Annotated in this window: 755 protein-coding genes, 4 tRNA genes, 10 pseudogenes and 5 riboswitches (2 of these 774 only partly in view); of the genes and pseudogenes, 348 read left to right on the top strand and 421 right to left on the bottom strand. The window is 70.9% G+C overall.

The features are described from left to right. Positions 1-1,039 carry the end of an alpha-galactosidase D gene (locus tag ACTRO_RS41070; RefSeq protein WP_063628170.1) on the top strand. Its footprint begins 1,166 nt before the window's first position, so 1,039 of the gene's 2,205 nt are visible here — the last part of the coding sequence; its start codon lies off the left edge, out of view; the stop codon is at positions 1,037-1,039. A gap of 15 nt (positions 1,040-1,054) precedes the next feature. Here the strand turns inward: ACTRO_RS41070 and ACTRO_RS41065 are convergent, their stop codons facing one another. Then, on the bottom strand, positions 1,055-1,486 hold the full coding sequence (locus ACTRO_RS41065; protein ID WP_051452180.1) for a DUF1003 domain-containing protein: 432 nt from the start codon (positions 1,484-1,486) through the stop codon (positions 1,055-1,057). Position 1,487: 1 nt separating this feature from the next. After that, positions 1,488-2,165 (bottom strand): TetR/AcrR family transcriptional regulator, encoded by a 678-nt coding sequence (locus tag ACTRO_RS41060; RefSeq protein WP_051452179.1) that lies wholly within the window; start codon positions 2,163-2,165, stop codon positions 1,488-1,490. Positions 2,166-2,239: 74 nt separating this feature from the next. Here ACTRO_RS41060 and ACTRO_RS41055 point away from each other — a divergent pair, with 74 nt between their 5' ends. The 3 genes from ACTRO_RS41055 (at position 2,240) to ACTRO_RS41045 (ending at position 7,582) form a co-directional block, all read left to right on the top strand. Further along, entirely contained in the window at positions 2,240-3,337 is a 1,098-nt protein-coding gene (locus tag ACTRO_RS41055; protein WP_034271893.1) for an FAD-dependent monooxygenase, read from the top strand. 120 nt (positions 3,338-3,457) lie between these two features. Continuing rightward, positions 3,458-4,318, top strand: coding sequence for a G1 family glutamic endopeptidase (locus ACTRO_RS44645; protein WP_051452178.1), 861 nt, complete (start codon positions 3,458-3,460; stop codon positions 4,316-4,318). Positions 4,319-4,351: 33 nt separating this feature from the next. Continuing rightward, complete coding sequence (locus tag ACTRO_RS41045; protein ID WP_034271891.1) at positions 4,352-7,582, top strand: AfsR/SARP family transcriptional regulator; 3,231 nt, start codon at positions 4,352-4,354, stop codon at positions 7,580-7,582. On the opposite strand, the gene ACTRO_RS41040 is transcribed toward ACTRO_RS41045, so the two are convergent. The 5 genes from ACTRO_RS41040 to ACTRO_RS41020 form a co-directional block, all read right to left on the bottom strand. Continuing rightward, entirely contained in the window at positions 7,560-8,348 is a 789-nt protein-coding gene (locus tag ACTRO_RS41040; protein WP_034271889.1) for an ABC transporter permease, read from the bottom strand. The two genes, ACTRO_RS41045 and ACTRO_RS41040, sit on opposite strands and share 23 nt — an antisense overlap. Beyond that, positions 8,345-9,376: an ABC transporter ATP-binding protein gene (locus ACTRO_RS41035; RefSeq protein ID WP_051452177.1), complete on the bottom strand. Its 1,032-nt coding sequence runs from the start codon at positions 9,374-9,376 to the stop codon at positions 8,345-8,347. Before ACTRO_RS41035 ends, ACTRO_RS41040 begins: the two co-directional genes overlap by 4 nt. 196 nt (positions 9,377-9,572) lie before the next feature. Continuing rightward, entirely contained in the window at positions 9,573-10,007 is a 435-nt protein-coding gene (locus ACTRO_RS41030) for a VOC family protein (protein ID WP_034271887.1), read from the bottom strand. Positions 10,008-10,057: 50 nt separating this feature from the next. Continuing rightward, positions 10,058-10,489: a helix-turn-helix domain-containing protein gene (locus ACTRO_RS41025; RefSeq protein WP_034271885.1), complete on the bottom strand. Its 432-nt coding sequence runs from the start codon at positions 10,487-10,489 to the stop codon at positions 10,058-10,060. Positions 10,490-10,586: 97 nt separating this feature from the next. Further along, positions 10,587-11,963: an FAD-binding oxidoreductase gene (locus ACTRO_RS41020; protein ID WP_245594636.1), complete on the bottom strand. Its 1,377-nt coding sequence runs from the start codon at positions 11,961-11,963 to the stop codon at positions 10,587-10,589. Positions 11,964-12,424: 461 nt separating this feature from the next. Between ACTRO_RS41020 and ACTRO_RS41015 the strand changes: the two genes are divergently transcribed. The 3 genes from ACTRO_RS41015 (at position 12,425) to ACTRO_RS44640 (ending at position 16,086) form a co-directional block, all read left to right on the top strand. Next, positions 12,425-13,588 carry a hypothetical protein gene (locus tag ACTRO_RS41015; RefSeq protein WP_157436733.1) on the top strand — a complete coding sequence of 388 codons (1,164 nt, stop codon included), beginning with the start codon at positions 12,425-12,427 and terminating at the stop codon, positions 13,586-13,588. A gap of 75 nt (positions 13,589-13,663) precedes the next feature. After that, positions 13,664-14,329, top strand: coding sequence for an HAD family hydrolase (locus tag ACTRO_RS41010; protein ID WP_034271883.1), 666 nt, complete (start codon positions 13,664-13,666; stop codon positions 14,327-14,329). A gap of 71 nt (positions 14,330-14,400) precedes the next feature. Next, positions 14,401-16,086, top strand: a complete 1,686-nt coding sequence (locus ACTRO_RS44640) for a bifunctional DNA primase/polymerase (protein ID WP_169740028.1) — start codon at positions 14,401-14,403, stop codon at positions 16,084-16,086. A 24-nt stretch (positions 16,087-16,110) separates the two neighbouring features. Here ACTRO_RS44640 and ACTRO_RS41000 read toward each other — a convergent pair whose 3' ends face one another. After that, a complete protein-coding gene (locus tag ACTRO_RS41000; protein WP_034271881.1) occupies positions 16,111-16,725 on the bottom strand; it encodes a TetR/AcrR family transcriptional regulator in 615 nt (204 codons plus the stop codon). A 95-nt stretch (positions 16,726-16,820) separates the two neighbouring features. On the opposite strand from ACTRO_RS41000, the gene ACTRO_RS40995 reads away from it, so the two are divergent. Continuing rightward, positions 16,821-17,486, top strand: a complete 666-nt coding sequence (locus tag ACTRO_RS40995) for an O-methyltransferase (RefSeq protein ID WP_034271879.1) — start codon at positions 16,821-16,823, stop codon at positions 17,484-17,486. Position 17,487: 1 nt separating this feature from the next. On the opposite strand, the gene ACTRO_RS40990 is transcribed toward ACTRO_RS40995, so the two are convergent. Next, positions 17,488-19,188, bottom strand: a complete 1,701-nt coding sequence (locus ACTRO_RS40990; RefSeq protein WP_034271877.1) for a glycosyltransferase family 39 protein — start codon at positions 19,186-19,188, stop codon at positions 17,488-17,490. A 185-nt stretch (positions 19,189-19,373) separates the two neighbouring features. On the opposite strand from ACTRO_RS40990, the gene ACTRO_RS40985 reads away from it, so the two are divergent. Continuing rightward, the gene (locus ACTRO_RS40985; RefSeq protein ID WP_063628169.1) at positions 19,374-20,540 is read left to right on the top strand and encodes an AI-2E family transporter; all 1,167 of its coding nucleotides are present in this window, start codon (positions 19,374-19,376) and stop codon (positions 20,538-20,540) included. Between the two features lie 1,584 nt (positions 20,541-22,124). Here ACTRO_RS40985 and ACTRO_RS40980 read toward each other — a convergent pair. Continuing rightward, positions 22,125-22,412: a response regulator transcription factor gene (locus tag ACTRO_RS40980; RefSeq protein WP_063628168.1), complete on the bottom strand. Its 288-nt coding sequence runs from the start codon at positions 22,410-22,412 to the stop codon at positions 22,125-22,127. After that, a complete protein-coding gene (locus tag ACTRO_RS40975; RefSeq protein ID WP_034271875.1) occupies positions 22,393-23,208 on the bottom strand; it encodes an alpha/beta fold hydrolase in 816 nt (271 codons plus the stop codon). Before ACTRO_RS40975 ends, ACTRO_RS40980 begins: the two co-directional genes overlap by 20 nt. 171 nt (positions 23,209-23,379) lie before the next feature. On the opposite strand from ACTRO_RS40975, the gene ACTRO_RS40970 reads away from it, so the two are divergent. Then, positions 23,380-25,137 carry a hypothetical protein gene (locus tag ACTRO_RS40970; protein WP_034271873.1) on the top strand — a complete coding sequence of 586 codons (1,758 nt, stop codon included), beginning with the start codon at positions 23,380-23,382 and terminating at the stop codon, positions 25,135-25,137. Positions 25,138-25,208: 71 nt separating this feature from the next. Beyond that, the gene (locus tag ACTRO_RS40965) at positions 25,209-26,204 is read left to right on the top strand and encodes an RICIN domain-containing protein (protein ID WP_051452174.1); all 996 of its coding nucleotides are present in this window, start codon (positions 25,209-25,211) and stop codon (positions 26,202-26,204) included. A 96-nt stretch (positions 26,205-26,300) separates the two neighbouring features. Here the strand turns inward: ACTRO_RS40965 and ileS are convergent, their stop codons facing one another. Beyond that, the gene (gene ileS / locus ACTRO_RS40960; RefSeq protein WP_051452173.1) at positions 26,301-29,558 is read right to left on the bottom strand and encodes an isoleucine--tRNA ligase; all 3,258 of its coding nucleotides are present in this window, start codon (positions 29,556-29,558) and stop codon (positions 26,301-26,303) included. Between the two features lie 201 nt (positions 29,559-29,759). On the opposite strand from ileS, the gene ACTRO_RS40955 reads away from it, so the two are divergent. Further along, complete coding sequence (locus ACTRO_RS40955) at positions 29,760-30,539, top strand: aminotransferase class IV (protein ID WP_051452172.1); 780 nt, start codon at positions 29,760-29,762, stop codon at positions 30,537-30,539. A gap of 65 nt (positions 30,540-30,604) precedes the next feature. Then, complete coding sequence (locus ACTRO_RS40950) at positions 30,605-30,892, top strand: eL24 family ribosomal protein (protein WP_034271869.1); 288 nt, start codon at positions 30,605-30,607, stop codon at positions 30,890-30,892. A gap of 4 nt (positions 30,893-30,896) precedes the next feature. Here ACTRO_RS40950 and glpK read toward each other — a convergent pair whose 3' ends face one another. Beyond that, positions 30,897-32,420 (bottom strand): glycerol kinase GlpK, encoded by a 1,524-nt coding sequence (gene glpK / locus ACTRO_RS40945; protein ID WP_034271867.1) that lies wholly within the window; start codon positions 32,418-32,420, stop codon positions 30,897-30,899. A gap of 104 nt (positions 32,421-32,524) precedes the next feature. On the opposite strand from glpK, the gene ACTRO_RS40940 reads away from it, so the two are divergent. Together ACTRO_RS40940 and ACTRO_RS40935 are read left to right on the top strand one after the other, a co-directional pair. Beyond that, on the top strand, positions 32,525-32,896 hold the full coding sequence (locus tag ACTRO_RS40940; RefSeq protein WP_211244598.1) for an MmcQ/YjbR family DNA-binding protein: 372 nt from the start codon (positions 32,525-32,527) through the stop codon (positions 32,894-32,896). A gap of 27 nt (positions 32,897-32,923) precedes the next feature. After that, the gene (locus tag ACTRO_RS40935; protein ID WP_051452171.1) at positions 32,924-33,451 is read left to right on the top strand and encodes a GNAT family N-acetyltransferase; all 528 of its coding nucleotides are present in this window, start codon (positions 32,924-32,926) and stop codon (positions 33,449-33,451) included. A gap of 46 nt (positions 33,452-33,497) precedes the next feature. Here the strand turns inward: ACTRO_RS40935 and ACTRO_RS40930 are convergent, their stop codons facing one another. After that, complete coding sequence (locus tag ACTRO_RS40930; RefSeq protein ID WP_063628167.1) at positions 33,498-35,795, bottom strand: MMPL family transporter; 2,298 nt, start codon at positions 35,793-35,795, stop codon at positions 33,498-33,500. Positions 35,796-36,073: 278 nt separating this feature from the next. Between ACTRO_RS40930 and ACTRO_RS40925 the strand changes: the two genes are divergently transcribed. The 3 genes and pseudogenes from ACTRO_RS40925 to ACTRO_RS50610 form a co-directional block, all read left to right on the top strand. After that, a complete protein-coding gene (locus tag ACTRO_RS40925; protein WP_034271865.1) occupies positions 36,074-37,357 on the top strand; it encodes an AAA family ATPase in 1,284 nt (427 codons plus the stop codon). After that, a complete protein-coding gene (locus ACTRO_RS40920) occupies positions 37,354-38,406 on the top strand; it encodes a tetratricopeptide repeat protein (RefSeq protein ID WP_034271863.1) in 1,053 nt (350 codons plus the stop codon). The genes ACTRO_RS40925 and ACTRO_RS40920 overlap by 4 nt, the downstream gene beginning before the upstream one ends. Before the next feature lie 18 nt (positions 38,407-38,424). Then, a pseudogene (locus ACTRO_RS50610) lies at positions 38,425-38,628 on the top strand (hypothetical protein); the annotation flags it as partial. Positions 38,629-39,309: 681 nt separating this feature from the next. On the opposite strand, the gene ACTRO_RS40915 reads toward ACTRO_RS50610, so the two are convergent. Beyond that, entirely contained in the window at positions 39,310-40,683 is a 1,374-nt protein-coding gene (locus ACTRO_RS40915; protein WP_051452170.1) for an MFS transporter, read from the bottom strand. A 140-nt stretch (positions 40,684-40,823) separates the two neighbouring features. On the opposite strand from ACTRO_RS40915, the gene ACTRO_RS40910 reads away from it, so the two are divergent. From ACTRO_RS40910 to metG, 3 genes are all read left to right on the top strand, one after another. Further along, positions 40,824-41,681 (top strand): hypothetical protein, encoded by an 858-nt coding sequence (locus tag ACTRO_RS40910; protein WP_034271861.1) that lies wholly within the window; start codon positions 40,824-40,826, stop codon positions 41,679-41,681. Next, positions 41,660-42,007, top strand: coding sequence for a hypothetical protein (locus ACTRO_RS40905; protein WP_034271859.1), 348 nt, complete (start codon positions 41,660-41,662; stop codon positions 42,005-42,007). Before ACTRO_RS40910 ends, ACTRO_RS40905 begins: the two co-directional genes overlap by 22 nt. Positions 42,008-42,070: 63 nt before the next feature. Further along, the gene (gene metG, locus ACTRO_RS40900; protein ID WP_034271857.1) at positions 42,071-43,765 is read left to right on the top strand and encodes a methionine--tRNA ligase; all 1,695 of its coding nucleotides are present in this window, start codon (positions 42,071-42,073) and stop codon (positions 43,763-43,765) included. An 18-nt stretch (positions 43,766-43,783) separates the two neighbouring features. Here the strand turns inward: metG and ACTRO_RS40895 are convergent, their stop codons facing one another. From ACTRO_RS40895 to ACTRO_RS40885, 3 genes are all read right to left on the bottom strand, one after another. Then, positions 43,784-44,188, bottom strand: coding sequence for a VOC family protein (locus tag ACTRO_RS40895; RefSeq protein WP_034271854.1), 405 nt, complete (start codon positions 44,186-44,188; stop codon positions 43,784-43,786). Between the two features lie 9 nt (positions 44,189-44,197). Further along, positions 44,198-44,743, bottom strand: a complete 546-nt coding sequence (locus ACTRO_RS40890; protein WP_034271852.1) for a GNAT family N-acetyltransferase — start codon at positions 44,741-44,743, stop codon at positions 44,198-44,200. Positions 44,744-44,844: 101 nt separating this feature from the next. Further along, entirely contained in the window at positions 44,845-46,272 is a 1,428-nt protein-coding gene (locus ACTRO_RS40885; protein WP_034271850.1) for a family 2B encapsulin nanocompartment shell protein, read from the bottom strand. A gap of 261 nt (positions 46,273-46,533) precedes the next feature. Here ACTRO_RS40885 and ACTRO_RS40880 point away from each other — a divergent pair, with 261 nt between their 5' ends. Then, entirely contained in the window at positions 46,534-48,681 is a 2,148-nt protein-coding gene (locus tag ACTRO_RS40880) for a terpene synthase family protein (protein ID WP_063628166.1), read from the top strand. Between the two features lie 63 nt (positions 48,682-48,744). On the opposite strand, the gene ACTRO_RS40875 is transcribed toward ACTRO_RS40880, so the two are convergent. Continuing rightward, on the bottom strand, positions 48,745-50,718 hold the full coding sequence (locus tag ACTRO_RS40875) for a phosphocholine-specific phospholipase C (protein WP_034271848.1): 1,974 nt from the start codon (positions 50,716-50,718) through the stop codon (positions 48,745-48,747). Between the two features lie 216 nt (positions 50,719-50,934). Between ACTRO_RS40875 and ACTRO_RS44635 the strand changes: the two genes are divergently transcribed. Both ACTRO_RS44635 and ACTRO_RS40865 read left to right on the top strand, forming a co-directional pair. Next, positions 50,935-51,537: a GNAT family N-acetyltransferase gene (locus ACTRO_RS44635; RefSeq protein WP_084316920.1), complete on the top strand. Its 603-nt coding sequence runs from the start codon at positions 50,935-50,937 to the stop codon at positions 51,535-51,537. Positions 51,538-51,773: 236 nt separating this feature from the next. After that, on the top strand, positions 51,774-53,582 hold the full coding sequence (locus ACTRO_RS40865) for a carbohydrate binding domain-containing protein (protein ID WP_084316919.1): 1,809 nt from the start codon (positions 51,774-51,776) through the stop codon (positions 53,580-53,582). 42 nt (positions 53,583-53,624) lie between these two features. Here the strand turns inward: ACTRO_RS40865 and ACTRO_RS40860 are convergent, their stop codons facing one another. Then, positions 53,625-54,056 (bottom strand): MarR family transcriptional regulator, encoded by a 432-nt coding sequence (locus tag ACTRO_RS40860; RefSeq protein ID WP_034278969.1) that lies wholly within the window; start codon positions 54,054-54,056, stop codon positions 53,625-53,627. 219 nt (positions 54,057-54,275) lie between these two features. On the opposite strand from ACTRO_RS40860, the gene ACTRO_RS40855 reads away from it, so the two are divergent. From ACTRO_RS40855 to ACTRO_RS40845, 3 genes are all read left to right on the top strand, one after another. Next, on the top strand, positions 54,276-54,650 hold the full coding sequence (locus tag ACTRO_RS40855) for a cupin domain-containing protein (protein WP_034271846.1): 375 nt from the start codon (positions 54,276-54,278) through the stop codon (positions 54,648-54,650). Positions 54,651-54,807: 157 nt separating this feature from the next. After that, complete coding sequence (locus tag ACTRO_RS40850) at positions 54,808-55,455, top strand: GNAT family N-acetyltransferase (protein ID WP_084316918.1); 648 nt, start codon at positions 54,808-54,810, stop codon at positions 55,453-55,455. A gap of 337 nt (positions 55,456-55,792) precedes the next feature. Next, positions 55,793-57,559 (top strand): glycosyl hydrolase family 18 protein, encoded by a 1,767-nt coding sequence (locus ACTRO_RS40845; protein WP_034271844.1) that lies wholly within the window; start codon positions 55,793-55,795, stop codon positions 57,557-57,559. A gap of 105 nt (positions 57,560-57,664) precedes the next feature. Here the strand turns inward: ACTRO_RS40845 and ACTRO_RS40840 are convergent, their stop codons facing one another. Continuing rightward, positions 57,665-58,126, bottom strand: coding sequence for a DnaJ family domain-containing protein (locus ACTRO_RS40840; RefSeq protein ID WP_063628164.1), 462 nt, complete (start codon positions 58,124-58,126; stop codon positions 57,665-57,667). A gap of 121 nt (positions 58,127-58,247) precedes the next feature. Between ACTRO_RS40840 and ACTRO_RS40835 the strand changes: the two genes are divergently transcribed. Continuing rightward, positions 58,248-58,652: a PPOX class F420-dependent oxidoreductase gene (locus tag ACTRO_RS40835; protein WP_034271842.1), complete on the top strand. Its 405-nt coding sequence runs from the start codon at positions 58,248-58,250 to the stop codon at positions 58,650-58,652. Positions 58,653-58,744: 92 nt separating this feature from the next. After that, the gene (locus ACTRO_RS40830; protein ID WP_157436730.1) at positions 58,745-59,953 is read left to right on the top strand and encodes a serine hydrolase domain-containing protein; all 1,209 of its coding nucleotides are present in this window, start codon (positions 58,745-58,747) and stop codon (positions 59,951-59,953) included. Between the two features lie 61 nt (positions 59,954-60,014). Here ACTRO_RS40830 and ACTRO_RS40825 read toward each other — a convergent pair whose 3' ends face one another. Further along, complete coding sequence (locus ACTRO_RS40825) at positions 60,015-60,542, bottom strand: GNAT family N-acetyltransferase (RefSeq protein ID WP_034271840.1); 528 nt, start codon at positions 60,540-60,542, stop codon at positions 60,015-60,017. A 389-nt stretch (positions 60,543-60,931) separates the two neighbouring features. Here ACTRO_RS40825 and ACTRO_RS40820 point away from each other — a divergent pair, with 389 nt between their 5' ends. Then, positions 60,932-61,345, top strand: coding sequence for an SsgA family sporulation/cell division regulator (locus ACTRO_RS40820; RefSeq protein WP_034271838.1), 414 nt, complete (start codon positions 60,932-60,934; stop codon positions 61,343-61,345). Positions 61,346-61,424: 79 nt separating this feature from the next. Here the strand turns inward: ACTRO_RS40820 and ACTRO_RS40815 are convergent, their stop codons facing one another. Together ACTRO_RS40815 and ACTRO_RS40810 are read right to left on the bottom strand one after the other, a co-directional pair. Then, complete coding sequence (locus ACTRO_RS40815; RefSeq protein ID WP_034271836.1) at positions 61,425-62,420, bottom strand: chorismate-binding protein; 996 nt, start codon at positions 62,418-62,420, stop codon at positions 61,425-61,427. Between the two features lie 96 nt (positions 62,421-62,516). Further along, a complete protein-coding gene (locus ACTRO_RS40810) occupies positions 62,517-63,461 on the bottom strand; it encodes a S1 family serine peptidase (protein WP_084316917.1) in 945 nt (314 codons plus the stop codon). Positions 63,462-63,632: 171 nt separating this feature from the next. On the opposite strand from ACTRO_RS40810, the gene ACTRO_RS40805 reads away from it, so the two are divergent. The 5 genes from ACTRO_RS40805 to ACTRO_RS51610 all read left to right on the top strand — a co-directional run bounded on the left by ACTRO_RS40805 (position 63,633) and on the right by ACTRO_RS51610 (position 64,916). Continuing rightward, a tRNA-Gly gene (locus tag ACTRO_RS40805) sits at positions 63,633-63,704 on the top strand. Between the two features lie 41 nt (positions 63,705-63,745). Continuing rightward, positions 63,746-63,816: transfer RNA gene (locus ACTRO_RS40800), tRNA-Cys, on the top strand. Between the two features lie 28 nt (positions 63,817-63,844). Further along, positions 63,845-63,919, top strand: a tRNA-Val gene (locus tag ACTRO_RS40795). Between the two features lie 111 nt (positions 63,920-64,030). After that, positions 64,031-64,576, top strand: a complete 546-nt coding sequence (locus ACTRO_RS48460; RefSeq protein ID WP_169740027.1) for a site-specific integrase — start codon at positions 64,031-64,033, stop codon at positions 64,574-64,576. Further along, a complete protein-coding gene (locus ACTRO_RS51610; protein ID WP_425394867.1) occupies positions 64,518-64,916 on the top strand; it encodes a tyrosine-type recombinase/integrase in 399 nt (132 codons plus the stop codon). Before ACTRO_RS48460 ends, ACTRO_RS51610 begins: the two co-directional genes overlap by 59 nt. Here the strand turns inward: ACTRO_RS51610 and ACTRO_RS47840 are convergent. Both ACTRO_RS47840 and ACTRO_RS40780 read right to left on the bottom strand, forming a co-directional pair. Then, entirely contained in the window at positions 64,880-65,203 is a 324-nt protein-coding gene (locus ACTRO_RS47840; protein WP_157436727.1) for a hypothetical protein, read from the bottom strand. The two genes, ACTRO_RS51610 and ACTRO_RS47840, sit on opposite strands and share 37 nt — an antisense overlap. 10 nt (positions 65,204-65,213) lie before the next feature. Then, positions 65,214-78,713 (bottom strand): LamG-like jellyroll fold domain-containing protein, encoded by a 13,500-nt coding sequence (locus ACTRO_RS40780; RefSeq protein WP_157436726.1) that lies wholly within the window; start codon positions 78,711-78,713, stop codon positions 65,214-65,216. Positions 78,714-78,932: 219 nt separating this feature from the next. Between ACTRO_RS40780 and ACTRO_RS40775 the strand changes: the two genes are divergently transcribed. After that, a complete protein-coding gene (locus ACTRO_RS40775) occupies positions 78,933-79,544 on the top strand; it encodes a type 1 periplasmic-binding domain-containing protein (RefSeq protein WP_157436725.1) in 612 nt (203 codons plus the stop codon). Positions 79,545-79,608: 64 nt separating this feature from the next. Here the strand turns inward: ACTRO_RS40775 and ACTRO_RS40770 are convergent, their stop codons facing one another. Together ACTRO_RS40770 and ACTRO_RS40765 are read right to left on the bottom strand one after the other, a co-directional pair. Then, positions 79,609-81,042 carry an MFS transporter gene (locus ACTRO_RS40770; RefSeq protein ID WP_051452166.1) on the bottom strand — a complete coding sequence of 478 codons (1,434 nt, stop codon included), beginning with the start codon at positions 81,040-81,042 and terminating at the stop codon, positions 79,609-79,611. A gap of 310 nt (positions 81,043-81,352) precedes the next feature. Continuing rightward, positions 81,353-82,354 carry an Lrp/AsnC family transcriptional regulator gene (locus ACTRO_RS40765; protein WP_034278962.1) on the bottom strand — a complete coding sequence of 334 codons (1,002 nt, stop codon included), beginning with the start codon at positions 82,352-82,354 and terminating at the stop codon, positions 81,353-81,355. Between the two features lie 239 nt (positions 82,355-82,593). Between ACTRO_RS40765 and ACTRO_RS40760 the strand changes: the two genes are divergently transcribed. The 3 genes from ACTRO_RS40760 to ACTRO_RS40750 all read left to right on the top strand — a co-directional run bounded on the left by ACTRO_RS40760 (position 82,594) and on the right by ACTRO_RS40750 (position 84,562). After that, a complete protein-coding gene (locus tag ACTRO_RS40760; RefSeq protein ID WP_169740026.1) occupies positions 82,594-83,499 on the top strand; it encodes an alpha/beta fold hydrolase in 906 nt (301 codons plus the stop codon). A 152-nt stretch (positions 83,500-83,651) separates the two neighbouring features. Continuing rightward, positions 83,652-84,092 (top strand): RNA polymerase sigma factor, encoded by a 441-nt coding sequence (locus ACTRO_RS40755; protein WP_342673791.1) that lies wholly within the window; start codon positions 83,652-83,654, stop codon positions 84,090-84,092. Next, complete coding sequence (locus ACTRO_RS40750) at positions 84,089-84,562, top strand: hypothetical protein (RefSeq protein WP_051452164.1); 474 nt, start codon at positions 84,089-84,091, stop codon at positions 84,560-84,562. Before ACTRO_RS40755 ends, ACTRO_RS40750 begins: the two co-directional genes overlap by 4 nt. 603 nt (positions 84,563-85,165) lie before the next feature. Here ACTRO_RS40750 and ACTRO_RS40745 read toward each other — a convergent pair. The 5 genes from ACTRO_RS40745 to ACTRO_RS40725 all read right to left on the bottom strand — a co-directional run bounded on the left by ACTRO_RS40745 (position 85,166) and on the right by ACTRO_RS40725 (position 91,948). Beyond that, positions 85,166-85,708 (bottom strand): NUDIX domain-containing protein, encoded by a 543-nt coding sequence (locus ACTRO_RS40745; protein ID WP_034278958.1) that lies wholly within the window; start codon positions 85,706-85,708, stop codon positions 85,166-85,168. Between the two features lie 169 nt (positions 85,709-85,877). Then, the gene (locus ACTRO_RS40740) at positions 85,878-86,384 is read right to left on the bottom strand and encodes a pyridoxamine 5'-phosphate oxidase family protein (protein ID WP_034271826.1); all 507 of its coding nucleotides are present in this window, start codon (positions 86,382-86,384) and stop codon (positions 85,878-85,880) included. Beyond that, positions 86,378-87,190: an SDR family oxidoreductase gene (locus ACTRO_RS40735; RefSeq protein WP_034271824.1), complete on the bottom strand. Its 813-nt coding sequence runs from the start codon at positions 87,188-87,190 to the stop codon at positions 86,378-86,380. Before ACTRO_RS40735 ends, ACTRO_RS40740 begins: the two co-directional genes overlap by 7 nt. 3 nt (positions 87,191-87,193) lie before the next feature. Further along, a complete protein-coding gene (locus ACTRO_RS40730; protein WP_211244595.1) occupies positions 87,194-90,295 on the bottom strand; it encodes a sacsin N-terminal ATP-binding-like domain-containing protein in 3,102 nt (1,033 codons plus the stop codon). Between the two features lie 120 nt (positions 90,296-90,415). After that, entirely contained in the window at positions 90,416-91,948 is a 1,533-nt protein-coding gene (locus tag ACTRO_RS40725) for an alkaline phosphatase family protein (RefSeq protein WP_169740025.1), read from the bottom strand. Positions 91,949-92,077: 129 nt separating this feature from the next. Between ACTRO_RS40725 and ACTRO_RS40720 the strand changes: the two genes are divergently transcribed. After that, positions 92,078-93,181: an NAD(P)-binding domain-containing protein gene (locus ACTRO_RS40720; protein WP_034271818.1), complete on the top strand. Its 1,104-nt coding sequence runs from the start codon at positions 92,078-92,080 to the stop codon at positions 93,179-93,181. Between the two features lie 4 nt (positions 93,182-93,185). Here ACTRO_RS40720 and ACTRO_RS40715 read toward each other — a convergent pair whose 3' ends face one another. Then, positions 93,186-97,187, bottom strand: coding sequence for a ricin-type beta-trefoil lectin domain protein (locus ACTRO_RS40715; protein ID WP_169740024.1), 4,002 nt, complete (start codon positions 97,185-97,187; stop codon positions 93,186-93,188). A 228-nt stretch (positions 97,188-97,415) separates the two neighbouring features. After that, on the bottom strand, positions 97,416-97,985 hold the full coding sequence (locus tag ACTRO_RS40710) for a TIGR03086 family metal-binding protein (protein ID WP_084316913.1): 570 nt from the start codon (positions 97,983-97,985) through the stop codon (positions 97,416-97,418). A gap of 120 nt (positions 97,986-98,105) precedes the next feature. On the opposite strand from ACTRO_RS40710, the gene ACTRO_RS40705 reads away from it, so the two are divergent. Together ACTRO_RS40705 and ACTRO_RS40700 are read left to right on the top strand one after the other, a co-directional pair. After that, entirely contained in the window at positions 98,106-98,792 is a 687-nt protein-coding gene (locus tag ACTRO_RS40705) for an AraC family transcriptional regulator (protein WP_425394899.1), read from the top strand. Positions 98,793-98,959: 167 nt separating this feature from the next. Beyond that, a complete protein-coding gene (locus tag ACTRO_RS40700) occupies positions 98,960-99,730 on the top strand; it encodes a GNAT family N-acetyltransferase (protein ID WP_063628163.1) in 771 nt (256 codons plus the stop codon). 61 nt (positions 99,731-99,791) lie between these two features. On the opposite strand, the gene ACTRO_RS40695 is transcribed toward ACTRO_RS40700, so the two are convergent. The 4 genes from ACTRO_RS40695 to ACTRO_RS40685 form a co-directional block, all read right to left on the bottom strand. Then, the gene (locus tag ACTRO_RS40695) at positions 99,792-100,340 is read right to left on the bottom strand and encodes a Clp protease N-terminal domain-containing protein (RefSeq protein ID WP_034271812.1); all 549 of its coding nucleotides are present in this window, start codon (positions 100,338-100,340) and stop codon (positions 99,792-99,794) included. Further along, complete coding sequence (locus ACTRO_RS40690; protein WP_051452161.1) at positions 100,333-100,587, bottom strand: hypothetical protein; 255 nt, start codon at positions 100,585-100,587, stop codon at positions 100,333-100,335. The genes ACTRO_RS40695 and ACTRO_RS40690 overlap by 8 nt, the downstream gene beginning before the upstream one ends. A gap of 31 nt (positions 100,588-100,618) precedes the next feature. After that, complete coding sequence (locus ACTRO_RS47835) at positions 100,619-100,762, bottom strand: hypothetical protein (RefSeq protein WP_157436724.1); 144 nt, start codon at positions 100,760-100,762, stop codon at positions 100,619-100,621. 460 nt (positions 100,763-101,222) lie between these two features. Next, the gene (locus tag ACTRO_RS40685) at positions 101,223-102,476 is read right to left on the bottom strand and encodes an IS256 family transposase (protein WP_034276495.1); all 1,254 of its coding nucleotides are present in this window, start codon (positions 102,474-102,476) and stop codon (positions 101,223-101,225) included. 1,422 nt (positions 102,477-103,898) lie between these two features. Between ACTRO_RS40685 and ACTRO_RS40680 the strand changes: the two genes are divergently transcribed. Next, positions 103,899-105,077: an IS30 family transposase gene (locus ACTRO_RS40680; RefSeq protein ID WP_051450572.1), complete on the top strand. Its 1,179-nt coding sequence runs from the start codon at positions 103,899-103,901 to the stop codon at positions 105,075-105,077. A 339-nt stretch (positions 105,078-105,416) separates the two neighbouring features. Here ACTRO_RS40680 and ACTRO_RS40675 read toward each other — a convergent pair whose 3' ends face one another. The 10 genes from ACTRO_RS40675 to ACTRO_RS40630 all read right to left on the bottom strand — a co-directional run bounded on the left by ACTRO_RS40675 (position 105,417) and on the right by ACTRO_RS40630 (position 116,853). Continuing rightward, complete coding sequence (locus ACTRO_RS40675; protein WP_245594727.1) at positions 105,417-106,460, bottom strand: LacI family DNA-binding transcriptional regulator; 1,044 nt, start codon at positions 106,458-106,460, stop codon at positions 105,417-105,419. A gap of 80 nt (positions 106,461-106,540) precedes the next feature. Further along, positions 106,541-106,960 carry a sigma-70 family RNA polymerase sigma factor gene (locus tag ACTRO_RS40670; protein WP_051452160.1) on the bottom strand — a complete coding sequence of 140 codons (420 nt, stop codon included), beginning with the start codon at positions 106,958-106,960 and terminating at the stop codon, positions 106,541-106,543. Positions 106,961-107,146: 186 nt separating this feature from the next. Further along, entirely contained in the window at positions 107,147-107,530 is a 384-nt protein-coding gene (locus tag ACTRO_RS40665; RefSeq protein ID WP_157436723.1) for a hypothetical protein, read from the bottom strand. A gap of 101 nt (positions 107,531-107,631) precedes the next feature. Continuing rightward, positions 107,632-108,498: an NAD-dependent epimerase/dehydratase family protein gene (locus ACTRO_RS40660; RefSeq protein ID WP_034271808.1), complete on the bottom strand. Its 867-nt coding sequence runs from the start codon at positions 108,496-108,498 to the stop codon at positions 107,632-107,634. Positions 108,499-108,530: 32 nt separating this feature from the next. Beyond that, entirely contained in the window at positions 108,531-110,219 is a 1,689-nt protein-coding gene (gene atzF, locus ACTRO_RS40655; RefSeq protein WP_034271806.1) for an allophanate hydrolase, read from the bottom strand. Between the two features lies 1 nt (position 110,220). Continuing rightward, positions 110,221-112,353, bottom strand: coding sequence for a 5-oxoprolinase/urea amidolyase family protein (locus ACTRO_RS40650; protein ID WP_051452159.1), 2,133 nt, complete (start codon positions 112,351-112,353; stop codon positions 110,221-110,223). After that, complete coding sequence (locus ACTRO_RS40645) at positions 112,350-112,967, bottom strand: urea amidolyase associated protein UAAP2 (RefSeq protein ID WP_034271804.1); 618 nt, start codon at positions 112,965-112,967, stop codon at positions 112,350-112,352. Before ACTRO_RS40645 ends, ACTRO_RS40650 begins: the two co-directional genes overlap by 4 nt. Continuing rightward, positions 112,964-113,620, bottom strand: coding sequence for a DUF1989 domain-containing protein (locus ACTRO_RS40640; RefSeq protein WP_034271802.1), 657 nt, complete (start codon positions 113,618-113,620; stop codon positions 112,964-112,966). Before ACTRO_RS40640 ends, ACTRO_RS40645 begins: the two co-directional genes overlap by 4 nt. After that, positions 113,617-115,167 carry an amino acid permease gene (locus tag ACTRO_RS40635; protein ID WP_051452158.1) on the bottom strand — a complete coding sequence of 517 codons (1,551 nt, stop codon included), beginning with the start codon at positions 115,165-115,167 and terminating at the stop codon, positions 113,617-113,619. The genes ACTRO_RS40640 and ACTRO_RS40635 overlap by 4 nt, the downstream gene beginning before the upstream one ends. 230 nt (positions 115,168-115,397) lie before the next feature. Further along, positions 115,398-115,504, bottom strand: a riboswitch (guanidine-I (ykkC/yxkD leader). Positions 115,505-115,572: 68 nt separating this feature from the next. Next, positions 115,573-116,853, bottom strand: a complete 1,281-nt coding sequence (locus tag ACTRO_RS40630) for a copper resistance D family protein (RefSeq protein WP_051452157.1) — start codon at positions 116,851-116,853, stop codon at positions 115,573-115,575. Between the two features lie 151 nt (positions 116,854-117,004). Between ACTRO_RS40630 and ACTRO_RS40625 the strand changes: the two genes are divergently transcribed. Then, positions 117,005-117,520: an NUDIX hydrolase gene (locus ACTRO_RS40625; protein ID WP_034271800.1), complete on the top strand. Its 516-nt coding sequence runs from the start codon at positions 117,005-117,007 to the stop codon at positions 117,518-117,520. 1,623 nt (positions 117,521-119,143) lie between these two features. On the opposite strand, the gene ACTRO_RS40620 is transcribed toward ACTRO_RS40625, so the two are convergent. After that, the gene (locus ACTRO_RS40620) at positions 119,144-119,911 is read right to left on the bottom strand and encodes a carboxymuconolactone decarboxylase family protein (protein WP_245594634.1); all 768 of its coding nucleotides are present in this window, start codon (positions 119,909-119,911) and stop codon (positions 119,144-119,146) included. Positions 119,912-120,012: 101 nt separating this feature from the next. Here ACTRO_RS40620 and ACTRO_RS40615 point away from each other — a divergent pair, with 101 nt between their 5' ends. The 3 genes and pseudogenes from ACTRO_RS40615 to ACTRO_RS51605 all read left to right on the top strand — a co-directional run bounded on the left by ACTRO_RS40615 (position 120,013) and on the right by ACTRO_RS51605 (position 121,992). After that, positions 120,013-120,648, top strand: a complete 636-nt coding sequence (locus tag ACTRO_RS40615) for a TetR/AcrR family transcriptional regulator (RefSeq protein ID WP_034271796.1) — start codon at positions 120,013-120,015, stop codon at positions 120,646-120,648. 96 nt (positions 120,649-120,744) lie between these two features. Beyond that, on the top strand, positions 120,745-121,341 hold the full coding sequence (purN, locus tag ACTRO_RS40610; RefSeq protein WP_034271794.1) for a phosphoribosylglycinamide formyltransferase: 597 nt from the start codon (positions 120,745-120,747) through the stop codon (positions 121,339-121,341). Between the two features lie 83 nt (positions 121,342-121,424). Next, positions 121,425-121,992: pseudogene (locus ACTRO_RS51605) on the top strand (transposase). 92 nt (positions 121,993-122,084) lie between these two features. On the opposite strand, the gene ACTRO_RS40600 reads toward ACTRO_RS51605, so the two are convergent. After that, complete coding sequence (locus ACTRO_RS40600) at positions 122,085-126,356, bottom strand: GH92 family glycosyl hydrolase (protein ID WP_157436722.1); 4,272 nt, start codon at positions 126,354-126,356, stop codon at positions 122,085-122,087. A 271-nt stretch (positions 126,357-126,627) separates the two neighbouring features. On the opposite strand from ACTRO_RS40600, the gene ACTRO_RS40595 reads away from it, so the two are divergent. After that, the gene (locus ACTRO_RS40595) at positions 126,628-127,071 is read left to right on the top strand and encodes a cold shock domain-containing protein (RefSeq protein ID WP_211244591.1); all 444 of its coding nucleotides are present in this window, start codon (positions 126,628-126,630) and stop codon (positions 127,069-127,071) included. A 69-nt stretch (positions 127,072-127,140) separates the two neighbouring features. On the opposite strand, the gene ACTRO_RS40590 is transcribed toward ACTRO_RS40595, so the two are convergent. The 3 genes from ACTRO_RS40590 to ACTRO_RS40580 all read right to left on the bottom strand — a co-directional run bounded on the left by ACTRO_RS40590 (position 127,141) and on the right by ACTRO_RS40580 (position 129,524). Further along, positions 127,141-127,842 carry a hypothetical protein gene (locus ACTRO_RS40590; protein WP_034271787.1) on the bottom strand — a complete coding sequence of 234 codons (702 nt, stop codon included), beginning with the start codon at positions 127,840-127,842 and terminating at the stop codon, positions 127,141-127,143. 61 nt (positions 127,843-127,903) lie between these two features. Further along, on the bottom strand, positions 127,904-128,422 hold the full coding sequence (locus ACTRO_RS40585) for a SigE family RNA polymerase sigma factor (protein WP_034271785.1): 519 nt from the start codon (positions 128,420-128,422) through the stop codon (positions 127,904-127,906). 79 nt (positions 128,423-128,501) lie between these two features. Beyond that, on the bottom strand, positions 128,502-129,524 hold the full coding sequence (locus ACTRO_RS40580; RefSeq protein ID WP_169740023.1) for a Ppx/GppA phosphatase family protein: 1,023 nt from the start codon (positions 129,522-129,524) through the stop codon (positions 128,502-128,504). Positions 129,525-129,754: 230 nt separating this feature from the next. Between ACTRO_RS40580 and ACTRO_RS40575 the strand changes: the two genes are divergently transcribed. Further along, positions 129,755-130,711, top strand: coding sequence for a daunorubicin resistance protein DrrA family ABC transporter ATP-binding protein (locus tag ACTRO_RS40575; protein WP_034271783.1), 957 nt, complete (start codon positions 129,755-129,757; stop codon positions 130,709-130,711). Then, positions 130,708-131,571: an ABC transporter permease gene (locus tag ACTRO_RS40570; protein ID WP_034271781.1), complete on the top strand. Its 864-nt coding sequence runs from the start codon at positions 130,708-130,710 to the stop codon at positions 131,569-131,571. Before ACTRO_RS40575 ends, ACTRO_RS40570 begins: the two co-directional genes overlap by 4 nt. A gap of 15 nt (positions 131,572-131,586) precedes the next feature. Here ACTRO_RS40570 and ACTRO_RS40565 read toward each other — a convergent pair whose 3' ends face one another. The 4 genes from ACTRO_RS40565 to ACTRO_RS40550 all read right to left on the bottom strand — a co-directional run bounded on the left by ACTRO_RS40565 (position 131,587) and on the right by ACTRO_RS40550 (position 137,481). After that, positions 131,587-134,817: an AfsR/SARP family transcriptional regulator gene (locus ACTRO_RS40565; RefSeq protein ID WP_051452155.1), complete on the bottom strand. Its 3,231-nt coding sequence runs from the start codon at positions 134,815-134,817 to the stop codon at positions 131,587-131,589. Between the two features lie 241 nt (positions 134,818-135,058). Next, the gene (locus ACTRO_RS40560; RefSeq protein ID WP_034271779.1) at positions 135,059-135,688 is read right to left on the bottom strand and encodes a hypothetical protein; all 630 of its coding nucleotides are present in this window, start codon (positions 135,686-135,688) and stop codon (positions 135,059-135,061) included. Continuing rightward, positions 135,685-136,677 (bottom strand): hypothetical protein, encoded by a 993-nt coding sequence (locus tag ACTRO_RS40555; RefSeq protein WP_157436721.1) that lies wholly within the window; start codon positions 136,675-136,677, stop codon positions 135,685-135,687. The genes ACTRO_RS40560 and ACTRO_RS40555 overlap by 4 nt, the downstream gene beginning before the upstream one ends. 78 nt (positions 136,678-136,755) lie before the next feature. After that, a complete protein-coding gene (locus tag ACTRO_RS40550) occupies positions 136,756-137,481 on the bottom strand; it encodes an SCO2525 family SAM-dependent methyltransferase (RefSeq protein WP_034271775.1) in 726 nt (241 codons plus the stop codon). A gap of 170 nt (positions 137,482-137,651) precedes the next feature. On the opposite strand from ACTRO_RS40550, the gene ACTRO_RS40545 reads away from it, so the two are divergent. Both ACTRO_RS40545 and ACTRO_RS40540 read left to right on the top strand, forming a co-directional pair. Next, positions 137,652-138,458 (top strand): NRDE family protein, encoded by an 807-nt coding sequence (locus ACTRO_RS40545; protein WP_034271773.1) that lies wholly within the window; start codon positions 137,652-137,654, stop codon positions 138,456-138,458. A 129-nt stretch (positions 138,459-138,587) separates the two neighbouring features. Further along, positions 138,588-140,291: an FAD-binding oxidoreductase gene (locus ACTRO_RS40540; protein ID WP_084316908.1), complete on the top strand. Its 1,704-nt coding sequence runs from the start codon at positions 138,588-138,590 to the stop codon at positions 140,289-140,291. Here ACTRO_RS40540 and ACTRO_RS40535 read toward each other — a convergent pair. The 4 genes from ACTRO_RS40535 to ACTRO_RS40520 all read right to left on the bottom strand — a co-directional run bounded on the left by ACTRO_RS40535 (position 140,281) and on the right by ACTRO_RS40520 (position 143,518). Beyond that, entirely contained in the window at positions 140,281-140,748 is a 468-nt protein-coding gene (locus tag ACTRO_RS40535) for a hypothetical protein (RefSeq protein ID WP_157436720.1), read from the bottom strand. The genes ACTRO_RS40540 and ACTRO_RS40535 overlap by 11 nt on opposite strands. A 47-nt stretch (positions 140,749-140,795) precedes the next feature. Continuing rightward, positions 140,796-141,626: a class I SAM-dependent methyltransferase gene (locus ACTRO_RS40530; RefSeq protein WP_034271769.1), complete on the bottom strand. Its 831-nt coding sequence runs from the start codon at positions 141,624-141,626 to the stop codon at positions 140,796-140,798. A gap of 88 nt (positions 141,627-141,714) precedes the next feature. Beyond that, positions 141,715-142,830 carry an ABC transporter substrate-binding protein gene (locus ACTRO_RS40525; protein WP_051452154.1) on the bottom strand — a complete coding sequence of 372 codons (1,116 nt, stop codon included), beginning with the start codon at positions 142,828-142,830 and terminating at the stop codon, positions 141,715-141,717. 94 nt (positions 142,831-142,924) lie between these two features. After that, complete coding sequence (locus tag ACTRO_RS40520; RefSeq protein ID WP_034278942.1) at positions 142,925-143,518, bottom strand: NADPH-dependent FMN reductase; 594 nt, start codon at positions 143,516-143,518, stop codon at positions 142,925-142,927. 112 nt (positions 143,519-143,630) lie between these two features. Between ACTRO_RS40520 and ACTRO_RS50145 the strand changes: the two are divergent. Then, positions 143,631-144,440, top strand: a pseudogene (locus ACTRO_RS50145) (helix-turn-helix domain-containing protein); the annotation flags it as partial. 47 nt (positions 144,441-144,487) lie between these two features. Here ACTRO_RS50145 and tuf read toward each other — a convergent pair. Continuing rightward, positions 144,488-145,669 (bottom strand): elongation factor Tu, encoded by a 1,182-nt coding sequence (tuf, locus tag ACTRO_RS50140; protein WP_034271767.1) that lies wholly within the window; start codon positions 145,667-145,669, stop codon positions 144,488-144,490. A gap of 1,054 nt (positions 145,670-146,723) precedes the next feature. Here tuf and ACTRO_RS50605 point away from each other — a divergent pair. After that, a complete protein-coding gene (locus ACTRO_RS50605; protein ID WP_281177941.1) occupies positions 146,724-146,849 on the top strand; it encodes a hypothetical protein in 126 nt (41 codons plus the stop codon). 33 nt (positions 146,850-146,882) lie between these two features. On the opposite strand, the gene ACTRO_RS40510 is transcribed toward ACTRO_RS50605, so the two are convergent. The 8 genes from ACTRO_RS40510 to ACTRO_RS40475 all read right to left on the bottom strand — a co-directional run bounded on the left by ACTRO_RS40510 (position 146,883) and on the right by ACTRO_RS40475 (position 160,579). Continuing rightward, positions 146,883-148,544 (bottom strand): MFS transporter, encoded by a 1,662-nt coding sequence (locus ACTRO_RS40510; protein ID WP_051452153.1) that lies wholly within the window; start codon positions 148,542-148,544, stop codon positions 146,883-146,885. 28 nt (positions 148,545-148,572) lie between these two features. Then, positions 148,573-149,535: a DUF1702 family protein gene (locus ACTRO_RS40505; RefSeq protein ID WP_034271765.1), complete on the bottom strand. Its 963-nt coding sequence runs from the start codon at positions 149,533-149,535 to the stop codon at positions 148,573-148,575. Continuing rightward, positions 149,535-150,080, bottom strand: a complete 546-nt coding sequence (locus tag ACTRO_RS40500) for a flavin reductase family protein (protein ID WP_034271763.1) — start codon at positions 150,078-150,080, stop codon at positions 149,535-149,537. Before ACTRO_RS40500 ends, ACTRO_RS40505 begins: the two co-directional genes overlap by 1 nt. Continuing rightward, on the bottom strand, positions 150,077-150,556 hold the full coding sequence (locus ACTRO_RS40495) for an acyl-CoA thioesterase (RefSeq protein ID WP_034271761.1): 480 nt from the start codon (positions 150,554-150,556) through the stop codon (positions 150,077-150,079). Before ACTRO_RS40495 ends, ACTRO_RS40500 begins: the two co-directional genes overlap by 4 nt. Continuing rightward, entirely contained in the window at positions 150,553-156,384 is a 5,832-nt protein-coding gene (locus ACTRO_RS40490) for a type I polyketide synthase (RefSeq protein WP_034271758.1), read from the bottom strand. Before ACTRO_RS40490 ends, ACTRO_RS40495 begins: the two co-directional genes overlap by 4 nt. Then, on the bottom strand, positions 156,381-157,364 hold the full coding sequence (locus ACTRO_RS40485) for a hypothetical protein (RefSeq protein ID WP_034271757.1): 984 nt from the start codon (positions 157,362-157,364) through the stop codon (positions 156,381-156,383). The genes ACTRO_RS40490 and ACTRO_RS40485 overlap by 4 nt, the downstream gene beginning before the upstream one ends. Continuing rightward, positions 157,361-159,349, bottom strand: coding sequence for a CRTAC1 family protein (locus ACTRO_RS40480; protein WP_051452152.1), 1,989 nt, complete (start codon positions 159,347-159,349; stop codon positions 157,361-157,363). The genes ACTRO_RS40485 and ACTRO_RS40480 overlap by 4 nt, the downstream gene beginning before the upstream one ends. Before the next feature lie 114 nt (positions 159,350-159,463). Continuing rightward, on the bottom strand, positions 159,464-160,579 hold the full coding sequence (locus ACTRO_RS40475) for an MsnO8 family LLM class oxidoreductase (RefSeq protein WP_084316907.1): 1,116 nt from the start codon (positions 160,577-160,579) through the stop codon (positions 159,464-159,466). Between the two features lie 36 nt (positions 160,580-160,615). On the opposite strand from ACTRO_RS40475, the gene clpX reads away from it, so the two are divergent. The 5 genes from clpX (at position 160,616) to ACTRO_RS40450 (ending at position 164,745) form a co-directional block, all read left to right on the top strand. After that, positions 160,616-161,857, top strand: a complete 1,242-nt coding sequence (gene clpX / locus ACTRO_RS44630) for an ATP-dependent Clp protease ATP-binding subunit ClpX (protein WP_281177940.1) — start codon at positions 160,616-160,618, stop codon at positions 161,855-161,857. Between the two features lie 47 nt (positions 161,858-161,904). Further along, entirely contained in the window at positions 161,905-162,486 is a 582-nt protein-coding gene (locus tag ACTRO_RS40465; RefSeq protein ID WP_034271753.1) for a hypothetical protein, read from the top strand. Positions 162,487-162,594: 108 nt separating this feature from the next. Beyond that, positions 162,595-163,026 (top strand): hypothetical protein, encoded by a 432-nt coding sequence (locus ACTRO_RS40460; protein ID WP_034271750.1) that lies wholly within the window; start codon positions 162,595-162,597, stop codon positions 163,024-163,026. Between the two features lie 106 nt (positions 163,027-163,132). Continuing rightward, positions 163,133-164,341 carry an MFS transporter gene (locus ACTRO_RS40455; protein ID WP_034271748.1) on the top strand — a complete coding sequence of 403 codons (1,209 nt, stop codon included), beginning with the start codon at positions 163,133-163,135 and terminating at the stop codon, positions 164,339-164,341. A 38-nt stretch (positions 164,342-164,379) separates the two neighbouring features. Continuing rightward, positions 164,380-164,745 carry a VOC family protein gene (locus tag ACTRO_RS40450; RefSeq protein WP_034271746.1) on the top strand — a complete coding sequence of 122 codons (366 nt, stop codon included), beginning with the start codon at positions 164,380-164,382 and terminating at the stop codon, positions 164,743-164,745. On the opposite strand, the gene ACTRO_RS40445 is transcribed toward ACTRO_RS40450, so the two are convergent. The 4 genes from ACTRO_RS40445 to ACTRO_RS40435 all read right to left on the bottom strand — a co-directional run bounded on the left by ACTRO_RS40445 (position 164,742) and on the right by ACTRO_RS40435 (position 168,919). Beyond that, complete coding sequence (locus ACTRO_RS40445) at positions 164,742-165,908, bottom strand: ABC1 kinase family protein (protein WP_169740022.1); 1,167 nt, start codon at positions 165,906-165,908, stop codon at positions 164,742-164,744. The two genes, ACTRO_RS40450 and ACTRO_RS40445, sit on opposite strands and share 4 nt — an antisense overlap. A gap of 1,138 nt (positions 165,909-167,046) precedes the next feature. Then, positions 167,047-167,175 (bottom strand): hypothetical protein, encoded by a 129-nt coding sequence (locus ACTRO_RS50600; protein WP_281177939.1) that lies wholly within the window; start codon positions 167,173-167,175, stop codon positions 167,047-167,049. A gap of 416 nt (positions 167,176-167,591) precedes the next feature. Next, positions 167,592-168,035 carry a PQQ-binding-like beta-propeller repeat protein gene (locus ACTRO_RS40440; protein WP_034271744.1) on the bottom strand — a complete coding sequence of 148 codons (444 nt, stop codon included), beginning with the start codon at positions 168,033-168,035 and terminating at the stop codon, positions 167,592-167,594. 173 nt (positions 168,036-168,208) lie between these two features. Then, complete coding sequence (locus ACTRO_RS40435) at positions 168,209-168,919, bottom strand: response regulator transcription factor (protein WP_245594632.1); 711 nt, start codon at positions 168,917-168,919, stop codon at positions 168,209-168,211. A 429-nt stretch (positions 168,920-169,348) separates the two neighbouring features. Here ACTRO_RS40435 and ACTRO_RS40430 point away from each other — a divergent pair, with 429 nt between their 5' ends. After that, positions 169,349-169,981: a hypothetical protein gene (locus ACTRO_RS40430; RefSeq protein WP_034271742.1), complete on the top strand. Its 633-nt coding sequence runs from the start codon at positions 169,349-169,351 to the stop codon at positions 169,979-169,981. Between the two features lie 1,240 nt (positions 169,982-171,221). Beyond that, positions 171,222-171,686: a MarR family winged helix-turn-helix transcriptional regulator gene (locus ACTRO_RS40425; RefSeq protein ID WP_051452148.1), complete on the top strand. Its 465-nt coding sequence runs from the start codon at positions 171,222-171,224 to the stop codon at positions 171,684-171,686. A 25-nt stretch (positions 171,687-171,711) separates the two neighbouring features. Here the strand turns inward: ACTRO_RS40425 and ACTRO_RS40420 are convergent, their stop codons facing one another. From ACTRO_RS40420 to ACTRO_RS40400, 7 genes are all read right to left on the bottom strand, one after another. Continuing rightward, the gene (locus tag ACTRO_RS40420; RefSeq protein WP_034271740.1) at positions 171,712-172,890 is read right to left on the bottom strand and encodes a PP2C family protein-serine/threonine phosphatase; all 1,179 of its coding nucleotides are present in this window, start codon (positions 172,888-172,890) and stop codon (positions 171,712-171,714) included. Between the two features lie 130 nt (positions 172,891-173,020). Then, positions 173,021-175,468 (bottom strand): SpoIIE family protein phosphatase, encoded by a 2,448-nt coding sequence (locus tag ACTRO_RS40415; RefSeq protein WP_211244589.1) that lies wholly within the window; start codon positions 175,466-175,468, stop codon positions 173,021-173,023. Between the two features lie 5 nt (positions 175,469-175,473). Next, entirely contained in the window at positions 175,474-180,066 is a 4,593-nt protein-coding gene (locus ACTRO_RS40410; protein ID WP_157436719.1) for a HAMP domain-containing protein, read from the bottom strand. Positions 180,067-180,339: 273 nt separating this feature from the next. Continuing rightward, complete coding sequence (locus ACTRO_RS47830) at positions 180,340-180,504, bottom strand: hypothetical protein (protein WP_157436718.1); 165 nt, start codon at positions 180,502-180,504, stop codon at positions 180,340-180,342. Positions 180,505-180,987: 483 nt separating this feature from the next. Further along, entirely contained in the window at positions 180,988-181,095 is a 108-nt protein-coding gene (locus tag ACTRO_RS51235; RefSeq protein ID WP_157436936.1) for a hypothetical protein, read from the bottom strand. 109 nt (positions 181,096-181,204) lie between these two features. Further along, a complete protein-coding gene (locus ACTRO_RS40405; protein WP_034271738.1) occupies positions 181,205-181,882 on the bottom strand; it encodes a M15 family metallopeptidase in 678 nt (225 codons plus the stop codon). 55 nt (positions 181,883-181,937) lie between these two features. Next, positions 181,938-182,657 carry a GntR family transcriptional regulator gene (locus tag ACTRO_RS40400; protein WP_034271736.1) on the bottom strand — a complete coding sequence of 240 codons (720 nt, stop codon included), beginning with the start codon at positions 182,655-182,657 and terminating at the stop codon, positions 181,938-181,940. Between the two features lie 174 nt (positions 182,658-182,831). Here ACTRO_RS40400 and ACTRO_RS49300 point away from each other — a divergent pair, with 174 nt between their 5' ends. The 4 genes from ACTRO_RS49300 to ACTRO_RS40380 all read left to right on the top strand — a co-directional run bounded on the left by ACTRO_RS49300 (position 182,832) and on the right by ACTRO_RS40380 (position 185,203). After that, on the top strand, positions 182,832-183,035 hold the full coding sequence (locus ACTRO_RS49300) for a hypothetical protein (protein ID WP_034271734.1): 204 nt from the start codon (positions 182,832-182,834) through the stop codon (positions 183,033-183,035). Positions 183,036-183,068: 33 nt separating this feature from the next. Beyond that, a complete protein-coding gene (locus tag ACTRO_RS40390; protein WP_034271732.1) occupies positions 183,069-183,890 on the top strand; it encodes a hypothetical protein in 822 nt (273 codons plus the stop codon). 57 nt (positions 183,891-183,947) lie between these two features. Then, positions 183,948-184,496 (top strand): DUF6985 domain-containing protein, encoded by a 549-nt coding sequence (locus tag ACTRO_RS40385; RefSeq protein ID WP_051452146.1) that lies wholly within the window; start codon positions 183,948-183,950, stop codon positions 184,494-184,496. 245 nt (positions 184,497-184,741) lie between these two features. After that, a complete protein-coding gene (locus ACTRO_RS40380) occupies positions 184,742-185,203 on the top strand; it encodes an SgcJ/EcaC family oxidoreductase (protein WP_034271730.1) in 462 nt (153 codons plus the stop codon). Between the two features lie 26 nt (positions 185,204-185,229). Here the strand turns inward: ACTRO_RS40380 and ACTRO_RS40375 are convergent, their stop codons facing one another. Next, entirely contained in the window at positions 185,230-185,604 is a 375-nt protein-coding gene (locus ACTRO_RS40375; RefSeq protein ID WP_211244799.1) for a glyoxalase superfamily protein, read from the bottom strand. Positions 185,605-185,825: 221 nt separating this feature from the next. Between ACTRO_RS40375 and ACTRO_RS40370 the strand changes: the two genes are divergently transcribed. Continuing rightward, entirely contained in the window at positions 185,826-186,308 is a 483-nt protein-coding gene (locus ACTRO_RS40370; RefSeq protein WP_034271725.1) for a hypothetical protein, read from the top strand. 109 nt (positions 186,309-186,417) lie between these two features. Here ACTRO_RS40370 and ACTRO_RS40365 read toward each other — a convergent pair whose 3' ends face one another. Genes ACTRO_RS40365 through ACTRO_RS40355 form a run of 3 tightly spaced genes read right to left on the bottom strand, consistent with a single transcriptional unit; the run spans position 186,418 to position 190,048 of the window. Next, the gene (locus ACTRO_RS40365) at positions 186,418-188,781 is read right to left on the bottom strand and encodes an ABC transporter permease (protein WP_034271723.1); all 2,364 of its coding nucleotides are present in this window, start codon (positions 188,779-188,781) and stop codon (positions 186,418-186,420) included. Next, positions 188,781-189,524: an ABC transporter ATP-binding protein gene (locus ACTRO_RS40360; protein ID WP_084316904.1), complete on the bottom strand. Its 744-nt coding sequence runs from the start codon at positions 189,522-189,524 to the stop codon at positions 188,781-188,783. Before ACTRO_RS40360 ends, ACTRO_RS40365 begins: the two co-directional genes overlap by 1 nt. Further along, positions 189,521-190,048 (bottom strand): PadR family transcriptional regulator, encoded by a 528-nt coding sequence (locus tag ACTRO_RS40355; RefSeq protein ID WP_034271721.1) that lies wholly within the window; start codon positions 190,046-190,048, stop codon positions 189,521-189,523. The genes ACTRO_RS40360 and ACTRO_RS40355 overlap by 4 nt, the downstream gene beginning before the upstream one ends. Positions 190,049-190,099: 51 nt before the next feature. On the opposite strand from ACTRO_RS40355, the gene ACTRO_RS40350 reads away from it, so the two are divergent. Continuing rightward, positions 190,100-190,429: a hypothetical protein gene (locus tag ACTRO_RS40350; RefSeq protein WP_157436717.1), complete on the top strand. Its 330-nt coding sequence runs from the start codon at positions 190,100-190,102 to the stop codon at positions 190,427-190,429. A 23-nt stretch (positions 190,430-190,452) separates the two neighbouring features. On the opposite strand, the gene ACTRO_RS40345 is transcribed toward ACTRO_RS40350, so the two are convergent. Further along, a complete protein-coding gene (locus tag ACTRO_RS40345; RefSeq protein ID WP_034271717.1) occupies positions 190,453-191,748 on the bottom strand; it encodes an extracellular solute-binding protein in 1,296 nt (431 codons plus the stop codon). 444 nt (positions 191,749-192,192) lie between these two features. After that, positions 192,193-194,760 (bottom strand): IPT/TIG domain-containing protein, encoded by a 2,568-nt coding sequence (locus tag ACTRO_RS40340; protein ID WP_034271715.1) that lies wholly within the window; start codon positions 194,758-194,760, stop codon positions 192,193-192,195. 13 nt (positions 194,761-194,773) lie between these two features. On the opposite strand from ACTRO_RS40340, the gene ACTRO_RS40335 reads away from it, so the two are divergent. From ACTRO_RS40335 to ACTRO_RS40315, 5 genes are all read left to right on the top strand, one after another. Continuing rightward, positions 194,774-195,133, top strand: a complete 360-nt coding sequence (locus ACTRO_RS40335) for a hypothetical protein (RefSeq protein WP_157436716.1) — start codon at positions 194,774-194,776, stop codon at positions 195,131-195,133. Positions 195,134-195,489: 356 nt separating this feature from the next. Beyond that, positions 195,490-196,524 carry a chromosomal replication initiator protein DnaA gene (locus ACTRO_RS44625; protein WP_051452145.1) on the top strand — a complete coding sequence of 345 codons (1,035 nt, stop codon included), beginning with the start codon at positions 195,490-195,492 and terminating at the stop codon, positions 196,522-196,524. Between the two features lie 208 nt (positions 196,525-196,732). Beyond that, positions 196,733-198,322, top strand: coding sequence for a carbohydrate binding domain-containing protein (locus ACTRO_RS44620; protein WP_051452144.1), 1,590 nt, complete (start codon positions 196,733-196,735; stop codon positions 198,320-198,322). A 380-nt stretch (positions 198,323-198,702) separates the two neighbouring features. Continuing rightward, a riboswitch (cyclic di-AMP (ydaO/yuaA leader) is annotated at positions 198,703-198,922 on the top strand. Between the two features lie 9 nt (positions 198,923-198,931). After that, complete coding sequence (locus tag ACTRO_RS44615; RefSeq protein WP_051452143.1) at positions 198,932-199,660, top strand: hypothetical protein; 729 nt, start codon at positions 198,932-198,934, stop codon at positions 199,658-199,660. Between the two features lie 94 nt (positions 199,661-199,754). Beyond that, the gene (locus tag ACTRO_RS40315) at positions 199,755-200,738 is read left to right on the top strand and encodes an aldo/keto reductase (RefSeq protein ID WP_034271711.1); all 984 of its coding nucleotides are present in this window, start codon (positions 199,755-199,757) and stop codon (positions 200,736-200,738) included. A 69-nt stretch (positions 200,739-200,807) separates the two neighbouring features. Here ACTRO_RS40315 and ACTRO_RS40310 read toward each other — a convergent pair whose 3' ends face one another. From ACTRO_RS40310 to ACTRO_RS40290, 5 genes are all read right to left on the bottom strand, one after another. After that, positions 200,808-202,220 carry a glucose-6-phosphate dehydrogenase gene (locus ACTRO_RS40310; protein WP_034271710.1) on the bottom strand — a complete coding sequence of 471 codons (1,413 nt, stop codon included), beginning with the start codon at positions 202,218-202,220 and terminating at the stop codon, positions 200,808-200,810. A gap of 132 nt (positions 202,221-202,352) precedes the next feature. Then, positions 202,353-203,369 (bottom strand): hypothetical protein, encoded by a 1,017-nt coding sequence (locus ACTRO_RS40305; RefSeq protein WP_034271708.1) that lies wholly within the window; start codon positions 203,367-203,369, stop codon positions 202,353-202,355. A 91-nt stretch (positions 203,370-203,460) separates the two neighbouring features. Then, complete coding sequence (locus ACTRO_RS40300) at positions 203,461-204,240, bottom strand: hypothetical protein (RefSeq protein WP_034271706.1); 780 nt, start codon at positions 204,238-204,240, stop codon at positions 203,461-203,463. Next, a complete protein-coding gene (locus tag ACTRO_RS40295) occupies positions 204,237-205,142 on the bottom strand; it encodes a hypothetical protein (RefSeq protein ID WP_034271704.1) in 906 nt (301 codons plus the stop codon). The genes ACTRO_RS40300 and ACTRO_RS40295 overlap by 4 nt, the downstream gene beginning before the upstream one ends. A gap of 8 nt (positions 205,143-205,150) precedes the next feature. Further along, positions 205,151-206,104 (bottom strand): hypothetical protein, encoded by a 954-nt coding sequence (locus ACTRO_RS40290; protein ID WP_157436715.1) that lies wholly within the window; start codon positions 206,102-206,104, stop codon positions 205,151-205,153. A gap of 17 nt (positions 206,105-206,121) precedes the next feature. Between ACTRO_RS40290 and ACTRO_RS40285 the strand changes: the two genes are divergently transcribed. Continuing rightward, complete coding sequence (locus ACTRO_RS40285; protein ID WP_034271700.1) at positions 206,122-206,550, top strand: MmcQ/YjbR family DNA-binding protein; 429 nt, start codon at positions 206,122-206,124, stop codon at positions 206,548-206,550. Here ACTRO_RS40285 and ACTRO_RS40280 read toward each other — a convergent pair. Beyond that, positions 206,539-208,059 (bottom strand): MFS transporter, encoded by a 1,521-nt coding sequence (locus ACTRO_RS40280; RefSeq protein WP_051452628.1) that lies wholly within the window; start codon positions 208,057-208,059, stop codon positions 206,539-206,541. The two genes, ACTRO_RS40285 and ACTRO_RS40280, sit on opposite strands and share 12 nt — an antisense overlap. Before the next feature lie 118 nt (positions 208,060-208,177). Then, on the bottom strand, positions 208,178-209,896 hold the full coding sequence (locus ACTRO_RS40275) for a hydroxysqualene dehydroxylase (RefSeq protein ID WP_063628162.1): 1,719 nt from the start codon (positions 209,894-209,896) through the stop codon (positions 208,178-208,180). Between the two features lie 128 nt (positions 209,897-210,024). Here ACTRO_RS40275 and ACTRO_RS40270 point away from each other — a divergent pair, with 128 nt between their 5' ends. Next, positions 210,025-210,831 carry a uracil-DNA glycosylase gene (locus ACTRO_RS40270; RefSeq protein WP_084316902.1) on the top strand — a complete coding sequence of 269 codons (807 nt, stop codon included), beginning with the start codon at positions 210,025-210,027 and terminating at the stop codon, positions 210,829-210,831. 18 nt (positions 210,832-210,849) lie between these two features. On the opposite strand, the gene ACTRO_RS40265 is transcribed toward ACTRO_RS40270, so the two are convergent. Beyond that, positions 210,850-211,038, bottom strand: coding sequence for a CsbD family protein (locus ACTRO_RS40265; RefSeq protein WP_034271699.1), 189 nt, complete (start codon positions 211,036-211,038; stop codon positions 210,850-210,852). 128 nt (positions 211,039-211,166) lie between these two features. On the opposite strand from ACTRO_RS40265, the gene ACTRO_RS40260 reads away from it, so the two are divergent. Both ACTRO_RS40260 and ACTRO_RS40255 read left to right on the top strand, forming a co-directional pair. Next, positions 211,167-212,279 carry a pyridoxal phosphate-dependent aminotransferase gene (locus tag ACTRO_RS40260; protein ID WP_051452141.1) on the top strand — a complete coding sequence of 371 codons (1,113 nt, stop codon included), beginning with the start codon at positions 211,167-211,169 and terminating at the stop codon, positions 212,277-212,279. Positions 212,280-212,362: 83 nt separating this feature from the next. Continuing rightward, complete coding sequence (locus ACTRO_RS40255) at positions 212,363-214,660, top strand: FUSC family protein (RefSeq protein ID WP_211244587.1); 2,298 nt, start codon at positions 212,363-212,365, stop codon at positions 214,658-214,660. Here the strand turns inward: ACTRO_RS40255 and ACTRO_RS40250 are convergent. From ACTRO_RS40250 to ACTRO_RS40235, 4 genes are all read right to left on the bottom strand, one after another. Next, entirely contained in the window at positions 214,644-215,654 is a 1,011-nt protein-coding gene (locus ACTRO_RS40250; RefSeq protein WP_034271697.1) for a TIGR03842 family LLM class F420-dependent oxidoreductase, read from the bottom strand. The genes ACTRO_RS40255 and ACTRO_RS40250 overlap by 17 nt on opposite strands. 14 nt (positions 215,655-215,668) lie before the next feature. After that, positions 215,669-217,072 (bottom strand): dihydropyrimidinase, encoded by a 1,404-nt coding sequence (gene hydA / locus ACTRO_RS40245; protein ID WP_034271695.1) that lies wholly within the window; start codon positions 217,070-217,072, stop codon positions 215,669-215,671. A 3-nt stretch (positions 217,073-217,075) separates the two neighbouring features. Beyond that, complete coding sequence (locus ACTRO_RS40240; RefSeq protein WP_034271693.1) at positions 217,076-217,918, bottom strand: nitrilase-related carbon-nitrogen hydrolase; 843 nt, start codon at positions 217,916-217,918, stop codon at positions 217,076-217,078. 118 nt (positions 217,919-218,036) lie between these two features. Continuing rightward, positions 218,037-218,327: a DUF3303 family protein gene (locus tag ACTRO_RS40235; protein ID WP_211244586.1), complete on the bottom strand. Its 291-nt coding sequence runs from the start codon at positions 218,325-218,327 to the stop codon at positions 218,037-218,039. Positions 218,328-218,558: 231 nt separating this feature from the next. Here ACTRO_RS40235 and ACTRO_RS40230 point away from each other — a divergent pair, with 231 nt between their 5' ends. From ACTRO_RS40230 to ACTRO_RS40210, 5 genes are all read left to right on the top strand, one after another. Further along, positions 218,559-219,116 (top strand): GNAT family N-acetyltransferase, encoded by a 558-nt coding sequence (locus ACTRO_RS40230; RefSeq protein WP_051452140.1) that lies wholly within the window; start codon positions 218,559-218,561, stop codon positions 219,114-219,116. A gap of 86 nt (positions 219,117-219,202) precedes the next feature. Next, positions 219,203-220,255 carry an alpha/beta hydrolase fold domain-containing protein gene (locus ACTRO_RS40225; RefSeq protein WP_084316901.1) on the top strand — a complete coding sequence of 351 codons (1,053 nt, stop codon included), beginning with the start codon at positions 219,203-219,205 and terminating at the stop codon, positions 220,253-220,255. Beyond that, on the top strand, positions 220,252-220,542 hold the full coding sequence (locus ACTRO_RS40220; RefSeq protein WP_034271691.1) for a Rossmann-fold NAD(P)-binding domain-containing protein: 291 nt from the start codon (positions 220,252-220,254) through the stop codon (positions 220,540-220,542). The genes ACTRO_RS40225 and ACTRO_RS40220 overlap by 4 nt, the downstream gene beginning before the upstream one ends. Continuing rightward, complete coding sequence (locus ACTRO_RS40215) at positions 220,539-221,051, top strand: DUF1360 domain-containing protein (protein WP_051452138.1); 513 nt, start codon at positions 220,539-220,541, stop codon at positions 221,049-221,051. Before ACTRO_RS40220 ends, ACTRO_RS40215 begins: the two co-directional genes overlap by 4 nt. A 12-nt stretch (positions 221,052-221,063) precedes the next feature. Continuing rightward, positions 221,064-221,975 (top strand): MBL fold metallo-hydrolase, encoded by a 912-nt coding sequence (locus tag ACTRO_RS40210; protein WP_157436714.1) that lies wholly within the window; start codon positions 221,064-221,066, stop codon positions 221,973-221,975. On the opposite strand, the gene ACTRO_RS40205 is transcribed toward ACTRO_RS40210, so the two are convergent. Both ACTRO_RS40205 and ACTRO_RS40200 read right to left on the bottom strand, forming a co-directional pair. Then, the gene (locus ACTRO_RS40205) at positions 221,876-223,369 is read right to left on the bottom strand and encodes an SDR family oxidoreductase (protein WP_034271690.1); all 1,494 of its coding nucleotides are present in this window, start codon (positions 223,367-223,369) and stop codon (positions 221,876-221,878) included. The two genes, ACTRO_RS40210 and ACTRO_RS40205, sit on opposite strands and share 100 nt — an antisense overlap. Further along, positions 223,369-223,911 (bottom strand): DUF4383 domain-containing protein, encoded by a 543-nt coding sequence (locus ACTRO_RS40200; RefSeq protein WP_051452137.1) that lies wholly within the window; start codon positions 223,909-223,911, stop codon positions 223,369-223,371. The genes ACTRO_RS40205 and ACTRO_RS40200 overlap by 1 nt, the downstream gene beginning before the upstream one ends. 110 nt (positions 223,912-224,021) lie before the next feature. Here ACTRO_RS40200 and ACTRO_RS40195 point away from each other — a divergent pair, with 110 nt between their 5' ends. Then, positions 224,022-224,969 (top strand): MerR family transcriptional regulator, encoded by a 948-nt coding sequence (locus ACTRO_RS40195; RefSeq protein ID WP_051452136.1) that lies wholly within the window; start codon positions 224,022-224,024, stop codon positions 224,967-224,969. Here ACTRO_RS40195 and glgC read toward each other — a convergent pair whose 3' ends face one another. From glgC to ACTRO_RS40160, 7 genes are all read right to left on the bottom strand, one after another. Further along, positions 224,970-226,187 carry a glucose-1-phosphate adenylyltransferase gene (glgC, locus tag ACTRO_RS40190; protein WP_034271688.1) on the bottom strand — a complete coding sequence of 406 codons (1,218 nt, stop codon included), beginning with the start codon at positions 226,185-226,187 and terminating at the stop codon, positions 224,970-224,972. It abuts the gene before it with no gap. A 98-nt stretch (positions 226,188-226,285) separates the two neighbouring features. After that, positions 226,286-227,455: a glycogen synthase gene (gene glgA / locus ACTRO_RS40185; protein WP_034271686.1), complete on the bottom strand. Its 1,170-nt coding sequence runs from the start codon at positions 227,453-227,455 to the stop codon at positions 226,286-226,288. 90 nt (positions 227,456-227,545) lie between these two features. After that, positions 227,546-228,412: a nucleotidyl transferase AbiEii/AbiGii toxin family protein gene (locus ACTRO_RS40180; protein WP_211244585.1), complete on the bottom strand. Its 867-nt coding sequence runs from the start codon at positions 228,410-228,412 to the stop codon at positions 227,546-227,548. 44 nt (positions 228,413-228,456) lie between these two features. Beyond that, entirely contained in the window at positions 228,457-229,095 is a 639-nt protein-coding gene (locus tag ACTRO_RS40175; RefSeq protein ID WP_034271684.1) for a hypothetical protein, read from the bottom strand. 53 nt (positions 229,096-229,148) lie between these two features. Continuing rightward, positions 229,149-229,466, bottom strand: coding sequence for a DUF6510 family protein (locus ACTRO_RS40170; RefSeq protein ID WP_051452134.1), 318 nt, complete (start codon positions 229,464-229,466; stop codon positions 229,149-229,151). Between the two features lies 1 nt (position 229,467). Continuing rightward, positions 229,468-230,223: a ferredoxin reductase gene (locus tag ACTRO_RS40165; RefSeq protein ID WP_034271682.1), complete on the bottom strand. Its 756-nt coding sequence runs from the start codon at positions 230,221-230,223 to the stop codon at positions 229,468-229,470. Further along, positions 230,193-230,789 carry a sulfite oxidase-like oxidoreductase gene (locus ACTRO_RS40160; protein WP_034278914.1) on the bottom strand — a complete coding sequence of 199 codons (597 nt, stop codon included), beginning with the start codon at positions 230,787-230,789 and terminating at the stop codon, positions 230,193-230,195. Before ACTRO_RS40160 ends, ACTRO_RS40165 begins: the two co-directional genes overlap by 31 nt. A gap of 133 nt (positions 230,790-230,922) precedes the next feature. Between ACTRO_RS40160 and ACTRO_RS44610 the strand changes: the two genes are divergently transcribed. From ACTRO_RS44610 to ACTRO_RS40135, 5 genes are all read left to right on the top strand, one after another. Continuing rightward, positions 230,923-231,594: a helix-turn-helix domain-containing protein gene (locus tag ACTRO_RS44610; protein WP_051452133.1), complete on the top strand. Its 672-nt coding sequence runs from the start codon at positions 230,923-230,925 to the stop codon at positions 231,592-231,594. Beyond that, positions 231,591-234,188 (top strand): VIT domain-containing protein, encoded by a 2,598-nt coding sequence (locus ACTRO_RS40150; protein ID WP_063628160.1) that lies wholly within the window; start codon positions 231,591-231,593, stop codon positions 234,186-234,188. The genes ACTRO_RS44610 and ACTRO_RS40150 overlap by 4 nt, the downstream gene beginning before the upstream one ends. A 151-nt stretch (positions 234,189-234,339) precedes the next feature. Beyond that, positions 234,340-235,296 carry a polyphosphate kinase 2 gene (ppk2, locus tag ACTRO_RS40145; RefSeq protein WP_034271680.1) on the top strand — a complete coding sequence of 319 codons (957 nt, stop codon included), beginning with the start codon at positions 234,340-234,342 and terminating at the stop codon, positions 235,294-235,296. A gap of 141 nt (positions 235,297-235,437) precedes the next feature. Continuing rightward, positions 235,438-235,845 (top strand): ester cyclase, encoded by a 408-nt coding sequence (locus tag ACTRO_RS44605; RefSeq protein ID WP_051452132.1) that lies wholly within the window; start codon positions 235,438-235,440, stop codon positions 235,843-235,845. A 74-nt stretch (positions 235,846-235,919) separates the two neighbouring features. Beyond that, entirely contained in the window at positions 235,920-236,858 is a 939-nt protein-coding gene (locus ACTRO_RS40135; protein ID WP_034271678.1) for an alpha/beta hydrolase fold domain-containing protein, read from the top strand. Positions 236,859-236,888: 30 nt separating this feature from the next. Here the strand turns inward: ACTRO_RS40135 and ACTRO_RS51600 are convergent, their stop codons facing one another. After that, positions 236,889-236,963 (bottom strand): 50S ribosomal protein bL37, encoded by a 75-nt coding sequence (locus ACTRO_RS51600; RefSeq protein ID WP_425394898.1) that lies wholly within the window; start codon positions 236,961-236,963, stop codon positions 236,889-236,891. A gap of 108 nt (positions 236,964-237,071) precedes the next feature. On the opposite strand from ACTRO_RS51600, the gene ACTRO_RS40130 reads away from it, so the two are divergent. Further along, positions 237,072-238,172, top strand: coding sequence for a Gfo/Idh/MocA family protein (locus ACTRO_RS40130; RefSeq protein ID WP_034271676.1), 1,101 nt, complete (start codon positions 237,072-237,074; stop codon positions 238,170-238,172). A gap of 272 nt (positions 238,173-238,444) precedes the next feature. On the opposite strand, the gene ACTRO_RS40125 is transcribed toward ACTRO_RS40130, so the two are convergent. Then, the gene (locus ACTRO_RS40125) at positions 238,445-239,935 is read right to left on the bottom strand and encodes an NF041680 family putative transposase (RefSeq protein ID WP_157436713.1); all 1,491 of its coding nucleotides are present in this window, start codon (positions 239,933-239,935) and stop codon (positions 238,445-238,447) included. A gap of 461 nt (positions 239,936-240,396) precedes the next feature. Further along, a complete protein-coding gene (locus tag ACTRO_RS40120; RefSeq protein ID WP_051450234.1) occupies positions 240,397-241,764 on the bottom strand; it encodes an ISL3 family transposase in 1,368 nt (455 codons plus the stop codon). A gap of 1,046 nt (positions 241,765-242,810) precedes the next feature. On the opposite strand from ACTRO_RS40120, the gene ACTRO_RS40115 reads away from it, so the two are divergent. Next, positions 242,811-243,329, top strand: a complete 519-nt coding sequence (locus ACTRO_RS40115) for a hypothetical protein (RefSeq protein WP_063628159.1) — start codon at positions 242,811-242,813, stop codon at positions 243,327-243,329. On the opposite strand, the gene ACTRO_RS40110 is transcribed toward ACTRO_RS40115, so the two are convergent. Then, positions 243,302-244,831 carry an MFS transporter gene (locus tag ACTRO_RS40110; RefSeq protein ID WP_051452130.1) on the bottom strand — a complete coding sequence of 510 codons (1,530 nt, stop codon included), beginning with the start codon at positions 244,829-244,831 and terminating at the stop codon, positions 243,302-243,304. The two genes, ACTRO_RS40115 and ACTRO_RS40110, sit on opposite strands and share 28 nt — an antisense overlap. A 226-nt stretch (positions 244,832-245,057) precedes the next feature. Between ACTRO_RS40110 and ACTRO_RS45040 the strand changes: the two genes are divergently transcribed. Further along, entirely contained in the window at positions 245,058-245,453 is a 396-nt protein-coding gene (locus tag ACTRO_RS45040; RefSeq protein WP_063628158.1) for a LapA family protein, read from the top strand. 24 nt (positions 245,454-245,477) lie between these two features. Here the strand turns inward: ACTRO_RS45040 and ACTRO_RS40100 are convergent, their stop codons facing one another. The 3 genes from ACTRO_RS40100 to ACTRO_RS40090 are packed head-to-tail and all read right to left on the bottom strand — an operon-like array spanning position 245,478 to position 262,543. Next, entirely contained in the window at positions 245,478-245,747 is a 270-nt protein-coding gene (locus ACTRO_RS40100; RefSeq protein ID WP_211244584.1) for an acylphosphatase, read from the bottom strand. A gap of 30 nt (positions 245,748-245,777) precedes the next feature. Further along, complete coding sequence (locus ACTRO_RS40095; protein WP_084316899.1) at positions 245,778-255,059, bottom strand: Tc toxin subunit A-related protein; 9,282 nt, start codon at positions 255,057-255,059, stop codon at positions 245,778-245,780. A 53-nt stretch (positions 255,060-255,112) separates the two neighbouring features. After that, positions 255,113-262,543 carry a SpvB/TcaC N-terminal domain-containing protein gene (locus ACTRO_RS40090; RefSeq protein WP_051452129.1) on the bottom strand — a complete coding sequence of 2,477 codons (7,431 nt, stop codon included), beginning with the start codon at positions 262,541-262,543 and terminating at the stop codon, positions 255,113-255,115. A 519-nt stretch (positions 262,544-263,062) separates the two neighbouring features. On the opposite strand from ACTRO_RS40090, the gene ACTRO_RS40085 reads away from it, so the two are divergent. Continuing rightward, on the top strand, positions 263,063-264,562 hold the full coding sequence (locus ACTRO_RS40085) for an arabinofuranosidase catalytic domain-containing protein (RefSeq protein ID WP_034278905.1): 1,500 nt from the start codon (positions 263,063-263,065) through the stop codon (positions 264,560-264,562). Between the two features lie 96 nt (positions 264,563-264,658). On the opposite strand, the gene ACTRO_RS40080 is transcribed toward ACTRO_RS40085, so the two are convergent. Then, positions 264,659-266,077 carry a condensation domain-containing protein gene (locus ACTRO_RS40080; protein WP_034271672.1) on the bottom strand — a complete coding sequence of 473 codons (1,419 nt, stop codon included), beginning with the start codon at positions 266,075-266,077 and terminating at the stop codon, positions 264,659-264,661. 994 nt (positions 266,078-267,071) lie between these two features. Between ACTRO_RS40080 and ACTRO_RS40075 the strand changes: the two genes are divergently transcribed. The 3 genes from ACTRO_RS40075 (at position 267,072) to ACTRO_RS40065 (ending at position 270,016) form a co-directional block, all read left to right on the top strand. Then, positions 267,072-268,337: an IS4 family transposase gene (locus ACTRO_RS40075; protein WP_034261336.1), complete on the top strand. Its 1,266-nt coding sequence runs from the start codon at positions 267,072-267,074 to the stop codon at positions 268,335-268,337. Continuing rightward, on the top strand, positions 268,312-268,593 hold the full coding sequence (locus ACTRO_RS49295) for a hypothetical protein (RefSeq protein WP_051450305.1): 282 nt from the start codon (positions 268,312-268,314) through the stop codon (positions 268,591-268,593). Before ACTRO_RS40075 ends, ACTRO_RS49295 begins: the two co-directional genes overlap by 26 nt. 880 nt (positions 268,594-269,473) lie before the next feature. Continuing rightward, positions 269,474-270,016 (top strand): GNAT family N-acetyltransferase, encoded by a 543-nt coding sequence (locus tag ACTRO_RS40065; RefSeq protein WP_245594629.1) that lies wholly within the window; start codon positions 269,474-269,476, stop codon positions 270,014-270,016. Between the two features lie 34 nt (positions 270,017-270,050). Here ACTRO_RS40065 and ACTRO_RS40060 read toward each other — a convergent pair whose 3' ends face one another. Both ACTRO_RS40060 and ACTRO_RS50595 read right to left on the bottom strand, forming a co-directional pair. Further along, a complete protein-coding gene (locus ACTRO_RS40060; protein ID WP_084316898.1) occupies positions 270,051-272,954 on the bottom strand; it encodes a discoidin domain-containing protein in 2,904 nt (967 codons plus the stop codon). Positions 272,955-273,264: 310 nt separating this feature from the next. Then, a complete protein-coding gene (locus ACTRO_RS50595) occupies positions 273,265-273,396 on the bottom strand; it encodes a hypothetical protein (RefSeq protein ID WP_281177934.1) in 132 nt (43 codons plus the stop codon). A 159-nt stretch (positions 273,397-273,555) separates the two neighbouring features. Here ACTRO_RS50595 and ACTRO_RS40055 point away from each other — a divergent pair, with 159 nt between their 5' ends. From ACTRO_RS40055 to ACTRO_RS40020, 8 genes are all read left to right on the top strand, one after another. Continuing rightward, positions 273,556-276,183, top strand: a complete 2,628-nt coding sequence (locus ACTRO_RS40055) for an ATP-binding protein (RefSeq protein WP_157436712.1) — start codon at positions 273,556-273,558, stop codon at positions 276,181-276,183. Positions 276,184-276,481: 298 nt separating this feature from the next. Continuing rightward, complete coding sequence (locus ACTRO_RS40050) at positions 276,482-278,023, top strand: serine/threonine-protein kinase (protein WP_034271668.1); 1,542 nt, start codon at positions 276,482-276,484, stop codon at positions 278,021-278,023. Between the two features lie 404 nt (positions 278,024-278,427). Beyond that, positions 278,428-279,141, top strand: coding sequence for a hypothetical protein (locus ACTRO_RS40045; RefSeq protein ID WP_034271666.1), 714 nt, complete (start codon positions 278,428-278,430; stop codon positions 279,139-279,141). A 76-nt stretch (positions 279,142-279,217) separates the two neighbouring features. Beyond that, complete coding sequence (locus tag ACTRO_RS40040; protein ID WP_157436711.1) at positions 279,218-279,718, top strand: hypothetical protein; 501 nt, start codon at positions 279,218-279,220, stop codon at positions 279,716-279,718. Then, the gene (locus tag ACTRO_RS40035) at positions 279,709-281,040 is read left to right on the top strand and encodes a copper resistance CopC/CopD family protein (protein ID WP_051452127.1); all 1,332 of its coding nucleotides are present in this window, start codon (positions 279,709-279,711) and stop codon (positions 281,038-281,040) included. The genes ACTRO_RS40040 and ACTRO_RS40035 overlap by 10 nt, the downstream gene beginning before the upstream one ends. 188 nt (positions 281,041-281,228) lie before the next feature. Continuing rightward, positions 281,229-282,506 (top strand): magnesium transporter MgtE N-terminal domain-containing protein, encoded by a 1,278-nt coding sequence (locus ACTRO_RS40030; protein ID WP_034271662.1) that lies wholly within the window; start codon positions 281,229-281,231, stop codon positions 282,504-282,506. A gap of 2 nt (positions 282,507-282,508) precedes the next feature. After that, positions 282,509-283,087: a DUF1003 domain-containing protein gene (locus tag ACTRO_RS40025; RefSeq protein WP_084316897.1), complete on the top strand. Its 579-nt coding sequence runs from the start codon at positions 282,509-282,511 to the stop codon at positions 283,085-283,087. A gap of 137 nt (positions 283,088-283,224) precedes the next feature. Continuing rightward, complete coding sequence (locus tag ACTRO_RS40020; protein WP_034271660.1) at positions 283,225-284,694, top strand: FAD-binding protein; 1,470 nt, start codon at positions 283,225-283,227, stop codon at positions 284,692-284,694. On the opposite strand, the gene ACTRO_RS40015 is transcribed toward ACTRO_RS40020, so the two are convergent. Further along, a complete protein-coding gene (locus ACTRO_RS40015) occupies positions 284,673-285,332 on the bottom strand; it encodes a class I SAM-dependent methyltransferase (RefSeq protein ID WP_051452126.1) in 660 nt (219 codons plus the stop codon). The genes ACTRO_RS40020 and ACTRO_RS40015 overlap by 22 nt on opposite strands. A 141-nt stretch (positions 285,333-285,473) precedes the next feature. Here ACTRO_RS40015 and ACTRO_RS44595 point away from each other — a divergent pair, with 141 nt between their 5' ends. After that, positions 285,474-286,862 carry a sensor histidine kinase gene (locus ACTRO_RS44595; RefSeq protein ID WP_051452125.1) on the top strand — a complete coding sequence of 463 codons (1,389 nt, stop codon included), beginning with the start codon at positions 285,474-285,476 and terminating at the stop codon, positions 286,860-286,862. On the opposite strand, the gene ACTRO_RS40005 is transcribed toward ACTRO_RS44595, so the two are convergent. After that, a complete protein-coding gene (locus ACTRO_RS40005; protein WP_063628156.1) occupies positions 286,805-287,527 on the bottom strand; it encodes a TetR/AcrR family transcriptional regulator in 723 nt (240 codons plus the stop codon). The two genes, ACTRO_RS44595 and ACTRO_RS40005, sit on opposite strands and share 58 nt — an antisense overlap. 59 nt (positions 287,528-287,586) lie before the next feature. Here ACTRO_RS40005 and ACTRO_RS40000 point away from each other — a divergent pair, with 59 nt between their 5' ends. The 4 genes from ACTRO_RS40000 (at position 287,587) to ACTRO_RS39985 (ending at position 292,021) form a co-directional block, all read left to right on the top strand. After that, a complete protein-coding gene (locus ACTRO_RS40000) occupies positions 287,587-288,474 on the top strand; it encodes an SDR family NAD(P)-dependent oxidoreductase (RefSeq protein ID WP_034271658.1) in 888 nt (295 codons plus the stop codon). A gap of 87 nt (positions 288,475-288,561) precedes the next feature. Beyond that, positions 288,562-289,206, top strand: a complete 645-nt coding sequence (locus ACTRO_RS39995; RefSeq protein ID WP_034271656.1) for a TetR/AcrR family transcriptional regulator — start codon at positions 288,562-288,564, stop codon at positions 289,204-289,206. After that, positions 289,203-290,552: an MFS transporter gene (locus ACTRO_RS39990; RefSeq protein ID WP_034271655.1), complete on the top strand. Its 1,350-nt coding sequence runs from the start codon at positions 289,203-289,205 to the stop codon at positions 290,550-290,552. The genes ACTRO_RS39995 and ACTRO_RS39990 overlap by 4 nt, the downstream gene beginning before the upstream one ends. Next, the gene (locus ACTRO_RS39985) at positions 290,549-292,021 is read left to right on the top strand and encodes a pyridoxal phosphate-dependent decarboxylase family protein (RefSeq protein WP_034271653.1); all 1,473 of its coding nucleotides are present in this window, start codon (positions 290,549-290,551) and stop codon (positions 292,019-292,021) included. Before ACTRO_RS39990 ends, ACTRO_RS39985 begins: the two co-directional genes overlap by 4 nt. Here ACTRO_RS39985 and ACTRO_RS39980 read toward each other — a convergent pair. The 3 genes from ACTRO_RS39980 to ACTRO_RS39970 form a co-directional block, all read right to left on the bottom strand. Then, on the bottom strand, positions 291,990-293,840 hold the full coding sequence (locus ACTRO_RS39980; RefSeq protein ID WP_034271652.1) for an elongation factor G: 1,851 nt from the start codon (positions 293,838-293,840) through the stop codon (positions 291,990-291,992). The two genes, ACTRO_RS39985 and ACTRO_RS39980, sit on opposite strands and share 32 nt — an antisense overlap. A gap of 139 nt (positions 293,841-293,979) precedes the next feature. After that, positions 293,980-295,287, bottom strand: a complete 1,308-nt coding sequence (locus ACTRO_RS39975) for a radical SAM protein (RefSeq protein WP_034271649.1) — start codon at positions 295,285-295,287, stop codon at positions 293,980-293,982. An 87-nt stretch (positions 295,288-295,374) separates the two neighbouring features. Then, a complete protein-coding gene (locus tag ACTRO_RS39970; RefSeq protein ID WP_157436709.1) occupies positions 295,375-295,650 on the bottom strand; it encodes a hypothetical protein in 276 nt (91 codons plus the stop codon). A gap of 109 nt (positions 295,651-295,759) precedes the next feature. Between ACTRO_RS39970 and ACTRO_RS39965 the strand changes: the two genes are divergently transcribed. Beyond that, the gene (locus ACTRO_RS39965) at positions 295,760-297,001 is read left to right on the top strand and encodes an MFS transporter (RefSeq protein ID WP_084317258.1); all 1,242 of its coding nucleotides are present in this window, start codon (positions 295,760-295,762) and stop codon (positions 296,999-297,001) included. Here the strand turns inward: ACTRO_RS39965 and ACTRO_RS39960 are convergent. Continuing rightward, positions 296,949-297,218, bottom strand: coding sequence for a hypothetical protein (locus ACTRO_RS39960; RefSeq protein ID WP_157436708.1), 270 nt, complete (start codon positions 297,216-297,218; stop codon positions 296,949-296,951). The two genes, ACTRO_RS39965 and ACTRO_RS39960, sit on opposite strands and share 53 nt — an antisense overlap. On the opposite strand from ACTRO_RS39960, the gene ACTRO_RS39955 reads away from it, so the two are divergent. Both ACTRO_RS39955 and ACTRO_RS39950 read left to right on the top strand, forming a co-directional pair. Beyond that, positions 297,212-297,865, top strand: a complete 654-nt coding sequence (locus ACTRO_RS39955) for a nucleoside deaminase (RefSeq protein ID WP_281177933.1) — start codon at positions 297,212-297,214, stop codon at positions 297,863-297,865. The genes ACTRO_RS39960 and ACTRO_RS39955 overlap by 7 nt on opposite strands. A 65-nt stretch (positions 297,866-297,930) precedes the next feature. Beyond that, positions 297,931-298,941 (top strand): NAD-dependent epimerase/dehydratase family protein, encoded by a 1,011-nt coding sequence (locus tag ACTRO_RS39950; protein WP_051452123.1) that lies wholly within the window; start codon positions 297,931-297,933, stop codon positions 298,939-298,941. A 6-nt stretch (positions 298,942-298,947) separates the two neighbouring features. Here ACTRO_RS39950 and ACTRO_RS39945 read toward each other — a convergent pair whose 3' ends face one another. From ACTRO_RS39945 to ACTRO_RS39935, 3 genes are all read right to left on the bottom strand, one after another. Then, the gene (locus tag ACTRO_RS39945; RefSeq protein ID WP_051452624.1) at positions 298,948-299,709 is read right to left on the bottom strand and encodes an ABC transporter permease subunit; all 762 of its coding nucleotides are present in this window, start codon (positions 299,707-299,709) and stop codon (positions 298,948-298,950) included. A gap of 155 nt (positions 299,710-299,864) precedes the next feature. Beyond that, positions 299,865-300,764 (bottom strand): ABC transporter permease subunit, encoded by a 900-nt coding sequence (locus tag ACTRO_RS39940; RefSeq protein ID WP_034278894.1) that lies wholly within the window; start codon positions 300,762-300,764, stop codon positions 299,865-299,867. Positions 300,765-301,122: 358 nt separating this feature from the next. After that, positions 301,123-302,388 (bottom strand): sugar ABC transporter substrate-binding protein, encoded by a 1,266-nt coding sequence (locus ACTRO_RS39935; RefSeq protein ID WP_034271641.1) that lies wholly within the window; start codon positions 302,386-302,388, stop codon positions 301,123-301,125. A 731-nt stretch (positions 302,389-303,119) separates the two neighbouring features. Between ACTRO_RS39935 and ACTRO_RS39930 the strand changes: the two genes are divergently transcribed. Then, on the top strand, positions 303,120-304,121 hold the full coding sequence (locus ACTRO_RS39930) for a LacI family DNA-binding transcriptional regulator (protein WP_034271639.1): 1,002 nt from the start codon (positions 303,120-303,122) through the stop codon (positions 304,119-304,121). 156 nt (positions 304,122-304,277) lie between these two features. Here ACTRO_RS39930 and ACTRO_RS39925 read toward each other — a convergent pair whose 3' ends face one another. Next, entirely contained in the window at positions 304,278-306,164 is a 1,887-nt protein-coding gene (locus tag ACTRO_RS39925; protein WP_051452122.1) for a glycoside hydrolase family 127 protein, read from the bottom strand. A 310-nt stretch (positions 306,165-306,474) separates the two neighbouring features. On the opposite strand from ACTRO_RS39925, the gene ACTRO_RS39920 reads away from it, so the two are divergent. Together ACTRO_RS39920 and ACTRO_RS39915 are read left to right on the top strand one after the other, a co-directional pair. Next, positions 306,475-307,245 (top strand): ABC transporter ATP-binding protein, encoded by a 771-nt coding sequence (locus ACTRO_RS39920; RefSeq protein ID WP_157436706.1) that lies wholly within the window; start codon positions 306,475-306,477, stop codon positions 307,243-307,245. Between the two features lie 9 nt (positions 307,246-307,254). Continuing rightward, positions 307,255-309,792, top strand: a complete 2,538-nt coding sequence (locus tag ACTRO_RS39915) for an ABC transporter permease (RefSeq protein ID WP_034271634.1) — start codon at positions 307,255-307,257, stop codon at positions 309,790-309,792. An 18-nt stretch (positions 309,793-309,810) separates the two neighbouring features. Here ACTRO_RS39915 and ACTRO_RS39910 read toward each other — a convergent pair whose 3' ends face one another. Continuing rightward, on the bottom strand, positions 309,811-310,224 hold the full coding sequence (locus ACTRO_RS39910; protein ID WP_034271632.1) for a hypothetical protein: 414 nt from the start codon (positions 310,222-310,224) through the stop codon (positions 309,811-309,813). Positions 310,225-310,424: 200 nt separating this feature from the next. Between ACTRO_RS39910 and ACTRO_RS39905 the strand changes: the two genes are divergently transcribed. The 5 genes from ACTRO_RS39905 (at position 310,425) to ACTRO_RS39885 (ending at position 313,705) form a co-directional block, all read left to right on the top strand. After that, positions 310,425-310,880, top strand: coding sequence for a hypothetical protein (locus ACTRO_RS39905; RefSeq protein ID WP_034271631.1), 456 nt, complete (start codon positions 310,425-310,427; stop codon positions 310,878-310,880). 116 nt (positions 310,881-310,996) lie between these two features. Then, entirely contained in the window at positions 310,997-311,893 is an 897-nt protein-coding gene (ligD, locus tag ACTRO_RS39900; protein ID WP_034271629.1) for a non-homologous end-joining DNA ligase, read from the top strand. Positions 311,894-312,046: 153 nt separating this feature from the next. Further along, the gene (locus ACTRO_RS39895) at positions 312,047-312,373 is read left to right on the top strand and encodes a DUF3040 domain-containing protein (RefSeq protein ID WP_211244581.1); all 327 of its coding nucleotides are present in this window, start codon (positions 312,047-312,049) and stop codon (positions 312,371-312,373) included. Between the two features lie 71 nt (positions 312,374-312,444). After that, the gene (locus ACTRO_RS39890) at positions 312,445-313,074 is read left to right on the top strand and encodes an HAD family hydrolase (RefSeq protein WP_034271625.1); all 630 of its coding nucleotides are present in this window, start codon (positions 312,445-312,447) and stop codon (positions 313,072-313,074) included. A gap of 10 nt (positions 313,075-313,084) precedes the next feature. Further along, positions 313,085-313,705 (top strand): HAD family hydrolase, encoded by a 621-nt coding sequence (locus tag ACTRO_RS39885; RefSeq protein WP_211244580.1) that lies wholly within the window; start codon positions 313,085-313,087, stop codon positions 313,703-313,705. Between the two features lie 77 nt (positions 313,706-313,782). On the opposite strand, the gene ACTRO_RS39880 is transcribed toward ACTRO_RS39885, so the two are convergent. From ACTRO_RS39880 to ACTRO_RS48455, 3 genes are all read right to left on the bottom strand, one after another. Further along, positions 313,783-314,337: a hypothetical protein gene (locus ACTRO_RS39880; RefSeq protein WP_157436705.1), complete on the bottom strand. Its 555-nt coding sequence runs from the start codon at positions 314,335-314,337 to the stop codon at positions 313,783-313,785. Beyond that, complete coding sequence (locus ACTRO_RS39875) at positions 314,334-314,660, bottom strand: hypothetical protein (RefSeq protein ID WP_034271620.1); 327 nt, start codon at positions 314,658-314,660, stop codon at positions 314,334-314,336. The genes ACTRO_RS39880 and ACTRO_RS39875 overlap by 4 nt, the downstream gene beginning before the upstream one ends. A gap of 75 nt (positions 314,661-314,735) precedes the next feature. Further along, complete coding sequence (locus tag ACTRO_RS48455; protein ID WP_169740020.1) at positions 314,736-315,200, bottom strand: gluconate 2-dehydrogenase subunit 3 family protein; 465 nt, start codon at positions 315,198-315,200, stop codon at positions 314,736-314,738. A gap of 235 nt (positions 315,201-315,435) precedes the next feature. Here ACTRO_RS48455 and ACTRO_RS39865 point away from each other — a divergent pair, with 235 nt between their 5' ends. Next, positions 315,436-315,717, top strand: a complete 282-nt coding sequence (locus tag ACTRO_RS39865; RefSeq protein ID WP_211244579.1) for a DUF4235 domain-containing protein — start codon at positions 315,436-315,438, stop codon at positions 315,715-315,717. A 10-nt stretch (positions 315,718-315,727) separates the two neighbouring features. Here the strand turns inward: ACTRO_RS39865 and ACTRO_RS39860 are convergent, their stop codons facing one another. Further along, complete coding sequence (locus ACTRO_RS39860) at positions 315,728-316,489, bottom strand: mechanosensitive ion channel domain-containing protein (protein ID WP_051452120.1); 762 nt, start codon at positions 316,487-316,489, stop codon at positions 315,728-315,730. 112 nt (positions 316,490-316,601) lie between these two features. Here ACTRO_RS39860 and ACTRO_RS39855 point away from each other — a divergent pair, with 112 nt between their 5' ends. Further along, on the top strand, positions 316,602-317,900 hold the full coding sequence (locus ACTRO_RS39855) for a PP2C family protein-serine/threonine phosphatase (RefSeq protein ID WP_034271618.1): 1,299 nt from the start codon (positions 316,602-316,604) through the stop codon (positions 317,898-317,900). 168 nt (positions 317,901-318,068) lie between these two features. On the opposite strand, the gene ACTRO_RS39850 is transcribed toward ACTRO_RS39855, so the two are convergent. Then, a complete protein-coding gene (locus ACTRO_RS39850) occupies positions 318,069-318,974 on the bottom strand; it encodes a DMT family transporter (RefSeq protein ID WP_034271616.1) in 906 nt (301 codons plus the stop codon). A gap of 173 nt (positions 318,975-319,147) precedes the next feature. Between ACTRO_RS39850 and ACTRO_RS39845 the strand changes: the two genes are divergently transcribed. After that, positions 319,148-320,215, top strand: coding sequence for an MGDG synthase family glycosyltransferase (locus tag ACTRO_RS39845; RefSeq protein WP_063628352.1), 1,068 nt, complete (start codon positions 319,148-319,150; stop codon positions 320,213-320,215). 67 nt (positions 320,216-320,282) lie between these two features. Here ACTRO_RS39845 and ACTRO_RS39840 read toward each other — a convergent pair whose 3' ends face one another. Together ACTRO_RS39840 and ACTRO_RS39835 are read right to left on the bottom strand one after the other, a co-directional pair. After that, on the bottom strand, positions 320,283-321,362 hold the full coding sequence (locus ACTRO_RS39840; RefSeq protein ID WP_034271612.1) for a dipeptidase: 1,080 nt from the start codon (positions 321,360-321,362) through the stop codon (positions 320,283-320,285). After that, positions 321,359-322,639, bottom strand: a complete 1,281-nt coding sequence (locus ACTRO_RS39835; protein ID WP_084316892.1) for an amidohydrolase family protein — start codon at positions 322,637-322,639, stop codon at positions 321,359-321,361. The genes ACTRO_RS39840 and ACTRO_RS39835 overlap by 4 nt, the downstream gene beginning before the upstream one ends. Positions 322,640-322,741: 102 nt before the next feature. Between ACTRO_RS39835 and ACTRO_RS39830 the strand changes: the two genes are divergently transcribed. The 3 genes from ACTRO_RS39830 (at position 322,742) to ACTRO_RS44590 (ending at position 325,687) form a co-directional block, all read left to right on the top strand. Continuing rightward, the gene (locus tag ACTRO_RS39830; RefSeq protein WP_034271610.1) at positions 322,742-323,509 is read left to right on the top strand and encodes an IclR family transcriptional regulator; all 768 of its coding nucleotides are present in this window, start codon (positions 322,742-322,744) and stop codon (positions 323,507-323,509) included. Between the two features lie 72 nt (positions 323,510-323,581). Further along, positions 323,582-324,487 (top strand): ornithine cyclodeaminase family protein, encoded by a 906-nt coding sequence (locus ACTRO_RS39825; protein WP_051452622.1) that lies wholly within the window; start codon positions 323,582-323,584, stop codon positions 324,485-324,487. Positions 324,488-324,589: 102 nt separating this feature from the next. After that, entirely contained in the window at positions 324,590-325,687 is a 1,098-nt protein-coding gene (locus ACTRO_RS44590) for a polysaccharide deacetylase family protein (protein WP_157436703.1), read from the top strand. A 125-nt stretch (positions 325,688-325,812) separates the two neighbouring features. Here the strand turns inward: ACTRO_RS44590 and def are convergent, their stop codons facing one another. Then, a complete protein-coding gene (gene def, locus ACTRO_RS39815) occupies positions 325,813-326,466 on the bottom strand; it encodes a peptide deformylase (RefSeq protein WP_034271608.1) in 654 nt (217 codons plus the stop codon). A 119-nt stretch (positions 326,467-326,585) separates the two neighbouring features. On the opposite strand from def, the gene ACTRO_RS39810 reads away from it, so the two are divergent. Together ACTRO_RS39810 and ACTRO_RS39805 are read left to right on the top strand one after the other, a co-directional pair. Continuing rightward, on the top strand, positions 326,586-327,314 hold the full coding sequence (locus ACTRO_RS39810) for a TetR/AcrR family transcriptional regulator (protein WP_084317257.1): 729 nt from the start codon (positions 326,586-326,588) through the stop codon (positions 327,312-327,314). Positions 327,315-327,431: 117 nt separating this feature from the next. Further along, positions 327,432-327,785 carry a DUF6204 family protein gene (locus ACTRO_RS39805; RefSeq protein WP_034271606.1) on the top strand — a complete coding sequence of 118 codons (354 nt, stop codon included), beginning with the start codon at positions 327,432-327,434 and terminating at the stop codon, positions 327,783-327,785. A 39-nt stretch (positions 327,786-327,824) separates the two neighbouring features. Here the strand turns inward: ACTRO_RS39805 and ACTRO_RS39800 are convergent, their stop codons facing one another. Beyond that, on the bottom strand, positions 327,825-328,508 hold the full coding sequence (locus ACTRO_RS39800; RefSeq protein ID WP_034271604.1) for a hypothetical protein: 684 nt from the start codon (positions 328,506-328,508) through the stop codon (positions 327,825-327,827). A 185-nt stretch (positions 328,509-328,693) separates the two neighbouring features. Here ACTRO_RS39800 and ACTRO_RS39795 point away from each other — a divergent pair, with 185 nt between their 5' ends. Further along, entirely contained in the window at positions 328,694-329,188 is a 495-nt protein-coding gene (locus tag ACTRO_RS39795; RefSeq protein WP_034271602.1) for a hypothetical protein, read from the top strand. A gap of 6 nt (positions 329,189-329,194) precedes the next feature. Here ACTRO_RS39795 and ACTRO_RS39790 read toward each other — a convergent pair whose 3' ends face one another. The 3 genes from ACTRO_RS39790 to ACTRO_RS39780 are packed head-to-tail and all read right to left on the bottom strand — an operon-like array spanning position 329,195 to position 332,992. After that, positions 329,195-330,832 carry a xylulokinase gene (locus ACTRO_RS39790; RefSeq protein ID WP_051452116.1) on the bottom strand — a complete coding sequence of 546 codons (1,638 nt, stop codon included), beginning with the start codon at positions 330,830-330,832 and terminating at the stop codon, positions 329,195-329,197. After that, complete coding sequence (locus ACTRO_RS39785; RefSeq protein ID WP_034271600.1) at positions 330,832-332,274, bottom strand: aspartate aminotransferase family protein; 1,443 nt, start codon at positions 332,272-332,274, stop codon at positions 330,832-330,834. Before ACTRO_RS39785 ends, ACTRO_RS39790 begins: the two co-directional genes overlap by 1 nt. A 19-nt stretch (positions 332,275-332,293) precedes the next feature. Beyond that, entirely contained in the window at positions 332,294-332,992 is a 699-nt protein-coding gene (locus tag ACTRO_RS39780; RefSeq protein WP_034278884.1) for a class II aldolase/adducin family protein, read from the bottom strand. Between the two features lie 267 nt (positions 332,993-333,259). On the opposite strand from ACTRO_RS39780, the gene ACTRO_RS39775 reads away from it, so the two are divergent. Then, positions 333,260-334,324, top strand: coding sequence for a zinc-binding dehydrogenase (locus ACTRO_RS39775; protein ID WP_034278883.1), 1,065 nt, complete (start codon positions 333,260-333,262; stop codon positions 334,322-334,324). A gap of 210 nt (positions 334,325-334,534) precedes the next feature. Beyond that, on the top strand, positions 334,535-335,197 hold the full coding sequence (locus ACTRO_RS39770; protein ID WP_034271598.1) for a GNAT family N-acetyltransferase: 663 nt from the start codon (positions 334,535-334,537) through the stop codon (positions 335,195-335,197). 115 nt (positions 335,198-335,312) lie between these two features. On the opposite strand, the gene ACTRO_RS39765 is transcribed toward ACTRO_RS39770, so the two are convergent. Further along, a complete protein-coding gene (locus ACTRO_RS39765) occupies positions 335,313-336,161 on the bottom strand; it encodes a CPBP family intramembrane glutamic endopeptidase (protein WP_245594627.1) in 849 nt (282 codons plus the stop codon). Between the two features lie 64 nt (positions 336,162-336,225). Continuing rightward, positions 336,226-337,725, bottom strand: a complete 1,500-nt coding sequence (locus tag ACTRO_RS39760) for a glutamate-cysteine ligase family protein (protein WP_034271596.1) — start codon at positions 337,723-337,725, stop codon at positions 336,226-336,228. 416 nt (positions 337,726-338,141) lie between these two features. On the opposite strand from ACTRO_RS39760, the gene ACTRO_RS39755 reads away from it, so the two are divergent. After that, a complete protein-coding gene (locus ACTRO_RS39755; RefSeq protein WP_034271593.1) occupies positions 338,142-338,345 on the top strand; it encodes a DUF5999 family protein in 204 nt (67 codons plus the stop codon). A 94-nt stretch (positions 338,346-338,439) separates the two neighbouring features. Here the strand turns inward: ACTRO_RS39755 and gcvP are convergent, their stop codons facing one another. After that, the gene (gene gcvP / locus ACTRO_RS39750) at positions 338,440-341,346 is read right to left on the bottom strand and encodes an aminomethyl-transferring glycine dehydrogenase (protein ID WP_034278881.1); all 2,907 of its coding nucleotides are present in this window, start codon (positions 341,344-341,346) and stop codon (positions 338,440-338,442) included. Positions 341,347-341,418: 72 nt separating this feature from the next. After that, a riboswitch (glycine riboswitch) is annotated at positions 341,419-341,544 on the bottom strand. Then, positions 341,545-341,672: riboswitch (glycine riboswitch) on the bottom strand. A gap of 148 nt (positions 341,673-341,820) precedes the next feature. On the opposite strand from gcvP, the gene ACTRO_RS39745 reads away from it, so the two are divergent. The 3 genes from ACTRO_RS39745 to ACTRO_RS39735 all read left to right on the top strand — a co-directional run bounded on the left by ACTRO_RS39745 (position 341,821) and on the right by ACTRO_RS39735 (position 346,284). Beyond that, positions 341,821-342,675, top strand: a complete 855-nt coding sequence (locus tag ACTRO_RS39745) for a spermidine synthase (protein ID WP_051452114.1) — start codon at positions 341,821-341,823, stop codon at positions 342,673-342,675. Positions 342,676-344,180: 1,505 nt separating this feature from the next. After that, complete coding sequence (hmgA, locus tag ACTRO_RS39740; protein WP_051452113.1) at positions 344,181-345,527, top strand: homogentisate 1,2-dioxygenase; 1,347 nt, start codon at positions 344,181-344,183, stop codon at positions 345,525-345,527. A 28-nt stretch (positions 345,528-345,555) separates the two neighbouring features. After that, positions 345,556-346,284, top strand: a complete 729-nt coding sequence (locus ACTRO_RS39735; protein WP_034271591.1) for a GntR family transcriptional regulator — start codon at positions 345,556-345,558, stop codon at positions 346,282-346,284. On the opposite strand, the gene ACTRO_RS39730 is transcribed toward ACTRO_RS39735, so the two are convergent. The 3 genes from ACTRO_RS39730 to ACTRO_RS39720 all read right to left on the bottom strand — a co-directional run bounded on the left by ACTRO_RS39730 (position 346,265) and on the right by ACTRO_RS39720 (position 350,336). Further along, positions 346,265-347,299: a GNAT family N-acetyltransferase gene (locus tag ACTRO_RS39730; RefSeq protein ID WP_051452112.1), complete on the bottom strand. Its 1,035-nt coding sequence runs from the start codon at positions 347,297-347,299 to the stop codon at positions 346,265-346,267. The genes ACTRO_RS39735 and ACTRO_RS39730 overlap by 20 nt on opposite strands. Before the next feature lie 52 nt (positions 347,300-347,351). Continuing rightward, complete coding sequence (locus ACTRO_RS39725) at positions 347,352-349,217, bottom strand: glycoside hydrolase family 15 protein (protein WP_034271589.1); 1,866 nt, start codon at positions 349,215-349,217, stop codon at positions 347,352-347,354. Between the two features lie 231 nt (positions 349,218-349,448). Continuing rightward, positions 349,449-350,336 carry an alpha/beta fold hydrolase gene (locus ACTRO_RS39720; RefSeq protein ID WP_051452111.1) on the bottom strand — a complete coding sequence of 296 codons (888 nt, stop codon included), beginning with the start codon at positions 350,334-350,336 and terminating at the stop codon, positions 349,449-349,451. A 247-nt stretch (positions 350,337-350,583) separates the two neighbouring features. Between ACTRO_RS39720 and ACTRO_RS39715 the strand changes: the two genes are divergently transcribed. Then, entirely contained in the window at positions 350,584-351,510 is a 927-nt protein-coding gene (locus ACTRO_RS39715) for an SAM-dependent methyltransferase (RefSeq protein WP_169740019.1), read from the top strand. Between the two features lie 45 nt (positions 351,511-351,555). Here the strand turns inward: ACTRO_RS39715 and ACTRO_RS44585 are convergent, their stop codons facing one another. From ACTRO_RS44585 to recD2, 3 genes are all read right to left on the bottom strand, one after another. Beyond that, entirely contained in the window at positions 351,556-354,207 is a 2,652-nt protein-coding gene (locus tag ACTRO_RS44585; protein ID WP_051452110.1) for a hypothetical protein, read from the bottom strand. Between the two features lie 88 nt (positions 354,208-354,295). Continuing rightward, complete coding sequence (gene arfB, locus ACTRO_RS39705) at positions 354,296-354,763, bottom strand: alternative ribosome rescue aminoacyl-tRNA hydrolase ArfB (RefSeq protein ID WP_245594625.1); 468 nt, start codon at positions 354,761-354,763, stop codon at positions 354,296-354,298. A gap of 104 nt (positions 354,764-354,867) precedes the next feature. Further along, entirely contained in the window at positions 354,868-357,147 is a 2,280-nt protein-coding gene (gene recD2 / locus ACTRO_RS39700) for an SF1B family DNA helicase RecD2 (protein ID WP_063628153.1), read from the bottom strand. A gap of 166 nt (positions 357,148-357,313) precedes the next feature. Between recD2 and ACTRO_RS39695 the strand changes: the two genes are divergently transcribed. Continuing rightward, positions 357,314-357,835, top strand: coding sequence for a hypothetical protein (locus ACTRO_RS39695; RefSeq protein WP_157436702.1), 522 nt, complete (start codon positions 357,314-357,316; stop codon positions 357,833-357,835). Between the two features lie 104 nt (positions 357,836-357,939). Next, the gene (locus ACTRO_RS39690) at positions 357,940-359,301 is read left to right on the top strand and encodes a sigma-70 family RNA polymerase sigma factor (RefSeq protein WP_051452109.1); all 1,362 of its coding nucleotides are present in this window, start codon (positions 357,940-357,942) and stop codon (positions 359,299-359,301) included. Positions 359,302-359,304: 3 nt separating this feature from the next. On the opposite strand, the gene ACTRO_RS39685 is transcribed toward ACTRO_RS39690, so the two are convergent. After that, positions 359,305-359,964, bottom strand: coding sequence for a VOC family protein (locus ACTRO_RS39685; RefSeq protein WP_034271583.1), 660 nt, complete (start codon positions 359,962-359,964; stop codon positions 359,305-359,307). Between the two features lie 229 nt (positions 359,965-360,193). Between ACTRO_RS39685 and ACTRO_RS39680 the strand changes: the two genes are divergently transcribed. Together ACTRO_RS39680 and ACTRO_RS39675 are read left to right on the top strand one after the other, a co-directional pair. Then, entirely contained in the window at positions 360,194-361,195 is a 1,002-nt protein-coding gene (locus ACTRO_RS39680; RefSeq protein WP_034271581.1) for a TIGR03557 family F420-dependent LLM class oxidoreductase, read from the top strand. Positions 361,196-361,691: 496 nt separating this feature from the next. Next, positions 361,692-362,168: a hypothetical protein gene (locus ACTRO_RS39675; protein WP_157436701.1), complete on the top strand. Its 477-nt coding sequence runs from the start codon at positions 361,692-361,694 to the stop codon at positions 362,166-362,168. Positions 362,169-363,547: 1,379 nt separating this feature from the next. On the opposite strand, the gene ACTRO_RS39670 is transcribed toward ACTRO_RS39675, so the two are convergent. The 9 genes and pseudogenes from ACTRO_RS39670 to ACTRO_RS49290 all read right to left on the bottom strand — a co-directional run bounded on the left by ACTRO_RS39670 (position 363,548) and on the right by ACTRO_RS49290 (position 369,632). Then, positions 363,548-364,084 (bottom strand): PH domain-containing protein, encoded by a 537-nt coding sequence (locus ACTRO_RS39670; protein WP_211244576.1) that lies wholly within the window; start codon positions 364,082-364,084, stop codon positions 363,548-363,550. Between the two features lie 29 nt (positions 364,085-364,113). Continuing rightward, entirely contained in the window at positions 364,114-364,956 is an 843-nt protein-coding gene (hisG, locus tag ACTRO_RS39665) for an ATP phosphoribosyltransferase (RefSeq protein ID WP_034278871.1), read from the bottom strand. A 54-nt stretch (positions 364,957-365,010) separates the two neighbouring features. Next, complete coding sequence (locus ACTRO_RS39660) at positions 365,011-365,280, bottom strand: phosphoribosyl-ATP diphosphatase (RefSeq protein ID WP_034271577.1); 270 nt, start codon at positions 365,278-365,280, stop codon at positions 365,011-365,013. Then, positions 365,277-365,771 (bottom strand): 6,7-dimethyl-8-ribityllumazine synthase, encoded by a 495-nt coding sequence (ribH, locus tag ACTRO_RS39655; RefSeq protein ID WP_034271575.1) that lies wholly within the window; start codon positions 365,769-365,771, stop codon positions 365,277-365,279. Before ribH ends, ACTRO_RS39660 begins: the two co-directional genes overlap by 4 nt. A gap of 73 nt (positions 365,772-365,844) precedes the next feature. Beyond that, positions 365,845-366,471, bottom strand: a pseudogene (gene ribB, locus ACTRO_RS39650) (3,4-dihydroxy-2-butanone-4-phosphate synthase); the annotation flags it as partial. After that, on the bottom strand, positions 366,468-367,184 hold the full coding sequence (pnuC, locus tag ACTRO_RS39645; RefSeq protein WP_051452108.1) for a nicotinamide riboside transporter PnuC: 717 nt from the start codon (positions 367,182-367,184) through the stop codon (positions 366,468-366,470). The gene pnuC and the pseudogene ribB, both read right to left, overlap by 4 nt. Beyond that, positions 367,181-367,834, bottom strand: coding sequence for a riboflavin synthase (locus ACTRO_RS39640; RefSeq protein ID WP_034271573.1), 654 nt, complete (start codon positions 367,832-367,834; stop codon positions 367,181-367,183). The genes pnuC and ACTRO_RS39640 overlap by 4 nt, the downstream gene beginning before the upstream one ends. Before the next feature lie 461 nt (positions 367,835-368,295). Beyond that, on the bottom strand, positions 368,296-368,934 hold the full coding sequence (locus ACTRO_RS39635; protein WP_034271571.1) for an ACT domain-containing protein: 639 nt from the start codon (positions 368,932-368,934) through the stop codon (positions 368,296-368,298). Positions 368,935-369,176: 242 nt separating this feature from the next. Next, positions 369,177-369,632, bottom strand: a complete 456-nt coding sequence (locus ACTRO_RS49290; RefSeq protein ID WP_034271570.1) for a hypothetical protein — start codon at positions 369,630-369,632, stop codon at positions 369,177-369,179. Positions 369,633-369,828: 196 nt separating this feature from the next. Between ACTRO_RS49290 and ACTRO_RS39625 the strand changes: the two genes are divergently transcribed. Next, positions 369,829-370,434 (top strand): Uma2 family endonuclease, encoded by a 606-nt coding sequence (locus ACTRO_RS39625; protein WP_051452107.1) that lies wholly within the window; start codon positions 369,829-369,831, stop codon positions 370,432-370,434. Between the two features lie 19 nt (positions 370,435-370,453). Here ACTRO_RS39625 and ACTRO_RS39620 read toward each other — a convergent pair whose 3' ends face one another. Beyond that, positions 370,454-373,000: a DEAD/DEAH box helicase gene (locus tag ACTRO_RS39620; protein ID WP_034271568.1), complete on the bottom strand. Its 2,547-nt coding sequence runs from the start codon at positions 372,998-373,000 to the stop codon at positions 370,454-370,456. A gap of 63 nt (positions 373,001-373,063) precedes the next feature. Between ACTRO_RS39620 and ACTRO_RS39615 the strand changes: the two genes are divergently transcribed. From ACTRO_RS39615 to ACTRO_RS39605, 3 genes are all read left to right on the top strand, one after another. Continuing rightward, a complete protein-coding gene (locus tag ACTRO_RS39615) occupies positions 373,064-373,840 on the top strand; it encodes a hypothetical protein (protein ID WP_034271566.1) in 777 nt (258 codons plus the stop codon). A 133-nt stretch (positions 373,841-373,973) separates the two neighbouring features. Continuing rightward, on the top strand, positions 373,974-375,230 hold the full coding sequence (locus ACTRO_RS39610) for a Mur ligase family protein (protein WP_034271564.1): 1,257 nt from the start codon (positions 373,974-373,976) through the stop codon (positions 375,228-375,230). Between the two features lies 1 nt (position 375,231). Then, positions 375,232-375,957, top strand: coding sequence for a type 1 glutamine amidotransferase (locus ACTRO_RS39605; protein WP_034271562.1), 726 nt, complete (start codon positions 375,232-375,234; stop codon positions 375,955-375,957). A gap of 1,221 nt (positions 375,958-377,178) precedes the next feature. On the opposite strand, the gene ACTRO_RS39600 is transcribed toward ACTRO_RS39605, so the two are convergent. Next, positions 377,179-377,994, bottom strand: a complete 816-nt coding sequence (locus ACTRO_RS39600) for a TrmH family RNA methyltransferase (protein ID WP_245594624.1) — start codon at positions 377,992-377,994, stop codon at positions 377,179-377,181. Between the two features lie 88 nt (positions 377,995-378,082). Here ACTRO_RS39600 and ACTRO_RS39595 point away from each other — a divergent pair, with 88 nt between their 5' ends. Then, on the top strand, positions 378,083-378,937 hold the full coding sequence (locus ACTRO_RS39595; protein ID WP_034271560.1) for a fumarylacetoacetate hydrolase family protein: 855 nt from the start codon (positions 378,083-378,085) through the stop codon (positions 378,935-378,937). 56 nt (positions 378,938-378,993) lie between these two features. Here ACTRO_RS39595 and ACTRO_RS50590 read toward each other — a convergent pair whose 3' ends face one another. Beyond that, the gene (locus tag ACTRO_RS50590) at positions 378,994-381,453 is read right to left on the bottom strand and encodes a penicillin-binding transpeptidase domain-containing protein (RefSeq protein ID WP_034271558.1); all 2,460 of its coding nucleotides are present in this window, start codon (positions 381,451-381,453) and stop codon (positions 378,994-378,996) included. 357 nt (positions 381,454-381,810) lie between these two features. On the opposite strand from ACTRO_RS50590, the gene ACTRO_RS39585 reads away from it, so the two are divergent. The 4 genes from ACTRO_RS39585 to ACTRO_RS39570 all read left to right on the top strand — a co-directional run bounded on the left by ACTRO_RS39585 (position 381,811) and on the right by ACTRO_RS39570 (position 389,984). Continuing rightward, positions 381,811-383,799 (top strand): hypothetical protein, encoded by a 1,989-nt coding sequence (locus tag ACTRO_RS39585; protein ID WP_034271556.1) that lies wholly within the window; start codon positions 381,811-381,813, stop codon positions 383,797-383,799. A 5-nt stretch (positions 383,800-383,804) separates the two neighbouring features. Next, on the top strand, positions 383,805-386,966 hold the full coding sequence (locus tag ACTRO_RS39580; protein WP_034271554.1) for a hypothetical protein: 3,162 nt from the start codon (positions 383,805-383,807) through the stop codon (positions 386,964-386,966). Between the two features lie 213 nt (positions 386,967-387,179). Continuing rightward, positions 387,180-388,376, top strand: coding sequence for a PP2C family protein-serine/threonine phosphatase (locus ACTRO_RS39575; protein ID WP_157436700.1), 1,197 nt, complete (start codon positions 387,180-387,182; stop codon positions 388,374-388,376). A gap of 591 nt (positions 388,377-388,967) precedes the next feature. Beyond that, positions 388,968-389,984: a LacI family DNA-binding transcriptional regulator gene (locus ACTRO_RS39570; RefSeq protein WP_034278865.1), complete on the top strand. Its 1,017-nt coding sequence runs from the start codon at positions 388,968-388,970 to the stop codon at positions 389,982-389,984. Positions 389,985-390,379: 395 nt separating this feature from the next. Here ACTRO_RS39570 and ACTRO_RS39565 read toward each other — a convergent pair whose 3' ends face one another. After that, complete coding sequence (locus ACTRO_RS39565) at positions 390,380-391,987, bottom strand: cellulase family glycosylhydrolase (RefSeq protein WP_245594623.1); 1,608 nt, start codon at positions 391,985-391,987, stop codon at positions 390,380-390,382. A gap of 434 nt (positions 391,988-392,421) precedes the next feature. Here ACTRO_RS39565 and ACTRO_RS39560 point away from each other — a divergent pair, with 434 nt between their 5' ends. From ACTRO_RS39560 to ACTRO_RS39550, 3 genes are all read left to right on the top strand, one after another. Beyond that, complete coding sequence (locus ACTRO_RS39560; protein ID WP_051452105.1) at positions 392,422-394,506, top strand: cellulose binding domain-containing protein; 2,085 nt, start codon at positions 392,422-392,424, stop codon at positions 394,504-394,506. Positions 394,507-394,592: 86 nt separating this feature from the next. Continuing rightward, complete coding sequence (locus ACTRO_RS39555) at positions 394,593-396,485, top strand: glycoside hydrolase family 6 protein (RefSeq protein WP_063628152.1); 1,893 nt, start codon at positions 394,593-394,595, stop codon at positions 396,483-396,485. 147 nt (positions 396,486-396,632) lie between these two features. Then, a complete protein-coding gene (locus ACTRO_RS39550; RefSeq protein WP_034271550.1) occupies positions 396,633-397,109 on the top strand; it encodes an NUDIX hydrolase in 477 nt (158 codons plus the stop codon). A 17-nt stretch (positions 397,110-397,126) separates the two neighbouring features. Here ACTRO_RS39550 and ACTRO_RS39545 read toward each other — a convergent pair whose 3' ends face one another. After that, on the bottom strand, positions 397,127-398,005 hold the full coding sequence (locus ACTRO_RS39545; RefSeq protein ID WP_034271548.1) for a phosphotransferase enzyme family protein: 879 nt from the start codon (positions 398,003-398,005) through the stop codon (positions 397,127-397,129). 31 nt (positions 398,006-398,036) lie between these two features. On the opposite strand from ACTRO_RS39545, the gene ACTRO_RS39540 reads away from it, so the two are divergent. Continuing rightward, entirely contained in the window at positions 398,037-398,678 is a 642-nt protein-coding gene (locus ACTRO_RS39540; protein ID WP_051452104.1) for an alpha-ketoglutarate-dependent dioxygenase AlkB, read from the top strand. 4 nt (positions 398,679-398,682) lie between these two features. Here the strand turns inward: ACTRO_RS39540 and ACTRO_RS39535 are convergent, their stop codons facing one another. The 5 genes from ACTRO_RS39535 to ACTRO_RS39515 form a co-directional block, all read right to left on the bottom strand. Next, positions 398,683-398,940 (bottom strand): hypothetical protein, encoded by a 258-nt coding sequence (locus ACTRO_RS39535; RefSeq protein WP_034271546.1) that lies wholly within the window; start codon positions 398,938-398,940, stop codon positions 398,683-398,685. Next, a complete protein-coding gene (locus ACTRO_RS39530; protein ID WP_034271544.1) occupies positions 398,937-399,242 on the bottom strand; it encodes a hypothetical protein in 306 nt (101 codons plus the stop codon). Before ACTRO_RS39530 ends, ACTRO_RS39535 begins: the two co-directional genes overlap by 4 nt. A gap of 111 nt (positions 399,243-399,353) precedes the next feature. After that, a complete protein-coding gene (locus ACTRO_RS39525; RefSeq protein WP_051452103.1) occupies positions 399,354-399,950 on the bottom strand; it encodes a COG4315 family predicted lipoprotein in 597 nt (198 codons plus the stop codon). Positions 399,951-400,325: 375 nt separating this feature from the next. Then, positions 400,326-402,782, bottom strand: coding sequence for a Tex family protein (locus tag ACTRO_RS39520; RefSeq protein WP_034271542.1), 2,457 nt, complete (start codon positions 402,780-402,782; stop codon positions 400,326-400,328). A gap of 67 nt (positions 402,783-402,849) precedes the next feature. Then, on the bottom strand, positions 402,850-403,782 hold the full coding sequence (locus ACTRO_RS39515; RefSeq protein ID WP_051452102.1) for a TIGR01777 family oxidoreductase: 933 nt from the start codon (positions 403,780-403,782) through the stop codon (positions 402,850-402,852). Between the two features lie 128 nt (positions 403,783-403,910). Between ACTRO_RS39515 and ACTRO_RS39510 the strand changes: the two genes are divergently transcribed. Further along, on the top strand, positions 403,911-407,126 hold the full coding sequence (locus ACTRO_RS39510; RefSeq protein WP_034271540.1) for a S41 family peptidase: 3,216 nt from the start codon (positions 403,911-403,913) through the stop codon (positions 407,124-407,126). Between the two features lie 262 nt (positions 407,127-407,388). Here ACTRO_RS39510 and fabI read toward each other — a convergent pair whose 3' ends face one another. Further along, entirely contained in the window at positions 407,389-408,153 is a 765-nt protein-coding gene (gene fabI, locus ACTRO_RS39505; RefSeq protein ID WP_034271539.1) for an enoyl-ACP reductase FabI, read from the bottom strand. A gap of 7 nt (positions 408,154-408,160) precedes the next feature. Beyond that, positions 408,161-408,886, bottom strand: a complete 726-nt coding sequence (gene fabG, locus ACTRO_RS39500) for a 3-oxoacyl-[acyl-carrier-protein] reductase (RefSeq protein WP_034271537.1) — start codon at positions 408,884-408,886, stop codon at positions 408,161-408,163. 225 nt (positions 408,887-409,111) lie between these two features. Between fabG and ACTRO_RS44580 the strand changes: the two genes are divergently transcribed. Then, positions 409,112-409,645 (top strand): DUF3099 domain-containing protein, encoded by a 534-nt coding sequence (locus ACTRO_RS44580; protein WP_051452101.1) that lies wholly within the window; start codon positions 409,112-409,114, stop codon positions 409,643-409,645. Between the two features lie 251 nt (positions 409,646-409,896). On the opposite strand, the gene moaA is transcribed toward ACTRO_RS44580, so the two are convergent. From moaA to ACTRO_RS39480, 3 genes are all read right to left on the bottom strand, one after another. After that, on the bottom strand, positions 409,897-410,904 hold the full coding sequence (moaA, locus tag ACTRO_RS39490; protein ID WP_034271535.1) for a GTP 3',8-cyclase MoaA: 1,008 nt from the start codon (positions 410,902-410,904) through the stop codon (positions 409,897-409,899). A gap of 72 nt (positions 410,905-410,976) precedes the next feature. Beyond that, on the bottom strand, positions 410,977-412,209 hold the full coding sequence (locus ACTRO_RS39485; RefSeq protein WP_034271533.1) for a phosphodiester glycosidase family protein: 1,233 nt from the start codon (positions 412,207-412,209) through the stop codon (positions 410,977-410,979). Positions 412,210-412,338: 129 nt separating this feature from the next. Further along, the gene (locus ACTRO_RS39480; protein ID WP_157436699.1) at positions 412,339-413,925 is read right to left on the bottom strand and encodes a PrsW family glutamic-type intramembrane protease; all 1,587 of its coding nucleotides are present in this window, start codon (positions 413,923-413,925) and stop codon (positions 412,339-412,341) included. 254 nt (positions 413,926-414,179) lie between these two features. Between ACTRO_RS39480 and ACTRO_RS39475 the strand changes: the two genes are divergently transcribed. Next, on the top strand, positions 414,180-414,998 hold the full coding sequence (locus tag ACTRO_RS39475) for an exodeoxyribonuclease III (RefSeq protein ID WP_034278852.1): 819 nt from the start codon (positions 414,180-414,182) through the stop codon (positions 414,996-414,998). Positions 414,999-415,073: 75 nt separating this feature from the next. Continuing rightward, the gene (locus ACTRO_RS39470) at positions 415,074-415,454 is read left to right on the top strand and encodes a hypothetical protein (protein WP_157436698.1); all 381 of its coding nucleotides are present in this window, start codon (positions 415,074-415,076) and stop codon (positions 415,452-415,454) included. Between the two features lie 83 nt (positions 415,455-415,537). Here the strand turns inward: ACTRO_RS39470 and ACTRO_RS39465 are convergent, their stop codons facing one another. From ACTRO_RS39465 to ACTRO_RS39455, 3 genes are all read right to left on the bottom strand, one after another. Beyond that, complete coding sequence (locus ACTRO_RS39465) at positions 415,538-416,497, bottom strand: DUF1152 domain-containing protein (RefSeq protein WP_034271526.1); 960 nt, start codon at positions 416,495-416,497, stop codon at positions 415,538-415,540. Positions 416,498-416,643: 146 nt separating this feature from the next. Next, positions 416,644-417,129: a hypothetical protein gene (locus ACTRO_RS39460; protein ID WP_157436697.1), complete on the bottom strand. Its 486-nt coding sequence runs from the start codon at positions 417,127-417,129 to the stop codon at positions 416,644-416,646. Positions 417,130-417,466: 337 nt separating this feature from the next. After that, positions 417,467-417,796, bottom strand: a complete 330-nt coding sequence (locus tag ACTRO_RS39455) for a hypothetical protein (RefSeq protein WP_034271523.1) — start codon at positions 417,794-417,796, stop codon at positions 417,467-417,469. A 293-nt stretch (positions 417,797-418,089) separates the two neighbouring features. On the opposite strand from ACTRO_RS39455, the gene ACTRO_RS39450 reads away from it, so the two are divergent. The 3 genes from ACTRO_RS39450 to ACTRO_RS39440 all read left to right on the top strand — a co-directional run bounded on the left by ACTRO_RS39450 (position 418,090) and on the right by ACTRO_RS39440 (position 419,949). Beyond that, positions 418,090-418,455, top strand: coding sequence for a hypothetical protein (locus tag ACTRO_RS39450; protein WP_034278850.1), 366 nt, complete (start codon positions 418,090-418,092; stop codon positions 418,453-418,455). Between the two features lie 57 nt (positions 418,456-418,512). Beyond that, positions 418,513-419,346, top strand: coding sequence for an aldose 1-epimerase family protein (locus ACTRO_RS39445; protein ID WP_211244572.1), 834 nt, complete (start codon positions 418,513-418,515; stop codon positions 419,344-419,346). Positions 419,347-419,589: 243 nt separating this feature from the next. Further along, positions 419,590-419,949: a hypothetical protein gene (locus ACTRO_RS39440; protein ID WP_034271521.1), complete on the top strand. Its 360-nt coding sequence runs from the start codon at positions 419,590-419,592 to the stop codon at positions 419,947-419,949. 22 nt (positions 419,950-419,971) lie between these two features. Here the strand turns inward: ACTRO_RS39440 and ACTRO_RS39435 are convergent, their stop codons facing one another. From ACTRO_RS39435 to ACTRO_RS49285, 3 genes are all read right to left on the bottom strand, one after another. Next, positions 419,972-420,163: a hypothetical protein gene (locus ACTRO_RS39435; RefSeq protein ID WP_051452099.1), complete on the bottom strand. Its 192-nt coding sequence runs from the start codon at positions 420,161-420,163 to the stop codon at positions 419,972-419,974. A gap of 127 nt (positions 420,164-420,290) precedes the next feature. Continuing rightward, positions 420,291-420,446 (bottom strand): DUF6228 family protein, encoded by a 156-nt coding sequence (locus tag ACTRO_RS51230; RefSeq protein WP_342673740.1) that lies wholly within the window; start codon positions 420,444-420,446, stop codon positions 420,291-420,293. 85 nt (positions 420,447-420,531) lie between these two features. Then, entirely contained in the window at positions 420,532-421,020 is a 489-nt protein-coding gene (locus ACTRO_RS49285) for a hypothetical protein (RefSeq protein WP_211244571.1), read from the bottom strand. A gap of 19 nt (positions 421,021-421,039) precedes the next feature. On the opposite strand from ACTRO_RS49285, the gene ACTRO_RS48445 reads away from it, so the two are divergent. Then, on the top strand, positions 421,040-421,540 hold the full coding sequence (locus ACTRO_RS48445) for a transglycosylase SLT domain-containing protein (protein ID WP_169740017.1): 501 nt from the start codon (positions 421,040-421,042) through the stop codon (positions 421,538-421,540). Between the two features lie 618 nt (positions 421,541-422,158). Continuing rightward, on the top strand, positions 422,159-423,469 hold the full coding sequence (locus tag ACTRO_RS39420; protein ID WP_034271517.1) for a cytochrome P450 family protein: 1,311 nt from the start codon (positions 422,159-422,161) through the stop codon (positions 423,467-423,469). On the opposite strand, the gene ACTRO_RS39415 is transcribed toward ACTRO_RS39420, so the two are convergent. After that, positions 423,470-424,156, bottom strand: a complete 687-nt coding sequence (locus tag ACTRO_RS39415; RefSeq protein WP_034271516.1) for a TetR/AcrR family transcriptional regulator — start codon at positions 424,154-424,156, stop codon at positions 423,470-423,472. Positions 424,157-424,245: 89 nt separating this feature from the next. Between ACTRO_RS39415 and ACTRO_RS39410 the strand changes: the two genes are divergently transcribed. From ACTRO_RS39410 to ACTRO_RS39395, 4 genes are all read left to right on the top strand, one after another. Then, the gene (locus ACTRO_RS39410; protein WP_034271514.1) at positions 424,246-425,397 is read left to right on the top strand and encodes an FAD-dependent oxidoreductase; all 1,152 of its coding nucleotides are present in this window, start codon (positions 424,246-424,248) and stop codon (positions 425,395-425,397) included. Between the two features lie 44 nt (positions 425,398-425,441). Then, positions 425,442-426,428 (top strand): LacI family DNA-binding transcriptional regulator, encoded by a 987-nt coding sequence (locus tag ACTRO_RS39405; RefSeq protein WP_034271512.1) that lies wholly within the window; start codon positions 425,442-425,444, stop codon positions 426,426-426,428. A gap of 52 nt (positions 426,429-426,480) precedes the next feature. Further along, positions 426,481-428,517, top strand: a complete 2,037-nt coding sequence (locus tag ACTRO_RS39400) for a purple acid phosphatase family protein (protein WP_051452097.1) — start codon at positions 426,481-426,483, stop codon at positions 428,515-428,517. Between the two features lie 211 nt (positions 428,518-428,728). After that, a complete protein-coding gene (locus ACTRO_RS39395) occupies positions 428,729-430,330 on the top strand; it encodes a multicopper oxidase family protein (protein WP_034271510.1) in 1,602 nt (533 codons plus the stop codon). A 1,478-nt stretch (positions 430,331-431,808) separates the two neighbouring features. Here ACTRO_RS39395 and ACTRO_RS39390 read toward each other — a convergent pair. The 4 genes from ACTRO_RS39390 to ACTRO_RS39375 form a co-directional block, all read right to left on the bottom strand. Next, positions 431,809-433,023, bottom strand: coding sequence for an IS4 family transposase (locus ACTRO_RS39390; RefSeq protein WP_051452620.1), 1,215 nt, complete (start codon positions 433,021-433,023; stop codon positions 431,809-431,811). A 400-nt stretch (positions 433,024-433,423) separates the two neighbouring features. After that, positions 433,424-433,864, bottom strand: coding sequence for a pyridoxamine 5'-phosphate oxidase family protein (locus tag ACTRO_RS39385; RefSeq protein ID WP_051452096.1), 441 nt, complete (start codon positions 433,862-433,864; stop codon positions 433,424-433,426). A 128-nt stretch (positions 433,865-433,992) separates the two neighbouring features. After that, positions 433,993-434,928 carry a hypothetical protein gene (locus ACTRO_RS39380; protein WP_211244570.1) on the bottom strand — a complete coding sequence of 312 codons (936 nt, stop codon included), beginning with the start codon at positions 434,926-434,928 and terminating at the stop codon, positions 433,993-433,995. Positions 434,929-435,060: 132 nt separating this feature from the next. Continuing rightward, entirely contained in the window at positions 435,061-436,344 is a 1,284-nt protein-coding gene (locus ACTRO_RS39375; protein WP_084317252.1) for an acyl-CoA dehydrogenase family protein, read from the bottom strand. A 234-nt stretch (positions 436,345-436,578) separates the two neighbouring features. On the opposite strand from ACTRO_RS39375, the gene ACTRO_RS39370 reads away from it, so the two are divergent. Next, the gene (locus ACTRO_RS39370) at positions 436,579-437,061 is read left to right on the top strand and encodes a GNAT family N-acetyltransferase (protein ID WP_211244569.1); all 483 of its coding nucleotides are present in this window, start codon (positions 436,579-436,581) and stop codon (positions 437,059-437,061) included. A gap of 43 nt (positions 437,062-437,104) precedes the next feature. On the opposite strand, the gene ACTRO_RS39365 is transcribed toward ACTRO_RS39370, so the two are convergent. After that, positions 437,105-437,542, bottom strand: a complete 438-nt coding sequence (locus ACTRO_RS39365; RefSeq protein WP_034271506.1) for a nuclear transport factor 2 family protein — start codon at positions 437,540-437,542, stop codon at positions 437,105-437,107. Between the two features lie 56 nt (positions 437,543-437,598). Further along, positions 437,599-438,525: a zinc-binding dehydrogenase gene (locus ACTRO_RS39360; RefSeq protein ID WP_034271504.1), complete on the bottom strand. Its 927-nt coding sequence runs from the start codon at positions 438,523-438,525 to the stop codon at positions 437,599-437,601. A 144-nt stretch (positions 438,526-438,669) separates the two neighbouring features. Here ACTRO_RS39360 and ACTRO_RS39355 point away from each other — a divergent pair, with 144 nt between their 5' ends. Then, positions 438,670-439,674 carry a LysR family transcriptional regulator gene (locus tag ACTRO_RS39355; RefSeq protein ID WP_034278831.1) on the top strand — a complete coding sequence of 335 codons (1,005 nt, stop codon included), beginning with the start codon at positions 438,670-438,672 and terminating at the stop codon, positions 439,672-439,674. Positions 439,675-439,704: 30 nt separating this feature from the next. Then, the gene (locus tag ACTRO_RS39350; RefSeq protein WP_034271502.1) at positions 439,705-440,385 is read left to right on the top strand and encodes a hypothetical protein; all 681 of its coding nucleotides are present in this window, start codon (positions 439,705-439,707) and stop codon (positions 440,383-440,385) included. 74 nt (positions 440,386-440,459) lie between these two features. Here ACTRO_RS39350 and ACTRO_RS39345 read toward each other — a convergent pair whose 3' ends face one another. The 9 genes from ACTRO_RS39345 to ACTRO_RS39305 all read right to left on the bottom strand — a co-directional run bounded on the left by ACTRO_RS39345 (position 440,460) and on the right by ACTRO_RS39305 (position 455,649). Continuing rightward, positions 440,460-441,194, bottom strand: a complete 735-nt coding sequence (locus ACTRO_RS39345) for an ABC transporter ATP-binding protein (RefSeq protein WP_034271500.1) — start codon at positions 441,192-441,194, stop codon at positions 440,460-440,462. Then, complete coding sequence (locus ACTRO_RS39340; protein ID WP_034271498.1) at positions 441,191-442,138, bottom strand: ABC transporter ATP-binding protein; 948 nt, start codon at positions 442,136-442,138, stop codon at positions 441,191-441,193. The genes ACTRO_RS39345 and ACTRO_RS39340 overlap by 4 nt, the downstream gene beginning before the upstream one ends. Before the next feature lie 19 nt (positions 442,139-442,157). Next, positions 442,158-444,440 carry a hypothetical protein gene (locus ACTRO_RS39335; RefSeq protein WP_157436696.1) on the bottom strand — a complete coding sequence of 761 codons (2,283 nt, stop codon included), beginning with the start codon at positions 444,438-444,440 and terminating at the stop codon, positions 442,158-442,160. A 5-nt stretch (positions 444,441-444,445) separates the two neighbouring features. Then, complete coding sequence (locus tag ACTRO_RS39330; RefSeq protein WP_157436695.1) at positions 444,446-447,646, bottom strand: hypothetical protein; 3,201 nt, start codon at positions 447,644-447,646, stop codon at positions 444,446-444,448. Between the two features lie 105 nt (positions 447,647-447,751). After that, on the bottom strand, positions 447,752-448,831 hold the full coding sequence (locus tag ACTRO_RS39325; protein ID WP_211244568.1) for a tellurite resistance/C4-dicarboxylate transporter family protein: 1,080 nt from the start codon (positions 448,829-448,831) through the stop codon (positions 447,752-447,754). After that, a complete protein-coding gene (gene narI / locus ACTRO_RS39320; protein WP_034271492.1) occupies positions 448,818-449,567 on the bottom strand; it encodes a respiratory nitrate reductase subunit gamma in 750 nt (249 codons plus the stop codon). The genes ACTRO_RS39325 and narI overlap by 14 nt, the downstream gene beginning before the upstream one ends. Beyond that, positions 449,564-450,247 carry a nitrate reductase molybdenum cofactor assembly chaperone gene (gene narJ, locus ACTRO_RS39315; RefSeq protein ID WP_084316882.1) on the bottom strand — a complete coding sequence of 228 codons (684 nt, stop codon included), beginning with the start codon at positions 450,245-450,247 and terminating at the stop codon, positions 449,564-449,566. Before narJ ends, narI begins: the two co-directional genes overlap by 4 nt. Then, positions 450,244-451,893, bottom strand: coding sequence for a nitrate reductase subunit beta (gene narH, locus ACTRO_RS39310; RefSeq protein ID WP_034271490.1), 1,650 nt, complete (start codon positions 451,891-451,893; stop codon positions 450,244-450,246). The genes narJ and narH overlap by 4 nt, the downstream gene beginning before the upstream one ends. A gap of 6 nt (positions 451,894-451,899) precedes the next feature. Next, positions 451,900-455,649, bottom strand: a complete 3,750-nt coding sequence (locus ACTRO_RS39305; protein WP_084316881.1) for a nitrate reductase subunit alpha — start codon at positions 455,647-455,649, stop codon at positions 451,900-451,902. Between the two features lie 142 nt (positions 455,650-455,791). Here ACTRO_RS39305 and ACTRO_RS39300 point away from each other — a divergent pair, with 142 nt between their 5' ends. Further along, entirely contained in the window at positions 455,792-456,658 is an 867-nt protein-coding gene (locus tag ACTRO_RS39300; protein WP_169740015.1) for a phosphotransferase family protein, read from the top strand. A gap of 7 nt (positions 456,659-456,665) precedes the next feature. Here the strand turns inward: ACTRO_RS39300 and ACTRO_RS39295 are convergent, their stop codons facing one another. From ACTRO_RS39295 to ACTRO_RS39280, 4 genes are all read right to left on the bottom strand, one after another. After that, the gene (locus ACTRO_RS39295) at positions 456,666-457,034 is read right to left on the bottom strand and encodes a bleomycin resistance protein (protein WP_034271487.1); all 369 of its coding nucleotides are present in this window, start codon (positions 457,032-457,034) and stop codon (positions 456,666-456,668) included. A gap of 100 nt (positions 457,035-457,134) precedes the next feature. Next, the gene (locus ACTRO_RS39290) at positions 457,135-457,542 is read right to left on the bottom strand and encodes an OB-fold nucleic acid binding domain-containing protein (protein WP_034271485.1); all 408 of its coding nucleotides are present in this window, start codon (positions 457,540-457,542) and stop codon (positions 457,135-457,137) included. A 46-nt stretch (positions 457,543-457,588) separates the two neighbouring features. Next, on the bottom strand, positions 457,589-459,571 hold the full coding sequence (locus tag ACTRO_RS39285) for an APC family permease (protein WP_245594622.1): 1,983 nt from the start codon (positions 459,569-459,571) through the stop codon (positions 457,589-457,591). Positions 459,572-459,728: 157 nt separating this feature from the next. Next, entirely contained in the window at positions 459,729-460,439 is a 711-nt protein-coding gene (locus ACTRO_RS39280) for an SDR family NAD(P)-dependent oxidoreductase (protein ID WP_034271479.1), read from the bottom strand. Between the two features lie 25 nt (positions 460,440-460,464). On the opposite strand from ACTRO_RS39280, the gene ACTRO_RS39275 reads away from it, so the two are divergent. Then, entirely contained in the window at positions 460,465-460,917 is a 453-nt protein-coding gene (locus ACTRO_RS39275; RefSeq protein ID WP_051452094.1) for a MerR family transcriptional regulator, read from the top strand. 63 nt (positions 460,918-460,980) lie between these two features. Continuing rightward, positions 460,981-461,538 (top strand): SMI1/KNR4 family protein, encoded by a 558-nt coding sequence (locus tag ACTRO_RS39270; protein WP_169740014.1) that lies wholly within the window; start codon positions 460,981-460,983, stop codon positions 461,536-461,538. 81 nt (positions 461,539-461,619) lie between these two features. Here ACTRO_RS39270 and ACTRO_RS44575 read toward each other — a convergent pair whose 3' ends face one another. Next, positions 461,620-461,988 carry a hypothetical protein gene (locus ACTRO_RS44575; RefSeq protein WP_051452093.1) on the bottom strand — a complete coding sequence of 123 codons (369 nt, stop codon included), beginning with the start codon at positions 461,986-461,988 and terminating at the stop codon, positions 461,620-461,622. 68 nt (positions 461,989-462,056) lie between these two features. Continuing rightward, complete coding sequence (locus ACTRO_RS39260; RefSeq protein WP_034271474.1) at positions 462,057-463,082, bottom strand: hypothetical protein; 1,026 nt, start codon at positions 463,080-463,082, stop codon at positions 462,057-462,059. A 302-nt stretch (positions 463,083-463,384) separates the two neighbouring features. On the opposite strand from ACTRO_RS39260, the gene ACTRO_RS46520 reads away from it, so the two are divergent. After that, positions 463,385-464,557 carry a cellulose binding domain-containing protein gene (locus ACTRO_RS46520; RefSeq protein WP_169740013.1) on the top strand — a complete coding sequence of 391 codons (1,173 nt, stop codon included), beginning with the start codon at positions 463,385-463,387 and terminating at the stop codon, positions 464,555-464,557. A gap of 780 nt (positions 464,558-465,337) precedes the next feature. Then, positions 465,338-466,594, top strand: a complete 1,257-nt coding sequence (locus ACTRO_RS39250; RefSeq protein WP_034263443.1) for an IS110 family RNA-guided transposase — start codon at positions 465,338-465,340, stop codon at positions 466,592-466,594. Positions 466,595-467,657: 1,063 nt separating this feature from the next. On the opposite strand, the gene ACTRO_RS39245 is transcribed toward ACTRO_RS39250, so the two are convergent. The 8 genes from ACTRO_RS39245 to ACTRO_RS51225 all read right to left on the bottom strand — a co-directional run bounded on the left by ACTRO_RS39245 (position 467,658) and on the right by ACTRO_RS51225 (position 475,957). Further along, positions 467,658-469,007, bottom strand: a complete 1,350-nt coding sequence (locus ACTRO_RS39245; RefSeq protein WP_051452091.1) for a cytochrome P450 — start codon at positions 469,005-469,007, stop codon at positions 467,658-467,660. Positions 469,008-469,162: 155 nt separating this feature from the next. Next, on the bottom strand, positions 469,163-470,119 hold the full coding sequence (locus ACTRO_RS39240; RefSeq protein WP_051452090.1) for a TauD/TfdA dioxygenase family protein: 957 nt from the start codon (positions 470,117-470,119) through the stop codon (positions 469,163-469,165). After that, positions 470,116-471,480, bottom strand: a complete 1,365-nt coding sequence (locus tag ACTRO_RS39235; RefSeq protein ID WP_051452089.1) for an LLM class flavin-dependent oxidoreductase — start codon at positions 471,478-471,480, stop codon at positions 470,116-470,118. The genes ACTRO_RS39240 and ACTRO_RS39235 overlap by 4 nt, the downstream gene beginning before the upstream one ends. Continuing rightward, the gene (locus tag ACTRO_RS39230) at positions 471,477-472,283 is read right to left on the bottom strand and encodes an ABC transporter ATP-binding protein (protein WP_051452088.1); all 807 of its coding nucleotides are present in this window, start codon (positions 472,281-472,283) and stop codon (positions 471,477-471,479) included. Before ACTRO_RS39230 ends, ACTRO_RS39235 begins: the two co-directional genes overlap by 4 nt. Further along, the gene (locus ACTRO_RS39225) at positions 472,259-473,110 is read right to left on the bottom strand and encodes an ABC transporter permease (RefSeq protein WP_034271471.1); all 852 of its coding nucleotides are present in this window, start codon (positions 473,108-473,110) and stop codon (positions 472,259-472,261) included. The genes ACTRO_RS39230 and ACTRO_RS39225 overlap by 25 nt, the downstream gene beginning before the upstream one ends. Before the next feature lie 5 nt (positions 473,111-473,115). Further along, a complete protein-coding gene (locus ACTRO_RS39220) occupies positions 473,116-474,177 on the bottom strand; it encodes an ABC transporter substrate-binding protein (protein ID WP_342673787.1) in 1,062 nt (353 codons plus the stop codon). A gap of 280 nt (positions 474,178-474,457) precedes the next feature. Beyond that, positions 474,458-475,753 carry an ROK family transcriptional regulator gene (locus tag ACTRO_RS39215; RefSeq protein ID WP_084316877.1) on the bottom strand — a complete coding sequence of 432 codons (1,296 nt, stop codon included), beginning with the start codon at positions 475,751-475,753 and terminating at the stop codon, positions 474,458-474,460. 99 nt (positions 475,754-475,852) lie between these two features. Further along, complete coding sequence (locus tag ACTRO_RS51225) at positions 475,853-475,957, bottom strand: putative leader peptide (RefSeq protein ID WP_342673739.1); 105 nt, start codon at positions 475,955-475,957, stop codon at positions 475,853-475,855. A 497-nt stretch (positions 475,958-476,454) separates the two neighbouring features. Here ACTRO_RS51225 and ACTRO_RS39210 point away from each other — a divergent pair, with 497 nt between their 5' ends. Continuing rightward, a complete protein-coding gene (locus ACTRO_RS39210; RefSeq protein ID WP_034271465.1) occupies positions 476,455-476,973 on the top strand; it encodes an NAD(P)H-dependent oxidoreductase in 519 nt (172 codons plus the stop codon). Further along, the gene (locus tag ACTRO_RS39205) at positions 476,970-477,467 is read left to right on the top strand and encodes a flavin reductase family protein (RefSeq protein WP_034271461.1); all 498 of its coding nucleotides are present in this window, start codon (positions 476,970-476,972) and stop codon (positions 477,465-477,467) included. The genes ACTRO_RS39210 and ACTRO_RS39205 overlap by 4 nt, the downstream gene beginning before the upstream one ends. Here the strand turns inward: ACTRO_RS39205 and ACTRO_RS39200 are convergent, their stop codons facing one another. Next, on the bottom strand, positions 477,468-478,547 hold the full coding sequence (locus tag ACTRO_RS39200) for an aldose epimerase family protein (RefSeq protein ID WP_034271459.1): 1,080 nt from the start codon (positions 478,545-478,547) through the stop codon (positions 477,468-477,470). A 213-nt stretch (positions 478,548-478,760) separates the two neighbouring features. Here ACTRO_RS39200 and ACTRO_RS39195 point away from each other — a divergent pair, with 213 nt between their 5' ends. Further along, the gene (locus tag ACTRO_RS39195) at positions 478,761-479,234 is read left to right on the top strand and encodes an NUDIX hydrolase (protein WP_034271456.1); all 474 of its coding nucleotides are present in this window, start codon (positions 478,761-478,763) and stop codon (positions 479,232-479,234) included. Here the strand turns inward: ACTRO_RS39195 and ACTRO_RS39190 are convergent. Further along, entirely contained in the window at positions 479,231-480,127 is an 897-nt protein-coding gene (locus tag ACTRO_RS39190; RefSeq protein ID WP_034271453.1) for an NAD-dependent protein deacetylase, read from the bottom strand. The two genes, ACTRO_RS39195 and ACTRO_RS39190, sit on opposite strands and share 4 nt — an antisense overlap. A gap of 79 nt (positions 480,128-480,206) precedes the next feature. Continuing rightward, a complete protein-coding gene (locus ACTRO_RS39185; RefSeq protein WP_245594621.1) occupies positions 480,207-481,679 on the bottom strand; it encodes a carbohydrate binding domain-containing protein in 1,473 nt (490 codons plus the stop codon). Positions 481,680-482,096: 417 nt separating this feature from the next. Between ACTRO_RS39185 and ACTRO_RS39180 the strand changes: the two genes are divergently transcribed. Further along, positions 482,097-482,834 carry a VIT1/CCC1 transporter family protein gene (locus ACTRO_RS39180; RefSeq protein ID WP_051452087.1) on the top strand — a complete coding sequence of 246 codons (738 nt, stop codon included), beginning with the start codon at positions 482,097-482,099 and terminating at the stop codon, positions 482,832-482,834. 3 nt (positions 482,835-482,837) lie between these two features. Here ACTRO_RS39180 and ACTRO_RS46510 read toward each other — a convergent pair whose 3' ends face one another. The 10 genes from ACTRO_RS46510 to ACTRO_RS39130 form a co-directional block, all read right to left on the bottom strand. Next, a complete protein-coding gene (locus tag ACTRO_RS46510) occupies positions 482,838-483,563 on the bottom strand; it encodes a DUF4232 domain-containing protein (RefSeq protein WP_084316874.1) in 726 nt (241 codons plus the stop codon). Between the two features lie 121 nt (positions 483,564-483,684). Then, positions 483,685-484,389 (bottom strand): uracil-DNA glycosylase, encoded by a 705-nt coding sequence (locus ACTRO_RS39170; RefSeq protein WP_245594620.1) that lies wholly within the window; start codon positions 484,387-484,389, stop codon positions 483,685-483,687. Between the two features lie 67 nt (positions 484,390-484,456). Then, positions 484,457-485,131, bottom strand: coding sequence for an O-methyltransferase (locus ACTRO_RS39165; protein WP_034271447.1), 675 nt, complete (start codon positions 485,129-485,131; stop codon positions 484,457-484,459). Positions 485,132-485,153: 22 nt separating this feature from the next. Next, positions 485,154-486,005, bottom strand: a complete 852-nt coding sequence (locus ACTRO_RS39160) for a DMT family transporter (RefSeq protein WP_034271444.1) — start codon at positions 486,003-486,005, stop codon at positions 485,154-485,156. Between the two features lie 57 nt (positions 486,006-486,062). Further along, the gene (gene mnhG, locus ACTRO_RS39155; protein WP_051452084.1) at positions 486,063-486,362 is read right to left on the bottom strand and encodes a monovalent cation/H(+) antiporter subunit G; all 300 of its coding nucleotides are present in this window, start codon (positions 486,360-486,362) and stop codon (positions 486,063-486,065) included. A gap of 2 nt (positions 486,363-486,364) precedes the next feature. Then, positions 486,365-486,748 carry an MrpF/PhaF family protein gene (locus ACTRO_RS44555; protein ID WP_051452083.1) on the bottom strand — a complete coding sequence of 128 codons (384 nt, stop codon included), beginning with the start codon at positions 486,746-486,748 and terminating at the stop codon, positions 486,365-486,367. A 2-nt stretch (positions 486,749-486,750) separates the two neighbouring features. Then, a complete protein-coding gene (locus ACTRO_RS39145; RefSeq protein ID WP_169740012.1) occupies positions 486,751-487,281 on the bottom strand; it encodes a Na+/H+ antiporter subunit E in 531 nt (176 codons plus the stop codon). A 5-nt stretch (positions 487,282-487,286) separates the two neighbouring features. Beyond that, entirely contained in the window at positions 487,287-488,909 is a 1,623-nt protein-coding gene (locus ACTRO_RS39140; RefSeq protein ID WP_034271441.1) for a Na+/H+ antiporter subunit D, read from the bottom strand. After that, positions 488,906-489,496 (bottom strand): NADH-quinone oxidoreductase subunit K, encoded by a 591-nt coding sequence (locus ACTRO_RS39135; protein WP_051452081.1) that lies wholly within the window; start codon positions 489,494-489,496, stop codon positions 488,906-488,908. The genes ACTRO_RS39140 and ACTRO_RS39135 overlap by 4 nt, the downstream gene beginning before the upstream one ends. Then, positions 489,493-492,363, bottom strand: coding sequence for a Na+/H+ antiporter subunit A (locus ACTRO_RS39130; protein ID WP_051452080.1), 2,871 nt, complete (start codon positions 492,361-492,363; stop codon positions 489,493-489,495). The genes ACTRO_RS39135 and ACTRO_RS39130 overlap by 4 nt, the downstream gene beginning before the upstream one ends. A 142-nt stretch (positions 492,364-492,505) precedes the next feature. Between ACTRO_RS39130 and ACTRO_RS39125 the strand changes: the two genes are divergently transcribed. The 4 genes from ACTRO_RS39125 (at position 492,506) to ACTRO_RS39110 (ending at position 495,652) form a co-directional block, all read left to right on the top strand. Further along, entirely contained in the window at positions 492,506-492,709 is a 204-nt protein-coding gene (locus ACTRO_RS39125; protein WP_034271439.1) for an FmdB family zinc ribbon protein, read from the top strand. Positions 492,710-492,886: 177 nt separating this feature from the next. Next, positions 492,887-494,287, top strand: coding sequence for a ferredoxin reductase family protein (locus ACTRO_RS39120; protein ID WP_063628149.1), 1,401 nt, complete (start codon positions 492,887-492,889; stop codon positions 494,285-494,287). A gap of 18 nt (positions 494,288-494,305) precedes the next feature. Next, positions 494,306-494,827 (top strand): FMN-binding protein, encoded by a 522-nt coding sequence (locus ACTRO_RS39115; RefSeq protein ID WP_034271437.1) that lies wholly within the window; start codon positions 494,306-494,308, stop codon positions 494,825-494,827. Between the two features lie 3 nt (positions 494,828-494,830). Beyond that, positions 494,831-495,652 carry an FAD:protein FMN transferase gene (locus tag ACTRO_RS39110; protein ID WP_051452079.1) on the top strand — a complete coding sequence of 274 codons (822 nt, stop codon included), beginning with the start codon at positions 494,831-494,833 and terminating at the stop codon, positions 495,650-495,652. A gap of 210 nt (positions 495,653-495,862) precedes the next feature. Here the strand turns inward: ACTRO_RS39110 and ACTRO_RS39105 are convergent, their stop codons facing one another. The 3 genes from ACTRO_RS39105 to ACTRO_RS39095 all read right to left on the bottom strand — a co-directional run bounded on the left by ACTRO_RS39105 (position 495,863) and on the right by ACTRO_RS39095 (position 499,092). Beyond that, the gene (locus tag ACTRO_RS39105) at positions 495,863-497,032 is read right to left on the bottom strand and encodes a coiled-coil domain-containing protein (protein WP_157436694.1); all 1,170 of its coding nucleotides are present in this window, start codon (positions 497,030-497,032) and stop codon (positions 495,863-495,865) included. Positions 497,033-497,063: 31 nt separating this feature from the next. Further along, on the bottom strand, positions 497,064-497,510 hold the full coding sequence (locus ACTRO_RS39100) for an SRPBCC family protein (protein ID WP_034271434.1): 447 nt from the start codon (positions 497,508-497,510) through the stop codon (positions 497,064-497,066). 103 nt (positions 497,511-497,613) lie between these two features. Then, on the bottom strand, positions 497,614-499,092 hold the full coding sequence (locus ACTRO_RS39095; RefSeq protein ID WP_084317249.1) for an MFS transporter: 1,479 nt from the start codon (positions 499,090-499,092) through the stop codon (positions 497,614-497,616). Between the two features lie 318 nt (positions 499,093-499,410). Here ACTRO_RS39095 and ACTRO_RS39090 point away from each other — a divergent pair, with 318 nt between their 5' ends. Both ACTRO_RS39090 and ACTRO_RS39085 read left to right on the top strand, forming a co-directional pair. Continuing rightward, complete coding sequence (locus ACTRO_RS39090; protein ID WP_157436693.1) at positions 499,411-500,016, top strand: hypothetical protein; 606 nt, start codon at positions 499,411-499,413, stop codon at positions 500,014-500,016. An 881-nt stretch (positions 500,017-500,897) separates the two neighbouring features. Beyond that, a complete protein-coding gene (locus ACTRO_RS39085; RefSeq protein ID WP_034271429.1) occupies positions 500,898-501,917 on the top strand; it encodes a hypothetical protein in 1,020 nt (339 codons plus the stop codon). Between the two features lie 255 nt (positions 501,918-502,172). On the opposite strand, the gene ACTRO_RS39080 is transcribed toward ACTRO_RS39085, so the two are convergent. Continuing rightward, the gene (locus ACTRO_RS39080; RefSeq protein ID WP_084316872.1) at positions 502,173-503,633 is read right to left on the bottom strand and encodes a CaiB/BaiF CoA transferase family protein; all 1,461 of its coding nucleotides are present in this window, start codon (positions 503,631-503,633) and stop codon (positions 502,173-502,175) included. A gap of 58 nt (positions 503,634-503,691) precedes the next feature. Between ACTRO_RS39080 and ACTRO_RS39075 the strand changes: the two genes are divergently transcribed. Further along, complete coding sequence (locus tag ACTRO_RS39075; protein WP_211244564.1) at positions 503,692-504,897, top strand: AraC family transcriptional regulator; 1,206 nt, start codon at positions 503,692-503,694, stop codon at positions 504,895-504,897. Positions 504,898-504,979: 82 nt separating this feature from the next. Here the strand turns inward: ACTRO_RS39075 and ACTRO_RS39070 are convergent, their stop codons facing one another. Next, positions 504,980-505,423 (bottom strand): hypothetical protein, encoded by a 444-nt coding sequence (locus tag ACTRO_RS39070; RefSeq protein WP_034271426.1) that lies wholly within the window; start codon positions 505,421-505,423, stop codon positions 504,980-504,982. Positions 505,424-505,556: 133 nt separating this feature from the next. Here ACTRO_RS39070 and ACTRO_RS39065 point away from each other — a divergent pair, with 133 nt between their 5' ends. Together ACTRO_RS39065 and ACTRO_RS39060 are read left to right on the top strand one after the other, a co-directional pair. After that, positions 505,557-506,774 (top strand): acetyl-CoA C-acetyltransferase, encoded by a 1,218-nt coding sequence (locus ACTRO_RS39065; RefSeq protein WP_034271423.1) that lies wholly within the window; start codon positions 505,557-505,559, stop codon positions 506,772-506,774. Between the two features lie 168 nt (positions 506,775-506,942). Beyond that, positions 506,943-509,177, top strand: coding sequence for a 3-hydroxyacyl-CoA dehydrogenase NAD-binding domain-containing protein (locus ACTRO_RS39060; protein WP_084316871.1), 2,235 nt, complete (start codon positions 506,943-506,945; stop codon positions 509,175-509,177). Positions 509,178-509,268: 91 nt separating this feature from the next. On the opposite strand, the gene ACTRO_RS39055 is transcribed toward ACTRO_RS39060, so the two are convergent. Next, on the bottom strand, positions 509,269-509,511 hold the full coding sequence (locus tag ACTRO_RS39055) for a hypothetical protein (protein WP_051452076.1): 243 nt from the start codon (positions 509,509-509,511) through the stop codon (positions 509,269-509,271). Further along, complete coding sequence (locus ACTRO_RS47805; RefSeq protein WP_034271421.1) at positions 509,504-509,746, bottom strand: hypothetical protein; 243 nt, start codon at positions 509,744-509,746, stop codon at positions 509,504-509,506. Before ACTRO_RS47805 ends, ACTRO_RS39055 begins: the two co-directional genes overlap by 8 nt. A gap of 103 nt (positions 509,747-509,849) precedes the next feature. Here ACTRO_RS47805 and ACTRO_RS39045 point away from each other — a divergent pair, with 103 nt between their 5' ends. Next, positions 509,850-510,485 carry a TetR family transcriptional regulator gene (locus ACTRO_RS39045; protein ID WP_034271418.1) on the top strand — a complete coding sequence of 212 codons (636 nt, stop codon included), beginning with the start codon at positions 509,850-509,852 and terminating at the stop codon, positions 510,483-510,485. A 110-nt stretch (positions 510,486-510,595) separates the two neighbouring features. Here ACTRO_RS39045 and ACTRO_RS39040 read toward each other — a convergent pair whose 3' ends face one another. Then, entirely contained in the window at positions 510,596-511,228 is a 633-nt protein-coding gene (locus ACTRO_RS39040; protein WP_034271415.1) for a vWA domain-containing protein, read from the bottom strand. A 179-nt stretch (positions 511,229-511,407) separates the two neighbouring features. On the opposite strand from ACTRO_RS39040, the gene ACTRO_RS39035 reads away from it, so the two are divergent. From ACTRO_RS39035 to ACTRO_RS39025, 3 genes are all read left to right on the top strand, one after another. Beyond that, the gene (locus ACTRO_RS39035; protein WP_245594618.1) at positions 511,408-511,908 is read left to right on the top strand and encodes a BlaI/MecI/CopY family transcriptional regulator; all 501 of its coding nucleotides are present in this window, start codon (positions 511,408-511,410) and stop codon (positions 511,906-511,908) included. A gap of 9 nt (positions 511,909-511,917) precedes the next feature. Next, entirely contained in the window at positions 511,918-512,892 is a 975-nt protein-coding gene (locus ACTRO_RS39030; protein WP_034271414.1) for a M56 family metallopeptidase, read from the top strand. A gap of 92 nt (positions 512,893-512,984) precedes the next feature. Beyond that, complete coding sequence (locus ACTRO_RS39025; RefSeq protein ID WP_051452075.1) at positions 512,985-513,641, top strand: DedA family protein; 657 nt, start codon at positions 512,985-512,987, stop codon at positions 513,639-513,641. A gap of 25 nt (positions 513,642-513,666) precedes the next feature. On the opposite strand, the gene ACTRO_RS39020 is transcribed toward ACTRO_RS39025, so the two are convergent. The 4 genes from ACTRO_RS39020 to ACTRO_RS39005 form a co-directional block, all read right to left on the bottom strand. Next, a complete protein-coding gene (locus ACTRO_RS39020) occupies positions 513,667-514,707 on the bottom strand; it encodes a glycosyl hydrolase family 18 protein (protein ID WP_034271412.1) in 1,041 nt (346 codons plus the stop codon). A 122-nt stretch (positions 514,708-514,829) separates the two neighbouring features. After that, the gene (locus tag ACTRO_RS39015; protein WP_034271410.1) at positions 514,830-515,972 is read right to left on the bottom strand and encodes a glycosyltransferase; all 1,143 of its coding nucleotides are present in this window, start codon (positions 515,970-515,972) and stop codon (positions 514,830-514,832) included. Further along, positions 515,969-516,760 (bottom strand): DUF2334 domain-containing protein, encoded by a 792-nt coding sequence (locus ACTRO_RS39010; RefSeq protein ID WP_034271407.1) that lies wholly within the window; start codon positions 516,758-516,760, stop codon positions 515,969-515,971. Before ACTRO_RS39010 ends, ACTRO_RS39015 begins: the two co-directional genes overlap by 4 nt. Further along, positions 516,757-517,935 carry a glycosyltransferase family 4 protein gene (locus ACTRO_RS39005; protein ID WP_063628148.1) on the bottom strand — a complete coding sequence of 393 codons (1,179 nt, stop codon included), beginning with the start codon at positions 517,933-517,935 and terminating at the stop codon, positions 516,757-516,759. The genes ACTRO_RS39010 and ACTRO_RS39005 overlap by 4 nt, the downstream gene beginning before the upstream one ends. 429 nt (positions 517,936-518,364) lie before the next feature. Between ACTRO_RS39005 and aspS the strand changes: the two genes are divergently transcribed. Beyond that, positions 518,365-519,687 carry an aspartate--tRNA(Asn) ligase gene (gene aspS, locus ACTRO_RS39000; protein WP_034278748.1) on the top strand — a complete coding sequence of 441 codons (1,323 nt, stop codon included), beginning with the start codon at positions 518,365-518,367 and terminating at the stop codon, positions 519,685-519,687. Positions 519,688-519,725: 38 nt separating this feature from the next. Here the strand turns inward: aspS and ACTRO_RS38995 are convergent, their stop codons facing one another. Continuing rightward, entirely contained in the window at positions 519,726-521,327 is a 1,602-nt protein-coding gene (locus ACTRO_RS38995; protein ID WP_034271404.1) for an FMN-binding glutamate synthase family protein, read from the bottom strand. An 87-nt stretch (positions 521,328-521,414) separates the two neighbouring features. Beyond that, the gene (locus ACTRO_RS48440; RefSeq protein WP_034271401.1) at positions 521,415-521,927 is read right to left on the bottom strand and encodes a hypothetical protein; all 513 of its coding nucleotides are present in this window, start codon (positions 521,925-521,927) and stop codon (positions 521,415-521,417) included. Positions 521,928-522,177: 250 nt separating this feature from the next. On the opposite strand from ACTRO_RS48440, the gene ACTRO_RS38985 reads away from it, so the two are divergent. The 4 genes from ACTRO_RS38985 to ACTRO_RS38970 all read left to right on the top strand — a co-directional run bounded on the left by ACTRO_RS38985 (position 522,178) and on the right by ACTRO_RS38970 (position 525,712). After that, on the top strand, positions 522,178-523,386 hold the full coding sequence (locus ACTRO_RS38985) for a sensor histidine kinase (RefSeq protein ID WP_169740011.1): 1,209 nt from the start codon (positions 522,178-522,180) through the stop codon (positions 523,384-523,386). Beyond that, the gene (locus ACTRO_RS38980; RefSeq protein ID WP_245594617.1) at positions 523,383-524,093 is read left to right on the top strand and encodes a response regulator transcription factor; all 711 of its coding nucleotides are present in this window, start codon (positions 523,383-523,385) and stop codon (positions 524,091-524,093) included. The genes ACTRO_RS38985 and ACTRO_RS38980 overlap by 4 nt, the downstream gene beginning before the upstream one ends. 37 nt (positions 524,094-524,130) lie before the next feature. Beyond that, complete coding sequence (locus ACTRO_RS38975) at positions 524,131-524,634, top strand: GNAT family N-acetyltransferase (RefSeq protein WP_034271398.1); 504 nt, start codon at positions 524,131-524,133, stop codon at positions 524,632-524,634. A gap of 385 nt (positions 524,635-525,019) precedes the next feature. Next, a complete protein-coding gene (locus tag ACTRO_RS38970) occupies positions 525,020-525,712 on the top strand; it encodes a DUF4241 domain-containing protein (RefSeq protein ID WP_084316867.1) in 693 nt (230 codons plus the stop codon). A 991-nt stretch (positions 525,713-526,703) separates the two neighbouring features. Here the strand turns inward: ACTRO_RS38970 and ACTRO_RS38965 are convergent. From ACTRO_RS38965 to ACTRO_RS38955, 3 genes are all read right to left on the bottom strand, one after another. Further along, positions 526,704-527,903, bottom strand: coding sequence for an IS110 family RNA-guided transposase (locus ACTRO_RS38965; RefSeq protein WP_034263005.1), 1,200 nt, complete (start codon positions 527,901-527,903; stop codon positions 526,704-526,706). 387 nt (positions 527,904-528,290) lie between these two features. Beyond that, positions 528,291-529,061, bottom strand: coding sequence for a thioesterase II family protein (locus ACTRO_RS38960; RefSeq protein ID WP_051452071.1), 771 nt, complete (start codon positions 529,059-529,061; stop codon positions 528,291-528,293). 284 nt (positions 529,062-529,345) lie between these two features. Then, the gene (locus ACTRO_RS38955; RefSeq protein WP_034278739.1) at positions 529,346-529,786 is read right to left on the bottom strand and encodes an SHOCT domain-containing protein; all 441 of its coding nucleotides are present in this window, start codon (positions 529,784-529,786) and stop codon (positions 529,346-529,348) included. A gap of 233 nt (positions 529,787-530,019) precedes the next feature. On the opposite strand from ACTRO_RS38955, the gene wrbA reads away from it, so the two are divergent. Both wrbA and ACTRO_RS38945 read left to right on the top strand, forming a co-directional pair. Then, a complete protein-coding gene (wrbA, locus tag ACTRO_RS38950) occupies positions 530,020-530,625 on the top strand; it encodes an NAD(P)H:quinone oxidoreductase (RefSeq protein WP_034271393.1) in 606 nt (201 codons plus the stop codon). Positions 530,626-530,682: 57 nt separating this feature from the next. Then, positions 530,683-530,931 (top strand): DUF2630 family protein, encoded by a 249-nt coding sequence (locus ACTRO_RS38945; RefSeq protein ID WP_051452070.1) that lies wholly within the window; start codon positions 530,683-530,685, stop codon positions 530,929-530,931. A gap of 167 nt (positions 530,932-531,098) precedes the next feature. Here ACTRO_RS38945 and ACTRO_RS38940 read toward each other — a convergent pair whose 3' ends face one another. Together ACTRO_RS38940 and ACTRO_RS38935 are read right to left on the bottom strand one after the other, a co-directional pair. Further along, positions 531,099-531,659, bottom strand: a complete 561-nt coding sequence (locus ACTRO_RS38940) for a potassium channel family protein (RefSeq protein WP_051452069.1) — start codon at positions 531,657-531,659, stop codon at positions 531,099-531,101. Beyond that, positions 531,656-533,212: an MFS transporter gene (locus ACTRO_RS38935; RefSeq protein WP_034271389.1), complete on the bottom strand. Its 1,557-nt coding sequence runs from the start codon at positions 533,210-533,212 to the stop codon at positions 531,656-531,658. The genes ACTRO_RS38940 and ACTRO_RS38935 overlap by 4 nt, the downstream gene beginning before the upstream one ends. A 418-nt stretch (positions 533,213-533,630) precedes the next feature. Between ACTRO_RS38935 and ACTRO_RS38930 the strand changes: the two genes are divergently transcribed. The 4 genes from ACTRO_RS38930 (at position 533,631) to ACTRO_RS38915 (ending at position 537,209) form a co-directional block, all read left to right on the top strand. Further along, positions 533,631-533,909, top strand: coding sequence for a StsA-related sactipeptide RiPP (locus tag ACTRO_RS38930; protein ID WP_034271387.1), 279 nt, complete (start codon positions 533,631-533,633; stop codon positions 533,907-533,909). 138 nt (positions 533,910-534,047) lie between these two features. Next, on the top strand, positions 534,048-535,559 hold the full coding sequence (gene stsB / locus ACTRO_RS38925) for a StsB family radical SAM/SPASM domain sactipeptide maturase (RefSeq protein ID WP_051452068.1): 1,512 nt from the start codon (positions 534,048-534,050) through the stop codon (positions 535,557-535,559). Further along, entirely contained in the window at positions 535,540-535,815 is a 276-nt protein-coding gene (locus ACTRO_RS48435; RefSeq protein ID WP_034271384.1) for a PqqD family protein, read from the top strand. The genes stsB and ACTRO_RS48435 overlap by 20 nt, the downstream gene beginning before the upstream one ends. Next, the gene (locus tag ACTRO_RS38915) at positions 535,812-537,209 is read left to right on the top strand and encodes an NAD(P)/FAD-dependent oxidoreductase (protein ID WP_051452067.1); all 1,398 of its coding nucleotides are present in this window, start codon (positions 535,812-535,814) and stop codon (positions 537,207-537,209) included. The genes ACTRO_RS48435 and ACTRO_RS38915 overlap by 4 nt, the downstream gene beginning before the upstream one ends. On the opposite strand, the gene ACTRO_RS38910 is transcribed toward ACTRO_RS38915, so the two are convergent. Genes ACTRO_RS38910 through ACTRO_RS44550 form a run of 6 tightly spaced genes read right to left on the bottom strand, consistent with a single transcriptional unit; the run spans position 537,198 to position 543,025 of the window. After that, complete coding sequence (locus ACTRO_RS38910) at positions 537,198-537,830, bottom strand: GAF domain-containing protein (RefSeq protein ID WP_034271381.1); 633 nt, start codon at positions 537,828-537,830, stop codon at positions 537,198-537,200. The genes ACTRO_RS38915 and ACTRO_RS38910 overlap by 12 nt on opposite strands. Then, on the bottom strand, positions 537,799-538,746 hold the full coding sequence (locus ACTRO_RS38905; protein ID WP_211244563.1) for a S8 family serine peptidase: 948 nt from the start codon (positions 538,744-538,746) through the stop codon (positions 537,799-537,801). Before ACTRO_RS38905 ends, ACTRO_RS38910 begins: the two co-directional genes overlap by 32 nt. Continuing rightward, complete coding sequence (locus tag ACTRO_RS38900) at positions 538,737-541,679, bottom strand: adenylate/guanylate cyclase domain-containing protein (protein ID WP_034271378.1); 2,943 nt, start codon at positions 541,677-541,679, stop codon at positions 538,737-538,739. The genes ACTRO_RS38905 and ACTRO_RS38900 overlap by 10 nt, the downstream gene beginning before the upstream one ends. Continuing rightward, complete coding sequence (locus ACTRO_RS38895; RefSeq protein WP_034271376.1) at positions 541,676-541,855, bottom strand: aroma-sacti cluster domain-containing protein; 180 nt, start codon at positions 541,853-541,855, stop codon at positions 541,676-541,678. Before ACTRO_RS38895 ends, ACTRO_RS38900 begins: the two co-directional genes overlap by 4 nt. A 5-nt stretch (positions 541,856-541,860) precedes the next feature. Beyond that, the gene (locus tag ACTRO_RS38890) at positions 541,861-542,121 is read right to left on the bottom strand and encodes a LuxR C-terminal-related transcriptional regulator (RefSeq protein ID WP_034271373.1); all 261 of its coding nucleotides are present in this window, start codon (positions 542,119-542,121) and stop codon (positions 541,861-541,863) included. 13 nt (positions 542,122-542,134) lie between these two features. After that, on the bottom strand, positions 542,135-543,025 hold the full coding sequence (locus ACTRO_RS44550; protein WP_157436690.1) for an MvdC/MvdD family ATP grasp protein: 891 nt from the start codon (positions 543,023-543,025) through the stop codon (positions 542,135-542,137). A gap of 206 nt (positions 543,026-543,231) precedes the next feature. On the opposite strand from ACTRO_RS44550, the gene ACTRO_RS38880 reads away from it, so the two are divergent. The 5 genes from ACTRO_RS38880 to ACTRO_RS38860 all read left to right on the top strand — a co-directional run bounded on the left by ACTRO_RS38880 (position 543,232) and on the right by ACTRO_RS38860 (position 549,234). Further along, entirely contained in the window at positions 543,232-544,176 is a 945-nt protein-coding gene (locus tag ACTRO_RS38880; protein ID WP_051452065.1) for an ABC transporter ATP-binding protein, read from the top strand. 4 nt (positions 544,177-544,180) lie between these two features. Continuing rightward, entirely contained in the window at positions 544,181-544,990 is an 810-nt protein-coding gene (locus ACTRO_RS38875; protein ID WP_034271371.1) for an ABC transporter permease, read from the top strand. Next, positions 544,990-546,168, top strand: coding sequence for a YcaO-like family protein (locus ACTRO_RS38870; protein ID WP_084316863.1), 1,179 nt, complete (start codon positions 544,990-544,992; stop codon positions 546,166-546,168). The genes ACTRO_RS38875 and ACTRO_RS38870 overlap by 1 nt, the downstream gene beginning before the upstream one ends. Next, on the top strand, positions 546,169-547,512 hold the full coding sequence (locus ACTRO_RS44545; protein WP_051452064.1) for a TfuA-like protein: 1,344 nt from the start codon (positions 546,169-546,171) through the stop codon (positions 547,510-547,512). A gap of 330 nt (positions 547,513-547,842) precedes the next feature. After that, positions 547,843-549,234, top strand: coding sequence for a helix-turn-helix domain-containing protein (locus ACTRO_RS38860; protein WP_034271368.1), 1,392 nt, complete (start codon positions 547,843-547,845; stop codon positions 549,232-549,234). Between the two features lie 32 nt (positions 549,235-549,266). Here ACTRO_RS38860 and ACTRO_RS38855 read toward each other — a convergent pair whose 3' ends face one another. Continuing rightward, entirely contained in the window at positions 549,267-550,766 is a 1,500-nt protein-coding gene (locus ACTRO_RS38855; RefSeq protein ID WP_051452063.1) for a carboxylesterase/lipase family protein, read from the bottom strand. Positions 550,767-550,884: 118 nt separating this feature from the next. Here ACTRO_RS38855 and ACTRO_RS38850 point away from each other — a divergent pair, with 118 nt between their 5' ends. Next, the gene (locus ACTRO_RS38850) at positions 550,885-551,673 is read left to right on the top strand and encodes an Fpg/Nei family DNA glycosylase (protein ID WP_034271365.1); all 789 of its coding nucleotides are present in this window, start codon (positions 550,885-550,887) and stop codon (positions 551,671-551,673) included. Between the two features lie 22 nt (positions 551,674-551,695). Here ACTRO_RS38850 and ACTRO_RS38845 read toward each other — a convergent pair whose 3' ends face one another. From ACTRO_RS38845 to ACTRO_RS38830, 4 genes are all read right to left on the bottom strand, one after another. Continuing rightward, the gene (locus ACTRO_RS38845) at positions 551,696-551,968 is read right to left on the bottom strand and encodes a metal-sensitive transcriptional regulator (RefSeq protein ID WP_034271362.1); all 273 of its coding nucleotides are present in this window, start codon (positions 551,966-551,968) and stop codon (positions 551,696-551,698) included. 91 nt (positions 551,969-552,059) lie between these two features. Continuing rightward, positions 552,060-552,443 carry a thioredoxin gene (gene trxA, locus ACTRO_RS38840; RefSeq protein ID WP_034271359.1) on the bottom strand — a complete coding sequence of 128 codons (384 nt, stop codon included), beginning with the start codon at positions 552,441-552,443 and terminating at the stop codon, positions 552,060-552,062. Between the two features lie 73 nt (positions 552,444-552,516). Further along, the gene (locus ACTRO_RS38835) at positions 552,517-552,915 is read right to left on the bottom strand and encodes a DUF302 domain-containing protein (protein ID WP_034271356.1); all 399 of its coding nucleotides are present in this window, start codon (positions 552,913-552,915) and stop codon (positions 552,517-552,519) included. Positions 552,916-553,047: 132 nt separating this feature from the next. Next, positions 553,048-554,094 carry an Lrp/AsnC family transcriptional regulator gene (locus tag ACTRO_RS38830; RefSeq protein ID WP_034271354.1) on the bottom strand — a complete coding sequence of 349 codons (1,047 nt, stop codon included), beginning with the start codon at positions 554,092-554,094 and terminating at the stop codon, positions 553,048-553,050. Between the two features lie 121 nt (positions 554,095-554,215). Here ACTRO_RS38830 and ACTRO_RS38825 point away from each other — a divergent pair, with 121 nt between their 5' ends. Together ACTRO_RS38825 and ACTRO_RS38820 are read left to right on the top strand one after the other, a co-directional pair. Beyond that, positions 554,216-555,682, top strand: coding sequence for a type III PLP-dependent enzyme domain-containing protein (locus tag ACTRO_RS38825; protein WP_245594615.1), 1,467 nt, complete (start codon positions 554,216-554,218; stop codon positions 555,680-555,682). After that, positions 555,675-557,240, top strand: a complete 1,566-nt coding sequence (locus ACTRO_RS38820; protein ID WP_034271352.1) for an N-acyl-D-amino-acid deacylase family protein — start codon at positions 555,675-555,677, stop codon at positions 557,238-557,240. The genes ACTRO_RS38825 and ACTRO_RS38820 overlap by 8 nt, the downstream gene beginning before the upstream one ends. 40 nt (positions 557,241-557,280) lie before the next feature. On the opposite strand, the gene ACTRO_RS38815 is transcribed toward ACTRO_RS38820, so the two are convergent. Further along, entirely contained in the window at positions 557,281-558,246 is a 966-nt protein-coding gene (locus ACTRO_RS38815) for a class I SAM-dependent methyltransferase (RefSeq protein ID WP_084316861.1), read from the bottom strand. Between the two features lie 194 nt (positions 558,247-558,440). Between ACTRO_RS38815 and ACTRO_RS38810 the strand changes: the two genes are divergently transcribed. Further along, positions 558,441-559,055 (top strand): TetR/AcrR family transcriptional regulator, encoded by a 615-nt coding sequence (locus ACTRO_RS38810; RefSeq protein ID WP_034278713.1) that lies wholly within the window; start codon positions 558,441-558,443, stop codon positions 559,053-559,055. Here ACTRO_RS38810 and ACTRO_RS44540 read toward each other — a convergent pair. From ACTRO_RS44540 to ACTRO_RS38785, 5 genes are all read right to left on the bottom strand, one after another. Continuing rightward, positions 559,027-559,986, bottom strand: a complete 960-nt coding sequence (locus ACTRO_RS44540; RefSeq protein ID WP_051452062.1) for a GntR family transcriptional regulator — start codon at positions 559,984-559,986, stop codon at positions 559,027-559,029. The genes ACTRO_RS38810 and ACTRO_RS44540 overlap by 29 nt on opposite strands. 157 nt (positions 559,987-560,143) lie before the next feature. Next, a complete protein-coding gene (locus ACTRO_RS38800; protein WP_034271349.1) occupies positions 560,144-561,079 on the bottom strand; it encodes a metal ABC transporter solute-binding protein, Zn/Mn family in 936 nt (311 codons plus the stop codon). 20 nt (positions 561,080-561,099) lie between these two features. After that, a complete protein-coding gene (locus ACTRO_RS38795) occupies positions 561,100-562,137 on the bottom strand; it encodes an FKBP-type peptidyl-prolyl cis-trans isomerase (protein ID WP_084316860.1) in 1,038 nt (345 codons plus the stop codon). Between the two features lie 166 nt (positions 562,138-562,303). Beyond that, positions 562,304-565,567 (bottom strand): glycoside hydrolase family 48 protein, encoded by a 3,264-nt coding sequence (locus ACTRO_RS38790; protein ID WP_034271347.1) that lies wholly within the window; start codon positions 565,565-565,567, stop codon positions 562,304-562,306. 448 nt (positions 565,568-566,015) lie between these two features. Next, the gene (locus ACTRO_RS38785; RefSeq protein WP_034271345.1) at positions 566,016-566,711 is read right to left on the bottom strand and encodes a TetR/AcrR family transcriptional regulator; all 696 of its coding nucleotides are present in this window, start codon (positions 566,709-566,711) and stop codon (positions 566,016-566,018) included. Between the two features lie 178 nt (positions 566,712-566,889). Here ACTRO_RS38785 and ACTRO_RS38780 point away from each other — a divergent pair, with 178 nt between their 5' ends. Then, the gene (locus tag ACTRO_RS38780; protein WP_051452060.1) at positions 566,890-567,972 is read left to right on the top strand and encodes an acyl-CoA dehydrogenase family protein; all 1,083 of its coding nucleotides are present in this window, start codon (positions 566,890-566,892) and stop codon (positions 567,970-567,972) included. Between the two features lie 28 nt (positions 567,973-568,000). Here the strand turns inward: ACTRO_RS38780 and ACTRO_RS38775 are convergent, their stop codons facing one another. Further along, complete coding sequence (locus ACTRO_RS38775; protein WP_211244561.1) at positions 568,001-568,990, bottom strand: Gfo/Idh/MocA family protein; 990 nt, start codon at positions 568,988-568,990, stop codon at positions 568,001-568,003. 163 nt (positions 568,991-569,153) lie between these two features. Between ACTRO_RS38775 and ACTRO_RS38770 the strand changes: the two genes are divergently transcribed. After that, positions 569,154-570,080, top strand: a complete 927-nt coding sequence (locus tag ACTRO_RS38770) for a glutaminase (RefSeq protein WP_034271341.1) — start codon at positions 569,154-569,156, stop codon at positions 570,078-570,080. Positions 570,081-570,134: 54 nt separating this feature from the next. Here the strand turns inward: ACTRO_RS38770 and ACTRO_RS38765 are convergent, their stop codons facing one another. Beyond that, positions 570,135-573,215 (bottom strand): glycoside hydrolase family 9 protein, encoded by a 3,081-nt coding sequence (locus ACTRO_RS38765; RefSeq protein ID WP_157436689.1) that lies wholly within the window; start codon positions 573,213-573,215, stop codon positions 570,135-570,137. A gap of 368 nt (positions 573,216-573,583) precedes the next feature. Here ACTRO_RS38765 and ACTRO_RS38760 point away from each other — a divergent pair, with 368 nt between their 5' ends. Then, the gene (locus ACTRO_RS38760; protein WP_245594614.1) at positions 573,584-575,677 is read left to right on the top strand and encodes a cellulose binding domain-containing protein; all 2,094 of its coding nucleotides are present in this window, start codon (positions 573,584-573,586) and stop codon (positions 575,675-575,677) included. A 78-nt stretch (positions 575,678-575,755) separates the two neighbouring features. Here ACTRO_RS38760 and ACTRO_RS38755 read toward each other — a convergent pair whose 3' ends face one another. Both ACTRO_RS38755 and ACTRO_RS38750 read right to left on the bottom strand, forming a co-directional pair. Continuing rightward, positions 575,756-576,520 (bottom strand): SDR family oxidoreductase, encoded by a 765-nt coding sequence (locus tag ACTRO_RS38755; RefSeq protein ID WP_034271335.1) that lies wholly within the window; start codon positions 576,518-576,520, stop codon positions 575,756-575,758. Then, positions 576,517-577,065 (bottom strand): GNAT family N-acetyltransferase, encoded by a 549-nt coding sequence (locus ACTRO_RS38750; RefSeq protein ID WP_034271332.1) that lies wholly within the window; start codon positions 577,063-577,065, stop codon positions 576,517-576,519. Before ACTRO_RS38750 ends, ACTRO_RS38755 begins: the two co-directional genes overlap by 4 nt. A 159-nt stretch (positions 577,066-577,224) precedes the next feature. Between ACTRO_RS38750 and ACTRO_RS38745 the strand changes: the two genes are divergently transcribed. From ACTRO_RS38745 to ACTRO_RS38715, 7 genes are all read left to right on the top strand, one after another. Then, positions 577,225-578,211: an LLM class F420-dependent oxidoreductase gene (locus ACTRO_RS38745; protein WP_034271329.1), complete on the top strand. Its 987-nt coding sequence runs from the start codon at positions 577,225-577,227 to the stop codon at positions 578,209-578,211. 93 nt (positions 578,212-578,304) lie between these two features. Beyond that, the gene (locus ACTRO_RS38740) at positions 578,305-578,673 is read left to right on the top strand and encodes a hypothetical protein (protein ID WP_034271326.1); all 369 of its coding nucleotides are present in this window, start codon (positions 578,305-578,307) and stop codon (positions 578,671-578,673) included. A 94-nt stretch (positions 578,674-578,767) separates the two neighbouring features. Then, positions 578,768-579,691 (top strand): SAM-dependent methyltransferase, encoded by a 924-nt coding sequence (locus tag ACTRO_RS38735; protein ID WP_034271324.1) that lies wholly within the window; start codon positions 578,768-578,770, stop codon positions 579,689-579,691. Beyond that, the gene (locus tag ACTRO_RS38730; protein ID WP_034271321.1) at positions 579,691-581,415 is read left to right on the top strand and encodes an ABC transporter transmembrane domain-containing protein; all 1,725 of its coding nucleotides are present in this window, start codon (positions 579,691-579,693) and stop codon (positions 581,413-581,415) included. Before ACTRO_RS38735 ends, ACTRO_RS38730 begins: the two co-directional genes overlap by 1 nt. Beyond that, on the top strand, positions 581,412-583,154 hold the full coding sequence (locus ACTRO_RS38725; RefSeq protein WP_034271319.1) for an ABC transporter ATP-binding protein: 1,743 nt from the start codon (positions 581,412-581,414) through the stop codon (positions 583,152-583,154). The genes ACTRO_RS38730 and ACTRO_RS38725 overlap by 4 nt, the downstream gene beginning before the upstream one ends. A gap of 318 nt (positions 583,155-583,472) precedes the next feature. Further along, a complete protein-coding gene (locus tag ACTRO_RS38720) occupies positions 583,473-584,351 on the top strand; it encodes an IS4 family transposase (RefSeq protein WP_169740010.1) in 879 nt (292 codons plus the stop codon). A gap of 58 nt (positions 584,352-584,409) precedes the next feature. After that, positions 584,410-585,738: an IS256 family transposase gene (locus tag ACTRO_RS38715; RefSeq protein ID WP_051452058.1), complete on the top strand. Its 1,329-nt coding sequence runs from the start codon at positions 584,410-584,412 to the stop codon at positions 585,736-585,738. A gap of 125 nt (positions 585,739-585,863) precedes the next feature. On the opposite strand, the gene ACTRO_RS38710 is transcribed toward ACTRO_RS38715, so the two are convergent. The 10 genes and pseudogenes from ACTRO_RS38710 to ACTRO_RS38670 all read right to left on the bottom strand — a co-directional run bounded on the left by ACTRO_RS38710 (position 585,864) and on the right by ACTRO_RS38670 (position 598,436). Beyond that, a complete protein-coding gene (locus tag ACTRO_RS38710; RefSeq protein ID WP_157436688.1) occupies positions 585,864-586,115 on the bottom strand; it encodes a hypothetical protein in 252 nt (83 codons plus the stop codon). Positions 586,116-587,495: 1,380 nt separating this feature from the next. Then, a pseudogene (locus ACTRO_RS38705) lies at positions 587,496-588,623 on the bottom strand (IS110 family RNA-guided transposase); the annotation flags it as partial. Between the two features lie 79 nt (positions 588,624-588,702). Continuing rightward, a complete protein-coding gene (locus ACTRO_RS38700; RefSeq protein WP_051452057.1) occupies positions 588,703-590,031 on the bottom strand; it encodes an IS256 family transposase in 1,329 nt (442 codons plus the stop codon). 66 nt (positions 590,032-590,097) lie between these two features. Beyond that, positions 590,098-590,220 carry an IS110 family transposase gene (locus ACTRO_RS50125; RefSeq protein WP_245594262.1) on the bottom strand — a complete coding sequence of 41 codons (123 nt, stop codon included), beginning with the start codon at positions 590,218-590,220 and terminating at the stop codon, positions 590,098-590,100. A gap of 361 nt (positions 590,221-590,581) precedes the next feature. Then, positions 590,582-591,196, bottom strand: coding sequence for a TetR/AcrR family transcriptional regulator (locus ACTRO_RS38695; protein ID WP_034271315.1), 615 nt, complete (start codon positions 591,194-591,196; stop codon positions 590,582-590,584). Then, a complete protein-coding gene (locus tag ACTRO_RS38690; RefSeq protein ID WP_034271313.1) occupies positions 591,196-591,948 on the bottom strand; it encodes an enoyl-CoA hydratase family protein in 753 nt (250 codons plus the stop codon). Before ACTRO_RS38690 ends, ACTRO_RS38695 begins: the two co-directional genes overlap by 1 nt. 34 nt (positions 591,949-591,982) lie before the next feature. Beyond that, the gene (locus tag ACTRO_RS38685) at positions 591,983-593,149 is read right to left on the bottom strand and encodes an acyl-CoA dehydrogenase family protein (protein WP_034271311.1); all 1,167 of its coding nucleotides are present in this window, start codon (positions 593,147-593,149) and stop codon (positions 591,983-591,985) included. Then, complete coding sequence (locus ACTRO_RS38680) at positions 593,146-595,104, bottom strand: ATP-binding protein (protein ID WP_034271309.1); 1,959 nt, start codon at positions 595,102-595,104, stop codon at positions 593,146-593,148. The genes ACTRO_RS38685 and ACTRO_RS38680 overlap by 4 nt, the downstream gene beginning before the upstream one ends. A gap of 15 nt (positions 595,105-595,119) precedes the next feature. Next, positions 595,120-596,718, bottom strand: coding sequence for an acyl-CoA carboxylase subunit beta (locus tag ACTRO_RS38675; protein ID WP_034271306.1), 1,599 nt, complete (start codon positions 596,716-596,718; stop codon positions 595,120-595,122). Further along, on the bottom strand, positions 596,715-598,436 hold the full coding sequence (locus tag ACTRO_RS38670) for an acyclic terpene utilization AtuA family protein (protein WP_084316858.1): 1,722 nt from the start codon (positions 598,434-598,436) through the stop codon (positions 596,715-596,717). Before ACTRO_RS38670 ends, ACTRO_RS38675 begins: the two co-directional genes overlap by 4 nt. Before the next feature lie 279 nt (positions 598,437-598,715). Here ACTRO_RS38670 and ACTRO_RS38665 point away from each other — a divergent pair, with 279 nt between their 5' ends. Continuing rightward, positions 598,716-601,523, top strand: coding sequence for a cellulose binding domain-containing protein (locus ACTRO_RS38665; RefSeq protein WP_034271302.1), 2,808 nt, complete (start codon positions 598,716-598,718; stop codon positions 601,521-601,523). Positions 601,524-601,590: 67 nt separating this feature from the next. Here the strand turns inward: ACTRO_RS38665 and ACTRO_RS38660 are convergent, their stop codons facing one another. Then, complete coding sequence (locus ACTRO_RS38660; protein ID WP_034271298.1) at positions 601,591-602,910, bottom strand: ricin-type beta-trefoil lectin domain protein; 1,320 nt, start codon at positions 602,908-602,910, stop codon at positions 601,591-601,593. A 200-nt stretch (positions 602,911-603,110) separates the two neighbouring features. On the opposite strand from ACTRO_RS38660, the gene ACTRO_RS38655 reads away from it, so the two are divergent. The 4 genes from ACTRO_RS38655 to ACTRO_RS44535 all read left to right on the top strand — a co-directional run bounded on the left by ACTRO_RS38655 (position 603,111) and on the right by ACTRO_RS44535 (position 606,815). Then, a complete protein-coding gene (locus ACTRO_RS38655) occupies positions 603,111-603,932 on the top strand; it encodes an SAM-dependent methyltransferase (protein WP_034271296.1) in 822 nt (273 codons plus the stop codon). Beyond that, positions 603,929-605,425: a beta-N-acetylhexosaminidase gene (locus tag ACTRO_RS38650; protein ID WP_051452056.1), complete on the top strand. Its 1,497-nt coding sequence runs from the start codon at positions 603,929-603,931 to the stop codon at positions 605,423-605,425. The genes ACTRO_RS38655 and ACTRO_RS38650 overlap by 4 nt, the downstream gene beginning before the upstream one ends. 99 nt (positions 605,426-605,524) lie before the next feature. Next, positions 605,525-605,728, top strand: a complete 204-nt coding sequence (locus tag ACTRO_RS38645) for a hypothetical protein (protein ID WP_157436687.1) — start codon at positions 605,525-605,527, stop codon at positions 605,726-605,728. Positions 605,729-605,747: 19 nt separating this feature from the next. Then, positions 605,748-606,815 carry a GGDEF domain-containing protein gene (locus tag ACTRO_RS44535; RefSeq protein WP_051452055.1) on the top strand — a complete coding sequence of 356 codons (1,068 nt, stop codon included), beginning with the start codon at positions 605,748-605,750 and terminating at the stop codon, positions 606,813-606,815. Positions 606,816-606,822: 7 nt separating this feature from the next. Here ACTRO_RS44535 and wecB (ACTRO_RS38635) read toward each other — a convergent pair whose 3' ends face one another. The 3 genes from wecB (ACTRO_RS38635) to soxR form a co-directional block, all read right to left on the bottom strand. Further along, entirely contained in the window at positions 606,823-607,956 is a 1,134-nt protein-coding gene (gene wecB, locus ACTRO_RS38635; RefSeq protein ID WP_211244560.1) for a non-hydrolyzing UDP-N-acetylglucosamine 2-epimerase, read from the bottom strand. A gap of 352 nt (positions 607,957-608,308) precedes the next feature. Then, positions 608,309-609,217: a LysM peptidoglycan-binding domain-containing protein gene (locus ACTRO_RS38630; RefSeq protein ID WP_051452054.1), complete on the bottom strand. Its 909-nt coding sequence runs from the start codon at positions 609,215-609,217 to the stop codon at positions 608,309-608,311. An 8-nt stretch (positions 609,218-609,225) separates the two neighbouring features. Beyond that, positions 609,226-609,377: riboswitch (cyclic di-AMP (ydaO/yuaA leader) on the bottom strand. A gap of 336 nt (positions 609,378-609,713) precedes the next feature. Beyond that, on the bottom strand, positions 609,714-610,193 hold the full coding sequence (gene soxR, locus ACTRO_RS38625) for a redox-sensitive transcriptional activator SoxR (protein WP_034271292.1): 480 nt from the start codon (positions 610,191-610,193) through the stop codon (positions 609,714-609,716). A gap of 134 nt (positions 610,194-610,327) precedes the next feature. On the opposite strand from soxR, the gene ACTRO_RS38620 reads away from it, so the two are divergent. Together ACTRO_RS38620 and ACTRO_RS38615 are read left to right on the top strand one after the other, a co-directional pair. Then, positions 610,328-610,981 (top strand): transketolase, encoded by a 654-nt coding sequence (locus tag ACTRO_RS38620; protein WP_051452609.1) that lies wholly within the window; start codon positions 610,328-610,330, stop codon positions 610,979-610,981. 56 nt (positions 610,982-611,037) lie between these two features. Continuing rightward, a complete protein-coding gene (locus ACTRO_RS38615; protein ID WP_034271289.1) occupies positions 611,038-611,943 on the top strand; it encodes a transketolase family protein in 906 nt (301 codons plus the stop codon). 113 nt (positions 611,944-612,056) lie between these two features. Here ACTRO_RS38615 and ACTRO_RS38610 read toward each other — a convergent pair whose 3' ends face one another. The 6 genes from ACTRO_RS38610 to ACTRO_RS38585 form a co-directional block, all read right to left on the bottom strand. Beyond that, the gene (locus ACTRO_RS38610; protein WP_034271286.1) at positions 612,057-613,019 is read right to left on the bottom strand and encodes a catechol 2,3-dioxygenase; all 963 of its coding nucleotides are present in this window, start codon (positions 613,017-613,019) and stop codon (positions 612,057-612,059) included. A gap of 14 nt (positions 613,020-613,033) precedes the next feature. Beyond that, the gene (locus tag ACTRO_RS38605) at positions 613,034-614,080 is read right to left on the bottom strand and encodes a PrpF domain-containing protein (RefSeq protein WP_034271283.1); all 1,047 of its coding nucleotides are present in this window, start codon (positions 614,078-614,080) and stop codon (positions 613,034-613,036) included. Beyond that, positions 614,073-614,807 (bottom strand): 4-carboxy-4-hydroxy-2-oxoadipate aldolase/oxaloacetate decarboxylase, encoded by a 735-nt coding sequence (locus ACTRO_RS38600; protein WP_034271280.1) that lies wholly within the window; start codon positions 614,805-614,807, stop codon positions 614,073-614,075. The genes ACTRO_RS38605 and ACTRO_RS38600 overlap by 8 nt, the downstream gene beginning before the upstream one ends. Next, a complete protein-coding gene (locus ACTRO_RS38595; RefSeq protein WP_034271276.1) occupies positions 614,804-615,538 on the bottom strand; it encodes a PIG-L deacetylase family protein in 735 nt (244 codons plus the stop codon). Before ACTRO_RS38595 ends, ACTRO_RS38600 begins: the two co-directional genes overlap by 4 nt. A gap of 108 nt (positions 615,539-615,646) precedes the next feature. Then, entirely contained in the window at positions 615,647-617,434 is a 1,788-nt protein-coding gene (locus ACTRO_RS38590; protein WP_211244558.1) for a tannase/feruloyl esterase family alpha/beta hydrolase, read from the bottom strand. Positions 617,435-617,563: 129 nt separating this feature from the next. Next, entirely contained in the window at positions 617,564-619,126 is a 1,563-nt protein-coding gene (locus tag ACTRO_RS38585; RefSeq protein ID WP_034278682.1) for an MFS transporter, read from the bottom strand. Between the two features lie 272 nt (positions 619,127-619,398). Here ACTRO_RS38585 and ACTRO_RS38580 point away from each other — a divergent pair, with 272 nt between their 5' ends. From ACTRO_RS38580 to ACTRO_RS38555, 6 genes are all read left to right on the top strand, one after another. Next, positions 619,399-620,652 (top strand): ROK family protein, encoded by a 1,254-nt coding sequence (locus ACTRO_RS38580; protein WP_034271273.1) that lies wholly within the window; start codon positions 619,399-619,401, stop codon positions 620,650-620,652. Between the two features lie 158 nt (positions 620,653-620,810). Continuing rightward, the gene (locus ACTRO_RS38575; RefSeq protein ID WP_211244557.1) at positions 620,811-622,271 is read left to right on the top strand and encodes an aldehyde dehydrogenase family protein; all 1,461 of its coding nucleotides are present in this window, start codon (positions 620,811-620,813) and stop codon (positions 622,269-622,271) included. Between the two features lie 2 nt (positions 622,272-622,273). Continuing rightward, positions 622,274-623,485 carry an L-2-hydroxyglutarate oxidase gene (gene lhgO, locus ACTRO_RS38570; protein ID WP_034271267.1) on the top strand — a complete coding sequence of 404 codons (1,212 nt, stop codon included), beginning with the start codon at positions 622,274-622,276 and terminating at the stop codon, positions 623,483-623,485. A gap of 72 nt (positions 623,486-623,557) precedes the next feature. Next, positions 623,558-624,427 (top strand): amidohydrolase family protein, encoded by an 870-nt coding sequence (locus tag ACTRO_RS38565; RefSeq protein ID WP_034271264.1) that lies wholly within the window; start codon positions 623,558-623,560, stop codon positions 624,425-624,427. A gap of 19 nt (positions 624,428-624,446) precedes the next feature. Further along, complete coding sequence (locus ACTRO_RS38560; protein WP_034271261.1) at positions 624,447-626,144, top strand: thiamine pyrophosphate-dependent enzyme; 1,698 nt, start codon at positions 624,447-624,449, stop codon at positions 626,142-626,144. 60 nt (positions 626,145-626,204) lie between these two features. After that, positions 626,205-627,260: an Ldh family oxidoreductase gene (locus ACTRO_RS38555; RefSeq protein ID WP_034271258.1), complete on the top strand. Its 1,056-nt coding sequence runs from the start codon at positions 626,205-626,207 to the stop codon at positions 627,258-627,260. A gap of 355 nt (positions 627,261-627,615) precedes the next feature. Here ACTRO_RS38555 and ACTRO_RS38550 read toward each other — a convergent pair whose 3' ends face one another. After that, on the bottom strand, positions 627,616-628,113 hold the full coding sequence (locus ACTRO_RS38550) for a hypothetical protein (protein ID WP_157436686.1): 498 nt from the start codon (positions 628,111-628,113) through the stop codon (positions 627,616-627,618). Between the two features lie 147 nt (positions 628,114-628,260). On the opposite strand from ACTRO_RS38550, the gene ACTRO_RS38545 reads away from it, so the two are divergent. The 4 genes from ACTRO_RS38545 to ACTRO_RS38530 all read left to right on the top strand — a co-directional run bounded on the left by ACTRO_RS38545 (position 628,261) and on the right by ACTRO_RS38530 (position 631,785). Beyond that, a complete protein-coding gene (locus tag ACTRO_RS38545) occupies positions 628,261-628,605 on the top strand; it encodes a DUF952 domain-containing protein (protein ID WP_034271252.1) in 345 nt (114 codons plus the stop codon). Next, positions 628,602-629,363, top strand: a complete 762-nt coding sequence (locus ACTRO_RS38540) for an aminoglycoside phosphotransferase family protein (protein ID WP_034271250.1) — start codon at positions 628,602-628,604, stop codon at positions 629,361-629,363. The genes ACTRO_RS38545 and ACTRO_RS38540 overlap by 4 nt, the downstream gene beginning before the upstream one ends. Positions 629,364-630,577: 1,214 nt before the next feature. Continuing rightward, positions 630,578-630,868, top strand: coding sequence for a transposase (locus ACTRO_RS49280; RefSeq protein ID WP_034261878.1), 291 nt, complete (start codon positions 630,578-630,580; stop codon positions 630,866-630,868). Continuing rightward, entirely contained in the window at positions 630,865-631,785 is a 921-nt protein-coding gene (locus tag ACTRO_RS38530; RefSeq protein WP_211244118.1) for an IS3 family transposase, read from the top strand. The genes ACTRO_RS49280 and ACTRO_RS38530 overlap by 4 nt, the downstream gene beginning before the upstream one ends. A 131-nt stretch (positions 631,786-631,916) precedes the next feature. Here ACTRO_RS38530 and ACTRO_RS38525 read toward each other — a convergent pair whose 3' ends face one another. Next, positions 631,917-633,116: an IS110 family RNA-guided transposase gene (locus ACTRO_RS38525; RefSeq protein WP_034263005.1), complete on the bottom strand. Its 1,200-nt coding sequence runs from the start codon at positions 633,114-633,116 to the stop codon at positions 631,917-631,919. 404 nt (positions 633,117-633,520) lie between these two features. On the opposite strand from ACTRO_RS38525, the gene ACTRO_RS38520 reads away from it, so the two are divergent. After that, positions 633,521-634,546 (top strand): hypothetical protein, encoded by a 1,026-nt coding sequence (locus ACTRO_RS38520; RefSeq protein WP_157436685.1) that lies wholly within the window; start codon positions 633,521-633,523, stop codon positions 634,544-634,546. A gap of 64 nt (positions 634,547-634,610) precedes the next feature. On the opposite strand, the gene ACTRO_RS38515 is transcribed toward ACTRO_RS38520, so the two are convergent. The 9 genes and pseudogenes from ACTRO_RS38515 to ACTRO_RS38475 all read right to left on the bottom strand — a co-directional run bounded on the left by ACTRO_RS38515 (position 634,611) and on the right by ACTRO_RS38475 (position 642,279). After that, the gene (locus ACTRO_RS38515; protein ID WP_034271243.1) at positions 634,611-635,717 is read right to left on the bottom strand and encodes a uroporphyrinogen decarboxylase/cobalamine-independent methonine synthase family protein; all 1,107 of its coding nucleotides are present in this window, start codon (positions 635,715-635,717) and stop codon (positions 634,611-634,613) included. Then, positions 635,710-636,171 (bottom strand): GlcG/HbpS family heme-binding protein, encoded by a 462-nt coding sequence (locus tag ACTRO_RS38510; protein WP_034271240.1) that lies wholly within the window; start codon positions 636,169-636,171, stop codon positions 635,710-635,712. The genes ACTRO_RS38515 and ACTRO_RS38510 overlap by 8 nt, the downstream gene beginning before the upstream one ends. Next, a complete protein-coding gene (locus ACTRO_RS38505) occupies positions 636,168-636,956 on the bottom strand; it encodes an alpha/beta fold hydrolase (protein ID WP_034271238.1) in 789 nt (262 codons plus the stop codon). The genes ACTRO_RS38510 and ACTRO_RS38505 overlap by 4 nt, the downstream gene beginning before the upstream one ends. A 109-nt stretch (positions 636,957-637,065) precedes the next feature. After that, positions 637,066-637,434: pseudogene (locus ACTRO_RS38500) on the bottom strand (VOC family protein); the annotation flags it as partial. Then, positions 637,424-638,227: a fumarylacetoacetate hydrolase family protein gene (locus tag ACTRO_RS38495; protein ID WP_034271235.1), complete on the bottom strand. Its 804-nt coding sequence runs from the start codon at positions 638,225-638,227 to the stop codon at positions 637,424-637,426. The gene ACTRO_RS38495 and the pseudogene ACTRO_RS38500, both read right to left, overlap by 11 nt. Further along, entirely contained in the window at positions 638,227-639,702 is a 1,476-nt protein-coding gene (locus ACTRO_RS38490) for an NAD-dependent succinate-semialdehyde dehydrogenase (RefSeq protein ID WP_051452052.1), read from the bottom strand. The genes ACTRO_RS38495 and ACTRO_RS38490 overlap by 1 nt, the downstream gene beginning before the upstream one ends. Continuing rightward, entirely contained in the window at positions 639,686-640,609 is a 924-nt protein-coding gene (locus tag ACTRO_RS38485) for a VOC family protein (RefSeq protein WP_034271233.1), read from the bottom strand. Before ACTRO_RS38485 ends, ACTRO_RS38490 begins: the two co-directional genes overlap by 17 nt. 11 nt (positions 640,610-640,620) lie before the next feature. Beyond that, entirely contained in the window at positions 640,621-641,571 is a 951-nt protein-coding gene (locus ACTRO_RS38480; protein WP_034271231.1) for a LysR family transcriptional regulator, read from the bottom strand. Positions 641,572-641,718: 147 nt separating this feature from the next. Then, positions 641,719-642,279, bottom strand: a complete 561-nt coding sequence (locus ACTRO_RS38475; RefSeq protein ID WP_034271229.1) for a carboxymuconolactone decarboxylase family protein — start codon at positions 642,277-642,279, stop codon at positions 641,719-641,721. 200 nt (positions 642,280-642,479) lie between these two features. Between ACTRO_RS38475 and ACTRO_RS38470 the strand changes: the two genes are divergently transcribed. Then, a complete protein-coding gene (locus ACTRO_RS38470) occupies positions 642,480-642,887 on the top strand; it encodes a cupin domain-containing protein (protein ID WP_034271226.1) in 408 nt (135 codons plus the stop codon). Positions 642,888-642,902: 15 nt separating this feature from the next. Here ACTRO_RS38470 and ACTRO_RS38465 read toward each other — a convergent pair whose 3' ends face one another. From ACTRO_RS38465 to xylB, 4 genes are all read right to left on the bottom strand, one after another. After that, positions 642,903-643,643 (bottom strand): hypothetical protein, encoded by a 741-nt coding sequence (locus tag ACTRO_RS38465; protein ID WP_034271223.1) that lies wholly within the window; start codon positions 643,641-643,643, stop codon positions 642,903-642,905. A gap of 163 nt (positions 643,644-643,806) precedes the next feature. Continuing rightward, the gene (locus ACTRO_RS38460; protein WP_034271220.1) at positions 643,807-644,322 is read right to left on the bottom strand and encodes a hypothetical protein; all 516 of its coding nucleotides are present in this window, start codon (positions 644,320-644,322) and stop codon (positions 643,807-643,809) included. Between the two features lie 204 nt (positions 644,323-644,526). After that, positions 644,527-645,735, bottom strand: coding sequence for an ROK family transcriptional regulator (locus tag ACTRO_RS38455; protein ID WP_034271217.1), 1,209 nt, complete (start codon positions 645,733-645,735; stop codon positions 644,527-644,529). Between the two features lie 68 nt (positions 645,736-645,803). Continuing rightward, complete coding sequence (gene xylB / locus ACTRO_RS38450; protein WP_034271214.1) at positions 645,804-647,222, bottom strand: xylulokinase; 1,419 nt, start codon at positions 647,220-647,222, stop codon at positions 645,804-645,806. A gap of 164 nt (positions 647,223-647,386) precedes the next feature. On the opposite strand from xylB, the gene xylA reads away from it, so the two are divergent. Beyond that, positions 647,387-648,547 (top strand): xylose isomerase, encoded by a 1,161-nt coding sequence (gene xylA / locus ACTRO_RS38445; RefSeq protein ID WP_034271211.1) that lies wholly within the window; start codon positions 647,387-647,389, stop codon positions 648,545-648,547. A 351-nt stretch (positions 648,548-648,898) separates the two neighbouring features. On the opposite strand, the gene ACTRO_RS38440 is transcribed toward xylA, so the two are convergent. Continuing rightward, positions 648,899-649,663, bottom strand: a complete 765-nt coding sequence (locus ACTRO_RS38440) for a FadR/GntR family transcriptional regulator (protein ID WP_211244555.1) — start codon at positions 649,661-649,663, stop codon at positions 648,899-648,901. A gap of 105 nt (positions 649,664-649,768) precedes the next feature. Between ACTRO_RS38440 and ACTRO_RS38435 the strand changes: the two genes are divergently transcribed. Then, positions 649,769-650,647, top strand: a complete 879-nt coding sequence (locus ACTRO_RS38435; protein WP_051452051.1) for a sterol desaturase family protein — start codon at positions 649,769-649,771, stop codon at positions 650,645-650,647. A gap of 12 nt (positions 650,648-650,659) precedes the next feature. Here ACTRO_RS38435 and ACTRO_RS38430 read toward each other — a convergent pair whose 3' ends face one another. Further along, positions 650,660-650,920 (bottom strand): C1orf53 family protein, encoded by a 261-nt coding sequence (locus tag ACTRO_RS38430; protein ID WP_051452050.1) that lies wholly within the window; start codon positions 650,918-650,920, stop codon positions 650,660-650,662. Positions 650,921-650,925: 5 nt separating this feature from the next. Next, positions 650,926-652,071, bottom strand: a complete 1,146-nt coding sequence (locus ACTRO_RS44530) for an SIS domain-containing protein (RefSeq protein ID WP_169740009.1) — start codon at positions 652,069-652,071, stop codon at positions 650,926-650,928. A gap of 720 nt (positions 652,072-652,791) precedes the next feature. Between ACTRO_RS44530 and ACTRO_RS38420 the strand changes: the two genes are divergently transcribed. Together ACTRO_RS38420 and ACTRO_RS38415 are read left to right on the top strand one after the other, a co-directional pair. Further along, positions 652,792-654,087, top strand: a complete 1,296-nt coding sequence (locus ACTRO_RS38420; protein ID WP_051452048.1) for a polysaccharide deacetylase family protein — start codon at positions 652,792-652,794, stop codon at positions 654,085-654,087. 235 nt (positions 654,088-654,322) lie between these two features. Beyond that, positions 654,323-655,555: a mannosyltransferase family protein gene (locus ACTRO_RS38415; protein WP_169740008.1), complete on the top strand. Its 1,233-nt coding sequence runs from the start codon at positions 654,323-654,325 to the stop codon at positions 655,553-655,555. Positions 655,556-655,621: 66 nt separating this feature from the next. Here ACTRO_RS38415 and ACTRO_RS38410 read toward each other — a convergent pair whose 3' ends face one another. The 10 genes and pseudogenes from ACTRO_RS38410 to ACTRO_RS38370 form a co-directional block, all read right to left on the bottom strand. Beyond that, the gene (locus ACTRO_RS38410; protein ID WP_034271208.1) at positions 655,622-656,914 is read right to left on the bottom strand and encodes a nucleotide sugar dehydrogenase; all 1,293 of its coding nucleotides are present in this window, start codon (positions 656,912-656,914) and stop codon (positions 655,622-655,624) included. A gap of 50 nt (positions 656,915-656,964) precedes the next feature. Then, positions 656,965-657,969, bottom strand: a complete 1,005-nt coding sequence (locus ACTRO_RS38405) for a Gfo/Idh/MocA family protein (protein WP_034271205.1) — start codon at positions 657,967-657,969, stop codon at positions 656,965-656,967. Beyond that, positions 657,966-659,090, bottom strand: coding sequence for an aminotransferase class I/II-fold pyridoxal phosphate-dependent enzyme (locus ACTRO_RS51220; protein ID WP_034278663.1), 1,125 nt, complete (start codon positions 659,088-659,090; stop codon positions 657,966-657,968). Before ACTRO_RS51220 ends, ACTRO_RS38405 begins: the two co-directional genes overlap by 4 nt. Positions 659,091-659,336: 246 nt before the next feature. Then, a pseudogene (locus tag ACTRO_RS51215) lies at positions 659,337-659,654 on the bottom strand (acyltransferase); the annotation flags it as partial. 101 nt (positions 659,655-659,755) lie between these two features. Further along, positions 659,756-660,889: a glycosyltransferase gene (locus tag ACTRO_RS38395; protein WP_051452046.1), complete on the bottom strand. Its 1,134-nt coding sequence runs from the start codon at positions 660,887-660,889 to the stop codon at positions 659,756-659,758. A gap of 1 nt (position 660,890) precedes the next feature. Further along, positions 660,891-661,820 (bottom strand): ABC transporter ATP-binding protein, encoded by a 930-nt coding sequence (locus ACTRO_RS38390; protein WP_211244554.1) that lies wholly within the window; start codon positions 661,818-661,820, stop codon positions 660,891-660,893. Further along, positions 661,798-662,676, bottom strand: coding sequence for an ABC transporter permease (locus ACTRO_RS38385; protein ID WP_051452045.1), 879 nt, complete (start codon positions 662,674-662,676; stop codon positions 661,798-661,800). Before ACTRO_RS38385 ends, ACTRO_RS38390 begins: the two co-directional genes overlap by 23 nt. Next, a complete protein-coding gene (locus ACTRO_RS38380) occupies positions 662,669-663,241 on the bottom strand; it encodes a hypothetical protein (RefSeq protein ID WP_157436683.1) in 573 nt (190 codons plus the stop codon). Before ACTRO_RS38380 ends, ACTRO_RS38385 begins: the two co-directional genes overlap by 8 nt. Further along, the gene (locus tag ACTRO_RS38375) at positions 663,238-664,497 is read right to left on the bottom strand and encodes a glycosyltransferase (protein ID WP_051452044.1); all 1,260 of its coding nucleotides are present in this window, start codon (positions 664,495-664,497) and stop codon (positions 663,238-663,240) included. Before ACTRO_RS38375 ends, ACTRO_RS38380 begins: the two co-directional genes overlap by 4 nt. Next, complete coding sequence (locus ACTRO_RS38370; protein ID WP_034271199.1) at positions 664,494-665,831, bottom strand: glycosyltransferase; 1,338 nt, start codon at positions 665,829-665,831, stop codon at positions 664,494-664,496. The genes ACTRO_RS38375 and ACTRO_RS38370 overlap by 4 nt, the downstream gene beginning before the upstream one ends. Positions 665,832-666,045: 214 nt before the next feature. On the opposite strand from ACTRO_RS38370, the gene wecB (ACTRO_RS38365) reads away from it, so the two are divergent. Continuing rightward, positions 666,046-667,116, top strand: a complete 1,071-nt coding sequence (gene wecB / locus ACTRO_RS38365) for a non-hydrolyzing UDP-N-acetylglucosamine 2-epimerase (protein WP_034271197.1) — start codon at positions 666,046-666,048, stop codon at positions 667,114-667,116. Between the two features lie 76 nt (positions 667,117-667,192). Continuing rightward, positions 667,193-668,233, top strand: coding sequence for an NAD(P)-dependent alcohol dehydrogenase (locus ACTRO_RS38360; protein ID WP_034271194.1), 1,041 nt, complete (start codon positions 667,193-667,195; stop codon positions 668,231-668,233). Between the two features lie 8 nt (positions 668,234-668,241). Here ACTRO_RS38360 and ACTRO_RS38355 read toward each other — a convergent pair whose 3' ends face one another. The 3 genes from ACTRO_RS38355 to ACTRO_RS38345 are packed head-to-tail and all read right to left on the bottom strand — an operon-like array spanning position 668,242 to position 672,289. Next, positions 668,242-669,885 (bottom strand): glycosyltransferase, encoded by a 1,644-nt coding sequence (locus tag ACTRO_RS38355; RefSeq protein WP_051452043.1) that lies wholly within the window; start codon positions 669,883-669,885, stop codon positions 668,242-668,244. Further along, on the bottom strand, positions 669,882-671,054 hold the full coding sequence (locus tag ACTRO_RS38350) for a glycosyltransferase (RefSeq protein WP_034271192.1): 1,173 nt from the start codon (positions 671,052-671,054) through the stop codon (positions 669,882-669,884). The genes ACTRO_RS38355 and ACTRO_RS38350 overlap by 4 nt, the downstream gene beginning before the upstream one ends. Further along, positions 671,054-672,289, bottom strand: a complete 1,236-nt coding sequence (locus ACTRO_RS38345; RefSeq protein ID WP_157436682.1) for a hypothetical protein — start codon at positions 672,287-672,289, stop codon at positions 671,054-671,056. Before ACTRO_RS38345 ends, ACTRO_RS38350 begins: the two co-directional genes overlap by 1 nt. Positions 672,290-672,543: 254 nt before the next feature. On the opposite strand from ACTRO_RS38345, the gene ACTRO_RS38340 reads away from it, so the two are divergent. The 3 genes from ACTRO_RS38340 to ACTRO_RS38330 all read left to right on the top strand — a co-directional run bounded on the left by ACTRO_RS38340 (position 672,544) and on the right by ACTRO_RS38330 (position 676,013). Next, positions 672,544-673,689: a glycosyltransferase family protein gene (locus ACTRO_RS38340; protein ID WP_051452042.1), complete on the top strand. Its 1,146-nt coding sequence runs from the start codon at positions 672,544-672,546 to the stop codon at positions 673,687-673,689. A gap of 77 nt (positions 673,690-673,766) precedes the next feature. Beyond that, positions 673,767-675,098 carry an alpha-amylase family protein gene (locus ACTRO_RS38335; protein ID WP_034271187.1) on the top strand — a complete coding sequence of 444 codons (1,332 nt, stop codon included), beginning with the start codon at positions 673,767-673,769 and terminating at the stop codon, positions 675,096-675,098. A 36-nt stretch (positions 675,099-675,134) separates the two neighbouring features. Continuing rightward, on the top strand, positions 675,135-676,013 hold the full coding sequence (locus ACTRO_RS38330; RefSeq protein ID WP_034271185.1) for an LLM class F420-dependent oxidoreductase: 879 nt from the start codon (positions 675,135-675,137) through the stop codon (positions 676,011-676,013). Positions 676,014-676,039: 26 nt separating this feature from the next. Here the strand turns inward: ACTRO_RS38330 and ACTRO_RS44525 are convergent, their stop codons facing one another. Next, positions 676,040-677,236, bottom strand: a complete 1,197-nt coding sequence (locus ACTRO_RS44525) for a hypothetical protein (RefSeq protein ID WP_051452041.1) — start codon at positions 677,234-677,236, stop codon at positions 676,040-676,042. 130 nt (positions 677,237-677,366) lie between these two features. On the opposite strand from ACTRO_RS44525, the gene ACTRO_RS38320 reads away from it, so the two are divergent. Further along, a complete protein-coding gene (locus ACTRO_RS38320; RefSeq protein ID WP_034271183.1) occupies positions 677,367-678,119 on the top strand; it encodes an RNA ligase family protein in 753 nt (250 codons plus the stop codon). Here ACTRO_RS38320 and ACTRO_RS38315 read toward each other — a convergent pair. Further along, complete coding sequence (locus ACTRO_RS38315) at positions 678,103-679,044, bottom strand: alpha/beta hydrolase (RefSeq protein ID WP_051452040.1); 942 nt, start codon at positions 679,042-679,044, stop codon at positions 678,103-678,105. The genes ACTRO_RS38320 and ACTRO_RS38315 overlap by 17 nt on opposite strands. A gap of 204 nt (positions 679,045-679,248) precedes the next feature. Here ACTRO_RS38315 and ACTRO_RS38310 point away from each other — a divergent pair, with 204 nt between their 5' ends. Next, positions 679,249-681,168 (top strand): alkyl/aryl-sulfatase, encoded by a 1,920-nt coding sequence (locus ACTRO_RS38310; RefSeq protein ID WP_034271181.1) that lies wholly within the window; start codon positions 679,249-679,251, stop codon positions 681,166-681,168. Here ACTRO_RS38310 and ACTRO_RS38305 read toward each other — a convergent pair. Genes ACTRO_RS38305 through ACTRO_RS38290 form a run of 4 tightly spaced genes read right to left on the bottom strand, consistent with a single transcriptional unit; the run spans position 681,158 to position 686,008 of the window. Beyond that, positions 681,158-682,411, bottom strand: a complete 1,254-nt coding sequence (locus ACTRO_RS38305; protein ID WP_034271178.1) for a cytochrome P450 — start codon at positions 682,409-682,411, stop codon at positions 681,158-681,160. The genes ACTRO_RS38310 and ACTRO_RS38305 overlap by 11 nt on opposite strands. A gap of 59 nt (positions 682,412-682,470) precedes the next feature. After that, the gene (locus ACTRO_RS38300) at positions 682,471-683,112 is read right to left on the bottom strand and encodes a bifunctional 4-hydroxy-2-oxoglutarate aldolase/2-dehydro-3-deoxy-phosphogluconate aldolase (protein WP_034271175.1); all 642 of its coding nucleotides are present in this window, start codon (positions 683,110-683,112) and stop codon (positions 682,471-682,473) included. Continuing rightward, positions 683,109-684,731, bottom strand: coding sequence for an N-acyl-D-amino-acid deacylase family protein (locus tag ACTRO_RS38295; RefSeq protein ID WP_034271172.1), 1,623 nt, complete (start codon positions 684,729-684,731; stop codon positions 683,109-683,111). Before ACTRO_RS38295 ends, ACTRO_RS38300 begins: the two co-directional genes overlap by 4 nt. Further along, a complete protein-coding gene (locus tag ACTRO_RS38290; protein WP_034271170.1) occupies positions 684,731-686,008 on the bottom strand; it encodes an amino acid deaminase in 1,278 nt (425 codons plus the stop codon). The genes ACTRO_RS38295 and ACTRO_RS38290 overlap by 1 nt, the downstream gene beginning before the upstream one ends. A gap of 117 nt (positions 686,009-686,125) precedes the next feature. On the opposite strand from ACTRO_RS38290, the gene ACTRO_RS38285 reads away from it, so the two are divergent. The 4 genes from ACTRO_RS38285 to ACTRO_RS38270 are packed head-to-tail and all read left to right on the top strand — an operon-like array spanning position 686,126 to position 689,466. After that, positions 686,126-687,169, top strand: a complete 1,044-nt coding sequence (locus ACTRO_RS38285) for a sugar kinase (RefSeq protein WP_034271167.1) — start codon at positions 686,126-686,128, stop codon at positions 687,167-687,169. After that, positions 687,166-687,912, top strand: a complete 747-nt coding sequence (locus tag ACTRO_RS38280) for an IclR family transcriptional regulator (RefSeq protein ID WP_034271165.1) — start codon at positions 687,166-687,168, stop codon at positions 687,910-687,912. The genes ACTRO_RS38285 and ACTRO_RS38280 overlap by 4 nt, the downstream gene beginning before the upstream one ends. 22 nt (positions 687,913-687,934) lie before the next feature. Beyond that, positions 687,935-688,342, top strand: a complete 408-nt coding sequence (locus ACTRO_RS38275; RefSeq protein ID WP_034271163.1) for a RidA family protein — start codon at positions 687,935-687,937, stop codon at positions 688,340-688,342. Between the two features lie 38 nt (positions 688,343-688,380). Continuing rightward, positions 688,381-689,466: a lactonase family protein gene (locus ACTRO_RS38270; protein ID WP_034271160.1), complete on the top strand. Its 1,086-nt coding sequence runs from the start codon at positions 688,381-688,383 to the stop codon at positions 689,464-689,466. Between the two features lie 62 nt (positions 689,467-689,528). Here the strand turns inward: ACTRO_RS38270 and ACTRO_RS38265 are convergent, their stop codons facing one another. Both ACTRO_RS38265 and ACTRO_RS38260 read right to left on the bottom strand, forming a co-directional pair. Then, positions 689,529-689,852, bottom strand: coding sequence for an SHOCT domain-containing protein (locus tag ACTRO_RS38265; protein WP_034271157.1), 324 nt, complete (start codon positions 689,850-689,852; stop codon positions 689,529-689,531). 62 nt (positions 689,853-689,914) lie between these two features. Continuing rightward, positions 689,915-690,352: a DUF6325 family protein gene (locus ACTRO_RS38260; protein ID WP_034271155.1), complete on the bottom strand. Its 438-nt coding sequence runs from the start codon at positions 690,350-690,352 to the stop codon at positions 689,915-689,917. Positions 690,353-690,556: 204 nt separating this feature from the next. Here ACTRO_RS38260 and ACTRO_RS38255 point away from each other — a divergent pair, with 204 nt between their 5' ends. The 6 genes from ACTRO_RS38255 to ACTRO_RS38230 all read left to right on the top strand — a co-directional run bounded on the left by ACTRO_RS38255 (position 690,557) and on the right by ACTRO_RS38230 (position 699,029). Beyond that, positions 690,557-690,994 (top strand): DUF7144 family membrane protein, encoded by a 438-nt coding sequence (locus ACTRO_RS38255; RefSeq protein ID WP_034271153.1) that lies wholly within the window; start codon positions 690,557-690,559, stop codon positions 690,992-690,994. 40 nt (positions 690,995-691,034) lie between these two features. Then, positions 691,035-691,217, top strand: coding sequence for an HIT family protein (locus ACTRO_RS38250; protein ID WP_211244553.1), 183 nt, complete (start codon positions 691,035-691,037; stop codon positions 691,215-691,217). 82 nt (positions 691,218-691,299) lie between these two features. Next, positions 691,300-692,253, top strand: a complete 954-nt coding sequence (locus ACTRO_RS38245) for a carbohydrate kinase family protein (protein WP_051452038.1) — start codon at positions 691,300-691,302, stop codon at positions 692,251-692,253. An 873-nt stretch (positions 692,254-693,126) separates the two neighbouring features. Next, positions 693,127-694,719 carry an IS1182 family transposase gene (locus ACTRO_RS38240; RefSeq protein WP_034271150.1) on the top strand — a complete coding sequence of 531 codons (1,593 nt, stop codon included), beginning with the start codon at positions 693,127-693,129 and terminating at the stop codon, positions 694,717-694,719. Between the two features lie 916 nt (positions 694,720-695,635). Then, complete coding sequence (locus tag ACTRO_RS44520) at positions 695,636-698,026, top strand: PKD domain-containing protein (protein WP_051452037.1); 2,391 nt, start codon at positions 695,636-695,638, stop codon at positions 698,024-698,026. Between the two features lie 70 nt (positions 698,027-698,096). Then, on the top strand, positions 698,097-699,029 hold the full coding sequence (locus ACTRO_RS38230; protein WP_034271147.1) for a lysozyme: 933 nt from the start codon (positions 698,097-698,099) through the stop codon (positions 699,027-699,029). Positions 699,030-699,080: 51 nt separating this feature from the next. Here ACTRO_RS38230 and ACTRO_RS38225 read toward each other — a convergent pair whose 3' ends face one another. Continuing rightward, complete coding sequence (locus ACTRO_RS38225) at positions 699,081-699,455, bottom strand: hypothetical protein (protein ID WP_211244552.1); 375 nt, start codon at positions 699,453-699,455, stop codon at positions 699,081-699,083. A gap of 501 nt (positions 699,456-699,956) precedes the next feature. Here ACTRO_RS38225 and ACTRO_RS38220 point away from each other — a divergent pair. The 4 genes from ACTRO_RS38220 to ACTRO_RS38205 are packed head-to-tail and all read left to right on the top strand — an operon-like array spanning position 699,957 to position 702,628. Continuing rightward, positions 699,957-701,240, top strand: a complete 1,284-nt coding sequence (locus tag ACTRO_RS38220) for a sensor histidine kinase (protein ID WP_051452036.1) — start codon at positions 699,957-699,959, stop codon at positions 701,238-701,240. Between the two features lie 26 nt (positions 701,241-701,266). Further along, positions 701,267-701,647 carry a roadblock/LC7 domain-containing protein gene (locus ACTRO_RS38215; RefSeq protein WP_051452605.1) on the top strand — a complete coding sequence of 127 codons (381 nt, stop codon included), beginning with the start codon at positions 701,267-701,269 and terminating at the stop codon, positions 701,645-701,647. Continuing rightward, a complete protein-coding gene (locus ACTRO_RS38210) occupies positions 701,644-702,015 on the top strand; it encodes a DUF742 domain-containing protein (RefSeq protein ID WP_051452035.1) in 372 nt (123 codons plus the stop codon). Before ACTRO_RS38215 ends, ACTRO_RS38210 begins: the two co-directional genes overlap by 4 nt. Further along, complete coding sequence (locus ACTRO_RS38205) at positions 701,996-702,628, top strand: GTP-binding protein (protein WP_051452034.1); 633 nt, start codon at positions 701,996-701,998, stop codon at positions 702,626-702,628. The genes ACTRO_RS38210 and ACTRO_RS38205 overlap by 20 nt, the downstream gene beginning before the upstream one ends. Before the next feature lie 7 nt (positions 702,629-702,635). Here ACTRO_RS38205 and ACTRO_RS38200 read toward each other — a convergent pair whose 3' ends face one another. Then, complete coding sequence (locus ACTRO_RS38200) at positions 702,636-703,424, bottom strand: MHYT domain-containing protein (RefSeq protein ID WP_051452033.1); 789 nt, start codon at positions 703,422-703,424, stop codon at positions 702,636-702,638. A 734-nt stretch (positions 703,425-704,158) separates the two neighbouring features. Here ACTRO_RS38200 and ACTRO_RS38195 point away from each other — a divergent pair. Together ACTRO_RS38195 and ACTRO_RS38190 are read left to right on the top strand one after the other, a co-directional pair. Beyond that, positions 704,159-705,700 carry an alpha-L-arabinofuranosidase B gene (locus ACTRO_RS38195; protein WP_034271145.1) on the top strand — a complete coding sequence of 514 codons (1,542 nt, stop codon included), beginning with the start codon at positions 704,159-704,161 and terminating at the stop codon, positions 705,698-705,700. Positions 705,701-705,867: 167 nt separating this feature from the next. Further along, positions 705,868-706,659 carry a hypothetical protein gene (locus tag ACTRO_RS38190; RefSeq protein WP_034271143.1) on the top strand — a complete coding sequence of 264 codons (792 nt, stop codon included), beginning with the start codon at positions 705,868-705,870 and terminating at the stop codon, positions 706,657-706,659. A gap of 31 nt (positions 706,660-706,690) precedes the next feature. Here ACTRO_RS38190 and ACTRO_RS38185 read toward each other — a convergent pair whose 3' ends face one another. Then, positions 706,691-707,158, bottom strand: a complete 468-nt coding sequence (locus ACTRO_RS38185; RefSeq protein ID WP_034271140.1) for a PPOX class F420-dependent oxidoreductase — start codon at positions 707,156-707,158, stop codon at positions 706,691-706,693. A 46-nt stretch (positions 707,159-707,204) separates the two neighbouring features. On the opposite strand from ACTRO_RS38185, the gene ACTRO_RS38180 reads away from it, so the two are divergent. The 7 genes from ACTRO_RS38180 (at position 707,205) to ACTRO_RS38150 (ending at position 714,549) form a co-directional block, all read left to right on the top strand. Then, entirely contained in the window at positions 707,205-708,599 is a 1,395-nt protein-coding gene (locus ACTRO_RS38180) for an aspartate ammonia-lyase (RefSeq protein ID WP_034278628.1), read from the top strand. A 50-nt stretch (positions 708,600-708,649) separates the two neighbouring features. Continuing rightward, positions 708,650-709,582 carry an oxygenase MpaB family protein gene (locus ACTRO_RS38175; RefSeq protein ID WP_051452032.1) on the top strand — a complete coding sequence of 311 codons (933 nt, stop codon included), beginning with the start codon at positions 708,650-708,652 and terminating at the stop codon, positions 709,580-709,582. Continuing rightward, positions 709,579-710,334: a class I SAM-dependent methyltransferase gene (locus ACTRO_RS38170; protein WP_211244550.1), complete on the top strand. Its 756-nt coding sequence runs from the start codon at positions 709,579-709,581 to the stop codon at positions 710,332-710,334. The genes ACTRO_RS38175 and ACTRO_RS38170 overlap by 4 nt, the downstream gene beginning before the upstream one ends. A gap of 49 nt (positions 710,335-710,383) precedes the next feature. Next, the gene (locus ACTRO_RS38165; RefSeq protein WP_034271137.1) at positions 710,384-711,571 is read left to right on the top strand and encodes a carbohydrate kinase; all 1,188 of its coding nucleotides are present in this window, start codon (positions 710,384-710,386) and stop codon (positions 711,569-711,571) included. After that, on the top strand, positions 711,568-712,518 hold the full coding sequence (locus ACTRO_RS38160; protein WP_034271134.1) for a pseudouridine-5'-phosphate glycosidase: 951 nt from the start codon (positions 711,568-711,570) through the stop codon (positions 712,516-712,518). The genes ACTRO_RS38165 and ACTRO_RS38160 overlap by 4 nt, the downstream gene beginning before the upstream one ends. A 176-nt stretch (positions 712,519-712,694) precedes the next feature. Next, positions 712,695-713,960 carry an FAD-binding protein gene (locus tag ACTRO_RS38155; RefSeq protein ID WP_034271131.1) on the top strand — a complete coding sequence of 422 codons (1,266 nt, stop codon included), beginning with the start codon at positions 712,695-712,697 and terminating at the stop codon, positions 713,958-713,960. Positions 713,961-713,982: 22 nt separating this feature from the next. Next, entirely contained in the window at positions 713,983-714,549 is a 567-nt protein-coding gene (locus tag ACTRO_RS38150) for a YciI family protein (RefSeq protein WP_034271128.1), read from the top strand. A gap of 124 nt (positions 714,550-714,673) precedes the next feature. Here the strand turns inward: ACTRO_RS38150 and ACTRO_RS51595 are convergent. After that, positions 714,674-715,045 (bottom strand): annotated as a pseudogene (locus ACTRO_RS51595) (alpha/beta fold hydrolase); the annotation flags it as partial. On the opposite strand from ACTRO_RS51595, the gene ACTRO_RS50115 reads away from it, so the two are divergent. Continuing rightward, positions 715,014-715,256, top strand: coding sequence for a hypothetical protein (locus ACTRO_RS50115; protein ID WP_245594611.1), 243 nt, complete (start codon positions 715,014-715,016; stop codon positions 715,254-715,256). The pseudogene ACTRO_RS51595 and the gene ACTRO_RS50115 sit on opposite strands and share 32 nt — an antisense overlap. On the opposite strand, the gene ACTRO_RS38140 is transcribed toward ACTRO_RS50115, so the two are convergent. Continuing rightward, the gene (locus ACTRO_RS38140) at positions 715,240-716,595 is read right to left on the bottom strand and encodes an extracellular catalytic domain type 1 short-chain-length polyhydroxyalkanoate depolymerase (protein ID WP_034271124.1); all 1,356 of its coding nucleotides are present in this window, start codon (positions 716,593-716,595) and stop codon (positions 715,240-715,242) included. The two genes, ACTRO_RS50115 and ACTRO_RS38140, sit on opposite strands and share 17 nt — an antisense overlap. A gap of 196 nt (positions 716,596-716,791) precedes the next feature. Here ACTRO_RS38140 and ACTRO_RS38135 point away from each other — a divergent pair, with 196 nt between their 5' ends. The 3 genes from ACTRO_RS38135 to ACTRO_RS38125 all read left to right on the top strand — a co-directional run bounded on the left by ACTRO_RS38135 (position 716,792) and on the right by ACTRO_RS38125 (position 722,681). Beyond that, on the top strand, positions 716,792-718,021 hold the full coding sequence (locus tag ACTRO_RS38135; RefSeq protein WP_063628147.1) for a tetratricopeptide repeat protein: 1,230 nt from the start codon (positions 716,792-716,794) through the stop codon (positions 718,019-718,021). A gap of 191 nt (positions 718,022-718,212) precedes the next feature. After that, positions 718,213-720,111 carry a pectate lyase family protein gene (locus ACTRO_RS38130; protein WP_084316851.1) on the top strand — a complete coding sequence of 633 codons (1,899 nt, stop codon included), beginning with the start codon at positions 718,213-718,215 and terminating at the stop codon, positions 720,109-720,111. A 206-nt stretch (positions 720,112-720,317) separates the two neighbouring features. Next, positions 720,318-722,681 (top strand): HelD family protein, encoded by a 2,364-nt coding sequence (locus tag ACTRO_RS38125; RefSeq protein ID WP_034271121.1) that lies wholly within the window; start codon positions 720,318-720,320, stop codon positions 722,679-722,681. A 9-nt stretch (positions 722,682-722,690) separates the two neighbouring features. On the opposite strand, the gene ACTRO_RS38120 is transcribed toward ACTRO_RS38125, so the two are convergent. The 7 genes from ACTRO_RS38120 to ACTRO_RS38090 form a co-directional block, all read right to left on the bottom strand. Then, positions 722,691-723,170 (bottom strand): GNAT family N-acetyltransferase, encoded by a 480-nt coding sequence (locus ACTRO_RS38120; protein ID WP_034271118.1) that lies wholly within the window; start codon positions 723,168-723,170, stop codon positions 722,691-722,693. Positions 723,171-723,217: 47 nt separating this feature from the next. After that, complete coding sequence (locus ACTRO_RS38115; protein WP_034271115.1) at positions 723,218-724,165, bottom strand: S66 peptidase family protein; 948 nt, start codon at positions 724,163-724,165, stop codon at positions 723,218-723,220. Positions 724,166-724,191: 26 nt separating this feature from the next. Next, positions 724,192-725,511 carry a M20/M25/M40 family metallo-hydrolase gene (locus tag ACTRO_RS38110; protein ID WP_051452031.1) on the bottom strand — a complete coding sequence of 440 codons (1,320 nt, stop codon included), beginning with the start codon at positions 725,509-725,511 and terminating at the stop codon, positions 724,192-724,194. Next, positions 725,511-727,592: a S9 family peptidase gene (locus ACTRO_RS38105; protein WP_063628345.1), complete on the bottom strand. Its 2,082-nt coding sequence runs from the start codon at positions 727,590-727,592 to the stop codon at positions 725,511-725,513. Before ACTRO_RS38105 ends, ACTRO_RS38110 begins: the two co-directional genes overlap by 1 nt. Positions 727,593-727,761: 169 nt before the next feature. Further along, positions 727,762-728,535 (bottom strand): SDR family NAD(P)-dependent oxidoreductase, encoded by a 774-nt coding sequence (locus tag ACTRO_RS38100; protein ID WP_034271112.1) that lies wholly within the window; start codon positions 728,533-728,535, stop codon positions 727,762-727,764. 136 nt (positions 728,536-728,671) lie between these two features. Further along, positions 728,672-729,283 carry a G/U mismatch-specific DNA glycosylase gene (gene mug, locus ACTRO_RS38095; RefSeq protein WP_034271109.1) on the bottom strand — a complete coding sequence of 204 codons (612 nt, stop codon included), beginning with the start codon at positions 729,281-729,283 and terminating at the stop codon, positions 728,672-728,674. A 29-nt stretch (positions 729,284-729,312) separates the two neighbouring features. Next, entirely contained in the window at positions 729,313-732,084 is a 2,772-nt protein-coding gene (locus ACTRO_RS38090) for a penicillin acylase family protein (RefSeq protein ID WP_245594610.1), read from the bottom strand. A 158-nt stretch (positions 732,085-732,242) separates the two neighbouring features. Between ACTRO_RS38090 and vapB the strand changes: the two genes are divergently transcribed. The 3 genes from vapB to ACTRO_RS38075 all read left to right on the top strand — a co-directional run bounded on the left by vapB (position 732,243) and on the right by ACTRO_RS38075 (position 734,392). Continuing rightward, entirely contained in the window at positions 732,243-732,464 is a 222-nt protein-coding gene (gene vapB / locus ACTRO_RS50585; protein ID WP_034271106.1) for a type II toxin-antitoxin system VapB family antitoxin, read from the top strand. Next, complete coding sequence (locus ACTRO_RS38080) at positions 732,455-732,868, top strand: PIN domain nuclease (RefSeq protein ID WP_034271103.1); 414 nt, start codon at positions 732,455-732,457, stop codon at positions 732,866-732,868. The genes vapB and ACTRO_RS38080 overlap by 10 nt, the downstream gene beginning before the upstream one ends. 291 nt (positions 732,869-733,159) lie before the next feature. Next, positions 733,160-734,392 carry an alanine--tRNA ligase-related protein gene (locus ACTRO_RS38075; protein WP_051452029.1) on the top strand — a complete coding sequence of 411 codons (1,233 nt, stop codon included), beginning with the start codon at positions 733,160-733,162 and terminating at the stop codon, positions 734,390-734,392. On the opposite strand, the gene ACTRO_RS38070 is transcribed toward ACTRO_RS38075, so the two are convergent. After that, positions 734,347-734,985: an alpha/beta hydrolase family protein gene (locus ACTRO_RS38070; protein ID WP_034271100.1), complete on the bottom strand. Its 639-nt coding sequence runs from the start codon at positions 734,983-734,985 to the stop codon at positions 734,347-734,349. The two genes, ACTRO_RS38075 and ACTRO_RS38070, sit on opposite strands and share 46 nt — an antisense overlap. Before the next feature lie 25 nt (positions 734,986-735,010). After that, a complete protein-coding gene (locus tag ACTRO_RS38065; protein WP_034271097.1) occupies positions 735,011-735,244 on the bottom strand; it encodes a hypothetical protein in 234 nt (77 codons plus the stop codon). Positions 735,245-737,016: 1,772 nt separating this feature from the next. Here ACTRO_RS38065 and ACTRO_RS38060 point away from each other — a divergent pair. Next, positions 737,017-738,039 carry a S66 family peptidase gene (locus tag ACTRO_RS38060; protein ID WP_034271095.1) on the top strand — a complete coding sequence of 341 codons (1,023 nt, stop codon included), beginning with the start codon at positions 737,017-737,019 and terminating at the stop codon, positions 738,037-738,039. 18 nt (positions 738,040-738,057) lie between these two features. Here ACTRO_RS38060 and ACTRO_RS38055 read toward each other — a convergent pair whose 3' ends face one another. The 5 genes from ACTRO_RS38055 to ACTRO_RS38035 all read right to left on the bottom strand — a co-directional run bounded on the left by ACTRO_RS38055 (position 738,058) and on the right by ACTRO_RS38035 (position 745,518). Then, on the bottom strand, positions 738,058-739,734 hold the full coding sequence (locus ACTRO_RS38055) for an FAD-binding dehydrogenase (protein ID WP_034271093.1): 1,677 nt from the start codon (positions 739,732-739,734) through the stop codon (positions 738,058-738,060). Next, the gene (locus tag ACTRO_RS38050; RefSeq protein ID WP_034271091.1) at positions 739,724-740,383 is read right to left on the bottom strand and encodes a TetR/AcrR family transcriptional regulator; all 660 of its coding nucleotides are present in this window, start codon (positions 740,381-740,383) and stop codon (positions 739,724-739,726) included. Before ACTRO_RS38050 ends, ACTRO_RS38055 begins: the two co-directional genes overlap by 11 nt. Before the next feature lie 127 nt (positions 740,384-740,510). Continuing rightward, on the bottom strand, positions 740,511-741,776 hold the full coding sequence (locus tag ACTRO_RS38045) for a DUF445 domain-containing protein (RefSeq protein WP_245594609.1): 1,266 nt from the start codon (positions 741,774-741,776) through the stop codon (positions 740,511-740,513). A 57-nt stretch (positions 741,777-741,833) separates the two neighbouring features. Beyond that, complete coding sequence (locus ACTRO_RS38040; RefSeq protein WP_034271085.1) at positions 741,834-743,084, bottom strand: chitinase; 1,251 nt, start codon at positions 743,082-743,084, stop codon at positions 741,834-741,836. Positions 743,085-743,298: 214 nt separating this feature from the next. After that, complete coding sequence (locus ACTRO_RS38035) at positions 743,299-745,518, bottom strand: ATP-binding protein (protein ID WP_157436681.1); 2,220 nt, start codon at positions 745,516-745,518, stop codon at positions 743,299-743,301. 271 nt (positions 745,519-745,789) lie between these two features. On the opposite strand from ACTRO_RS38035, the gene ACTRO_RS38030 reads away from it, so the two are divergent. Beyond that, on the top strand, positions 745,790-746,533 hold the full coding sequence (locus ACTRO_RS38030) for a hypothetical protein (protein WP_034271083.1): 744 nt from the start codon (positions 745,790-745,792) through the stop codon (positions 746,531-746,533). A gap of 70 nt (positions 746,534-746,603) precedes the next feature. Continuing rightward, the gene (gene cpt / locus ACTRO_RS38025; protein WP_034278608.1) at positions 746,604-747,119 is read left to right on the top strand and encodes a chloramphenicol phosphotransferase CPT; all 516 of its coding nucleotides are present in this window, start codon (positions 746,604-746,606) and stop codon (positions 747,117-747,119) included. Between the two features lie 10 nt (positions 747,120-747,129). Here the strand turns inward: cpt and ACTRO_RS38020 are convergent, their stop codons facing one another. The 4 genes from ACTRO_RS38020 to ACTRO_RS38005 form a co-directional block, all read right to left on the bottom strand. Next, positions 747,130-748,569, bottom strand: a complete 1,440-nt coding sequence (locus tag ACTRO_RS38020) for an MFS transporter (RefSeq protein WP_063628146.1) — start codon at positions 748,567-748,569, stop codon at positions 747,130-747,132. Further along, positions 748,566-749,138 carry an isochorismatase family protein gene (locus ACTRO_RS38015; RefSeq protein WP_034271081.1) on the bottom strand — a complete coding sequence of 191 codons (573 nt, stop codon included), beginning with the start codon at positions 749,136-749,138 and terminating at the stop codon, positions 748,566-748,568. The genes ACTRO_RS38020 and ACTRO_RS38015 overlap by 4 nt, the downstream gene beginning before the upstream one ends. 122 nt (positions 749,139-749,260) lie before the next feature. Beyond that, a complete protein-coding gene (locus ACTRO_RS38010; protein ID WP_084316849.1) occupies positions 749,261-749,740 on the bottom strand; it encodes a MarR family winged helix-turn-helix transcriptional regulator in 480 nt (159 codons plus the stop codon). A 119-nt stretch (positions 749,741-749,859) separates the two neighbouring features. Beyond that, a complete protein-coding gene (locus ACTRO_RS38005; protein WP_034271079.1) occupies positions 749,860-751,818 on the bottom strand; it encodes a S53 family peptidase in 1,959 nt (652 codons plus the stop codon). Positions 751,819-752,017: 199 nt separating this feature from the next. Between ACTRO_RS38005 and ACTRO_RS38000 the strand changes: the two genes are divergently transcribed. From ACTRO_RS38000 to ACTRO_RS37975, 6 genes and pseudogenes are all read left to right on the top strand, one after another. Beyond that, on the top strand, positions 752,018-752,821 hold the full coding sequence (locus ACTRO_RS38000) for an IclR family transcriptional regulator (RefSeq protein ID WP_034271076.1): 804 nt from the start codon (positions 752,018-752,020) through the stop codon (positions 752,819-752,821). Positions 752,822-752,886: 65 nt separating this feature from the next. Next, positions 752,887-753,932: pseudogene (locus ACTRO_RS37995) on the top strand (Rieske 2Fe-2S domain-containing protein); the annotation flags it as partial. Beyond that, complete coding sequence (locus ACTRO_RS37990; protein ID WP_034271074.1) at positions 753,929-754,891, top strand: PDR/VanB family oxidoreductase; 963 nt, start codon at positions 753,929-753,931, stop codon at positions 754,889-754,891. The pseudogene ACTRO_RS37995 and the gene ACTRO_RS37990, both read left to right, overlap by 4 nt. A 71-nt stretch (positions 754,892-754,962) precedes the next feature. After that, the gene (locus ACTRO_RS37985; protein ID WP_051452027.1) at positions 754,963-756,996 is read left to right on the top strand and encodes a DUF2264 domain-containing protein; all 2,034 of its coding nucleotides are present in this window, start codon (positions 754,963-754,965) and stop codon (positions 756,994-756,996) included. Positions 756,997-757,024: 28 nt separating this feature from the next. Beyond that, positions 757,025-757,405 (top strand): hypothetical protein, encoded by a 381-nt coding sequence (locus ACTRO_RS37980; protein ID WP_034271071.1) that lies wholly within the window; start codon positions 757,025-757,027, stop codon positions 757,403-757,405. An 8-nt stretch (positions 757,406-757,413) separates the two neighbouring features. Continuing rightward, complete coding sequence (locus ACTRO_RS37975; protein ID WP_034271068.1) at positions 757,414-758,088, top strand: HAD family hydrolase; 675 nt, start codon at positions 757,414-757,416, stop codon at positions 758,086-758,088. 18 nt (positions 758,089-758,106) lie between these two features. Here ACTRO_RS37975 and ACTRO_RS37970 read toward each other — a convergent pair whose 3' ends face one another. Beyond that, positions 758,107-759,054: an NADP-dependent oxidoreductase gene (locus ACTRO_RS37970; RefSeq protein ID WP_034278598.1), complete on the bottom strand. Its 948-nt coding sequence runs from the start codon at positions 759,052-759,054 to the stop codon at positions 758,107-758,109. Positions 759,055-759,158: 104 nt separating this feature from the next. On the opposite strand from ACTRO_RS37970, the gene ACTRO_RS37965 reads away from it, so the two are divergent. Together ACTRO_RS37965 and ACTRO_RS37960 are read left to right on the top strand one after the other, a co-directional pair. Beyond that, positions 759,159-759,572, top strand: coding sequence for a winged helix-turn-helix transcriptional regulator (locus ACTRO_RS37965; RefSeq protein WP_051452026.1), 414 nt, complete (start codon positions 759,159-759,161; stop codon positions 759,570-759,572). 61 nt (positions 759,573-759,633) lie between these two features. Next, the gene (locus ACTRO_RS37960) at positions 759,634-760,143 is read left to right on the top strand and encodes a GNAT family N-acetyltransferase (RefSeq protein ID WP_051452025.1); all 510 of its coding nucleotides are present in this window, start codon (positions 759,634-759,636) and stop codon (positions 760,141-760,143) included. A 33-nt stretch (positions 760,144-760,176) separates the two neighbouring features. Here ACTRO_RS37960 and ACTRO_RS37955 read toward each other — a convergent pair whose 3' ends face one another. Further along, positions 760,177-761,280, bottom strand: coding sequence for a LacI family DNA-binding transcriptional regulator (locus ACTRO_RS37955; protein ID WP_034271065.1), 1,104 nt, complete (start codon positions 761,278-761,280; stop codon positions 760,177-760,179). A 133-nt stretch (positions 761,281-761,413) separates the two neighbouring features. Continuing rightward, positions 761,414-762,499 carry a hydroxyacid dehydrogenase gene (locus tag ACTRO_RS37950; RefSeq protein WP_084316848.1) on the bottom strand — a complete coding sequence of 362 codons (1,086 nt, stop codon included), beginning with the start codon at positions 762,497-762,499 and terminating at the stop codon, positions 761,414-761,416. Positions 762,500-762,592: 93 nt separating this feature from the next. Between ACTRO_RS37950 and ACTRO_RS37945 the strand changes: the two genes are divergently transcribed. From ACTRO_RS37945 to ACTRO_RS37930, 4 genes are all read left to right on the top strand, one after another. Beyond that, a complete protein-coding gene (locus ACTRO_RS37945; protein WP_034271062.1) occupies positions 762,593-763,771 on the top strand; it encodes a Gfo/Idh/MocA family protein in 1,179 nt (392 codons plus the stop codon). Between the two features lie 10 nt (positions 763,772-763,781). Beyond that, a complete protein-coding gene (locus ACTRO_RS37940; RefSeq protein WP_157436679.1) occupies positions 763,782-764,693 on the top strand; it encodes an ABC transporter permease in 912 nt (303 codons plus the stop codon). Beyond that, a complete protein-coding gene (locus ACTRO_RS37935; protein ID WP_245594606.1) occupies positions 764,683-765,660 on the top strand; it encodes a carbohydrate ABC transporter permease in 978 nt (325 codons plus the stop codon). The genes ACTRO_RS37940 and ACTRO_RS37935 overlap by 11 nt, the downstream gene beginning before the upstream one ends. 86 nt (positions 765,661-765,746) lie before the next feature. Then, positions 765,747-767,465, top strand: coding sequence for an extracellular solute-binding protein (locus ACTRO_RS37930; protein WP_051452024.1), 1,719 nt, complete (start codon positions 765,747-765,749; stop codon positions 767,463-767,465). A 62-nt stretch (positions 767,466-767,527) separates the two neighbouring features. Here the strand turns inward: ACTRO_RS37930 and ACTRO_RS37925 are convergent, their stop codons facing one another. The 3 genes from ACTRO_RS37925 to ACTRO_RS37915 form a co-directional block, all read right to left on the bottom strand. Beyond that, positions 767,528-768,142 carry a hypothetical protein gene (locus ACTRO_RS37925; RefSeq protein WP_034271059.1) on the bottom strand — a complete coding sequence of 205 codons (615 nt, stop codon included), beginning with the start codon at positions 768,140-768,142 and terminating at the stop codon, positions 767,528-767,530. A 45-nt stretch (positions 768,143-768,187) separates the two neighbouring features. Then, positions 768,188-770,560 carry an alpha-L-fucosidase gene (locus ACTRO_RS37920; protein WP_051452023.1) on the bottom strand — a complete coding sequence of 791 codons (2,373 nt, stop codon included), beginning with the start codon at positions 770,558-770,560 and terminating at the stop codon, positions 768,188-768,190. Positions 770,561-770,677: 117 nt separating this feature from the next. Continuing rightward, positions 770,678-770,896: a DUF5999 family protein gene (locus ACTRO_RS37915; protein ID WP_034271056.1), complete on the bottom strand. Its 219-nt coding sequence runs from the start codon at positions 770,894-770,896 to the stop codon at positions 770,678-770,680. Positions 770,897-771,107: 211 nt separating this feature from the next. On the opposite strand from ACTRO_RS37915, the gene galE reads away from it, so the two are divergent. Then, positions 771,108-772,127, top strand: coding sequence for a UDP-glucose 4-epimerase GalE (gene galE / locus ACTRO_RS37910; RefSeq protein WP_034271053.1), 1,020 nt, complete (start codon positions 771,108-771,110; stop codon positions 772,125-772,127). 52 nt (positions 772,128-772,179) lie between these two features. Here the strand turns inward: galE and aroA are convergent, their stop codons facing one another. Continuing rightward, entirely contained in the window at positions 772,180-773,421 is a 1,242-nt protein-coding gene (gene aroA, locus ACTRO_RS37905; RefSeq protein WP_034271050.1) for a 3-phosphoshikimate 1-carboxyvinyltransferase, read from the bottom strand. 170 nt (positions 773,422-773,591) lie between these two features. Between aroA and ACTRO_RS37900 the strand changes: the two genes are divergently transcribed. After that, entirely contained in the window at positions 773,592-774,485 is an 894-nt protein-coding gene (locus ACTRO_RS37900; RefSeq protein WP_051452022.1) for an acyl-CoA thioesterase, read from the top strand. Between the two features lie 4 nt (positions 774,486-774,489). Here the strand turns inward: ACTRO_RS37900 and ACTRO_RS37895 are convergent, their stop codons facing one another. Together ACTRO_RS37895 and ACTRO_RS37890 are read right to left on the bottom strand one after the other, a co-directional pair. After that, positions 774,490-774,978: a peroxiredoxin gene (locus ACTRO_RS37895; protein ID WP_034271047.1), complete on the bottom strand. Its 489-nt coding sequence runs from the start codon at positions 774,976-774,978 to the stop codon at positions 774,490-774,492. Positions 774,979-775,049: 71 nt separating this feature from the next. After that, positions 775,050-776,693, bottom strand: coding sequence for a family 43 glycosylhydrolase (locus ACTRO_RS37890; protein WP_034278579.1), 1,644 nt, complete (start codon positions 776,691-776,693; stop codon positions 775,050-775,052). Between the two features lie 164 nt (positions 776,694-776,857). Between ACTRO_RS37890 and ACTRO_RS37885 the strand changes: the two genes are divergently transcribed. From ACTRO_RS37885 to ACTRO_RS51205, 4 genes and pseudogenes are all read left to right on the top strand, one after another. Beyond that, the gene (locus tag ACTRO_RS37885; RefSeq protein ID WP_034271044.1) at positions 776,858-777,301 is read left to right on the top strand and encodes a universal stress protein; all 444 of its coding nucleotides are present in this window, start codon (positions 776,858-776,860) and stop codon (positions 777,299-777,301) included. 172 nt (positions 777,302-777,473) lie between these two features. Beyond that, positions 777,474-777,815: a YidH family protein gene (locus ACTRO_RS37880; RefSeq protein WP_034271041.1), complete on the top strand. Its 342-nt coding sequence runs from the start codon at positions 777,474-777,476 to the stop codon at positions 777,813-777,815. A 39-nt stretch (positions 777,816-777,854) separates the two neighbouring features. Further along, positions 777,855-778,607: pseudogene (locus tag ACTRO_RS51210) on the top strand (transglycosylase SLT domain-containing protein); the annotation flags it as partial. Positions 778,608-778,892: 285 nt separating this feature from the next. Continuing rightward, positions 778,893-779,687 (top strand): methyltransferase, encoded by a 795-nt coding sequence (locus ACTRO_RS51205; RefSeq protein WP_034278577.1) that lies wholly within the window; start codon positions 778,893-778,895, stop codon positions 779,685-779,687. 613 nt (positions 779,688-780,300) lie between these two features. Here the strand turns inward: ACTRO_RS51205 and ACTRO_RS37870 are convergent. From ACTRO_RS37870 to ACTRO_RS37855, 4 genes are all read right to left on the bottom strand, one after another. Continuing rightward, positions 780,301-781,503 (bottom strand): HNH endonuclease signature motif containing protein, encoded by a 1,203-nt coding sequence (locus tag ACTRO_RS37870; RefSeq protein WP_034271038.1) that lies wholly within the window; start codon positions 781,501-781,503, stop codon positions 780,301-780,303. A gap of 796 nt (positions 781,504-782,299) precedes the next feature. Continuing rightward, positions 782,300-782,851, bottom strand: coding sequence for a methyltransferase family protein (locus tag ACTRO_RS37865; protein ID WP_034271035.1), 552 nt, complete (start codon positions 782,849-782,851; stop codon positions 782,300-782,302). A 65-nt stretch (positions 782,852-782,916) separates the two neighbouring features. Then, positions 782,917-785,406 carry a SpoIIE family protein phosphatase gene (locus tag ACTRO_RS37860; protein ID WP_034271032.1) on the bottom strand — a complete coding sequence of 830 codons (2,490 nt, stop codon included), beginning with the start codon at positions 785,404-785,406 and terminating at the stop codon, positions 782,917-782,919. Then, the gene (locus ACTRO_RS37855) at positions 785,403-788,582 is read right to left on the bottom strand and encodes a putative bifunctional diguanylate cyclase/phosphodiesterase (protein WP_051452021.1); all 3,180 of its coding nucleotides are present in this window, start codon (positions 788,580-788,582) and stop codon (positions 785,403-785,405) included. Before ACTRO_RS37855 ends, ACTRO_RS37860 begins: the two co-directional genes overlap by 4 nt. 204 nt (positions 788,583-788,786) lie before the next feature. On the opposite strand from ACTRO_RS37855, the gene ACTRO_RS37850 reads away from it, so the two are divergent. The 4 genes from ACTRO_RS37850 to ACTRO_RS37835 all read left to right on the top strand — a co-directional run bounded on the left by ACTRO_RS37850 (position 788,787) and on the right by ACTRO_RS37835 (position 793,576). Further along, entirely contained in the window at positions 788,787-789,323 is a 537-nt protein-coding gene (locus tag ACTRO_RS37850) for an EF-hand domain-containing protein (RefSeq protein WP_034271030.1), read from the top strand. 158 nt (positions 789,324-789,481) lie between these two features. Continuing rightward, positions 789,482-790,792: a carboxylate--amine ligase gene (locus tag ACTRO_RS37845; protein WP_063628145.1), complete on the top strand. Its 1,311-nt coding sequence runs from the start codon at positions 789,482-789,484 to the stop codon at positions 790,790-790,792. Positions 790,793-790,877: 85 nt separating this feature from the next. After that, on the top strand, positions 790,878-792,305 hold the full coding sequence (locus tag ACTRO_RS37840; protein WP_034271028.1) for a lipopolysaccharide biosynthesis protein: 1,428 nt from the start codon (positions 790,878-790,880) through the stop codon (positions 792,303-792,305). After that, positions 792,305-793,576: a glycosyltransferase family 4 protein gene (locus tag ACTRO_RS37835; protein ID WP_034271025.1), complete on the top strand. Its 1,272-nt coding sequence runs from the start codon at positions 792,305-792,307 to the stop codon at positions 793,574-793,576. Before ACTRO_RS37840 ends, ACTRO_RS37835 begins: the two co-directional genes overlap by 1 nt. Before the next feature lie 29 nt (positions 793,577-793,605). On the opposite strand, the gene ACTRO_RS37830 is transcribed toward ACTRO_RS37835, so the two are convergent. The 5 genes from ACTRO_RS37830 to ACTRO_RS37810 all read right to left on the bottom strand — a co-directional run bounded on the left by ACTRO_RS37830 (position 793,606) and on the right by ACTRO_RS37810 (position 800,264). Then, on the bottom strand, positions 793,606-794,475 hold the full coding sequence (locus tag ACTRO_RS37830) for a DUF1616 domain-containing protein (protein ID WP_034271022.1): 870 nt from the start codon (positions 794,473-794,475) through the stop codon (positions 793,606-793,608). Next, on the bottom strand, positions 794,472-796,445 hold the full coding sequence (locus ACTRO_RS37825; RefSeq protein ID WP_034271019.1) for a hypothetical protein: 1,974 nt from the start codon (positions 796,443-796,445) through the stop codon (positions 794,472-794,474). Before ACTRO_RS37825 ends, ACTRO_RS37830 begins: the two co-directional genes overlap by 4 nt. A 143-nt stretch (positions 796,446-796,588) precedes the next feature. After that, the gene (locus ACTRO_RS37820) at positions 796,589-797,782 is read right to left on the bottom strand and encodes a glycosyltransferase (protein WP_051452020.1); all 1,194 of its coding nucleotides are present in this window, start codon (positions 797,780-797,782) and stop codon (positions 796,589-796,591) included. Beyond that, complete coding sequence (locus ACTRO_RS37815; protein ID WP_063628144.1) at positions 797,779-798,975, bottom strand: glycosyltransferase; 1,197 nt, start codon at positions 798,973-798,975, stop codon at positions 797,779-797,781. Before ACTRO_RS37815 ends, ACTRO_RS37820 begins: the two co-directional genes overlap by 4 nt. Then, entirely contained in the window at positions 798,972-800,264 is a 1,293-nt protein-coding gene (locus ACTRO_RS37810) for a GNAT family N-acetyltransferase (protein WP_034271017.1), read from the bottom strand. The genes ACTRO_RS37815 and ACTRO_RS37810 overlap by 4 nt, the downstream gene beginning before the upstream one ends. Before the next feature lie 358 nt (positions 800,265-800,622). On the opposite strand from ACTRO_RS37810, the gene ACTRO_RS37805 reads away from it, so the two are divergent. Continuing rightward, on the top strand, positions 800,623-801,069 hold the full coding sequence (locus tag ACTRO_RS37805; protein ID WP_034271015.1) for an NAD(P)/FAD-dependent oxidoreductase: 447 nt from the start codon (positions 800,623-800,625) through the stop codon (positions 801,067-801,069). Here the strand turns inward: ACTRO_RS37805 and ACTRO_RS37800 are convergent. Continuing rightward, on the bottom strand, positions 801,027-801,938 hold the full coding sequence (locus tag ACTRO_RS37800) for a glycosyltransferase family 2 protein (protein WP_034271013.1): 912 nt from the start codon (positions 801,936-801,938) through the stop codon (positions 801,027-801,029). The genes ACTRO_RS37805 and ACTRO_RS37800 overlap by 43 nt on opposite strands. A 2-nt stretch (positions 801,939-801,940) precedes the next feature. Beyond that, on the bottom strand, positions 801,941-802,756 hold the full coding sequence (locus ACTRO_RS37795; RefSeq protein ID WP_051452019.1) for a glycosyltransferase family 2 protein: 816 nt from the start codon (positions 802,754-802,756) through the stop codon (positions 801,941-801,943). A 155-nt stretch (positions 802,757-802,911) separates the two neighbouring features. Here ACTRO_RS37795 and ACTRO_RS37790 point away from each other — a divergent pair, with 155 nt between their 5' ends. Together ACTRO_RS37790 and ACTRO_RS37785 are read left to right on the top strand one after the other, a co-directional pair. After that, positions 802,912-803,187, top strand: a complete 276-nt coding sequence (locus ACTRO_RS37790) for a histidine kinase dimerization/phospho-acceptor domain-containing protein (RefSeq protein WP_211244549.1) — start codon at positions 802,912-802,914, stop codon at positions 803,185-803,187. A 2-nt stretch (positions 803,188-803,189) separates the two neighbouring features. Next, positions 803,190-803,909 carry a response regulator transcription factor gene (locus tag ACTRO_RS37785; protein WP_245594605.1) on the top strand — a complete coding sequence of 240 codons (720 nt, stop codon included), beginning with the start codon at positions 803,190-803,192 and terminating at the stop codon, positions 803,907-803,909. Between the two features lie 9 nt (positions 803,910-803,918). Here ACTRO_RS37785 and ACTRO_RS37780 read toward each other — a convergent pair whose 3' ends face one another. Then, positions 803,919-804,293: a hypothetical protein gene (locus ACTRO_RS37780; protein WP_034271008.1), complete on the bottom strand. Its 375-nt coding sequence runs from the start codon at positions 804,291-804,293 to the stop codon at positions 803,919-803,921. 216 nt (positions 804,294-804,509) lie between these two features. Between ACTRO_RS37780 and ACTRO_RS37775 the strand changes: the two genes are divergently transcribed. Beyond that, positions 804,510-804,947: a response regulator gene (locus ACTRO_RS37775; protein ID WP_034271006.1), complete on the top strand. Its 438-nt coding sequence runs from the start codon at positions 804,510-804,512 to the stop codon at positions 804,945-804,947. Continuing rightward, on the top strand, positions 804,948-806,894 hold the full coding sequence (locus ACTRO_RS37770; RefSeq protein WP_034271004.1) for a response regulator: 1,947 nt from the start codon (positions 804,948-804,950) through the stop codon (positions 806,892-806,894). It begins immediately after the preceding gene. On the opposite strand, the gene ACTRO_RS37765 is transcribed toward ACTRO_RS37770, so the two are convergent. After that, positions 806,833-808,257, bottom strand: a complete 1,425-nt coding sequence (locus ACTRO_RS37765) for an MFS transporter (RefSeq protein ID WP_051452018.1) — start codon at positions 808,255-808,257, stop codon at positions 806,833-806,835. The genes ACTRO_RS37770 and ACTRO_RS37765 overlap by 62 nt on opposite strands. 37 nt (positions 808,258-808,294) lie before the next feature. Then, a complete protein-coding gene (locus ACTRO_RS37760) occupies positions 808,295-809,296 on the bottom strand; it encodes a GlxA family transcriptional regulator (RefSeq protein WP_051452017.1) in 1,002 nt (333 codons plus the stop codon). 138 nt (positions 809,297-809,434) lie between these two features. On the opposite strand from ACTRO_RS37760, the gene ACTRO_RS37755 reads away from it, so the two are divergent. The 4 genes from ACTRO_RS37755 to katG all read left to right on the top strand — a co-directional run bounded on the left by ACTRO_RS37755 (position 809,435) and on the right by katG (position 814,804). Continuing rightward, a complete protein-coding gene (locus ACTRO_RS37755; protein ID WP_051452016.1) occupies positions 809,435-809,980 on the top strand; it encodes a universal stress protein in 546 nt (181 codons plus the stop codon). Between the two features lie 129 nt (positions 809,981-810,109). Continuing rightward, positions 810,110-811,960: a glycoside hydrolase family 15 protein gene (locus ACTRO_RS37750; RefSeq protein WP_034271003.1), complete on the top strand. Its 1,851-nt coding sequence runs from the start codon at positions 810,110-810,112 to the stop codon at positions 811,958-811,960. A gap of 143 nt (positions 811,961-812,103) precedes the next feature. After that, complete coding sequence (locus tag ACTRO_RS37745) at positions 812,104-812,544, top strand: Fur family transcriptional regulator (RefSeq protein WP_034278557.1); 441 nt, start codon at positions 812,104-812,106, stop codon at positions 812,542-812,544. Positions 812,545-812,578: 34 nt separating this feature from the next. Continuing rightward, positions 812,579-814,804, top strand: a complete 2,226-nt coding sequence (katG, locus tag ACTRO_RS37740; RefSeq protein ID WP_034270999.1) for a catalase/peroxidase HPI — start codon at positions 812,579-812,581, stop codon at positions 814,802-814,804. A gap of 60 nt (positions 814,805-814,864) precedes the next feature. Here the strand turns inward: katG and ACTRO_RS37735 are convergent, their stop codons facing one another. Continuing rightward, positions 814,865-815,665 carry a hypothetical protein gene (locus ACTRO_RS37735; RefSeq protein WP_051452015.1) on the bottom strand — a complete coding sequence of 267 codons (801 nt, stop codon included), beginning with the start codon at positions 815,663-815,665 and terminating at the stop codon, positions 814,865-814,867. Positions 815,666-815,762: 97 nt separating this feature from the next. Between ACTRO_RS37735 and ACTRO_RS37730 the strand changes: the two genes are divergently transcribed. Further along, a complete protein-coding gene (locus ACTRO_RS37730) occupies positions 815,763-816,374 on the top strand; it encodes an RraA family protein (protein ID WP_034270996.1) in 612 nt (203 codons plus the stop codon). A gap of 42 nt (positions 816,375-816,416) precedes the next feature. Beyond that, positions 816,417-817,412: a hypothetical protein gene (locus tag ACTRO_RS37725; protein ID WP_051452014.1), complete on the top strand. Its 996-nt coding sequence runs from the start codon at positions 816,417-816,419 to the stop codon at positions 817,410-817,412. 13 nt (positions 817,413-817,425) lie between these two features. On the opposite strand, the gene ACTRO_RS37720 is transcribed toward ACTRO_RS37725, so the two are convergent. Further along, positions 817,426-819,027 (bottom strand): beta-N-acetylhexosaminidase, encoded by a 1,602-nt coding sequence (locus tag ACTRO_RS37720; protein WP_034270994.1) that lies wholly within the window; start codon positions 819,025-819,027, stop codon positions 817,426-817,428. A 121-nt stretch (positions 819,028-819,148) separates the two neighbouring features. Between ACTRO_RS37720 and ACTRO_RS37715 the strand changes: the two genes are divergently transcribed. After that, on the top strand, positions 819,149-819,694 hold the full coding sequence (locus tag ACTRO_RS37715) for an ATP/GTP-binding protein (RefSeq protein ID WP_034270991.1): 546 nt from the start codon (positions 819,149-819,151) through the stop codon (positions 819,692-819,694). Between the two features lie 1,613 nt (positions 819,695-821,307). Here ACTRO_RS37715 and treZ read toward each other — a convergent pair. The 4 genes from treZ to ACTRO_RS37695 form a co-directional block, all read right to left on the bottom strand. Then, positions 821,308-823,047 (bottom strand): malto-oligosyltrehalose trehalohydrolase, encoded by a 1,740-nt coding sequence (treZ, locus tag ACTRO_RS37710; protein WP_034270989.1) that lies wholly within the window; start codon positions 823,045-823,047, stop codon positions 821,308-821,310. Then, a complete protein-coding gene (gene treY / locus ACTRO_RS37705; RefSeq protein WP_051452013.1) occupies positions 823,044-825,572 on the bottom strand; it encodes a malto-oligosyltrehalose synthase in 2,529 nt (842 codons plus the stop codon). The genes treZ and treY overlap by 4 nt, the downstream gene beginning before the upstream one ends. Before the next feature lie 136 nt (positions 825,573-825,708). Continuing rightward, a complete protein-coding gene (locus ACTRO_RS37700) occupies positions 825,709-826,941 on the bottom strand; it encodes a hypothetical protein (RefSeq protein ID WP_051452012.1) in 1,233 nt (410 codons plus the stop codon). A gap of 69 nt (positions 826,942-827,010) precedes the next feature. Next, positions 827,011-828,081 carry an NADH:flavin oxidoreductase/NADH oxidase gene (locus ACTRO_RS37695; RefSeq protein ID WP_034270984.1) on the bottom strand — a complete coding sequence of 357 codons (1,071 nt, stop codon included), beginning with the start codon at positions 828,079-828,081 and terminating at the stop codon, positions 827,011-827,013. Positions 828,082-828,162: 81 nt separating this feature from the next. Here ACTRO_RS37695 and ACTRO_RS37690 point away from each other — a divergent pair, with 81 nt between their 5' ends. Then, entirely contained in the window at positions 828,163-829,041 is an 879-nt protein-coding gene (locus ACTRO_RS37690) for an Fpg/Nei family DNA glycosylase (RefSeq protein ID WP_034270981.1), read from the top strand. Positions 829,042-829,146: 105 nt separating this feature from the next. Here the strand turns inward: ACTRO_RS37690 and ACTRO_RS37685 are convergent, their stop codons facing one another. Further along, on the bottom strand, positions 829,147-829,350 hold the full coding sequence (locus tag ACTRO_RS37685; RefSeq protein ID WP_034270979.1) for a cold-shock protein: 204 nt from the start codon (positions 829,348-829,350) through the stop codon (positions 829,147-829,149). Between the two features lie 225 nt (positions 829,351-829,575). Continuing rightward, positions 829,576-830,115 (bottom strand): hypothetical protein, encoded by a 540-nt coding sequence (locus ACTRO_RS37680; protein WP_034270977.1) that lies wholly within the window; start codon positions 830,113-830,115, stop codon positions 829,576-829,578. Positions 830,116-830,739: 624 nt separating this feature from the next. Here ACTRO_RS37680 and ACTRO_RS37675 point away from each other — a divergent pair. Beyond that, positions 830,740-832,416, top strand: a complete 1,677-nt coding sequence (locus tag ACTRO_RS37675) for a glucuronyl esterase domain-containing protein (protein WP_034270975.1) — start codon at positions 830,740-830,742, stop codon at positions 832,414-832,416. 99 nt (positions 832,417-832,515) lie between these two features. Here ACTRO_RS37675 and ACTRO_RS37670 read toward each other — a convergent pair whose 3' ends face one another. Together ACTRO_RS37670 and ACTRO_RS37665 are read right to left on the bottom strand one after the other, a co-directional pair. Next, entirely contained in the window at positions 832,516-832,827 is a 312-nt protein-coding gene (locus ACTRO_RS37670) for a GlsB/YeaQ/YmgE family stress response membrane protein (RefSeq protein WP_051452011.1), read from the bottom strand. Positions 832,828-832,991: 164 nt separating this feature from the next. Further along, positions 832,992-833,297, bottom strand: coding sequence for a hypothetical protein (locus tag ACTRO_RS37665; protein ID WP_034270972.1), 306 nt, complete (start codon positions 833,295-833,297; stop codon positions 832,992-832,994). A gap of 108 nt (positions 833,298-833,405) precedes the next feature. Between ACTRO_RS37665 and ACTRO_RS37660 the strand changes: the two genes are divergently transcribed. Next, entirely contained in the window at positions 833,406-834,560 is a 1,155-nt protein-coding gene (locus ACTRO_RS37660) for an epoxide hydrolase family protein (RefSeq protein WP_034270969.1), read from the top strand. On the opposite strand, the gene ACTRO_RS37655 is transcribed toward ACTRO_RS37660, so the two are convergent. Further along, positions 834,454-835,164, bottom strand: a complete 711-nt coding sequence (locus ACTRO_RS37655; RefSeq protein WP_034270967.1) for a CGNR zinc finger domain-containing protein — start codon at positions 835,162-835,164, stop codon at positions 834,454-834,456. The genes ACTRO_RS37660 and ACTRO_RS37655 overlap by 107 nt on opposite strands. Positions 835,165-835,198: 34 nt before the next feature. Continuing rightward, positions 835,199-836,071: an LLM class flavin-dependent oxidoreductase gene (locus tag ACTRO_RS37650; RefSeq protein ID WP_034270965.1), complete on the bottom strand. Its 873-nt coding sequence runs from the start codon at positions 836,069-836,071 to the stop codon at positions 835,199-835,201. Positions 836,072-836,261: 190 nt separating this feature from the next. On the opposite strand from ACTRO_RS37650, the gene gndA reads away from it, so the two are divergent. Next, positions 836,262-837,716: an NADP-dependent phosphogluconate dehydrogenase gene (gene gndA / locus ACTRO_RS37645; RefSeq protein ID WP_034270962.1), complete on the top strand. Its 1,455-nt coding sequence runs from the start codon at positions 836,262-836,264 to the stop codon at positions 837,714-837,716. On the opposite strand, the gene ACTRO_RS37640 is transcribed toward gndA, so the two are convergent. Continuing rightward, on the bottom strand, positions 837,717-838,451 hold the full coding sequence (locus ACTRO_RS37640; protein WP_063628143.1) for a DedA family protein: 735 nt from the start codon (positions 838,449-838,451) through the stop codon (positions 837,717-837,719). A gap of 253 nt (positions 838,452-838,704) precedes the next feature. Between ACTRO_RS37640 and ACTRO_RS37635 the strand changes: the two genes are divergently transcribed. The 4 genes from ACTRO_RS37635 to ACTRO_RS37620 all read left to right on the top strand — a co-directional run bounded on the left by ACTRO_RS37635 (position 838,705) and on the right by ACTRO_RS37620 (position 841,545). Then, positions 838,705-839,448: a phosphatase PAP2 family protein gene (locus ACTRO_RS37635; protein WP_051452010.1), complete on the top strand. Its 744-nt coding sequence runs from the start codon at positions 838,705-838,707 to the stop codon at positions 839,446-839,448. A 13-nt stretch (positions 839,449-839,461) separates the two neighbouring features. After that, complete coding sequence (locus tag ACTRO_RS37630; RefSeq protein WP_034270959.1) at positions 839,462-839,824, top strand: BlaI/MecI/CopY family transcriptional regulator; 363 nt, start codon at positions 839,462-839,464, stop codon at positions 839,822-839,824. Between the two features lie 51 nt (positions 839,825-839,875). Next, a complete protein-coding gene (locus tag ACTRO_RS37625) occupies positions 839,876-840,529 on the top strand; it encodes a GNAT family N-acetyltransferase (RefSeq protein ID WP_051452009.1) in 654 nt (217 codons plus the stop codon). Between the two features lie 62 nt (positions 840,530-840,591). Then, complete coding sequence (locus ACTRO_RS37620; protein ID WP_034270956.1) at positions 840,592-841,545, top strand: aldo/keto reductase; 954 nt, start codon at positions 840,592-840,594, stop codon at positions 841,543-841,545. 76 nt (positions 841,546-841,621) lie between these two features. Here the strand turns inward: ACTRO_RS37620 and ACTRO_RS37615 are convergent, their stop codons facing one another. Then, on the bottom strand, positions 841,622-841,849 hold the full coding sequence (locus tag ACTRO_RS37615; RefSeq protein ID WP_034270955.1) for a hypothetical protein: 228 nt from the start codon (positions 841,847-841,849) through the stop codon (positions 841,622-841,624). A 145-nt stretch (positions 841,850-841,994) separates the two neighbouring features. Beyond that, a complete protein-coding gene (locus ACTRO_RS37610; protein WP_034270953.1) occupies positions 841,995-842,771 on the bottom strand; it encodes an enoyl-CoA hydratase in 777 nt (258 codons plus the stop codon). 138 nt (positions 842,772-842,909) lie between these two features. On the opposite strand from ACTRO_RS37610, the gene ACTRO_RS37605 reads away from it, so the two are divergent. Together ACTRO_RS37605 and ACTRO_RS37600 are read left to right on the top strand one after the other, a co-directional pair. Further along, positions 842,910-844,751, top strand: a complete 1,842-nt coding sequence (locus tag ACTRO_RS37605) for an HSP90 family protein (protein WP_034278541.1) — start codon at positions 842,910-842,912, stop codon at positions 844,749-844,751. After that, positions 844,748-846,706, top strand: coding sequence for a tetratricopeptide repeat protein (locus ACTRO_RS37600; RefSeq protein ID WP_034270951.1), 1,959 nt, complete (start codon positions 844,748-844,750; stop codon positions 846,704-846,706). Before ACTRO_RS37605 ends, ACTRO_RS37600 begins: the two co-directional genes overlap by 4 nt. On the opposite strand, the gene ACTRO_RS37595 is transcribed toward ACTRO_RS37600, so the two are convergent. After that, positions 846,672-847,286 carry a TetR/AcrR family transcriptional regulator gene (locus ACTRO_RS37595; RefSeq protein WP_034270948.1) on the bottom strand — a complete coding sequence of 205 codons (615 nt, stop codon included), beginning with the start codon at positions 847,284-847,286 and terminating at the stop codon, positions 846,672-846,674. The genes ACTRO_RS37600 and ACTRO_RS37595 overlap by 35 nt on opposite strands. 103 nt (positions 847,287-847,389) lie before the next feature. On the opposite strand from ACTRO_RS37595, the gene ACTRO_RS37590 reads away from it, so the two are divergent. After that, positions 847,390-848,880 carry an MDR family MFS transporter gene (locus ACTRO_RS37590; RefSeq protein ID WP_034270945.1) on the top strand — a complete coding sequence of 497 codons (1,491 nt, stop codon included), beginning with the start codon at positions 847,390-847,392 and terminating at the stop codon, positions 848,878-848,880. Here the strand turns inward: ACTRO_RS37590 and ACTRO_RS37585 are convergent. Beyond that, positions 848,802-849,386: a hypothetical protein gene (locus tag ACTRO_RS37585; RefSeq protein ID WP_051452008.1), complete on the bottom strand. Its 585-nt coding sequence runs from the start codon at positions 849,384-849,386 to the stop codon at positions 848,802-848,804. The two genes, ACTRO_RS37590 and ACTRO_RS37585, sit on opposite strands and share 79 nt — an antisense overlap. Positions 849,387-849,447: 61 nt before the next feature. Here ACTRO_RS37585 and ACTRO_RS37580 point away from each other — a divergent pair, with 61 nt between their 5' ends. Continuing rightward, positions 849,448-851,412, top strand: a complete 1,965-nt coding sequence (locus ACTRO_RS37580) for an ABC transporter ATP-binding protein (protein WP_051452007.1) — start codon at positions 849,448-849,450, stop codon at positions 851,410-851,412. Positions 851,413-851,427: 15 nt separating this feature from the next. Here the strand turns inward: ACTRO_RS37580 and valS are convergent, their stop codons facing one another. Together valS and ACTRO_RS37570 are read right to left on the bottom strand one after the other, a co-directional pair. Next, the gene (gene valS / locus ACTRO_RS37575) at positions 851,428-853,950 is read right to left on the bottom strand and encodes a valine--tRNA ligase (RefSeq protein ID WP_084317232.1); all 2,523 of its coding nucleotides are present in this window, start codon (positions 853,948-853,950) and stop codon (positions 851,428-851,430) included. A 293-nt stretch (positions 853,951-854,243) separates the two neighbouring features. Continuing rightward, entirely contained in the window at positions 854,244-854,684 is a 441-nt protein-coding gene (locus tag ACTRO_RS37570; protein WP_034270939.1) for a DUF5997 family protein, read from the bottom strand. A 58-nt stretch (positions 854,685-854,742) separates the two neighbouring features. Between ACTRO_RS37570 and ACTRO_RS37565 the strand changes: the two genes are divergently transcribed. Next, positions 854,743-855,531 carry a LysR family substrate-binding domain-containing protein gene (locus ACTRO_RS37565; RefSeq protein WP_084316842.1) on the top strand — a complete coding sequence of 263 codons (789 nt, stop codon included), beginning with the start codon at positions 854,743-854,745 and terminating at the stop codon, positions 855,529-855,531. A gap of 14 nt (positions 855,532-855,545) precedes the next feature. Here the strand turns inward: ACTRO_RS37565 and ACTRO_RS37560 are convergent, their stop codons facing one another. The 7 genes from ACTRO_RS37560 to ACTRO_RS37530 form a co-directional block, all read right to left on the bottom strand. Beyond that, positions 855,546-856,184, bottom strand: a complete 639-nt coding sequence (locus tag ACTRO_RS37560; RefSeq protein WP_034270933.1) for a nucleoside/nucleotide kinase family protein — start codon at positions 856,182-856,184, stop codon at positions 855,546-855,548. Between the two features lie 585 nt (positions 856,185-856,769). Continuing rightward, a complete protein-coding gene (locus tag ACTRO_RS37555; protein ID WP_084316841.1) occupies positions 856,770-858,038 on the bottom strand; it encodes an HNH endonuclease signature motif containing protein in 1,269 nt (422 codons plus the stop codon). A gap of 435 nt (positions 858,039-858,473) precedes the next feature. Continuing rightward, positions 858,474-859,157 (bottom strand): adenosylcobinamide amidohydrolase, encoded by a 684-nt coding sequence (locus ACTRO_RS37550; protein WP_063628142.1) that lies wholly within the window; start codon positions 859,155-859,157, stop codon positions 858,474-858,476. Positions 859,158-859,276: 119 nt separating this feature from the next. Next, positions 859,277-860,194, bottom strand: a complete 918-nt coding sequence (locus tag ACTRO_RS37545) for an aminoglycoside phosphotransferase family protein (protein WP_051452006.1) — start codon at positions 860,192-860,194, stop codon at positions 859,277-859,279. A gap of 12 nt (positions 860,195-860,206) precedes the next feature. Further along, positions 860,207-861,994: an ABC transporter ATP-binding protein gene (locus ACTRO_RS37540; RefSeq protein WP_051452005.1), complete on the bottom strand. Its 1,788-nt coding sequence runs from the start codon at positions 861,992-861,994 to the stop codon at positions 860,207-860,209. Beyond that, positions 861,991-863,832 (bottom strand): ABC transporter ATP-binding protein, encoded by a 1,842-nt coding sequence (locus ACTRO_RS37535; RefSeq protein WP_157436676.1) that lies wholly within the window; start codon positions 863,830-863,832, stop codon positions 861,991-861,993. Before ACTRO_RS37535 ends, ACTRO_RS37540 begins: the two co-directional genes overlap by 4 nt. A gap of 165 nt (positions 863,833-863,997) precedes the next feature. Continuing rightward, on the bottom strand, positions 863,998-864,654 hold the full coding sequence (locus ACTRO_RS37530; protein ID WP_034270924.1) for a LysE family transporter: 657 nt from the start codon (positions 864,652-864,654) through the stop codon (positions 863,998-864,000). Between the two features lie 187 nt (positions 864,655-864,841). Here ACTRO_RS37530 and ACTRO_RS37525 point away from each other — a divergent pair, with 187 nt between their 5' ends. Then, positions 864,842-865,624 (top strand): metallophosphoesterase, encoded by a 783-nt coding sequence (locus ACTRO_RS37525; RefSeq protein WP_034278529.1) that lies wholly within the window; start codon positions 864,842-864,844, stop codon positions 865,622-865,624. Between the two features lie 10 nt (positions 865,625-865,634). Here the strand turns inward: ACTRO_RS37525 and ACTRO_RS37520 are convergent, their stop codons facing one another. Continuing rightward, a complete protein-coding gene (locus ACTRO_RS37520; RefSeq protein WP_051452003.1) occupies positions 865,635-866,102 on the bottom strand; it encodes an STAS domain-containing protein in 468 nt (155 codons plus the stop codon). A 205-nt stretch (positions 866,103-866,307) separates the two neighbouring features. Here ACTRO_RS37520 and ACTRO_RS37515 point away from each other — a divergent pair, with 205 nt between their 5' ends. Then, positions 866,308-867,099, top strand: a complete 792-nt coding sequence (locus ACTRO_RS37515; protein WP_157436675.1) for a hypothetical protein — start codon at positions 866,308-866,310, stop codon at positions 867,097-867,099. 50 nt (positions 867,100-867,149) lie between these two features. On the opposite strand, the gene ACTRO_RS44515 is transcribed toward ACTRO_RS37515, so the two are convergent. Both ACTRO_RS44515 and ACTRO_RS46485 read right to left on the bottom strand, forming a co-directional pair. Then, positions 867,150-870,251, bottom strand: a complete 3,102-nt coding sequence (locus tag ACTRO_RS44515) for a discoidin domain-containing protein (protein WP_051452001.1) — start codon at positions 870,249-870,251, stop codon at positions 867,150-867,152. 456 nt (positions 870,252-870,707) lie between these two features. Continuing rightward, the gene (locus ACTRO_RS46485; protein ID WP_051452000.1) at positions 870,708-872,732 is read right to left on the bottom strand and encodes a glycosyl hydrolase family 28 protein; all 2,025 of its coding nucleotides are present in this window, start codon (positions 872,730-872,732) and stop codon (positions 870,708-870,710) included. Positions 872,733-873,140: 408 nt separating this feature from the next. Here ACTRO_RS46485 and ACTRO_RS46480 point away from each other — a divergent pair, with 408 nt between their 5' ends. Continuing rightward, a complete protein-coding gene (locus tag ACTRO_RS46480; protein ID WP_169740007.1) occupies positions 873,141-875,156 on the top strand; it encodes an RICIN domain-containing protein in 2,016 nt (671 codons plus the stop codon). Between the two features lie 70 nt (positions 875,157-875,226). Here the strand turns inward: ACTRO_RS46480 and ACTRO_RS37495 are convergent, their stop codons facing one another. The 5 genes from ACTRO_RS37495 to ACTRO_RS37475 are packed head-to-tail and all read right to left on the bottom strand — an operon-like array spanning position 875,227 to position 880,038. Continuing rightward, positions 875,227-875,478 (bottom strand): type II toxin-antitoxin system RelE family toxin, encoded by a 252-nt coding sequence (locus tag ACTRO_RS37495; protein ID WP_034270921.1) that lies wholly within the window; start codon positions 875,476-875,478, stop codon positions 875,227-875,229. Further along, on the bottom strand, positions 875,475-875,711 hold the full coding sequence (locus ACTRO_RS37490; protein ID WP_211244545.1) for a type II toxin-antitoxin system Phd/YefM family antitoxin: 237 nt from the start codon (positions 875,709-875,711) through the stop codon (positions 875,475-875,477). The genes ACTRO_RS37495 and ACTRO_RS37490 overlap by 4 nt, the downstream gene beginning before the upstream one ends. Positions 875,712-875,754: 43 nt before the next feature. Next, positions 875,755-877,191: a wax ester/triacylglycerol synthase domain-containing protein gene (locus tag ACTRO_RS37485; RefSeq protein WP_034270918.1), complete on the bottom strand. Its 1,437-nt coding sequence runs from the start codon at positions 877,189-877,191 to the stop codon at positions 875,755-875,757. Further along, positions 877,188-878,609 carry a haloacid dehalogenase-like hydrolase gene (locus tag ACTRO_RS37480; protein WP_169740006.1) on the bottom strand — a complete coding sequence of 474 codons (1,422 nt, stop codon included), beginning with the start codon at positions 878,607-878,609 and terminating at the stop codon, positions 877,188-877,190. The genes ACTRO_RS37485 and ACTRO_RS37480 overlap by 4 nt, the downstream gene beginning before the upstream one ends. Next, positions 878,596-880,038, bottom strand: coding sequence for a 1-acyl-sn-glycerol-3-phosphate acyltransferase (locus tag ACTRO_RS37475; RefSeq protein ID WP_034270916.1), 1,443 nt, complete (start codon positions 880,036-880,038; stop codon positions 878,596-878,598). Before ACTRO_RS37475 ends, ACTRO_RS37480 begins: the two co-directional genes overlap by 14 nt. An 86-nt stretch (positions 880,039-880,124) precedes the next feature. On the opposite strand from ACTRO_RS37475, the gene ACTRO_RS44510 reads away from it, so the two are divergent. Further along, on the top strand, positions 880,125-880,379 hold the full coding sequence (locus tag ACTRO_RS44510) for an acyl carrier protein (protein ID WP_051451996.1): 255 nt from the start codon (positions 880,125-880,127) through the stop codon (positions 880,377-880,379). On the opposite strand, the gene ACTRO_RS37470 is transcribed toward ACTRO_RS44510, so the two are convergent. From ACTRO_RS37470 to ACTRO_RS37460, 3 genes are read right to left on the bottom strand one after another with little or no spacing between them, the layout of a single operon-like run. Continuing rightward, the gene (locus ACTRO_RS37470; RefSeq protein ID WP_051451995.1) at positions 880,351-882,114 is read right to left on the bottom strand and encodes a fatty acyl-AMP ligase; all 1,764 of its coding nucleotides are present in this window, start codon (positions 882,112-882,114) and stop codon (positions 880,351-880,353) included. The two genes, ACTRO_RS44510 and ACTRO_RS37470, sit on opposite strands and share 29 nt — an antisense overlap. Before the next feature lie 25 nt (positions 882,115-882,139). Further along, entirely contained in the window at positions 882,140-884,326 is a 2,187-nt protein-coding gene (locus tag ACTRO_RS37465) for a hypothetical protein (RefSeq protein WP_051451994.1), read from the bottom strand. Continuing rightward, positions 884,326-885,861, bottom strand: a complete 1,536-nt coding sequence (locus tag ACTRO_RS37460; RefSeq protein WP_084316836.1) for a PfaD family polyunsaturated fatty acid/polyketide biosynthesis protein — start codon at positions 885,859-885,861, stop codon at positions 884,326-884,328. Before ACTRO_RS37460 ends, ACTRO_RS37465 begins: the two co-directional genes overlap by 1 nt. Before the next feature lie 196 nt (positions 885,862-886,057). Between ACTRO_RS37460 and ACTRO_RS37455 the strand changes: the two genes are divergently transcribed. Together ACTRO_RS37455 and ACTRO_RS37450 are read left to right on the top strand one after the other, a co-directional pair. Further along, complete coding sequence (locus ACTRO_RS37455) at positions 886,058-887,350, top strand: cytochrome P450 (protein ID WP_211244543.1); 1,293 nt, start codon at positions 886,058-886,060, stop codon at positions 887,348-887,350. A gap of 7 nt (positions 887,351-887,357) precedes the next feature. After that, positions 887,358-888,926 (top strand): peroxidase family protein, encoded by a 1,569-nt coding sequence (locus ACTRO_RS37450; RefSeq protein ID WP_034270913.1) that lies wholly within the window; start codon positions 887,358-887,360, stop codon positions 888,924-888,926. Here ACTRO_RS37450 and ACTRO_RS44505 read toward each other — a convergent pair. Both ACTRO_RS44505 and ACTRO_RS47800 read right to left on the bottom strand, forming a co-directional pair. Further along, positions 888,901-895,251: a type I polyketide synthase gene (locus tag ACTRO_RS44505; protein ID WP_051451993.1), complete on the bottom strand. Its 6,351-nt coding sequence runs from the start codon at positions 895,249-895,251 to the stop codon at positions 888,901-888,903. The genes ACTRO_RS37450 and ACTRO_RS44505 overlap by 26 nt on opposite strands. A gap of 24 nt (positions 895,252-895,275) precedes the next feature. Further along, positions 895,276-897,048, bottom strand: a complete 1,773-nt coding sequence (locus ACTRO_RS47800; protein WP_157436674.1) for an SDR family NAD(P)-dependent oxidoreductase — start codon at positions 897,046-897,048, stop codon at positions 895,276-895,278. Between the two features lie 111 nt (positions 897,049-897,159). On the opposite strand from ACTRO_RS47800, the gene ACTRO_RS47795 reads away from it, so the two are divergent. Beyond that, positions 897,160-897,429 carry a hypothetical protein gene (locus ACTRO_RS47795; RefSeq protein ID WP_157436673.1) on the top strand — a complete coding sequence of 90 codons (270 nt, stop codon included), beginning with the start codon at positions 897,160-897,162 and terminating at the stop codon, positions 897,427-897,429. Here ACTRO_RS47795 and ACTRO_RS47790 read toward each other — a convergent pair. Further along, on the bottom strand, positions 897,423-900,770 hold the full coding sequence (locus ACTRO_RS47790; RefSeq protein WP_051451991.1) for a type I polyketide synthase: 3,348 nt from the start codon (positions 900,768-900,770) through the stop codon (positions 897,423-897,425). The genes ACTRO_RS47795 and ACTRO_RS47790 overlap by 7 nt on opposite strands. Before the next feature lie 150 nt (positions 900,771-900,920). Here ACTRO_RS47790 and ACTRO_RS37435 point away from each other — a divergent pair, with 150 nt between their 5' ends. From ACTRO_RS37435 to ACTRO_RS37420, 4 genes are all read left to right on the top strand, one after another. After that, positions 900,921-901,199: a hypothetical protein gene (locus tag ACTRO_RS37435; protein ID WP_034270910.1), complete on the top strand. Its 279-nt coding sequence runs from the start codon at positions 900,921-900,923 to the stop codon at positions 901,197-901,199. A gap of 142 nt (positions 901,200-901,341) precedes the next feature. Next, the gene (locus ACTRO_RS44490) at positions 901,342-901,851 is read left to right on the top strand and encodes a helix-turn-helix transcriptional regulator (protein WP_051451990.1); all 510 of its coding nucleotides are present in this window, start codon (positions 901,342-901,344) and stop codon (positions 901,849-901,851) included. A 281-nt stretch (positions 901,852-902,132) separates the two neighbouring features. Continuing rightward, positions 902,133-903,371, top strand: coding sequence for a transcription termination factor Rho (rho, locus tag ACTRO_RS37425; protein WP_034270908.1), 1,239 nt, complete (start codon positions 902,133-902,135; stop codon positions 903,369-903,371). A gap of 133 nt (positions 903,372-903,504) precedes the next feature. Beyond that, positions 903,505-904,071: a hypothetical protein gene (locus ACTRO_RS37420; RefSeq protein WP_034270906.1), complete on the top strand. Its 567-nt coding sequence runs from the start codon at positions 903,505-903,507 to the stop codon at positions 904,069-904,071. 15 nt (positions 904,072-904,086) lie between these two features. On the opposite strand, the gene ACTRO_RS49275 is transcribed toward ACTRO_RS37420, so the two are convergent. Both ACTRO_RS49275 and ACTRO_RS49270 read right to left on the bottom strand, forming a co-directional pair. After that, positions 904,087-904,704: a cytochrome P450 gene (locus tag ACTRO_RS49275; protein WP_034270903.1), complete on the bottom strand. Its 618-nt coding sequence runs from the start codon at positions 904,702-904,704 to the stop codon at positions 904,087-904,089. After that, a complete protein-coding gene (locus ACTRO_RS49270) occupies positions 904,680-905,081 on the bottom strand; it encodes a hypothetical protein (protein ID WP_211244542.1) in 402 nt (133 codons plus the stop codon). Before ACTRO_RS49270 ends, ACTRO_RS49275 begins: the two co-directional genes overlap by 25 nt. A gap of 140 nt (positions 905,082-905,221) precedes the next feature. Here ACTRO_RS49270 and ACTRO_RS37405 point away from each other — a divergent pair, with 140 nt between their 5' ends. Then, complete coding sequence (locus ACTRO_RS37405; protein WP_034270898.1) at positions 905,222-905,683, top strand: SRPBCC family protein; 462 nt, start codon at positions 905,222-905,224, stop codon at positions 905,681-905,683. Positions 905,684-905,731: 48 nt separating this feature from the next. On the opposite strand, the gene ACTRO_RS37400 is transcribed toward ACTRO_RS37405, so the two are convergent. Together ACTRO_RS37400 and ACTRO_RS37395 are read right to left on the bottom strand one after the other, a co-directional pair. Then, positions 905,732-908,104, bottom strand: a complete 2,373-nt coding sequence (locus ACTRO_RS37400; protein ID WP_034270896.1) for an ABC transporter permease — start codon at positions 908,102-908,104, stop codon at positions 905,732-905,734. Positions 908,105-908,177: 73 nt separating this feature from the next. Continuing rightward, complete coding sequence (locus ACTRO_RS37395) at positions 908,178-908,864, bottom strand: ABC transporter ATP-binding protein (RefSeq protein ID WP_245594604.1); 687 nt, start codon at positions 908,862-908,864, stop codon at positions 908,178-908,180. A gap of 264 nt (positions 908,865-909,128) precedes the next feature. Here ACTRO_RS37395 and ACTRO_RS37390 point away from each other — a divergent pair, with 264 nt between their 5' ends. The 3 genes from ACTRO_RS37390 to ACTRO_RS37380 are packed head-to-tail and all read left to right on the top strand — an operon-like array spanning position 909,129 to position 911,932. Beyond that, positions 909,129-910,391 carry a sensor histidine kinase gene (locus ACTRO_RS37390; protein ID WP_034270890.1) on the top strand — a complete coding sequence of 421 codons (1,263 nt, stop codon included), beginning with the start codon at positions 909,129-909,131 and terminating at the stop codon, positions 910,389-910,391. Continuing rightward, on the top strand, positions 910,388-911,116 hold the full coding sequence (locus ACTRO_RS37385) for a response regulator transcription factor (RefSeq protein WP_034270888.1): 729 nt from the start codon (positions 910,388-910,390) through the stop codon (positions 911,114-911,116). The genes ACTRO_RS37390 and ACTRO_RS37385 overlap by 4 nt, the downstream gene beginning before the upstream one ends. A 54-nt stretch (positions 911,117-911,170) precedes the next feature. Then, positions 911,171-911,932 carry a DUF4097 family beta strand repeat-containing protein gene (locus tag ACTRO_RS37380; RefSeq protein ID WP_034270886.1) on the top strand — a complete coding sequence of 254 codons (762 nt, stop codon included), beginning with the start codon at positions 911,171-911,173 and terminating at the stop codon, positions 911,930-911,932. Positions 911,933-912,021: 89 nt separating this feature from the next. On the opposite strand, the gene ACTRO_RS37375 is transcribed toward ACTRO_RS37380, so the two are convergent. Beyond that, the gene (locus ACTRO_RS37375; protein ID WP_034270884.1) at positions 912,022-912,558 is read right to left on the bottom strand and encodes a GrpB family protein; all 537 of its coding nucleotides are present in this window, start codon (positions 912,556-912,558) and stop codon (positions 912,022-912,024) included. A gap of 322 nt (positions 912,559-912,880) precedes the next feature. Between ACTRO_RS37375 and ACTRO_RS37370 the strand changes: the two genes are divergently transcribed. Then, positions 912,881-912,964 (top strand) — tRNA-Leu (locus ACTRO_RS37370). Here ACTRO_RS37370 and ACTRO_RS46470 read toward each other — a convergent pair. From ACTRO_RS46470 to ACTRO_RS37355, 4 genes are all read right to left on the bottom strand, one after another. Then, entirely contained in the window at positions 912,946-914,724 is a 1,779-nt protein-coding gene (locus ACTRO_RS46470; RefSeq protein ID WP_245594603.1) for a recombinase family protein, read from the bottom strand. The two genes, ACTRO_RS37370 and ACTRO_RS46470, sit on opposite strands and share 19 nt — an antisense overlap. Positions 914,725-915,154: 430 nt before the next feature. Then, the gene (locus ACTRO_RS47785; RefSeq protein ID WP_157436672.1) at positions 915,155-915,682 is read right to left on the bottom strand and encodes a recombinase family protein; all 528 of its coding nucleotides are present in this window, start codon (positions 915,680-915,682) and stop codon (positions 915,155-915,157) included. A 338-nt stretch (positions 915,683-916,020) separates the two neighbouring features. After that, complete coding sequence (locus tag ACTRO_RS51200) at positions 916,021-916,587, bottom strand: XF1762 family protein (RefSeq protein WP_342673738.1); 567 nt, start codon at positions 916,585-916,587, stop codon at positions 916,021-916,023. A 1,027-nt stretch (positions 916,588-917,614) separates the two neighbouring features. Next, complete coding sequence (locus ACTRO_RS37355; RefSeq protein ID WP_034270877.1) at positions 917,615-917,950, bottom strand: hypothetical protein; 336 nt, start codon at positions 917,948-917,950, stop codon at positions 917,615-917,617. A 731-nt stretch (positions 917,951-918,681) separates the two neighbouring features. On the opposite strand from ACTRO_RS37355, the gene ACTRO_RS37350 reads away from it, so the two are divergent. The 3 genes from ACTRO_RS37350 to ACTRO_RS37340 are packed head-to-tail and all read left to right on the top strand — an operon-like array spanning position 918,682 to position 921,782. Continuing rightward, positions 918,682-919,755, top strand: a complete 1,074-nt coding sequence (locus tag ACTRO_RS37350; protein ID WP_034261866.1) for a tyrosine-type recombinase/integrase — start codon at positions 918,682-918,684, stop codon at positions 919,753-919,755. After that, a complete protein-coding gene (locus tag ACTRO_RS37345; RefSeq protein ID WP_034261863.1) occupies positions 919,756-920,100 on the top strand; it encodes a helix-turn-helix domain-containing protein in 345 nt (114 codons plus the stop codon). Positions 920,101-920,105: 5 nt separating this feature from the next. Further along, positions 920,106-921,782 carry a site-specific integrase gene (locus ACTRO_RS37340; RefSeq protein ID WP_051450382.1) on the top strand — a complete coding sequence of 559 codons (1,677 nt, stop codon included), beginning with the start codon at positions 920,106-920,108 and terminating at the stop codon, positions 921,780-921,782. On the opposite strand, the gene ACTRO_RS37335 is transcribed toward ACTRO_RS37340, so the two are convergent. Together ACTRO_RS37335 and ACTRO_RS37330 are read right to left on the bottom strand one after the other, a co-directional pair. Then, positions 921,710-922,711: a TRM11 family SAM-dependent methyltransferase gene (locus ACTRO_RS37335; protein ID WP_051451987.1), complete on the bottom strand. Its 1,002-nt coding sequence runs from the start codon at positions 922,709-922,711 to the stop codon at positions 921,710-921,712. The two genes, ACTRO_RS37340 and ACTRO_RS37335, sit on opposite strands and share 73 nt — an antisense overlap. Beyond that, positions 922,704-922,746 carry the 3' portion of a hypothetical protein gene (locus ACTRO_RS37330; protein ID WP_034270873.1) on the bottom strand. The gene runs 689 nt beyond the window's last position, so 43 of the gene's 732 nt are visible here — the last part of the coding sequence; its start codon lies off the right edge, out of view; it ends in the stop codon at positions 922,704-922,706. Before ACTRO_RS37330 ends, ACTRO_RS37335 begins: the two co-directional genes overlap by 8 nt.

Raw genomic sequence — 922,746 nt, 5'->3', positions numbered from 1 at the left:
GCAGGCGTTCGCGAAGACCGAGCAGAACGGCGACGTCATCCTCGGGCTGTTCAACTACAGCGGCAGCGCCAGCCAGACCGTCACCGTCTCGCTCGCAGCCGCCGGGATCACCGGCAGCGCCACCGCCACGAACCTGTGGACCGGCGCGTCGGCCGGCACGCTCAGCGGGACCTACAGCGTCACGCTCGGCGCGGGCGCCTCGCAGTTGCTCAAGCTCGTGCCGGTCGCCGGAACCTCGGGCTCGACCACGTACCAGGCCGCGGCTTCGGCGAACACGCTGGCCGGCGGCGCCGCGACAGCCACCTGCAACTCCTGCCTCGGCGGCAAGAAGGTCGGCTTCGTCGGTGACGGCGGCACGCTGACGTTCAACAACGTGCAGGCGGCCTCAGCCGGCAACTACCAAGTGCAGTTCACCTACCTCGACGGGACGTCGGGGACGACCGTCGGCCGCTCGGCCACGATCTCCGTGAACGGCACGTCGGTGCAGACCCTCGCCTTCACTCCGACCGGCAGCTTCGCCAACCCGGGCACGGTCAATGTCTCGCTGCCGCTCAAGGCGGGGGCGAACACCGTGGAGTTGTCGAACGCCTCGGCCTACGCACCGGACTTCGCCGCGATCACCGTGCCCACCACGGCGACGAGCGCGTCCACGACCTACCTGGCCGCTTCGTCCTCGAACACCTTGGCGGGCGGTGCGGTGGTGCAGAGCTGCAGCACGTGCAGCGGCGGCCAGAAGGTCGGGTTCGTCGGCAACGGCAGCGGCACGCTCACCTTCAACAGCGTCAACGCGACCAAGGCCGGGGTCTACCCGGTGCAGATCGTGTACTGCGACGGCACGACCGGCACCAGCGGCCGCTCGGCGACCTTCACAGTCAACGGCGTGGTGGTGCAGACGAACGTCTTCACCCCGACCGGTGGCTTCTCGACGCAGGGGACGGTGACCGACTACCTGCCGCTCAAGGCCGGGGCCAACACGATCGAGATCTCGAACGGGTCCGCCTACGCTCCGGACTTCAACGCGATCGTCGTCAACCAGTAACGCGCCTGTCTTCCGTCAGCTCGCCGGGTTCTCGCGCCGCGCACCGAGCAGCGTGAGAACCTCGGCGAGCTGCCGGCTCTGCTCGGCGTGCTGCCGGGTGAGCCGCTCGAAATCGGCCTGCAGGATCGTCAGCAGTTCCTGGGACCGGCAGTCGGTCTCGTAGTCGTGCTGGGCCAGCTCGCTCGATATCTGGTCCGAGCGCTTGGCCGCTATCAGCAGGATCGCGCCCTGGAGCGCGGCCACGCAGGAGAGCACCAGGTTGAGCAGGATGAACGGGTAGGGGTCGAAGCCGGTGTTGCGGTTGACCAGCATCCAGACGGCCAGGAAGACGAGGCTGGTGAAGACGAACGCCCACGAGCCCATACTGTTGCGCATCCGGTCGGCGGCGCGCTCCCCCGCGGAGAGCTGGTCCCCGGTGCGGACTCCGTGGTTCCGATGCCAGGCCATCTTATCCAGCCCTTTCCGTTTCGATGCGCTCGACGAGTTTCCCGGGAGCATAGCCGAGGGCGAAATCGGTGGCCTGGCGCAGGGCCCGGTGGAACTCGGCCGGGTCGTCGGGGCGGTCGGAGCGTTCCAGCAGGACCTGCAGCGCGGCGCTGACGGCGCCGATGAAGGAGCCGGTCACCGCGGCGGCGGTCACCTCGTCGAGCGTGTCGGGGAAGGCCTCGGCGAGATGCCCGGCGATCTCGCGCTGGGCCTCGAGCTGGATCTGCAGCGCGCGGCTGCGCACGGCCGGGACGGTGCGCAACAGACGCAGCCGGAGTGCAGCGAGGCCGCCTGACATGTCGTCACTGTGCTCGCTGACGTTGCGCAGCGCGCGCAGCAGTACGTCGGCCGGCCCGTCTTGCGGGCCCCGGGCGGCGATGGCCTCGACGGTGGCGCGGACCCGCGCGTCGCTCTCCGGGAAGAGCAGCTCTTCCTTGCTGGCGAAGTAGTTGAAGAACGTCCGGCTGCCCACCTCGGCGGCGGCCGCGATGCCGGCGACGGTGGTGCGCTCATAGCCGTCGCGGTCGAAGAGCTCCATCGCCGCGTCGATCAGCGCCTGGCGGGTGCGGGCCCGCTTCCGGTCGCGCAGGGAGGGCGCGGGCTGCGTCGGCTGCGTCGGCGAAGAATCCTGGTCGCTCACGGCCGCAGTCTACGATAACGGCGGCAATTTTGCAGTGATTGCATTTTTGCAGCGGCTGCACGTATGCTGGAGCCATGACGGATGTACTGATCTCCGGGGCGGGCATAGCCGGCTCGACCCTCGCTTACTGGCTCGCCCGCAACGGGCTGCGTCCGACGGTGGTCGAGCGCGCGCAGGGGATGCGGTCGAGCGGCAACCCGGTGGACGTGCGCGGGCCCGCCGTGCCCGTAGTCGAGGCGATGGGGCTGGCTGATCGCCTGCGCGAAGCGGCCACCGCGACCACCTCGATCGGCCTGGTCGACGCGGACGGACGGCCGATCGCGCGGATGCGCACGCCGGCGGCGCGCGGGCGCCGATCCGAGGTCGAGGTACCGCGCAGCGACCTCGCGGCGATCCTCTACAAGGCCGCAAGCTCCGACGCGGAATTCCTGTTCGACGACACGATCACATCGCTGCGACCGGATGGCGACGGCGTCGAGGTCGAGTTCGACCGCGCCGCGCCACGGCGCTTCGACCTGGTCGTCGGCGCCGACGGCCTGCACTCGACGGTACGTCGGCTCGCCTTCGGGGCCGAAGCCGCGTACCTGCACCACCTCGGGCTCTACGTCGCGACGCTCGCGCTCGGCCGTCCCGCCGAGCGGGGCGACGAGGTCGTACTCTTCAACGCTCCAGGCCGGCTCGCCTCCATCCATCCCGCGCGCGGCTCGGCGCTGGCCGCGTTCATCTTCCGCGGGCCGCCGATAGCCGACTTCGACTATCGGGACACCGCCCGGCACCGGCAGATCGCTCTCGAGGCCTATGCCGGACTCGGCTGGCAGGTGCCCGCGCTGCTCGACGCGCTCCGAACGACCGACGACTTCTACTTCGACGCCGTGAGCGCGGTCCGGGTCCCGTCGTGGTCCCGCGGACGCATCACTCTCGTGGGTGACGCCGCGTCATGCGTGTCCCTGCTCGGCGACGGCTCGAGTCTCGCCATCGCCGGCGCGCGCACGCTCGCCGACGCGCTCGCCGGCCACCACGACGTCGCCGACGCGCTGCGCGACTACGAGCGCAGACACCGCAAGCTGGTCGCGCCGAAGCAGCGCAACGTGCGCATGGCCGCCGGGTTCCTGGTCCCGAAGACGCGGCTCGGCGTCGGCACGCGCAATCTCGCCGCCAGGGTGCTGCCCTGACCCTCTGATGCACGGGGCCGTGTCGGAAGAACGGGTGGCGTACCGGGCCGGGACGACTGTGTCGATCTTGGGTGGGTAGGCACGCTGATACCAACTGACGGATCATCAGAAAGCCTCCCCATGGCCCTTTCGCAAGTCACCCTGGTCGCGTCCAGCGCGGCGCTGGCGGTCGCCCTCGCCACCACGACCGGGATCGCCCCCGCCCACGCCGCCGCCGAGCGCTCCCACGGCGCGCCGATGCGCCTGGCCCCCGTCTTCCCGGTCAGTCCCCCGTTCGTACCAGGCGCCGTCGCCCCGCAGGCCTCGGGCAACACGACGAGTTCGAACTGGGCCGCCTACGCGGAGACCGGCGGCACCTACACGTCGGTGAGCTCGAGCTGGGTGGAGCCGACGGTGACGTGCACGTCGAGCGGCATCGTCGCCTTCTGGGTCGGCCTCGACGGCTACGGCAGCTCCTCGGTCGAGCAGACCGGCACCGGCGCGGACTGCTCGACCGGAATGCCCGTCTACTTCGCGTGGTGGGAGACGTACCCGCAGAACGCCATGCAGGAGTACAAGGACGCGGTCGCGCCGGGCGACGTGTTCGACTCCACCGTGACCAGCCTCGGCAGCGGGCAGTACGAGCTCGACCTCAGCGACACCACCAAGGGTTGGACCGAGCACAACAAGGTCGCCGCCCCGGACGCGCTCAACGCCAGCGCCGAGATCGTGGCCGAGGCGGTGACCGAGGGCGACAGCATCTCCGCGCTGCCCGACTTCGGCTCGGTCCACTTCACCGGCTCGCAGATCAACAAGGCCGCGCCGCAGGGCGCGGAGCCGATCGACCTGGCCGGTTCGAACGGGACTGTGCTGGCCCACACCGGTGCGATCGACGCGTCGGGCAACTTCACCATCACCTATCAGGGCTCGACCGGCGCGCCCGACACCGCGCTGAGCGGGGCGAAGTCCGTTCCGCTCAAGCTGGCTCCCGCGCACGCGTAGTGGCCATGGCGGCCGACGGGCTAGCCTGCTCTCGTGGGTGTTGACCTGGTCTTGTTGCCACGGGTGGCCTATCGGGGGCGCGAGATCGCCGGAGCCCGACTGGGCAACCTGCTCGCCATGCTGGCCGAGGACCTGCGGGCGGGCTGCAGCACGGCCCGGCTGGTCGAAGGGCTCTGGCCGGACGACCAGCCGGAGCACCCGACCCGGGCCCTGCAGGTGCTGGTCTCGCGGGCCCGGGCGCAGCTCGGTCCCGACGCCATCGCCAGCACACCCGTCGGCTATCGGCTCCTCCTGAGCGAAGACCAGGTCGACGCAGCCGCACTGCCGGCATACGCATCGGCCGCAGCACGAAGCGCGCACGCGGGCGACCACGCTGACGCGCTCGCGCAGGCCGAAGCCGGCCTGGCCTTGTGGGATGCCGCGCCGAGCGGGTCGGCCGAGTCGAACGACCCGCTCGCCGAACTGCGCGCGGCCAGGGCAGTGGCATACCGGGCGCTGGCGCGCAGCCGCGCGCTGGCGCTGTGCCAGCTCGGCCGACGAGCCGAGGCCGCCGAGACGCTAGCGGAGCTGATCCGCGAGCAGCCCGGCGACGAGGAGGTGCTGGCTCAGCTGCTGCTCGCGGAGGCCGACACGCTCGGCCCCTCCGCAGCACTGACCAGATACGACGCGTACCGGCGCAGATTGCGCGAGCAACTCGGCAGCGACCCGGGCGTCGAACTGCGGCAGGTACACCGCCGACTGCTCGAGGAGGGGACCCCAGCCGTCCGGCGGGGCATCGTGCACGAGCCGAACGCACTGCTCGGCCGGGACACCGACATCGCAGCAGTGCACGAACTGCTGCGCACCTCGCGCGTCGTCTCCGTCATCGGCCCGGGTGGCCTGGGCAAGACCCGCCTTGCGCACGCGGTCGCGGAGGGCGCCGAGCAGCGCACCGTTCATCTGATCGCACTGGCCGGAGTCACCGCGGACGACGACGTGACCGGGGAGGTGGCGTCCGCGCTGGGCGTCGGCGAAGGGCTCGGCCCGGTCGGCCACCGCGCCGTGCCGACCGATGCGGTCGCGGGCATCGCGAGCGCGCTCGGATCCGGGCCGGCGCTGCTCATCCTCGACAACTGCGAGCACGTCCTGCGCGGTGCGATGGAGCTGGTGCGCGGCCTCGTCGCGACCAGCCGGGATCTTCGAGTACTGACGACAAGCCGCGCACCGCTCGGTCTCTCGTCGGAGTCCGTGTACATGTTGCCGGAACTGAGCCTGACCACCAGCATCGAGCTGTTCCGGCAGCGGGCCAACGCGGCGCGCCCTGGCATCGACGTACCCGAAGACACCGTCCGGCAGCTGTGCGCCCGCCTCGACGGGCTGCCGCTCGCGGTCGAGCTGGCGGCGGCGCGGGTGCGGGTGATGTCGGTCACCGAGTTAGCCCGGCGTCTGGACGACCGCTTCGCCCTGCTGCGCGGCGCGGCGAACGACGCGCCGGAACGGCACCGCACCCTGCACGCGGTCATCGACTGGAGCTGGAACCTGCTGGCCGCGCCGGGGCAGGAAGCCATGCGCAGCCTGTCGATCTTCCCCGGCGGGTTCACCGCCGACTCCGCGCGCCATCTGCTCGGCCAAGGCGAGGACGAGGACGCCGTCTGGGATGTGCTGGAGCTCCTGGTCGACCAGTCACTTCTGCAGGCGGCGGACGCCGGCTCGGGCACGCGCTTCCGGATGCTCGAGACCGTGCGCGAGTTCAGCGCGGCGCGGCGCCGGGAGGCGGGCGAGGAAGAGCTGATAGTGGGCCGATTCCTCGGCTGGGTAAGCGAATTCGGCATCGCTCACCACGAAGCGATGTTCGGACCGGACCTGGTCACCTCGGCGGCGCGAACCCGCGACGAACAGGAGAACCTGCTGCTGGCACTGCGGATCGGGCTCGAACGCGAGCACGGAGGATCCGTCGCGGCCGCGTGCGCCGTGCTGGGCGCGCTGTGGATGTTCGAGGCCGACTTCACCCGGATCTCCGGGATGGCCGGGCAGAGCGCGCCGTTCCTGGCCCGCCTGCGGCCCGAACCGGAGCTCGTCGAGGTCACCCGGACGGCGAGCGCGCTGACCGCGATCAGCGCCCTGATCCTCGGTCATCCCGCCGCCGCGCGCGCCCTGGTCGCCCTGCGGCGGCTTCCGGCGGCTTCGCCGGACACCCCGGCCCGGGCGACCGCGCTCGTCCTCGCCACACTGGCCGAATCCCGCGCGGATCAGCTCTCGACGCTGAAGTCGCTGTGCGACGGGGATGAGCCGCTGCTGGCCGCGATGGCGAACATCATGGCCGGCTTCGTGTGGCAGAGCATGAACGATCCGGGCGGCGCGTTGCAGGCGGCCCGGCGCTCGCTCGCGGCGTTGGACGGGCTCGACGAGCAGCAGTTCCCGTGGTTCCAGGTCCTCACGCACAGCCGGATCGGCGAGCTGTGCCTCGATCTGGGCCGGGGCGACGAGGCGCACGAGCACTTCGCCGCGACGCTCTCGATCCTGGACGGGCTGCCGGGGCTCAACGCCTTCGAGGCCGGATCGAGCGCGTCCCGGGTGCGTTCCGCGATGGTGCTGGCCAACCTGCAGCGCGGCGCCGTCGACGAGGCGGAGCACTGGCTCGAGCTGGCGCTGCGTCAGGACGGGCCGGACGGCGCCGGACTGCCCGGCTTCGACATCGTGGCGCGGGCCGAGATCCAACTGGCCCGAGCGGAGGTCGAGGACGGGCTGAGGTTGTGGCGCCAGGCCGCTGAGACCCTGCCGGATCCGGGCGAGTCGGCGGCGCGGACCGAGCCGTTGCAGGAGAGCTGGCGGCTGGAGGTCGAGGCGATGACCGTGATCGCCCACGCCCAGCACGGTCGGCTCGCCCTCGTCGGAGGGCTGGCCGGCCGGCTGCCGCGCGTGGCCGCCCGGATGATCGTGAACGGGGCCGAGGGCGCGACGTCCTATGCGCACTTCCCCTACTTCGGCATGCTGCTCCTCATGCTGGCCCTGCTGGATCTCGACCGCGGCCGGCGCACCGGGGACGCGCGCGCCCTCGAGTCCGGTGCGCGGATGGTCGCTCTGGCCGAGCGTTTCCGCTTCAAAGGCGGGTTCCACCCGACGATGTCGGGGGCCGAGGCCCGCCGCCTCGCCGAGGAAGCGGACAAGCCGGCGTACACCGAGGCAGGCTCGGCATACACCGGCTTGGACGCCGACTCGCTGCGGGCCGCCGCGGCGGCTGCCGTGCTGGCCCGCGAGGAGTTCACCGCGTCGGCTCCTTCTTGAACAGCCTCACCGCCCAGAGATAGCCGACCACGGACAGGCCCACGCACCAGGCGAGCGCCACCCAGCCGCCATGGCCGATCGACGCGCCGGTCAGCAGGCCGCGCAGAGCGTCGATGACCGGCGTGAACGGCTGGTTGTGCGCGAACCAGCGCACCCCGGTGCTCATTGACGCGGTGGTGACGAAGGCGCTGGAGACGAACGGGAGCAGCTGCACCAGCAGGGTGAAGCCGCTGGTGCCCTCGGCGTTGGGCGCGGCCAGGCCGATCGCCACCGCCAGCCAGCTCAGGGCGAGGGTGAGCAGCGCGACCAGCCCGGCCGCGGCGAGCCACTGGAGCGCGTCGGCGTTCGAGCGGAAGCCCATCAGCAGCGCGACGCCGACGAGCAGTACGGCGCTGATCAGGGTACGGATCAGGGCCGCGACGACGTGCCCGGTGAGCACCGAGGCACGGGAGATCGCCATGGTGCGCATACGGGTGATGATGCCCTCGGTCATGTCCCGGTTCACCGCCAGCGCAGTGGACGAGGCCCCGTAGCCCACGGTCATCAGCAGAATGCCGGGCACGACGTAGTCGATGTACTTGCCGCCGGCCGGCGCGCCGCCCATCCCGGCGCCGAGCGCGCCGCCGAAGACTCCGACGAACAACAGCAGCAGCAGGGCCGGCACCGCGAGGGTCACCACGATCGTCACCGGATAGCGCACGGTGTGCAGCAGAGAGCGCCGAAGCATCGTCGCCGAGTCGCGCGCGGCGTAAGTAAGGGTGCTCATCGGGCGGATTCCTCTCGCTCACGGGTGGTCGCAGAAGCCTGTTTCTGTATGACGGCGTTATCAGGGGCCTGGCCGTCAGTGCCCTGGTTCTCGGCGGTGGGCCGGCCGGTGAGCGCGAAGAAGACGTCGTCGAGGTCCGGGATGTGCACGGAGAGCCCGTCCACCTCGATCGCGGCGGCTTCGAGCCGGGCCAGCAATGCTCGCAGGGCACTGACGCCGGCGTCGCCGGGCACGTTCAGGGACAGGCCGTCCCCGCGCGAGGCGCCCTCGAGCAGCGCGGCGGCAGCGGCCAGGTGGGCCTCGTCGGCGAACTGGAGCTGGATGTGCCCGCCCGGGACGAGGCGCTTGAGCTCGGCCGGGGTGCCGCTGGCCACGATCCGGCCCTGGTCCAGCACGGCGATCCGGTCGGCCAGTTCGTCCGCCTCGTCCAGCTGCTGGGTGGTCAGGAAGATGGTCACACCGCGGCCGACCAGGTCCCGGACGATCTGCCACATGGTGCGGCGGCTGCGCGGGTCCAGGCCCGTCGTCGGCTCGTCCAGGAAGATCAGGCGCGGCTCGCCGACCAGCGTCATCGCCAGGTCGAGCCGGCGGCGCATGCCGCCGGAGTAGGTCGAGGCCCGCTTGGAAGCCGCGTCGAGCAGGTCGAAGCGGGTGAGCAGGTCCTGCGCCCGGGCGCGCCCCTCGGCCCGGGACAGGTGCTGGAGCGAGGCCATCAGCAGCAGGTTCTCCCGGCCGGTGAGCAGGTTGTCCACCGCGGAGAACTGTCCGGTCACCCCGATCGCGCCGCGCACCGCGTCGGGCTCGCGGACCGGGTCGTGGCCGGCCACCCGCAGCTCACCGCCGTCGGCGCGGATCAGCGTGGACAGAATCTGCACGGCGGTGGTCTTGCCGGCTCCGTTCGGGCCGAGCAGGCAGAAGACCGTGCCTTCCGCGACGCTCAGGTCCACCCCGTCGAGCACGACCTTGTCGCCGAACGATTTCCGCAACCCGGTCGCCGTGACGGCCGGACCGGGCAGAGCGCGATCCATGACTCTCCTCCGTTACCGCGGCCGGTCGGCCGCGTCGGGAAGAGCATGAGCGCGGCGGGATTCACCGCTGTTTCACGGCGCTTTCACGCCCCCTGGAGCCGCGAAACCGGCAGGCGGCACGTGAAGAGCGCGACTGCCTCCGGCCCGGCCGGGGACCGCCGGCGCGGGTCGGGGGCAGCCGCGGATCGGGGCGCGATCAGCGGCCGGTCTCCCAGTCGTGCTTGACCTGGGTCAGCCGGATCGCGTTGCCGGACGGGTCGCGGAAGCCGGCGTCGATGCCGTACGGGCGCTCCTCCGGCTTCTCCTGGAACTCCACGCCGCGCGCGGAAAGGTCCTCGTACGCGGCCTGGCAGTCGTCGGTGGTGAGGAACAGCGCTCCGCCCACACCCTTTTCGAGCAGGCTCTGAAGCGCGTCCGTGGTCTCGCGGTCGAACATGGGCTCGCCCGGGATCGCCATGAGCACGATGGAGGTGTCCGGCTGGCTCGGCGGCCCTACCTGGAGCCAGCGGAAGTCGCCCATCTCGGCCATGGTGACGTCGGAACGCACCTCCATCCCGAGCTTCTGGGTGTAGAAGGCGAGTGCCTCGTCCTGATCCCGGACGAAGAGCTGGTAGCTGGAGAGCTGGAACATCGGGAGCCTCCGTGGTCGATCGTCTATCCCGTGGACGATCTCAACGCTAGTCAGCCCTCGCCTTGCCCGTCTTCTCGAAACGTCCGGTGCCGCGGGCGCCCGTAGGCCCGCTGGACGCACCACGGGACGGGGACCATCCGAGCGGCCGGCGGGAACGCCGCGCGGTACTGGGTGGGCGTGCGGCCGTACATCCGCACGAAGCTGGTGGTGAACGAGCCGACGCTGGTCAGCCCCACGCTCAGGCAGATCTCGAGCACCGGGTAGTCGGTGGCGCGCAGCAGCGCGGCCGCGCGCTCCAGGCGCCGGGTGAGCAGGTAGACGTGCGGGGGCTGGCCGAAGGCGCGCCGGAACTCCTGGCTGAAGTGCGCGCGCGAGTAACCCGCGGCACGGGCCAGGTCCTCGACGGTCAGCGGCTCGGCGTAGTGCGCGTCGGCGAGGTCTTTGGCGCGCAGCAGATGCCGCCCGGGCGTGACGGGGGCCATGAACCGATGCTAGGCACGGGCGCCGACAATTTCGCGTCGGACCCGCGTCGGACGCGCGACGCCGTGGTCAGGCCTGGCCAGGTCCGGTCGATCGCGGTCAGATCTTCTTCCCGGGGTTCATGATGCCCAGCGGGTCGAGCGCCCGCTTGATCGCGAGCTGCGCGGCCATGGTCGCCTCGCCGAGCTCCGCGCCGAGCCAGTGGCGCTTGAGCGTGCCGACGCCGTGCTCGCCGGTGAGCGTGCCGCCGAGTTCCAGCGCGACCCGGAAGATCTCGTCCGCGGCGTCCCAGACCGCCTGCGGGATCTCCGGCAGTCCGCGCTCGAACACGAAGACCGGATGCAGGTTGCCGTCTCCGGCGTGCGCGACGGTCGGCACGGCCAGGTCGTGCGCGGCAGCCGTGCGCTCGACCGCGGCGAACATCTCCGGGAGCTTGGATCTGGGCACGCACACGTCTTCGATCAGGCACGCGCCCGCCCGCTCGATCGCGGTGAAGGCCATCCGGCGCACGTCGAGCAGCTGCGCGGCCTCCGCCTCGTCGTCGGAGACGACGACGATCGAGGCGCCGCCCTCTTCGCAGCATCGCGCCATCACCTGCGCCGCGTCGGCCGCGTCCGGGCCGTCGGCTTGGCACAGCAGCATCGCCTGCGTGCCCGGGTCCAGCCCGATGCCGCGCCACGCGTCGAGCGCCTCGAGCGTGGCGCGGTCCATCAGCTCCAGCAGGCTCGGCCCGACCGAGCGGCGCACGATCGCCCAGACCGCCTCGGCCGCGGCGACGACGCTGCCGAACTCGGCCGCGACCGTGACCGGCGGCGTCCGCGGGGCCGGGCGCAGGCGCAGCGTGGCCTCGGTGACGATGCCCAGGGTGCCCTCGGAGCCGACCAGCAGGCCGGTCAGGTCGTACCCGGCCACGCCCTTGACGGTGCGGCGGCCGGTGCGGATGAGCGAGCCGTCGGCGAGCACCGCCTCGAGGCCGAGCACCGAGTCGCGGGTGACGCCGTACTTGACGCAGCGCAGGCCGCCGGCGTTGGTGGCGACGTTGCCGCCGATGCTGCAGGTCTCGAAGCTCGACGGGTCCGGCGCGTACATCAGGCCGTGGGCGCGCGCGGCGCGGTCCAGGTCGGCATTGATCACGCCCGGTTCCACCACGGCGATCTCGTCGGCCGGCGAGAGCTCCCGGATCGCCTTCATCCGGGCTACCGAGACGACCAGGCAGCCGTCCGTGGTGGCGGTGCCGCCGACGATTCCGGTGCCGGCGCCGCGCGGGATGACCGGCACGCGGTGCTCGGCCGCCCACCGCACCGCCGCCTGCACGTCCGCGGCGGTCTCGGCCAGGACGACGGCACAGGGCCGGCCGGGGGTGACGTAGGAGTGCTCGTCGTGGCAGTAGTCCGCCACGCGCTCGGGGTCGGTGACCGCCTTGGCCGGACCGAGTCCGTCCACCAGCTGCCCGATCTGCGCTGCGGTGAGCGGCACGGCCGCCTCCCAGTCCTCGCTCCGGCGTGATCGCTGACGTCCCCTGCTTATTGTTATAGGGGGCGAGTCAAGGGGCGAGGCGGCGGCGGACGGGGCGGAGAGCGCGGGAGGCGGGCGTCCCGTGCCGGTGTCGTCGGCGGGACGACACCGGCACTCCCCTGTGAGGGACGAGCCCGGCACTTGCCCCCGTAGCGGTGCGGTTGGGCTGGTACTCATGCTGGTGCACGAAGGCCGGGTCAGGCAACGGATTTCGTAGATCGTGAGACGCAGATGCCTGTCTCAAGGCTCTGAACAGCACTTTGAGACGTAGCACCGACGATTGTGAGACACCATGAGATGCGGCGGGTTCCGGAACATCGGGTGCGTCCACCTGCCGCGCGTATCGGCGGCATCCGGTAGCGTCAGTCCGTGGGCCGGCGGCTCGCCGGGCCCGCGGTACTGATTCCGAGGGGGACGCCGCCATGCGACCGATGTACGCCGACTTCACCGTGGACCCGCCCCGCCTCGGCGGCGCTTCGATCCGGACCGCGGACGCAGGGCCGGTCGACGTCGCAGTACACTTCGTCGCCAACCACGTGATCCTCGGGCCTGGCGAGAGCGTGATTCTCGAGTTCGCCGACGGCGCGCTCACCGGTCGGGAGGCGACTCTCGGCGTGACCGCGCTGGCCTCGATGGCGGGCGACGCGCTCGGCCACGCCCCGCTGACGCTGGCGCTCAACGGCCACGAGATCGTCAGTGGCCTGACGATCCCCGGTGGTGGCATCCCGCAGGATCTGGTGTACGCGATCCCACCCGAATGGCTCAACCCGCAGGGCCCGAACACGCTGACCGTGTCGAACGGCAAGGGCGCGCGCACCTTCCTGTGGCTCTACCGCGTGACGCTGGAGGACGGCTCGGACCGCGGCGGGGCGAAGCGCGAGCTGGACGCGGGGTCAGCCCGAGAAGCGGTGTTCACCTACCGGACCATCACCCGTTCGCCGGACCGGTCGCAGACTGCTGAAGGCCCGGAGCTCCGGCTGCACCTCGACCGCGCCGAAGCGTCCCTGCCGAGCCAGCTCTCGTGGACGGCCGCGGACGGGATGCACAGCGCGATCAGCTTCCAGTCGGCGATGGACGAGTTCAGCGGCGTCTTCCGCTACCCGCATGGCGAGCCCGTCACCCTGCACGGCTACCTCACCGAGCGCGCCGAGTACGACCCCGACGACGAACCGGCGGGCACCCGGACCTTCGAGGTGGCGTGCAGCTGGGGCAACTCCGGCTGGAACCCCGGAGCACCGTTGCGGATCCTGCTCGACGACGGCCGCAGCGGTGAGCTGGACCACGTGGCGTGGCGCGACCAGGCCGGCAACAGCGCCTCGATCTCGTTCACTCAGAACCGCTCCGGCTTCATCGGCTACTACCAGCGTCGCGGCGAAGGCCCGATCGGCATGCGCGGCAACGAGATCGGCGCCGACCTGCCCATCCCGGTGGCCACCGTCGCGTCGCAGGAGCCTGTCGAGGAGCACTCCGCGGCCGGCGTCGCGGACGAGCTGATGGATGAGCTGACCGCGATCGGCCGGCAGGTGCTGACCGTCGCCGAGGACGTCACGAGCCGCGTGGCCGACTGGCTGCGCGACCGCCGATAACGCGGTTCCGGAACCGAATCCCGCCTCGGAGCGATCCTGGAGGGCAGTACCCGCTTTGATGTGAAAGGGCCATCCATGACGCTGCCCCTGCTGCTGGACGCGGTCGTGTACGACTGCGACGGACTGCTCGCCGAGACCGAGAGCGGATGGACGAGGGCTGAGACGGCCCTGTTCGCGGAGCACGGCTTCGGCTTCGGACCGGCCGAGAAGCAGCTGCTGGTGGGCGGGACACTCGCGGCCGGGGGCGCGGCGATGGCCCGGTACTTCGGCAAGCCCGAGGCCGGCGCCGAACTGGCCGAGCGGCTGGCCGAACTCGTCTGGAAGGAGCTGCTCGCCGGGGCCCCGGCGCTGCCCGGGGCCCGCGACCTCGTGAGCAGGGTGCGCGCGCAAGGGATTCCGTCGGCCGTGGCCAGCAACAGCCCGCGGCGCTTCGTCGAGGCGACGCTGGCGTCGGCAGGGCTCGACGACCTGTTCGAAGTGATCGTCACCGCCGACGACGTCGAACACGGTAAGCCGGCGCCCGACATCTACCTGCGCGCCTGCGAGCTGCTCGGGGCCGCACCGAGTGCCACGGTCGCCTTCGAGGACTCGCGCACCGGCGTCGCCTCGGCCCGCGCGGCCGGCATGTTCGTGGTCGGAGTCCCTTCGACGCCCGGCGCCGCGCTCGAGGCCGACGCGTCGTTCGAAGCCCTCTCGGATCGTGCGCTGCTCGCCTGGGTGCGGGACTGCTCCACGCGCTGATCGAACCGCGGCCCGGCCGCACTTGCCAGCCCCTCGACCAAGTAGCACACTTGTTCGAAGGAGGGCTTGCCGTGACCGCATCAGTGACGCCGTTCGACCTGGCCGCTCGGGGCTTCGCCCTGTTTCCGCTGCGGCCGGACTCCAAGCTGCCCGCGGTCTCCCGGGACTGGGAGCACGCCGCGACCACCTCGCCGCTCCGGCTGCGCCGGCTGAGCGCGGACCCGCGCGCGAACTACGCGGTGGCCTGCGGGCCGAGCAACCTGATCGTGCTCGACCTCGACGTGGCCAAGGAGCCGGAGGCCGAGCCCGGCGGCGCGCGCGACGGCTGGCGGGTGCTGCTCGACCTCGCCGAAGACCGGCCGATCCCGCGCACCTTCACCGTCGGCACGCCCAGCGGCGGCCGCCACCTCTACTTCCGCCCGCCGGTGGACGGCCCGACGCCGCGCAACACGGTCCGGCGGCTCGGCCCGCTGATCGACACCCGCGGCGTGGGCGGCTACGTGGTCGCCCCCGGCTCGCGGATAGGCGGCGTGCCCTATCGCGTACTCGACGACGCGCCGATCGCCGAGCTGCCCGAGTGGATCAGCACCCTGCTGCTGCAGACGGAGCCGCGCCCGGCCGTGGACGGCCCGCTGCCGCTGGCCAGCACGATGACCGCGCTGCGCAACCGGCTGAGCGACGCCTACGCCCGCAGCGCGCTGGAGCGCGAGGTGGCCCGGGTCGAGGCGGCCCGCGTGGGCACCCGCAACGACACGCTCAACCGGGCCGCCTACAACCTCGGCACACTGATCGGAGTGGGTTTGTTGGATCAGGCACAGGTCGAGGCCGAGCTCACCCGGGCGTCGCTCGCCGTCGGCCTGGACGCGCGCGAGACGGCGGCCACGCTGCGTTCCGGGCTCACCGCCGGCGTCGCCAGGCCGCGGCCGCTCCCGACCGTGCCCGGCAGCGGAATCGGCGGAGCCGGCGGCGGCGAGCAACTGCGGCTGGCCGAGGAGCCGAGCGCGCTCCGGCAGCCCCCGCGCATCGGGTCAGCCCTCGAAGCAGACTCCGAATCCGCCCGCCCGGCCGCCGCGGCCCGGCTCGAGGACACGGCTCCGCTGGCCGCCTCGTCGAAGCGGCGCGCCACGGCGAGCGAGCCGTCCGGTGTGCTGATCCCGGCGCGCGAGCCGGAACCGGCCGACTGGCCGCGGTTGTTCGGCCCGCACGTGCGACTCGGCAAGATCGCCGCGGCCCTGCGCCGCGAACTGCGGGAGTCAGTGCCCGCGCTCACCTTGCCGCAGGAGCAGGAACCCTGGTCCGACCATCGGATCGACGAAGCAGCGGCCGACCTCGTCGCCGCCCTCGCACGGCTCGACGACGCCTACGACCAGGGCGCCTGTGCTTCCAGGCCCTTGGTGACGGCCGTACGCTGGCACCTGATCCGCACGCTCGCCGACCTCCTGCGCGACCTGCAAGACGAGCTCGCGGACATGGCCTCCGGCCAGCACCGCCGGCGCGAGCAGCCGCTCTCCCCGACCGCCTTCGCCCTCGTCCAGGCCCTGTGTTCGGCCGCGTGCCTGCGGATCTCGGCGCTGGCCAAGGAACTGACCACGCAGCTCGCGGTCGAAGGCCAGCGCCGCTCGCCCCTGTGGAACGCCGTCCGCAGGCTCCAGCGCTCGGCCGAAGCCGTCTCCGTCCTCTGCGTCGGCACGCCGTCGCGCTACACCGTCGCCCGCACCGCCCTCGAATCGCAGCTCACTGCCATGCGCGCCGCCTGATCTCCGGCCTCGCCGCTGCTCGGCTCAAGGCTGAATCGAGCGCGTGAAGGCAGTGACCAAGCCGTCGATGAAGTCCTCGTCGACGGGGTCGCCGGTGATCAGGACGCGGTGGTAAAGGGGGCCGACGAGGCGGTCGAGTGCTGCCGCGGAGTCGAAGTCGGCGGGGAGTTCGCCGCGGGCGGCGGCGCGGTCGAGGGGCAGCTGGTCGCGGCGGCGCTGGGCGTCGAGGTAGCGGGCGCGCAGGGTGGCGGCGAACTGCGGGTCGTGCTGGGCGTGGCCGATCAGGGCGCGGAAGACCGCGCCGGCGTGGTCTTCGCGCAGGAACCTGGCCAGCCGGTTCAGGTGCTCGCGCAGGTCGCGGCCGAGGTCGCCGTGGTCGGCCTCGACCAGGTCCTCGGCGGCGTCCTCGAGGAAGGCGTCGAGCAGGATGTCCGTCTTCGAGGCCCACCAGCGGTAGATCGTCTGCTTGCCGACGCCCGCGGCGGCCGCGACGCCCTCGACCGTGACACCCCCGAAACCCCGCTTGACCAGCAGGTCGTCGGCCGCCTGGAGCACCGCGCGGCGCGCGTCCTCGCTGCGGCCGTGCCGGTTGCCGTGATGGCGCCGGGTTCCCGATCCGTCCGTCCCCGCCTGCTCCACACCGTCTCCTCGCGTCTTCGCGGCGCCGTCCGTCGCTACCAGGATAGGCGCCCGACAGCTAGACAAGACGAGACGGTCCGTCTACTCTAGCTCGCGTGACCTCCCTCAACACCCTGCAACAGCCGGCCGTCTCCGGCGTGCTCGAGCGCCTCTTCGCCGCCGCCGACCAGGACGACGCGGCCGCACACCGCGCCGCCGCCGCGTTCCCGGCCGGCTTCGAACCGGACACCTCCCAGGAACGCGCGGACTTCTACGCCGAGGTCTACATGCCGGTCTCGCCGGAAGCCGGCCGGTTGCTCTACAGCCTGGTCCGCGCCACCCGGCCGCGCACCGTCGTCGAGTTCGGCACGTCTTTCGGCATCTCCACGTTGTACCTGGCCGCGGCCGTGCGGGACAACGGCGCCGGCCGGGTGGTGACCACGGAGATGTCCGCGGCCAAGATCGCCGCCGCACGCCGCACCTTCGCCGAGGCCGGGCTGGACGACGTCGTCACCCTCCTCGAGGGCGACGCGCTCGAGACACTGCCCGGGCAGATCGAAGCAGGCGTCGACTTCGTCCTGCTCGACGGGTGGAAGCAGCTCTACGTGCCCGTGCTGCAACTGCTCGAACCACATCTGGCGCCGGGCACGCTCGTGCTCGCCGACGACACGGAGATGTCCGTCGTGAAACCCTATCTCGACTACGTGCGCGATCCGGCGAGCGGGTATCAGAACACGTCGTTCCCGGTGGCCGACGGGGTGGAGATCAGCTGCCGTCTGTGAGTCAGTGGCAGGTGCCGACCCAGGTGCGGTAGACGAACAGCTCGTTGTGCGCCCCGGGCAGGCCGTACTTCTCGTAGGGCACCGTCTCGACCAGGGTGAAGCTGTAGTCGTCCTGGTCCTGCGGCCGGGACGCGACGACGTAGCAGGGGTGGGCGTCGTTCAGCGCCGCGGCCTTCTCGTAGATCCCCGGGACCGAGGTCGGATCGGCCAGGGCCTGGGCGCCGTCCGGCGAGTAGTAGCCGTCCCAGTCGAGCCCCGCGTCGATGTGCTCGGGCGACGCGGCTCCGCTGGCAACCAGCTGCTGCGCGACGCGCCAGTTGGCCGCGTCGTACGACAGCGCGTTGGCCGTCAGCGCCGCGGTGACCAGCGCCAGGAACACCCCCACCCCTGCTGCGAACCCCTTGCGCAGCCGGCTGCTCAGACCCAGCCGCAACGGCTCGCGCAACAGCATGGCCGCGGTCGGCAGCGCCATGGGGAAGATGTAGCGGTCGAACAGGATCTCGCCCTCGAACACCTCCAGGAAGGTGCCGAACAGCGTGAAGAGGAGGAACAGCGCCAGTTCCGGCCGCAGTGTGCGCATCCGGTCCACCGCCAGCCCGACCAGCAGCGAGGTCGAGACGATCGCCAACGGGAACATCAGGTCCCAGGCCGTGCGCGGGATGACGTCGGGGCGGTGGCCCAGGTAGGCGGACGAGTACGCGCCCTCGATCAGGAAGTAGTTCTGCGGGAAGCTGACGCCGTACCAGAGCACCCCGACCGTCGTGACCAGCAGGGTGCGCCTGGACCAGGCCCGCGCCGAGGGCGAGAAGGTGGAGGGCCGGGCCACCAGGAACACCAGCGGGCTGACCACCAGGCCGAGCAGCAGCACGCCGCCGAGGAAGCCGGCGATCACCGCGCTCATGTCCGGCCGGGAGATCTGCTCGAAGGTGGGCGAGGATCCGTTCGGCAGCGTGCGGCGCCAGAGTTCGAACGCCCCGGCGGCCGCGCCGAGCACGACGGTGAGCAGCCCGAACCAGATCAGCATGCCGCGCCGGCGCAACCGGGGCCGCAGCAGGGCCGCGAGGAGGACCGCCACGGTGGCCGCGATCGTCTGCTCGCGCACGGTGAAGCCCCACAGGCCGACCAGCCCGCACAGCGCGAACAGCGTCTTCGACCCGCGCTCGATCGCCCGGCGGCCGAGGGCGAGGGTGAGCGTGGTCGCGGCGAACGCCGGGATGTCCGTCATCAGCGACGTGCTCAGCAGGCCGTAGCAGGGCCAGCTCGCCATCACCAGCAGGCCGAGCGCGGCGCGGCGCGAGCCGGTGACCCCGCGCAGCACGTCGAAGGCGGCCGCGAGGGTCACCACCGACAGCGCCGCGATCGTGCAGGACTGGGAGGCGATGGTGCGCCCGAGCGGGCCGAGCGGCACGATCGCGCCCAGCAGCGACATCGCGTTCCAATTGAACAGCCTGATATGCCCGGTGCGGGCGAAGATCTCCGCGGTGCGGCTGAAGGCCCAAGTGTCGTTGTGCGGGACGTGGATGCTGCCGGTCTTCCAGGCCAGCGCCAGCGGGCCGGCCACGCCGAGCAGGAGGGTGGCGAGCAGCGCGGTGATCGTGACCAGGTGGCGGGGCAGGGGGCGGCTGCGCGGTCGTGCGGGCGGCGCGGGCGCGGGGGTGGCCGGCTGCGCTGCTACCCGTGAAGCGGCCGTGTCGGTCGTCATCGTCTGGCCGTGCCTTCCGCCCGCGGACGCGCTCGCCGCGTCCGGAGGGGCCGATTCTATCCAGCCCGCCGCAGCCCCCGCGCCGCGCCCGGATCACGCCCGCCCGGACTTCTTTCGCAGCGCGAGCGCGGCGGCGCCGATAACCTGGGGCGGGACACGGGCGGACGGCGGCGAGGAGCCGGAGTATGGATCGGCAGGGACAGGAGCGGCCGATAAACCCGCGCCTGCGGCAGGTTTCGGACTACTCCTGGCGCATGCTCGTGCTCGGATTGGCCGCGTACGTGGTCTTCCTCGTGCTGATGCGCTTCGAGCTGGTGTTCGTGGCGCTGTTCATCGCGCTGATCGTCACCTCGCTGCTGCGCCCGCCGGTGAACGTGCTCTCCCGGTACCTGCCGCGGCCCCTGGCCGTGCTCTTCGCCGCGCTCGGCGGGATCGCGGTGATCGCGGGCGTGTTCATCTGGGCCGGCACCTCGGTGGCCGGGGAGTCCGACACGCTCAGCAACGACTTCCGCGGCGGTGTGGACCGGATCGAGGTCTGGCTCGAGGGCAAGCCCTTCCACGTCGACCCGCACACGCTGGACAACCTGCAGGGCAAGCTCACCTCTTATGTCGAGGCGCACCGCACGACGCTGATCAACCAGGCCCTGAACGGCGCCGGGCGGATCGTGGACGTGCTCACGGTGCTCGCGCTGGCGGTGTTCTGCTCGATCTTCTTCACCAGCTCCGGCGACCGGATGTGGCACTGGTTCCAGGATCAGCTGCCGGGCGGCCTGCGCCCGATCTGGGCGCAGTGCGGGAACACGGCCTGGCACACCTTCGCCGGCTACACCCGCGGGATCATCCTGGTCGCCGCCGCGAACGCGATCATGGTCGGCGTCTCGCTGTGGCTGCTCGGCGTCCCGCTGGTGCTGCCGCTGACCATCCTGGAGTTCACCGCCAGCTTCATCCCGCTGGCCGGCTCGCCGATCGCGATGGCCGTGGCCACCGTTGTGGCGCTCGCGTCCAAGGGCGTGACCACGGCGGTCATCGTGCTGGTGCTGATCGTGGTGTTCGGCCAGATCGAGGGGCACGTGCTGCAGCCGTTCGTGATGGGCTGGGCCGTGCGCCTGCACCCGGTGGCGGTGGCGGTCAGCGTGATCGCGGGCACGATCTCGGCCGGCCTGCTCGGCGCGGTCGTGGCGGTGCCGCTGGTCTCGATCGCCTGGGCGGTGGTGCGCGAGTTGCGCGGGGACCCGCCCGAGGGCGATCCATCGGTGCCGGCGACCGCGGCCGCAATCGCGGGAGAACCCGCCGTGCCGGCGCAGGCGGCCGAGACGGCGGATCAGCCGCAGATCGCCACCGATCTCGACTAGAGCGATTTGATGATCGGCTGAGTGTTGGTGGGGCGTGAGCGTGGTGGTCTGTCGGGTCGGGGTAGTTGTCTGGGTGTGGGCGGCCGCTTCGCGTCGCCCGTCTCATCTGACCACCCACCCGTTGCGTCGGCGGGGAGGGCTGGGGTTTCAAGACGAAAGTCGCCGCTGGCAGGCCCTTCCTCGGAGAGAGTGCCGGGGTCTGCGGGGTGCTGTCGTTAGTGGGGCGGGCTGGGGTTCGGGGTGGTGGGGTTGCGGGGGTGTGCTCTCTCCTCGGTCGGTCCCCGGAGGCAATCAGGGACCTGTCGGGAGGTCAAGCGGCGATAGCTTCCGCTGATGGTCGATTTTGCATCGCGCCGCTTGACCTCCCGGCAGAACCCTGATCGGGCTTCGCCTGCCCGACCGAGGAGAGAGCCCACCCCCTGAGGTCCGGTACGAGCTGCGCTCGGGCCCGGGTCCCATCCCGTGGCCCGGTCGCGCTCGGTGCGGAAGAATCCTGCATCGCCTTGGCCCGAGCATCTCGATCCTCGATCCGCGCGATCGAGTCCCGTGTCGCGGTCGCGCTCGGTGCGGAAGGATTCTGCATCACCTTGATCCGGCCATCCCATCCTCGATCCGCCCGAAGGGTCGGTGCCCGGGTCGCACTTGATGTCGGATCCTGCACGGCCTCGGCGCGATCGACCCCGATCCCAGATCTCGCAGCAGAATCCCGCAGGCGAGCCGCGCCCGATCCGGAAGGATTCTCCATCACCCTGGTCCGATCGGCCCGGAGCTCACGCAACGCGCAAGATCGCGTGGCTCGGTCGCACTCGAGGACAATTCCTGCACCGCTTTCGGCCATACCCCCTCCGCCACCTGCCCAGCCACCGCGTCCACCGCCCCTCCCGTCATAAGCCGAGATCCCCGTACGTTTCCATGCTAGACGCTAACACTGACAAAAGTCGTGTATCCGGTATCTACCGGATAAGCGAAAATCCCGGAGATTTCCGGGGAACTCGGGCGCGCTCCCCGACGTTGAAAGAGGTAGAGAAGAGAAGCGCAGCCCAGAACGGCGATGCATGATCGTGCATCAAGCGCGACCGGGCCACCGGACGGGACTCGGCCCGAGCGCAGCTCGCACTGCCCCCTCAGGGGGTGGGTTCTCTCCTCGGTCGGGCAGGCGAAGCCCGGTCAGGGTTCTGCCGGGAGGTCAAGCGGCGCGATGCAAGATCCAGCATCAGCGAAAGCTACCGCCGCTTGACCTCCCGGCAGGTTCCTGATTGCCTCCGGGGACCGACCGAGGAGAGAGCACACCCCCGCAACCCCACCATCCCGAACAACAGCCCGCCCCGCCACGCCGGCACCCACACGAACCCGGCACTCTCCGAGGGAAGGGCCCCCGCCGGAGGCGAAAGCTTGAAACCCCAGCCCACCCGCCAACGCAACGGGTGGGCGGGTGGTCAGACAAAACGGGCGACGCGAAGCGGCCGCCCACACCCTGACCCGACAAGCATCCCACGCCCCACCAACGCTCAGCCGATCATCGAATCGCGATAGAAGCCAAGCGACGTGGGCCTGCCCGCCGTCTGCCTCGTTGTTCACGCCGGATCAGACGTCGGTCAACCCCGCCTCGTGGGCCAGCAGGCCGACCTGGGTGCGGTTGGCGCAGCCGAGCTTCTCCAGCATCCGCGGGGCGTAGCCCTTGATGGTGGCCTCGGACGGGTAGAACCGGTCCGCGATCTGGGCGTTCGACAAGCCGGAGCCGAGCAGCGCGAGGACCTCGATCTCGCGCTTGGTCAGCGAGCCGACCAGCTTCCTGGCCCGGACACGGGCGGCGCGCGCTTCGGCAAGGGATTCGCGAGTTGACGCGGCCGGGTCAGGATTCTGCGGCGGCACGGTCGAGCCACTCCAGCATCAGCGCGTCGAACAGCTGAGGCTGCTCGATCTGCAGGTTGTGGCCGGCCACGTCCAGCACGGCGAAGCTCGCGCGCGGGTAGTGCGGCAGCAGCGCTAACTGGTCGAGGTAGCCGACGCTCTCGTCCTGGCGGCCCGTCAGAATGAGAGCCGGGCGGGTGTAGGGCGCACCGCCCTCCGGATCCTCGCTCAGCTGCCAGTTGGCGCGGATGCGGGCCATCGCGACGGTGTCGGCGGCATCGAGGCCACTGAGCACCTCGTCCACGAAGCGCCGTGCGGTCTCGGGGGACTGGACGACCGCGACCTCCGCGTACTCCTTGGCGACATGGGGTTCGAGGCCGGCGAGGACCTCCGCGTCCGGACGCAGCACCTCCAACGCGGGCACGTTGCGCTCGGCCTGTTCGAGCGCGGTGCCGATCGGGCAGATCAGCGCCAGCCCGAGGACCTGCTCCGCGCGGCGCCGGGCCAGCGCGCGGGCGAGGTAGCCGCCGTAGGACTCGCCGACCAGTAGGAACGGCTCGGCTCCGATCTCGCGCTCGATGAACTCCTCGACCGCGCGCAACAGGTCGTCGGATCCGTTGACCGAGGCCGGGGCGAACGAGGCGCCCATGCCCGGCAGGTCCGGGTAGAGCCTGCGGTAGCCGGGCCGGGCGGCGAAGACCGGTTCGAGGCAGCCGAGCATCAGGCGATGGTCCGGCTTCCAGCCGTGCAGGGCCAGCACGGGGACGCCGGCGCCGCGCTCGGCGAAGTTCAAGGCCACCGTCGTGGTCCCGGTCATGTCCGCTCCTTGTCAGTCGGGATTCTCCTGTTTGATCATCCTGACATCGACCACCGACAGCGATCTGCGGCCGGGACGGTTCCCGGCCGGACTCCTTGACGCCCCGTCAGCTCGGCGGTACGTTCCGCTGCAAGGTTAGTAAAGGTACCTTACTTGCGGGTGGAGGGCGCGATGCGGCTCGGGCGATCGCGGCGGCACCGGTGGGCGGCGGCTCTCGGGGGGATCGCCGCCTTCACCGTCATCGGGCTCCTGCTGGCCGAGGTACTGACCGGGCCGGGGCACGGGACGGGGGCGGGCGCCGCGCTGGGCGTCCCGGATCCGGCCGCGGCGACCAGGATCGACCTCAAGCCGGGACCTGCCGACGCGGTGCTGACCGGCCGAGGCGATCTGACCAGGCTCGGGCTCGACGATGCGGAGCCGACGCTGAGCCCGAGCGCCCTGACCTCAGGACACTTCGGCAAGCGCGTCGCCTATCCGGTCGACGGCAAGATCTACGCTCAGCCGCTGTACGTCCCGCGGCTCGACATCTCCGGCGCCGCGCACAACGTCGTCGTCGTGGCGACCGAGCACGACTCCGTCTACGCCTTCGACGCGGACGCGACCTCCGCCGCGACCCCGCCGCTGTGGCACGTCTCGTTGCTGCAGCCCGGCGCCCGTACGTTCGATGCCGCGACCGACCGCGTGGCCAAGAACCGGCTGTGCGACTCGGTCGTGCCCGAAGTCGGCATCGCCAGCACTCCAGTGATCGACTGGAACACCAAGACCATCTACGTCATGGCCCTCGACGTCGAGCAGGGACGGATGACCTACCGGCTGCACGCGCTCGACTTGTATACCGGTGCTGATAAGCGCGCAGCCGCCACCGTCGCAGCATCCGTACCCGGCACCGGGCTGGACGCGGCGCATGGCACGGTGACCTTCACGGCTTCCGAGCAGCAGCAACGGATGGCGCTGACCGAGGTCGACAGCGTCGTCTACGCCGGCTTCTCCTCCTGGTGCGGGTTGGCCCCGTACCACGGCTGGGTGCTGGGCTACTCCGCGGCGACGCTCGCGCAGTCAGTGGTCTACAACACCTCGCCGAACGCCTGGGGTGCCGGGCTGTGGGAATCAGAGAGCGGATTCAGTGTCGACGGGCACGGCCATCTCTACCTCGTCACCGGGAACGGCCCGTTCGACCTCGACCGCGGCGGCCGGGACGCGGGTGACTCGGTGCTCGAGACCGTGCCGCAGAACGGGACGCTGCGGGTCCTCGACTCGTTCACGCCCTTCGACCAGCTCTGCCGAGCCGAGCATGACCAGGATCTCGGCTCCGGCTCGCTGTTCGATGTGCCCGGCGCGCACGAGTACATCCTGTCCTCCAAGACCGGCTCGGTATACGTGCTCTCCCAGGCCGGTCTCGGTGGCTACCACACGATTGCCACGCCGTGTAAGAGCTCTACCGAGGGCCGGACCGATGTCGACCGGATCAAGCAGGAGCTGACCGTTGGCACCGTCCCGGGCGGCATGTGGGGCACCTGGGCCTTCTGGTCGCAGAGCACTGGCTCGTCTGCGGAGTACGTGTACGGCAGCGGCGCGAACGGACGTCTGACCCAGTGGCGGTTGCTGCCCGGGGGCACGATCGATCCCACGCCGGTAGCGCAGGCGCCGCTCGCCTTCAGCTATCCGGGCGCGATCCCGGTGGTCACCGGGGACCGCGACCGGTCCGGCTCCGGCGTGGTGTGGACAGTGGACCAGACGCACGGCGCCACGCTGCGGGCCTTCGCCGCCGCCGACGTCTCCCGGCAGCTGTGGTCCAGCGCCGGCGACGCCACGCGTGACGGGCTCGACCAAGGCGAGTTCGACCACTTCACCGTGCCGACGACGGCGGACGGCCTGGTGATCATCGGGGATCAGGGACACCTGGAGATCTACGGAACGCTCCAGGGCTGAGAAAGGCACGGGCCGGGCTGCATCCCGGCCCACACCATCCATCCACACGCAAGAGGAAAGGATACCCACGCATGCGCCTGACCAAGCGGCGGCTGACCGCGCTCGTCGGCGGACTGCTGACGATCGCGCTCACCGTGCTGGGCCTCGCGGCGGCCACCACCCCCGCGCAGGCCAGCACCACGCGCAACTTCCTGGTCACCCTCTACGGCTGGCCGGACAACTCCCCGCCCGGAAACGACATCGCCTACCCGAAGAGCGACGGCAACCCCACCATCCACAACGCGGCCGGCGGCACCGGCACCTACGCCAACCCGATCACCTACGCCACCGACAAGTCCGAGCTGGCCGTCGGCACCATCGTCTACTACCCGTACCTGCATCGGTACTTCATCATGGAAGACGACTGCGTCGAGTGCGACGAGGACTGGACCGGGTCCGGACCCGACGGCGGACCGAACCTGTACCACATCGACCTGTGGATCGGCGGCCAGGGCGGCAACTCCAACGACGTGATCAACTGCGAGGACGACCTGACGCAGGACTCGGAGGCGGCCATCGTCAATCCGCCGAACAACGAGCCGGTGGACACCACGCCGCTGTTCAACTCCTCCACCAACAGCTGCTACAACCCGGCCGGCTTCACCGGTGGAGGCGGCGGGGGCGGCGACAGCGGCAGCGGCGGCCCGGGCGAGCTGATCGGCGCCCAGTCCGGCAAGTGCCTCGACACCAACGGCGGCACCTTCGCCAACAACACCGCGGAGCAGATCTGGACCTGCCACAGCGGCCCGGGCCAGACCTGGACCTACTCCGGCGGCACCTTGAACACGGACGGCGGGAAGTACTGCCTGACCGTGAAGGGCGCCTCCACCAGCCGCGGCGCGGCCACGATCCTCTACCAGTGCAACGGCGGAGCGAATCAGCAGTGGTCGATCGGCTCCAGCGGCGCGATCACCGCGCCGAACACCGGGTTCTGCCTGGACGTGACCGGCGGCGCCACGGCCAACGGCACCGTCGTGGAGACCTGGACCTGTAACAGCGCTGCCAACCAGCAGTGGTCCTGGAGCTGACCATGCTCGTACTCTGATTCACTGAGTGCGACGCCAGGGCTCTGTTCCGTCGATTCGCCGGCGGAACAGAGCCCTGTGTCGCCTCGCGCTCTCCCGCTATTGCGCGTGGCGGGCCACCGCGATCCGTACGCTCTGGTCGTCGCCGACGCGCACCGGATCGCCGAGCCGGGACTCGGCCTCGGCGTCGAGGACGGCGAGGTCGAGCAGTTCGACCTCGAGCGCGAGCGTCTCGCGGGCCAGCAGCTCCTGATGCGTGCGCAGCGCCTCGATCGCACCCGGCGTGCCCGCGACCAGCAGCGAAATCCGGTCCGAGACGCCGAATCCGGCAGTCCGCCGAGCCTGCTGGACGGTCCGCACGGCGTCGCGGGCCAGGCCCTCGGCCGCGAACTCCGAGGTGACCGAGACGTCGAGCAGGACGAAGCCGCCGCCCGGCAGCGGCGCGGTCGCGGTCTCCTCGGCGCCGTGGTCGAAGACGGTCTCCAGCACGTATTCGCTGAGTTCGAGCTCGATCCCGCCGCACACGACCCGGCCGGCCGGGGAGACGAACCAGTCCCCTGACTTGCTCGCCCGGATCACCCTCTGCACCTCGGCGCCGAGCCGCGGACCGGCCACCCGCGGCATGATGGTCAGCTGCTCCCCCATCCGCAGCCGCCGCGCGTCCGGGTCGTCCGGGTCGAGCAGCGTCACCGTGCGCACGTTGACCTCGTCGGCCATGATCGGGGCGAACCGGGCCCAGCTCGATGCGCCCGGCGCGACCACGGTCAGCTCGCCCAACGGCAGCCGCACCCGCAGGTCGTTGGCCTTGCGCAGGGCCGCGGCCACCGAGCACACCTCCCGGGTGCGGTCCATCGCCGAGACCAACTCCGCGTCCTGAGGCAGCCGCTCGGCCTCGGGCCAGTCGGTCAGATGGACCGAGCGTCCGCCGGTCAGGCCGCGCCAGACCTCCTCGGCGATCAGCGGCAGCAGCGGCGCGGAGATCCGGCACGCGGTCTCCAGCGCCGTGTACAGCGTGTCGAACGGCGCCGGGTCGGCCGCGCCGCCGGTGCCCCAGAACCGCTCCCGGGACCGCCGGATGTACCAGTTGGTGAGCAGGTCGAAGAAGCCGCGCACACTGTCGCAGGCCTCGGCGATGCGGTAGCCGTCGAGCTGCTCGCCCACGCTCTCCACCAGTTCGCGCAGCTTCGCCAGCAGGTAGCGGTCGAGCGGGTCCTGCGCCTCGAGCGTGGCCCGGGCCTCGTAGCCGGCCGCGTTGGCGTAGAGCTGGAAGAAGTACCAGCTGTTCCACAGCGGGATCAGCACCTGGCGCACGCCCTCGCGGATGGCCTGCTCGGTCACGATCAGGTTGCCGCCGCGCAGGATCGGCGAGGACATCAGGAACCAGCGCATCGCGTCGGCGCCGTCGCGGTCGAAGACCTCGGTCACGTCCGGGTAGTTGCGCAGCGACTTCGACATCTTCTGGCCGTCCGAGCCGAGCACGATGCCGTGGCTCAGGCAGGTGGAGAAGGCGGGCCGGTCGAACAGCGCGGCGGCCATGACGTGCATCGTGTAGAACCACCCGCGGGTCTGCCCGATGTACTCGACGATGAAGTCGCCCGGGAAGTGGGAGTCGAACCACTCGGCGTTCTCGAAGGGGTAGTGCACCTGGGCGAAGGACATCGACCCGGACTCGAACCAGCAGTCGAGCACGTCGGTGACCCGGCGCATGGTGGAGCGGCCGGTCGGATCGTCCGGGTTGGGCCGGGTGAGCTCGTCGACGGCCGGCCGGTGCAGGTCGGTCACCTCGACGCCGAAGTCCGCGCCGAGCTCGGCCAGCGAGCCGTAGACGTCGACCCGCGGGTAGTGCGGATCGTCGGAGCGCCAGACCGGGATGGGGCTGCCCCAGTAGCGGTTGCGGCTGATCGACCAGTCCCGGGTGTTGCTGAGCCACTTGCCGAACTGGCCGTGCTTGACGTGCTCGGGCACCCAGGTGATCGGCTCGTTGAGCTCGAGCATGCGCTCCCGGATCGCGGTGGTGGCCACGAACCAGGAGGAGACCGCCATGTAGATCAGGGGATTGCGGCAGCGCCAGCAGTGCGGGTAGGAGTGCTCGTACGTCTCGTGCCGCAGCAGCACCGTGCCCTCGGTGCTCGCGCCGGCCTCGCCTGCCTCGCCCTCGGTTCGAGCCTTGAGATGCTCGATGATCTTCGCGTTGGCCTTGAAGACGTGCAGGCCGGCGTACTCGGAGACCGGCTCGGTGAAGGTGCCGTCCGCGGCTACCGGCACGACCGGCACGATGCCGTACTGGTCGGTGAGCAGCTTGTCCTCCTCGCCGAAGGCGGGCGCGATGTGCACGATGCCGGTGCCGTCGGAGGTCGTGACGTAGTCCGCGTGCAGGACGACGTGCGACTTCGGATGCCCGAGGAAGTAGGAGAACGGCGGGGTGTAGCCCAGTCCGACGAGCTCGGAACCCTTGCAGCGTCGCACGATCCGCGACTCAGGGTCCTGGCCGAGCTCCTTCGCGTAGGCGGCCAGCCGCTCCTCGGCCAGGATGTAGCGTTCGGTCCGGCCGGCGAAGTCCGACTCGACCACCACGTAGTCGACGTCGCGGTGCACGGCCATGGCGAGGTTCGACGGCAGCGTCCACGGCGTCGTGGTCCAGATCAGCGCGAGCTCGCCGGTCTCGAGGCGGTATCCGACGGTGACGGCAGGGTCGCGGCGCGGCTGGTAGACGTCCTCGTCCATACGTAGCTCGTGCGCGGAGAGCGGGGTCTCGTCGTTCCAGCAGTAGGGCAGGCAGCGATAGCCCTCGTAAACCAGACCCTTGTCATAGAGCTGCTTGAACGCCCACATGACGCTCTCCATGTAGGACAGGTCGAGCGTCTTGTAGTCGTTCTCGAAGTCGACCCACCGGGCCTGACGGGTGACGTAGTCGTGCCAGGCCTGGGTGTAGCGCAGCACCGATGCGCGGCAGGAGTCGTTGAACGCGGCGATGCCGGCCTGCTCGATCTCGGCCTTGGTCTTGATCCCGAGCTGCCGCATCGCCTCGAGCTCCGCGGGCAGGCCGTGCGTGTCCCAGCCGAAGCGGCGTTCCACCCGGCAGCCGCGCATGGTCTGGTACCGCGGAATGAGGTCTTTGACATAGCCGGTGAGCAGATGTCCGTAGTGCGGCAGGCCGTTGGCGAAGGGCGGACCGTCGTAGAACACGAACTCGTTCGCGCCGCGCTCGCCGACCGGACGCGCCTCGACCGAGGCGCGGAAAGTGTCGTCGGAGCCCCAGTAGTCGAGCACCCGCAGCTCGATCTCGGGGAACCGCGGCCCGGACGGGACGCCGTCGTCCGCGGCTCCGGCGGCGGCTTTCGGATAGATCCGGGTCATTACGGGCTCCCGTCGTCCTGCTTCAGCTGTGCTCGTGACGCACCGTGTCGCGCAGCAGCGTAGCGGCCCGGGCACCGAAACGCCGGGAATATCGGACCCGCCGCGCGGGCTTTGCCGCACGTGGGAGGCCTGAGATAGATTGAGCGGAGCCGATCGGCGCACCGGCGGATCGCGGGACGGAAGGCGGGCGGCGGCGTGCGGATGGAGATCGACGGCGAGAGTCCCAGTGCGGACGCCCTCGCCGAGATCGCACTGGAGAGCTTCGGCCACTTCACCGCGATGCAGGTGCGCGGCGGCCGGGTGCGCGGGCTGGGGCTGCATCTGGACCGGCTGGACGCGGCGAACCGGGAGCTGTTCGGCAGGCCCTTCGACGGCGGGTATGTGCGAACCCTCATCCGGCAGGCGCTGCGCGGCGGGAACGGCCGCGAGCCCCAGCCGGACGCGTCGGTGCGGGTGATCGTGCGCGGGATCGCGGCGACCGGCGCCGTGCGCACCATCGTCACCGTGCGCCCGCCGGCCCAGGTGCCGGACCGGCCGCAGCGGCTGCGCTCGGTCTCCTACCAGCGCGAGATCGCGCACATCAAGCGGCCCGGCGACTTCGCCCACGCCTACCACCTGAACGAGGTCGCCCGCGCCGGCTACGACGACGCGCTGCTGACCAGCCCGACCGGGCGGATCTCCGAGGGCGGGATCACCAACATCGCGTTCTTCGACGGCACGGACGTGCTGTGGCCGGACGGCCCGTCGCTGGCCGGCATCACCATGCAGCTGGTCGCACCGCGTCTGGCCGAGCAGGGCCTGAAATCGCGCACCGGCCGGGTCACCCTGGCCGAGCTCGGCCGCTTCGCAGGGATCTGCGTCACCAACTCGCGCGGCGTCGGCGCGGTGCGCAGCGTCGACGAGCTCGAGATCCCGGTCTCCGACACGCTCATGCGGGCCGTGGGCGACGCTTACGAATCCGTACCCTGGGATGAGATCTAAGGGGCCGTATGGACCGCCGACCAGTTCGCCGGTATCCCACCGGGGTGCCCGTCTCGGATGACCGCATGGCCGTCGCGCCCGGTCTTCCCCGTCCAGGCCACGGAATCGTCTACGTCCGCTCCGACGGCCGAGGCCGCTGGTGGGCGACCTGGGCGGACGACTACCCGCAACCGGACGAGGCCGGCGCGGCCTACGGTCACATCTGCTTCGAGGGCGACGGGACGTATGACGTGGTCGAAGCGTGGGCACGCGCCCAGGCCGCCGCGGAGAGGCTCGTCGCCTACCCCGCTTGCCCGCTTCCGGGCACACCACCCGAGCTGTGGCCGGGCCAGGTGCCGCTTCCGCCCGCCTGACGACTCAGCCCTCTTCGATCTCCACCCAGTCCAGAGTCCGGGTCACCGCCTTCTTCCAGCCGCGATACCCCTTCTCCCGGCGCGGCTCGTCCCACTCGGGCTCCCAGCGCCGGGCCTCGTGCCAGTTGCCGACCAGCTCCTGCGTCGAGTCCCAGAAGCCGACCGCGAGCCCGGCCGCGTAGGCGGCGCCGAGCGCGGTGGTCTCGGCCACGACCGGGCGCGAGACGGCGACGCCCAGCACGTCGGCCTGGATCTGCATGGCCAGCTCGTTCGCGGTCACTCCCCCGTCCACGCGCAGCACGTCGAGGCGCACGCCGGAGTCCTGCTCCATCGCCTCGATCACGTCGCGGGTCTGATAGCAGATCGCTTCCAGGGTGGCCCGGGCCAGGTGGGCGTTGGTGTGGAAGCGCGACAACCCGACGATCGCACCGCGGGCGTCGGACCGCCAGTAGGGGGCGAACAGCCCGGAGAAGGCGGGGACGAAGTAGACCCCGCCGGTGTCCTGCACCTGCCGGGCCAGCGCCTCGCTCTGCGCCGCCCCGGAGATGATGCCGAGCTGGTCGCGCAGCCACTGCACGGCCGAGCCGGTGACCGCGATCGAGCCTTCGAGGGCGTAGACGGCGGGCTCGTCGCCGAAGCGGTAGGCGGGCGTGGTGAGCAGCCCGTGGCTGGACCGGACGATCTCGGTGCCGGTGTTCATCAGCAGGAAGTTGCCGGTGCCGTAGGTGTTCTTCGCCTCGCCGGGGCGGAAGCAGACCTGGCCGACGGTGGCGGCCTGCTGGTCGCCGAGCACCGCGGTCAGCGGCACCTCGCCGCCGAGCGGGCCGTCGGCGCGGGTCACGCCGTAGCCGGCCGGCAGCGAGGAGGACTTGATCTCCGGCAGCATCGCCCGCGGCACGTCGAAGCAGGCGAGCAGCTCGTCGTCCCAGTCCAGGGTCTCGAGGTCCATCAGCATCGTGCGTCCGGCGTTGGTCACGTCGGTGACGTGCACGCCGCCGTCGACCCCGCCGGTGAGGTTCCACAGCAGCCAGCTGTCGGTGGTGCCGAACAGCGCGTCGCCGGCTCGCGCGTCCTCCCGCAGGCCGGGCACGTTCTCCAGCAGCCACTGGATCTTGCCGCCGGAGAAGTAGGTGGCCGGCGGCAGCCCGCTGCGGTGCCGGATCAGCTCGCCCGCGTCGGAGCGGTCGAGCGCGGCGGCGATGCGGTCGGTGCGCGTGTCCTGCCAGACGATGGCGTTGTGGTACGGCCGCCCGGTGCGCCGGTTCCACACCACCGTCGTCTCGCGCTGGTTGGTGATGCCCAGCGCGGCGAGGTCGGCGGCGTGCAGGCCCTCGCGGGCGAGGGTGGTCTCGATCACGACCCGGGTGCGCTCCCAGATCTCCAGCGGATCGTGCTCGACCCACCCCGGCTCCGGCAGCAGCTGGCCGTGCTCGAGCTGATGGCGTGCCACCTCCCGGCCGGCGTGGTCGAAGACCATGAACCGGGTGCTCGTGGTGCCCTGGTCGACGGCGCCGACGTATTCAGCCATACGGAGTCTCCGCTTCCTCGACGGCCCTCGTTGCCGCCGTCATGTTACCGGCGGGTCGGGGTAGCCTCGTCACTGTCAGACCCCGAAGACGAAAGGCGACCGTGATGGCCGTGACCGTGGCCGACCTGCTGGCCTACAGCCTGCGCAAGCCGGGCGCCTGGGAGGACGACCCGTGGGGCGGGGACATCGTGGCGAAGGTGGGCACGAAGATCTTCGCGTTCTTCGGCGACCCGAACTCGAGCACCACGATGGGCGTGAAGTGCGGCCGGAACCGCGACGTGGCGGACGAGTGGGTCGCGCGCTATCCCGGGGACGTCCAACCGTCGAGCTACATCGGCCGCTTCGGCTGGAACTCGCTCACGGTGGGCGGGGCGATCCCGGACGAGGAGCTGTTCGAGGCCGTCGACACCTCGTACCTGGAGATCGCGGTCAAGCTGCCCAAGAGGGAACGGCCGGACGGTTACGAGAAGGCCTGAGCGGAGTCGAGCCGAGGGGGTCGCACCATGCCGGAGATCGAACTGCGGGCGTTCGGCCGCGAGGATCTGCCGTTGCTCGCCGGCTGGCTGGCGAACGAGCACGTGGCGCGCTGGTGGCCGCAGGAAGACCTGTCCCTCGCAGCCCTCGATGCCTACTACGGTCCGGCCATCGACGGCACGGACCCGACGCTGCTCTACCTGGCCGTCGCCGACGGCGTCCCGGTCGGCTTCGTGCAGACCTACCGTCATGCCGATCACCCGGGCTGGGACCGGGCCGTGGGGATCCCTGCCGTCGCCGGGATCGATTATCTGATCGGCGAGGCGGACCGCTGCGGCAAGGGCCTCGGCACCGCCGTCATCGCGACGCTCTGCGCGCACGCGTTCCGGCTGTTCCCGGACCTGGCCGGCATCGTCTCCGCACCCCAGGCCGCGAACACGCCGTCGTGTCGTGTGCTGGAGAAGAACGGGTTCCGGCTACTGGGCGTCCGCGACATCGAGTCGGACGATCCCGGCGACGCGGGGCCTTCCGCGGTTTACCTGCTGGAACGGCCCTAGGCGCGCCCGGAGAAAACCCGGACGCGCCTAGACCGTCGATCACTTGTCAGCGGCGGCCGCTGGGCACGCCGTCCTGAACGTCGTCCGAGTCCTGATCGCCGAAGGAGACGGTGCCCCACGCGGCGACCTCGCTCGACGCCGGGAACAGCCCCGGGTCGAGGTAGCCGCGGCCGACCGGCGGCTCGCCGTCGCCCTCGACGGACATGTGCGGCAGGATCCGGTCGAGCCACTTGGGCAGGTACCAGTTCGCCCGGCCGAACAGCTGCATGATCGAGGGCACCAGCAGCATCCGCAGCACGAAGGCGTCCAGCGCCACCGCCGCGGCCAGGCCGATGCCGAACTCGGACACCGCGCGCTGCTTGAGCAGCAGGAAGCAGAGGAACACCGCGATCATGATGGTGGCCGCGGCGGTGATCACCCGTCCGGTCTCGGCCTGGCCGACCCGCACCGCCCGGCGGTTGTCCTTGGTGTGCACCCATTCCTCGTGCATCCGGGAGACCAGGAAGACCTGATAGTCCATCGACAGGCCGAACAGGATGGAGAGCATCATCACCGGTAGCCACGCCTCCACCGGCCCGGCCGCGCCGAGCCCGAGGGCGTCCGAGCCGTGGCCGTACTGGAACATCCAGACGATCACGCCGAACGACGCTCCGGCCGCGACCAGGTTCATCGCCGCCGCGGCCAGCGGGACGAGGAGCGAGCGGAAGGCGAGCATCAGCAACAGGAAGCCGAGCCCGACGACCACGCCCACGAACAACGGGATCTTCTGCTTCATCACACTGGCGAAGTCCTCGAAGATCGCCGTCGTGCCGCCGACGTAGGCCTGCATCTGCGTGCCCGCTTCGGCCTTCGGCACGACGGTGTCACGCAGCTGGTCGACCAGGTCCGTGGTCTGCGCGGACTCCGGCGCCGTCTTCGGGTACACCATGACGATGCCGACATGGGCGCCGGGCTCGGTCGGCACGGCGAAGGCCGTGGTGACGTCCGGAAGAGCACTGATGGTCGTGGCCATCTTCGGTAGGGCGGCGGCGTCGTTCGGCCCGCCCAGCTGCGCGACGATCTGCAGCGGGCCGTTGAAGCCCGGACCGAAGCCCTCGGCCAGCAGATCGTACGCCTTGCGCGTGGTGGTGCTGCTCGGGTCGTTGCCCTGGTCCGAGTTGAGCAGCCGGATGGACATGGTCGGGATGATCAGCACGCCCATGATGATCACGGCGAGCAGGGCCAGCACGGTCGGCCGCTTCTCCACCACCCGGGCCCAGCGCGCCCACACGCCGGTCGGCTCGCCGGTGATCGGCCCGCTGGCGGACAGCCGCTTGCGGGTGCCGCGGGACATGACCCGCTTGGCGATGCCCCGGAAGCCGAGCAGCGCGGGCAGCAGCGTGATCGAGGCGAACACGACCGTGGCCACGACGATGGCGGCGCCGACGCCGGTGCCGGACATGAAGCTCATCCGGGTGGTGAGCATGCCGAGCAGCGCGATGCAGACGGTGGTGCCGGCGAAGATCACCGCACGCCCGGAGGTGTTGAGCGCGAGGACCACCGAGTCCTCATGGCTCAGCCCCTCCCGCACCGAGTTGCGGAAGCGGGTGACGATGAACAGGGCGTAGTCGATGCCGACGCCCATGCCGATCAGCGCCGCGAGGATCGGGGCGAGCTGCGGGATGGTCATCGCGTGCGAGGTCATGATGATCAGGGAGGTGCCGATGCCGAGCCCGAAGATCGCGATGATCACCGGCAGCAGCGCTCCGACGATCGAGCCGAAGGCGAGCAGCAGCACGATCAGCGCGGCGAGGTAGCCGAGCAGTTCGGCGGAGCCGGTGCTCGACTGCTCGGTGCCCTGGATGTCGGTGCCGCCGAGCTCGACCTCGAGGTTCGCGCTCTGCGCCTTCTTGGCCGTGTCGACCAGGCTCTGCACGTCGTCGAGCTGGATGTCGGTCTGGTTGCCGGCGAAGGTCACCGTCGAGTACGCGATCGTGCCGTCCGCGCTGATGGCGGTCGACTTGGCTCCGTCGGTCTGGTACGGGTTGGTCACGCTGACGATGCCGTGGCCCTTGCCGACCTCGTCGAGCATGGCGGTGACGGTCTGCTCGACGTTCGGGTCGGTGACCTTCGCCCCGTTGCCCAGCGTGTGCCAGACGATCTGGTCGGTGTCGCCCGAAGCCTTGGCGTCGAGCTGCTTGAGCAGGTTGAGCGCCTTGGTCGAGTCCGTGCCGGGCATGTTGAACGACGTCGAGTACGCGTCCCCCCAGGCGCTACCGGCGAGAAAGATGCCGATCAGCGCGATGATCCAGAACACCAGGACCTTGGTCCGGTTTCTGAAGCACCATCGTGCGAGCGAAGCCATTGCTCCCCCATTTCGGTTCGGGCAGATCTCGGCCGCCAGGCACGCGGCCGCAAGAACGATAAGCGCGGCGGCTGACGCCGAGCTGACATAGGCCTGACAGAAAGACGATATAGCGCGTCTTTGTGAGGGAGATCACGGGAGCCTGGGAAGCACCGTAAAGCTCTGACACGTTCGGATAACGGCGTGGTCACGGGAAAATCTCGGCAGCTCGGCGCTGCGCGGGTCGGGACGGCGCGATAGCCTGACCCGACGCATGATCAGGGAGGGAGGGCGACACCGTGGCCGAGAGCCCGTTGCTGGCCAGCCTGCGCAGGGCCGTGGAAAGCGCACCGGAGGACCTCCCGTTGCGGCTGCACCTGGCCGGCCTGCTGGTGGACGAGGGACTGACCGACCAGGCGGTCGGGCACCTGGGGACGGTGCTCAGCCGCGAGCCGGGCTCGCCGCAGGCGCTGGAGCTGATGCGCCGGGCCCTGGGCGCAGGCGCGTCGGCCGCGGCAGCCGCGGCGCCCGCTGCACCTGTCGCGCCTGTCGCACCTGTCGCAGCACCCGAGCCGGGCCCCGCACCCGCCTCCCCCGACGGTTTCGACTGGAACGCGGCCGCCCGCGACCTCGGCGAGTTGGCCGAGCCGCTCTTCGTCGGCCCGGCCGCCGGGTCCGGCGAATCCGACGCGCCCGCCGGGTCCGCGTACGAGGTGGAGGACGTCGGCGTGCGCCTGTCCGACGTCGGCGGTATGGAGGAGGTCAAGCGGCGGCTCGACGTCGCCTTCCTCAAGCCGATGCGCAACCCCGAGCTCAGCCGGATGTATCGCAAATCCCTGCGAGGCGGCCTGCTGCTGTACGGGCCGCCCGGCTGCGGCAAGACCTTCGTGGCCCGGGCGGTCGCGGGCGAGCTGGGCGCCAAGTTCTTCTCGGTCACCCTCGCCGACGTCATCGACATGTACATCGGCCAGAGCGAGCGCAACCTGGCCGCGGTCTTCGACACCGCGCGGCGCAACTCCCCGTGCGTGCTCTTCTTCGACGAGATCGACGCGCTCGGGCGCAAGCGCGGGAACCTGCGCACCGACGCGAACCGCGGCGTGGTCAACCAGTTCCTGACCGAGCTCGACTCCGTCGACGCCGTGAACGACGGGGTGTTCGTGCTCGGCGCGACCAACACCCCGTGGGACGTGGACACCGCCCTGCGCCGGCCGGGCCGGCTCGACCGGACGCTGCTGGTGGCACCTCCGGACCGGCCCGCGCGCGAGGCGATCCTGCGCTACCACCTGCAAGACCGCCCGGTGAGCCGGATCGACGTGGCCGCGCTGGCCAAGCGGACCGAGGGCTATTCCGGGGCCGACCTGGCGCACGTGTGCGAGACCGCGGCCGAGACGGCGCTGCTCGCGGCGGCGGAGGAGGGGACGCTGCGGCTGATCGGCATGGCCGACCTGGAGGCGGCGATCGACGAGGTCCGGCCGTCGATCGGGCCGTGGCTGGAGGAGGCGCGCAACGTCGTGCTGTTCGCCAACAGCTCCGGCGCCTACGACGAGCTGCACGCCTACATGAAGAAGAATCGCCTGCTGTGACGGGTTCGACTCATCAGGACCTGATGCGCGCGTACGAACTGAACCGGCTCCACCGCCGACGGGAGGCCCTGGCCGTGCTCGACCGCGTTCTCGCGGTGGAGCCGACGCATGCGAACGCGCTGGGCCTGCGCTCGCTGTGCCTGACTTTCCTCGGCGAGCACGACGCGGCGATCGAAGCCGCCCGCGCGTGCGTGGCCGCCGGACCCCAGAGCGGCTCGAGCTTCCGGGCTCTGTCGTTCGCGCTGGATTCGGCCGACCGGGCGGCGGAGGCGGTCGAGGCGGCCGCCACCGCGGTACGCCTGGAGCCGGACTCCGCGATGAACCACGTACGGCTCGCCGAAGCCCTGCGCGACATCGATCCGCCCGCCGCCGTCGCGCCCGTCGAGCGGGCTCGCCAACTCGCGCCGGATTCGGCCGTGGTGCACCTCGCCTGCGGCGTGGTCTATGAAACGAACCGGGGCCACGACGCGGCCCGCCAGTCGTACCTGCGCGCCCTGGAGATCGATCCGCAGAACGCCACTGCCCACATGCGCATCGCCGGGCTGGATAAGAAGGCGAACAAGTGGGAGGCGGCGCTGGGCGGGTTCAGCCGCGTCATCTCACTCAATCCGCGCTTGACGGCAGCGCGCCGGCAGATCGAGGCAGTGATCCTCACGCGTCTGTACGCGCCGCTGCTGGCCTCGTTCGCCGGCGCGGTGGCGGCGTCGCTGCAGAGCGCCGGCGGCGAGACCATGGTCAGGCGGGTCATCGCCGCGGTGGTGCTCGGCGTCATCGCCGGCATCGCCTTCGTGACCATCAGTGGCCTGCGTCGGTCGGCCGGAACGTTCCTGTGGCGCTTCCTGCGCACCGATCGACAGGCCATCGCCCTGCTCTCGCTGACCGCGATCTACGTCGGGTACATCGTGGTCGCGACGCAGACCTCGCTGATACCGGTCGGCGGCGAGCCGTATAAGGTCCTCGGTATCCTGGCGCTGCGCTTCTTCGTGGATCTGCCGAACGGAAGAACCTGGCGACGGCTCCGGCGCGTACCACGAGTTGCACGCCTCTAGGAGAAAGAGCCGGCTGCTGTGACGGATTCGACTGACGACGACCTGATCCGCGCATCCGAACTGAACCGGCTCGGCCGCCCGCGGGAGGCCCTGGACCTGCTCGACCGCGTGCTCGGGGCACAGCCGGCCCACCCGAGGGCGCTGAGTCTTCGTTCGCTGTTCCTGGTCCCGCTGGGCGAGTACGACGCGGCGATCGCGGCCGCGCGCGCGTCCGTGGCAGCCGATCCCCAGTACTACAACGGTTTCTGGGCCCTCTCCTTCGCCCTCGACCAGGCCGGTCAGGGCCCTGAGGCCGTCGAGGCGGCGGCGACGGCGGTGCGGCTGAAGCCGGACGTCGCGCTGAACCACGTCCGGCTCGCCGAAGCCCTGATCGACACCGATCCCCCCGCCGCGGTGGCCCCGGCCGAACGCGCCCGCGAGCTCGCCCCGGGCAACGCGCTCACGCACGTCGCCTGCGGCGCGGTCTACGAGATGAATCAGTGCCCTGATGAGGCGCGCCAGTCGTACCTGCGCGCGCTCGAGATCGATCCGCAGACCCCCAACGCCCACTTCCGCATCGCCCTGCTGGACAAGCAGGCCGGGAAGGGGGAATCGGCGTTGCGCGGATTCCGCCGGGCAGCCACGCTCAACCCGAAGGCGTCGGACGCGCGGAAGCAGATCGAACTCCTCATCTATCAACGCCTGGGGTCAACGCTGGGTTTCGCCTTCATGGGCGCCATGGTCGCGTCCTACGACACCGGATCGGCCCACGATACGGCCACGCACATCGGGGGGGCCGTCCTGCTTGGGATCATCGGCGGCGTCGGCTACCTGAACCTCAGGAACGTGCGCCGGGTGGCCGGGAGCTTCCTCCGGCACTGTCTGCGCACGGACCGGCACGCCCGCGGCATCGTCGCGATGACCTCAGCCTACATCCTGTACATCGTGGCGGTGACGCAGACCCCGCTGATACACGCCGGGGGTTACTTCCACCTGCTCGGCTTCATCGCGGTCATCTTCCCCCGCATCGTCACCGGAGTGCTCAACTCGCGGGCCAAGCGCCGGAGCGGGCAGCCGGCGGCCGGCCGGAAGGGCAAGCAGAAAGCCGGTGCACAGCAACTGAAAGACGGCACTGAAGCCTAGAACGGCCCGGTCCCCGACGGCACCGCCTACGGGTCCTGCGACGAGCAGACCGAGCGGACCGAGGGCGAAGGCGCCGAGGTAGGTGTAAGAGTCGACCCGGGCGAGCGCGTCGACGGGCAGCAACTGCTGCTTCACCGTCGTGTAGAGCACCCCGCTGATCTGCGTGGCACCGCCGCCGATCGCCAGCAGCACGGCGATCAGCGGCAACGACAAACCCAGGGCGAAGCCCGCCGGGGCGAGGGCGTAACCGGCCGTGCCGGCGATCCCGAGGATCAGAGATCTGCGGGTCTTGCGCAGCCGCACCATCGCCAGCCCGCCCGCCACCGCGCCGAGACCCCAGCTGCCGAGAGCCACGCCCCACGTGCGGGCCCCGCCGTACTGCAGCCGGGAGAGCGTCGGCCCGAGCACCAGGTACGGCGCCCAGACCGCGAAGTTGAACAGCGCGAACTGGAGGGTGGAGAGCCAGAGCCAGGGGTGCCCGGCGAAGACGGCCCAGCCTTCGCGCAGGTCCGCGAGCGGACGCAGGGTGCTGCGAGCCGCGGCCGGTGCCGCGAACGGGATGCCCAGCAGCGCCAGAAAGCACACGGCGAAGCTGGCCGAGTCCAGACCGAGCACGAGAGGCGGCCCGAAGGCGGCGACGAGCACACCGGCGATCGCCGGGCCGATCACGGCGAAGGTGGAGTTGGCGACCGAGAGCAGAGCGTTGGCCGGCTGGAGCATCTCGTCGTCGACGAGGCGGCGGATCAGGGCACTGTAAGAGGGCAGGAAGAGTCCGTCGCCGACGTACTCGACCACTGAGAAGAGCACGAACAGCCCCAATGGCAGTCTCGGCACGGCGACCAGGCACAGCGCGAGGGCGGCGCGGTTGGCGCAGCGCAGTGCGTCCGCCGTCAGCATCACACGGCGAGCACCGAAGCGGTCGGCCAGCACTCCGGCGAGCGGCAGGCACAGGAGCAGCGGCGCGATACCGCAGGCCATGACCAGCCCGAGGCTGGAGGCACCGCGGCCGGTGTCGAGGACCGCGAAGGACGTCGCGGTCCCGGCCATCGCGGTGCCGAACATCGAGGCGGTGGAGCCGAGGTAGTAGCGGCGGAAGCCCGGCAGGGCGAAGACCCTCCGGCGTATCGCGTTCTTGTCGGAGACTTGAGTGCTCATGGCTCAAGATGCTGCTTGCCTTCCCGTGGCCTGACAACGAAAATCGAGGCTGCGGGCAGCAGTCGGTAGCAAAGAGCAATCTGTTTACCGCGTCAGGCTTCGATATTTACCGCGGTAGTCGCGAGAGAGGCGGTGGCGGCGTGCAGCCCCCGGTCGAGTACGCGGTCGCCGTGGACCGATTCCTCGAGGCCGCCGCGATCTCCGCGTCCTCGCGACGGGTCTACCGGATCGCGCTGCTCACACTGGGCTGGCTGCTGGTGGAGGGCGGTCGGCCGCCGACCGGCCCGGCCCGCCGCGGCGCGCAGGCGCCGACGATCCCGCTCGGCCGCCTCGACGGAGCCGCCGGCGCCGACCGGCTGCGGACCGCACTCGAGCACAGGGCCCTGATGGTGGACGAGCGGACCGCCGCGCGCGAGACCGCGATCCTGCGGACGGCGGTGCGCTGGTGGACCCGCAACGGCTGGATCGGGCCGGAGGCGCAGACCGCGCTGCGCGCGCGTACCGCGGCGGCGATCCCGGCGAACCCCGACCCGTCGCCCGACCAGATCCGGACCGTGCTCGCACTGCCGGCGCCGCTGCGAGAGAAGACTCTCTGGGCACTGATCCACGAGAGCGGCGCCCCGTTGGAGCAGCTGCTCCGGCTCGACGTATCGGACCTCGACCTGGCCCATCGCAGGATCCGTCGACGTGCTGCGCAGCCGCGCGCCGAGGACCGCATCGCCTGGGGCGAACTGACCGCGCAACTGCTGCCCCTGCTCGTGATCGGGCGGAGTACGGGCCCTGTCTTCCGCACCGAGCGGCGGGCCCCGAGCAGCGTCGGCCCCGCGGACCGGTGCCCGTACACCGGACACGGACGGCTCTCGACCCGCCGCGCCGCGGAGCTCTTCCGTCAGGCCACTGAGCCGCTCGGTCCGGCCGCGGCCCGGTGGTCGCTGCGGGATCTGCGTCCACGGCCGGGCTCCGCTAGGGTGCAGCCATGCCGTCCGCCGCAGATCTGACCCCTGAGGAAGTCGCCGCCGCGCTCGCCGCCAGGGCCCGGCGCTCCGCCGTCGAGGACGAGATACCCGCGTCCCTCGCCGCCCGGCTCGACCGCGAGGTCGCCGCCCGCGTGGACGCCGAACTCGCCGCCCGCGGCGAGAAGAGCGCCAAGAAGGAGCGGACCGGCGACGGGCGGGCGCTCGGCATCATCTCCGTGATCTTCGGCGTGCCGCTGATGGGAATCGTGGAGGGCACTTCGCACGGCAGCATCGGCGGCGCATTCGCCGTGATGGGCGGGATCGTGCTGGTCAACCTGGCCAACGCGCTCGGGCGCCGCCGCGACTAACCGGCAGCGGCGGCTCCGGCGCGGAACCCGAAAACCGCTGGTGGTCGCTGTTAATCTCGCCGTATGGCCCGTCACCTCGTCACCAGCGCGCTGCCGTACATCAACGGCGTCAAACACCTCGGCAACCTCGTCGGCTCGCTGCTGCCCGCCGACGTCTACGCACGCTATCTGCGCGAGCGCGGGCACGAGGTCCTGTTCATCTGCGCCACGGACGAGCACGGCACCCCGGCCGAGCTCGCCGCGCGCGAGGCGGACCTGCCCGTACCGGAGTACTGCCGGCGCCAGCACGAGGCGCAGAAGGCGGTGTACGACGGCTTCCGGCTCACCTTCGACCACTTCGGCCGGTCCTCCTCCACCGCCAACAGGGAGCTGACCCAGCACTTCGCGCACCGGATGGCGGCCAACGGATACCTCGCCGAGCGGGTGGTCAAGCAGGTCTACTCCCCCGCCGACGGGCGCTTCCTGCCGGACCGGTACGTCGTCGGCACCTGCCCGCACTGCGGCTACGAGGCGGCCCGCGGCGACCAGTGCGAGAACTGCACCCGGCTGCTGGACCCGACCGAGCTGATCAACCCGCGCTCGGCCGTGAGCGGCAGCACCGACCTGGAGATCCGGGACAGCCACCACCTGTTCTTCGAGCAGTCCAAGCTCGCCCCGCGGCTGCGCGAGTGGATCACCAGCCGGGAGCGCTGGCCGGTGCTGACCACCTCGATCGCGCTCAAGTGGCTCGACGAAGGGCTCGAAGACCGCGGAGTGACCCGGGACCTGTCCTGGGGCGTGCCGGTGGACCGGGACGGCTTCGAGGGCAAGGTCTTCTACGTCTGGTTCGACGCGCCGATCGAGTACATCGGGGCCACCCGGGAATGGGCCGAGCTCGAGCCGGGCCGGGACTGGGAGTCCTGGTGGTACGACGCCGGGGACATGCGCTACACGCAGTTCATGGCGAAGGACAACATCCCCTTCCACACCATCTGGTTCCCCGGCATGCAGATGGCCACCGGCGAGCCGTGGAAGCTCGCCGACTACATCAAGGGAGTCAACTGGCTGACCTATTACGGCGGCAAGTTCTCCACCAGCCGCAAGCACGGCGTGTTCACCGACGCCGCGCTGGAGATCCTGCCCAGCGACACCTGGCGCTACTTCCTGGTGGCGAACATGCCGGAGTCCGACGACGTCTCCTTCACCTGGGAGCTGCTGGCCGCGCAGTGCAACAAGGATCTCGCCGACACCCTCGGCAACCTGGTCAACCGGGTGCTGGCGTTCGGCGCCAAGCGCTTCGGCACGGCCGTGCCGGAGGGCGGCGAACCGGGTGAAGCAGAACACGAACTCGGCGCGCGGATCGCGGCGCTGGTCGCCGAGTACGAGCAGCATCTCGAGCAGATGCAGTTCCGCAAGGCCGCGCACGCCCTGCGCAGCCTGTGGGCCGAGGCCAACGCCTACCTCGGGATCAAGCTGCCGTGGACCGCGGTCAAGACCGACCCCGCGGACGCCGCGCTGGCCGTACGCACCGCGATGAACCTGATCGCCCTGTTCGGCCCGCTCTCGCGCCCGCTGATCCCGGACACGGCCGCGCGCATCGACGCGATCTTCGACACCGGCGAGGGCGACACCCCGGCGCCCTGGCCCACCGCCGAGCAGGCGCGCGCCCTGGACGCGCTGCGGCCCGGCACGCCGTTCACCGTGCCGCCGGTGCTGTTCCGGAAGATCACGCCGGAGGACGTCGCCGAGTGGCGGGAGCGCTTCGGCGCGCAGGACTGAACCGGGCTGGACCCGGGCTCAGTCCCGGTCCGCCTCGGCCAGCACCACCAGGTAGCCGTCGAGGTCGCGCAGCCACAGCTCGCGGTGCCCGGCGTTCGGGTTCAGGTGCACGTCGGTCACCACCCGGGCGCCGAGCTCGCGCGACCGTTCGACCGCGGCGTCGAAATCATCTGCCTCGAACCAGACCGCCACGCCGTTGCCCAGCGGCAGGGCCGGGTCGCCGATGGTGCCGTGATGGTGCTCCTCCTCCACCAGGTGGAGCTGCAGCACCATCACGCCGTCGACGAGCAGCTGCTCGTACGCGCGGCCGCCGTGCCCGCTCTCGGCGCCCAGCAGCGCCTGGTACCAGGCGCTGGACGCGGGGACGTCCTCCACCGCGATCATCGGCTGCGGCCTGACGGACGGGGAATTCAGGGTACTCATACCGCCAGGCTACGCGCCGGCACCGGCGATTCCGGTGAGGTCGCGCCCGTAGCGGATCTCCGGAATCGAGCTTCCGTCCTGCAACTCGAGCGCGCGCTCGACTCCGTCGGCCCGCCAACCGCAGAGCTCGTAGAACCGCCGCGCCCGCGCGTTGTCCGGCAGCACCCACAGGACCGAGTCGGCGAAGCCGGCCTCGGCCAGCGCGCGGTGGGCGGACTCGATCAGCGCCAAGCCGACGCCGGTGCCGAGGTGGCTCGGCGCGACGTTGATCGCCTGCAGCTCCCCGAGCGAGTCCGGCGAGCCCTCGTCCCGGCACGCGCTGGTCCAGGCGAAGCCGACCACCGCGCCGTCGATCTCGGCCACCGCTATGTGCTCGCGCGCCTCCCGCGGCCTGGCGATGACCCGCTCCCACATCCGGGTGCGCCGCTCCGGCGTGTACGTCTCGAGCACCTCGTCCGGAATGACGCCCTTGTACGTGATCTGCCAGGCCGCGGCGTGCGCGCGGCCCAGATCGGCCGCGTCGGACGGCAGCGGTTCCCGGATCGACACAGCCATCGCATTCACCTCTCCGTGGATCAGCATCCTGCTGGGCAACGTTAGCGCACGGAGCGGCGGCCGGACGGTCCGCGCCCGGCCGCCTGCGTGATCCCGCGGACTCAGCCCCCGTTCTGCATGAGCTCGACGTTCTCCAGCACGCCGAGCGCGTCCGGCACCAGCACGGCCGCCGAGTAGTACGCGCTGACGAGGTAGGACATCACCGCCTGCTCGTTGATCCCCATGAACCGGACGGAGAGCGAGGGCTGATACTCGTCCGGGATGCCGGTCTGGTGCAGGCCGACCACGCCCTGGTTGTCCTCGCCCAGGCGCATCGCCAGGATCGAGGTGGTGTGGTCCGAGGCGATCGGGATCTTGTTGCAGGGCAACAGCGGCACGTCCCGCCAGGCCGGCACCCGGTGCCCGAGGAACTCGACGCCAGCCGGGTAGATCCCCGCCTTCGTGCACTGCCGGGCGAACGCGGCGATGGCCTTCGGGTGGGCCAGCAGCACCTTCGTCTCGCGCCGGCGGGAGAGCAGTTCGTCGAGGTCGTCCGGGGTGGGCGGGCCGCTGTGGGTCTGCACCCGCTGACGCATGTCCGCGCTGTGCAGCAGCCCGAACTCGCGGTTGTTGACCAGTTCGTGCTCCTGGCGCTCGCGCAGCGCCTCGATGGTGAGCTTCAACTGCTGCTCGACCTGGTTCATCGGCTGGTTGTAGAGGTCCGCCACCCGGGTGTGCACCCGCAGCACGGTCTGCGCGACGGAGAGCTGGTACTCGCGCGGGTTGAGCTCGTAGTCGGCGAAGGTGCGCGGCAGATCGGCCTCGCCGGCGTGCCCGGCGGCGACCTCGATCTCCGCCTCGCCGGAGCGGTTGTGCGGGATCGCCTTGCGGGTCTGGTAGGCGAGCACCTGCTCGGCGAGCCTGGGCGAGGACGCGGCGGTCTCCTCCACCGCGCGCCGGGGCAGCAGCAGCGCGATCACCCGGGTCTCGGCCCGCGCCGTGTACGCCCACGTGCCCGCTTCGCCGACCAGGCCCTCGTCGCCGAAGAAGTCGCGGTCCGCGAGCAGGCCGAGGCGCCCCTCGTTGCCGTACTTGCCCTGGATCCGCCGGGAGACCTTGCCGTGCGCGATCAGCACCGCGTACTCGGCCGCGGCGCCGGCCTCCACGATGACCTCGCCGGCCGAGTACTCGCGCTGCTCGCACCGGCCGGCCAGCGCCGCGAGCGTCTCGGCGTCGTCGAACTCGTGCAGCAGCGGGAGCTCGGCGAGCTCCTCGGGCACCACGCTCACCCGGTCCCCGATGTTGGAGAAGGTGAGCTTGCCGTCGCCCACCACGAACGACAGGCGGCGGTTGACCCGGTAGGTGCCGCCGTTGACCTGCACCCAGGGCAGCACCTTGAGCAGCCAGCGGGAGGAGATCCCCTGCATCTGCGGGGGCGTCTTCGTCGTGGTGGCGAGGTTGCGCGCCGCGTCGGTGCTCAGGGACTGGCGTGCCGACGCGGAGGCGGCTTCGTCGGTCACGGTGCCGGCCGCGGTGGGGTCGATCGTCACAGGTGGATCATCCTTCGTCTCGGCGTTCGGATGGCGAGCGGCGCGAGAACCATCCGGCCAAGATCTGCCGGGCGCCCCTCCGCGCCGCACACTAGAAGCGCAGGTCGCGGTTTTGAAGGCTTTTCCCGGATAAGGACACGATCGTGTGAATGCGCCGGTATCCGCGGCATCCGGCGGCCCGCAGGTGGACACAGTCAGCACGAGGGCCGCGCCGCGCGGACGCCTCCCCCTGTCCACGTCGAGCCGGAAGGCAGCACCGCCGTGCCGCAGCCGTTCGAACTGCCCGACTTCTACGTGCCCTACCCGGCCCGCCGCAGCCCGTACGTGGAGCGGGCCCGGATCGAATCCAACGCGTGGGCCAGGGCTTTCGGCATGCTCGAAGGCTCCGGCGTGTGGACCGAAGCCGACCTCGACGCGCACGACTACGCGCTGTTGTGCGGTTACACGCACCCGGACTGCACACCGGAGATGCTGGCGCTGATCACCGAGTGGTACGTGTGGGTGTTCTTCTTCGACGACCATTTCCTGGCCCGGTACAAGTGTTCGGGGAATCGCGCCGGGGCGCACGCGTACCTCACCCGGCTGTGCGCCTTCATGGCGCCGGACCACGGCCTGGTCGCGGAGAACCCGTGTGAGGCCGGTCTGGTGGACCTGTGGGCGCGCACCGCCCCGTGGCGCAGCGCGGACTGGGTGCGCCGGTTCACCGAGAGCACCCGGCACCTGATCATGGCCTCGATGTGGGAGCTGGACAACATCTCGGCGAAGCGGGTGGCCAATCCGGTGGAGTACGTGGAGATGCGGCGCCGGGTGGGCGGCGCGCCGTGGTCGGCCAACCTGGTCGAGCACGCGGTGAACGCCGAGGTCCCGGCCGCGATCTCGTGCACCCGGCCGATGCTGGTGCTGCGCGACACGTTCTCCGACTCGGTCCACCTGCGCAACGACATCTTCTCCTACCAGCGCGAGGTGGAGCAGGAGGGCGAGCTGGACAACGGCGTGCTGGTGTTCGAGACCTTCCTCGGCTGCCCGGTCCAGGAGGCCGCGGACCGTCTCAATGATCTGCTGACCTCGCGGCTCCAGCAGTTCGAGCACACCGCGCTGCTCGAGGTGCCGAAGCTGCTCGCCGAGTCCGACCTGGATCCGAAGTCCGCCGCGGACGTCGCCACCTATGTCAAAGCCCTGCAGGACTGGCAGTCCGGCGGCCACGAGTGGCACATGCGCTCGAGCCGCTACATGAACAAGGGCGCCCGGACGCGCTCGCTCACCCCTTGGCTGGTTCCGCCGGCGAGCGTGTTCAGCGTGCCGGGTCTGGGCAACACCGCCTTCAGCGTCAAGCACGTGCGCGACCGGGCCAGGTCCTTCTCGCACCGCCCGTACAGCTACACCGGGCCGTCCCGGATCGCGCGGATGGACATGCCGTTCCCGCTCATACTCAACCGGCACCTGGACGCGGCCCGCGAGCACGTGCTGGCCTGGCTCGACTCGATGGGCATCCTCACCGAGCAGCCCGGCGTCCCCGGCGGCGGCCTGTGGACCGCGGCCAAGGCCGCCGACTACGACCTGGCCCTGTGCGCGGCCGGCATCTCCCCGCACGACGACCTCGAACAGCTGTGCCTGGCCTCCGACTGGCTGGCGCAGGGCACCTACGCGGACGACTACTACCCCGCCGTCTTCGGCCGCACCAGGGACCTGGCCGGCGCGAAGGAGCAGACCGAGCGTTTCAAGCTGTTCATGCCCATCGCGGAGCCGGCGGTCACACCCCCGCCGCGCAACGCGCTCGAGCGCTCCCTCGCCGACCTCTGGCGCCGCACCGCCTCCGGCATGGCCGAGGGCGCGCGGGTGTTCCTGCGCAACACGGTCGTCGCCATGACCGAGTCCTGGCTGTGGGAGCTGGAGAACGTCGCGCTGAACCGGATCCCGGACCCGGTCGACTACCTCGAGATGCGCCGGCGCACCTTCGGCGCCGAGTTCACCACGGCCATCCCCACCCTCCGCCTCGGCGCCACCGTCCCGCCCGAGGTCGCCCAGCACGAGGCGATCGCCTCGCTGGAGAACAGCGCCGCCGACTACGGCGGCATGATCAACGACGTGTACTCCTACCAGAAGGAGATCCAGTACGAGGGCGAGGTCCACAACATCCTGTTGGTGGTGCAGAACTTCTTCGACTGCGAATACGAGGACTCACTCACGATCGTCGAGGACCTGATGCGGCTGCGGCTCGAGCAGTTCCACCACGCCGCAGAGATCGAACTCCCCCAGCTCTACGCCGACTACCGGCTCGAGGAGCCGGCCCGCCGCGCCCTCGACGCCCGCGCGGCCAACCTGCGCAACTGGCTCTCAGGCGTGCTCAACTGGCACCGGAACTGCAAGCGCTACGGCGAAGAAGACCTCGAACGGCACTTCGCCCACTGACACGGGGACCTCCGCGACGCCTGCTTTCACAGGTATCGCGGAGGTCTTCTTCACGTGCCCTGATCAGCTCTGCTTGTACAGGCGCCCGGCGAAGCGGCGTCCGAAGTTGTCACCCGTGCTCGCGGTGACGGTGTAGTCGTAGCGGCTGGCCGAGGTGGCCTGCAGGGTCGCCGTGGCGGTACCGCCGGCGGCGACGGTCACCGTCTTGGTGCTGCCGCCCGATGCGAGGTAGACCACGTTCAGGCCGATGGTGAAGGTGACGGAGGCCGCGCCGGTGTTCGTCATCGTCAGCGCGAGGGTCGCGCCGTCCCGGTTGTCCACCACGTACGCCTCGGGATGGGCGGTGGTGGAGCTCAGGATCGTCTCGACGTTGCCGGTGAATCCGCGCAGGTAGCCGTCGGGCCCGTGGACGTCGACGTCGTAGGGGCCGCCGCCGTAGGTCACAGCGGAGAAGTAGTCGGAGATGGTTGCGCCGGCCGGGAGGGTGTAGCTCCAGGTGGCGAAGGTGCGGGTGTTCTGCACGTAGGAGGCGAACCCGCCGCCGAGGCTGCCGGCCGAGACGGTCTGGAACCAGAACCGCTGCGTCGAGGTGTCCACCCACGAGGTCGTGTTGAACACGTAGCCGAGGTTCGCCGAGACCGCGCGGTCGCCGGACTCCTGCGCCGGGAGCGCGCCGGACGAGGGCACCTTGGGCGCGGCCAACTTCTCCTGGTTGTTGGCCTGCGTCACCAGGGTCGCGGTGTCCGGCAGGTTCGTCGGGAAGGCCACCTCGGTCGCGTTCAGGTTCAGCGCGGAGGTCAAGTCGCCGCAGACGGTGCGCCGCCAGGCCGAGATGTTGGTGCACTCGACGCCGGTGACCAGCTCGGCGAACCGCAGCGGCGACGTGTGGTCGAAGACCTGGGTGGAGACCAGGCCGCCGGCCGACCACGGCGAGATCACCGTCATCGGCACCCGCGGGCCGAGCCCGATCGGGCTGCCGCTGATGTACTCGTCCGCAGTGCCCGAGGGCGCGGTCGGCGGGATGACGTGGTCGAAGAACCCGTCGTTCTCGTCGAAGTTGTAGAACACGACGGTCGAGTCCCACGCCGCCTGGTTGCTCGCGATGGCCGAGAGCACGCCGGAGACGAAGTTGGCGCCGTCAGCCGGGCGATAGGCCGGGTGCTCGCACAGGGCGGTCGGGGCGACCACCCAGGAGACGGTCGGGAAGGTGCCCGCGGCGATGTCCGACTTGATCGCGGTGGCGACGTCGCTAACTCGGGCCATGCCGCGGGTGTAGAGCGGGGAGGACGTGGCCGCGTTCTTGAACTGCGTGAACCAGGCCAGCGGGTTGTCGTCGTAGTTGTCCTGCTCCTGGTAGACCCGCCAGGAGACGCCCGCGTTCTGCAGCATCTCCGGGTAGGTGGTCCAGGAGTAGCCCTTCTCGCTGTTGTCGGTGACCGGGCCGCCGCCGGTGCCGTTGGGGTCGATCATGCCGGTCCACTGGTAGAGCCGGTTCGGGTCGGTCGGCCCCTGGACCGAGCAGAAGTACTGGTCGCACAGGGTGAACGCGTCGGCGAGGGCGTAGTGGAAGGGGATGTCGGTCCGGTTGTAGTAGCCCATGGTGAACCCGGTCTTCTCCGGGATCCAGTTGTTCCACAGCCCGCCGTTCCAGGCGCCGTGGGTGCCGGACCAGGAGTGGTCGAGGTCGCCGACCTGCTGGGCATCGGTCGTCTGGGTGTTGAGATGCCAGGGCAGCAGGGTGGTGCCGCCGGAGGCCTTGCCCTTGGTCGTCTGGTGCCAGACGTTCGCCGCGGTGCCCGGGAAGCGCAGCAGGCTGGTGTCGCCGAAGCCGCGCACGCCCGGCAGCGTGCCGTAGTAGTGGTCGAAGGAGCGGTTCTCCTGCATCAGGATCACCATGTGCTTGACGGAGCTGAGCGAGCTGGTCACGGCGGAGGCCGCCATGGCGCGTTGGACGTTGGCGGGCAGCACGCCGAGGGCGCTGCCGGCGCCGACCGCGGCGGCGGAGCCGAGCAGCGCCCGGCGGGAAAGGGGAGCCATGTGGGTATGCGGGCCTTCCTTCGGTCGCCCGGACGGGCGGGAGGACGGGACGCGACGTATCATGACTCTGCGAAGTGGACTTGTTCAGACAAGTTTCATTGACTGTGGATGAACCGCAGGCTAAGGGTCACCGCGCCCCGAACGCGTGGGATGTGCATGGGACACGCGTCGGCAGCGCGTTGGACGCGCCCCGCGCCGTTGTGCCAGGCTGGGCGGATGACGGACGAAACCAAGGCCTTGATGTTGACCCCGGCGGACGGGCCGGCGCTCGCCGCGGTCGCCGAGACGATCGCCGCGGCGGTCGGCCGACGCGAGGCGTTGGGCCTGACCGGACCGCTCACCGCCAGTGGGTACCGCGAGCACGTCGACCGCCTGCTCGAGCAGGCGGCCCTCGGCGACGCAGGCCTCGGCGCCGTCATCGACGCGCACGGCAACGTGCTCGGCACCGCCCAGTGGACCCGCAGCCCGTACCGGACCCGCCGCGTACTGGCCGAGATCGACCGCGTCTGCGTCGCGCCGCCGGCCCGCGGCCTGGGCGTCGGCCGAATGCTGGTGCAACTGGTCGCAGGCGACGCCGCCGACCACGGCGTGGAGGTGCTCGGCCTCGAAGTCCGCGGCAACAACCACGGCGCCATCGCGCTCTACGAGCACTGCGGCTTCCGTAGCACGGGCCTGATCCCGAACGCGGTCGCCGAGGACCAGGACCGCTACGACGTCGTCCTGATGCACCGTGAACTGCCCCGGCCCGCCGGCGTGCGGCTGGTGGGCTCCGAGCCGATCGGCATCGGCGCCAGCGCACCGCGGACGCTTCCCGGCTGACCGCAGCGGACGGAAATTACGCGGAGATTACGCGGAGATTCCGCCGCGACTCGGCGCGACTCCCCGCGACCCGCCGCGACCCGCCGCGACCCGCCGCGACCAAAATGGACTAGACCTATTGACGCGGCCGCCCCGCCAGAGCACAGTGTCAGCGAACTGGGCCCGGTTCACGTTCCCCGCACCGCTCACCGCACCGCTCGACGACACGTTCTCTTCCGAACCGTGGGAGCAGCAGCATGCGTAGAACCACCGTGCCCCGAATTGGAACGCGCCCGCGCCGAACCAGGCTGGCGGCAGCCGGCGGCGCGCTCGCCGTCGCCGCGGCCACCGTCGCCGGCCTCACCGTCACCCTCGCCGGCCCGGCGTCCGCCGCGTCCGGTCTGACCGCGAACTGGTATGAATCGGCGCCGTACTACTACACGCTCGACCCGGCCGCCCCCGACCTCGGCCAGGTCATCTCGGCCACCGGCGAGAAAGCCTTCGAACTCGCCTTCATCCTCGCCCCCAACGGCGGCGGCTGCACGCCGACCTGGGACGGCACCGACCCGGTCAGCTCGGACACGCAGGTCGCGGCAGTGATCAGCGAGGTGCGTGCGGACGGCGGCGACGTCTCCGTCTCGGCCGGCGGCTACGGCGGGACGAAGCTCGGCCAGGAGTGCGGCACCGCGTCGGCCACCGCGGCCGCCTACCAGAGCGTCATCGCGAAGTACTCGCTGCACGCGATCGACTTCGACCTCGAGGAACCCGAGATCGAGAACTCCGCCGCGATCGCGAACGAACTCGGCGCCGCCCAGATCCTGCAGACGAACAACCCCGGCCTGCTCGTGTCCGTCACCATCCCCACCACGACCACCGGCGCCAACTACTTCGGCCAGCTCCTGCTCAACCAGGCCAAGTCCGACGGCTTCGTCCCCGCCGACTACTCGCTCATGCCGTTCGACGGCGGCTTCGCGGGCGCGTCCGCCCAGCAGTCGGCGCTCACCGGCTTCAACGCCCAGCTGGTCTCGACCTTCGGTTGGAGCAGCGCGGTCGCCTGGAACCACGAGGGCATCTCGCAGATGAACGGCCAGACCGACACCGGCGAGCACTTCGCCCAGACGGATTTCGCCGGCAACCTCGCCTTCGCCGAGTCGCACAATATGTCGAGATACACGTTCTGGGATGTCAACCGAGACGTCGAATGCAACCCGCCGACCAACAACGGCAAGCTCTCCGGCGACTGCAGCTCGGTGACCCAGAACAACTTCGACTTCACCAAGTACGACACCCAGTTCGCCAACTGGGCTCCCACCACCCTCCCGCCCGCGCCACCCCAGCCCGCCTGCATCTCGGCACAGTTCAGCGCCACGCAGGTCTACACGCAGGGCATGGAGGTCACCTACGGTGGCCACAACTGGACCGCCGCCTACTGGACCGAAGGCGGCACCCCGCCCACTGACTCCGGCGCCTGGCTCGACGACGGCCCCTGCGGCGGCAGCGGCGGCAGCTCGCCCAGCCCGTCGCACTCGGCAAGCCCGTCGGCGTCCGCCAGCCCGTCCCACTCGGCGAGCCCGTCCGCGTCCGCATCGGCGAGCGCTTCGGCGTCCGCCAGCCCGTCGGCGTCGGCCAGCGCGTCAGCTAGCCCGACCGGCACGCCGAGCGGCGGAAACCTGGTGACCAACGGCAGCTTCAGCACTGGTTCCCTCTCCCCCTGGACCTGCGACTCCGGCACGGCGACCGTCGTCAGCTCGCCTACCGCGCCCGGCGCCGCCCACGCGTTGCAAGCCACGCCGACCAGCTCCGCCGACGCCCAGTGCACCCAGGTGATCACGGTCTCGCCGAGCCACACCTACACCCTCAGCGGCCAGATCCAAGGCTCGTACGTCTACATCGGCGTCACCGGCACCGGCACCACCGACACGAACACCTGGACGCCCGGCACCTCCGGCTTCCAGACCCTGAGCGTGTCCTTCACGACCGGCGCGTCGACGACGTCTGTCACGGTCTACATCCACGGCTGGTACGCCGAACCGACGTACTACGCCGACGGCATCAGCGTGCAGTGAGAACGCGATGAGCGCGAGGCCGCGGCAGGCTCTGAACTCCGGCTACCACAGCGGCTTGAGCCTGCCCGGCTTCGCGACGCGGGCCAGGTCGGCGACGAGCTCGCCGACCCGGTCCGAGCCGAGCTCCTCGGCCCATTCACGCACGGCCTCCAGCGCCGCCTCGTCGGCCGCCACGGTGCACGCCCAACCGGCCTCCGTCAGCGTGACGAGCTTCGCCCGGGCGTCGCGAGGATGCGTCTGGACCCGCACGTAGCCGCGCCGCACCAGGTCGTCGACCAGTTGGCTGGCGGCCTGCTTCGTCACGCCCAGATGCTCGGCGACCTCGGCGATGCTCGCCCCATCGGGAGTCAGCCGGACAAAGGCGAAGCCATGCGCCGGCCGCAACCCGACGAACCCGCGTCGCTCGACTCCGTCGTGGATCGCCTGCACCAGCGTCCCCGCCGCGCCCAGCAGCAGCGCCGGCAGAGCGAGCAGGTGGTGGGCGTCATGGGCGTCGTCATCGGCGGGCCCGGTCGTGCCCGACTCTCGGCGTTCGCCGTGCCAGGTCGGCTCGTTCGTCACGAATACATGGTCGCATATGACTTGACAGGATCGACAAGCTGCTTGACTATATAGTCAAGCAGCTTGTCGATCTGATGTTCTCAAGCTCCGCTTGTTCCACCGTCGTCGACCGTCTCTCAAGGAGGCATCCCCATGCCCGTCATCCGTTCCACCGAAGGCACCGAGCACCGCATGCACGGAGCCGTCTTCACCGCCTACGCGAACTCCGGCACGGGCAGCGGCGAACTGTGCGCCTGGAGCACCCGGCTCCCGCCCGGCCAGTCAGGCGCCGGGCACCGGATCAGCCGCGAGGAGATCTTCCTCGTCCTCGAAGGAAACCCACGCGTGTCCATAGACGGCCAGGAGTCCACCCTCGCCCCCGGCGACGTCGTCGTCGCCCCCGCCCACAGCGTGCTGCGCCTGGACAACCTCGACGCTGCGGACGCGCTGATCTGGGCCGCCACCAGCATGGGACTCTCCGCCGAACTGACCGACGGAAGCAAGGTGAGCCCGCCCTGGGCCAACTGAGCACGATCTGACGCGCTGTGGACACGCCGTGGACACGCCATGGGCGCGCCGCGGAGGCGCCGGGGACGCGCCGCGGACACGGCCACGTCTCACAGCACCTTGAGCGGCGACGGAAAAGGCGTGGTGCGCTCCGGACGCACCCGCCTACGATCCGCGCATGCCCGACACACACGGTGAAGCGACCGAGCACCAGGAAGCCCAGAACTCAGAATCCCCGCGAGAGGAGGCGCTATACGAAGACGACGAAGACGACGCCGAGCGCGCTCTGGACGTCGTCATCCGGGAGGAGACTCCGGCCGATCTCGCCGCTGCTCGGGCACTGATCTCGGCGGCCTTCGGCGACGACCGGGTGGGCGCGCTCGCCGATGCGCTGCGGGCGGCGCCGGCGCCGCTGGCCGCGCAGGCGTACGTGGCCGAGTGCGACGGCCGCCTCGTCGGCCACGTGATGCTCAGCGCGAGTCGGCTCGACGCGCCGCGACGGCTGGTGGACGTGCTCGTGCTCTCGCCGCTCGCGGTACTGCCGGAGTATCAGGGTCGCGGGATCGGCACTCGGCTCGTGCGCCGCGCCATCGCGGCGGCCGACGAACGGGACGTGCCGCTGCTCTTCCTCGAGGGCTCGGCGATCTACTACGGCGCTAGGGGCTTCGAGCGTGCCGACGCGGTGGGTTTCCGCTCACCCTCGCTGCGGATTCCGCCCCTCGCGTTCCAGGTCGCGCGGTTGGCGGGGTATCAGCCGTGGATGACCGGCACCCTGGTGTACTCCGAGACGTTCTGGGCGCTGGACTGCGTGGGACTGCGCGCATAGCTGATTGACATCCATCAATGGCCATATTTCTGCGATTGATGATATGAGATGACGCATGTCAAGGTTCGACTTATGCCGAATCGGCGGGGGCGAGCGGGCGCGCCGGGGCGTTGCGACATCGCGGGCGCCGGGCTTTCTCCGCCGTCGTCGGGTCGGCGCTCTGCGCCTGGAATCCGCTGACCTGCGCGGCATACCGCCCCGCCGGCCCGTGTCGTCCGAGGTCGGCGAGATCGAGTAAGTAAGGGTTCTTGACAGACTGATGGTCTAGTCCAATTATGTGCCTGGTACACCGGCCGGTGTCAGAACAGTCCTGCTCCAGCCATCCCAGGAGAGGCCCATGCTCCGACCCCGTAAGTGGAAAGCGGCCTGCACCGCCGCCGCACTCGCCGCCACGTCGGCGGGACTGGTGGTGCTCGGCGCGGGCGGCGCGTCCGCCGCGACCACCAACACCCCGCTGCCGGCCCACGTCTTCGCCCCCTACTGGGAGGCGTACAGCGGCGACGATCCACTCGCCGAGTCCCAGGCGTCCGGCGACAAGTACCTGACCGCAGCGTTCCTGCAGACGGCGAGCAAGGGCTCGTGCACCGCCTACTGGAACGGCGACTCCAGCCAGCCGATCGCCTCGTCGACCTGGGGCAGCGACTTCGCCTCCATCCAGGCCAACGGCGGCAACATCATCCCGTCCTTCGGCGGGTACGCGGCCGACGACGGCGGTACCGACATCGCCGACAGCTGCACCAACGTCAGCTCGATCGCAGCGGTCTACGAGAGCGTCATCACCACCTACAACGTCTCCCGGATCGACCTCGACGTCGAGGACAACTCCCTGACGAACTCGGCCGGCATCACCCGGCGCAACCAGGCGGTGGCGCAGGTCGAGTCGTGGGCGGCGGCGAACAACCGCGCCATCCAGTTCTCCTACACCCTTCCCACCACCACCAGCGGCCTGGCCTCCTCCGGCCTGGCCGTGCTGCAGAACGCCAAGACCCAGGGTGCCACCGTCAGCGTCGCGAACATCATGACGTTCGACTACTACGACGGGGCCACCCACGAGATGGCCAACGACACCGAGTCCGCCGCCTCCGGCCTCTTCAGCCAGCTGCAGACCCTCTACCCGTCCTACACCTCCGCCCAGCTGTGGGGCATGATCGGCGTCACCGAGATGGTCGGCATCGACGACTACGGCGCGGCCGAGACCTTCACCACCGCGGACGCGAGCACCGTGCTCAGCTGGGCCCAGAGCAAGGGCATCAATACCCTGTCGTTCTGGGCGCTGGAGCGGGACAACGGCGGCTGCGTCGGGACGGGCGGTTCCGACAGCTGCTCCGGCATCTCGCAGAGCACGTGGTTCTTCAGCCACGCCTTCGCCCCGTTCAGCGGCGGTTCGACCGCACCGTCGAACAACTTCTCCGTGTCGGTCTCGCCGACCTCCGCCTCGGTGGCGGCGGGCTCCTCCGCTACGGCGACCGTGAAGACGGCCGTGACCGCGGGCTCGGCCCAGAGCGTGGCGCTGAGCGCTGGCGGCGCGCCGAGTGGCGTGACGGTCTCCTTCAGCCCGAGCTCGGTCACGGCCGGCTCGTCCGCCACGGCCACCATCACCACCACCTCGGCCACGGCGTCGGGCACCTACCCGATCACCATCACCGGCACTGCGGCCTCCGGTACCCAGAGCGCGACCTACACGCTCACGGTCACCGGCGGCACGACCAGCAGCGGCGGTTCGCTGGTCAACGGCAACTTCGAGACCGGCAGCGCGAGCCCGTGGACCTGCCTGTCCGGCGACTCGGTGCAGACCACGACCGTGCACGCGGGCAAGTACGCGCTGCAGGAAGTGCCGACCGCCAGCGCGACCGGCGAGTGCGACCAGTCGGTGACCCTGTCCGCCAACACGAAGTACACGCTCAGCGGCTACGTGCAGGGCAACTACGCCTTCATCGGCGTGAGCGGCGGCGCCTCCGCGTCCACGTGGGGCTCCTCGAGCTCGTGGAGCAAGCTCTCGGTCAGCTTCACCACCGGCTCGTCCGGCGCGGTGACCGTGTTCATCCACGGCTGGTACGGCCAGGGCAACGTCTACGCGGACGACTTCACGTTGACCGCGGGCTGATCCCGCACCCGGCGATCCGCATCACGCACCACGCATCTCGCATTCCGCATCTCGCACAACTGAATGACTGAACGACATTCCAACCGCTCAACGCGGGGGCCGGTCCTACCGGCCCCCGTCAGCGTCTGCGTCGGCTCCGGAGCCACCGTCGGTGCCCGCGGCCTTCTCGGCGCGCCGAGCCCGCCAGGCCGCAACGATCTCGTCGGCATCGAGCGGCGGCAGCACGATCGGTCGGCCGACCTGCGGCAACAGCCTCGCCTTGGCCGCCCGCTCGTTGTAGTCGGCGACGGCGCCGCGCACGTCACGCTCGGCGCTCAGCTTCTCGGCTCCGGCGGTCAGCTCGTCCGCGAGTTTGCGCAGCGCGAGCGGCAGCGGCACGACGTGCACGCCCGCACCTTCGCGCTTGACCACCTCGTGCAGCCACCAGTCGGGCCGATACGGCATCTTGTCGTCGGCCAGGGGCTTGCCGAATCCCGGCAGATCGTCGAATTCGCCGCGCGCCTGGGCGGCGCGGATCTGCTGATCGATCAGCCCGTCGTGCCGAGACTCCCAATTGGCACCGCTCATATCCTCATTTTACTCGCGCACCGCAGCAAGCCACCCTGAGCCCGCAGCCGACCACCCGCGCCTGCACCCCACCCGGCCCACCGTGCGGAATCCACCGCGGCCGCCGCGCGTTGTGCCGGGCATGACAGACATCGCAGATGCCCGCGCCTTCCTCGCCGACCACCACCGCGGCGTGCTCGCCACCTTCCGCCGCGACGGCCGCGTCCAACAGTCCCCGGTCACGGCCGGCATCGACGACGAAGGACGAGTGATCATCAGCGTCACCGAGGACCGGGCCAAGACCCGCAATGCGCGGCGCGATCCGCGGGTGTCCCTCTGCGTGTTCAACGACGCTTTCTACGGACGCTGGGTCCAGGTCGAGGGCACCGCCGAGTTCGTCGACGGCGAGGACCGGATCGACGCGCTGGTGGACTACTACCGGCGGCTGAGCGGCGAGCACGACGACTGGCCCGAGTACCGGGCCGCCATGGAGCGCGACCGCAGGGTTCTGCTGCGCTTCGCCATCGAGCGCGCCTCCGGGCTCTGAGCCGACGCCTGTTCCCCGCCGGGGTCGGCCGGTTCCGGCGGATTCGGCCGTCATCCCCTCGCGGGAGCGGCCCAGGGTGTTGACTTGGGCCTATGGCTGTGAACGAGTTCTCCAGGAAGGGCCTGCACCGGGCCACCCGCGTCCTGTCCGGCTACGTCCAGCGCGGCGTGCTGCCCGGTCTGGTCGCCGCCTTCGCCCGCGGCGACTCGACCCAGATCGAGGTGCACGGCCGGCAGGATCTCGACCGCGGGGAGTCGATGCGGGCCGACTCGATCTTCCGCATCTCCTCGATGAGCAAGCCGATCACCGCCGTGGCCGCGCTGATGCTCGTCGAGGACTGCGTGCTGGGGCTCGACGACCCGGTGGACGATTTCCTGCCCGAACTCGCCGACCGGCGCGTGCTCAAGCGCCCGGGCGGACCGCTGGACGAGACGGTGCCCGCCGAGCGGCCGATCACGCTGCGCGACCTGCTCACCTTCCGGGCCGGCTTCGGCGGCACCTGGGATCCGGACTGGCCGGTGACCGCCGCGGCCATAGAGCGCGGTGTGGCCCCGCAACCGCCACGGCTGACGCCCAAGCCCGCGCCGGCCACGGACCTCTATCTGCGCCGGCTCGGCGAGCTCCCGCTGGTCCACCAGCCCGGGGAGGCCTGGCTCTACCACACCGGCATCGCGGTGGCCGGCGCGCTGATCGCGCGTGCGTCGGGTCAGGGGCTCGGGGACTTCCTGCGCGAGCGCATCTTCGAGCCGCTGGGCATGGACGACACCGGCTTCCACGTCCCGGCCGACAAGCTCGACCGCTTCACCACTCTGTACACCGCCGACCGCGAGACCAAGGCGCTGACGGTGGCAGACCCGGCCGAGGACGGGAAATGGACCGCCGACCCGCTGTTCCCGGACGGCGGCGGCGACCTCGTCTCCACGATCGACGACTACCTCGTCTTCGCGCGGATGCTCCTCGGCGGCGGCCGGTACAGCGGCACCCGGCTGCTCTCCCGCCCGCTGGTCGAGCTGATGACCTCGGACCAGCTCACGCCCGAGAACAAGGCGCGCGGCGGCCTGCAGCCGGGCATGTGGGACGCGCACGGCTGGGGCATGGGCCTGCGCGTGACGACACGCAAGACCGGCTTCGCGTCCGTCGGTCAGTACGGCTGGAACGGCGGGCTGGGCTCGATGTGGTTCAACGATCCGGAGGAGAACCTCGTCGGCATCCTGCTCACCCCGCGCATGTGGGACTCGCCCGCTCCCCCGCGCGTGGCCCAGGACTTCGAGACGTGCGTATACGCGGCGTTGCAGAACTAGGCAATACCGCGCCGAGGATTCAGCCAGGCGCGGAGGGCGCGATACGGCGCGGGGCCCAGACTCAGCGGCCGTCGCCGAGGACGTCGGTCCGCACCAGCGCGTACACGACCATGTCCCGCCAGCGCCCGTCCCGGAACGCCGAGCCGCGCCGCACGCCCTCGCGCTGGAACCCGGCCTTCTCCAGCGAGCGCTGCTCGGCCAGGTTCTCCGCCTCGGTGCAGGCCTCCACCCGGTTCGCCTGGGTGTGCGCGAAGAGGTATTCGACCAGCTGGCGCTGGGCGGTCGTGCCGTGGCCGTGGCCGCGGCCGGCCGCGAGCAGGGCTATGCCCATGTTCCAGGTGAAGGAGCTGGGCGCAGTGCGCACCTGGTGCCAGCTGACCACGCCGACGGGCTGCCCGTCGGCCACCACGACCAGCCGGCCGCCGTCCGCGGTCAGCATCGTGCCCTCGGCGAACGCGCGGTACAGGTCGCTGTTGTCGCGGAAACCGTTCCAGCCGAAGACCGACGCCTCCACCGGATCGGTGCGCAGCAGGGCCAGCATCGGCAGATCGGACTCGAGGACGGGGCGCAGGTTGACCGTGGCAGACATGCGCCAGATGGTAACCCATTCCCTTTCCCGCACCTTCGGCCAGGTCCGGACCCGGCGCGATCGTCCCAGCTCGCGGCCCTGCCGCGGCTCCCGGCGCGGTCCCGCCGGCCGCCGCGGGCGAGCGGGCGGCGGCCGACCGGGTGACGCGCCGGCCGGCCGCGGCGTGGCACCTTCCCGCATCGTCATCCTGATACGAGCATCAATAGCTGTTCGGAACTGCGCCTCCTGCCTGGCCGCGAACCCCCGCAGCAGGCCCGGCGGCTATCAGCCCAACGGCGCAAGCCCGCGGCGTATCCCGGCCACAGGGGTTTACCGACCACGCTGTGGTGGCATCTTTGCCACGTTCCGTGCGTAACCCCAACGCACTCCTACGGGAAAGGCCGGCCGCCATGAGCACCTCGGTGACCTGTGAGTTGCAGTTGCGCCTGGTCGTCTCCAGCGAATCGTCTCTTCCGGTCCCCGCCGGTCTGCGCTACGACTCGGCGGACCCCTACGCCGTCCACGCTTCGTTCCACACCGGCGGCAATGAGACGGTCGACTGGGTCTTCGCGCGCGATCTGCTCGCTGAAGGCCTGCGACGGCCCACCGGCTGCGGTGACGTCCGTGTGTGGCCCTCCCGCAACCGCGGTCAGGGCATCGTGTGCATCGCGTTGTCCTCACCCGAGGGCGAGGCGCTGCTGGAGGCCCCGGCGCGGGCGCTGGAGAGTTTTCTCAAGCGCACCAACGCCGCGGTAGCCCCCGGCTCGGAGCACCGCCACTACGACATCGACAGCGAACTGGCCCATCTTTTCGCCGACAACTGACCCGCCCCCGCCGCAGACCCCACCGAACCCCGCCGGACCCCGGCGGGGTTCCGTGTCTGCGAATACGGCCGGCGAGGGCTCAGCCGCGGCTGCTGGCGAGCCCGATCAGCCGCTCCGCCTTGAGTTCCGTCTCGGCCCACTCCCGGGCCGGGTCCGACCCCCAGGTGATCCCGGCGCCGGTGCCGAACCGCAGCAGCCCCCGCTCGAGCCAGAAGGTCCGGATGCCGACGGCGAGCCGGGCCGTGCGCCGGTCGCCGTCCACCCAGCCGACGGCGCCGCAATAGGGGCCGCGCGCCTCGCGCTCGAGCTCCGTGATCGTCTTGAGCGCGCTGTGCTTCGGCGCGCCGGTCACCGAGCCGGGCGGGAACGTGGCCGCCAGGATCGAGGCCCAGCCCTCGCCCGCCCGAAGCCGGGCCGTGACGGTGGATTCCAGGTGCACCAGCCCGGGGTGCTCGCGCACCGCGCAGAGCGTGGGCACATCCACAGTCCCCGGCTGGGCCACCCGGGCGAGGTCATTGCGCACCAGGTCGACGATCATCACGTTCTCGGCCGTGTCCTTGGGCTGCAGGTCCGCCTCGGTCCGTCCGGTGCCCTTGATCGGGCCGGAGGTGAGCAGGTCGCCGTCTCGGGCGAGGAAGAGCTCGGGCGACGCGGTCACGACCTGGATCCCGGCGTCCGGCACGTCCACCACGCCCGCGTAGGGCGCGGGATGGGCCGCGGCAAGCACGCCGGCGAGCCCGGCCGCCTCGGCGCGGGCCGGGATGGGGGCGGTCAGCACGCGGCAAAGATTGGCCTGGTAGACCCAGCCCGAGGCGATCTGCTCGCGAATCTCGGCCACACCGCGTTCGTACGCACGGCGGCCGAGCGAGGTGCGCCACGCGGTCGGGCTCGGCCCGGCCCAGACCCCGGCGGGCACCGGCGCGGCGGCCACGGAGGTGAAGCGGGCGCAGGTCCACCGGCCCTCGAAGGTGCCGACGACGGCCCACCAGCCCGGTCCGTCCAAAACTGCCGGGTCGTGGCTGATCTCGGCCAGCCCGGTGGCGAGGCGTCCGTCGAAGTAGGCGTAGTCGCGCACGCACCCATGATCCCCCACCGGCGCGGCCCGCCGCGTACCGGTGCGGACGGGACGCCGGTGGGGGATGCCGGACGTCGGCGGAGAGACCCGCGCCGCCTAGTGGCCGATCGTGCTCTTCACGAAGGAGTTGATCGACGGCTGGGAGAGCCGCGTGTAGACCCCGGGCACGCCGCGCACCGCGCAGCCGGCCCCCCAGCTGACGACGCCGATCTGGGTCCAGCCCGCCGGGCCGCCCTGGACCAGCAGCGGGCCGCCGCTGTCGCCCACGCAGGCGTCGTGGTGCCCGTCCCCGCCGGCGCAGAGCATGACGTCCGAGCGGGCGACGGGCTCCTGCGTGCCGTTGAAGACGGCGGTGCAGGTCGTATCGGTGGCGATGACCACCGGGGCGTACTGGAGGCTGCTCGGGTAGTCGACGGACCCGTCGCCGTTGATCGCCTCCGGATCGACCGAGCCGTACCCGATGACTGTGGCCGAGGCCCCCGCCTGCGCGAAGGCCGTGTCCCCGGAGCCGGCGGGGTCGATGCCCACCGGGGTGATCCCGGTGACGGGCGTGGCGAGCCGGACCAGGGCGGCGTCGTAGTCCTCCGTGGTCGAGTCGTAACGCGGGTCGATCACGGCCTTGCTGATCCCCAGCGTCTGCCCGGAGCCGTAGCGGGCGGCCTGGTCCAGCACGGCGCTGAGGATGCCGACCGGACGCCCGGTCAGGCAGTGCGCGGCGGTGAGCACCCACTGCGAGGCCACGAGCGTGCCACCGCAGTACGGGTAGCCGTTCTCCCGCAGCGAGACCATGAACGGGAACTCCCCCTGAGCCGCCGACGTGCCCCCGACCACCGCCCGGGCCGGCCCGGCCCCCGCGAGTGAGACCCCCACCAACGCCGCCCCCAGAGTCCCCGCCGCCGCCCGCCACAGCGGCGAGCGCCGTACCCGCCGCATGCCGCCCGGACCGCCCGGCCCGGCCGCGACAGCGCGGGCAGCAGGAGCGGGTGGGGCGTGGCCGAGTACGACGCGGCCCGGAGACGACTCTCGGTGGCGAAAGCGCATGCCCCCATCGTCCCGGCGCCCGCCGCCGCCCGCCTCCGCAATCACCCCCGCCTCACCCGATCGAAGGACCTCCCGCTGCGCCGCCCAAACGAATTTGATCCTGAGACGGAATCCGATACAGTTTCTTCATCGCCGGACGGCGCCCCGAACGGGGGAACGGACCGGAGACATGCGGACGTGGCTCAGTGGTAGAGCATCACCTTGCCAAGGTGAGGGTCGCGGGTTCGAATCCCGTCGTCCGCTCGCGTGGGGGCTTGCCCCTGGGTGTACCGCCACCATAGCGCGGTGGAGTGGCCGAGAGGCGAGGCAACGGCCTGCAAAGCCGTGTACACGGGTTCAAATCCCGTCTCCACCTCTTTCCCCGTTCATCGGGGGAGTCTCGAGGACGATTAGCTCAGCGGGAGAGCGCTTCCCTGACACGGAAGAGGTCACTGGTTCAATCCCAGTATCGTCCACCAGCGTTACCGCAGGTCAGCGCCCTAGGTCACCTAGGGCGCTCTTTTGTTTACCTAGGGCGTCGTCACCAAGGCCCCGGAGCTGAGTCCGGACGTCTGCGCCCGGCCCGCTGCGTGGTAGCGGACAGATCGCCGCATCGACCTCGGCAACTCAGCATCGCCGACGTACGCCGCTTCGTCACCAGACTGCAGACCACCTGCCAATGCTGCGCCCAGAGCAAAGAGCGCCGCCGCAAACAGTCCCAATGCTGCGCCATCGGCACCTGCTTCGGACAGTACCTCGCGCCCACCACCGTCCACCGCATCTACCAGGTCCTCGTCGCAGCACTCAACCACGCCGTGCGGGAGGAGTGCCTGCACCGCAACGTCGCCGCCCTCGTCAAGGTCCCCACCGGCCACGATGGGCACACAGACCCAGAGCACTCAGCCTCGACCAAGCCAATGCCCTCCTGGATGCCGCCAGCGATCACCGCCTCTACGCCCTTGTCCACCTCCCTGCCGCCCGGCATGCGCCGATGCGAACTGCTCAGCCTGCGCTGGCAAGACATCGACCTCGACGCCGGCACCCTCACCATCCACCAAACCCTGCAACGCCTCGTCGGTGCAGGCAACATCTTCACCCCGCCCAGAACCCCACCTCGAAGCGCACCATCACCCTGACCGAACCGGCCATCGCCATCCTCGAACACCACCGGCGCCGACAGAACCGGGAAAAGAGACCCTCGCCGGCCCACGCTGGCACGAAACCGGCCTTGTCTTCACCGCCCGCTACGGCAAGCCACTCGACCCCGACAGCCCGCCCTCCATCTTCGACCGCTTCCGCACCATCGCTGAGCTCCCCCACTTCCGCATCCACAACCTCAGATACACCACAGCGACCCTCCTACGCGAGGAGGGCACCGAACTCCACGTCATCTCCGGTGCCCTCGGCCACGCCCACCTCAACGCGGGGCCATTCTTCAATTATCGACTGCCATATCCTTGCCGCCAGGCCAACTGATCCACGGCAGAAATATCACCGCGTGCGACGAGGAACATCAGATTCAGTGCATATTCGCGCGGCACATCGGCCATGTGCCTAGGACCATCGTCGCCACCGTTGATATTCTCAAAGACAGCCAGCTCATTCTGGAAATATGACAGGCACCAGCCACTTTCATCTTCGGTAACAGATACATCGGGGTGTTCACTATCAAACTCGCCATCCAACTCTGCAATCAGAAAGGGAATTGCCGACTCATCTCCATCATCCATCCCACCGTCACGATGCATAATTGTGAACGTCATTTCATACACCCTAGTTCGGGGGAGCGCCGTTGGGGATGGCCCACTCGGCGTATCCACCTGCGCCTCCTGGATGGATGATACTTTGCCATACCGATCCCGGATCGTGCTGGAATCTGGGGACCAACGACATCACTCCGAGTCTACCCTGCGCATTCACAGATGGTTCATGTTGCCAGGTCCAGTCAACAGGATTTTTCCGGCCGCCAGTAGACGACACGCGTTTTGATACGCCAGGTATCAGGTTCTCCATTTGCTTGGCAAATGCTGGATCCGACTTCAACGCCGCATCCAGCGCAGTATTAGCGCGATTGAAGTGCACGCTACGCGATTTACCATAATCAGCCGGGTCGAGTTCCATCTGAAATGCGGCAGTGTACTGATTTGGCCCATTGGCGCACTTGCACGGATTACCATTTGCATCCACCCCGGCGGTACAGTTGTGAACCAGAATCGGGGTATTTCCTGCGACTACGTAGAACGTGTGCAGGCTGCCGATGGTCAGGTCGTACGTGGTCGTGTCGGCGTGGTAAAGGTGGAGCGCAGTGATGACGGCCGTGCCGTCGGTCGTCTGCAGGGTGTCGCCTACGTGCAGGTGCTGGGCTTCGACGAACGAGCTTTGAGTCTCGTCGTAGAAGGGGTGCAGGAACGTCGTCGTGATCGTTCCGCCGCTGGTCGCTGCGCGATCCGGGCTGCCGGCCGAGGTGGATCCGGCCGCCTTGCCTTGCGCCGCGGACGACACGACCTGCGCCGCCGTCGACGACGCGGTGGCCGCGGCGGCCGAGGAGGTCTGCGGGTTCGCAGCGCGGACCGCACCGGTGGCGAGGCCGAGCGCGGCCAGTCCTGCGGCCACGCCGATCGTCGCACGCTTTGCGGCGGCCTTGGTCACCTTCGCGGTGGTCGACGCACGCTGACCAGCGCCTTGCGAGGCTGCGGCGCTGCTGGCGACGGGCTTGACGGTCACGTCGACGAAGTCGTGGTCGGTTTGCACGACCTCGACCGCGGTCACCGTGTTCGTCTGGACGCCGGCCTGGCCGGGGACCGAGTTCTCGATCTGGTCGCCGACCTTCACCTGGCTGATCGGCTCGGTCGTGCCGTCGGCCATCAGCACCGGGGTCGCGCCCGTGAACGAGTTGGGCTTGGTCGGACAGCCTGTCGCATCGTCCTCAGGGTCGCCTTCGCCCTTGGCGGACGACGTGTTGCCGGTCGATTCCGACGCATCCGTTGTCGCGCCGCTCGGCGCGTCTGTCGTCGCGCCGCCGCCCGCTTCGACGTTCGGCTCGGACGTACTGCCCGTGGCCTCGCCGGCGTTGGACGCCGCCGTGTCGGTCGCGCCCGTGGCGTCGCCGGCGGCACTGTCGCCGGACGAGCGGAGGGAGCTGGCTGCCTTGCCTATCGCGGACATCGCGCCGCCGGCGATGCCTCCGGTCACGCCGCCGATCACGGCGCCTGTGCCCGCGCTGAGGAGAGCGCCGGTCAGCGAACAGGACTGGCCGCAGCCTATGGAGTAGTTGCCGAAGCCTGATACCGCGCCTACTGCCGCACCGACGACCGCGCCCTTGACGGCGCTGGCCAGGATTCCTTCGCCGAGCTTGGTGGTGAGGCTGCTGGCGAGGCCTTCGGTGGCTCCGCCGACGAACGCGGATAGCGCGCCGACTGCGCCGCTGGCGAGCAGTCCGCCTACGGAGAAGTTTCCGTTCAGGGCCGCGTCGACGGAGTAGTCGACCATGGAGGCCAGTGCGCCGACCAACGGAGCGCATGCCGCGCATGCGAGGGAGGCTGCGACGGTCGCGACCGTCGTGACCACCTGTGTGGCGATGCTGATGGCCGATTTCCACCAGGATCGGTGTTGTGCCTGCTGTTTCGCCTTCTGTTGTGCTGCCGCGGCCTGTTGGGCGGCGACCATGTTGTCGATGTACGTCTTGTCGGTGACCAGTGCCCCGTTTTCGACGTATTGGCCGCCGGTGGCTTGGATCGTGGCGCCCATTGCTCTCGAATACGTGGCTTGTTCGTTTCGCTGAAGGCATTGGGCGGCCTTGGTGCCGTGCATGCAGTCTCGTTCGAGGTCGGAGTCGGCCTCGTCGATGATGTTGTCCTGGGTCTGCTGCACGTATTCGATCTGCTGGGTGACCTGCTGGTTGCACAGCTGGGTGGCGCACTGGCTGGGGGTCTGGACGTAGGTCTGGTCGGGCGTGGGAGGTTCGGTGTCCGGGTTGCCCCCCGTCTCCTGGTTGCAGACCGCGGTGACGCAGTAGGACGCGTAGTGTCCGGTGGGGTCGGTCGCGGTCACCGGGTCGCCGTCGCCGTAGGCGAAGGGGTTGGCGTTGGCGGTGTCGGGGGTCGCGGAGTTGGCGGCGCTGTCCTTGTTCAGGAACGTGCCGGTGGCCGGGTTGTACCAGCGCGAGGCCATGTTGACCTCGCCCGTGGACTTGTCCGTGAACTCGCCCTGGTAGCCGAGTTCGATGCTCTGCATCGTCCCGGTGGAGGCCAGGACGTTGCCGAGCGGGTCGTATTCCTGGGTTCCGGTCAGGGTCGTGCCGCTCGGAGCGAACGACGCGACGACGTCGGTGTGCTGGTCGCTCCACAGCAGGCTGCCTGTGGACGTGCTCCCGGCCGTGTTCTCCCCGACGAGCCCGCCGGACGGATCACGCGAGTAGATCTGCCCGTCGACCTCTGCGACGTCGTTCCCGGCGCCCGAGTACTGCATCGTGCTCGTCGTGGTGCCCGCGGTCTCCGAGACCACGCGGCCTGCCGCGTCGTAGGTGTAGGTGGCCGTGCCGGCGCTCTGCTGCTGGCCGTACGCGTCATCGGTGTACGCGGTGACGACCGGCCCGTTGGCGGTCGACTTCGAGATCTGCGAGACGTCACCGTTCGCGGTGTACGTGTAGGTGTTCGTCCCGTCGCTGGTGAGCTGGTCGCGCGCATCGTAGGCGTAGACGTTCGAGCCGACCTCGGTGCGGTTCGAATCGGCGTCGTACGCGTAGCACGTCAGGGCGCTGCCATTCGTGCAGGTCCCGCTGCCGGAGTAGGCCGGCGTGCTGCTGCCCTTGGTCCAGGACGTGAGCCTTCCGGCCTCGTCGTAGGTGTAGGCGTTCGCGGTGCCGGTCGCATCCTGCTTCGAGGTCAGCTCGCCCGCGGCGTTGTACGCGTACGTCAGCAGGCCGATGTCCGTGCCGGTCGCGGTGACCTTGAGCGAGTCGGAGGTGACGCGGCCCGATGCGTCATACAGGAAGCTGCGGGTCTCACCGCCGGCGCCGCCGTAGCTGACGGACGCGGCCTGCCCGGTCGTCGGGGAGTAGGTGTACTGCGCCGTCGTGCCGGAGGCGGCATCGGTGTCCGCAGCCAGCAGCCCATTGGTGTACGTGTACGTCGAGGTGCCCGACGCGTCGGTCCGACTGGCCATCTGGCCGGCGCCGTTGTACGTGAACGAGGAGGAGTCGGATGCGTCTTGCGAGGCGGTGAGCAGTTCGCCTCGGTCGTTGTAGGTGAACGACTCGCTGGTCGCTGCGCTGTTGGCAGTGGCGCTGGTAGAGGCGGAGAGGATCTCTCCGTCGTTGCCGTAGGTGAAGCTCCGCTGCGCGGTCGGTGCCGTGGTCCCGGAGTCGGAGCCGCTGCCTACGGACCCGTTCTCCTGCGACGCGCGGCCGAAGGCGTCGTAGCCGGAGGTGACGGTGACACCGCCCGGCTCCTGGTCCGCAGTGACCGCACCATCGGCGTCGTAGGTGGAAACCGTCTCCCGATCGGCCAGGCCGGTGTAGGAGTAGGCACTGGTCGAGACCGCCGGGACGATGCTCGCCTCCGGCAGACCGAGGCTGTTGTACGTGGCGTAGGTGGTGTTCCCGTCACCATCGGTGTACGCGGTCTGATGCCCGCTCGCGTCATATCCGTAGGACACCTGGATCGCGTTCGCGCTCGACCCGGACGTCACATAGCCGCTACAGCCGTTCGCGGGATCCGACGCGGCCGTGACCGGCTGGACCTCGCTGCGCAGCATGCCGGTCGCGTCGTAGGAGAAGCACGACGTCGCGTACGTCGCGGTCCCGGACGAGGACTGAGCCGCCGTCTGCTCGAGGGTGGTGCTGGTGGCTGTTCTGCCGTCCACGTCGTAGGTCGCCGAGTTGGCGGCGATCACCGCGCTGGACCCGTCGTAGCTCGTGGAGGCCGTCTGCATACCGGCTTCGTCGTAGGTCGCCGCGGTCGAGGAGCCGTTGGGCTCCACCGTGTCCACGACACGCCCGGCCCCGTCATACGTGTACGACTCCACGGCGACGTCGTTCGAGCTCGCCGTGTCCACCGGGCTGATCTGAGAGGCGACCTCCCCGGCGCTGTCGTACGTGCGGTACGCGGTCCCCAACACCGTCGCCGACGAGGACTGTGACGCGGCGAGGCTCGAAGCGGTCTGCTCCGTCTGCACGGTCGCATACCCCGCCGGGTTCGACGCAGAATACGGCGTCGTGCCGTACCCGAAGGCGACCGTGTCGTACTCACCGGTCTTATCGTCCGATCCGCCAGACCTTTCGTATGTGGTCTGATACGTGACCCGGGCTAGGTAGTCGTAGTCGGTGATCGTCTGCACGCCGTCCGGGTCGGTCGTGTTCAGCTGATCGCCGACCGCGTCATAGGTCGCCGACGACGTCAGGGGCGTGGAGATCGCACCCGACAGGTCGGTCTGGGTCTCACCGACCGTCAACCCGAGGTTGTTGTAGGAGGCCGAGGTCTCCGCGCCCGCGGTGTAGCCCGTGGTGTCGAGCGGCAGGGTGCCGGGGCTGACCGTCTCGGAACCCGTCGCCGCCGGGTCCCAGGAGTGGATCAGCTCGCCGCCCGCGTCGTACTGGTTGACCGTCACGGGGGTGACACTGGCCGGCCCGGATCCCGGGTCGGGCCGGTTGTAAGTGGGATCCTGCGTGTAGATCTTGAGGCCGTCCGCGTCGTAGCCGGCGCGTGTCTCGTTCCCGTCGGCGTCCACCGCCTCGACGCTCTCGCCGAAGGTGTCGTATCCGACGCTCGCCACCGCCTGGGCGTTCGCCTGGCTCACCGCGCCGCTCGTGGCATCGACCGTCGTGCTCGACACGGTCGGGCTGATCGTCTCGACCTGCTGGCCAGCCGCGTCGTAGACGTCGTAGGTGACGTTGCCGGCGGGGTCGGTCACCGCAGTGGCCAGACCGCGCCAATCACGCTCGTACGACGTCGTACGCGTGAGCGAACCGTCGATCGAGGACGAGGTCAGCTCCTCGCCGAGCGCATTGAACGTCGCGGTGGCATCCGAGACCGTCACCCGCGCACCGGAAGAACCCTGCGCGTACCCGACGACCGTGGTCTCGAGCGGCTGGCCGCCCAGCCCGTAGGTACTGGTGGTCACTCGGTCCACGCCTGCAGGATCAACCGTCGTGACGGTCTTCTCGCCGGCGGGATCGTAGGCGTAATCAGTCTCCAGGGTGCCGTTCTGGCTGATCTGTTTGGTCAGTTCTCCCGCGCCGTCATACGACGAGGTCGCATCGACAGAGGAGTGCCCGGAGCCATCCGACTCAGTGACCTGGTAACCCAGGCCGTTGTCGTAGTACTTGTACGTCGTGGTGCGATCCACCCCGCCCGGGTCCTGCACCGTTTCGGAGATACGTCCGGCCGGGTCGTACGACCACGTCTCCTGGATCAGGTCGTTGCCGCTGCTGGCCTGGCCGTGCTCGTCCGTGTCGGCCAACTCGACCAGGCGTTTACGGCCCGCGCCGTCATAAAGCGTCTGGGTCTGCCTGTGGAGGGCGTCGGTCGAGGTCTGCACGTTGCCGTACGCGTCGTAGGTGTACGTGCCAGTGTGGTTTTCGCCGTCCTGATCGGCGGGGAACTGCGCGAGCTGGTTGCCGCTCGCATCGTAGGTGTACGACGCGTTCCCCGCCGGCGCGGTCTGCGATGTCACCTGGTCGTAGTTGTTGTAGACGTCCGTCGTCTCGCGCGACTCGTCTCCGCCGCCCCAGTCCGCGACCGTCGTCGAGAGGACATCGCCGTCGTCGTCGTAGGTGTAGCTGGTCACTGAGGTGTGCGTCGCGCCGGTCACCGCGTCGGTGACCGCGGGGTTGGTGACCTGCGCCAGCTCACCACGGGTGGTGTAGAGGTAGGACGTGGTCTCGTTCATTCCGCTGGCGGCGGGCAGCGACGCGTCGGAGCGGCCCTGTGCGTAGAGCGCGGAGACCTCGGTGGAGGACAGTGCCGACTGGAAGGTCTGCACGTTGGCGATGTTGCCGGGGAAGGGCAGGGAGCCGTTGTCAGAACCGAGGACGAGGTCACCCGTGGACGGGGTCCAGGACTGGGCGGCCGTGGCCGTTCCGTCCAGGACGCCGTTGATATAGAGGGACAGTTTCCCGGACGAGCTGTCGTAGGTGGCGACCAGGTGGTACCAGGCGCCCACCGCCGGGGTCGAGAACTGGGTCGAGACCGGGTAGTAGGTCGGGCTCGAGGACTGCGCCGAGGTGGTCTGGAAGAGGAACCGGTCCGCGCCGTCATACGTCGTGTACAGGAGCTGCGCGGACCCGGCGGATGCGGCATCGCCCTTGACCTCGGCGATCATGGCGTAATTCGATGGCAAGGACGAGAGCTGCGCCCACGTCGAGATCGAATAGCTCTTGGTCGTATCCAGCACCGGGTTCGCCGTCTCGATCCCCTGCCCGTCGGTGCCCGGGAAAGACGCATACGAGCCGTTGAACGTCACATCCGTCGCCGTGCCGGAGTTGCCCCGACCGGAGGCATCCTGCGCGCTCGAACTACCGGCGGCGTCCGTCATCGGCCACGCGGCGGTGGTCGCAGTGGACACCGACGCGCTGGTACGGCCTTGTGCGTAGAGGCCGGCGACCTCGGAGGACGAGAGGGTCTCCTGATACGTCTGGACATCGGCGATATCGCCCGGGAACGGCGAGGCTCCGTTGTCCGAACCGATCGAGAAATCTCCCGTCGACGGGGTCCAGGACTGGCTCGCCGTGTCCGTGCCGACCAGGGCGCCGTTGATGTAGAACGCGATCTGCCCGCTCGCAGCATCATGCGTGGCAACCAGGTGATACCAGGAGCCGGTCGTCGGACTCGAATTCGGCTGCGCGGTATACCAGGTCGGATTCGACGACTGCGCCGAGGTGGTCTGGAAGATGAACTCGTTCGAGCCGTTATACGTCGTGTACAGGATCGCCGCGGCCGCGCCGGTCCCGGCAGCGCCCTTGACCTCCGCCACCATTGCGTAGTTCGACGGCATCGCGGACAGCTGCACCCACGTGGAGATCGAATAGCTCTTGGTCGTATCCAGCACCGGGTTCGCCGTCTCGATGCCCTGCCCGTCGGTGCCCGGGAAAGACGCATACGAGCCGTTGAACGTCGCATCCGTCGCCGTGCCCGTGTTCCCGGAGCCCGAGGTGTCCACTGCGCTCGTGCTGCCCGCCGCATCAGCCAGCGGCCAGTTCCCGCTCGTCGGATCCGTCAGGACGGCACCGGCCCGACCCTGCCCGTAGAGCGTCGCGACCTCGGTCGCCGAGAGCACCCGCTGATACGCCTGCACGTTCGCGATCCCGCCGGCGAACGTGCCCGTGTTCACGCTCGCGCCGGCGTAACGAGAGGCACCGATCGTGAGCGGACCTGCGGCAGCCCACGGCGTCGTCCACGCCACCGAACCGATCTTCGCGCCGTTCACATACAGCGTCAGGGTGCGCGCGGACGCGTCGAACACGGCCGTCACCAGCGACCACGCACCGACCGCCACCGTGGATGTCGTATTGACCTCCGCTACGGTGCTCGTCGACGCATCCGAGTTCTCGGCCGCGAACTCCCACTGCCCCGACGCGTTCTCCTCCAGATACACCGCGCAGTGGTTCGTCCCGCAGACGTTGACCACCGGCTGATAGCCCGAAGAGTTCGACGGATCCACCCACGCGGAGACCGTGTAACTCGCCGCGCTGTTGAGAACGGCGTTGCCGGCCACGATGCCCTGCCCGGCAGTACCGGGGAACGACGCGTACGAACCGTTGAACGTGGCATTCGTCGCCGTGCCCGAATTGCCCAGGCCCGAAGTGTCCAGCGCGCTCGTACTGCCCGCCGCATCGGTCAGCGGCCACGCTCCGACCAACTGGTGGCCCGTCGTCTTCGAGCTGATCCGACCCAGCCCGTCATAGGTGAACGTCGTGACGTTCCCGTCCCCGTTGGTGACCGCACACACGTCGCCGTCGGCGTAGTACGTGTAACGCGTGAGTGCGCCACTCGCCGTGGTGGTCGAGGCTTCCATACCGGTGGGCGCGGGCTTCGCCGCTCCGGCATCGCAGGACGGGAACGCACTGGTGCCGTTCGTATACGTGCTCGATGTCGTGTGCCCGAGCGGATCGGTGGTCGCCAGCGGGTTGCCGAACTTGTCATACGCGTATGTTGTGCGGTACCTGGTATCGGTCGCCGAGCTCGAGTTCGCAGTGGCCGAAGTGGCCAGCACGTCATTGCGGGGATCGAGATGGTTGACCGGATCGAAGTAGTACGACTTATAAGACGTCGAGCACTTCTGTTCGACCTGGTCCTGGCACGTGGTCTCGGACACGTCGTTGCCGCGGTCGTCGTGACCGGTGATCGTCTCATCACCGTTCGGATCCACCACCGTGTCCAGCGAGCCGGCGGAGTCGTACCCGTAGGTGGTCATCGCTCCCATCGGGTCCTGCGACGCCGCCTCGCGCATCCCGTTAGCCGGGTCGTAGTAATACGTGGCAACCGGCGCCGCCGACGAATGGGTGACGACCTGGTCGTACGAGTCCAGCGGTGTGGTGACCGTCACCTTCTCGATGGCGTTGTAGTAGTACACATTGCCGAGCGCGACCTGCTTGTATGCGCTCCACAACTGCGAGACCGCGGAGTCCGACAACGCACTGCCGTACACGGCGACGTCCGCCATGTCACCCTTGAAGAACTGCGAGGTCCCGGTGCTGGAGGTCGAGGACTGATAGGTCTCGTTCGTCCACTTACCGCCGATGTAGCCTGCGCCGAGGTACGCGTTGGTCTGGCCCGGTTCCGCCACGAGGCTCGGGTCAAGGGTGGAATCGGCCGCCGTCCCGTCGACGAACATCGCCTCACTCGTCGGTGTGGCACTGCTCGAGGGCGAAGCGCTCGCCGAACTCGCGGACGGATCCGGACACGGCGACGGAGTGGGGCTCGCGCTCGAGGTCGGGGCCGCCGGCACGGTCGCCTCCGCGCTCGGGCACACCTGGACACCGTGCGAGGCCTTGGCGGCCTGGCCACCGGTCAGCACCACCATGTGCCACTTGTTGTCGTCCACCACCGACGCCGACGTGTACTGATACCCCGGCTTGGCATAGAAGCTGCCGTGCAGCTTCCCGTCGGACCCGACGTAGAGCATCGGGGTGTAATTGCTGGACGTGGTCGTGACCGTGCCCGCGGGATTCAGCGCGTCCACCGAGGACGAGAGAAGCACTCCCCCGGCCGTCGACGTCTTGAACCAGAGCACCACCGACCCGGTCGTCAGCTCGTTGAGGAAGTCCGAGGGCAGAGTGACGAACGAACTCGACCCGTTGAAGGTGCCGGCCGTGTAGGTCGGGGTGCTGCCCGAGGCGGCGCTGTTGAACTCCGACCCGTCCGTGCCCAAAGTCAGCTGGTTGTAGAGCGCTTGCTCGGCCGTCCCGTCCAACCCGGTGCCGTCGGAAGTCGTCTCATCCGTGACCGAGTTCGTCATCACCGACGCCGACGCACCGTCCCCCAGCGTCCAGTCGAACGTCGGTCCGTACGCGGCGACATCGGCCCGGTAGGCCTGGGCCGAGTAGCCGGCCGAGGGTGCCGAAACGGTGTACAGCGCGCCATTGCCATCGGTGACCGACGAGACCCGGCCGGTCACCGAGTCATAGGTGACGTCAGCGTCGTCCGTCGCGTTCGGGTTCGTCGACAGGTTCGGCCGGGTGATCTTGCTCAGCAGCCGCGAGGCCCCATGACCGGCCGCATACAGCTGGCTGATCTGCATCGCCGAGAGCGAAGTCCCCCACACCGCCACATCGGAGATCGCGCCGTTGTACCAGTCCGTGGCGCTGCCCGCATACAGACCCCGCCCGATGCGCAGCACACCGCTCGCGCTGTAGAACGGCGTCGTATCCGTCGCTGTCCCCACCGCCACACCGTTGACGTACATCGTCAAAGTTCCGGTCGAGGCCACATACGTGCCGGTCAGGAAGTACCACGTGTTCGCACTCTCGGCCGCGGAATCCGAAGCCCGGGTGGCGCTCGAGCCCGCCGTCGCGTCCGAGGCGATCCGGGAGAACGACCAGTGGTCGCTGATCAACTGAAGGTAGAACTCGGAGTTGTGCGCGCCGTCTTCGGTGACCACATCCTGTGTCGCGGACGTGCTGTTGGCCTTGGCCCAGGCCGAGACGGTGAAGTCACCGACCGTGTCCACGATCGAAGCCGTCGAGGAGGCGTAGGAACTCGACCCGTTGAACGTGGCCGCGCTCGCCCCCGACCCGGCGATATCCGAGGCCACCGGACCGGAGCTCGTCCCCGCCGTCCCCAGGCCCACGTTCGTGTACTTCAGTACCCCCGACCCGTAGTTCGCCGCCACCTGCGTCGAAGCCGCGGTCGAGGCGGCCGGTTCGTCCAACGGCCAGTACTGCGCGGCACCGGAGTTGACGATCGTCTCCTGATACACCGAGCCGGCACTGTACTGGTATCCCGTACACGCGCTCGTCTGGCCCGGTCCGCACACCGAGGTCAGATCGTCATTGCCGTCCGCGTAGCCGTAGCCCCAGGACTCGACCAGTGTCGCGGACGACGAGTACTCACCGACCGAGGTGACGTGGCTGTAGGCGGCGCCGGTCGGCTTGGCCCAGGTGAAGGTCAGGTACCGGCCCGAGGTGGCCGAGGTCTCCTTGGAGATGTTCCCACCCGTCGTGGCCGACCACGCAAATGTCAGAGCTCTCCCCTGGGCATCGCTGACCTGCGTGATCCCGTACACGCCGGCCGTCGTCTGCTTCGTGGAATCCTTCGTCGAGATCACCGGAGCCGTCAGCACATGCCCGAACTGGTACTGCGTGTTCTGCCGGTCCAGCAGGCTGTAGCCCGTCGAGGAGGAGTAGGTCAACGTCGCATACCGGCCCGCGGGAGCCTCATACGTGCCGTCGCTCTCCCGGCCGAACGCGATCTCCTCACCGTCCGGGTACGTGACCACGGCCTCGGTGAGATTGCCCGCGCCGTCCAGAATCTGGGTCACCCCGGCGTCGATGCCGGTGGACCACCCGGAGCCGAAGGCCCCGGAGGAGAGCTGGTTGAGCGAGTTGTAGGAGCGCATCACCGACAGCGCGGGACCCGCCGTGGCGACGGTCGCGTCGGTCGCAGCGGACGTGTAGTCGCCGGTCGCCGCGTTGAAGCCCTTGCCCGAGGTATCCGAGGACTGCTGTCCGCCGAGGACGGGTGGTGGCGCGGTCGTGGTGAACGAGTACCAGGTCTCCGGCGCGTCCTGATACCCGTCGAACACGAGCGCCACCCACTGATACGTCTCACCCCACTTCAGCAGCTTGTCCGGGACCGTATACGAGCTCGTCGTCATGCCCTTGGAATCAGCGATCTTCTTACCGGTCGTCCCCGAGTACACGATGAACTCGTAGCCGAGCACCGCCCCCGGGAACATGTCACTGTCCGTCGCCTGAACCGAGAGTGTCGGGGTGAGGGTCTGGACCGCCTCCCCCGACGAGGGCGCCCACGCCGTGATCTGAGCCGGCACGTCCGTCGTGTACGTCAGAGACAGATACGGCGCGTATCCCGAGTACAGCGAGGAGGTGAACCACTTCGAGTAGTAGGGATCCGACTCGGAGGTGGCGATGAGCTCGAGCCCGTAGTAAGAGACGCTCGACTTCCACTGGAACTGGTTGAGCAACGTCGTGCTCAGAGTCAGGTAGGTCCACGACCCGTCGTAGGTCGTCCCGTCTTCGGTCACCGACCCGGTCGTATCCGTCGTATACGACCCGGACCCAACCGTCGTCCCGTAAACGTCGGGCTGGTTGCTTGCCGTCAGCCCCGTCTCGCTCCAAGACGAGGCGGGAGCCTTGATTGTGTAGCTCGCGTACGAGGACGCGGAGTCGGACGCCGCGTACATATACGCCGCGAACTGCGCGGCGGACAAGTGATAGCCCTGATCGGACATCGACGACGTCGGAAAGTTCAGGTAGCTGCGACGTATATTGCCCTCGTTGCCCGGGTCGTCGCCGATGACCATCCGTGTGCTCGAGGCGTAGTTCTGCGACGGGTAGCCGGAGTCGACATACGTCGTCTCCTCCTGGCCGTTGATCGAGACGGACGTCGTCGGATCCACCGTCACCGGGAACACCCGCGCGGGGTCGTCGAGCCACGACTTGTCCAGCGTCATCACGAGATCCTGCGTGCCGTCACTCGCCGGCGCCAGCGAGTACGTGACCGCATGGGTCTCCGCCGGGTCCGGGTCCTTCGAGGTGCCCGCGGAATCGTCCGCATACGGCGCTTCCAGGGTCGCCACCACGGCGCCCGAACCATCCGTCAGCTGCCAGGCGCCGTCAGCGCCCGGCCCGACCGTCAGGCCCTTGAGCGAGAGCGGGAACCTCCACACGTTCCCCGCCGAGGCCGAAGTCAGCGTCAGCGATTCCTTCACGCCATAGGACTCGCTGGTCAGCGACAGGTTCGTCGACGGCAGGATCCCGGGGTAGGTCACGGTCATTCCGTCGCTCGACTCGACGCCCGTGACGTCGTTCGCCCCCGCCAGCGACCAGCCGAACTGCTCCGAGGAGGACAAGGCCAAGGACGCCAGCAGACCCGCCGACGAGGACCCGGGGGGCGTGGAGGGCGTGGACGCGCTCAGGGTCGTGCCGGCTCCCGGCACATCCTGCAGCGTCGAACCCGGAACCGACTGCGCCTCGATCCCCGCGCCCGCGCCCGACCGTGCTGCCAGGTTCAACCCGAACGAGTTCGACTTGGCTTCGTACGTGTTCGAGGACGAGGCCAGGGCGAGCGAGCTGTCGATCGGGTGCCACTGGCCGCTCGAGTCCTTGAAGTTGACCGGCGACTGCGACAAGTGCTCGGTCAGCGAGCCGTCGGCATTGTCGTACCAGGTGGTGGTCGAGGTCGTCCGCTTCTGATCCAGCTTGCTGGTCTTGGCGTCGTAACCGGTCTGAATCGTCGCCGACTTGCCGGGCGTCACCTTCGTCGCGACGCGGGACGGGTCGTACTCCGGAAGCTGGCCCACCCCCTTGCCCGGAGCGTGCCCGCTGCCCGCGCCGGCCTTGTCCGAGCCCGAATGCACCGGCTTGCCGTCCGCCTCGTGCGGCAGGATCAGGCCGACCGCGTCATCGAACGCCGAGGTGAGCGAATGCCACGCGGACGAGACCGCCCGCGACGCCCCGCCGCCGGCTGCCAGCTTCTCCGGCGGCTGAGTGTCCGTGGCGATGCCGATCATGAGGGCGAACACCGCGACCACCGCGGTCACGCCCACCGCACCCCAGCGCCGACGCCGGACCCCGAAGAAGCGACGCTTCCCACCCACAGCAGCTCACCCATCTCAGCACACGAACAGCGAGAGACGTGGCGTCACCGCCACGTCGCGGACAGATATACCAGACCCCTGTTTCGAGACACAAGAGCCTGATTGCAGCTCGTTGAGTAAACTATGAGATGCATCACATCGAACGTCCGCGCGACCGCGCTTCGCCCGGTCGTGACCGCCGGTGACTACGGGACTCGACCTGATGTACGCTCCCGCACCATGGCACGCAGTGGAACTCGCAACCGCAACAATCTGCCGAAAGCGCGGGTGGAGGAAGCCGACCGCCGGACGCTCGTCCGCGCTGTCAGTACCCTGTTGTCCGGAGTCGAGCGCCTTCGAACATTGATGCGTCGGCACCCGCGGCCCTCGGCGGCGATCGGCGTCGTGGTCGTAGCCGGCGTGGTCACACTCGCGGTCCTGGAGACCCAATCCTCCCCGGCCCCGTACCACCCGGCTTCGCGCTCGCGGCAGTACGCCGACTACAGCGCCTGCCTACTCACCGACAGCAGCGGCATCACCGGGCCCGCCGCTTCAGTGGTCTGGTCCGGAATGCAGCAAGCCTCGGCGAAGACCACGGAACAGACCAGCTACCTCGCCGTCCAGGGCGACCAGACGCTGACCAACGCGGAGACGTATTTCAACACTCTGGCCGGTCGCGGCTGCGACGTCATCCTCGCCGCCGGACAGCTGCCCGCTCAGGCGGCGAACGCGCGTTCCTCGACGTACCCGAAGATCACCGTACTGAGCTACCCGAGCGCCGGGGACTCGGGCGGGGCGACGACCCAGGACGTGGAAGCCGCACTGACGAAGGCGTTCCAGGCAGCCGGCTGACCCTGGATCCACCGCCGAAAGCTCAACCGGTTGACCAACAGTCAAACGGTTGAGCTTTCGGCGTTTACCGCGACCGCCGCACCATCAGGGCGCTGACGGGGACGGTGAGCGCGATGACGGCGAGGGCGCCCAGGAAGACGACCTGAATGGCGTGCAGCGCGGTTTCCGGCCGGCCGCTGCGAGCCGAGAGGAAGTAGACACTGCCGAGCACCGCCACGCCGAGCGTCGCGCCGAGTTGCTGGACGGCGTTGAGCAGACCGGCCGCGGAGCCGATCTCCTGCGGGCGGACCTGGTGCAGCGCGGTGGTGAAGAACGTCGGGCTGAACAGGCCCCCGCCGACGCCGACGACGGCGAGCGCGACCGGAAGCGCCTTGGGGTACGAGCCGCTCGGATCGGCCTGGTGGTAGACGGCGAGCGTGGCGGCGAGGCCGACGAGCATGACGGCCAGTCCGATGCCGGTGAGCTTATGCCCGTACCGGCCGACCAGGCGTGCGCCGGCGATCCAGGACGCGACGCCGGACCCGACGGACCAGGGCACCAGGGTGAGGCCGGCGGTCAGCACGCTCTCGTCCGCGCCCATCTGCAGTTCGAGCACGATCACCAGGGTCAGCCCGGTGATGGTGCCGAAGAACAGGGTGGAGGTGACCAGGGCGGCCGGGAAGGTGCGGTCTCGCAGCAGGCTGACCTCGACGAGCGGGAGCCGGCCGGCCGCGGCGGCGTGGCGCTGCTGCAGGGCGAAGACGGCCAGGATGACCGCGCCGCCGGCCATGGCGGCCCACTCCCCCGCGGACAGCCGGCCGCTGCCGACGTTGATCAGCGGGTAGACGATCAGGCCCACACCGGCCATGACCAGCACGGTGCCGACCGGATCGATCCCGGGGCGGCGCGGGGCCCGATCCTCCATCAGCTTCTGCGCAGCGGCCAGCACCCCGAGGCTGAGCGGCACGTTGACCAGGAACACGGCGCGCCAGGAGGTGCCGAACAGGTTCGCGTGAGTGAGTACGGCGCCGAGGATCGGGCCGCTGACCGCCGCGAGGCCCATCACCGGGCCGATCGAGCCGAGCGCCTTCGACATCTCAGGGCCCTGGAACATCGTCTTGATCAGCCCGATGGTCTGCGGGATGATCAGCGCCGCGCCGCAGCCCTGGACCACCCGCAGGCAGATGAGCACGCCCGCGGTGGGCGCGAGGGCGCAGCCGAGCGACGCGAGCATGAACACGACGACGCCGATCCGGAAGATCCGCCGGCGTCCGGCGATGTCGCCGAGCCGGCCGCCGGTGACCAGCAGCAGCGCGAAGGGCAGCGTGTAGGCGCTGGAGAACCACTGCACGTCCGCGGCTGAGCCGCCGAGCCGGGCGTGCATCACCGGCGCGGCGACCTGCACGATCGTGGAGTCCAGCAGATTCATCGCCTCGCCGGTCAGCAGCGCGGCCAACCCGAGCCACCGCCACCGGTATGTCGTGCCGACCTCCGCTTGCGCGCGTGTGGTCGCAGTCATGGCAGTCCCTTTCCACCGTGCGTCCTCCCGCCGGTCCTGCACGGACCGAGGCGTCCCGTGGACCGAGCGTGGCTGCGCGGCTGCCGGATCTCCATCCGATCCCCGCACTGAGGTCGAAAACATCCATGTGAGGTGCTCGCGGTGACAGAAAATGCCACAGCGGCAGGCCTGGGTGCGCGAAGTCAGCCGCGCCCCGCTTGAAGGGCTGGCGGCCGCGTGGATGAGTCGGCGCTATCCGCCCCGTTTCTTTTCGCGAATTACCGCGCGGACGTTTCCCGAGCCCGTCCGGGAATTGTTTCTGCGACCGCTGCTACATCAGTGTTCGTAATCCCCGGAACCGCGCAACGTCGGCGGGGCCGGCCGACTTCAGCGTCTGGAGCACCGGCGCGGTCTCCATGGTGTGGATCGCCGGGAGCGCGCCGAGCCGGTGCGCGAGGTAGTGGTGCAGGTCCGCCGGGCCCGCGCACAGCGCGTTGGCCACCAGGTTGCGCGGGCCGGTCGTGGCGGCCACGAAGGCCAGCTCCTCGTGCGCGGCCAGGGTGGTGGCCACGCTGTGCAGATGCGCGGGGGCCACCGACATCCACAGCAGCGCCTGGGTCGGCGCGCCGAGCAGCGCCGGGTCGATCTCCACGTCGAAGAAGACGACGCCGCGCGCCTGCAGGTCCTCGAGCCGCCGGGCCACGGTCACCGCGGACAGGCCGGTGAGGGTGGCGAGCTCGGCATGGGTGGCCCGGCCGTCGCGCTGAAGCGCGGCCAGCAACTCGTGGTCGGCCGCGGTCAGCGACGTGCCAGGGCTCTGCGGCGGCGCCGGCTCCAGCTCCCCGTCCTGCTTGAGCAGGCGCTCCTGGTTTTCCGTCAGCACCCGGTAGGAGCCGCGCCAATAACGCGGGCCGCCCAGGTAGGTGTGCAGCAGGTAATGCGCCGAGACCGCGGTGATCGAGGCCGTGCGCGGGATGTCGCGCAGCAGCAGCGAGTGCTCGCCGGGGTTGGTCGAGGTGTTGATGATCGCGGTGATCTCGGTGCCGCCCGAGGTGAGCTTGACCCAGGAGGTGTCCGGCCGGCGAACCAGCGCGCGGGCGAGGTCCTGCGCGCTGTGCGGGCTGGCCGTCAGCCGCAGCAGCCACTGCGCCTGACCGGCCTGGTGCGCGTCCACCACGCAGACCACCCGCAACGCGGTCTCCGCGCGCAGCCGCTGGTAGCGCCGGGCCACGGTCTGCGGCGAGACCTCCAGCGCGGCCGCGATCCGGTTGAACGGGGCCCGGCCGTCGATGCGCAGCGCGTGAACCAACGCCCGGTCGAGTTCGTCGAGCATGAGCGCCTCCTGCATCGGAACACGGGTCCGTGGAATTCCCCCCGGAAACCTCGCCATTATATGCAGCCTACCCAGCATGCTGATGGCAGCATACGGAATTAAAGACCCCTGCCACGGGTGTCGGACGCGCCGAGAGCCGATTCTCGACGCATCTGCGTGAGTGGACGAGGGAACCTTCGGGCCGAGTCGGTCCTCTTCTCCAAGCGGACAAACGAAATCACCTGGTGAAGGAATCCGTCGTGCACCTGCCCGAAGTCCCCGGCGTCACCCACCGCTTCGTCGACCTGCCCACGCGCGGAGTGCGCCTGCACGTGGCCGAAGCGGGGGCAGACGAGGGCGAGACCGTCCTCCTGCTCCACGATTTCCCGCAGCACTGGTACGCGTGGCGGCACGTCATTCCACTGCTTTCGGCCGACCATCGGATCCTGGCCGTCGATCTGCGCGGCTTCGGGTGGTCGGATGCCCCGCGCGGAGGCTACACGGGCATTGCGATCGCCGACGACCTGGTCGCCCTGCTGGACGCGCTCGGGCTGAAGCGGGTTCATCTGATCGGCCACGGGTGGGGTGGGTGGATCGGATTCATCCTGAGCGTGCGCAGGCCCGAGCGCGTGCAGCGGTTCGTCGCGGTGAACATGACCCACCTGTGGCCGAACCATCGCAAGATGCTGCCGAACGCGTGGCGGATGTGGCATACGGCGCTCTTCGAGTACCCGCCGTTCGGCCGATTGCTGCTGCGCCGAGGCCGGTGGTTCATCAGGTTCCTGTTGCGCCACTGGTCGCGCGACGGCAGTGTGCTCGATCGCGCCACACTCGATGTGTACGCGGACGTCTTCCGCGATCCGGCACACGCCAGGGCCGGCGAGCAGCTCCACTTTCAATACGTCATCCGCGAGATCTTCGGGCACCCACGCGGGCGCTTCCGCACGGCGCACCTAGCTGTCCCGACGTTGATCATCGGCGGCCGCGACGATGTGGTCTTCCCGCCGAGCGTCCTCGCCGACGGGGAAGGACACGCCGACGACCTGCACGTGGCGATCGTGGAGGATGCCGGCCACCTGCTGCCCGAGGAACGTCCGGAGGCTGTGGCCGAGCATGCGCGTGCCTTCTTCGCACTGCGGTCGGCGTGCTCGGGATCCCGGCCGTGACCATGGCTGCGACGGGCCTCCCCCTAAGCGCCGTGCACACGGCACGCCCTAGTCTTGGCCGCGTGAGTTCGGAGGCTGCCACGATCCCGCTCGACCGATTCACTCTCGCCGCGGATCTGTTGCGCCGGGCGCAGCGCGGCGACGCGGTGGCGATGAACGAGTTGCTGGATCTGCTCACGCCGTACGTCACGCGGCTGTGCGCGCCCATCGCGTTGCAGGATGGCGCGGATGCCGCGCAGGAGGCGCTGATCGCGGTGTTCCGCGGGCTGCGCAACGTCCGCGACCCGCAGGCGCTCTACGGGTGGGTGCGCACGACTGCCGTCCGCGAGGCGGTGCGTGTGGCTCGCCGCGCGCACCCGGCGGTCGCGGCGGAGCTCGAGGATCTACCGGCGCCCGGCAGTCTCGAGCTGGCTGCGGACATCCGGGACGTGCTCGATCGCCTCACGCCTGAGCATCGCGCAATTCTCGTGCTGCGCGAGATCGAGGGCGTGGATGAGAAGAGCGCGGCCGAGCTGCTCTCGATCTCCACGGGCACGGCCAAATCCCGCTTGAGCCGGGCCAAAAACAGCTTCCGAAAGGCGTGGACGTCATGACCTCCGACTGGCCTGATGTCGAACTCGACCAGGTGCGGCGGATGCGGGTGCTGGCCGCGTCGCTCCCTGGCGTCTCCTACGCTGAGGCCCACCTGGACATCCCGTTCGACCGGGTGTGGGCGTTCATCGAGGACATGGAGACGAGCATGCCCGCGCTGATCACGGACTTCCGCTCGTTCCGCATCGCCGAGCGCGCGCCGGTGGGCGATGCGGGCGAGATCCGCATGAAAGCCAAGGCCGTGGGGCTGCTCGGCAACCGCGGCGCGTTCGACGTGATCCTCAAGCCCGGCTGGTGTCTGATGCAGAGCCGACTGGTGATCGGCGGGATGGCGGCATCGCCGGAAGAAGGGGGCACGAGGTTCGCCGGATGCGGCACGCTGCGCCTTCCCGGCAGCCGGCTGCTGGCCAGAGCCGAAGGCGGCCGCGGCGCCGAGCGCATCATCGCCAAGCTGCGCACGCAGCTGGGCTGAAAGCGTGTCGTCATTCCGAACATGGGGACTGAGCTGGGAAAATAGCCAGGCTTTGGGCGTGTGAGACGGCGTGGTAGGTGGCAGCGTCGAGGTGATGGTGCGACTCGCCACAGCGCGCAGCAGTCGTGGTCTCAGTCGACGGATTGCTCGATGCGCATGAGGTTTCCGTGCGTGCGAGGGCCGAGGTTCTGCGGGCGGAGGCTGCGCGGGTCGCTGCGCAGCTCGCTGAGGTGGAGTTGGTGCTTGAGCACATCGAGATCTCGCGGGCCACGCTCGCTGCGGTGCTCGCCGTGAATGGCGCCTCCGACGTCCGGACACAGGGTGTTGCTGGGTGCGCGCGCAGCAGTTGGCAGCAGCGCTGGGTCTGGAGGTCACTGCGGCCTGCGCATCGGGCGATCCGCGGCGTTGCCGTACTGGTGCGCCAGACAGTTACACGACACGCCGCCGCGGATACCGCGTTGAGCGACGGCGGGAGCGTACAGCAAGGGCAACAGGGCCTATTCGCGTGCTCACGGACTCAACACCCTCGAGCTACACAGCAGGCCTGCCTTTACGCGCAGACCGGGGGTGAAACCACCCCGAAGCATGGCCCGCCCGCCCCGTCTAGATCCAGGAGTAGTTCTCGTCCGTGACGGCGGCCAACGCGGCGTCGAGAACCTGGGCGTGTGGGGAGTCCAAGGCAGCGAGCGCCGGGCCGATCGGAGGAAACAGCGGCAGGGCGGCGGTTTCGCGGTAGTCGATCCACTCGATCGTGCCGAGCTCGTAGGAGCCGTCGGCCTGCGCATCGAACTCCTCGGCGGCGAGCGTCTCGCGGACGGCCGGGCTGACGTGGAAGCGGTAGATCAAGTGCAGTTTGCGCGGCGGAGGCGTCGGACCGGGCCTCGAGACACGCTGGTCGAGGACCCACAGCAGTTCGCCGCCGTCGGCTTGGTCGAGGTCGAGGTTCAATTCCTCAGCCAGCTCCCTGCGCAACGCCTCCGGCAGCGGCTCCGCGCCCTCAACGTTGCCACCGATCGTGGTGTACAGCGTCGATCCCTCTCTGTCACGCCGGATGAGCGCTACCTCGCTGCCGCAGAACACGACCGCACTGGTACGGATCCTGATTGTCGAGAACGCGGCCGAGCCGGCGCTGGGAGTGCTGGTCACGGCGGCCAGTATGCCGCTCTCGCCTTCCACATCTCCAGAGACCTCAGCAGACCTCGATTCCCGCTACGCGACAAGCCCAGCTCAGTCCCCACGTTCGGAATGACAAGTGTTCGGAGTGCTGAGCGAGAGCGTCGGCAGGGTTTGGTGCGGGCGCGGAGCAGTGGGCCTGTTATCTGGACCAGAACTGGCGAGGCGCGTAGCCGTCGCGGCGGAGCCAGTGCTCGGTGTAGACGATGCGGTCGGCTTCCACGACGATCAGTGGGCCGGCGGGCGGGGTGTCGAGGGGGCGGCCGCGTTCGACGTGGTCTGATTGCCAGCGGAAGGCCGGCCAGTAGCTCGCATGCTCGTCGTCCTCCGGCATGAGGACCCGCGCGCGGCCGAAGAGTTGGGCGCCGCGGCTGCTGGCCTGGCCGACTAAGGGGGCGAAGACGCCGATGGAGACGCGCGGGTCGACGGCTATGTTGCGCATCTTGGGCGACGAGGCCATGGCGGTGAACATCACGGCGAAGTCGAGGTGGTAGTAGCGCACCGGGGTGGCCAGCGGACCTTGTGGGCCAGTGGTCGCGACGACGCACATGTTCTGGCTCGAGAGCAGGTTCAGGATGCGCTCTTCGAGACGGTCGCGGTCCAGGCCGCGCTCCGGCGACGGGCCGGCCAGCCAGGGGTTTGTCAGCATGAGCGATTATCGAGGAACTCGGTGGCGCCACGCAGTGCGGTTCGGAGCGTGGACTGGGTGTTGCGGGAGTCCAGGCGGACGGCGAGCGGGCCGGGCGTCGGAGTGGTGGCGCGCTGGTCTGGTCGTAGCCGCTTCTCGTCGAGGCCGAGACGTCGCGCGATCATGCATCCGAGGTCGTAGCGGCTCACCGCCTCCGGCCCGGCGGCGTGGAGGATGCCAGAACGCTGCTGCTCTGCGATCTCCAGCAGCGCCGCGGCGAGGTCGGCGACATGGACCGGGCATCGTAGGACGTCGGTGAAGAGCACGCCCTCGTTCTCGCCCGATATGAGGGCTCTGACGAACTGCTCGTGAACGGAGTGGCCGTCGCCGACGATGAGCGAGGTGCGCACGATCGCCGCGGTGGGGTCGATCGCTTGAATCGCGGTCTCCGCGGCGGCTTTCGCGGCGCCGTAAGGGGTGAGCGGATCAGGGTACGAACTCTCCGGGTAGGCCGGAGCGCGACCGGAGAACACGGAGTCGCTTGATACCTGGATCAGGTGCGCGCCGCAGGCTGCCGCGGCGAGCGCGACGTTGCCCGGCCCGATGGCGGTCGGCGCCCATGCGTCTTGCCGGTACGCCGCGTTGATGATGCACTGCGGCTGCACCTGGCTGATCAGGGAGGCCACGGCGAGGCGCGAGGTGATGTCGAGGTGATGTCGACTCGCCTCCGCGCGGGACGTCGCTATGACTTCGTGCCCTGATCCGCCTGCCCGGCGCACGACCTCGCTGCCGAGGTAGCCGCTCCCGCCGATGACCATGATCCGCATGATCTACTCATAGTAGGTCTCTTCGCTGAGCTCTTCCATCCTCTCCGGCTCGGTGAGCAGCGCGGCGATGAGGTGGCGGCGGTCCCAGCGGCCGGCGGCCCAGGCGAGGGCGCGGGCGATGCCGTCGAAGGTGGAGGCGTGGGCGACGCCGTCGACGACGCGCCAGTAGACCTCGTCCTGGTCGTCCAGGATCAGCTCGTCGTGCTCCATGTACGTGGCCGGGGACTCCGGCATCAGTTCCCTGACGACGTCCGGAACGGGCTGCTCTTCTCCGGGCGAGGTGACCGCGCCGGTGATCGCCTCGGAGACGAGGTCCACGTCCAGCAGGTCCGCGAGCTGCACGGCGCAACGCGGCGGGACGGCGAGGTAGGGGCGGTCGCCGACCAGGGGCAGCAGGTCGGGCGCGTCGATCACCAGGACGTCGTCGGCGTCGGCGACGACGAGGGCGCCGTTCTGCCAGGCGCGCAGCCGGTCCGGCGGGGCGAGCTGGTCGGCCGGGACCTCGCTCAGCGCGTCGTAGAGCGCGGTCAGCTGGACGCCGGTGACCGGGCGCTGCGGGTCGGCGAGCCGGTCGAGGAGTTCGCCGGGACCGCCCGGGGTCGCCAGCAGCGCCGCGAGGGTCGTGCGCACGCCGAGGCCGATCAGCTCCTGCGGGTCGCGGTCCTCGGGGGCGGGGTCGTAGAGGCCTTCGAGCAGGCCGCCGCCGGTGGCGAGATCCGCGGGGCACCGGCCGTCGAGCACCGGGTGCCGGCTGAGCCACCAGGACGTGTACGACGGCAGGTGCAGCGTCCGGCCGACGCCGGGCAGCACCTTGGCGGCGGAGGTCGTGGCTTCGCGCAGGCCGGGCGAGGCCAGCAGTTCCAGCGCGCGGGGCCAGTCGGCGATCAGCTCGAGGTCGCGCACCGCGATCAGCTCGGCCACCACCGGCGGCACGTCCTGCGCCGAGCGGTCGATCATGGTCCTGATATCGTCGACCCAGTCCTCGAATCCGTCCAGGTCGAGCAGGCCCTCCTCCAGCGCGTCGGCGTCGAGCAGCACGTTCTCGGCTCGCACGACCTCGAGCGTGTCCAGCACGCCGACCGCGCGCAGCACGTCCGCGCCCCAGCGCCGCACCCAGCCCTCGTCGACGTAGCCGAACGTCTCGGGGTCGACCACGTCGGCCAACGGCGAGTGCGGGAGCACGAGCTCGCATGCGGGGCTGTAACCGGCGCGGGCGTTGAGCAGCGGCAGGTCGCCGAGTCCGAAGCGTTCGTGTGGACCGGGTTCGGCCGCGCGGACGAGGGCGAGCACGGCCTCGGCCAAGCGGCTCTGGTCATCCGGACCGGCGTCTTGTTCATAGGGAAGCAGGGAACTGTCGGAGGCCATGGCGACGCCGCGCGCGGCCACGTCGGCGAGCAGCGCGCGCGGGTAGGCCGGGCGGGCGCCGAGGCGCTCCAGCAGCGAAGAGGGGCCGTTGCCCGGGGCGAGCGCCGAGGGGTGCACGATCCGCAGGCCGAGCCGCCGGAACGAGGCCGAGAGGGAGTCATCGAGGTCTGCGACCGGGAGCAGGGTGTCCCGGGCGCCGCGCACGGTCCGGCCGTCGGCCAGCGGCACCGGGAGCGTGGCCAGGGCCTCGCGGGTGTTCGGGTCCTGACCGACGGTTCCGTACAGCGCCGCGTAGAGGCCGCCCCACCAGGCCGGTTCCCGGTCGAGGCCGGCCAGCGTCTCGGCCAGTTCGGCCGGGCTCAGCCGACGCAGCTTGAGCGCCGTCCCGGCGACCTGGTCGCGTTCCCAGCCGGCCGGGAGCAGGCCGGGCAGGACGTCGCGCAGCACGCCGACCAGCTGTTCGTCGCAGGGGTCGAGGACGACGGCGTCGCGCGGGCGCAGCGGGGCCGGGCTGCCGGCCGCCGCCGGCAGGAACGCCGTGTCGGGCAGCCGGGCGCCGATCCGGCGGCGCAGTTCGGCGTCGAGCACCCCCTCCCCCATCGGCCCGGGGACCAGGCGCAGCAGTTCCGGGGTGCGGGCGGGCCAGGACGCCACCAGGTCCGCGTACGCGGCGGCGGCGCGCTCGAGCAGGAAGTCCGTCAGCGGGCCGGGGGCGACGTGGCGGCGGGAGACCTCCAGCGGGAACGAGGCGATCAGCAGCGCGGGCAGCCCGACCGGCTCGTCGGTGGGGGTCGGGGCGTGCAGCACCGGCGCGGTGCGCAGGCGCTGCGGGGAGCCGTCCGCGTCGGCCGGCACCGCCCAGGTCAGCGACCAGCGGGGGCGGATCCGCTCTTCGACCGGACGGTCGGCGAGCAGCTCGCGGTCCAGTTCGCCCTGGGCGCCGGCCAGCCGCCAGCGGGTGGTGCGATCCCCGTCGCGCACGACGCACTCGTCCTGGGCGCTGCGATCGGCGGTCAGGGTACGCACTTCGCCGTCGACTTCGACCACGATCTCAGCGAGCTGAGTGAGGACGAGCAGCAGGGTGTCGTCGAGCTCTGTCAGCAGGCTGCGCACCAGCGCCTCGGCCGCCGCGTCGCGCAGCGGGAGCGCCACGACGGTGTCGTAACCCCACGGCGGCGTGCCCTCGGCGGGGTAGGGCAGGCGCAGCGCGGGCGCCCGGCCGCCTCGGCGGCTCAGTTCCGTGCCGAGCTCCGCGTTCTGCGCGGCGGCTTGGCGGACCTCGTCACGCGCTTGGGTGACGGAGAACCGTACGGCACCGTCGCGCGAGATCACCGACGGCGCGTCACTCACGGCCAGCACCGAGGCGAATCCGACGCCGAACCGGCCGACCGGAACCGCGTCGCCGGGCCGGTCCGCGGGCGCGTCCTCGCGCTTGGCCGACGCGCGCAGCGTGGACAGGCTCACCACCCCGGCCGCGTCCAGCGGCGCGCCGGTGTTCGCGGCGGACAGCGTCGAGCCCTGCGACGAGCTCTCGAGCGTGAAGCGCAGACGGCCCGGCACCCCGGCCCGCGCCGCGGCGTCCGCCGCGTTCTGGGCCAGTTCGACCAGCACGCGGTCCCGATAACCGCCCAGGACGAGGTCTTCCTCGAGGTTGGCGTCCTCACGGAAGCGCACGGGCGCGGCCACCCAGGACGCGAGTACCCGCTCGCGGATCGCCGCGGTGTCGAACTGATCAGTCACCAGTGGTCCCTTCACGTCCCGCGGTCCACGCGGCGGCCCGACGGTCGTGCGACAGATTACCGTCAGCCAGGGACACCGTCGCCCGCCCCGGCCGTGCGGCCGGGGCGGGCGACCGCGGCGCTACCGCTCCGAGCTGTTCTTCTGCCGCAGCTCGCGGCCGAGCACGTCCATGCCCGCGATCTGCGGCGGGACGGTGAGGCCGTACCGGTGGTGGCCGATCGTGACCGGAGACGGCGAGGCGGACTGGACGCTGTGGATGCCGCAGACCGCGGCGGCGTCGCTGACCGGCCCGGGGACCTCGGCGCTGGTCGGGATCGCACCGGCCGGGACGGGGCGCCGCGGGTGGTGCTCCAGGACCTGGCCCAGGTCGAGCGCGTGGGCGTCGCGCTCGGTGAGCGAGTTCAAGCCGAAGGTGGACTCGATCATCTTCAGCGTCGAGGTGTGCTCGAACGGCCCGTGCTTGACCACCTGGGCCGGGGCCAGGTTGGACACGACGATCGCCGGCACGCGGAACCCGAGCTGCCGGTAGTCGGGGATCGACTGCCCGTCAGTCGGAGTCGTGCCATCACCGGTGTGATCCACGTTCGCGGGGTCGGTGTCATCGGTGACGCGCGGCGGCGGGACGTGGTCGTAGAAGCCGCCCCACTCGTCGAAGGTCACCACGAGCACGGTGTTGTCCAGGTACCCGGCGTCGGCGAGCGCGTGGTAGGTGTCGGCGATGAAGCGCTCGCCGAGCCGGATGTCGGCCATGGGGTGGTCGTCGGCCGAGGTCCCGGTGGCTTCGGTGTCGAAGGCGGGGTCGATGAAGCTGACGTTGGGCAGCTCGCCCGCGGCCACGGTGTCGAGGAAGGACTTCGTGGTGATCGGGATGCCGAGCGCGTCGACGTCGCCGTCGGCGAAGGGGTGCCAGAACGGCAGGTACTTGGTGCCCCAGAGCGCCAGGAACGGGGAGTCGCGGAAGTAGTAGGCGCCGGTCGGGATGCCCTGGTCGTTGGGGATCGGGGAAAGCTGGTCCCAGATCGTCGGCATCGTCGAGATGACGCTCGAGTTGTGGTCGCGGTCGGTGCGCGCGGCGTGCTGGTAGAAGCGGTTCGGGAAGGTCTCGCCGGCGAACGAGGAGAAGTAGCGGTCGAGCACGGTGTAGTGCTGCGCGAGGGCGCCGATGACCGGAAGGTCGGGTGTGGCCTTGGGCCGGCCGTTGCGCTCGAGGTTCGTGTAGTAGCCCACCGGGAAGGTGTTGGCGCTGGCCAGGGTCACGCCGGGGTTGGGCTCTGGCGTGGTCGGACGCTGCAGGAACCCGTCCATCCGGCCGTGGTTGTGCTGGACGAGGAAGCCTTCCCAGCTGTGGTCGGGGTCGCTGTAGCCGCAGCCCTGGAAGTCGGGGGCCAGCGGGTAGTTCGGGTAGACGTTGCCGTCCGCGGCCGGGAAGCGCAGGTCGTGCCGGCCGTCGGCGCCGGGCAGCCAGCCGAGGAAGTGGTCGAATGAGCGGTTCTCCATCATCAGCACCACGACGTGCTCGATGCCGTTCGAGCCGTTCGGACGGATCGCGGGCGAGGCGCTGGCGGCCGCTCGGGCGAGCAGCTCGGGGCCGGTCACGGCCGCGAAGCCGGCCGACGCGCTCATCAGCCGCAGGTAGGTTCGACGCGTAAGCATGGATGGAAGGATCGTCCGGGGTCGTGAATGCCGGGTGGGCGGGGCATGGCGGGCCGGCGACATCGGCGCGACCTGACGGCGTGACAGCCGGGCCGGGAAGCAGGAGCGCCGACTTTTTGTTGTTCGGCTGTGGACGAACAGACGCGCGCCACCGAGGTCGTGGTGATCGGGGCCGGTCAGGCCGGTCTCTCCAGCGCCTACTTTCTGGGCCGGGCCGGGTTCGAGCCCCGCGCGGGCTACGTGGTGCTCGACGGCGATCGGGCGCCGGGCGGAGCCTGGCAGCACCGGTGGCCCTCGTTGCGCATGCAGACGGTGAACGGCATCTTCGACCTGCCCGGGATGGCCTTCGACCCGCCGTCCCCGCAGGAGCGGGCGTCGGTGGCGATCCCCCGGTACTTCGCTCAGTTCGAGGAGCACTTCGAGCTTCCGGTGCTGCGGCCGGTGAGCGTGCGCGCGGTGCGGGAAGGGGCGGACGACCGGCTGCTGGTCGAGACCGACGCCGGGACGTGGGCCGCGCGGGCCGTGATCAACGCGACCGGTACCTGGAACCGGCCGTTCTGGCCGTACTACCCGGGCCGTGAGAGCTTCCGCGGCCGCCAGTTGCACGCGGCGACGTATCCCGGCCCGGAGGAGTTCGCGGGCCGGCGGGTGGTCGTCGTGGGCGGCGGGATCACCGCGCTTCAGCTGCTCGGCGAGCTCGCGCAGGCCGGAGCCGCGACCACCTGGGTAACCCGCCGGCCGCCGGTGTTCCGCGATCAGCCCTTCACGCGCGAGTACGGGCGCGAAGTCGTGGCCATGGTGGACCGCCGCGTGCGGGCCGGACTGGTGCCGCAGAGCGTCGTCAGCGTCACCGGGCTGCCGGTGACCGAAGCAGTGCTCGAAGCCCGGCGGCAGGGGGTGCTCGACCGGCTGCCGATGTTCGACCGGATCACGCCGGACGGCGTCGCCTGGGACGAGCCGCAGGCAGGTGCGCCGGGCTTCGTCGAGGCCGACGTGATCCTGTGGTGTACCGGCTGGCGAGCGGCGCTCGATCATCTCGCGCCGCTCCACCTGCGCGCTTCCGGCGGCGGCATCGTCATGGACGGCACTCGCGTCGTCGGCGAACCCCGGCTGCACCTGGTCGGCTACGGGCCTTCGGCCAGCACGGTCGGCGCCAACCGCGCGGGACGCGACGCCGTCCGCGAGATCCGCGAGCTTCTGGCGACGCGCGTCCCCGCGCCGTTGGCAGCGTGACGGATCAGGGCAGGGTCCACTGCTGGTCCGCTCCCGCATTGCAGGCATCGATGATCACGTGCGTGCCGGAGCCGCCACCGCCGTTGTCCTCCAGGCATTTGCTCGACTGCGGGTTGATCAGCGCGCCTCCGCTCACCGGCAGCCACTTCTGCGCGCCGGTTCCATTGCATGTATAGAGGTTGACGACGGTGCCGTTGGCGCCGGCCCCGCCGGACACGTCCAGGCACTTGCCGAGCGTCTGCAGCGAGTCGTTCTGGCCTGCCGTCCACTGCTGGGCCGCGCTCTGGTTGCAGGTGAAGACCTGGATCGGGTTGCCGTCGGCGGTGGCGGCGTTGCTGTCGTCGAGGCACAAGCCCTGATATCCGGTGATCTGGCCCTGCGCCGCGATGTACGAGCCACCGCTCGGCACGTTCCAGTGCTCGCCGGCCGAGCCGTCACAGTCGTAGATCACCGTCTGCGTGCCCGAACCGCCGTTGCCGGAGTCATCAAGGCACTTACCCGACTGCGGGTTGACCAGCTGGCCGTCCTGCTGCTGCACCCAGGTCTGCGCGCCGGTGTTGTTGCAGGTGTAGATACCGACGCCGGTGCCGTTGACGGTGGCGCCGCTGGCGACGTCCAGACACATGCCGAGCACCTGGACCGTGCCGTTCGGCTCTATCGTCCACTGCTGCGCGGTGGTGTTGTTGCAGGTGTAGACCTGGACCGGATTGGAGTTCGTGGTCAAGGCGCTCCGGTCATCCAAGCACAGACCCTGATTCCCGGTGACCTGGCCGCTCGGTGGCGTGGTGGAGCCGATCATCGTCGTCGCAGTGTTCGATGTCCCGGACCCGGTGGTTACGGAGACGGTCGCGGAGCTGCCGGGCGTGACCGCCCACTGGCCGTTCGTGCCCGAGGGCGTGGGGACGGTGAAGGTGATCGCGCTGTCGCTCCAGCTGTTCACGGCGAACGTGGCGGCGTCACCGGGCGCGCCCCAGGTGGTGCCGTTGTCGCTCAATGTCAGGTAACTGCTGCCCTGGCTCGCGCCGAAGCCGCTGCCGCTGATGGTGACCTGCTGCCCGGCCGTCGCCTTGGCCGGAGAGGCGAAGGTGACCAACGGAGTGGTCGGCTCGGACAGCTGCAGCGGCGCGCCGCCGGTCTGGGTGACGGTCTCACTGCCGGAGACCGGCACCGCACCGAGCGGGACCAGCAGGGTGTGCGTGGCGGAGTCGTAAGACCACTGCGTCGTCGTGAGAGTCTGGCCGTTGACCTGCACCGAAGTCGGCTTCGATTCGTCGACCAGGTCCAGGGTGTAGCTGCGGCTGGACGGCTCGCCGGAGTACGACCCGGACGCGGCCGAGATGGTCAGCGTCGAGGCGGACGTGTTCTCGGTGTAGTTGATCGCAGTCTTCGATGACTGCCCGGACTCATAGCCCAGGCCGGTTCCGGCGTCGTCGTAGAGGGAGAACGAACCGCTGGCCCCGGCGTGCACCTGCAGCGTGATCGGCGCCGCGCCCGCGGTCTGCGCCTGGCCGGAGGAAGGCTGAAGCGGGACGATGCCGCCTTCCTTGACGAACACCGGCATCCGGCTCGTCGGGACGGTGATGGTCTGCGTCGCCGGGCCGGTGAACGTGGCGCCGGTGAAGTAGTCCTGCCAGGTGCCCGGCGGGAACCACACCGGCATCGACACGCTCGCGCCCGGCTGGGTGACCGGCGCGACAAGCACATCCGGGCCGAGGGTGTACTCAGTCGGGTTGGTGTACGCCGCGGCCTGGCTCGGATAGTTGAGGTAGAGCGCCTGGGTCATCGGCATGCCCGTGCTGCCTGCCTGCGCGGCCAGGGTGTAGAGGTACGGGACGAGTTCTTCTCGCAGCTGCATGAACTGGTCGCCGACGGCCTGGGTCGCCGCGTCGTACATCCAGGGCAGGCGCGCGTTCTGGTCGTCGTCCACGCCGTCCGAGTGCTCGCGCATGACCGGCTGGAAGGTGCCGAGCTGCAGCCAGCGCAGGTAGAGGTCGTCCGGGACGTTGCCGGCCGCGGCGGAGCCGAGGAAGCTGCCGATGTCGTCGCTGACGTAGGGCTCGCCGATGCTCCCGGCGTCCTGGGCCAGCTGGGCCTCACTGGCGAGGGTGTTCCAGGTGCCCTGGGTGTCCCCGGTGAAGGCGATGGTCGAGCGGTGCTCCGCCCACGCTCCCGTCGTGCCCGAGCCCGCCTGCGAGTTCTGCAGCGACGCGCCGATCCGGGAGAGCACGTAGCCGCGCTGGCCTTCGTTCACCATCTGCTGGGCGATCAGGTAGTTGATCCAGGAGTCGGGGGTGACGCCGGGTTCGGAGAACACGCCGCTGTTGTCGCAGCACCAGTCCAGCCAGGTGAGTCCGACAGAGTTCTGCGTCGGGTCGGCCGTGGCGAAGTAGGACTCTGCCTGGGCCACGTTCGCCCAGTCCCAGTACGCGGTGCTGCCCGAGGTCGTCAGCGTATTGCCGGCGATGTCCTGGGCCTGACTGTAGAGCGCGTCGTTGGTGGGGATCCCGGCGTGGACGTTGAGGGCCACGCTGACGTCCTGCGATTTGGCCCAGTCGGTGAACGCGGTGGAGTCCGGGAAGAGCGAGGAGTTCCACTCCCAGCCGTTCCAGGTGCTCGGGCTCTTCCAGTCCGTGTCCACCGAAAGGTCGTCGAGCGAGACTCCGTTGGCCTCGAACTGCGGCAACAGCGTGCTCTGATACGCCGCCGTCGTGTAGCCGTAGTACTGGGAGAGCCAGTTGCCGAACGCCGACTCGTCCGGCAGCGTGGCGGGCCCGGTCAGTTGGGCCAGATCGGCCAGCGCGCCGGTGTAGTTCTGCCCGTAGCCGAACAGGTATCCGTCCTCGATGTCGCCGGTCGGCCGGTTGGCCAGCCAGCCGGTCGAAGTCCACACGGCCGCCTGGGAGTCGTCGAGCAGGTACCAACCCGACTCGTCGAGCAGACCCGAGGCCATCGATGGGATGTCGGCGGCGCAGGCATCCCCGGACTGGCCACTCGCGCAGGTCGGCGTGCCGGCATCGTAGGAGCCGTTGGTCGAGTCGTACGAACGCATGTAGCCGCCGAGCGGCCTGGCCGGAACGACTGGCAGCGCGCTGCTACCCGGCGCGTTCACCGCGATGTCGTCGACGTTGACGTTGCAGCTGTCGCCGCTCGCGCACTCCACGGCGACGGTGTCAGTGCCCGCAGTCAGCGTCACCGGGACGGTGACGGTCGACCAGGTGTCCCAGCTGGCGGTGGCCGGCAAGGAGACCTGGGTACCAGTGCCGTTGACGACGAGGTGAGCGGTGCGCGTCTCGGTGTTCCCGTCGCCGCCCTTGTTGTTGGCGTAGCGGATGGTCACATCGGCTGTTCCGGCGGGAGCGCCGAGCACTCTCCAGGTCGCTTCGGCACCAGTGGCGGTCAGGCCGGCGACGAATCCGGCCGGGCTGACCGAGTTCTTATGGTCGCTGGCCATACTCGCCCCGCCGGCGAGCCCGGCCGCGCCGGACTGGCAGACCTGCCCGAACGTGCACTCCAGGCCCCAGGTCGGCGTGACGTTCGCGGAAGCGCCCGGCGGCAGCGTGCCGAGCAGCTTCATCGAAGTGTTCGTCGTGTTGAAGGGCCCTGACCCAAGCCGGTAGGTCAGCGTCAGCTGGCTGGTCGTGATCGTCAGTACATTGTTCGAGACGCTGGAAGTGAAGGCGGGCGCGGTGAAATCGCGATCGAGGATGTCGAAGGTCGGCAGGTCGAGGAAGCTCCCTGTCGTCGAGTACTCCATCCGGATCACTTCGGGCGTGAGCACCTCGAACCGCGCATCGCCCTCGACGACGGTGGCGTTGGCCACGGCCTTGCCCACGGCCAGGTTGATCGCGTTGGAGAGATTCACCGGCGAACTGTCGGAGGTGGCCGTCTGGGCGACCGCGGGGCCGGTCGGCAGAGCCAGCGCGACGACGGTGGCGGCCGCCGTCAGCGCGCCGAGGACCGGCCGGCGGCGGGAGCGGTGCAAGCGGATCGTTCGCGATATGCGCATACCGCACTCCTGGTGGGTGAGGAGCATCGTAGGTCGGAACGTCCAGCCCGCAGCCGGTGGTAACGTTCACGTGGGCGAGTGTGTATCAGAGATCTTGCATCGTCAAGGCGCGCACGCCGGTTCCGGAACGCGCCGAGCGCTCCCGGCGGAGCAGCGCCGCAGCGCGACGGCGCACCCTCCGACTCCCTTCGTGGGGTGCGCCGTCGCTGCTCGAAGCCGGGTCGGGAACTACGTCCAGGCGGGATCACGGCCGGTCAGGCCGAGGATCCGGTCCAAGGTCGGTGCGTCGGCCGGCACCGCGACCTCCGGTCCGTACAGGCCCATCTCCCGCCCCTGCGCCACTCCGGCGAGCATCGCCTCGCGCAGATGCGCGAGCAGGTCACCGGGCAGTTCCAACCGCTGCCCGGTCGCGACCGCCAGGTCCCAGCCGTGCACGGCCAACTCGCCGACGATCATGTCGCCCATGACGGACGCGGGCAGCATTTGCGGCGAGCCCATGCTCGTCTCGCCCTCCCAGGCGCTCGGCGGCGCCCACGACGAGGTGAGCTCGTCCAGCAAGGCGAGCAGGCTGCCGCGCCAGTCGCCATCCGCCAAGTCCACCTCGGACTCGGCGGCCGCCGGCTGGGGAACGGACTCTTTGCGCCCGGCGCCGGCGAGCGACGGGCCCCAGAACAGGAGGTGGTTGATCAGTGCCCGCACGTCATATTGCGTACACGGGGTCTTGTTGGCGAGCTGGTCGTCGGAGATGGTGCGGGCGATAGCGGCCACTGCCGCGGCCGCGTTGGAAACGTGAGACATGACGGCCACGCTAGGCGGCGTGGCCGGAAGGGTATTGGACAAAGGCGACGTACGCTTTGGCATGTGGATCGAGACGTTCGTGAGCTGGCGGGTGCGTGGACCAGGTATCAGCGCCACGCGATCCACGATCCGTCGCCGGCGCTCGCGCCCTGGGTGGAGCATTACTGGGAGGCTCGCTGGGACTACGCCGAGCCCTACCGGCAGAAGATCGTGCCGCGCGCGAACGTGCATCTGTCGTTCGGCCAGGGCCGAGCGGACGTCAACGGCCTGTGCAGTAGCTGCCAGATCAAGGTCCTCGAGGGCCGCGACCACGTCTTCGGCGTCGCGTTCCGGCCAGGCTGCTTCCGCCCTTTCCTCGGCGCCTCAGTCTCGACGATCACCGACCGCGTCATCCCGGCGGCCGAGGTGTTCGGCCCGGACCTGCCCACGACCCTCGACGTGCCGACCATGGATGCATTCCTGTTGAAGCACCTGCCGGACGAGGACGCCCGGGCGCAGCAGGCGGCGGCCGCGGTCGAGCTGGTCGCCGAGGACAAGACCCTGACACGGGTCGAACGCCTCGCCGATGAGCTGGGGCTGAGCATGCGAGGGCTGCAACGGCTGTTCTCGGAGTACGTCGGCATCGGGCCCAAGTGGGTGATCCGCCGCCACCGACTGCACGAGGTGACCGCACGCATGGCCGCAGGCGGCGCGATCGACTGGGCCGCGCTGGCGGCGGACCTCGGCTACGCAGACCAGGGCCACTTCATCCGCGACTTCAGGAGCATGTTCGGCGAGACACCGACCTGGTACGCGCAACGGTATTGATTAAGGTGTTGCGCACGCCCTCGCCGCATGCCATGCTCTTCGCAGACCCGGCCGCGCAGGATGCGCAGCCGACCTTCCGAAAGGGCTGAGGCCTCCCCGCAGTGTGACCGAGATTCTCGGTTCTCTTTGCCATGCCTCGTTTTCCCCCTTTCTCGAAGGATTCACCAGTGAATACTGCTGCACTGATCTCTGCCCGTATCATGGCCTCGGCCACGCGCAGAGCTCACCAGGTCATCGGCCCGTTCGTGGTCAACCTGGATCAGAACCACACCTCCGCGGCCTGGAACTACGCCATCCCGGTCGACGACGCCGAACCGACCGCGCAGGAGATCGCCGACCTCGTCGCGCATTTCCGCGCGAACGACCGCGTCCCCCGATTCGAACTGATCGCGCAGGCCGCCCCGGCCGTCGCGCCTGCCCTGGCCGCGGCCGGATTCCGGCAGGACGACTGCCTTCCGCAGATGGCTGCGACTCCCGACTACCACCTCACACCGCGTCTGCCCGCCGACGTGGTCCTGGCGCCGGCCGCCCCGGACGACGCCGAACTGCTCGCGATCGCGAACCTGCAGAACCGTGCTTACGGCGAGACCAAGCCGGCGAGCCAAGCCGACGTCGACCGTCTCCAGCGGTGCATCGCCCGCGGCGTGCTGATCGCCACGGCGCGTACCGCCGACACCGGCGAGCTCATCGGCGCCGGCCTGATCGACGTGACCGGCCCGGACGACCCGACCGGCGAACTCGCCGCCGTGGCCACGGTCGAACAGCATCGCGGCCGCGGCATCGGCGGGGCGATCAGCGCGTTCCTGACCGAGGCCGCCTTCGCCCGCGGGATGAAGCTGGTCTTCCTGGAGTGCGAGGCGAAGAACGCCGGCGTGTACCGGAAGACCGGCTTCACCGACTGCGGCGAACGGCTGTGGATGTCGCTTCCCGCCGATTGATGTCCGAACGTCGCGGGCCCTCGTCGTCGAACGGCGAGGGCCCGCGGCACGATCACCCGCGTTACGCCACCCGGTCGAGCACAGCCTGACGCAGCGCCCGGATATCAGCACCCAGTTGCGACAGAACCCTGACGGCCGCGTCCTCGTCAACGGAGAGCAGGGCGAGCAGCAGGTGCTCGGTGTCGATGTGTTCGCCGCCGAGCTCACGTGCCTGCTGGAGCGAGCGTGCGATGACCTCCTTCAGGCGCAGCGAGAAGGCCGGGCGCGGGTAGCGGAACACGCCGGGCCCGAAGGTGCTGTCGGCCCGCTGCTGGATCTCGGCGACGTCGATGCCGATCGTGGACAGCGCCTCCGCCGCCCCACCACCTGCGGTGGAAGGTGCTCCGGCCGCACGCAGCGCGGCTTCCACGGCCGCGCGCGTTCGGCCGAGTTCGACGCCGTGCGCCCGCAGCGCTTCGCTCGCCGTTCCGGCGGTCTGCGCCAACCCGAGCAGCAGATGTTCGGTGCCGACGAAGTCGGTGCCGAGCGAGTCCGCGACGTCCCTGGCGGCGACCAAAGAGCGCTTGGCCAACTCGGTGAACCGGTCGTAGACGGTGGTGACCTCAGTCATGTCCGCTCTCCTTGCCCGTGGCCTTGCGGCGCCCGGCGTGCTTCTCATGGACGGTTTGACGGCTTACCTGCAGCGCCGTGGCAATGCCCTGCCAGGACCAGCCCTGGTCCCGGGCGTTGTCGACGTGGACGCGTTCGAGTTCCTCGAGCAGTCGGCGCAGTTCGAGCACCGCGCGCAACCCGACTGCCGGGTCCTTGTCGGTCACCTGTGCTGCCAGCGCTGCCGCCGGCGTGTCATCGGCGTTCATAGTGTCAGGGTGCCTTGACACGGGCTGCGTGTCAAGACAGCCTGACATCAAAGCCGCCGAACGCCGCCTGAGTCGCACCGATCGGGCCTGATGAGAACGCGATCGTGCGGGGCCGCGTCGTCGCCTCGTCGGCATGGACAAAGTCGGCGACGAACGACTTCCGCAGGGAGAACACACCCAGCTTTCTGCGCGTCCCGCACCGCACTATTGCGGGTGATGATCGGCTGGGTGCTCGTGGGCGTGGTGGCCTGTCGGGTCGGGATGGTCGTCGGGCTGTGGGCGGCCGCTTCGCGTCGCCCGTTTTGTCTGACCACCCACCCACCCGTTACGTTGGCGAGGCGGGCTGCGGTTTCAAGACGAAAATCGCCGCTGGCAGGCCCTTCCCTCGGAGAGAGATGCCGGAGTCTGTGGGGTGCTGTTGTTGGTGGGGCGGGCTGGGGTTTGGGGTGGTGGGGTTGCGGGTGTGTGCTCTCTCCTCGGTCGGTCCCCGGAGGCAATCAGGGACCTGCCGGGAGGTCAAGCGGCGGCAGTCTCCGCTGATGGTGGGTGTGTCAACCAGATTGTGTAAGTGCGTGTTGAGTGTTCCTGCCGCTGGCTGTCAGCTCTCTGGTTTCTGATTACTGGGTGTTGGCGGGTCAGAGGGGAAGCCGGTCGCCGAATCGGATCTTGAACTGGTTCATGGCCCGGTTCCAGCCGAGGGTTCCGGTGCCGCGCAGCGTCGTGCCCTTGCCGGTGCCGTCGATGTGACGTCCTTCCAGGCGGCGGATGCCGAGGTAGATCAGCTTGACGGCGGCCTCGTCGGTCGGGAAGTGGCCGGAGGTCTTGAGCAGTTTGCGCAGCGACCGGTTCCAGGCCTCGATCGTGTTCGTCGTGTAGATCACCCGACGGATGTCCTGGTCGAAGTCCAGGAACGGGATGAACTGCTCCCAGGCGCGTTCGAAGGTGTCGATCAGGCCGGGGTAGCGCCTTCCCCAGTCCTCGCGGACCTTCTCAAGGGCTTCGAGGGCGGCGGTCTCGTTGGCCGCGGTGTAGACCGGTTTGAGCGCGGAGGCGACCTTGCGCTGGTCGGCGTAGGTCACGTAACGCATCGCGGCCCGCACGAGATGAACGACGCAGGTCTGGGTGATCGCCTGGGGCCAGACCGCGTCGATCGCCTCGGGAAGGCCCTTGAGTCCGTCGCAACACACGATCAGTGCGTCGCGCAGGCCCCGGTTCTTGAGCTGGGTGAGTACGTGCAGCCAGAACTTCGCGCCCTCGTTCTCCTGGAGCCAGAGCCCGAGCACGTTCTTGACCCCGTCGAGATCGACCCCGATCACCAGGTACGCGGACTTGTTGACCACGGCGCCCTCGTGGCGCACCTTCACCCGCAGCGCATCGATGTACAGGATCGGGTAGACCTCGTCGAGCGGGCGGTTCGCCCAGGTCTCGACCTCGGCCCCGATCACGTCGGTCACCTTCGAGACCAGGCCCGGGGAACACGAGGCGCCGTAGACCTCCTGCAGGTGGCTGCTGATATCGCGGGTGGACATGCCGCGGGCGTAGAGCGAGAGGATCATCTCGTCGATCTGCCCGATCCGGCGCGAGCCCTTGGGCACGATCACCGGTTCGAAGCTGCCGGCCCGGTCCCTGGGCACCGCGAGGTCCACCGGCCCGGCCACCGTGGAGACGGACTTCGGGTAGGACCCGTTGCGCGTGTTGCCCGACCGGCGCCCGGCGGCTTCGTTCCTCTCGTAGCCCAGGTGCTCGGTCAGCTCCGTCTGCAGCGCGCGTTCCAGCACGGCCTTGAACATCTGGTTGAGCAGCCCGCCACTGCCGTCCAGGCCCATTCCGGAGGCCTTCGCGTCCGCGACCAGCTGCCCGATCGCCTCCGAGGAGAGCGCCTCGGCCACCCGCGCCGCCGCCGCGTCCTCGCGGTAGTGCCCATCGCCTTCGGCCTCGTCACGCCGAGAGGCACGGTCCATCGAAATCGTCACTGTCGGTAACTTCCTAGTGAGGTAGAGAACCCGACAGCCAAGGTCAAGCCCATCAACTACTTACACAAGAGATTAAACACTCCCCTGATGGTCGATTTTGCATCGCGCCGCTTGACCTCCCGGCAGAACCCTGATCGGGCTTCGCCTGCCCGACCGAGGAGAGAACCCACCCCCTGAGGGGGCAGTACGAGCTGCGCTCGGGCCGAGTCCCATCCCGTGGCCCGGCCGCGCTCGATCAGGAAGAATCCTGCATCACCTTGATCCGACCATCCGCTTCCCGATTCCGCTCGAAGGCGTCGATGCTCCGGTCGCACCTGAGGTGAAATCCTGCACCGCCCCCGTGCGGTCCACCCCGATCCCAGACCTCGCTGCAGAACCCTGCACGCCGGCCGCGTTCGATGCGGAAGGATTTTGCATCGCCCTGGTGCGATCCACCCGGCGTTCACGCAATGCGCAAGATCGCGTGGCTCAGTCGCACTCCGCGGGGAACTCCTGCATCTCGTACGTGCCGACGGTGACAATGCCGTGCGGCATACAACCCGGGAGCTTCCGAACCTGCGTCGTGCGCAAGCAAGCGGGCGCATCCCTCAGTTACCTCCACCATCGCTTTCAGCCACACTCCTCCCGCCACAAGTCCGGACAACCCCCGTACGCTTCCATGCTAGACGCCACCACCGACAAAAGCCGTGTATCTGGCCTTTGCTGGATAAGGAATATTCCGGAGATTTCTGGGGAACCCGGGCGGGCTCCCCGGCGTTGAAGGGGTAGAGAAGAAAAGAGCGGCCCAGAACGGCGATGCTGAATTCGACGTCAGACGTGGCCAGGCCACGGGCTTCTTCGCGCGGATCGGGGACCGGGATGGTCGGATCGCGGTGATGCAGAATCCTTCCGCACCGAGCGCGACCGGGCCACGGGCCGGGACCCGGGCCCGAGCACAGCTCACACCATTCCCCCAGGGGGTGGGCTCCAATGTCGTTCGGTTCAAACGGGCATGCCGCGCCGCACGCAACGCGGCGCGCGTAATGACCAAGGGGCATCGGCGCACGTCAACCGCTGCAGCGCACGCAGGCTACTGGTCGCTTGCCGCCAGAGCCGGCTACACAGCGGTAGTCAGCCACTGACGAACGCGTTAACGATCGAACATAGCCATCGACGCAGTTCATCGGCACTGCACCAACGATCATGGAACTGAACCGAACGGCATTGGGGTGGGCTCTCTCCTCGGTCGGGCAGGCGAAGCCCGATCAGGGTTCTGCCGGGAGGTCAAGCGGCGCCCTGCAGAATCCGCCAGGCGGTTTCCAGTGATGGTTGCGAACTTCTCGTTGAGAGGTTTCGTACGTGCCCAATCCGACTGGGATACCCGTTGCGCGCGAGGTCAAGTACCGGTTCTTCGAGCTCATCCATTCGGGCTATACCCAAAGGCAGGCGGCAGCGGCGGCCGGAGTATCCGAAAGCGCCGGCTGCCGCTGGCTCCAGCACGCTGGTGGGGTGAGCATCGATGAACCAGCCCGGGTCTCAGCCCGTTTCCTCTCACTCCAAGACCGGATCGTGATCGCCGACGGCACCCGTGCACGCCGCCCCAAACCGCTGATCGCCGAGGCGATCGGCAAGAGCGTCGCGACCGTCTACCGCGAGATCGAGCGCAACAGCAGACCCAACGGGGTCTATGACCCCTACTACGCCCACAACCAGGCCTACCTCGCCCGACGCCGCGACCGCCCGGCCAAGATCGAAGCGAACGAGCCCCTGCGCGAACAGGTACACGCACTCCTCGCGGCCGGCTGGTCGCCCGGCCAGATCGCCGGACACCTCGCCGCCGCCCACCCCGACCAGTGGCACCAGCGCGCCTGCGCCGAGAGCATCTACCAGGCCTACTACGCCGGCCTGGTCGGGGAGAAGAAAGCGAAACTACGCACCGGGCGCCGCCTGCGCACACCCCACACACGCGCCAAACCCGGCCACGCCGGCCCGATACCCCACATGACCTCGATACGCCAGCGCCCCGCCGCCGCCGACGACCGCTCCGAACCCGGCCACTGGGAAGGCGACCTGATCATCGGCAAGCACCAGCGCTCCCAGATCGGCACCCTCGTGTGCCGCCACACCCGCTACCTCAGACTCATCCACCTGCCCCACCGGCGCACCGGCGAGACGATGCGCGACGCCCTCGTCGCCCAACTCGCCGACCTGCCCGCCCAGATCCTCAAATCACTCACCTGGGACCAGGGCTCCGAAATGGCCCGCCACCGCGAGACCACCGAGCTGACCGGCATGCCCGTGTTCTTCTGCGACCCCCACTCACCCTGGCAGCGGCCGACCAACGAGAACACCAACGGCCTCCTACGCCAGTACTTCCCCAAGAGCACCGACCTCTCCCGCCACACCCTCGAAGACCTCCGCCACGTCGAACACCTCCTCAACACCCGCCCCCGCCGCGTCCTCGAATGGGCTACCCCGGAAGAACGCATGGCACAATGGATCCCCAGACAACACACCACCTTGATTCGCAACCACTGACAGACACCGCGCCAGCAGCGGAAACCACCGCCGCTTGACCTCCCGGCAGGTCCCTGATTGCCTCCGGGGACCAACCGAGGAGAGAACACACCCCCGCAACCCCACCACCCCCAACGTCAACCCGCCCCACCAACCACACCACCCCACGGACTCCGGCATCTCTCTCCGAGAGAAGGGCCCACGCCGGAGGCGAAAGCTTGAAACCCCAGCCCACCCCGCCCACGCAACGGGTGGGCGGGTGGAAACGAACCCGGGCGACGCGAAGCAGCCGCCCACACCCCGACGACCACCACATTGACCCGACAAGCCACCCCAGCCCCCATACCAGCCCCGATGGCCCTACGCAGTCAAGCTCTTCCTATCAGCCGCGGTCGGCGCGATCTCGCCGGAGCCGCGGACGAGCAGGCGGGTGAGCAGGACGAGGTCGCGCGGCGCGGAGGTGTCGCCGTCGATCCGGGCGAAGAGCAGCTGGGCCGCCGTGGCGCCGAGGGCGGCCGGATCCTGGGCGACCACGGTGACGGCCGGGGTCATCCGATCAGCCAGAGCGAAGTCGTCGAAGCCGACCATCGCTATCCGGCCGGCACTCGGGCCGAGGCCGCCGAGTGCGCCGACGGACATCAGGTCATTGCTGGTGAAGACGGCCGTAGGCGGATCCTGCGCCGCCATCAGCCGCGCGACCGCGGCTGCCGCGTCCTCGCGCGTGCGCAGGCCGTGCCGGATCAGGTTAGGATCCGGGGTCAGGCCGGCGGCTGCGAGGGCGTCGCAGAACCCGGTGAAGCGCTGCTTGACGGTCCAGATCTCCGGGCGGTCGCCGAGATAGCCGATGCGGCGGTGCCCGTGCGCGAGCAGGTGCCCGGTCGCCCGCATCGCGCCGTCTCGGTTGTCCACCGCGACCGTGTCCACCCGCAGCTGGTCGGCCGGCCGGTCCACGCACACCACTTTGGTGCCGCGATCCAGCGCGGCACGCAGGAACCGGTGGCTTCCCGCCACCGGCACCAGGATCAGCCCGTCCACCCGCCGGGCGCAGAACGCCTGCACGGCCTCGCGCTCGCGCCGCAGGTCGTCGCCTGAGCTGGCGATCAGCACGAGCGAGCCGCGCAGCCTCGCCTGGTCTTCGACGGCGCGGGCCAGAGCGGCGAAGAACGGGTTGGCCAGGTCGTCCACGAGCAGGCCCACCGTCTGCGTGCCGGTGGCACCGCGGCGCAGGTTCCGTGCCATGTCATTGCGCTGATAGCCGATAGCCCGGATGGCCAGCTCCACCCGCGCGGCCGTGTCCGGCAGCACCCCCGGCTCGCCGTTGACCACCCGCGAGACGGTCATCACGCTGACCCCCGCCTGCCGCGCCACATCCCGCATCGTCGGGAGCCGGCTCGCGCGCTCCATCACGGCGTGAACGTTACCACGGTGCGTCGCGCCATGTCAGAGCTCAGCCATCGGCTGCGCGCCACGCGGAGCGAATCAGCTCACTGCGTCCCGAAGCCGTCGCGCAGCTCGGCCAGGATCCGGGCGATGGTCCGGCAGACGTGCATCTGCGAGGCTCCGAGGTCGTTGCCGATCTCCAGCTGGGTCAGCCCGCGGAAGTAGCGCAGCAGCAGGATTCTCTTGTCCTGCTCGCCCAATCCGCGCACCAGGGTCTTGAGCACCTCGTGGTCGATCATCCGGTCGTAGCCCGGATCGTCCCGGCCGATGAGGTCGCCGACGGTCGTCCCGTCCGCCTCGGCTCCGACCTCGCGGTCGAGCGACGAGACACTGTAGGCGGAGGAGGCGTCGAAAGCCTCGATGACCTCGTCCGCGCCGACGCCGACCCGCTCGGCCAACTCCCGGATGGTCGCGTCCCGGCCGAGTTCGTTGCTCAGCTCCGCGACCGCCCGATGCAGTGCCAAGGTCAGCTCCTGCATCCGCCGCGGCGCTGGTAGCGGGCCGCCAAGCGCCGGGCGTCGCCCATGTGGTCCGCGATGAGCCGTTCGCGGGCCGACTCGCGCTCGACCCCTATCGGCAGGCCGGCCATACTGCGCAGGCGCCCGAGTCACCGCTCGCCGTGCTTTCAAACCCCTGAGTCTCCCGCTTTCTCAGAATACTTCGATCTCGTCCGGCCCATAGGCCTCGACCCACGCGGAGCGCAGGCGGCCGAGCGCCTCCCGGACCGTGCGGGAACGGGAGATCGCGCCCAGGCAGACCCGCTCGATCTCCCCTTCCACCGCGTCGATCTCGGTGCGCAGCCGCTCGAGATCGTCCGACGCGTCGCTGGGCGTGCGCCGGATCCGGGCCCGATCCCAGACCTCCTCGAAGGACCCCAGCAGCAGGGTACGGGCCCGCTCCAGCTCATGCATCCAGGCCTCGGACACGATGTCCTCCGCCACCGCCGCGACCTGCTGCGCGGCGACCTCGTCGAGCGTGCGCAGGTAGACGCGCTCCGCCTCCAAGGCGCGGCCGTGCTCCCCATCCGACGTCATTGTCGTTCCCCCCGGGCTGTGCGGCCGTCGCTACGCCCGGCGCACAGTTGCCCGTTCCGCAACTATGAAACATCCGATGTGCCGGAGTGGCCGGCCCCGGCTCACGCGCCGTCAGCCGCCGGGTCCCGCCAGCTGTGCTCCGGCGCGTAGCCCAGCAGCCGGCGGGCCTTGTCGATGCCCAGCAGCGTCTCGTGCTCGCTCACGGGCCGGCTCAGCGGCACGTCCGGGAAGCAGGCCGCGAGCAGTTCGGCGTTGGGCGTCTCCATGACCGTGTCCGGGCTGGCGATGATGAAGATCTCGGCGCCCTTCTCCTGGTAGTCCAGCGCCCGGCGCACGGCCTGAGCGCCGTCCCGGCCGTCGATGTAGCTCCACAGGTTCCACTTGCGCAGCTGCGGATCGTGCTGCATCGCCGGGAACTTCGCATAGTCCTGCGGGTCCATCACGTTGGAGAAGCGCAGGCCGACCATCGTGAGTTCCGGCTCCCAGCGGCACAGCTGACGGGCCATCTCCTCCTCGAGGGTCTTGCACAGCGAGTACGAGCTGTTCGGCCGCGGCGCGTACTCCTCGTCCACGGGCACGTACGGCGGCGGCACGTCGAACGGAAGGCCGAGCACCGTCTCGCTCGACGCCCACACGATCGTGCGCACTCCCGCCCGCACCGCGGCCGTGAAGACGTTGTAGGTGCAGGCCATGTTGGAGTGGAACGTCACCGCGTCCGGCCGCAGGCCGGGGGCCGGGATCGCCGCGAGGTGCACGACCGCGTCGAAGCCGCCGCCGATCTCGTCCACCCCGGTCAGCGCGCCGAGCGTCTGCCCGAAGTCGGACAGGTCGACCGCGACCGCCCGCTCACCTTCCTGCGGCCTCGCCTGCATGTCGAGGCCGACCACGTCCCAGCCGGCCTGTACCAGCTCACGCACCACATGCCTACCGAGCTTGCCGCTGCTCCCGGTAACCGCCACCTTTGGCATTTCGCCACTCCCGCCTTATCCGCCGCGTACCGTCAACTGGCTACCGTATCAAGGTACGGGCGCCAGCCGCCGAGGCCGGTCACGTCCACGGCGCCGGCGGGAACCGGGCCGTGGGCGATGAAACCGAGGACGCGGGTACCGTCGGCCATGGTGACGGCGGCGAACCCGAGCGGCGGCGGTACGGTCCCCAGCAGGGCGGCGGCCGACTGCTGTGTCAGCTGCCAGATCTCAGCCGGGATACCCCGGCCGTCTTCTGGTGGCTCCGCCTCACCGATCGGATAGAGGCCGGGGCGCGGCGGCTCGGTGTCGGGGATGCGGTAGAGGCGGTAGTCCGGCGCGGTCCTGGTGCGACGGATCAGTTGGGCGCCAAGCGTGAGCAGCTGGCTGTTCAGCGGCAGCCCGGACAGGTGGGCGCCGACGACGGCGATGCGGGTGAACCCGGCGGGCAGCGGGCTCTCGGGGGTGGCGCGGCCCTCACCGGTCCAGGCCGCGGCCAGGTCGAGCAGCTGCTCGTCCGCGAACGTCGGCCCGATCAGTTGAACGCCGAACGGCAGCCCGTCCGCGCGTCGGCCGGCCGGGACGGCGATGGCACACAGATCGAGCAGGTTCACAAAGTTCGTATAGGTGCCGAGCCGGCCATTGACCCCGACCGGGTCGGCGGCGACCTCGGCGAGGGTCGGGTGGCCCGGGGTGACCGGCAGCAGGAGCGCGTCGGCTACGTCCCAGACGTGCTCGGTTGCGCGCCTCAACCGCGCGAGCTCGTCGAAGCCTGCGAACGTGGCGGCCCCGCCGATCGCCTCCGCGCCCGCCAGGACGCGTCGCACGGTCGGGTCGAGGTCTGGGTGGTCGAGGCCCGGCTCCCCCAGTATCGGGGCGATCGCGTGCCAGCGTTCGGCGAGCCACGGCCCTTGGTAAAGCAGGCGCGCGGCTTCGAGGAAGGGCTCGATGTCGACCTCGACGAGGTAGTCGGCCACCTCTCGCGCATGCCGGAGCGCCGCGTCCCATGCCGTCCGGTGCTCGGCGTCCAGGTCGAGCGCGCCGGCGGGGACCGCGATGACGCCGGGCGTGGCGGCGAGGTGCGGGCGATGTGGCGGCATCCGGCGGGAGTAGGGGTCGGCGGGATCGAACGCGGCGACTGCCCGGAACGCTGCGCGAGCACGATCGACCGAACGAGTGAAGATGCTGACGCAGTCGAGGGAACGGCAGGCCGGGACGACACCGGTGGTGGAGATCAGACCACGCGAGGGCTTGAGACCGACGATCCCGTTGAACGCGGCCGGAACCCGCCCTGAGCCAGCCGTGTCGGTGCCCAGCGCGAGGTCGACCTGGCCGGAGGCGACCGCCACGGCGCTTCCGGAGCTGCTTCCGCCGGAGACGTGCGTCGGATGGCCGGCGGCGTGGCAGGCGCCGTAGGGGCTGCGCGTGCCGACGAGCCCGGTGGCGAACTGGTCGAGGTTCGTCTTCCCGGCGGGCACGGCACCGGCCTGGATCAGGCGTCGTACGGCGGTGGCCGTGCCAACGGCCGGTCTGCCGGCGCGCTCGCGGAACGCGGCTGTCGTGGGAACGCCGGCGATGTCGATGTTGTCCTTGATGGCGAACGAGAGGCCCGCCAAGGGAAGATCGCCCGCTTCGTCCGTTCGAGTGAGCTCCCGAGCGACGAATCGGGCGGACTCCTCCTCGGTGAAGCGCCGGATCCATTCGGTGCCGGACGTCTCTTCCATCTCAGGCTCCTCTGTTCTGCTGTGCCTTGTTCTGTTGTGCCTTGGCCGCCGCCGCTTCGGCCCAGCGGGCGCGTTCCGCGGCGAAGGCGCCCTCGCGCCGCCGGATGAACTCCGCGGTCTCCGGGGGCTGCGGCGTCTCCGGCCCGGGCAGGGCGCCGAGGTCGAGCGTCGTCTCGCGCATACGCAGCCCGATGCTTCCGTCGGCGATCGCAGCCCGCAGCTCCATCAGCTCGTCGTGCCCGACGGGCTCGAAGCGGAGCAGGTCGAAGCTCCGCAGCAGCCACGAAGGCGCCGCCTCGCCGGCACCGTCCGCGCGGTCGGCGCCGGGCTTGCGCCACACCGGGACGGTCCGCCCGACGAGCTGGTAACCGCCGGGACCTTCCATGCCGTAGACGCACAGGTACGCGCCGCCGATGCCCACCGCGTTCTCCGGCGTCCAGGTGCGCGGCGGGTCGTACTTCGTGGTCACCAGGCGGTGCGCCGGATCCAGCGGCACCGCGAGGGGCGCGCCGAGGTAGACGTCGCCGAGGCCGATGACCAGGTACGTCGCCTTCTGTACGATCTCGAACACCTCGTCGCGGTCGCGCAGGCCGTTGACCCGGCGAATGAACTCGACGTTGTCCGGGCACCACGGCGCGTCCGGGCGCACGCCGCGCTGGTAGCGGTGCATCGCCTCGTGCGCGCCGGGATCGTCGAAGCAGATCGGCATCGTCACCTCGCGCACCGGCAGCTCGACGCCGGCGGGGTCAGGAGTCGCCAGCCACGCCTCGCCCACCCGTTCGGCGAGCGCGCGTGGATCGACCGCCAGCGGCTCGAAGCCGAGCAGCAGAGACCTGACGCCCTCGACGTCCTCCGGGACTCCGGCGGACGCACCGAGCAGCCCGCGTGCGGCGAGTTCGCGGTGCAGCAGGTGGATGCGTGCCCGTACGGTGAGGTCCAAGCGAGCCGGGCCTGCCTCCACCAGCAGGTGATGGTCGCCGCTGAACCTGACGGACAGTTCGGGCCGCGCACCGGAGGCGGGGATGGTCAGGAGCGGGGACGGGCGGTCCCAGGTCGCGCTGCGCGCCGACGGCGTCTGCGGCGTCTGCGGTGTCTCGGCCGCTGGCGCGGGTTCGGCAGGCAGCGGGAAGATCACCGCGGCGGCCGCGGCGCGCGGATCGGCGAGCATGCGCCGTCGCTCGTCTCTTGCTTCGGCCGCGGCCTCGGCGGTGACGGGCTCGAGCCGCACGCGGTCGCCGGGCCGCAACTGGCCGAGCTTCCACAGGTCGGCCCGGATCACTCCCGCCGGAACGACGAATCCGCCGAGGCTGGGCCCGTCCGGTCCGACGATGACCGGGGTGTCGCCGGAGATCATGATGCCGCCGACGGGATAGGCGGAGTCGTGGATGTTGCACGGGTGCAGCCCGGCTTCGCCGCCGTCCGCGCGGGCGAAACGCACGGGTGGCCCGGCCAGGCGGATGCCGGTGCGGTCGCTGCGATGGTCCACCGCCCATTCGGCCGCGAAGAGCGCGGCCAGCGCGTCACCGGTGAAGTAGTCCGGGGCGCCGTGGGGGCCGGGGATCACCCGTAAGGTCCAACGGTCGGTGAGCGTCGGCACGATCGCGGTGAGGACGGCGGGCGCGTCGCAGTTCTCTTCCCGGCCGACGCCCAGGGCGTCATCCGCAGCCAACGCACGCCCGACGCCGCCGCCGAAGCCGCCGAGCAGGAAGGCGGCCCGGCTACCGAGCACACGCGGCACCGCGACCCCGCCGCGTACCGCGAGGTATCCGCGCAGCCCGGCCGGACCGCAGGGCCCGAACGTGACCACGGAGCCGTCGTACGCGGCGAACGGCTCGCCAGGACGTACCGCACGGCCGTCCAGCTGAGCTCCTTGGCAGGCTCCTGCGACGGCGGCGAGCACGTGCCGCCGCTCCTCATTGCCGCCGGCGCGGAAACACAACGTGGGCCCGACCAGCACCGCTTCGAGACCGGCAGCCCCCGGATCGTTGCCGACGGCCAGGTTCGCGAGGGCGAACGAGAGGGCGTCGTAGGCCCCTGACGGCGGCACTCCGACTCCCCACAGTCCGCGACGGCCGGTGAGGTCCTGGACCGAAGTCTGCACACCGGGGTCGAGGACGTCGAGCATCCAGGTCATGGCCGACGTCCGGTCAGCCGGATCGGCGTCGGGTTGAAGCCGTTGCAGGGATTGTTGATCTGCGGGCAGTTGGAGATGAGCAACAGCACGTCGCGTTCCATCCGCAGTTCCACGTACTTGCCGGGTGCGGAGACGCCGTCCTCGAACGTGAGGCCGCCGTCCGGGGTCAGCGGCACATTCATAAAGAAGTTGATGTTATGGCCGAGGTCGCGCTTCTCCAGCCCCCGCCCCCACTCCCGCGCCTTGCGCAGGAACGTGGTGCGGCAAGAAGGCTGATACCGGGTGTGGCCTCCGTAGCGCACGACGTTGCTCTCCTGCGCGCACGCACCGCCCAGCGTGTCGTGACGGCCGCAGGTGTCGTCGACGATCGTGGCGAGCGCTTCGCCGTTCCCGGTCAGCAGCACGGAACCAGTGCTCAGATACACGGCGCCCTGTTCGCGGATCGTGTCGATCGCACTGTAGCGGTCGGCGTAGTCGCGGGCGTCGTACAACAGCGTATCTACAGCCTGATTCCCGTGGAGATCGGTGATGCGCAGCAGGTGGCCCGCCGGGATCTCGCCGATCCAGCCGTCGCCGGCTCCGATCACGTCGTCGAGTTCGAAGACGTCGCTCATGCGTAGCTCCTCTCGGCCAGTTCCAGTGCGCGCGCGGTCTCGGACCGAAAGCTTCGGCTGGGATCGTCGGGCCCCGGTGCCGAGCCCTCGGCCACCTCGAGCCGCACTCCGGCCGGTTCGCCCGACGTCGAGGGGTCAAACGGGTGCCGCGCGGTGGACAGCACGACGAGCAGGTCGATCTCGGCCCGCAGGGTGACCCAGTCGCCCTCCGTGGCGTATCCGGGCTCGTAGACGAGAGTCCCGCGCTGATCGCCGACTGGGGTGACCTTGCTGAAGAAATTGACGTTGGCGTGCAGATCGCGGGCGCCGAGACCGTGCTTCCAGAGCTCGCCGAGCAGGCCCTCGCGCGCGCCGTCGACTCCCGGCAGACCGTGGCCGGTGATCGCGTCGTGCCAGTCGAGACTCGAACCTGTCACGGAAGCCAGCGCGCGCCCCATGTCGGACATCAGCGCCATAGGAGCCGCGATGCTCGCGGACATCTGGGCTTTGAGCGTGTCCGGAACGTTGAGCCGCTCGGTCCTGTCATCGAGTGCATATATCAGAGCCGCGACGTTCGTTCCCGGTCCGAGGCAGTGAAGAGTCAGGGTCCTGTGCCGCCGCAGCCGCAACGAATCAGCCGCAGCGCCGGGCATTTCAAGCACGTAGCCGGTCACGCGGCGGCCTCCGCAATCTCGGCCACGTCGGCGAGCGTCGTCGCGCGCGCAGTCGCGGTCGAACGCCGGGCCGCCAGGTAAGCCGCGTATCCGAACACGGCGACGGCCGCGCAGAACAGCACCGCGAAGTAGCGCAGGTACCAGTGCCCGCCCGCCGGGTCGTAGACCGCCTGCCGTGGCCAGGCCAGGTTCACCGCCATGAACAGGCCGTAGCCGACCGCGAGCGCGTTGACCGGCAAGCCGAAGCGGCCCAGCGAGAACCGCCCGTCCCCCGCCGGCACCTGCCCGCGCAGCCGCCGAACCAGCATCGGCAGCGTCACCAGCAGATAGGCGAGGTAGACGATCACGACCGCGACGCTGGTGAGCGCCGTGAACAACTGCGCCTGCCCCACGTTCACCCCGAGGATCAGGAGAGCCGCGCCACCGATGAGCACCGTCGGCAGGACCGGAGTGCCCGTGCGCGGGGACACCCGGGAGAGCCGCGCGGCGCCGGGCAGGCTGCCGTCGCGCGCCATCGAGTAGGCCAGCCGCGAGGCCGCGGTCTGAATCGCGAGCGTGCACACGCAGATCGCTATCGCAACGTCCACCAACACTGCGCGGCCGAGGCCGTCACCGAGGCGGCTGGTCACGACGTAAGGCAGCCCTTCGGTGGCGAGCCGGCCGTCCGTCAGCGAAGGAGCGGCCATCAGCGCGCCGAGCAGCAGCGCGGCACCGCCGATTCCGGAGACCGCCAAGGCCTTGAGGATCGCCTTCGGCGCGGTGGTGCGGGGCGAACGCGTCTCCTCACTCAACTCCCCCGCACTGTCGAAGCCGTACATGACATACGCGGCCATCAGCGCGGAGACGAGGAACGGCCAGAGGTAGGAACTGCCACCGCTCCCGGCCGCGCCGTCCGTGTGCAGCACCACGCTCGGGTTCCGGTTGGAGTGCGCGAACAGCAGCACCACGAGCGCGGCCACGCCGACCAACTCGCAGGTGACCCCGACGCTGTTGATCAGGGCCGTGAGTTTCACTCCCACCGAGGAGACGACGGTGGTCAACGCGATCAGGCCCGCGCCGAGCAGGACGGCGTTCGTCGCGCCCGTCTTACTGGTCAGCGCCGTATCCCCGCCGACGAGCTGGAATCCGCTCCAGACCGAGGGCAGCACCACCTGCAGCGCGATGGCCGCCGCCGAGACGCTCACCACCTGCCCGATCAGCATCGTCCACCCGGCGAAGTGCCCGAGCAGCCCCGTCGACATGCGCCGAGACCACTGATACACGCACCCTGAGATCGGATAGCGCGCGGCCAGCTCGGCGAAGCAGAGCGCGACCAGGAACTGGCCCGCGAACACCATCGGCCAGGTCCAGAAGAAGGCCGGCCCGCCGAAGCCGTAGCCGAAGGAGAAGAGCTGGAAGACGGTGGTCAGGATCGAGACGAAGGAGAAGCCCGCGGCGAAGGACGCATACTGCCCCAGTCCGCGCCGCAGCTGCTGCGGGTATCCGAACTCGGCCAGGTCGGCCGCGTCGAGGCTTTCGTCCTCGACGACGGACAAGGTGGTGGACACGGTTGCCGCCTTTCCGCGCGTTTGCGCGCGTCCGCGTGAGCTCAGGGCATTGCGGCCGGGCGGCGCCACCCTCGCCCGGCCGATGAAGTGCGCGAGGTTCGGGTGGCTCGGGTGACTGGAGATACCGAAGTCACCGCTGTGGTTCGAAGGTGAAGAGGGTGCTGTTGATCGAGGTCTCACGGCCTACTCCGGGAGCCGGGCCCGGCCGGGGGGACGGCCGAGCTCACCTGGCCTCCCGGGCTTTTCTCCCGCCGTGGAACGGAACCGTCGGGCTCCGCCTGCGTCTCTCGGACCAGGCCCGGCGCGACTCGCCGGCGGAACCCTAGACGCGCCCCGCCCTCGTCCGGGCGGGTCACGACTAGGACATCGCCGCGATGTCACCAGCGGCGACCGCTCATGTGAACGTCAGATCAACCTCCCCGCATGTTCGACGGCCGCGGCCTGCTCCTCGAACTCCGCGCCGAGCGGAGCCGAAGCGGCGAGTGCGGCGGCGCGACGCCGGGCGATGCGGCCGGAGACGCGGTAGCCGATGATCATCAGAGCGATGACGGCGATTGTTTCCGCGCTGCCCCACATCCAGGTCGCGGCGTCCGGCACCTTGGCCGCCAGCTTGGGCAGCTTCCCGTTCGCGGCGGTGGCAGCGTGTGCGGCAAGGCCGGCCTGGTAAGCCTGGTTGCGCGCGGAGCCGTGCAGGAACGGCGCGACGAAGAGCACTGCCAGACCGAGGACGGCCTCGGCGCCGACGACGGCGGGGAACTGCTTGAGCAGGATCGCCCGCAGCGGACGCTCGTCGCCGGCCGAGCGCAGCGCGTCGATGCGCGGATGCAGCCAGAACTGGTTGAACGTGCCGAGCAGCAGCATCGTGCCGAAAAGCAGGATCTTGACGCCGAGTACACGACCGTACATGGTGGTGAACAGCTGCGAGGGGCCGTCCACGTGCTCCCAGTAAAGGAACAGCCCGGACAGGGCGATGGCGGCGACGCAGCTCATCGCGGCCGCGGAGAAGCGACGGATCGTGCCCGACCAGAACGCCGCGCTGTCCTGCCGCGCGACTGCGCCAGGCAGGGCGAGCAGCGCCAAGCCGAGCAGGCCGCCGATCCAGACGCCGCCGCCGAGCAGGTGCAGCATCCACATCAGCGTCTCGAAGCTGGTCCGGCCCCAGTCAGTGGGCACCGCGTCGGGGAACTTCGTCGTGCCGAGCGCGATCGCGCCGGCGCCGAGTGCGGAAGGCAGCAGCCACCGGCCGACCCGGCCGGCTGCGACCCTGCGCACCGCGAGCGGGGCTATCAGCGCCACGCCGATCAGGATGAAGGCGACTTCCAGCCCTGATAGCCGACCTGCGTTAGTCCCGTCGTACAAGGAATCCCAAGCTGCGGAATAGTCATAGCCGCCATTGTCGGACGCACTCTGCGCCAAATCGCTGAGCACGGCCGGAACCGCCAGCACGCCCACGACCAGCGCGGCCCGGGAAAGCCGCGCGGTCACAGCACCCAGCGCTTCCGGCCCGATCCGCCGAGCGGCCGGCCCCGCCGCGAGCACCGCCAGCGCGGTCAATCCGACGAACCCCATCAGCGTCGTCCAGGCCGTCCACGACACCGCACTCGCGGCGAACGACCCCAGCGGAGTCGACGGCGCCGCGAGCGCAGAAGGTGTCAGATCAGGAGGAAGTACACCGGAAGAAGGCATGGGGGGACCGTCCTAGCTTGTGGGTAAGGGAGAGCGCCAGCGTCATTAAGGTTAGCCTTACCTAACTTACGGACGCAACGCGCCGTCGCTAACCCACGGCGAACGCCAGGGTGCCGTTCCGTGCCCCCAGCCGCGCTGAGAGACTTTCACCATGCTCGAACTCCCCCAGGACCTGCCGATCATCGAGCGCGACGTCGTCCGCATGGTCGTGCGGGACGCGGCAGGCCGGATCCTGTTGTTCCACACCCGCGAACAGAGCGCGCCCGAACTCGGCGAATGGTGGGAACTTCCGGGCGGCGGCATCGACGAGGGCGAGGACTACCTCGCGGCGGCGTTGCGCGAATTGCGCGAGGAGACCGGCATCGAAGCCGCACCCCACCAGGTCGGCCCACCCACCTGGCGACGCACGGCCAGCTTCCGCAACCGCGAGCAGCGCAACCTGCAGCACGAGGTGATCGTCGAGGTCCGCCTCGACGTCCCGGGCCCCGACGTCAACGAGAGCGGGCGCTTCGACTACGAGAAAGAGGCCTACTTCGACTTCCGGTGGTGGCCGGTGAGCGAGGTGGCCGAGAATTCGGGCTTGTTCTATCCGCGTAGCCTGCCCGCCCTGATCGAGCGGTTCCTGGCCGGAGAGAGCCTGGACGAACCCTTCGAACTCTGGTCGTGATCGGGATCGCCGCTACGCGACCGCAACCCTCACTGCGCAACTCCCGGCACCCTCCCGCGCCCGGCACCTACCTGAGGGCCTTCCTCGCCTCGTGCCGGGCATCAGCCGGGACATTGACGCAAGTTGATGATCGGCTGGGTGCTGGTGGGGCGTGAGCGTGGTGGTCTGTCGGGTCCGGGGTGGTCGTCGGGGTGTGGGCGGCCGCTTCGCGTCGCCCTGTTTGTCTGACCACCCGCCCACCCGTTGCGTCGGCGGGGTGGGCTGGGGTTTCAAGATCTCGCCTCCGGCGCAGGCCCTTCCCTCGGAGAGTGCCGGGGTCTGCGTGGATGCTGGCGTTAACGGGGCGGGTTGGGGTTCGGGGTGGTGGGGTTGCGGGGGTGTGCTCTCTCCTCGGCCGGTCCCCGGAGGCAATCAGGAACCCGCCGGGAGCTCAAGCGGCGGTTTCCGCTGATGCTCGATTCTGCATGGCGCCGCTTGACCTCCCGGCAGAACCCTGATCGGGCTTCGCCTGCCCGACCGAGGAGAGAGCCCACCCCCTAGGGAGCAGTGCGAGCTGCGCTCGGCTGAAGCCCGGCCCGTGGCGCGGCCGCGCCCGGCGCGGAAGGATTCTGCATCACCCTGATCCGACGATCCCGGTCCTCGATCCGCGCGAAGGCGTCGGTGCTCCGGTCGCACCTGAAGTGAAATCCTGCACCGCGCTGGTGCGTCCGACCCGATCCCAGACCTCGCGGCAGAATCCCGCAGGCCGGCCGCGTTCGATGCGGAAGGATCCTGCATCGGTCTGATCCGGCCATCCCGACCCTCGATCCGCGTGAAGGCGCCGGTGCCCGGATCGCCTGGCGCTGTCGCACGCCGAGGGGAAATCCTGCACCGCTTTCGGCCCCACCCCTGAGGTCATCTGCCGGGCCACCTCGTCCACCACCCTCCCGTCACAAGCCCTGACCCTCGTACTCTTCCATGCTAGATGCCACCACCGACAAAAACCGTGAATCAGTCTTTTCACCGGAAAAGAAAAAATTATGGAGATTTCCGGGCACTAGGGCGGTCCCTCCGGCGTTGAACCAGTAGAGAAGACAAGAGCAGCCCAGAACGGTGATGCAGGATTCTTCCGGATCAAGCGCGACCGGGCCACGAGGCCGGCCCGAGCGCAGCTCGCACCGGACCCTCAGGGGGTGGGCTCTCTCCTCGGTCGGGCAGGCGAAGCCCGATCAGGGTTCTGCCGGGAGGTCAAGCGGCGCGATGCACAATCCACCATCAACCAGAGCCACCGCCGCTTGACCTCCCGGCAGGTTCCTGATTGCCTCCGGGAACCGACCGAGGAGAGAGCACACCCCCGCAACCCCACCACCCCGAACCCCAGCCCGCCCCACCAACGCCAGCAACCACGCAGCCCCGGCACTCTCTCCGAGAGAAGGGCCCCCGCCGGGGGCGCCTATGGGACGGCCGATGAGCGTGATCTCGAACTCATGGCGGACCTCGCCGAACCGCGTCGGGTCGTCGTGGTCGTCATAAGCAACGATGTATCCGGGATGGCTGTGCCGAACAGACTCCAAGCCGCTGGGAGCCGACTCGCAGCTCAACAGCCCCGAGAGGACCGTTTCCGGCAGACCATACAGCCTCCCCTCACTCCTCCGCGTCGAGCGCAGCGAAGTGGGCGTTGAGCGTCTTCCAGGCCTGCCAGGCCCTCGTCGCGCCGAACTGGGCGTTGAAGCGCAGCGCGGCGCGGACGTCTTCGCGGGACGCGCCGCCGCGCAACGCGCGGCCGACGTGGATGCGGAACGTATCCCCCAGCGTCTGGTAGTGCACGTCGATACTGAGGGTCGCGAGTCCGCGCTCGCGTTCGGTCAGGGTTTCCGGGCCGTGGCCGGAGCGCATCCGTGACTGCAAGTCGAAGAACTCGAGGAAGTGCGGGTCGAGCTCCGCCAGGTCGGCCCGAACCGGCTCCGGGAGCGGACTGGGCGCTGCGTCGGGGCCGGTCGTGACCAGTTCCTCGGGCAGCGGCTCGATCTCGACCGCCGCCATCTGGTTCTTCGCCTCGAATTCCGCGATGCGCTCGAGCCCTGAGGTGGCGGCGTGGTAGCCGCAGTCGTAGGAGATGAAGCGCACCAGGGCTCGAACCTCGGCGGTGGAGATGCCCGCTGCGAGGCCCATGCGCAGGTGCGCTTCGAGGGCGAAGCCGAGGCTCGGCTGGCAGACGTCCGCGGTCACCCGCAGGAAGGTCTTCTCACGTTCAGTCAGCTCGGGGATCGCGCGGGCGTGCGCGGCGGTGGCGCCGAGCATCTGGGCGAACATCGGGTCGAGGGCGGCGACCTGCTGCAAGTTCGTCCGGGTGCCGGTCGGAGCGGTGCCGTTGGAGGCCATTGATGTGGTCGTGGTCGTGGCGGAACTCACGGAGAATCACACCTCTTAAGAGACAGTCGTAGCGCTACACCTGTAGCCTCATTGAGGCTACAGGTGTAGCGCGATGGCTGTCCAGCTACACTGACCACGACATGAACGAGACCTCGACGCCCCCGCCCCGACCGTCGTCAACGTCCCGGCGCCGGCCCAACGCGCGCGGGCAGGGGCAGCAGCTGCGCGAAGAGATCGTGGCGGCGGCCGCGGACATGCTCGACGAGCTCGCCGACGACGAGGCCCTGTCCCTCCGGGCCGTCGCGCGGGCGGTGTCGATCGCCGCGACGTCGGTCTACCTGCACTTCCCGGACCGCGACACGCTGGTACTGGCCGTCTTACAGGGCTGCCACGATCAGCTGCTGGCCACGGGCGACGCGGCCGCCGAGGCCGCCGGCGATCCGGCCGCTGCGCTGCGTGCCCGGATCTTCGCCCAGGTGACCTGGGCGCGGGAGCATCCGGGCCTGTACAAGGTCCTGCACGAGAGCAAGGTGCACCGCAGCATCGGCATGCCGCTCAAACACGAGCTCGTCGAACGCACCGCTGTCGCCGTGCAGGCTTGCATGGACGCCGGGCTCGCCCCCGTCGACGACGCGACGACCGTCGCCATCGATCTGCGCACCGCCGTCAACGGCATGCTTGCACAGCGCATCAACGAGCCCGATCTGCCCTGGCCGCCGGCCGAGGCGCAGATCGACCGATTCCTCACGAAGCTCGTCGGGCTGGGCGCGCGCTGACGGACGCTCAAGAGACTGCTGAGCCACGTCCCATGAATCAGTGTTCCGCGCGCACCGGCTGTTCAGTCATAACGCCGGTACTGACATGATCAGTGCATGGCATTCAACGTTGCAGTCTTGGCCTCGCACTTCGGAACCAACCTGCAAGCACTGATCACCGCAGCGCGCGAGAGTTCCAGTGGCTTTGGCGTCGCGCTCGTCATCAGTAACAACAGTGGGTCTGGTGCCCTGGCGCATGCGCGTGATGCGGGAATCGCCGCACTGCATATGTCAGGCCAGACCCATCCAGACACTGATGCGCTTGACCAGCACATGCTCACCGCCCTGCGAAGGCACGACATCGAACTGCTCGTGACCGCCGGATACATGAAGAAGCTTGGTCCCGCGGTGCTCAGTGCATACAAGGGCCGCGCCATCAATATCCATCCCTCGCTTCTGCCGCGTCACGGTGGGCCGGGAATGTACGGGCGCTTCGTACACGAAGCCGTGCTGGCCAGTGGCGACACCGTGTCCGGCGCGACCGTCCACGAGGTGACCGCGGACTACGATGAAGGCCCGATCATCGCCCAACGCCAGGTGCCGGTCCTGCCCGAGGACAACCCCGAGGACCTCGCCGCACGCGTCCTGCCGGTAGAGCACGCGCTCCTGGCCGCCACGGTCCGAGTCTTGGCTCGCGCTTCGGTGTCCGGGTGATCGTGATTCGCGGCATGTCGGCGTATCGGCTTGTGGACGGAGGCGTGCGCGTGGTGTGAGAACCCTGCATTGATGACGAGCATCTGCAACGCCATGACCTGAGCGGGCGGGAGTGGGACCGGTCGGCACCGTTGCTGCCGGGAGATCCGCGTCGCGGCAGGGAGTGGATCGATCACCAGATGGTGATCAACCGAGTGTTCCACCGGACTCGGGCTGGGTGCGCCTGGCGGAAGTTGCCGCCGTGGTATCGGAACTGGAAGACGGTCTACGATCGGCACCGGCGCTGGTCGCTGGATGGAACATGGGAACCGCTCGCGCGGCGGGCTCTCGACGAATGTCCACCTGGTCGCGGACCGGCGCCGCCGTCCTATCGCCCGGCTCACCAGCCCTGGGCAGCACGGTGACAGCCCGAGGTTCATCCCGGTCAAGGCGGACCAGGCGGACAACCGCCGCAAGAAGGGTTCGCGCGGCGGCCGGCCCCCGTCCTTCGACGCCGAGCGTTACAAGGAGCGAAACTCCGTCGAACGGTGCTTCAACAAGCTACGCCAGCACCGTGGCGTGGCCATGCGTTATGACAAGCGAGATCGCATCTACCAGGGCGCAGTTGACGTCGCCTCCATCAGAATCTGGCTCCGCGACCCCGTCATGTGATCCAAAGGGCAGGGCCTGGAGCGAGTAAGGACCCGTCCACCGGCCCTGAGGCCGGTGGACGGGTCCTTACTCAGTTCTTACTTGCTCCCGCCTCAGCCGGTGGTGACGGCGAAGATGTGCATGGCCGAGGAGTTGGAGCCGACGGAGTTGCTGACGTACGGCAACGTGATCGAGGCGACCGTCTTCGACGAGTCGAGCGCGATCGCGGTGGCGTAGACGTACATCGTGATGGCCTGGGAACCGCCGGTCTTGCTGTTGCGGTAGGTCATCGTGGCCACTGCCGTCTCGTCGGTGTCCGGGCCGCCGGCCCAGTCGCTGGACGAGAGCGTCTCGGTGGCCGAGGTGCCGTCGGTGTAGGTGATGGTGATCGGGCCGGAGGTCATCCCGTTGGTGGATGATTCCAGCACGCCGAGCTTGCTCGCTCCGCTCTTGGCGTCCACGAGTATGGTCTGGCCTGCGGCGAGGATGTTGTCGTCGGTGCAGGTCGCGGAGTCGGGCCAGGTGTAGCTGAGGCCGTCCGCGGTGACCGTGCCGCCCGGGGTGAGACCCGATGCGGCGAGGGCCTGGGCCGAGTAGCTGTAGCCGTCTCCGTCGAAGTCGCCGCAGGATGTGGCGGTATCGTCGGTGATGCCCATGTTGTCGTAGTAGTCGGCCAGATCGGCGGTCGCCGTGATGTCCAACTCTGCGCTGTCCGAGACGTCACCCGCGTTGTCGGCCACGGTCACCGAGGCCGGGGTGCCGGCCCAGACGTGGAACTGGCCGCTGCTGCCGCTCGGCGACGGCACGGTGAAGGTGACCGCCGTGTCGCTCCAGCTGTCGACGGTGAACGCGGCGCTGTTGCCGGGAGCGCCCCAGTTCGTGCCGTTGTCGCTGAAGGCCACGTACCCGCTGCCCTGGCTGGCGCCGAAGCCCGAGCCGTTGATCGTCACCTGCTCGCCGGCCTTGGCCGACGTGGTGCTGAGCGAGCTGACGACCGGTCCGGTCGGGGCCGTGGTCGCGGTGCCGATCGCGAAGATGTGCTCCGTGCCGCTGGAGCCGTCGGGCAGGGTGACGCTGGTGAGCGTCTTGCCCGCGTCGACCGGCACTCCGGCGTAGAACACGTTCGTGCCGACCTTCTGCTGCCCGCCGGTGCAGCCCGGGCAGTTGCGGTAGGCCATCGCCGCCGCGTCGGTGTTGCCGTACGACGGCTTGCTGCCGCCGCCGTTCAGCGTCCAGTCGCTCAGGCCGAGCCAGTACTTTGTGGTACTGCCGTCGGCGTAGTGCAACGTGATCGGCGCCGTGACCGGGCCGTTCGTGGACGAGCCGAGGAACGCAAGGGTCTGCGTTCCGGCCGGAGCGTTCACCGTGACGGCCTGCCCGGCGGCCACGGTGTTGTCCGGGAGCCCGCCCGCGGGCAGCGGCCAGGAGAAGCTGACGCCGTTGACGGTGGCGTTCTGGCCGGCGGTGAAGCCTTCGGCCGCGAGGGCGTCCGCGGAGTAGCTGTAGCCGTCACCGTCGAAGTCGGCGGCAGACTCGTCGGTGCTGTCCGAGATGCCGACGTTGTCGAAGGTGGAGAGCAGAGAGCCGGGAGTGGCGACCAGGATGGTCTGGGTCAGCGACTGGGTCGCGCCCGTGCTCTCGGTGGTCAGCGTGACCGGTGCGGAGTAGAAGTTCTGCGTGGTGCCCGCTCCGGCCGTCACCTTCAGCTTCGTCGTCCCGGTGCTGTGCGGTGGGACGAGGATGCTGGCGGTGCTCGGCGAGATGGTGACTCCGCTCGGCGCCGCGATCTTCACCTTGACCCGCTGCGGCTTGTCCGTGGCGTTGTCGGCGCCGACGGTGAGCGTGGCGGATCCGCCGGGCGCGACGTCAGCGGTCTGGTTCGCCAGGTAGCCGACGGTCGCGTCGGCGCCCGCGGCGTAGGACGGCGGAGCGTCCTGCTTCGCGGTGCCCCAGCTGGTCGGCTTGGAGCTGAGGGTCCAGTCGAGCGAGGAGCCCTTGCTCAGGGAGCTGAAGGTGGTCGACAGCTGCTGGTCCGGCCGTCCGTTGATCTTCAGTCCGGCCGCGTAGTACTCGTTCGCCGCGTTCGGAGCGCTGATGGAGATGCTGTGGCCGTTCGCGAGCGAGATCTGCTCGTGCGCGAAGCCCGGCGTGCTCAGCAGCAGGGTGTCCGTGCCCGGGTTCTCCGGGTACAGGCCCAGCTCCTCCCAGATGAACTGGGAGCTCTCCGCGCCGAGGTCGTCGTTGTTGTCCAGACCGCTCGGCCCCGGCAGGTAGACGCTGGTCTCGATGGTGTGCACGGCGTTCTGGGCCGCGGCGGGGTCGCCGGCGTAGTAGAGCGCGTACTGCTCACCGAGGTTGAACTCGTTGGCGATCTCCGCGTACATGCCGTTGCCGTTGGGCTTCGACAGGTACGAGGTGAGCGCCGGGATGACCTTCGAGTCGCCGCCGAGCAGGTTGAACAGCGCCGGGTAGTTGTTCGGCACGTCCCACAGGTACTCGTACGCGTCGCCCTCGACGTAGTCCGGCTCGTTGTTCTGCTGGGTCGTCGGGGTGATGCCGGCCTCGAACTGCCCGTTCTCGTAGCGGGCGTTGAGCAGGCCGTTGGACGGGTTGAAGGTGTTCTCCCAGTTGTTGGCGCGCTGCTGGAGCATGGCGGCGTCGCCGCGGTCGCCGAGCGAGCCGGCGAAGGCGGAGAGCGCGACGTCCGCGCTGTCGTCCTCCAGCATGGTGGCGATCACGCCGTGGGCGTTGCAGCAGCCGTAGCTGCCGTCCTCGGGCAGGTAGCCGTACTGGTCCTCGAGGCCTTCGCCGGGCCGCGCGTCGTTGGTGGTGGTGGCTTCCTTGAGCATGTCGGCCAACGCGGTCTTGGTGTCGAAGTTCTTGGCACCGAAGGCGTAGTAGTCCGAGATGATCGCGTCCTCGGGGTCACCGACCATGACGTAGTTGTTGGCCTGGAGGTAGCCCCACTGCTGCATGACGCCGTCTTCGGCGTAGTAGTTGACCTGGGACTGCGCCTGGTCTGAGGCAGCCTTCGGGTCGAGTATCGCCTGGAGTTGGGCGAGCGAGTGGTAGATGTCCCAGCCGGAGTAGACGCCGTATTGATCGTGCTGCCCGGCGGCCACGGTGTGCACCTTCTCGTCCGCGCCCATGAACTGGCCGTTGACGTCGCTGGTGACGTTGGGCTGGATGAAGTCCTTGTACAGCAGGCTGTAGAACTCCTGGGTCTTGGCGTAGGTGCCGCCGGAGACCTTGATCTTGCCCAGGAGCTGGTCCCAGCTCTTCTGGGTGGCGGCCTTGACCGCGCCGAAGTTCCAGCCCGGGTTGTCCGTCTGCCAGTTCAGCTGCGCGTTGGCCGCGCTGACGTAGGAGATGCCGACCTTGGCCTGCACAACCGGGTTCGCGGTGGTGTCGAAGGACACGTAGACGGCCGACGGGCTGGTCTTGCCGGCGGCCGTGATCACCTGCGAGGTGGCGAACGGCTGGTCGAACTTGATGTCGAAGTAGACGGTGTAGAGCTGCGACTGGCCGTCGTTGACCGACTCGCCGCAGAAGTCGCCGGTGGTGACCGAGCCGCTGATCTCGTCGTTCCCGACGATCTGGGCGCTGTCGGCGGTGTCCGTGGTCTGACTGCCCTGGAGCTTGATGTCGAAGCCCGAGGCGGTGGAGGACGGGAAGGTGAAGCGCCCCATCGAGCTGTGGGTGGTGGCGGTGAACTCCGAGGTGACGGTGTTCGGGGCGGTGCCGCTTTGCGCCGAGTAGTAGCCCGCCTGGGCGACCTCGCCGGTGTGGGTGAGCGGGCTGGTGACGTTGTTCGGATCGGTGCCCGACGGCAGCGCGCCGACCAGCGGGAGGATCGGCACGTCGCCGGCGGCGCCGCAGCCGGGGCCGGAGATGTGGGTGAGGCTGTAACCGTCGAGGGTGGTGTCGGTGAAGCTGTAGCCGCCGCCCGCGTTGTTGTTGGGCAGGGTGTCCGGCGACCACTGGACCATGCCGTACGGCGCCTCGGCCCCGGGGAAGGTGTTGCCTCCGCCGGTGGTCCAGGTGCGGGCGTCCACCAGTGACGCGAGGTCCGCGACCGGCTGGCCGACGTTGCCGGTGTTCCGGGCGCCGGCCGGGAGCTTGGCGGCGGCGACCGGCCGCTGACAGTCGGAGAGGTGGCCGGTGGTGGTCACCGCGCACGTCGCCGCGGAGCCGCCGGATCTGGCGGACGAGGACGAGGTGGCGGACGTGTTCGGGCTCTGGCTCGCGCCGGACCGCGCGCCCGCGCTGGCGGCGGGGCTCGGGGTGTCGGCGCGGGCGAGCCCGGTGAGCATGAGGGAGCTTGCCGCTGTGGCGGCGATCAGGGCCGGGATGCGGGCATGGCCCGGCCAGCGAGTCGATCTCAAGGTTCTACCTCCTCGGCAGATCCGACCGCGCTGCCCCAGGTGTGCGGCGCTCGTGGCGCCGAGAGCGCCGGGAACGCCCTGGTCTCACCCGATGACAACGATGTCAGAAAATTTCATGGGAGATGGTCGTCTCCTCGCGGCGGTTCGTCAAGGGCACTGCGAAAGGTTGATTGAACGACGGCTGATATAGCCGGATATGGGTGCCGAGATAACGGCCCTGCGTCGCCGGCCCCTACCACCGCCGCGCCCGGTTTGGTAGCCTGCCCGCGGGGTGAGGATATTGATCAGAGGCAGGGTCATCTCGTTCGACCGCGTCAAGGGGTACGGCTTCGTGGCTCCCGAGATCGGCGGCGAGGACGTGTTCATCCACGTCAACGACCTGTACAGCGACAAGAACCTGCTCACCGCGGGCAGCACGGTCGAGTTCGAGCTCGAAGACGGCGAGCGGGGGCCGAAGGCGGCGGCGATCACGGTGATCCTGCCGGCCGAGGTGCCGGCTGCGCCGGGCGAGCAGCCGGGCGGGCCCGGCCCGTTGAGCCGGGTGGCCGAGCCCGAGGGCGAGCGGATGGCCGACGTGCTCACGCCGGACGAGTTCGCACACGAATTCACCGAGGCGCTGCTGCGGGTGGAGCCGGAGCTCGGCAGCCGGCAGATCCTGGAGATCCGCAAGCGCTTCGCCCGGATCTGCCAGACGCACGGCTGGGTCGACCGCTGAGCCCAGCGCCACCGACGCGACGGAGCGCGGCCGGGGTCCCGGCCGCGCTCCTCTTAGTAGTGCCCTGATTTACGACCCGGGCGGCGTGAACTTGAGGTGGGTCACCACGCCGGTGCCGCCGGGCCCGGAGGCCACCATCGTCGCGCCGCTCTTCGGCAGGACGGCTCCGGTGACGTCCACCCCGTGGCCCAGGCTGACCGGGTGCAGCGTGATCGAGCCGCCGTCGTAGGTCACCACCACCTTGGTGGCGTCGCTGGTGTAGATCGCGGCCCAGCCGATCGTGCTCGACTTCGACATCAGCCCGTACTGGGCACCCGCCTGCGGGAAGGACGGCGCGTCCGGGTCCGCGGGATCGGGCTGGACCGGTCCCTCGCACGCCGTCGGATCGGTGGATCCGTTCGAGGTCCAGACGTAGACGCAGAACTGCGGTATGGCGTTGCCGTCGGAATAGCCCGCCAGGGCCGCGCCGATCTTCCAGGAGACGCCGCTCGTGGTCCCCTCGCTCACCAGCCTGCCCTTCAGCTCGCTTGCCGGCGCCGCCGACGGCGAGGCCGGCCGCGTCACCCGGGCCGTCGCGCTGTGGCCGGAAGCCGGCGCGGCGCCCGAGCCCGGCCCGGACGACCCGATCCCGTAAGCCACCCCGCTCGCGACGATCAGCACCGCCGCCGCGCCGCCGACCGACGCGGCAGCCCGGCGCCGCCGTCGGCGTTCCCGCCCGGCCTCGACGACGCGATCGGGCGCCAGCTCCTCGCCGGCGACGAGATCGTCCATGAACCCTCCCAATGCTTGCCTCAATACATTGTCTTCATGCTCGTGTTCGATCATCGAACCCTCACACCCTCCCCGGAGCCAGCCGGCGCACGGCCGGCTCGGCGCGCAGCCGCTCCAGCCCGCGGTGGGCCTGGCTGCGCACCGCGCCGACCGAGCAGCCCATCACCGCCGCCACCTGGCCCTCCGGCAGGTCCGCCCAGTACCGCAGCACCACCGCGGTGCGCTGGCGCAGCGGCAGTGCCAGCAGAGCCCTGATGACGTCCAACCGTTCCACCGACGCCGGATCGGCCTGCCCGCCGACCGGTGCGAACACCTCCGGCACCGAGCCGGTGAGCAGTTCCCGCACCCGCTGGCGGCGGTGGACGGAATGGTGCGCGTTGATCAGGATCCTGCGGACGTACGCGTCCGGCGAGTCCGCCGCCGCCACCCTGCGCCAGGCCACATAGGCCTTGGCCAGGGCCGTCTGCACCAGATCTTCGGCCAGGTGCCCGTCTCCGGTCAGCAGATAGGCCTCGCGCAGCAGCGTGTCGCGGCGCGCGAGCACGTAATGCCGGAACTCGCGTTCCTCGGCTTCCTCCATCGCCCCTCCTTCCTGCCCCTACAAGACTCCGCGGACCCCGCGCCGCTATGCCAAGCGGCGCGCGAGTCCCGGATCCGGGTCAGACGCGGGCGCCCAGGGCGGCGCGCAGGCCGGTCAGGGCGTCGAGGAGGTGGACGACCGGACCGCGGCCGAGCTCCTTGCGGGCGGCGCGGTCGCCGTGGTCCGCGTCCAGCGTCAGGCGGTAGGTCAGTGCGATGCCCTCGCGCAGCGCCCAGGGACACACCGTCAGCATGCTGATCCCGAACGCCATCATCAGCGCCTCGGCGACGACGGCCCCGGCCAGGATCTGCGGCGCGCGGCCGGCCGAGACCCCGTCCAGCCGGGCGCGGTCGGCGCAGCACATCTCGGCCAGCCGCGGGATGTGCTTGCGCACGGCCCGCCGGGTGACCGCCGGACGCCCGTCCGAGTCGAAGCCCCCGGTCAGCGCGGCCAGCTGGGCGAAGGTCTTGGAGGTGGCCAGCATCAGCGCGTCGGCGGGCACGTGCGGCCGCGGCGCGTCGGCGACCGCGGCCAGCTCCTTGGCCAGCCGCTCCCGCAGGCTCTCCACGTGGCGCCACTTGGGCGGGTCGCCGGGCAGCCGGGTACGGGTGAGCAGTCCGGCGCCGAGCGGGAGCGAGACGGCCCAGCCGGCCCCCTCGGCGTCCCCGGCCGCCAGCTCGAGCGTGCCGCCGCCGAGGTCGGCCACGAACAGGCTCGCCGTCGACGGGCCGGCCCACTCGAGCGCGCCGCGGTAGGTCAGCCGCGCGTCGAACTCGCCGGACAGGAAGCCGAGCCGGATGCCGCAGGCGTCGGCCACGCGCTCGATCACGTCCTCGCGGTTCGGGGCGTCACGGATCGACGAGGTGCCGTAGGCCAAAATCTCGCGCACCCCGGCCCGTCGCGCGGCGCGCACCGAACTGCCGATCGCCGTGATCAGCCGCTCGACTCCGTCCGGCGCGATCGTGCCGTCGGTGTCCAGGGCTGGGGCCAGACCGGTGGGGCGTTTGACCACGGCCAGCGGCTGCACGGGCCGGCCGGGGCGCAGGCGAAGTACGTCGAGATGCGCGCCCTGTGATCCGACATCGAGGATTCCTAGACGCACTCTGCCCAATCTAGCGCTTCTCCGGCGCGGATCCGCCGCCGGGGCCCGGATCCGGCCGGTTTCCGCTCCCTGCGGCACGGCGCTGACAGGCGCTGTCAGCCGGTGTCAGCCGCTGTCAGCGGCCCGGCCGGCCTGTCAGCGATCCGTCAGCGGCCTGTCAACACCCGCGGCCATGCTCTCCTCATGGCCGCTGGAGCGGCCGGACACCATCGGGAGCAGGGACCACCTCCATGAGCTACGCGATCGAGGCCGAGGGCCTGGTCAAACACTTCGGTGAGACGAAGGCCCTCCAAGGGGTCGACCTCACCGCCAGGCCGGGCACCGTCCACGCGGTGCTCGGGCCCAACGGCGCCGGCAAGACCACCGCGGTGCGCATCCTCGCCACCCTCAGCCGGGCCGACGGCGGTTCGGCCCGGGTCGGCGGCTACGACACCGTCAAGGATGCCGAGAAGGTGCGCCGGCTGGTCGGCCTGACCGGGCAGTACGCGTCCGTCGACGAGGACCTGACCGGCACCGAGAACCTGGTGCTGATCGGCCGGCTGCTCGACCTGACCGGGCGCGAGGCCAAGGCCCGGGCCGCGGAGCTGCTGCGCTGGTTCGACCTGACGGAGGCGGCCGGGCGCCCGGCCAAGACCTACTCCGGCGGCATGCGGCGGCGCCTCGACCTGGCCGCCAGCCTGGTCGGACGCCCGAGCGTGATCTTCCTGGACGAGCCGACGACCGGCCTCGACCCGGCCAAGCGCGAGGACATGTGGGGCGTGGTGCGCTCGCTGGTGGCCGAGGGCTCGACCGTGCTGCTGACCACGCAGTACCTCGAGGAGGCCGACGCGCTGGCCGACGAGGTCACTGTGATCGACCACGGCCGGGTGATCGCGCACGACACGCCGCTGGGCCTCAAGCGGGTGATCGGGGGGCAGACGCTCGAGGTCCAGCCGACCGACCCGGACCGGTTCGAGGACGTCCGGGTCATCCTCGCGGCGGTCGGGACGAAGGCCCCCGAGTCGCTGCGCAAGGGCGTGCTGACCGTGCCGGTGGCCGGCGACGCGGCGATGCCGCAGGTGGTCGCCCGGCTCGCGGCCGAGAACATCTCGGTGGCCGAGCTCTCGCTGCACTTCCCCAGCCTCGACGAGGTCTTCTTCACCCTGGTCGGCCGCACGGCCGTGGACACCGAGGAGGTCGCGCGATGAGCGGCACCCAGCCGTTGAACCTCGAGCAGCCGGCACCGCAGGCGCCGTCCGCCGTCCCGCTCCCCCGGGCCGCGGGCTCCGAGCGCCGGCCGCGCCGCTACGCGCTGGTGCGCCACAGCCTCGCGCTGGCCCACCGCAGCCTGATCAAGACCATGCGCACGCCGGAGGCGCTGGTCGACGTCACACTCCAGCCGATCATCTTCCTCGCCCTGTTCACCTACGTGTTCGGCGGGGCGATCGCGGGCGCCGGGAAGCAGCACGCCTATCTCCAGTTCCTGCTACCGGGAATCCTGGCGCAGACCATCGCGATGGGCGCCACGGCGATCGGCGTGAATCTGAACACGGACATCGAGAAGGGCGTGTTCGACCGCTTCCGCAGCCTGCCGATCCCGCGGGCCGCGCCGCTGATCGGCGCCGTCGCGGCCGACATCGCCCGCTACGCGATCGTCACCGTGGTCACCCTGGCCACCGGCATGGCCATGGGCTTCCGGATCGAGACCAACCCGCTCTTCGCCATCGCCGGCTGCCTGGTCGCCGTCGGGTTCGCGCTCTCGCTCAGCTGGGTCTCGGTCTGGCTCGGCATGCTGGTGCGCACGCCGGGCGCGGTGCAGGGCCTGATGATCCTGCTGGTCCTGCCGCTGAGCTTCGGCAGCAACACCTTCGTCAGCTCCTCGACGCTGCCCGGCTGGATGCAGGGATTCGTCAAGGTCAACCCGATCACCCAGCTCGCCAGCACCAGCCGGGGCCTGTTCCTCGGCGGCCCGATCGCCGATCCCCTGCTGTGGACCGCGGTCTGGAGCGTCGGCCTGGTGGCGGTGTTCATGCCGCTGGCGATGCGGGCCTACCGGCGTAATGCCTGAGCACTGGCGTGAGTGTCAGGGCCGCGATACGCCGCGGAGGGGAGTGGGCCGCAGGAGTCGCGTGAGCGACTCCTGCGCCTGCTCCCTCGGCATTTCCCGGCCGGTCGCAAAGGCCTGATCGTAGGCCGCGTCGCCCAGGCCGGACCGCAGCCGGGCCTCGAGCCGCTTGCGGTCCACGTCGCTGCGGTCGATCACGCCGCGCAGGCCGGCTGCGATGCCCAGCACCTCGGCGGCGCGCTGCTCGTCGCCGGACGCGGCCAGGTAGCCGCCCACGCCGACGGCCACCCGTGCCAGAACCGGCATATCAGCGGACTCACGCCCGTCCCGCACGGCCTGGTCCAGGCGGTCCCGTGCGGCTTCGAGCTCCCCGGCGGCCAAGTGCAGGTACGCCGCGCAGATCTCGCGGGTGGCCTCCACCTGCGGCGGGCCGGTCCGTCGCCCGCCACGCTCGTCGTCCGAGGCGCGCAGGTGCGCCCAGGCGCCCTCGACGTCCCCGGTCAGCCGGGCCAGCTCCGCGAGCACCTGCCGGGCCAGGAAGACGATCCGGCCCGAGCCCTTGCGCCGCCCCGCCTCCAGCGTCTGCTCCAGCAGCTCGCGGGCCTCGTCGAGCTGACCGGAACGGGCCAGCAGCGTCGCGCGCACGACCTGGGCCTGGTCCAGGTCGTCGGCCGCGTTGATCTCCCGCATCAGCGCGAGGGCCTCGTCGTGCAGGCGCAGCGCCTCGGCCGGATCGCCGTCGCTGGTGGCGATCGAGGCCAGGCCGTTCAACGCGGCCGCCAGGCCCCACCGCTCGCCCAGCGCCTCGAACCTGGCGCGCGCCTCGGCCAGATCCGCCCGCTGCCCGTCCACGTCGCCCGCGTTCTCCGCCGCCATCCCGGACAGCAGGTGCGCCGCCGCGGCCACCCACGGGTCCGCGGCATCGGTCAGCCGCCGGTGCGCCGCGACCACCCCGGCCTGGTCGTTCTCGATCATCGGCACCAGCAGCTCGGCCAGCGCGATCAGCGGATGCCCGCTGCCGGCGGCCGGACCGGCGAGCACCGCGTTCAGCTCGTCCCGCAGCACCACCGCCATCTCGGTCCACTGCTGCTCGCTGAACAGGACGGTCGCGGCGTGGTAGATCCGGCAGACGGCGTGGGCCGGCGCCGGCGACGCGCCCGGCACGGACAACGCGAGGCCGAGCCAGACCATCCCCTCGTCGTGTTCGCCACCGAAGATCCAATAGCTGACCAGCGCGGCGGCCATCCGCACGGCCGTGTCCGCGTCGCCCTCGTCGATGGCGAAGCGCAGCGCGGCCAGGATGTTGTCGCGCTCCGCCGCGAGCCGGTCGAGCCACACCAGCTGCTCGCGCCGACGCAGATGCGGCTCGGATTCCTCGACCAGCTCGAGGAAATGGCGCGCGTGCGCGGCGCGTACCCCGGAGAGCAGGCCCGAGCCGGCGAGTTGTTCGATCCCGTATTCGCGGATGGTCTCGAGCATCCGGTAGCGCGGATCGCCGTCGGCGGTCATGCCCACCGGTTCGAGCAGAGACTTGTCGACGAGGGCTGAGAGCAGGCGGTGGATCTCGTGCTCCGGGGCGGCATGCACGCTCGCGGCCGAGCGGGCGCAGATCCCGCCGGGGAACACTGCCAAGCGCTCGACCAGCGCCCGTTCCGCGTCGTCGAGCAGCTCCCAGCTCCACGCGACCACGGCGTGCAGGGTCCGGTGCCGGGGCATCGCCGTGCGGCTGCCGCCGGTCAGCAGCCGGAACCGGTCGTCCAGCCGCGCGGCGACGACCTGCACCGGCAGGGTGCGCAGCCGGGCGGCGGCCAGCTCGATGGCGAGCGGAAGCCCGTCGAGGCGGCGGCAGATCTGCACGACCGAGCGCAGGCTCGCCTCGTCCACGGAGAACCCTGGCGCCGCCGCGACGGCGCGGTCGGCGAACAACCGCACCGCCGGGTACGCCAGAGCCTCGGCCACGGCGCAGCCGTCCGCGGGATGGCCCAGCGGCGGCACCGGATAGATGTTCTCGCCCGGGATGACCAGCGGCTCCCGGCTGGTCGCGAGGATCCGCAGGCGCGGGCAGCGCCCGAGCAGATGGTCGGCGAGGCCCGCTACCGCGTCGAGCAGGTGCTCGCAGTTGTCCAGGACGAGCACGAGGTTCTTGTCGGCGAGCAGGTCGGTCAGCCGGGTCGGAACGTCGCGAGACGCCGAGGCCTGCTGGTCGCGGCCCATCACCCTGGTCTCGCGCGGCCCGAGCGCGGTGAGCACGGCCTGCGGCACCTCGGCCGGATCGGTGACCGGGGCCAGCTCGACCAGCCAGGCGCCGCCCGAGGCAGGGCCTTGATCCGAGCCGGGTTCGACCACCCGCGCCGCGGCCTCGCAGGCCAGGCGGGTCTTACCGGCGCCGCCCGGACCGACGAGCGTCACCAGCCGGGAATCGCGCAGCAGCCGCCCGATCCCGGCCATTTCCTCGGCCCGCCCGACGAAGCTGGTCAGGCTACTGCGAAGGTTGCCGGGCTGTCGGCTTGCGGGTGCCGGCCCAGAGTGGGCGACGGGCTCGTCGCGCAGCACCTTGAGATGCGTATCAGCGAGCTGACGAGACGGGTCGACGCCCAGCGTCTCGGCCAGGGCGGCGCGGATCCGGTCGTACGCGCCGAGTGCGTCGGACTGCCGCCCGGCCGCATGCAGAGCCCTGATTAGCAGCGCCGCGATGTCCTCGCGCAGCGGGTACGTGACGGCCAGCGCTTCGAGCTCGGGCACGACCTCGCGCACGTGCCCGAGCCGCAGATCGGCCTCGACCCGCGCGCACAGCGCCACCAGCCGCTGCTCCTCGAGCCGCGCCGCCGCAGCCGCGGCGAAGCGGGCGTCGGCGAACTCGGCGAGCGCCGGACCGCGCCAGAGCGCCAGCGCCTCGCGCAGCCCGTGCCGCGCGGCCTCGGCGTCACCGGCCCAGAGCGCGTCGCGCCCCTGCCGGGCCATGGCCTCGAACCGGTTGCCGTCGACCGCGGTGTCCGGGACCGCGAGCATGTACCCGCCGGGTACGGAGGCCACCACGTCGGGGTCGCCCAGGGTGCGGCGCAAACGGGAGACGAGCGACTGCAGCGCGTTCGCGACGCCGTCCGGCGGCTCCTCGTCCCACAGCGCGTCGATCAGCGCGCCGGCACTCACCGCCCGCCCGGCATCGAGCGCGAGCCTGGCCAGCAGCGCACGCAGCCGCGCCCCGCCGACGGCCACCGCCGCACCGTCGCCGTCGCGCACCTCAAGCACGCCAAGAATCGAAACTCCCAGCCTGGACGCGCTCACTTCGGCCCCCTACGCTCCGCTACGGTGCGGGCCTGCGCCGAGCGCACGGCTGCCTGTGTGTCTCTGGGGCACGGCCCCAGGCCCCACGCCGGGGACACCCCGGACCCCGCGCGCAGGTGAGGCGGCATCCAGACTCCTCCGCGGCGGACGATCGACGACCATTCAGTTTAGGGCAGCCCCACCTCGCGCGGGCCGTCCCGCAGACTCAGACGATCTTGCTCAGGATCGCGAAGGCGAGCACGACGAACAGCAGGACGCGGCTGAGGGTGACGAAGCGGGGCGCGAGCAGGACCGCGGCGCCGTCCTGGGGGCCGCCGATCGCGGGCTGCGGCTCGGGGCGCGGCGTCATGCCGGCCCGGTTCACAGCCGCGACCGCGGCGAACGCCAGGGCCACCACCAGCGCGAGCCCGAGGGCGGGGAAGCGCTCGGTCTGGTCGAGGATCATGTCCGGCATCGCGAAGCTTCCGGCGGTCGATCCGTGGATCACGGAGGGCCGCACGTCCGCCGTGAGCGCGTAGACGAGCACCACGCAGCAGGCGAGGCCGCCGAGCAGCGGACGGCGCACCTTCACGTCGGCCCAGGACCGCCAGGCGCGCGCGGCCAGGTAGACGCCCGCCGCGACGAACACCACCGTCCACGCCGGCCGCGGCAGGGTGCCCGCCCAGGCGGAGATGAGCCCGGCGGCGGCGAGCCCGGCGATCAGGTGCAGCCCCTCGGTCTCGTAGTCCACCGCGCGGCGCCAGCCGCCGGCGATCACCATACGCACCAGTGCGGCGCAGGCCACGGCCACCATGAGGACGCTCAGCAGCGTCGAGAGCCAGATCGGGGCGTTCACGCGGCGGCTCCTTCGGGGAGGGCGGCCGCGGCGGCCGCGGCGTCGGCGGCCGGTCGTCGTGACGGCCAGTAGGCGAGCGCGATCACCGCGAGCAGCGGTCCGCCGTCCGGGTCGGTGCCCATGCCCTGGAACGGCATGCCCAGCCCTTGGGCGAAGACCCAGATCAGCGTGGCGAGGACGACGGCCAGGACGATGCCGGCCCTGGTCACCGCGGGCCACGGCGCGAGCACGCTGAGCGCGACCAGGATGAAGGCGATCCCGAGCAGGATGCCGATGGCGTGGCCGTGCCCGTTGACCGCGCTCGTGGCGTGGTTGAGCAGCGAGGCGTAGCCGGACGGGGCGCCGTCGACGTTCTCCGCGATCGCGTCGGAGAACGCGCCGGGCGTGGTGTTGGCCGGCAGGAACGCGAGGAAGGCCAGCAGGCCCCACAGCACGACCCACACCGCCTGCGCCGCGCGGACGCCGACGAAGCGCGCGGCCTCGCTGCGCTCCGTGCGCTCGACCGGCCACAGCAGCACCGCGAGCACGAGGTAGAGGATGGACGCGCCGGGCGCGTCGAGCGGGCTGGGGCTGCCGGAGGCGAGGCCGCCGAGCCCTTCCGCGAAGAACCACAGGAACGGCACCCACACGATGCAGCCGGCCAGCCCGAGCTTGACCGTGCGCGGCCAGGCGATGGTGAAGCCGATCGCCAGCTCGATGAGCGCGAACGCCATCATCGTGCTGACCGAGTGGCCCTGTTCGATCCGCTCGGCCCAGCGGATCGGGCTGGCCAGCCAGCCGGGCGCGCCGTCCAGGCTCTCACCCAGCGTCATCGGCGCGAAACTCTTGGTGAACATGAACGGCTGCAGCTTGAGCAGCCCGTCCAGCACCCACAGTCCGGCCAGCACCAGTTGGAGCCGGCGGCGCCAGCTCAGCGCCGCACCTTGGTCGGGGGAGCTAGACGGAGCGCCCCCGCGCACCGCGCGAGACAGGGCGTTGGGCATCGTCATGCTGCCATCGTCGCCGACTTTGCTGAGAATTCTCCGAAAGTGAGCACGCCACACCGAGGGAATCGAGCCTGGCAGCGGCTAACGCATCGTGCCGTGGACCAGAATCATGCCGGTGTAGCCCTCGCGCAGCGGCTCGACGCCTTCGTCCGGACGGTAGAGGACGAGGTCGTCGCTCAGGCTCTTGAACACGGCCCGCACCGCGTCCTCGTCGACGCCCACCGCCGGGAACATGCGCCCGCCGATCACGCAGCCGATGGAGCTCTCCATGAACGCGGCCGCGAACGGCGCGCCGGGCTTGAGCAAGGCGCCGAAGTTGCGCACGGCGCACTGGAACTCAGCCGGTTCGGCCGTGATCGACTCGGCGACGAAGAACATCGTGCCCAGATCCCACTGCCGTCCGCCGTCTTCGAGGATGTTCCACCGTCGCACCACCGCCCGCTCGCGCAGCGCGGCACGCGGATCGTCGATCGACCGGTACGGCTCGGAGCGCAGGAGCACATCCCAGAATGCGTTCCAGTTCTCCGAATAGCCAATCACCTCATCACCCAACCATGCGATGTTCGCATCGGAGAAGTCGAGCAGGCTCAGCCGGCTGCAGAACGGCAGCATGGCCAGCGCAGGGTAGAGGTTGGCCCCGGTGCCCACGTCGACCGCGCGGGAACCGGGATCGATGCCGCGGGCGGCGAAGAAGGCTGCGGTCAGCTCGAGGATGCGCCGGTCGTCCTCCCGCAGTTCGGCATAGTTGAGCGCCACGTAGTCCCAGGCGTCGAACGCGTTCCAGTCGTAGTCCGCGTTGGCGGCCATGAGGCTCCTCGATATCGAATGAGTACTCGAATAAAGAGTATTGCGGCGGCATCAGCCGCACAGCAATCAGAATCCTGATTGACCGGTTTTCCGAACTCGACACGGCCGCACCCGGCGCCCGGTCGATCGAGGTGATCGCACACGACGTCGGGCCGTGCTGAAATGGCTTCATGTGCACCGTCGTTCTCGACTTCGATCCCGGATCCCGCGTCCCCGTGCTCCTCATCGGCGTGCGCGACGAGCAGCTCGACCGCCCCTGGGTCGGCCCGGGGCCGCACTGGCCGCAGTGGCCTGACTTGGTCGGCGGCCAGGACCTGCTGGCGGGCGGGACCTGGCTGGCCGTGGACCCCGGCGCGCCGCGTGCGGTCTGCGTGCTCAACGGGCATGGCCGGCACGCGCCCGAGGAGACGCGGCTGTCCCGAGGCGAGCTGCCGCTGCGCTACGCCGCCCGCGCCGCGGAATCAGAGCTCGACCCCGAGCTGAGTCAGGTAGTGGAGGTGGAACGCTACGACCCGTTCCACCTGGTGTGCGTGACGCCGGATTCGGCTCGGATCTGGAGCTGGGACGGGGAGCGTCTGACCGGCCGCGTCCTGGCGCCCGGGCTGCACTTCGTCGTCAACTGCGGGCTCGAGGGCGCCGACCCCGGCGCCGAAGGGCCGGGTGCGCAGCAGATGCACGCACGCATCGCGCATTTCCGCCCGCTGCTGGCCGCGGCGGACCGGCCGGAGCCACTGGCCGGAACGGTCGCGGAGGTCTGGGGCGGCTGGCTGGCGCTCGCGGACGGCGCCGGCCTCGCATTCGAGGACCCGCGGGCGCTGCTGGTGCGGGCCGAGTTCGGCGGACGGCTGGCCGGGTCCTCCTCGGTCAGCCTGGTGGCGCTGAGCCGCGACCGGGCGCGCTACGACTTCCGCGCCGTGCGGGAGGAGGCCGACGGCTGGACGACCGTACTCGACGCGGCCCGGCCGACGATCCGATAAGCCGACCGCGCGCCGCGCCCGACGCGCCGGGCGGCCGGAGTGTCGGGGCCTCGGCCGTCCGAGGGATTGCTAATCTCCGTGATCGAATAGTCGATAGGTGATTTATCTGGACTAAAAGGCGGTATACACATGGGTCGCCAGGTTTCACGTCGAGGACTGCTGCGCCGCGCCGCCGGCACCGTGGCGGCCGGGACCGCCCTCAGCGGCACCGGGATCACCAGCGCCTCGGCCGCGCAGGCTCCGGAACTCGAGCGTCTCGACGCCGAGAACGCCGTCGGCTCCATCGGCGCCGCCGAAGCCGCGGGCCGGTTCGGCAACCTGCGCGTGCTGCCGGGCGACGGCCGGTACGACACCCTCAGCCAGGGGTTCAACCAGCGCTTCACCAGCGAGCCGCGCTACATCCAGCTGATCACCGACGACCAGAGCGCGGTGGGCTCGCTGCGCGAGGCCCTCGGCCGCGGGCTGCGGCCGACGATCCGCGGCGGCGGCCACTGCTACGAGAACTTCGTCGAGAACACCGGCGGCGCGATCCTCGACCTGAGCACGATGAAGGGCGTCACGAGCAGCCGGGACAAGTACGGGCACGCCGCGTACTGCGTCGAAGCGGGCGCCACCAACTGGGACGTCTACTGCCAGCTGTTCCGCAAGTACGGCGTGACCGCGCCGGGCGGCTCGTGCTACTCGGTGGGCGTGGGCGGCCACATCTGCGGCGGCGGGTACGGCGTGCTCTCCCGGCGCAACGGCCTGATCGTCGACTACCTCGTCCAGGTGGACGTCGTCACCGTCCGCAACGGCCAGGTCCGGGTGACCAGCGCACACCGCTCGGATCCGGCCGACTCCCCCACCGGACAGCTGTTCTGGGCGCACACCGGCGGTGGCGGCGGCAACTTCGGCATGGTCCTGCGCTACTACTTCACCAGCGCGCTGCCCACCCCGCCGGCCCGGGTCTGGCTCAGCTCCATCGCCTGGCCCTGGGCCGAGATCCTCAAGCGCCCGAACGACTTCCGCCGGCTGCTGAAGAACTTCGGCGAGTTCTTCGCCGCCCACAGCGGCCCGGACGAGCCGGTCTACCAGGACCTGTTCAGCATCCTGAAGCTGACCCACAAGACCAACGGCAACCTCGGCCTGTCCAGCCACTGGATGCGGGACGAGACCGCGTCCCTGGACGAATACCTCGCCGCGATCCAGGACGGCCTGCAGACCGAGCCGATCGCCCTCACCGACGGCGCGGCCGGCTCCGGGGCCGACTTCGTGGTCGCCGCGGAGAAGCGCCGCCAGATGCCCTGGTTCCAGGAGACCATGACGGTCAACGGCTCCGGGCCCAACCAGCGCGGCAAGTACAAGTCCGCCTACCACCGCAAGCCCTTCACGGACCACCAGATCGACGCGCTCTGGTACTGGCTGACCAAGGACGACCCGAACGCCGACCTGACCCAGACCCTGTGCCAGGTCGACTCCTACGGGTGCCGCACCAACGCCGTCTCCCCGACCGCCACGGCCGTCCCGCAGCGCGACTCGATCATGAAGCTGCAGTACCAGACGTACTGGACCATGCCCGCCCAGGACGAGGCCCACCTGAAGTTCATGAAGGCCTTCTACGCGGACGTATACAGCCCCACCGGCGGCGTGCCCGAGATCAGCGACGCGACCCACGACCGCGACACGGACGGGTGCTACGTCAACTACCCGGACATCGACCTGGGCGTCGCGACGGACCGGGCACCGAAGTACCCCCGGCTCTACTACAAGGAGAACTACCAGCGGCTGCGGACGGCCAAGCGGCTGTGGGATCCGCGCAACGTCTTCCACCACGCCCAGTCGATCATCCCCTGAGCTGATCAGCCTGCTGACGGTCCCGCAGCCAGCCGGAGAGCTCGCGGCAGCGGCTCTCCAAGCGGGTCCACTCGGCCCGGGTGCTCGGACGGCTGGTGGTGAGCAGATCCACGGGAATGCGCCCGCCGGCGGTCACCACGCGCACGATCAGCTGCTTGCCGCCCCGCAGCCGAGCGACGTCGAACCCTTCGATGGCGTCCACTGACACCGTATGAGTCTTGCGGACATTGCGGATCAGGAGTCGGTCCCCGCGCTCTTCCACTCCGACCGAGCTCATGCGCCATACCGGGAATCCCACGCAGACAGGCGGAATCTGCCTGTACAGGACGTAGCCGAGCGACGGGTGGGAGAGCAGACTCAGCACGTCGCCTGCCAGCAGGAAAGCGAAGAACCCCCACCAATACCAGCGGTAGGTGTTGCGGAACCTCAGCGGCGGTCGCATCGGATTTTCAGTCACGGTGCCCCACCATCGCAGGTATCGAATATCGTGTGAAGAGCCCCCGTTCAGCTCTCGACCCGGCCGGCGGCCAACAGCGCGTGATAGCGCAGTACGAGCCGGCCGTCCGGGCCGACGAACTCGTGCGTCAACTCGTCGTAGGCCGCCTTGATCCGCTTGATCGTGTCGGGGTCCTGCCTGCTGATCTTCTGCGAGATCATGCCGACTCCGGCCGCGGCACCGCCCCACCACTCCTCCGGATCGGCCAGATGGTCCCAGCTGAGCGTCTCGCAGCTGACGTCGGCCAGGCCGGCCGCGGTGAACAACCCTGCGAAACCCTCGGGAGTGCGCGGGAAGTCGTACTCCGAAGCGATCCGCGGCAGGCTCGCGGGCGGTTGCGCGCCGGCGGCCTCGGCGGCGCGATCGAAGAGCTCATGGCCCTGTCCCGCCGGGGCGCACCAGATCGTCGCCGCGACCCGCCCGCCCGGCCGCGTGGCCGCACGCATCGCGGCCACGGCCGCGGCGGGCCGGCCCACGTGGTTGACCACGAAGTTCGCCACGACCACATCGAAGCTTCCGGCGGGGAACGGCAGGCCGGGCAGCACGCCCTCGCGCACGTCCGCAGCCGGGGCGTTGCGCCGGGCCAGCTCGACCATGCCGGGTTCCGCGTCCACGGCAGCGACCTCGGCACCGCGGTCACACGCGGCGGCCGCGACCGTGCCGATCCCGGTCCCCACATCCAGCAGCCGCACGCCGGGGCCGACGGCCGCCGCGTCGAGCAGCGCGCACGCCGTGTGCGCGCAGAGCTTGGCGAAGCCGGCCTGGAACGCCTCGGCCCGGCCCGCCCAGATCCGCCGCTCCTCCGCGTCGAAGTCCGTCCCGGCCTCGTATTCGGACATTGCGACTCCTCTTTCCTTGCCCAGCTTGGTGATCACTCCCGTCCTCGGACTCTACCGAACGCGGGACCGAACGCGGGGAGCTACCCGTTCAGCGGACGCCGTCGTCGAACAGGACACTGATTGCCTCGGGGCGTCGCGGATCGCGGCGGGAGGCGACCTGGACCGGCGGCCAGGTCCACTGCAGGTCCGCGCCCGAGCCCCGGGCGAAGCTCATCGTGCCGCGGGTGCCGGCGACCTTGACGCTGGTCAGGGCCTCGGCGACGCGCCGACGATCCGGTCCCCCGACGCGCGCCGCCTCGGCCACCACCTGAACCGAGTCGTAGCCCTCGAACGCGACGAACGAAGCGGGCTCACCGAGATTCCCGGCCAGGCGCTCGGCGACCCGGGTACCCAGCGGCCCGAGCCGAGCGGGCAGGTAGCGCAGGAAGGGGACGTCCGCGCCGTCCTCGCCGAGCAGCGCCCACCACTGCGGCGATTCCGCGCGGCCGGCCGGGTCCCCGATCCGCAGGCCGGCCAGGCGGGGATCCGCCCGCACGGCCTTGACCAGCGAGACCGCCGGCTCCGGATAGCCCACCAGGAGCAGCAGCGCGTCCACGTCACCCGCCGCGACCAGAGCGTCGGTGAGGGAGGTGCCGTTGAGCGACGCGTATTCGAACTCTGTGACGCGCGCGCCGCGCTCGGGAAGGAACGTCCGCAGCAGCCGCGCACCCGCCGACCAGTAGCGATCGGGTTCGATGACGAGGGCGACGTGGCGGTGCCTGGCCGAGACGAGGTAGTCGGCGTAGACGCTCCAGCAATACGACTGCGCCGGCGCCACCCGCGCTACGAGGTCGGTCGGCGACTCGACCACCGCGTCCAGAACCGCCGACGAGCAGACGAACGGCAGCCGCGCCTTCACCGCCTCTCCGGCGGCGGCGTGGGCGACAACACTGTGATATTCCCCGACGACAGCCACCGCATCCCGCGCGGCGAACTCGCGGACCGCGTCCACGGCTCGCCCCGGCGCCCCGGCCGTGTCGCGCAGCAACAGCTCGATCGGACGCCCGCCGATCCCACCCGCCGCATTGATCTCGTCGACGGCCAGCTCGATTCCCGCGCCGAGATGGCGGCCGGCCTCGAAGAAGCCGGGCCGGGTCAAGGGCGCCAGCGCGCCGAGGCGGATCGGCTGCTTCACGGGGGCGGTGGAAGTGGTCTGGATCGTCATGACTTCGAGCATCCAACGCGCCGCCGCCGGGCGGGAGGGGCGGGAATGCCATGTTCCACTAAGATCCGGCCGAGTCGCGGCTCGACACCGACCTTCAGCCCGGATACGGCGACGCGTCCCGTGCCGTGCGCAGAGCGCCCGCCCACCAGACCAGCTGATCGAGCATCAGCTTCGCCCGGTTCGCCGATTCGGAGTCGATCGGTTCGCCATCCTGCCACGCGGTGAAGTAGTTCGGGAAGCCGAGGCCGTCGCGGATGGTCACCGCGTGCAGCTCGGTCAGCACGTTCTCCAGGTGCAGCACCGCGTGCCGGCCACCCGCTGCGCCGCCATAGCTGACGAAGGCGACCGGTTTGGCGGTCCACTGCGTGAAATGCCAGTCGATGGCGGCCTTGAGCGACGCCGGATAGCTGTGGTTGTACTCGGGTGTGACGAGGATGTAGGCGTCGGCATCGGCCAATGCAGCGGTGAGCGGGGCCATGCCCTCGGGGCGCGGGTAGTTCTCGCCGGCGTGCTTGGGCGAGAGCGCGGGCAGCTCGATGGGGATGTCGTAGTCCGCGAGATCGACGACCGCCACCTCGAAACCAGCGTGCTTGCGGGCCTGTTCTGCGACCCACTCGGCGACGGTGGGGCCGAAGCGTCCTTCGCGGACGCTTCCGATGACGATGGCGAGTCTGTACGTGTTCGGCATGCCCACCACACTCCCCGTCTTCGACCCGGGCAACCAGCCCCTGTTCAGGCTGGCCCCGACAGGGCCACGATCCGCGGCCCGCGCACCGGGCCCGGCGCCCTAAGCTCGAGGCATGGGCACTCCGCTGGGCGACTTCATCCGGGCCAAGCGCGACAGCCTCCAGCCGGAGTCGCTGGGGCTGGCGGCGGCGGGCGGCCGACGGCGGGCGCCGGGGCTGCGGCGGATGGAACTGGCCGCCCGGGCCGGCATCAGCGTCGAGTACCTCACCCGGATCGAGCAGGGCCGCGACCGCAATCCCTCGATCGCCGTCGTGAACGCACTCGCGGACGCGCTCAGCCTCGACCCGGTCGAACGCGCGCATCTCAGGCATCTGACGAAGATCACCGGCGGCGTGTGCACGGCCCACCCCGTTCCGAGTCCGCGGGATCGCGACGTGCGCCCCGGCGTCCGCGAGACACTGCAGTTGCTGGAACCGGGTATCGCGGTGCTGACAAACCGGCTCGGCGACATCCTCGACTGCACAAGCGGCTACCGCGCGATCCTCGCCGCCACCGGGCTTTTCGAGTCGCAGGACCCGAACTTCGCCGTCTACGTGTTCACCGATCCCCGCGCACGAGACCTGCTTCCCGACTGGGACGCCGTCGCCGACGAATGCGCCTTCGACCTCTGGCTCGCCCCGACCGTCGAGAGCTCGGCCTGGCTCACGGCCCGACTCGCCGCGCAGGCCGGGGACGCGTTCGCCGGGCGGATCAACCGGCACTTGGTGCCCCCGCGCGGTGAGCTCCGGCTCGACCATCCGGCCGTCGCCGGGCTCCGGTTCCGCCGCGAGACACTCGAACTGCCGGCCGACGGCCAGCAGATCGTGCTCTTCCTGCCGGCCGACGCGGAGACCGCAGAACGCTGCGTGCCCCTGACCTCGCCGGAACAGCGGGTCAGGGGCACGCAGCAGCTGCAAAGGCGTCGGCCGCCTCAGCCCACCACCGAGGTCACGGTGCCGGCCCCGACCGTGCGGCCGCCCTCGCGGATCGCGAAGCTGAGCCCCACCTCGACCGGGGTCGGCCGGCCGAGCGCCACCTGCACCTCGACCGTCTCCCCCGGCCTGGCCACGCCGGACACGCCGAAGTCCATGTCGCCGACCACGTCCGCCGTGCGCAGGTAGAACTGCGGCCGGTAGCCGCTGGCCATCGGCGTGCGCCGGCCGCCGTCCTTCGCCGCGAGCAGGAAGACCCGGGCGGTGAACGCGGTGCGCGGCACGACGCTGCCCGGCGCGGCCACGATCACGCCGCGCCTCACCTGCTCGCGCCCGATCGAGCGCAGCAGCAGCGCGACGTTGTCGCCGGCCTGCGCGAACTCCATCGGCTTGCCGAAGGTCTCCACGCCCGTCACCACGCTGCCGATCGCCTCGCCGCCAGAGCCGACGAGCTCCACCCGGTCGCCGAGGCGCACCGTGCCGCGCTCGACCGCGCCGGTGACGACCGTGCCGCGACCGGTGATGGTCAGCACGTTCTCCACCGGCAGCAGGAACGGCGCGTCGGTGTAGCGCACCGGCATCGGCACCGCCTCGTCGACGGCGTCGAGCAGCTCGCCGATCGCCGCGGTCCACCGCGGGTCGCCTTCGAGCGCGCGCAGCCCGGAGACGCGCACGACCGGGACCTCGGCCCCGGGGTAGCCGTGCGCGCTGAGCAGCTCGCGCACCTCGAGCTCGATCAGGTCGAGCAGCTCCGGGTCGGCTCCGTCCGACTTGTTCAGCGCGACGACGAGGTGCTCGACGCCGACCTGACGGGCCAGCAGCACGTGCTCGGTCGTCTGGGGCATGACCCCGTCCTGCGCGGAGACGACCAGGATCGCGCCGTCCAGCTGCGCCGCACCGGTGATCATGTTCTTGACGTAGTCCGCGTGCCCGGGCATGTCGACGTGCGCGTAGTGACGGGTGTCGGTCTCGTACTCGACGTGCGCGATGTTGATGGTGATCCCACGCCGCGCCTCCTCCGGCGCCCGGTCGATCCGGTCGAAGGGCACGAAGGTACCGGTGCCGCGCTCGGCCAGCACCTTGGTGATGGCGGCCGTGAGGGTCGTCTTACCGTGGTCGACGTGCCCCATGGTGCCGATGTTGACGTGCGGCTTGGTGCGCACGTAAGGCGTCTTCGCCATGATGATGTCCCGTTCCGAATGGTTCCTGACCTGCGGAATCCCTGCCCTGCCCACCGTCCCCGGGCGGGACTCCGTAGGTGGGGTCGGCTTCGGGAACGGTCAGCTTCGGGCGCCGGTGGCTGCTGCTGCGGCCAGGCCCAGGGCCAGAACCAGGGCAGCCTCCACCGCGCCCGCGACTGCGGACAAGAGGGCGGAAGACTGCCGGAACATGTCGACGATGATGCGTTGCCAGCACGGCCCAACGCAACGGATTTTCCGGGTGCTGCGGGCAGAATCGAGTGCCCGCAGCACCTTGAATCGATCTAGACCAATGAGCGAATCGGGTGCCCTCCAGCACCGTCAAACAGCGCTCTGGGACTTCTCAGGGACTCTTTACTCCGGAGCGTCGTCGAGCCACGCGCCCATGACTGAACCGCCCCGGCTTTGCGCCAGGCTGGCGCGATCCCGGTGCGGTTCACCGAGCGCGTAGCTCCAGCCGACGGCTGCCCTGCCTCAAGGATCTGAACCAGCGTTTCGACAGTCCTTGAGAGGTGCTGATACCACTCATCACGAGTCAACACCGATTTCCATCGGCGTGCTGTCCCCTGACGTCCTATCCCACGGTCAAACGACGGTCAGAGACACGCAAGAGGCCCCGTCCGATTTCTCGAACAGGGCCTCTGACCTGCTACTACAACGTCGGGCTGACAGGATTTGAACCTGCGACCCCTTGACCCCCCGCAAAGTGCGGGAGTCGATTCTGCATGTCAGGCGCGGTATACGCGTTCAATGATCCGTGCGATGCGACCGATACCGCGCAAGTCGTGTGTGACCGCGGGCAGCGTGCAGTCCCCGACCGGACCCCGACGCTGACATAGCGCGGCAGGGTGTCACCGTCGCTGACGAGCGTTCAGCAGTCAAGCCCACCCTGGCGTGCGGCATCCGATGCGCACACGAGAGCCCAGGCACGGTTCCGCCGAAACTCGCCACAACCTCTGAGTACACCACGGTCGCGTTCAGTTAGCGTGTGCCTCGGCCCGCGCGAACGTCGTCCACGTCTTCGAACGCATCCACCGTGCCGATCCGTCCCGCGCACGGGCCGCTGCGCACCAAGGGCGCGTCCTCGGCCTTGGCGATCGCCAAGGCCGAGGACGGCAGCGCGCCGGTCCAACGAACCGGCCCGGAGAATGCTTCACGCTGAGCTTGCCGATGACCGTGAGCTGAGCGGACTCCGTCAGCCGCGACCTGCGGCGACCATCTCGCGGGTGATGGACTCGAGCCCGCGTCGCGCGGTCTCCGGGCCGATCCAGACGAAACAGATCGCCGCAATCAAGAGCGGCACCGCGCCGATAACCGCCGTCATCGTGATGGACGGCACGGTTTTCGACGCCACGACGACAGCGAGGATGAGTACGCCCCCCGCCTTGGTCATGCCCGCCGCGAGGCCCGCTCCGCGCGAGCGGATCCGTGTCGGGTACAGCTCGGCCGCATAGCCCGCGACGACGGCCGTCGTGGATCCGACTCCGGCCAGTGGGATGACGAGCAGCACGGAGAGCAGTGCGTGGTCATGAACCAGCCTGTTGCCTTCGAGCACGAAGCCCGCCAGCGCCAATGCGGTCAGCGAAGCCGACGCGACGATGGTCCGGCGGCTCCCCCAGACCTGGTAGAGCCAAGCCACAGCAGCGGTGACCGGCAACCCGAGCAACGCGGCGTTGCGCACGACGTAGTCCGACTTCACCGCCGTGTACCCGAGATGCTGCAGGTTCGTCGGGACCCACTGCTGGAATCCGTAGGTGACGAGGCCCAATCCGATGGCCAGCACACTGATGGCGAGGGTCGGGGCGGCGAAGGAGCCGCGCAGCACGTGGCGGAAGCGATAGTGGCTGCCGCTCTCGGCGTATGCCTCCTCCTCTTGGCCCGCCTCCGGGCTTCGAACGGCCGCGCCATACCGCGCCATGACCCGCTCGGCCTCCTCGCGGCGGCCGGTGGCGAGCAAGAAGCGCGGAGACTCGGGAATCCAGTGGTTCAGCGCGATGAACAGCACACCGGTGGGCAGGCCGATCAGCCAGAGGATCCGCCAGCTGTACGTGGGCGTGAGCGTCGCGGCCAGCCAGCTCGTGACCGCATACGCTGCGGCGGTATTGCCGCCGACCAGCACGACTGCCCAGCCGCGGTGCCGGGCCGGAACAGTCTCGACCATGAGCGCGAAGGCGATCGGCAGCATGCCTCCGGCCCCGATCCCCATGAACAGGCACATCATCAGGTTCCAGCCGTAGCCGGGCATCGCGCCGCAGATCGACGTCGTCATGAACAGGATTCCGGCGAACACGATGGCCGAGCGCCGACCGATCCGATCGGCCAGACTCCCCCAGATCCACGAACCGAGGACGGTGCCCGTGATGCCGACCAGCGGCAGCCAGGCCACCGAGGTGTGGCCGTGCGCATTGGTCGGGGCGAGCAGGTCGTATTCCTTCGCCATGCCGGGTGCCACGAACGAGAGCGCGGTCGGTTTCATCGCGTCGATCGTGACGGCGACGGACAAGACGATCAGCAGCATCACGTGCCGAGCATTGAGCGGGGTCTCGTCGAGGGCACGCACCCGGATGCCCGCCGCGTCGCGGGCGAAGCCGCTCGCGCCGCGGGGAACGAGTCCGTAGAGGCAGGCGAGTAGACCGACCCCGATCAGGGCCATACCGATGATCATCGTGGCGTCTGGCCGCATACCCGCCATGACGTAGTGCATCGAGCGCGTCGAGTAGTACATCGGCAGGTGCAGTCCGACGCCGACCGCGCACATGATGGCGCCCGACCAGAAAGCGAACGGGTGCTCAAATGCTTTGACCCGCACGCGGGCACGGCGCTCGTCCGGCTCCTGGTATGAGATCTCGGATGTCAAAGGTCGTCCCGTCAGCTCGTAGGTGGGGTCATGCGGGCATGCGCTCGGCGATGTGGAGTCGCCATTGTTCGTACGAGGGCTGGGAGCCCCAGGTCTCCGCTCCGTTGGGTTGCTCCATGGTGCAGATCCGAGCCGCCTCGGCGGCCGAGACGCCGCAGAGCAACTGCGCGGCGAGCTCGGTGTGCGGCGTCTCCAGTCCGGCCTCGACTCGGGCCGCTGCGGCGAACGCCGCGCCCTGGCCGAGGAACCGCCGATCCGCGCCCGCCCGCTCCCGCAGCGTCTTGAGCTCACGCTCGTGTGCGCCGCCGGCGTACGTGGCGGCCAGTCCGAGACCGGCATAGAGGTCGGATCTGCGGGCCGGATCGAACCCGTCCGCGAGATCCGCGGCCCGGTCCGCGTCCGCACCGACGACGAACCACATCGCACGTCCGATACCCTGATCGATGGCCCGATTGGCGTACGCGAAGGGCTCGCCAACGGGCCAGGAGCGCCGGGTCTCCACACGCTGCTTCCGCACGAAGTCGTCAGTCCGGAAGTAAGCCTGGTGAAATCCGTATCCGTCGAGAGCGAGCCAGCGAAGCAACGGGTCCGGCATGCGAATCGTCGGCCACAGGAGCCGCGGTAGACGTGCCATCGCCCAACCGGCGCCTACGTACACCATGTAGCGATGGTGTTCGGCCTCGCCCTTCAGGAAATCCTGCAGGTGCCGGGTCGTCCCGAGCGCCAGGCCGTCGCGCACCGCGAAGGCCATGGCAGCGCCCTCATAGGCGAAGCCTTGGAACTCACGCTCGAGACCGCGCACACCCGACTCGACGTCGGCTCGTCCGCGGGACTCGGCCGCCAGCCCGTAGCCGGTGAGGAATGAGGCGCCCACGGTTTCGAGCAGCTCACGACTCGCGTCGTCCTTGGCGTGGAAGCCGCGGGTGGCGAACTTGGTCTCTGACATCGGCGGGGTCAGTACCCTGCGGCGGACCTGACGCAGGGCCCGCATCAGTCCGCTCGCCGGTGCGCGGCAGCGGAGAGGCTTCGGAACGCGCTCTCGAAATAGACTAATGCCCCTGGTTCGCCCGCACGTGAGTTGCTCACGATCTCCCCTAGCAGAATCGAATGGTCGCCGCCCTCGTAGACGGCGTGTAGTTCGCACTCCAGCGCGGCCTGAGCCCCGGTGATGAGCGGCGCCCCGGTGCGTGGTCCGGGTACGAAGACCAGGCCGTCGAACGCATGCCGGCCACGCGCGCGTGCCGGGTCCGCGAAGCGGCGGGCAACGCCCTCCTGTCCGCGCGCGAGGATCGAGACGGCGAACACCCTGGTCTCGGTGATAGAGCCGAGGATCTCCGAGCCGAGCTTGACACAGATCAACAGCAACGGCGGTTCGAGGGACACCGAGGTAAACGCATTAACGGTCATGCCCGCGGGACGCCGGCCGCCCGTCGTCACGATCGTGATGCCGGTTGGGAAACGGCCCAGCGTGCGGCGCAGTTCCGCGCTCCCGGTCTCGGAACCAAGGGAATCGGGTCTTGTGGCGAGGCCGCTCATGACACCGCCCCGCCGAGATGCACGGGATCGGCCGCGCCCGACCGCCGTACCTCCGCATACTGCTCGAGTGCGGTACGCAATCCGGCGGGCACGCGCGTCGGCTTCGTCGCGCCGTTCGGGCCGCGCATGCACGCGATGCGCTGGCGGCCCCTGGCGACGAACTCCTCGCGACCGTCGCCGAGGCGGACGTAGTCGAAGCCGAATTCGATCTGCGTCTGGGTCAGTTCGAACAGGCTCATCCGGATTGAGACCTCGTCGAAGGCGGTGATCTCGGAGATGTACTCGCAATCGCACTTGAGCGTGAACAGCTTGAGGTCGCCGTTCAGGTCGTCGATGATCTCGGGCGCGTACTCCCGCAGGAACAGCTCTCGGCACCGTCCCTGCCAACGGAAATAGTTGACGTAGTAGACGTTCCCGACCAGGTTCGTCTCCTCGAAGCCGACGAGGTGCCGGTACTCGAAGTAGTCGTTTCTCATGCGTGGGCTCCCGACTGGCTGAGCAACGCGAGGACGACCGGGGTCCGGACGTCCCGGAATCGCGCGACGACAGTGCTGATCGTGCTCGTGCCCGAGCGGAGCACCGTCCAGCGACCGGTTGACGGCTCCTGATCGAGCACAAGATCGCCACGCGCGCACCCGATCTTGCGTAGGCACTCCAGGGCACTCCAGACGCGCGTCGCCGACTCGTCGAAGGGCTCCCGCCCGACGGCCGTCAGCCGCTCGGCCAGCGCGAACCCGCCCACGCCGAGCAAATCGGCCCAAGCGGTGCGGGAGCGGGCCGACACGGTCTCGATGTCGCATCCCACGGGTCGCGCGCCCGCGATCGCAAGCGTCACACCGGCCCCGTGCGAGGCGCTGACGTGCTCCGGACCGTCGACTTCGGGCTTGCCGTCGGGGCGGTAGCTCACGGCGGCCGGGCGGCCGAGGGCCCAGGAGACGGCGTCGCGCGTGGATTCCCGGCGGGTAGACGTGCTCACGGGTTCGGTCGTGCGCTCGGGCCAGATCGCGATCCGGAGTTGGTCGGCCCCGGCCGAGACGTGCCTCTCGACGTGGGTCGCGAACAGCGGCGGGGTCCAAGGTGTGTCGTCCGGCAGCGGGCGCACGCTCTTGAGGCAAAGCCCTTGCCAGGTCTCGACGGGCACGCCTGCGCGGTCGCTGACTTCGAGGTCGTAGACGTACGTGTCGCCGTCATGCTTCCGCTCCACGGCACGCAGGATCAGCGGGCCTGTCACGTCGGCCGGGGCCGCGGCATGCATGGTGATGCGCCCGACGCCGACGGGAAGCAGGGTCGCATCCGGGACACACGACTGGATCGCGTGCATGAAAGCGTCTCGTGAGCCGGGGTCGCCCAGGAGCAGATCACCCGGCACGTAGGACGCGAACCAGGGATCCCGGCCGGTGGTCGATATCTCCGTGGTGCACGAGCGCGCGGACAGGCTCGTATACCGACTCACGCGCTGGAAGCGGTGCCCTTGGAAAAGAAATCCGTTGTAAAGGTCTGCGGGGTTGATCGGGATCACGAGATCCGCGAGCCGCCGCTCCTCGATGACCGGGGTCCGTTCTGCTTGATCCTCGTAGGAGACGGTCGCCCGGAAGTGATCGACCAGGAAGCCGGTGTCACTGCTTCTGATCACCGCGTCGATGGCATTCGAGGCTCTGCGCAGGCAGGCGATGCGGATCGTGGTGGTTCCCTGCGGAGCGATCACGATCGGTCGGAGGAACTCGATGTCGCCGAACGACGGCGGGCCTGCGCTCGGCCGCAGTACGCTGGCGGCCTGGGCGAACGCTTCGAGGCTCATCACGGCGGGAAACAGCAGGTCGCCGTCGAGTTCATGATCGCGTAGGTAGAGGTCGCTGGCGGGCGAGAGCTGGGCGTCGACGACGAATTCGACACCCGGGTAGTGGACCTGCGGTTTGTCGACGAAGCGCAGCAGCGGGAGCTCAGGCGTCGGTATCTCGACGGTCGGAGAGCTGCCGAGGCGGCCGCACACGACTACGTTCCCTGACACGCCGGGGTCTTCGAGCAAGCGGTGCAGCATCTCGATGCCCTCGTCCGCGGGAATCGGCTCGATCCCGTCGCGGATCAGGGATTCCAGTACGCCGAGCCGCTCGCCCATTCCCGCGCCTGCCCAGACGGACCATTCGATGTTCAGGCATCGGCAGGCCGGATGCTCCTGCTGGAACTCCATGGTCAGCTCGCCCAGCCATTGGTTGGCCGTCGCGTAGTGAGCCTCTCCGCGCAGCCCCGCCCTGCCGATGATGCTCCCGAAGCTCACCAGAAGCCTGATTCGAGCGGCGTCGACGGCTGCCAGGACATTCTCCAGGCCACGGGTCTTGACCTCGACCGTTTCCCGGAACGCCTGCTCGGTGAGGTTGGCAATCGATTCCGGGACGTTGCGCCCTGCGCCATGCAGGATCGCGGTGACCGTCCCGAGCCCCGTGCCGACCTCGGCGACGGCCCGCGCGACGTCGCCCGCCGAGGTGACGTCCGCCGGCACGTAGAGGCAGCGGATCCCCGCGGCGTCCATGCGTTCGAGGTTACGTGCCAGGTTGTCGTCTTCGCGCGGGGACGACCGGCCGAGCAGGGCGATCGCGGCGCCGGTCCGTTTGGCGAGCGAGAAGGCGCACTCGGCTGTGATGCCCTTCCCGCCGCCGGTGACCAGCACCACGTCGTCTGCGGTGAGCACCGGGGGACCCGACGCGACCGCACGGTTCAGATCCCTGTGCCGCAGTCGGGATACGCTGCGGCGCCCTTCGCCGTCGATGCTCACCTCGGAGAAATCCGCGGTGGATATCACCTCACGCACACACCGGTCGAGCCACGCCGCTTGGGGCTCCTGGCCGGGCTCAGGCTCCTGCAGCAAGGTGATCACCGTGGTCAGGACATGCGGTGCCTCCAACTTCAGCGTCTTGGCGAGGCCGATCGCGGAGCGGCGCCGCCCGATGACGACGAAACGGCTGGGCGTGGAGCCGGCCACCGCCGCACGTGCAGCCGCGAGCATCAGGCCGATCTGATCCTCGCCTCCCCGCGCGGGTAGGCAGAGCAGCACGCCGCCGCCGAGTCCGTCATTTCCGAGTCTCGTGTGCAGGGCGGGGCCCAGCTCGTCGCCGGCGTCCGCGAACAGTTGCCACCGTCCGGGACCGTCGAGGCGCGGGCGGGACGTGTTCACGGCCTCGTCAGCGCATTCGATGTCGAACGCCCTCACCCAGGGGCCGGCTCCGGCCGGAATCTGCGGAGAATCGGCAACGCCGTTGCTTTCCTCCATCGCGTCGAGCAGCCGGCCGATCTCGGTCAGCGTGCTGGTGGCGAAGGCCGTGCTCGCGGTCGGTGGGTCGATGCCGCGTTCCCGGCAGGCCTGGTTGACGAGCTGGCCCACTGTGATCGAGCTCAGATGCAGGTCGTCGAGCGGATTGGTGTTGCCATTCACCGCCTCAAGCGGCAGTTCGGCGCGCTCGGCCGCGAGCCGAATGAGGAGGGCGAGGCTGCTCTCGATCGCCGCGTTCGACGGGAGTTGCGCAGTCTCCTCGCGGCGCGGGGCGCGAACCTCGGTCGAAACCGGCGCGGGAAGACTCACCGACGGGGCGCTTTCGCAGGGATTCGTCAGGAAGACGGGCTCTTCGGCGAGGCGGAGTTCGCGAGTGAACCGATCGCGGAAGAGCTCGTCAAGCTTGATCGGCGTGCCCAGGACGTAGGCCGTCGCCACGGTTTGGAGCAGGTCCGACAGACTCGGGCTGTCAGAACCCAGCGACACGGCCGGCACGTGCGGGGCGATGTCGGCGGCGAGGGTGCTCAGGATGCGGCCGGGACCGACCTCGATGAGCAGGTCGGTCTCCGCCGCCAGGGCTGTTACCGCGTCGGCATAGCGGACGGGTGCTGTGATCTGGCGGGAAAGCAGCTCGACGAGATCGGCGTCACGCGCGATCCGGGCGCCGGTCACCGTGGAGTGGACGGTTCGGTCGAGGTCTCGGAGCCCGATATCGGCGAGGTAATCCGCGAAGGCCTGGGCGCAGGGCTCGACCGAAGGCGAATGGAAGGCATTTGAGACTGCGATCCGGGCCGATTCGAGTCCGCGCTCCGCGGCACGTGCCCGGAGCACCTCGATCTGCGTCCGCTCTCCGGAGATCACGGTCTGACGCGGTCCGTTGTAACCGGCGATGACGATGTCCGAGTCGGCGAGGAGCGGTTCCACGGCCTCGGGGCCCGCGACGATGCTGGCCATCGCGCCGGCGCCGACGCTCAGGTCGGCCATGATGCGCCCACGCTCGACCGCGATGCCCTGTACAGTGCGTTCGTCGAACGCGCCGGCCCAGTGCAGGGCGGTCAGCTCACCGAGGCTGTGGCCGCAGACCGCGTCGGCCGTGACGCCGAGCGTGGCCAGCACCCGGAGAGCAGCGAGCGAGGAAGCGAGGATCCGGGGCTGGGCCGCCGCGGTGTCGGCGAGATCCGCTGTGCCGGGCGCCGGAGTCCCGGCGAAGAGGTCTTCGGTGACAGGGAAGCGGCGGCGGAGCGCGCCGCCGTCGGCCGAGCGGCCCGCCCCCTGACCGGGGAAGAGGAATCCGACGCGCGGTGCGGACCGGGCGACGCCGGCGAAGATCCCGTCGGCCGGTTTGAGGAGCGACGTGGCCCCGTCGTCGATCGCGTCCGCGATCCGCAGCATGCGCCGTTGCGCCTCCTGCGGCGTCGAGGCCACGACCGCCGCCCGGAACGACCCGTCTCCGCTCAGCTGACGCCGCAGGTGATCGGCCGTATCCGCGAGTTCGCACTGTGCCAGCCGCTTCATGGCGTTCGCGGTCGCGCGCAGGCGTCCGCTCAGCAGTTCCGGTCTGGCCGCTTCGAAGGTCAGGATCTCGCAGTCCTGTCGAGCAGAGGACAGACGCGCGGCATCGGGCTCCTCGACGCTCCGGGACCGAGCCCGGGTCTCCTCTATAGCGATATGCGCGTTGATTCCGCCGAAGCCCATGGAGGAGACGCCGGCGCGCGCCGGACCGTCCGTCGGCCACGGCTCGGCGCACGTCGGCAGCCGGACTCCGAAGTCCGGCTCCGCCAACAACGGCTGCGGATCGCGGTTGCCGGTGACCGGCGGGACGGTGCGGTGCCGGACCGCCATCAGGGCCTTAATCAGCCCCGCGATTCCGGCCGCCGCCTTTGTGTGGCCGATGTTCCCCTTGACGGTCCCCAGGGCGAGCGGCGGTGATCCGGGCCCGGCGGCGCGGCGGGCCTCGCTGAGCGCGCGCAGCTCGGTGGCGTCGCCGATCGCGGTGCCGGTGCCGTGCCCCTCTACGTAGCCGAGCGTGTCGAACCCGAAGCCGGCCATGGCGTAGGCGCGATCGATCGCGAGGCGGTGCCCGTGCACTTCGGGGCGGGTGATCCCGCCCTTGCCGTCGGATGAGACGCCCCAGCCGACGATCGAGGCGTAGACCGGCTTGCCGAGCGCTATCGCGTCGGCCTCGCGCATGAGGACGATCATGCCGCAGCCCTCGCCGGGCCAGAACCCGTTCGAGTCGCGGTCGTAGACGCGCATCTCGTCGCGGGCCAGGGCGCCGGTCTTGGCAAAGCCGATGAGCTCGAAGGGGTCGATGCTCAGGTCCACTCCCCCGGCGACGGCGAGGTCGAGGTGCCCTTGCACGAGTGAGGAACAGGCCGTGGCGACCGAGATCAGCGACGAGGAGCACGCGCCGTCCACGGTGTAGCCCCCGCCCCCGAAGCCGAAGTGGTTGCAAATCCGGCCGGCGATGGTGTTGGCAAGGCCGCCCGCGAGAGTGTCCTCGTCGATCTCGGGGAACGGGCTCTTGTAGGTCTGCTCGAGTTCCGCCAGGAAGGGCGCGAGCTCGTCGTCGCCCCATCCCTTGCCGCGTAGGGCCGCGGCGACGGTGCGCCGAACGTACGGCCAGCGCACCCGCATCACGTTCGCCCGGCTGAACTCACCGGTGAGGCTGTTGCCGACGACGACACCGGCGCTCAGCCGCCGCGTCCCCGTGCCCTCCGGGAATCCCGCGTCGGCGAGGGCACGGGCCGCTGTGTCGAGCGCGAGCCAATGGGTCATGTCGGTGGACCGGTAGGTGCTGCCAGCCACCCGGAACCGCACGCGGTCGAACTCGAACCCCTTGAGCAGGGCCGCCTTCGCGGCATAGTGCCGGTCGGGCGCCTGCGGATCGGCGGAGAAGTAGTCTGCGGCACGCAGCCGTTCGTCCGGGATGCGCCGGAAGGCCTGCCGTCCGGCCAGTACGTTCTCCCAGAGGGCTGCAACCGAATCCGCGTCGGGGTAGCGGCACGCCAGCCCGACGACCGCGATGCGTTCGGTCATACTGCCACCTCGGCGGGCTCAACGGCGGTGGCGCGGGCGGTGCGGCGGCCGCTCACGTGGTGTGCGATCCACCACCCGAGGCCGCGGCCGAGGCAGACGATCGCCGTCGCGTAGAAGAGCGTGTACACGACCTGGAACTCCATCAGAATTCCGTACACCACCGCGACCGAGGCGCCGAAGGTGAACTTCGGGATGCCCTTGGTCGGTGTGGTCCCCGGGTCGCTGATCATGTAGTTGCTGAACAGTACGAATGCGACACCGGTCATCGGGCTCAGCGCCGCGACCAGGGCGACATGCCAGATCCAGTGCCGGACGAACGCCTGGATCGCGAACCCACCCATCCAGCCGACGATGAGCGCGGTCTTCTTCGTAAGCTGGGCGTTGAGGACGGTCCCGGCCGTGGCGATGACGATCGGTATCAGGATCCGGAAGTACGAGTCGGCCTTCTCGGTGAACTCGTAGGGCGGGGCGATGCTCACCCACGAGCCGAAGCACAGCAGCGTGACCACGATGCCGAAGTTCGACGGATTCATGTAGTGGCGCATCCGACCGCTGATCGGTGCCTGGAAGACGTGCTTCGCCGACACCCCGACGACCACGCCGAAGAAGATCGGCAGGATCTGGTTGTTCGCGTAGAGCAGCATGTTCACGGCGAGCGCGGTGATGTGCGACGGCAGGAGGAACTCGTACACCCCGCGTACGCCGCGACCGCGGAATCGCATGCTGCGGCGCTGCGACCAGGCGCTCAAGCACTCGAAGGTGAGTTCCGTCGCATAGGCGACGGCCACGCAGAGGATCGGCCACAGCCAGGGCTGCTCGAATCCCAGGAGGGTGTATCCGAGGACGTTGAACGCGGTGATCGACAGGGCGAAGTTGCGTAGCGCGAGGTAGCGCGGATCCTTCGGCACCTGCGCGCGCTCCGGGGCAGCGGGAGCGTGAGCGGTGTCGGCGCTGGAGGGCGTGTGAACGATGGCTGTCATGAGTTCGGTATCTCCGCTGCGCTGTCGGTCAGCATCAGGTCATGGCGTCCCGGCTCGAGGCTGAGGCTCTGTTCGTGGGCCCGCCCCTCGCTGTCGCGCCAGGAAAGGTGCGCGGTGACCTCACCCGAGTAGGAGCCGAGGCCGAAGTGCACATCGAAACTCCGGAAACCGCCGTGGCCGCCGCCTCCGTCGAGCTGGGAGATCTGCCGGCCCGACGGCGTCGAGATCGTCACCGTGGTTCCGTAGGCGGGGCTTCCCGGCCCATCGAGCCCGCTCGCGGCGGCGGTGTCCGTTCCGGCCGAGGGCCGGTACAGCTCGAGTTCCAGGTAGTTGCCGACTGCGGGCGCCTCGTTTGCGTAGAAGGCGGGCGCGCCCCACTGGCGGGCGACGGCGAAGTCGAGTCGGCCGGTCCCGGTGGTGTCGGCGGTGGCGATGCCGCGCGTGGGCGTCTCGACGTCGAGGCCGAGCTGCGCATTGACGTTCACGTAGGTACCCTGCGCGTTGCGGGCGAAAAACCCCAGCGACTCGTGCCCGGCGAGGTCGGTGCCGGGCGTGAAGTACGGCCACATCGCGGGATTGGACAGGAGATCGTCATTGGCCATGGCGGTTTCCTGGAGCCAGTTCCAGCGGTCCGTGTCGCCCTTGACGAACCCGTTGGCCTGGATGACCTCCTGCTGGCCGTCGTTCAGGAAGTCGCCGGACTTCACGTCCCAGCCCCAGCCGTTCCAAGCGAGGCCGTACTGCTGGGCCTCCTGGTCGAACGGCGCGAGGCCGCGCGCCAGGTCGCTCGCCATCTCGCTGTCCGAGGACGTCTTGTTGACGAAGACGAAATTGCTCTCCTCGAGCCCGTCGGGAACGGTGATGTTGCTGACCAAGATGTCAAATCGGCCGGTGCCATCGAGGTCCGCGAAGTCCACGCCCATGTCCTTGAACGAGCTGTTCCCGAGGACGAAGGACTTGGGAGTCGTCGGCGTGCGCACGCCCATGGTCGCGGTGAAGCTGATGTGGCCGGGCGTGGACCGGTTGTAGAGCAGGGTCCCATGCCCGAAGTCATTGGCGATGTAGACATCGGGGCGTCCGTCACCGGTGAGGTCGGCACCCGAGATCGCGAGCGTCCACCCGGTGTCGTCGCCGTATGGGATCGCCTTCTCGACCGGCGTGTACTCGACCGTCGGATCGGCGCCCGAGGTGGCGCCGTACCATTGGTAGACGAGATCGCCGCCGCCGTTCTTCGCGCTGGAGAGCGAGTTGAGCATGGTGACGTTGTCAGGGCCGGCGGCGTCGAGGACGGCCGAGTCAGGGAAATAGTTGCCGACGATGATCGACGGATGTCCGCTGCCGTCGAGGTCTCCTACGTAGACCGCATCGGTGTTCCACTGCGGCCCGTTGTAGCTGCCGTTCGGGCTGTAGTTCGACACGAGTTCGCGCGCCACGTACGCGTTCGCGGCGGGAGTCTCGGCCGTGGACCTAGGCAGGAAGAGGATCGGTGTGCGCCCCCAGTAGGTGACGAGGAAACCGATCCGCCCGTCACCGGTGAAGTCCCCCGGCGTGCACCCGGTCGGTGCCATGGTGTTTCCGTCGTAGGGCAGCGGAGACGGATCGAGGACGAAGGGCGTGAATCGGTCCGCGGCCGACGCGGTCGGCGTATAGGTGACGACCACATCGTTGGTGCGGGTGTCGACGATGCACATGCCGTCGGCGCGACCGTGGCCGGTCACGTCGTTGATGGCGATGCTCGCGCCGACCGAGGATATCCAGGCGTCGATCTGCTGAAACGCCGGATTCACCGTGCGGATGGTATTCATATGTTGATTGTTGTAACCGGGCGGCATCGCGATGGGCATCTGCACGAAGCGGAAGGGCGCTGCCGCCTGTGCGGCGCCGCCGACAGCGACGGCCTGCTGGGCGGCGACGAACAGCGATCCGCACAGGACCAGAGCCGTGCAGGCCGGGGTGAGCCTACGGAGCCGTTCTCGCAGATTCATGCGTTTCCTTTCTCATCCCCTGCTCGGGCTATCAGCTGCTCGGTATGCACGTCGCACCCGGAATCCGGGCCGGTGGAAACGCGCAGATCGGGACGGGCACCGGGCACGGGCCCCTTAGGGATCGCTGCGGCGCCATTCCTCCGCGATGAGGCTGAAGCAGGCCTCGCGGCGCGCGGGGTCGTGGATACCAGTGGTCAGGATCAGCTCGTCGGCGCCCGTCTCCCGCATGATCTCCCTGAGGCGGGAAACCACGCGCCCGGGACCGCCGATCGCGCCGATCCGGTTCAATCGGGCGCGGCTCTCGGCGAAACCCGGCACGCACGCGGCAGCCGCTGCGGCCTCGGCCGCGGTCGGCAGGAATCCGACGCCCTCAGCCTTGAAACGGGCCCACGACAGGGCAAACGCGTCCGCGAGCCCGCTCGCAGCTTCGTCCGTCTCCGCGCAGAAGACCTGCACGGACGCGGCCGCGTACGGTTCTGTGCGGCCGCCGTTCTTCTCGAACCGACTGCGGTAGCGCGCGATCGCCGGGCCGGCGGGACCGAGATCCTCGGCGAGATGTCCGGCAAAGCCGAACCCACCGCCCGCGAGCGCGGCGGTTTCGGCGCTCTGCCCGCTCGCGCCGAAGATCCACACGTCCGGCAGAGCGACGGCGTCGGGGTACGCGCGCACCCCGGCGAACAGGTGGCCCTCCGGCAGACCGTCGACGAAGCCGAACAGCAAACCGATCCGCTCGATGAAATCCTCGCCGCTGGAGGCGGCACGCTCCCGCCCGAGCGCGAGGCTGGTGATCAGGCTGCCGCCGCGGGACCGACCGAGACCGAGGTCGACCCGCTCAGGGAAGAGCGCGTTCAGCGTACGGTACTGCTCGGCGACGGCCAGCGGGGAGTGGTTGCAAAGCAGCACGCAGCCGGCGCCGACTCTGATGTGCGAGGTCGCCGAGGCGACCGCGGCGATCATCACCGCAGGCGCGGTGCTCGCGAGGCTCGGAACGTTGTGGTTCTCACCGATCCAGAACCGCGCATAGCCCGCCTGTTCGACACCGCGCGCCAGCTGGACGCTTTCCTGCAGCGCTGCGCTCAGCGGCTCGCCGGACCTGCCCATCGACAGCTCCAGCACGGACAGTGGCAGAGAATCCGAGGAAGTAAATACCATTCTTGATTCACTTTCGTCGACTGGTAGGCAATGCACTGACTTTCGCCCGTTGACGCACCTACCCGCTACCGCTAGCATAGTAGATGTTTTAGTCGCTGTGAAGGGGATGGACCATTGCGACCATTACGGGTATGTTCCTTCTGCGGCACCAGTGAGCTTATGGTCGACCGCCTCCTTGCAGGCGCAGGGGCCTTCATATGCTCCCCCTGCGTGGCTTCAGCGGCCGCTTCAATTGACGCTGCACGCCATTCTGAGGTCGCGTCCGCGACCCCCGATGCCCGGACGCTCTACCGATGGGCGGACGCGGTCGTAGTGGGTCAAGAGCGGGCAAAACGCGTCTTCTCCGTGGCCGTACGGAACCACTACAAGCGACTCGACTACAGGGCGCGGGGACTCCGTAAATCCAATGTCCTACTCCTTGGCCCAACCGGATGCGGAAAGACTCTATTAGCACAGACGATGGCCCAAGCACTGAGTGTTCCATTTATAGTTTTCGATATCACAGGCGTTACTCAGGCTGGTTATGCTGGGGAGGATGTCGAATCTGTTTTGAATGCCCTCGTGCGCGAGGCGAACGGGGATGTGCGAGCTGCAGAGCGGGGGATCGTCTTCCTGGACGAGGTCGACAAGCTCGCGAAGCGCTCCGCCGGAGGTGCTCGCCGCTCACTCGACGTCTCCGGCGAGGGCGTGCAGCAGTCACTCCTCAAGATCGTCGAAGGCGCCAAGGTGCCGTTGCGGGCCAACGGCCCCGGTACCAAAGAACTCGTCATCGATACCACTGACATCCTGTTCATCGCGGCCGGTGCGTTCCCCGACCTATCGGAGATCGTGCGGGATCGGCTCCGCAGCAAGCGGATCGGGTTCACCGCCAGCGCGGCAGACCCGGCGGCGCAAGAGCCGGCCGCGATGTTCGACGACCTGGCCGAGTTCGGAATGATCCCGGAGTTCCTCGGGCGCTTTCCGGTCATCTGCGAGATGCGCGTGCTCGGCGAGCCCGAGTTGCGCACGATCCTCACCGAGTCCGAGGGCGCGCTCATCCCGCAGTACCGGACGCTCCTCGCGATGGACCAGATCGACCTGCACGTCCACGAAACAGCAGTGCACGAACTCGCCCGCCGGGCGATCGAGCTCGGCACTGGAGCCCGCGCACTGCGCGGCCTGCTCGAGGCGCTGCTGACGGACGTGATGTACCACGCACCGCAACTGCCGCGGGGAACGCGGGTGATCGTGACGGGGGCCGATGTCACGGCGGGAAACGTTGCCCAGCTGAGCGAACTGCTCGGCACTCCAGCGGCACAGGCAGGTGCGATGCCCCAAGACATCCGCAATCCGCTCAAACGGCGGGTTGTCGGATAGCCCACATCATCGATGTGGACGTCGTAACACTCACAGAAAGGTTCTCGATGTCCATCTCCACGGAAATCGCGGCCCGGCCGCAGGAGGGCTTCCCTCCGGAGCCCGAGCTGGAGCACGAGCGCTCCGAGCTCGCCCTCCCCCTCGCCATCGACGGCGAGGTCAAGGAGATCGTCAAGCTGGTCTCCCTGCTGCGCCTCGACCGCTGCGCGCCGGTGCTCATCCCGGCCGGCGTCCGGCAGTTCGAGTTCAACATCGTCGAGTGGGAGGCCGCCGGCTACTCCGAGACGCTCGGCGAGTGGCTCCAGATCACCCTGTCGCCCGACGTCCCGCAGCCCAAGAGCGTCTGCGTCGCCGTGCAGCGCGAGGCCGACTACCCGGCCGTGATCGTCTACAACGCGATCATGGACGTGTACGTCGGCAAGCGCCTCGCCGAGCCCCACTACGTCGGGCTCGCCGTCGGTGTCGACGTCATGCAGATCCCCCCGCGCAACCACGTGCACTTCCAGAAGTCGTTCTCGCTCGGCGAGGGCGTGCACATCATGGCCGCCTCGTGCGACGCGATGGCGTCCATCTCGCGCGAAGAGTGGGAGGAGAAGGCCGCCGAGTTCCGTGCCCTGCGCGCGGTCTGAGGCTCCTTCCCGCCGAGAGTCACCAGGATCGGGGTCCGTACGTCCCGGGGTTCCGGAGCCCCGGGCCGTACGGCCTTCCCCGCACAGCCACGCCAGTGAGGAGAAAAAGTGCGAGCCACCCGCCAGAACGGCAATTACACCATCCTGGAGTATCAGGAGTCGGACACCACTGTGCGCTTCGTGGTGAGCTATGTGCTCGAGTCAGCGGTCTGCAGCGACGTCTACTCGGGCCTGATCGGCGGGAGCATGCCCGCACTGCCGACCGACCCGGCGGGATCCTTCGAGATCGCCGACCGGCGGCCCACCGACCGAGTAGAGTTCACCGCACGTAACCGCGATGATGCGAGCAGCTCGAGTTCGATCACGATGTCGCTGGCCCCGACGGTCCACCACACCGTCCTCGCCGTCACCCATCGGGCGATCCCGGTTGCCGAGGCCGAGGAGTGGAGGAGGTTCTGGGGCGGCCCGGCCATCATCACGATGGGTGCTGAGCTCGCCCACCGCTCGACCCGCTCCGCACCCATGCTGATCGAGAACTGAGCAGCTAACGTAGTCGCAGCAGTACCTACCGCAGGACGGAGCCACCGTGCCGCACCCACCTCCCCCGACTGGGAAACGGCAGATCTCGTGGGCTGAGCAAAGCACCATGATCCTGCTCATCGCGACGCTCAGCCGGGCGGCGAATTTCGGACTGCTTTCGATCTACGCGCGGTACCTCTCCGACCGGGGGCTGAGCACAGACACGATCGGCTTCGTGCTGGCCGTCTCGGGCGTGGTCGCCACCCCGTTCCTGACCATCTGGTCCCGCGTCCTCGCGCGGCTCGGCACGGCCGCCACGGGAACGATCAGTTCGGCACTGGCGGCGGCGGGCACGACCCTGCTCGCCGCCACCACCGCGCCTGTCGTGCTCGCGATCGCGGACGGAATCATCTCGATCGGATTCGTCGGGCTGTCCACCACCGTGCGCACGATCACCGGTACCGGGGTCCACGACCAGAAGGAGAGCGAATCGAGGTTCGGCAAGCTCACCGGCTGGCAGAACGCCGGGGGCTTCATCGGTCCGCTACTGCTCGGTGTGCTGGTCGCGGGCGGGACCTGGGTCGCCCCCTGGTTCACCGTCGGGCTTTTCGGCCTGACCACCGTGCTCTGGCTCTGGCTCACGATGCGCACGTCGCTTCCAAGGGCATCCGAGACTGCCGAGAGGGACTCCGAGGACGACGGGGCCGAGGCGAACGAACTCACTGCGGTCGCGCTGCTCTGGCGGCTGCGCGCGGTCATCCTCTGCACGCTGGGAACCTCGGTGCTCTATGGTGCTAACAGCGTCGTATGGGGTCTGTATCTTAAGGACCTGGGTGCCAGCGGGATGCTCACCTCGTGGTCCTTCGCCATTTTCAGCATCCCCATGGTGTTTCTGGCTTCGCACGCCGGCCGGATCTGGCGTTCGACGCCCCGCGGCCTGGCAATCCCACTGGGTACGTTGAGCCTGGGCGGCATGGCGCTCGTGTACGCGTACACGACGTCCGCGGCGGCTGCGGTAGCGCTGACGATCTTGGAGGGGTCGCTGATGGCGCTGACGATGCCGATCATCGCGGCTCAGGTGCCACTCGTGCTCTCGAAGACGGACATCGGCCGCGGCTTCGCGTACTACGGTGCCCTGAACACCGTGGTGAGCGTGATCGGCTCGGTCCTCGGCGGCCTCGTCATGGCGGAGGTGGGCGTGCGCTCCACCTGGCTGATCTTCGGCGGTTTCTGCATGGCCTGCGCCGTGGCCTCGGCCGTGCTCACCAGCGGGCAGGGCGGCCGGAGCCGGGTCGAGCAGACCGAGGAACCAGCTCCCGCCGAGGTCACAGCCTAGGTGACGATCAATCAGAATAGGCAAGGAGATTTGATCACATGCCCACATTGAAGGTCATCAGCATCGGAGTCCACGACATGGACGCCGCGCGTGCGTTCTACGTGGACGCGCTCGGTCTCGAAGTCGACGACGACTCGATGGCGCCCCATTTCGTCGAGTTGAAGAACGACGGTCCGACGCTCCTGCTCGCGCTCTGCACCCAACCGCAGCGTTCCGACTACCCGGCCGGCGCGACCGTAGCCCTCGACTTCAGCGTGGCGGATGCGGCGAAGGAACTTGCCAGGCTCACGGAACTGGGCGCCGACGTCGTGCACGGCGAGCTCCAGCCGTCCCCGGTCGGGCCGTACTTCGCGGTCAGGGACCCAAGCGGCAACGTGCTTGAGCTGATCCAGTTCTCCCGCTAGAAGACGGGATCCCGGGACGCGTCGTCCTGCGTGCCGTGCTCCCTGTCGCGGACCACGGCACGCAGGATGATCGGCTGGGCTATTCGCTGGAAGTCGAGATCGGGATCCCAGTCGCGAATGGTTCCCTCGATGACTAACAGCGTCAGGATAGGAATCACGAACTCCGCAGAGACATAAATATCAAAGTTACGTTGAATCGTAAACAGTTCCGCGACGAAGGCCCCGATGTTGAACTTGGCCGCCGGCAGGTTCGCGTATCGTCCGACGAGGTCTGTCATGCGTGCGACGAATTCTTCCCGATCAAACGCTGACGGGATGATGACGGCAGCGTCGATGACACTCTCGGCACACCTCGGCCCATTTCCGAAAGACAGTCCGAGGAAGAACTCGCGAAACTGCCGCCTCAAATCCGGCGTCGTCTCCGCTACGAATCCGGCGTCGACGATGTGCACGCCGTCCGCGTCGACGGCGACGTTCCCGGGGTGAAGATCGCAGTGCACGATCCCAATGTCGAACAACATCAAGAAGACCGCCTCGACCAGGGCCCGTGCGCCGACCTTTCGATCGACGTCCGCACGCTCGGCGTTCCGGTGGCCGTCGAAAACCGAGAGGTACTCCATGCAGAGCACATCGTCGTTCGGCACGTCGATCAGGGCGGGCATGAACACGTTGTGACCGGCGAGCCTCGCCCGAAGGGTCTCCAGATTCCCAGCCTCGCGCCGAAAGCTCGACTGACCTGCGATGATGAAGGTCGCGTGATCCACCATATCGACGACGGGCAAGCGCCGGAACGGTGGGATCCGCGCCATGATCCGGGCGGCTCTGCGCATGGAGCGCAGGTCGCGATCGAGGCTCTTACGCACCTCCGGCCTCAGCACCTTGACCGCCATCGGCTCCCGGCCGTGCAGGGAGAGCAGGTACACGCAGGCGATGCTTCCCGCGCCGAGCATGCGCGGCTCCGGCTCGGCGTCCCCGACCACGAGGCCGGCTGCGGCAAGTTGCTCACGCAGGTAATCCGCCGACAGCGGGCTCCCGTTCTCCTGGAGCCGACCGAGAGCCGCGCCCAGCGATGCCGGAATTATGTCAGCCCTCGTGCTCACGAGTTGCGCCAACTTCACATAAGCCGGCCCGAGGCGCTCCGCCAACGCAGGGAGCCGGTCCACCCACGTGTCGCCACACCGAAGGGTCCGCGCGATACCGGTCGAGAATACCCACCGACTTGTGATTGCCGCGAGGCGCACTCCCCCACCCACGATAGGACTCATCTCCCCGGTGTCGTCGAATCCTTGCATCAGATTAAATAGCACGACGGCGCGCAAGTCAATGGTCTACTATCTTCTCAGGTCACGGCCCATCACAGCACGCGCGGGACGTGTTCCGCCATCTGACCTACGATGGCCAGCGGCGAGCGCAGGTATATCTGCGTAGGCTGATGCTTCTGGGCCTTCGGCGCAAGTCGGTGCAGCCGACAGCCGCCGGCCTGGGGGTCCTGAGCAGAGCCTGGGGCGCTTCGCAGGCATTGCCGGGCGGGATTGGCACGAGCTGACCGCGCGGCTGGCCGCGCGATCAAGGCCCTCTCGCCGACCTCGTGGATTCTCGATGACCACCCGTTTCTGACTCAGGAAGACACATCGCGTGCGCGAAGAAGCAGTACGCGGGCAACGGCCCTCCGAAGCCTGCGACGGCAGCGCCAGAAGTCGTGGGCCTGCAACTCCTTGACCAGTGGTCACGTGCAGCGAGCCCGGGCCTCCGTTTTTCGACTGGCGGACGGGGAGGCAGGCGTCGACTGCCTGGCGCGATCCCGGTGCGGTTCACGCCCGCCTCCAGCTGTACGCTCGCGAAGGCGTACCGCAGGACTTGGAACATGTCCTCCCTGGAGTTCTCGAACACGGGATAGTTTCTGACGCGCTCCCGCTCCTGCTTTGTGTAGCCCAGCACCTTGATGGCCCCGACGGCCGCAAGTGCCGGCTTCCACGAACGGTTGTTGAAGGCCACGTAGTAGACGCGGTTGTCCGTGCTCGTTGTAACGAGCAGGTTCAGCGTGATGGGCTTGCATTGCTTGACTTCGAGCGGCGTCGTCGCGGTAGTCCCACAGTGCCGTTGACGGTGTCGCCACCTCGGGCATCAGCGGCGCGCCGAGCGCCGTGCAGCCGACCGTGACTGCTTCTCCCGCCGCCGTAGCGACGGTGCGGGTCGTTTACGTAGCAGTCATTGCAGGCGAGGTCACATCGTCTGTGAACTTTGAGCACGAACCGGCGCGAGACCTGGTGCCTTGATTTGCTCGCGGCGCCAAGCACGCTGTCAGCGCCAGGGGCGCCAGAGTTCGCCCGCAGTCAGGACAGATGTGAGCCCGCCGAAGATCAGTACCACGCGAAACACCGCGTACCTCGACGGCAGGCGGTAGACGTCCACGTGAATGATGCCCGGCATGTCGAACACCAGGAGCGGAGCACGATTGCTGCGCAGGGGCGCGGTTCGGTGCAGCGATGCGTTAAGGCGTGGGAACACGATGCCCTCCCGAGGCGTCGAAGGATCGAGACGCACCGTAGCGTGGCGCCGGGGTCTCATCTCCGCTCGCTCGACACACCCGAAGGTAGCCGAATCCTGATGGGTATGGTGAGAAGCGACTCAAAGCGCACGCGTTGGCCGGACAGCCGTGTGGGTGAGGGAGAGCAGGCCCAAAAGGGTCGACGGCCGCTTCCAGGGCGGGGCGCGCAGTGCCGTTGGCGGCAGTCCGGCCGAGGCGCGGCGAGCGATCGAACTGAGGACGCACACCCTGCTCCCGGCATACGCGGATGCCGACCCGGCATTCGAAGCACGGTGACACCACGCCAGGGGGACCGGCGCTAGCGATTGACCGCGGTGACGCCGTTGATCGTGCCGACGAACGCCCGGCCGTCGCCGAGGGTGGCTGACGCGAAATGCGGGACCGTGCCGAGTGCGATGTGGCCGGTGACCGTGCCGGTGGCCGCCGCGAAGCGGTACAAGGTGCCGGCGGGCCAGGCCACGGCCCACACGTCGCCGCCGGAGAGGGTCGGCGAGCCGTTGGCGCGGGCCGCCGACGTCCACGAGACGCTGATCCGGTCGCCGGCGGTGTCGATCGCGCGGATGCCGTCCGGGCAGGCCACGTAGGCCGTGCTGCCGCGTACGGCGGCCGCACCGAACGCCGGGCACACCCGCGACTGCGCAATCTGCCCGCCGACGCCGCCGAGGCGGTCCGCGGCCAGCAGGTACGCGGTTCCGCGTTTGCCGAGCGCGAGGATCCGGCCGCCGACCAGCGCCGGTGTCATCGAGCCGAGGTCGAGGTCGTCCGCGTTGTCCTGCGCCCAGGTGGCGGGGGCAAATAATCGAGGCGGGCGAGATCCGGGCCGAGTGCGATGACGGAGTCGCTGCCGTCGAATCCGGTGGTCGAGGCGCCGTGATCAGGCTCAGCGTGACCAGCGCGATGCGGCGCGACATCCGGTCAGTCCCCGCTGCCCGTCGCGGCCGACGCGTCAGGCCGAAGCCGGAAGCCATGGCCGTAGACGGTCTCGATCAGCCCTTCCACCGCGAGCTTGCGGCGCAGCGCCGCCATGTGCACGTCCAGCACGCGTCCCGGGCCGTACCAGTGCTCGTCCCACACCCGGGTGAGCAATTCGTGCCGGGAGACCGCGCGGCCGGCGTCCGCGATCAGGCATTCGAGGATGTCGAACTCCTTGGGCGTCAGCGCCACCTCCTGCCCACGCACCGCGACCTTCCGGGCGCGCGGGTCGAGCACGACCGGTCCGGCGACGTACACGGTCGGCCCGGCCGGTCGCACCCGACGCAACACGGCCCTTATCCTCGCCTGCAACTCGGCCAGCCCGAACGGCTTGACGAGATAGTCGTCGGCACCCTCGTCCAGGGCGGCGACCCGGTCGCCCTCCTCACCGCGCGCGGTCACCACGATCACGGCCGCGTCACCGCTCGCACGCAGCCGACGGCACACCTCGATCCCGTCCATGTCCGGCAGACCGAGATCCAGCAGCACAAGGTCGGCCCGGGCGGCGGACAGCGCCGCGGCGGCCGTGGCGACCAGCTCGACCTCGTAGCCCGAACGGGACAGGCCGCGGCGCAACGGCCAGGCGATCCCCTCGTCGTCCTCCACCACCAGCACGCGCACGGGCAGCTCAGCGGAAGGATTCTTGACACTCACGCTGCCAAGGTAGCCCCGAACGACCTGGTCCGACGGATGCGACCACTCGGCGCCTGCGTGGCCGTCGGTGCGCCCGACGCCTACGAACGCGCAGTTCAAGCTGCTGCGATGAGCTCGCGCCAGCCCGTCTCGGCGGCAGGACGTTTCGCGCGGGCCGCAAACCCTAACGAGATCTGAACATTTGCCTTGCAGGTTCCGAACATGCCGTTGGCAAGGCTGGTCGCGAGCAGAAGGACCGACGAGCGGACCACTTCTCGAGGAGGACGACCTGTCGCCCGGGACGGCACCCGAAACGTCCGACCGCGTCGCAATGCGCGACCGCGGGCTTCGCCGTGTCCGCACCGCGACCGGCCTGATCACCGTCTGCGCCCTGTCCTCGCCCTTCGCCTCGAGTCTTCGCGCACCCGCGAATAGGAATCAGGATCCTTCATGACCCTGCCCCGCACCGAGCCGTCCCACCGCCGCGCCGCCGACGTCCGCGACAGTGGCGGGCCGGAAGGCAATGAACGGCTCACCGCGCTGACCGGAGTGGTCCTGCTGCTCCTGTTCGCCGCGGAAGGGCTCACGCTGCTGCAGCTCAGCAGGCTGCTGTACTGGCACTACCTGCTGGGGTTCCTCCTGATCGGCCCGGTGTGCCTGAAGATCAGTTCCACCGTCTACCGCTTCACCCGCTACTACACCCGCCGGCAGCCCTATGTCCGCAAAGGCCCGCCCCGGCCGCTCCCGCGCGTCCTCGGGCCCCTCATCGTCCTGTCGACGATCACGGTGCTGGGCACCGGTGTGCTCTTGGGCATCCAGCGCCGGCCGCACGTCTACGCCGGATACTCGCTGGTCTTCCTGCACAAGCTCAGCTTCGTCGGCTGGGCGGCTCTGATGACCGTGCACGTTCTCGCCTACCTGCCCCGGCTCCCCCGGCTCCTAGCCGCCGACGCCATGCCCGGCCGCACCGCCCGCGCCGTCGGCGGAAGAGGCCTGCGTTACAGTCTCGTCTTGCTCTCCCTCGGAGCCGGAGCCGTCCTCGCGGCGTGGGGCTCCACTCTGGCCACAAGCTGGAGCCGCTGAACCCCGGCGCAAGAGCGGGACGGGCCGCGACGGCGCGCCGCCCTTGGCGGGGTCTCCTCTTCACCTGTGACGGGGTTTGCCTGTGATGAGGCCGGCCGCTTGGATCGGGTAGCCGGCCTCATTCATCGAGCTCCAGCTTTCGGGAGGAGCTCGGCACACAGGCCGTGGCCGGTGAAGCGCACCGGATCTCGGCAACGACTGACATTGCACTGCGGTTCAGAACGTACACATCTACGCGGCGCCAAACCGGAAAGCACATGGAACCCGGCGCACGCTACCTCTGCAGAGAGTCCGAAGAGGTCACCTTGCTCCGAAGGATCAGGAGCAACGCGGCCGCCGACCGGGCTCGGGCTCGACCGTTCAAAGAGCTCGCGCACAACTCGCCACCCACGCTCAGGGTCAGTCTTCCTCATCGAAGCCCAGGTGGTCGAGTACCCAGCGGCCGTCCTCGTCCTGCCGCACGAGCTGGTGGAGGTGCGCGTCTCCAGCGAGCATGCGCGGCAGGGTGAACTCGAGCTCGAGGAAGAAGTTCGACCACCAGCCTTCTTCATCCGCGAATATTGCCGTTTTCGTCGGTGTACTCGGCGAGGAGCACTGCCCGGCCGCACTCCGGCAGGTCGGCGACGGTCAGTTCGCGCTCTGGGTCACGGGTGAGCCATGGCCCGGTCGCGGCGCTGGTCGGTCACTTGGGCGGGCTGCCCTGCGGATCTAGGTGAGCGCCTTGTGGAGATCCTTCATCCCCGCTGTCCGGCTCGCCTCGGTCGTGCCGTAGGCAAAGCTGTGGCTGACCGGGACGCCTTCGAAGTCGGTGGTGAGCAACCTTGTCATCTGCGCCTTCAGTCGGTTCGCGACCGACGACGAGGGCTGCACCTTTGCCGTATAGCCCGAAGCGCCGATCGTCGCAACATATGATCCCGACGACCGATATCAGTAGTCTGCGCACGACAACCTCACGGCACGAACGGATGAGTACAGACGAGCTCTGTCCTGTGCCACGCCGGCCCCGCACCCGAACGAGCATCGGATTCCGCACGCATCGACCCGTGCACGACCCCGTGCTTCACGGCGCAACCTCCGGGCGCGCGATGCCGGAGGCGGGCGCGGTGCTGTGATTGACTTGTCTGACCGTGAGAAGCACGCGCTTGCGGGCAATGAGGCTGGGTGGGCCTGGCTTCTGGAAGAAACGCTGATCCGCATCGGAGTGGTTATGGGCGATAGCGCACATCGTCCGCGTTCCCGTGTGCCCGATGGGGCGGTCAGCGATCTGCGGGTGGCGGTGGAGGAGCTGCAGCTGTTGTGGGAGCGCGACGAGAGCGCCGATGCCGCGGTCATCGTCTCCGCCTCGCAGCTGCGCGTGCTCCGGGCGTTGGAGCGCAAGCCTGGTTCGAGTCTGCGGGAGCTGGGCGAGATGGTCGGCTCCGCCCCGTCCGCGCTCAGTCGCCTGTGTGCTCGGTTGGAGGCGATGGGCTTCGTCCGGCGCACGCCGAGCCCGCAGAGCGGCCGGGAGATCGAACTGCATCTGCGCCGTCCGGCCACCACGTATCTGCGACAGGTGAGCGAGAGCCGCGAGCGCGCGCTCGCGGCTCTGCTCGAGGCGATGCCGCCGGGCGCGGTCACGCCGTTGGCCGAGGGCGTGGCCGCGCTCGCTCTCGTTCTCGACGCGCACCTGCGCCCGAGCGAAGGGACCGCGTCGCCGCCGGACTGACCGCCGAAGCGGGCCGGTGCGACCGTCACGAGGGTTCTACGACGCCCTCCGGTCGGGGGCCGTGCCAGTCGATGCAGGTGACGATCGCGTCGTCGAGCAGCGTCTCGCCGTAGTGGTCGGCCAGGGCGCGCAGCATGGCTGCCGGCACCTGCGCGGGCGGCAGCGACCGGGTGGCTTCGACGGCTTCCGCCAGCGCCCGCTCCTCGAACTTCTCTCCGCCCGGGGATGGCGCCGCGTAGACCCCGTCGCTCGCGATCAGCAGGCGGTCTCCGGGCTTGGCGTACAGCGTCTCCGGCCGGTAGTGGGTGTCTCCGAACATGCCCAGCGGCATCTGCGCCTCCGGGCTCAGCGGCTCGATTCCGCCCTCGTGCACGCGCCAGAGATGGGGGGAGCCCGCGTCGACGATCTCGAGCCTGCCGGTGCCGAGCTCCAGGCGCAGCAGCAGTGCCTCCACGTGGGCGTCGCCGCGGTGTCGGGCGAAGACCGCTTCGTCCGCGAGCATCGCCTGGTCGGCCAGCGGCAGGCCGGCGCGGCGCGCGTTACGCAGGGCACTGATGGCGAGGGACGTCAGCAGCGAGGCTTCGACTCCTTCGCCCATGCCGTTGACGACCGCAAGGGTGAGGCTCTCGGCCGAGACCGACCAGTCGAACCCGTCGCCGTAGATGGCGTAGGCCGGCTCGAGGTGGGCGCCGAGCGAGAATTCGGGGCGGGTGCAGGAGCGCCCGGGCAGCAGCAGCCACTGCATCTCGGCGGCGAGGGTCAGGCGCTCGACCCTTCTCTCGACCTCGTACCGGTCACTCTCCCGCCCGGCGAGGATGACCTCCCGCGCGATCACGGCCGCGATACGCCGCAGTTCCTCGAGCGTGGCCGGGGTGTACTGCGTCGTGGGGACGGTCACCGACAGCACGCCCACCCGGTCGCCGCGGAAGCTGGCAGGCAGGTGCACGGTCGTCTCCTGCCCGTCCTCCTCGGCTTCCGGCTCCTGGCAGGCGAAGACGCGGCCCTGGACGGTGCCCTCGACCGGAACGGGCTCCGGCCGCCTACCGCGGCGCACCGGCTGCAGGGAGTGTATGGCGTAGTCGACGAGCCGGAGTTCCACGGCACGCGCGTCGTACCGGGCGCACAGGGACTCTTCGAGCACCTCCGGCAGCCGATCGGGGTCCGCGTCGCTGAGCGCGCGTTCTACCGCGATATCGCGCTGCATGGGCTCACCGTCCTTAAGGCGTCCGGCCGGCCGGTGGACCGACGCGGACGCATGGTCGTGCGGTCCCGAGGAATCGAAGCATAACCGCGGGTGGAGGCGCCCGCCGCGAACGCGCCGTAGCAGGGTGCGATCATGGCGCGCCCGGCTCAGTGATCTGAACACCGATCAGGCACGTGTCGTCGTCGGTGTCGGACCGGCTGTAGGTCAGCAGGGTGTCGAGCAGTTCGCCGAGGCTGTCGGCCGGAGTGCGCACGGTGGCGATCAGGTGGTCGACGGAGATGTGCCAGGCGGTGTCCCGGCGCTCGACCAGGCCGTCCGTGTACATCAGCAGGATGTCGCGCTGCTGGAGCTGCATCTCGGCCTCCTCGTATCGCCGATCCGGCCACGCGCCCAGCAGCGTGCCCTCGGTCAACGGCAGGGCGGCGGCTTCCGGGCCGCTGACCACCACCGGCGGCAGGTGCCCGGCCCTGGCCCAGCGCAAACGGCGGGTCGCCGGATCGTAGAGCCCGCACACGGCGGTGGCTGTGAGCCGGTCGCTGAGGTGGTGCGCGACGCTGTTGAGCCAGGAGAGCAGCTGTCCGGGCCCGGCTCCGGTCATCGCGAGTCCGCGTAGGGCGTTGCGCAGCACCACCATCCCGGTGGCCGCGGTGACGCCGTGTCCGGCGACGTCTCCCACGCACAGCAGGACCTGGCCGGATGGCAGGACCACGGTGTCGTACCAGTCTCCGCCCACCATGGACTCGGACTCCGCCGGGCGGTAGCGCACGGCGACTCTGAGTCCCGGCGCCTGCAGCGGTCCGCCGGCCGGGGGCATGATCGCGTGCTGGAGCTGCAGGGTCAGCCGGTTGCTTTGCGCGGCCTCCAGTTCGCTGTGTTCGAGCCGGTCCCTGGTGGCGGCGAGCGCCACCTCGGTCCAGTGCTGCGAGGAGACGTCCTGGTAGGCGCCACGCAGGATGACTAGGCGGTCGTCGGAGGCGAGGACGGGCTCGGCGACGATGCGGATGTGCCGGACCACGCCGTCCGCGCGGTTGAGGCGGAACGCGATGGTGGCCGGGCGCCGGTGGTGCAGCAGCGTGCGCAGGAAGCGGCCGATGGCGGTCGTGTCGTCCGGGTGGGCGTGCGCGGCGAGGTCCCGCAGGGACGACGGGCCCTGCGCCGCCGGCCGGCCGTAGAGCGTGAACAGCTGGCTGCTCCAGGTGATCTCGCCGGTCTCCAGGTCCTCCTCGAACCCGCCGATCCGGCCGAGCCGCTGCGCGTGCTGCAGCAGCCGGGCCAGCCGGGCCGTCTCGTCCTCGATCCGCCAGATCATCAGCAGGCTGCCGCCGTGGCGGGTGACGCTGATATCCGCCACTACCTGTAGCGGCACCTCGTCGGCGAGAGCGGTCACCGCCATCCGCTCCACCCGCACGGGTTCGCCGGTCGCATAGACCCGCGCGAGGTGGTCCGACAGCACACTGGCACCGATGGCCAGCGGATAGGTCTGCAGCAGCAGCGCGCCGTCCAGGGCGCTGCGCGGCCGTCCGGCGGGGTCCTGGAAGCGGTCGTTGACGTGGTGGATGCGGAAGTCGGCGAGGCGGCCGTCGGCGTCCAGCTCCGGGGTGAGGACCAGAGCGGGATCGTAGAGGCCGTCGGCCACGGCGGCGAGTTCCGCGGCCGAGACGTTCGGCTGGGCGCGGCCGGGGACCTCAGATTCGGCGTCGGGCAGGTTCTCGAGGGTGAAAGCGCACAATTCCGCGAGCGCCTCGAGCTGACGTTCGACCGCAGGGGGCTGACGAACGAGCGGCTCGGGCCAGCAGACCTCGAGCACGCCGTGGATCCGGCCGCCGGTCCCCGCGCACAGGGCTATGCGCCCGCCGTCCGGAAACCTGCGATATCCGATGGAGGGCACAGCGGCGACGGAGTCGAGCCGCACGGTGGCGCGCCCGGTCAACGCTTGGCGAGCCACCGTCGTCACCCCCGGGGGCACGTGGCGCCAGCGCTCGGCTTCCTCGGCGCCGAAGCCGGCGTGGCCGCTCAGCGCGAGGGAGCCGTCCCGGTCCACGCTCCAGATCGCCACGGCATTCGCGCCGAGCGGGGCGAGGGCGTGGCGCAGCAGCGATTCGGCGACGGTCTGGCTGTCGCCGCCGGCCGCCAGCGCGGCGCTTTCGGCGGACCGCAGCCGCACGGCGGGCGAGCTGCGAGCCGGCTCCGGGGCGCCCGGCGCCGAGCCGGCATCGTGGCAGCGCCGCATGAACGCGGCCGCGACCTCGGCCACCCGGTCCCGCGCCGCCTGGTTGATGATGTCGACCGACAGTTCGAGCACGGACATGCCCGCCTGGTCGGACAGCTCGGCCAGCTGCTTCGCGGCCTGCGCGGGACCGCAGCCGAGCCGTTCGACGAGGATGCCCTTGGCCAGTTCGACCAGCGCGCGGCCGTCGGCGGCCGCGTGCGCGGCCTCCACCTGGCCGCGCAGCCGCTCGACCATCGCCGCCAGGCGTCCGGCGGCCGCGCCGGACTCGCCGGCGTCGAACTCCTCCGTCTCCCGGGCTCGCGCGGACACCGGCGGGCCGGCGGCTCCGCCCCGTTCAGAAGTCGGCACCGGGGTCACCGCGCTCCGAGCCAGCGCCCGATGCACGCGATCAGGTCGTTCGCGTCCACCGGCTTGGTGACGTAGTCGCTCGAACCGGCGGCGAGCGACTTGTCGCGGTCGCCCGGCATCGCCTTGGCGGTCACCGCGATGATCGGCAGGTTCGCGTACTCCGGCATCCCCCGGATCTCGGCGGTCGCGGTGTACCCGTCCATCTCGGGCATCATCACGTCCATCAGGATCAGGTCGATCTCGGTGTGGGCCCGCAGGGCCGCGATGCCCCTGCGCCCGTCCGTGGCCTGCAGGACGCGGATCCCGTGCAGCTCCAGGATGCCGCTGATCGCGAAGAGGTTGCGGGCGTCGTCGTCGACGACGAGCACCGTACGACCTCGGAGAGTCTCGTCGGCCGTCTCCAGCAGCTGATGGCGCACCACCTCGGCGCGCACCAACGGCACCACGTCGCCCGGCTGGTCCACCGAGAGGTGCAGCGCGATGCGCTCGCGCAGCTCGTCCAGGCTGGAGAGCACCTCCAGCGGACGCTCGCTCGCCCGCGACTGCAGCGTGTGCTCCTGCTGCGCGCCCAGGCGGCGGCTGTTATGGGCCAGCACGGGAACCTGACGCAGCGCCGGATCGCCCTCCATCGCGTCGAGGAAGGCCCACGCCCCGCCATCGGACATCTCGATGTCGAGCACGACGCAGTGGAACGCGCCGGCGGCCAGCACCGTCGCAGCCTCCTGCGCTCCGACGACCGTCACCACCTCGTGGCCGTGCTGCTGCTCCGGCAGCTCCGAGCCCGCCTCGAGGCTGCCCACCGCGCTCTGCGCCACCAGCGACAGCAGGCCGTTCTGCCGGTCCTCGATCACCAGCAGGCGGCGCGGACGCGGCAGAGCCGGCTGCGTCGTCGCACCGGCCGCGCGGCTGTCGGACGAAGGGCTCTGAGTGACGCCGCCCTCCAAGTCGCCCGCCGTCTCCTCCCCCTCCTGCGAGCGCGCGAGCAGCTCGAGCGCCGCGACCGGTAGGAAAAGGGTGAAGGTGCTGCCCGCGCCGAGGGCGCTGCGCGCGTGGATCGCGCCGCCGAGCAAATGGGCCATCTCCCGGCTGATCGACAAGCCGAGCCCGGTGCCGCCGTACCTGCGGCTGGTGGTCCCGTCCGCCTGCTGGAACGCGCCGAAGATCGCTTCCAGCTGCTGCGGGTCGATGCCGATACCGGTGTCCTTGACCCGGAACGCCACCACCGGGCCGTCGTGGCGGACCGACGCCGGCACCTCCGCCTCGCCGGCCGGTTCGATCAGCAGCTCCACCTGGCCGTGCTCGGTGAACTTGATCGCGTTCGAGATGAGGTTGCGCAGCACCTGGCGCAGCCGTGCGTCGTCGGTGATCAGCTCCCCGGGCATGCCGGCGGCCGCGGTGACGGTGAAGCCGAGGCTCTTCTGCGTGGTCATCGGGCGGAAGGTCGCCTCGATGTAGTCCAGCAGGCGGCGCAGCGGGACCCGTTCCGGGTTCAGGTCCATCTTGCCGGCCTCGACCTTCGACAGGTCCAGGATGTCGTTGATCAGCTGCAGCAGGTCCGAGCCGGCCGAGTGGATGATGCCCGCGTACTCGACCTGCTTGGGCGTCAGGTTGCGGGCCGGGTTCTGGGCCAGCAGCTGGGCCAGGATCAGCAGGCTGTTGAGCGGGGTGCGCAGCTCGTGGCTCATGTTGGCCAGGAACTCCGACTTGTACTTGGAGGCGAGCGAGAGCTGCTGGGCGCGGTCCTCGAGTTCCTGGCGCGCCTGCTCGATCTGCAGGTTCTTCGCCTCGATGTCGCCGTTCTGCGTAGCCAGCAGCATCGCCTTGTCCTCGAGCTCCGCGTTCGAGCGCTGCAACTCGTCCTGCTGGACCTGCAGCTCCTCCGAGCGGGCCTGGAGCTCCTCGGCCAGCCGTTGCGACTCCTCGAGCAGCTCGTCGGTGCGGGCGTTGGCGAGGATGGTGTTGACGTTGGCCCCGAGCGCCTCCATCAGCCGCTCGAGGAAGTCGCGGTGGATGGCGGTGAACGAGGTGAAGGAGGCCAGCTCGATGACGCCCAGGACCTGGTCCTCCACCACGATCGGCAGAATAATCAGCCCACCTGGCGTCGCCCGCCCCAGACCGCTGGAGATGCCGATGTAGTCGCCGGGCACGCCCTCAGCCGCGATCACGCGCCGCGACCGCGCCGACTGCCCCACCAGCGACTCACCGGGCTTGAACCGGTCATGCCCGGCCAGATCAGCCGGCCGGCCGTAGGACCCGACAAGCGTCAGCTCGGTCCCGTCCGCCGCCTCCTCGGCCAGATAGAAACCGCCGTACTGGGCCGAGACCAGCGGGGTGAGCTCCTGCATGACGAGGTCGGCCACGACGGCCAGGTCGCGGTGACCCTGCATCAGCCCGGTGATGTGGGCCAGGCTGGACTTGAGCCAGTCCTGCTCCTCGTTGGTCCGCGTCGTCTCACGCAGCGAGCCGACCATCGCGTTGATGTTGTCCTTGAGCTCGGCCACCTCACCGGAGGCCTCCACCGTGATCGAGCGGGTCAGGTCCCCCATCGCCACCGCGCTGGTGACCTCGGCGATCGCGCGCACCTGCCTGGTCAGGTTCCCGGCGAGCTCGTTGACGTTCTCGGTCAGCCGCTTCCAGGTCCCTGAGACGCCCTCGACCTCGGCCTGCCCGCCGAGCCGCCCCTCGCTGCCCACCTCGCGCGCGACCCGGGTGACCTCCGCCGCGAACGAGGAGAGCTGGTCGACCATCGTGTTGATGGTGGTCTTCAGTTCGAGAATCTCGCCGCGGGCGTCGACGTCGATCTTCTTGGAGAGATCTCCGTTGGCCACGGCCGTCGTCACCAGCGCGATGTTGCGCACCTGGTTGGTCAGGTTGTTCGCCATCGAGTTGACGTTGTCGGTCAGGTCCTTCCACGTCCCGGCGACGTTCGCGACCCGCGCCTGCCCGCCGAGCATGCCCTCGGTGCCCACTTCGCGCGCGACGCGGGTGACCTCGTCGGCGAAGGTCGAGAGCGTGTCGACCATCGTGTTGATCACCCCGGCGAGCGCGGCCACCTCGCCCTTCGCCTCGACCGTGATCTTCTGCGACAGGTCGCCGCGCGCGACCGCGCTGGCCACCTGCGCGATCGAGCGCACCTGCCCGGTCAGATTCGACGCCATCACATTGACGTTGTCGGTCAGGTCCTTCCACGTGCCCGAGACCCCGCGGACCGTCGCCTGACCGCCCAGGTTCCCCTCGGTGCCCACCTCGCGCGCCACCCGGGTGACCTCGTCCGCGAACGCAGAGAGCTGATCCACCATCGTGTTGATGGTCTCCTTCAGCTCCAGGATCTCCCCGCGCGCGTCCACCCGGATCTTCTGCGACAGGTCGCCCTGCGCGACCGCAGTGGTGACTTGAGCGATCGAGCGGACCTGCGCGGTGAGGTTGTCGCCCATCACGTTGACCGACTCGGTCAGGTCCTTCCACGTCCCCGACACGCCCTTGACGTCGGCCTGCCCGCCCAGGCGGCCCTCCGTGCCCACTTCGCGCGCCACTCGTGTCACCTCGTCGGCGAACGCGGAGAGCTGATCGACCATCGTGTTGATCGTGCTCTTGAGCTGAAGGATCTCGCCGCGAGCGTCCACGCCGATCTTCTGCGACAGGTCCCCGCTCGCGACCGCCGTGGCCACCTGGGCGATCGAGCGCACCTGCGCGGTGAGGTTGCCGGCCATGAAGTTGACCGAATCGGTCAGGTCGCGCCAGGTGCCCTTCACGCCCTTGACGTCGGCCTGCCCGCCAAGCCGGCCCTCCGTGCCCACCTCGCGGGCTACGCGCGTCACCTCGTCGGCGAACGCGGAGAGCTGATCGACCATCGTGTTGATCGTGTTCTTCAGCTCGAGGATCTCGCCGCGCGCGTCCACGCCGATCTTCTGCGACAGGTCGCCCTGCGCGACCGCGGTGGTGACCTGCGCGATGTTGCGGACCTGGGAGGTGAGATTGCCGGCCATGAAGTTCACCGAATCGGTCAGGTCCCGCCAGACCCCGCCGACGCCCGGGACCTGGGCCTGCCCGCCGAGGCGTCCTTCGCTGCCCACCTCGCGCGCGACCCGGGTGACCTCCGCGGCGAAAGAGGAGAGCTGGTCGACCATCGTGTTGACGGTCTCCTTGAGCTCGAGGATCTCCCCCTGCGCATCCACGTCGATCTTCTGCGACAGGTCCCCACGCGCGACGGCCGTAGCCACCTGGGCGATGTCGCGCACCTGCGTGGTCAGGTTCCCCGCCATCGCGTTGACCGAGTCGGTCAGATCCGCCCAGGTCCCGGAGACGCCCGGCACCTCCGCCTGCCCGCCCAGGGTGCCCTCGGTGCCCACCTCGCGGGCCACCCGGGTCACCTCGGAGGTGAACAGGGAGAGCTGGTCGACCATGCCGTTGAACACCGTGGCGATCTCGCCGAGGAGGCCGTCCGAGCCGTCGGGAAGCCGCGTGCCGAAGTCGCCGTCGCGCACCGCGGTCAACCCGGCCAGCAGTTGGCGCAGTTCCGGCTCGCCGACCCGCGCGGCCGCCAGTTCGGACCCGGGCCGGGCCGCCTGAGCCGAACCTTTCACCGATCGCTCGGCCATGGGACAACCTCTTCCGCGTCGAATCCGCCGTCGGGCCGCCGTCGGCGCCGAGAACTGTTTCCGTGCAGAAACAATTTACTCGATGACGGGAAGCGCTCCGCCCCGCGGCTCCATGGCGGCTCGGCGGCAGCGAAGAGCGGCGCAGTCGGTCACTCGGTGTGCGGTGGAGGTAACGCGCTGACGGACAAGCGGAGGCAGGGCCGGGGAACCCACCCGCCGGCTTAGGCGTCCCCGCGCTGCGGCGAGGCGGGCACCCTCGTCAGGAAGCGCTCCTCAGCGCTGAAACGACACGGTCTCCAGCCGGAAGCGGGTCTGCTCGATGTACTCCCTCAGCCTGGCCGAGGCCTCCCCCGTCTCTGCCAGCAACCGCCGGGCGGCCTCGTCCATCAGCGCCTCGGTCGCCGGCTCGTGCGCGTCGTCCCCTTTTCGCAGTTCCACTGCCGTCCCTTGATCTGGTTCGAGAGTGGACTCCGGGTGTCCTGAACGGTGGACCATAAACCTCCGGGCGAGCCTGCGAGTGTCCTGGAGCGCCACGATCACCTGGGGCCTGTGCCACGGATCTGCGCTAGGCGGCGGAACTACTCAACCCTGGCGGAGCGCTTGGCCGGCAAACCGGCCAGGAGCATGACGACCACGGCGATGCCCACACCGCACAGTGTCCAGACCACGCGCTAGCCCAGGGGGGCGTAACCGGAGTGCTGGGGAAGGTCGACGTGGAGTAGCACCGCGGCTGCGATGGCGGTGCCGTAGAACGCGTAGTTCTAGAAGCGGATGGCGACCCCGCGCATGAACAGCACGAGCGCGACCACTTCGAGCCCTCGGTCGACGGCGCGGCCGCCAACTACACCTTCACACCCAAGGACTCGGTCAGCGAGCTCATTTCGGTGCAGTTGAGGTCGGTTGAGCGCAGTTCCGTGCAGATCAGAGCATTCCTGTCGGTCCGTCAGCCTGCACTCGGTTCCACTGTTCAGCAGTCACAGGAACGATCGAACTAGTGAGGGTCGTCTTGCCGTGGTCGACGTGCCCCATGGTGCCAAGCACGGCCCAACGCAACGGATTTTCCGGGTGCTGCGGCCAGAATCGACTGCCGCGCGGGGCTTCTCAGGGACCTTCTTTGCCCCCTAGCGCGATGATCGAGTCACGGCTTTTCGAGCGGGCCGTAGAGCGCTGCCGGGGCTCCGGTCGCCAGGGCCCAGTACCGGTCGCCGTAGGACCAGTGCCACCATTCGGTGGGATAGTTGACGAACCCTGCCTCGGCCAGCGCGGTCGTCAGCACAGTCCGGTAGTGCTTCGCTTCGGCGGACAAGCCGGGGTGAGCGGTGTAGCAGGCTCCTGCCGATTGCTCCGGGGTCGCGTTGATTGCGGTACCGAGGTCCAGTTCGAGTCCGTCCGCCGTGCACAGGGTCAGGTCGACTGCGGCCCCTGCGCTGTGCGGAGCGATCTCCGGCGGGCTGACGTAGCGGCTGGTCGCGAGGTGCAGCCGGTCGTCGCTCCAGCCGGGGTTGGCATCGCGCAGTACCTGCCGGTACTTCTGGAAGTATCGCTGTTGGACCGCGGGCGGCCGGTAGCCCTCTACGATCAGCAGTCGCAGCCCGTCAGGCAGTGCGTCGTCGGCGATGACGAGCCGGTCCAGGATGGCCATGCGCACGTGCGCGAAAACTCCTGCTTCATCGGCCCGAGAGGACGAGACGGGGAGCATCCCGCAGTCGCGTACGTCCAGCAGTTCCTCGCCCGTCTCGCGAACCGGCACTGCTGCGACCTGGGGGTCGGCCATCAACACGATCCCGGCGGGCACCGAGTGATCCGCGGAGTCCATGCCTGGATCATGCCACATACTTCGCTCGAGACGGCATGGCTGCGGCGCGTGGACGCTACTCGACGACGTTGAAGTCGACTTGCAGGGCGTAGCGGTCGGCGATGTAGGAACTGACGGTGTGTTCGAGGGGATCGTGGTGCTGGTCGACGATGGAACGGGTCTCGACCAGCAGCGGCGTGGTGGGCGAGACGGCTAGCTCGAGGGAGTCGTGGTCGGCGGTCCGGGCGGTGAGGACGGAAGTGCCGAGGCTGGGGCGCAGCCCGAGGCGGCGCAGGGCGCTGTGCAGAGAGCCGGTTTCGAGGTCCGCGGTCAGCAGCCCGGTCAGGTGTGCGGGGAAGGCGGCGTATTCGATGGCGACCGGCAGATCGTCGAACAAGCGCACGCGAGTGATCGCGACCACGTTGAGACCGTCCGGACCACGGTCGGGGTAGAGGGCGGCCGCCTGTCCGGCGGTGGCGGGGCGGGTCTCTGCCTCGAGGACGCGCGAGCGGGGCGTCTTGCCGAGGGCGACGGCCTGGTCGTGGAAGCTCATCAGGGTACCGACGGGGCGGGCCGCCGCGCTCTTGCGCACGAAGCTGCCCTTGCCGGGCACCCGTTCGAGTAGCCCGTCGCGCTCCAAGCCGGCGAGGGCCGCGCGCACGGTCATGCGCGAGACGCCGAATTCGCTGGCGAGCTTGGGTTCGGAGGGGAACGGCTCGCCGTCGCGCGCGCCGCTCAGCCGGCGGCGCAGCTGCTTCTCGATCCGCTCGTAGATCGGTTGCGGTGCGGCGGCCATGACGGGGACTCCTTGCAGGTCGGGCGGGTGGATCGATGCGGTGTCGACGCCCCCGTCATTGCAGTATAGGCTGTCTAGACAGCTTCTGCCGCAAGGAGACGCGCCATATCCGCCGCCCCTCTCGACCTGCCCCGATGGTCCGGCCCGCTGCCCACGCGCGCGCTGGTCGCCGCGATGATCGACCACTCCCTGCTGCGCCCCGAACCGACCGACGCCGAGGTCACAGCCGGCCTGCGCACCGCGCTGGAATGCCAGGTCGCTTCCGTGTGCGTACGCCCGAGCGACATCGCCGCCGCCCGCGGCGCACTCGACGCGGCTTTCATCACCGGCCAGCACCTCGTGGTCGACGGCGGACGAAGTATCAGCGCCCACGAATAATCCACGTGCTCAAGCCCCGGAACGGAGATCACCGTGCGCGTCAGCTTCGCCTCAGCCCCCGGATCCCCACACAAGCCCAGCGAGGACACCGTCGCCGCCACCCCGCATCTCGCCTTCGTGCTCGACGGCCTCAGCTCCCCGCCCGAACTCGGCACCGGCTGCATCCACAGCACCCCCTGGTACGTCGCCCACCTCGCCGCGGCACTGATCGAGCAAGCCGCCACCCGACCGGCAACACCGCTGGCCGACTGCGCCGCCAGCGCGCTCGCCAAGGTCGCCGACTCCCACGCAGCGACCTGCGATCTGACCCACACCGGCACCCCCAGCAGTTCCATCGCCCTGCTTCGCGAGAACGAGGCCACCATCGAATACCTCTCACTGTTCGACTCCGTCATCCTGCTCGACGGCCCAGACGGCATCGCGAAGATCTCCGATCTACGCGTCGACGGCTACGCCCAGGCCGAACACCAACAGACCCTGCGATACGAGATCGGCACCCCGGAACACCAGCAGGCCGTCAGCCGCCTGGTCGCCGCCCAACGCCCACACCGCAACACCCCCGACGGCTACTGGGTCGCCGGATCCAACCCCGAGGCCGCACACCACGCCCTGACCGGCACGATCGAACGCGCCCACCTCAAGCGCGCCGCAATCCTCAGCGACGGAGCCTCCTGCCTCGCCGAGGACTACCACCAAACCGACTGGACCGGACTGCTCGATCTGCTCCACACCCACGGCCCCGAACACCTCATCCACCAGGTGCGACAAGCCGAAGCCACCGACCCCACCGGCACGAAATGGCCACGCTACAAGGCCGGCGACGACGCCACAGCGCTTCTCTGCTTGACCGATTAGCCCTCTGCTTCCAGTCCAGCGGAGGGGAATACCGCATGGTTGGAATAAACTGCCCGCGTGGAGATTCCCGGTCTCGGTCGTCTGACGTTGGATCCGAAGTATGAGTGGTACCAGAGCCGGCCGATCCCGGTGCCCGTGCTGGGTGGCGGCGAGCATACGTTCACGGTCGAGGGCTATGGCGACGACCCGTCGCCGCTCCAGGTTCATGACGCCGTCTCCGCGTTCCTCGGACTCGACGAGAGCGTGCTGAAGAGCTCGGCGCAGTCGATCTTCGAGTACTACCTGGACGTGCAGTCCGACGTAGGAGACGAGGAGGGCTTCCCGTCTATCAGCACTCCTGACGAGGTGTGGCAGCACATCGTGTTCGGCGAGCTGAGCGTCGGGCGCGACGGAGCGGCGGTCTACGTGTCGGTGGAGTCGGAGTGCTCTTGGGAGCCGGAGCACGGGCTGCAGATCGTGTTTCGAGACGGGCGCGCAGTGACCAAGGTCGGCCCATTCGACGGCCAGTACATCAACGCGGCACCTGGCGGACGCGAACTCGAAGGGGTCGTCTACCACCGGTGGGGTTTGGAATCATGCGCGGTTCGCGCCTGCGATGAGCGCTGACGGGTAACCTGCGACGCCGCTGATCACATGGGTCGTCTCTGTGCGGGCGACGGCGCCTCACCGCGCTCAGCTCGGCAGCAGACTGCGGATCGCCACCATGTCGCCCGGTCGGGCCGATTGGCGCTTCGAACGAGGAGGCTCGGGCATCTGGTGGCTGAGTGTCTTCAGCTGCGCGATTCCCAGGAGGTCGATGACATGGGATCTCTACCCGCGGCCCCCGGTTTCCGCGAGCACGTGGAGCGGCGATGACCGGGCGGATGCGGCTTGCGGTCGCGTCCGCGGATGCTGAAACTGCCGTCGCGCAGTTCGCTGCGGGTCTGCAAGAGGGACTCGACCGGCATGACGCCGAGATCTTGAACCGGCAGTTCGCCGCCGACGTTGTCTGGGGAAGTCCGTACGGAGCATTGGTGGACGGCTACGACCACCTCCACCCCATCCACGTCCAGTTTCAGAGCCACCCGGAGCGCGCGCCCTCGGCCCGCTACGAGGTCCGTCACGTGCTCGCGGTGGCGCAGGACGTCGTCATCGCCCACATCGCCAGGCTCGTGCTCGACGCAGACGGCGAGCCGGTGGCGCCCGCCTCGGATCCAGATCTGCCGTTCTCGGAGCTGGCGATGTACGTCCTCGTTCGGCGCGATGGGCAATGGTGGCTGGCCGCCGGCCAGAACACTCCAACGCGCCCGGGCGGTGCAGTGGCAGCGACCTGAGTCCGCCCAAGCCCGCTCGCGGACCTTCAGCCACGCCACTGCGGCAGTTGCTGAAGTGACCACTTGTTGCCGTCCGGGTCGGCGAAGGAGACAAAACGGCCCCAGTCAAGGTCCTCGATGCCGCTGACCTCGACCCCGCGCTCGACAAGCTCTGCGCGCGCGGCCTCGATGTCGGCGACCACCATCTGCAGGCCGCGCACGCTCCCCGGTTCACCCTCGACAAGGCCCCTGCCGATCGCGATCGAGCAGGCCGACCCGGGAGGGGTCAGCTGCACGAATCGGATCTCATCGCTGACCGTGTGGTCGTGGTCGGCGATGAAGCCGACCTTGTCGGTGTAGAACGCTTTGGCGCGGTCGACGTCGGAAACCGGGAGAAATACCAGCTCGAGCTTCATGTCCACCATCGGATTACCTCATTCGTACTCGTCGTCTATCCCTCTACCGTAGGCAGCCATGAGGAAGACTACGTTCCTGATTGGGTAACGGCCTTCAGGTCACGCCGACGGCCCTGCAAGTGTTCAAAATCCGGCCATCGGACGAACAGTGACCGGCCCAGGGATAGCCCTTCGTCACCAGCATTCCGAGCCACGTTCGCACGGTCGTGTCGGCTACGATGGCCGATATGACCGTGCGACGTGACGTGCCGCACGTCGCGGTTGACGAGCCCGGGATACACGCCCCGGTGCTCAAGCACGTGTTCGCGCACACCGGCGACCTCGTGATCGCCACCACGACGTGCGAGGTGTACCCGGGCGGGATCGCCTTCCGGCTCCTGGTGCTGAGCAAGCCTCCGATCGACTTCGCGCACGAGTTCGCCTTCGGCATCGAACAGCGCCGTCACGCTGGAAGCCTCGACCTGTCGGGCACCGCGACCCTCCGAGGCGGATCCGCGCAGCCGGTCGTCCTCGGCGTGTTCGGGGGCGACGGGTCAACGTCCCATCGAGGCGATTTCCGGTTCTGGTTGCCGCTGCCCGACGACACCGTCAAGGCTCAAGTCCGCTTGACCTGGCCGACCATGCGGGTCGATGGCACGGCAGAGGTCGATGTGCACATCTTCCGCCTCCTGCTCGACCCGGAGTCCGTCCGCGATCCACAACGATCCTGAAGATCGGGCAGTGCGGCGTTCATACCACGTACGCGGCCTCGTCCAGCGGCAATATGGCCCGGTCCTCCGAGAACAGGCATGCGGCTTCGACACCGTATCGGGCCCTGCTTCATTCGAACCGGGCGTTGTCGGTTCGGGTGATCCGCCCGAGGAACGGCAGCGTGCCGGCGATCATGGCGAGCGCGGCGAGCAGGCCGAGCCCCGTGGTGAGGTAGTACGAGCCGCTGGGGGTGGGGACGGCGGTTCCGGCGGGTGCCACCTTCACTGCGGCTGCTACTGCCATGCCGTAGCCGGCCACGACGGCGAGCACAGTCGCCGCGGCGAGCGGGAGCAGCGTCTCGAGGAGGACGACCTTGTACAGCACGCGGGTCGGGGTCCCGGACAGTCGCAGCAGGCTGAAGGGGCGCCGGCGTTCGACCAGGCTGCCGCCCGCGGCCACGGCCAGGCTGCAGCCGGCCACCAGGAGCGTGAGCATGACCGCGATGTTCAGGACCCGCTGGACGATGAGGGCCACCTCGGCTCGAGCCTGCACCGCTTCGCCGAAGGTGCGCGGGGCGACCCCCGACTCGGACGACGGCGTGTGCGTCACCAGGAAGGTCCGCACCCTCTCGAGCGTGGACTGATCGGCGACCTGGACGAGCACGCCGCGCAGATACAGGCTGCTGATATCGGCGGTGCCGGCCGGGTCGGTCGGCTGGACGATCGGCTGGGCGCTGTTGCGGGGGTTGTCGTTGGTGAGGTCACTGGTGGTTGCCTCGGACGTGCTCCGGCCGGGGGCGCAGGATCCGAGCGCGGGCAGCTTGGCGAGGGCCGCGCAGTCGACGACGGCGTCGTAGGAGGCTCCGAATTCCGGGTGCCGGCCGCCGCTGCGGGCACCCGTCGGCGGCGGAGCCTGCGGCTTGCCTACCGGCAGGTCGGCGTCCTGAGGGAGCGAGTAGTAGGGCACGACCACGGTGCCGGGGAACGCCTCGAGCTGCTGCACGAGAGCACTTCCGGTGGCGGGCGGCAGGCCGAGCAGGCCACCGGTGGTGTTGGCGGCGGGCGCGAGCGTGGCGCTGCCGGAGCAGTTGACGTCGTTGCCGCAGACGGGCGAGTAGGAGAAGGTGTCGAGCAGGACGTCGGAGAGCGCGTTCGCGGTCGGGGTGGCATTGGTTTCGTTGATCGTGGGCATCATCCCGCCGAGCATCGAGCCCAGGAACACTGCCAGCACCAGTCCGCTCACCGCTCGAAACGAGGCCTTCGGGGTGTCCGCGAGGCGCCGGGCGGCGAGCAGCGCGGGCGCTCTGTCGGTGCGCCGGGCCAGTCGCCGGGAGGCTGCCGCAGTGAGCCAGGGGCCTGCGATGATCAGCCCGAACATGGTGATCAGCAGGCCCGGGTAGACGCCGGCGCCGATGGCCTCGGGCGTGGTGGTGAGCACGCCGTACAGGTACAGGGCGACGCCGAGGACGAGCGGGAGCAGGCGCAGCGTCTTCGGTGCCGGCGGAGTGTGCCGGCGGGTGACGCCGAGTGGGGAGATCCGGACCCGGCGCAGCGAGATGAGCGACGCGGTCGTCGAGGCGAGCGGCACGGCCACCAGCAAGGCGAGGTAGCCGAGCGCGGTCGGGGTGACGGCGTAGGAGAAGTACTTGCTGCCGAACAACGCCATGTCCGCGAGCAACGGCCGCCCGGCGAGGAACACGAGGATGCCGAGCAGGGTGCCGGCCAGGGCACTGACACTCGCGTCGACCGAGGAGATGACGGTGATCTGCCGGTTGGTGGCGCCGACCAGGCGCAGCGCCGCGTAGCGCTCCTCGCGGCGGGTCGCGGCCAGCCGCGTCGCCATGCCGATCAGGATCAGGATCGGCAGGACGAAGGCGACCGCGCCGACTGCGAAGGCATCACGGAAGTAGTTGGTCCACACGCTGGTCTGCGCGCCCGCCGAGATCGTGCGCACGAGCGAGGTCGAGGGCCGCGCGGCCAGATCGGCCGGGCTGTAGCCGACGTAGACGACGAGGTCGTCCGGACCGGTCAGGGCTCTGTCACCGAGGACGCCCGCCTGCGTGCCGGGGAACCGGTCGCCGAGCTCGTCGCGCGGGGTGGCGGCGATCAGTGCGGCCAGTGCGGGCGAGGCGTAGTACCGGCCCGGGCCAGGCAGAGCACTGACACCGGGAGGCAGCGCCGCGTGCGGGCCGAGGGCGGCGACGTCGAGCTCGTCGATGGTCTTGCCTTCGAAGACCGTCTCGCGGTAGCTCCACAGCTCCGCCGCCGCGTCGGGTCCGGAGGCCTGGTACGCGTAGTCGGTGCCCGTGGTGAGCTGGGTGCCCTGTGTGCTCTGCCAGCGTGGCTGGTTGTTGGTGTATTCGAACGCGTGGAAGTCGGCCAGCACGGCGAGCAGGATGACGACGCCGGCAGCTACCGCCGCCATGGTCACCATCAGCCGGGTGAACGCCTCTTTCCCGCTGCGCAGGGTCAGTCGCAGTCCGAGCCGGTACATCAGCGGGCCACCCCGGTGTCGGTCAGCGCGGCAACGCGGCCGTCGCGCACCATGACGGTGCGCTCCGCATAGGCCGCCACCCGTGCGTCGTGCGTGACCAGAACGACGGTCGTGCCTTCCGCCCGCGTTTCGGTGACGAGCAGGTCCATCACGGTCTCGCTGGTGAGCGAGTCGAGCGAGCCGGTGGGCTCGTCGGCGAACAGCACCTGGGGGCGCGGCGCCATGGCCCGGGCGATGGCGACGCGCTGCGCCTGGCCGCCGGACAGCTCGCCGGTGCGCCGGGCGCCGAGCCCGGCCAGGCCCAGGCGCTCCAGCCAGGATTCAGCCCGCTGATAGGCCTCCGCCCGCCGGACCCGGTCGAGCAACAGCGGCATGGCGATGTTGTCGGCCACGGTCAGTTCCGGGATCAGCTGGCCGAACTGGAAGACGAAGCCGAAGGCCGTGCGCCGCAGTTCGGTGCGCTTGGTGTCGCCGAGGTCGTCGATGCGCTTGCCGTCGAACCACACCTCGCCCTGATCGGGGGTGTAGATGCCGGCGAGGCAGTGCAGCAGGGTCGACTTGCCCGACCCGCTCGGGCCCATCACCGCGACGATCTCGCCGGGGGCGACGGCGAGGTCGGCGCCGCGCAGCGCCGGCGTCTGGCCGAAGGATCGGTGCAGGCCGCGGGCTTCGAGCAGGGCCGGGCGCGACGGCCGCGGCCGCGCGCCGTCGGGCGCGGCGGCGGTGCTCAGATCGGTGCTCATGACAGATGGACCATTTCTCTGAGTGCGCCGAGCCGTGCCTCGGTGGTGTCGATCCAGCGCAGGTCGGCTTCGAGGTGGAACAGGCCGTAGTCGGCCATCAAGACGTCCAGCGTGCCGCCGCTGCGGCGCAGTTCGGTCAGCTCGCGCATCCGGGCCAGGTGTGCGCCGCGCTGCGCGTCGAGGTAGCGGTTCGCGTCCCGGCCGAGCATGAGGGCGAGCACGACCTTCGCGAAGAACACCGACTGCAGGTGAGGCTCCGCCGGCGCCGGCTCGGTGAGCCAGACCTCGACTTCGCTGCGGCCGGTTTCAGTGATCGTGTACTGCTTGCGGTCCGGTCCCTCGCCCGGCTCCATCGCCCCGACGGTGACCTTGCCGTCCCGGGCGAGCCGCCCGAGCGTCGCGTACACCTGGCCGTACGGCAGGGGCTTGTCCCGGCCGAAGAACGCGTCGTAATCCCGCTTGAGGTCGTAGCCGTGGCTCGGTTCGCGGTCGAGCAGCCCGAGAAGGGTCAGTGGAACGCTCACATCGGCAGTATGCACTCGGTGTATACATCCGGTCAATACACGGCGGAGCGCGTGCCGAAAGGGCGACGACGCGGCCGCGGCCGCGTCGTCGCCCTCACGTGTATCGGATGCGGCTGTTACGCCGACGTCGTCGGCGAATACCGCCCGGACGGCACGGCAGCCTGGTCCCCGCACAACGCGGAACCGAGCCACCTGCCTGAGGCTGAGGAGGGCTACGAGATCGACCCGCCGAGCGGGCGCCTCGGGCTCGGACCGCGCCGCACCTCACCGGTCGCGGGAACCGCCTGGCCCACCGCAGGATCGGCCCTCGGCGGCCTGCCCGACTGGTGGGCTCGCAGCCGTGGTCTACCAGCAGAGCTGATGTCGACGGATCCGTGCTGAGCCGAACCCGACCGCCCTCGGCGTCAGCCCTTCGCGGCGTGGTTGGAGGCCGAGACGATTCCGGCCGCGCTGCCCTTGCCGGCCATCAGATTCACCACGGAGGTGTTCATGGCGTTGCCGACGCCCTGGCCGTACTCGGTGTCAAGGTACTGGATCGAGTAGGCCGCCTTGTTGAAGGCCGCCAGCGCCGAGAGGTTGTAGGACTCGGTGACGACCTCTTGGGCCTCGGGGTTGACCGGGATCGACTGGAAGGCCTTGGCGTAGGCCTCCTGCTGGCCCTTCGTCACGAGGAACTCGAGGAACTCCAGCGCCTCCTTCGGCGCCTTCTTGGACAGCGAGTAGCCGTCGCTGCCGCCCATGATGGCGCTCGGGCTGCCCTTGCCGCCGGGCACGGCGGGGAAGGGGAACCAGCCGAGGTCGGACAGCGGCTGCTGGTTCGCCGTCAGGCTGTTGATCACGCCGGGGTCCCAGCTGCCCATGAGCTCCATGGCCGCCTTGTGGTTGGCGAGCAGGCCCGCCGAGGAGCCGGCGCCCTGCTGGGCCGCGGTGGTCAGGAAGTCCTTCTGGAAGGGGCCGACCGCCAGGAACGAGGCCAGGTCGTCGGCTGCCTTGGTCCAGCACGGGTCGGTGAACGCGAGCGACTCGGCGGTGCTGGTCATCGTGGTCTGGCTGCACTCGCGCAGCGCGAAGTTGTAGTACCAGTGCGCGGCCGGCCAGGCGTCCTTGGCACCGACCGCGATCGGCGCGACGCCGATCTGCTTCAGCTTCTCGATGTCGGTCTCGAGCTCGTCGATCGTCGTGGGGGGCGTGGCGATTCCGGCCTGCCGGAACAGGTTCTCGCTGTAGTAGACGCCCTCGGGCTGGGCGTCCAGCGGCATCGCGTAGACCCGGCCGTCGATCGTGTTGCCGGCGAGGGCGGCGGTGCCCACGTTCGACTGGTCCACGGCGCTCAGCCGCAGCGGCTGGAGCTGGCCGGCCGCGACCTCGGCCTCCATCTTGCCGCCGCCGCGCTGCAGGAAGATGTCCGGCGCGGAGTCCGCGTTCAGGGCCGTCTGCAGCTTGCCGTCGAGGTCCTCGTTCTGGATCGTCTGGAGCTGGATCTTGACGTTCGGATGCAGCACCTCGAACTGCTGTGCCGCGTTCTGGAAGTAGGCCACCCCGGTGCTGCCGTTGGTCGCGTTCTCCCACAGGGTCACCGTGACCGCGGCGTCGGCGGAACCGCCGCCGCTCTTGCCGCCGCCGCCGGCGCAGCCGGAGGCCGCGAGCGCCATCCCCAAGCCGATCGCGAGAGCCGCCGCACCGCGTCTCTTCCTCGCCATGGTGGAAACTCCCTGATCTGTCGTCATCGTCAGGCTGGGCGGGCGCAGCCGGGCCCAGGGGTGAAGGGTGGGAGGTCGAAAGTTTCGAACCGCACGGGGCCGGACGCGCGGGCACCGGGAACGCGAGGGCCCAACGAGCACTGCGACCCCGCTTTCCGGTTCCGGCATGCGCATACGGGCGCGGCCTTGACCGGCCGAGGACCGCGCGGGTTTCCTCTTCGTGATCGGGAGGATTCGACCGCTGGAAAGTATGCGCGCGGCGCGGGGCGGGAGTCAATGAGCCGTTTTCGAAAGTTTATCGAAACATTCTCGGCGTGATTCCGGAATGCGAGCCCTGACCTGTGCCTTCGCCGCCGGGCTCGCGCGGCAGGGTCCGGACACGCCGCAGGGCCCGGACACTCGAGGAGTGTCCGGGCCCTGCTGTCAGCGCTTGGATCCTACGGATCAGGAACCGGCCGCCGTAGGCGCGGCGGTGACGGTGTAGGCGTTGGACAGGTAGTTGGGCGAGGTGGTGGGGATCGTGTAGTCCGCGTTGAGCATCACGTCGTACTTGCCCGGCGTGACGGCGGAGGTGTTGAGCAGGACCGTCAGCGACGTGCCGTCGGCGCTCACCGAGACCGGCTGCGAGATGGACGCGTACGCGACCGGGTTTCCGGCGGTGGCCAGCATGACCGTGGTGCCCAGGTTCAGGTTCGTCCCGGTGACGGTCACCTTCTGCGCCGTCCCGGCGGGCTGGCGGGCCGGGCTGATCGCGGAGATCGTCGGCGCGGCGGGCCTGGTGCAGCCGGAGCCGCACACGCCCTGCTCGGTGAGGTTCACCGGGCTCTGCGCTCCGTTGAGGCTCACCAGGACGATGGCCTCACCGCTGTCGCTCGCGGTGTTGCAGTCGCTCCCGAAGCAGATGCCGTCCGTGAACGAGTACGGGGGCTTCCACGGGTTGAGCGGGTAGACGTCGATCAGCGGCTGCGCCCCGTTGCCCGAGACGGCGTCGTAGACGTCGAACGACTGGAAAGTCGAGAGCGAGATCGTCGCGCAGTAGGCGGGGGCGGACTCGGTCAGTTTGAGGCTCGTCGGCCCCCAGCCGTCGACGCTGAGCTGGTTCGCCGCGCACACCGCCGCGGGGCCCGCCGCGGTGGCCATCTGCCAGGTGTCCAGGTGCCCGGCGATGGTGGTTCCGGCGTAGCCCGAGGCGATCGCGATCACCTGGTAGTCGGTGGATCCGTCCGTCTGGCAGATGGTCACGAAGTTGCACACCAGGGCGCCCGTGCCGTCGGTCACCGCGAGGATCGCGCCGGCCGGGTACGGGGCGGTGGTGCGCACGTCGAACCACATGTCGTCGGTGGCCGCGGCGGAGACCCGGTAGCAGTGCGCGGTGATGGCACTGGTGAAGTTCGTCGCGGTGGACGGGGCGCCCGGCGTCAGGGACGCAGGGGTCGAACACGTGGCGCTCGACGTGTCGTCGCGGCGGACCAGGTCGTAGGTCTGGGCCTGGCCGCTGTTGCTGAGGATCGCGGTGTAGGTGACCCCGGGCTGGAAGGTGCACAGGCTGGTGATCAGCACCAGGCACGCCTGATCGCCTGCCGAGTCGTTGATCGAGATGCCGCCGTCCTCCGTGTTCGTGGTGTCGGTGTAGTCGACCATCTCACCGACCGCGTGCTTGTCCGCCGGCAGCGTCAGGCACGCGTAGTTCGACGTGTAGCTCGTCGTCACGGTCGCGCCGAAGGAGCTGCCGTATCCGGACTGCTTCCACACCGCGCACCCGGCCGTGGAGTCCGTCGCCTGGATCAGGACCTTGTAGCTCGGGTTGTCGATCGTCTGCGCATCGAGGACCACGTGGAACGGCGCGGTGCCGGTCGGCGTGCAGGTGCCGCTGTCGTTGTAGAGGTTGGTGCAGGTCTGGGCCCCGGTGGAGTCCAGTACGAGGAGCGGAGCGGCGTACCCGGTGGCAGTCGGGTTCTCGTCGTACACGTACAACGACTTCCCGGTGGCCGCGGCGGGCAGGGTGAGGCAGACCGACTCGCCGACGCCGCTGAACGAGGCCGCGGCGGGACCGGTGGCGAAGTCCTTGATCCCGGTGGCCGCGCAGCCGTGCTTCTCGTCCGCGGCGACGAAGCCCACGGCGAAGTCGTACGGCGCCAGCGGATCCTGGTTCTCGACGTAGTAGTAGGTGCCCGGCGTCAGCGCGCAGAAGGGCCCGGAGTTGGTGCACGCGGTGGCGCCGGCGCTCGTGTAGAGCGTGCCGGAGACCCCGCCGAGACTCCAATCGCCGGCGGCGTACACCTGGTACTCGTCGGCCGTCTTGACGGTCAGCGTGCGGCACTCGTCCGCGGAGGAGTCGTCGGGGGCGACGCCGTAGGCGAGCTGCGACGCGGCGGCACAGCCGACCGGATCGGTCAGGTCGTTGAGGGAGAGCCCGAAGGTGAACGCGGTGCCCTGGTTGTTGCCGGTCAGGGCGCGGTAGGGTCCGATGCCGCTCAGGACGCAGGTGCCGTAGCCGTTGAAGCAGACCTGCGCGCCGGTGGCGTCGTAGATGCCCAGCGGCGTCGAGAGGTACGAGGTGGCGCCGTTGCCGAAGTCGATGGCGACGGTGTGTCCGCTGGTCATGTCCAGCGTGAAGCAGGCGCCTGCGGCACCCGCGGCGACCGACCCCTCGACCGGAGCGCTCGCGAACGACGGGTCGAGGGCCGTACACGTCGAGTCGGACAGCAGCGCCAGGTACGAGACCGTGTAATCAGAACCCTGGTTCGTCACCGCGAGGGTGTACGTGCCGGAAGCACTGGTCGCGCACTGCGGGTTCTGACCGAACGACGGCGCGACACAGCTGACGGCCGCGCCGCTCGGATCGGTGAGCGTGAAGGGAAGCTCGGCCCCGTCGGTGGAAGCGACGCCGACGACGAGCAGGTCGGCGCTCTCGCTCTCGTCGATCGTGAAGGTGTCCGTGCCGGATGCCGACGGACTGTCGCAGGGATCGACGACGTCGGGTGAGATCGCCCCTGAACAGGTGTCCGGCACCGCGGTGTGTGCGATGGCCGATTTGACCGAGGCGGCCCGCGCGGAACGCTCCGTCGTCGCCGAGACCTTGACGGACTTTCCGGCCGACGGAGCGCTCGGCCGCGTCTGCGGCCGCGTCGCGGCCTTTGCCAGTCCGGCGTTGGTGGGCTTGGGCGCAGCCTGCTGCGAAGCAGGGGAAATGGAAGGGGAATTCGTTTCCTGTTTGCCGATTGTTTTCTCGACCGCCGTCGAAGGCGAAGACGCGACGTCGGCCGAGGCCGGCACGGCCGAAAGGACGAGAGCCGCGGCGACGGCTGCGACCAGTGCGAACGCGCGGAATCGTGGTGGTTTTGGTGGGTGGACAGGCTGGAACATGCCTTTGATCCCTCCCTAAAGAATCAGCGTCCGCATCCCGTAAATCTCACGCGGGCGCTGCAGGCAGGCGCATCCTAGCAGTCATGAAATTTTAAGGCGCGAATTTTTTCAGCCCGAAAGATCGCCGAATGATTCGGCGATCATTACCGGCGAGATCTCGCCGGCATCGTCGCCCTCTGCGACTGCGGGCGGGAGAGCAGGAGACCGTCGGGCACATGCCGACGGGTGCCGCGTCGCGATCGCGGCTCGGCGCAACGGGTTCTCCGCTCGGCGGATGCGCGGTCCGAGCCCTCGACAACGCGTTGTTTCATACTCGATGATAGTCGGCGAAGACAGGCACACCACCGTGATCGAGACGAACGGGGCAACGCGGCGATGACCGAGCCATCTTGGGGAAACCCCTCTGAACCGCTTCAGCAGCCGGGCCAGTCCCAAGGCGGCTGGCCTCAGCAGCAGCCGCCGCAGCAGCCGCCGAATCAGGGCTATTACGCGCAGCCGGAGCAGCAGGGCCAGCAGTCGTGGCCCGGGCAGCCGGATCCGAACGCGTCGCAGCAGCAGCCGCCTTACGGGGCGCCGCCGCAGCAGCCGTCCTACGGGGGCTATCCGGACCAGGGCGGGTACTCCGGGCAGCAGCCCACCACGCCCTACCTCGAGCGCGACCCGTACCAGGAGCTGTCCGCGTCCAACCTCGATCAGAGCGGTTACCCGCAGCAATCCGGTTATGGGCAGCAGCAGCCCGACTACGGGCAACAGCAGCAGCCCGGCTACCCGGCGGGCGCCGCCGGCTACGCGCAGCCGGGCGGCTGGCCGCAGCCCGGCGCCTATCCGGCGCAGCGTTCCAACGGCGTCGCGCTGGCCGGCGCCATCTGCTGCTTCATACCCGTGGTCGGCCTGGTCCTCTCGATCATCGGCCGGGCTCGGGCGTCCGCGCTCGGCGGCGCGGGGAAGGTCGCGGGAAACGTCGGCATCGCGCTCTCGCTGGTGTTCACCGGCGGCGCCGCGTTCGGCATCTACAAGATCGGCAACTCCACCGCCGCGGACGCGGCCTGCATCTCGGCGGAGTCGGACTCGGCGCAGCTCGTCTCGACCCTGTCGGCCGACGAGCAGGGCCTGCAGGATGCCGAGAGCAGCGGCGACTCGACGCAGCTGACCACCGCCGGGGACAAGTTCATCAGCGACATGCGCAGCCTGCAGCAGAAGCTCACCGGCGACGAGGCCAAGGCGACGCACGACAACGTCCGCCTGGCGATCAAGAAGTTCGACACCGACCTCGACACCTTCCTGACCGGCCTGCAGCAGTTGTTGCACGGCGACTCGTCCGGCGAGGCCTCGGCGGACGCGGCCGGCCAGCGGCTGGAGAGCGACGGCGACGCCCTCGACAACCTCTGCGGCAACGTCGGCAACGGCTGAGGCCGGGCGCGCGAGACGACCCGGCAGGATCGGGGATCCGACCGGCGGCGAGAGCCGCCGGCCGCCAAAATGGTCTAGACCCCTTGACGGCGCGTCGGCTGGTGCCGCATCGTGACTGCGGACATCGTCGGGTGCTGTGACCCGGCGCGCAGGCGGCGCGTGCTCGGCGGAGCACGGCCGCGGGCCATCGAGGGGAGATGAACCCGTCGTGAACCGACGTCGCAGGGTCCGCATCTACGGCACCGGCACGCTGGGCGCGGCCACGCTGGCCGGGCTGCTGCTCGCGGCCGGCGGATGGGCGCTGGCACCCACGACCGCCGACGCCGCCGCCGCGAACCTGCTCGCCGACCCGGGCCTGGAGACCGGCACGCTCACGCCGTGGAGCTGCGACGCCGGCACCGGTTCGGTGGTGGGCTCGCCGGTGCACGCCGGGGCCCACGCGCTGGCCGGCGCGGCCACCGGCTCCGACGACGCGCAGTGCACTCAGACCGTCGCGGTGCAGCCGAACACCCAGTACACGCTCTCGGCCTATGTCGAGGGCGACTACGTGTACCTCGGCGCGACCGGCTACTCCGACGCCTGGACCCCGGCCGCAGCCGGTTGGAGCCAGCTGTCCACCACGTTCACCACCGGCGCGACCACGACCTCAGTGTCCGTATACGTCCACGGCTGGTACGGCGAGGGCACGTACGACGCCGACGACTTCAGCCTGACCGCGGCCGGCGGCGGCACCGGAACGTCGGCTTCGGCCTCTGCGTCGGCATCAGCTTCCGCGTCGGCGTCTCCTTCGAACTCTGCGTCACCCTCGGTATCCGCGTCGGCAAGCGCGTCGGCGAGTGCGAGCGCGAGTCCCAGCGCCTCCGCGACGGCAACCGGCACGACCGGCGCGGGCGGCACCGTCGTGCAGGTCTCCACCGCCAGCCAGCTCTCGTCCGCGCTGAACAAGGCCGTGCCGGGCGAGACCATTCAGCTCGCCGCCGGAACCTATACCGGCGAGTTCAGCCCGAGCATCAGCGGTACCGCCGCCGCGCCGATCACGCTCACCGGCCCCGTCACCGCGATCCTGGCCGGCTACAACACCAGCAGCGGTTACGCGGTGCACCTGAAGGCGAGCTACTGGGTCCTGTCCGGCTTCAGCGTGACGAGCGCGCAGAAGGGCGTCGTCCTCGACGGCGCCGACCACGACGTCCTCAACGGCCTGCACGTGAGCAACATCGGCGACGAGGGCATCCACCTGCGGGCCTTCAGCAGCGACGACACGGTCGAGAACTCCACCGTCAGCAACACCGGCCAGTACCAGGCCGGATACGGCGAAGGCATCTACCTCGGCAGCGCGCAGAGCAACTGGGGCACCTACAGCGGCGGCCAGCCGGACACCTCGAACGACAACCTGATCCTGAACAACACCCTCGGCCCGGGCATCACCGCCGAGAACATCGACGCCAAGGAAGGCACCACCGGCAGCACGATCGAGGGCAACTCGTTCAACGCCACCGGCGAGGCGGGTGCCAACTCGGCCGTGGCCTGGGTCGACGTCAAGGGCAACGACTACACCGTGACCGGCAACACCGGCGTCGACGCCTACCAGCAGGGCATCCTGGTCGAGCAGCTCTACACCGGCTTCGGCTGCGGCAACGTCTTCGCGCACAACAACCTGAACCTCGGCAGCGCGATCGGCTACGGCTTCGACGTGAAGGACCAGACCGCCTGCGCGGCCGATCCCAACATCGTGTACGCCTCCAACACCGTCACCGGGGGCGCCGGCGCCAGCACCATTCCGATAACCGCAGGCGGGTGAACCCAGAGTAATCGCCTACAATCGGAAAGCGACCATACGGGAGTATGGTCGCTTTCCGCGTTTATGGAATTGCGGAGAATAGCGGCGGGTGGTCGTTGTTACGCTTGGCTATGGGTATTTCACGGAATGCGGTGAAAGGCGTCAGGTCGGGCGTTCGTGCAGGTGGGGCGCTGGTTCCGAGGTGTTTCGCGGGCTTTGCGGGTGGGTTTTTCCTGACCTCGGGTGATGGCGTCATTACGGGCGGTTGAGTTTCCGCCGGAATTTGGACATACCGGGCATCTCGGGTAATGTTCTTGTCGTGGCCCGGTCCACGCCGTGAAAACAAGTTCCGGCACCGGGCACCCGCCGAGTCCGATACCCGGGCGGCGCCGCGGTCGACGAAGCTCCCGCAGCGCGAACCCGATCGGAGCCGGGGACCCAATGAGTACCAGGCACTCAACCGTGCCGGTCCCCCGGGGTGAATCGGCCCCCTCTTCACCAACGACGCCCACGACGTGCTTATGCGTCCGTGTCTTCGTCGCCCGGTGTGGGGGCTGTAGGGCGAACTCCCCTTCCGCCCGAACCCGTCAGCTAACCCGGTAGGCGGCCGAAGGAGAGGCTCTAGAACTCGTGCTGAAGAACCGCATGTCCACCTCCGCGTTCCGCACCTTCATCTCCAGCCCGCGCCGCTACCCCGCCGCCGCGCTCGCCCTGGCCGCCGTCGGCGTCGGCGTCGCCCCGCTGACCGCCTCCGCCGCCACCGCCCCGGCCAAGCCCGCCACCGCCCACGTCGCCCCCGCGAGCGTCAAGGCCACCGCGAGCACCGCCAAGGCCACCGCCGCCAGCACCACCAAGACCACCACCAAGACCACCACCCCGGCGAAGACCACCGCCAAGGCCGCGACCCCGACCAGCCTGTTCGCCGGCTCCACCACCGCGACCCTCGAGCCCACCGGCACCGTCGGAAGCCAGTCGCACATCACCCTGGACTCCGACCAGTGGTCCAACGCCACCTCCATCGTCAAGGCCGCCGAGGACATGCACCTGTCCCCCTACGCCGCGACCATCGCCGTTGCCACCTCGATGCAGGAATCCAAGCTCCAGAACCTCAACGTCGCGGTCGACCACGACTCCCTCGGCCTGTTCCAGCAGCGCCCCTCCTGCGGCTGGGGCACCCCGAGCCAGCTCAACGACCCGACCTACGCGGCCAAGGCGTTCCTGAAGAACCTGCCGTCGGGCTACCAGAGCATGTCCCTGCACCGCGCCGCCCAGGACGTCCAGGACTCCTTCAACGGCTCCCTGTACTCGCAGTGGGAAGACCAGGCCGCCCACATCGTCTCCACCATCGTCAACCACTGATAACCAAAGCCAGCACCACACACAGCACACGACGAACCCCTCCCGGACACACCGGGAGGGGTTTCGCCATGCCTTAGGCGATACGGTGTGGCTCATGGAACGCATCCTCCTCGGCGGTCTCGAGGTCTCGGCGCAGGGCCTCGGGTGTATGGGCATGAGCGAGTTCTACGGCCCGGGCGACTGGGACGAGTCGATCGCCACCATCCACCGCGCCATCGATCTCGGCGTCACCCTTCTGGACACCGCGGACATCTACGGGTCCGGGCACAACGAGGTGCTCGTCGGCCGCGCCCTCCACGACCGGCGGGACCGGGTCCAGCTGGCCACCAAGTTCGGCATCGACCGCACCGGCGGTGACAGCGCCCGCACCGTGCGCGGCGATGCCGGGTACGTCAGGCGCAGCGCGGAGAGTTCTTTGCTGCGCCTCGGGATCGACGTCATCGACCTGTACTACGTCCACCGTCCGCCGATGAACGTCGAGGTCGAGGAGACCATCGGCGCGATGGCCGAGCTGGTGCGCGAGGGCAAGGTGCGCCGGCTCGGCGTCTCGGAGTTCTCCGCCGAGCAGCTGCGCCGGGCCCACGCCGTGCACCCGATCAGCGCGGTCCAGTCCGAGTACTCGCTGTGGAGCCGGACCGAGGTCGAGGCGCTCGCGCCGACGATGGCCGAGCTCGGCATCGGGCTGGTGGCCTACTCGCCGCTCGGCCGCGGCTTCCTGACCGGCACGGTCGAGACCGGGCAGCTGGCCGCCGGGGACTTCCGCTCGAGCAACCCGCGCTTCGCCGGCGACGCCGGGCAGGCCAACCGCGCGATCGCGGACGCGGTGCGCGCGGTGGCCGACCGGCTCGGGGCGACGGCGGCGCAGGTCGCGCTGGCCTGGGTGTACGCGCAGGCCGAGCGGCTCGGCGTGACGGTGGTGCCGATCCCGGGCACCAAGCGGGTCAAGTGGCTGGAGCAGAACGCCGCGGCCCTCGACGTGCGGCTCGATGCGCAGGCCCTGGCCGACCTCGAGCCGCTCGGCGCGCAGGTGGTCGGCGAGCGCTACGGCTCGGTCCCGACGCCGCCCCCGGCCGAATAGCAGGGGCCGGATACAGCGAGGCCGGGCCCTGCCGCCGGTGCGGCGGCGGGGCCCGGCCTCGCTGTCGTCTTACACCTCGTCAGGCATCCACGGCTTGTGCCACTTCACGTGGCTGCGCGTCAGCTTCTCCACGGCCTCGACCGGCCCCCAGCTGCCGCGCTCGTAGACGTGCACCGGCGGCGGGGCGTCGATCAGCGGCTGGACGATGCGCCAGGACTCCTCGACGCTGTCCTCGCGGGCGTAGAGCTGTGCGTCGCCGATCAGGGCGCTGTGCAGCAGCCGCTCGTAGGGCTCGAGCGGTTCGCCGAGCTCGCGGGCGAAGCTGGCGTCGAGGGTGAGCGGCGACCAGTCCGCGCTCTGGTCGGCCTTGGCCGTTATGGCCATGCGCAGGCCCGGCTCCGGGTCGATCCGCAGCACGATCTGGTTGGCCTCGGCCTGGCCGGCCTTGGGCAGGAAGGCGAGGCTCGGCGTGCGCTTGAGGTGCAGCCGCACCTCGGTCACCCGCTCGGCCAGCGCTTTGCCGGCCCGCAGGTAGATCGGGACGCCGGACCAGCGCCAGTTGTCGATCTCCAGCTGGAGCGCCGCGAAGGTCTCGGTCTGCGAGTCGGCGGCGACGCCGGGCACGTCGAGGTAGCCGTGGTACTGGCCGCGCACGTAGCGCTTGGGGTCGGCCGGGTGCACCGCCCGGAGCACCTCGCCCTTCTTGTCCCGCAGGTCGTCCGCGCCGGCGCCGGCCGGCGGCTCCATCGCGACCAGGGCCAGGACCTGCAGCAGGTGGTTCTGCACCACGTCGCGCAGCGCGCCGACCGGGTCGTAGAACCGGCCGCGGTCCTCGACCCCGAAGTTCTCGGCCATGGTGATCTGTATGGCCGCCACGCTCTTGCGGTCCCACAGCTCGGCCAGCGCCAGGTTGGCGAAGCGGAGGTATTCGAGCTCGATGACCGGGGACTTGCCGAGGAAGTGGTCCACCCGCAGCAGCTGCTCCTCGGCCAGCACCGCGCGCAGCCGGTCGTTGAGCTCGCGGGCGGAGGCCAGGTCGTGGCCGAACGGCTTCTCCACCGCCACCCGGGCGCCGCCGAGCAGGTCGTGCTGCCCGAGCTTCTCCACGATCGGGCCGAACAGCGAGGGCGGCATCTGCAGGTAGAAGACGGTCCGCGCCTTCGGCCCGAGCTCCTTCGCCAGCTGCTCGTAGAGCTTGTCGTCCTTGACGTCGCCGGAAATGTACGTCAACCGCTTAGCGAAGCGGTCGAACACCTCGTCGTCGATCTTCTCGCCGGACGCCGCGATGCCCTCGCGCGCGTGCTCGATCAGCCGGTCCAGCGTCCAGGATTCCGCGGCGACGCCGATGATCCGGCAGTCGAGCAGGCCCCGCCGCTCGAGCCGGTAGAGCGCGCGCAGCGTCATCTTGTGCGCGAGGTCACCGGTGATGCCGAAGTCGACCAGGGTGTTCGCCGTCGCCTTGCCTGGTTTCTTGCTCGCCATGTCCTGCCTTCCGAATTACTGCCGACCGCCTCGGTGATATTCCGACACCTTACGTGGTGAGTGACGCTCAGGACGGCAGTACGGTTCGACACGCAGCAGCCGAGGCGGCGTGCAGCCCCGGCCGATTCGTCGTTACCAGGGACGATGTTCGAGTCCGGCCAGGTGCTTCTGGCACGTCTCGAACACGGACTGCCACTTATCCGGGTTCTCCGCTGCCAGCGCTCGCGCGAGGTCGACCGCCTCGCGTGCGGACGGCAGGGCCTCCGGACCGCGGCCGAGCCGCACAAGCTCCAGCCCGAACGGCATCAGTTCCTTGATCAGCGCGAAGCGGAGCATCTGCGGCGCCGCTTGGGGATCAGGGCCGAGCCGCTCCCGCTGGTGCACGGCCGCCGCGTACCAGTACGGCAGCGACTCCTGCCGGAACGCGCCCGCCGCCGGTCCGTCGCTCTGCTCGTGCATCAGGGCGAGCCGGGTCAGGACCCTGGCCATCAGGGGGCTGTAACGGTCGGGGGCGCGCTGCGCGAGCAGCCGCCCGACGTCCACTGCCTCAAGCGCGGCGATGAGGGCCTCATCGGTGCGGTGCAGGCGCTGCAGCGCCTCAAGGCGGGTGCGCAGGCATCGGAAGAGCACGACCTCCCGCAGATCGACCGCCAACCGGACGTCGCTGAGCAGGGCCGCGACGACGGGGTCTGGCGCGAATCCGGGGTGGTCGACGAGCTCGATCGCCTCATCCAACAGCGGCAGTGCGGGCTCCGGCTCCCCGACCTGGCAGAGGGATTCCGCCAAGTACCACAGGACCCTGCTTAACGACGCCACGTACTGCGAGGGCCGCTCGGTGACCCCCTGCCGCAGCAACGGCAGGGCCTCGGTCGCCAGTTGCCGTGCACGACCATAATTCGAGCCGGCGACGGCGAGCGCGGCGAGCGGTTTGAGCCCCAGGCCCAGTTGCGGGCCGACGGCGTGCGGATCGAGGGCCGCGAGCGAGCGCAGCATCGCGACCGACTCGGCCAGGATCGGCTCGGCCCGGTCGTACTCGCCCTTCTCGAGCAGGCTCAGGCAGCTGTTGCGCAGCGCCACCGCCTCGGCGATGCCCTGCGCGAGATCCGCAGGATCCGCGGGATCCGCGCCGTGGGAATGGTTCTCCGACAAAAACGCCCTCCCCGGCCGCCGGGCGCCGCACGGCCGAAGGGCACGGCTCCCCCCACACATTCTTCGTATTCGTATATCACAGCGACGCCGGTCAGGCCACGCCGATGAGCTCCCCTAGCCGTTCCCGGACGCCGTCCCGGCCGTCCACCGTCTCCGGCCGCAGGCCGTCGCCGTCGACGGCCCGGTCGCGGCTCAGCGCGTGCAGGTGGCCGTCGCGGGCCGCGAGGATCAGGTCCGTGCTCGCGCCGGCGGTCTCCGCGGAGCCTTCCGCCGTGTACGCGGTGAGCGTGACCAGCGCGGACCGCTTGGAGTCGGTGAGCAGCGCGTCCTCGTCGGTGACGGTCTCCTCGCGGGCCGGGGAGCCGTGCGGCAGCCACTCGGTGAGCATCTCCAGGGTGTCGTCCAGCTTCCGCAGCGCGATCTCGTGCACGCCCAGCGCGTCGATCCGCACGACCAGGCAGATGTGCTCCGGCTGCGGCAACACGAGGATCCGCCACGGCTCGCCGGGTTCGGTGCCGGCCACGCGGGCGTCGAGCACCTTGCGGGCGCGCTGCTGGAACGCCACCGCGATCCCGAGGTCGCCGCGCACCTGCACCTGTTCCGGCGAGTTCCCGGGCAGCAGCAGCTGCCGTGCCGCGAGTGAGCGGACAGCCTCGGCCAGGACCTCGTCCGAGGGCCGCACCTCAAGGAAGTCCACGACCGCGTCCACCGCCGTGAGCTCCGCGATGGTGTAGGCGCCGAGCAGCACCGGCCCGGTCTCGACCAGCTGGACCACGGCGGTGACCAGGCCCTCCGGCACCGAGGCGGCGCCGGGCTGGCCCGCCGTGCCGGGCCCGGCGGCGGGGGTGTCCTGCGCGCGCTCGTCGTTCATCGGGTCTCTCCCGTCTGCCAGGTGTTCGGCGCCGGCGGCCTGCGGGTCCGGCTGAGCAGGTCGGCGGCTTCGGGCGACGGCGCCTGGGTCACCCACACCTCGGAGCTGCCGAACAGTCCGCGCCCGCCCCGGCCGGAGAGCGCCTGCCCGAGCTCGGCCGCCGGATCGGAGCGCTCGGGCGGGGGGACGCGAGCGGCGAGGTCCGCGGAGACGGAGGTGACGTCGTCCGACTCCTCGATCCGGCGCAGCGCCTTGCCGAGCGTGCGGGCGACCGGCGGGCTCAGTGCGACCGGCACCGCGAGCATCGGCGAGAGGTACATCGGGCGGCGCTCGGTCACCCGGGACAGGCCCCAGGGGCCGACGTTGCTCCTCGTGACACGGTAGACGACGTAGTCCATCAGGTGCCGCACGTCGTCGAGGCTGGGCAGCTTGCGCTTCCCGAAAGCCGCCGGCGTCTTCTCCAGCTGCACCCAGGTGCCGTTCGCGGTGCGGCCGTGCAGCTTCTCGCGCACGAGGCTTCCGCGCAGGCCGATGTCGGGGTACTTGGCCTTGTCGATGTCGCGGTGGTGGCTGGAGATGCGCGTGTGGCTGACGTCGGCGAACCGCCATTGCTCGTACAGGTCCGGGTCGTCGACCAGGACGTGGCCGCCGCACAGCACGTCGCGCATCTGCGGCACCTGGAGGCCGTGGCCTTCGAGGTCGGCGAGGATCACCGTCTCCTCGGGGCTCAGCCGGTCCGCCGCGCGCGCCAGGCCGCGGCGGTATTCGCCCGCGCGGGCCGTGATCAGGATCATCAGGCGCACGCGTTCCCGGCGCCGCGCAGCGGCCCGTTCTCGTTCGTCGTCGCCCGAGTCGGATTTCTTGGAGCGCGGTGCGAGCAGAGATGTGTGCTTGCGGTCCACCCGGCAAGTCAAGCATCGCCGCGCCGGCCTCGCACCAGCGGCCGTCGACCCACTGACACGACGTCTCCGCAGTTCAGGAGCCATGTGGCGGTGGGCGATGGCGACGGCTCCATTCGGGGCTGGGCTAGCCGCCGACGGTCCGACGTGACCGAGGTGTGACCTATGGGCTTATGGGTTTGGCTATTTATCCATTTATGGTGGACTCTTGCGGTCAGGTCTAGCGAAGGGAACCCGATGCGCGAGAGCAGGACGGGGGCGCGCCACGCCCGCGTGAAGCCCAAGGCCGCCGGCAAGAGCGGCTCCCAGCTCGCGCTCAAGACGATGCACCCGACCAAGGGGGTGCTCCTCAGCTCCGTCGGCGTGGTCGGCGTCGCCGCCGCGGCCATGGCGGTGACCCTCGGCACCACGGCCGCGAGCCACCCGGCCCAGGCCTCGGCCATCTCCGTGGCGGTGACCCCGCAGACGCCGTCCTCGCAGGTCAGTGTCGCGGCCACGAACGGAACGCCGGCGGCCACGGCAGCCACCTCGGCCGGCGGCACCTCGTCGGCCACGGCACCGAAGACGTCGGTGAGCTCGCTCTCGTCACTCGCCTCGCTGACCTCCCTGGCCACGTTGCCCGGCACCCAGGGCACGAGCGCGATAGCCCTGCCCTCCTTGACCGTCCCCGCGGCGCCCACGACGACGCAGGCCACCCAGCCCCAGACGACGCCGTCGAAGACGCCCAGCACATCGACCAGCACGAAGCCGCCCTCGACCTCGGCGACGCCGAGCAACACCGCCAGTTCCTCGGCCAGCTCGACCCCGACGACCACGCCGAGCGGCGGCACGTCCTCGTCGACGCCGTCTTCGCCGGCTTCGCCGACGGCGTCGGCCTCGGCCTCTGCGAGCGCTTCGTCCTCAAGCGATTCGCCCAGCGCCGCGCCGTCGGACGCCACCGCATCCCCGTCGGCGAGCGCCCCCACCGACTAACGTGTGACCCATGGCGACGTGGGACGACGTACGACGGCTGGCCCTGGCTCTGCCGGAGACCACGGAGGGCTCGAGCGCGCAGGCGGGCGGTCCGGTGTGGCGCGTGCGGGACGCGATGTTCGCGTGGGAGCGGACGCTGCGGCGCACGGACGTGCAGGCACTCGAGGTCCTCGGCGCGCCGGTGCCGGCCGACCCGATCCTGGCCGCACGGGTGCCCGACCTGACGGTGAAAGAGGCGCTGGTGGCCGCTGCGCCGGACGTCTACTTCACCATCCCGCACTTCGACGGGTACAAGGCGGTCCTGGTCAAGCTGCCGTCGATCCCTGAGTCGGAGCTCTCCGAACTGCTGATCGAGGCCTGGCTGTGCCGCGCCCCGAAGAAGACGGCGAAGCAGTGGCTGGCCGAGCGGCCGGGCGCCGGTCCGGCATCAGCGGACTGAGTCGTCCGGCCGCCGGTTGTATCCGCCCTCGACGTCGCTCTCCTCCACGATCTCGGTCTGCTTGCCGTAGCGCAGGCCGACGAACGCGACGACGGCCGCGGCGGCCATGATCCCGGACATCGTGTAGAGCACCGTCTGCGTCGCCTCGGCGAAGTCGGTGCGGAAGAACTGCGGGATGGCCGCAGTACTCGAACTCGCCTGCGCCTGGATCTGGGAGAGCCGGGACGCGGTCGAGACGGCCTGGTCGTGCGGCATCCCTTGCGCGGTAAGGGAACCGGTGAGCTCGGTGCGCAGCCGCGTCACCAGAATCGTGCCGAGGACGGCGAGCCCGAGGCTGGCCGCGTAGTTGCGCACGGTCTGGGTGATGCCGGTCGCCTCGCCGTAGGACAGGCGCGAGGCGCGGTTGACCGCGTCCGTGTTGGCGGGCGTGAGCATGAAGCCCATGCCCGCGCCGGCCAGGATGATGTCCCACTCCTGCGAGCCGAAGCTGAGCGAGGTGACGTCGCTCGCCCACAGGTAGAACCCGATCACGGCCAGGATGCAGCCGAGCACCACCGGCCGCTTCGCGCCTGCCACGTCGAACATGCGGCCGCCGATCTGCGAGGCGATCACGAAGCCGATGAAGAAGTAGAGCAGGAACACGCCCGCGCCGGACGAGCTGTCGCCCAGCGAGATCTGCGCGTACTCGCTGGAGAAGAAGAACACCGGGATGAACACGAGCATGGAGATGAACAGGATCAGGTTCTGCACGGCGAACGGCCGGACCGAGAAGATGCTCATCTTGATCAGCGGCGACGCGGTGCGCCGCTCCACGTTCACGTACACGGCCAGCAGCAGCACGCCGGCGGCGATGCAGATCCAGATGGCCGGGTTGGACCAGCCCCAGATCTGGGACTGCTGGAAGCCGAAGACGCTCAGCCCGATGCCGAACGCGATCAGCACCAGGCCGCGGTAGTCGATCGGGGCGGGCCGGGTGGCGGTGACCGGCTTGGCCATCCGGGTCAGCACCAGCGCGATCACCGCGACCGGCAGGTTCACCCAGAAGATGGCCCGCCAGGTCCAGTCGGTCAGGAAGCCGCCCAGGACCGGGCCGATCGCCGTGAGCCCGCCGGCGACGCCGAAGAACAGCGCCAGCGCCCGGCCCCGTTCGGCCAGCGCGAAGCCCTGGACCACGATGGCGAGCGCGGCCGGGAACATGATCGCGCCGCCGACGCCCTGCACCGCGCGGAACGCGACGATCCACGCCTCGGCCGCGCTGCCCTTGGGCGTCAGACCGCACAGGAACGAGGCTAGCGCGAAGACGATCACCCCGGTCACGACCATCTTGCTGTGGCCGACACTGTCGGCGAGCCGTCCGCCGAAGGCGAAGAACGCGGCCAGGGTGAGCAGGTAGGCGTTGACCGCCCACTGCACGCCGGTGCTGGTCAGGCCCAGCTCGTGCTGGATCTCGGGCACCGCGATGGACACGATGGTCTGGTCGATGAAGGTCATCGAGACGGCGAAGATCATCGCGGCCAGGACCAGGTAGTGCGAGGTCCCGGTGCCAGTGTCGGTGCTTCGGTCGGTAGGAGTGCTCAATGCTCGATCCTGTGGTCGCGCGGTACCGGCGTCATCAGAGCACTGATGCCTAGTCGCTCGACCCGTGCTCGATGTCGAGGACGTGCGGCAGGCCCTGCTTCCAGCGCTCCCGGTCGATCGCCTTCGCCTGCGCGAACTCCGGCAGCTCGTACCGGTCGTAGGTCGCCACCGGCGGCGCGTCCGCGGCGCCGGCCGCCTTCAGCAGGGCCGTGACGGCGCGGCGGGCCGCCTCGTTCGCGGTCTCCATGGTGGCGAAGTCGACGTTGCTGTAGGTACGGACGTAGTCGGCGGCCAGGAAGAGGTTGCCCAGGGCCGTGGACGCCTCGGGCCGCAGATCCCAGGATCCGATGCTGTTCATCAGGAAGGGTTCGTCGTTGCGCAGGGCGCCGTCGGCCTCGGTGATCGCCTCGTCGAGGTACCAGGAGTGCAGCATCGAGTCGTCCAGCACGACCTCGCCGCTCTTGTTCAGGTGCGCCTGCATCTGCGCCCACACCTCGCGGGCGACTTCGTCGCGGGTGCAGCGGTGCGCGGGCTTGCCGTAGAGCAGGCCGGGAGTGTCCCAGTCGGAGACCACCACGGAGAGCGACTCCTGCGCCTGGCCGTCGCCCCAGGTGTCGGCGAACGGGGCCTGCCAGAACTGGGACTGGCTGATCGAGGCCAGCTTCCACGGCGCGTCGATGTGGAAGACGTGGCCGGGGGTGATCGAGGCGGGCTTGCGCAGGAAGTACTGGATGCCGTTGGACCAGGTGTGTTCGAGCCCGTCCATGGCGGCCAGGCTCGGATCGGCGGCGCGCAGCTCGGAGTTCCACAGCCGCACGGCGCGGTCGGACGGGACCGCGGCCACGAACCAGTCGGCCTCGACGCGCGCGGCGGACTGCTCGGGCGTGCGGGCCCGGGCGCCGGTGACGCGGCCGTCGCGCACCTCGAAGTCCTCCACCTCCCAGCCGTAGCGGAACTCGACGCCCAGGGAGCGCAGGTGCTCGGCCCACGGGTCGATCCACTGCTCGCTGGTGGGGCCGGAGAAGACCCGGTCGAACGGGCCGTCGCTGCCGAGCTCGAACAGGCTGGAGAAGATCGCCTCGAGGCCCTGGCCGATGGTGCGCACGCTGGCGGTGCGCGGCTTGAGCGCCTCCAGGATCTGCACGCCCCCGCCCCAGATCTGCTGGTAGTCGGCGGACATCTGCTCGGCGTGGCAGAACTCCCACCAGCCCTCGTGCTCCCACTGGCCGAACCGGCGCTCGTCGCAGCTGCTGAACAGCATGCTGACCTTCCCGGCGAGGAAGAGCACTTCCTCGGGCGGGAGGAAGGGGGCTTCTTCGAGCACTGCGGCGAGGGCGTTGACCAGGAGGTTGGCGTTCGCGAGCACAGGGGTGCCCAGGTTCAGCGCGCCCGGCCCGAGCGGGATCGCGATACTGTCGCGCTCGCCGGTGCGGGCGATCTCGAACCGGGAGACCGGCGCGAGGCTGTCGTGCACGGTGCCGCCGCCCGCCCCGGGGATGCGGCGCAGAGTGTCCGGGAGGTTGCGGTAGAAGCCGAGCACCATCCGGTGCCCGTGCTCGCCGGGCAGGTCGCGCCGGCCGCCGCTGCCGGTGCGCGGTACGAACAGGGACCTGGCCTTGCCGCCGGGGACCTCGCGGCGCTCGTAGACGGTCACCTCGAAGCCGCGTTCGGCGAGTTCGTGGGCGGCGGTCAATCCGCCGACGCCCGCACCGAGGACGGCGACCCGCCTTCCCGAGGCGGCGTGCGGCGCGGATCGGCTCTCGGCCAATGTCGTAACTCCCAGGCGTCGGTTCCCTCGGGTCAGGACCTTACGCCGCCGGAACTGGCCGGATGGGCAGGACGCGCGGCCGAGGTCGCCGGAATTCACCGTGGGCGGCGGACGGTACGGTGTCCGGTATGACCATCGGAGAAGGCGTCGTGACGGCCGTCACGGTGTCGCCACTGCCACCGGCCGCGCCGGCCGCGACAGCTGCGGGCGCCGAGTCCGTCGCGCAGCTCGACGCGGCGTTGACCGGCTGCCGGGCCTGCCCGCGGCTGGTGGCCTGGCGCGAGGAGGTCGGCCAGGTCAAGCGGCGGGCGTTCGCCGCGTGGGACTACTGGTCGCGCCCGGTGCCCGGGCTCGGCCCGGCCACCGCGCCGCTGGTCATCGTCGGACTGGCGCCGGCGGCGCACGGCGGGAACCGGACCGGGCGGGCCTTCACCGGCGACCCGGCCGGAGACGTCCTGTTCGCCGCGCTTCACGACGTGGGATTGGCCACGCACCCGACTTCGACGCGCCGGGACGACGGGACCGAGCTCGTGGGCGTACGCATCACCATGCCAGTGCACTGCGCGCCGCCCGACAACAAGCCGACCACCGCCGAACGCGACGCCTGCCGGCCCTGGCTGGTGCGTGAACTGGAGCTGATGCGGCCGACCACGCGTGCCATCCTCACCTTCGGCGGCTTCGCCTGGCAGACGCTGTTGCCGATCCTCGCCGAGGCGGGCTGGCGGGTGCCACGGCCCCGGCCCGCGTTCGGGCACGGCGCCGAGGTCGAACTCGAGCACGCGGCCGACGGTCTCACTGTGCGCCTCATCGGCTGCTTCCACCCCAGCCATCGCAACATCGCCACCCGCACGCTCACGCCCGCGATGCTGCGCGCGGTACTCGCGCAGGCAGCGCTGGCGGCCGGACTGCCGCAGCAGTCCGGCCGCCAGCGCTGAGCTCAGCCTCCGGGCGCCTTACTTGTCGTCCTTCATGTTGCCGGCCGCGTCCTTGACCTTCTCGCCGGCCTGCTTGAGGTCGCTCTTGCTCTGCTGAGCCTTGCCCTTCATCTCCTGATCGCGGTCGCCGGTCGCCTTGCCCGTGGCCTCATTCGCCTTGCCCTTGGCCTGCTCGGCGGCGTTCTGCAGCTTGTCCGTCGTGCTCATGTCCGAGGCCCCTTTCGTGGCGGTCGGTTTCGGATCTTCCCTCCGGTGCCCCCTCGGCGGGCACCTATGCATCCACTCGCGTTCGATTGGCTCTCCTCACGCCGCCCTCCCGCGACGATGCTTGAGCCATGGCCTTCTTCGCGTCCAGCGTCATGACAGCCCTGATCGACCAGCCGGTCCGCTACGACCTCGCCGAGAGCACCTGCCCGCCGCTGCGGCTCGGCGACCTCGGCGATCCCCGCACCCTCGCCGAGGTGGAACTCGGCTACGGCACGTCCCTCGGTGAGGGTGAACTGCGGTCGCTCATCGCCGCGGACATCGGGGTGGACCCGGCCGCGGTGCTCGTGACGGTCGGCGCCATCGAGGCGATGTTCCTGCTGGCCCAGGCCACGTGCGGGCCCGGCGACGAGGCCGTGCTCACCACTCCGTGCTTCCCGCCCGTGCGGGCCGTGCCCGAAGCGCTCGGCGCCCGCGTGGTCGCGGTGCCGCTGGCCTTCGACGAGGGCTACCGAATGCCGCTGGATCGGATGGCCGAGGCGCTTTCGCCGAGCACCCGCCTGGTCTCCCTGGCCTCGCCGCAGAACCCGTCCGGCATCCGCTTCGCAGAGCCCGAACTCAAGGCTCTGATTGACCTGGTGGCCGAGCGCGCGCCGCGGGCCAAGGTCCTGATCGACGAGACCTACCGCGCTTCCACCTTCGGCGACGCCCCGATCCCCTCGTCCGCGGCGACATCGGGGCCGCAAGTGGTCACCTGCTCCTCGCTTTCCAAGGCGCACGGAGCCGCCGGGCTGCGGGTGGGCTGGCTGACCGCGACCGACGCCGAGTTGTTCGAGCAACTGCGTCAGGCGAAGTTCCATACGACGATCGCCTGCTCGACTGTCGACGAACGCCTTGCGGCGCAAGTCCTGCGGCAGCAAGACCGCATTCTCGCGCCGCGGGCCTTGCGGCTCGGCCAGGCGCTCGGCGCGTTGGAGCGGTGGGCCGAGGACCAGCCGCTCGAGCTACTGCGTCCGGACGGCGGGGCGCTGTGCGTCGTGCGCCTGGCCGCCGAGCACTTCCCCGATGGCGATGCCGTCGCAGCGTTCTACCGGCGCCTGGCCCGGCACGAAGTGCGCGTCGCACCAGGGTCCTGGTTCGGCGAGGACGACCGCGTCTTCCGGCTCGGATTCGGCCACCTCCCCGCCGCCGACTTCACCGAGGCGCTGGACCGCCTTGCTGCCGCGCTGGCCATCGTGCCCTGATGTCCGCGCTGCGTGCCGAGCTGGCATAGGACTGCTTCTCATGGAACGATCGACCGATTCTTCACATGATGAGGCGGCTGCGGATGACTTGGTTTGGTCAGCTCTCCGGGTGGTTGCGGCGCAAGGACTCCGACTTGGCCGCCACCCGGCGCGCGGCCCGGACCGCGCTCGTTCTGCCCTCCCTCTTCGCTCTGTGCACCGAGGCGCTGCACGAGCCGGTGATAGGGACGTTCGCGGCGTTCTCCTCGTTCTCGATGCTGCTGCTCATCGACCTGGCCGGGCCGCTGGTGCAGCGGGTGCGGGCGCACGCCGCGTTGACCGTGGCGTGGCTGCTGCTGGTCACCCTCGGCACGCTGGCCGGCCGCGAGCCGTGGATCGCCGTGCTGGCCACGGTCGTCATCGGCTTCCTCGTGCTCTTCTCCGGCGTGGTCAGCTCGGTGCTGGCGGCCTCGACGACGGGCCTGCTGCTCGCGTTCATCCTGCCGGTCTCCGCGCCGGCGCCGCTCTCCGATCTGCCCGACCGGCTGTTCGGCGTGCTGCTCGCGGGCGTGGTCTCGATGGCGGCGGTCGCGGTGCTGTGGCCGCGGATGCCGGTCAACCCGCTCGTCCGGCCGGCCGCGGCGGCCTGCCGCGCCGCCGCCCGGCAGCTGCACGCTGACGCGGCCCACTCCGCCGCCCTGGCCCGCGGCGAGACCTTCACCCACTGCCGGCTGCGCGCGCGGGAGACGGCCGCGACCACGGACGAACTGCGCAAGGCGTTCACCGCCACGCCCTACCGGCCCACCGGGCTCTCCACCGGTTCCCGGGCCCTGGTCCGCCTCGTCGACGAGCTGACCTGGCTCAGCGCGGTGCTCGCCGAGTCGGGTCCGACGAGCGCGGAAGCCCCTTCCGGCGACGCGGACTCGGCGACGGTGCGCCGGGCGGCGGCCGGGGTGCTGGAGATCGCGGCGGACATGCTGGAGCAGCCGGGCGGCTCGCCGGACCGGCTGCGCGCCGCGGCCGAGGACCTGCGCAAGTCGCTGGGCGCGATGGAGGACGGGGCGGTCGGCCGGCTGCCGGCCCGGGACGAGGCGCGCGGCGAGCAGGACCTCGACGCCTTCCTGACCGACCTGGACGTCTCCTTCCGGGCGCAGGAGGTGGCCTTCGTGGTGCTGCAGATCGCGCAGAACGTGGAGACCTCCCGGGCCGCCGACCAGCGCTCCTGGCCGGAGCGGCTGTTCGGGCGGGAGCCCGGCTCCTCGGCCGGGGCCTGGCGCAGCGCCCGGGAGCGCGCGGCCGCGCACCTCGAGCCGCACTCCGTCTGGCTGCACAACAGCATCCGCGGCGCGGTGGGCCTCGGCATCGGCGTCGCGATCGCCGAGACGATCAGCGTGCAGCACGCGTTCTGGGTCATGCTGGGCACGCTCTCGGTGCTGCGCTCCAACGCCCTGAACACCGGTCAGAACGTCTTCCGGGCGCTGGGCGGCACGATCGCCGGCTCGATCGCGGGCGCCGGGGTGCTGGCGCTGATCGGGCAGGACCGGCCGCTGCTGTGGGTGCTGCTGCCGATCGCGGTGCTGGGCGCCGGGATCGTGCCGGCCGCGATCTCGTTCGCCGCCGGGCAGGCCGCGTTCACGCTCACCCTGGTGATCCTGTTCAACGTGGCCCAGCCGGCCGGGCTCTCGATCATCTTCTTCCGGATCGAGGACATCGCCATCGGCTGCGGGGTCAGCCTGGTCGTGGGCCTGTTCTTCTGGCCTCGCGGCGCCTCGTCCGCGGTCAGCAGAGCACTGTCGGAGGCCTACGTGGACAGTGCGCGCTACCTCGTCGGCGCGGTGGACTACGCGGTCTCGCGGTGCGCCTGCGCGACCGAGACCCGCGAGGTGGCGCAGGAGGAGCGCCGGGCGGCGGCCGCGGCGAGGCGGCTGGACGACACCTTCCGCACCTACCTGGCCGAGCGCGGGGCCAAGGCCGTGCCGCTCGGCGAGATGACCACGCTCGTGACCGGCGTGGTCGCGCTGCGCCTGGCCGCGGACGCGATCCTGGAGCTGTGGCGCCGGGCCGGTAAGGACCTGCCGGCCCGCGACCGGGCCGCGGCGCAGCAGGAGCTGCTGATAATGGCCGAGCGCACGCTGCGCTGGTATCAGGGCCTTGCCGAAGGGCTCGAAGGCGCCGGTCCGGTGCCCGAGCCGCTGCTCGCCGACCGGGAAGTCGTCGGCCGGCTGGTCCAGGCGGTGCGCCGCGACCTGCGCGACGAGGAGGGCCGGGCCACCGGCACCGGTGTCCGGATCATCTGGACCGGCGACCACCTCGAGGCGATCCGCCGTCTGCAGAGCTCGTTGACGCACTCGTTCCAGTCCGCGCGCCCCGAGGTGTGGGAGCGGGCTAGGCAAACTGCGTGAGGATGTCCTTGCCGTAGCCGTCGATGACCTCGTCGACGGCGTCGTGCATGGCGTAGACCGCGAACTGGTCCACGCCGATCGATTGCAGATGGCTGAGTCTCTCCAGGTGGGCCTCGGGCGGGCCGATCAGGCAGAAGCGTTCGACGATCTCGTCCGGCACGAACGCCGCGGCCGGGTTGCCGACCCGGCCGTGCAGGGAGTAGTCGCCGCTTCGGCGGGCCTTGATGTAGTCCGTCAGTTGCGTGGGGACCATGCCGGTGCCTTCGCCGTAGCGGGCCACGAGGTCGGCGACGTGGTTTCCGACCATGCCGCCGAACCAGCGGCACTCCGCCAGCGCGTGCGCCCGGCCCTGCTCGGATCCGTCGGTCAGGTACGCCGGGGCGGCCACGCAGATCCGGATGCCGTCCGGGTCGCGGCCGGCCTCCGCGGCGGCGGTGCGCACGGCCTTGACCATCCATTCGGTGAGGTACGGGTCGGCCAGCTGCAGGATGAAGCCGTCGGCCTGACGCCCGGTCAGCTCCAGCGCCTTCGGGCCGTACGCGGCCATCCAGATCGGCAGCGCGCCGTCCCGCACCCAGGGCAGGCGGATCCGGGTCCCGTCGATCTCCGTCTCGCGCCCCTCGGCCAGGTCCTTGATCGCGCTCATCGCCTGGGAGAGCATCGAGAGCGTGGTCGGCTTGCGCCCGGCGACCCGCATCGCCGAGTCGCCGCGGCCGATCCCGCAGATCGTGCGATTGCCGTACATGTCGTTGAGGGTGGCGAAGGCCGAGGCGGTCACCTCCCACGTGCGGGTGGCCGGGTTGGTCACCATCGACCCGACCATCAGCCGCTCGGTGTGTTCCAGGATCCTGCTGTAGACCACGAACGGTTCCTGCCACAGCACCACCGAGTCGAAGGTCCAGCCGTGGCTGAAGCCCAGAGCCTCCGCGCGGATCATCCGCTCGACGAGCAGGCCGGCCGGCGGGTCGACCTGCAGAACCAACCCGAAGTCCATGGTGCGGTCGCTCCCTAGCGCAGGTACTGACAGGGCTTACGTTCGAGGAACCGGCCGTGCCCGGGGCGGCCGACGTAGCGTCCTTCTTCGATCACGGCCTCGCCGCGCGAGAGCACGGTCCGCGGGCGCCCGGCCACCTGCCGGCCCTCGTAGGCGGAGTAGTCGACGTTCATGTGGTGGGTCTTCGCGGAGATCGTGTACGGGGCCTTCGGGTCGTAGAGCACCACATCGGCGTCCGCGCCGGGCGCGATGGCGCCCTTGCGCGGGTAGAGCCCGAACATCCGCGCGGGCGTGGTGCAGGCCAGCTCGATCCAGCGGCGGCGGGAGATGTGCCCGTCCACCACGGCCTGGTGCAGCAGGTCCATCCGGTTCTCCACGCCCGGCAGACCGTTGGGGATCTTGGAGAAGTCGCCCCGGCCGAGCTCCTTCTGCTCGGCGAAGCAGAACGGGCAGTGGTCGGTGGAGACCACGGACAGGTCGTCGGTGCGCAGCGCCCGCCACAGCACGCTCTGGTGCTCGGCCGGCCGCAACGGCGTGGAGCAGACGTACTTCGCACCCTCGAAGTCCGGGCGGGCCAGGTCTTCGGTGGACAGGAACAGGTATTGCGGGCAGGTCTCGCCGAACACGTCGAGTCCCAGCGCCCGGGCTCGCCCCAGCTCGCCCACGGCTTCGGCCGCCGAGACGTGCACCACGTACAGCGGCGCTCCGGCGATCCGGGCCAGCTGGATCGCCCGGTGGGTCGCCTCGGCCTCGAGCAGGGCGCGGCGGACCTCGCCGTGATAGCGCGGATCCGTGCGGCCCGCCGCCAACGCCTGCTCGACCAGCACGTCGATGGCGATGCCGTTCTCCGCGTGCATCATGATCAGGCCGCTGTTCCGGGCGGCGCGCTGCATCGCCCGCAGGATCTTGCCGTCGTCGCTGTAGAAGACGCCCGGGTAGGCCATGAACATCTTGAAGCTGCTCACCCCCTCGCCGACGAGGACGTCCATCTCCTTGAGCACCGGTTCGTCCACGTCCGAGATGATCATGTGGAAGCCGTAGTCGATCGAGCAGACCCCCTCGGCCTTGGCGTGCCAGGCGTCGAGCCCCTCGCGCAGCGAAGCGCCCACCGACTGGATCGCGAAGTCCACGATCGTGGTCGTCCCGCCCCAGGCCGCGGCCTTGGTGCCGGTCTCGAACGTGTCGGCGGCCTCGGTCCCGCCGAAGGGCATCTGCATGTGGGTGTGCCCGTCCACACCGCCGGGGATGACGTAGAGCCCGGACGCGTCGAAGATCTTCTCGGCGTTCGCATGCCACGACTCGGCCGTCGGAGTGCCGGCGGCGGCGAGCGCGACGATCTTCTCGCCCTCGATCAGCACGTCGGCGGTCATCTCGTCGGCCGCGGTGACGACCAGTCCGTTCTTGATCAGTGTGCGCATGCCTCACGCCCCGGTCAGCGGCCCGTAGGCGTCCGGGCGTCGGTCACGGTAGAAAGCCCACAGCTGCCGTACCTCGTCGATCATCGCGAGGTCGAGGTCGCGCACGACCAGATCCTCCGTGCTGTCCGAGGCGAGATCGCCGACGAACTGCCCGCGCGGGTCGACGAAGTAGCTGGAGCCGTAGAAGTCGTCGTCGCCGTACTCTTCGACGCCGACGCGGTTGATCGCCGCGATGAAGTACTCGTTGGCCACCGCCGCGGCCGGCTGCTCGAGCTGCCACAGGTAGGCGGACAGACCCCGACTGGTCGCGGACGGGTTGTAGACGATCTCCGCGCCGGCGAGCCCGAGCGCGCGCCAGCCCTCGGGGAAGTGCCGGTCGTAGCAGATGTAGACGCCCACCTTGCCCACAGCCGTGTCGAAGACCGGGAATCCCAGGTTGCCGGGCCGGAAGTAGTACTTCTCCCAGAACCCGTGCACCTGCGGAATGTGGTGCTTGCGGTACTTGCCGAGATAGGAGCCGTCGGCGTCGATGACCGCGGTGGTGTTGTAGGAGAAGCCTGCGGATTCGAGCTCGTAGAGCGGCAGCACGATGACCAGGCCGAGCTCTTCGGCCAGCGCCTGGAACCGGCGGGTGGTCGGGCCGTCCGGCACCGGTTCGGCCCAACGGTAGTGCTCTGCTTCCTGCACCTGGGGGAAGTAGGGCGCGTTGAACACCTCCTGGAACCCGATGATCCGGGCTCCCTGCTCGGCGGCGGCACGGGCGGCCTTCTCGTGCGCGGCCACCATCGTCTCGGCGTCTCCGGTCCAGGCGGTCTGGAACAGGGCGGCGCGCACCACACGGCTCACCGGGGGCCTCCTTGCCCGAGCGCGGACGATCGGTTCAACTGTCTGAACAGTAGGAGAAGGCTCGGCGGACGTCGGTGCGCCACGCGGGATTGATCACCTACGGATTATCAAGGGCGTGCTAGCCGAGCTTGGCCAGCCCTGCCTGGACGTCCTTGAAGTCCATGACCGGCACGAAGTCGACCTTGGCGTGGAGGTGCTGGAAGAACGGCTCGGCGACGGCCGGGATGCCGGCGGCGTCTTCGAGGTCGAACACGATGTACGCGGTCCGCCGGCCTTCCAGCGCCCCGAAGTAGACGGCCTCGGGTTTGATCTGCTCGAGCACGGACTGCATGATCTGGGGCAGCGACTTGTCCGCGATGGCCTTATTGGCCTTCTCCGTATCCATCTGCACGGTCATGAGCACACGCACGGCGCCGTCTCCTTTCGTCGAATTCCTGGGGTGGCAGGTCATTTGTACCCGCGCCCGGATCGGCGGTGAGAACGGAGCGCCGTGCAGGTCAAGAAATTCTCGAATTCGACTACGGCGATTCTCGTGAATGTCACACGAATACCGCCGGGCTCCCGGCAAGGAATATCCGCAGGCCACGGGATGCTGACGGAAACGGTCCCCCGCAGGGTTTCGAGGAGCACGGAGAACACCATGGACAGTCCGGTATCGGCGCGTGTGCCGACGCGGGCCGGCGGCACGCCGCGCGTGGTCGCGGCCCGGGTGCAGGACCCGGAAGCCGCGCCACTGCTGGCGGGCCTGCTGCACGAGTACACCACCCGCTACGGCGAGGGGGCGGTAGCGGAGTTCGACCACCACCCGGACATCCTGTTCGCCGAGGAACACGGCGGGGCGCTGCTGCTGCTGGTCGAGGGCGACAAGACGATCGCGGGCGGGGCACTGCGCAGCTTCGATCCGGACCTGGTGGTCGGGGGCGTGCTGGACGCCGACTTCCCGGACCGGCCGACGGCCGAGTTCAAGCGGATCTGGACGCACGCCGACCACCGCCGGCGCGGGCTCGGCCGCCGGGTGCTGCGCGCGCTGGAGGAGCGGGCCGAGCAGCTCGGCTACCGGCAGGTCTTTCTGACGACCGGACCGAGCCAGCCGGAGGCGGTGGCCCTCTACCAGGCCTCCGGCTTCACCGAACTGCCCGACCCGGGGGCGGCCGAGCGGGGCTTCCCGGTGCACCCGTTCGTCAAGCGATTGAGCTGATCGAACACCGACCGGGCCGGTCGGGGCCGGGTTCGGCCGGGGATGCAGCCGGGTTTAGCCCGGGATCTTGGGGTCACTGGGAGCGCATGTCCAGGGGAACGGACACGGTGCGTCACGCGAGCGTCCTTCGGCCGCTCGTGCAGGCGGCCGAGCCGGTACAGTCCTTCGCGCTGGCGCAGCTGCTGCGCTGGACCTGGCGTCCCGCGTCCGACCTGGTCGGCGGCCGCGGCGACTTCCGCTTCCTGCGCACCGCGCTGGAGCTGGGCATGCGCCTGACGCCGCCGCAACTCGGCGTCACGCATACGTCCGTACGCATCACCGACCCGCACCACGACGACCACGCCGACCACGAAGACCGCGACGGCGGCCTGCCCGCGGAGTGGTCCACCCCGCAGCACGCGACCGACGGCTCCGCGGTGCTCTACCTGCACGGCGGAGCCTTCGCCTTCGGTTCCGCGCGGACCCACCGCATGCTCACCGGCGCTCTCGCGGCCGAGTCAGGCCTGCGCGTGCTCGCCCCGAGCTACCGGCTCGCGCCCGAGCACCCGGCGCCGGCCGCGCTCGACGACGCCCGGGCGGCGTTCCGCTTCCTCGAGCAGCAGGGCGTTCCCGCCGAGCGGATCGTGGTGGCCGGCGACTCGGCCGGCGCGTACCTGGCGGCGCTCCTGGCCGCTGACCGGCGCGAGGCCCGACTGCCCGCGCCCGCCGCCGTCGTCCTGCTCTCCCCCTGGCTGGACCCCGAATGCGTCTCGCTGCGTGCTGCCGATCGCCGCTTGCGCGATCCCGTCATCAGCCCGCGGGCGGCCGAACGGTTCGGGCGGCTCTACGTCGGCTCCGACCAGCAGCACGCGACGCAGCTGTGCCTGGCCGTGCCCGAGGAGGACGCCGAGCGGTACGGGCCGGGCGCGCCCTATCTGATCCAGGTCGGCGGCCTCGAGTCGCTGGCCCCAGAAGTGCAGGCATTCTCGGAGCGGCTCGCGCGGACGGGCGTGGAGTGCGCCTTCGAGATCTGGCCCGGGCAGGTGCACGTCTTCCAGGCCATGCACCCCTATCTTCCTGCCGCGCGCAGGGCTCTGCACCGCGCCGGGCAGTTCGCCCGCGAGCACACCGCCGTACCGACGAAGGGAGCAACACGATGAGGCGGACTCGGTTCGACGGTTCCGTCGCCGTGGTCACCGGATCTTCGCGCGGGCTGGGCTTCGCCGTGGCGAGGCAGCCGGCCGAACGCGGCGCCGAGGTCGTGACGGTAGCCGGCGATCTGACCGCGGAGGACACGGCCGCTCCGGATCAGGGTGCGAACACCGCGGTGGACCGCGGGGACCAGACCGCCGGGCGCCTCGACTCCCGCCTCGTCAGCGCGCTCACGACGCTCGACGACAAGGCGGCCCGACGACTCGGCAACGCGAAAGCGGAGAACAGCGTATGAATTCGAACAACGGCCAGAGCAGGTCCACGAGCCCGCTGGAGCACGTCGCCCGGCAGTACGCGCCGGACCAGGAGTTCCCGCTCGGCGGTTACCTCGGCGCGATGGGCGTCTACGCGGGCAGCGTGACCGCGCTCGCGCTCACCGCGCGGCTGACCCGCCGCCAGGTGGTGGCGCCGTCGCCGTGGGACGTAGTGGTCACCGCCTTGGCGACGCATCAGCTCAGCCGGCTCGTGGCCAGGAACCCGGTCACCAGCCCGCTGCGCGCCCCGTTCACCCGCTTCCAGGGAACCCAGGGCCCTGCCGAACTCAAGGAGGAAGTGCGCGGCGAGGGCGCGAAGCGCACCATCGGCGAGCTGCTCACCTGCCCGTTCTGCACCGGCATGTGGGTGGTCACGGCGCTTTCGGGCGGGTACGTCTTCGCGCCCCGCGCCACCCGGCTCGCCGCCTCGGGCCTCGCGGCGCTAGCCGGTTCGGACTTCCTGCACTACGTTCGGGCCAAGCTCAACTGATTCAGGAGCCTCATGTCTCGTCCGACGCGCGCCGTCTCACCGGAGGGCCGGGCTCTTCCGATCTGTTCCACCTGCGGCGTCCAGTACCCGGCCGCACGGCCGGACTGCCCGATCTGTCTGGACGAACGGCAGTACGTCGGGTGGGACGGCCAGCGGTGGAGCACGTTGGCCGGCCTGCGCGCCGAAGGGCACCGGGCCCGCCTCGACGAGGAAGGGCCCGATGTCGTCGGCATCGGCGTGGAGCCCGCGTTCGCGGTGGGTCAGCGTGCGCTGCTGATCCGCGCGCCGGGCGGCAACGTGCTCTGGGACTGCATCGGGTACCTCGACGACGAACTCGGCGCCCGGATCGAAGAGCTCGGCGGGATCAGCGCGATCGCCGTCAGCCACCCGCACTTCTACGGCGCGATGACGGAGTGGGCCCGCGTCTTCGACGCGCCGCTCTACGTGCACGCCGCGGACCGCGACTGGGTCCCGCGGCCGGATCCGCTGGTCCAGTACTGGAACGACGAGACGCATTCGCTCGCTCCCGGCATGACCCTGATCAACGCCGGCACGCACTTCGCCGGCGGCACGGTGCTGCACTGGGCCGACGACCCGGACGGGCGCGGCGCGCTCTTCAGCGGCGACATCTTCATGGTGGTGATGGACCGCCGCTGGCTGAGCTTCATGTACAGCGTCCCGAACTTCATCCCGGAGCGGCCGAGCGTCGTGCGGCGCGCGCTCGCGCTGATCGAGCCGTTCGCGTTCGAACGGATCTACGGCGGGTTCTGGGGGCGGGTCGTGCGGACCGACGGCGTCGGCGCCGTGCGGCGCTCCGCGGAACGCTACCTGTGCTTCGCCAGCGACGGCGGGGACGACGCCGTGAGGTTGCGCGCCATGGCCTCGAAGATGAACCGGTGGAACGGCTTGACCGACCACCAGTAGGCCTGGCCGAGCAGGCCGCGGGGGTAGAACACCGCGCGCTGCCGGTAGAGCGAGCCCCCGTCGGTCGGAGTGACGCCGAGTTCGAGCCAGGCGAGGCCGGGCAGGCGCATCTCCGCGCGCAGCCGCAAAAGCTTCTCGCGGCCGCGCTCGATCGCTTCGACCCGCCAGAAGTCCACCGCGTCGCCTACCCGCAGATGCCGGGGGTCGCGGCGGCCGCGGCGCAGCCCGACGCCGCCGACGACGCTGTCGATCAGGCCTCTGGCCTGCCACGCGAACGGCAGCGAGTACCAGCCGCTCTCGCCGCCGATCCCCTCGATCGCCGACCACACGTTCTCGGCCGGCGTGGACGTGCTGCGCAGCCGCTCGTCCGCGTAGAGGCTGCCGCCGGCCCAGGCGGGGTCGGTGGGCAGCGGATCGGAGGGCGCGCCGGGCACCGAGCCGGAGGACCACCGGGTGGCCACCGCGGCTTCGCGTACGCGTCGCAGCGCCAGGTCGACGGCCTCGTCGAAGGAGATCAGCCCCTGCGGCGGATCGGGGATCCATTCGGCGACGGCGTCGTCGGCGCGCACCGCGTCGTGGTGCAGGGATTCGACCAGCGGCTGGGCCAGGGTGCCCGGGACCGGGGTGACCAGACCCACCCACAGGCTGGACAGTCGCGGAGTGAGCACCGGCACGGGGACGATCAGCCGGTTGCTGAGTCCCGCGGCGCGCGCGTAACGCTGCATCATCTGGCGGTATGTCAGGATCTCGGGGCCGCCGATGTCGAACTCGCCGACGGCCTCCGGCGGCAGCGCCGCCGCCGAGACCAGGTACCTCAGCACGTCCCGGATCGCGATGGGCTGGACCCGCCGTTCCACCCAGCGCGGGGTGACCATGACCGGGAGCCGCTCCGTGAGGTACCTCAGCATCTCGAACGAGGCCGATCCGCTGCCGATGATCACGGCGGCCCGGAACACGATCGTCGGCACGCCGGAGTCCAGCAGGATCCGGCCGACCTCGCGACGGGAGCGCATGTGCGGGGAGAGCGGGCCGTCGTGCGGACTCAGGCCGCCGAGGTAGACCAGCCGGCGCAGCTCGCCGGCCTTCGCCGCCTCGCCCGCTGCGGCGGCGAAGGTGCTCGCCGCCGTCCGGTCGGCGTCCTCGAAGCGGGCTCCGCCGAGCATCGAGTGGATCAGGTAGTAGGCCGTGGTCGCCCCGTCGAGCGCGGTGCGCACGCTCGCCGCGTCCGAGGCGTCGGCCTCCACGACCTCGACGTCGTCGAACCAGGGCTGGTCCTTGAGCCTCTCGCGCGACCTGGTCATACAGCGCACGCGGTAGCCCGCTTCGAGCAGCTCGGGCACCAGGCGGCCGCCGACGTAGCCGGTGGCGCCGGTGACGAGGCAGAGGCCGCCCATCACCGGGCTCCGTGGCCGGCGGGCGTCCTCGCGGGCGCCGCGGGCTCGATCTCCGCCGAGCCCGCGGACTCGGCCTCGGCCGCCTCGGGGTGCCGCGCCCGCCAGTACGGGTTGTCGTGCGGAAGCCCGCCGCTGACCCGGCCGTAGGCGCCGAAGGTCACGAGCATCACGCCGACCACGAAGCTGAACATCACGTTCTGGAAGCGGAAGGCGAGGAAGTTCGCCTGCGTGTCGAGCAGAGCCAGGTTGACCGCGCCGCTGAGGACGAAGAGGGCGCCCATGGCGAAGTTGACCGTGGAGGCGATGTTGCCGCCGATCACGGCGCCGGTGACCAGGACGGCCGCGGCCACGATGGAGATCACGCTGAGCGTGCCGTTGCTGGTCAGGCCCAGCACGTGCTCGCCGTGGGTGGTGAAGAAGGCCAGCTGGTCGGCCAGTCCGAGCACGCCGAAGACCAGCAGGAGCAGGCCCATGAAGCCGCCGCCGTAGCGGTAGACCCGGCCGAGCCGGTGGTCTTGGGGAAGATGGTCGTAGAACTGCATGGCGTGCCTCCGCATCGACGTTCCCGGTCGGGAGAGCTGATCCATCTCCTCCACCCTCCGGCCGGGGCCGCGGACGGGCAACGTGAGTAGGTTTCGCATAGATTGACCGCATGCGCTCGACGAGCTCCGCGAGCGGCACGCCGGAGGACGACGGGCCGCGGCTGACCATCCGCGCCGCCGCCGCCGCGGCCCGGCTCGGCGTGGCGGTGCCGACTTTGCGCAGCTGGGAGCGCCGCTACGGGATCGGCCCGGAGCCGCGCGCACCCGGTGCCCACCGCCGCTACTCGGCCGCCGACATGGCCCGGCTGGAGTACTTCTGCCGTTTGGTGGGCGAGGGCTCGGCCACGGCCGACGCGGCTCGGGCCGCCCTCGCACGGACGGAGCTCACGCGAAGGGAGGCAGCCGCGCCCGGCGACGCCGAGCCGGTCGAGACCGATCCCAGTCCGTCACCCGGCCGGGCCCGCGGCGTCGCACGCTGCGCGATGCGCCTGGACCAGAGCGGGACGCTGGAGATCCTCGAGCAGACGCTGAGCCGCGACGGTGTCATCGCGGCCTGGGAGACCACGATCGAGCCGGCGTTGCTCGCAGTCGGGCGCAAGTGGACCGAGTCGCAGGGCCATTACGTCGAGGTCGAACACCTGCTGTCGTGGTGCGTCACCGTCGCGTTGCACCGAGTCCGAGCCGCCACACCGCCGAAGCCGGCGGCGCGACGCGTGTTGCTCGCCTGCTCCCCCGACGAGTGGCACAGCCTGCCGCTCGAAGTGCTGGCGGCAGCACTGCGGGAACGCGGTGTGGCCGTGTCCATGCTGGGCGCCGCCGTTCCGGCCGAGGCTCTGAACGACGCCGTCGGCCGGATCGACCCGGCCTGCGTCGTGGTGTGGTCCCAGACGCAGAGCACTGCGGAACCCGCCCGCCTTCCCGTCCCGGGCGAAGGCTCGCACTGCCGCGTCCGGGCCGCCGGTCCGGGCTGGCTCAGCGCGCGGCCACCCCTCGCCGGCGTGCTCCTGTCTCCCGCCGACGCGCTCGACGCCTGCCTGTGCGGCGCCGATAACGCGTGATCACAGCACGTGCTGTCCCTTGCCCAGGGCGATGATCCCGTTGGGCGAGGCGTGGTAGAGCTCGCGGTCCCGCTCCGGGTTGACGCCGACGGTCGCGCCCGGCGGCACGACGATGTTCTTGTCGAGGATCGCCCGGCGCACCACCGCTCCGCGCCCGATCCGCACGTTGTCGTGCAGGATCGAGCCCTGCACCACGGCGCCCTCCTCCACCACCACGCCCGGCGAGAGCACCGACTGGGTGACCTGACCGCTGATGATGCAGCCCGGCGCGACCATCGACTCGCTCGCGATCCCGCCGGCGACGAACTTGGCCGGCGGCAGCTGCACGGTGTGCGTGTAGAGCGGCCACTCCCGGTTGTAGAGGTTGAACACCGGGTGGATCGAGATCAGGTCCATGTGCGAGTCGTAGTACGCGTCCAGGGTCCCCACGTCGCGCCAGTAGCCGTGGTCGCGGCTCGTCTCGCCGGGCACGTGGTTCTGGTCGAAGTCGTAGACGTGCACCTGCCCGAGCTCGGTGAGCGAAGGCAGGATGCTGCCACCCATGTCGTGCACCGACTGGTCGTTCTCGGCGTCCTGGCGCAGCGCGTCGAGCAGCGTCTTCGTGGTGAAGATGTAGTTGCCCATCGACGCGTACACCTGGTCCGGCGCGTCCGGGAGCCCGGGGGCGTCGGTGGGCTTCTCCAGGAACTGCTCCACCGTCACCCCGTCGGCGGCGGGCGTGATGATGCCGAAGTCCGAGGCCTGCGCACGCGGGATGCGGATGCCCGCGACCGTGGCGCCGGCCCCGCGCTCGATGTGCTGGCGCAGCATCTGGCGCGGGTCCATCCGGTAGACGTGGTCGGCGCCGAACACCATGACGTAGTCGGGGTTCTCATCGTGGATCAGGTTGAGCGACTGGTAGATCGCGTCCGCGCTGCCGAGGAACCAGCGCGGCCCGAGGCGCTGCTGCGCGGGCACCGAGGTGACGTAGTTGCCGAGCAGGTTCGACATCCGCCAGGTGGTGGTGATGTGCCGGTCGAGCGAGTGCGACTTGTACTGCGTCAGCACGCAGATCCGCATCACGTCGCCGTTGACGAGGTTGGAGAGCACGAAATCCACCAGCCGGTAGGCCCCGCCGAAGGGCACGGCCGGCTTGGCCCGGTCGGCGGTGAGCGGCATCAGCCGTTTCCCCTCACCGCCGGCCAGCACGATTCCCAGTACCGACGGTCCGCCGCGCATACGCCGCCCCTTAGTCCCACGGCCGTTCGGCCGTGCTGGCCACTGTCAGATGGAACGCTGTCAGATGAAACTGGTGCTGAGCTGATCTGTGCCGGCGCCTAGCGCAGGAGCTGTTCGTAGAGCGCCGCCGTGCGGCGGGCGATCGCCTCCCAGCCGAACTCGGCCACCGCCCGCTCGCGTCCCGCGGTGCCCATCCGGCGGGCGGCGGCGGGATCGGCGAGCACGGATTCGATTGCCTCGGCGAGGCCGGTCTCAAACGCCTCCGGGCGATTCTCGTCGTAGTCGACCAGCAGGCCGGTCTCGCCGTCGCGCACCACCTCGGGAATGCCGCCGACGGCCGAGGCGACGACCGGGGCGCCGCAGGCCATGGCTTCGAGGTTGACGATGCCGAGCGGCTCGTAGATCGAGGGGCAGACGAAGAGCGCGGCGTGGCTGAGCAGTTGCACCACCTCCGGGCGCGGGAGCATCTGCGGAATCCAGATGACGCCGCTGCGGCTGCGCCCGAGCTCGTCGACCAGGCCGCGGAACTCCTTGTCGATCGCGGGCGTGTCCGGCGCGCCCGCGCACAGCACCACCTGCGCGGCCGGGTCGAGGCGGCGGGCAGCGCGCAGCAGGTGCGGCACGCCCTTCTGCCGGGTGATCCGGCCGACGAAGAGCACGTACGGGCGGTCCGGATCGATCCCGTGCTTCGCCAGGGCGGCCGTCTCCGACGTGGGCTGGTAGAGGGCTGTGTCGATGCCGTTGTGCACGACGTGGACGCGCGCCCGGTCCAGCGTCGGGTAGCAGCTCAGGACGTCCGCGCGCATCCCTTGCGAGACCGCGATCACGGCGTCGGCGCTCTCGATGGCGGTGCGCTCGGCCCAGCTCGAGAGCGCGTACCCGCCGCCGAGCTGCTCGGCCTTCCACGGGCGCATCGGCTCGAGCGAGTGCGCGGTCATCACGTGCGGGATGCCGTGCAGCAGCTTGGCGAGATGGCCGCCGAGGTTGGCGTACCAGGTGTGCGAGTGCACGACGTCGCAGTCCTCGACTCCGGCGGCCATGGCCAGGTCGATCGACAGGCTGCGCAACGCCTCGTTGGCGTTCGCGAGCGCCGGATCCGGCGCGTGCCGGAATACGCCGTCAGAGTCCTGTGTCTCCTGCGCGCTGCGCCAGCAGTGCACGCGTACGTCGACCAGCTCCTGCAACCGGTCGGCCAGGAACTCGACATGCACCCCCGCACCGCCGTACACGTCCGGGGGGAACTCTCTGGTCAGCAGCCCGACTCGCAAGACGCCTCCAGACCGTGCCGGGAAGAACGGATCTTCAATCTAGGCCCGACCATAGTGGAGCAGCAGCGTCTTGGCGAGGAAAAGTTTGCGTCACCCCTCGACTGCGTCAAAGGTGGCCGCGAGTGCGGCGACTAGGCGTTCGACATACCCGGAGTCGTCGGCGGGCTGATCCGGGTACTCCGCCTGGAAATGCCCCCACGGCGTCTTGAGCGCCGCGATGCTGCGCAGCGTCACCGGGTACGTCGCGTAGTACGGATCGGCTTGTGCGGCAGCGGCTTGGAGCATCTCGTAGCTGAACGTGGTGTGCTCGGCCAGCAGGACGGCATCGTAGAGGTCCTTGCCCTGCGGGTGGATGTCGGTGACCAGCCACATGATCTTCCAGATCAGCGAGAGCTCCGGGGTGACCGCGAGCAGCAGGGTGCTGGGCCGGCCCGCCGCGGGGATCACGGTCGCCTCAGGGGCGATCGGCAGGTGCTCGTTGAAGACGAAGTCGAGCTGCACCCATCCGCCGGGCAGCCCTTCCGCCTTCCAGGGCAGGAGCAGGCGGCGGCCGGGCACTCGGTCGTAGGTCCAGATGTCCTCGGTGACGGCGGCCTTCGCCGAGATCGTGATGTCGCTTCGGCTGCTCGCCTGCTGGGCGGCCGCGGCGATTCCCTCGAGCATCAGGGTCGTGCCGTACTCCTCGATCCGCCGGCTCTCCGGCACGACGACGAAGTCGAGATCGCCCGGCTCGCGCGCGGCCCGGCCATACCACGCACGTAGCAGGATGCTGCCACGCAGCACGAGCGAATCAGCGTATGGCGAATCGGAGACGGCAGCGAGCACCGTGTCGAGCGCGGAACGGCGCGCCGCGTACCAGCGCCGGTGCGTCTGCTGGTCCTCGAACCGGGGCTCGCCGGCGCGGAAGGCATTGGGATACTGCAGAAGCGCGGGCTCGAACACCCTCGGCTGCTGCACACCCGGATCGGGAATCGGTTGCAGCGTACGAGGAACTCCCTTGGTCACAGCGGCCCCGCCTTCTCCTCTATCCACCCGTCATCGATGCCTGCGTCACTATCGAAGACCACGAATTCGCGTTCGGCCGAGACGATCTCCCAGCCGCCTTCGCACAACGCCGCGCACAGCGCCTCGAGCTTCTCCCCCGCTTCGGCCAGACCGACTCCGAAGCAGCGCTGCGTCACGAACCGCTCATGAGCCCCGTTCTCCAGCACCCGCCGCGCATTCCACGACACATGCGCCCCATGCGGGACGGCCACCAGCGCCAGCGCCTGCCAGTCGTCGCCCGGCGCCAGCCGGACCTTCACGTGGTGCTCGAAATATCTAGCCGCCCCAAGGCTTTCCGCCTCAGCCCGGTCCTGCGGCACGCCGGCCGCCCAGGGTGAGGCCTCGATCTTGGTGCGGACCGGCGCGAACCCGGCCGCGGACAGCCGACGCTCCAGATCCACGATCACCGCACGCTGCTCGTCGAACGTCCCCGAACCGGTGAAGGTGAGCATCGGCTGCGAGGGCACACGGCCGCGGGCCAGCACGATGTGGGTCAGCTTCGCCCCCGTGTTCTCGGCCGACCACGCCTGAAGCCGCGCCAACTCGGGCCCGGCGCAGCGCACGGTCACGTGGGACTCGAATTCGCCCTCGAACATGCCCCGATCATCGCAGCCGCGCCGCGGCGGCGGCAACGCGAAATCAGCGGGGCTCAGGCGTCCTGGCTCAACCCGATCCGCAGGCTGAGCGCGCCGTGCACGTCGAGCCAGGCCTCGCCTTCGCCGTGGACCAGCCGGAGCATCACCTGGCCGCACACCGGGCAGCGCGCGACGAGGCCGGGGGCATGGCCGTAGACGTGCAGCCCGGCCAACGGCCCGGCCGTCCGGCAGCCGGAGCAGGTGCCGACGGCCGTGGTCACGTCCACCGCGAAGATCTCGGCCAGCGGCCCGGCCAGGGCGTTGCCGTCCTCGTAGTCGTCGTCCTCCGGGGCGTGGTCGTGAACAGGCTCGGCCGGCGCGGTCGCGGACATATCAGCCTCCAGATGGTCCGAAGCGTTCGGTGCGGATCCGTTCGGCGTCGTGGCCGAGGTCGACCAGCAGATCGGCGGCGTGTTCGACGAACCCGGTGGGGCCGCACACGTACACCGTCGGCTCGAAGTCGGGCGGCCAGCCGGCGCGGGCGAGGTCCTCGGCGTCGAGGCGGCCGGCGGGCCGCGGCCAGCCGTCGGGGGCCTCGCGCGTGTAGAGGAAGGTGGTGTCCAGGCCGGGGTCGAGCCGACGCAGCTCGGCGAGGTAGATCCGGTCCCCGGGCGAGCGCACGGAGTAGATCAGGCGGAACGGCGCGCGGCTGCCGGCGGCCCGCCGCGCGCGGATCATCGCCATCAGCGGCACCAGTCCCGAGCCGCCCGCGACCAGCAGCACCGGCTCGGTCTGCTCCGGCTGCCAGACGAACCAGCCGCCGACCGGCCCGCGCAGCTCGATCTGGTCGCCGACCGCGAGCTGGTCGATCAGATACGGCGAGACCTCCCCCTCCGCGACGCGCTGGACGGTCAGCTCCAGCCGACCGCCCGCCTCCGCGGACGCGATCGAGTAGCTGCGCTGGGCGCTGTAGCCGTCCTCGGCGGTCAGCCGGACGTCCACGTGCTGCCCGCCGAAGTGCCCGGGCCAGTCCGGCACGTCGAACACGAGCGTGCGCGCGCTCGACGTCTCGTTCCGTTCCTCGACCAGGGTGCAGGCGCGCCAACGCAGCCGCTCGCTCAGTCGCCCCAGTAACGCTGTTCCCGCCATGGGTCTCCGTAGTTGTTGTAGCCGGCCGTCTCCCAGAAGCCCGGCTCGTCCTGCAGCTTGAGCTCGATGCCGTGCACCCACTTGGCGGACTTCCACAGGTAGAGGTGCGGCACGAGCAGCCGGGCGGGGCCGCCGTGCTGTGGCGGCAGGTCCTCGCCGTCGTAGCGGTAGGCGATCCACGCCTTCCCGTCGAGCAGGTCGTCCAGCGGCAGGTTCGTGGTGTACCCGCCGTAGGAGTGCACGAGGGCGTAGTCGGCCGAGGTCTCGACGTCGGCCAGCAGCACGTCGAGCGAGACGCCCTGCCAGCGCGTGCCGAACTTCGACCACTTCGTCACACAGTGCAGGTCCACGACCGGCGTCTCGTACGGAAGGGCCATCATCTGTGCCCACGACCACGAGCGCTTGGCGCCGGATTCGTTGCTGATGTCGAAGGACCACGTGTCCAGGTCGATGCGCGGGGTCGGACCGGCCGAGAGCACCGGGAAGTCCCTGGTCTCGTACTGTCCGGGCGGCAGCTTCTCGTCGACCGGACGCCGTCGGTGGAACCCGCGGGAGATGACCGTCACTCGGCTCGCCTCCACCCGTCGAAAACATCCGAAATGCATGCGATGCCTGAATTCTCGTCGGCTCTCCGGCGCCTCGCAACGGGAACGCACCTGCATGGTTGACACTGTCATATGACAGTGTCACGATGGAGCCATGGCCGAACCGGATGCCGCAGCGTGGACCATCGACCAGCTCTCGCAGCTGGTCGCCGAAGCGCTCTCGGCGCACGATCCCGGCCAGTCCAACGGCCGGGTGCGCCAGGTGCCGGACGTGCGCACCATCCGCTGGTACACCTCGATCGGCCTGCTCGACCGGCCGGCCGCGATGCGCGGGCGGACGGCTCTGTACGGACGGCGGCACCTCGCCCAGATCGTGGCCGTCAAGCGGCTGCAGGCGGACGGGCTCGCGCTCGCCGACGTGCAGCAGCAGCTGATCGGCGCGGACGACGCGGCGCTCGAGCGCATCGCCCGGCTGGGCGAGCTGCCCGCGTCGCCCGACCCGTCGCACGACGCGGCGGCGCCGGAGGACGCGGCCGCACCGGGCCGCGGCCGTTTCTGGTCCGCCCGTCCGCTCCAGGCCTCGGCCCCGCGGGCGACGGCCGGCCCGAACGCCGCGACCGGTAACACGCTGATCCACGGAATCCGACTGGCACCGGGCGTCTCGCTCCTGCTCGACGCCGCCGCAGCCGCACCCGACGACGAGGCGCTCGCCGTCATCGCACAAGCCGCGCAACCTCTGCTCGACGCGCTCGCGGCGCTCGGGCTGAGCCACGACCAGCAGCGCAGGACAGGACAGCAGCCGTCCGAAGGGGGACAAAGCAGATGATCAAGACCGGTATCGCCGACACGCTCGGGCACGAAGAGATGCTGCGCATAGCGGCGCCGGATCCAGAGGCCGGACTCGGCGCCCTGGGCACCGAGCGCGGCAACCTCCCGCTGGAATCGATCGACGTGCGCTCGGCCGTGGTCGGGCTCACCGTGCGCAGCGAGTTCGCGCTGGGCTTCCGCAACCCTTACGACGTCGCGCTGGAGGCGACCTACATCTTCCCGCTGCCCGACCGCGCCGCGGTGACCGGCCTGCGGATGGAGGCGGACGGGCGGGTGATCGAGGGCGTGCTGGAGGAGCGCGCCCAGGCCCGCGCCCACTACGACCAGGCCATCGCGGAGGGCAAGCGCGCCTCGATCGCGGAGGAGGAGCGGCCCGGCGTGTTCAGCATGCGGGTCGGCCAGATCCTGCCCGGCGAGCTGGTCGTGATCCGCACGACGCTCTCCGGCCGCCTGCCGTTCGAGGACGGCGAAGCCACCTACCGGTTCCCGCTCGTCGTCGCGCCGCGCTATATCCCGGGCACGCCGCTGCCCGGCGACCAGGTCGGCGACGGCACCGCCGCGGACACCGACGCCGTGCCGGACGCCTCCCGGATCACCCCGCCGCTGCTGCTCCCGGGCTTCCCGAACCCGGTCCGGCTCTCGGTCGAGGTGGACGTGGATCCGGCCGGGCTGCCGCTGACCTCGGTCAAGTCCAGCCTGCACGGCGTCGAGATCGCAGAGCCCGAAGGCGCCGGCGCCGAGGACGCTGATGGCGCGTCAAGTCGCAGGGTGATCCGACTGTTGCCCGGCAACCGCGTCGACCGCGACTTCATCCTGCGGCTGCGCTACGGATCCGAGGACGCCGTCACGACCTCGCTCGCGGTACGGCTCGACGAGGGCTCCGCGGACGCGAAGGAACCGGCCGGCACGTTCGTTCTCACGGTGCTGCCGCCGAGCGGGGACGCGGCCTCGGCCCGCCCGCTCGACGTCGTCCTGGTGCTGGACCGATCCGGCAGCATGGAGGGCTGGAAGATGGTCGCCGCCCGGCGGGCCGCCGGACGCATCGTCGACAGCCTCACCGGCGCGGACCGCTTCACCGTCCTGGCCTTCGACCACACGGTCGAGACCGCTCCGCTGCTGCCCGCCGGCCTGGTCGAGGCGACTGACCGGCACCGCTTCCGTGCGATCGAGCATCTCGCCCAGATGGATGCTCGCGGCGGGACCGAGATGGCCGAGCCGTTGCGCCAGGCCGCGGTGCTGCTGGCGGCGGCGCCCGATGCGGCCGACGCCCGGGACCGGGTCCTGGTGCTGGTCACCGACGGCCAGGTGGGCAACGAGGATCAGATCCTCGAGTCGCTCGCGCCGCACCTCGGCGGCGTCCGGGTGCACACCATCGGCATCGACCGCGCCGTGAACGCCGCGTTCCTCGAGCGGCTGGCCCGGGTCAGCGGCGGCCGGTGCGAGCTGGTGGAGTCCGAGGACCGCCTCGACGACGCGATGGCGCAGATCCACCGGCGGATCGGCACGCCGCTGGTGACCGGCCTGAGCCTGCTGCCGGACGGGCTTGCGATCGACCTGGCCGGCGTGGAGCCGTCCCGGCTGCCCGACCTGTTCGCCGGCGCCCCGCTGGTGGTCAGCGGACGGTTCAAGGGCGAGCCGGCCGGCGCGGTGCAGGTGCGCGGGTCTGCCGCGGACGGCACGGAGTGGCAGACCTCTGTCACGGCCGCCGTCAGCGCCGACGCCGGGCTCGCGGCGTACTGGGCCCGCGGCCGGGTCCGGGACCTCGAGGACGGCTTCGCCTCCGGCCGCGGCGACGAGAGCACCGAGAGCCGGATCATCGAGGTCTCCCTCGCGTTCGGCGTGCTGTGCCGGTTCACCTCGTTCGTCGCCGTCGACAGCCGGGTGGTGAATGAGGGTGGCGAGATGAAGCGGGTGACCCAGCCGGTGGACAGCCCAAGCGGCTGGGACATGCTGGCCGACACCGACGGGGTCTTTCCGTCCGCTTTGGGCGGCGCCTCCTTCGGCGCGCCGATGGAGAAGAAGCGCAGCGCTCGGGCGGCGGCGGGGCCCGGCGCACGGCCGTCGCTGCCGCGCCCGGCCGCGCGCGCGAACTACTGCTCCGCGCCCGCGACCCCGCCCGCGCCCGCGGCTCCCGGTTCGGCGCCGATGTTCTTGCCCGCCCCCTCCCCCAGCCTGCCCGCGCCGCAGATCCAGCCCGAGTTCGATTTCGAAGTGCCCGAGTTCCTGCGCGAGGAGCGGGCCGTAGTGGGTGCGCAGTCGCAGAGCGTGGATGTGCGGGCCCGCATCAGCACCCTGTTGGAGCGGCTGCGCACGAACGTCTCCGCGCCGTACGCCGAGCGGGTGGGCTACCTGGTCGAGATCGCCGCCGAGCTGCGCCGGATCGTGCTCGAGGCCGTCGGCCAGGCGATCCCGCCGGAGCAGATCGAGGCGCTGGGGACGCTCGCCGAGGAGCTCGAGCAGCCGCTCTCCGACGTCGCCGGCCAGGGTGAGCTCGACCGGCGCTGGCAGCACGCCGTCACCGTGCTGGCCGGCCTCGCCGAGGCGCCGGAGCCGCCGCGGCGGGCCGCCTCCTTCTGGAAGCGCCGCTCCTGAAGCCCCGTCCGTCACGGCGATCCGGCCCGGCCGCAGCACGCGGCCGGGCCGGATCGCCGTGCACCACCGTACGTTTACGCACAGTTCGCCGCCGGTTCGAACGACCGGCGTGATCGTTCGGGATATTGCACATGTGAGCGAAGACACGACCATGACGACCTCCGCGGACCCGGACTCGGTCTGGCCGCTGGCCGACGTGACGGCGACGGCCGGCCTGCGGATCGAACAGGACGATGACGACGATCCGATCCTGATCGACCGCGACGGCGCGGCGGTCGACACCTGGCGCGAGGCCTACCCGTACCACGAGCGGCTGGCCCGCATCGCGTACGAGCGGGACAAGCGGCTGCTGCAGATCGAGCTGCTCAAGCTGCAGAACTGGATCAAGGACACCGGCCACCGGCTCGTCGTGCTGTTCGAGGGCCGGGACGCCGCGGGCAAGGGCGGCACGATCAAGCGGTTCACCGAGCACCTCAACCCGCGCGGCGCCCGCGTGGTCGCGCTGGAGAAGCCGACCGAGCGCGAGCGCACGCAGTGGTACTTCCAGCGCTACGTCCAGCACCTGCCGGCCGCCGGCGAGATCGTGCTCTTCGACCGGTCCTGGTACAACCGCGCCGGGGTCGAACGGGTGATGGGCTTCTGCGACGCGGGCGAGTACCTCGAGTTCATGCGCCAGGCCCCCGAATTCGAGCGGATGCTCGTGCGCGACGGGATGACGCTGGTGAAGTTCTGGTTCTCCGTCTCCCAGGCCGAGCAGCGCACCCGCTTCCTGATCCGCCAGGTGGACCCGGTCCGGCAGTGGAAGCTGAGCCCGATGGACCTCGCCTCGCTCGAGCGCTGGCAGCAGTACACCGACGCGAAGGAGGCGATGTTCTTCTACACCGACACCGCCGACGCACCGTGGACGGTGATCAAGAGCAACGACAAGAAGCGCGCCCGCCTCGCCGCCATGCGGCACGTGCTGACGCTCTTCTCCTACGCCGAGAAGGACCCGGAGATCGCCACCGCCCCCGACCCGCAGGTCCTCGGCTCCGCCGCTCTGCTCACCGAGCGCTCCGGGACCGCGGCCGACATGCGCCACGTCCTGCCACGGCTGTCCGAGCACTGAGCACCCCGGACTGACGGCCGGTCAGCCGCATGCGGACCCGGCCGTTGCGGCGTTCGGGCGAACCCGGGTGCGCGGGCGGCGGGCCGGGGGCACGATCCGGTGTGACCGAACCCGCCGCCCCCGGCCGAAAGGCGTGCCCGTATGACCTCCGTGGAGTACCTACGGCAGCGTGTCGCCGAACTCGAGGCCGAGCTCGAGTCCTACCGCGACCGGCAGCGCCGCGAGGAGCTGAACCTGGAGCTGTTCGACGAGGTCGACTTCGACGCGGTCTCCGCGCCGGACTGGCCCTCGCTCCGCTCCTATCTGCCGGACCTGCGGATCACCGAGCACTCGCTCAAGGTCGCCCACGGCGACTGGACCGCGGTGGTCGGCCGGCTGCGCGGGACGTTCTCCCAGCCGCTGAAGAAGGCGGACGGGTCCGAGGTCCCGCCGACCGGCCGCGCGGTGGACGTGGCGATGGCCACGTTCGCGCGGTGGGAGAACGACCGGATCGCGCAGGAACTGCTGTTCTGGGACACCGGCGAGTTCGCACGTCAACTCGGTCTGTGACGTGTCTTTCCGCGCCCAGCACGCAGGGCGAGACGAGGTACGCGGCGCCGAAGAAGAACGCGTAAAGTCGCCCCATGCCTCTTGATCCCTTCCTCGCCGCCAAAGTCCACCTCATCGAGGACGTCGATTGGCTGCGTGCGCAGGAGGATCCGGCGCTGATGGCGCGGCTGAACGAGTTCTTCGAAGATCCGCAAGAGCCTCGCGTGCCGGACGTCGTCATCGAGGACCGCAGGATCCCGGGGCCGCACGGGGAGATCGACGTGCGGGTGTACCGTCCGCGCTCGACGCCGGTACGCGGCCTGGTCTGGGCGCACGGAGGCGGGTTCGTCGCCGGCGATCTGGACATGCCCGAGGCCCATCTGGTCGCGGCCGAGCTCGCGGCGCGCGCCGACGCGTTGGTCGTGTCCGTCGGGTACCGGCTCGCGGGCGACGGGGTCCACTACCCCGTGCCGATCGACGACGTGCACGCGGCCTGGCGCTGGTTCGTCGGTCCGCAGAACGCCGATCAGCTGCCGTCCGGGCCGGTCGCGCTGGGCGGCGCGAGCGCGGGCGCGGCACTGGCCCTGTCCACCGCGGTCCGCCTGCGGGACGAGGGCGGACGCGTCCCGGACGCCCTGCTGCTCGCCTATCCCTTCGTCCACTTCCCGAACCCGGCGCTCGACGACGAGACGGCGGCCGGGATGCGGGAACTGCCGGCGATGCTGCGCTTCACCACGGATTCGATCGAGGAGATGGTGCGCAACTACGTCGGGCGGCTGAGCGATCTGCCGCCGGACGCGATGCCCGGCGCGGCGCCGCTGGCCGGCCTGCCGCGGACCGCGATCCTGCTGGCCGAGTACGACGACCTGCGGGCGTCCGGCGATCTGCTGGCCAAGCAGCTCGCCGAGGTCGATGTGCGGGTCCGCACCTATCGCGCGGCAGGGATGCTCCACGGCCACTTGAACCGCAGCGCATCCCTCAAGGAAGTGGACCGCTCGCTCGACTTCTTCGCCGAGTCGCTGCGCGAGGGCTGAGCCCTCGGCCCACCTGCCGGGCGTCCTTGATCAGGAGTTGGGGCGCTTGCCGTGGTTGGCCTTCTTCTTCCGACGGGCGCGCCGCTTGTTGCCGCTCTTCGCCATGGTCTACTCCTCGCTGCTCGGACTCGGCACCCGCGGTTGCGGGCGAACGTCACTCTAGGGCAGCGGCGCCGGGGTCGCAGAATCGGCCGCTGTGAGAGTATCCGCTCTATGAGCGGACCTGTGACCTTCGGTATCGTCGGCAGCGGCTGGCGGGCAGAGTTCTTCGCCCGGTTGGCCGCACTCATGCCGGATCGGCTGACGCTGGTGGGCGCGGCGGTGCGCCGCCCGCAGCGGGCGGAGGAGCTCACGGAGCGGTGGCGGGTGGCCACCTACCTCTCGCCGGCCGAGCTGATCGCCCGTCAGAAGCCGGAGTTCGTGGTCGCGTCCGTGCCGTGGCCGGTGACTCCGGAGATCATCGGCGCGATGGTGGAGGCGGGCGTGCCGGTGCTGGCCGAGACGCCGCCGGCGCCGGACGACGCGGGTCTGGAGGCGCTCTGGGGCCAGGTCGGCGAGCGCCGCCTGGTGCAGGTCGCCGAGCAGTACCTGATGATGCCGGCTCACGCGGCCCGCCACGAGATCGTCCGGCGCGGCCTGATCGGCACGCCGACCAGCGTGCAGGTCTCCTCCACGCACGGCTACCACGCCGTCTCCATGATCAGGGGCCTGCTCTGCGTCGGCTACGACCGGCCGGTGCGGGTCGCGGCGCAGCGCTTCACCGCGCCTCTGCTCGACCCGATCACCCGCGAGGGCTGGAGCGAGGCCACCGAGCCCACGGCGGCGACCACGACCCTGGCCACACTCGACTTCGGCGAGGGCGCCAGCGGCCTGTACGACTTCACCGACAACCAGTGGCACAACCGCCTGCGCGCGCGGCGCATCGTCGTCCGCGGCAGCCTCGGCGAGATCACCGATGACAAGGTGGTGCGCTGGGGCGGCCCGCGCACGGTGCTGACCTCCGAGATCACCCGTTCGCAGCTCGGCCACGACCTCAACCTCGACGGCCACGACACCGAGCACTTCGCGTTCGAGGGCGAGGTCGTCTACCGCAACCCGTTCCTCGGCCTGCGCCTGATGGACGAGGAGGTCGCCATCTCGACGCTCCTCGTCAGGACGGGCGCTTGGGTGCGCGGCGAGGGCCCGGAGCCGTATCCGCTGGCGGACGCGTGCCAGGACCACCATCTCTCGCTGGCGATGGATCGGGCCGCAGAGTCGGGCGAGACCGTCGTCGCGAACGTCGGACCGTGGGCGGCCTCGGCGCCGTCGGCCTAGCGCGAGTTGGTGCTCGGCCGGGTGCTCGTACGGCCGGGTGTCTTGTCGGGTCGGGGGCGGCCGCTTCGCGTCGCCCGGTTCGTCTGACCACCCGCCCACCCGTTGCGTGGGCGGGGCGGGCGGGAGTTTCAAGATCTCGCCTCCGGCGGGGACCCTTCCCTCGGAGAGAGATGCCGGGGTTTGTGGGGTGGTGTGGTTGGTGGGGCGGGCTGTTGTTTGGGATGGTGGGGTTGCGGGTGTGTGCTCTCTCCTCGGTCGGTCCCCGGAGGCAATCAGGAACCTGCCGGGAGCTCAAGCGGCGGTGGCTGTGGTTGGTGGCGGATTTTGCATGGCGCCGCTTGCTTAAGATTTAACCATTGGTGATCATGGTCGGGTGTTTTCGATGTCGCTCGTTCATGGCTTGTGCCGGTCTTCTTACCGGCTGGGTGGCGTGTGCGCGGTGGCCGGGTCGTGCCCGTCGGGCGGCCGGGGCCGGCGGTGGTGGGTTTCGGCTTTGCGGCGGGGGTGCCGATTTTCCGTGCCAGTACGGGGAAACCCCGGCGGACCCGGCCGGGTGTCGGGATCCGGTCTGGGGGTGTCGGGCGCTGCCAGGGCAGGCGCAGGTGAGCGCCGAGCCGGCGGGCGAGCCTGAGCTGGGTGTATGCGGTGATGGTCAGCCAGGTCCAGCGGTCGGCCTGCTCCGGGGTGCCCACCTGCGGCGCGGTCCAGCCGAGCGACTGCTTGAAGAACCTGAATGTATGCTCGATATCGAATCTCCGCAGATAGGCCGTCCAGAGCTGATCGAGGTCGAACCCGGTCCCGGGCCTCGCGTGGTGCCAGAGCCACAGGTCCTGCGGTGCGCGGCCGCCGGGCAGGCGCTGGGTCTGGACCCTGATCAGGGTGCCGGGCAGGCGCGGCAGTTGCTGCGCGTGCTCGCGCCAGGCGCCCTGGCGCTCGAGCTTCTGGTGCAGCCCGTGCCAGGCGGTCACGATCGTGCGCCCGCAGCGCGGCGAGTCCCGCTCGACGCGCAGGTCCGGGTCGTGCCAGGTGCCCGGGTCGGCGATCGCGAAGCGTCGGCCGTGCACGGGCGGGCGTCCCGGGGCACCGCGCGGGCGCGGCACCGGGTCGCCGTAGTAGACCCGGTCGCGGCGCACCCGTCCGAGAATCTGCCTCTCCAGGCCCCGGCCGGCGGTCAGATAGGCGATCCGGGTCAGGTCGTAGCCGGAGTCGAACACGAACAGTGCGGCAGGGCGCCCGTGCGAGAGCCCGGCGGCGGCGCAGCGCTCGAGCACCGCTTCGACCTGCGCGACGGTGACCGCGGTCGCGTCCTCGGCCACGGCGAGGCGGCGCGCGTCGAGCGGTGCGCACCACGAGTGCGCGCCCCACTCCAGCCCGACCGCGACCGAGTACGGCCATCCCGGCACGGTGCCGCGCCGGTTGCCGCACGCACACGAGTGATGGCAGTGGTGGCGCTCGCGTGCGCACTCGGCGTGCGGACGATGCCACGAAGAGACATCGATCGCGAATTTCAATGGTCCGTCATCCAAGGGTTCCCACACGCTGGTGATCAATCCGGCCAATGCCGGCACGTCGATCTCGCCACTGGCCACGGCGTCGTACAGGGCCCCGTGACCACGACGAAACGGCCGCTGCAGCGACAACTCGGCGAGCGAGCGCACCCGACCGTCCGTCGCGAGTACCGCATCGACGAGATCGAACAAAGAATCCGCGCGCCGCGCGAAGCAGCCGTGCACCCCGGCCCGAAACCCCCGCAGAACCTTCAACGACCCCCCGCCCCCGGCCGCGCGGGACTGGCCGGGCTCCTCACGGCATGGCATCATGAGACCCACGGCCACCTACCTTCTTCGTATCCTTCGACAGAAACGAAGAATCGCAGGTGGCCGTGCCGCGCGTCAGCAGAACACCGAAACTCCCCCAGAAACGATCTCGCCGAGGTTAAATCTCAAGGCTTGACCTCCCGGCAGAACCCTGATCGGGCTTCGCCTGCCCGACCGAGGAGAGAGCCCACCCCCTGGGGAGTGGTGCGAGCTGCGCTCGGGCCCAGTCCCGCCCCGTGGCCCGGTCGCGCTTGATGTCGAATGCTGCATCACCTTGATCCGCCATCCCGATTCCCGATCCGCGCGATGGGGTCGGTGCTCCGGTCGCCCTTGATGCTGAATCCTGCATCCCGATTCCCGATCCGTGTGAGAAGGTCGATGGTGGCTCATCGAGCTTGACCGTGCTGTCAGGCTTTTGAGCGGCGTCTGGGTTGGGCGTGGGGTCCGCTGGTGTGGGTGGTGAGGTGTCCACGGGCGCGGCGGGTGGTGGCGGCGCGTGCGCGTAGGCGCTGGTTGGCGGGGTTGCGGTAGCCGTAGGCGGTGCGGGCGTCGGTTTTGATCACGCGGTTGGTGCCCTCGGAGCCCGCGTTCGTCACGCCGGTGGTGATCGCGGCGAGGATCTGCGGCCACCAGGTCGAGACGGTGCCGGCCAGCCGCGTGATCTCCGGCAGGCCGCAGGCGGCGGCGTTCTCGTAGAACCTGATCAGCAGAGCGCTGATCTGTGCCCGGTCCGGGTGTGTGCCGTGGAGTGCGAGCAGGTCCATCAGGTCTTCCTTGACGTTCCATGCCTTGAGGATCGGTATACCGATCTTCGCGGGCAGTGCCCGGAGGTCGTCGATCATCGGGTCCAGGTGCTTCGCGTGCATCCGTGTGCCGGCGCGGGTGAGCCTGTTTCTCAGCTCCCACTCCCGGTTGCCCTTGCGTCCTCGGCGTCCGCGCGCCTGGACGGTGACGCGGCGGCGTACCTCGGTCAGCGCTGTGTTCGCCAGTTGCGCGACGTGGAAGCGGTCGACCACCAGCGCCGCGTGCGGCAGGCTGGTGCGGATCGCGGCCTTGAACACGGTGCACATGTCGATCGCCACGACCTGGACTCCGGCTCGCCATTGCGGGCTCTGCGCCTCGATCCACGCCGAGAGCGTCTCGGCGGTGCGGCCCTCGACCTGCCCGAGCAGTCCGGCGCCGCCGCCGAGATCGACCATCCCGACGTGCCATTTATCGGCCACGACCTCCCACTTCTCGTCGCCGCCTTCGCCGGGCACGAGCCGGAAGCGCGCCTTGCCGCGCCGGATCTCGTCGATGCCCAGGCGTGCGACCTGCGGTGTCTCGGCCGGTAGCGCGAGGCGGGTGTGGGCGGCGAACGCCGTCTGCGCGATCGGCCAGGACACCTCGTGGTCGCGGGCGGCCTGGATCACGGTGCGCCCGCGGTCGGCCACCGCCGCTCCGATCGAGGCGCGAAGCCGACCGGTCAGCCGGGCACGCGGCGGGATCTGCGGGACCGACTCGGTGAAGGTCGCCCGCTCACAGGCGGCGTTGCGGCAGCGCCAACGCCGCTTGGTCCACGTCAGCGCCGTCCGGCGCCCTGCCACCGGCAGATCCCGTGGCCGGGTGCGCACCCACGAATGCGCGTGCTGTGAACGCATCCCGCAGCCGGGACAGCATCTGGCCTGCTCAGACGCGGTCACCAGTGCCAGTATCGGATTCTCGTCGTCATCGAGCATGACGCGCACGACCTGCACCCCGTCGAGTCCGAACAGCAATGTCGTATCGTTGACCAAGCCCGTGGCTCCCTCGCGATCACTCTTGTCTCAGCAACTCGAATGATCACAGAGCGCCACGGGCGCCTCTACTTCAGCAAGACCCTGATCTACGGGCCACCGAACGCCCTACACCTCAAGCACGGTCAAGCTCGATGAGCCTCGATGGTCCGGTCACTCTTGGCGTCGAATTCTGCATCACCCTCATGCTGTCGACCCCGATCCCAGACCTCGCTGCAGAATCCCGCAGGCCAGCCACGTTCGATGCGGAAGGATTCTGCATCACCCTGATCCGATCCACCCGGTGCTCACCTGATGCGCAGGATCGCGCGGCCCGGTCGCACGCCGAGGGGAAATCCTGCACCGCCTTCGGCCCCACCCCGGTCCACCACCCTCCCGACACAAAACCCGACCCTCGTACTCTTCCATGCTAGACGCCACCACCGACAAAAACAGCGAATCCGGCCTTTGCCGGAAAAGAAAAAATACAGGAGATTTCCGGGCACTCGGGCGCGCTCCCCGTCGTTGAAGGAGTAGAGAAGAAGACAGCGGCCTAGAACGGCGATGCAGGATTCTTCCCGATCGAGCGCGACCGGGCCACGGGACAGGACTCGGCCTGAGCGCAGCTCGCACCACTCCCCCAGGGGGTGGGCTCTCTCCTCGGTCGGGCAGGCGAAGCCCAGTCAGGGTTCTGCCGGGAGGTCAAGCGGCGCGATGCAAGATCGAGCATCAGCGCAAACCACCGCCGCTTGAGCTCCCGGCAGGTTCCTGATTGCCTCCGGGGACCGACCGAGGAGAGAGCACGCCCCCGGCACCCGACCACGCCGAACCGCAGCCCGCCCCGTTAACGCCAGCACCCCACAAACCCCGGCACTCTCTCCGAGGGAAGGGCCTGCCAGCGGCGCCTTTCGATCTTGAAACTCCAGCCCGCCCCGCTACGCAACGGGTGGACACATGAAACCGGGCGAAGCGAAGCAGCCGCCCACACCACGACGACCACCCCACCCGACAAGACACCCCTCCCCACGAGCACCCGGCCGATCAGCAATTCGCAGTAAATTGGGTATATGCAGCAAACCAACCTCAATCAGCTGCCCGATGAGGTGCACACGGCGTACCTCGAGGAGCTCGGCCCGTCCGAGCGCTCGGCGTTGCTGTCCTGGCTGGGCTTCACCGGGACCTTCAGCCTGGCGCGGGGCATCACCCACAGCATCCGGGCGGGCCGCGGGCCGTTCCACGACATGAGCAAGGGCGGGATCCACCTGCACCACTACCTGTGGGGCATCGCCATGCTCACCGGCGTGGGCGCGATCGCCGTGCACGGGGAGGACGAGCGTCGGCGGCACCCGAGCGTGGCGCTGAGCTACGGCATCGGGCTGGGCCTGATCATCGACGAGTTCGCCCTGCTGGTGGACCTCGAGGACGTCTACTGGTCCAGGAACGGCCGCGTCTCGGTCGAGGTCGGCGCCGGGCTGATCGCCGTCGGCGGCACGATCTTCGCCGCGCTGCCGGTGCTCAAGCGGCTCGCCCGCAACCGCCGGCCCGGCGGCGCGGTGGCTCAGGCGGCCGGCGCCTCGGCCGGCTGACGGTCGGCGAAGTCCTTGTTCCGGATGAGCAGGAGCGAGACCACGCCGCCGGCCAGTGCGAGCACGGCGGTAACCACGAGCAGGTCGTTCATCGCGCCGGTGAAACTCGACCGGATGGCCGCTTGAAGTACCGGCTGCTGCGAGGCTGGGATGGAGCTGGTACTCGCGCCGCTGCCTTGGCCCTGGCGGACGGCGTCGATGATCTGGTTCGTGTGCGGGGCCAGCGGGGTCTTCGCGAGCGCGCTGGTGAGCTCGTTGCGCAGCGAACTGGTGAAGATCGAGCCGAGGGCGGCGATGCTGGTGGCGAGGCCCACCTGGCGGAAGGTGGAGTTGATGCCGGAGGCCATGCCCGCACGCTCCGGCTCCACCACGCCGATCGCGGTCGAGGCCAGCGGCGGATTCACGAAGCCCGCACCGAGGCCGGAGACGATGAACCCGGGGATCAGGTGCGTCCAGCTGCTGTCCTTGTTCAGCCCGGACATGAGCAGCAGCCCGACGCCCACGGCGAGCAGGCCCGGCCCGATCAGCCAGCGGGCCGAGATGCGCTCGCTGAGGCGGCCGGCGACGGTCGCGGCTACGAGCATCGACGCGCTGGAGATCAGCAGCCGGGTGCCGGTGCCCAGGGCCGAGAAACCCAGCACGTTCTGCAGGTAAAGCACGAGGTAGAGGAACATCGCGAAGAGCGAGCCGTTCATCGCGAAGGCCGCGCACAGGCCGCCGACGAAGGTCGGCTTGCGGAACAGGCCCAGGTCGAACATCGGGTCGGCTATCGCCCGCTCGGCGAAGATGAAGGCCACCAGCAGCACACCGCCGACGACCAGCGCGGTGATCGCCACCGTGTCGCTCCAGCTGGTCTCCCCCGCCCGGATCAGCCCGTAGACCAGGCCGACCAGCCCGAGCGTGAGCAGTGCGAAGCCGACCAGGTCGAGCCGGCCCGGGTGCGGCGCGCGCGACTCCTCCACCTTCCACAGCGTGGCGGCCAGGGCGAGCACCCCGACCGGCACGTTGACCAGGAAGATCCCGCGCCAGCTGATCCCGGTGGTGATCACCCCGCCGAGGATCGGGCCGAGCGAGACGGCGACGCCGGTGATCGCGCCCCACACGCCGAAGGCGACGCCGCGGTCGCGGCCGCGGAAGCTCTGGCCGAGCAGCGCCAGCGAGGTGGCGAACATGATCGCGCCGCCGACGCCCTGGCCGGCCCGGGAGACGATGAGCATGAGCGAGGACTGGGCGAGGCCGCACAGCAGCGAGCCGAGGGTGAAGATGACCAGCCCGATCCCGAACAGCCGGCGCCGGCCGTAGCGGTCGGCCAGCACGCCGGTGGTCAGCAGGCAGGAGGCCAGGGCCAGCGCGTACGCGTCGACCACCCACTGGACGTCGCTGAAGCCCGCGTTCAGGGCCCGCTGGATGTCCGGCAGCGCGACCACCACGATGGTGACGTCCAGCAGCAGCATGAACGTGCCGACGCACACCGCGAGCAGCGTCCACCACTTCTTCTCCATGAGCTCGCTCCCACTCCCGGCGATCACCGCGGGCGCGTAGAGCCGCCCAGGGACGGGCGTATGCCCGAACGGGTCGCCGATACCCCGATCCGGACCGGACCATGCGGGCCCAGGCCCGACCGGCGAACCGGTGATCTTCGGGCCCGACGGTGCGAGTAGGACGCAAATGGGGGTAATAGGGACCAAGCCACCACTGCCGCCGTCGAGCAGCGAAGGAGTCGGGACCGTGAGCAAGCATCCGAAGGACCAGCAGCAGCAGCTCGCTGGCAGCGAGCGGCCGGCCAAGCACTCCCGGCTGGGCGGGCTCTGGATCATGCTCATCCTGGGCGCGGTGGTCCTGACCCTGCTGCTGGTGTTCATCCTGATGAACTCCCAGCACGTTCCGGTGCACCTGTACGGCGCGAACATCAGCGCGCCTCTCGGCGTCGCCCTGCTGCTCGCGGCCATCCTCGGCGTGCTGCTCGTCGTGGTGCCGGGCGCCGGGCGGATCTACCAGCTGCGCCGCGCGACCAAGAAGCTGCACAAGGAGCGCGAGCACCTGGCCGGGCGGCTCGACGAGATCACCGGCGCCAATCGCGACGAGGGCGAGAGCGGCTCGCGACGGCAGCCGCCGCAGAGCTGACGCCCGAGCCCGGGTCGCGCGGGATCAGACTTCAATCGTGAACCCGGCCAGGCCGGCCGGGGCCTCCTCGAAGAGCTCGATGCGGTCCACCGCCGCCGACGGCGGCCCGAATCGCGCCCACGCCACCATCGCGTCGACGGCCTCCGGCGCGCCCTCGAAGACGGCCTCGACGCTGCCGTCGGGCCGGTTCCGCACCCAGCCGCCGACGTGCTGCGCGAGCGCCTCCCGGCGGCAGGTGTCGCGGTAGGAGACGCCCTGCACTTTGCCTGAGACGATCACCCGGACGCGGTTCATGCACGTACCCTAACCCGGTCGGCCGCCGCATCAGCTCGCTTTGTAGCCGACAAGCAGCAGCACGTCGGCCACTTGAGTCGGATCCAGGTGCCCGGTCGGAGTGGCGAAGGTCCAGGTGCCCAGCAGCGGGCCGCTCACCGGCAGGGTGGAGGACATCAGGGGCGTGCCGGCGACGGCCGTCCAGGCGGAGCCGGTGGCGCCGTTGAGCGAGACGGTGAGCGCACCCGGCACGACCGGCCCGGCAGCCTGCGGGACGAGCAGGGCCTGCGCGGAGGTGAAGGCGAGCGTCCGGCCGGTGAGGAAGTACGGGACCTGGCGATCGGTGAACGGGAAGGACGAGCTCGTGTTCGCGGCCGCGGTGCCGCCGGTGAGCTGGTTGTAGACACCCGGGAAGTCGTGGCGCAGGCTGATCAGCCGGCTCAGTCCGGTCGTGGCGGCGAACTGGGTCAGCTCGCTGACGATGCCGTTCTCGACCGTGTCGCGGAAGGCGCCGTCGTCGAGGGCCGTGTAGCTCAGGTGCACGACCACGTCCGAGATCGTCCGGTAGTCGAAGGACCGCAGCTTCGCGGGCAGGTCGAGCTGCCAGCTGCTCACGGCGCCGGCGCCCTCGAACGGCAGGTAGCGCTCGTCCCGGAAGGAGAGCTCGAACACGCCCGCGTCGCTCACGCCGGTGCTGGTCGCGATGGCGCTGGCGATCTTGGGCTGGCTGGGCACCGCCACCAGGCCGGACGGGCCGGTCGAGGGCGTGGCACGGACCTTGCTCGCGGTCATCGTGAGCTTCGCGCCGACGTTGACGTACGGGCCGGTCACGCCGGGCAGGGTGACGCGCACGGATTTCACCAGGCGCTTATAGTGGCCCGGGTAGACGACGTCGAAGAGCAGCTCGGGCAGGTCGAAGGCGCAGCTACCGGTCTCTCGCAGGGTATTGAGCGCGCCCGGGTCGACAATCGAGAGTGCGAAGTGCTGCGTCATCTCGTAGCGGCGCGTGTTGCCGGCGAGGTAGGCGTTCTCCATCTGCTGCAGCTGCACGAGCAGCCGCTCGGCGCTGAGCAGCCCGGCCTTGTCGCCGCTCCAGTTGTCCGGCGCGACGAAGAGCGTGTCGTCGTCGAGCTCGTACTTGTAAGCCACCTGTGCGGCCTGGGCGAGCTGGTACGCCGCGTCGTACGCCTGGCGGTGCAGGGTGGTGAGCGTGCGGGCGAGGTAGGTGAACAGGCCGAGCCCGGTGAACTTGCCCTTGTAGAAGGCGTCGAGGTCCGAGGCCTGGTCGATCGAGGTGCGGTGGATGTCGAGTTCGCGCTGGGCGTAGTCCGCCTTCTGCTGCGCGGCCTGGGCCTGCTGCGAGGTGCTGGCGACGTCCTGCTGAGCGAGCGTCAGCTGCTGCTGCCACTCCTGCGAGCGCCGATCGAAGGAGGCTTCCATCTGCGCGGCAGAGGCCACGACCTCGAGGATCGAGGCCATGGTCGAGCTCCACTCGGCGAACTCGACGCCGCTGTGCCCCAGCTCCTGGCCGCCGTACTTCATCGCGAACGGGCTGCCGATCTGCGGCACGAGGTAGGTGATGGCCGCCATCAGGTGCACGGCGCTCTCGACGCCGCGGATGGCGGCGGCGGCTTTGCGGCTGTCCTCTTCGAGCTGCTCCCAGCCGCTGAGGCCGCCCTGGATCAGGCCCTGGTAGTAGTCGGCGCGGTTCTGCGCGTTCGCCTGGGCGCCGAGCGCGGCTTGGGCGAGGAACTGCGCCTCCTGGACCTGCGCGTTTCGCACGTCCGTCGTCATCTGCAGGATCGTGCGCTGGTGCAGGGACTCGAGCAGGGTGAGCTCCTCGGCGTCCTTGCGCTCGAGCGCGGACAGCAGCGCCGAGGCGAAGGTCGCCACGCTCTGCGCGGCCTGGCGGGCGCGTTCGAGCAGATAGCTGAACCGGTACGCGGGGACCGGTGCGGCAAGGCCGGCCGTGGCCTGCTCGATCGACATGCCGGCGGCCTGCGCGCGCACCAGGTCCATCGGGTTGATCGGCGGGGCGAACAGCGCGAGCTGTCGGCGCACTCCGCTGATGTTCATGCAGTTGCGGATCTTGTAGAGCCGGTCGTCGACCCGGTCCCACAGCGCCAGGAGATTGCTGTTCGGCGGGACGCAGAACACGAGGGTGCTCTGCGCGACGAGCTGCGGCGCGTGGTAGATCGGGATGGCCTGGTTGACCCACTGCGAGGGGATGTCATCCCACTGCTTCGCCACGTTCAAAGCCTTGGCGTAGGTCAGCAGTTCGGGTGAAGCCGTCCACTGGAACTGATAGATCCAGTTCTCCAGGGTCACCAGGAAGTCCGAGGCGCTGCCGAGGCTCGGGGCGATGGCCGCGTAGGTGAGCTTGCTCTCGTCCAGCACCTCGCACTCGCCGAGGGAGACCGGACGCGGGCCGAGGATCTCGTCGGCGAGCACGTAGAGCATCGTCGCCTCGTTGATCGACTCCGTGGTGTCCTGGGCGAAGAGCGAGTCGCCCCAGTCCAGCAGGTTGCCGATGAACTGCATGACGATGGCCTTCTGGAACGCGCTGGGCCGCAGCCGCCCGATCGCGAACGGGTTGAACGGGTCGTCGCGGTACGCGGCGAGCGCGGCCGGGTCGGTCAGCTGCTGCTGCAGCGTGGGCACGGTCAGGCCTCGGAAGCCGACGTAGCGCCAGTTGCGGTCGGCGGGGGTGGCATCGCTCGCGGAGGCCGCGGCCGTGGGGTCGAAGACGTGGCGGAACCACTTCAGCGCGTCCGCGTACTGCCCGGCGGTGTTGAGCTGCTGCGCGATCAACCAGGGGATGTGCAGGTAGAGCTCTTTGAAGTAGGCGCCGAAGGCTCCGTGCAGATCGATGTGGTGCGGGTCGTCGGCCGGGCCACTGAGCTGGGCCGGAGCCGTGATCTTGAACGGCAGCGGCTGCTCGACCGCGTTGGTCTGGGTGGCCAGGTCGAGCAGCTGGTCGAGGCCGGATTCGGCGTTCGTCTCGCCGAGGTAGTCGGCGACCGAGGTGGACAGGCGGACGAGGCCGCGCGGTGCCCGGATCGGGGTGAACAGGATCGGATCGGGCACGCGGATGGCGTGCATATCCAGGCTGGGTCCCAGGAACATGCTGTGCGCCTGGACCTCGGCGTCGTCGCGGGCGATGGCCGCGTCGTGGATGTTGAGCGCGGCCGTGTCATGCAGCCGGCCCGGGTTCAGCAGCCGGTAGCCGGCCTCGTGCACGAGGAACTGCTGGTCCCCGATCTGCACGACGGACTCGGGGAAGCCGCGGTGCACGGCGTGCATGAAGTAGCGGCGTCCGGGGTCGGTGGCCTCGCGGTTCTCGTACGGATAGCCGGTGGTGACGATCGTGTGCGGCGTGGCGATGATCGTGGCCTGCTCGCGAGCGAGGTCGAAATCGGCTTCGGTGCCGTAGTCGCGGGTCTCGATGCCGAGGTACGCCGTGGATCCGGTGAAGTAGATGCCGAGCGCGGTGCCCTGGCCGAGATCCGGTATGCCGCTGCCGGTGACGAGCCGGTTGTGGAACAGATCGAGGCCGCGGTCGAAGTAGTAAGGGCTGAGCGTCGCGTTGTAGTAGCGCAGGACGACGCCCTTGCCGACGAGCCAGGGGTATGACTTCTCGTACGTCTTCGACAGCTCCATCGCGGCGATGTTCTCCTCGGGTGAGGAGTAGTAGCCTTCGAACACTTCGTCGACCGCTGAGATCGTCTCTTCGGGCGACGGATAGAGCCAGTCGAGCTTCTGCGGCTCGCGCCAGGTGCCGTCGGGTTCGAGCAGCGAGTACACGAGCTTGACCTGCACCTGGTAGTAGTCCGTGGAGGACGAGCCGCCCGAGATCGTGGTGTGGTCCTTGACGGTACCGTCGGCCCAGAAGACCATCAGCCGGCCCAGATGCATGGCCGCGGCGACGTACGGGCCGTCGATCGGCAGGTCGACGCTGACCCAGGCGGTCCAGGTGGTGGTGTCCCAGCTGCGGTAGTAGAAGCTGGGCGGATCCTGCTGGGTGCGGCCGAAGAAGTAGTACGTGTTGCTCGGCGCGTCGTGGAAGCTGCCGCAGATCCGCAGGTGGGCGAGGTCGGCCAGGTCGGTGAGGTAGCCGGAGTAGGCGTCGCCGGCGGTGGCGTCGGTGATCTGCTGCTGCATCAGCGCGTTCTCGAGGTCTTCGAAAGCGGGGGTCTTGTCGTCGCGCAGACCCGGGTCCATGTAGGACTCGGGGTAGAGGAAGACCTCCCGGTTGGCCTGCCAGACGCGGAAGTTCTGCCGCCAGGACCATTCGACGGCGGGGATGGCGCTCGGATCCACTCGGATGGCGGTGATGCTGGTGATGGCGGGGTCGGACTGCTCGAGGCCGGTGACGCAGCGCTGGATGTAGAGCTGCACGCTGGAGATCGCCGCGACCACGCGCGAGGTGCGGGTGCACCCACTCGTGTCCACATCGAGGAGGAAGTAGTCGTACAAATCGTCGTGACCGGTGAAGTGCAGCTCCGGCCGGCCGTCGATGAGGTAGCCGCAGAGTGCATCGCGCTTAAGCGAGTTGAGGCGGTCCTGGTACGGCTCGAGCGCGGTGTCGCGGGCGGATTCATCCGTGTACTGAGCGCCGATGGCTCCGTAGGCCACCTGCGCGGCCGCGGCGAGGGCGGCGTAGTCCGTATCGACGCCGAGCTTGAAGAGCGAGTAGGCGTTGACGCCGAGGGTCTTGCAGAGCGTGGCCAGTTGGTCGACGCGCTCCAGGGCCGCGATGGCGACGCTCGGAAGCGTCGCGGCGGTGAGCACCGAGGCGATCAGGCTCTGGTCGACGGCCAGGAGGTCAGCCAGCCGGGCTCGGTCGTCGGTGCTGAAGCTGCCGGCGCCGGCGTACGAGGTGAGCACGGCTTGACTGAGGGCCGAGGCGTCCGCGCCGGATCCGGTCGCGGTGGCCGTGGCGAGCGAGGAAGCGGATGCGGACGGGGACAGGACGCGCCCGACGTAGCCGGTGTAAGCCGCGACCGCCTGCACGTCGGCAAGTTTCAGCGCGCTGCGGTCGGTGATGCCGAGTTGCGCGGCGTTCGCGGTGAGGTAGTCGACCTCTGCGTCGGGCAGCTGGAGCTGCGCGAAGAGCAGGACGTCGCGCTCAAGGCGGCGGACGAGGTCGGTGAGCGGCTGGAGCAGCGCCGGGTTGTCCGGGATCCCGTTCGTGAACGTCGCGGCCAGCGCGTCCTGGATCGGAACCGTAATGATGGCGACGTCCTCGTCGGTCCACGTGAGCACGTCGGCCAGCCGACCGGCGCCGACCGTGAAGGCACCGCACAGCTCGGTCTTCAGGGTGACGACGGGGTCCGGCGCCGGGCCGGTCGGCGGGGCGGCTGCTTGGACACGCTGGACGAGTGCGGCGACGGTCTGCGGCGTGGTCGCGAATTTGACCGTCGGGCTTTCGACCCCTGAGATGATCAGCTGGAGCTGTCCGACGGTGAAGGCCGTCGCGGCCCCGAGCCAGGAGCCGAAGGCCTGCATCGCCTCGACCTGGTCCAGCGTGCTGACCGGCACCGCGGCCGCGCCTTGGACGAGCCCGAGCGCGGCGATCAGATCGGCCACGCCGAGGCCGAGCATCCGGCCGACCAGAACCTGGCGGTAGAGCAGGGAGAGCTTGCCCCGGTCGAGCGTGCAGTGGCCGTTGGCGGTGAACGGCAGATCGGCTTTGACGAGGTCGAACAGCAGCAGCAGATCGGTCTCGCTGATCCCGAGCCCGGCGAGCAGGAGGGGGGTCTTCGGATCGATCACCGGGGTGCCGCTGCCGAGCGTGGTGTCGAGTGAATAGTGATAGTAATCGGCCGTCTGGTTGAGCTCGCCGGTGCTGCTGTCCTTAATGCCGAAGATGTCGGCGAGGCCGAAGACCTGCTCGTACAGCAGCCGGTCGGCGGCATGGGCGGGCTGGAGCGGAAACGCCGCGGAGACGGGCATGTCGCCGATCAGCGCGCACAGCTGACTGACGCCCAGGCTCGTGCCGGTGCCCGACGCGCTCGCCTTCGCCGCGCTCTGCTGCACCGCGACGAGGCGGCCGACGAGGTCGACCGTGGCGGCGTCGAGCGCGGCCTGGCCGCTGAGCAGACCGGCCGTTTGGGCTGTCAGCAGCACGAGATCGAGATCTGTCACGGCCCAGCTGAACGGCGCTGCGGCGAGTGGCGCGTAAAGGCGCAGGAAGCGGAACGCAGTGTCGGCGCGGGCAGCGGTCAGGTTCTGCAGCAGTTCGGGGAAGTTCTGGATCTCGCCGCTCACCGGCTGCTTGACCACGGTGACGTTGGCGAGGCCGGAATCGCAACGTAGCGCGATCAGCGAGGTCAGCTGGTCGCGGCTGATGCCGGTGCGGCGCAGGAAGCTCTGGACCGGGAGATTGGCGAGATCAGCGGCGGAGGCGAGGCCGAGGCGGGTGACGACGCCGGTGGGGTCGTTGGTCTCGACGACGGTGGCATCGTCGGGCGAGAGGCCTGCGGCGGCCCGGTGCACGGTGACGGTCGGGGACTGAAGCGCCTGGTAGACCTGGGCCGGCGTCATCCCGAAGTAGCCGAGGTAGAGGCCGAGTTCCGCGAACGGCAGGGTGAACGGCACCTGGCAGGTGGCCTTGTTCGTCGGATCGCTCAGCACCTGGTAGGGATCAGAACCGAGCAGCTTCGTCAACGCGGCTTCGAGCACCTCGTCGACGATCTGCAGGTAGGGAATGAGCGTATTGGTGTTGTCGCAGGTGAGCGGCAGGGTCCAGAGATCGCCGCGACGGTTCTTGAGGTAGAGCGGGTGGTTGGTCAAGCCCGGTGTCACGAACACGGGCTCGGACACGTGCTGGTCGGTGAAGTGCATCAGGTCGACGAAGTATGCGGCCGGGCTGAGCACGGACTGGCAGTCGCCACAGTCGCAGTAATCCTGCGAGCCGAAGAGCTGCGCTAGTCCGTCGATCTTGAGTAGGTCGTCGAGGAGCTCCGGACCGGCGTTGTTGTTGACAGGGATCTTCATGTAGGGCCCGGTGAGCAGGTCGTTCGCCGTTCCGTAGAGGTGGGCGACCTGCAGCGCGAGATTCTGCGCCCGCGCGTAGGTGAACTGGGCCGTCCCGGCGTCGAGGCCGCTGGCTCGGGCGAAGGCCTCTGGCGTCAGGGCCGTGACGGCCTGCGCCGAGTCGAAGCCGTTGCGCGCGAGCGTGACGCGAGTGTCGGTCGTGTCGGCGAGCGCGAGCAGTCGCTGGTACGAGCCGAGTTGAGTCAGCACGCGAGGGTGGCCGCTGTCCGAGATGCCCTGCCAATTCAGGCCGGAAACGTCCCCGGTCACCAGGCTGACGGTGCGTAGATCGACGGCGGGGTTGTTCGCGAAGAAGGTGGCCACGTCGTCGCCGCCCGAGGCCAGGCGCGCGGCAAGGGCCTGGGTGGGGTAGGCGAGTTCGAGGCTGAGCTGGACGGTGGCCGCATACTGTTCCGCGGTCGAGCCGGGCGGGGTCGCGATGGAGTTCGCGGCCAGCAGCCGGGTCCACTGATCGGTGGACCAGCCCGCGAGCACGAGCGGGGTGGCCGAGCCCTGCTGCTGAAGGGCTTTGAGAAGCGGGATGTTGGCGTCGGTGAGGTCGCTCAGGCTCAGCAGGGCCTTGAAGCTCTGTGCCTGGTCCGCGGTCAGGCTGCGGTCGGCGACGAGCGACGCCAGGGTCACGTCCGGAGCATCGGCGAGCCCTGCGGCCGCGGCCGTGAGGGCGGAGGAGGCGCCCGCGGGCAGCGCCGCAAGATCGGCCAGGCCGGCGGTGGTCGCGGCGAGAACGTCGGCACGCAGCACGGGGTTGTCCCGGACGGTGTCGTTCAGATGCAAGACCTGGCTGACGCTCGCCGGAGGCTGGGACGCGACGCGCTTCCCGATGGTCACGACTTCGGCGATAGTCGCAGGGTCGGTGGTGCGCGCCTGGGTGAGGACGGTTGCGGCGAGGTCGTTGACGCTGGCCGACGCGGATGCCCGCCAGCCGAGCTCGTTGAGCGGGCCGTTGAACGCGGTCGCCAGCGCCGGACTCGCCGGACCGATCACTCGGAGCACGGCGGCTCTCAGCGCGGCATCCAAGCGGGTGTCCACGAGCGCGTTGGACGCGGCGGAAGTCTGCTGATAGCGGACAGCGGGCTGCGACAGCTCGGCGCCCTGCGACAATTGCCGACCACGCGCATCCGCCGCCAGGGCTGCGATGGCACGGGCACAAGCGTCGGCGGCGTCGCGCAGTGCGACCGGCGCGATCCCTTCGGCGACGGCTTTGCGCAGATCCGCGGCGAGTTGCGCGGCGCTCAGCGCGGAAAGCCCTTCGAACGTGCCGGGGTCGCCGACGCGGATGAGGCTGTAATACGCCGCAGTGAGTTGCGCGGGCTTGTCGGCCGCCGCGGCCGGAGTGGCGGCAAGGCCGATCGCGGTGATCAGCGCGCCGATGACGTCTGCGGCGTACGTCGTCTCCCCCACCAGGAACGCCGTGTTCTCCGCACTCAACTGGGCCAACCCGGCCGGTGGCGGCTGGTCGAGGAGCCGCCCGACCCGGTCCACGACGCGCTCGTACTCCGCCGGAAGGCCGGCCACGGCCGCTGGGAGTACGAGGTCGACGACCAAGTGGCGTGGTGCGTTGAAGTGCACCGGCGAGGAGACGCAAGGCTTTGAGTCGCCGTCGAGCGCGCGCACGACGATGTCGGCGGTGCCGAGGTCGGCTCGGGCGAACTGATGACGGGTGTAGACGATCCGGTAGTCGCCACGCACGTCGGTGCGGGTCTCGGACGCGAACTGCGGAGCGTGCGGGCCGAGCGGCTGGCCGCCGCGCAGATCGGTGTCGTACGCGCGGATCGCGACGTGTGCGGCCGGCTGTCCGTCGGGCCACGTCAGGGCGCCGGAGACGGAGTAGTCGTCGTCGGGGTCGGGCAGCGGCGGAGCGCCGATGAGGCTCGCGGCGAGCGACTCGTTCCAGGAGCCCGTCTCCTCGACCTCTGAGAACGGTTCCGCCTCCTGCTCGGAGGGTTCGGGCTCGGAGGCTTCGGGCTCGTCGGATTCACCGGGGCGCTCGCGCCGCTCCACGACGATGTCCGCCGACCCGTCCTCGGGCAGCTCGCTCAGCGCGGCGGAGAAGGCGAGTACCTGCCCTTCGGCCCCGACCGCGCACCCGACGACGAAGACCTCGTCCGCGGGCATCTCGAACTCGAGCTCGTACACGCCCTGCGGGTCGGCGAAACCCTGCGCGAGCGGCGTGGACACCGCGCTCTCGGCGTCCCAGCCGAGCACGGCTACGCGCTGACCGCCGACCGGCCGGCCGCCGCGGTCCCGCACCACTCCCCGGATGACAGACGGCATCCTCGTCTCCCCCTCGATCTATGAATCCTTGATCCGTGTGTGTTGCCCCCGCGTCACTTGCTGACCTGCACGGCCTGGTTGGTGCGCGGATCGATGAACATGTGGCGTTGGATCCTGATCTTCACCAGCTGCGGCCGGCCCGCCTTGATCGCGGCCTCCTGCAGGTGCACCTGGGCCTCGAGCGTCTGCCGGTCCGCCCCGCGCATCGAGAGCTGGAAGGTGCCGAGGCTCACCGACGTGCCGAAGTGGGCCTTGAACTCCATCAGGGTCGGGCCGGTGATCTCGTCCACGCCCTGCTGCGAACCGGCGTACCCCATCTGGTCGTGCGCCTCGGTGCCGGCCAGGCTCGCGCTCCCCGTTTGGCGGTACTCGGCGGCTGCCGCCTGCGCGGCCGCCACGCCGCGCGCGTCGGTGACCGGCTGCGTCCGGGTGAGAGTCGACATGACGTCGAACTTGCGGTTGCTGGTCACCTTCGGCTGCCCGGCCTTGCGGCTGGCCGCCCGCTGCTCCAGGTACGCGGCCCGTTCGTCGAGGGCGATCACCGGCGAGCCGTGCGGGTCGGCCTGATCGGGCACGTCGGCGCCCCACTTCGTCTCGGTCACCGAGTTCGCCCTCGTCGCGGCCACCAGCGCGGCCATGTTCATGCCCTGATCGACAACGGCGGCCTTCTGCTGCGCGGTCTTCACGTCGTCGCCCGCGGCCATGTAGACCAGCGCGACCGGCGCCTTGATCACGCCCATGTTGCTCGGGTCCACGGCCTTCGACAGGTTCGCCATCTCGTCCTGGTGCCGCTCGAAGGCGGTCGGGTAGTGCTCGCGCCGGTATTGCTCGTACTCGGCCCGTTGCGCGGCGTCGGCCTGCACGATCTCGTCGTGCGTGGACGCGCGGATCTCCATCCGCGGCTGCGGATGCGGGTCGCGGGGGTGGGTGTCCGGCGGCGGGGGCGGCGGCGGGGCCGGGTCGGTGGGGCTGCCGTCCTTGTGCAGCTTGCCCTGCTCGATGAGCAGGTCGCGCGTGTAGACCATGGAGTAGGGCTTGCCGAGCGAGAGTACGTACTCAGTCGGATCCATGTGCACGGCGGCGCGGATCTGGTCCGCGGCGATCTGCTCGGCGTTCTTCTCCTTGCCGTCCTGGCCGTTGGGATCCACCAGCCGGATGGGATTGCCTCGCACGTACATGAATAGGTTGACGCCGTCCTGGGGGCCGCCGGGATCCGGGCAGGTCCAGCGGCCGAGCCAGCAGGCGTAGTAGCGAGAGCCGTAGTAGTAGAGCCCGGTCTCGTCGTCCTTCTCCTTGCCGGTGTACCGATAGCGTTTCGTGCTCACGCTCGCGGCGCCGCGCGCCATCCAGATCGCGGTGGTGCCGTACGGGTGGTACTCCTCGTAGGAGATCGGCGCGCCGTGCTCGTCGAGTTCGAGCACGCAGGAGCCGAGGTGGTCGCCGAGCTGGTAGCGGATCGCGGGCGCGGCGTCGAACCCCGGGTCGCCGGTGTCGACCGTGACCGTCTCGATGAGCGCGATGCGGTTCACCGCATCGGTGATATGGACGGTCCGGCGTTCATAAATCAGCTTCGTGCCCTGGTATCGGCGGTAGAGCTCGAACGCGCCGAGGTAGATCCGCTCCTCGACCAAGCCGCCGGAGTGGCCGACGATCCGCCTGACCCGCGCGTCCACGGCGTCGTAGACGTAGGCCGCGGTGCCGCCTCCCCCGAGGTCCGCGGTGACGAAGCGGTCGGCGTGGTCCCAGCCGAGCGCGCCGGGCAGGTGCGGCATCGTGGTCATGCGGCCGTTGGCGTCGTGGACAAAGGCCGCGGTTCCCGGGCTCATCGGCGGGTCGCTCGGGCGGGTGTGGCTCAAGAGGCGGTCCGACGCCGTGTCATAGGTGTAGCGCCTGGTCCACGTGCCGCTCGTACCGGCCGCGTGGGCGAGCGAGAGGATGTTGCCCGCTGCGTCGTACGTGTAGGTCTCGGTGTACGGGCGGATGGCCTGCGCGTCGTTGGGGTGCGGCAGCGGCGCGTACTGCGGCTCTTTGTCGTCGGGCTGCACCCCGAGGCTGGCGTGCTCGCGGCCGGAGGACGACCTCAGCCGGTACACGGGATCGTAGGTGTACTTGGCCCCGGGCGCCGCGACGGCCCCGGCGAAGTACGCGGTCTGCGCTGCAGAGTCGTCGAGCTCGACGATGTTGCCGACCGAGTCATACGTGTAGCCCGCGCTCTGCAGGAGCGAGGGCGAGCCCCCGGCGACGGTCGTCTCCAAGCCGGTGAGCCGGAAGCTCTCCGGATCGTAGGTGAGAGCCGTCGTGGCCCCGTTCGCATGGGCGATGCGCAACCGCTGGCCCTTGGCGTCGTGGTCGATCGAATCCACGAACGAGGTGACGGAGGTCGCGCTGCCCAGATACGCCCCTACGGCGTTGAACAGCCCGCCGGCGTCGTACGAGGGCTGGATCCTGGTGCCGTCGGGCAGAGTGCTGACGATGGGACGGTTGAGCGCGTCGAAGGACACGGAGGTCGTGAAGGTCTCGGTGTCGAGGAGCGCCGCGGTCAGGCCGTCGAGCGCGGACAGGGGCTGGCCGTGCAACGCGCTCCAATCAGGCGCGGTGCCGGTGGCAGCGCTCGCCAGCGGGACGAGGCGGCGCGAGGTGGTCAGCAGATTGCCCTTGAAGTCAGCCGACTCCGCGATGCTCAGCCCGGCCTGGTCATAACGGCGATGCACGAGCCCGAGCAGGTTGAGCGCGACCGCATTCGGGTGCTGTTCTCCGTATACGGCGAGGTCGGTCAGCCGTGCCTTGGTCTCCCCCGGCGCCGTGACCCAGGTTTCGGTGGACCGCCGCAGCTGGTCGTAGGCATAGGTGACGACGTTCCCGACGCCATCGGTGTGGCTGAGCGGCAGGCCGGCGGCATCCGGCACGGCGGTGCTTGGCCCGGCGTCGGCGGAGTTCACGGCCAGGACCCTGCCGGTCATGTCCACGATCTGCGTTGCGGCGGCGAGACCCCGCGCGTCAGTGGTCTTGAGCGTGGCGCCCATCGGGTCGAGCTCGACGGTGATCTCGTAGACGCCGTCCGGGCCGTTGTCCGCGCGAGCGCGCACCGGACGGCCGAGGGTGTCGAGCAGGACCGTGGCCGGGGTGTTCGCGTAGGCGGCGGCGAGCGACGCGGCGCGTTGCTGGGCTGCGGTGGCTCCGGCCCCGCTGTTCACCGTGTACCAGCGGCTCTCGAGCACGGTGTCTCCGGCGTCGTACTCGAGCCGCTGCCAGGGATCGAACTCGACGCGGGTCAAGGTGCCGTCAGGCTTGTCGATACGAATAGCGCGACCCAGCGGATCGTAGCCCACCACCGCCGTCACACCCTGCTTGACCAGCGCGTCAGCACTCTCGTAGTCCGAGGTGGCGCTGAAGTATTCCTCGTACTTCTCTACCGGCAGGCCCTTGTTGTTCCGCACGATCCGCCCGGTGCCGACCCAGCGGGGATTCGGGCTCGTGTCGACCTGGACGGCGTTGCCATGGCTGTCGAGCGTCCAGGCCAGGCCGGGCGCGGCCTGATTCTTCGCCATCGCCAGCCGGCCGAGCCCGTCGGTGTGCGCCTTCATCCGCTGCCACGGGCTCGAAGCGTCTCCGTGCCGCTCGCGTGTCTCACCGAGCGCCCAGAGCGGAATGCCGGAGGCGCGCCACGCGTCCGGGTCGTAACTGAACAGGGCTCCAGGCAGCGCGTCGGGATCCCCGTCGCTCGAACCCTCCTTGCCCGCCACCCAGGCCTGCGTGACGAGTCCGAGCACGTCGAAGGCGACGCGGCGCCGGTTTCCGTTCGCGTCGGTGGTGACGGAAGGCGCGAGGACGCGGTAGTCGTTGGTCAGCTTCGTGGTGAGGAGGTCGAACGGCGCGGTCTGCGATGCCGTGGCGGTCACGGGGAGCAGGTCGTACGCGTCGTAGACCACGCCGGAGACGTTCCCGAACGCCGAGGTCTGCATGGTCGGCAGGTAGAAGTGCGCCGCGTCGTATCCGTGCACGCCAGTCGGGATCCACCAGTCGCCGTCCTCGGCGAGGTAACCGCCGGAAGCGGTGAGCACGCTCGCGTCGAAGCCGGAGCCGTACGCGGCGGTGAGCAGACCGGGCGTCAGCGCGCGCCTATATGACTGCCACGGCAGGGCCCTGAGCCCCTGTTGGCCGAGGGGCAGCGGAGCGGACAGGTCGTCGGCCCAGTAGCGCATCCGGACGTCGGCAAGGAGTCGGCGGGTGGGCGAGGTGCTCGGGTGGTTGGCCGTATAGACGTTTTCGAAGGGGACGTCTACTGCGGCGGCAAGGTGCGCGGTGAGGTCTGCCACGGAGTAGCGCCCGCTCGCCGGATCGGGCGCGGACAAGCCGGTGACCTCGAAGGCGCGCGTCTCGACGGCCGTGCCGAGCAGCCGCGTCTGCAGCGTGTCGGTATTGGCGACGGCTTTGACCGACCACACCACATGCGTCGTGGACTGCTCGGGTATCGCGGGCGTGCGTCGCGGGTAGTTGACGGCGACTTGGGAGAGAGCGTTGCCGTACTCGTCGACCTCGAGCGTCGCTTGGTGGGCGATGCGCGGGTCGGCTGGGTTGCGTTCGTACTGGTAGCTGACTGATTCGAGCTCGTAGACGTGGTAAACGGCGTGTTCGCCAGGCCGGGCCGGCTGGAGGCGGGTGACGTGGTAGCGGTGCTCCGCGACCGAATACGGCATCGCGGCCGACGACGTCGCATCGTCGGCGTAGATCTCGGTGCGCAGTGGCTGGCCGGCCGCGGCGCGCAGCGCCTCCCGGTACTCGCGGGCTGAACAGGGGTCGAGGTCGAGCCCGTCGAGCGGGACGGCTTGCGAGTCGCCGCTGAAGCAGTCCGTCAGCACGTCCGCGTCTGAACCGACGTAGTACCAGGTACGTGCGCGGGCGGGTGGCAGATCGTTCGGGCTCGGGGCTTCAGGGCCCGTGTATGCCTCCACGTCAGTACGTTCGACCATGCCGAAGCCGCGATACTCGCGCTCCACGCCGTCGTAGTGGCCGTGCCGGTAGGTGTAGCTGCTGCCGACCTTCAGTCCGGAGACGTTTTCGGTCAGCGTCGTGGCGGCCACGACGTGGACCGGAAAGGGCAGCCGCGTGACCCACGGGGTCCCGGCAACGCGGTCGGCCAGGTAGAAGCGGGTGGACGAGGCGTACTCGATCACTGTCTCGGCGCCGGTGTTGGTGCGCGAGACGCGCAGCAGTCGCGGCTTCCAGCCGGCGAGGCGTGGGTCCGCCGGATTGATTTCGGGTGCGCTGCCACGGGCAAGGTCGACGTAGCGGACCGGCGAGCCGGGCAGCGGCGAGGACCAGACGAGGCAGGGCGTGCCGGTGCCGAGGAGGTCGATGACGGCGAGCGTGGCGAGGTTGTCGACCGAGGGCAGTAGGTCGATGCGCTGCTCGGGACCGAAACCGTTGCCGGCGCGGTTGATCCAGTAGCGCACGCCGTCCGGGCCGAGGTAGAGCAGGTCCGCGGTGCCCGAGCCGTCGATATCAGCCCAGCGCACGCGGCGTGGGTCGAAGTGGTCGAGGCTGTCGAAGATCGGAGCGGCGTCCATGGTGACCTTGCCGCCGAAACGGCCGTGGCCGAGGTTGGGCCAGTAGCAGACCTCTCCGTTGCGCACGCGGACGACGTCCGCGAGGCCGTCTCCGGAGACGTTTGCAAGCGAGGTGGAGCCGGTCGGATCGACGTAGCCGAGCGGCGGCCCGGCCTGTTCCCGCGCCTCCGTCCCGTCGCCGGTGACGCCGTCGAAGACCACGTCAAGCACCGGCCCGTATCCGTCACGGCCAAGGCAACGACTCCAGCGAAGGCCCGAACCCTCCCCGATCAGCACATCGGAGAGGCCGGCGCCCGCGAGATCGGTCTGCCGCATGCCCGGGTCGTCGAAGTCGAGGGCGGGCCGGGTCTGGAAGGGGCGGAACGGACTCCAGTCGCCTTCGATGCCGCGCTCGGTGCTTCCGGCGCGGCCCGGATCGGTCACGATGACGCTGAGGCGGCCGTCGCCGGCGAGGTCGGCCAGCCGTATCCGGTCACCGGCGAGGCCCAACGTCGCGGTGAGGGGCACGGCTTCCGGAGCGTCGAGGGTGCCTCCGCCGAGATTGCGCTGGTACCACCAGCCCCCGCCGGTGCGGGTGAGCGCGCCGGCTATGCCCTCGCCGTCCAGATCGATCCAGTACGGCCCGGCCGTCTCCGGGTCGGGCGCAGGCGGCAGATCGACTTCGCGCGCGACACTGTCGGGGCCGGATTCGGTGTACTCGAACTCGAGCGGAGGCATGCTCTGGGTCTGGTACGCGGCGCCGTCCCAGAGGTAAGAGGTGTGCGTCACCGAGACCAGCTGCGTGGCAGCAGGATCTGGCTGGTAACCCAGGTCGGTGGACTGCACCAGGCGAGGCGTCGGACCGTCGCCGAGCTCGTCGAAGGTGTGGAATATCAGAATACGACCGCAAAGCCGCCAGGTGCGGACCTCGAAGCCCGACCGGTAGCTGGAGAACGGATCCTGACGGACCGGCCACGGTCGCACCTCGTCCGGGGCCTGGTCGTGCTCGCCATAGTCGAACACGACCAGGAAGCAGGCGGGTGTCGCCACACCAGGCGTGCGGTTGCCGTAGCTGACCTGCTTGAGGTAGCGCTGCGCCGGCGCCGGCCCGCCTAGCCGGTGCCTCTCGCTCAACAGACTGGACTCGACGCCTTCGAAGTCTTCCGCCTTGTACGTGTACGCCGTCACGTTCCCGCGATCATCGGCGGTCTGCTCGAGCAGCCACTCGAACACGCGGGTCGGGTCGGCTGGATCGCAGACGCGAGCCACCGCGCTGCGGCCGAATTGGCTGGTGACGTTGCTGCGGGAGACCGTGCGCCAGAAGGCGTCTCCGGTCACGGTCGAGACGCAGCGTTCGATCCGGTCGAACCCGCCCTCCACCCGCGGCCGGTAGCGTTCGATCCGGTAGGCGACGCCGTCGATGGTCTCGTTCGCGGTGTCCGGCAGAAAACTGCCGTCCGACTGGGCGACGAGCGCGGGGACGAGGTCTTCGGCGCCGGAGAGCAGGTAGACGTCCCGCTCGTCAGTGCCGGGGGCCCCGGCGCAGTCCGGGTAACGCGGGACGCCCTTCGCGGTCTTGCGCGAGATGCGCGGCACGGCCACGTCGAACCCGAGTCCGAAGGCGGAGTTGCCGGCGCCCGAGTCGTAGCCGAGGGCGAGCGGCGGGCCGACGCCGGAGCGGCCGCGGCTGAGCGCCAGCGGCACCGAGAGCGCCGCGGTTCCGCGCGAGGGGGCGACCGAGAACTTCTCCCCCATCCCGCGGATCGCCCCGCCGCCGGCCGGCAGCTGCGGGCTCGGCAGGAACGGCTCGTCCTCGGTGTGGCCGTCGGGTTGCGGAGCGGCGTTCCCGGTGGCGGCCGCGGCTCCCGAGTGCGGCGCGGGCGGGCCCGGCGGGCGGGCTGGAGCCGGACGGATCAGGGCGCTGGCAGCCTCGTTCATCGACTCCGACCTCTGGGAGGCAGTGAAGTGATCAGTGGATTTCCGCTTGGTGCCGCGCGTATTCAGGTCAGCTTAAGGCAGCCCGGCCACCGCGCATAGGGGAGCGTGCCCTGGCGGGTCCGCAGTGTGCGCACCTCTTATTCAAGGTACTGCGACGTAGATCGCGGAGCGTATAGATGATCTCTGCTTCGCCCCGGGGTGGAACTCCGAAACCTTGACGGCACCGATATCGGGGTCCATAGTGAGCCCATCGTGTCGGCGAGAGTGCCGCGAGACTTCCGTAGTTGTCGTGCGCCCTTTTTCTTCGACCGAAATGTTAGCGCTAACACTTTGCAGGCCTCGCGCCGCCGGCGGTATTGCCCCGTTGACGGACGAGGAGCACGCGGAAGCCGCCGCAGCGCGCGCGGCAGGCGTCCGCGTATGGCGACCCTCACCCACCCGGGTCCCGGCAGCGACGCCGCGGACCCGCGGAGATGAAAGGAGCCCGCCTTGTCCCTCAGGCGAAGGCTTGAAAGTGCACTGCTCCGCCGCAACCCCAGAGCCGGCCAGCGGCTGCGCACCACCCTGCTGTCCGCCGTCGGCGTGCTCGTCCTGGGCGCCGGGGTGCTGTTCGGCGCCTCCGGCGTCGCCCAGGCGGCGACGTCCGAACCCTGCGACATCTACGCCTCGGCCGGCACGCCCTGCGTGGCCGCGCACAGCACCACCCGCGCGCTGTTCGCCGCCTACTCCGGCGCGCTCTACGAGGTCAAGCGGGCCTCGGACGGTTCGAGCACGGCGATCTACCCGGTCTCGGCCGGCAGCTACGCCAACGCCTCGACGCAGAACTCGTTCTGCTCCGGCACCATCTGCACCATCACCGAGATCTTCGACCAGTCCGGCCACGGCAACACCCTGACGATCGAGGGACCGGGCGGCTACGGCGGCCAGAACGTCGGCGCCATCGCCAATGCGCTGCCCGTGACGGTCGACGGCCACACCGTGTACGGCGTCTACGTCTCGGCCGGCGTCGGTTACCGCGACAACAGCACCTCGAGCGTGCCCACCGGCAGCGCCGCTCAGGGCGCGTACATGGTCACCAGCGGCACGCACTACAACAACCGCTGCTGCTTCGACTACGGCAACGCCGAGACCAGCAGCACCGACACCGGCAACGGCCACATGGACGCGATCAACTTCGGCTCGGAGTGCTGGTTCTCGCCCTGCTCGGGCAGCGGGCCGTGGGTCCAGGCCGACCTGGAGAACGGCCTGTTCGCCGGCGGCAACGGCTCGGACACCTCCAACAAGGGCAACTCCAGCGCGTTCGTCACCGCACTGGTGAAGGACAACGGCACGAACACGTACGCGATCAAGGGCGGCAACTCGCAGTCCGGCAGCCTGACCACGTGGTACAGCGGCTCGCTGCCCACGACCGGCGGCTACGAGCCGATGCACCAGGAGGGCGCGATCATCCTCGGCACCGGCGGCGATGACAGCGACGGCTCGGTCGGCTCGTTCTTCGAGGGCGTCATCACCAAGGGCTACCCGACCGACGCGGCGGACAACTCGGTGCAGTCCAACGTGGTCGCGGCCGCGTACAAGGCGCAGAGCGTCTCGATCAGCTCCGGCACCCAGTACAAGGTCACCAGCGTCAACGCCGGCACCGTGATGGACGACACCAACTGCGTGAAGACCAACGGCACCGCCGTGGACCTGTGGGCCTCGCTCGGCAACACCTGCCAGGAGTGGGTGTTCACCAGCGTCGGCGCGAACATCTACACGGTCAAGAACGTCAACAGCGGCACCATGCTCGACGCGACCAACTGCAGTTGGACCGACGGCACGGCCGTGGACCTGTGGGCCTCGCTCGGCAACACCTGCCAGGAGTGGCAGGTCATCCCGGACGGTTCGTACTATTCGCTGGTCAATGTGAACAGCGGAATGGTCCTCGATGCGGTCAACTGTGGCACGGCGAACGGGACGAAGGTCGATGAATGGCAGGCCCTGAACAACTTCTGCCAGGACTGGAAGATCGCCTCCTGAGTCGGTCCGGCCGGGTCCCCCGGCCGTGACGGCCGGATCCGGCGCGGGCGCCCCACCCCGCGCCGGATCCTCGTGTGAACGCTAACAGAAAGAACGTCAGGCTTTGACATCCGTGGACGTAGACGGATCGAGGGCCGCGGCCACCAGGATCCGCTCCATCGAGGCGACGAAGAGCTCGACGTCGTGCGGCGGCAGATACCGGGTATCGGCCCAGACCGCGAGGAAGACCGCCGGATCCCGCTGCCGGTCCTGTTCCTCGATCCGCCGTGGTGCGTTGAGATCAGGTGCCGAATCCACCTGGAGGAAAAGAGTGGCGTCGAAGGTGGGCTGCTTCCGATCCCAGCGCAGCGTGCTCAACGTCAGCGCCGCGCGCAACTCGTCCTCCGTTACCGGCGGCTCGCCTGGCAGCGGTTCGGCGTCCCGGCGGCGGTCGTTGACGAAGCAGGAGACGTCGATCGCCTCTCCGCGCTCCTCGGCCAAGCGGTCGAGCAGCGCGCGGTGCGCCGCAGGCTCGTAGTAGCCGTTCAAAGCCCCGGCCGTCACCGCCTTCCACGCCCGAGCCACGACGTCGTCGAACGTGCAGTCCGCGACGTCCACCACGCACAGACCGGCCTGCGTGATCTGCCCGACCAGCTCGCCGAACCCCGGCCGGAACCGGTTGCTCACCACCGTCATCGCGAGGCTCGGCTGGATGCCGGTCACCTGGGCCAGCGCCACCGCGTACGCGGCGAAGAGCACGTGCGTCGTGTTCGTCTCCGTGCGTGCGGCGATCGACTTGAGCGCCAGATACATGGCCGGCGAGTACAGGCACAGCTCCCAGAACCGCGGTTCGCACCCTTCGCCCGGCTCGGCGAAGCGGCGCGAGGGCACGCCGTTCAGCTGCTCCTGCCAGTACCGCAGGGACTTGACACTCGGCCGGAGCCCGGCCGGAGTGGCCTGGATTCCGGCCAGCTCCAACGGATTGAGCCCGTCGGCCGGCACGCTGCCGATACCGGTCTTCCGGTCGAGGCACTCCAGATCGCGCACCATCGCGTCGATGGCGCCGCCGTCCACGGCCAGATGGCAGTACTGCACCACCATGTGGGTGACCTCGCCGTCGCGCCGCACGACGCCCATCCGCACCGGGAACTCCGTCTCATAGGCGAAGGCCGGCGTCTCGAACTCGACCCGCAGCGACTCCGCGGCGGCGGACGGATCGTCCGCGCCGTCCACGTCGACCACGTGCAGCGGCAACTCGCCCGACTCGGCCACCACCTGCCGGGTGTGCGGCGCGAAGCGGAGCCGCGTGCGCAGCGACGGGTGCCGGCTGACCCAGAACCGCAGCATCGCCGCGATCTCCTCGGCGCTCGTCCCGGCCGGCATCGGCAGCGCACCGCCGATGTTCAGCGTCCTGCCGGTCCGCTGGATCGTCTCCCAGATCCCCTGCTGCCCCCACGTCAGTTCGCCGACGCCGCTGACGCCGCCGACGTCCTCGCCGTGGAACCGCACCGGGATCGCACTTCTCGTGACGCCCATGTCCCATGCCTTTCATCGGCCCACCCGGTCCACCCACCGGGTCTCGACAGGAAGCTGACAACCGGTCGATGGCCTGTCAACGGAAAGTCAGCGCCCGCCGGCGACCGCCCACGTCAGGCCGGCCCAGGCGTGAAAGTACCGGGCGGTAACCGTGTGAACGCCCAGATGACTGATGGGGATTCATGGCGGAGCGAAATGCCACTGCACCGAAGGGCGAACGCGAATTGATGATCGGCTTAGTGCTTGTGGGGCGTGGTGGCTTGTTGGGTGGGAGTGCTCATCAGGGCACGAGCGGCCGCTTCGCGCCGCCCGGTTCCTCTGACAACCCGCCCACCCGTTACGTTGGCGGGGCGGGCTGCGGTTTCAAGATCTCGCCTCCGGCGCGGGCCCTTCCCTCGGAGAGAGATGCCGGGGTCTGTGGGGTGCTGGCGTTGGAGGGGCGGGCTGGGGTTCGGGATGGTCAGGTTGCGGGGGCGTGCTCTCTCCTCGGTCGGTCCCCGGAGGCAATCAGGAACCTGCCGGGAGGTCAAGCGGCGGTGGTTTCCGCTCATGCTCGATCTTGCATGGCGCCGCTTGACCTCCCGGCAGAACCCTGATCGGGCTTCGCCTGCCCGACCGAGGAGAGAGCCCACCCCCTGGGGAGTGGTGCGAGCTGCGCTCGGGCCCGGGTCCCGGCCGGTGGCCCGGTCGCGCTCGATCAGGAAGAATCCTGCATCGCCGTTCCAGGCCGCTGTCTTCTTCTCTATTCCTTCAACGCCGGGGAGCACGCCCGAGTTCCGGCAAATCTCCACAATTTTTACTTATCCGCTGAAAGCTAGATACGCGGTTTTTGTCGGTGGTGGCATCTAGCATGGAAGAGTACGAGGGTCGGGGCTTGTGACGGGAGGGTGGTGGACCGGGTGGCTGGGCAGGTGGCAATGCCGCTCAGCGTAGTGGGATCATGCTTGTGACCTGTGTGTTCGTGCGGTGATTGGTGGGGCGTTACGGTCGGGGGGTGTCGCATAGTGCTGTGGAGGGCCTGTCGGGCCGTTTGACGGATCATGTGTCGGTCGGGTTGTTGGCGGCGGCGGTGCCGCGTGTGGTGATCGATGACGCGGTGGCGGAGTTCGGCAGGGGTGCGAAGCGGGCGGATGCGAAGCTTCCGGCGCATGTCATGGTGTATTTCGCGATGGCGATGGCGTTGTTCGCGGACGAGGACTATCAGGAGGTCCTGACCCGGTTGACCGAGGTCCTGAAGGATTGGGGGCGTTGGGACGCCGGGTGGGAGTGTCCCGGGTCGGGCGGGATCACCCAGGCGCGCAAGCGTCTGGGTTCTGACGTGGTCCGGGAGGTGTTCGAGCAGGTTGCGCAGCCGGTGGCGGGGATGCTGACGCGGGGGGCGTGGCTGGCGGGCAGGCGGATGGTCTCGATCGACGGGTTCGAGTGGGATGTGCCGGACAGTGCGGCGAACGCGGGGTACTTCGGGTACGCCGGTTCGGGCGGCAACCGGTCGGCGTTCCCGAAGATGCGGGTGGTGACGTTGGTCGAGTGCGGCTCGCGGGCTCCGATCGGCGCGGACGCGGGGCCGTGCGGCGGCAAGGGCAGCGGGGAGCAGTCCGCGGCGCGTCGGCTCTACCGGTTCCTCGACCAGGACATGCTGTTGTTGGCCGATCGCAACTTCTACTCGTTCGCCGACTGGTGTCAGGCGTCGCAGACGGGTGCTGAGCTGCTGTGGCGCCTGGGTGACACGATTGCGCTGCCGCTGGTCGCCAAGCTCGGGGACGGCTCGTACACCTCGGTGGTGTTCGCGTCGCGTACCTCGGCGAAGGTCCGTGAGCAGGTCCTGGCGGCGGCTCGGGCGGGGGCGGATCTGGAGGAGTTCGAGGATCGCGCGCGGCTGGTTCGGGTGGTGGAGTACGAGGTGGCGGACCGGGGCACCGCTGGGGAGCGGGAGCTGTTTTGCCTGCTGACGACGCTGCTGGATGCGCGCAGTGCCCCGGCCGCGCTGCTGGCGGCGGGATATCACGAGCGGTGGGAGCACGAGCAGGCGAACGCGCAGGCCAAGACGGTTCTACGGGGACCGGGGAAGGTCATGCGGTCCCAGAGCCCTGACATGGTGATCCAGGAGCTCTACGGCTACCTGCTCACCCACTATGCGATCAACTCCCTGATCTGTCGGGCCGCGACCGAGGCGGACATCGACCCGGACCGGGTGAAGTTCACCAACGCGGTCCGCATCATCCGCCGCCGGATCGATGATCCGGCGGCCTTTTCCCCCTGAGGGCCTGGCGGCCCTGCTCGAGCGGTTCAACACGGAGATCACCGCACCGCGCGAGCTGCATCGCGAGCGGCGCCACCGTTCCTACCCGCGCGTGGTCAAACGGGCACGTCACAACCAGTACGCCGTGAAGAAGGCCACTGATGTCGGGGTACGCCACGCCGGGCCGCCGACCCTACGCATCGCCAACCTCCCGCCGGCACGCCAAGTGCTGCATCCGGGACGGATCAGCACGGGAAACCTCGAACTCACCGCATGATCAATCTACCGTGAGCGGCATTGGGGCAGGTGGGGCCGAAAGCGGTGCAGGATTTCCCCTCGGCGTGCGACCGAGCCGCACGATCCTGCGCGTCAGGTGAGCACCGGGTGGATCGGATCAGGGTGATGCAGAATCGTTCCGCATCGAACGCGGCCGGCCTGCGGGATTCTGCAGCGAGGTCTGGGATCGGGGTCGACAGCATGAGGGTGATGCAGAATTCGACGCCAAGCGCGACCGGACCATCGACCTCTTCACACGGATCGGGAATCGGGATGCAGGATTCAGCATCAAGGGCGACCGGAGCACCGACCCCATCGCACGGATCGAAGGTTGGGATGGCGGATCACGGTGATGCAGGATCCTTCCGCATCGAACGCGGCCGTCCACCGGACGGGAATCGGCCCGAGCGCAGCTCGCACCGGACCTCAGGGGGTGGGCTCTCTCCTCGGTCGGGCAGGCGAAGCCCGATCAGGGTTCTGCCGGGAGGTCAAGCGGCGCCATGCAGAAACAAGCACCAGCCACAGCCACCGCCGCTTGACCTCCCGGCAGGTCCCTGATTGCCTCCGGGGACCGACCGAGGAGAGAGCACGCCCCCGCAACCTGACCATCCCGAACCCCAGCCCGCCCCACCAACGCCAGCACCCCACAGACCCCGGCATCTCTCTCCGAGGGAAGGGCCCGCGCCGGAGGCGAGATCTTGAAACCCCAGCCCACCCACCCACGCAACGGGTGGGCGGGTGGTCAGACGAACCGGGCGACGCGAAGCGGCCGCCCCCGACCCGACAAGACACCCGGCCGTACGAGCACCCGGCCGATCATCAAGTCGCAGTAGATCCCCATCAGTCATCTACCGGATCCTCGGTGATAGCCTCGGGGTCCCATGGAACCGCACATGCCGGAACTCGAATTGCTCCGCCCCGACCACGCCTCGGCCCTTCTGGCGTTCGAACGGGAGAACCGGGCCTTCTTCGCGGCCTCGATACCTGATCGCGGCGACGAGTTCTTCTCCGCTTTCGCCGACCGCTACGCGCAGCTGCTCGCGTGGCAGGCGGAGGGGACCGACCGTTTCCACGTGCTGGTCGGCGAGGGCGGGGAGATCGTCGGCCGGGTGAACCTGGTCGAGATCGAGAACGGTTCGGCCGAGCTCGGCTACCGGATCGCGCAGAAGGCGACGGGGCGGGGATTGGCGAGCGCCGCGGTGCGCGACGTACTCGATCTGGCCGCGCGCGAATACGGGCTCGAGCTCGTGCGCGCCAAGGTCACCGCGGACAACGCGGCCTCTCGCAAAGTACTCGAGCGCAACGGCTTCATCGCAACCGGCTCGTTGACACTCAACGGGAAGCCGGCGACTTCTTTCGTGCTGGAGATGCGGTCCGGCCTGCGCGGGTCTCCCCGCGCAGGCCGGCCCCCGATCGTCCGATGAATCAGGACTCAGATGTCCTGACGGTCACCGTGGATCACGGGTAACTGGTCACATCGGACGGTGTGGTGTTGGACGGGGTGGCCGCGCCGGTGGAGTTGATGACGTGGTTGATCACGCCGACTCCGCCGAGCGAGACCGTGAGCAGGTCGTGGAACTGGACGCCCGGGGTGTTCGGCGCCTGGAAGGCATGGTCGTTGACCACCGCCGGGTTGACGTTGAAGTAGCAGTACGAGCCTAGGCCGTACGCCTGGTGCGTGGTCACGGTCGGGGCCACCTCATAGGCGGCGTATCCGTCCGTGGATCCGTTCATCCAGGCCGCCTGGTTCGGCGGGTCGTAGGGGTTCTCGTTCTGCAGGAAGATCGTCTCCCCGCCGTTGCCGTTCCACTCGACTTCGTAGTTCTGGTAGTGCTCCACGAACAGGCCGGTCGCCAGGACGTTGTTGCCGTTGACGATCAGTCCGGTCGCCGCGGTGTTCACCGTCCAGCCGACGGTGCCCGAGTTGCCGTGGTCGGCGCGCCAGGCCCAGATGTCGTTGATCAGGGTGTTGTCGGCGTTGACCACCAGGCTGTTGGTGGCCTTGCCGGCGATGTCGCCGCCGATCCGGAAGAAGGTGTCCTGCACCGAGATCGGGTTGGACGCGTGGCTGGTGTGCGAGCCCGCCACACCCACCGTCAGCAGCGCCTGGGAGTTGGTGGTGCCGGCGTCGAAGAGCAGACCGTCGATCCGGACGCCGTCGACGTCAGCCACCTGCATGGTGTTGACGCCGTTGGTCGGGATGAGCGTCGGGAAGCCGACACCCAGCACGATGGTGTTCGGGTTGGTGACGTTGAGGGTCTGGTCGATGTTGTAGACACCCGGGGTGAAGAACAGGTTGCAGCCCTCGGCCAGCGCCGCGTTGATCTGCGCCGCGGTGTCGGACGGGTTGGCCACGAAGAACTGGCTCATCGGGATCGAGGTGCCCGGGGTCGAGCCGTTCGCCCAGCTCGGGCCCGAGGCGTTGGTGCGCAGGGACGGCGCGAACACGTGGTAGTTGCCGGACGAGTCGACGTACAGGTACGGCACGTCGCGCGAGGTCGGCGTGGTGGCCAGCGTGGTCATCGGCGGGGTGGGGAAGCTCTGCGCCGGCGCCCCGGTGACCCCGGAGAACACCATGTTCCAGACCGACCCGCTCCAGCTGCCGAAGTTGCTGTCCTGCGAGTACCACTGCTGCTCGGACACGCTCGACGCCTGGCCGGAGACCTTGGTGTCGGCGATGTAGCCGCCGCTGGCGTAGCCGTAGCTGGCCGGGTAGAGCTCCAGCCCGCCGTGCACGTCGACCCGCCGGAACGGCCCGGCCTGGGCGACGGCCCAGCGGTCGCTGCCGGACGAGGGGTTGATCGCCAGGTTCTCCGCCGAGCGCCAGAAGTTCTGGGTGGCGTTGCCGGTGCCGTCGAACGCGTCCACGGTGACGTCGCCGTTGATGGTGACGTCGTCAGGGTTCTGTCCGAGGCCCTGGATCGAGGTGTAGTAGCCGATGTTGGCCTCGGCGCTGTAGGTGCCCGGCTTGAACAGCAGGGCGTCGCGCTGGGTGCCGAACTGGTTGAGCTTCTGGGTGTTGAACACCGAGTCCAGGGTGGACTGGATGGAGGTGGCCGACATGCTCGGGTCGAAGATGTAGACGTTCGAGCCGAAGTTCGGCTGGTTCGACTGGCCGGTGCAGCCGGTCGGGCCGGTGCCGCTGGTGCCGACGGTCCAGGCGATCGTGGCGGTGCCGGAGGCGCCGGTGGCGTCCTTCGCGGTGACCGTGGCGGTGCCCGAGCCGGCGGCCGACGGGGTGCCGGTGATCTGGCCGGTGCTCGCGTTGATCGACAGGGCCGCGGGCAGGCCGGAGGCCGAGTAGGTCAGGGTCTGGCCGGAGCCCGAGTCGGTGGCGCTGATCTGCAGGGTCACCGGGGTGCCCACGGTCCAGCTCTGCGCGCCGGGGGCGCCGACGGAGACCGTGTTGCCGCCGCCCGTGCCGCTGCTGGAGCCGGTGTAGACGTCGAACTCCCACAGCGAGTAGCCGTACTGGGTCGCCCGCGCGGTGCCGTACATCCGGATGTAGCGGCCCGAGCCGCTGACGTTCAGCGTCTGGATGCCGCCGGTGCCGGTGGTGGTGGAGTAGATCGTGGTCCAGGTCGACGCGTCGTTCGAGGTCTGGATCTGGAACGCCGTGGCGTACGCGGTCTCCCAGTTCAGCGCGACCTGGCAGATGGACTGCGTGGAGCCGAGGTCGACCTGCAGCCACTGCGGGTCGGAGAACGCGCTGGACCAGCGGGTGCCGGTGTTGCCGTCGGTGGCGGCGGTGGCCGGATCCCCGGCGTTCTCCAGCGAGGACGCGGTGGTGGGCGCGCCGAGGGCGGCGTCGGTGGTGCCGCAGCCGGTGCCGCTGCCGATGGTGCCGTAGACCTGGAACTCGTAGAGCGAGTAGCCGTACTGGGTCGCCCGCGCGGTGCCGTACATGCGCACGTAGCGGCCCGAGCCGCTGACGGTCAGCGTCTGGGTGCCGCCGGTCCCGGTGGTGGTCGAGTAGATCGAGGTCCAGGTCGCGTTGTCATTCGAGGTCTGGATCTGGAAGGCGGTGCCGTAGGCCGCCTCCCACTGCAGCACGACCGAGCTGATCGAGGCGGTCGCGCCGAGGTCCACCTCCAGCCACTGCGGGTCGGAGAACGCGCTGGACCAGCGGGTGCCGGTGTTGCCGTCGGTGGCGTTGGAGGCGGGGAAGGTCGCGTTCTCGAGCGAGGAAGCCGTCGTCGTCTTGCCCTGCGACAGCAGGGACCCGGCCGCTTGTGCGGGGGCTGAGACGGTGACGACCAGCAGACTCGCCAAGAGGGCGAGCACGACCCCGATCACGGTGCTGCGATGGCCGGCCGGACCACCGCGCCGTAATGACGCTGGTGTGAAACTTCGTACTGACATAAGCGTTCTCCTGAAGCGGAGCTGGTGCGTGGGATGGGAGTCGCCTCGCGAGACGCGCACCCGACGGGCAGGTCAAACCGGGTGCGGCGGTTGCGGAAACTCAAGGCGATTGTTTGGAGAGCGGTTTCCGATCGAGGAGATGTCTACGCGCGCGTCACGGCACTGTCAAGATGTGCGCACTGGTTTCGGAACTCCCGGAACTTCCGGAACTTCCGGAACGGATCTCGGCGCGGCGCGGCCCGGAAAACGATCGAGCCCCCCTCCGCGGTGGCGGAGGGGGGCTCGCAGAGCCGGAGCGCGCAGGCGCGGATCAGTACTCGGTGGGCTCGTCCTCGAAGGGATTGCGTCGGCTGCCCGAGCGGAGGCCGGCCGCGTTGCTGCGACGCGGGACCTCGCACAGGGCGAGCAGGACGAACGCACCGCCGACCCGGCTGCTTCGCACCGGCACTTCCCCTATCGTTGAGTGCTGCGATAATCGCGTTCGGCGACCGAACGCGCCGGCACCTGGCCGTCGACAATCCGATGGTGCTCCAGACCCGGGTTGACCGGAAGCCCGGCGGGACCCGTTCCGGTCAATCCCGGTCAATGAGAGGCGGGCGGCGTGGGTCGGAGAGAACGACCGATCGAGGACGACGGCGGACCCGTCCCCGTGTTCGCGGCCGAGCTGCGCCGGCTGCGCGCGGCCGCGGGCTCGCCGACCTACCGGGCGCTGGCCGAGCGGACGCACTACGCGGCGAGTGTGCTCTCGGCGGCGACCCGGGGCGCGCAGCTGCCGACGTGGCCGGTCGTGCGGGCCTTCGTGCTGGCCTGCGGCGGCTCGGAGCCGGAGTGGCGCGAGCGCTGGGACGCGGCCGATCGCCTGCTGCGCCCGGCCATGGTGCCCGCGCCCGGGGACGGGCGCGCGCTGCGCACCCTGCCGGCGGCGCCCGGCCTGTTCAGCGGCCGGGCGGCCGAGCTCGACCAGCTCGAGGCCTTCGCCCTGGACTCCGACGGCGAGCTCTCGCTCGTGGCGATCAGCGGGATGGCCGGGGTCGGGAAGACCGCGCTGGCGCTGCGGACCGCGCACCGGCTGGCCGGGCACTTCCCGGACGGGCAGTACTGGCTCGATCTGCAGGGCTACACCGAGGGTATGGCGCCGCGCAATCCGGCGGACGCGCTCGCCGTGATGCTCTCCATCCTGGGTCTGCTGCCGGCGCAGATCCCGGCGGACCTCGAGGCGCGCGCGGCCCTGTACCGGGACCGGCTCTTCGGCAGCAAGACCCTGATCGTCCTGGACAACGCGGTGGACGAGAACCAGATCCGCCCGCTGCTGCCCGGCGCGCAGGGCTGCTTCGTCCTGGTCACCAGCCGGCGCCGGCTCAAGTCGGTGGACGCGTATCCGGTGGCGCTGGACGTGCTGGCCGAGCCGGACGCCGTGACGCTGCTGCGCCGGGCTTCCGGGCTCAAGGCGTCGGCCGCGGACGACGCCGCCCTGCAGACGATCGCCCGGCTGTGCGGGCATCTGCCGCTGGCGCTGCGGGTGAGCGGGGCCCTGCTGCGGCACCGGCCGAAGTGGACGGCGCAGCTGCTGGCCGACAAGATGCTCGAGGGGTCGGCGGACCTGCTCGGCTCCCGCGAGGACGGCGACCTGGCCACCCTCTTCGCCCTCTCCTACAACCGGCTCCCGGAGCGGCACCAGCACCTGTTCCGCCTGCTCGGGCGGGTCCCCGGGCCGGACATCGACCTGCCCGCGGCCGCCGCGCTGCTGGACGCGCCGGTGGCCGAGACGGAGCGGATCGCCCAGTCGTTGCTCGATCTCAGCCTCGTCGAGGAGCACGAGGCGGACCGCTACCGGATGCACGACCTCGTCCGCCTCTATGCCAGATCCCTGAGTGAGCACGGCGAGCCGGGCCGCGAGGCGTGTGCGGCGCTGGGCCGGCTGTGCCGGTTCTACAGCGACAACGGCGCCCGGGCGGACGCGCGCATCGCGCGGTTCACCCGGCCCGGGGCCGCGGCACCGGCCGAGGGCCTCGACTTCACCGACCAATCCAGTGCCCTGAGATGGCTGCGCCGGGAGTACCCCAACGTGCGCGCGTGCATCGGCTTCGCCGCCGCGCACGGCGAAGACGAATCAGTCATCTCACTCACCGCCGTGCTGGCGGCGATATCCAGTGCCCACGGGCCGTGGACGGAGGCGATCGCCCTGCACGAGGCCGCCGCGGTGGCGGCCGAGCGCGCCGGCGACCCGGTCGGCCAGGCGAACGCGTTGGTGGACGCGGGCGCGATCCACCTGCATTCCGGCGCCTTCGCCACCGGCCGCGCTCAGATCGCGGCCGCCGCCGAGCACTACCACGCGGCCGGTGAGCAGACCGGGATCGCCAACACCTTGACGTGGCAGGGCGTCACCCGCCGCGTCACCGGCGATCTGGTGGGTGCCCTGGCCGACTTCGAGTCCGCGCTCGCCCGCTACGACGAGCTCGGCGACCGGCGCGGGCGCGCGATCGTGCTGACCGACATGGGCATGGCGCACTATCTCGCCGGCGACGCCACGACGGCGATCCACGAGGTGGAGGAATCCCGCGCGCTGCACACCGAGCTCGGCAACCCGACCGCGTCGGCCCAGGCCGCGTCGCTGCTCGGCGGACTGCGCAGCTCGGTCGGCGACGTGCACGGCGCGCTGGAGATCCTCGACGAGGCCCTCGATCTGCTCTCCCGACTGGGCAATCACAGCGCGCAGGCGAACGCATTGGTCGAGAAGGGCGTGATCCTCGGCGGCCTCGGGCAGACCGAGCAGGCGCTGGCGGCAGTGGAAGAGTCCTTGGAGCTGCACCGCCGGCTGGGCAACCGGCTGGGCCGGGTGGTGGGGCTGCAGGCGCGGGCCCGGGTGCTGCGCGCGAGCGGGGACACCAGCGCGGCCCTGCGCGATTTCGAGGAGTCGCTCGCCTCCTGCCGGGCCCTGGGCTCGCGCGGCAACGAGGCCTGGATCCTGAATCAGTACGCCGACACGCTCGTGGAGCACGGCGAGTACGAGCGGGCGGCGATCGCCTTCGCCGAGGCGCTCGAGGTCGCCGAGGAGACGGATCTGGCGACCGAGCAGGTGCTGGCGCTCGAAGGGCTCGGCGAATGCCGGGTGCGGGCCGGGGCGTCGGCCGACGGAGTCGAACTCCTCACCAGGGCGTTGGCGAAGGCGCGCACGATGAAGAGCCCAGACGCGGACCGGCTGGAGCGGCGGCTCGCCGAGCTGGGCTGAGACGCGGCGCCGCCAGGTCCCGTTTGAGAAGTATCGCCGGGGCCGCGACGCCTGCCACGCACGCTCGCCGCGTTGCCGGAGCGGTTACAGACGAGGCGAGTATGCGCCCGCCCCGGCGCCTTGCGAGCGCACGCGTCAGACGCCGCGGCCTGATTCGACGCTACTTCTCCAATGCGCCCTAGTCGCGCGTCACACCGGGCACAGAACACCGATACGATCCGATGTCGGTCGCCACAGATAAGTCTGTGAACGCGGCGCGGGGACGGGCTCGGTGGCGGGCCCTCGAAAGGAGCTTCGGGTGACCTCGAGCGACGAGGGCGGCCTGATAGCCGGTCGGTATCGGTTGGAGTCCGAGCTGGGCCGGGGCGCGATGGGCGTGGTCTGGCTGGCGCGGGACGAGCGGCTCGGCCGTATGGTGGCCGTCAAGGAGCTGCGAGGCAGGTTCGGGCTCTCCTCCACTCAGGTGGAGCAGACGCACCTGCGCGCCCGCCGCGAGGCCCGGATAGCGGCCCGGCTGCACCACGAGAGCGCGGTCGCCGTGTACGACGTGGCCGAACACGACGGCGAGCCGTATCTGGTGATGGAGTACGTCCGCTCCCGCAGCCTCTCCGAGACCCTCGCCCAGGACGGCGTGCTCGAGCCGGCACAGGCCGCTGAGATCGGCGTGCAGCTGGCGTCGGCGCTCGCGGCGGCGCACGAGGCCGGCATCGTGCACCGGGACGTGAAGCCCGGCAACATCCTGCTCACCGAGCACGGCAAGGCGAAGCTCACCGACTTCGGCATATCGCGGGCCGTGGGCGACGTGACCGTGACCGGTACCGGCGAGATGCTCGGCACGCCCGCCTACGTCGCACCGGAAGTGGCCCAGGGGCGCCCCGCGACCGCGGCGAGCGACGTCTTCTCGCTCGGCGCGACACTTTACGCGGCGGTGGAGGGGATGCCGCCGTTCGAGACCGGTCCGACCGTCATGGCTCTGCTTCTGCGCATCGTGAACGGCGAGATGCGGCCGCCGGAGCGGTGCGGCCCGCTGGCCGGCCCGCTGCTGTGGATGATGCAGCCCGACCCGCTCAACCGTCCGGGCATGGAGAGAGCGCGGCGAGCTCTCCAAGCCGCCGCGGTCGAGGCCCCGAACGCGCCGGCGGCGGAGCCCGTCAGCACTCTGCCCGAGCCCGCGGCGCAACCGGAGTCCGCGCCGGAGGCGGCCGACGCGGCGGCGCACTCCGATGCCGTCGCGGATCGAGGCGAGCCGGCGGACGCGAGCGCTCCGGAACGGCCGAAAACGACCACCTTCCAGAGCGGCCGCCGTCGCATGCTGCCGTTCGCCCTGATGGCGGTCGCGGCCGTGCTCACCGCGGGCATCGTGGCCGGGATCGTCGCGAGCAGCGGGCCGAACACGTCCCACGACGAGGGGCCCTCGCAGTCTCCGACCCACTCCCCCTCGGCCACGCACTCCGCCGCCGGCGCGTCGGCCACTGAGGCGGCTTCGGCCACGTCCGTCACGCCGGCCGCCCCGACGACGAGCGCGTCGCAGTCCGTGTCGGCACAGCTGGTCTCCGCGATCGCGGACTACTACAAGCTGATGCCCGGTCACCTCGACGAGGGCTGGGGATACCTGACGCCCGCTTACCAGGTGAGCCCGGCCGGCGGCATGTCCGGATACCGCGGCTTCTGGGGCCAGGTGAAGAGCGTCGCGGCCACCGACATCGTGGCGTCTCCGCCCTCGACCGTGGTGGCCACCATCACCTACCACTTCAAGAACGGCCAGGTCGAGACGGACCGCACGACCTTCGGCCTCGTCCGTTCCGGCGGCATCTGGAAGATCGCGACCTCGCACACCTGAGCCGCATACGGAATGCATAACCCTGGGCTTAATCTGCCTTAAGAATGGCCCGCCGCGGCCTTCTCCGGCCTATTCGACAATTCGGTCTAGACCTTAGTGGTCTACACCTGTACCGCCCGTGACCAGGGCGGGCGACGTGGGCGGCGACTGCGCCGATCTTGCCGTATCCGGCACGGTCGGCCTGTCGTCGTACCCTGGATCCGCGGCTTCGGCGACTCTTCCTTAAGTGGACTAGACCAAGTTTGCGCAACCCTCTTGACGCCTCCGGAAGGCCGGCTGTATTCCATCTCTGAGACGTCCGGATGTCCCGCCCATCGCACCTCTCGGGCCCGTGCGGCAGACGATACCCATCCTCCGCGGCGCACGCCCTTCACCCACGCATCCGAAACGAGGTCCGCTTCGCCATGCACAAACCGACCACCAGAAAGGGGCTGGGCTTAGGCCTGGCCACCCTCGGGCTCGCCGCGGGCGTCGCCGCGCTCGGCGGGAGCCCGGCCGCCGCCGACGGCACCACCCAGACCAGCGCGGTCAGCGCCGGGCCGGCCGCCTACACCCAGGCCGTGGCCACCGGCCAGCCCTCCGCGTACAGCTCCCCGCTGGAGCGCTGCGCCAACGGCACCGACCACCCGCTCTCCGGCGCGAACCCGATCCTCAGTCAGGCCCTGAACACCTCCTTCCACAGCAACGTCGGACTCTCCGAGTCGGTCGAGTTCACCGGCAACCAGTACTACGGCAACTGGGAGTTCGTGTTCACCAACACCTCCGGCGAGACGCTTTCGGTGGACTGCGCGGTGCTGATCTTCCGGGCGCCGTCCGGCTCCGACAACCACGCCTACTCGGCCACCCAGAGCTACGGCCATCCGCAGCAGGACTACCTGGAGGTGCCGCGCGGAGACGGCACGTCCTTCTACATCGCCCGGCTCGGCTTCCACGACGTCCCGCTCGCCGAGCGCGAGGTGGCGCCCGGACAGAGCTTCACCTACCTGCTCGGCGGCGTGCCGAGCTCCGCGATCACGCTCGAGCAGATCCGTGACTCGATGCAGTTCACCGCCGACCTGAACCTCAGCGCCAACCAGGCGCTGGTGCTCGCGTACGGCACCAACCGGCTGACCAACTAGCCCGACCGCCGCGGGGGCGGGCGGATCCGGCCGGCCCCGCGGCGCACCGACGAGCCAGGGACGAACGGAGGCGGCGGTGGCCGCGGCAGCACAGATTTTGACGACGGCGCGCACGGCGGCCCTCGCGGCCGCTGCGGCGCTCACGTGCGCACTCGCCGGGTGTTCCGCCTCGGGCGGCGGCGCCGATCCCGCCGCGGCCGCCTCGGCCTCGCAGGTGATGCGGGCTCAGGCGGCGGCGACCCAGGAGTTCGGGCTGCTCTCCGGCGGCGGTTGGGCGCAGGCGTGGGGCCTGTGGGCGGTCGCCAGCCAGCACATCGTCGGGCAGGCCGCGTACGTGCAGATCAACAAGGCGTGCCCGGCCGCGCTCGGCATCCCGTACGTGATCGAGAATACGGCGCCCGATGGCGCGGACACGATGCAGGTGACGTGGCAGCACGGCACGACCACCGGGACGAACATCGTCATCCTCGAGAACGGATCGTGGCGGTTCGTGCCGGACACCACCGAGGTGAAACGGGACGAACTCGGCCCGGCCAAGGCCGTCGCGCAACTGAAGGCCGTCGGCCGATGCCACTGACGTCGCAGATCACGGTGACGCGGATTCTGTTGCGGGCGGCCGTGAGCGCGGCCGTGATCCTGACAGCTCTACTGGTCGCGGCGGGCACCGCGTCCGCTCACGCGGATGTGGTCTCCTCATCCCCGGCCCAAGGCACACTGCTCACCGCCGAACCGAGTCAGGTCATCCTCGACTACAGCGAAGCCGTCACACTCCGGCTGAGCTCGATCAGCGTGATCGCTCCGGACGGCCGCAAGGTCGCGGCCGGCGCTCCCAGCTACGGCGCGACCGGCGAGGACAGCCTCGCGGTCGCCCTCGCCCCCGACGCGTCCGAAGGCACGTACGTGGTGGACTGGCAGGCCACGGCCGCCGACGACGGCCACGCCACCTCGGGCTTCGTCACCTTCTCGGTAGGCGCGCCCAGCCGGATCGCCGCGCCGGCCCAGTCCGCGACCCGCGACACGGCCACGGACACGCTCGTCGACATCGCCCTATGGCTCGGCTTCGCCGGTCTCGCGCTGATGGTCGGCGACACCGCGATCCGCCTGATGGCCCGCACGCCGAGCCTGGCCGGCCGGTGGATCGCACCGCTGGGCTGGGCTGTGACGCTCGTGGCCACGCTGCTCCAGCTCCTGCTCGCCGGCCCTTACGCCCGCGGCGAAGCGCCCACCCACGTGTTCGATCGATCGCTGCTGTCAGCGGAGCTGGCCACGCCCGAGGGCCACGCGCTGATGGCCCGTCTGGTCCTGCTCGCCGTGGCCGCCGCATTCGGGACGGCGCTTCGTATCAGCGTCAGCGGAGTGTGGTTCAGCGCAGTGCTCACCATCGCGCTGGCCGTGACGTGGAGCATGACCAGCCACGCGGCGAGCGGGAGCCAGGTGCCCTTGGCGCTCACCGTGACGGCCGTGCACGTGACGTCGATGGCGGTCTGGGTCGGCGGGCTCGCCTCACTGGCCGTCATGCTCAGCCGCGGCGGGGACGGCGCGCCGGCCGACCCGGCGCAGCTGTGCCGCCGGTTCTCCCGGCTCGCGCTGCTCGCCGTGGCCGCGCTCGCCGCCAGCGGGCTGTACCAGGCCTGGCGCGAGGTGGGCGCGATCTCCGCGCTGACCGGCACCGGGTACGGCAGGCTGCTGATCGTGAAGGTGCTCGTCGTCGCCGGGGTGCTGACCGTCGCCGCGCGCTCCCGCTCGCTGCTGCGCGGCCGCTTCGCCGACCGTCCGGACTCCCTGCGCACCGCCATCGTGATCGAACTCGGCGGTGCGGCCGCCGTCTTGATCGTGACCGTCCTGCTGCTCGCCGCCGACCCGGCCCGCACCGCCGCCGCGCTCGCCGCCGCCCACTGAGGCGCGGGTGACGCGCGGGGAACGCGGGAATTGCGCGGGCGCCGCCGTAGACCGTACAGTCCGCACCGACGTCACCATCCGCGTCGGTGCGGATTGCCGCTGATGGAAGGCGGCTTATAGCCTGGAGGCGGCAGGTTCGCACGCATCGGCGGCGGTGCGCAGAACGAAAGGCGCTCGGGTTGGCAAGGATGACGTCGGGGAAGGCCACGGCCCGGATCTTCGTCTCGCACCTGGCCGGCAAAGCCGTGTTCGACCAGGACGGCGATCAGGTGGGCCGGGTGCGCGACGTGATCGTGCAGCTGATCGGGGGTCAGGAGCGCCCCCGGGTGCTCGGCCTGGTCGGCGAGGTGACCGGCAAGCGGCGGGTCTTCCTGCCGATCACGCGGGTGACCGCGATCGAGACCGGACAGGTGATCTCCACCGGGCTGATCAACATGCGCCGGTTCCAGCAGCGGCCGAACGAGACCCTCGTGCTCGCCGAGCTGCTCGACCGCAAGGTGCGCCTGGCCGCCGGCGCCGAGGGCCGGGACGAGGTGCAGATCAAGGACGTCGCGATCGAGTGCACCGGCCCGGGCGACTGGGAGCTGGCCCAGGTGTTCGTGCAGCACCCGGCCAAGGGCCTGCGCCGCCGCGGCGAGAGCGCGGTGGTCGACTGGGAGGCGCTGACCGGCCTCGCGGTGCCCGAGGCGGGGCCGCAGGAGGCGGCGACGCTGCTGGCCAGCTTCGACCAGATGCGCGCGGCCGACATCGCCCGCGCCGTGCACGAGCTCAACCCGAAGCGGCGCGGCGAGGTCATCGCCGCCCTCGACGACGAGCGGCTCGCCGACGTGCTCGAGGAGCTGCCGGAGGAGGACCAGGTCGAGATCCTGGTCAAGCTCGAGGTGGAACGGGCCGCGGACGTACTCGAGGAGATGGACCCGGACGACGCCGCGGACCTGCTCGGCGACCTGCCGGCGGAGGAGGCCGAGCGGCTGCTCGGGCTGATGCAGCCGGACGAGGCCGCCCCGGTCCGGCGGCTGCTGAGCTACTCCGACGACACCGCCGGCGGTCTGATGACCAGCGAGCCGATCATCCTGCCGCCGGACGCTACCGTGGCCGAGGCACTGGCCCGGATCCGCCGGGCCGAGCTCACCCCCGCCCTCGCCGCCCAGGTCTACGTCTGCCGGGCGCCGCTGGAGACGCCCACCGGCCGCTTCCTCGGCATGGTGCACTTCCAGCGGCTGCTGCGCGAGCCGCCGGCCAGCCTGGTCAGCGCGGCCGTGGACAACGGCGTGGAGCCGCTGCGGGCGGAGCAGCCCCTTCGCGAGGTGACCAGGTTCATGGCCACCTACAACCTGGTCGCGGCCCCGGTGGTGGACGAGTCCGGCCACCTGCTCGGCGCGATCACCGTGGACGACGTGCTCGACCACGTGCTGCCCGCCGACTGGCGCCACCAGGATCTGACCGACGAGGGCGGGAAGGGCTGAGCATGCCGGCCGAGCGTGAGCGAGAGCGCGAACGGGACCAGGGCGCCGAGCGCGAGAAGGCCCCGCGGACGGCCGCGTCCAGACCGCAGCCGGGTGAGGGTCCGCGGCTGGACCAGCCGAAGACGCTGCGGCCGCGCCGCAGCGTGCGCCCGTCGGTGAACGCGGAGAAGTTCGGCCAGGCCTCGGAGAACCTGGCGCGCTACTTCGGCACCGCGCAGTACCTGGTGATCCAGACCGCCATCGTGATCGTGTGGATTGTCCTGAACATCATGGTGTTCACACGCTCGATCCGCTGGGACCCCTACCCCTTCATCCTGCTCAACCTCGCCTTCTCCACCCAGGCCGCCTACGCCGCGCCGCTGATCCTGCTGGCGCAGAACCGGCAGACGGACCGGGACCGGGTGCAGTACGAGCAGGACCGGGCCCGGGACGAGCAGTCCGTGGCGAACACCGAGTACCTGCTGCGCGAAGTGGCCTCGCTGCGCATGGCGGTCAACGATCTGACCACCCGTGACTTCCTGCGCTCGGAACTGCAGGCGCTGATCAAGGAGCTGGAACAGGCCAAGTCCGAAGAACGCTGAGCCGCCTCGCGGGCGTCAAGCGTCCGTGCGCCAATGGGCCGCCGCGCCTCGCGTGTCGGAGCGCCACGCCCGGCCCCGAGGCTTCTACTGTCAGGCCATCGCCCCGTTGGACGACCACTGACGAAATGAGGCCTCTCATGGGCACTGGGCCCTCTCGCCGCACGTTCCTGCTCAGCCTCGCCGGTGCCGCCGTCGTGACCGGGTTCGACCCGGCGACCCAGGCCTGGGCCACGACGGCGGACCCCGCGCACCAGTTCGCCAAGCTGCCCCACCTCGACGGCAAGCTGGTGCTCCCGCCGGCCGATCTCGCCCCGTACGCGGACGACTTCGGCCACATCATCCACCGCACCCCGCTCGCGGTGCTGCTGCCCCGCTCGGTCCGGGACATCGCTACCCTGATCCGCTTCGCCGGACCGCTCGGCATCTCGGTCGCGCCGCGCGGACAGGGCCACCAGACCTACGGCCAGGCACAGGTCAAGGCCGGCGTGGTGATCGACCTGAGCAGCCTCGACAAGATCACCGTGGACGCCTCGGCCAAGACCGCGACCGCGCAGGCCGGCGCGCTGTGGCACAGCGTGCTGACGGCGAGCGTGGCGGACGGGCTCACCCCGCCGGTCTTCACCGACTACATCGAGCTCTCCATCGGCGGCACGCTCTCGGCCGGCGGCTTCGGCGGCGCCAGCTCGCACTTCGGCGCCCAGGTCGACACGGTCAAGTCGCTGGAGGTGGTGACCGGCACCGGCGCGATCGTGAACTGCTCGGCCACCCGGAACGCGGACCTGTTCGACGCGGCGCTGGCCGGCCTCGGCCAGTTCGGCGTGATCACCTCCGCGACCCTCAACCTGGTACCGGCCCCGCAGATGGTGCGCCAGTACACGCTGACGTACCCGACCGAGCCGGCGTTCACCGCCGCCCAGCGCAAGGTCGTGGCGGACGGCCGCTTCAACTGGCTCGAGGGCCAGCTGATCCCGGTCGCCCCGAGCGGCTGGACGTACGCGCTCGAGGGCGCGGTCCACTACGAGTCGGCGAATCCGCCGAACGACGCGTCCGTGCTGGCCGGCCTCAGCTTCGTCGGGGCCCCGCAGATTCAGAACTTCACCTACACCGACTTCATCAACCAGCTCGCCCCGGCCGTCGCCTTCCTCAAGCAGACCGGCGAGTGGTTCGACCCGCACCCGTGGATCAACCTGCTGCTGCCGGACGACAAGGTCGACGCGTACATGCAGCGCGTCCTCGCGAACCTGACCGCGACCGACCTCGGCGCCAGCGGCCTGGTGCTGCTCTACCCGGTGCCCAAGGCCAAGCTGACCAGGCCGTTCCTGCGGACGCCGGACACCGACCTGGTGTTCCTGTTCTCACTGCTGCGCACCGCCACGCCCGACACGGACGCGCTGACGGTGCAGCAGGCGCTCGCCCGCAACCGCGCGCTCTACGACTCGGCCGTGGCGGTGGGCGCCACGCAGTACCCGATCGGCTCGATCCCGAACCTGACGAAGGCGGACTGGGTCCGGCAGTACGGCAAGCAATGGCCCCGCTTCGCCGCACTCAAGAAGCGCTACGACCCGTTCACGATCATGACGCCGGGTCAGGGCATCTTCCGGCAGTAGAGGAACTGCTGGATCTCCGGCAGGGCCTGCTGAGAACTGGGCGCGTACTTCCGGCTGTGCTCCTCGAGGATCTCGAATCCGGTCCGCACCGCGAGCCGGCGCAGATCCTCGAGGAAGAACCCGGAGACGTGCACGGAGACGCCGAGGAACGGGATCGGCACGTCGTCCACGTCCGCCTCGACCATGCCCAGGGCCAGCAGGCCGCCGTTGCGCAGCACCCGGTGCAGCCCGGCCAGCGCGCCGGGGATCTGCGCCCGCGGCAGCATCAGCAGCGAGAAGAAGGCCACCACCGCGTCGAACTCGCCGAGCCCGGGCCCCAGGTCGGTGATGTCCATCTCCCGGAACTCCGCCTCCGGCACGTTCTCGCGGGCCAGCGCCAGCATCACCGGGGAGATGTCGATGCCGAGGACCCGCGTGCCCGCCTCGGCCAGCTGCCGGGCCGTGGGCTCGCCGGTGCCGCAGCCCGCGTCCAGCACCCCCGCGCCCGGCTCCAGCCGCGCGGCCAGCCAGCGCCCGGCCTCGATCTGCCCGTCCTTGTGCGGGAAGGCCTCGTCGTAGCGCTCCCCGATGCAGTCGAACGCGGCCGCCTGCGTCTCGCGGCGGTAGGCGCGCAGCGCGGCCTCCGAGTCGCTCGCCATCGCACGCTCCCGCCTCTCGCCGGCGTCCCTCACGAAACCCCCCACCTAGAGGGCACTCCCGCGCGCCGGTCGCCGCAACCCCAGCCGCCCGCCTATACGCTGCCCAGGTCACCAACGTGCGAGTGGACGACGGGAGCGGGCGTGGCGCGAGCGGACGAGCACGCGGGGCCGACCCGCGCGATCGGAAGCTCGCTGGCCAACCTGGGCGACCGCGTCTCCGGCACCGGCCTGACCGTGCTGGCGGTGGGTATCACGGTGATCACCCTGGCCGGCGTGGCCGCCACCTCGGCCGAGCACGACCTGGTCGGGGACGTGTGCCAGGTCGTGGTGGGCGGCATCGCGCTGTTCGCGGTGCGCTTCGCGGCGTCCTGGCGCTCGCTCTGCCGCCGGTCCGCGGAGGACGCCACGGAACTGCTCGACATCGTCGACGAGATGGGCGCGATCGTCGCCGTGCGCGACGCCGAGGGCCGCTACCTGCTGGTCAACCGCGAGTTCGAGCAGGTGCTCGGCACCGATCGCAGCCAGGTGCTCGGCGGGCGGCACCAGGAGCTGTTCCCGGACATCAACCCGGAGACCGTGCTCGCCCACGATCACAAGGCCCTGACCCAGGGCACGCCGGTGCAGACGCAGGACACGGTCAACCACGTGGACGGCCCGCACACCTACTTCACCGTGCGCCACCCGGTGGCCGACCGGTCCGGCCGGATCTACGCGGTCTGCGGCATCTCCACCGATATCACGGACCTGATGCGGGCCGAGGGCGAGGTGCGCCGGCTGGTGGCCGGCCTGGAGCAGCGGGTGCGCGAGCGCACCGCCGACCTCGAGGCCTCGACCCGGGAGATCGACGCGTTCACCTACTCGGTCTCGCACGATCTGCGCACGCCGCTGCGCGCCCTGTCCGGGTTCTCCGAGATCCTGCTGGAGGACCACGCCGACCAGCTCGACCAGGTCGGGCGGGACTACCTCGACCGGGTGCGGCGGGCGACCGAGCGGATGTCCGGCACGATCGACGCGCTGCTCGACCTCTCCCACGTCGCGCGCAGCGAGCTGGAGCTCGGCCCGATCGACCTCGGCGAGCTGGCCCGCGGCGTGCTCGCCGACCTGCGGGCGGCCGAGCCGGAGCGCGAGGTCGAGGCCGACGTGGCCGCGCTGCCGGTGGTGGGCGATGCCCGGCTGCTCGGCCTGGCGATCCAGAACCTGGTCTCGAACGCGTGGAAGTTCACCGCCGACCGCTCCCCCGGGCGGATCGGCCTCGGCATCCGGGTCAGCCGCGGCGAGAGCGCGTACTACGTGCAGGACAACGGCACCGGCTTCGACATGCAGTACGCCGACAAGCTCTTCGCCCCGTTCCAGCGCCTGCACGGCGCGCGCTTCCCGGGCACCGGGATCGGGCTCGCCGTGGTCGAGCGGGTGATCGCCCGGCACGGCGGCCGGGTGTGGGCCGAGAGCACTTCCGGGCAGGGCGCGACGTTCTACTTCACGCTCGAGCCGGAGGCGCCCGCGGAGCCGGAAGGCCCATCCGGGCAGTAGCCGCGCGCCGCGCCGTGCAGCATGCCCTCCAGCGTCGCGGTGAGGATCCGGGCGAGCCGCGGTTCGACCTCGACGATGGCGTGCGCGAGCCGCGGATCCTCGCGGTAGAGCCGGGCGACCTCGGGACCGGGCGTGGCGATCTGCCAGAACGCCCCGGCCAGCGCGATGGCGGCGCCGATCAGGTCGAGCGCGTCGGCCGCGGCGAGCGCGGGCAGCCGCTCCCCGAGCGCGGCGAACAGGTCCTTGCGCGCGTCGAAGGAGGCCAGCTTGAAGCCGCGGACCGCCTCGATCGAGACGTTGCGCTCGAGGTTCAGCGGCGCCTGCGCGAGCAGGTCGCAGAACATGCCGCGGGCGGCGAGCGTCGCGGCGAACGCGCCGGCCACCGCGGCCGGGCCCGGATCCGGCAGGACTCTGATACGGGCGGCCAGGTCGCGGGTCCACTCGTGCCAGCCGTCCGCGGTCAGCCGCAGGAAGATCTCCTCCCGCGTCTCGAAGTAGCGCAGCAGCGCCGACTTGTGCATGCCCACCTCGGCGGCGATGTCGGTGAGCGTGATCTGCCGGATCCCCTGCCGGGCGGCCAGCGCCCGGGCGGCGTCGAGGATGGCGGCCTCACGCTGCCGCTTCGCCTCGGGCGAGCGGGCGCGCTGGAAGTCCGCGGAGTCCATGCCCCCAAGAGTAGCGCAACGGAGTTGCACTATTAACGCAACAGTGTTTCACTAGAGGCATGGAACAGAACGCACAGACCCAGACCTGGTTCGTCACCGGCTCCTCCCGCGGCCTCGGCCGCGCCCTCGTCCGCGCCGCTCTGGCCGCCGGCGACCGCGTCGCCGCCACCGCCCGCCGGCCCGAGCAGCTCCAGGGGCTGGTGGACGAGTTCGGCGACCGGATCCTCCCGCTCGCCTTGGACGTGACCGACCCGGCCGCCGCGCGAGCCGCCCTGGCCGCGGCCCGCGAGCGCTTCGGCCGGATCGACGTGCTGGTGAACAACGCCGGCTACGCCAACATCGCGCCGATCGAGACCGCCGAGGACGCCGACGTGCGCGAGCAGTTCGAGACCAACTTCTGGGGCGTCTACAACGTCACGAAGGCGGCGATTCCGCTGCTGCGCGAGCAGAAGGGCGGCCTGGTCATCCAGATCTCCTCGATGGGCGGGCGCGTCGGCGGCTCCCCCGGCGTCGCCTCCTACCAGGCCGCGAAGTTCGCCATCGACGGCTTCAGCCGCGTCCTGCGCGTCGAGACCGCCCCGTTCGGCGTGAAGGTCCTGGTGGTCGAGCCGAGCGGGATCCGCACCGACTGGGCGGGCTCGTCGATGAACGTGGCCGAGGTGCCGGAGGCCTACGCCGAGACCGTCGGCGCCATGCACACCCGTGTCCGCCGGAACTCGGGCGGCATGGCCGGTGACCCGGAACGCGCAGCCGCGATCCTGCTGCAGGTGGCCAAGCGCTCCGACCTGCCCGAACACCTGCCGCTCGGCGCCTTCGCGGCCGAGAGCTCCATCGCGCTGGACCGGCGGCTGCTCGAGGACGACCTCAAGTGGCGCGAGGTCAGCCGCTCGGCCGACTTCGACGAGCCCTTCCCGGCCGAGTTCCCGCCGGACGCCGTCGAGTCCTGAGCCGCCGCGGGAGGGGCGTGGGCCTGGCGGCGATCGCTCTCCATCAAACGCTTGTTGGAGAGCGATCGCTGCGCTAGGGTTCCCGCCATGCCCGACCCGAAGCAACCCCCGCCGAGCGACGACAGCCGGGAACGCGTCATCGCCGCAGCTACCGCGCTGTTCGCGGAACACGGCTACGACGGCACCTCGACCCGCCAGATCGCCAACCAGGTCGGGCTGAACGTCGCCACCGTCGCCTACCACGCGGGCTCCAAGGCGGAGCTCTACCAGGAGGTGATGCGCCGGGCGTATGCCGCGGAGGCACAGCACCTCGCCGGCGCGCTGGCCGCGTTCCACTCTTCGGCCGCCGCGGACGCCGCCGAAGCAGTCCGCTCGCTCGTCGGCGCGTACATCGACTTCTGTCTCGCCAACGCGCACGTCCCGGCACTGTGGATGCGCCGCTGGCTCTCCGACGCGGCCGAGGTGATCGGCCCGGAGGCCGAATACGCCAAGCCGCTGATCGACGCGGTCCGCGAGGCGGTGGAAGGGGCACTGCCCGACGTCGCCGCCCGTACGGACGTCGAGATGACAGTCTGGACGGTGTTGTGGATGACGCACGGGTTCTGCTGCTCCGGCGTCCTCGACAAGGACGGCGTGCGACGCGGCCCGGGCGACGCGCAAGCCGTGGACCGGTTCCGCGCGCATCTCGTGGGCCTCGCGCTGCGAGAACTCGGTCTCGGCGGCGCGCCATGAGCGGGTCCATAGACACGGCGCCCGCTACGGCCGCGGCCGATCCGACGCGCCGACGCCTGCTGACCTACGGCGTCGGCTCGGTCGGCACCGGCATTTTCTCCACGGTGCCCGGCCTGCTCCTGCTCTATTACATGACCGACACGCTCGCCGTTCCGGCCGGTGTCGCAGGCCTCGTCGTCACCCTCCCCAAGGCCTGGGACGCCGTCTTCAACCCGTACGTCGGAGCCGCGAGCGACCGCGAGGCGGTGCGTTCCGGCCGTCGCTCGCGGTTGCTGCTCGCAGGCGCGTTGGCGCTGCCACCGGCGTTCGCGTTGATGTTCCTGTCCCCCGCGACCGGCTCCGGCGCCGTAGCCTGGATCACCGTCGCGTTCGTGCTCGCAGCCAGCACCTACGCGCTCTTTCAGGTCCCTTATGTAGCGCTGCCGACCGAGATGTCGCCGGATCCGGCCGTGCGCACGCGGATCATGGGCTGGCGCATCGTGAGCCTGACCATCGGGATCCTCGTCGCCGGCGGCCTCGCGCCGGCCGTCGTCAACGCCGCCGGCAAGGGCCGGACCGGCTACGCCCTGATGGGCGGTGTCGTCGGCGCCGTGCTGGTGGTCGTCCTCGTGACCGCCGCACGTGGCACGCGCTGGGTCGCCTCGCGTCCGGGCCCCGAGCCGCTCTCGCTGCCGGCCGCATTCCGTGCGGCACGCGGCAATCGGTCGTTCTTCGCGCTGCTGACCGCCTTCGTCATCCAGGCTGCCGGCACTGCGGTAATGCTCGCGGCCGCGCCGTACGTCGCCACCTACCGGCTCGATAACTATGGGTTGACATCAGCTCTCTTTGTCTGTCTCGTCGCCCCGAGTGCGGTCGCGGTTCCCTTGTGGCACAAGGCAGCGCGCCGCTACGGCCGCCTGCGCTGTCTGGTCGTCGCGACCGCCGGCTACGCGATCGGCGCAGTCGCGCTCTGCCCGGTCGCGGCCGCCGCGCAGGTGCCGGGGACCCTCGCGCTGTGCGCCGTGCTCGGAATCTGCTACGCCGCACTGCAATTGCTCCCGCTGTCTCTGCTCCCTGACACGATCGTCGCCGACGCCGGCCGGACCGGCCACACCCAGTCCGGCGCGTTCACCGGCCTGTGGACCGCTGCGGAGACGGCCGGGCTGGCGCTCGGCCCCGGCGCGTACGCCCTCGGGCTCGCCGCAACCGGCTTCGTCTCCTCCACCCTGAAGCACCCCGTCGCCCAGACCGCGCTCGCGCGCACCGGACTCCTCGCAGGCTTCAGCCTCATCCCCGCTGTGCTGATGCTCGTGTCCCTGCCCGCGCTGCTCGCCTATGGACGGCGTCGAAAGGAACTGCACCCATGACCGTGCCCAGCTTTCCGGACACCGGCCGCCCCGTCGCCGAGCTGCTCGCCGAACTCGACGCGCTCAAGGCCGACGACCTGCCCACGCGCGGCGAGAACGTCACCGCCTACGTCTACGACTCCGGCCGCCCGGAGGTCCGCAAGGCAGCGGAACGCGCGTACCTGGCGATGCTGGAGATCAACAGTCTCGACCCGACAGCCTTCCCGAGCACCGTCGCGTTGGAGCGTTCCGTCGTCGCGGCCGTGGCCTCGCGGCTCGGCGGCGATGAGGCGACGCCGGGCATCTTCACCAGCGGCGGCACGGAGTCGATCATGTTGGCGGTCAAGGCCGCGCGCGACGCCCGCCCCGAGATCGCGCACCCGCGCATGGTGATCCCGGTGACGGCCCACGCCGCGTTCCACAAGGCGGGTGCGTACCTGCGCGTCGCCGTCGACACCGTGCCGGTGGATCCCGCCACCTTCCTGGCCGATCCGCAGGCGATGGCCGCGGCGTGCACCGATGACACGGTCCTGATCGTGGCATCAGCACCCTCCTACGCCCAGGGTGTCGTCGATCCGGTCGAGGCCATCGCGTCGCTCGCCGCCGAGCGCGGGATACCGTGCCACGTCGACGCGTGCGTCGGAGGCTGGCTGCTGCCTTGGCTGGCGGAGGCGGGTGCAGACATCCCCGCATTCGATCTGTCCGTCCCCGGCGTCACCTCGATCTCCTGCGACCTGCACAAGTTCGGCTACGCCCCGAAGGGCGCCTCCGTCGTGCTGTTCCGCGACACGGCGATGCGCATGGCCGCGTACTACGCCTGCGCGTCGTGGCCGGGCTACCCCGTCGTCAACAGCACCGTCCAGAGCAGCAAGGGCGCGGGTCCGCTCGCCGGAGCGTGGGCGACGCTGCAGGCGCTCGGCGCAGAGGGGTACCGCGAACTCGGACGCGAAGCCCTGGAAGCGACCCGCCGCCTCGTCGCCGGAATCGAGCGGATCGAAGGGCTCGAAGTACTCGGCAAGCCGCAGGCGACGCTCGTGGCGATCGGCTCCTCCACGCTCGACCTGTTCGAGCTCGCCGACCGCTCCCGCGAGCGCGGTTTCTTCCTGCAGCCGCAGATGGCGGTGGACGGCTTGCCGGCCAGCGTGCACGTGACGCTGACCGGCGTGAGCGCCCGCGGCGTCGAAGGCATGCTGACGGTGCTGGCCGAGGCGGCGGACGAGGTGCGTTCGCAGGGGCCTGCCAAGCCCCCGGCCGAACTGGCGGAGCTGGTCGGCCTGCTGGACCTGGCCGGCATGGACGACGCCACCTTCGCCTCGCTGCTTCCGGCCGCGGGCTGGGATCCCGCCCCGACCGGAAGCCCGGCGATGGCCGCCATCAACAATCTGCTGAACGTGCTCGAGCCGCGAGAGCGAGAGATGATCATCAAGCGGTTCGTCTCCGTGCTCTACAGCCCGTATCTCAGCACGGGCGATACGAATCCAGCTCACTGAGGAACACGCCCTCGCCGCGTGTCAGACCTCGAAGCTCCTGCTCGAACCCGGCGACGTTCGCCGCCGGGATGGTGCCGGTCAGCTGCCAGATCGACCGCCCGGCCTTCGGCTCGTCCGGCACGGCGCGGGCGGCGATCAGGCGCGCGAGCACCCGGCTCGCGCTGTCGGCCGGGAAGTCGAGCTCGAAGCGGTTGACCGGTTCGCAGACCACTGTTCCGGCCTCCGCGATCGCCTTGGTCAGGGCGAGCGCGGCCATGGTGCGGAAGTGTCCGGCGGTGGAAGTCGGGAACTGCGCCGTGTCGGTGACGGTGACCCGGCAATCGGTGATCTCCCAGCCGTGCGGCCCGGTGAGCAGGGTCTTGCGGACCGACTCCTCGATCGCGGTGTGGAAGGAGAGCGGCAGGGCCCCGAGCTCGACTTCGAGGCCGTAGGCCAGGCCGGAGCCGGGCACGCCCGGCTCGATGCGCAGGCCCACGGTCGCGAGGTCGAAGATGCGCTCGTCCGGGCGTCGTTCCTGGACCCAGGAGCCGACGCCGGCGACCCGCTCGATGGAGATCGTGCGGGACGGGCTGAAGCCCACCTCGATCCCGAACTCCTCGGCCAGCGTGGTCTCGATGACCTCCTTCTGCACCTCGCCGTAGAGGCGGAGGTAGATCGCGTGGCTGGTGTCATCCCGTCTCACGGCGATGTACGGGTCGGCCTCGGCCAGCTGCTCCAGCGCGGAGAACAGGGCCCCGGCCCGGCCCGGATCTCGCGGCGTGACCACGGATTCCAAGCTCGGCGGCGCGAAGAACCCGTCCAAGGCCAGTCCGTCCGCGTTCCCGAGCCGGTCGCCGATCCGCACGTCCTTGAGCCCGGAGATCCGCGCGACCTGGCCGGCCTCGCGCCCTTCCACGGCGGTGATACGGCCGACGCGCTCCTCGACCGCGCCTGATCCGCCGCGGCGGAAGTAGGAGACGTGCTGGTAGGGCGTCAGCGCGCCGCCGTCGAGGCGGGCGTAGGCGATCTTCTCCCCCGCACGTCCGCGGTCGATCTTGAAAACGGTCCCCCGCAACGGACCGTCCGGGCGCAGGCTCCGCGCCGGAAGCAGCTCCCTGATAGCTGTGGTGAGCTCCGCCACGCCCGCGCCGGTAGCCGCGGACCCGAAGTAGACGGGGTACGCCCGGGCGTCAGCCACCTGTCGGGCGAGCTCGTCGTGGTAGTCGAGGTCGGTGAAGGCGACGGCGTCGTCCAGGTAGCGGGCGAGGAAGGCGTCGTCTCCGTCCGCCAGGAACTCGCCGAGCCGGTTCAGCGGACGGCCCGACGTGCGCGCCGAGGCCGTCCCGATCCCCTCGACCGTGGTCAGAGCGACGGCACGGTCCGTCAGCTTCTCCCGGATCTCACTCAGCAACGACTCCTCGCGGGCACCGGCCCGGTCGGTCTTGTTGGCGAAGATCAGGGTCGGCAGGCCGAGTCGGGCGATCGTACGCATGAGCACGCGGGTCTGCGCCTGCACGCCCTCGACCGCCGAGACGACAAGGACGACGCCGTCGAGCGCCCGCAGAGCGCGCTCGACCTCGGCGATGAAGTCGGCGTGCCCGGGCGTGTCGACCAGAGTGATACGCGGGCCTGGCCCGTCCGCGGCGGTCAGCGCCACCACCGCGGACTTGATGGTGATGCCGCGCCGGCGCTCCAGCGCGAGCGAGTCGGTCTGGGTGTCGCCGCCGTCGACGCTGCCGAGGCGGTCGATGGCGCCCGCCTGGAACAGCAGGCGCTCGGTCAGGCTGGTCTTACCGGCGTCGACGTGTGCCAGGACGCCGATGTTCAGGGTACTGCTCAAAATGGAGAGTCCTCGGGGATGCGGGAGACAGGTCGGGTCCGTGAAGAACGTCGATCTGTCGGCGCATGCGGGTCTCCATCCGGGAGCGGTCAGTGCAGCGACGACCCTACGCGGCCGGGGAACGCGGGGTAAAGCGGTTTTACGGCGTCCGGATGACGTCCATGAAGGCGCTCACCGAGAACTCTGCGTTGCCGGGGCCGGGCTTGCCGTACCCGGGCGGCACCGGCAGCTTGTGCCGCTCGAACGTCTCGCGCCAGACGTACAGCAGCTTGATGAAGTACTCCAGCGGCGGCCCGTCCTGGCGGCCGAGGTTGCTCGTCGGCTCCGGGCACCAGGTGGTGAAGCGCGGGACCACGCCGTGGCTCATGAAGAACTCGAGGCCCTCGGCGGTCGAGGCGATCGCCCGGTCGACGTCGGTGAAGCCGTGCGGTTGCGCCATCTCGACGCCGCCGACGAAGTTGGGGATGACGTGGCTGGGCCCGAACACCTCGGCCGCGTCCAGGATGCGCTGCACCCAGGCGTCGCGCCCTACGTAGCGCTCCTTGCCCGGGCAGATCCAGCTGAACAGCTCGGGGTCCCAGACCTCGTAGTTCGGGTGGTAGATGCGGTACCCGGCGTCCCAGAGCATCTTCACCTCGTCCAGCGGCAGCGCCTGGACGACGGCCTTGGGGATCCAGCGGCCCGGGAAGCGCGACTCGATCGCCTCGGCGAAGCGGGCGTAGAACTCGCCCTCGCGCATGCCGTCGAGCTTGCGGGTGATCGAGCCGCCGGTCACCGTGTAGGCCTTGGTGACGGTGTCGTGCTCGTTGATCAGCGTCATCGCCTCGACGATGTCGTCGAGCTCCTTGACCGGCGTGTACTCACGCCCGTTCGCGCGCTGCTGGCGGAAGTTCTCGTTCAGGTCGCAGAAGCGGCACTCCTCGTCCCGGCCCCAGTACTGGCACAGCCGGTAGACCGTCAGATAGACGAGGTAGCCCCATTCGATGGCCGGCGCGATCTGGCTGATGCTGCGTCCGGAGGAGAGAGTGTGACGGTAGTACTCCGGGATCGGCGGGAACTCCACCTCGGCGAGCAGCCGGCCTTCGCAGACCAGCGCCAGCCTGCCCTCGTCCAGCTCCACCCGGTACGGGCTGTCCGGCGCGACCCGGGTCGAGACGATGGTCCGGCGCAGGTCGTAGGGCCCGCCGGTCATCCGGATCTCCTCCGGCGCGCGGAAGTTCGCGTGCTTGGCCATCTCCGCCACCGGCACGAGGTCGAAGGTGAAGATGAAGTAGTCCTTCGGCTTGTACCCGCTGGCCACCCGCAGCGCGTCCGGGCTGAAGGCCAGACCCTGCCGCAGGATGTCCTGCTTGATCACGGCCTCGACCGGAAGGTCCGGGAACGCCGCCATCATGCGCTCCAGCTCGCGCGTCGTCCCGACGGCCGTTGCCTCCTGCTCGGCGACCATGTTGGACCTCGTTTCCACCGACACCACTGAGATCTTTCAATATCCCACGAAAGCCGGGGAGCGCGACGGCCGGGGTCCGGCGGCGGGTCAGTCCGCGGCCGGGTGGCCCGCGGCGGGCGCGGCGGCGAGCTCGGCGTCGGCCGCGTGCGCCGCCACCTGCCCGCGCAGCACCGCGTGCGCCGCCACCGCGACGACCGAGCCGACCAGGTGGATCGCGGTCAGCGCGGTGCCGATGGCCACGCCCTCGAGCCCCTTCACGCCCGGCCCGTGCGTCACCCCGAGCACGACGGTGACCGGCAGCGCGGTCAGGTCGGGAATCCCGGTACCGGCTCGGCGGTTAGCATGAAAACGTTTACGACGCATGGTTCCGCGTGCACACGGCTGATCGGCGCGAGCGGCTGCGGGACCTAGGGAGGGGTCGGCAGTGACAGGCACGACGCGGGCTGCGGCCGCGAACCCGGCGGCCACGCGGATGCGCGTGCTGATCACGGCGTACTTCCTGTTGGACGGTTTCGTCTTCGCCAACTGGGTCGTGCGGGTGCCGCAGATCAAGGCGCACGTCGGGGCATCGGCGGGGATGCTCGGCCTGGCCCTGCTCGGTGTGTCGGTGGGCGCGATCGCGACCATGACCATCACCGGCCGTCTCTGCCGCCGCTTCGGTACGCGCCCGGTGGCGTTCGCGACCTCGCTGCTGCTCGCCTGCTCGGTCGCGCTGCCGGGCGTCATGCCCAACGTGGCCACGCTCGCCGCGACGCTCTTCGTATTCGGCGCGGCCTGGGGCGGCATGAACGTCGCCATCAACAGCGCGGCGGTCGACATCATCGGCGAGCTCGACCGGCCGGTCATGCCCGCGTTCCACGCCGCGTACAGCCTCGGCGGCCTGCTCGGCTCGGTGGTCGGCGGAGCCGTCGCCGACTACGCCAGCGCCCGCGTCCACCTCGCCGCCGTCGGTGCCGCGTCGCTCGTCGCCGCGATCGGCATCGGCGTCCCGCTGCTGCGCTGCCCCGCGCTGAGCACCGAGCTGCGTCGCGCCTCCGAGCCGACCACGACCCTGGCCACCGACGTCGCCGCTCCCGACTCCGCCGAGCAGATCCCCTCGACGCCGCACGAGGCCCACGTCGCGCGCCAGGTGAACATCGTCGTGGCGATATTCAGCATCATCGTGCTCTGTTCCTCCTTCGGCGAGGGCGCGATGGCGGACTGGGGAGCGCTGCACCTGCGCACCGATCTGCACACCAGCGCGGGCCTCGCCGCGGCGGGCTACGCGAGCTTCTCGGTGGCGATGTTCGTCGGGCGCCTGTCCGGCTCGTGGGTGCTGCGCAAGATAGGCCGCACGGCGGTCCTCGCCGGCGGCGGCCTGCTGGCGGCCGCGGGAATGCTGGGAGCGGCGCTGCTGCCCCAGCTGCCGGTGGTGCTGATCGGCTTCGTGCTGGTGGGCATCGGCCTGTCGAACTCGTTCCCCGCCGCCGTCGGCCAGGCGGGCGTGCTGCGCGGCCCGTCCGGCGTGGCCACCGCCTCGACCGTCGGCTACGGCGGCTTCCTCACCGGCCCGCCCCTGATCGGCTTCCTGGCCGACCGCCTCGGCCTCCCCATCGCGCTCACCAGCATCTCCGTCCTCGCCGCACTCGCCGCCGCGATCGCCCTGCTGACGGCGCACCAGGTCAAGCAGGCCGAGAGCCTGAGCCGCGGCGAAGCCGCCACCGCCCTGGTCTGACGCGGCGGTAGGCGATCGCGGCGGCGAGGAAGAGCACGCCCCCGAGCGTGAAGTACAGGTCGATCGCAGTGCCCGACCACAAGGCGTAGGCCGCCGGGTTCGCCTCGCCGAGCTCCTGCTCGTAAGTGAGCCCGGTCAGGCCGTTGCGCATCAGCCCGGTGCCCCGAAGCGACGTGTCGAGCACCACCGGCGCACAGGCATAATCTGCTGGTGACATCGCAAGACTCGGCGCACGGAACATGGGATGCCCTCGATAGGCCCTGGCGTGTCGCCATCGAGGCGGCCTGGCAGTCATACCGCGAAGGGGGCATCGCGGTGGGCGCGGTGCTGACCGCCGGCGACGGCGCGGTCATCAGTGCCGGCCGAAACCAGCGGTTCTCCGGTCAGGCCCAGGGTCTGCTGGCGCATGCGGAGATGGAAGCGCTGGGCGCAATGCCTCCGGCCAAGCAGCGCGCGATCGACAACATCCTCTACACCACTCTCTCGCCGTGCCCGATGTGCCTGGGCGCCATTGTCGTCGCGCGAGTCGGCCAAGTGCACATCGGGGCCGTCGACCCGACGTGGCACGGCATCGAGAAACTGCCCAGCCTCAACGTCGAGGTGCAGCGCCGCTGGCCGCGCATGCACGGCCCGTTGCCCGGGCCACTCGGCACCTGGCTGGCGATCGCACCGTGTCTGAACACCAGCGGATCGCTATTGCGGGCGCTGGAAGCCACCGCGCCGACGGACGCCGCCTTGGCCCGAGCAGTGGATCTCCGATACCGCGAGAGCACGCTCCTTCCCGGCACCGCGCTCGAAGCCTTGGAGCACGTCTGGGATCTGGTATCAGATCGTGGCGGCCGCGGTGAACGGATGAGCCGCTAGCGCTCTTTTTCTGCTGTCAGCGAAGTCCCTTGCCTGGCAGAGAGCCCGCATTCATGATCATTGATATGCGAATCCTCATCATCGGCGGCGGCAGGTTTCTCGGCCGCGCGTTCGCCGAAGAAGCCACCGCCGCCGGCCACGACGTCACCGTGTTCAACCGGGGCCGGTCGAGCGCCGATCCCCCCGGCGTCCGGGTGATCCACGGCGACCGCGAAGTTCCCGCGGACCTCGAGCGCCTGGCCCGCGCCGCGCCCGGCTGGGACCTGGTCGTGGACACCTGCGGATACTCCCCCGCCGTGGTGAGCCGGTCCGCACGCGTCCTCGCCGACCGGGCGGCGGCTTACCTGTTCATCTCCAGCGTCAACGCGTACGCACGCTGGCCGGCTGAGCCGATCACGGCCGCCTCGCCCAAGTTCGCCTGCGATCCCGAGGCGAGCGAGGGCGAGTACGGGCCGCTCAAGGCCGGCTGCGAACGCGCGGTGGAGCGGCACTTCCCCGGCCGCACGATCACCCTCGACGCCGGTCTGATCCTCGGGCCACACGAGAACCGGGGCCGGCTCACCTGGTGGCTGACCAGGATGGCCAGGGGCGCCGGGCCGGTCCTCGCCCCGGCCGACCCGAAGCGCCTGATCGCCCCGATCGACGCCCGGGACCTCGCCCGCTTCGGCCTGGCCTGCGCCGCGAGCGGTAGTCACGGCGCGTTCGCCGTCCCCGGGTCCGGGACGGAGTCGATGCAAGACCTGCTCGAAGCCTGCGTCGCCGCCACCGGCTCCGCCGCCCACCTCGTCTGGGCGCCGGATGCGTTTTTGGTCGAGCACGGGGTGGAACAGTGGACCGGCCTGCCGCTGTGGGCCGTGGCGGACGGCGAGTTCTCAGCGATCTGGGACATCGACTCCAGCCCGGCGCGCGCGGCCGGGCTGGAGTGGCGGCCGATCGCCGAGACCGTCCGCGACACCTGGGCGTGGCTCCGCACCGGCGAGGGCGCCGCCGCGGCCCTCCCCGACGAGGAGGGCCGGATCGACGGCCACGGCCTGCCGCCGGCCAGGGAGCGGCAGTTGTTGGCGCTGCTGGGCTGACTAATGCTAATCCTTCACCGACCCGGCGGTGATGCCGGCGGCGACGTAGCGCTGGGCGATCACGAGCAGGATCGTGGCCGGGATGGAGGCGGTAACGGCCGTGGCCATGATCGCGTTCCACTGCTGGTCGTTGTTGCCGATGTAGTGGTAGATGCCGAGGGTGATCGGCTGCTGGTTGCCGCCCGCGTCGAGGGTCGAGGCGAAGACGAAGTCAGACCACGACCACAGGAACGAGAACAGCGAGACGGTGACCACCGCGTTGCGGCTGACCGGCAGCACGATGGACCAGAAGGTCCGCATCCTTCCGGCTCCGTCGGTCAGCGCCGCCTGCATCAGCTCGTCCGGGATGCCGGACATGAACGCGGTGAAGATCAGCACGCCGAAGGGCACCGAGATCGTCGAGTCGGCGATCACGAGGCCGGGAATGGAGTTGATCCAGCCGACATTGAGCAGGATCGCGTAGAAGCCCATCGCCATGATGATCGACGGGATCATCTGCGAGACCAGCAGCGCGAAGGAGACCGCGCCGCCGCCGCGGGGGCGCAGCTTGGCGAGCGCGTAACCGGCCGGCGCCGAGATCACCAGCGTCAGCGCGACGGTGGCGAGCCCGACGCCGAGGCTGGTGCCGAGGTACGGCAGCTGCTCGCTCAGCACGGCGCGGTAGCCGGCCAGCGTCCCGTCGATCGGGAACAGGTTCGGCGGGTTCTTACGCAGGTTCTGGTCCGTGGTGAACGACGCGTTGATCATCCAGTAGACCGGGAAGAGCATGATCGCGGTGAGGATGACGCCGAGCGCGGTCTTCGCCCGGCTGCGGGCGGCGCGCGAGCGTCGGCGGCCGCCTCGGTCCGCCCGGGCGTCGGCGGACGCGCCAGAGGTGCGGGCACGGCCGGGCGCGGGGGACGACGCGGCGGGGACGATGCGGCTCATGCGTACTGCCTCCTCTGGATGCGGATGTAGATCAGTCCGGCGATCAGGGCCATGGCGACCAGGAGGTTGCCCACCGCCGCGCCGAGGCCGAACTCGGGCAGCAGGTTGCCGAAGCCGAGCCGGTAGGACCAGGTCGCGAAGGTGGTCGAGGAGTTGACCGGTCCGCCCCTGGTCATGATCCAGATGATGTCGAAGACCTTGAGCGTGTAGACGAGCCCGAGCATCAGCGTGACCGCGCTCACCGGGCGCAGCAGGGGAAAGGTGATGCGCCAGAACCGCTGCCACGAGTTGACCCCGTCCAGCGCCGCCGCCTCGTAGAGGGTGGCCGGGATCGCCTGCAGGCCGCTGTAGAGCAGCACCAGGTTGAACGGGATGCCGATCCAGATGTTCGCGATGATCACCGAGACCAGCGACCAGTGCGGCGAGGTGAGCCAGTTGACCGGCGCGACGCCGACGAAGTGCAGCGCGTAGTTGACGACGCCCGAGCCGGAGTTGAGCATCCACGCCCAGGTGGAGGCGGACACGATCAGCGGCAGCAGCCACGGGACCAGGAAGAGCGCCCGCAGCAGCGAGGAGAGCCGGAAGTTCTGGGCGAAGAACACCGCGAGCATCATGCCGAACGCGAACTGGAAGGCGAGGCTGACGAAGGTGAACAGCAGGGTGTTGACGAGGGCGGTGGCGAAGGTCGGATCGTGGAAGATCGCGGTGTAGTTGCCGAAGCCGATGAACGGCGCGCCGCCGTGTACGAACGTGTAGACGGTGTAGTCGCGCAGACTCAGGTCGATGTTGCGGTAGAGCGGATAGACGTAGAAGGCGATCAGGTAGGCCACCAGCGGTAGCAGGAAGGCCCAAGCAGCCCACTGACTCGCCCGGCCCGGATTGCGCCGGCCCGTCACGCGCCCGCCCCGTCCTCCGCGCCGCGCCGCGGAGTCCTCGGACCGGGCCGCGAAGCCCGGCCCGCCGTCACTCTCCCCGCGCGGCCCGCCGGCGGCCCCCGCACCCGGTATGCGGTCAGTTCCGGAGCCCCGCGCCCCGTCTATCTCCGCGCCCGGCGGCTGATGGACGGCGTTCGTCCCCGGCGTGCCGGGCGGGGTGTCCGTGCCGACCGGAGCCGCGGCTCCGACCGGGGTGTCCGCGCCGCCCGAAGCCGGGGCGGCGAGCGCCGCCCCGGCCGAGCCGCGCACAGATCCACGGGGTGGCTGTGCCGGAGAACTCATCACATGACCTCGTCTTTAGTTCCTGGTGAGCGTGCTGCTAGCCGGCGGACTGGGCGGAGGACTGCGCGGTGGTCAGGGCCGCGGCCGGGGTGGCAGAGCCGGTCAGGGCCGACTGGATCGCGGTCCACAGGGCCTGGGAGATCTTCGGGTACTTGGTGCCGAGGTTGTCACTGGTGCGGCCCTTGGCCGTCTGCACCGCGGTGATCCACGGCGCGAGCGCCGGGGTCGTCTGGCCCTGCTTCGTCTGCACCGCCGTCGTGGCGCCGATGTAGGACAGCGTCGTGTCGGTGGTGTAGGCGTTGTCCGCCTTTGTCAGGCAGTTCACGATCTTCTCGCTCGTGGCGTACCGGCTCGTGCTGCTCTGCACCGGGATGGTGACGAACTCGCCACCGGTCGGGGTGGGGGCGGCGCCGCCGTTCTGGGCCGGGATGTCGATGATGCCGAAGGGGAAGCTGCCCTTCTGCGCGTTGGCGAGCTCCCAGGTGCCGTTCTCGCTGAAGGCGGTGTCGCCGGCGGCGAACTCCGTCCAGTTGTCCGGCTGGGTGTCGTTGAGCACGGAGTTGGGCGAGTAGCCGGACTTGATCCAGCTCGTCCACAGGCTCAGCGCGGCCTGGGCCTGGCTCGAGTCGAGGTTCGTCAGGTTGGCCCCGGCGCCCCAGAACCAGGGCTCGAACTGGAAGCTGCCCTCTTCGGTGCCGATGGCGGAGAAGGTGATGCCGACCTTGCCGATCGCCTTCACCTTGGCCAGCGCGGCGGTCAGCGACGACCAGTCCTTGATGGTGCTGACGTCCACGCCGGCGGCCTTGATGATGTTCTTGTTGTAGTACAGCGCGAGCGTGTTGGCCCCGATCGGCACGCCGTAGGTCTGCCCGTTGATCTGGCCGGCGCCGAGCAGGTTCGGCTGGTCGCTGCTGGTGTCCACGTTCGTCTGCGTGGTCGTGGCGAGCACGCCGGCGGAGGCGAGGGTGGAGATGACCGGGTTGTCCACGATCAGCACGTCGGGCGAGACGCCCTGCTGCGCGGCCAGCAGCTCCTTGCTGGTCAGCGCGGTGGTGTCGAAGGCCGTGCGCTTGACGGTGACGCCGGCGTCGCTGCCGCACTGGTCCAGCAGCTTCACCCAGGCGGAGTTGTTGTCGAACTGGGGGTATGGGTCCCAGATGGTGAAGGTGCCGCCGGCGGCGGCTGAGCTGCCCGAACCGGCCGTGCTGGAGTGCGAGCACGCGGTCGTCGCAGCGGCCAGCGACAGTGCCACCAGGCCGGCGCCGAATATGCGGCGGGTGGAGGAGGAGAGTGAGGGCTTCATGGCTCTTTTGCTCTGCTTTCTTCCGGGTCCAACGACTGTGTTGTGCCTTGCAACTGCGGTTTCCTTGCGACCGCGGTCTGCCGTACGACTGCGGTTTTCCTTGCGACTGCGGGCGGTGCGGGTCGTACGGTTTTGCCGTCGGGGACACACACTTGGTTGCTGGACCGGTCCGATGCACGCTAGGCGGTGCTCGTCGCGCCGGTCAAGATTCTTATGTCCCGAGTTGAAGGCATCGGCCGAAGTCGCGGGGTGTCCGGCTCCCGGCTGATGCGGATCGGTGACGGCGGGTCAGCCCCGTTCGGGGCGGCGGCCGGCCGTGCCGGCGTCGTAGCGGACGCCGTCCGTCGGCTGCGGGGCGGTAGCACCCGCAGCGGTCCGGGTGACCGGCCGGCGGCTGGTGTTAGCGTTCACATCAACCATCCCGACAGCCCCTGCGGCAGCGGCGACGGGCGCCTGGGCGGTGCCCGCCGTTCCCGCGCCGAGCGGGAGGGCGAAACCGGGCGCCGTCGCCCTGGATGTTCGCATCATCGGTCACTTCCGTGAGGGGTTCGGCCACGTCCGCGGAGCCCGGCGATCGAGTGGTGCCCGGGCTTCCGGCGGATCCGAGCCGTATCGGATACAGTGGAAGCATTACGCAAACGATTGCCTTCGGCAGGCTAGAACCGCCCGCGCTGCGTGTCAAGCGGAACTGATGCGGTACATTTCCTTTGAGGGAAAAGGGAGAAACAACCATGGTGGACGTTCCGAGCCGAGTCACACTGGCCGAGGTCGCGGCCATGGCCGGCGTCTCGGTGGGCACGGCCTCGAAAGCCCTGAACGACCGGGGCTCGATGCGCGAGGAGACCAGGACCCGGGTGCGCCAGGCCGCGGACCGGCTCGGCTTCCAGATCGACGCGGTCGCGCGCAGCCTGCAGACCGGCCGCAGCTACACCGTCGGCATGATCACCACCGACTCGATCGGCCGGTTCTCCATCCCGGTGATGCTCGGCGTGGAGGACACCCTCGGCTCCGGCCAGATGTCGGTGCTGCTGTGCGACGCCCGGGACGACCGGATCCGGGAGCAGTACTACCTCAAGACCCTGCTCAGCCGCCGGGTGGACGGGATCATCGTGACCGGCCGGCGCACCGACCCGCGCCCGCCGCTGGGCCAGCGCCCGCCCGTGCCGGTGGTCTACGCCTTCATGCCCTCCAACGATCCGGAGGACTGCTCCATCGTCCCGGACGAGGCCGACGGCGCGGCCCGGGCGGTGCGCCACCTGCTCGACACCGGCCGGGAACGGGTGGCCCTGGTGGCCGGCCCCGAGCGCCACCACTCCGCCCGCGCCCGCGTGGACGGCGCGGCCGAGGCACTGGCCGCGGAGGGCCGCACCCCGGTGCTCGAACCCGTCTACGGCGAGTGGAGCGAGGCGTGGGGCCGCCAGGCCGCGCGGATCCTGCTGCGCCGCGACCCGGAGGTGGACGCGGTCTTCTGCGCCAGCGACCAGATCGCCCGCGGCCTCGCCGACGGCCTGCGCGAAGCCGGACGACGCGTGCCGCACGACGTCGCCGTGGTCGGATTCGACAACTGGGACGTGATGACGGACGCCGCCCGGCCTCAGCTGACCAGCGTGGACATGGACCTCGAGGGCCTCGGCCGGGACGCGGCCAACCTCCTTCTCGCCGCGATCGCCGGCGAACCGCAGCCGGGCGTCCACCTGCACCCCTGCCGGCTCGCCATCCGCTCGAGCACCTAGTAGCCCTCACCGGAAAACCAGGCCGTGTCTTCGAACCGGCGCCGGATCAGGCCGGCGCCGGTTCGAAGACACGGCCTGGCCGCGCCCCGCCTCCGGCTCGGAGGCCGCAAGCAGACCCGGCCCGCCCCGAAGCATCGGGGCGGGCCGGAAAGCGCATCAGACTCGAAGCCACACGCGCATGGCGCCGTAGTCGCGGTTGGCCCAAGCGAAGTACGGGATCGTGGTGACCGTCGTCGGCGGGGCGTCGGTGGGTGGCGCCGGCTCCTCGCCGGCTTGCCGGTAAGGCCACGCGGTGGTGCTCGCGGCCTCGGCGTGGGCGGCGGGGATGGTGACGGTGGGGACGGGGATCCCGCCGATGTCCACGCGTTCTCCGTCGCGGGCGGCGCCGCGCAGGGTGAGGCGGTCCAGGTCTGCGTCCTGATCCACCTGTTCGGCGCAGTAGACGAGGGGGCCCCGCTCGATGGCGACGCAGCCGCGCGCGTCGTCCACGCGCGGGTCGGCGACGGTCAGGCGCGGCTGCATCGGGAGTTCGAGTTCGATGACCTCGCCGCCTCGCCAATCGCGCCGCAGGCGGGCGTAGTCCTGGCCCTCGACGTCGATCGGCTTCCCGTCGAGGCGCAACTGGGCTTCCGCGCGCGCCCAGTCCGGGATACGGAGGCTGATGGTCCACTCCCCCGCGCACTCCGCCGGGATCTCGATGCGCACGGTGGCGTCGAAGGGATAGTCGGTCTGGATGTCGACGCCCATGCGGGCGGGCACGTCGGCGCGGATCGATGCGGACGCGTACTGGTGAATCTGCAGGCCGTCGGCGTCGAAGGTGGCGAAGTAGTGCGTCAGGCTCGCCATCGTGCGCATGACGTTCGGCGGGCAGCAGGCGCAGCTGAACCAGCGCTGGCGGCCCTGCGGGCCGAGGGTCGAGTCCGGCCGCACCTGCAGGGGGTTGACGTAGAAGAAGTGCTCGCCGTCGAGGGCCGTGCCGGCCAGGAACCCGTTGTACAGGACGCGTTCGAAGACGTCGGCGTAGGTGGCGTCGCCGGTCGCCAGCTGCATCCGCCAGGCCCACTGCATCACGGCGATGGCGGCGCACGTCTCGGTGTACGCGCGGTCCGCCGGCAGTTCGAAGGCGTCGCCGAGCGCTTCGTCGCGGTGGCGCGATCCGGTTCCGCCGGTCACGTACATCTTGCCGCGCAACAGATCGTCCCATTGCGCGCGCAGCACCTCGATGAGGTCGCTCTCGCCGGTCTCGAGGTAGAGGTCTGCCACACCGGCGCTCAGGTACAGCGCGCGCACCGCGTGGCCGTGCAGGGCGCGGGTCTCGCGGACGGTCTGGAGGTCCTGGAAGTAGCGGCGCCCGAACGGCCGGTCGCCGAGGAGCCCGCTGCCGCGCAGGTCGACGAACCGTCCGGCCAGGTCGAGGTACTTGCGCTCGTCGGTCTCGCGGTAGAGCTCGACCAGCGCGGTCTCCACCTCGGGGTGCCCGCAGTACCCGACGCGGCGGCCGTCCTCGCCGAACTCGTCGACGAGCAGGTCGGCGAAGCGGCGCGCGACGTCGAAGAGCGTGTGCAGCCCGGTGGCCCGCCGATGCGCGACGCCGGCCTGGATCAGGTGGCCCGCGCAGTACAGCTCGTGGCCGGAGGGCAGATCCGCCCAGCGCTCGCCGTTGCGCACCACGTTGACGTAGCTGTTGAGGTAGCCGTCAGGGTCCTGAGCCGCCGCGACCAGCGCGATGACCTCGTCCGCCTGCCGGGCGAGCTCCGGAGCGGCGTCGCCCGCGGTCTGCAGATGCCAGGCGACGGCCTCCAGCCACTTGAACACGTCGGTGTCCAGGAACGGCAGCTTCCCGTGGTAAGCGCCCTGCGCCGTTCCGGCGGCCAGCCGCAGGTTCTCGAGCACCCCGGAGGCGTGCAGCTGCTCGTAGCCCGCGGCCAGCGACGTGTGCGCGTTCACCGCGACCCGCGAGGCCCAGAACCCTGAGTCCTCGAACCGTACGCCGCCAACGGGCAGCGGCCGCAGCACCGCCCGCGCGCCCTGCCCGAGCGCCACGACCGGCCGGTTCGATCTACCGCCGGGACCATCGAGCAAACCTGTACCCGAGCATTGTCGGATGCTCGGCACCATACTGCCCCTATCAGCCGTCATGGCTTTCCTTCCAGGACGCAAACGTTTGCCCCACACAGTAGCGTGCCCGCCGTGCCCAGCGCCAGACGCCCCCGCGCGCGGTCACCGCACGCACCCGTGGGGGTGGGGTTAGCCCCACCCCACAGTGGCCGGGCCGCACCAATGACCCGGGCCGCTCCGGCTGGAAGGCTCGGATGCAGTCACAGTTCCGGCTAACGACGAGACGAGAAACGCCATGTCCATGTCCATGCCCACGCAAGACACCCGGACCGCCGTCGCCGCGCGGGCCGAGCGGGTGGTGAAGGCCTACGGTTCGGGAGAGACCCAGGTCACCGCCCTCGACGAGGTGTACGTCGACATCGAGCGCTCCCGCTTCACCGCGATCATGGGCCCCTCGGGGTCGGGCAAGTCGACGCTGATGCACTGCCTGGCCGGGCTGGACCAGGTCACCTCGGGCAAGATCTTCATCGGCGACGCCGAGCTGAGCGCGATGAAGGACAAGGCGCTCACCCGGCTGCGGCGGGACCGGGTCGGCTTCATCTTCCAGTCCTTCAACCTGCTGCCCACGCTCAACGCGCTGGAGAACATCACCCTGCCGATGGACATCGCCGGGCGGCGCCCGGAGCGCGAGTGGCTGGACCGGGTGATCGAGACGGTGGGGCTCTCCGGCCGGCTCAAGCACCGGCCCACCCAGCTGTCCGGCGGCCAGCAGCAGCGGGTCGCGGTGGCCCGGGCGCTGGCGTCGCGCCCGGAGATCATCTTCGGCGACGAGCCGACCGGCAACCTCGACTCGCGGGCGGGGGCGGAGGTGCTCGGCTTCCTGCGGCGCTCGGTGGACGAACTAGGGCAGACGATGGTGATGGTCACCCACGACCCGGTCGCCGCCGGGTACGCCGACCGGGTGCTCTTCCTCGCGGACGGGCGCATCGTCGAGGAGATGCAGGCGCCGACGGCCGAGGCCGTACTGGACCGGATGCGCCGTTTCGACGGCCGGCGCGAGAGCTGAGGCGGGGCGATGTTCAAGGCGACGTGGCGCAACTTCTTCGCGCACAAGGGCCGCCTGGCCCTGACCCTGCTGGTGGTCGTGCTCTCGGTCGGCTTCGTGGCCGGGACGCTGCTGTTCACCGACACCATCAACCGCACCTTCGACCAGCTGTTCGCCACCACCTCGGCGGACGTGACGGTCAGTCAGCCCACGCCGGCGAATCAGGAGGAGGGCGCGGCGGACCCGACCGTGCCGGCCGCCCTGGTCGATCGGATCTCCTCGGTGCCGGGCGTGGCCTCGGCGCGCGGCGACGTCACCACCGAGCAGCTCGTGGTCACCGACGCGCACGGCGACAAGCTCACCTCGTCCAGCGGCGCGCCGACCATCGGCACGAACTGGAACGGCGACGGCAAGGCCGTCACGCTCTCCTCCGGCCGGGTCCCGAGCGGGCCGGGCGAGGTCGTGCTCGACAGCGACACCGCGTCTCAGCAGCACCTGGCCATCGGCGACCAGCTCAAGGTCATCACGGCCACGGGCACGTACACGGACAAGATCGTGGGTCTGGCCGGGTTCAAGACGGTCAACCCGGGTGCGGCATTCGTGTTCTTCGACACTCCGACCGCGCAGGCGGACCTGCTGGGCAAGTCGGGCGTCTTCACGAGCATCGACGTCACCGCGGCGCACGGCACGAGTGACGACAAGCTCAAGGCGAACGTGCTCTCGGCCATCGGCGGCCACTACGACGCGAAGACCGCCGCCGAGGAGACGTCCTCGAACCTCGACTCGCTCGGCTTCGTCTCGGTGCTGCGCACCGCGCTGCTCGGCTTCGCCGGAATCGCGCTGCTGGTCGGGGCCTTCCTGATCGTCAACACCTTCCAGATGCTGGTGGCCCAGCGCACCCGGGAGCTCGGTCTGCTGCGTGCCCTGGGGGCCAGCCGCAAGCAGGTCAACCGCTCGGTGCGCACCGAGGCCCTGCTGCTCGGGGTGATCGGCTCGACGCTCGGGATCGCCGCGGGCTACGGGCTCGCCGCGGGTCTCATCGTGCTGATGCGCAGCGCGGGGCTGAACATGCCCGCCGGCCACCTGGCGTTCCACGCCGGCACGCCGATCGCCGGCTACGCGGTAGGTGTCATCGTCACGCTGATCGCGGCCTGGGGGCCGGCCCGCCGTGCGGCCCGGATCTCTCCGATGGCGGCGCTGCGCGACGCCGGTATGCCGGAAGACCGGCGCGCCTCGCGGATCCGCAGCGCGATCGGCCTCGTCTTCGCGGGCGGCGGCGCGGCTGCGCTGATCGCGGCGGCACACTCGTCCGGCGGCACCGGCGGCTCCCTGCTGGGACTCGGCGTGCTGGCCACGCTCGTCGGCGCGGTGCTGGTCGGGCCGCTGCTGGCGTCCGGGGTGATCCGGGTGCTCAGCGTCGCGCTGCCGCGCCGGCCGGTCGCCCGGCTGGCCAAGCGCAACGCGCTGCGCAACCCGCGCCGCACCGGCGCCACGGCCGCAGCACTGATGATCGGCCTGTCGCTGGTCGCGGGCCTGTCGGTGGTCAGCTCCTCGCTGCTCGCCTCGGCCTCGGCCCAGCTCGACGGCTCGGTCGGCGCGGACTTCGTCATCCAGGCGAACGGCGGGCTCGGCGTGACCTCGCAGGCGGTCAACGCGACCCGGACGACGCCGGGCGTGGCGCACGTCACCGAGAACAAGGACGTCACCGGCACGATCGGCACCGGCGCGGCAAGCGCGGACTTCTTCGCCTCCAGCGACACTCTGCTGCAGGACTTCACGGTGAAGACCGTCTCGGGCGACATGGCGCAGGTCTTCAGCGGCGACGGCATCGCCATCCCGCAGGACCTCGCCACCGCGCAGCACATCAGCCTCGGCGAGACGGTCCCGGTGACCTTCACCGGCGGCGGCGCTGCGACTCGGCTGCCGGTGGTCGCGATCACCAGCGAGAACACGGTGTTCAACAAGAACGAGTCGTATGTCAGCCTTGGGACGCTCGGCAAGACCGTGCCGGCGAGCGCACAGCCGATGGACATCATGCTCTTCGCCAAGGCGGACTCCGGCCAGGCCGACCCCGCGTACAAGCAGCTGCAGCACCGGCTCGGCGCCTACCCGCAGCTGGACGTGAAGAACCAGGCCGACTACAAGGCCGAGCTGCACAGCCAGGTCGGCCAGCTGCTCGACCTGGTCTACGGACTGCTCGGCCTGGCGATCGTGGTGGCGATCCTCGGCGTCATCAACACCCTGGCGCTCTCCGTGGTCGAGCGCACCCGGGAGATCGGGCTGCTGCGCGCGATCGGGCTCAGCCGCCGCTCGCTGCGCCGGATGATCCGGCTGGAGTCGGTGCTGATCGCGCTGTTCGGCGCGGTGCTCGGGCTCGGGCTCGGCATGGGCTGGGGCATCAGCGCGCAGCGGCTGCTGGCCTCCGCCGGGCTCGACCAGCTCTCCATCCCGTGGCCGACGATCATGGCCGTGTTCATCGGGGCCGGCGTCGTCGGACTGCTCGCCGCGCTGCTCCCGGCCCTGCGCGCCTCGCGGATGAAGGTGCTGCAGGCGATCGCCACGGACTAGCGGCTCCAGCCCCGAGGATCACGCCGGCTCGCACGTCACCCGTTGACGTGCGAGCCGCGCGTGGTCCGCGAGGTCTTCCAGTACGAGCCACGTCGTGGCCGCCTCGAGCAGCGGAAGCAGCACCCGGTCCTCCCAGCGCAGCTGGACCTCGATCTCGTCGAGCAGCGGCGCGAGCCGCGGGATCTCGCACGGGCCCGCGCCGCCGACCTCGGCCTGGATCCGGTCGATCAGCGACTCGTCCGCCGCGGCGATCTGGGTGCCGCCGTCGACGTTCGCGGCCAGCGCGGGCAGCACGTGGCGGCGCATGAGCTCGGTGTGCTGGCGCAGCTCGGCGCACAGCCGGCCGGGGTGCCCGGGCGCGGCGGCGGCCGCCTGGCGGATGTGCCGGTGGTTGACGGCGAGCTCCTCGCCGAAGTCGATGCCGTGTCCCATCGCGCACCTCCCCGTCCTCGTGCCTCGATTCGTCAGCTTGACGAGATCAACCTATTACCCGATTCGGCGCAAAATACCGGGTCGGCGCACGCGCCGGATCAGCCGAACGGAGTCAGTCGCGGCCGCGCGCGGTTACCCGCCGGGCCCGGCGGGTACCGAACCGACCTCGCGCGGCATAGACCGCGCCCGGGAATGGGACGGTGGTCTTGGACGGAATCGATCAACGCCGCGCGTTCGCCGCGCAGTACGAGCGGATCGTGCGGGCGAATGCCGAGCACGAGGTGGTCGACGCCGCCGAACTCGTCGTGTGCGACGCGTGGCTCGAGCGCCTGGAGTCGCTGGGCGCGAACGCCGCTCAGCTGATGGTCAACTCGCGGGAGGCGCACGAGGCGGCCCGGGCGCAGGTGCGGGAGGCGAGCGCCTCGGCCGAGCCCGAATCGGTGCTGCGGGCTCTGCAGGTGCTCGAACAGGTCGAGAGCTCGTGCGTGCGCAACCGGGAGCTGTGCCGCGAGATCCTGGCGTTCGCGCAGGAGCAGCTGGAAGAGCTGACGCGCGCCCGCTGCGCCCGCGAGGTGCGCCGCCGGGTCAACGCCGCCTGTGTGGAGGCCGCACGGCACGCGGCTCTCGGCTCGCCGCCGCCGGCTCACGAGTCTTGACGGAACCCGCATGACCGTCGAGAGCGCATAGAGCGCGGCAAAACGGGCACGGAGAGCGGGCACAGTGGTGAAGCCGGGCGCCGGGTGCGCTCGGCGCAGGAAGGGGCCCGACGACCATGCCGAGCGCGAGCACCAGCGCGATCAAGTTCTCCCATCTGGACAAAGTGCTCTTCCCCGAGGACTCGATCACCAAGGGCGAGCTGATCGACTACTACCGGGCCGTGGCCGAGCGGATCCTGCCGCACCTGCAGGATCGGCCCCTCGCCGTCGCGCGCTACCCCAACGGGATCGAGAAGCCGTCCTTCTTCCAGCAGGCCGCGCCGGACCACCTGCCGTCCTGGATCAAGCAGGTCACCGTGCCCAAGGAGGGCGGGGAGATCGCGCACATCCTGTGCCAGGACGAGCAGACGCTCGCGTTCCTGGCCAACCAGGCGGCCGTCACGCTGCACACCTGGCTCTCCCGCGCCGACCGGCCGGAGCGGCCGGACCAGCTGCTGTTCGACCTCGATCCGCCGCACGACTTCGAGGAGGCCCGGCACGCCGCGCTGGCGCTGCGGGAGCTGCTCACCGAGCTCGGGCTCACCTGCGTGGTCAAGACCACCGGCGGGCGCGGGCTGCACGTGAGCGTGCCGATCGAACGCCGCTACGAGGCCGACGACCTGCGGGAATTCGCCCGGGACGTCTGCGCGATCCTGGAGAGCCGGGAGCCGGACCGCTACACCGGCGAGGTGCGCAAGGCCAAGCGCGGCGGACGGCTCTTCCTGGACGTCTCTCGCAACGCGTACGCGCAGCTCGCGGTCGCGCCGTACACGGTCCGCGCGACGCCGAACGCCCGAGTGGCCACCCCGTTGGAGTGGGACGAGCTCGAGGAAGGCGGGCTGGACCCGGACCGGTTCACCTTGCGCACGATGGCCGACCGGCTCGCCGAAGCCGACCCGTGGGCCGTCATGCCGGAGCCGATGACCTCGCTCGGTTCGGCGCGCACGAGGGTGGACAGCCTGCTGCTGGTGTGAATTGAGCCGAGCCGGCGCGGACCGCGGCGCGGGGACCGGCGCGTGCGCCGGGTTCCCGCGGCGCGCGCCACCGGAACCCGGTGCATGGCCCGGGGGGCGGCTGGGTACCTGCGCAGCCTGATTTGCCGTCGCGGACGACCAGGGAGGCGGGCCATGGGGCTTTCGGCTCGGGACATGCGGATCTTCAGCGCCATCGAGCGGGACCTGACGCGGACCGACCCGCGCTGGACGCGGCGCTGCGCGCGCCGGACCCGGCGCTTCGACCGCCTCGAGCGCAGCCCGCTGCCCGGCCTGGTCCGGCGGCGGCTCTCGCTGACCGCCGCGTTCGCCGCCTGGATCGCCCTGGTCTGCGCCGACGCCTCGCGTGGACCGGGCGCGTGGCTGTGGGCCGCGCTCGGCGCGACCGTCGTGGCCGTCGCCCTGACCGTCGCCAGAACCCGGGCCCGCCGACGCCGGCGCGGCGGCGGGCTCGTGGCCTGACCCGGATGCGCTAGCTTTGCGCAGGCCCGAATCGCGGCCGGCGGGGTGCAAGGCCTAGGGAAGGGTGACGGGTGGGCGGGCTCGGATGCGTGCTGGCGTTCGACATGGACGGGACGTTGTTCGACACCGAAGCTGTGAAGCTGGCTTCCTTCCGGGATGCTTTCGCACCATTGTGCGCGAACGAGGCCGAGCTGCGGGAAGTCAAGGCGTACAACGCGGCGCATCGAGGGATTCCTCGCGCAGAAAAGTTCCGGCACGTGCTCGCCGCCATCCTGAAACAGCCTCAGTCGCGGCAGGACGAAGTCGCCGAACGGTACGCGCGCCTGCTGGAGGACGGGTTGGGCCGGTGCCGGCCGATCGCGGGCGTGGAGGAGTTCGTCGCGGCCGCCTCCGCGATCCGCTACGTGGTCAGCAGCGCGCCTGAGGCGGAGATCACCAAGATGCTCGCCGGGCACGGGCTCGACGCGGCCTTCCACGGGATCTACGGCGCCCGGTCGACCAAGGCACAGGCGTTGGCCGAGATCCGCGCACGCCATCACGACGTCCGCGTCGTGTACTTCGGCGACGCACCGGCGGACCAGGACGCGGCTCTGAAAGCAGGCGTCGAGTTCATCGCGGTCAACCCGAACTCGGCGCTCAAGGCCCAGGTGGAAGAGCACTTCGACGACTTCACCCGGCTCGGTTCCGTTGGCCGGCTCTAGACTGCGGGGCGTGATCGAGCGCTACATCCTCTTCGACGTCGACGGCACGTTGATCGATGCCGTCGAAAGCCAGCGGCGAACCTGGACCGCCTGGGCCCGGCAATACGGGCTCGACCCGGAGAAGGTGCTCGAGATCGCCACCCGCGGCCGCCCGGCCGAGACCTTCGCCGCGGTCGCCGCGCAGCAAGACCCTGATGAGTGCCTCGCGCTCCTGCATCGGCTCGAGGACGCGGAGGAACAGCGCGGATATGACGCCATCGACGGCGCCGCCGAGCTGCTGGAGTCCCTCCCGCCAGAAGCGTGGGCCCTGGTGACCTCGAACTACGCGCATCGGGTTCGCGGCCGGTTCGACCGCATCGGTCTGCCACTGCCCGAACTGATCATCGATGCGGACGCGGTGACGCGTGGCAAGCCCGCACCGGACCCATACCTCCTCGCCGTCCGCGAGCTCGGCGCCCGGCCGGAACGATGCCTCGTCGTGGAGGACTCGGACTCCGGCGTCCGTTCAGGGCGGCAAGCCGGCCTGACGGTGTGGCAGGTCAACGCCGCAGTCCCCTGCGCGGACGCACACCGGCACTACCCGAGTCTGCGGACCGCCGGCGACGACATCCGAAGCTTCATCGCGGCCTGACCGGCGCCGCGGCGGGTCCGATGACGTGTAAGGGGCCGGACAGCCCGCACGCCGTCCGGCCCCTGATCGTCGCGCCGTCAGCCGCGGCGGCCCCAACGGCGGGAGCCGGCCACGTTGCGGCGCGGACGGACCGGACGGCCGGTGATGGTGGTCACCGCGACCGGGGATTCGGGGCTCGCGGGGGCGGTCACGGCGCCCGGGACGTGCGGCGACGCGGCTGCCGCCGCCGTCGCGCCGGGGGTTTCGGCCGGGTAGTACGGCTCGTCGGTGATCACCAGCGTCTCGACCGGAGAACCGGGCGGCAGGGTGCCGGGCGGCGGGGCGATCAGCGGGGGCCGCGCCATCGGGGAGCCGGGGTTGGGCACGACGACCGGGTTGCCGGCCGCGTCCAGCACCGGCTCGCCGAGCGGTTCGACCACGGCGGCCACGTCCGCGCTCTCCGGGCTCAGCAGCGGGCTGTCCGCGATCAGCGCTCTGATGGCCAGGTCGGCGGCCGCGCCGAGCGCCAGGATCAGCCCGGTGGCGTGGATGTCCAGATACCTCGGCGAACCCTGCACGGCGAAGGCCAGGACCGCGCCTATCGCCATGACCAGCAGGGCGCCGGCGAAACTCGTTCGATGCGTCACGGTCACCACTCGTTTCCTTCGTACTCCTCGACCGACCGGTACGGGGACTGCGCGGGCGCCACCGGGTCGGTGGTGGAGCCGGCGAAGCCGGGGGGACGCGCCGAGCCGGCCGGCCGCACCAGCACGGCCTCGGCCGGCTGGGCGATCTGCGCCGAGGTCAGCTCGCGCTGCCTCGACAGGGCCCGGATCTGCAGGATGAGCCCGACCACGCCCACGGCCATCAGCACCGCGCCGACCGTGTGCACGCTGAGCACCTGCATGCGCACCCGTACCGCGAAGGCGAGGATGGCGCCGACGGTGATGACTGAGACGTTCGCACCGATAGACATGCTCTCGTCTCCTTTCGACTCCTGGCACGAGTGCCCCGCCCGCCCGGAGTGATGCGCCGTCAGGCGCGGGCAATCTCAGGCCCGGAAGCCGGCGCCGTTCCAGGCGAAGGGATGGGAGTAGAACGCGGTGCAGGCGTAGCCGGTCCACAGGCCCCAGACCTGCTCGGCGCGCATCTCGTGCCACGCCTGCGGGCCGAGGTCGCGCACCCGCAGGATCAGCCGGTCGCGGCGGTCGCCGTCGAGGACCGCGAACGGGCTCTGGAACCGGTCGACCGCGTCTGCCTTGAGCGCGGCGAGCGAGTGCCGCCAGGCCTCGCCGTCCGGCGCCGCGGGCCGGCGGACCGATTCCTGCCCGGCCAGCCGGGCGTCGATCCGGGCCACCACCGGGACCGGGCAGTCCGGCTCGAGCGCGAGCAGCCGCTCGCACAGGGCGTTGGCGGTCGCGTGCTCGTCCGGGCTGAAGAAGCGTCGGCTCGGGGCGGAGGGCTCGGTCTTAACCGTGCCGTCCGCTGTGGGGACCAGCTGCATGTCGTGACTCAACTCCACATCGTGGGCCTGCTTCGGCCTGTCTCGGTCCCCAAACCGGCGGCCTCCCGGCGCTCTCGCGCGCCCCGGTCGGCCGAACGGCGCCCGGGTTGCCCCCGCCGCCCTTCCCCAAACGTCCCGTACCCACCCGTTTGTCGCAGTGGCGAGGCGGGCAGAGGTGGCGGGAGTTGCGGTGGAGCACCCGAGCGGCCACCGTCGGTTGCAGGGGGTTCGGCGCGGAGGAGGCAGCGTGGACGGACGGAAGCTACTGATCGCGAAACCGATCGGGATGGCGGCCGGCGCAGCCGGCGGCGCGGCCTTCAAGACCATCTGGCGCCGCGTCGACGCGGGCCGGGACGTGCCCAGGGCGCAGGACGGGGGCCGGTCCTGGCGGGCGGTGCTGATCGCGGCGGCCCTGCAGGGCGCGGTCTTCGCCGTCATCCACGCGGTCGTGGAGCGCGCGACCACGCCGCACCCCGCCGAAGCCGATCTGGCGGCCGCGGAGCAGACGAAGGCGCGCAAGCGCTCCTGAGTCCGGGCGCTCACGGCACCATGGGCCACTCGGTGGCCGGTCCGACGGCCGCGGCGAGCACGGCGCTGTTCGGCAGCAGGACCGGCCCGGCGCCGGTCACGACCGTGACGTAGGTGAGCGTCATCCCGGTCACCCGCCCGATGACCGGCCCGCCCAGCGCGCCGGAGCGCACGGTCAGCTCGTCGCCGATGGTGAACGGGCGGGCGAAGAGCAGCATGATCCCGGCGAACAGGTTCGCCAGCACCTGCTGGGCCGCGATGCCGAGGATCACGCCGGTGAGCACGCCGCCGAGCAGCAGGTGCTGGACCGGCACGTGGACCAGCGCGAGCGCGCACAGGATCACCACGATGTACCCGCTGAGCAGGCACACCAGGCGCAGCGTGCTCGCCCGGGCGTCGCCGAGCCGACCCGGGACGTGCACCAGGCCGACCACGTCGTTGGTGGTGGAGCGCACCGCCGAGACCGCGGAGGCCAGGAACACCACCGCGCTGCTGATCGCCAGGATCTGGTGCAGGTGCTGGTGCTCCTCGCTCTCCAGCAGGCCGCCGTAGTGGTACGAGACGATGAGCGCCGCGATGGCGAGGACGGTGGCGAACACCGCCCGGCGCAGCAGGATGCGCCGCACCGAGGTGCGCGCCCGGATCCGGAAGCTCGGCAGCGGCGGCGGCGCCTCGGGTTCCCCGGGATCCCGGTTCGGGCTCAGACCGGCGGGGATGATCAATCCCCCGTGCACGTCCGGACGCGCGGTGGCGACCTCGTTCTCCTTCTCCATCGGACTCGGTTAACCCTGGCGCTCGGTCCTCAAACGGCCCCCGGCACCGGGCGCGGAACCCGAATCGCGGCGCTTTTCGATCAACCGCGAACGGAACGGGTACAGCCAGTGCGTGGACGACTACGAGCTCGACGAGGCGCTGCGGAGCGCGCTGGATCGGCTGGCCCTGCTGGCCGACGTCAGCGAGGCGCTCGCCGGCACGCTCGACGAGCGCGAAGGGCTCGAGCGGGTGTGGCGGCTGCTGACGCAGCGGCTCGTGGACTGGTGCGCGATCGATCTGCTGCGCGACGACGACCAGGTCGAGCGGGTGTGCGCGGGCACGCGCAACGCCGGGCTCGAAGCCTCCCGGGGCGACGAGCGGATCGCCTGGCCCGCAACGGATCCGGGCAGCGCGCTCACGCCGGCCCGGCGCGGCGTCCGGCCGGTGCTGCTGGATCCGAGCGGGCTGCGATCGCTGCCCCGCGAGGCCCCGTGGGAGCGCGCGTTCGCCGCCGAGGCGGAGCGCCGCGACGTCGCCAGCGTCATCGTGGCTCCGCTGCGCACCAGGCACGAGGTGCTGGGGGCGATCGTCCTGGGGCGCTTCCGGTCGCATCCGTCGTTCGGCGATCCGGAACTCGCCCTGGTGCAGGACCTCGCCCACCGGGTCGGGCTCGCGCTCGACAACGCGCGGCTCTATGCCGGGTCCGAGAACATCTCCGAGCGCTTACAGCGTTCGATGCTGCCGGAGCTCCCGCGGATCGACGGCTTCACGACGGCCGCGCGCTACGCCCCCTCGGGCACGGCCGCGCAGGTGGGCGGCGACTGGTACGACATGTTCTCGCTGCCGGAAGGGGCGGGCACCGCGTTGATCGTCGGCGACGTCGTCGGCCACGACCTGCGCGCCGCGGTGACGATGAGTCAGATCCGCAACATGCTGCGCGGTATCGCCTGCGACCGCCAGGAGCCGCCCGAATCCATCGTCCACCGGCTCGACACCGCCATGGGCATGCTGTATCCGGAGATCTCCGCGACCTGCGTGTACGGCGTGCTGCGCACCGAACCGGAAGGCGGCGCCGGGGAGCTCGACTACACCTCCGCCGGGCACCCTCCGCCGCTGCTCGTCCCGCGCAACGGACGCGCGCGGTTCCTGACCTCCGGCCACGGCCCGCTGCTCGGCGTCGACCCGGCGCTGCCGCGCACCGGCGCCGCGGCGTTCCTGCCGGCCGGATCGACGTTGCTGCTCTACACCGACGGCTTGGTGGAGCGGCGCGGCGAGCCGCTCGATCACGGCCTGACCCGCCTGCGCCGCAACGCCGCAGCGCTCACCGACGCGTCCCCCGAAGAGGTCTGCGACCGGCTGCTGACGGCGCAGGCCCCTGACACCGCCACCACCGGCGACGACGTCGCACTGCTGGTGATCCGGCTGAGCTAGTGTCCCTCACCGCAAATTCGCTGCAGAAATCGGCCCCGGCGCCCGCCTGGCTGCGTTGCCGAAATGCCCACAGACGACCAAGTATGAGGGCATCCCGGCGCCTTGCCAGACGAACGCTGGAACCGATTTCTCATGCAGTGAATCTCCGGATCGGGACACAGGCCAGGTTCAGGCGTTCCCGTCCGGGACCGGCGTGTTCTCGTCCCATTCGGCCGAGCCGGCCAGGGTGTGGTGCACGCCGGTCAGGCCGAGCACGCCGACGGCCATCAGCGCCACGCCGAGCACCTCGACCGTCACGTGCCAGCCCAGCGCGATCCGCTCGCCGAACAGCAGCGAGCCCAGCGCGACGCTGATCAGCGCGTCGCCGAGGGTCAACGCGGGCTGCGATCCGGTCAGGCTGCCCGCCCGCAGCGTCCACTGCAACAGCAGCAGGCTGATCAGACCGGCCAGCGCGGCGGCGTAGGTGAACCAGGTCGTGAGCACCGCGCCGGCGCCGTCCGGGAAGCGGCCGGTGACCTCCTTGATCAGCCCGGCGGTGGCCGAGAAACAGGCGGCCGTCGCGGTGCCGAGGACGGCGGCGCGAGCGAGGCCGTGCAGGTGCAGCGCAACCAGCACCAGGACCACCACCAGGCCGGCCAGCCCTCCCCCGACGGCCAGCCAGCGCGCACCTGACGCCTCGTTACCCCCGCCCGAGGGCGAGGCCGCGAGCAGGAACAGGGCCAGGCCCACCGCCAGCATGAGGAACGCCCGCCACAGCGCCGGGCTCGGCCAGCAGCGGAACACCAGCGCGCCGAGCAGCAGGGTGAAGAGCAGCTCGGTGGCCAGCAGCGGCTGCACCACCGAGAGCCGGCCGCTGTCGAGCGCGACCACCTGGCAGATCGCCGACACGCCGATGGCCGAGACCCCGATCCACCAGCCCACCCGGCGCAGCGGCTGGAGCAGCCGTGCCGTCCACACCCGCGCGCCCGTCCCGGCCAGCGGCGCGAGGCCGACCGAGGCGCGCCGCTGCAGCACCGTGGCCGCGGCGTTCGACATCGCCGAGAGCAAGGCCATCAGCACCGTGAGCGCGTTCATCCCTGACCTGTCGTGACGATCGTGCGAAGCTGGTCACCGGCGGTCCGCCGGGGCCGGGCCGGGGCATCCAGACGCCGAGCGACGCACGAGGTGGTGGTCACCATGCCGCGAGCCGAGGGCCGTGGCCCGAGGGGCGCGTCCGCGTGAGCCGGTACCTGCTGCTGAGCGCGGCCATGGGCGCGGGGCACGACGCGGCCTGCGCGGAGCTCTCCCGCCGGCTGCGCGCGAACGGGCACGATTGCACCCGGGAGGACGTGCTCGGCCTGCTGCCCGGGCCGGTCGGCGGGGGCGTGCGCGGCTTCTACCATCTGATCATCCGGCGCGCCCCGATCGTCTACTCCGGCATCTACTCGGCCTTCTTCCAGCCCGGCGGCGGGCCACGGCCGGGCAGCACGCCGCTGGCCGCGCTCGCCGAGGGCCGGCTGCTCGACGCGGTCGCGCGCACCCGGGCCGACGCGGTCGTCTCGCTCTTCCACCTCGCCGCCCAGCTCACCGGGCGGGCGCGGGCGCGCGGACGGCTCGCGGTGCCGTGCGCGGCGCTGATCACGGACTTCGCGGTGCACCGGCAGTGGCTGAACCAGGGCAATGACCTCAACTTATGCCTGACCGGCCCGGAAGCCCTGCAGGCGCGCCACGCCCTGCGCCGACCGTGCGCGGTGTACGGCCCGCTGGTGCCCGAGGCCTTCCGGCCGCACCCGCCCGGCGAGGCGGACTGGCGCGAGCGCTTCGAGGGCGGGGACCCGCCGGTCCTGCTGTCCGCGGGCGCGTGGGGGGCGGGCACCGGCTTCACCCGGACGGCGGCGGCCTTGCGCGACGCGGGCTTCCACCCCGTCGTGCTGTGCGGCCGCGACGAGCGTCTGCGCGGCAGGCTCGCGAAGGTGGCGGGCGTCACCGCGTTGGGCTGGGTGCACGACATGCCGGGCCTGCTCGGGGCATCCGCCGCGCTGCTCGACAACGCCGCGGGGCAGACGGCGCTGCAGGCGCTGGCCGTCGGCGTGCCGGTGGTCGGCTGGCGGCCGATCCCGGGTCACGGCATCGCCGGTGTCCGGCGTATGAGTGAACTGGGATTGAGCGAGTACGCGCAGGACGAGGACGAGCTGCTGCGGGCGCTGGACCGGCTCGTGCCGGCCGGACCGCATCGGGACGAACGCGTGGCCGCGGGGCACGCGCTGATGGAGGCGGACGTGGTCGCCCCGCTCGAAGCGATGGTGAAAGAGCACCTGGACCGGTCCAGGGCGTAGGGACGACGAAGGCCGCGGGGCTCGAAAGCCCCGCGGCCCGCCAGGCGACCACGCTGTCGCCGTGCCTTTATTCGCCCCAGATCCGCTCCGCGTAGGCGAGGAAGTTCCCGCCCATGATCTTGGCGATCCGCTCGTCGCCGTATCCGCGCTCGGACAGCATCCGCACGAGCTTGCGGAACTGGTCGACGCCGGTCAGGTCGATGACGAACGGCAGCGTGTCCGCGCGCTCGCCGGCCGCGCCGACCCCGGCGGCGGCGCGCTGGGCGACGTGGTCCGCGAGGTGGGCCCGGTAGGCGTCGAGGTCGTCGATGCCGGTGATCGAGCCGTCGGTGCCGATGCCGACGGAGTCCTCGCCGCAGACGTTCACCGCGTGCACGATGTGCTCGACCACGTCGACGGCCTTGGCGTGGCCGCTGAGGGTGAGGAACGGCATGGAGTAGATGCCGACGAAGCCGCCGCTCTCGGCGACCAGGCGCAGCTCCTCGTCGGTCTTGTTGCGCGGCAGGTCCGTCAGGGCGCGGCAGCCGGTGTGGTTGATCGAGATCGGCTGCGCGGAGTGGCGGATCGCGTCTAGGCAGGTGCTCTCGCCGCTGTGGGAGAGGTCGACCATCACGCGGTGCTCGTTGAGGCTCTCCACGACCTGCCGGCCGAACGCGGTCAGCCCGCGGTTCTCCGGGGCCATCGAGCCGTCGCCGAGGTGGTTGGCCGGGTTGTAGGTCAGCTGGATCACCCGGACGCCGCGGTCGGCGAACTGCTTGACCCGCTCGTCGATGCGGGCCGGGTCCTCGCCGACGGCCACCGCGTTCTGGAAGCCGTAGATCACCCCGACCCGGTCCTGCTCGTGCGCGGCGCGGATGTCCGCGGCCGTGCGGATCTGGACCAGCTCCGGGTGGGCCTCGATGATGCCGTCCCACACGTCGAGCTCGCGCACAGTGTGCTCGTAGGGCGGGTGGTCGCCGAGGGTGTAGCCGAGGGTGATGTTCACCGCGGTCACGCCCGAGGCCAGCGCGTCGTCGACGGCCCGCTGGTCGACCACCATCTGCTCGCTGGTCTGCTGCAGGCCGCCCGCGGTGTCCTGGGCGGCCTCGGCGTTCGGGTTGACGAGCTCGCCGAGGGCGTTGACGACGGGGTAGCCGAGGCTGGTCATGCGTGGCTCGCTTCCTGGGCGGGGTGGACGTAGCCGGCGCGCTCGTACCGGCGGCCGCGCTTGACGACGTCGGTCACGGTGCGCAGGGCGGCGAGGTCGGCGGTCGGGTCCTCGGTCAGCGCGACGAAGTTGGCCAGCTTGCCCGGCTCGAGCGTGCCCATGTCCGCCTCGGCGCCGATGGCGACGGCGCCGTTGCGACTCGAGGCCTCGAGCGCCTGAGCCGGCGTCAGGCCGCAGCGCTCGACGAAGTAGACGAGCTCGTCGATCAGCGCCGGCCACGGGTCCTCCAGCGCCGGGTCGCGGTCGGTGCCGGCGCACAGCACGACGCCGGCGCGCCAGGCCTGCGCGGTCAGGGCGGCCGAGATCGCGTCGTTGGCGCGGGCCCGCTCGCGGATCTCGGCGTCGGCGTCCTCGCCGAGCTCCTGGCCGATGTGCGCCCACAGGCTCGCGGTGGCGTCCAGGACGGTGCCGTTCTCGCGCATGCGGGCGAAGAGCGCGGCCATGGTCTCGTCGTCGCCGTCGGTGTAGCGCGCGTAGTCGAGCTTCGGCTTGTCCTTGTACGTCGTCAGCGGCGCGGCGCTCTGGTAGGAGAGCAGGTGCGCGTGCGAGACGGAGGCGACGCCGGCGTCGATCACCTCGGCCGGGCTGGCCGGGAAGACGGCGGCGTGCGCCCAGACCGGGATGTTCTGGCGGCGGGCCTCGGCGGTGATCGCCGCGACGGTGTGGCCGGGCAGGTCGGCGTAGACCTTGATCGCGGTGGCGAAGGTGCCGCGGGCCATGGCGACCGCGAGCGGCAGGTCGGTCTCGTCCGTGATCGCCTGCATCCACGGGGTCTTGCCCGGGGTGGCGCCCTGGCTGACCTCCGCGGTGCGCGGGTCGTCGAAGAAGCTGGGGCCGGCCATCAGGGCGGCGTAGTGGATGTCCGGGGCCTCGAGCTCCCCGACCAGCGCGGCCCGGGTGATGTCGCCGACCTGGCGCAGGTCGTCGGCCATGTCGCGGGTCGCGGTGATCCCGCCGTACAGGTCGCGCCGCAGCGCCGCCTCGGCCAGCGGCCGGTTCGGCGGGGTGGCGATGTGCTGGTGCGCGTCGATGAGGCCGGGGATGACGTGCCGCCCGGCCAGGTCGACGCTCACGGCGTCGGCGAGCGCGTCGGCCGGGACCTCGTGGTCCGGCGCGATCAGCCGGATCCGCTCGCCGGAGACCAGGATCGTAGTGCCGGGGCGGGCGGGGGCGCCGGTGCCGTCGTGCACCGTGGCGCCGCGGTAGGCCACGTCCATCGCGATTGTTCCTTCCTAGCCGGGTGTTGCGTGACAGGTAACATCTGGTTCAATGTGCGCAACACCTTCTGTGCCGCACACCCTAACCCATCGCCCGCCCCGATGACGAGGACCCCCGTGCCCGCTTCCGCGAACTCCGCCGTCGACAAGGCGCTCGACCTGATCGAAGCCGTGGCCGCCGCCCCGCGGCCGCTCCGGCTGACCGAGCTGGCCGAGCGCTCCGGCCTGCTGCGCGCCACCGCGTACCGGGTGCTGGCCGGGCTGGTGGAACGCGGCTGGGTGACCAAGGTGGGCGAGACGTACCTGCCCGGGCCCGCGGTGCTGCGCCTGTCCCGCTCGGCCGCGGCCGGCTCGGCCACCCTCGGCGGCCTGGCCCGGCCGGTGCTCGAGGAGCTGGCACGAGGCACTGGCCTGATGGTCAACCTCCAGGTGCTCGAGTCGGACCGGTCCCGGGTGGTGGACGTGGTGCGCCCGGACCGGCTGGAGATGATCAGCGACCTGCGCGACGAACTGCTCCCGGCGCACCGCTTCGCCGGACCGCTCGCGCTGGTGGCCGCCCTGGGCCCGGAGGAGCGCGAACCGTACCTGCGGCCCGCGCGCGAGGAGCCCGGCGGGCTGGAGAGCCTGACCTCGGAGCTGGAGCGAGCGGCCGCGGAGGGCTTCGCCGTGCGGCGCGGCAGCACGCAGCGGCTGGTGGCCTCGGTCGGCTGCGTGGTGCGCACGGAGCCGGGCGGCCCCGGCGTCTGTGCCCTGACACTCGTGGGACCCATCGCCGAGTTCGACGACGCGCACCTGCCCGAGCTCGAGCGGGTGCTGCGCGCCGCGGCCGAGCGGCTCGGCGCCGAACTGGCCCGGGCGACGGCGCGCTGAGCGCCGGAAGTGAGCGGCGGGCCCGACCCGCCGGATGAACCGAAGATCAACCTGGAGGCAAGTGTGGAGCGGATGACGGTGCTGGGCCACGAGGAGATGCGCGCGGCGCTCGCCGACGGCGAGGCCCTGACCGCGATGGTGGCCAAGGCCCTGATAGCGGTGGCCGCCGGCCGGTCCTCGGTGCCTGCGCGGATCGCCGCGTTCGCCGAGCACGGACTGCTCGGCGCGATGCCCGGGTACGTGCCGGGCGTGGGACTCGGCGCGAAGCTCATCGCCGTGTTCGACGACCCGTCCCGCCCGGGGCGCAGCAGCCACCAGGGCCTGGTGGCGATCTTCGACGAGCATGACGGCCGGCCCCTCGCCATCCTCGACGCCGAGCCGCTCACCGCCGCGCGCACCGCCGCGTCGGCCACGGTGGCGCTGCGCGCGCTGGCCCGCCCGGACGCCCGCCGCGTGCTGGTGGTCGGCAACGGCGCGCAGGCGCGGGCACAGCTGGAGTTGCTGGCCGGGGACGAGCGCTGGGAGGTGGCCGTGGCCGGACGCGACCAGGACCGGGCCGCGGCGCTGGCCGAGCAGTACGGAGTGGCCGTGGCGCCGTCGATCGAGGCGGGCGCGCGGGCGGCCGAGGCGGTGCTGTGCTGCACCGGCGCGCAGCAGCCGGTCGTGCGCGCGGCGTGGCTCGCCCCCGGCACGCACGTCGGCTCCGTCGGCGGGTCGCAGGGCCCTGAACTGGATGCGGAGACCATCGCGGCGGCGTCGCTGTTCGCCGAGTGGCCGGGCGTGGCCACCAGCGCCCCGCCCGCCGGCGCCTACGAGCTGCAGGGAGTCGATCCCGAGCGGGTCACGCTGATCGGCGCGGTCCTCGACGGCTCGCACCCGGGCCGGCGCGACGAGCGGGAGATCACCGCGTACAAGTCGACCGGCCACGCCTCGCTCGACCTCGCCGCCGCGGCCGTCGTGCGGGCATCACTGGACTGAATGAGGGAACGCGGCGACGCCGAGATATTACTGAGTCACCCTCAGGTGAAAATCTTCTGAAGTTTCCTCAACCCGGCCGCCGGTTCAGGCGTCATAACGGGTGTGAGAGACGAACGAGACTGGCGTCCGGACGCCGACCCCGAGGCCGAGACCCAGGCGGTGACCCCGCGCGTCCCGCGCCAAGCCGAGACCTCCGAGCCCTTCGAGGCGGAGGACCCGCTGGCCCAGACCGCGCTGTACGTCCCGGGCCCGGCCGGGCCGGGCGCGGAGCCGGGCCGAAGCCGGGCGACCCGCCGCCGGGTGCTGTTCGCGGCGGGCGGGATCACGCTGCTCGGAGCGGGCGGGGTCGCCAGCGCGTACGCCGTGGACGGGCCCGGCCCCAACTGGCTGAAGCCGTCGGCCGCCGGCACGGGCGGGTCCAGCGCGCCCGGGTCCGGCCGTTCGACGGCCGCCGTGCCCGGGCAGAGCCGTCCCGCGCACCCGTCCGGCGCCCCGACCGGCAACGCCGGCTCGCCCTCGCAGGCGGGCAGCACGTCCGCCTCGCAGCCGCCGTCGTCCACCGGCTCGCCCTCGCACTCGCCCGGGCTGCCGCCCGGGGTGAAGGTGCCGACCGCGCCGCAGTGGTACGTCGACGACGCCGGCCCCATGGGCATAGCCCTGACCATGGACGACGGCCCGCACCCGACGTACACGCCGCAGGTGCTCGAGGTGCTCGCGAAGCACGGCGTGAAGGCGACCTTCAACATGATCGGCCGTCAGGTCGGCGCGAATCTCTCCTTGGTGCGCGAGGTCTCCGCGGCCGGCCACACGGTGACCAACCACACCTGGGACCACGCCGATCTGTCGCACTACACGTTCTCCCGGGTGTGCTCGGAGATCGACCGCTGCAACGACGCGCTCGCGAACGCGAATCAGCACCCGACGATCTTCCGCGCGCCCTACGGCAACTGGTCCAAAGCCGTCTTCCAGGCCTGCGCCGCCCGCAGCCTGCGCCCGGTGGGCTGGTCGGTAGACCCGCGCGACTGGGACACCGAGCACGTGGACACGCAGCAGATCGTGCAGAACGTCATGAGCCACACCCGGGCCCACTCGATCATCCTCGAGCACGACGGCGGCGGCGTCCGCACCAACACCGTGGCCGCGCTGAAGATCTTCATACCGGCGCTGCTGGAGAAGGGCTACCACTTCGTCGCGATGTGACCCGCGCGGCGGGGAGGGTTCACGGGGGCTCAGAGTTCGACGTCCGGCGTGCTCAGGGCTTGAAACCTCCGGGCTCGGCGGCCCGGGCTCTTCGCCTCGTGCCCGATGCCCCCGTGCTCGACTCCTCAGCGGGCGGAGGCGTTCGCCGCCCGCTTGGCCATGACCTCGTCGCGCATCTTCTGCATCTGCTTGAGCGCGTCCTTGCGGGCCCGGGTGGGCAGCCGGTCGATGTAGAGGTAGCCGTTGAGGTGGTCGGTCTCGTGCTGCAGGCAGCGGGCGAAGTAGCCGTGGCCCTCGATCACGAGCTCCCTGCCCTCCCAGTCGGTGCCGCGCACGACCGCGTGGTCCGGCCGGGCGACGGTCTTGTACGGGCCGGGGACCGACAGGCAGCCCTCGTCGTCCTCGTCCAGCACCCGGGAGCCGGCCGGCAGCTCGTCCACCACCGGGTTGCAGATGTGGCCGACGTGCCGCTCGCCGTCGCCGTCCGGGCAGTCGTAGACGAACACCCGCAGGTCGACGTCGACCTGGTTGGCGGCCAGGCCCACGCCCTCGGCCACGTACATCGTGGCGAACATGTCGGCGATCAGCTGCCGGAGCGGCTCGGTGCCGTACATCGCCTCGGTCACCGGCGCGAGCCCGCGGTGCAGGATCTCCTCGCCCGCCTCGGTCACGCGCAGGACCTCGCCCGTCGCGGCCTCGGGGGCCCGGGCGGGGTAGTCCTCGACGCTCTGACCCTGCACGCGCACGCGCAGCTGCTGGGTGGGAGTCTCGCCGGCCATGAGGTGCGTCGCCTGCCTTTCGGGCACGGGTGTAGTGCCTTGTGCTTCCGTGGGTGCCGCTACCCAGTATCGTTCACGGTGCGGTGTATTGGGAAAACGGGCCGGAAGGCGGTGGGGTGGTGACGGCCACGGGAACGCGGACGGTCAAGGCGCCGGGCGCCGGCAGCGGGGGTGCCGAACCGCGGGTGCGGCGCGAACCGCGCCAGGCCCGTTCGCGGGCGCGGGTGGCGCAGATCCTCGCGGCGGCGGACGAGATCCTCTCGACCGAGGGCTTCGAGGCGCTCACGGTCCGCCGGATCGCGCAGGAGGCGGCCGTCCCGGTCGGCTCGATCTACCAGTTCTTCCCGGACAAGGCGGCCGTGGTCGACGCGCTCGCGCGCGGGTACATCGGCGAGTTCGACGTCGCGATCGAAGCGCTGGTGGCCGACGCCGAGGCGTACGCCGCCGAGCACGGCGTCGACGCGGTCGTGGAGAGCGGCGACGGCGGCAGCACCAAGGGCGGCGGCTGGGCCGACCCGGTCGGCAGGCTGGTGGACGAGTTCGCCGACCTCTACCGCTCCCGCCCCGGCTACGTCGCACTGTGGTCCGGCCGGCACCTGTCCCCCGAACTCGCCCGCGCCGACGAGGCGAACAACCTCGCCATCGCCGCCGGCGTCCGGCGCATCCTGGTGGCGCGCGGGATACTCGCCGACGGCCCCGAACTCGACCTCGACGCGCAGGTGGCGGTCCGGGTCGCAGACGTCCTGCTCCAGTTCGCCTTCGGCCGCGCGCCCGGCGGCGACGAGGCGGTGCTGGCCGAGCTCAAAACCCTGCTGCGGCTCTACCTCGCCAACCTCGCCGCGCGCTGACGGGAACAAGCAGCGGAGCTCCGAGGACCGCCGGCGGGCCGGTAGACCGATCAGCCAGCCAGCCGACCGGGCGCAAAACCCGGTGAGCGGGGCGCCGAACCCGGCTACGATCACGCGGTGACCACTCGCACCTTCCGCATCACCGTCCGCGGCTCGTTCCAGGCGCTGACCCCCGAGCAGCGTGCCGAACTGCTGGCCGAAGCCGCCGACCACGACATCTTCAGCGCCGCGTACACCGCCGAAGGCCACCTGAGCTACGACATCGCCGCCCGCCCGGCGTTCACCTTCCGGTTCCAGGACTCAGGCGTCGACGAAGAGGACATCCTCGCCGCCGCCGAGCGGGCCGAGACCGCCGCCCGCGCGTGGCTGGACTCCCGCGGGTACGCCTACAAGGACCTCAAGTCGCAGGCCGAAGACCTCTCGCAGGCCGCTCTCAGCAAGCGTCAGAAGCGCGACGCCCGCAACTCCTGACGCGGCCTCAAAACCACGGGAGGGGATGACGCGTCCGCGTCACTCCTCCACCCACGGAAAGCCGCCGGGGTCCGCGGCGATGCGCGCCTGCAGCTGCTCGTCTCGATGACCGCGGATCTCGGCCAGGAACGGGAAATCCTCCGGGCCGACCGCGAGCTTGGCCAGCGGTTTGACGGGCACGGGACAGGCCGCTTGGGCGACGTGCGCGTAGGCGTCGCCGACGGCGAACGGCGGCTGGTGCTCGAACCCGTCCGCAGACAGCAGATACACCGTCCCGGTCCGCCACGGCCGGCGTTGCAGGGCCGTGTCCGTGATGGAGAAGAAGTAGTACGGGCCGCTGAGCTCCTCGTCCCCCGAACCCAGCCGGACGGCGGCGTTGCACAGCAGCATCGGATGACGCGCGCGGTCCAGGATCGCGAAATACACCGGCCAGATGCCGTCGGCCGCGGCGTAGACGGCGCAGCGATTGCTGAATTCCAGAGAGTCGGCCGCCTGACGGGGCTCGAACAGGTCGATGCCGGGATCCCCCGAGCCGTGCAAGACCACGTTCGCCCGCTCGATCGCGTGGCAGAGGAACTGCCACTTCGGCAGGTCGAGCGTGTAGTCGATCGGACGGTCCGGGCCCTGTTCGAGCGCCTGGTCCAAGAACCGATCGACCGCCGAAACCGTCGCGTCGTCCCGGCGCAGCTCAGGTCCGCGCAGCCAATAGCCCGGTATCTCCATCGCAACACTCTACTGCGAGCACGCGGTTAAAGCCCTGAGTTGAACCGGGCCGGCATCGACGGCCCGGTTGCTGGTGCGTTCGGCGCAATGACACCACTCACGGGGGTGAGGCTCCGCAGGCGGCCGGACGCCGGCTCCCAGTCTCCGAGCGGGCTCATGCCTTACTTCCGACGGAAGGAAAACCCGTGATCCGCACACCTCGCAGCGCCGCCTTCGCCCTCCTCGCCGCAGCCGCGCTCGTGAGCATCCCCGGCACTGCCTTCGCCGACGCCTCCGCGGCGGGGCACGACGCCGGCCCGGGCTTCAACAACGGCATCATCATCAACCAGACGTACCAGCACATCGATGGAAACGTCTACAACGCGGACGACGACGGCATCGTCGACGGCCTGCCCGGCGCGGGTGCGCCTTTCGTGCAGTTCCGGCTCTCGAACAGGTCGCCCTTCGCGTTGGAGCGGACAAGCCAGCAAGGCGCCGAATACCCGCGCTTCCTACTCGCCGGGTCGCTCGCGTTCGTGCAGACCACTGATCCGTCGACCGCCGACTACCAGTCCGCCGGGGCCCCGGGGACCGTGCACATCGACGCGACCGATCCGCAGGACCTCAGGTGCAGCGGCACCGGCAGCCTGCAGTGCCGAGTCGAGTTCAACGGCGGCAGCCTGGACCTGGTCGTCACCTGATCGTTCTCAGTCGGCCCGGGTGGCCGGGGACTCGAACGGCGGGTTCAGCCGTGCGTACAGCTTCCGGTGCGCCTTGTGGTGGGCGAGCAGGGCGGCGTAGGCCTCGTCGTAACGCTCGCGGTGGGCCGGGTTCGGCTCGTAGCGCGCGGCGATCTCGACGAGGCCGGGGATCTGATCCCACGTCACCTCGCCGAGGGCGACGCCGGCGAGCAGGGCGGCACCGCGGACGTTGGCCAGCTGCGGCTCGGCGACCTGGTCGATGGGGCGGTCGAGGATGTCGGCCATCGCCTGGCACCACAGAGTCGAGGACGCGCCGCCGCCGATGAACCGGATCGGGCCGAGGCCGCCCGGACCGGTGTGGCCGGTGAAGTGCTCGACGGCGTCGAGCATCCACTTCGTGTTGAGCGCGATGCCTTCGAACACGGCTCGGGCCAGGTCCGCCCGGCTGGTCGAGAGGGACAGGTTGAACCAGGCGCCGCGCAGCGACGGGTCGTCGACGGGGGTGCGCTCGCCGTTGAGCCAGGGGGCGAACACGACGCCGTTCGCGCCGGCGGGCGCCGTGGCGGCGAGCCGGGTGAGGCGGTCGAGCGCTTCCGGCGAGCGGGGGTGGTCGGGGTCGTCGAGCACGTTCTCGATCAGCCAGTCGACGGCGCGGCCGGCGACGTCCTGGACCGTGGCGACCCAGTAGCGTCCCGGGACGGCGGCCGGGAGCGAGGCGATGTTGCGCCGGACGTCGGTCTTCTTACTCGGGACGTGGCAGGAGAGCCACGCGCTGGTCCCGACGTACAGGTGCGGCTGGTAGTCCCGGACGGCGCCGGCGCCGAGGGCGGCCGCGGTCGTGTCGCCGGTGCCGGCGACGACCTGCACGCTCGTCGGCAGGCCCAGGTCCTCCGCGGCTTGCGCGGTGAGGGTGCCGACGACGGTGGCCGCGGGGACCTGCTCGGGCAGCTTCGCCGTATCGAGGCCGCCCATCCGGGCGAGCTGCCCGTCCCAGGCCAGCGTGGCCGGGTCGCGGGTGTCGGTGGCCCAGCGCAGCACGGCGGTGTCGCGGGCCGCGGCGGCCCGGCCGCTGGCGCGCAGGGTGAGGTACTCGGGGACGTCGAGCAGGTAGCGGGCGGCCTGGAACGCCTCGGGGCGCTCGCGGCGCAGCCAGAGGGTCTGGCCGACCGGGTCCTTTCCGCTGCGGGTGGGCACGCCGCCGGTCTTGACCAGCCAGGTGCGCAGCTTCCGCGCGCCGTAGCCGGTGCCGGGGACGGTGACGGCGGCACCGGTCGCGGCCTGGGCGTAGCGGGCGCCGCGGGCGTCCATCCAGATCAGGGCGGGGTGGACCGGGGTGCCGTCCTCCGCCGCGGGCACGGTGCCGCCCCACTGGGTGGAGAAGCACAGTGCCTTGATCCGCCCGGCGGCCTCCGGATGCGCCTTGATCAGTTCCCTGACGGTCTCGGCGGTGGCCCGCCACCAGTCGTCCGGATCCTGTTCCGCGCCGCCGCCGGGCAGCAGCCGGGTGGTCAGGTCGCGCCGCGCGACGGCGAGGATCGCGCCGCGCGCGGTGGCCAGGGCGGTGCGCAGCCCGCCGGTGCCCAGGTCGACGCCGAGCACCAGCGGGCCGGAGTCGGCGTCGACCTGCTCTGGATGAGGGGGCATCAGGCGGCGGGGATCTGTGCGAAGACGCGGTCGAAGGCGGCCACGGCGTCGTCGATCACTTCGTCGGTGTCGGCCATCGAGGTGTAGATGCGCGAGCCGGCCAGGGTGACCACGCCCTCGGCGGCGAAGGCCATCGACATGTGGCCGAGCATCTTCAGCCGCGGGCCGAGCTTGTCGAAGAACTCCGGGTCGTCCAGGCGCAGGTGCAGCACGCCGGAGGTGTGCAGGTGGACGATCGAGCCGAAGTTGTAGGTGACGTACGGCAGTGCGTACTTGGCGATCAGCCCGTCCAGGCCCGCGCGCAGCCGGTCGCCGGCCGCACCCGCCTTGGCGGGCGCGTCGAGCCGGTCCATCTCGAGCAGGGTGTGGTAGCCGGCCGTGCAGGAGAGCGGGTTGGCCGAGAGCGTTCCGCCGGTGAGCGCGCGCTGGCCGGCCGCGGTCAGGCCGCCGGTGAAGGCGCCCATGACCTCCTCGCGGCCGCCGACGCCGCCCGCGGCCGGGTAGCCGCCGGCCACGCACTTGCCGAAGACGGTCAGGTCGGGGGTGACCCCGTAGTAGCCCTGGGCCCCGCCCATGCCGAGGCGGAATCCGGTGACCACCTCGTCGAAGACGAGCAGGGCGCCGAACTCGTCGCACAGTTCGCGCACGGCGGCGTTGAAGTCCAGCGGGGCCGGGTGGGTGCCGGACTCCGGGCCGACCGGCTCGAGCAGGACGGCCGCGGTGCCACCGTTCTCGGCGTTCGCGGTCAGCCGGGCGCGCAGCGCCCCGAGGTCGCCGGGGGCGGTCTCGGAGGTGCCGGAGTAGGCGGGCGCGGGGATGCCGGCGGCTTCCAGCGGGCCGGAGCCGGGGATGCGCAGGCCGAAGACGACCTGGTCGCTCCAGCCGTGGTAGGCGCCGCCGACCTTGATGATGTTCTGCTTGCCGGTGTGGGCGCGCGCCGCCCGGATGGCCGCCATGACGGCCTCGGTGCCGGAGCCGAGCATGCGGAACTTGTGCACGGCGGGCATGAAGTCGTGGATCAGCTTGGCCAGCGCGGTCTCGGCGGGGTGGAGCATGCCGGTGACCGGGCCGCAGTGGCCGAGGAGTTCGAGCACTGCCTCGCGCACGACCGGGTTGTTGGAGCCGAGCACGGTCGGGCCGCCGGCCTGCAGGAAGTCGATGTACCGGTTGTCGTCTACGTCGTAGAGGTAGGCGCCCTCGGCCCGGGTGATCGAGAGCGGCCACGGGTCGTTGAGCGCGAGGTTGTGCTGCACGCCGCCGGGGATGTAGGCCTCGGCCTCGGCCGCGCCCTGCTTCGAGCCGGGCGTGTTCTTCTCGTACCACTCGTGGTAGGAGGCCAGCTGCTCAGGCGTCAGGGTCCTGATCGGAGTGCCGGTCAGGCCGGCGATCTTGGCCTCGATGGCCGGGACGTCGGGGTAGGCGCTGATGCCGTACGTGCTCATCGGGTGGTCCTCACGTCCCTTACTGCTCGGTCGTCTCGGCGGAGTCGCCGTCGCTGATCTTCTTGGTGCTGCCGTAGTTCGTGGAGAGGGCGACCATGATGACCTCCTCCTGCTCGGCCTGGTTCAGCTCGCGCGGGGCGCGGCCGGTGACGGCGGAGGCAAGCAGCGCCTGGTGGTAGGTCTGCGCGGACCACTCGACGAGTTCGAGGTTGTCCACGGCCTTGGCGAGCTTCGAACCGATGGCGATGGAGCCGTGGTTGCGCATCAGCGCGGCCTGCTTGAACTCCAGCGCCTTGACCACCAGCGCGGCCAGCGCGTCGGTGCCGTAGCAGGCGTAGTCGGCCACCCGGACGGAACCGCCGAGCGAGAGCATCGCGTAGTGCACCAGCGGGATCTCGTCGGCTACGAGGCCGATCGCGGTGGAGGTGGTGGCGTGGGTGTGCGTGATGGCGCCGGTGCCGGTGGCCCGGTAGACCGCGAGGTGCATCGGCACTTCGCTGGTGGGGGCCAGGTCGCCGTCCACGACGGCGCCGTCCTCGAGCCGGATGACGGTCATCTGCTCCGCCGTCAGTTCGCTGATGACGCCGCCGGTCGGGGTCACCGCGACCAGGTCGTCCCGGCGGACGGAGAGGTTGCCGCTGGTGCCGATCACCAGCCCGCGCTCGGCCAGGCGGGCGCCCGCCTCGGCCAGCGCGTGGCGTTCCTCGGACAGGAGCACGGGTTCCTCCTCGTGCGCGGCCCACAAATGTGAGCACCGGTTCATGTTCTCGGGCTCATCATCCCCGCCGCCGCAGCGCGCGTCAAGACGTCGGCGGCCGCCTCAAGCCTCGCACGCCGCCCCCGCTGCCGCCCGCCCGTCCACCCGGCGTCGGGCCGGTCCCCCGCTCACCCGGCGGCACCGCCCGCACCCGCCTACGATGAGGTGACGAAGCTGATCACGCCCGGCCCGGCCGTGCGGCCCGGCCCCAGCCGGAAGGAGCCCGCGATGCGCGCGACGCTGCTGCACGGCGCCGGAGACATCCGCGTGTCCACCGTCCCCGACCCCACGCTGCGCGATCCGACCGACGCGCTGGTGCGCGTCACCCACTCCTGCATCTGCGGCTCGGACCTGTGGCCCTACAAGTCGGCGCCCGAGGCGGCCGAGGGCCGGCGGATCGGGCACGAGTTCCTCGGCGTCGTCGAGGCGGTCGGCTCGGAGGTGGCCAAGATCGCCCCGGGCGACCGGGTGATCGCGCCGTTCATGTACTCCGACGGCACCTGCACGCACTGCCGCAACGGCTGGCCCACCTCGTGCATCGCCGGCGGGTTCTGGGGCGGGGACGACAAGTTCGGACGGCTGGTCGACGGCGGCCAGGGCGAGTACGTGCGGGCCCCGTTGGCCGACGGCACGCTGGTGCGGGTGCCGCAGGAGACCGGCCCCGAGCTCGCGCCGGCGCTGCTGGCCCTGTCCGACGTGATGGGCACCGGCCACCACGCGGCGGTGATGGCCCGGGTCCGGCCCGGCGCGACGGTCGCCGTGGTCGGCGACGGCGCGGTCGGGCTGTGCGGCGTGCTCGCCGCCCACCGGCTCGGCGCGGCCCGGATCATCGCGCTCTCCCCGCACGACGACCGCTGGCGGCTGGCCGAGCAGTTCGGCGCCACCGACCGGGTCGAGGTGCGCGACTCGGCCGAGGCCGCGGCCCAGGTGCGCGATCTGACCGCCGGGATCGGGGTGGACAGCGCGCTCGAGTGCGTCGGCTCCCGGCAGGCCCTCGAGACCGCCATCGCCGTCGCCCGCCCGGGCGGCGCGATCGGCTACGTCGGGGCGCCGCAGGACCTGGTGGAACTGCGCGCCTCGGTGCCGCTGCGGGCGATGTTCGAGCGCAACCTCACCCTCTCCGGCGGCCTCGCGCCCGCCCGGGCGTACCTGCCGGACCTGCTCCCCGACGTGCTCGCCGGCAGCCTCGACCCGGGCCCGGTCTTCGACCTCACCCTTCCGCTGGCGAGCGCCGCCGACGGCTACCGGGCGATGGCCGAGCGCACCGCCGTCAAGGTGCTGCTGACGCCGTGACGGCCGCGGGACGCGCCCGCGCCCGTACCCGCGGCGGGCCGCGCCACCTTCCCGCCACCCGGCGGCCGTCCCGGGTTCACCCGATATTCCCGCGCTGACCTGGGCTTTTCGTAACCGAAGGTCACGGTCTGAGCACGGACCCTCATTCTCCCGGGTGGAAATCGCCCGCCCCCATTCCCTAGCGCCCGAAGAACATGCATCATTGCGCCCATGCCAGCACCCATCACGCTGACCGGCCGCCTCGTGCGGCTGGAACCGATGCGCGAGGAACACCTCGGCCCGCTGCTGGAAGCGGCCACCGAGGATCGCGCGTCGTTCGGGTACACCTATGTGCCCAAGGACGAGGCGGCCGTACGCCGCTACTACGACGTCGCGGTCGAGGACCTCGATACGCACGTCGCCGTCACCTTCACGATCATCGACCGGCGGGACGGTCGGGTCGTGGGTTCCACCCGCTTCCGCGAGCTCGAATACTGGAATGCGGGGGTGTGGCCGCCCCGGCACGGGCGGACCAACCCGTCGGGCATCCCCGACGCGGTGGAGATCGGCTCCACCTGGCTGGCGCCGCGGGCGCAGCGCACCGGGATCAATCTCGAGGGCAAGCTGCTGATGCTCACGCACGCCTTCGAGACCTGGCAGGTGCACCGCGTCTCGCTCAAGGCGGACACCCGCAACGTCCGCTCGCACAACGCGATCCTGGCCCTCGGCGCCACGTACGAGGGCACCCGCCGGGCGCATTTCCCAGCGTCCGAGGGCGGCGTGCGCGACTCGAACCTCTACTCGATGCTCGCGCACGAGTGGCAGGGCGCGAAGGAGGCCCTGATCGCCCGGTTGGAGCGCCGCTCCCCGGCCCTGACCCTCCAGGCGGCCTGAGCGCCGGTCGCCAGCCTGCAATTCCCACGCACCGGCCCGCCGCGGCCGCCCCGCAGCTACCGCGGGGCACCCGGCCGCGGCGGGCCGGCCCGTCCGGCGAGACCGGTCAGACCGATCACGTCGGCAGCCAGCTGACGTGGCCGGCCAGCAGCACGTAGCCGACGAACGCGGTGGTGTCGATCAGCGCGTGCGCCACCAGCAGCGGCATCACCCGGCCCCAGCGCCGGTAGAGCTTGGCGAAGATCAGCCCCATCACGAGGTTCCCGGCGAAGCCGCCGAAGCCCTGGTACAGGTGGTAGCAGCCGCGGATCAGGGCGCTGAGCGCGTCGGAGCGCTGCGGGCGCAGGCCGGCCTGGTCGAAGCGCCGCAGCAGATATCCGTTCCAGGTCACCTCTTCCACGATCGCGTTCTGCCAGGCCGAGCCCACCAGCACCGGGATGCGCCACCAGACCGCGGGCAGCGTCGTGGGCACGACGGTGACCGCCAGACCGGCGGCGTGCGCGGCGAGGTAGAGCGCCAGTCCGCTACCGCCGATGCAGGCCGCGACCGCGGCGCCGTAGCCGAGATCGCGCCGGGGACGGGTGCCGTCGACGCCGATGCCGCGCAGCCCGACGCCCTCGCGGGTGAGCAGGTAGGCCACCAGCAGCGCGGGCGCGAGCCCGAACGCGATGCCGTAGGTCTGCCAGGTCAGGTCCAGCCAGGGCCGCCCGGGGGCGGCGGAGGCGTTGAGCGCCACCGACTGGGTGTTGAGCTTGGTGACCGAGTGCACCTGGGTGAGCGAGCCGATCAGCGAGATGACCGAGTCGACCGCCGAGCGCCCGAGGCCGACCGCGAGCACCGCCGCGACCTCGAACCACAACAGCCGCTTCGTCCACGTCCACGCCCCGGACGTCGGGCCGAGGACCGCTCCGCCCGCGCCCGTACCCGCGGCGCCGCCGCGCGTTCCGCTCACCTGCTCCGTCACGAGCGTGATCCTAGAGGGCGAGGCTGAAAGCACGCCGTGAGTCCGCCCGCGGCGGCGCCGGGCGCTACTCGCCGCCCGGCCCCACCGGCCAGGTGTGCACCGGCTGGCCCTCCCTGCCCAGGTGCGCGTAGCGCCGCAGCATCGAGGCGATCGCCTCATGCCGGCCGAGCCCGAGCTCCTCCTGCAGGTAGCGCACCTGCTCGAGCTGCCAGACCGCGCCGTTGCGCCCGGTGCGGGCCCGACCCTCGATCACGCCGAGGTACAGGTCCCGCTCGCGCGGGTCGATCCGCCAGCGGTCCAGGCCCTCGGCGGCCAGCGGCAGCAGGTGCTCGAGCACGAGCCGGCGGGCCGAGACCATGCCGAAGCCGGGCCACAGCTGCAGCGCGCCGATGCCGTCGCGGGCGCCGCGGTGCAGGTTCTCCCGGGCCGCGGCGAACGAGAGCCGCCGCCAGACCGGGGAGTCCTGGTCGGACAGCGCGCGCACGAGGCCGTAGAAGAGCGCCGCGTTGGCCAGCACGTCGATCACGGTGGGGCCGGCCGGCAACACCCGGTTCTCCACCCGCAGGTGCGGCTTGCCCCGCGCCACGTCGTAGACGGGGCGGTTCCACCGGTAGACCGTGCCGTTGTGCAGCCGCAGCTCGGGCAGGTGCGGTATGCCGCCGGCGGCAAGCACGGCCGCCGAGTCCTCGCGCCCCACCTTGGGCAGCAGCGAGGTGAAGTACATGACGTTCTCCCGGAACAGCTCGGCCGGGCCGCGCACCCAGCGCTCGCCGAACCACACCCGCGGGCGCACGCCCTGCGCCGCGAGCTCGACCGTGCGGAAATCCGTCGCCTGCTCGAACAGGGCGATCCGGGTCTCGTGCCACAGCCGCTTGCCGAGCAGGAACGGGGAGTTGGCGCCGAGCGCCACCTGCACCCCGGCGATCGCCTGCGCGGCGTTCCAGGCCCGGGCGAAGCCGTCCGGGGTGACCTGCAGGTGGAACTGGACCGAGGTGCAGCACGCCTCGGCCATGATGGTCGGGAAGGCGGTGTCGAGGATCTCGTCGTCACCCTCGATCCGGACCCGGAAGTCCTCGCCCCGCACCAGCGCGATCTGGTCGTTGAGCAGGACGTAGCGGTCCTCCTGGGAGAAGTTCTCCCGGACCAGGTGCGCCTCGCCCAGGGTGGGCAGCACCCCGATCATCGCCACGCCCGCGCCGCACGCCGCCGCCACCCGGTCGGCGTAGTGCAGGGCGGTGTCCATCTCCTCCTTGAGCTCGGAGAGCATCGTGCCCACCAGCTTGTGCGGCGCGATGTTCACCTCCAGGTTGAACGAGCCGATCTCGGTCTGGAAATCCGGCGACGCGATCCGTTCCAGCACCTGCCGGTTGACCATCGCCGGCCGTCCCTGACCGTCGATCAGGTGCAACTCCAGTTCGATCCCGCACAGCTTGCGGCCCTTTTCGAACAGGTCCTGCGCGAGCATCTGCTCGAACACGTCCTGACACGCCGTCAGCCGGTTCCGGAAACGTTCCCGGTCCCGCCCGTCGAAGCCGATCTCCGCCGCGGCCAATCGCTCGCCCACGCCGCCGTCATCCCCTCACCGCTGCCTGCATCGCGCGGGGCTCCGCAGCCCGGTCCCCGCCTCGTCGTCTCGTCCTCGCCCGGGGCCCACGGCCTCCGAGACCGGTCCCCTACCCGCCGCGAAGGTCACTAAAAGACCTCAAGCCCTGACGGGCCGTCACTTCGCCGCCAGGTTGCGAAGATCCGCGATACGCCGCGCAATCGCAACCTCGGCGAGATATCAGCGTGATGCGGGACCGGGATCGCACGGCGCGCGGGTAGTCCCGGCGGGCCATGGCGGGGGCGCGCCCGGGTGGTTTCCCCGGCGCATCCGGGGCACTGTCGGCCGGTCCTCGAACCGAGCCGGGCGGCGGCGCGTACAAAGGGATACAGGACGGCGGGCGCACCGCCGATCGACCGACCGGGAGGGAAGCCACCATGCTCGAACCGACGCGCACGCCCTGTCCGCACAAGCCGCCGTGCCCTCCGGCGCAGGCTCCGGACCTCTACCGCGCCCACGTGCTGGCCGCGCACCCCGAGCAGGGCTGGTCCCTGCTGTGCAACGGCGTGATCGCCTTCGACGACCTCGGCGCGCTGCTGCCCGGGGGCGCCGCGCTGGTGCCGGCGCGCCAGGCCGCCTGAGACCGGGCCTCAGAACCCTCACTCTCCACCGGAACGCGAAACGCGACGGCCGTTCGCCCGGCCGCCGCGTCGTCACGTCTGAGTAAGGGCTCTGCTAGCTCGCCAGCTCCTCGATCGGCGGGCAGGAACAGACCAGGTTCCGGTCGCCGTAGGCGCCGTCGATGCGGGCGACCGGCGGCCAGTACTTGTCCGCCGCCTGCGCCAGGCCCGCCGGGAAGACGGCGGTGGCCCGGTCGTAGCCGTGCTCCCACTCCCCGGCCAGCGAGGCCGCCGTGTGCGGGGCGTTGTGCAGCGGGTTGTCCACCGCGTCCCACTCGCCCGCGCCGACCTTCTCGATCTCGCCGCGGATCGCGATCATCGCGTCGCAGAAGCGGTCGAGCTCGACCAGGTCCTCGGACTCGGTCGGCTCCACCATCAGCGTGCCGGCGACCGGGAACGACATCGTCGGCGCGTGGAAGCCGTAGTCGATCAGCCGCTTGGCCACGTCCTCGACCGTCACGCCGGTCAGCTTGGTGATCTCGCGCAGGTCCAGGATGCACTCGTGCGCGACCAGGTTGCCCGGCCCGGTGTAGAGCACCGGGTAGTGCGCCCCGAGCCGGGAGGCGACGTAGTTGGCCGCGAGCACGGCCGCCTGGGTCGCCCGGCGCAGGCCGTCGCCGCCCATCAGCCGGATGTACGCCCACGGGATCGGCAGGATGCCGGCCGAGCCCCACGGCGCCGCCGAGACCGGACCGACGACCCCCGCGCCACCGCGCTGGGGCGCGGGGCCGGCGATCGGGTGCAGCGGGTGGTTGGGCAGGTAGGGCGCGAGGTGCGCGCGCACCGCGACCGGGCCCACGCCCGGGCCGCCGCCGCCGTGCGGGATGCAGAAGGTCTTGTGCAGGTTCAGGTGCGAGACGTCCGCGCCGAACCGGCCCGGCTTGGCCAGCCCGACCAGCGCGTTGAGGTTCGCGCCGTCCACGTAGACCTGGCCGCCCGCCTCGTGCACGGCCGCGCACACGTCGGTGATCTGCTCCTCGAACACCCCGTGGGTGGAGGGGTAGGTGACCATCAGCACCGAGAGCTGGTCGCGGTGCTTGGCGATCTTCTCGCGCAGGTCGTCCACGTCCACGTCGCCGTTGGCCCGGCAGGCCACCACGACCACGCGCATGCCGGCCATGACGGCGCTGGCCGCGTTGGTGCCGTGCGCGGAGGACGGGATCAGGCACACGTCGCGCTGGCCCTGGCCGTTCGCGCGGTGGTAGGCGCGCACCGCCATCAGGCCGGCGAACTCGCCCTGGGAGCCGGCGTTGGGCTGCACCGAGACGCGGTCGTACCCGGTCACCTCGGCCAGCCAGCGCTCGAGCTGGCCGATCAGGGCCAGGTAGCCGCCGGCCTGCTCCAGCGGGGCGAACGGGTGGATGTTGGCGAACTCCGGCCAGGTGATCGGCTCCATCTCGGTGGTCGCGTTGAGCTTCATGGTGCACGAGCCCAGCGGGATCATCGAGCGGTCCAGCGCCACGTCCCGGTCCGAGAGGCGGCGCAGGTAGCGCAGCAGCGCGGTCTCGGAGCGGTAGGAGTGGAACACCGGGTGGGTCAGGAAGGCCGACTCGCGGGCCAGCTCCTCCGGCAGCGCGTCCCCGGCCGACTCGTCCAGCGCGTGCGCGGTGGCGCCCTCGACGCCGAAGGCCTGCCACACCGCCTGCAGGTCCGCCCAGGTGGTGGTCTCGTCGCAGGAGAGGGTGACGGTGTCCGGGTCGGCCAGGCGCACGTTCACCCCGGCGGCGCGGGCCGCGTGCCACAGCTCGGAGGCCCGGCCCGGCAGCCGCACCGCGAGGGTGTCGAAGAACGCGCCGCCGGCCACCTCGAAGCCGGCCTGGCGCAGCCCGGCCGCGAGCACCACGGCGTGCCGGTGCACCCGGCGGGCGATCGCGGACAGGCCGTCCGGACCGTGGTAGACCGCGTACATGCCGGCCACGACGGCGAGCAGGACCTGCGCGGTGCAGATGTTGCTGGTCGCCTTCTCCCGGCGGATGTGCTGCTCCCGGGTCTGCAGCGCCAGCCGCAGCGCGCGGTTGCCGTGCGCGTCCTGGGAGACGCCGACCAGGCGGCCGGGCAGCGACCGGGCCAGGCCCTCGCGCACCGCCATGTAGCCGGCGTGCGGGCCGCCGAAGCCCATCGGCACGCCGAAGCGCTGCGTGGTGCCCACGGCGATGTCCGCGCCGAACTCGCCCGGCGCCTTGAGCAGGGTGAGCGCGAGCAGGTCGGCGGCGAAGGTCACCAGCGCGCCGTCCGCGTGCGCCCGCTCGACCACGGGGCCGAGGTCGCGCACCGCGCCCGAGGCGCCCGGGTACTGCACCAGCAGGCCGAAGTAGCCGCCGAGGCCCTCCGGCAGCTGCCCGGCCGACAGGTCCACCGGCACCAGCTCGATGCCGAGCGGCTCCGCCCGGGTCTGCAGCACGGCCAGCGTCTGCGGGAACACGTCCGAGTCCACCAGGAAGCGCCGTGCGTCCGAACGGGTGGCGCGCAGCGAGAGCGTCATCGCCTCGGCGGCCGCGGTGGCCTCGTCGAGCAGCGATGCGCCGGACACCGGCAGGCCGACGAGGTCGGCGACCATGGTCTGGAAGTTGAGCAGCGCCTCGAGCCGGCCCTGCGAGATCTCCGGCTGGTACGGCGTGTACGCGGTGTACCAGGCGGGCGACTCGAGCACGTTGCGGCGGATCACGGCGGGGGTGAAGGTGCCGTAGTAGCCGAGACCTATCATCGAGCGCAGCACGCGGTTGCGCCCGGCCAGGTCGCGCAGCTCCTGGGTGACCGCGGCCTCGGAGCGGGCCGGCGGCAGGTTGAGGCGCTCGGTGAGCCGGATGGTGGCCGGGATGGCGGCCTCGGAGAGGTCTTCCAGCGAGCCGTAACCCAGCACGGCCAGCATCTTGGCCCGGTCGGCCTCCGACGGGCCGATGTGCCGTTCCTCGAACGGCACTCCCTGGGCAAGCTCGATCAACGACGCCGACCCGGCGCCCATCGCGAAGGCGGACTCGACCACGGTGCAACTCCCTGAAGGGTCCCACCCGGCACGCGACCGCCGCGCACCGGCCACTCCCCCTCTGTCGGGAAACCTGAGAGCTTCACCGGCGTGCGGGCACGCCGGTTTTCTCCTTCGGTGGAAGGCCCGCCCGCGCCACGTCCACGGCGCGTGCCGATCTTCGCTTTCCAGAGTCGCCTGACCCGGACGGTCCAGGGGCCTGAGAGATTCCGGGGAGGATTTGCTCCTTCGGCGCCCCACTCGTGGCCCGGCCGAGCGCGTGCGCTCGGCCGCCGCCGCGGCGGGGACTCTCCCGTCCGGGGTGAACAGCTACCCCTTACGGTATCAACGACCGGGGCCTCCCGGCGACGAGTACGCCCCGAACGCCACCCCTCCCGCCGCGTCCGCGCCCGCCCCGCGCCACCCTCCCGGGGGCTCCGCCCGCGCCCGGCCCGCGGCGATAATGGCCCCACCATGCCACGCCGTACTCCCGCCGCCCCCGCGTCCGCGACCACCCGCACCGGCGAGGTCCGCCTGCTGCCGGACACCGACCGCCCCGACGCCCACCTGCTGACTCTCGACGGCACGCCCCAGTCGTACGTCGACCTCGACGACCCGACGCACCTCGAGTTCGAGTACGTGCGCCGGCTCGCCCACCTCGCCGATCTCGCGCTGGCGCCGGAGTCCGCGGCCGTCGACGCGCTGCATCTCGGCGGCGGCGCGCTGACGCTGCCGCGTTATCTGGCTCACACCCGGCCGGGCTCGCGCCAGCTCGCGGTCGAGATCGACCCGGAGCTCACCGAGTTCGTGCGCACCCACCTGCCGCTGGACAAGCGGGCCCGGCTGCGCGTGCGCGCGGCCGACGCCCGGGAGGCGCTGGCGGGGATGAAGCCGGACAGCTGGGACCTGGTCATCAGCGACGTCTTCGCCGGCGCCCGCACCCCCGCCCATCTGACCAGCCTCGAATACGTGCAGCTCACCGCGCACGCGCTGCGCGAGCCCGGCGTCTACGCGGCGAACCTCGCCGACGGCGCGCCGCTGCGCTTCGCCCGCGCCCAGGCCGCCACCGTGCAGGCCGTCTACCCGCACGTGGTCCTGATAGCCGAGCCCGCCGTGCTGCGCGGCCGCCGCTACGGCAACATCGTCCTCGCCGGCTCCCGCCACCCGCTGCCGGTGCCCGCCCTCGTGCGCGCCACGGCCGCGGACCCCTTCACCGCGCGGGTGCTCACCGGGGACGAACTCACGACCTGGATCGGCGGGGCCGTGCCGGTCACCGACGCCACCGCCGCCGATTCACCGGAGCCGCCGCCGGGCACGTTCGTGGTCTAGGGCGATTTGATGATCGGCTGAGTGTTGGTGGGGTGGGGTTTCTCGTCGGGTTGGGGTGGTCGTCGGGGTGTGGGCGGCCGCTTCGCTCCGCCCCGTTTCGTGTGACCACCCGCCCACCCGTTGCGTTGGCGGGGCGGCCTGCGGTTTCAAGATCTCGCCTCCGGCGCGGGCCCTTCCCTCGGAGAGAGATGCCGGGGTCTGTGGGGTGCTGACGTTGGTGGGGCGGGCTGGGGTTCGGGGTGGTGGGGTTGCGGGTGTGTGCTCTCTCCTCGGTCGGTCCCCGGAGGCAATCAGGGACCTGCCGGGAGGTCAAGCGGCGGTGGTTTCCGCTCATGCTCGATTGTGCATGGCGCCGCTTGACCTCCCGGCAGAACCCTGATGGGGCTTCGCCTGCCCGACCGAGGAGAGAGCACACCCCCTGAGGGTCCGGTGCGAGCGGCGCTCGGCCCGAGTCCCATCCCGTGGCCCGGTCACGCTCGATCCGGAAGAATCCTGCACCGCCGTGGTCCCGCCATCCGGATCCTTGATCCGTGTGAAGGGTCGGTCGTCCGGTCGCGCTTGCTGCTGAATCGTGCATCGCCTTGCTGCGATCGACCTTGATCCCAGACCTCGCTGCAGAATCCCGCAGGCCGGCCCCGTTCGACGCGGAAGGATTCTGCAACGCCCTGATCCGAGCATCCCAACCCTCGATTCGCGTGAAGGCGCCGGTGCTCGGATCGTGTGGCTCGGTCGCGCGCCGAGGGGAAATCCTGCACCGCTTTCGGCCCCACCTGCCCAGCCACCCCGTCCACCACCCTCCCGTCGCACGTCCCGACCCTCGTACTCTTCCATGCTAGATGCCACCACCGACAAAAACCGCGTATCTAGCTTTCACCGGATAAGTAAAAATTGTGGAGATTTGCCGGAACTCGGGCGTGCTCCCCGGCGTTGAAGGAGTAGAGGAGAAGACAGCGGCCCAGAACGGCGATGCAGGATTCTTCCGGATCGAGCGCGACCGGGCCACGGGACGGGACTCGGCCTGAGCGCAGCTCGCACCACTCCCCCAGGGGGTGGGTTCTCTCCTCGGTCGGGCAGGCGAAGCCCGATCAGGGTTCTGCCGGGAGGTCAAGCGGCGCCATGCACAATCGACCATCAGCGGAAACCACCGCCGCTTGACCTCCCGACAGGTCCCTGATTGCCTCCGGGGACCGACCGAGGAGAGAACACACACCCGCAACCCCACCACCCAAAACCCCAGGCCGCCCCACCAACGCCAGCACCCACGCGAACCCGGCATCTCTCTCCGAGGAAGGGCCCGCCGGAGGCGAAATCTTGAAACCCCAGCTCGCGGGCGAACGCAACGGGTGGGAGGGTGGTCAGATGAAACAGGGCGACGCGAAGCGGCCGCCCCGCCACGACGACCACCCCGACCCGACAGGACCCCACGCCCCAATGCTCAGCCGATCGACATTCGCAGTAGGACCTGTCCGGCGCTCGCGTTGACAGGCATACCTGCCAATGATTCGATGAATCACATGAATGAAGGCGGCAAGCACGAGAGCGGGCCCGGCTACCTCCACGGCTTCGGCAACCACCACCAGACCGAAGCAGTCCCGGGCGCCCTGCCCGGGAGCCAGAACTCACCGCAGCGGGCGCCGCTCGGCCTGTACGCCGAACAGCTCAGCGGGACCGCCTTCACCCAGCCGCGCCAGGCCAACCGGCGCACCTGGGTCTACCGGATCACCCCGTCGGCCCGGCACAGCGCGTACCACCGGATCCCCAACGGCAACCTGCACTCGGCGCCGTTCACCGATACCGAGCCGACGCCCAACCGGCTGCGCTGGAACCCGCAGCCGGCGGCGGAGAACCCGACCGACTTCGTCGACGGCCTCTACACCGTCGGCGGCAACGGCAACGCGCTCGAGCACGCGGGCATCGCGGTGCACACGTACCACGCCACCCGGTCCATGACGCGCCGTTACTTCGTCGACGCCGACGGGGAGCTGCTGATCGTCCCGCAGACCGGCCGGCTGCACATCTTCACCGAGCTCGGCCGGCTGCACGTCGCGCCGGGCCACATCGCGTTGATCCCGCGCGGCATCCGCTTCCGGGTCGATCTGCCGGATCCGGCCGCGGCCGGGTACGTCTGCGAGAACTACGGACCCTCGTTCACCCTGCCCGAGCGCGGCCCGATCGGGGCCAACTGCCTCGCCGACGAGCGCCACTTCCAGGCGCCCGCCGCAGCGTTCGAAGACCCGGCGGAGGTGCCCGCGACCGTCCAGCTGGTGCAGAAGTTCGGCGGCAACCTGTGGGCCTCGGAGTACGACCACTCGCCGCTCGACGTCGTGGCCTGGCACGGCAACTACGCGCCATACCGCTACAACCTCGCCGACTTCACCACCATCGGCACGATCAGCCACGACCACCCGGATCCGTCCATCTTCACGGTCCTGACCTCGCCGAGCGACACCCCCGGGCTGGCCAACGCCGACTTCGTGATCTTCCCGCCGCGCTGGCTCGTGGCCGAGAACACCTTCCGGCCGCCGTGGTTCCACCGCAACATCATGAGCGAGTACATGGGCCTGATCCACGGGGTCTACGACGCCAAGGCGGAGGGCTTCCTGCCCGGCGGCGCCAGCCTGCACAACAGCTTCACCAGCCACGGCCCGGACGCCGACACGTACGCCAAGGCCTCCACGGTGCCGCTGGCCCCGCAGAAGGTCGACAACACCCTGGCTTTCATGTTCGAGACGCGCTGGCCGGTCACGCTGACCCGGCACGCCCTCGACGCCCCGCACCGCCAGACCGACTACGACGCCGTCTGGAACGGCCTCACCTCGCGGTTCCCCGCCTCCGACGGCGACGCGGACTGAGCCGCGCGGTCCCGGTAGCGTTCCGGTCATGTCCGCCGTGCCGCGCCAAGCGCAGCTTCCGCTCTGGTACCAGGTGACCGAGGCTTTGCGCGCCCGCATCCTGACCCGCACGCCGCAGGATCCGCTGCGGCTGCCCACCGAGGCCCGGCTCGCCGAGGAGTTCGGCGTCGCCGTCAGCACCATCCGGCAGGCGCTGACGACCTTGGAGGCGGAAGGACTGATCACGAGGCGGCGCCGGCACGGCACGTTCATCGCCGACGACGCCCCGGCCCACCCGCCGATCCACGTCCTCGGCACCGTCGACACGATCCTGTCCCAGCAGGCCGGCGACGACGTCGAAGTGCTGCGCCACGAAGAGATCGCCGCCCCGGCCCTGCTCGCACCGAGCTTCCCCGGCACGCAGACGCTGGTCGTCTACGAGCGACTGCGCCGGCATCGCGGCGAACCCCTCAGCCACGCCGAGAACCATCTGCGCACCGAGCACGCCCGCCACATCACCGAGGCGGACCTGCGCACCGCGCCCATGACGAAGCTCCTGCGCGACCTCGCCGAGGTCCCCATCGCGCGGATCGACAACACCCTCGAAGCCTGCGCCGCGTCGCCCCGGATCGCCGCGCTGCTCGAAATACCCCTGGCCAGCCCTGTTCTGCGTTCGACCAACCTCGTCTACGACACCGACGGCGACGTCGTGGACGCGGCCGTGATCCACTACCGCGCGGACCGATTCCGGTACACCGTCAGCCTCGACCTGACGTGACGAGGGCCAACTCCAGTTCGTGCAGCGTCTCCACGGCGCGGAAGCCGATGCGCTCGTTGACGGCGCGCATCGCGTCGTTGCCCTCGGCGGTCCAGGTGTGGACGTGGGCGGCCTGCGGGAAGTGCTCGGCAAGCAGGCGGAGGTTGGCCAGCTTCATCAGGGTGCCGAGACCGCGGCCGCGGTATGCCGCGAGCACGAAGGTGTTGTCCTGCAACACTTCCCGCCTCGTGCCGCCCATCACGAACAAGCTGGTGTAGCCGACCGGATCGCCGTGCTCGTCACTGATCAGCGTCGTCACCAGGCCGTAGCCCTGCTCGATCAGCCGTTGCTGGATGCGCAGCACGCGCGCGGCGTCGTAGACGGCCGGGCCGCGGCCGGACTCGCCGCCGGGGACGTCTGCGTCCATGAGGGTGTGTATCAGCGCGAACGGTTCGAGCACGTCCAACGGCGGTATGCCGATCCAGCCGCGGAGGCTGTACTCCCCCGCGCGGAGCCCGGCGTCCGCCTCGAGTTCCTTGAGCCGGACTTCCAGCACCGGCACGTCGAGCATCAGCCTGAGCTCGGTGTGCCTGCTGGCGAATCCGCACGCGAGCGCGAACCGCCCGCCCGGACTGGCCGTGAGGGTGTGCGCGCCGACGCCGGCCGCGTTGACCTCGGTGGCGAGCACCGTCCGGCCCTCGTCCAGGGCCGTCTCGGTCAGCCGCCCGAACAGCGCCCGGCCGACGCCTCGATGCCGCGCGTGCGGCGGAACGCCGATCTCGATCTCGGCGAGGTGCACGTTGTCGCGGCGCGGCAGGTCGATCAACGCGGTGCCGACGCACTCCGTGCCACGCCAGGCCCCGTACGCGCGGCGGTCGTAGGTGGGATTGGCGTCGTTGTTCCGCAACGAGTTGAACAGCGCGTCGCGCTCCTCGACCACGGGGGCCACCCGGTCCGCGCTCGCCGCCTCGCGCAGGGCGGCGTACCAGGCCTCTGTCTCGTCAGTGCGGTGCAGGTCAACGTGGCGGATCTCCATCCGGCCATGGTCAATCGCGCCCGCCCGCCACGCAACGGGATTTCCCCGCGCGCTACCAGCCGCGGCCGTGCGGGCTGGTGCCGCGCTGGGTGCGCCGCTCGAGCCGGTCGCCGAGCGTGGTCGCGGCGAAGATCAGCGCGAGGTGGGTGAAGGCCTGCGGGAAGTTTCCCAGCTGCTCGCCGGTCGGGCCGATCTCCTCGCCGAACAGGCCGACGTGGTTGGCGTAGGTCATCATCTTGTCGAAGGCGTAGCGGGCCTGGTCCAGCCGCCCGGCCCGGGCCAGGGCGTCGACGTAGAGGAAGGTGCACAGGTTGAAGGTGCCCTCGCTTCCGCGCAGCCCGTCCGGCGAGGCGGACGGGTCGTAGCGGTGCACCAGCGAGTCGGTGACCAGGTCCTGCTCGATCGCCTCGAGGGTGGAGAGCCAGAGCGGGTCGCGCGGGGAAATGAAGCCGACGATCGGCATGAACAGCAGCGAGGCGTCCAGCACGTCGCCGTTGTAGTGCTGCACGAACGCCGAGCGGCGCGCGGACCAGCCGCGCTCCATCACCTGCTGCAGGATCGCGTCGCGGGCGGCGGTCCAGCCGGCCAGGTTGGCCGGGCGGGCGTAGGTGTGCGCCAGCCGGATGCCGCGGTCCAGCGCCACCCAGCACATCAGCCGGCTGAAGGTGAAGTCCTTGCGGCCGCCGCGGGTCTCCCAGATCCCCTCGTCCGGCCGGTCCCAGTTCTCGCTGAGCCAGTCCACCACCTGGGCGAGCGTCTGCCAGCCCTGATATCCGGAGACCTCGGCCAGCTCCCGCGACTGTGTCAGGGCCCAGATGGCCTCGCCGTAGACGTCCAGCTGGAGCTGGTCGGCCGCGGCGTTGCCGATCCGCACCGGCGCGGACTTCTCGTAGCCCTCGAGGTGGCCGAGCTCCTCCTCCAGCAGCAGCGGCTCGCCGTCCACCCGGTACATGATCTGCAGCGGCTCGGCGCCCGGGTGGGCCTGCTCGCGCAGCCGCTCGCTGAGCCAGTGCCGGAACGCGTCGGCCTCCTCGACGAAGCCGAGCTCCGCCATGGCCCGCGAGCTCAGCGCGCCGTCGCGCACCCAGCAGTAGCGGTAGTCCCAGTTGCGCTCGCCGCCGATCTGCTCCGGCAGGCCGAAGGTGGCCGAGGCGATCGGCGCGCCGGTCGGCGCGTATGTCAGGAGTTTGAGGGTGATCGCGGAGCGGTGCACCATGGTCTGCCAGCGGCCGCGGAAGGCGCAGCCGCGCAGCCAGTCCTGCCAGAACCGGGTGGTGCGCTCGTGCTCCTCCTCGAGCTGCTCGAGGTCGATCGGCGCCGGCATCCAGCCGGGGTCGGTGGTGTCGAGCACGACCGCGGCGGTCTCGCCGAGGCCGAGGGTGACCGTGCCGACGACGTCGTCGCCCTCGCGGTGGAACGGGAAGGTGGCCTGCAGGTGCAGGTCAAGCTCCGGCCCGCGGAAGACCGCGGCCCGCTCCCCGCGCATGGTCAGCTCGTGTCCGGCCCGGGCGTAGTCGAACCGGGGCCGGCATTCGAGCACGAACTTCACGCTGCCGCGCACCACTCGCAGGATCCTGATGATGCGGCGGTTGGCCGAGGCCTGCTCCGGCCGGCCCAGCGGCATGAAGTCGACGACCTCGCCGACGCCGTGGTGCGAGAGGAACCGGGTGACCAGGATGGCGGTGTCGGGTAGGTAGAGCTGGCGCACCTTGGCCGAGGACTCGCCGCTCAGCTCCGAGTCGTCCGCGGCCAGCCGGACGTAACCGCCCTTGTCGTGGTCCACCAGCGAGGCGAACAGGGACGGGGAGTCGAAGCGCGGGGCGCAGAAGAAGTCGAGTACCCCGTCCGAGGAGACCAGAGCGCAACTCTGCAGGTCACCGATCATCCCGTGCTCGGCGATCGGGGGGTAGCGTCGCATGGCTGGTCCCTGGCCCTTCCGTTCGTGGTCCGTCTCCGCGCACGTCCGGGCCGGGACCCCGGCCGCACCGCGCCCTCGCGCGGAGCGGGCCACGGCCGTGCGCACCAGGTTGGGCGATGCCGGGCCGCCGCGCGGCACGGCTCGCCGGGGCGCACGCCGGTCTCGCCCGGTCGGCGCAGCCGTCGGCGCGCCGCGCCGCCGACAGAGGTCCGACCTTCGTGTCGGCTCACCCTAACGGGTGAGGGCCGGATACTCCACCGGGTGGCAGCCGGGTACTGATTCGAGGGTCTCGCCGCGGAAGAAGCGTTGCAGCAGACCGGCCAATTCGTCCGGACAGCGCAGATGCACGGGATGGTCGGCGTCGCGCAGCCGGACGAACGGGGCCCCGGGACAGGAGGCTGCGAACTCGCGGCAGTGCCGGACCGTGGTGAACGAGTCGTGCTCGCCCACGCCGAACAGCACGGGTCCGGCCGGCGGCGGGAACGGGTCGAACGGGCCGGGGGCGAGCAGGCGCAGGGTGTTCTGCTCGTACTGCTCCGCCTCGGTCGGGCCGATGCCGTGGAAGACCGTGTACAGGATCCGCTCCACCGCGCCGCGCCGGGCCAGCCGGATCGAAGGGTCCTGATTGAGCATGGCGGCCAGCACCTCGCCGGCGAAGCGGTCGCGCCGGCCGGCCCGCAGATGGCCGATCGTCTCGGCCATCCGGCCGTGCATGCCGTGCGGGATCCGCCCGAGCGCGCCGAACAGCGCGATCCGGCGCAGCAGCTGCGGGTGGCGCTGGGCCAGCCGGTAGGCCACGGCGCTGCCGTAGGAGCCGCCGAACGCGTCCACCGCGCCCACCTCGGCCGCGCGCAGCACCGCGGCGAGGCAGTCGGCGAGGAAGCCGATCCCGTAGCGGGCCGGGAGCACCTCGGCCCCGCCCCAGCCCGGCAGATCGACCGTGACCACGGTGGACTCGCGGCGCAGCACGCCCTCGAACCGGCCCCAGCCCTCCTTGCGCTGCATCGCCCCGCCCACCAGCAGGACCGGCCCGGCACTGGGCGACGGGTGCGCCTGCACCCGGCCCAGCGCCCGGAAACCGCGGTGCACGACCTCGAATACCCGCTCGCCGGACACCATACAACCTCCATATCTCAAATGGTTTCTTTCAAGGCATGATTCCCTGCGGCGGATCCGGTCCCGCGCTGATCAACGAGGGCTCACCCGTACGCACACGCGTGCGAGCGGCGGTTTCACCGGGACGGCCGTCACCTGATGGGCCGTCACGAACCGGAGCGAAACGGTTCCGGCGGCGGGTAGGCTGCAATACCATGCGACGCGGGAGCGCCCGGAGGCAGCGGCCGCTCCACCGATGTGGGAGGTGACCATGGCCACAGCACCGTCCGCTCCCGCCCCGGGGCCGCGGGAACGGGTCTCGGCGAGCGGCGAGGAGTCCGCCGCCGGCGCGGCCGCGCCCTGGGACGCCGTGCTCGGCGAGTCGAACGAGCCGTGGAACCCGGTCGAGGTGGACCCGGACATCCCGCATCCGATCCGGATGTGGGACTACATGATCGGCGGCAAGGACAACTACGAGTCCGACCGCGCCGCGGTACGCCATCTGGTCTCGGTGTGGCCGGACGTGATGGTCAACTCCCGCGCCGCCGAGGCCTTCGCGCACCGGGCCAGCTCCTGGATCGCCGACGGCCACGGCCTCGACCAGTTCCTGCAGCTGGGCACCGCGATCCCGATCATGAACAGCATGGACGGGTACGTACGGGAGCAGGTGCCGCAGGCCCGCTTCGTCTACGTCACCGACGACCCGATCACCGCCGCGCACGCCCGGGCGGTGCTCACCGCCCGCGCCCCCTCGCGCAGCCTGCACGTGATGCGCGGGGAGTTCCGCGACCCCGAGCGCGTACTGGGCCACCCCTGGCTGCACGAGAAGCTCGACTTCGGCCGCCCGCTCGGGGTGCTGCTGTTCGGCATGCTGGACTACACCCGGGACGACAGCCGGCTGCGCCACGCCCTGCAGGCCGTCATGGCCGCGCTCGCCCCGGGCAGCCTGATCGCGGTGATGCACTACCTCGACTTCCCGAACGAGGAGGTCGGCGACCTGGTGCAGTCGCTGCTCGGGGAGAACCTGGCCGAGTTCACCCCGCGTCCGCCGGAGCGGATCGACCGGCTGCTGGCGGGCTACGAGTTCCTCGACCCCGGCCTGGTGCGGCTGACCGACTGGAACCCCGACGGCGAGGGTCCGGGCGAGGACATGCACGAACGCTGCCACATCGTCGGCGGCGTGATCGTCAAGCGCTGACCGGACGCCGCCGGCTCTGCGGGCACCGCGCCGCGCCGGCGCCGCTCAGCAGCCGGGCGCGGTGGTGTCCGTGCTCGAATGCCCGCCCGAGTCGGCGGTGAAGGTGAACAGCGTGCCGCAGTAGGCCGCGTTCGCGATGGGCACGCTGAACGAGTAGGACTTCTGCCCGGACAGTTTCCACGACTGCGTCTCCGGCGTGCGGTGCTCCGACCCGGCCGCGCCGTAGTAGCTGCCGGTCACCGTGATCTGCCCGGTGCCGTCGGTGGTGACCGAGATCAGCACCGCGATCTGCGGCACCGAGGCGCTCCCGCCGAGCAGCGTGACATGGACGGACTCGACCCCCGCGGCGTTGACCGGGTGGCCGGTCGCAGTCGGCGGGGCGGAGCTCGGCGGCGCAGAACTCTGATGCGTCGCCGGCGCTGAGGACGCGGCCGCGCTCGCGGAGGCGGACGCCCCGGGGGCGGCGTCGGTGGACGCGGCCGGGGTGTGGCTGGCCCCGGCCGCCGTGCCGGCGGAATGCCCGCTGCCGCCGAAGGTGTAGAGCGCCCACCAGCACAGCGCCCCGGCCGCCACGACGATCGCAGCGGTCTGCATCAGCAGCCGACGCTGGTGCCGGCCCAGGCGGAGCGGAACGAGCCGGTCGGAGGAGCGGTCGTCGTCCTCGTCGTACACGGGGACGGGCACGGGGAACGGTCCGCGACCAGGGCCCGGACCGGGCGGGCGAGGGCCGGCCGGAGCCGGACCCGGCGCCGGCAGCGAATAAGGATCCTGCGGCAGGCGGGGCACGTAGCCGGGCGGTAGGCGGCGCGGCGGAGCCGTCGACCCGGCAGGCGCCGGCCGCGGCGGGGCTCCGATCTGCGGGACTGCGGCCTGCGGGACGCCGGCCTGGGGGAAGACCGCCGGCGGCGGCGCGGGCGCGATCAGGTGGCTGCCGCCGTCGAAGTCGTAGGCGGGCCGACGGTGCCGGGCGCCGGCCAGCGGATCGGCCTCCGGCGGGCTCGGCGGCGCGGCCTGGCGTGCGAACGCGGGCGGGATCGGCGCGCCGGGCGCGGGCTCCTCCGGCGGGAACCCGGGCAGCGCGACGTCCTCGGGCGGGAACGCGGGCGCGAATACGGGCTCTGGTCCGGGCTCGGGCGCGGGGGCCGGTGCCGGTGCGGGTATCGGGTCGAAGGCTGGTGTCGGGTCGAGGGCGACGTGGGCGACCGGCACGGGCTCGGTGTCGGGCTCGGCGGCGGTGAATGCGGGCTCTGCTTCCGGCTCGGCCGTCACCCCCGGTTCCGGCCCGGGATAGGGCGGGAACTCCGGGAACGCCGGCACCTCGTCGGCCGGCTCGGCGGCGGTGAATACGGGCTCTGGTTCGGGCTCCGGCTCGCGCGCTGGTTCCGGTTCGGGCGCGAGTACAGGTTCGGGTTCTGGTTCGGGCTCCGGCTCGGGCGCGAGTACGGGTTCGGGTTCTGGTTCGGGGTCCGGCGCGGGCGCGGGTCGGCGGCGCTCGGACGGGTCGACCGGCAGCGGCGTGCGCGGCGCGGTCTGCGGGCCTTCCGGCGGTGGCGCTTCGTGACGCGCGTCATCGTGCTGCGGCTCGTCGTACTGCGGCTCGGTGTACCGCGGATCGGGGCGCGGCGGCGCGTGCGGCACGAGGTACTGCGGCACCACCGGCGCCTGCGGCGGCGGCAACTGCGGCTGCTGCGGGACGAGGTGGCGCGGGATCACCGGAGGCGGCTGCGGCGGCATCTGCGGGCGCTGCGGCGCTTCCGGCTGCCGCGGCGGGGGCAACTGAGGCTGCTGATACGCCGTCGGCTGTTGCTGCGGCTGCTGCGGCGGCATCTGCGGGCGGGGCGCGTCCGGACGGCGCGGCGGAGGCGATTGCGGTTGCTGCCGAGGCGGCGGCGGCGCCGACGGCCGGGCCGGCGAGGGCCGGGGCTGGAGCTGCTGTCGTGGCGGCTGCGGACGCGGCGGCGGCTCGGGCAGCGGCGGCAGCTCGTGCGGCGCGTGCTGGGGCTGGTGCTTCGGGGGCTGCTTGCGCTTGCGGCCGGATAGCCGACCCCTGACTCCCCCGGCCTTGCCGCCACCGCCATCGCTGCTGCTGCCGCCGCGGCGGTCCCGACCGCGCTCCGCCTCGTCCGCGGGCTCGGGCAGCTCCGCCGGCGCCTCGGGCAGCTCCTCCGCGGGCTCCTGCGGGTCGCCGAAGACGAGCGAGGGCGGCTGCGGACGGGCCGGGGGCTGGGCCGCGCCCTGGTTCTGGTCGTAGGAGGGCACCGCGGCCGGCCCCCAGCGCCGTTCCGCCGCCGCCCGGGTCCCGGCCCGCGCGTGCTGCGCGGGGCTGCCCGGATCCTCGTCCTGGTCCGGCTCGAGCTGGTCGAGCAAACGCGCGCCGGCGGAGGCCAGGGTGGCCAGATCGGCGGTCAGGTGGGCTTGGTGGTTGAGCGTCCAGTCCAGGTCCGGGTCGCGCAGCACCGGACGCCACCATTCGAGCACGAATCCGCTCTGTGTGGCCAGCGCGTCGACCTGCCCGGCCCACCACGCGTCGGTGCCGACGCTGGCCCGTTCCAGCCGGGTGAGTACCGCTCTGACCTGCTCGAGCCGGGTCAACGCCGCGTCGGCGTCGGCCACGGTGCGCGGCAGCGGCCAGCTCAGTCCGAGCAGAGCCTCAGTCAGCTCCTGCTCGGGCGGCACGGCGCGTGCGTCGGATTCCACGCGAAGCCATTTACCCCCCACGCAGGCCACAGTACGTCAATATTCGGTAACAGTGTGCGGCCCTGTCAGAACTCGAACCACGGCGACGTCAGTCGAAGTGGCCCTTTCGCAACTGCTTGACCTTCGCCCGGCGGGCCTTGTCGTCGAGCCGGCGGGCCACCGCGCCGCGGGAGGGCTTGGTGGCGCGGCGCCGCGGCGGGGGCGGCGCGAGGGCCTCGGCCAGCTGCGCGGCCAGGCGCTCGCGGGCGGCGCGGCGGTTGCGCAGCTGGGAGCGGAACTCCGAGGCCGCGATGGTCAGCACGCCCTCGACCAGGCGCGGCCCGAGCCGCTCGAGCACGCGGGCGCGCTGGTCCGCGGTGAATCCCTCACAGGCGGTCAGGTCGATCGACAGCTCGATCCGGCTGTCGGTGGTGTTCACGCCCTGGCCGCCGGGGCCCGACGAGCGGGAGAAGCGCCAGGACAGGTCCCGGGCGGGGATGGTCACGCCCCGGCCGACGGCGAGCGGCCCGGTCACCGCTTCGGTGCTCGGGCTGCGTCGGTCCTCGGCTGCGTCCACGGGATCATTGTGCCGCACGGAGCCGTAGGGCGGCAGGGATTTTCCGCCGGACCGTCGCTCGCCGCCCGCCCGCGAAGCCGCCCCCCGCGCCCGCCCGGGTCGCGTCAGAGCTCTGCCAGGGCCCGGCCGAGCCGCTGGGCCAGCAGGGTGGCCCGGGCCGGTCCCTGGGTGTCCAGCGCGTGCCGCAGCGCGCGCGGCTGGCCGACCAGGACGACCGTGCTGCGGGCCCGGGTGGCCAGCGTATAGAACAGCCGGCGGGTCAGCAGCCGCGGCGCGTCCATCGTGAGCGGGGCGACGACGTGCGCGAACTCGCTGCCCTGGGCCTTGTGCACGGTCAGCGCGTAGCTGTGCGCGAGGTCGTCCAGATCGTCGAGGTCGTAGCGGATCTGCTCGCCGTCCTCGGTCTCCATGGTCAGCCCGGCCTCGCGCAGGTCCAGGTCCACCACCGTGCCGAGGGTGCCGTTGAACACCCCGTGCGCGCCGCGCGCGTAGTCGTTGCGGGTGGCGATCACCCGGTCCCCGACCCGGAAGACGCGCGGGCCGTGCCAGTACTCGGGTTCGTTCTCCGCCCTGGGATTGAGCCGCTCCTGCAGCATCCGGGCCAGCTGGGCGGCGCCGGCCGGGCCGCGGCGGGCCGGGCAGAGCACCTGGACCCGGGCCGGGTCCACGCCGAGCTTGCGCGGCAGCCGCTCGGTGGCGATCTCGGCCACCAGCTCTGCGATCCGCTCCGGGTCGTCGAGCTCGGCGAACCAGAAGTCCGAGCGCTTGAGCTGCGGCATCCGGCCCTGCCGGATCAGGTGCGCGTTGGCCACGATGGTGGAGCGCTCGGCCTGCCGGAACACCCGGGTGAGCGTGGTGCGGGCGATGCCCGGCACGGCCAGCACGTCCGCCAGCACGGCGCCCGGGCCGACCGAGGGCAGCTGGTCGACGTCGCCGACGAGCAGCAGGTGGGTGCCCGGCGGGATCCGGGCGGTCAGCCGGGCGGCGAGGTAGACGTCGAGCATCGAGGCCTCGTCGACCACGATCAGGTGCACCATCGTGCTGCGGGCGCCGAACAGCGCGCCGGCCTCCTCCGGCTCGCCCGCCGCCGGCTCCGGCTGCGGGTCGCCGGGATGCGGGTCGGCCGCGAGCCGGTGCACGGTCATGGCGTCCGCGCCGGTCAGCTCGGCCAGCCGGCGCGCGGCCTTGCCGGTCGGCGCGGCCAGGGTGACGCTGCCGCCGCCGGCCCGCACCAGCCGCACCAGCTCGCGCACGGTGTGCGACTTGCCGCAGCCGGGGCCGCCGGTGAGCACGGAGACGGGATGGGTCAGGGCCATCCGGACCGCGTCGCGCTGGCCGGGATCGAGGTCCGGGCCGAACTCGTCCTGCTCGACCAGCCGGCGCACCGCCCGGGGCAGGTCCGAGGGGGCGGCGGCGAGCGCGGCCAGGTCGTTGGCCAGCCGGCGCTCGGCCCGGTCCGCGGCCCGGACCGCGGCGATCGGCTCGCCGCTGACCGGGTGCGTGCCGAGCACCAGCGGGGAGGCCTTGCCGGCGCCGAGCCGGCCCAGCGCCTCCTGCAGCAGCTCCGGCGGCTGCTCGGTCAGCTCGGCCGCCTCGGCCACCACCCGGGCGGCCGGGAGATGGCAGTGCCCTGAGCGCGGACCGTCGGAGGCGCACACCTCCCACACCGCGGCCTCGAGCCGCTCGGCGCCGGTCGGCGGCTCGCCCTGGGCCAGGCCGATCCGGTCTGCGGTGGCGAAGCCGATCCCGTCCACCTCGCCGACCAGGCGGTAGGGGTGGCGGGTGAGGGTCTCCCGGGCAGCCGCGCCGTAGTCCCGGTGCAGCCGCTCGGCCAGCAGGGGGTTGATGCCGTAGCCGCGCAGCGCCGTCATCAGCTCTCTGATCTCGGCCTGGGCGTGCCAGGACTCGACGATCCAGCGGCTGCGCCGGCGGCCGATGCCGTAGACCTCCTCCAGCCGGTCCGGCTCCTGCTCGATCACCTCGAGGGTGTGCTCGCCGAACCGGTCGGTCAGCGCCTGGGCCAGCAGCGGGCCGATGCCGCGGACCAGGCCGGAGGCCAGGTAGCGGCGGATGGAGCGGACCGAGTCCGGCCGCAGCCGCTCGCAGCTGCGCACGGCCAGGCGCGGGCCGTGCCGCCTGGTCTGCTCCCACGTGCCGGACAGCCGCAGCGTCTCGCCCGGGCGCACCCCGGCCAGCTCCACCCCGGCCGCGTCGAAGGGCTCGCCGCCGCGCCCGCCGCCCGCGGGCAGGGCGCGCAGCACGGTGAACCCGTCGTCCCGGATGAACAGGACGAACTCGACGACGCAGGCGAGCTCCGCCGGGCCCGCCGGCCCGGGACCGTCCGGGCCCGCCGTGGCGCTCGCGGTCTGCTCGAGGGCGTCCATGCGCAGCACGCTACTGCACGCCACCGACAGCGTTCCGGCGCATGCTCGCCCGAACGGGTGACTTTCGCAACCGCGCGTCAGATCCGGCGAGAACCATGGTCTCCGTCGGCGAAGTCCTCGGCACGTGGCTGACCACCACCAGCACCCTTCGCCCCTGGAGACGACGATGCACGCTTCACCGAGCGATCCGGCCTTTCTCGCCCCGCCCGAACCGTCCGAACAGCACGGCCCGCACGACCCGCTGGCGTTCGCACTGTGCTCGAGCTACCTCGATCCCGCGCGGGTCCAGCCGGTGCCGGCCGGGCCCGCCTTCGACCTGGTCAGCGTGCAGATGCCGATAGGCCTGGACGCGCTCGACCTGCTGCTGCGCACGGGCGGCCAGGTCGGCCCGGTCGCCGCCGACGCCCGGGCCCGGGTGAATCGGATCGGCTTCCTGCTGCCGCCCGGCTCGCTGGCGGCCGCCCCGGGCTTCGCCTGGTGGTGCCGGCGGCACGGGCTGCGCACCGCCTCGGACGGGGACGTGGTGGCGCTGCCGCCGCTGATCGGGGAGAGCACCCGGATGGTCTGGCTGGTCGCCCCGGGCGCGCCGGGGACGGGCCGGACCGACGCCGGATCGCTGCTTTCCGCGCTGCGCCGCGCCTTCAGCGCCCAGCGCGGGCGCAGCCGCTGTCAAGACACAAGCTCCTGACCGACCCGATCGAGTGATAGTAGGTCCGGGCCCGCGCGTGCGGGCGATCCACGGCGCTATAACAGGGCTCGGCTCATCGGAACCCAGGGGGACGCACCCGCGCCATGGACTCGCACCACGCCCAGCCCGACCCGGCCGCCGACGAAGACCCCCCGGACCTGGACCTGATCGACCGGGTGCGCGGCGGCGACCTCGAGGCCTTCGACCCGCTCTACCGGCGCCACCGCACCGCCGCGCTGCGCCACGCCCGGCGCTGGACCCGGTCCGAGACCGCGGCCGAGGACCTGAGCGCGGAGGCCTTCACCCGGGTGCTCTACGCGATCCGCAACGGCAACGGCCCGAGCGAGGCGTTCCGCCCGTACCTGCTGACCGCGATGCGCCACGTGGCCCGGGACTGGGCCGAGTGCGACCGGCGCACGCTGCTGCTGCCCGACCTGGTGGAGCTCGCGCCGACGCCGGAGGATCAGGACCCGGTGATCGCCGCGCTGGAGCGCTCGCTGGCCGGACTGGCGTTCATGTCCCTGCCCGAGCGGTGGCAGACGGTGCTGTGGCAGATGGAGGTCGAGCGCGAGGGCCCGAGCCAGCTCGCCCCGCAGCTGGGGATCGACCCGGCAGCCGTCTCCGCGCTGGCCTACCGGGCCCGCGAGGGGCTCAAGCAGGCGTATCTGCAGGCTCATATCACCGAGATCGGCTCCCCCGCGTGCCGGCCGTTCGCCGAACGCCTCGGCACCCACACCCGTGGCAGGCTGCGCGGGCGCGAGGAGGCGAAGGTGCGCGGGCACCTGCGCCACTGCGCCGACTGCGTCGGGCTGTACGCGATGCTCAAGTACGTCAACGGGAACCTGCACGTGCTCGTCGCACCGGCGGTCGTGGGCGCAGTGGCCGCGGCCCAGGGCGCCGCGCTGTGGACGGGCTCCGCCGCGGCGGGCGCAGGGGCGCATCAGGGCCTCGCGGTGCGGGTCCTGGCCAAGGCGCGGCACGCCTCACCCCGGCAGCAGGCCGTCGCGGCGGGCACGACCGTCGCAGCAGCCGTGGCCGCGGTCGCCTTCGCGCTCGCCGGTTCCCCGGCAGTCCCGGCCAAGCCGGTGGCGAAACCCACGCCACCGCCCGCGTCTGTCGCCCCATCACATCCGGCGCCACCGCCACCACCGCCGCCGAGCCCGCCACCGAGCAGCCCGCCGCCGCCACCGGTGGCGCTGCGCACCAGCGCCGTGCCGACGACGCCACCGCCGCCGCCACCACCGAAGATCACGCCGCCCGCTCCGCCGAGCCCGAGCCCGAGCCCCTCGCCGTCGCCTTCGTCGACGGTACGGGTCTCCTGCCCGAACGCGGTCGTCCTGGCCGTCGGGCTGGAGGTCGTGCGGCTGCGCCTCGCGGTGGACCTGCCGGCCGCGTGCTCCACGGCCGGGCCGCCGCATCCGCTGCTGCCGTTCCCGACCGGCGCGAGCACGGGCCCGGCCGTCTAGAACTCAGTCGATCCGGACGCTGCCTGCGGCCGTGCGGAAGTCGACGGCGACCAGCCCGGCCTCGTCGTAGGCGTTGCGCAGGTCGGCCGGCTCGAGCCAGTTGACCTTGAGCTCGGGCAGCGGGTCCCGATCCGGATCGCCGAGCCACGCGAGTACCGCGTCCCGGTCGCCGGCGATCTCGAGCTGCTCGATCTCCGGCAGGTCCTCGGCGCCGGACGACGGGTGCAGGGTGTCGGCGCAGTCCCAGCGGATCAGGTAGGGCAGCTGCGGGTCGTCGATCAGGTCGAGCAGGCCGATCTGGTGCCACTGCAGCAGCTGCCCGTCCGGCCGGCGCCGGTGGCCCTCGGCGGCCTCGCGGCCGAGCCGCTGCTCGAAACGGCCGAGGTCCTCGACCCCGACCACCCAGCCGAGCCAGCCGCCGCCGAGCTCGGCCCGGCGCTTGACCGCCCGGCCGAACGGGGCCGAGTCGGTGGCCGGGTGCTCCAGCGGTGCGACCACCTCCACGTACGCCCCGTCGGGCAGCGGGAGGATCGCGTTGCGAGTGCCGAAGCGGGGATGCACGCCGCCGTCCCGGAAGGACGCACCGAGCTGGGAGCCGATCCGGGAGACGGTGGAGGAGAACGCGTCGAGTTCGACGGCGTAGGAGACATGGTCGAGCCGCATGGGACGAGAGTACCCGGCTGGGGACGAGTCATGACAATTCCGAAGTCCGACGACACGTAGTCAGATCATCCGTTCGGCCATCGGTCCGCGGTCCGGAACGGCCGCAGACGACCGAGTATTCGCCGGACTCGACGCTTACGACCGCATACGTCAGACGCCGCGGTCCGATCCCGCGGACACGGCCTAGAGTGGGATGACAGATCAACGGACGGGACGTCAGGAGAAGCGCATGTCTTCCGCCCACATCGGCTACGCCGCCATGCTCGAGCAGTTCGGTCCGAACGAGGTGACCGACTACAGCGTCCAGGCCGAGGCGGCCGGATTCACCGGCGTCATGGCCGCCGACCACTTCCAGCCCTGGGTGCCGCGCCAGGGCCAGGCCGCGTTCGTCTGGAACGTGCTCAGCGCCATCGGCGCGCGCACCGCCGGCGACCTCGGCCCCGGCGTGACCTGCCCCTCGTTCAAGATGCACCCGGCCCTGGTGGCGCAGGCCTCGGCGACCCTCGGCGCGATGTACCCGGGCCGGCACTGGCTCGGCCTCGGCGCCGGCGAGGCGCTGAACGAGCACGTCGTGGGCGGGTACTGGCCGGAGGGCCCGGAGCGCAGCGCCCGGATGTTCGAGGCCGTGGAGATCATCAAGAAGCTGTTCGGCAGCGGGCACTCGGGCAAGGAGGTCAAGCACGCCGGAAAGTACTTCACCCTGGAGACCTGCCGGCTGTGGACCGTGCCGGAGCAGGACCCGGAGATCTACATCGCCACCGCGGGGCCGCTCAACGCCAAGCGCACCGGCAAGCTGGCCGACGGCATCATCACCCCGGGCGCGGCCCCGGCGAAGATCGAGATGGTGCTGGGCAAGTTCGCCGAGGGCGCCCGGGAGGCGGGCCGGGACCCGGAGACGATGCCGAAGATCCTGCAGCTGCACCTGTCCTGGGCGGAGACCGACGAGGAGGCGCTGCAGAACGCGGTGCTCGAGTGGCCCAACGGCGGGATGAAGTTCGACAAGGGCGACATCCGTTCGCCGTACCACTTCGAGCAGATGGCGAAGCTGGTGCGGCCGGAGGACTTCGAGGGCCGGATGGTGATCTCGGCCGACCCGGACCGGCACCGCGCCGAGATCCAGCGCTACCTCGACCTCGGCTTCGACCGGATCTACCTGCACAACGTGGGACGCAACCAGAGCGAGTGGATCGAGGCCTTCGGCCGCGAGGTGCTGCCGAAGCTGAGCCGCTGAGCGGATCAGCCGCGCACCGGTCGTTCATCATAACAATACCCTGACCGGGTGAGCTTCGGCCTCTGCCGGGCCCGGTCACGTGACCTGCCCCGCTCCCCTTCGTTGTGCGCTGACGAAGGGGAGCCGCCGTTTCCGGCGCCGCGCCCCGCAGAGCCCCGAGCGAGCGAGGTCCGCACATGCACGGCACTGCCCCGCGTCGAACCACGTTCGCCGCCGTACCGGGCCGCGCCGAAGGCGACGCCCCCACCGACTGAACCGTGCGCCTCGCGCCGTTCAGGGCAGCCGAGCCCCCGCCCCTTCGCATCCGGGCGGGGGCTCGGCCTGTCCTGGGCGCGGCCGGGAATACGCCCCTGACCGCAATCCCCCGTACGGGTGGAGGTTTCCACGCCGAAAGAATCGGTAAAAGCCTCTCGTGCCTCCCCCGGATGGGCGAGACTCGGGTAGTGCGGACGCAGGGCGATTTCGCACACCAGAACACAGCGATCGGGGAGGCCGGATGAGCCGCAGAGGCCGCCGCCGCGAGCCCGGACGGGTCCGCAAGACAGTGGAGGCGCTGATCTCCGGCCTGTTCGGGGTCGCCGTCGTGGTGATCGTGCTGGCCCTGGTCCACGGCAGCCACTCCACGGCGCCCGATCTGCCCTACCCGACCCTCAGCGGCGGCTCCGGCGGCGGCGCGGGCGGCATCGGCGGCGTGGCCAACGCCGCGGCCGGCAGCTCCAGCGCCTCCCCGCCCATCGGCCCCTCGCCCCTGCATCCGGCGCCGGCCCCGAGCACCGCCCCGAGTACCGTCCAAGGCGCCACCGAGGCCCAGGTGACCGCCGCGACCGAACCCGCCGCGCCGACGACGAGCCGCGTCCCCACCCGGAACCCGTCGAGCGCTCCCGCGCCCTCGCCGTCCCCGAGCGCCGAGACCACGACCTCTGATCCGGGCCTGCTCGGCGGACTCGTCGGCGGCGTGCTCGGGCTGCTCTAGAGCGATTTGATGATCGACTGAGTGTTGGTGGGAGGTGGTGGCCGGTCGGGTCGGGGTAGTTGTCTGGGTGTGGGCGGCCGCTTTGCGCCGCCCCGTCTCGTCTGACCACCCGCCCACCCGTTGCGTTGGCGGGGCGGGCTGCGGTTTCAAGATCTCGCCTCCGGCGGGGACCCTTCCTCGGAGAGTGCCGGGGTCTGTGGGGTGCTGGCGTGGTGGGGCGGGCTGGGGTTCGGGGTGGTGGGGTTGCGGGTGTGTGCTCTCTCCTCGGCCGGGCCCCGGAGGCAATCAGGAACCTGCCGGGAGCTCAAGCGGCGGTAGCTTCCGCTGATGGTGAATCATGCACCGCGCCGCTTGACCTCCCGACAGAACCCTGATCGGGCTTCGCCTGCCCGACCGAGGAGAGAGCCCACCCCCTGGGGAGCAGTGCGAGCTGCGCTCGGCCCGAGTCCCATCCCGTGGCCCGGTCACGCTCGATCCGGAAGAATCCTGCATCGCCCTGATCCGAGCATCCCGACCCTCGATCCGTGCGATGGGGTCGGTGCTCCGGCCGCGTTCGATGCGGAAGAATCCTGCATCCCTCTGATCCGAGCATCCCGAACCTCGATCCGTGTGAAGGCGGCGGTGCTCGGGTCGTGTGGCGCGGGCGCACGCCGAGGGGAAATCCTGCACCGCTTTCGGCCCCACCTGCCCAGCCACCCCGTCCACCACCCTCCCGTCACAAGCCCCGACCCTCGTACTCTTCCATGCTAGATGCCACCACCGACAAAAACCGTGAATCAGTCTTTTCACTGGAAAAGAAAAAATACGGGAGATTTCCGGGCACTCGGGCGGTCCCTCCGGCGTTGAACCAGTAGAGAAGACAAGAGCAGCCCAGAACGGTGATGCAGGATTCTTCCGGATCAAGCGCGACCGGGCCCGGGACGGGATCCGGCCCGAGCGCAGCTCGCACCGGACCCTCAGGGGGTGGGCTCTCTCCTCGGTCGGGCAGGCGAAGCCCGATCAGGGTTCTGCCGGGAGGTCAAGCGGCGCCATGCACAATCGACCATCAGCGGAAGCCACCGCCGCTTGACCTCCCGGCAGGTTCCTGATTGCCTCCGGGGACCGACCGAGGAGAGAACACACACCCGCAACCCCACCACCCAAAACCCCAGGCCGCCCCACCAACGCCAGCACCCACGCGAACCCGGCATCTCTCTCCGAGGAAGGGCCCGCCGGAGGCGAAATCTTGAAACCCCAGCTCGCGGGCGAACGCAACGGGTGGGAGGGTGGTCAGATGAAACAGGGCGACGCGAAGCGGCCGCCCCGCCACGACGACCACCCCGGCTGACAGGCCACTACGCCCCACCAGCACTCAGCCGATCATCAAATCGCAATAGAGCTCAGGCCCCGTACGAGTAGTAGTCCACCAGAGCCCTGAGTTCGGCCACCGCGGCGCGGGCGGCGTCGAGGCCGTCAGCCGGCTGGATGCCCATGACCGACAGGGTCGTGCCGTCGTCGAGGTCGAGCAGCACCCACGGGTCGCCCGAGCGCAGGTTCACCGCGACGATCTGCGCCCACTCGAGCCGGTGGGTACGCAGCATGTTGACGACCTTGAGTCCCTCGGCACTGCCCACCGCCTTGGGCCGGGCCAGCACCAGGAGCACGATCGCGCCGGCGAACCCGATGCCGGCGAACGCGATCCGGTCCGGCAGCGGCCAGGGCTGGCCGCCGTCGGAGGGCAGCAGCGCGGCGATGGCGGTCATGCTCACCACCAGCACCGCCGCCACCGCGTGGATGATCGCCCGGGTGCGGTGCGGCCGCCAGGTCACCGGGAGCTTGGACGCGGTCGACGCCGGAGCGCCGCCGCCGGCACCGTCGCCCCCGGCGGCCGCACCGGGGCCGCGGGTCGGGAAACCGTTCGGCGCCATCGACTCCATCCGCTCCGCTCCGAGGCCGACCGTCCGTACTAGAGTCGGCAGGCCCTGATGTCGGTCACGAGGATAGCGCGTGCGCCGATCGCCCAGAGGTCGTCCATGATGCGCTGCGTCTTCTCCCGCGGCACCATCGCCCGGACCGCGACCCAGCCCTCGGAATGCAGGGGGCTGACGGTCGGCGACTCGAGGCCCGGAGTCAGCGAGACCGCCTCGCGCAGCCGCTCGGCCCGGATGTCGTAGTCCATCAGCACGTACTTGCGAGCCACCAGCACGCCCTGCATCCGGCGCAGGAACTGCTCCACGCCCGGCGCCTGCTCGGCGTCCCGGCGCTGGATCACCACGGCCTCGGACTCGAGGATGGACGGGCCGATCAGCTCCAGCCCGGCCTGGCGCAGCGTCGCGCCGGTGTCGACCACGTCCGCGATGACGTCGGCGACCCCGAGCTGGATCGCGATCTCCACCGCGCCGTCGAGCTTGACCACCTCGGCCGGCACCCCGGCCCGGTCCAGGTGCGACTGGACGATGCCCGGGTAGGAGGTGGCGATCCGCTTGCCCTTGAGGTCCTCCAGGGTCGAGCCCGAGCCCGGCCGGCCGGCGAAGCGGAAGGAGGAGCGGCCGAAGCCGAGCGCGAGCAGCTCCTCCGCCTCCGCCTGCGAGTCGAGCAGCAGGTCGCGGCCGGTGATGCCGATGTCCAGCCGGCCGGAGCCGACGTACACGGCGATGTCGCGCGGGCGCAGGTAGAAAAGCTCCACCCCGGACTCGGGGTCGACCACCAGCAGCTCCCGGTCCGACCGGCGGCGGTATCCGGCCTCATGCAGCAGGGCGCCGGCCGCCTCGGAGAGCGATCCCTTGTTGGGCACGGCGATGCGCAGCATGAAGTTCCCGTCCTTCATCTCGGTGGTGCGGATAGGTGGTTCTACGAGGGTGGACTAGAGGGTCCGGTAGACGTCGGCGGGCGAGATGCCCTGCGCGACCATCAGCACCTGGAGATGGTAGATCAGCTGGCTGATCTCCTCGGCGGTGCGCTCTTCGCCCTCGTACTCGGCCGCCATCCAGACCTCGGCGGCCTCTTCCACGATCTTCTTGCCGATGGTGTGCACGCCTGCCTGGACCAGCTCCACCGTGCGCGAGCCCGGCGTGCCGGCCGCGGCCTTCGCCCGCAGCTCCTCGAACAGCTCCTCGAAGCTCTTGCTGCTCACCGCTCCCCCAGACATTTGAGCGTCAACGCGGTGGAGACCGCGCTCAGGGCGGCCTCCCGGCCCTTGTCCTCGGCCGAGCCCGGCAGGCCCGCCCGGTCGATCGCCTGCTGCTCGGTGTCGCAGGTGAGCACGCCGAAGCCGACCGGGATGCCCGAGTCGAGCGCGACCCGGTTCAGCCCGTCCGTGGCGGCCTGGCAGACGTAGTCGAAGTGCGGGGTGCCGCCGCGGATCACCACGCCGAGGGCGACGATCGCGTCGTAGCGCTGGCGGGCCAGCGCGTGCGCGGCCACCGGGAGCTCGAAGCAGCCGGGCACGCGCACCACGGTGGGCTCGTCGATGCCGAGTTCCGACAGCGCCTTGACACTGTTCGCGACGAGCGCGTCCATCACCTCGGTGTGCCACTGCGCCGCGACCACGGCCACGCGCAGATGCGCGCAGCGCTTGAGGTCGGACGGGTCGATGCCGAGCGCGGGGGCTCCGCTGCCTGCCACGGGGGGTGCTCCTTCGTCTTTGTGTGTTGCGTCTTGACGGTATCGCGGATCCGGCTCAGAGCCGATGCGCCGTCCGGTATGCGATCAGGTCGGCGATGGAGATCAGCGCCAGGCCGTGCTGCGCGGCGAACACGCGCAGGTCGGGCAGCCGGGCCATGGTGCCGTCGTCGTTGACGACCTCGACCAGCACGCCGACCGAGCCGAGCCCGGCCAGCCGGGACAGATCCACCGCGGCCTCGGTGTGGCCGGGGCGCTCGAGCACGCCGCCGGGCCGGGCGCGCAGCGGGAAGACGTGGCCGGGGCGGGTCAGGTCACCGGCCCGGGTGACCGGGTCCGCCAGCAGCCTGATGGTGTGCGCCCGGTCGGCCGCGCTGATCCCGGTGCTCACGCCCTCGCGCGCGTCCACCGAGACGGTGAAGGCGGTGCCCTTGCGGTCCTGGTTCACGGCCGTCATCGGCGGCAGCTCGAGCACGTCGGCGCGCTCGTCGTCCATGGCGACGCAGACCACGCCGCTGGAGTAGCGGATGGTGAAGGCCAGCAGCTCGCGGGTGGCGTGCTCGGCGGCGAAGATGATGTCGCCCTCGTTCTCCCGGTCCTCGTCGTCCACGACGAGGACGGGACGGCCGGCGGCGAGCTCCAGCAGGGCGGTCTCGATCGAGTCGAGGCCCAGACCGGTGCCCTCGAGTGTCGGGGTGCTCATGCGCGGACTCCTTCTCTGAGATCTCTGACTTCGATGGCTTCGATAGCTTCGACGGCTTCAACGTTCTCGGCCCGGCCGGCCGCGCGCGGGCCGGGGACGCGGGCGAGCCCGATCCACTGCCGCATTCCGGCCAGCACCAGCAGGAAGTAGACGCCGTAGGTGAACCCGGACACCGGCAGGCCGCTGTGGAAGGCGAGCGGCACGCCCACCACGTCCACCGCGATCCAGACGAACCAGAACTCGACCCAGCCGCGGCCCTGGCACAGGGTGGCGGCGAGCGAGCCGACGAAGATGTAGGCGTCCGGCCAGGGCGCCCAGGAGGCGTGCGTGGCCGTCAGCAGCCAGGCGAAGCCGACCGTGCCCACGGCCAGGAACCCGAGCAGCGCCAGGCGCTCGGCCGGGGCGGCCCAGCGGATGCGCACGCCCTCCGGGTGCTGTGCGCCGCGCTGCCGGTTCCAGCGCCACCAGCCGTAGGACGCGGCGGCGATCACCACGAGCTGGCGGGCGGCGTTCCCGCCGAGGTGCACCGACATGGAGGCGCCGAACAGCAGCACCGCACCGGTGATCTGCACCGGCCAGGCCCACAGCGAGCGGCGGACGGCGAGCGCGACGGTGGCCAGGCCGAGCAGGTTGCCGAGCAGGTCGGACCAGCGCACGCTCTCCCCGCCGGCCTGGAAGGCCAGCGCGTTCGCCCAGCCGAACAGGTGGTTCACCGGGTCGCCTCGATCGGCGCGGGCGCCTCGGTCTGCGAGCGGCCGAGCAGCTTCTCGGTGTACTTGGCGATCACGTCCACCTCGAGGTTGACCCGGGTGCCCGGCTGCTTGATGCCGAGGGTGGTCTGGGCCAGGGTGCCCGGGATCAGCGAGACGGTGAAGTCGGGCTCCGGCCCGTCCGTCAGGGCACTGACGGTCAGGCTGATGCCGTCGACCGTGATCGAGCCCTTCTCCACCACGTAGCGGGCCAGGTCGGCCGGCAGCGAGATGCGCACCAGCTCCCAGTGCTCGGCCGGGGTGCGCTCGAGCACGGCGCCGGTGCCGTCGACGTGGCCCTGCACGATGTGGCCGCCGAAGCGGCCGTTGGCCACCATCGGCCGCTCCAGGTTGACCCGGTCGCCCGGGCGCAGGTCGCCGAGGCTGGAGCGGGTGAGGGACTCGGCCATGACGTCCGCCGTGAACTGGCCGGACTTGAGCTCCGGCGAGCCGGTCTCGTCGACGACGGTCAGGCACACGCCGTTGACCGCGATGGAGGCGCCGTGCACGGCGTCCTCGGTGACCACGGCTCCGCGCACGGTGTAGCGGGCCGCGTCGGGCAGGGTCTCGATGGCGACGATCTCGCCGAGTTCCTCGATGATTCCGGTGAACACCGTGTTGCTCCCTCATCACACCGCGGGTGGGATGCACCGGGGGCGGACGGGGAGGCGTGGACGGGCGCAGCCGGGCACGGCGCTTCACGGCCGGCTCGTCAGCGAGTCCGGCCGGGCGCGGCAGGCCCGACGTCCCGCGTGCCGCCTCCCATCCGGACTTCCGGGCGCTCGGCCGCTCTCGCGGTCGGACGCGCCGGTCACCGTCGGTCCCGGAGTTTCACCGGGTCCACCTTCGGTCCCCTCGCGCGGCACGCGCTCATCCGAGCGCGGACCGCCGGCCGAGGACCAGCCGGGTCGCGGACTGTCACCGCCGGTTCGGAATTTCACCGACCCCGGGGCACGCTTGTCGTCTTCGCTAACAGTGTGCCACGAAATCGCATTCCCGATCACCCCCGGAGCGGGTAATGCGCCTCACAGCGCGGCGATCCGGCGCACACCGGGCGCGGCGGCGGCGCGGGCGCTCAGCGCGTCCGGGCCGGCTTCGGCAGCAGCCGCGAGCCGGCCACCGCCGCCGTCACCTCGGCCAGCCTGGTCAGCCGCAGCACCTCGAACCGGTGGAAGCTCGGCTCGCCGGCCCGGCACACCAGCACCCGCAGCCCGGACGGCCCGACCGGAGCCGAAGCGTAGTGCGCCGAGCCCACGGTGAGCGAGCTGGCCTGCGGCGGAAGGTCAGGCAGGGCCAAGTCCGCCGGGGCGCCCCAGCTGCGCGCCACGACGGCGGCGCCGTGCTCGGCCCCGAGCACCAGGGCCCAGTCCGCGGCGAGGATGCGCGGGAGCGCGTCGGCGAGCAGGGTGACGGCCGCACGCGGGTCGGCCGCGATGCGTCCGAGCAGGTCGAGGTCGGGAAAGGCGCCCGGCACCTCGCCCGAGGGCCGCACCCCCGCCACGCTCACCCCGGCCAGCGAGCGCAGCGCCGCCTCGAGCGCCGGGCGCCGGTGCTCCTCCGGCAGGAAGACGGTGATCTCGTCCAGCGCCCGCCCCTGCTCCCGGCTGAGCACGCTGACCTGCACGATGTCGGCCCCGCAGGCGCCGAGTTCCCGGGTGACCTGCCCGAGCGCCCCCGGCCGGTCCGCCACCCACAGTCGCAGTCGCAGCAGCATCCTGACGTCCTCTCCGCTCGACCCGCCGCCGAGCGGTCCGTGCCCGGGCACGGCCCAGTCAAACGGGTTCCGGTTTCCGGCCCGTTGCGTCCGGGTCACGGGCGGGTGCGCGCGAGGCTCAGATCGCCTCGTCCCGGGCGGGCGCGTCCCGGTCGAGGTCCGCGACCGCCGCGGTGACGAACGAGGGGATGTCGGCTGAGAGGTCGTCCTGGAACCACACCACGTCGAGGTACGAGCTGTCCTCAGCGCCGCCGCGATCTCGCGCCGAGCAGGCACAACGCGGCGAACGCGCCGACGAACGCGGCCGCCGCGGGCACCTCGTGCGTGCGGAAGCGGGTCGGCGCCTCGTCCTGGATGCGCCCGTGGAAGTCATCGAACCTCGCCGGGAAGGGCGAGCGCCCGAAGAAGACCAGAGCGGGCTTGTTGAGGTCCGGCAGCGCCGCCCCCGCCATCCCGGCCACCACCCCCGCCCGCTGCCCCGGCCCCGCCGCCACCGCCGCCGCGCCCATCGCCGCCAGCCCCGTCAGCCCGTCCGCCACCGCCACCCGCATGAAGCGGTCCGGGTTCTCGAACCGCCCCCAGTGCGGCACCGCGTCGAGCACGAGGTGCGAGGCGAAGCCCAGCGGGAAGGCGAGCCAGGGCGAGCGCACCGCCGCGCCGAGCGCCGCGCCGGACAGGACGTGGTTGGTCACGAGCATGCTTCCAGTCTGGACCATCGGCGGGCTCCCGGCCCGGCTTCGACGCCCGTGGTGGGAAGAATCAGGCACCAGATACTCACTCTAGCGCGTGAATATGTTCGAAACCTGTTCCGATCTGATGCTTTGTCGCGCATGCTGAACCCGGCGGGCCCGAACGGACCTGACGGACTTTTCGGCATGAACAGGAGGTGGGACGATGGCGGTCATGACGATGGAACGGCCGACGTCCGAAGACGACGAAGGGCACGGGCCCTCGGACGATCACCGCCGCGGGCGTGCTGCGGTGGTGCGCGCGCTGCACGATCAGCTCGATCCACCGGAGGGCTACCGGATCGAGATCATCGAGGGGAAGATCGAAGTGGCCGCGACGCCGATGGGACGGCACGCGGTGCTCGTCCGCCGCATCAGGCAGGCAGTCGAGAAGGACACGCCTGCGGAGATCGGGGCTTTCGAGAACATCACGCTCGAGGAACCCGAGATCGACCGCTACATTCCCGACCTGGCGGTCTGGCCCGAGGAACTCGTCGACGCTGAGGCCGAGTGGGTATTCGCCGGCGAGGGCTGCCTCCTCGCGGTCGAGGTCACCTCCCCGGATCAGGAGCGCCGCGACTATGCCAAGGCAGACGGTTACGCCAGGTCGGGCACGCCGATCTATCTGCTCGTCGACCGGAAGCGGCGCACTTGCATCGTATTCACCGAACCCGAGGTCGACCATTACCTGACCCGGCACGAGATCCCCTTCGGCAAGCCCGTCACCCTGCCGCTCGATCCGCCGGTGACCTTGGAGACCGGCGACTTCTGACGGGCCGCCGGCTCCGCGCTCAGCCGTCGAAGCGGTCGAACTCCAGGATCCGCAGCACCGCGCGGCCGGCCGCGTCGGAGGCCGCGAGGTCGACCTCGGCGCGCAGGTGCCAGTCGTGGTTGTCGGCCGGGTCGTCCAGGATCTGGCGCACCTTCCACACCCGCGCGCCCTCCTCGACCTGGAACAGCTTCGGGCCGCGCGCGTCCGGGCCGGTGCCGAGCTCCTCGTGCTCGTCGAAGTAGTCGCCCACCGCCTCGTCCCAGTCCTCGAACAGCCACGGGCCGTCCCAGTCATCGGTGTGCGCGAGGCCTTCCGCGTCCTCGGCGTCGAGGGCGACCAGGCCCGCGACGTCGTCCCGCGCGGCCAGCTCGATCCGGCGGAACATGGCGTTGCGCACCAGGACGCGGAACGCGCGCTTGTTGCCGGTGACGGGGGGCGGGGTGTCGTCGAGGGCGGCCTGCGCGGCGGCGTGGGCCTCCGGGTTGCGCAGCGCCTCCCACTCGTCGACCAGGCTGGAGTCGATCTGGCGCACCGTCTCGCCGAGCCACTCGATCAGGTCGACCAGGTCGTCGCGCTTGATCGACTCGGGGATGGTGTGGTCCAGCGTCCGGTACGCGTCGGCGAGGTAGCGCAGCACGATGCCCTCGACCCGGGCCAGGTCGTAGGCCGCGATGTAGTCCGAGAAGGTCATCGCCTGCTCGTACATCTCGCGCACCACGGACTTCGGGCTCACCGGGTGGTCGCCGATCCACGGGTGGGCCCGGCGGTAGGTGTCGTAGGCGTGGCCGAGCAGCTCCTCGAGCGGCTTGGGGTGGCCGATCTCGCTGACCCGCTCCATCCGCTCCTCGTACTCGATGCCGGACGCCTTCATCTCCGCGATCGCCTCGCCGCGCGCCTTCTTCTCCTGCGCGATCAGGATCTGGCGCGGGTCGTCCAGGATCGACTCGATGATCGAGAGCAGGTCCAGCGCGTACGACGGGGACTCCGGGTCGAGCAGGTCGAACGCGGCCAGCGCGAACGTCGAGAGCGCCTGGTTGAGCGCGAAGTCCTGCTGCAGGTCCACCGTGAGGCGCACCGTGCGGCCCGTCTCGTCCGGGATCTCGAGCCGCTCGACCACGCCCGCGTCGAGCAGCGACCGGTAGATCGCGATGGCCCGGTGGATGTGCCGGCGCTGGGCCGCGGCCGGCTCGTGGTTGTCCGTCAGCAGCTTGCGCATCGCGTCGAACGCGTTGCCGGGCCTCGCGATGATCGACAGCAGCATCGCGTGGGTGACCTGGAAGCGGGAGACCAGCGGCTCGGGCTCGGCCTCGATCAGCTTCTCGAAGGTCTGCTCGCTCCAGTTGACGAAGCCCTCCGGCGGCTTCTTCCGGGTGTAGCCGCGCCGCCGCTTCGGGTCGTCGCCGATCTTGGCCAGCGCCCGCTCGTTCTCGATCACGTGGTCCGGGGCCTGCGCGGCGACGTAGCCGATGACGTCGAACCCGGCCCGGCCGGCCCGGCCGGCGATCTGGTGGAACTCGCGGGCGCGCAGCAGCCGGGAGCGGCGGCCGTCGTACTTGGACAGGGCGGTGAACAGCACCGTGCGGATCGGCACGTTCACCCCGACGCCCAGGGTGTCGGTGCCGCAGATGACCTTGAGCAGGCCGGCCTGGGCGAGGCGCTCGACCAGCCGCCGGTACTTCGGCAGCATGCCCGCGTGGTGCACGCCGATGCCGTGCCGGATGAACCGGGAGAGCGTGCGGCCGAAGCGGGTGGTGAACCGGAAGCCGCCGAGCAGTTCGGCGATGGCGTCCTTCTCCGCCCGCGAGCACACGTTCAGGCTCATCAGCGACTGGGCCCGCTCCACCGCCGCGGCCTGGGTGAAGTGCACGATGTAGACCGGCGCCTGGCCGCCCTCGAGCAGCTCCTGCACCGTCTCGTGCAGCGGGGTCATCCGGTACGAGTAGGACAGCGGGACCGGGCGCTCGGCCGAGCGCACCGTGACGGTCTCGCGCCCGGTGCGCCGCTTGAGGTCGGCCTCGAACCGCTCGACCTCGCCGAGGGTGGCCGACATCAGCAGGAACTGGGTCTGCGGCAGCTCCAGCAGCGGGATCTGCCAGGCCCAGCCGCGGTCCGGGTCGGCGTAGAAGTGGAACTCGTCCATCACCACCAGGCCGGCCTCGGCCTCGGCGCCGTCGCGCAGGGCGATGTTGGCCAGCACCTCGGCGGTGCAGCAGATGATCGGCGCGCCCGGGTTGACCGACGCGTCGCCGGTCATCATGCCCACGTGCGCGGAGCCGAAGGCCTCGCACAGGTCGAAGAACTTCTCCGAGACCAGCGCCTTGATCGGGGCGGTGTAGAAGGCGCGCTCGCCGCGGGCGAAGGCGGCGAACACCCCGCCGGCCGCGACCAGGGACTTGCCCGACCCGGTCGGGGTGGCCAGGATCACGTTGTCCCCGGCGACCAGCTCGATCAGGGCCTCTTGCTGCGCCGGGTACAGGGCGATGCCCCGGCCGGCCACCCAGGCCTCGAACGCCGCGTACAGGGAGTCCGGGTCGGTGATGTCCGGCAGATGGTCGAAGAGGTTCACCCCCACATCATCTCAGGTCCTCGTCTTCCGTACGCCAAGGTGGGAACGGTAGCCTTTGCGCCCATGGTGCTGAAACGGCTGCTGCCCGGACGACGGTCCGAGACTTCGACGAACTCCGCCCCCGTGACCGCAGAGCAGCTCGCCGCGGCCTGGGAGACGCTGGCCACGGCCTCGACCTCGGCCACCTGGAAGTGCCGGCACGCGAACGGCTCGATGATGGCCGAGGGCACGGTGGACTTCTCCGCGCGCGAATCCCGGGCCACCGTGATCCGCGGCCGGGCCACCTACGAGTATCTGCGCCGCGGCTCGACCGCCTTCCGCGCCGCCGTCTCGGAGGAGGACGCCGAGGACGCCGAGCCGAGCTGGGAGTACGCCTCGGAGACGGACGCCTGCGGCATCCACGCCTACGCGATACCGGAGGTGATCGCGGCGGCGGTGCGCGCGGCGGGCAGCGTGACCACCGGGCGGCCGGAGGAGGTCGGGGACAAGAAGCTGGTGCCGGTGACGGTCTCGCTCAAGCCCAAGACCACCGACCCGGACGGGCGGGTGGCCCGGCTGGCCCGGCAGCTGCGCGACCACGGCGCGATCGTGCTGCAGGTCACCGGGCTGGTGGACCCGAGCTCCTGGGACGAGGAGGAGGACGAGCCGTCCGGGACCCGGATCGAGCGGCTGCGCCTCGAGCTGCCGCACTGGACTCCGGCGGACAACCCGATGGACGACCACAGCGTCGTGGTGGACCTGTTCGACCTGAACGAGCCGGTGGAGATCGAGGTGCCGGAGGAGTCCGCGGCCGAGCGGCGCCGCACGGCCCGCGGTTGCGCCGATCTCGCGCTGTTCTGAGCCGGAGCGCCCGGCGCAGTGCGCTGCGGGTCCGCGCGTCGTTGGATCTTCGATAATGTGACGGCGTGCACGCAGCCCCCGGGACCGGGCTAGGCCGGGCCCTGACAGCGAACGGTGTGATGGACAGGTGACGATGACGGAGGCGCAGCTGCCCCCGCGCGCGCGGGTCGCGGTCGCGGCCGGAAAGTTGACCGGGGCGGTCTCGCGCGCGGCGGGCCGCGGCTCGGGCGCGGTGGTCGGCGGGCGGGTGGCGCTCAGGCTCGACCCCGAGCTGCTGCGGCGGCTGACGGCCGGACGCTCGTGTGTGCTGATCTCGGCGACCAACGGCAAGACCACGACGACCCGGCTGGCGGCCGAGGCGCTGCGGGCCAAGGGCCAGGTCGCCTCGAACGCGCTGGGCGCGAACATGCCGGCCGGGATCACCGCGGCGATGGCGAGCGACCGCACCGCGCAGTTCGCGGTGATAGAGGTGGACGAGAAGTACCTGCCGGGGGTGGCCGAGCAGACCGCCCCGGCGGCGATCGCGCTGCTCAACCTGTCCCGGGACCAGCTGGACCGGGCCGCGGAGACGCGGATGCTGGCGCAGCGCTGGCGGGACGGGCTGGCCGGGACGGCGGCCACGGTGATCGCGAACGCGGACGACCCGCTGGTGGTCTGGGCGGCCGGCCGGGTGGAGCGCGTCGTGTGGGTCGCGGTGGGCCAGAGCTGGAAGGACGACGCCTGGTCCTGCCCGCAGTGCGGCGGCGTGCTGCACCTGGAGCAGGACGACTGGGGCTGCGGCTCCTGCGACCTGCGCCGGCCGAAGCCGGAGTGGTCGCTCGACGGCACGGAGCTGGTGGCTCCGGACGACACGCGGGTGGCGCTGACCGGGCTGCGGCTGCCCGGCCGGGCGAACCGGGCCAACGCGGTCAGCGCGGCCGCGGTGGCCGCGGTGTTCGGAGTCGAGCCGGGCGTCGCGATAGGGCGGATGGAGCACGTCACGGCCGTGGCCGGCCGGTACGACACGGTGTCGTACCGTGGCAGGACCCTGCGTCTGCTGCTGGCGAAGAACCCGGCGGGCTGGCTGGAGACCTTCGACCTGGTCGCCCCGCTGACCCGGCCGGACGGCCAGGCGCCGGTACCGGTGCTGCTGTCCGTCAACGCCCTGTCGGCCGACGGCACGGACACCTCGTGGCTGTGGGACGTGGACTACACCCGGCTGGCCGGGCACAAGGTGCTGGTGATCGGCCAGCGCCGGCTCGACCTGGCCGTGCGGCTGCAGGTCGCCGGAGTGGAGTTCGAGGTCTTCGACACCGTGGAGGCTGCGGTGGACGCCGCGCCCGCGGGCGAGATCGAGGTCATCGCGAACTACACCGCGTTCCAGCAACTGCGACAGAAAGTCGGTGGCTGACATGGCTGGGCCGAGCGCGGTGCGCGTGGTCTGGATCTACCCCGACCTGCTCTCCACCTACGGGGATCAGGGCAATGCGCTGATCATGGCGTACCGGGCGCGGCTGCGCGGCCACACGGTGGAGCGGGTGGACGTGCGCAGCGACCAGCCGATCCCGGCGCAGGCCGACGTGTACCTGATCGGCGGCGGCGAGGACCGGCCGCAGCGGCTCGCGGCCGAGCGGTTGCGCAAGGACGACGGCCTGGCCCGCGGCCTGGAGGCGGGCGCGGCGGCACTGGCCGTGTGCGCCGGCTTCCAGCTGTTCGGCCACTCCTTCTACGACGACGAGCAGGGCACGCTGCCCGGCCTCGGCCTGCTGGACGTGACCTCCAAGCGCGGCACCGTGCGCTGCGTCGGCGAGGTGGTCGGCGACGTGGACGAGTCGCTGAACGTCGGCGGCCGCCCGCTGCCGCGGATGACCGGCTTCGAGAACCACATGGGCACGACCGAGGTCGGCCCGGCCGCCCGCCCGCTCTCCCGCGTCAGCGCCGGCAACGGCAACGGCGCCGGCTCCGGCGCGGACGGCGCCCACCAGGGCCGCATCGTCGGCACCTACCTGCACGGCCCCGTCCTCGCCCGCAACCCCGCCCTCGCCGACCTGATCCTCGGCTGGGTCGACGGCGACCCGAAGGCCACCCCCACCGACGACACCTGGCCCAACCGTCTCCGAGCCGAGAGACTTGCCTAGGCGCGCTTGACCTCCCGGCCCGCCCCTACGCTCCGCTAGGGGGCGGGCCGACGTCGATCGGCACGGCACCCAGTTCGCCTCCCGGGGCCCGGCCCCAGACCCCACGCCGGGGACACCCGGACCCCGCGCGCAGCTCCGCACGGACCTGCGTCAACGCGGCGGCAACAGCAGAGCTCATCCCGGCACCCGCACAGGCAGCACGCCCCTCCCCCACAACAGTCTCTTGACTTCGTCAACCCCCCGATTTTCCCTGCTCCCTCCCGACCTGCGTTCGACCCTGCTTTTCGAGCATAGCCACCTATGCCGACAAAAGCGCTGGAACGGAGATAACGCACGAAAGAGTTCTTATAGGACTTACCCGTCCAATATCTCTCACACCGATTCATGATCGGCTGAGTGCTGGCGGAGTGCAGTTGGCCTGTCGGGTGGGGGCGGCCGCTTCGCGTCGCCCACATTTCGCTTGCCCACCCTGCCCACCCGTTGCGTTGACTGGGCGGGCTGAGGTTCAAGATCTCGCCTCCGGCGCAGGCCCTTCCCTCGGAGAGAGATGCCGGAGCTGCGCGGTTGCTGCCGTTGGCGGGGCGGGCTGAGGTTCGGAATGGTGAGGTAGCGGGGGCGTGCTCTCTCCTCGGCCGGGCACCAGAGGCAATCAGGAACCTGCCGAGAGGTCAAGCGGCGGCGGCTTCCGCTGATGGTGAATCATACACCGCGCCGCTTGACCTCCCGACAGAACCCTGATCGGGCTTCGCCTGCCCGACCGAGGAGAGAGCACACCCCCTGAGGTCCAGTGCGAGCTGCGCTCGGCCCGAGACCCATCCCGTGGCCCAGCCTCGAGGGGAAAGCCCACGATGCGGAAGGATTCTGCAACGCCGTTGCTTCTAGGTTCGGGCTTCCGCAGCAAGCGTTGAATAGCAGAGGCTAACGCCAGGAGCCTGAGCCCACCTGACATCCTCTTAGCTGCGCGTGGGGTTGGGCTCCCGAGCTTGCGAGGGTCGCGTAGCGCCTTGCTCCGACGACCGTCAGGTCGGTGGAGCCGTCGTCGACCCACCTCCGGTCCCCGCCCCCGCCGCCGAAGAGTCCTGACCCCTGCATGACTCATGCGCGGGGTCCGGGGTGTCCCCGGCGTGGGGCTCGGGGCCGTGCCCCGAAATAGGCGCAGGGGAGCCGTACGCGCGGTGTAGCGCCGCTGTAGTGCGCAGCGAAGCAAGCACGTAGGCGGGGCTACAAAGCAAGCGCGTAGCAGGCGACAGCGGAGGCGGCCGCAACGTTGAGCGAGTCGACGCCGGCGGCCATGGGGATGCGGACCTTCAGGTCGCAGGCGGCGAAGGCGCGGGGGGTGAGGCCCTCGCCTTCGGAGCCGAGGAAGAGTGCGGCTTTCTGCTCCTTCTCGAGGCGCAGCTCGCGCAGGTCGACCGCGTCGGCTGCGGGGGTGAGGGCGATGCGGCGGTAGCCGTGTTCTTCGAGCAGGCCGAGCGCCTGGGGCCAGGGTTCGAGCTTGGTCCACGGGATCGCGAAGACCGTGCCCATCGACACCCGGACGGAGCGGCGGTAGAGCGGGTCGGCGCAGTCGGGGGCGAGGAGCACCGCGTCCATGCCGAGGGCTGCCGCGCCGCGGAAGATCGCGCCGACGTTCGTGTGGTTGTTCACGCCTTCGAGCACGACGATGCGGCGCGCGCCGTCGAGGACTTCGGCGGCCTCCGGCAGGGGGGTGCGGGCCATCGCGGCGAGGGCGCCGCGGTGCACGTGGAAGCCGGTGACCTGCTCGAGCAGCGCGGGTTCGCCGACGAAGGCGGTGGCGCCGGTGGCTTCGAGCACCGGGGTCATCAGCGGCAGCCACTTGTCCGAGAGCAGCATCGAACGCATCGGATGCCCGGCTTGGACCGCGCGCTGGATCACCTTGTCGCCCTCGGCGATGAACAGGCCTCGCTCGGGCTCGGTGCGCTTGCGCAGCTCCATGTCGGTCAGGTCCAGATAGTCCGTCAGGCGCGGATCGGCCGGATCCTCGATCCGCACGAGCTGGTCTTCGATGCTGGTCACGGGAGACGAGCCTAGCCGGTCCGGCTTCGCGGGCGAGACATCCGATGATTCTTGCGCCGGAGCCGTGCTCGGCCCTAGTCTCGGGGCCATGAAACTGCTGCGAGTGGGAGAGCCGGGCCGGGAGGTCCCCGCGGTGCTCTCGGACGATGACCGGATCCTGGACCTTTCCGCGCTGACCCCGGATCTGGACGGGGCGTTCTTCGGCGGGGACGGGATCGCGCGGGTGCGCGCGGCGCTGGCGGCGGGCGAGCTGCCCGAGCTGGCCGGCGCGGCGGAGGCCCGGATAGGGCCGGCCGTGGCGCGCCCGGGCAAGGTGGTGTGCATCGGCCTGAACTACCGCGACCACGCGCAGGAGACCGGCGCCCAGATCCCGCCGCGGCCCGTCGTGTTCATGAAGGCCTCGTACACCGTGGTCGGCCCGTACGACGAGGTGCTGATCCCGCGCGGCTCGACCCGGACCGACTGGGAGGTGGAGCTGGCGGTGGTGATCGGCCGCGAGGCGCGTTACCTCGCCGGCCCCGAGGACGCGCTGGCACACGTGGCCGGCTACGCGATCAGCAACGACGTCTCCGAGCGCGAGTTCCAGCTCGAGCAGTCACACCAGTGGGACCTGGGCAAGAGCTGTGAGACCTTCAACCCGCTCGGCCCCTACCTGGTGACCGCGGACGAGGTCGGCGATCCGGGCAAGCTGGGGCTGCGGTTGTCGGTCAACGGCACGCCGCGGCAGAACGGCAGCACCGCCAACATGATCTTCGACGTGCCGTACCTGGTGTGGTACCTGAGCCAGTACATGCGCCTCGAGCCCGGCGACGTGATCAACACCGGCACCCCCGCGGGCGTCGCGCTGGGCCTGCCGGACAAGCCGTACCTGCGCGCCGGGGACGTCGTGGAGCTGGAGATCGACGGGCTCGGCCGGGCCCGGCAGGAGTTCGCAGCGGCCTGATACGACGACGGCGCGGCCGGGGTGCGCAGGTGCGCACCCCGGCCGCGCTCTCGCTTTTAGGCGTAGCCCATCTTCTGGAACACCTTCAGGCACTCGGGGGCGCCGACGGAGGCACCGTAGCCGCCCTTGATCGACAGGGCGCAGACGGCCAGGTCGTGCTGGTCGTTGAAGACCACGAACCAGCTGTTGTTGTACACGTTCGGCGGGCTGCCGACCTCGGCGGTGCCGGTCTTGCCGTAGAAGTGCCCGTTGTTCGGGAAGCCCACGGACGCGGCGGTGCCCGAGGAGATCACGCTGGCCATCAGGGTCTTGAGGTTGCCCTGGAGTCCGGAGCCGAGCGGCGTCGCGGTCAGCTGCTTCTGTCCGGGCAGCAGGATCGGCTGCTTGAAGCTGCCGTTGGCCACCGTCGCGGCCACCGAGCACATGGCCAGCGGGCAGGAGACCACCTTGCCCTGGCCGACCAGGGACTCGGCCAGGTCGCCGCGGGTGAGGTTCTTCGGGATGTCCATGTACGTGGCCTTCTGGCCCAGGCCGATGTCCCACGCCTGATTGAGGCCGAAGTACTTCAGCGCGGTGTCCGCGAGGAGGTTCCCGGTCATCCCGGAGTGGTTCCAGAAGCTGGAGAAGGCGTTGTTGCAGGACGTGGCGAAGTCGGTCTTGTAGGTGTAGTCGCCGGCCTCGCCCTCGCTGTTGTGCAGCACCGTCGTGTCGATCGTTATCGTCGCCGGGCAGGGCGCCGAGCTGTCGAGGGTGGTCAGCCCCTTGGACAGCAGCGCGGCCGAGGTGATGATCTTGAAGGTGGAGCCGGGTGCGACCCCGGCCAGCAGCGCGTCGTCGTAGTACTGGCTGGTGGTGTGGTTCGCGATGGCCAGGATGTGGCCGGTGGACGGCTGGATGGCCACCACCGAGCTGTCGGCGTGCTTGGTCACCGCCGCCTCGGCCGCGGTCTGCACGTCGAGGTCCAGCGTGGTGGCGACGGTGCCGTTGTCGATCGGCTTGGTCAGGGTGGTGACCGTGGCCAGCTGCTTGCCCTTGGCGTCGGTCATGATGATGTCCTGGCCGGCCGTGCCGCCGGAGGCCTCGGCCGACTTCGTCACCAGCAGGATGATCCCGGCCAGGCTCGGGTGCGCGGTCGCATCGATCGTCTTGCCGTTGCGGTCCACCAGGCCCTTGATGCTGGCCGGGGTCTTGCGGATGGCCAGCTTGTAGCCGGTCTTGAGCGAGGTGTAGAGGATCGCCGGGTCCCACTTGACGAACCAGCGGGTGTAGCCGTCGATCTGCTTCGAGTAGGTGGCGAAGCCGCCGGCGTACTGCCACTCCCCCATCGGCGTGCCGGCCTGGGTGGTGATCGAGTACGTCATCCAGCCCACGCTGTTGGCCGGGTTGGGGTTGACCACCATGCCGCTGACGCCGAGGACCTTCTTGTACTCCTGGAGCGCGGCGAGCGCGGCGCCGGGGTCGTCGGTGATGTTCGCCGCCGCCTCGAACTGCTCGTTCTGCCAGGCCGTGAGGAACGCGGTGCCGGTCTGGGTGGACGAGGACGCGCCGGTCTCGGCCGCCGGGGAGAAGCCGACGGTGGGGATGGCGGGGGTGGTGCCGGGGACCTTGATCTTGCCGGCGGCGGTCAGCCCGGCCGCCGCGGCCACCGCGAGGCCGCCGGTGACCAGCAGGACGCGCCGGACCATGCTGCGCGGGCGGCGGTCGTCGCCGTCGACCTCGCGCTGGTCGAGCTGGAAGTTGTGCGGCGGGGGCAGCTCGTCGCGCTGCGGGTCGACCGTGTGGAACTCCGGCGGCCGGTAGCTGTAACGGGCCTTGCGCGCGGCCTGGGTGGCCTCGGCCGGGTCCGTGGCGGGGGCGGGGATGGGGGTGGGGGCCGCGGTCCACGCCGGGGCCGCCGCGGCCTCGCGGGCATAGCCCTTCGGCGCCTGCCGGTGCTGCTCGGCGGACGGGGCGCGGTAGGCGCGGCGGGCGGCGGGCGAGGTGCCTGCGGCGGTGGCGTCGGAATAGGGGCGGCGGGCCATGTCGGACTCGGGCGCGACGGCGGGCATGACCGTGGTGGTCTCCACCGGCTTGGCCTCGGCGACCTTCGGTATCAGCGTCGTCTCTTCGACCTCGGCCAGCGCGACCCGGCGGGCCTCGGCTTCGGCCTCGGCGGTCTGCGCGGGTTCGGCGGCGGGCGGCTCGGACTCCTCCTCGAGGCGCGTCTCGTCGTCGTCGCCGGCTTCGGCGGGGCTTTCGCCCCGGTCCTGCGACCGCTCCTCGGGCTCGTCGACCTCGGCCGGGTCGGGCTTGCGCGGCGCGACGACGGTCGTCTCCGCCAGCGCCGGGTCCTCGGCCTCGTCCGCGTCGCCGGCGTCGTCCTCGTCCGCGTCGGGCTCCGTCTCGGCCCCGTCCTCCGGCTCGAGCTCGGGCACCTCGGAGACCGGGATGCGCGGCGGACTCGACGCGGTGGGCGAGTCCTCGACGTCCGTAGCGGTTCCGCTGTCCCGACCGTCGCCGACCGGTGCGTCCGTCATGCCTCTACCGCCTCGTCCCTCTTGACATATCTGGCCGGCGTCACGCCCCGTCGCATGCTGAGCCTTCCCCCGAATCTAACCGACGCGCCGGGGCCTTTGTCCAGTTGCGCGGCCGCGGGCGGGCCGCGCCGGACGGGCCCGTCCGGGAGACCTGAGCACAGGTTCCCGCACCCGGCCGCACCATGCGCCCGCCACCCTGGGAAGTTGCCGGCGCGTCGCGCCCCGCGCGCCAGGCCTCTGACACGCTTCGGCCACACCTGCATGATCCGCCTGCCCGCGATCAGCCAGGCCTCGTAAGGTAAGTTGTGGCTGGGCGCGCGACCGCGGGGAGAAGCGGCGGACCGGGAGGGATCGGCAGTGTACGAGAGCTGGCTCGGCGGGCAGATGGGCCGCCGCCGGGACTGCGCCGCGTGCGCGCGGCATGCCGAAGGGGCCGAGGCGGCGGCGTTGCGCCAGGACGAACGGGCGCTGGAGATCTGGGCGCCGGTGCTCGAGGGCGACCTGCTGTGCGACCACCAGCCGCAGGGCGTGCTCGGCGCCTGCCTGCTGGTGCTGCTGCGCCGGGACGAGCTCGACCGGGCCGTGCACGCGCACGAATACGGCTACCGCCTCGCCCGCCGCAAGCCCGCCTTCCGCGGCGCGATCGGCGAGCACCTGGAGTTCTGCGCGCTGACCGGCAACGAGCACCGCGGCCTCGAGCTGCTGGCCGAGCACGCCGACTGGCTCACCGAGCCGGCGCCCGGGATCGCCGCGCAGGCCGAGTTCCTCACCGGCGCGAGCGTGCTGCTGGCCCGGCTGGCCGCGCTCGGGCACGCCGAGCTGCCGGTGCCGATGCCCCCCTCCCCGGGCGCGCACGTGCCGGGCGGCGAGGAGCTGACGGTCAGCGTGCTGCGCGGCTTCGTCGACGCCGAGCTCGACTCGCTCGCGGCCCGGATCGCCCGGGCCGAGGCCGAGGAGGGCGTCGCCCCCGGCTACACCGCCCGGCTGCACATCCGGCGTCTGCGACAGCCCGCGCTCGGCCGGCTGCCGCTGCCGGTGCGCAGCACGCTGCGCGAGCCGGCCGGCGCCGCTCCCCCGTACGCCGAACCGGCCGCGGCACATCTGGAGGTCCCCGGCACCGGGGACCTCTACGCACTCAGCGACACGCTGTTCCAGGCCGGCGAGCTGGACGAGGTCGAGCCGGCCCTGCAGCAGGTGATCGAGCGGTCGATGGCCGCCGGCGCGCCCTGGTACGCGGCCCGCGCGGAGATGAACCTCTCCCGGCTGGTGTCCGACTCGCACCAGGCGGTGCGCCTGGCCCGCGCGGCGGTGATGGACTGCGTGGACGCGCGGCTGCGCGGCCCGGCGGCGCTGACCCTGGCCACCGCGCTGTGGGAGCTGGACGGGCGGGAGGCCGAGGCGGTCGCGCCGGCCCTGGAGGCCGCGGAGATCTACACCGCGGAGGACCGCGGCGCCGAGGCGGCCCTGGCCCGGCTGCGCGCGGCCGACGCGCTGGCCTTCACCGGGCGCCGGCGGGCCTCGGTCGGGCTGTATCAGCGTTCGTTCGCCGAGCTCGACGACGAGTCGTTCTGGGACCCGGAGGAGTACGGCGCGACGCTGGCCCGGCACCAGATGCAGTACATCAGGGCCCTGCTCGCGCTGGGCGCCGAGGACGAGGGCCTGGCCGTGCTCGAGCGGCTGCGCGCCCGGCTCGAGCACTGGCCGGACGACACGATCCTGTTCGAGATGACGGTCGGCGCGGCCTACGCGCTGCGCGACGCCGAGCTGCCGGGGCCGGCCGCGGACGCCTTCCTGCGCGCCGCGCGGCTGGCCGGGCAGGACCCGGAGCGGCTGCTGGTGCGGATCAGGTGCCTGCGTTCGGCGGCCTGGCTGGAGTTCCGGGCCGGCCGCGACGACGGCACGGACCTGATGGACGAGGCGGGCACGGCGCTGGTGCGCCGGCTCGAGGGCGAGCCGGACGTCTCCCGCCGCGACGCGCTGCGGCTCGAGCTGGCCGAGACCCACTTCCAGCGCGCCGAGCTGACCGCCGAGGCGGATCCGGTGCTGGCGGAGCAGGACGCCGCCGCGGCGCTGAGCGGCATGCGCCGGGTGCTGGGCTCCGGGGCGCGTGCCCGCGCCGAGGCCGAGGGCACCGAGGACCTGCTGGGGCTCTACGGCCGGATCGCCGACTGCGCGCTGCTGCTCGGCCGGATCGAGATCGCCCGGTACGGCGCGACCGGCCGGGCCGAGCGCCGGCTGCGCGAGCTGGTGGCCGAGCTCGAGGCGGCGGCCCCGGAGGGCTTCGCGGACCTGGTCAAGACGCTGACGGAGCAGGCGGACCGGTTCGCGCGGGAAGAGGAGCGGTAGCGGCCATGGCGATGGACTCGGAGCGGATCAGGGCGGAGTTCGAGGAGCTCGACCAGCTGCCGTACGGCCCCGCGCGGATCGAGGGGCACCTGCGGCTGTCGGCCGAGGCCGAGGCGGGCGAGGACTACTCGCTCCAGTGCAAACTGCTGATCTGGATCTCCGACGACTACATGGAGATCGATGACAAGGCCCGGATGATCGAGTTCTTCGACCGCGCCTGGTCGCTGTACCGCGAGCACGCCGACGAGATCGAGCCGCGGGTGCGCTACAACCTGCGCACCACCTTCGCCCCGGTGATCACGGCGCTCGACCTCGATCCGGCGGTGCCGGCCGAGGAGATCGTGCGCCGGCTCGACGAGATGGACGCGTTCTACCGCGACGGCGGCTACAGCATGCGCATCCCGTACCGGACCCGGTACTGGTTCCACCGCCGCCGGGACGAACCCAAGGAGGCCACCCGGCTGGTCGAGCTGCTGGTGGAGGAGCCGGGCGACGCCGGGGCGCACTGCGACGCGATGGGCCCGATGGTGGCCGCCCAGTGGTATCAGGGCCCGGTCAAGAACCGGGCCCGGGCGGCCGAGCTGTGGCAGCGGATCCTGGACCTGCCGGACCAGCGCTGCGAGGAGGACCACCGGATCCAGGCGTACGCCGAGCTGGCCTTCCTCTCGCTCGTGCTCGGCCGCCCGGCCCTGGCCCGGCGCTGCCACCGGGCCGGCTACCCGCTGATCCGGCGGGCGAGCGGGCAGTGGCGGGCGCTGGACCTGCACATGATCTACGCGAACCGGGTCCGGGACGCGGCCGGGTTCCTGCGGATCGTGCACGACCACGTCGAGCTGCTCGACGCCGCCCTCGACGACGACGTGGCCTGGTACCACGGCCGGGTGCTGCAGTTCCTGCACCTGCTCTGCCTGCGCGGCCACGCCCAGCTGCCGATCACGCTGCCCGACCGCACCGAGACCACGGCGGACAAGCTGCGCGAGCGCCTGGACGCGGGGCTGGCCGCGCATGCCGCCGGGTGCGCGGACGAGGCGGACCGGGAGCGCTACACCGAGCGGCTGACCTCCTGGCGCGAGGAGACCCTGCACAAGGTCGACCTGCCGGCCGAGGAGGAGGACGACGCGTTCTGGGAGTCGGCGCTCCCGCCGGTGCCCGCGCCCTGGGCCGCGCCGCCGGACTTGGAGGACCTGCCGAAGGGCTGGACCGCGCAGGACGCGCTGCTGGCCGAGGCCCGGGTGCTCGCCTACCTCGACCATCCGCACCTGAACGGGGCCTGGGCCCGGGTGGCCGCGCTCGGCACGCCGCGCTCGCTCGCCGACCAGGCGCGGCTGACCGGCTACCGGGCCGCGGTGCTGATGCGCGAGCACGACTTCGCCTCGGCCCGGACTCTGGAGCTGGAGAAGGCGCGGATCTACCAGCAGTGCGAGCGGCCCGGCGACGCCCTGGTGAGCCGGATGATCGCGGCGCTCTCGGCGTACCTGACCGGGGATCAGGCCACTGCGCTGGCCGAGCGGGACGAGATCGTGGCCCGGGCCCGCACCTGGCACGCGGCCGGCCGGCTGACCGACGGCGACCTGATGCTGCTGCTGGTCAACGACTTCCGGCTGGACTCGATCATCGAGATCAAGGCCCTGGCGGCCGGCCCGGACCACATGGTCGAGAATCCGACCACGAACGAGAAGTTCACCGCGGTCAAGGACCTGTACCTGTCCACCGAGCTCTACGCCGCGCCCTGGGCGGACATGCTCGGCGCCTGGGCGTTCCTGCGGCAGAACCTCGGCGCGCTCTACGGCCGGTACGGGCTGGCGCCGGACTTCGTGGCCGAGACCGCGGACCGGGTGGACTTCTGGTACGCCAAGGCCCGGGACGCGTATCGGGACGCGCTGCAGTTCCCGCAGCAGGCCGACGCCGAGCTGAAGCGGGGTCAGAACCTGCTCCAGCACGGCCGCTTCGCCCGGGCCGAGGCCGCGGCGGCCGAGGCGGCCCGGCTCAACGCCGGCATCGACGCCGACCTGACCGGCCCGATCGCCCTGCTGCGGGCCGAGTCGATCGCCCGTCAGGTGCGCGACGGCGCCCGGGACGAGGAGCTGCTCGAGGCCGCCCGCGAGGCCGCGGTGCTCGCCGCGGGCGAGGGGGCCGAGGAGGCCGCGTACGCGAGGATCCTGCTGGCCGACGTGCACCGGCGGGCCGAGCGGCACGCGGTGGCGCTGGAGATGTACGCGGACGCGGTCGCCCAGATCGGCGACGGCTGGGGCAGCCTCACCGCCCGCGCCTTCCTGCGCCGGGCCACCGCCGGGCAGATCGTCAGCCTGCGCCGCACCGGCGCGTCCGAGCAGGCCCGCGAGCTGCTCAAGAGGCTCTACGGGCAGCTGCCGGACTGGAACAAGGTCACCGTCGGCTGGATCCACTTCGACGCCGGCGAGGCCTTCGCCGCGCTGGAGCTGCCCGAGCAGGCCATCGCCGACTACACCTGGGCGGCCCGGCTGGCCGAGAAGGACGACGAGATCGACCCGCGGGCCTGCGCGCTCGAGCGGCTGGCCGCGCTGACCGTGTCCCGGGACCCGAAGGGCGCGCTGGCGCTGATCGACGACGCGGCGGCCTGGATCGGGCGGATCATCGAGGCCGAGCTGGCCGAGCGGCGCGAGCTGGCCGCACGCCGGGCGGCCGCCGCGGCCGAGCGGGGCGAGTCCGCCGAGCCGGCCGCGGCGCCGAGCCCGGACCGGCGCAAGCTGGCCCGGCTGGCCGAGCTCAAGGCGTCCAAGGTGCGGCTGCTGATCGACCCGGACCCGGCGCCGGACGACGCGCTGGGCCGGCTGCTGCCGGGCGCGTACCGGGAGGCGGCGGAGGGCACCGACAGCCTGGCCGAGCTGCTGCGCGAGGCGCACGCCGCGAACGCCGAGGACCCGTGGCGCGAGGAGCTGATGACCGCGCTGGAGACCGGGATCGGCTGGGTGGCCACCGTCCAGGCGGGCCTCGGCGACAAGACCGGGGCGGCGGCGCGGTTCACCGGACTGGCCGAGCTGGCCGAGGCGTGCGCCCTGCCGGGCCCCGCGAGCGCCGCGCGGGACAACGCCGCGGCGATGGCCCCGGGTGCGGCCGGACGGGTGAGAGCGGCCCGCGGCACGGCGGGGGCGGAGGCGCCCGCGCCCTCGCCCGCACCGGTGGGCTGACCGCCGCTCGCCACCTCGACGATCACCCGGCCGACAGCCCGGCCGGAGCCCTGTCCGCTCACCCGTTCGGGTGAGCGGACGGGTCGGCGCGTCCCGCGCCGGCGGACGCCGCCCGCCTCACTCGAACGGCGCAGTATCCCCTTTTTGCGCCTTTCAGAGTGGTTTATGGCTGAATATCGCCAAGATGGATCGTCGATTCATATACTTAGCGTGATGCCACCGCTGCCCTCCGTCCGCCCCCGCCTGGCCGCCCGCTGGTCCGCGAGCCGCCTCGGCCGGTTCTGGGATCGCCTGCTCGACGGCGACCCGGCCGCCGGGGGCCCGACGCTGCTCGGGCTCACCGCCCTGGTGGCCGTGCTCACCTGGGGCTCGATCGCCGTGCCGGACTGGGACCCGCCGTCCTCGCTGGTCTTCCCGGTGCTGCTCGGCGGGGTGCTGCTGGGCCGGCTGCACCAGATCCTGCTCTACGCCGCCGTACTGGCCGCGCTGGTCGTCGACGGGGTGGCGCGCGATCCGCTCGGGGTCTCGCCTGGCACCGCCGTGGTGCTGCTCCTGCTGACCGCGACGGTGCTGTTCACCTCGCGGATGCGGCTGCGGCTCGGCCTGCGCGGGCACCGGGCCGAGACGGTGCTGCTGGAGCTGAGCGACCGGCTCCAGCCTTCCGTGACGCCGGGCAGCGGCCTGTCCGGCTGGAGCGCCGCGCACGCCCTCGTCCCGGCCGGCGGAACCCGCTTCTCCGGCGACTTCCTGATCTCCTGCGCGCCGCAGTACCCGGGGCTCCAGGTGGCCCTCGTGGACGTCTCGGGCAAGGGCAGCCGGGCGGCCGGGCGGGCCCTGCAGCTGTCCGGCGCCCTGCGCGCGCTGCTGGACGCCGTGCCGCCGGACGGGTTCCTGGGCGCGGCCAACGACCACGTCTTCGGCCGCGGCTGGGAGGAGACCTTCGCCACCGCCGTGCACGCCAGCCTGGACCCGGAGACCGGCCGGTTCGAGGTCTACAACGCCGGCCACCACCCGGCCGCGCGCTGGCGCGACGCGGAGCAGCGCTGGGAGCGGCTGGACGAGGGCGGCCCGGCGCTCGGGCTGCTGGCCGGGGAGGACTACCGGGCCTGCGAGGGCGAGCTCGAGGCCGGGGACGCGCTGCTGCTGTTCACCGACGGGCTGATCGAGCGGCCCGGGCAGAGCCTGGAGCTCGGCACCGACCGGCTGCTCGAGGCCGCCGGCACCCTGCTGCGCGACGAATGGGTCCTGCTGCCCGACGCGGCCACCCGGCTGGTGCGGGCGGTGGCGCCGGACGGCGGCGACGACCGCGCCGTGCTCCTGCTGCGCCGCGACCCGCCGCACCTGCCGGCCGCGCCCGCCGCCCGGCGCCGCGGCGGCCGCTCCGCCCTGGCCGCCTCTCCGCTGCGCTAGTGGCCCGGTCCGGAAATTCGCTGCATGAGAAATCGGTTCCAGCGTTCGTCTGGCAAGGCGCCGGGATGCCCTCGTACTCGCCTCGTCTGTGGGCATTTCGGCGACGCAGCGAACGTGCGTGGCAGGCGTCGCGGCCCCGGCGATAGTTCGAAGACGCGGCCTGAGGACGGCCGGACACCGCCCCGGGTGGTACGGTCCTCCGATGACATGGCCCTGCGAAGGCCCTCGGCACTCCGTCCGGCTCGCCGGGCCAGCCGTCCGGCGCTAGCCCATCGGAGCTCTCTGGGCGGTGGGGTCCCGCGGCGGTAGCGTGACCGCCGCGCTGTGCCTCGGCCGGCCGGCTCAGGAAGGTTTCATCCGGCACGGCCAGGGTTACCGGGCCCCGTCGAATCCGTCCGGAGCGGCTCCCGCCCCTGTCACATGGGCCCGAACCCTGCGTACGGGCCCTTTTCCAGCCTGCCCCGGCTGGTGCGCCGGGCGCGTCCCGTGAGATCACTGATAAAGAGATCGAGGACTGAGTCTTGCCAGAATTTGTCGCGCGTGCAACATTTCTCTTACCCATCGGAAAAGGCGTTGCGCGAGGAGGCGCACGTGCCCGCTACCCACACGCCCTCCCGGGCTAGGCTCGAGGACGTCGCCCTGCTGGCAGGGGTATCGTCCGCCACGGCCTCCCGGGTGCTCACGGGCTCCGCTCAGGTGCGCCCTGAGACGCGGCGCCAAGTGGAGCAGGCGATCGCGGACCTCGGCTATGTCCGCAACCGGGCCGCCCGGGCCGGAGTGCGCAAAGCCGGGTCGGTCGCCCTTGTGGTCTGCGAGAACAGCTTGTGGATGTTCTCAGACCCGTTCTTCAGCCGGCTGTTGCGCGGCGTATCGGCGGAACTCGCGCCGACCGACGTGCAGCTGATCGTGCTGTCCGTGCGCTCTCCCCACGAGTGCCGCCGCTGCGCGCGTTATCTGCGCGACGGCCACGTGGACGGCGCGGTGTTCGTGAGCCTGCACGGACACCCGCCGATGGATGTGCGCAAGCTCGGCATCCCCGTCGTGTTCGTGGGGCGCCCGGTGTACGACGCCGACGCCTCGTCATATGTGGACGCGGACAACATGGGCGGCGCCGAAGCAGCGGTACGGCACATCCTGGAAGCCGGACGCACCACCGTCGCCACGATAGCCGGGCCCCCGGACATGGCCGTGAGCCAGGACCGGTTGCGCGGTTATCGCAAGGCACTGGCGGAGGGCGGCCTGGACCGCGAGGACCTGGTCGTCTACGGTGACTTCTCCGCGGCCTCGGCCGAGCACGCGGTCTACCGCCTGCTCGATCGTCGCCCGGACGTGGACGCCGTCTTCGCCACCTCGGACCTGATGGCCACCGGAGTGCTGCGCGCGTTGCGGCGCACCGGCCGGAAGGTGCCGAGCGACGTGGCCGTCATCGGCTTCGACGACGCCCCGTTGGCGCGGCATACCAGCCCGCCGCTGACGACGGTGCGCCAGCCGGTGGAGGAGATCGGAGCCCGGGCCGTCGGCGAGCTGCTGCGGCTGATCGACCAACGGGAGCAGACCCCCTGCCAGGAAGTGTTCGAAACGCAGCTGATCGTCCGCGGCTCGGCTTAGCCGAGGCTTCGACACGGTGCTTACGGTAACCGCTTCCGTAACCGCTTCCCGAGCTGGTCGGGCGATCACGTGCTCTGACATGCTCTGATTCCTCCGCCACCAGCGGAGCGAATCAGAGTACGCAATCTACTGAGGTGTGTCCGGCGTCAGGAATAGCGCGGGATATACGACAGTACGGCGGTGCGGCCGGATGAAGGACCCTTTGTCCGAAATCCTCGCCGCACCCCGCCGGACGGCGAAGGCCCCGGGCGGCGCTCGGCATCTGGAGGCAGATGCCGAGCGCCGCACGGGGCCTTCGACGTGGTGGCGGGATCACGTTCGACGCCGCGCGCCCCCGGCGGGCGGACCCGCCGGGGGCGTCGGTGCCGCCGGGAAGCGCTACCGGCGGACGGGTGTCACAGCGCCTGCAGGATCGCCTTGAAGGCCGACCCGTACCCGGTCGGGGTGCCGGTGTAGTCGCTGATCAGGGTCGGGCCGCTGGAACAGCCGCCGGACCAGTTGTCCCAGGTCCAGGCCAGGAAGCCGGTGTTCTCGCTCTCCAGCCAGGTGGTCAGCGGGTCGATGTAGCTGCCGCCGCAGTCGTTCTCGCCGATCTCCCCGGGGATGACCGGCACCTTGGCGATGACCGGCGCGATCTGGGAGGTCCAGCACGAGGACGCGCTGCAGGTGTTGAAGTTGTACGAGTGCCAGGACGCGACGAGGTTGCCGTCCGGGTCGCTCGGCTCGTACTGCAGCCAGCCGGTCAGGTCGTTCGAGTACTCCTCGCCGCCGAGCATGAGCACGTTGCTCGCGCCGGCGGAGCGGACCGCGTTGACCATCTGCTGCATGCCGGCCACCTGGTAGGAGATGCCCGAGCAGGTCCCGCCGTTCTCCCAGCACTGCCAGCCGGTGGTGGTGTTACCGGTGGCCCGGGAGGCGTAGGGCTCGTTGAACAGGTCGAAGATGACCGCGTTGTTGCCCTTGAAGGTCGTGGCCACCGAGGACCAGAACGGGATGGCCTCGGCCGCGTCCGGCATCGGCTTCTGGCAGGTCGCCTGAGCCGAGGAGCAGCCGGAGGAGTTGCCGGTGTAGGTGCCGTCGGTCCAGTGCAGGTCCAGGATCGCGACGATCCCGTTCGAGTTGAGCAGGCTGACGTAGGCCTTGATCGCGTTGATGTAGTTCGAGCCGGCGTCGGCCGCGGTGACGTACGACTCGCCGTTCCAGCAGGCCTCGTTCAGCGGCACGCGCACCGCGTTGACCGGGCCCCAGCTCTTCATCGCGGTGATCGAGGCCTGATCGCTCGGGCCGTCGAAGATGCCGTAGCCCTGCACGCACTCGTACTCGGTCCCGGACCGGTTCACGCCGTGCGGCACGAACGTGGCGCCGGAGGCGGTGACCAGCTTGTTGCCGGAGACGTGCAGCTGCGGGGCGGCGCCGGAGGTGCCGGTGCTGCCGGAGGGCGAGGCGCTCGCGGACGGCGAGGCCGACTTCGACGCGGACGCGGACGCGCTGGCCGAGGGGCTCGGGCTCGCGCTCTTGCTCGCGCTGGCGCTCGGCGACGGCGTGGTCGAGGAGACCGCGCCGCAGGTGGCGCCGTTGACCGCGAAGCTGGTGGGCACCGCGTCGCTGTTAGTCCAGGTGCCCTGGAAGCCGAACGAGGTGTTGCCGCCGGCCGCGATCGTGCCGTTGTAGGACAGGTTGGTGGCGGTCACGGCCGTGCCGGACTGGGTCACCGTCGCGCTCCAGGCGTTGGTGACCTTCTGGTCGCCGCCTTCGTTGAAGGTCAGGGTCCAGCTGCTCAGGGCGGCCGAGCCGGTGTTGGTGATGGTCAGGTTCGCCACGAACCCGCCCGCCCACTGGCTGGCGTTGGTGTAGGTGACGGAGCACCCGGCCGTGGCCGCTGACGCCGAGGACAGCAGCGCGGGGGCGAGCGTGGAGGCCGCCGCCAGCGTCACCGCCCCGGCGACCGCCAGGAGCCGGGGATGCGGTCGGCCGCGTTCGCGGCGGCCGGTAGGGTCGATCACGGTTCTTATTCCTCCTGGTGCCGATATCAGAAGCTTGACGGCACGTCGCAGCGGTGCCGCGCTCGTCACCGTAGGCGCGCTTGCGTTGCCGGTGAAGGAGATCGGGCGCGCCCGCCGCCGGGGTGCGCGGGCGATCGGCGCCGGACCTGCGCGCCCGGCGCCGGGCCCCACCTCGCATGACCGTGGAAGTTTCAGCCTGTAAGCCGTGTGCTTACTTACATTTCACTTCCGGCCCTGGATGCCGCCGCCGCCCGCGTCCACGCGCCCTGTGACCAGCCGCGTCCCGGCCCGGAGCCGGGCCCGCGGGCCGCCGGGGCCGGTGTCTCGGGTGTTACGGGCTGGACACGACCGAACACTGGCCCCTTACTTACGTCACGGAGCCGCGAGGCCCCACCCCAGCCGACGAACGACCCGAGCGCGAGGAGGACGCAGCGATGCCCGAACACGGCTCCCGGCGCACGGCCCGTTCCGGTCCCCGGCCGGCCCTCGCCGCGATCACGGCGCTCGCCTGCGCCGCCGTCGCGGGCGGGACCAGCGCCCGGGCCGCGCAGTCGGCCGCGGTCGCCGCCTCGGTCACCGTGAACGCCACCGCCGGACTCGGCGTCATCCCGTCCGGCGCGATCGGCCTGAACACGGCCGTCTACGACTCGTACATGAACGACGGCACGATCCCGGCCCTGGTGAAAGCGGCCGGCATCGACGCGATGCGCTACCCCGGCGGCTCGTACTCGGACATCTACAACTGGCAGACGAACACCGCCGCCGGCGGCTACGACGCGCCGGGCACCGACTTCGACTCCTTCATGGCCACCGCCAAGGCGGCCGGCGCCAGCCCGATCGTGACCGTGAACTACGGCACCGGCACCCCGGCCCTCGCGGCCGCGTGGGTCCAGGACGCCGACGTCACCCACTCGGACGGCGTCACCTACTGGGAGGTCGGGAACGAGGTCTACGGCAACGGGTTCTACGGCTCGGGGTGGGAGCAGGACTCCCACGCGAGCAAGAGCCCTGACACCTACGCGGCCAACTTCCTGCAGTTCCGCTCGGCGATGAAGGCCGTGGACCCGAACATCAAGGTCTGCGCGGTGCTCACCACCCCCGGCTTCTGGCCGGACGGAGTGGTCGGCACCGGCGACACGATGGACTGGAACCACACCGTCCTGTCGGCCATCGGCTCGAGCCTGGACTGCGCGATCGTGCACTACTACCCCGGCGGCAGCACCACGGCCGGGATGCTCACCGACCCGGCCGACGTCTCCGGGATCATGACCACGCTGCACCAGGAGATCAACGCGTACGCCGGCTCCGCCGCGGCGAGCGCGAAGGTGATCGTCACCGAGACGAACTCCAGCCTCGACATGGACACCCAGCCCGGCGCGTTGTTCGCCGCCGACATGTACATGAGCTGGCTGGAGAACGGCGCGGTGAACGTCGACTGGTGGAACGAGCACAACGGCATCGGGACGCCGAGCACCGTCGACGGCGCCACCGACTTCGGTGACCAGGGGATCTTCTCCAACGCGTCTACAGGAAGCGGTTACTCGGAACCGGCGGCCGAAACCCCGTTCGCGCCCTACTACGGGATCGAGATGCTCTCGCGGCTCGGCGGCGCCGGCGACGAGATGGTGGGTTCGACCTCGAACACCGCGCTGCTGAAGGTGCACGCCGTGCGCCGGGCCGGCGGCGGCCTGGACCTGTTGCTGGACAACGAGGATCCGAGCAACGCCGATACCGTCTCGCTCGGCTACAGCGGCTTCACCGCCTCCGGCGCGCCCACCGTCTACACCCTGGGCGACAACGCCACCTCGATCACCAGCGCGAGCGGCTCGGCGACATCCGTGACCGTGCCCGCGTACTCGCTCGTGGTGGTCTCGCTGCCCGGCGGCGGCGGAACCGGCGTCACCGCACCCGGTGCGCCCGGCCAGCCTATCGTCAGCAGCCTGACATCGGCCGGCGGAACGCTGACCTGGCCGGCGTCCACGGCGGGCACCTATCCGCCGGCCGACTACCAGGTATACCGGCAGAACGGCGCCACCAGCACGCTGATAGCCACCACCACCTCGACCTCGCTGGCCCTCACCGGCCTGACGATCGGTGGCACGTACACCTACAACGTCGTGGCCGTAGACACGCACGGCGACACGTCGCTGCCCTCGCCACCGGTGACCTTCACCGTGCCGGCGCCGGCCGACAGCACCTGCGCGGTGCACTACGCGGTCTCCAGCGCCTGGCCCGGCGGGTTCGGCGCGGCGATCACGATCACCAACCGCGGCACCGCGCCCACCACCAGCTGGACCCTGACCTGGACCTGGCCCACGGCCGGCGAGGCGGTCTCCGCCGGCTGGAACGGGACCTTCACGCAGACGGGCTCGGCCGTGACCGTGACGAACGCCGGCTACAACGGGGCGCTCGCGGCGAACGGCGGCAGCACCTCGGTCGGATTCAACGGGACCGACACCGGCTCCGATCCGGCCCCGACCGTGTTCGCCCTCAACGGCACCGTCTGCAGCAACGATTAGCCGCCCCTCGCGCGGCCCACGATTGTCCTCCGCGGGCGCCTGCCCGGCCCGCGGGGGCTTCCCCCCGATAAGGAGAATCAGCACAGATGCATGAGGAAGCACGAAGCGGGCCGACGACGGCCCGGTTCCGCAGGAGGGTCTGGGTCTCGGTGACCGGCGCGCTCGGCATGGCCGCCGCGTCCACCCTGATTCCGGCGATGCTCGATACGGCGCAGGCCGCGGCCAACGCCTGTTCGGTCAGCTACACGAACGCCAGCGAGTGGGCGGGCGGATTCGTGGCGAACGTGACCATCACCAACACCGGCACCAGCGCCCTGAGCAGCTGGACCCTCACGTTCAACGAGGGCGGCGACCAGCAGGTCACCAACGCCTGGAGCGCGACGGTCACCCAGTCCGGCAAGGCGATCACCGCCACCAACCTGTCCTACAACGGCTCCATCGCCTCGGGCGCGAACACCACGTTCGGCTTCCAGGGCACCTGGACCAGCAGCGACGCGATCCCGACCGCGTTCGCGGTCAACGGCGTCGCCTGCAACGGCGGCACCACGACCTCGTCCTCGCCCAGCGCGAGCGCGAGCGCCAGCAAGAGCGCGAGCCCGTCCGCCTCGGCCAGCGCCAGCGCCTCGAAGTCGGCCTCGCCGTCGGCCTCGGCCAGCGCCTCGAAGTCGGCCTCGCCGTCGGCCAGCCCGAGCGGCACCGGCAGCTACGGCGCGCACGTGGCCGACCCGTTCACCGGCGGCAACCGGTACCTGAACCCGAGCTACGTCTCGGAAGTCAACGCGCAGGTCTCGGCTGACGGCGGCAACGCCGCGGAGGCCAAGGTCGGCACGTACCAGACCGCGCTGTGGCTCGACCACATCGGCGCGATCGCCGGCGACACCAACGTCGGCCTGGCCGCGTACCTCAACGGCGCGCTGGCCGCGGCGAAGTCCGGCACCCCCGAGGTCGCCGAGATCGTGGTCTACGACCTCCCCGGCCGCGACTGCGCCGCGCTCGCCTCGAACGGTGAGATCCCGGCCACGGCCGCCGGTCTGACCGAGTACGAGACGCAGTACATCCAGCCGATCGCCGCGATCCTGTCGAACCCGGCGTACGCGAGCCTGCGGATCGTCGCGATCATCGAGCCCGACTCGCTGCCGAACGTGGTCACCAACCAGAGCAAGTCCGCTTGCGCCACGGCGACCCCGTACTACGAGCAGGGCATCACGTACGCGCTCAACGAACTGCACGCGGTTCCGAACGTGTACAACTACCTCGACATCGCGCACTCGGCGTGGCTCGGCTGGCCGAGCAACATGTCGGGCACCCCGGCCGTGTACAAGTCGGTCGTGACCGCCACCACCGCCGGCTACGCGAGCATCGACGGCTTCATCAGCGACACGGCGAACTACACGCCGACCACGGAGCCGTTCCTGACGAACCCGACGCTGAACGTCGGCGGCAACCCGCTCGACTCGGTCACGTTCTACCAGTACAACCCGACCTTCGACGAGCAGACGTACGACACCCAGATGTACAACACCCTGGTGTCGGCCGGCTTCCCGTCCTCGGACCGGTTCCTGGTCGACACCTCCCGCAACGGCTGGGGCGGCTCCAGCCGGCCGACGGCGCTCAACTCGTCGCCGACCACCGCCGCCGCCTACGTCGCGGCGAACAAGATCGACCAGCGTCCGTTCCGCGGTGACTGGTGCAACCAGAACGGCGCCGGTATCGGCACCCCGCCCACCGACGAGCCGTTCGGCACCTCGAGCGCGATCGAGGGCTTCGTGTGGATCAAGCCCCCGGGTGAGTCCGACGGTGACTACCCGAGCGGCTCGCACACGCACGGCGACCCGCACTGCGACCCGGCGAGCACCAACACCGACGGCAACGGCGGCACGTACAGCACCGGGTCCATCCCCGGCTACGACGTGCCGGCCGGCCAGTGGTACGCGTACGAGTTCCAGCAGCTGGTCGCGAACGCCTACCCGGCGCTGTAATCCGGTAGGTGGAGCACAGCTACAGATGAATCGCACCACCTGATACCGGGCTTCCCGGGCGGGCTCTGCGGAGCGCGCCCGGGAAGTTCCTCTTCGGTTCGGTTCCGTTCGGTAGGGTGAATCCACGCGAGGAAGCGGAGGATCCCGATGAGCTTCAGGCTGGCCGCCTACGCGGTGTGCATCGAGGAAGGACGAGTGCTCCTCGCCCACCACCTGTCGGGTTCGGGCCGCGGCACCCTGTGGACCCTTCCGGGCGGCCGGGTAGAACACTGCGAAGACCCGTTCGACGCCGTGATCAGGGAGGTCGCCGAGGAGACCGGCTGCGAAGCGGTGGTCGAAAGCCTGCTCGGCGTCGATTCGAGGGTCATCCCGATCGCGGAGTGCAACGTGCCCGGCGCGGGGCCGCACCAGAACATCGGCATCTTCTACCGCGTCCGCATCACCGGCGGCGAGCTGCGCCCCGAGCCGGAGGGCGAGATCTTCGAGTCCGTGTGGACGCCGCTCCCGGACGTGGCCGGCCTGCGCCGATCAGGGCTCGTCGACGTCGGGATCCGCCTGGCCCAGACCAGTCCGCCGACCGGCCACGCCGCCGCGGTGCCGGTCGGCGGCCTGGTCGAGCACTGATTCCCGCCCTACTCGAGTCACTGCTCGAGGCGCTGCTCGGCGAGATCGACCCAGTCGTCCACCTCCTCCGGCGGGAAATGCCGGATCGCCCAGTCGGTCATCCGCAGGCTCATATGCGCCCAAGCGGGCTGAAGGATCGCCTCGGGCAGCGCGTCGAGCAGACCGTCGAGGCGTTCGACGACGCCGCGCTCGGACCCCTTGGGATGGACGCCGAACCGAAGCACGACCAGGTCGAAGCGGTGGTCCCCGCGCGCGGAGCCGTCCCAGTCGACCACGCCGGTGACCTCGCCGTCGGCGGCGAGGATGTTGCCCGGATGCAAGTCCGAGTGCACGGCACCGTAGCCGGGAAGCCGCGTCGGATGGGCGTCCGCCAGCCTGCTGATTCGCCGTTCGAGCTCTGCGGTACGCGCGCTGAAGCGGCGCAGCGGCTCATGCAGGCAGTAGCCCGGGCCGTCGTCACGCAGGTAGAGATGAAAGGAGGGAACGTCGTCGCGGCCGGCCAGCGCGTCGGCCTGGCGACTGTGCACCGCGAGAACGCGCTCGAGGAGGTGCAGGTCGAGGTTGTCGATCTTTCTGCCCGGCAAGAGTTCCTGCACCGTGACGACGGCCCCGCCGACCTGCGTGGCGAGCTCCATCGCAGGAGCCGGATACCCCAGTTCGCGCAGCCGTTCGGTGACGGCGAGCGGCCCGGCTTCGAGCTCCGCGACGGTGTAGTTCGGTCGCCATTTGAGCACGGCGCGACGTCCATCCGGCCAGCGCACGTACGCCGCACCGACCTGGCCGCCTGCGCATGGGCCCTCGACGGTCAACCGGATACCGGTCTGCTCGGACACGGCGCGAGCCTTGGCCTCGGCATCGAGACGCTCGGCTCGGGGAAACTCGATGTCAGGGTTCATCCGATGAGTCTTGCATCCATGATCTGACACCGTGGAAAAGACCGTGCCGCCAGAGCCCGGCACGGTCTATAACAGCACCATGCGAAGCCAGCACCCCGACAGCCACGGCGACGACGCGACCTCCGCCGACACCGCAAGCCCGCCGCCGCCCCTCGATCTGCGCCACTTCCCCGCCGCGCTACCGGGCCCCGACGCCGACCTGGCCTCCGTCATGCGCGAAGTGACCTGGGACGAGCGGATGCGAGCACGGCGCACCGCCAGCTTCGGCGTCCCCTACAACTACGCCGGCCAGCAGTACGCGGCCGCCCCGATGCCGGCGCCGATCGCCGCCATCGCAGGCCTCTGCGGCACGCACGCCGGGCATCCGTTCAACAACTGCCTGGCCAACCTGTACGAGACCGGACAGAACACGATGGGCTTCCATCAGGACTCTTACGATGGTCTGACCCCCGGCAGCTCCATCGCCATCGTCTCCCTCGGCGCCGCCCGCCGCCTCGTCTTCCGCAGCCTCGACCGTGATCACCACCACGAGCTCACGCTGGAGCACGGCTCCCTGCTGCTGATGACCGCACTGACCCAGCGCGGCTGGAGCCACGCTGTACCCCGCGACGACACAGCCGGTCGCCGCATCAGCCTCACGTTCCGCTCGTTCGCCAGCGCGCCCGCCGGCTGAGCCCCTACGCCACGCCACTCCGCCGACCATCGTGCTCGCACAGCACCGCCAACCGTCGGCACAGCTCAACCAGCTCAGGCAGGGCCTGGGGCGGGTCGGCCAGCGCCCGCCAGCGCCGGACCAACCCGTCGACCGCCTCGCCGGAGTTGTTGGCCCGCACCGCATCGACCGCTCCCCCGGCCAGCGCCTCAGCGTCCAGCGCCGCCTCCGCCAGCGACCGCCAGGAATCCGCAGTGGTGAACGAGTGCTCGGCAGTGGTCACCGGAGCCGCCCCGCCACTGCGTCCTCTGTCCTCTGGTACGCGTCGGCGACGTTGTGGGCGTTGCTCTCCAGCTCGCGAAGCCGCCGCACGCACTCGGTGGCCAGAGCCGCCGCACGCTCCGCGCCGTCAGCGTACGCATGCTGATCGTGCGGATCGGCGTGAGCGCGGTGAGAGCCGTAGTCCTGAGCCTCGATGAGCACGCGCTCCGCCAGCGCCGCCAACACGTCGGCCGCCATGGCGAAGCGCTTGGCCGCCGCAGAGAAATCGGCGGGTGTGATCGAGAACCCGCTCTTCGGGTGCACGTCTGCCTCCTCCCGGTCTGCAGTCACGCTACGCAACCAGGAGGGAGGTCAGACGGCGAAGTCACCCGCCATCGGGCGTGTCGAGCCCGTCGGCCAGGGCGAAAGAAAGGATCAGTAGTTGCCGCCGCCGGCACCGGCACCGGCGGCGCTGGGCGACGAACCGCCGCCCGAGCCCGCCGCGGCCTTCGCGCCGGAAGGAGTGACGGCCCACCAGATCCCGCCCACGCCCTGCCCGCTCACGGCCCCAGCCCCGGTGTCACCGGCGTAGGTGTAGAGCGGCCACCCGTCGAGGGTGAGCTGCTTGGTGCCATCGGAGCGCGTGATCTCTCCCACCAGGCTCTGGCTGACGCCCGTCACCGTCGGCGTGCCCGACCCGCTGACCGTCACCGGCGGCCAAGCGGTGGCGCAGGATCCGCTGCAGCTGCTCTTGCCGGAGTTCGCCGTGTCGAGGTCGTAGCGGTAGACGGTCATGCCCTGCCCGTTGGTGACGATCTGCCCGAGGCTGGAGGAGCTGGCCACCATCAGCACGCTGCCGGAGGAGTTCGAGCCCGTCGTCGCGCCTGCGCCCGCGACCGAGGTGGAGACGGAGTCGGGGGTGGCGCTCGGCGCCGTGCCAGGGCTCGACGAGGAGCTGCAGGCCGCCGCGGCGGCGAGGATCAAGGCGGCAGGTGCCGCGAGAAGAAGACGGTGGTAGGTCGGCTTTCGCATCAGCGTGCTCCGTTCCGGACATGCTGCGGGCGTTGGGTCCGCTAGCCCCCACCACCACGGCCCGCCGCCGCCCCCGGTTCAACGCCCGGTTTGAAACCCAGCCGGACACGCCGAATCCGCCACGGTAGAACGCCGCCACCCCGGTCCAACGCCCCGGCTTGAAGCCCCAGCCGCACCCACCGAATCCGCCACGGTGGAACGCCGCCACCCCCGGTCCAACGCCCCGGCTTGAAGCCCCAGCCGCACCCACCGAATCCGCCACGGTGGAACGCCACAGCCCGTGCCATCGCCGGCCGTACCGGCAGTCGGCCGCCGAGCCCTCACCCCGGTCCCAGCAGAGTGGGCCTGTTATCCAGGCTCGGCGGCCGCCTGACGCTACTTCACCAGCCCGGCCCGGCGCAGCGCGTCGGCGAGGGCGGTGTCGCCCGAGCCGCCGCCGTTGCCACCGTTGCCGCCGCCACCGTTCCCGCCACCGCCGTTGCCACCGTTCCCGCCACGGCGCTGGTCGGCGCCGCGCTGCTGGCGCGGCGGCCGCTGGCCTCCGCCGTTCCCGTTCCCGCCGTTGCCGCCCTCGCGCCGGTCGCGGCCGCCACCGCCGCCGCCTCCGCCGGGGCGGACCTCGTCGTCGAGGCGGAGGGTGAGCGCGATGCGCTTGCGCGGCACGTCGACGTCCAGCACCTTCACCCGCACCACGTCGCCGGACTTGACCACCTCGCGCGGGTCGCTGACATAGTTCTTCGACAGCGCCGAGACGTGCACGAGGCCGTCCTGGTGCACGCCGACGTCGACGAAGGCCCCGAACGCGGCCACGTTCGTCACCACGCCCTCGAGCAGCATGCCCGGGCGCAGGTCGGTCAGCTCGTGCACGTCCTCCTTGAACGTCGCCGTCTTGAACGCCGGACGCGGGTCGCGGCCCGGCTTCTCCAGCTCGCGCAGGATGTCGGTCACCGTGGGCAGGCCGAACTTCTCGTCCACGAAGCGCTCGGGCTTGATCGTGCGCAGCGTCTTGGTGTTGCCGATCAGCTCCCTGACGTCGCCGCCGGCCTCGCCCGCGATCCGGCGCACCACCGGGTACGCCTCGGGGTGCACCGAGGAGCGGTCCAGCGGATCTTCCCCGTCGGGGATGCGCAGGAAGCCCGCGCACTGCTCGAAGGCCTTCGGGCCCAGCCGCGGCACCTGCTTGAGCGCCTCGCGGGAGCGGAACGGGCCGTTGCCGTCCCGGTGCGTGACGATCGCCTTCGCCAGCGACTCGCCGATGCCGGAGACCCGGGTCAGCAGCGGGACGCTCGCGGTGTTCAGGTCCACCCCGACGCCGTTGACGCAGTCCTCGACGACCGCGTCGAGCGAGCGGGAGAGCTTCGCCTCGGCCAGGTCGTGCTGGTACTGGCCGACGCCGATCGACTTCGGATCGATCTTCACCAGCTCGGCCAGCGGATCCTGCAGCCGGCGGGCGATGGAGACCGCGCCACGCAGCGAGACGTCGAGCTCCGGCAGCTCCGCCGCCGCGTACGCGGAGGCCGAGTAGACCGACGCGCCCGCCTCGGACACGATCACCTTGGTCAGCTTGAGTTCCGGGTGCTTGGCGATCAGCTCCGCGGCCAGCTTGTCCGTCTCCCGGGAGGCGGTGCCGTTGCCGATGGCCACCAGGTCCACCCGGTGCTCGGCGGCCAGCTTGGCCAGGATCGCGACCGACTCGTCCCAGCGGCGGTGCGGCACGTGCGGGTAGACGGTGTGGGTGGCCACGACCTTGCCGGTGGCGTCCACCACCGCGACCTTCACGCCGGTGCGCAGACCCGGGTCCAGGCCGAGGGTGGCCCGGGTGCCGGCCGGGGCGGCGAGCAGCAGGTCCCTGAGGTTCGCCGCGAAGACCCGCACCGCCTCGTCCTCGGCGCTCTGCCACAGCCGCATCCGCAGGTCCACGCCCAGCCGGATCAGGATCCTGGTGCGCCAGGCCCAGCGGACGGTGTCGAGCAGCCAGCGGTCGCCGGCCCGGCCGAGGTCCTCGACCGCGAAGCGCTGGGCGATGCGCACCTCGTAGCCGGTGCGCACCGGGGCGGCGCCGGGCTCGGCGTCCTCGGGCTCGGGATCGAAGACGAGGTCGAGCACCTCCTCCTTCTCGCCGCGGAACATCGCGAGCGCGCGGTGCGAGGGGATGCGGGTGAGCGGCTCGGCGAAGGCGAAGTAGTCGGCGAACTTCGCGCCGGCCTCCTCCCGGCCCTCGCGCACCCGGGAGACCAGCCGGCCGCGGTCCCACATCCGCTCGCGCAGCTCGCCGACGAGGTCTGCGTCCTCGCCGAAGCGCTCGACCAGGATCGAGCGGGCGCCGTCGAGCGCCGCGGCCACCTCCGCCACGCCCTTGTCCGCGTCGACGTAGCCGGCCGCCTCCTGCTGCGGGTCCAGGTTCGGGTCCGCCAGCAGCGCGTCGGCCAGCGGCTCGAGCCCGGCCTCGCGGGCGATCTGCGCCTTGGTGCGCCGCTTCGGCTTGAACGGCAGGTAGATGTCCTCGAGCCGGGCCTTGGAGTCGGCCGCGAGGATCTGCGTCCGCAGCGCGTCGTCGAGCTTGCCCTGGCTCTCGATGGACTCGAGCACCGCGGCCCGGCGCTCCTCGAGCTCGCGCAGGTACCTCAGCCGCTCCTCGAGGGTGCGCAGCTGGGTGTCGTCGAGGCCGCCGGTGACCTCCTTGCGGTAGCGCGCGACGAACGGCACGGTCGCGCCGCCGTCGAGCAGCTCCACCGCGGCGCGCACCTGTCCCGGCGCGGCCTGGAGCTCCTCGGCGATGCGCAGGTTGATGGCCGTGGCCGTCTGCAGGGCCGCTTTGTCCGGTGCCGACATCTTTCCTCGTTCTTCCGCGTCTTAAGGGGTCGTGGGCAGTCTCACTGCTGGTCGGGCGGGGTGCCGGTCACCGCGGAGCGGCGGCCGGAGGCGAGCCTATCGGTTTCGGGTCCGGGTCGGTGACCGCGCGCACGGCGTCCGCCGCGGTCGGATGCGCGAAGGTGAAACCGGCCGCCGTCAGGGCCTTCGGCAGCACCCGCTGGCTCATCAGGACACTGTCGGCGAAGCCGCCGAGGGCGAGGCGCAGCGCGAACGCCGGGGCCGGCAGCACGGCCGGCCGGTGCAGGGCGCGGCCGAGCTCCCGGGCGAAGTCCTTGTTGGTGACCGGTTCCGGGCCGGTGAGGTTGACCGGGCCGGCCAGGCCGTCGTGCTCGAGCGCGAAGCGCAGCGCACGCACGGTGTCGGTCAGCGAGATGACGCTCCAGTACTGGCTGCCGTCGCCGAGCGGGCCGCCGAGGCCGAGCCGGGCCAGCGGGAGCATCCGGCCGAAGGCGCCGCCGGAGGAGGCGAGGACGATGCCGAAGCGCGGATGCACGACGCGGGTGCGCGCGGCCGCGGCGTCGGCGGCGGCCTCCCACTGCACGGTGAGCCCGGCCAGGAAATCGCGGCCGGGCGGGGCGGATTCGTCCACCTCGCGGCCGTCCACGTCGCCGTAGTAGCCGACGGCCGAGGCGGAGACGAACACCTTCGGCGGGTGGAAGACCGCGGCGATGGTGCCCGCGAGCAGAGCGGTGCCGGCCACCCGGCTCTCGCGCAGCTTCTGCTTGTAGGCGGGGGTCCAGCGGTGGTCGCCCACGCCCGCGCCGCCGAGGCCCACCACCGCGTCGGCGCCGTCGATCAGGCTCGGATCGAGCTGCCCGCGCGCGGGATCCCACCGGGCCCGGCCGGGCTCGATCGGCCCGCCGCGCACGAGGCGGAGCACGTCGTGCCCGTCCTCGAGCAGCGACGCGGTCAAGGCCGATCCGATCAGCCCGCTCGATCCCGTGATCACCACTCGCATGCCCCGACTCTAGCGGCCGCCGCCGACGATACGGCGACGACTCCCCGCGATTCTGCTGATAGCAGAATCCTTGATCTAGCGGGCAAATCGTCTCGACTGGTGTCTCACCGGATGCTTACAGTCGACATGTGACTGGACTTCACTATCTTCGCCAACCACACCTGGCCCGCGGACTGCTGAGCTTCGTGGCCGAGGACGATCTCTGGCTCGCCGCCGTGGACGAGGCCGTGGCCGGCCGCGCCCGCGCCTGGCGGCTGACCGCCGACCGCACGCCGGTGGCCTGCCAGCGCCTGAGCCCGGACGGCACGCACGTCGCCTGGAGCGCGGCGCGGGAGGGCGGCGCCCGGGAGGCCTACGCGGTGGAGGTGGAGGGCGGGCCCGTCAGACAGCTGACGTACTGGGGCGACCGCGCCTGGGAGACCGCCGGCGTGCGCGGCTGGCTGTCCGGGGACGAGGTCCTGGTCACCGGCTTCCACGGGCATCCGCAGGACCTGCGGACCTGGCCGTTCGCGGTGCCGCTGGAGGGCCCGGCCCGCGAGCTGCCCTACGGCCCCGCCTCGGATGTCTCGACCTCGCCGGAGGGCGCGGTGCTGGTGGGCTCCTCGTTCTACCGGGAACCGGCCCGGTGGAAGAGATACCGCGGCGGCACCGGCGGCAAGATCTGGTACTCGCCGGACGGCGGCGAGTACCACCGGATCCTGGCCGAGGTGGGCGGCCACCTGGTGAACCCGATGTGGGTGTCCGGCCGGGTCGCCTTCCTGTCCGATCACGAAGGCGTCTGCGCGCTCTACTCGGCCCGCCCGGACGGAACCGACCTGCGGCGGCACACCGACCACGGGCCCTTCTACGCACGTCAGGCCTCTTCGGACGGCGCGCGCGTGGTCTACCAGGTCGCGGGCGAGCTGTGGCTGCTCGAATCCCTCGACGCCGAGCCGGTCCCGCTCACCGTCCGCCTCGGCGGCGTGCGCAACGGCAGGGCGCCGTTCGCCGTCAGCGGGCGCGAAGGCCTCAGCGACTACACGTTGTGCCGCAGCGGCCGGGTGATCGCCGCCGAGGTGCGCGGCACCGCGCACTGGCTGCCCGCCGAGGCGGGACCGGCCCGCGCGCTGCTGGCCGAGCCCGGAGTCAGGGCTCGACTGCCGCTGATCCTCCCCGGCACCTCGACCGTGGTGTGCGTCTCGGACGCCGACGGCGAGGACGGGCTCGACCTCATCCCGGCGGACGGCTCGGCCCCGCGGCGGATCCTGAGCGGCCGGATCGGCCGGGTGCTGGAGTCGGCGGCGGCTCCGGACGCGAAGACGCTCGCGCTGTCCTGCGACGACGGCAGGCTGCTGATCGTCGACCTCGAGTCCGGCACGGCCCAGGAGCTCACCCGTGTGCTCAACCAGGAGGCGTGCGGGCTGACCTTCTCGCCGGATTCCGCCCTGCTCGCCTGGTCGCAGCAATGGCAGCACTACGCCGGCAGCCACATCCGCCTCGGCCGGCTCTCCGACCGCACGATCGTGGACGTCACCCCGCCGCGGTTCGACGACGTCTCCCCCGCCTTCACGCTCGACGGCAAGTACCTCGCGTTCCTGTCGAACCGCACCTTCGATCCGATCGAGCAGACGCAGCCGTTCGACCTCGCCTTCGCCGCCGGCACCCGCCCGTACCTGGTCACGCTGGCTGCTGACACCCCGTCACCGTTCGCCCCGGAGATCGACGGGCGCCCGGTCAAGCAGCCGGAGAAGCCGCAAGAGGGCGGCGAAGCCGACGAAGACTCCGCCGAGGGCGCCGAGCCGACCGTCGAGCGGGTGCGCCTCGACCTCGAAGGGCTGGCCGCGCGGATCGTGCCGTTCCCGGTGCCGGCGGGCCGGTACCACGGCCTGTGCGCGGCCGAAAAATCGGTACTGTGGCTCGCCTCTCCCCTGGTCGGTGAGCTCGGCGAGGCCTTGATCGGCGGCGACGAGCACCCGAAGGCGAGCCTGGTGCGCTTCGATCTGGTCAAGCGCAGGCAGAGCACGATCGTCGACGCCGTCGACGACTACGCCGTCTCGGGCAACGGCGAAAGGCTGGCCTTCCGCAAGGACGGCGCGCTCACGATCCGTCCGGTCGCCTCCGCCGGCGACCAGGACGACGTCGGCGTGGACCTCGATCGGATCCGGATCACCGTGGACCGCTCGGCCGAGTGGCGGCAGATGTACGCCGAGAACTGGCGGCTGATGCGCGACAACTTCTGGCGCGCCGACATGGGCGGGGTCGACTGGCCGGCCGTCCGCGACCGGTACCGGCCGCTGCTCGAGCGGATCGGCAGCACCGACGATCTGCGCGACGTGATGTTCGAGGTCGGCGCCGAGCTCGGCTCCTCGCACGCGTATGTCCGCGACCCGAATCAGGGCCCGATACCACTCGAGCGGGCGCAGGGCCGGCTCGGCGCCGACCTGGTCCGCGATTCCTCCGGCGCCTGGCGGATAGCCCGGATCATCCCGAGCGAGACCTCGGTGGCGGCGGGTCTTTCTCCGCTGGAGGCTCCGGGCGTGGCGGCCCGGGCGGGCGACGAGATCGTCGCCGTGGACGGCCGTCCGCTGCACCCGGCGCACGGTCCCGACCCGCTACTGGTCGGGAAGGCGGGCAAGCCGGTGGAGCTGACGCTGCGTCGCGACGGGCGGGACCGGCGGGTGGCGGTGGTGCCGCTGCGCAAGGAGAGCGTGCTGCGCTACCACGACGTCATCCGCACCCAACGGGCCGTCGTACACGAGCGGTCGGCCGGGCGGCTCGGCTACCTGCACGTGCCCGACATGAGCTACACCGGCTGGGCCGAGTTCCACCGCGACATGGGTGTCGAGCTGCACTGTGAGGGCCTCATCTTCGACCTGCGCGAGAACGGCGGCGGCTATGTCTCGGAGCTGGTGATCGAGAAGCTGCGGCGCGAGGTGATCGGCTGGAACCTCGCCCGCCGCTCGGAGCCGGCCAGCTACCCGATCCAGGCGCCGCGCGGCCCGATCGTGGCGCTGTCCAACGAGATCGCCGGCTCGGACGGCGACATCGGCACACACGCGTTCAAGCGCTATGGGCTCGGCCCCGTCGTCGGCACCCGGACCTGGGGCGGGGTGATCGGCATCGACAGCCGGTACCGGCTGGTGGACGGCACGGAGGTGACACAGCCGAAGTACTCGTTCTGGTTCGACGACGTGGGCTGGGGAGTGGAGAACTACGGCGTGGACCCGGACGTGGAGGTGCCGATCCCGCCGCACGACTGGGCCGCCGGCCGCGACCCGCAACTCGACGAGGCGATACGCATAGCCCTGGCCGCCCTCGAGCAGCGGCCCGCGGCGTCGCCGCCGGAGCTGCCGCCGCCGGGCTGAGTGGGCCGAGCCGAGCGGGCCGGACGCGGCCTCCCGGGAAAAGGGCGCGGGCCTCGCCGCCGCTTCATGCAGCGGCGAGGCCCGGGAGCCTCGGGTGCCTGACGGCCCGTCAGCGCCAGGAGGGCTCGGCGTCCGGCGGATCCGGCTGCTCAGCGGCAGCGGCGACCGGCCGGCCCGAGCCCGCCTGCGGCCTGACGTGCTCGGCGCCCGTCGGCTCGGCGTCAGGTGGCAGCCCGACGTACCCAGGCCCGACGGTCCGGCGTCAGGCGCCGATCGCGTGCAGGCCGCCGTCGACGTGGACGATCTCGCCGGTGGTCTTCGGGAACCAGTCCGAGAGCAGCGCGATCACGCCGCGGGCGGCGGGCTCGGGGTCGCTCACGTCCCAGGCCAGCGGGGCCCGGTCGTTCCAGGTGTCCGCGAGCAGCCCGAAGCCCGGGATGGACTTGGCCGCCATCGAGCCGATCGGCCCGGCCGAGACCAGGTTGCAGCGCACGTTCTGCTCGCCGAGGTAGCGGGCCAGGTACCGCGAGGTGGCCTCCAGCGCCGCCTTCGCCGGGCCCATCCAGTCGTACTGCGGCCAGGCGACGGTCGCGTCGAAGGTCAGGCCGACCACCGAACCGCCGTTCTCCATCAGCGGCAGGCACGCCATGGTCAGCGCCTTGAGCGAGAACGCCGAGACGTTCATCGCCGTCGAGACCGACTCCCACGGCGTGTCCAGGAAGGCGCCGCCCAGGGCGTCCGGCGGGGCGAAGCCGATCGAGTGCACGACGCCGTCGAGGCCGCCGAGCTCGGCCCGGACCTTCTCGGCCAGCGCGTCGAGGTGCTCCCGGTTCGTCGCGTCGAGCTCGAGCACCTTCACCGGCTTGGGCAGGTTCCTGGCCACCCGCTCGGTCAGGCTCGGCCGGGGGAACGCGGTCAGGATGATGTCCGCGCCCTCCTCCTGGGCCAGCCTCGCGACCTGGTAGGCGATCGAGGACTCCAGCAACACCCCGGTGACCAGGATGCGCTTGCCGTCGAGAATACCCATGCTGATATCAGTGCCCCATTCCGAGTCCGCCGTCCACGGGGACGACGGCGCCAGTGATGTACGCGGCCTCCGGCGAGGCCAGGAACGTGACGACGCCCGCGATCTCCTCGGGCTGCGCGTAGCGGCCGAGCGGGACGGCGTCGAGGATCTGCTTCTTGCGGTCCTCGCTGAGCTCCGAGGTCATCGCCGTCTGCACGAACCCGGGCGCCACCACGTTCGCGGTGATCGAGCGCGAGCCCAGCTCATGCGCGAGCGAGCGGGCCATGCCGACCAGGCCGGCCTTGGAGGCGGCGTAGTTGACCTGGCCCGGGGAGCCGGAGAGGCCCACCACGGAGGAGATGAAGATCAGCCGGCCGCGCTTGAGCCGCAGCATCCCCTTGGACGCGCGCTTGGCCACGCGGAAGGAGCCGGTCAGGTTGGTGTCGAGGACGTCGGTGAAGTCCTGCTCGCTCATCCGCAGCACCAGGGTGTCCCGGGTGATCCCGGCGTTGGCCACCAGGATCTCGACCGGGCCGTGCGCGGCCTCGATCTCGGTGAAGGCGCGCTCGACGTCCTCGGTGGAGGTGATGTCGCACCGGACCGGGAGCACGGACCCGTCGCCGCTGGCCTTGAGCTCGGGCGGTTCGCCGGTGCGGTAGGTCACCGCCACCTTGTCGCCCTTCTCGGCGAAGGCGGCGGCGATGGCCAAGCCGATGCCCCGGTTCGCTCCGGTGACGAGAACTGACCTGCTCAAAGGTGCGCCCTTTCGATCGCGGTGACGGCTGGTTCGGCGGCCCGCGCGGCGGGCTGCAGGCCTTACCGTACCGGCTCCGCCGCCGAGGTCGTGTGGCGGAGCAGTACAAAGAAAGCCCACGCCGCTTGGGTCCGCACATGATCGCGCGCGGGAGGACGGATCTCCCGGCGTGCCGAGCGCACCCCGGGCTTCCGGGGCCGGTGACGCCGCCTTACGCTGGATGACGTGAGGCTTCCGATCTCCCGGCATGAGCCGACCGAGCAGTCGTACGGGATCACCACCGCCGATTCCAGCCATTTGAGCGACATCAGCAGGCGGCAGCGCCAGTACATCTGGACGATGCTGCTGCGCCTGGTGCTGCTGTTGGTGGTGGTGCTGGTCCCCGGGCCGACGCTGCTCGAGCGGACCGTGCTGGGGCTGGTGGCCACGATCATCCCGTACTTCGCGGTGGTGCGGGCCAACGGCGGGCCGGATCTGAGCGAGGCCCCGACGAACATGATGGTCGGCGCGCCCCGGCAGAGCGAGCTCCCGGGGCCGGACCGGTCGCTCGGCGGCACGCACCGGATCGACGCGGACGGCGAGCCGATCGACGGGGACGACGCGTCGTTCGGCTGGAAAGACGAGCCGGCCGCAGGGGAAGACGAGCCGGTCGCCGGCGAAGAGCACTCAGCCGGCGGCGAACGCGATACGCGGGTGCAGGCCGAGTGGGTGGAGGCGGAAGGCCGCGTCCCCGCGAACGCCGAGGTCGAAGAGCCGTAGCCCGCTGATCCTTGAACCCCTGTTCACTCCAAGCGCCTCCGTATGCCATACTTCTTACGCCCGCTCCGTTCCCCCGTCGGGGCGGTGCCTTGCGAACCCGGCCGTCGACAGCCGCGTTCGCCGTGAGCGGCCGGCATCCCCCCCGTGTGCCGGCCGCTCGCCTTTTCTCTGCGGCTTTCCACGTATCCCACACCGTCCAGGTATCCCACGCTTGCGCGCTCCCGGCAGTGGGCTCAGGCCGAGCCGGTTCCTCAGCCGCCGATGGCGGACATCGGGCGATCAGGCTGGACGAATCCGGGTTCGCCGATACCGGCGGCCGCCTTCTTGCCCAGCATGGCCGTGCGCCAGCGCTCGGCGATCTCCTCGTCCCCGGCCCCGGCCCGCAACGCTCCGCGCAGGTCTGATTCGTCCCGGGCGAACAGGCAGGTGCGCACCTGGCCGTCGGCGGTCAGCCGCACCCGGTCGCAGTCCCCGCAGAAAGGCCGGGTGACCGAGGCGATGACCCCGACGCGGGCCGGACTCCCGTCCGGCGCCGAGTATCCGACGACCCGCCAGGTCTCCGCCGGAGCCGTGCCGCGGGCCTCGGCGCCCTCGGGTTCGAGCACGAATTCGGCTGCCAGGCTCTCGAGTATCTCCTCGGCGGTGACCATGGCCGCCCGGTCCCAGCTGTGCTGCGCGTCCAGCGGCATCTGCTCGATGAAGCGCAGCTCGCAGCCGCGTTCCAGGCTCCAGCGGAGCAGATCCGGCGCCTCGCGCTCGTTGACGCCGCGCATGAGCACCGTATTGATCTTCACCGGTCCGAGGCCGGCGGCGAGCGCGGCGTCGATGCCGGCGATCACGCGCTCGTGCCGGTCCCGACGGGTCAAGGTGCGGAAGAGTTCGGGGTCGAGCGTGTCCAGGCTGACGTTGACCCGGTCGAGCCCGGCGGCCGCGAGAGGCGCGGCGAGGCGGGCCAGGGCGACGCCGTTCGTCGTCAGCGAGAGCCGCGGCCGTGGCTCCAGCGCGGCCAGGCGGCCGATCAGGTCCGGCAGACCCGGCCGGATGAGCGGTTCGCCACCGGTCAGCCGCACCTCGCGCACGCCGAGCAGCCGCACCGCGATGCCCACGAGCCGCTCGAGTTCGTCATCGGTGAGCACGTCGGCTCGGGGCAGCCAGGGCAGGCCTTCGGCCGGCATACAGTACGTGCACCGCAGGTCGCATTTGTCCGTCACCGAGACCCTCAGGTCGGTGGCGATACGTCCGAAGCGGTCCACGAGCATGCTTCCAGCCTAACCGTTCGCGGTGGCGGCTCCTGCACGTCGGCATACCTGAGGTGGTTCACCTAAGGTGCCTCATCTGAGGTAGACGGCTACGAAATCTCGACTACTCGGCTGGTAGTAGCGGTCGGCGGGCTGGGAGAAATTCCATAGCTTGGTCGGCGTCGGATCGGCGGCATCCCCAGCGCCCGGCACCGTGTAATACATGAACGAGGTCCAGTCGGCGTTGATGTCGAGTTCCATCGCGTCGACGGCGCCGGCCTGCTTGAGCAGCCTCGCCAGCGAGGCTACGGACAGGTCCGGCCCGCCGACGTAGATGACGTCGCCCTTGGCTGTGACACCGACGCCTGAACGCGGCACGAAGAACAAGTTGTTGACCGTCACGCCCCACTGCGCCCCGGATCCGGAGTTCACCGCGGCCGTCACCTGTCCGTTGTTCACGAGCAGACTCAGATTCTGGCGCACCCCGACGACCTGCGGCGTCATCGTCAGATCGCGTCCCCAATCGCCGATCTTGATCGACCCGTCGCGGTAGAACACCTCCGCGGCCTTGCCGTCGACCAGCGCCCGCACGGTGCGGCCGTCTTCGTAATAGCCGCTGAGCGAGTCGTTCGGGTTGACCTTGAAGCCACCGTTCCAGGTCGCCACGAGGCCTGCGCGCCGGCCGGGCGGCACCTCGTCCGGGGTGGCGAAGGTGCCGCCGGGCTGCTGCGAACCCGGATGCAGCTGGAAACTGAGCGCCTTGACGTTCAACCACGCGACGTAGGCGAGTTTAGAAGTGTGCTGGGCGTCCGGGCGCAGGCCGGCCCACTCCACGACCGGCACGCCGTTCTTCGCGTAGACGGCCGGGTGCCAGACGCCTTCGCCCGGCACCGATCCGGCCGCGAGCGGCGCGATGTTCGCAGGCAGCTCGTTCTCCGCGGCCGCGCTCGGCGCGACCGTGGCCCCCTGCAGCGTGTGGACCTGCTGCGAACTCAGCGTTCCGCCCGTCGGCGGGGCGGAGTACGTCTCGTTCTCCAGCCACGTGACGAGGCCGCTCATGTGATGATCGCGGCCCCACTCGGCCACCCGCGCGGCGACCGTATCGGAACCCGCATAAGTGAGATACGGCTCGATGGTGACCCCGGCGTACCCGAAGACCAGCACGAACACGGCCGTCAGCGGCCGCCACAGGTAGCGCCGGCGCGCCTGCCTGCCCCGGCTCAGCACCTTGCGCGGCTTCTTGCCCTTGCGGCGGTTGGCCCGCTCTCCCGGCGGACGGACCGCCGTGGCTTTCGGATGATCCGAGACCTCGGGTCCACGCGCCATGCAGCCGGATCTCCCGTGCTCGTCCGTCGGCCCCGCGGGTACCGCGGACCGTCCTCGTTCAGGTTCTCTTCATGAACGGACGTGCGAGGACGGACCGCGGTTCCCGCGACGGCGAACGGCGGGAGCGGATCAGAGCTGAGGCGGCGGCGGTGCGGGTTGGCCCGAGGTGTTCGGCGCGCGATAGCCGCGGAGCGGAGTGAATCCGCTCTGCCCCCAGCCGGCGGCCGGGTTCCACGAAGGGGCGACGGGCATCGAGCCGGTGCCGTAGCCGGCCGGCGCCCAGCCCGGTGCGGCCGGCGGAGCCGGCGCGGCGGCCCACCCCGGCGCCGGCATGCCGCCGGGCACCGGCATCGGGTAGACCGGATGCGGGTGCGCCCGGGCGTGCGCCTCGTCGGCTTCGGTCAGCTGTTGCTCGATCACGCCGCCGGCCTGCACGTACGCCATGAACAGCAACACGCTGACGATGATCTCGACTATCCAGAACCAGTGGCCGGCCACGTCGTCGTTGATGCCGTGCAGCACCGAGGTGAGCCCCAGGCCGACGAGGGCGAGCCAGAAGTAGCGGCGGTGCTGGAAGGCCAGACCGACGAAGTAGCCGGTGATGCCGGCCCACACCGCGTGGCTCATCGGGTCGGTCACGAACCGCCAGGACCCGCTCTGGATCGAGGTCTGCGCGATGAACTGCCCGAGCGAGGCCGGGTCGACGTTCTGCTGCGCCGCCGACTCGGCGATCGTCGCCGCCTGCGACGGGATGTAGACGTTGATGTACTGCACCGCCTCGGCGGCACCGAACGCGAGACCGCTCACCGCGCCCAGGAACAGGTAGTCCTTCGGCGTCAGCGGCCCCCACACCTGCTTGAGCAGGAAGCCGAGCACCACGACCGGAAGGATCTTGACGAACTCCTCCGGCAGGCCGACCGTGAAGATGTAGTTGAACAGGTTCTGGTTCGGCGTCTCGAGCTTCTTCTCCAGCCAGATCGCCAGCGGCGCCTCGAAGAGCAGGCCGATGACGCCGACCTCCAGCAACATCAGAGGCCTGATCATCGGCGGCCGGATCGAGATCCACAGCACCAGCAGCCAGGCGCAGGCGAAGTAGATGGCGAAGGCCCAGGTCGACTTCGAGATCTTGTCGACGTCCTGGCCCACGTAGACCAGCGCGATGGACGGCACGACCACGAGCGCGACGAAGAGGATCGTGATCCAGTTGCGCAGCGAGCGGTCGCGCAGCCAGTGCTGGATCGGCAGCAGCATGGCCGGGTTGAAGTGCGCCGCCGGCGTCGGCTGGATCTGCGGCCAGCCGGCGTAGGAGGCCTGCGGCGGGGGGAAGGAGGAGGCGCCGTAGGGCGGGACTCCGGGCTGGGGCTGCGGCTGGAACTGAGGCTGCGGAGGGTATCCCTGGTACTGCGGCACGGGGCCCGGCTGGTACTGCGGCGGCAGGGGCTGGGGCTGGCCGGGGAACTGCGGCGCGCCCGGCGCGTGCTGCTGCGGGTATTGCGGGGGGAACTGCGGCTGGGGAGGCTGCGGGAACTGGCCCGGCGCCGGCGGTGCGTACGGAGCCGGCAGCTGAGGTGCGGAGCCGTGTCCCGTCGCCGGATCCGGTATCAGCCCCTGACCCTGGTCCCCGGGCACCGGCGTCCCGCCGGCCGAGTCCTGCGGCTGCCCTGGTCGGGACCCGTAACCGCGCTGTGGCTGGTCCGGGCCGGGTGGCACGGTCATGCTGGAGCTCCCCCTCGTCAGGGCCCACCGGAGCCTCGGCCGCGGCGGTCGTTCGAAACAGGAATACGGGTACGCATGCTTTCATGCCCGCGCCCGCCCCCGCCACACGGATCCGCGGCCCGACACACCGGCCCCGACGTGCGCGGCCTCGGCCGACGGCGGCGTTCCGGCCCGGTCTGTCGGTGGCGGCGTGCACAATGGTGGATGCCCGGCGCGGGGACGGCCCGGGCGAGGGCGACATCGGCAGGAGCACCATGATCAAAATCACCACCGTCAACGTCAACGGGCTGCGCGCGGCCTCGACCAAGGGCTTCGACGCCTGGCTCGCCGCCACCGACGCCCAAGTCGTGTGCCTGCAGGAGGTCCGCGCCGAGGCCGACCAGGTCCCCGCCGCCCTGCGCGCGCCGGCCGGCTGGCAGGCCCCGCTGTTCGCCCCCGCCGCCGCGAAGGGCCGCGCCGGCGTCGCCCTCTACACCCGCGTCGCGCCGACCCGGACGCAGATAGGGTTCGGCTCGGCCGAGTTCGACGCCTCCGGCCGCTACGTCGAGATCGACCTCCCCGCCGCCGACGGCCTGCCCGGCATCACCGTGGCCAGCCTCTACCTGCCCTCGGGCGAGGTGAGCACGCCGCGGCAGGAGGAGAAGGAACGCTTCATGGAGGAGTTCCTCGCCTACCTCAAGCAGACCCGCGCGCGCCTCGAGGCCGAGGGCCGCGAACTGGTCGTCTGCGGCGACTGGAACATCGCCCACCGCGAGGCCGACCTGAAGAACTGGAAGACCAACCAGAAGGTGGCCGGCTTCCTCCCGTCCGAGCGCGCCTGGCTCGACCGCGTCTTCGGCGAGGCCGGCTACGTCGACGTCATGCGCGCCCTGCACCCCGACGCCGTGGGCCCCTACTCCTGGTGGTCCTACCGCGGCCGCGCCTTCGACAACGACGCGGGCTGGCGCATCGACTACCAGATCGCCACCCCCGGCCTCGCCAAGCTCGCCAAGACCGCCGTCGTCGAGCGCGCCGTCGACCACCCCTCCCGCTGGTCCGACCACGCGCCGGTGGCGGTGGTGTACGGGGCGTAGAGTCGGGCGACCTGAGATCCGATGGTGTATCGGCTCTCGTTTTTCGGCCGATGCGGCGGCCAGTCGGCGCATGAGGTGATCGGCCTGCTTCTCGACGAGTTGCTCGCCGACGGCGCTCCGGTCCTGGGCGAGGTGCGAAGCCCGGTCACGCCGGTGGATGAGATCGCGGCGTACCGCCTGGCGACGATGACGCACGAGCGGGCGGCTGCGGCGGACTGGCTTTCCTTGGAGGTGCACACCGGCGTCGCCCACAATGCCGAGACGGTGATCTTTGCCGATCCGGATGCCGAGCACGGGATCTGGGGCGGCGACCTGTACGCGATGATCTCGCTCGGCAGCGGGGATCCGGACTGGGCACTGGTCGAGCGAATCTGGTCGGCACTGGAGCGGTTGTGGTCGGTGGTGGCGTGGGACGAGCACTCCGGTTTCGACCTCTCCCGCGGGACTCCCTCGTGATCCTGTCGGGAATCGAACGATTCGTGGATGTCGACTGAGCACCAGGGCGGCCCGGCTGCTCGGACAGCCGGGCTCTATCGCGCTCAGTGCGGGAACATCCGCGGAATCCGCCGGTCGACGTCGAGGCGGAACTTTTCGATCACGAGCAACACCTGGCGAAACGTGACCGTCTGCTCCAGACGGTCCAGGTACCGGTGCCGTCCGACGAGTCCCTCCACCGTCACCGCGAAGTACATGGCCATGAGGGGGTTCACGAACAGCTTGCTGCCTCGAGTCCGCTCGGTGAAGTGCGCGTCGCCGCAGACACCGGTCATCGCCGCCGCGATCTGTCCGTGCACGATCGACGGCCGGATCGGCGTCGCCCGTTGCGCGTCCGCGACAGCATCCAGATACAGCTGACCCTCCTGCGACGCCCGTGGAAGGGAGAAAGCGCCGAGGTAAGCGCCGTCCGCCTCCAGATCGGCGAGATTCTCCAGGACCTGGACGTGGTTGACGCCGTGGTACGCGTCGATCCCGAAGCCGATGCTGACGACCAGCTTCACGGGGACGTTCCTCAACCCGGCAACGGCCGCGAGGCTTGCCATGTCTTCAGCGGGGGTGCCCAGACCGTCCTCGTCCCCGCGCATCAGGATGTCGGTTCCGCCGTCGACCAGGACGATCGCGTCTAGGCCGAGGGCGTCGACCAGTGCGGTGTAGGCCTCTCGGAGCGGCTGCACGCCAGTCTGCGCGAACGCGTAGACCGTCGAGGGCTGACCGTTGCGCTCCAGCCAGCACGCCAGCGTCCGCTCCGGGAAGTACTCCGAGACGTCGCCGGTCGCCGGGGTGACGACGGCGACGTCCGGCATGAGCCAGTCGTCCAGAGGCAGGAGGCCGAGCGGCGAAAAGGACTGATTCGCAAGGAACGCCTCCACTCCGGCCGCTCGAAGCGCGAGCGCCAACGGCAGGGCGCCGTAGACGTCGAATCCGCCGCCCGCGCCTGCGACGAGGACGCGCTTGGAGTCGGCCAGTGCGGTGAACAGCGGAATGTTGCGGAGGGTCACCATGGTCCGGGCAGCACTGAATCAGCCCACCGTTATTCCCGCACGGTCCGGTTCGTGGTGACGACCGGCAACCGCGTCGACTCCGGCGCGCAGCGCAGCGCACTCGGTTTCGCCCGACCAGCTGCGCACCACTGCGATCCGGAGCTGGTTCACCGACTCAGGACAGCGAGACCGATCAAGCCGTCCACGGCGACGGCCACGGCGAACAGCACCCACAAGTCCGGTAGCTGCAGATGCCGGCGCGTCGGCGGGGCTGGAAACTCGGGCAGATCCTCGACCACGAGGCGATCACATTCCACTGTCAACTGCTTGGCGATCTGATGGTGAACCGGATACCCGGCCAGCTTCGAGACGAGTGAGCCCTGGAACGCCGCGATCCCGTAAGTGCGCCCATCGAGCAGGCGCAGCCTCAACCCGTTGTGAACATAGAACTGCCGGCCCTGCCGCCAGGGGATCACATGGCGGACAACGATATTCTCGATGATGATCCCCTCGGGACGCAGCCGGATGCTCGCCCGTTGGCCCACCAGCCATGCCCCATAGAAGACAACCGCGCTGACCGGACCGGCGCCGAACGAATCCACAAGCGGCGATCCTCGAAATGCATGGGCGACGCCTATGAGCGCGATGATCACGACGAATCCGCTGGAGCCGATCAGCGCGGCGAGCCCTTGCGTCCTATTTCGGACGATAACCTCATATTCAGTGCGAATAAATCCGTATGGACTGGCTCCTGACCCCCCCCCCCCCCCCGCGCCACTCATCCACGTAGACGGGGACGCTGGGGGAACCCCGCATGTGAACGAGCAATTATATGCCTTAGAAATATAGGCGCATATTCTATGGTCGGCAAATGTCGCGAGGTCTTGGATGGCCGCCAACCTGTCGGACGGTTCGAAGCCCTGAGAGTGCGCTCATCGCTCGGCTGCTAGGCGAGTTGGACGACCCGGGTCTCACGACGGGTGGCGTGCATCACATGGCGATCGGGGTGGCGATCCACCAGGCGTCGACCCGGTCGAGCGGGATCCGCACATCCGCCATGTTGGCCTGCGCCACGCCCTGGCCGGTCTCGTCCGTGTGCAGATGCAGGTACTCCGCCGCGCCGTCCTCGAGATACTGCTGCCGGTATTCCGCGGCGACGTCCTCAGGCAGCGCGTCGTCGATGAACGCGTCGGGACTGAACACGTGCCCGGTCAGCACGGCGCCCCCGATCAGCACCGAGACCCGGTACGGACTGTTCCGGGCATGCTCACTGGACGCGTCCTTCGAGATCGCTTCCAGCAGCGGATCTGGTCTGCGCATGCTGCAATTCTGCGCAGGAGGTCCGGAACCTCGCATCTCGGAGGCGGCAGACGGGGCCTGTCGGCGTCGGCCCATCGGAGGCCGAGCCCACACTCGTGGCTGCCACAAAAGGGGGTGAGGTCCTGAACGGCGGGCAAAGCGCCACAATTGAGATGAACATTCCCAGCCCGCTTGCGGACCATTTGCATTTCGAGCCGAGCAATTGGACGGTATCAAACCTGGCCTCTATACCCAAGGCGAGCAGCTCGGCCAGATCATGAGTCGATGGATGGAAATGGAATCAGGCTATGGTGATGAGAGATAGGATCGAGAGGCCGGTGGCGCACGCGGTGATCTCGTGGCTTTCCGCGGAGCAGGGAGGGCGGCATTCCGGGCCGCCGACCGCGCCGGTGTACATGGCGACCGCGGTCTTCCCTCCGGGCGACGAGCGCGAGACGCAGCCGGGCTGGCCCGCTACGGCGAACAAGCTCAGCGTTCTACTGCAAGCGGTTCCCGGATCCGCTGGAGACGCAGGCCTGTACAAGGTCGACTTCCTGGTGCGCGATCTGGCTCGGCCGTTCCTGCATCCGGGGGCCGAGATGCTGGTCACGGAGGGACCGAAAGTGGTGGCGTCCGCCGTGATCCGCGACGTGCTCCCCATGCAGGGCGACGCCGGATAGGCACCGCGGGTCAGACAATCTCGGTGAGCGTCGGGAACCAGCAGTTTCCTTCTGTTCTTGTCGGCGGATGCGGCGGAGCCTTCGCTGGCCTACGCGGTCGACAAGATGGCCGACGGGGCGCACGGCGCGCCGCTCATCCCGTGGCCCAACCGGCTGTGTGACGGCCGCTACAGCTTCGACGGGTCCGACTATCAGCTTGCGCTGACCGAGCCGGACAAGCACAACGCAATCCACGGGCTGCTGCGCTGGCGCCCTTGGCAGGCCGTGCTGCACGAAGAGGACCGCGTCGTCATGGCCACCACCCTCCACCCCATGCAGGGCTACCCCTTCACCGTGGACGTCCAGATCGAATACCGGCTGGCTGACGACGGCCTCACAGTGCGCACGACGGCGACCAATGCCGGCGACCGGCCCGCGCCGTACGGATGCGGACAGCATCCCTACCTCTCGCCTGGCAACGGCACCATCGACGCGTGCACGCTGACGTTCGAGGCGGCGACCCGTATCGACACCGACCCCGAACGGCAGTTGCCGACGGGCCGCGTCCCGGTGAAGTGCAGCCCGTACCACTTCCGCGACGGCCGGCAGATCGGCGATCTCGAGGTCGACTACGCCTTCACGGACCTCAGCCGCGACGAGGACGGGCGAGCATGGGTGCGACTGCGTGGCAGCGACGGAGCGACGGCGTCGTTGTGGGTGGACTCGACTTATCCCGTTCTTGAGATCTACACGGCGGACACGAACTCCCCGGACCGTCGCCGCCGCGGCCTTGGCGTCGAACCGATGACCTGCCCTCCGAACGCCTTCGCCGAGGGCGAAAGCGTACTCCGGCTGGAGCCGGGCGAATCGGTGACGACGACCTGGGGAGCGCGCCTGGACACTACCGGCTGACGCATAGCCACGTAGGCGGCCGCACCGAGAAACGCGGACCCGGAGCGGCTCCGGCCGGATCGGGCCGTACTCGTGGCGCTGGCCCGCGTGCCGCCGAAAGTGAGGGGTCTGACACGCGCCGACAGCTGCGTGATCGTGCGAAACCAGGTGACGTAGCCCGGAAACGACGAGAGCGTCCGTACTCACGACGAAATAAGCGCCGGCGCTCATGACCCGCGGTCCGGGCAGCATCAGCATGCGGATATGGGCTTCACGCGAAAGCACACTCGCAGCATTCAGCTCGCCATCCTGGGAGTGTGGGCCCTGCTCGTGGCTGCCGCGCTCATCCCTTGGGCCGGCGTCATTGTTCTCGTCACACTCAGCGTTCATCAGCCGCGCCACCCCGTGCTGGAGGTCTTGCTGGCCATCTGGCTTCTGGCTGCCATGGCGTCGCTCCCCGTATCAGGGACAATGGAGCTATCCCGCAAATGGTACATAAAGCTATGCATACTTGTTCTCTTCATCCCTGCCGCTCCGGTATTGCGGGCCATGACTTACCGGGCGGCTCGACAGGCCAAGAAGCGCAAGGGCGTGGACCGAGACGGGGGCGCGTTTCAGAAGTGACGGGGTAGGCGCGATGAGCCGACTACAGGTTGCGGATGGCGTCGTCGAGGCCGGCGCCGTACGACGCCCAGCAGATCACTGATCCATCGGAGCCGATGATGACCTCGGCTGGAAGCGTCTCGTAGTCGCGACGCGAGGGCAGCTCGAGGACAACGAGCCGCTCCGGCGAGAGCAGCGTTGCAGCGCTGTCCCCTGAAAGTGCGGATGCGGTCAAGCGTCCATCCATCAGGAAGGTCAGCCGGCATACGGCAAGGATCGCAGACGCAGCCAAGTGGCACCCGACGGGATGGGGTCGCCCGCCGGTCGGCATCGCCCGTTCTCGCGGCGTCTCAGGCGAAGGCTCAGCCACTGGAAATCGGGGCTTCGTGCAGGAAGGCGTGGACGTCAGCGGCCAGTGCGGCCATCTGCTCGACTGCTTCCTGCCAAGTGGTGACCGCTGTACTCCAGCCACCGTGCTTCCGGGTGCACCGACCGGCTGCACACCTCGTAGAATTCATGACCTGTACAGCATCATGTTCGGCCTGGCCGGCCGGGACGCCACCTCTGTGTCCAGCGCAGGTCCGGTCCGGCTGACGACAAATCCTATTTCGGGGGGTATCCGATGAGCATCAAAAATCTGGGTCCGCGAGCCAAGAGCGGGATAGCCGCGATCACCGTGGTCGCGGTCGGGGTGGGCGTGTTCGTGGCGGTCAGCCCCACCTCGGCGCCCAGTTCGGCGTCGTCCGGCCCGGCGCCCGTCGGTAGCCCTCTGGCGGCGGAGGACAGCATCAGCCCGACCGCGGCGACCGCGTCGGCGAGCGCGTCCGCGTCCGCGTCCGCGAGCGCCAGTGCGCGGCCGAGCGCGAGCGCATCGGCGACGAAGGCGCCGACCCGCAGCGCGGTCACTTCGAACAACAAGCCCGCGCCGAAGCCGAGCAAGAACAAGACGGCCGCGGCCAGCATTCCGCTGCCTCCGCCGCCGCACAATCCGGGCACCGTGCCCACGTCCTCGCCGAGCCCGATCGCTTCGGGTGCCGCGTCGGCGAGCGCGTCGGCGAGCGCCAAGCCGAGCTGCCCGACGTACGCGGGCACCGATGCGAGCCTCTCGCAGGTGCAGGCAGCCTTGCAGTCGGCCGCCGCCACGCCCCGCACCTTCACGTATCAGGACTCGACCGGGGCGACGCAGACCGTCTCGATCACGCTGCCGCCCGAGCTGATCGAGGCCGAGGCGTGGCAGGAGAGCGGTTGGCAGTCACAGATCGTCGCGTGCGACGGCGGCTACGGCACGATGCAGATCATGAGCGCCACCGCGACGTGGATGAACAACCGTTTCGGGACCAGCTATGACTACACGACGCTGGATGGCAACACTCAGATCGGATCCGAGTACCTCGAATGGCTGATCGCCTGGTTCGGCGAGGTCTACTACGACGACGATTTCAACCTGAGCAACCAGAACCTGCTCAACGACGTGATCTCCGCGTACAACGTCGGGCCCGGCGACGTGGATCCCACCGCCACCGGCGGCGGGATCCCGAATCCGCAGTACGTGGCCAACGTGGAGGCTCTCCAGCAGATGCAGCCGTGGACCGCCGCGATGAACGGCGGCTGACCGGAGCCGATCGCATACCGTGCCGGCTCGGCTTGCCGCCGCCGAGCAATTGGCGACACCCGTGGACGGGGCCGCATCGTCAGGGCGCGCGGGCCGACGGTCGGGTCCGACGGGTGAGCGATGGCCTACGTTCGTCAGCAGTGCGCGCGGGTGATCAGCCACTGAGTCGCGGCGGTGATCACCGGATCGGGGCCAGGTGGCGCTTTGTATCCGGGTGCTGCGATGTCCGGAGGCGTCTACGAAGTAGCCGAGGGTGGGTCCGGTCAGCAGCGGGGCGAGGACGGTGAGCGATCGCGCCCGTGTCGATCGAGTTCTGTTCAAGCAGATCAAGGGCGTGAGTCAGGTAAGCGCGGGCTTTCGGGCTCATCACCGGTCGTGCGGAGCCAGCCGAAGAACTGGACACAAGGACCAGCAAGGTGACCGGGATCATCCAGAGCGCTATGCGGCGGGAGCGTGGCGAGGGCCTCAGGCTGCCGGCGCGACCACTCGACGCAAAGCTTCACATAACCCTGATACTCCTTGTTCGGCCGCTCCCCCGGCGAGACACTGGGTGGGCGGCGCGGTGCGTCGCGTGCCCGTCCGCCGCGGCCGTGCGCCGACGACCTTCGGAGTGCCTTCATGGACGCCACTTCCCCTGCAGTTTCTTCGGCTGACGCACTGCGGCTGCCTTACCGGCTCGATCCGGCGGGCGGGTGTCCGCATGCGGAGTTGGCTCGGCTGCGCGAACTCGGCGACGTGGTGGACGTCGAGCTGCCGGGCGGGGTGCCGGGGGTGGCGGTGGTCGGGCACGATGCGCTGCGGGAGCTGCTGGCGCATCCCGACGTGGCGAAGGCGCCGGAGCACTTTGCGGCGCTGCGGTCGGGGCAGGTGCCGGAGGGGTGGCCGCTGCTGGCTTTCATCGCCACGCCGGGGCTGCTCACCGCGGACGGGGCGGACCACCGCCGACTCCGGACGCTGGTGAACCGGGCGTTCACGCCGCGGCGGGCGGAGGGGCTGCGGCCGCGGATCGTCGAGCTGACGGCGCGTCTGCTCGACCGGGTCGCGGCGGACGCGGCAGATGCGACGGCTGCGGCAGATGGAACGGCTGCGGAGGAAACAGCGGTCGTGGATCTGCGCGGGGTGTTCGCGGAGCCGCTGCCGATGGCGGTGATCTGCGAGCTGCTGGGGGTCGACGAAGAGTACTGGGACGAGGCGCACGCGCTGTCCAACCGGGTGATCAGCACCGATTCCACTCCTGCGGAGGCCATCGCGGCCAATCAGTCGATGTTCCAGCTGATGACGACGGTGGTGGAGCGGCGGACGGCCGAGCCCGGCGGCGACCTGACCAGCGCTCTGATCGGGGCGCGGGCGGAAGACGGGGATCGGCTGAGCACCGAGGAGTTGGTCGGCACGCTGATGACGCTCACGGTGGCCGGGAACGAGACCATCACCCACCTGATCACCAATGCGGTGCGGGCGCTCAGCGCGCACCCGGACGAGCTCGCGCGGGTTCGGAGCGGCTCGGTCGGCTGGGCGGATGTGGTGGAGGAGACGCTGCGCTGGGATGGGCCGGTCGGGTTCTTCCCGTTCCGCTTTCCGACGCGGGACTTGGAGTTGGGCGGCGCGCTCATCCCGGCCGGGACGGCGGTGCTCGCCGGCTACACCGCTGCCGGACGCGATACCGCCGGTCTCGGGCCGGGGGCTGGCGAATTTCACCCGGCCGGCACGAGTGCGGGGCATCTCTCGTTCGGGCACGGGGTGCACTTCTGCCTCGGCGCGCCGCTGGCCCGGCTGGAGGGTGCCATCGCGCTGGAGCAGCTCTATACGCGCTTTCCCGACCTGGCCGTCGCGGTGCCGGACGACGAGGTGCCGCGCTTCGGCAGCTTCGTCAACAACGGAGTGCGCAGTCTGCCGGTCCGGCTGGGGCGGGATGCATTCGCAGAAGCCTGATTAACGAGCTTGCCCACGGCCGGCGCCGTCCAGGATCAGGTCGATGCCGGCGAGGAACTGCTCGCGGTCGTCGTGCTCGCGCAGTTGGGCCGCCATCCGGTGGACGAAGGGGTAGCGGGCGGGATCGAGGCGGGTCCAGCGCGCGACGATCGAGGTGAGGAAGGTCGTCCGGTCGGTGGCGTCCGCGTGCAGGCGGGCGTGTGCGGCGTTCTGTCCGGCGACGCCGAGGACGTAGTTGAAGAGGGCGGACGCGCAGTCGAACTGCGCCTGTTCGGGCACGCCGAGGGCCTGTAGCGGGCCGCCGAGGCCTTCGAGGATCTGCGGGAGCGCGAGCTGCCAGGGCTCGCGGGCCAGGTGCGTGCCGACCCAGGGGTGGAGGTCGATCGCGTCGAACATGCCGAGCGCGACGGATCGGATCGCCGCGCGCGGCTGCTCGTCGGGGACGACGCCGGCCAGCACGCGCGCGATCACGTCGTCGGTGGCGGCGGTGAGCAGGTCGTTCTTGTTGGCGACGTGGTGGTAGATCGCTCCGCTGCCGGTGGCGAGGCGCGCGGCGAGGGCGCGGAAGGTCAGCCCGCTCTCGCCTTCGGCGTCGAGCAGCTCGATCGCGGCCTCGACGATGCGCTCCTTGGAGAGCGCGTCGGTGCGCCGCTCGGATCTTCCGGCCTTCGGTTCGCTGCTCGCCATGCTCCCATTTTGACAGAAATGGAACGGCGTTCCAAGATGGGTGATGGAACGGCGTTCCAATCCGCCGTCCGCCACGAAGGGAGCAGACCATGACCGACACCCCGATCACGATCATCGGCGCGGGCCTCGGCGGGCTCGTCCTCGCCCGCGTCCTGCACGTTCACGGCATCCCGGCCACCGTCTACGAGGCGGAGGCCTCGGCCGGCACGCGCGCCCAGGGCGGCCAGCTGGACATCCACGAGCACGACGGGCAGGTCGCGCTCGAGGCGGCCGGGCTCACCGAGGAGTTCCGCGCGCTCATCCGCGAGGGCGGCCAGGCCATGCGCATCCTCGACGCCCGCGGCGGCGCGCTGTTCGAGGAGCCCGACGACGGCAGCGGCGGGCGCCCGGAGGTGCTTCGCGGCGACCTTCGGCGCATTCTGCTCGACGCGCTGCCGGAGGGCAGCGTCCGCTGGGGCCACAAGGTCGCGGGCGTGCGGCCGCTCGGCGGCGGCCGGCACGAACTGACCTTCGCGGACGGCTCGAGCGTCACCACCGGGCTGCTCGTCGGCGCGGACGGCGCCTGGTCGAAGATCAGGCCTCTGCTGTCGGATGCCGAGCCGGAGTACGTCGGCACGACCTTCATCGAGACCTACCTCTACGACGTCGACGCCCGCCATCCCGCCACGGCCCGCGCGGTCGGCGAGGGTTCGATGGCCGCGCTCACCCCGGGCAAGGGCATCACCGCGCACCGCGAGGCGAACAGCGTCCTGCACACATACGTGCAGCTCAGCCGACCTGCCGAATGGGTCGAGGCGATCGATTTCAGCGACGCCGCCGGCGCGGCCGCCCGCGTCGCTGCCGAGTTCGAGGGCTGGGCTCCGGAGCTGGCCGCGCTGATCACCGACGGCGAGACGGCGCCGGTCCCGCGCATGATCCACACCCTGCCGGGCAGCTACCGCTGGGAGCGCGTGCCCGGGGTGACGCTCGTCGGCGACGCCGCGCACCTGATGCCGCCGTCCGGCGAGGGCGCGAACCTCGCGATGCTCGACGGCGCGGAGCTCGGCTTGGCCATCGCCGCGCACCCCGGCGACCTCGATGCGGCACTCAGCGCGTACGAGGAGAAGATGTTCGTGCGCAGCGACGCGGCCGCTGTCGACGCGGACGTGCTCCTGGACCTCTGCCTCGGCGACCTGGCCCCTTATGGGCTGATCGAGTTCTTCACCGGCGCGCAGCAGCAGAGCACGGGGGCGGACCGCTGAGCGAACCGCACGCTAAGGTGGGGCTTTCCACGAGCGAGGAAGCGATGCGACGAGCCCCCAAGCGGATCACCAGCTTTGATGTGGCACGTGAAGCCGGGGTATCGCAGACCACGGTCAGCTTCGTGCTCAACGACACCCAGGGGCAGACCATCCCCGAAGAGACCAGGCGGCGCGTCCTCGACGCGGCCAAGCGGCTCGACTACCGGCCGCGCGCCTCGGCCCGTTCGCTGGCCGCCGGCCGCAGCGACGTGGTGCTGCTGGCGTTGCCGGGAGTGCCGATCTCGACGAACCTCTCCCGCTTCATCGAGCAGTTCGCGGGCGCGCTCGCCGAGCACGGCCTGTCCCTGGTCACGCATCTCGCCGAGGGCCACGGCCGGCCGCTGCCCGATCTCTGCGCCGCGGTGGACGCCTCCGCCGTGGTCAGCCTCATCCCCTTCGACGAGGCCACGGCCGAGGCGCTGCACCGCGCAGGTGCCGAAGTGGTGCTCGGGGCCGGGAAACAGGCCACTGCGGAACTTCAGGAGATCGGACGGATTCAGGCCCGGCATATCACGAGCCTGCGACGCGAAAACCTAGGCTACGCCTTGCCCGGAGAGCACTCGTCCGAGTGGCGCGTGCAGGAACGCCTGCGCGGTGTGGCGGCCGTGTGCGCGGAACAAGGGCTCGCCGAACCGATCGCGCTGGAAGTCGAGTTGGACGCGGCGAAGGCCGCCGTGGCCGTGGATCAGTGGGTCCGCGCGTCGGTGACGGGTGTGTGCGCCTACAACGACGAGACGGCCATGGCGGTGCTCGCCGGAATGCACCTGCGCGGCCTGCGCGCTCCGGACGACCTGGCCGTCATCGGCGTCGGCGACGTCGCCGCGGCGCAGGTGAGCATTCCGGCGCTCAGCACCATCGGCTTCGACTACGCGGAGCAGGGCCGGGAATCGGCCCAAGCCGTCGCGGCCCTGCTGGGCATCGCGGTCGGCGACCCGGCGGCGGCGGTGGACGTCCTGGCGCGCCCCCGACTCATCCTGCGCGCGTCAGCCTGACCGACAGCGTCCGGCCACGGCCCGTTCACCCGCCCCTTCTATCGTCGCGGGAATGGATGAGTCAGTAGTTGAAGAATCAGCCGGGACCGACGTCGACGAGTCCGGCTTCTCCCGCCGCGGCTTCCTCGCCGGTGCCGCCGGGATCAGCGCCGTCGCCCTGGTCGGCGTCGGCGAGGGCATCGCGCTGCCCGAGGACGCGCAGGCCGCGACCGCGCCGTCCGGACCGCCCACCGCGACCCTGCCGCTGCCCACCACCACCGAGCCGGAGCAGCTCCTGCTGACCTGGGGCGCCGACCCGGCGACCTCGGTCACCGTGTCCTGGTCGGCTCCGGGCACCGTCGCCCAGCCCGCGCCGACGCTGGCCTATTCGACCTCGCCGATCACCGCGCACAACCGCGGCCACCTGGTCAAGCTGCCCGAGCCGGCGCCGCTCGACGTCACCCGCCGCTACCAGAAGGCCTCCGCGGTGAGCTTCACCGACGGCCTCAACGGCCAGACGACGTACTTCTACCACGTGCAGCTGACCGGTCTGGAGCCGGACACCCGGTACTACTACGAGGTGAGCGACGGCGCGGCCGAGGCGTCCACGGCGGCGGCGTCCTTCGAGACCGCCCCGTTCGGCCGGGCGAAGTACCGCTTCTCCAGCTACGGCGACCTGTCCACCCCGTCCTGGGACCTGAACGCCTCCGGCAACATCTGGCACGAGTCCTGCGACAACGCGTACTACGCGGTGAACGCCGTCGAGAACCCCGGCGACGGTGGCCCCGCGCCGCTGTTCCACCTGCTCAACGGAGACCTCTGCTACGCCAACCTGGACATCCAGAACGCGCCCGGCGTCTGGCGCGACTTCGGCGTCAACGTGGCCCGCTCGGCGGCGAACCGGCCGTGGATGCCCGCGCTGGGCAACCACGAGACCGAGTTCGGGGTCTGCGACCACGCCGGGCACGCCGGCAAGGCGCACGGCGGGATCGCGGCTCAGGGCGCGGCCGGCAACTACTGGAACGGCCCCTACGGCTACGGCCACTACTTGAGCCGGTTCCTGCTGCCGGACAACGGCGTGACCAACTGGGACGGCAACCACCTGCGGGGCAACTTCTACAGCTTCCAGGTCGGCACCGTGAAGTTCATCTCCCTGGACGCCGACGACGTCATCTACCAGGACGGCGGCTCCGCGTACCTCAACGCGGCCGCCGACGCCGCGCCCGAGACCACCTCCTCCGGCGCGCAGATCCCCAACGGCACGGTCACCTACAACCACGGGTACACCGGCGACCTGGAGATCGTGGAGCAGGACAACTCCGCGGTGCCGGACCGGCGGCACGGGCGGCCGAACCTGCAGACGCAGTGGCTCGAGCGGACCCTCGCGGACGCGCGCCGGGACCCGGGCGTGGACATGATCGTGGTGTTCATGCACCAGTGCGCGCTGTCCACCTCGCTCCCGGGCAACGGCTCGGACCTCGGCATCCGCCGGGCCTGGCTGCCGCTGTTCGACCACTACCAGGTGGACCTGGTGCTCTCCGGCCACGAGCACGACTACGAGCGCAGCTACCCGGTGCGCGGCTACGACGCCGGCGCGCACGGCACCGTGGTCGCCCCCAACCCGGGCCAGACGGCCGGCGACGCGGTCGACACCCGGCGGCCGAAGGTCGCGACGACGCAGTACTCCACCGTCGACGGCGTGCCGGCCTGGGACACCGCCGCCGGAACCGTGTACCTGGTGCTGGGCGGCGGCGGGACCAACGGCCCGACCAACACCTACGGCGAGGACGCGGCAACCAACATGCCGCAGTCCAAGGTCATCACCCAGCGCAACGCGATCACCGGCTCCCAGGCCGCCGGCTTCAAGCGCAACGCCGCCGACTCGATCGAGGACGCGCCGTGGTCCGCGGCCCGCAACGCCGGCGACGCGTACGGCTACGCGGTCTTCGACGTCGATCCCGGCAAGCGCCGCGGTGAGACCACCATCACCATGCAGTACTTCGCCGTGCCGGCCGTGAGCAACGAGTCCGGCTCGGCCCACGACGGCACGACCACGATGCCGACGGCGCCCTTCGAGAAGTTCGTCTTCGGACGGCACATCTCCCGTTAGTCCCTCCAGACTGACGATGCTGCGGGGACCGGAAGCAACTTCCGGTCCCCGCTTTGTCGGTGATGTCTGGGGACACCGGATGCCCGACGCTGCGGTGTTTTGATCATCTGATCCTGATATCGGCGTGGTCCACGCGGACGCGGGCCATGCTGGTCACCGCAACGGTGCGCCTGACCGGGCGGGCGCACCGCGGCATCTTAAAGTGCCGAACATGGACAACCAGACACGAATCAGCCGCCGCGCGGTCCTCAAAGCCGTCCCGGTGGCGGCCGCCCTGATCGCGTCCCCGGACGGCCTACTCGCGGAACGGGCGAGCGCGGCGTCAGCGCGCCCGTTCCCCCAACCGAAGGTCTGGGCCCCGCGGGCCGCCCCCGGCGCGCCGGGACGGGTTCTGGAGCGCACGCTCGACGTCCGCTTCACCGAGACCCGCATCCCCGGCTTCGGCACGGCGAACACCCGCACCTACAACGGGACGATCCCGGGTCCCACCCTGCGCGTGCGCGGCGGCGACCAGCTGCGGCTGACGCAGATCAACGGCCTGCCGCCGAACGCGCCGTTCGACGGGGACCACAACATCCCGCACAACTTCAACAGCTTCAACCTGCACACCCACGGCCTGCACGTCTCCCCCTCGGGCCAGGCCGACAACGTCATGCGCGAGTTCGCCCCGCGCAGCAAGGCCGGGGATCCCGAACCGCACTACCTGAGCGTGATCGACATCCCGCTCGATCACCCTGCCGGCACCTTCTGGTACCACCCCCACCTGCACGGATCCGTGTCCCAGCAGGTCTCCGGCGGTATGACCGGCGTCCTCGTCGTCGAAGGCGACGTGGACGAGGTCCCGGAGATCGCGAAAGCCGCGGACGTCGTCGTCTGCATCAACGAGCTGAAGATCGCGCCGAACACAGCCGGACCGCTGTTCACCTCCGATGCCGCGCTCACCGCCCCCGCCGCCACGTACACCGTGAACGGCCAGGTCAACCCGACCATCGTGCTGCGGCCGGGCGAGGTGCAGCGCTGGCGCCTGGTGTGCGCGACCGCCTTCACGGCGCTGGCCCTCGAGATCACCGGCGACCAGTCCGTGCCGACGATGCACCAGATCGCGCAGGACGGCATCACCTTCGCCGCCCCGGTCGCGACGAACCAGGTGAGCATGGCCATGGGCAACCGGGCCGACATCCTGGTGCGGGCCGACCGTGCCGGCACCTACGAGCTGCGCGCGGCCTCGCTCGCCAAGCCGCTGATGACGATCCACGTCGTCGGCCATCCCATCGTGCCACCGATGGGCCTGCCGGAGGAGCTGCCGCCCGGCAAGGCGCCCCTCGACGACGCCGACATCGCGAGCTCCCAGGTCCACCGCGAGGTGCGCTGGCACGTGGACGCGAACGTGCTCCCCACCCCCTTCCCCAACGCCTACCGCGTCCTCGGCAGCAACCCGACGCCCGCGGCCGACCCGCACGGCGACCTGACCCGCGACCCGATGTACGGACGCTTCGACCCGACGTACGTCAACCACATCCTGCCCCTCGGAACCGTCGAGCGCTGGGTCATCAGCACCGACGACAAGATGACGGCCTTCATGCACCCCTTCCACCTGCACACCAACCCCTTCCTGGTCACCCACCGCAATGGCGTCGCACTCGATCCCCCGGTCTGGCACGACACCATCGGCATCTCCGGCGGCAGCCCCGGCGAGAGCGTGACCATCCTGGTCAAGTACGAGGACTTCATCGGCCTCACCATGCTGCACTGCCACAATCTCCAGCACGAGGACCTCGGCATGATGCAGCAGATCGACTACGTCGAGGGTTGATGAAGGCCCCTGAAACGGCTGAGCCGGGAAGCGGGCCGCCGACCCGCTTCCCGACCGTCATCGAAGCCTGAGGAGGAGTTTCCGGCGCTGCCGATCGATATCGTCGATATGCCGCCAAGAGAGCTGTGGCGCGATGCTGGACCCTACGCCTAACGCGAGTCGATGATCATGTTGAGCACTGGTGGGGCGTGGTGGCCTGCTGGGCTGAGGTGGTCGTCAGGCCGTGGGCGGCCGCTTCGCGTCGCCCTGTTTCGTCTGACCACCCGCCCACCCGTTGCGTAGCGGGGCGGGCTGCGGTTTCAAGATCTCGCCTCCGGCGCGGGCCCTTCCTCGGAGAGAGATGCCGGGGTTGCGTGGGTGCTGGCGTTGGCGGGGCGGCCTGACGTTGGGGGTGGTCGGGTGCCGGGGGTGTGCTCTCTCCTCGGTCGGTCCCCGGAGGCAATCAGGAACCTGCCGGGAGGTCAAACGGCGGTGGCTGTAGCTGGTGCTTGATTCTGCATCGCGCCGCTTGACCTCCCGACAGAACCCTGATCGGGCTTCGCCTGCCCGACCGAGGAGAGAGCCCACCCCCTGAGCGAGCAGTGCGAGCTGCGCCCGGGCCGAGTCCCATCCCGCGGCCCGGCCGCGCCCGATCCGGAAGGATCCTGCACCACCCTGATCCGACCATCCCGATCATCGATCCGCGCGAAGGGTCCCGTGGGCCGGCCGCGCCTGATGCTGAATCCTGCATTGCCGTTCTGGGCCGCTCTTTTCTCTTCTCTTCTTTCAACGCCGGGGAACGCGCCAGAGTGCCCGAAATCTCTGAGATTTTTGCTTATCCGGTGAAAGCCTGATGCGCCGTTTTTGTCGGTGGTGGCGTCTAGCATGGAAGCATTCGAGGGCTTTCGAGACTTGTGACGGGAGGGCCTGTGGACAAGGTGACTGAGCAGGTGGCGTCAGGGGCGTGGCCGCTTGCCCACGCACGACGCCAGGTCGCGAGAGTGCAGGCTGTATACCGCGCGGCATCGTCAACGTCCATCACGGATGCGATGCAGGAAATCCCCTCGGAGTACGACCGGGCCACGCGATCGTGCGAATCGCGTGAGCACCGGGTGGATCAACTAGGGCGATGCAGAATTCTTCCGGATCGAGCGCGGCAGGGCCACAGGACGGGACCCGGCCCGAGCGCAGCTCGCACCACTCCCCCAGGGGGTGGGCTCTCTCCTCGGTCGGGCAGGCGAAGCCCGATCAGGGTTCAATGCCACGTAGCCTAGGTTGATCTTGTTCGGCCGCTGGTGGCGGGTGGGTTGGTGCGGAAGATTCGGATGGTGGGCGGGTTCGGGTGCCGTATGCCGGTATCAGCGGCCTTTTTCACCCGGTGTGGGTTGTGTCGGATGCGTTTGACGGCGCGGGGGTAGGTGCGTTCGCGCCGCGGCGGGTTGAGTGCGGCGGGTGCGGTCAGGTGCGCGGCGGCGCGGGCGGCGGGGGCTTTCATCTGCTCAGGGGGAAAAGCGCGCGGTACCGGTGGCGGTACGGCGCGCGATGCGCACGGCTTTGACGAAGGAGACGCGGTCCGGGTCGATGTCCGCGCCGGTCGCGGCCCGGCAGATCAGCGCGTTGATCGCGTAGTGGACCAGGAGGTAGGCCCACACCTCCTGGTAGACGAGATCCGGCAGTCGGGAGCGCAGGACGCGCCCGGAGCCGCGCAGGTCGGTCTCGAGCTGGTCGTGCGCGCTCTCCTGTTCCCACCGCTGGTGGTAGCAGTACGCGAGGACCTCGGCCGGCGCGCTCTGCGGGTCGAGCAGGTTCGTGATCAGGCAGATCAGTTCCGTGCCGGCGGGCCCGGCGCGGTCGGGCACGTCGTACTGGACCACCCGTACCCGGCGGGCCTGGTGCGGGTCGAGCTCTTCTCCGGCTTCGGCGGCCCGCACGATCGCCTCGCGCCGTGCGCCGCGGATCTCGCGGTCGATCACCACGGACACGTACGTGCCGTCCTCGAGTACCCGCAGGGGCGGCAGGCGCAGGTCGGCCTTGACCCGCCACAGCAGCCCGGCCCCGGTCTCGGCCGCGTCCGAGAAGGCCGGGAAGCTGTAGAACCCGCGGTCCGCCGTGAGCAGCCAGGACCGGTCCAGGCGCGCGAGCAGCGGCGCGGCCAGACTCTGCTCCCCGGTGGTGTACGGCCCGATACGCGCGTCGACGAAACAGTGGCTGGCGCACTCGGTGATCCCGACCACCCGCACCTTCGGGAACGCGGACGGATTGCCCCCGGTCGTGGAGTACCCGAACTCCGCGGCGTTGCCCGGCGTGTCGGGCACGTCCATCGCGAACCCGTCGATCGCCATCACCCGCAGCCCGCACGCGAACGCGCCCCGGGTCTCATCCTGCACCGCCACCGGTACGGCGCAGTACTCGAACACCCGCCGCAGCACATCAGGGCCCAACCGCTTACGCGCCTGCGTGATCCCCGAGGAGGTCGGCACACTCCAGGACGCGTCCCACACCCCGAACGCGTCCAGCGACCCGGTCACCCTCGTGGCGACCTCCTCCGCGGCATCCTGCGCGAACAGCGCCATCGCCATCGTCAGATACGCCGTCACATGCGGCGGCAGCTTCCCATCCGAACGCAGAGCCCTGATCCTCTCGTCGTTCAAGGCCTGATCCACCTTGAACCGCGGCACCGCCTCGACCAGCACCCCGAGAGAAACCTGATCCATCACCACACGCCCGCGATCCACGCCAGAGTCCACCGACACGAACCAAGACTACGACACCACCCCGAACACCCAGCCCGACCCATGATCCACGTAGGCTACGTGGCATTGGATCAGGGTTCTGCCGGGAGGTCAAGCGGCGCCACGCAAAATCCAGCACCAGCGGAAACCACCGCCGCTTGACCTCCCGGCAGGTCCCTGATTGCCTCCGGGGACCGACCGAGGAGAGAACCCACACCCGGCACCCGACCACTCCGAACACCAGCCCGCCCCGCTACGCAACGGGTGGGCGGGTGGTCAGACGAAACAGGGCGACGCGAAGCGGCCGCCCACGGCCTGACGACCACCTCAGCCCAGCAGGCCACCACGCCCCACCAGTACTCAACATGATCATCAACTCGCGTCAGACCATGCCGTAGGTCCGCTGCGGCTCGAACTGGTAGACGAGCCGGCCCTCCTCGACCATCTTCGCCCGGAACCGGTCCTCGTCGAGCTCGCCGCCGAACCAGCTCAGCGGGCCCTGCGGACGTCCCTGCATCTCCCGGAACAGGCGGACGTTCAGCTCGGGCGCGTCGTCACCGTCGAGGATCGTGACGGCGGCCTCGATGCCGAGCCAGGGGAACTGGGCGCCGAAGACGAACAGGGTGCAGCGCGGGTCGCGGCGCAGGCGCTTGGTGCGCACGCGGTCGCGGGTGCCGCTGCTCCACAGCCGGCCGTCGACGAGGACGACGCCGACGCGCGCGGGCTTCGCCACGCCGTCGGCGGTCACGGTGATCATGGCGGCGGAGTGGTTCGCGCGGAGGAACTCCGCCTCTTTGTCCGAGAAACCCGGGAAGGCGGCCACACGGCGACGCTAACACGGCCGTCGGCCGGCGCACGGGACCCGGCGGCCGCGTCGGCGTGCCGTATCACCCGGGTGGGTGCGTGCCGGCCTGGCACGGACCCACCCGGTCGCCTTTCGGCGAGTGCTGATCAGCTCTGCGTGTACTCGTAGATCGTGGTCTCGATCTCGCAGACGCTCGGCTGGATGATCTCCACCCGCAGCACGCCGGTGGCGGCGTCGTAGTCCACGCCCTCGGCCTCGAACGTGCCCGTGCAGATGCTGTTGGCCTGCGGGATCGAGCCGAGGTCGACCACGTGCCCGCTAACGCCGGCGCCGCTGACCGCGGCGGACAACTGGATCTCCAGCAGCGGCTTGGCGTTGGAGAAGAGCGTTTCGCTCGAGTCGTCCGAGGCGCAGATCAGGTCGGCGGAGGTGACGAAGTCGCAGCCCTGGATGTCGTTGACCTGGTGGTCGAGCTGCACGTACCCGGCCAGGCTGAGGCTGCCGCCGGTGGCCGAGGTCTGCGCGTTGAGCAGCGGCGTGGGGTAGACCTGCAGGTGGCTCATCGTGCCCCACTCGCCCGACAGCATCCACTGCGTGTCCGGGGAGACCGCGACCCAGGAGTTGTTGTACAGCTCGCCCGAGACGAGCGTGTGCTTGTACTGATACACCGTGCCGGACGGCGTGGTCACGGTGTAGAGCTTGGTGGTCGCGCTGGAGCTGGAGTTCTGATAGTTGTCGAATATATAGCCATTGACCGAGTCCGGGTCGCCGACGTGGGTCCAGCCGGCCACGGCCAATCCCAGCGAGATCGAGGCGCTGCCGCGGTAGAGCTCGTAGGCGGAGCCGCCGGCCGGGTCGACGGTGGCCACGCCCTCGCCGGCCGAGAGGGTGCCTTCGAGGTAGTGGGTGGTGTTGGTCCAGCCGGCGATGCCGGTGGTGGACTCGGGAGTCAGGACTGTGGCAGCCTGGGCCGCCGCCGTCCCGGCGCCCAGCACGGCTCCGGCGGTGAGCACCGCGAGGGCGACCGCCGGGGCCAGGGCGCGGCGGGCGCGGCGGATCCGGAGCAGGGGAAGAGCATTCACGTTCTGCGCACCTCGGCATCGCGGGTATCCGGGCCGTGGGCGGCCCGGTCGGGTGAGACAGAATCGTGATACCCAGCCGGGCCGTCCCCGCACGGATGCGGCGGCCACGGCCCGGCGAATGTGCGGCGAAGATCAGACGAACGCGCCGATGCCCGTCGCCGCGCGCCCCACGATCAGAGTATTGATCTCGCGGGTGCCCTCGTAGGAGTAGAGCGCCTCGGCGTCGGCGACGTAGCGGCCGATGCTGTAGTCGAGCAGGATCCCGTTGCCGGCCAGCAGTTCCCGGCCCCAGCCGACCGTCTCGCGCATGCGGCTGGTGCAGTAGGCCTTGGCGAGCGCGGAGTGTTCGTCGCGGTAGATCCCGGAGTCCTCCAGCTCGGCCAGCCGCACCACCATGCCGAGGCAGGAGGTCGCGTTGCCGAGCATGCGCACCAGCAGGTCCTGGATCAGCTGGAAGCGTGCGACCGGCCCGCCGAACTGCCGGCGCTCGAGCGTGTAGTCCAGCGCGATCCGGTACGCGGCGAGCATGACCCCGACCGCCTCCCAGGCGACCCCGCTGCGGGTGTGCCGCAGAACGTCCGCGGTGTCCCGGAAACCGTGCGCCCCCTGCAGCCGATCCGCTTCAGGCACACGGCAATCGGCGAATTCGACGTCTGCGTTCTCGACCGTGCGCAGGGCCATCTTGTTCTCGATGCGCTTGGCCTGGAAGCCCGGATTGTCTTTGGACACCACGAAACCGAGGACCGAGTCGTCCTCCTCGTTGCGGGCCCAGACGACGATCAGGTCCGCGAACGTCGCGTTCCCGATCCAGCGCTTCGAGCCGTTGATGACCCACTCGTCCCCGTCCCGCCGAGCCGTGGTGTGCAGCCCGAGCGCGACGTCCGACCCGCCCTGTGGCTCGGTCAGCGCGAACGCCCCGATCTGTTCCATCCGCCCCATCGCCGGAAGCCAGCGCTGCCGCTGCTCGTCAGACCCGCAGTGGGCGATGCTGCCCATCGCCAGCCCCGAGTGCACGCCGTAGAACGTGGCCATGGACGGGTCCACCCGCGCCATCTCCAGCGCGATGAAGCCGGTCAGCAAGCTACGCACGCCGCCCGGATGACACTCCTCGTAAGGCAGGCCGGCGATGGAGAGCTCGGCGTACTTGGGGATCAGCTCACGCGGGAACGACGCCCGCCCCCACCAGTCGTTGGCGTGCGGGGCGACCTCCTGGGCCAGGAACTCCCGCACGCGAAGCAGCACGGCCGCCTCGTCGGGAGTCAGCAGCCGCTCGAACTGATAGAGGTCCTCGGTGAGCACGTGCTCCGGCCCGCCCACCGCTCCACCCCGGCCGCGCTTGCCGGACTCGCGCTTGCCGGACTCGTGCTTCCCGGATCCGCGCTCGCTCGCCTGCCGCCCATCCCGCTCATCCGCCATGAGGCCGAACTCCTCTGCCACTCCGCCATGCCGATCTTTCACTTCTGATCCCGACTGCCCGCTTCCGCGCCGCTTACCCGTAGCCGCCGTCGAAGCCGTCCGGTTCGTCGCTCGACTGGCGTAGAGGCAGCGGAATCACGACGGCGACGGGCCGCGAAAACCCCTCGTGGCCCGGCCCCCGCCCATGGCACCATCAACCTCATGCCATCTGCCCAGACAGGCCAAGAACTCGCCGTGCGCCCCGCCCGCCCGGAGGACCTCGCGTTCCTGCCTGACGTGGAAACCGTCGCAGACGAGCGCTTCGACGACATCGGCCTGGGCCCGCTACCACCGCCTAGCGAGCTGGCCGATCTGGTTCACGCCAGCTGCGTCCTGGTGGCTGGGACGCCGCCGGTGGCCTTCGCGAGGCTGGAGATCATCGACGGCCACGCGCACCTGGAGCAGCTGTCGGTCCACCCCGCCCACGGCCGGCGTGGCGTCGGCGGCAGCCTGATCGGCGCCGCTTGCCAGTGGGCAGCCGACCAGGGTCATACGATCATCAGCCTTTGCACGTTCGCCGACATTCCGTGGAACGCGCCGTTCTACGCTCGGCACGGATTCGTCGCCGTCCCCGACGACGAACTGACGCCGGAACTTCGACTGCTCCGGCGCCACGAGCAAAAACTCGGCCTCGACGCGTTCGGCCCGCGGACAGCGATGGTCAGGGAGCTTCCCTAACCGACTGCCCTGCGGGACCGACCGCTCTGCTTGGATCTCGGTGTCACGCCTCGGCTGTGCCGGAGAATCCGGGGAACAGAGTCGCGGCGACGTGGTGCGTGTCAGCGTATTCACGGACAGAGGCGATCTTCCCGTCCCGCACGGTGAAGATGGCGGCACACCGGTTGTCGTACGTGGCGCCACTGGCCGCCGTAGCCTTGGACGTCCACTCGGCCAGCACCTGCTCGCCGTCGGCGAAGGCGTTGACCAGCTCGATGGCGACCGGCGCGGACGTGTCGAGATAGGCGCCCATCCCGCCTAGGAAGTCGCCGACGATCACGTCGCGGCCCTCCCAGAGCCGGGAGATCGGCAGGCTGCCCGGGTAGAGCCAGGTCGCGTCCTCGGCGAAGCTGTCCAGAATGGTCCGCGCGTCCCCGTCGCGGACGGCCTCGACGTAGCGGACGACGACGGTCTTCGGGTCGAGAATCCGGTTGCTGTTCATAGTGATCACTTTTCCTTCGTACGTTGATAAATGAAAGCTGACTCTGGAAGTGCCGTCTAGCCGACCGTGAGGACCGCGTTGCCCCGGATCCCGCGCCCGCGGAGCCGCTCGAGCACGTCGGCGGTCTCGGTCCAGTCGGTGACCAGCCCGATCTCCGGGTGCAGACGCTCCGCCTCGACGAGTCCGACGAGGACGCCGAGGTCGGCACTGAACGGCTCGTCGAAGTCCACGTAGGAGAAGTGCCGGATGACGGTGGATGAGGGCCCGTACAGGAAGTCGAAGAAGTTCAGAACCGCCGGCGTCCGCCCCGCCTGCCCGAACCACACGAGCGTGCCGCGCGGCCGCAGCTTCATCGCGGCAGCGGACAGGTTCTCGCCGCCGGTCGACTCCAGCACGATGTCGAAGGGCCCTGCGGCCGCCGCGACGTCGTGCACGATCTCCGTAGCACCGAGCTCCCGCAACCGCGCCCCGCGCTCGGCCGAGCCGGTCACCGCCGTCACCGCCGCCCCCGCCGCGGCGGCGAGCTCGACGAAGTAGTGTCCGACGCCGCCGGACGCCCCGGTCATCAGAATCCTGCGACCAGTGACGGCGCCGGCGACGCGTAGCAGCCGCAGCGCCGTCAGCCCGGCCAGCGGCAGCGCCGCGGCGGTCACGCTGTCGATCCCGTCCGGCAGCTCAGCCAGCGCGTGCGTGGGCACCGCCGCGTACTCGGCCCACCCGCCCTGCGGCGGATGCCCCACGACCCGCCGCCCGACGGCGGGACCGGAGCCGTCGGCAGCCGCCTGCACGACGAGCCCCGCGACGTCCTTCCCCGGCCGCCAGTCCGCCGGCGGCTTCTCCAGCAGGAACGTCTCTCCCCGGTTCACCGAGTACGCCTCGACCTTGACCAGCGTCTCGTCCGGACGGAGCCGGGGCTCCTCGACGTCCGCGAGCTCGATCGACGGCGCCGGGGCCGTGCTCCCCGTGGCAACCATGGCTTTCATGACTCAGGTTCTCCCTTCCCGCTCCCGGCTGCCGCTTGATCGGCGTTCCGGCTGCGAGACCTAGAGAACTCCATGAGCCACGACCCGTTCCAACAACCGGACGGCGGCTTTGACAACCGACGGCGGTCGGCCAAGGTAGGAGGCGTGGATCTAGACCTCGCACAGGTGCGCGCCTTTCTCGCGACCGCGGACGGCCTGCACTTCGGGCGCGCCGCCGAGCAGCTGGCCCTGAGCCAGCAGGCGCTCTCGAAGCGGATCGCGCGGCTGGAGGAGGAACTCGGGGTACAGCTGTTCGCGCGCAGCCGGCAGGCGGTCGACCTGACGGAGGCGGGCCGGCGGTTCCTCGGGCCCGCACGGGCCGCGCTCACCGCCGGGGACCGCGCGGTGGCGGCGGCCCGGCACGTCGAGCGGCCGCTGCGGATCGACGTCTGGGGGCACCTTTTCGCGCCGATGCGGACGCTGCGCCCCGTGCTCGACCGCCTCGGGTCGGATCAAGACGCAGGCCAAGCCGTCGAGACCGGGGCCGCGCGAGATCTGCCCGGCGTCCTCGACGCGCTCACCCGCGGCGTCATCGACGTCGGATTCGGACGCGTGCATGCGCCCGGAGAGCGGGACGGCGACAGCGACGGAGACGCCCCCGGTTTCGGACTCTCGCCCGACCTTGCACACCGCCTCGTCCGCCTCGAACCGCTCGACGTCGTCGTGGGCCTCGGCCACCGCCTCGCGGACCGGAGCGAAGCGCGCCCGGACGAGCTGCGCGACAGCATCCTGTGGAGCCCGGCCGCGATCGAGCGCCTGGACCTCGTCCGCCGGTTCGCCGAGCACTTCGGCATCCCGGCCGAAGCGAGCCCCGCGAACCTCGGGCTGGACCCGTTCCTCGAGCAGGTGGCCGCCGACCCGCGCCGCGTCGCGCTGCTCCCCGCCGACCTCGAACTCCCCGAGCGGGCACGCATCCGGTCGATCCCCCTGGTCGACCCCACGCCCCTCTACGCGTGGTCGCTGCTGTGGCGGTCCGTCGACGCACACCCCGCGATCGACGCGCTGCTGCGCACGTTCGCCGAGACCGCCCGCGCGAACCGCTGGCTCGAGTACCGGCCGGGCCGGGACTGGCTGCCGGCAACCGACGCCGCTGAGGTACGGACTGGCTGAAATCTGAGCCAAGCTATGGAACTATGCCCCATGGCAACCACGTCTCCCTCCTCACGGCTCCTGTTCCACGCGGCGCGCACACAATTGCAGCCGCTTGGGCTTCGGCGGTTCGGTCGCTCGCGCCAATGGATCGACGACCATGGATGGTGGCTGTTCATCATCGACTTCAGTGCTCCGCGGTGGAACCAGGGAAGCGGACTCACGGTCGGCGCGATGTGGCTATGGCAGGACGTCGGCCACCTCACGTTCAACGTGATCGAGGAGGTCTCAGGCTCTGAGTACTACCGGAGCGAGGATCAATTCGCCCGGGTCGCCACCGACCTCGCCGACCGCGCGAGCACCAAGGTGGCCGAGCTCCGCACCCGCTTCAACTGTCTTGACTCCGTCGCCCGCCATATGGCTGCGCAGGACGACCGACGGGGATTCTTGTGGCAGAACTACCACGCGGGCATCGGCGCGGGCCTCCTGGGAGAGGTGGCCAAGGCCCGCACGCGGTTCGCGGCTGTACTCGCCGAAGATCCCATCGCACCATGGATCCTCGAAGCGCAGAGGTCCGCAGCACTGCTCGCTGACCTTGTAGAAGACCCCGCCAGTCTGAACACGTGGATGGCGAAGACAGTCTCCGCATGCAGGACACGACTGAACCTGGCGCCCGCAGTCCCGCCCACCGAAGGGCCCCAGGCCGCCGACGCCACCGGGCTCAGTCGCTGATCAGGCGCAGGGCGGACGGGTGGGTAATGCCAGGCCACTGACACCCACCGACCACCACCTGACCCGCCCCACCCTCACTCCCCCTCCACGACCTGCCCGTCCCGCAGCTGGAGTACCGCGTCGGCGAAGTCGGAGATGCGGCGGTCGTGGGAGCTGATGATGATCGCGGTGCCCTCGCTGTCGGCGATCTCGCGGAGCAGGCCGAGGATCCGCAGGCCTTGGGCGGTGTCGAGGTGGCCGGTGGGCTCGTCGGCGATGAGCAGCTGCGGGCCTTGGGCCAGGGCGCGGGCGATGCCGACGCGTTGCTGCTGGCCGCCGGAGAGTTCGGCGGGGCGGTGCTCGGCGTGGCCGGTGAGGCCGACGAGGTCGAGCACGTGGGCGACGCGGTCGCGGGTGGTCTTCGGGGCGGCTTTGGCGATCCGCAGCGGCATGCCGGCGTTCTCGGCGGCGGTGAGGTACGGGATCAGGCCGAAGGACTGGAAGACGAAGCCGACGGTGGTGCGGCGCAGCATGATCCTGCGCCGGTCGCTCAGGGTGCTGAGGTCCTCGCCGTTGATCCGCACCTGGCCGGTGCTGGGCAGGTCGAGTCCGCCGAGGATGTTGAGCAGCGTGGTCTTGCCGGAGCCGGATCGGCCGCGTACGGCGAGCAGGCGGCCGGGGGCCACGTCGAGGCTGACGCCGCGCAGGGCGCGCACGGCGGTGCGGCCGTGGCCGAAGACGCGGGTGAGCTCGCGCGCTTCGAGCAGCCCGGCGTCGGCGCGCTGGGTGGCGGTGCCGGCGGGGGCGCCGCCGGCTTCGGAGACGGTCACGCTCGGGCCTCGGTTTCCTCGTCGGGTCGGGCGGCGGCGGTCTGGGCGTCGTCGGGCCAGAGGCCGACGTGGCCGGGTTCGTGGGTCAGCTTCACCAGGTCTCTGATACCCAGCGGCTCGGTGAACTCGGGCGGGAGCTGGACCCGGCCGGCCCGGTCCACCACCGCGTATTCGAAGGACTCGTGCGCGCCCGTCCCGTCCGACGCGCCCTCGGCGTGCGCGCTCGCCGCGCCGGGACGGTGCGTCTCGGTGGCGATGCGTCCGTCGCGGATCGCCACCGTCCGGCGCACCTGGCCGGAGACGCCTTCGTCGTGGGTGACGATCAGGGTCGTGACGTTGTGCTCGGTGCTGGCGGCGCGCAGGGCGGCGAGGACGGTACGGGCGGAGTCGGTGTCGAGTTCGCCGGTCGGCTCGTCGGCGAGCAGGACGGCCGGCGCGTTGGCCAGCGCGACAGCTATGGCAACACGTTGCTGCTCGCCTCCCGACAGCTGGCTGGGTGTGCGGTCGCGGCAGTAGGCGACGCCCATGGTGTCGAGGAGTTCTGCCGCGCGGGTGCGGCGTGCTCGGCGGCCGGTGCCGGTGTACGTCTGCGGCATCGCCACGTTCTCCAGGGCGGTCAGGTGCGGCAGCAGGTTGCGGGGCGGGCTCTGCCAGACGAAGCCGATGGTCTCGCGCCGGTAGGCGAGCAGTTCCCGCTTGCTGAGTCCGGCCAGTTCGCGGCCGGCCACCCGGACTGAGCCGGCCGAGGGCGCGTCGAGGCCGGAGAGGATGCCGAGCAACGTCGACTTGCCGCTGCCGGACGCGCCGACCAACGCCATGAACTCGCCCGGCTCGACCCTCAGGTCGAGTCCCTGCAACGCCTGCACCTCGAGCTTGCCGGTGCGGTAGATGCGCACCAGCGACGAGCATTCGATCACTGATTCGGGCATCTCGGCCTCACTCATCTCTCGGGCTCCCACGGAATCAGGCTCCTTCGGCGAGGTCGCCGAGGCGCAGGCTGCCGGCGACGCCTCGGCGGGCGGCGGCGGACGCGCCGAGCCCGGCCGCCAAGGCGAGGACGGCCACCGCGGCCGGCGCCAGCAGCAAGGCCGCGGCGCCGATCCGGGCGTCGGCGCCGCCGAGGGCGGTGGCGAGCGACGGCCGCACGGTCCACAGCAGCGGCGGTACGGCGGCGGTGCCGCCGATGGCGGCGAGGGCGATCGGGCCCAGGAGTTCGACGGCGGTGACGGCCCGCGCCTGGCCGGCGGTCAGGCCCATGGTGGTCAGCCGGGCGACGATGGTGCGGCGCTCCCTCGCCTCGACCGCCGTGGCCAGCGCGACGACGAGGCAGCCGGTCACGATGGCCAGCACCGCGAGCAGGGCGAGGTAGGTGCCGGTCGCGGTCACCATCGGGTCCGGGGCGCTGGCCGTCGGCAACGTCACGGTGCTGGTTCCGCTGAAATTCGCGGCGGCGTAGACGGCTTGAGCGGTCGCGGCCGCGGCTCCCTCCCCGCCACTGGTCCGATGCAGAGCAACCGTCAGGTCGGCGGTTGTCAGGCCCAGGGCCAGGATGAGGATCGTCACGGCAGCCGGCGCCGGGGTGCGCGCAGTCCGGGCGAGACCGAGCAGGCCGACGGCTCCGCGACGGCGGCCCACGAGGCGCAGCAGGAGGCGTAGCGCGACAGGCCCGATGTTCAGCATGCCGAGGGCGAAGAGGATCGCGGCCAACGCCGGCGCGCTGGCCGTGAACAGGTCGATGCCACCACTGGGCGAGAAACCCTGCGAGCGGGCCTCGACCAGACCGAGTACGCACAGCACGACGAGCGTCCCCTGCGCGACGAACCGCCGCGCCACCAACGTCCGCCGCGGCGCCGAGGCGCGTCGGCCGGTTGTGCCGGTCCGGCGATGCCGGAGCACCGTCAGGACGGCTGGTCCGGCCAACGCCGTCAGCGGGAGTAAGAGCTCGTACTCCCAGAGTTTTGGCGGCGACTGGCCTGGTATTCGGGCTGCGATGACGGCGGCGACAGCGGTGAGCGGGAGGACGGTCACTACCGCGTCCCGGGCGGCTGCCGCGGCCAGGCGCCACAAGGGGGCGCCGCGCGCCCGCTGGACTTCGGTTTGCGCGGACGCACGATCCACGGCGGCGCGTGCGGCGACCAGGAGCGCGATCAGGCCGATGAGGGCGAGGCTGACGGACGGCATGGCCGTCTCGAGCTGGCCGGCGCTTTGTTCGGCCCCGAATTCGGCCAGGGTGACGACGAGCTGGGTCTGGAACTTCACGCCGGAGCCGCCGTAGCCGTTCTCCATGGTCGAGCTCGCCTGTGTCATCGCCGTGTCGATCGACTTGATCATCGCGCCGACCCCGGTGGCGGTCAACGCCGAGGTCCGCACCGGCAGGTGCGTCTGCACGCCCGTGCCCTGCAGGGCGAACGGGTCGAGCAGCGCCAGCGCAGCCAGTTGGTCCTGGCCGAGCAGCCCGCCAGTGAGCCGGTAAGAACGCTGTTTCGGTGCCGTCACCCACTGCGGGGCCACGTCCGAGGGCTGGTCCTGCCAATAGTCGCTGCCGGGGTCGAGCGGCTGGTAGGCGCCGGTGATCACGAACGTGATCGGCGGCGGCGGGAACGAGCCGCCGCTCTGGGCCAGGAACTTCGAGCCGACCTTCAGACCGAGCAGCTTGAGCTCGTTCGCCGGCAGCGCGGTCTCCACGCTGAACCTGCCGTCGCTGGTGCGGGCGACGTTCTGCGGCCAGCGCCCGGACAGCAACTTCGTGTGCCGGGTGTAGTCCTGGAGGTAGGTGAACTGGATCTCGGGCTGGCCCGGATAGATCGGGATGAACTGGGTGGTGTACTTGCCGACGTAGTACGTCGGGGTGCCGAGGCTCGACCAGGCGTCGGCCTCCGGGACGAGCGGGATCTTCCCGGACGTGGCGTTCAGCGCGGTGTAAGCGTTCTGTGTCTGGCTGCTGATCGCGTCGGCGATCGACTTGCTCTCCGCCTTCAGCTGCGTGCTGGTGCCGGACAGATCGGTCACGCCGAGGTTCTGCTCGACGAAGCCGGTGTAGTCGTTGCCGACGACGATGGTGCGGGAGGAGACCGGCAGTTCGGCGAGCATCGTCTGCAGGGCGTGGTTGCGGGCGGTGAGGTCCGTGCGCACGCCGCTCGCGGAGGCGAGTACGAAGCAGGCCGTCAGCACCGCGAGCACGACACAGCCCGGGCGACGCCAGGCGTCCGTAACCGGGTGGGTCAGGCTACGTATTGCGTCACGCATCTGGCTCAGCCTCCCCATCTGGACACGGCGGCGGGATCTCGGCGGCGTACCGAGGCTGCGAACGCGGCGAGCGCGACGCAGATCGTGATCGCCGCGAACGCCAGGACGCTCCAGTTCGCGGCGTAGAGCACTGTCGGCCGCGGGATCGGCACGGCGGCCTGCGGCGAGAGGGTGAACACCGGCACCAGCAGCCGTGCCAGCAAGAGCCCGAGCGCGGCGCCGAGCAAGGCCGAGGGCGCAGCCACGGCCGTGTGCAAGGCGCAGCCGAGCGCCGCGCGCTGCCCCCGTGTCATGCCGAGCGCGCAGAGTACTGTGTCGCGCGCTGTCGCATCTCTGGCGGCGGACAGCAGCGAGACCAGCAGGCCCAGCAGCGCGAGGAGGGTCAGTGCGACCGCGCCGTCGGTCGAGACCCGTTGTGGGATCGCCGCCGAGGGGTCGTTCATCATCGTGGCCTGAGTCTGTATCGCGTTCACGGCGACTGCGGCAGACGGGAGCCCGGGCGGCGTGGCGCCGTTCACCGTACTCAACCACCAGGTGGAGGCGGGCGCTATCGGATCATGGCGCAGCAGCGCCTGGTCGGACAGTTCGCCGAGATCGACGATCAGGGCTTGTGCATCAGGGCCCTGCGCCGTGGGAAAACCGGTGACCGCGGCCACGATCCGCACGTGCACGGCGATCTGGTCGATCTCGGCGTCGACGGTCGAACCGATGCTCTGCTCGTTGGCGCTCAGATACGCCGTGGTGGCGATGGCAGGCAGGACGGTCTCGGTATTGCCGGCGGTGAGCGTCACCGCGCAGGGCAGGAAGGAGAGCCCCACGCCGGGAGAGAACGCGGTGTGCACAGCGCCGGATTCCAGCGTCGGCGCGTTGATCTTCGGCCCCGATGCGGGTCCTCCCCCGGACGGCCCGCAGCCGATCATGAGGTCCTGCGGGTTCCAGTTCGTGTCCGCGCTCCACTGCTCGATCGCCGTCTGCGCTCCGCTGACGGGCGAGTACGCCGCATCGGCAGAGCTCTGAGTCATCACGGCTGCGACCGCGAAGGCGGCCGGGCTGACCACTTGGAACGGCAGCTGATAGTTGAGGGATACGCCGACGAGCCGCAGCGGGTACGCGATCGCGGAATTGGCTTGCGTCAACGGCAGATCGAGGGTGTGCTCGGCTCCGTCGGCCGGCAGGTTCCCCATGGTCAGCGGGAAAGTGGTGCCGGTGGCGTCTTCGACCGTCATGACCACCGAGGTGCCGGTGAGCCCGCGCCCGACCAGCCGCGCCTGGATGCCGAGGCCGACCGGCTTTCCGGGCAGGGCCAGGCCCGGTTCGGCGGACGGGGTGATCGCGGACCACAGCTGCGCCAGCGGCCGGTCGGCCTGGTCCGCGCGCAGGGCGACGAGGCCGGACGCGTCGCGGGCGTTGATGCCGATTAACGCAGGGCCCTGATCCGGCGTGGACTGGTAGACCGGCGTCCCGGACCGCACGCCCGACGCCGTGGTCAGGGCGGCGTCCTGGCCGAAATCCTGCGGGCGGCCGAGGTTCACCGCCACGTCCGCGCCGACTTGGAACGCGGCCTGGTCGTGCGCGGAACGCTGCCAGCTGGAGTGCTGACCTGCAGCGAATCCGCATCCTGCGACGGCGGCCACCGACAGCAGCGCCGGAATCACATGGCGGCGCGGGGTGCGGGCCAGTTCCCACGCGGCCAGCCGCAGAGGGAGTGAGCCGGCCCGGGCCGCGGCGCGTTCGCTCAGCCGGGCCGCGAGCGTGATCAGCCGGCCGCACAGGGCGGCTCCGGCCGCCGCGGTGAGGGCGGGTGCACAGGCGACGATCAGCACGACGCCGGATCCGGCTCCGTTCGGGCCGGAGGTCAAGCCGGTATCCGAGGTCTGCCACAGGGCGATCGCGGCCAGGGCGACGAGGGCGAAGTCGGCGCCGGCCGAAGCCAGTCCGGAGACGGCGCTCTGCCGGCCCGAAGCGGCGGCGATCTGCGCGGGCAGCGCGGCGCGCGCGGCTCGGGCGAGTACGACCACTGCGGCCAATGCGGCCACGCAGATCCCTGCGATCCAGTCCGCGGCCGGCAGGCCGAGTCCGTGCGTCTGGCCGAGCAGGCTTCGACCGATTAAGGGCCCTTGGATGAGCGTCCCGAGCGCTGCCGCCGGAAAGAGCAGTGCGACATCGGGCAGGTATCCGGCGCCCGGCTTCCACGCCGGAGCCCCGCGCGAACGCATCAGCGCGGTCTGCGCGGCACCGCGGGCCACCAGCCCTTCGGCAGCGGCGGCCAGCGCCAGTCCGGCGAGCAGGCCGAGGAGACACGTGGCCGTGAGCAGTTCCGCGCGTCCGGCGGTCAGCCGCGAGGAGACGGCGTCGAGTTCATTGGTGAGCGCCAGGTCCGTCGTGGTGTAGCCCTGGCTCGGCGAGAGCCGGACGTCGTTGGTGATGGACTGGACGGCACTCTGCAAAGTCCCGATCGGCGGCTCGCCGACCGGAACCAGGCCCCAGGCCGCCGATCCGAGCGGCAGCTTGCCGTCGGTGAACGCGGTGGTGTCGGCGACGAGCGGGCCGTAGAGCACAGAGGAGGGGTTGGTGTAGTCGACGCCGGCCGATCCGACCGGATTCCAGGCCAGGGCAGCCTGATCCGCGGCCGAGCCCAGGTAACGGAACTCGCCGACGATCAGGAACGTCGTCGCCGGTGTCAGCGGCGCGTAGGTGAGCGTCAGACTCTGTCCGACGTGAACCCCGAGCAGGCCCGCCGCCTCCGCCGAGACCGCCACCGGCACCGCCGTCGAGGTGCCGCCGGGAAGGGCGGCCGTGGCCGTGCTCGGCCAGTCCCCGGCTGTCAGCCGCGCGTGCGCCCGGATGGTCGGCTCGGATACCGCGAACGTCTGGCGTCCGACACCGCCCGACGTTCCGGGCAAGGTGTAGTCCCGCGAGAAGCGGGTTTGTTCGACCTCGAAGACGCCCGGGCTGTCCGCCGCCACCGCGCTGCCGACCTGGTTGTTCGCTTTGGTGTACGCGGTTTCCGTGAGCAGCGCGGCCTCGATCACGAGGTTGTCCGCGGGGGACGCCGCGACATCCGCCCGCGCGCCGAGCGGCAGCGCGGCCGACCAGGCCGTGGTGGCCAGCGCCGCGAACCCCGCGGTCAACGCGACGGTCGCGAGCACGGCCGCCAAGGGCGCCGCGCGCGAACGGAGAGCACGTGCCAGTGATGCTGATGCCACGCGCTGAGAGTACGGCTCCTGACGCAGATCCTGCAATACTCTGCGTGAACTACTGCATGAATCTTTACATCATCGGCAAGGCTCATACGGCAATGCGCAAATTCCTCAACCGTGCGCGAGCGCCGCCCTCGTCGAGAAGGCGAGGTGGCGGACCATGGCCAGGAAGACGACCACCCAGACCGCCAACGCGATCCAGCTCTCGACGTCGCCGATGTGGCGGACGAAGGGCAGATGGTCGGCGTTGCCGAGGAAGTTCCCCGCGACGCCGTACATGCCCAGCGGGAAGACGATGCTCCACAGCGTCGGCTCGTAGCGCAGCGGCACGTCGTGAATGCAATGGCGCCAGAAGCCTGCGGCCAGGAGCGGCGGGATCAGCCAGGTGCCGAAGGCCCAGAACAGCACGGATGCCCCCGCGACCAGTCCGCGCGTGGCCGCGACGAACGGCGCGTCGGCCATCTCGACGATCCGCGCACCGGCCACGACCGTGATCGCCGTGGCGCCCATGGCCACCCAGTACGGCGCAGTGAGGTCTTCGGGGCCGAAGGAGTACACCAGCAGCCGGCAGGTGACCAGCACGCCGTTGCCCGCATATAAGAACACGCCTACCGACCAGGAGAAGACCGCGAGCAGGGCCAGTTCGTCGCGTCCTGCACTGACGCCCGGCTCGAGCGCAGCGGCGAGTACCGCGACGGACTGGGTGGCGACGACCCAGATGAACCAGGTGCCGTTCGCGTCCTGGAGGACCGGGCGGCGGGCGTGGCCGAGGACCGCCGTCCACGGCACCACGTAGCCGAGTACGAGCCATGCGACCCACCCGACCACGAGCAGGACGAAGGCGATGACATGGTGGGCGTCCAGGGCGAGCCGCGTGCCGAGCACGTCGGTGCCGGCCACGAGCGTGAACTGACCGAAGGCTCGGCGAGGGTCTTCCAGGTCCTCCCCGATCTCCCGCGAAAAGCGCACCGCGCGCCAGGCGGTGAGGGCGACCAGCACAACGTATTCGACCACTGTCAGCCACATCAGCGCGACCGACAGGGCGAGGGCGCGCTGGTTGCGCATCGCGATCGAGAGAATGCCGGTCGCCATCACCAGGGCGAAGTAGCCCGGGTGCAGGGTGCGTACGCCGTCGCGCAAATCGGCGTGCAGGATGGCGGCCCGGCCGGCCGGCGGCTTAGTAGGGGACACCGATCTTCCGCCACTTCCGGCCGCCGGTGCCCGGCTCGTGCGGGTGCGCCGCGACGCGGCTGCGGAAGACGATGTAGGGCCGCCACAGGTACCAGAGCGGGTAGCTCCAGGCGTGCACCAGCCGACTGAAGGGCCAGACCCCCCAGATCAGCCAGGCCGCGGTGGCGTGGACCTGGTAGATGATCGGGGCGTGCGCGATCGCCTGGACGTCCGGGGATCCGGCGAACAGCCCGCGGAACCAGGGCGCGACGCTGGTGCGGTAGTCGTAGCCGTGGCCGAACAGGTTGATCCCGATCGTGGGGATGATGCCGGTCAGCACGATGACCAGGAGCAGGGTGAGCGCGACGTAGTCGATGGGCGCGGTCGTGGCTCGGACTCTGGGCACGAACAGGCGCCGGGTGGCCAGCACCACGATCCCGGCGATCACCAGCACCGCGGCGACGGTGCCGGCACTGGCCGAGAACCAGCGGTAGGCCTGCTCCGGGATGCCGATCGCCCTGGTCCAACGCTCCGGGATCAGCACACCGATGACATGCCCTGCGATGGCGGCGAAGGTGCCGTAGTGGAAGATCGGCCCGCCCCATTTCAGCAGTCTGCGTTCCTGCAGCTGGGTGGAGCGGCTGGTCCAGCCGAACTGGTCGTAGCGCCAGCGCCACACATGTCCGACCACGAAGACGCCGAGGGCGAAGTAGGGCAGAGCCACCCACCAGAACAGTTGCGCATCGGTCGCGTTCACAGGCGTGCTCCGCTCCGGTCGTAGGCCACTGAGTCAACGGGAATCAGGGGCCTGTCGTTGCCTGACCGGCTGCCGTAGCCGGCCAGGTATCCCGGCGGCGCGAACGGCTCGATGCCGACCTCTTCGCGCGGCGGGCCGGCCTGCCAGGCCTCGCTGACCAGGCTCAGCTCGCGCCGGCTCAGCCTCGGCACCTGCGCACAGACGGCGGCCAGTACCTCGGCATATGGGGAGTCGGCCCGGACCAGAGCGCGGCGGAGCAGTTCAAGGTCAGCCCGGTGGCCGTGGATCAGTTTCATGCCACGATCGGTCAACGACGCGAACTCGAGGACCATCGGCAGGTAGTCGGGCAACTCGTCCTCGTTCGGCGCGAATCCGGCGGCGCGGTAGGCGGTCTTGAATTCGAGCATTGCCATACCGCGCTTGCGGGTGTCGCCGTAGCGGTAGTAGGTCAGGTAGAGCGCGCAGCGTCGGCGCAGATCGAAGGTCTCGACGTAGTGCTGGGCGACGGCGGTCGGCTCGGTCGCGCGCAGCCAGCCGAGGAAGCGGGCGAAGGACTCGCGGGCCGCTTTGGGGCCGAGATCCGCGGCGAACGCGTCGAGGGTGTCGATGCCTGTGAACAGCTCCGTCCGCGGATACTGCAGTAGCAGCGAGGCGAGCTTGACCGCCTGAGCCGCGCTCATCGGCCGCCTCCCTGCGGGAAGAGGCCGGGTGCCGGACCCGCGCCGTTCCAGCCGAGCAGGTTGAAGCGGGCGCGGCCGTCTTCGGCCTCGAAGGTGCGCGCGGCACCCGGCTCGCCGGTGGGGCGGTAGGCGCGGATGCCGTGGCCGCCGCTGCCTTCCGCGCCACTGCCTTCCCCACCCATGCCGGGACCGCCCTCGGTGTCCAGGCTGCAGAAGAGCTGCTCGTGCTGGCCCATCAGCCGGCCGGCCTCCTCGGCGTGGGCCGGTGGGACGACGTAGCGGTCTTCGTACTTTGCGATGGCGAGCAGCCGGAACAGGTCGTCGAGCTCGTCCGCGCTCGCGCCGACCGCGGCGGGCAGGTCCTCGTCGAGATCGAGTCCGAGCTGCCCGGCGCGCTGGATCGCCCGGACGGCGGCCAGTTTCCGCAGCACGCGGCGGATCGGGGCCGGGTCGCCCGCGGTGAACAGGTTCGCCAGGTACTCCACCGGGATGCGCAGCGCGTCGATGGTGGCGAAGACGGCGTCGGGGTCGTCCTGGTCGTACCCGGCGGCGTCGACCACGTCCGAGACCGGGGAAAGCGGCGGGATGTACCAGACCATCGGCAGCGTGCGGTACTCGGGATGCAGCGGGAGGGCGACGCGGTGGCGCACCGCGAGTTCGTACACCGGGGAGCGGCGCGCGGCCTCGATCCAGTCGTGCGGGATCCCGGCCTCGGCCGCGGCCTTGCGCACGGCCGGATCGTGCGGGTCGAGGAAGAGATCGAGCTGGGCTTCATAAAGGTCCTGAGTATCCGGGGTCGCCGCGGCGTCGAGCACCTTGTCCGCGTCGTAGAGGAACAGCCCGAGATACCGCAGCCGGCCGACGCAGGTCTCCGAGCAGATCGTGGGTTGCCCGGACTCGATCCGCGGGAAGCAGAACGTGCACTTCTCCGCCTTGCCGGTGCGATGGTTGAAGTACACCTTCTTATACGGGCAGCCGGAGACGCAGAACCGCCAGCCGCGGCAGCGGTCCTGGTCGACGAGCACGATGCCGTCCTCGGCCCGCTTGTACATCGCGCCGGACGGGCAGGAGGCGACGCACGAGGGGTTGAGGCAGTGCTCGCAGATGCGCGGCAGGTAGAACATGAAGACCTGCTCGAACTCCATCCGCACCCGCTCCTGCAGGCCGGCGAGGTTCGGATCGGACATCGCGTGCTCGGGGGCGCCGGCGAGGTCGTCCTCGAAGTTGCTGCCCCAGGTGATCTTCATGTCCCGGCCGGTGAGCGCGGAGACGGCGTGCGCACTCGGGTTCCGCGTGCCCAGCGGCGCCTCGATCAGCCGCTGGTAGTCGTAGGTCCACGGGTCGCCGTAGTCGTCGATGGTCGGCAGATCCGGGTTGTAGAAGATCGAGAGCAGCTTGCGCAGCCGGCCGCCCGCCTTCAGCTGCAGCCGTCCCTTGCCGTCGAGGGTCCAGCCGCCGTGCCACTGCTCCTGGTCCTCGTAGCGCCGGGGATAGCCCACGCCCGGCTTGGTCTCGACGTTGTTGAAGTACACGTATTCGGTGCCGGGCCGGTTCGTCCACACCTGCTTGCAGGTGACCGAGCAGGTGTGGCAGCCGATGCACTTGTCCAGGTTCATCACCATGGCGACGTTCGCTTGCGGGCGCATCAGCTCTCAGAACTCCACATCCTGCGCGCGACGCCGGATCACGGTCACCTCGTCGCGCTGGTTGCCGGTCGGACCGTAGTAGTTGAAGGCGTAGGAGAACTGGCCGTAGCCGCCGATCATGTGGGTGGGCTTGACCACCAGCCGTGTCAGGGAATTGTCACCGCCGCCGTGCCAGCCGGAGACCTCCGACTTGGGCGTCATCAGATGCCGGTCCATCGCATGGTGCATATACACCGTGCCCTGCGGCATCCGGTGGGTCACGACGGCTCGCGCGGCGACGACGCCGTTGCGGTTGAACGCCTCGATCCAGTCGTTGTCCCCGACCCCGATCGCGGCCGCGTCCGCCGGGCTCATCCAGATCACCGGGCCGCCGCGGAACAGACGCAGCATGTGCAGGTTGTCCTGGTACTCGGAGTGGATCGACCACTTCGAATGCGGGGTGAGGTAGCGCACGGTGATCTCCGGCCGGCCCGGCTCGTCGAGGCCCTGCGGGCCATAGTGCCGGGCGTAGTCGAGCGGCGGACGGTAGGTCGGCAGGAACTCGCCGTACTCGGCGATCCAGTCGTGGTCGAGGAAGAAGTGCATCCGGCCGGTCAGGGTGTGCCAGGGTTTCTTGCGCTCGACGTTGACCACGAAGGCCGAGTAGCGGCGTCCTCCGGTCTCGCTGCCTGACCACTCCGGCGAGGTGATCACGGCCCGCGGCTGGATCTGCGTGTCGGCGAAGGAGATCCGGTCCCCGGCCCGCTCCTCGGCCAGATCCGCCAGCCGCACGCCGGTGCGCTCCTCCAGGACCCGCCAGCCGGTCATCGCGATCTCGCCGTTGGTGGTGCCGGACAGGGCCAGGATCGCCTCGGCCAGGTGCACGTCGCGTTCCAGCTTCGGCCGCCCGTCCGCCACGCCGCCGCGCACCCGGCCGTTGAGCCGCCCGAGCAGGTCCACCGCGCCGGCCGGCTTCCAGGAGATGCCCTTGACCGCGGTGCCGGCCGTCTCGGTCAGCGGGCCGAGCGCCGCCATCTTCTCCGCGACCGCGGCGTAGTCGCGTTCGATCGCGATCAGCTTGGGCATCGTCCGGCCGGGCACCGGCTCGCACTCGCCGCGGCGCCAGTCCCGGGCGACGCCGCCGGGCTGGGCGAGCTCGTCCGGCGTATCGTGCATCAGCGGGGCGGCGAGCACGTCGGTGCGGGTGCCGAGATGGGTCGCGGCCAGCCGGGAGAACTCCTCGCCGATGGTTTTGAAGACCTCGAAGTCGGTTCGGGTCTCCCAGGGCGGGGCGATCGCCGGATTGAACGAGTGCACGAACGGGTGCATGTCGGTGGTGGAGATGTCATGCTTCTCGTACCAGGTCGCGGCCGGCAGCACGATATCCGAGTACGTACACGTGCTGGTCATGCGGAAGTCGACGGTGGTGACCAGATCGAGCTTGCCGCGCGGGGCGGGCTCGCGCCAGGCGACCTCGGCCGGGCGCATCCCCAGCGGCGTCTCCTCGGCCCGCACGGCGTCCTCCACGCCGAGCAGGTGGCGCATGAAGTACTCCATGCCCTTGCCGGAGGAACCGAGCAGATTGGCCCGCCAGACCGTCATCACGCGCGGGAAGTTGGCCGGATCGTCCGGGTCCTCCCCTGCGAACTTCAGCCGGCCTGCCGTCAGCTCCCGCACCACGTAGTCCGAGGCGCTCAGGCCCGCTGCCGCGGCCTCGTCGGCCAGATCCAGCGGGTTGCGGTCGAACGCCGGGTGCGTGGGCGTCCAGCCGCGGCGTGCGGCCTGGGCGAGGGTGTCGGCGAAGGCGCGCCCGGCGAACAGCCCACGGCCGAGCGGGCTGGCGAACTCGGCGGCGTCGAAGTGCTCGTAGCGCCACTGGTCGGTGTGCAGGTAGAAGAACGAGGTGCCGGTCATGTGCCGGGTGGGGCGCTGCCAGTCGAGCCCGAAGGCCACGTGCTGGAAGCCGGTGAGCGGACGGATCTTCTCCTGGCCGACGTAGTGCGCCCACCCGCCTCCGTTCACGCCCTGGCAGCCGCACAGCATCGTGAGCGTGAAGAAGCTGCGGTAGATCTGGTCGGAGTGGAACCAGTGGTTGGTCCCGGCCCCCATCGCGATCATCGACCGGCCGTGGGAGAGCTCCGCGTTGCGCGCGAACTCGCGGGCGACCCGGGCCGCGGCCTGTGCCGGGACGAAGGTGATCGACTCCTGCCAGGCGGGCGTGTACGGGCTCGAAGCGTCGTCGTAGCCGGTCGGCCACTGTCCCGGCAGGCCTTCGCGCGCCACGCCGTACTGGGCCATCAGCAGGTCGAACACGGTCGTCACCAGACGGCCGTTGATCAGCCGGGTCGGCACGCCGCGCCGGACCACGCCGCCGCCCTCGGTCTCGCCGATGTCGAAGCGCGGCAGGTCGACTGCAGCCGCGTCCGCTTCGGTGCCTTGGAGGCTCAGGAGCGGGTCGATGCCGCCGAGGTCGAGATTCCACCGCCCCTTTCCGGCCGCGGAGAAGCGGCTGGCGAGGGTGCCGTTCGGGAAAACCGGCTCCCCCGTCGCGGCGTCGAGCAGCACGGTCTGATGCGCCGCCGACTCGTCGTCCTGGCCGAGATCGGCGGCGGTGAGGAAGCGGTCGGGCACGTAGGCGTCGCCGTGCTCCCGCAGAGTCACCAGGAACGGCAGATCGGTGTAGGTCTTCACATAATCGGTGAAGTAAGGTACCTGACGATCCCGGAAGAACTCGGTGAGTACGACGTGGCCCATCGCCATGGCCAGCGCCGCGTCCCGGCCCGGGGCGCAGGCGAGCCAGTCGTCGGCGAACTTCGTATGGTCGGAGTAGTCCGGGCTGACCACCACGACCTTCTGCCCCTTGTACCGCGCCTCGGTCATGAAGTGCGCGTCCGGGGTCCGGGTGATCGGCAGATTCGTGCCCCAGATGATCAGATACGACGAGTTCCACCAGTCGCCGGACTCCGGCACGTCGGTCTGGTCCCCGAACACCTGCGGCGAGGCGATCGGCATATCCGCGTACCAGTCGTAGAAGGACAGGATCGTCGCGCCGATCATCGACAGGAACCGCGTCCCGGCGGCATACGAGACCTGCGACATCGCCGGGATCGGCGAGAAGCCCACCACCCGGTCCGGCCCGTACTCCTTGACCGTGTGCACGTGTGCGGCCGCGATCAGCTCGCTGACCTCGTCCCAGGTGGCGCGCAGGAACCCGCCCTTGCCCCGGGCCTGCTTGTAGCGCTCCGTGCGCACCGGATCCGCCATGATGTCCGCCCAGGCCGCGACCGGATCGGCCAGCCGGGTCCGCGCCTCTCGCCACATCTCGAGCAGTGGGCCGCGCACGTACGGATAGCGCACCCGGGAGGGCGAGTAGGTGTACCAGGAGAACGACGCGCCGCGCGGGCAGCCGCGCGGCTCGTACTCGGGGGAATCCGGTCCGACGGACGGATAATCCGTCTGCTGCGTCTCCCAGGTGATGATGCCGTCCTTGACGTACACCTTCCAGGAACAGGATCCGGTGCAGTTCACCCCGTGCGTCGAGCGCACTTCCTTGTCGTGCCGCCACCGCTCCCGGTAGAACTCCTCCGCCCCGCGCCCGCCGCGTCGCCGCACCTCGCGGTAGTCCGCACTCGGCGTTCCCGGCGTGAAGAACTGCGCCTTGCGCAGCAGCGAATCCACCGGCTCCAGGCCCGGCAGCAGCGGCGCGAGCCTCCCGGCCGGAACGCTCGGTGTGCCCGGCTCGGGCCCGCCGCGGACAATCCGGTCGATGTCGGTCATATCGCAGCTGTATCCGACCTCACCCGCGCGAAGCAATAATGACACGCGCCGCAGCTCCGTTCGGGTTACGCTGCCCGGCATGCCGGTACCCACGCTGACGCCAGCGGTTCTGAGTGCCTTACGGGCCCGCTTCGGCGACGCCATGCCAGAGCCTGAGGTACTCGGCGCCGGGGAGTGGTCGAGCGCGTACGAATTGACGGTGGACGGCCGCAGCCTGGTGGTGCGCGTCGGGAGGTACCGCGAGGACTACCTCAAGGACCAGATCGCGGCGAAGCTTTTCGCCTCCTCCCGGGTGCCGGTGCCGGAGATCATCGCGTTCGGCGAGACCGACGGGCTGTGCTACGCCGTCGCCGAACGCGTACACGGCATCGGCCTGGACGAGCTCGACGCCGCGGAAATCGACAGAGTACTGCCGTCGCTGCTCGGGGTGCTCGACGAGATCCACGCCTGCGACGTCGCGCAGACCACCGGCTTCGGGGATTGGGGTCCGGACCGGGTAGGCGGGCATGCGAGCTGGGCGCAGTCGCTGCTCGCCGTCGGCGACGACCGGGCACGCTTCCCGGGCTGGCGGGACGAACTCGCGACGTCTCCGGCCGACTCGACCAAGTTCGACCAAGGCCTCGAACACCTGGCTTCAGTGGCGCCGCGGCTGCCCGCGGTGCGGGAGCTGATTCACCGCGACCTGTTCAACCGGAACATCCTCGTCTCAGGCACCGCCGTGGCCGGCGTGCTGGACTGGGGCTGCTCCCTGTACGGCGACTCCCTCTACGACGCGGCGTGGCTGGCCTACTGCTGGGCCCTGTATCCACAGTGGTCCGCGATCGACATTCGGTCGCGGATCCGGCAGCACCTCGAGGCGGCCGGGCTCCTGCCGGCCGACTTCGAGGAGCGCCTCCACGCGTACGAAGTCCACATCGGGCTGGGCGCCGTCCAGTTCTGCGCGTTCGTGCGCAGGTGGGACCAGGTCGAGTGGCATGCCGACGCGGTCGCCAAGCTCATCGCGGCCTAGGCATACCTCAGACGCGTGAACCGGCGCGAGCCGAGACCGGCCCGTACCGCAGGGTATTGCCATCCGGATCGACGACGGCGAACACGGTCTCCCCGTACGGCTCGCTGCCGGGCACTTCCAGGCAGCTGACACCGTCGCCGCACCACTCCGAGCGCATCCGGGCCGGGTCGGACACCCGCAGATAGCACCCGGCCGAGTTCACCAGCGGATCAAGATCGTCGGCGAGGTACAGGTGCAGCTCGATCTCGCCGTGGGTGACCTGAAGGTAGTCCGCGCCGCGCCGCGCGACCTGGAAGCCGAGGTAGGCGTAGAACGCCTCCGCCCGGCTCAGGTCGCGGCTCGGCAGGATCGGCACGGCGGTCTCGACGGTGGACATGGCCTCAGTGAACGCGCTGAGGCCCGCCCCGGTGAAGACGGCGGCGGGAATCCATACGCGCTTTTAACGCCGCCGCCGGGGTTGCGAGGCCCCGCCGCGGCTAGTCTGAACCTCCAGGTCGCAGCTCGTAGATCGGGTTGTAGATCACCCGTTGGCCGCGCAGCGTCGTGATGCGGCCGCGGATCTTGACGGCGCGCCCCGGGCTGATGCCCGGGATGCTGCGCCGCCCCAGGAAGACGACGGAGACCGACCCGGTCCCGTCCCAGAGTTCCGCTTGCAGCGCGGGCACCCCGGCCCGCGGACGGAAGGTGACCGTGCGCAGGGTGCCGAGGATGCACACCGGCTCGCGGTCCGGGCAGCGCACGATCGGGGTCGCGCCCAGGGTCGGCATGGCCGCCTGGAGATCGGCCGCGTCCAGTTCCTCGGTGTCGGCGGTCAGCCGGGACAGGACGCGCTTGAGCAGGCCGGCCTTGCGGGCCGGGACTGCCGAGGGGGCGGGCTCGCGCATCGCCGCACTCTCCTTCCCGCGGGCCGTGACGGCCCGCGTTCACGGCTCATCGGGACTGTTCGGCCGGCTCCGCCGGGCTGGGCGCGGGCGGGGCCGTGGCGGCGGTCGTGGGGCCCGGGATCTGCCCGAAGGCGGCCGAGCGCAGCTGGTAGGGCACGCTGGCGACCACCACGCCGCGCTGGTAGAGCAGCCGGCTCTTGAGCCGCAGCGCCGACTGGTTGTGCAGGATCTGCTCCCACCAGTGGCCCAGCACGTACTCGGGCACGTAGACGGTGACGATGTCGTCGGGGTTCTCGGTGCGCATCCGCTTGACGAACTCGACCACCGGGCGGGTGATCTCGCGGTAGGGCGAGGCGATCACGGTCAGCGGCACCGGGATCTCGTGCGTCTCCCACTGCTCGCGCAGGGCCTGCACCTCGCCCTCGTCGATCTCCACGGTGACGGCCTGGATACTGTCCGGCCGTGTCGCCCGGGCGTAGCCGAGCGCGCGCAGGGTCGGCAGGTGCAGCTTGGAGACCAGCACGATGGCGTGGTTGCTGTGCGGCTTGGCCGCACGCAGGTTGGCCGGCGGCTCGAGCTCGACCGCGACGGCCTGGTAGTGCCGCTGGATCGCGCGCATGACCAGCCAGATGATCGGCATCGCCAGCACCACGATCCAGGCGCCCTTGAGGAACTTGGTGGCCAGCACGATGGCCAGCACCAGGCTGGTGGCGCCGAAGCCGACCGAGTTGATCACCCGCGAACGCATCATCCGATGCCGCGCGGACGGGTCGGTCTCCGTCTTCAGCAGCCGGTTCCAGTGCCGGATCATGCCGGACTGGCTGCACACGAAGGAGACGAACACGCCGATGATGTAGAGCTGGATCAGCCGGGTCGGCGAGGCCTGGAAGGCCACCACCAGGACGATCGCGAGGGCGGAGAGCAGCAGGATGCCGTTGGAGTAGGCCAGCCGGTCGCCCCGGTTGCGCAGCTGCCGCGGCATGTAGCCGTCGCGGGAGAGGATCGAGGCGAGCACCGGGAAGCCGTTGAACGCGGTGTTCGCCGCCAGCACCAGGATCAGCGCGGTGAAGAACTGCAGCAGGTAGAACATCGGCGAGGAGTCGCCGAACACGGCCCGGCCGACCTGCGCGATCACCGTGCGCGGGGTGGCCCCGGCGGGCAGCCCGACCAGGTTGCTCGCGGTGTCCGAGGTGTGCACGTGCGAAGCCAGCGCGAGCGCGGTGACGCCGGCGAACATGGCCACCGCGATCCCGCCGAGCATCGCCAGCGTGGTGGCGGCGTTGCGGCTCTTCGGCGCCTTGAACGCCGGCACGCCGTTGCTGATCGCCTCGACGCCGGTCAGCGCGGTGCAGCCGGAGGCGAAGGCGCGCAGCAGCAGGAAGCCGAGGGCCAGGCCGGTGTAGTTCGTGGTGTTGCGGATCTGGTAGCCGGCGCTCTCGGCGGCCAGGTGGTGGCCAGTGACGAGCTGGGCGACGCCCCACAGGATCATGATGGCGACCGCGGCGACGAAGCAGTAGGTCGGGATGGCGAAGGCCGAGCCCGACTCGCGCAGCCCGCGCAGGTTCATCAGCGTGATCACGGCGATCACGACGACGCAGATGATCACCAGGTGCCCGTTGAGGACCGGGAAGGCGGAGGCCAGGTTCGCCACGCCGGAGGCGGTGGATACGGCGACGGTGAGGGTGTAGTCCACCATCAGCGCGCTGGCGACGGTCAGTCCGGACCGCGGCCCGAGGTTGGTGGTGGCCACCTCGTAGTCACCGCCGCCGGACGGGTAGGCGTGCACGTTCTGCCGGTACGAGGCGACCACGACCAGCATCAGCAGCGCGACCGCCGCGGCGATGTACCAGGTGTAGTGGAACATCGCCAACCCGCCGGCGGAAAGCACCAGCAGGATCTCCTCGGTCGCGTAGGCGACCGAGGACAGCGCGTCGGAGGCGAATACCGGGAGCGCGATCTTCTTCGGGAGGGTCGCCTCGCCGAGCATCTCGCTGCGCACCGGCCGGCCGACGAGTACGCGCTTTGTCATCCCCATCAGTGAAGGCACGCAGGGAATCGTAAGCCCGCCGGGGCGGCAGGGGGAGAGCGGGGCCCAGACGTCCCTTATCATAGGTTTTACACGGTTTCACCCGGCTTGGTCACGATTTCCGGGCGCCGTGGCCGCGGCGGCGCGGGACGGCGGGCCGTCACCAGGGCAGGCGCCCCTCGGCCGAGAAGTAGCCGCCGGTCGGGCCGTCCGGCCCGAGCTGCGCCATGCGCGCGATGACCACCGCGCCCTCTTCGACGGTCTGCCGGCCGTTGTTGCCGTTCAGGTCGGTCGCGGTGAATCCGGGCTCGACCGCGTTGATCCGCACGCCCGGGAACGCCTTCGCGTACCGCACGGTGATCATGTTGACGGCCGCCTTCGAGGCCGGATAGGCGACCCCGGAGTAGGCTCGCGAGGAGGCCTCGGCCGCGGCCGCTCGCGCTATGGACGCGAGGCCGCTGCTGACGTTGACCACGACCGGGCACGACGAGCGCTGCAGCAACGGCAGGAACGCCCCCAGCACGCGCACGACGCCGAAGACGTTGGTCTCGAAGGTCTCGCGCATCAGGTCGACGGTCAGGTCCGCCGCGCCGACCACCGCGTTGTCCGGGCCCCACTCCGGCGCGATGCCGGCGTTGTTGACCAGCACGTCCAGCCCGCCGTCGGCCTCGAGCGCCGACGCGGCGGCCGCGACCGACTCGTCCTGTGTGACGTCCAGCTGCACCGTCCGCGCGCCGATCTGTGCAGCGGCGCGACGGCCGAGCTCGGCGTCCCGGCTGCTCAGATAGACGGTGTGGCCCGCCGCCACGAGCTGGCGGGCCGTTTCGAAGCCGAGGCCCTTGTTGCCGCCCGTAATCAGTGTCGTCGTCATGAAGCACGACGGTAGTTTTTAGAGCGTGCTCGAAGTCAAGCCGCAACCGAAGAAGCCCGAACCCGCCCCGCTCCCGCCCGGGGGCCTGAGCATCGCCGAAGCCGCCCGCCGCACCGGCGTGAGCGCGCACACCCTGCGCTACTACGAGCGGGCCGGCCTCGTCGTCACCCCGACCGGCCGCACCAGCAGCGGCCGACGCCGCTACCACCGCCTCGACCTCGACTGGATCAAGATCTGCGCCCGCTTCCGCGCCACCGGCATGCCGATCCGATCCATCCGCCGCTACGCCGAACTCGTCGCCGCCGGGCGCGGCAACGAGCCGGAACGGCTGGCACTGCTGGAAGGCCACCGCGCGGAGGTGACGGCCAAGCTCGCCGAACTCCAGGAGAGCCTCGCCTTGATCGACCACAAGATCGACGTCTACCGCGCCCGCCTCGCCGCCGGAGACGCCGACCGGCTCTGGGCGCCGGGCGCCTAGGCCGACCCGGCCGGAACAGAACCCTGGCTTCGCATGTCGGCAGCCGGTGGCACCATCTTCCGCATGGAGGAGTCTCACGATCTTGTGAACCGCGTACGCGCCTGGGCTCTCACCGCCGCCGAGGAGCGCGGAGTCCGGCTGCCGGAACCGGCGACGGACGAGCAGATCGGCGCCACGGAGGCGCTGCTGGGGTACGCCCTGCACCCGCTGCTGAAGCGGCTCTACCGGGAGGTCGCGAACGGCGGCTTCGGGCCGGACTACTGGCGCCTGATGCCGAGTGAGCGCTGGACGATGTGTCCCCGCATCGATGTGCCGGCGGGGCAGCCCCGGTGGTGGCCGGACGGAGTGGTGGCGGTGATGGATGTCGGCTGCGGGATGCTCTCCGCGATCGACTGCGCGGATCCGACCGGAGGGGGCCAAGTGCTCTTGATGGACCCGAACGCGTTCGATTGCGGGGAACCGGAGGCGTGGTATGCGGATGCCGCGACGCTCGCGCAGTGGCTGGAGGGCTGGCTCGACGGCACCTCGTGGCTTGTCGATGAGAACCCTGACATCGAGGAGATCAACTGGCCGGACCGGTGGGCCGACGCGGCGGCCCGACTCGGCATAGTCGTGGATTGACCGGCCCGAGGGCTCGCCGGCCGCACTGAATCATCGATATGGGCGCAGACGCGCCGGGTGGCGCGGCCGAGCCAGAGCCAGTCAGCGGGGCGCCGTCGGCCCGGGCTCGACGGTGGCGTCGATCCCGAGTGCGGCCAGCTGGTGCTGCAGGTACAGCACCTCGCCGTGCGTGCCGGCAAGCCCGCTCGTGCCTAGGCGGTCGGACAGTTCACGAGCCTCGGCGAGGGTGGCGCCGTAGACCTTCCTGAGCACGCGCATGGCGGCGATGGCGGGCGCGGAATCGACTGTGGCGAGCCACGTTCCGGTTTGCTCCAGCAGCATGCTGCGTATCGGCTCGGGAGGGTTGTCGCTGCCGCATTCGATCGTGTTGAAGCCGCAGTGGGCGCAGTGGACCTCGAGGTACCACTCGATACGCCCCCTGATCAGGGACTCGCCCGCGGTGCGACGCAAGGGGCTTGTGCACGCCGAACATTTGCCTCCGGGGCCGTCTACCTCCACGTAGCCAAAGGTGTCAACATCTACCGGTACCACCGCAGCACGCGCAGCGCCCGGAGAGTGTTCCAGCGGCTCGGCTCGCCCTCGCCGTCGTCCAGGGGGAAGTGCAGGCGGCCGGGATGGCGGTGCTCGGCGGGCCAGCGGCCGGACTGGTCGCGCTTGGACTCGACGAGGTCGATGGCGTCGGCCATCCGCTCTTCGGGCCGGGCGTCGGCGGCGCGGAGGTAGTCGAGGGCGCGCAGCACGTCGTAGTGCCAGTACGTCGGGAAGGAGAACTGCGTCCAGGTCGCGCGGGCCTCGGTCTTGCGGTCCTGCTCGATCGGCTTGCCGGTGGATCGGCTGTTCATCAGCCGCCGCTCGAGCAGGTACTCCTGGCCCTTCAGCCTGGCCCACTCGACCTGCTCGATCAGGTCGGCGTCCGCCGCCTGCCCGCCCCACCCCGCCCTCGCCGCGGTCTCGAACTCGAGTAAGCCTTCGAGCACGTCGATCGTGGTGTGGAAGGAGCCGCGGGTCGAGCCGTTCTCCTGCTCGCAGTTCCATCCGCCGTCCTCCATCTGCTCGCCGAGCAGCCTCCGGACGATCGGCGCGACACTCTGGCCGAAGTACGCGCCGAGCGCGACGGCGCGGCCGTTGATGCAGGGCTCTACCTCGCCGTCGAAGTAGCGCTGGCCGTCGTGCTCCCACAGGCAGTGCTCAGCGACCCTCGCCACCGCGCGGCGCACGGCCTCGTCCTCCGGGTCGACGCCGAAGGCGCGCAGCAGGGCGAGGCTCCACGTCGTGGACGTGCCGGCGGGCATGAGGGTGCCCTTCTGGCCGGGCTGGAGCGCGTCCCACCACTTCGCCGCGGGGGATTCGGGGTCGAACTCGGGCGACGTCACCTCCCAGTGGCCGTCCTCGCGCTGGGCCTCCAGCAGGTGCGCGCCCCACCCCTCACCTGCGACGCGGGCGCGCTCCCGCGCGATCTGCTCCCCCGGCGCGTCGGTCAGATCGCGCACCGCCTGCCAGCGGACCGACGGATCGCCCGCGAGCAACCATTCGACGACTTCCATGCGAACCCTGCCTTAGCTCCGTGTTCTTGCGCCTCCCAGGCCGTGTCTTCGAAGCCTAAACGGAGGCTCCGACAGTTTCGGTGTCGAACGTTCGTCGAACGCCCGTCGAAGCGCTTGTTTTCATTTCACGCAGCCTCCGCGTACCGCCTAGCCCGGTTCGATCAGGGGATGAACTGCTGATATACCGTCACGTATGGTGCGCGGCGGCCGCCGCCCGCCGCCAGCCTGGACAGCGGCGCGGGCCTCCGGTATCCCCTTATCGAAGCGCTTCGATGCTCCCACGCATCGGGAAGGGACTCACCATGTCAGAACTCAACGGCCGCACGGCACGACGAGGTGCCACGACCGTTCGCGCACGCAAACGGGTGGCCGCGGCCGCCGCGGCCGTGCTCACCACCACCGGGGTCGCCACGCTGACCCTCACTCAGACGGCGAGCGCCGCGAGCGGCTGCCAGGTCGCCTACAGCGTCTCGAGCCAGTGGCCCGGCGGCTTCACCGCCAGCGTCGCCATCACCAACCTCGGCTCGGCGGTCAGCAGCTGGACGCTCGGCTTCACGCTGCCGGGCACCGAGGCGGTCTCGCAGGGCTGGAGCGCCACCTACAGCCAGTCGGGGCAGAAGGTGACCGCGACGAACGCCTCGTACAACGGCAGCCTGGCCACGAACGGCAGCACCTCCATCGGCTTCAACGGCACGTTCACCGGCAGCACGTTCCCGGGCAACGCGTCGTCGTTCACCCTCAACGGCACGGCCTGCACCGGCGCGGTCTCCTCGAGCTCGCCCAGCCCGTCGAAGTCGGCCTCCGCGTCTCCGTCGGCCTCGGCCTCGCCGTCCGCGTCCGCCTCGTCGTCCTCGGGGTACCTGTACGAGGACTCCGGCCAGTGGGCGCAGTACTCGATCGGCGGCTACACGATCTACAACGACGAGTGGGGCAGCGGCTACGGTTCGCAGACGCTGTGGGTCAAGTCGGCCACCAACTGGGGTGTGTTCTCCACCCAGCCGGCCACCTCGGGCGTGAAGTCCTACGCGAACGAGAGCAAGACCATCGGCACCGCGCTCAACTCGCTGACCTCGGCCACGAGCACGTTCAACGAGACCAACCCGAGTAGCGGCGACTGGGAGTCGGCCTACGACGTCTGGCTCAACGGCAGCGGCATCGAGGTCATGATCTGGACCGACAAGAGCGGCAACGTCGGCCCGCTCGGCTCCTCGGTGGGCACCGTCACCCTCGACGGCAACACCTGGACGCTCTACGCCGGCAACAACGGCTCCAACCCGACCTACTCGTTCGTGCGCAGCGCCAACGAGACCTCGGGCACGGTCAACATCCTGGACCTGCTCAAGTACCTGGAGAACACCGGCGGGTACTTCTCCAACCCGACGCTCTCCACCATCCAGTACGGCTGGGAGATCAGCGGGACGGGCAACACGCAGGAGAACTTCACCATCAACAGCTACTCGGCGAGCGCCTCCTGAGCCGAGCCGCGCTGAGCCGGTCTCAGCGAAGCAGCTGAACGCTGTTCTGAGTCTCCCCGGGGAAGGTCGAGGGGCGGGTGTATCGGGCGCCCGCCCCTCGCTCACGTCTCGCGCGGGTCTACCCCGCATCGATGATCGGCTGGGTGCTGGTGGGCCGTGGTGGTCTGTCGGGTCGTGGTGGGGGCGGGCGCTTCCCGTCGCCTGGTTCTTCTGTCCACCCGCCCACCCGTTGCGTGGGCGGGGCGGGCTGCGGTTTCAAGATTCCGCCTCCGGCGCGGGCCCTCCCTCGGAGAGTGCCGGGTCTCCGTGGGTGCTGTTGTTGGCGGGGCGGGCTGAGGTCCGGGATGGTGGAGTTGCGGGGGCGTGCTCTCTCCTCGGCCGGTCCCCGGAGGCAATCAGGGACCTGCCGGGAGCTCAAGCGGCGGAGGTCTCCGTTGATGGTGAATCATGCATCGCGCCGCTTGACCTCCCGGCAGAACCCTGATCGGGCTTCGCCTGCCCGACCGAGGAGAGAGGGCTCGGGGGCTCGTGGCCTCACCCTGTCGGTGGGAAAGTGTTTCTTGTCGCCCCGGTTCAGGTCGGTGTGGGTATGAAGTGTGATGAGCTCGCGATCGAGAGGCTGGCCGGGGAGCGCTGTATAAGGACTTTGTATTGCCGCAGACGGCGGTGCGGGCATCGCCGCGAAGCGCGTGTCTCAGCCTAGGGTGTGTCCTTGCGCTCCACCGGGGTGACACGGCGCCGGTGGGCTCTCCCACGGGCCGCACGGCGAGAGGGGATGCGATGGAGCAGGAGCACACCTACCGTAGAGCCGCGGGGATCGATCTGGGCAAGCGCGTGATGTCGGTATGCATCCGGACCCCGGGCCGCGGCGGGGCGGTGGATCTCGAACAGCTCACCTACACGACGATCACATCACAGATCCTTGCCTTGCGCGACCGCTTGGAGGACGCGCGGGTGGAGATCGTGGCGATGGAGGCGACCGGAGACTACTGGCGCCCGGTCTGCTGGATCCTTCAAGGCACCCTGCCCGGGGTCGAGGTCCTGTTGGTCAATCCAGCTCACGTCAAAATCCTCAAAGGGCGCAAAACCGACCGGGCGGACGCGGCGTTCCTCGCCCGTCAAGCAGCCGCCGGAAACCTGCGCGGCTCGTTCATCCCCCCCGAACCGGTACGCGAGGTACGCGATCTGACCAGGCGACGCACCACTTTGACCTCGCTGCGCGGCAGCGAGGTCCAACGGCTGGAGAAGACACTCGAGGACACCGGCGTAAAACTCTCCAGCGTCATCAGCAGCCTCACCGGCACGACCGGACGCACCATCCTCCAAGCCCTGGTCGCCGGCACCCGGGACCCCGCCATACTCGCGCGGCTCGCGGACCCCAGGATCAAAGCCGGCCACGAACAACTCACCGAGGCCCTCACGGGCTACTTCACCGACCACCACGGCTACCTCGTAGCCGACCACCTCGAAGAGATCGACCACTACACCGGCAAGATCCGCGCCCTCGACGAACGGATCGCGCAACTCCTCGACCAGCCCGACAAACACCAGGACGTCCGCAACCTCACCACCATCCCCGGCATCGACACCACCGGCGCGCAGATCATCGTCTCCGAACTCGGACACGAGATGAACGCCTTCCCCACCCCCGGCCACCTCTCCTCCTGGCTCGGAGTCGCCGGCGGACACAACGAATCAGCCGGAATCAAACGCAAAGCCCGACCCGCCGACGGCAACAGCGCCATGCGCCGACTCCTGGGCATCGCCGCGTTCACCGTCATGGGACACAAGGGCACCTACCTCAACGCCCGCTACCACCGACTACGCGGACACATGGACTCCCGCAAAGCCCAAGTCGCGATCATGCACGACATCGCTATCGCGATCTGGTTCATCCTCCACGACAAAGTCCCCTACCGAGAACTCGGCCCCGACTACTTCGCCCGCCGCGACCCCGACAAGATCACCCGCCGCATCCACGCCCTCGCCCGCTCCATCGGCGCCACCATCGAAATCCACCCCACCCCCACAACCTAAAACGACCACCTAAGCCGACCTGCAAACTCGCCATACTTTCGTCTCAGCCCACCCCCTGAGGTCCGGTGCGAGCTGCACTCGGGCCGAGTCCCATCCCGTGGCCCGGCCGCGCTTGATGCACGATCATGCATCGCCGTTCTGGGCCGCTCTTTGCTTCCCCCTCCTTTAACGCCGGGGAGCACGCCCGAGTTCCCCGGAAATATCCTGGATTTTCTTTAACCGGCAAAGGCCGGATGCGCGGCTTTTGTCGGTAGTGACATCTAGCATGGAAACGTACGGAGGTTGTCGGCGCCTGTGGCGGGAGGGGTGGTGGACGGGGTGTGGCCAAAAGCGGTGCAGGATTTCCCCTCTGGGTGCAACCGGGCCGCGGACCCGAGCACCGACCTCTTCGCGCGGATCGGGGATCAAGATGCTCGGATCAGGGTGATGCAGGATTCTTCCGCATCGATCTTGGTCGGCATGCGGGATTCTGCCGCGAGACTTGGGATCGGGGTGGAGCGCACCAAGGCGGTGCAAGATCCAGCACCAAGCGGGACCGGACCACCGACGTTTCGCACGGACCAAGAATCGGGACGGTCGGATCAAGGTGATGCAGGATTCTTCCGGGTCGAGCGCGACCGGGCCACGGGCCGGGACTCGACTCGAGCGCAGCTCAGAATCGTCCCTCAGGGGGTGTGCTCTCTCCTCGGTCGGGCAGGCGAAGCCCGATCAGGGTTCTGCCGGGAGGTCAAGCGGCGCCATGCAAGATCGAGCATCAACCGAAACCACCGCCGCTTGACCTCCCGGCAGGTCCCTGATTGCCTCTGGTGCCCGGCCGAGGAGAGAGCACGCCCCCGGCACCCGACCACCCCGAACCTCAGCCCGCCCCGCCAACGCCAGCACCCCACAGACCTCGGCACTCTCCGAGGGAAGGGCCTGCCAGCGGCGGTTTTCGTCTTGAAACCGCAGCCCGCCCCGCCAACGCAACGGGTGGGCGGGTGGACAGAAGAACCGGGCGACGCGAAGCGGCCGCCCACACCCCGACGACCACCCCGACCCGACAGGTCACCACACCTACGAGCACTCAGCCGATCATCAATCGCTCGAGGCGCACCGGCAGGTGACGCGGCGCCAGGACGAGCCGGCAGTCCGGCTTCTCGGCGGCACGGGCGTCATGCAGCCGCGGGGTCCAGCGGGCGAGGATGGAGGCGAGCGCGAGGGTCGCCTCGGCGAAGGCGAACTGCTCGCCGAGGCACTTGGTCGGCCCGCCGCCGAACGGCAGATACGCCCGGCGCGCCGTGGCGGACGCGGCGCCGGATCGGGCGCCCTCGGCCCAGCGCTCCGGGTCGAAGCGGTTCGGCTCGGGGAAGACGTCGGGGTCGCGGTGCAGCACGTACTGACTCACCAGGACCGTCGTACCGGCCGGGACGGCGTGCCGGCCGAGCCGGGCCTCCCGGGTCGCGGTGCGCGCCAGCAGCCAGCTCGGCGGATACATCCGCAGCGTTTCCCGCATGACGCGGCCGATCAGGTCCAGCTGCGGCAGGTGCTCCCAGCCGCCGACCTCGCCGCCGAGCACGCGCCCGGACTCCTCGCTCGCCGCGCGCAGCACCTCAGGGTGTGTGCACAGCAGGTACACCGCCCAGGTCAGCGCGGAGGACGTGGTCTCGCCGCCGGCCAGCAGCAGGACCGCGACCTGGTCGGAGAGCTCGGCGTCGGTCAGGCCCTCGCCCTCCTCGCCGCAGGCCGCGAGCAGACGGGCCATCAGGTCCTCGCCGCCGCCGGCTGCGCGATAGCCGGTGATCAGGTCCTTCACCTGCTTGCGCCACTGCCGCAGTGCGGCCCGGTAGCGGAGGTTGCCGGGGAGCGGGAGCCGGCCGAACGCGGGCAGCGCGATCTGGGTGTACGAGCCGCGCAGGAAGACCTCGAAGGCCTCGCGCAGCTTCGCCGACTCCACGCTCGACAGGCCGGTGGAGAACAGCGCCCGCAGCGCCACGGACGTGGTCAGCCGGAACATCTCGGTCGAGACGTCGATGGTCTGGCCGGTACGCCAGGAGTCGAGTTGCGCGGCGGTCTGCTCGCGCATCACTTCGGTGTAGCCGGGCAGGTGCCGGGCGTGGAAGGCGGGCTGCATCATCAGCCGCTGCCGTCGGTGCTCGGCGTAGGCGGAGGTGGCCACGCCGCTGCCCATCGCCCGCCGGACGCGGTCGTAGACCGCCCCGGTCCGGTCGTAGGTGCGCAGGTCGGTCATGACCTCGTGGGCCAGCAGCGGGTCGCAGACCACGACGAAGCGCAGCGGGCCGGCCGACATCGCGACGAGGTCGCCGTGTCCGCGCAGCGACTCCATGAACCCGAGCGGGTCGCGGCGCAGCGCCAGGAAGTGGCCCAGCAGCGGCCGGGCGCCGGGCGCGACGGCGGTACTCGCGATCTCGGTCATCGCCGGGGGCCTTTCGGTCGTCAGGGGGCTTGCGCCACACCAGTCCCTACCCCGGCCGAAGGCGGCTGACGACACATCGCCGAAAGGTCTGATGATCGGTCCGGACGCGCCGGGACCCGGCCGACGTGGTCGGCCGGGCCTTGGGCGGCGCCGCGTCAGGCGGCCGCGAGCTCGGCGATCTCGGCGACGGTCGTGTAGTGCGACGCGTCCCCGGCGATCGAGTAGCTGCGCTGTCCGTCGAGACCCACCGGGATGTCCCCGGCGACGGTCACCCGGTGCAGGCGGCGGGGCAGGTCGTCGTAGTTGTCGATGGCGTAGTGCTGGGTGATGCGGTTGTCGAAGAGCACCAGCTCGTTCGGGGACCAACGCCAGCGCAGGATGTTCTCCGGGCGGGTGACGTAGCTCTGGAGCAGGTCCAGGATCGTGCGCGACTCGCTGCCGGACAGGCCCACGATCCGCTGGGCGAAGCCGCCGATGAACAGGCCGCGCTCGCCGGTCAGCGGGTGCACCCGGACTACCGGGTGGACGGTCTCGTACTTGATCGAGGTGAAGACCTTGCGGTGCTCCTCGTGCTGCTCGCCCAGCTTGCGGCCCTGCACGGCGTAGTCGTACACGTTGGTGTGCACGGCCCACAGCGTGTCGGCGAAGGCGCGCAGCGGCTCGGGCAGGTCGCGGTAGGCGGCAGCCGAGTTCGCGATCAGCGTCTCGCCGCCGTAGGGCGGGATGGCGATGCTACGCAGCGTGGAGGCCTGCGGCGGGCTGACCACGAAGGTGACATCGGTGTGCCAGTGGTTGGCCCGGCCGCCCCACTCGCTGTCGACCGGCAGCACGTTCGGGGAGCCGTCCAGCGCCGGGACGGTGGGGTGGGCGGTGGTCAGCTCGCCGAAGTTGCGGGCGAACACCAGCTGGCCCTCGTCGTCGAGGCCGGTGGCGTCGAACACCAGCGCCTTGTGCTCGTTCAGGGCCGCGCGGACGGCGGCCACGGTGGCCGCGTCCAGCTCCCGGGTGATGTCGAGTCCGGAGACGCGCGCGCCGATCCGGCCGGTGACCTTCTGGATCTCGAGTTCGACGCTCGCGCCGGTCGCGGCGGCGTCCTGGGCGGTGACGGTCATGCCTGACTCCCTATTTTGATATCAGCATTCATGTTCGTGAGCTGGGCCCGGCCGGCCTCAGGGCGCGGCAGACCGTAGCGGTCGCGCAGGGTCTCGCCGGGTACGTATTCGGTGCGGAACAGGCCCCTGCGACGCAGGATCGGCACGACCTCGTCGACGAAGAGCTCCAGCCCCGAGGGCAGCACCGGCGGCATGATGTTGAAGCCGTCCGCCGCGCCGTCGGTGAACCAGATCTCGATCTGGTCGGCCACCTGCTCCGGCGTGCCGGCGAAGGTGCGGTGGCCGCGGCCGCCGCCGAGCCGGCCGATCAGTTCCCTGACGGTGAGCTTGTCCCGGCGGGCCAGTTCCACGACGAGCTCGTAGCGGCTCTGGGCGCCGTTGATCAGCGCCGGCGGGGGCAGGTCGGCGGGCAGCCGCGCGTCCAGATCGAGCTGCTCGAACGGGATCTGGAGCAGCTCGGCGAGCCGGCGCTGCCCGTGCTCGTAGGTGATCAGCTCCTCGAGCTCGGCGTCGCGCTCGCGCGCCTCGGCCTCGGTCGAGCCGATCACCGGGACCAGGCCCGGCAGGATCTTGATTCCCTCCGGATCCCGGCCCAGCGCGAGAGTACGACCCTTGAGATCGCGGTAGAAGGCCTGGGCCTCGGCCAGGGTCTGCTGCGCGGTGAACACCGCCTCGGCGTAGCGGGCGGCGAAGTCCTTGCCGTCCTCCGAGGAGCCGGCCTGGACCAGCAGCGGGTATCCCTGCGGCGAGCGCGGGATGTTCAGCGCGCCCTCCACCGAGAAGTACCGGCCCTGATGATGCGGCGGGTGGATCTTGCGGTCGTCGCCCCAGACGCCGAGGTCCTTGTCGCCGATGAAGACGTCGTCCTCCCAGCTGTCCCACAGCTTCAGCGCGACCTCGGTGAACTCGGCGGCGCGCTCGTAGCGGTGCGCGTGCTCGGGGGCGTCGTCGAGGCCGAAGTTGCGGGCCGCGGCTCCTCCGGCGGTGGTGACGATGTTCCACCCCGCCCGGCCGCCGCTGACGTGGTCGAGCGAGGCGAAGCGGCGGGCCAGGTTGTAGGGCGAGTTGTAGGTGGTCGAGGCGGTGGCGATCAGGCCGATGTGCTCGGTCGTGGCGGCCAGTACCGTCAGCAGCGTCAGCGGCTCGAGCACCCCGGCCGGCCGCTGCGCCACGCCGCCCCACAGCACGGGTCCGTCGGCGAGGAAGAGCGAGTCGAACGTGCCGCGTTCGGCCGTGCGGGCCAGGGCTTTGAAGTGCTCGATGTCGGTGCTGGCATGCGGATCGCTCTCCGGCAGCCGCCAGGACGCTTCGTGATGCCCCGTGCTCATCAGGAACGCGTTGAGATGCAGGACCCTGGTCATGCGACCACCTCTTCCAGAACAGCGATTTCTTCGGCCTCGCGCGCGGTGTCGGGACCGTCCTCGCGCACCCCGAGCGCGGCCAGCAGGCGCTCGCGGTACTCGGCGAAACGCCGGTCCTTGTTCGAGCGCGGCCGCGGCAGGTCGATCGGCAGATCCAGCACGAACCGGCCTTCCTCGAGCACGAGCGCACGATCCGCCAGCAGCACCGCCTCGTCCACGTCGTGGGTGACCAGCAGCACGGTCGGCTCGTGGTGCTCGAGCACCTCGCGCAGCAGGGCGTGCATCTTGATCCGGGTGAGCGCGTCGAGCGCGCCGAACGGTTCGTCGGCCAGGATCAGCTCGGGCTCGCGGGCCAGCGACCGGGCCAGCGCGGCCCGCTGCGCCTCGCCGCCGGACAGCTCGCTCGGCCAGGCCTGCTCCCGGCCGGCCAGCCCGACCTCTGCCAGCGCGGCGCGCGCGGCGGCCTCGGCCGCCGCGCCCTGCGGCCCGCGCCGCGGCAGGCCGAGCAGCACGTTGTCGAGCACGCGGCGCCACGGCAGCAGCCGGGAGTCCTGGAAGACCACGGACACGGCCTGCGGCGCGCGGATCGCGCCCTCGCCGACCACGTCGTGGTCGATCCCTGCGATGGCCCGCAGCAGCGTGCTCTTGCCCGAGCCGCTGCGCCCGACCAGGGCCACGAACTGGCCCCGGGGGATGCTCAGTTCGATGTGCTCGAGCACGGTGCGGGTCCCGAAGCGGCGGGTGAGCCCGTCCAGGACGACCGCGGGCGCGGAACCGTTCAGCCCGCGAGGGTTCGCCGCCATGACAGCACCCTCCTTTCGATCAGTCGGACGATCAGGTCCGAGGCGAAGCCCCAGATCCCGTAGATGGCCAGGCCCACCACGACGCTGTCGATCAGCCCGTAGGTGGCCTGCTGGTACATCAGGTATCCGAGGCCGCTGGTGGCGTTGACCTCCTCGACCACGACGAGCGCGAGCCAGGAGCCGGTCACGCCCAGGCGCAGCCCGGTGAAGAAGCCGGGCAGCGCGCCGGGGATCACGACCTGGCGGACGAACTGCCACCGGCTCAGGCCCACCGTCTCGGCGAGTTCGACGTAGCGCTGGTCGATGGCCGAGAGCGCGGCGGAGAGGTTGATGTAGATCGGGATGTACACCGCGATGGCGATGATGGTGATCTTGAAGGTTTCCCCGATGCCCAGCCAGAGGATGAACAGCGGGATCATGCCGAGGATCGGCAGCGCCCGGTTCACCTGCACGTTCCCGTCGATCAGGGCCGCGCCGACCCGGCTGAGCCCGGCGATCAGGGCGAGTGCCACGCCGGCGAGGAGCCCGATGGCGAAGCCCTCGCCGGCCCGCTGGAGCGAGATCGCCAGGTCCGGGCCGAGCGTGCCGGAGTTCCACAGCCGCACCCCGGTGCTCACCACCGACCAGGGGGCCGGCAGGATGCGCGGATCGAGCCGGCCGGTGGCGCTGGCGAGCGCCCAGACGCCGAGCAGCAGCACGGGCCCGATGGCGCGGGCGAACGGGACGGACCGGCCGGGGCCGAGCCGGCGGACCCGGCGGTGTTCGACCGGGGCCGCGACGACGGGGGCGGCGGTGGCCGCGAACGGCCGGATGGTGGTCTGTGTCATGGCGATCAGCTCCGGTAGGCCGCGGGGACCGCGGCGGCCGCCAGGCCCTCGAAGCGCCGGTCGAACAGGGCCGAGGCGTCGAAGGGCTTGATGAAGCCGCCCTGCGCGAGCAGGTCGGCAGTCTGCTTCTCCCAGCTGATGGCCGCGTCCCAGCTGGTCGGGAACCACGGCTTCGGGGTCAGCTTGACCACCTGCTGGGCCTGGGCCAGCGAGATGTCCTGGGACTTGACGTAGTAGTTCTGCTCCCACGACGCCGGGTTCTCGTACACCCACACCACGGCCTGAGCCCAGATCGGTACGAACGCGGCGATCGCGGCCGCCTTCGCCTCGTTCGCCAGGATCGGCGCGGGCGCCCACAGCAGTGTCAGGAAGTCGACCACCTCGGTATCGATCGAGTGGGCGCCGTCCTTGCCGTAGCTGTTGAGGTAGTTCGGCAGCTGACTCACCGGCAGCGGCGCGATGTCCACCTGGCCGGCCTCGAGCGCGACCAGGAACTGGTCACTGGTGAGGGCGACCAGGTGGACCTCTTTCTCCGTGATCCCGGCCTTCTGCAGGGCCCGCAGCAGCACCACGCCCTGGGCCTGGCCTTGGGAGAAGGCCAGGTTCTTGCCGCGGAAGTCGTCGACCGACTCGATCGTGCTGTGCGGCTTGGTGGCGAAGACGTAGGTTGGGGTGCGGGTCTGGTTGATGGCCACGATCCGGGTGTCATAGCCCTGGTTGTGCGCCTCGATCGGCGGGATGCCGGCATTGACGGCCAGTTCCACCGAACCGGCGCGGAAGCCGGCGAGCACGTCGGGCCCGGCGCTCAGGTTCGGCCAGGACGGCACCTGGAAGGGCAGTTTCTCGATGAGGCCGGACAACTGCAGCTCGAGCTGCGTGGTGCCGAGGCCGGAGGCGATGGAGAGGCTGGTGCCGGTCGGCACCGCCTGCGGCAGTGCGGCGTCGGCGGCGAGGCTCGGGCCGGCGGTCTTCACCGCGGCGCAGGAACTCAGACCCAGCGCGGCGCCGGTGGCGAGCACGGAGCGCAGCAGGAGTCTTCGATCGATGCCGGATCGGTGGGCGGGCAGGGTGGACACGGTGGATCTCCTCGATGGGTCTTGTCGCCGGGCGCACGCCATCGCCACGCGGCGGACGGCGGAGGCCGCGCGTGAGGGAGTGCGTCGATACGGGGTGTCTTCGCCCGCGAAATCAGCGGGCCGTGTCTGCCGAGCGGATTCCTCGGCTCTCACCTACGAAGCGCAGAAATGCTTCGTGATCACCGGCAACAGGAGGATCGGCCCACACGCATCAGGTCGATGACCCGGCGCTTGACCAGGTTGACGTGGTGTCGGTCCATGTCTTCTATGGTCACAGCCGCGCCCCCGCCCCGTCAATTTTGCAATGTTCTGAATTTATCTTGATGAACGCGAGCGGGTCGCGGTAGAGCGCGTCGAGAATGACCGCGCCGCCGGCGGTTTCCAGAATGGCGCCGGGAAATCCGCTCGGAATCAGCATGCTGTCCACGTCGTCGCGGACGGTCCGCAGGTGGGCTCCGGCGGAGTCGCGCAGCGCTGCGAGCACCTCCGGCAGATAGGAGGCCGCAGGGTCCGTCACGATGATCAGTTCGGGGCTGAAGATGTCTGTCAGCAGGGCCACGGCGCGGCCGACCAGCCGGGCGCGCTCCACGAGCATCGCCACGGCCTCCTCGTTGCCGCTGCGAGCGGCTTGGAGCAGCAGGCGGTAATCCGTTGTCTCGATCACGCCCTTCTCCGCGGCCCGGCGGATCAGCGACGACTCCGAGACTGTCGCTTCGAGGCAGCCGAGGCGGCCGCAGGAGCACGGCGCGTCGCTGCCGACCACAGGCAGGTGCGCGATGACCCCTGCCTGGGATCCGGCGCCATAGTGGGCCTCGCCACGCGTGGCGAACGCGGCGTCGACGACGTTGCCGACGAACAGGTGCAGCACGCTCGCCGCGCTGCGCGCCCGGCCGAGCAGGATCTCGCCGAGCAGCAGGGCCCGCGAGTGGTTGTCGACGTAGACGGGCAGGCCGGTGGCTTCGCTGAGCAGGTCGCGCAAGGGCACGAGCGACCAGCCGAGCCGCGGATGGTCCATCACCATGCCGGATTCGGCGTCGACCCAGCCGCCGACGGCGGTGCCGATGCCGAGCGGGCGCACGCCTCCGTGCTCCTCGCAGAGTTCTGCCAGAGCGCGGGCCGCGCGGGATATGACGACGTCCGCATCAGTGCTCGTATGCGGCACGTCGCGGCTGGCCAGGACCCGGCCGCACAGGTCGAGCAGGGCCACTGAAGTCTGCGGGATGGCGATGTGCACGGCGGCCACGAGGTGGCGGGTGTCGTCGACGGCGACCGGGATGTGCGGGCGGCCGGCTCCGTTCGAGCGGACCTCGTCGGGCAGCTCGCGCAGCAGTCCGGCGGCGGCGAGATCGGCGCTGTGGCCGGTCACCGCGGCCGGCGAGAGCCCGGTGATCCTGGCGATGGTGCTGCGCGCGATCGGCCCGTGGTGCAAGGCCGTGCGCAGCACCGCGCCCGCGTTCGCACCGCGTCGGCCGGCGTTGGAGACGGGCACGGAATCGAGGTCGGGAACGGCGGCGCGGGTCACCACGGTGCCTTTCCGCCGTGACGCCGTGTCGGTGAGGGCGGTCATGATGATCCCCTGTTTCGATGGCTGAGACGTTCGGATTTCAGGCAGGCCGCACCGGCCCGCGGCGCGGGCGGCGAGAACGCTGCGAATACTCGGAAGGACTCAGTTACACAGGGCGCTGTTGACGCGCAGGAGATCGACGTGGCGGCGGGCGACGAGAAGCGCGGAGAAACGCGTGCGGGCGGCGATGGTGCGCGCGGATGCCATGCGTCTCACCCTCCTCACGTCCGATTGCCGGGCGGGGCCCGGGAAATACGCTGACCTCGGCTTGACGATAGGGACGGCTTCGACGGGGTGTCAAGCGCGTCCCAGTGGTCGGCGGATGGACGTTGATTGACAGCCCTGCCGGGCTGTGTCTAGTTTCGAAAGCGGACGGCACTCATAGGGGACTTCAAGAGCGGAGGTGAACGGGAGATGCGTCGTTTCGCCGCACGCACCGCCCCGATCACACCGCGCCTGGTGGTCCGTCGCCACGTCGATTTCGCGCGCGTGTGCAGCGCGCTGTGTCGCTGAGCTGATCACGCCCGGGCCGCCGGCGCCTCGCGCCCGGTGCCGCCGCCGGGCTGCCCGCGCCCCGCGCGGCTGATCGCGCCTCGATCACCGCCTCGCGTCCGTCCGATCTTCTGCGAGAGAGAACCGTGAATCCATACTCTCCATCCGCCGGCCCCTCCCCCGAATCCGGGTTCACCGAAGCTTCCGCCGCCGTGCGCGTCGGCATCGTGGTGGGCAACCCGAAGCCCGCCTCGCGCACCTTCCAGGCCGCCGCCCGGCTGGCCGCGGAGCTCACCGGCCGGGCCCCGGAACCGGCGATCGACCTCGCCGCGTTCGGCGCCGGCCTGCTGGACTGGTCCGACACCGAGGTCGGCGACGCCGTCGAGGCGGTCCGCGGCCTCGACCTGGTGGTCTTCGCCAGCCCCACGTATAAGGCCACGTACACCGGCCTGCTCAAGCTCTTCCTCGACCGCTTCCCGAACAACGGCCTCGACGGCGTGATCGCCGTGCCGCTGATGCTCGGCGCCGGACCGGCCCACGCGCTCGCCCCCGAGGTCTTCCTCAAGCCGGTGCTCGCCGAACTCGACGCGGTGCTGCCGACGCGCGCCCTCTACGTGCTCGACAGCGCGTTCGACGAGGCGAGCGCCTACGAACCCTGGCTCACCGCGGCCCGCCCGCGGATCGCCGCCGCGCTGCGCGCCGCGGACAAGACGGAAGCAGGCCAAGCATGACCGTCACCGTGGATCTCGAGGTCGAACCGGCCACGCTGCGCCGCGTGCTCGGCGCGTTCCCCACCGGCGTGACCGCGCTGGCGGCCGTCATCGACGGCGTGCCGGTGGGCATGGCGGCCAACTCCTTCACCTCCGTCTCGCTCGCGCCGCCGCTCGTCTCGGTGTGCGTGGCCACGTCCTCGGAAACCTGGCAGACGCTGCGCCACGCACCCCGGCTCGGCGTCAGCGTGCTCAGCCACGAGCAGGAGACGGCCAGCCGGCGCCTCGCTTCGCGCGGCATCGACCGGTTCGCCGAGCTGTCCTGGCACGCCACCGAGGACGGCGCGATCCTGCTCGACCACGCCAGCGCCTGGTTCGACTGCTCGATCGAGCGCGAGATCCGGGCCGGGGACCACGAGATCGTGCTGCTGGGCGTGCACCGCCTCGGCACCGACCCGCAGATCCCGCCGCTGGTCTTCCACGGCAGCCGGTATCGGCGCCTCGCGGCCTCCTGATCAGGACCCTGCCGCGTCGCCGAACTCCAGCACCGTCGTCGACTCGAACACCTCGCCCGGGCGCAGCGCCGTCGAGGGGTAGTCCGGGCGGTTGGGCGCGTCCGGGAAATGCTGCGTCTCGAGGGCGATGCCGGCGTACGGGCCGTAGGGCTTGCCGCCGGTGCCGGTGAGGGAACCGTCGAAGTCGTTGGCGGAGTACACCTGGACGCCCGGTTCGGTGGTCGCGAAGCGCAGGACGCGGCCGCTGACCGGGTCGTGCAGGGAGGCGAAGGGGCGCGGGGCCGCGGTGCGCCCTCCCGGGAGGACGTAGCAGTGGTCGTAGCCGTCGGCCAGTCGCAGCTGGGGGTGCGGGTCGCTCAGCCTCGCGCCCACCTTCTGCGCGGTGCGGAAGTCGAAGGGCGTGCCCTCCACCGGCGCCGGGCCGTCGAGCGGGATCAGCACGCCGTCGACGGGGATGTACTCGTCGGCGGCGATGGTCAGGTCCTGCTCCAGCACCGAGCCCGAGCCTTCGCCGGCCATGTTGAAGTGGGCGTGGTTGGTCAGGTTGATGACCGTCGGCGCGCCGGTCTCGGCCCGGTACTCCAGAGTGAGGCTGCCGTTCGCGAGGATATAGCGCACGCTCACATTCAGCGCGCCGGGGAAACCCTCCTCGCCGTCCGGGCTGGTCCGGCTGAGGGTGAGCGCGGCGCCGCCGTCCACGTCCTCGGCCTGCGCCTGCCACATCCGGGCGCCGAAGCCGGGGCGGCCGCCGTGCAGCGTGTTGGGCCGCGGCCCGTCGTTGATCGGCAGCTTGACCCGGACGCCGTCGAGCTCGTACTCGCCGCCGGCGATCCGGTTGGCGAAGCGCCCCACCACGCAGCCGAAGAAGGGGCTGCGCTCGAGGTAGTCCGGCAGGTTGTCGAAGCCGAGCACGACGTTCGCGGTGCGGCCGGCGGCGTCGGGCAGGCGCAGCGCCTGCAGGATCGCGCCGTAGTCGAGGATCGCGGCGGTGGCGCCGGTCGTCTCGTCGGTCAGGGTCCAGCGGTCCACCGGGGTGCCGTCGGGCAGGGCGCCGAAGCGCTCACGGGTGTGGGCTCGCACCGTCGTACTCTCCTTGCGACGAGATCACTTGCACAGCGAGTTTGTCATATCAGATACACGGCCCGCCCTGCTGGGAGGCGGGTTTTCTTGGGACGCCCGGCGCCGGCGGACGCTTGCGCGGACGGCCGCGCGGGCTCGCTAAGCTGATCGCGCGGCCGGGCCGAAGGTGGTGCGGCGGCCGAATCCGATCTCGCCGAGCTGGAGGACGTGGGCATGCCGATCCCCGAATTCATCGTCGCGATTCGCGAGAAGATCGGCCAGGACCTGCTGTGGCTGCCCGGCGTCACCGGCATGGTGATGGACGACGCGGGCCGGGTCCTGCTGGTCCGGCGGGCGGACAACCTGAAGTGGACGCTGGTCACCGGCTGCCTGGAGCCGGGCGAGCAGCCGGGCCACGGCATCGTCCGCGAGATCCTGGAAGAGACCGGCGTCGTCGCGGAGATCGAGCGCGTCCTCGCGGTCGAGACGACGCCGCAGTTCGCCCACGCCAACGGCGATCAAGCCGTGTACATGGATGTGGCGTTCCTGTGCCGCGCGCTATCGGGCGAGGCGCGGGTCAACGACGACGAGTCGGTGGACGTGGGCTGGTACGCGCTGGACGAACTGCCGGAGCTTCCGCCGCGGCACACCAACTGCATCCAGCGCTACCTCGAGGGCGCGCCGGAGGCGTGGTTCTCCCGGCCCTAGGCCGTGGCCAGCCGCGTGACCAGCGTCGTCAGGCTGATGCCGAGGGGCGCCTCGAGACGGACGAGAGCGTGGGCGTCGCCGCGGGTGGGCCCCTGGTTGATGATCGCGACCGGCTTCCCGGCCTTCGCGGCGTACTTGACGAACCGCAGGCCGGACATCACCGTCAACGACGAGCCGAGCACGAGCAGCGCGCGCGAACTGTCGATCAGCTCGTAGCACTGCGCGACCTTCGGTTTGGGCACGTTCTCACCGAAGAAGACGACGTCGGGCTTGAGCGTGCCGCCGCACACGTCGCAGGGGACGAAGTCGAACGCCGCCACCGCCGCGTCGTCGAGTTCGACGTCGCCGTCCGGGTTGATCCGAGTGCCGCCGCCGTCGTGGAAGTCCGGGTTGGCCGTGCGCAACCTGCGGTCCAGCGCCTCGCGCGAGCTCAGCGTCCCGCAGTCCAGGCAGATCACCCGGGCCAGGGCGCCGTGCAGCTCGATCGGATCGGGCGTGCCCGCAGCGGTGTGCAGGCCGTCCACGTTCTGCGTGATCACGCCCGAGACGTGGCCGCCCAGGCCGAGCGCCGCCACCGCGGCATGGCCGGAGTTCGGCTTCGACCCGGTGATCGTGCGCCAGCCGACGTGGCTGCGGGCCCAGTAGCGCCGCCGGCCGGCCTCGCTGGAGACGAACTCCTGGTAGGTCATGGGCGTGTGCCGGCGCAGGGTGCCGGTGACGCCGCGGTAGTCCGGGATGCCCGATTCGGTCGAGAGGCCGGCGCCGCTGAGCACGGCGACTTCGCCGTGGTCGAGGATGCGGGCCACGTCGTCGAGGACGCCCATGGCCGGTCCGATCGCGGAGGCCGCCGCGGCCTCGCCGCCGGGCCAGTCCAGAAGGGGTCGCACACGCATACCCGCAGGATACGTCGCGCCACCGACTGGTCGGCGTCCCCGCAGGTGGGGACGCCGACCGGGCCGGTGCGCCGGGGTGTTACCCGGTGAATCCGGCGAAAATCGAGGTGAACTGGAAGCTCGACTGCGAGATGCCGCTGCAGGTCGGCGAGACGCCGCCGCCGGCGCAGCCGCCGTTGTCGCGGCCCACGGACCAGAAGGCCAGGCGCCCGATGTGGTTGGACTTCGCGAAGGAGAGCAGCTGCTGCGCGTCGGCGATGGTGAACACCGGGCCGGTGTCGTTGTCGCCGATCATCGGGGTGACTCCGAGCATCGCGTAGAGCTGTGCGCTGGAGTAGCTCGGCCAGATCGTCGCCATCTGCGCCTCGGTGGACTGCGCGGCCTCGATCACGCTGGTGCCCCAATCGCCGTCGGGCGCGAAGTCCATGGTCATCGGGTTGACGATGCCGACCTTCACGCCTTCGGAGACCGCGTTCTGCAGCACCTGCACGCCGAGCGCGGGGGTCAGGCCGTAGGTCGCCGCCTGCACTTCGAGCGTGTAGGAGATGACCAGGCCCGGGTTGGCCGCCTGGACCTGCGCGATGGCCTGGTTGACCTCGGAGGTGTTGGTGGCCGCCTCCATGTCGAAGTCGAGGTGCGTCACCTTCAAGGTGCTCACCACGCTCTGGTACGCGGCCTCGAGCGCCGACTCACCCGAACACGTCGTCTCGAGGTAGGGGCCCTGCGCGCCGCCGAAGGACACCGCGACGTCACCGCCCGCCGCCCGCAGCGCGTTGATCTCGCCGATGATGCGCGAGTCGGTCAGCGGGATGGTCCCGCCCCACTCCGGCACGCAGCCCGCGCTGCTGCCGAGCAGGAACGCGAGGGTGAACGTCTTCTGCCCGGTGGCCTGCTCGACCTGCAGCAGCGTCGGCGTGGAGGCGGTGATGTCGATGTACGGCGCGACCTTCCAGTTCAGGCCTCCGGGCGGCGAGCTGGTGGTGCCGGTCGGCGTCGGTGAGGCGCTCGGGCTGGCGGAGTGCGACGGGCTCGCGCTGGCGCTTGCGGACGGCGTGGGGGTCTTGCTCGCGGACGCGCTCGCGGACGGCGAGGAGCTCGCCCCGGCCGGCCCGGTCAGCGCCAGGTCATCCGCGTAATACGTCGGCTGCGCATACCAGCCGTGCACGAACACCTGCACAGAGGTCTGCGACGCACCGGTGGTGAACGTCACGCTCAACTGCTGCCAACTCGACGCACTCGGCGTCCACGTCGAAGAGCCCCCGCTCACCCCGATATACACATACGAGCCCTCGACATACCCCGACAACGTGTACGACGTGTTCGGCACCACCGAGACCGTCTGCGTACACTGCGCGTCATCCGAAGACGAAGGCGACCCGGCCAGCGCCCCCGAACCCGCGTGCACCGGCGAGGAGACCACCGCCGCCGTCCCCGCATCGCAACTCCACCCGGAGAGCGAGGACTCGAAGCCCGGATCCGACAACAGATTCGTCGCCGCCGCCGTCGCCGGACTCGCCAGCAGACTGACACTCGCGACCAGACCGACCGCCAAAGCGCCGGAGACCAACGCCGCCGTCCGACGGCGACGGCCGCCCGGCCCGGAAGCCGACGTGGGTGATGAGGATGTGGGTGGGTGGCTCAAGGCTGACATCTCCTCGGCTCGAAACGCGCCGCGACACGGCGCCTGCCGAGAATGTGGTCCAGACCATTGGCCGTGTCAAGGGTCTGGACCACCCTTATCTCAGGGCTGTTCAACCGCCCGGAGGCGCTCTTCTCGGGCCCCGGGCAACCGGTTCACTCCCCTTCCCGATGCGCACCGGTGCTCCGTCGTCCGGCGCGGGCCGCCACCGGCGCTGCGCGGCCGGGTCCGGGCCGACAAGGGCGCGCCCGGGCATGTAAAGTTGCGCCTATCCCACCTCCGCCCGCCACGCTGCGGCGTGCCTGCGACCGCAAGAAGACCGGAGCCGTTTTGCCTGAGGCAGCCGACAAACCGCACTCCCCGCGCACCCCGGGACCGCCGCCCGCGCACCACCACCGCGACGTGTCCGGGGGCTGGCTGCGCCCGGCCGTCTTCGGCGCGATGGACGGCCTGGTCACCAACGTCTCGCTGATCAGCGGGGTGGGCGCGGGCGGCGGCTCGGTCCACACGGTGGCGCTGACCGGCGTGGCCGGCCTGGTGGCCGGCGCGTTCTCCATGGCGACCGGCGAGTACGTCTCGGTCTCCTCGCAGAACGAGCTGGTGCAGGCCGAAGTGGCCAAGGAGCGCAACGAGCTCAAGCGCAACCCGATCGGCGAGCGGGCCGAGCTGGCCGCCGCGTTCGTGGCGCAGGGTGTCGAGCCCGAGCTCGCCCGCAAAGTGGTCGAGCAGATCTCGGCCCAGCCGGACCACGGCCTGACCCTGCACGTGCGCGAGGAGCTCGGCGTCGACCCGCACGACCTGCCCTCGCCGTTGACTGCGGCCGGCGCGTCGTTCGCGTCCTTCACCCTCGGCGCGATCATCCCGCTCGCGCCCTACCTCTTCGGCTCGCAGCTGCTCTGGCTGGCCCTGGTGCTGGCGGCGCTGGGCGCGCTGATCGGCGGCGGCGCGGTGGGCAAGCTGACCTCGCGGCCGGTCTGGTTCAGCGCGCTGCGCCAGCTGCTGCTCGCCGCCGTCGCGGCCGGTGCCACCTACCTCATCGGCAATCTCATCGGCACCGGCGTCGGCTGAGCCTCAGGAGGCCGGGGCGTTCCCGATCAGCGGCAGCACCGGGTGCACCTGGAAGGCGCCGCACACCGTCGCGGAGGAACCGAGCGCGAGCGTGGTGCTCCGCTTCGAGTTGGGCGGGGTCGCCTCGAGCGTGTCGGCCGAGGTGTAGCAGGACGCGGACGAGTCGCCCGAGGGCACGTCGGACCATTCCAGCACGGCCGAGACGGTCTGCCCGACCGCGAGCGTCACCAGCGGCGGCTTGGCCAGGCCGACCGCGCCGCCCATGTTGCCGGTCAGCTTCCGCACGGCGTCGAGCGGCTTGAGCGTGCCGCTCGGGTCCACCAGCTCCGCGCCCGGATACCCCTGCAGCGTGCAGGTCTGGCCGGAGGAGTTGGTGAACAGCAGCAGGACGCTGACGTGCCCGGCGGCGCCCTGGCCCTGGCCGAGGCTCACCGTGATGGCGTCGTCACCGCAGCCGGGCGCCGCCGGGGCGGAGGCCGACGCGGATGCGGAGGCGGCAGCGCTCGGCGACGCCGACGCGCTCGCGCCGACGGTCGCGGTCAGCGTCGGCACGGTGACCGGCGAGCCGTCCGCGCTCGCGGTCGCGCTGGATCCGGTGGCCGGCGGCAGGCTCTGCGGGGGCGTGGACGAACCGCCCACCGACGCGTACGCCAGATACCCCGACCCGGCCATCACGGCCGCCGCGAGCACGGCCGTCACGGCGATGAACTGACCTCTGCTCATGGTCATGATGACACCTCCGGCGGGAGAGACGCACGATCAAGCAAACCGGTTGGGTCCGGTTGCCCGGCCGGGTCCGCCCCGCCGGAGCCGCCGCCACCCGGCGCACGCAGCGTGGCAGCGGGATGGCTCACAGCGTCCAGTCGACCGGCGAGTAGCCGAGCTCGCCCAGCGCCTCGTTGACCGCGGAGTACGGCCGCGAGCCGTGGAAGCCCTTGTTAGCCGAGAGCGGCGAGGGGTGCACGCCTTCTATCACCCGATGCTTGCCGGTGTCGATCAAGGCCGTCTTGGTCTTGGCCGGGCCGCCCCAAAGCACGAACACGACCGGCTGCTCGCGCGCACTCACGGCGCGGATCACCGCGTCGGTGAAGGTCTCCCAGCCGCGCTTCTTGTGCGAGTTGGCCTCGTGCGCGCGGACCGTGAGCACCGTGTTGAGCAGCAGCACGCCCTGCTTGGTCCAGGGGCGCAGGTCGCCGTTCGCCGGGATCGGCAGCCCGAGGTCCGCGTTGAGCTCCTTGTACATGTTGCGCAGCGACGGCGGGACGCGCACGCCCGGCCGGACCGAGAAGCACAGGCCGTGCGCCTGGCCGTCGTCGTGGTACGGGTCCTGGCCGAGCAGCACGACCCGGACGTCCTCGTACGCGGTGGCCTCGAGCGCGGCGAAGACCTCTTCGCGCGGGGGGAAGACCTGGTGCGCCGCGCGCTCGGCCGCGACGAAGGCGTCGAGCTCGCGGTAGTACGGCTTCTCGATCTCCGCGCTCAGGGCCTGACGCCAGGACGCGGGCAGCGGCGGCAGGTGCAGATCGGTGGGCGCGGTCAGCTCATCGGTAGTCACAGGGGCCACCGTAGCGGCCGCCTCCGACAGCCGTGGCGCCGATGCGCGATCCGCCCCGACGCCGGCGCTAACGCTTCTGCGCGACGGTGAGCCCGTCCGCGATCGGCAGCATGACCACCTCGACCCGCTCGTCCGCGACCAGCCGCTCGTTGAACACGTGCAGGGCGCCGGGATCCGGGTCGCCGTCCTCGCCGGCCGCGGCGCGGCGCGAGTCGACCACCTCGCCGCTGCGGAAGGTGTTGTCGAACGCGATGATCCCGCCCGGGCGCAGCCGGGTGATCAGGGCGCTGTGATACTCCCAGTAGGGCTGCTTGTCCGCGTCCACGAAGGCGAAGTCGATGTGCTCCTCGGCCGGCAGCGCCTCGAGCGTCTCGAGCGCCGGGGCGATGCGCAGGTCCATCCGCTCGGTCAGTCCGGCGCGGTCCCAGGCCTCGCGGGCGATGCCGGTCCACTCCTCGCTGATGTCGCAGCAGATCAGCTTGCCGCCCTCGGCCAGCCCGCGGGCGATGCAGATCGAGGAGTATCCGGTGAAGGTGCCCACCTCCACCGCGACCCGCGCCCGGGTGAGCCGGGTCAGCATGGTCAGCAGCACGCCCTGTTCCGGCGCGATCTGCATCCGGGCGACGCCGCCGAGCTCGGCGGTGCGCTCGATCAGCCAGTTCTGCACGTCGTCGCGGGGCGAGGTGTGGGCGAGGAGATAGGCGTGCAGCTCGGGTGTGATCGGCACCGGGATAGCAGTCATGTATCGAAGTATAGTGACATCCTCACGCGTTGAGCAGGAGGACTCCGGTGAACGCGGCGAGGATTCCGAGGTTCTGCACCGGACGCAGCCGCTCCTTGAGCAGACCGCGCGCGAGCAGGGTGCTGACCACCGGGTAGAGGCCGGAGAGCGCCATGACCACCGGCAGTCCGCCGCCGGCGTGCCGGGTGGCCAGGCCGTAGAGGGAGTTGGCGGTGACGTCGCCGAAGCCGCTCCAAAGCAGAAGGCCTATGGCCGAGGCGCCGAAGGCGAGGCCGCGCAACGGTCCGGTGCCCGCCCGCAGTCCACGCAGCGCGACCGGCGCGAGGATGATCACGCCGCCCGCGCGCTGAGCCAGCACGGTGCCGTAGACGCTGGTGGCGGAGCCGAGGGCGAAGAAGATGTAGTAGAGCCCGAAGCCGATCGCGGAGACCAGCGTGAGCAGTAACGTGGAGCGGCTGACCAGAGCGCCTTCGCGCAGCTCCGGCCCGGAAGCGAGGATGACGCCGGCGAAGGCGAGCACGATCCCCGCGCCCTGCAACGCGTCCACGTGACCGCCGCGGGCCAAGGCCCAGAGCACCGGGACGGCTGCGCTGGTCGCCGAGAGCGGCGCGACCAGCGACATCGGCCCGGCGGCCATGGCCCGGTAGAAGCAGGCCAGGCCGATGCCGACGGCGAATCCGGCGCCGAGTCCGTAGAGCTGATAGGCCCCGAAGGGCGGGTGCAGCAGCGGGATGCCGAGCGTGAGCACGACGAAGACCATGAGGGTGCCGAGGAAGACCACGGCCGTGGAGGGCCAGCGCCGCGAGAGCATGGAGCCGGCGAAGTCGCTGCTGCCCCAGACGAGCGAGGCGACCAGGGCGAGGAGGGGCGGCATCGGTGACTCCGGCTAGAAGGACGGCCCGTCCACTCTAGCCGCGCTTCGATCCGAAGATCACACCCCGCCCCGGCGCCGCCGCTCGGCCCGGGCGATCATGTGCGCGGCCACCGGCACCGTCCAGGTCTGGAACAGCCCGACCAGGATGAGCGTGGTGACGTCGTTGGCATCGCGCAGTCGCAGCGCCACTCCGAGCACGACCATGAGCAGGCCGAGCACCTGCGGCTTCGTCGCGGCGTGCATCCGGGTGAGCACGTCGGGAAACCGCAGCAGGCCGATCCCGCCGATCAGCGACCAGAGCGCGCCGCCGAGGATCACCACGTCGCCGATGTCGTCGAGGACCTGAGCCGCCGTCATCGTCAGAGTCCCTCCTCGCGTCGCTTCTCCAGCTCGGTCTCGGGCAACGGCGCGGGCAGCGAGCCGCCGAGGGTGTCGTCCGCCAGGCCGGGCGCGACGCAGCCGTCGTCGCCGGAGACCTCCTCGCCCTCGACCGAGCCGGCGAACCGGGCGATGCACACCGCGCCGGTGAACCCGACCAGCGAGAGCAGCAGGAGCATCGGCAGGAACTCGCCGTCGTGGTGTTCGGCGGCGTCCACCGAGATCGCGGCCAGGCAGATGGCGGTGAGCACGTCGAGGCCGATCGACCGGTCGTAGATGGTCGGGCCGATGACCGTGCGCACGAGCACGAGCAGCGCGGAGACGGCCAGCACGACCGCGGCGCCGTAGAGGCAGAACTCGTCCATCGTCACCGGCCGGGCTCCTTCCGCACCCGCTCGCGCTCGGCCTTGGGGCCGAAGGCCGCGGTGATGCGTCGCTCGAGATTGCGCACTTCGCGGATGACCGTCTGCTCCGCGTCGGGGGCGGAGGCGTCCAGGACGTGGATCTCCAGGATCCGCCGCTGCGGCCGGACGTCGATGACGGTGCTGCCGGGCACGGCCGAGAGGGCGACCGCCACCATGGTGATCATCAGACCGCCGTGCACCCGCAGCGGGACCTCGAAGATCGCCGGCTGCGGGCGGGCGGGCCGCAGAATCTGCGCGGTGACCCGGAAGCTGGCCGCCACCAGGTCGAAGGAGACGAAGACCAGCAGGCTGAGCACGCGCAGCGGCCGGAAGCGCAAGCCGATCTCGACCGGCGGCTGCGGCGTGCCGACGAGCAGTACGAGCGCGATCACCAGGCCGGAGACGATCGCCAAGGGGCTGATACTTCCCCACAGCAGCAGCCACACTCCGACCAGCCACAGCACCGCGCCCGGCTTCACCCTGCGTCGTCGCACCGCGCTCAATGCGCACCTCCGATGACGGACTGGACGGCGTGCACGTACACCTGCGGATCGAGCATCTCGGCCGCGGCCCGCGACGTGTAGCGGGCGATCGGCCCGGCCCACACGGTGTAGGCGAGGCTGAGCACGATCAGACCCACCGTCGCGCCGACCATGCCGGCCGGGTAGTTCTCCCCGGTGGAGATGCGCCGGCCGCCGATGCCGCGGGCCTCGCCGACGGTGCTGCGGATGACCGCGACGCCGGAGATGCCGGGGAAGACGATCTGCCGCTCACTGTCCTTGCCGAGGCCCTCGCCGGGATTGCGCCAGAACGCCCTCGACCAGACTTTCGTCATCGCGTAGAGCGTCAGCAGGCTGGTCAGCAGCATCGCCGCGAGCAGGCTGTACGCGCCGACGCCACCGGTCGCCGCGGCCGCCTGGAGCAGGGCGAGCTTGGCCACGAAGCCGGAGAGCGGCGGGATCCCGGCGAGGTTCATGGCCGGCAGGAAGAACAGCACGCCGAGCACCGGGGCCATCCGCGCGAGTCCGGCCAGCCGGCCGAAGTCGGCCGTGCCCTCGCGCCGCTCGATCAGCCCGGTCACCAGGAACAGCGACGTCTGCACGGTGATGTGGGTGATCGCGTAGAACAGCGCGCCCGAAAGCGAGCGGACCGTGCCGACGGCCAGTCCCAGCACCAGGAATCCGACGTGGCTGACCAGGGTGAAGGACAGCAGGCGTTTGAGGTCGGCCTGGGCGACGGCGCCGAGGATGCCGACGAGCATCGAGAGCGCGGCCAGCGCGTAGAGCAGCGGGGCGCGGCCTTCATGCGGGAACAGCAGTGTCTGCGTGCGGAAGAGCGAGTAGACGCCGACTTTCGTGAGCAGTCCGGCGAACACGGCGGTGACCGGCGCGGGCGCGGTCGGATAGGAGTCGGGCAGCCAGGCCGAGAGCGGGAAGACGGCCGCCTTGACCGCGAACACGGTCAGCAGCAGGACCTGCACGGCCAGGCGGACCGCAGGCTCGGTCGTGGCCAGGCGGGTGGCGAGGTCGGCGAGGTTGACCGTGCCGCAGGCCGCGTAGGCCACGGCGATCGCGCCGACGAACAGCAGCGAGGACGACGCGCCGACCATGATGTAGACGGCGCCGTGCCGGATCCGCTGTTCCGTTCCCCCGATGGTCATCAGCACATAGCTGGCGGTCAGCAAGACCTCGAACCCGACGTAGAGGTTGAAGAGGTCTCCGGCCAGGAAGCTGTCGGCGATCCCGGCCGCGAGCACGAGGTACGTCGGATAGAACACGGCCAGCGGCGTGCCCGCCTCGTCCTCGTTCTCGTCGGCGGTGCGCTGGCTCTGCGAGTAGACGAGCACCGCCAGCGTGACGGTGGAGGAGATCGCCAGCATCAGCCCGGAGAAGCGGTCCACCACCAGCGTGATCCCGAGCGGCGCGGCGAACCCGCCGACCTGGACCACGATCGGCCCGTGCTCGTCGGCACCCACCATCAGTACCGAACTGATGATCAGATCAGCGGTCAGCACCGTCAGCGAAATGAATGTCTGGATGCGAAGTCGGCGCGGTCCGAGCACGAACTTGAGGCCGACCGCGAACAGCGGCAGCAGCACCGGCAGCGGGACGAGACCGGTCACGGCGCCCCACCACCGGCGCTGTCGTTGGGCGGCCGGGTGAAGTCGGTGTCGGTCTCCGTCTCCTCCTCGAGGTATTCGTAGTCCTCGGCGCGGGCGGCGATGGCGCGCTCGAGCCGGGCACGGGCGCGCAGTTCCCGGCGGGACTCGTGGAGCGAATCGCGCAGCTCCTGCCTGCGGTGGCGCGCGATGGCGAGGGCGGCCTTGCGCTCGGCCCGGTACTCCGCCCGCTGGGCGCTCAGTTCGCGGCGCAGACGGATCCGGTGCGCCGCGTTGGCGATACGCCGGTCCTCGACGTCGTCCTGGACCAGGTCGTCGCCGCTCAGCTGCCAGGTGCGGTAGGCCAACGCGAGCAGGTAGGCGGCCATGCCGAGGGTGATCACGATGGCGGTGAGGATCATGGCCTGGGTGAGCGCGTCGGCCGGACCGAGCCCGCCTGCCGCGAGGATCAGCACATTGAGTCCGTTGCCGGCCAGGATGAAGCCGAGCACGAGCCGGGTCAGGCTCGGAGCCAGCAGCAGGTAGACGCCGCAGGCCACGAGCAGGCCGCCGGTCAGGACCAGGGTGAGGCTGGTGCCGGAGCCGCTCACGGCGCACCTCCGGCGGCTTCGGCCTCGCGGTCGGCCGCGATGTGCCGGTCGAGCTCCGAGCCGAAGGAGCGCAGGATGTCCAGGACGATGCCGATGACCAGGACGTAGACGCCCATGTCGAACAGCACGGAGCTGTGCACGTCGACCTCACCGGTCACCGGCAGGTGCAGCACGATCTCGCCGGGCGCCAGGACGGTGTCGCCCCAGGCGTAGCCGAGCAGCGCGGTGCCGGCCGCGAGCGCCATGCCGACACCCAGCAGGACACCGGCGTCCACGGGAGCCGCTGCGGCCAGCTCGTAGCGCCCGCCGGCGAGGTAACGCATTGTCAGGCCGAGCCCTGCGAGCAGTCCCGCGACGAACCCGCCGCCGAGCCCGCCCTCGCCGTGGAAGAGCAGGTAGAGCGAGACCAGCAGGATCGTGTGATACGTCAAACGGGCGACGACTTCGAGTTGCAGGGAACGCTGGAGTACCGCCGGACGGGCGGCCAGCCACCCGCCGGAGACGTTTTCACTCGGGCGGCCGGCCGCTGATTCCTCCCGCGCCGAGGCGTCGTGGTGATTCTTTCGGGCGGCCGCCGTGGCGCCGCGGCGGGCGAAGACCAGGCTGGTGACCCCGGCCGCGGCGATGGCGAGCACGCTGCTCTCGCCGAGCGTGTCCCAGGATCGGAAGTCGACGATGATGGCGGAGATGACGTTGCCGAGCTTGGCGTGCTCGGCCAGCGCCTTGTAGCCCGGTCCGACCGGTGCGACGCGGCGGCCGGCGGCCGCGACGTACGTCAGTGCACTGAGGACGGCGCCGGTGGAGATCGCGGTGGCCATATGCGCGACGCGGCGGCTGGTCCGCACCGTACGCACGAAGTCGGGGCCGAGGCGTCGCAGAACCAGGACGAACACGATCAGCGAGACGGTCTCGGCGGCCAATTGGGTGAACGCGAGATCGGGCGCGTCGTCCACCAGAAAGAGGATCGCCACGGCGAAGCCGGTGACTCCGGTGAGCAGCGCTGCGGGAAGCCGCCCGCGCAGCAGTGGCACGCTGAGCGCGGCCAGGCAGGTCAGGATCGCGACAGCGAGCTGCGTGCGCGAGAACCACCACGGCACCGGATGCGGCAGGTGCCACGGCGCGCCCGAGATCAGAGCCCAGATGCCGAGCGCGACCGCCGTGACGAAGACCGTGCCGACGTACACCGGCAGCGAGCCGCGCTGGACGGAGCCGGTGATCTGCAGCGACGCGCGCTCGATCGAGAGCAGCAGGTTGGTGACGACGTCTTCGCCCTCGGGCAGGGTGTGGTCGCGGTGGAAGCGCAGCAGAGGCTTGCGCAGCAGGAAGATCGCGGCGCCGCCCGCCCACGCGATGGCCGAGAGCGCCAGCGGCATCCCGATACCGCTCCAGCCGGCGATGTGAAGCTCCAGATGACGAGGCCCCGGCAGCGTGTCGGCGTACTCGGCGAAGAGCTCGTCGAGCAAGGGCGCGCCGATGCCGAGCACCAGCCCGGCCAGCGCGAGCACGCCGGCCGGAGCGAAGAAGAGCGCGCCTTCGGGGTGAACCGGCGTCGGCTCGACGCCGGGCTTCGCCGCGAACGCTCCCCACACGACGCGGCAGGTGTATCCGACTGTGAGCGCCGAGCCGACCGTGAACACGACCAACATGTACGGATCGATGTGGGAGCCGTCCTCGGCTCCGGACCAGAAGGCGTCGAACACGCTTTCCTTGCCGCCGAAGCCGAGCAGCGGCGGGATGCCGGCCATCGAGGCCGCGGCCAGGCACGTGATCACGCACAACGTGGGCATGGAACGCCCGAGGCCGGAGAGTTTTCGCAGGTCACGGGTCTTGGTGCAGTGGTCGATGATGCCGATGGAGAGGAACAGCGGGGCTTTGAACAGCGCGTGCGCGAGGGTCATCGCCACCCCCGCGTAGGCGTCGTCCCGGTTGCCGCCGCCGAAGACGGCGACCAGGAAGCCGAGCTGGCTGACGGTGCCGAACGCGAGCACGCGCTTGAGGTCGTGCTCGCGCAGGGCTCTGATGCCGCCGAGCAGCATGGTCGCGCCGCCCAGGCACATGCACAGCCCCTGCCAGTACGGCTCGCTGCCGTAGGCCGGGTCGAAGCGGGCGATCAGGTAGATGCCGGCCTTGACCATGGCGGCCGCGTGCAGATACGCGCTGACCGGCGTGGGCGCGGCCATGGCGCCGGGCAGCCACTGGCTGAACGGGAACACGGCCGACTTGGCGAAGGCGCCGACCAACAGGAGCACGAGCGCCGCGGTGACGGCTGTGCCGTGCGGCGGGTGGGCGAGGATCGCCGAGATGCGGTACGTCCGGGCGTCCTGGCCCAGGATCACCACTCCGGCCAGCAGCGCGAGCCCGCCGAAGGTGGTGACGGTCACCGCCCGCAGGGCGCTGCGGCGCGCCCCGGGACGGTCCGCGTAATGGCCGATGAGCAGGAACGACAGGATCGTGGTCAGTTCCCAGAAGACGTACAGCAGCACCAGGTCGTCGGCCAGGACCAGCCCGATCATCGCACCGGCGAAGCCGGTGAGCGAGGCGGCGAACAGGCCGAGCCCCGGCTCGTCCGAGTCGAAGTAGCGGGCGCAGTAGATCAGCACCAGCGCGCCGATGCCGGCGGCGAGGTAGAGCAGCAGCAGGCTCAGCGCGTCCAAGCGAAAGGCCAGGTAGACGTCGTACTGCGGGATCCACTCGACCACCTGCTCGACCGGATGCCCGTCGAGCACGCCCGCGGTCTGCGCCAGCGCCCAGCCGAGAGCGGCCGCGGGGGCCGCCGCGAGCACCAGGAACGCGCCCCGGCCGAAGCGGCGCACCAGCGGCGGAGCGAGGACCGCGGCGAGCACGTGCACGGCCACCGTCCACAGCACGCGCTGGTCCTTCCGCCTCCGCGATCAGGGCGCCGCGGCCGAGGGGCGCGCCGGGCACAAGGAAATTGTGCGTTATGCCGGAATTAATACGGAGAACGGACACGCCGTGGATTCCGGCCCGGGAGCCCGTACACTCCCTGGCATGGCACGTTATGAATACCGCTGCCGCGCATGCGGGGCGACCTTCGAGCAGACCCGACCGATGGCGGAGTCCGACGCGCCGGCCGCCTGCCCGGCCGGGCACACCGACACCGTCAAGCTGTTCTCGGCCGTCTCGGTCGGCGGCCGGAAGCAGGGCCCGGCACCGTCCGGCGGCGGGTGCTGCGGGGGCGGCTGCTGTTCCTGAGCGCGTCCGCGCCTCGCCGCGCTGCGCCTTCCGGCCCAAGCGACGTCACCCTCCCCGCGCGATCCGGAGGGCGCGGACCTCGGTCCGGCAGCGTCTTTGCAGTTCCTGAACGTTTTTCTTAACTTATTCTCGACTGCCGGGCCGGAACGTCTCATCGAGGTGAGGCACAGTTATGGGGTGACTGCAACCAGCTCGGGCCCCGCGCACGCACGGCCGTCGACGGCCGCCGCGGCCACCGTGCTGCCCCGGCCCGGCCGCGGCTGGACGTACGCGCTGGTGCTCGCCATCGCTGCCGGAGTCGTCCCGATCGTCATGATCTGGTGGCAGGGCACGACCGCCGGCTCGCTCGACTCGGCCGGCGGGGCGCTGACCGCGGCCGGCCGGATATCCGGGCTGCTCGCGGCGTACCTGCTGCTGGTGCTGGTCGCGTTGATGGCCCGGATACCCCTGCTCGAGCACCGGGTCGGCTCCGACGTGCTGACCAGGGCGCACCGCGCGCTCGGCGAGTACACCGTCTCGCTCGCGCTGGGCCACGCCCTGCTGATCATCCTCGGGTACGCGCTGAGCCTGCGCACCAACCCGGTCTCGGAGGCGGTCACCCTCGAGCTCGACTATCCGGACGTGCTCATGGCCACGGCCGCCCTCGGCCTGCTGCTGTGGGTCGGCATCGTCTCGGCCCGCGCTGTACGGCGACGGATGGCGTACGAGTCCTGGTACTTCATCCATCTGTACGTCTACCTCGCGATGGCCCTCGCGTTCTCGCACGAGTTCGCCGACGGCTCCGAGTTCTCCGACTCGCCCCGCAACCGCTCGCTGTGGGTCGGCGCGCACGTCCTGGTGGGCGCGCTGCTCGTGATCTATCGCGTGCTGGTGCCGATCGCCCGCTCGTTGCGGCACGATGTGCGGGTGCGATCCGTCGTGCCCGAGGCCGCTGGGGTCGTCTCCGTCCACCTGACGGGCCGTAACCTGCGAAGGCTGCGGATCGAGCCCGGCCAGTTCCTGCGCTGGCGTTTCCTCGACCGGGCGCACTGGTGGCAGTCGCATCCGTATTCGATCTCCGCGCCGCCCCGAGACCGCAGCCTGCGGATCACGGTCAAGGACCTCGGCGACGCCAGCGGCTCGCTGCGGCACCTGCGGCCGGGCACCAAGGTCTGGTTCGAGGGCCCGTACGGAGCCTTCACCGCGCGCCGGCTCGACCCGGGCGCCGGCGGCAAGGTACTGATGATCGCGGGCGGAGCCGGGATCACCCCGCTGCGCGCCATGTTCGAGTCGCTGCCCGGCGGAGGCGGCTCGGCGGTCCTGCTCTACCGGGCCTCGAGCCCGCGTGAACTGCCGCTCTACGAGGAGCTGGCCCAGATCGCGCAACAGCGCGGCTTCGGCCTCTTCCCGCTGGTGGGAACGCGCGAGTCCGGCCCCGACCCGTTCTCCCCGGCCGAGCTGCACCGCCTGGTGCCGGACCTCTCCGACCGGGACGTGTACCTGTGCGGGCCGCCGGGGCTGGTGCACGCCGCGAAGCGCGGCCTGCGCCGGGCCAAGATCCCGGGCCGCCGGATCCATGTCGAATCCTTCGATCTTTAGCGAGCGAGGAAGCCACCGATGCGCAAAGTCCTTCTGGCGCTGACGCTCACCGCCGTCGGCCTCGCCCTGCTGCTCTCGTTCAAGTCGCGCTCCGGCGGCAGCATCTCGGCCCTCGGCAGCAGCACGGTCCAGAACAACACCGCGGCGCAGAGCGGCACTGATTCCGCCCCGTCGGCGGATCCGTCCACGGCGCCCTCGTCCCCCGCGTCACCGAAGTCGTCTTCGGGCTCGTCGAAGACCTCGTCGTCCTCGAAGAAGACCGTCAGCGGCACGTTCACCGGTTCGGAGGTCGACACGCGCTACGGACCGGTGCAGGTGCAGGCCGTCCTCTCGGACAGCAAGCTGACGAACGTGAACGTGCTCGAAGTCCCGGACAACGGCAGCTACGAGGATCAGATCGTCTCCATCGCGCTGCCCGAGCTCAAGTCCGAGGCTCTGTCGGCGCAGAGCAGTAACATCGACATCGTCTCCGGCGCGACGTTCACCTCCGAGGGCTACGCGCAGTCGCTCCAGGCCGCCCTCGACAAGGCCGGGGTCTAGGCCGTGGGCCTGCTGCGCGCCGCAGAACCGGTGATGGGCACCGTCTTCTCCGTCGCCGTGCCCGAAGACACCGACGGCGAGCGGTTCGCGGCCGCCTGGCGGGAGGCGTGTGCCCTTCTGCACCGGCTCGACGAGGTCTACTCCCCCTTCATCCCGGAGAGTCCGGTCTCGCGGATCCGGGATGGCCGCCTGTCCCCCGGCGACCTCGACAACCAGCCCGATCTCTCGCCCGACGAAGCAGCGGACTTCCGCGAGGTGCTCGGCCTGTGCGGCCAGCTGCGCAACGAGACCCGCGGAGCCTTCGACGCTTGGGCCGTGGGCGATCCGCCGAACTTCGACCCCTGCGGCGCGGTCAAAGGCTGGGCCGCCGAACGCGCCTCGCGGCTGCTGGTCGAGCAGGGCCTGCCGCAGCACCTCCTCAACGCGGGCGGCGACGTGCGCCTGCGATCGACCGGCATCGAGTGGAGCGTCGGCGTCGAGGACCCGCACCGGCCCGACCAGATCCTGCTGCGGCTGCGACGAGCCGACGGCGCCGTCGCCACCTCCGGCACCCGCCAGCGCGGCGCCCACGTCTGGGACCCTCGTAGCCGCCGCCCGGCGTCCGGGCTGGCGCAGGCGACCGTGACAGGCCCCGATCTCGCCCTCGCCGACGGCTACGCGACCGCCGCGATCGCCCTCGGCGTCGAGGCACGGCCCTTCCTCACCCAGTTGGCTCAGCGCAGCGGCTACGAGTCCTTCACCGTGGACGAGGACACCGGCGTGTGGTGGACTCCCGGCCTGGAAAGCCACGTGCCGGAACTGCGCGAGGTACGCCAATCGGGCTGAAAGTTCCGGAAAAGAGGACTTCCTAGGGACTTTCGCTCACCCGCAAGAGTGGTCGGCGCCGTTAGCTCTTGGAACCCGGCCGCCGAAAGGGTGTCATAGAACCACGGAGGCCGCACCCGCGGCCGCCGGACCGTGGTGACAACGCGCTCCCCCAAGCGAAGGCCGCACCACATCACCCGGAAACCCGCGCACTGCCCGGCGCGGGTTTCCTCATTTCCCGGCCTCTTCGCCGTCCGCCGGGGCGCTGTCCATCACTACGCCGACCGGCTGTTGCGGCTCGTGCGACTGCGCCGGCACCTGGGCCAGCCGGACGCTCAGATCCAGCAGACGCGCCGTCAGCTCGTCGGCCCGAGCCCGCTCGGCCTCGAGCTGCGTCCTCATGCGGGCCAGCTCCTCCTGAGCGGCCGTCAGCTGCGCGGCCGCGTTCTCCCGCGCCTGAACCGCGTGCCGGGCGTCGGCGTGTGCCTCGGTGGTCGCCTGGCGGGCCGCCTCAAGGTCGCGGGCCAAGGCGTCGGCACGCTCGTTCGCCGCCTGAGCCCGACCTGTCTCGGCCTCGGCACGTTCGCGCTGCGCCTCCGCCGCCGCCCGCGTGCGCTCTGCCGCCACCAGCGCCTCGGAGCGTTCCGCAGCGGCCTGATGTGCCGCGGCCTCGGCACGTTCCCGCGCTGCTGCCTCGCGAACCGTCTGATCCCGAGCCTGCTCCGCGTCGCCCTGAGCGGCGAGCGCGCGGGCAAGAGCCGCGTCCCTGGCCGCGTCGGCGTCGCGCGCGGCCTGCGTTGCCTGGCGCGCCTCGGCTGACCGCTCGCGAGCCTCCTGCTGCGCCTCAGTCCTCGCCTGTACGGCTGCTGCCTCGCGTGCCGCCGCCTGAGCCGCGTCGTCAAGGGCCTGAGCCGCAACCGCCTGCGCCTCGCGAGCCTCCTGCTCTGCCTCCTCACGCCGCGCCCGCTCCTGCTCGGCGTGTGCGACAGAGGTCTGCGTCTCGGCACGGGCGGCTTCGGCGGCGGCCTGCGCGTCCCGGGCCTCCGCTGCGGACGCGGCCGAGTGCGCGGCCGCTTCCGCGCGTACGGCAGCGATCTTCGACTCCACCCCGGCCGCCGAGAGCTCGCCGTTGAGGGAACCCGCGAGCAGCGCCGCCGACTGCTCCAGCCGGTCCACCAGTTCCCAGGCCTGAGCGAGCTGGCCCGGCAGACCCGGCGCGTTGCGCTCACGCGAACGGGAGTTGCGCGCCGCCTTGAGACAGGCGTCGTCGTTGTCCCGGCAGTACTGGAACGGGCGCCCCGCCCCGATCCGCTGCGGCACCGGCCGACCGCAGTGCAGGCACGGCCGGGTGGGCACCGCCGAGTCGGCGGAAGGCGGAGGCGTGGGCGTGGCGGCGGTCATGACCGCCCAGGATACCGGGCCCGAGTCCGGGTCAGTCCGTCTCGCAGTGCGCGGCGAGGTTCGCCAGCAGCTCGTCGTAGATCTTCACCAGCGCCTTGGGCGCGAAGGTGCGCTCGAAGAACCCGCCGATGCCGCCGGCCCCGTTCCACACCGTCTCGATCACGACCCCGGCGTGTCCGTCCTCGGAGCCGGTGACCGTGTACGTGGTGACCATCGAGGAGTTCGCGTCGGTCTCCACCAGCACCCCGTCGTCCGGCGCGGTGACCGTGATCAGGCAGTCGCGCACCCGCTTCTCGGTGGCCGCCAGCTTCCACGCGACCACGGTGCCGGCGCCGTTGCCGCCGTTGCGCAGGGCGTAGTCCGAGTACTGCGACGGCAGGATCTTCGGCCGCACTGTCGCGTAATCCGCGAGCGCGGCGGCCACCTGCCCGGCCGGGGCGTGGACATGGGCGGCGGCGACGGCGCGGACCTGGGACATGCGGGGGCTCCTCGAAGGCGGAACGGCTCTGATACCGGACATGGGCCGGGCCCGCCTCGCGGCGGACCCGGCCCAGCTTAGCCCGTGCGGTGCGCGCTCCCGGTCAGGCCCCGCCGCCCATGCTCGCCTGGATCGTCTCCTGCGACATCGGCCCGGCGTTGATCAGCAGCCCGCCGACGATGCCCGCGAGCACCAGGAAGCCGGCCGCCGCCCAGGTGGCCATCGTGTAGCCGTGCACCTGCGCCGTCAGGTTGACCGCGGCCGCGGCCGGCGGCAGGTGGTGCGAGGCGACGTACGTGGTGGTCGCCGAGACCGCGATCGTGTTCAGCAGCGCCGTGCCGATCGAACCGCCCACCTGCTGCGCCGTGTTGAGTGTGGCCGAGGTGACACCGGCGTCCTGCGGCGCGACACCGGACGTGGCGACCGCGAAGACCGGCATGAAGGTGAGCCCGAACCCGAGGCCGAGCAGGATCTCGGCGGGCAGCACCTCGGTGGCGTACGACCCGCCGACAGAGATCTGCGTCATCCAGACCATGCCGCCCGCGGCCAGCAGCATGCCCGGGACCAGCAGCAGCCTCGGCGCGAGCCGGGTCAGCAGCCGCGCCGCGATGCCGACGGAGGTGAAGATCAGCGTCACGCTCATCGGCAGGAAGGCGAATCCGGTGCGCAGCGCGGAGTAGCCCTTCACGCCCTGCAGGTAGTAGGTCAGGAAGAGGAAGACCCCGAACATCGAGAGCGCGGCCAGCGCCATGAGCGCGAAGCTGCCGCCCCGGTTGCGCTCGACCACGATCCGCGGCGGGAGCAGCGGCGTGCGGGCCCGGCCCCGCACGATGCCGAAGCCGACCAGGGCGACGACGGCGATCGCGAACAGGATCAGCGTCGTGCTGTCGGACCACCCGTCGCTCGCGGCCTTGGTGAAGCCGTAGACCAGCGCCAGCAGGCCGCCGCAGCCGAGCACCGTGCCGGCGTAGTCGATCTCCACCCGGCGGCGCGGCGCCCGGTCGACGACGAGCAGGATCGAGCCGACGACGGCGACGACCGCGATGATGACGTTGACGTACATGGTCCAACGCCAGGTCAGGTAGTTGGTGATGACGCCGCCGAGGATGAGCCCGATCGCGCTGCCGGCGCCCGCGATGGCGCCGAAGACGCCGAAGGCCTTGGCCCGCTCGTCCGGGTCGGTGAAGGTCGTGGTGAGCAGGGAGAGCGCGGCCGGAGCCAGGATCGCGCCGAAGACGCCCTGCACCGCCCGGGCCCCGAAGAGCATCCCGCCGCTGACCGCCGCCCCGCCCAGCGCCGAGGCCGCGGCGAAGCCGATGAGCCCGATCACCAGCGTGTTCTTGCGCCCCACGAAGTCGACGATCTTCCCGCCGAGCAGCAGCAGGCCGCCGAACGCGAGGGTGTAGGCCGTCATCACCCACTGCTTGTCCGCCGGCGCGATGTGCAGGTCGCGCTGGGCGGAGGGCAGCGCGATGGTGACCACGGTGATGTCGAGCACGATCATCAGCTGGCTGAGTCCGATCAGGACCAGGCTCCACCAGCGTCGGGGATCCGGTTCCTGAGCGTCCACGGGTGCGGGCATGACGCCGGGCGTGTCTGAAGTCTGGGTCTCCGATATCTCGGCCACTGACGGCTTCCCCTCTGCCGTTCGGCGCACCGGGACGGCGCGCACCAGGATTAAAGCTAGCAGCAGGGTTCTGCGATCTTGAGAACAGGGCACGGGCCCGAGACGGGATTCGACGGCGGGTGGCGACGAGACGGGACGGACGGGGAGAGCGGGCCGCGCGGCGGAGGCGCGAGCGGCCCGAGAGCCCCGCGACGCCCCGACCGGGATCACTCGAGCCGGCCTCCCCGGACGTAGCGGATTTCGAGCACGAGCAGAAGGAAGGAACGGTCGATCATGGCGACATTTCCGGTGGTCCGCGTCCGCGTCGGCGCGGCGAGCAGCGCGGCGGTGGTCACGCTCCTGGCCACCGCGGCCCTGGGCAACCAGGCGCTGGCCGGCTGGCGCACCGCGCGCGCGAACAGCGACGGCTGGAGCGGCTGGGTGAGCGTGCTCTTCAGCCCGCTGCAGCTGACCGGCTGGCGCTTCAGCGCCCCCAGCGGCGCGGACAGCACAGACCACTGGCTGGCCCCGCTGGTGTTCAATGTGATCCTGGTAGCCGGCTCGGTGTTCCTGGTAGCCCTCACCGCCCGCGGCGGCGGTCGCCTCGCCGTCGGCCTCGCGACCTGGGGCGCGGTCACCACGGCGGGCGGCATAGCCGCAGCCGTCTGCACCCCCCTCGCCTACGCCGGCGTCAAAGGCCAAGCGGCGCAAGCCTTCCAGCTCAGCGTCCCCATGGGCCTGGCCCTAGGCTTCATCCTCGGCTTCATCGCCGGAATCCTCGCCCTCATCTTCGGCGGCGAAGGCGCCGCGGCCGCCAGCTCCGCAGAGCCCGCCCCCAACCAGTACGAGAACACCGCCACCCTCCCGATGCCCGGCATCACCTGGCCGAACACCGACTAGCCGCGCGCGGCGCGCCCCGGCCGGCCGCGCCGTGGGCCCGGAGTACCCACCCACTCCCGCGCCCGCGGCGCCCCGGCACGCACCCTGCTGAGCCCGGTCAGCCCGCAACCCCGTGACCCTGTCACACAACGCAACGCGACGCTGCGACCCAACGCCGCGATGCAACCTGTTGACCCCACGACTCAACCCCTTGCCCGCACCTGCACGTCACCCAGGCCACCGAAGCAGCCGGCGAGCCTGCGCCACGGACCCGATCCCCAAGCAGAGCGGCGTATACGGCCCCTCGCAAGGACGGACCCGACCAAACGCCCGTGCGGGCAAGGCAAGTCGCCTCGCCGCGTCCCGGCATCTCAGCTTGCCCCACTTCCCACCTCCGCTCGGTTCCTCTCACCCGAGTCTGATCGAGCTGCTTCTGCGCCGCCCTCCGCTGACTGCCCTGTCCTACCGCGCCCTTCGCTGCCCGGCCATGCCCCGCCCCACCACGCCCTGGCTCGCCATCCACATAAGTGATGCGCCTACCCGCACCGTCGCTTCACCTCCATCTCCGCCCTCTGCTTGCCTCCCTTCTTGCCTCCCTGCTTGCCTCCATTCGCCCATCACTCTGCCCATCTCCGCCCATCTCCGCCCACCCTTCATCGATCTTCCTTCGTCGATCCGGCGCGCTCGCACCCAATCCCCGCCCTATTCGCTCGCCCGCAGAGCCTTTACTCGCCCATCCGAGCTACAGTCCACGCTCCAGTACGCCTATATGCCCACCCTGCCGACCGGATGAATGTGCCCCGCTGATCCTCCACAGTCCCCGATCAAGCCGCACGCTTGATCTGTAAGCGCTTGACAGCAGGTCGCTGACCAAGCGGGGGTTCAGGCCAAGGGTGGGGATCATGAGTCGTAGGAATGGCAAGGCGACCAACAGGAAGCAGGACAAGGTCGGCCGCAGCGGCGTCGCCGGTGCGCGGCGCGCGGCGGGGCGGCGGGCGTGGCCCGTGCTGCGCTCCGACCAGGTGGTCGGGATCGCACTGCTGGCCGAGGAGCCGGAGTGGCGGGCGATGGCCGAGATCAATCACCTGTTTGATTTCCCGGACTACGCGGCCTACCTCGCCGATGTGGAGCGGCGGATCAAGGCGGTCGCGCGCACCGGCCGTCACGTCATCGTCGGCCAGCTCATGCCGGACCAGTTCGAGAGCCGAGCGGACGCGGCCGGACTGCCCCGCGACAGCCCGCGAGCGTTGCGGGAGTACGAGCAGTACGTCGCGGAACTAGGTCCGTTGTCCGAGCCCTGGCAGGGCGAGCCGATCGAGGTGGTACTGGCGCGGCTGCGCGCACACGTCCGGGCCGAGGCGTTGCAGATGATTGCGATGCCCGCGCTCGCCGACGCCGCGTCGCTGCACCGAGATCCGGACGAAGCCGTGCGCCGGGCGATGTCGCAGGGCGCGCACGCCTTCATGGCGCTGGTCGAGCAGGCCGGAGACGGTCAGCACGAGCTGAACGTCGTCGTGGAACTCGTCGGCGCCCGTCTCGACTACACGCTGCCGTACACCAAGTGCGGCCACATCATGGCATTCCCCGATGACGGCGGCGAACAGCTCGTGGTGATCTTCCTGTCGATCGCGAGCCTGGCGGAGCGCCCCGGCCACCTGCTTCTCCGCTCTCGGTTGCACCCGTCGTTCTTCCCGCGGAGGCGCACGCCGCGCCCGTCGCCTGGCACACCGGAAGCGAGGCGCGAGGAGTCGACGTTGCGGGGATGGAAGCTCGGCGGCTTCACTCCGAAGCCGCTGAGCGAGGGCCAACTGTTCGCGCTCGTGTGCACCGGCCCCGACGGCGGGCCGGTCCCGCCCGAGCCCGGCGTGCACTTCGCGGCTGCGCTGCCGCTCATCTCGGACGGCCTCGGATGCTGTGAATGAAGATCAGCACTACGCTCTGGCCCCTGTTCTGGGCCGCGCCTCAGCCAGTTCTGTTCAAGCTGACCACCTCGCGTTCGCAGCTCAGACAAGCGGGCGTGTGCCTCTGCATCCAACTCGCCGCCCTCTGCCGCAACCTCATGCGCTCCGCCCGTCGCGCGTTCTCCCGTATGGCGACGCCGCCCACTCAACTATCAACTCAGTCGAGCAGCGCACCGCCTTCAAGCCATGCGGATCCGACCGCTCCGCGCTCGCCCATCACGTTGCCACCACGCCCTCCGCCTGCAGTGCGCGAATCTCCTCCTCCGGGATCCCCCACTGCGCGAGCGCCGCGGCATGCTCGCCAGGGTGCGGTGCGGGCGAGGCGACTGCTCCGGGCGTTCGGGAGAAGCGTGGCGCCGGCGCAGGCTGCACGAGGCCGGCCACCTCCGTGAACGTTCCGCGGGCAACGTTGTGCGCATGGCTGTGCGCCTCGAACGGGCTCAGCACCGGAGACACGCACGCGTCGGTATCGGCGAACGAGTCCGCCCACTCGTCCCGGGTGCGGGTACGGAAGACCTCGGCGATCCGAGCTCTAAGTTCTGGCCATCGGGCGCGCTCATGCTGAGCCGGAAGGTCGGTCGAGTCGGCCAGCCCGAGTCCCGAGAGCAACTGCGCCCAGAACTGCGGCTCCAGCGCACCGACGGCCACGAAGCGACCGTCCGCACACTCGTACGTCGCATAGAAAGGAGCTGATCCATCGAACAGATTCGTCCCCCGCTGCGTCTCCCAGAGGCCGCTGGCTCGCAGGCCATGCAGGAGGGCGGTGATCAAGGCCGATCCCTCGACCATCGAAGCATCGACGACCTGGCCGCGCCCCGATTGTTCTCGTTCGAACACCGCGGCAAGGACACCGACGACGAGCAACATGCCGCCGCCGCCGAAGTCCGCGACGTAGTTCAACGGCGGTAGCGGAGGGCCGTCAGACGGGCCGAGCGGCTCGAGGGCACCGGCGAGCGAGAGGTAGTTGATGTCGTGACCGGCCCGGGCGGACAGCGGACCGTCCTGTCCGTAACCGGTCAGCCTGGCGTAGATCAGACGCGGGTTACGCGCCGCACATTCCTCTGGGCCGATCCCCAGCCGCTCGCAGACGCCCGGGCGGAAGCCCTCGACGAGCACGTCAGCATGCTCGATGAGACGCAACAGGGTCTCGACTCCTCGCGGATGGCGCAGATCGATCGCGACGCTCTGGCGACCGCGGCCGAGCGGATCCGGCGGCGGCACACCGGGCGGAACGCCGCCGGTCTCCGACAGCGGCGTACCAGGCGGAACGCCGCCGGTCTCCGACAGCGGCGTACCAGGCGGAACGCCGCCGGTCTCCGACAGCGGCGCATCAGGCGGAACGCCGCCGGTCTCCGACAGCGGCGCATCAGGCGGAACTGCGCCGATCTTCCGCGCCGGCGCGGCGGGTGGAGCGCTGCCGATATGCGGCGGGGCGACGCGGTTCTCCGCCGCGTCCGACGCGAAAACCGGCGGGGAGGTGGGGGTGGGGAGGGGGGCGGGGGCGGGGACACCAACCGAGTCTGCTTTGAGCCGCGCTGGAACGATATCGGGCCGATCGATGCGCAGAACGTCGGCGCCGAGGTCCGCCATCACCGTGCAAGCGAACGGAGCAGGGGCGAGGCTGGCGAGTTCAATGACACGAAGGCCGACGAGCGGGCCCGTCCTGTGCGGCGTCATACAGCGAAGCGTAGGCGCGGCATATCATCGGCTCTTATGACCGAAACGCTCATGTGCGTTGACCATTCGGCGCGCGTCGCACGTCGGCCGGCGCCGTGCCCGTGAGCCGAGCATCGGCGCGAGTCGGATCGCGCTCGAGGCCCGGATGCTGACACGTACCGTGGCGATGCACCACGTCCGCGCGGCGCTCCGCGGCGCTGAGCGGTCGGGGCTCGATGTGGAGATGCTGCTGGATCGAGCGGGGATATCGGCCCCGCTGCTCCAAGTGGAGCAGGCGCGGGTATCGACTGACCGCTTCGCTCAGCTGATCAAAGAGCTATGGCTCGCGCTGGACGACGAGTTCATCGGCTCTGGGCCCGGGTCGTGTCGCATCGGCACCTTCGCGATGATGTGCCACGCCACGGTACATTGCAGCCGCGACTTGCGGATGGCATTGCGCCGGGCCGCCGAGTTCTACGCGCTGTTCCCCTCGGGTCCACGTTTCCGCCTGGTCGAAGTCGAGGTCGCTGCCGGCGGCCCGGTCCTCACTCGCGGGAACGTCGACGGCGAGCCCACCACGCCGAATGCGGTCGCAAGCAACGACGGCGCGGCCAGCAGCCAGAAGGGGCACGTCGGCGAAGCGCGGATCGAGTTCGACCTGACGCCGGACGAGGATCCGGATCGCTTCCGCGCCGAAACGCTGCTGGTTGTCGCCCATCGGTTCTCGGGCTGGCTGATTCGGCGTCGGATACCGCTGTTGCGCGTCGAACTCGCTTACCCCGCGCCGTCCCACGCGCTTGAGTACGACCTACTCTTCGGCGTGCCGTGCCGGTTCGATGCGCCCGTCACCGCAGCCGTGTTCGACCGTGCGCTGCTCGACGAGCCTGTGCTCCAGGACGAGGCGGGCATCGCCGCGTTCCTCCGCCGCGCTCCGGAGGATGTGCTGGCGCGGATCGACTACGGAAGCACCAGCGCGACGCGTGTGCGCAGGCTGCTCGGCCAATCGCTGCCGGGCGGCTGCATGCTTACCGAGGGCGAGGTCGCCGAGCGTCTCTCCGTCAGCCCGCAGACGTTGCGACGCCACCTGGCGGCCGAGGGCACGGGATTCCAGCAGTTGCGGGACCAGATGCGCCGTGACCACGCTATCGCCGCCCTCGCCGACGGACGGACGCCGATCGAGCAGATCTCCGCGCAGTTGGGCTTCTCCGAGCCCAGCGCCTTCCACCGCGCGTTCAAGCGGTGGACGGGCTCGACGCCCCGCGCATACCAGCCAGGTGGCGGCTAGCCGAGCCGAGCCGAGACGGGCCGGGCCGAGCCGAGCCGAGCCGGAGACTCTCGCCGGATGGGGGACGTGACGCACCGGCTGGTCAGCGTCCGATGTCCTCGATGCGGCGGAAGCGTGCTGCGGACCAGGTGCCGTCGAGCGAGATCAAGCTGACGCCGTGCCAGCCGAGATCGGTGAAGGCCGGCATGAGCGAGTCGCGGACTAGGTCGCTCGCGCCACCCTTGCGGTAGGCGATCCACACCTTCGTGCCCTGAGCAGCCCGGCTCAGCACCGCCGGTGCGGTCCTCCGAAGCTGCGCGCTGTCGGCAGCGAATAAGACGATGACGTCGGCAGTCGCGGTGGCTGAGGCTTCAACGGCGGCGGTGCCGTCGGCTGCGGCTCCGATTGCGGTTCCGGCAGTGGCTGCGGCGGTGACGACGACGTCGGCGGGCAGGTCGCCGATGGGCGAGGGGCCGTCGGGCGCGTTCACGACCTCCAGCGTGGAGGCCGGGCGGATTCCAAGCTTCTCGGCGTTGGTCTTTGGCACGACGCGCCCCTCTCGGCAGGGTGGATAAAACAGTCTACGTGAACTGCCTGACTCACTCGGGCAATCCGATCGGTCAACTGTAACGAGCGCGGGGGTCATGGGCGGCTGGGTGCGGCGGGGCTAGCGTGCCGCCATGACCACCCTCACGTCCACTTCCGCGCTCATCTTCGACGCGGTGCGTACGCCACGCGGCAAAGGGAAGAACGGCTCGCTGCACGGGGTGAAGCCGGTCGAGCTGGGCGCGACTGTATTGCGGGCGCTGGCTGCGCGGAATCGGCTCGACACTTCGGCGGTGGACGACGTCGTCTTCGGGGTCGTCTCGGCTGTCGGCGAACAGGGGGCGGACTTGGCCCGCTCTTCGGTGCTCGTCGCCGACTGGGCGGACCGGGTGAGCGGGCTTCAGGTCAACCGGTTCTGCGGGTCGGGGCTGGAGGCGGTGAATCTCGCCGCGGCGAAGGTCGCTTCAGGGTTCGAGGACCTGGTGGTTGCGGGCGGCGTCGAGTCGATGTCTCGGGTGCCGATGGGGTCGGACGGGGGCGCGTGGATCACCGATCCGGCGACCAACCGCAAGTTGGGGTTCGTACCGCAGGGCGTCAGCGCGGACCTGCTCGCGACGCTCGATGGGTTTACCCGCGCGGAGCTCGACGCGCTGGCCGCCGCTTCCCACGCTCGCGCGGCGGAGGCACAGAAGCAGGGACGGTTCGGCCGGTCTCTCGTTGCCGTGACAGACCAGAACGGGCAGTTACTTCTGGACCACGACGAGGCGGTTCGGCCGCAGACCACGGTCGACGGGCTCGCGGCGCTCAAGCCGGCGTTCGAGTTCTACGGTGATCTCGGCTTCGACGCCGTCGCGATCGACCGGTATCCGCACGTCGAGCGGATCGCGCACGTCCACACAGCGGGCAACTCGTCCCAGATCGTGGATGGCGCGGCGGCGGTGCTGGTCGGCAACGAGCGGGCGGGGCGGGCCCAGGGGCTGACGCCGCGGGCGCGCGTGCTCTCCACCGCGACGATCGGGGTCGAGCCGACGCTCATGCTCGGCGGCCCCGCGCCCGCGACGCGCAAGGCGCTGGATCGGGCGGGCCTGAGCCTTGACGACATCGACTTGTTCGAGGTGAACGAGGCCTTCGCGTCTGTGGTGCTGCGATTCCAGCGGGAGTTGGGGGTGTCGACCGAACGGGTGAACGTGTCGGGGGGCGCCATCGCTCTGGGGCATCCGCTCGGCGCAACGGGGTGCATGCTCCTCGGCACGTTGATCGATGACCTCGAGATACGCGGCCTGAGGCGAGGAGTGGTGACGCTCTGCGTGGGCGCGGGGATGGCGGTCGCCACGGTGGTTGAACGTGTGTAGGCGAGGCGGAAGGGGCGCAAGGGTGCGGCGCGGAGGTGGAAACGGAGACAGAGTCGGACACGGAGCCGGAGACGGAGAGGGTGGACGCGGAGGACGGCGCGTAGGGCGGGGGCAGCCGGAGCCGGGACGGACCGACAGATCGACGGACGATGACGGAGTGAGCGAGGTATGAGCCAGGTGGCTGACGGGCAGGGTGGCGGGCGCGATGCGGCTGCGGGCGGCGGTTCCTCAGGCCCCGAATACATCCGGTGGCGCGAGGATGACGACGGGGTCGTCACGCTGACGCTCGATCTGCCGGGCTCGGCGAACGTCATGAATGCGACTTATCGGGCCGCGATGGGCGCGATCGTTGCGCGGCTCGAGGCTTCTCGGGCTGACGGCTCCCTCTCAGGGATCGTCATCACGTCCGCGAAGAAGAGCTTCTTCGCCGGGGCGGATCTCAATGAGCTCATTCGCGTGACGCCCGCTCTGCTCGACGAGTTCGTCTCGGTGGCCACCGATGTCAAGGACCAGATGCGGCGGCTGGAGCGGCTGGGCGTGCCGGTTGCGGCGGCGGTGAACGGGAGCGCGCTGGGGGGCGGGCTCGAGCTTGCGCTGGCTTGTCACCATCGCGTCTGTTGGGACGATCCTTCGGTGCGGATCGGGCTGCCGGAGACCACGCTGGGGCTGCTTCCGGGCGGGGGCGGGGTGACGCGGTCGGTGCGGATGATGGGGGTTCAGGCGGCGCTGGGGCTGATCACCGAGGGGCGGCAGCTTCGGCCTGCGGCCGCGTTGGCGGCGGGGTGGGTCGACGAGCTCGCTTCGTCGCCGGCGGACGCCGTGGAGCGCGCGCACGCTTGGGTGCTCGCCCATCCTTCGGCTGTGCAGCCGTGGGATCGGCCGGGTCACCGGGTACCGGATCTTCAGCCGCTCGATCCTTCGAGCTATGGCCTGCTCAGCGCGGCGCCTGCGGTTTCTTATCAGCGCACGCACGGGTGTTATCCGGCCGTGGACGCGGCGATGGCGTGCGCGGTCGAGGGGGCGCTGCTGGACTTCGACACCGCGCTGGCGGTTGAGGGGCGCTACCTGACCGAGCTCGTCTTGGGCCAGGTCTCCAAGAACATGATCTCGGCTTTCTGGTTTCAGCTCAACGAGATCAACGCGGGCGGGTCGCGGCCGCAGGGGTTTGCGCGTGTGCCTGTTCGGCGGGTGGGTGTGCTGGGCGCGGGGATGATGGGTGCCGGCATCGCGCACGTGAGTGCGCTGGCGGGGATCGACGTCGTACTCAAGGACGTCGATCTGGACGCGGCCGCTCGCGGCAAGGCTTCCATCGCCGAGCGCGTCGAACGCGACGTGGCCAAGGGCCGGCTCGACGCGGCGGCGCGCGACGCTCTGCTCGGCCGCATCACGCCGGTCGACTCGTATGGCGCGCTGGCGACGTGCGATCTGGTCATCGAAGCCGTATTCGAGGACAGATCCGTGAAGAACGCAGTGCTCGCTGCCGCGGCGACAGTCGCGCCGGCGGTCCTGGCTTCGAACACCTCGACGCTGCCGATCAGCGGCCTCGCCGAGGCTGTGGCCGCGCCGGATCGGTTCATCGGGCTGCACTTCTTCTCGCCGGTGCATCGCATGCGGTTGGTGGAGATCATCCGTGGCACCGAGACGTCGGACGAGACGCTTGCGCGCGCGTTCGACTTCGTCTTGCAGATCAAGAAGACTCCGATCGTGGTGAACGACAGCCGCGGCTTCTTCACCTCGCGGGTCTTCGGGACGTACCTGACTGAGGGCATTGCGATGCTGGCCGAGGGGCTGCCCGCAGCGCTGGTGGAGAACGTGGCGCGCAAGGCGGGGATGGCGCTGGGGCCTCTGGAGGTGTGCGACGAGGTGACGTTGACGCTGCCGTTGAAGGTGCGGGAACAGGCGCTGCGGGACGGCGAGGCGTCGCAGCTTACTGATGGTCACCCGGCTTACGGCGTGCTCGAAGTGATGGTCGCGCTTGGACGCACGGGTAAAACCGCGGGAGCAGGGTTCTACGACTACTCATCTGACGGCGGGAAGCGGCTGTGGCGCGGGCTCGCGGAGAAGTGGGGGCGGGACAGCGAGAACACGAGCGTGCACGGATCGGTCGGCGCGAAGCACGACGCGGCCGAGCAGGAGGTGCGGGATCGGCTGCTCTACATCCAGGCGCTGGAGACCGTACGGGTCATGGACGAGGGTGTCCTGCGGGCTGTCGCCGACGCGAATCTGGGTTCGATCTTCGGGATCGGATTTGCGCCTTGGACTGGCGGGACGCTGCAGTTCGTCAACTCGGTCGGGCCGGCGGCTTTCGTGGAGCGGGCGGATTTCCTGGCCGACACCTATGGCGAGCGCTTCCGGCCGCCGGCTTCGCTGCGGGAGTTGGCGGCTAGAGGCGATCGATTTTGAGAGAACGACCGGAATGGCAGCACACTGACTATTGCTCAGTATGCTGCCATCGCCGACAGCCGGGCAGCCGAGCAGCCGCGGGATGTGGCTGCTAGCCGAGGAATCTCCAGTTGAGCGAGCCGCCGCTGCCCGCGCGGAGCGCGAGGTAGGCGAACACGGCCAGGTCGGCGACGCCGAGGAGCAGCGCGAGCGCGGCGCGGGCGCGCCGGGTGCGGTCGCGGCGCAGCGCGGCGGCACCGAGGATGATGGCGAGCGGGCCGAGGACGAGGTTGGCCACCAGAAGGCCGACCAGACCGCTGATGAACGCGATCGGTGCGAGGCGGGTCTCAGACACGGTGCACCGCCTCGGAGTGTCGCCGGGTGGTCTCCCTGACTGAAGCGGCGGAATCAGCCGCCGAGCCGTTCGCCGACCGTCCACCGGAGCGGGCGCGCAGGAGCGCACGAGCGGCGTAGAGCAGCAGCCAGAGTGCGATCGCGGCGGCCATGGCGAGGCCGACCGGGCCGGTGACGAAGGCGAGCGCGCCGACGAGCAGGGCGAACAGGACGGCGGCCAGCATCAGGAACAGCATGGGCCACTCCCCCTTCCCAGGTTGGGCTAACAACTGTTCACTGAAATCAAGAGTACCCTCGCCTGGGACAGCAAACAGTCGTTCACCGAGTGAGGTCGGCCACATGACCGTAGACGAGCTGCCGCCGCGCCGGGCAAGGAAGCTGGCGACGCGTCAGGCGCTGCTGGACGGCGCGCTGCGGCTGCTCGAGCAGCAGAGCCTGACCAGCCTGGGGCTGCGGGAGGTCACCCGGGAGGCGGGGATCGCGCCGGCCGCGTTCTACCGGCACTTCACCGACCTGGGCGAGCTGGGGGTGGCGCTGGTGCAGGAGTCCTTCGGCAGTCTGCACGCGCTGATCCGGGACATCCGCACTCCGGGCGCCGACACCGAGGACGTCATCCAGCGCTCGGTCGAACTGGTCGCGGCGCACGTGCGGGCGCACCGGGCGCACTTCCGCTTTCTGGCCCGGGAGCGGTACGGCGGAGTGGCCTCGGTGCGGTCGGCGATCGCGGCGGAGCTGGACTCCTTCGTCGCCGAGCTGCTGGCCGATCTGGCGGCGCAGCCGGAGTCCACGGGGTGGAGTTCGCCGGAGCTGGCCGTGCTCGCCCGGCTCTATGTCAATGTTCTCATGCTCACCGCCGCGGCGATGGTCGAGGCCGGGCCGGGCGACCCGGCCGCGGAGGAGAGCATCGTGGCCGAAGCCCTGATACAGCTGCGCTTGCTCACGGTCGGGCGCCGGCATTGGACCGCGGAACGCTGAGCAGCCGGGCCGCAGCCGCGGCCGGGCCACCACCTGCCGCGCCGCAGTCCCGGCCCACAGCCCACAGCCCACAGCGAAGAACTGCGGCAGGCGACGCCCGCCGGCGGCCTTCAGTCCTCGCTCGCCGCTTCGACCCGCTCCTGCTCGGTGAATCCGTAGCCTTCGCCGCGACGGCCGCGGGCCATGGCCTTGGCGACGGAGCTGTACGTGCCGGCCACGCCCCTGGCCGTGGGCACGAAGGTCATGGCATGCGCGGCCGGGATGCCGTAGGCGGTGGCCACCTTGGTCGCGTCCATGTTGGCGCCGAGGAACAGGATCTTCCAGTTGTAGACCTCCTGCTGCTCGCGGATCATCGCCTCGATCTGGCCGCGCTTGAACTCGCGGGAGGAGTTCTCGAAGCCGTCGGTCGCGATGACGGCCTCGACGATGCCGGGGCGCTCGTTCTCGGGGAGCTGGGCGAGCCAGGCGCCCTCGCGCTGGAACGCGTAGCCGACAGCGTCCAACAGCGCGGTGCCGCCGCGTGGCACCAGGCTGTAGGCGGGCACGTCGGTCAGAGCGAGGTGCTCGAAGACCACGTCGTGCTCGGTGTCGAACTGGTAGAGCGAGGCGGTGCCCCAGCCTTCTTCACCGGCCTGGCCGGTGAAGAGGCCGTTGATCCCCTCCTCGGTCGCTGCCCGGCAGGAGTGCATCGAGCCGGACCGGTCGACGATCATGATGATGTGGCGGTAGGCAGGATTCGTCATGGCTCGAGTGTGCCGGAAACGCATGGATAAGGATGCTGCATCGACGGAACGCACCGGGACGAGCACGGACGGTGTCCGGGGTGCAGCGCGCCGGGGTGGTTTGACCTGCTGTGGCAGACTGGGGAAACGGGCCGCCGGCCGAGATGCCGCGGCCGGAAGAGCTGAGGAAGGGAGGGCGCGTGCGAGCAGAACGCAAGCCGGTCGGAAGCGACTCCGGCGGACATCAGGCCGCTGAATCGGCTGAAGCGGTCGAGTCACCGGCGGTCTCGCGCCGCGCTGCGGGCTCCCTGGAGTCGGCCGTCCTCGGTGTGCTGTGGCAGGCGAAGGAGCCGCTGAGCCCGGGCGAGGTGCGCGAGCAGCTGGCGCGGGCCGGCGGCGGTGACGCCGCGGCCGCGGAGCTGTCGTACAGCACGGTGGTCACGATCCTCACCAGGCTGCACGACAAGGGCGCGCTGAGCCGGGAGCGCGACGGGCGGGCGTTCCGCTACGCGCCGGTGGCCGATGAGGCGGGGCTCGCCGCCCGGCGGCTGAGCCAGCTGCTCGACCGCGCGCCCGACCGGGAGGCCGTGCTCTCCCGCTTCGTCGAGGACCTGTCCGAGCGCGACGAGCGCCTGCTGCGCGAGCTGCTCGGCGGACGCGCAGATGGCGCGGACAGCGCGGACGGCACCGGAGCGAAGTAGGCGGCAACCGTGCAAGTCCTGATCCTGCTGACTCTGCTCTTCCCGCTCCTCTCGGCGCCGATGGCCCGGACAGTCGCGCGCCGGGTCGAGCCTCGGCGGGCGACGTGGCTGCTGACGGCCGCCGCGCTGCTGCTGGCCGGGACGAGCTGCGGGGCGCTCGGGCTGATCGTGCTCGCGGAGCTCGTGCGGATTCCGGCGTTCGCCCGTTTCGGCCACCTCTCGCTCGACGTCATCGCGGCCGGGCAGTTCCCGAGCCCGTGGACGGCGGCTCCGGCCGGGGTGCTGTTCGGCGCGGCCGTGTTCGCGACAGGTGCGTTCGCGCTGCGGCGGGCGCGTGCGTTGGGCGATGCCCGGCGTCACGCCCGGGAGCTGCCGGGGGTCGGCGAGCTCGTGGTCACGGGCGATGTCGCCGCCGACGCCTACACCGTGCCGGGGCGTCCGGGCCGCATCGTGGTGTCCACCGGCATGCTCGATGTCCTCGACGAGGGCGGGCGCAGTGCGCTGCTCGCGCATGAACGCGCGCACCTGGCCTCGCGCCACCATTGGTTCACGGCCGGCGCTCGGCTTGCCGCCGCAGCGAACCCGCTGGTCAGGCCGCTGGCGACGGCGGTGGAGTACGGGGTCGAGCGCTGGGCGGACGAGGCTGCCGCGGCGGCCGTCGGCGATCGGCGGCTGGTCGCGCAGGCCATTGCCCGAGCCGCGGTGGCCGCCAAGGCGACGCGCCCGCATCGGTCCGTCGGCGCCGTGCTCGGTGCCGTCCTGCCGGAGGGTCGCGGCTGGGGCGGGCGCCACAAGCAGGACACGCTGGCCGGAGCGGGTCCGGTGCCCCGCCGCGTCGCCGCGCTGCTCGCTCCGGCGCCGCGCGCCGGCCTGCCCGCGACGGCGCTGTGCCTGTTCGTGCTCGGGATCGCGGCGCTCTGCGCGCTGCAGGCGGCCGACCACTTGCAGGACGTTCTCGAGTTCGCGCGCGTCAAGCTGCGCTGAGGGCCCGGGCGCCCGCGCCATCATCTACGCTAATGTAGAAGTTCTACAAGCCTGTAAATGCCGCGCGCCCGGCTCTAGCCTCGGAGCAGCTCTTGACCCTCGCCGCCGCCTCGCACCTGCTCGCCTTCAATCCGCTCAGTCCGAACTCGTGGCTGTCCGCGCTCGGCGCCTTCGGCGTGTTCCTGGTGCTCTTCGCCGAGACCGGGCTGCTCATCGGGTTCTTTCTGCCCGGCGACTCGCTGCTGTTCACCGCCGGACTGCTGTGCACCACCACTCCGGGCCAGAGCGTCCATCTGAATCTCGCCGGCGTCCTGCCCGCCGCCGCGCTCGGGGCGCTGCTCGGTGCGCAGTGCGGGTACTGGCTCGGGCGGCGCGGCGGACATTCACTGCTCGAACGGACCGACAACAAGCACCTGAAACGGGGCGTGGAGCGGGCCGAGCAGATCCTCGGCAAGTACGGGCAGGCGAAGGCGATCGTGCTGGCCCGGTTCATCCCGGTGGTGCGCACGGTGCTCAACCCCGTGGCCGGTGTGCTGGAGGTGCCCGGGCGCACGTTCCTGCTGTGGCAGACGGTCGGCGGCCTGGTCTGGTCGCTCGGCGTGACGCTGGCCGGCTACGGGCTGGGTTCGCGCATCCCTAACATCGACCACTATCTGCTGCCGATCGTCGCCGCCATCGTCGTACTCTCGCTCATCCCGCTGGTCGTCGAGCTCGTTCGGGCCCGACGCGACAGCGCGGCGCCGAAGTGACGCCGCGCTGAACCGACCGCGCGTGTCAGTGCCGGATGAAGGTCTCGAACGTGTGGCTGAACTGCCAGGTGGACTGGGCGATGCCGGAGCAGACGTCGCTGCCGGCCGTGCCGACGCACCCGCCGTTGTCGCGCTCGAGCGCCCAGAAGGAGAGCTCCGCGATGCCCGTGCGGGCGGCCCACCGCTCCACGTAGGCGGCGTCGGCCGTGGTGAGTACCTCGGGCGGGCCGTAGTCGTCGATGCCGACCATCTCGGTGATGCCGAGCATGTGCCAGAGCTCTTCGACGCTCTTGTGCGGGTAGATCGAGCGCAGTTGCGCGATGACGGCGTCGGCCGCGGTGACCGTGTCCTTGCCCATCTCGTGCGGCTGGTCATCGTAGTAGTCGAAGGTCATGATATTGATGATGTCGATGCGCGCGTGGTTCGCCACGGCGTTCTGCAGGATGCCGGTTCCGTCGGGCTCGTCCAGACCGGTCATGTTCGTGCCGATCGTGTAGACGAACTGCACCGTGCGGTGCTGGCGCGCGGCCCACTGCTCGACCAGTGCGATCGCCTTGTTGCGCCGGTCGATCCCGGCGGCGTTGGTCTGCGAGAAGTCCTCGACGTCGAAGTCGAGCCGGGTGACGCCGTAGGTGGTGATCACCTGCTCGTAGTCGGCGGCGATCTTGCCGACGTCGGTGCAGCTGTCGGCGATCTCCTCACCGGTGGAGTCGGCGCCGTAGCCGCCGAAGGACGGGATGACGTCGCCGCCGCGCGCCCGCATCTTCGCGATGGACGCACCGTAGGTGGCCCAGGAGATGGGCGTGCTCGGGTCGCCGTTCCAGTCGATGGTGCAGGAGCCGGGCGCCGGGGTCTGGATGAACGCGAGTGTCAGGTATTTGTCACCCGATTCGGCTGACAGGACGGCCGGATCGTCACCGGAGTAGCCCTCGAAGTAGGGGGCGAAGATGTGCTGCGGCAGCGTCCGGGCCGACGGGCCGGAGGCTGACGCGTGCGCCGTGACGGGTCCGGCCGCCATGAGCAGCGCGGTGGCCAGCACCGCGCCGGCGGTGCGGGATCGATTCACCGGCGATCCTCCTTGAGAGATAGGAAGGAAGGTTTACTTACACGCCGGGGACTCTAGGATCCTCGCCTCGTGGTGTCAAGGGTCTGGCGAGCGGAAGAGGGCGAGCCGGACCCGGAGCCGGATCACACCGCGATCAAGGACTTGCTGCGGCGGCGGCCGGTCGCGACGGCGGTGTGCACCTCGAGCATCTCGGCGACGGCCCGCGACCAGGGGTGCCGCTCGGCCTGCTCGCGGGCGGCGGCGCGCCGGTGCGCTTCCGGGCGCGCGATCAGGTCGAGGACGCCGGCGGCCATGCCGACGCCGGTGGGCGGCGCGATCACGCCGGAGTCTTCGCCGAGCAGCTCTCCGGCCGCGCCGCCGGCGGCGGCCACCACCGGCGTTCCGCAGGCCAGCGCCTCGAGCACGGTCAGCCCGAAGGTCTCGACCAGACACGGGGCGAGCACCGCGTCCGCGGCGGCGAGGCAGTCGGCGAGCACGTCCCGATCGGCGACGTGGCCGTGGAAACGGACCGGCGCGTGGATCGCCAGCCTTCTGAGTTCGGGCAGGGCCGGCCCGGTGCCGTAGACGTCGAGGACGACCGGGTGGCCCGCGCTCGCCAGGGTCCTGACGGTGGCGATGGCGAGCCCGGCGTTCTTCTCCGGTGAGAGCCGGCCGGCGTAGGCGAGGCGCACGCTCGAGCCGGGCTCCGGCCGCATTAGCGCCGGGTCGCGGGGGCGGAAGACGTCGAGGTCCACGCCCAGCGTCACGCGGCGCATCGAGCGCACGCCCAGGCCCTTGAATTCGCCTTCTGCGAATGCCGAGGTGACGACGACCGTGTCGAAACGCGAGACCACACGCTGGTTCCAGGCGCGGATGGCAGCGCGGGCGGGCGGGGTCGAGCCGGTCCGCGGCAGCCGGGCGGGCACGATCGCGTCGAGGCGTTCGTGCGAGAAGAGCACCGTGCCGACGCCCCGCCGGGCGGCCCAGTCGGCGACGGCCGTGAGCGTGTACTTGTCGGAGACCTCGATGACGTCCGGGTTCAGCCGCTCCAGCAGGCGCTCGACCGATCCGGTTCGCAGGATCATGCGATAGCCGCCGCCGACCGCCGTTCCGGGCACGGTGATGGTCGTTCCGGAGCCAAGCTCCCACACCTGCCATTGCCGTCCCGGGACCACGAGGATCCGCTCGTGCCCGGCCGCGGCGTAGCCGGCCCCGAGGGTGTCGACCGCCGTGCGCAGGCCGCCGGACGTGGCGCCGTAGCAGTTCGCGAGCTGGACGATCCTCACGAGCCGACCGGGTGCAGAGCCTGCGCGATCAGCTGCGCGTACGTGGTGGGGCGGGCGCCGAGTTCCAGGGCTTCGTCGATCGCGCGCAACGTCGCTTCGCGCAGGCCGGCCCGGGCCAGATCGTCGGGGTGCAGGGCGATCCGGAACGCACGTCCGGCCCGTGCGTATCGGCGGGCGGAGCTTGTCATGAGTCTGACACCGAGTTGCTCGCCGAAGCCGCCGGGACGGTGCGAGAGCGCGAACGCACCGATCCGAACGGCCGCGTATTCGAGCCCTGTGACGTCGTCGGGTACAAGCGCGTGCACGGCAAGATGCGTGCTGTAGTAACGAAATCCGAGATTTCGCAGAGCCCTAATTCCGTCGGACGAGATCAGCCAGCCCGGCGGATGGAAGCCCAGCGGCCGGATGCCGACCGACTCGAGTTCGTCCAAGCCCTCCCGCAGCCGCTCGGTCGCCTGCTCCTGCGGCAGCGTGGCGAACTCGGCTGCGCCGCGTGCGAGGAGCTGCGCCGCGCCGCGACGCCACATCGGGCCCTGACCGCGTACGGCTTGATGGTGCAGGCCGTGCAGCGCCAGCTCATGGCCGCGGCCGTGGGCGTCGAGCATCGCCTCGACCAGCTCCCGGTCTTCGGCGAGCCGACGTCCGCGCCACGGCCCCGGGACGAGCAGCAGCGTCGCGGGGATGCCACGTGCGTCGAGGTCGGACAGCCAGCGCATCGACTGGGCCGCCGTGCCCGGGGCGATGTCATGGATCGAGATGACGACAGGCCCGGCCGCAGGTGCGTTCACGCTGCCGCCGCCCCCGGCCCGGCCGAAGTGTCGAGCAGCGGGACCGCGTGCAACGCCGTGGGAGCGCCGAGCTGCACTCGGGCGCGGCACACGTCCTGGTAGTGCGTCAGCAGCTGGTCGTTGACGGCGTTCCAGGTGCGATGCTCCACCGCCGCGCGGGCCTGGACGCCCCAGCGGGCGCGCAGATCTGCGTCCCCGACCAGCCGGGCGACCGCGGCGCGCAGCTCGGCCCGCGAGTCGGGGGCGAACAGCAGCCCGGTGCGTTCCGGCTCGACCAGGTCGAGCGGGCCGCCGGAGGCCGGGGCGACCACGGGCACGCCCGAGGCCATCGCCTCCTGCACCGCCTGGCAGTACGTCTCGTCGGCGCCCGTGTGCACGAACACGTCCAGGCAGGCATAGGCCTGGGAAAGCCGCTTGCCGTCGAGGAATCCGAGGAACAGCGCCTGCGGAAGCAGAGCTCGCAGACGCTGCTCGGCCGGGCCCTCGCCGACGATCACGAGCTTGACCCCGGGGATGTCGGCCAGGCTGGTGAGCATCTCCACCCGCTTGTCCCCGGCCAGCCGGCCCACGTAGCCGACCATGACCTCGCCGTTCGGGGCGAACGCGCTGCGCAGCGGCTCGCTGCGGTGGTTCGGATGGAAGCGCTCGGCGTCCACGCCTCGGCGCCACATCGCCAGCCGCGGCACGCCGCGCTCCTCGAGCTGCCGGAAGCTGGCGGTGGAGGGCACCAGGGTGCGGTCGGCGAGCCGGTGCACGTGCCGCAGCCAGGACCAGATCGCCCGATCGGTGCCGCGGAACCCGTACCGGCGGGCGAATCCGGCGATGTCGGTCTGCCAGACCGCGACGCTCGGCACGCCGAGTTTGCGCGCCGCGTAGGCACCGGCCGCGCCGACCACGATCGGCGAGGCCAGGTGGACGACATCGGGCTCGAACTCGCGCAGCCGCCGCTCCACGGCCTTGGTCGGCAGCCCGAGCACGAAGCTCGAGTAACCGGGCAACCCGACGCCGCGCACGCACGCGACCCGGTGCCCGGCGTACCGCTCCGGCCCGGGGCCGGGCGCGATGATCAGTGCTTCATGGCCGCGGTGCTCGAGGTGCTCGAGAACGCGGCAGACCGAGTTCGTCACCCCGTTGACCCGGGGCAGGAAGGATTCCGTGACCACAGCTACCCGCACGGGCACATCGTGCGGCGGCAGTGTGCATCGCGAACCTCGGCTCCGGGTGCAATCGGAGAACGTACGATGACGTCTTAGCTGCTCCGGGCACGTGGCGCCCAAGCGTCAATCATGTTGCATCCCGCGGCCACAAGGCCTTAACCTCGACGCAACGCGCTGACGGAGACCAAGTAACCGTACCGGATCCGCAGGCTTGTGAGAGAGCCGCCCCTAGGCTGCGAGGGCGGGCCTGCCCGGCGGTGAAGACCCTCCCGAGTGCGGGGAGGAACGACGCGGCGCCCGGCCGCGGCCAATGCCCCGCCGGTTCGCCCCCGTGACAAGGCTTCGAGGCCGCCGATGACGGCGGCGAAGGTGCGGTGGTACCGCGAGTGCCCCTTCTCGCCCGCATCTGAAAAGGGATCACCACGACATGTCGCTAGGACTGTGATGATGATCCACACCGTTACCGAGACCCCACGCGTGCTGGCGGCCGAGCTGCCCGCGCACGCCGGCCGGCAGGTCCGGCTGCAGGGCTGGCTGCACCGACATCGGGCTTTGAAGTCCGTCTCCTTCCTCATTCTGCGGGACCGCAGCGGCCTGGCCCAGGTCGTGTGCGCCACGCCCGCCGAGCTGGCCGCCGCGGCGGAGCTCGGCGAGGAGACCGTGCTGGAGGTCGTCGGCACGGCGACCGCGAACCCGCAGGCCCCGGGCGGGGTCGAGCTGACCGGGCCGAGTATCACGGTCCTGTCTAGCAAGGCCGAGCAGCCGCCGTTCGAGCTCTATCGGCCGGTGGTGGCGGCCACCTTGCCGGTCGTGCTGGACCACGCGCCGGTCGCGCTGCGCCATCCCCGGCTGCGCGCGCCGCACGAGCTGGCGGCGGCCTCGGTCGCGGGCTTCCGGGCGGCGCTGGACGCGGCCGGGTTCACCGAGATCCACACGCCGAAGCTGGTGGGCTCGGCGACCGAGTCGGGCGCGAACGTCTTCGGCGTGGAGTACTTCGGCCGGCGCGCCTACCTGGCCCAGTCGCCGCAGTTCTTCAAGCAGATGATGGTGGGCGTGTTCGAGCGGGTCTACGAGACCGGCCCGGTCTTCCGAGCCGAGCCGAGCGACACCGTCCGCCATCTGGCGCAGTACACCTCCCTCGACGCCGAGCTCGGGTTCATCACGGACCACCACGAGGTGATGGCGGTGCTGCGCGAGGCGTTGGTGGGCATGGTGGAGGCGATCCGCACGCGGGCCGGTGCGGCGTGCACGCTGCTCGAAGCCGTGCTGCCCGAAGTGCCGCCGCGCATTCCCGAGATCCACTTCGCCGACGCGCAGGAGTTGCTGGCCGCGCACAGCGGCTGGGACCCGCGTGGGGAGCCGGACCTGGCGCCGGCGGACGAGCGCTGGCTCTCGGAGTGGGCGAAGCGGGAGTTCGGGAGCGAGTTCCTGTTCGTCACCGGGTACCCGATGGTCAAGCGGCCGTTCTACACCCACCCGGAGCCAGGCCGGCCGCAGCACTCGAACAGCTTCGACCTGCTCTTCCGCGGCCTGGAGCTGGTGACGGGCGGTCAGCGGCTGCACCGGTACGAGGAGTACCTGAGCGCGCTCGCGGCCCGGGGCGAGTCCCCGGAGCCGTACGAGGGCTATCTGCAGGCCTTCCGGCACGGGATGCCGCCGCACGGCGGCTTCGCGCTCGGCCTGGAGCGGTGGGTGGCGCGGCTGATCGGCGTCGAGAACATCCGGACGGCCACGCTCTTCCCGCGCGACCTCAACCGGCTGACGCCCTAGCGCCGAAGCCGGCTGTGCCGGCCCGCCGCGTCCGCCCGTCAGCAGTGGCGCGCGGGCGCGGCCAGGCCGAAGCGGTCCGGGTCGGCCGCTGCCCAGTCCGCGGCCCAGTCCTGGGGCGCCTCGGCCAGCAGCTCTCCGGGCTCGAGCCAGTGGTAGAGGTCTGTGAAGGTGCGCACGGCGTGGTGGTCGACCCGGCGGTAGAGCATGCCGGGGCCGAGCTCCTGCGGCCCGGCCAGGCCCATCGAGGCGATGATCTGCTGCGCCTCGGCCACGGTGGCCTGCTGGTAGCGGCGCACCCGCTCGCTCTTGTCGGTCACGTCCAGGGCCCGGTACCGCCGCGGGTCCTGGGTGGCCACGCCGGTCGGGCAGTGGTTGGTCTGGCACTTCTGCGCCTGGATGCAGCCGACCGCCATCATCATGGCGCGCGCGGCGTTGGTGTAGTCGGCACCCTGGGCGATCCGCTTGACCAGGTCCATGCCGGTAGCGATCTTGCCGCTGGCGCCGATCCGGATGCGGTCGCGCAGACCGGTGCCGACCAGCGCGTTGTGCAGCGTGATCAGGCCGTCGGTCAGCGGCATGCCGACGTAGTCCTCGAACTCCAGCGGCGCGGCGCCGGTGCCGCCCTCGGCGCCGTCGACGATGATGAAGTCGGGGGTGACCTGCTCGGCGGCCATCGCCTTGCAGATCGCGAGCAGTTCCAGCCGGGAGCCGACGCACAGCTTGAAGCCGGTCGGCTTGCCGCCGGCGAGCTCGCGCATGCGGGCGATGAAGAGCACGAGTTCGCGCGGCGTGTGGAAGACGCGGTGCGCGGGCGGGCTGACGCACTTGACGCCGACCGGCACGCCGCGGATGTCCGCTATCTCGGGCGTCACCTTCGCTCCGGGCAGCACGCCGCCGATGCCGGGCTTCGCGCCCTGGCTCAGCTTCAGCGAGACGCACTTGACCTGGGCGTCGGCGGCCTTGTCGCGGAACTTGTCCGGGTCGAAGCCGCCGTCGGGGGTGCGGGCGCCGAAGTAGCCGCTGCCGAGCTCCCAGATCAGGTCGCCGCCGCCCTCCCGGTGGTAGGCCGAGATGCCGCCCTCGCCGGTGTCGTGGGCGAACCCGCCCTTCGCAGCACCCTTGTTCAGTGCACGGATCGCGTTGGCGCTCAACGCTCCGAAACTCATCGCCGAGACGTTCAGCAGGGCCATCTCATAGGGCTGAGTGCAGTCCGGGCCGCCGATGCGCACGCGCGGCTGCTCCTCCTCGGGCTGCCTCGGCGCGGCCGAGTGCACGACGAATTCGTGCCCTGATTGCTCCACGTCGCGCTCGGTGCCGAAGGCCTGCTCGCCGTGGGTTCCCTTGGCGCGCTGATAGATGACGGTGCGCGTGTCCCGGTCGTAGGGCCGGCCGTCGTAGTTGCGCTCGATGAAGTACTGCTGGAGCTCGGGGCGTATGTACTCCATCAGGAAGCGCATATGGCCGAGCACGGGGAAGCTGCGCAGGATCGTGTGGCGCCGCTGCAGCACGTCCCACAAGCCCACGAGGAACAGCAGCGTCAGCGGGACGGCGGCGAACAGCCACCAGAGCGAGACCGCCGCCGTCAGCCCGGCGGCGAAGCCGGCGAGCAGCAGCAGCACCGGCACGAAGAAGAGGCCCATGGCCCCCGAACCTACTGCATGCCCGCTGACACGCCTTCAGCTCCGCGGCCCGGAAGGGCGGCGGAGCTGAAGGCGTGTGCGGGTGGGTCACGCCTCGGCCGGGGCGAGCCGTGCGGCACGGGCGGCCAGGCCGAGGGTCCGGGCCACCAGCATCGCGATCGCCATGAACACCAGCGCGTCGGTCAGGCCGGCCACGGTCAGGTCGTGCGCCTCGCCGAAGTGCACGAGCTGGGTCGGGAACCAGTGCACGCAGCCGTAGGAGAAGGCGGCCCGCGCCGCGATCACCGTGGTCCACAGCGCCGCGTAGCCCCACCCGGCGCTCGAGACCGGCTTTCCGGTCTCCGGCAGGCGGCGCACCCGCAGCAGAGCTGCCGCCGCGAGCCCGCAGACGATGCCGAGGGCCACGCCGGCGATCTCGAGGGTGAGCCCGGTGCCGGAGGAGGCCGGGCTCTTGATGAACAGCGGGACGATCACCGCGGCCACGATCAGGGGCCGCAGGATCCGCGCCTTGCCGACCTTCCGGGCCGGCCCGAGGTCGGTGGCGAGGACCGCGACCAGGACCAGAGCGTTCACGAGCATCGCTTGCGTGAGAGTAGACATTCCGTGCTCCGATCTCGCCGCCGCCGAGGTGGCGGGGGAACCTGTCGTGCTGACGAGTCCCACTCTCGCCGCAGGGCCGGTACCACCGGATCGGAGCGCGCGCCGAAGCCCGGTACCAGGTCAGGGTGCGGACGGATACAACCGTGGTACCAGGCGGCCTGGTACCACGCGGCGACGACGCGGGTGCCGGACCGTTCCTAGGCTCGTGTGTATGAGTGCGAGAGCTGCGCGGAATGAGGATACTGAGGTCGTGTCGTTGTCGATGGCCTGGGTCAGCCGCTCGTTCGCGTTCTTCAGCATCACCCTGGGCACCATCCTGACCGCGGTGCACGGGCACGACGGGCGGGTGCTTATCGTGCAGGCCGTCGGGCTGGCGATCGTGGGCGCGGCCATAGCGGCCTGGACGCTGATCGAGTCGCGCACCCCGCCGAACACGCCGCCGCGGCCGTCGCTCTACCTCGCGCTGGGCACGGTCTGCGTGGTCTCCGGGGTGCTCTCGGCGACCCACAACGGCGCGTGGACGATCGTACTGGCGGGCATCGCGACGATGGTCGCGGGCGGTGACATAGCGCTGCTGCCGGCGGTCGCGATCACCGCCGCCGGGGTGGCGTGCACGCTGGTCAGCTGCGTCGTCAACAGCCTGACCAGCGGCGCGGCGCTGATCGGGCTGCCGGTCACGATCGTGACCGGTCTGACGATCGGACTGCGCCGGCGCGCCTACCGGGTGGAGGCGGAGCAGTCCGCGGAGCTGCTCGCGCGCACCCGCCAGGTGCAGGACCTGCAGCGGCGGGCCGACGTGCTGGACGAGCGGACCCGGATAGCGCGCGAGATCCACGACGTGCTCGCGCATTCGCTCGGCGGCCTCGGCATCCAGATCCAGGCGGCTCGCGCCGTGCTCACCGACTCCGCCGACATCGAGACGGCGCTCTCGGTCCTCGGCACGGCGCAGCGGCTCGCCTCGGACGGCCTGACCGAGACGCGCCGGGCGCTGCACGCGCTGCGCTCGGACACGCTCTCGCTCGACGAGGAGCTGCGTTCGCTGGCCGAGCAGCACGGCGGGATGCACCGGGCGAAGGTCGAGTTCGAGATCGCCGGGACGCCGCGGGAGCTGCCGGCCGCCGCGTCGATCGCGCTGCTGCGGGTGGCCCAGGAGGCGATGGTCAACGCGGCCAAGCACGGCGCGGGCGAGGCGATCGAGCTGCGCCTGGACTACGAGGCCGACCGGGTGCGCCTGACCGTGGCCAACCGGATCGCGGCGGCCGGCCAGAAGACGCAGGCCCCTGCGATGCAGACGGCCGACGCAGGCTACGGCCTGGCCGGGATGCGCGAACGTCTGCTGCTGATCGGCGGTAGTCTGCACGCCGGGCCGCACGACGGCAGGTGGACCGTCACCGCCGAACTCCCGCACGTGCCCACTCCGGCACGGCCGACGACGGAAGGCAGGGACGGCGAGCAGTGAGCACGGATGCGCAGGCGGGGGGCGGAGCGGCGGGCCAGGGCGGCGCGGCGGCGGTGCGGATCGTCATCGCGGACGACCAGGCCACCGTGCGTCAGGGCCTTGAACTGCTGCTCGGCGGTCTGAAGGACGTCGAGGTGCTGGCCAGCGCGGCGAACGGGGAAGAGGCGCTGGAGCTGGTCGAACGGCATGCGCCGGACGCGATCCTGCTCGACCTGCACATGCCGGTCCTCGACGGCATCGCCACGACCAAGCGGCTGGCGGCCGAGCACCCCCAGGTCGCGATCGTCATTCTGACCACGTACGCCGACGACAGCTCGGTGCTCGAGGCGCTGCGGGCCGGGGCTCGCAGCTACCTGACGAAGGACGCCGACCGCTCCGACATCGCCGGCGCCCTACACGCCGCGGTTCGCGGGCTGTCCGTGCTCGACCCGGGCGTCCAGGCGCGCCTGCTCGCCGCCGCCGCGGCGCCATCGGCCCCGGCGGCGGAACCCGCCGCCGAGCCCGCCGGACTGCCGGACGGCCTGACCCGGCGCGAGGCCGAGATTCTCGGCATGATCGCGCGCGGTATGACGAACGGCGAGATCGCCGAGGCATTGTTCCTCAGCGGCCACACGATCAAGACCCACATCAACCGGATCTTCACCAAGACCGGCTCGCGGGACCGGATGGCGGCCGCGCAGTACGCCAAGGACCACGGTCTCGCGTAAGGGCCGCGCCGGCGGGACAGGCGGCATACTCGTCGCCATGAATACGGATACGGGGAACCGGCAGGGCGAAAACGAGATCGACATCCGCCGCGCACTTCCCGACGACGTGCCCGGACTGGTGGACTCCAGCGCCGGGCTCTTCGCCGAAGACGGCGCCACCCGCGATCGCCTGCGCAATCCGCAGTGGCCGCAGGATCACGGCCGACCCTGGATCGATGGGTTGCTCGCCTCCCCCGACGCGCTCGTCCTCGTCGCGGCTGAGCGCGACGGGACGGTGGTCGGACACCTGATCGGGTACTTCAACGCATCATCGCCGATGTGGACGGGCGCCCGCACCGAACTCATCAGCACCTACGTCTCAGCGACTCATCGAGGGCAGGGCATCGGCGGCCGCTTCGTCGCGGACTTCCTTGCCTGGAGCCGGGATCGCGGAGCCGAGCGCTTCCACGTTTCGGCCTACGCGGCGAACGAGGACGCTATCCGCTTCTACCGCCGCCATGGCTTCGCGCCCCTGTCGATCGAGCTGGCCGCAGACGCTTAACGCGAGTTGATGATCGGCTGGGTGCTGGTGGGGTGTGAGCGTGGTGGCCTGTCGGGTCGGGGTAGTCGTCGGGGTGTGGGCGGCCGCTTCGCGCCGCCCAGGGTTTCGTTTGCCCACCCTGCCCACCCGTTGCGTAGCGGGGCGAGTTGGGGTCGGGGTGGTGGGGTGCCGGGGGTGTGCTGCGAGCTGCGCTCGGGCCAGGTCCTGTGGCTCGGCCGCGCTCGATCCGGAAGAATCCTGCGTCGCCGTCTAGTTGCTGAGTCGCTGTCACCGGAAGCCGAGCCGACCTCGTTGCGATACACCCTGCTCGTGATATTGATATGCATCCGTGTGAGGATTGGTCTCGGCTGCAGGATTCCGGTGGAGCAGGTCGAGACTCCGTGAGATGAGGTCCGACACAATGCCGCTGGCTGCGCCTAACTTCGACAAAATGTTCCAGGACGGAGCACGCTACCCCTGGCGTGCAACGCGTACAGCCGTGGTGTTCGTGCACCAAGGTGGTGACCTCACAATGCCGTCCGGCCAAGTGACCGCGTGCGATCCGTTCATAGGACTCGAGTTCATCGAACACGCCGAGCCGTTCACCGTGGCAGTTCCGCCGGGTCGCTACCCCGTCGAGGTATCCCTGGTGGGATGGACCAAGGAGGGCGAGCCGGACGGGCCGGCCGAGCCAGAGCGCGTCGCAGCAGCGAAGCTCGTCATCAGCCGCGAAACCCCCGTGCGGTGGCAGATGGCGTTAGTCGGCGACCAGGACGAGGCCGATCTGGCGGACAACGAGTTCTACGGCTACGGCGTCGATGCCGGTACCGGCTGCTTCGCGGACTATGCATCCGTCCCTGCACTCCACGAACTGGTCGAGGAGCACGACGACAGACCCGGGGACAACCGCCTTACAGACGCACTTGAGGCAGCCGAATGGAGAGAGCCGGTGAACCTTACGACAGCTGATGGAGCGTCCGATCTCGTCGCCTTCATGTCCGGCCCCGGCGACGGCGCCTACCCGACATGGATCGGGTTCGACGTGGCCGATCGACCCGCTTGCTTCATAACAGACTTCGAGATCCTGCGCCACGCCTGATCGTGAACCGCGGCCACAACCACGCGACGAGGTCACCGGCCAGATTTGACAGCCCACCGACATGAGATGTCTAGACTGCCCTTTCTCTCTACTCCTTCAACGCCGGGGAACGCGCCCGAGTGCCCGGAAATCTCCCGTATTTTTTCTTTTCCGGCAAAAGTTGGATGCGCGGCTTTTGTCGGTAGTGGCGTCTAGCATGGAAGAGTACAGGGGTTGTCGGGTCTTGTGACGGGAGGGTGGTGGACGGGATGGCTGGGCAGATGTCGTCAGGGGTGTGGCTGAAAACGGTGCAGGATTTCCCCTCGGAGTGCGACCGGGCCACGCGATCCCGTGCAGTGCGTGAGCCCCAGGCGGATCCGACCGGGGCGATGCAGAATCCCTCCGCATCGGACACGGCCAGCCTGCGGAATTCTGCCGCAGGTCAGGAATCGGGGTCGACGCACCAGCGCGGTGCAGGATCTCACATCAGGCGCGACCCGAGCACCGACACCTTCGCGCGGATCGAGGACCGGGAAGCCCAGGCCGGATCACGGCGATGCAGAATCCCTCCGGATCAAGCGCGACCGGGCCACCGGACGGGACCCGGGCCCGAGCGGAGCTCACACCACTCCCCCAGGGGGTGGGCTCTCTCCTCGGTCGGGCAGGCGAAGCCCGATCAGGGTTCTGCCGGGAGGTCAAGCGGCGCCCTGCAAAATCAAGCACCAGCCACAGCCACCGCCGCTTGACCTCCCGGCAGGTCCCTGATTGCCTCCGGGGACCGACCGAGGAGAGAGCACACACCCGCAACCCCACCACCCCCAACGTCAACCCGCCCCACCAACGACAGCACCCACGCAACCCCGGCATCTCTCTCCGAGGGAAGGCCCGCGCCGGAGGCGAGATCTTGAAACCGCAGGCCGCCCTGTCAACGCAACGGGTGGGCGTGCCCCTATGTCTTCCGTCAAGTCTGGGCTGCTCGCTGTAACGGGCATGTGGGTGGGTGTTGCTCGGGTTATGTGGTGGCGGTGTGGGGCGTGTAGAGCGTGGCGTTGCGGAGCATGGCGTGGAGGACGTTGATGCGTCTGCGGGCGAGGCGGATGATTGCTTGGGTGTGGGTTTTGCCTGCGGCGCGGTGTTTGTCGTAGTAGGCGCGGGAGTCGGGGTCGGCCAGGGCGGCGAAGGCGGAGAGGAACATGGCGCGTTTGAGCTGCCGGTTTCCGCGTCTGGGTGCGTGTTCGCCGCGGATGGAGCTGCCGGAGGACTTGGTGACCGGGGCAAGTCCTGCGTAGGAGGCGAGGTGGTCGGCGGTGGGGAAGGTGGCGGCGTCGCCGACGGTGGTCAGGATGGTCGCGGCGGTCCTGATCCCGATGCCGGGCATCGAGGTCAGGAGCGGGGAAAGAGGGTGGGCCTCCAGCAGGGCACTGAGCTGTCCCTCGAGCGTGCGGCGTTGGGCGAGGATCTCGGTCAGCTGGCGGGCGAGGGAGGGGATGACGAGGGCTGCGGCCCGGGTGCCGGGCACCACGACCGTCTGTTCTGCGAGGGCCTCGGCGATCTCCTCGGCCAGGCGCTCGGCCAGGCGCGGGGCCAGGGGTTTCAGGAGTTTGACGATGCGTCGGGTGCCGGCCTCGGCGAGCAGTTCAGGGGAGCCGTACCGGGCGAGTAGCGCGAGGACGGCCTGGTGCTGGATGCGTGGGCCCAGGACGCGTTCGAGGGAGGGGTGGATCTGGGTGAGCAGGCCGCGCAGCCGATTGGAGGTGCGGGTCGACTCGCCCGCGAGGTCCTGGTCGAACCCGACGAGCATGGCCAGTTCCGCCTCGGTCTCATCGAGCACGGTCAGGGTGCGCAGCGCCCTGGGTGCGGTGCGGGCGACGTCGGCGATCACGGCGGCGTCGCGGGCGTCGGTCTTGGCCTCGCCCTCGTAGAGGTCCGCGGCGCGGCGCATGGCCAGGCCGGGCAGGTAGGCGACCTGGCAGCCGACGTCGCGGGCGACGCTCAGCGGCAGCGCGCCGATGTTCGCGGGCTGATCGACGATCACCAGGACGGTGGCGAACTTCGCGATCAGCTTCTCGAACAGGGCGCGCAGTTTCGGTTCGGTGTTCGGCAGGCGCTTGTCGTAGACGGTCTTGCCGGCCGGGGTCAGCCCGTGGGCGTGGTGCTCGCCCTTGCCCACGTCCAGGCCGAGGAAGACCCCGATACCGCTGGTGTCGTACACGCTCGCCGCCTTCTACTTCGCATGGCCCTGGCCTCGACCATCGCACCGCAGCCGGCAACCACGTTACACAGGCCGCCCCGAGAAAACGCCCGGCGTTGCGCCGGGCACGGGATGCGGACCAGGCCCCTTATCAGCGGTCAGGCAGTGCTCCAAAACCCGGCGGCAACACGCCCAAGGCCATAGACACGGCAGGGTGGCAGAGCCATACCGGGCCCGGAGGCCAGGCGCCCCCATTGCGGGGACACGTAAAAGGTAACGGGTGGAAGCGAACCCGGGCGACGCGAAGCGGCCGCCCCGCCGACTACCCCGACCCGACAGGCCACCACGCTCACGCCCCACGAGCACCCAGCTGATCATCAACTCGCAGTAGGTAGGCCTGACCCCGAATCAGGATGCCGCTCGCACGCTCCTGGACTGGTCGAGTACGGTGGCCAGCCGCGCGCGGAGTGTGCCGACGCCGTCGGCGAGGAAGAAGTGGCCGCCCTCGCACAGCGTCACCGAGCACCATTCGGCCGTGTGCGCGGCCCAGCTCGCGACGTCCTCCGGGGCGGTGAACGGGTCGGCGCGGCCGCCGAACGCGGCGATGGGCAGGCGCAGCCGGGCCTCGGAAGTGCGCAGGTAGACGGACTCCGCCTCGAGATCGGCGCTCAGCGCGGGCTCGATCGCCGCCATGAACTCGGCGTTCTCGAGCACTTCCGGCGCGACGCCGCCGGCCGCGCGCAGGAACTCGTTGCGGTCCTCGACCCTGATCCGGCTGCACTGGTGCGGGGCGCGCGAGGCCGAGGCGGCCAGGAACAGCGGCAGCGCGGTCTGGCAACGGGCTTGGAGCACGCGCGCGGTCTCGAACGCGACCAGCGCGCCGAAGCTGTGCCCGAAGAGCGCGTAGCCGGACGGCGCGGCGGCCTGGTCGGCCTCGATCGCGTCCGCCAGCGCCTCGGCCAACGGCTCGATGCGGGCGATCGGGGCTTCCGGCCGGCGCGTCTCGTGCCCGGGCAGCTGCACCGGCAGGACGTCGAAGAGTCCCGTCATCGCCCGTCGCCAGGGTAGGAACTGGGTGGCTCCGGATCCGGCCGAGGGCACGCAGTAGAGCCGGGGCGCGGCGTCGTCCACGGGCTTGGGCGGGAACGGGAACCAGGGTGCGTAGTCGTCGAGGTACAACCGACCCGCCTCACTCTCTTCAACGGTCGCCCGTGTTGTATCGCGCCACACTGCCTGTCTCACGCCCCACGGCAGAGTCCGTACAGTGTGCCACGGGCTTCCCGCCCTTACAAGACAGTACCCTGCGACCTCTCCGGCGGCCGACAGCGGGTGCCTTTGTCATGCCATGTATCTACTCCTAGGGAACCATGGCGCACGCGCAGCCGGCGCCGCGCGATCCTGGTCGCGCGGCGCCGGCTGCGGCATCTACCGGCCCGGGCCCGGGCTCAGGCTCAGGCTCAGACTCAGGCGAGGATCTTCGTCTTGGCCGCCCGGTACTCCTCGTCGGTCAGCGCGCCCGAGTTCTTCAGGTCTGCCAACTTGGACAGCTGCTCCGCCGCGGAGGCCCCGCCGCCCGCGCCCGCGCCGCCGCCGGAGCCGGAGCCGGAGCCGGAGCCGGAGCCGGAGCCGACCGCCGAGCGGATGTAGTCGTCCACGGCGGCCTTCTGCCGCCGCGCGTGGGCCGCGTCGCGCTCCCCCATCCCGTGGCCTCGCACGACCAGGTACAGCAGGACGCCGAGGTAGGGCAGGATCAGCACGACGATCAGCCAGCCCGCCTTCCCGAGGCCGTGCAGGCGGTCGTCCCGGAAGATGTCGAGGGTGACCCGGACCAGCAGGAAGATCCACACGACCCAGAGGAAGAACCACATGATGTCCAGGAAGGTGTCCAGCATCGGGTAGTTCATGGTGCGCACTCCGCTCCCGGCGCCGGTGCCGAAGACGTGCCGCACCTGCCGGTGCCGGAGTCGGCCGCACGCGGCAAGCCGAATAGTCCTAGATATACATATTCACCCTTTCTGACCAGAACGGCACCTCGGTTCGCCTGCACGGGGGAGTTCGCCGCGCCGGGAGGCCGCGGCGGGGGTGGGATGGTCCCGACAGGGACGAACCCGACCGAGCCCCCCAAGGAGCAGCTTCCATGAGCGTCCGGGTAGCAGTGATCTACTACAGCGCGACCGGCAACGTACACGCCCTGGCCTCGGCGGTGGCCGAGGGCGCCGCGTCCCGGAACGCCGAGGTGCGGTTGCGGCGGGTGCCCGAGCTCGCCCCCGACGCCGCGATCGACGCGAACCCGGCCTGGCGCCAGCACGTGGACGCGACCAAGGACTCGGTGCAGGTGGCCACGCTCGACGATCTGGAGTGGGCCTCCGCCTACGCCTTCGGCAGCCCGACCCGGTACGGCAACGTCACCGCGCAGCTCAAGCAGTTCATCGACACGACCGGCGGCCTGTGGCAGAACGGCGTCTTCCACGACAAGCCGGTCACCAGCTTCACCTCGTCGATCAACCGGCACGGCGGCCAGGAGAGCACCATCCTGTCGCTCAACAACGTCTTCTACCACTGGGGCTGCCTGATCGTGCCGGTCGGCTACACCGACCCGCTGCTCTTCGAGGCCGGCGGCAACCCCTACGGCACCTCCTGGCCCTCCGGCGGGTCCGACGGCCCGGACGCGCCGACCCTCGAAGCCGCCCGCTACCAGGGCCGACGCCTCGCCGACATCGCCACGAGGCTCACCGGCGCGTAGCGTGGAGGTGCGAGGCCACCGGGCGCGGGCGCGCGGAGTTCGAGAGGAGCAGCGGCGATGAGGCAGAACACATCCGAAGCGGGCATCCGGCACCGGATCGACGAGCTGATCGACGAGGAGCACCGGCTGCGATCGGACCCGGACGCCATGGACGCCGAACGGCGCACCCGGCTGTCCGCGCTGGAGGGCGAGCTGGACCAGTGCTGGGACCTGCTGCGCCAGCGGGCCGCCCGGCAGGAGTTCCACCAGGACCCCGAGCGCGCGCAGGTCCGCCCGGCCCGTGTGGTCGAGCACTACGAGAGCTGACCGGGCACCCGCACCCGGCCTGAGACCGGCCGGCGCCGCCGTCGGGGGGCGGCGTCGGCCTGCGCGGCCAACCCCGCGGCGCGGCGAGCCGGCACCTGCGGCATCCCGGCAGCCGACGCGAAGGAACCGGAGCCCGGGCGGTCGTGCGCCCGGGCTCCGGTCCGCCGCTATTTCCCGGCCACCCGCCGCCGGCCGATCTGCACCGCACCGGCGATCACCCGCACGGCCACGCCGAGGAAGAGGAAGTCGAAGAGCATCTGCACGGTGACGATCGCGCGGGCGGTCTGCGAGACGGCTGTGATGTCGCCGAAGCCGACCGTGCCGAAGACGGTGACGGTGAAGTACAGGCTGTCGAGGCGGGTGAGCGGGGCGTTGAACGCTCCGGCGGTCTGCGAGGCCATGATGTCGTAGGTGACGGAGAAGACGAACAGCAGGAACGCGGCGGTGAACGCGAGGGCCTGCACGGCGCGCAGGCCGGGGTAGTCCGCACTCTGGATGGCCCGGGCCTCGACGGCGATCAGCACCATGATGACGATCAGGCTGGCGATGAGCAGGCCGATGTCGCCGACGGTCCGCAGGCCCTCGAGCGGCAGGACGAAGTAGGCCACGCCGAGCACCGTCACCGTCAGGACGCTGCGGAACCCGGCGCGGACGGCGGCCCGGCGCAGCGCGCGGCGGCGGTCGTCGCTCAGACCACCGCCGCCGTCGCCGTCCGCGCCCTCGGTCATGTGGCCGGCGGGCGGAGTTCGCCGGTCAACCGGCCCGGCCGTCCGATGGGCCGGTCCGACCGGTCCACCGAGGTCAGCGGGGTGGCCACGTCCTCGAGCGAGCGGTTCTCGGCGTTGACGCCGAGCCAGAGTTCGACGACGGCGCCCAGGATCATCACGACGGCGCCGATCAGGTAGCCGATCCACAGTTTCGAGTGGTGCGCCAGGAATTCGGGGCTCTGGCCGGTCGTGTCGCCGATCAGCTTGCCGTAGAACCAGGGGCCGAACGCGCCGAAGCACTGCGCGATCGCGAAGAACACGGCGATGGCCTTGGCACGCACCTCCACCGGGAAGATCTCGCTGACCGTCAGGTACGCGGCGCTGGCGCCGGCCGAGGCGAAGAAGAAGATGAAGGACCAGGCGATCGTCTGGGTGAGCGCAGTCAGCGTCCCGGCGTGGAACAGGAACGCGCTGATGGCGAGTGCGACGCCCGCGATGAGGTAGGTCGAGCTGATCATGACGCGGCGTCCGAGCGTGTCGAACAGGTGCCCGAGTACGAGCGGGCCGCACAGGTTGCCGAGGGCGAAGGCCATGAAGTAGTACGCCGTGTTGCCCTCGGGCACGCCGTAGATCTTGGTGAGGACGAGCGCGTAGGTGAAGAAGATCGCGTTGTAGAGGAACGACTGCGTGATCATCAGCGAGGCACCGAGCACGGATCGGCTCGGATAGCGCCGGAACAGCGTCTTCGTCAGCTCCCAGTAGCCGACGCTGTCGGCGGGCAGAATCTCGATCTGTTTGGACTCGTCGACTTCGTCGAGGCTGCCGCCGGTCGCCAACGTGTCGCGTTCGATCCGTTCGATCGCCGCGTCCGCTTCGTCGACTCTGCCGTGCATCACCAGCCAGCGCGGGCTCTCCGGCAGGTTGCGCCGCACGAACAGGATGATCACGCCGAGCGCCGGGCCGAACAGGAAGCCGATGCGCCAGTTGTAGCTGACCGGCAGGTGCTTGATGACGGTGACGGTGAGCACCGAGGCGAGGAACGCGCCGGCCCAGTAGGTGCCGTTGACGGCGATGTCCACCCGGCCGCGATATCGGGCCGGGATCAGCTCGTCGATCGCGGAGTTGATCGCCGCGTACTCACCGCCGATGCCGGCGCCCGCGATGAACCGGGTGAGGTTCAGGTAGATCACCCAGCCTTCACCTTTTCCCCAGGTCAACGCGGTCATGGCGCCGCCGAGCAGGTAGACCCCGAGGGTGATCATGAACAGGTTCTTGCGGCCCCAGCGATCCGAGAGGTTGCCGAAGAAGAGCGCGCCGAAGACCTCGCCGAGGAGGTAGATCGTGCCGACGGAGAAGGCCACCGAGCCGTTGCTCATGCCGAGCGAGCCGGGATCGGTCAGAAACGGGGTGATGTTGCTGGCGATGGAGACCTCGAGGCCGTCCAGAATCCACGCCACGCCGAGCGCGACCACCATCCGGGTGTGGAACCGGGACCACACCAGCCGGTCGATCCGGGCCGGTACCAGGCTTTTGATTCCGCGTGAGGGTGCCGCGGCGTCTTTCGTCGCTGTCATCAACTCCTCCTTCACCTCGGCAGCACGCTGCGCTGAGGTTTATGCGAGTGCCCGAAGACCGCCTCCGGAAACGGTGGGGCGCGGCGCCACACCGGGGCATTGACCCGAACGTGCGACGTCTCGCGGGCCGACGCGGGCGGACGCGGGTGCGCGCGGGCGGTGGCGGTGGGGGCGGCGTGCCGATAAGGGCCCTGACGGTACTTCTGTGTACGGGAGGAAGGGAACGGCATTTCCAGGAATCTTCGAAATCAACGCCGGTGAACACGTTCGGCCCGGTCGGATATCGCTCTGACACCGGTTTTGTCCATGCTCACAGATCCCGTTGCCACCCCACATTCGTGGGGGTTGTTGGCCTCCGGGGCCGCGCCCATCATCGAATCCGTACCGGTATTTTCGATCAGGAAAGGGAGGAACGGATATGTCGTTCGACTCCGTCGAGGCCCTGCGCTCCGCGGGCGTGCTGGGCGAGGGCGTGCCGCAGGAGGTCGTGGAGTCCTTCCGCGACCTGAGCCAGCAGGAGACCGAGCTGCTCATCTCGCTCAAGGGCCGGCTCAGCGCCATCCTGCCCGAGGTGGTGGCCCACTCCCAGGTGTGGACCAGCCCGGAGGCCGCCTCCACCGGGATGGTGGCCGAGCCCGGCTGCGCGTGCGGCCTGTGGTCCGGCTCGGGCTCGAGCCCGGCCCCCGTCGCGAAGTGAGCTGAGCCTTACCCACCGCGCGACGTGCGGCCTGGCCCGCCGGGCGCCCGCGGACCGGAATCCGGTCCCGGCCGGCGGTTCGGGCCGCACCCGTGCCGGCGGAACGGATGGACCCGAGCGAGCGAAGTGAGGGAGCTGATGGGTCGCAAGCTGGTGAGCAGCCGTCACCTGTTCGAGGTGCCCGCGGATCTGACCTATTTCACCCATGGTGAGGACCGTCTCGTGGTCAATCCCGAGGCGGGCGCGCGGTGCCTGCTCGGCCCGCGGGAGTTCCGGGTGCTGCAGGCGCTGGCCGGGGTCGAGCAGGACGGCGAACCGCTGCCGATCGAGGACACCGAGGAGAACGAGCGCGCGCTGGCGAAGCTCATCCTCAGCTGGGTGGTCTACTACAACGGGCACCGGGCCACAATCGGGTTCTCCGAGCCGGAGCTGTTCTACGCGTACTACGCCATCACCGACGGCTGCAATCTGCGCTGCCCTTACTGCTACGCGTCCTCGGAGAAGTGCCTGCCGGGCGAGCTCGACACCGCGGAGTCGATGAGGCTGGTCGAGCAGCTCGCCGAGCTCGGCACGAACACGGTGGTCTTCACCGGGGGCGAGCCGATGCTGCGCAAGGACCTGTTCCGGATCGTGGAGCACGCCAAGTCCTGCGGGCTCAACTGCAACATCATCACGAACGCGACGATGATCCGCACCCAGGCCCAGGCCCGGCGGTTCGCGGAGCTGTTCTACAACGTGGTGGTGTCGGTGGACGGCGCGACCGCGGAGAGCCACGACCGCACCCGCGGCAAGGGCTCGTTCGCCAAGACGCACAAGGCGCTGAAGCTGCTCAACGCCGAGGGCGTGCGGCCGAACATCAACCACATCGTCACCTCGGACAACGTCGAAGAGCTCGAGGACTTCGCGGTGTTCATGGAAGACCTCGACGTGCAGAGCATCCGGCTGATGAACCACGACCAGCTCGGCCGCGGCGTGTCCGACGAGTACGACTTCGGGTGGCGCGACCACCTGCGGGTGCAGAAGATCGTGTGGACCTCGCCGGTCACCGGCAAGATCCAGGCGGACGGACCGCGGCCGCTCTCGCCCTGCAGCGTCAAGGCCAACTGCGGCATGGGCGGCAACGAGATCTACATCAACTCGCTCGGCGACGTCTACCCGTGCAAGCTGGTGACGGATCAGACCGCGTACGCGGGCAACGTCCGGGAGCGGCCGCTGCGGGAGATCTTCGAGGGGCCGGTGCTGCGCGGCATGCGGATGAGCACGGTCTCGTTCGCCGGCGAGTACCACGCGGACTGCTCCCGCTGCTACATCAAGGCCTCGTGCGGCGGCGGCTGCCGGGCCACTCACATGTCGGACTCCGGCAGCCTCAAGCGCAACAGCCGCACCCAGTGCCGGATCCTGCGCCACGGCGTGACCTCGCAGCTCTGGCTGGAGGCCGGCTACACCCGGGCGCAGCTGGCCGAGGCGCACCTGGAGATGACGGTGCCGCGGATGGTGGCCACCGGCGAGGTGCACGCCGTGCACGACGACTGGCAGACGTACGTGCCGAACCCGCCGGCGCCCGCGGCGCCGAGCCGGGCCGAGGTCGGCAAGCTGCTCCCCCTGACCCCCGTGCGAAGGAGTACGCAAGGTGTCCCTGCAGGTCAGTGAAGCAATCATCTGGCAGGAGACGGCCGAGGGCGTCTCACTCTACCACACCGAGACCGGCGACTTCTTGTCCCTGAACGGCACCGGGGCGCAGATCTGGGCCCTGGTCGCCAGCGACGGCGAGCGCGAGCCGGTGGCCGCGCAGCTCTCGCTGCTCTACGGCGGGCACAACGAGCTGCTGCGGCGTCAGATCCAGGCGGAGGTGGATGCGTTCATCACGACGATGGTCGAGAGCGGCCTGCTCGCCGAACAGTCGTGACGAGGGCGCTCGTCCTCGGCGGCGGCTTCGCCGGCGTGCTGTTCGCGCTGGCGCTGGCCGAGCATGTCGACGAGGTGGCGCTGGTGGAGGGCGCGACATACCGGGGCGCCGGTGAGCGCAACGGGCTGCCGCAGGCCCACCACAACCACGTGCTGGTCAGCGGCGGGGCGCGGGCGCTCGATCAGCTGCTGCCCGGCTGCGTGCAGGACGTGCTGGCGCACGGCGCCCACCACCGTGGGTTGTCCGAGGGCACGCTGATCCTGCACGCGGACGGCTGGTTCCGCAGGCAGCCGAGCGAGGCGGGTCTGCTCTCGTGCAGCCGGTGGCAGCTGGACCATCTGATCCGTCGTCGGACGCTGGCGAGCGGAACGATCCGGCTGCTCACGGGCACGCGCGCGCTGGGACTCTCAGGTGACGCCAGGCGCGTCGACGGAGTCGTGGTGCGCCGCCCGAACGGCGGCGTGGAGACACTCGCCGCGGATCTCGTCGTCGACGCGACCGGCCGCAGGTCGAAGGCCGCGGCGTGGCTGGCCGAGATCGGCGGCCCGGCCGTGGACGAGGAGAAGGTGGATTCGGGCCTGGCCTACGCGACCCGCTTCTACCGCGCGCCGGAAGACCTGGCCTCGCGTATTCCGGCGATCATGCTGCATCCGCCGGCCACGAGCGGGCCGGCCCGGGGCGCGACGCTCTTCCCGATCGAGGGCGGCCGCTGGATCGTCACCCTCACCGGCACCCACGGCGGCCATCCGCCGGTGGACGAGGCCGGCTTCGCCGCGTTCGCGCGGGATCTGCGCAGCGGTGTCGTGGCGGAGCTGATGGCGTGCGCCGTACCGCTCGGCCCGGTGCGGCCCTATCGCAACACCTGGAACCGCCGGCGCTACTTCGAGCGCACGAGCATGCCAGGGGGCTTACTTGTCGTCGGGGACGCGCTGGTGGCGGTGAATCCGGTGCACTCGCACGGGATGTCGGTCGCCGCGATCAGTGCCCTGCGTATGCGCGAGCGACTCTCCCGCGACGGGCCGAGCCCGGCGCTGTTCCCGGAGCTGCAGGCCGTCATCGCGGCCGAGGCCGAGCGGTCCTGGCGCATGGCCACGGACGTGGACCGGGCCCGCATCGGCGGCTCCAGTACGCGCGACGAGCGCACCGAGTACCAGCGCCGGGTCCAGGAATCGGCCGCGCGCAAGCGCCTCAACGGCAGGGCTCTGATGTCCGAGCTCTTCCGCGCGCAGGCGCTGCTACCGCCGGACCCGACCAGCGGACGCGAACGTTTCCGGGAACTGACCGAGGGTTCGGACCGGCTGCTGACCGAGGACGAGGCGATCGGCCAGTACCCGGGCCTCGCCGAGTGGTGGGCTGCTCGCGCAGGTCGCAGGGAGCTGCGTTCAGCCGCCTGACGGGGAGGCCCGGTCGAGCAGTTCGAGCGAGACGCCGAGCAGCGCGACGGCGAGCGGATCGTCGGCGTCCATCGCGGCGTGCTCGGACAGGCGGGCGATCAGGCTGCCCATGCGGCGGGAGGCCGACCCGCCGCGCTCGCTTCGGCGCAGCAGGTCGAGGCTGAGCGCGGCCTGGCTGGCCAGCAGGCCGAGCAGTTCCATGTCGTCGAGTTCGCGGCCCGCGTCGCCGACGGTGTGCCGGTCCAGGACCTCGAGGACGCCGATGCACTCGCCGTCGGCGACCAGGGGCGCGGCCATGATGCTGGTCGGCAGGAAGCCGGTGGAGGCCGCGACGTCCTTGGCGAAGTGGTCGGTGTCGGCGACGTTGTCGGTGATGATGGTCTGGCCGCTGGCCGCGACCCAGCCGGCGATGCCGGTGCCCATGGCGATGCGGGTGCCCACCAGGGACTCCTCGCCCTCCCCCGCCACAGCCGCGAACACCAGTTCGCCGCGCTCCTCGCTGAGCATGAACACCGAGGACGCGGCCGCGCCGAAGACGTGCCGGGCCAGGGCCACCACGGAGTCGAGCAGGCTGCGCTCGACCTGCGTGCTATACGGTGCGTGCGACGAGGACTCCACCATCAACCCCTTGGGATACATTGTCGGCGCAGTGGTACAGGACGCTCTTGAGCTGGAAGGGCGTGAGCCACCGGTGCTTGCCGAGGATGAGCGCGGCCAGGCCGGCGATGTGCGGGGCGGCGAAGCTGTTGCCGGTGTTGCGGGTCGTCCCGCCGCCGGGCCGGGCCACCGGCACGCGCACGCCGCGGGCGCAGAACTCCACCGGCGGCGCGGCGTTGTAGTAGTAGCGGTACGGGTCCGGCTCGGCGTGGCTGGCGACGGAGACGACCGAGGCGAAGTTCCACGGGAAGGACTGGATCGGCAGGTTGTGCGCGGCCACCACGAGCAGGCAGCGGCGGAAGTACGCCTGGTCGCACAGTTCGGCCAGCCGGCTGCGGAACTCGGGCCGGTTCGTGGACAGGCTCAGGTTGATCACGTCGAAGCCCTCGCGGATCGCGTGCGCCAGCCCGGCGATCAGGGCCGCGCCGCTGCCGGTCTTGCCGTCTGTCAGGACTTTGACAGAGCTGATCTCCACTCTGGGGGCGAGCGAGCGGATGATCGCGGCGCAGGCCGTGCCGTGGCCGGCCACGTCGCGGGGAGGGCACGGCTCGACCCGCGGCGCCCGGCCCTCCTCGCCGACGAGCTGCCAGGCCTGCGCGACCCCGCCCACCATCGGGTGGCTCCCGTCGATGCCGCTGTCCAGTACGCACACGCGCACACCGGCGCCGTCCGAGCCGCCCCAGGCCCAATCCCGGTCGATGCCTTGGAACAGGTCCGCCGGCAGGGGTTCGTCGCGGTAGCCGACCGAGGGCATACTCCACGCCGGCATGCCGAGCTGGCTCTGGGCACGGTCGCGGCGCCACAGGGCGGGCGCGGCGGCGGCTTCGGATCCCGCCGCGGGGCCGGCCGGAGGGTCGGTCGCAGGGTCGGTCATCGCCATGCCCGCACCGTCCGCAGCGGCCGGCTCGCGCCGATCGACTGATAGCAGTGCTCTGCGGCGTCGAGCAGCCGTTCGGCGACGGCGTGGCGGCCGAGCTCGCGGTGGGCGCGGGCGAGGTCGAAGTACACCTCGCCGCGCAGGCACGGGTCGTCGGTCTCGGCGAGCAAGGGCGTGATCTCCTCGAGGAGCTGCGCAGGGTTCAGATCCGGGCCGGGCGGTACGCGCATCACAGCGGACAGACACAGAAGCCTGCCGCGCAGATCCATCGCAGACCGCTGTTCCAGTAGCCAGGCTAGCTCGGCTGACGCGACTTGGGGATCGCCGGCTCGAACCTGTTCTCGCACCGCCTGCACGCGCAGGGTGAGGGCGGCCGGAGCCAGGCCGGCGTCCTCCAGCGTCTCCGCGGCGATCCGGTAGTGGCGCTCGGCCTCCGCCGGGTTCTCCTCGAGTGCGCACACCAAGCCCGACGTCTGCGCGATCAGTACTCTGCCCAGGCTCAACTGCAGCGCTTCCACCGCCGCGCCCGCCTGCTCCAACGCGGCCCACGCGCCGGCGGCGTCGCCGATCAACGCCAAAGCCCTGGCCTGTGCCGTCAGCACCGGGATGAGCAGGAAGCGGTCGAGCGCGAACCGGTCGAGCAGTTCGGCGCAGGCTTCGAGCTTCGTCGCGATCGGGGTCGGCGACCACTGCCGCACCTCGCACAGCGCGGCCATCAGCCGGTCCTCTTCATAGACGTCGCCAAGCGCTCGGGCATGCGCGAGCGCTGCGCACACGGCGGTCTCCGCCGCGCGGTAGCGGCCGGCGCGCAGCTGCGCCTCCATCCGCAACTGCTCCAGGCGGCACCAGGCGAGCGTCTCGGCGCGACCGTCAGCGAGTTCGTCGGCCAGCACGTCGACCCGGATCTCCGGCTCAATGCCCTGACGTAGCGCCAACAGCCGCCGCTGTACGAGGCAGGTCCACCACACATTCCGGCCAGCGCACCTTGACGCCGTCTCCTCGATCACCTCAAGCGCGCGAGGCATGTCGCCGGTCAGCGCGAGCGCGTCGCTCAGACGCACGGCCGCGGCCGATCCGCACGGGTCACCGCTCTCGACGGCGTATCTCAGCGCACGCTCGAGCCGACCCACGGCCACGAGCACATCGCGTTGACGCAGCGCTTCGGTACCCTCTTGAAGCAGCGTTCGGGCGGCACTCGCGGCCGCGTCCACACGCTCCGGATCATGCGGCCGCAACTCGTCCAACAGGCGCAGGGCGGCCTCGAAATGGAACGCGGGGCTCACCTGGCTTTCGGCGAGCCTTCGATGCCACGCGAGCCGGCGCTCTTTCTCAAGCCTCGCATATGCGATCTCGTGCACGGGCTGCTGGACGAAGCTGTACGCGCCTGGGACGTTCGTCGCGCGCACCAGCTGCCGCTCGGCCAGGACCGCCAAATCCTCGGGCGTCGCCGCCACCCCGAGCAGCGTCAGGTCGGCTCGCTTGAAGCAGGGCCCGACGACGGACGCCGCGCCGAGCAGCGCCTGCGCGCTTTCGGGGAGCCGGTCGATGGCTGCTCCGACCACGGCGGTGAGCGTCGGCGGGACGTCGCCGAGGGGCCGGCCGGCTCCGGACGACTCCAGCAGAAGCCTGATGAACAGCGGATTGCCCGCGCTGTAGTCGGCCACCCGGTCGGCCAAGCCGAGCTCGGAGGCCTGCACCTCGCCGGCGAGCGCTGCGACGAGTTCCGCGGTGTCGGACCGGTCGAGCATTCCGACGTCGATGACCTCTGCGACGTGCGGTTCGCGCAGCCAGGGCGGGCTCGACGCAGCGAGCTCCGGCCGCGTCGCACAGACGGTGAGGACCGGCTGGAACTGCATCGCGGCGGCGAGCGAGCCGATCAGGTCGAGCATCGCAGCACTCGCCCATTCGAGGCTGTCCCACACGACGACGAGCGGCCGGTCCTGTGCCGCGGTGCTCATCAATTCCCTGGCCGCCCAGGCGATCTCCTCCACCCCCGGGCCAGGGCCGGCATCAGCGACGCGCTCCGCCCCGGCTTGTGCGCGCAGGGCATCGAGCACCGCGGCGACGTGGGGCCCGCGTTCCAGCAACTCGGCGCAGGAAGCTGAGGCGGCGGCCAGCCCGTCGAGGACCTGCAGCAGCGCGGCGCGGTCCGCGTTCGCGCCGTAGGACGGGCACGTGCCGATCACGATGGCCGGTTCCGCGCCGTCCGCGCCCAGCTCCCGCAACGCCTCTCGGATCAGCCGGGACTTGCCGATGCCGAGCGGTCCGCGCACCGCCACGACGCGGGCGTCGCCGCCGGCCGCCACGTGCCGGTACGCCTCGCGCAAGCGGGCGCGTTCGGCGAGACGGTTGACCATCGCGCTCTCGGCCGGAGGCTCGGCCGGGGCTTCCTGGTCGGCCGCGAGCAGCGCCGGCACCGGCTCGGCCTTTCCCTTCAGCGCCAGCGGCGGCAGCGCGACCAGGCTGAACCGTGGCCGTACCAGGTCCGCGACCACCTCGTTGACCAGGATCTGGCCCGGCCCGGCAGCGGACTGCAGCCGTGCGGCGAGATTGACCACGTCGCCCACGACCCGCAGCCCGGCCAGCGAGGAGCGGGTGACCAGCGCCTCCCCGGCAGCCAGCCCGGCGTGGATGCGCAGCGCGGTGCCCGGCTCGGGTCCGAGCCCGGGCAGGGCGCCGACCCCGTCGCGGATGCGCACGGCCGTGCGCAACGCCCGCACCGCGTCGTCCTCCAGCGCGGCGGCGGCTCCGAACACGGCCATGACGGCGTCACCGATGTACTTCTCCACTTCGCCGCCCTGCTCGGCCACCGCGGCGGAGCAGACCTCGTAGTAACTCTCCAGCAGCGTCTGCAGCGGCTCGGGGTCGATCCGCTCGGACAGGGAGGTCCAGCCGACCAGGTCAAGGAAGAGCACGGTCACCAGCCGGCGGCTCAAAGCATCTTCCAGTCGTGGCCGGTGACCTCGCCCTCGGCGGCGCGCAGGCGCTGCTGGACCGAGACGAGCAGCTCGGTCTCCTGTTCCGTCAGAGCGGCGAGCACGAGCCGTTGCGCCTCGCTGAGCAGGTCGACCGGGCAGCCCGCGGCGCGCAGGGCCTCCAGCGGATCCTTCATCGCTCTCACCTCTCCGCGGGGGCGTGCGGCTCGTAGGGCGGCGGCCAGATGCCGACGGGCAGCAGGCAGTGCACGTAGCAGTAGGCGACCAGCGCGGCCCGGTTGCTGCACTCGAACCGGCCGAGCAGGATGCTGATCTCCTCGCCCACGGTGTGCCGGCTCAGCCGCAGCTCCCGGGCGGCACGGTCGGTGGTGTAGCCGCGGGCGATCATCGCCACCAGCTGCGCCTCGCGGGCGGAGATGCGTCCACCGAACTTCACGGCCATCGGCGCGCGCTCCTCACGATCCACTGCGGACATACAACTCACGCACCATCACCGCCGCCAGGAACGACACGTCCGACCGGCCCGTTTTACGTTCGTACCAACGCCAATCGCCGTCCGCGTTGGCTTCGAGGAACCACGGCGAGCCGTCATCTTCGATCAGCAGGTCGAAGGCTCCGTAGCGCAGACCCCAGGTGGCGCACAGCCTGCGCACGGCGCGCTCGGCTTCGGGCGGGCACGACACCCATTCCACTTTCACCCCATCCGGGTCCGTCCAGATCTGGCCGGGCTGGTCCGCGTGCACCTCGAACGCGCACAAGGCCTCGTTGAGGTGGTAGACGCGCAGTTCCCGAGCCCCGGCCAGGTGTTCCTGCACGACCACGGGCCGTTCGACGCGCGGGTGAGCGAGTGCGGCGTCGCGATCGAGAACTACCGGAGCGAGCGCCGGCCAGCGTTCGCGATCGGCCGTGTAGAGCCGGAAGTCAGGAGACTTGACGATGATCCGCGGAGCATTGAGTCGGCTCGCGGCGGCAGCGACGTCCGTCGCCAACACCGTTCGTGGGACACGGAATCCGTGGCGCTCAGCGTCACGCAGCTGGGCGATGCCGTCCGGAGCCGGGCCGGGCAACGTCTCCGGAGTCACAGCCGCGAGCTGCTTGAAGAAACGGGACCACGCCTGCGCCTTGAGCGGGTGGCTGCGGGCGGCGAGCGCACCGATGCCACAGAGCCGGATCCAGGAGACGACGGGTCGCAGGATTCTTCCTTCGATCTCGAGGACACCGCGGCTCACGTCGAGTGCGAACGCACCGGCAGCGAGATCTGCCGGTCCGAGCAGCAGCGTGGGTGTGCCGAGCGGCGCGAGCAGCCGCGCCACGGCGGCCGTTTCCCCGCCGCCGACGCCGTCCACCAGGACGACGACGGGCGCCGCGTCCTCGACCCGTCCGGATTCGATATCGCCCACACAGCGCATGCTAACGACGCGGTTCGCGGCCCGGAGGGCAGATCGGCGGCAGCATGGCGGCAGTTTCAGCCGGCCCGGTCCGGTGCCGCGGGTGTTGCCGTACGGTCCAAAAGGGCAAGTGCGATCCGCGTCAACCGGTGAAGGGAGGTATCGTGCCGACCGATGTGGTGACCGCGGTGGACCTGGTCAAACGCTATAAGGGCAAGAAGACGCCCGCCGTGGACGGCATTTCTTTCGATATCGCACAAGGCGAGACGGTCGGGCTGCTCGGCCCGAACGGGGCCGGCAAGACCACCCTGATCAAGATGGTCTGCGGGGTGACTCCCCCCACCACCGGGCGGTTGCAGGTTTACGGAGCCGATCCGGTGCGCGACCCGGTGGCGGCCAAGTCCGCGGTCGGCGCGATGCATCAGGTGGCGCCGTTCGACGAGATGCTGACGGTCAGCGACAACCTCAAGATCGCGGCCCGGTTCCGCGGGCTGCGCTGGCGCTCGGCCCAGCCCTGGGTCGAGGAGATCGCCGAGCACCTCGGGCTCGCCGACGAGATCTTCACGCGGCTGGCGTTCCAGTGCTCCGGCGGCCAGCGCCAGCGGCTGCAGCTGGTACGGGCCCTGATGACCATTCCCAAGCTGTTGATCCTGGACGAGCCCTCGGCCGGTCTCGACGTCTCCGGCCGCCACCAGGTGGAGCGGTTCGTGCGCTGGCTGCGCGGGGAATTCGGCGTGACCGTGCTGTGGACCTCGCATCTGATGGACGAGATCGAGCGCAACTGCCAGCGCGTCATGGTGATCAACAACGGCAAGGTGCTGCGTTTCGCGCAGACCCGCGAGCTGGTGCGGGAGTACAGCAGCGGCCACCTCCAGGTCGAGCTCGAGGACCAGGTCGGAGCGAAGGCCGTGCAGGCATGGGCCGAGGCCGCGGGGTATGCGGCCGAGTCCGAGGACAACGTGGTGCGCATCGACGGGAAGCAGACCAAGGACGTGCTGACCGACCTGGCCCGGCACTGCCAGGACACCGGCGTGGCCATCTCAGGGGTCTACAACATCACCGATTCGCTGGAGCAGGTCTTCCTGCGCATGACCGAGGACGCGGAGTAGCCCGGTGGCCGAACTGACCTTCACTCACACCCCGCCCACCGTCTCCGCGCACGCGGCCGACCTCAAGGCCGTGCTCTACCGCGAGTACGCGCTGCTGGCGCGCAACCGGGTGAACCTGATCCTGGGCCTGACGCCGATGCTGGTGTACTTGCTGCTGGTCAACACGTCTCTCGGCAACGTCGTCAACACCGTCCAGTACCGCGGCGTGCAGCTGCGCTTCGCCGTCTTCCTGATGCCGATGGTGCTCGCGATGTCGGTCGTCAGCGCCTCGGGGACGACGTCGATGGCGTTGTTCCAGGAGGAGATGAGCGGCGTCGCGACGCAGCTGTGGTCCTATCCGTTGCGCCGCTCCCGGTTCCTGCTCGGCAAGCTCGGCGCGGGCGTGACGCTGGTGGTCTCGCAGTCCGTGGTGGCGCTGATCGTGGGCGCCCTGCTGTTCTCGTACCCGCTCAGCCTCGAGCACTGGATCGCGTTGATCGTCGCGCTGCTGCTCGCGTCGATCGCGTGCAATGGGTTGTACCTGGCGGCCGCCATCTCGACCCAGGACTACCGCACCTTCATGGTGCTGACCTCGGTCTCCATGCCGGTGCTGGTCTTCGCCGCGCCATCGCTCTCCACATCGCAGCAGTTGCCCATGGTGCTGCGCTGGATCAGCTACGTCAATCCCGTGACATACGCGGTGGACGGCATGCGCGACGCGGCGTACTTCGGCTTCGGGACGGCCTGGCCGAGCCTGGTCGTGCTGGCCGCGCTCGCGCTGGTGGGCAACGGCTTGGCCAGCCGCGGCCTGATCCGGCGAACCGAGAACCTGTGATGACGCCGGACGCTCCCGCGCCCTCGCTGGAATGGCTCGCCACTGCCCAGGACAAGGCCAAACTCCGGCTGCCCGGCACCTACCGGGCCAAGCCGCCCGAGGCGACCTCCGCGTTGGCGCGCCGGGCCGCCGCACGGGTCGGGGTGACCCGGCTGGCCGACGTCACCCGGCTCGACACGATCGGCATCCCCACCTATCAGGCGATCCGGCCGACGGCCAGAACCGTCGCGGTCTCGCAGGGCAAGGGGGCGACGGCCGAGCTGGCCAAGCTCTCCGCGCTCATGGAGTCGATCGAGCTCTGGCATGCCGAGCAGCCGCCGAACCCGGTGGTAAGGGCTTCGGCGCGGGAGCTCGACGGCAGCCTCGGCTATCCGGTCGACGCGCTCGCCCTCGCGTTGCCGAGCCTGTGGCACGACGCGCTCGAGCTGGACTGGGTGGGCGCGCGATCGCTGGCCGACGGTATGCCGACACTGGTGCCGGCCGACGTCGTCGGGCTGTCGATGGAGCTGCGCGACGACTGGCACGCGCCCGGGTTCTTCGCCTCCACCAACGGTCTCGCGAGTGGTAACACCTTGGTCGAGGCCACCTTGCACGCCCTGTACGAGGTGATCGAGCGCGATGCGAGCACAGCCGCGCTCCGCGACGGCGGGGACCTGGGCGTCCCGGTCGATCCGCGCAGCCTCGGCTCGCCGATGATCGAAGGGCTTTGCGATCAGGTCGAGCGGGCCCGGGTGCATCTGGCGGTGAGGCTGTTGCCGACCGCCACCGGCATGCCCTGCTTCCTGGCCTGGATGTGCGACGACGACTACCCGACCGAGATGTTCGGCTTCGGCTGCCATCTGAACCCTGAAATAGCCCTGAGCCGGGCGATCACCGAGGCCGCGCAGACCCGGCTGACCTACATCGCGGGGGCCCGCGACGATCTCGACGGCACGGCCGGAAGCGAGCTGCCGCCGGCACACCGGCCCCGTCCGACCGCCCTGGCCGGTATCAAAGAGCTGATCAGCGAGCCGGTCGAGCACGCCAGCCTGCTCGAAGACCTCGCCCACGCGGTGATGTGCACGGCCGCGGCTTTCGGCCGGCATCCGCTGGTGGTGGATCTGAGCCATGAGGAGATCGGCGTGCCGGTGGTCAAGGTGATCGTGCCGGGGGCTCGAATCAGCCCGGAGGTGCTGTAGATGGGACGCCGCGTGGTGGTCTACACCGGGCCCACCCTGTCCGCCGACGAGGTCGTCGCCGCGTTGCCCAGGGCGGTGGTGCGCCCGCCGGCAGCGCGTGGAGATCTGCTGGCCGAGGACTGGCGGCGCGGCGACACGGCTCTGGTGATCGACGGCTACTTCCGCGAACGGCGCTCGGTGGGCCACAAGGAGTTCCTGTGGCTGATCAACCAGGGCGTACATGTGGTGGGCGCGGCGAGCATGGGCGCACTGCGAGCGGCCGAACTGGTGCCGTACGGCATGCGCGGCCTCGGCGGCGTCTTCGCTATGTACGTCTCTGCCGAGATCGACGGCGACGACGAGGTGGGCGTCTTGCACGGCCCCGCCGAGCTCGGCTATCCCCCGCAGACCGTAGCCCTGGTGAGTCTGCGCTACGGCAGCCGGCACGGGGCTGCCGAAGGGGCCTTCTCGGCCGAATCCGGCTATCGGGTGGTGCAGGCGGCCCAACAGCTGCCGTTCACCGCCCGCAGTTGGGACGAGATCGAGGCGAGCCTCGGCCCGGAGGATCTGGATACGCTCAATATCCTGCGACGCGGAATCGACTCAGGAGACTGGGATCTCAAGCGACGCGATGCGTTGCAGGCTCTCGTCGAAGTAGGCCGTCCGCACCCTGACGACCAGGCTCGTGCGCTTCGGCCGCGACCGATCGATCCCGGCGCGCTGACCGGCATCAACCAGAATCGGCTGCTGGGAAGGCGATCGAGCGGATCTGATCAGGGCCCGAAGGTATCCGACCTCGATGTCCTGGATGCAGCTCGGCTCTTCGGCGAGGACTACCCGGCACTGCACGAGGACGCGCTGGGTGAGCTGCTCGACAAACTGGCGAAGAGCAGGGGCCTGACGCCGACCGCGTATGCACGGGCCAAACTCGGCTGCGACGGCGAACTCCCGCTGCCGGCGGCTCTCGCCTCGTGGTTGACGCCCGAGGAGATGGCCGAGGCCGACCCGGACAGGCGGCTGCGCCTCGTGATGATCCGGGTGTGGCCGACCTGGGCCTCGTTGGACTGGCGGCCCACGGTGCTCGACCGGCTTCGGGAGACAGGAGCGCGGGCCGCCTGGGAGCAGACGGTGGTGCGGGCCGACGATGCCGCGCTGGCCGCCGGATACCGGGTCAAGGTGCCCCCGCCGACCGTGTGCGGCTCGCTCTTTCTGCGGCACTGGCGCCGGCCGGGCGCGCCCGTCGAGACCCAGGTGGAACTCGCCCGGCGGGGCTTCCACCGCGTCGAGGACCTGGGCCGGGCCGTGCGCCGCTTCTTCGTCTACGACCTCGAGCGAGGGCGCGCGGGAGTCCGTCCCACCGGCTGAACCGGCGCGTGCGCGGGCGCATCACAGCTCGTCAGAACCACCCTGGCCACCCGGCGCTTACGGCAGATGACAGAACGCATAATCAGGGTACTGTGCTTGGTGGAGCACGCGGCCCGGTGTCGACGGCCGGTGGGGCGCGGCCGCTCCGGGGGCGAACGGTGGATCTCGGCAGGCGGAAGGAGGGCGAGCGTGCGCGAACGCCCCACGGGCTGAGCAAAACTCCGGTCTCCGTTCCGGCGCCGCCCACGCGCCGGCCGGGACGCGAGCCGCCTCTCCCCCACCCACCCAGCGGGCGTCGGCCGCCACGTCGCGCCCGGAGAGAGAGTCATCGTGCCCGACTCCGCCCTCTCGCCCCGCCCCCATGCCGTCATCCGCACCCCGTCCGCCCCGCCCGGCGCCGAGGAGGAAAGCGGCTTCGCCGAGCTGCTCCGGTCCATCCGGGTGCGCTCGGGCCTGACCCAGAAGGCGCTGGCCGATCAGTCCACGATCAGCCCGCGCGCGATCCGCGACCTCGAGTCCGGCCGGGCGCACGCCCGGGTGCAGACGGTGCAGCTGCTCGCCGACGGACTCAGGCTGCAGGGCCTGGTGCGGGAGCTGTTCATCCACGCTGGACTGCGCGGCCGGCGTCGTCCGGCGCAGCCGGAGCTGGGCCTGGCCGCGCCGCGCCCGGTGAACGCGATCCTCGGCCGGGACACCGAGATCAGGGTCATGATCGACGTGCTCGAATCCGGCCGGCGCCGGATGGTCTCGCTCTCCGGGCTGCCCGGCGTGGGCAAGACCCGGGTGGCCTCCGAGATCGCGGCACGGCTCGCCTCACGGCGCGGCTGGCCGGTGCTGTGGATCGGCGCGGCCGCCCGCACCCCGGACGGGCACGGCGCCTCGAGCCCGCTGCTGCGCTCACTGCGGCTGCTGCTCGAATCCGGGGCCGAGGACGTCTCGCAGGTCTGCCGGCTCATCGGCCGTCACGAGGCGCTGATCGTCTTCGACGGCGCGGCCGACACGCACGTGCCGGCAGGCTTGGAGGACCTGCTCGCCTACTGCCCCAACGTGCGCGTGATCAGCACCTCGCGCGCGCCCTGGCAGATGACGGGCGTCCAGTCCGCCGTGATCGCGCCGCTTCCGGTGCCCGCCGCAGCGTACTGCTGTGTTCCGGCGGCCGAGCTGTGCACCGGCCTGGCCTCGATGCGGCTGCTGATGGAGCGGCTGACGGAGGTCCGGCCCGGATTCACGTTGGACTCGGCCGACGCCGCGGCGGCGGCGCTGCTGTGCCGTCGACTCGACGGCCTGCCCGCCGCGCTGGAGGCTGTCGCAGGGTTCTTCCGCGTGTTCACGCTGCGGCAGATCGCCCGGGCGTCCTCCGCCGACCTGCTCGGCCTGGCCGTGCCCAGCCGCGATCCGGCCGTCCCCGCAGCCACGCTCGGCGGTCTGCTCGCCTCGAGCCTCGACGCACTCGGCGAGCGCAGGCTGGCGGTACTGCGCGAGCTCGTCCGTCCGAACCCCGGGTGGAACGTGGGCGATCTGGCCATCGCCGTGGGCCGACCGCAGCACGAGATCGTCGAGGACCTCAGCGTCCTGATCAGTCGCGGCCTGGTGCACGCCCCCACTGGCGAGTCCGACGCCGAGCTGCGCGTGCCGAACCTGTTGCGCGCCGTCCTCGGCGATCCGGAGCCTCCGCCGGCGCACGCTGCCGCACCGAGTCCGGCCGAGTACGCCTGGCATTGAAGCCCATCGGTTTCGCAGAGGCCTCAGTCCGCTCAGTCCCGGATGCCCTCCCACATCCGCCGCTCCTCGGCCCGGGGGTCGGTGGCCACGGCCGATTCGAGGTCGAACATCATCGTCGAGCGGGAGTGCACGTCGTACGCGGACCAGCCCGGATCGCCATCCCGGGCGAAGGCGAGCCAGGCCGAATGCATGGCGTCCGCGAGCTTGCGCGGCCGGTCGGAGCCGAGCAGCGCGTGGAAGCCGTCGTCGCCGAGATTGTCGAAGACGAAGGGCAATTCGGCCCCGTGGCAGGCCCCGATTTTGCCGTCGAAGGCAGATGGCTGCCAGGTGAATTCGTACACGTAAACCGATCCGGCCCGCCGGCGCGCGTACGCCTCGGCCAGTCGCAGGGCCGGAATACGGTAGATCCAGTCCGTCACCAGCCTCGCGTGCAGCTCCCCCGGAATCGAGGCGGACCGGCTCGTACGGTAGACGTCGAACGCGTGGTCCGGGTCCAGCCCGTAGCGCGCCGCCGTGGTGCGCGCGACCGCCTCCGGCATCACGTCGAACAACCCGGTCGGCACGGTGAACAGGCGGAATTCGTCGAGATTGCAGCCGATCAGCACCTGCACATCCACCCCATCACCCCGCGCGATCACCGCCGCCGGGTCCTCCGGCAGGATCTCGCCGTCGACCACGGGTTCGAACGGCAGCATCGTGGCGACGGTCCGCCCCCACTTCTCCGGATCGGGGTCGCTCCACAGCAGCGCGCGCAGATCCGGCTGCGCGGCCAGCATCCGGTCTATCGGCATCGCCTCGAACGCCGCGCGGGTGGCCTCGATCCCGAGTATCTCGGCGAAGCGGGCCGTGACCAGCCGCGCCGAGGCCACGTCATGGTTCTGATGGGCGGCGCCGCTCTGCAGCACGGCTCGGCGGAAGAGCCCGGCCGCGGCCGGGGTGGCCAGCAGCGTGCCGATGCTCATCGCGCCGGCCGACTCGCCGAACACGGTGACGTTGCCCGGATCCCCGCCGAAGGCCGCGATGTTCTCCCGCACCCAGGTCAGGGCACTGATCTGGTCGAGCAGTCCCATGTTGACCGGCCCGTCGCCGAGATACAGGTAGCCCGGCGCGCCGAGCCGGTAGTTGAAAGTGACCAGCACGACCCCGTCCCGGGCGAACGCCGATCCGTCATAGCAGGGCAGTGAGCCGGACCCGTTGAGGAATCCGCCGCCGTGCAGCCAGACCAGGACCGGCGCGCTCCCGTGCAACTCGCGGGTCCAGATGTTGAGATTGAGGCTCTCGTCTCCCGGGATGTCCACCTCGGGCAGCAGCCGGTCGTACGGCGGCCGGTACGGCGCCTTGGCCACCGTCGGACCGTAGCAGACCCCGTCGAAGGCGCCGGGTCGACGCCGGGCCGGCCTCGGCGGCCGCAGATGATCGCGCCCGACCGGCGGCGCGGCGTACGGAACTCCCTTGAACGCGGCGACACCGTCGGCGGACCTGATCCCGCGCACGGTGCCCTCGCTGGTGGTGACCGCTACCACCAGGGCCATGGGCGAAGCCTTCCTGCTCGGCGAAGACGGGCAAGAACCATCCCTTCCAAACTAGCGGCGAGACCGGTGAGACTTCGGGTTTTCCCCTACCCGGCGGTGCGGATGGGAAGATGGCGCCATGCCCGAAGGAGACACGGTCTGGCAGGCCGCGCACCGCCTGCACCGGGCGCTGGCGGGCCGCGCGCTGATCCGCACCGACCTGCGAGTGCCCAAGCTCGCGACCGTCGACCTGCGCGGCCACACCGTCGAGAACGTCCAGGCCCGCGGGAAGCACCTGCTCACCCGGTTCGACCACGGCTGGACGCTGCACTCCCACCTGCGGATGGAAGGCGCCTGGCTCGTCTTCGCGGCCGGTCAGGCCTGGCGCGGCGGCCCCGCCCACCAGATCCGCGCGATCCTGGAGAACGAGGACTGCGCCGCCGTCGGCTACCGCCTGCCCGTACTCGAACTCATGCGCACCGCCGACGAGCACCGCGCCGTCGGCCACCTCGGCCCCGACCTGCTCGGCGAGGACTGGGACCCGGCGGAGGCGATGCGCCGTCTCAGCCGCGCCCCCGGCCGGCAGATCGGCGAAGCGCTGCTCGACCAGGCGAACCTCGCCGGAGTCGGCAACGTCTACAAATCCGAGCTGTGCTTCCTCGCCGGCGTCGACCCTTGGACCCCGGTCGGAGCGGTGCCCGACCTGCCGCGGATGGTCGGGCAGGCGCGACGGTTGTTGGAGTTCAACAAAGAGCGAACGGTCCGGGTGACCACCGGAGACACCCGTCCCGGCCGCAACCTGTGGGTCTACGGCCGCAAGCGCGGAACCTGCCTGCGCTGCGGTACGCCCGTGCGGTACGCGGACCAGGGACCGGCCGGCCAGGAACGGATCACCTACTGGTGCCCGTCGTGCCAGAAGGCCGGCTGAGCACAGCCGGCCTCGCGCGGGTTCAGGCCAGCGTCAGGAACAGCTTCTCGATCTGCGCGCGGTCGCGCGCGGCCTGCTCCGACCCCGCTTCTTCACTGCGCAGGCACTGCTCGAGCCCTGTCGCGACGATCCTGAAGCCGGCCCGGTCGAGGGCGCGGGAGGCGGCGGCGAGCTGCGTGACCACGTCTTCGCAGTCGCGGCCGTCCTCGATCATCTGGATCACCCCGCCGATCTGGCCTTGAGCGCGACGCAGGCGGCGCACCACGTCGTCGAGGTCGTCCGGGTCAATCCGCACGGCCGACTCCTTCGGCCATTCGGGTGAACGGCTCGGCGACCGGGCGGTTCGGCGCCTGACGGTGTGCCTCGTCCCAATCGAGGCCGTCCATCTACTCGGCGCCCTCGTCCGACTTCGACTCCGCGATCTGCCGGCGTACGTCCTCCATGTCCAGCTCGCGGGCCTTGGTGATCAGCTCGTCCAGGGCCGCCTCGGGCAGCGCGCCGGGCCGGGCGTACAGGATGATCCCGTCGCGCACGACGATCAGCGTCGGAATGGAGCTGATCTCGAAGGCGACCGCGAGCTCCGGCTGGGCCTCGGTGTCCACCTTGCCGAACAGGGCGTCCGGGTACTTGGCGGCGGCCTTGTCGAAGATCGGCGCGAACTGCCGGCATGGACCGCACCACGACGCCCAGAAGTCCAGCAGCACCAAGCCCTCACTGCTGCTGACCGTCTCGTCGAAGTTCTCCGTGGTCAGCTCGACGGGTCGAGCCATGGCCGTGTCACTCATGCTTTCCTCCTTCGGGTGTGTCATACCCCGCGGGGTATAACCGGCGATGCCCCCGCGGTCATTCCCCGGCGCCGGCGACCAGGCCCGCCAGCGCCGCCGAGAGGCGCTCGCCCGCCTCGTCGGCGATCGGGGCGAACTCGGCCCGGCCGGTGACCCCGGTCAGGATGCGCGGGTCGAGCGCCTCGACCAGCACGTCCGCCCCGTCCACCCAGACCGCGACGTTGCACGGCAGCAGCAGCCCGACCTCCCGCTCGATCGAGAGCGCGCGGTGCGCGAGCTCGGGGCTGCAGGCGCCGAGGATGAGGTAGGGCTCCATCTTCTCGCCGAGCTTCTCCGCCAGCGTCGCCCGCATGTCGATCTCGGTCAGCACGCCGAAGCCCTGCTCGCCCAGCTCCGCGCGTACCCGCTCGACCGCCTGCTCGAACCCGTCCGCCTTGCCGACCAGCCGCACGCCCATGCCGTAGGTCGTTGCCACCTCGACCGCCTCCTGGTTGGTGATTCCTCCAAGCTTGTCCCGATTCTAGGGGTATGAGCACGCGCAATCGGGGCGCGCGCCGCGCCCAGTACCCGCCCGATCGCCGTTCACCGGCTACCCGGCGGCTCCCGTGTCCGCCGCGCCGAGCGGCCAGCCCTCCTCCGCTCGGCCGACGGCCCGGCCTGCGCCGTCGAGCAGCCGTCCCATCTGACGCAGCGTGCGCAGACAGACGGACCGGTCGACGATCGTGAGCCCCGGCATCCGCTCGGCCAGGGCGGCCTCGAAACGCGGCAGGTCACCGAGCGTGGGCAGCCAGAGCATGAGCAGCAGGTTTTCGGGGCCGGCCAGTGCGCAGCACATGCGCGTCTCGCGGAGCACGGCCAGCTGACGGGCCGTCGCATCGAGCCGTTCCGGGGCCGCGCGCAGGCGGAGGACGGCGGTGACCGGCGTGCCGGACACGGACTGCGCCACCTCGCAGCGCAGCCGAACCAACTGGTTGACCAGCAGACGGCTGATCCGCCGCCGAGCGGAGGCCTCGCTGATTCCGGCGCGAAGCGCCACGCGGCTGGCCGGCATACGGCCGTCCTCGTGCAGGAGAGCGAAGAGCCGCCGGTCTACGTCATCGGTGCGCACATGGCGCCGGTCGGGCTGGGCGGACGGCCGTGCGGTGGATTCGAGCGCGCTGCGCTGTGCCGGGGTGAGCGTATGCAGCCGCCAACCGCTCGGTTCCCGATACCCGGCCGTGCGGACGTGAGCGCGGTACGAGGCGATCCCGTCGGTCCCGGCGAGCCGCGCGCTCAGGTAAACGGCCACGTCAGCCGGTTCGGCGACGGCGATGACGACGAGCAGCTCGTACTCCGAGGCGAGTTGGTGCAGGTAGCGGACTTCCGGATGGCCGTTGAGCGCTGCGGCGACGTCCTCGAGCCGGCCCGGTCGGCACGCGACGTCTATATAGACCATGCAGAACTCGCCGTGGGCCAGCGGCCCGGCCACACAGGTGACCCAGGCCAGCCCTGACGTCTCCAGCCGCTCCCAACGCCGTGCCGCGGTGACCGGGTCCACGTTCAGGGCCGCGCCCACCGCGCTCCACGACGCCCGGGGCGCCACCTGGAGCGCGTTGATGAGGGACAGGTCGAGCTCATCGACGAAATCCTGCGTCACAGAAACTCATCTCATCAGACTTTGACGGATTCCTGCAACCAGGATGCCTTCTCAAACGTGCTTGTCGATAGTGGGCGTGAGGTGAGAAAACACGGCGCCGTTCGGTCAGTCAGGGGGCACGATGAGCAGCGGGATCAAGATCCAGTCGGCGATGGAGGCGTCAGCGGCGGCGGAATCGCCGTCTGCGGCGGCATCGGCGGCGGAGTCGCGCCGTGTCGCGGGGGCGGCGGAGCGCTCGCTCGCCGCGCGCAAGGCGGCGGCGGTGCGCGCGGCCGCGGCGCAGGGCCTGGTCACGGACGTCTCGCCGGTCGTCGGCTTCGTCGACCTGGCCGGGATCGCCGCGTCGCAGGCCGAGCTGAAGCGGGCCTTCGAGGTCACCTCGGCGCCCGTCCTGCACACCTTCGCGGCGAAGGCGTCGAGCCTCGTCCCGGTCCTGCGCCTGTTCGCCGAGGCGGGGATGGGGTGCGAGGCGGCGAGTCCCGGCGAGTTGGCGCAGGCCCTGGCGGCAGGCTTTTCGCCCGAGCACATCGTGCTCGATTCGCCGACCAAGACCAGGTCAGAGCTGCGCGACGCGCTGCGGCTGGGCGTCGCCGTGAACGCGGACAACTTCGCCGAACTCGAGCGCATCCACGCCCTTCTGGCCGAGCTCGGCCTCTCCGAGGCCATACGATCCCGCGCGGCCCTCGGGTTGCGCATCAATCCCCAGGTCGGGGCCGGGTCGATCGAGGCGATGAGCACCGCGTCGGCGCGTTCCAAGTTCGGCGTGCCGCTGCGGGACGAAGGCGGGCGGCAGGCGGTCCTCGCCGCTTTCGATCGCTATCCCTGGCTCAGCCGCCTGCACGTGCACGTCGGTTCGCAGGGCTGCCCGCTCGAGCTCATCGCGGCCGGAGTCCGGCAGGTCTACGAGCTCGCCGAGCAGATAAACGCCTCGGCCGCGACACGCCGCGTCATCAGCATCGACATCGGCGGCGGCCTGCCGGTGAACTTCGCCGACGACCGCGTCTCGCCGACCTTCGCCGAGTACGTCGAGACCTTGCGCCGCACCGTGCCAGGGCTCTTCGACGGCCGATACGCGCTGGTGACCGAGTTCGGCCGCGCGCTGAGCGCGAAGAACGGCTTCACCCTGGCACGCGTCGAGTACGCCAAACAGGTGGCGGACCGGCGAGTCGCGCTCACTCACGCCGGCGCCCAGGTCGCCACCCGGACCGTGTTCATGCCGGAGTCCTGGCCGCTGCGCGTCAGTCCGCACGCGCCCGACGGCGAGCCGAAGCACGGCCCGGCGTGCGAGCAGGACATCGCAGGGCCCTGCTGCTTCGCCGGCGACCTGGTCGCCGCCGGGCGGGAGTTGGCCCGGCTCGATGAGGGCGACCTCGTCGTCCTGCACGACACCGGCGGCTACTTCTTCACCGCCACCTGGACCTACAACAGCCTGCCGCGCCCGGCCGTGTACGGCTTCGAGGTCGCGGCGGACGGAAGCGTGCGCTTCAGCCTGCTGCGCCGGCGCCAGACCCTCGAAGAGCTCGTCGCCGAGGCCGGTGGCGACCCCGCGTCCGTGTACGCCCTCACCTCGGAGCACCCCCTTGCCTGAGCACCACCACGCGCGCGGCCATCGGTATGACATCCTGATCATCGGCGGCACGGTCGTCGACGGCACCGGCGCCGAGGCCCGCAGAGCCGACGTCGGCGTGTCCGGGGACTGCATCGCCTTCCTCGGCAGCGCGTCGAGCGAGGCGCGCGCCGCAGCAGACAGGACGATCGACGCCGACGGGCTCGTCGTCGCGCCCGGTTTCATCGACCTGCATACGCACGTGGATTACACCATCGAGTCCGTCCCCGGCGCGCACGCGTGCGTACGGCAGGGTGTGACGACAGCCGTCACCGGCAACTGCGGCACCTCGTCGTTTCCGGCGCCCGCGTTCGGCGTCGACTTCGCCGCGTACGCCGCGCGCGTCGAGGCGAGCGAGCCCGCCGTGAACCTCGCCTGCCTGGTCGGCCACGGCAGCCTGCGCACCGCCGTCATCGGCGCGGACCGCCGCGCCGCCACCGAGGAGGAAACGCGCCGCATGGCCGAACTCCTCGAGGTGGCCGCGCAACAAGGCGCCTTCGGCTTGTCCACCGGCCTGATCTACGCTCCGGGATCCTTCGCCGACACCGGCGAGGTGGCCGCCCTGGCGGACGTCGCCCGAGCCAATGGCCTGCTTTACTCCACCCACATGCGCAACGAGGGAGACGGCCTGCTCGACGCCCTCGACGAAGCGCTCGACGTCGCGCGGCGTACCGGCGTGCGGCTTCAGCTCTCGCACCTCAAGGCGATGGGGCCGCCGAACCACGGCAAGGTCGCCGCAGCACTCGCCCGCATCGACGAGGCGCGCGCCGCAGGCCTCGACGTCGCCTGCGACGTCTATCCCTACACCGCCTCGTCGACCCTGCTCACCTCGCGCCTGCCGGATTGGGCGATGGACGGCGGCAACGTCCGGCTGCTCCAACGGCTCGAGGACCCTGACACGAGGCATCGAATAGCCGCGGACCTCGAAGCCGGCCGAGACTGGCCGTTCCTGCCGGACGCGACCGTGCTGGCGGGCATGCCACCCGGCCGCTACGCCGACCTCGTCGGCCACAGCCTGCGCGACGTGGCCGCGCGCACCGGCAGCAGCGCGGCCGAGGCGATGCTCGACGTGCTGTACGAGCACCAAGCGCAGGTGTGGATCATCAACCACGCCATGGCCGAGGCCGACGTGCGCGAGGTCCTGCGCCACCCCGCCTCCGCCATAGGCAGCGACGGCTGGGAGCTGACGACGGACTGCGAAGGCAGCCCGCACCCGCGCCACTTCGGCACGTTCGCCCGCATCCTCGAGACGTACTGCCGCAACGCAGCGGTGCTGACCCTGCCGGAGGCGATCCGCAAGATGACCTCGCTGCCCGCCGAGCGCCTCGGCCTCGAAGACCGCGGCGTCCTCGCACCCGGCCGGATCGCCGACATCACGGTCTTCGACCCCGAACACGTCGCGGACACGGCCACCTACCTCGCGCCCAAGTCGTACGCGCTGGGCACGAAAGCGGTGCTGGTCAACGGAATACCCGTACTGATGGAGGGAGAACAGACCACAGCCAGACCCGGCCGCGTCCTGCGCAAGCCCCGCCCCTGACGACGAACCTCGCGGCGCCAACCGCCCAAGAAGGCCGCCTTCAGCCGACCCGGACCGCCGTGATCGCCACCGTCGTGTACGGCATCGTGAGCTCCCCGCCGAGCGCGTCGATCGCCTCCCCGAGCCCGTCGACGAGCGCCGCCAGCTTGTCCGGCGGCATCACGTTGCTGTTGCCGAACGTCGGCACCTGATCAAGCCAGGCGTCGCGGCTGTAGACGTGCTCCCAGGTGAACCGCCAATCCTCCGGTTCGGCAAAGGCGTCGTCGGCGCGGATCGACTCGGTCGCCTTCAGGAGGATCGGCGCGTAGCCGTCGATGACCGGCCGGGTCCACGAGAAGCCCGCGTGTTCCGGCAGGATCCGGTGATAGACCTCGTCGAACGCGGCGGCCACCTCGGGCGTGGGCTGGAAGAGGTTCCAGAACACGGCCAGGCGCCCGCCCGGTCGAAGCGCCTCGGCCGCCTTGGCGACGGACGCTGCCGGCTCGAGCCAGTGCCAGGCCTGCCCGGAGACCGCCACGTCGAACGTGCGGCCGGCCGGATCCCAGCTCTCGAACGCAGCGACCTCGGCCTCGACGCCGCTCTGTCGCGCGAGCTCCACCATCCGCGCGTCCACGTCGACCCCGAGGACCCGACAATTCAGAGCGAGCAACTGCCGCGCGACGATCCCCGTCCCGCAGCCGACGTCGAGCACGTCCAACCCGTCGTCACGTCCGAGACCGGAAACGCGACCCGCACCAGCGGCGTTCGCGGAGCCGGTGCCGGTGCCGCCGGCGAGCACGCGCTCGAGCAGCGCGACCGGATACCGCGGTCGCGCCCGGTCGTATCGCTGTGCGTCGCCTCCGAACGACTCGGCGACCTCGCGGGCTTTATGCGGATCGGGTCCAGTAGTCCGCTTCGCGTCCGAGGCCACATCTCCGGCGGGAGCTTCTGCTTCCGGCGGAGATCCGGCCGTGGCTTCGGTCGCGGCTTCCTGCAGCTGCGTACTCTGCTCGCCCGGTTTCGACATGCCTGATACCTCGCCGTCCTGAAGTGGCTTCGATGCCCGCTGCGTCCCGCGACCGTTCCGGCCGTTCCGACCGTTCCCACCGGCCTGGATCCATGCCGACGACGGCCCCCGCGCCGGTATAATGGGCATGCGCCCACACTAATGGGCGGTCGCCCACTCGGCAACCGCCCCGCGACCGAAAGGCGATGCGACCCGTGCCCACTGGCGTGGCTTTGCGCGACCCGAAGGACCTGCTCTTCGCGGCGGCTGAGCGAGTCCTGCTGCGCGACGGGCCTACGGGGCTGACCAGCCGCGCCGTCACGGCGGAGGCGGGGTGCGCCAAGGGGGTGCTGCACCGCTACTTCGCGGACTTCGACGCGTTCCTCGCCGAGCTCGTGCGCGGGCGCGCGGAGCAGGTCACCGCTCGGTCGGCGCTGCTGCTGGAGGTCGCCGGGCTCGGATCTCCGGTGGTGCACCTGACCGGTGCGCTGTTCGACCTCTTCGACCCGGTCGCGGTCGGGATCGTCGGGCTGATCATCTTCCGCGACGAGCTTCGCGTGCGGCTGCGCGAGACGTGGCCGCGGGGCGTGCCGATCTTGGCCGAGGGGCGGGCGATGATCGTCGGCTACTTGGGCGCCGAGCGGGCTCGGGGGCGGATCGCCGCCGACGCCGACTTGGAGACCATCGCGCTGATGCTCATCGGCAGTGCGCACCTGCTCTTCGCCGGCGCGGGCGTCGATGCGCCGCCGAGCCGCGCCGAGGTGCGCGAAGTCGTCGCCGCGGCGCTCGCCGGCGCTGGGTCTACAGACTCAGGATCGGCTTTCGGCTGACGTGCGCCACCTCGAAACGGTCGGCCGGCGCGTGGACGACAGTGGCTTCCAGCGGGTGGCCGGCCGGGTCGAACATCGTGCGGGTGACTACCAGGAGCGGGACTCCCGTCTCCATCTCCAGTTCCTCCCGCTCGCGGACGCCCGGCATACGGGCCTTGACGCTCGCACTGAAGGTGACGGGCCCGTGTTCGCGCTTCAGCTCCTCGAAGACCGCCACACCGTCCTCGCTCTCGGGCCGCGAGCCGTGGTCAGGATTCCGTCCGTCCGCGAACGGTTCTGACTTCGGCCTCTCCCTGAAGATGCCGAACAGGCTCGTGGGCGCGAACGAGCTGAGGGCGATGACGAATCCGTTCGCCTGGTGGCGCCAACGCTGGTCGCGCAGCACGATCGGCTGCTTCGGGCCTAGTCCCAGTGTCGCCGCCTGGACGCTGTTGCAGCCGACGATGCGGGCGCCGCGGACCTGCGTACTTCCGCTGCGCCTCGGCAAGTACGCCTGCTGAGACAGCCGCGTCTGCTGCTGCGCGGGTGCTGGCCCGGTCCCCGGACCTGGCGCGGGCCCCGAAGCAGGCCCCGGCCCCGGCCCCGACACGGGCGCCAGCAGCCGCGACGGCCAGACGGGCGTCCAGCCGCGGCGGACCGGCTCGTACGCCGCCTCCAGCAGATCTTCGTGCTCGACCTCGTCGCCGATCACGATGGCGCGCTTGTCCGGCAGCACCCGGACGAAGGTGCCCCGGCCCCGCGCCGCGCTGACCAGGCCCTCGCGGCCGAGTTCGACCAGCGCTCGGCGGACGGTCGAGCGCGAGGCCTGCAGCTGACCGGCCAGCGCCGTCTCGCCCGGCAGCTTGGCGCCCTCCGGGTACTCACCGGAGACGATCTTGAGTCGGAGCACGTCGACGATTCCGAAGGGGCGTGGGGCTTCCGGCGGCGGCATGACGGCTCCTCGCGTGTGTTCGACGGATCGGTGTTCGGGCAGACGTGGAGGGCTGACGGCGCGCGGGGCTGTTCCCCTCGCGCACCGCAGCCCTCCGCCGGCCGGAGCCCGGCGCGTGTGCGGCTAGCCCGCCGGGTCCGGCTCACGTCTCCAGCCTCTAGCCCTGAGCCAGTGCCTGACTCACCGACTGGAGCTGGCTGGCCTGCCACTCCTGGTAGCTCGTGCCGGCCGGTTCCGGGTACGCGCTGAGCGCGACCACCGGGATCTGGTCGACGCCGGCCTGCTTGAGGATCGCCTGGCTGGTCGCCCCGGGATCCTCGGCATCGCAGAGCAGGATCCTGCCGCCGCTCTGGGCCAGCAGCGCCGCCGACTTCGGCTGCACGGCCTTGAGCCCGAGCTGCGCGGCGAGCTCCGCGCCCACCTGGTCACAGGTGGCCACCACCATGCCGGAGTACTTCTGCTTGAGTCCGCTGAGCGTCTGCTCGTCGGCGGTGACGGCGTTCGCCTCGAACTCGGTCTCCTGCTGCTGGAAGTACGCCTGCTTGTTCGGCCGCAGCTGCACGAAGTCCTGTTCGATCTGGCGGGCTGCGGTCTGCACGTAAGCCGGGTCGTACCACAGGTACGGGTTCTGCCCCGGGGTCACCCCGACCTGGTTGGCCACGTTGACCTCCAGCCGGTTGATGCCCGCGTTGGAACTCAGCGTCTGACTCACCCACGGGTCCAGGCCCGCGCCGTTGAGGATCACCAGCTGCGCCGCCTGCAGCGCCTTGGAGTCGGCGGCGGTCGGCTGGAACGCGGCGGCCTGCTCGGCCGTGCCGGCCACCCCGCCCTTGCCGTCCACGCCGAGGATGCTGGTGATCTGGACCTCGTCGCCGCCGATCTGCTTGGCGATGTCGCCCCACACGGTCTCCGCCGCGACGACCTGGATCTGCGTGCCGGCGTCGGTCGCGCCAGGCTGCTGCGCGGACGCGCACGCCGAGGCGGACGCGGCCAGAACGCAGCAGGAGGCTGCGACGGCGGCCAGACGGCGTGCACTCGCGCGACGCGACAGGGCACGGCGGCCGAGGCCGGCCGGTTCGGGTGACTGGGACATGACGCTCCTCTCCCCCGCGCTCACGCCGTCTGCGGCATGTAGGCGTCGATCACGTCGACGACGAACACGAGGGTGTCGTTGTTATTGATGTACGGGGGTTCGGCCTGATTGCCGTAGGCGAGGTCGGGTGGGATGACCATCAGGATCCTGCTTCCTACCTTGACGCCGCCGAGGGCCTCCTCCATGCCGGGCAGCACCTCGTTCGCGCCGAGCACGAAGGTATCCGGGGTCTTATTCGCGTAGGTGGAGTCGAAGACCTGGCCGGAACGCCAGACCACGCCGCAGTACTGCACCACCACGGTCTGGCCGGAGACCAGCTTCGCACCGGCGCCCTGCACCAGGGTCTTGACGGTCAGCTTCTTCGGCGGCGAGGTCTTGGCCGGAATGGTGATCTTCGGCCCGGCGGTGGCGCCCTGCTCGACCACCTTCGGCAGCGTGGTGCCGGGGTCGTAGGCTATCGGGGCGCCCTGTGCGGCAGCCTGCTCGGGCACGGAGCTGAGCACGTCGAACACGAACACGAGGGTGTCGCCGCCGGCGATGTTGAGCTGGGAGTAGCCGTTCTTGCCGAAGCCGTCGGCCGGCGGGACCACCATCATCACCCGGCTGCCGACCCGCTCGCCGGCCAGCTGCTTCCAGGCCGGCATCACACCGCCGGTGGCCAGCGGGACGGACTGCGGCTGGCGGTTGGTGTAGCTGTCGAAGACCTCGCGGTCCCCGGCCCACACCTTGCCCTCCACGTAGACCAGGGCCAGGTCGGCGGAGTCGACCACCGGGCCGGTGCCCTGGATCAGGGTACGGATGACCAGGCCGGTGGGCGGAGTGCCGGTGGGCATGGAGATGGCCGGATCGGACAGGTACGCGCCGGTGACCTTCGGCAGCGATTCATCCGAGTTGTCCGAGCTGCAGCCGGCCGCGGCGGCGCCGAGGACCAGCACCATCAGCAGGGAACAGAGCCAGCTCAGCGGGCCGGAGCCTGGAAAGCGGGCGAGGCGTGGCGCACGTGCGGCTCTTGCGACGCCCGCGCGGGGAGATGAGCGCGGGGAGATGAGCGGGTGCATCGGGTTATTCCACCGTCCTTGGAGCGATCGCCTGGGGTGGTGCGGGCCGCGCGGGAGAGCTGCCTGGATGCGCGGGAAGTGCGGGCCGGGGCGTGCGGGCCGGCCGGAGCCGGACCGCACGCCTTCACACCGTGCCGTGCCTCACGTCGTCCTCAGCGTCCGGATATCAGAATCCGGACGGCGGGGCGACGGTCGGGAACAGGTACGCGAACGAGTCGAACGCCGTGGCGATGTCCGCCTCGCCCCAGAACCGGTGGTAGTCGAACACCGGCGCCGAGCCGCCCGCGAGGTAGCCGGCGACCTTGGACCACTGCGGGTCGCCGACGTACCACGGGCGGATGGAGATGAAGGTGTTGGTCTTCGAGCTGAGCTTGATGCCACCGGGGAAGGTGCCGGTCCAGCTCGACGGGAAGTAGACACCCTCGTAGTTGGTGGTGTTGAAGGCGACGTTGAAGTTCGAGTAGTCGGTCCGGGTCTCCGGGGCCGAGTAGCCGAGCGAGTCGCCGTAGTACTTGTGGATCACGTCGATGATGTTCTGCGCGTACGTCTCCGCCGTGGAGTCACCCGACTTCGCGGCGTAGTACTCGAACACCTTCGCCTCCGAGGAGGCCACGCCCAGGTCGGTGCCCGGGCTGGACGTGGTCACGTGCAGACCGGTGTTGGCCGGCGGCGTCGAGGAGCTCGACGTGCCGGTCGTCCAGTTCTCGCCGGGCTGACCGGACCAGGTCAGGGTTCCGGGAGTGGTCAGCACGCCCGTGCTCGGGTTCACCGTGGTGACCGATTCGGCCCAGCTGACCCACTTGGACAGGATCGACTTCGCCTGGGCGTTGCCGGTCTCGTAGTAGTACTCGGCCACCCGCTCCATCGGCCAGGTCTGGTAGCCGAACCACTGGTTGCTCGGCGGGTTGTGGTAGACCGGTTCCCAGTCGTAGTACATCCCGTCGAAGGTGGGGTCACCGGACGGGGGCTTGCCGGCGTCGCCGTAGTTGCCGCCCCAGTTGTTGGTGACACCGCCCGCGATCGCACCCTCGGACGACTGCAGCCACGAGTACAGGTTCAGCTCCGTGGTCAGGCTGGTGGACCAGTCCGTCTTGGCCGTGGTGCCGAGCGGGGAGATGTCCGCGTCGGTGGACAGGACCCAGGCGGCCAGCGGGTTCTGGTAGCCCTCGTGGATCTCGGAGCCGCTGATCCGCCAGGACCAGGCCCCGGTGGTCGAGCCGCCCCACGCGTCGTACCAGGACAGCAGGTACGTGTCCTCGTTCGACTTGGAGGTGCCGGCCGGGCAGGCGACCGAGCCGGCCGTGCTGCAGGTGCTGCTGATCTGCTTGAAGTACTTGTCGAACATCGAGTAGCGCAGGTAGTCGCCGAGCTTGGCGGCCTTGGCGTCGGTCGAGGTGACCGCGGAGCTCTTGCCCTGCGCCTTGGCGTAGGTGTCGGCCCAGAACGCGGCCTGCACCATGCGCGCGTCGGCGTCCGGCGCGTCGGTGTACTTGTACTGGGTGGCGAAGCTGCCGCCGCCGTTGTTGAACAGGTCGAGGAAGCCGTTGGGGCCGCCGTACTTCAGCGAGTCCCAGTCGGGCTGGTCGACGGTGTCCCACACCGACTCCTCCGAGCCGCGCTGGAAGGTGTTGATCCAGCTGGGCGTGGAGGTGCCGTCCTCCTGCTGGCCGAAGCCGTAGCGGTTGTCCGTGTCCATGATCCACATCGGCTGGTACATGTCGCAGGTGCCGTATGCGGACTTGAGCTCGGCGGCCAGCGGGTCGGAACCGACCGGCACGGAGGAGCTGAGCGCGACCGGGTAGTCGCTCGGCGAGCCTTCCTCGGGGCCGTAGGTGGCCGGCGAGGAGGCGTTGTAGCTGCACTGGCCGGGCTGGTTCGCGTCGTTCGGGATCAGGTAGGTCTCCATGTTCGTCCATGCGTTGACGAACGGAGTCCAGTTCCCGGTGACCCGGCCGTAGTCGGCCTCGAGCCAGAGCCAGTAGCTGTAGGTCTCGGACGTGGTCTCGTGGCCGTAGTCCGGAGCCTCGACGATCAGGGTCTCCACCGAGTGGTACGGGATGCCCTTCGGGCTGAAGTACCCGTTGGCCGGGTTCTTCATGTCGTCATAGAGGTTCAGGAACCACTGGTCGTACGCGGAGCCCTTCTGCGCCTCGGTCACCGCGACGGTTCCGGACGTCCATCCGGAGGCCGAGGCGGTCACCGTGCCGGAGGCTCCCACGTCCGCCGCTGTCGATCCGGAGGAGACGGTGGCCTGCTGGGCCACGTTCCAGTTCGACGGGGTGAAGGTGAGCGCGGAGCCGGCGGAGACGGACAGGTCGGAGTCGCCGCTCGAGGCCACCGCCACCGTTACGCTGGCGCTGGGCTGCGAGGAGAGCGCGACGCCCACCGTGGCGGAAGAACCCTGCGACACCGTCAGGATGGTCGGGTTGACGATGATCGTCGGGCCCTCGACCGTGATCGCGATCGGGTAGGAGGTGACGGACTGGTTCAGGTTGTCCGTCGCCACGGCCGTGATCGAGTAGTTGCCGGCGGGCACGTTGGCCCACTGGACCGACCACGGGCTGGCCGTGGAGATCCCGATCTCGTTGTTGGTGCCCGCGCTGGTGCTGGCGTAGTACGTCACCGACGCGATGCTGCCGGAGGAGCACGCCGCGGCCTGCACGGTGATGTTCGAGCCCGGGCTGAAGATCTCGCCGGCGGTGGGGCTGACCAGGGAGACGCTCGGGGCCAGCTCGTTCGAGGACGAGGAGCCGGGCACCACGGTGCACGGGGCGGCGGTGCCGGTGCCGGTCGAGCTCGGCGAGGCGCTCGCGGAGGCGGACGCGCTCTTCGAGGGACTGGCCGAGGCGGAGGCCGAGGCGCTCTTCGACGGGCTGGCCGAGGCCGAAGCCGAGGCGCTCTTCGACGCACTGGCCGAGGCGCTCGGGCTGGGGCTGGCGGTGCCGCCGGTGTTGCTCGAGCACGCCGTCCCGTTCAGGGTGAACGCGGTCGGGGTGTCGATGGCGCCGTTGAGGTTGAAGTTGGCGCCCATACCGGTGGAGGCGCCGGTGGCCAGCGAGCCGTTCCAGCTCAGGCTGGCGACGGTGACCGCCTTGCCGCTCTGGGTCCAGGTGCCGTTCCACCCGCTCTGCAGCGACTCGTCGCTGGTGGCGTAGGAGTAGGCGAGGGTCCAGCTGGAGATCGCCGGACCGGTGTTGGTGATGGTGATCTGGACCTGGAAACCGCTTCCCCAGTTCGAGGCGACGGCGTAGTTCACGGTGCAGCCGGGCGAGGTGGCGGCCGCGGGCATCGCCACGGAATCCGCGACCGGTGCGGCCTGCGCCGCGGTGGCGCCGGCGGTCAGGCCGCCGGCGACGAGCGCGCTGGTGCCCAGCCAGACGGCAACGGCTCGCCACCGCGCTCGTCGGTCCGGACGTTCTGTGCGTCTCATGGGTTTCGAGCCCTCCTAGGTTCTTGCCCAGCGCCGAGCGGTCAGGAGGCGGCCGCACCGCCGCGCCCGCGCGAAAACGGCGCGGGAGGCTCCCGCGCTCGATCCGGGACAGTAGGCACGGGGGGTGGGGGCGTAAAGCAATGCGCACGGGGCGGTCGGCCGCAGCCGTGCGTACCTGCTCAAATGTCATCAGGACCATGACATTTTTGGGAAACTTTCATAGAAGGGCGCACCTGCGCGGCGGCAACGCACGCGCGATCTTCGGCCCGGAGAATCGAAGCGCGCTTCAACGCCGGATTCCGCTGCCGTGCAACGGTTTCGCCAGTTCACAGGCGGCCCCGGCGAGGTACGGCCAAGCATAGCCCACGGAGCGGCCCGAGGGCGAAACAGGGTATTGAAGCGCTTCGAAACCAGGCGATAAAAGAGTCCTGAATCCTTATTCGGATTCTTATTCGAGCAGCCGTTCGAGCTGCGGGAGGAACCGGTCGAGATCCTTGCGGGTGCGCAGGACCACCACCGCGGGCGCCTGCGCGGATTCCTCCGCCTCGCTCGTATCCGGCGCCGGCGCGGCGGCGGGGCCGACGCCCGCGCCGTGCAGCCGCAGCACCTCGGCCATCGCGTCGGCGAACTCCTCGCGCACCGCCTCGGTCTCCCCGCGCAGCCAGCGCCGCAGCACGTGGTTGTGCGCGGTGACCGCGGCGTTGCCGAGCAGTTCGGCGCGCAGCCGGTCGGCCGGGGTGTCCGGCAGCCAGCGCTGGGCGAACTCGCGGAAGAGCCGCTGGTAGAGCCGCATCGAGGCGAACTCGCGGTCGCGCAGGGCGGGCGCCGCGGTGGTGAGCCGGTAGCGCACGCGGGCCCGGCGGCCCTCGGTGAGGTAGTACTCGAGCACGATCCCGGTCGCCTCGGTCAGCGCGACGCCGGCGGTCTCGGCGGTGGCGGTGGCCAGCCGGGCGGCGGCGGCCTCGAGCAGCGCCTCGTGCGGTGGGAAGATCACGTCCTCCTTGGCCCGGAAGAGCCGGAAGAAGGTGGTGCGCCCGGCGCCCGCGCGCGCGGCGATCTCGTCCACCGTGGTCTGGTCGTACCCGCGCTCGTCGAACAGCTCGAAAGCCGCGTCGATCAATCGGTCGCGCGCCGTGAGGGCCATGCGGTGCTGCCTTCCGGATTCCGGGCGGGGCCTCTTGACCCCGGGCTGGTACGAAGTACTACAGTAACGGTACTCAGTCCCACCGAGGCGCTGCCTCACCGCGGCTGGGCGCATCCCCTGTGGAGCGGCACTGGGAACAGGCCGCAGCCGAATCGGACGGAATCGGAGAGTCCCTCCCATGCAGCACGCCGCCCCGCACGACGCAGCCCTGCGCGCCCGAGTCCGCTCGCTCGCCGCGGCCGAGATCGCCCCTTTCGCAGCGATCGTAGACGCCACACGCTACTTCCCGCTGGAGGGCTATGACGCGCTCCGGGCGGCCGGACTGCACGCGCCGTACCTTCCGGCGGGCTACGGCGGCGCCGGGTTCGGCGAGTCGGCGGTGTGCGCGGTGGTCGAGGAGCTGGCGCGGGTGTGCGGCTCCTCCGCGTTGATCCCGGCGGTGAACCTGCTCGGCGCGGCGCCCCTGCTGCTGGCCGGCGACGTCCGCCTGAAGCACCGCTACCTCACCCCGGTGGCGGCGGGCGAGGCGTTGATCACGACCGCGATGTTCGAGGACGCCGGCGACGCCGAGGAGGTCGCCTGCCGGGCCGTGCGCCGGGCTGACGGCGGCTGGACCCTGTTCGGCGCCAAGCCGCGCGCGGTGAACGCCGGGGTCGCGCACTTCTACACGGTGCTGGCCGTCACCGACCCGCAGGCCGGCCCCGAGCACGGCCTGAGCGTGTTCGTGCTCGAAGACGGCGACCGGGGATTCGGCCAGGGCGACCGGCTTCCGCAGCACGGGGTGACCGGGATCCCGACCCGGCGGCTGTCGTTCAACGGGGTCGAGCTGGGCGAGGACCGGCTGGTCGGCGCGGTCGGCGACGGGCTGCGCATCGCCCGCCGCACCCGCGAGTACGGCCAGGTGGCGCTCGGCGCGCACGCGGTGGGCGTCGCCCAGGGCGCGCTGGACTGCGCGGCCGGGCAACTCGGCTCAGCGGAGCGGTGCGAGATCGAAGAGCTCCTCGCGCAGGCGCGCCGCACGGTCGCCGAGGCGGCCGCTGCCCTGGAGACCGCCGACCCGGCCTCGGCCGCGATGGCGGCCCGGGCGCGGCTGCGGGCGTGCGCGGCTGCGGCGCGGGTGACCCGCGAGGTCCTGGCCGCGGTCGCGGACCACGCGGCGCCCGCGCGGGCCTTGGCCGACCGGTTCCAGCGCGACGCGCGCGCGGTGGCCTGGCCGGCCGTGGCCGAGCTCGAGCGTCAGGGCACTGACCTGGCCGCCTGATCCGGCGCCGGGCCGGGCGCGCCCGGGCTCACTCGCCCGGGTAGCGCAGCCCGATCCGCTCGCGCACCAGGTCGAGCGTGCGCATGACGGCGAGGGTCTCGTCCAGCGGCATGACCGGGCTCTCCAGCTCGCCCGCCCGCAGCCGCGCGCCGACTTCGGCGGCCTGGTGGCGCAGCCCGTGGCCCTCGTGCGGGAGGTCGGTGGTGTACGTCGTGCCGTCGAGCAGGGTCAGCTCGACCGGGCTGGTGCGGGCCCAGGGCTGGGTGATCACGATCCGGCCCTCGGTCCCGGCGATCGTGGCGGTGTTGGCGCTGCGCAGATCCAGCGAGGTGGTGACCACGCCCTGAGCGCCGTCGGGGTACTGGAAGACCATCGAGGCGTGCGCGTCGACGCCGGTGTCGGTCAGCGCCGCGACCGCCTCGACCCGCGCGGGCAGCTGGCCGCCGGTCGCCATCGAGACCAGCGAGACCGGGTATATGCCGAGGTCCAGCAGGGCTCCGCCGGCGAGCTCGGGGGCGCGCACGCGGTGCTTGGGGTCCTCGCTCAGGATGTCGCAGCGGTCTGCGACGACCGAGCGGACCCGGCCGATCCGGCCGTCCGCGATCAGCGAGCGGACCAGCGCGAGGTGCGGCAGGAAGCGCACCCACATGCCCTCCATCAGGAAGGTGCCCTTGGCCCGGGCGGCCGCGATCATCTGCTCGGTCTCGGCGGCGTTGACGGCGAAGGGCTTCTCGCACAGCACCGCCTTGCCGCCGTCGATCGCGGCGAGGGCGGCCTCGCGGTGACCGGTGTGCGGGACCGCGACGTAGATCGCGTCGACGTCCGGGTCCGCGGCGAGCGCCTCGTAGCCGACGTGGCGGTGCGGGATGCCGAAGCGGTCGGCGAAGGTGTCGGCGGACTCCTGCGAGCGCGAGCCGACCGCGACGATCTCGGCGTCGGGCAGGAGCGCGAGGTCTGCGGCGAACGCGGACGCGATGCCGCCGGTGCCGGCGATCCCCCAGCGGATGCGTTCAGTCACGGCTGTCCCTCCAGATGCCATACGTTACGGTCGCTAGCTCGGCCCGAACCTTACCGTGAATGCAGCGGAAGGCGGTATCCCGGGTCGGTTGCCGGAATCGGCCCGCTCACCCGTTCACCTCGCGCGACTCGCCGCCGGTCCGGCGCCGAGCCTAGGCTGGGGCGTGCCGCGACTACCGGAGGACCTGCCCGAGCTGCTCGAACGGGTGCGCGCCGAGACGGCCGGCTCGGTCGGGACGGGCAAGGTGGCCGACTACATCCCGGCGCTGGCCTCGGTGCCGGCCGACCGGTTCGGCCTTGCGGTGGCGACGGTCGACGGGCAGCTGCACGGGGTCGGCGACTGGCGCGAGCGCTTCTCCATCCAGTCGATCTCGAAGGTGTTCGGGCTCGCGCTCACCCTCGGCCTGGACGGCGACCGGCTCTGGCAGCGGGTCGGCCGCGAGCCGTCCGGGGACCCGTTCAACTCGCTGGTCCAGCTGGAGCTCGAGCACGGCATCCCGCGCAACCCGTTCATCAACGCGGGCGCCCTGGTGGTCACCGACCGCCTGCTGTCCGTCACCGGCGACCCCGTCGGCGCGGTGCTCGCGCTGCTGCGCGGCGAGGTGGGGGACGACGGGTTCGGCGTCGACCCGCTGGTGGCCGAGTCGGAGGCGGCGCACGGGGATCTGAACGCGGCGCTCGGCTACTTCATGTCGGCGCACGGGAACATGGACAACCCGATCCGGATCGTGCTCGACCACTACTTCCGGCAGTGCGCGATCGCGATGAGCTGTGGCGAGCTGGCCCAGGCCGCGCTGTTCCTGGCCCGGCACGGCACGTTGCGCGACGAGCGCCGGCTGCTGAGCGAGGTCCAGGCCAAGCGGATCAATGCGATCATGCTCACCTGCGGGGCGTACGACGCGGCGGGCGAGTTCGCCTACCGCGTCGGGCTGCCCGGCAAGTCCGGCGTCGGCGGGGGCATCCTGGCCGTGGTGCCGCGGCTGTGCACGGTGTGCGTGTGGAGCCCGGGCCTGGACGACCAGGGCAACTCGATCGCGGGCGTCGCCGCCTTGGAGCGGTTCGCCCAGCTGACCGGATCATCGGTGTTCTGATACCGGCCCGCGACGACGACGCCCGCGATCTAGGTCAATCACCTGTCATTCGTGCTATGCGACGATGACGGCGCAGGCGGTTCCGTTGAGCTTGAACGCCGTCGGGTTGTAGTTGTTGCCGCTGTACGTCCCGGTGAAGCCGATCGTGACAGAGCTCTGTGGCGCGACACCGCCGTTGTAGGGCTCCGAGCCGAGGGTGACCGCCTCGCCGGACTGGGTGTACGTCGCGTTCCACAGGCTGTTGATCTGCTGGTTGCCGGCGAAGGTCCAGGTCAATGTCCAGCTGTTGATCGTGGTAGTGCCGGTGTTGGTGATCACGATCTGGGCCTGGAAGCCGCCGGGCCACGAGTTGGAGAGCGTGTAGGCGACGGAACAGGTGGCGTTGCCGGTCGGGCCGGAACTGGGCGAGGCCGAGGGTGACGCCGACGCACTGGCCGAAGGCGAGGCCGACGGACTGGCCGACGGGCTGGCCGACGGGCTCGGCGACGCGGAGACCGAAGCCGACGGAGAAGCCGAGGCGGAAGCCGAAGCCGATGCGCTCGGCGAGGCCGTCGCCCCGGTGGCCAAGGTGGTGAACGCGGTTGCGGCCAGCACCGGCGAGATCCGGCCGGCCGTGTCGAGCGCCGCGACTTCGAAGCCGTACGGGCTGTTCGCCGACAGCCCGGTGAGCGTGTACGAGGTCGCACTCGCCGCGGTCGTCGCCACCAGCTTCGGCGACGGTGTCAGCTCATAGACGTCGTACCCTGAGATGGCGTTCGTGCCCGCGACCGACGGCGCCCACGTCAGCGTGGCGCCGGTGGACCCGACCGCGGAGACCACGGGCGTGCCCGGCTCCGAAGGCGCGGTGGCGTCCGCCGCGGACAGGGAGGTGTGGGACGAGGTGATGAACTGCGCCACGTTCGAGGCCGCAGACGCCAGACCGTTGCTGTCCACGGCCGTGACGAAGTACCCGTAAGGCGAGGTCCGGTTCGCGTTGAGGCCGGTCACCGCGTACGAGGTGGACGTGGTCGTGCCGACGAGCGTGCCGGCGCTCGAGTACACGTCGTATCCGGCGATCGGGTTCGTGCCCGCGGTCGAGGCCGTCCAGGAGAGCGTGGCCCCGGTCGTGGTGACCGAGCCGGCCGCGAGCGCCTTGGGCGTGCTCGGCGGCGTGGACGCGGACGGGCCGCTGCCCCACACCAGTGTGTTGCCGGAGTAGAGCGGGATGTCCCCGACGGTCACGGGCGTGGCGCCCGAGGTGCTCGGGATGCCCTGGAACGACCAGTCCTCGGCCGGGTTGTGCGCGGCCGGGAAGGTGATCCGGAACTGCACCTGCGCCTGGTAGTCGGAGTTGGTGTAGTCGGCCTCGCCGACCGGCTCGATGTCAAGGTTCGAACAGTTCACCGTGATGTAGTAGGTGCTGCCGGAGTACTGCGTCGGAGCCGTGAGCGCGTTGCACTGGTTGTAGGACGAGCTCAGCGTGATCTGGCTGGCGCTCTCGCCCGAGTCCAGGGTGAAGTAGTAGCGGAAGCTGGCGTTCTTCATCTGCCGAGCCGGCCAGGCCGACTGGTTGTTCACCAAGGCCTTGATCTCGATGAAGTTCGTGCCCTCGTTGTTGATCGCGGCCTGCACGTACTCCTGCGGCCCGTCCGGCAGCTCGGCCTTGGGGATGTTCGAGACCGGGGTGCCGCCGTACTGCTGGGTCAGCCGGGCCAGCGCGCCGGAGAACAGCGCGTTGTAGTCCAGCGCGCCCTCGGTGTACTGGTACTCGCTGCGCACGTCCTGGAACTGGTCGTTGTTGCTGGTCGGGCCGCCGACGAGCAGACCGTAGGCCAGGTGCCTGGTCTGGGTCGGGGTGGTCAGGTTGTCCGCCCAGGAGTCGTGCGCGGTGGAGTGGTGCGGGTTCTGCGGCCAGCTGGTGTTGGTGCCGCCGTTGGTGAATCCGACCTCGTAGCTCTCCTTGCTCGGGTTCGCGCCGAGGATGTAATTGATCTGATTCACTGCGAAGGACTGGTAGGTCGAGGCCAGCGTCGAGCTGCCGCCGGACGAGGTCAGATAGTCGCTGAACTCCAGCGCGGCGAAGGCCGTGTTCGCCGAGTACCGCAGGGATCCCCACTGGTCCAGGAACGCCTCGCCGCCGGGCGAGTAAGAGACCTTCGATCCGTTGAACCCGGTCGTCCACCAGTTGAGGAAGTCCTCGGCGTCGGTGATGTACTGCTGCTGCCCGGTCAGCTGCGCCAGCAGGATGTAGTCGGCGTAGCTGACGTCGTCCCAGCTGATCGTCCAGTTGTACTCGTGCAGCGTGGACTGGCTGGCCAGCGGCAGGTTCGCGTAGTCGGTCTCGGCCGTGGTCAGCCAGCTGCTGGTGCCGGTGGCCTTGTAGAGCCAGATCGCGCTCTCCACCAGCTCGTCCCAGTAGCCGCTGTACGAGGTGTAGTAGCTCTGCGCGCCGGTGATGCAGTCGCTGTACTTGCCCCGGTAGGTGTTCGCGAAGCTGTAAAGGCCTTGAGCCTGGGTGAGCAGCTGGGCCGAGTACTTCGCGTCCGCGGTCTTGAACGCGATCGAGGACGCGGCCAGCGCGGCGGCCGCCTCGCCGGCCAGGTCGGCGCCGGCGCAAGAGGCGGTGATCGCATAGGACGGCCGGGTGGTCGGGTTCGTCTCGGCCGGACCCCAGTACGAGTGGTCCGTGGAGGCGTCCGCGACCTGGCCGTAGAACGTCGTCGGCCCGGTGAACGCGGACAGGATGTAGTCGTCGCCCCAGCGCAGGTTCTCCAGGCTGGCCTGGGTCTGCCCGGCGGCCGCGTAGCCCTGCGGGTAGTCCACCATGCCCCAGGCGAGCATCGTCATCGAGTACGCCTCGGGCAGCCCGAACTTCACCAGGTCGCCGGCGTCGTGGAAGCCGCCGGTCAGGTTCACCCCGTGGTCCGAGCCGTCGCTCAGGTCCGAATCACCGCGCCAGTCCAGCGGATTGTCCGGCTCCAGCTGCCCGGAGCGCTGGGCGTCGTAGAACAGCATCGAGTCCTGCAACGCCTCCGCGTAGTCGTAACTCGGGGCGGCGTGGGCCTTGGGCATCACCACGAACAGCGAGGCGGCGATCAGCGCGACCGCGCTCGCCATCGCGGTGCGGCGCCGATCCATCAGCGCGCGTAAGCGCATCGGTCTCTCCCTCTTCGGCCGTGGCCGGGCCACCCCGGCGCGGATCCGGTCGGTCGGGAGACTACGGAGGCGGCGGCGGGCGGCAAGAACGATGCTCACGTGCACGGACGGACCCGGCCGCGCCGAGCGTCCCGGCCTGCCGGAAAAGCCGTACGGACAAGTATGTGGCGCGGGGCCGGTCTGAAACTTACAGCCCTTCATGTCCACCCGGCGCCTCGCCGCCGCTGCTCGCGACCGGCGCCCGCGCGCGAGGCTGACAGAGCTTTGACGCGCTGCTCGGCGGTGGGGAGCATCCGCTTAGTTCTTCCGGTGCTGCCCGGCTCGGCTTGGGCGCACCCCACGCCCCCGAGCACTGGCAAGGAGCCTACGTGACCCTTCGACCTCCACCCCTGCGCGGTCCGCGCCTGCGCGTCGCCGCCGTCGCGGCGCTCGCGCTGGTCGGCAGCACACTGGCGCAGACCTCGGCCTCGGTGCCGGCCGCGGCCGACACGACGGCGCAGACCGTGAACGTGACCGTGAACACGAGCGAGGGACTGGGGACCATCCCGTCCACCGGCTACGGCCTGAACCAGGCCGTGTGGGACAGCTCGATGAACTCCACGCAGACCCAGGACCTGCTGCAGCAGTCCGGGGTCGGGATGCTGCGCTACCCGGGCGGCTCCTACGGCGACATCTACAACTGGCAGGACAACACCGCCCCCGGCGGCTACGTCGCGCCGGGCACCGACTTCGACTCGTTCATGGGCACGGCGAAGAAGATCGGCGCGCAGCCGATCCTGATCGCCAACTACGGCACGGGCACGCCGGCCGAGGCTGCCGCCTGGGTCCAGTACGCCAACGTGACCAAGGGATACGGCGACAAGTACTGGGAGATCGGCAACGAGATCTACGGCGACGGGTACTACGGCTCGGGCTGGGAGGCGGACAACCGCACCGACAAGAGCCCGACCCAGTACGCGAACGACGTGCTCGCCTACGCCTCGGCGATGAAGGCGGTCGACCCGACGATCAAGATCGGCGCGGTGCTGACCCTGCCGGGCAACTGGCCCGACGGCGTGCTCGCCACGGGCGACACCTCGGACTGGAACCACACCGTGCTGTCCATCGCCGCGTCGGCGATCGACTTCGTCATCGTGCACTGGTACCCCTCGGGCACCGGCGCCTCGACCGCGCTGAGCGAGCCGAGCCAGCTGCCCGGCGAACTGCAGCAGCTGCGTGACGAGATCAACAAGTACTCCGGCGGCCGGAACATCGGCGTCGCGATGACCGAGCTGAACTCGGGCGTGGACGAAGACACCCAGCCGGACGCGCTGTTCGCGGCCGACTCGTACTTCACCGCGCTCGAGCAGGGCGTGTTCAACGTGGACTGGTGGGACACGCACAACGGCCCCGGCACCATCTCCACCGCACCGGACGGGGCGACCGACTACGACGACTGGGGCGTGCTCTCCAGCGGCACCTGCGTCGGGACGGTCTGCGAACCGGCGTTCAACACGCCGTTCCCGACCTATTACGGCATCCAGATGCTGAGTGACGTCGGCAAGCCCGGCGACCTGATGGTGAACGCCGGCACCGACAACTCGCTCGTGGCCGCGCACGCCGTCCGGCAGAAGAACGGCGACCTGGCGGTCATGATGGTGAACAAGGACCCGAGCAACTCGTACTCGGTGAACCTGCACTACAACGGCTACCTGCCGAGCACCGCGACGCCGACCGTCTACACCTACGGCGACGAGGCCGGCTCGATCACCAGCGCCGCGACCGGCACCTCGGCCAGCCAGACGCTGCCGCCGTACTCGATCGAGACGGTCGTGCTCACGCCCGCGGCCAACCAGTTCGGCGCCCTGAGCGCGCCGGGCACGCCGTCGGTGAGCAACATCAGCGGCAGCAGCGCCACGCTCAGCTGGGGCGCGTCCACCGGCGGGTCCGTGGTGCGCTACGAGATCGAGGAGCAGTACGGCACGACCAGCGACCGGCTGGCCGAGTCGACCACGAACTCCGTGACGCTGCAGAACCTGGTGCCCAACACGGTGTACACGTTCAACGTGCTGGCCACCGACAAGAACGGCAAGCTCTCCGAACCCTCCGATCCGGTCACCTTCTCCACCACCTCGCCGGCCGTCAGCACCTGCGCGGTGGACTATCAGATCACGGACAGCTGGGGTAACGGCTACGTAGCCTCGATCACGCTGACCGACACCGGACCGAGCGCGATCGACGGCTGGTCGCTGAACTTCACCTTCCCGGACACCACCGAGACGGAGAACGGCGGCTGGAACGCGACCTGGACCGAGTCGGGCCAGAACGTGGAGGCGACCAGTCAGGACTGGAACGCCCAGCTGGCGCCCAACGGAGGCAACTCGCAGAACATCGGCTTCGTCGGCGCGAACAACGGCGCCTACCGCTCGCCGACCGCGATCAGCCTCAACGGCACGGTCTGCACCACGACGTACTCGTCCTGAGCCCAGGGTCTTAAGGATACGAGTATAAGGAAGCTCCCCTGGTCGGCCGCACGGCCGGCCGGGGGAGCTTTCCCTTGCTCAGTGCGGGAATCCGCCGTTGCTCAAGAGCACCTGCCCGTTGATCCAGCCGCCCTGCTCGGAACACAGGAACCTGACGTAGTCGGCGGTGTCCGCGGGCCGCCCGAGCCGGCCGCGCGCGGTGGCCCGGGTCAGGTCGCGCTCGGTCTCCGGCGTCATCCAGCCGGTCTGGATCGGGCCCGGGTTCAGCGCGTTGGCCGTGACGCCGAGCCCGGCCAGCTCGTGCGCCGCGGCCACGGTGATCCGCTCGAGCGCGCCCTTGCTCGCGCCGTAGGGCAGGTTGAACGCGGTGTGGTCGCTGGTGAGCGCGATGATCCGGCCGGTGCCGGGCGGCGCGGCGAACTGCTCGGCGAACGCGCGGATCAGCAGCCACACGGCCCGCGCGTTGACCGCGAAGTGCCGGTCGAAGCTCTCCACCGTCGTGGTCAGGATCGCCGAGTCGACCGACTCGGCGTGCGCCATCACCAGGGCCCTGACATCGCCCAGCTCGGCGCCGACCCGGTCGAACAGCTGCTCCGGAACCTCCGCGCGGGAAAGGTCGGCCTCGAGACCGAACGCCCGCGCCCCGAGGCTCCGGGCGGTCTCGGCGATCTCGGCCGCCGCGTCCTCGTCCCGGCCCCAGTCCATCCGATCGTCGTAGGGCCGCCAGTAGCTGAAGGCGACGTCCCAGCCGTCCCGGGCCAGCGCCGTGACCAGCGCCGCGCCGATCCCGGCCCGCCGGCCCACCCCCGTCACCAGCGCCACCGGCCTTCCCGTCCCGGTCATCGGTCACCCTCCCACTCGTGCGCGAGCAGCGACCACACCTGAAGATCGTGGCGCCGGCCACGCCACGGTACGGCCTGGCGCAGCACCCCGTCCAAGGACATTCCGAGGCGCCGGGCCACGTTGACGCTGCGCACGTTGCCGGAAGCGGCGCGCCATTCGACGCGGTGCATGCCGCGCTCGCCGAAGGCCCAGCCGATCAGCCGCCTGGTGGCCGTGGTGACCAGGCCGCGTCCCTCGGCGGCCGGCTCGAGCCAGCAGCCGATCTCGCAGACCCCTGTCTTGGCGTTGAAGCGCACGAACATCACCCCGCCCACGAGCGTGCCCTCGAGCCAGATGCCGTAGAGATGCTGCTCGTCCCGGGCCTGGGCCTCGGCGCACGCGAGCAGGGTGGCCCGGGCGGAGGCGAGATCGGTGGAGCGCGAGGCCCAGGAGACCCACGTCTCGATGCTCTCGCGGCCGCGGTCGATGTGCGCCAGGAACTCCTCGGCGTGCCAGGGCTGGAGCGGCCGGAGCTCGGCGCCGTCACCCAGCGGGAGCGCGAACACGCTACCCCCTCCTGTTCATTTCAAGGCGGCGATACGCACTGTATCAGGGGTGATGATCGCCCCGGCGGTTCTCGGCGGGGTCGCCGGGCCGCCCGCGTCCGCGCCGCCGCCGTCCACGCCTGAAGATCCCCGGCGGGTGCATAGCTCTAGTATGGAGTCATGCGCTTCGGACTGTTCATTCCCCAAGGCTGGCGGCTCGACCTCGCCGGCGTGGACCCCAAGGACCACTGGCAGACCATGCTCGAGGTGGCCCAAGCCGCCGAGGCCGGTCCGTTCGAGTCGGTGTGGGTCTACGACCACTTCCACACCGTCCCCGAGCCGACCGAGGAGGCGACGCACGAGGCCTGGACCCTGATGGCCGCGCTCGCCGCCGCCACCTCGCGCGTCCGGCTCGGCCAGATGTGCACGTGCATGGCCTACCGCAACCCGGCCTACCTGGCCAAGGTCGCCGCGACGGTCGACATCGTCTCCGGCGGCCGGACCGAGATGGGCATCGGCGCCGGCTGGTACGAGCACGAGTGGCGCGCCTACGGCTACGGCTTCCCGTCCGCCGGCGAGCGGCTCGGCATGCTCGACGAGGGCGTGCAGATCATGCGCGACCTGTGGACGACCGGCGAGGCCACCCTCGACGGCAAGTACTACCAGGTGAACGGCGCGATCAGCCGTCCGCTGCCGCTGCAGCAGGGCGGGATTCCGCTGTGGATCGCGGGCGGCGGCGAGCGCAAGACCCTGCGCACCGCGGCCAAGTACGCGCAGTACACCAACTACGACGGCACCCCCGAGGTCTTCACCCGCAAGTCGCAGCTGCTGGCGGAGCACTGCCGCGAGGTCGGCACCGACTTCGACGCGATCGTCCGGTCGGCGAACTTCAACATCGTCATCGGCGAGACGGAGAAGGAGGTCGAGGACCGGCTCAACTGGATCACCGACCACCTCAAGCCCTACATCTCGGCCGACGCCCTGGAGCGCACGACCGCGCAGTGGCGCAACAGCGCGCTCGTCGGCACCCCGGAGCAGATCGCCGAGAAGCTCACCGCGCTCAAGGGCCTGGGCATGACCTACGGGATCTTCTACTTCGCCGAGGCCGCCTACGACCGCAGCGGCATCGAGCTGTTCGCGAACCGGGTCGCTCCCGAGCTCGCTTAGTACTTCCCGGCCGCGGCGGGTGCTTCCATCCGCCGCGGCCGCGCTCTTCCACCCTCCGGGCGCGAAAGGTACCTTGCGCTAGGGAGGGTCGCCATGACGCGGAATCGTCCGGAGCTCGGCGACGACGTCAGCGTGCCCGACGTCGTGGGCCTGGCCATGCAAGCGGCGCGTGAGGCCGGATTCTACTCAGGCGTCACCATCACGCCCCCCGACCCGGGCGATTCGCCGCCCGGCGCGCCCGCCTGGGACGAGACCTCCGTCGTCACGGCGCAGCGCCCCGGCGCCGGCGTCCGGATCCGCCGGTGGGGCCCGGTGGCGGTCTCCTTCGATCCCCGGCCGCCCGGCGGCGGCGACGACGGTGGCGGCGAGGCCGGCGACCGCGAGCCGCGCCACCCGCGCCCGCCGCTCGGCACCCTGCACGCCGAGGCCGACGAACCGGATCCGGAACTGCCTTTCCGCTGACGCCGTCGAGGTGAGCATATCCACCTCCTGCCGGTTTATCGCACGATTCGAATATCCGCTAGCGTGGTTCCTCCGCACAGCACACACCGGCGACATGGTGCAGGAGGACGACGTGAACTCGGATTCGTGGGACCTCAGCAAGGGGCCGGGTATCACCGCACTCGGGCTGGCCTCGGCCCGGGCGGTGGAGACGTCGGCACCCGACCACCTGATCGAGGATCCTTACGCGCTCTGGTTCCTCGAGGCTTCCCCGGTGCAGCTGCCGATGCTCACCGGCTGGCCCGAACCGGGCACGGCCGTCACCGCGCAGCAAACGCTGCACCTGCATGGATCGCGCTACATCGGGTTGCGGACGCGCTTCTACGACGACTGGCTTCAGGCCGCCGCCGACGCGGGCATACGGCAGGCCGTCCTGCTCGGATCCGGGCTCGACACGCGCGCGTTCCGGATCGAATGGCCGGCCGGCTTCCGCCTGTTCGAGGCCGACCAGCCCGGCGTGTTGGGGTTCAAACTCGAAGTATTGTCCGACGGAGGCGCCGAGGCGGCCTGCCTGCGCACGCCCGTCGGCGTGGACCTGCGCGACGACTGGACGAAGGCGCTGCTCGACGCCGGGTTCACGCCCGATGCGCCGACCGCTTGGCTGGCCGAGGGGTTGCTCGCCTATCTCCCGTCACAAGCCGAGATCGAGCTGTTCGAGCGGATCGACGCGCTCTCGGCGCCCGGCAGCGGCGTGGCCTTCGACCGCATCCTCGGCGATCTCGCGGCGCGGGACGGCGCCCGGCTCAAGCAGTTGAGCGAGCGGTCCGGGGTCGCCATGGACACGATGGTCAATACCGAGGAGCGCGGCGACGCGCGGCAGTGGTTCGCCGACCACGGCTGGGCGGTCGAGCAGGAGGTCGTCGCGGCCCTCGCCCAGCGGTACGCGCGCGATCTCGCCGATCCCTTTGCCACTGGGGAAACCGGCGGCGCCGAGCCGCCCTGGCTCGACACCGCGTTCATCACCGGCCGGCGCACCTGATGAGCGGCGAATACGGCCTACCTCGCGACGCCGATCTGCGCAGCCCCGCGCGGTTTCTGTGGTGGCTGGTGGTCAGCCAGCGCCGCCGGATCGTGCTCGCGGCAACGCTCGGAACCGTGTGGATGGTCGGTCTCACGCTGCCGCCGTACCTGCTCTCCCGAGCCATCGACGACGGCTTGCGGCCTCGGCACTACTCGACGCTTCTCGGCTGGGTCATGGCGTTGCTCGCGATGGGCGCCCTCAACGCCTACGTGGCGATCATGCGCCATCGCACCATGACCAAAGTGCGCATGGACGGCGGCTTCCGGACGTTGAACGCCGTGATCGACCAGTCCACCCGGCTCGGTGCGGATCTGGCCGGCAAGGTCACGGCCGGCGAGGTGGCCACGATCGGGATCGGCGACGTTTGGACGATCGGGAGCAGTCTCACCATCGTGGGTCCCGGGTTCGGCGCCGTCATCGCCTACCTGGTGGTGGCCGGGCTGCTCTTGTCCATCTCGCCCGTGCTCGCGCTGATCGCGCTGCTCGGGGTGCCGGTGATCGCCGTGCTCGTCGGGCCGCCGCTCGGACGCCTGCGCGAGGCGGGCGCGGACTATCGGGAGCATCAGGCGCAGCTGACGAGCCGTCTGGTCGACCTCGTCCAAGGTCTGCGGGTGCTCAACGGCATCGGCGGCAAGGATCTGTTCGCGGCGCGATACCGGGAGAAGTCGCGGCAGCTGGTCGACGAGGGTTACCGGGTCGGGGCGGTCTCCAGCTGGATTCCCACGCTCGGGGCCGGTCTTCCGCTGCTGTTCCTCGCGGTGGTGACGTGGCTGGCCGCGCGGATGGCGGCCGAGGGCACCATCACGGTCGGCGACCTCGTCGCCGTATACGGCTATGTGTCAGTGCTCGTCGTGCCGGTCGCTGCGCTGATCGACGACGGTTCGGCCGTGGCACGGGCCTTCGTCTCGGCGCGGCGGGTATGCGCGTTGCTGCGGCTCGGGTCGGAGACCGCGGGGCTGGACGTCACCGGCGAAGGGCCGCAGGGAGCTGCAGACCTGCACGATCCGATTTCGGGAGCCGACGTCAAGACCGGCACTTTCACCGCGCTCGCCGGCCCGCGCCCGGCCGACGCCGCGATGATCGTCGACCGGCTCGGGGGCTTGCGTGTGTCTGAGGCGACGTGGGGCGGCATCCGGCTCGCGGAGATAGCGCCGGCGTGGGTCCGCGAGCGAATACTGGTCGCCGACAACGATGCCGCCATCTTCGCGGGGCCGCTGCGCGACGTCGTCGCCGGCCGCTTCGAGCTCGATAATCAGACCATTGGCGAAGTGCTGCGCACCGCCGTCGCCGAAGACATCGTGGCCGCTCTGCCGGAGAGCACCGCATCGGTGATCGCGTCGATGGGCCGCAACCTCTCGGGCGGACAGCGGCAGCGTCTGCGGCTGGCCCGCGCCTTGGCCGCCGAACCGGAGGTGCTGCTGGCCTGCGAGCCGACCTCCGCCGTGGACGCGCACACCGAAGCACTGATCGCGGATCGACTTCGTGACGCGCGCTCCGGCCGCACGACGGTGGTCACGACGACCTCGCCGCTGGTGCTGGACCGCGCCGACGTCGTGCACTACCTCGTGGACGGGCGCGTGGCCGCCAGCGGCACCCACCACGAGCTGCTGGAGAGCCAGCCCGATTACCGCGAGCTCGTCTCGCGCGGGCTTGAGGACCACATCGAGCGGGTGACGCGATGAACCAGTTGCCTGTCTCCGGCCCGGCGGCGGTGCGACGCGCGATTCGGCGCCTGGTCCGCCGCGAGCCGCGCGTCTTCGCCTGGATCCTGATCCTCAACGCCCTCGCCACCGGTGCCGGACTCGTGGGGCCGTGGCTGCTCGGACTGATCATCAACAAGGTGCAGGCGCACGGCGGCGTCGCCGCCATCGATCGGCTGGCGCTGCTGATCCTCGTCTCCGCGCTGGTCCAGCTCGTCCTCACCCGCCAGGCCCGCTACCTCGCCGCCCGCTTCGGAGAACGGCTCGCGGCGTATGTGCGCGAGCAGTTCCTCGATCGCGTCCTCGAGCTCCGCCCCGCCGTCGCCGAGCAGGTCGACTCCGGCGATCTCGCGGCGCGAGGCTCCGGCGACGTAGCCACGGTAGCGGCGATCATGCGCGATGCCGCGCCGGACATCCTCATAGCCGGGCTGCAATCCGTCTTCGTCATCCTCGCGGTCTTCACCGTCGATCCGATTCTCGGCGCCTGCGGAGTGGCCGGCCTGCTCGGCATCGTCGTGGCGAGCCGCTGGTACCTGCGACGCGCGCGCGAGGCCTACCTCAACCTGGGCGCGTCGAACTCCGCGATCGCGGAGGTCCTGGTGAGCACGGTCCAAGGCGCCCGCACTGTGGAAGCGCTCGGCCTACGGGAGCGACGGCGGGAGGCGAGCGCCGAAGCACTCGAGCAGGGCCGGCGGAGCCGTCTTCGCGCCCTGGCACTGCGCAGCGTGCTCTATCCGACGATCGACCTGTCCGCCGCGCTGCCGATCGTCGGGGTGCTGCTGGCCGGCGGCGCGCTCTACGACCGCGGCATGATCAGCCTCGGCGCCGTCGTCACCTCCGCCCTGTACCTGCGCCAGCTGTCCGGCCCGCTGGAGACGATGCAGATCTGGATCGATTCGCTGCAGAGCAGCGCGGCGTCGTTCGCCCGGTTGGAGGGCATCAGCGAACTGCCGCAGGCGCAGCCGGGCAAGGGCGTGCCGGACGGCGACCGGATCGAGGTGCGCGAGGTGCGCTTCGGCTACGACCTCGGACGCGACGTGCTGCACGGCGTCGACCTCGAGGTGCGGCCGGGCGAACGGCTCGCGATCGTCGGGCCGAGCGGCGCGGGCAAGTCCACCTTGGGCCGGCTGCTGGCCGGCATCGACCGGCCTCGCGCCGGCGCCGTCACGGTCGGCGGAGTCGCCGTCTCGGAACTGTCACCGGATCAGCTGCGCCGCCACATCATCCTGGTCACCCAGGAACACCACGTCTTCCACGCGTCGGTGCGGGAGAACCTGCTGGTGGCCAAGCCGACCGCTGCGGACGCCGACCTGCGCGCCGCGCTCTCAGCAGTCGGCGCGGCGCCCTGGGCCGACGAACTGCCGGACGGCCTCGACACCGACCTCGGCCCGGACGGCCACCGCCTCGCCGCCGCGCAGGCCCAGCAACTCGCGCTCGCCCGCGTCGTCCTCGCCGATCCGCACACGGTCATCCTCGACGAGGCGACCGCGATGCTGGATCCGACCACGGCTCGCGAGACCGAGCGGACGCTGTCCGCCGTCCTCAGGGACCGCACGGTCCTGGCCATCGCACACCGCCTGCACACCGCGCACGACGCAGACCGCGTGGCGGTGATGGAGGGCGGGCTCCTGACCGAGCTCGGCACGCACGACGAACTCGTCGCGCACGGCGGGAGCTATGCCCGACTGTGGCACTCCTGGCACGGCGAGCCGGCGACCTGAGAGGTCGATCGGCTGGGCGCTGGTGGGCTGTGGTGGCTTGGGGTGTGGGCGCGCGCTTACAGTTGCGTTGGTGGGGCGGGCCGGGGTTTCAAGATTTCGCCTCCGGCGCGGGCCCTTCCCTCGGAGAGAGATGCCGGGGCTCCGTGGGTGCTGGCGTGGCGGAGCGGGCTGAGGTTCGGGATGGTGGGGTTGCGGGGGTGGGCTCCAATGTCGTTCTGATCGACTGGATTGTGGTTGTCGTGTCGTTGGGGGGTTCGGATCGTTGGGTGGGGTGTGGGTCATCCGTGGGTCGGGCATTCCGACGAGGTCAATCTCGGTGTGTTGACGCAGTTTGTGCCGCCTTCGCTGGTGGACGCGGCGATCGAGGGGCGTACGCGGGATCGGTCGCGCAGGCCCGGGCCGTTGACGATGCGGTTCGCGGCGTATTTCGAGTTGGCGTGCGCGTTGTTTCCGCACGAGTCGTTGGAAGATGTCTGCGACAACCTGGTCGGCGCGGTTCCCGAGCTGTGTGAGCTGGCCCCGGCCAAGAGCGCGCTGCACGGGATGCGTCAACGGCTCGGTCCGGAGGCGATGCGGGCGGTGTTCGAGGCGGTGGCCGGTCCTGTGGCCGGGCCGGAGACGATCGGGGCCCGGTGGCGGGGGCTGTGTACGCTGGCAGTGGACGGATTCGTGGTGGAGATCCCCGATTCGCCGGCGAACCGGGCGCACTTTTCCGGGCCGGTCACCCGCGGCGCGGACGGTAAACCGGTGGCGGTGGGCTACCCGGTGGCCCGGGTGGTCACGCTGGTGGAGACCGGCACGCGTGCGGTCAGGGGCGCGGCGATCGGGGGATATCTGACCGGGGAGCACGAACTGGCCGAGCAGCTCGCCCCGCACGCCGCCGAGGGCGACGTGGTGATCTTCGACCGCAACTTCCCGTCCGTGGCGCTGTGCAAGGCCTTCCGGGCCACCGGCGCCCACCTGGTGATCAGGGCGAAAAAGCACATCGGTACCGACCGGGTCGAGGTGCTGGCCGACGGTAGCGCGCTGGTGCGGATGTGGAGCAACGCGGTGCGTGGGCGCGGCCCGGAGCGCTACGAGACGCTGCGACTGATCGAGTATGAGATCGGCACCGGCGAGGTGATCAGGCTCCTGACCTCGATGACCGACCCCGAGCAGAGCGTGTCTAATGGAGTGTGTAAGCGGGTGACCTGTTGAGCAGCAGGTGGTAGTGCCTGGCTGCTAGAAATGGTGACACGCTGTGAGTGGCAAGAAGATGGACCAGGTGCTGTCGGTGGAGGCCGAGGAGCATCTGGTGGAGGAGCTCGAGCAGGTCGAGGGTGCCCGTCGGGTCGCTGCGATCCTGGCTCCGGAGGCGATCGACTCTCTGCTGGCCGAGGCCGAGAAGGCCGGGGGCGGGGCGCAGGAGCTGCTGGCTGCGATCACCAAGGCGGTGCTCGAGCGGGCGCTGCAGGTGGAGATGGCGGATCACCTCGGCTACGAGAAGGGGGATCCGGCCGGGGTCGGCTCGCCCAACTCGCGCAACGGCTCCTACCCCAAGACCGTGGTCACCGCGTCCGGGCCGGTGCGCCTGCAGGCCCCGCGTGATCGGGCCGGCTCGTTCGAGCCGCGGATCGTGCCCAAGCGCACCAAGAGGCTCGGGCAGGTCGACGAGATGATCCTCTCGCTCTACGCCCGGGGGATGTCCACCCGCGACATCCGCGACCACCTCGCCGAGGTCTACGGCGCCGAGATCTCCCCCGCGCTGGTCTCCAACGTGACCGAGGTGGTGCGCGAGGAGATCGCCGAATGGCAGAACCGCGCGCTCGACGCGGTGTATCCGATCCTTTACATCGACGCGATCGTGGTGAAGGTCCGCGAGTCCGGCAGCGTCGTGAACAAGGCCGCGCACCTGGTGATCGGCGTGGACACCGACGGGTACAAGCAGGTGCTCGGCATCTGGATCGAACAGAAGGAGGGCTCCCGGTTCTGGCTCAACGTCCTGACCTCCCTGCGCAACAGAGGCCTGAAAGACGCCCTCGTCGTGTGCTGCGACGGGCTGAGCGGGCTGCCCGAGGCGATCGGGCACGTATGGCCCGAGGCGATCGTGCAGACCTGCGTGGTCCACTTGATCCGCACCTCGATGCGGTATGTCGCCTACGCCGACCGCAAGAAGATCGCCGCCGCGCTGCGCCCGATCTACACCGCCGCGAACGCCTCGGCCGCCGAGGCCGCGCTCGAAGCGCTGCGCGGCACGTTCGCCCGCAGCGCACCCGGGGTGATCTCCGCATGGGAGCGGTCCTGGGAGACGTTCATACCGTTTCTCGACTTCCCCCTCGAGCTGCGACGGGTCATCTACACGACCAACGCCATCGAGTCGATGAACTTCCAGCTCCGCAAAATCAGCAAGACCCGCGGGCACTTTCCCGACGACGACGCCGCGATCAAACTGCTCTACCTCGGCATCCGCCGCATCGAGGGCCGCCACATCGACGGCGAGGGCCGCCACGTGCCGGCCGGACAGCTACGCGGCACCGGAACCTACGGCTGGAAGCGGGCCCTGAACGACTTCGCGATCCGCTTCCCCGGCAAACTCCCGGTCTGACCAGCAAAACCGTCACCGACGGCAACCGCCGACGGAGACCCGAAGAAGGAAGAACCGTCCCCAAACTTACACACTCCAATTGACAAGCCCCCCGAGCACGACCCGGCCTCCGAGATCGCCCGCCTCTACGCCGAACGCTGGCAGGGCGAGGTCTCCAACCTCCAGGTCAAGACCCAGCAGATCACCCCCGGCAGGTCCTGCGCTCCCACCACCCCGACCAGGTCCACCAGGAGATCTGGGCGCACCTGGCCGTCAACCACTGCCTCTCCCGCCTGATCGCGCTGATAGCCGACGAACGACGCGAAGACCCCGAGCGCGTCTCGTTCACCAAAGTCCTCAAAGAGGTACGCCGCAGCGTCATCCGCCAGATCGCCCACGCCGTCAACCGGGTCCTGGACATAGCCGACGACCCGAACCGCTACCGCAACCCCGAACGCGCCCCACGCACCAGCGCACGCACCGTCAAACGCATCCGACAACGCTTCGGGACCCGCCGCACACCCCCCAACACGCCGGTCACGGTCAAAGCACCACCCCGAACCATCAGAGTACTGTCACTCAAGATAAGTTGATCAGAACGACATTGGGGCGTGCTCTCTCCTCGGCCGGTCCCCGGAGGCAATCAGGAACCTGCCGGGAGCCCAAGCGGCGGTAGCTTCCGCTCATGCTCGATCTTGCATCGCGCCGCTTGACCTCCCGACAGAACCCTGATCGGGCTTCGCCTGCCCGACCGAGGAGAGAACACACCCCCTGAGGGTCCGGTGCGAGCTGCGCTCGGGCCGGCCTCGTGGCCCGGTCGCGCTTGATCCGGAAGAATCCTGCATCACCGTTCTGGGCTGCTCTTGTCTTCTCTACTGGTTCAACGCCGGAGGGACCGCCCTAGTGCCCGGAAATCTCCATAATTTTTCTTTTCCGGTGAAAAGACTGATTCACGGTTTTTGTCGGTGGTGGCATCTAGCATGGAAGAGTACGAGGGTCAGGGCTTGTGACGGGAGGGTGGTGGACGAGGTGGCCCGGCAGATGACCTCAGGGGTGGGGCCGAAAGCGGTGCAGGATTTCCCCTCGGCGTGCGACCGAGCCACACGACCCGAGCACCGACGCCTTCACACGGATCGAGGGTCGGGATGCTCGGATCAGAGGGATGCAGGGTTCTTCCGCATCGAAGGCGGCTGGCCTGCGGGATTCTGCAGCGAGGTCTGGGATCGGGGTGGATGGCACAAGGGCGGTGCAGGATTTCACATCAGGCGCGATCCGCGCCGATGCCTTCGCGCGGATCGAGAACCTGGATACTCGGATCAGGGCGATGCAGAATCCTTCCGCACCGAGCACGACCGGGCCACGGGCCGGGACCCGGCCCGAGCGCAGCACACACCAATCCCCCAGGGGGTGGGCTCTCTCCTCGGTCGGGCAGGCGAAGCCCGATCAGGGTTCTGCCGGGAGGTCAAGCGGCGCGATGCAGGAAACAGCACGACGAGAACCACCGCCGCTTGACCTCCCGGCAGGTTCCTGATTGCCTCCGGGGACCGACCGAGGAGAGAGCACACCCCCGGCACCCGACCACCCCGAACCCCAGCCCGCCCCGCCAACGCCAGCACCCCACAAACCCCGGCATCTCTCTCCGAGAGAAGGGCCCGCGCCGGAGGCGGAATCTTGAAACCCCAGCCCGCCCCGCGACGCAACGGGTGGGCGTGCCCCTATGTCTTCCGTCAAGTCTGGGCTGCTCGCTGTAACGGGCATGTGGGTGGGTGTTGCTCGGGTTATGTGGTGGCGGTGTGGGGCGTGTAGAGCGTGGCGTTGCGGAGCATGGCGTGGAGGACGTTGATGCGTCTGCGGGCGAGGCGGATGATTGCTTGGGTGTGGGTTTTGCCTGCGGCGCGGTGTTTGTCGTAGTAGGCGCGGGAGTCGGGGTCGGCCAGGGCGGCGAAGGCGGAGAGGAACATGGCGCGTTTGAGCTGCCGGTTTCCGCGTCTGGGTGCGTGTTCGCCGCGGATGGAGCTGCCGGAGGACTTGGTGACCGGGGCAAGTCCTGCGTAGGAGGCGAGGTGGTCGGCGGTGGGGAAGGTGGCGGCGTCGCCGACGGTGGTCAGGATGGTCGCGGCGGTCCTGATCCCGATGCCGGGCATCGAGGTCAGGAGCGGGGAAAGAGGGTGGGCCTCCAGCAGGGCACTGAGCTGTCCCTCGAGCGTGCGGCGTTGGGCGAGGATCTCGGTCAGCTGGCGGGCGAGGGAGGGGATGACGAGGGCTGCGGCCCGGGTGCCGGGCACCACGACCGTCTGTTCTGCGAGGGCCTCGGCGATCTCCTCGGCCAGGCGCTCGGCCAGGCGCGGGGCCAGGGGTTTCAGGAGTTTGACGATGCGTCGGGTGCCGGCCTCGGCGAGCAGTTCAGGGGAGCCGTACCGGGCGAGTAGCGCGAGGACGGCCTGGTGCTGGATGCGTGGGCCCAGGACGCGTTCGAGGGAGGGGTGGATCTGGGTGAGCAGGCCGCGCAGCCGATTGGAGGTGCGGGTCGACTCGCCCGCGAGGTCCTGGTCGAACCCGACGAGCATGGCCAGTTCCGCCTCGGTCTCATCGAGCACGGTCAGGGTGCGCAGCGCCCTGGGTGCGGTGCGGGCGACGTCGGCGATCACGGCGGCGTCGCGGGCGTCGGTCTTGGCCTCGCCCTCGTAGAGGTCCGCGGCGCGGCGCATGGCCAGGCCGGGCAGGTAGGCGACCTGGCAGCCGACGTCGCGGGCGACGCTCAGCGGCAGCGCGCCGATGTTCGCGGGCTGATCGACGATCACCAGGACGGTGGCGAACTTCGCGATCAGCTTCTCGAACAGGGCGCGCAGTTTTGGTTCGGTGTTCGGCAGGCGCTTGTCGTAGACGGTCTTGCCGGGGCTTGTCAATTGGAGTGTGTAAGTTTGGGGACGGTTCTTCCTTCTTCGGGTCTCCGTCGGCGGTTGCCGTCGGTGACGGTTTTGCTGGTCAGACCGGGAGTTTGCCGGGGAAGCGGATCGCGAAGTCGTTCAGGGCCCGCTTCCAGCCGTAGGTTCCGGTGCCGCGTAGCTGTCCGGCCGGCACGTGGCGGCCCTCGCCGTCGATGTGGCGGCCCTCGATGCGGCGGATGCCGAGGTAGAGCAGTTTGATCGCGGCGTCGTCGTCGGGAAAGTGCCCGCGGGTCTTGCTGATTTTGCGGAGCTGGAAGTTCATCGACTCGATGGCGTTGGTCGTGTAGATGACCCGTCGCAGCTCGAGGGGGAAGTCGAGAAACGGTATGAACGTCTCCCAGGACCGCTCCCATGCGGAGATCACCCCGGGTGCGCTGCGGGCGAACTGGCCGCGCAGCGCTTCGAGCGCGGCCTCGGCGGCCGAGGCGTTCGCGGCGGTGTAGATCGGGCGCAGCGCGGCGGCGATCTTCTTGCGGTCGGCGTAGGCGACATACCGCATCGAGGTGCGGATCAAGTGGACCACGCAGGTCTGCACGATCGCCTCGGGCCATACGTGCCCGATCGCCTCGGGCAGCCCGCTCAGCCCGTCGCAGCACACGACGAGGGCGTCTTTCAGGCCCCTGTTGCGCAGGGAGGTCAGGACGTTGAGCCAGAACCGGGAGCCCTCCTTCTGCTCGATCCAGATGCCGAGCACCTGCTTGTACCCGTCGGTGTCCACGCCGATCACCAGGTGCGCGGCCTTGTTCACGACGCTGCCGGACTCGCGGACCTTCACCACGATCGCGTCGATGTAAAGGATCGGATACACCGCGTCGAGCGCGCGGTTCTGCCATTCGGCGATCTCCTCGCGCACCACCTCGGTCACGTTGGAGACCAGCGCGGGGGAGATCTCGGCGCCGTAGACCTCGGCGAGGTGGTCGCGGATGTCGCGGGTGGACATCCCCCGGGCGTAGAGCGAGAGGATCATCTCGTCGACCTGCCCGAGCCTCTTGGTGCGCTTGGGCACGATCCGCGGCTCGAACGAGCCGGCCCGATCACGCGGGACCTGCAGGCGCACCGGCCCGGACGCGGTGACCACGGTCTTGGGGTAGGAGCCGTTGCGCGAGTTGGGCGAGCCGACCCCGGCCGGATCCCCCTTCTCGTAGCCGAGGTGATCCGCCATCTCCACCTGCAGCGCCCGCTCGAGCACCGCCTTGGTGATCGCAGCCAGCAGCTCCTGCGCCCCGCCCCCGGCCTTCTCGGCCTCGGCCAGCAGAGAGTCGATCGCCTCCGGAGCCAGGATCGCAGCGACCCGACGGGCACCCTCGACCTGCTCGAGCTCCTCCACCAGATGCTCCTCGGCCTCCACCGACAGCACCTGGTCCATCTTCTTGCCACTCACAGCGTGTCACCATTTCTAGCAGCCAGGCACTACCACCTGCTGCTCAACAGGTCACCCGCTTACACACTCCATTAGACACGCTCTCTTGCCGGCCGGGGTCAGCCCGTGGGCGTGGTGCTCGCCCTTGCCCACGTCCAGGCCGAGGAAGACCCCGATACCGCTGGTGTCGTACACGCTCGCCGCCTTCTACTTCGCATGGCCCTGGCCTCGACCATCGCACCGCAGCCGGCAACCACGTTACACAGGCCGCCCCGAGAAAACGCCCGGCGTTGCGCCGGGCACGGGATGCGGACCAGGCCCCTTATCAGCGGTCAGGCAGTGCTCCAAAACCCGGCGGCAACACGCCCAAGGCCATAGACACGGCAGGGTGGCAGAGCCATACCGGGCCCGGAGGCCAGGCGCCCCCATTGCGGGGACACGTAAAAGGTAACGGGTGGTCAGACGAACCATGCGACGCGAAGCGGCCGCCCACACCACGACACTTCAGGCCACCACCCCCCACCAGCACCCAGTAGTACGTCCCTCTGAGCGCGCGTCAGGCCAGTGCGGCGTCCAGGAGGGCGGCCCAGCGGCTGATGATGCCGGCGCGGCGCTCGGAGTCGTCGGTGAGCAGGTTCGCCAGGCCGAGACCACGGGCCATGTCGAGCGTCGCCTGAACGGCTTCGCGCACGCCGGGCGCGTGGGCGTCGACGCCGAGGGAGGCGACGGCCACGCGGTGGGCTTCGCGGCCCACCCGGTTCTCCAGCGCCACGACGCGCTCGCGCAGCGGCTCCTCGGTCGCCGCGGCCACCCAGAGGTGAAGCGCGGCCCTGAAATACTGGTCCGTATACATCTGGACGACCATCGCCACCACGGCCTCGGTGCGCGCCGGCCCGGGTGCGGGGAGGTCGTCGAGCCGCGCCCGGACGAACGCGATGCGCTCGGCCGCGACGTGCTCGATCGCCGCGGTGAACAAGTCCTCCCGGGTCGGGAAGTGGTGCTGGAGCGCGCCCCTGGTCACCCCGGCCCGCTCCGCCACGACCGCGACGGTGCTCCCGCTCCAGCCGAGCCGGGCCAGGCAGTCCATGGCCGCGTCGAGCAGGCGCTGCCGGGTGGCGCGGCTGCGATCCTGCTGCGGCACCCGGGGCGCGGCCTCGGCCGCCACGGCCATCACCGGGCCCAGGACGGCGGACGGCGCTCCAGGAACGCGCGCATGCCCTCCTGCGCCTCGGGCGAGCCGAACAGCCGCGAGGACTGCGCGATCATCGCCTCGCCGTCGCGCTCGAAGCAGCGCCGCACCTCGGCGGTGACCAGGCGCTTGGTCTCGGCCAGGCCCTGCGGCGAGGCCTGGCGCAGGTCGTCAAGGTACTTCTCGACCAGCCCGGCCATCCCCGCCGCGGTGACCAGGCCGATCCGCGCCGCCTCCGCCGCCCCGAACGTGGCGCCGGTCAGGTACCAGTGCGCGACGCCCTGCGGCTCCAACCGCGGGAGCAGCGGCAGCGAGATCACCGCGGGAGCCAGGCCCAGGCGCACCTCGGTGAACGCGAACGTCGCCGCCGGACCCGCCACCGCCAGGTCGCAGGACCCCACCAAGCCCAGTCCGCCCGCGCGCACGGGCCCCTGGATCCAGGCGAGCACCGGCTTGGGGAGCTCGACCACCGCGCGCATCAGCTTGACCAGGTTACGCGGACCGCTGGCCGGGTCGGCGCCGGTCGCCTCCTTCAGATCGGCGCCGGAGCAGAAGACCTTGCCGGCGTGCGTGAGCACGACCGCGCGCACGTCCGGATCCGCACCGGCCCGCTCGAGGCCCTCCTCGAGCTCGGCCACCATCCGCGTGGACAGCGCGTTGCGGTTGGCCGGCGAGTCGAGGGTGAGAGTCGCCACGGCGCGGTCCACCGAGTAGTGGACGAGCGGTTCGGTCATCGCAAGGCCTTTCCCGTACGTACATGCGTGTGGATCAGTATGACTTAGGCAGTCCGAGGGTGTGCTGCGCCACGTAGTTGAGGATCATCTCGCGGCTGACCGGCGCCACACGGGTGGCCCGGGTGACCGTGATCAGCGCGCCCAAGCCGTACTCCTGCGTCAGGCCGTTGCCGCCGAGGGTCTGCACGGCCTGGTCCACGCTGTGCACGGCGGCCTCGGCGGCGGCGTACTTGGCCATGTTGGCCGCCTCGCCCGCGCCCACGTCGTCGCCGGCGTCGTTGAGCAGCGCGGCCTTCTGGGTCATCAGGCGGGCCAGCTCGATCTCGATCCGGCACTGCGCGAGCGGATGCGCGAGACCCTGATGCGCGCCGATGGCGTCCTTGAACACGACCCGGGACTTGGCGTAGTCCACGGCACGGTCGAGCGCGAACCGGCCGATGCCGGTGGCGAAGGCCGCGACCATGATCCGCTCCGGGTTGAGCCCGGCGAACAGCTGCAGCAGGGCTGCGTCCTCGTCCTCGCCGACGAGGGCGGCCGCGGGCAGGCGCACGTCGTCGAAGAAGAGCTGGAACTGCCGCTCGGGCGAGACGATCTCCATCGGGATGGCCCGGTACTCGAAGCCGGCCGTGCCCAGCGGCACGATGAACAGGGCGGGCTTGAGCTTGCCGGTGCGGGCGTCCTCGGTGCGCGCGACCACCATCACCGATTCGCACGTGTCGACGGCCGATATGAAGACCTTGCGACCGCTGAGGATCCAGTCGTCCCCGTCGCGGCGGGCGGTCGTGGTGATCCGGTGCGAGTTCGAGCCCGCATCCGGTTCCGTGATGCCGAACGCCATCCGCACGGTGCCGTCGGCGAAGCCGGGCAGGTGACGCCGCTTCTGATCCTCGGTGCCGAAGCGGGCGATGATGCTGCCGCAGATCGCGGGTGTCACGACGAGCAGCAGCAGCGGGCAGCCGGCGGTCGCCAGCTCCTCGAGGACGACGACGAGGTCTGCGATGCCCCCGCCCCCGCCGCCGTACTCCTCCGGCAGGCTGACGCCGAGGTAGCCGAGCCGGCCGGCCTCGCGCCAGAGCTCGTCGCTGCTCCCGCCCGCGCGGGCACGCTCCTGCATGTAGGCGGCGCCATAGCGTCGCCCGAACGCGCCGACCGCCACGCGGAGCGCGCGGCGTTCCTCGGTGTCGAAAGCGAAGTCATTCACCGGTTGGGCTCCTTGTCGACGACGGCGAGGACGGCGCCCACGGCGACCTGTTCACCCGGGCGGACGGGAAGCTTGGCGAGCACACCGGACGCGGGCGCGACGACGACGTGCTCCATCTTCATCGCCTCCAGCCACAGCAACGGCTGCCCGGCAGTGACGGAATCTCCCTCCGCGACCGCGACCCGCACGACGGTGCCCGGCATGGGCGCGAGAAGCGAGCCGGGATCGAGCTGCGCGGTTGCGGAGGGGAAGCGGCTGACCGGCGTCAGGGATATGGCGAAGTCAGCGGTGTCGACGTAGACGACTGGGTCGGATTCGTAGACGCCGACGTCGAATACGCGTCGCAGGCCATTGCGTTCTAGCACGACGCGTGAGGGGCTCGAGGCCACGAGACTGACGTCGGGGAACGCTTCGGCGCGCAGGCCGTCACGGGAGAACGCGTAGCGCACCTCGTATTCGGCCCCGGAAGCATCCTGATAGACCTTGACCTGCGACTGGGAGCGCAGATTGCGCCAGCCGGAGGGAATCGCAGCGGAGGCGGGCCCAGAAGCAGAACGCTGTGCTGCATCCGCCAGCGCAGCCGCGAGAGCCGAGAGCGCGGCCAGATCGTCCTTCGCTGACGCGGCGAGGTTCGGAGCATGCTCGCCGAGGAAGGCCGTATGCACATCGCCGGAAAGAAACGCGGGGTGACGCAGAACCCGGACAAGCAGGTCCCGATCGGTCACGACACCGTGGATGCGTGCCCGGGCAAGCGTGGCGGCGAGCAACCGGGCGGCTGCCTCGCGAGTCGGGGCCCAGGCGATGAGTTTGGCGAGCATCGCGTCGTACTCGACGCCGATGACAGAGCCGGGGCCGACCGCGCTGTCGAGCCGGATTCCCCAGTCCGTCCGCCGATCCTCCGACCCACCCACCTCGAAGCGCCGCACCGTCCCGGTCGCCGGCAGCCAGTCCTGGGCCGGGTCCTCGGCGTAGATCCGCGCCTCGATCGCGTGGCCGCGCGGGGCGGGGGGAGTCGGCGGGAGCGCGGCGCCCTCGGCGATGCGCAGCTGCCACGCGACGAGGTCGAGGCCGGTGACGCACTCGGTCACCGGATGCTCGACCTGCAGACGCGTGTTCATCTCCAGGAAGCGGAACCTTCCGTCGGGCGCGAGCAGGAACTCGACGGTTCCGGCGCCGGTGTACGCGATCGTGCTCGCGGCCGCCGTCGCCGCGGCGGCGAGTTCGGCGCGCTGCGCGTCCGACTGGCCGGGGGCCGGGGTCTCCTCGATCACCTTCTGGTGCCGTCGCTGGATCGAGCAGTCGCGCTCGCCCAGGGTCCAGACCGTCCCGTGCGTATCGACGAGGACTTGCACCTCCACGTGGCGGCCGCGCTCGATATAGGGCTCGAGGAAGACCTCGCCCGAGCCGAACGCGGCTTCAGCCTCGGCGCGCGCGGACTCCATCACGCCCGTCAGGGTGCTGAGGTCACGCACGACGCGCATGCCGCGGCCGCCTCCGCCTGCTGCGGCCTTGACCAGCAGGGGCAGGTCGGCTTCGGTCACCGCCGCCGGGTCCAGCGCGGCGAAGACGGGCACGCCGGCGGCCTGCATCAGCACTTTGGCACGCGTCTTCGAACCCATATCCGCGATCGCCTCGGGCGATGGGCCGATCCAGTGCAGCCCGGCATCGATCACCGCACGGGCGAACGCGGCGTCCTCGGACAGGAAGCCGTAGCCGGGGTGCACCGCGTCCGCGCCGGCTGTCTGCGCGGCACGGACCAGCAGGTCCGCGCGCAGGTAGGTGTCCGCGGGGGCGGTGCCGGGCAGCCGGACGGCCAGGTCGGCCTCGCACACGTGCGGCGCCCGCGCGTCCGCGTCGGAGTAGACCGCGACGGTGGCGACGCCGAGATCCCGACAGGTGCGGAAGATCCGGCGCGCGATCTCACCGCGGTTCGCCACCAGCAGTGACGTGATCATCCTCGATCAGCCCTCTCACATCCGGTAGACGCCGTAGCCGCCGGCGCCGCGCACCGGCGCGCCGTGGACCGCGGACAGGCACAGGCCGAGCACGGTGCGGGTGTCGCGCGGGTCGATCACCCCGTCGTCGTACAGCCGGCCGGAAAGGAATGCGGGCATTGATTCCGCCTCCACCTGCTGCTCCACCACCGCCCGGATCGCCGCATCGCCGTCCTCGTCGAACACGCGCCCGGCCGCCGCGGCGGATTGGCGCGATACCAAAGAGAGCACTCCGGCCAGCTGCTTCGGGCCCATCACGGCAGCCCGTGCACTCGGCCAGGCGAACAGGAATCTGGGTTCGAAGGCTCGGCCGCACATGCCGTAGTGGCCTGCGCCGTAGCTCGCGCCCATCAGGATCGACAGGTGCGGGACGCGGCTGTTGGAGACCGCGTTGATCATCATCGCGCCGTGCTTGATGATCCCGGCCTGCTCGTAGTCGCGGCCGACCATGTAGCCGGTGGTGTTGTGCAGGAAGACCAAGGGGACGTCGCGCTGATTGGCCAGCTGGATGAACTGCGCAGCCTTCTGCGATTCCGCGCTGAAGAGCACTCCGCGCGCGTTCGCGAGCACGCCCACCGGGTAGCCGTGCACGCGCGCCCAGCCGGTGGCGAGGCTCGGGCCGTACTCGGCTTTGAACTCGTCGAAGTCCGAGCCGTCGACGACTCGGGCGATCACCTCGCGCGGGTCGAACGGCGTCTTGAGGTCGCCGGGGACGAGGCCGAGCAGCTCCTCCTCGTCGTAGGCGGGGGCGAGCACTTCCGGCGCGGGCGACGGCCCGAGTTTGGTCCAGTTGAGGCGGCGGACGATCCGGCGGGCGGTGTGCAGCGCGTCGGCCTCGTCGAGGGCGAAGTAGTCGGCCAGGCCCGAGGTTCTCGCGTGCATCTCGGCGCCGCCAAGTGATTCGTCGTCGGCATCCTCGCCTGTGGCCACTTTGACCAGCGGTGGCCCGGCGAGGAAGACCTTGGCGCGTTCCTTGACCATGACCACGTGGTCTGACATGCCGGGGATGTACGCGCCGCCGGCGGTGGAGTTGCCGAAGACGACGGCGATCGTGGGGATGCCGGCCGCGGACAGCCGCGTGAGGTCGCGGAAGAGCGCGCCGCCGGGGATGAAGACGTCTTTCTGGGCCTGCAGATCCGCGCCACCGGACTCGACCAGGTTGATCACCGGCAGTCGGTTGGCGAGCGCGATCTCGTTGGCCCGCAACGCCTTCTTCAATGTCCAGGCGTTGCTAGCACCGCCGCGCACGGTCGGATCGCTGGCGGTGATCAGGCACTCGGTGCCTTCGACCACGCCGATCCCGGTCACCAGGGCCGCGCCGACGGGGTACTCCGTGCCCCAGGCGGCCAGTGGGGAGAGCTCGAGGAACGGCGCGTCCGGGTCGAGCAGAAGCTCTATCCGTTCGCGGGCAAGGAGTTTCCCGCGCGAACGGTGGCGGTCGACGTACTTCGGCCCGCCACCCGCGAGCGCCTTGGCATGCTCGGCGGCGAGCGCGTCGAGGTCGGCGAGCATGGCGGCACGACGGGTGCGGTACTCCTCACCCCGCGGGTCGAGGCGTGTGGCGAGAAGGGTCATGGCCGCTGCTCCAACAGGAGTTCGGGGATGTCGAGGTACCGGGAGCGCAGCCACTCCCCCACGGCCTTGGCCTGCGGATCGAACCGCGCTTGGGCCCCGACGCCCTGGCCGAGCAGCCCGTGTACGACGAAGTTGACTGCGCGCAGGTTGGGCAGCAGGTGGCGGGTCACCGCCAGAGTGGCGACCTCTGGTAGCAGCTGCCTGAATTGCTCGACAGTGAGCGTGTGGGCCAGCCAGCACCAGCCTTCATCGCTACGCGCCCACAGGCCGATGTTCGCGTCGCCGCCTTTGTCGCCGCTGCGTGCTCCGACGACGCGGCCGAGCGGGGCGCGGCGCGTCGGGCCGGGCGGCAGCGGCGCAGGCAGTTCGGGTTCCGCGACGGGTTCGAGCGGGAGCGTCACGGTCGGAGTGTGTATCTCTACGCGACGGTCGTCCGCCGTGATCGCCACGTGGCCGACCCGCGAGGCGCCGATGTATACGGCCTCGAATACGCCGTAAGGCGACGCGTCGGCAGGCGGCGCGGTGAGGTGGAAGCCGGGGTATCCGGCGAGGGCGAGCTGCACGGCCGCGTCGCTGACCGCGCGGCCGACCGTGTGCGCGTCGACGTCTCGGACGACGAGCCGCAGCATGGCGCTGGCCTCCTCCTCGACGGCGGCGTCCGCGTGATCGGTGCGCGCGAGGCTCCAGCGGACCTCGGCCGGCCTGCGCTCGCCGAACGCCGCGTCCATCTGCTCGCGCACGAGCGCGGCCTTCTCCTCGATATCGAGGCCGGTGAGCACGAAGACGACCTCGTTGCGGAATCCGCCTTGCCGATTGATGCCGACTTTGAGGGTCGGCGGCGGCGGTTCGCCGACCGCGCCGTCGATCAAGACGCGATCCGGACCCTGCTGGTGAAGCCTGATCCCGTCAAGCCTGGTCGTGACGTCAGGGCCCGCATATCTGGCGCCGTCGGTCTCGTAGAGCAGTTGCGCGGTGACGGTCTCAACCGTGACGGCGCCGCCGGTGTCCGGATGCTTCGTGACGACGCACCTGCCGTCGGCGTAGACCTCGGCCAGCGGGAAGCCGGGGTGGCGCGCGTCGATCTCGGTGAAGAAGGAGAAGTTGCCGCCGGTGGCCTGCGCGCCGCACTCGAGTATGTGCCCTGCCACCGTGGCGCCGGCCAGGCGGTCGAGTTCGTCGCGGGTCCAGCCGAAGTGCGCGGCGGCCGGTCCGACGACGAGCGACGCGTCGGTGACCCGGCCGGTGACCACGACGTCCGCCCCGGCACGCAAGGCTTCTGCGATACCGAACGCGCCGAGGTAGGCGTTGGCGGCGAGCAGGCTCGGCGGCAAACCGAGATCGGCGCGGCCGAGCACGTCGTCGCCTTCGACCCAGGCGACGCGCGCGTCCACGCAGAGCCGGGCGGCGAGCTCGCGCAGCCGGAAGGCCAGCGCCCCCGGGTTGAGCCCGCCCGCGTTCGTCACGATGCTGACACCCCGCTCGACGGCCAGGCCGAGACAGTCCTCCATCTGCCGCAGGAAGGTGCGCGCGTAGCCGTACGCCGGGTCCTTGAGCCGGTTCACCGCGAGCAGCGCCATGGTCAGCTCGGCCAGGTAGTCGCCGGTGAGCACGTCCAGCGGTCCGTCGGCGAGCATCTCGCGCACCGCGGCGAACCTGTCCCCGTAGAACCCCGAGGCGTTGCCGATCCGCAGCGGGATCTCCGGGTCTTCCGGCATCATCAGAACCCTCCCTCGCTCGCCCGCACGCGGTACACGCTGGCAGAGCATCAAGAAAAAATCAAGCGTGCATGCTTGTTTTCTGCCGAAGCCGTGCCCGCCCACGATCCCGGCACGGTCCCGCACGGTCCCGACGCGGCGAACCCGAAACTTTCATCTCAGCCCCCGAGCTCATAGATCGAAGCGCTTCGAAGCTATTGCCGAAGGGTTTCTTCGAATCTACGGTGACGACGCGCATTCATCATCGAAGCGCTTCGACGAAGAAGGGCGGAACAGAGCGTCATGCGCATACCCTGGGCCCGCGGCTTAGTCGCCGCGGCCACCGCGATGGCCGCGGCCGCGGCCCCGCTGATAGCCGAAGCGGTGCTCTCGCCGGCGGCGGCGGCGACACCGGCCACGACCGCGTACTCGTGGAGCAACGTCCCGATCGGCGGCGGCGGCTTCGTTCCGGACATCATCTTCAACACCGGTGCCGCGAACGTCGTCTACGCCCGCACCGACATCGGCGGCGTCTACCGCTGGAACCAGTCGACCACCTCGTGGACCCCGCTGATGGACTGGGTGGGCCAGAGCAACTGGAACCTGATGGGCGCGGTGTCCGTGGCCGCGGACCCGATCAACACCAACAAGGTGTTCGTCGCCGCCGGCATGTACACCAACTCCTGGGACCCGTACGACGGCGCCATCCTGCGCTCCTCCGACCAGGGCAACACCTGGTCCGAGACGCAGCTGCCGTTCAAGCTCGGCGGCAACATGCCCGGCCGCGGCATGGGCGAGCGCCTGGCCGTGGACCCGAACAACGACAACGTGCTCTACTTCGGCGCGCCGAGCGGCCACGGGCTCTGGAAGTCGACCGACTCCGGCGTCACCTGGTCCCAGGTCACCTCGTTCCCGAACGTCGGCGACTACGTCCAGGACGCGTCCGACACGACCGGCTACGAGTCCGACAACGAGGGCGTGACCTGGGTGGCCTTCGACAAGGCCTCCGGCACCTCGGGCACCGCGACCCCGACCGTCTTCGTGGGCGTGGCCGACCTGCAGAACACGGTGTACGAGTCCACCAACGGCGGCACCAGCTGGACCCGCGTGGCCGGCCAGCCGACCGGATTCCTCGCCCACAAGGGCCAGGTGGACCCGACCGGCTCGTATCTGTACATCACCACGTCCAACACCGGCGGCCCGTACGACGGCGCCTCCGGCGACGTGTGGAAGTACGCCATCGCCACCGGCACCTGGACCCAGATCAGCCCGGTTCCCTCCTCGAACACCTCAGGGGACTACTTCGGTTATTCGGGCCTGTCCATCGACCAAGAGCATCCGAACACGATCATGGTGACCGGATACAGCTCCTGGTGGCCGGACACCTTCATCTACCGCAGTACCGACGGCGGCGCGACCTGGAAATCGGCCTGGAACTTCACCAGCTATCCGAACCGGTCCGACGCCTACACCCTGAACATCTCGGCCACCCCCTGGCTCACCTTCGGCAACTCCACCGTCGAGCCGGTCGAGTCGCCCACGCTGGGCTGGATGACCGAGGGCCTGGCGATCGACCCGTTCAACAGCAACCGGATGTTCTACGGCACCGGCGCCACCCTCTACGGCACCACGAACCTGACCAACTGGGACAGCGGCACCACCTTCAGCATCCAGCCCTACGTCTCAGGACTCGAGGAAACCGCGGTCAACGACCTGATCAGCCCGCCCACCGGCGCGCCGCTGATCTCCGCCCTGGGCGACCTCGACGGCTTCGTGCACACCTCGCTGACCAGCGTTCCGTCGATGATGTACACCTCGCCGAACCTGGCCAGCGGCGACAGCCTGGACTACGCCGGGCTCGACCCGTCCGACCTGGTGCGCACCGGCGACGTGGACAAGACGCAGAGCGCCAACGCGAACACCAACCGGATCGGCTTCTCCACCAACGACGGCACCAACTGGTGGCAGGCCTCGAGCGAGCCGCCGAACGTCACCGGCGGCGGACGAGCCGCGATCGCCGCGGACGCCAGCTCCGTGGTGTGGTCGCCGGCCGGCACCGGGGTGTACTACTCCACCAACAACGGCAGCTCCTGGACCGCCTCGACCGGCATCCCGGCCGGCGCGGCCATCGCCGCCGACAAGGTGAACCCGAAGGTGTACTACGGCGAGTCCGCCGGCACCTTCTACGTCTCGACCAACGGCGGCGCCTCGTTCACCGCGACCGTGACCAACCTGCCCGCCACCGGCACCCTGTACATCAAGGCCCTGCCGGGCGTGGCCGGGGACGTGTGGGTCACCGGCGGCTCGTCCACCGGCACCTCGGGGATCTGGCACTCGACGAACCAGGGTACGAGCTTCACCCAGCTCAGCAGCGTCTCCGCGGCGCTGAACCTCGGCTTCGGCAAGTCGGCCACCTCGGGCGGCTACCTGGCGCTGTACTCGATCGCCACGGTCAACGGCGTCCAGGGCATCTTCCGCTCGGACGACGAGGGCGCGACCTGGACCCGGATCAACGACGACAAGCACCAGTGGGGCAACATCGGCGCGGCCATCACCGGTGACCTCAACGTCTACGGCCGGGTGTACGTCGGGACCAACGGACGCGGCATCATGATGGGCGTGGCCTCGGGCGGCTCCACCGGCAGCGCTTCGGCGAGCGCGTCCGCCTCGGCCAGCGCCAGCAAGAGCGCCTCGCCCTCCGCGAGCGCATCGGCCAGCGCGAGCCCGAGCAAGAGCGCCTCGCCCTCCGCGAGCGCGTCGGCCAGCGCGAGTCCGAGTTCGGTGGCCACCGGGTTCCGCTGTCACGTCACCTACACCACCAACAGCGAGTGGGGCGGCGGCTTCACCTCGACCGTGGTGATCAACAACACCGGCAGCACCACCTTGAGCAGTTGGTCGGTGGGCTTCAGCTTCGTCGGAGACCAGAAGGTCACCGGTGCCTGGAACGAAGGCGGCTACACCCAATCGGGCAAGGCGGTCACCGTCACGAACGCCGCTTACAACGGCACCATCGCACCCGGAGGCAACACCAGCTTCGGGATGCAGGGCACCTGGACGAGCAGCGATTCGCCGCCGACCTCGTTCACGGTGAACGGCACCACCTGCACCTGACGCATCTGAGAACGAACACGGCGGCCGCCCGCACTCCGCGGGCGGCCGCCGCCGTCTCGTGCCGCGCTCAGCTCCAGCGCTGGGCGGCCGACCCGTCGCAGCCCTCGAGCACGACCTGGGTGCCGGCCGCCGAGCCGTCGCCGATCGGGCTCACGCACAGGCTGGTGGACTTGCCCACGATCGTGCCGTCCGGCAGCAGCGTCCACTGCTGGTTGGCGCCGCCGTTGCAGGCCCCCAGGTCGACCTCGGTGCCGGCCGTGGTACCCATGCCGTAGTCGTCGAGGCAGCCGGCGTTGTTGTTCTGGGTCAGCTGGTTCGAACCGGTCAGCGTCCACTCCTGGGTGGGCGCCTGGCCGCACGCGGCGAGCACGATGGTAGAGCCCTGACCGAACGCCGGGTCGCTGGTGGTGAGGCAGAGGCCTGACGCGGCGTTGGCCAGCGGCCCGGTGGCCCCGACGGTGAGCACGGTGGCGGCACTCGGCGAGGGCGAGGCGGAGGACGGCGAGGGCGACGGGGTGTCTTCGGGCACGACGACGGCTTGCGCGCTCTGGCTCGCGGTCGCGACAGTGCTCTGCGCGGCCGGGGTGCTGGCCGCCTGCGTGGTCGGATCGCCCCCTCCGCCGCCCAGGGACAGCACGCCCACGATGACCAGGGCGGCGACTACGCCGGCCGCGCAGAGGCCGACCTCGGTCGGGTGCTCGCGGACGAACCGGGGCAGCTTGCTCGATCCGACCGGCGTCCGGCCTCCGTCCGGGTCGGAGTATGCGTCCTGGTACTCGTCCCGGTAGCCGGCGGCCCGGCCGGGCTGCGGCGGGAGGACCGAAGTGGGCTGATACCCGGCGTCCTGCCGCGCGGGCGCGGCCGGCTGGGAGAAGGCGCTGGCGGCCGGGGCGCCCCAGTTCTGCGCGAGCCGGCTCGAGGGCTGCTGCGCGGGCGCCTGCGCGGGCGCCGGGGCCTGCTGCGGCAGCTGCGTCTGCGGGGCCTGATAAGCGAGCTGGGTGGGCTGCTGGTCGTACCCGGCGGCGGGCCAGGAAGGGGCCACCTGAGTCGGCTGCACGTCCGCGGGCCACGACGGCGCCACCTGAGTCGGCTGCACGTCCGCGGCGTACCCGCCGGCCGGCCACTGCGACTGTCCGTAGCCGCCCACGACCTGGGTCGGCTGCGGGTCGGCCGGGTAGCCGGGCGCGGGCGCGTTCCAGCCCTGCGGATCGGGCGCGGCGGCCCACCCCGGCTGCTGCGGGTACGCCTGCTCCGGATAGCCCGGCTGCTGCGGATACGCCTGCTCCGGATAGCCCGACTGCTGCGGATACGCTTGCTCGTGGTACGGCCCCTGCGGGGCCGGGGCGGCGCCGGACTCGTCCGCGGGCCGCCAGGGATCGCCAGTCACGTGCCGTTTCGCCCTTCGCCATAGTGGGGCCACCGAAGCTTGTCCGAGGCATTATAAGGAGTACGCTGCCGGGCGTGGGACCGCGCGCGTCGAGGGGTGGCTCGAACGCACGGCCGGCCTGCGCCCGAGAACACGAACGTACGCGACCGTTGTGACACAATGTGCTCCGCTGATCATTCCGTGAGAGCTGAGGCTTCAGCGTGAATCAACGCCCACCGTGGGCCCCGGACGAGATCGACATCGAACGGCCCTCGGTCGCCCGCATGTACGACTTCTTCCTCGGCGGCTCGAACAACTTCGCCGCCGACCGCCGGCTCGCGCTGGAGTACCTGCAGGTCCTGCCCGACATGCCGGCCATCGCCCGGGCCCAGCGTGCGGTGCTGCACCGGGTCGTACGATACCTGGCCGCCGCGGGGGTGGACCAATTCCTCGATCTCGGTTCGGGCATGCCCACGGCCGGCACCGTGCACGAGACCGCGCAGCGGGTCAATCCGCGGGCCCGGGTCGTCTACGTGGACGTGGACCCGGTGGCCGCCGCGCACGGCCGGGCGCTGCTCGGCCGCACCCCGCACACCGGCGTGGTGCTGGCCGACCTGCGCGACCCGGCGTACGTGCTCAAGCATCCGGTGACCGCCGAACTGTTCGACTTCTCCCGCCCGATCGCCCTGCTGATGATCGCGGTGCTGCACTTCCTGCCGGACCGGGACGAGCCGGCCGAGGTGGTCGGCCGGTACCGGGACGCCAGCGCGCCGGGCTCGGCCATCGCGATCACGCACGCGACCAACGACTACGATCCGGAGATGGCCGAGCGCGCCGAGGCGGTCTACCGCAAGGCCAGCCATCAGATGCACTACCGCAGCCGGTCCGAGGTCGAGGCGCTGCTCGCCGGATACGACCTCGCCGAGCCCGGGCTGGTGGACATGACCTGCTGGCGGCCGGACGGGCGGCCGTCCCCCGATCCGCTCGGCGGCGACGTGACCAGATACAGCGGATACGCCGCCGTCGGAAGGAAGAACGCATGACGCTCGCACTGATCCCCCGGCCGCTGGCGGTCCACGAACTGCCGGGCACGTTCCGGCTGACCGCCGAGAGCGCGATCGCCGCGCCCGGCCTGACCGGCGACGCGCTGCGGGTGGCCGAGTACCTCGCGGCGTCGCTGCGCGTGCCCACCGGCCTGCCGCTGCCGGTCGGCGAGGACGGCGACGTGCTGGTCGCGCTGGACCCGTCGGTGGGCGAGGCGGCCGGCGGGGACGAGGCGTACGCGCTGACGATCGCCACCGAGACGGTGACGCTGCGCGCGGCGACCGCGCAGGGCCTGTTCCGCGGCGTGCAGACGCTGCGTCAGCTGCTCCCGGCCGCGGTGGAGGACGGCGCCCTCGTCGCCGCGGCGGACTGGACCGTGCCCTGCGTGGAGATCGCCGACCGTCCCCGGTTCGGCTACCGTTCGGCGATGCTGGACGTGGCCCGGCACTTCTTCCCGGTCCCTGATGTCAAGAGGCTGATCGATGCGCTGGCCGCGTACAAGTTCAACCACCTGCACCTGCATCTGAGCGACGATCAGGGCTGGCGGATCGAGATCCCGAGCCGGCCGGAGCTGACCGCGAAGGCCTCCGGGTTCCAGGTGGGCGAGGGCGCGGGCGGCTTCTACACGCAGGCCGACTACGCCGAGCTGGTCTCCTACGCGGCGGACCGGTTCATCACGGTCGTGCCGGAGGTGGACGTCCCCGGCCACACCAACGCCGCGCTGCTGGCGTACCCGGAGCTCGGGCTGAAGGACTATCAGCCGCGGCAGTACCGCGGCACCGACGTCGGCTTCAGCACGCTCGATCCCGACAACGAGGCGACGTACACGTTCCTCGCGGACGTCTTCGGCGACCTCGCCGCCATGACGCCGGGGCCGTACCTGCACCTCGGCGGCGACGAGGTGGACGTCCTCGACCAGGAGGCCTTCGGCCGCTTCCTGCGCCGAGCGGCCGAGATCGCCGCGGCCACCGGCAAGACCGTGATCGGCTGGGAGGAGATCGTCGCCTCCGGCGTGCCGGCCGAAGTGGTGGCCCAGTACTGGGGCCGCAACCACGGGCGGCAGACGGTCGAGCACGGCGTGAGCGACGACGAGTTCCGCGACGCGGTGGCCAAGGGCGCCTCGGCGATCGTCTCCCCCGCCTCGCACTCGTACCTTGACATGCAGTACGGGCCGGACTCGCCGTTCGGGCTGGACTGGTCCGGCTACGTGCCCGTGCGTCAGGCGTACGAGTGGGACCCGGTCGGCTACCTCGGCGAGGTCGAGGCCGAGCGGGTGCTCGGCCTCGAGGCGGCGCTGTGGACCGAGACCGTCGCGACCATGACCGAGGCCGAGTACCTGATCTTCCCGCGGCTGCCCGGCCACGCCGAGGTCGGCTGGAGCTCCGTGCACCGCGACTGGGCGGACTACCGCACCCGCCTGGCCGCCCACGCCGAGCGCTGGGAGGCCCAGGGCCGCAACTACTTCCGCGCCCCCGAGGTCTGGGCCGCCTAGGGGCGCCCCTCCCTCATACGGAGCACGTCAGGTGCGCTCCGCGCCCGTGCCGGGCAGGCATCTTGACGTACCTGCCGATGCAAGGGAACGGAGAGTGCCGTGGGTCTGAGGGACGTCTTGCGGGGAAAGCGGAAGACGGCCGTCGCGGAGGCGTCCGGCGAGCCGTGGCGGCCCGCGGGAAAGCCGGGCGAGGACACCGTCGAGATCGCCTCGGTCGTGGCCGACGGGCCGGGGCCGGGCGAGGCCGACGGGGACGAGGGCGGAGCGCCGGCGCGGCCGGGGCGCCCGGCCGGGCGCGGCTGAGCAGCGCCGCCCGCCGGCCGTGCTCGAGGCCCCGCCGCCGATCCCGGTGCCCCAGGCCGCCCGGCGCACGCTCTACACCGCCTCCGGGGGCTTCTTCCTGGTGGGCGCGGCGCTGAGCACGGCCTCGGCGGTCGCCTTCCGCCAGGGGCTCCCGCCGCGTGACCGCGGCCCGGGCACGGTGTGGACGGTGGCGTTCACCTGCGCGGGCGTGGCCGGGGTGATCGGCCTGGTGCTGCTGATCTGGCGCAACCGGCTGGCCGAACGCTACGCCGTCGCGCTGCCGTTCCTGGCCGTCTTCCTGACCGCGCTGCCGATGCTCTGGAGCCGGGTGATGACCCCGACCGGCGCGGTGCTGATGCTCTGGCCGGTGCTCTACTCGAGCTGCCTGCTCACCGAGCCGGTCACCTGGGCCACCACCCTCGCCTGCGTGATCGCGCTGATCGGCGCGAGCTTCGTGGACCCGCACCTCGGCCTGACCGACTACAGCCCGATGGCGGCGACGCTGGTACTCACCGGCCTGGTCGTCGTCACCCTGCAGCGCCGGGTGCGCGGCCTGGTGGCCGAGCTCGGCCGGCAGGCGAGCACGGATCCGTTGACCGGCCTGGCCAACCGGCGCACGCTGCTCGACGCGCTCCGGCGGCAGGCGGCCGAGCACGGCCGGCGCGGGGCCGCGCTGTGCCTGCTGATGATCGACATCGACCGGTTCAAACGGCTCAACGACACGGCCGGGCACGACGCCGGCGACGAGGCGTTGCGCCGGCTGGCCAGGCTGCTGGAGCGCGAGACGCGCGAGGGCGACGTCACCGCGCGCCACGGCGGCGAGGAGTTCACCGCGCTGATGGTGGACTGCGAGCTGGCCGACGCCGCGGTGCGAGCCGATCAGCTGCGCGGCCGGATCGCGACGGATTCCGCCGGATGGCCGCACCGGATCACCGTCAGTGTCGGCGTCGCCGAGCTCGCGCCCGGCTCCAAGCTCGGCGTGTCAGGCCTGCTCACCAACGCCGACCACGCCCTCTACGCGGCCAAGCGCAACGGCCGCGACCGGATCGCGCTCTACACGCCCGGCCTTGGGGCGCCGGCGGATTGACGGGCCGTCAGCGCGCGCCCAATCCGGGCACCCGCCGGAACATCGCGTCCCTGATCCGGAAGGAGGCCCGGCCGTCGCCGAACGGCGAAGGCAGCACACTGAGCCGGGCGTGGACGGACTCGACGTCGGCCAGCAGGGTGAAGGCGGCGAGGCTGATCGCCGGGCCGGGTTCGGCCAGGCACGCGAAGTCGGCCAGGGCCTCGGGCCGTTCGGTGCTGCGGCGCACCAGCACGAGCGGGCGGCCGAGCACGGTCGTCTCCTCCTGGATACCGCCGGAGTCGGAGACCACCAGCGCGCATTCGGCCACCAGGGCGAGGAACTCGCGGTAGCCGAGCGGGTCGCAGGCGGAGAGCCCCTCGGCCAGCCGCCCGCCGGTGACCCGGGTCAGGGCGGCCCGGGTGCGCGGGTGCACCGGGAAGAGCACCGGCCGCCCGGCCGCGCCGATCGCCTCGAGCTCGGCGACGATCGCGCCGAGCACGCGCGGGTCGTCGGTGTTCTCCGGGCGGTGGATGGTGGCGAGCACGTACCGGCCGGCCTGCACACCCACCTCGGCCAGCACCTTGGCCCGCGCCTCGGGTCCGGGCAGGGACTGGCGCAGCGCCTCGACCACGGTGTTCCCGGTCAGCTCGACCAGCTGCGGGTCGAGCCGTTCGGCCACCAGGTTCTCCACGTTGCCGCGGGTGGGGGCGCACAACAGGTCGGAGACGTGGTCGATCAGGGTTCGGTTGTTCTCCTCCGGCATCCGCCGGTCGTGGCTGCGCAGCCCGGCCTCCACGTGCACCAGCGGGATGCCGTAGGCGTTCGCGGCCAGTGCCCCGGCCAGCGCGGAGTTGGTGTCGCCCTGGACCACCACGGCGGCCGGCCGCGCGGCGGCGAAGAGCGTGTCCAGGTTCGCCACCGCCGCCGCCACCTGCCCGGCCCGGGACATCCCGCCCACGCCGAGGGTGACGTCGGGCCGGCGCATGCCGCAGTCGGTGAAGAAGACCTCGTCCAGGCGCGCGTCGTAGTGCTGGCCGGTGTGGATGACCCGGGCGGCGTCGGCGAACAGTCCGGTCAGCGGGGCGAGTTTGACGATCTCGCGCCGGGTGCCGAGGACGAAGGCGACCGAGCCGTTGAGGATGGATGCGCAGGGATCGTACACGGCCTCTCCGTCGGACGCGGCGGTGCGGGTGCGGGGAGCGGACGCAGGCCGGCGAGCGCGGCGTCCGCGGGCAACCCGCGGCCGCGCACGGGACGCGGCCGCGGGACGGGCCTTGTGGCGACGAGGCCCTGCTTCGGGTTTCGCCCGCATACTCGCACGCGGAGGCCGCCGGCCGGGCCAACCTGGCCGCGTCAGCCCGTCCGGCGAGCGCAATTGTGATCACTGAATCATGTGAGGAATCGGCCGCCGGAGTGAGCGCGCACGCGAAAGACCGCACCCGCGGCGCTCGGGGAGCGTCGCGGGTGCGGTCGGGCCGGTGCGGCCGGTGTCAGGTCAAGCCGGACTGGTCGGCTTAGTAGCCGTACCAGCACGAACCGCCGCAGCGGGCGGCGACGACGTTGTCCAGGCCGCCGTAGGTGGCCTGCGCGTAGATGACCGCGGAGATGATGTTGTCGACCGGGTTGTAGATGTCGTTGTAGCCGGAGAGCGCGTAGGCGTCGAAGGTCGGCTGGATCATCTGCATGAGGCCGATCGACGGGGTGCCGGCGGCGGCGTTGGAGTCCCAGCCGTTCTCGGCGCTCGGGTTGCCGGAGGACTCGTTCATCGCGGTCTGGTAGATCGCGTTGTAGGACACCGAGTAGCCGTGCGCGTTCAGGATCGAGATGGCCTGGTTGATCCAGCCGTCCAGGTTGTCCGCGTAGGTGGTGGTCGAGTCCGTGCTCGAGGACGAGCTGGTGCTCGAAGACGCCTTGGCGGACGAGTTGCTCGAGGCGCTGGAGCCGGTCGAGGACTGGTCCGAACCCGCCGACGAGGAGGTGGTGGCGGTGGTCGCGGAGTCGCTCGAGGTGGAGGACGCGCTGCCGGACGGGACCAGGATGGTCCAGCCGATCTGGATGAGGTCCTCGTTGGTGAACTTGGCGCCGTCGGACTCGGTGCGGTCCTTGTTCAGGTTCCAGAGCTTGTGGTAGTCGTCGCCGTTACCGAGCTTGCTCTTGGCTATGCCGAACAGGGTGTCGCCGGCGACGACGGTGTAGCGGGTGGTGTCGCTCGAGGTGGGGGTCGAGTCGGACACGTTGGTCGCGGTGGCCGTGGTGCCGGAGGCGGCCTGCGCGGTCTGCTGCGTCGGAGTGTGGGTCGAACCGATCGTCGCAGCCTGGGCCAGCGTCGGCATCGCCACGCCGGCGATCACGGCGGCACTCAGGGTGACGGTCCGGACACGCTTGCGGGCAGGGGCGGACAGGGACAGACGGTGGAACGTCAAGACTTCGCTCTTCCTCTTCAGGCCGCCTGCCGGGTTAGCTGACGGGTTCGGGCGTAAGAGGTCGCCCTACCGTGCCGTGGGCACGGATTCACCCCGGGGGACATGGGTCCCCGGCTCCGCGGAGTTCTACGCTCCGCAACGGATTCGGCGGAGGCGCTGCCGCCATGGATTTCCTTGGCTGTTCAGCAACGCCTGGATCAACTTAAGCACATGCAAACCGGGCAAATGACCATTTGGCGAGAAAAACAGGTAACGACACGAAGCGCTATGATTTCGTGGCATACCGTGCGAACGGCCAGGTCAGATGGCATTTCGATAACCGGATACGCAGCGTCGATCACGCGGAGTGACGTTATCATCGCGTCCCGTGCAGTATTTTTCAGACACAGCGCGACCATTGAACTACGCTGCGTACATCAGAATAGTGACGCGGTCGATGCGGAAGGTGAGGAAAACGGCTTAGTCATTCACCTAATGACGTAAAGTGCCGCACCGGCTACTCGGCGGCGATCCCGGCCCCGTCCGGCGGGGTGTCGCCGAGCAGCCACCGGGCGCCGGCGCCGTGGGTGGCGGCGGTGTCGCCCGGGTTGTAGAGGCGGCAGGTGCGCAGGGAGAGGCAGCCGCAGCCGACGCAGCCGGTGAGCCGGTCCCGCAGCCCTTCGAGCTCTGCGATGCGGTCGTCGATCCGGGCCACCCAGGTGTGCGAGACGGAGTTCCAGTCGGCCTTGTTCGGCGCGCGCTCGGCCGGGAGGCGGGCGAGCGACGCGCCCACCTCGTCCAGGGTCAGGCCCACCTGCTGCGCGGCCCGGATGAAGGCGACCCGCCGGAGCATGGCCCTGGCGTAGCGGCGCTGGCCGCCGGCGGTGCGCTCGGAGACGATCAGCCCGACCTGCTCGTAGTAGCGCAGCGCGGAGGTGGCCACCCCGGCGCGGCGGGCGAGTTCGCCGATGGTCAGGCGCGATTCCAGCACGGGCATGAACGCGGATCCTATCGCTTGACTTCAAGCTGACTTGAAGTTGCAGGCTTGGGGGCATGGAGAACACGAACTCGAACACTGCGATCGCGGACGCGATCGGCTCCGGCGCCCGGCTCGACGAGCCGCGCCGGCTGATGGCGCTGATGACCGGCGACGAGAAGCACGGGCCGGCGGCGACCTCCACCCTCGACGTGCTGTGGGTGCTCTACACCCGCGTGCTCAAGGGACTGGACCCGGGCGACCCGGACAACCCGCTGCGCGACCGCTTCCTGCTCTCGAAGGGCCACGGCCCGGTGGCCTACTACGCCGTGCTGGCCGCGCTCGGCTTCATCCCCGAGGAGTGGCTGCGGAGCTTCGGCTCCTTCGACTCCCCGCTCGGCCACCACCCGGACCGGGTGCTGGTGCCCGGCGTGGAGATCGGCAGCGGCTCGCTCGGGCACGGGCTCGGGCTGGCCGTGGGCACGGCGCTGGGACTGCGGGCGCGCGGACTGGCCACGCAGCGCGTGGTCACGCTGCTCGGCGACGCGGAACTCGACGAGGGCTCGAACCACGAGGCCATCGCCTACGCCGGGGCCGTGGGCCTGGAGAGACTGACCGCCGTCGTCATCGACAACCAGTCGGCCACGCACGGGTGGTCCGGCGGCATCGCCACCCGGTTCGAGCGCGAGGGCTGGTCCACCGTGACCGTGAGCGGCCGGGACCACGACGCGCTGGAGGCCGCCTTCACCGCACCCCACCCCGGCCGCCCGCGCGCGGTGATCGCGGTGGTCGAACCCAAGGACGCGTAGTACCACCCGATACCTCTACCACTTTATTCGCACACTGACAAACTGGAGAACCGATCGTGGACACCATGCGGGAGCGCTTCGTCAGCACCACCACCGCCCTGCTCGACGCCGACCCCGGGCTCGCCGTCGTGCTGGCCGACATCACCGCCACACAGTTCGACCCGGCCAAGGCCAAGCACCCGGACCGGGTGCTGAACGTCGGGATCAGGGAGCAGCTGCTCGTCGGGGTGGCCGGCGGGCTGGCCCTGGCCGGCCTGCGCCCGATCGCGCACACCTTCCCCTCGTTCCTCATCGAGCGCCCGTTCGAGCAGGTCAAGCTGGACCTCGGCCACCAGGACGTGGGCGCGGTGCTGGTCAGCTACGGCGCGTCCTACGACATGGCGTACATGGGGCGCACCCACCAGTCGCCGGCCGACGTCGCGCTGCTCGACACCCTGGAGGGCTGGACCGTGCACGTCCCCGGCCACCCGGACGAGACGGAGGTCCTGCTGCGCGACGCCGCGGCCGGGACGGGACGCGTCTACCTGCGGCTGTCCGGCGAGACCAACCGCGCGCCGCGGCCGGTCGAACCGGGCCGGATGGCCGTGGTCAAGCGCGGATCGGACGACGCTTCGGGGGTCGTGGTGGCCGTCGGGCCGCTGCTCGACCCGGTGCTCGAGGCCGTCGCAGACCTCGACGTCACCGTGCTGTACGCCGCGACCGTCCGACCGTTCGACGTCGAGAGCCTGCGTTCGGCGGTGGCACGCGCCACGACGGCCGACGTGGTGCTGGTCGAGCCGTACCTGGCCGGCACGTCGAGCCACGCCGTGGACGAGGCGCTGCTGGACACGCCGCACCGGGTGCTCGGCCTCGGCGTGGCGCGGCAGGAACTGCGCCGCTACGGGACGCCGGCCGAGCACGCCGTGGCGCACGGCCTCGACCCGGCCTCGCTGCGGCAGCGGATCGGAGCATTCCTGGGCTGAAGAACCCGCCCCGACACGAGGACACCGGCGCACCCCTGCCCGAGGCGCGCCGGTGTCGCGACTATATATACGCGCCGGATGCCCGGCGCGTTCAGTCGGCTCAGTCGGCCGGCTCAGTCGACCTGGACCGGCGGGGTGCCGTGGGTGTGGAAGGACTCGATCGTCTTCAGCCCCCAGGCCTGACCCTTGGCCCGCTCGGCCTCGGTCCAGGTCACCGTCTTCCAGTCGGGCGCCAGCAGCAGCCGGGAGACCGGGTTGCACAGCTCGATCCGGTTGCCGCCGGGCTCGTAGACGTACAGGAAGAAGGTCTGCTGGATCGCGTGCTTGTGCGGGCCGGTCTCGATGAACACGCCGGCGTCCAGGAAGACGTCGGCGGCCCGCAGGATCTCCTCGCGGGTGTCGGTGGCGAAGGCGATGTGGTGCAGCCGCCCCTCGCTCCCGGTCCAGTCCTCGGTATAGACCAGGTCGTAGGACTTGTTGCCGAAGTGGTGCCACTGCGCCGCGATCCGGCCGTCGTTCAGCTGGATCTGCTCGGTGGTGCGCGCGCCGAGCACGTCGCGCTGGAAGCGCCCGTTCGCCGCGACGTCGGCGGCGAGGTAGTTGACGTGGTCGAGGCGCCGCACGCCGACGCCGTAGGCGGGCTTGGCCTCGGCCTGGTTCTTGAGCGCCGGACGGGAGGCCTCGGGCGCCCGGTAGTGCTCGGATTCCCAGTAGAGCTCGAACTCGTGGCCGTCCGGGTCGCGGAACGCGTAGGTGCGGCCGATGCCGTGCCCGCCCTCGCGCCAGCCGATGCCGCGGCCGGCCGCCTCGATCGCGGCCGCGCGCCGTTCGAGCGCCTCGGCGCTCCAGGTGCGCAGCGCGGTGCGGCGGATGCCGGAGGTCGCGCACGCGGTGAGGATCAGGCTGTGGTGTTCGTAGTCGTCGAAGGTGCGCAGGTAGACCGAGTCGCCGTCGCGGGCGCACTCGCGCAGGCCCATGATCTCGGTGAAGAACCGCAGGCTCGCCTCGGGTTGCGGGGTGAGCAGTTCGACGTGGCCGAGGTGCGCGATCTCGTGGAAGGGCGAGGGGGTGGTCATGGCGGGGTTTTCCTTCAGTTGCTGGCAGTGTGCTGCGACGGCCGGGGGTGGACGGTGCCCTCGAACAGCTTGCGGGCTGTGCGCACCAGGCCGGCTCGGCGGGTGCGCGGGCGGTCTGCGGGCGCGCCGGGATCCAGTTCGACCGACACGTCCACCGCGCCGGTCGGATGTTCGAGCCGCAGGGGTCGGCCTGGTTCCACCGGGCCGGCGAGGTCGGCGCCGACGGCCCCGGGCAGCAGCAGCGCCGTGGCGACGCTGACGGCCCCGAGCACGCCGATGGCCTCGTGGCAGCGCACCGGGATGAAGGTGCGCGTGCTGACGGTGCCGCCGTCGCGGGCGGGCGCGAGCAGGGTGATCTTCGGCAGCGACGGCGCGTCGCCCAGGCCCATCCGGTCCAGGGCGCCGGCCCGGATCCGCCGGATCCGCTCGGCGACGCGTTCGTCCGCCTCGAGCTCGGCCGGCGTCTCGTAGCCGCTGACGCCGAGGTCGGCCGCCACCAGCACCACCGTCGGCATGCCGTTGTCGACGCAGGTCACGCGGAACCCGTCGATCTCGTCGCGTACGCGGCCGGTGGGCAGCAGCGGCTTGCCCTCGGGTGCGGCAAAGGAGAGCAGCACCGGCTCGGCGTAGTCGACCGCGCCATCGGGGGTGGCGAAGGTCGCGGTGGCCGACTCGCCGGTGTTGACGAGGTGGATGCGCACGGAGGTGCGCTCCGCCGCGGCCGGCACGAGCCCTCGCTCGACGGCGAACGGGCCGACCCCGGCGAGCAGGTTGCCGCAGTTCTGCTTGTCCGTGACGAACGCCTCGCCGACGCCGACCTGCAGGAACAGGTAGTCGACGTCCGCGTCGGCGCGGGTGGACGGGCCGATGACGGCGACCTTGCTGGTGAGCGGGTGCGCGCCGCCGATGCCGTCGATCTGCCGGGGATCGGGGCTGCCCATGATCCGCAGGATCAGGTCGTCGCGCGTCTTCCGGTCCGCGGGCAGGTCGGCGGCGAGGAAGTACGCGCCCTTCGACGTGCCGCCACGCATCAGGATGCAGGGTATGCCGCGCTCACCCATGCGCCCGCTCGCCTCCCCCGCCGATGTAGTCGTCGTAGGTGACGTACTCGACGCCGAGGTTCGCGAGCAGGGGCCTGAGGTTGTAGCGGTCGAGGCCGAGCTGTCCGCCGGCGAGGGCCTCGCGGGTGGCCTGCTCCTTGGCCTCGCGGGCCTTCGACGCCTCGATCGCGCGAGGCAGGTCCGCGGCCGGGAAGGTGAGCACACCGTCGTCGTCGGCGAGGATCACAGCACCCGGATACACCGTCTGCCGTCCGACCGCGATCGGCACGTTGACCGCGCCCGCGGTGGCCTTGACCGTGCCCTGCGCGCTCACGTGCCGCGACCAGACCGGGAAGCCCATCGCGCGCAGCTCCGACGTGTCGCGCACGCCGGTGTCGATGATCAGGCCTCGTACACCACGGGCGTCGAGCGAGGTGGCCAGCAGCTCGCCGAAGAGGCCGTCCGAACACGGAGAAGTCGTTGCCACCACGAGGATGTCGCCCTCCGCACACTGCTCGACCGCCGCGTGGATCATCAGGTTGTCCCCCGGCCAGCACAGCGCCGTGACCACGGACCCGGCCACCCGCACGTCCGGCTGGATCGGCCGATGATCAGGACCCAGATACCCGACCCGGCCCAGCGCCTCGTGCACAGTGGCGACGCCGAACCCGGCGAACTCGTCGAGCTGCTCCAGCGGCGGGCGCGGAACGCCGGTGACGACGACACGGCTTGAACGGGCGCTGGTCACGACAGTTCCCTCGTGGTCTGCGGGTAGTGGCGCATGAACGCCTCGGCCCGGGTGTTCTTGCCCAGCCCCAGATTCGGGCCCGCGTTGCGCTCGAGCTGCACGCCCCGGCGCTTGGCCAGATCCGTGTAGTAGTCCCACATGTGCTGCTGCGCCGGCAGGCACTGCATCGCAGCCTCCTTGCGCTCCCACACCGGCGTGATGTCCAGCAGCACATTCGGCTTGAAGTCGCACTGCTCCGACTGGTGCGGCTCGAACGAGAACAGCGGCGGCGCGCCCAACGGCTCACCCGGCGCCTCGTAGCCGATGGCCTGCGCCAGGATCCGCGCCTGGATCGCCATCCGCGCCGCGGCCGGGTGATCGCCGTTGTAGGGGTCTGACAACGTGTGCGTCAGCACGACGGTCGGCGCCACCTCGCGGTAGACGTGCACGAGGCGGTCGACCAGCTCCGCGCTCTCCAGCAGCGGATAGTCGCCCGCGTCGAAGAACTCGATCTCCGCGCCCAACGCCTCGGCCGCGGCCTCGGCCTCCGCGCGGCGCAGAGCCTTGATCTCCTCGAGCTTCTTGCCGGCCAGCCACGCCTTCGCCGACTCGCCCCGCTCCCCGAACGACAGGCACACCACCTTCGCCCGCTGCCCCCGCGAAGCCGCCAGCGCGATCGCACCGCCGGAACGCCACACGAAGTCACCCGCGTGCGCGCTCACGACCAGCAGCGCATCCGTCTTCTCCGCCATCTTCCCTTTTCTCCTCGTTCTTCCGCGGCCGCGACCGGACCGTACGACGCCGCCTCAGTGATCGTCGTCGTACGGTCCGGATCAAGGCGCATCAGTGCTCTGTGCCGCTCAGCGGCCCAGGTCCGCGGGCCGGGTGACCCACTGGCCGTTGACCCAGCCGCTGACCGTCTCGTAGCCGGAGCGGAAGGAACCGAGCCACTGCACATTCAGGTTCTGCTCGGCCGTGGACAGCTTCGGCGTGTAGCTCGCGGCCTCGGTCGGCGAACCGCCGGTGGTGTCCGCCGCGATGTACGGGTACGCGTACACCGGGCGGGTCGCGGTGACGTTGCCGGACTGGCCGGTCAGCGTGGTCAGCAGGCTGTTCGGCGCCTGGCCCTTGGTCACCCACTGGGTGACCGCGGTCAGGGCGTCGAAGTCCGACGGACCCTGGCCGCCGCCGCAGTGGGCGACGCCCGGCAGCAGGTAGAGCTTGGCGAACTTCTCCGTCGCGGCCAGACCGCCCATGGTCTTGGTCACGGCCTGGTAGTACGAGATCGTGCCGGCGGGGTTGATCGCCGGGTCGGCGTAGCCGGCCCACAGGATCAGCTTGCCGCCGGCCTTCTCGAACGCCGAGAGGTTCGGGTCGGTCGCGTCGAGCTCACCGTCGTTGGCGGCGGTGAGCTTCTCGAAGTTCTGCTTGGTGAACTTGACGTCCATGTACGTGGCGCCTCCGTCGAAGGTGCCGGTCGGGGTGACCCAGCTCTGCCACGCGGAGGTGCCGATGTTGGCGTCGAGCGCGCCGGTCTCCTGGTTCCCGCCGAACGGCACGATCCAGCCGGCCCAGTTCAGCTCGGAGCCGCGCACCTCGTAACCCGGGTAGAGCAGCTGGCCCTGGGCGTCGGTCGGGCCGGAGTAGAGCTTGTTCACGGTCTCGACCTGAGCGGCCGTCAGGCAGTAGTCGCTCGCGGTCGAGGTCTGGCCGGTCTTGCACGCGATGCCGGCCGGATTCCACTTGCAGGCCAGCGGATCGCTGAGGTAGCCGAGGGCGACGTCGGTGGCGCTGCCGCAGGCCTTGAGCACCGCGTCGTGCAGCGGGGCCAGGTCGGCGTTGGCGATGATCGCCGTGCCGTCCGCCGCCGTGTTCGCCTGGGCGTTCCAGGCCTCCTCGAAAGCGTTGAGCTCGGTCTGCACCGACGCGGGCGAACCGGCGACGATGCCGTTGAAGTCCGTCGGGTAGCGCTGGGCCTCGATCAGGGCCTCGCGGCCGCCGTCCGAGCAGCCGTCGAAGTAGGAGTCGCTCGGCGCGCTGCCGTAGAAGGCCTTGATGATCGCCTTGGACGCGAGCGCCAGCTGGTGCTCGGACGAGTAGCCGAACACGGCCCTGAGCTCAGGGTCCTGGAAGGCCATGACCGTGAAGCCGTCGCCTTCGTGGCCCTCGTCGTCCGCGGCGACGGCGAAGTTCCCGGCGGTGGACTGGGCGCAGTCGTAGGCGGCCGCGGGCTCGCCGGTCCCGACGCTGCCGCAACCGCCGCCGCAGCCCTCCTGGAGGTACTCGCCCGCGTAGGTGGTGGTGGGCAGGTAGAGGGTGAAGTGGGTCTCCGGCGCGATGATGCCCTGGACCTCACAGGCGTCCCACTTGCCGGTCGGGTTGTCCGCGGCGGTCACGGCCGTCGCGGAGGTGATCTGGGTGTTGGCCCCGGCGAGGCTCAGGAGGTTGATTCCCTGGGCCTGCGCGCAGGTCTGCACCGGCGCGATGCCGGAGGCGGCCGGGCCGCTCGCGGCCTCGGAGCCGCCGGCGTAGAGGCCCGCGGCGAGGGTGGCCGCGGCCGCGACTGCGGTGACCACCGGCCAGCGGCGGCGGCGCCGGGGCGCCACGCCGTCGGCGGCGTGTTCGTCGGTTGCTATGCTGAATCGCAAGGGTTCTCCCTGTTTGCAGGACGTTGAGCAGGAGGATCCATCCCTCGCCCCGTTGGCCCGGGAGCGAGGGGGGCACCGGTCCCGGCCGTCTCGAGGACGGCCGGGGCCGGGTCGTCTGATGCCCGCCGGCTACGCCGGGGCGACGGCGAGCTCGGGCTCCTCGGCCGACTCGGCCGCCTGGCCGCGCAGCAGCAGCACGGTGATCAGGCAGCAGGCCAGCGCCGCGATGCCGCAGACGGTGAAGCCGAGGCTGTACGCGTCGCCGAGCGAGCTCACGGCCAGGCCGGAGACGGTCGGGTCGGCGTGCTCGACGGCCAGCGGGCCGCCGCCGGACAGGATGCCCTGGGCCTTGCCGAGGTCCGCCGCGGCCAGGTTCGCCGCGTGCAGCTGCCCGGTCAGGCCGCTGACCGCCTTGGCGGTGGCGATGGCGCCGATCACGGCCGGGCCGAGGGTGAAGCCGAAGTCGCGCAGCATGCTGGTGGTGGCCGAGGCCATCCCGGCGAGGCTGTGCGGCACGGTCTCGACCACGGTCGCGGTGACCGCGGAGACGGCGAAGCTGAAGCCGATGCCCACCAGGCCCATCGGCACGATCAGGGCGGGCAGGGTGTTGTCCGAGATCGGCAGCTGGCCGGCCCAGATGTCGCCGACGCCCATCAGCACGAAGCCGAGGCCGAGCACCCAGCGCGGGGCGAGGGTGGCCATGAGCCGGTGGGTGAGCGGCAGCAGGAAGATGGTCAGACCGCTCAGCAGCAGGAACGCGAAGGCGGTGCGCATCGAGGACTGGCCCTGGATCGGACCCATCCGGATGCTGATGGCGTAGGCGGTGCCGAGGAAGGCGAACATGCCGACCACGGTGACCAGCGCGGCGAGGGCGAAGTTGCGGTTCTTGAACAGGTCCAGGCGCAGCAGCGGGTTGGGCACGCGCAGTTCGATCAGGATGAAGGCGGCGATGCACACGGCGGAGAGCACGAACGCGCCCACCACCATCGGGTTGCCCCAGCCGTCGCCGGCGCCCTGGATCACGCCCCACAGCAGCGCGCACAGGCCGAGGCCGATCGTGGTCTGGCCGGCCGGGTCGAGCGAGCGTCCTTGCGGGGAGCGCGAGTCCTGCGCGGTGAAGTAGGTGATGCCGGCGTCCACCACGGCCAGCACGACCACCACGATGAAGGCGACGCGCCAGTTGAAGTAGGTGGCGGTGATGCCGCCGAGCAGCGGCGCGATGAAGTTGCCGGTGGACAGGATGGCGGCCCAGATGGCGATCATCTTGGCGCGCTGGGCCGGCGAGCGGTCGCCCGCGACGAGCATGGCCAGGGTGGTCGGGAACAGCGCGGCGCAGCCGATGCCCGCGATGATCTGGCCGATCCACATCACGCTCACGCCGTGCGCGGAGGCCGCGACGGCCTCGCCCACGGCCAGCATGAGCGCGCCGCCCATGAGCAGCTTTTTGCGTCCGAACAGGTCGCCGAGCACACCGCAGGTCAGCTCGAGCACCGTGATCGGCAGCAGGGAGCAGTCGGATATCCAGGTCAGCTGCGAGTTGGTGGGGTTGAACACCTCCTGGAAGGTTCCGTTCAGCGTGGCCGGCATGGCCAGGCCGATCTGGGCGAGGCAAACCGCGAACAGGGCGGCGGCGACCGTGCCCGCGCGCAGCGGGCCGCGGTCGGTGCCGGAGGCACGAGTTTGGTTCGACATGGCGTCCTTCACGTCTTTGTGATCCCGGGGCATGCGGCCGCCGGTGCCAGGAGTATGGCCGCACGGACTCATTTATTTCAACAGTCGAGATATTACGATTCCGTGACGAGGCCGGGCTGTGCGCCGGGCGGACAGCGGGAATCGCGGCGATCTTCATCAAGATCCGGATGCGGCATGGGGCGCAGGGGCGGTCTATATTCTTCAGGGTGAGAAATATTGTGGCCGCAGCCCTCCCGCCCCTGTTCACACCGGGATCCGCCACAATCAGAGCCGTGAACAGCCCGGTCGACACCGCCGACGTCCGACGCCGCAACCTCTCCCTGGTCCTGCGGCACGTCGCCGCGCACGGCCCGTGCGCCCGCACCGAACTGGCCGAGGCCACCGGCCTGGTGCACGCCTCGATCACCGCGCTGACCGCGGAGCTGATCGCGAACGGGCTGGTGCACGAGGTCGGCCTGGCCTCCTCGGGCAGCCGCGGCCGCCCGCGCCGGCTGCTCGAACTCGCCCCCGGCCGGGTGGTCGCACTGGCGATCCAGGTGACCGCGGGCCGGCTGGTGTCCGCCGCCACCGACCTGGACGCCACCGTGCTCTGGCGCGACGAGCGGGCGCACGGCGCCGCGTACGGCGATCCGCGCCCGGTGGCCCGGCAGATCGGGCAGGTGGTGCGGGACGGGCTCGCCGCGGCGCGCGGCGGCGGCCGGGAGCGGATGCACCTGGCCCGGGTGGTGCTGGCCGTGCCCGGCGCGGTGATCGAGGACGAGATCGTGGCCGACTCGATCCTGCTCGGCTGGCGCCGGGTGGACCTGCGCGCGCTGGTGCGGGCCGACCCCGCCGCGAGCGCGTTCCCGCTCAGCGTGGTCAACGAGGCCAACATGGCCGCGTTCGCCGAGTACCGGGCACTGATGGACCGCACCGGCGCGGCCCCGCGGGTCTTCGCCTACCTGCGCGGATCCGACAGCGGCATCGGCGGCGGCCTCGTCGCGGACGGCGCGGTGCAGACCGGCGGGCACGGCATGGCCGGCGAGTTCGGGCACATCCCGGTCTCCTTCGACGGCCCGGCCTGCAAGTGCGGCGACCACGGCTGCCTGGTCACCTACCTCGGCCTGGGCGCCCTGCTGCAGTCGGCGGGCCTCGATCCGGCGGCCTACGAAGCGGATCCGGGCGCGGGCCGGGACGAGCTCGACCGGCGGCTGCGCGGCGGCGACCCGGCCGCGGTGCGCGCGCTGGAGACCGGCGCCCGGGCCCTGGCCACCGCGCTGACCGCGGTCTCCCGGGTGGCCGACCCGGAGCAGGTGGTGCTCGGCGGCCATCTGGCCGACTGGTCGGACTGGCTGGTGCCGAACGTGTTGCGGCACCTGGCCGGCCGGCGCGCGGTCACCCCCACCGACGAGCCGTTGATCAGCACGGATCTGCTCGGCGCGGACGCGACCGTGCGGGGCGCGCTGCGTTACGGCTGCGAGACGGTGCTCGACGACCCGGCCGGCGTGCCGCTGCTCACACCCGCCGCAGCGGTGCCGGCTCCTTGATCCATTCCGCCTGATCAAGCCGCTGAGCTCGGCTTCGGCGCGCCGCGGCGCCGCCGGGTACAGCTTAGATTGCGCATTCACCCATTTCGACGCCCCTGCCTCCGCTCCTACGCTCTGCACAACCCTGCCGAACGAGAAAGCGGGAGAGCAGAGCGTTGATGTCAGTCAGGACGATGCCGCGGTTGGTCGGCGGCGAATGGCGCGAGCCGCGCGAAGGGCACGCGATCGACGTGGTCGATCCGGCCGACACCCGGCGCGTGGTCGCGCGGGTACCCGAGATGGACGCGGCCGAGATCGCCGAACTCTACGACGCGGCCGAGCGCGGCGCCGCCACGTGGGCCGCCACCTCGCCGCTGGAGCGCGCCGCCGTCATGGTGCGCACCGCCGCGCTGCTGCGCGAGCGCGCGGCGCAGATCGCCGCCGACCTGGTGGCCGAGATGGGCAAGACCCGGGCCGAGGCCGACGGCGAGGTCGGCAAGGCGGCCGACTTCTTCGACTACTACGCTTCCTGGGCGCGGCAGCCCTACGGGCAACTGCTGCACGACGCGCGGCCTGGCACCGAAACCAGCGCGCGCACCGAGCCGCTCGGCGTCGTCTGCCTGATCACCCCGTGGAACGACCCGCTGCTCACCCCGGCGCGCAAGGCCGCGCCGGCGCTGATCTCCGGCAACGCGATCGTGCTCAAGCCGGCCAGCGAGACCCCGCTGGTCGCACTGCACCTGGCCCGCGCGCTGCACGACGCGGGCCTGCCCGCCGGCGTGCTCGGCGTGGCGCTGGGCCGGGCGAGCCGGATCTCGGACGCGCTGCTCGAGGACCCGCGGCCGGCCGCAGTCTCCTTCACCGGCAGCACCGAGGTCGGCCGCTCGCTGCAGCGCCAGCTCGCCGGGCGCGACGTGCGGCTGCAGACGGAAATGGGCGGCAAGAACGCCACCGCCGTCCTCGACGACGCGGACCTCGCCCTGGCCATTCCGACCGTCGCCGCGGCCGTGTTCGGCCAGGCCGGCCAGCGCTGCACCGCCACCAGCCGGGTCGTGGTGGACCGGGCCGTCGCCGACGAGGTGATCGCCGGGCTGGTCGAGGTCGCCCAGGCGCTGCGCCCCGGCCCCGGCGGCGAGCCGGGCACCACGATGGGCCCGCTGGTCAGCAGCCGGCACCGCGACGACGTGCTCGAACACATAGCCCGGGCCCAGGCCGACGGCGCCGTGCTCGCGGCCGGCGGCTGCGCCCCGACCGAGGCCGGTTACGAGCACGGCTGCTACGTGCTGCCGACGGTGCTGCGCGACGTGATGCCGGAGATGGCGATCTGGCGCGAGGAGGTCTTCGGTCCGGTCGCCGCGGTGCGCGTGGTCGACGGCCTCGACGAGGCGATCGCCGCCGTGAACGACTCCGTCTACGGCCTGGCCGCCGGGGTGTTCACCGGCAGCCTGCAGCGCGCGCACGAGTTCGCCCGGCGGGTCGAGGCCGGCCAGATCGCGGTGAACCTGCCCACGCCCGGCTGGGACGTGCACCTGCCTTTCGGCGGCTTCGGCGCCTCCGGTTCGCCGTTCAAGGAGCAGGGGGCCGAGGCGCTGCGCTTCTACAGCCGGGTCAAGACCGTCGCGATCCGGTACGGAGCCTGACGATGAGCACTGACGCACAGCGGATCGGCGTCGTCGGCGCGGGCCTGGTCGGCCTCGCCGTCGCCCGCCGGCTGGCCGAGCTGACCGGGGCTCAGGTGACCGTCTTCGAGAAGGAGGACCGGGTCGCCGCGCACCAGTCCGGCCACAACTCCGGCGTGATCCACTCAGGGATCTACTACACTCCGGGCTCGCTCAAGGCGCAGCTGTGCCGGCGCGGCGTGGAGCTGCTGCGCGAGTTCAGCGCCGAGCACGGTATCGAGTACCGCGAGATCGGCAAGGTGATCGTCGCGCGGGACGAGGTCGAGGTGGCCCGGCTCCGCGACCTGCAGCAGCGCGCGGCGGCCAACGGCGTGCCCGGCGTGACCTGGCTCGACCCGGCCGGTCTGCGCGAGCTTGAACCGCATGTGCGCGGCCGGGCGGCGCTGCACTCCCCCACCACCGCGATCATCGACTACCGGCAGGTCGCCCGGGCGCTGGCCGAGGACGTGGTCAAGCTGGGCGGCCAGGTGCTGCTCTCCCACTCCGTCACCCGGATCGAGCGCGCCGGCGAGCAGGTGGCCGTGCACGACGGCTATGGCGAGCGGCACGTCTTCGACCGGCTGATCCTGTGCGCGGGCCTGCAGTCCGACGCCGTCGCCAAGCTCGCCGGAGACGATCCGGGCCCTGCGATCATCCCGTTCCGCGGCGAGTACTACCGGCTCCGCCCGGAGCGCACGGACCTCGTCAGAGCACTCGTCTACCCGGTGCCGGACCCGGCCTACCCGTTCCTCGGCGTGCATCTGACGCCGCGGATGGACGGCATGGTCGACGTCGGTCCGAACGCGGTGTTCGCGCTCGCCCGCGAGGGCTACCTACGCCGCGACGTCAGCCCGCGCGACCTGTACCAGACGCTGACCTGGCCGGGCACGCTCCGGCTCTTCCGTCAGCACTGGAAGATGGGCCTCGGCGAGATGCGCGGATCGCTCTCGAAGCGCGCGTTCACGAACGCGGCCCGGGCGTACGTGCCCGATCTGACGCCGAGTGACCTGGTGCGGGCCCCCGCGGGCATCCGCGCGCAGGCGGTCGACCGCGACGGCTCGCTCGTGGACGACTTCCGGATCAACACGCTCGGCCCGATCACGGCCGTGCGCAACGCCCCCTCCCCGGCGGCCACCTCCAGCCTGGCCATCGCCGAACACGTGGTCGGCCGGCTTCCGGTCCGCCGCGCCGGCTGACCGGCCCTCCCCCATCGCACCGCATCCCGGTGATCCACCCGAAAACACCAGAACGAAGGAAGCGAGGACCGCATGTTCATCGTCGACACCCAGATCCACGTGTGGAAGGAAGAGACCCCCGACCGCCCCTGGGTCCCCGGCGCGCGCGAGCGGATCCGGCTCAACGGGCACCGCGAGGAGGCGTTCAGCTACGAAGAGGCGCTCAGCCTGATGGACGAGGCCGGCGTGGACCGCGCGCTGATCCTGCCGCCGTCCTGGGAGGGCGACCGGATCGACTACGCGCTCGAGGCCTGCGAAGCCCACCCGGACCGCTTCGGCGTGATGGCCCGGGTGCCGCAGAACAAGCCCGAGGAGGGCGCGGCCCTGATGCACGAGCTGGCCGCCAACCCGCACGTCAAGGGCACCCGGCTGACCTTCCACCGGCCGATCGACCGCAACTGGATGATCGACGGCACCAACGACTGGTACTGGCCGCTGGCCGAGGAGCTCGGCCTGGTGACCATGGTGCACGCGCCGATCTGGAAGACGGAGCTGGGCCAGATCGCCGAGCGCCACCCGGACCTGAAGCTCATCATCGACCACATGGGCATCATGGCCCGCTGCGTGGACGACGCGATCGGCTACTGGGTCCAGGAGACCGCCGACCTGTGCAAGCACCCGAACATCCACGTGAAGGTCTCCGCGATCCCCGGCTACTCCACCCAGCCGTTCCCGAACCTCAACATCGCCAAGTACGTGCACGAGGTCGTGGACAAGATGGGCCCGGAGCGCGCCTTCTGGGGCACCGACATCACCCGCCTGATGGGCCACGGCATCACCTGGACCGACACGATCGAGCAGTTCACCAAGCACTTCGGCTTCTCCGAGGAGCAGCTCGAGTGGATCATGGGTCGCGGGATCTGCGAGGTCCTCGGCTGGCCGGTGCCGGACGCCGCGAAGTAGCACGGGAAGAGACGGGACCATGACCGAATCAGCACAGCCGGACGGCGGCGAGGCCGTTCTCGCCGCCTGCCGGGACCTCGGCGTCGACGTCGTGTTCTGCTCCTCAGGCTCCGAGTGGGCCCCGGTGTGGGAGGCGCTGGCCCGGCAGCGGCGGGACGGCGTCGCCGGGCCGCGCTACATCGACCTGATGCACGAGACCCTCGCGGTCGCCATGTCCACCGGCTACACCCTGGCCACCGGGCGGCCCCAGCTCGTGCTGCTGCACGCCGTCCCCGGCCTGCTGCAGGGCGCCAACGGCATCCACGGCGCCCTGCTGACCGGCGTGCCGATGGTGGTGGCCTCCGCCGAGTCCACCGGCTACGGCGAGACCGGCACCGACCCGGGCTCGCAGTGGTATCGCAACCTCTCCGTCGTGGGCGGCCCGCAGGCCGTCGCGGCGCCGTTCACCAAGTGGGCGACGCAGGTCGGGGACGTCTCCACCGCGTACGGGCACATCGTGCGGGCGGCCGAGCTGGCCCGGCGGGCGCCGGCCGGCCCGGTGTACCTCAACATCCCGATGGAGGTGCTGCTGCAGCCGTGGACCCGCCCGGCCGCGGCGCGCCCGGTGCCGGAGCCCGGCGCGCGGGTGAGCACCCGGGCGGAGCTCGAGCAGGCCGCCTCGCTGCTGACCGCGGCGCGCCGACCGGTCATCGTGACGGAGTCGGCGGGCCGGCACCCGGGCGGCTTCGAGGCCCTGGTCGAGCTCGCCGAGGCGCTGGCGATCCCGGTGGTGGAGCCGCAGTCCGCGGTGTGTGCGAACTTCCCGCGCACGCACCGACTGCACCACGGCGGGGACGCCACGGCGCTGTTCGCCGAGGCCGACCTGATCGTGCTGGTGTGCTGCCGGGCGCCGTACTACCCACCGAGCAACCGGCCCGCGCACTCGCGGGTGCTGGTGATCGACGACGTACCGCACCGTCCCCACGTCGACTACCAGGTCCTGGGCGCAGACCAGTACCTGGAGGGCGACATCGGCCCGACTCTCACGGCCCTGACGGAAGCGGTGCGCGAGGCGGGCGTGGACGCGGAGCTCGTGGCCGCGCGCGAGGCTGAGGCACACGCCGCTTCGGCTGGGGCACCGGCTGCGGCTGCCGCCTCGTCGAGGCCGGCCGGCTCCGGCATCGACCCGGCCGCAGTGGTCGACGTCCTGCGCGAGCTGCTCGATCCGGACGCGGCGGTGATCGACGAGACCATCACGCACGCGCGGATCGTGCAGCAGCGGCTCAAGGCCGACCGCCCGGGGCGCTACAGCTACGTGCAGGGCGGCCTCGGCCAGGGCATCGGCGTGGCGCTCGGCGTGAAGCTGGCCGACCCGGACCGCGAAGTCGCGCTGACGGTGGGCGACGGCTCGTTCCTCTACAACCCGATCGTCCAGTCGCTCAGCGCCGCCAAGAGCCTCGGCCTGCCGCTGCTGATCCTGGTGTTCAACAACCGCCAGTACCTGTCGATGAAACTCAACCACCTGCGGTTCTACCCCGACGGCGCGTCCGTGCGGCACGCCGACTTCCACGGAGTGGACCTGTCCGAACAGCCCGACCTCGCCGCGCTCGCCGGGCCGTTCGGGATGCTCGGGATGACCCTGAGCGACCCGGACGAGCTGCGCGCGGGCCTGGAGAAGGCCATGGAGTCGGTGCGCTCCGGCATCACCGCGATCGTCGACGTCCGCGTCACCCGCTGACACCCCCGCACCCGCACCCGCACCCGCACCGAAGAATCGCCACCGAGCGAGGAGACTGATATGCCCCAACCCCGTGTCACCGTGCCGGACAAGAGCCTGCGCACCCTCGTCACCGACCTGTTCGGCGCCTACGGCGTCTCCCGCGAGCACGCCGAGACGGTGGCGGACGTGCTCGTGTGGGCGAACCTGCGCGGCGTCGACTCGCACGGCGTCTCGCGCGTCCCCCGGTACCTGGAGCTGTTCGAGAACGGCCAGGCGAATCCGAGGCCGAACATAGACGTCGACATCCTGCGTCCGGCCGTGGCCGTCCTCGACGCCGACGCCGCCCCCGGCCCGGTCGCGCTGACCCGGGCCATGGACGAGGCGGTGAGCATGGCGAGGTCGGCCGGCGCCGCCTGGGTGGCCGTGCGCGGCACCGTCCACACCGGCGCGATCGGCTACTACACCGAGCGCGCCGCCCAGTACGGCATGGCCGGCATGGGCATCGTGGCCGGCGTGCCGAACATGGCCTACCCCGGCAGCAACGCCTCGGCCGTCGCCACCAGCCCGCTGTCGGTGGCCGTGCCGGCGGGCCGGCACCCGACCGTGCTGCTGGACATGGCCACCGCGGTGATCGCGCTCGGCCGGATCGCGCAGCTCAAGGCGCAGGGCAAGGAGCTGCCCGAAGGCGCCGCCATCACCCGCGACGGCCGGCCGACCACCGACCCGGCCGAGGCCGCGATCCCGCTGCCGGTCGGCGGCGCCAAGGGCGCGGGCATGTCGCTGCTGTTCGAGATGCTCGCCGGCGGCCTGACCGGCAACCCGATCGTCACCGGCTACCACTCCGGCACCGAGGAAGGCCGCCGGCACCGCCAGAACGCGCTGCTGATGGCGATCGACATCGCCGCGTTCGCCCCGGTGGAGGAGTTCCGCGCGATCGTCGACGACACCGTCGACGCCATCAAGGCCCTGCCGAAGGCCGACCCCGACGCCGGCATCCTCGTCCCCGGCGAGCGCGGCGCGCACACCCTCGACGAGCGCTCCGCCGCCGGCGTCCCGCTCCCCCGCAAGCTGGTCGACCAGCTCGCGCAGCTCGCCGCGGACAAGGGCGTGGCGGTGCCGCAGGAGTTGGCGTGACGCAGGACAGCTGAGCCGAGGTGACGGTGGGTCTGTGGGGTTCGGGCGTCTCCTCGTCGGCGAGCGTAGCCATGATGGGCCGGTGCGGTGCGGCGCACCCCTCGACGCATGGCGGGCTCGGGCCGGGTGCTTGTGGCGCACCGCACCGGTCTGCCATCCCTCGGGGCGTCGACGGGGAGACGCCCGAACCCCACAGCCACACCGGCGGCATCGCTGACGCCCGCGCGACGCGCAACCTCGCCGCGGCTCCCCACGACGGCGTCCTCGGACCGGCCCGTGTCGCCTAGAACCTACCCGGCCGTGGATCCGCCGCATGATCCGCTTCGTCTTGGTGTTCACGCCCACATGGCTTCAGTCAGTCATCAGACCAGGCCGGCCCAGCCGCTCGCGCCGCCTCATGGAGCTGCCGTACGTCGAGCTCTGCGGTGCTCTCCGGAACGCCCCGCTCCTCCCATACACACCGGAGCCGGAAACCCTGGACATCGGACGAGAACGACACCCACCACTTGAACTCATAGGTGCTGATTCCATGCGGCTCCCCGTAGCCGCCGCCTCCGCCGCCCGCGAAGTTCGGCTCTACGGACTTCCAGTCTCCGGTGGCGTCGCGGATGTCGGTTCCGAACTCGAAGTTACCCGGCTGGAGCAGGTGCGGCATCTTGAAGGCGAGATTGGGCGACTCGCCATCTTCGAACCGTGTTTTGATGAAGAGCTGGAATGTGACGGCACGCGGGTAGGCACATACACTGTTGACCGCAACGACCAAATCACGGCGCCGAGCCAGGATCCTGTCTTGACCCGGCACCGTGACCGGCACTGCGGCGAATCGCGCAGGATTAGCCTCGTCGTAAGTCACATTCGGTAACTATACGCGCACGCGTTCCCGACACTGGCCGATTCGCAGTTCGGGGCGGGGAACCACCGGCCTCTCGGGTTCTCCGGCACCGGTCCGCCCGCCGCGCCGCCGTGCCGTCATCCGCCGGGTCGGAGATAAGCTCGCACCGTGCCGATCTACCACATCGCCTTCCCAGCCGACTGGGACGCGGCCAAGTCTGCGGGCTCTTACACGTTCTCCTCCAAGGGCCGCACGCTGGCCGAGGAAGGGTTCATCCACGCCAGCCAGGCGTCGCAGGTCGCCTGGGTGGCGAACCGCTTCTACAGCGAGGACGACGGCTTGATCCTCCTCGTCATCGACCCCGACCGGCTGGTCTCCAAGGTGCGCTACGAGCCGGCGCCGGGCGTGGACCTGCCGTTCCCGCACATCTACGGGCCGATCAACCCCGACGCGGTGACGGGCGTGCTGCCGCTCGAGCGCGGGCCGGACGGGAAGTTCCAGTTCGCCGCGTGACTACGGGAGATCTGGGCCGGGTCGAGCGGATCGGGAACACGGTGCACCGGCCCGCGGCGCCGTGGACGCCGGCGGTTCACGACCTGCTGCGCCACTTGGAGTCGGTCGGCTACGAACGCTCACCGCGCGTGCTCGGCTTCGATGAGCTGGGCCGGGAGGTGTTGACCTGGATCGAGGGCGAGTCAGGGCCAGATGGCTGGGCCAAAGTCGTCGATGACAGAGGGCTGATCTCGTTCGCGCACATGCTGCGCGACTATCACGACGCCGTCGCCGGCTACCGTCCCGCCGCGACGACTCAGTGGTCTTCCAAGGCTGGCGGCGTCGCGGACGGCGAGGTCGTCTGCCACGGCGACTTCGGGCCGTGGAACGCGGTGTGGGACGGCCTGCGGCCGATCGGCCTCATCGACTGGGACCACGCCCGGCCGGCGCCGCGCCTGCACGACGTCGCCTACGCACTCGAATACACCGCCCCGTTCCGCGACGACGCCACGTGCCTACGCTGGCTGCGCTACCCGGAGCCGCCAGACCGCAGGCGCCGGCTCGAAGTCTTCGCCACCGCGTATGGCCTGACCGACACTACGGGCTTGGTCGACGCCGTCATCGAGGTTCAGGAGAACGACGTCGGCGCCGTCGCCCGGCTGGCCGAGCAGGGCCACGAACCCCAGGCGACCTGGGTCGCGGAGGGCCATCTGGACGAACTGCGCGAGCGGGTCGCCTGGAGCCGGGCGAACCGGCATCTGATCGACTACTGCGAATGATGATCGGCTGAATGCTCGTGGGTGTGGTGGCCTGTCGGGTCGTGGTGGTCGTCGTGCTGGGGGCGGCCGCTTCGCGTCGCCCGTCTCGTCTGACCACCCGCCCACCCGTTGCGTTGGTGGGGCGGCCTGCGGTTTCAAGATCACGCCTCCGGCTCGGGCCCTTCCCTCGGAGAGAGATGCCGGGGTCTGTGGGGTGCTGGCGTTGGCAGGGCGGGCTGTTGTTCGGGATGGTCGGGTACCGGGGGCGTGCTCTCTCCTTGGCCGGTCCCCGGAGGCAATCAGGAACCTGCCGGGAGGTCAAGCGGCGGTGACTTCCACTGATGGTCGATTCTGCATGGCGCCGCTTGACCTCCCGACAGAACCCTGATCGGGCTTCGCCTGCCCGACCGAGGAGAGAGCCCACCCCCTGAGGGGCGGGTGCGAGCTGCGCTCGGGCCGGATCCCGCCTCGTGGCCCGGCCGCGCTCGATCCGGAAGAATCCTGCATCACCGTTCCAGACCGCCCTCTTCTTCTCTACTTCTTCAACGCCGGGGAACGCGCCCGAGTGCCCGAAATCTCCAGGATTTTTACTTTTCCGGCAAACACCGGATAGGCAGCTTTTGTCGGTGGTGGCGTCTAGCATGGAGACGTAGGGGGTTGTCGGGGCCTGTGGCGGGAGGGTGGTGGACGAGGTGGCCGGGCAGATGACGTCAGGGGCGTGGCCGAAAGCGATGCAGGAATTCCCCTCTGCGTGCGACCGAGCCACGCGATCGTGCGCGTTGCGTGAGCTCCGGGTGGATCGGACCGGGGCGATGCAGAATCCTTCCGCATCGAACGCGACCGGGCCACGGGCTCGGACTCGGCCCGAGCGCAGCGCACACCAATCCCCCAGGGGGTGGGCTCTCTCCTCGGTCGGGCAGGCGAAGCCCGATCAGGGTTCTGCCGGGAGGTCAAGCGGCGCCCTGCACAATCCACCACGAACCAGAGCCACCGCCGCTTGACCTCCCGGCAGGTTCCTGATTGCCTCCGGGGACCGACCGAGGAGAGAGCACACACCCGACACCCGACCACCCCCAACCCCAACCCGCCCCACCACGCCAGCACCCACACAGCCCCGGCACTCTCTCCGAGAGAAGGGCCCGCGCCGGAGGCGAGATCTTGAAACCCCAGTGGACCCCCGGCAGTCTCGTAGACACTCAGAGCCACTAAGGTGGCTGGTCTACGGAGGTTGATCAGTGGGAGCAGCGCGAAAGAAGTACACGGCCGAGTACAAGTCCCAGGCGGTCGAGCTCGTCATCAGCTCGGGTAAGCCGGTCGCGGAGATCGCCCGCGACCTCGGCATCCATGAAGCCACCCTGGGCAACTGGGTCAATCTCGCCAAGAAGAACGGCACCGTCGTCGAGAAGCCCGTCACCGCCGATGAGCGCGCCCGGCTGCGGGAGCTCGAGGACGAGGTGCGCAAGCTGCGCATGGAAAGAGATTTCCTAAAAAAAGCAGCGGCGTGGTTTGCCAGCCAGAACCAGTGAGGTTCGCCTTCATCTCCTCCATCGTCGAGGACCAGGATGAATCAGGCATACCGCGCCGAGACCGCTACCCGATCGAGCTGATGTGCCGCATCCTGGCGGTCTCCCGATCCGGATATTACGCCTGGTCAAACCGGCAAGAGTCGGCACACACCCAGCGCGACGCCGAGCTGACCGCCGAGATCGTGAAGATAGACCAGGACCACGAGGGCCGCTACGGGATCGACCGCATCCACGCCGAACTGGCCAAGGCGGGCCACGCCACCTCGCAGCGCCGGGTCCGCCGCCTGGCACGGGCCGCCGGCCTGCGCTGCGTACATCCGGCCGCCAGACGCAAGAACACCACCATGCAGGACCCTGCGAACAACCGCGGCCTGCTCGACCTGGTCGAACGCGACTTCTTCCCCGACGCGCCGAACGAGATCTGGTACGGCGACGTCACCTACATCTGGACCCTGGCCGGCTGGGCGTACCTGGCGACAGTGATCGACGGGTTCTCCCGCCAGGTGATCGGATGGGCCGTGGCCGACCACATGCGCGAGGAACTCGTCCTGGACGCGCTGCGCATGGCGATCGCCCGCCGCCGACCAGCACAGGGCCAGACCGTGATGCACACCGACCGAGGCAGCGTCTACACCGGACGCGCATTCCGCGACCTGTGCCTCGACCACGGCATGCTGCCCTCGGTCGGCAACACCGGAATCTGCTTCGATAACGCCGCCGCCGAGTCGTTCAACGCGCTCTACAAGAAGGAACTCATACATCTGTCGATCTGGAGCGAGCTGAAGCAGGTCCGTGCGGCCACCTTCGAGTACATCGAGACCTACTACAACCGCACACGGATCCAGCGCCAGCTCGGATACCTGAGCCCATCTCAATACGAGTCAATTTTTGACAACAAGCTTGCATTAGCAGCATAATACTTACTGTCTACGAAACTGCACGGCGTCCACAGCCCACCCCACCAACGCAACGGGTGGGCGTGCCCCTATGTCTTCCGTCAAGTCTGGGCTGCTCGCTGTAACGGGCATGTGGGTGGGTGTTGCTCGGGTTATGTGGTGGCGGTGTGGGGCGTGTAGAGCGTGGCGTTGCGGAGCATGGCGTGGAGGACGTTGATGCGTCTGCGGGCGAGGCGGATGATTGCTTGGGTGTGGGTTTTGCCTGCGGCGCGGTGTTTGTCGTAGTAGGCGCGGGAGTCGGGGTCGGCCAGGGCGGCGAAGGCGGAGAGGAACATGGCGCGTTTGAGCTGCCGGTTTCCGCGTCTGGGTGCGTGTTCGCCGCGGATGGAGCTGCCGGAGGACTTGGTGACCGGGGCAAGTCCTGCGTAGGAGGCGAGGTGGTCGGCGGTGGGGAAGGTGGCGGCGTCGCCGACGGTGGTCAGGATGGTCGCGGCGGTCCTGATCCCGATGCCGGGCATCGAGGTCAGGAGCGGGGAAAGAGGGTGGGCCTCCAGCAGGGCACTGAGCTGTCCCTCGAGCGTGCGGCGTTGGGCGAGGATCTCGGTCAGCTGGCGGGCGAGGGAGGGGATGACGAGGGCTGCGGCCCGGGTGCCGGGCACCACGACCGTCTGTTCTGCGAGGGCCTCGGCGATCTCCTCGGCCAGGCGCTCGGCCAGGCGCGGGGCCAGGGGTTTCAGGAGTTTGACGATGCGTCGGGTGCCGGCCTCGGCGAGCAGTTCAGGGGAGCCGTACCGGGCGAGTAGCGCGAGGACGGCCTGGTGCTGGATGCGTGGGCCCAGGACGCGTTCGAGGGAGGGGTGGATCTGGGTGAGCAGGCCGCGCAGCCGATTGGAGGTGCGGGTCGACTCGCCCGCGAGGTCCTGGTCGAACCCGACGAGCATGGCCAGTTCCGCCTCGGTCTCATCGAGCACGGTCAGGGTGCGCAGCGCCCTGGGTGCGGTGCGGGCGACGTCGGCGATCACGGCGGCGTCGCGGGCGTCGGTCTTGGCCTCGCCCTCGTAGAGGTCCGCGGCGCGGCGCATGGCCAGGCCGGGCAGGTAGGCGACCTGGCAGCCGACGTCGCGGGCGACGCTCAGCGGCAGCGCGCCGATGTTCGCGGGCTGATCGACGATCACCAGGACGGTGGCGAACTTCGCGATCAGCTTCTCGAACAGGGCGCGCAGTTTCGGTTCGGTGTTCGGCAGGCGCTTGTCGTAGACGGTCTTGCCGGCCGGGGTCAGCCCGTGGGCGTGGTGCTCGCCCTTGCCCACGTCCAGGCCGAGGAAGACCCCGATACCGCTGGTGTCGTACACGCTCGCCGCCTTCTACTTCGCATGGCCCTGGCCTCGACCATCGCACCGCAGCCGGCAACCACGTTACACAGGCCGCCCCGAGAAAACGCCCGGCGTTGCGCCGGGCACGGGATGCGGACCAGGCCCCTTATCAGCGGTCAGGCAGTGCTCCAAAACCCGGCGGCAACACGCCCAAGGCCATAGACACGGCAGGGTGGCAGAGCCATACCGGGCCCGGAGGCCAGGCGCCCCCCATTGCGGGGACACGTAAAAGGTAACGGGTGGTCCGACAAACAGGGCGACGCGAAGCGACCGCCCACACCCCGACACTTCAGGCCACCACACCCACGAGCACTCACGATCATCAATTCGCGTTAGCGGTCATCGCGGCGCCACGAAAGCGCGTATTGCGATACAACGACGAGGTGAATGAACCGCAGAGCGAGCTGGAACGGATCGTCGCGCGTCTGTTGCCCGAGATCGTCGCGGAGCAGCTCGCGGCTTTGAACCCGCAGCCGGTGTGGGACGCCGTGCCGGGTCGGCCGGCCATCACCGCGAAGCCGGCCGCGCACCACGACCGGGTTCCGGACTGGTATCGCGAGGCCGGGGCTGCGGCGGCCGAATATGCCAGCGAGCTCACCGGTGTCGAGTTCGACCCCGAAGCACGCGAGGTGACCTCGGAGATGCGCCACTTCCACCGGACCGCGGTTGACGCCCGGGACCAGGCGATGCAGATCCTCGGCGACGCCGGACGCCGCGACAAGTCGAAGGACGTGTACGCGGCGATCGGGCGCGGACGGGAGGCACTGATCCGGCTGGGCGCGTTGCGCGCGGGCCGGCCGGTCCCGCTGAGGCTGTTCACGCCGGACGAGCTGACCGGGGCGCCGGACACATCGCAGAGCCCACATACCGGCAGGCGCTTCCACTGGAAGGGGACCGGCTCGTCGGAGTTCCTCTTCGACCGCCCGCATCCCGGCGAACCGGCGCTGGTGGCGGTCACGAACTCGCGCGCCGGAATGGAGCTGCGGCACATGCGGCGGACCGAGGACACCATCGCGCAGCTGGCCCTCAACTTCGTCGGGGCGGAGCAGCTGCAGGTCGTGGTGGTCGGCACTTCCGTCACGCATCTCAAATGCGACCCGATGTTCAGGGACGTGTCGTGGACGGTGCACGTGATCGATCCTCGACGACTGCCCGCCCTGACGGACAAGGCCTCCGGCTCCAAGAGCGCGATCTACCGCTACGACGGCGGACGGCGCAAGGTCGTCCTGCAGTCGCTCGCCGACATCACGGCGACGCTCTATCCGCCGGACCTGAAGCCGCAGGAGCTCGCGTCCTTCCGGGGCGAGACCCGCGCCACGATCGACCTGCCGGCCTCGCCCGGCGTCTTGAAGATCACGACCACTGATCGGTGGTCGATCGATCCCGCGCCGAAGGACCGGAAGCGCTGAGTGGCGGATGTCGGCGGGGCCGGCGGTCCACCGGCCGCCGGCCCCGCCGCTCCCCCACCCTTCATCAGAGCTCGTTGCCCCAGAAGTACCGCGCTGTCATCTCGACGAGCTGGAGCTTCGCGTGCTGCTGGGCTTCGGTCACGAACGCGGGCGCGGCGGCGAAACTGCCGTTGGTCGAGATGGCGATGTCGTCGACGTCGATGGTCGCGGATGCCTTGTCGATGCGGTCGACCAGCTCGTCGACGTCTTCGACTGCTTCGTCCGCCACGTCCACCACGCCGAGCGAGACGACCGTGCCGGGTTCGAGCAGCTCCAGCGGGAAGCGCGACGCCTCGTCCTGCGGGTACTCGACGCACAGCCGCGTGTAGGGCTGCCGGTCGAGGAACGCCGTGGTGGCCGCCAGGTCGTAACCGGACGCGGCGCCCGCGCCCGCGGCTCCGGCGGCGGTCAGGTCCAGGCCGACGCGGAAGTTCTCCGGCGTCCGCGCCTCCAAGCCGTCGATCACCGCGGCGTCGGCGGCGAGCATCGCGTCGAGTAGTTCGTCCGCGTCCACGCCGGCCGCCTGGGCCTGCTCGCGGCCGTGCTTGGTCAGCAGGATCCCGGCCAGCGGGTTCTGCAGCAGCACGTACGCAATGCCCTGCTGCGCGACCTGCGCGATCTCGTCTCGGATGATCGCGGCGAGCGCCGCGGCCACTTCCGCTCCGGCGGCCGGACCCGCACCGCCGTCGCGGCTCAAAGCCAGCACGTAGCCGGGCGACGGAAGAGCCAGCATCAGGGAACGATCGATCGAGCCGGCCAGGAATGCGGCCTCGTTCTCGACCAGCCGTCCCCGCGCCGTCGGCAGAGCAACCAGAGTCCTGATTTCAGGGACCAGATTCTCGCCGAGCAGGCGCGCGATCGGGCCTGGTGCGGCGGTCTCGAAGGCGAAGCCGTCTACCTGGTCGTATACCGGCGAGAGGCTGTTGCGGCGGCGGAACTGGCCGTCGCCCAGCGCGGACAGTCCGAGCCGGCGCTGAGCGCGCAGTGCCTCGCGGATGGCCTGGTCCTCGGCCTCGCGCAGCTCCGGCTCGCCCAGCTCGCCGCGGGCGTGCGCGGCACGGGCCTCGACCAGGGCCGGCGGCACGACCAGGCCGGCGTGGTGGTCGATGTGGTACTTGAAGTCGTCAGCCATGGTTTTCGCCCTTCTTAGCGCCGGCCCAGGCCGGGAAGTCCAGGTCGAAGCCCGCCTCCGCGACCACGGCGCGGGCGATCTCCTCGTCCTCCTCGGGGCTGCCGCCGGAGATGCCGAGGCCGCCGAGGATCGCGCCGTCGCGCTTGAGCGTGTAGCCGCCGCCGGTGGCCACGATCGGCTGGTGGCCCATCCGGCCTACCTGGCCGAAGAACACCGGGTCGCTGTTCGACCAGTTCTTGAGCATGATCGTCGGACGCTGCATCACCGCGGCCGAGTAGGCCTTGGCCAGCGCGATGCTCGGGGTCATCGGGCGCGCGCCGTCCATCCGCTCGATCGCGACGGTGTAGCCGCCGTAGTCGACCACTGCGACGCTGAAAGCCTTGCCCAGCGCGAGCGCGCGCTGCTGCGCGGCCGTGATCAGGGCACTGGCTTCGCCGAGGCTGGGACTGCTCATGAGGTCACCGTTCCGGGGTAGACATGCCGAAGGAAGCGCTCGAGGGCCGCGTTGAACAGCTCCGGCGCCTCCCAGTACATCGAGTGCGGGGCGTCCGGGACCAGTTCGAGCACTGATCCGCTCACCCGCTTGGCCGCAGCGCGCACGGTGTCGGCGCGCAGCACCGCGTCGAGCTCGCCGGCCAGGAAGCAGATAGGCAGGCCGGCCTCGAGCACCGCCTGCACGCTCGGGCCGTCGGCGTTGAGGTTGCGCAGGTCGGCCATCGTCGCCGTGTTGAAGGTGCCCATCTGCCGGAACAGGAAGGTCTTGGCCGGGTCGGTGGCGCGGAAGGCGGGGGTGAGCAGCCGGTCGAGCACCGGGAGCTTCTCCGCCTCGGCCCGGTCGGCGCGCACCAGCGCGGCGAGTTCGTCGTCGGAGATACCGCCGAGGGAGTGGCCGAGCACGACGCCCGCGGACCGCTCAGGCGAGCGCAGCGCGGCCTTGAGCGCGGCGGCGGCACCGATCGACTGACCGACCAGCACGGCCTTGTCCACCCCGGACGCCTCGAGCACGGCAAGGATGTCGTCCGGGAAGACGCGGCTGTCGAACTCGTCCATGCCGGAGTCGGACCGGCCGAATCCGCGCAGGTCGAGGGTGATGACGGTGTACCGGTCGGCGAGCGCGGGCACCTGCTGCCACCAGGCCGCGTGATGCCCGCCGGAGCCGTGCACGAACAGGACGGCCGGGCCGGCGCCGTGCTGCTCGTAGTAGATCCGGGTGCCGTCCTGGGACGTGGCGAACGGCATGTCAGTTCCCTTCGCCCGCGGCGGCCAGGGCGGCCCGCGCTTCGTCGGCCGAGTCGGGCGCGTCGGCGGGGGCCGCGGACGCGGCGGCAGCGGGCGCGCCGGGCCCGCCGGGCCGCTTGCCGTGCCAGACCAGCTCGATCATGGTGTGGTCCGGGTCGTGGATGTAGCAGAACTTGGAGTTGTTCTCCGGGCGCTCGATCGGACGGGTGTGGCGTACTCCCAGAGCCTTGAGATGCTCGAGGAACCCGTCCCAGTCCTCGACCTCGATGGCGAAGTGGTACGGCGACATCCGGTCCATCTCCTCGACCGGCGTGAAGTGCAGGTCGAAGTCGCCGCGGGTCATCAGCACGACCTTGGTGTTGCTCTTGGGCGTGATGGCCTTGAGCCCGAACACCTCGGAGTACCACTTCTTGGTGCGCTCGGGATCGGTCGTCGGGAAGTTCACGTGGTGGATATAGGCGGGTCGGTTACTGCTCACGGGGTTCCTCCGTCACGGGGTTGGCGAGGGTGCCGAGGCCGGTGATGGAGATGGCAAGCGTGCTGCCCACGGGCATCTCCAGCATGGCGTCGGTGCCCATCCACAGCACGTCTCCCGCGCGCAACGTGATGTAGCGGGAGATCTCCTGGATATAGGCGTAGGGGTCGAAGATCATGGCGCCGGTCGGGAAGGCCGCGACCTGCTCGCCGTCGACGGCGACCGTGGTGGTCACGCCCTCGGCCAGCGGGTCGGCGTCGGTCTCGATCCACGGGCCCATCGGCTTGAAGGTGTCGCTGTTCTTGGCCCGCCACAGCGTCCGGTCGGCGCGCTGCCACGCACGGGCACTGATATCGTTGCCGATACTCCAGCCGAACACGGCGTCGGCCGCCTCGTCCCGGCTCGCTCGGCGCAGGTCGCGGCCGATGACGGCGACGAGTTCCGCCTCACACTCGAACGGCCCGGTGCAGTCGGCCGGTTTCACGACCGCCGCGCAGTGCCCGATCAGCGCGCTCTGCGCTCGATATCCGACCTCGGGACGCTCCGGGGCCGGTGGGGCCGGTGCGGCCGCGGACGTGCGCGCGGCCGCGTGCGCGTTGTGCGCCCGGTAGTTGTAGCCGACGGCGTAGAACGTCGGCGGGACGACCGGCGGGAGGAAGACCGCGTCCACCGACGCGACGCGCACGCCGGTGCGCCGGTGGCCGGTGAACGGGTCGCCGTCGACGAGCGCGACGTGCTCGTCCTCGACGATCCCGGCCACCGCCCGGCCCTCGTGCCGGATCCTGCACCAGCGCATCAGCTCAACGCCAGCTTGTGCGAGACGCGCTTGGTCACCAGGTAGCCGTCGAGCCCTTCGGCGCCGCCCTCGCGCCCGTGGCCGGACTCCTTGAACCCGCCTGAGGGCGCCTGCGGGACCGAGCCGCCGCAGTGGTTGATCGACAGAATGCCGGCCTCGAAGCCGTGCACCAGCTTGTCGGCGACGGCGGCGCTGTCCGTGAATCCGTACGCCGCGAGTCCGTAAGGCAGGGCATTGGCACGCTGCAGAGCGTCATCGAGGTCCGTGAACGCAATGATCGGAGCGACCGGCCCGAACGGCTCCTCCTGCAGCAGTCGCGCGTCTTCGGGCACGTCCACGAGCACGGTCGGCGGGTAGAAGAACCCGGGGCCGTCCGGGATCTCGCCGCCGAGGAGCACGCGGGCGCCGCGCTTGCGGGCGTCCTCGACGAGTTCGTGCACTGCTTCGCGGCGGCGGGCGTTGGCCATCGGGCCCATGGACACGCCCGGCTCAAGCCCGTTGCCGACGCGCACGGCCTCACTCGCCGCGACGAACGCCTCGACGAAGGCCTCATACTTGCTCGCGTGCACGTAGAAGCGGCTCGGTGAGGTGCAGACCTGGCCGGTGTTGGCGTACTTGCCGCGGGCGCAGGCCTTCGCGGCGGCCACCGGATCGGCGTCCTCGCAGACCACCACCGGGGCGTGGCCGCCGAGCTCCATCGTGGTGGGCTTCATCACCGCCGCGGCCAGGCCGGCCAGGTGCTTGCCGACCGGGATCGAGCCGGTGAAGGCCACGTGCCGGATCACCGGCGAGGGGATCAGGTGGGCGGAGACCTCCGCCGGCACGCCGAACACGAGGTTGAGCACGCCCGCGGGCAGCCCGGCCTGCTGGAAGCACTCCGCCATCAGCACACTGCTGGCCGGCGTCTCCTCGGACGGCTTGATGACGATCGAGCAGCCCGCCGCCAGCGCCGCGGCGATCTTGCGCATCGGGCCGCCGGCCGGGAAGTTCCACGGCACGAACGCGGCCACCGGGCCGATCGGCACCCGCAGCACGCTGAGTTCCTCGCCGGGCGCGGACGGGATGATCCGGCCGTAGGCCCGCTTGGCCTCCTCGGCGTACCACTCGAGCTGGCCGGCCGCGCGGTGCGCCTCGCCGACGGACTCGCCGAGCGGCTTGCCCTCCTCGAGGGTCATCGCCCGGCCGATCTCCCCGGCCCGCGCGTGGATCAGCGCCGCGCTCTTGCGCAGCACGGCGGCGCGCTGATCGATCGGGGTGTCGCGCCAGGCCGGCCAGCCGCGCTCGGCCGCGGCCAGGGCGCGGTCGAGGTCCTCGGCCTCGGCCAGCGGCACGTGCCCGAGCACGGCGCCGGTGGCCGGGTCGAGCACCGGCTCGGTGCGCCCGCCGGCGCCGGCGCTCCACTCGCCGTCGATCAGGAGCCGCAGCTCGGGGTAGGACGGCGCGGCCGGGCCGGTGGTATCAGTGCTCTGTGTCATGGTGTTCGCCGTCCCGGTTCGTCTGGAGGGTCCACAGGTGGTGCGGCGGGGTCTGCTCGTGTACACGGGTGGGATAGGCCTCGTCCACCCGGTCCATGTCGGCGGCGTACTCGACCCGCCCGCCGCAGGGGGCGTGCAGGAAGCGGAAGACGTTGGAGCCGATGGTGTGCCGGCCCAGCTTCCGCGCCTCCCGCCAGCCGGATTCGATCATGTGGTTGGCGCCGTTGACCACCTCGTCGAACGAGGCGACCTCGTACGCGGTGTGGTTGACGCCGGCCCGGTCCGGCCGGTGGCACAGCAGCATGGTGTGCTGGTCCGAGTCGCCCGGGGCGCGCATGAACACGCCCATGGGCTTGACCACGTCGGTGGCGTGGAAGCCGAGCCGGTCGAGGTAGAGCCCGACCGCCCGCTCGCGGCCGTCCTTCGGGATGTTGAGCGCGACGTGGCACAGCCGCAGCGGCCGGACCCGGCCGGGCGGGTCCAGCGGCCGGTTGAGCCGGGTGACCGCGCCGTGGCTGTTGACGCCGGGCCGCTCGATCTCGGGTTCGACCGCGTCGGCGACGGCCAGGCCCAGGCCGTAACCGGTCTCGTCCAGCGTGTGCACGGAGCCGTCCTGGTCCACCCGCACCTCGCGGTCCTTCGCCAGCTCCGCGCGCAGCCGTTCGAGGTTCTCGGCGCTGTCCACGCCCCACACCACCTCGCGCAGGGTGTTGCCGGCCTCGAGCGGCGCGGGGAGGCCGGCGTCGGTGTCGGGGCGCAGCCGGATCTGCTGGCCGGTGGCGGTGGCCAGGCTCGCGCCGGACTCGTCGGCCGCGGCGAGTTCGAGGCCGAAGTCCTCGAAGAAGCGGGTGCACAGCGGTACGTCGTCGACCGCGTACACGACTCGCTCGATGCGGATGATGGTCACCTCGGCAACTCCTAAGCCGTCGTCTTGATCGTGGTGCGTTCTTGCGAAAGGGCGGGCAGCGGCGGGGTGAGCGGGTTCTTGCGGAACCACGCGGAGATGTAGTCCAGGAACACCCGCACCTTGCGCATGGTGTGCGAGCCCGGCGAGTGCACCGCGTACAGCGAGCGGGCCGGTCCCTGGAACTCCGGCAGAACCCTGACGAGGGAGCCCTCGGCCAGGTCCGCCATCACCGTGCGCATCGGCATCAGGGCCATGCCGCGGCCGCGCAGCGCCGCCTTGCGCAGGGTCAGGTAGCTGTTGGAGGAGTACACCGCCGTGATCACCTTCAGCCGGGTCTGCTCGTCGCCGTGGCGCAGCGTCCAGATCGGGTCGTTGATGTGCACCAGGCAGTCCTGCTCGGCTATCGCGACGGGGTCGGTGAACGGCCCCCGGCCTTCCAGGTACGACGGCGCCGCGCACAGCACGTAGTCGATCCCGGCGATCCGGCGCACCAGGAGCGTGCTGTCGCGCAGCTCCCGGGTGTGGAAGGCGATGTCGTAGCCCTTGTCCAGGAAGTCGAAGGTGCGGTCGGACATGCCGCCCACCTCGAACCGCACGTGGATCTTGGGGTGGTCCACGGCGAAGTCCGCGATCGCCTCGCCGAGGTCCAGGTTGCCGATCCACTTCGGGCAGATCACCGCGAGCGGACCCTCCGGCCGGTCGTGGATGCCGCGCAGCGCCTCGTCCTCCGACTCGATCTCCTCGATGATGCGCTGGGAGAAGTCGAAGTAGCGCCGTCCCACCGAGGTCAGCGTGACGGTGCGGGCGGTGCGGTTGACCAGCCGCAGGCCGAGCTGGTTCTCCAGCTCGGCCACGTGCCGGGAGACCAGCGAGCCGGAGATGCCCAGGTGCCGCGCGGCCTGGCTGAAGCTGCCGTGCCGGCCGACGCCGACGAAGCTGCGCATCACCGTGATCCGGTCCATGGTCCTGCTCCTTCTGCCTGCTGCCGGTGCCCGCCCGGTCGACCGGGCCGATGCAGCTAGATCGATCTAGTAGGGAGGTAGCAGAGACTGTCTCGCGCGAAGGGCGGCAAGTAAAGCGGTGCTCTGCGACCCGGAGGCCCGAATCCCTCAGACGCGGGTGTATCCGCGCAGGTCGGGGAAGGGAGGCCGGCGGTCCGGCTGAAGATCGACTTGGAAGGTGTTGAGCAGCATCGCCAGCATGGAGAAGTTGCCGAGGGCGCCGATCAGGTCGACCAGGCCCTGCTCGCCGAAGGCCTCGAGCCCGGCCGCGAAGGTCGCGTCGGCCACCAGGTGCTCGGTCAGCACCTCGGTGGCGAACCGGTGCAGCAGCGCCGCCTCGGCGTCCTCGAACGCCGGGTCCTCGCCGCGGGCCAGCCGCTCGAGCGCGGCCCGCTCCAGCCCGGCGTCCACGGCCTTGTCGATGTGCGCGTTCCAGGAGTACTGGGCGTCGAAGTGGCGGGCGGCGACGAGCAGGCTCAGCTCGCGCAGGCGCAGCGGCAGCGCCGACTCGAACCGGCAGTAGGCGCCGAGCGCCTCGACCTTCTCGCACAGCTGCGGGCTGCGCAGCCAGACCAGGAACGGGCCGCGGGTGCCGCCGCGGCGGGCGGTGATGCGGGCGCTGAGCTCGGCCTGCTCGGGGCTCAGTTCGGTCAGGGGCCCCAGACGCATGGGCGGACTCCTTCTTCGTTTGCGGGAGCGGCTGGCCACCGGCCGCGCCGGACGACGCGGTAGTGAGCCATTGCCACCTTCGCCGCGGCCGGGGGATCTTGTCTACGGCCCGGGCCCGAATAACGCCTCCACGGCGTGCAGGCTTAGTGTTCGCGGGAGGCGGGGCACGGGCGCGCACCTGGGCCTTTAGGCTTCAGGCCATGACCATCATCAAGGCAGCGTCCGTCACCCGGCTCGGCCGGGGCGGCGGCGTGGAGACGATTCCGCTCATCACCCGGCACTCCGCCGCCGAGAAGATCACCATCACCTCGGGCATCAGCACCTACCCGGTGGGCACCGGCGCGCCGATGCACTCGCACAACTGCGTCGAACACGTCACGCTGCTCAGCGGCGTGGGCGAGTGCGTGATCGACGGCGTGGCCACGCCGCTGGAGCAGTACGACACCACGTACGTCGAGGCGGGCATCCCGCACCTTTTCCGCAACACCGGCGACGAGCCGATGCGGATCCTGTGGATCTACGACACCGACTACGTCACGCGCACCTTCACCGAGACCGGCCGCACGGTCGAGCACCTGTCCGCGGACGACCGGATGGTCGAGGACTGATTCAGGCTGCGCGTATCAGCGCACGATCAGAGCCTCGGTCTGCCGTCGGACCTTGCGCATCCACAGCAGGCGCGAGATCCGGCGGCCGGCGAAGAAGAACACGAGCACGGCCGCGAGCACCGGCAGGTAGAGCACGAGCACCGGCCGGTCCAATCCGATCGCTATCAGCGCATTGATTCCGCCGGTCAGCACGATGCCGTTCGCGGCGAGATCGAGCAGCCCGCGGTGGCGCACCCGCCGGGGCACCACCCAGAGCAGGACGGCGGCCAGGAGCAGGCTCAGCGCCGGGAAGAAGCGCCAGTAGACCGTCAGCGTGCGGTGGTCCGGCCAGTCCGGCGTCTGCAGGTCAGAGGAGCCGAACTCGAGATCGACCACGTCCCCGCGCCAGATCAGCGCGGTCCCGGTCTCCCCGGGCTGCAGCCGCGACCAGGCCGCGTCCGCGGCGCGCACGTTCACCTGGGTCGCGCCGGCGCCGATGCCCTGCACGTCCACCCACTCCACCGCGTCGTTCCCGCCGCCGCTGGAACCGCGCAGCGAGACGGTGACCGGGGTGCGCACGACGCAGTCCCCGTGCGTGTTCGCCGAGCATGTCGGCGCGGCGGCGAAGGCGTAGGAGGCGAGCTGGTGCGGGACGTAGAAGACCGCCGTCCCCACGGTCAGCACGGCGGCGAGGACCACCATGGCGAGTTGGGCGACCCGCGGTGTCAGCCGCCCCGCCGGACGCGTGCCGCCGGGCTCAGCGGACTGCCGGGCCATGATCCCCCTCCACGCCATCGGTTCCATTGACGCAACCACTGTACGGGGCCCGGAAAACTGCCGCCATACGCATGCGTCTTGCCCGACGGGGGCGCCACGAGGGATTTCGCGGCCGCGCCCCGGCCCCGGCGGATGAGGCCGGAACCGGGGCGCGGCAGGCGGATCAGCCGGCTACCCCGATACTCTCGAACTTCACCGGGACGACGTACGAGACGGCACCGGAGGCGGGCTCCGGGTCGAACGAGACCTCGCCGGTGCCGGAGCACGGCACCTTGACGTTCGTGGGGATGGGCAGCGGAACCGAGTACTGCTTGAACGTCGCCAGCGGCGTGATGAAGACGACCTCGCCGTTGGACCAGATCAGGTTCGCCTCGATCGAGGTCGCGGCGGTGCCGGTGTAGCCGACGTTCGCGGCCACCGGCGGGAGCAGCAGCTTCACCTCGACGGACTGCCCGGCGATCGGGCTGCCGGTCGACGCGGCGGCGGCGCAGTTCACGCCGATGACCGCGCCGCTGTTCGCGGCGCCGCTGGAGGCGAGGCCGGCGACCGAGCCGGTGAAGTACTGCTTCGGTCCGACCAGCGGGCCGAGGTCGTCGGCCGAGGCGGCGGCGGGCAGGACGGCCAGGGCGGTGGCGGCCACGGCCAAGACCGCGGCGCCCCGGCGGAGCGTTCCGGACACGGGGGATCTCCTTCGCTCAGACGGATGGAACACGGATACGCGCCGTGGCCCGGCAGCACGGGCGGGCACGGTGCGGGTGTGCGTGCCTCGGGTGCGCGGTGAGCATCCCCACCGCCGGGATCGCGGTCAAGGGAGTGCGGAGCGATTGCCCCGGATGTTCGCCGACCGCGAACACCGTGTCCTGTCCGTGGACAGATCGAGCGCTCAGCCGCGCAGGACCGAGGGATCCGCTATGACCCGCTGCACCACCGCGGTCGCGGCGCCGATCATCGGGCCCTCGCGTCTGAGCTCTGATACGACCAGGCCCTCCGGCTGCCACGGCCGGATCCGCACCCGGGCGCCGAGCTCCGTCTGCATCCCCGGCAGCAGCCAGTCCGCCAGCTCGGCGTACGCGCCGGCGAGCACCACCGTCTCCGGGTCGACGAGGTTCACCGCGCCGGCCAGCGCGATGCCGAGCGCCCGCCCGGCCTGGTCCAGCGCGCCGAGCACCGCTTCGCGCCCGGCCCGGGCGCTACCGGCCAGCAGCGCGACCCGGTCGGCTTCCATCGCCTCGCCGGTCAGGCCGCACTCGCGCAGCACGGCCTCCTCACCCGCGTACTGCTCGAGGCAGCCGTGCGAGCCGCAGGCGCACGGGCGACCGTCGGGATAGACCGGCATGTGGCCGAGCTCACCGGCGAACCCGCGCTTGCCGCGCAGCAGCTGCCCGTCCACGACCACGGCGGCACCGATGCCCGCCTCGGCCGAGACGTGCACGAAGTCGCGGGAACCGGAACCGCGCCACAGTTCCGCCAGCGCGCCCAGGTTCGCCTCGTTCTCCACCGCGAGCGGCAGCGCGCGCAGCCGGTCCGGCAGCAGGGCCCTGAGCTGCCCGATCAGGTCGACGTCGTGCCAGCCGAGGTTCGGCGCGTGCACGACGGTGTCGCTGGTGCCGATCAGACCGGGCACCGCCACCCCGCCGCCGACGATGCGCAGCCCGAGCTCGTCCGCCCGGACCAGCGCGGCCTCGGCCACCTCGGCCAGGTTGCCGGCGACCTTCTCCGGCGGCTGGCCGCGGTGCCCGGCCGGGCGGCGGATGTGGATGCGGACCGCGCCGCTCAGATCCACCACGCAGGCGCCGGCGTGCTCGACCCCGACGTCGAGGCCGAGCCCGGCCGGCCCGCGGTCGTTGAGCGAGACCACCGTGCTCGGCCGCCCCACTCGGCCCTCCAGCGCCGCGCCGCGCTCGCGCAGCAGCCCCGCCTCGAGCAGTTCGTTGACCAGGCTGCCGGCCGCGGCCCGGGTCAGCCCGGTCGCCTCGGCCACCTGCGCGCGCGAGGTGGCGTTCAGCCGGGAGACCGCGCCGAGCACCAGCGCCAGGTTGGCCCGGCGCATGCTCTGCTGCGAAGCCGGGCCCTCGGCCGACGAGGCGTTCACGGTGGTGCGGTCCTTCCGTCTGTGCGTCTCGCGCGGGGTTGGTCTCGCGGTGCGGGCGGCGCCAAGCCTTAGACCGCGCCGCCGAGCAGCGCGCCGGAGCGGGCGCGCACCGCGCCGATCCGGTCCAGCGCCGCCTGGTCCACGGGCATCGGATCATAGAGGGTGCCCCCGCGGGTGTCCCAACGCCGGGCGACCTCGTCCGCGCTCTCGCCGGTGACCAGCCCGGCCGCCTGCGCGGCCGCGCCGAGCGCGACGACCTCCTCGGCCGCCGGCACCTGCACCGCGCGCCCGGAGAGCCGGCGCACCGTCGAGCGCCACGCCTCGCCCTTCGCGCCGCCGCCGATCAGCATCAGCGGTCCGTCCGCGGCCGTCTCGCCGCCGGCCTTGAGCACCTCGTCCACCGCCGTGAGCAGGCTGTAGGCGGCGCCTTCGTAGGCGGCCTGCAGGATCTGACCCGGCGTCGTGTCGTGCCGCAGGCCGTAGAAGAGCCCTGAGGCGTAGGGCAGGTTCGGGGTGCGCTCGCCGTCCAGGAACGGCAGCACCACGACCTCGCCGCCGGCCTCCACCGCGGCCCGGTCGAGCCCGAACCAGCCGGCGATCCGGTCCACCGCGAGCGTGCAGTTGAGCGTGCAGGCGAGCGGCAGCCAGCCGCCGAGCGAGTCGGCGAAGCCCGCGACGGTGCCGGTCGGGTCGGTCGGGCGGCCGCGGGTGACCGCGTAGGCCGTGCCCGAGGTGCCCAGGCTCACCACCGGCACGCCCGGCTCGAGGCCGAGGCCGAGCGCGGCGGCCATGTTGTCGCCGGTGCCGGTGCCCACGCGGGCGCCGGCCCGCAGCGGCGAGCCGGTCCGGACCTCGCCGACCGTGGAGCCGGGCTCGGCCACCCGCGGCAGGAACGCCGGGTCGAGGCCGACCTCCTCGAGGATCTTGGCGTCGTACCCGTCCGGTCCCCACCAGCCGGTGCCCGAGACGTCACCGCGGTCGGTGACGTACTCGCCGGTCAGCCTCCAGGTCAGATAGTCGTGCGGGAGCATCACGCGGCGCACGCGGGCCGCGGCCTCCGGCTCGTTCTCCCGCAGCCAGTCCCACTTGGCCACGGTGAACGACGCGCCGGGCACACTGCCCACGCGTTCGGCCCAGGCGCGCTCGCCCAGCCGCTCGGTCAGCGCCTCGGCGTTGCGGGCGCTGCGCACGTCGTTCCACAGCAGCGCCGGATGCACCGCCCGGCCCGCCTCGTCGAGCGCGACCAGCCCGTGCTGCTGGCCGCCGATCGAGACGGCCACGGCCGTGTCGGCGTACCCCGTCTGGCCCAACGCCTCGGTCAGCGCGTCCCACCACTGCTCCGGGTCGCTCTCCCGCTTGGCGCCGCCGCTGACCGTGTGGGCCGCCCGGCCCTGGCCGACCACCCGCCCGGTCGCGACGTCCACGGCCAATGCCTTGGTCGCCTGGGTCGAGCTGTCGACGCCGATCACCACGTCCGCCGCGGCCATTTCGCCTCCCTCTTCGCGATCCCGGGCCCGCGTCCGACACGCGGGGCTTCCCAAGGGCCGCACCGGCATACTAATTTGTTTTCTGCGTTTATCAATAGCGCGTGACCGGCGACGACGCCTGCGCGCGCGGTAATGACCCCTGGGAGCACCCCGTGAGCAGCACATTGACCCCGCGTCCGGCGGACAAGTTCACCTTCGGCCTGTGGACCGTCGGCTGGCTGGGCCGCGACCCCTTCGGCGACGCCACCCGCGCGCCCCTCGACCCGGTCGAGACGGTGCACAAGCTGGCCGAGCTCGGCGCCTACGGCGTCACCTTCCACGATGACGACCTGATCCCGTTCGGCTCCTCGGACGCCGACCGGGCCCAGCACATCGCCCGGTTCAAGGCCGCCCTGGCCGAGACCGGCATGAAGGTGCCGATGGCCACCACCAACCTGTTCACCCACCCGGTGTTCAAGGACGGCGCGTTCACCTCCAACGACCGCGACGTGCGCCGTTACGCCCTGCGCAAGACCATGCGCAACATCGACCTCGCCGCCGAGCTCGGCGCCGAGACCTACGTCGCCTGGGGCGGGCGCGAGGGCGCCGAGTCCGGCGCGGCCAAGGACGTGCGCAGCGCGCTCGACCGGTTCAAGGAAGCGTTCGACCTGCTCGGCGAGTACGTCGTGGAGAAGGGCTACAACCTGCGCTTCGCCATCGAGCCGAAGCCGAACGAGCCCCGCGGCGACATCCTGCTGCCGACCGTCGGCCACGCCCTGGCGTTCATCAACAGCCTCGAGCGCCCGGAGATGGTGGGCCTGAACCCCGAGGTCGGCCACGAGCAGATGGCGGGCCTGAACTTCCCGCACGGCATCGCGCAGGCGCTGTGGCACGGCAAGCTCTTCCACATCGACCTCAACGGCCAGAGCGGCATCAAGTACGACCAGGACCTGCGGTTCGGCGCCGGCGACCTGCGCTCCGCGTTCTGGCTGGTGGACCTGCTCGAGACGGCCGGCTACGAGGGCCCGCGCCACTTCGACTTCAAGCCCCCGCGCACCGAGGACTACAGCGGCGTGTGGGCCTCGGCCGCCGGCTGCATGCGCAACTACCTGGCGCTGAAGGAGAAGGCGAAGGCGTTCCGCGAGGACCCCGCCGTCCAGGAGGCGCTGCGCGCCGCCCGCCTCGACGAGCTGGCCCAGACCACCCTCGGCGCCGGCGAGAAGCTGACCGACCTGCTGGCCGACCGCAGCGCCTTCGAGGACTTCGACGTCGACGCCGCCGCCGCCCGCGGCATGGGCTTCGAGCACCTCGACCAGCTCGCGCTGGACCACCTGCTCGGCATCTGAGGCCGCACGGACTGCGGTTCGCGCCCCCGGCCGCACCTGGGGCCGCGAACCGCGACTAACGGGACGACGGGCGCTCAGGCGCGGCCGGACGCGGGCCGAAGTGAGGGCGGCCCGCGCCCTGCGCGCCTCGCCCGTCGCCTGACGCGCTCTCTTCGGTCCTGGCCCTACGCTTCGCTACGGGCCAGGACCGGGGGGAGCGCACGGCTACCTGTGCCTACCTGGGGGCACGGCCCCCAGACCCCGACGCCGGGGACACCCCGGACCCCGCGCGCAGGTCAGGTGGGGGTGAAGGTGCTTCGGCAACAAGAGGTTGTTGGGGCGTCAGTTGTTGGCGTCTGGTCCTATGCGGCGTCAGATCTTGGTCGTACCAGGTTGGGCCGGTTCGGGCGTCTGTGTGGCTTTCGTCTCACCCGGCACGCTGCGGCTGAGAAGTTCGCGCGCGAGTCGTTCGGCTCCCGGCGCGTCGCGGTGGAAGATGCGGTCCGCCAGCTCTCGGTGTGCCTCCGCGTCGAGCAGCTCGGCTGAGCGCAGGTCGAGCGGTGCCTCGCCCATCGCGATCGCGCCGTCGACGAGGCTGTTGAACGCCAGCAGGTAGGCCAGGTTCCCGCAGCCCTCGACGATCAGCCGCCACCATGCGATGTCCGCCTCGTTCAGGTCGGTCAGGTCCGGCCCGCGTCCGCCGTACGCGTCCGCTGCCGCCACGATCTCGGCGCGCGCCTCGTCTCCACCGCGCAGTGCGCACAGCCGCGCCGCGTCCGCGCCGACGCAGGCCCGCATCTCCAGCGCGTCGTGCACCACGCCCGGCACGCTCACCGCGTCCAGCGTCCCCGGCACGTCCACCACGAGGTCGAGCCCGGCCGTGCGTCGCCAGTCGAGCGCCCGCGTGCGGCCGCCGTGGAAGACCTCGATCAAGCGGGACTGCTGCAGCCGCTTGACCGCTTCGCGCACCGCGTGCCGGTTCACCCCGTATTCCAGCGCGAGCTCGCGTTCCGCCGGCAGCGCGTCGCCGGGCGCGATGGCGCCGGTCAGAATCAGATCCCGCAGACGCGCGAACACCTGGTCGGACAAGGGCTCACGGCGCAGGGCGCGCGCCTCGTCGGCGCGGGTGCTGGTCACACCGATAGAGCATGCCCGTCCGCGAGCGGGCGGGTCAACACGAACTGGTCAACTGTTTGGACCAGCTATTGCCAACCCGGCGTCCGCCGCCCTAGCCTCCATCCCGTGAACCTGACTACCTACGCGATACCGGCGTACGTGCTGCTCATCCTCGTCGAGCTGGTCTCCTACCGGTTCGTGCCGGATGAGCGGGAGCAGGGCTACACCGTGCGGGACACGGCGACTAGCCTGTCCATGGGCCTCGGCTACGTCGCTCTCAACCTGGGCTGGTCGGCGATCTACCTCGGCGTCTACCACCTGACCGCGCATCTGACGCCGCTGCACCTGCAGGCGACCTGGCTGAGCGCGATCGCCGTGTTCGTGGGCTGGGACTTCTGCTACTACTGGGAGCACCGCGCCGACCACCGCGTCAGGATCCTGTGGGCCTCGCACATCAACCACCACTCGAGTCAGCGGTTCAACCTCTCCACCGCTCTGCGCCAGCCCTGGACCGGCATCGGCAACCTGCCCTTCGGCCTGCCGCTGGTGCTGCTCGGCTTCTCCCCCGCGATGATCTTCACGGCGCAGAGCCTGAACCTGCTCTACCAGTTCTGGATCCACACCGAGCGCATCGGCACGATGTGGCGGCCGATCGAGCTGGTCATGAACACCCCGAGCCACCACCGCGTCCACCACGGCTCCAACCGCGGCTACCTGGACCGGAACTACGCGGGCGTGTTCATCGTGTGGGACCGGATGTTCGGCAGCTTCACGCCGGAGACCGAGCAGGTCGTCTACGGCCTGACACAGAACATCGAGACGTACAACCCGTTGCGCGTGGCCTTCCACGAGTACGCCGCCATCGGCCGCGACCTGCGCACGGTCCGCACGGTGAAGGACCGGTACACGGTGCTGTTCCGCAGCCCCGGCAAGGCGTACTACGCGGTCAAGCGGGCCAAGTCCGCCCAGTCGGCCCAATCCCCGCTCGCGGCCGAGCCGGCGTAGGGGGCAAGTCCTTCAGGCTCCGGGGCGGCGCAGATAAGGGCAGTGCCGACAGTCGTTTCTGCAGCACTTGCCCTGGGAGACCAAGGCGGCCGAGGTGAAGACGAACAGTCCCGTGTCAGGATCCGCATAACCGGGCCGCCCGCTGAGCAGGGCGGCCCGGTGAGCGGCCATGATGCGTGCGTGCGAGGGGTGGTCGGGGGCGAGCCGCGCGGGGTGCGGCTCGGCCAGCACGTCGACCGGCGCGTCGTCGGCCTCCAGATCACCACTCCACATGGGTATCAGGGTAGCGGTTCGCGGGCCTGCGGATTGTCGTTCGCCAGGGTCCGTCCTCGGTCCGGGTCGACTCCGAGCGCCACTGCTGCCGCGACGGCGAGCTGCTGGCCACGGACGGTAGCGAGGATGCATTCGGCCATTGAGCCGAGTGCCGGAAAAGTAAGATCCGGCGCGCCGTTCACTCGTACGGCGGCAGCGCCCTCGGGCTCCTCTAGAAGGCTGCTGATACTCACCATCGGCACGTTGCGCGAGAGCAGGCTCGCGCGCAGCTCGGCGACCGCCTCGTCGCAGCCTCCGTCGCCGGCCAGCAGGACGGCGGTGGTCTCGGTGTCGAACCCGCCGACCGGCCCGGTGCGGAAGCCGTCGGCTGAGAAGCCCTCCACCGCCAGCCCGGCCGTGTCGCGCAGCATCCGAGCCGTCTCGAGCGCGGCGGGCACGAGGTAGTCGCACCCGACGACGGCGATGCGCCGCGCCGCGACCAGCCGTGCCGCGGCGGCCTCCGCCGGAGCCGTGTCCGCGAGCAGCTCGGCGACGAGCTGGGCGAGCGCCTTGGCGGACTGCGCGTTGCCGAGCACCGCCTTGCTCGTCTGTGCGGTGTCGGAGGTCGCGGGCAATCCCTCGACGATCGCCAGGAGCGCGAGCATCAGTCCCGTCGTCGACTTGGTGGGCGACGCCGCGAGTTCGAGCCCGGCCGCGAGGTCGATGCAGAGCGCCGCCGACATGGCCAGCGGCGAGCGCACGTCGTTGGTCACCGCGATCAGCGTCGCGCCGGCCTCCGCGTAGTGCGAGGCGAGCGCCAGCACACCCGGCTCCGAGCCGGACGGCGAGAGCACCACGGCAAGCCGCCGCCGGTCGCCGGCGTCCTCGGAGGCGATGGCCGGATCGGCCGGCTCGACCGGCGTGAGCACGCGGGCCGCGATCCCGCACCGCGCCTCGACGGCGTGCCGCCCGAGCATCGCCGCGTGCTCGTCGCGCGCGTCGGCCAGGAAGACGACCTCGTCGAAGCCTCCCGCCTGGGCACTCAGCACGCCGGCCTGTTCGGCGAAGTGGGTGACGTGCCGGGCTAGGTTCCCGAGCACGTCCGGCTGCTCGCGCATCTCCCCCCGGATATGCCGCCCGGCCCGAGCCGTGCTGGATCCAGGGGCGGTCATGACTGTCGAAGTCATCCTCGTATTCCTGTCGTCGTCCGGGAACCGCCGCTGTCGCGGCGACGATGGAGATGGATGCCCCGGCACCACAGGGATGATCATAGGACGACCCGATCGGATGGCGGGAGATCTGCCATGAGGGGGACCCTACGCTCAAGGACGGCACGAATGGCGTACCCGGTATGCGCAGCAAGGCCTTATGCGACAAGTCAATTGACACCCTGTTAGGCAGACCCTTCGCCGACGAGGAAATTGGTGGGGCGACGCTCCGCCAAACGGGTTACCGCATGCGGCCTAAACATGCCGTGAGCCATGTGAACTGTGGCAAACCGACTAAGTCGCCAAGGCCGGCGATCAGGGTGGCGGGCGGCGTCGTGGCGATCACACGGGCGACCGGGGGCCGCGGCAATATCCTTACTTTTCGCCACGCTCTCGTACCACCGCGACGGCCGGGCCCGCCGCTACTAATCTCAGTTTCGTGATCTTCAGTACCGGCCCTGCCACGCCGACTGTCGCTCCGTGGGCCTCGGACTACGGACGAGGGGGCGCATTCGCTGGTCCGAATGTGGGAATCGGCGCTGATTCTGCATCAAATGAGGGATGCTCAGCGTCTGCCTCGCTCATATCCGGGTAAGCGGTTTGATGTCCAGCCATACCAACATATGATGGGCTGAGAAACGCGAAACGCCGACTTGGCCTGTCTCTAGCGCGCCTGGAATCGCCGTGAACGTGTTTTCCCGAAGAAATGTCCTGGTCGGGGGCGCTGCGGCGCTTGCGGCCACCGTCGTCGGGGCGGAGGGGGACCGCTTTGAGGGCGGCCGCTCCGGATCCGCGAGCCAGTCCGTGGCCGGCCAAGCCGATTCCCCCGTGCAGCAGCGCGGGGCACAGGCGGCACGTCCGGCACGGATGATCGGCGACGGGTCCACCTCCGACACCGGTCCCCAACCCAATCAACCCATACCCGAGCGTCTCGCGCCCGGCGAGAGGCCGCCCCAGTTCGTCGTCTTCTCCTGGGACGGCGCGGGCGAGGACGACAACCACCTCTTCTCCCACTTCCGCCAGGCCGCGCAGGAGACCAACGCGACCATGAGCTTCCTCCTGTCCGGCATCTACACCCTGCCGGAGAGCCAGAAGATGCTCTACGCGCCGCCGGGCAAACCCGTGGGCGCCTCGGCCATCGGCTACCTCAACGACAACCACGTGCGCGCCACCATCGAACAGACCGGCCAGGCCTGGCTCGAGGGGCACGACATCGGCACGCACTTCAACGGCCACTTCTGCGACTCCCGGGGCGTGGGTACCTGGGGTCCGGACCAGTGGCGCAACGAGATCGAGCAGGCCGTCGGGTTCGTCCACCAGTGGAAGACCAACACGGGCTTCCACGATCTGGCGGCGCTGCCCTTCGACTACTCGAAGGAGCTCACCGGCGGTCGCACCCCCTGCCTGATCGGGCAGGACCAGCTGCTGCCGACGGCCCAGGCACTCGGCTGGACCTACGACGCGAGCTCGCCCGGCGGCCTGCAGATCTGGCCGACGAAGCGGCACGGAGTGTGGGACTTCCCGTTGCAGTCGATCCCCCTGGTCGGCACGAAGTACGAGGTGCTGTCCATGGACTACAACATCATGTACAACCAGATCGGTCCGGACCCGGACTCCGGCAGCCCGCTCAAGCGTCCGTACTGGCAGCAGCAGGCCACGGATTCGTACATGGCCGGCTTCAACCGCGCGTACACGACGAACCGGGCGCCGTTCTTCATCGGCAACCACTTCGAGACCTGGAACGGCGGGATCTACATGACCGCCGTCGAGGACGCGCTGCGTCAGATCGCCACCTATCCCGACGTCCGACTGGTCTCGTTCCGCCAGATGGTCGCCTGGCTCGAGGCGCAGGACCCGAAGGTGGTCGCCAAGATGCGCCTGCTCGACCCGGGGATGGCGCCGGACGACTGGCGCGACTACACCACACCGGTGGGCACATCCAAGGAGGAGGAGACGAGTTCGAGGTCGATGGCGATCTAGTCGCCGCGATCGCAGCCTGCTGATCCAGCCTTCGGGCGCAGGCAGGGCCGAGGCCTGAGGCCTGGGCAGGGCGGTCCTTGGAGGGCCACGGTCGATGCGGCCGTGGCCCTCAGGTGCTCAGGCGGGTCAGACAAGCGCGCCGCTCGCAGTATTGGTTCACGACTGTCGCACGACTTTCGGCTCTCGTCATCCGAGCTTCAGAAGTCGGACACCCGCCCGGCATAGCTTCGCAGCCGTGGATCCGAACGTACGCCTCCTGTCCCCCGAACCCGCGTCACCGGATGTCGCGGGGTCAGACCCGGTAGCCGAGGCGTCGAGCGCAACGGCTTTGCTGCGGCGGTTGGGGCCGAGCGAGAAGGACTCGGTGCGGGTCTGGCTGCTCTCGCGGCTCGCCATGGTGGCGACGACGTGGATCGTGGCGTGGACCGGGTTCGGCAGCACGGGGAAGAATCCGCACGGGCTCGCCTCCGTCTGGCAGCACTGGGACTGGGTGCGCTACCAGAAGGTCGCTGCCACCGGCTATCAGCACGACACGCTGCACGGCGCCTCGTACGCCTTCTTCCCGGGCTACCCGGCCCTGCTCTGGGTCGTGCACTTCCTCCTGCGGTCGTGGGTGTTCTCGGGGCTGCTGATCTCCCTGGTCACCGGGCTGATCGCGTGCGTGGCGCTCGGCCGGATCATCGAGATCGAGGCGACCGCGGTGCTGGGCAAGGCTCGGGCCCGGCAGGCCGTGCGGGACGGGCTGACGCTGTTCGCCTTCGCGCCCGCGGCCGTCTTCATGACCGCGGGGTACACCGAGCCGCCCTTCATCGCGCTGACTCTGTGGGCTTGGCTCTTCGCGCGGGAGCAGCGGTGGGTGCTCGCCGGAGTGCTGACCGCCGTCGCCTCATCGATGCACATCAACGGGCTCTTCGTCATGCTCGCGCTCGCCGTCGTGTTCCTGCAGACGCGGCCGCGCGGGGTGCGGGGATGGCTGCGCGGGTGGGCGATCGCCCTTCCGCTGCTGCCGGTCGGCGGGTACATGCTGTGGCTCAAGCACTTCACCGGGCAGTGGAACGCCTGGGAACGCGCCGAGCAGATCGGGTGGAACCGGCACTTCACCCTGCCGTGGCAGACGCTCCTCAACACCTTGCGCTACGCCTCCGCCGAGAAGGTGCCGGCCGCCACCGCCTTCGAGTACCAGCTCGAGATCGTGGTCACCTTCATCGGCATCGCGCTGGCGATCTGGCTGGGCTACCGGCGGCGTTGGGCGGAGTTCGTCTACGTCGGGTTCTCGGTCGGCTCGCTGGCCACCTCCCACGTCTATCTCTCGGTCAACCGCGAGACGCTGACCTGGTGGCCGCTGTGGGCGCTGCTGGGCATCTGGTGTGTGCAGCGCAGCTGGTTCCGGGCCGTGTACCTGACTGTCGCGGCCCCGGTCACCTTCACCATCGCGATGCTGTTCCTGCAGTCGCGCTGGGCCGGCTGACCGGCGGCGAGGAAAACGAGGGCGGGCCGGGGAGAATCCCGGCCCGCCCTCATGCTCCCCGCGGGCTCAGCCGCCAGCGCCGATCAGGCGGCGGCGCACGCCGGTCCACGCCTCGGCGTCGGTGATCCGGCGGCCGTCGATCAGGGTGCGGATGCCGGGCAGGTCGGCCGGGACGAGCTTGCGGTAGGCCTCGTGGTCGGTCTGCACGATCGCCGCGTCGATGGTCGATCTCTGGGCGTAGGGCTCGAAGCCGAGGGCGCGCAGCTCCTCGTCGGTGTACATCGGGTCGGCCACCACGACCTCGGCGCCGCGGGCGGCGAGGGCCTGGACCGTCGGGAACACGCCCGAGAACGCGGTCTCCTTGACCCCGCCCCGGTACGCCGCGCCGAGTACGGCCACGCGGGCGCCGTCGAGGCTGCCGTGCTCGAGCTCGAGCAGGTCCACCGCGTAGGCGGGCATCGCGGCGTTCGCGGCGCGGGCCACCCGGACGACCTCGGCGTCCTGGTCGTTCCACAGGTACATCCGCGGATAGACCGGGATGCAGTGGCCGCCGACGGCGATGCCGGGCTGGTGGATGTGGCTGAACGGCTGGCTGTTGCAGGCCTCGATGACGTCGGCCACGTCCACGCCGATCCGGTCGGCGTAGCGGGCGAAGGTGTTGGCCAGGCCGATGTTGACGTCGCGGTAGGTGGTCTCGGCCAGCTTTGCCAGCTCCGCCGCCTCGGCCGAGCCGAGGTTCCACACGCCGTTGGGGCGCGGCAGGTCCACGCGCTCGTTGAACTCGAGCACCTCGGCGTAGAACGCGGCGCCGCGCTCGCCGGAGGCCTCGTCCACGCCGCCGACCAGCTTGGGGTACTTGCGCAGGTCGGCGAAGATGCGGCCGGAGTTGACCCGCTCCGGGCTGAAGACCAGGGCGAAATCGGTGCCGGCCTTCAGGCCCGAGCCGGCTTCGAGCATCGGGGCGAAGCGCTCGCGGGTGGTGCCGACCGGCAGCGTGGTCTCGTAGCTGACCAGGGTCCCCGGGCGCAGGCCGGCCGCGACAGCGCTGGTGGCGGCGTCGAGCGGGCCGAAGTCCGGCACGTCGTCGGTGTCCACGACCAGCGGCACCACGATGACCACGGCCTCGGACCCGGCCACCGCGGCCACGGTGTCGAGGCCGGCGGTCAGCAGGCCGTCGGCCACCGCCTGCTTGAGCCCTTCGGCCAGGCCGGCCTCGCCGGGGAACGGCTCCTCGCCCGCGTTCACCAGGTCGACGACGCGCGGGGAGATGTCGACCCCGACGACGCGGTGGCCGAGGCTCGCGTACTGCACGGCGAGCGGGAGGCCGATCTTTCCGAGGGCGACAACGCAGATCTGCACGGGATGGGTCCGTTCGGGGAGGAGGCAGGAGGGTCGGCGGCCTGACGGCGTCAGGCGGCCGGGATCGGGCGGGTCTCGCCGGAGCGCGCGGACTCGAGCACGGCCTCGGCGACCATGACCGCGCGCAGGCCCTGACGCGGCGTCACCACGCCGGCGTCCTTGCCCTCGACGGCGTCGCGGAAGGCCTCGTGCTCGACGGTCAGCGGCTCGCGCTTCGGTATCGCGTAGCGGGTCATGTCGCCCTCGGACACGCCGCGGAAGACGGACACGGCGTCCCACTCGGTGCGGGTGGAGCCGTTGGCGAAGAAGGTCAGGTCGGCCGTGAGCGTGTCGGCGACGAAGCAGCCGAGCTCGCCGGTGACGATGGAGACCCGCTCCTTGAGCGGGGAGAGCCAGTTGACCAGGTGGTTGGCGATGACGCCGGAGTCGAGCTCGCCGAGCACGGTGACCAGGTCCTCGTGCGGGCGTCCGCTGCGGTGCGCGGTCTTGGCGGCCACGCTGCGGTACTGCGCGCCGGTGACCCAGCCGGTCAGGTCGAGGTCGTGGGTGGCCAGGTCCTTGACCACGCCGACGTCGGCGATCCGGTGCGGGAACGGGCCCTGGCGGCGGGTGGCGACCTGGAACACCTCGCCGAGCTCGCCCGCCTCGAGCCGGCTGCGCATGCTCTGCAGCGCCGGGTTGTAGCGCTCGATGTGGCCGACCGCGGCGACCAGGCCGCGGCTTTCGAAGGCCTCGGCGACGCGGCGGGCGGCCGGGGTGTCGTGCGCGAGCGGCTTCTCGATCAACGCCGGGACGCCGGCCTCGGCCAGCTTCAGCCCGACCTGCTCGTGCAGGGCGGTGGGGCAGGCCACGACGACGTAGTCCGGCTGGAACTCGAGCAGTTGCTCGACGGTCCCGACCAGCGGGATGCCGCCGAGGGCGTTGTGCGGGTCGCCGCCGGGGTCGGCGGCGACGACCAGGTCGACTCCGTCGAGGGCGCGCAGCACCCGGGCGTGGTGGCGGCCCATCGCGCCGAGGCCGACTAGGCCGGCGCGCAGACGGGGCTTGGTGGTCATCTCTGAACGTCTCCGAAGTCGAACGAACGCAGCGCGGCGACGATCCGGTCGAGGTCGGCGTCGGCGAGCGAGGGGTGGACCGGCAGCGACAGCACCCGCGCGGCCGCGTCCTCGGTGGCCGGGAGGTCGGCGCCGACCGCGGCCGCGGCGAAGGGCGGGAGGCGGTGGACCGGCGTCGGGTAGTACAGCCCGCTGCCCACGCCCTGCTCGGTCAGGTGTTGCTGCAGCGCGGCCCGGCGCTCGGCCGGGACGCGCAGCGTGTACTGGTGGTAGACGTGGGTGGCGCCGGCGGCGGGCGCCGGGGTGAGCACGCCGGGGATGCCGTCGAGGCCTGCGGTGAGCTTGGCCGCGTTGGCCCGGCGCTGCTCGTTCCAGCCGGGCAGCTTGCGCAGCTGCTCGCGGCCGATGGCGGCGGACACGTCGGTCATCCGCAGGTTGAAGCCGACCAGCTCGTTGGCGTAGATGCGCTCCATGCCCTGGTTGCGCAGCAGGCGCAGGGTGCGGGCGACCTCGGCGTCGGGGGTGACGACCATGCCGCCCTCGAGCGCGTGCATGTTCTTGGTCGGGTAGAAGCTGAAGCAGGCGGCCCGGCCGAAGGTGCCGACCGGGCGGCCGTCGAGGGCGGCGCCGTGCGCCTGGGCCGCGTCCTCGACCACGGCGAGGCCGTGGCGCTCGGCCAGCTCGCCGAGGCGGTGCTTGTCGGCCGGGTGGCCGTAGAGGTCGACCGGCACGATCGCGGCGGTGCGCGCGGTGACCGCGGCGGCGGCCGAGTCCGGGTCGAGGCAGAAGGTGTCCGGGTCGATGTCCGCGAACACCGGCTTGGCGCCGACCAGGGCGACGGCGTTGGCGGTGGCGGCGAAGGTGAACGAGGGCACGATGACCTCGTCGCCGGCGCCGATCCCGAGCGCTATCAGGGACAGGTGCAGGCCGGAGGTCCCGGCGTTGACGGCGACGCAGTGCCGGCCGTCGACGAGCCGGGAGAATTCGTCCTCGAACGCGGCTACCTCAGGGCCCTGCACCACCCGGCCCGAGCGCAGCACCCGCACCGCCGCCTCGATCTCCTCCTCGCCGATGACCGGCCGCGCGGCCGGGATGAAAGCAGGGGTCTGATCAGTGCTCACGTCGCCGCCTCGCTGGAGCTCGGTAGGCTCGTTCGCCGGCGCTGCGCTCTTCGGTTCGCTCGCAAGCTCACGAAGCTTCTCCACGATGGTCCCGTCGCTTTCCTGGTAGAGCTCGCCGGTGGCCGGGCAACGCCAGGCGCCGTCGCCGGCCGGCTCGAGCCGTTCGCCGGAGCGGCCGACCCAGCCGGCCCAACGCGCCGGAACGCCCAGGACGAGGGCGAAGTCCGGCACGTCCGCGGTGACCACGGCGCCGGCGCCGACCATGGCCCAGCGGCCGATGGTGACCGGGGCGACGCACACGGCGCGGGCGCCGATGGAGGCGCCCTCGCCGACGGTCACGCCGACCGCGTGCCAGTCGCAGGTGCGCTTCTGCTTGCCGTCCGGGTCGACCGAGCGCGGCCGGTGGTCGTTGGTGAACACGGCGGCGGGGCCGATGAAGGCGCCGTCGCCGACCACGGCGGGCTCGTATACGAGGGCGTAGTTCTGAACCTTGACATTGTCGCCGAGGCGCACGCCGCTGCCGATGTAGGCGCCGCGGCCGATGACGCAGTCGCGGCCGAGCACGGCCTCCTCGCGCACCTGGGCCAGATGCCAGACCGAGCTGCCGTCGCCGATCTCGGCGCGCTCGTCGACGTCGGCGCTGGGGGCGACGCGCACCGCGGGGTTCACCGGACACCCGCCACGGCCGTGGAGGACGCGGCGCTGCCGCGGGTCTGGGCGACCAGCTCGGCGACGGCGGCGGCGAACCGGTCGTGCGGGTTGACCGCGTCCAGGTCGTGCTCGGCCCAGCTGCGCGCGGCCTCGCGCAAGAGGTCGAACTCGGCCCGGCCCTCGCCGGACCAGGCTTGCAGCGTCGCGCCGGCCTCCTCGGCACTGATCGCCACCGCGCCCGCGCCGGCCTTCTCGACCAGTTCGGCGGCGCGGCGTATCGGGCTGGTGAGCACCGGCATGCCGCAGGCCAGGTACTCGTAGATCTTCGACGGGATGGCGCTTTCGAACGCGGGCGTGCTGTGCAGCAGCGACATCCCGACCCAGGCGCCGCGGGCCAGCCGCCAGGCCGCCTCCGGAGGCATCCGGCCGTGCAGCCGCACCCGGCCGGCCGCCGCCGAGGCGGACTCCCACTCGGCCAGCCGGTCCCGGTCCCGGGCGGCCACCGGGCCGACCACGTCCAGCTCCCAGTCCGGGGCGAGTTCGAGCGCGCGCAGCATGTCGAACAGGCCGCGGCTCTCGCGCACGTCGCCCACGTACAGCGCCCGGGGACGCTCGTCCAGGCCGCCGCGCTTCGGCAGGAGACTGAGATCCGGCAGGTTGCGCACGACCAGCCGCCGCTCCGCCCTGTTCGGCGGCACGTGCTGGTCGGCCACCACGGTCAGGTCGGCGCCGCGGCTGAGCGAGACGGCGGTGCGGGCCCAGATCCGGGCCACCGTGCCGCGCGCGCCCTTCGCCCAGGCCCGGTCGTCGAGCAGGGCGAGGTAGTCCTCGTGCATGTCCACGGCCAGGCGGCGGCGCGAGAAGACGCGGTGCAGCCGGGCGGCGGGGATCAGGTCGGGATCGAGGGTCACCACGACCCGGCCGTGGGCCCGGCCGGGCAGCAGCAGCGCCTGCACGCCGCGCCCGGCTATGCCGCGCGAGGCGGCCGGCCGGAACGCGGAGCCGGCCGGGGCGTCCTCGGCCCGGCCGCGGGCGATCACCTCGACGCTCAGCCCGGCCCGGCGCAGGGCGGCGCAATGCCGGTGCAGCCGGGCGTCGGCCACGTCGTGGCCGGAGCTGAGGATGGTCACGTCCGCGTCAGGGCGCATCTCAGATGTCCTCCATCGACATGGCGTCGTCGAGCGGATCGATCTCGTCGTCGGCGGTCTCGTCCGAGGCGTTCTCGGACTTCTTCGGCCGCGGCACTCCCTGGAACTCGAGGTACTCCTCGGTGACCTCGTCCGGGCTGCCCTGCCGCACGATCTCGCCCTGGTGCATCCAGACGCAGTCGTCGCACATCTCCTTGATGGCGGCGAGGCCGTGGCTGACGATGATGATGGTGCGGGCCTGGCCGACGAGCTCCTGCATCTTGTCGTAGGACTTGCGCCGGAAGTGCGCGTCGCCGGTGGACAGCGCCTCGTCGACCAGCAGCACGTCCGGCTCCAGGTGGGTGGAGACGGCGAAGGCGAGCCGGCCGTACTGGCCGGAGGAGTACGCCTTCATCGGCAGGTCGATCGCGCCCTCGAGCTCGGCCCACTCGGTGATCTGCTGGAACCGCTCGTCCACCTGGCGCCGGCTCAGGCCGGCCGCGAGCGAGCCGAGCACGACGTTGTCCCGGCCGGAGAGCTGACCGTTGAAGCCGACGCCGAGCGCCAGCAGGGTGCTGATGCGCCCGTTGACCACGATCTCGCCCGAGCTCGGCGGCAGGATGCCGGCGATGGCGCGCATGAGCGTGGACTTGCCGGCGCCGTTCGCGCCGATGACGCCGAGCACCTTGCCGTGCTCGATGTCGAGGGTGACCCCGCGTACGGCGTGCACCATCCGGACCCGGCGGTCCTTGCTCTTCTTGCCGAAGTTGGTCACCGTGTGCCGCAATGTGTTGGCCCGCGGGTTCACGATGGTGCGGTAGTCGACCTTGACGTCCTTGATCCGGATGGCGAGCCGGTAGTCGTCGTCGAGCTCGGCGTCCGCGGGGCCCGCGGCGGGGCGGGTGGTGGCGGCGGGCGCGGTGGTGAGGTCAGAGGCGGACAGAGAACTCACGTTCCCTTCTGATGAAGACGAGCGTGCCGACGACGAGTGCGGCGACGGCCCAGCCGGCGCCTTCGAGCAGCCAGGAGGTCTCCGGCCTGAGGTTGTAGACCAGGGCGTCGCCCCAGGAGCCGATCATCGGCGCGAGCGGGTTGACCGCGATGACATGGGCCTTGAGGTCGTGCTTGTCCAGCTGGGTCTGCAGCTCCCACAGCACCGGGGACATGAACATCCAGATCCGGGTGACGTAGGGCAGGAAGTTGGAGAAGTCACGGAAGTAGACCTGCAGGGTGGCGCAGATCAGACCGAGGCCGGCGCCGAACACCAGGACCTCGAGGAACGCGGGGATCGCGTAGAGCGCGGCCACCCCCCAGTGCAGGTGCTGGAGCTGGTGGACGACCAGGAAGACCAGCATGCACGGCAGGAAGCGCATGAAGGCGATCACCATCTGGGTGATCGGCAGCACCATCCGCGGCAGCCGGCTGTTGAGGATCAGCCTGCTGCTGCCGATGATCGAGCCGGCCGACTGGCTGAGCATGCTGGCGAAGAAGGTGTAGACGAACAGGCCCGCCAGCAGCATGGAGAAGTAGTTCGGGGGGTGCTGGCCGTTGCTCAGGATGTCGGCCAGGACGAAGTAGACCAGGCCCATCAGCAGCGGGTTGAGCACCAGCCAGAGCTGGCCGAACACGTTCGTGTAGTTCTGCCCGCGCAGGGTGCAGCGGGCGAGTTCGTAGACGAACTCGCGGCGCGCCCACAGCTCGGGGAAGTAGGTGCGGAGCCGGGGCACGCCGGAGCGGCGGGACCGGAACACGTGGTGTTCGGTCGGGGGCACGGCGGCGGCCCGCGGCGGGGAGATGGTCTCAGGCATCGGTGTCGATTCCGGCCGGTTCGGTTAGGGGGGTGAGGTCAGCGCGGGGCGCGGGGACGGAGACGGCGGGCGGCTCGGGCCGGGGCTCGGCCTCGGCGAACGGGGCGCGGTCGAGCTCGAAGCCGACGGGCAGCCGCGGGTGGCGCCGGGCCAGGTGCCAGCCCATCGGGATGGCGTGCGAGTCGCCGAGCACGAGCTGCTCGACGCCGGACCACTCGATCCGGCGCAGCACCGAGCGCCGGGCCACGCGCCACATCACGTAGGGGCGCAGCAGCCGGTAGAACCTGCTGTAGATCTTGGTGTCCAGCGCCTTGTGGACGCGGCGCAGGGCGCGGCCGAGGCGGGCGAGCGGGTGGCGCGCCTCGCCCTCGCCCAGCGGGTAGATCCGCACCCGCGGGTCGAGGCCGGCCTCCTGCCAGACCGCGGCCTCCACGGTGACCAGGCCGACCGGCACGCCTCGCGCGAGCAGGTAGGCGCTGGTGTCGCACACCGACCTGGCCCGGGTGGTGCCGATCGCCAAGAACAACACCCGTGGTCGGTGCGTGTCCGCAGGCACTGTGCTCATTCGTGCTCCCTCGCCGGTCCGTACTCAGTGGCTCCCGCGCCGGCGGCCGCCGGCGCTGCGACCCCGTAGATCTCGGCCAGCCGGCCGGCCACCGCGGCGGAGCCGTAGCGCGCGAGCAGTTCGGCGCGGGCGCGGTGCGGGTCGAGCCGATCGGCCTGCCCGGCCAGCCGGCGGTATCCGTCGACGATGACGCGCGGGTCGTCGCTGACGTCGATGAGCAGCCCGGCCACCCCGTCGAGCCCGGCGAGGGTCTCCTGCGGGCCGCCGCAGGCGGTCACCAGCACCGGCATGCCGGTGCCGACGGCCTCGACCGTGGTCATGCCGAAGGTCTCCGACTTGCTCGCGTGCACCAGCAGATCGTGCGCGTGCATGAACTCGAACACGCGCTGCGGCGGCACCGCGTCGTGGAAGGCCACGCGGTCCGCGAGCCCGAGTTCCTTCACCCGGGCGCGCATCGGCTCGATCAGGACTCCGGAGCCGAGCAGCGTCAGGCGCAGCTCCGGCTCGTCCTCGGCCGCGATCGCGAAGGCCTCGACCAGTTCCGGCACGCCCTTGGTCGCGGCCATGTTGCCCACGTACAGCCAGCGATGCAGAGCCTTGACCGGCTCGGGGCGCACCGGCATCGCGGCGATGTCCACCGCGTTGGGCACGACGTGCAGCTTGGCCGTGTGCGCCGGGAACTCGGCCGCGAGCTGGTCGCGCAGCACCCGGCTGACGGCCAGGAAGGCGTCCGCGCGCTCGATCACCTGCGCGTACAGGGCGCGCGAGCGCGGCTGGCGCAGGATCTTGCCGAGGAAGGAGGCGTGCTCGGTGACCACGATGCGCGCGTCCGGGCGGGCGAAGCGCAGGGCGAGCCAGCCCCCGTAGATGCCCACGTGCCCGTGCACGACGTCGGCCGAGAATCCGTCGGGCAGCACGGCCCGCAGCGCGGACTCGTGCGAGTGGGCCCAGTCGGCGTAGTCGCGGCGCGGGGTGACCGGCACCGGGATGTCGGTGACCCAGTACCCTGCGTCGCTCAGCCGGGAGCGGTGCTCCACCCGCTTGGCCGGGCCGGTGGTCAGCGCCGCGTAGGCCTTGCGCACGGCGCGGGCCGCGACCGGGTCCGCGGGGCCGGTCCAGTCCTCGGTGTCGTAGAGGTCGACCCGGTCGAAGAGGCCGGTCACCGCGGCGGTGCTGACCTGCACGAACGATCCGGCGAACGGACGCTGCACGGTCGGGTGCCACGGCGTCGTCACGGCGAGCGTGGTCCCGGTCATCGGCCCGACCTCTGCTCGACGACTTCGCGCAGCCGCTGCTCGAACGGCCCGAGGGTGTTGGCGCGGGTGTAACGCTCGGCGTGGTCGAGGGCCGCGTCGAACTCGGGCTCGGTCAGGTCCCGGGCGGTCTTGGCCGCGGCGACCATCGCGTTGGCCACGCTCTGCGGGTCGAGCCGGTCGATGCCGTACCAGAGCGGGTCGCCCTCGAGCACGTCCGTGGCCGCGATCCCCGGGGCGTGCACGGAGACGATCGGCTTGCCGGTGGCCATGTATTCGAAGATCTTGCCGGAGGTGACGTACTTGGCCCCGGCGGCGAGGAAGACGAGCACGTCCAGGCTCTGATACGTCTGGCCGACCTCGGTCTTCGAGAGCGGCCCGCGGTGGCTGACCCCGAGGCCGGCGTCGGCCGGGATCCGGGCGACCATCTTGTGGGCCGTCTCCTTGTAGAAGCCGAGGTGGCCGTACAGGTCGAGGGTCGCGTCGGCGAGCTCCGGATGGGCCTTGGCCGCGCGCCAGCCGTCGAACAGGGTGGAGAGCGGCTGCGACTCGGTCAGGGTGCCGATGTAGCCGAAGCGCAGCGGACGTCCCACCGCCGGGCCGGGGTACTTCGCCCGGCCGAGGATCTCCGGCTCCCAGCCGTTGGGCACCACCATCATGCGGTCCGCGGCGGCCGGGTAGCGCTCGGCGTGCCAGGCGCGCAGCCCCTCGTTGACGAACGCGGTGACGGCGGCGCCCTCGATGGCGCGCCGTTCCCAGGCCCAGGCCGGGTGCCCGGCCGGGTACTTGTCCTGCTCGGAGAACAGGTCGAGCGTCCAGGAGTCGCGATAGTCCAGCGCGTACGGCACACCGGTCAGCCGATGCAGCCAGGAGGCCGCGGCGAAGGAGGCGAAGGGGTTGCCGGTGGCCAGGATCAGGTCGAACCGCTTGCGCGCGTGCTGCCGCAGGGCGCGGGCGACCACGTGCGGAATCCAGGAGGCGTAGTGCTCCGGGAAGAAATGACGTTGCAGGTAGTTGTAGCCGACATTCGCCAGCACCGGCATGTTCGCGCGAAACCGCCCGTACTCCCGGACTTCACGCCAGCGGAAATAGCCCATGCCCGGCCGGGATACCTCGATACGCGGGTCCAGCCCGGCTTCCAGCGATTCGTCGACGCTGCCGATGTACTTGGTGTAGAACTCGCGCGGGGCGGTGTGCACGGTGACATCCCAGCCCGCCGCGGCGAACTGCTCCGCGGTGGCGCGTGCCCGGTAAACCCCGCTGGACCGGCTCGGCGGGAAGAAAAAAGCCAGGTACAGAATCCGGGGCGGTCGGGAGTTGGATGTACGGTCTTTCATTGTCCCTGGCTGTCGTGGCGGCGTGCTCGGGCGTTCAACGGGTCCACCAAACAAGTGCCGTGCGAACGGCAGGTGTCGTCGATCTCGTGGGTTCGTGTCATCTCGCCGACGATTCGGCACGCTTTCCCCTCGCCGGGTGAAGGCTCGGTGAATTGTCGTCGGGGTGCGCGGAGACGGGCCGTTTCGGGCGGAGCGGGCTCCTAAGATCGCGCGGGTGAGGATAGTCAGCGTCGTCGGAGCGCGACCCCAGTTCGTGAAACTCGCCCCGATCGCCGGGGCCGTGGCGGCCGCCGGCCACGAGCACGTCATCGTGCACACCGGGCAGCACTACGACCGGGACCTGTCCGAGGTGTTCTTCTCCGGGCTCGGCATCCCCGAGCCGGACGAGCACCTGGCGGTGGGCTCGGGCGGGCACGGCGTGCAGACCGCCGCGATGCTCGCGGGCCTGGAGCCGGTGCTGGAGCGCTACCGGCCGGACTGGGTGCTGGTCTACGGCGACACCAACTCGACCATCGCCGGCGCGCTGTGCGCGGTGAAGCTGCATCTGCCGGTCGCGCACCTGGAGGCGGGGCTGCGCTCGTTCAACCGGCGGATGCCGGAGGAGCACAACCGGGTGCTGACCGACCACGCCTCCGACCTGCTGCTGGCCCCGACCCCGCAGGCGGTGGCCCACCTCGAGCACGAGGGCCTGGGCGGGCGGACGGTGCTGGTGGGCGATGTGATGGCGGACGCGTGCCTGCGGGCGCGCGAGACCGGGCGGGCGGCGGGCGGCGGCGCGGCCTTCGCCGGGATCGAGGTGCCGGGCCCGTATCTGCTGGCCACGATCCACCGGGCGGAGAACACCGACGACCCCGAGCGCCTGTCCGCGATCGTCGACGCGCTCGCCGACCTGCCGATGCCGGTCGTGCTGCTGGCCCATCCGCGGCTGCGCGCCAAGGCCGAGGAGCACGGCATCGACCTGGTCCGCGGCGCGCTGCGGCCGAGCACGCCGCTGCCGTACGCGCAGATGATCGCCGCGCTCGACGGCGCGGCCGGAGTGGTGACCGACTCGGGCGGACTGCAGAAGGAGGCGTACCTGCTCAGCCGGCCGTGCACCACCGTGCGCACCGAGACGGAGTGGCCGGAGACCTTGGTCGACGGCTGGAACGTGCTGACCGAGCCGGCCGCCGCCGACTTCGCCGCGCTGGCCACCCGGCCCGCCCCCGCCGTGCCGGTCGGCACTCCGTTCGGCGACGGCCGCACGGCCGAACGGGTGATCTCCGAACTGGCCGGACGCGTGCGCTGACGGTTGCCGGGCCCGCACCCCCGCACGGCGCAGCCCGCCTGGCCTCCGCGGCACGCGGACGGTGAGGGTTGGGGGCATGAAAGCCGTCCAGTACCGCGCCGTCGGAGCCGAGCCCGAAGTCGTCGACGTGCCGGAGCCCGAGCCGGGCCCCGGGCAGATTCTTCTGAAGGTCAGCGCGGCCGGTGTGTGCCACTCCGACGTCGCCGTGATGTCGTGGCCGGCTGAGCAGCTCTACTTCCCGCTGCCGCGCACGCTCGGGCACGAGGGCGCGGGAACGGTGGCGGCGCTCGGCGCCGGCGTGTCCGGGCTCGAGATCGGCGAGTCGGTGGCGGTGTACGGGCCGTGGGGTTGCGGGCTGTGCCTGAACTGCGCGCAGGGCAAGGAGAACTACTGCCTGGAGGCGCAGAAGCTCGGCATCTTCCCGCCCGGGCTCGGCGCGCCCGGCGCGATCGCCGAGTACATGGTGGTGGACGACAAACGGCACCTGTTGCCGCTGGGCGACCTCGACCCGGTGACCACGGTGCCGCTCACCGACGCCGGCCTGACGCCGTACCACGCGATCAAGAGCGCGCTGCCGCGTCTGCTGCCCGGCAGCACGGCCGTCGTGATCGGCGCCGGCGGTCTCGGCCACGTCGCGATCCAGCTGCTGCGGGCACTGACCCCGGCACGCGTGGTGGCGCTGGATGTCAACGGGGAGAAGCTGAAGCTCGCCGCCGAGGTCGGCGCACACGAGACGCTGCTCTCGGATTCGCGTGCGGCACAGGAGGTGAAGGCGATGACCGGCGGACGCGGCGCGAACGCAGTGTTCGACTTCGTCGGCGCAGCCCCGACCGTCGCCACCGCGACGGCGTGCGCGGGGATGGAGTCGGACGTGGTGATCGTCGGCATCGGCGGCGGCGCGGCGACCGTGGGCTTCGGCGCCACCCCGTACGACTGCGCGGTCCGCGCGCCGTACTGGGGCAGCCGGGCCGAGCTGATCGAAGTGTTCGAACTCGCCCGCAACGGGGCCGTCGACGTGCACGTCGAACTCTTCGGCATCGACGAGACACCGGAGGCGTACCGCCGCCTGCACGCCGGGAAGATCAACGGGCGCGCGGTGATCCTGCCCAACGGCTAGAAGGCAGGCTAGAAGGCAGCGCGGACCCCGGTGCCCTCACCCATCGGCCGAAGCTCGAGCGCGCCCGGATCGCGCGCCGGGCCAGGCTCGACGCCGAGCAGCGAGCGGTAGAGCGTGTCGAGGCGGGCGGCCTGCCCGGCCCAACTGGAAGCGGGGCGGGGGTCGGTCGGGCCGGCGTAGACGGCGCGGTAGCGGGCGGGGTCCTCCAGCACACGCGTCACGGCGGCGGCCAGGTCCGCGTCGTCGCCCGCGGTGAAGACCTCGCCGACGCCGAGGCGGCGCGTCTGCGCTGCCATCTCGCGCACGTCGCTGGTGACGATCGGCAGACAGGCGTGTAAGTACTCGAAGTACTTGGTGATGAGCGAGAGTTCGTGGTTCGGCAGATGCAGGATGGGGATCAGGCCGAGCGTCGCAGAACTGATATAAGGCACGACCTGGTCGACCGGGACGTAAGGCACGACATGCAGGCGCGCGGAGACGTCGAGCCGATCGGCGAGCTGGATCAGTGCAGGAATATCAGGGTCGTCGGTACGCGCGATCAGGGCCAGGTGCGCCTCGGGCAGCCGGACCAGCGCCTCGATCGCCGTGGCGACGCCGCGCCGAGGAGACATGCCGCCGCTGTAGAGCAGCAGCGGGACGCCGCCGCCGATGCCGCAGTCCGCGCGGAGGGAACGGGCCGCGGACGCGCCGGGGTCGGCTTCGCCTCCGGCGTGCTCGGGCCTGTTATCCGTGCCGTCGGCCGGGGCGGCGGCGGCCGCGCCGCTGCCCACGGCGGCGCCCGAGCCGATCACCGGCGCGTTCAGGATCACGCCGGGCCGGTGGTCCAGCCCGTGGTCCTCGGCCAGCCGTCGGGCGATGCCCTCCGAGACCGTCACCACCGCGTCGGCGCGGCCGATGTACTCGCTCTCCACCCCGACGAGCATCCGCCGGCGCATCCGCAGCCGCACGTCGGAGCGGCTCGGCACCTCGATGCCGCGCAGGTACTCGTGCGCGTCGTACACCCACCGGATCGGGCGCGCCGGCGTGCTCAGCGTCGCGGCGAGGCGCGCGCCGATGCCGACCATGTGGAAGTCGTGTGCGTGGATCAGGTCCGGGTCCAGCTCGCGCACGACCGGCCCGAGCGCGAGTTCGAGGTCTGCGAACCAGGGGTTGAACCAGCGCCAGCCGCCGTAGCGATCGACCCCGCCGAGCACCGTGCCCACCGCCTTGTGCGCGCCGCCGCCGAGCGGTCCGCGGCCGGACCGCGCCAGCAGCGCGTCGAGGCCGGGGCGCTCGGCGAGAAACGCGCGCGCGGCCGCCGCGCCCTGGGAGCGCTTCCGCCGTCCGGCCTCGGCGTCGCGCCCGGCCAGTTCCGCCCGCGCCGCGCGGTACGCCGGACGCAGCGCGGCCGCCCGGCTCCCGCCGCGCAGCCGGACACCTTCGTAGGCTGATACGGTCTTCGGCACGGGGACGAGCAGCACTTCGGCCGCGCCGAGGCGGTAGCGCTCGGGTTCGGCGCCCGGGGCCCGGCCGACCAGGGTCACGTCCCAGCCCGCGGCGGCCATCGACCAGGCGATCTTCTGCACCCGCGAGTCACCCTTGACGCCGTTGGCCACGAGCATGGCCACCCGCGGGCGACGCGGCTCGGCGGCGCGCTGCGGCGGGACGGTCATCGTTCGGCCGCCAGAGCCTCGTACACCTTCACGAGTTCCCCCGCGTCCTGATCCCAGTTGAGCTCGGCCCGCGCCCGCCGCGCCCGGTCGCACAGACCGGGGTAGTCGGCCGTGACCGCCTCCAGCGCCGCCCGCAGCGATGCCGCGTCGCCGGGCCGGTAGAGCGCGCCGATGCCGTACGCGGTGACGAGGCGGCGCAGCTCCGGCAGGTCGGCGGCGACGACCGGGACGCCGGCCCGCACGGCGTGGAAGACCTTGTTCGGCAGGGCCAACCGGTGGTTCTCGCAGGTGTCGGTCAGCGTCACCATCGAGATCCCGACGCGTCGCAGCACCGTGTCGACCTCGTCGACCGGCCGCGCGGGCTCGATCCGGACGTTCGCCGTGTAGCCGCGCAGCTTCGGCAGGTACTCCCGGTCCGCGTTGCCCATCAGCAGGGTCTCGAGGCCCAGGCCGGAGGCGGCGTCGAGCAGCGTCTCGATGTCGCGGGCCGCGCCGATGCGCCCGGCGTAGACCACGCCGCGCGGCCGCTCGGGCAGCTGCGCCACCTCGTCCGGGGCGCTGATCAGCGGGAAGGTGTTGCGTATGACCGCGACCGGGGTGGCCCGCCAGCGGCCGAGCCGCGCGGCGATGCCGTCGCTGACGGTCAGCACGGCGTCCGCGCGGGCCACGATCCGGCGCTCGTCACTCAGCTCGCGGCGGCGTTCGAACGGGGTGGGACGGCCGTGCCGCTCCCGGCCGGACCACCATTCGTGCGAGTCGTACACCAGCTTCGCCCCGGACCGGTCGGCCAGCTCGGCCGCGAGAAGCAGCACATTGAAATCATGGGCGTGCACGACGTCGAAACGGCGCTCGCCGACCGCGGTCCGCGCCTGCTCGCACCAGGCGCGCCAGACCCGTTGCCGGTGCTGCGGAAGCAGGATCCAGCGGGCCGCCGCGCGGGTCACCCCGACCGGCCCGCGTCGCCGCCGCGGGCTCGCGGAGCCGCCGGGCTTGAGCCCGGAGCCGCCGGAGACCGAGGCGAGCGTCACCCCGTCCGGCGGCTGCCAGCCCTCCGGCACGTCGCGGCCGACGATGTGCACCGCATGGCCGTGGTCGGCCAGCGCGCTCGCCTCCCGCAGCACTCTGGCGTCGTGCGCCACGTTCGAGACGACCAGCATGAGCACGTCCATCAGAGTGCTTTCTCTCCCATGGTTCCAGCGTTCAGCGGTACGGGTGAAGCGGAAGCCTGCGGTTCCCGGAGCCGCTCCGGCCGGTGCCGCAGGAACCGGTCGACCAGCGGCGGCAGGCCGAGCGCGAGCACCAGCCACACCGGCGCCATCAGCCGGTCCGCCTGGGAGGCCACCGGGTGCACGAGCACCGCGCCGAGGCCGGTGGCCGCCGTCGCGATCACGAGCACGCCGTAGACCGTGTGCCGCCGCACCAGCAGGACCGCCAGCACGACCAGGACGGCCGCGGTGAGCAGGTCGGTCGAGGCGTAGACCGGGAAGTAGAACCAGAAGTGCAGGTCGGACTTGAGCAGCCGGAAAAGCGGGTCGCTCACGTCCGGGCGCTCGAAATGCCTGGTGAAGGTGTCCTGCAGAGACGCGCTGAGCCCGGGCCAGCCGAGCAGGGCACTCGCGGCTTCGGAGACGACGAATCCGGCGCCCGCCGCGATCGCGAGCGCCTTCACTCCCCCCGTCCGCCCGTCGCGCACCCGCCACAGGCACAGCACCGCACCGAGTGCGATCAGCAGGACCGCGAACTGCTCGCTCGAATAGCGCACCACGAATCCGGTGAAGAGTCCGGCCGCGAACACGATCCCGCCGGCGCGGATGCGGCCCTTGGCCATCCACACTGCGCCGAGCAGCGTGAGCAGGACGGTGGCGAGCGAGGGCCCGTCCGACAGCATCCGGCTTCCCCAATAGCCCGTGGGCGCAAGGAGGAAGAGCGCTTGCCCGGCGGCGGCCGCCCGCCACCCGCAGCCGGCCGCGCGCAACAGGGCGAGCACCACCACGGACGCGAGCAGGGTGCACAGCAGCGCCGCCGCCCACAGGGCGAAGCGCAGCCCGAACGCGGCCGCGAGCGGCGCGGCGAGCAGCGGGTAGCCGGGGCGGGAGGTGAAGATCGCCAGGTAGCGCGGCTTGTCGGGGGTCAGGCCGTCGCGGTACATGCGCAGGCACTCGCCCGCGGTCAGCGGGGCAGTGGCGCTGCTCGTGATCGGACCGCCGTCCTCGCAGTACATGACGGTCGCCTCGTGCACGGCTTGGGCCTGGCTGTGGCCGAGGATCCGCAGCGTCTGCTTCGTATACTGATACGTGTCGTTCGACGGCACGTCCTTGTGATAGTCGAGCGCCTGCAGCGCCGCGAAGACTGCGGCGACGAGCAGAACGCAGGTGAGGACGCGTCGTGGGAAGTACCTGGCCACGTGCGGAAGGTAGCGGTCGATTGCCAACCGTTGGTGTGCGCGAGATGTCCGTCGGGTGGCCGCGAGCCGTGCCGCTGTCGTCCCGCTGTCGTCCCAGGCGGCCCGACGTGCGGTCCGTGACGCCGCCGCCGTACCGACTCGATTCGATATACGCGGCTCCGGGCCGGCCGAGTCCGCCGATTAGACACCTGGCGGAGACCGACGGTCCACCGGGACGTCGCCGGCCGGGTGCCGCGACCCGGTAGGAACAGCCGGTGGATGCGTTAGCCGTCAAGCGAAGCCGTGCTCTGGCCAGGGAGCACGCGCCGGAAGTCCTGATCTACTGCGCCGTGCGAGCCGTCGGCCTGATCGTGTTGGCCGCGATGGCCGGGCACGTCGGCCGGCTGCCGTCGCTGCTGACGAAATGGGACGGCAAGTGGTACCTGGACGTAGCCCGGCACGGCTACGACACGGCCCTGGCGTACCGGCCGGGCGGCGGCCTGATCAACACGAACATCGTGTTCTTCCCGCTCTACCCGCTGCTGATCGCCGCGTTCGGCCTCGTTCTCGGCGCGGCTCCGGCCGCTCTGCTGATCAGCCTGCTGTCCGGGATCGCGGCGGCGGTGGCGCTGCGCACGGTCGGCCAGGAGCTCTACGACAGGCGGACCGGGCTGCTGCTGGTCGCGCTGTGGGCGGCCGTCCCCACGGCCGTCGTCGAGTCCATGGCGTACACCGAGTCGCTCTACACAGCGCTGGCGGCGTTCACGGTGCTCTTCCTCATCCGCCGGCGCTGGCTCGCGGCCGGGGTCGCGTCGCTGCTGGCCGGGCTGACGCACCCGACCGGCGTGGCGGCCGCGGCGGCAGTCGGCGTGTGCGCTCTGGCGACGGTCGCGCGCCGCGAGTCGGGGTGGAAGCCGTGGCTGGCCGCCGCGCTCGCCCCGGTCGGCGCTCTCGGCTACCTGGCCTGGGTCGCGGTGGCGCTCGGCCGTTGGGACGGGTTCTCGTTCATGGAGGCGCAGGGCTGGAGAAGCAAGCCGAGCCTGATCGGGGTCTGGCATCAGATCACCGCGGATCTGACCCAGCCGCAGCAACTCGGCAATCGCGTCCCGGTATACGTGCTTTTCGCGACGGTCGCGCTGGCAGCGGTGCTCACCGCGATGCTGCTGCGCTCGCGCGTGCCCGGCGGGCTGCCGGTGGCGGCCTTCGCCTGGGCCTCCATCGCGCTGGGCCTGTTCATCGGGCCCGCCTACTTCCATGCCGAATCGCGCTTCCTCATGCCGGACTTCCCGGTGCTGCTGCCGCCCGCGGTGCTCCTCGCCCGCCGGAACGTGGCGGTCTCGGTGGCGGTGGTCGCGGCCTGCGCCCTGCTTTCGGCCTGGTACGGCGGATACCTGCTCACGGTGTGGACGCACTCGCCCTGATCGCGCGCCGGCGTGATGTAGCGTGGGTTTCCGAGTCCCGCCGGAAGAATCTCGACCTCGGGAAGGCACTAGCTCCGATGACCGTCTGGTCCGATCATGCGATCTGGTGGCATCTCCACCCCCTGACCTTCCTCGGCGCGCCGGGCCACGCCGACGAGGATGCGGGCGTCGCGCACCGGCTCGACCGGCTTGAGCCGTGGCTCGACTACCTGGTCGAGCTCGGCTGCAACGGCCTCGCGCTCGGGCCGGTCTTCGCCAGCGAGTCGCACGGATACGACACCGTCGACCACTATCGGATCGACCCCCGGCTCGGCGCGGACGAGGATTTCGACCGCCTGGTCGAGCGCTGTCGGAAGCGTGGCATCAGGCTGCTGCTCGACGGCGTGTACAACCACGTCGGCCGCGGCTTCGGCCCATTCCAAGACGTCCTCGCGCACGGTCGCGAATCGCGCTACGCCTCCTGGTTCCGCATCGACTTCGATGCGCCCGGCGAAGACGGCTTCGACTACGCCTCCTTCGAAGGCCACCGGCATCTGGTCGAGCTCAACCACGACGAGCCCGAGGTTCGCGAGTACGTCAGTGCCGTGATGAAGCACTGGCTGGACCGCGGCGTCGACGCGTGGCGCCTGGACGCGGCGTACGCCGTGCCGCGCGCGTTCTGGCACGAGGTGACCGGCCGGGTCCGGGCCGCGCATCCGGACGTGTGGCTGATGGGTGAGTACATCCACGGCGATTACGTGGCGGCGGTGCGCGAGGGCGGGCTCGACTCGGCCACGCAATACGAACTGTGGAAGGCGATCTGGAGCAGCCTGTCCGACGGCAACTTCTTCGAGCTGTCCTGGGCCCTGAGCCGGCACGACGAGTTCGCGGAGGCGATGCGCCCGCTGACCTTCGTCGGCAACCACGACGTCACCAGGATCGCGAGCCGGATCGAAGACGAACGCCACCTCCCGCACGCGCTCGTGATCCTGTTCACCGTGGCCGGTGTGCCGAGCGTCTACGCCGGCGACGAGCAGGCCTTCCGCGGCGTCAAATACGAGCGCGAAGACGGCGATGCCGAGGTCCGGCCGGCATTCCCGGAACAGGGCCCGGGCGGCCTCGCACCCCAGGGCTGGCCGATCTACCGGCTGCACCAGGACCTGATCGGACTGCGCCGCCGTCACCCGTGGCTGCTGCGCGCCCAGCTGCGGACACTGCACTTGGAGAACCTCGTCTTCGGGTACGAAGTCGCCGATCCCGAAGGCACCGGCCGCCTTGCCGTGCTGCTGAACCTCTCCGACGCGCCGCACGAGTTCGGGCTCGAGAGCGCCAAGCGCCTCGCGGGCAGCCGCGACGACGGCCCGATCGGGCAGGTCGAGCCGCACGGCTGGGCGATCGTCGAACTCGATGCCATCGCGCACACGGCCTAGGCTTACTCGCGGAACACACCGACGGAAGGAAATGCCGTGGAACTCGGCTTGCACGTCGCTGACTTCACTTACCCGAACGGCCCGGAAAACCTGGCCAAGGACCTCGGCCGGATAGCCGTCGCCGCGGAGGACGCCGGCCTGGCCATGCTCAGCGTGATGGACCACGTCTGGCAGATCGGCGTGGTGGGGCCACCGGAGCAGGAGATGCTCGAGGCCTACACCGCCCTCGGCTTCCTGGCCGGACGCACCAGCCGGATCAAGCTGCTGGCCTGGGTGACCGCCGTGGTCTACCGCGAGCCCGGCCTGCTGGCCAAGGCCGTGACCACCCTCGACGTGCTCTCCGAGGGCCGCGCCTGGCTGGGTATCGGCGCCGCCTGGAACGAGCACGAGTCGCGCGGGCTCGGCCTGCCGTTCCCCAGCACGAAGGAGCGGTTCGAGCGGCTGGAGGAGGCGCTGCAGATCTGCCTGCAGATGTGGAGCGACGACGAGGGCCCGTACGAGGGCACCCACTACCAGCTCACCCGCACGCTCAACTCCCCGCAGCCGCTCAGCCGCCCGCACCCGCCGATACTGATCGGCGGCGGCGGCGAGAAGAAGACGCTGCGGATGGTGGCGCAGTACGCCCAGGCCTGCAACCTCTTCCCCAGCCCTGAGCTGCCGCACAAGCTCGACGTGCTGCGCGAGCACTGCGCGACCGTCGGCCGCGACTACGACGAGATCGAGAAGACGGTGATGATGCCGCTCGACCCCGGCGCGGAAGGCGAGAAGGTCGACGAGCTGCTCACCCGCCTGCGCGAGCTCGCCGACCTCGGCATCAGCCACGTGCACGGCATCGTGCCGAACATGGTCTCGATCCGCCCGATCGAGCTGCTCGGCGAACTGGTCGTACCCGAGGCCGCGAAGTTCGGGAACTGACACAGTCGTCGGACACCCTGACCCGGCTAGTACATCCAGCGGCTCGGCTTGCGATAGCGCAGGCCGAGCCGTTCGGCTTCGTCCCGGCGCCCACCGATTATCTCCGCGCTCAACTTGGGATCCTGCGATCCCAGGGACGCGACGAACTCCTGCGCCACGGCCTGCGGATCCCGGCCGTCGACGCCGATCACGAAGCCGAAGCGCACTCGCGGATCCTCGAACGGGGGACGCTCGGCCGGGTACATGAAACTCAGGCGGACGGAGTCGACGTCGCTCGGCCAGCTCGTGCACCCGGACAGACGGCAGTCCCACTGCCCAAAGAGCGACGGCTCGGCCCGGATGCGTGCGTGGATGAGGCGTGCGGCCGTTCGCGCCGGCCACTCCCAGCCGTGATCCTGCTCGGCACGGGCGACCTCCCGGTCGTACTGCACGGCGTTGATGGCGGCGAGCATGCGCGTCGCGTCATCCTCGATGATCGGCGCGGCCGGCCCGGTGGTGACATCCTGGCCGACCATGGTGAGCAACGCCGCCCGGTCCAGGCTCGCAGGCATCCGGGCCGCTAGCGTGATCCAATGCCAGTAGTCCGCGGTGGCCTGCTCGTAACGGCGGATCTCGCACCGGTAGGTGCGCGTGCTCGCCATGGCCACCAACAGATTCCCGGCCTGATCCCACAGTCGCGGCTCGACCGCGAGCCCGGCGAGCTTGCGCGAGATCTGACATCGCTCGGCGATCTTCCGCGCGAGCTCGCCCTGCATCAGGTGGTGCGGCGTGGAGAGCACCCAGTCGCGCACGACCGCGTCGGTGTTCGAAAGCAGATGTTCCACGATCCGGCTCCGGCCGAAGGGCGCGTGCTCTGCGAGCCAGATCAGATCGTGAGCAGCGCCGGGGATCGTCCGCAGCAGCCCCGCGGCCTGCACGGAGGCGAAGCCGAGCAGCCCGATGAGCTTGAGCATCGGCACGTCGCTCGGGACGGCCTTGCCCTCGAGCAGCTCGAGCCCGCGCAGAACGGTCTGGCGCGTCGTCCCCTGCTGGATCAGGGTCCTGCCCGAGCCGTCGTCCTGCAGGGACTCGGGATCGTCCGGGCCGGGAGGTTCGGGAAACGGGTGCCACGACGGCCGCGGCGGGCCGTCGGGATACTCGCGCAGAAGCCGTTGGGCTTGCGCGATCAGGGAATCCGGTGCGGGCGCGAAGTCGAGCGCATTGCGCTCGTCGGCGCTGCTCACCGGGCGGAGGGGGTCTCGATTCTCTTCGTCACGGTGTTGAGGCTACACGGAAAAATCCCGCGACGCCGCCCGGTTCGATCCGTCAGTATCAGGACCCGTGGCCGTTCCCGACAGCGAAAGGGGCCCCTTCATGCTCGACTACGATCTCGATGTCCTGAATTCGGCGACTAAGTACCCGTCGATCCCCACGTACCACGCCCTCGGGGACCGTGGCACGCTGGTCGAGCAGGCCACCGCTTTCACCGGAGACGTGCTGTTGACCGAGAAGGTCGACGGGACGAACAGCCGGATCGTCTGCCTTCCCGACGGGGACTGGTTCATCGGCTCGCGCGAGGAACTGCTGACCGCGCGCGGTGATAGGGTGCACAACCCGGCGCTGGGCATCGTCGCGGCGCTGCGGGAGTTGGCCGCCGGGCTCAAGATCGAGGACACCGGGCGGATCGCAGTGTTCTACCTGGAGACCTACGGCGGGCGGATCGGCGGACAGGCGCGGCAGTACAGCGGCCAGGGGCGGGTGGGCTACCGCATGTTCGACCTCGCCTATGTGGACCCTGACATCCTCTCCTGGGATCGGGCGCGGATCTCCGCATGGCGGGAGAACGGCGGGCAGGGCTTCGCGGACGAGGACGGGCTGCGCGCGGCGGCCGAGGAAGCCGGCATCGAACTCACCCCGCGGCTGGCCCGGATCCCGGCCGACTCGCTGCCCACGATGCTCGACCAGACGCACGCCTGGCTGCGCGAGACGCTGCCGGCCACGCTTGTCGGGCTCGACGCGGCGGCGCTCGGGCGCGCCGAGGGCATCGTGCTGCGGACGACCGACCGCTCGGTGATCGCCAAGGCGCGGTTCCAGGACTACGAGCGCACGCTCAAGCGGAAGGGTTAGCCGCGGCGGTGTCCGCGGCCTCGAATGCCGCGGCGAGACAGGCGGCGGCGTAGGCCTGGGCTTCGCGGCCGAGGCGGTAGACGCCGGGCATGGCGAAGAAGCCGTGGGGCACCGCGTTGTACCGGTGCACGTCCACGGGCACGCCGGAGGCGAGCAGCATCAGCGCGTACTGCTCGCCTTCGTCGCGCAGCGGGTCGAATTCGGCGGTGATGACGGTCGCGCCGGGCAGGCCGGCCAGGGTCTCGGCGCGCAGAGGTGAGGCGAGCGGGCTCTCGCCGTCCTCGGGCTTGGCGAGGTACTGCTCCCAGTGCCAGGCGACCGGGCGGCGGTTGACCGCTGACGGGTCGTCGTGTTCGCGCAGCGAGGCGGTGTCCGCGGCGGGGTCGATGTGGGGGCACACCAGCAGTTGGTGGCGCAGCGCCGGTCCGGTGTCGCGGGCGAGCAGGGCGACGGCGGCGGCGAGGTTTCCGCCGGCGCCGTCGCCGCCGACCGCGATGCGGGCCGGATCGACGCCGAGTTCGGCGGCGTGCTCGGCGACCCAGCAGGTGGCGGCATGGCAGTCCTCGACGGCGGCGGGGAAGGGGAACTCGGGCGCGAGCCGGTAGCGGACCGAGACGGTGACGCAGTGCGCGGCGTTGGTCAGCGCGCGGCAGATGCCGTCGCTGGTCTCGAGGTTGCCGGCGGTCCAGCCGCCGCCGAAGAAGTAGACGAGGGCGGGGCGGCGGCGCTCGGCCAGGGCGGTCGCGGCGGGCGGCTCGACGGATCTGGGTTCGTAGACGCGGACGGGCAGGTCGTTGCGCGCGGGTCCGGGGATCATCCGCTCCAGCACGGCTCCGACGGCTTCCGGCGCACCGGCTCCCGCTCGCCGCAGTCCGTCGGCGAGGTCGTCGGTCCGGGCGGCCGGGGCTTCCGGATGCAGCGGCATAGGACAGCAGCGTATCGAGAAACCCGCCGGAGTGGTATAGACCCTTGACCGGGGGACGACCTCGCCGCAGCAGCACTGGCGACTGACGCCGCCTCAGCCGCGGGCCTCGGCGGTCCCGTCACCTGTTCGGCGGAAGGAAGCTGCACATACGTCAGCGAATGCCCAAGGCTGGCCGCACCAGACCTCGAAGGGAAGTGCCACGTCATGGCCGCCTGCCAGTCGAAGCCCCCGAGCCCGGCCACGACGATCGTCAACCGCGACGCGGCCGAGCGGTACGAGCTCGCGGACCGCACCGACTTCGCCCTCGCCGACCGCGGCCTGATCGCGCCGTTCGCGGAGAGGCTCTACGACCGCGCGGGCCAGGTGATCTTCGACCCAGCGGTGTTCGACTTCCTCGCCGATGACGCGCCGTGCCCGGAATCGGTCGACCCGAGCCTGTGGCGCCAGTCGCAGCTCGTGCGCAAGGGCGGGCTCTACCGGGTGGTCGACGGGCTCTACCAGGTGCGCGGCAACGACATCGCCAACCTGACCGTGGTCGAGGGCGAGACCGGGCTGGTGGTGATCGACTGCATGGCCTCGGTCGAGGCGGCGTCGCAGGGTATGGCGATGATCCGCGAGCACGTCTCGGACAAGCCGGTCGTCGCGGTCGTCTACACCCACACGCACGTCGACCACTACGGCGGGGTCAAGGGCGTGGTCGAACTCGAGGACGTGGCGAGCGGGAAGGTGCCGATCCTGGCGCCGGGTACGCTCGCCTCCTTCGACCGGCTGGCCATCCGGGAGAACGTGATCGCGGGCAACGCCATGTCCCGCCGCGCCGCCTACGCCTTCGGCAGCCTGCTCGAGATCGGCCCTGCCGGTCATCTGACCTGCGGGATCGGCGTCGCCACGGTGCCCGGGGTGACCGTGTCCTACATCTCCCCCACCGACTCGATCACCGCGACGGGGACGAAGCGGAAGCTGGCCGGGCTGCAGTTCGAGTTCCTCTACGCGCCGGACACCGAAGCGCCGGAGGAGATGCACATCTGGCTGCCCGAGCTCAAAGCTCTGACGTGCGCGGAGAACGCCAACCACACGCTGCACAACATCCAGACGCTGCGCGGCGCCCGCACGCGGGACGCGCGCAGCTTCGCCCGCTACCTGGACGAGACGCTCGAGCTCTGGGGTGACGAGGCGTGGGTGCACTACGGGCCGCACACCTGGCCGGTCTGGGGCAATGAGGCGGTGGTGGATCTGATCGCCTCTCAACGGGACGCCTACAAGTACGTCCACGACCAGGCACTGCGGATGGCGAATCAGGGCTTTACTCCGCTGGAGGCGGCCGAGGAGATCGAGCTGCCGGAGGAGCTCGGCCGGGCCTGGCACAACCGGGGCTATCACGGCACGCTGCACCACGATGTGCGGGCCGTGTTCACCAAGGAGCTCGGCACGTGGGACGGCGATCCGGTATCGCTGCACCCGCATCCGCCGGTGGCGACGGCCGAGCGCTTCGTGGCGCTGATCGGCGCGGACCGGATCATGGCGGAGGGCGAGCGGGCGCTGGAGACTGGCGACTATCGCTGGGCCGCGCAGCTGCTGCACCTGCTCGTGTTCGCCGACCCGGAGAACCAGCCCGCCCGGCTGCTGCAGGCCGACGCGTACGAGCAGATGGGGTATCAGGCCGAGGGTCCGCAGTGGCGCGGGATCTTCCTGAGCGCGGCGAAGGAGCTGCGCGGCGGGCTCGAGCCGTTGCCGTTCGCCACCGCGAGCCCGGACACGATCCTGGCCATGCCGGTGGAGATCCTCTTCGACTTCGCGGCGGTGCATCTGAACGGTCCGCGCGCGGCGCGGGCGGAGGTGCGGATCGACTTCGTCTTCACCGACGCGGCGGAGGACCGGGACAAGCGCTGGCGGATGTGGGTGCGGCGAGGGGTGCTCAACGCGCGTCGGGGCACCGATCCGGACGCGCAGCTGACCGTGACCGGGGCGCGGCCGGCGCTGGTCGCGGCGCTGCTCCAGCCGGCCGAGGCGGAGAAGCTCGCGGCGGCCGGGCAGCTCGTGTTGGCCGGCGACGAGGCCGCGCTGACTGCCTACGGCGCGCTGCTGGACGGTTTCGATCCCGACTTCAACATCGTCACGCCGTGAGCGTCGCTTGGGCCGGCGCGACCCGCACCGGCAGGTAGAGCGGTCCCCGGATCGCCGTGGCCGGGCGCAGCCGAGGCCGGCCGGCCACGCGGAGGCTTGGCATGCGCGTCGCGAGCAGGCGCAGCGCGATGACGGCCTCCATCCGGGCGAGCGGCTGGCCCACGCAATAGTGGATGCCGCCGGAGAAGGCTAGGTGGTCGACCTCGGGGACGCGTTCGATGTCGAACACCTCAGGGCGCTCGTAGACCTCGGGGTCGCGGCCCGCGGCGCCGATCATGGTGACGACGGATTGGCCGAGATGCACCGGCGTGCCCTCGAGCTCGAGGTCTTCGAGCGCGATCCGGCTGGTGGCCTGGACCGGCGGGTCGTAGCGCAGCGTCTCTTCCACGGCCTGGGGTGCGAGGCGTTCGGGCTCGGCGCACAACGCCTGCCACTGGTCCGGGTGGCGCAGCAGGTTCAGCACGCAGCTGCCGATGAGGTTGACGGTGGTCTCGAAGCCGGCGATCAGCAGCAGGTTGATCAGCGGCCTGAGTTCGTCGGCGTGCACCTGGCCGCCCTCGGCCGCGACCAGGCGGCTGGTCAGGTCGTCGCCGGGTTCGCGGCGGCGCAGGTCGATCAGCCGGTCGAAGACGACGCCGAGCTTCTCCGCCGCGGCCTGCACCCGCCGGGCCTGTCGCAGGGAGCGGATGCCGTCGAGCGCGCTGCCGACGGCGGCGCCGTACGCGGCGAACTGCCCGCTGTCGGCGTCGGGGATGCCGAGCAGGTCGGTGATGACGGTGATCGGCAGCGGCGCGGCGAAGCCGGAGACGAGGTCGAAGGTGCCCGGCGCGCTCGCGGCGCGGTCCAGCAGACCCTCGACGGTCCGCTCGATCCGGGTCTGGTAGGCCGGGAGGGTCTTCGGGCTGAAAGCGGGCTGGGCGAGCCGGCGCAGCCGGGTGTGGTCCGGCGGGTTCATGCCCAGGAACGACATGTCCAGATACGGATCGCGGACCACGCCGAAGCGCCGGTCGCGCAGCACCGCGCTGCAAATGCGGTGGCTGACCGTCACCCAGTTGCCCTTGCGGGTCGGGGCGAGCGGGCCGTCCGCGCGCATGCGGCGGTACACGGCGTACGGGTCGGAGTGCCCTGCGCGGGTGTCGAGCTGCGCGAGCGGCGCGTGGTGGACGTGCGCCGCGTAGGCGATGTCCAGCCGCTGCCGGTACAGGCCGGTGGCGAACCGGACCGTCTGCGAAAGCTGACTCATGGGCCGCTCCCTCGGCATCGCCGGGCCGGACAGTGACGTGCAGTCCAGCCCTCACGACGTTACCGGATCGCGGCCACGAAGGCGGCGGCGCGGCCGCGGATCTCGAGTTCGTTGCCGCCCGCGGCGACGAGGTCGGGCGGGACGACATCGGTGCCACAGCAGACGGCGAAGGCGCCGTGGTCGAGGAACGCGCGGGCGTTGCCGAGGTTGACGCCGCCGGAGGGCACGAGCCGGACGTCCGGGAACGGGCCTCGCAGATCCTTGATGTACTTCGGGCTGTGCGAGGAGGCCGGAAAGATCTTCACCGCGGCCGCGCCCAGATCCATGGCGCCCAGCACCTCGGTCGGGGTGAGCGCACCCATCAGCACCGGAATGTCCGCACGGGCGGCCACCCGGGCGACCTCGGGCCGCAGCGCCGGGGTCACCAGGAACTCGGCTCCGGCGTCGATCGCCGCCTCGGCCTGTCCGGCGGTGAGCACGGTTCCGGCGCCGAGGTGGGTGCCGGGGCGGCGGGCGGCGGCGGCGCGGGCGAGGATGTCGGCGACGCCCGGGGTGGTGAAGGTGAACTCGACCGCGCGGATGCCGCCCTCGGCGAGGGCGTCGCAGAGTCCTGCGGGGTCCGGCACGCTCGGGGCGCGCACCACGGCGAGGACCCGGTCGGTCGCGATCACGTTCAGGGCGCCGGAGAGCTGCTGGTTCATATCGTCTCGCTTCTGTTCGTACGGCGCAGGGCGCGCCCGGGGACGGCGCTGGTGCGGCGGCCGTCTTCGATCACGGATACGCCGTTGACGAAGACGTGCTCGATGCCGGTCGGCGTCTGCCGGGGCTGGTCGAAAGTGGCCGTGTCGCGGACGGTCTCCGGGTCGAACAGGACCACGTCGGCGGCGTATCCGGCGCGTATCAGGCCTCGATCACGCAGCCGTAGGCGCCGGGCGGCGTTGCCGGTCAGGTGCGCGACGCATTCCTCGAGCCCGAGGACGCCGAGTTCCCGGCCGTAGTGGCCGAGGAAGCGGGGGAAGGTGCCCCAGGCGCGCGGGTGCGGCCGGGCGCCGACGAGCAGGCCGTCGCTACCGCCGGTGTGCGCCGGGTGCCGCATGATCGCCTGGACGTTCTCCTCGTGGCCCACGAGCTGCAGGATCGTGGTGGCGAGCCGGTCGGCGCGGAGCAGGTCGCGGTAGACGTCGAAGGCGTCGCGGGATTGGTCGGCGGCGAGTTGCGCGATCGTGCGCCCGACTCGGTCAGCGAGTGCGAGATCTCCGACCCCTGAGATGCGGATGGTGTCCCAGTCGACGGGAACGCCGTGGCAGCCGTCGGATCCGTCGATCTCCATCTCGCGCCGGATCTTCCGGCACGCTTCCTCGTCCTGAAGCAGACGCAGGACACCGTCGGGCCCGCCGGCCGAGGTCCAGCCGGGCAGCAGCGCGGCAAGCGTCGTGGAGCCGGGCAGGTAGGGGTAGGTGTCCAGAGTGATGTCGCAGCCGCGCGCGGCCGCATCGTCGAGCAGGGCGAGCAGTTCGCCCGCGCGGCCCTTGTTGACGCCGAAGTTCATGGTGGCGTGGGATAGGTGCAACGAGCAGCCGGCAGTCTCACAGACCTCGATCATCTCCGCGTAGGCTTCGAGGGCTCCCGCGCCGTACGAGCGGTGGTGCGGGGCGAGGAATCCGCCGAGGTCGGCCACGACGCGGCTGAGATCGGTGAGTTCTTCCGTGGCGGCGTACATCCCGGGCGTGTAGCCGAGGCCGCAGGACATGCCGACAGCGCCCTCGGCCATGCCGGTCCGTATCAGGGTCCGCATGCTCTCGAGCTCGTGCTCAGATGGCGCCCTGTCTTCGTATCCGAGCACGAGCATACGCACGGAACCGTGCGGCACCAGGTAACACGCGTTAGCGGCGATGCCGGTGGTGTCGAGTCGGTCGAGGTATTCGCCGACGCTGCGCCAGTTCCAGTCGAACCCGGCCGGATCTCCGTTCCAGCCGGTGATCTGGCGGCGGATCCGGCTGAGGGTTTCGTCGTCGACGGGCGCGTAGGACAGCCCGTCCTGGCCGAGGACTTCGAGCGTCACGCCCTGGCCGACCTTGGCGAGGTGCTCGGGGTCGGTGAGCAGCGCGAGATCGGAGTGAGCGTGCATGTCGATGAAGCCCGGCGCGAGCACGAGCCCTGCCGCGTCGATTGAGTGCGCCGCGCCGTCCGCGGCGGCGTGCCGGCCCGCGCTCTCCGGTGCGATCTCGGCGATGCGGCCGTCGGCGAGCACGACGTCGGCGCGATACCCGGGCGCGCCGGTGCCGTCGACGACGGTGGCGCCGCGTAGAAGTGTCGTCATCAGAAGAACGTCCGGATCAGGTCGACGACGATCGGGTCAGTGCTCGAAGAGTCGTCAAACACAGGAATCAATGACCACTTGTCCATGGCAGTACACGGATGCGAAAGCCCGAGCCGGACGACTTCGCCGACCTTGACCGTACTGCCGGGATCGAGGCGCAGGAACGTGTGTTGGTCTGCGACCGCGGTCACGGACGCGCCGGCTACCGGGCCCGGATCGCCGTTCGCGTATTGGGGCGTGGGCAGGCCTTCGTCGAACGGGAAGTCGCGCTTGCCGCCGTCGAGGAGTGCCAGATCGGGCTCGGGGCGGGACAGCACGCGTGCCCAGCCATGCATGGCCGAGATCAGAGGGCTGTCGCCGACGCTTCGGCCGAACGGGGAGATGCCGCGGTAGAAGCCGTCGTCGTGAACGAGATAGGCGCCAGAGCGCAGCAGTACATTGACATTGGAGGACGCGAGCGGGCCGAGAACCTCGACGACCTGGTCGAAGAACGCGCTCCCCCCGGCGGTGACGACGATCTCGGCGGAGGGGTCGTAGAGCCCTGCTTCGGTCAATCGCTCGTGCAGCGCGACGAGCTTGCGCAGGTAGGCGCTCACGGCCTCGAGATCCCGGGGCGACGCCGCGTGTGCGACGACGCCTTCGTACCCTGCGATGCCCGCCAGTCGCAGCCGCGGGCTTTCGGCCACCGCGCGCGCGATCCCCACGGCCTCCTCGATGTCGCGCGCGCCGGTGCGGGCGCCGGGCTGGCCGATCTCCACGAGCACGTCGACCGGGCGGCGCGCGCCGTGGGCGTGCAGCAGGCCGCTCATCAGCTCGACCGTACGCACCGAGTCGACCCAGGAGACGAACGAGAAGTCGGGATCCGCGTCGAGCTCGTCCGCGATCCAGCGCAGCCCGATCGGGTCCACCAGCGCGTTCGCCAGTTGCAGCCGGCGCTGCCCGAACGCGCGTCCGACCCGCAGCTGCGGCACGTTCGCGAGCGTGATGCCCCAGGCTCCGGCGGCGATCTGGCGTTCCCACAACGCGGGCGCCATGGTCGTCTTGCCGTGGGGCGCGAGTCCGACGCCGGCGGAGGCGCAGTATCCGGCCATCGTCTCGAGGTTCGCCGCGAGTGCGCCCGCATCGAGCGTGAGCAAGGGGGTGCCGAAGTCCGACAGGCGCGGGCGTGAGGCGAGCAGCTCCCGCACCGAAACGCCCCAGGCGCTCGCCGGGATCGCCTTGAACCGCCAGTCGAGCACCTCGTCGGCCAGGCCGGCCACGGTCGCGGTGGCTGTCATCGTCGTTCCCTCCTGCGAGCGCCGTTGCGCATCATGCAACGGCCATTGCGCATCGTGTACAGAACTTGTAGCATCGCGGCTCGTCGAAGGTCAACGACGTCCACGAGGGAGCCGGCGGTGAGTGCGCAAGTCGTCTGCGTCGGCGAGTCGATGATCACGCTGCTGCCCGAGCAGCCGGGACCGCTCGAGGACGCGGAGCTGTTCCGCCGCGGCTTCGGCGGTGCGGAGTCCAACGCGGCCTGCGCGCTCGTGGCCCTCGGTGTGCCGGCGGCGTGGGTCAGCCGCGTCGGCGCTGACGGATTCGGGCGGCTGCTGCTCGACGGGATCGCCAGCCACGGCGTCGACGTCTCCGGAGTCGACATCGACCCGCACCGGCCGACCGGCTTGTACGTCAAGGAGATCGGCGCCGCCACCGGCTCGCCGCACGACCTCGGCCCGGGTCGCAGCAAGCTGCATTACTACCGCAGCACCTCGGCTGGATCAGTGCTCGAACCCGCCACGCTCGACCAGCCGCGCGTCGCCGCGCTGCTCGACTCCGCGCGGCTGATACACCTGACCGGCATCACCGCGGCTCTGGGCCAGGCTTCCGGCCGGGACGGAGGCCGGCAGCTCGTCCAAGCGGTGCTCGATCAGCGCCGGCCCGGACAGCTCGTCAGCTTCGACGTGAACTGGCGCCCGGCGATGTGGCAGCGGCCGGAAGGCTCCGGCGGCGTCGACCCCGCAGACGTCCTCGCCACCCTCGCCGACCAGGCCGACGTCGTGTTCGTCGGAGGCGACGAGGCGCAAGCGCTCTTCGGCACCGACGACCCGGAGCGTCTACGGGCTCTGTTGCCCGGGCCGCGCCTGCTCGTGGTCAAGGACGCCGAGAACGGAGTATCGGCGTTCGAAGGTGACACGGTGGTCGTCGAGCCCGCGCTTCGGGTCGAGGTGGTCGAGCCGATCGGCGCCGGAGACTCGTTCGCCGCCGGGTACCTGGCCGGCCTGTTGCGCGGCTACGAGCAGCGGCGCCGGCTGAGGCTCGGTCATATCTGCGCCGCGTGCGCGCTCATGGTCTCGGGCGACCACGGCACTCCCCCGGCCGCGGACGAGCTGACCCGGCTGCTGGAATGCACGGCGCAGGAATGGTCCAAGCTGCGCGCGGCCGCCGAGGTCATCGCATGAGCCAGAGCCTCGGCCGGGCACTGCAGCTGCTCCAAGAGCTTGCCGAAGGTCCGCGTTCGCTCGACGAGCTCGCCGCGAGCGTCGAAGTGCACAAGACGACCGTGCTGCGCCTGCTGCGCACTCTCGAAGAGGACCGATTCGTCTACCGCGACGCCACCTACCGCTACCACCTCGGCGCCGGCCTGTTCGCGCTCTCCAGCCGCGCGCTCGAACAGCGTCCGGTGCTCGCCGCCGCCGCGCCGCACCTGGCCGCGCTCAACCGGAACAGCGGCCACACCGTCCACCTCGCGGCCTACGAGGGCGGCGAGGTCGTCTACATCGACAAGTACGACTCCCGGCATCCGGTGCGGATGTACTCGCGGATCGGACTGAGCGCGCGGCTGCACTGCACCGCCGTCGCGAAAGTCCTGCTCGCCGACCTGCCGGCGCGCGAGCGCCGCGCCGTCGCGGAGGGCATCGCGTACGAGTCGCTGACCCCGAACACGCTCACCGACCCGGAGGCGTTCCTCGCCGAGCTCACCCGGGTCGCCGAACAGGGGTACGCGGTGGATCGTGGTGAGCATGAGACGTTCCTCAACTGCGTCGGCGCTCCGGTCCGGGACGCGACCGGCCGCGTGGTCGCCGCCGTCTCGCTGTCCGTGCCGGACGTCGTGCTCGACTTCGGGCAGGTGCTGAAGCTGCTGCCCGAGCTGCTCGCCACCGCGGCGGCGGTCTCCGCCGACTGCGGCTGGCTTCTTCCGTGAAACGAATAGAGGAAAGTTCCTGATGGACCCGCACAAGACCGCGGTGCGCACGCCCTCGGCCCCCGCCCCCGCCCACAGCTTCTCCCAGGGCGTGCGCAAGGGCCCGTTCCTGCAGGTGGCCGGGCAGGGCCCGATGGACCCGGCGACCGGGACGTACATCGCCCTCGGCGACGTCAAGGGCCAGACGACGCGGACGCTGGAGAACGTCCGGGCGATCCTGGAGGCCGGCGGCGCGAGCGTCGAGGACGTGCTGATGTTCCGGGTCTACCTCACCCGCCGGGAGGACTTCACCGCGATGAACGACGCGTACTCCGAGTTCATCGTGCGGCACGTGCCGAGCGGGATCCCGCCGGCCCGCACCACCGTGTTCACCGGCCTCCCGCACGCCGAGATGCTGGTGGAGATCGACGCGCTCGCCGTCACCGACTGAACAACCCGTCAGCGCTCACCGTGGAAGGCTCATCGAGCATGCAAGGAATCGAACTCACCGTCGGCACCTACACCGGCGGACCGAACCAGACCCGCGGGATCGGCCGGGCCTGGGCCTCGGCCGACGGCGCCACGCTGGAGTCGCGCGGGCAGGTCACGCCGTTCGCCGACCCGTCGTGGCTGGTGCGCGGCGGGAACGCGCCGGCCGGCGGGGAACTGCTCTACGCAGTGGACGAGGGCCCGGTCGGGCGGATCGCGGCGTTCGCGGACCACGGGGCCGGCTGGTTCGAGCCGCTCGGCGAGGCGATGCCCACCGGCGGCGCAGAGCCCTGCTACGCCGCGCTGGTCGGCGGCGGCCGGTTCCTGGCCGTGGCGAACTACGGCGACACCGACGACCGCGGTTCGCTCTCGCTGCACCGGATCGAGCCGGACGGCTCGGTCGGCGGCCAGACGCACCTGGCCGCGTTCGAGGGCCGCGGCCCGCACCCGCAGCGCCAGACCGGCCCGCACGCGCACATGGTGCGCGAATCGCCGGACGGCAGGTACATCCTCGCGGTGGACCTGGGCACGGACTCGATCCGCACCTTCGTGCTGGACCCGGAGCAGGGCTCGCTGGAGCAGGTCGCGCGCTCCTCGTTCCGGCCCGGCTTCGGCCCGCGCCACCTCGTCTTCCACCCGGCCGGCGGCTACGCGTACGTCATCGCCGAGCTCGGCTTCACCGTCGCCGCGTGCACCTACGACGCCGAGCGCGGGGAGTTCTCCGTGCTCGGGGAGGTGCCGGTGCTCGAGAACGGCGTGTCCGGCGAGGACTTCCCCTCCGGCATCGTGATCAGCGCGGACGGCCGGTTCCTGTACACCGCCAACCGCGGCCGCGACGAACTGCTCACCTTCTCGCTGGCCGACCCGGCCAAGCCGGAGCGGATCTCCACCCTGCCGATCGGCGGCGCCTGGCCGCGCGACATCGCGCTCTCCCCGGACGGCACGCTGCTGCTGAGCGCGAATCAGCGTTCGGACGCCATCACCGTGTTCCGGCTCGATCCGGCCACCGGCGTGCCCGCGCCGACCGGCGCGAGCATGAACGTCTTCGCCCCCGCCTGCCTGCTGATGCGCGAGATCGAGGGCTGAGAAACCCGCGGACGGCGGCGCGGCGCGATCGGCCGGCCGCGCCGCAGCCGGTGGCCGGCCGGTCAGCCGGTCAGCACGCGCTGCTTGGCCGCGGCGAATTCCTCGGCCGTGAGCAGGCCCTGGGAGAAGAGCGAGCCGAGCCGCTCGAGCTGGCCGACCGCCTCGTCGTCGAGATCAGGCTTGGCCGCCGGCTGAGCCGGCTGGGCGGTCTGCTGCGCGGCGGCGGCCTGCTCCTGCGCCGCCGCCTGCTGCCGGGCCTGATGCTCCATCTGCCGGCCGGCCACCCGGTTCGAGACGGCGGTGGCGGTGCCCGCGATCACGGCCGTGCGCGCGGCGGTACCGATGAGCCCCGGGCGTCCGCCGCGGGCGAGTCGTCGACCGATCATGCTCTCCTCGTCCTCCCGTGGTCACGGTGCCACCGGGCGCGCCCGGTCGGCGCGGGCCCGGTTCAGATGCTCGAGGCCTTCATCCCGATGGCCGCGAGGTCGCGTTCCACCAGCGGTCCGGGCACGTGCTCGTGTGCGACGACGGTGCCGCCGGAGGCGAGCACGGCCCGCTTGAGCGCCCGGGTCGCGGTGTTCTCCCAGACCAGCACGGCCGCGGTGCTCCCGCTCGGCAGCTCCTGGCCCACCAGCAGCAGGTCCTCGTCGCTGAGCAGGCCGTGGATCTCGCCGGTCAGCTCGGAGAAGGCGTCCGCCTCCGTGGCCCCGAGCGACTCGAGCTCGACCGCCACGATGGTGCCGTCGCCGGCCTTGCGGATGAACGCGAGGTCGAGGATCTCCACGGCGCCGTCCTCGACCAGGGCCTGGATCGGCGGCACCACCGTCTCCGCCGGCAGCGTGCCGGGAAAGTCGATCACCATGTAGTCGACCTGGTTGACGTCCATCTGCCCGCTCCTCGCGCTCCGCTGCGGCGCCTGTGCGCTCCCCCGCATCCTGCGTCGGGCCCGGCCGCGGTGCCACCGAGCCGACCCGTCCGGGTGGCGCGGCGCCCGCGCCGGAACCCACTCGGACCGGCCGCCTCGCGCCGGGGCCGGGCCCGACGCAGGCTCGGAAGGGCGAAGCACGCCGCCCAGCGAGGGAGCCACCCGATGAGCCAGTCCGCGCCGCAGCAGCAGCCGCCGCGCAACCCGCACCACACCGCGGCCAACCCGCTGTCGGCCGGCGGGGTGTACCTCGCCGTCGTGCTGCTGATCCTCCAGGGCGTGCTCACGATCCTCGAGTCGGTGGCGGCGATCGCCCGCGACGGCGTGTACCTCCACTTCGGCGTCTACGCCTACCGGTTCAGCATCACCGCGTGGGGGTGGATCCACCTCGTCCTCGGCGTGCTGCTGCTCGCCTCCGGCATCGCGCTGGCCATGCGCCGGCCGTGGGCCCGGATCGCCGCGATCGTCATCGCCTGCCTGCACATCGTGGCGAACTTCCTGTTCGTGCCCTACCAGCCGCAGTGGTCGATCGTGCTGATCGCGCTGACCGCCTTCATCCTCTGGGCCCTGTGCGTCAACCCGCGGGCGGCCGGGCGCGACTGAGGAACGGGTCCGACAGACTGTCCGGATGGACCGTCAGTCGATGGATCAGCGCACTTACACCCTGCCCGGAAAGGTCCTGGTCGCGCCGAAACGCCATGTCGAGCACGTCATCCGCGACTTGTCCGAGACCGAGTACCTGCGCCTGATGCGATTCGTCCGCAGAGTCGCCCGAGCGGTCGAGGCGGCGTTCCCTATGACGAGCAACAGTTTCACGCGCTCATGACCGAGAACGGCGTGCTCAGAGAGCCCCGGTACGATGCGATGGACGCTGCTCGACTGCTGAGGCAGGCGATGACTCTGGGGGAATGATGGGCGACCGCGATCTCGAGTTCGACGTGCTGGTGCTCGGCGGGGTGGGCGTGGACACGATCGTTCGGGTGCCGGAGCTTTCCATACCGGCCGGGGACTCGGTCTGGGTGCCGCCGGTGCGGGACTACGTGGCGCACTCCGGTAACGGGGTGGCGCTCGGCTTCCACGGGCTCGGCCTGCGCACGAAGTTCCTCGACCTGCTCGGCGAAGATGCTCTCGGCGCGATGGTGCTCGCCCGGTACGCGGAGACCGGCCTGGACTTCAGTTATCTGCCTGCGCCCGACGGTACGCCGCGGAGCGTGAACCTGGTCGACGCGGGCGGGCGGCGGTTCTCGTTCTTCGACGGGCGGCACCCGGAGGGCACCGAGCTGCCGGCCGAGTTCTATCTGCCGGCGCTCGCCAAGGCCCGGCACGTGCACGTCGCCGGCCGGGCACTGGGCGCATTCGAGCACGCCCGGCGCCTCGGCGCGTCAACATCAACTGACGTGCACACGTGGGATGGTTCTGCGGCATACGGGCTCGGATATGCGCTGGAGGCAGATCTGGTCTTTCTCAGCGCGGCCGGCGCGGGCGTAACGGCGCGCGGAATCGAACAGATCATGGACTCGATCCTGGCGCGGGGCCGGGCCTCGCTGGTCGTCGCCACCGACGGCGAGCACGGCAGCCTGGTGCTCGATCGCTCATCCGGGCAGCTCCAGCGGTACCCGATCGCCACGCCGGAGCGGCCGGTGTTGGACAGCAACGGCGCCGGGGACGCCTACAGCACCGCCTTCCTGAGCCGCTACTTCGCCGGACGTCCGCTGCCCGAGTGCGCACTGGCCGGCGCGGTATCGGGGGCATTCAGCTGCGGAGCGCACGGCACCTGCGAGGTGCAGATCACCGAGGCCGAACTGGCCGGCGCAATGACCCGGGCCGCGCTGGCACCGGAATGGGCCGCACTGCTCGGGTAGCCGGAGCGCCGTGCTCCTGGGGCGTAGTGGCTTGTTGGGGCGGAGTGTCGTCGTGGTGTGGGCGGCCGCTTCGCGTCGCCCTGTTTGTCTGACCACCCGCCCACCCGTTGCGTTGGCGGGTGGGCTGCGGTTTCAAGATTTCGCCTCCGGCTGGGGCCTTCCCTCGGAGAGTGCCGGAGTCCGTGGGGTCGCGTGGTTGGTGGGGCGGGCTGAGGTTGGGGGTGGTTGGGTTGCGGGGGTGTGCTCTCTCCTCGGTCGGTCCCCGGAGGCAATCAGGAACCTGCCGGGAGGTCAAGCGGCGGAGGTCTCCGTTGATGGTGAATCATGCATCGCGCCGCTTGACCTCCCGGCAGAACCCTGATCGGGCTTCGCCTGCCCGACCGAGGAGAGAACCCACCCCCTGAGGAAGTGGTGCGAGCTCCGCTCGGGCCGAATCCCGTCCCGGGGCCCGGCCGCGCTCGATCCGGAAGAATCCTGCATCACCCTGATCCGAGCATCCCGATCCTCGGTCCGCGCGAAGAGGTCGGCGCTCGGGTCGCGCTTACTGCTGAATCCTGCATTGCCTTGGTGCGACCGGCCTCGATCCCTGACCTCGCGGCAGAATCCCGCAGGCCAGCCGTGCCCGATGCGGAAGGATTCTGCATCACCCCGTTCCGATGCACCCGGTGCTCACGCACTGCACAGGATCGCGCGGCCCGGCCGCACCCCGAGGACTCTGCTGGCGAAGTCGTGGTCTGATTTTGTGGCAGGCTGGGTGGTCGTGTCGGCTGGGTGATTGAGGGGCTTGTGGTGTTTCGTCCTGTGCGGGCTGGTGGGGTTCCGGCGGCGACGGCCGCGTTGGCGTGGGCGGTGCATCCGAAGGGCACGGGCGAGATGCGGGTGCGTGATGCGCTCGGGCCGTTGTTCGCCGATGAGGATTTCGAGCACGAGCGGTTCGCCGGGATGTTTGCGGCGCTCGGCCGGCCCGCGCTTTCGCCGGGGTTGCTGGCGATGGTCACGGTGTTGCAGTTCCTGCACAACCTCTCGGACCGGGAGGCGGTGGTGGCGATGGCGGACCGGATCTCGTGGAAGTACGCGCTGGGCCTGGATGTGGCTGAGACCGGGTTCGACGCGTCGGTGCTGGCCGAGTTCCGGGCCCGGCTGGCCGAGCCGGGGCGCGCGGACGCGCTGCTCGATACCGTGCTGGACAAGCTCAAGGCGGCCGGGCTGGTGCGCGCGGGCGGGCGGGCGCGTACGGACTCGACGCATGTGCTCGCGGCGGTGCGCTCGCTGGGCCGGGTCGAGATGCTCGGCGAGAGTGTGCGTGCGGCGCTCGAGGAGATCGCGCGGGTCGCTCCGGAGCGGGTCGTGCCGCTGCTGGCGCCGGGGTGGGAGGAGCGGTACGGGCGCAAGGTCGAGACCTCCCGGCTGATCGGGCGCGGGCGGGGCAAGGCCACGATGGAGGAGTTGGCCGGGCGGTTCGGCGCGGACGGCTCGCTGCTGCTCGAGACGCTTAAGGCGGACCCCACGGCCGGGTGGGTCCTTAGGCTGCCGCAGGTACGGCTGCTCGCCCAGGTCTGGGAGCAGCACTTCGAGCGGAGTGAGGGCGGCGGATGGGTGCTCAAAGCCGTCACCGACCTGCCGCCCGCGGCCGAGTTGCCGATCTCTCCGTACGACCCGGATGCCCGCTACGCGGTCAAACGCGCGAGCGGGTGGGAGGGAGGCAAGGTCCACCTGACCGAGTCCTGCGACGAGGATCTCCCGCACCTGGTCACGGATGTCGCCACGAGCGCGGCGACCGTGCAGGATTCCGCGCAGACAACTGATATCCAGGAACGGCTCCTGGCGCGCGGGCTGGGCCCGGGCGTGCATGTGATGGACGCCGGGTATCCCACCGCCGCGAACCTCATCGCCGCGGCCGGCCACGGCATCACCCTGATCGCGCCGGTCACCGTCTCGAGCGGGCGGGGCGCGAAGACCGGGACCTTCAGCCCGCGCGAGTTCGAGATCGACTGGGACACCGGGCGCGCCCGCTGCCCGGGCGAGAAGGTGAGCAACCCGATGCGCGGGCAGAAGAACGGGCTGGTCGCCTTCAGCTTCTCCCGCCGCGACTGCACACCCTGCCCGCTACGCACCGCCTGTCTGAGCGCGCCGGCCCCTCGGCCACGCGTGCTGGTCGTTCACCCCCGCGAGCCCTACGAGGCCCGCATGAACGCGATCCGCACCCAGCACACCCCAGAATGGCAGAAGGTTTATAACCAGCGCGCCGGTATCGAGGGCACCATCTCCCAGGCCGTACGCATCAGCGATCTACGCCACTCCCGCTACCGCGGGCTCCCCAAAAACCACCTCCAAAACGTCCTGACCGGCATCGCGATCAACATCAGACGCCTCGGCGCGCACTACGCGCCCACCCAGACCAAACCCCGCCGACCCACCCGTATACAAGCCCTCTACGACACCCACCACATCGGCAAACCCGCCTAACCAAACCACCCCCGACTTCGCCAGCAGAGTCCCCCGAGGGGAAATCCTGCACCGTCTTCGGCCACACCCCGTCCACCACCCCTCCTGTCACAAGTCCCGATCCCCGTACGCTTCCATGCTAGACGCCACTACTGACAAAAACCATGAATCCGGCCTTTGCCGGTTATAGAGAATTCCGGACACTTCCGGGGAACTCGGGCGCGCTCCCCGGCGTTGAAACAGTAGAGAACAAAAGAGCGGGCCAGCACGGCGATGCAGGATCCTTCCGCGTCGAGTGCGGCCAGGCCGCCCGGCCCGAGCGCAGCTCACGCCGATCCTCAGGGGGTGGGCTCTCTCCTCGGTCGGGCAGGCGAAGCCCGATCAGCGTTCTGTCGGGAGGTCAAGCGGCGCGATGCAAGATCCAGCATCAGTGGAAGCTACCGCCGCTTGACCTCCCGACAGGTTCCTGATTGCCTCCGGTGCCCGACCGAGGAGAGAGCACGCACCCGCAACCCGACCACCCCGAACCCCAGCCCGCCCCACCAACCACACCACCCCACAGACTCCGGCATCTCTCTCCGAGGGAAGGCCCCAGCCGGAGGCGAGATCTTGAAACCCCAGCCCGCCCCGCCCACGCAACGGGTGGGCGAGTGGTCAGACGAAACGGGCGGCGCGAAGCGGCCAACCGATCATCGACTCACGCTAGTGAACAAGCCACAGGTCCAGGCGAACGGACGAAGAATCCTTACGGAAGATCGGTATCTCCGTGCACGATCTCCCTGGCTGACCCCTCACAACGAAACATAGTTTCAAAGTTTCTTCAAGCACCATTGCTTTTTTACGACGGCTTCGCCATCCTCATGCCAGTGCTCTGACAGCTTCGGCTCGGAGGTGGCAAGTGGCTCGGTTCCTGCGCGCACGACGGAGAACGGCCGGTGTGGCCGGCGGCGTCGCACTCGCGATGGTGGCCCTGGCCTCGGCGCTCGCGCCGACTGCCGCGGCGGCCGTGGCCCGGCCGGACGCGCTCGGCGGGTCCATCGCGAGCATCGCTCTGGGGCAGATCGGCGTGGCCACGAACCCGGCCGAGACGAGCTTCGGCGGAGTGGACTGCGACCCGTACAGCACGCTCGTGGCCGCGGGTTCGCCGAGTTCGGACGGCTGCGGCACCGACGGCACGCACGACGTCGCCGACCAGAACGAGGAGTGGTGCGCGGACTTCGCCAAGTGGGCCTGGGAGCAGGGCGGGGTTACCGCGAATCTCAACCTGCTTAATGCCGGAGCGAACTCGTTCTACGCCTGGGCGCTGGCCGACGGCGAGAGTCCGGCTGCCGACTCGGGCACGCCCGCCGCGGGGGACGCGGTCCTGTTCTACCCGGCCGGGACGATCACCTCGGCCACGTTCGCCGACCACGTCGGGCTGATCACCTCGGTCGACTCCAACGGCACCGTGGACATGGCCAACGGCGACTTCCTCGGCTCGGCCGGGATCACCGTGCAGTACAACACGAATCTGAGCCTCACCACTTGGGCCGGATCCACCTGGGGCTCGGGCGAACAGTGGGTTCTGGTCGCGCCGCCGAGTGCGGCGCAGTCGCCTGCACCGACTGCAACGATCATCGCTCCCGCCACTGCTGCGGCGGGCATGGCCGTGCCCTTCACCGCCACGGCGACCGAGCCCGGCGGCTCGATCAGCCAGTACGCCTGGACCTTCGGCGACGGCCGGAACAACAACGCCACCGGCGCGTCGGTCAGCCACGTCTTCACCCGGGCCGGGCTCTACACCGTGACGATGAGCGCGACCTCCAACCTCGGTACCGTCACCACCAAGACCTGGAACGTCAGCGTCGGCGCGGCCGGCTCGACCGTTTCGTCCGACCCGAACACGTCGGTCTGGTACACCACCGACCCGGTGATGCAGTACGAATTCACCGAGACCTCGACCGGCGCCCTCGCGGTGGACAGCTGGGATGGCGCGGCCTGGTTGCAGCAGACCGAGCCGGGCACGCTGGCGGCTGGCAGTGGGCTGACAAGCCTCACTTACGCGGACTCGGCCGTTGCCGACGCGACCATCCCGCACGCCTTCTACCGCACCAGCGGCGGCGCGCTCGGCGAGACGTACTTCGGTGAGGTGAGTTCTGGAACGGCCAGTTGGATCAGCGCTCCGTTGCCCGGATCGCCCGTGGCCACCAGCGCGATTGCGGCTATCGCGCAGGCCACTACGCCGTCAGTGTTCTACTTCAGTGCCGCTTCAGGCCTCGATGTCTCCACGGAAACGGGCGGCAGCTGGTCGTCCGCGGCGATCTCCGGCCCGACGACTTCGGCGCCCGGCTCGCTCGCCACGGCCACGACCGGATCAACCGAGTACGCCTTCTACCTCGATACCGCAGGGAACATCATCGCCGCCGCGAACTCCGGCTCTGGCTGGCAAAGCGCTGCGATACCTGACAGCCTCGGCGTCTCGGCCGGCACATCGCTCGCCGCCGACAGCACCAATTCCGGTATCGACGTGTTCTTCATCGATGCCTCAGGCCATCTCGCCGTCGCGGATCTCAGCGCGAGCGGCACCTGGCAGACGCAGGAGATTGTCGGCACGCCGTCGGCCGGCTCCAAGCTCGTCGCGACCAGCACCCTGACTTCCTCAGGCACGGTGACCGATGAAGTGTTCTACCCCACCTCGGCAGGCACCGCCGCCGTCACATACTGGAACGGTACGGCCTGGCAGACCGGGACGCTGCCCGGCACGGCCACCGCGATCAACGCGGTGAGCAGCAATATCGTGCCCGGATCCAGCCAGCAGGTCTTCCTCGCCAACGCGGGCACGCCGAGCCTGGACACCAGCAGCGCGCCCGGCACCGCCTGGACCAGCAGTGCCCTGCCGGGCACGCCGACCGCTTACCCCGGCACGGTCTTGCTGTACGCGGCCACCTCCGGCGACAAGACGACCGCGCTGGCCGCCGCGTCCTACGCCGGGCTGCCTTCGAGCCAGGTCACCACCAGCTTCGCCGCGGCCTGGGCCGCCACGCTCAGCGGGAACTACCTGGTGATCACGGTAGGGCAGGCCGCCGCCAACGCCCTGTTCGACAACGCGTGCGGCTGGACCAACCCGTCCGCCGACGACCCGGGCACGACACCGTTCGACTACGTCGTGCGCCCGCTCAACGTCACGCTGACCAATCTGTTCCTGGTCGGCGCGGCTTCCACCACCTCCAAGACTCCGCAGCGAACCGACGACCTGGCGTACTACGCGGTCCACGGCGCCCTGCCCAGCGGCGCGAGCGTACCCGCCGTCGCGAGCCCGGGCCACAGCTGCCTGGGCAGCGCGAGCTGACCACCCGCCAGGTCCGGCCCGCCGCGGCCGCACCACCGCTCACCCACTCCCACCCACCTGAGGAACGACGATGCAGACTGCTCGACTCGCCTCGCGCCGGACGCTCGCTGCCGCGTCCGCCGCACTCGCCACGCTCGCCCTGACCGTCGGCCAGGCCGGCGCCGCGCACGCCGCGGCGGCCCCGGCCGCCACCTACGCCCGGGCCCTCAACGGCAGCATGGTCCAGGTGTCCGCCGACCGCCCGAACACGCCGGTGCACCCCGAGGCGATCACCCACCCGCAGCTCGACTACATGGGCTCGACCGTAGCCGCGCACGAGTCCACCGCCGCGTCCGCCGCCGCCAAAGCGGCGGTCACCCCGGCCGCCAGCGTGCCGCAACTGCCGGGCATCGACATCAGCTCCTACCAGGGCAACCTGACCTGGTCCAGCATCGCGCCGCACATCGACTTCTCGTACGCCAAGGCGACCGAGGGCACGTACTACACGAACGCCGACTTCACCAACCAGTACAACGGCCCGTACAACGCCGGCCTCATCCGCGGCGCGTACCACTTCGCCATCCCGAACAACTCCACCGGCGCGGCCCAGGCCGACTACTTCATCGCACACGGCGGCGGCTGGTCGGCCGACGGCAAGACCCTGCCGGGCGCGCTGGACATCGAGTACAACCCCTACGGCGCCGAGTGCTACGGACTGTCGCAGAGCTCGATGGTGAGCTGGGTCAGGTCGTTCGTCAACGAGTACGCGGCGAAGGAGAAGGCGTACCCGGTGATCTACTCGACCACCGACTGGTGGACCACCTGCACCGGCAACTCCAGCGCCTTCGCCTCGGAGGACCCGCTGTGGGTGGCCAACTACACCGCCAGCGGCGGCGGCACGCTGCCCAACGGCTGGGGCTACTACACCTTCTGGCAGTACGCGGACTCCGGTTCGGAGCCGGGCGACCAGGACGTGTTCAACGGCGCCTACGCGCAGCTGCAGACCCTGGCCACCAAGGGCTGAGGTCCGACGGCCGGGTCCGGGGGCCGCACCGCGGTGCGGCCCCCGGACCGGCTAAAGCTCGATCTCGTCGGCCACGTGCCGCATCTGGTGCCGGGCCAGCGCCAGGTTGCCGCGCGTCTTGTCCAGCGCCAGGTAGAGGAACAGCCCCGCGCCGGTGCGCGTGCCGAGCGGCCGGATCAGGTGGTACTGGCGCCCGAGCGTGATGAGGATGTCCTCGATGGTGTCGTTCATCTTGAGCATGTCCATCGTGCGCATCTTCGCCCGCACCACCTCGGTGTTGCCGGCCGCCGCGACCGTCAGGTCGAGCTCCTTGGTCGTGCTGATCGCGCCGAGGGACATGCCGCTGCTGTAGTCGACCAGGGCCGCGCCGATCGCGCCCTCGACGGCCATAGCCTCCTTGAGCGCGGCGTCTACGGTCATGGACATGGACTGCTCCTTATCAGCTCTAGCTCTCGGATTCACGGTTCCGGGGGATCGGGTGCGGCGGGCGGGTCTGACGGCGTGCGGCGGCGCCATCCCGGGGCCGTCCGCGGATTCGCCGCCGCGGCCCTGGGCTGAGGCCGGCTGCTCCCCCTCCCGGGGCACGTTCTGCTTTCTGCGTGTGGGCACGCCTGACCACCTCGACCGACGTAGTTCGGACCGCCCCACTGTGTCATCCGGGACGCACCGCGGCGGCGGAAGTCCGCTCGAAGTCCGTTCCGGCGGAGCGCACCCGGCGCATCCGGGGCATCCCCGGGCGCACGGCGGCTCCCCGTGCTCCGTCGCTGACCTGCGCGACCGGCGCGGAGGCGGGGCGGACGGCGGGTGGCGCCGCCCGGGCGGGCGGCGAAGCGGGCTGCGGGATCAAGGCCGGAGGGGATATGGCTAACCCTGTGAACGCGCACTGATACCGCGCGTGCCCGACGCTGATCGAACCCGAGGACGCCCATGGCGCTGACGCGGCCCGCCCCCGCACCCCCGGATCCCGAAGCCGACCGCGGCCGGCCGCGCCGGCGCGCGGCCCGGCCGGCCGCTGTGCTGGCAGTCGTGATCGCGGTCGCGACGGGGACGGCCGGCGCCCTGCTCTCCCCTCCTGGACGCAGACCCCTGATCATCGGGCTCGAACTCGCCGCGGTGCTGGCCACCGCGGCCGCGCTGATCCTGGCCGGACGCGCATCGGAACCGGACGCGCCGCCGGCCGCGGCCGCGCCGCCCGACCCGGTCGTCGATCAGCGCCCTGAGCCCCCCGCGCCGCGCGTCCGGCACCCCTACGTCAGCCTGGCCCGGCGCATCCAGGCGCTGGTCAACCGGCAGCTGCGGGAACTGCGCGAGATGGAGGACCGGCACGGCGCCGACCCGGCCGTGTTCGCGGACCTGCTGCACCTCGACCACGCCACCGCGTTGATCGGACGGCTGGCCGACAGCCTCGCCGTCCTCGGCGGCGAGCGCACCGGCCGCCGTTGGACCAGGCCGGCGCCGCTGCTGGCCGTGTTCCGCGGCGCGATGTCGCGGATCACCGAGTACCGCCGGGTGACGATCGGGACGCTGCCGGAATCGGCGGCGGTGGCCGGCGAGGCGGTGGAGGCGCTCGTGCACGCGCTCGCCGAGCTGCTGGACAACGCCACCCGCTACTCCCCGCCGGACACCCACGTCGTGCTGCGCGCCGCGCGGCTCGCGGACGGCCTGGTCATCGAGGTCGAAGACAGCGGCGTGGGCCTCGGCCCGGAGGCGCGGGCCCGGGCCGCGCAGGTGCTGGCCACCGAGAACGCAGGGCTCGAAGCCGCGGCCCTGGGCACGACGCCGCGGCTGGGCCTGGCCGTGGTCGGGCGCCTGGCCCGCGCGGCCGGATTCAAGGTCTCCCTCGCTCCGGGCGAGGGCGGAGGCGTACGCGCGAGCATCCTGCTGCCGGCCCGCCTGATCACCGAGGCCCTGCCCGAGCCGGACCCGGCGCCGGCCGCGAGCCCGCTGACCCGCTCGGAGCCGCCGCGCTCGGCCGCCTCGGCCCGGCACGCGGCGGCCGGCACCGCGCCCGCCAGTATCAATGGGCTGCCACGCCGGCGCCGCTACACGCCCGAGGCCGAGCGGCCCACGCCGCCACCGCCGGCGGCGCCGCCCCCGGCACCGGCACCGGCGCCGCCCGACGCCGGACCCGGCCAATGGCTCGGCCACCTGCACGGACCGCCGCGCGAGGGCCTGAGCCCGAGGAAGAAGAAGGAGGGGATGGCGCCGTGAACCGGCTGCGACCTGATCTGGACTGGATGCTCGAGGACCTGGTGGCCACCGTGCCCGGCACCAGGCAGGTGATGGTGCTCTCCGGGGACGGCCTGCGGATGGCGCACCGCGGCGCCGACGCCGAGTTCGCCGACCGGCTCGCCGCGGCCTGCGCCGGGGTGCAGAGCCTGGCCGCGGCCATCGCGCAGATGCACCCGGAGGCGAGCCGGGAGGTGCGGCTGGTGGTGATCGAGTCGGCCGGCGGGTTCTTCTTCCTGATGGCCGCCGGGCCCGGCGCGTACCTCGCCGCGCTGGCCGACGCGGGCGTGGACGCGGGCCTGATGGGCCAGCAGATGCGCGACCTGGTGGCCCGCCTCGGCGAGCATCTGGCCAGCGCGCCGAGGGCGCCGGAACCCGAGCCGGCATGACCGCGGTGTATGCGATGCCCGAACTCGACGACCTGGACGCGCGCGACCTGGCCCGGATCTACGTGATCACCGGCGGGCGGGTGGGTCCGTCCGGGCGCACCCGGATCGACCTGGTCACCCTCGTGGTCGCGGCCGCCGCGGAGAGCGCCGGGCGCGGCCCCGAGCAGCGGTCGATCCTGCGGATGTGCGCCACCCCGCTCTCGGCCGCGGAGTGCTCGGCCTACCTGCGGCTGCCCTTCAGCGCCACCGCTGTGCTCATCGACGACCTGGTCGCGGCCGGCCTCGCGGTCACCCGCGCGCCGCGGGCGCAGGTGCTGCCCGATCCCGACCTGCTCCAGGAGGTGCTGCGTGGCCTTCAACGGCTCTGAGCCGCCGGCGCTGCATCCCGCGCTGGCGACGGCGCTGAAGATCGCCGTGGTCGGACCGCTGGGCGTGGGCAAGACCACCCTGGTCACCTCCGTCAGCGAGATCAGCCCGCTGACCACCGAGGAGACGATGACCCGGGACGGCGCCCGGCTGGACGTGCTCGGCCGCGGCTCGACGAAGACCACGACGACGGTGGCGATGGACTTCGGCCGGATCAGCCTGGGCGAGTCGATCGTGCTCTACCTGTTCGGCACGCCCGGCCAGGAGCGCTTCTGGTTCCTGTGGGACGGCCTGGTCGACGGCGCGCTCGGCGCGGTGGTGCTGGTGGACGTGCGCCGGCTGGAGGAGAGCTTCGACGTGCTCGAACGCCTCGAGCGGCGCGGCTCCGCGTTCATCGTGGCGGCCAACGGCTTCCCGGAGGCGCCGGTCTACCCGGCCGAGGCCCTGCGCCAGGCCCTCGACCTGCCCGAGGTCGTCCCGGTCCTGAACTTCGACGCCCGCTCCCGCGCCGACTGCCGCAGGGTGCTGATCTCGCTGACCGAGTACCTGCTCGCACTCTCGCGCACCGCGGCGGCCCCTCCCCCGCGTGAGGAGGCCTTCGCCGCGGGGGACTGACGAGGTGTCAGATGCGCCGCAGGTCGGCGAGCTTCTGCAGGTTCTCCTTGACCCGCTCTTCCTGCTCCATCTCGGCCGCGCTCGGGCTCAGGCCCAGGGTGAGCAGGATCGCGAAGGTGGAGACCACGACCACGATGACGAGCGGCGCGATCAGCTGGTTGGAGGTCAGGCCGCCGCCGGCCGCCTCGTGCGCGGTGCTCACCACCATCGCGGCTTCGCCGGTGAAGTGCATGCCGGTCACGGCCACGCCCATGAGCAGGGCGGCGCCGAGCATCGCGGCCGCGGCGCGCAGGTTGACCGCGAACCACAGCGCGACGGTGGCGGCGGTGACGGCGATCACCACGGAGAGCACCACGAGCAGCAGGTTGTAGTGCACGGAGGCCTGCACGTTCATGGCGGCCATACCGAGGTAGTGCATGCCCGCCACGCCGATGCCGGTGACCGCGCCGGCCGGGATGAGCGAGACGAACCCGCCCTCTCCGCGCACGGCGAAGTGCAGTCCGTACCAGACCACGCCGACGGAGACGGCCAGGCTCACCAGGGTGAGCGGCAGGTTGAAGGTGATCTGGGTATTCGGCAGCGAGTATCCGAGCATGGCGATGAAGTGCATCACCCAGATCCCGGTCCCGCCGATGGACACCGCCGCCAGCGCCAGCCAGCGCCGCCGGGCCCGTCCGGTCGCGGACCTCGCCCGCGCCATCGTGGAGAGCCCCATGCCGCAGCCCACGCAGGACATCGCATAGGCCAGGGCGATCAGGTACGGGCTGCCATAAGAGCCCTGCATTTCGATGCCCACGTCGCCATTCCCCCTCACCGGTAATGGATGAATCTCGTAACGGCGCGCTAACGCCGTAACCCGGGTGCCGACGGACGGCTCCCGGGTCGATTCCCACCTGCGTTCGATCAGCTCCGGCCGCGAATCCGGGGCGCGTGATCGACGCGCTCGGATAAGTCAAAGATTCAACTGCCAGAGCGCCCCGCCACGGTACCGCCATAACCCCGGGCCGTCGAGCGACCGAGACAACGCCGTGATCTCAAGAGTTCGATCATGAACCCGCACGCCTCGCGGAAGCCGGCGGCACAACGAGAGCGCTCCCCCGACCCCACGCGGGAGAGCGCTCTCTTTCCCGACATGGTCACCTCCCGGTGAAGGCCTGTCAAGGCTCTGCGGGTCCGGGCCCGGTGATCCTCGGTGTCGCGCGCAGTTTTGTGTGCGTTCACATGAACACCACGGTAAGTCTTGACGCACTCTGCACCCGCAGCCATAGTGTGACGCGGCGCACCACGCGACTTCCTTCTCTCTCGTCAGATCAGCGGGTGCGCTTGCTCCGCTAAATTGTTAGCGTTCACATTGGTATAGACCTGATGCTCCGCCCCGGCCGCCCTGCCCGGCCGGGCCGCTGCAGCCCCGTTCCGCCGGCCGGCCGACCCCAGACCGCTCCGGCGGGCGAGCACGGCCCGCGCGTCCGTTCCCCCGCCGCGCGGCGAACCCACCCGAGTACCCATGGACGATGAACAACGGAGTTCCACATGGTTGTGCAACACGCCCGCACGCGTATCCGCCGACTCCTCGCCTCCCTCGCCACCACCCTCGCCCTCGCCGCCGGACTGCTGGTCTGTACGGCCGTCACCTCGCAGGCCGCGACCCAGGAACCGTGCGACATCCTCGCCGCCGCGGGCACCCCCTGCGTCGCCGCGCACAGCACCACCCGCGCCCTGTTCGCCGCCTACAGCGGGGCGCTCTACCAGGTAGAGCGCGCCTCCGACAGCACGTACACCACCGTCTCGCCGCTGTCCGCCGGCGGCGTGGCCAACGCCGCGACGCAGGACAGCTTCTGCTCCGGGACCACCTGCACCATCACCCGCATCTACGACCAGACCTCGAATCACAATGACCTGACCGTCGAGGGCGCCGGCGGCAACGGCAGCGCCGACACCGCGTCGAACGCCGCCGCGCTGCCGGTCTATGTCGGCGGCCACAAGGCGTACGGCGTCTACATCGCGCCCGGCAACGGCTACCGCGACAACTCCGCCAAGGGCACGGCCACCGGCAGCACCGCCCAGGGCGAGTACATGGTCGCCTCCGGCACGCACGTCAACAACGGGTGCTGCTTCGACTACGGCAACGCCGAGACGAACAGCGACGACAACGGCAACGGCCACATGAGCGCCATCAACTTCGGCACCGAATGCTGGTTCTCGCCGTGCTCGGGCATCGGTCCGTGGGTCCAGGCCGACTTGGAGAACGGTCTGTTCGCCGGCGGCAACGGTTCGAACACTGCGAACACCGGCAACAACACGCCGTTCGTGACCGCCGTCGTGAAGACGAACGGCACCAGCACCTACGCCATCAAGGGCGGTAACTCCCAATCGGGGAGCCTGACCACCTGGTACAGCGGCGCGCTCCCGACGGCCAGCGGCTACGCCCCGATGCACCAGGAGGGAGCGATCGTCCTCGGCACCGGGGGCGACAACAGCAAGTCCTCGGACGGCAGCTTCTTCGAGGGCGTCATGACCGCGACCGAACCCACCGACGCCACCGACAACGCGGTCCAGGCCAACGTCGTCGCGGCCGGTTACACCCTGCCGAGCACCCCGTTCGTCTCCGGCGCGCGCATCTCGATCCAGGCGACCACGTCCTGCTGCACCGCGGACTACCTGCAGCACGACTCGAGTGACGACAAGGTCGTCATCGCGGCCGTCACCTCGTCCAGCTCCTCGACCGACAAGGGCGACGCCACCTGGCTCGTGGTGCCCGGCCTGGCCAACAGCAACTGCGTCTCGCTCGAGTCCGCAAACGTCTCCGGCGACTACATCCGGCACTACAACTTCGAGCTCTACCTGGAGCCGAGCGACGGAACCAGCCAGTTCGCCCAGGACGCGACCTTCTGTCCGCAGGTGGGCAACAGCGGGACCGGCTACTCCCTGCAATCGCTGAACTTCTCCAGCAAGTTCATCCGGCACTACAACTACATCGGCTACGTCGCCGGCGACGGCGGCTCGAACAGCTGGGACGCGACCTCGCAGTGGGCCGCGGACAGCTCCTGGCTGGCCGCCACCGCCTGGAGCTGACACCCCGTCCCGCCGGGCTCCCGTGACTGACTCGTTCGGCCGAGTCCGCATACTGCGGCCTCGGCCGAACGGGTAGCTCAGCGCTTGCGGCGGGAAGCGCGCGGGCTTCTACTCGCCATGTCGGGTAGCGAGGGCAGCCGGCCCTCATGGCACGCAGGAGGTCGCGGGTGCTCACGGCCAGAGGCATCTTCCAGCAGATCCATCGCAACGACGAGGCCTTCCGCCTGTTCTGCAGCATCGCCATGAACGGGGAGAGCCAGGGCGGGTGGGAGAACGGCCGGATCTCCGCGCTGGTGACCGACCGCCGGCTCGCCCCGAAGATCGCCCGGCACGGCGCGGACGAGGACAAGCACGGGCGGATCTTCAAGGGCCTGATGCGCAACCGCGGCCTCGACCCGGTCGAGGTGCCCCCGGAGACCGACTACACCATGCTGCTCGAACGCCGCCGCATCGGCCTGACCCACGCCCGGCTGGCCCGGGACGAGCAGCTGACCGACCACGACGTCACCGTCTACCTGGTCCACAGCCGCGTCACCGAGCAGCGCGCGAGCGAGCAGATGCGGCTGCTCAAGCGGATCTTCCACGACGACCCGCAGGTCGGCCGCGCGGTGCGGATGATCAGCGACGACGAGGACCGGCACCTGGCCTACTGCCACGAGGAGCTGCTGCGCCTGGCCGCCGAGGGCAGCCGGGCCCACATCGACCAGCTGCTGCGCAAGACCGCGCTGGCCGAGATCGAGGTCTACCGCGACGTCAGCCTGGCCGTGATGGCGCACATGGGCCGCGTGCTCGGCTGGTCCACGGCCCGCTCGGCCGTGCTGGCCGCCGGGATCCGCGCGGTCTACCTGGCCGAGCGCCTCGGCGGCTGGCGGCGGATGACCAGCCTGCGCCAGCCGGAGTTGCGCAACGCCCTCGGCGGGCCCGCGGCGCAGGAGCCTGCGCTGAGCCCGACGATCTGACCGGGGCTCAGGCCGCCGGGCCCGCCGGGTCTCAGTCCTCGGCGAGCTCGGCCGGGAAGCCGCCGGTCGCGATCGGCCCCCAGTGCTCCGGGGTGATCCGCAGCAGGGTCTTGCCCTGCTTGATCATCGCCTCGCGGTACTCGTCCCAGTCCGGGTGCTCGCCCGCGATGCAGCGGAAGTAGTCCACCAGCGGCTCGACGTCCTCGGCCGCGTCGATCAGCTCGGCCGTGCCGTCGATCTGCACCCAGGCGTCGCCGAAGGAGTCGGAGAGCACGACGACGCTCACCCGCGGATCGCGCCGGGCGTTGCGGACCTTGGCCCGCCGCGGGTAGGTCGACACCACGACGCGGCCCTGCTCGTCGACGCCGCAGGTCACCGGGGAGGCCTGGGGCGAGCCGTCGGCGCGGCGGGTGATCACCAGCGCGTTGTGCCGGTCGCGGACGAACGCGAGCAGGTCCTCGCGTCCGACGGTCGTGTTCGTGGCCACTCGTCGCGTCATGCCCGCATTCTACCGATCCGCCGATACGGTGGTGGACGTGGACGAACTGGCGCAGGAGCGGATCGAGCACGACTCGATGGGCGAGGTGCGGGTGCCCGCGCACGCCAAATGGCAGGCGCAGACGCAGCGCGCCGTGCACAACTTCCCGATCTCCGGCAGACCGCTCGAGCCCGCGCACATCCGGGCCCTGGGACTGATCAAACAGGCCGCCGCGGTGGTCAACGTGCGGCTCGGCGTGCTCGAGCCCGAGGTCGGCGCGGCCATCGCGGCCGCGGCGGCCGAGGTGGCCGAGGGGCGGTGGGACGAGCACTTCCCGGTGGACGTGTTCCAGACCGGGTCCGGCACCTCCTCGAACATGAACGCCAACGAGGTGGTCGCCACCCTCGCCTCGGACCGGCTCGGCCGCAGGGTGCACCCCAACGACGAGGTCAACGCCTCGCAGAGTTCGAACGACGTCTTCCCCTCGGCCATCCGGGTGGCCGCGGTCGGGATGCTCACCCATGACCTGATCCCGGCGCTGGAGCGGCTCGTCTCGGCCCTCGGGGCGAAGGCCGGCGAGTTCGCGGAGGTGGTCAAGGCCGGGCGCACCCACCTGATGGACGCCACCCCGGTCACCCTCGGCCAGGAGTTCGCCGGCTACGCGGCGCAGATCAGCCGGGGCGTGGAGCGGCTGTGGACGCTGCTGCCGCGGCTGGCCGAGCTGCCGCTGGGCGGCACCGCCGTCGGCACCGGCCTCAACGCCCCGCCCGGGTTCGCCGAGGGCGTGATCCGGGAGATGGCCAAGCACAGCGGGCTGCCGCTGGTCGAGGCGGCCGACCACTTCGAGGCGCAGGGCGGGCAGGACGTGCTGGCCGAGGCGTCCGGGCAGCTGCGGGTGGTGGCGTTGTCGCTGGCGAAGATCTGCGGGGACCTGCGCTGGATGGGCTCCGGCCCGCGGGCCGGCCTGGGCGAGATCGCGCTGCCGGAGCTGCAGCCGGGCTCCTCGATCATGCCGGGCAAGGTCAACCCGGTGCTGCCGGAGGCCGTGCGGATGGTGTGCGCGCAGGTGATCGGCAACGACGCGGCGGTCGCGTTCGGCTGCGCGTCCGGGGAGTTCGAGCTCAACGTGATGCTGCCGATGCTGGCCCGGAACCTGCTCGAGTCGATCCGGCTGCTCTCGTCCTGCACCGGGCTGCTGGCCGAGCGCTGCGTGCTCGGGATCACCGCGAACCGGGAGCGCTGCCTCGAGTACGCCGAGTCCTCCACCTCGATCGTCACTCCGCTCGCGCGCGTGCTCGGCTACGAGGAGGCGGCGCGGATCGCCAAGCAGTCGCTCGCCGAGCGCAAGACGATCCGCGAGGTCGTCTACGAGCGCGGCCTGGTCGGGGACGACGCGGCGCTGGCGGCCGTCCGGCTCGACGAACTGCTCGACGTGGCCAAGATGACCCGGCCTACCCAGTAGCGCGGCCGCTCAGTACCTTGGAAGGAGGTTTCAAAGAAGGGGGTGGCGCCGTGTTCGACAAGGTGCGCGAACGAATACGGCTCAAGGTGCTCGAAACGGTGCACGGCGGTGACCTCCGGTTGGAGGGGTACAGCGAACCCGCGGGCGATCCGGGCCTGTTCGGCCCGGACAGCGTCGTGTGGGACGTGCACGCGCACCCGGCCGGCATGCTCACCGGCGGTTTCAGCGCCTTGATGTTGCAGTCGCTGCATCCGCTGGCGATGGCGGGTGTGGCCGAGCACTCGGACTACAAGGCCGATCCGCTCGGGCGGCTCAACCGCACGGCCCGGTACGTGACGGTGACGGCCTTCGGCTCCACCGCGGACGCCGAGGCCCAGATCGCCAAGGTGCGCAGGGTGCACACGTTCATCCACGGGGTCGCACCGGACGGCACGCCCTACAGCGCCGAGGACCCGACCCTGCTGACCTGGGTGCACGTCGCCGAGATCCGCTGCTTCCTGGCCGGCTACCTGGCCTTCGGCGACCGGAGGCTGAGCCCGGCGGAGCGCGACCGGTACGTGGCCGAGACGGCTCTGCTCGCGCGGCGGCTCGGCGCGCTGGAGGTGCCGACCTCGATGGCCGAGCTGGACGCGTACCTCGCGCGGATGCGCCCGCAGCTGCGGCCGACCCCCGCCGCGGTGGAGGCGGTCGGCTTCCTGCGCGGCTTCGGCCGGGACCCGGCCGAGCGCGCCGCGACCAGGATCCTGATGAACGGCGGGATCAGCGTGCTGCCGGGCTGGGCCAGGGCGCAGCTCGGCATCCGCCGGCCCGCGCCGGTGCGCCACCTGATCGACCGTCCGGCCGTGCGGCTGCTCAGCGCCGTGCTGGTCTGGGCCTGCGGGCCGTCCGAGGTCGCCGCGGCGGCCCGGGCGCGGGCCGCGCGGCCGGCCGACGCAAAAGCCTTAGACACCCGCGTCGGCGGCGCGACATCATCGTCGGCGTGAATCAGAAGCAGGAGATCCAGGAAGGGCTCTGGGACGAGGAAGCCGCCCAGACCTACGACTCCAACGAGGGCGTGTTCGCGCCGGAGGTGCTCAGGCTGACGGTCGACCGGCTGGCCGCGCTGGCCGGGCCGGGCAAGGCGCTCGAGTTCGCGATCGGCACCGGGCGGATCGGAATCCCGCTCGCGCAGCGCGGCGTGCCGGTGTCCGGGATCGAGTTCTCCCGGCCGATGGTGGCCCGGCTGCGCGAGAAGGTGGACGAGGCGAGGATCCCGGTCGTGGTCGGCGACATGTCCGAGGCGACGGCGGGCGAAGAGGGCTCGTACGCGCTGGTCTATCTGGTCTTCAACACGATCTCGAACCTGCTGACCCAGGCCGAGCAGGTCGCCTGCTTCCGCAACGCGGCGCGGCACCTGAAGCCCGGCGGCCGGTTCGTGATCGAGCTGTGGGTGCCCGAGCTGCGCCAGCTCGCGCCCGGCCTGCAGGCGGTGGCGTACCAGACCACCGACGAGTACTTCGGCATCGACCGCTTCGACGTGGTCAGCCAGCATGTGACCTCGTATCACTTCCACTTCGGGGCGGGCAAGGAGGCGAGGCTGTTCCGGTCGCCGCACCGGTACATCTGGCCGGCCGAGCTCGACCTGATGGCGCAGCTGGCCGGGCTGGAGCTGGAGAGCCGGCACAGCGACTGGGACGGCGGCGAGTTCACCGCGGACTCCTCCTCGCACGTCACGGTCTACCGGCTGCCGGAGTGAGGCGCGGCCAGTTTGCATAGATCAATAAAGGAGCTTTAGTGTTGTAAGCATGGGAGTGACGGACCGGGAGCAGGAGATCATCGACCTGCTCCGACGCGAGCCGCTGATCACGCCGGCCGAGATCGCCGAGCGGCTCGGCTCCAGCCGCGCCGCGGTGAACGTGCACCTGTCCAACCTGGGACGCAAGGGCGTGATCCTCGGCCGCGGCTACATCCTGAGCGAGCGGCCCCCGGTCGTGGTGGTCGGCGGCGCCAACCTCGACATCAAGGCCCGCAGCAGCGCCGCGGCCATCGCCCACACCAGCAACCCCGGCCACACCTCGACCACCCCGGGCGGAGTGGCCCGCAACATCGCCGAGAACCTCGCCCGCCTCGGCACCCCCACCCAGCTGATCGCCGCCATCGGCCGCGACCCCTACGGCGAGCGGCTGCTCGCCGACACCCGCGCGGCCGGCGTGCTGCTCGACCACGTGCACCGCGGCGAGCACCCGACCGGCAGCTACACCGCCGTCCTCGACGCCGACGGCGAGCTGCTGATGGCGGTCGCCGACATGACCGCCACCGACGACCTGCGCCCCGAGCACCTGCGCTCAGCCCGCGAGCTGATCGCTCACGCCGCGTTGCTCGTGCTCGACGGCAACCTGCCGGCCGCCACCACCGCGCACCTGCTCGACCTGGCCCACGCCGGCGACGTGCGCGTGGTGGTCGACCCGGTGAGCGTGCCCAAGGCGGCGCGGCTCGCGCCGCTGCTGCGCCCCGCAAGGCCGATCTTCGCACTGACCCCGAACCGCGACGAGCTGCGCGCGCTCACCGGCGACGGGCAGGTCGGCGACACGGACGCCGCGTTGGCGCACGCCGCCGCCGTCCTGCACGACCGCGGTGTGCGCCACGTGTGGATCCGGCTCGGCGCGAGCGGCAGCCTGCTCAGCACCCGCACGCCCGGCCCCGGCGGCGAGGCCGAGGCCCCGGCCGAGCTGCACCGGCTCGCCGCCGACCCGGCCGAGGTCCAGGACGTGACCGGCGCCGGCGACGCGATGCTCGCCGCGTTCGCCTACGCGCTCCTGGCCGGGCACGGCCCCGCCGAAGCCGCCCGCCACGGCCACGCCGCCGCCGCGCTGACCCTGCAGAGCACGCACACCGTCCGGCCCGACCTGACGGCGCGTCTGCTCGACGAGGCCTTGCAGCGCACCCCAGCGATCCCCGCACCCAGCGCACGAGAAAGCACGCAACCGCGATGAACACGACGCACTACACCCCGCACCCCGCCCTGGTCCTGACCGAGGAGGTGCGCACGGCGCTGGCCGAGGGGCGGCCGGTCGTCGCGCTGGAGAGCACGATCATCAGCCACGGCATGCCCTACCCGCAGAACGTGGCGATGGCCACCGAGGTCGAGCAGATCATCCGGGACGGCGGCGCCGTCCCGGCCACCATCGCCGTGCTCGGCGGCACGCCGCGGATCGGCCTGACGCCGGAGGACCTCGAACTGCTGGCCACCGACGCCGACGTGGCGAAGGTCAGCCTGCGCGATCTGCCCTACGTCATCGCCCGCGGACAGCACGGCGCCACCACCGTCGCCGCGACGATGCGGCTGGCCGCGCTGGCCGGCATCCGCACCTTCGTCACCGGCGGCCTCGGCGGCGTGCACCGCGGCGCCCAGCAGACCTTCGACGTGAGCGCGGACCTGACCGAGCTCGCCCAGACCGACGTGGCGGTGGTCAGCGCCGGCGTGAAGTCGATCCTGGACATCGGGCTGACCCTGGAGACGCTCGAGACCCTCGGCGTGCCGGTGATCGGCTACGGCACGGACGAGTTCCCGGCGTTCTTCTCCCGCCGCAGCGGCTTCCCCGCGCCCATGCGCGCGGACACCCCCGCCGAACTCGCCGCCATCATGCGCACCAAGTGGGACCTCGGCATCCGCGGCGGCCTCGACATCGCCAACCCGATCCCGGAGGCCGACGAGATCCCGGCGGACGAGATCGACGCGATCATCGACCAGGCGCTGCGGGACATGGACGCCAAGGGGATCAAGGGCAAGGAGGCCACGCCCTACCTGCTCGGCCGGATCGTGGAGATCACCGCGGGCGAGAGCCTGCGCGCGAACATCGCGCTGGTGAAGAACAACGCCCGGCTCGGCGCGGCGATCGCGAAGGAGTACGCCGCCGCGATCGCGACCCCGCGGGTCTGACCGGCCGCGAGCCGCCCACGCCGCGTCGACGTCGCGCTCCGCAGCCGGGCTCCGCAGCCGGGCTCGGCGTTGACGCGGGCGGCCGGAACAGGACAGGCTGATCACTGCCGCCTTGATCCGTCGGCGGCGCAGGGAGCACGCACCACCCGCAGCACACCGCATGAAGGGCCTGTCTGATGAGCGAGCCGATCCGCAACTGGGCGGGCAACGTCGACTTCCGTGCGGCGCGGGTGCACCGCCCGAGCACGCTCGACGAGCTGCGCGGGATCGTGGCCGCGGCCGGGCGGGTGCGGGTGCTCGGCACGGGCCACTCGTTCAACCGCGTGGCCGACACCGACGGCGACCTGGTGCGTATCGACGCGCTGCCCGCCGAGGTCGAGATCGCCGCCGACCGCCGCAGCGCCACCGTCGCGGCCGGCCTGCGCCTGGCGGAGATCGCCGAGCAGCTGCACGCGGCCGGGCTGGCCCTGCCGAACCTGCCTTCGCTTCCGCACATCTCGCTGGCCGGCGCCGTCGCGACGGCCACGCACGGCTCCGGCGACGGCAACCAGAACCTGGCTGCGTACGTGCGCGGCATACGGATGGTGACGGCGGACGGCGAAGTCGCCGAGCTGACGCGGGGCGAGTCCGAGGGCTTCGACGGCGCGGTGGTGGCGCTCGGCGCCCTCGGCGCCGTCACCCACCTGACCATCGACGTGGAGCCCACGTTCGAGGTCGCGCAGCACGTGTACCACGACGTCCCGCTGGCCGAGCTGACGGCGCACCAGGCCGAGGTGTTCGCCTCCGGATACAGCGTGAGCGGGTTCACCGACTGGGGCAGCGGCAAAGTCTCGGTGTGGCGCAAACTGCGCGCCGGCGCGGACGGCGGCTTCGAGCAGCCGCAGCCGGAATGGCTCGGCGGCACGCTCGCCACCGAGCCGACCCACCCGGTGCCGGGTATGCCGACGGAGAACTGCACGGCGCAGCTGGCCGTGCCGGGTCCGTGGCACGAGCGCCTGCCGCACTTCCGGCCCGAGTTCACGCCGAGCAGCGGCAAGGAGCTGCAGTCCGAGTTCTTCGTCCCGCGCGAGCGCGCCGCGGAGGCCTTCGAAGCAGTCCGCGAACTCGGCACCGCGGTCGCGCGGGTGCTGCAGATCTCGGAGATCCGCACGATCGCCGCGGACGAGCTGTGGCTGAGCCCGTGCTACCGCCGCGACGCGGTGGCGCTGCACTTCACCTGGATCGCCGACCTCGCCGCCGTCGCGCCGGTGCTCTCCTCGGTGGAGCACGCGCTGCTCCCCCTCGGCGCCCGGCCGCACTGGGGCAAGGTCTTCCTCTCCGGTCCCGCCGCGGCGCTGCCGACGTACGAGCGGGCGCAGGACTTCAACGCCCTGATCGACCGCTACGACCCGGCCGGGAAGTTCCGCAACCCGTTCGTAGCGGGGCTCTTTCCGCGAGCTTGAGTTCCGACGAGAGGCTGTCGCCATGGAGTTCTTCTGTTATCACCGCGACCGGCCCGATTCCAACGCGCTGCGCGATGAGCTGGTCGAGCGGCACTGGTCCTACATGGATCAGTACGCGAAGGAGCTGATCGCGCGCGGACCTACGCTCACCGACGACGGTGAGGCGGCGACCGGCAGCGTGCACGTCGTCGACCTGCCGGATGCCGCCGCGGCCCGTGCGTTCGCCTTCGACGAGCCGAACTACCAGGCCGGCGTGTACCGGGACGTGCTGCTGCGGCGGTGGCACAACCTGCTGGGCCGCACCATGTGGGACTTCCCCGGCGGACGATCGGGCGGCAACCGGTACCTCGTGCTGGGCCTCGGCACTCCGCAGCCCGCCGGCTCCCCCGCGGCGGCACCCGATCTCGATGATCTGATCGCCTACGGACCACTCCTGTCTGACGACGGCGCGACGTGGCTCGGCACCGCGGCGCTGCTGCGGGCGCCGAGCCCGGAAGCCGCGCGCGCCGTCTTAGCCGAGGGCGACGATGCCGACCGCTACGCCGACATCGAAGTCCACAACTGGCAGTTCGGGGGACGACCGTCCTGACCGTCGGCGCGCACTGATACCTGCGGGCCGGCCGGTCGGCCGCCGTGGCGGGGGCGCCCGCGCCGACTATGTCGCGGTTCAGATACGCCTCTATCTCGGGCGTCCACGCTCCGGCGAACGCGGGGTGCGTGCGCCAAGGTTCGAGGAACTCCTCGCGCGAGGCGAACGTGCTGCGCAGTTTGCGCATCACGGGGCCGAGCATGCCCTCGAGCAGCGCCTCGAGATCCACCTCGGCCGGCAGCGGGAAGCCGAGCCCGCCGTCGATCAGCAGGACGCCGGTAAACCGGTCCGGATGCCTGACCGCGGCGACGGTGGCGATCCAACCGCCCATCGAGTGCCCGGCGACCACCGCACGCTCGACGCCGAGGTGGTCCATCGCGCGGACGAGGTCGTCGGCGTGCACGGCCATGCCGTACGGCCCGCCGACCTCGCGGCTGAGCCCGCGGCCGCGCAGGTCCGGCGCGATGACGTCCACGTCAGGCAGCTTCGACGCCACCGGCGCCCAGGTGAGCGAGTTGGCGGCGATGCCGTGTGCGGCCACCAACGCCGGTGCGCCCTCCGGCGCGCCGACCGCCGGCCAACGCGTGACCGCGTATGCGGCCGGACCGGGAGGCAGCGGCACCTCCACGCTGACGCTCTCGCGCACCATCAGCCTGCTCCTTTCACGGGAGAACCTGTCTATTCGTGAGCTTACGGGCAGGCACTGACAATGATGTAGTAGTTCGGCGAGGTCTCCTCGAGACTGGTGACGTAGAACGTGTTCCACAGCCCCATCTTCTGGTTGGAACCGTTGGCATAGGCGTAGCCACCGGACTGATAGGCCCGGCCGGCGGTGGTCTGCGCATAGTTGCTCGCGGTGTAGCAGCTCGTCGCGTACGTGGAAGACGCGCTGGCGGACGCCGACGCCGAGTGCGAGGCAGAGGCCGAAGCGGACGGGGACGCGGACGCGGACGCGGAGACCGACGGGGACGCGGACGCGGAGACCGACGGGGAGGCGGACGGGCTCGTCGACGCGCTCGTCGAGTTCAGGCCCCAGAACAGCGCCGTGTAGTACGACGAGCAGATGTAGCTCAGGAAGTACGCACCCGTCGCGCCGCAGTCGTCGGTGCCCGAGCCCGGGCTGACGGCCAGGCCGTGCCCCATGCCGGAGACGGAGAACGTCTCGACGACCGGCGCGCCCGCCGCGTTGTCGTAGATGCTTTCCGTCGTGCCGCCGGTCAGGGTCGCGGTGGACGAGGCGGTCTGGCTCACTCCCCATACGCCGGTCCACTGGTCCATCAGCTCGGTGAAGTTCGAGGTGCTGACGGTGTAGTCCGCGCTGCCCTGCCAGATCTGCACGGTCGGCCAGGTGCCGGTGTATCCGGGGTCGGAGTTCTTCGCCAGGGCGGCCCACTGCGCGACGGTCTTGCTCACGGCGCTGTCCATGCAGGTGTAGGCGACGGTCTGGCTCGTCGCGCACTGGGCCGGCAGGCCGGAGTCGATGGAGCCGGAGGCGAAGACGTCGGGGTAGTCGGCGAGCAGGTCGGCGGTCATGCCGGCGCCGGCGGAGAGCCCGGTGACGTAGATCCGAGAGGGGTTGATCGAGTAGTGCGCCTCCATGTAATCGACCATCTGGATGATCGACGCGGCCTCGCCGTCACCCCTCGAATCGTCCGAAGGAGTGAACCAGTCGAAGCATTCCTCGCTGTTGTTGCTCGAGGTCTGCTGCGGGAAGACGACATCGAAGCCCCACAAGTCGGCGTACTTGGGCCAACCGGAGTCGCTGTAGTAGTCGTTCGCGCTCTGGGTGCAGCCGTGCAGCGCGATCACCAGCGGCGCGTTGGCGGCAGCCGTGGTGGGCACGTAGTCGTACATCTGCAGTGCGCCCGGGTTGGCGCCGAACGAGCCGACCTGGGTGAGCGTGGAAGTGTTGGCGAGCGCGGGAGTCGCGGTGCCGACGGCGTAGAGCATCGCCGCGAGGACGGCGAGGACGACGGCCACCGCGGAGACGGCCCGGGCGACGGGCTGCGGGGTGTGGTGTGGGTGATGAGTGGGCTGCTGGTGCACGAGTTCTGCCTCTCCATTGGGGCGGGACGCGGCTGGTTCCGGCAGAACGTAGGCCCCGCGTGGGCGGCCGGTCGATGGCGACGGCGTACACAGCGGACCGGCCGCACCTGGTGCCGACCGACACGCCCCGGCTGATACCTTCGGGCGGCGACGGCATTGATCGAAGGCTGACAAGCACGGACAGAGCGGGCGGGGCATGGACGAGATCGAGAAGCGGCTGTTCGAGCAGGCGCGGGCGGCTTGGGCGGCCGAGCAGTGGGAGTCGTCGGCCGCGTTCTACGAGCAGCTTCTGGCCCTGCGACCGGACGGCCCGGACAGCCACGCGTGGTGGTTCGACGCGGCGCTGGCCTACAAGTTCCTGCGGAACTGGCCCAAGGCCTACGAACTCGGCTTGCAGGCGACGGCGCGGGCGGAGACCGGCAAGCACGATCCGGCCTTCTGGAACCTGGGCATCGCGGCGACGATCCTGGGTGATTGGGCGGTCGCGCGGGCGGCCTGGCGCGGCTACGGCATCGAGCTGCCGCCGGGAGAGGGCGAGATCGAAGGCGACTTCGGCCTCACCTGCGTCCGCGTCGACGCCGGCGGCGGACGACGCGAAGTGCTCTGGGGACGCCGGATCTGTCCGACCCGCGTCCAGGTCACCTCCGTGCCCTTCGGCGATCGGCGCTTCGGCGAGATCGTCCTGCACGACGGTGCGCCGAAGGGAGAGCGCTTCGTCGAGGGAAGGCGCTATCCGGTCTTCGAAGAGCTGCTGCTCTGGCGGGAATCGCAGACGCCTACCTTCAGCGTCCACCTGTCCTGCCCCGGCCCCGACGACATGGACGCGCTGTGGGAATCGCTCGACGCCGTCGGGCTGACGCTGGAGACGAGCACATCGCTCATCCTGCATCCGCGGGAGGAGAGCGAGGGCGCCATCGAACTGGAGCAGGAGCAGTCCACCGGGGGCGAGTTCGACGTCCTCATCCCCGCACCTGACGAGGACACTCTGCGCGGGCTGCTCGACGCGTGGGTGGCGGCCGATCCTGCTCGCGCGGCGACCCGCGTCCGAGAGAAGGGCTCTGACCTGCTGCCGCACACGGCGGGCGGCGCGCAGGAACACGCGCGCGAGGTCGAACGGTTCCTGCCGTGGCCGTTCCCGGACGGCGTCTTCCCGGAGAATCTGGGCGTCATCGCACATCGCAGCCTGCTGACCGGTCAGGCGGAGCCGTACTTCGTCAGCCATGATGCCGATGGATCCTGGCAGGTGCTCGACGAGCACTCGCCGGCCGAGGCGGACGCCGCCGTCGTCAGCTGCATGCACTGCCTGGTCCAGGCGCATCCGCAGCTCGCCGAGCTGGCCGACCTGCCGCCCGGCTTCGAGGCCGTGCGCGCGGCGTCGGCGCAGGTCTGGCAGCGCGCCGCGAGCCCGGCCGAGGACACGGACTGATTCAGAGTCCTGATTGAGCTGACCAGGGCTTCCGCCCGGCCGCCCGAGGGGCGGTCGGCTCTTGACGCCATCAGGGTTCGGAGAGTTCACTGGTCGCCCAAGAGAGCGCTCTCCAAGCTTCTCCTCTTCCTCGCGGAGCATCGGTGCTCCGCGCCCTGGAAAGGCGGAAACAAGCAGTGAGGCTTAGTTCGGTGATACCCGGGCCACGAACGCCGCACCCGACCAGGCGGCTCGCACGCCTGCTGGTCGCGCTGACGGCCGGGATCGGCCTGAGTGCCGCGCCGGTGCTCGCCCCGGCGGCTTCGGCCGACACGGGCACCGCGGCCGCGGTGGCGCCGTCCACCACGGGCGGCCCGCTCGGCCCGAACGTCTACGTGTTCAACCCGTCGATGTCGCAGAGCTCGATCCAGTCCACGCTCGACGCCATCGCCGCCCAGCAGATCCCCAACCAGTTCGGCACCCAGCGCTACGCGCTGCTGTTCGAACCGGGCACCTACGGGTCCACCGCGGATCCGCTGGTGTTCCAGGTCGGCTACTACACCGAGGTGGCCGGTCTGGGCAAGAATCCGTCCGACACCACGATCGTGGGACAGGCCGACGTCTTCAACCAGTGCACCAACGGCGACCAGACCCAGTGCTTCGCGCTGGAGAACTTCTGGCGCTCGCTCTCCAACCTGACCGTCGACGTGGCCGGCGGCTCCGGCTGCACCGGCAACACCGAGTTCTGGGCCGTCTCCCAGGCCGCGCCGATGCGACGGGTCGCGGTCAACGGCGGCGTGACGCTGATGGACTACTGCGACGGCTCGCCGGACTACGCCAGCGGCGGGTTCATCGCCGACTCGTCGTTCACCGGCGGGACCGTGGTCAACGGCTCGCAGCAGCAGTACATCACCCGCGACAGCGCGCTCGACGGCTGGTCGAACGGGGTGTGGAACCAGGTGTTCTGCGGCGACCCGGGCGCACCGGCCCAGTCGTTCGCGCCGAACGCCGGCGACGCCGGCGGCCCGGCGCCGTACACCACGCTCGACACCTGCCCCACCACGCGCGAGGAGCCGTACCTCTACACCGACTCGGCCGGCCACTACAACGTGTTCGTGCCCTCGGTGCAGACCTCGAGCAGCGGTCCCAGCTGGGCGAACGGTTCGACTCCGGGCAGCTCGCTGCCGCTGAGCTCGTTCTTCGTCGTGCAGCCGGCGACCTCGGTGGCGCAGATCAACCTGGCGCTGGCGCTCGGCAAGAACCTGCTCTACACCCCGGGCGTCTACCAGGTGCCGTCCACGATCCACGTGCTGTGGCCGGACACCAAGATCGTCGGCCTGGGCTTCCCGACCCTGATCCCGACCCGGGGCAACGTCACCATGGACGTCACGGGCCTGCCCGGAGTGAACCTGTCCGGACTCATCTTCGACGCCGGACCGGTGACCTCCTCCTCCCTGCTCGACCTGCACGGCCTGCCCGGCAGCGCCTCGCTGTCCTGGTACAAGTCCGACCCGACCACCATCGACGACGTCTTCTTCCGCGTCGGCGGCGAGGAGGCCGGCTCGGTCAAGACCGCGTTCATCGACGACGCCAGCGACTCGATCATCGACGACGTGTGGTCCTGGCGTGCCGACCACGGCGCCGGCGGCGGCTCGTGGACGTCCGACACCGCGGACACCGGCCTGGTGGTCGGCGGCGACGACGTGACCGCGTACGGCCTGGCGGTCGAGCACTATCAGAAGTATGAGACGGTGTGGACCGGGCAGGGCGGCACCGTGCTCTTCTTCCAGAACGAGAACCCGTACGACGTGCCGAGCCAGAGCGCGTGGATGGCCGGTCCGACCCAGGACGGCTACCCGGCGTTCTACCTGCCGAAGTCGGTGAAGTCGTTCCAGGGCTACGGCATGGGCGTCTACTCCTACTTCAACCAGGGTGTGCCGATCGAGAACTCGATGGCCATCGAGGCGCCGGACTCGCCCAACGTGCAGTTCCACGACATCCTGACCGTGTTCCTCAACGGTTCCGGCGGGATCGAGTCGGTGATCAACGGCACCGGCGCGCCGGTGAGCTCGACCTTCGGCGGTCCGAGCGACCTGGTCTCCTACCCGTGAGGAACGGCCCGACAGGGCACTGACACCGCGTGAGGCGATCGCCCCGCCGGCCGAGAACGCCGGCGGGGCGATCGCCTGCTGCGTGAAGGATGCGGGCGGGCACCCGACCGGGCGACCATGCTAGACTTGGGGCTCATCGGATTCTGAGCAGCGCAAATAGCGCCTTGATCCGGGCTCACGGACGAAGTTAGCGCATGGGGAGCGGGATGTCAAGCGAACACGACGAACTCGCGCACGAGCAGGACTACGTCGGCATGCTCTACGCGCGGCTCGACCAGATGCGCGAGCAGGCTTCCGGCACCCTCGGCGGGGTGCGCGGCGCCGCCGCCGGTACCCGGCAGTACCTGGTCGAGCGCGACGTCGCGGCGCGGGAGCTCGGCGGCCGCGTCGCCCGGATCGACGCGGCCGAGGACGGCTTGTGCTTCGGCCGGCTCGACCTGGTGGACGGGGAGCGCTACTACATCGGCCGGATCGGGATCAGGGACGAGCAGGCCGACGGCGAGCCGCTGCTGCTCGACTGGCGCGCCCCGGCGTCCCGCGCCTTCTACACCGCCACCAGCGCCGCACCGCTCGGCGTGCGCCGCCGGCGGCATATCCACACCCGGATGCGCACCGTCGTCGGCATCGACGACGACGCGCTCGACCGCGGCGTGCTGGACGAGCCGGACAGCGTCGGCGCCGGCTCCCCATTGGTCGGCGAGGCCGCGCTGCTCGCGTCGCTCAAGCGGGCGCGCACCGGGCGGATGCGCGACGTGGTCGAGACCATCCAGACCGAGCAGGACTCGGTGATCCGCGACCGGCTCGCCGGCATCCTCGTCGTGCAGGGCGGTCCCGGCACCGGCAAGACCGCGGTGGCGCTGCACCGCGCCGCGTACCTGCTCTACACCTACCGGGAGCGGCTGGCCCGCTCCGGCGTGCTGATCGTCGGGCCGAACCAGACCTTCCTGCGCTACATCTCCCACGTGCTGCCCGCGCTGGGCGAGACCAGCGCCGCGCTGCTGACCGTCGGCGAGCTGTTCCCCGGCGTCCGGGCACGCGCGTTCGACGCGCCGCACGTGGCTGAGATCAAGGGCCGTACCCAGATGGCAGAGGTCATCGACCGGGCCATCAAGAACCTGCGACGCCTGCCGGAGCCGGACGAGCCGCTGGAGGTCGTGGTCGACGGCGTGACCTACCGGCTCGACCGGGAGACCTGCGAGCAGGCCCAGGCGAAGGCGCTGGACACCGAGGAGCCGCACAACGTGGCGCGGCCGGCGCTGGTGGACCACATCCTCGAGGCGCTGGTGGACCAGGCCGTCACGCGGCTGGCCGAGGATCCCTTCGCCGGCCTCGCCGCCGAGATCGTCGAGGCCATCGAGGCGGACCTGCGCGAGCACGGCCTCTCGCTCGACGAGGAAGGGCTCGCCGAGGGCGAGGACCAACTGCTGCGCGCGGTCGACCGGGCCGAGCTGCGGCGCGCGCTGGAGCAGGAGCAGCCGGTGCAGGCCGCGCTGAACTGGCTGTGGCCCGAGCTGACGCCGCAGCGGCTGGTCAACGAGCTGCTGAGCGCGCCGTACCTGCTCGACGAGGCCGCGCCCGACCTGAGCTACGAGGAGCGCGAGTCGCTGCGCCGCGAGCCCGGCGCCGAGTGGACGACGTCCGACGTGCCGCTGCTCGACGAGGCGGCGGATCTGCTGGGCGCCTTCAACGCGGAGCGCGCGGCGGCGGAGCTGAAGCGGCGCCAGGAGATCGCGTACGCGCAGGGCGTGCTCGACATCATGGCCGGCTCGCGCTCGACCGACCTCGAGGACCCGCGCGAGGAGATCGTCGCGGTCACCGACATCATCAACGCCGAAGCGCTGGCCGACATGCAGGCCACCGCGGATCTGCGCACCGTGGCCGAGCGGGCCGCGGCCGACCGGACCTGGACCTTCGGCCACATCATCGTCGACGAGGCGCAGGAGCTGTCGGCGATGGCCTGGCGGCTGCTGCTGCGGCGCTGCCCGAGCCGCTCGATGACGCTGGTGGGCGACGTGGCCCAGACCGGTGACGCGGCCGGCGCCGGGTCCTGGTCGCAGATGCTCGAACCGCTCGTCGGCGAGCGCTGGCGCGCGGTCGAACTGACCGTCAACTACCGCACCCCGAGCGAGATCATGAAGCTGGCGGCGAAGGTGCTCGCGCGGATCGACCCGCAGCTGCGTCCGCCGCACGCGGTGCGGGACTCCGGGCTCGAGCCGGTCCAGGAGAAGGTGACGGCCGAGGAGCTGCCGAGCAGGCTGGCCGAGGTGGCCCGGGAGCGGGAGGCCGCGTTGGACGAGGGCAAGCTGGCCGTGATCGTCCCGTCCAGCCGTGCCAGCGAGCTGACCGCCGCGGTCTCCGCGGTCCTGCCGCAGGCTTCGTACGGCGCACTGCCGGATCTCGACCGCCGCATCGTCGTCCTGACGGCACGTCAGGCCAAGGGCCTCGAGTTCGACTCGGTCGTCCTCGCCGACCCGGAGGCCATCGCGGCCGACGGCCCGCGCGGCGAGAACGACCTGTACGTCGCGATGACCAGGACGACCCGGGAACTGACGGTCCTCACGGTCGGGTGAGGATGAAGGTCAGCGCGCGCTGGTGCCGAGCGCGGTGAGAGCGTCTCCGGTCAGCCGGTTGACGGTCCACTCGTCCATCGGCACCGCGCCGATCGAGCGGTAGAAGCCGATGGCGGGCTCGTTCCAGTCGAGCACGGACCACTCGAGCCGTCCGTACCCGCGCTCGACGCAGATCCGGGCGAGCTCGGCGAGCAACGCCTTGCCGTGGCCGCCGCCGCGCGAGGTCGGGCGGACGTAGAGGTCCTCCAGGTAGATCCCGTGCACCCCGGTCCACGTGGAGTAGTTGAGAAACCACAGGGCGAAGCCGACCACTTCGCCCGCCTCGTCCTGCGCGATGTGCGCGAAGACGGCCGGCTGCTCGCCGAAAAGCGCCTCGTGCAGTTGCTGCGGCGTGGCTTTGGCGTCGCTGAGGGCCTTCTCGTATTCGGCGAGTTCACGCACCATGGCGTGGATCTGTGCGACGTCTTCGGGCTGTGCGGGTCGGATCATGCTGGAAGCCTAAGGGACGGCCTGAGACGCAGGCGAGCGACCTCTGCCTACTCGGATTCGCGGGTGTCGAGCAGGACGGGGTCGAGGAAGGTAAGAGTGCCGCGATCGGCGTCGAGGCGGGCCTGGACTCCGATGGGGTAGGTCTGCATCGCGGTGTTGTGGCCGATGTCGGCGCCCGCGAGCAGGGGGACGCCGAGGTCGCCGAGGCGTTCCACCAGCATGGCTTCGATCGCCTTGGGATCGCCGCACTCGGTGAAGCTGCCGAGGATGATGCCGGCCACACCCTTGAGGTAGTTCGAACGGCGGATCTGGGTGATGATCCGATCGAGCCGGAATGGGCGCTCGTCGACGTCCTCGAGGAGGAGAATCGCGTCCTGCGCGGGGTAGGACGTGTCGGTGCCGAGGTTCGTGGCGAGCAGGGTGGCGGTGCCGCCGAGGGTCATGCCCTCGGCCGTGCCGCGAACCACCGTGCGGTGGTTCTTGAAGGTCAGCCCGCTGACGTCCGCGGGGGTGAACAGCAGCCGCATCAGTTCCTTGAAATCGTACTCGTCCACGCCCTCCCGGAACCCCTGGCACGCGACCATGGGGCCGAACAGCGACACCCAGCCGAGCTTGACCGCGAGTGCCTCGAGAAGCGCGGTGGCGTCGGAGTAGCCGACCACGACCTTGGGCCGGGTGGGGTCGACCAGGCTCCAGTCCATCTTCTGCAGCGCCCGCTGCACGCCGTAGCCGCCCTTGGCAAGGAATACCGCCGCGTACTTCGGGTCCGTCAGCGCGCGGGTCAGGTCGGCGACGCGCTGCTCGTCGTCCCCGGCGAGGTAGTCGTACATGGTTCCGCCGGCAAGGGCGGAGGGGAACGCCTCGGCCTTGAGCCCGACCTGCGCCATCGCCTGCATGCCCGACTCGAGCTTGGCGGGCTTGTCGATGGGCGAGCTCAGGCAGACCACGGCCACGTGGTCGCCGGGCTTGAGGGCTTGCGGGCGGAGCAGCGTCATGCCGGTTCTCCAGCTGATCTTGTCGGTCAGGCGAGGGCGCGCGGATCGGTCATCAGGTAGGTGGTGAGCACCTGCACGCCGAAGGCGAGACTGTCGGTGGGGACGTGCTCGTCGACGCCGTGCACGTACTGCCAGGCGTCGAAGCCTTCGGGGGCGCGGCCGGGGACGAAGCCGTATCCGGGAATGCCGAGGCGGGCGAACGACTTCGCGTCGGTGCCGCCGCTCATGCAGTACGGGAGCACGAGCGCTTCCGGGTCGTGGGCTCGCAGGGCCGCGGCGATCGCCGCGAAGTCGGGCGACCGGTGGTCGGCGCTGACCGGCCCGTTGCAGCGGCCGGTGCGGCTGATCCCGGGGCCCAGCAACGCATCCACGGTTTCGAAGAACTCTGTTTCGGTGCCGGGCAGGATGCGACCGTCGAGCGCGGCGGTGGCTTCGCCGGGGATGACATTGTGCTTATACCCGGCGTTCAGCATGGTCGGGTTCAGGGAGTTGGCCAGGGTGCGTGCCACCAGCTGCGCCGCGGATCCGAGCGGACTGAGGTCAGACGGATCGATCGGGCGTCCGAAGTGTTCCGCCAGGCCGTCGAGCAGGGCCCTGACGGTCGGCGAGATGTGGACGGGCCAGGCGTACGCGTCGATGCGGCCGATCGCGGCGGCCAGCTTGACCAGGGCGTTGTCGTCGTTGCGGCGCGAGCCGTGGCCGGCTGTGCCGCGCGCGGTGACGGTCATCCAGGCGGAGCCGCGTTCGGCGGCCGCGATCGGGTAGAGGCGTCCGCCGTCCGGCAGGCGCACGAGGTGGCCACCGGACTCGCTGACCGCCGCGGTCACGCCGTCGAACAGGTGCGGATGCTGCTCGACGAGGAAGGCGGCGCCGTACTCGCCTGTGTCCTCTTCGTCCGCGACGAACGCCATGACGATGTCGCGCGGCGGACTCTGGCCGGTGCGCGCGAGGTGGTGCACGAACGCCAGCATCATCGCGTCCATGTCCTTCATGTCGAGGGCTCCGCGGCCCCAGACGGCTCCGTCGCGGATCTCGCCGGCGAAGGGCGGGAGACTCCACGCGGCCGCTTCGGCCGGGACGACGTCGAGGTGGCCGTGGACGAGCAGGGCGGGTGCGGTCGGGTCGACGCCGGGGATGCGGGCGATGGTGTTGGCCCGGCCCGGCGCGGATTCGAGGACGATCGGATCCAGGCCCGCGTCGGTGAGCTGTTCGGCGACCCACTCGGCCGCCTCGCGCTCGCCGCGGCTCTCCCCGTTGCCGAAGTTGCTCGTGTCGAAGCGGATCAGCCGTGAGCACAGCTCGATCGCGTCGGTGGACAGCCGTGCTGCCTCGGTCTCGTCGATCATCACAGCACCATGATTTCCCGGAACAGGGCGAGTTCGGCTTCGAGCGCCGCGGCGAGGGTCGACGCGTGCCGGAATCCGTGGCCCTCACCCGGGAACCGGAAGTAGACGCGGCAGATATCAGGGCCATGCTGCTCGCGCGCGGCCTCGACGAAGCGATCGGACTGGTCGATCCGGCAGATGCTGTCGTTCAGCCCGTGCATCATGATGAAGGGCGATCGCAGGTCTTTGACGCCGATCAGCGGCGAGACCCGGCGGTAGAACTCGTCCGAGTCCGGCGGAGTTCCGCCGAGCAGCGTGAAGAGATAGCGGCTCTCGAAATCATGAGTCTGGCCTTCGTACCAGGTGAAGGGGTCTGCGATCGGATAGCGGATGGCGCCGCAGCAGAACACGTCGGTGTGGGTGAGCCCGCCGAGCGCTGTCCAGCCCCCGGCCGACCCGCCACGGATCGCGATCCTCGCGGGGTCGGCGAGCCCTGCTGCGGCCAGCGCCTCCGCGACGCTGACACTGTCTTCGACATCGACGACGCCCCAAGCGCCGTTGAGCAGCTCGCGGTACGCGCGGCCGTACGTCGTCGAGCCGCCGTAGTCCACGGACGCGACGGCGAATCCCCGGCTGGTGAAGAAAGAGAGAGCCAGCGAGCGGGACGCGCCGGTCGTGCTCGTCGGGCCGCCGTGGACGTCGATGATGAGGGGCGGCAGCTCGTCGGGAGCGACGCCGTGGTGCGGGTTCGTGGGCGGGTGGTAGGTGAAGTGCACGCTACGGCCGTCGCGTCCTGCCGCAGTGCGACGCTCAGGCTTCGCATACCAGAGCTCGTATGGATCGGTCGCGATTCCGTCAGCGGGCGGACACGTGTGCGTCGTGCCGGAAGGGAGGCTGACGCGTAGAGGCGCCGGCCGGGACGTCGCGCTCGCGCCGATCACCGCGACGGCGTCCGCGCTGCCGGAGACTCCGACCTCGAATTCAGTCCAGCCGGGAGCCAGCTCGGTGAGCGAACCGCTTGCCGGGTCCCAGATGACGAGCTGCTGGCCGCCGACGCCGTGCCGGAAGACGACGCCGGAATCGGTGACGGCGAACGAGGTCGCGCCGACGCGCCAGATGGCGTGCGAGCACTCGCTCTGCATCGGCAGCACGCATTCCACCTTCACGTCCGCCGGGCCGGCGCCGAGGTCGACGCGGTGCAGGTTCCACCATCCGTCGGGATCGGCCATGGCGTAGAGGCGGGAAGCATCGGCCCACTCGGCCTGGGACACGGACACGCCCGGGCCGCCCAGGACGCGTACGGGGTTGCGAGCGACACCGTTCACGAGATCGGTGACCATCAGCTCACTGGTATCCCAGGGCATGTCAGGGTGACTCCATCCGATCCAGCTCAGGCGCTTGCCGTCGGGGCTGATCCGGATGCAGGACAGGAAGTGGTGCGAGCGCGCGACGACGCGAACCGCGAGCGGTTCCTCGGCGGCCGAGCCGTCGAGCGGCACGGCGACGATGTCGCGGTAGGTGATCTCCGCGGGATCGGAGTCGTTGCCGACGTCGGTGCGGGTGGTCTCTCGCACACACCACACTTCTGTGCCATCGGGCCCGAGGACGGGGTCGGCGTAGCAGATCTCGACTCCCGCGGGGTCGGGCGGAGTCAGCGCGAACGGCACGACGGCCAGGGCGCCCGCGGTGAGAGCCGGCTCCGCGTGGGACGGCAGCGGCTCGACCCGCGCCCCGTAAAGCCTACGATCGGACTGCTCGGTGAAGACGACGAGGTGGTCCGCGCCCGCGTCGTGCCCCAAGGCCGAACCGGCCCCGCCTGCCACGGCCAGATAGGGCCGGCCGCCGTAGCCGATGGCGCCGTTCGAGACCTTCCACGCTCCACCGAGCACGTCCCAGATGGCGCCGTCGGCCCCGTCGGCGCGCCATCGCAGCAGTTTGACCGCGGCGTCGGTGGTGCGCGACGCGCACCACCACGTCTCCGCTCCCACCACCGACGCCCAGCTCGGGCCGCCGAGTCCGGCCGCCACCGCATCGGACGTCAGCGGCGAGGCCCAAAGGCCGCAACGCGCCTCTCGTACCCGCGCAATGTCGGCTCGCGCCATCTGAAGCTCCTTCAACCCGTCGACATACGGCATCCTCCTCGCCCTCCTTCCCGGTCCGAGGGGAGCGGACACGGACCGATATCGGCGGACGGCCACGCTCCGATGCTCGCCTGCCGACCGCCGCGCCGCGGTGCAGGCGCGACGCGACGCGCCGCCCGGCGCCGACTCATCAGATCAGCAGCCCGCCGTCGACGGACAGGACGTGGCCGGTGATGTACGACGCGGCGTCGGAGGCGAGGAAAACGGCGGCGCCGGCCACGTCCTCGGGCGCGCCGACCCGGCGCAGCGGCGTCCGGGCGATGGTGGCGTCGAGCATCTCCTGCGGAGCCGGGCTGACCATGTCGGTGTAGATGACGCCGGGCGCGATCGCGTTGACCCGCACGCCCTCCGGCCCGAGGTCGCGCGCGGCCGACCTGGCCATCGTCGCGATGGCCGCCTTCGTCGCCGAGTAGGCGGTCAGCGCGTCCCCGCCGACGCCGCCCACCAGCGAGGACATGAGCATGGCCGACCCGCCGCCGTTCCGGCGCATCGACGCGGTCGCCGCCTGGAGCACGGCGAAGGTGCCCACCAGGTTCACCGACACCAGGCCGCCGAGGTCGGCCGGGGTGATCATCCCGAGCGGGGTGAAGCGGAGGATGCCGGCGTTGGCGACGAGGATGTCGAGTTCGCCGTGCTCGGCGGTGATCTCGGCCACCAGCGCTTCCACGGCCTCGAAGGTGGCCTCGGCGGTGGCGTCCTCCAGCACGTCCAGCTGCATCCCGGTGACCTGGGCCCCGGTCTCGGCGGCGATCGCGTCGGCCGCGTCCTTGGCCGCCTGCGCGTCCCGGCCGGTCAGCACGACCTCGGCGCCCGCGGCGGCCATCGCCCGGGCACAGGCCCGGCCGATCCCGCGGGTGCCGCCGGTGATCAGCGCGAGGCGGCCGGTCAGGATGGTCTCGGTCACGTGGATTCCCTTCACTGCGCGAAAGAAAAGCCGCAGCAGAGCGCTGCGGTGCGCTCATGCAAGCACTCCGCGTCCCGCGCGCCCAACGGCGGTCGGAAGCGTTCGGGAGCGCGCCCGGCCGGGGAATTCGCGTTGATCAGCCTCCTGCGCCGCGTTGACGATCCGGCCCGGCCGCCGGTACGCCGGCCGCCTCGCGGAAGCGGGCGAACTCGGCGGCCAGCGCCGCCGCGCTCCAGTGCGCGTTCAAGCCGCTCGGGTTCGGCAGCACCCAGACCTTGCTGTGCGCCATCGGGTCCGGCTGCGGTCCGACCTGCGCGTCGCGGCGGGCGAACGCCGTGCGGTACGCCGTGACGCCCACCACCGCGATCCATCCCGGCCGGAACTCGGCCGCCTTCTCGGCGAGCTTGCGCCCGCCCTCGCGCAGCTCGTCCGCGGTGAGCTCGTCGGCGCGGGCGGTGGTGCGGTCGACGACGTTGCTGATGCCGAGGCCGAGGGCGAGCAGCTCGCGCTGGCGGGACGGGACCAGCAGCTCCGGAGTGAAGCCGGAGGCGTACAGCGCGGGCCAGAACCGGTTGCCGGGGCGGGCGAAGTGGAGGCCGACGGCGCCGGACCACAGGCCCGGGTTGATCCCGCAGAACAGGACCTTGAGCCGGGGTGCGATGACGTCGGGGATGAGGGCGTCGCGGGCGGCCTCGAGTTCGGCGGCGGTGGGGCGGGGCGGCTTGGGGGAGGCTGGGCCGGTGCTCATCCGCCCATCCTCCCCCATGCCTGCGCGCCCTAGGGCTCCAGGACCAGCTTGTTCTTCGTCGCGGCCAGCACCGCGGCGCGGGTGAACGGCCACGGCAGCGTCTTCTGGTTCTGCCACAGCGGGAGCTGGTCCAGGTAGTTCGGGTCCTTCACGTGGCCCGAGGCGCCGGTGAGGTTGACCCAGGTGGAGTGGTCGAGGTCGCTCAGGTCCACCACCATCCGCATCGACGGCACCTCGTTGACGTCGAACCCTTCCGCGATGTCGAAGCCGTTCGCGTCCACGACCGCGGAGCCGCCGGCCACCGGGATCGCGTCGCCGTTGAGGAACGACTTGACGATGCCCGGGCCGCCGGTGCCGAGGGTCTGGTTGGTGGGCGTGAGTGTGTGCAGGTCGCCCCACTGCCACTTGCTCGCGTCGGACCCGTACTTCTGCGACAGGTACTGCGCGGCCTGGTCCATGGCCAGACCCAGCAGCGCGTCACGACCGTGCACGGAGGGAGCCGACGGGTCCGACCACCAGTCGCTGGACGCGTCCGGCAGCAAGTCGCTGACCACGGTGAACCACCGGTCGCCGCCGTCCACATCGACGGACGACGGCAACTTGCTCATGAAGGCGTCCTTGAGCAGGTAGTAGTAGACCTCGTAGAAGTACGCGGCCGCAGCCGAGTTCGCCGGGGTCGTGAAGTTCCAGTTCGCCAGCAGTGCCTTGTCCGCGGCCGTAGACGAGGCGGTCGGCGCGGATTCGAGGTAGGGCACGAGAGTCTCGGCGAACTCGTTCGTCGTGTCGGCCTCGATCGCGCGCATGCCGTCCGCGTCGATCTTGCCGCCGTTGCTGGTCGCCTGGGTCAGCCGCTGGGTGATCTCGTTGGCCCGGTATCCGTAGTCGAAGTCTTTCGAGAGCAGATACGGATAACCCGAGGAGGAGATGATCGGGTTGTTCGCGGTGACGATGAATCCGGCCTTCGGGTTCAGCTCGTGCGGCAGCTCGTCGAACGGGATGTAGCCGGTCCACTCGTACGCGTCGGTCCAGCCCGGAACCGGCCACGTGCCGTCACCCGCCTTGCGGATCGGGATCTGGCCGGGCGTCTGGTAGCCGATGTTGCCGGAGGTGTCGGCGTAGATCATGTTCTGCGACGGCACGGCGAAGTCCTTCGCCGCGGCCCGGAAGCTGTTCCAGTCGGTGGCCTGGTCGACCTCGAACAGCGCGTCCATCGTCTTGGTGGGCGTCAGCGCCGTCCACCGCAGAGCAACGGCATATCCCGCGCTGCCCCGCGCGGGCGCCGCGTCGTCGCCGCTCGCCGAGGCTGAGGCTGAGGCCGAGGCCGAGGCCGATACCGGAGCGACTGGAGCGTCCTTGCCGACGGAGGCCAGATCGGTGTCGGCGTCGGATACCAACGGTCCCTGATTCGTCTGCCGGACGGTGATCGTCACGGGGTCTCCGCCGGCGACCTTGATGGTCTCTTTGTGTTCGGTCAGCGGCACCTGGCGACCGTCGTAGAGGTACGTGTCCCCGGTGACCTTCTCCAGCACCAGGTCCGTCACGTCCTCGGTCCCGTTGGTGAAGCCCCACGCGACGGTGTCGGTATGCCCGATGACGACGCCCGGCGTGCCCGGCATGGTGAACCCGGCGACGTCGTAGGGGCAGGCCGCGTCCACGGTCGTGCAGTGCAGGCCCATCTGGTACCAGATCGAGGGCAGCTCGGGCCCGAGGTGCGGATCGTTTGCCAGCAGCGGCTGACCGGTCGTGGTGAGCGAGCCGGACACGACCCACGAGTTCGAGCCGACGCCTTGCACCTCGGGCGAGAGCGTCTGCGGCAAGTCCTTGATCAGTGTGGACAGCTGCGACATCGCACCCACGGCCCCGGCCGGCAGAACAGTGGAAGCCGTCGACGCGGTGGGCGTCGCGTTCTGATCGAAGGCGCCGTCGGCCACGGCCCCCTGGTTGACGATGTCCGGATGCGAGGACGGGTAGTCCGGGAAGAGCTGGTCGACCTGAGCGGTGGTCAGCTTCTGCGTGGAGAGCGACCGGTCGATCTCGTCCTGCAGGTTATCCCGCAGGTCCCAGGCCAGGGCCTTGAGCCAGGCGATCGAGTCGACCGGGGTCCAGGCGTAGGGCGTGTACGAAGTCTGCAGGCCCAGGATGGCGTACTCGACACTGGCCTTCGCGCCCGTATGGTCCTTGAGATAGGCGTTGACCCCGGCCGAGTAGGCCAGCAGGGACGCCTGGGTCGAGGGCGAGAGCTGGCTGTACTCCTGCTGCGCGATCGAATACCAGCCCATGGTGCGGATGAACTCGTCCGTGGAGAGCTGGCTGGAGCCGAACATCTCGGACAGGCGCCCCGCGGTGATGTGCCGGTAGACGTCCATCTGCCAGAACCGGTCCTGCGCCTGCACGTAGCCCTGAGTGAAGAACAGGTCGTGCGAGGACGCTGCGTAGATCTGCGGAACGCCCTGGGCGTTGCGGTCCACCTCCACCTGGCCGTCGAGGCCGGGGACGGTGAGGGTGCCGGAGACCTGGGGGAACGAGGCGTCGACAGTGTGGTGGATGTACCAGGCCCCGCTGCCGGTGACCACCAACAGCAGCGCGACGAGGACCAGAGCAGTGATCTTCGTCTTACGGAGACGTTTACGGCGCTTGGGCGCGGGCTGGGAATCGGGCTGAGGTTCGGGCGGGGAGTCCGGCTCAGGCTCGGCTTGGGCGTCAGGTTCTCGCCCTGGCTCCGGCTCGGCTTCCGGCTCCGCTGCCGACTCGGTTATCGAGTCGTCCGCCGCCATCGGCTCATGTTCGTCCCGCTCGCTCATCCGCTCGCCTTCACGCCTTCGTGCTACTGACCGGTAATCGCGTCGCCTAAGATACGGGGCCGACAGTCTGGTGAACAGGCCCTGAAGCGACCGCCGCGACCGGGTCGGACTCCGCGAAGGCCGCCATGACATCGTGGGATATCTACCGGAGGTGGACGATGACCGACATGCTCATCCGTGACGTGCCCGACACCGTGATCGCCGCTCTCGACGCACACGCGGCCCGGTTGGGCCTCTCCCGCAGCGAGTACGTCCGGCGCCGCCTCGCCCAGGAAGCCGCCGTCGACGACAACCCGGTCACGGTCGAAGACCTCTCGCACTTCTCCGCCTTGTTCGGCGACCTGGCCGACCCGGGAGTGATGGGCGAAGCATGGCGATGACCGCCTGGCTGATCGACAAGTCCGCGCTGGTGCGCCTCGCGCAGAGCCCCGACGCGGGCGAATGGGCGCTCCGGATCGAGCGCGGCCTCGTCCGGATCACCACCGTCACCCGCCTCGAAGTGGGCTATTGCGCGCGCAGCGGCACGGACCTTCGCAGTGGATTGCGACGCCCACCACTCTCCTCGATGCCGGTCGAACATCTGACCCCGGCCGTCGAGGAGCGGGCGCTCGAGGTGCTCGCGCTGCTCGCCGACCGCGGACAGCACCGAGCCCCGTCCATCCCGGATCTGCTCATCGCCGCCACCGCCGAGCTGGCCGGACTGACCGTTCTGCACGACGACAAGGACTTCGACCTGATCGCCGAGCTGACCGGCCAGCCGCTCGAACGGCTCACGCCGTCCTGACGCACCTGCGAGAGCTTGCGAGAGCTGCCGCCGTCTCCGGACCGGTCCTTAACCAGCCCGGAGAAAACCGGTGGCGGACACCGCGCCCGGGCGTTACCGTCGGGGACATGGAGACCAGCCGACGCATTATCGCCGCGGCCGCCCGAGCTACCCGCTCCGCGGCCGCCGCCCGCAGCTGATCTCCCTCGCGCTCTCGCGCGCCGGCGGCCGGACAGGCCGTCCGCCGCCGTCGCGCGCATCGCCTTGCCCGGCCGCCTTCCGTGACCCCCCGCCCGGAAAGGCTCCCGCGCCATGGACACCACCCATTCCACCCTCGTCCAGACCTTCGTCGACTTCTACCGCGAGCGCGGGCACCAGCCGCTGCCCGGCGACTCGCTGATCGCGCCGCCCGGTGACCCCGTGCTGTTCACGACGGCGGGCATGCACCACCTCACCCCGTACCTCGAGGGCCGGCCGCATCCGCTCGGGAATCGGCTCGTCGGCTCGCAACGCTGCCTGCGCACCACGGACCTCGACGAGGTCGGCGACCGCAGCCATCTGACCGTGTTCGAGATGCTGGGCACCTGGTCGCTTGGCGACTACGACGGCGAGCAAAGCCTGCGCTGGGGGTTCGAGTTGCTGCGCGACGGATTCGGTCTGCGGCCCGGGTCGCTGCACGCCACCGTCTTCGGGGGCGACGACGTCCTTGGCCCCGACACCGAATCGCTCGAGGTCTGGCAGGATCTCGGCGTTCCGGTGGAGCCGACGCGCGGCGAGGAGAACTGGTGGTCGAACGGACCGACCGGGCCGTGCGGACCGGACAGCGAGATCTTCGTGTGGACCGGCGACGGCATCCCGTCCGGCACTCCGACCACGGATCCGCGTTGGGTGGAGATCTGGAACCACGTGATGATGCGCTACCGCCGCCATGACGATGGCACGCTGACGCCGCTGCCTCAGCGCAACATCGACACCGGCCTAGGTCTCGACCGGCTCGCGACGGTTCTTCAGGGAGCCGACTCGGTCTATGGCTGCGACATCTTCGCGTCGTGGCGCGAGGTCGTAACGCAGCACTGGGATCTCGACGAACGCGAGCAGCGCATCGTGATGGACCATCTGCGGTCGTGTATCGCGATCATCGGGGACTGCGTGCTGCCGGCGAGCGGCGGTCGCGGCTACGTGCTGCGCCGGCTGCTCCGCAGGGTACTGACGATCCTCTGGCGCGAAGGCAGGCCGTCCTTCACTCTGGGCGATCTGCCGATCGAGCTCTTCGCGGAGACGCTGGACCACTTCCACCGGCTCGACTTCCCCGGCGGGCCGGAGACGGTCCGCTCGGTGGTCACCGATGAGGAACGCCGGTTCGTGGGCCTGTGCGAACGCGGCCGACGCGTCCTGTCGCGGTTCTCAGGCTCCGTACTCAGCGAGGAGGACTACAGCTTTCTGCATGAGACGCACGGGCTGCCGCGCGAGATCGTCGACCTGTTGCGCAGGCAGGAGAATCAGAGCAACGAGCTGATCCACTCGGAGACCGCGTCAGTGATCTGATCCAGCACCGGCTCCTGGGTCTTGCGGACGGCGAACTCGTGCGTGCCGGCCGGCAGGGCGACGAGCCGATGTCCCTTCGGCAGCTCGGGGAACTCCGCGAGCCCACCGAAGGCGTCGGCCGCGCCCTGCACCACGAGCGTCGGCAGGCCGGTGCCGAGCAGTTCGGGCGCACGCGACTTGTCCGGCTTGCCGGGCGGGTGCAGCGGAAAGGCCAGGGCGAGCACGCCGGCGGCTCCGGTCTCCAGACCGGTTCGGCAGGCGACCCGCGCGCCGGCGCTGCGTCCGCCGACGAACAGCGCAACGCCGTCCGGCAGGGCTTCGGCCCGGTAGGCCGGGATGAGCACGGTCCAGGCGGCGTCGAGGGTCTTCGGCGCCGGGGCCAGCCGCTTTCCGGCCACCCGCCACGGCTGCTCGACCAACGCGACCTCGATCCCGGCGGCCGGGAGCGCCGCCGCGAGCGCCTGGAGGTCGGGTGCCTCGATCCCGCCGCCCGCGCCGTGGCTGACCGCCAGCGCGGCACGGCGCCGGCCGACGGCCGGGAACCGGGTGATCCGGGCCTGGCCGGGCGGCGTCTCCACCAGCATCTGCTGCATGGGCCGCATCCTACGGCGAGTCCGATCAGACCTCGCGCATCGCCAGGGTCTCGGCGAGGCTTTCGCCGCTGCGCTCGGCGAGCACACGGCGCGCCTTGACCTGCGACCTCGTGCGCGGACGGTACTCCGGGTGGTGCTGGCAGCCGCACAATACGAAGCCGTCATACCGCAGCCCGGCACCCAGCACCGCTTCGACCGCGGCCCACCCGCTATCGTCACGGCGGCGCGGCGCGGCGAAGTCGTGCCCTGCGTTGGCCATGGCCTCACCGCAGCGCGGGCACGGATGAACGGCGCTGTCCCATGCATACTTGTTGCTCTGGCGACAGGTCACACATACGTAGTGGACCTTGGGATTCACCAGGAAGGCTCGCCTGCACATGGAAACAGCCTACTGCGCATAGATGATCGGCTGAATTGTTTTTGGGGCATGGTGACTTGGGGTTAGTGGTGTGGACGGCCGCTTCGCGTCGCCTGGTTCGTCTGACCACTCGCCCACCCGTTGCGTGGGCGGGGCGGGCTGGGGTTTCAAGATCTCGCCTCCGGCTGGGGCCTTCCCTCGGAGAGAGATGCCGGAGTCTGTGGGGTGGTGTGGTTGGTGGGGCGGGCTGGGGTTCGGGGTGGTCGGGTTGCGGGTGCGTGCTCTCTCCTCGGTCGGGCACCGGAGGCAATCAGGAACCTGTCGGGAGGTCTAGCGGCGGTAGCTTCCGCTGATGCTCGATCTTGCATCGCGCCGCTTGACCTCCCGGCAGAACCCTGATCGGGCTTCGCCTGCCCGACCGAGGAGAGAGCCCACCCCCTGAGGTCCGGTGCGAGCTGCGCTCGGGCCGATTCCCGTCCTGTGGCCCGGCCGCGCTCGATCCGGAAGGATCCTGCACCACCCTGATCCGACCATCCCGATCATCGATCCGCGCGAAGGGTCCCCTGGGCCGGCCGCGCCTGATGCTGAATCCTGCATTGCCGTTCTGGGCCGCTCTTTTCTCTTCTCTTCCTCTAACGCCGGGGAACGCGCCAGAGTGCCCGAAATCTCCGAGATTTTTGCTTATCCGGTGAAAGCCTGATGCGCGGTTTTTGTCGGTGGTGGCGTCTAGCATGGAAGTGTTCGGGAGTTTCGGGGCTCGTGTCGGGAGGGGTGGTGAGGTGACCGAGAAGCATGACCGTTTGCTCGCGCATGACGCCAGGCCGGAAGATCCCGGGCTGTATACCGCATGGAATCGTCACCGTCCGACACGCACGAGATGCAGGAATTCCCCTCCGAGTGCGACCAAGCCACGCGATTCCGCGCATTGCGTGAGCGCGGGGTGGATCAGACCAGGTCGATGCACAAATCTTCCGCATCAGGCCGGCCGAGTCACCGGCCCCTTCGCGCGGATCGAGAACCAGGATGCTCAGATCACGGCGATGCAGAATCCTTCCGCACCGAGCGCGGCGCCGGGCCACGGGCCGGGACTCGGCCCGAGCGCAGCTCGCACCGGACCCTCAGGGGGTGTGTTCTCTCCTCGGTCGGGCAGGCGAAGCCCGATCAGGGTTCTGCCGGGAGGTCAAGCGGCGCGATGCAAAATCGACCATCAGCGCAGGCCGCCGCCGCTTGAGCTCCCGGCAGGTTCCTGATTGCCTCCGGGGACCGACCGAGGAGAGAGCACGCCCCCGTACCCGACCACCCCGAACCCCAGCCCGCCCCGCCACGCCAGCAACCACGAAGCCCCGGCACTCTCTCCGAGGGAAGGGCCCGCCAGCGGCGCCTTTCGATCTTGAAACCCCAGCCCACCCCGCCAACGCAACGGGTGGGTGGGTGGCCAGACGAACCAGGCGACGCGAAGCGGCCGCCCACACCGCAAACCCCAAGTCACCACGCTCCACCAGTACTCAACCGATCATCTAGTCGCTCAAGTCGAGCGCTGTCGTCACACCATCGGTTAACCAATCCGCATGAGCAAGCGACGAGCGGGGAGCAGCACGCGGCCGTGCCTGAATACGCGACCTTCGCGAATAAGCCGCGGCGTGTGATCCGCTTGCTCGGGTAAATTCGAGCCCATGCGTTTCCCCTTGCCGCTGCGCCTTGGCGACCGAATCGCCGTCACGTCCCCCTCCAGCGGCGTACCCGACGCCTTGCGTGCCCGCCTGAGAACGGCGATCCAGACCGTCGAGGCATACGGGTACGAGGTGATGGTGGGCGAATGCATGGACGGCACCGGGCACGTCAGCGCGGACGCGCCCAAACGGGCGCGCGAGCTGACGGCGCTGCTCACCGATCCGTCGGTGCGCGCCGTGGTGCCTCCTTGGGGCGGGGAGACCGCTATCGATCTACTGGAACTGCTCGACTGGCCCGCGATCATGGCTGCCGAGCCGACCTGGCTTGTCGGCTTCTCCGACATGTCGACCATCCTCACGCCGCTGACCTTGCGGACCGGAATCGCGACCATCCACGGCAATAACCTGATGGACACCCCATATAGAGCCCCCGAAGGACTGCTGACCTGGCTGGACCTCGCCGCCGCGGGCCCGGGTGCGACGCTGCGCCAGGACTCGCCCGGCCGTTACCGCGCCGAGGGCTTCGACGACTACCGGAAGAATCCCGGCGTGCGTGAACTCACGCTCGACACGCCCGGCCGCTGGATCCGCCTGGACCGTCCGGAGCCGGTCGAGGTCACCGGTCGCTTGATCGGCGGCTGCATCGAGACCCTGTGCCACACGGCCGGCACACGCTATGGCGACGTGGCGGGTTTCGCCCGCGAACACGCCCCGGAAGGTCTGATCGTTTACGTCGAGGCGGCCAGCGACGACGCCTTCACGATCTGCCGCTCCCTGCACGGCATGCGCCTGGCCGGCTTCTTCACCAACGCCAACGCCGTCCTCGTCGGGCGCACTCGTGCCGCTGACGCCGCCAGTCTCACCCAGCACCAGGCCGTCCTCGACGCCCTGTCCGCCCTCGACGTGCCCATCATCGCGGACGTCGAGTGCGGGCACGTCGTGCCCTACATGCCCGTCGTCAATGGAGCCCTGGCCCGGCTCACCTACAGCGACACCGAAAACTCGCTCACTCAGACCCTCGCGTAAGAACGCCCTGGTGCCGGATCAGCCCGCCGTCGCCTGGACCGCCGCGCGGCCCGCGGCACGGCCGCTGAACAGGCAGCCGCCGAGGAACGTGCCCTCGAGCGCGTTGTAGCCGTGTACCCCGCCGCCGCCGAAGCCGGCCAGTTCGCCGGCCGCGTACAGGCCGGGGATGATCTCGCCGTCGGCCCCGACGACCCGCGAGTCCAGGTCGGTCTGCACGCCGCCGAGGGTCTTGCGGGTCAGGATGTTGAGCTTCACGCCGATCAGCGGGCCGGCCGCCGGGTCCAGGATCCGGTGCGGCGTGGCGGTGCGGCCGAGCCGGTCGCCGAGGTAGCGGCGGGAGTTGCGTATGCCCTGGACCTGCGCGTCCTTGCTGAACGCGTTCGCCACCTGGAGGTCGCGCGCTTCGATCTGGCGGCGGATCAGCTCGGCGTCGAGCAGCGGCCGCTCGGTCAGCCCGTTCATCTTCACCACCAGCTCGTCGAGCTCGCGGGCGACCGCGAAGTCGGCGCCGTGCTCCATGAACGCGGCCACCGGCCCGGGCGCGCCCTTGCCCAGCACACGCTCGCGCAGGAAGGCCTTGCGGTCCTTCGAGGTGATGTCCGGGTTCTGCTCCGAGCCGGAGAGCGCGAACTCCTTCTCGATGATCTTCTCGGTCAGGATGAACCAGGAGTGGTCGTGCTCCGCGATCGCCGGGTCCGAGCGCAGGTGGCCCAGTGTGCCCAGGGTGTCGTAGCCCGGCAGGTAGGGCGCGGGCAGGCGGCGGCCGATGGCGTCGAACCACATCGAGGACGGGCCGGGCAGGATCCGGATGCCGTGGCCGGGCCAGACCGGGCTCCAGTTGCGCAGGCCCTCGGTGTAATGCCACATCCGGTCGCGGTTGACCAGCCGGGCGCCGGCCCGCTCGCTGATCTCCAGCATCCGGCCGTCGACGTACGCGGGTACGCCGGTGACCATCGACGTCGGCGGCTTGCCGAGGCGGGCCGGCCAGTGCCGGCGGACGAGGTCGTGGTTGGCGCCGATGCCGCCGGTGGTGAGGATGACGGCCTGGGCGGTGAGTTCGAAGTCGGCGACCTCGTCCCGGTTGGAGCTCACGCCGCGGGCCGCCTCGTCGGGCGCGAGCACCTTGCCGCGCACGCCGCAGGCCACACCGTCAGTGACCACGAGGTCGTCGACGCGGTGGCGGTGATGGAACGTCAGCAGCCCGCCGGCCGTGGCCTGCCGGGCGTAGCGGACGAAGGGCTCGACCACGCCGGTGCCGGTGCCCCAGGTGATGTGGAAGCGCGGGACGGAGTTGCCGTGGCCGTCCGCCCGCAGGTCCCCGCGCTCGGCCCAGCCGACGGTGGGCAGGAAGGTCAGGCCGTGGCCCAGCAGCCAGGACCGCTTCTCCCCCGCCGCGAACTCGACGTAGGCCCGGGCCCAGCGCACCGCCCAGGAGTCCTCGTCCTCGCGCCGGTCGAACTGGGCGCTGCCCAGCCAGTCGGCCCAGGCCAGGTCGAAGGAGTCGTGCACGCCGAGCCGGCGCTGCTCGGGCGTGTCGACGAGGAACAGGCCGCCGAAGGACCAGAAGGCCTGGCCGCCGAGGTTCGCCGCGTTCTCCTGCTCGACCAGCGCGACCCTGCGGCCGCGCGAGGTGAGCTCATGGGCCGCCGTGAGGCCGGCGAGCCCGGCTCCGACGATGATGACGTCAGCGTCCATGGGCGGTGTCCTTCGTGGTGGGGGCGGACAGGAGCGTGCTGAGCAGGTTCCGCAGCCAGGCGCGGGCGGCGGCGGTGTCGCCGTCGAGCAGCAGCTGCACGGTCACCCCGTCGTAGACGGCGACGACCGCGGCCGCGGCGGCGTCCGCGTCGCCGAGGAGCGGGGGCGAGGGGCGGTGCGCGGCCATCTCGCGCAGCCGGGCGGCGACCGCCTCGCGCAGCGCGGCGCGGTGCCGGGCGAGGACCTCGGCGACGGCCGGGCGGCGGGCGGCGTGCAGCAGGAACTCGGTCTTGACCAGCAGCCAGTCCCGGTCGAGCAGCAGGACCTCGGTGACCCGGGCGACGAGCTCGTCCGTCGGCGGCTCGGCGGCGCCCTCGACCGGGGCCAGGGACGCGGCGAGCTGACCGGCGATCAGCTTGGCCCGGTCGTCGTAGAGGGCGAAGAAGAGCTCGTCGAGGTCGGTGAAGTTCGAGTAGAACGCGCCGCGGCTGTATCCGGCGGCGTCGCACACGGACTCGATCGAGGCCTGGCCGAAGCCGGTGGCGGCGAAGACCTCGAAGGCGGCGTCGAGCAGCCGGGCCCGGGTCTGCGCGCGGCGCCGGGTGACCCGCGCCGCGGGGGCGGGGGCGGGAACGGTCGCCGTGGCCATACGCCCTCGATTCGATACGCCGGTGTATCCGATACGGCAATGTATCAAACGGGCGCGGGCCCGACCAGGGTCTTCGGCGCCGTCTCCAGCGCCCTATCCGGCACACGGCTCCGGCGCGCGGCCCCCGCTAGCCGCCCAGGCCGCTGAGCCGGGAGAGCGTGTAGATCAGCAGCCCGGCCAGGGCGCCCACCACGGTGCCGTTGATCCGGATGAACTGCAGGTCCCGGCCGACCTGGATCTCGATCTTGCGCGAGGTCTCCTCGCCGTCCCAGGCGTTGACGGTGTCGGTGATCAGGGCCGTGATCTCGTCCCGATAGGTCGTCACCACGTGCACGGCCGCCTGCTCGACCCAGCCGTCGGCCCGTTCCCGCCACTCGCCGTCCCGGCCGAGCCGCTGCCCGACCGAGACGATGGCGTCGCGCAGCCGCAGCCGCAGCTCCCCGCCCTCGTCGGTGAATCCGGCCAGCACGATCCGGCGCAGCTCGTCCCAGGCCGCCGTCGCCGCCCGCTGGGTGGCCGGGTGCTCGAGCAGCTCCTGCTTGAGCCGATCCGCCCGGGCCATGGTGTCCGGGTCCTTACGCAGGTCCTCGGCCAGCTTCGCCAGGTAGGAGTCGATCGCGCGGCGCACCACGTGGTTCGGGTCCTCGCGCACGGCCTGGCTCGCGCGCAGCAGTTCGCGGTAGATCCGGCGGGCCATCCGGTCGTCGAGGAACCGCGGGGTCCACCCGGGCGCGCGGCTCTCCACCGCGATCTCGACCGCCTCGGGATGCGCCTGGAGCCATTGCTGGGCGCGTTCGGCCAGCAGGTCCACGATCGGCTTGTGCGCGCCGGATTCGGTCAGCCGGGCCAGCAGCCGCCCGGCCGGCGGACCGGCCGGGGTGCGGCCGAGGCCCCGGGTGACCGTGTCGGTCAGGGCCTGACGCACCTTCACGTCGTCGAGCACCGAGAGCGAGCCGCGCACCAGCCCGGAGGCCTCGACCGCGAGCCGGTCGGCGTGCTCCGTGTCGGCCAGCCAGCTGCCGAGCCGCCCGGCCAGGCCCACCGCGCGCAGCCGGGTGCGCACCACCGAGCCGGCCAGGAAGTTCTCGCCGACGAACTCGCCGAGCGACCGGCCGAGCGCCTCCTTGCGCCGCGGGATGATCGCGGTGTGCGGGATGGGCAGCCCGAGCGGGTGGCGGAACAGCGCGGTCACCGCGAACCAGTCGGCGGTCGCGCCGATCATCGCGGCCTCGGCGGCCGCCTCCACATAGCCGGCCCAGCCGGCGCCGCGGCCGCTCTGCCAGCGGGCCAGCACGTAGACGGCCGTGGCGACCACCAGAGCGGCGCTCGCCACGGCCTTCATCCGGCGCAGGCCGCGCAGCTTCTCGGCTTCCGAGGGTGACAGGGCTCTCACCCGATCATTGTCCCCCGGTTCGCGCGTGAACGGCGTGAGCCTCGGGCCGGTGGCGGGTCAGCAGGCGCCGTTGTCGTTCCAGGCACCGGAGGAGCCGCCGGGCGCCTCGTTGTAATTCCACTGGTTGGCCGTCCAGTTGTGGCCGTTGTAGGAGACCTTGGCGCCCGAGGTGTACGCGGTGGTCGAGCTCCACGCCGTCGCGCAACTGCCACCGCCGCTGCCGCCGGTCGACGAGGGCGAGGCCGAGGCGGACGGCTGCGAGGTGGTCGGCGAGGACGTCACCGGCGGGGTGGCGCCGGCGAACTCGGCGTCGTACTTGGTGAAGTCCCAGCTGTTCTGGGTGACCGAGGAGCAGGTGCCCGAGAGCGTGCCGTTGTTGTCCGGCGGGCTGCACTCGCGGTCGCGGTTGACCGACCAGAACGAGTACCGGCCGAGGCCCACGCTCTCGGCCCAGCTCAGCACGCTCTGGAAGTCGGACTGGTAGAAGTACTCGGCCGAGTCGGTGCGCCCGTTCATCGAGGAGACGCCCTCGTGCGCGTACGCGGTGGCCGAGCTCCAGCCGAAGGTCGAGGTCAGGATGCCGTTGAACGACTGCAACGCGCTGATCTGGCTGGACGCGCCGCTGAAGCCGCCGTCGAAGGGCATGATCGTGTAGTCGTTCGGGGTGAAGCCGAGGGTCTTGGCCTCGTCCAGCAGCTGCTCGCCGAACCAGCCGGTGCCCGAGGTGGTGCCCGGGATGGTGACCGAGATGTAGAGCCCGGCGTTGTTGTGCTGCAGGATCTGCGCCGCGCCGAGTTCGTTGGCGATGGCCGAGGAGCTCTCGTATTCGGGCTCTTCCAGGTCCAGGTCGATCGCGTGCAGGCCGTAGGCGCTGATCACGCTCTGCTCGGCCGCGGCGGTGGCCGAGGCACTGCCGCAGACCTGGCCGAGCTTGGTGCCGTTGTAGCCGCCGAAGGAGACGGACACGTCGCCGCCGGCCGCCCGCAGGGCGCTGATCTGGCTGCCCACCGCGTCCGAGGAGGAGACCGTGGACGAGCCGCCGTCCCAGGCCGGGGCGCAGCTGCTGCCGTTCTCGGCGAGCACGAAGGCGAGCACGAACGCCTTCTCGCCGGTGGCCGCGAGCACCGAGGTGAGGCTCGGCGGGTTGTTGTCCAGCGGCATGTCGTACGGAGCCGAGGCGTACCAGTTGCTGCTGAGCGCGGTCGCGGCGTAGGCCGTCGACGTGGAGAGCGTGACGCCGGCGACGGTGCCGGCGGCCAACAGGGCCGTGCTGGAGGCCGCGGCGATCGCGGCCCGGTATCTGCGCACTGATCTGCTCCTTCACGTGGGTGTGGAAGGTGTTCCGCCGCCGTGCGCCGTTCCGGGCGCCGCCGCCGGCCCCCCTGAGCCGTGAGAATGGACTAGACCAGATGCACTGTCAAGAGACCCGTGGCCGTGGCCTGACACACCGTCCGCGAGCGGCCCGCGCGCACGTGGATCAGTCCAGTCCGCACGGTGGCGCGCAGGGGTTCCACGGCCTGGTTCAGTCGGCCGCGCGAGCCTCGTCCTTGCGTTGATCGTGCCGCGCGATGCACGGGTTGACAGTGGTGCCGAGCGCGCAGGCGACGGCGTCGTCCAAGGCGAGACCCAGGCCACGTTCATACAAATCCTGATACCGCTCCGGCCCCAGCGCCCCCTGGGCCAGATCGAGGCACTTCACGTGCGCGGCGCCGAAGTAGACCGAGCCGAAAAGCGGTGTGCCGACCGTCTTCCACACCCGCCCGGCCGCTCCCTGCAGCACCGCGGCGTGGTCGCACTCCCCCGCGTTCGCGGCGCACAGGGCGAGCAGCTCGATCGGCAGCACGATGCCGATCAGGTCGTGGAAGGAGTGGTTGATGCGCAGGCACTCGCGGGCCAGTTCGGCGGCGCGGTCCGGCTCGGCGTGGGTGAAGGCGATGAAGGCGAGCACGTACAGCGCGTACGACTTGGCCCAGCGTTCGCCGTACTCCTCGCACAGCGCGACCGCCTGCTCGCACAGCCGGGTGGCGCGGTCGAGTTCGCCGGTGAAGGCCGCGGCCATGGCCAGCTCCACCCAGCCCATGATCACGTTGCTGTTGACCTCGCCGAGGGCGCAGTAGCGGTCCAGCGCCTCGGCGAACAGGGCCGCGGCCCTGGCGTGCCGGTCGCCGATGAGGGCGGCGCAGCCGAGCCGGTGCACCGCGTACGCCTCGGCCCGCTCGTCCCCCTCCACCTTGGCCAGCGCCCGGCATCGGATCAGCATGCTGATGGCGAGGGGCAGATCTCCCTGCAGCACCGAGATATAGCCGATCACCCACAGCGCCTTGGTGGTGGCCGGCCCGGCCCCGGGAGCCGTCGCGGCGTCCAGGGCGCGGTGCAGGAAGCGCCGCCCCTCGGCCAGATGCCCGGCGCCGACCCAGAAGAACCAGAGCGTGCCGGCCAGGTCGAGCGCGCTCTCGCCGTCGTCGAACTCGCCCAGGCTCAGCTCGAGCGCGGCCCGGATGTTCTCGTGCTCCAAGGTCATCCGGGCGAACCAGCCGGCCTGGTCCGGCCCGAACCAGGCCTGCTCGCCGCGCCGGGCCAGCCGCAGGTAGTGGTCGCGCAGCCGCTGCCGCGCGGTCGCGCTCTGGCCCAGCTCGGTCAGCCAGCGCGCGCCGTATTCGCGGATCGTGTCGAGCATCCGGTAGCGCGGGGCGCCGGCCGGGCCGTTGCGGATCAGCAGGGACTTCGCGACCATCCGGGTCAGCACCTCGTGCACCGCGTCGGCCGGCAGCCACTCGTCGGCGCACACGGCCCGCGCGGCCTGCACGTCGAAAGCCCCGGGGAAGACCGAAAGCCGGGCCCAGGCCAGCCTTTCGTCGCTGCCGCACAGCTCATGGCTCCAGCCGACCGTGGTCAGCAGCCGCTGATGCCGGTCCGGCACGCCGCGCTCGCCGGCCGGCTCCCCCTCCTCCGGCCGGTGCAGCAGGACGAAGCGGTCCTCGAGCCGGTCCAGGATCTGCTGCGGTGTCAGGGTCCTGGTCCGCACGGCGGCGAGCTCGATCGCGAGCGGGATCCCCTCGAGCCGGTCGCAGACCAGTGCGACCTGCGCGCGGTTCTCGGCCGTGACGGCGAAGTCGGGGGTGACCGCGGCCGCCCGGGCCACGAACAGCTGCACCGCCTCCGAGAGCGCCGCGGGGGCTTCGCCCTCGCCCGGCTCGCGCACGCCCACCGGCCCCGGCGGCGGCTCCGGCCGCGGCGGGTCGAGCGAGAGCGGGGCGAGGCGCAGCGTCTGCTCGCCGACCGCGCCGAGGGACTGGCGGCTGGTGGCCAGCACGGTCAGCCGCGGCGCCCCGCGCAGCAGCCGCTCGACCAGGTCCGCGCAGGCGTCGACCAGATGTTCGCAGGTGTCGAGGATGAGCAGCAGCCGGCGGTCGGCCAGATGGTCCACGAGCACGTCCAGCGGCGGCCGGGTGGTCTGGTCGACCAGCCGCACCGCCGCGGCCACGGTGTAGGCGAGCAGATCGGCGTCGGCGACGGCGGAGAGCCGCACCAGCCAGACCCCGTCCCGGAACCGGCCCGCCGCGCGCGCGGCCGCGGCCAGGGCCAGCCGGGACTTGCCCACCCCGCCGACGCCGGTGATCGTCACCAGCCGGGAGGCGGACAGCAGGGCACTGAGTTCGTCCAGTTCGGCCCGGCGGCCGATGAAACTGGTCGTGCCGACGGGCAGATTGCCCTTCGGTCCCCCGACGCCGTCCACCCTCACCCCGACTACTCCGGCTGTGTGTCCATTCTCCCGCACGAGCTTAGGCCGCGGCCGCCCGCGCCGCGCCCTTTCGGCGCCGAGTTGACCCGTTCCAGTGAAAATACACAAGTTTTCACGCCCCCTCCGCGCGCACCGGCGCAGGTCGCCGACGCGGCCCGGGCGCGCCCCGGCGAGATCGCTGGACGTCCGAGGGCTGATCAGTAGACTGACGGCGCTCTTCGAAACATCCGAGCTCAGGCCGCCGAAGACGGCCGGAAGCCAGGGAGGACCCGTGGCCGACCGCATCGCCCCCACCCGCACTCGCCGCAAGCTCACCGCGGGGGCCGCCGCCGGCTCGTGCGCCCTCCTGCTCGCCCTGGCCGCGTCGGCCTGCACCGGCGACCACGCCAACGCGAACGACGCCGCCGGCCGGCCCAAGGCCGGCCCGACCGCGAGCCAGGTCGGCACGGTCGACGTCAATGCCTCGGACGCCCCGGTCGTCCAGCCGTCGCTGCACCCCGGCAGCCCCGTCCCCACCGACTACCGCGCGCTTCCGGCCACCCGGCAGCTGACCGTGGCCTGGGACTGGTCGAACTGGCTCAACCACGCCCACAGCGTGGCCGGTCCGAAGTCCACCCAGAACGACTGGCAGGACCCTGCGGAGACCTACAACTCCTGGCGCTGGACCACCGACCAGATAGGCCAGCTGGAGGTGGGCGTGCAGACGCTGCTTCCCAACGGCATGCCGGAGCCGACCTGCTCCGCGCAGAACTTCGAGCCGACGAGCGCCGCCGCGGTGACTCAGATCACGAACACGCTGCTGCTGTGCGTGCAGACCGGCCTCTCCGGCGCATCCGAGTCCGACGCCGAAGCCTGGCTGCGCGCGCAGATCGGGCCCGAGCTCAAGCAGATCAACGGCCTGACGGACGGCCGGCAGACCGTCTCGGCCACCCCGGCCTTCGGCTCGGCCACGTACTTCCTCAGCACCCACTACACGCCCGGCTACGGCTACGTCATGTCGCTGCAGGTGTGGTGATCCGGCCGGTCGCCGGAACCGCGGAGCACGATCTAGGCTGGGCCGCGTGACGGTTGCGACTCAGGTGATCATGCTCAACGGCGGCTCGAGTTCGGGCAAGTCCGGCATCGCGCGGTGCCTGCAGGCCGTACTGCCCGAACAGTGGCTGGCGTTCGGGACCGACTCGCTGATCGAGGCCATGCCGGCGCGGATGAGCACCTCCGCCGACGGGATCGTGCTCGCGGCGGACGGCGAGGTCAGCGTCGGGCCCGAGTTCCGCGCGTTGCAGGCGGCGTGGCGCGAGGGCATCGCGACGATGGCGCGCGAGGGCGCGAAAATCATCATCGACGACGTCTTCCTCGGCGGCGCGGGGACTCAGCAGGAGTGGCGCAAGGTCTTGGCCGACGTGCGCGTCGCCTGGATCGGCGTGCACTGCGAAATGGCCGTCGCGACCGGCCGCGAGCTCGCCCGCGGGGACCGCGTGGCGGGGATGGCCGCATCGCAGGCGGATTCGGTGCACGAGGGTGTGCGCTACGACCTCGAAGTCGACACCACACACACCGAGTCGCTGGACTGCGCCCGCGCCATCGCCGCCTCCATCAGCTGACCCCCGAAGGTCACTCGCCGCGCTTCTGCTCGGCGCGGCGCGGGATCGTGCGGTCCAGCAGCGCCATCAGGCCGGTCAGCACGCCGATGCCGGAGATCACGTAGGCCACGGAGTGCAGGCCGTGGTCGGTTGCGCTGCTGCCGAAGGCGATGGCGATCAAGCTCGAGGAGAAGATCGCGCCGAAGTAGGTGAACGTCCGGTACAGACCGGAGGCCACCGCGATGTCCTTCGCGCTCGACTGCAGGTAGAGCGTCGCCTGGTTCGCGTATCCGCTGAACCCGTTGGCGAATCCGAACAGCAGCGACATGCCGATCAGGAGCAGGACGGGTGAGCTGTGCGTGATCGTGAGCATGACCACGCCGGTCAGCACCAGGCACACGCCGGTCAGCACCAACGGCACCTTCACCCAGCCCTTGGTGGACACCATCCGCGCGAGCACGACGCTGACGCCCGAGAGCGGCAGCAGGATCAGGCCCACCTGGGACGCCGAGTAGTGGGCCGCGCCCTCCATCCACTGGCTCAGGCCGTAGAGCGCGGTGTACGTGCCCAACGACGCGAGCGTCTGGCGGATGTAGGTACGCAGCACGCGCGGGTTGCGGGCCAGCATGCGCACGTCGATCAGCGGCTTCGAGGCCCGGCGCTCCCAGCCGATCAGCACGCCCGCCAGCACCAACGCCGTGGCCAGCAGCCACCAGCGCGGCTGACCGAGCCCGGAGAGGAAAACCAGCACGCCGACGATCGTGGCGGCGAACAGGGCGATGCCGACCACGTCCACGGTGGTCGCCAGCGAGCGGTGTTCCACCTGCCGGCGGCCCTCGCGCGGCACCCCGATCAGCGTGCACACCAGCGTCAGCAGGGCCAGCGGCACGTTCACCAGGAACAGCGCGCGCCAGCCGAAGGCGCCGGCCAGCACGCCGCCGAGCGGCAGCCCGACCACGATGGTGACCTGCGAGGCGATCGAGAAGTTGCCCAGTACCCGGCTCGGCACACCGGTGCCGAGCTCGTCGGCGCGCTTGCGCACCAGCGCCATCGCGGTCGGATACGCGGCCGAGGTGCCCACGCCGATCAGCGCCCGGGAGACCACGAGGAAGCCGAAGGCCGGCGCGGCCGCGCCGAGCACGCCGCCGAGCAGCAGGATCGAGACGCCGACCAGGAACACCCGGCGCGCGCCGAAGACGGTGGCCAGCTTGCCCATGGTCGGCTGCATCACCGCGCTGCACAGGTACAGCACGGAGATGAGCGTGGCGGTGGTGCCGGGGCCCTTGTGGAAGTCCACGCCGATGCCCACCAGCCCGGTGGCGATCATCGAGCTGTTGATCGGGTTGAGACTGGAGCCGAGCAGCAGAGGGCTGATGAACCGCCAGCCGAAGGGCTTGCCCCGGCCGGGTTCCCGGCCGGAGTCCTCGCCGGGCGCGGGCGTCTCGGGCCGCGCGGCGGTGGCCGCTGTCATCGTTGCCCGCTTTCGAGCAGCCGCAGCAGTTCGTCGGTGGTGCCGGTCTCGGCGATGCGCGGGAAGACCTTGGCGACGGAGTGGTCGTGTTTCTCCAGCACGCTGTCGGTCATGGCGTCGACCGGCAGGCTGACGTGGAAGCCGTCCTCGTGCGCGGTGCGGGCGGTGGACTCGACGCCGGAGCCGGTGGCGATGCCGGCGATGACGACCTGGGTGACGCCGGCGCCGCGCAAAGTCTCGGTCAGGCCGGTGCCGGAGAAGGCGCCGCGCGCGTACTTGGTCACCAGGATGTCGCTGGGCTGCACGTCGAGTTCGTCGATCAGCGCGGTCCAGCCGTCCGGGAAGGCGCGGCGCGCCGCTGCGCCGCCGTTCTCATCGGTGCGACCGGGGGGCGAGCCGGCCACGTTGACCAGCACGACCGGCAGGTTGCGGCTGCGGAACTCGCGCACGAGGCGGACCGAGTTGTCCACCACCCCGCTGCCGGCATGGGCCAGCGGCAGATCGACGATGCCCCGCTGCAGGTCGATCACGATCAGCGCGGTGGTCGGGTCGATGGCGGTGAAGGCCATGGTCTTTTCCTCTCAGTGTTCCGGGGCAGCCGGGCACGCCCGACGGCGGCCGGCGCGGGGACGCGGACGCGACGGCGGGCGGGGACGCGGGAAGTCGGTGGTGGATCGGGTTGCGGGCGCGGCTAGGCCTGGCCGAGCCGCCGCAGCAGCGGGACGACCTCGGCCACCTGGGCGATCTGCTCAGGCGTGAGGGTCGCCACGAGCGCCGAGGTCAGCCAGTCCTCTTTGGCCAGCCGGCCGGTGCGGAACTCCTCCCGCGCCTTCTCGGTCAGGCTCAGCACCGTCTTGCGCCCGTCCCGCGGGTCGGGCGCGCCGGCGACCAGCCCGAAGGACTGGAGCGCGGCGACGATGGCGGCCATCGACTGCGGCCGCATCCCCTGCGCCTTGGCCAGCTCGGTCGCGGTGGCGGAGCCGAGCGTCTCGAGCAGGCCGAGGACCGTGGACTGGGACTTGGTCAGGTCGCTGCCGGGGGCCTGCTCGCGCAGGCGGCGCAGCAGCTGCACCACGACCAGCCGCAGGTCAGCCGCGACCGCGCCCACCTCGACGTCGCCGTCGGCGTGCGCGGTGCTCGTGGCCGGGCGGCCCTCGTCCCTCTCGTCCATGCCTTCAAGATTACTACTTCCACAGTGAACTGTACAGTTAACTGTAGATCTTCGGCCGTCGCGAGCGGGACGAGGGCCTTCAGTCAGCCCCTCGGTTGTTCAGGTTGCTCCACGGGCTCCTATCGTCCGAGGTAGGAGGAGAGGTAGGCCCGGGTGGGGGTGCCGACGCCGGTGACGTCGTCGTACCCGGGGGTCGCGGCGAGCGACTCGTCCCGCGCGAAGGTGACCGCCGTATCGACGAACACTCCCGTCGCGAAATCGAGCGACTCGTCTGCCATCGCGATCGTCGTTCCGGGCCCGAAGGGCTGGTCGGTGACGTCGCGGAAGGCGGGGGAACGGTAACGCCGGTAGATCGCCGGATCGGCGAACCCGAGCGGGATGCCGCCCTCGGCCTGTTCGGCGTCGGCCTGGATCCCGGCGATCAGCGGAGTGGCGAGGCTGGTTCCGCCGGCCCGGCCCTCGAGGTATTGCGGTGCGACCCCGGGGACGAGCGAAATGGTCAGGCCGATGAGCATCCCGGTGTCAGGGTCGGCGTCCGCGGCGATGTCGGGTATCTCCCGCATCGGCGTGCTCGCGCCGGCGGCGGTGCTGAGCCGGCCGGGCACGACACCGCGCTGGTAGGCCGGCTGGTCGAACAGGGCGCTTCGTCCGCCGCCCGAACCGCCCGCGAAGCTCCCGGGCAGAGGAGCCCAGGTCCCGTCCGACGACAACGACGCGGACAGGCTTCCCCAGCCGGTCTCCCAGCGGTAGCCGCCCGAGCGGCCGAGGGCGAGGCTGGTGCCGCCGACGCTGACGACCCACGGGTCGCTCGCCGGATACTGCACCGCCGCCGTACCGTCGGCGGTGGCCGTCGAGAAGTCGCCGCTGTCCCCGGCGGAGAAGTAGAACCCGATCCCCTCGACCGCGCCCTGCTCCATGACCCGGTCGAACGCCGTGATCAGATCGGGCGGGAGCTGCTGCTCGATACCCAGGTGCCAGGAGTCGCTGACGATGTCGGCCAGGTGGCCGTCGACGACGCGGGTCTCCGCGTCCAGCGCGCCGTCCAGAGAACCGCAGTCCGCGCCGACGTAGACGAGATCGGCACCGGGCGCCATCGTGTGCACGGCGTCGACGTCGAGCGTCGACTCGGAGGCCGGCCCCGAGGGGCAGGACGTGGCGATGTCCGAGGGCAGATTCTCCGTGAACTGGCCGGAGCGCAGTTCCGGCAGCCCGTTGTTCTCGCTGTACGTATCCAGGTCCTGCTCCAGGGTCGGCGCGTCCCCCGCGTCGACCACGGCGATGGTGACGCCGCGTCCGGTCAGCCCCGAACCCGCCACGCCGTAGGCGGATCGGAGCTGCGCGGGAGTGTACCCGCAGATGTCCCAGTCCAGCGTGCCGCCGTAGGCGGGCGGGAGCGTGGTGGCCTTTTCCTGGCCGTCGTAGGCGGCACAGGCGCCGACGTTCCCCGAGTCCGAGTCGGACGCGAGCGGGGTGAACCGGGTGTCGCCGGTCATGCCGACGGAATCAGTGGTCAGCCCACTGATCGTCAGCACGTCCGGGGCCACCGCGTCCGGCACGCTGACCGATGACGCGGGGGCCGACTCGAGCCCATGCGCGGTGCGGTAGCGGTGCACGGTCGTGCCGAACGCCGCAGTGATCTGCGACTCCGATCCGCTTGCGGCGACGTAGTGCGAATTCGTGGCGGTGACGCGCAGACCAGCTCCGCCGAGCCAGCCTTCGACGGTCGAGAGCTGCGCCGAGGTGGAGCCGAAGCGCGCTTCGAACTGGCTGGGCGTCAGGTAGCGGCGGTAATCCGCGTTCCCCGGCGTGGAGACGGCGAGCGCGTAGTCGGCGAGCCCGCCCGGGTCGGACCCGGCCAGGTAGACGCGGACGCTCTGGGTGGTGTCGGCCGGTACCGTGCCGGCGTCAGACGAAGTCGCCGCCCAGGAAGGACGCGTACCGGTCAGCGTGGTGCGCGCCGTGGCCGTACCGGCCAGGGCCGGCGGCGCGGCGAGCACGCTCGTCACCAGCGGCGTGACGACGGCGAGCGTTATGAGGACGGGACGGGTGGCACGTGATTTGTGCCGTGATAACTGCATGACGGACCTCTCTCGTGATCGGGGGAGGCCACATCAGGGTATTGCTCCCCCGGGGCGCTCCACTGTATCAGTGCTCATATTCGCGACTGCGGGCGGGGTGGGCGGCGAGCGCCGAACCCGCCGCGGCGCTGCGCGGGCGCCACCACGCCCGAGTCCCATCACACGCCCGCGACCAGGCCGGATGCGGTAGCGTAGGCGGGTGGCGAGTCCCGCGCAACCTGCCTCCCCATCCCGCACCGGCGTCGCCGAGCGCCTGCTCGCGCTGCTGGCCGCCTTCGACGCCGACCACCGCGAACTCACCCTCGCCGCACTGGCCCGCCGGGCCGATCTGCCGGCCGCCACGGCCCACCGTCTGGTCGGACAGCTCACCTCGTGGGGCGCGCTGGAGCCCTCGGAGCAGGGCCGCTACCGGATCGGGCTGCGGCTGTGGGAGGTGGCCTGCCTGGCGCCGCGCAGTTCCGGGCTGCGCCGCGCCGTCCTGCCGTTCCTGGAAGACCTTTACGAGACGACGCACGAGAACGTGCAGCTCGCCGTGCGCGACGGCGTCGACACCCTCTACGTCGAGCTGATCTCCGGCCGCTCGGCCGTAGTCGTGCGCACCACCGTCGGCTCGCGCTGGCCGCTGCACGCCACCGGCGTCGGGCTGGTCCTGCTCGCCTACGCCCCGGCGCCGGTGCAGCAGCAGGTGTGCGCGGCGCCGCTGGCCAGGTTCACCGCGCACACCATCGCCGATCCAGCCCGGCTGCGGGCCACGCTGGCCGAGGTCCGGCGGGCCGATGCCGCGGTGAGCGACCGTCAGATCACCGACGACGCGGTGTCGGTGGCCGCGCCGATCCGCGACGCGTCCGGCGCCGTCGTCGCCGCGCTCTCGCTCGTCGTGCCGGCCACGGCCAACCCGGCGCCGCTGATCCCCGCCGTGCGCATGGCCGCCCGCGGCAGTTCCCGGGCGCTCGGGTACGGCGTCTTCCACTCAGTGGAAGGGCCTCTTGCCGAGCAGGGCTGACCTCGCCGAACCTCTGCTGTGAGCAGACCCCACACCGTGGTGGGCGCGAGTGAAGGAGTCCGAAGTGGCCGCACCGAACATCCCGATCGTCCGCGACCAGTGGTACGTCGCCGCCTACGGCGGCGAGGTGACCCGCGAGTTCCTGGCCAGGACCATCTGCAACGAGCCGATCGTGTTCTACCGCAGCGAGGACGGCGCACCGGTCGCGCTCGCCGACCGCTGCGTGCACCGGCGTTTCCCGCTCTCGCAGAGCAAACTCGACGGCGACCGGGTCGTGTGCGGCTACCACGGTTTCACCTACGAGCCGAACGGCGCGTGCGTCTACGTGCCCGGACAGGAGCGGATTCCGCGCACCGCACGCGTGAATTCGTACCCGGTGGTGGAGCAGGACTCTTTCATCTGGGTCTTCATCGGGGACCCGAAGCTCGCCGAGGAGCGGCCGATCCCGCGCGCGCCCTGGCTCAACGCCGACTCGGGCTACGTCAGCGTCAGCGGCATGGAGCCGATCAGGAGCCGCTACAGCCTGCTGGTGGACAACCTGCTCGACCTGTCGCACGAGACCTACCTGCACGGCGGCTACATCGGCACGCCGGAGGTCGCCGAGACGCCGATCGAGACGACCGTCGACGAGCAGGCCGGCGTGGTCCGGGTCAGCAGGCGCATGGCCGACGCCGAGTGCCCGCCCTTCTACGCCAACTCCACCGGCCTGACGGACCGCATATCGCGCTGGCAGGACATCGAGTACCACGCCCCCTGCCTCTACCTGCTGCACAGCCGGATCGCGCCGGTCGGCTCGGTGCCGCGCCCGGACGGGACCGACCCGGAGGGCTTCCACACCGAGATCACCTACGCGATCACGCCGGAGACGGACAACTCGGTGCTCGACTTCTGGATGGTCTCGCGCGACTTCGCCCGCGACGACGCGCAGGTGACCGAGTTCATGGCCAAGTTCAACCACACCGTGGTGATGCAGGACGTCGATGCGCTCAACGTGCTCGAGGGCGTGATCGAGACCGAGCCCGAGGGCTTCCAGGAGCTCAGCATCAACATCGACGCGGGCGGACTGGCCGCGCGCAAGATGCTCAAGCGGATGGCCGAGGCTTCGGCGTGACGCCGGCGGAGCCGTCGGGCGAGGTGAAGGTCGTCGTCACAGAACGGGTCGAGGTGGCCGAGGGCGTCGTGGCGCTCACGCTCGCCGCGTTGGGCGGCGGGCCGCTGCCCGCGTGGAGCCCGGGCGCGCACATCGACCTGCGGCTGGGCGGCGACCTGGTCCGGCAGTACTCACTGTGCGGCGACCCGGCCGACGCCGAACACTGGCGCGTCGCCGTGCTGCGGGAGAGCGCCGGCCGGGGCGGCTCAGCGTTCGTACACGGTGAGCTGGCAGTCGGCACCACGCTCGCGGTTTCCGCTCCCCGCAACAACTTCGAGCTGCTGCCGGCCCGGCGGTACCTGTTCGTCGCGGGCGGCATCGGCATCACGCCGCTGCTGCCGATGATGGCCAAGGCGCAGGCGGACGGCGCGCAGTGGACCCTGCTCTACGGCGGCCGGACGCGCGCCTCGATGGCGTTCACCGAGGAGTTGTCGACGGCTCACGGGCCCCGGGTGCGGCTGCATCCGCAGGACGAGCACGGTCTGCTAGACCTGACGGCGCATCTGGCCGACCCGGACGAGGACACGCTGATCTACGCCTGCGGACCGGAGCCGATGCTGGCGGCGGTGGCGGACGCGTCGGCGCACTGGCCGTCCGGCGCGCTGCGCATCGAACGGTTCACGCCGGTCGAGGTCGGCGCGCCGGCCCGGGCCGGGTCGTTCGACGTGGTGCTGGAGCGCAGCGGGAAGCGGGTGACCGTGAAGCCGGGATGTTCGATCCTCGAGGCGGTCGAGATCGCCGGCGTCGATGTGCTCTCGTCCTGCCGCGAAGGCACCTGCGGCACCTGTGAAACCGTTGTGCTGGACGGCGTTCCGGAGCATCGCGACAGCCTGCTGACGGCGAACGAGCGCGCGAGCAACGAGATCATGTTCATCTGCGTCTCGCGCAGCCTGAGCCCGGAGCTGACGCTCGATCTCTGAGGTAAGCGCTTGCCATTTCCGGAGCGAAGATCGCTAGGCAATACAACAGTAAGCGCGTACTATCATGACCCATGCGAGAGCTGCACGAGCGGAATGAGCGGGATGAGGAAGGGCTCGGCGCGCGGGCCGAGTGGGTCGCGGTCGCCGACGCCTGGCTGCTGACCGCTCGGGAGCACGCGGTCGCGGGCGGTTCGCTGATCCTGCCGACGCCGAACGGCGGCCGCTTCTCCCAGTGCGGCCCGCTGAGCGACGGCATCGAGGGCTTCTGCCGCAGCTTCCTGCTGGCCGGCGCCCGGCTCGCGCACGGCGAGGACGAGGCCGGCCACGCCGAGTGGTATGCGCGCGGCCTCACCGCGGCGATGGGCGGCGGCACGGGCTCCGGCACCAACTCCAGCTCGTGGGCGGGTACCTGGGGCCGGGCCGTGACGGCCGGCGCGCCCACCGGCTCCGGCATCCAGCAGCCGATCGTGGAGGCGGCGAACCTCGCCTTCGGCCTCGCCCTGTGCCGGGAGCAGTTCTGGGACCGGCTCGACGAAGGCACCCGCGAGCGGCTCACCGACTGGCTCGCGCACCACGCGGCGCTGCGCGCCTGGGACAACAACTGGCTGCTGTTCACCGCGGTCATCGAGGCCTTCCTCGCCTCCGTCGGCGTGGACGTGCCGGGCGGTCACATGGACGAGGACGTCGAGCGCGTCGAATCCTGGTACCTGGCAGACGGCTGGTACAACGACGGCCCGCCGAGCGGCAACCGCAACATCGACCACTACAACTCCTGGGTGATCCACCCCTTCCTCTGGCAGTGGTACCGCCTGCGCGGAGACGCGGCCGATCCGGGCCGCCGCGCGCGGATGCTCGAGCGGCTCGGCGAGTTCGCCGGCAACTACGCCCGCACGTTCGCCCCGGACGGCGCGCCGCTGCACCAGGGCAGATCCCTGACTTACCGCACCGCGGTGCTCGCCGGGCTGTGGACCGCGTCGCTGGCCGAGGTGAGCCCGCTCTCCCCCGCCTGCACCCGCCGCCTGTGCACCGCCACGCGCCGCCACTTCGAGGCATTCGGCGTCAGCGGCGCCGAAGCCCCCAGCCTCGGCTGGCGCGCCGCGCACTTCGAGCCCTCACTCCAGGTCTACAGCGGCCCCGGCTCGCCGTACTTCGCGGGCATCGGCTTCCTCGGCCTGGCCGCAGGGCCCGAGCATCCGCTGTGGGCAGCGCCGGAAGACGACGGCGAACCCGAGCCCGAGGCTGAGCCCGCGCGCGGCGTCGTCGCGTGGCGGTCCGTCGGCTGGCTGGTGGCGTCGCAACGCGACGAGGGCGTGGTCCGCGTGGCGAACCACGGCGCCGACCACGAGACCTTCGCCCCAGGCGGAGGCGACGACCCGCATTACATCAAGTTCGGCTACAGCACGCACACCGCGCCGGGCACCGGGCCCGCATGGGATAACGGCGGGATCGACGGCCACTTCGCTCTGCTCGACCCGTGGCGCCGCTGGACCCGACGTCGCACGATCGAGGCCCCGCGCGTGGACACCGGCGGTGTCGCAGTGTCCGAACACACGCCGCGCGACCGCTGGGGCAACGGAATCCCCGACACTCGTATCGTTTCAGTATCCTGTTTCATTGCCAGCGACGACGCCGAAAACGCCTGGCTGTGGGAGATCCGCGCGCACCGCGTCATCGGCGGCGAGGGCTGGGACCAGGTGCGCGAAGGCGGCTACGCCGTCGCGGCGGACGAGCAGCCCGCCGGGAGTGCGGGCAGCGCGGGGTCGGCGAAGGCCGCCTGGGCGCTCGCCCGTGGCGACGTCGCCGCGGTCTTCGCCGCCGTCGTCCCGCTGGCCGGATATGACGAAAGCGGTCTCGCGGAATATCAGGGATCGAATGCGCTCGGCGAGTTCAGCTCGACGCCGTACCTGCTCGGTGAGCGACGCGGCGCGCACGACACCGTCCACGTCGCCGGCCATCTGCTCCGACGACACGACCTCCCGGCGGAGGACTGGCAACCGCACCTCGACCTGCCCACGCCGCCGGCCGTGCACGTCCACGGCGCGAAAGTCACCGTGCGGCTGGGCGGAAGCGAATACGTGATGGAGCTCGACACAGCAGCTCCCTAGCCCGAGGCGAGGCCGTACCCTGCGATACATGCTCCGCCTGATCCGGTTCGTCTTCATCGTCGGGTTCCTCGAAGGCACGGCCGCGCACGCCTACGACCTCGCCGACGGTGGCGTGCACGCGTTCCGCGGCTTCCCGTTGGTGAGCCAGATCCTGTTCCACGCCCTGCTGATCCTCGATCCGCTCGCGGCGTGGCTCGTCTGGAAGCGAATACCGTCGGCTCCGTTGCTGGGCGCGGCGATCATGATCGCGGACGACGCCGCGAACTGGCAGGGCAACTGGCCCTCCGTCCATGCCGACCCGAGCATCCTGCTCCGCCCCTACGGCCTGCCGGTGCTCACCTTGTTCGGCGTTTTCGTCGTGCTCACCGCGTTGCCGCTGCGGCGATCCTTCGCCGCCCAGCCTGCTTGAATGACACCGTGCGCATAGAAGCGATCGTGTTCGACTTCGACGGACTCCTGATGGACACCGAGACCACGCTGCTCGACTGCTGGCAGTACGAATGGCGCCAGCACGGTCTGGAGCTGGATCAGACCTCGTTCTTCGCCGACCACGGCGGCGACATCACCGCCGAGCGTTACCGCCAACTCGCCGAAGCCGTCGGGCCCGGCTACGACTACGAGTCCAGCCACGCCCGCCGCACGGCGTATCGACAGCGGCTGCACGACGAACTCGGGCTCTGCGACGGCATCGAAGAGTGGCTCGCGCAGGCCCACGACGTCGGCCTTCGTTGTGCCATCGCCAGCAGTTCCCCCGAGCACTGGGTGACCGAAATGCTCCAGCGCATCAACCACATCGACGACTTCACCACCCTTGCGACCGGCGACGAGGTGCCGGCCGTCAAACCGGCTCCCGACGTCTACCTGCTCGCCATCGAGCGTCTCGGCCTCCAGCCCGCCCAAGCGGTCGCGGTCGAGGACACGCCCCACGGCGTCGCCGCCGCCAAAGCCGCCGGGCTGCCGTGCATCGCCATCCCCAACCCGTTCGCCGACCCCGCGCGGTTCACGGCAGCAGACCTGGTGCTGCCCAGCGCCGCGGCCCTCCCTCTGCTGGAAGCTGTCGAGGCCGTCGAGTCACTATCGTTCGCGCGCTAGCACTGGCTCTCGGCTGACTCAGCGAAGCGTCAGCACTGCCTTGCCTCGGACGCGGCCGGTCTCGATGAATCGGTGCGCCTCGGCCACGTCTTCCAGACGGAACGTCTTGTCGACGTGAACGCGGAGCGCTCCAGAAGCGACGAGCTCGGCGACCTGGTCGAGATCCGCACCCGACGGGCGGTAGCCGAACTCCGCGTAGCGCAGTCCGAGTGCGACCGCATCGGCGGGGGTGACGGGACGGTCGGATCCGGTGCCGGAGATGCTCAGCAGGATTCCGCCCGGCCGCAGCACGCTCAATGAACGAGGGCCGTAGTCGCCGCCGATCGCGTCCACGACGACGTCGACAAGGGCGGCTTCGTCCGCGAGCACCTCGGCGAAGTCCTGCTCCCGATAGTCGATCAGTTCGTCCGCGCCGAGCTCACGCAGGAAAGCGTGGTTGCCGGCGCGGGCGGTGCCGATCACGTGTGCCCCGGCGGCCTTCGCGATCTGCACGGCCAGGTGGCCGACGCCCCCGGAGGCGGCGTGAATCAGGACCCGTTGACCCGGCTTGAGCTCCGCGCCGTAGTGCAGCACCTGCCATGCGGTGAGCACGGCGGTGGGCAGGGCGGCGGCCTCGATGTGGCTTACGCCGGCGGGCTTGTGGGCCGCGTCGCTCTCGCCGACGACGACGTACTGCGCGTACGTCCCGGCTTTTGAGCGCTTGGACGCGTAGACCTCGTCCCCTGCCGCGAACATCGTGACACCGGCACCGGTCTGCTCGACGACGCCCGACACGTCGAGCCCGGGGATGATCGGAGGCTCGCCGATGTGCGCGATGTGCCCGGCGCGGATCTTCCAGTCGGCCGGGTTCAATCCGGCGGCGTGTACGCGCACGAGGATCTCGCCGGGGCCCGGCTCCGGACGCTCGGTGTCGACGAGCTCGAGTACTTCGGGTCCGCCGAATCTGTTGACCACTACGGCTCGCATGATCGAGTCCTTCCACTCCGCGGCGGGCTCCTCCCGCGAGATCAATCCTGATCCGAGCCGGTATCCCTTGTGAAGAAGGCACTTTTCCGGTATCTAGGTACCCCGTGGATACCACCCCGGCGCGAGTCCCGATCTATCAGCCGGACTGCCCGGCCCAAACGGTGATCGACCTGCTGGCGAACAAATGGGCGCTGTTCATCCTGGCCGCACTGCGCCACAACGGCCGCCCGACGCGGTTCAACGAGCTCAGACGCATGCTCGGCGGCGTCACCCAGAAAATGCTGACGCAGACGTTGCGCGCGCTGGAGCGCGACGGCCTCGTCCGGCGCGACTTCTACCCGACCGTGCCGCCACGCGTCGAGTACTCGCTGACCGAACTCGGCCTCGGCGCGGGGCAGCTGACGAACGCCATCGGCGAGTGGTCCCAGGCCAACGTGCATCGGATCCTGGCCGCCCGAGAGCACTACGACGAGTCGGCCAGCGCCGAGGTGGTGCCGGTCGGGGTCGTCCGGGCCTGATCGACCGGCGTCTGATGTCCGACCGGCGTCTGATGTCCCACCGCTCTGCGAAGATCGCAGCATGAACGATCAGCGCCCCACCACCTCCGACCCGGCCAGGCTCGACCTGGCCGATCCCGAGACCCTGCGGCAGCTGTGGGACCTCCAGCGGATCTCCTACGCCGTCGAGGCCCGGCTGATCGGCTTCGACGGCATCCCGGCCCTGCACGAGTCGCTCGAGCAATTACGCGCGACCGACGAATCCTCGCTCGGGGTGTGCGACGGGCAGAAGCTCATCGGGGCGGTCTCCTGGACTCGGCTGGTGGACGGCACGCTGGACATCTGCCGCCTCGTGGTCGACCCCGAGGCCCATCGCCGCGGCGTCGCCACGGCACTGCTGGACGCACTGGACTCGCTCGAACCGGCCGACCTGACCATCGTCTCCACCGGCACCGCCAACCTGCCCGCGCTCGCGCTCTACCGCCGGCGCGGGTTCGTCGCCGTCGGCGAGCGCGAGATCGCGCCCGGCGTCACGATCACCTTCCTGGAACGCGGGAACGCATCCGCGTCCCGGGACGTCGACGAACCCTGAGCAAGCCGGCGCGCCCGCCGCGGCGGCGCCGGGTCAGCCTGCTGCCGGAGCTGCACCCTCCACCGGCGCCGGTGCGGTCGAGCCGCGCAGCACGAGGTGGGTGCCGAGGACGAGCGAGCCCTGCCCGCCGGCCTCATCCGACCAGTCGCCCTTGCGGCCGCCGCCGTCCTCGCCGCCGACGGCGAGCCGGACCGCGGCGCGGCCCATCTCCTGCAGCGGGATGTGCACGGTTGTCAGGGCGGGGACGGTCTCGGCGGCGACCGGCACGTCGTCATAGCCGACCACAGACACGTCCTGCGGGACCCGCCTGCCGTTGTCGCGCAGGGCCTGCAGAGCGCCGGCGGCGGTGGCGTCGTTGGCCGCGAGGATGGCGGTGAAGTCGGTGCCGTCGGTGAGGGCGCGGGCCGTGCGCTCGTAGCCGAACCTGCGGCTGAACTCGCCTTCGAGCACCAGCTTCGGGTCCACCGCCAGCCCTCTGCGGTCGTGGGCCAGCCGGTAGCCGGCGACGCGGTCGCGCTGGGTGGAGATGCCGGGCCAGCCGCCGAGATACAGGATCCGGCGGTGGCCGAGGCCCATCAGGTGGTCGGTGGCGTTGAGCGCGCCGTGCTCGTTGTCGTAGTGCACGGCCGTGGACGGGGTGGGCGGCGCCAGCGGCGGGCGGCCGCAGAGCACCAGCTTCGAGCCGGAGGCCTCCATCGCCTTGGCCCGCGCGGCCAGCTTGCTCTGGTGCTTGTCGTCCAGCAGCGCCCCGCCGACCAGGATCACCGCCTCGGCGCGCTGCTCGTGCAGCAGCTCGATGATCTCCAGCTCCCGGTGCTCCTCGCCCAGGGTGGAGCCGATCAGGCAGATGCGCCCGACCGCGGCGGCCTCGCGCTGTATCCCGTGCACGATCAGGCTGAAGAAGGGGTCGACGATCTCGCTCACCACCACGCCGATGGTGCGATTGGTCACCCCGGCCAGCGCGCGGGCGTGGGCGTTGGCGACGTAGCCGAGCGCGCGCACGGCCTTCTCCACCCGCCTGCGCGTCTCCGCCGCGACCGGGTAGTTGCCGTTGAGGACCCGTGAGACGGTCGCGGTGGATACGCGGGCGCGCTCGGCGACGTCCTGCAGGGTCGCTCGACCCTCGGCGACGACCATGTCAGCGGTTCTCCCTTCCTTTTGCTCCCGGGTACGCGCGGGCTCGGCGTCCGGCGGAACTCATCATAGGTTTTCCCCCGTCGCAGGACCCGTGTTCGGGCGGGCGATGCGGGTGTCGTGTCCGCGTGCGGGCTCAGGCCAGCCGGCCCAGGCCCGCCGCGTCCACGGCGTGCCACGGTTCGAGCCCGGAGGTTATCCGCTCGATCTCGGCCACCGCCAGGTCTCCGAGCCGGGTGATCTCGTTGCCGAGCGCGCCGGCGATGTGCGGGGTGATGAACGCGTTCGGGGCCCCGTGCAGATCGTCGCCCTCGGCCAGCGGCTCGGGGTCGGTGACGTCGAGCACCGCGTCGATGCGGCCGCGCAGGACCTCGCGGCGCAGCGCGTCGGTGTCGACCAGGCCGCCGCGGGCGGTGTTGACCAGGACCGTGCCGTCGCGCATCAGGGCGAGCTCGGCCGCGCCGATCAGCCGGTCCGTCTCCGGGGTGAGCGGCGCGTGCACGCTGACCACGTCGGAGCGGCGCAGCAGCTCGGCCAGGGACGCCCGGCGCACGGCCGGGTCCGCGGTCAGGCCGGCGTCCGTGTACGGGTCGTAGAGCAGCACCGAGGCGTCGAGGACCTCGCGCACCAGCCGGACCACGCGGGTGCCGATCCGGGAGGCGCCGATCACGCCGACGGTCAGCCCGCGGGTGCCGAGCCAGGGCAGCCCGGTCAGGTCGCGGTGCGAGCCGTGCTCGTCGAGGCTGCCGGCGCCGAGGCGGTGCGCCAGGGTGAACGCGCGCTTGGCGCCGAGGATGATCGCGGCCAGGGTGTACTGGGCCACCGGGACGGCGTTGGCCTCGGCGGCGTTCGAGACGCTCACGCCGCGGGCGTAGACGGCCGGGTCGAACAGCGCCTTGACCGTGCCGGCGCAGTGCACGACGTGGCCGAGCCGGGGCATCCGGGCCAGCGCGGACGGGCCGAGGTGGGGCGAGCCCCAGCCGGTGATGAGGATTTCGCAGGCGGCCAGCTCCTCCCGCAGCGCCGGATCGTCGAACCCGCCGACGGCGGTGAGCGAGCGGTCCAGGCGCACGCACGCCTCCAGCCGCCGCCACGCCTGGGCGGTGAACACTTCCCGGGCCATCGCCGGATCCAGCGCCAGCAGGGCCCTCGGGGCGGTCCGGGGGCACGCGGCGGTGGGCGCCACCACGGCGGGCAGCTCCCCCTCAGACTTCGAGATCATGGGTCCGGATAGTACGCGCTTGCTGTCGCATTTACCAGCAGTTCTCGCGAAACCCTTGACGAAACGTGCAAGCGCTTACCAAACTCTGTCGGCATGGAACTGCTCAGGATCGGCGTGATCGGACTAGGTGCCCGCGGCGGCTTCGCGCGGCACTTCCACCGGCCGGAGGCGGGCGCGCGGCTGGTGGCCGCGTGCGACCTGCGGCCGGAGGCCGTGGCGGCCGCCGGGCCGAGGCTCGGGTTCGCGAACTGGCCGGATCCGGCGGTGGCGAGGACCACCGACCCGGACGACCTGCTCGCCGGGGACCTCGACGCCGTGGTCGTGCTCACCCCGGACGACACGCACGCCGCGCTCGGCGAGCGGTTCCTCGAGGCCGGGATCCCGGTCTACCTGGAGAAGCCGATGGCCACGACGATCGAGGACTGCGACCGGCTGCTGCTCGCGGCCGAGCGCTCCGGCACGGTGCTGCACGTCGGCCACAACATGCGGCACATGCCGGTGGTGACGCAGCTGCGCGAGCTGATCCTGGCCGGCGCGATCGGCGAGGTGCAGAGCGTGTGGTGCCGGCACTTCGTCGGCCACGGCGGTGATTACTACTTCAAGGACTGGCACGCCGACCGCTCCCGCAGCACCGGTCTGCTGCTGCAGAAGGGCGCGCACGACCTCGACGTGATCCACTGGCTGGCCGGCGGCTACACCCGTCGGGTGAGCGCCTTCGGCGACCTGCGGGTGTACGGGCGGATAGCCGACCGGCGGGACAACTCCGACCGGGTGATGCAGGACTGGTTCTCCTACGACAACTGGCCGCCGCTCGCCCAGCGCGAGCTGCACCCGGTCATCGACATCGAAGACCTCTCGCTGGTCAACCTGCAGCTCGGCAACGGCGTCCTGGCGGCCTATCAGCAATGCCACTTCTCCCCCGACTACTGGCGCAACTACACCGTGATCGGCACCGAGGGGCGGCTGGAGAACTTCGGCGACACCGCCGGCGGCGTGATCCGGCTGTGGAACCGGCGCCACGACTACCGGGCCGAGGGCGACGCCGAGTTCCCGATCGCCGACGGCGCGGGCGGCCACGGCGGCGGCGACGTCGGCATCGTCGACGACTTCCTGCGCTACCTGCGCGAGGGCGGCGAGCGCTCGGCCACCCCGCTGGCCGCCCGCGAGGCGGTGGCGGCGGGCGTCACCGCGACCCGGTCGCTGCGCTCCGGCGGCACGGTGCTCGAGGTACCGCCCGCCCCGCAAGCCCGACTTCGACCCCGATCCCACTGAAGGAGGCACGATGTCCTTCTGGCAACGCGTCAAACGCGACCGGGTGCTGCTGGCCATGCTCGCCCCCGGCTTCCTGTTCTTCCTCGTGTTCTGCTACGGCGCGCTGTTCGGCGACATCGTGGCGTTCGAGGACTACCAGCCCTACACCGGCTTCCTCGACAGCGCCTGGACCGGGCTACAGAACTTCTCCGCGGTCTTCGCCGACGCGGTGTTCTGGCACGCGGTGCGCAACACGCTGGTGATCAACATCGTGGCGTTGGTGCTGTGCTTCCCGGCCCCGCTCGCGCTGGCGCTGATGCTCAACTCGATCCTCAACGGCAAAGTGCGCAAGTTCGTGCAGTCGGTGGTCTACCTGCCGCACTTCATCGGCTGGACGATCATCGTGGCGCTGTTCGAGGAGGTGCTCGGCAGCGGCGGCGCGTTCACGCACCTGGAGTCGGCGCTCGGGCTCGGGCACTGGAGCCCGATGTACTCGGACGCGTTCTTCCCGTTCCTGCTCGCGCTGGAGTCGATCTGGAAGGACTGCGGCTGGGGCACGATCATCTTCCTGGCCGCGCTGATGAACATCGAGCCCGCGCTCTACGAGGCGGCCGCGCTGGACGGAGCCGGGCGCTGGCACCGGTTCAAATCCGTCACGCTGCCCTCGGTGATGCCGGTGACCATGCTGCTGCTGATCCTGCGCCTCGGCACGCTGCTGGCCAGCGGCTTCCAGCAGATCCTGCTGCAACAGGGCAACGTGAGCCTCTCGGCCAGCCAGGTCATCGACACCTACGTCTATTCACAGGGCATCGCCGAGGGCAACTGGGGGCAGGCCGGCGCGATCGCGCTGGCCGAGACCGTGGTCGGCCTCGCGCTCGTACTCGGCGCCAACAAGGTGGCGCACTTCTTCGGACAGGACGGGTTCTACCGCCGTGAGAGCTGACACTGACCTGCGCCCCGCGCCGACCGCCGCTCCCGACGGCGTGCCGAGCCCCGCGCCGCCCGCATCCCGACGCCGCGCGAACGCCCCCCGGCGGCCGCTGTGGCAGGAGAAGCCGAGCCTGTTCGGGCTCAGCGCCAAGACGATCACGATCGTGGTGATCTCGATCCTGGTGCTCTACCCGTTCCTCGCCGTGCTCGGCACCTCGCTCTCCAGCGAGGCCGAGATCGCCCAGCACGGCGGGCTGGTGCTCTGGCCGGCCCACCCGACGCTGGCGGCCTACCGGATGATCTTCACCGGCAGCGTGGTCACCCGGGCCGTGGTGGTCAGCCTGGCGATCACCCTGGCCGGCACCGCCCTCAGCCTGCTGATCACCGTCCCGATGGCCTACGCGCTGGCCCAGAAGCGGCTGGTCGGACGGCGCTTCTTCCTGATGACGGCGCTGTTCACGATGATGTTCAACCCGGGCATCATCGCCAACTTCCTGCTGGTGTCGAACCTGGGCCTGAGCAACAGCTACTGGTCGCTGATCCTGCCCAGCCTGGTCAGCGCGTTCAACCTGGTGATCCTGCGCTCGTTCTTCATGGGCCTGCCGCAGGAGCTCTACGACTCGGCCTCGATCGACGGGGCCGGGGACCTGCGGATGATGCTGCAGCTGGCCATCCCGCTGTCCAAGGGCGTGATCGCGGTGGTGACCCTGTTCACCGCGGTCGGCTACTGGAACGAGTGGTTCAACGCCCTGCTCTACCTCAACGACTCCACCAAGTGGCCGCTGGCCTACGTGCTGCGCTTCTACGTGGACTCCGGCCAGTCGCTCGTGCCGCCCGCTGTCACCGCGGACGCCGGCATCGCCCCGCAGGCGGTGTCCATGGCCACGGTCGTGGTCAGCGTCGTGCCGATCGTGCTGCTCTACCCGTTCCTGCAGCGCTACTTCACCCGCGGCGTGCTCACCGGCGCCATCAAGGGCTGAGACGGGCACCGCGGCCCCCTTGCGTTCCACCCCTGGTTCCACCCTCTCCGTCGGCCCGCGCCGACCTCTACGAAAGGGCACCACTGATGTCAGGCTCCTTCCTCAATGGCGCGCAGGCGAGCCGACGAGGCTTCCTTCGCGGCGGTCTCGGACTGATCTCGGCCAGCGCGTTCGGCGGCGTGGCCGCGACGACGCTGGCCGGGTGCGGCTCGACCACGGCGAACGGCTCGGCGAGCGTCAACTCGGCGACCGTGCTGCCGACCTTCACCCCGTTCACCGGCGCCACCCCGGACATAGCCGCGACGGCGAACGGCGTGCCGGCGGTGTACTTCAGCTACCCGGCGAACGCGGCCTCGGTCTACCCGACGCCGCCGCTGAGCGGCGAGTCCATCTCGGTGATCACCAACATCTTCAACTCGGTCCCGCCCGCGCTGAACTCGAACACCGCGTGGCAGGCGGTGCAGAAGGCGCTCGGGGCGACGGTGGACTTCACCATGGTCGGCTCGGACGACTACTCCACCAAGCTCAACACCACCATCGCGGCCGGGAACCTGCCGGACGTGATGCTCTACACCGGCTACGCCAACCCGACCGCGGCCGCGCCGAGCGACGTGGCCGGCTTCCTGGCCGCCGAGTGCGCGGACCTGACGCCGTACCTGGCCGGGGACAAGGTGAAGGACTACCCGAACCTGGCCGCCATCCCGGCGATCGCCTGGGAGCAGTGCGTCTTCGCCGGCAAGCTGTACATGCTGCCGATCCCGCGCAACGTGACCACCGGCTCCGGGATGTACCGCAAGGACCTGTTCACGCAGGTGGGCGTCACCGACCTGAGCACGCTGTCCGCGGACGACTTCCTGACCGCCTGCAAGGCCCTGACCAACCCGGCCAAGGGCCAGTACGCGCTGACCGCGTACACCGGCTACCCGTACTCGTCGGGCATCATCCAGCAGTCGTTCGGGGTGCCGTGGACCTGGCGGACCGGCTCCGGCGGCAGCCTGACCTCGATGTACGAGACGGACGAGTACGCGGCCAGCATCGAGTTCCTGATCAAGCTCAACGCGGCGGGCGTGTACGTGCCGGGCTCGGAGGGCTTCACCAAGAACCAGATGGTCGACTCCTTCGAGTCGGGCAAGGCCGCGTACTGCCCGGACTCGGTGCCCTCGTTCCAGAAGTACTGGCCGGCCATGGCCGCGGTGAACCCGAAGTGGAGCATCGACCTCGCGGTGCCGTTCACGGCTTCGTCGCAGTACAAGCCGTGCGCGTGGCAGGACAACGTGCTCTTCTCCTCCTCGATGCTGAAGAAGGGCTCGCAGTCGCGGATCGAGACGGTGCTGAAGTTCGCCGACTTCCTCGCCGCGCCGTTCGGCACCAAGGAGTACCTGCTGCTCAACTACGGCGTCGAGGGCACCGACTACACGATGGAGAAGGGCAGCCCGATCCTCACCTCGACCGGGACGAACGAGACGCAGGTGCCGTGGAAGTACACGGTCGCCCCGTCGCAGGCGATCTTCATCCCGGGCTACAACGACTGCGCGACCGCGCAGCACGCGGGGATGGCGAAGCTGATCCCGATGGCCGTGGGCAACCCGTGCTCGAACCTGAACTCGCCGACCTTCAACAAGAAGGGCCTGGAGCTGCAGACGCAGTTCACGGCCACGGTCAGCGAGATCATCTCGGGCAAGCAGCCGTTCTCGGCGTTGGCGGGCGCGGTCAAGACCTGGCGTTCTGGCGGTGGCGACACGATCCGCTCGGAGTACGAGAAGGCGCTGGCCGCCTCGAAGGGCGGGGCCACGGCCGCGTCGTGATCTGAGCGGTGCACGGATCAGGGCGGGTGCTACGCGGCACCCGCCCTGACAGGTCTCACCGGTCAGCCGCCGGCGCCCGGATCCGCCGGCGGCAGTTCGTCGAGGTGTCGGCGGCAGAGGGCCGCGATCTCCGCCAGCCGACCGTCGTCCCCGTCGGCGGCGAGTAGTTCCGCCGCTTCGACCAGCCGGGTCCAGTAAGTAGACGGAGCCGGCCTGCTGCGTGGCGCAAAGGTACGGGGAGAGCTGCCCGCCATCGACTCGAGAGCGTCGTGGAGCTGTCCGGCTTCCAGGTGGCGGGTGATTGTGCCGAAGTGGCCGCTGCGCCAGCCGCCGTGTGCCCTCAAGGCTTGGTTAAGCAGGGTTCTGACCTGCTGCTCACGCTCGTCGAGCGGCCGATGGAAGTCGAAGAACCCGGCGATTGCCAGAAGCCAGCCGAGCTCCTCCGGGTCGCCCTCGACTTCCTCCAGCGCCGCCTCGCCGTCCTCGGCCCAGCGCTTCTCGGCATCGACGAGGGACGTTCCCGCAGCCATGCTCACGGCGATGGCGATGGCGCGCAGGTCGTACCCGCCGTCGGCGGCCAACTCGACGAACGCCGCATCGGCCGACGCGCCGGCGCTCAGGATTTCCTGCGCCCGGCGCACCAAGGCTTGGTGTTGCTCGTCACCGGCCTGAGTCATGGCCGCATCATCGCAGAGGCGGAATTCCCCCGCTTCGGTAGGCCTCTACGATCCAGCGTCGATCTTGAACACCCAGACGTGCTCGCCGCTCTCGCGCGCGGCCTGCGGGACTTCCACGATCAGCGCACCGCGCTGCTCATCCCAGGACCAGGCGAGTTCGCCTTCGTAGCCGCACAGCGTCACGCGCGAGCCTTCGCGGATCGGGACGGCGGCTTCGACCACGAGCCGGTCGCCGGGTGGGGTGAGCGAGTGGATGTAGAAGGCTTCGTCGTCCTTGACGGTGAACCTGAGGTCGCCGCTTTCGGCCGCGCGCCACCAGGGCGTGGTGTCGTAGATCGCCTCGCCGTTGACGCGGAGCCAGGCCCCCACGGCGTTCAGGCGGTCGCGCATGACCTCGGGGATGGTGCCGTCGGCGCGCGGTCCGATGTCGAGCAGGAAGTTGCCGTTCTTGCTGACGATGTCGACGAGCTGGCGCACCACCTCGTCGGCAGTCATATAGGCATCCTCGGGTGTCGCGGCGTTGAATCCGTACGAGTGCGGATCCAGGCCGCGGCTGGCCTCCCAGGCCGCGTTGACGGTGCCGGCGAAGGTGGCGTACTCGGGCGTGCGGTAGTCGTAGGCGTAGATGCCGCCACGGCTGTTGACGGCGACGTCCTTGGGCTCGGGTCGGTTCTTCGCCTTGTTGTAGTAGCCGGGGACGACGTTGACCGAGTCGTTGGGCGCGCCGCTGATGTCGAACCAGATCAGGTCGGGGTCGAACAGGTCGATCAGCTCGCGTGCCTGGCCGGCCTGGTAGTCGCGTACGAAGTCGCGGCCGGCGGTGTAGCCGGTGTAGGGAAGTTCGGCGCCGGTGTAAGGATTGCGCGGGGCGTGGCCCCACCAGGGATCGTCCGGGTTGAAGAATTCCGGCTGGGAGAAGTAAATGCCCTGGTAGAGCTCCGGTGCGTGCTGGTCGGCCGCTTCGAGCAGTTCGCGCAGGAGGTCGCGTTTGGGGCCGAGATGCACGGAGCTGCGCTCGGACAGGGCCGTGTCCCACAGGCAGAAGCCGTCGTGGTGCTTGGCGGTGAAGACGAAGTAGCGCGCCCCGGCCGCCGCGAACAGCTCGACCCAGTCGCGCGGGTCGAAGTTCTCTGCGGTGAACATCGGGATGAAGTCGTCGTAGGCGAAGTCCTCGCCCCATTCGCGGGCGTGGTGGCCGTACGTGGGCGCTTCGGGGTTGTCCATCCGAGCCCAGTACCACTCGGCATAATCTTCCCCGACCGGAGCCCACGCCGGGACGGAGTAGACGCCCCAGTGGATGAAGATCCCGAACTTGGCTCCGGTGAACCAGTGCGGGGCGCGATGGCCGCGCAGCGAGGCCGTGGTCCGGGCGTAGTCGGGCACGCCGAGAGTCAGCGCAACGGACGCGTGCTGCGACGTACGGCCCTTGCGCTGGAGGACGAGGCGGCCGCTGACCGGCGTTCCAGGCTCGACATCCGCTGGGGCGGTAAGGCCGATGCGTACGCGCACCTGCTCCCCCGGAGCGAGGGCCCTGATGCACGCCGGCTTCGTCGTCACGGCGTTTTCGACATCGGTCTCGAGAGTGACCGTGACTCCGTCCACCTCGGTCAGCCACGCGTCGCCGACATTGACGATGGTCGCCTCGACGGTCTGCGGCGCGCCGTCGAACATCATGGGCATGCAGCGCGGTTGACGGACGGAGAGAGCCGCGCCGCCGGTGACGAGCGGCTGGAGGCTGAGTGCGAAAACGTGCAGCTGCGGGGCGGCCGAGCCGGACCGGCCGGACTCGCCGGCGACCACCTCGTCTGACGCGGCGTCGGCGGTCACCGGAAGCACCAGCGCGGCAGGAACTCGGGCGGGATCGAGCGGGACTTCGAGGTTCCAGAGGGAGACGGTCGCCTCGTCTTCCACGGTGCCGTCAGGGCGGTAGCGGTATCCGGCCTCGAATACACCGCCCGGACCGAGGTAGCCGGGAGCGGTGAGCGTGGTCGAGGACGTGCTGCCGTCTGCGTAGATCACGGTGAAAACGCCCGAGACGGCCGCGCTCGAACCGGTCCCGATCGGCTGTGCGACCGAGCCCGCGGCGAGCAGCAGCGCACTGTGCGCGGGAGTCGGGGGCAACTCGATCCGCTGGCCACGGGCGACGATGTTGTCGGGTCCAGTGCTGTCGGGCCCGGACTCGGGCCCGGAGACGTTTGCAGGCTCACCGGGCGGCACGATGAGGAGGCACGGCACGCCGCCGATCTCGCAGACGCCGTCCGCCGCGCGCGGCGGCAGTTCCTCCACCGGCAGCGTATGTCCGACACCGTCGAAGTCCGCCGATCCGGCCGGCTCGTCGGCCCGCGCGAAGCCTGCGTTGTCGAAGTGCAGCTGAAGCGGAACGGTGATCGGCGCAGCGGTCATCGGCGCGGTGGCCATGCGGGCTCCTGGAACGAGTCGGGACCCAGCAGGTGTCGCCGTATGCGCTTGCTGAATCCAGTCAGCCTGACTGATCTCTTACCAGGAAATGACCATAGTACGCGCTTACTACAACGGTCAACGTGCCATGGGCGCGATGACTCGGCCGTCCGGCAGCAGCTCGCCGCTGTCGTCGAAGAGCACCACGCCGTTGCACAGCAGGCTCCAACCCTGTTCCGGGTGGGCGGCCACGGGCACGGCGGCCTCGCGGTCGGGAGCGTCGGCGCCGGGGCATCGCGGCTGGTGGGCGCAGGCGCGCGGGACGGGGAGCGGGGAGGATGCGGGGGTTGCGTTCACAGATCTCACCAGATGCTCGGTTGCGACTCGGGGTCGCGGAGGGCGCACCCTATATGTACCGATTGTGCGCTTATGCGCTCCGCGGTTCTTCGAGTATTCACCCGCCCACCGCCGCGTAACCTCACGATTGTGTAACGAAAGCTGCAACCGCTCGACTCGGCGCCGACGTCTTGATCGGCGACTGGCGGATACGACGAAGGGGATCGAAGACGTGAAGGTACTGGTCACCGGCGGGGCGGGCTTCATCGGCAGCACCATCTGCTCGGCTCTGCTCGATCACGGCGGCACCCCGGTCATCCTGGACAGCCTGGTCACCGGGCGCGAGTCGTTCACGCAGGGCCGGATCTTCTACCGCGGCGACGTGGCCGACGGCGCCCTGATCGACCGGATCTTCACCGAGCACCCGGACATCGAGGCGGTGGTGCACTGCGCGGCGCTGATCGTCGTGCCCGACTCGGTGAGCGACCCCCGGCGCTACTACCGGGAGAACGTCGGCAAGACCATCGACCTGCTCGGCCACCTCGAACGCAACGGCTGCCGGAGGCTGCTGTTCAGCTCGTCGGCCGCGATCTACCTGCCCGGTCCGGACTCGACCGTGGACGAGGACGCCGGGCTCGGCCCGGGCAGCCCCTACGCGGCGACCAAGGCGATGGTCGACCGGATCCTGGCCGACGTGGCGCGCGGCTCCGGCCCGAACGGGCTACGCGCCGTCTCGCTGCGCTACTTCAACCCGATCGGCGCCGACCCGAAGATGCGCACCGGACTCCAGCTGCTCCGGCCCACGCACGCGCTCGGCAAGATGGTCGAGTCCTGGGAGCAGGGCTCGACCTTCCACATCACCGGCACGGACTGGCCCACCTCGGACGGCACCGGCATCCGCGACTACATCCACGTCTGGGACCTGGCCACCGCCCATATCGCGGCCCTGACGAAGTTCGACTCGCTGGTCGACGACGCGCAGCCGCACCTCGTGATCAACCTCGGCACCGGCCGCGGCGTGACGGTGCGCCAGCTCGCCGACGCGTTCGGCACGGTCACCGGCACGCCGCTGCACACCGAGGACGCCCCGCCGCGCCCCGGCGACGTCGTCGGCGCCTACACCCGCTGCGAGCGCTCGTCCCGACTGCTCGACTGGCAGGCCGAGTACGACCTCGAAGACGGCATCCGGCACGCGCTGGAGTGGCGCCGCCACCTGCTCGAGCTCGAAGGCCTGACACCCGCGCAGTCCTGAGGCCGGCCGGCCTTCGAGCCTGACGCCGGGCCCGAGCCCGAGCCCGAAGGCCTCACGCCCAAGCGGCCTCGAGGTCGGCCAGGGCCTCGTGGAAGCCGGGGAAGGTCTTCTTCACGCACCCGGGGTCATCGAGCGTGATGCCCGGGGTGCGCAGGCCGGTGATGCTGAAGGCCATCGCGATCCGGTGGTCGCCGCGGCAGGCGATGCGGGCCGGCTGGGGGCGGGAGCCGGGGCGGATCTCGATCCAGTCACGGCCCTCCTCGACCTCGACGCCCAGCGCGCGCAGGTTCTCGGCGCAGGCGTCGAGGCGGTCGCACTCCTTGACCCGGGTGTTGTAGACGTTTTCGATGCGCACCGGGCCGTCGGCGAAGGGCGCGATGGCGGCGAGGGTGGGCATCGTGTCGGAGATGTCGCGCATGTCGACGGTGAGCGCGCCGAGGCGGCCGTCGGCCGGCCCGCTCACAGTCAGCTCGTCCGCGCTCATCCGCACCTCGGCGCCCATGTCGGCCAGCACCTGGGCGAAGCGCACGTCGCCCTGGAGGGCTTCGGAGCCGAGTCCGGGCACTGTCACGCTGCGGCCGGTGACGGCGGCCGCGGCGAGGAAGTAGCTCGCGGTGGAGGCGTCCGGCTCGATGAGGTAGTCCGTGGCCGTGTACGTCTGCGCGGGCACGTGATAGGTAGAACCCTCTCGCTGCACCGTGACGCCGAAGCGCCGCATCATGGCCGTGGTGATCTCCACATACGGCGCCGAGACCAGGTCGGTGACGGTGATCGACAGGCCTTCCGCGGTAAGCGGCGCGACCAGCAGGAGCGCGGTCAGGAACTGCGAGGACAGTCCGGCGTCGAGAGTGATGTGGCCGCCCTTGATCCCGTCGGCGTGGACGGTCAGCGGGTGGTGGCCCTCTTCGGCCTCGTGCCGCAGGTCCACGCCGAGTTCCTGCAGCGCCGAGGTGAGCGGGCCCAACGGACGACGGCGCATCTGGGCGGAGGCGTCGAAGCGGAACACGCCGTGGCCCGCCGCGACCAGCGCGGGCAGGAAGCGCGAGGTCGTGGCGCCGTCGCGGCAGAAGACCGACGCTTCCGCCGCCGCCGGACCCTGCGGCCGGCCCTCGACCGTCCACGCGGAAGGCTCGCGGGTGAGCCGATAGCCCAGGGCGGCCAGGCCCTCGGTGAATCCGGCCGTGTCGTCCGAGTCCAGCGGGCGGCGCAGCGTCGTGGTGCCGTCTGCGGCGGCGGCCAGGAACAGCGCGCGGTTGGTGATGGACTTGGACCCGGGAACCTCGACCACAGTCATGCCGCGAGCTTACGGTCGCGCCCTTCGGCCCGGCCGGGAATTCCAGGGAGTGGAAACGCGCGGCGCCGCACTCGGCGTGGGCCTGATCGCGGGCGCGTAGACTGCCGCGCACGGCGGCCGCGGCCGGACCGGGTTCGGCGATGTGTGTACACAGGTGTCAGGAGCGGTTGATGGCGGAGCGGCGGGCCGGACTCGAGGGCGCGGGACTGATCGGCTTCCTGAGCCTGGAGGAGCTCGACCGCGGCCTGTTCCGCGGCTGGTGCCACGACGGGATCCCGCTGCGCGCGTTCGGCGGCCAGGTCGCCGGGCAGGCGCTGACCGCCGCGAGCCGGACCGTGCCGACGCACCTGGCCGTGCACTCGCTGCACGGCTACTTCCTGCGCGCGGGCCAGACCTCGCGCCCGATGATCTACTCGGTGGAGGACCTGCGCGACGGCCGGACCTACGTCACCCGGCGGGTGACGGCGCGTCAGGACGGCGAGGCGATCTTCGTGCTCTCCGCGTCGTTCAAGCTGGCCGAGCCCGGCGGTCACGATCGGCAGCCGGCGCCGCCGGACTCCGCCGACCCCAGCGAGCTGCCGGACTACTACGAACTGTGGGCGAAGATCGACCCGCAGGGCGCGGAGAACGCCGCGGTCCGCCAGGCCGTCGAGGTGCGCTACGTCAGTTCGGACGGCGCGAGCGGGACTGAAGGGGTGACCCAGCAGAAGCTGTGGGTCCGTGCGCTCGACCAGCTGCCGGACGACCCGGTGCTGCACACCTGCGCGTTGACCTACCTCTCCGACCTGATGCTGGCGCCGACCGCGGCACTCGCGGTCGAACCGCCCCGAGGCGTGCGGCCGTTGCCCGCCACCGTCTTCCTCACCTCGCTCGACCACGCGCTGTGGTTCCACCGGCCGTTCCGCGCGGACGAGTGGCTGCTGATCGCGCAGGAGAGCCGGACCGCGGGCGACGGGCGCGGCCTGGCCCGGTCCGAGGTGTGGACGCGGGACGGTCGCCTGGTGGCCAGCGCCGTACAGGAGACGGTGCTGCGGCCGATGCGCGGGCGCCCGGATGCGCGCTGACGCTTCAGTGGGCGTGTTCGAGCATCCGTAGCTGCGCGGTGAGCGTGTCGACCCGGCGATACCTCAGGCCCAGCGTGGCCACGTGCCGCCAACGCACGGTCCCGTGTGCGTCGAGCAGGAACACGGCTCGGCGCAGCCCCTTGCCGGCCATCGAGACACCGTAGGCCTCGGCCACCGCCAGATCCGCGTCCGCGAGCAGCGGCATGGCCAGGTTGTTCTTGCGGGCGAAGTTCTCGTGGCTCTCCAGGCCCTGCGGGCTGATCCCCCACACCGCCGCGCCGAGCGCGCTGAACCGGTCGAGCCCGGCCGAGTACGAGCACAGCTGGCGGGTGCACACCGCAGTGTCGTCGCCGGGGTAGAAGGCGAGCACGAGCGGGCGCCCGCGGTGTTCGGACAGGGAGTACTCGCGCCGCTCGGCCCGTCCAGCGGCCAGCCGTACGCCGGGCAGGGAGAAGCCGGGCGCGCCTTGGCCGACGGAAGGGATCTTCGCCACGTTCTCACTCTACGGTCAATCGGGGCCTGGTGTACCGAGCCGCACGGTCCGGCCCGGGCGGCACTCGGGTTTCAGGCGCGTTCGGGGTACGGGGTGTAACCGGCCTCGTCGAAGTCGGCGGGATGGCCGCGCCCGTCGAGGTCCCAGGCCCAAAGGCCGACGAGCGCGCCGGTGAAGCCCATCGAGCGGATCTGCCCGTCCACGATGTCCTCGGCATGTTCATCCGAGAGCACCGTGGCGTCGAAAGCGCCGCCGATCGTCCGCCACTCGCCGCCGGTCTCGTCGAGGTACCGGAAGCGCAATCCGGCGCCGTCGAAGTCCAGCCCGAGCCGCGACCGCACCGCGCCTTCGCCGAGCACGTGCTGCCCGGCTTCGTCCACGCGCACCACGCCCTGATCGCTCGCGGCCACGCGCAGTACGGTCCGACCCTCGTCATCCCGGGTGACGTGCAGGAAATACCAGTTCAGCGTGTTGTAGTAAGCGGTGATCCCGGCCAGATGCTGGAACGCGAGCGGCTGATACGCGAGCGTCGCCTCGAACGCGCAGCGCAGCTCGGTGACCCGGCGCGCGACGAGACTGGGTCCGACGAGGCTGCGAGGTGAGCGGCCGCCGCGAAGCCGCAGGTACGAGGGCCGCTCGGTCAGCGACACCCAGCTCTCGTCGGCGTGGCGCCGGAGGGTGGACCAGTCGGCGCCGAGCACCGGCTCGTCGAAGCCGTCGGACCCGTCGACCGCAGTACCGGCCGGATCATCGATCTGGCGACCAGTCGGGCCCGCCACCGTCAGCGCCGGCTGTCCCCCGTCGACTCGCGGCCAGCCGTCCGGCGTCCACTCCACCCGGGCCAGCGCCGTCTCACGCCCGAGGACGCACGGCCCGCGCCGCCCGATCGGCCGCGCGACGAGGTAGGCGAGATACCAGGCGCCGTCTTCGGCCTCGACGAGGCTGCCGTGCCCGGCCTTCTGCAGCGGAAGATCGGCGTCGTTCATGGCCGTGACGAGCGGCCCGTGCGTATCGCGCTCATACGGCCCGGTGAGGGCGCGCGAACGGGCGACGGTGACGCGATGCTCATAACCTGTGCCGCCGTCCGCGGTCACCAGGTAGTACCAGTCGCCGCGACGGTACAGGTTCGGCCCTTCGATCCACCCGGCCTGCGGCGGCAACACGATCCGCTCGGGCTCCCCGACCAGGCCCCGCGTCGCCCGGTCGAAGCGCGTGGCCTCGAGCCCGGCCGACCCGCCGTGCCCCGGACGCCAGTCGTGCACCAGGTTGATCAGCCAGCTCGCGTCGCCGTCGTGGAAGAGCGAGGCGTCGAAGCCGCGCGCATGCAGCAGCACCGGCTCGGACCAGGGTCCGGTCGCCGACGGCGAGGTCGTCAGGTAGTTGGGGCAGTCGCTGAACCCGCCGACGTAGCTCGAGACGTTGCTGTAGACCAGGTGGAAGAGCCCGTCGGCGTACGAGAGGTTCGGTGCCCACACGCCCCCGGAGTCGGGCGCGCCCGCGAGGTCGAGCAGCTGATCCCGTGTCAGCGCGCCGCCGAGCGGCTCCCAGTGCGCCAGATCCTCAGACCGGTGCAGCCGCACGCCCGGGCACCATTCGAAGGTGGAGTTGGCCAGCACGAACTCGCCGCCGACCCGCACGATCGACGGATCGGGATGGAACCCGGGCAGCACCGGATTGCGGATGACAGTTCCCGCACGCGTCTCCTCAGGCTGCATCGGACCCTCGTTCCCGTTCGCGATATCGATCTTGGCCTCGGCCTTCGAACGTAGCGTCGAAGACATTCGCAGACAATGCGGCGGGGCGCACCGCCCGAAACGTGGTCCATGACCCCTGGTACGGCGTAGGGTCGGGCCGAAGCGAAGCGCGTGAGGAGGTTGTGATGTTCGAACTCGGGACCGACGGACCCAGCGTGATCCTGGCCGGCCTGGACGGATCGCAGTCCTCGATGCGCGCGGCCGCGTACGCCGCGGGCCTGGCGCGGCGTCAGCGTTCGCTGCTCGCGCTGGTCTACGTGCAGCCGCTCGGCGTCGTCAGCGCGCCGGAGGCGGCGGCCGCCACCGCGGATCTCGGCCGGCAGATCGCGGCCGAGCTCGAAGCGGACATCCGCGGGGCGCTCGAGCGCATCCCGGACCGGGAGCGGGTGCGCTGGGAGTTCCACACCGTGCGCGGCGACCCGTACAACGCCCTGGTGGAGGCGGCCGAGCGGCTGCGGGCAGACGCGGTGGTGATCGGCGCGTCGGAGAAGGCCGGCCACCGCTTCCTCGGCTCGGTGGCGATCCGCCTGGTCAAGGCCGGCCGCTGGCCGGTCACCGTCGTGCCCTGATCTCACCTGACCCTGCGTCGGCTGCCCCGTTCGGCCGTCCGGGCGGGCGGGCGGAGTGTGAGGGCACGAGGATGGTCGGGTGAGTTCCCGTACCGAGCAGCCGCCGCGCACCGGAGTGTCGCCGCACACGTCCGTGCCCGCCGCGGCGGCGGGCTGAGGCGCGGGGCCGCCGGTGGACGCGGAGGACAGCGCCCGGATGCGGGACCTGATGGCGAACAGCCGGACGCTGCTCGCCTGGATCCGGACCTCGGTCTCGTTCGCCGGCCTCGGCTTCGTGGTGGCCAAGTTCGGCGCGTTCACCGGCCTGCAGCACGCCTCGGAGGCGATCGGCGTCCTGCTGGCCCTGATCGGCCTGGCCTTCACCGGCCTCGGCTACGCGCAGTACCTCAAGACCGTGGAGCTGGAGAAGGGGCCGCCGGACGCGCCGGTCCCACTGCATTGGCCCACCTTGACCGCGGCCGGCTGCTGCGCCGTGACCTGCATAGTGCTGGCCGTCTATCTCGCCGTCAGTTGAGCTGCGGCTCACCGCGCACCCCTCCGGAGTCGCCAGGTGATGATCACACTTCGTCCGTCTGCCCGAAGCGGCCGGCTGCTGCTGACCTCGCTGCTCGGCCCCGCCCTCGTTCTGGCGGCCGCCTCACCCTCGCACGCCGGTACGGTCGCGTCCGCCGCGGTGCGGGTCTGCGGGCACGGTCCGGCAGCCGTCCGCCCGGTCCGCATGATCCTGACCTGCGCCGACCGCCTCGCCGTCGCCGAGCACCTGCACTGGACCCGCTGGAGCGCGACCGAGGCGTCCGCCACCGGGCTCATCGTCGAGCACAGCGACGCGGCGAGTAAGGGCACGGTGGCGACCTTCACCCTGCGCGCCCCGGCCGCTTCGGATGCGGCCGAGCGCAAGCTGTTCACCGAGCTCGACGTCCAGGTCCACGGCGCGAATCCAGGCGGCTTCCCGCACGCGGCGTCGTTCAGCGAGGCGGCTGTGCCGGCCGCGCCGACCCACCGGACCCACCGGACCCACCGGAGGCGACCGCAGCGACGCTCGGCAGACGCGGCGGACACGGCGGGCGCCGCACTCGGATACGCGCAGGTCGAAGGGTTCTGGGTGGCGGCCGGAGGGCCGAGCAGTCTAGCGAGCACGGTTGCTGCGATCACGGCGGCGGAAAGCCGCTCCGAGCCCGGCGTGATCCAGACAGGCGAGCCTTTCGCCAAGACCGGCTGGGGACTGTGGCAGATCACCCCGGGCAACTCGGCCCCGTCCGCTTTCGGCAGCGACTACCAGCTGCTCGATCCGTGGAACAACGCCGAGGCCGCAGTGTGGAAGTACGAGCAGCAGGGCCTCAACGCCTGGAGCACCTACTACGACGGCGCGTATAAGTCGTACGTGCAGCAGGTCAGCCCCGATACCTCGGTGACCGATCCCGGCGAGTTCGCTCCGGTCAACGCCGCGCCGTCGGACACCCCGTCCTCCCCCGTCTCGGAGCCCGGCAGCACGTACGGCCCCAGCATGGCCGGACCCGCCGACGGCATCTCGTTCGGGCAGGATCAACGCGCGCCGCACCACCGGGTGCATCATCCTCGGTACGCTCCCGCCATGGCCGATGACACCTGGGCCGGTCTGGCCGATAAGTTCGCGGACGGCGCTTACGCCACCGTCAAGGGGCGCGTGCGCACGTATGTGATGCACAACCAGCTGCTGGAGCACCTGCCGCCGCCACCCGCGCGCGTACTCGACGTCGGCGGCGGCGCCGGACACCAGTCGTTCCCGCTGGCCCAAGCCGGCTACGAGGTGACGCTGCTCGACCCGTCGGCGGCGATGCTGGACAAAGCCAGTGCGCGCCTCGCCCACCTGCCCGATGACGTCCGCCAACGAGTGACGTTCGTCGAGGCCGCCGGGGAGAACGCCGACGAGGCAACAGGCGGCCAACACTTCGACGCCGTGCTGTGCCACGGCGTGCTCGGCTACCTGGACCACCCCGAGCCGTTGCTCGACCAGCTGATCCGTCGCACCGCGCCCGGCGGCATCATCTCGATCATGGCCGGCAACGCCGACGCAGCAGCGGTGCGCCCCGCCCTGGAAGGCCGCTGGGAGGACGCCCTCGCCGCGTTCGACGCGCGCAGCGAGATCGGCGTCCTCGGCCTGCCGACGAGGGCCGACACGGTCGAGGAGCTGAGCGCGCAGCTGCGCGACCGCGGCGCGGAACCCCTGGCCTGGTACGGCGTCTGGCACTTCGTCGACTGGCTCGACCTAAGCGGTTCCGCGCTCGATCCGGACGACGCCAAGCAGCTGGAAGCCGTGGCCGCCGTCGAACTCGAAGCCGGCCACCGCGACCCGTACCGGCAGCTGAGCCGCATCTTCCACCTGGTCGCCCGCAAAGGCTCCGCCTGATACCGATTGATGATCGGCTGGGTCGTCGTCGTGGTGGGGCGGGCGCTTCGCTCCGCCCACGGTTTCGTTTGCCCACCCTGCCCACTCGTTGCGTTCGCGGGGCAGGCTGCAGTTTCAAGATTGAAAAGTGCCGCTGGCAGGCCCTTCCCTCGGAGAGAGATGCCGGGGTTTGTGGGGTGCTGTCGTTGGCGGGGCGGGCTGTTGTTCGGGGTGGTGGGGTTGCGGGGGTGTGCTCTCTCCTCGGTCGGTCCCCGGAGGCAATCAGGAACCTGCCGGGAGCTCAAGCGGCGGAGATCTCCGCTCATGCTTGATCTTGCATCGCGCCGCTTGACCTCCCGACAGAACCCTGATCGGGCTTCGCCTGCCCGACCGAGGAGAGAGCCCACCCCCTGAGGTCCGGTGCGAGCTGCGCTCGGGCCCGGTCCCGTGGCCCGGCCGCGCCCGATCCGGAAAAATCCTGCATCACCCTGATCCGCCATCCCGATTCCCGATCCGCACAAAGGGTCGGTGGTCCGGTCACGCTTGACGTTGAAGGGATTCTGCAACGCCGTCGATCCATGAGCCCTGCGACAGAGAGCCGATGGCCGGTCGCGCTCTGGGGGGAACTTCTGCATCATCGCTCGTGGTGGACGGTGGTGTGATGCTCCGTGCAATACAGCCTGAGGTTCCCCACACTCGTCCCACCGCCCTGCGCAAAAGGCACGACGTGATGGGCATGCAGGGCGAACGTCAACGGGCGATCACACCCGGGATAGGTGCAGTACCGGTCGCGCCAGCCAAGAAACGCCCGCTGCCCCGGCGAAGCCAGACGCGCCCGGGGGTCATGGTCCAGCGCGATCCCGTCGAAGGTGCCCGTACGCCCGTCGGTCACCAGCTCATGGCGCCGCGGATCACCGCGCCTGGGCAGGCGCCCGGCCGGAACCAACGCCCCGAACACCGTGCGCGCACAGCCCGCCGGGATCTCCGTGTGCACCGCAGGATCCTTCATGCCCGCCGCGGGCACGGCAGGATTCTTCACGGCCGCCGCGGGTGCGGTCGGGCCTTGAATGGTGACGGCGAGCGCGGGTAGGGAGAAGTGGGCGCGGCGCTGCTCGGGCGGGGCATCGAGGAACACCTGTGCGAGCCGGGTGACCGCCTCCGCGTTCATCTGCTCGGTGCTGCGCACATCCTCCGGCACGATCTCGCCGCCGTCGAACTGCCGGGTCCGGATCATCTCCGCGACCTGCAGATCCACCGCGGCCTGGAAAACGGCGCCGCGCACCGGATCGAGCAGGATCTCACACCGGTGCATCTGACCCTCCCCGCACGTCGCGAACCGGGCGAAGGAGCGTTCGCGCTCCCGCGCATGACGCGCCTCGATCGAACCCGGCGCGACCTGCTCCTCGAGCACCCGTACCCGCTCCAACCCGGCGCGCGCACCGCGCTCCCGGGTCACCTCGAGCGTCTTGGCGGCCTCCACCGCGGGATCCAGACCCGTCGCCCGCACCGCTTTGACCGTGCGCGCCAGCGCCCGCGCGGAATCAGGCCCGATCACACCCGAGCACAGTTCCCCCTCCACTCCCGGCAGCCGTGCCAGCAGCCGGGCGTCGTGCGCCAGCGCGCGGGCCCGGCCCTCGGTCACATCCAGCACCGTCGCCAACCACGGACCCACACCCCCACGCGCGATACCGAGTCGGTCGCCCTCACCGACCAGCGCCAGCAGCATCCCGTGCAGCGCCTGCGCCGCCCGGCCCACCTCCACGATCGCCTCACGCACCGCGTCAACCCGCCCCACATCATCCCCACCCGCCCGCGCACGCTCGAGCACCTCCCGCACACCACACGGGACATCGACGCGATCTCCACTGCCACCCCGTCCACGACACCCTCCCATACCAGCCCCGACATCCCCGAACACTCCTATTCTAGAACCCGCCACTGACAAAAGGCGTGTATACGACCCTTGCGTGGTAAAAAGAATCAGGGATGTTCCCGGGAACTCGCGGATGCTCCCGGACGTTGAAGTAGGAGATGGGAGCGGTACCGGAACCGGCGATACAGGAATCTACGCGATGCAACATCCTGTATCGAGCACAGCCGAACCACCGGACACCACTCCACAAGGCTGACCGAACCAGGCAGCCGAAGAGGAGCGTCGGCCGGGTCAGTGCGATGCAGGATCATGCATCAAGCGCGACCGGGCCACCGGACGGGACCCGGGCCCGAGCGCAGCTCACACCACTCCCCTCAGGGGGTGGGCTCTCTCCTCGGTCGGGCAGGCGAAGCCCGATCAGGGTTCTGCCGGGAGGTCAAGCGGCGCCATGCAGAATCGAGCATCAGCGGAAACCACCGCCGCTTGACCTCCCGGCAGGTTCCTGATTGCCTCCGGGGACCGACCGAGGAGAGAACACGCCCCCGGCACCCGACCACCCCGAACCCCAGCCCGCCCCGCCAACGCCAGCACCCCACAAACCCAGGCACTCTCCGAGGGAAGGCCCGCGCCGGAGGCGAAATCTTGAAACCCCAGCCCACCCCACCAACGCAACGGGTGGGCGGGTGGTCAGACGAAACCGTGGGCGAAGCGAAGCGCCCGCCCCCACCACGACGATCACCCAGCAGATCATCAATCGGGATTAGAAGATGAACGGAATAAGCATCTTGCTCGAGCGCTGATACGCGGGATAGGCCTCGGGGAACTGTTCGGTCATGTAGCGCTCCTCCGCCCTGGCGCTATAAGCGAAGTACACGCCGAACAGGGCGGCCACGATGAGCCAATAGAGGCTGATCGCCACGGCCGTGCCGATCATGGCCAGGACTATGCCGGAGTAGATCGGGTGCCGCACACGCCGGTAGGGGCCGGTGGTGACCAGCTCGGGGTCCTCCTTGCGCGACATCGGCGTGCCCCAGTTGCGGCCGATGTAGACGCGGGCCCAGACGGCCAGGCCGAGGCCGAGGGCCCAGAGCGCCAAGCCGATGCCCTTGGGCACCGCCCCCTTGAGCGTTGCGTCATCCACGCCGTGGCGGGCCCGGACCACCGCCACAACGATCACGACGAGGACTAGCCGGATCCCGGCGTAGCGGTTCCAGCTGACCTGGCCCCGCTTCACGTTCGCGGCGGCTAGCAGCCAGCCGATCCAGAACACCGCCCAGCCGACGAGGATGATCTGCGCTACCGGACCCTTCACATGCGTTCTCCGTCACTTGTGCCGCGAGCCTTCTGCGGACACGATCCCACGAACCGCCGTCGGGCTCACGCCGTGCGTCGGGCCAGCAGCAGGGTGATGTCGTCGGCGAGAGTGGGCTGGTCGTACGGGTGGCCGATGATCTTTCGCGCTAGCTCCCGCAGGGGCGTGTTCCCGTGCCCGCGCAGGGATTCGACGAGACGGTCCGTGCCCTGGTCGATCGGCAGGGATCTGCTTTCCACCAGGCCGTCGCTGTAGAGGGCGAGCAGGGCGCCCTCGGGCAGCGGGCTGAGCACCGAGCGGTACGTCTCGGACGGGTCCACGCCGAGGGGCAGGCCGGCCGGCAGCGGCAGTACCGCCGTGCCGCCGTCGGGCAGGCTGAGCACCGGCGAAGGGTGGCCTGCCCGGGCGATCCGGGCCGTGCCGGCCGCGGTGTCGAGCTCGGCGAAGCAGCAGGTGGCGAGCAGGTCGGGGTCGAGCCCTGTGATCAGCTTATTGACTCGTCCGAGGATCGCGGCCGGGCCGTAGCCTTCGTGCGCGAACGCGCGGATCGCGGTGCGGACCATGCTCATCCCGCCCACGGCGCGGGCGTTGTGGCCCTCCACGTCGCCGACGAGCAGGCCGATCCGCCCGCGCAGCATGGGGATCACGTCGTACCAGTCGCCTCCGACGGCGAGACCGAGGCCAGGCGAGCGGTATTCGCTGGCGAGTTCGACCCCTGGCGTCTGGTCCAGCGGGACGTCGAACACTGCGTCACGCAGCCGCGAGGCGAGGGAGAGCTCTGCGTCGTACCGGTGCGCGCGGTAGAGCGCCTGCGCCAGTTGCTCGCACCGCCGGGCGACGAAGCCGCGATAACTCGAGCTGAGCCGGCGTGGCTCGTCGAACCGGAGGCAGACCAGGCCGAGACAGCTGCCCTCATGCATCAATGGGTGGACGAGCAGGGCGCCGGTCTTGGTGTCGTCGACCACCTCCGTCAAATACGGGTACTGATCCTTGATCTGCTCGGAGGTCTCATAGATCTGCGGCTCGGTCTTGTTCACCGCGTCCGACATCGGGCCCGGGACGTCGAGGTCGAGGACGCGCAGCGCGGAGAAGCCGGCCGGGGTGTAGCCCACCGCGGCGATCAACCGCAGCCTGCCGTCGGTGACCACGTGCATGGCGATGCCCTCGGCGCCGCACAGCTCCGGCAGGTGTTGTTCGACCACGGCGATGACGTCGTCCACGCCCAGCGTCCCGCCGAGGGCCGCGGCGAACTCGCCGGTGCGCTCCCGGCGTGTCTCGCGCTCACGCTCCCGCTCGAGCTGCACCCGGTACTCGTGTACGTCGCGCAGGTGCACCGCGAGCCGGCCTGCGTCGACCGCGACGCGCAGCTCGTACCAGCGCCCGACCCGCGGCAGCAGCGCCTCGAAGGAGACCGTCTCGCCGGTCGCCAGCGCCTGGTCGAAGGCCGGCTTCCACTCGCTCTCCCGCAGCGGCGAGAGCACGTCGGCGAAGGCGCGTCCGGCCAGCTCGGCGCGGCCGACCCCGGCCAGCCGGGCCACCGCCTCGTTGCCGTAGACCAGCCGCCAGTACGGGTCGAGGATGGCGAACCCGTCGGCCATCGCGTCGATCTGGGTCGAGGCGACCTGGGTCCAGCTCGGCGCGCCGGTGGTGTCGGTGACGATGCCGAGCATCACCGGTTCGCCGCGTTCGTCCCGGATCACCCGGCCGCGCACCTCCAGCCAGCGCAGCGAGCCTCCCCGGGTGTGCGCCCGGTATTCGAGGGCGAAGACGCCCTCCTCGGCTAGGGCCCGGGCCATGGTCCGGCGCACCAGCGGATAGTCGTCGCGGTGGATCCGGTAGAGCAGCGGCGCCGGGCCGCCGGTGTAGCCGCGCTTCTCGGCCGGGTCCGCCGCGCCCATGGCGACCGCGTCCAGGTGGATCACGCCCTCGCGCAGCCGCCACCAGAACGTGCCGGTGCCGATCGCGGCGCGGATCTCCGGCGGGGTCGGCACGTGCTCCGGGCCGATGAACAGCGTCGGCTCGGTTTCCAGCTGGCCGAGACCGAAGATGCGCGAGGCGATCTGCTCGCCGATGGTGTCCAGATCGGCCGCGACCTGCTCGGCCATCGCCCGCAGCCCGGTGGCGTGCCGCCGCCAGAGCATGCCGACGTGCCCGATCTCGTCGACCCCGGCGCACCCGTCGCAGAACAACACCCCGACGAGCCGCTCGTCCGCGGTGGTCAGCGGGAAGCACATGACCCGGCCGAACCCCACGGCGTTCCCGTTGAAGCCCGCGTACTCGGTGATCGAGCTGTCCACCGAGTCGAAGCCGCCGTCGGTGGGCATGCCGGTGCGTACGACCTCGGTCAGCGGCAGGCTCTCGTCGATGAAGATCCGCGACCAGAAGTCGCCCAGCGGGGGCGCCGGCACCGCCTCGTCGAACAGGTGCAGCACGCCGTCGGGTCTGTCGTAGGCGAAGACGGAGCTGTGCTTGGCCCGCAGCGCCTCGTGCATCCGCAGCAGGTCCTCGCGGGCCGGGCCGAGCCCGGGCAGGAGGGAGGCGGAAGTGGTGGTCATCGGTCCGCTCCTTTCGCGCCGCGCAACGCGTCGTGGCCGCTCAGGCTCTCCGGCAGGCGGGGGTCCCGGTGCGTCTCGAGCAGCGCGGTGACCTGGTCCGCGGGCAGCGGGGCGGCGAACAGGTAGCCCTGTCCGTAGTCGCAGTCGCAGCCGCCGAGCCGGTCCCACTGCGCGCCCGTCTCCACCCCCTCCGCCACCACGCTCAGACCCAGGCCGTCGGCGATCCGGATGATCCCCTCGACCAGTGCCGCCTGCTCGGGCGAGGTGGCGATGTCGGCGATGAAGGACTTGTCGATCTTCAGCACGTCGATCGGGAGCTCGCGCAGGTAGCTCAGCGAGGAGTAGCCGGTGCCGAAGTCGTCGATGGCGATGCGCACGCCGCTGGCCTTGAGCTCGTTCATGGCGTGCTTGGCCTGCTCGTCGTGGTGGCGCATCAGGTCCGACTCGGTCAGCTCGAGCACCAGCAGGTCCGAGCTCAGGCCGGTCTCGCGCAGCAGCTCGATGGTCTCGGCCGGGAAGCGCGGGTCGCGCAGCTGCTGCAGCGAGACGTTCACCGCGACCGACAGCGGCGGCACCTTCAGCGAGCCCGCCGGGGCCTGGGCCTCGGCGGCCGACCGCTCGGCGTTCCAGCCGGCCACCCGCTGGACGGCCTGGCGCAGCAGCAGCCGGCCGAGCGGCAGGATCAGCCCGGTCTCCTCGGCCAGCGGGATGAAGGCGTCCGGGCCGATCAGGCCGCGGGCCGGGTGCGGCCAGCGGGCCAGCGCCTCGAAGCTGGCCACCCGCCCGTCGCCGATCTCGACCACCGGCTGGTAGTGCACCAGCACCGTCTCCTCGTCGATGGCCCGGGCGAGCTGGTCGCGCAGCAGGGTGCGCTCGATGGCCTGGTCGTGCAGGCCCGGGTCGTAGAGCCGCCAGCGCCGCTTGCCGTCGTCCTTGGCCGCGTAGAGTGCCAGGTCGGCGTTGCGCAGCAGGTCGTCCGCGCTCTCGCAGCCGAGCGTGCTGGCCACGCCGATGCTCGCGCCGCTGGTGACCGCGCCGTCGGGCAGCGCGAAGGGTACCTCGAAGGCTTCGGTCAGCCGCCGGGCCAGGCCGTCGGCGTCGTGGGGCCGGCGCACGTCGGGCACCAGCACGGCGAACTCGTCGCCGCCGAGCCGCGCGGCGAGGTCGACCGGGCGGATGTTGGCCAGCAGCCGCTCGGCCACCGCGGCGAGCAGTTCGTCGCCGACGCCGTGGCCCTTGGTGTCGTTGACGTCCTTGAAGTCGTCGAGGTCGATCATCAGCAGGCAGGCGGCCCGGCCGGTGCGGCGGGCGTGCTCGACCGCGTGCCCGAGCCGGTCCTGCAGGCTGCGCCGGTTGGCCAGGCCGGTGAGCGGGTCGTGGTAGGCGTGGTGGCGCAGCTCGCCCTCGAGCCGGCGCTGCTCGGTGACGTCCCGGAGGGTGAGCACGACGCCGCCGACGGTGGGGTCGGTGCGCAGGTCGTCGGAGCGGGCCTGGACCCACAGCTTGTCCCTGCGGCCGGGCTCGATCACCCATTCGACCGGTCCCGACTCCATGCCGGAGAGCACGGCCCGGGCGCTGGAGGCGTTGCGCGCGCCGACCAGCTCGGCGATCTTCGCGCCGGTCAGCTCGCGGCCGTCGAACAGCTTGCGGGCCGAGGGGCTGGCGTAGCGCACGGCCTGGCCCTCGTCCACGATCATGAACACGTCGGCCGCGTTGTGGATGAGGGTGCGGAAGTACGCCTCGTTGTCGCGGCCGCGGATCTCGTCGGCCAGCTCGACCCGGTCCAGTGCCAGGGCGGCCTGGCCGGCCAGGATCTCCACGGTCTCGCGCAGTGCGGCGAGGTCGTCGCGCGGCCCCAAGGCGACCAACCCGGCGCGGAGGTCGCTGCGCTTGGCCCGCAGCGGATAGACCAGCGCGTGCGCGGCCCCGGGCAGGCCGGTGGCGCAACCCGCGGCGACGACGGCGGGCAGCTGGCCGACGGGCACCGGCCGGTAGCGGGCGGCGGCCAGCGGGTCGCGCAGGTCGGCGAGCAGGCGGATGCGTCCCTCGGCCGGCCCCAGCAGCCCCGAGCCGGCGCGGTCGAGGGCGAGCCCGATCTGGTCCACGCTCAGGGCTGCGACCAGGTCCGTGCCGGCGGCCCGCAGCACCCGGGAGCGGTTGATCGCCCGGCGGTAGGAGCGCAGCACCAGCCCCAGCCGGGCCAGCACCAGCGCGCTGGAGAGGGCGGCGAAGCCGGCGAGCACCCAGCCCTGGTCCACGCTGCCGCGCAGGGCGGCGCCGAGCAGCACGGCCGGCGCGGTCAGGGTGGCGACGGCCAGCAGCGCGAATCCGAGCCGGGAGATCTGGGCGGCCCGGTAGGTGTTCACCGGTCTGCCGATACGGGTCATCGACGGGGTCAGCGCGGCCAGGCCCCAGGTGCAGAAGAAGACGATCCAGCCCAGGTCCATCGCGCTGCCGGAGTGCCAGCTGGAGTAGGTGATGCGCAGCTCGAAGAACAGGTCGGACAGCAGCAGGCCGAGCGCGCCGAAGCACAGCAGCCAGGCCGACTCCGGGCGGTCGTCCGACCCGGTCATCAGCCGGGCCAGCAGGGCCAGCAGCAGCACGTCGCCGAGCGGGTAGCCGAACGCGACCTCCCGGGCCAGGGCGGTGCGGTTGGGGTCGTCGACGGTCGGCCAGACGATGAAGGTCCAGGCCAGTAGGGCGACCGCGGTGATGACGATGAGGGCGTCGATGACCGCGGCGGCGTCCCGGCCGTTGCGCTGGTGCCGGATGAAGAGCCACAGCCCCACCGCCGCGAGCGGGTAGGCGAGCAGCGCCACCTCTTCCGGCGTGGTGGGGAACCAGTCGGTGTTCGGGAAGAAGTCGATCTGGCTGCCCGACCGGGCGTTGCGGGCGAGGTCGACCGCGTCCGTGGAGACCAGGGTGACCAGCGCGCCGGCCAGGAGCAGCCAGGGCGCCCGGTGCAGCGGGCGGTAGCGGGCCAGGCTCCAGAGCATCGCGAGCGTCGCGAACAGGCCCATGGCCGCCCAGTCGCCGCCCCGCCAGGAGGGGAGCGTGAAGTAGAGCGCCGTGAGCACGGCGAACGCGGCCAGGTAGACCCGCATGGCCCAGGCCGGAGCGCGGGCGGAGACGGCCGGGGGGCCGAGGCCGCGCTCTGGACCCGCGGACGGCAGCATAACGCGATATTACTATTCAAAACGGACTTAATACACTATTCATCACCATTACGTGTCATTCTGGGCGGCGGATCACCGCCTCGACCAGGGCGCCGGGCGAGCCGGGCGCCGTCTCACCCGCTCGGGTGGTTTGGGCTTGATCCGGGTGTCTCCGATCGGCTGCGCGGAAGGGGGCAACGGGGAGCGCGGACGAGAGGACGAGTCATGGCGAGCGAGTTCCAGCGGCAGAAGGTGGCCGCGGTGTTCGAGGCGATGGACAGGGCGGGGCGCGGCTACCTGGTGGAGGGGGACTTCGAGGCGCTGGCCGAGCGGTGGACCACGCAGCGGGGGATCTCGCCCGGCTCCGCCCGAGGCCGGCTGCTGAGCCGCGTCATGCTGGGCTGGTGGGCGTCGCTCAGCGTCAACGCGGCGGAGGTGTCCCGGGTCAGCCTGGACGACGTGATGACGGTCGTCGACCTGCTGCCCACCATGCCCGAGGCGGTGAACGCGACGGCCGACGCGATGTTCGAGGCCGTGGACGAGAACGCGGACGAACGGATCTCGAGCGCGGAGTACCGCTCGCTCATCGAGGCCTGGAACGGCCGGCCGACCGACACGGACGTGGTCTTCTTCCGGCTCGACCTCAACGGTGACGGCTACCTGTCCCGGTCGGAGTTCCGCCGGTTGTGGACGGAGTTCTGGGCCGGGGACGATCCGGATTCTCCCGGGACCTGGGTCTTCGGCGAGTTGGCGGCAGCCTAGCCGGGCGCCGCGCGACGCACCGCGCCCGTCCGCCGGGCGGGCCAACCCCGGTGGCGCCCGCCCCGGCGCGCGGGAAAGATCGAGGCGAGGCGGCGCCGCGGTACCGGGGGCCGGCCGCGGCGAACCCGTCCGGAAACCCCCGATCGAAGGCTGTCCCCATGGCGTCCGAACCCGGCGCGCCGCACCGCGCGAACCCGCCGCGCGGCCCCGCCCTCGACCGCGCCCGCCCGGCGCTGGTCGTGCGGGTCGGGCGCAACCCGCTGCTCAACCACGGCGCTCTCGGCGCGGTGCGCAGCCTCGGCCGCGCGGGGGTGCCGGTCTATACGCTCACCGAGGACCGCACCGCCCCCGTCGGTTTATCCCGGCACCTGGCCGGCCGGTTCGTCTGGCCCGCCACCGGCGCCGAGGACCCGGCGCGGCTGGCCGCCGGCCTGCGCCGCATCGCCGAACGGCTCGAGAGCCCCGTCGTGGCGCTGCCCACCAGCGACGAGGCCGCGGTGCTGCTGGCCGGGCAACGCGAGGCGCTGCGCGACCTGCTCCTGCTGCCCGCCGTCGCCCCGGACCTGCCGGCCCGGCTGGTGGACAAGTACGCCATGCACGAACTCTGCCTCGCCCACGACACGCCCACGCCCAGGGCCCTGGTGGCCGACAGCGCACCCGCGCTGCGGCAGGCGGTGGCCGAACTCGGCCTGCCCGTCGTGGTCAAGAACGCCGACCTGGCCGGCCGCCTGACCGGACCCGTCGTCGGCACCACCCGGAAGCTGGCCGGCCCCGCGCAGGTCGAGCAACTGGCCGAGGCGCTCGAGACGCACGGGGCCAAGCGCCTGCTGGTCCAGGAGTTCGTGCCCCCGGACCGTTCGTCCGCCCGCAGGCCGCCGGACTGGTTCGCGCACGTCTACTGCCCGCAGGGCGAGGCCGAGCCGCTGGTGTTCACCGGCGTGAAGCTGCGCGACTGGCCGCCCGGCGCGGGCGTGACCGCCCGCGGAGTGGCAGTGGCCAACCCGGAACTGGCCGCGTGCGCCGCCCGCTTCTGCCGCGACATCGGCTACCGCGGCATCGGCGACATGGACTGGCGTTTCGACCCGCGCGACGGGCGGCTCAAACTGGTCGACTTCAACCCGCGGCTCGGCGCGCAGGCGCAGGTCTTCCGCACCACCGCGGGCGTGGACCTGGTCCGCGCCCTGCACCTGGACCTGACCGGGCGGCCCATCCCGCCCGGCCGGCAGATCGACGGCCGGGAACTGGTCGTCGAGCACCTGGACGCCGCGGCGGGCTACCTGCTGTGGCGCCGGCGGCGCGCCGCCGGCGCGCCGAAACCCCGGCCGATCCCGGTGCACCGGCGCGAGAGAGCGTGGTTCGCCTGGGACGACCCGCTGCCCTTCGCCGTGGTCACGGCCAGGTTCGCCAGGAACATCCTGGTCAAGACGGCACGCCGGGCCCGCGCACGGCTGCGTCCGGCGCCCGGCTGAGATCGCGTCGCCGCCGGCCCGACCCCGAGTTGCGCCGCGGGGCACCGCGTGAGGTGATGATCGAAATCCGCCGAGGAGCACCAGGATGCGTTCAGGGCTGAAGGAGACGATCCGGCGCATCCACGCACGCTCTCCTGGCACCGGCACCGGCACCGGCACCGCCGCGGCCGGACAAACGGCCGACCCCGCCGAGCCCGCCTCCCGCATCCTGCGCGCGCGCCGCCTGGTCGCCCGGCTCCGCGCGGACTCGCTGACGCGCAACAGCTTCGGGGTCATGGCCACCACCGCGGTCAACGGCGCGTTCGGCTACGTCTACTGGATCGCGGCGGCACGCCTGCTGCCCACCTCGACCGTGGGCCTCGGTTCGACCCTGGTCTCCGCCATGGTCATCATCTCCCTGGGCGTCTACCTCGGCCCTGGCGGGCAGTTGATCGCCCGCCTGCCCACACGCACCACGCGTGCACAGTGGCTGCTGAGCGTCTACAGCACCCAATTGCTGTGTATGTTCGCCACCCTGCTCGCGGCGGCCGCGGCCCTCGTGCCCCTCGCCGTGCTGCTCCGCCCCCTGCGCCTGCTCGAGAGCGACCCGGCCGTCGCCGCGTGGTTCGTGCTCGGCGCGGTCGGCTGGACCTCCTGCGGCCTGCTCGACGACGTGTTCGTCGGCCAGCGCCGCGCCGACTTCATGTTCTGGCGAAACGCGTTCTCCTCCGGGCTCAAGCTCGCCGCCCTGATCGCGATCGCGCTGCTGTCCAAACCGGGCGCGAGCACGATCATCGGGACCTGGGCGGTGAGCGGACTGGCCGGAGCCGTGTTCGGCCTGCTGCTGTGCCACCGCGCGTTCTACCGGCTCGGCCGGATCCCCCGCCCGAGCGGCGGCCTGCTTCCCGAACTGCGCGCGGAGATGTCCGCGCTGGCCCGGCCCAGCATCGGCCACCACGCGATCAGCGTGGCCGGCCTGCTGCCGACCTACCTGCTGCCGATCGTGGTCACCGCCCGCCTGGGCCCGCAGCAGAACGCGTACTTCTACGTCACCTGGATGATCGCCAGCGCCATCTTCACGATCAGCCCGGCCGTCTCCGTCGCGATCTTCGCCGAGGGCAGCCACGACTCCAGCCACCTGCGCACGCTCGCCCGCTCCTCGCTGCGCATCGTCCTCGCCATGCTCCTGCCGGCCGTCCTGATCGTCGGTGCCGCGGGCCAGCCGATCCTGCACCTGTACGGCGCCGCGTACGCGGCCGCCGGCTTCGGGCTGCTGCTGATCCTGCTCTCCTCCTCGTTCCCCGACGCGGTCACCAACGTCGCCACCGCCACCCTGCGCGTGCGCAACCTGCTGCCCAGGGCCGCGGCGCTCAACATCGCCATGGCGGTGATCGCCGTGGTCGGCGCCTGGGAGCTCACCCCGCGCTTCGGCATCGTCGGCGCGGGCGTGGCGTGGCTGCTCGCCCAGAGCGTCGGCACGCTCGCCGTCCTGGCGCACCCCCGCACCTTCTGGCCGGCAAAGGACGCAGGCTGATGCACATTCTGCAACTGACCGACTTCTACCGCCCGGTCATCGGCGGCCTGGAGATCCACGTGGAGACGCTGGCCGGGCAGTTGGTCGCGATGGGCCACCGCGCCACCGTCGTGACCCTGCGGACCCCGCAGAGCCCGCAGCCCGCGCGGAGCGACGCCCCCGAGATCGCCGACGGCGTGAGAATCGAAAGGCTGCGCGGCTGGGCCGGCGCGCTCGGCCCGTTCTACGCCGACCGCCGCCGGCCGTTCCACCCGCCGGTGCCCGACCCCGGCCTGCTGCGCCCGCTGCACCGGATCATCGAACGCGAACGCCCGGACGTGGTCCTCAGCCACAGCTGGATCGAGTTCTCGAACTACCCGCTCTACCGCGCCGCCACCGGCCCCGCGCACGTCGCGACCCTGCACGACTACGGCCTGATCTGCGCGAAGAAGACGTATCAGTACTTCGGCACACCGTGCACCGGGCCGCGCCTGGGCAAGTGCGCCTCCTGCGCCAGGCAGCAGTACGGCGCGCCGATCGCCGCCGCGCTGGCCGGGGCGCTGCGCGCCGGCCGGCCGCTGCTCGCCCGCGCGGACGCCTACGTCGCGGTCAGCGAGGCGGTCGCCGACGCGGTCCGCCCCCACGTGCCGCCCGGCCCCCGGCTCGAGGTGATCTCGAGCATGGTGCCCGACGGCCTGGACGAGCTGGCACACAGCGCGCCGCGGCCCGCGTTCCTGCCGCCCGACGACGGCTACCTGCTGTACGTCGGCGCGCTCAGCCGGCACAAGGGCGTCGACGTGCTCCTGGACGCCGTCCGGCTGATGCGCCACCGGGTGCCGCTCGTCCTGATCGGCATGCGCGGGCCCGACACCGCGTCCCTCGAGCTGTCCGGGCCCGGGATCATCGTGGCCTGCGACCAGCCGAAGAGCGCTGTCATGGCTTCGTGGGCGGGTGCCTCGGTCGGCGTCGTGCCGTCGGTGTGGGGCGAGCCGCACCCGCTGGTGCCCGCGGAAGGGATGCTCGCCGGCCGGCCCGTGGTCGCCTCCGCCGTGGGCGGGCTCGGGGAGATCGTGGACGACCGGGAGACCGGGCTGCTCGTCCCGCCGCGCGATCCGCCGGCGCTCGCGGCCGCCCTCGACACCCTGCTCGACGACCCGGCACGCCGCGAGCGGATGGGACAGGCCGGGCGGCGCAAGGCGCGCGCCTACGAGGCGCGCACTGTCACCCCTCAACTGCTGGAGCTGTTCACTTCCGTGCTCGACGAGCGCGCGGACCGCGCCCGCGCGCGCTGAACCGGGCGCGTACGACGCCCGACGGGCTTTCAGGTCGGGCACGCCCCAGGGGTGTTGCCCTGGAAGTAGACCACGAGGGGAGCCAGGCTCCCGTCCTGAGACGACACGGTGATCCGCAGCCTTGCGAGGCAGGAGGTGGCCGGCAGCGGCCCGGAGAGCGTCACCTCGCGCTGCCCGCCCGCCGCCACCTCGACCGTCGCCGCGGCCCACGCCTGCGCGTGGTCGATTCCGGCCGAGACCCGGAAGGTCCGCGTCAGCGGCCCCGGATCAGCGACCAGAACCTCGACGGAACCGGCCAGCGGGGCGCTGCGGGCGAGCGGTCCGCCGGCCTTCGCGGCGGACCCGGCCAGCGCGACGGCACCGGTGCGGCTGCTCTGCTGCGCCGGCAGGCTGGCCGCGAGCCCCGCCGTAAGCCCGGCTCCGGCAAGCACCACCCCGACGGCCCCCGCGGCCGCCCACGGAGACCTTCCGCGCGCCGGCCCGGGGCGCACCGGCGCCCGCCCGCCCGCGGCCGAACGGAGCCGAACCCGGAGCAGGGTCACGACCGCGAAGCTCAGGAACACCGCCACAGTGCTCGCCTGCGTCACCTGGCGGTGCACGGCGTAAGCCAGGAGCATCAGCAGCGGCCAGACCGCCATGCTCAGGGTGCACGCGATGGCGAGCCTGGCGAGCGCGTCGAACCGCGAGACCCACGCCCGCCGGCTGAAGATCAGCAGGACCGTGCAGTAGCCCGGCGCCCACAGCGCCAACGGCAGCCCGACGAACGCCCTGCTCTCGCCGGGCATCGCCAGGCATACGGCGAGCAGGCCCGCGGCGAGGACGATGTGCAAGCTGCCGTCCTCGGCCCACGCCGCCAGTCCCCGGCGCGGCCGGGCTTCACCTTTCAGGTGCCCGGTCACGGCGCCTCGCCGTAGACACCCGCGTGAAGCTCGGTCGGCTGCACGCGGTAGAGGGCGTAGTTCTCCGACTGGTAGATCTTCGCCGCCCAGGGGAAGGCGGTGAACTTCTCCAGAGCCGAGAGCGGGATGGGCGAGGTGTGCTGGTAGGCGCCGGGCTCGCTCGAACTGAAGTAGTAGTCGGTGTTGGGCACCTTGGCCAGCCGGGTGTCGACGAGCATGAACGTCACGTTGTCGGGACCGAGGCGTTCGAGGGTCTGCGCCTTGGGCGACCCGTCGTAGAAGTACAGGTCCCAGGACGGGAACCCGACGAGGTAGAAGTCGTCTGCGAACGCCCCGAACACCCCGCCGGTGAAATAGTCGGCGATGAAATTGTGCCCGGACCCCTGAGTCTGCAACGCCCAAGCCGTGAGCTGCGAGAGCTCAGGGGACTGGATCCTGCCGTCGGCGAAGGCCCACGGCCCTGGGAACATCCCGGCGTCGTTGTTCTCGCCCGCCGAACCGCCGACCACCACGGCCAGCGCCGCCACCGCGCACACCGGCACGGCCCCGAACGCGGCCAACCGCCCGGCCCGGCGGCGCCCCACCCCGCCCCGCGGCATCCGGACGGGGGCGACCGATGCGCGCCCGTACCGGTTCCGCGCGGCGTAGGCGCACCACGCGCCGACGGCGACGGCGACCGGCACCGCCAGCGCCAGAAAGGCGAACGGCCACGACCGGTGCGCGCCCGGAGCCCCCTGCGTGGTCAGCACGAGCGGGAACGAGAGCGGGTAGAACACGCAGATCAGCGCCACGGTGCGGAACATCGGCGAACGGCGCAGCCACCGCCGCCCGATCCAGATCCCGGCCGCCGCGCCCAGCGTCACCAGCACCGGGGCCGCGTACGCGGCGTCGACCGCGTACCGCGGCAGGTCGGTCTGCTGGAACGCGCCGCGGCCGGAGCCGGCGCTGTGGCCGCCGTGCGTGATCAGGGTGGTGAGCTGGCGCAGCCCCTGAGACGGATAAGGGGTGAGATAGGACAGGACCGTGAAGCCGAACGCGGCGATCCAGGCGAGATTCGCGGCGATGCCGAAGGCGGTGAGCAGCACCGGCGGCGCGCTCACGCGCAACGGGGCGCGCCACGGCAGGCCGGCGACGGCGAACACGAGTGTGAGGAACGTCAGGATCAGCGCCGAGAGGGGGTGGGTGACCGCCGTGGCCGCCACGAGCACGCCGATCAGCACCGCCCACGCCGTGCGCACCCGGGCCGGCCCCGCACCGGGCCCGGTGAGCTGCAGCAGCGCGAACGCCCACGCCACGAAGATCAGGGCCAGTGTCTCGTACGCGTACTCGGCGGTGAACAGCAGGTATCCGGGGTTGAGCGCGTAACAGAGCCCAGCGATCCCGGCGATGTGGTCGGAGCCGGTGATCCGCCGGGCCAGGAAGAACACGGCGAGCAGTTCCAGGACGTGCCCCAGCCCGCCGATCACGAGGCCGGCCTGGTAGGTGTCGAGCCCGCTGAAGTAGCGCAGGGCCACGGTCAGCAGGTGCAGGCCGGGGTAGGACGAGATGGGCGTCACGACGTTGGGCTGGAAGAGCTTGCCGCTGTCGTGAAGGTGCTGGGCCTGCGTCCAGTGCGCGAGCTCGTCGAAGAAGAGCGGCTCGGTCGGACTGCGCAGAACCCGCGGGATGTAGGTGAACACCGCGACCGCCGTCACCACGATCCGGCGCGCCGAACCGCCGGCGGACATGGTCAGCAGCCTGACGGCCGCGGGCAGCAGAAACACCGCCACGCCGGCCCAGAACAACCCGTACCGGCTTGCGGAACCGAACCCGGTCAGAGCGTTGTCGAGAGCCTGGGCGTAGGCGAAGCGCAGCAGCACCGCGCCGCCGGCGAAGGCGGCGGCGAGCACACACGCCCACGCGATGTTCCCGTGCCGCCCGGCGTCTGCGCGCACGCGTTCGGCCCGTGCCGGTGCGGCCGCGGATTCCATCAGGTCCGGCGCCGCGGCGCCTGGGTACCCGGCGCAGGTGCGAGCTGCGCGGCCCGCTCGCACGCCTCTGACATGGCCCAATGCTGGCATCGGCGGCCGTGGAAATCAACGACCGACACTGCCGGGCGATCCCGGACGCCGGGTCAGACCGGGTGCGGCGGGGCGGCACGAGGACCGGCGGCGGAGCTGACGGAGCGGTAGACCTCGACCAGGCGGCGCGCCACGTCGTCCCAGTCCGCGACGACGGCGCCGTCTGCGGGCGGCAGGCGATGGTGCAACTGCCGCTCGAGCCGGGCCGCCAGCGAAGGCGCGTCCTCGGTGGCACGGACCAGCTCGACCGGACCGTATGCGGCCATCTCGCGATGCGCGGGGATGTCGGAGAGCAGGACCGTCGCGCCGGCGGCGAGGGCCTCGGCCGGCGCGAGTCCGAACGCTTCGTGCTCTGACAGGCTGCAGAGCAGACGGCAGGTGCGCAGCCAGCGGTGCAGCACGTCCTGCGCGACCCGCCCGGGGAAGCGGACTGAGCGCGGGCCGGTCGGGTCGAGCAGGTCGAGGGACCGGGCGAGCTCCATCAGCCGTTCCGCGTCGGGGCCGGCCCCGATCACCACTAGCCGTACGCCCGGGTAGGTGAGCTGTGCGAAGGCCTCGATCAGCCGGTCGACGCGCTTGTAGCGTTCGAGCCGGCCGACGCTGAGGATGGTCGGCCGGATACCCGGGAACGGCTCGGCGGCGCGGATGGCCGCCCGGTCGACGCCGTTCGGCACGACCGAGCAGCGCTCGGCCGCGCCGGGGAAGTGCTCGGCGACCAGCTCCGCCTCCGCGCCGGAAACGCAGACCACGGCGTCGGCTCGGCGGAAGATGTACGCGCCGAGCGGCCGATAGACCCGGTGCAGCACGGCGCGCAGCGGGGAGTGGCCGGTGCCGTGGTAGTGCGGCGAGAACACGAACGGCGCCCGCGAGCGGGCGCCGAGCACTGCGGAGAGCCCGGTGAGCGTGTGGTAGCTGTGGCCGTGTACGACGTCGAACTCGGCGGCTCGCGCGGCCAGGGCCGGCCAGAGTCCGGGTGCGAACGGGTAGTCGTGCGGTCCGTGGGTGGCGAAGCGGTGCACCTTGATCGACTCGCTGTCCTCGCCGTCGAGCCCCGTGGTGGTCGCCGCGGTCCCACTCTCCGCGGGTGCGCCTTCCGCCGGACCGCCATAGTGGCCGTCCTGACGCTGCTGCGCGAACACCTCGACCTCGTGCCCCGCGCGGACAAGGGCGCGCGCCGACTGGGCGACGACCTGCTCGACGCCGCCGAGCGTCGGGGGATATCCGGGGGCTGCGAGAGCGATCCTCACCGGCCCACCCCGCCGGATCCGGGCGCGTGGGGTCCGCGCGCTTGGGATCCGGCCGGGTGGGATTCCGCAGCGGCGAAGTCGAGCAAGGCCTCGACGTTCGCCTCCCAGGAATGCCGGTCCTGATACTGCGCGCCGATGCGGTCCGGCACCTCGCGCAACGCGTCGGCGAGCGCGGCCGCGTCAGCGGGCGGAACGAGGATCGCGCCACCGTAGTCGGCCGCCGCCTCGGTCAGCCCGCCGACCGAGGTGACGATCACCGGCAGACCGTTGCTCATCGCGATGTGCAGCGGACCGCTGGCCGAGGAACGCAGATACGGCAGCACGACGGCGTCCGCCTCGGCGAAGTAGCCGGTGATCTCGTCGTCGGAGACGTAGCGGTTCACCAGCGTGATCCGGTCGCGGTGCGGGGACGACTCGATCAGTTCGAGCGGCCTCGTCCATCCCTCCCAGGTCTCGCCGACGACGGTCAGCCGGTAGCGCTCCGCCTCGGCGGCGGTGAGCGTGCCGAAGGCCTCGACCAGGAATTCAACACCCTTGTACGGGCGGATCGTCCCGAAGTAGAGCAGTCGGCATACCCCGGGCTCGGCGCCGGGCCGATGCGCGGCGCGGTGATGGTCGTAAGGCCCGTGCGGAACGACCCTGATGGGCCGTCCGGTCAGATCATAGGTATGCCGCACGGCGCTCGCGTCGAACTCCGAGTGCACGAGAAAGCCGTCCGCGCGCGTGAGCAGCGCACGCAACAAGCGGCTTACGACCGGGCCTACGAGCGGGAGCCGCGCCTCACCGGTGTCCTCGATCTCGTGGAACTCGACCACGATGCGGGTGCCGACCGACCGTGCGACGAGCACGAGAAGCAGGTAGCTGTGCAGGACCGTGCCCGTCCACCATTGCAGCAGAAGCACGTCGGGCCGGGTGCACCGGATGAGCCGTGCCGCGCGCACGATGCCGAGGCCCCAGTACCAGTCGACCCCGTCGAACACCTCGACGCGCGGGTCGTAGGCGAGCGCCGCGAGCGGCCGCCCGACCCGCTCGCGTCCCGGGTAGAACCGCCGCGGCAGCAGACGCCGCATCAGGATGGCCGTGACGTCCGCGCGATCGGCCAGGGCGCCGGACAGCCGGCAGGTGAAGTAGCTGATACCGCTGGTGAAACGCCAGCCGGAACCGACGACGCAGATCCGGGGCCGCCTCGTCACGCGCGCTCACTCCCCGAATGCGCAGGCGCATGATCCGGCTGTTCCTGCCCCGACTGCTCGTGCTCTTGCTCGTGGTGCTCCTGCTCGTGGTGCTCCCGCACCTGGTGGCGACCGGCCTCGCGTCGCACCGCCGCCACCGCGGCCGCCGCCGCGTAACCCGAAAGCAGCGCACGCGAGCGTCCGCGCGGCCCGCAGACCACGAACTCGGGGTGTTGCACGATTCGCTCGCTCCAGCGGAGCTTCGAGATGTCCGGCCCGACCGAGAGATTCACCTCGGTGTCACCGCGCTCTAACGCGCGTTCCATCGCCGTGTACTGCAGAAGAGTGACAGGCCCGACCGACCACCACTGCGGATCGATGCCGCTGAGCGCGAAGTAGGCGGCCGAGGGCGCACGGAGCACAAGCTGCGCGGCGACCGGAGTGCCCGCGACGTTCAGCGTCAGCAGTTCGACGCGTCCCGAAGCCGCCAATCGATGGACGGCGTCGTTGAAGAAGGCGCGACGACGCGGTTCGCCGAGCGCGTCGGGGTGCACCCGCGCACCCTCCATCTCGGCTCGCGCGGCGTGCAGCCGCCGCAGCTCCGGCAACGTCGCGCGCACGTCGCCCGGCGCGGTGTGGATGGCGATGTCCCAGGGCTCGCCGGCACGGTCGAGGCGGTGCCGGGCCCGTTTGACGCTCTCCCAGACGTTGCGCTTGAGCAAGGGCCGCAGGGAGGTCTGCTCCGCCAAGGGCAGCACGATGGCCGCTCGCGTGGTCTTGTGCTGGACGAGCCCGCGCACTGCACGGCTCTCCCCCAGCCACTGCGGCTCGAACCAGCCCTGATCGGCCGTCAGAGGGAGCTCGAGCCAGTCCCATTCCTGCGAACGGGTGAGCCAATGCGCCACTACCGCGCGCATCACCCGCCTCGTCTCCCCCGGCGCGGCGAGCACCTGCGGGACCTCCGTCAACGCACCGAGGCGTCCGGTGCCGGCGAGCTGCACCGTGTGCGCGAGGTGAGCGAGGTCGCGCAGGTAGAACGGGGCGATGCCGATCAGGCGGGAGTCCCGATGGACGGTCAGGACCGCGAGTTCGCTCTCGTGCACGACGTGCCGCAGCCAGGTGAGCGTCCAGTCGGGCGAAGCGTAGGGGTTGAGCGGCGCGGCCTCGTCGGCGAGGGCGCGCCAGTCGGCTTCGAGGGCCGCGCACTGGGCGAAGCGGGTGAGCCGGGTGACGACGGGCGTCCCGGCCGAGGTGCGGCGCTGGGACTCGGACTGGGCGGGCGCGTGCGCGCGGTCAGGCGGCCGTGGCATGGATCGGCACGCCTCCCTCAGCTCTGTCGTCCGTGGCCATATCACCGTAATTCGGGTCGAACTGACGCGCAATCGGGCAGCAGGAGTCGTGCATCAGGACGCGGATGGCGCGGGAAGACAGCGCGGCGATCGGAGCCCGGTGCTCAGCGCGCGCCGCGCCAGGCGGCGCGAGAGCCTGAAAGGCATCGACCCGCGTACGTCGAGGTCCGAACCGTCCACCTCGGGCGCGGCAATGGCGCCCCCAGGACTACTCTGCCCATGACCACTGCCACCGACGTCCTCGTGCTAGGCGCGGGACCCTACGGCCTTTCGGCGTACGCGCACCTCGGCCGGCGAGCGCTTCGGGACCCGTGCGGTCGTGGTCGCCAGCGGCCTGATCGGACACGCCCACGTTCCGCCCCGGCGGGCAGTGCTCGGCGTCGCGGCCGAGGGCGGCGGCGTCACGCTGCGGCTGGCCGGACCGGACGGCGCGCGGGAGACTCTGCACGCGGACCACGTCATCGCCGCCACCGGCTACCGTATCGCCGAGGACTCATTCACGTTTCTGAGCTCTGATATCAATGACGCGCTGGCCCGGGTGAACCACTGGCCGAGGCTCGGCGCGGGGTATCAGTCCTCGATCCCGGGACTCTACTTCGTCGGATTCCCTTCCGCCGCCTCGTATGGGCCGCTGATGCGCTTCGTATGCGGGAGCGAATACGCGAGCCCTCGGTTGGCGCAGGCGATTCACACGCGAGTGCGCGAACGGAACCAGGCAGAGCGTCAGCGGCGAGCGCCCAGGGCGATCAAGTCGCCGCGGCGTTGATCCCAGAGCACCGCGTCCGGCTGGTAGACCGCGTGCTGCGAGAGGTCGGCGACCGCTTTCGGGTCGAAGCCGCGCAGCTGATCCCGGGCCAGATCCGCGTCGACGGCGAGGTTGAGCACTCCGTGCGGCGGGCCGGCGACCTCGCCCGGCATGGTCAGCCCGGCCGCGCAGCCGACCGGGCTGTCGACGAAGGACTCGGCCATCGCCGGCAGCCAATCCCGGTCCACCCGCACGTCGTCGGCGGTGAAGGCGAGCAGCCGCCCTTCGGCCTCGGCGGCGCCGAGCTCGTGCGCCGCCGCGCGGCCGGGCCGATGAGTGCGCAGGTACCGTATCGGACCGTCGGCGCGCTCCACCACGTGGCGCGTCGCGTCCGTCTCCGGCGCGCTGTCGATCACCAGCACCTCGAAGTTCGGGTAGCCCGTCGTGGTCAGGGAGTCCAGGCAGCGGCTCAGCCGGCGCGGCTGCTCCCGCGTGCCGATGATGACGCTGATCGGCGGCGGATCGGCGAGCACCCGGGCACGCTGCCGCAGGCATGGCGGGACCGGCGCGGCGGCGGGCCCGGGGGGCACGGGAGACCCGCCGGGAACCGCCGCGTCGAGCGCCGCCGCGGCCTCCCACGGCATCGGTTCGGCGCCCCGATCGCGCAGCTCGTGTTCGAGGATGGCCGGTCCGAACTGGGCCACGGCGGCGCGGCGCAGGCGTGTGGCGAACGGGTGACCGGTGTCGACCCGCACCTCGACCACGCCGACCGGGTGGCGGTGCAGGCGGACCAGCGCCAGCACCGTGGTCGGCTCGGCCGGCCCGAGCAACGGGCCGTCCGGCGCGTCCAGGTCCAACTGGGTGACGGCGAGTGCCGCACAAGGCCTCATGACTACTTCTCCGCAGCTCGCATGGCTTCCACCGGCAGCGCCTCGACCTGCTGCGGGTTCGGCCAGGGCAGCCGCTCGCGCAGGATCGCGTGCAGGCAGCGCCAGCCGTCGCGCCAGGTGTGCAGGTGGCTCACGCCGAACCGGCGGTCCCGCTCGAAGGACGGCACCTCGCCGATCTCCAGCCGCGCCGTCGCGGCGTGCGCGGCGAACACGGTCTCGAACTCGAATCCGTCGCCGAACTCCGCCTCGCCCGGACCGGCCGAGGGCAGTTCCAGGGCGGGGCTGCATCGAGTCCAGAACGCGTTGTAGCCGTAGCAGAGGTCGCTGAACGAGGTCCGGTAGAGCCGGTTCATCAGGAAGAGCAGGGTCTTGTTGCCGGCGCGGCGCAACACGGTCAGATCCGAACTGCCGCCCTCGCGCAGGAAGCGGCTGCCCTTGACCACGTCGGCGCCGCCCTCGAGCTTCTCCACGAACGCGGCGATCTCCGCCGGGTCGGCCGAGTAGTCCGCGTCGAGCAGCACCGCGATGTCGCCGGTGCACTCGGCTATGCCGCAGGCCAGGGCGTTGCCCTTGCCGCAGCGGGACTGGGTCACGACGCGCACGTCGGGCCGCACCCGGCGGGCCGCGGCGACGGTGCCGTCCTGCGAGCCGCCGTCGACCAGGATCACCTCGTGCAGGCCCACGGGCAGCTCGCCCAGCACGAGCGGCAGGTTCCGCGCCTCGTCGCGCGCCGGGATGACCACGCTGACCCGAGGCGAACCGGTCGGCAACGCGGCCGTGGCCGGAGCCGTCGCCGAGTACTGTTCACTGATCGCCATCGTTCCTTCACCTGGTTCCGCGCTGGTGGCTCCGGGCTCCTCACGCCCCGTTCCGACCAGGTTCTTGCGGCCAGGTTCACGGGCATTCAAGGGTTCGTCAGCGTTTGCTCAAGGCCTCGATGGCGAAGCTCACGGCGCCGATCTACCCTGATCGCGTGGGTGATTCTGTACGGCCCACCGTGGCCCTGGTCGAGGCGTTGGGTCCGCTCGAGGAGCGCGCGGACGAGCTGCTCGGCGCGTTGGCGCACCAGCTGCGCACCCCGCTGACCAGCGCCTTGGGCTATCTCGAACTGCTCTCCGACGGCAGCTACGGGCCGGTCACGCCCGAACAGGCCGCGACCCTGCGCACGGTGGACGAGAGCGTGCGGCGGCTCGCCCGGCTGGTCGACGAGCTCGATCCGGCGGTGCCCGCGCCGCAGGACGGACCGTAGCCGTGGCGCAGGCCGAGCAGCCGCGGATGGCCCTGGTCGTCGAGGACGCCCCGGACATCCGGATGCTGCTGTGCGACACCCTGCGGCAGGCCGGCTTCGAGCCGGTGGGCGCCGGGACCGGCGCGAGCGCGCTCGAGCAGGCCCGGCAGCGCACGCCCGACGTGGTGACGCTGGATCTCACCCTGCCCGACATGGACGGCATCGAGGTCTGCCGGCAGCTGCGGAACATGACGAACGCCTACATCATCATGCTGACCGCGCGGGCCGAGGAGACCGACCGGCTGATCGGTCTCGAGGTCGGCGCGGACGACTATCTGGGCAAGCCGTTCTCGCCGCGCGAGCTGCGTGCACGCGTGGGGGCGATGTTCCGCCGACCGCGGCTGGCCGACCCGGGAGCGCCCGAACAGCCGAGCGAGGGGGCGGTGCTGCGGATCGGCGAGTTGCTGCTGGACCGGGAGAGCCGCGAGGTCACCCTGGCCGGCGAGCCGGTGGAACTCACCCGAACGGAGTTCGACCTGCTGGAGGCCTTCATGAGCCGCCCGCGCCGGGTGTGGGAGCGCGACACGCTGGCGCGCCGGGTCTGGCGCACCGACTGGCCGGGCGACGACCACGTGATCGACGTGCACGTGGCGAACCTGCGGCACAAGCTCGGCGAGAGCGCGCAGAGCGGCCACTGGGTGCACACCGTGCGCGGCGTCGGGTACCGCTTCGGCGCGCCCTGACCTGCCAGGTCACACCCCGAGCAGCCCGAGCAGCGGCGGCAGTTCGTCTTCGACGCGCTTGGCCTCCCGGCGTTCGCGGCGCAACCGGGCCGTGCCGGCGGCGAGCCAGGTCTGCGGCGAGGACTCGAGCTCGGCGATCATGCCGGGCAGCTCGGCGACGCCCAGCATCTCGCTGCTCACCCGCAGGTCGAACATGATCCGGCGGGCCTCGCCGGCCTCGGCCGCGGCCATCGCCTGCTCGATCCGCTCGATCCGGGGCCAGAGCAGGTCCAGGTAGGCGCGGGCGTAGCGGCGAACCGCCTGTTCGCCCACCTCGGCCCGCACCCGGCCGAGCCGCTCGGCGTCCACGGCCGGCCTCGCACGGGCACCGCGCGCCTCGCGCATCGTGCCCACCTTTCGCTCACCCCCGGTGAACCAGCCTCGGCCGGGAGGCGAAAGCGCGGGTGTGGTCCCGGTCAGGTTCTGCTCAAGACTTCCCGGTTGCCGCGGCGATCAGGCCGCCTGACGATGGAGGCGACCGAGGTTCCCCGTCGCGACAAGGCGGAAAGCGATGCGTGAGCGCACGGCAGAGATCATGCCCGGGGTCCGGGGTGAGCTGCCGTGATCGACGCGCCGATCCTGCTGGTCGAGGACAACCCGGACGACGTCCTGCTCACCCGCCGGGCGTTCGCCAAGAACGGCTTCGAGAACGAGATCGTGGCCGCGACCGACGGCGAGGAGTGCCTGACCCTCCTGCTGCCGGAGGACGGCCGGAGCGGGCTCAAGCCCGCGCTGGTGCTGCTCGACATCAACCTGCCCAAGATCAGCGGCCTCGACGTGCTCGGGCGGCTGCGGGCGGACGCGCGCACCTCGCTGGTCCCGGTGGTCGTGCTGACCACCTCGCGGGAGCGGCGCGACATCCTCAACTGCTATCTGGCCGGCGCGAACAGCTTCGTGTGCAAGCCGGTCTCGTTCGCCGGCTTCACCGAGCTGATCCAGACCCTGGCGTCGTACTGGCTCGGGGTGAACGAGCCGTGCCCGGATCCGGGGACGCTGTAGATGACCGCCCCCATCAAGATCCTGATCTGCGAGGACAGCGAGGACGACGCGCTGCTGGCGGCCACCCGGCTGCGCCGCGGCGGGGTGGAGCTGGACTACGAGCGGGTGGAGGACGCGGACACTGCCCGCGAGGCGCTGCGGGCGCGCACCCCCGATCTGGTCATCTCCGACTACTGGATGCCGGGCTTCGGCGCCGAGGACGCGCTCGAGCTGGTCCAGGCCAGCGGACTGGACCTCCCGTTCATCCTGGTCAGCGGACGGATCGGCGAGGAGTCCGCGGCCGCGCTGATGCGGGCCGGCGCGCACGACTTCGTGCTCAAGGACCAGCCGGCCCGGCTGGTCGAGGTGGTGCGCCGGGAGCTGCGGCAGGCCGAGCACCGGCGGGAGTGGCGGGCCGCGGAGGCGACCCGGCGGCTGAGCGAACAGCGCTTCCGGCTGTTCGCCGACCACTCGCCGGACGTGATGTTCCGCTACCGCCTGCACCCGGTGGAAGAGGTCGAATACCTCAGCCCGGCCGCGCAGGCGGTGTTCGGCCGGGATCCGCGGGAGCTGTGCGGTGACCCGGAGAGGCTCTTCGGCCTGGCCGCGCCGGAGGACCAGGCCGCGCTGCGGGCCGCCTGGCACTCGCCGAACCCGCGTCCGCTGGTGGTGCGCTGGCCGCGGCCGGAGGGCGGGGACGCGTGGACCGAGCAGCGGGCGGTCGCGCTGCGCGACGAGGACGGGCGCGTGATCACCGTGGAGGGGATCCTGCGCGACATCACCGACCGAGTGCGCGCCGACCACCAACGCGACGCCCTGCAGCAGCAGCTGCGCCAGGCCGAGCGGCTCGAGTCGATGGGCCGGCTGGCCGGCGGGATCGCGCACGACTTCAACAACCTGCTCGCGGTGATCCTCGGCCACACCGACCTGGCACTCGGCGAACTGCCGGCGGACAGCCCGCACCGCCCGGGCCTGGAGCTGATCCGCACGCTGTCCGAGCGCGGCGCGGGGCTGACCCGGCAGCTGCTGGTGTTCAGCCGGCAGGAGCCGTTGCGCCCGGAGATCCTCGACGCCAACGCGGTGGTGGCCGAGACCGAGCGGGTGCTGCGCGGGGCGATCGGCGAGGACGTCGAGTTCGTCACGCGGGCGGCGCCGGACCTGCGTCCGATCCGGATCGACCGCAGCGAGTTGGAGCGGCTGCTGCTCAACCTGGTCTCGAACGCGCGCCGGGCCATGCCCTCGGGCGGGCGGCTGGTCATCGAGACCGGCAACGTGGAGCCGGACGGCGAGAGCGGCGAGGACGGGGCCGAGCCGTCCGGGCCGATGGTGCGCCTGAGCGTGTCCGACACCGGCACCGGGATGCCGGACCAGGTACGCAAGCACGCTTTCGAGCCGTACTTCACCACCGACGCGTCAGCCGGAACCGGCCTGGGACTCTCCTCCGCGTACGGGGTGGTCAAGGCGGCCGGCGGCGAGATCAGCCTGAGCTCGGAACCGGACCGCGGCACGGTGGTGCGGATCGACCTGCCGGCGGTCGAGTGCCCGGCCGAGTCGGGGCGAGCCGAGGAACCCGCACCCGAAGACGGCCGCGGGCAGACGCTGCTCGTGGTCGAGGACGACGACGCGGTGCGCGACCTGGTGTGCCTGATGGCCGGCCGCAACGGATACCGGACGATCAGCGTGGCGGCGCCGCAGGACGCGCTGCGGATCTACACCGAGTCGGCCGACTCGATCGACGCGCTGCTGACCGACCTGGTGATGTCGGGTATGTCCGGGATCGAACTCGCCAACGCGGTCCGCGCCGTGGATCACACCCTGCCGGTGCTGCTGATGTCCGGCTACGCGGCGGGCACGCTGCCGGGCGACCAGCCGCTGCCGGCGGGGATGGCGCTGCTGCACAAGCCGTTCACGACGTCGGCGCTGCTGACGGCGATCGGCGAAGTGCTCGCGGGCGCGGAGCGGCGGTGAACTCGCCGGCGGCGCGGGACAGGCGCAGGATCTGCACCGTACCGAGTGCGAGCAGGACGAAGGGGAAGCAGAAGGCCGTCTTGTAGCCGTCCAGCGCCGCGGCGGCGGTGAGCGCGTGGCCGGCGCCGGTGCGGTCGAGCAGGAATCCGGTCGCCTGCAACGTGATCGCGGAGGCGATGAAGGCGCCGACGTTGACCATGCCGGAGGCGGTGCCCAGGCTCTCCGGCGGGTTGGCGCTGCGGGCGATGTCGAAGGCGATCATCGAGCCTCCGCCGTTCGTCGCGTAGGCGCAGATGAGGACGACCAGCAGCCAGCCGGGCGCGCGGCCGGGCCACAGCAGCACGGCGGCCAGGGCGCCGGCGGTGACGCCGATCACGGCCAGGGCGTAGGGGATCCGCTGCTGCGGGCGGTGGGTGAGCAGGACGCCGAAGCCGAAGGATATGCCCATACCCGCGCATATCAACAGGGTGAGCAGGCCGCTGGCCGTGCCCGCGTCGACGCCCTCGCCCTGCACCAGGAACGGATAGCCCCACAGCAGGCTGAACACGGCGCCGGGGAAACCGGTGGTGAAGTGCACCCACAGCCCGAGCCGGGTATGCGGCCGGGCCCACGCCTCGCGCATCTGCGTGCGCACCCGGACGCGCGGAGCGTCCGGGCGCGGCCGCGGGACGCGCGGGGCGGCGGTCTCCGGCGTGTCGCGCACGACCAGGGTGGGCAGCACGAGCACGCACAGCCCGGCTCCGGCGATGCCGAGGAACGTCCCGCTCCAGCCGAAGGTGCGCAGGGCCCAGGCCAGCGGCCAGGTGCTGGCGATGCCGCCGGCCGCGCCGGTGAGCGAGGTGAGCTGGGTCAGCAGCGCCACCCGGCGGGTGGGGAACCAGGCCGCGACGATCCGCAGCACACTGATGAACACCATGGCGTCGCCGCAGCCGAGCAGGCCGCGGGCGGCGAGGGCGAGGCCGAAGGACGGGACGGCGGCGAAGCAGGCCTGGGCGGCGCACATCACGCTCAGCCCGGAGATCAGCATGCGGCGCGGGCCGAGCCGGTCGATGAGCAGGCCCACGGGTATCTGCATGCCGGCGTAGACCAGCAGCTGCAGCATCGAGAAGGTGGAGAGCGCGGAGGCGCTGATGCCGAAGCGGTGCTCGGCGTCGAGGCCGGCCACGCCGAGGCTGCTGCGGTTGAACACGGCCACCAGGTAGACGGCCACGGCGCCGAGCCACATGATCCAGGCGCGCATCGGCGTGTGCGGTAGGACGGGGTGCGCGCGCTCGGCGCCGGGCGGCACGGCGGCGATCGGGTCGGTCGCGGAGTCGGTCTCGGGGACGGTCGGGAGGGGCTGATCGTGCGCGTGCATGTCCATGGCAGCGGCATCATCCCACGCCAGCGCCGTTTCCCCGTCAGGCCGTCCGGCGGCTGGGACCTTCTCGGTGCCGGTCTAGGGCGCCGGCCGCCTCGACCCGGAAGGACTTGCGGTAGTCGGCCGGGGTGAGACCGACCACGCGGCGGAAGTGGTGGCGCAGCAGGGCGCCGGAGCCCAGGCCGCAGGACCCTGCGATCTCCTCGACGCTCAGCGTCGTCTCCTCCAGCAGCCGGCGCGCGTGCAGGATGCGCTGGGTGGTGAGCCAGCGCAGCGGCGTGGTGCCGGTCTCGGCGACGAAGCGGCGGGCGAAGGTGCGCTCCGACATCGCGGCCAGCCGGGCCAGCCGGGCGACGTCGAACTGCCCGCCGAGATGCTCGATCATGAAGTCCAGCACCGGCTGCAGACTGTCGCAGGGTTCTTCCGGCACCGGCAGCGAGACGAACTGGCGCTGGCCGCCGTCGCGCTGCGGGGCGACCACCATCTGCCGGGCGATCTCGTTGGCGACGGCGGTGCCGAGCTCGCGGCGCACCAGGTGCAGCAGGGCGTCGATGCCGGCCGCGGTGCCCGCGCTGGTGATCACCGAGCCCTCGTCCACGAACAGCACGTCCGGGTCCAGCTTGACGTCGGGGAAACGCCGGGCGAAGTCCGCCACCTGCTTCCAGTGCAGGGTGCAGCGCATGCCGGAGAGCAGCCCGGCCTCGGCCAGCGGGTAGATGCCCGAGCAGACCGACACCAGCGTGGCCCCGGCCCGCGCCGCCGTGCGCAGCGCCTCGAGCACCGGCTCGGGGAAGCCCTCGGGCGGCCCGGCCACGGCCGGCACGATCACCGCGTCCGCGCCGACGACGCCGTCGAGACCGTACGGCGCGAGGACGCCGACGCCGGTGGAGCCGATCGGACGGCCGGGCTCCTGCGCGCACACCCGGAAGTCGAAGCGGGGCACCCCATGGGCCGTTCGGTCGATCCCGAAGACCTCGCACGCGACGCCGAGCTCGAAGGCGGCCGAGCCTTCCATCACCACGGCCGCGACGGTCTTGAGCATGACGACCTCCCATCAGCGGTGTCGACGGGCCCCGGCCGTCCAGCATGCGGACGCCACGGCCCCGGCTGGCAGGATCTTATGGGCCTACGGCAATAGTGCCACTGTGCGGGCGGCGCTGTCGCTCGAATACTGGAAACTATGAACGAAACGGACCTATCCCCCGTGGTGCGCCCCGCCCGCGTGGTGGTCGGGGTGACCGGTTCGGCCAGCAGCGCCGCGGCGCTGCGCCGGGCCGTCTACGAGGCCCGCTGCACCCGCAGCGTCCTCGTTCCGGTGCTGGCCTGGGAGCCCCCGGGCGGCGAGACCGTCTACCGGATGGCACCGGAGCCCCGGCTGGCCGCGCTCTGGGCGCTGCGGGCCGAGGAACGGCTGCAGGCGTCGATCGCGGCCGCGGGCGGCATACCGGACGACGTCGCGGTGGAACGGATAGTGGTGCGCGCACCCGCCGCGTTCGCGCTGAACGCGCTGGCCGACCAGTCCGGGGACCTGCTGGTGCTCGGCGCCGGCGGCCGGGGCCGGCTGGCCCGGTTCCTGCACGGGCACGTGCGCCGCTGCGCCGCGGCCGGCGCCCGCGCGCCGGTGCTGCTGGTGGCGCCGCCGGCCTCGCCGCGCAAGCTGCGCCGGGAGCTGCGCCGGATCACCCCGGAGGACTTCGCCGGGCCGCGGCGGCCGAGCGGCGGCTGAGCGGGCGGCGGCCGCGTCCACCGCCCGCTGACCCGGACGGTCCACCCGGGCAGCCGGGCCCGGCGGCGCGGTGCACTTTGGGACGAGCGGACCGCCCGTCCGCGCTGACCGCCGCCGACAGGAAGCCCGATGCTCGATCCGGACCCGCCGTTCCAGCCGATCCGCCGAGCCGGTGGCTATCTGCCGCTGGAAGATCACGGGTTGATCGGCGACGGGGCGGCGGCCGCTTTGGTCGGGCGGGACGGCGCGGTGTCCTGGATGTGCCTGCCCCGGTTCGATTCCCGCCCCGTGTTCTGCGGCCTGCTCGACCACGCCCGCGGCGGGGCGTTCACCTTCGCGCCGGACGAACCGTTCGAGACCCGGCAGCTCTACCGGCCGGACACGGCCGTGCTCGACACCGAGTTCCGCTGCGCCTCCGGCACGGTGCGGATCACCGACGTGATGACGCTGCGGGCGGGCGCGGACCTGTCCGACGACGTCCCGGCCGGACGCGGGGAACTGGTGCGCACGGCCCTAGTGCTCTCCGGGCGGGTGCGGCTGAGGTACGCGATCGAACCGCTGGGCGGGGCGCAGGCACGGCCGCTGTTCAGCGGGGTGGAACTGCGTCTGCCGGAACGGCCGGGGATGCGGCTGCACCTGCGCGGAGACCGGCCGCTCGGCGGGGTCGGGACCGGGGAGCCGGACGGCACGCACGGCGTGTACGAGCTCGAACAGGGCGAGTCGGTCAGCCTGTGCCTGTCCTGGGCGCGGGCGCACCGGCACCATCGGTTCGAGGCCGAGACCACCGTGCGCAGCACCGAGCGCGCCTGGCGGCGCTGGATGTCCGGGTTCGATTATCAGGGCCCTCAAGAAAGCATGGTGCGCCGCTCGGCGGTCACCCTGAAGCTCTGCGACGACTGGACGAACGGCTCGCTGGTGGCCGCGCCGACCTCCTCGCTGCCGGCCCCGATCGGCGGCGTGCGCAACTGGGACTACCGCTACGCCTGGGTGCGCGACGCCGCGTTCGCCGTCTTCGCCTTGCGCCGCATCGGTTTCGGCGGCGAGGCGGACGCGTTCCTCGGCTGGGTGCTCGACGCGTTCGAGGCCGGCGAGGGCCCGCGGATCATGTACACGCTGACCGGAGAGCCGGTGCCGGACGAGGTCGTGGACCACGATCTCGAGGGCTACCGCGGCTCGGCGCCGGTGCGCTGGGGCAACGGCGCGACCGACCAGGTGCAGCACGACGTCTACGGCGAGGTGCTGGACTGCGCGTATCAGTGGGTGGAGGGCGGCGGCGACGTCCCGCCGCATCTGTGGCAGAGCCTGGCCCGGCTGGCCGGCCAGGCGGGCGAGCAGTGGCGCACCCCGGACCAGGGCATCTGGGAGGTGCGCAGCGCCGGCCGGGTGTTCACCTACTCCGCGGCCATGTGCCAGGTGGCGATGGACCGGGCCGGCCGGATCGCCCGGCTGCTCGGCGATCGCGAGGCGGCGCGGCACTGGCGGCAGGAGGCCGAGAGTCTTCGTGACCTGATTCTGAACGAGGCCTGGGACGAGCGGGCGCGGACGCTGACCGAGCACCTCGGCGACGGCGGCGGCCTCGACGCGAGCCTGCTCGCGCTGCCGCTGCGCCGGGTGGTCCCGTTCGACCATCCGCGGATGACGGCGACCACCGCGGCCGTGGCCGAACGGCTCTCGGCCGGCGGCGGCCTGCTCTACCGCTACCTGCACACCGACTCGCCGGACGGGCTGCCCGGCGACGAGGGCGCCTTCCTGCTGTGCAGCTTCTGGCTGGTGGACAACCTTTCCGGGCAGGGCCGGCTGGAGGAGGCGGAGGAGCTCTACACCTCGCTGTGCGCGCGGGCCAGCCCGCTCGGGCTGCTCTCCGAGCAGATCGACCCGGGCACCGGCGCCTTCTGCGGCAATTTCCCGCAGGCCTTCAGCCATATCGGCGTCATCGCCTCCGGCAGCCGGCTCGGACGGGCGCTTTCGGCGCGGCGGTGACGGCAGTGGTGAAGGTGACGTTGACGGTGACGGAAGTGGACATCCGGTGGCGATTCGGCGAACCCGGACTAAGCTGGTTTTCATGTAACGAGAACTCCTCGTTATCTTGAATCGTTCGTCTTTAGGGAGATAGGGTGGCCGCCATGAGCCCGTCCGCGACCCCGACCACCGCCGCGCAGCTGCGCGGCGCCGGCCTGCGGGTCACCGCGGCACGGGTCGCGCTGCTCGAGACCGTCCGCGCCGGCGCGCACCTCGACGCCGAGGAGATCGCCGGCGGGGTCCGCGAGCGCGTCGGCCACGTCTCGTTGCAGGCCGTTTACGAGGCCCTGACCGCGCTGACCGCGGCCGGGCTGATCCGTCGGATCGAGCCGCCGGGCAGCCCGGCCAGGTTCGAGGGCCGGGTCGGGGACAACCACCACCACCTCGTGTGCCGCGCGTGCGGCGTCGTCGCCGACGTCGACTGCGCGGTGGGCGAGGCGCCGTGCCTGACCGCGTCCGACGATCACGGTTTCGCCATCGACGAGGCCGAGGTCATCTACTGGGGCCTGTGTCCCGCCTGCTCCCCCGTGGCGGCGGCGACCTAGGCGCCATGATCCGCCTACCTGAGGAAGGATTCACATGTCTGAGCACCATGCAGCACTCGACGTAGATCCGAAGTCGGAGGGCACCGGCTGTCCGGTGGCGCACGGCCGTGCGCTCGCCCCCGCTCAGGGCGGCGGCAACCGGCAATGGTGGCCGGAGCGGCTCAACCTTCGCATCCTGGCCAAGAACCCGGCCGAGGGAAACCCGAACGGCGCCGGCTTCGACTACGCCGCCGCGTTCGAGACCCTGGACCTGCCGTCGGTCAAACAGGACATAGCCGAGGTGCTGACCACCTCCAAGGAGTGGTGGCCGGCCGACTACGGCAACTACGGCCCGTTCATGATCCGGATGGCCTGGCACGCGGCCGGCACCTACCGGATCGAGGACGGACGCGGCGGGGCCGGCTCCGGCCAGCAGCGCTTCGCCCCGCTCAACAGCTGGCCGGACAACGTCAACCTGGACAAGGCCCGCCGGCTGCTGTGGCCGGTGAAGAAGAAGTACGGCCAGGCTCTGTCCTGGGGCGACCTGATGATCCTGGCCGGCAACGTCGCCCTGGAGACCATGGGCTTCAAGACCTTCGGGTTCGCCGGCGGCCGGCCGGACGTGTGGGAGTCCGAGGAGGACGTCTACTGGGGTCCGGAGCACGGCTGGCTCGACGACGAGCGCTACACCGGCGACCGCGACCTCGAGTCCCCGCTCGCCGCGGTCCAGATGGGCCTGATCTACGTCAACCCGGAGGGCCCGAACGGCCGGCCCGACCCGCTGGCCGCGGCCCGCGACATCCGCGAGACCTTCCGCCGGATGGCCATGGACGACGCCGAGACCATCGCCCTGATCGCCGGCGGCCACACCTTCGGCAAGACCCACGGCGCCGGCCCGGCCGACCACGTCGGCCCGGACCCGGAGGCCTCCCCGCTCGAGCAGCAGGGCCTGGGCTGGAAGAGCAGCTTCGGCACCGGCAAGGGCGGCGACGCGATCGGCTCCGGCCTCGAGGGCGCCTGGACCTACACCCCGATCACCTGGGACAACTCGTTCTTCGAGATCCTGTTCGGCTATGAGTGGGAGCTGGGCAAGAGCCCGGCCGGCGCGTACCAGTGGAAGCCGAAGGACGGCGGCGCCGCGGACACCGTCCCGGACGCGCACGACCCGGCCAAGCGGCACGCCCCGACCATGCTCACCACCGACCTCGCGCTGCGGATGGACCCGGCCTACGAGCCGATCTCGCGCCGGTTCCTGGAGCACCCGGAGGAGTTCGCCGACGCCTTCGCCCGCGCCTGGTACAAGCTGACGCACCGTGACATGGGCCCGGTGGCCCGCTACCTCGGCCCGGAGGTCCCGTCCGAGGTGCTGCTGTGGCAGGACCCGCTGCCGCCGCTGACCCACCCGGTGATCGACGCGGCGGACGCGGCCGAGCTCAAGGAGCGCGTGCTGGCCACGGGTCTGACGGTGGACCAGCTGGTGGGCACCGCCTGGGCGGCCGCCTCGTCCTTCCGCGGCAGCGACAAGCGCGGCGGCGTGAACGGCGCGCGGATCCGGCTGCAGCCGCAGAGCGGCTGGGAGGCCAACGAGCCGGACCGGCTCGCGACCGTGCTGCGCACCCTCGAGGGCGTGCAGGGCGAGTTCAACGCCGCGCACACCGGCGGCAAGCAGGTCTCGCTGGCCGACCTGATCGTGCTGGCCGGCAACGCCGGCGTGGAGAAGGCGGCCAAGGACGCCGGGGTGCCGGTCGCGGTGCCGTTCCGGCCGGGCCGGGTGGACGCGACCCAGGAGCAGACCGACACCGAGTCCTTCAGCAACCTCGAGCCGACCGCGGACGGCTTCCGCAACTACGTCGGCAAGGGCCACCGGCTCCCGGCGGAGTACCTCTTCCTGGACCGTGCGAACCTGCTGACGCTCACCGCGCCGCAGACCACGGTCCTGGTCGGCGGACTGCGCGCGCTCGGGGTCACCTACGGCGGTTCCACGGTCGGCGTGCTGACCGAGACGCCCGGCAAGCTGACGAACGACTACTTCGTCAACCTGCTCGACCTGGACACCACCTGGACGCCGACCTCCGAGGACGCCGTGTCCTTCGAGGGCCGGGACGCGTCCGGCACGGTGAAGTGGGTCGGCAGCCGGGTCGACCTGGCGTTCGGTGCGAACTCCGAGCTGCGTGCGCTGGCCGAGGTCTACGCCGGCGACGACGCGAAGGAGAAGTTCGTGCACGACTTCGTGTCGGCCTGGGACAAGGTGATGAACCTGGACCGCTTCGACCGCGCCTGATCCGCGGTTTCTGTTCCGACGCCTCCGGCCGACCCGTTTCGGGTCGGCCGGAGGCGTTTTTCAGCAGCCGCGTTCGCGTGCGGCGCTGTGGGCGGCCGCGAGGTCGAGCACGGCGCGGGCGCGCGAGCGTTCGACCACGGTGAACGGCAGGCCGGGTCGGCTGACCGTGACCGCTGTGCCGTCCGGGCCGCGCAGCACGAGCCTGGTCCCGTCGGCCAGATGTTCGAGGTCTGCGTCGGCCGGCCCGAGCTCGACCCGTTCGGCCTCCAGCAGATCGGCCAGCACGGCTTCGAGTGCGTCGGGCCGTCGGGCGAGCCGGGCGGCGAGGTCGAGCGCGCGGGTCGGTGCGTCGACGAGTGCGAGCAGGTCGGTCGGGACGGCGCGGGTCGCCCGACCGCCGACCGCCCGGATGGCAGCGCACAGCTGCTGCGCGGAGGTGTCCGGCGGGGTCTCGACCAGGAATTCGTCCACGACCGTGCCCGCCGGGCCGGGGTGCGCGTCGAGGCCGTGGATGTTGGCGCCGGCGGCTGCGAGCGCGCCGGCGAGCACGGCCAGTCGGCCGGGCGTGTTGTCGATCTCGGTGCGCACCCGCCAGACGACGCCGGTCACCGCGGCGTCGAGTGCGTCCGCCGTCTCCGCTGCCTTCGCTGCGTGCGGCGGCGCGTGGTCGCTCCGGCGCAGCCACACGTGGTGGCCGACGGTCGTCACGATCAGGGCTATGCCGAGGCAGATCAGCACGGCGACGCCGTCGCGCCGCGCCCCGAATGCGTCGGCGAAGGCGTCGGCCGCGCCCGCCGTCGCGAGCAGCGAGCCGAGCTCGACCAGGTGGCGGTGGTGCCGGAGCGTGTTCTGTAATGTCATGGCTCTACGATCCCCGCCCGAGGTTTCACGATCGGACGCGGCCGGTGACGCAGGGGTAAAACCACGAAGTCACGGCCGCGCAGAGAAGAAGGAACGCATGAGCGCCTTTGCCGAAATCCCCACCACTACTCTGGCCGACCTGCTCGACCGGGCGCAGATCATGGACATCGGCATCCGCCCGCTGTGGACGCCGGTGCCCCGGCTGGCCGGCCCGGCCTACACCGTGCGCTGCCCGCCCGGGGACAACCTGATGCTGCACGCGGCGATCTACCGCGCCGAGCCGGGCTCGGTCATCGTGGTCGAGTCGGGCGATCTGGACTACGCGCTGGCCGGCGGCAACGTGTGCGCCGTCGCCCAGCGCCGCGGCGTGGCCGGGTTCGTGGTCGATGGCCTGATCCGCGACCTCGCCGAGGTCCGCGAGGCCGGGTTCCCCGTCTTCGGGCGCGGCGTCATCCCGAAGCCGGGCACGAAGAAGGCCCTCGGCGCCCTGGCCGAACCGGCCCGCTGCGGCGGCGTGCTCGTCCATCCGGGTGACGTCGTGGTCGCTGACGAGGAGGGCGTCGTCGTGGTGCCCGCCGCACAGCGGGAGCAGCTGCTCGCGGCGGCCACGGCAAGGCTGGCGAAGGAGGCCGCTGAGTCGCTCGACGAGTGGGAGGCGCAGCACCGCGCCAAGATCGGCCAGGCGCTCAGCGGTCTCGGATTCGAATAATCGCTGGCCGCGCCGCCGCACTTCGGACGATAGTGGTCGACCATGGCAGAGTACGAGCTCTCAGAGCACGCCCGAGTCGGTCCGGCCCTGCAACGGGTACTGAGCCGCGCGGGCGGACCGGACCTGCTGGATCTGCTGGTCACCGAGCTCTCGGGCGCGGATCTCACCACACTGCTGCTCGAGGTCTTCCGGCGCCGGGCGGACCGGCTCACTCCGGCCGAGGTGATGCGGCGCTACCGCTCGGATCGCTTCGTCGGCCCGGCCCGGATCGACGCGGCCGCGCTGCGCCGCGCCGAAGAGGTGCTGTTCGCCGCGCTGCCCGAGGGTTGCGAATCGCTGGTCCTCTCGCCGCTCGCGCCGCTGGCGACCCATTCGGCCGTCGGCAGCGTCGATCCGCGCAAGGTGGTGGCCACGATCCGGGCCAGCGAGGTCGCGGCCGATCCGACCAACGGCCTGGCCCTGGAAGCCGCCCATCGGCGGTCCGCGGCCCTGGCGGCAGATCCCCGCTCCAGCACACCCGTCCGGCTCGCCGCCACCCAGCGGGTGGTGCGCGCCCAGCACTTCGGCGCACCCGGCATGCTCGCGCACTTCCAGCTCTTCGGCATGGTCACCGCCGGACGGGACACCGGCGACCGCGCCTTCGAGCGCCGGCATCTCGTCGAACACCTGCAGTTCGCCGCCAGAGTGTTGTCCGCCGCCGGTGTCGGGCACGCCGAGATTCGCCTGACCTGCCTGGACGAGGCGAGCATCGCGCTCCTCGAACACACCCGCGCCGCGCTGGCGGCGACACCGGGCGTCGACGTCCTCGACGACCCCGAGCGCACGAGCGGACGCGGCTACTACACCCGGCTGTGCTACAAGATCTACGCCACCATCGGCGGCGAGTGCGTGGAATTGGCCGACGGCGGGTTCGTCGAATGGACCCAGCAGCTGACGGGCAGCCGCAAGGAACGCCTCCTGATCAGCGGGTTCGGAGTCGACCGACTGGCCGCCGCGCTGCCGCAGTCAACCGGCGAAAAAGGGCGGGCCGACGGCTAAGGCCCGCCCGGCCCTAATCCCCCTTCGGCCGTCCGCGCACGCCGGGTCGCTGCTGCCACGGAAGCGGGCCGTCGGCGGGACGGTACTCCACGCCGAGGGCGTCGAGGCGAGTCAGGTGCGTGGCCATGCGCGCTTCGAAGTCCGCGTAGTCGCGGGCTTCCGGGTCGGACGGCAGGGCGGACCACGCCACCTCCGCGAACGCGCACAGGCGCGGGAAGGTGCGGTAGTCCACGACCCGGACGCTGTCCATGAACTCGGTCCACACGTTCGCCTGCGTGCCGATCACGTGCCGCGCCGCGGCCGGATCCTCGCGCAGCCCGGGCGGGACCGGCTCGAAGCGGTAGACGTCCTCGAGCGTCCGGACGATGCCGACCGGGATCGGCTCGTCCGGGCGCTCGGACTCGCGATAGTCGAGGTAGACGTGCTGCTTCGGGCACATGACGACGTCGTGGCCCGCCTGGGCCGCTGCGACGCCGCCCTCGTAGCCGCGCCACGAGGCGACGGCGGCGCCCGGCGCGAGGCCGCCTTCGAGGATCTCGTCCCAGCCGATCAGGCGTCGCCCACGCTCGGCGAGCCAGCGGTCGAAGTGGCGGATGAACCAGCTCTGCAGCTCGTGCTCGTCGGCCAGGCCCTCCTGGCGGATCCGGGCCTGGGCATGCGCGCTGGCCCGCCATTGCTCCTTCGGGCACTCGTCGCCGCCGATGTGCACGAAGGTCGACGGAAAGATGTCGAGCACTTCTTCGAGCACGTGCTCGTAGAAGCTCAGCGTCGCGTCCTCGACGTTGAGCACGTCGCTGCTGATACCCCAGTCAGTGAACGGTTTGAGCGCCGCGGTGTTGATCACGTCGACGTTGCCGAGCTCCGGATACGCGGCGATCGCGGCGCGGGAGTGGCCCGGGATGTCGATCTCGGGGACGACGGTGATGTGCCGCGCCGCCGCGTACGCGACGATCTCGCGCAGGTCGTCCTGGGTGTAGTAGCCGCCGTGCGGGCGGCCGTCGCGGCGTTTGCCCTCGCGCACGCCGACCATGGTCTGCTCACGCCACGAGCCGATCTCGGTCAAGCGCGGATAGCGCTTGATCTCGACGCGCCAGCCCTGGTCGTCGGTGAGGTGCAGATGCAGCACATTGATTTTGTGGGCGGCGATCAGGTCGAGGTAGCGCAGCACGTCGGCCTTGGGCAGGAAATGCCGCGCGACATCCAGCATGAAGCCGCGCCAGCCGAAGCGCGGCTCGTCCTCGATCGTGACGTGCGGAACCGACCAGTCCCGCTCCGGGAGCGGCGCGCGGCGGTAGGCGTCGGCACCCAGCAACTGACGCAGCGTCTGCGCGCCGAGGAAGACGCCGGCCGCCGAGCCGCCACTCAGGCGCACCCCGTCGGCGTCGACGACGAGCCGGTACGCTTCGGCGCCGAGATCCGGATCCAGCCCGAGCCGCACTCCCCCGCCGTCGCCCGGCAGCAGGTCGAAGCCCGTCGCCGCGCCGAGCTCGGCCCGCAGCCACGCCGCCACGCGCTCCGTCCCCGGCCCACCGGTCAGCGCGCTCGCCGCGGTCAGCGGATACGCGCCGGGCTCATCGGGGCGGACGAGGGACCGGGGCGCGGGTATGAGATCCATAACTACTGGATCTTAGGCGAGCGCAGCAGGTCAGGCTAGGACTGTCCGCTGAATCACCGATGTCCTTTGGATCAGCGACGGTAGAATGCCGTAGTCGGTTTTTCTGGAGTGGGAGCCGCAGATGAGAGTGGGTGTCTCCGGCACGCACGGCACGGGGAAGACGACGCTGGTCGAGGCGCTGTGTGAGCATCTGCCAGGTCACGTGGCGGTCGACGAACCGTATTACCTGCTCGAGGAGGAGGGCTACGAGTTCGCGAACCCGCCGTCCCTGGAGGACTACCACGCCATGCTCGTGCGCTCGGTGCGCAGCATGGTCTCCCGGCCGCTGTCCTCCGCGGTCGTCTTCGACCGAACGCCGTTGGACTATCTCGCCTACATGACGGCGTCAGGCGCCGATCCTGAGGCCCCGGCCGTGGCGGAAGCACTGCAGCCTGCCTTCGCAGGGCTCGATCTGCTGGTCATCACGCGGGTCACCGCGGAGACGGAACGAGTGATGCCGCCTGCGCAGCTGCCTGCGCTGCGCCTCCGGGTCGATGACGCGTTACTGGACCTGGTCTACGACGACCCGTTGGGCCTCTGGGGGGACATCGCAGTCCTGGAACTCGACGGGCCGCTGGACGGACGGGTGGGCATGGTTCTTGCCGCGCTCGGCCAGGCCGTGTCGTAACGCGAGTTGATGATCGGCTGTGTGCTGGTCGGGCGTGTTGGCCTGTCGGGTCGGGGTGGTCGTAGAGGTGGGGCGGCCGCTTCGCGTCGCCTGTTTTGTCTGACCGCCCGCCCACCCGTTGCGTTGGCGGGGTGGGCTGGGGTTTCAAGATCTCGCCTCCGGCGCGGGCCCTTCCCTCGGAGAGAGTGCCGGGTTCATGTGGGTGCTGTCGTTTGTGGGGCGGGCTGGGGTTCGGGATGGTCGGGTGCCGGGGGCGTTCTCTCTCCTCGGTCGGTCCCCGGAGGCAATCAGGAACCTGCCGGGAGGTCAAGCGGCGGTAGCTTCCGCTGATGCTCGATCTTGCATCGCGCCGCTTGACCTCCCGGCAGAACCCTGATCGGGCTTCGCCTGCCCGACCGAGGAGAGAGCCCACCCCCTGGGGAACGGTGCGAGCTGCGCTCAGGCCGGGTCACGCTTGCTGCTGAATCGTGCATCGCCTTGGCGCGATCGACCCCGATCCCAGACCTCGCGGCAGAATCCCGCAGGCCAGCCGCGCCCGATGCGGGAGAATTCTGCATCACCCTGATCCGACCATCCCGATCATCGATCCGCGCGAAGAGGTCGATGCTCGGGTCGCGCCTAATGTGAAATCCTGTACCGCCCTCATGTGATCCACCCCGATCCCAGACCTCGCGCAGGAATCCCGTGGGCCCGCCGCGTTCGATGCGGGCGATTTCTGCATCGCCCCGGTCCGATCCACCCGGTGCGCACGATCGCGTGGCCCGGTCGCACGCTGAGGGGAATTCCTGCACCGCTCTCGGCCACACCCCGTCCACCACCCCTCTCGACACAGGTCCCGATCCCCATGCTTCGATACTAGACGCCACCACCGACAAAAGTGGCGAATCCGGCCTTTACTGAATAAGCAAAAATTCTGCAGATTTCCGGGCACTCGTGCGCGTTCCCCGGCGTTGAAGAAAGAGAGGAGAAAAGAGCAGCCCAGAATGGCAATGCAGGATTCAGCAGCAAGCGCGGCCCGGGCACCGACTCCTTCGCGGATCGAGGATCAGGATGGCCGGATCAGGGTGATGCAGAATCCTTCCGCATCGAGCGCGGCCGGGCCCCGGGACAGGAATCGGCCCGAGCGCAGCTCGCACCGGACCCCCAGGGGGTGGGCTCTCTCCTCGGTCGGGCAGGCGAAGCCCGATCAGGGTTCTGCCGGGAGGTCAAGCGGCGCCATACACAATCCACCAGCAGCGGAAACCACCGCCGCTTGACCTCCCGGCAGGTCCCTGATTGCCTCCGGGGACCGACCGAGGAGAGAGCACACCCCCGACACCCGACCACCCCGAACCCCAGCCCGCCCCGCCAACCACACCCACCCCACAGACTCCGGCCTCTCTCTCCGAGGGAAGGGCCCGCGCCGGAGGCGAGATCTTGAAACCCCAGCCCACCCCGCCGACGCAACGGGTGGGCGGGCGGTCAGACGAACCAGGCGACGCGAAGCGACCGCACAGGACCACTCTGAGCAACACTTTGATGTGGGTCGCGCAGATCGCGCGCGACAGGGGGAAGCTCTTATGCGGCCGGATCGTGTGGCGGGATTGAAGCAGCATTCGGCGGTGGCGCGTCGGTCAGGCCAGGACCGCGGCCGATTCCGCCGGCAGTTCCACGCCGTCGTCGATGAGCCGGACGCGGGGATCCGAGGCGAGCAGGATCTCGCGGGCCGCGGCGTCGAGCGGGATCGAGCGCGGCTCGGGCGAGAGGTTCGCCGCCACCCGCAGGGCGCCGCGACTCACTACCAGCCAGCGGTGCTCCTCGTCGCAGGTCACGGATACGCTGGCGAAGCTCGGGTCGGCGAGGTCGGGGCGGGCCCGGCGCAGGGCGATCAGGTCGCGGTACCAGTCCAGCAGTGCGCGCGGGCCTGGCTGGCCCGGCTCGTCCCAGTCGAGCTTGCTGCGCTGGAATGTCGCAGGGTCCTGCGGGTCGGGGACCCGGTCGGCCGACCAGCCGTAGCGGGCGAACTCGGCGCGGCGGCCGGCCCGCACGGCCTCGGCGAGGTCCGGTTCGGGGTGGTCGGTGAAGTACTGCCAGGGCGTGCCGGCGCCCCACTCCTCGCCCATGAACAGCTGCGGCGTGAACGGCGAGGTGAGCAGCAGGGCCGCGCCCACCCGGCGCAGCCCTTCGGAGAGCGCGAAGCCGATCCGGTCGCCCTCGGCCCGGTTGCCGACCTGGTCGTGCGTCTGCAGCGAGACGATGAAGCGATCCGCGTCCAGCGCCTGCGTGTCGACCGGGCGGCCGTGGCAGCGGCCGCGGAAGGCCGAGTAGCCGCCATCGTGGTAGAAGGCTGACGTCAGCGTCTTCTCGATCGCGGCGAGCGGCCCGAAATCGCAGTAGTAGCCTTGGTTCTCGCCTGTCAGGGCACTGTGCAGGGCGTGGTGGAAGTCGTCGCTCCACTGCGCGTGCACGCCCTGTCCGCCGGCCGGGCGCGGGGTGACGGTGTGCGGATCGTTGCGGTCCGTCTCCGCGATCAGGTGCAGGATGCGGCCGCTGCTGGCGGCCAGGCCGTCCACCGCGGCGGCGAGTTCCTCCAGGAAATGCAGGGCTCTGTTGTCGATGAGCGCGTGCACGGCGTCGAGGCGCAGTCCGTCGAGGTGGTTCTCGCGCAGCCAGTGGAGGGCGTTGCCGACCAGGAAGGCGCGCACCTCGTCCGAGCCGGGCGCGTCCAGGTTCACCGCGGCGCCCCACGGCGTGACGTGCGTGTCGGTGAAGTAGGGCCCGAACTCTGCGAGGTAGTTCCCGCTCGGACCGAGGTGGTTGTAGACGACGTCGAGCACGACGCCGAGGCCGTGGGCATGGCAGGCATCGACGAAGCGGCGCAGCCCGTCGGGCCCGCCGTACGGCTCGTGCACCGCCCACAGGCCGACGCCGTCGTAGCCCCAGCCGTGGTCCCCGCCGAAGGCCGCGACCGGCATGAGCTCGACGAAGTCCACGCCGAGGCGGGCGAGGTGGTCGAGCCGGCCGATCGCCGCGTCGAACGTGCCCTCCGGGGTGAAGGTGCCGATGTGCAGTTCGTAGAGCACTGATCCGCGCAGCGGCCGGCCGTGCCACTCCCCGTCCGTCCACGGGAACGCCGCCGCGCCGTCGAGCCGGCTGCCGCCGTGCACGCCGTAGGGCTGGCGCCGCGCGCGCGGGTCCGGCCGGGACGGTCCGCCGTCGAGGCGGAAGGCGTAGTCGCCGGTGGCGCTCTCCGCCTCGGCCCGCCACCAGCCCGGACGCTCCGGCCGGTCGGCCTTCTTCATCGGCAGCACCCGGTCGCCGAGGTCGAGGTCGACCTGGTCGGCATTCGGCGCCCACACCTCGAAATTGGTCATGCGATCTCGACCTCGACCTCTTCTTCCCGGACCAGCAGCGCCACCGGCAGGTGCTCGGTCAGCCAGGCCAGCGGCAGCCCGACTCCGGACTGCGCGTCCACCCGGTACGCCCGGCCGCTGAGCCGGCAGCGCCAGGTGCCCGGCGGCAGCGGCAGCGCGGTGTCGCGCCAGCCGCCGAAGCGCTCGAGCGCGGCCGGCAGCCGGGTGCCGACGGTCGCCACGTTCTCGCCGCGCAGCAGCGCCACCGCGTGCCCGGCGGCCGGCCCGATGGCGAACAGCGGGGTCTGCGACGCCTCCGGCCCGAAGAACTCCGGCCGCTCCCGGCGCAGCCGCAGTGCGCGCGAGGTGACCAGGATCTTGGCCAGCGCGCCGCCCCTGGCCTCGGCCGCGCTGTCGCCCTCGGCGTCCGCGTCGGCCTTGTCCAGCAGCTCGCGCAGGTGCCCGAAGTCGACCGGGCGGCGGTTGTCCGGGTCGGTCAGCGCCCAGAACTCCGATTCCGAGCCCTGATACACGTCCGGCACCCCGGCCATGGTCAGCTGCACCAGCTTCTGCGTCAGTATGTTGCTGGTGGTGTACGGCTCGATCCGCTGCACGAAGGCCTCGACCTCGGCGCGCACCTTGTCGCTGGCGAGCGCGGCGGCGGCGAAGTCCAGCACCCGGGCTTCGTAGTCCTCGTCCGGGGCGCTCCACGAGGTGCGGGTCTTCGCCTCGCGCAGGGCCTTGCGCAGGTAAGGCAGCAGCCGCTCGCCGTCGATCGGCCACGCTCCGAAAAGGCTCTGCCAGAGGAGGTATTCGTCCGCGGGCTCCGGCGCCGCGGGCGGCGCGGCCGTCGCGCGCACCGCGGTCTGGAACCCGGCCAGCGCCACGGCCCAGTCCTCGGGCATCTCGGTCAGCACGGTGAGCCGGGCCCGCACGTCCTCCGAACGCTTGGAGTCGTGCGTGCTCAGCACCGTCATCGCGGCCGGCCACTCGGCCTGCCGCAGCGCGCAGAACCCGTGGAAGCGGGCGGGGGCCAGGGCCGGCTCGGTCGGTTCGCCGCCCACGTCCGAGGCGCCGGGCAGCGCGGTCCAGCGGTAGAACGCGGTGTCCTCCACGCCCTTGGCCGTCACCGCGGCGCAGGTCTGCTGGAACCGGATCTGGAACTCGTCGCGCAGCTCGTCGCGCGGACCGACCCGGCCCAGCGCGATGTCGCGCACCAGGTAGAGCGTCTCGTGCCGCTCGGCCGGCAGTTGGGCCGCCGCGGCCTTCGCCGCCGCCTCCACCCGGATCACCGAGTCGGCCGGTGGCGGCTCCCCCGGCACCGAGTACGCCCGGTAGACGCGCAGGTTCGCGATCAGCGCGCACACCGACTCGTGCAGGCCGAGCTGGGTGTGGTCGCGCAGCTCGAGCTCGGTGCGGCAGATCGCGACGAGCACCTCGACCAGCCGGTCCGCCTCGGCCCGCAGCACGGTGTCGAGCACGAACAGCCGCGCCTCGCGGGCCACCGGCCCGAAGTCCTGGGCCGAGCCGGTCAGCCCGACGTACAGCGCCACCAGCCGCTCCGCGCCGATCGGGTCGGTCAGCAGCGCGCCGATCGCCCGCTGCGCGTCGTACCCGGTGGTGCCGGCGCACTCCCAGTCGATGGGCAGCTGCTCGTCCGCGGCAAGGATCTTCTCCACCACGGTCCACGCCCCGGAGGTGGCCTTGCGCAGGAAGCGCAGATAGCCGCGCGGGTCGGCGAGCCCGTCCGGATGGTCGATCCGCAGGCCGTCGAGGATCCCTTCGCGCATCAGCTCGAGCAGCAGCCGGTGCGTCGCGTGCAGCACACCGGAGTCCTCCACCCGGATCGCGATCAGGCTGCTGACATCGAAGAAACGCCGGTAACCCGGCTCCTCGGTGGCCACGCGCCAGTAGGCCAGCCGGTAGTGCTGCGCGCGCACCAGCGTGTGCATCGGCAGGTGCTCGGTGCCCGGCCGGACCGGGAAGACGTGCGAGAAGTAGCGCAGCACCGGCCCGCCGAACTCGGCGACAGCCTCGTCCGACTCGTCCACCGCCAGCTCGCCGGTGCGCAGGCACTCGGCGATCCGACGGCCGAGCACGGGCAGCAACAGCGCGCCGTCCTGCGCCGACCAGTCGACGTCGAACCAGGATGCGTACGGCGACTCCGGGCCCTCGCGCAGCACCGACCACAGCGCCCGGTTGCGCTTCTCCGGCACCGGCACGGCCATGTGGTTGGGCACCACGTCCACGATGGCGCCCATGCCGCGCGCGTGCAGCCGCTCGGCCAGCCGGCGAAGCCCTTCCACGCCGCCGAGGCCTTCCGCGATCTGATTGTGGTCGACCACGTCGTAGCCGTGGGTCGAGCCGATCGCGGCCTGCAGGATCGGCGAGAGGTAGACGTGGCTGACGCCGAGCCGGTCCAGGTAGTCGACCTGCGCGCAGACGTCGTCGAAGGTCATCGAGTCGGTCAGCTGGATCCGGTAGGTGCCCGAGGGCACGACGGTACGCGGCGGACCGGCTTCGGGCGACGGCTCAGGCGACGACAAGGCTCTCTCCCCGATCTCGCCCCGCGACGAGGCCGCTGCGGTTTGTGGTCCAACGTCCGTTGTGCGCATTAAACAGTATTCCCGCGTGGGCGTCGTTGAACGCCGCGCCGAGACGGTTACCCGACCTGAGGCCTCGTCACACGTTCAGGTCGGGCGGCGTCCACACGTCTCCGGTCTGCGCCGGAACGCCCAGGTGCCGCGGCCGCGTGGTGATCGTCTGCGCGAACCCCTCGTCCTGCTCGGCGGAACCGTCCGCGGTCTCGGCGCCGGGGCCGCCCAGGGAGTCGTCGGGGGTGAAGGCGAACTCGCGGCCGCTGGCGAGCAGTTCGAGCCCTTCCACCAGCACGACCTCCTCACCCGGCTTGACCCGCGCGGACTCGCCGTTGACCAGCACCCGGTCCGGGCCCTGGCCGTGCGCCGGGCGCACGCGGGTGCCGTTGCGGCTGGTGTCGAGCACGCTGAGCTTCCACCCGGTCCACTTGAGCACCACGTGGCTGCGGCTGAGCTCGTGCGCGATACCGCGGTCGAGCGAGCCGAGGTGCTCGGCCAGCGCGATCCCGCCGTCTCCGGGCGCGCGTCCGACGGCGATCTGCTGCGCGGCCCGCATCAGGAATCTGCGTCGCACCACGCCGCCCACCCGCACCTTGATCTGCACCCGCCGGGGCACGCCGCCGACGTCTTCGAGCACGAGCTTGTGCTCCGGGCAGTGCGCGGCGTCGTTGTAGAAGCGCGGCAGCGGCTGGAACTCGCGCTCGGCCGGCCCGAACAGCGGGCAGTCCGGCTCCGGGCAGAGCCAGAGCCGGGAGAGCAGGTCGCGGCGCGGGCCGCCGCGTCCGCGCCGGTCGTAGAGGCCCATGGCGAGCAGTTCGTGCTCTTCCATCTTGCGGGAGATCTCGGACTCGAACGGGATCGGCATCACCCGCGGCTCGACCGTCACCCCGGTGCCGCTCGGATCGGGCACCGGCAGCAGGAAGCGGTCGCGGTTGCCCGCGATCCAGGGGAAGTCGGGCACGTAGTCGCGGAAGTAGTCCGCGCTCACCACCATCTGCCCGGTGGTGTCGGCGAGCTCGAGCAGCCGGTCGTCGGCCGGGTCGAGCAGCTCGATCCGGCCGCGCCGGTGCCAGCGCAGCAGGGTCGAGCGCTCCTTCTCGGTCAGCCGCCGGTCGCGCACCAGCGACCAGTCGCCGACCGCGTAGATGCGCAGATCGTCGTTCTTCGCATAGGCGACCAGTCCGACGATCAGCGCGTAGAAGCGTCCGAGGTCGGCCGGTCGGTCTCCGCCCAGCTTGGTGTCGTGCACGACACTGGAGACGTCGACCGCGTACTCCGCCGTATCGGCGTCCGGATAGAGATGGGACTCCAACGCCATACGGGTGAACGTAGCAGCCTGCGCAGCGTGGGGCACGCGGCGCGCGCGTACCCCCACGCTCCGGCTGGTTCAATCGCGTGACGGCTTGGCCCGCTCGTCCTGCGGCGGCCAGGGCAGATCGTCGCCGAGTTCGAAGGCCGCGCGGCGCGCCCAGTTGGGCTCGCGCAGCAGGGCGCGGGCGAGCAGCACGGCGTCCGCGGAGGACTCGGAGAGGATCTTCTCGGCCTGCTCCGGCTCGGTGATCAGCCCGACGGCGGCGGTCGGCAGGCCGCTCGCGGCCCGGATCGCGCGGGCGAACGGGACCTGGTAGCCGGGCCCGATCGCGATGTCCTGGGCCGGGCTGTTGCCGCCGCTGGAGACGTCGATCAGGTCCACGCCGCGCGGGGCGAGCAGCGTCGCGACCTCGCTGACGTCGTCCACGGTCAGGCCGCCGGGAACCCAGTCGCTGGCGCTGAGCCGGACGAACAGCAGCACGTGCTCGGGCACGGCGGCGCGCACCGCGTCGACGATCTCCAGCAGCAGCCGGGCTCGGCCGGCGAGGTCGCCGCCGTAGCCGTCAGTGCGCAGGTTGGAGAGCGGCGAGAGGAACTCGTGCACCAGATAGCCGTGCGCGCCGTGGATCTCCAGGACGTCGAAGCCCGCTGCGACGGCGCGCCGGGCCGCGGCCGCCCAAGCCTGCACCAGCGCCGGGATCTCGGCGGCATCGAGCGCGCGCGGCTCGGCGTAATCGCCGAACGCGACCGCCGAGGGCCCGACCGTGGTCCAGCCGCCGTCGGCCAGGGCCACGCTGTGCCGGCCGCGCCACGGCGCGTACGTCGAGGCCTTACGGCCGGCGTGCGCGAGCTGTATCCCGGGCACCGCGCCCTGGGAGCGGATGAACGCGGTGATCCGGGCGTAGTCCTCGGCCTGCTCGTCGTTCCAGATCCCGGCGTCCTGCGGGGAGATGCGCCCCTCCGGCACGACCGCCGTCGCCTCGGTGAACACCAGTCCCGCGCCGCCGCGCGCCAGGGAGCCGAGATGCACCAGGTGCCAGTCGGTCGGCCGCCCGTCGACCGAGGAGTACTGGCACATCGGGGAGACCCAGGCACGGTTGGGGATGGTTCGCTCACGCAGCGTCAGCGGACTGAAGAGAAGGCTCATGTTTTCTCGCAACATCGGCACGCCGTGACCTTGTTCCGTCGTGCTCACGGCGCTGTCGGTGGGCCGTGGCAGACTCTGACTATGCCCGAATTGCCGGAAGTCGAAGCCCTCAGCGCGTTCCTGGACGACAAGCTCGCCGGGCGGGTCGTGGCGGGCGCGACGCCGGTGTCCATCCAGGCGCTCAAGACCTACGACCCGCCGCTCGACGCCCTGGTCGGCCAGGCTTTCGACGGCGCCACCCGGCACGGCAAGTTCCTCGACCTGCGCCTCGGCGAGCTCCACCTCGTCACCCACCTCGCCCGGGCCGGCTGGATCCGGTGGCGGGACGAACTGGCCAAGACCCCGCCGCGCCCCGGCAAGGGCCCGCTGGCGATGCGGGTGCGGCTGCGCGGCGAGGAGGACGACGCCGCCGAGGCCGGGTTCGAGATCACCGAGGCCGGCACGCAGAAGCGCCTGGCGATCTACGTCGTGCGCGACGTCGAACAGGTGCCGGGGATCGCCCGCCTCGGCGTCGATCCGCTGACCGCCGAGTTCACCGCGGAGAAACTGGCGGAGCTGCTCGACGGCGATCGAAGGCTGATCAAGGGCGTGCTGCGGGATCAGACGGTGATCGCCGGCATCGGCAACGCCTACTCGGACGAGATCCTGCACGCGGCCCGGATGTCGCCGTTCAAGATCGCCGCGAAGCTGACGGCCGAGGAGGTCGAGGGGCTGCACGACGTCGCGGTGCGCACCCTCGCCGACGCCGTCGAGCGCTCGCGCGGTCTGCCGATGACCGACCTCAAGGGCGAGAAGAAGTCCGGCCTGCGCGTGCACGGCCGCAAGGGCGAGCGCTGCCCGGTGTGCGGCGACACGATCCGCGAGGTCTCCTTCAGCGACTCCGCGCTGCAGTACTGCCCGACCTGCCAGACCGGCGGGAAGGTGCTCGCCGACCGCCGGCTCTCCCGGCTGCTCAAGTGAGGGGCCGATATCGGCCGGCCGCGATCCGGCGGCGGACACACGGATGCCGCCGGATTCCTCCGGCGGCATCGGCCCGCGCCGCCCCGCGACCTCGGGCGCCCGAACTCACAGCGGCAGAATGTTCGTGGCCTGGGGGCCCTTGGCACTCTCCGTCACCTCGAAGGTGACCTGCTGTCCCTCCCGCAGTTCGCGGTAGCCCTGGGTGGCGATGGCGGAGTAGTGGGCGAAGACGTCAGGTCCGCCCTCGTCCTGCTCGATGAACCCGAAGCCCTTCTCCGAGTTGAACCACTTCACCGTGCCCGTTGCCATACTCCGACTCTCCTCCACGGAACACCCGCCCCGGGCCTGAGCGTCCAGACCCGCGCTGCGTCAATTGTCCGAATTCTTCCTGAGCCTACCCGACCCGACCCCGGGTCAAGCGGGTGATTAGGCCCTGCGTGTCAAAGCCTGTCCACCGTTCGACGGCGCCGGCCCCGGACCGCCGCGCCGCAGGGCACTGATACGGATCCGGGGCCGGCCGTTGCCGTGCGCGGCCTAGAGGCCGGTGCCGAGGATGCCGGTGCCGCCAAGCAGGCCGCCCGCGCCCTCGCCGTCCTTCGAGTTGTTCGAGCCCGCGCCCTGGCCGGTGACGTGCTCGGACGCGCTGCTGCCGGCGCCGATGCTGTGGTGGCTGTCGTTGCCCGCCTGCGACGAACCCTGGTCGGAGGTGCAGGAGTAGTCCTCCACCTCGGTCGAGGTGTTGCCGTTGGCCAGCACGTTGAGGCTGGCGTGCTCGAGCAGGTGGTTGAGCGCGACGCCGATCGGGATGCCGACCAGCAGGCTCTGCACGGTCAGGTCCTTGAGCGTGCCGTCGCCGAGGCAGCCGAGGTTCGGCGAGACGTCGACGTTGTTGAGCAGGTTGACCGGGATCAGGCCGGACTGCCCGACCTGGTCGTCGCTGCCGCTCTCGTGGCCGCCGCGGTGGGGGGCGGGGGTGGGGTGGCAACCGCACGACGCCGCAGCGGCTCCGGCCGCTCCCATGACGGCCGCGCTCGCCAGGGCGGCGGCGGCGGAAGCCTTCTTGATGAATGCCATGAGCTGGTACTTCCTATCGGGTTCAAATCGTCTTATTCCAAGGGCTGAGGGGAGAACCTCTCGGCCACGCAACTTCCGCACTCGCCCTTTTCGCCGATAACGCGCGCCGCCCCCCAGATGATGCGGCCACTGCCACGAACGAGTGAGTCATCCACCCGGTAGACCACTCCGGCCTGCGACGACGCTCTAGCCGGCCGTGCGAAGAAGAAAGCCGCGGGTCGCGCATTTCATGTGATGGACCAAGTTCCAACGACCTGAAAGTCATTCAGTTCGAATCGGCCGCACCGGGCCGGGAACTCAGGATTTCCGGCCGTCCGGAAGCGTTTCCGACGGTCTCGCGGAGGGAGCGGCCGCGGTCGTGACGGATGGGGTCGCGGCGGACGGCGCCCGGCCCCCGCGGACGATGAAAGTTTCCTGAAGATCGGTCGTGCCCGTCCCGAAGACGAGGCCGCCGCCTCCCGCCCCGCCTGCCCCGAAGCGGCTGCGGCGCCGAAAGCTTTCACGCCCTCACTGACGCCCTTTCACGACGTCGTTGACACCCTTTCAGGCTTGTTCGAAGCTCAGAGCGCCGACATCCGGATCCCGGCGCCCCTTCCACCCCTCTACGGAAGGAAAGCCTTCGTGATGATCAGATCGGACCGCCGCAAGTTTCGCTCGACGGTGGTCGCGCTCGCCGTGGCGGCGCTGCTGGCCGCGGGCGCGGAGACGGTCGCGGCGCGGACCGGCGACCAGGCCGCCGCGCCCGCCGCCTCCGCCGCGGCGCTCACCAGCACCGTCGAGGACTCCGGCGCGGGCTGCGCGGTCAGCCTGCCCGGCAGCCTCACCTCCAACGCGAGCCTGCCCGACCCCTTCACCAGCCTCAACGGGACCCGCATCACCTCGGTGTCGGACTGGACCTGCCGGCGCGAGGAGATCCTGCAGCTGGCGGAGAAGTACGTGTACGGACAGAAGGGCGCCAAGCCCGCCTCCGTCAGCGGTACCGTCAGCGGCAGCAACGTCACCGTCAACGTGACGGACAACGGGCACAGCGTCAGCTTCTCCGCGGGTGTGACGCTGCCGAGCACCGGATCAGGGCCCTTCCCCGCCGTCATCGTCTACGGCGGGACCGGCGTGGACACCGCGACGATCCTCGCCTCCGGCGCGGCCGTCATCAACTACAACCCGCTCAACGTCGGCGCCGAGGGCACCCCACGCAGCGACAAGCAGGGCGCTTACTACACCCTCTACGGCTCCTCCGACAGCACCGGCCTGCTGATGGCGTGGGCCTGGGGCGTCAGCCGCATCATCGACGTCATCAACCAGTCCGGCGGCTCCGTCCTGGCCAGTTCGGTGGGCGTCACCGGCTGCTCGCGCTACGGCAAGGGCGCGCTGGTGGCCGGCGCGTTCGACCAGCGGGTCGCGTTGACCATGCCGGTCGAGTCGGGCACGGACGGCGCGCCGATCTTCCGCGGGGTCCCCGGCGAGAGCGGCGCGCAGCCGCTGGACGAGGCGTACAACGAGCAGCCCTGGGTCGGCGACGCCTTCAGCGCGTTCACCGGCAACCCGAACATGCTTCCCATCGACACGCACGAGATCCTCGGCCTGGTCGCGCCGCGCGGGTTGTTCGTGATGGAGAACCCGCACATCGACTGGCTGGCCACGACCTCGGGCAGTGTTGCGGCCTTGGGCGCGCGGGAGATCTACAACGCGCTCGGCGCTTCGTCGAACATCAGCTACTGGTCCGACGTGCAGGACGGCACGCACTGCGCCGTGCGGCCGGAGTGGAAGGCGCCGCTCCAGCAGAGCATCAAGGCGTTCCTGCTGAACTCGGGCACCGGCCCGGGCACGTTCCACGTCTCCAGCCTGAAGTCGGGGAACCTGGCGCAGTGGCGGAATTGGACCACGCCGACCTTGACGAGCGGGCCGCCCACCTCGAGCAGCCCTTCGACCGGTCCCACTTCGAGCAGCCCCTCGAGCAGTCCGACGCCGAGTCCGTCGACGGGTTCCCAGCCGCCGCCGAGCACGCCGCCCACCGGCTGCACGGCGGCGGTCACGGTGAACCAGTGGTCGGGTGGCTTCACGGCCAGCGTCAACGTCACCGCCGGCGGCGCGGCCATCCACGGGTGGACGGTCAGCATGAGCCTGCCCACCGGAGCCGCGGTGACCAGCACCTGGAACGCCACGGCCAGCGGGACCGGCCCGACCCGGTTCGCGAACGTCAGCTACGACGGCAGCCTGGGGGCCGGTCAGACGACCAACTTCGGCTTCCAGGGCACCGGCACCGGACAGGGCATGACCGTGGTGTCCTGTGCCGCCTCCTGACGGGTCGGCTGCCTGACGGGTCGTCCACCTGACGGGTCGTCTACCTGATCAATCGTCACAACGCGGTCCGGGTCCCGGCCCGGACCGCGCCGGTTGGCGCTAGCGCCAGCCGGCGTTCGTCGGCGGCCGGCCCGATCCCCCGTGCGGCCCGGAACGGCCCTTCACCCACAGCGGCGCCACCAGCGCGACCAAGGCGACGGAGAAGGCCAGCTGGAGCGCGTGCCGGATCCAGTCGATGCCGTTGGTGTTGCGCACGCCGATCCAGCCGGCCACGCCGTCGCCGAGCCAGGCGCCGAGGATGCCCAGCAGGATGGTCATCCAGATCGGGATCGCTTGTTTACCCGGCAGGATCAGCTTGGCGAGCACGCCGAGGACCAGTCCGACGATCACGATCCAGACGATCTGGAACACCGCGGCCTCCTGGACGGCGCATCGGACGGCCGGTCCGGTCCGGCATCGCCGCTGCGCCCCACGCTAGGTCGGCCCGCCCGGGCCGGCACGTCGGGTCGTCCGGACGAGCGTCCGCCGCCTGCGCGAGCCCCACCACCGCGCCCGGCGCCGCGCCTGGCGCCACGTCACTTGGCGCGGCTCGCGGGCATCTTGAGGATCTCGAAGAAGCCGCCGCGCGCCAGGCCTTCGAACATCTCGCCGGGGTCGGTCTCGTCGAACGGGCTCAGCCGCAGCCGGCGGCCCCCGAGCGCGGACAGCACGTTGCGCGCCAGGTCGGCGTCCGGGCTGCCGGCGGGCTGGATCGAGAGCAGCGCCTTCTCGTAGCCGTCACGGACCCGCCGATCCAGCACGACCTGCTGGTTTCCGGCGAGCCCGGCGTCCTGCAGGGCCTGCCGAGCCGTGGCGAGCAGGCGGTCCGCGTCGTTGGTCATGGCTCAAACCCTGCCCGACCGGGCGCCGACCCGCCCGTCGGGACGCCGCGGCGCGACCTGAACAGCGTCGTCGGCCGCGACACTCGACACCGGTGTTAGGGTTCACTCGTGTCGAATGAAACCGCGGAGCCCTTCGCCATCGCCGTCGACGAGGCGGTCCTCGACGATCTGCGCACCCGGATCGTGCACGCGCGATTGCCCGACCAGACCTCGGAGGCCCCGTGGTCGGCGGGCACGGACGTCGGCTGGCTGAGCGGATTGCTCGAGACCTGGGCCCACTTCGACTGGCGCGCGGCGGAGCAGTCGCTCAACCGGCTGCCGATGTTCCGCACGGAGCTGGACGGGCTGCGGATCCACTTCGTCCACCAGCCCGGCAACGGCCCGCGCCCGCTGCCGCTGCTGCTCACACACGGCTGGCCCAGCGCCTTCACCGAGTATCAGGAGCTGCTCCCGCTGCTCACCGATCCCGGCGCACACGGAGCGGACCCGTCGGACGCCTTCACCGTGGTCGCGCCCTCGCTGCCCGGCTTCGGCTTCTCGGACCGGCCCGCCGCGCCCGGCGTCGCCCATCCGGTCATCGCCGATCTCTGGGCGCGACTGATGCGCGACGTCCTAGGCCACCGGCGGTTCGGGGCCCACGGCACCGACATCGGCGCAGGAGTCACCGCGCGCCTGGCGCGGCAGCACCCTGACGCTCTCGCCGGGATTCACCTGAGCGCCGCCGCACTCCCCCTGCCCGAACGGTCCTGGACCGCGGCCGAAGAGCGGTATGCGGAGGAGACAGCGCGCTGGGACGACGCCGAGGGCGCCTACGCCCGCGTGCATGCCACCAGGCCGCAGACGCTCGGCGTGGCACTCAACGACTCGCCGGCCGGTCTCGCCTCCTGGATCGGCGAGAAGTACCGGGCCTGGACCGACGGCGGGGGCGACCCCGAGGCGCGGCTGCCGTTCGGCTACCTGCTCACCTTGCTGACGATCTATTGGGCCACCGGGACCGCGGCGTCCTCGATCCGGCTCTACCACGAGTATCGCGAGCACGCGCGGCCGCTCGATCCGGCCGAGCGCAACGACGTCCCGACCGGCTTCACCGTCTTCGGGCACGAGTTCGCCCCGATGCCGCAGCCGCCGCGGGATCTGGCGGAGCGCCACTTCAACGTCACCCGGTGGACGGACCAGTCGGGCGGCGGGCACTTCCCGGCGCTCGAGGAGCCGGAGCTGCTGGCCCGCGAGCTGCGTGACTTCTTCCGTCCGCTGCGGGACTGACGCCGGACGATCCGGTCCGGCCGCGGGCCCGGTAATCAGCGGTCTTATGGCGGTTGCCGCAGGAAGCGGCGGAGCACCAGCGCCGGTCGCCCCGGCGGGAGGTGTCGACGAAGGCCCACCGGCATTCCGGCGCGGCGCACAGCCGCACCCGGCGCCAGCCGCCTCGGATCGCGGCCGTCGCCACCGCGGCGACGAGCGTCGCAAGCGCCTGACTCGCTTCGCCCGATCGCGGCGGGGTGCAGACCAGGGACAGCTCGCCGGACGGATCCGCCGCCAGGCGCAGCGGATAGCCGAGGCCGGTCGCCTCGGCCGGGTCGGCAGCGGCGGCGGGATCCGCGCTCAGGCCCTCCTCCAGCGCCGCTCGCAGGTTCTCGCGCAGGCCGGCGCGCAGAGCGAGCGCGTCGGCGAGGTCCGCCGCCGTGGCCCGCGGCTGCGCGACGAGGCCCTGCCCCGTGAGCCAGCGGCCGAGCGCGGCCGGAGAGTCGAGCTCGTCGTGCGGCTCGAAGCGCTGACCGCGTCGGCTGAAGCTGCGCTGGTCGAGAGTGTTGAGGAAGCCGGCAAGCAGCTCCGTGTCCGCCTCGACCTGCGCACTCTCACCTGCCATGACGCCAGTGTAACCGTTCACTGGTGTCGCTGGCTCAGCCGAGCTCCGCGCGCACCTGAGCCCACTGCTCCAGCGGATTGTCGCCCGCGAACCGGAGCACCACCGTCGTCGCACCGTGTTCCTCGAGGCTGCGGATCTGCTCGGCGGCCGAGGCAGCCGAACCGGAGACGGCGAACAGCTGCTCGGCGGGGCGCCCGAGCCATGCCGCCTGGCCGGCGAGCATCTCGGCCAGCTGCTCGGATCCCCGGTCGTCGTCGGCGATCCGGGCGAATGCGAAGACGACCAGCTCGTGCTCCGCGTCCGCGCCGCCTGCGGCCAGGTGGCCGCGGATGGCCGTCAGATCGTCGGGCCCGTGGCCTTCGGCGATCACCGTGCCCTGCGACACCCGGCCGGACAGCTCCAGCGTCCGGCGGCGGACGGCGGCCGCGAACACGGGCGGAGGCACGTCCGGCACGTGCACGAGCGCGACGTCGTTCAGCCGCACCTCGCGGCCGTCCGCTTTGACGCGTTCGCCGCGCAACAGGGCCCTGACGGCCACCACCGTCTCCTCCAGCAGCGCCATCGGCGAGGCCGCGCTGGCGCCGACGTCGGCCATCCAGTCCGTCACGCCGTGGCCGAGGCCGGCCACGAAGCGGCCGGGGTAGAGCCTGCCGAGGGTCGCGGCCTCCATCGCGTACAGCGCCGGGTTCCGGTAGGGCGCGGGCGCGATGCCCAGGCCCACGCGCAACGTGCGGGTGGCGGCGAGCGCGGCGGTGGCTGCGGTGAAGCCGCCGTTCCAGCCGAGGTCCTCGACCACCCAGAGGTCCTGCGCGCCGGCCTGTTCGGCGGTGGCGGCGAACGCCGGGAGGCCGGCCGGGTCGCGGGAGCGGTCGAACATGAGGCCGAGTCGGAGCGGGGGCAGTGCCATGACGACACAACCTACCCAACCGCGCGCTGCCTGCCCAGAGGCACTTCTGCTCACCCGGTGCCGCGCGGCGCCACGGCGGGCGGCACCGGTTGCGCGTGTTCGGGACGAATGCGGCAATAGGAAGGTCCGAACCGGCGCCCGGCCGCGCCGAGCAGTGGCACGGCCGCGCTCGACCGTAAGGCGGCAACACATGACCGAGCAGGCAAAGGCCCAGATCGGCGTCACCGGGCTGTCCGTGATGGGCCGCAACCTGGCCCGCAATCTCGCCCGGCACGGCTACCGGGTGGCGCTGCACAACCGCAGCGTGGAGCGCACCCGCAGCCTGATGGCCGAACACGGGGACGAGGGCGACTTCGTCCCGAGCGAGTCGATGGAGCAGTTCGTCGACTCGCTCGCCCGCCCCCGCGCGGTCATCGTCATGGTCAAGGCGGGTTCGGCGACCGACGCGGTGATCGAGCAGCTCGTCGGCCTGCTCGATCCGGACGACATCGTCATCGACTGCGGCAACACCCACTTCACCGACACGATCCGGCGGGAGAAGGACCTCGCGGCGAAGAAGCTGCACTTCGTCGGCACCGGCGTGTCCGGCGGCGAGGAGGGGGCGCTGAACGGGCCGAGCATCATGCCAGGCGGGTCGGCGCAGGCCTACCGCACGCTCGGCCCGATCTTCGAGGCCATCGCCGCGCAGGTGGACGGTACGCCGTGCGCCGTGCACGTGGGCCCGGACGGCGCCGGCCACTTCGTGAAGATGGTGCACAACGGCATCGAATACGCCGACATGCAGCTGATCTCCGAGTCCTACGACCTGCTGCGTTCCGGGCTCGGCGCTAGCCCGGCCGAGATCGCCGAGATCTTCCGCGAGTGGAACGGCGGCGAGCTCGAGTCCTTCCTGATCGAGATCACCGCGGACGTGCTCGCGCACACCGACGCCGCCACCGGCGGGCCGTTCATCGACGTCGTGGCCGACCGGGCCGAGCAGAAGGGCACCGGCCGCTGGACCGTGCAGAGCGCGCTCGACCTCGGCATCCCGATCACCGGGATCGCCGAGGCGACCTTCGCCCGCTCCCTGTCCGGACACGCCGACCAGCGCGAGGCCGCGCAGCGCGTCTACCGCGACCGGGCCGCCGACGCCGACCCGGCCAGTGTGGTGGGCGATCGCAAGCAGTTCATCGAGGACGTCCGCAACGCGCTGTACGCGTCGAAGATCGTCGCGTACGCGCAGGGCTTCGACCACATCCAGGCGGGCAGCGAGCAGTACGGCTGGGACATCGACCGCGGGGCGATGGCCACGATCTGGCGCGGTGGCTGCATCATCCGGGCGCGCTTCCTCGACCGGATCCGCGAGGCCTACGCCGACTCCCCGAAGCTGGAGTCCCTGCTGGTGGCGCCCTACTTCGCGGACGCCGTGGCGGCGGGCGCGGAGAGCTGGCGGCGGGTGATCGCCACGGCCGTGCGCGCGGGCGTGCCGACGCCGACCTTCTCCTCATCCCTGGCCTACCTCGACGCGCTGCGCCGCCCGCGCCTGCCCGCCGCGCTCATCCAGGGCCTGCGCGACAACTTCGGCGCGCACACCTACGAGCGGGTCGACCGTCCCGGCACCTTCCACACGCTCTGGGCCGGCGACGGGAGCGAGGTCGAGGCCTGATCAGCGCTCCGGCTCGCCGGGCTCGGGCTCCGACGTCTTTTCGGAGCCTGCTGATCCGTCGTCGGCGTCCGTGTCAGTGTTCGTGTCAGTGTTCGTGTCAGTGCCCTTGTGCTGTTCCGCCGCGTGTTTGCGCCTGCGCCGCAGGATGAAGAACACGACGGCGACGGCCGCGGCGGCCAGGATGTAGAGCGAGTATCGGCCGATCGCATGGTAGATGGCCTCGATGTGGTCGCCGGCCAGGTACCCGACCGAAGTCCAGGTGGCCACCCAGAGCGCGGCGCCGAGCGCGTTGTAGGCGAAGAACTTCAGCCAGTGCATGCCGCTGATCCCGGCGATGATCCCGTTCGCCTGGCGCAGCCCCTCGATGAACCGGGCCACCGTGACGATCTTGCCGCCGTGCCGGTTGAAGAAGTCCTGCGCCTTGTCCAGGCGCTCCTCGGTGATCATGACGTAGCGGCCGTAGCGCAGCACCAGCGCGCGGCCGCCGAAGCGGCCGATCAGGTAGCCGACGTTGTCGCCCAGCAGCGCGGCGACGAAGCCGATCAAGCCGACGGCGAAGATGTTGAGCCGGCCGGCCCCGGCGTAGACCGAGGCGGCGATGAGCACGGTCTCGCCCGGCGCGGGGACCCCGAAGTCCTCCACGAACAGCAGGAAGGCGACCGCGGCGTAACCCCAGCGGTCGAGCAGCGGGGCGAGGGCCTCGAGGAATCCGGGCAGTTGGGCGGGGGCGCTCACCGGCGACCGGTCTCCTTCGCGGCTCGGGCGGGGGCTTCTACAACAATGTAGTACCGAGCCGCCCGCAGGCTCGGGCAGCCCGCGGGCGGATCCGGCAAACGTGCGGTTCACCCGTTGTCCACCGTCGGTTCGCGCGGACGCACCGGCTGATCTAGACTCGACGCGACTTCTACATCTTTGTAGATGTGGCGGGCCGCGCCCTCACGCCGGCCGGCCGGGAAGTGCACGAGACGTACCGCGAGAAGAGATCAGCATGCCCATAGTGCCCGCCGCATCCGCCGCCCCCGTTCCGACCTCCCCGATCGTCCACGCCGGTCTGGCCGCCCAGGCCGGCACGGCGTCGGCCAGCACGGCCGACGAGGACTGGTACCGCTCCATCACCTCCTTCGCCCAGCACACGCCCTGGCTGCAGAGCGCGATGGAGTTCTACACCGTCGCCGGGATCGGGCTGCTGCTCCTGCTGGCGCTCTACGCCGCCTGGACCGCGCGCGCCCGGGCGGACCAGGCGAGGATGGCGGCGGTGATCTGGCTGGGCCTCGGCACGGCCCTGTCGATCAGCTGCGGCCTGGTGCTCAAACAGGTCTTCCAGGAGAGCCGGCCGTGCCAGACCATCCACGTGGCCACGGTCCAGGCGTGTCCCGGGCCCACGGACTACTCGTTCCCCTCCGACCACACCATCTTCGCCTTCGCGCTCGCGGTCGGGCTGTGGATCGTCAGCCGCAGGCTCGGCGGGATCGCCGTCGTCCTCGCCGCCCTCGAGGGCTTCTCGCGGGTCTACCTCGGCCAGCACTACCCGCACGACGTGATCGCGGGCGCGAGCGTGAGCATCGTGATCCTGCTGGTCGGCTGGACCTTCGCCCGGCGCCCGCTGAACACCGCGGTGGCGCGCCTGGAGACGACGCCGCTGCGCCCGCTGCTCACCAGCGCCCCGGCGAACCCTTCGGGCGGCGAGCCCGCGGCCACCGCGCAGGCCGCCTTCGGCCGCGACCGCCGCTGAGGCCGGCGGCACGATGGCGCGCGCCCAGGGCTCGCTCGCCTCGGCCGTCCTGGCGGTCCTGTGGACGGCCGGGCGGCCGCTCAGCCCGGCCGAGGTCCGCGAACGGCTCGCCGAACCGGGCCGGCGCGCCGGCTCCGAGCTGGCCTACACCACCGTCGTCACGGTGCTGACCCGGCTGCACGAGAAGGGCGCGCTGATCCGGGAGCGCGTCGGCCGGTCCTACCGGTACGCGCCGGTCGCGGACGAGGCCGGCCTGGCCGCCCGGCGGCTGACCGACCTGCTCGACCAGGCCGCCGACCGCGACGCGGTGCTCTCCCGCTTCGTCGAGGAGCTCTCCGACCACGACGAGCAGGTGCTGCGCGAGCTGCTGCGCTGACCCGGCCGGCGAGCGCGATCTTGGTAGCCGCGGAAGTGTTAACCTCCCGCCATGGCACCGGAATCCACCGCAGAGCAGCAGAGCCCTCACACCGGCGGCGCCTTCGTCCGCCGTTACCGCGACCAGGATGCGGAGGCGGTCGCGGACATCTGCCTGCGCACCGCGGACGCGGGGCGGGACGCGACCGGGATATATCAGGACCCGGCGATCCTCGACCACCTGTTCGCGGCCCCCTACATCGCCCTCGACCCGGAGCTCGCCTTCGTGCTCGACGACGGCGAGGGCCGGGCCGTCGGCTACGTCCTGGGCACCGACGACACGCACCGCTTCGCCGACCGCTTCCGCGACGAGTGGCTGCCGCGCGTGGCCGGCCGGCACGCCGCCGCGCCGGTCGGCGACTGGGACGGCCCGGACGAACTGATGGCCTGGCTGCTGCACAACCCGGACCGGCTCAAGGTCGCGGGCCTCGAGGCCTACCCGGGCCACCTGCACATCGACCTGCTGCCCAGCCACCAGCGCCAGGGCCACGGCTCCACCCTGCTGGCGCGCCTGGTGCGCGAGCTGGCCGAGCGCTCGACCCCGGCCCTGCACGTCGGCATGCTCACCACGAACACCGCCGCCCGGAAGTTCTACGACCGGCTCGGCTTCCACGTGATCCCGATCGAGGACCCGGCGCTGACGTATCTGGGGCTCGCCGTCTCCTGAGCGGCCGAACCCGGCCAGGTCGGCCGCCGGACCGGGCTCGGACGAGGCATAGAGTGAGCCGCATGGAATATCGAACTCTGGGTGCGAGCGGCCTTCTGGTCTCCGCCGTCGGCCTCGGCTGCAACAACTTCGGCGGCCGGCTCGACGCGGACCGGACGCGCGAGGTCGTGGACGCGGCGATCGAAGCCGGGGTGACGCTCTTCGACACCGCCGACATCTACGGCAACGGCGGCGGCTCCGAGACCTACCTCGGGCAGGCGCTCAAGGGGCGGCGTGACAAGGTGGTGCTGGCCACGAAGTTCGGCCACCAGAACTACGACATGGGCTACGGCCCGGCGGCCGGCGCCCGGGCCGGGCGCTCCTACATCCGGCGCGCGGTCGAGGAGTCGCTGCGGCGGCTGGAGACCGACTACATCGACCTCTACCAGCTGCACACGCCCGACCCGCTGACCCCGATCGCGGAGACCCTCGAGGCGCTGAGCGAACTGGTGCGCGAGGGCAAGGTGCGCTACATCGGGCACTCCAACCTCGCCGGGTGGCAGATCGCCGAGGCCGCGCACGTGGCCCAGGAGATCGGGGCGGTGCCGTTCATCTCGGCGCAGAACGAGTGGTCGCTGCTCGAGCGCCGGGTGGAGGCGGAGGTCGTGCCGGCCGCGATCCGCTACGGCCTCGGCGTGCTGCCGTACTTCCCGCTGGCCAACGGCCTGCTCACCGGCAAGGTGCGGCGCGCCACCGGCGTGCCGGAGGGCTCCCGGCTGGCCTCGCGGCCGGAGCGGGTGACCGAGGCGTTCCTGGACGCGGTCGAGCGGCTGGCCGCGTGGGGCGAGGCGAACGGCCGCAGCGTGCTGGAGATCGGCGTCGGGGCGCTCGCGGCCCAGCCGGGCTGCGCCTCGGTGATCGCCGGCGCGACCTCGGCCGAGCAGGTGCGCGCGAACGCGTCCGCCGCCGAGTGGATGCCGACCGTGCTGGAGCTGGCCGAGATCGACGAGGCGCTCAAGCCGTCGCAGGGTTCGTAGACTTCCGGTGGGACGCGGCCGGCCCGGCCCCCTGAGCGGGGCCGGGCCGGCGGCGCGTCGAGCAGCCGCGGACGGGCTACATCGAGTAGGAGTCCCGGTCGTCGAGGTCGCCTTCCGGGTCCTCATCCTCGTCGTCTTCGTCCTCGTCCATCAACTCGCCCGGATCGTCGGGCACCCGCACCGAGGCCGGGTCGGGCATGGACTGCGGCGAGTACCGGTCGAGCAGCTCGCCCGGGTCGTCCGGGATCGCCGGACGCCGGGTGCCGTGGTCTTCGTGGTCGGACTCGAACGGGTCGGTGGACATCGTCGATTCGCTCCCTGGTGGGTGAGGACGGCGTGCATATCGGATGATCCAGTGCAACACCGCCCCGGCGAGCGCGGCGCCCCGGGTTCACCCGCCCAGGTGAGCCCACCCCGGGCCGATCCGCGCTCGGCCCGGAATCCGCGTCTCAGCGCCCGCGGAACTCGGCCGGGCGCTTCTCCACGAACGCGGCCATGCCCTCCTTCTGGTCCGCGGTGGCGAACGCGGCGTGGAACAGCCGCCGCTCGTAGCGCAGGCCCTCGGCCAGGGTGGACTCGAAGGCGCGGTTGACCGCGTCCTTGGCCGCCAGCACCGCGAGCGGGGACATCGACGCGATGGTCGCGGCCACCTTGACCGCCTCGTCCAGCAGTTCCGCCGCGGGCACGATCCGGGAGACCAGGCCGGCCCGCTCGGCCTCCTCGGCGCCCATCATCCGGCCGGTCAGGCACAACTCCATCGCCTTGGCCTTGCCCACCGCGCGGGTGAGCCGCTGCGAGCCGCCCATGCCGGGGATGACGCCGAGCTTGATCTCCGGCTGGCCGAACTTCGCCGTGTCCGCGGCCAGCAGGATGTCGCACATCATGGCCAGTTCGCAGCCGCCGCCGAGGGCGTAGCCGGCCACCGCGGCCACGATCGGCTTGCGCACCCGGGTCAGCCGCTCCCACTCGGCGAACAGGTCCTCGCGGTACGCGTCGACGAACTCGAGGTTCTGCATCTCCTTGACGTCCGCGCCCGCCGCGAAGGCCTTCTCCGAGCCGGTCAGCACCAGGCAGCCGATCTCCGCGTCCCGGTCGAACTCCTCGGCGGCCGCGACCACCTCGTGCATCACCTGGAGATTGAGGGCATTGAGAGCCTCCGGGCGGTGGAGCGTGATCAGCCCGACCCGGTCCCGGCGCTCCACCTTGATCGTCTGGTACTGCGTCATGACGTGAACTCCCTGATGACGACGGGTCGGCGGATTGCCGCCGACCATATAGTCGGGCGTCCTGGCAAGTCCAGCGCGCCACGCGCCGGGCGAATACTCCGGTGCCCGGTGTCGGGGTCCGCCGCTACCATCGCCTCCATGCCGCACGAGTCAGCCGAAGACCCCCGTTCCTTCCAGGTGGACCTGCGCGGCCTGGTGGACCTGTTATCGCAGCATCTTTACTCCAGCCCGCGCGTCTATATACGCGAGCTGCTGCAGAACGCGGTGGACGCGGTGACCGCGCGCCGACTGCGCGACCCGGAGGCGCCGAGCGCCATCAGGATCCTGGTTCACTCGGACGGCCTGCGGATCCACGACCCGGGCATCGGCCTGAGCGAGGCGGACGCGCACCGCTTCCTGGCCACCATCGGCCGCTCGTCCAAGCGAGGCGAGCTGGCCGAGGCGCGGCAGGAGTTCCTGGGACAGTTCGGGATCGGGCTGCTGGCGTGTTTCACGGTGGCCGAGAATATCAGGGTAGTGACGCGGTCGGCGGTGGAGCCGGGCGCCCCGACGATTCAGTGGCTTGCGACGTCGGACGGGACCTACACGGTGCAACGCGTGCCCGCCGGGCAGGAGCTCGCGGAGCCGGGCACGACGGTCGAGCTCTCGCCGCGACCCGGCGCGGAGCGGTGGTTCGTCGGGGAGCGGGTGGCCGAGCTCGCCCGCGACTACGGCGCGCTGCTGCCGTACGAGGTCACCGTCGAGCACGAGGACTCCGTGGTGCGTACCACGGACAGCCCGCCGGTGTGGGACCGCGCGTATCCGAGCCCTGCGGCACGGCGCACCGCGCTGCTGGAGTACGGCCGGGCCGCGTTGGGGTTCCGGCCCCTCGACGCCGTCGAGCTCGACCTTCCGCTGGTGGGCATCCGCGGCGTGGGCTACGTGCTGCCGCAGCCGGCGAATCCGACCGAGTCCGGCCGGCACCGGATCTATCTCAAGGGCATGCTGCTCGGCGATGCGGTCGGCGGGCTGCTGCCGGACTGGGCGGTGTTCCTGCGCTGCCTGATCACCACGGACGCGCTCAAGCCCACCGCGTCGCGCGAGGCGCTGTACGAGGACGACACCCTGGCCGCGGTGCGCGAGGCGCTCGGCGGGCGGATCCGGGACTGGCTGGCCGAGCTCGCCGCCCGGGAGCCGGGCCGGCTGCGCGAGTTCCTGGCCGTGCACGCGATCGGGGTCAAGGCGCTGGCCTGCCACGACGCCGAACTGCTGCGGATCATGCTGCCGCACCTGCCGTTCGAGACGACCGACGGCCCGGTCTCGCTGGCCGAGTTCGCCAAGGCCCACCGGGAGATCCTCGTCGCGCCGTCGGTCGAGGAGTTCCGCCAGGTCGCCGCGATCGCCGCGGCGCAGGGCGTCGGCGTGGTCAACGGCGGCTACACCTATGACGGCGACCTGGTCTTCCTGCTGCCGGAGATCCTGCCCGGCGTGACCGTGCGGCGCCTGGGAGCGGACACCATCACCGACGCGCTCGATCCGGTGGACCCGGCCGAGGAGTTGCGGCTGACCGGCTTCCTCACCGCGGCCCGGGCCGTACTCGACCCACTGGACTGCGACGTCGTCCTGCGCGAGTTCCAGCCGTACTCGGTCAGTGCCCTGCACGTCGACTCGCAGGGCGCCCGGCAGGAGCGGGTCCGCGCGCAGACCGAGGCGGAGTCGGACGGGCTGTGGGCCGAGTTGCTCGGCGCGCTCAAGTCGGACGAGCCGCGGGCTCGGCTGGTGCTCAACCACCACAGCCCGGTGATCCGCCGGCTCACCGAGATCACCGATCGGGCGCTGCTCGGCACGGCGGTGGAGGCGCTCTACGGCCAGGCGCTGCTGATGACGCACCGGCCGCTGCGCCCGGCCGACACCTCGCTGCTGAACCGGGCCTTCGGCGACCTGCTCGGCTGGGCCATGCAGGTCGCCCGTCCGGCGGCGGACGGGCGGGAGGCGGGATGAGCGGCGTCGAGGAGATCCGGACGAAGCTGCTTCAGGCGCGCCGGCTGCCGGACGGGCGGGCGAAGACGGAGCTGCTCGAGAACTTGGCGGAGTGGGCGAAGGCGGAGTGGGACCGGTCGCTCGAAGCGCAGGTACTGCTGGAACTGAGCGACAGCTACTCGTTCGGCGGCGGGCCCAACCGGCAGCCGGTCGTGTTCGCGCGCCTGCTGAAGATCTACGACGAGTTCCCGGCCGAGCTCGGCGCGCACACGCACAGCATCCACTGGCAGTTGAAGTGGCTGACCGGCGCGCTGGTCTCCAAGACCTCCGTGCCGCGCGCGAGTGCGCACAAGTGGCTGGACGAGTTCGAGTCGCGCTACCGGCAGCGCGGTTACAGCCTCCGCCCGGTCCTGTCGCTGCGCTCGAGCCTGGCCGTGCTGGAGGGCGAGCACGCCGCCGCGCGCGCGTTCATGGACGCGTCCATCGCGGCACCGCGCGACGAGATGGCCAACTGCGAGGCCTGCGAGCGCAACGCCTGGGGCGATCTGCAGGTGGATCTCGGCGACGACGAGGCGGCCTGCCGGGATTGGGAGCCGCTGTTGGCCGGCCGGCTCCGGTGCCGGGAGGAGCCGGCCCGGGTCTTGGCGAAAGCGCTGATGCCGCTCGTCCGCCTCGGCCGCCTGGACGAGGCCCGCAGCGCGCACCTGCGCGGATATCAGCTGGCCCGCGGCAGGGCCGGACTGCGCGCGTCGGTCGCGTACCACATCGAGTTCTGCGCGCTGACCGGGAACGAGGCCCGCGGCCTGGAGATCCTGACCGAGCACAAGGACTGGCTCCTGGACCGTCCCGTGAAGTCGCGCGGACGGCGGCACCACGCCACCAGCGTTCTGGTGTTGTTACGCCAGCTCGCGACGCTCGGCCTGAGTGACCTTCAGATCGGCACTGTGACCGTGGCGGGCGCGCTCGATTCGCTGACCGCCGAGGTCGATCGGTCCTGCGCGCGGAGCGACGCACGCAACGGAAGCACCTATATCAGTGACCTGACCGCCCGACGGCTCGGCGCGCAGCCGACGGGCGACTGGCTACCGCTGGGCTTCTCGGCGAAACTGCCCGAGCGCGTGACGCGGAAGCCGGTCGCGCCGCGGACCGCCGCGGCTTCGGCACGCACCGGCGATCGGGCCGAAGCCGAGGCTGCCGAGGATCTCGCTCGCGATCACCTGGAGCACGACGCGGCGCGGGCGGAGTCGTACGCGCGTCAGGCCGTCGAGCTCGGCGGTTCGGCGTTGGAGCCGGAGGCGGTGGCGCGCCTGGGCTCGCTGCTGGTGGAGGCGATCTCGCGGCAGCCGGGACGCGAGCCGGACCTCATCGACGCGGCGCTGCGGGCCGCGGCGCGCTGGCAAGGCATATCAGAGCCCGATGAGTTGCGGCTGATCTTCACCGCCGCCCGCGCCTACCACGAACAGGGCCGGCACGGCGAGGCCGCGGCATTGTTCGGTGAGGCGATGCCGCGGGTGGATATCGCGTACCAGCCGTACACGGCGGCCATGACGCGCAAGGCCTACAGCGAATCGCTGCGGGCGCTGCGGCAGCACAAGGCCGCGGCCGAGCAGCTGGTGATCGCGGCTCGGCTGATCGAGGAGCACCCGGAGAGCAGGGTCGCCTATGCGCAGGTCTCCTGGTCCGCCGCGGAGTCGCTCTCCGCAAGCGGAAACCCGGTGGCCGCGATCGCGGCTTATGAGAAGGCCGTCGAACTGTGGCGCGAGCTAGGCGTGACCGGGCCGCTCGCGCGCTGCCGGCGCGCGGCCGCTTGGCTCTACCTCGGGCAGAACCGGCGCGGCCTCGCCCTGAAGCTGATGCGCGAGACGCGAGACGAGCTGCGCGAGGCGGTCGAGATCTCCGCGCCCGAGGCCGCGGCCGAGCTGGCCGAGACGGAGAAGCAGCTCAGGCAGATGATGCGCGCCCGACCAGAGGCATGAACAGGTCGTCGACGATCGCGAGCACCCGTTCGCGCGGAATCTGCCGGTAGGTCATCAGCATGTCGTGGCGCATCAGGTCGAACGGCATGCTGAGGACCGCCGGGGGAATGGTCGCGAGGTCGATCTCGCCGCGCTCGTGCGCCCGGTCGAAGATCCGTCGGGAGTAGATCGGGCGGTCGGCCATGATCTTCTCGCGCACTTCGGCCGGGGTCAGGCCGGTATCCGAGAGCAGGCCGGAGAACGCGGCGGTGACGGCCGCGACGAAGCCGACCCGGACCGCGCCGGTGCCCTCGAGCAGCGCGATCAGGTCGTCGCGCAGGTTGCCGGTGTCCGGGACCTCGATGGGGTGGGTCGCGCCGTAGTGCCGGATGGCGGCCAGCACCAGATCGCTCTTGTTGGGCCAGCGCCGGTAGAGCACGGCCACGCCCGTCTTCGCCCGCGCCGCGACCGACTCCATCGTCATCTTGGCGAAGCCCGCCTCGGCCAGCTCCTGCCAGGCGGACTCGAGCAGGGCCGCCTCCAGCTCCTCCCCGCGCCGCCGCTGCCGGGCCGGGGATCGCGTCTGCTCCGCTTGGGCCATGCCGCCAGGATACCGGCCGCGCGGATAAGAGAGGTTTGCATTCCTTAGCAGAGTGTCCTAGCCTCCTAAGAGAGGTAGTCATCTCTTATCCAGGAGGCTGGGCATGGCCCGGACACCGGCGAAGGCCGCACCCGAGAAGCTCGACCCCGCGTTGGTCAGAACCGCGCTGATCCTCATCGTCGGGGCCATGGCCGTCATCTTCGACACCACGATCGTGAGCGTCGCCCTGCACACGCTGGCCGCGAAGCTGGACACCTCGGTCGCCACGGTCCAGTGGGTCACCACCGGCTACCTGCTGGCGCTCGGCATCGCCGTACCGCTCAGCACCTGGGGGCTGCAGCGGTTCGGCGGGAAACGGCTGTGGATCTTCTCCCTGGCCGTCTTCCTGGTCGGTTCGGTCGGCGCCAGCCTCGCCTGGAACATCGGCGCGCTGATCGGCTGGCGGGTCGTGCAGGGCCTGGGCGGCGGGCTGATGCTGCCGGTGATGACCACGCTGATCTTCCAGGCCGCGGGCGGCAAGTCGCTCGGGCGCCTGGTCACCTACGTCGCGCTGCCCGCGCTGCTCGGCCCGATCCTCGGCCCGGTCGTCGGCGGCGCCATCCTGACCCACCTGGACTGGCGGTTCATGTTCTGGGTGAACGTGCCGTTCTGCGTCCTGGGCATCGTGCTCGCCTGGCGCCACCTGAACCCCGAATCGCCCGTCCGCCGAGGCGCCGACGCCGCGGCCGGCCGGCCGAAGCTCGACCTGCCCGGACTCCTGCTGATCGCGCCGGGCACCTCGGTGGTCCTGCTGGGCCTGGCCAACGCGGGCACCGCGGGCGGGTTCGCCCACCCGAACGTCGTCATCCCGCTGATCATCGGCGCCGCACTGCTCATCGCCTTCACCGTCTACGCACTGCGCACCCGCCGCCCGCTGGTCGAAATCCGGCTGCTGGCCCGGCGGCCGGTCGCCTCCGCCAGCTCAGTGCTCTTCTTCTCCGGCTTCTCCCTCTACGGCGCGATGCTGCTGCTGCCCTTGTACTACCAGCAGATCCGCGGCAGCAGCGCCCTCGCCGCCGGCGTCATGCTGGTGCCGCAGGGCGTAGGCGCCATCGGCTCCCGGATCGTCGTCGGCGGCAACATCGACCGCTTCGGCTCGCGCGTGATCGCGGCGGCCGGCTTCGCCGTGGTCGCCGCCGCGACCGTCCCGTTCGCACTCGCCGGGCCGCACACCAGCGCGTGGCAGCTGGCCGGGTGGCTGGTGCTGCGCGGGTTCGGGCTCGGCGCGGTGACCATGCCGGTGATGGTCGCCGCCTACATAGGCCTGGACAAGCAGGAAATCCCGCACTCCAGCGTGCTGACCAGGACCACGCAGCAGATCGGCGGCTCGTTCGGCACCGCCGTGCTCGCGGTGATCCTGGAAGGCGCCATCGCTGCGCATCCGGCCGCCCCGGACCACGCGTTCCAGCTGGCGTTCTGGTGGTCCGCCGGCTTCTCCCTCGTCGCCGTGCTGCTCTCGCTGTGGCTGCCCGGCGCTCAGCGGGAGCCGGCGGCCGCGAGCCAGGCGTCGAATTCCTCCGGCGAGCCCACGCCGGCGTCGAGTACGGCCTCGTAGATCGTCGCGCCGCTCGCCGAGCGCGCGTGCTTGATCCGCAGGATCGTCACCCGGGCCTCGTCGGTGAGCCGGGACGGCAGGGTGCGCAGATGCGCGAGATCCGGCTGCCGGTCCGGCTCGTCGACGAACCAGATGTCCGCGTTCCACTCCCGGCCGGTGGCGCCGGCGCGGAAGCCCAGGCCGAGGTAGACGCCGTCCGGATACTGCTCCGGCTCCCCGTTCCAGGAGCCGGTGTCGTCGCGGAAGAGCACGCGGCGGACGTGGTCGTGCCGGGCCAGCCGCCCGCCGAGGTCGATCACGTCTCCGATGATCGCGGCGTCCAGGGCATGGCAGCACACGGTGATGTCGATGTCCGGGCGGACCATCAGTCCGAGCGCCGAACTGCCGGTGCGCACGGCGTCGCCGAAGGCCGCCAGGGCCGTGTCAAGGCCCAGTTCGGCTACGGCGGAATCCGCCTCGCGTTGGAGGGCGCGTTGTTGCTCGAGGATCTCAGCGTCAGTGGTCACCCGCTTGATTATGCCGAGACTCCGGGTAAGAGCCCGGCATGGACCGTGAGGAGCGCGGGGGATGACGGCCGCCTTGGGGGCTGCCGAGGGCATCGGAGAGGAACCCGAGCCCGCCGACATCGTGGACGAGGCCGAACCGGGGGCGGAGCACGCGGATCCGCTCTTCGGCACCGGCTACAAGTGGTCGGCCGGATGGAACCGGCACGACGAAGAATTCGTGAACATGTCCCTGCGCACGCTCAGCCGCCGGCTGCCCGAGGTGATGGGGCTGTGTCTGCGGCTGTCCTGGCGCACGGACGCCCGGGCGGTGGTGACGCTGTTGGCCTGCCAGATCGCCAACGGCGTCTTCACCGCGTTCGGCCTGCTGGCCACCCAACGGGTGCTGGTCTCGCTGCTGGCAGAGGGCCCGACCCCCGGCCGGGTGCGTGCGGCCATCCCCTCGCTGCTGGTGGTCGGCGCGGCAGCGATGTGCGCCGCGCTGCTGGGCGTGGCCGGACGGGCCGCGAGCGGCGCACTGCGCCCGAAGGTGGCCCGGCTCGCCTACCGGGAGCTGCTTGAGCGCGCGGTGCGGGTCGAGCTGCTTCGCTTCCAGCAGCCCGAATTCAAAGACCTCATCGCCGCCGCACAATTCGGCGCGGGATGGGCCGAGTACATGCTCGAACAGATCTCGGCGCTGATCACCGCGGCGGCCGGTATCGCCGCCGCCGCGGGCGTACTGGCAGCACTGAAATGGGAGTTGGTGCCGCTGCTGATCCTGGCCGTCATCCCGGACGGCGTGGCCACGCTGGTGATCACCCGGCGCCGCAACGCCTCCCGGCTCAAGTGGCTGGCCAAGGTGCGGCAGCAGACCCGGCTCACCCAGCTGATGGTCGATCAGGAGCCGGCCGAGGAGGTGCGGCTGCACGGTGTGGGCAAACTGCTGCTCGCGCACCACGACCGGCTCTCCGAGCACAACGAGGCCGAGCAGGCACGGCTCGCCCGCTACGCGGCGAAGGCCTCGCTGGTCTCCCGGACCATCGCCGGGACGACCACGGCACTGACCTACATCGTGCTCGGCTACCTGGCCTGGCACGGCCAGATCCCGCTGGCCACCGCGGGCACGGCGGTATTCGCCATCGGCAAGGGCACCGGAGAACTCGCGGGCATGATCTCGGCGCTGAATTCGACGGTGGAGTACGGCCTCTATCTGATCGACCTCGCCGACGCGATCGAGCAGGCGGAACACGCGCGCATCCCCGACGACACACCGGCTCCGCAGGGTCCGCCGGAGGTGATCGAGGCACGCGGCCTGACGTTCCGTTACCCGAACAAGGAAACGGCCGCGATCAGCGACCTCGACCTGAAGATCCAGGCCGGTGAGGTGATCGCCTTCGTCGGCGAGAACGGTTCGGGCAAGACCACGCTGGCCAAACTGATCACCGGCCTGTACCTGCCCACCGAGGGTCAGCTGCTGTGGGACGGCGTGCCGCTCACGGAGCTCAACCGCCCGGCCGCCGCCACACACGTGGGCCTGCTGCCGCAGAGCTTCGAGCGTTGGCCGTTCACGGCGCGGTGGAACATCGCCGTCGGCCGCCCCGACGTCGAACACGACGACGAGGCGGTGCTGGTCGCAGCCCAGCGCGGCGGGGCCGACACCGTGATCGAGGAGCTCAAGCAGGGCCTGGACACGCTGATCGCCAGCGAGTTCTTCGGCGGGGTGAACCTGAGCGGCGGCCAGTGGCAGAAGATCGCGCTGGCCCGCAGCTTCCTCCGGGACGCGCCCGTCCTCCTGCTCGACGAGCCCACCGCCAGCCTGGACCCGAAGGCGGAGCAGAAGGCGTTCGAGACGGTGATGACCCTGGCCGAGGGCCGCACCGTCATCCTGATCACCCATCGGATGAACAGCGTCCGCCACGCCGACCGGATCATCGTGCTCGACCACGGCCGGATCATCGAGGAGGGGACGCACGCGCAGCTGATGCAGGCCGCCGGCCACTACGCCGAGATGTACCGGCTGCAGGCTGAGTCCTTCGCACTCGAGGAGTGAGAAGGCCCCGGCTCGCTACAGTGCCGACACGAGCTTGACGTCGAGCTCTCCCCCGGCCTCATACGCGATCTCGCCGATGTGGCCGGCTGCCCGCACGTCGCGCTCGAAGGTGCGGATCGCCTCGATCCGCACCTCGTCGGCGGTGATGATCACCGTGCTGACATCGGCGCGCATCGAGAGCTTCTCCGCCGTCTTGGCCCGGCGGATCGCGCCGATCACCTCCGAGGCGAGGCTCAGCAGCCCGAGCGGCGCTGCTGCTTCGGCCGCGTCGTCGGCCACGTCGGGCTCCGGCCACCGCGTCAGATGCACCGAGCCCTCGTGCGTCCAGGACCAGACCTCTTCGGTGGTGAACGGGATGAACGGCGCGAGCAGCTGGACCACGCCGTTGAGCGCGTGGCGCAGCGTCAGCCGGGCAGAATCCGAGCCCGCATAGGCACGGTCCTTCACCAGCTCGACGTAGTCGTCGCAGAACGTCCAGAAGAACCGCTCGGCCGTCACCAGCGCGGACGTGTAATCGAAGGCATCCAGAGCCTTGGTCGCCTCGGCTACGGTCTCGGCGTACGTCCGCAGCAGCGCCTGATCGAGCGGGTCGGTGACCTGCGCGTCCGCAGACGGCTCGCCGAAGGAGTAGACGAACTTCGCCGCGTTGAGCATCTTGGTCGCGAGCCTGCGACCCACCTTCATCTGCTGCGGCTCGAACGTCATGTCCGTGCCGGAACGCCCGAGCGCGGCCCAGTAGCGCACGCCGTCCGGGCCGTACTCGTCGATCAGGTGCGCCGGCGTGATCACGTTGTCCTGCGACTTCGACATCTTCTTCCGGTCCGGATCCAGGATGAAGCCGGAGATCGCGGCGTGGCGCCACGGGGTGGCGTCGGCCTCCAGATGCGAGCGCACGACCGTGTAGAAAAGCCAGGTGCGGATGATGTCGTGGGCCTGCGGACGATGGTCCATCGGGTAGGTGACCGCGTACAGCTCCGGGTCGTCCAGCCACCCGCAAGCCAGCTGCGGGGTGAGCGAGGAGGTCGCCCAGGTGTCCATGACGTCCGGTTCGCCGACGAAGCCGCCGGGCGTGCCGCGCTGCTCCTCGGTGTAGCCGGCCGGGACCGCGCTCTGCGGATCCACCGGGAGCTCGGCCTCGTCGGGCACGAGCGGGTGTGCGTAGTCGGGCTCGCCGTCGGCACCGAGCGGGTACCACAGCGGGAACGGCACGCCGAAGTACCGCTGCCGGCTGATCAGCCAGTCCGCGTTGAGGTTGCGCACCCAGTCGTCGTACCGGGCCTTCATGTGCGCCGGGTGCCAGGTGATCCGCCCACCGCGGGCCAGTAGCGCTTCCTTGTCCCGCACCGTCCGCACGAACCACTGCCGCGAGCTCACGATCTCCAGCGGCCGGTCGCCCTTTTCGTAGAACTTGACCGGGTGCACGATCGGCCGCGGCGCGCCCTCGATCGCCCCGGCCTGCTCCAGCAGGGCCACGACGGCCTTGCGCGCCTGCGTCGCGCTCAGCCCCACCAGACCGGCGTAGGCGCTGGCGGCCTTCTCCGGTTCCTGGCAAGGGATCTCGCTGAAGTCCAGCTGCAGCAGGCGTCCGTCCCGGCCGATGATCGTGCGCGTGGCCAGGCCGAGCTCGCGCCACCAGACCACATCGGTCTGGTCGCCGAAGGTGCAGACCATCGCGATGCCCGAGCCCTTGTCCACCTGGGCGAGCGGGTGCGCCAGCACCGGGACGCGCACGCCGAACAGCGGCGTGACCGCCTCCTTGCCGAACAACGCCTGGTAGCGGGCGTCATCCGGGTGCGCGACCAGTGCCACGCAGGCGGCCAGCAGCTCCGGCCGGGTGGTCTCGATCTGCACGGGCGCGCCGTCGACGGTGAAGCGCAGCCGGTGGTAGGCGGACTGCTGGTCCTTGTCCACCATCTCCGCGTTCGACACCGCCGTGCCGAAGTCCACGTCCCACATCGTCGGGGCCTCGGACTGATACGCCTCGCCGCGACTGAGCAGCCGCAGGAAAGCCGTCTGCGAGACCTTCTGCGCCTTCGCCCCGATGGTCGTGTACGTCATCGACCAGTCCACGGACAGACCGAGGCGACGCCACAGGTGCTCGAACACCTTCTCGTCCTCGGTCGTCAGCACCTCGCAGAGCTCGACGAAGTTGCGGCGCGCGAGCGGGAGCGGCTGCTGCCGGCCCTTCTTGCCCACCAGCTCGGGCGCGACGAAGTCCGGGTCGTACGGCAGCGACGGCTCGCACCGCACGCCGTAGTAGTTCTGCACCCGCCGCTCCGTCGGCAAGCCGTTGTCATCCCAGCCCATCGGGTAGAACACGTGCTTGCCGCGCATCCGCTGATAGCGCGCGAGGATGTCCGTCTGGGTGTAGGAGAACACGTGCCCGACGTGCAGGGAGCCGGACGCGGTCGGCGGCGGCGTGTCGATCGAGTAGACCTGCTCGCGTACGGCGGCGGGTACGAACCGGTAGACGCCAGCGTCGGCCCAACTACGTGCCCACTTGTCGTCCAAGCCGTTGACGGACGGCTTCTCCGGAATCGTCACCGCGCGCACCTCTCGATCAGTCGCCAGAACACTGCGTTCGCGCTCATGGTAAATGACCGACCCGGCCGGCTTCGAGGTTATTTCAGCTGATCACCGCGGGGAACGGCGCGGCCGGGCAGGCCCGGCGCCCTGGGCCCTGGGCCCGCTCACTCACCTTCGCCGCCTCAGCCGGCCGTTATCTCAGCTGATCACCGCGGGGAACGGCGCGGCCGGGCAGGCCCGGCACCCTGGGCCCTGGGCCCGCTCACTCACCTTCACCGCCTCGGCCCGGCCGTCATCTCAGCTGATCACCGCGGGGAACGGCGCGGCCGGGCAGGTCCAGCGCCCTGGGCCCGCTCACTCGCCTTCGCCGCGTCGGCACGGTGCTTCTCCTTGATCCGGACGGTCTCGCGGCGGAACTCAGCCTGGGTGGAGCGCTCGTGCGCCAGCCACTCCGGCTCCTCCGCCTTGAGCTGCTCGATCTGCTCGGTGGTCAGCGGCTCGGTGACCCCGCCGCGGGCGAGCCCGGCGATGGAGACGCCGAGCCTGGCGGCGGACACCTCGCGCGGGTGCGGGCCGTCCCGGCGCAGGTCGCGCAGCCACTGCGGCGGGTCCGCCTGCAGCGCGTTGAGCTCGTCGCGCGAGACGACACCCTCTTGGAACTCGGCGGGGGCGGCCTGGAGGTGGATGCCCAGCTTCTTCGCGGCCGTCGCGGGCTTCATCGTCTGGGTGGTCTTGTGCGGACTCATAGGTCCAACAGTAGCGACCGCGCGCGGCGGCTCCGACCAGGGCCGGTACCCTGACCGGGTGACAGGCACGGAGCAGACCGGTTCATTCCGACTCGGGTACGTCCCGGGCGTGACCCCCGGCAAGTGGGTCCGGATCTGGGCGGAGCGGGTGCCGGACGTGCCCCTCGACCTCGTTCCGCTCCCGGTGGCCGAGGCCGCGCCGACGCTGCGCGAGGGCGGCGCGGACGCGGCGCTGCTGCGGCTGCCGATCGACCGGGCCGGCCTGAGCGCGATCCCGCTGTACGCGGAGACCGCGGTGGTGGTCGTGCCCAAGGACCACGAGGTGGCGGCCGTGGACGAGGCGAGCCTCGCCGACCTCGCCGACTATCTCGTGCTCCACCCGCTCGACGACAGCCTTGACTGGACCGAGGCGGAGTTCCCGGGCCGGCCCGCGCTCGAGCGTCCGCAGACCACGGCCGACGCGATCGAGCTGGTGGCGGCGGGGGTGGGCCTGCTGGTCGTGCCGCAGTCGCTGGCCCGTCTGCACCACCGCAAAGACCTGACGTACCGGCCGCTGACGGACGCGCCGGAGTCGCGGGTCGCGCTGTCCTGGCTGGAGGAGCAGACGACCGACCTGGTGGAGGAGTTCATCGGGATCGTACGGGGACGCACGGTGAACAGCTCCCGCGGCGGCGGGCGGCAGCAGGACGCGGCGGCGGGGGCGGGTGCGGCCAAGGGCACCTCTAAATCCACGTCTAAGGGAACGTCTAAGGGAACGTCTAAGGCATCAGGTTCGGCAAGGCCGTCCGGCGAGGCGCGCAAGAAGGCCGCGGCGCCGAAGCGCGGCAAGCCTCGTCGCCGGTCTTAGGCCCGACTGCGGGCTCACTCGTCGCGCGTGACGATCGCCGGGTGGCGCGGATCGTCGCAGCGCACCGCGATGTCGGACGTCTCCACCGGCTGCTGTTCCTCCTCGTAGCGCTGGTAAGCCGGCAGCGTCCACGCGTCCTCATCGGCGGTGCGACGCGCGAGCGCGGCGGCTGACATGGATAGATGAACCGTCAGATCGAAGGCCAGGCCGACCCCGAACAACAACGAGCCCTCCACCAGGACAACGCCGCCGGGACCGAGCTGCACGTACTGCGCGCGATAAGCCCGGTCGGCCGCGGCGTCCCAGAGCCGCGGCAGCACCATGCCGTTACCGTCCGGGCCGATCGGCGCCAAGACCTCCCGGTCGAGCGCCTTGAGGTCGAGCCACTCGGTATAGAACACGTCTGGATCGTGGCGCCCGAGCTCGAACCGCAGCGAGGCCGGGCGCAGGTAGTCGCGGGCGGCTACGTGCACCGCCTGCCGGCCGCGCAGCCGCAATGCCTCCACCAGCCGCTCGGCGAGGACGTCGGTGCCGGTCGGGCCGGCTCCGTCGATCCCCACCGCCAACCGCGTCCCCGGAGGCCGCGACAGGCTGTCGACGGCCTCGGCGATGTGTTCGACAAGTAGGTCCGGTGAGATCGGTCGCGCTCGCATCTGACGATCCTTCCACCGGAGATCACTTTTGCCGGAGACCACTTTTGCCGGAGACCTCGCCTGACGCTAGTTGGTGATCTGTTCGGTTGTGATCTGTTCGGCGGCTGCGGGGTCGGTTGCGGCGAGTTGGGGTGGGGTGGCGGCTGGGTGATGGATGGATGGGGTGGATGGATGGGGTGGATGGGAAGATCAAAGTCAAAGGCGCCGCTGGCGGGCCCTCCGCCGAGGGGTGGGCGTTGTCGGGTTGGGGTGTCGTGGGTGGTCGGGTTGGTGGGGGTGGGGTTCGGCGGGGGGTTCTCGGCGTCGGTCACCCGGGGGCTATCAGCGTTGTGGCGGGGGTGCAACCGGCGGTGGTGTGGGGTGGGCTGTCGCAGGATTTCGTTCTCGCCGGTTGCGCCCCCGCCACAACGCTGATCGTGCTGCGCATGCCCGACGCCGAGAACCCCCCGCCTCAGGGCAGGATCCTGCGCTCGCGCCCCGGCGGGTGGCATTCGGCGGTCCGGTGTCCGCTGCCTCGTCCCTGTCCGTGTTCGGGTAGGCGCGTGGTGGAGTGGCACGGATTCTACGGCGGCCGCGGCGGGTGGCTTAGCGCTGGTCGTGGTGGGTGAGGACGTGGTGGGGGGAGCACAGGAGTGTGAGGTTGTCGAGGACGGTCGGTCCGTGGTGGCTGTGCGGAATTTTGTGGTGGGCGTGGAGGGCGAACGTCGGCGGGCGGCGGCAGCCGAGGAAGGTGCAGCCGCGGTCGCGCCAAGCGAGCGCGGTGCGTTGCGAGGCGCTGGCCAGACGTGCTGCAGGATTCTGATCGATGATCGCCTGATCGAGGAGGACGGGCTGGCCGTCCTCGCCGTAGTGGAGGAGGTGGGCGCCGGGCGCGCCGGGAGGGGGAAGGATCGTGCGGGGGATCATGTCCCCGTAGACGGACTCGGCCAGGCCCGCATCCTGCTGCGGGTCGAGGGGCGCGGTGTAGAGGGTGGGCAGGGTGAACGCGATTTCGCGGGCGGCGGCGTCGGTGGCCGCGAAATTCTGTGCCATCCGGACGAGAGCTTCGGCCTGGAGTTGCTCGGTGGTGCGCACGTCTTCGGGCACGAGCTCGGTGTGGTCGTATTGGCGGGCGCGGAGGAATGCGGAGACGGTCTGGTCGATCACGGCGCGGAAGATCGTGGCGCGTTCGGGGTCGAGGAGGCCTTCGATGCGGCACATCCCGGACTCGGTCGAGCTGACCTTGAGAAAACTGCGTTCGCGCGCCTTCGCCAGGTGCTGCCCGGCTCGGCCCGGATTGATCGTCTCCTCGAGCACCTGCACGTGCCGCTTCGCCCGGTCCGCACCGTTGCGGGAGGCGACTTCGAGGGTCTCGGCCATCGCCTTGGCCCGGGTCTGCTCATCTTCGTGACGTACGGCGTGGGCGGTGCGGGTCAGGGCACTGATCGTGGCCGCACCGAGCTTGCCGGAGGCCAGCGGCGCGGTCAGCTGCGGATCCGTGCCGAGCGCTTTGGCCTGCTTCATGATCCCGATGGCGGTGCCGCCGGTGACGTCGAGGTGCGTCGCGATCCACGTGTCGAGGCCGCCGGGCACCGCGCCGAGGCGTTGGGCCTGGGCGAGCATCATCAGCAGCAGACCCTGGTACGCCTGCACGCTTCGGGCGATCCGCGCCGCGTCCCGCAGCACCTCCTCGCCGGCTCCACGGTCACCCGTATCTGCGGCCCGCGCTCGCTGGAGTACCTGCCACGCGGCAGTGTCGATCTGCGAATCGATCTCAGTCTCACTCGGCGCCGCCGGATCTCCGGCCGCTGTGTTCTTGATCCCCTTGGTCACATCCCGCCCCCATTGCTCTTCGTATCCGTCCCCGTACTTCAAGTATATGGGTCTGCCGTGACAAAGGATGCGAATCTGGGCAAATAGTCTGAGATTGCGCTAAGAGATTGCCGTCCGGCTCGCGGTATCCGAGACGAGCACCCGCCCGGGCGCGAGCGCAGGATCCTGCCCTGAGGCGGGGGGTTCTCGGCGTCGGGCATGCGCAGCACGATCAGCGTTGTGGCGGGGGCGCAACCGGCGAGAACGAAATCCTGCGACAGCCCACCCAGACCACCGCCGGTTGCACCCCCGCCACAACGCTGATAGCCCCCGGGTGCCCGACGCCGAGAACCCCCCGCCGAACCCCACCCCCACCAACCCGACCACCCACGACACCCCAGCCCGACAACGCCCACCCCTCGGCGGAGGGCCCGCCGGCGGCGCCTTTGACTTTGATCCTCCCGCCGACCTGCAGAGAGGCAATCAATAGATTGCTATCTAACTGATCCGCACGGTCTCGAGCGGCGGCGCCGTGCAGGCTTGGAGGGTCTCCGCGTGAACGGCGGGCTCGCCGTGCGCGCGGCGAGCCGCGTCCTCTGATGCGGATTGGTATACGGCCGTGTATACCGCGCGTGCCAGTCGTGCGCCCCAACGCGAACGGGGTCCGCCGAAGGGTTCGGGGTGCGCTCCGGCCGCCGCTGCGGCCGTGCGGGCGGCGATGCACACGGCGTCGGAGGGGGTGCCGGAGCAGTCGTAGCCTGCGTCGAGTAGGGCTTGGACCTTCGCCTCGGTCGCGGTGCCGATGCAGTTGATCAGGGCCGCGTCGGTGAGCGCCGCAGGGACGGCGGCGATGATGTTGATCGTGCCCGGGCGGTACGGCGCGGGCACGTGGTCGGGGGCCGCGGCCCAGGTCGGCACGCCGAGGCCGGCCGTCACGACCGCTTCGACCTCGTCGTCGGCGGCGTGGACGAACGCGTCGACCGAGGCGGCCGTCATCAGGCCGACGCCCGGTCCTCTCAGGTCCAGCCCGGATGCCAGTTCTCGGAGATGTGCTTCCGGATCCATCCGGTCGTAGCCGGCTCGGACCTGCGCGTTGAGCACCCATTCGCGCTCGCCGAGGCCGCCGCCGAGGACTGACGAGCTGACCATCCGCCATCCCGGGCCCGCGCGCCAGGCCAGCATGTGCCGGCACGCCCCGTCCTCCAGCCGCGCCGCACGCACTATGTCCACAGCCGAATCCTCCCACGCAGGCTAAGACGCGCTGCACGCATCGCCTGCGCGACCGGAGGATCCGGATCACGCTAGAACGTGGGGGCGAAGGTCTCGATCAGGGTTGCGCAGCGTTGTGGGTCTTCGGTGAATCCGGCGGCCAGGCCCCAGAGTCGGTAGTCGACGCAGCGTACGACGATCCAGGCGCGGGTGAGCTCTGGGTCGAGTTCGGCGGCGTCGACCAGCGCGCCGGAGTGGGCCTTGAGCTCGCGGGGGCCGTCCATCTCGTCGAGGCGCGCCCAGAGCAGTTGCGCCGCCTGGTACTCCGGGTCGCCGATGTAGACCTTCGGGTCGATCGCCAGCCACGGCTCGCGTTCGGCAGCGAGGACGTTGTCGTAGTGCAGGTCGTGGTTCACCAGCAGGGTGCCGGTGCGGCGGCTCAGGCCGTCGGCAAGCTCACATGCCTGGCTGATTTGCTGCTCGGCGAGGGGGCGACCGAGCGCTTCCCAGCGGGTGCGGACGTTGTCGCGAATCTCTGCCGCGACCTCGGCGAGCTGCCGCGGCCCGTTGGGCGCGGGGACGGCGAGCCGACGCAGGAGGCGCCCGGCCGCGGGAACTGCTTTTTCGAGCGGCCCGCTGCTCAGAGGCTTGCCGCTCTCGGCGCGCTCCAACAGCAGCGCGCCTTCGGTGGGCGAGGTCGCGAGCAGCCTGACGGCGCCGTGCCCGTCCCAGATGGCGAGCGCGAGCGCCTCGTGGCCGGCCGCGGACTCCTCCGGCCAGGAGACCTTGAGTACGCACCGCTCCCGCTGCGGCCGACCCGGCTCGGCCTTTCGCAGCACCGGAAGGGCGAGGCCGTTGTAGCCGTTGCCGGCCACGCCGTCGGGTTCCAACTCCCAGCGGCCGAGCAGCTCGTTCACCGTGTCCGGCAGCGCGCTGATCCAGGCGCGTCCGCGCTCGCCTTCGCGCTGCCAGCGGCCGAAGGCCAGCAGACCTGCGGGTACCACGTTCATAAAGTGCACATTCTATGATGTATATGCCGTCTGCTGGAGGGAGAAAAGCTCGGAGTACGTGGCCGATTCGGCAAGCAGTTCCTCATGGGAGCCGACCTCGACGAGGCGGCCCTTGTCGAGCACGAGTATCAGATCTGCGCCGGCGACCGTGGAGAAGCGGTGGGAGACGATGACGGTGATCCCTCCGGGAGCGATCGAGCGGGCGCGTTCCATGTAGCGTTCGAAGATGGCGTGCTCGCTCGGAGCGTCCAAGGACGCGGTGGGCTCGTCGAGCACGAACAGCAACGGAACCGGCCGCATCGAGGCGCGGGCGAGCGCGAGCTTCTGCCACTGGCCCTCGGACAGGTCCACGCCGCCGAAGGCTCGCCCGAGCTGGGTCTCGACGCCGTCGGGGAGCCGGTCGACCAGCGCCTGCGCATCGGCGTGGGCGATGGCGGCGGGCAACCGTTCGGGGTGCTCGAGGTCGCCGAGGCCGATGCCCTGGGCGAAGGTGCTGTGGTAGCGGCCGAAGTCCTGGAACGCGGCGGCTGTCGCGCCTCGCCACGACCTGGTCTCGATGTCGGCGAGGTCGACGCCGTCGATGAGTATGCGCCCGGAGGTCGGGCGGTACATCTTCTCCAGCAGCTTGACGATCGTGGTCTTGCCCGAGCCGTATTCGCCCACGACCGCGACGACGCTGCCCGCCGGCAAGGTGACGGACATGCCGTCGAGGGCGAGCCGGTCGCTGTTGGCGTAGCTGAAACCGACGTCCTCGAAGGTGATGCCCTGGGTCAGCCGGGCGGGCGCGACGCCGGTCGCCGCGCTGGTGTGCTCGGCCTCGTAGGCGCGCAGCCAGCGGTACGGGTCGAGTACGCGCCCTGACCCGCCGGTGTTCGAGGACGCCCGCACGGCGTTCTGCACCAGCGAGCGCAGCTGGGTGCCGACGGTGATGGTCAGCACGATGTCGCCGAGGTGGGTCGGGTTGTTCGCGGCGGAGACGACCACGACGGCGAGTCCGGCCACGAAGCTGGCCGCGAAGACGCTCCAGCCGAGCGCGTTGAGCAGCCCCGCATTGAGGTTGGCGCGGCGCCAGATCCCCTCGCTGCGCTCGGCGGCCTCCCGTTGCAGCCGGACGAGGTGCTCGCTGGTTCCGGCGACCCGCACCTCTTTCCCGGTCGCGCCGCCGGTCAGGATCTCGAACAGACGACGTTGCAACCGCTTGTCCTGTGAGCGTGCGCTCTCGGCGGCTTGGATCACGCTGCGGGCGCGCTGCTCGAAGTAGAGCGGGATCACGCCGGCGACGAGGATGACCAGCAGTACCGGGCTGATGCTGCCGAGCAGGCCCAGCACGAGGAAAAGCCGCACCACGAGGGCGACGGCTTCAAGCGCGTTCCAGGCGGACTGCCCGATCGCCCAGGTCTGGTCGTAGAGCGCGGTGAGCTTGTCCAGGTATTCGGTGTTCTCGAGGTGCTCGACCCCTTCGATGCCCATCGCGGCCATCTGGATCTGCCGGTCGTAGTGCTCGCGCGCGACGAGCTCGCACAGGTTGATCCGCAGGCTGAAGACGATCTCGCCGAAGGTGATCGACGCGGCGTAGCCGAGAGCAGCGCCGACGGCGCCGACGACGATCAGCGTGCCGCGGGACTGGATCGTGCCGGAGACCATCGCCCGCATGCACACGCCGATCGCCGCGATGGCGAAGGTGTCGAGGGTCATGCAGGCGCAGACGGTCAGGAACAGCACCCGGCTGCGGCGCCAGCACAGCCCGAAGATCTCGCGGAACAGGGCGGCGTTGCCGCGCAGGACCTGGAGCGTCTTCACAGCAGCTCCCCCTCTTCGACCCGGTCTTCGTAGCCGCTCTGAAAACGCTCGGCCTGGATGGTGAACATCGCCGCGTAGTCGCCGCCGCGGCCTAGCAGCTCCTCGTGGCTACCGGATTCGGCGATGCGCCCGTTCTCCAGCAGCACGATCCGGTCGGCCTGGCGCACGGTGGAGAGCCGGTGCGAGATGAGGATCACGGTGGCGTCGCGGGCGAGCCGGGTCAGCCGTTCGAAGACCTCGAACTCGGTGCGCACGTCCAGGTGCGCGGTCGGCTCGTCCAACACCAGGATCTTCGCACCTCGCTTGATCGCGTAGACCGCCCTGGTGAGCACGACCTGCTGCCACTGGCCGCCGGACAGGTCCACGCCGCCGGCCAGCTCCTTCGACAGCGGGGTGTCCCAGCCGTCCGGAAGCCGGGCTAGCACTTCGTCGAACCCTGCTTCGCGGGCCGCGGAGTCCAGCAGGTCCTGATCGACGTGCGCGCCGAGGGCGACGTTCTCGCGCGCGGAGAGCGGGTAGCGCACGAAGTCCTGGAAGACGATCGCGAGCTCGCGGCGCCAGGCGGTGTATCCGATCTCGGCGATGTCGCGGCCGTCGGCGCGGATCGTGCCGGAGGTGGGCTCGTACAGACCGGCCAGGAGCTTGGTCAGGGTGGACTTGCCCGCGCCGTTCATCCCGACCAGCGCGAGCAGCTCGCCGGGCTCGATCTCCAGATCGAGGCTCTTGAGGATGTCGCGTTCGGTGGCCGGGTAGCGGAATCCGACCTTTTCGAAAGTGAGCGTCGGCGTCTTCGTCAGGGCCGGCGCGTCGGCCGGTTCCCGGCGGGTGTCGGTGAGCGCGCCGGCGAGCTTGTTGTACGCGCGCATCACGGGGACGACGCCCTGGACGTTGATCGAGTCGAAGGTGTAGCCGATCCCCTGGAAGGTCGCCCACGCGGCCGTGAGCACGACGGTCTCGGTGGCGAGGCTGGTCCGGCCGTGTTCGGTCTGCACGCACACGGCCAGGAACGCGATCAGCAGCGGCACGAACAGGAGCGCCGACTGGAGCCATTTGGCCCGCGCGGCCCGGTAGTCGTCCGCCCAGACCGGCCGCATGTGGGTGAGGCTGTGGGTCTGGCCGGTGCGCGAGATCCAGTCGTCGAGGCCGAACACGCGGATCTCCTTGCCCTCCGAGGGGGCGAAGGCCAGCTTGCTCCAGTACTGGTAGCGCCGGTGGTGGTTGATCCCGGCGGCCCAGATCCGGAAGTGGTTGAGCCATTGACGCAGGGCGAGCGCGCGGTAGGCGAACGCCGGGAGGACCAGCAGCGGCACCAGCCACCAGGAGAAGCGGACGAGCACCAGCGCGGAGGAGATCAGGCCGAGGTAACGCACCATCAGCATCAGCTGGGAGGTGGCGCCCTGCCCGGGCGTCTTCTCGATCCACGTGCTCGGTTCGGCGTTCGCGGTGGCGATCAGGTCCTGCACGGCGGGCTGTTCGAGCACGGTGATGGTGTCGGACTGCGAAGTGAGACCGGCGAGCCGTTCCCGGTAGGCGACGTCGATGCGGCTCTGCACGATCAGCATCGTGGGCATCTGGATCGCCATGAGCACCTGCGCGGCGATCAGCGTCGAGGCGAGCAGAGCCAGCGGCGCGACGACCCTCGAGACGCTGCCCGAGGAAGTGCGCCCGACGCTGTCGACGACGGCGGCAGTGGCCAGCGCGGTCAGGGCCGGGAGGACGGTCTGCACCAGCTGGATCACGCTGAAAAGCGCCGTGGCGAACCAACCGCCGTCACGCAGCAGCCCGAGCAGCTGCCGGCGTAGGTGCAACATCTCGCGCTGTTCTTCGGATCGGGCCAAGACTCGCGCCTCACTCTCGACGGGCACTCGACCGCAGCGATCGAAGCGCTTCGAAACTGCCACCGCGCGCTGAGCCCTGTCAACCGAATACCGGCACGAACATACTGATCGACGGGCATCGACGAGATTCGAAGCGCTTCGATGAATTCAGTGCAGTGCGAGCGGTCAGCCGACCAGAAGATGCACGGCGAGCACGGCGATGACCGCGTTCCCGACGAGCGCGGAGCCGAGCCGTCCGCGCGGTCCGGTCAGCGCGCGCCCGATCAGCGCGCCGCCCAGCGCGAGCACCGATTGCCAGCAGGCGGAGGCGGCGACCGTGGCGAGCACGAAGACGGCCGCGTCGGCGATACTCCACGAGCTGCCGTTGTGCAGGCCGAGCACCAGCACCGAGAAGTAGATGATCGTCAGGGGATTGAGAATGGTGAGGCCGAGCACCTGGAAGTACGCCCCGAGCGGGCGCCGGGCCGGTTCCGCCGTGGCCTCGCCGGCCGACTCGGTTTCGTCCGCTGAGACCGTGGCCGCGTCGGTGCGGCGCGTCCGCAGCGCGACGGTGACGCCCCGGACCGCGATCAGCACGAGCACGGCCGCCGCGATCCACCGCATCGGCCCGGCGATCGGCCGCAGCAGTGCGGCCACCCCCGCTCCGGCCGTGGTCGCGAGCAGCGCGTAGAGGCCGTCCGCGGTGGCCGTGCCCATCCCCGCGGCCAACCCGGTACGCAGCGAATGGTTCGCGGACAGGCTCATGATGAGCACGGTGATCGCGCCGACCTGCACCGCGATGCCGAACCCGGCGAGCAGCCCGGCGACCAGGATCGTGCCCATATCGCCCTCCCGGAAGGCAGCGGCCGTGACGCTGAAAAGGGCATTGTACAAAGCCGGTCCGGGTACCCGCACCGGCATTTGCGGGCCAGGTCACCGGCGCGATGGAAAGCCTCGGCACGCCCGCGCGCGGGCCGGTAGCGTGGCCACGCGGTCATTTCACGTCTCGGGAAGGTCCTGGATCTTGTCCATCGTCATCGCGCATGTCAGCGACGTCCACATCGACCACGTCGGGCAGGACACGCCGGAGGGCGTGCGCAGCATCCGGCGGGCCCGGGCGGTGCTGGACTACCTCGACGACCTGCCCTACGACCTCGACGCCGTCGTGGTCACCGGTGACATCGCGGACCACGGCGAGCCGGCCGAGTACGACTCGGCCCGGGAGCTGCTGGAGAGCCGGCACCCGACCCTGGTCTGCCCCGGCAACCACGACGAGCGCGCCGCCTTCCGCCGCCACTTCCTGCGGACCGAGGTCGCCGGCTCGTCCGACGTGGCGCCGATCAACCAGGTGCTGCGCCTCGACGGCTGCGTCATCGCGGCCTGCGACTCCTCGGTGCCGGGCAAGAACGACGGCTACCTCGACGCGGAGACCCTGGACTGGCTCGAGACGGTGCTGCACCGCACCGAGCCGGACGTGCCGGTGCTCGTCGCCTTCCACCACCCGCCGCAGCCGCTGCACATCCCGTTCATGGATGTCATGCGGCAGTTCGGGGCGGAACGTCTCGCCGCGCTCGGGGAGCAGTACCCGAACATCGCCGGCTACCTCTGCGGCCACGCCCACACCGCGGCCGCCACCATGTTCGCCGACCGCCCGCTGCTGGTGGCGCCCGGCGTGGTCTCCACGCTGCGGCTGCCCTGGGAGAATCCCACCTCCGGGAACGACTTCGTCCATCTCGACCAGCCGCCGGCACTCGCCTTCCACATCCTCGACGAGGATCGGCGGCTGACCACGCACTACCGCACCGTGGCGTGAGCGGCCGAGCTCAGTAGTGCCGCGGCTCGAGCCGTTTGCGCGAGGCGGCCGGGTCCGGCCGGCGTTCCATCCAGTCCCAGGCCTCTTCGAAGGTCGAGAAGGACGGCAGATACGCGGTGAGCCCGGTGATCCGCAGCGTCTTGACCAGGTAGTCGGGCACGCCGACCAGGGCGACGGCGCCGCCGGCCGCCCGGGCCCGCTTGAACGCCCCGACGAACACGCCGAGGCCCGAGCTGTCCGAGAAGCCGAGCTCGTGCAGCAGGAACAGCACGGCCGCGTCGGGCGCCTCGCGTTGCGCCAGGCTGAGCGCGGCCCCGAGGTCGCCGGCCGAGAATACGTCGAGGTCGCCGCCGACCCGCGCGGCGACCCGGCCGCGCTCGAGCCACAGCTCCGCCGACAGCAGCCCGCAGCGCAGGCGGCGGCTGTAGCCGGGCCGGGCCCGCCTGGACCCCGGCCTCGGCGGATCGTCGGTCGACATCGGCTTCTCCTCACGACCGAGACGGTCACCGCTTCTGTGCTCATTCAAGCAGTGGACCCGTCCGCATCGCAGCGACACAGCAGGCGTCATTCCGGCGGTCCCGCGCCGGTTTCGCCACCGCGAGGGCAATCTTTGACCCTTTCGAGGTGCATGGCGCCTCCGCGCCGCGGGCACAGGCGACTCGCCTTCCGGTAACCCCCGCCGGATGGCGGAGGGAGCTGCGATGCGCACGATGTACGACGGGATCACCCCGTCGAACCTTCCATCCGGCGGCGACCTGTATGCCGGGTACGTGGACGGCCGCTGGCCCGACGCCGCCGCGATCGCGGAACGCTTCCCGGGCAAGAGCGTGGTGCGCATCGCCACTTCGACGGGCACGAACGACGGCGTCGTCGGCGACGGGCCGCCGGACAACGGCACCTGGGCCGAATGGGTGAAGTGGGCGGTGCGCCGCCGGGCGGCGGGGGTGGACCCGACCGTGTACACCAACGCCTCGAGCTGGAGCGCCGGCATCCAGGCCTTCAAGGACGCCGGCGTCGCCCAGCCGCACTGGTGGATCGCGCACTACGACGGCGACCCGACGATCCCGTCCGGTGCCGTGGCGAAGCAGTACGCGTCGAACGCCTCCTATGACACCTCGTCGGTGGCCGACTACTGGCCGGGCGTGGACCCGGCGCCGAAGCCCGCGGCCTCGGCCGCCATCCTCGCGGAGGAAACCATGCAGCTCGAACCGCTCTCCGTCCACCCCGGCGAGTACGCCTTCATCGTGCCTCCGGGCGTCGCCCAGCTGGTGCTCGCGGCCGACGGCTACGAGGGCGGCAGCGCGTCGTTCCGCGTGGTGTTGTGGAACAACGACAAGCCCGCGGTCCTGAACAACGTCGCAGTCGGCGGCGCGTCCGGACACCACGTGGTCGGACACCCGCTGGCCGGCGCGGACGCGGTGACGGTGCGCCGGCTGGACTCCGAGGACTACCCGGTGGCGGCGGGGTTCCGCTGAGATGCGGCCCTGGTAGAGCCGCCATCCGGGCTCTACCAGGGCGAGAGGGCTCAGCTGGTGTACACCTGCAGCTCGGACAGCTGCCCGGCCGGCCAGCCGGTGTTGGCCGTGAAGGTGAGCTTCAGGTAGCGCACGCTCGTGTTCGTGAACGTGACGCTGACCGTGTTGCCGGCGGCGGGGTTGAAGGTATAGCCCTGCGACGCGACCAGCGTGCTGTAGTTCGTACCGTCGGTGCTGCCCTGGACCAGGATGGTCTGGGTGCGTGTGCCCCAGGACGTGGACGGCGGCAGGTCCAGCACGATTCGGCCGATGCCGGTCGAGGCGCCGAGGTCGACCTGGAGCCACTGCGGAAACGCGTTGTCGGTGGACTCCCAGTACGAGCTCGTGTTCCCGTCGACGGCGTTGCCCGGCGTGTACGTCTGCGTATATCCGCTGGCCGTGACCGTCTTGTTCAGGGCGAGGTTCGTGTTCGCGGACACTCCGGTGCCGGAGAGCGCCACCGTCAGCGGGCTGCCGGCGATCGAGAGCGTGCCCGACGCCGCGCCCGCGGCGGTCGGGCTGAAGGTGACCCGCACCGTACACGAGCCGCCTGCCGCGATCGAGCTGCCGCAGGTGTTCGACTGGGCGAACGGACCGCTGGTCGAGACCGAGGTCACCGTGGCCGCCGTGCTGCCGGGGTTCGACACCGTCACCGTCTGCGCCGCGCTGGTCGAGCCGACGTTCTGGCTGCCGAAGGCCACTGATCCGGGCGAGGCAGTCAGCGCGGGCTGGCCGCCCGAGCCCGAGGCGAACGACAGGTAGCGCAGGTTCCAGCCGCCGTTGTCCTCGGCGAGCACCAGCGTCTGCTGCCCGGCGGCGAGGGTGACGGTGCCGGTCAGCGTGGTCCAGGTCTGCCAGCCGCCGGTAGCCGGGAGGTTCTGCGCGCTGAGGATCGTGTTGCCCTGAGCGTCGGTCAGGTGGAAGGCGTCTGTCACCGCAGAGGGCGCGGCCACGCGCAGGCTGAGCGTGTACGTCCCGGCCGTGGACACGTTGACGGTGTAGCGGAACCACTGGCCGGACGAACTCCAGCCGAGGTCGTAGCCGCAGCCGCTGACCGTGTCGGTGCAGGTCTCGAGGTCGACGCCGTCGGTACGGTAGCTGTTGGCGGTCCCGTTGACGGAGCCGACGGAGTAGGCGACGCCTTGGCCGCCGGTGTCGTAGTTCGCTGCCTGCACAGCGCCAGGTACGGCCGCGGCCGTGCCACCGTACGGGCCCTCAGTAACGGCCTGTTGCCAGCTGTTGTTCGACGCCGTGGCCGTGAAAGCCCCGTTCGAGTAGTTGACGAAGGCGGTGTACCCGGAGCCGAGGCCGGTCACCGAGTTCCCGGTCAGGGTGGCGTTGCCGGAGGTGGCCGGATAGAAGGGCGGCGAGATCGTGATCCCGTTGCGCCACGGGCTGATCACCTGGTTGTCCGACAGGTTGGTTCCGGTGGAGGTGGAGAACGCGATGCCGTCGTAGACAGAGTTGATCACGGTGTTGTCGGTGACCGTCGCGTTCGAGACGACCCCGGTGTTCTGGCCGTCGCCGCCGTTGCCCACGTGCAGAGCCGGCTGCCCCTGGTTGTATGCGTTGCCGCCGGCGCGCACCACGTAATTCCCGGAGACGGTAGCGCCGGTCATGTCGCTGCCGTTCACGCCGAACCGGCCGACGCCGAGCCCGATGTAGCGGGCGGTGTCGGACATGAAGTTGTCCTCCACGATGTGCCCGGACCCGCCGTAGACGCCGATACCCTTGCCGCCCCACGGCGCGATGATCGTGTTGTGGGTCAGGGTGATGTTGGTCATCGCCGTATACGTGGTCGAGCCGTTGTAGGCGACCGAGTTGATCGCCATGCCGTCGTCGCCGGTGCCTCGGATGAAGTTGTTCGTGGCTGTCAGGTTGCTGCCGGAAGTGCCGGTGAGCGAGACGTTGTTGAGATTGCAGCCGTCAGCCCAGATCGAGGTGAACAGGTCGTTCTCGACGGTGCCGCCGGAGCCCGAGGCCCACACGCTGGACTCCACGTGCTGGACCCACAGATTCTCCAGCGACCAGTTGGTCCCGGTGGTGTCCTCCGCCCCTCCCCCGCCGTCGACCTCGGCACGGCTCGTCGAGTCCGAGTCGATTTGGAAGGACTGCAGGTGGCAGGAGTAGCACTGGAAGGCCGAACCCAGCGGTGTGTTGTTGGGCAGGGGCACGTCGCGGTAGATCTCGCTGTACAAGTAGCCGGCGCCCTCGACGGTGATGTTGTTCACCACGATGCTGGACGTGCCGATCAGGTAGAACGTGCCTGCCGGGATCCACAGGATCTTGTTCGCGGACTGGGCTTGGTTGACGCAGTTCTGGATGTCGACGGTGCTGTCCGTCGCGCCGGCCGCCGCACTGCCGTTGGTCGGCGTGTTGTCGCCGACGGCGCCGCAGCTGGTGATGGAGATCGAGTTGGCCGGCTGGGTGGCCGCGGCGGGCGCGTTCCAGACGTCGACGGAGTTGATCCAGTAGAAGGAGGCCGAGTTCGACGAATCCTTCTCGAGGCTGAAGGTGGCCCCGGCCGGGATAGCGGCGCCGGAGACGAAGGCGTGGAACTCGTCCCAGAAGTCGCGCGGATCCCCGTCACCGGGGTTCTGGTCGCTGCCGTTGTAGTTGTTGTTCCCCTCGTACTCCCAGGACTGGATCGAGTTCATCGCGATCGCCTGGCGGAAGGTTCCGTTGACGTAGAGGTCGAGGGTCGCGGTCTGCCCGCTGCCGTTGGCGGTGTCCGGGATCGAGGCGCGCACATTGAGGAAGTTGATCGGCGCACCGGTCTGGTTCGTCCACTGCACAGACTGGCCCGTGCCGGTCAGCTGCACGTAGGCGTGCCCGTCAGCCTCGCCCTGCGGCGAGTCGTACTGACTGGTGGGCGCGGAGGTGAGGGACATGACACTGGCCCCGCCGCCGAGCGTGCCCAAGGGCGCCTCGTAGGTGGAGAACGGCGTCGTCGCCCCGGCGACGCTGGGCGCGGGCGTGCCCGGCGCCTGATAGGCGGCCGAGCTCGCACTGGCGACCGCCGCGGCGCCGAAGACGGGAAGCACCAGGCCGGCGAACAGGCCTGCCAGGGCCGTGAACACACGGCCGCGCGTGCTCGAGTAGTGAATGCGCATAGGCGGGTCACAGCCCTCCGGCCGGAAACAGGGGTGGGTTCAGCCAGAGACCCCGGCAGCTCAGGGCTCTGCGTGCGTCGGTAAAAGTGGCACCGGCCTTCAAGCCCGTCAAGCCGCCCCCAGCGCCCGCCGACAGCCCTCCGCGCCCCATCGAGCTCGCAGACTGCTGCAATACTGAGTCGATCAGCAGAAATTTTTGGCGAAGACTTTGCAAACCAAAGGACCCGACACCGTCAGATCCGAAGGGCCCCAGCGTCCGCCGCCGAACATCCCTCACCACCCACCAACCCACGCGCGGGGTCCGGGGCGGAGCCCCGGCGTGGGGCTTGGGGCCGTGCCCCAAATCGGCACAGGGTTCCCCGTGCGCTCGATCGGCCCTTGTCCCGCAGCGAAGCGTAGGGACAAGGGCCGAAGAAGAGCGCGACTAAGCGTTAAGCGCTCGACGTAGGAGAGCGCTTAGAGCGAAGGGTACGAGGGGAACGAGCAGCTCGGCACGCTGCCGGAGGTCACCGGCGCGGAGAGCTTGGTGAGCGAGACGCTGGTGCCGGAGGTCGGCTGCAGGTTCGAGTCGTACTCCGAGACGTTCGCGTACTCGGCGGTGTAGGAGGTGTTGTCCAGGTTCACATACTGCAGGGTGAGCCCGGTGATGTGTGAGGAGTCGTAGCCCTCGATCGTCGAGGTGGCTCCGGAGACGGAGTTCACCGAGGTGATGCCGTCCACGATGACGTTGGTGAACTCGGGGATGTTGCTGCTGCTACTCGAGGACGAGTAGCGCGGATTGAGCTCGATCAGGTTCTCGATGCCGGTCAGGCAGGTGTTGATGTATTCGACGTCCGAGACGGTGCCGCCCTTGGTCGGGTAGCTCTTGATCCGGATGCCGTTGTTGAGCGAGCTGACATTGCCCAGGCTGTCCGTGCCCTGGACGGTGTTGTTCTCCACCAGCACGTTGTTCACGCCGTCGTTGGTCTCGCTGCCGACGGAGATGCCGTGGGTGCCGTAGAAGTGGTTGTTCTTGATGGTGATGTTGCTCGCCTCGCCGCTACCGCCCTTGATCGCGATACCGTCGTCGCCGTCCATGATGTACGAGTTCTCGATGGTGATGTTGGACGCGGCGTCCGGGTCGATGCCGTCGGTGTTGCGAGCGGTGGCCGGGGTCTTGATCCGCACGCCCCACGCGGTGAAGCCGCTGCCCTTCTCATACGTGACGTGGAAGAAGGCGGAGTTGACCAGGTTGATGTCGTAGAGCACGGCGTTGTTGGCGCCCGAGTAGACGATCAGCCGCGGGTTGTTCTGCTTCTTGTTCTCGTTGCCGGCGGTGGCGCCCAGCTGGTACCAGGTGGTGGAGGTGCCGTACATGTCCTGGTTGCCGCGGCCGTCGATGGTGCCCTGCGCGCCGCTGGAGCTCTGGATGCCCTCGATGCCGGAGTTGGCACCGCTGACCTTGATGAACGGGTTGCAGCCGCTGTCGCTGCTGCCGATCGTCCCGCACACGTCCGAGGAGCTGGACTGGTACTGCGAGGCGACGGTGGTCGCGTACAGCGTGGCGTTGTAGTTGATCACCAGGTAGACGCCGGTGGGGATGGTCAGCGGCGCGGACAGGAAGGCGTTGGCGCTGCCGCTGCCGGTGAGCTCCACCGCTTGGTTCTTCCCCTTGCACGCGGTGAGGGCGGCCTGGATCCGGGAGGTGTCCGGCGGGCTCGCCTCCTGGCTGCTGCTGAACTGCTCGTTGCTGGTGGACAGCGTCGCGGTCAGGGTCTGGCAGACCGCGGGGACGGTCGGCTGGGTCACCGTGCGGCTGTCGCCGGTGGCCACGGTCGGGCCGGAGCTCGAGCTGCCCGTCGGCGTGGGTGAGGCGCTGGGGCTGGCGGACTTGCTCGGGCTCGCCGATGCGGACGCGGAGGCGCTGGCGCCGGTGGTCGGTGCGGTGCCGCCGGTGGTCAGGCTCCAGGCCTTGGTGACGGCGGAGTCGCAGCTGTTCTGCACGATGAGCGTGCCCGCGGTGGTGCCGTTGCTGCTCGAGTTCATGCACTTCGCGCTGTTGACGTTCACCAGCCGGTAGTTGCTCGAGCTCGCGGTCAGCGTCCATTCCTGGCTGGTGGCACCGGAGCAGGCCTCCTGCTCCACGGCCTTGCCGGCGCTGGTCGAGGCCCCGGCGACACCCACACAGAGCCCTGATGAAGCGGACTTGACGGTGTACCCGGTGCCCGCGGCCGCGAGCGTCCAGGTCTGGTTCGCCGCGCCGGAACACGACTGCAGATCGAGCTGCGTGCCGGTGGCGGTACTGGAACCGGGCAGGTCCAGACACAGCCCGCTGCCGGCGTTCGAGATGGTGTAGCTCCCGGCGCCCGCAGCCGCCGACGCCGAAGACGGCAACACGACGACCAGCGCACCGACGAGCAACGCCGTCAGCGCGGCCGCCATCGCCGCGAGCAGGCGCGTCGGTTTGGCCCGACGCGCGGAGAAGAACGAATGAGAGGACACAAACCCTCCACGGCCTGTCATGAGAAATAAGGGGGCGCATCTTTCCTGGCCGCCACCCTCATAACGGCCGTGCTGCGAGAATCCTCGCGACCGGGACGTTACGACAGCCGTGCCGACTTGGCAAGAGATCATTCTCGCGGTGCGATCACCGACACGTCAGCCTTCTGATCAAGAGCGATATCGATCTCTGCTTCGATGCAGGCCAAAGCACTGATCGGCACGCTGCGGAGGACAGAGCGGGTCGGATGTAACTACCATCGCCGACGATCACGGCTTCGGCGCACGGCTTGCCAAGCCCGGACGGCTGCCGTATGGTCCGGGTCGCGGAGAACTTCTCGCCGCACGGCCGTTATGAGGGTGGCGGCCAGTATAAGCCACCTTATTTATGTGACAGGCCGTGGAGGGTTTGTGTCCTCTCATTCGTACTTCTCCCTGCGTCGCGCCAAACCGGCGCGTGGTCTGGCCGCTTTGGCCGCCACGACGGTCGCGCTGATCGTCGGTGCGCTGGTCGTCGTGTTGCCGTCTTCGGCGTCGGCGGCTGCGGGCGCCGGGAGCTACACCATCTCGAACGCCGGCAGCGGGCTGTGTCTGGACCTGCCCGGTTCCAGTACCGCCACCGGCACGCAGCTCGATCTGCAGTCGTGTTCCGGCGCGGCGAACCAGACCTGGACGCTCGCGGCCGCGGGCACCGGGTACACCGTCAAGTCCGCTTCATCAGGGCTCTGTGTGGGTGTCGCCGGGGCCTCGACCAGCGCCGGCAAGGCCGTGGAGCAGGAGGCCTGCTCCGGTGCCACCAGCCAGGAATGGACGCTGACCGCGAGCTCGAGCAACTACCGGCTGGTGAACGTCAACAGCGCGAAGTGCATGAACTCGAGCAGCAACGGCACCACCGCGGGCACGCTCATCGTGCAGAACAGCTGCGACTCCGCCGTCACCAAGGCCTGGAGCCTGACCACCGGCGGCACCGCACCGACCACCGGCGCCAGCGCCTCCGCGTCCGCATCGGCGAGCCCGAGCAAGTCCGCCAGCCCCAGCGCCTCACCCACGCCGAGCGGATCGACGACGCCGCCGGCGGCCGGTGAGCCGAGCGTGCCGGGCACGTGCACGGCGCTGGCGGCCCAGCTGGCCAACCCGAGCAACGAGCTGTTCACCACCGCGCAGGAGTCCGCCCCGCCGGACACCGCGCGGATCCAGGCGGCGCTCAACAGCTGCACCGGCACCGGAAAGGCGGTCGAGCTCCAGATCAGCGGCGGCAACGCCGCGTTCCTGTCCGGCCCGCTCACCGTCAACGCCGGCGAGGTCCTGCTCGTCGACACCGGCGTCACGCTCTACGCCTCCCGCAACCCGGCCGACTACCAGGTCTCCGGGCAGCCGACCTGTGGCACCATCGGCGCCTCGGACGGCAGCACGCTCGGAACGGCGAGCGGCTGCGCGCCGTTCATCTCGGTGCGCGGCAACAACGCCGGCATCATGGGCACCCAGAGCAGCTCCGGCAGCCAAGGCCTGATCGACGGCCGCGGCGACCAGGACATGCTGGGCAGCAGCACGACCTGGTGGTCGCTCGCCGAATCAGCGCACTCCAAGACCACCACGCAGCAGGAGAACCCCAAGCTGATCACGGTCTTCGGCAGCTCGAACGACACGATGTACCACGTGAGCCTCACGAACTCGCCGATGTTCAACGTGCTCCTCGACGGCGGTAGCGGCTTCACCGCCTGGGGCGTGCGCATCGACGACCCGGACACCTCCCGCAACACCGACGGCTTCGACCCGGACAGTGCCAGCAATGTCCTGATCACCAATAGTTTTATCAACACTGGTGACGACGGCATCGCGGTGAAGTCCGACGCAGGCGGCCCGGCGAGCAACATCACCGTGAGCAACAACAGCTTCTGGGGCATCCACGGCATGTCCGTGGGCAGCCAGACGAACGGCGGCATCAGCAACGTCACCTTCTCCGGCAACTACATCCACGGCGGCACCGACATCCACGGCGACAAGGCGTCCAGCAACAACGGCGTGCGGGTCAAGAGCGACTCGAGCTTCGGCGGCGCCGTGACCGGAGTGAGTTTCCTCAACACCTGCGAGACCGGGGTCGAGCACCTGATCCTGGTCGACCCGCAGTACCTGTCCGGTGACGGCTCCTCACCCCCGAGCTTCAACAGCGTCACCATCAATGGCCTGAGGTCCGTCAACTCCTCCAGCGGCAAGTCCACGCTGGACGGCTACGACAGCTCGCACATGCTCGGCCTGACCCTCGAGAACGTCAGCCTCGACGCGACGAAGGTCACATCCCAGTACGCGAACATCAGCATGTACAATTCGAACATCTCCCCCTCCGGCACGGATGTCACGGTCACCAACATCTCCGGTACCGGCAGCATCCCGAGCTGCAGCAGCTTCCCGGCCTGGCCTGGGCTGTAGCCCCCGGTAAGCACTGATTCGCGGTCGGGCCGTCGGCACTCGCCGGCGGCTCGGCTTCCAGCTTGTGCTGTTAAGACCCGGCCCGGCCCACATGAGCGACGAGAACCCGTGAGATCTCATCTTCGACCTGGATCAGCACACGGTAAAACCCCACGTGGATGCGCAGGTGATCGGGCCTGTAGGCGAAAGCCCCGGCCGGGCGCGGCTCGCCGGCAAGCAGATCGAGCCGATCGAGCAAGGCCCGGATCCCGTCGGGATCCGCCTTGGCGAACTCGGCGACCTGGTCGATCGCGTCAGAACGGAACTCCACCCGGTGGGTCACAGCCCAAGCCTCGCCCGCACCTCGGCCGACGGTACGCCGGGCAGAATCGCGCCTTCAGCACGAGCCGCGCGAAGCTCGGCGACGACCACGCGCTCTTGGAGCTCAGCGAGCTCTTCGGGGTTGACCAAGACGGCCGCGGGAATGTCATTGCTGGTCAGCAGGATGTGATCGCGAGTTCGGGCGACTCGTTTGGCCAGCTCGCCGATGCGGGGACGCGCGTCGGTGATGGACACCTCTTCAGCGATGCCACTTCTGTACATCAAAATTACAGATCTGTCATCTCAAGGCCGATGGTTCGCCGAGTCCGGCACCACAGCCGAGTACCTCGGCGAAGCCGACCACGATGCAGGAGGCGAAGGTCGCGGGGTCGGGGATGGCGGCGGTGTCGAGGGTGAGGCCGAGGGTGCCTTGGCTTCTCCTGGTCAGCAGCAGGGCCATGGCGGCGCAGCCGGGGGCGGGGGCGAAGCCCCAGATCTGCTCGACGCGGGCACCGGAGACGTAGGCTTCGCGGCCGAGGGTGACCACGTGGCTGATCTGGATGTCGCTGCTGCGGCCCAGGCTGCGGGCCATCGGCAGCAAGGCCGTGTTCGGGAGCTGGTTCACGCAGCCGAGCACGAGATCGAGGGCGGCGGGCGGGAAGGGCGGGGCGGCGCGGGCGAGGCGCTGGGCGATGGTGCGGCAGAGCGACTTCGGGTCCTGATCGTCGAGGGGGCCGGAGAATTTGCCGCCGTTGAAACGGTTTCCGCCGCGCGGACCGGTGTGGACGGCGGGCATCGTGATCGCCGCCGGGACGCTGGGGACGGTCACCCGGTGGGCCTCGTGGTAGAGCCGGATTCCGGCGAACAGCCCGGCGCAGTACGCCGCGTTGACGGGCACGCCGAAGGAGCGCGCGGTCGCGCGCAGGCGGTACAGGTCGATCGGGACGCCTGCGAAACGCCGGGTCGAGCCGCGCGGCCGGAGCAGCGGGGACGGTTTGCCGGCCGGGCGCGTCGTCACCTCCAGGAGCTTGGCGGCCACGGTGGCGAGCTCGATCGTCTTGCGGATCGGGGATCGTGCTGCCGCGAACGCGTCGTGGGCGAGTCGTTTCGCGGCCGGCGCGGCTTCGTCGGCGAGCGGGCCGATCAGGTGCTCGGTCAGCGGAGTGTCGAGCCAGCGCGGCGGAGCTGGCGGCTGAGGCTTGTCGGGACGTGGACTGCGGGTGCGGCTCAGGAGCGTGTTGAGCCAGAACCCGATGAGGGGCCCGTCGGCGAGGCAGTGGTGGATCTTCACCAGCCATGCGGCGTGATACGGCTCGGCTTCGTCGCGGACGTCCTCGACCAGGACGCTCTCCCACAACGGGCGGCCAAGGTCGAAGGGCGCGGCGGCGAGCCGGCCGGCGAGGTCGAACACCGCGCGCCGGTCGGCGGGCTGCGGCAGCGCGGCCCGGTGCAGGTGCCGGGTGACGTCGAAATCCGGGTCGGGGCTCCAGATCGGCATCGTGGGCGTCAGCAGCGGTGCGACGAGCCGGTCTCGGAGGCGCGGGATCATCCGGGTGGCCCACTCGTGCCCGGCGAGGAAGCGCCGCGGGTCGGGCGGGCGGTCCAACAGCATCACGCCGACCAGCGCCGGCCGCAGCGCCGGGTCCTCCTCGCAGCGCCACATCAGGGTACTGAGCGGGTCGGGCCGCCGCGGCAGAGCCCAGGCCTTCTCGCCGAAGTACTCGGACGGCCTCATCGGGCGGCTCCGGTGGTGAGGGTCTGGATGTACAGGTCCCTCAGCTCGTCGATGTGGGCGCCGAATCGGCCGATCGCCCAGCGCGTCGGGTCGATCGGCCGGTGTACGACGACGTCGATGCGGCCCGGGCGCACGGCTTTACTGCCGCGCGGCATCAGCCGGCCCGAGTTGCGGATGACGACCGGCACCAGCGGGACGCGTGCCTTCCTGGCGGCGAGGAAGGCGCCCTTGTGGAAGGGGCCTGGCATGGGCGTGGACGAGCGGGTCCCTTCGGGCGCGACGGCCACCGAGACGCCGCGCCGCAGCAGGTCGAGCACGGGGCGGAAATAGTCCGAGGACGCGGCCGTGGCGTCGCGGTCGATGAAGACGATCTCGAAGTTGCGACCGAAGCCGCCAAGGCCGGGGACGCGGCTGAGTTCCTGTTTGGCGAGGCTGCTGTAGTCCCGGCGCAGCAGCCGGGCCATGACCGCGACGTCGAGCCAGCTCTGGTGGTTGAACAGGAACATCGCGGGCCGGCCGCCGAGGTGCTCGCCACCTTGCACGCTGACACGGACGCCGGCGAGTTCGAGGCAGCTGCGGCTCGCCAACGCCATGCCGAGTTCGGCGGCGTCGCGGCGGTCGAGTCCGGCTGTGGCCAGCCCGAGTCCCGCGCCGATACCGGCTAGCGCCCCGCTCCACGCAGCGATCGACCGCGCGGCGGCCACCGGCCCGAGCGCCGGCCGGGACTCGGCGCGCAGGATGCTCCAGCCGCGCTCCTGTGCGGCGCGGGCCAGGGCGTTGCGGGGGCAGACGGCGCAAGGATTGCCGCAGGCCAGCAGAAAGGGCACGTCGTCGCCCGAGTCGCCGTAGGCATGGCTGGCGACGAGGTCGATGTCGTGACGCAAAGCGAATCCGAGCACTGCGACCGCTTTGTCTTCACCACGCAACGGAGACGACGCCACCTCCGTGCACAGGACGGTTTCGACGCCGAGGCTCGTCGCGAGTGGCTCGGCTTGCCAGCGACTGGCGGCCGTGACGATGGCGACGCGGTGGCCCATGCGCCGGTGAGCCTGTACCAGCGCCCACATCTCCGGACGTAGGCGGGCTGCGAGGTGCCCGGCGAATACGCGCTCTGCCAGCGCCGCCCGTTCGTGCTCTGGGATGCCCTCGCCGGCTCGCAGCGCAGCCTCGTGCGCGAAGTGGATGTCCCGGTCGCTCGGCTCGCCGACGACGCTTCCGGCGAGCAGCCGCAGCGGGGGAAGCGGGCCGCGTCCGAAGGCCGCCCGGGCCAGACGCGGCAGCGGGATCCCGGCGCCGCGCAGAAAGGACGTGGCCGAGAAGCCGTCGATCAGCGTGCCGTCGAGGTCGAAGAACGCCGCGACCTGCGGCCCTTCCGGACCGCGCAGGATCGCCGCGACACGCTCGTCAGCGTCGGACATCGGCGGTCCCGGCGTGCTGCCCGGCATCGTGTGCCGCCATCGCGCGGAGTCTCAGCACCAGACAGGCGAGCTCGCGGATGAGGTCGTCACGAGCCGCCGCATCGACGCCGCGGCCCAGCAGACCTTCGGCTCCGAGCAGCGCGAGCGCCGCGTCCCGCAGCTCGGCGGAAGGCGCGGCGCGCGTGGCCGGGCTCACCGCGACGTCGTAGTACGCCGCGAGGATCGGGCCGAGCAGGCGCGGGGCGAGCAGGAACGGCTGACGTTCCCAGCCTCCGTCGAGCGCCGACGTTTCCGCTTCCACGCGCAGCTCGAAGCCATCCGCCTGGGCGAGCAGAGTCCTGATCCGCTTCGCGGTGATGACTCCATCGGCCACGAGCTCGGCGGCCGCACGGGGCAGGAACCAGTGCTCCGCGACGTTGCGATGGTAGGCCAGGATGCGCTCGCAACCCGGCGTGACGCGGTATCCGTCGGCCTGGCGAGTCAGCACCCTCGTCCGCACCAGGCCATCGAGCGCTGATTCGATGGGACAGCGCCGGCAAAGCGGAATCCGCCGCTGACGGGCGTACTCGACCAGCACACCGGACTGCATGAGGAGGTCAGCGGCGCCGATCGGTTCACCGTCACTCGCCGAGAAGACGAGTGCCAGCAACGATTCCGCCGTCACCTGCGTCGCATCGCGCAGGCCGGCGGCGACGCGCCTGGTCAGGACTCTGGCGGCGCCCCACTCCCCGGCCGCGTCGCGCGTCACCTCGCGCAGAGAGACGGCCGCACCGAACGTCATCCACGCCCGACGCGGCCCGAGCGTCCGTGTGGCAAGCAGATACGCGATCAGGGCTCGCAATCCCTCGGGCCGCTTGATCGCCCCGGCGTCCTCTGCGGTGACCGCCTCCATGTCCGGCAACGAGTCGTAGACCACCGAGACCGGCACCACCTGTACATCCTCGATGCCTGATTCCTCGTAGGCGGCCACGAGCAGGCGCGGCATCCCGGGACGCAGCTTGCGTAGCCGCCCGGTGCGGCTACGTCCGGCCTCCGGGTACCACTCGATGCTGTGTCCGCGAACGAGCAGATCGGCCAGGCAGCTGCGTACGGCCGCGTGATAGGCCGGATCGGTGCCGAACTCGCGCCGGATGAAGATCATGCCGCTGCGCCGCCCGATCGCGCCGAGCGGCCAGAACGCCAAGTTCGCTCCGGCCAGCCGCCACGGCAGGGCGAACCCCGCCTTGCCCAGCGCCCGCGCCAGCACCAGCGAGTCCAGGTAGCTGCGATGCGCCGGCAGGAACACGATCGGGTCGCGCTCGGCGAGCTCGCGCAGCGCCCGCAGCGCCGAGTCGTCCACCTGCACCTCGCGCAGGTGGCGCAGCAGGGGCCGGGTCAGCGCGGCGAGCAGCGCCTCCGCCCAGGGCCGCCGGCGCACCGCGAGACGCACGGGCCGGGCCCGGCGGGCAATGGTCCTTCCGTTCCAGTCCCTTGTTCCCGCTGGCCGCCGTCGTTCGCCTGAAGAACCATCAGAACATGAACGAGAACTTCGCATTCGACTCCCTCACCACCTTGCTGACGACCGAGTTCGCCGTGCCCGCCGACGGGCTCGGGCCGGACACCCGGCTCGCCGACCTCGACCTGGACTCGGTCGGCCTGGTGGAGCTGGCGGTGGCGCTCGAGGAGCGGTTCGATGTGGACCTCACCACCGGGCACACGGCCATCACCATGCAGGACCGCCTCGGAGACCTGGTGACCCGGCTCACCGCCGGACACCCGACGGCACGGTGATCGCGGTCTCGAGCTCCCCGGCCTCGTACAGCGCGCGGCAGGCGTGCCGGCGCACCTTGCCGCTGGTGGTCTTGGGCACGGTGCCGGGCGGCACCAGCACGACCGTGGCGGCGCCGATCTGGTGATCGAGCGCCAGCCGGCGGCGGACGGCGGCGGCCACGCCGTCCGCCGCCACGGCGTCGCAGCCCTCGAAGAGGGCGACCTCCACCATCACGGCCGTGCTCTCCTCCCCGGCCGTCTCCAGCGCGAACGCGGCGACGCCGCCGGGCCGGATCGCCGGATGGCAGCGGCGCACGCTCTCCTCGAGGTCCTCGGCGTAGTGGTTGCGCCCCCGCAGGATGATCACGTCCTTACGCCGGCCGGTGACGAAGAGCTCTCCTTCGGCGAAGAAGCCGAGGTCTCCGGTGCGCAGGTAGCGGCGGGGGTCGGATTCGCCGTCGACCCGGGCGTACAGGGCGTCGCGGCTCTCCTCGGGCCGGTCGAAGTAGCCCGCGGCCTTGGTGGCCGAGTCCACCCAGATCTCGCCGATCCGGTCCACCGGGCAGGGCAGACGCGTCTCCGGGTCGATGATGCGCACGCGCGAGCCGGGCTTGGTGATCCCGCCGCAGCCGATGTAGACGTTGGCCCGGGCGCCGTCGGCGCGCTGCTCGGGCACGCGCACGACCCGGCCCTGGGCGACCGCCTCGGCGTCGACGGCGACCCGGCTGCGGCCCCACGAGCTGACGCTGACGGTCGCCTCGGCCAGCCCGTAGGTCGGGCAGAAGCACTCCGGGCGCAGACCCGAGCCGGCGAAGTCGCCGAGGAAGCGGTCCACTGTCGCGGCCCGGATCGGCTCGGCCGCGCACACGAGCGTCGCGAGCGGACCGAGGTCCCAGGCGGCGCGCTGCTCCGGGGTGGTCTTGCGCACCGCGAGGTCGAGGCCGAAGTTGGGCGACGCGGTGAGCGTGGCGCCGACCCGCGACATCGTCTCGAACCAGAGCGCCGGGCGGCGCACGAAGTCCAACGGGGACAACGAGTACAGCCGCATGTTGCCGCTCAGAGCACTGAGGATCGCGTTGACGAGCCCGAAATCATGGTACTGAGGCAGCCAGGAGACCCCGACGGTGTCCCGGCCGAGGCGGAAGTCCACGGCGTTGCTGCTCATCTCGGCCAGCAGGTTCCCGTGCGTCATGATCACGCCGCGCGGGGTCGCGGTGGAGCCGGAGGTGTACTGGAGCACGGCCGCCTCGCCCGGAACGGCGGGCCGGTGCCAGCGGCGCAGGGACACGGCGCGCTCGCCGGCCGTATCGGTGCAGTGCCAGGCCACGTCCGGCCATACGAAGCCGGGGAACGCGCCGGAGTCGACGGCGAGCCGGCGCAGCTGGTCGAAGTCGGTCGAGGTGAGGATCCCGCGCGCCCGGCAGTCCTGGACCGCGGCGCCGAAGGCCTTCTCGCCGCCGCGCCCGCCGGCCGGCCCGGGCGGCAGCACCGCGGCCGGGACCACGCCCGCCATCAGGCAGGCGACCAGCGCCACGACGAAGTCGGGCCCGGGCGGGTAGACCAGGATCGCGCGATCGCCGGCGACCCAGCCGAGGTCGTCGAGCAGGGCGCGCACGCCTTCGGCCCGGCGGGCCAGCGCGTCGGCCGAGTACGCGGCCGTGTCCTGGCCGCGCGCGTCCACGAAGGTGAACAGCGCGCGGTCGGGGTCGCGCTCGAGGTTGGCGGCGAAAAGGTCGAGGATGCCGGTCGCGGTCAAGGGTCCAAGCCACCTTTCAGCGGGTTCATTCGCCCGGCAGCGCGGCGCCCGCGCCGATCCGGGCGCGCAGGCCGCGGGCGCTGAGGCACAGCAGCGGCCGGGTCCGGTCGAGGCCGAGTTCGCGCAGCCGCTCGGCCGGGGCCGAGTTGGGGGTCCGTAGGGCGAGCCGGACGAGGGCGCCGGAGTGCAGCTGCATGCGCCCGGCGAAGTCGAGCTGGGAACGCAGGGTCTCCCGGCCCCGGCGGGAGTAGACGACGACGTCCTGGGACGGGGCCGGGGCGCCGGGGCCGAGCAGTCCGCCGAAGCCGATGTGGGTGCCGTCGTCGGCGTCGGCGAGGGCGCGCGCGCCGAGCATCCCCACGGAGAGGCTGACCCGGGCGCGGAACGCGGGCAGGCCCCACAGGTCGCGGTACGCGTCCACGGCCTGGTCGGTGGAGACGGCCAGGCCGAGCAGGCGTATCCCGACGCCGCGTTGGTCGGCGCGCCGCAACAGATGGATCCAGGCGAGCCGGCCGGTGCGCCAGGGGCTGTCGACGAGGACGCCGAAGGCGAGCATGCGGTGCGGCCGCAGGATGCCTTCGCGCTGTTCGGCCGCGAACACCGCCATCAGCGCCCGGCCGGCCAGCCCGAGCGGCACGGTCCGCGAGCCGTCCTCGGCGAGGCAGCCGGCCAGCGAGCGGTCCACCGGGTAGAACGCCAGCAGTCCGCTGCCGTAGGCACACGTGAGCGGGAGCTCGATGCTGCCCGAGCCGAGCGCGGCGCGGCTGGTGGGCACCGGCAGGAAGGGGTAGCCCGCGGGCTTGGGCTCACGCTCATAGGTCTGATAGAGCTGCGTGCGCAGGACGTCGCCGCCATAGGGGCCGAGTTGCTCCTCGATGTATTCGCGTGCCTCGGTGAGCAGGTACGCGAGGTCGCGCAGGTAGTGCTCGATGCCGTGGCATTCCGGGAACTGGTGGGTGACTTCGGTGTAGTCGACGACGTACCAGTCGGGGTGCAGGTCGAAGCAGCTCCCTGCGTCGATGCCGTCGAGTGTGGGGACGATGTCGTGCTGGTTGGTGATGGTCGCGACGAAGGTGCGCGGATCCGCGGCGCGCTTCTGGTCCACCGGCGCGCCGACGGCGATCGCGTGCGTCACGGTGTAGCGCGCGCAGAAGTCAGAGTCCTGTGCCAGATTCAGCGCGGCCGGTCCGCCCGCGCTGTGCCCGATCAGGGCGAGCTCGGCGCCGTCGGGGATGCCGTATTGGGCGATGGCCGAACGCAACGCCCCGGTGTAGGACGATGCCGCGTCCAGCGAGGAGCGGAAGGCGCCGACGAGCGAGGCGGGCGATCCGTGGCCGCGGAACGACGGCCGCATCCCCGGCACCTGCACCACGTAGCGCTCCTCGCCGTCGGGTCCGCGCACGGTCTGGATGACGATGCGTCCGTCGTTGCCCAGCAATGCGATGTTGCGCAGGAAGCCGAGCAGCGATCCGCGCCGGGCCAGCAGCTTGCGTTCGTGCGGCGCGGTGGGGACCGGCCGGGCGGAGCCGGGGCCGCGGTCCTGCGATGTCATCATCTTGACGCTGAAGCCGAAGAACGGGTCCGCCGACGGCCCGGCCGCGCCGGTCGCGATGCGCCAGGCGGTCGCGTCGTTGAAGGGGTTGCGGTCCAGCAACGCCTTGAGGCTGAGGATCTCGGCGAACATCGGCGCGAGTGAGCTGAGCGCCCGCACCGCGCCCTCGTCGTCGAAAAGGGTGCGCAGCGCGCGCAGGATCTCGAGCTCGTGGTGGGCGTGTACGGCCTCGATGAAGTGGGCGAGCTTCGGGTCCTCGGTCATCTCCGGGTGCACCAGCTGCAATGCGCTCAGCCGCAGCCGCAACGAGAGCACGAGCAGCGACGTGGCCAGGCTCGAGCGCCCGAGCAGATCGCCGACGAAAGCGCCGGCCGTGCCGAGCCGGCCGCCGGCAAAGGCGAACCCGAGACCTGATTCGCGCGTCAGTGTCCTAAGCAACGTGGCCTTGCGTGCGTAGTCGCCGCCGGCCTCGCGCGGCGTATGCGGCGGCGCGGTAGCGGCGAACAGGGCGGTCGTACGCTGGGAGATCTCGTGGACCGTCTGCGCGATGGCGGACAGCTCCCGCGCCACGTTCTTGTACTGCTCGATCTCCTCGTGGTGGGAGCGTTCATGCGGCGAGACGAAGCGGGGCGGCAGCGGGCGGGCGGGTTCCACCGCCATCACGCCTCCCGTTCGCCGAACGGACGCGGCGTGAACGCGAACGCGGCTGCGGGCACCGCGACGCCGAAGCTGCGCACCTGCTGCGCGCGCGTCACGACGGCGGCGCCTTCCAGCAGGTTGCGGGCGATCTGCACCACGGACCGCTCGGTCGGGTCGGCGAGGAATCCGCCCGCCACCCACCGGTTGAACGCGCCCATGGCCGGTCCGCACCAGATCTGGTAGTCCGTCCGCCGGTCGGTCGCGCCCTGGATCGCCCAGCGGCTCGCCATGCCCAGGTACCAGCGGAAGACCAGCGCCATCCGGTGCTTCTCGTCGCGTTCGGCGCGGGCTGCCTGTTCGGAGTCGCGCGAGAGCCAGAAGCGCCGCGTCTCCTGCCAGACCTCGTCGAAGCCCGCGCGCAGGATCTCGCGCTCGATCTTGCCCCGCGTCGCCTCCGGCACTTCGCTCCACGCGGAGTGAGTGACATAGATCTGATACAGCCGCTCGCCCCGAAAGGCGAACATGCTGCCGCGTCGCAGGACTTGGAGACGCACTCCGAGCTCGAACATGTCTGCGGCCGGCGCCATCACGACGTCGGCCGGCCCGGCCTCGGCGAGCATACGTCTGCCGTCCGGCGAGAGCCCTGATTCGCGAGCGGCCTGGTTGATCGAGCCGGTCACGACGTAGGCCGCGCCGAGCGCGAACGCGGCGGCCACCCCGGCCGGGGTGCCGAGTCCGCCGGCCGCGCCGATCCTGATCGGGCGGTCGAAGCCGTGCCGCAGCCGCGCCGCTTCGGCGAGCGCGAGCATCTCCGGCACGAGCGCGACCAACGGCCGATTGTCGGTGTGGCCGCCGCTGTCGGCCTCGACCGTGACGTCCTCGGCCACGGGCACCCGCGCCGCCAGGGCCGCCTCCTGCACGGTCAGCCGGCCCTGGTCGACCAGCTCGCGCAGGATCGCGGCAGGCGGCGGCGCCATGAACGCGGCGGCCACCTCGGGCCGCGAGACCTTGGCGAAGATCCGGGCGGCCCGACGCACCCGGCCATCAGAGCCCTGGGTCAACCCGTGCGCGGCGACGTGCACGATCGGCGGCGTCAGTTCCATGAACGCGGACGCCGAGACCGCTGGCACGCGCCGGTCGGCCAGCAGATCGGCCACGTCGGCCTCGGTGCGCGGCTCCGCGGGCGAATGGATGAGGTTGACGCCCCAGTTGCGCCGGCCTCCGAGCGACGCGGCGAGCCGCGTGATCTCCTGCTCCACCCGGGAGACGGAAAGCCCGGCGGCGCCGAAGAATCCGAGCATCTCGGCCCGGGCCATGGCGGCGACGAGCTCGACCGTGGCGATGCCGTTGGCCATCTCGCCGGCCACGTACGGAAAACGGGTCCCGTGCGCGGCGCAGAACGACTCGTCCCCCAGCGACTCCGGGCGCAGCGGCGGCAGCTGCGCCACCATGCGGCACTCCCCCGCGCCGGGCGTCGCGGCCAGGCCCGGCCGGCTCCGGGTCGGCACGCGCACGACGAACAAGGGCTCGCGGATCCGGCCGATCAGGCCGAGCATCCGCGCCCCTTCGAAAACAGGTCCCTGATCCTCCGACGTCCGGTCCGTGGAACTCACCGCTGCCAACAGTTCGGCGCTCACGGCGACATTGTCGGGCGGTGCGATCACCCCAGCCCATAGGAAACCTGGCCTAGGCCGAATTGCACAGATCCAAAGGACGATTTCATCGGCAGACCTGCCGGACTTGAATGAATCCGTGAGCGAATACCTGACGAAGTACCAGCGCGTCGCTTCACACGATCCGATGAAGGCGGCCGCGATGGTGGCGGGCTGGATCCGCGGCGACTGGCGCGGCCTGTTCGCCGAGCTCCGGGCCGACTGCCCGATCTTCGTCACCCCCGCCTACACGCTCGTCACCAAGTTCGCCGACGTCCACGAGGTGCTCGGACGCGAGAAGGTCTTCACCGTCCGGCCGACCAGCCCGCAGCTCGACGCGGCGCTGGGCAGCGGTTTCATGCTCTCCCGGGACGCGACGGCGCTCAACTGGCGTGAGCGTGGCCTGATGCAGGTGATGCTCGACCGGCGCGACGTCCCGGTCGTGCGGGCCCTGGCCGGCCGTTACGCGGACGAGTGCCTGGACGCCGCATCGTCGCCGCTCGACGTCGTCGGCGACCTGTTCCAGCCGGTGGCGCTGCGCGTATGCGAGGACTACTTCGGCTATCGCGGCCTGGAGTCGGCGACCCTGGCCCACTGGGTGCGCGACATCATCAAGGACTGCTACGCGAATCCGCTGGCCGACCAGGCGTTGCACGCCGCTGCGGTGGCGTCCGGCGCGGAGCTGATGGACTACCTGCGGGCGGAGCTGGCCCGGCGTCGCGCGCTGCTGCCTGCCGGTCCCGGCCGCCGGCGCGCGGGGCCGACGGAAAGCGGCCCGGAGGCCGAAGGCCACGACGACGTCTTCGGCCGCCTCGCCAGCGCGCCGATACCCGCTCACGGCTTCGACGACGAGCGGATCGCCGTGAACGCGGCCGGCCTCTCCCTCGGCTTCGTCGAAAGCGCCCCGGCCGCCATGGCGCTGGCGACCCGACAGCTGATGCTGCGGCCCGAACAGCACGCGGCCGCGACCAGGGCGGCTCGTGAGGCGGACGCGGCGGAGTTCGACCCGTACGTCTGGGAGGCGCTGCGTCTGGACACCTTCTTCCGGCTCATGCCCCCGCGGCTGTGCGAACACGATTACCTACTGGCTGCGGGAACCTCCCACGCGACCGTCGTCACGGCGGGTAGCGTGGTGTTGTGCGCGCTCGCCTCCGCGATGAACGACGAGGAGGCGGTGCCCGAACCAGAGCAGTTCCGGCTCAACCGCCCGCAGTACCACCACCTGCACTTCGGCACCGGCCACCACCATGACTGCCTCGGCGTGCACCTCGCCCAGGTGATCATCCCGGAGGCGGTGCGCCGGCTGCTGCGGCGCGGCGCGGCGCCGATCCCGGACGAGGACATCGTCTTCGACGCCATCTTCCCCGACCGTTACCGGCTGCAGCTTGGGTAGGAGGGCCATGAGGGCTCGATCGATCGCCACCGACGGAGCGAACAACCGGCTGCGCTTCCTCGCGCTCACCAACGGCGGCCCGATCTGGGACGCCGTGCAGATGGTCCCGCCGCTGCGGCACTGGCTCAACGCGGCGCTGATCGACCACGCCGTGCGGGAGATGCCCGCGCGGCCCGAGCCGCTCTCCACGATGGCCCCGTACACGTCGTGGCACTCGCTGACCGACCGCAGCTACAACGGCCGGCACCTGCCCCCGAGCCGGGTGGACCCGGACCGGCTGCCCTCGGCCGAGGAGGCGGCGGAGCTGTTCCGCCGCGGCCCCGACATGATCCCGTGCCGGCGATCCACCGTGCTGTTCGCCTACTTCGCCCAGTGGTTCACCGACGGGTTCCTGCGCGGGGACACCGGCACGCCGCGCGACCCGCGCCGCAACACCTCCAACCACCAGATCGACCTCAACCAGCTCTACGGCGTGGACGAGCGGACCGCCGGCATCCTGCGCGCGCACGAGGGCGGCCGGCTCAAGAGCCAGCAGCTCAACGGCGGCGAGTTCCCGCCGTACCTGTGCGACGAGAACGGACAGAAGAAGCCCGAGTTCGCCGAGCTCGCCGTGGTGCGGTTCGAGCAGATGCCGCTGCAGTGGCGCACGCGGCTGTTCGCGCTCGGCGGGGACCGATCGAACCTGCAGGTGGGGTTCACGATGCTGACGGTGCTGTTCCTGCGCGAGCACAACCGGCTGGCCGGGGAGCTGGCCCGGGAGTACCCGGACTGGGACGACGAGCGGCTGTTCCAGACCGCTCGCAACATCCTGACGCTGATGGTGTGCCGGATCGTGCTCGAGGAGTACATCAACCACATCACGCCGTACCACTTCCACTTCACCCTCGACCCCTCGCTCAGCACCCGGCTGGCCCGGGCGCCGTGGCACCGGGAGAACTGGGCGTCGTTCGAGTTCAGCCTGGTCTACCGCTGGCACAGCCTGATCCCGCCGACACTGAAGGCGGGGAGCACCGAGTTGTCCCTGGCCGAGACCATGGTCAACGGCCCGCTGCTGGCCGAGTACGGGCTCGGCCAGCTGATGGAGGACGCCTCGCGGCAGACGGCCGGCCGGATCGGGCTGTTCAACACCGAGCCGGAACTGCTGTATGTGGACGTCGACAGCGTCAACGACTCCCGGGCGCTGCAGATCGCCTCGTACAACGACTACCGCAGGCACCTGAAGTTCCCACCGGTCCGAAGTTTCAATCAGATCTCTGACGACCCGAAGGTGCGCGACGGCCTGCGGGCCCGCTATCACAGCGTCGACGACATCGATCTGTACGTCGGCATCTTCGCCGAACAGCCCGGCTCGCCGGACACCATCCTCGGCCCGCTGCTGACGAAGATCATCGCGATCGACGCGTTCTCCCAGGCGCTGACCAACCCGCTGCTCGCGCCGCGGGTGCTCAACATGAAGACCTTCACCCCGCTCGGCCTGCTGACCGTGCAGCGGACCAGGACGCTCTCGGACATCCTGCACCGCAACTCGCCGGAGGACCCGCGTCCGCGGTTCATCTCGATGACGCGGCGGAAGTGACGGCCTCGCGCACCTCGATCGCACCTTCCGTGCGCACGAGCACGACGCGGTAGACCTCGCCCGGGCGGCCGACGGCCGTGACCGTGGCGAGGTCTACCGTCATCGTCACGAGCAACCCGCTCGGGTGCACTTCGGCGAGGCGGGCGATGTGGTCGCGCACGGCCACCTCGGCGAGCCGGTCGGTGCCGGAGGGGAGGTTGTAGAGAGCTGCGACGGTGCCGGGGAACCATTCGAGGGCTTCGACGTCCTCGAGGCGCAGCCGCGTCACGCCGTCTTCGCACGTGGACAAGCCGGCGCCGGGCACGTACTCCCGGTCGCGAAGGAACGCCGCGCGTTCCCGGGAACCGAGCCCGGCCAGCGGGCCGAGGGGCACGAGCACCTCGACGAGGCGGTAGGCGAGCAACAGTCGCTCGCCGTCGAACACCTGGACGTCAAAGGTCGGCAGGATCTCCAGATCGGCATCGAAGCCTGCGAAGCGGGCTTCCACCCTCAACTCGCCGGTCGAGGGCAGGTCGCCGAAGAAGTCCATTCGCGGCAGTCGGTACGGATATCCGACGTGTCCCGGCCGGATGCGGTCCGACCAGCGCCACAGCTCGTCGTGCGGGATCGCGTGGAGAGTCGCGTCGAGCAACCCCTGATGCAGCCGCCCGCGCGGGACGGAGCCGCGCGCGGCGTCCAGGGTGCCTGAAGCGCCGTTCGAGCCGACCGTGAGAGCAGTGAGGTAGTGGAAGGCCGAGCCGTGGAAGACGGCTCCGCGCGGATAGGGCAGTTCGGTTGGTACGGGGTCCGCGAGCCGGGCGGGTCGGTCGGGCGGCTGGACGACGTCGGCGATGACCGCGGAGGCGACCACCTCGCCGTCGTGTTCGAGCTCGACGATGCCCGCCGACGCGCGTCCTCGCAGCTGGACCGGCTTGTCGAGCATGATCCAGCGCGTGAGGCGGATATCGCGCAACCCTGCGATCGAATGGCCCGCGGCCGCGGCGAGCCGGTCGACGACGCTCATCATCGGCAGCGCCGGCAACGTCCAGGTGGGCCGGTGGTCCGCGACCCAGGGCTCGATGGCCGGGTCGAGTAGTTCATCGAAGGCGCCCGACGCGTCGGCGCGCAAACCCAGCCCGGTGGCGTGGTAGATGGTCCGGCCGCCGACCGACAGCCACGCGTCGGCCACCGCGTAGCCCGGCCGGGCCTGCGTGACTTCGACCTCGATGACGGTGACCCGATCGTGCGGCACGACCTGGCCGCGGTACTTCCACGTCACCGTCTGCGGCGCGAGGGAGGGCTCGAAGACGGCATCCGGCGCGGCGAGGCCACTGTGCATCATGAAGCATTGGAGGAGCTGCAGCATCGCCTCGATGCCGAGCGAACCCGGCTGCACCGGATCCTGGAAGAAGTGCGAGCGGAAGTACCAGTCCTCGGGCGCGATGTCCTTCTCGGCGCGGATCCTGCGCTCGTTCGGCCAGTACCCGGTGATCCGGTCGATCAGCGAGAGCATGGGCCCGAGGTTCTCGCGGACGGCGATCGCAGGGGCCTGCGTATCGCCCCAGATCGGCCCGGGCAGACCAGGCTGGTCGGCGAACGCCGCCGGCGGGAAGAAGCCGAAGTCGCTGCGCAGGTCGGCCACGAGACGCTCGTCCGCCCAGACGCGAACGTCGAACGCGTCGATGATCATGGCTCCTGTCTTCGAGATCTCGAGCAGCCGGATCTCGGTGCGCAGCACCCGCGTGTCCCGGCGGACGTCGCCGAAGGTGCCCTGCCCGCCGAGGTTGCGGAACAGCAGCTCGGACGGGGCGTTCGGGATGTCGCCGGTGTACAGCGCCAGCCAGCCGCAGGGCTGAAGGGCCACTTCGAGCAGCACGCACAGCGGCATGGTCGTGCCGCCGCCCTCGTCCCAGAACCATGCGGCCGCAGGGACGTCGTACTCTGCGACGAGCGTGCCTGCGCCGAGTTCCACGATCCGGCTCATGAAGTGGTACGGCGGCCCGGGCAGTCGCGCGACGCGGCGCCCGTCATCCATCGGCGCCAGGACAGACCCCATCATCTCGCTCGGCCGTCCCCACGCGCAGGCGAGCAGGGACTCGAGGCCGAAGACGGCCGGCTTGGGCTCGACGTGGTCGGCCAAGCCCCCCAGCCAGCGCCATTGGTCGAGCGGCCAGTCCGGCACGAGGCGCACGGCCAGTCCTTCGGCGAGGAAGGCTTTGACCCCGTCGACCGAGCACAGCACGTCGGCGACGAGGGTCGGGTAATTCTGCTCACCCTGTTCGAAGCCCTTGACGAAGAGTTCATACGTCAGAGTCTTGCTTTCTGGAATCACCTGAGCACGGCAGGAGATCCGGCACGTGTGCTCGGGGACGGGTTCGAAGCGCCAGCCGTCGCGACCGGCCGTGCAGCCGGAAGCGCTGAGGTGGAAGGCCATCAGCTGGAAGGCGCCGTCCAGCATGAGCGTGCCCGGCATGCACGGATCACCGACGAAGTGGCCCTCGAAGAACCAGCTGTCCGGGCGGATGGCAAGCGTTGCGCGCACGTATGCGCCGTCCACGTCGAAGGCTTCGACTTCGTCGAAGAGCAGGAACTCCGGCCCGGCCGGACGCGGCGTCCGCACGTGCGCGCCAACCTCGTCGCCCAAGCGGCCCTCCGCGAACGCGCGGATCTGCTCGCGGTCGAAGCGGCGCAGCGCGGTGGGCTCCGGGAGGGCCGGGCGGTCCCAGACCACACCGCGTGTCTCTCGCAGTTCGGCGTCGGTGAAGAAGCCGGCCTGGCCGTTGCGCACGCTCAGCCGCGGGTCGCCGTCCACGTGGCAGTCGTAGTGGAAGAGGAACAGCCGTACGCCGCCGTGCTCGGCGTGGTCGTCGATGGAGATGTCGAACGTCAGCGTTTCGCCGGGGTGCGGCGGGCTTGCGTGGTAGGTGATCTCACAGCCGAGCAGCCGGTAGACGCGTTCGCCTCGGTTGAGCAGATCCGCGCCGAGCCAGCTGATCAGGAGCAGGTCTGCCTGCCCGGCCTCGACCAGCAGCCCGGCGGGCATGCGGCCACACGGATCGAGGTACCAACTGTCCGCCCGCACGTCGGTCTGGGTCTGGATCGTGCCAGCCCCTATCGACGCGGGCACGGCGTCGATACGCAGTACGCGGTCGGCCAGCAGCATCGGCGGCGCGGGCATCCGGGTCTGCCGCGCGTACCCGTCCTGAGCTGCGAAGGTGGGCCCGAAGAGCTTCGAGACGGCTCCCACGGCGAGGTACTCCAGATCGGCTCGATCGAAGAGCACTGTCGGACTCAGCAGGGCGCTGATCTTCTCGCGTTGGGCGAGGAAGCCGGCATGGCGCTCGATCAGGAGGCGGATGAAGTCGCGATGTCGGCCGGTGACCAGCTCGTGGTGCTCGTGCAGCGGGTTGAGGCCGCGTACGGGTTCGATGGCCTTCTGCGTTCTCGCCTCTCGCAGTCGGGTCTCGAGCCGAGCGTCATCCACGTCGACGCCGGCCGCGATCAGCGCGGCGACGGCGTTGCCGAGGTTGTCGATGTCTGACGTACCGGGGCCGTCCAGCGACACGGCCAGGAACTCCCGGTCGCCGAGCGTCTGGGCGATCCACTCCGTGCAGCCTCCGGACGGCCCGTGCTCGATGAAGATCCGGACGCCATCCGCCCATGCATTCTCGACGGTGCCGCGGAAGTCGAGCGTGCCGACGGCCTGCGCCGTATTCGCTGTCGCAGCGCCGGCGTCATCGAGCTCGTACATGCTGGCCGCAGCACAGCCGTAGAAGCTGATGCCGGGCACGGGAGTGGTCGGACGCAGGTGAAGCCGGTACCACTGGTCGCGCACTGCCTCCACCACGGGGGCATGGATGGCGAGGTCGTAGTCGAGGGGGAAGACATGGCCCGCGCCGAGGCGAGCAGAAACTCTTTCGCAGGCAGAGGGATCACCACCGAAAGTGCAGGAGCCCGGAGAGTTGACGGCCATCAAGTAGACGCCGGCCTCGCCGCGCGCGGCCTCGGTCAGGGCCTCCGCGGGCAGCGTCACGAGATAGGTCTTCCAAGCTCGGCCGGGTACCGCGTCGTACGAGCCGGCGAGATCACGCGTGAAGAGCGGCGAGGCTCGCAGGTCCCTGACGAGTCCGTCAAGATCTTGCCACGCGCCGAGAGCGGTCAGCGCGGTGCTCTCGCCGGAGGAGTAGCCGAGCGCCGCTTCAAACCCGATGCCGAGGACATCACGGGTGATCGCCGTGTGAAGGTGGGCGAAGTATGCCGCGCCCCAGACGCAGCTGATGGTGTCGCTCGGCCGCTGCCCCCCTTCGTTCACCCAGCCGGCCACGTCGACGATCTGCGGGCAGCGACGTACGAGGTCTGCGACGTGCTCCGGGAAGACGAGCCCGAGCTGCGCACCCATGCCGACGTATGCCGCGGCACCACCGGGATAGACGGCCGCGATCCGGCCCGGCAGAGGCTCGTCCCGGTACGCCGCCCAGCGCGGCTTCGGTGCCTGGCCGAGCAGCCAGCGTCGTGCCTGCCGCGCGCGCTCCGGCAGTTGTCCGTCCGCGGCGACGATGACGAGCCGGGCCGGGCCGCCGCGCGACTCCTGTCCGTTGTCGAGTGCTGCGAGCACTCCGGCCCGATCCTCGCCCGAGAACACGTGCCAGATCGACGGTTCATGGAGGACGGCCAGGATCGGATCGCCGTCGCGGCGCGCGTGATCGAGGCGCTTGAGCACCAGCACGGCAGCCGCGTCGTCGACGCTGCCCACCAGTGCCGCGTCGGCCTCGCCGGTGGAGATCGCGCGTGCGGCCAGCGCGAGCACGTCGGCGTCGGTGGCGAAGCTCGCGCCGGACAGACCAAGCTGCGAGCTGATCCGATTGGCCGTCATGTTCGTCAGAAACCCGACGACCTGCGCGCTGGTCATCACGGTCGCATCCGGCCGACGCAGGCCCTCGGTGTAGCGTCGGATCGCTGGATCGCAGCCTGTTGTGACGAGGACCTGCGTGCGCTCCGCTAGAAGATCGATCCCCTGTGCGGCCGCACGAGCAGTCTCGAAGATGAGGACGTGGCGGGCGAGCGCGGCCTTGAGATCTGACGGCGGAATGCGGAGGCCTTCGAGCTCGAAGGTGGCAGGTTCGCCGAGCCCTGATGCCGTCTGCTTCGCGACGACGGCGACCTCGCGCGGCTCGCACCGCCGCCGTGGTGCCGGAATGGGGGCCAGTTCGGGCGCGTCGATGATGACGTGCGCGTTGTTGCCGCCGAAGCCGAACGCGCTCACGGCCGCACGCCGGACGCCGTTCCACGGCTCGTTGCGTTCCGGCGAGCGCAGCCGAGAGCCCTGCAGGTCATTGATCCGCTCGTCCTGCCGGCCTGCCATCGCAGGCCGGATGCCGTGCTCGATCGCGCCGAGCACCTTCAGGATTCCAACGGCCCCGGCCGCTGTCATGGCATGACCGATGTTCGCCTTCACCGCCCCGATGACGAGGTCTGATGCTTCTGAGAAGACGTACGCGGACGAGCGGACTTCGGCAGCGTCGCCCCTGGCCGTGCCCGTGGCGTGGCACTCGAGCAGCGTGACGCTCTCCGGCGCCACACCGGCAGCCGCGTACGCGGCATACATCGCGCGCTTCTGGCCCGCCTCGGAGGGCACGAGCAGGCCGCCCTCGGACCGGCCGTCGTTGCTCAGACCGACGCCTCGGACGATGCCGAGGACCGGAATGCCACGCGCCTGGGCGTCGGCCAGGCGCATCAACGCAACGAGTGCGGCTCCTTCAGCCGGGACGAGGCCGTCCGCATCACGATGCAGCGGACGTGACCGGCCGGTGGGGCTGAGGGCGGAGAGCGCGGTGAACCCGGCTTGGATGAGCAGCGGGTCGGCGGCGCTCACTCCGCCCGCCAGCATCAGGTCCGCCGCGCCGTCGTGCAAGCGGTCGCAGGCGATCTTCAGCGCGTAGAGCGACGAGGCGCAGGCAGCGTCGAGAGCAATCGAGCCCGCGCCGAAACCGAGTGCCTGCGCGCAGTTGCTCGCCGGTGATGCACCGGGAACGCCGGCCTCTCCGGGCAGCGTGAGCCACCCGAGTGCGAGGCCTGATCTGCCCGGCTCGGGCCGATCAGGACCCGCCTCGTCCAGTGCCTGCGTGGCAGCTTCGAGAGTCCACTGCTCCGCGTCTCCGGGAGAGGCCACGTATCCGCCGATGTCGTGCGGCGCGTGTCGCGGCACCACGGCGTCGAGCGGCATGCGCCACCGGCCGTCGGCCAGATGCGTCAGCGCGCACCCGCCGGACGCGACGAGATCCCAAAGCGCCGACGGGCTCTCGGCACCGGGCAGAACGCAGCCGCGACCGACGATCGCGATGGGCACAAACCGCAAAGCTGGCTCCTGTGTTCAGGCCGGACGCGGACGCGCGACCAGTTCGAGACCGCAGAGTTCTGCTACGGAGGGACCGCCGGCGGGGCGAGCGAGCCGCACGTCGCAGACCGCGTTCTGCGCGCCGACACGCACGGCTCGCACGAGGCAGCGCAGTGGCCCCGACAACGGCCCGGAGGCGTGGAAGCGCCCGGCGCGGAGCGACATCGGCAGCGTCGCAGCGCCTATCTGCGACTTCGCCCAAAGCACCGCGAGTTGGATCGCTCCGTCGAGCGCCGCCGGATCCATCCGCCAGGGTTCTTCCGGCCACCCCATGTCCGTGGCACCGACAACCGAGCCGGCAGCCCCGGCCGGGCCGAGGCCGTGCACCTCAGCAAGGGTTCGAAGACTCGTACCCTGGAACAGCGTCTCGCCGTCGTAGATGTCTTCGATCGCGCCGTCTTCGAGCGCCGGCAACGCCAGTTGCGCCTCCGACCAATCCCCGAAGGGATTCTCATCTGCTCCACCAAACCGACCCCGGTAGCAGGCGGGCCGGTCAGCCGTATCCACGGTGAACTCGGTACCTTCGCGACGGATGGTGACAACGGCTGGAGCCGTGATGCCGCGTCGCACGTCGACGTCGCGGAGGGTGCCGGGCCCCGGCTCGTCGACAAGGCGCAGCATCCAGTCGCAGACCACTGCGAGCGGCACGACCGCGCGATCGCCGATTCGGTGATCCGCAAGCCAGACCTGCGCGACCTCGCTGACCGCGACCTCACCGCCCCGAGATGGTGGTGCGCCAAACCCGTCCCCGGCCGTGATCAGGCAGCGCACTTCCCGCGCGTCGCCGAGTTCTGCGACGAACGCCTCCGCACCGGCCGCGAGCGGGATCAGCGGCACATTCCGCTCGGCGAACACCTCGGCCAGCTCCTGGCTCACCATGCCGCCACTCCACGGACCCCACGCGATCGCCTTGACCAGGCACGCCGGGTGGCGCAGCCGCCACTGTTCCGCCAGTCGCTCAGCGATCTCATTGGCGGCCGCGTAGTCGCACTGCCCGGAGTTGCCCGCCGAGACCGCCACTGACGAGAAGACGCAAACCAGCGCAGGCTTATCGGCCCCATCGACGAGTTCGAGCAGGTTCTCAAGGCCCTGCGCCTTGGCCCGCAGCACCCGGTCGAACTGCTCGTCCGTCTTGTCGACGACGAGCCGGTCCGCCAGCACGCCTGCGCCGTGCACGATTCCCGTGATCGGCCCCCACTCGGCACGCACTTCCTCCAGCGCGCCGCGCAGCGACTCGATATCGCCGACGTCAGCGCGCAGGTAGCGCACAGACGAGCCGGCCGCCTCGATGTCGGCTAGTGTCGCGCGGATCTCGCGCACGGCGAGCACGCGCCGAAGCTCCGTTTCGATGGCGGCGGGACGTGGACGATCCCCAGCGCGCACCGCCTGCGTGACGAGGGCCGAGCGGATGTCCGTCTCCGTCGCCGCCTCGCGCAGTTCGGGAGGATCGTCGACCAGCGGTGTACGCCCGATCAGGGCGATTCGCGGCCGGAACGCGCGAGCCAGAGCGCGAGCGCAGGCCGCAGTGACGCCGCGCGCGCCGCCGGTGATGACGACCACGGATTCCGGACCGAGCACGTCGCCGGACGCCTCGATGTCGGGCGCTGGGCACATGGTCCAGACGGCCCGGGCACCTCCGATCCTCAGGACCACGTCCGGTTCGGCGTCACCGGCCAGCAGTTCGGCGACGATGGCGGCAGCGACGCCATCTGTATCAGGGCCGGAACGATCGAGCTCGATGGACTTCACCGCGACGTCCGGCCACTCCCGCGCGCAGGTGCGGGCCAGCCCGCCCAGTCCGCCTCGGCCGAGGCGGCCGACGGTGACGAACGCGCCGCGGCCGGCGACGGTCTGCGCGGTGTGGAAGGCCTCCCGGGCGATAGCGACGTCATTCGCGGCCGGTCGCAGGCCGCCGAGGAAGATGGTCGCGCTGACATCGCTCGCCACCTCCTCGGCATCGACCGCGCTCGCGCCGGCTTCGTTGAGCAGCGCGATGACGTCCGCCGCGATGCCGAGCCCGTCGTCGGAAACGGCCACTGTGCCGCGGAAAAGACCCGGCAGCGCGAGTCCGGAAGCCGGCTTCGGCAGCAGTGCGGGGACGAAGCGGCACAGGGTGAATTCGACTACTGATTCGGTTCGCCCTCCGCATCGGCGGACTGGCTCGGCTCGCGGTCGGAGCCGTGCCGCCGCAGGAAGGTGATGGTCTCGCCGATCGTGGCGATGCCGGCCAGCTGGGCCGGATCGATGTTCGGCAGGTCGGGCACCCGCTCGCGCATCCGGGCGAGGATCTGGACGCGCTTGATCGAGTCGATGCCGAGGTCGTGGCCGAGCTCCATGTCGGGCTGCAGGATGTCGGCCGGGTAGCCGGTGAGGTCGGCGATGATGGAGATGACGACGCCCTCGAGGTCGGGCCCGCTCGGCGCGGCCGGGATCACCGGCGCGGGCGAGGGTGCCGGAGCCGGGGCCGGACGCGGCGGAGGCGGGGCGATCGGCTGCGGGGCCGGCGCAGGGGGCGACGGCTGCCGTGGGAGCACGCGCGCCGCGGGCAGGGACGGCGCGGACGGCGGGGCGAGCGTCGGCAGCAGGGGGCGGGAGCTCACCGGGACGCGGACCGCGCCGTCGAGGGCTGCGATCATGCCGGACAGCGTCGCCTCGCTGGTACGCAGGTAGGCGGCGTGTCCGTCGGCCAAGGCGTGCTGGTACGCGGCGTGGGCCTCGCTGGTCTGGCGCTGGATCTCCTGCAGCGCGCCGATCCAGGAGTCCGACCCCGCGGCGGGCGCGGGCGCGGGTACCGGCACGGGCGCGGCCACCACCGTGCTCACGGGCGTCATCGGCGCGGGAAGCTGCTCGGGCGGGTTGTTGGGCATCGCACGCTCCGTTTCACCGCCGGGCGGCGGATAGGGCCTTGCGTAGTTGCTGCCGACGAGTTCGACGGTCATCCCCGAGCTCGGTCGCTCGTCGGGCGGGGCGGGCTCCTCCGCGGGTGTCAGTGCCCCGGCGTCGAAGGGCACGCCGCGAGCCGCGAGCCGCCCCAACGCCTCCTGGAACGCGGCCACGCCGGGGAGGCCGCGCTGATCGAGCGCGACAGCGAGGTGATCCCGGCCGTCGAGGATCTGACCGACCATGCCGGTGAGCGCCGAACCCGCGCCGAACTCGATGAACGTGCGGACGCCGTCGGCATACATCGCCTCGATCTGGTCGACGAACCGCACCGGTTCGCCGACCTGCTCGGCGACGCGGGCACGTACCGCGTCCGGATCATTCGAGTACTGGCTCGCATCGCTGGTCCCGTAGACGGGAAGGCGGGGCGCGGACACGTCGATGGCGCCGAGGAACTCCCGCAATGGCGCGCTCGCCGCTGATACCAGAGGGCTGTGAAAGGCCGTGGCGGTCGCCAATCGGTGCACCGCCACGCCTCCGGCTTCGGCGCGTCGTTCGACCTCGTCGATACCCGCCGCCGTGCCCGAAAGCACTGTCTGGGTCGGGGAGTTGAGGTTCGCGACCCAGACGTCGTCGCGGTCGGCAGCGAGTTCGGCGGCCTCCTTGGCGTCCGCGAAGACGGCGAGCATGGCGCCGGGCTGGTCCGCAGCGTCGCGCATCAGCTCGCCGCGGCGTCGCGCGAGTGCGACCAGGGATCGCTCGTCGAGGCATCCGGCCGCGGCCAAGGCCACCAGTTCGCCGAGGCTGTGCCCAGCCACGCAATCGGGCCGCAGGCCGAGTTGCGCGACCAGCCGCAGCTGTGCCGCACACGTGACGGCGAGCGCCGGCTGCGCCCACTCGGTCGCGGTCAGCAGCTCCCGTTGACTCGCTCGTTCGTGGTCTGAGAACGCCGGCCTCGGCAGCACGACCTCGTGCAAAGCGATGCCGTCGTAGCGGTCCGTCGCGAGCTCGTCCCACGCACTGAGCGCCGCCGGGAACGCCATGGCCAAGTCGGCGCCCATATCCGGGTACTGAGCTCCCTGGCCGCAGAACAGGAAGGCGACCTTGCCGGGCGCGCCGCGGCCGTCGTCCACAGCGGTGAGAGTGGACTCGGTCGCGTCGGTTTTCAGCCGCGGGTGATGTCGGCCGTTCGTGCCCGGCAGGTACTCCTCGAGCGTGACATGGAAATTGCTGCCACCGAAGCCGAAGCTGGAGACGGCGGCCCGTCGCGGATGGTCCGTGCCGCGCACCCACGGCCGCGCCTTGGTGTTGATGTATAAAGGGCTGGATGACGCTGTCAGCGCCGCGCTGGGCCGGTCCACCTTGATCGTCGGTGGCAGGACTCGATGATGCAGGGCGAGGACCGCCTTGAGCAGTCCGACCGCGCCCGCGGCGGATTTCGTGTGCCCGAACTGGGATTTCGCCGAGCCGAGGGCGCACCAGGGCCGCTCGGCCGGGCCGAACACCTCGGCGAGGGCGGCGACCTCGGCCGCGTCCCCGGCGGGCGTGCCGGTGCCGTGGCCCTCCACCAGTTCCACCGTCCGCGGCGCGTAGTCGGCCTGCGCGTACGCCCGTCGCAGGGCTCTGGCCTGCCCCGCCGGAGCCGGCGCGTAGACCGCGTTGCCCGAGCCGTCCGAGGACGCGCCGAGCCCGCGCAACACGGCGTAGACCCGGTCGCCGTCGCGCTCGGCGTCCGCCAAGCGCTTGAGCGCGAAGAACACCAGTCCCTCGCCCAGCATCGTGCCGTCCGCGTGGTCGGAGAACGGACGGCAGTCGCCGGTCGGGGAGAGCGCGGGGGTCTTGGAGAAACAGGTGAACATGGTGATGTCGTTGAACGTGTCGACGCCGCCGGCCAGCATCAGGTCCGCACGTCCGAGTTCGAGTTCGTTCACGGCGCAGGAGAGTGCCGCCAGCGAGCTTGCGCAGGCCGCGTCCACGGCGAAGTTGGCGCCGTGCAGGTCGAGCCGGTTGGCGATTCGGCCCGCGATCACGTTGGCCAGCAGGCCCGGGAACGTCGCCTCCTGCCACGGGACGTAATGCTCTGCGATCCTCGCGCAGATCCGCTGCGCCTCCGGCTCGGGCACGCCGCACTCCCGCAGCGCGTTCAGCCAGACCGGGCGCTGCATCCGGCAGGCCATCTGCAGCAGGAGCTCCAGCGCGCCGGTGCCCACGACCACGCCGGCCCGCTCGCCGTCGACGCGGCCGAGGTCGCCCCCGGTGGCGTCGCGCAGCGCGCTCTCGGCGACGGGCAGGGCGAGCAGTTGCGCCGTGTCAGTGGCCGACAACACCGCGGGCGACGTGCCGTAGCGGATGGGGTCGTAGCGGACCGGGGAGAGGAACGCCCCGCGGCGCGCGTAGGTCCGGTCGGGGGCGGAGGGATCAGGGTCGTGATAGTCGGAGATCAGCCAATGGCTCGGCGGCACCTCGCTCAGCAGATCCCGGCCGGCCACCACGTCGCGCCAGAATCCGCGCACGTCGGAGGAGCCGGGGAGCAGCGAGGCGACACCGACCACGGCGACGGACAGCGGCCCGCCGGCTTCGGTCGGTGACACGAGAAGCACGCTAGCTCCGGCGCACGCCGTCGGCCATGAAGGGATCCGCCTAGTGCGAAAGGACCATGATGAAGCCCCTCAGCTGCTGTGATAGTGAGTGGCGAACCCGTCGGTGGGCCGGCCCGGCCGCCCGTGCGCCAGGAGCGTGAGATGAGGACCCCGCCGCAGCACGACCGCGCCGCCCTGACCGCCGACGAACAGACCCTGCGCGCATGCGCCGCCCGGCTCGAGGCGCTGGCCGGGGAGCTGCCCGCGGGCGCGGTGACGGACTTCGGCACCGTCCTGGCCGCGTTGGCGCGGCGCTGCGAGGTCGCGTCAGCCGATCTGCGCACCGCTGCCGCGCTGTTCAAGTCAGGGCCCGCCGAGTCCGCCGGGCCCGCCGCGGATCGGGGGCGCCGGGGTCCGGACGTCCAGTCGAACTCTGACTAAGTCGGTCCGCGACCCGCCCCTGACGCGGGCGGATGTCGCACCTTCGGGCGATTGCGGTCGCTTCCACGGCGCCGTTACGCTCTGTGCTGAGCTGATCGCTCTGGCGCGATGAGCGTGGGTCGAGTCGAGGAATCGGAAACCATTGGAGAGCGTCGAGCCCGCCGAGGGCCGTCCCCGCATCACGCCGGCCGCCGGCATCCTGATCGCCGAGGTCGCCGCCCGGGTGGCCGAACTGGCCCGGACCATCCGGGAGCTCGAGCGCCTGGTCGAGCTGCCGTCCTCGAGCGCCCTGGACGAGGCCGCCGACGCCGCCGGCCCGCCGGCCGACGCCCGGGACGAGCAGGGCGAGTTCGAGCTCTTCGCCCGCGAGTCCAACCTGACCGGGCGGGAGGCCGAAGTGCTGCGGCACCTGCTCGAGGGCCACTCCAACCGGCGGATCTCGCGCAGCCTGCACATCTCGGAGTCGACGGTGAAGAACCATCTGCACGCCATCTTCGTCAAGCTCGACACGAGGGACCGCACCCAGCTCATCGCGAAGGTCTACCGGTTCATGGCCGAGCACAGCGTCCGCGGCGGGCCGACCGAGCGTCCGCGGGTGCCGATGCAGGCTCCCGCGGCACGACTCAGGCCGGTCGACGAGCCCTCGGTTTAGCACCTGCCGCGACGGTGGTATACTTCGATAAGCGCGGGGGGCGTGATTCTCACCGATGTTCCATTCCGGTGAACGAAGCTCCCATGATCGTCCGCTCCGGCCGATCACCTGATCGCACCGCGATCCTCCACGATCACGCAAGTGACCCGCGCGCCGCGGATTCGAAGCGGCATCCGCGACACCGGCCGACCCGCCCTGGACCCTCTCGTCCGCCGGCGGCCGCGTCGCACCCCCACCCTCTCGGCACGTCTCCGCCGACCCAAGACACGAAGGACACCACCATGACCACCACCCTCGAGCACCCTGTGGCCGCGCAGACGCCGAGACGCCGACGCGCCGCCACGCCGAACACCCCGCCCGAGACCGCGTCCGCGCAGCCGGCCCTCCAGCCGGTCAGCGGCCTGGTCGAACTCCAGGACCAGCACGGCTTCCTGCGGGTCGGCGGCTACCTGCCCGGCCCGCACGACCACTACCTGCCGGCCGACCTGATCCGCCGGCACCGGCTGCGCACCGGCGACCTCGTCGACGGCGCCGCCGCGCCGGCCACCGGACCCGGCCGCAGCGGCGCGCAGGCCAAGGCCAGCCCGCTCGCCCGGATCGACTTCGTCAACGGCTGCCCCGTCGACGCGCTCGCCGACCGGCCGCGCTTCGCCGACCTCACCCCGCTGCACCCGCGCGAGCGGCTGCGGCTGGAGACCGGCCCCGGCGCCCCGGGCAACCGGATGATCGACCTGCTCGCCCCGATCGGCAAAGGCCAGCGCGGCCTGATCGTGGCCCAGCCGAAGACCGGCAAGACCCAGCTGCTCAAGTCGATCGCCCAGGCGATCGAGCGCAACCACCCCGAATGCCACCTCATGGTCGTGCTGCTCGACGAGCGCCCCGAAGAGGTCACCGACATGCGCCGCACGGTCGGCGGCGAGGTCATCGCCTCGACCTTCGACCGGCCCGCGCACGAGCACACCGCGATCGCCGACCTCGCCGTCGAGCGGGCCAAACGGCTCGCCGAGCTCGGCACCGACGTGGTCATCCTGCTCGACTCGCTCACCCGGCTGTGCCGGGCGCACAACACCAACGCCAAGCCCGGCGGGCGCACGCTGTCCGGCGGCGTCGACGCGGCCTCCGTGGGCCGGCCCAAGCAGCTGTTCGGCGCGGCCCGCAACCTCGAGGAGGCCGGCTCCGTCACCATCCTCGCCACCGCGCTGATCGACACCGGCTCGCGCGCGGACGACTACTACTTCGAAGAGCTCAAGAGCACCGGCAACATGGAGCTGCGCCTCGACCGCGCGCTCGCCGACCGCCGCGTGTTCCCGGCCATCGACCTGCCCGGCTCCGGCACCCGCCGGGAGGAGCTGCTGCTGCCGGCCGAGGAGCTCGACGCCGCGCGACGGCTGCGCCGCGTGCTCGCCGCGCAGCCGGGCGGGCAGACCGAGCTGCTGATCGAGCGGATGCGCCACACCCGCGACAACGCGGAATTCCTGCGCCAGATCCGGCAGACCACGCCCGGAGCCGCAGAGTCCTGACACGGCCTGGCGCAGTCCCGGCCGATCGGGTGAACGGGGCCCGGCGAGCTTGCGCGCCGGTCAATGCGTTGACAGAGTCGAGGGGCCCCGGCACCCACGGGCCGCGCGTACCCTTCGGAAAGAGTGTCAGCCCATGCATGCACTTCGCCTCGCTCTCGGTCTCGGCACCGCCGCGGCCACCGCGGCCGCCGCCGTGCTCGGCACGTCCACGGCGGCCTCGGCCACGTCCGCGACACCGGCTGCGTCCACCCGCGCGCCGTCGCCCGGCTCGTTCGAGTTCGGCGGCCTGACCGTGCAGGAGAGCAACGGCTACTACGCCGCCACCGGCCCGGCGGCCGCGGTCAGGGCCACCGCGGCCAAACTGGCCGCGAGCCACCTGGGCAACACCGCCTTCTTCACCGGCGCCAAGGAGACCGGCGCCGGCATCGTCGTGGTGACCGGTGACAGCCGGCCCGAGGGCACCGACTTCCGGATCGCGAACCTGACCGCGGCCAGCGTGGTGAACAACTCGACCGACCAGGACGCCGTCTACTGGAACGCGGGCGAAGGCCTCGACGTCGTCGTCGCGCCCGGGGCCAGCGCCTCCATCCCGCCGGACGACGTGGACTTCGCGCTCTACCCCGTCGGCGCCACGCCGCCGCCGGACAACCGCGGCTTGATCCCGAACGCCCAGTTCACCTGGAACCCGAGCCTCGGTTAGGCCCTGTCCGGCCGGTCACCTCGCGCTCGGGATCATCCGCAGATCGCGCGGCGCCATGGTCGCGCCGACGCTGGGCCGCACGCGCGCGCCCGGCGCCGGGCACAGCACCCAGCGGTTCGCGAGGGTGGCGAGGGCGAGGACCGCTTCGGCCGAGGCGAAATCCTCGCCGATGCACTTACGCCGCCCGGCCGCGAACGGGATGAAGGCGCCCCGGGCGGCGGGCTCGGCCGCAGCGCCGTCAGGGCCCTGCCACCGGTCCGGATCGAAGCGGCCGGGGTCGGGATCGAGCCCGGGCAGCCGGTGGATCGGGTACGGGCTGTAGGCCACGATCGTTCCCGCCGGCAGGTGCGCGCCGACGAGTTCGCAGTCCACTGCGGTGCTCCGGGTGAAGAACCAGCCCGGCGGGTAGAGCCTGAGCGTCTCGGTGATGATCCGGGCCGTGTACGGCAGGTCCGGCACGTCCGCGACGACCGGCGCGCGTCCGCCCAGGACGCTGTCGATCTCCTTGTGCAGCCGCGCTTCGACATCCGCGTGCCCGGCGATGCGCCCGGTCAGGCCGTAGAGCGCGGCCATCACGTCGACCGGCTCGCCGTCCCGCCAGGCGTCGGTCAGCGTGGCCAGCTGGTCGGCCATGACCGGTGCGTAGCCGTCGAGCCGGGCCGGATGGAAGGCCGGCTGGCACAGTCGGCGCTGGCGGCGGTGGTCCGCGTGGGGACACGTGACCAGCCCGTTGCCCATGCTCTCGCGGCCTTCTCGAACAGCGGGCCACCCTTGTCGTAGACCTGGTCCTCGCGCAGCATCCGATCGGTCAGCTCGGGATCGCAGACCACGACGACCGGTCGCGGCCCCATCCGGATGCGCACGAGTTTCCCGTGCGCAGGCAGGGATTCGAGGAATCCGAGCGGCCGCCGGTAGAGCGCCGGACCATGCCCGAGCAGCGGCCAGGCGCCGCCCGTCTCGCCCACCGCCATGGACCCGCCCTCCCGAAGATCGTGAGCCGCAGCCGTCACAGTGCCCAGTCTGTCCCGCTCCGACCGGAGCGCAAGACGCGCACGGAGTGGCGCGATCCGCGCGTGTTTCGCCAGCGGTCGCGTACGGTGGCGGATAGCATGCTGGGCATCGAACGTCCACCAGGGGCAGGAGGGTCGGGATGTCCTCGGACACCACGGAGCTCACGATCACCCGGGACGGCGCCGAGGTGGTGGCCGTGCTCGCGTTGCCGGGCCGGACACCGGAAGCGGCGCTCTCCGCCTTCACCGAGCCGGCCACGCTCAGGAAGTGGTGGCCCGGCGAGCTGAGCACCGACTTGCAGCCGGGCGGCGTCTACCGGGTGCACTTCGCCCCGCTCGGGCAGACCATGAACGGCGTCGTCGAGTCCTACCAGCCCGGTGAACGCCTCGCCTTCACCTGGGGCTGGGCGCACGAGTTGGACCTGGCCGGCCGATTCCTGGTGACGGTCACGGTTTCCGCGCCACCCGGCTCCGGGGGGACGACGCTCGCGCTGCGGCACGGGCCTCGTCCGGGAGCCGCGGTGACGCCGCGCGAAGGCGAGATCGAAGGGCACCTCGAGGGCTGGGAGTACTTCCTGCCCAGGCTTGCCGAGACGGTGTAAGCCGAGGGGGCACCCGACGATCTCGCCGCCGCTGAAGAGCGACCGGGCCTATTCGGTGCGCAGCGCCGTCGCCGTCCGCAGCCGCGCGGCCCAGCCGGCCGGGATCATGGCCGCCAGAACCGCGATCGCCACGCCGCCGAGGACGAGCAAGACGTCTTCGAGACCGCCGAACACGTTGAGGTCGACCGGCGGCAGGTCGGTCCCGGCCGCGTGGCCCATGACCGGGATCACGAAGTGGTGCAACGCGATCCCGGCCGGCACGCCCAGCACCCCGGCGATGATCCCCACGGACACCGTCGAGCTGAGCACCATCGCAACCGTCTGTTTCGGCGTCATGCCGATGGCCTTGTAGATGCCGAGTTCCCGTACCCGATCGCGCAGCTCGAGCATCACCGTGTTGAACACCCCGAGCCCGGCCGTGCCGACCACGAGCAGGGTCAGCGCCGCGGCGAGGGCGTCCATGGCGAGGATGGTCGGATCGTCCTCGCGTTGCGCATTGCCGCTGGCGTACGCGTTGTGGCTGCCGATCGCGTCATTGAGCGACTGCATGTACGTGTTCGCATTCGTGCCGGGCTTGAGCGTGATGCCGAACTGGCTCGGCTCGGTGCCGATGAACGTGTTCGCGTCGGCGATCACCTCCAGACCGTCGCCGGACAAGGCGTCGAGCGCCTCGCCGACGATGCGCACCCGCACTCGCCGGCCGTCGTAGGCCAGGGTGATCTGATCACCGATGTGCGTGCCGGTGGAGCTGAGGAAGCGCGTCGGCACCACCACCTGATCCGGCCCGGTATACCAGCTCCCTGCGATCATCTGATACAGGCCGCCGGCATCATGGTCGTAGAGCTTCGCGTTGACCGAGGTGCTCGATCCGATCACGGTGACATCGTCCTCTGTCATGCCGTAGTAGCTCGCGGTGCCGTCGGCCTTCGCAATGGCCGCCTCGACCGCCGTGATGTCCGCCGCGCCCGCACTCCCGCCGCCACCGGCCTTCACCACCCCGGCTTTGGCCGGGCCGCTCGATTCCCCTCCGCCGAGCAGAACATTGACATCCGCACGACGCGCCTGATGCAGGCCCGTGTCGACGCCGCTGAGCGAGTCGCGCAGCCCGACGGCGAACGTCAGCGCCATGGTGCCGAAGACGAGCGCCGCGGTGATGGACAGGTACCGGGCTGGACGGGTCGGCGGAGCGCCCAGACCGAGGCCGACCGGCTGCGGGACAGGCAACCCGGCCAGCAGCCGTCGCGCGAACCGACCTCGCCCGGAACGCGGTGCACGCCCGACGGCGAGGGCCGCCGTCGAGGACATGCGACCCGCCCGCAGCGCCGGAACCAGCGCGCACAGGCCCACCAGCGCGAGCGCGGCGACCGGCACAGCGAGATCGACCCAGAACGGCACGCCCAGAGCGCCGGTGTTGTAGGCCACCTCGGCGTTGTGCAGCAGCGGACTGGCGATCACGTTGCCCAGCACCGCCCCCAGCACCACGCCGACGGCTGCGGGCAGCAAGGCGATCAGCGCGTATGCACGCACGACCTGCCCCGGCGTGGCGCCGATCGCCTTGAGCACGCCGATCTTGAACAGCGCCGCGCCCACCGCGCCACCCACCACGTTCGTGATGATCAGCACCGCCGTGGCCAGTGCGAGCACGCCGAACGCCACGATGAAGGGCACGAAAGGACCGATGCTGCGCTGGGCCTGGATCTGCGTCGACAGGTACGAAACGGAGCCGATCAGTGCGTTCTTCGGCAGCATGCCGGTGACGGCGGCCCGGTCGGCCAGAATCTGCGCGTCGGTGCCGGCCTGAGCGAAGCGATAAAGCATCTGGTAGGTCGGCGGCGTGCCCTTGGCCGCCAGCGCGAAGGCCTGGCTCGGCTCCACCCAGGCATCAGCCGTCTTAGTCACCGACTGCGCGTATCCGACCACTGTCAGATTCGGCTCGCCGGGAGCGCCGGGAAACTGGACCGTGGTGCCGAGCGGCACCGAAACGATGTCCGAAGACAGCACGATCTGTCCGGCACCAGTGACCCAGTGCCCTGAAATCAGAGTCACGTCATCGACCGCTCCGCCCGCCTGTGCCCGGCCGACAATCGCCACGTCGGGCAGATTCGCCGTCAGGTTGTCCGGCGTCTGCACCTTCATGGTCGCGGTGGTCTCGGCAAACGGCCCAGCGCTGGCGGTGACGCCGTGGGCGTGCGCGGTGGCAGCCAACTGGGCGGCCGCAGCCGTCGTGCCGTCGAACGTGGCGGTCAGGTGCGCGCCGTTCTGTGTGGAGAACGCGTGCTCGAACGGCTGAGCCGAGGCGATCATCATCGCCGCCGCGGCGACAGCGGCGGCCGTGGCCGCGAGCGTCGACAGGCAGGTGACCACCGCGGCCGCCCGGCGGCGGGCCACGCCCGCGCGGACTACGCGTCCCAGACCGCTCACGACTCCACCTCGCTAGCGCTCAGTAGGCGCGCTCGCGCAGACACTGTGCCGAATGGTTCGCTCGCAAGCTCGCTCACGACTCCACCTCCGCCACCACTGGCGCGTCCTCCGCCACCCGGCCGTCGACCAGGCGCACCACGCGGCTCGCGCAGCTGCGCGCGAGGGCCAGATCGTGCGTCACCATGATGATCGTCTGCCCCTCCTCGCGGTGAAGTTCCAGTAGCAGATCCCTGACTTCCTGCCCGGAAGCGGTGTCCAGCGCGCCGGTCGGCTCGTCCGCCAGCAGCAGCGCCGGCCGGTTCACCAGGGCGCGGGCCACCGCGATCCGCTGCCGCTCGCCACCGGACAGCCGGGACGGGTACGCCCGGGCGTGCCGGCCCACCCCGAGCCGGTCCAGCAGCGCCTCGGCCCGGGCCAGCGCGTCACCGCGTGCGACGCCCGCCAGCCGGGCCGGGAGCGCGGTGTTCTCCAGCACCGTAAGCTCGTCGAGCAGGTGGAAGAACTGGAACACCAGCCCGATCCGGTCCCGCCGGAACCGGGCCGAGCGCGCCTCGCCGAGCTCGTCCACCCGGCAACCGGCGACGGTGACCGTCCCGGCGGTGGGCTTGTCCAGCCCGGCGACGAGATTGAGCAGAGTGGACTTGCCGCTGCCGGACGGCCCGAGCACGGCGACGGCCTCGCCCTCGGCGACGGTCAGACTCACCTGGTCCAGCGCGGGCGGTCCGCCGTCGAATCTGCGGGACACCTCTTGCAACTGCACGACTGGATCGTTCACACGGGCCTCCGGGTCCGGAACAGTGGGAAGGGAAACGGCGCCACCGTAGGCTGGGCGCCCCGTCCCGGTCGTCGGACCAGTGGGCGAAATCCGCGTCAGACGCCGGGCCGACGCGCGCCGCGTCATCCCGCAGGCGTACGCCCGCCGGCCGTCGCCGTCCGTTCCAGGTCGGACGCGCCTCCGGGCCTCGATCTGCGACGATGAGCGCCCGAGCAAGCGGGATCAGGGTGACCAGGGAAGGAGCCCAGCGTGACAGTACAGAGCGTGGCGGCTCGGCTGCGGCAGGCGACCGGGCCGTGGCCGACCCCTTCGCGCCGCACCCTGCTCGTCGACGTGCTGCTCGCGCTGCTGCTCGCCTGCTACGCGATCATCGCCGTGCGCCACCACGGCGACGACGCCCTGGCGAAGACGATCGTCGTCCGGCCGAATCCCGTCGGCGTCATCGCCGACAAGATCAGGACGGCGGAGGGCCCGAGGTACCCCGATTTCCTCGTCGCCCTGCTCACGACCCTGCCGCTGGCGCTGAGGCGGCGGTATCCGCTGGCCGTGTTCTGGTTCGTGATCGTCATGTGCGCGGTCAAGCCGGAGTTCGGCGACGCCTCGTCCAAACTGGTCGCCTGCACGATCGTGGCCTACAGCGCGGCGGCGCACAGCCCCTACCGGCCGGCCGCGATGGTCAGCCTGATCGCCGCGCTGGCCGCGATCGCCGGCAGCTACGGCAACGCGATCCCGAACATCCCCAGGACCTTCGGCGTCTTCCTGGTCTTCGTGCCGATCGTGGCCGCCGGCGCCAGCCTGCGCAACCTACGCGAACGCATCGCCGCCGCACAGGAGCGCGAGCGCGCGCTGGAGCGGGACAAAGTGCAGGCCACCCAGCTGGCCACGGAACAGGAGCGGGCCCGGATCGCCCGCGAGCTGCACGATGTGATCACCCACAACGTCAGCGTGATGGTGGTGCAGGCCGGCGCCGCGCGCAAGATCATGAGCCGCTCGCCCGAGCAGGCCACCGGGGCACTGCTCGCGGTGGAGTCGGCCGGCCGCGCCGCCATGACCGAACTGCAGCACGCGATGGGACTGCTCGCCCCCGACGGGGAGGCACAGCTCGCGCCGCAGCCCGGCCTGGCCGAACTGGACCAGCTGATCGGCCGGGTGCGCGCGACCGGCATGCGGGTCGAACTCACCGAGACCGGGACGCCGCGCCCGCTGGCCGCCGGCTCGGACCTCGCCGCCTATCGCGTGGTGCAGGAGGCGTTGACCAACGCGGCGAAGCACGCCGCGGGCGCACCCTCCCACGTGCACATCACCTATACTCCGCGAGATCTCGTGGTCGCGGTCGGCAACAGCGCCGGGCGCAGATCCACCGCGGCGGACGAGGGCAACGGGCGCGGCCTGATGGGCCTGCGCGAACGGGTGGCGGCCTGCGGCGGCGAACTCGCGGCCGCGGCGCGCGAGGACGGCGGATTCGAGGTGCGCGCGGTGATACCGCTGCACGACCTGGTGGAGGCGGCGTGAATCAGGCTTCGACGGCCCCGCGGGTGGTCATCGCGGACGACCAGGCGCTGGTGCGCGCGGGCTTCCGGATGATCCTGGCCGCCGACGACATCGACGTGGTCGGCGAGGCCGCGGACGGCCTCGAGGCGGTCGAGCAGGTCGCGCGGACCCGGCCGGACGTCGTGCTCATGGACATCCGCATGCCCCGGCTGGACGGCCTGGAGGCGACCCGGCGCATCCTCGCCGACCCGGCCTACGCCGCGGGCGAGGACGGCCCGCAGCCCCCGCGCGTCATCATCCTGACCACCTTCGACCTCGACCGGTACGTCTACGAGGCGCTGACCAGCGGCGCCGCCGGCTTCCTGCTCAAGAACGTCACCCCCGAGCACCTCGCCGCGTCCGTGCGCCTGGTGCGCACCGGCGACGCGCTGCTCGCCCCGACGATCACCCGCCGCCTCGTCGAACGCTTCACCCGCGGCGCGCCGCAGGAGCACGGCAGCCCCGGCCGCCGCGATCTCAGCGCGCTGACGAGCCGGGAGATCGAAGTACTCGAACAGATGGCCCGCGGACTGAGCAATACCGAGCTGGCCGAACGCTTTCAGGTGAGTCAGGCCACGATCAAGACCCACGTCGCCAGGATCCTGACGAAGCTGCGCGTGCGCGACCGGGTGCAAGCCGTGATCGCCGCGTACGAAGCGGGTCTGGTGACGCCGGAGCCGGTGAAAGCCGAACGTACGATGCCGTAGTCTCTGCGTGCGACAGTCTCTGCGTGCGACGAGGAAGCCGGGGTACGCGGCCATATGGCGACAGACCACGCAACCAGTACGCCCGAAGCTCCGGCGGTCACCCGCACGAGGGCCAAACCGCTGCTCGCCAGCGCGGCCATCGTGCTCGCGCTCGGCGTGGCGGCGATGATCTGGCACGCGAACAGCCACTCCGCGCCCGGCGCGGTCAGCACGACCCACGGCGCCGACGGCGTGCAGACGGTCGAGCTCGACGGCTTCAACGGCAAGGTGACCGTGGGCGTCGACGGCTCGCAGATCGCCGCCACCGCGCAGCCGGTGAACGGCGACGTGGCCCCGGGCCTCGAGTTCCACCTGGACGCCACGACCCACGTGCTGACCCTCGCCTGCTACGACGAGCACACCGGCAAGGGCCCGATCGCCTGCCCCGCCACCGAATACAAGGTGTCGGTGCCGGCAGGCATGGGCGTGAAGCTGCAGCTGCTCAACGGCCAGGCCACGCTGAGCGACCTGTCCGGCCCGGTCTCGATCACCGCGTCGTCCGCCTACGCGCTCGCGCAGAACCTCAAGACCTCCGACTTCACCGCCGACATCACCAGCGGCACCCTCAACGCGACCTTCGCCACGGCCCCCACCCGCGTCGCCGTCACGGTCAACTCCGCCCAAGCGGCCCTGCACCTACCCGGCACCGTCACGTACAACGTCCAGCAGCAGACGACCTCCGCGTACGTCCAGGTCTCCATCCCGCAAGCCGCCACCGCGACGCACAGCGTCCAGGCCAACGCGAACTCGGGCGAGATCAGCCTGCTGGCGAACTAGGACGCGGTCGCGCCGCGCGTCCACCGCCGGCGTGCCCTCGCCTGGCCGTGCGCGCCGCTGACGCACTTCCGCCCTCCCTCGCCTTCACCTCACTCCTCCCACACGTCCACCCGCTCCAGCCCCGCCTCCGCCCGCGCCCGGTCCACCAGCTCCTGGATCAGCGCCGTCTTGCCGCGGGTGTAGCCGAGCGAATCCCCGTCGTGGACCACCGCCAGCTCCCGCTTCAGCGCCCCATACCGCGCCACGTCTTCCGGCGTCCGCCGCAGCAAGTCCCGCAGCAGCACCTCGTTGCGCGTGGCGAACGTGGACTCGGGAACAACGTGCAGGTGACAGACCCGCACCCCGTCCCGCTCCCGGAAATAGAACAACCGCCCCGGCATCCCGGTATCGAAGACCTGGAAGGAAAGCGCAGGCAGCCGTTCGCCGAGCGCCACCCCCGCCTCATCCAGCGACGTCACCCCCGCCATCAAGTCGATGACCGGCTTCGCCGCCAGCCCCGGCACCGACGTCGACCCGACGTGCTCGATCCGCGTGAACACGCCCGGCAAAGCCGCGAAGAGCTCCTCCGCAACCCCCGCCGCCCACCCCGGCCAGCCGGGATCGTACTCCGCAATCAGAATGCTCATATGGAAAACACTAAGCCTCCCCGCCGCCCGTCGAACCCCCCGAACGCGTTGCTTTCCGATCGCTTTCCCTGATCGTTCCGTTTTCACCTCGCCCACGCCGACCCCGGTTCACCCCGGCGTCACCCCCGCTTCCGCCCCGCCCCACTCCCCCGCCACCACCCGCCGCCCGCCAAGCCGCCCCTGACCTGCGCAAACCAACCGCCCCACCCCACCGCCGCCGCCACCATCAAGCGTGGTGCGAACCGCGCCTGATCTTTGGTATTGTTCTCACGTCGCCAAGGGGCGGCCGGCAAGCCCGGCAGATCCCGCGGCCGATGACCCAGTCCGGGTGGCGGAATGGCAGACGCGCTAGCTTGAGGTGCTAGTGCCCGTTAAGGGCGTGGGGGTTCAAGTCCCCCCTCGGACACGAACCATAGCACCACCAGATCTTGGCATCTGGTTGCTCATGGTAGCTTCTTGGCTACTTTTCTGGACCCGGGCATCCCCACGGTGGATGTTCGGGTCCAGTTTTATTTCTGCCCTGACCACGTGTTTTCCGGGATCGTAGGTGAGCGCGAGGCCCAGTTCCTTGTAGACCCGGGCCTTGTCGGCAGGGTCGGCGTACTGAATGACTGTACGTATATCTGCCAGAGCTTTGATGAGGCTCCTGATCTCTTCTTGGCTCAGCTTGCGATCGGGTTGAGCCGCCGCGCGAGTGGGGCGGGCGCGGGCAACGATTGTGGCGCGTTGAGCCTTGACGCCGCGGATCCACTCCCCGACAGTCTCGGCATCGACGCCAGCTTCAAGTGCGGCGCGGTACTTCTCCAGTTTTGCGTCGCACTCGGCCAACAGCGCGGATGTGTCCTGCTCACCGCCGCCGGCGGTGACTGCTGCCGGGGTGGTGGCGGATGATTCCTGGTGGGCGCTCAACTGCTCGATCGTCTCGTGAATGCGGTGGGGGGCGAAGAGCTTGACCAGCCAGTCGTCGAGGGCGGGAAGCACGTCGCACTCGCGCACGTAGACGTTGAGCGGGTGACTGACGTGGTTGGCCAGCGCGTACTCGCGCGGGTAATGACAGCGGTAGTGAGCCTTGTCGTGGTTGTACTGCCCCTGCATTTTGCGACCGCAGATCGAACAACTGAAGAGACCGCGAAGCTGGTAGACGCGTTTGACCTTCGAGCGCTCCTTAGTTGCACCGCGTCCGCTGGAGGTGCGGACCACATGGGCACGCTCGAAGTCCTCGACGCTGACGAGTGCCTCGTGCGCGATCTCGTCGGACCAGACCCAGGATCCGGGCTCGTTCCACTTCAGTTTGGTCTCGTACCCGGCTGCAACGTTCTCGAGGTCCAGCAAGACCTCCTGCTTGCGCTGCTTGTTCCACACCTGGCGTCCGGTGTAGCGCGGATTCATCAAGATCACCCGTACCGCGCTCTTCGACCATCCCTCGCCGGTGCGATGCGCATTGCGCGCTGGGTCAGCTTGTGACGGAGAGAGAAATCCGGCGGCGTTCAACGCCTCGGCGATCGCGTAGAGGCCTCGTCCGGCCAGATACATCTGGTAGATCCACTTGACCGCCGCTGCATACTCGGGGTGCGGGACGAGCTTGTGTAGACGTTTGCCGTCCGCGGCCTTACCGGGATTGGGATGTGGGCCGGCGTCGACGAGCATGTAGCCGTAGGGTGGGCGACCGCCGAGGAACCGCCCCTCGATCTTGGCCTGGGCCGCCATAGCCGCGCGCACTCGAATCTTTATGCGATTGCGCTCGCCCTTGGACATGCCGCCGAATACACCCATGATCAGGTCGTGGGCCTCGGAGGAGGGGTCAATCGCACCGCCGACTTCCGGTACCCAGAGTTGCACTCCGAAGTGGCTGAAGAGCGGCATGGTCAGGCCATACTGGTTGTCATAGAAGGCGCGCTGCGGCTCGCCGATGACAACGGCGTCGAAGCCGCGGTCCGGGTCGGCCAGCGCATCCAGCAGGGCGTTGGCGTGAGAACGGCGCTTCCATGGGATCGAGCGAGACATGCCGATGTCGAAGTACTCGGCCACGATCGTTCCGCCGACCGGTTCTATCAGCCCGGTGGCTCGGGCGCGCTGCCAGTTGCGTGAGGCCTCGGGGTCTTGCTGGTCCTCGGTCGAGACACGGCCATAGAACGCGAAACAGGTCGGGGTGGTGCGGACTGCCACGGTCAGTCTCCCTTGCAAATACGGCGCTGTGACCGAGGTGTGTGTGGCCGGGTTTGAGGGCGCGAGGCCAGTTCCGGACGGGGGTTACCTAGGTCGCGAGGGCCCGAGATCGCCGTCATCCCTGGTGGAATGCGGTAGCGCAAACTGATCATTGGGACTGTGATGCTGTTGTCCTTGCTTTGAGAAGTGCCAGCGCCGACGATCATCGCCATGTCACTCCGGCCCGCCTCGGCCGAGAGAGCGAAGGCGTCTAGGAGGTCGTGGCCTGCGAGGCACTGGTGGAAGGGGCCCTGAATCGCCCTATGGCTGGTGAACTGCGCGAGCAACTCACCAGATCCGGCCTCGATCAGGCCCGGCCAGCGACTGGCGCCAATGGTGGAGCCGCTGTTCCCACAGGTGCTGAAACACAGCCGCTCGTCATGCGCGCTCATCACTTGTCGGCCAGTCCAGACAGCATGCGCACCATCGGGTCATCCCAGCCGCCCGGGTCAATCTGGATTTTCAAATCGGCGAGGAGGACCGGATATCCGGCCTCGGCCAGGGCGAGGTAGCCGTGGCCGAGGCGGGAGAGGCTCGCGGTGATAACGGCGTCGAAGCCGCTGGCGGCCAGTAGAGCACTTCCGCCGGCTCGTTCCCTTAGCGGCAAGGTGAATGCGACGCCCGTGTCGTGAAAAGTGGCGGTCATCCGCCCGGCAAAGCTCAACACCGCGGCCCGACACAGGAGGCGTTGTGCATCGTGGGCGAGCCGCGCCTCGCGCGGGGATATGGCGGATGCGACGCGCGAGTATGTGGCGAAGCGGCAAGGAACTGGCACGTTCGCGGCACTCGATGCGCTGCGCTTGGCAGGCGCGAGCGTCCGTCCGGCCCGTGCTGCCGCGCTGCTGTCCCGCTCGTGTTCGAACCCGCTGCGTAGTCGCTGGTAGGACGGGCACGTCGGTTCGCGGTCTTCTCTGGACATGAATTGTTCGAGCCTTTCCCGCGGTCCGAGCGAGCGCGTACATGTCCCTGCACGCGCTCGTCCCGACCGCCTTCATCTGCGCGCCGCCCGTAGGCAGAGACTGGACGAACGCGGATCAATGGGTCGTCCATTGATAGCTCCGTGCGCCCCGAAGATCCAGTCTTTGATTTGCGCTGGTCTCTATCGATGGGCGGTTCTTTCACTCGCCGTCTGCAGAATGCGTAGCAGTGCGCGCGCAGCACCGGGTGTCAGCGGCGGAGGTTGGTCAGGCAGGAGAATGAGCGGTGGTGCGGACGGCGGTCGCGCGTTCGGGGTGCCGCGTTTGGCGATGCGATCGGTCATGCGCTGCTCCCGGGGACCTGCCACAGGAACCGAGCGATGTGGTCGCTGCTCCGGTTCGGACGTGGGCGGGTGAGGGTGTCCCATCCGCGACGCGGTGACGGGCCGAGTACCTTGACCCATCCGGCGCCGCGCAGGCTCGCTCCGCTCTCGGTGGCATGGGTGTAGGTGATCAATCGCTGGTGGCCGACGGCCCCGGCCGCACGACAGACCGCGCCGAGTAGCTTCGAGGCGCAATCGCGCGTTCCATCCGTGACGAGCCGGATTGTGTCGAGGATCAAGCCGTCGTCGAAGTGACGCGCGGCAGGTCGCCCCACCATCGCTGCAACGAGTTGGCCTGCGCCGTTGACGACCCCGATTGAGCACTTGTGTCCCGTGGGCCTCTTGGGGCGTCGGTGGAGAGCGTGCACCAGATCGCAAGCCTCTCGGAAGGTCAACGGGCGGAGGGTGAGAGGCGCGTTCGCTAGGGCACTTCGCGCTCGTGTCTGAGCGATCACGCAGCCCGCCGCCCCTGATCGCCATGCTCGTCTGCGGCGGCTGAAGCGACAGCTGACCCGGATCGACATGCCCAGGGTGAGCAGCCGTCGGGGTCGCCCTCCCACCTCTCGGCGACGTCGACCAGGCGCAGGTGCCGGAATTTCCGGTCGACGTGAGCCAGGTCGATGGGTGCTTCATCGAGCGGTTTGAGGGAGGGATGGAGGTAGGCCTGTCCGCGGAGCGGGATTCCCTTGGCATTTGCGCGGGCGGAGCCGGCGCGGATGGCCCTGTCGAATGCGACGGCCTCGTTGCACTGCTCGGGGTGTTCGTCGCGCAGAGATCTCCAACCTTTGTCACTGGTGTACGGGCACGTTATTGACAATGTTCGGTAACGATCGCGGGCGTTCGGTGTGGTGGTGCAGGTAGACAGTGCTTTCGCTCCTTCGGGTGGGTGGGGCATGTTGTGGGCGTGGTTGATCGAACGGGGGTCGCGGCGGATGCGGTCGACGAGCTCGTGGTTGAGGCGCATGGATCGCCTGAGGTGTTTCAGGCGGCGGGACACTGGATCGCCGCAGCTGGGTTCGGAAGGCTTTGCCTGGATCAAGTCCCGTAAGTACTGGGAGCGGCGCCATGGGTCCCGACGGGACCGGATCACGTTCGTATCCAGTTATGAAAACCGTGTCGGCGTCTATATCGGCATGTGGCATGGTGCTAAACCGCGAGTCGAGGTCCAGGGCGTCGTTTCTGATGTCTCCGCCCGATAGCCGCACGATCGGGATGCCAGCGGGCGTCGCGACCTCGCGCTCGAGGCGGTCAAGCGCGGCGTAGGTCTCGGGCCGTTCCCATCCCAGGTCGGCGAAGGCGGCGTAGTCGAGTTTCGGCAGAACGCCGTGGGCGGACAGGAGCAGCAGAGTACTTGACTGGATGCCGGCCCCTAGCGAAAGGGCCTGGAACTGCGGTGTGGGAGCAAGCGAGGAAGCTGAGCGAGGCAAGAGCAAGAGCGAATCCTGTTGTTGAAGCGGTCGGCCGGGTGAGCGTTGGTGCGCGACGGCGGCGGGCTCGTCGCGCACCAGCCGGGGCCGGCTAGCGCGGACTGGTGTGCTCGGTGCCCGAAGGCTATGCCCTTTGCCGGGCGGCGGTGGCGGCGAAGGCGAGGGCTGCCGAGCCGAGGAAGTAGGCCCAGTCGGACGCGGTGTGGCCGACGTTGACCTCGCGGATCAGCGTCGAAGCGTGGACGTCGACGACGCTGCGACTCAACCCGTCGCGCCACAGCAGGAGCGCGACTGCGGCGATGTCACCGAGATATCCGACCGCGAATCCGAGGCATGCGGCGAGCGCCGGGAACCACCGCCGACGGGCCGTGGTGGAGGTGAGCGCGAGCGCGATCACAGCGCCGATGACGGGCAGGAGGATGGCGAAATGCCGCTGCGTCTGCGTCAGACCGGAGATCAAGCCCCACCGGCCGTCAGGGCTGCGCTGACCCCGAGAGCGACGGCTACCGACTTCTGCGATTCGGTGTCGTCATGTGCGGGCGGCGCGGCGGTCCATTGGGGCGCGGCGGTGTCATGGTGTTCAGGCATGGATATCCCCTAGAAGGTGTGTCCGGGTGTCGTTCAGTAAGGCGGGGTATCGGGGATCGCTGCGCCGGCCCCGGCGGCGTCGACGAGTAGCCGGGCGTGGGAGCGGCACAGGCGCAGGCCACGTGTGCGCGGAGTGTTTCCGGTGGCGATCGCCGCGTTCGTGCAGCGGGTGTGGGCGCGTGTTCCGGACCACGCGCGGCGGCATCGCCGACACCACGGGCCGGTGGGATCGGCGACAAGGGGAACCTGGCAATGCGGGCACAGCGGCGGTAGGCCGGCGCAGACCGTGTGGGGCTCGCCCGTTCCACTCACGCAGGCCCCGAGGTGCAGCACGCGCCCGCCCACGCCTCCGCGTCGTCGCTTCCGACGCTGGCATTAAGCAGAGGAAGGGCGGCGTTCTCGCCGACTTGGGCGGTCGAACTCTCGGACGACAGTCCGACAACACTGGTGTTCCTCCTGGGTGTGGTGCGGATTGGTGCCGCTGGCCTGGGCTTCGGGGGTCGGGCCTTCCCTTTGCAGAGCATTGACAGAATCTCGGGACTGATGCACAGTTCTCATGTTTCATGAACTTTCCGTGCTCGGCGTGAAGGTTGGGAGCCGGAGTTGGCGCTTGCGCTCGTGCGCGACCTGCGCGACGTTCGGCCGGTGGCGACCGCGGAAGCCGTGGCGGAGTTCGAGGTCGACCTGATGGCCGGGTTCGTGCTCGCGCGGGCGTCGGCGGGCCTGAGCGACTCGACGATCCGTGGCGATGTCAGTCACCTGGATCTGATGCGTGAGTGGTTCGGCCGGCCGTTGTGGGAGATGGCGCCGGCGGATGCCGACGTGTACTTCGGGAAGGTGCTGCGCGGTGCGGCGGGGGGCACGCGACTGGCTCGTGCCGCCGCGCTCTCGGTGTACTTCGAGTTCCTCGAGCTACGCCATCAGGCCGAGTTGCACGCGCTGACCGGCATCGTCGCCGTCTGTCCGCTCGATGAGCTCAACCGGCCGCGCGGGCGCAAGGACGCCCGGTTGCGCATCCCGCCGAGCGAGGCGGAGATGACGGGGTTGTTCACCGGGTGGGGCCAGGCGCTCGGCTCGGCCCGCAAGTTCGCCCCGGCGGCCCGTACCTATGCCGCGGCGAGGCTGATGGCCGATACCGGGCTGCGCGCGAACGAGACTTGTCGGCTCGATCTCGCCGATGTGCGCTGGGAGCTGGGCCGGTTCGGCAAGCTGCACGTGCGCTACGGCAAGGGCTCCTACGGCTCCGGTCCGCGCGAGCGGATGGTCCCGCTGCTCGGCGGTGCCGCCGAGCTGCTGCGCTGGTACATCCAGGACGTGTGGGGCCAGTTGGACCGTGACCACGCCCGGCCCGGTGCGCCGTTGTTCGCCGCCGAGCGCCGGGATATCGACGGCAGTGCGCGCCGGGTGGGCTACGAGACGCTGCGCGCGGGCCTGGCCGAGGCCGCGGCGTCGTACCTGCCGGGGTGGGCGGGCCGGCTGACCCCGCACGTGCTGCGGCACTACTGCGCCTCCCAGCTCTACCTCAACAACATGGATCTGATATCCATACAGGAACTTCTCGGGCATTCGTGGGTGGCCACGACCATGCGGTACGTTCACGTGCACCGCACCCGGATCGAGGACGCGTGGCTGGCCGGCCAGTCACGCGCGGCCGAGAGACTCAAGGGGCTGGCGTAGATGAAGTGGAACCTGCGGATGGCCGCGGCCAAACGCGAGATCTGGAAGGCCTCGGTCCTCCAGCGCGCCCTCGCCGAGCGCGGCCTGGTCCTGTCGGCCGGGAAGATGTCGGGCCTGTGGTCCGGCCAGCCCGCCTCCCTCAAACTCGAGGAACTCGACGTGATCTGCGCCGTACTCGGCTGCGAGATCGGCGAACTGCTCATCCCCGAGCCCGAGAAGGTCGCCCCCGGGCCCGAGGCCGCGAACCTCGCACCAGCCGCCGGGATGGGCGGCCCTGGCACGACCCCGCTCGCGATCGTCCCGCGCCGCACCGGCGGGCGCTCGCTGCCCCCACCGATCGCCTGACCCGGATGCCACGCGGCCTTCCCGGGACCCCGGGCCCGCCCTCGGGCACCTTGGACAGCTGCGTCTCCTGCTACGCCTGGGGGCTGATCCACAGCACCGGGGTATGCCTGGGCTGCTACAACTTCACCGCACCCGCCCGACGACACCCCATCGGCCGCTGCGGTGCCTGCCGGCGCGAGCAGCCGCTCAAGAACGGCTACTGCCGCTTGTGCTGGTGCCAGGCCCGGCACGAACGCGACGGCGCGCAGCACCTGGACGCGCGCGCCAAAGTCATGATCGCCCCGCACCTTCCCCTCGTGCGCCACCAACAGCTCTTCCTCGCCGGAATGACCAAACGCACAGCCCGCCCGCGCACCGCGCCGCGCCGCCGAGGCGAGAAAGGCCGACCGCGCAAACCGCCGCCACCCGTGGCCGCGCGCCCCGCCGCCCGCTGGATCCAGACCGCACTCTTCGAGCTCGACCGGCGCAACTACCGCGCCCAGCGCCTCGACCTGCGCAGCGCCCCGGCACCGGAGAACCCGTTCCTCGCCTGGGCCCTGCACCTGGCCCACACCACCGCCCAAGCCCGGGGATGGAACCCGGCCTCCCAGCGCGCGATGCAGCGCACCCTGACCGAGCTGCTCGCCACCCACCAGGCCGGGGAGACGGTACGCGCCAGCGCCGCACGCCCCGTTGCACGAGCGCACTGCATCGGCCTCGAGCACGTGCTCGAACTGCTCGAGCAGATGGACGTACTCGACGACGATCTGCCCACCACCTTCGACATGTGGCTCGCGGCCAAGGCCGCCACCCTCGCCCCCGCGATCGGCGCGGACATCACCGCCTGGGCACGCACCCTGCGCTACGGCACACCGCGCAGCCCCGCACGCCACCCCCACACCGCCTACACCTACCTCACCGCGATCCTGCCCGCCCTGACCGCATGGTCCGCCCGCTACCACCACCTGCGCGAGGTGACCCCCGCCGATGTCACCGCCGTCTACAACCGGGCCACCGGGCAGCAGCGCAGCATGCTCCTTTCCAGCCTCCGCGCGCTGTTTCGCTGGGCGAAGGCCACCCGCAGCATCTTCGCGAACCCCACCCGCGCCCTGCGCGGCCCGAGCGAGAACCGCCCCATCTGGCAACCCCTGGACCAAGCCACACTCGACCAGGCGATCGCCGCCTGCACGAGCCCACAGGCCCGCCTCTTTCTCGCACTCGCCGCGATCCACGGCGCACGCCCCGGACAGACCCGGGCGCTGCGCCTTAACGACCTCGACCTTCCCGCCCGGCGCATCACGATCGGCGGCATCGAGCGCCCCCTCGACGCGCTGACCCACCAGGTGCTGCTCGACTACCTCGAGCACCGCCACCGACGCCACCCCGGCACCGCCAACCCGCACCTGCTGGTGAGCAAGCAAAGCGCGCTCGGGCTCGGGCCCGTCAGCCAGACCTACGTCATCGACCTGCGCGCGACCGACACGAACCTCGAACGACTGCGGATAGACCGGCGCCTGGAAGAAGCCCTCGCCTCCGGCGCCGACCCCACCCACCTGCTCGCCGTGTTCGGCGGATCCGAGAGCACCGCAGTGCGCTACGCGACCAACGCCCGACTCCTGCTGGCATCCGATCACGAGTCCCTCCCCGGTTCATCCCCGCGAACCTCAGCACTCGACCCCGCCGCAGCCCCGGAAGTATCCTGAAGTTCGACCTGAGAACCCTTCAGTTGACGTGAACTTCTGGAACTTTGACCCTTGCGAAGCAGGATCAGGTCCTCGTGGGTGATGACGGACTGGGGTTCGCCGGCGTCGCGGGCCTTGCGGACGTTGTTGAGTTGGAAGAAGGAGGGGCGCGCGATCTGCTGTCCGTCGTGGATGCCGGCGAGCAGGGCGACGCAGCGGGCGACGGGTTCGAGTCCGGCGATCTCGGCGGCGGTGATGACCTCGCCGGGCAGGTCGACCAGGGCGCCGTGTTCGCGCCACGGCCGGGCGGTGACGGCGACGATTCCGCCCTCGCGTAGCAGTGCCATGCAGCCTTCGAGGATGCGCGCGAAGCCTTCGATGAGGTCGGCCACGGGGAGGTGCGCGAGGTTTCTGCGGTCGTGCGAGTAGGTGTAGTTGAACTTCTTGACTCCGCGCTTTCCGGTCTCGGTGCTTGAGCGCACCTGTCCGTGTAGGGATGCTCCGTAGGGCGGGGAGGTGATGATCAGGGCGGCTGTTCCGTGCAGTTCCTTCGGCGTGATCTCAGCGATGTTGCGTGCGTCTCCGGCCGCGATGCGGGCGTCGCCGACAGCGCCTTGGGTGCGGGCGTGGGCGAGGTTTTTTTCGGCAATCTTCGCCCAGCGCGGCTCGTATTCGACGCCGAAACTGCGTCGGTCCAGGTGGCTCGCTTCGACCAGGGTGGTGCCGATGCCGCACATCGGATCGATCACGAGATCGCCGGGTTCGGTGTAGCGTTCGATAGCTTCGCGGGCGATGGCGGGGAGCATTTTCGCGGGGTGGGCGACGGACTCGGGCAGGTAGCGGCTGGTGCGTTGGGCGCGGGAGTTGCGTTGGGCGGTGAGCCACACGGTGGTGCCGAGGCGGTCGGTTCCGGGCCGTTGGACGGCATGGCTCGCGGCGGTTTCAGGCATGGGGTTCCTTGGCGGTGAGGGTGGCGATGACGAGG

The sequence above is a fragment of the Actinospica robiniae DSM 44927 genome, from assembly GCF_000504285.1.
GTDB lineage: Bacteria > Actinomycetota > Actinomycetes > Streptomycetales > Catenulisporaceae > Actinospica > Actinospica robiniae.
This window is presented reverse-complemented; position numbering and strand designations above follow the sequence as displayed.

Coding starts and splice junctions, on each gene's coding strand:
- recD2 (WP_063628153.1), bottom strand. CDS start 357,147: ATGGACGCCCTCGAGCAGACCGCGAGCGCCACGGCGGGCCCGGACGGT.
- ACTRO_RS40740 (WP_034271826.1), bottom strand. CDS start 86,384: ATGCTGACAAACCCCTGGCTGGCCGGCCCGTCGCCGGAGCGCGGCCTG.
- ACTRO_RS40310 (WP_034271710.1), bottom strand. CDS start 202,220: ATGGCGAGCAAGAAACCAGGCAAGGCGACGGCGAACACCCTGGTCGAC.
- ACTRO_RS38250 (WP_211244553.1), top strand. CDS start 691,035: ATGGATCAGCGCACTTACACCCTGCCCGGAAAGGTCCTGGTCGCGCCG.
- ACTRO_RS39950 (WP_051452123.1), top strand. CDS start 297,931: ATGCGAATCCTCATCATCGGCGGCGGCAGGTTTCTCGGCCGCGCGTTC.
- ACTRO_RS38125 (WP_034271121.1), top strand. CDS start 720,318: ATGTCAAGCGAACACGACGAACTCGCGCACGAGCAGGACTACGTCGGC.
- ACTRO_RS47785 (WP_157436672.1), bottom strand. CDS start 915,682: ATGTCCAGAGAAGACCGCGAACCGACGTGCCCGTCCTACCAGCGACTA.
- ACTRO_RS38215 (WP_051452605.1), top strand. CDS start 701,267: ATGCTCGAGGACCTGGTGGCCACCGTGCCCGGCACCAGGCAGGTGATG.
- ACTRO_RS38515 (WP_034271243.1), bottom strand. CDS start 635,717: ATGGCTGACGACTTCAAGTACCACATCGACCACCACGCCGGCCTGGTC.
- ACTRO_RS40205 (WP_034271690.1), bottom strand. CDS start 223,369: ATGGGCGGCCTCTGCCTCGTCACCGGCGCCACCGGCTACGTCGGCGGC.
- treZ (WP_034270989.1), bottom strand. CDS start 823,047: ATGACCAATTTCGAGGTGTGGGCGCCGAATGCCGACCAGGTCGACCTC.
- ACTRO_RS39735 (WP_034271591.1), top strand. CDS start 345,556: ATGTCCGCCGTGCCGCGCCAAGCGCAGCTTCCGCTCTGGTACCAGGTG.
- ACTRO_RS37945 (WP_034271062.1), top strand. CDS start 762,593: ATGGAACTGCTCAGGATCGGCGTGATCGGACTAGGTGCCCGCGGCGGC.
- ACTRO_RS40855 (WP_034271846.1), top strand. CDS start 54,276: ATGCCCGTCATCCGTTCCACCGAAGGCACCGAGCACCGCATGCACGGA.
- ACTRO_RS44510 (WP_051451996.1), top strand. CDS start 880,125: ATGAACGAGAACTTCGCATTCGACTCCCTCACCACCTTGCTGACGACC.
- ACTRO_RS37810 (WP_034271017.1), bottom strand. CDS start 800,264: ATGCCACGGCCGCCTGACCGCGCGCACGCGCCCGCCCAGTCCGAGTCC.
- ACTRO_RS40755 (WP_342673791.1), top strand. CDS start 83,652: ATGAACGAGTTGCTGGATCTGCTCACGCCGTACGTCACGCGGCTGTGC.
- ACTRO_RS39420 (WP_034271517.1), top strand. CDS start 422,159: ATGGACGCCACTTCCCCTGCAGTTTCTTCGGCTGACGCACTGCGGCTG.
- ACTRO_RS44540 (WP_051452062.1), bottom strand. CDS start 559,986: ATGCCGCCGCCGGAAGCCCCACGCCCCTTCGGAATCGTCGACGTGCTC.
- ACTRO_RS38940 (WP_051452069.1), bottom strand. CDS start 531,659: ATGACCGAGGGCGCGGACGGCGACGGCGGCGGTGGTCTGAGCGACGAC.
- ACTRO_RS39550 (WP_034271550.1), top strand. CDS start 396,633: ATGAGCTTCAGGCTGGCCGCCTACGCGGTGTGCATCGAGGAAGGACGA.
- ACTRO_RS39480 (WP_157436699.1), bottom strand. CDS start 413,925: ATGACCGTGCCACCCGGCCCGGACCAGCCACAGCGCGGTTACGGGTCC.
- gcvP (WP_034278881.1), bottom strand. CDS start 341,346: ATGGGCGCCGGGTCGGCGTCGTTGATCGAGCTTGCCCAGGGAGTGCCG.
- ACTRO_RS39790 (WP_051452116.1), bottom strand. CDS start 330,832: ATGCCCCCTCATCCAGAGCAGGTCGACGCCGACTCCGGCCCGCTGGTG.
- ACTRO_RS37970 (WP_034278598.1), bottom strand. CDS start 759,054: ATGCGAGCCGTAGTGGTCAACAGATTCGGCGGACCCGAAGTACTCGAG.
- ACTRO_RS40930 (WP_063628167.1), bottom strand. CDS start 35,795: ATGGCTTCGCTCGCACGATGGTGCTTCAGAAACCGGACCAAGGTCCTG.
- ACTRO_RS39725 (WP_034271589.1), bottom strand. CDS start 349,217: ATGCGACGCTACCCCCCGATCGCCGAGCACGGGATGATCGGTGACCTG.
- ACTRO_RS37620 (WP_034270956.1), top strand. CDS start 840,592: ATGGAATATCGAACTCTGGGTGCGAGCGGCCTTCTGGTCTCCGCCGTC.
- ACTRO_RS38510 (WP_034271240.1), bottom strand. CDS start 636,171: ATGAGCAGTCCCAGCCTCGGCGAAGCCAGTGCCCTGATCACGGCCGCG.
- fabI (WP_034271539.1), bottom strand. CDS start 408,153: ATGGGTATTCTCGACGGCAAGCGCATCCTGGTCACCGGGGTGTTGCTG.
- ACTRO_RS40915 (WP_051452170.1), bottom strand. CDS start 40,683: ATGAGCACTCAAGTCTCCGACAAGAACGCGATACGCCGGAGGGTCTTC.
- ACTRO_RS39615 (WP_034271566.1), top strand. CDS start 373,064: ATGGTGCTGAAACGGCTGCTGCCCGGACGACGGTCCGAGACTTCGACG.
- ACTRO_RS40285 (WP_034271700.1), top strand. CDS start 206,122: ATGGCGACGTGGGACGACGTACGACGGCTGGCCCTGGCTCTGCCGGAG.
- ACTRO_RS40225 (WP_084316901.1), top strand. CDS start 219,203: ATGTCCAGGGGAACGGACACGGTGCGTCACGCGAGCGTCCTTCGGCCG.
- ACTRO_RS40280 (WP_051452628.1), bottom strand. CDS start 208,059: ATGATCTTCGCCGTCTCGATGACCTTCATCGACCAGACCATCGTGTCC.
- ACTRO_RS41015 (WP_157436733.1), top strand. CDS start 12,425: ATGCGACCGATGTACGCCGACTTCACCGTGGACCCGCCCCGCCTCGGC.
- wrbA (WP_034271393.1), top strand. CDS start 530,020: ATGAGCGTCCGGGTAGCAGTGATCTACTACAGCGCGACCGGCAACGTA.
- aspS (WP_034278748.1), top strand. CDS start 518,365: ATGATCCACACCGTTACCGAGACCCCACGCGTGCTGGCGGCCGAGCTG.
- ACTRO_RS40590 (WP_034271787.1), bottom strand. CDS start 127,842: ATGGACGATCTCGTCGCCGGCGAGGAGCTGGCGCCCGATCGCGTCGTC.
- ACTRO_RS40505 (WP_034271765.1), bottom strand. CDS start 149,535: ATGCGGGCCCTGCGTCAGGTCCGCCGCAGGGTACTGACCCCGCCGATG.
- ACTRO_RS40265 (WP_034271699.1), bottom strand. CDS start 211,038: ATGAGCACGACGGACAAGCTGCAGAACGCCGCCGAGCAGGCCAAGGGC.
- ACTRO_RS37715 (WP_034270991.1), top strand. CDS start 819,149: ATGAGAGTGGGTGTCTCCGGCACGCACGGCACGGGGAAGACGACGCTG.
- ACTRO_RS37940 (WP_157436679.1), top strand. CDS start 763,782: ATGTCCTTCTGGCAACGCGTCAAACGCGACCGGGTGCTGCTGGCCATG.
- ACTRO_RS40675 (WP_245594727.1), bottom strand. CDS start 106,460: ATGGAGCGCGCGAGCCGGCTCCCGACGATGCGGGATGTGGCGCGGCAG.
- ACTRO_RS38320 (WP_034271183.1), top strand. CDS start 677,367: ATGCTCGACTACGATCTCGATGTCCTGAATTCGGCGACTAAGTACCCG.
- ACTRO_RS38730 (WP_034271321.1), top strand. CDS start 579,691: ATGAGCGGCGAATACGGCCTACCTCGCGACGCCGATCTGCGCAGCCCC.
- ACTRO_RS38560 (WP_034271261.1), top strand. CDS start 624,447: ATGACCGAATCAGCACAGCCGGACGGCGGCGAGGCCGTTCTCGCCGCC.
- ACTRO_RS40485 (WP_034271757.1), bottom strand. CDS start 157,364: ATGACAGCCATCGTTCACACGCCCTCCAGCGCCGACACCGCTCACGCT.
- ACTRO_RS40950 (WP_034271869.1), top strand. CDS start 30,605: ATGGCCGTCGCGCCCGGTCTTCCCCGTCCAGGCCACGGAATCGTCTAC.
- ACTRO_RS49295 (WP_051450305.1), top strand. CDS start 268,312: ATGATCCGGCGGCCTTTTCCCCCTGAGGGCCTGGCGGCCCTGCTCGAG.
- vapB (WP_034271106.1), top strand. CDS start 732,243: ATGACCGACATGCTCATCCGTGACGTGCCCGACACCGTGATCGCCGCT.
- ACTRO_RS39755 (WP_034271593.1), top strand. CDS start 338,142: ATGCTCGAACCGACGCGCACGCCCTGTCCGCACAAGCCGCCGTGCCCT.
- ACTRO_RS39730 (WP_051452112.1), bottom strand. CDS start 347,299: ATGGAGATCCGCCACGTTGACCTGCACCGCACTGACGAGACAGAGGCC.
- ACTRO_RS38010 (WP_084316849.1), bottom strand. CDS start 749,740: ATGGACGAGAGGGACGAGGGCCGCCCGGCCACGAGCACCGCGCACGCC.
- ACTRO_RS37515 (WP_157436675.1), top strand. CDS start 866,308: ATGGCGGAGGGAGCTGCGATGCGCACGATGTACGACGGGATCACCCCG.
- ACTRO_RS38295 (WP_034271172.1), bottom strand. CDS start 684,731: ATGACGACACTTCTACGCGGCGCCACCGTCGTCGACGGCACCGGCGCG.
- ACTRO_RS37725 (WP_051452014.1), top strand. CDS start 816,417: ATGGCAGAGTACGAGCTCTCAGAGCACGCCCGAGTCGGTCCGGCCCTG.
- ACTRO_RS40540 (WP_084316908.1), top strand. CDS start 138,588: ATGGGTCGCCAGGTTTCACGTCGAGGACTGCTGCGCCGCGCCGCCGGC.
- ACTRO_RS39545 (WP_034271548.1), bottom strand. CDS start 398,005: ATGAACCCTGACATCGAGTTTCCCCGAGCCGAGCGTCTCGATGCCGAG.
- ACTRO_RS40400 (WP_034271736.1), bottom strand. CDS start 182,657: ATGGCCGCCGCACCGCAACCGATCTACGAGCGGATCGAGAAGCAGCTG.
- ACTRO_RS40440 (WP_034271744.1), bottom strand. CDS start 168,035: ATGACACCGGCGCTGGTCGGCGGCCGGATCCTCGCGCTCGGCAAACGC.
- ACTRO_RS38565 (WP_034271264.1), top strand. CDS start 623,558: ATGTTCATCGTCGACACCCAGATCCACGTGTGGAAGGAAGAGACCCCC.
- ACTRO_RS40955 (WP_051452172.1), top strand. CDS start 29,760: ATGGAGATCGACGGCGAGAGTCCCAGTGCGGACGCCCTCGCCGAGATC.
- ACTRO_RS37580 (WP_051452007.1), top strand. CDS start 849,448: ATGACGGCCGCCTTGGGGGCTGCCGAGGGCATCGGAGAGGAACCCGAG.
- ACTRO_RS38935 (WP_034271389.1), bottom strand. CDS start 533,212: ATGACAGCGACGAAAGACGCCGCGGCACCCTCACGCGGAATCAAAAGC.
- ACTRO_RS37960 (WP_051452025.1), top strand. CDS start 759,634: ATGAACGATCAGCGCCCCACCACCTCCGACCCGGCCAGGCTCGACCTG.
- ACTRO_RS37920 (WP_051452023.1), bottom strand. CDS start 770,560: ATGGCCACCGCGCCGATGACCGCTGCGCCGATCACCGTTCCGCTTCAG.
- ACTRO_RS38105 (WP_063628345.1), bottom strand. CDS start 727,592: ATGGCGCGAGCCGACATTGCGCGGGTACGAGAGGCGCGTTGCGGCCTT.
- ACTRO_RS39290 (WP_034271485.1), bottom strand. CDS start 457,542: ATGCGCGAGCCCGCCCCCTCGGCAGTCCCGGCCCGCAAGGCCGGCCTG.
- ACTRO_RS38970 (WP_084316867.1), top strand. CDS start 525,020: ATGAGGTCCGACACAATGCCGCTGGCTGCGCCTAACTTCGACAAAATG.
- ileS (WP_051452173.1), bottom strand. CDS start 29,558: ATGACCCGGATCTATCCGAAAGCCGCCGCCGGAGCCGCGGACGACGGC.
- ACTRO_RS38855 (WP_051452063.1), bottom strand. CDS start 550,766: ATGGCCCTGGTGGTAGCGGTCACCACCAGCGAGGGCACCGTGCGCGGG.
- ACTRO_RS38745 (WP_034271329.1), top strand. CDS start 577,225: ATGCGCTTCGGACTGTTCATTCCCCAAGGCTGGCGGCTCGACCTCGCC.
- ACTRO_RS40030 (WP_034271662.1), top strand. CDS start 281,229: ATGACGTCGGGGAAGGCCACGGCCCGGATCTTCGTCTCGCACCTGGCC.
- ACTRO_RS38765 (WP_157436689.1), bottom strand. CDS start 573,215: ATGCGCTTACGCGCGCTGATGGATCGGCGCCGCACCGCGATGGCGAGC.
- ACTRO_RS40450 (WP_034271746.1), top strand. CDS start 164,380: ATGCCCACATTGAAGGTCATCAGCATCGGAGTCCACGACATGGACGCC.
- ACTRO_RS38690 (WP_034271313.1), bottom strand. CDS start 591,948: ATGACCGAACCGCTCGTCCACTACTCGGTGGACCGCGCCGTGGCGACT.
- ACTRO_RS40550 (WP_034271775.1), bottom strand. CDS start 137,481: ATGGCCGCCAACGCGGACTACGACTGGAACGCGTTCGACGCCTGGGAC.
- ACTRO_RS40020 (WP_034271660.1), top strand. CDS start 283,225: ATGGGCACTGGGCCCTCTCGCCGCACGTTCCTGCTCAGCCTCGCCGGT.
- ACTRO_RS38355 (WP_051452043.1), bottom strand. CDS start 669,885: ATGACCGTCCCGCCGCAGCGCGCCGCCGAGCCGCGTCGCCCGCGGGTG.
- ACTRO_RS37845 (WP_063628145.1), top strand. CDS start 789,482: ATGGCGTCCGAACCCGGCGCGCCGCACCGCGCGAACCCGCCGCGCGGC.
- ACTRO_RS39515 (WP_051452102.1), bottom strand. CDS start 403,782: ATGCGAGTGGTGATCACGGGATCGAGCGGGCTGATCGGATCGGCCTTG.
- metG (WP_034271857.1), top strand. CDS start 42,071: ATGGCCCGTCACCTCGTCACCAGCGCGCTGCCGTACATCAACGGCGTC.
- ACTRO_RS40905 (WP_034271859.1), top strand. CDS start 41,660: ATGCCGTCCGCCGCAGATCTGACCCCTGAGGAAGTCGCCGCCGCGCTC.
- ACTRO_RS38475 (WP_034271229.1), bottom strand. CDS start 642,279: ATGCGTCTGGGGCCCCTGACCGAACTGAGCCCCGAGCAGGCCGAGCTC.
- ACTRO_RS37950 (WP_084316848.1), bottom strand. CDS start 762,499: ATGATCTCGAAGTCTGAGGGGGAGCTGCCCGCCGTGGTGGCGCCCACC.
- ACTRO_RS40215 (WP_051452138.1), top strand. CDS start 220,539: ATGAATTCGAACAACGGCCAGAGCAGGTCCACGAGCCCGCTGGAGCAC.
- ACTRO_RS39685 (WP_034271583.1), bottom strand. CDS start 359,964: ATGCGGCTCGACCATGTCTCCTACGCCGTCGAACTCGACGCGTTCTCC.
- ACTRO_RS37340 (WP_051450382.1), top strand. CDS start 920,106: ATGCCACGCGGCCTTCCCGGGACCCCGGGCCCGCCCTCGGGCACCTTG.
- ACTRO_RS39990 (WP_034271655.1), top strand. CDS start 289,203: ATGAGCGGGTCCATAGACACGGCGCCCGCTACGGCCGCGGCCGATCCG.
- ACTRO_RS39225 (WP_034271471.1), bottom strand. CDS start 473,110: ATGACACAGACCACCATCCGGCCGTTCGCGGCCACCGCCGCCCCCGTC.
- ACTRO_RS38870 (WP_084316863.1), top strand. CDS start 544,990: ATGACGCCGGACGCTCCCGCGCCCTCGCTGGAATGGCTCGCCACTGCC.
- ACTRO_RS37655 (WP_034270967.1), bottom strand. CDS start 835,164: ATGGCAGGTGAGAGTGCGCAGGTCGAGGCGGACACGGAGCTGCTTGCC.
- ACTRO_RS39720 (WP_051452111.1), bottom strand. CDS start 350,336: ATGGTGTCCGGCGAGCGGGTATTCGAGGTCGTGCACCGCGGTTTCCGG.
- ACTRO_RS37345 (WP_034261863.1), top strand. CDS start 919,756: ATGAAGTGGAACCTGCGGATGGCCGCGGCCAAACGCGAGATCTGGAAG.
- ACTRO_RS39195 (WP_034271456.1), top strand. CDS start 478,761: ATGCCGATCCCCGAATTCATCGTCGCGATTCGCGAGAAGATCGGCCAG.
- ACTRO_RS40695 (WP_034271812.1), bottom strand. CDS start 100,340: ATGACTGAGGTCACCACCGTCTACGACCGGTTCACCGAGTTGGCCAAG.
- ACTRO_RS39360 (WP_034271504.1), bottom strand. CDS start 438,525: ATGAAAGCCATGGTTGCCACGGGGAGCACGGCCCCGGCGCCGTCGATC.
- ACTRO_RS39410 (WP_034271514.1), top strand. CDS start 424,246: ATGACCGACACCCCGATCACGATCATCGGCGCGGGCCTCGGCGGGCTC.
- ACTRO_RS41035 (WP_051452177.1), bottom strand. CDS start 9,376: ATGGATCGCGCTCTGCCCGGTCCGGCCGTCACGGCGACCGGGTTGCGG.
- ACTRO_RS39190 (WP_034271453.1), bottom strand. CDS start 480,127: ATGCGTGTGCGACCCCTTCTGGACTGGCCCGGCGGCGAGGCCGCGGCG.
- ACTRO_RS37755 (WP_051452016.1), top strand. CDS start 809,435: ATGAACGAAACGGACCTATCCCCCGTGGTGCGCCCCGCCCGCGTGGTG.
- ACTRO_RS38835 (WP_034271356.1), bottom strand. CDS start 552,915: ATGGGCGTGCGGCTGGTCGGCAAGGCGGACGGGTTCGAGCAGGCGGTC.
- ACTRO_RS40965 (WP_051452174.1), top strand. CDS start 25,209: ATGCGCCTGACCAAGCGGCGGCTGACCGCGCTCGTCGGCGGACTGCTG.
- ACTRO_RS39680 (WP_034271581.1), top strand. CDS start 360,194: ATGTCTTCCGCCCACATCGGCTACGCCGCCATGCTCGAGCAGTTCGGT.
- ACTRO_RS40725 (WP_169740025.1), bottom strand. CDS start 91,948: ATGCTTACGCGTCGAACCTACCTGCGGCTGATGAGCGCGTCGGCCGGC.
- ACTRO_RS37380 (WP_034270886.1), top strand. CDS start 911,171: ATGGCGACAGACCACGCAACCAGTACGCCCGAAGCTCCGGCGGTCACC.
- ACTRO_RS41055 (WP_034271893.1), top strand. CDS start 2,240: ATGACGGATGTACTGATCTCCGGGGCGGGCATAGCCGGCTCGACCCTC.
- ACTRO_RS37635 (WP_051452010.1), top strand. CDS start 838,705: ATGCCCATAGTGCCCGCCGCATCCGCCGCCCCCGTTCCGACCTCCCCG.
- ACTRO_RS37860 (WP_034271032.1), bottom strand. CDS start 785,406: ATGACCACCACTTCCGCCTCCCTCCTGCCCGGGCTCGGCCCGGCCCGC.
- ACTRO_RS38755 (WP_034271335.1), bottom strand. CDS start 576,520: ATGACCGGGACGGGAAGGCCGGTGGCGCTGGTGACGGGGGTGGGCCGG.
- ACTRO_RS39635 (WP_034271571.1), bottom strand. CDS start 368,934: ATGCTGCTGCGACTGCGACTGTGGGTGGCGGACCGGCCGGGGGCGCTC.
- ACTRO_RS39825 (WP_051452622.1), top strand. CDS start 323,582: ATGACGGTGCTGGGCCACGAGGAGATGCGCGCGGCGCTCGCCGACGGC.
- ACTRO_RS40825 (WP_034271840.1), bottom strand. CDS start 60,542: ATGTCTGCCACGGTCAACCTGCGCCCCGTCCTCGAGTCCGATCTGCCG.
- ACTRO_RS38305 (WP_034271178.1), bottom strand. CDS start 682,411: ATGAGTCAGCTTTCGCAGACGGTCCGGTTCGCCACCGGCCTGTACCGG.
- ACTRO_RS39845 (WP_063628352.1), top strand. CDS start 319,148: ATGGGCGCGGGGCACGACGCGGCCTGCGCGGAGCTCTCCCGCCGGCTG.
- ACTRO_RS39595 (WP_034271560.1), top strand. CDS start 378,083: ATGAAACTGCTGCGAGTGGGAGAGCCGGGCCGGGAGGTCCCCGCGGTG.
- ACTRO_RS38020 (WP_063628146.1), bottom strand. CDS start 748,569: ATGACAGCGGCCACCGCCGCGCGGCCCGAGACGCCCGCGCCCGGCGAG.
- ACTRO_RS40990 (WP_034271877.1), bottom strand. CDS start 19,188: ATGACGACCGACACGGCCGCTTCACGGGTAGCAGCGCAGCCGGCCACC.
- ACTRO_RS38795 (WP_084316860.1), bottom strand. CDS start 562,137: ATGCACCCGCTCATCTCCCCGCGCTCATCTCCCCGCGCGGGCGTCGCA.
- ACTRO_RS38015 (WP_034271081.1), bottom strand. CDS start 749,138: ATGGCCTTCACCGCCATCGACCCGACCACCGCGCTGATCGTGATCGAC.
- ACTRO_RS37450 (WP_034270913.1), top strand. CDS start 887,358: ATGAGGGCTCGATCGATCGCCACCGACGGAGCGAACAACCGGCTGCGC.
- ACTRO_RS40845 (WP_034271844.1), top strand. CDS start 55,793: ATGCTCCGACCCCGTAAGTGGAAAGCGGCCTGCACCGCCGCCGCACTC.
- ACTRO_RS39235 (WP_051452089.1), bottom strand. CDS start 471,480: ATGACCAGGGTCCTGCATCTCAACGCGTTCCTGATGAGCACGGGGCAT.
- ACTRO_RS38225 (WP_211244552.1), bottom strand. CDS start 699,455: ATGTCCATGACCGTAGACGCCGCGCTCAAGGAGGCTATGGCCGTCGAG.
- ACTRO_RS47805 (WP_034271421.1), bottom strand. CDS start 509,746: ATGCTGTTCCTGATGCTGGCCGCCGTCCTGTTCGCCCTGCTCGTCGGC.
- ACTRO_RS38220 (WP_051452036.1), top strand. CDS start 699,957: ATGGCGCTGACGCGGCCCGCCCCCGCACCCCCGGATCCCGAAGCCGAC.
- narH (WP_034271490.1), bottom strand. CDS start 451,893: ATGCGCCCGCAAGCGAACGTCGCCATGGTGATGAACCTGGACAAGTGC.
- ACTRO_RS38490 (WP_051452052.1), bottom strand. CDS start 639,702: ATGACACAGAGCACTGATACCACCGGCCCGGCCGCGCCGTCCTACCCC.
- ACTRO_RS41030 (WP_034271887.1), bottom strand. CDS start 10,007: ATGTTCCAGCTCTCCAGCTACCAGCTCTTCGTCCGGGATCAGGACGAG.
- ACTRO_RS37630 (WP_034270959.1), top strand. CDS start 839,462: ATGGCGCGCGCCCAGGGCTCGCTCGCCTCGGCCGTCCTGGCGGTCCTG.
- ACTRO_RS37850 (WP_034271030.1), top strand. CDS start 788,787: ATGGCGAGCGAGTTCCAGCGGCAGAAGGTGGCCGCGGTGTTCGAGGCG.
- ACTRO_RS38785 (WP_034271345.1), bottom strand. CDS start 566,711: ATGGCCCTCACGGCGCGCGACCGATTGATCGACGCGGCTTTCGAGCTG.
- ACTRO_RS48440 (WP_034271401.1), bottom strand. CDS start 521,927: ATGTCTACTCTCACGCAAGCGATGCTCGTGAACGCTCTGGTCCTGGTC.
- ACTRO_RS50600 (WP_281177939.1), bottom strand. CDS start 167,175: ATGCCGGGCATCATTCACGTGGACGTCTACCGCCTGCCGTCGAGGTAC.
- ACTRO_RS49275 (WP_034270903.1), bottom strand. CDS start 904,704: ATGGCCGACCAGCTGGCCACGCTGACCGACGCCTGGCGGGACGGCGAG.
- ACTRO_RS37605 (WP_034278541.1), top strand. CDS start 842,910: ATGCCGCACGAGTCAGCCGAAGACCCCCGTTCCTTCCAGGTGGACCTG.
- ACTRO_RS37770 (WP_034271004.1), top strand. CDS start 804,948: ATGACCGCCCCCATCAAGATCCTGATCTGCGAGGACAGCGAGGACGAC.
- ACTRO_RS40570 (WP_034271781.1), top strand. CDS start 130,708: ATGAGCGGCACCCAGCCGTTGAACCTCGAGCAGCCGGCACCGCAGGCG.
- ACTRO_RS40345 (WP_034271717.1), bottom strand. CDS start 191,748: ATGGCGAGGAAGAGACGCGGTGCGGCGGCTCTCGCGATCGGCTTGGGG.
- ACTRO_RS37560 (WP_034270933.1), bottom strand. CDS start 856,184: ATGCGAGCGCGACCGATCTCACCGGACCTACTTGTCGAACACATCGCC.
- ACTRO_RS37590 (WP_034270945.1), top strand. CDS start 847,390: ATGGCCCGGACACCGGCGAAGGCCGCACCCGAGAAGCTCGACCCCGCG.
- ACTRO_RS40520 (WP_034278942.1), bottom strand. CDS start 143,518: ATGCCGAACACGTACAGACTCGCCATCGTCATCGGAAGCGTCCGCGAA.
- ACTRO_RS41025 (WP_034271885.1), bottom strand. CDS start 10,489: ATGGCCCCCGTCACGCCCGGGCGGCATCTGCTGCGCGCCAAAGACCTC.
- ACTRO_RS39125 (WP_034271439.1), top strand. CDS start 492,506: ATGGCACGTTATGAATACCGCTGCCGCGCATGCGGGGCGACCTTCGAG.
- ACTRO_RS38230 (WP_034271147.1), top strand. CDS start 698,097: ATGCAGACTGCTCGACTCGCCTCGCGCCGGACGCTCGCTGCCGCGTCC.
- ACTRO_RS40065 (WP_245594629.1), top strand. CDS start 269,474: ATGGAACCGCACATGCCGGAACTCGAATTGCTCCGCCCCGACCACGCC.
- ACTRO_RS44610 (WP_051452133.1), top strand. CDS start 230,923: ATGGCCGAACCGGATGCCGCAGCGTGGACCATCGACCAGCTCTCGCAG.
- ACTRO_RS40585 (WP_034271785.1), bottom strand. CDS start 128,422: ATGGAGGAAGCCGAGGAACGCGAGTTCCGGCATTACGTGCTCGCGCGC.
- ACTRO_RS37885 (WP_034271044.1), top strand. CDS start 776,858: ATGTTCGAACTCGGGACCGACGGACCCAGCGTGATCCTGGCCGGCCTG.
- ACTRO_RS38790 (WP_034271347.1), bottom strand. CDS start 565,567: ATGAGACGCACAGAACGTCCGGACCGACGAGCGCGGTGGCGAGCCGTT.
- purN (WP_034271794.1), top strand. CDS start 120,745: ATGGCATTCAACGTTGCAGTCTTGGCCTCGCACTTCGGAACCAACCTG.
- ACTRO_RS39455 (WP_034271523.1), bottom strand. CDS start 417,796: ATGCGCAGACCAGATCCGCTGCTGGAAGCGATCTCGAAGGACGCGTCC.
- ACTRO_RS37595 (WP_034270948.1), bottom strand. CDS start 847,286: ATGGCCCAAGCGGAGCAGACGCGATCCCCGGCCCGGCAGCGGCGGCGC.
- narJ (WP_084316882.1), bottom strand. CDS start 450,247: ATGAGCGCGGCTCAGGCGGTCAAGCTCGCCTCGCTGCTACTGCAGTAT.
- atzF (WP_034271806.1), bottom strand. CDS start 110,219: ATGGAAGAGACGTCCGGCACCGAATGGATCCGGCGCTTCACCGAGGAG.
- ACTRO_RS39475 (WP_034278852.1), top strand. CDS start 414,180: ATGATCAAAATCACCACCGTCAACGTCAACGGGCTGCGCGCGGCCTCG.
- ACTRO_RS39835 (WP_084316892.1), bottom strand. CDS start 322,639: ATGGACGTGGCCTACCGCGGCGCCACGGTGCACGACGGCACCGGCGCC.
- ACTRO_RS39580 (WP_034271554.1), top strand. CDS start 383,805: ATGGCGATGGACTCGGAGCGGATCAGGGCGGAGTTCGAGGAGCTCGAC.
- ACTRO_RS40370 (WP_034271725.1), top strand. CDS start 185,826: ATGACCGTGCGACGTGACGTGCCGCACGTCGCGGTTGACGAGCCCGGG.
- ACTRO_RS38360 (WP_034271194.1), top strand. CDS start 667,193: ATGAAAGCCGTCCAGTACCGCGCCGTCGGAGCCGAGCCCGAAGTCGTC.
- ACTRO_RS37760 (WP_051452017.1), bottom strand. CDS start 809,296: ATGCTCAAGACCGTCGCGGCCGTGGTGATGGAAGGCTCGGCCGCCTTC.
- ACTRO_RS39875 (WP_034271620.1), bottom strand. CDS start 314,660: ATGTCTATCGGTGCGAACGTCTCAGTCATCACCGTCGGCGCCATCCTC.
- ACTRO_RS39465 (WP_034271526.1), bottom strand. CDS start 416,497: ATGGTGACCCTCCGCAACATTCCGCTGTTCACCGCACTGGCCGACTCC.
- ACTRO_RS38905 (WP_211244563.1), bottom strand. CDS start 538,746: ATGGCGATGACCGACCCTGCGACCGACCCTCCGGCCGGCCCCGCGGCG.
- ACTRO_RS40660 (WP_034271808.1), bottom strand. CDS start 108,498: ATGCCAAAGGTGGCGGTTACCGGGAGCAGCGGCAAGCTCGGTAGGCAT.
- ACTRO_RS38265 (WP_034271157.1), bottom strand. CDS start 689,852: ATGATCGGTCGACGACTCGCCCGCGGCGGACGCCCGGGGCTCATCGGT.
- ACTRO_RS39065 (WP_034271423.1), top strand. CDS start 505,557: ATGACCACCCTCACGTCCACTTCCGCGCTCATCTTCGACGCGGTGCGT.
- ACTRO_RS37930 (WP_051452024.1), top strand. CDS start 765,747: ATGTCAGGCTCCTTCCTCAATGGCGCGCAGGCGAGCCGACGAGGCTTC.
- ACTRO_RS37795 (WP_051452019.1), bottom strand. CDS start 802,756: ATGGCGATCAGTGAACAGTACTCGGCGACGGCTCCGGCCACGGCCGCG.
- ACTRO_RS41040 (WP_034271889.1), bottom strand. CDS start 8,348: ATGAGCACCCTTACTTACGCCGCGCGCGACTCGGCGACGATGCTTCGG.
- ACTRO_RS37685 (WP_034270979.1), bottom strand. CDS start 829,350: ATGGCAACGGGCACGGTGAAGTGGTTCAACTCGGAGAAGGGCTTCGGG.
- ACTRO_RS40080 (WP_034271672.1), bottom strand. CDS start 266,077: ATGGGCGTCACGAGAAGTGCGATCCCGGTGCGGTTCCACGGCGAGGAC.
- ACTRO_RS40835 (WP_034271842.1), top strand. CDS start 58,248: ATGACAGACATCGCAGATGCCCGCGCCTTCCTCGCCGACCACCACCGC.
- ACTRO_RS38470 (WP_034271226.1), top strand. CDS start 642,480: ATGACCATCATCAAGGCAGCGTCCGTCACCCGGCTCGGCCGGGGCGGC.
- ACTRO_RS40810 (WP_084316917.1), bottom strand. CDS start 63,461: ATGCGCTTTCGCCACCGAGAGTCGTCTCCGGGCCGCGTCGTACTCGGC.
- ACTRO_RS44555 (WP_051452083.1), bottom strand. CDS start 486,748: ATGGACGAGTTCTGCCTCTACGGCGCCGCGGTCGTGCTGGCCGTCTCC.
- ACTRO_RS44625 (WP_051452145.1), top strand. CDS start 195,490: ATGACCGAGCCATCTTGGGGAAACCCCTCTGAACCGCTTCAGCAGCCG.
- ACTRO_RS49290 (WP_034271570.1), bottom strand. CDS start 369,632: ATGCTCGTGACCAACCACGTCCTGTCCGGCGCGGCGCTCGGCGCGGCG.
- ACTRO_RS40625 (WP_034271800.1), top strand. CDS start 117,005: ATGCTCGAACTCCCCCAGGACCTGCCGATCATCGAGCGCGACGTCGTC.
- ACTRO_RS37745 (WP_034278557.1), top strand. CDS start 812,104: ATGAGCCCGTCCGCGACCCCGACCACCGCCGCGCAGCTGCGCGGCGCC.
- ACTRO_RS40895 (WP_034271854.1), bottom strand. CDS start 44,188: ATGAGTACCCTGAATTCCCCGTCCGTCAGGCCGCAGCCGATGATCGCG.
- ACTRO_RS39830 (WP_034271610.1), top strand. CDS start 322,742: ATGACGAGGACCCCCGTGCCCGCTTCCGCGAACTCCGCCGTCGACAAG.
- ACTRO_RS38670 (WP_084316858.1), bottom strand. CDS start 598,436: ATGATGCCGGAAGACCCGGAGATCCCGCTGCGGATCGGCAACGCCTCG.
- ACTRO_RS39915 (WP_034271634.1), top strand. CDS start 307,255: ATGTTCAAGGCGACGTGGCGCAACTTCTTCGCGCACAAGGGCCGCCTG.
- ACTRO_RS39090 (WP_157436693.1), top strand. CDS start 499,411: ATGGCGACATTTCCGGTGGTCCGCGTCCGCGTCGGCGCGGCGAGCAGC.
- ACTRO_RS49300 (WP_034271734.1), top strand. CDS start 182,832: ATGATCGACCACTCCCTGCTGCGCCCCGAACCGACCGACGCCGAGGTC.
- ACTRO_RS40545 (WP_034271773.1), top strand. CDS start 137,652: ATGTGCACCGTCGTTCTCGACTTCGATCCCGGATCCCGCGTCCCCGTG.
- ACTRO_RS38240 (WP_034271150.1), top strand. CDS start 693,127: ATGCGGGTGCGTGATGCGCTCGGGCCGTTGTTCGCCGATGAGGATTTC.
- ACTRO_RS38700 (WP_051452057.1), bottom strand. CDS start 590,031: ATGGACCAGGTGCTGTCGGTGGAGGCCGAGGAGCATCTGGTGGAGGAG.
- ACTRO_RS40475 (WP_084316907.1), bottom strand. CDS start 160,579: ATGCTAGCGGTAGCGGGTAGGTGCGTCAACGGGCGAAAGTCAGTGCAT.
- ACTRO_RS51225 (WP_342673739.1), bottom strand. CDS start 475,957: ATGGCATCCGCGCGCACCATCGCCGCCCGCACGCGTTTCTCCGCGCTT.
- mug (WP_034271109.1), bottom strand. CDS start 729,283: ATGAGCACCGGCCCAGCCTCCCCCAAGCCGCCCCGCCCCACCGCCGCC.
- ACTRO_RS40090 (WP_051452129.1), bottom strand. CDS start 262,543: ATGAACGAGGCTGCCAGCGCCCTGATCCGTCCGGCTCCAGCCCGCCCG.
- ACTRO_RS39400 (WP_051452097.1), top strand. CDS start 426,481: ATGGATGAGTCAGTAGTTGAAGAATCAGCCGGGACCGACGTCGACGAG.
- mnhG (WP_051452084.1), bottom strand. CDS start 486,362: ATGACGGCGGCTCAGGTCCTCGACGACATCGGCGACGTGGTGATCCTC.
- hisG (WP_034278871.1), bottom strand. CDS start 364,956: ATGCTGCGCATCGCCGTGCCCAACAAGGGATCGCTCTCCGAGGCGGCC.
- ACTRO_RS38260 (WP_034271155.1), bottom strand. CDS start 690,352: ATGGACGTCAACCAGGTCGACTACATGGTGATCGACTTTCCCGGCACG.
- ACTRO_RS37855 (WP_051452021.1), bottom strand. CDS start 788,582: ATGCTGCCGTCCGCGGGTCCAGAGCGCGGCCTCGGCCCCCCGGCCGTC.
- ACTRO_RS38055 (WP_034271093.1), bottom strand. CDS start 739,734: ATGGACGCTGACGTCATCATCGTCGGAGCCGGGCTCGCCGGCCTCACG.
- ACTRO_RS39240 (WP_051452090.1), bottom strand. CDS start 470,119: ATGACCGTCACCGCCCAGGACGCCGCCGCGACCGGCGCGAGCGTCGAA.
- ACTRO_RS40715 (WP_169740024.1), bottom strand. CDS start 97,187: ATGCGCATATCGCGAACGATCCGCTTGCACCGCTCCCGCCGCCGGCCG.
- katG (WP_034270999.1), top strand. CDS start 812,579: ATGTCTGAGCACCATGCAGCACTCGACGTAGATCCGAAGTCGGAGGGC.
- ACTRO_RS38135 (WP_063628147.1), top strand. CDS start 716,792: ATGGACGAGATCGAGAAGCGGCTGTTCGAGCAGGCGCGGGCGGCTTGG.
- ACTRO_RS38270 (WP_034271160.1), top strand. CDS start 688,381: ATGCAAGGAATCGAACTCACCGTCGGCACCTACACCGGCGGACCGAAC.
- ACTRO_RS40200 (WP_051452137.1), bottom strand. CDS start 223,911: ATGCAGTTCTACGACCATCTTCCCCAAGACCACCGGCTCGGCCGGGTC.
- ACTRO_RS37955 (WP_034271065.1), bottom strand. CDS start 761,280: ATGGTCGTCGCCGAGGGTCGAGCGACCCTGCAGGACGTCGCCGAGCGC.
- ACTRO_RS40250 (WP_034271697.1), bottom strand. CDS start 215,654: ATGGACTTCGGGTTGGTTCTGCAGGTCGACCCGCCGGCCGGCCTGCTC.
- ACTRO_RS37550 (WP_063628142.1), bottom strand. CDS start 859,157: ATGCTGGCCTGGCGCGCGGGCCCGGGATGGCGGATGGTCAGCTCGTCA.
- ACTRO_RS39295 (WP_034271487.1), bottom strand. CDS start 457,034: ATGTCCACCGTCGAGACCGCCGTGCCGATCCTGCCGAGCCGCGACCTG.
- ACTRO_RS40365 (WP_034271723.1), bottom strand. CDS start 188,781: ATGTACCGGCTCGGACTGCGACTGACCCTGCGCAGCGGGAAAGAGGCG.
- ACTRO_RS38005 (WP_034271079.1), bottom strand. CDS start 751,818: ATGCAGTTATCACGGCACAAATCACGTGCCACCCGTCCCGTCCTCATA.
- ACTRO_RS39395 (WP_034271510.1), top strand. CDS start 428,729: ATGGACAACCAGACACGAATCAGCCGCCGCGCGGTCCTCAAAGCCGTC.
- ACTRO_RS37735 (WP_051452015.1), bottom strand. CDS start 815,665: ATGACATTACAGAACACGCTCCGGCACCACCGCCACCTGGTCGAGCTC.
- ACTRO_RS39525 (WP_051452103.1), bottom strand. CDS start 399,950: ATGCGAAAGCCGACCTACCACCGTCTTCTTCTCGCGGCACCTGCCGCC.
- ACTRO_RS37890 (WP_034278579.1), bottom strand. CDS start 776,693: ATGCAGCCTGAGGAGACGCGTGCGGGAACTGTCATCCGCAATCCGGTG.
- ACTRO_RS40935 (WP_051452171.1), top strand. CDS start 32,924: ATGCCGGAGATCGAACTGCGGGCGTTCGGCCGCGAGGATCTGCCGTTG.
- ACTRO_RS37460 (WP_084316836.1), bottom strand. CDS start 885,861: ATGCTCGGCCTGATCGGCCGGATCCGCGAGCCCTTGTTCGTCGTGCGC.
- ACTRO_RS40465 (WP_034271753.1), top strand. CDS start 161,905: ATGTCCATCTCCACGGAAATCGCGGCCCGGCCGCAGGAGGGCTTCCCT.
- ACTRO_RS37610 (WP_034270953.1), bottom strand. CDS start 842,771: ATGACGCAGTACCAGACGATCAAGGTGGAGCGCCGGGACCGGGTCGGG.
- ACTRO_RS39085 (WP_034271429.1), top strand. CDS start 500,898: ATGAGTCGTAGGAATGGCAAGGCGACCAACAGGAAGCAGGACAAGGTC.
- ACTRO_RS44545 (WP_051452064.1), top strand. CDS start 546,169: ATGGGACGCCGCGTGGTGGTCTACACCGGGCCCACCCTGTCCGCCGAC.
- ACTRO_RS40850 (WP_084316918.1), top strand. CDS start 54,808: ATGCCCGACACACACGGTGAAGCGACCGAGCACCAGGAAGCCCAGAAC.
- ACTRO_RS38650 (WP_051452056.1), top strand. CDS start 603,929: ATGACGCTCGCACTGATCCCCCGGCCGCTGGCGGTCCACGAACTGCCG.
- ACTRO_RS39285 (WP_245594622.1), bottom strand. CDS start 459,571: ATGACAAAGCGCGTACTCGTCGGCCGGCCGGTGCGCAGCGAGATGCTC.
- ACTRO_RS40840 (WP_063628164.1), bottom strand. CDS start 58,126: ATGAGCGGTGCCAATTGGGAGTCTCGGCACGACGGGCTGATCGATCAG.
- ACTRO_RS38050 (WP_034271091.1), bottom strand. CDS start 740,383: ATGGCCACGGCGACCGTTCCCGCCCCCGCCCCCGCGGCGCGGGTCACC.
- ACTRO_RS40690 (WP_051452161.1), bottom strand. CDS start 100,587: ATGAACGCCGATGACACGCCGGCGGCAGCGCTGGCAGCACAGGTGACC.
- ACTRO_RS39960 (WP_157436708.1), bottom strand. CDS start 297,218: ATGTCACCAGCAGATTATGCCTGTGCGCCGGTGGTGCTCGACACGTCG.
- ACTRO_RS38310 (WP_034271181.1), top strand. CDS start 679,249: ATGGCCGCCTGCCAGTCGAAGCCCCCGAGCCCGGCCACGACGATCGTC.
- ACTRO_RS38065 (WP_034271097.1), bottom strand. CDS start 735,244: ATGGCCAACGCAGGGCACGACTTCGCCGCGCCGCGCCGCCGTGACGAT.
- ACTRO_RS38275 (WP_034271163.1), top strand. CDS start 687,935: ATGGACCCGCACAAGACCGCGGTGCGCACGCCCTCGGCCCCCGCCCCC.
- ACTRO_RS37675 (WP_034270975.1), top strand. CDS start 830,740: ATGATCAGATCGGACCGCCGCAAGTTTCGCTCGACGGTGGTCGCGCTC.
- ACTRO_RS39260 (WP_034271474.1), bottom strand. CDS start 463,082: ATGGAAGTCGTCGAATGGTTGCTCGCGGGCGATCCGTCGGTCCGCTGG.
- ACTRO_RS40100 (WP_211244584.1), bottom strand. CDS start 245,747: ATGAACCGCGTCCGGGTGATCGTCTCAGGCAAAGTGCAGGGCGTCTCC.
- ACTRO_RS40410 (WP_157436719.1), bottom strand. CDS start 180,066: ATGGCCGAGCGATCGGTGAAAGGTTCGGCTCAGGCGGCCCGGCCCGGG.
- ACTRO_RS51235 (WP_157436936.1), bottom strand. CDS start 181,095: ATGGGGCACGTCGACCACGGCAAGACGACCCTCACTAGTTCGATCGTT.
- ACTRO_RS39850 (WP_034271616.1), bottom strand. CDS start 318,974: ATGAACGCGCTCACGGTGCTGATGGCCTTGCTCTCGGCGATGTCGAAC.
- ACTRO_RS46510 (WP_084316874.1), bottom strand. CDS start 483,563: ATGACCATGAGCAGAGGTCAGTTCATCGCCGTGACGGCCGTGCTCGCG.
- ACTRO_RS50590 (WP_034271558.1), bottom strand. CDS start 381,453: ATGACGGACGCACCGGTCGGCGACGGTCGGGACAGCGGAACCGCTACG.
- ACTRO_RS39485 (WP_034271533.1), bottom strand. CDS start 412,209: ATGGCGCGTGGACCCGAGGTCTCGGATCATCCGAAAGCCACGGCGGTC.
- ACTRO_RS39105 (WP_157436694.1), bottom strand. CDS start 497,032: ATGACCGCCGCCACGCCCACGCCTCCGCCTTCCGCCGACTCGGCGGTG.
- ACTRO_RS37985 (WP_051452027.1), top strand. CDS start 754,963: ATGCGAGAGCTGCACGAGCGGAATGAGCGGGATGAGGAAGGGCTCGGC.
- ACTRO_RS37485 (WP_034270918.1), bottom strand. CDS start 877,191: ATGAGGCCGTCCGAGTACTTCGGCGAGAAGGCCTGGGCTCTGCCGCGG.
- ACTRO_RS38735 (WP_034271324.1), top strand. CDS start 578,768: ATGGTGCAGGAGGACGACGTGAACTCGGATTCGTGGGACCTCAGCAAG.
- ACTRO_RS38995 (WP_034271404.1), bottom strand. CDS start 521,327: ATGGGCCTCTTCTTCGTGCCGGTGCTGCTGCTGCTCGCCGGCTTCGCC.
- ACTRO_RS39920 (WP_157436706.1), top strand. CDS start 306,475: ATGTCCATGTCCATGCCCACGCAAGACACCCGGACCGCCGTCGCCGCG.
- ACTRO_RS37435 (WP_034270910.1), top strand. CDS start 900,921: ATGAGGACCCCGCCGCAGCACGACCGCGCCGCCCTGACCGCCGACGAA.
- ACTRO_RS40300 (WP_034271706.1), bottom strand. CDS start 204,240: ATGAACGACGAGCGCGCGCAGGACACCCCCGCCGCCGGGCCCGGCACG.
- soxR (WP_034271292.1), bottom strand. CDS start 610,193: ATGCCCGTGCTGGAATCGCGCCTGACCATCGGCGAACTCGCCCGCCGC.
- ACTRO_RS37825 (WP_034271019.1), bottom strand. CDS start 796,445: ATGGAATCCGCGGCCGCACCGGCACGGGCCGAACGCGTGCGCGCAGAC.
- ACTRO_RS39115 (WP_034271437.1), top strand. CDS start 494,306: ATGCGCAAAGTCCTTCTGGCGCTGACGCTCACCGCCGTCGGCCTCGCC.
- ACTRO_RS40110 (WP_051452130.1), bottom strand. CDS start 244,831: ATGGAGAAGAAGTGGTGGACGCTGCTCGCGGTGTGCGTCGGCACGTTC.
- ACTRO_RS37530 (WP_034270924.1), bottom strand. CDS start 864,654: ATGGGCACGATCCTGGTCGCCGGGCTGCTCGCCGGGTTCGGCATCGCG.
- ACTRO_RS40645 (WP_034271804.1), bottom strand. CDS start 112,967: ATGAGCGACGTCTTCGAACTCGACGACGTGATCGGAGCCGGCGACGGC.
- ACTRO_RS38825 (WP_245594615.1), top strand. CDS start 554,216: ATGAGCAGCGGGATCAAGATCCAGTCGGCGATGGAGGCGTCAGCGGCG.
- hydA (WP_034271695.1), bottom strand. CDS start 217,072: ATGCGCACACTGATCAAGAACGGACTGGTCGTCACCGCGGCCGACGAG.
- ACTRO_RS38585 (WP_034278682.1), bottom strand. CDS start 619,126: ATGTCGAACCAAACTCGTGCCTCCGGCACCGACCGCGGCCCGCTGCGC.
- ACTRO_RS38725 (WP_034271319.1), top strand. CDS start 581,412: ATGAACCAGTTGCCTGTCTCCGGCCCGGCGGCGGTGCGACGCGCGATT.
- ACTRO_RS40195 (WP_051452136.1), top strand. CDS start 224,022: ATGCGCTCGACGAGCTCCGCGAGCGGCACGCCGGAGGACGACGGGCCG.
- ACTRO_RS38665 (WP_034271302.1), top strand. CDS start 598,716: ATGCGCATACCCTGGGCCCGCGGCTTAGTCGCCGCGGCCACCGCGATG.
- ACTRO_RS39995 (WP_034271656.1), top strand. CDS start 288,562: ATGCCCGACCCGAAGCAACCCCCGCCGAGCGACGACAGCCGGGAACGC.
- ACTRO_RS38060 (WP_034271095.1), top strand. CDS start 737,017: ATGCGTTTCCCCTTGCCGCTGCGCCTTGGCGACCGAATCGCCGTCACG.
- ACTRO_RS37420 (WP_034270906.1), top strand. CDS start 903,505: ATGCATGCACTTCGCCTCGCTCTCGGTCTCGGCACCGCCGCGGCCACC.
- ACTRO_RS38800 (WP_034271349.1), bottom strand. CDS start 561,079: ATGTCCCAGTCACCCGAACCGGCCGGCCTCGGCCGCCGTGCCCTGTCG.
- ACTRO_RS40175 (WP_034271684.1), bottom strand. CDS start 229,095: ATGTTCGAGGGCGAATTCGAGTCCCACGTGACCGTGCGCTGCGCCGGG.
- ACTRO_RS37665 (WP_034270972.1), bottom strand. CDS start 833,297: ATGACCAACGACGCGGACCGCCTGCTCGCCACGGCTCGGCAGGCCCTG.
- ACTRO_RS40650 (WP_051452159.1), bottom strand. CDS start 112,353: ATGACCTGGATGCTCGACGTCCTCGACCCCGGTGTGCAGACTTCGGTC.
- ACTRO_RS38715 (WP_051452058.1), top strand. CDS start 584,410: ATGGACCAGGTGCTGTCGGTGGAGGCCGAGGAGCATCTGGTGGAGGAG.
- ACTRO_RS39245 (WP_051452091.1), bottom strand. CDS start 469,007: ATGACCGAGATCGCGAGTACCGCCGTCGCGCCCGGCGCCCGGCCGCTG.
- ACTRO_RS40875 (WP_034271848.1), bottom strand. CDS start 50,718: ATGGCTCCCCTTTCCCGCCGGGCGCTGCTCGGCTCCGCCGCCGCGGTC.
- ACTRO_RS40000 (WP_034271658.1), top strand. CDS start 287,587: ATGGAACAGAACGCACAGACCCAGACCTGGTTCGTCACCGGCTCCTCC.
- ACTRO_RS38895 (WP_034271376.1), bottom strand. CDS start 541,855: ATGAAGGATCCGCTGGAGGCCCTGCGCGCCGCGGGCTGCCCGGTCGAC.
- ACTRO_RS39340 (WP_034271498.1), bottom strand. CDS start 442,138: ATGAGTGAGGCCGAGATGCCCGAATCAGTGATCGAATGCTCGTCGCTG.
- ACTRO_RS39440 (WP_034271521.1), top strand. CDS start 419,590: ATGGGCTTCACGCGAAAGCACACTCGCAGCATTCAGCTCGCCATCCTG.
- ACTRO_RS39945 (WP_051452624.1), bottom strand. CDS start 299,709: ATGCTCTTCCCGGTCTACTGGATGATCAACGCGTCGTTCACCACGGAC.
- ACTRO_RS39350 (WP_034271502.1), top strand. CDS start 439,705: ATGGCAACCACGTCTCCCTCCTCACGGCTCCTGTTCCACGCGGCGCGC.
- ACTRO_RS38780 (WP_051452060.1), top strand. CDS start 566,890: ATGCAGCACGCCGCCCCGCACGACGCAGCCCTGCGCGCCCGAGTCCGC.
- ACTRO_RS39520 (WP_034271542.1), bottom strand. CDS start 402,782: ATGTCGGCACCGGACAAAGCGGCCCTGCAGACGGCCACGGCCATCAAC.
- ppk2 (WP_034271680.1), top strand. CDS start 234,340: ATGACGACCTCCGCGGACCCGGACTCGGTCTGGCCGCTGGCCGACGTG.
- ACTRO_RS46520 (WP_169740013.1), top strand. CDS start 463,385: ATGTCAGAACTCAACGGCCGCACGGCACGACGAGGTGCCACGACCGTT.
- ACTRO_RS40315 (WP_034271711.1), top strand. CDS start 199,755: ATGGAACGCATCCTCCTCGGCGGTCTCGAGGTCTCGGCGCAGGGCCTC.
- ACTRO_RS40060 (WP_084316898.1), bottom strand. CDS start 272,954: ATGTCAGTACGAAGTTTCACACCAGCGTCATTACGGCGCGGTGGTCCG.
- ACTRO_RS38280 (WP_034271165.1), top strand. CDS start 687,166: ATGAGCCAGAGCCTCGGCCGGGCACTGCAGCTGCTCCAAGAGCTTGCC.
- ACTRO_RS38375 (WP_051452044.1), bottom strand. CDS start 664,497: ATGACCGGGACCACGCTCGCCGTGACGACGCCGTGGCACCCGACCGTG.
- ACTRO_RS38695 (WP_034271315.1), bottom strand. CDS start 591,196: ATGGCCGTGGCGGCCGAGGCCGCGCCCCGGGTGCCGCAGCAGGATCGC.
- ACTRO_RS37695 (WP_034270984.1), bottom strand. CDS start 828,081: ATGAGCCTTCTCTTCAGTCCGCTGACGCTGCGTGAGCGAACCATCCCC.
- ACTRO_RS40115 (WP_063628159.1), top strand. CDS start 242,811: ATGCAGCAAACCAACCTCAATCAGCTGCCCGATGAGGTGCACACGGCG.
- ACTRO_RS37480 (WP_169740006.1), bottom strand. CDS start 878,609: ATGTCCGACGCTGACGAGCGTGTCGCGGCGATCCTGCGCGGTCCGGAA.
- ACTRO_RS37980 (WP_034271071.1), top strand. CDS start 757,025: ATGCTCCGCCTGATCCGGTTCGTCTTCATCGTCGGGTTCCTCGAAGGC.
- ACTRO_RS40420 (WP_034271740.1), bottom strand. CDS start 172,890: ATGCAGCGCGATATCGCGGTAGAACGCGCGCTCAGCGACGCGGACCCC.
- ACTRO_RS39095 (WP_084317249.1), bottom strand. CDS start 499,092: ATGCCCGCACCCGTGGACGCTCAGGAACCGGATCCCCGACGCTGGTGG.
- glpK (WP_034271867.1), bottom strand. CDS start 32,420: ATGGCTGAATACGTCGGCGCCGTCGACCAGGGCACCACGAGCACCCGG.
- ACTRO_RS38975 (WP_034271398.1), top strand. CDS start 524,131: ATGAATACGGATACGGGGAACCGGCAGGGCGAAAACGAGATCGACATC.
- hmgA (WP_051452113.1), top strand. CDS start 344,181: ATGAATCACATGAATGAAGGCGGCAAGCACGAGAGCGGGCCCGGCTAC.
- ACTRO_RS40210 (WP_157436714.1), top strand. CDS start 221,064: ATGTCTCGTCCGACGCGCGCCGTCTCACCGGAGGGCCGGGCTCTTCCG.
- ACTRO_RS37840 (WP_034271028.1), top strand. CDS start 790,878: ATGCGTTCAGGGCTGAAGGAGACGATCCGGCGCATCCACGCACGCTCT.
- ACTRO_RS39715 (WP_169740019.1), top strand. CDS start 350,584: ATGGCCACAGCACCGTCCGCTCCCGCCCCGGGGCCGCGGGAACGGGTC.
- ACTRO_RS39300 (WP_169740015.1), top strand. CDS start 455,792: ATGCCAGAGCCTGAGGTACTCGGCGCCGGGGAGTGGTCGAGCGCGTAC.
- ACTRO_RS40890 (WP_034271852.1), bottom strand. CDS start 44,743: ATGGCTGTGTCGATCCGGGAACCGCTGCCGTCCGACGCGGCCGATCTG.
- ACTRO_RS38680 (WP_034271309.1), bottom strand. CDS start 595,104: ATGATCACGTCACTGCTGGTGGCGAACCGCGGTGAGATCGCGCGCCGG.
- ACTRO_RS40150 (WP_063628160.1), top strand. CDS start 231,591: ATGATCAAGACCGGTATCGCCGACACGCTCGGGCACGAAGAGATGCTG.
- ACTRO_RS44635 (WP_084316920.1), top strand. CDS start 50,935: ATGACGGACGAAACCAAGGCCTTGATGTTGACCCCGGCGGACGGGCCG.
- ACTRO_RS39930 (WP_034271639.1), top strand. CDS start 303,120: ATGGTGGACGTTCCGAGCCGAGTCACACTGGCCGAGGTCGCGGCCATG.
- ACTRO_RS39450 (WP_034278850.1), top strand. CDS start 418,090: ATGAGAGATAGGATCGAGAGGCCGGTGGCGCACGCGGTGATCTCGTGG.
- ACTRO_RS39390 (WP_051452620.1), bottom strand. CDS start 433,023: ATGGATCAGGTTTCTCTCGGGGTGCTGGTCGAGGCGGTGCCGCGGTTC.
- ACTRO_RS37835 (WP_034271025.1), top strand. CDS start 792,305: ATGCACATTCTGCAACTGACCGACTTCTACCGCCCGGTCATCGGCGGC.
- ACTRO_RS40360 (WP_084316904.1), bottom strand. CDS start 189,524: ATGAGCACCGATCTGAGCACCGCCGCCGCGCCCGACGGCGCGCGGCCG.
- moaA (WP_034271535.1), bottom strand. CDS start 410,904: ATGCTCGTGGACCGCTTCGGACGTATCGCCACCGACCTGAGGGTCTCG.
- ACTRO_RS38575 (WP_211244557.1), top strand. CDS start 620,811: ATGTCAGTCAGGACGATGCCGCGGTTGGTCGGCGGCGAATGGCGCGAG.
- ACTRO_RS37405 (WP_034270898.1), top strand. CDS start 905,222: ATGTCCTCGGACACCACGGAGCTCACGATCACCCGGGACGGCGCCGAG.
- ACTRO_RS38405 (WP_034271205.1), bottom strand. CDS start 657,969: ATGACCACCAAGCCCCGTCTGCGCGCCGGCCTAGTCGGCCTCGGCGCG.
- ACTRO_RS38090 (WP_245594610.1), bottom strand. CDS start 732,084: ATGAGCGAGCGGGACGAACATGAGCCGATGGCGGCGGACGACTCGATA.
- ACTRO_RS38890 (WP_034271373.1), bottom strand. CDS start 542,121: ATGGCCGTGAAGTTCGGTGGACGCATCTCCGCCCGCGAGGCGCAGCTG.
- ACTRO_RS40750 (WP_051452164.1), top strand. CDS start 84,089: ATGACCTCCGACTGGCCTGATGTCGAACTCGACCAGGTGCGGCGGATG.
- ACTRO_RS37545 (WP_051452006.1), bottom strand. CDS start 860,194: ATGAACGTGGTACCCGCAGGTCTGCTGGCCTTCGGCCGCTGGCAGCGC.
- ACTRO_RS38610 (WP_034271286.1), bottom strand. CDS start 613,019: ATGACCACCCCCTCGCCCTTCCACGAGATCGCGCACCTCGGCCACGTC.
- ACTRO_RS38380 (WP_157436683.1), bottom strand. CDS start 663,241: ATGAGCACAGTGCCTGCGGACACGCACCGACCACGGGTGTTGTTCTTG.
- ACTRO_RS39605 (WP_034271562.1), top strand. CDS start 375,232: ATGGCTGGGCCGAGCGCGGTGCGCGTGGTCTGGATCTACCCCGACCTG.
- ACTRO_RS40940 (WP_211244598.1), top strand. CDS start 32,525: ATGGCCGTGACCGTGGCCGACCTGCTGGCCTACAGCCTGCGCAAGCCG.
- ACTRO_RS38110 (WP_051452031.1), bottom strand. CDS start 725,511: ATGATCGACGAGACCGAGGCAGCACGGCTGTCCACCGACGCGATCGAG.
- ACTRO_RS38165 (WP_034271137.1), top strand. CDS start 710,384: ATGGGAGTGACGGACCGGGAGCAGGAGATCATCGACCTGCTCCGACGC.
- ACTRO_RS38300 (WP_034271175.1), bottom strand. CDS start 683,112: ATGAACCAGCAGCTCTCCGGCGCCCTGAACGTGATCGCGACCGACCGG.
- ACTRO_RS39040 (WP_034271415.1), bottom strand. CDS start 511,228: ATGACGAATCCTGCCTACCGCCACATCATCATGATCGTCGACCGGTCC.
- ACTRO_RS40615 (WP_034271796.1), top strand. CDS start 120,013: ATGAACGAGACCTCGACGCCCCCGCCCCGACCGTCGTCAACGTCCCGG.
- ACTRO_RS40865 (WP_084316919.1), top strand. CDS start 51,774: ATGCGTAGAACCACCGTGCCCCGAATTGGAACGCGCCCGCGCCGAACC.
- ACTRO_RS37615 (WP_034270955.1), bottom strand. CDS start 841,849: ATGTCCACCGACCCGTTCGAGTCCGACCACGAAGACCACGGCACCCGG.
- ACTRO_RS40985 (WP_063628169.1), top strand. CDS start 19,374: ATGGATCGGCAGGGACAGGAGCGGCCGATAAACCCGCGCCTGCGGCAG.
- ACTRO_RS40555 (WP_157436721.1), bottom strand. CDS start 136,677: ATGACGATGCCCAACGCCCTGTCTCGCGCGGTGCGCGGGGGCGCTCCG.
- ACTRO_RS37900 (WP_051452022.1), top strand. CDS start 773,592: ATGGCGGAGCGGCGGGCCGGACTCGAGGGCGCGGGACTGATCGGCTTC.
- ACTRO_RS40005 (WP_063628156.1), bottom strand. CDS start 287,527: ATGGACTCCGCGGACTTCCAGCGCGCCCGCTCGCCCGAGGCGAAGCGG.
- ACTRO_RS39970 (WP_157436709.1), bottom strand. CDS start 295,650: ATGCGTCGTAAACGTTTTCATGCTAACCGCCGAGCCGGTACCGGGATT.
- ACTRO_RS38480 (WP_034271231.1), bottom strand. CDS start 641,571: ATGGACCGGATCACGGTGATGCGCAGCTTCGTCGGCGTCGGCCGGCAC.
- ACTRO_RS41065 (WP_051452180.1), bottom strand. CDS start 1,486: ATGGCCTGGCATCGGAACCACGGAGTCCGCACCGGGGACCAGCTCTCC.
- ACTRO_RS40430 (WP_034271742.1), top strand. CDS start 169,349: ATGACCCTGCCCCGCACCGAGCCGTCCCACCGCCGCGCCGCCGACGTC.
- ACTRO_RS38210 (WP_051452035.1), top strand. CDS start 701,644: ATGACCGCGGTGTATGCGATGCCCGAACTCGACGACCTGGACGCGCGC.
- ACTRO_RS39785 (WP_034271600.1), bottom strand. CDS start 332,274: ATGAGCACGTACGGCATCAGCGCCTACCCCGACGTCCCGGCCATCGAG.
- ACTRO_RS39230 (WP_051452088.1), bottom strand. CDS start 472,283: ATGGCGGCGAACCCTCGCGGGCTGAACGGTTCCGCGCCCGCGGTCGTC.
- lhgO (WP_034271267.1), top strand. CDS start 622,274: ATGAGCACTGACGCACAGCGGATCGGCGTCGTCGGCGCGGGCCTGGTC.
- ACTRO_RS40480 (WP_051452152.1), bottom strand. CDS start 159,349: ATGAATCTGCGAGAACGGCTCCGTAGGCTCACCCCGGCCTGCACGGCT.
- ACTRO_RS40270 (WP_084316902.1), top strand. CDS start 210,025: ATGACCATCGGAGAAGGCGTCGTGACGGCCGTCACGGTGTCGCCACTG.
- ACTRO_RS40775 (WP_157436725.1), top strand. CDS start 78,933: ATGGCACGCAGTGGAACTCGCAACCGCAACAATCTGCCGAAAGCGCGG.
- ACTRO_RS38070 (WP_034271100.1), bottom strand. CDS start 734,985: ATGCAGCAGATGCTGGTGGAGACGCCGCCCGGCCAGGCCCGGATCACC.
- ACTRO_RS40230 (WP_051452140.1), top strand. CDS start 218,559: ATGGACAGTCCGGTATCGGCGCGTGTGCCGACGCGGGCCGGCGGCACG.
- ACTRO_RS40710 (WP_084316913.1), bottom strand. CDS start 97,985: ATGTCTCACGTTTCCAACGCGGCCGCGGCAGTGGCCGCTATCGCCCGC.
- ACTRO_RS38115 (WP_034271115.1), bottom strand. CDS start 724,165: ATGACGCTGCTCCGCCCGCAAGCCCTCAAGCCCGGCGACCACGTGGCC.
- ACTRO_RS38555 (WP_034271258.1), top strand. CDS start 626,205: ATGCCCCAACCCCGTGTCACCGTGCCGGACAAGAGCCTGCGCACCCTC.
- ACTRO_RS37520 (WP_051452003.1), bottom strand. CDS start 866,102: ATGTCGACCGACGATCCGCCGAGGCCGGGGTCCAGGCGGGCCCGGCCC.
- ACTRO_RS40665 (WP_157436723.1), bottom strand. CDS start 107,530: ATGACGTCGGATGGGGAGCACGGCCGCGCCTTGGAGGCGGAGCGCGTC.
- ACTRO_RS40630 (WP_051452157.1), bottom strand. CDS start 116,853: ATGCCTTCTTCCGGTGTACTTCCTCCTGATCTGACACCTTCTGCGCTC.
- ACTRO_RS39405 (WP_034271512.1), top strand. CDS start 425,442: ATGCGACGAGCCCCCAAGCGGATCACCAGCTTTGATGTGGCACGTGAA.
- aroA (WP_034271050.1), bottom strand. CDS start 773,421: ATGACTGTGGTCGAGGTTCCCGGGTCCAAGTCCATCACCAACCGCGCG.
- ACTRO_RS39160 (WP_034271444.1), bottom strand. CDS start 486,005: ATGCCGCCCCTCCTCGCCCTGGTCGCCTCGCTCGTCTGGGGCAGCAGC.
- trxA (WP_034271359.1), bottom strand. CDS start 552,443: ATGGCTCGACCCGTCGAGCTGACCACGGAGAACTTCGACGAGACGGTC.
- ACTRO_RS38495 (WP_034271235.1), bottom strand. CDS start 638,227: ATGCGCTGGTGCAGGATCCGGCACGAGGGCCGGGCGGTGGCCGGGATC.
- ACTRO_RS40500 (WP_034271763.1), bottom strand. CDS start 150,080: ATGAGCGGCCTCGCCACAAGACCCGATTCCCTTGGTTCCGAGACCGGG.
- ACTRO_RS38605 (WP_034271283.1), bottom strand. CDS start 614,080: ATGGGTGAGCGCGGCATACCCTGCATCCTGATGCGTGGCGGCACGTCG.
- ACTRO_RS38930 (WP_034271387.1), top strand. CDS start 533,631: ATGTCGTTCGACTCCGTCGAGGCCCTGCGCTCCGCGGGCGTGCTGGGC.
- ACTRO_RS37465 (WP_051451994.1), bottom strand. CDS start 884,326: ATGGCGGTGGAACCCGCCCGCCCGCTGCCGCCCCGCTTCGTCTCGCCG.
- ACTRO_RS38315 (WP_051452040.1), bottom strand. CDS start 679,044: ATGCCGCTGCATCCGGAAGCCCCGGCCGCCCGGACCGACGACCTCGCC.
- ACTRO_RS39415 (WP_034271516.1), bottom strand. CDS start 424,156: ATGGCGAGCAGCGAACCGAAGGCCGGAAGATCCGAGCGGCGCACCGAC.
- ACTRO_RS40035 (WP_051452127.1), top strand. CDS start 279,709: ATGCCACTGACGTCGCAGATCACGGTGACGCGGATTCTGTTGCGGGCG.
- ACTRO_RS39045 (WP_034271418.1), top strand. CDS start 509,850: ATGACCGTAGACGAGCTGCCGCCGCGCCGGGCAAGGAAGCTGGCGACG.
- ACTRO_RS39695 (WP_157436702.1), top strand. CDS start 357,314: ATGCACGCTTCACCGAGCGATCCGGCCTTTCTCGCCCCGCCCGAACCG.
- ACTRO_RS40975 (WP_034271875.1), bottom strand. CDS start 23,208: ATGACCGGGACCACGACGGTGGCCTTGAACTTCGCCGAGCGCGGCGCC.
- ACTRO_RS39555 (WP_063628152.1), top strand. CDS start 394,593: ATGCATGAGGAAGCACGAAGCGGGCCGACGACGGCCCGGTTCCGCAGG.
- cpt (WP_034278608.1), top strand. CDS start 746,604: ATGCTCAACGGCGGCTCGAGTTCGGGCAAGTCCGGCATCGCGCGGTGC.
- ACTRO_RS39335 (WP_157436696.1), bottom strand. CDS start 444,440: ATGCGTGACGCAATACGTAGCCTGACCCACCCGGTTACGGACGCCTGG.
- ACTRO_RS47840 (WP_157436727.1), bottom strand. CDS start 65,203: ATGACGTTCACAATTATGCATCGTGACGGTGGGATGGATGATGGAGAT.
- ACTRO_RS38740 (WP_034271326.1), top strand. CDS start 578,305: ATGACGCGGAATCGTCCGGAGCTCGGCGACGACGTCAGCGTGCCCGAC.
- ACTRO_RS39910 (WP_034271632.1), bottom strand. CDS start 310,224: ATGGGACACGGCATCGACTTCGGCGAGGAGCTCGCCGTCAACCACCGG.
- ACTRO_RS44645 (WP_051452178.1), top strand. CDS start 3,458: ATGGCCCTTTCGCAAGTCACCCTGGTCGCGTCCAGCGCGGCGCTGGCG.
- ACTRO_RS40770 (WP_051452166.1), bottom strand. CDS start 81,042: ATGACTGCGACCACACGCGCGCAAGCGGAGGTCGGCACGACATACCGG.
- ACTRO_RS38945 (WP_051452070.1), top strand. CDS start 530,683: ATGAGGCAGAACACATCCGAAGCGGGCATCCGGCACCGGATCGACGAG.
- ACTRO_RS38335 (WP_034271187.1), top strand. CDS start 673,767: ATGACCGTCTGGTCCGATCATGCGATCTGGTGGCATCTCCACCCCCTG.
- ACTRO_RS38195 (WP_034271145.1), top strand. CDS start 704,159: ATGGTTGTGCAACACGCCCGCACGCGTATCCGCCGACTCCTCGCCTCC.
- ACTRO_RS40970 (WP_034271873.1), top strand. CDS start 23,380: ATGCGGCTCGGGCGATCGCGGCGGCACCGGTGGGCGGCGGCTCTCGGG.
- ACTRO_RS40165 (WP_034271682.1), bottom strand. CDS start 230,223: ATGGCGGGAACAGCGTTACTGGGGCGACTGAGCGAGCGGCTGCGTTGG.
- ACTRO_RS40830 (WP_157436730.1), top strand. CDS start 58,745: ATGGCTGTGAACGAGTTCTCCAGGAAGGGCCTGCACCGGGCCACCCGC.
- ACTRO_RS39305 (WP_084316881.1), bottom strand. CDS start 455,649: ATGACCGACATCGACCGGATTGTCCGCGGCGGGCCCGAGCCGGGCACA.
- ACTRO_RS38815 (WP_084316861.1), bottom strand. CDS start 558,246: ATGTCGAAACCGGGCGAGCAGAGTACGCAGCTGCAGGAAGCCGCGACC.
- ACTRO_RS39770 (WP_034271598.1), top strand. CDS start 334,535: ATGCCAGCACCCATCACGCTGACCGGCCGCCTCGTGCGGCTGGAACCG.
- ACTRO_RS38160 (WP_034271134.1), top strand. CDS start 711,568: ATGAACACGACGCACTACACCCCGCACCCCGCCCTGGTCCTGACCGAG.
- ACTRO_RS38245 (WP_051452038.1), top strand. CDS start 691,300: ATGATGGGCGACCGCGATCTCGAGTTCGACGTGCTGGTGCTCGGCGGG.
- ACTRO_RS39100 (WP_034271434.1), bottom strand. CDS start 497,510: ATGTCCCAGGTCCGCGCCGTCGCCGCCGCCCATGTCCACGCCCCGGCC.
- ACTRO_RS39690 (WP_051452109.1), top strand. CDS start 357,940: ATGGACTCGCACCACGCCCAGCCCGACCCGGCCGCCGACGAAGACCCC.
- ACTRO_RS37600 (WP_034270951.1), top strand. CDS start 844,748: ATGAGCGGCGTCGAGGAGATCCGGACGAAGCTGCTTCAGGCGCGCCGG.
- ACTRO_RS38075 (WP_051452029.1), top strand. CDS start 733,160: ATGGACACCACCCATTCCACCCTCGTCCAGACCTTCGTCGACTTCTAC.
- ACTRO_RS39745 (WP_051452114.1), top strand. CDS start 341,821: ATGCCACGCCGTACTCCCGCCGCCCCCGCGTCCGCGACCACCCGCACC.
- ACTRO_RS38150 (WP_034271128.1), top strand. CDS start 713,983: ATGGAGTTCTTCTGTTATCACCGCGACCGGCCCGATTCCAACGCGCTG.
- ACTRO_RS38385 (WP_051452045.1), bottom strand. CDS start 662,676: ATGCCTGAGACCATCTCCCCGCCGCGGGCCGCCGCCGTGCCCCCGACC.
- ACTRO_RS40455 (WP_034271748.1), top strand. CDS start 163,133: ATGATCCTGCTCATCGCGACGCTCAGCCGGGCGGCGAATTTCGGACTG.
- ACTRO_RS40335 (WP_157436716.1), top strand. CDS start 194,774: ATGGCCGATTTGACCGAGGCGGCCCGCGCGGAACGCTCCGTCGTCGCC.
- ACTRO_RS37730 (WP_034270996.1), top strand. CDS start 815,763: ATGAGCGCCTTTGCCGAAATCCCCACCACTACTCTGGCCGACCTGCTC.
- ACTRO_RS38395 (WP_051452046.1), bottom strand. CDS start 660,889: ATGCGCCCTGACGCGGACGTGACCATCCTCAGCTCCGGCCACGACGTG.
- ACTRO_RS38910 (WP_034271381.1), bottom strand. CDS start 537,830: ATGGTGGAGTCCTCGTCGCACGCACCGTATAGCACGCAGGTCGAGCGC.
- ACTRO_RS40530 (WP_034271769.1), bottom strand. CDS start 141,626: ATGTCCGAATACGAGGCCGGGACGGACTTCGACGCGGAGGAGCGGCGG.
- ACTRO_RS39895 (WP_211244581.1), top strand. CDS start 312,047: ATGGGGCTTTCGGCTCGGGACATGCGGATCTTCAGCGCCATCGAGCGG.
- ACTRO_RS39985 (WP_034271653.1), top strand. CDS start 290,549: ATGACCGTGCCCAGCTTTCCGGACACCGGCCGCCCCGTCGCCGAGCTG.
- ACTRO_RS37780 (WP_034271008.1), bottom strand. CDS start 804,293: ATGCGCGAGGCGCGCGGTGCCCGTGCGAGGCCGGCCGTGGACGCCGAG.
- ACTRO_RS39610 (WP_034271564.1), top strand. CDS start 373,974: ATGACGGAGGCGCAGCTGCCCCCGCGCGCGCGGGTCGCGGTCGCGGCC.
- ACTRO_RS39670 (WP_211244576.1), bottom strand. CDS start 364,084: ATGGAGTCGATGGCGCCGAACGGTTTCCCGACCCGCGGCCCCGGTGCG.
- ACTRO_RS40405 (WP_034271738.1), bottom strand. CDS start 181,882: ATGGACTCCGCGGATCACTCGGTGCCCGCCGGGATCGTGTTGATGGCC.
- ACTRO_RS39280 (WP_034271479.1), bottom strand. CDS start 460,439: ATGACGACGACACTGATTACGGGCGGCAACAAGGGCCTCGGCTTCGAA.
- ACTRO_RS37800 (WP_034271013.1), bottom strand. CDS start 801,938: ATGAGGCCTTGTGCGGCACTCGCCGTCACCCAGTTGGACCTGGACGCG.
- ACTRO_RS44530 (WP_169740009.1), bottom strand. CDS start 652,071: ATGACCGCCCCTGGATCCAGCACGGCTCGGGCCGGGCGGCATATCCGG.
- ACTRO_RS37700 (WP_051452012.1), bottom strand. CDS start 826,941: ATGGCGTTGGAGTCCCATCTCTATCCGGACGCCGATACGGCGGAGTAC.
- ACTRO_RS40170 (WP_051452134.1), bottom strand. CDS start 229,466: ATGTCCGCGACCGCGCCGGCCGAGCCTGTTCACGACCACGCCCCGGAG.
- ACTRO_RS37570 (WP_034270939.1), bottom strand. CDS start 854,684: ATGAGTCCGCACAAGACCACCCAGACGATGAAGCCCGCGACGGCCGCG.
- ACTRO_RS51205 (WP_034278577.1), top strand. CDS start 778,893: ATGGCCGATGACACCTGGGCCGGTCTGGCCGATAAGTTCGCGGACGGC.
- ACTRO_RS37720 (WP_034270994.1), bottom strand. CDS start 819,027: ATGGATCTCATACCCGCGCCCCGGTCCCTCGTCCGCCCCGATGAGCCC.
- ACTRO_RS38080 (WP_034271103.1), top strand. CDS start 732,455: ATGGCGATGACCGCCTGGCTGATCGACAAGTCCGCGCTGGTGCGCCTC.
- ACTRO_RS40495 (WP_034271761.1), bottom strand. CDS start 150,556: ATGAGAAACGACTACTTCGAGTACCGGCACCTCGTCGGCTTCGAGGAG.
- ACTRO_RS38850 (WP_034271365.1), top strand. CDS start 550,885: ATGCCCGAAGGAGACACGGTCTGGCAGGCCGCGCACCGCCTGCACCGG.
- stsB (WP_051452068.1), top strand. CDS start 534,048: ATGGGTCGCAAGCTGGTGAGCAGCCGTCACCTGTTCGAGGTGCCCGCG.
- ACTRO_RS37765 (WP_051452018.1), bottom strand. CDS start 808,257: ATGGACATGCACGCGCACGATCAGCCCCTCCCGACCGTCCCCGAGACC.
- ACTRO_RS38370 (WP_034271199.1), bottom strand. CDS start 665,831: ATGAAAGACCGTACATCCAACTCCCGACCGCCCCGGATTCTGTACCTG.
- ACTRO_RS44515 (WP_051452001.1), bottom strand. CDS start 870,251: ATGCGCATTCACTACTCGAGCACGCGCGGCCGTGTGTTCACGGCCCTG.
- ACTRO_RS39375 (WP_084317252.1), bottom strand. CDS start 436,344: ATGGCGGATGAGCGGGATGGGCGGCAGGCGAGCGAGCGCGGATCCGGG.
- ACTRO_RS40765 (WP_034278962.1), bottom strand. CDS start 82,354: ATGCTCGACGAACTCGACCGGGCGTTGGTTCACGCGCTGCGCATCGAC.
- ACTRO_RS37650 (WP_034270965.1), bottom strand. CDS start 836,071: ATGGCACTGCCCCCGCTCCGACTCGGCCTCATGTTCGACCGCTCCCGC.
- ACTRO_RS38675 (WP_034271306.1), bottom strand. CDS start 596,718: ATGACCCTTCTCGCCACACGCCTCGACCCGCGGGGTGAGGAGTACCGC.
- ACTRO_RS38155 (WP_034271131.1), top strand. CDS start 712,695: ATGAGCGAGCCGATCCGCAACTGGGCGGGCAACGTCGACTTCCGTGCG.
- ACTRO_RS38505 (WP_034271238.1), bottom strand. CDS start 636,956: ATGCCGTTCGCCACGTCCCAGGACGGCACCCGGATCTACTACGAGCAG.
- ACTRO_RS38955 (WP_034278739.1), bottom strand. CDS start 529,786: ATGAACTACCCGATGCTGGACACCTTCCTGGACATCATGTGGTTCTTC.
- ACTRO_RS40255 (WP_211244587.1), top strand. CDS start 212,363: ATGACTTGGTTTGGTCAGCTCTCCGGGTGGTTGCGGCGCAAGGACTCC.
- ACTRO_RS38120 (WP_034271118.1), bottom strand. CDS start 723,170: ATGATCCGACCCGCACAGCCCGAAGACGTCGCACAGATCCACGCCATG.
- ACTRO_RS39560 (WP_051452105.1), top strand. CDS start 392,422: ATGCCCGAACACGGCTCCCGGCGCACGGCCCGTTCCGGTCCCCGGCCG.
- ACTRO_RS40025 (WP_084316897.1), top strand. CDS start 282,509: ATGCCGGCCGAGCGTGAGCGAGAGCGCGAACGGGACCAGGGCGCCGAG.
- ACTRO_RS39775 (WP_034278883.1), top strand. CDS start 333,260: ATGCGCGCGACGCTGCTGCACGGCGCCGGAGACATCCGCGTGTCCACC.
- rho (WP_034270908.1), top strand. CDS start 902,133: ATGACCACCACCCTCGAGCACCCTGTGGCCGCGCAGACGCCGAGACGC.
- ACTRO_RS44605 (WP_051452132.1), top strand. CDS start 235,438: ATGACCTCCGTGGAGTACCTACGGCAGCGTGTCGCCGAACTCGAGGCC.
- ACTRO_RS38465 (WP_034271223.1), bottom strand. CDS start 643,643: ATGGCCCGGCAGTCCGCTGAGCCCGGCGGCACGCGTCCGGCGGGGCGG.
- ACTRO_RS50115 (WP_245594611.1), top strand. CDS start 715,014: ATGACGTCCACGTCAGGCAGCTTCGACGCCACCGGCGCCCAGGTGAGC.
- ACTRO_RS39975 (WP_034271649.1), bottom strand. CDS start 295,287: ATGGTCGCCGAGCAGGAGGCAACGGCCGTCGGGACGACGCGCGAGCTG.
- ACTRO_RS40130 (WP_034271676.1), top strand. CDS start 237,072: ATGAGCGGACCTGTGACCTTCGGTATCGTCGGCAGCGGCTGGCGGGCA.
- ACTRO_RS40490 (WP_034271758.1), bottom strand. CDS start 156,384: ATGACCGAACGCATCGCGGTCGTCGGGCTGGCGTGCCGCTACCCCGAC.
- ACTRO_RS39860 (WP_051452120.1), bottom strand. CDS start 316,489: ATGGAGAAGGAGAACGAGGTCGCCACCGCGCGTCCGGACGTGCACGGG.
- ACTRO_RS38350 (WP_034271192.1), bottom strand. CDS start 671,054: ATGGACGTGCTCATGCTGGTCGTCTCGAACGTGGCGCACGACGCCAGA.
- ACTRO_RS40735 (WP_034271824.1), bottom strand. CDS start 87,190: ATGCGGATCATGGTCATCGGCGGGAGCGGCTACCTCGGCAGCGAGGTC.
- ACTRO_RS39165 (WP_034271447.1), bottom strand. CDS start 485,131: ATGACTGCTATCCCGGTGCCGATCACACCCGAGCTGCACGCCTATCTC.
- ACTRO_RS37335 (WP_051451987.1), bottom strand. CDS start 922,711: ATGCCTGAAACCGCCGCGAGCCATGCCGTCCAACGGCCCGGAACCGAC.
- ACTRO_RS37690 (WP_034270981.1), top strand. CDS start 828,163: ATGCCCGAATTGCCGGAAGTCGAAGCCCTCAGCGCGTTCCTGGACGAC.
- xylB (WP_034271214.1), bottom strand. CDS start 647,222: ATGGCCGCGGCGGACGTGGTGATCGGCGTCGACAGCTCGACCCAGGCG.
- ACTRO_RS38290 (WP_034271170.1), bottom strand. CDS start 686,008: ATGACAGCCACCGCGACCGTGGCCGGCCTGGCCGACGAGGTGCTCGAC.
- ACTRO_RS40220 (WP_034271691.1), top strand. CDS start 220,252: ATGAGGCGGACTCGGTTCGACGGTTCCGTCGCCGTGGTCACCGGATCT.
- ACTRO_RS40095 (WP_084316899.1), bottom strand. CDS start 255,059: ATGCCGTCTGTCATCCGGGGAGTGGTGCGGGACCGCGGCGGCCGGCCG.
- ACTRO_RS38430 (WP_051452050.1), bottom strand. CDS start 650,920: ATGTGGAGTGGTGATCTGGAGGCCGACGACGCGCCGGTCGACGTGCTG.
- ACTRO_RS40015 (WP_051452126.1), bottom strand. CDS start 285,332: ATGGCGAGCGACTCGGAGGCCGCGCTGCGCGCCTACCGCCGCGAGACG.
- ACTRO_RS39060 (WP_084316871.1), top strand. CDS start 506,943: ATGAGCCAGGTGGCTGACGGGCAGGGTGGCGGGCGCGATGCGGCTGCG.
- tuf (WP_034271767.1), bottom strand. CDS start 145,669: ATGGCGAAGACGCCTTACGTGCGCACCAAGCCGCACGTCAACATCGGC.
- ACTRO_RS37925 (WP_034271059.1), bottom strand. CDS start 768,142: ATGACTCAGGCCGGTGACGAGCAACACCAAGCCTTGGTGCGCCGGGCG.
- ACTRO_RS51230 (WP_342673740.1), bottom strand. CDS start 420,446: ATGAATTCTACGAGGTGTGCAGCCGGTCGGTGCACCCGGAAGCACGGT.
- ACTRO_RS39675 (WP_157436701.1), top strand. CDS start 361,692: ATGAGCCGCAGAGGCCGCCGCCGCGAGCCCGGACGGGTCCGCAAGACA.
- ACTRO_RS40380 (WP_034271730.1), top strand. CDS start 184,742: ATGACCGGGCGGATGCGGCTTGCGGTCGCGTCCGCGGATGCTGAAACT.
- ACTRO_RS40575 (WP_034271783.1), top strand. CDS start 129,755: ATGAGCTACGCGATCGAGGCCGAGGGCCTGGTCAAACACTTCGGTGAG.
- ACTRO_RS39270 (WP_169740014.1), top strand. CDS start 460,981: ATGGAGGAGTCTCACGATCTTGTGAACCGCGTACGCGCCTGGGCTCTC.
- ACTRO_RS37750 (WP_034271003.1), top strand. CDS start 810,110: ATGCTCGATCCGGACCCGCCGTTCCAGCCGATCCGCCGAGCCGGTGGC.
- ACTRO_RS39250 (WP_034263443.1), top strand. CDS start 465,338: ATGGAGCAGGAGCACACCTACCGTAGAGCCGCGGGGATCGATCTGGGC.
- ACTRO_RS37375 (WP_034270884.1), bottom strand. CDS start 912,558: ATGAGCATTCTGATTGCGGAGTACGATCCCGGCTGGCCGGGGTGGGCG.
- ACTRO_RS39575 (WP_157436700.1), top strand. CDS start 387,180: ATGCCACCGCTGCCCTCCGTCCGCCCCCGCCTGGCCGCCCGCTGGTCC.
- def (WP_034271608.1), bottom strand. CDS start 326,466: ATGGCCGGCGAGACTCCCACCCAGCAGCTGCGCGTGCGCGTGCAGGGT.
- glgC (WP_034271688.1), bottom strand. CDS start 226,187: ATGCGCGGCGGACCGTCGGTACTGGGAATCGTGCTGGCCGGCGGTGAG.
- ACTRO_RS37625 (WP_051452009.1), top strand. CDS start 839,876: ATGGCACCGGAATCCACCGCAGAGCAGCAGAGCCCTCACACCGGCGGC.
- ACTRO_RS39965 (WP_084317258.1), top strand. CDS start 295,760: ATGCGCGTGCTGATCACGGCGTACTTCCTGTTGGACGGTTTCGTCTTC.
- ACTRO_RS38255 (WP_034271153.1), top strand. CDS start 690,557: ATGAGCCAGTCCGCGCCGCAGCAGCAGCCGCCGCGCAACCCGCACCAC.
- ACTRO_RS39935 (WP_034271641.1), bottom strand. CDS start 302,388: ATGAAGCCCTCACTCTCCTCCTCCACCCGCCGCATATTCGGCGCCGGC.
- ACTRO_RS39840 (WP_034271612.1), bottom strand. CDS start 321,362: ATGACCAGCCTCGGCTACCCCGTCGTCAACGCCCTCGGCGAGCTCGTC.
- ACTRO_RS40260 (WP_051452141.1), top strand. CDS start 211,167: ATGGCCTTCTTCGCGTCCAGCGTCATGACAGCCCTGATCGACCAGCCG.
- ACTRO_RS39365 (WP_034271506.1), bottom strand. CDS start 437,542: ATGAACAGCAACCGGATTCTCGACCCGAAGACCGTCGTCGTCCGCTAC.
- ACTRO_RS40525 (WP_051452154.1), bottom strand. CDS start 142,830: ATGACGATCCAGACCACTTCCACCGCCCCCGTGAAGCAGCCGATCCGC.
- ACTRO_RS39800 (WP_034271604.1), bottom strand. CDS start 328,508: ATGGAGATACCGGGCTATTGGCTGCGCGGACCTGAGCTGCGCCGGGAC.
- ACTRO_RS40135 (WP_034271678.1), top strand. CDS start 235,920: ATGCCTCTTGATCCCTTCCTCGCCGCCAAAGTCCACCTCATCGAGGAC.
- ACTRO_RS39080 (WP_084316872.1), bottom strand. CDS start 503,633: ATGACGCCGCACAGGACGGGCCCGCTCGTCGGCCTTCGTGTCATTGAA.
- ACTRO_RS38185 (WP_034271140.1), bottom strand. CDS start 707,158: ATGACGCGACGAGTGGCCACGAACACGACCGTCGGACGCGAGGACCTG.
- ACTRO_RS51200 (WP_342673738.1), bottom strand. CDS start 916,587: ATGTCGATCCGGGTCAGCTGTCGCTTCAGCCGCCGCAGACGAGCATGG.
- ACTRO_RS40045 (WP_034271666.1), top strand. CDS start 278,428: ATGCACAAACCGACCACCAGAAAGGGGCTGGGCTTAGGCCTGGCCACC.
- ACTRO_RS39215 (WP_084316877.1), bottom strand. CDS start 475,753: ATGACCGCCCTCACCGACACGGCGTCACGGCGGAAAGGCACCGTGGTG.
- ACTRO_RS39625 (WP_051452107.1), top strand. CDS start 369,829: ATGGCGGTCATGACGATGGAACGGCCGACGTCCGAAGACGACGAAGGG.
- ACTRO_RS41010 (WP_034271883.1), top strand. CDS start 13,664: ATGACGCTGCCCCTGCTGCTGGACGCGGTCGTGTACGACTGCGACGGA.
- ACTRO_RS39205 (WP_034271461.1), top strand. CDS start 476,970: ATGACCGTCACCGTGGATCTCGAGGTCGAACCGGCCACGCTGCGCCGC.
- ACTRO_RS38595 (WP_034271276.1), bottom strand. CDS start 615,538: ATGGCGGAGAAGACGGATGCGCTGCTGGTCGTGAGCGCGCACGCGGGT.
- gndA (WP_034270962.1), top strand. CDS start 836,262: ATGACCGAGCAGGCAAAGGCCCAGATCGGCGTCACCGGGCTGTCCGTG.
- ACTRO_RS38620 (WP_051452609.1), top strand. CDS start 610,328: ATGGCGCTGATGACCGGCGACGAGAAGCACGGGCCGGCGGCGACCTCC.
- ligD (WP_034271629.1), top strand. CDS start 310,997: ATGCCGAGCGCGAGCACCAGCGCGATCAAGTTCTCCCATCTGGACAAA.
- ACTRO_RS40820 (WP_034271838.1), top strand. CDS start 60,932: ATGAGCACCTCGGTGACCTGTGAGTTGCAGTTGCGCCTGGTCGTCTCC.
- ACTRO_RS37680 (WP_034270977.1), bottom strand. CDS start 830,115: ATGGCATTCATCAAGAAGGCTTCCGCCGCCGCCGCCCTGGCGAGCGCG.